At 69.9% G+C, this 922,746-nt stretch carries 796 protein-coding genes, 9 tRNA genes, 3 rRNA genes, 1 other RNA gene, 25 pseudogenes and 3 riboswitches; of the genes and pseudogenes, 478 read left to right on the top strand and 356 right to left on the bottom strand.

Features of this window, described 5'->3' with window-relative positions; genetic code table 11:
* Nucleotides 1–248 precede the first annotated feature (248 nt).
* Nucleotides 249–968, top strand: coding sequence for a helix-turn-helix domain-containing protein (locus LK06_RS09705; protein ID WP_052269734.1), 720 nt, complete (start codon nt 249–251; stop codon nt 966–968).
* Between the two features lie 2 nt (nt 969–970).
* Complete coding sequence (locus tag LK06_RS09700; protein ID WP_039649173.1) at nt 971–1,441, top strand: NUDIX domain-containing protein; 471 nt, start codon at nt 971–973, stop codon at nt 1,439–1,441.
* Between the two features lie 932 nt (nt 1,442–2,373).
* Here LK06_RS09700 and LK06_RS09690 read toward each other — a convergent pair.
* The 3 pseudogenes from LK06_RS09690 to LK06_RS09680 form a co-directional block, all read right to left on the bottom strand.
* Nucleotides 2,374–2,835 (bottom strand): annotated as a pseudogene (locus LK06_RS09690) (transposase); the annotation flags it as partial.
* A 10-nt stretch (nt 2,836–2,845) separates the two neighbouring features.
* Nucleotides 2,846–4,938, bottom strand: a pseudogene (locus tag LK06_RS09685) (ISAzo13 family transposase).
* 19 nt (nt 4,939–4,957) lie between these two features.
* A pseudogene (locus LK06_RS09680) lies at nt 4,958–5,492 on the bottom strand (IS256 family transposase); the annotation flags it as partial.
* A gap of 176 nt (nt 5,493–5,668) precedes the next feature.
* On the opposite strand from LK06_RS09680, the gene LK06_RS09675 reads away from it, so the two are divergent.
* The 4 genes from LK06_RS09675 (at nt 5,669) to LK06_RS09660 (ending at nt 9,591) form a co-directional block, all read left to right on the top strand.
* Nucleotides 5,669–6,820 (top strand): ISAs1 family transposase, encoded by a 1,152-nt coding sequence (locus tag LK06_RS09675; RefSeq protein ID WP_234367286.1) that lies wholly within the window; start codon nt 5,669–5,671, stop codon nt 6,818–6,820.
* Nucleotides 6,821–6,838: 18 nt separating this feature from the next.
* Nucleotides 6,839–7,267, top strand: a complete 429-nt coding sequence (locus tag LK06_RS35225; RefSeq protein ID WP_078858737.1) for a transposase — start codon at nt 6,839–6,841, stop codon at nt 7,265–7,267.
* Between the two features lie 590 nt (nt 7,268–7,857).
* The gene (gene proB, locus LK06_RS09665) at nt 7,858–9,006 is read left to right on the top strand and encodes a glutamate 5-kinase (RefSeq protein ID WP_052318854.1); all 1,149 of its coding nucleotides are present in this window, start codon (nt 7,858–7,860) and stop codon (nt 9,004–9,006) included.
* Between the two features lie 159 nt (nt 9,007–9,165).
* Entirely contained in the window at nt 9,166–9,591 is a 426-nt protein-coding gene (locus tag LK06_RS09660; RefSeq protein WP_043432594.1) for a hypothetical protein, read from the top strand.
* A gap of 44 nt (nt 9,592–9,635) precedes the next feature.
* Here the strand turns inward: LK06_RS09660 and LK06_RS09655 are convergent, their stop codons facing one another.
* Nucleotides 9,636–11,708, bottom strand: a complete 2,073-nt coding sequence (locus LK06_RS09655) for a hypothetical protein (RefSeq protein ID WP_043432591.1) — start codon at nt 11,706–11,708, stop codon at nt 9,636–9,638.
* Between the two features lie 533 nt (nt 11,709–12,241).
* On the opposite strand from LK06_RS09655, the gene LK06_RS09650 reads away from it, so the two are divergent.
* The 3 genes from LK06_RS09650 (at nt 12,242) to LK06_RS09640 (ending at nt 15,410) form a co-directional block, all read left to right on the top strand.
* Nucleotides 12,242–13,528 carry a glutamate-5-semialdehyde dehydrogenase gene (locus LK06_RS09650; protein ID WP_039649515.1) on the top strand — a complete coding sequence of 429 codons (1,287 nt, stop codon included), beginning with the start codon at nt 12,242–12,244 and terminating at the stop codon, nt 13,526–13,528.
* Between the two features lie 117 nt (nt 13,529–13,645).
* Entirely contained in the window at nt 13,646–14,224 is a 579-nt protein-coding gene (locus tag LK06_RS09645) for an SCO2584 family spore wall biosynthesis protein (protein WP_039649513.1), read from the top strand.
* A gap of 115 nt (nt 14,225–14,339) precedes the next feature.
* Entirely contained in the window at nt 14,340–15,410 is a 1,071-nt protein-coding gene (locus tag LK06_RS09640) for an SCO2583 family membrane protein (RefSeq protein ID WP_039649511.1), read from the top strand.
* Nucleotides 15,411–15,669: 259 nt separating this feature from the next.
* Here the strand turns inward: LK06_RS09640 and LK06_RS09635 are convergent, their stop codons facing one another.
* A complete protein-coding gene (locus LK06_RS09635; RefSeq protein WP_039654600.1) occupies nt 15,670–16,770 on the bottom strand; it encodes a M48 family metallopeptidase in 1,101 nt (366 codons plus the stop codon).
* A gap of 103 nt (nt 16,771–16,873) precedes the next feature.
* Between LK06_RS09635 and LK06_RS09630 the strand changes: the two genes are divergently transcribed.
* The 9 genes from LK06_RS09630 to LK06_RS09590 all read left to right on the top strand — a co-directional run bounded on the left by LK06_RS09630 (nt 16,874) and on the right by LK06_RS09590 (nt 22,765).
* Nucleotides 16,874–17,038: a hypothetical protein gene (locus LK06_RS09630; RefSeq protein WP_039654601.1), complete on the top strand. Its 165-nt coding sequence runs from the start codon at nt 16,874–16,876 to the stop codon at nt 17,036–17,038.
* A 204-nt stretch (nt 17,039–17,242) separates the two neighbouring features.
* Complete coding sequence (locus LK06_RS33700; protein WP_039654602.1) at nt 17,243–17,407, top strand: hypothetical protein; 165 nt, start codon at nt 17,243–17,245, stop codon at nt 17,405–17,407.
* A 56-nt stretch (nt 17,408–17,463) separates the two neighbouring features.
* Nucleotides 17,464–18,150: a nicotinate-nucleotide adenylyltransferase gene (nadD, locus tag LK06_RS09620; RefSeq protein WP_039654603.1), complete on the top strand. Its 687-nt coding sequence runs from the start codon at nt 17,464–17,466 to the stop codon at nt 18,148–18,150.
* 16 nt (nt 18,151–18,166) lie between these two features.
* Nucleotides 18,167–19,909, top strand: coding sequence for a LytR C-terminal domain-containing protein (locus LK06_RS09615; RefSeq protein ID WP_043432589.1), 1,743 nt, complete (start codon nt 18,167–18,169; stop codon nt 19,907–19,909).
* Nucleotides 19,910–20,010: 101 nt separating this feature from the next.
* Nucleotides 20,011–20,454 carry a ribosome silencing factor gene (gene rsfS, locus LK06_RS09610; RefSeq protein ID WP_039654605.1) on the top strand — a complete coding sequence of 148 codons (444 nt, stop codon included), beginning with the start codon at nt 20,011–20,013 and terminating at the stop codon, nt 20,452–20,454.
* Nucleotides 20,454–21,122 carry a histidine phosphatase family protein gene (locus tag LK06_RS09605; RefSeq protein WP_039654606.1) on the top strand — a complete coding sequence of 223 codons (669 nt, stop codon included), beginning with the start codon at nt 20,454–20,456 and terminating at the stop codon, nt 21,120–21,122. Before rsfS ends, LK06_RS09605 begins: the two co-directional genes overlap by 1 nt.
* Before the next feature lie 93 nt (nt 21,123–21,215).
* A tRNA-Ala gene (locus LK06_RS09600) sits at nt 21,216–21,288 on the top strand.
* A 647-nt stretch (nt 21,289–21,935) separates the two neighbouring features.
* Complete coding sequence (locus LK06_RS09595; RefSeq protein ID WP_039654607.1) at nt 21,936–22,169, top strand: hypothetical protein; 234 nt, start codon at nt 21,936–21,938, stop codon at nt 22,167–22,169.
* A 523-nt stretch (nt 22,170–22,692) separates the two neighbouring features.
* A tRNA-Ala gene (locus tag LK06_RS09590) sits at nt 22,693–22,765 on the top strand.
* Nucleotides 22,766–22,868: 103 nt separating this feature from the next.
* Here the strand turns inward: LK06_RS09590 and LK06_RS09585 are convergent.
* Together LK06_RS09585 and LK06_RS09580 are read right to left on the bottom strand one after the other, a co-directional pair.
* Complete coding sequence (locus LK06_RS09585; protein WP_043432586.1) at nt 22,869–24,479, bottom strand: NADH-quinone oxidoreductase subunit NuoF family protein; 1,611 nt, start codon at nt 24,477–24,479, stop codon at nt 22,869–22,871.
* Nucleotides 24,476–25,816, bottom strand: coding sequence for a ferric reductase-like transmembrane domain-containing protein (locus tag LK06_RS09580; protein ID WP_174673841.1), 1,341 nt, complete (start codon nt 25,814–25,816; stop codon nt 24,476–24,478). Before LK06_RS09580 ends, LK06_RS09585 begins: the two co-directional genes overlap by 4 nt.
* Before the next feature lie 403 nt (nt 25,817–26,219).
* On the opposite strand from LK06_RS09580, the gene leuS reads away from it, so the two are divergent.
* From leuS to LK06_RS09540, 8 genes are all read left to right on the top strand, one after another.
* The gene (gene leuS / locus LK06_RS09575) at nt 26,220–29,102 is read left to right on the top strand and encodes a leucine--tRNA ligase (protein WP_039654610.1); all 2,883 of its coding nucleotides are present in this window, start codon (nt 26,220–26,222) and stop codon (nt 29,100–29,102) included.
* Between the two features lie 141 nt (nt 29,103–29,243).
* Complete coding sequence (locus tag LK06_RS09570) at nt 29,244–30,008, top strand: hypothetical protein (RefSeq protein ID WP_039654611.1); 765 nt, start codon at nt 29,244–29,246, stop codon at nt 30,006–30,008.
* Nucleotides 30,009–30,080: 72 nt separating this feature from the next.
* Complete coding sequence (locus LK06_RS09565) at nt 30,081–30,926, top strand: DegV family protein (protein WP_039654612.1); 846 nt, start codon at nt 30,081–30,083, stop codon at nt 30,924–30,926.
* 144 nt (nt 30,927–31,070) lie between these two features.
* Nucleotides 31,071–32,306, top strand: a complete 1,236-nt coding sequence (locus LK06_RS09560; protein ID WP_071659081.1) for a ComEA family DNA-binding protein — start codon at nt 31,071–31,073, stop codon at nt 32,304–32,306.
* Nucleotides 32,307–32,410: 104 nt separating this feature from the next.
* Nucleotides 32,411–35,158, top strand: a complete 2,748-nt coding sequence (locus LK06_RS09555; protein WP_174673983.1) for a ComEC/Rec2 family competence protein — start codon at nt 32,411–32,413, stop codon at nt 35,156–35,158.
* 94 nt (nt 35,159–35,252) lie between these two features.
* On the top strand, nt 35,253–35,498 hold the full coding sequence (locus tag LK06_RS09550) for a hypothetical protein (RefSeq protein ID WP_071659084.1): 246 nt from the start codon (nt 35,253–35,255) through the stop codon (nt 35,496–35,498).
* An 87-nt stretch (nt 35,499–35,585) separates the two neighbouring features.
* Nucleotides 35,586–36,575 (top strand): DNA polymerase III subunit delta, encoded by a 990-nt coding sequence (holA, locus tag LK06_RS09545; RefSeq protein ID WP_043404868.1) that lies wholly within the window; start codon nt 35,586–35,588, stop codon nt 36,573–36,575.
* 82 nt (nt 36,576–36,657) lie between these two features.
* Nucleotides 36,658–37,053 carry a nuclear transport factor 2 family protein gene (locus LK06_RS09540; RefSeq protein ID WP_039654655.1) on the top strand — a complete coding sequence of 132 codons (396 nt, stop codon included), beginning with the start codon at nt 36,658–36,660 and terminating at the stop codon, nt 37,051–37,053.
* A 201-nt stretch (nt 37,054–37,254) separates the two neighbouring features.
* Here the strand turns inward: LK06_RS09540 and rpsT are convergent, their stop codons facing one another.
* The gene (rpsT, locus tag LK06_RS09535; protein ID WP_039654615.1) at nt 37,255–37,521 is read right to left on the bottom strand and encodes a 30S ribosomal protein S20; all 267 of its coding nucleotides are present in this window, start codon (nt 37,519–37,521) and stop codon (nt 37,255–37,257) included.
* 234 nt (nt 37,522–37,755) lie between these two features.
* On the opposite strand from rpsT, the gene lepA reads away from it, so the two are divergent.
* The 4 genes from lepA to hemW all read left to right on the top strand — a co-directional run bounded on the left by lepA (nt 37,756) and on the right by hemW (nt 45,236).
* Nucleotides 37,756–39,630, top strand: coding sequence for a translation elongation factor 4 (lepA, locus tag LK06_RS09530; protein ID WP_039654616.1), 1,875 nt, complete (start codon nt 37,756–37,758; stop codon nt 39,628–39,630).
* A 353-nt stretch (nt 39,631–39,983) separates the two neighbouring features.
* Entirely contained in the window at nt 39,984–41,858 is a 1,875-nt protein-coding gene (locus LK06_RS09525) for an AMP-dependent synthetase/ligase (protein ID WP_039654617.1), read from the top strand.
* Between the two features lie 134 nt (nt 41,859–41,992).
* A complete protein-coding gene (locus LK06_RS09520; RefSeq protein WP_174673840.1) occupies nt 41,993–43,897 on the top strand; it encodes a SpoIIE family protein phosphatase in 1,905 nt (634 codons plus the stop codon).
* Between the two features lie 106 nt (nt 43,898–44,003).
* Nucleotides 44,004–45,236 (top strand): radical SAM family heme chaperone HemW, encoded by a 1,233-nt coding sequence (gene hemW, locus LK06_RS09515; protein ID WP_039654618.1) that lies wholly within the window; start codon nt 44,004–44,006, stop codon nt 45,234–45,236.
* A gap of 137 nt (nt 45,237–45,373) precedes the next feature.
* Here the strand turns inward: hemW and LK06_RS09510 are convergent, their stop codons facing one another.
* Both LK06_RS09510 and LK06_RS09505 read right to left on the bottom strand, forming a co-directional pair.
* Entirely contained in the window at nt 45,374–46,234 is an 861-nt protein-coding gene (locus tag LK06_RS09510) for a DUF3097 domain-containing protein (protein WP_234367384.1), read from the bottom strand.
* A 34-nt stretch (nt 46,235–46,268) separates the two neighbouring features.
* Nucleotides 46,269–46,991, bottom strand: a complete 723-nt coding sequence (locus tag LK06_RS09505) for an MBL fold metallo-hydrolase (RefSeq protein WP_039654619.1) — start codon at nt 46,989–46,991, stop codon at nt 46,269–46,271.
* Nucleotides 46,992–47,152: 161 nt separating this feature from the next.
* Here LK06_RS09505 and hrcA point away from each other — a divergent pair, with 161 nt between their 5' ends.
* From hrcA to LK06_RS09410, 19 genes are all read left to right on the top strand, one after another.
* Nucleotides 47,153–48,169 carry a heat-inducible transcriptional repressor HrcA gene (gene hrcA / locus LK06_RS09500; protein WP_039654620.1) on the top strand — a complete coding sequence of 339 codons (1,017 nt, stop codon included), beginning with the start codon at nt 47,153–47,155 and terminating at the stop codon, nt 48,167–48,169.
* The gene (dnaJ, locus tag LK06_RS09495) at nt 48,170–49,306 is read left to right on the top strand and encodes a molecular chaperone DnaJ (RefSeq protein WP_039654621.1); all 1,137 of its coding nucleotides are present in this window, start codon (nt 48,170–48,172) and stop codon (nt 49,304–49,306) included.
* Between the two features lie 77 nt (nt 49,307–49,383).
* A complete protein-coding gene (locus LK06_RS09490) occupies nt 49,384–50,517 on the top strand; it encodes a nitronate monooxygenase (protein ID WP_039654622.1) in 1,134 nt (377 codons plus the stop codon).
* Nucleotides 50,514–51,254 carry a 16S rRNA (uracil(1498)-N(3))-methyltransferase gene (locus tag LK06_RS09485; RefSeq protein ID WP_039654623.1) on the top strand — a complete coding sequence of 247 codons (741 nt, stop codon included), beginning with the start codon at nt 50,514–50,516 and terminating at the stop codon, nt 51,252–51,254. The genes LK06_RS09490 and LK06_RS09485 overlap by 4 nt, the downstream gene beginning before the upstream one ends.
* 17 nt (nt 51,255–51,271) lie before the next feature.
* Nucleotides 51,272–51,664, top strand: coding sequence for a VOC family protein (locus tag LK06_RS09480; protein ID WP_039654624.1), 393 nt, complete (start codon nt 51,272–51,274; stop codon nt 51,662–51,664).
* Nucleotides 51,665–51,985: 321 nt separating this feature from the next.
* Complete coding sequence (locus LK06_RS09475) at nt 51,986–55,264, top strand: S41 family peptidase (RefSeq protein WP_174673839.1); 3,279 nt, start codon at nt 51,986–51,988, stop codon at nt 55,262–55,264.
* A 42-nt stretch (nt 55,265–55,306) separates the two neighbouring features.
* Nucleotides 55,307–55,657: an HIT domain-containing protein gene (locus LK06_RS09470; protein WP_039654625.1), complete on the top strand. Its 351-nt coding sequence runs from the start codon at nt 55,307–55,309 to the stop codon at nt 55,655–55,657.
* A 6-nt stretch (nt 55,658–55,663) separates the two neighbouring features.
* Complete coding sequence (locus LK06_RS09465) at nt 55,664–56,569, top strand: ribonuclease Z (protein WP_043431968.1); 906 nt, start codon at nt 55,664–55,666, stop codon at nt 56,567–56,569.
* A gap of 182 nt (nt 56,570–56,751) precedes the next feature.
* Nucleotides 56,752–56,824 (top strand) — tRNA-Gly (locus LK06_RS09460).
* A gap of 203 nt (nt 56,825–57,027) precedes the next feature.
* Nucleotides 57,028–58,176 (top strand): carbohydrate kinase family protein, encoded by a 1,149-nt coding sequence (locus tag LK06_RS09455; RefSeq protein ID WP_039654627.1) that lies wholly within the window; start codon nt 57,028–57,030, stop codon nt 58,174–58,176.
* 455 nt (nt 58,177–58,631) lie between these two features.
* On the top strand, nt 58,632–59,711 hold the full coding sequence (locus tag LK06_RS09450) for a PhoH family protein (protein WP_052270082.1): 1,080 nt from the start codon (nt 58,632–58,634) through the stop codon (nt 59,709–59,711).
* 12 nt (nt 59,712–59,723) lie between these two features.
* Nucleotides 59,724–60,221 carry an rRNA maturation RNase YbeY gene (ybeY, locus tag LK06_RS09445; RefSeq protein ID WP_039654628.1) on the top strand — a complete coding sequence of 166 codons (498 nt, stop codon included), beginning with the start codon at nt 59,724–59,726 and terminating at the stop codon, nt 60,219–60,221.
* A gap of 16 nt (nt 60,222–60,237) precedes the next feature.
* Nucleotides 60,238–61,524 carry a hemolysin family protein gene (locus tag LK06_RS09440; RefSeq protein WP_039654629.1) on the top strand — a complete coding sequence of 429 codons (1,287 nt, stop codon included), beginning with the start codon at nt 60,238–60,240 and terminating at the stop codon, nt 61,522–61,524.
* Nucleotides 61,521–61,877, top strand: a complete 357-nt coding sequence (locus LK06_RS09435) for an MmcQ/YjbR family DNA-binding protein (protein WP_039654630.1) — start codon at nt 61,521–61,523, stop codon at nt 61,875–61,877. Before LK06_RS09440 ends, LK06_RS09435 begins: the two co-directional genes overlap by 4 nt.
* 51 nt (nt 61,878–61,928) lie before the next feature.
* A complete protein-coding gene (locus LK06_RS09430) occupies nt 61,929–62,948 on the top strand; it encodes a S66 family peptidase (RefSeq protein WP_039654631.1) in 1,020 nt (339 codons plus the stop codon).
* A gap of 79 nt (nt 62,949–63,027) precedes the next feature.
* On the top strand, nt 63,028–63,381 hold the full coding sequence (locus LK06_RS09425; RefSeq protein WP_039654632.1) for a cytidine deaminase: 354 nt from the start codon (nt 63,028–63,030) through the stop codon (nt 63,379–63,381).
* Between the two features lie 199 nt (nt 63,382–63,580).
* Nucleotides 63,581–64,054 carry a hypothetical protein gene (locus tag LK06_RS09420; RefSeq protein ID WP_039654660.1) on the top strand — a complete coding sequence of 158 codons (474 nt, stop codon included), beginning with the start codon at nt 63,581–63,583 and terminating at the stop codon, nt 64,052–64,054.
* A gap of 163 nt (nt 64,055–64,217) precedes the next feature.
* Nucleotides 64,218–65,546: a WxL domain-containing protein gene (locus LK06_RS09415; protein WP_039654633.1), complete on the top strand. Its 1,329-nt coding sequence runs from the start codon at nt 64,218–64,220 to the stop codon at nt 65,544–65,546.
* A 132-nt stretch (nt 65,547–65,678) separates the two neighbouring features.
* The gene (locus tag LK06_RS09410) at nt 65,679–66,707 is read left to right on the top strand and encodes a WxL protein peptidoglycan domain-containing protein (RefSeq protein ID WP_039654634.1); all 1,029 of its coding nucleotides are present in this window, start codon (nt 65,679–65,681) and stop codon (nt 66,705–66,707) included.
* On the opposite strand, the gene LK06_RS09405 is transcribed toward LK06_RS09410, so the two are convergent.
* Both LK06_RS09405 and LK06_RS09400 read right to left on the bottom strand, forming a co-directional pair.
* A complete protein-coding gene (locus LK06_RS09405) occupies nt 66,601–66,939 on the bottom strand; it encodes a P-II family nitrogen regulator (RefSeq protein ID WP_039654635.1) in 339 nt (112 codons plus the stop codon). The two genes, LK06_RS09410 and LK06_RS09405, sit on opposite strands and share 107 nt — an antisense overlap.
* Nucleotides 66,936–68,273 carry an ammonium transporter gene (locus tag LK06_RS09400; protein ID WP_043431970.1) on the bottom strand — a complete coding sequence of 446 codons (1,338 nt, stop codon included), beginning with the start codon at nt 68,271–68,273 and terminating at the stop codon, nt 66,936–66,938. Before LK06_RS09400 ends, LK06_RS09405 begins: the two co-directional genes overlap by 4 nt.
* Before the next feature lie 175 nt (nt 68,274–68,448).
* Here LK06_RS09400 and era point away from each other — a divergent pair, with 175 nt between their 5' ends.
* Entirely contained in the window at nt 68,449–69,402 is a 954-nt protein-coding gene (era, locus tag LK06_RS09395) for a GTPase Era (RefSeq protein WP_039654637.1), read from the top strand.
* A gap of 134 nt (nt 69,403–69,536) precedes the next feature.
* Here era and LK06_RS09390 read toward each other — a convergent pair whose 3' ends face one another.
* The 3 genes from LK06_RS09390 to LK06_RS09380 form a co-directional block, all read right to left on the bottom strand.
* Complete coding sequence (locus LK06_RS09390; protein WP_071659083.1) at nt 69,537–70,859, bottom strand: GH1 family beta-glucosidase; 1,323 nt, start codon at nt 70,857–70,859, stop codon at nt 69,537–69,539.
* Between the two features lie 129 nt (nt 70,860–70,988).
* Entirely contained in the window at nt 70,989–71,255 is a 267-nt protein-coding gene (locus LK06_RS09385; RefSeq protein ID WP_039654638.1) for a protealysin inhibitor emfourin, read from the bottom strand.
* A gap of 43 nt (nt 71,256–71,298) precedes the next feature.
* Entirely contained in the window at nt 71,299–72,366 is a 1,068-nt protein-coding gene (locus LK06_RS09380; RefSeq protein ID WP_039654662.1) for a M4 family metallopeptidase, read from the bottom strand.
* A 340-nt stretch (nt 72,367–72,706) separates the two neighbouring features.
* On the opposite strand from LK06_RS09380, the gene leuA reads away from it, so the two are divergent.
* Nucleotides 72,707–74,428, top strand: a complete 1,722-nt coding sequence (gene leuA / locus LK06_RS09370) for a 2-isopropylmalate synthase (RefSeq protein ID WP_039654639.1) — start codon at nt 72,707–72,709, stop codon at nt 74,426–74,428.
* Between the two features lie 183 nt (nt 74,429–74,611).
* Nucleotides 74,612–75,307, top strand: coding sequence for a TerB family tellurite resistance protein (locus tag LK06_RS09365; protein ID WP_039654640.1), 696 nt, complete (start codon nt 74,612–74,614; stop codon nt 75,305–75,307).
* A 66-nt stretch (nt 75,308–75,373) separates the two neighbouring features.
* On the opposite strand, the gene LK06_RS09360 is transcribed toward LK06_RS09365, so the two are convergent.
* Together LK06_RS09360 and LK06_RS09355 are read right to left on the bottom strand one after the other, a co-directional pair.
* Nucleotides 75,374–76,009, bottom strand: a complete 636-nt coding sequence (locus LK06_RS09360) for a response regulator (RefSeq protein WP_039654641.1) — start codon at nt 76,007–76,009, stop codon at nt 75,374–75,376.
* Nucleotides 76,006–77,220: a sensor histidine kinase gene (locus LK06_RS09355; protein WP_039654642.1), complete on the bottom strand. Its 1,215-nt coding sequence runs from the start codon at nt 77,218–77,220 to the stop codon at nt 76,006–76,008. The genes LK06_RS09360 and LK06_RS09355 overlap by 4 nt, the downstream gene beginning before the upstream one ends.
* A 171-nt stretch (nt 77,221–77,391) precedes the next feature.
* Between LK06_RS09355 and LK06_RS09350 the strand changes: the two genes are divergently transcribed.
* The 3 genes from LK06_RS09350 to LK06_RS09340 are packed head-to-tail and all read left to right on the top strand — an operon-like array spanning nt 77,392 to nt 79,405.
* Nucleotides 77,392–78,480 (top strand): ABC transporter permease, encoded by a 1,089-nt coding sequence (locus tag LK06_RS09350; protein ID WP_039654643.1) that lies wholly within the window; start codon nt 77,392–77,394, stop codon nt 78,478–78,480.
* Nucleotides 78,477–79,163, top strand: coding sequence for an ABC transporter ATP-binding protein (locus tag LK06_RS09345; RefSeq protein WP_039654644.1), 687 nt, complete (start codon nt 78,477–78,479; stop codon nt 79,161–79,163). Before LK06_RS09350 ends, LK06_RS09345 begins: the two co-directional genes overlap by 4 nt.
* A gap of 38 nt (nt 79,164–79,201) precedes the next feature.
* Nucleotides 79,202–79,405, top strand: coding sequence for a sialidase family protein (locus tag LK06_RS09340; RefSeq protein ID WP_043431972.1), 204 nt, complete (start codon nt 79,202–79,204; stop codon nt 79,403–79,405).
* Here LK06_RS09340 and LK06_RS09335 read toward each other — a convergent pair.
* Nucleotides 79,398–80,324, bottom strand: a complete 927-nt coding sequence (locus tag LK06_RS09335) for a dihydrodipicolinate synthase family protein (protein ID WP_039654646.1) — start codon at nt 80,322–80,324, stop codon at nt 79,398–79,400. The two genes, LK06_RS09340 and LK06_RS09335, sit on opposite strands and share 8 nt — an antisense overlap.
* A gap of 795 nt (nt 80,325–81,119) precedes the next feature.
* Here LK06_RS09335 and LK06_RS09325 point away from each other — a divergent pair.
* From LK06_RS09325 to LK06_RS09315, 3 genes are read left to right on the top strand one after another with little or no spacing between them, the layout of a single operon-like run.
* A complete protein-coding gene (locus LK06_RS09325; protein ID WP_039654663.1) occupies nt 81,120–81,335 on the top strand; it encodes a hypothetical protein in 216 nt (71 codons plus the stop codon).
* Between the two features lie 35 nt (nt 81,336–81,370).
* The gene (gene recO, locus LK06_RS09320; protein WP_039654647.1) at nt 81,371–82,117 is read left to right on the top strand and encodes a DNA repair protein RecO; all 747 of its coding nucleotides are present in this window, start codon (nt 81,371–81,373) and stop codon (nt 82,115–82,117) included.
* A 39-nt stretch (nt 82,118–82,156) separates the two neighbouring features.
* Nucleotides 82,157–82,993 carry an isoprenyl transferase gene (locus LK06_RS09315; RefSeq protein ID WP_039654648.1) on the top strand — a complete coding sequence of 279 codons (837 nt, stop codon included), beginning with the start codon at nt 82,157–82,159 and terminating at the stop codon, nt 82,991–82,993.
* A 323-nt stretch (nt 82,994–83,316) separates the two neighbouring features.
* Here LK06_RS09315 and LK06_RS09310 read toward each other — a convergent pair whose 3' ends face one another.
* The 4 genes from LK06_RS09310 to LK06_RS09295 all read right to left on the bottom strand — a co-directional run bounded on the left by LK06_RS09310 (nt 83,317) and on the right by LK06_RS09295 (nt 86,457).
* The gene (locus LK06_RS09310; RefSeq protein ID WP_039654649.1) at nt 83,317–83,733 is read right to left on the bottom strand and encodes a Fur family transcriptional regulator; all 417 of its coding nucleotides are present in this window, start codon (nt 83,731–83,733) and stop codon (nt 83,317–83,319) included.
* A 62-nt stretch (nt 83,734–83,795) separates the two neighbouring features.
* Nucleotides 83,796–84,698: a metal ABC transporter permease gene (locus tag LK06_RS09305; protein WP_039654650.1), complete on the bottom strand. Its 903-nt coding sequence runs from the start codon at nt 84,696–84,698 to the stop codon at nt 83,796–83,798.
* Nucleotides 84,698–85,501, bottom strand: coding sequence for a metal ABC transporter ATP-binding protein (locus LK06_RS09300; RefSeq protein ID WP_234367383.1), 804 nt, complete (start codon nt 85,499–85,501; stop codon nt 84,698–84,700). Before LK06_RS09300 ends, LK06_RS09305 begins: the two co-directional genes overlap by 1 nt.
* Nucleotides 85,498–86,457, bottom strand: coding sequence for a metal ABC transporter substrate-binding protein (locus LK06_RS09295; protein WP_039654651.1), 960 nt, complete (start codon nt 86,455–86,457; stop codon nt 85,498–85,500). Before LK06_RS09295 ends, LK06_RS09300 begins: the two co-directional genes overlap by 4 nt.
* A 160-nt stretch (nt 86,458–86,617) precedes the next feature.
* Here LK06_RS09295 and LK06_RS09290 point away from each other — a divergent pair, with 160 nt between their 5' ends.
* Both LK06_RS09290 and LK06_RS09285 read left to right on the top strand, forming a co-directional pair.
* Complete coding sequence (locus LK06_RS09290; protein WP_039654652.1) at nt 86,618–88,000, top strand: glycine--tRNA ligase; 1,383 nt, start codon at nt 86,618–86,620, stop codon at nt 87,998–88,000.
* Nucleotides 88,001–88,351: 351 nt separating this feature from the next.
* Nucleotides 88,352–89,566: an IS110 family RNA-guided transposase gene (locus tag LK06_RS09285; protein ID WP_086083247.1), complete on the top strand. Its 1,215-nt coding sequence runs from the start codon at nt 88,352–88,354 to the stop codon at nt 89,564–89,566.
* Nucleotides 89,567–89,767: 201 nt separating this feature from the next.
* Here the strand turns inward: LK06_RS09285 and LK06_RS09280 are convergent, their stop codons facing one another.
* Together LK06_RS09280 and LK06_RS09275 are read right to left on the bottom strand one after the other, a co-directional pair.
* The gene (locus LK06_RS09280; protein ID WP_039657174.1) at nt 89,768–89,995 is read right to left on the bottom strand and encodes a hypothetical protein; all 228 of its coding nucleotides are present in this window, start codon (nt 89,993–89,995) and stop codon (nt 89,768–89,770) included.
* A 178-nt stretch (nt 89,996–90,173) separates the two neighbouring features.
* A complete protein-coding gene (locus LK06_RS09275) occupies nt 90,174–91,625 on the bottom strand; it encodes an MFS transporter (RefSeq protein WP_043404923.1) in 1,452 nt (483 codons plus the stop codon).
* A 267-nt stretch (nt 91,626–91,892) separates the two neighbouring features.
* On the opposite strand from LK06_RS09275, the gene dusB reads away from it, so the two are divergent.
* Nucleotides 91,893–93,026, top strand: coding sequence for a tRNA dihydrouridine synthase DusB (gene dusB / locus LK06_RS09270; protein WP_043433142.1), 1,134 nt, complete (start codon nt 91,893–91,895; stop codon nt 93,024–93,026).
* Nucleotides 93,027–93,117: 91 nt separating this feature from the next.
* Here dusB and LK06_RS09265 read toward each other — a convergent pair whose 3' ends face one another.
* The 3 genes from LK06_RS09265 to LK06_RS09255 form a co-directional block, all read right to left on the bottom strand.
* Nucleotides 93,118–94,734: an alkaline phosphatase family protein gene (locus tag LK06_RS09265; RefSeq protein ID WP_039657194.1), complete on the bottom strand. Its 1,617-nt coding sequence runs from the start codon at nt 94,732–94,734 to the stop codon at nt 93,118–93,120.
* 655 nt (nt 94,735–95,389) lie between these two features.
* Complete coding sequence (locus LK06_RS09260; protein WP_043433140.1) at nt 95,390–97,327, bottom strand: amylo-alpha-1,6-glucosidase; 1,938 nt, start codon at nt 97,325–97,327, stop codon at nt 95,390–95,392.
* Entirely contained in the window at nt 97,324–98,811 is a 1,488-nt protein-coding gene (locus LK06_RS09255) for an MGH1-like glycoside hydrolase domain-containing protein (protein WP_039657171.1), read from the bottom strand. The genes LK06_RS09260 and LK06_RS09255 overlap by 4 nt, the downstream gene beginning before the upstream one ends.
* Before the next feature lie 131 nt (nt 98,812–98,942).
* Here LK06_RS09255 and LK06_RS09250 point away from each other — a divergent pair, with 131 nt between their 5' ends.
* Both LK06_RS09250 and ppdK read left to right on the top strand, forming a co-directional pair.
* Nucleotides 98,943–100,163, top strand: a complete 1,221-nt coding sequence (locus tag LK06_RS09250) for an ROK family transcriptional regulator (protein ID WP_174673837.1) — start codon at nt 98,943–98,945, stop codon at nt 100,161–100,163.
* 650 nt (nt 100,164–100,813) lie between these two features.
* The gene (gene ppdK, locus LK06_RS09245) at nt 100,814–103,534 is read left to right on the top strand and encodes a pyruvate, phosphate dikinase (RefSeq protein ID WP_043433137.1); all 2,721 of its coding nucleotides are present in this window, start codon (nt 100,814–100,816) and stop codon (nt 103,532–103,534) included.
* A 407-nt stretch (nt 103,535–103,941) separates the two neighbouring features.
* Here ppdK and LK06_RS09240 read toward each other — a convergent pair whose 3' ends face one another.
* The 9 genes and pseudogenes from LK06_RS09240 to LK06_RS09200 form a co-directional block, all read right to left on the bottom strand.
* Nucleotides 103,942–104,331 carry a DUF4232 domain-containing protein gene (locus tag LK06_RS09240; protein WP_053049677.1) on the bottom strand — a complete coding sequence of 130 codons (390 nt, stop codon included), beginning with the start codon at nt 104,329–104,331 and terminating at the stop codon, nt 103,942–103,944.
* A 529-nt stretch (nt 104,332–104,860) separates the two neighbouring features.
* Nucleotides 104,861–105,214, bottom strand: coding sequence for a nitrite reductase small subunit NirD (nirD, locus tag LK06_RS09235; protein ID WP_039657167.1), 354 nt, complete (start codon nt 105,212–105,214; stop codon nt 104,861–104,863).
* Entirely contained in the window at nt 105,211–107,832 is a 2,622-nt protein-coding gene (gene nirB / locus LK06_RS09230; protein ID WP_052318888.1) for a nitrite reductase large subunit NirB, read from the bottom strand. The genes nirD and nirB overlap by 4 nt, the downstream gene beginning before the upstream one ends.
* A complete protein-coding gene (locus LK06_RS09225) occupies nt 107,832–109,109 on the bottom strand; it encodes an NAD(P)/FAD-dependent oxidoreductase (protein WP_043406549.1) in 1,278 nt (425 codons plus the stop codon). The genes nirB and LK06_RS09225 overlap by 1 nt, the downstream gene beginning before the upstream one ends.
* Nucleotides 109,110–109,354: 245 nt before the next feature.
* Nucleotides 109,355–109,981, bottom strand: coding sequence for a class F sortase (locus tag LK06_RS09220; RefSeq protein ID WP_039657164.1), 627 nt, complete (start codon nt 109,979–109,981; stop codon nt 109,355–109,357).
* Between the two features lie 156 nt (nt 109,982–110,137).
* Nucleotides 110,138–110,659 carry a hypothetical protein gene (locus LK06_RS09215; RefSeq protein ID WP_039657162.1) on the bottom strand — a complete coding sequence of 174 codons (522 nt, stop codon included), beginning with the start codon at nt 110,657–110,659 and terminating at the stop codon, nt 110,138–110,140.
* A gap of 538 nt (nt 110,660–111,197) precedes the next feature.
* Nucleotides 111,198–112,844, bottom strand: a complete 1,647-nt coding sequence (locus LK06_RS09210; RefSeq protein ID WP_043406545.1) for a M4 family metallopeptidase — start codon at nt 112,842–112,844, stop codon at nt 111,198–111,200.
* Nucleotides 112,845–113,016: 172 nt separating this feature from the next.
* Nucleotides 113,017–115,215 carry a molybdopterin oxidoreductase family protein gene (locus LK06_RS09205; RefSeq protein ID WP_052270272.1) on the bottom strand — a complete coding sequence of 733 codons (2,199 nt, stop codon included), beginning with the start codon at nt 115,213–115,215 and terminating at the stop codon, nt 113,017–113,019.
* 231 nt (nt 115,216–115,446) lie between these two features.
* Nucleotides 115,447–115,644: pseudogene (locus tag LK06_RS09200) on the bottom strand (hypothetical protein); the annotation flags it as partial.
* Nucleotides 115,645–115,847: 203 nt separating this feature from the next.
* Here LK06_RS09200 and LK06_RS09195 point away from each other — a divergent pair.
* The 5 genes and pseudogenes from LK06_RS09195 (at nt 115,848) to LK06_RS09170 (ending at nt 123,252) form a co-directional block, all read left to right on the top strand.
* Entirely contained in the window at nt 115,848–116,705 is an 858-nt protein-coding gene (locus LK06_RS09195; RefSeq protein WP_039657157.1) for a sirohydrochlorin chelatase, read from the top strand.
* Nucleotides 116,706–116,830: 125 nt separating this feature from the next.
* Nucleotides 116,831–118,114 carry a deoxyguanosinetriphosphate triphosphohydrolase gene (locus LK06_RS09190; RefSeq protein ID WP_039657155.1) on the top strand — a complete coding sequence of 428 codons (1,284 nt, stop codon included), beginning with the start codon at nt 116,831–116,833 and terminating at the stop codon, nt 118,112–118,114.
* A 104-nt stretch (nt 118,115–118,218) separates the two neighbouring features.
* Nucleotides 118,219–119,484 carry an NAD(P)/FAD-dependent oxidoreductase gene (locus tag LK06_RS09185; protein ID WP_039657154.1) on the top strand — a complete coding sequence of 422 codons (1,266 nt, stop codon included), beginning with the start codon at nt 118,219–118,221 and terminating at the stop codon, nt 119,482–119,484.
* A 47-nt stretch (nt 119,485–119,531) separates the two neighbouring features.
* Nucleotides 119,532–121,442: a DNA primase gene (gene dnaG, locus LK06_RS09180; RefSeq protein WP_043406539.1), complete on the top strand. Its 1,911-nt coding sequence runs from the start codon at nt 119,532–119,534 to the stop codon at nt 121,440–121,442.
* Between the two features lie 473 nt (nt 121,443–121,915).
* Nucleotides 121,916–123,252: pseudogene (locus LK06_RS09170) on the top strand (RNA polymerase sigma factor).
* 58 nt (nt 123,253–123,310) lie between these two features.
* On the opposite strand, the gene LK06_RS09165 reads toward LK06_RS09170, so the two are convergent.
* The 4 genes from LK06_RS09165 to LK06_RS09150 all read right to left on the bottom strand — a co-directional run bounded on the left by LK06_RS09165 (nt 123,311) and on the right by LK06_RS09150 (nt 129,071).
* Nucleotides 123,311–125,239, bottom strand: coding sequence for an ABC transporter ATP-binding protein (locus tag LK06_RS09165; protein ID WP_039657148.1), 1,929 nt, complete (start codon nt 125,237–125,239; stop codon nt 123,311–123,313).
* Nucleotides 125,239–126,972, bottom strand: coding sequence for an ABC transporter ATP-binding protein (locus LK06_RS09160; RefSeq protein ID WP_043406536.1), 1,734 nt, complete (start codon nt 126,970–126,972; stop codon nt 125,239–125,241). The genes LK06_RS09165 and LK06_RS09160 overlap by 1 nt, the downstream gene beginning before the upstream one ends.
* A gap of 242 nt (nt 126,973–127,214) precedes the next feature.
* Nucleotides 127,215–128,672: a xylulokinase gene (locus LK06_RS09155; protein WP_039657144.1), complete on the bottom strand. Its 1,458-nt coding sequence runs from the start codon at nt 128,670–128,672 to the stop codon at nt 127,215–127,217.
* 93 nt (nt 128,673–128,765) lie between these two features.
* Complete coding sequence (locus tag LK06_RS09150; RefSeq protein WP_039657142.1) at nt 128,766–129,071, bottom strand: hypothetical protein; 306 nt, start codon at nt 129,069–129,071, stop codon at nt 128,766–128,768.
* Between the two features lie 158 nt (nt 129,072–129,229).
* Between LK06_RS09150 and LK06_RS09145 the strand changes: the two genes are divergently transcribed.
* From LK06_RS09145 to LK06_RS09135, 3 genes are all read left to right on the top strand, one after another.
* A tRNA-Asn gene (locus LK06_RS09145) sits at nt 129,230–129,302 on the top strand.
* A gap of 6 nt (nt 129,303–129,308) precedes the next feature.
* Nucleotides 129,309–129,381 (top strand) — tRNA-Asn (locus LK06_RS09140).
* Nucleotides 129,382–129,556: 175 nt separating this feature from the next.
* Nucleotides 129,557–129,630: transfer RNA gene (locus LK06_RS09135), tRNA-Ile, on the top strand.
* A 260-nt stretch (nt 129,631–129,890) separates the two neighbouring features.
* Here the strand turns inward: LK06_RS09135 and LK06_RS35220 are convergent.
* Both LK06_RS35220 and LK06_RS09115 read right to left on the bottom strand, forming a co-directional pair.
* Nucleotides 129,891–131,036, bottom strand: a pseudogene (locus LK06_RS35220) (site-specific integrase); the annotation flags it as partial.
* An 8-nt stretch (nt 131,037–131,044) separates the two neighbouring features.
* Nucleotides 131,045–131,797: a helix-turn-helix domain-containing protein gene (locus tag LK06_RS09115; protein WP_159025215.1), complete on the bottom strand. Its 753-nt coding sequence runs from the start codon at nt 131,795–131,797 to the stop codon at nt 131,045–131,047.
* Nucleotides 131,798–131,903: 106 nt separating this feature from the next.
* On the opposite strand from LK06_RS09115, the gene LK06_RS09110 reads away from it, so the two are divergent.
* The 10 genes from LK06_RS09110 (at nt 131,904) to LK06_RS33080 (ending at nt 138,316) form a co-directional block, all read left to right on the top strand.
* Nucleotides 131,904–132,101: a hypothetical protein gene (locus LK06_RS09110; RefSeq protein ID WP_039657137.1), complete on the top strand. Its 198-nt coding sequence runs from the start codon at nt 131,904–131,906 to the stop codon at nt 132,099–132,101.
* 199 nt (nt 132,102–132,300) lie between these two features.
* Nucleotides 132,301–132,765, top strand: coding sequence for a bifunctional DNA primase/polymerase (locus tag LK06_RS34040; RefSeq protein WP_052270270.1), 465 nt, complete (start codon nt 132,301–132,303; stop codon nt 132,763–132,765).
* Nucleotides 132,766–132,900: 135 nt separating this feature from the next.
* Nucleotides 132,901–133,194 carry a hypothetical protein gene (locus LK06_RS34035; protein WP_052270269.1) on the top strand — a complete coding sequence of 98 codons (294 nt, stop codon included), beginning with the start codon at nt 132,901–132,903 and terminating at the stop codon, nt 133,192–133,194.
* Nucleotides 133,191–134,288 (top strand): AAA family ATPase, encoded by a 1,098-nt coding sequence (locus LK06_RS09100; protein WP_052270268.1) that lies wholly within the window; start codon nt 133,191–133,193, stop codon nt 134,286–134,288. Before LK06_RS34035 ends, LK06_RS09100 begins: the two co-directional genes overlap by 4 nt.
* A gap of 261 nt (nt 134,289–134,549) precedes the next feature.
* A complete protein-coding gene (locus LK06_RS09095; protein WP_039657135.1) occupies nt 134,550–134,909 on the top strand; it encodes a hypothetical protein in 360 nt (119 codons plus the stop codon).
* On the top strand, nt 134,909–135,232 hold the full coding sequence (locus LK06_RS09090) for a hypothetical protein (RefSeq protein WP_043406532.1): 324 nt from the start codon (nt 134,909–134,911) through the stop codon (nt 135,230–135,232). Before LK06_RS09095 ends, LK06_RS09090 begins: the two co-directional genes overlap by 1 nt.
* A complete protein-coding gene (locus LK06_RS35215; protein WP_078858784.1) occupies nt 135,229–135,741 on the top strand; it encodes a helix-turn-helix domain-containing protein in 513 nt (170 codons plus the stop codon). Before LK06_RS09090 ends, LK06_RS35215 begins: the two co-directional genes overlap by 4 nt.
* On the top strand, nt 135,738–136,130 hold the full coding sequence (locus LK06_RS09080) for a hypothetical protein (protein ID WP_039657129.1): 393 nt from the start codon (nt 135,738–135,740) through the stop codon (nt 136,128–136,130). The genes LK06_RS35215 and LK06_RS09080 overlap by 4 nt, the downstream gene beginning before the upstream one ends.
* A 30-nt stretch (nt 136,131–136,160) precedes the next feature.
* Nucleotides 136,161–136,904, top strand: a complete 744-nt coding sequence (locus tag LK06_RS09075) for a hypothetical protein (RefSeq protein ID WP_043433133.1) — start codon at nt 136,161–136,163, stop codon at nt 136,902–136,904.
* Nucleotides 136,905–137,587: 683 nt separating this feature from the next.
* The gene (locus tag LK06_RS33080) at nt 137,588–138,316 is read left to right on the top strand and encodes a hypothetical protein (RefSeq protein WP_159025213.1); all 729 of its coding nucleotides are present in this window, start codon (nt 137,588–137,590) and stop codon (nt 138,314–138,316) included.
* Between the two features lie 59 nt (nt 138,317–138,375).
* On the opposite strand, the gene LK06_RS09070 is transcribed toward LK06_RS33080, so the two are convergent.
* The 4 genes from LK06_RS09070 to LK06_RS09055 all read right to left on the bottom strand — a co-directional run bounded on the left by LK06_RS09070 (nt 138,376) and on the right by LK06_RS09055 (nt 141,783).
* A complete protein-coding gene (locus tag LK06_RS09070) occupies nt 138,376–139,188 on the bottom strand; it encodes a phosphotransferase (protein ID WP_039657125.1) in 813 nt (270 codons plus the stop codon).
* 85 nt (nt 139,189–139,273) lie between these two features.
* Nucleotides 139,274–139,735: a glycine-rich domain-containing protein gene (locus tag LK06_RS09065; protein ID WP_052270267.1), complete on the bottom strand. Its 462-nt coding sequence runs from the start codon at nt 139,733–139,735 to the stop codon at nt 139,274–139,276.
* A gap of 321 nt (nt 139,736–140,056) precedes the next feature.
* A complete protein-coding gene (locus LK06_RS34240; protein ID WP_234367381.1) occupies nt 140,057–140,497 on the bottom strand; it encodes a hypothetical protein in 441 nt (146 codons plus the stop codon).
* A 56-nt stretch (nt 140,498–140,553) separates the two neighbouring features.
* Nucleotides 140,554–141,783 carry a helix-turn-helix domain-containing protein gene (locus tag LK06_RS09055; RefSeq protein WP_039657121.1) on the bottom strand — a complete coding sequence of 410 codons (1,230 nt, stop codon included), beginning with the start codon at nt 141,781–141,783 and terminating at the stop codon, nt 140,554–140,556.
* Nucleotides 141,784–141,932: 149 nt separating this feature from the next.
* On the opposite strand from LK06_RS09055, the gene LK06_RS09050 reads away from it, so the two are divergent.
* Nucleotides 141,933–142,328: a hypothetical protein gene (locus LK06_RS09050; protein WP_234367589.1), complete on the top strand. Its 396-nt coding sequence runs from the start codon at nt 141,933–141,935 to the stop codon at nt 142,326–142,328.
* A gap of 39 nt (nt 142,329–142,367) precedes the next feature.
* Here LK06_RS09050 and LK06_RS09045 read toward each other — a convergent pair whose 3' ends face one another.
* Nucleotides 142,368–143,063, bottom strand: a complete 696-nt coding sequence (locus LK06_RS09045) for a hypothetical protein (RefSeq protein WP_052270266.1) — start codon at nt 143,061–143,063, stop codon at nt 142,368–142,370.
* A gap of 209 nt (nt 143,064–143,272) precedes the next feature.
* Between LK06_RS09045 and LK06_RS33075 the strand changes: the two genes are divergently transcribed.
* A tRNA-Ile gene (locus tag LK06_RS33075) sits at nt 143,273–143,360 on the top strand.
* 505 nt (nt 143,361–143,865) lie between these two features.
* Here the strand turns inward: LK06_RS33075 and LK06_RS09040 are convergent.
* The 9 genes and pseudogenes from LK06_RS09040 to LK06_RS09000 form a co-directional block, all read right to left on the bottom strand.
* Nucleotides 143,866–144,279 carry a PIN domain nuclease gene (locus LK06_RS09040; RefSeq protein WP_039657117.1) on the bottom strand — a complete coding sequence of 138 codons (414 nt, stop codon included), beginning with the start codon at nt 144,277–144,279 and terminating at the stop codon, nt 143,866–143,868.
* On the bottom strand, nt 144,276–144,533 hold the full coding sequence (locus LK06_RS09035; RefSeq protein ID WP_039657116.1) for a type II toxin-antitoxin system VapB family antitoxin: 258 nt from the start codon (nt 144,531–144,533) through the stop codon (nt 144,276–144,278). Before LK06_RS09035 ends, LK06_RS09040 begins: the two co-directional genes overlap by 4 nt.
* Before the next feature lie 198 nt (nt 144,534–144,731).
* A pseudogene (locus LK06_RS09030) lies at nt 144,732–145,437 on the bottom strand (DUF418 domain-containing protein); the annotation flags it as partial.
* A 265-nt stretch (nt 145,438–145,702) separates the two neighbouring features.
* The gene (locus LK06_RS09025) at nt 145,703–146,827 is read right to left on the bottom strand and encodes an NADH:flavin oxidoreductase (RefSeq protein ID WP_039657115.1); all 1,125 of its coding nucleotides are present in this window, start codon (nt 146,825–146,827) and stop codon (nt 145,703–145,705) included.
* A gap of 198 nt (nt 146,828–147,025) precedes the next feature.
* Nucleotides 147,026–147,538, bottom strand: coding sequence for an ATP-binding protein (locus LK06_RS09020; protein WP_078858783.1), 513 nt, complete (start codon nt 147,536–147,538; stop codon nt 147,026–147,028).
* A gap of 125 nt (nt 147,539–147,663) precedes the next feature.
* Nucleotides 147,664–149,181 carry a PucR family transcriptional regulator gene (locus LK06_RS09015; protein ID WP_052270265.1) on the bottom strand — a complete coding sequence of 506 codons (1,518 nt, stop codon included), beginning with the start codon at nt 149,179–149,181 and terminating at the stop codon, nt 147,664–147,666.
* Complete coding sequence (locus LK06_RS09010; RefSeq protein ID WP_052270264.1) at nt 149,178–150,209, bottom strand: DUF917 domain-containing protein; 1,032 nt, start codon at nt 150,207–150,209, stop codon at nt 149,178–149,180. The genes LK06_RS09015 and LK06_RS09010 overlap by 4 nt, the downstream gene beginning before the upstream one ends.
* A gap of 124 nt (nt 150,210–150,333) precedes the next feature.
* Nucleotides 150,334–151,434 carry an S-methyl thiohydantoin desulfurase family protein gene (locus LK06_RS09005; protein ID WP_039654533.1) on the bottom strand — a complete coding sequence of 367 codons (1,101 nt, stop codon included), beginning with the start codon at nt 151,432–151,434 and terminating at the stop codon, nt 150,334–150,336.
* Between the two features lie 34 nt (nt 151,435–151,468).
* Nucleotides 151,469–153,013, bottom strand: a complete 1,545-nt coding sequence (locus tag LK06_RS09000; RefSeq protein ID WP_043433130.1) for a hydantoinase/oxoprolinase N-terminal domain-containing protein — start codon at nt 153,011–153,013, stop codon at nt 151,469–151,471.
* 969 nt (nt 153,014–153,982) lie between these two features.
* Here LK06_RS09000 and LK06_RS08995 point away from each other — a divergent pair.
* Both LK06_RS08995 and LK06_RS08990 read left to right on the top strand, forming a co-directional pair.
* Nucleotides 153,983–155,635, top strand: coding sequence for an OPT/YSL family transporter (locus LK06_RS08995; protein WP_039654552.1), 1,653 nt, complete (start codon nt 153,983–153,985; stop codon nt 155,633–155,635).
* 184 nt (nt 155,636–155,819) lie between these two features.
* Nucleotides 155,820–156,692, top strand: coding sequence for a hypothetical protein (locus tag LK06_RS08990; RefSeq protein ID WP_159025165.1), 873 nt, complete (start codon nt 155,820–155,822; stop codon nt 156,690–156,692).
* A 34-nt stretch (nt 156,693–156,726) separates the two neighbouring features.
* On the opposite strand, the gene LK06_RS08985 is transcribed toward LK06_RS08990, so the two are convergent.
* Entirely contained in the window at nt 156,727–158,349 is a 1,623-nt protein-coding gene (locus LK06_RS08985) for a ricin-type beta-trefoil lectin domain protein (protein ID WP_039654530.1), read from the bottom strand.
* A gap of 779 nt (nt 158,350–159,128) precedes the next feature.
* Here LK06_RS08985 and LK06_RS08980 point away from each other — a divergent pair.
* From LK06_RS08980 to LK06_RS08970, 3 genes are all read left to right on the top strand, one after another.
* Complete coding sequence (locus tag LK06_RS08980) at nt 159,129–159,935, top strand: hypothetical protein (protein WP_039654529.1); 807 nt, start codon at nt 159,129–159,131, stop codon at nt 159,933–159,935.
* Nucleotides 159,936–160,838: 903 nt separating this feature from the next.
* Nucleotides 160,839–161,942, top strand: a complete 1,104-nt coding sequence (locus LK06_RS08975; RefSeq protein WP_043433127.1) for a substrate-binding domain-containing protein — start codon at nt 160,839–160,841, stop codon at nt 161,940–161,942.
* A gap of 518 nt (nt 161,943–162,460) precedes the next feature.
* Nucleotides 162,461–164,005: a hypothetical protein gene (locus LK06_RS08970; RefSeq protein ID WP_174673835.1), complete on the top strand. Its 1,545-nt coding sequence runs from the start codon at nt 162,461–162,463 to the stop codon at nt 164,003–164,005.
* A gap of 313 nt (nt 164,006–164,318) precedes the next feature.
* On the opposite strand, the gene LK06_RS08965 is transcribed toward LK06_RS08970, so the two are convergent.
* The 9 genes from LK06_RS08965 to LK06_RS08920 all read right to left on the bottom strand — a co-directional run bounded on the left by LK06_RS08965 (nt 164,319) and on the right by LK06_RS08920 (nt 177,908).
* Nucleotides 164,319–165,293, bottom strand: coding sequence for an alpha/beta hydrolase family protein (locus LK06_RS08965; protein ID WP_039654527.1), 975 nt, complete (start codon nt 165,291–165,293; stop codon nt 164,319–164,321).
* Between the two features lie 883 nt (nt 165,294–166,176).
* Nucleotides 166,177–167,214: a rod shape-determining protein gene (locus tag LK06_RS08960; RefSeq protein WP_039654526.1), complete on the bottom strand. Its 1,038-nt coding sequence runs from the start codon at nt 167,212–167,214 to the stop codon at nt 166,177–166,179.
* Between the two features lie 362 nt (nt 167,215–167,576).
* Nucleotides 167,577–168,980 (bottom strand): carboxyl transferase domain-containing protein, encoded by a 1,404-nt coding sequence (locus tag LK06_RS08955; RefSeq protein WP_086083220.1) that lies wholly within the window; start codon nt 168,978–168,980, stop codon nt 167,577–167,579.
* On the bottom strand, nt 168,973–170,418 hold the full coding sequence (locus LK06_RS08950; protein ID WP_039654525.1) for an acyl-CoA synthetase: 1,446 nt from the start codon (nt 170,416–170,418) through the stop codon (nt 168,973–168,975). Before LK06_RS08950 ends, LK06_RS08955 begins: the two co-directional genes overlap by 8 nt.
* Nucleotides 170,419–170,567: 149 nt before the next feature.
* Nucleotides 170,568–171,125: a hypothetical protein gene (locus LK06_RS08945; RefSeq protein ID WP_039654524.1), complete on the bottom strand. Its 558-nt coding sequence runs from the start codon at nt 171,123–171,125 to the stop codon at nt 170,568–170,570.
* A gap of 204 nt (nt 171,126–171,329) precedes the next feature.
* On the bottom strand, nt 171,330–172,739 hold the full coding sequence (locus LK06_RS08940; protein WP_071659215.1) for an NAD(P)/FAD-dependent oxidoreductase: 1,410 nt from the start codon (nt 172,737–172,739) through the stop codon (nt 171,330–171,332).
* On the bottom strand, nt 172,732–173,991 hold the full coding sequence (locus tag LK06_RS08935; RefSeq protein WP_043433124.1) for an MAB_1171c family putative transporter: 1,260 nt from the start codon (nt 173,989–173,991) through the stop codon (nt 172,732–172,734). The genes LK06_RS08940 and LK06_RS08935 overlap by 8 nt, the downstream gene beginning before the upstream one ends.
* Nucleotides 173,988–174,614 (bottom strand): toxin-antitoxin system, toxin component family protein, encoded by a 627-nt coding sequence (locus LK06_RS08930; RefSeq protein ID WP_174673834.1) that lies wholly within the window; start codon nt 174,612–174,614, stop codon nt 173,988–173,990. Before LK06_RS08930 ends, LK06_RS08935 begins: the two co-directional genes overlap by 4 nt.
* Before the next feature lie 324 nt (nt 174,615–174,938).
* Nucleotides 174,939–177,908 carry a glycoside hydrolase family 35 protein gene (locus LK06_RS08920; RefSeq protein WP_086083218.1) on the bottom strand — a complete coding sequence of 990 codons (2,970 nt, stop codon included), beginning with the start codon at nt 177,906–177,908 and terminating at the stop codon, nt 174,939–174,941.
* Between the two features lie 340 nt (nt 177,909–178,248).
* Here LK06_RS08920 and LK06_RS08915 point away from each other — a divergent pair, with 340 nt between their 5' ends.
* Together LK06_RS08915 and LK06_RS08910 are read left to right on the top strand one after the other, a co-directional pair.
* On the top strand, nt 178,249–178,899 hold the full coding sequence (locus tag LK06_RS08915) for a DUF4360 domain-containing protein (RefSeq protein WP_039654520.1): 651 nt from the start codon (nt 178,249–178,251) through the stop codon (nt 178,897–178,899).
* Nucleotides 178,900–179,082: 183 nt separating this feature from the next.
* Complete coding sequence (locus LK06_RS08910) at nt 179,083–179,751, top strand: hypothetical protein (protein ID WP_043433535.1); 669 nt, start codon at nt 179,083–179,085, stop codon at nt 179,749–179,751.
* Nucleotides 179,752–179,827: 76 nt separating this feature from the next.
* On the opposite strand, the gene LK06_RS08905 is transcribed toward LK06_RS08910, so the two are convergent.
* Complete coding sequence (locus LK06_RS08905) at nt 179,828–181,468, bottom strand: pyridoxal phosphate-dependent aminotransferase (RefSeq protein WP_043433533.1); 1,641 nt, start codon at nt 181,466–181,468, stop codon at nt 179,828–179,830.
* 497 nt (nt 181,469–181,965) lie between these two features.
* On the opposite strand from LK06_RS08905, the gene LK06_RS08900 reads away from it, so the two are divergent.
* Nucleotides 181,966–183,123 (top strand): EstA family serine hydrolase, encoded by a 1,158-nt coding sequence (locus LK06_RS08900; protein WP_039654517.1) that lies wholly within the window; start codon nt 181,966–181,968, stop codon nt 183,121–183,123.
* A 140-nt stretch (nt 183,124–183,263) separates the two neighbouring features.
* Here the strand turns inward: LK06_RS08900 and LK06_RS08895 are convergent, their stop codons facing one another.
* Both LK06_RS08895 and LK06_RS08890 read right to left on the bottom strand, forming a co-directional pair.
* Nucleotides 183,264–183,683 carry an organic hydroperoxide resistance protein gene (locus tag LK06_RS08895; protein ID WP_039654516.1) on the bottom strand — a complete coding sequence of 140 codons (420 nt, stop codon included), beginning with the start codon at nt 183,681–183,683 and terminating at the stop codon, nt 183,264–183,266.
* Nucleotides 183,684–183,781: 98 nt separating this feature from the next.
* The gene (locus LK06_RS08890) at nt 183,782–184,804 is read right to left on the bottom strand and encodes an NADP-dependent oxidoreductase (RefSeq protein WP_039654515.1); all 1,023 of its coding nucleotides are present in this window, start codon (nt 184,802–184,804) and stop codon (nt 183,782–183,784) included.
* Nucleotides 184,805–184,914: 110 nt separating this feature from the next.
* Between LK06_RS08890 and LK06_RS08885 the strand changes: the two genes are divergently transcribed.
* Together LK06_RS08885 and LK06_RS08880 are read left to right on the top strand one after the other, a co-directional pair.
* Complete coding sequence (locus tag LK06_RS08885; protein ID WP_039654514.1) at nt 184,915–185,379, top strand: MarR family winged helix-turn-helix transcriptional regulator; 465 nt, start codon at nt 184,915–184,917, stop codon at nt 185,377–185,379.
* A gap of 43 nt (nt 185,380–185,422) precedes the next feature.
* Nucleotides 185,423–186,226 (top strand): EI24 domain-containing protein, encoded by an 804-nt coding sequence (locus LK06_RS08880; RefSeq protein ID WP_039654513.1) that lies wholly within the window; start codon nt 185,423–185,425, stop codon nt 186,224–186,226.
* A 189-nt stretch (nt 186,227–186,415) separates the two neighbouring features.
* Here LK06_RS08880 and LK06_RS08875 read toward each other — a convergent pair whose 3' ends face one another.
* A complete protein-coding gene (locus LK06_RS08875; protein ID WP_039654512.1) occupies nt 186,416–187,294 on the bottom strand; it encodes an SGNH/GDSL hydrolase family protein in 879 nt (292 codons plus the stop codon).
* A 302-nt stretch (nt 187,295–187,596) separates the two neighbouring features.
* Here LK06_RS08875 and LK06_RS08870 point away from each other — a divergent pair, with 302 nt between their 5' ends.
* Nucleotides 187,597–188,091: a DUF3145 domain-containing protein gene (locus LK06_RS08870; RefSeq protein WP_039654510.1), complete on the top strand. Its 495-nt coding sequence runs from the start codon at nt 187,597–187,599 to the stop codon at nt 188,089–188,091.
* A gap of 54 nt (nt 188,092–188,145) precedes the next feature.
* Here LK06_RS08870 and fabF read toward each other — a convergent pair whose 3' ends face one another.
* The 5 genes from fabF to LK06_RS08845 form a co-directional block, all read right to left on the bottom strand.
* The gene (fabF, locus tag LK06_RS08865; RefSeq protein ID WP_039654509.1) at nt 188,146–189,417 is read right to left on the bottom strand and encodes a beta-ketoacyl-ACP synthase II; all 1,272 of its coding nucleotides are present in this window, start codon (nt 189,415–189,417) and stop codon (nt 188,146–188,148) included.
* Nucleotides 189,418–189,502: 85 nt separating this feature from the next.
* Entirely contained in the window at nt 189,503–189,751 is a 249-nt protein-coding gene (locus LK06_RS08860; protein ID WP_028422278.1) for an acyl carrier protein, read from the bottom strand.
* A 78-nt stretch (nt 189,752–189,829) separates the two neighbouring features.
* Complete coding sequence (locus LK06_RS08855) at nt 189,830–190,897, bottom strand: ketoacyl-ACP synthase III (RefSeq protein ID WP_039654508.1); 1,068 nt, start codon at nt 190,895–190,897, stop codon at nt 189,830–189,832.
* A gap of 10 nt (nt 190,898–190,907) precedes the next feature.
* Nucleotides 190,908–191,843, bottom strand: a complete 936-nt coding sequence (locus LK06_RS08850; RefSeq protein WP_039654507.1) for an ACP S-malonyltransferase — start codon at nt 191,841–191,843, stop codon at nt 190,908–190,910.
* A gap of 89 nt (nt 191,844–191,932) precedes the next feature.
* Nucleotides 191,933–193,138 carry a PucR family transcriptional regulator gene (locus tag LK06_RS08845; RefSeq protein ID WP_039654506.1) on the bottom strand — a complete coding sequence of 402 codons (1,206 nt, stop codon included), beginning with the start codon at nt 193,136–193,138 and terminating at the stop codon, nt 191,933–191,935.
* A gap of 194 nt (nt 193,139–193,332) precedes the next feature.
* Here LK06_RS08845 and LK06_RS08840 point away from each other — a divergent pair, with 194 nt between their 5' ends.
* The gene (locus tag LK06_RS08840) at nt 193,333–193,986 is read left to right on the top strand and encodes a pirin family protein (RefSeq protein ID WP_039654505.1); all 654 of its coding nucleotides are present in this window, start codon (nt 193,333–193,335) and stop codon (nt 193,984–193,986) included.
* 90 nt (nt 193,987–194,076) lie between these two features.
* Here LK06_RS08840 and LK06_RS08835 read toward each other — a convergent pair whose 3' ends face one another.
* Nucleotides 194,077–194,904 (bottom strand): serine hydrolase domain-containing protein, encoded by an 828-nt coding sequence (locus LK06_RS08835; RefSeq protein ID WP_039654504.1) that lies wholly within the window; start codon nt 194,902–194,904, stop codon nt 194,077–194,079.
* Nucleotides 194,905–194,923: 19 nt separating this feature from the next.
* Nucleotides 194,924–195,397, bottom strand: coding sequence for a GNAT family N-acetyltransferase (locus LK06_RS08830; protein WP_052270071.1), 474 nt, complete (start codon nt 195,395–195,397; stop codon nt 194,924–194,926).
* 96 nt (nt 195,398–195,493) lie between these two features.
* On the opposite strand from LK06_RS08830, the gene LK06_RS08825 reads away from it, so the two are divergent.
* The gene (locus LK06_RS08825; RefSeq protein ID WP_039654503.1) at nt 195,494–195,958 is read left to right on the top strand and encodes a MerR family transcriptional regulator; all 465 of its coding nucleotides are present in this window, start codon (nt 195,494–195,496) and stop codon (nt 195,956–195,958) included.
* Nucleotides 195,959–195,965: 7 nt separating this feature from the next.
* On the opposite strand, the gene LK06_RS08820 is transcribed toward LK06_RS08825, so the two are convergent.
* From LK06_RS08820 to LK06_RS08810, 3 genes are all read right to left on the bottom strand, one after another.
* On the bottom strand, nt 195,966–196,811 hold the full coding sequence (locus LK06_RS08820; protein ID WP_039654502.1) for a DUF4429 domain-containing protein: 846 nt from the start codon (nt 196,809–196,811) through the stop codon (nt 195,966–195,968).
* Between the two features lie 66 nt (nt 196,812–196,877).
* Complete coding sequence (locus tag LK06_RS08815; protein ID WP_043433379.1) at nt 196,878–198,095, bottom strand: alpha/beta hydrolase; 1,218 nt, start codon at nt 198,093–198,095, stop codon at nt 196,878–196,880.
* A gap of 139 nt (nt 198,096–198,234) precedes the next feature.
* Nucleotides 198,235–198,861 (bottom strand): TetR family transcriptional regulator, encoded by a 627-nt coding sequence (locus tag LK06_RS08810; RefSeq protein ID WP_039654500.1) that lies wholly within the window; start codon nt 198,859–198,861, stop codon nt 198,235–198,237.
* Between the two features lie 112 nt (nt 198,862–198,973).
* Here LK06_RS08810 and LK06_RS08805 point away from each other — a divergent pair, with 112 nt between their 5' ends.
* Nucleotides 198,974–200,590, top strand: coding sequence for an MFS transporter (locus LK06_RS08805; RefSeq protein ID WP_039654499.1), 1,617 nt, complete (start codon nt 198,974–198,976; stop codon nt 200,588–200,590).
* Nucleotides 200,591–200,778: 188 nt separating this feature from the next.
* Here LK06_RS08805 and LK06_RS08800 read toward each other — a convergent pair whose 3' ends face one another.
* Nucleotides 200,779–201,522: a potassium channel family protein gene (locus LK06_RS08800; RefSeq protein WP_039654498.1), complete on the bottom strand. Its 744-nt coding sequence runs from the start codon at nt 201,520–201,522 to the stop codon at nt 200,779–200,781.
* A 91-nt stretch (nt 201,523–201,613) separates the two neighbouring features.
* On the bottom strand, nt 201,614–204,361 hold the full coding sequence (gene aceE, locus LK06_RS08795; protein ID WP_039654497.1) for a pyruvate dehydrogenase (acetyl-transferring), homodimeric type: 2,748 nt from the start codon (nt 204,359–204,361) through the stop codon (nt 201,614–201,616).
* 416 nt (nt 204,362–204,777) lie between these two features.
* On the opposite strand from aceE (LK06_RS08795), the gene LK06_RS08790 reads away from it, so the two are divergent.
* The 6 genes from LK06_RS08790 (at nt 204,778) to LK06_RS08765 (ending at nt 209,330) form a co-directional block, all read left to right on the top strand.
* Entirely contained in the window at nt 204,778–205,215 is a 438-nt protein-coding gene (locus LK06_RS08790) for a DUF3052 domain-containing protein (RefSeq protein ID WP_039654496.1), read from the top strand.
* A 173-nt stretch (nt 205,216–205,388) separates the two neighbouring features.
* Complete coding sequence (locus LK06_RS08785) at nt 205,389–205,847, top strand: peroxiredoxin (protein WP_039654495.1); 459 nt, start codon at nt 205,389–205,391, stop codon at nt 205,845–205,847.
* 161 nt (nt 205,848–206,008) lie between these two features.
* Nucleotides 206,009–206,584: a TerD family protein gene (locus LK06_RS08780; protein ID WP_039654494.1), complete on the top strand. Its 576-nt coding sequence runs from the start codon at nt 206,009–206,011 to the stop codon at nt 206,582–206,584.
* Between the two features lie 98 nt (nt 206,585–206,682).
* Nucleotides 206,683–207,261: a TerD family protein gene (locus LK06_RS08775; protein WP_039654493.1), complete on the top strand. Its 579-nt coding sequence runs from the start codon at nt 206,683–206,685 to the stop codon at nt 207,259–207,261.
* A 49-nt stretch (nt 207,262–207,310) separates the two neighbouring features.
* Nucleotides 207,311–208,450 carry a DUF475 domain-containing protein gene (locus tag LK06_RS08770; RefSeq protein WP_039654492.1) on the top strand — a complete coding sequence of 380 codons (1,140 nt, stop codon included), beginning with the start codon at nt 207,311–207,313 and terminating at the stop codon, nt 208,448–208,450.
* A 142-nt stretch (nt 208,451–208,592) separates the two neighbouring features.
* Nucleotides 208,593–209,330 carry a TerD family protein gene (locus LK06_RS08765; protein WP_039654491.1) on the top strand — a complete coding sequence of 246 codons (738 nt, stop codon included), beginning with the start codon at nt 208,593–208,595 and terminating at the stop codon, nt 209,328–209,330.
* Nucleotides 209,331–209,345: 15 nt separating this feature from the next.
* On the opposite strand, the gene LK06_RS08760 is transcribed toward LK06_RS08765, so the two are convergent.
* Nucleotides 209,346–210,077 carry a TerD family protein gene (locus LK06_RS08760; protein ID WP_039654490.1) on the bottom strand — a complete coding sequence of 244 codons (732 nt, stop codon included), beginning with the start codon at nt 210,075–210,077 and terminating at the stop codon, nt 209,346–209,348.
* A gap of 175 nt (nt 210,078–210,252) precedes the next feature.
* Here LK06_RS08760 and LK06_RS08755 point away from each other — a divergent pair, with 175 nt between their 5' ends.
* The 3 genes from LK06_RS08755 to LK06_RS08745 are packed head-to-tail and all read left to right on the top strand — an operon-like array spanning nt 210,253 to nt 214,829.
* On the top strand, nt 210,253–211,458 hold the full coding sequence (locus LK06_RS08755; protein ID WP_039654489.1) for an HpcH/HpaI aldolase/citrate lyase family protein: 1,206 nt from the start codon (nt 210,253–210,255) through the stop codon (nt 211,456–211,458).
* A gap of 21 nt (nt 211,459–211,479) precedes the next feature.
* The gene (locus LK06_RS08750; protein WP_086083216.1) at nt 211,480–214,017 is read left to right on the top strand and encodes a phosphoribosyltransferase; all 2,538 of its coding nucleotides are present in this window, start codon (nt 211,480–211,482) and stop codon (nt 214,015–214,017) included.
* Nucleotides 214,017–214,829: an HAD family hydrolase gene (locus LK06_RS08745; protein ID WP_039654486.1), complete on the top strand. Its 813-nt coding sequence runs from the start codon at nt 214,017–214,019 to the stop codon at nt 214,827–214,829. The genes LK06_RS08750 and LK06_RS08745 overlap by 1 nt, the downstream gene beginning before the upstream one ends.
* A gap of 15 nt (nt 214,830–214,844) precedes the next feature.
* Here LK06_RS08745 and LK06_RS08740 read toward each other — a convergent pair whose 3' ends face one another.
* The gene (locus LK06_RS08740) at nt 214,845–215,069 is read right to left on the bottom strand and encodes an FmdB family zinc ribbon protein (protein ID WP_039654485.1); all 225 of its coding nucleotides are present in this window, start codon (nt 215,067–215,069) and stop codon (nt 214,845–214,847) included.
* A 269-nt stretch (nt 215,070–215,338) separates the two neighbouring features.
* On the opposite strand from LK06_RS08740, the gene LK06_RS08735 reads away from it, so the two are divergent.
* From LK06_RS08735 to LK06_RS08725, 3 genes are all read left to right on the top strand, one after another.
* A complete protein-coding gene (locus LK06_RS08735; protein WP_374208141.1) occupies nt 215,339–217,561 on the top strand; it encodes a transglycosylase domain-containing protein in 2,223 nt (740 codons plus the stop codon).
* Nucleotides 217,562–217,607: 46 nt separating this feature from the next.
* Nucleotides 217,608–218,903: a polysaccharide deacetylase family protein gene (locus LK06_RS08730; RefSeq protein ID WP_039654484.1), complete on the top strand. Its 1,296-nt coding sequence runs from the start codon at nt 217,608–217,610 to the stop codon at nt 218,901–218,903.
* Between the two features lie 186 nt (nt 218,904–219,089).
* Nucleotides 219,090–220,193 carry an amidase domain-containing protein gene (locus LK06_RS08725; RefSeq protein ID WP_039654546.1) on the top strand — a complete coding sequence of 368 codons (1,104 nt, stop codon included), beginning with the start codon at nt 219,090–219,092 and terminating at the stop codon, nt 220,191–220,193.
* Here LK06_RS08725 and LK06_RS08720 read toward each other — a convergent pair.
* From LK06_RS08720 to LK06_RS33070, 3 genes are all read right to left on the bottom strand, one after another.
* Nucleotides 220,181–220,744 carry a DUF4383 domain-containing protein gene (locus LK06_RS08720; protein WP_052270070.1) on the bottom strand — a complete coding sequence of 188 codons (564 nt, stop codon included), beginning with the start codon at nt 220,742–220,744 and terminating at the stop codon, nt 220,181–220,183. The two genes, LK06_RS08725 and LK06_RS08720, sit on opposite strands and share 13 nt — an antisense overlap.
* 95 nt (nt 220,745–220,839) lie before the next feature.
* Nucleotides 220,840–222,306, bottom strand: a complete 1,467-nt coding sequence (locus LK06_RS08715) for a hypothetical protein (protein ID WP_039654483.1) — start codon at nt 222,304–222,306, stop codon at nt 220,840–220,842.
* A gap of 78 nt (nt 222,307–222,384) precedes the next feature.
* On the bottom strand, nt 222,385–222,537 hold the full coding sequence (locus LK06_RS33070) for a hypothetical protein (RefSeq protein WP_159025164.1): 153 nt from the start codon (nt 222,535–222,537) through the stop codon (nt 222,385–222,387).
* A 273-nt stretch (nt 222,538–222,810) separates the two neighbouring features.
* Between LK06_RS33070 and LK06_RS08710 the strand changes: the two genes are divergently transcribed.
* Nucleotides 222,811–222,882: transfer RNA gene (locus tag LK06_RS08710), tRNA-Val, on the top strand.
* Between the two features lie 178 nt (nt 222,883–223,060).
* Here LK06_RS08710 and LK06_RS08705 read toward each other — a convergent pair.
* Nucleotides 223,061–223,408 carry a hypothetical protein gene (locus tag LK06_RS08705; RefSeq protein ID WP_039654482.1) on the bottom strand — a complete coding sequence of 116 codons (348 nt, stop codon included), beginning with the start codon at nt 223,406–223,408 and terminating at the stop codon, nt 223,061–223,063.
* 156 nt (nt 223,409–223,564) lie between these two features.
* The gene (locus LK06_RS08700; protein WP_039654481.1) at nt 223,565–224,464 is read right to left on the bottom strand and encodes a ketopantoate reductase family protein; all 900 of its coding nucleotides are present in this window, start codon (nt 224,462–224,464) and stop codon (nt 223,565–223,567) included.
* 91 nt (nt 224,465–224,555) lie between these two features.
* Here LK06_RS08700 and LK06_RS08695 point away from each other — a divergent pair, with 91 nt between their 5' ends.
* The 6 genes from LK06_RS08695 to LK06_RS08670 all read left to right on the top strand — a co-directional run bounded on the left by LK06_RS08695 (nt 224,556) and on the right by LK06_RS08670 (nt 230,715).
* Entirely contained in the window at nt 224,556–224,798 is a 243-nt protein-coding gene (locus tag LK06_RS08695) for a DUF2277 domain-containing protein (RefSeq protein WP_039654544.1), read from the top strand.
* 110 nt (nt 224,799–224,908) lie between these two features.
* Complete coding sequence (locus LK06_RS08690) at nt 224,909–226,879, top strand: FAD/NAD(P)-binding protein (protein WP_078858821.1); 1,971 nt, start codon at nt 224,909–224,911, stop codon at nt 226,877–226,879.
* A gap of 111 nt (nt 226,880–226,990) precedes the next feature.
* Nucleotides 226,991–227,446, top strand: coding sequence for a DoxX family protein (locus tag LK06_RS08685; protein ID WP_039654479.1), 456 nt, complete (start codon nt 226,991–226,993; stop codon nt 227,444–227,446).
* Nucleotides 227,447–227,504: 58 nt separating this feature from the next.
* Nucleotides 227,505–228,149 carry a DedA family protein gene (locus tag LK06_RS08680; protein WP_086083214.1) on the top strand — a complete coding sequence of 215 codons (645 nt, stop codon included), beginning with the start codon at nt 227,505–227,507 and terminating at the stop codon, nt 228,147–228,149.
* A gap of 898 nt (nt 228,150–229,047) precedes the next feature.
* Nucleotides 229,048–229,782 carry a sensor domain-containing protein gene (locus LK06_RS08675; protein WP_039654477.1) on the top strand — a complete coding sequence of 245 codons (735 nt, stop codon included), beginning with the start codon at nt 229,048–229,050 and terminating at the stop codon, nt 229,780–229,782.
* A 132-nt stretch (nt 229,783–229,914) separates the two neighbouring features.
* A complete protein-coding gene (locus LK06_RS08670; RefSeq protein WP_039654476.1) occupies nt 229,915–230,715 on the top strand; it encodes an inositol monophosphatase family protein in 801 nt (266 codons plus the stop codon).
* A gap of 33 nt (nt 230,716–230,748) precedes the next feature.
* Here the strand turns inward: LK06_RS08670 and LK06_RS08665 are convergent.
* Nucleotides 230,749–231,261, bottom strand: a pseudogene (locus tag LK06_RS08665) (transposase); the annotation flags it as partial.
* Nucleotides 231,262–231,778: 517 nt separating this feature from the next.
* Between LK06_RS08665 and LK06_RS08655 the strand changes: the two are divergent.
* The 3 genes from LK06_RS08655 (at nt 231,779) to LK06_RS08645 (ending at nt 235,606) form a co-directional block, all read left to right on the top strand.
* Nucleotides 231,779–232,360: a TMEM165/GDT1 family protein gene (locus tag LK06_RS08655; RefSeq protein ID WP_043433329.1), complete on the top strand. Its 582-nt coding sequence runs from the start codon at nt 231,779–231,781 to the stop codon at nt 232,358–232,360.
* A 371-nt stretch (nt 232,361–232,731) separates the two neighbouring features.
* The gene (locus LK06_RS08650) at nt 232,732–233,400 is read left to right on the top strand and encodes an HAD family hydrolase (protein WP_039654473.1); all 669 of its coding nucleotides are present in this window, start codon (nt 232,732–232,734) and stop codon (nt 233,398–233,400) included.
* A 166-nt stretch (nt 233,401–233,566) separates the two neighbouring features.
* Nucleotides 233,567–235,606 (top strand): MDR family MFS transporter, encoded by a 2,040-nt coding sequence (locus LK06_RS08645; protein WP_039654472.1) that lies wholly within the window; start codon nt 233,567–233,569, stop codon nt 235,604–235,606.
* On the opposite strand, the gene LK06_RS08640 is transcribed toward LK06_RS08645, so the two are convergent.
* A complete protein-coding gene (locus tag LK06_RS08640; protein ID WP_052270072.1) occupies nt 235,539–236,108 on the bottom strand; it encodes a GNAT family N-acetyltransferase in 570 nt (189 codons plus the stop codon). The genes LK06_RS08645 and LK06_RS08640 overlap by 68 nt on opposite strands.
* A gap of 212 nt (nt 236,109–236,320) precedes the next feature.
* Nucleotides 236,321–236,773, bottom strand: coding sequence for a DnaJ family domain-containing protein (locus tag LK06_RS08635; protein WP_039654471.1), 453 nt, complete (start codon nt 236,771–236,773; stop codon nt 236,321–236,323).
* 146 nt (nt 236,774–236,919) lie between these two features.
* On the opposite strand from LK06_RS08635, the gene LK06_RS08630 reads away from it, so the two are divergent.
* Nucleotides 236,920–237,312: an FHA domain-containing protein gene (locus tag LK06_RS08630; protein WP_039654470.1), complete on the top strand. Its 393-nt coding sequence runs from the start codon at nt 236,920–236,922 to the stop codon at nt 237,310–237,312.
* Between the two features lie 59 nt (nt 237,313–237,371).
* On the opposite strand, the gene LK06_RS08625 is transcribed toward LK06_RS08630, so the two are convergent.
* Nucleotides 237,372–238,043: an O-methyltransferase gene (locus LK06_RS08625; protein WP_039654469.1), complete on the bottom strand. Its 672-nt coding sequence runs from the start codon at nt 238,041–238,043 to the stop codon at nt 237,372–237,374.
* Between the two features lie 451 nt (nt 238,044–238,494).
* On the opposite strand from LK06_RS08625, the gene LK06_RS08620 reads away from it, so the two are divergent.
* A complete protein-coding gene (locus LK06_RS08620) occupies nt 238,495–240,534 on the top strand; it encodes a bifunctional glycosyltransferase 87/phosphatase PAP2 family protein (protein ID WP_039654468.1) in 2,040 nt (679 codons plus the stop codon).
* 310 nt (nt 240,535–240,844) lie between these two features.
* Here the strand turns inward: LK06_RS08620 and LK06_RS08615 are convergent, their stop codons facing one another.
* Complete coding sequence (locus LK06_RS08615; protein ID WP_039654467.1) at nt 240,845–242,014, bottom strand: steroid 3-ketoacyl-CoA thiolase; 1,170 nt, start codon at nt 242,012–242,014, stop codon at nt 240,845–240,847.
* A gap of 230 nt (nt 242,015–242,244) precedes the next feature.
* On the opposite strand from LK06_RS08615, the gene LK06_RS08610 reads away from it, so the two are divergent.
* Entirely contained in the window at nt 242,245–243,480 is a 1,236-nt protein-coding gene (locus tag LK06_RS08610; protein ID WP_039654466.1) for a cytochrome P450, read from the top strand.
* Between the two features lie 30 nt (nt 243,481–243,510).
* Here LK06_RS08610 and LK06_RS08605 read toward each other — a convergent pair whose 3' ends face one another.
* From LK06_RS08605 to LK06_RS08575, 7 genes are all read right to left on the bottom strand, one after another.
* Entirely contained in the window at nt 243,511–244,206 is a 696-nt protein-coding gene (locus LK06_RS08605) for a YoaK family protein (protein WP_039654465.1), read from the bottom strand.
* Between the two features lie 162 nt (nt 244,207–244,368).
* Nucleotides 244,369–244,782, bottom strand: a complete 414-nt coding sequence (locus LK06_RS08600) for a lytic transglycosylase domain-containing protein (RefSeq protein ID WP_039654464.1) — start codon at nt 244,780–244,782, stop codon at nt 244,369–244,371.
* Between the two features lie 371 nt (nt 244,783–245,153).
* Entirely contained in the window at nt 245,154–245,978 is an 825-nt protein-coding gene (locus LK06_RS08595; RefSeq protein WP_039654463.1) for an ECF transporter S component, read from the bottom strand.
* A complete protein-coding gene (locus tag LK06_RS08590) occupies nt 245,975–247,756 on the bottom strand; it encodes an ABC transporter ATP-binding protein (protein WP_039654462.1) in 1,782 nt (593 codons plus the stop codon). The genes LK06_RS08595 and LK06_RS08590 overlap by 4 nt, the downstream gene beginning before the upstream one ends.
* Nucleotides 247,753–248,943 carry an energy-coupling factor transporter transmembrane component T gene (locus tag LK06_RS08585; RefSeq protein ID WP_275674057.1) on the bottom strand — a complete coding sequence of 397 codons (1,191 nt, stop codon included), beginning with the start codon at nt 248,941–248,943 and terminating at the stop codon, nt 247,753–247,755. Before LK06_RS08585 ends, LK06_RS08590 begins: the two co-directional genes overlap by 4 nt.
* Nucleotides 248,930–249,622: an SCO2322 family protein gene (locus LK06_RS08580; RefSeq protein WP_039654461.1), complete on the bottom strand. Its 693-nt coding sequence runs from the start codon at nt 249,620–249,622 to the stop codon at nt 248,930–248,932. Before LK06_RS08580 ends, LK06_RS08585 begins: the two co-directional genes overlap by 14 nt.
* Complete coding sequence (locus LK06_RS08575) at nt 249,619–250,848, bottom strand: SCO2321 family membrane protein (protein WP_039654460.1); 1,230 nt, start codon at nt 250,846–250,848, stop codon at nt 249,619–249,621. The genes LK06_RS08580 and LK06_RS08575 overlap by 4 nt, the downstream gene beginning before the upstream one ends.
* Before the next feature lie 1,040 nt (nt 250,849–251,888).
* Between LK06_RS08575 and fxsT the strand changes: the two genes are divergently transcribed.
* Nucleotides 251,889–254,201 carry an FxSxx-COOH system tetratricopeptide repeat protein gene (fxsT, locus tag LK06_RS08570; RefSeq protein ID WP_159025286.1) on the top strand — a complete coding sequence of 771 codons (2,313 nt, stop codon included), beginning with the start codon at nt 251,889–251,891 and terminating at the stop codon, nt 254,199–254,201.
* 111 nt (nt 254,202–254,312) lie between these two features.
* Here the strand turns inward: fxsT and LK06_RS08565 are convergent, their stop codons facing one another.
* The gene (locus LK06_RS08565; RefSeq protein ID WP_039654459.1) at nt 254,313–255,335 is read right to left on the bottom strand and encodes a Strvi_7410 family MBL fold metallo-hydrolase; all 1,023 of its coding nucleotides are present in this window, start codon (nt 255,333–255,335) and stop codon (nt 254,313–254,315) included.
* A 116-nt stretch (nt 255,336–255,451) separates the two neighbouring features.
* Between LK06_RS08565 and LK06_RS08560 the strand changes: the two genes are divergently transcribed.
* The 3 genes from LK06_RS08560 (at nt 255,452) to LK06_RS08550 (ending at nt 257,869) form a co-directional block, all read left to right on the top strand.
* Nucleotides 255,452–256,903: an aldehyde dehydrogenase gene (locus tag LK06_RS08560; protein WP_039654458.1), complete on the top strand. Its 1,452-nt coding sequence runs from the start codon at nt 255,452–255,454 to the stop codon at nt 256,901–256,903.
* Between the two features lie 2 nt (nt 256,904–256,905).
* Nucleotides 256,906–257,139 carry a ferredoxin gene (locus LK06_RS08555; RefSeq protein WP_039654457.1) on the top strand — a complete coding sequence of 78 codons (234 nt, stop codon included), beginning with the start codon at nt 256,906–256,908 and terminating at the stop codon, nt 257,137–257,139.
* 220 nt (nt 257,140–257,359) lie between these two features.
* Entirely contained in the window at nt 257,360–257,869 is a 510-nt protein-coding gene (locus LK06_RS08550; RefSeq protein ID WP_039654456.1) for a hypothetical protein, read from the top strand.
* 198 nt (nt 257,870–258,067) lie between these two features.
* Here the strand turns inward: LK06_RS08550 and LK06_RS08545 are convergent, their stop codons facing one another.
* The 3 genes from LK06_RS08545 to LK06_RS08535 all read right to left on the bottom strand — a co-directional run bounded on the left by LK06_RS08545 (nt 258,068) and on the right by LK06_RS08535 (nt 259,876).
* Nucleotides 258,068–258,292, bottom strand: a complete 225-nt coding sequence (locus tag LK06_RS08545; RefSeq protein ID WP_039654540.1) for a hypothetical protein — start codon at nt 258,290–258,292, stop codon at nt 258,068–258,070.
* Nucleotides 258,279–258,596, bottom strand: coding sequence for a DUF6400 family protein (locus tag LK06_RS08540; protein ID WP_039654455.1), 318 nt, complete (start codon nt 258,594–258,596; stop codon nt 258,279–258,281). The genes LK06_RS08545 and LK06_RS08540 overlap by 14 nt, the downstream gene beginning before the upstream one ends.
* Before the next feature lie 146 nt (nt 258,597–258,742).
* Entirely contained in the window at nt 258,743–259,876 is a 1,134-nt protein-coding gene (locus LK06_RS08535) for an MFS transporter (RefSeq protein ID WP_039654539.1), read from the bottom strand.
* Between the two features lie 363 nt (nt 259,877–260,239).
* On the opposite strand from LK06_RS08535, the gene LK06_RS08530 reads away from it, so the two are divergent.
* Genes LK06_RS08530 through LK06_RS08515 form a run of 4 tightly spaced genes read left to right on the top strand, consistent with a single transcriptional unit; the run spans nt 260,240 to nt 264,510 of the window.
* Nucleotides 260,240–261,493 carry an ABC transporter substrate-binding protein gene (locus LK06_RS08530; protein WP_234367379.1) on the top strand — a complete coding sequence of 418 codons (1,254 nt, stop codon included), beginning with the start codon at nt 260,240–260,242 and terminating at the stop codon, nt 261,491–261,493.
* 50 nt (nt 261,494–261,543) lie between these two features.
* Complete coding sequence (locus LK06_RS08525; protein WP_039654537.1) at nt 261,544–262,437, top strand: carbohydrate ABC transporter permease; 894 nt, start codon at nt 261,544–261,546, stop codon at nt 262,435–262,437.
* Nucleotides 262,437–263,270, top strand: coding sequence for a carbohydrate ABC transporter permease (locus tag LK06_RS08520; RefSeq protein WP_039654454.1), 834 nt, complete (start codon nt 262,437–262,439; stop codon nt 263,268–263,270). The genes LK06_RS08525 and LK06_RS08520 overlap by 1 nt, the downstream gene beginning before the upstream one ends.
* 49 nt (nt 263,271–263,319) lie before the next feature.
* Complete coding sequence (locus LK06_RS08515; RefSeq protein WP_039654453.1) at nt 263,320–264,510, top strand: ABC transporter ATP-binding protein; 1,191 nt, start codon at nt 263,320–263,322, stop codon at nt 264,508–264,510.
* A 426-nt stretch (nt 264,511–264,936) separates the two neighbouring features.
* Here LK06_RS08515 and LK06_RS08510 read toward each other — a convergent pair whose 3' ends face one another.
* The gene (locus tag LK06_RS08510) at nt 264,937–265,590 is read right to left on the bottom strand and encodes a TetR family transcriptional regulator (protein ID WP_039654452.1); all 654 of its coding nucleotides are present in this window, start codon (nt 265,588–265,590) and stop codon (nt 264,937–264,939) included.
* 219 nt (nt 265,591–265,809) lie between these two features.
* Between LK06_RS08510 and LK06_RS08505 the strand changes: the two genes are divergently transcribed.
* From LK06_RS08505 to LK06_RS08495, 3 genes are read left to right on the top strand one after another with little or no spacing between them, the layout of a single operon-like run.
* The gene (locus tag LK06_RS08505; RefSeq protein WP_039654451.1) at nt 265,810–267,192 is read left to right on the top strand and encodes a glycosyltransferase family 4 protein; all 1,383 of its coding nucleotides are present in this window, start codon (nt 265,810–265,812) and stop codon (nt 267,190–267,192) included.
* Entirely contained in the window at nt 267,186–267,953 is a 768-nt protein-coding gene (locus LK06_RS08500; RefSeq protein ID WP_039654450.1) for a class I SAM-dependent methyltransferase, read from the top strand. Before LK06_RS08505 ends, LK06_RS08500 begins: the two co-directional genes overlap by 7 nt.
* The gene (locus tag LK06_RS08495) at nt 267,950–269,020 is read left to right on the top strand and encodes a prenyltransferase/squalene oxidase repeat-containing protein (RefSeq protein WP_039654449.1); all 1,071 of its coding nucleotides are present in this window, start codon (nt 267,950–267,952) and stop codon (nt 269,018–269,020) included. Before LK06_RS08500 ends, LK06_RS08495 begins: the two co-directional genes overlap by 4 nt.
* A 69-nt stretch (nt 269,021–269,089) precedes the next feature.
* Here the strand turns inward: LK06_RS08495 and LK06_RS08490 are convergent, their stop codons facing one another.
* The 4 genes from LK06_RS08490 to LK06_RS08475 form a co-directional block, all read right to left on the bottom strand.
* Complete coding sequence (locus tag LK06_RS08490) at nt 269,090–270,100, bottom strand: LLM class F420-dependent oxidoreductase (protein ID WP_039654448.1); 1,011 nt, start codon at nt 270,098–270,100, stop codon at nt 269,090–269,092.
* Nucleotides 270,101–270,206: 106 nt separating this feature from the next.
* On the bottom strand, nt 270,207–271,028 hold the full coding sequence (locus LK06_RS08485; RefSeq protein WP_174673832.1) for a DUF5336 domain-containing protein: 822 nt from the start codon (nt 271,026–271,028) through the stop codon (nt 270,207–270,209).
* Nucleotides 271,029–271,109: 81 nt separating this feature from the next.
* Complete coding sequence (locus LK06_RS08480; RefSeq protein ID WP_078858818.1) at nt 271,110–272,147, bottom strand: N-acetylmuramoyl-L-alanine amidase; 1,038 nt, start codon at nt 272,145–272,147, stop codon at nt 271,110–271,112.
* Nucleotides 272,148–272,187: 40 nt separating this feature from the next.
* Nucleotides 272,188–272,877, bottom strand: coding sequence for a class I SAM-dependent methyltransferase (locus LK06_RS08475; protein ID WP_052270067.1), 690 nt, complete (start codon nt 272,875–272,877; stop codon nt 272,188–272,190).
* 528 nt (nt 272,878–273,405) lie between these two features.
* On the opposite strand from LK06_RS08475, the gene LK06_RS08470 reads away from it, so the two are divergent.
* Entirely contained in the window at nt 273,406–274,602 is a 1,197-nt protein-coding gene (locus LK06_RS08470) for a thiolase C-terminal domain-containing protein (RefSeq protein ID WP_039654446.1), read from the top strand.
* Between the two features lie 211 nt (nt 274,603–274,813).
* Here the strand turns inward: LK06_RS08470 and LK06_RS08465 are convergent, their stop codons facing one another.
* On the bottom strand, nt 274,814–275,458 hold the full coding sequence (locus LK06_RS08465; protein WP_039654445.1) for a response regulator transcription factor: 645 nt from the start codon (nt 275,456–275,458) through the stop codon (nt 274,814–274,816).
* Nucleotides 275,459–275,794: 336 nt separating this feature from the next.
* Nucleotides 275,795–277,063, bottom strand: coding sequence for a sensor histidine kinase (locus tag LK06_RS08460; protein ID WP_039654444.1), 1,269 nt, complete (start codon nt 277,061–277,063; stop codon nt 275,795–275,797).
* A gap of 309 nt (nt 277,064–277,372) precedes the next feature.
* Here LK06_RS08460 and LK06_RS08455 point away from each other — a divergent pair, with 309 nt between their 5' ends.
* Genes LK06_RS08455 through LK06_RS08445 form a run of 3 tightly spaced genes read left to right on the top strand, consistent with a single transcriptional unit; the run spans nt 277,373 to nt 280,307 of the window.
* Nucleotides 277,373–278,242: a MaoC/PaaZ C-terminal domain-containing protein gene (locus tag LK06_RS08455; RefSeq protein ID WP_043433331.1), complete on the top strand. Its 870-nt coding sequence runs from the start codon at nt 277,373–277,375 to the stop codon at nt 278,240–278,242.
* A gap of 38 nt (nt 278,243–278,280) precedes the next feature.
* Nucleotides 278,281–279,357, top strand: a complete 1,077-nt coding sequence (locus tag LK06_RS08450; RefSeq protein WP_039654442.1) for a Zn-dependent alcohol dehydrogenase — start codon at nt 278,281–278,283, stop codon at nt 279,355–279,357.
* A gap of 11 nt (nt 279,358–279,368) precedes the next feature.
* Complete coding sequence (locus LK06_RS08445) at nt 279,369–280,307, top strand: 3-oxoacyl-ACP reductase (protein WP_039654441.1); 939 nt, start codon at nt 279,369–279,371, stop codon at nt 280,305–280,307.
* 77 nt (nt 280,308–280,384) lie between these two features.
* Here LK06_RS08445 and LK06_RS33685 read toward each other — a convergent pair whose 3' ends face one another.
* Together LK06_RS33685 and LK06_RS08435 are read right to left on the bottom strand one after the other, a co-directional pair.
* Nucleotides 280,385–280,543: a hypothetical protein gene (locus tag LK06_RS33685; protein WP_086083211.1), complete on the bottom strand. Its 159-nt coding sequence runs from the start codon at nt 280,541–280,543 to the stop codon at nt 280,385–280,387.
* A 96-nt stretch (nt 280,544–280,639) separates the two neighbouring features.
* A complete protein-coding gene (locus tag LK06_RS08435; protein ID WP_043407774.1) occupies nt 280,640–282,028 on the bottom strand; it encodes a hypothetical protein in 1,389 nt (462 codons plus the stop codon).
* Between the two features lie 185 nt (nt 282,029–282,213).
* On the opposite strand from LK06_RS08435, the gene LK06_RS08430 reads away from it, so the two are divergent.
* The 3 genes from LK06_RS08430 to LK06_RS08420 are packed head-to-tail and all read left to right on the top strand — an operon-like array spanning nt 282,214 to nt 285,270.
* Nucleotides 282,214–283,050: a Nif3-like dinuclear metal center hexameric protein gene (locus LK06_RS08430; protein ID WP_039654439.1), complete on the top strand. Its 837-nt coding sequence runs from the start codon at nt 282,214–282,216 to the stop codon at nt 283,048–283,050.
* Nucleotides 283,051–283,067: 17 nt separating this feature from the next.
* Nucleotides 283,068–283,811 (top strand): zinc ribbon domain-containing protein, encoded by a 744-nt coding sequence (locus tag LK06_RS08425; RefSeq protein WP_039654438.1) that lies wholly within the window; start codon nt 283,068–283,070, stop codon nt 283,809–283,811.
* A gap of 55 nt (nt 283,812–283,866) precedes the next feature.
* A complete protein-coding gene (locus tag LK06_RS08420; protein ID WP_039654437.1) occupies nt 283,867–285,270 on the top strand; it encodes a bifunctional RNase H/acid phosphatase in 1,404 nt (467 codons plus the stop codon).
* Here LK06_RS08420 and eda read toward each other — a convergent pair.
* Together eda and yaaA are read right to left on the bottom strand one after the other, a co-directional pair.
* Nucleotides 285,242–285,907 carry a bifunctional 4-hydroxy-2-oxoglutarate aldolase/2-dehydro-3-deoxy-phosphogluconate aldolase gene (gene eda / locus LK06_RS08415; RefSeq protein ID WP_043433333.1) on the bottom strand — a complete coding sequence of 222 codons (666 nt, stop codon included), beginning with the start codon at nt 285,905–285,907 and terminating at the stop codon, nt 285,242–285,244. The genes LK06_RS08420 and eda overlap by 29 nt on opposite strands.
* A gap of 81 nt (nt 285,908–285,988) precedes the next feature.
* Nucleotides 285,989–286,771 carry a peroxide stress protein YaaA gene (gene yaaA / locus LK06_RS08410; protein WP_039654435.1) on the bottom strand — a complete coding sequence of 261 codons (783 nt, stop codon included), beginning with the start codon at nt 286,769–286,771 and terminating at the stop codon, nt 285,989–285,991.
* Nucleotides 286,772–286,845: 74 nt separating this feature from the next.
* Between yaaA and LK06_RS08405 the strand changes: the two genes are divergently transcribed.
* Nucleotides 286,846–288,348 carry an RNB domain-containing ribonuclease gene (locus LK06_RS08405; RefSeq protein ID WP_039654434.1) on the top strand — a complete coding sequence of 501 codons (1,503 nt, stop codon included), beginning with the start codon at nt 286,846–286,848 and terminating at the stop codon, nt 288,346–288,348.
* On the opposite strand, the gene LK06_RS08400 is transcribed toward LK06_RS08405, so the two are convergent.
* Entirely contained in the window at nt 288,335–288,919 is a 585-nt protein-coding gene (locus tag LK06_RS08400; protein ID WP_052270066.1) for a hypothetical protein, read from the bottom strand. The two genes, LK06_RS08405 and LK06_RS08400, sit on opposite strands and share 14 nt — an antisense overlap.
* 595 nt (nt 288,920–289,514) lie before the next feature.
* On the opposite strand from LK06_RS08400, the gene rnpB reads away from it, so the two are divergent.
* Nucleotides 289,515–289,923, top strand: an RNA gene (gene rnpB, locus LK06_RS08390) — RNase P RNA component class A.
* A gap of 15 nt (nt 289,924–289,938) precedes the next feature.
* On the opposite strand, the pseudogene LK06_RS08385 reads toward rnpB, so the two are convergent.
* Nucleotides 289,939–290,271: pseudogene (locus tag LK06_RS08385) on the bottom strand (IS110 family transposase); the annotation flags it as partial.
* An 808-nt stretch (nt 290,272–291,079) separates the two neighbouring features.
* Here LK06_RS08385 and LK06_RS08380 point away from each other — a divergent pair.
* From LK06_RS08380 to mycP, 4 genes are all read left to right on the top strand, one after another.
* Nucleotides 291,080–292,299 (top strand): IS3 family transposase gene (locus LK06_RS08380; protein ID WP_411572765.1). Its coding sequence is split into 2 segments (ribosomal slippage): nt 291,080–291,362 and nt 291,362–292,299, totalling 1,221 coding nucleotides; the frame shifts between segments, so codons are not numbered across the junction.
* Nucleotides 292,300–292,844: 545 nt separating this feature from the next.
* The gene (gene ltrA / locus LK06_RS08370) at nt 292,845–294,281 is read left to right on the top strand and encodes a group II intron reverse transcriptase/maturase (RefSeq protein WP_086082975.1); all 1,437 of its coding nucleotides are present in this window, start codon (nt 292,845–292,847) and stop codon (nt 294,279–294,281) included.
* Nucleotides 294,282–294,762: 481 nt separating this feature from the next.
* Nucleotides 294,763–295,314, top strand: coding sequence for a hypothetical protein (locus LK06_RS08365; protein ID WP_052318906.1), 552 nt, complete (start codon nt 294,763–294,765; stop codon nt 295,312–295,314).
* Between the two features lie 1,766 nt (nt 295,315–297,080).
* The gene (gene mycP, locus LK06_RS08355) at nt 297,081–298,304 is read left to right on the top strand and encodes a type VII secretion-associated serine protease mycosin (protein ID WP_043433407.1); all 1,224 of its coding nucleotides are present in this window, start codon (nt 297,081–297,083) and stop codon (nt 298,302–298,304) included.
* Between the two features lie 143 nt (nt 298,305–298,447).
* Here the strand turns inward: mycP and LK06_RS08350 are convergent, their stop codons facing one another.
* Nucleotides 298,448–298,837: a MazG-like family protein gene (locus tag LK06_RS08350; RefSeq protein WP_043410616.1), complete on the bottom strand. Its 390-nt coding sequence runs from the start codon at nt 298,835–298,837 to the stop codon at nt 298,448–298,450.
* A 72-nt stretch (nt 298,838–298,909) separates the two neighbouring features.
* Entirely contained in the window at nt 298,910–299,455 is a 546-nt protein-coding gene (locus tag LK06_RS08345) for a DoxX family membrane protein (protein WP_039657541.1), read from the bottom strand.
* Between the two features lie 189 nt (nt 299,456–299,644).
* Between LK06_RS08345 and LK06_RS08340 the strand changes: the two genes are divergently transcribed.
* Together LK06_RS08340 and LK06_RS08335 are read left to right on the top strand one after the other, a co-directional pair.
* Nucleotides 299,645–299,971, top strand: coding sequence for a nuclear transport factor 2-like protein (locus LK06_RS08340; RefSeq protein ID WP_039657543.1), 327 nt, complete (start codon nt 299,645–299,647; stop codon nt 299,969–299,971).
* A gap of 333 nt (nt 299,972–300,304) precedes the next feature.
* Nucleotides 300,305–301,504: a D-alanyl-D-alanine carboxypeptidase family protein gene (locus LK06_RS08335; protein ID WP_174673831.1), complete on the top strand. Its 1,200-nt coding sequence runs from the start codon at nt 300,305–300,307 to the stop codon at nt 301,502–301,504.
* Between the two features lie 247 nt (nt 301,505–301,751).
* Here LK06_RS08335 and LK06_RS08330 read toward each other — a convergent pair whose 3' ends face one another.
* Nucleotides 301,752–302,510 (bottom strand): SDR family oxidoreductase, encoded by a 759-nt coding sequence (locus tag LK06_RS08330; protein WP_039657499.1) that lies wholly within the window; start codon nt 302,508–302,510, stop codon nt 301,752–301,754.
* A gap of 209 nt (nt 302,511–302,719) precedes the next feature.
* Here LK06_RS08330 and LK06_RS08325 point away from each other — a divergent pair, with 209 nt between their 5' ends.
* The 4 genes from LK06_RS08325 to LK06_RS08310 all read left to right on the top strand — a co-directional run bounded on the left by LK06_RS08325 (nt 302,720) and on the right by LK06_RS08310 (nt 307,238).
* Nucleotides 302,720–304,066, top strand: a complete 1,347-nt coding sequence (locus tag LK06_RS08325) for a multidrug effflux MFS transporter (RefSeq protein ID WP_039657500.1) — start codon at nt 302,720–302,722, stop codon at nt 304,064–304,066.
* Nucleotides 304,006–305,190 carry a serine hydrolase domain-containing protein gene (locus tag LK06_RS08320; protein ID WP_234367378.1) on the top strand — a complete coding sequence of 395 codons (1,185 nt, stop codon included), beginning with the start codon at nt 304,006–304,008 and terminating at the stop codon, nt 305,188–305,190. The genes LK06_RS08325 and LK06_RS08320 overlap by 61 nt, the downstream gene beginning before the upstream one ends.
* 87 nt (nt 305,191–305,277) lie before the next feature.
* Nucleotides 305,278–306,270, top strand: a complete 993-nt coding sequence (locus LK06_RS08315) for a small ribosomal subunit Rsm22 family protein (protein ID WP_039657501.1) — start codon at nt 305,278–305,280, stop codon at nt 306,268–306,270.
* 233 nt (nt 306,271–306,503) lie between these two features.
* Complete coding sequence (locus LK06_RS08310) at nt 306,504–307,238, top strand: bifunctional DNA primase/polymerase (RefSeq protein WP_039657503.1); 735 nt, start codon at nt 306,504–306,506, stop codon at nt 307,236–307,238.
* 34 nt (nt 307,239–307,272) lie between these two features.
* On the opposite strand, the gene LK06_RS08305 is transcribed toward LK06_RS08310, so the two are convergent.
* From LK06_RS08305 to efeO, 4 genes are read right to left on the bottom strand one after another with little or no spacing between them, the layout of a single operon-like run.
* Nucleotides 307,273–308,265 (bottom strand): SCO2278 family lipoprotein, encoded by a 993-nt coding sequence (locus LK06_RS08305; protein ID WP_053049689.1) that lies wholly within the window; start codon nt 308,263–308,265, stop codon nt 307,273–307,275.
* A complete protein-coding gene (gene efeU, locus LK06_RS08300; RefSeq protein WP_039657507.1) occupies nt 308,225–309,097 on the bottom strand; it encodes an iron uptake transporter permease EfeU in 873 nt (290 codons plus the stop codon). The genes LK06_RS08305 and efeU overlap by 41 nt, the downstream gene beginning before the upstream one ends.
* Nucleotides 309,098–309,100: 3 nt before the next feature.
* Nucleotides 309,101–310,369 (bottom strand): iron uptake transporter deferrochelatase/peroxidase subunit, encoded by a 1,269-nt coding sequence (efeB, locus tag LK06_RS08295; RefSeq protein ID WP_039657508.1) that lies wholly within the window; start codon nt 310,367–310,369, stop codon nt 309,101–309,103.
* A gap of 19 nt (nt 310,370–310,388) precedes the next feature.
* Nucleotides 310,389–311,525 (bottom strand): iron uptake system protein EfeO, encoded by a 1,137-nt coding sequence (gene efeO / locus LK06_RS08290; protein ID WP_039657510.1) that lies wholly within the window; start codon nt 311,523–311,525, stop codon nt 310,389–310,391.
* 259 nt (nt 311,526–311,784) lie between these two features.
* Here efeO and LK06_RS08285 point away from each other — a divergent pair, with 259 nt between their 5' ends.
* Nucleotides 311,785–312,429, top strand: coding sequence for a PhzF family phenazine biosynthesis protein (locus LK06_RS08285; RefSeq protein WP_039657512.1), 645 nt, complete (start codon nt 311,785–311,787; stop codon nt 312,427–312,429).
* A gap of 123 nt (nt 312,430–312,552) precedes the next feature.
* Here the strand turns inward: LK06_RS08285 and LK06_RS08280 are convergent, their stop codons facing one another.
* On the bottom strand, nt 312,553–313,200 hold the full coding sequence (locus tag LK06_RS08280) for a biliverdin-producing heme oxygenase (RefSeq protein WP_039657514.1): 648 nt from the start codon (nt 313,198–313,200) through the stop codon (nt 312,553–312,555).
* 134 nt (nt 313,201–313,334) lie between these two features.
* Nucleotides 313,335–314,192 carry a type I methionyl aminopeptidase gene (gene map, locus LK06_RS08275; protein ID WP_039657516.1) on the bottom strand — a complete coding sequence of 286 codons (858 nt, stop codon included), beginning with the start codon at nt 314,190–314,192 and terminating at the stop codon, nt 313,335–313,337.
* 60 nt (nt 314,193–314,252) lie between these two features.
* Between map and LK06_RS08270 the strand changes: the two genes are divergently transcribed.
* Nucleotides 314,253–314,486 carry an SPOR domain-containing protein gene (locus LK06_RS08270; protein ID WP_039657518.1) on the top strand — a complete coding sequence of 78 codons (234 nt, stop codon included), beginning with the start codon at nt 314,253–314,255 and terminating at the stop codon, nt 314,484–314,486.
* Here the strand turns inward: LK06_RS08270 and LK06_RS08265 are convergent, their stop codons facing one another.
* Both LK06_RS08265 and LK06_RS08260 read right to left on the bottom strand, forming a co-directional pair.
* Nucleotides 314,487–315,761 carry an MFS transporter gene (locus LK06_RS08265; protein WP_078858830.1) on the bottom strand — a complete coding sequence of 425 codons (1,275 nt, stop codon included), beginning with the start codon at nt 315,759–315,761 and terminating at the stop codon, nt 314,487–314,489.
* A gap of 126 nt (nt 315,762–315,887) precedes the next feature.
* Nucleotides 315,888–316,490 (bottom strand): hypothetical protein, encoded by a 603-nt coding sequence (locus tag LK06_RS08260; protein WP_039657521.1) that lies wholly within the window; start codon nt 316,488–316,490, stop codon nt 315,888–315,890.
* Nucleotides 316,491–316,653: 163 nt separating this feature from the next.
* Between LK06_RS08260 and npdG the strand changes: the two genes are divergently transcribed.
* Complete coding sequence (gene npdG, locus LK06_RS08255) at nt 316,654–317,358, top strand: NADPH-dependent F420 reductase (RefSeq protein ID WP_039657523.1); 705 nt, start codon at nt 316,654–316,656, stop codon at nt 317,356–317,358.
* 64 nt (nt 317,359–317,422) lie between these two features.
* Complete coding sequence (locus tag LK06_RS08250) at nt 317,423–317,611, top strand: hypothetical protein (protein ID WP_039657525.1); 189 nt, start codon at nt 317,423–317,425, stop codon at nt 317,609–317,611.
* Here LK06_RS08250 and LK06_RS08245 read toward each other — a convergent pair.
* On the bottom strand, nt 317,601–318,398 hold the full coding sequence (locus tag LK06_RS08245) for a site-2 protease family protein (protein ID WP_039657526.1): 798 nt from the start codon (nt 318,396–318,398) through the stop codon (nt 317,601–317,603). The genes LK06_RS08250 and LK06_RS08245 overlap by 11 nt on opposite strands.
* A gap of 245 nt (nt 318,399–318,643) precedes the next feature.
* On the opposite strand from LK06_RS08245, the gene LK06_RS08240 reads away from it, so the two are divergent.
* Nucleotides 318,644–321,901, top strand: coding sequence for an AfsR/SARP family transcriptional regulator (locus tag LK06_RS08240; RefSeq protein ID WP_043433398.1), 3,258 nt, complete (start codon nt 318,644–318,646; stop codon nt 321,899–321,901).
* A gap of 30 nt (nt 321,902–321,931) precedes the next feature.
* Here LK06_RS08240 and LK06_RS08235 read toward each other — a convergent pair whose 3' ends face one another.
* The 3 genes from LK06_RS08235 to panB form a co-directional block, all read right to left on the bottom strand.
* On the bottom strand, nt 321,932–322,768 hold the full coding sequence (locus LK06_RS08235; RefSeq protein WP_039657531.1) for an ABC transporter permease: 837 nt from the start codon (nt 322,766–322,768) through the stop codon (nt 321,932–321,934).
* Nucleotides 322,765–323,790 (bottom strand): ATP-binding cassette domain-containing protein, encoded by a 1,026-nt coding sequence (locus tag LK06_RS08230; RefSeq protein WP_039657548.1) that lies wholly within the window; start codon nt 323,788–323,790, stop codon nt 322,765–322,767. The genes LK06_RS08235 and LK06_RS08230 overlap by 4 nt, the downstream gene beginning before the upstream one ends.
* 305 nt (nt 323,791–324,095) lie before the next feature.
* A complete protein-coding gene (panB, locus tag LK06_RS08225; protein WP_039657533.1) occupies nt 324,096–324,971 on the bottom strand; it encodes a 3-methyl-2-oxobutanoate hydroxymethyltransferase in 876 nt (291 codons plus the stop codon).
* A 198-nt stretch (nt 324,972–325,169) separates the two neighbouring features.
* On the opposite strand from panB, the gene LK06_RS08220 reads away from it, so the two are divergent.
* The 3 genes from LK06_RS08220 to LK06_RS08210 all read left to right on the top strand — a co-directional run bounded on the left by LK06_RS08220 (nt 325,170) and on the right by LK06_RS08210 (nt 328,699).
* Nucleotides 325,170–326,756, top strand: a complete 1,587-nt coding sequence (locus tag LK06_RS08220) for an MFS transporter (protein WP_174673828.1) — start codon at nt 325,170–325,172, stop codon at nt 326,754–326,756.
* Nucleotides 326,757–326,831: 75 nt separating this feature from the next.
* Entirely contained in the window at nt 326,832–327,461 is a 630-nt protein-coding gene (locus LK06_RS08215; RefSeq protein ID WP_174673827.1) for a TetR/AcrR family transcriptional regulator, read from the top strand.
* A 188-nt stretch (nt 327,462–327,649) separates the two neighbouring features.
* A complete protein-coding gene (locus LK06_RS08210) occupies nt 327,650–328,699 on the top strand; it encodes an endonuclease/exonuclease/phosphatase family protein (RefSeq protein WP_043406790.1) in 1,050 nt (349 codons plus the stop codon).
* A 254-nt stretch (nt 328,700–328,953) separates the two neighbouring features.
* Here the strand turns inward: LK06_RS08210 and LK06_RS08205 are convergent, their stop codons facing one another.
* Entirely contained in the window at nt 328,954–329,385 is a 432-nt protein-coding gene (locus LK06_RS08205) for a hypothetical protein (RefSeq protein WP_234367377.1), read from the bottom strand.
* 148 nt (nt 329,386–329,533) lie between these two features.
* Between LK06_RS08205 and LK06_RS08200 the strand changes: the two genes are divergently transcribed.
* The 7 genes and pseudogenes from LK06_RS08200 to LK06_RS08170 all read left to right on the top strand — a co-directional run bounded on the left by LK06_RS08200 (nt 329,534) and on the right by LK06_RS08170 (nt 335,651).
* Nucleotides 329,534–330,175, top strand: coding sequence for an HAD family hydrolase (locus tag LK06_RS08200; RefSeq protein WP_174673826.1), 642 nt, complete (start codon nt 329,534–329,536; stop codon nt 330,173–330,175).
* Between the two features lie 155 nt (nt 330,176–330,330).
* Nucleotides 330,331–331,461, top strand: coding sequence for a helix-turn-helix domain-containing protein (locus LK06_RS08195; RefSeq protein ID WP_234367376.1), 1,131 nt, complete (start codon nt 330,331–330,333; stop codon nt 331,459–331,461).
* Nucleotides 331,462–331,829: 368 nt separating this feature from the next.
* The gene (locus LK06_RS33065; protein WP_159025285.1) at nt 331,830–332,042 is read left to right on the top strand and encodes a hypothetical protein; all 213 of its coding nucleotides are present in this window, start codon (nt 331,830–331,832) and stop codon (nt 332,040–332,042) included.
* Nucleotides 332,039–332,437 carry a DUF6415 family natural product biosynthesis protein gene (locus LK06_RS08185; protein ID WP_234367316.1) on the top strand — a complete coding sequence of 133 codons (399 nt, stop codon included), beginning with the start codon at nt 332,039–332,041 and terminating at the stop codon, nt 332,435–332,437. Before LK06_RS33065 ends, LK06_RS08185 begins: the two co-directional genes overlap by 4 nt.
* Nucleotides 332,438–333,319: 882 nt before the next feature.
* Entirely contained in the window at nt 333,320–333,871 is a 552-nt protein-coding gene (locus LK06_RS08180) for a hypothetical protein (RefSeq protein ID WP_039658391.1), read from the top strand.
* A 101-nt stretch (nt 333,872–333,972) separates the two neighbouring features.
* Nucleotides 333,973–334,281 (top strand): annotated as a pseudogene (locus tag LK06_RS08175) (endonuclease/exonuclease/phosphatase family protein); the annotation flags it as partial.
* Nucleotides 334,282–334,379: 98 nt separating this feature from the next.
* On the top strand, nt 334,380–335,651 hold the full coding sequence (locus tag LK06_RS08170) for an MFS transporter (RefSeq protein WP_052270120.1): 1,272 nt from the start codon (nt 334,380–334,382) through the stop codon (nt 335,649–335,651).
* A gap of 93 nt (nt 335,652–335,744) precedes the next feature.
* Here the strand turns inward: LK06_RS08170 and LK06_RS08165 are convergent, their stop codons facing one another.
* From LK06_RS08165 to LK06_RS08155, 3 genes are all read right to left on the bottom strand, one after another.
* The gene (locus tag LK06_RS08165) at nt 335,745–337,694 is read right to left on the bottom strand and encodes a S53 family peptidase (protein ID WP_039655017.1); all 1,950 of its coding nucleotides are present in this window, start codon (nt 337,692–337,694) and stop codon (nt 335,745–335,747) included.
* Between the two features lie 221 nt (nt 337,695–337,915).
* On the bottom strand, nt 337,916–338,548 hold the full coding sequence (locus LK06_RS08160) for a DUF305 domain-containing protein (RefSeq protein ID WP_043434965.1): 633 nt from the start codon (nt 338,546–338,548) through the stop codon (nt 337,916–337,918).
* On the bottom strand, nt 338,545–339,261 hold the full coding sequence (locus LK06_RS08155; protein WP_039655015.1) for a thioredoxin-like domain-containing protein: 717 nt from the start codon (nt 339,259–339,261) through the stop codon (nt 338,545–338,547). The genes LK06_RS08160 and LK06_RS08155 overlap by 4 nt, the downstream gene beginning before the upstream one ends.
* Nucleotides 339,262–339,411: 150 nt before the next feature.
* Here LK06_RS08155 and LK06_RS08150 point away from each other — a divergent pair, with 150 nt between their 5' ends.
* Nucleotides 339,412–339,858 (top strand): RrF2 family transcriptional regulator, encoded by a 447-nt coding sequence (locus LK06_RS08150; protein WP_039655014.1) that lies wholly within the window; start codon nt 339,412–339,414, stop codon nt 339,856–339,858.
* A gap of 75 nt (nt 339,859–339,933) precedes the next feature.
* On the opposite strand, the gene LK06_RS08145 is transcribed toward LK06_RS08150, so the two are convergent.
* Nucleotides 339,934–341,124, bottom strand: coding sequence for a globin domain-containing protein (locus tag LK06_RS08145; RefSeq protein ID WP_039655013.1), 1,191 nt, complete (start codon nt 341,122–341,124; stop codon nt 339,934–339,936).
* Between the two features lie 326 nt (nt 341,125–341,450).
* On the opposite strand from LK06_RS08145, the gene glnA (LK06_RS08140) reads away from it, so the two are divergent.
* Entirely contained in the window at nt 341,451–342,812 is a 1,362-nt protein-coding gene (glnA, locus tag LK06_RS08140) for a type I glutamate--ammonia ligase (protein ID WP_039655012.1), read from the top strand.
* 385 nt (nt 342,813–343,197) lie between these two features.
* Here the strand turns inward: glnA (LK06_RS08140) and LK06_RS08135 are convergent, their stop codons facing one another.
* The gene (locus LK06_RS08135; protein ID WP_039655011.1) at nt 343,198–344,085 is read right to left on the bottom strand and encodes an alkaline phosphatase family protein; all 888 of its coding nucleotides are present in this window, start codon (nt 344,083–344,085) and stop codon (nt 343,198–343,200) included.
* Nucleotides 344,086–344,340: 255 nt separating this feature from the next.
* Between LK06_RS08135 and LK06_RS08130 the strand changes: the two genes are divergently transcribed.
* Complete coding sequence (locus LK06_RS08130) at nt 344,341–347,406, top strand: bifunctional [glutamine synthetase] adenylyltransferase/[glutamine synthetase]-adenylyl-L-tyrosine phosphorylase (RefSeq protein ID WP_043434968.1); 3,066 nt, start codon at nt 344,341–344,343, stop codon at nt 347,404–347,406.
* On the opposite strand, the gene LK06_RS08125 is transcribed toward LK06_RS08130, so the two are convergent.
* Complete coding sequence (locus tag LK06_RS08125) at nt 347,364–348,233, bottom strand: phosphatase PAP2 family protein (protein ID WP_174673825.1); 870 nt, start codon at nt 348,231–348,233, stop codon at nt 347,364–347,366. The genes LK06_RS08130 and LK06_RS08125 overlap by 43 nt on opposite strands.
* Nucleotides 348,234–348,329: 96 nt before the next feature.
* Nucleotides 348,330–349,364, bottom strand: a complete 1,035-nt coding sequence (locus LK06_RS08120; RefSeq protein ID WP_039655009.1) for a LacI family DNA-binding transcriptional regulator — start codon at nt 349,362–349,364, stop codon at nt 348,330–348,332.
* A gap of 391 nt (nt 349,365–349,755) precedes the next feature.
* Between LK06_RS08120 and LK06_RS08115 the strand changes: the two genes are divergently transcribed.
* From LK06_RS08115 to LK06_RS08100, 4 genes are all read left to right on the top strand, one after another.
* The gene (locus LK06_RS08115; RefSeq protein ID WP_039655008.1) at nt 349,756–351,033 is read left to right on the top strand and encodes an extracellular solute-binding protein; all 1,278 of its coding nucleotides are present in this window, start codon (nt 349,756–349,758) and stop codon (nt 351,031–351,033) included.
* 98 nt (nt 351,034–351,131) lie between these two features.
* Nucleotides 351,132–352,136, top strand: a complete 1,005-nt coding sequence (locus LK06_RS08110) for a carbohydrate ABC transporter permease (protein ID WP_039655007.1) — start codon at nt 351,132–351,134, stop codon at nt 352,134–352,136.
* A 19-nt stretch (nt 352,137–352,155) separates the two neighbouring features.
* The gene (locus LK06_RS08105; protein ID WP_039655006.1) at nt 352,156–353,061 is read left to right on the top strand and encodes a sugar ABC transporter permease; all 906 of its coding nucleotides are present in this window, start codon (nt 352,156–352,158) and stop codon (nt 353,059–353,061) included.
* A 193-nt stretch (nt 353,062–353,254) separates the two neighbouring features.
* Nucleotides 353,255–354,937 (top strand): glycoside hydrolase family 13 protein, encoded by a 1,683-nt coding sequence (locus LK06_RS08100; RefSeq protein WP_043406797.1) that lies wholly within the window; start codon nt 353,255–353,257, stop codon nt 354,935–354,937.
* Between the two features lie 196 nt (nt 354,938–355,133).
* On the opposite strand, the gene LK06_RS08095 is transcribed toward LK06_RS08100, so the two are convergent.
* A complete protein-coding gene (locus LK06_RS08095; protein ID WP_043434969.1) occupies nt 355,134–357,200 on the bottom strand; it encodes a carbohydrate-binding module family 20 domain-containing protein in 2,067 nt (688 codons plus the stop codon).
* Between the two features lie 222 nt (nt 357,201–357,422).
* On the opposite strand from LK06_RS08095, the gene pulA reads away from it, so the two are divergent.
* Together pulA and LK06_RS08085 are read left to right on the top strand one after the other, a co-directional pair.
* The gene (gene pulA / locus LK06_RS08090; RefSeq protein ID WP_043434971.1) at nt 357,423–362,819 is read left to right on the top strand and encodes a pullulanase-type alpha-1,6-glucosidase; all 5,397 of its coding nucleotides are present in this window, start codon (nt 357,423–357,425) and stop codon (nt 362,817–362,819) included.
* 37 nt (nt 362,820–362,856) lie between these two features.
* The gene (locus LK06_RS08085; protein WP_043406804.1) at nt 362,857–363,222 is read left to right on the top strand and encodes a 5-carboxymethyl-2-hydroxymuconate Delta-isomerase; all 366 of its coding nucleotides are present in this window, start codon (nt 362,857–362,859) and stop codon (nt 363,220–363,222) included.
* 4 nt (nt 363,223–363,226) lie between these two features.
* Here LK06_RS08085 and LK06_RS08080 read toward each other — a convergent pair whose 3' ends face one another.
* The 9 genes and pseudogenes from LK06_RS08080 to LK06_RS08040 all read right to left on the bottom strand — a co-directional run.
* Nucleotides 363,227–363,916, bottom strand: coding sequence for a TetR/AcrR family transcriptional regulator (locus tag LK06_RS08080; RefSeq protein WP_086083205.1), 690 nt, complete (start codon nt 363,914–363,916; stop codon nt 363,227–363,229).
* Between the two features lie 68 nt (nt 363,917–363,984).
* Complete coding sequence (locus tag LK06_RS08075; protein ID WP_043434983.1) at nt 363,985–365,034, bottom strand: PDR/VanB family oxidoreductase; 1,050 nt, start codon at nt 365,032–365,034, stop codon at nt 363,985–363,987.
* On the bottom strand, nt 365,034–365,939 hold the full coding sequence (locus LK06_RS08070) for a metal-dependent hydrolase (protein WP_039655000.1): 906 nt from the start codon (nt 365,937–365,939) through the stop codon (nt 365,034–365,036). The genes LK06_RS08075 and LK06_RS08070 overlap by 1 nt, the downstream gene beginning before the upstream one ends.
* 191 nt (nt 365,940–366,130) lie before the next feature.
* Nucleotides 366,131–368,047 carry a hypothetical protein gene (locus LK06_RS08065; protein ID WP_043434973.1) on the bottom strand — a complete coding sequence of 639 codons (1,917 nt, stop codon included), beginning with the start codon at nt 368,045–368,047 and terminating at the stop codon, nt 366,131–366,133.
* Nucleotides 368,048–368,096: 49 nt separating this feature from the next.
* Complete coding sequence (locus tag LK06_RS08060) at nt 368,097–368,597, bottom strand: tetratricopeptide repeat protein (protein WP_052270119.1); 501 nt, start codon at nt 368,595–368,597, stop codon at nt 368,097–368,099.
* 149 nt (nt 368,598–368,746) lie between these two features.
* Complete coding sequence (locus tag LK06_RS08055; RefSeq protein WP_043434974.1) at nt 368,747–370,270, bottom strand: DUF1996 domain-containing protein; 1,524 nt, start codon at nt 370,268–370,270, stop codon at nt 368,747–368,749.
* A 193-nt stretch (nt 370,271–370,463) separates the two neighbouring features.
* On the bottom strand, nt 370,464–371,519 hold the full coding sequence (locus tag LK06_RS08050; RefSeq protein WP_086083203.1) for an NAD-dependent epimerase/dehydratase family protein: 1,056 nt from the start codon (nt 371,517–371,519) through the stop codon (nt 370,464–370,466).
* Between the two features lie 170 nt (nt 371,520–371,689).
* Nucleotides 371,690–372,721, bottom strand: a complete 1,032-nt coding sequence (gene glnII / locus LK06_RS08045; protein ID WP_039654996.1) for a glutamine synthetase — start codon at nt 372,719–372,721, stop codon at nt 371,690–371,692.
* 202 nt (nt 372,722–372,923) lie between these two features.
* Nucleotides 372,924–373,388: pseudogene (locus tag LK06_RS08040) on the bottom strand (MarR family transcriptional regulator); the annotation flags it as partial.
* A 45-nt stretch (nt 373,389–373,433) separates the two neighbouring features.
* On the opposite strand from LK06_RS08040, the gene LK06_RS08035 reads away from it, so the two are divergent.
* Nucleotides 373,434–374,291, top strand: coding sequence for an alpha/beta fold hydrolase (locus LK06_RS08035; protein WP_039654995.1), 858 nt, complete (start codon nt 373,434–373,436; stop codon nt 374,289–374,291).
* A 3-nt stretch (nt 374,292–374,294) separates the two neighbouring features.
* On the opposite strand, the gene LK06_RS08030 is transcribed toward LK06_RS08035, so the two are convergent.
* Both LK06_RS08030 and LK06_RS08025 read right to left on the bottom strand, forming a co-directional pair.
* A complete protein-coding gene (locus LK06_RS08030; RefSeq protein WP_043434975.1) occupies nt 374,295–374,984 on the bottom strand; it encodes an RlpA-like double-psi beta-barrel domain-containing protein in 690 nt (229 codons plus the stop codon).
* A gap of 120 nt (nt 374,985–375,104) precedes the next feature.
* The gene (locus LK06_RS08025; protein WP_043434984.1) at nt 375,105–375,473 is read right to left on the bottom strand and encodes an ArsC/Spx/MgsR family protein; all 369 of its coding nucleotides are present in this window, start codon (nt 375,471–375,473) and stop codon (nt 375,105–375,107) included.
* A gap of 218 nt (nt 375,474–375,691) precedes the next feature.
* Here LK06_RS08025 and LK06_RS08020 point away from each other — a divergent pair, with 218 nt between their 5' ends.
* Nucleotides 375,692–376,006, top strand: coding sequence for a hypothetical protein (locus LK06_RS08020; RefSeq protein WP_039654992.1), 315 nt, complete (start codon nt 375,692–375,694; stop codon nt 376,004–376,006).
* A 46-nt stretch (nt 376,007–376,052) separates the two neighbouring features.
* Here the strand turns inward: LK06_RS08020 and LK06_RS08015 are convergent.
* Nucleotides 376,053–376,775 (bottom strand): annotated as a pseudogene (locus LK06_RS08015) (DNA glycosylase AlkZ-like family protein); the annotation flags it as partial.
* 228 nt (nt 376,776–377,003) lie between these two features.
* Between LK06_RS08015 and LK06_RS08010 the strand changes: the two are divergent.
* A complete protein-coding gene (locus LK06_RS08010) occupies nt 377,004–378,344 on the top strand; it encodes a DUF2252 domain-containing protein (RefSeq protein ID WP_039654991.1) in 1,341 nt (446 codons plus the stop codon).
* A gap of 161 nt (nt 378,345–378,505) precedes the next feature.
* On the opposite strand, the gene pspAB is transcribed toward LK06_RS08010, so the two are convergent.
* The 3 genes from pspAB to LK06_RS07995 form a co-directional block, all read right to left on the bottom strand.
* Nucleotides 378,506–379,090, bottom strand: a complete 585-nt coding sequence (gene pspAB / locus LK06_RS08005) for a PspA-associated protein PspAB (RefSeq protein WP_039654990.1) — start codon at nt 379,088–379,090, stop codon at nt 378,506–378,508.
* 32 nt (nt 379,091–379,122) lie between these two features.
* Nucleotides 379,123–380,043, bottom strand: a complete 921-nt coding sequence (gene htpX, locus LK06_RS08000; RefSeq protein ID WP_071659114.1) for a zinc metalloprotease HtpX — start codon at nt 380,041–380,043, stop codon at nt 379,123–379,125.
* 166 nt (nt 380,044–380,209) lie between these two features.
* Nucleotides 380,210–381,451, bottom strand: a complete 1,242-nt coding sequence (locus tag LK06_RS07995) for a cytochrome P450 family protein (protein WP_043406817.1) — start codon at nt 381,449–381,451, stop codon at nt 380,210–380,212.
* A 386-nt stretch (nt 381,452–381,837) separates the two neighbouring features.
* Here LK06_RS07995 and LK06_RS33060 point away from each other — a divergent pair, with 386 nt between their 5' ends.
* From LK06_RS33060 to LK06_RS07965, 7 genes are all read left to right on the top strand, one after another.
* Nucleotides 381,838–381,987, top strand: a complete 150-nt coding sequence (locus LK06_RS33060) for a hypothetical protein (protein ID WP_159025178.1) — start codon at nt 381,838–381,840, stop codon at nt 381,985–381,987.
* 80 nt (nt 381,988–382,067) lie between these two features.
* Nucleotides 382,068–382,991 carry a SagB/ThcOx family dehydrogenase gene (locus tag LK06_RS07990; RefSeq protein ID WP_052318928.1) on the top strand — a complete coding sequence of 308 codons (924 nt, stop codon included), beginning with the start codon at nt 382,068–382,070 and terminating at the stop codon, nt 382,989–382,991.
* 126 nt (nt 382,992–383,117) lie between these two features.
* Nucleotides 383,118–384,155, top strand: a complete 1,038-nt coding sequence (locus LK06_RS07985; RefSeq protein ID WP_159025177.1) for a TOMM precursor leader peptide-binding protein — start codon at nt 383,118–383,120, stop codon at nt 384,153–384,155.
* Complete coding sequence (locus LK06_RS07980) at nt 384,148–385,518, top strand: YcaO-like family protein (RefSeq protein ID WP_052318929.1); 1,371 nt, start codon at nt 384,148–384,150, stop codon at nt 385,516–385,518. The genes LK06_RS07985 and LK06_RS07980 overlap by 8 nt, the downstream gene beginning before the upstream one ends.
* Nucleotides 385,496–386,287, top strand: coding sequence for a CPBP family intramembrane glutamic endopeptidase (locus tag LK06_RS07975; protein ID WP_039654987.1), 792 nt, complete (start codon nt 385,496–385,498; stop codon nt 386,285–386,287). Before LK06_RS07980 ends, LK06_RS07975 begins: the two co-directional genes overlap by 23 nt.
* 331 nt (nt 386,288–386,618) lie before the next feature.
* On the top strand, nt 386,619–387,674 hold the full coding sequence (locus LK06_RS07970) for a CPBP family glutamic-type intramembrane protease (protein WP_052270116.1): 1,056 nt from the start codon (nt 386,619–386,621) through the stop codon (nt 387,672–387,674).
* 31 nt (nt 387,675–387,705) lie between these two features.
* The gene (locus tag LK06_RS07965; RefSeq protein WP_039654986.1) at nt 387,706–388,770 is read left to right on the top strand and encodes an LLM class flavin-dependent oxidoreductase; all 1,065 of its coding nucleotides are present in this window, start codon (nt 387,706–387,708) and stop codon (nt 388,768–388,770) included.
* A gap of 30 nt (nt 388,771–388,800) precedes the next feature.
* Here the strand turns inward: LK06_RS07965 and LK06_RS07960 are convergent, their stop codons facing one another.
* The gene (locus tag LK06_RS07960) at nt 388,801–390,411 is read right to left on the bottom strand and encodes an MFS transporter (protein WP_234367374.1); all 1,611 of its coding nucleotides are present in this window, start codon (nt 390,409–390,411) and stop codon (nt 388,801–388,803) included.
* A 98-nt stretch (nt 390,412–390,509) separates the two neighbouring features.
* Here LK06_RS07960 and LK06_RS07955 point away from each other — a divergent pair, with 98 nt between their 5' ends.
* On the top strand, nt 390,510–391,226 hold the full coding sequence (locus tag LK06_RS07955; protein WP_159025176.1) for a TetR/AcrR family transcriptional regulator C-terminal domain-containing protein: 717 nt from the start codon (nt 390,510–390,512) through the stop codon (nt 391,224–391,226).
* A gap of 41 nt (nt 391,227–391,267) precedes the next feature.
* On the opposite strand, the gene LK06_RS07950 is transcribed toward LK06_RS07955, so the two are convergent.
* Entirely contained in the window at nt 391,268–391,453 is a 186-nt protein-coding gene (locus tag LK06_RS07950; protein ID WP_039654984.1) for a hypothetical protein, read from the bottom strand.
* Nucleotides 391,454–391,597: 144 nt separating this feature from the next.
* On the opposite strand from LK06_RS07950, the gene LK06_RS07945 reads away from it, so the two are divergent.
* Nucleotides 391,598–392,626, top strand: coding sequence for a methyltransferase (locus tag LK06_RS07945; protein WP_039654983.1), 1,029 nt, complete (start codon nt 391,598–391,600; stop codon nt 392,624–392,626).
* Nucleotides 392,627–392,687: 61 nt separating this feature from the next.
* On the opposite strand, the gene LK06_RS07940 is transcribed toward LK06_RS07945, so the two are convergent.
* A complete protein-coding gene (locus LK06_RS07940; protein ID WP_039654982.1) occupies nt 392,688–392,942 on the bottom strand; it encodes an SCO2583/SCO2584 N-terminal domain-containing protein in 255 nt (84 codons plus the stop codon).
* 375 nt (nt 392,943–393,317) lie between these two features.
* Complete coding sequence (gene glnA, locus LK06_RS07935) at nt 393,318–394,727, bottom strand: type I glutamate--ammonia ligase (RefSeq protein WP_039654981.1); 1,410 nt, start codon at nt 394,725–394,727, stop codon at nt 393,318–393,320.
* 210 nt (nt 394,728–394,937) lie between these two features.
* On the opposite strand from glnA (LK06_RS07935), the gene LK06_RS07930 reads away from it, so the two are divergent.
* On the top strand, nt 394,938–395,408 hold the full coding sequence (locus tag LK06_RS07930) for an RDD family protein (protein ID WP_039654980.1): 471 nt from the start codon (nt 394,938–394,940) through the stop codon (nt 395,406–395,408).
* Between the two features lie 83 nt (nt 395,409–395,491).
* Here the strand turns inward: LK06_RS07930 and LK06_RS07925 are convergent, their stop codons facing one another.
* On the bottom strand, nt 395,492–397,141 hold the full coding sequence (locus LK06_RS07925; protein WP_039654979.1) for an FAD-dependent oxidoreductase: 1,650 nt from the start codon (nt 397,139–397,141) through the stop codon (nt 395,492–395,494).
* A 201-nt stretch (nt 397,142–397,342) separates the two neighbouring features.
* Between LK06_RS07925 and LK06_RS07920 the strand changes: the two genes are divergently transcribed.
* The 7 genes from LK06_RS07920 to LK06_RS07890 are packed head-to-tail and all read left to right on the top strand — an operon-like array spanning nt 397,343 to nt 402,543.
* Nucleotides 397,343–398,449, top strand: coding sequence for a SchA/CurD-like domain-containing protein (locus LK06_RS07920; RefSeq protein WP_052270115.1), 1,107 nt, complete (start codon nt 397,343–397,345; stop codon nt 398,447–398,449).
* Complete coding sequence (locus LK06_RS07915; protein WP_039654978.1) at nt 398,446–398,889, top strand: cupin domain-containing protein; 444 nt, start codon at nt 398,446–398,448, stop codon at nt 398,887–398,889. The genes LK06_RS07920 and LK06_RS07915 overlap by 4 nt, the downstream gene beginning before the upstream one ends.
* Complete coding sequence (locus tag LK06_RS07910) at nt 398,886–400,154, top strand: beta-ketoacyl-[acyl-carrier-protein] synthase family protein (RefSeq protein WP_039654977.1); 1,269 nt, start codon at nt 398,886–398,888, stop codon at nt 400,152–400,154. The genes LK06_RS07915 and LK06_RS07910 overlap by 4 nt, the downstream gene beginning before the upstream one ends.
* Nucleotides 400,151–401,395 carry a ketosynthase chain-length factor gene (locus LK06_RS07905; protein ID WP_039654976.1) on the top strand — a complete coding sequence of 415 codons (1,245 nt, stop codon included), beginning with the start codon at nt 400,151–400,153 and terminating at the stop codon, nt 401,393–401,395. Before LK06_RS07910 ends, LK06_RS07905 begins: the two co-directional genes overlap by 4 nt.
* A 45-nt stretch (nt 401,396–401,440) precedes the next feature.
* Nucleotides 401,441–401,710 carry an acyl carrier protein gene (locus LK06_RS07900; protein WP_039654975.1) on the top strand — a complete coding sequence of 90 codons (270 nt, stop codon included), beginning with the start codon at nt 401,441–401,443 and terminating at the stop codon, nt 401,708–401,710.
* Between the two features lies 1 nt (nt 401,711).
* Nucleotides 401,712–402,191 carry an SRPBCC family protein gene (locus LK06_RS07895; RefSeq protein WP_039654974.1) on the top strand — a complete coding sequence of 160 codons (480 nt, stop codon included), beginning with the start codon at nt 401,712–401,714 and terminating at the stop codon, nt 402,189–402,191.
* 19 nt (nt 402,192–402,210) lie between these two features.
* Nucleotides 402,211–402,543 carry a TcmI family type II polyketide cyclase gene (locus LK06_RS07890; RefSeq protein ID WP_039654973.1) on the top strand — a complete coding sequence of 111 codons (333 nt, stop codon included), beginning with the start codon at nt 402,211–402,213 and terminating at the stop codon, nt 402,541–402,543.
* A gap of 72 nt (nt 402,544–402,615) precedes the next feature.
* Here LK06_RS07890 and LK06_RS07885 read toward each other — a convergent pair whose 3' ends face one another.
* On the bottom strand, nt 402,616–403,611 hold the full coding sequence (locus LK06_RS07885; RefSeq protein ID WP_039654972.1) for a methyltransferase: 996 nt from the start codon (nt 403,609–403,611) through the stop codon (nt 402,616–402,618).
* Nucleotides 403,612–403,759: 148 nt separating this feature from the next.
* Nucleotides 403,760–404,863: a right-handed parallel beta-helix repeat-containing protein gene (locus tag LK06_RS07880; protein WP_039654971.1), complete on the bottom strand. Its 1,104-nt coding sequence runs from the start codon at nt 404,861–404,863 to the stop codon at nt 403,760–403,762.
* Between the two features lie 173 nt (nt 404,864–405,036).
* Here LK06_RS07880 and LK06_RS07875 point away from each other — a divergent pair, with 173 nt between their 5' ends.
* Nucleotides 405,037–406,176, top strand: a complete 1,140-nt coding sequence (locus LK06_RS07875; protein WP_267886146.1) for a ferritin-like domain-containing protein — start codon at nt 405,037–405,039, stop codon at nt 406,174–406,176.
* A 260-nt stretch (nt 406,177–406,436) separates the two neighbouring features.
* Here the strand turns inward: LK06_RS07875 and LK06_RS07870 are convergent, their stop codons facing one another.
* The 4 genes from LK06_RS07870 to lipB all read right to left on the bottom strand — a co-directional run bounded on the left by LK06_RS07870 (nt 406,437) and on the right by lipB (nt 409,535).
* Nucleotides 406,437–407,141 (bottom strand): DUF4191 domain-containing protein, encoded by a 705-nt coding sequence (locus tag LK06_RS07870; protein WP_039654970.1) that lies wholly within the window; start codon nt 407,139–407,141, stop codon nt 406,437–406,439.
* A 64-nt stretch (nt 407,142–407,205) separates the two neighbouring features.
* Nucleotides 407,206–407,403, bottom strand: coding sequence for an SCO2195 family GlnR-regulated protein (locus LK06_RS07865; RefSeq protein WP_039654969.1), 198 nt, complete (start codon nt 407,401–407,403; stop codon nt 407,206–407,208).
* Nucleotides 407,404–407,628: 225 nt separating this feature from the next.
* Nucleotides 407,629–408,594, bottom strand: a complete 966-nt coding sequence (lipA, locus tag LK06_RS07860) for a lipoyl synthase (RefSeq protein ID WP_039654968.1) — start codon at nt 408,592–408,594, stop codon at nt 407,629–407,631.
* A 143-nt stretch (nt 408,595–408,737) separates the two neighbouring features.
* On the bottom strand, nt 408,738–409,535 hold the full coding sequence (lipB, locus tag LK06_RS07855; RefSeq protein WP_039654967.1) for a lipoyl(octanoyl) transferase LipB: 798 nt from the start codon (nt 409,533–409,535) through the stop codon (nt 408,738–408,740).
* Nucleotides 409,536–409,774: 239 nt separating this feature from the next.
* Between lipB and LK06_RS07850 the strand changes: the two genes are divergently transcribed.
* Nucleotides 409,775–411,241 carry an NsdA family TPR-like regulatory protein gene (locus LK06_RS07850; protein ID WP_043406827.1) on the top strand — a complete coding sequence of 489 codons (1,467 nt, stop codon included), beginning with the start codon at nt 409,775–409,777 and terminating at the stop codon, nt 411,239–411,241.
* 87 nt (nt 411,242–411,328) lie between these two features.
* On the opposite strand, the gene LK06_RS07845 is transcribed toward LK06_RS07850, so the two are convergent.
* Nucleotides 411,329–412,693: an NAD(P)/FAD-dependent oxidoreductase gene (locus tag LK06_RS07845; RefSeq protein ID WP_039654965.1), complete on the bottom strand. Its 1,365-nt coding sequence runs from the start codon at nt 412,691–412,693 to the stop codon at nt 411,329–411,331.
* A gap of 446 nt (nt 412,694–413,139) precedes the next feature.
* On the opposite strand from LK06_RS07845, the gene LK06_RS07840 reads away from it, so the two are divergent.
* Nucleotides 413,140–413,628, top strand: coding sequence for a GNAT family N-acetyltransferase (locus LK06_RS07840; protein WP_086083663.1), 489 nt, complete (start codon nt 413,140–413,142; stop codon nt 413,626–413,628).
* A gap of 227 nt (nt 413,629–413,855) precedes the next feature.
* On the opposite strand, the gene LK06_RS07835 is transcribed toward LK06_RS07840, so the two are convergent.
* On the bottom strand, nt 413,856–415,040 hold the full coding sequence (locus LK06_RS07835; protein WP_039654963.1) for a MarP family serine protease: 1,185 nt from the start codon (nt 415,038–415,040) through the stop codon (nt 413,856–413,858).
* A gap of 197 nt (nt 415,041–415,237) precedes the next feature.
* On the opposite strand from LK06_RS07835, the gene LK06_RS07830 reads away from it, so the two are divergent.
* Complete coding sequence (locus LK06_RS07830) at nt 415,238–416,146, top strand: peptidoglycan recognition protein family protein (protein ID WP_052270114.1); 909 nt, start codon at nt 415,238–415,240, stop codon at nt 416,144–416,146.
* Nucleotides 416,147–416,218: 72 nt separating this feature from the next.
* Nucleotides 416,219–416,464 (top strand): hypothetical protein, encoded by a 246-nt coding sequence (locus LK06_RS07825; RefSeq protein ID WP_052318930.1) that lies wholly within the window; start codon nt 416,219–416,221, stop codon nt 416,462–416,464.
* Here LK06_RS07825 and LK06_RS07820 read toward each other — a convergent pair.
* The 7 genes from LK06_RS07820 to LK06_RS07790 all read right to left on the bottom strand — a co-directional run bounded on the left by LK06_RS07820 (nt 416,454) and on the right by LK06_RS07790 (nt 426,348).
* Nucleotides 416,454–416,972: a DUF4240 domain-containing protein gene (locus tag LK06_RS07820; RefSeq protein ID WP_039654962.1), complete on the bottom strand. Its 519-nt coding sequence runs from the start codon at nt 416,970–416,972 to the stop codon at nt 416,454–416,456. The two genes, LK06_RS07825 and LK06_RS07820, sit on opposite strands and share 11 nt — an antisense overlap.
* Nucleotides 416,973–417,028: 56 nt before the next feature.
* Nucleotides 417,029–417,274 carry a hypothetical protein gene (locus tag LK06_RS07815; protein WP_159025175.1) on the bottom strand — a complete coding sequence of 82 codons (246 nt, stop codon included), beginning with the start codon at nt 417,272–417,274 and terminating at the stop codon, nt 417,029–417,031.
* A gap of 135 nt (nt 417,275–417,409) precedes the next feature.
* The gene (gene aceE / locus LK06_RS07810) at nt 417,410–420,121 is read right to left on the bottom strand and encodes a pyruvate dehydrogenase (acetyl-transferring), homodimeric type (RefSeq protein WP_039654960.1); all 2,712 of its coding nucleotides are present in this window, start codon (nt 420,119–420,121) and stop codon (nt 417,410–417,412) included.
* Nucleotides 420,122–420,381: 260 nt separating this feature from the next.
* Nucleotides 420,382–421,005 carry a GntR family transcriptional regulator gene (locus LK06_RS07805; protein WP_039654959.1) on the bottom strand — a complete coding sequence of 208 codons (624 nt, stop codon included), beginning with the start codon at nt 421,003–421,005 and terminating at the stop codon, nt 420,382–420,384.
* Nucleotides 421,006–421,325: 320 nt separating this feature from the next.
* Nucleotides 421,326–423,062 (bottom strand): 2-oxoglutarate dehydrogenase, E2 component, dihydrolipoamide succinyltransferase, encoded by a 1,737-nt coding sequence (gene sucB, locus LK06_RS07800; RefSeq protein ID WP_043433664.1) that lies wholly within the window; start codon nt 423,060–423,062, stop codon nt 421,326–421,328.
* Between the two features lie 61 nt (nt 423,063–423,123).
* Nucleotides 423,124–424,512: a dihydrolipoyl dehydrogenase gene (gene lpdA, locus LK06_RS07795; protein ID WP_039654957.1), complete on the bottom strand. Its 1,389-nt coding sequence runs from the start codon at nt 424,510–424,512 to the stop codon at nt 423,124–423,126.
* A 294-nt stretch (nt 424,513–424,806) separates the two neighbouring features.
* Nucleotides 424,807–426,348: a leucyl aminopeptidase gene (locus tag LK06_RS07790; RefSeq protein ID WP_043406837.1), complete on the bottom strand. Its 1,542-nt coding sequence runs from the start codon at nt 426,346–426,348 to the stop codon at nt 424,807–424,809.
* Nucleotides 426,349–426,700: 352 nt separating this feature from the next.
* Between LK06_RS07790 and LK06_RS07785 the strand changes: the two genes are divergently transcribed.
* From LK06_RS07785 to LK06_RS07775, 3 genes are all read left to right on the top strand, one after another.
* On the top strand, nt 426,701–428,740 hold the full coding sequence (locus LK06_RS07785; RefSeq protein ID WP_039655734.1) for a hypothetical protein: 2,040 nt from the start codon (nt 426,701–426,703) through the stop codon (nt 428,738–428,740).
* Nucleotides 428,741–428,827: 87 nt separating this feature from the next.
* Entirely contained in the window at nt 428,828–430,348 is a 1,521-nt protein-coding gene (gene pelF, locus LK06_RS07780) for a GT4 family glycosyltransferase PelF (protein WP_039655736.1), read from the top strand.
* A complete protein-coding gene (locus tag LK06_RS07775; RefSeq protein WP_308355178.1) occupies nt 430,345–431,892 on the top strand; it encodes a hypothetical protein in 1,548 nt (515 codons plus the stop codon). The genes pelF and LK06_RS07775 overlap by 4 nt, the downstream gene beginning before the upstream one ends.
* 58 nt (nt 431,893–431,950) lie before the next feature.
* Here LK06_RS07775 and LK06_RS07770 read toward each other — a convergent pair whose 3' ends face one another.
* The gene (locus LK06_RS07770) at nt 431,951–432,736 is read right to left on the bottom strand and encodes an adenosylcobinamide-GDP ribazoletransferase (RefSeq protein ID WP_039655738.1); all 786 of its coding nucleotides are present in this window, start codon (nt 432,734–432,736) and stop codon (nt 431,951–431,953) included.
* A gap of 60 nt (nt 432,737–432,796) precedes the next feature.
* Here LK06_RS07770 and LK06_RS07765 point away from each other — a divergent pair, with 60 nt between their 5' ends.
* The gene (locus tag LK06_RS07765) at nt 432,797–433,561 is read left to right on the top strand and encodes a hypothetical protein (protein WP_039655740.1); all 765 of its coding nucleotides are present in this window, start codon (nt 432,797–432,799) and stop codon (nt 433,559–433,561) included.
* 139 nt (nt 433,562–433,700) lie between these two features.
* Nucleotides 433,701–433,916, top strand: coding sequence for a hypothetical protein (locus tag LK06_RS35210; RefSeq protein ID WP_174673824.1), 216 nt, complete (start codon nt 433,701–433,703; stop codon nt 433,914–433,916).
* Nucleotides 433,917–434,273: 357 nt separating this feature from the next.
* Here LK06_RS35210 and LK06_RS07755 read toward each other — a convergent pair whose 3' ends face one another.
* Nucleotides 434,274–436,070, bottom strand: coding sequence for a phosphatidylglycerol lysyltransferase domain-containing protein (locus LK06_RS07755; RefSeq protein WP_039655744.1), 1,797 nt, complete (start codon nt 436,068–436,070; stop codon nt 434,274–434,276).
* Between the two features lie 88 nt (nt 436,071–436,158).
* Nucleotides 436,159–437,259, bottom strand: a complete 1,101-nt coding sequence (gene cobT, locus LK06_RS07750; protein ID WP_039655745.1) for a nicotinate-nucleotide--dimethylbenzimidazole phosphoribosyltransferase — start codon at nt 437,257–437,259, stop codon at nt 436,159–436,161.
* A gap of 133 nt (nt 437,260–437,392) precedes the next feature.
* Between cobT and LK06_RS07745 the strand changes: the two genes are divergently transcribed.
* Nucleotides 437,393–438,412, top strand: a complete 1,020-nt coding sequence (locus LK06_RS07745) for a class I SAM-dependent methyltransferase (RefSeq protein ID WP_039655747.1) — start codon at nt 437,393–437,395, stop codon at nt 438,410–438,412.
* Nucleotides 438,413–438,467: 55 nt separating this feature from the next.
* Here LK06_RS07745 and LK06_RS07740 read toward each other — a convergent pair whose 3' ends face one another.
* Complete coding sequence (locus LK06_RS07740; RefSeq protein ID WP_039655749.1) at nt 438,468–439,670, bottom strand: bifunctional adenosylcobinamide kinase/adenosylcobinamide-phosphate guanylyltransferase; 1,203 nt, start codon at nt 439,668–439,670, stop codon at nt 438,468–438,470.
* A gap of 81 nt (nt 439,671–439,751) precedes the next feature.
* Here LK06_RS07740 and LK06_RS07735 point away from each other — a divergent pair, with 81 nt between their 5' ends.
* The gene (locus LK06_RS07735) at nt 439,752–439,964 is read left to right on the top strand and encodes a hypothetical protein (protein ID WP_039655751.1); all 213 of its coding nucleotides are present in this window, start codon (nt 439,752–439,754) and stop codon (nt 439,962–439,964) included.
* A gap of 478 nt (nt 439,965–440,442) precedes the next feature.
* Here LK06_RS07735 and LK06_RS07730 read toward each other — a convergent pair whose 3' ends face one another.
* Nucleotides 440,443–441,144, bottom strand: a complete 702-nt coding sequence (locus tag LK06_RS07730; protein ID WP_039655753.1) for a class I SAM-dependent methyltransferase — start codon at nt 441,142–441,144, stop codon at nt 440,443–440,445.
* Between the two features lie 83 nt (nt 441,145–441,227).
* Nucleotides 441,228–441,857: a DUF3043 domain-containing protein gene (locus LK06_RS07725; protein WP_174673823.1), complete on the bottom strand. Its 630-nt coding sequence runs from the start codon at nt 441,855–441,857 to the stop codon at nt 441,228–441,230.
* A gap of 269 nt (nt 441,858–442,126) precedes the next feature.
* On the opposite strand from LK06_RS07725, the gene LK06_RS07720 reads away from it, so the two are divergent.
* The 5 genes from LK06_RS07720 (at nt 442,127) to LK06_RS07700 (ending at nt 448,628) form a co-directional block, all read left to right on the top strand.
* Nucleotides 442,127–442,918: a PspA/IM30 family protein gene (locus LK06_RS07720; RefSeq protein ID WP_039655756.1), complete on the top strand. Its 792-nt coding sequence runs from the start codon at nt 442,127–442,129 to the stop codon at nt 442,916–442,918.
* Nucleotides 442,919–442,951: 33 nt separating this feature from the next.
* A complete protein-coding gene (gene pspAA / locus LK06_RS07715; RefSeq protein ID WP_039655757.1) occupies nt 442,952–443,230 on the top strand; it encodes a PspA-associated protein PspAA in 279 nt (92 codons plus the stop codon).
* Nucleotides 443,231–443,416: 186 nt separating this feature from the next.
* Complete coding sequence (locus tag LK06_RS07710; RefSeq protein ID WP_052318931.1) at nt 443,417–444,673, top strand: sensor histidine kinase; 1,257 nt, start codon at nt 443,417–443,419, stop codon at nt 444,671–444,673.
* Entirely contained in the window at nt 444,670–445,350 is a 681-nt protein-coding gene (locus LK06_RS07705; protein WP_039655760.1) for a response regulator, read from the top strand. Before LK06_RS07710 ends, LK06_RS07705 begins: the two co-directional genes overlap by 4 nt.
* Nucleotides 445,351–445,511: 161 nt before the next feature.
* On the top strand, nt 445,512–448,628 hold the full coding sequence (locus tag LK06_RS07700; protein WP_043433666.1) for an efflux RND transporter permease subunit: 3,117 nt from the start codon (nt 445,512–445,514) through the stop codon (nt 448,626–448,628).
* A gap of 138 nt (nt 448,629–448,766) precedes the next feature.
* On the opposite strand, the gene nadA is transcribed toward LK06_RS07700, so the two are convergent.
* Nucleotides 448,767–449,951: a quinolinate synthase NadA gene (nadA, locus tag LK06_RS07695; protein WP_039656085.1), complete on the bottom strand. Its 1,185-nt coding sequence runs from the start codon at nt 449,949–449,951 to the stop codon at nt 448,767–448,769.
* Nucleotides 449,952–450,203: 252 nt separating this feature from the next.
* On the bottom strand, nt 450,204–450,914 hold the full coding sequence (locus LK06_RS07690; RefSeq protein WP_039655764.1) for an RICIN domain-containing protein: 711 nt from the start codon (nt 450,912–450,914) through the stop codon (nt 450,204–450,206).
* A gap of 352 nt (nt 450,915–451,266) precedes the next feature.
* Here LK06_RS07690 and LK06_RS07680 point away from each other — a divergent pair, with 352 nt between their 5' ends.
* On the top strand, nt 451,267–451,623 hold the full coding sequence (locus LK06_RS07680; RefSeq protein WP_043406853.1) for a HesB/IscA family protein: 357 nt from the start codon (nt 451,267–451,269) through the stop codon (nt 451,621–451,623).
* Between the two features lie 80 nt (nt 451,624–451,703).
* Here the strand turns inward: LK06_RS07680 and LK06_RS07675 are convergent, their stop codons facing one another.
* Nucleotides 451,704–453,287: a hypothetical protein gene (locus LK06_RS07675; RefSeq protein ID WP_043433668.1), complete on the bottom strand. Its 1,584-nt coding sequence runs from the start codon at nt 453,285–453,287 to the stop codon at nt 451,704–451,706.
* 102 nt (nt 453,288–453,389) lie between these two features.
* Complete coding sequence (locus LK06_RS07670; RefSeq protein WP_039655769.1) at nt 453,390–453,611, bottom strand: hypothetical protein; 222 nt, start codon at nt 453,609–453,611, stop codon at nt 453,390–453,392.
* Nucleotides 453,612–453,792: 181 nt separating this feature from the next.
* On the opposite strand from LK06_RS07670, the gene LK06_RS07665 reads away from it, so the two are divergent.
* Nucleotides 453,793–454,767, top strand: coding sequence for a carbohydrate kinase family protein (locus LK06_RS07665; protein WP_039655770.1), 975 nt, complete (start codon nt 453,793–453,795; stop codon nt 454,765–454,767).
* A 126-nt stretch (nt 454,768–454,893) separates the two neighbouring features.
* Here the strand turns inward: LK06_RS07665 and LK06_RS07660 are convergent, their stop codons facing one another.
* Nucleotides 454,894–456,282 (bottom strand): cysteine desulfurase/sulfurtransferase TusA family protein, encoded by a 1,389-nt coding sequence (locus tag LK06_RS07660; protein ID WP_043433670.1) that lies wholly within the window; start codon nt 456,280–456,282, stop codon nt 454,894–454,896.
* Between the two features lie 279 nt (nt 456,283–456,561).
* Here LK06_RS07660 and ctaC point away from each other — a divergent pair, with 279 nt between their 5' ends.
* The 4 genes from ctaC to LK06_RS07640 all read left to right on the top strand — a co-directional run bounded on the left by ctaC (nt 456,562) and on the right by LK06_RS07640 (nt 461,073).
* Entirely contained in the window at nt 456,562–457,524 is a 963-nt protein-coding gene (ctaC, locus tag LK06_RS07655) for an aa3-type cytochrome oxidase subunit II (protein ID WP_039655774.1), read from the top strand.
* Complete coding sequence (ctaD, locus tag LK06_RS07650; RefSeq protein ID WP_039655775.1) at nt 457,521–459,254, top strand: aa3-type cytochrome oxidase subunit I; 1,734 nt, start codon at nt 457,521–457,523, stop codon at nt 459,252–459,254. The genes ctaC and ctaD overlap by 4 nt, the downstream gene beginning before the upstream one ends.
* The gene (locus LK06_RS07645; protein ID WP_039655777.1) at nt 459,251–459,649 is read left to right on the top strand and encodes a cytochrome c oxidase subunit 4; all 399 of its coding nucleotides are present in this window, start codon (nt 459,251–459,253) and stop codon (nt 459,647–459,649) included. Before ctaD ends, LK06_RS07645 begins: the two co-directional genes overlap by 4 nt.
* Before the next feature lie 161 nt (nt 459,650–459,810).
* Entirely contained in the window at nt 459,811–461,073 is a 1,263-nt protein-coding gene (locus LK06_RS07640) for a L,D-transpeptidase (protein ID WP_039655779.1), read from the top strand.
* Nucleotides 461,074–461,110: 37 nt separating this feature from the next.
* Here LK06_RS07640 and LK06_RS07635 read toward each other — a convergent pair whose 3' ends face one another.
* Nucleotides 461,111–461,512, bottom strand: coding sequence for a response regulator (locus LK06_RS07635; RefSeq protein ID WP_039655782.1), 402 nt, complete (start codon nt 461,510–461,512; stop codon nt 461,111–461,113).
* 154 nt (nt 461,513–461,666) lie between these two features.
* On the opposite strand from LK06_RS07635, the gene ctaE reads away from it, so the two are divergent.
* The 6 genes from ctaE (at nt 461,667) to LK06_RS07605 (ending at nt 468,866) form a co-directional block, all read left to right on the top strand.
* Nucleotides 461,667–462,287 (top strand): aa3-type cytochrome oxidase subunit III, encoded by a 621-nt coding sequence (gene ctaE / locus LK06_RS07630; protein WP_039655783.1) that lies wholly within the window; start codon nt 461,667–461,669, stop codon nt 462,285–462,287.
* Between the two features lie 62 nt (nt 462,288–462,349).
* Entirely contained in the window at nt 462,350–463,162 is an 813-nt protein-coding gene (gene qcrC, locus LK06_RS07625; protein ID WP_039655785.1) for a cytochrome bc1 complex diheme cytochrome c subunit, read from the top strand.
* A complete protein-coding gene (qcrA, locus tag LK06_RS07620) occupies nt 463,159–464,226 on the top strand; it encodes a cytochrome bc1 complex Rieske iron-sulfur subunit (protein WP_039655787.1) in 1,068 nt (355 codons plus the stop codon). Before qcrC ends, qcrA begins: the two co-directional genes overlap by 4 nt.
* Nucleotides 464,223–465,860 carry a cytochrome bc1 complex cytochrome b subunit gene (qcrB, locus tag LK06_RS07615; protein ID WP_039655789.1) on the top strand — a complete coding sequence of 546 codons (1,638 nt, stop codon included), beginning with the start codon at nt 464,223–464,225 and terminating at the stop codon, nt 465,858–465,860. Before qcrA ends, qcrB begins: the two co-directional genes overlap by 4 nt.
* A 188-nt stretch (nt 465,861–466,048) precedes the next feature.
* Complete coding sequence (gene trpD / locus LK06_RS07610; RefSeq protein WP_039655790.1) at nt 466,049–467,113, top strand: anthranilate phosphoribosyltransferase; 1,065 nt, start codon at nt 466,049–466,051, stop codon at nt 467,111–467,113.
* An 84-nt stretch (nt 467,114–467,197) separates the two neighbouring features.
* A riboswitch (SAM riboswitch) is annotated at nt 467,198–467,314 on the top strand.
* Nucleotides 467,315–467,495: 181 nt separating this feature from the next.
* Nucleotides 467,496–468,866 carry an aminotransferase class V-fold PLP-dependent enzyme gene (locus LK06_RS07605; protein WP_039655792.1) on the top strand — a complete coding sequence of 457 codons (1,371 nt, stop codon included), beginning with the start codon at nt 467,496–467,498 and terminating at the stop codon, nt 468,864–468,866.
* Nucleotides 468,867–468,933: 67 nt separating this feature from the next.
* Here LK06_RS07605 and LK06_RS07600 read toward each other — a convergent pair whose 3' ends face one another.
* Both LK06_RS07600 and LK06_RS07595 read right to left on the bottom strand, forming a co-directional pair.
* Complete coding sequence (locus tag LK06_RS07600) at nt 468,934–469,215, bottom strand: Lrp/AsnC family transcriptional regulator (protein ID WP_039655794.1); 282 nt, start codon at nt 469,213–469,215, stop codon at nt 468,934–468,936.
* Nucleotides 469,212–469,955, bottom strand: a complete 744-nt coding sequence (locus LK06_RS07595; RefSeq protein WP_043406865.1) for a rhomboid family intramembrane serine protease — start codon at nt 469,953–469,955, stop codon at nt 469,212–469,214. The genes LK06_RS07600 and LK06_RS07595 overlap by 4 nt, the downstream gene beginning before the upstream one ends.
* A gap of 155 nt (nt 469,956–470,110) precedes the next feature.
* Between LK06_RS07595 and LK06_RS07590 the strand changes: the two genes are divergently transcribed.
* The 5 genes from LK06_RS07590 (at nt 470,111) to LK06_RS07570 (ending at nt 475,493) form a co-directional block, all read left to right on the top strand.
* Nucleotides 470,111–470,350: a hypothetical protein gene (locus LK06_RS07590; protein WP_014672226.1), complete on the top strand. Its 240-nt coding sequence runs from the start codon at nt 470,111–470,113 to the stop codon at nt 470,348–470,350.
* Between the two features lie 44 nt (nt 470,351–470,394).
* The gene (locus tag LK06_RS07585) at nt 470,395–471,738 is read left to right on the top strand and encodes an NYN domain-containing protein (RefSeq protein ID WP_039655799.1); all 1,344 of its coding nucleotides are present in this window, start codon (nt 470,395–470,397) and stop codon (nt 471,736–471,738) included.
* 212 nt (nt 471,739–471,950) lie between these two features.
* Nucleotides 471,951–472,985, top strand: coding sequence for a C40 family peptidase (locus LK06_RS07580; RefSeq protein WP_039655801.1), 1,035 nt, complete (start codon nt 471,951–471,953; stop codon nt 472,983–472,985).
* A gap of 243 nt (nt 472,986–473,228) precedes the next feature.
* Nucleotides 473,229–474,233 carry a C40 family peptidase gene (locus tag LK06_RS07575; protein ID WP_167747940.1) on the top strand — a complete coding sequence of 335 codons (1,005 nt, stop codon included), beginning with the start codon at nt 473,229–473,231 and terminating at the stop codon, nt 474,231–474,233.
* Between the two features lie 45 nt (nt 474,234–474,278).
* A complete protein-coding gene (locus LK06_RS07570) occupies nt 474,279–475,493 on the top strand; it encodes a lipoprotein (protein WP_039655802.1) in 1,215 nt (404 codons plus the stop codon).
* A 116-nt stretch (nt 475,494–475,609) separates the two neighbouring features.
* Here the strand turns inward: LK06_RS07570 and LK06_RS07565 are convergent, their stop codons facing one another.
* Nucleotides 475,610–476,845: a glycosyltransferase family 87 protein gene (locus tag LK06_RS07565; RefSeq protein ID WP_039655804.1), complete on the bottom strand. Its 1,236-nt coding sequence runs from the start codon at nt 476,843–476,845 to the stop codon at nt 475,610–475,612.
* A gap of 188 nt (nt 476,846–477,033) precedes the next feature.
* Between LK06_RS07565 and LK06_RS07560 the strand changes: the two genes are divergently transcribed.
* Nucleotides 477,034–478,176 carry a glycosyltransferase family 4 protein gene (locus LK06_RS07560; RefSeq protein ID WP_039655806.1) on the top strand — a complete coding sequence of 381 codons (1,143 nt, stop codon included), beginning with the start codon at nt 477,034–477,036 and terminating at the stop codon, nt 478,174–478,176.
* A 145-nt stretch (nt 478,177–478,321) separates the two neighbouring features.
* On the top strand, nt 478,322–479,959 hold the full coding sequence (locus tag LK06_RS07555) for a GMC oxidoreductase (protein WP_174673822.1): 1,638 nt from the start codon (nt 478,322–478,324) through the stop codon (nt 479,957–479,959).
* Nucleotides 479,960–479,972: 13 nt separating this feature from the next.
* Here LK06_RS07555 and LK06_RS07550 read toward each other — a convergent pair whose 3' ends face one another.
* The gene (locus tag LK06_RS07550; protein ID WP_039655809.1) at nt 479,973–481,769 is read right to left on the bottom strand and encodes an AMP-dependent synthetase/ligase; all 1,797 of its coding nucleotides are present in this window, start codon (nt 481,767–481,769) and stop codon (nt 479,973–479,975) included.
* A 297-nt stretch (nt 481,770–482,066) separates the two neighbouring features.
* On the opposite strand from LK06_RS07550, the gene LK06_RS07545 reads away from it, so the two are divergent.
* The 6 genes from LK06_RS07545 to LK06_RS07520 all read left to right on the top strand — a co-directional run bounded on the left by LK06_RS07545 (nt 482,067) and on the right by LK06_RS07520 (nt 487,268).
* Nucleotides 482,067–482,864, top strand: coding sequence for a metallophosphoesterase family protein (locus LK06_RS07545; protein ID WP_053049693.1), 798 nt, complete (start codon nt 482,067–482,069; stop codon nt 482,862–482,864).
* Nucleotides 482,865–482,998: 134 nt separating this feature from the next.
* Nucleotides 482,999–483,442 (top strand): SRPBCC family protein, encoded by a 444-nt coding sequence (locus LK06_RS07540; protein WP_039655813.1) that lies wholly within the window; start codon nt 482,999–483,001, stop codon nt 483,440–483,442.
* Between the two features lie 43 nt (nt 483,443–483,485).
* The gene (locus LK06_RS07535) at nt 483,486–484,658 is read left to right on the top strand and encodes an ArsA family ATPase (protein ID WP_043407008.1); all 1,173 of its coding nucleotides are present in this window, start codon (nt 483,486–483,488) and stop codon (nt 484,656–484,658) included.
* A 239-nt stretch (nt 484,659–484,897) separates the two neighbouring features.
* Nucleotides 484,898–485,380, top strand: a complete 483-nt coding sequence (locus LK06_RS07530) for a DUF5304 family protein (protein ID WP_039655817.1) — start codon at nt 484,898–484,900, stop codon at nt 485,378–485,380.
* A 67-nt stretch (nt 485,381–485,447) separates the two neighbouring features.
* Entirely contained in the window at nt 485,448–486,401 is a 954-nt protein-coding gene (locus tag LK06_RS07525) for an ROK family glucokinase (RefSeq protein WP_039655818.1), read from the top strand.
* A 75-nt stretch (nt 486,402–486,476) separates the two neighbouring features.
* A complete protein-coding gene (locus LK06_RS07520) occupies nt 486,477–487,268 on the top strand; it encodes an endonuclease/exonuclease/phosphatase family protein (protein ID WP_052270194.1) in 792 nt (263 codons plus the stop codon).
* Here the strand turns inward: LK06_RS07520 and LK06_RS07515 are convergent.
* From LK06_RS07515 to LK06_RS07505, 3 genes are read right to left on the bottom strand one after another with little or no spacing between them, the layout of a single operon-like run.
* Nucleotides 487,229–487,423: a hypothetical protein gene (locus LK06_RS07515; protein WP_039655820.1), complete on the bottom strand. Its 195-nt coding sequence runs from the start codon at nt 487,421–487,423 to the stop codon at nt 487,229–487,231. The two genes, LK06_RS07520 and LK06_RS07515, sit on opposite strands and share 40 nt — an antisense overlap.
* Nucleotides 487,423–488,016, bottom strand: a complete 594-nt coding sequence (locus tag LK06_RS07510) for a hypothetical protein (protein WP_039655822.1) — start codon at nt 488,014–488,016, stop codon at nt 487,423–487,425. The genes LK06_RS07515 and LK06_RS07510 overlap by 1 nt, the downstream gene beginning before the upstream one ends.
* The gene (locus LK06_RS07505) at nt 488,009–488,788 is read right to left on the bottom strand and encodes an alpha/beta hydrolase (RefSeq protein WP_039655823.1); all 780 of its coding nucleotides are present in this window, start codon (nt 488,786–488,788) and stop codon (nt 488,009–488,011) included. Before LK06_RS07505 ends, LK06_RS07510 begins: the two co-directional genes overlap by 8 nt.
* A gap of 172 nt (nt 488,789–488,960) precedes the next feature.
* Between LK06_RS07505 and LK06_RS07500 the strand changes: the two genes are divergently transcribed.
* The 5 genes from LK06_RS07500 (at nt 488,961) to LK06_RS07480 (ending at nt 493,970) form a co-directional block, all read left to right on the top strand.
* Nucleotides 488,961–489,740, top strand: a complete 780-nt coding sequence (locus LK06_RS07500; protein WP_043434305.1) for a lysophospholipid acyltransferase family protein — start codon at nt 488,961–488,963, stop codon at nt 489,738–489,740.
* A 51-nt stretch (nt 489,741–489,791) separates the two neighbouring features.
* Nucleotides 489,792–491,036: a MacS family sensor histidine kinase gene (macS, locus tag LK06_RS07495; RefSeq protein ID WP_039655825.1), complete on the top strand. Its 1,245-nt coding sequence runs from the start codon at nt 489,792–489,794 to the stop codon at nt 491,034–491,036.
* Nucleotides 491,033–491,710 carry a response regulator gene (locus LK06_RS07490; protein ID WP_039655827.1) on the top strand — a complete coding sequence of 226 codons (678 nt, stop codon included), beginning with the start codon at nt 491,033–491,035 and terminating at the stop codon, nt 491,708–491,710. The genes macS and LK06_RS07490 overlap by 4 nt, the downstream gene beginning before the upstream one ends.
* A 144-nt stretch (nt 491,711–491,854) precedes the next feature.
* The gene (locus LK06_RS07485) at nt 491,855–492,883 is read left to right on the top strand and encodes a 6-phosphofructokinase (protein WP_039655829.1); all 1,029 of its coding nucleotides are present in this window, start codon (nt 491,855–491,857) and stop codon (nt 492,881–492,883) included.
* Nucleotides 492,884–492,974: 91 nt separating this feature from the next.
* Nucleotides 492,975–493,970: a 2-hydroxyacid dehydrogenase gene (locus LK06_RS07480; protein ID WP_039655831.1), complete on the top strand. Its 996-nt coding sequence runs from the start codon at nt 492,975–492,977 to the stop codon at nt 493,968–493,970.
* Here the strand turns inward: LK06_RS07480 and LK06_RS07475 are convergent.
* A complete protein-coding gene (locus LK06_RS07475) occupies nt 493,922–495,856 on the bottom strand; it encodes an anthranilate synthase family protein (RefSeq protein WP_043434292.1) in 1,935 nt (644 codons plus the stop codon). The genes LK06_RS07480 and LK06_RS07475 overlap by 49 nt on opposite strands.
* A gap of 100 nt (nt 495,857–495,956) precedes the next feature.
* Entirely contained in the window at nt 495,957–496,022 is a 66-nt protein-coding gene (locus tag LK06_RS35205; protein ID WP_107068028.1) for a trp operon leader peptide, read from the bottom strand.
* 104 nt (nt 496,023–496,126) lie between these two features.
* Here LK06_RS35205 and LK06_RS07470 point away from each other — a divergent pair, with 104 nt between their 5' ends.
* Nucleotides 496,127–497,479, top strand: a complete 1,353-nt coding sequence (locus tag LK06_RS07470) for a class II 3-deoxy-7-phosphoheptulonate synthase (protein WP_039655834.1) — start codon at nt 496,127–496,129, stop codon at nt 497,477–497,479.
* A 127-nt stretch (nt 497,480–497,606) separates the two neighbouring features.
* Nucleotides 497,607–497,843, top strand: a complete 237-nt coding sequence (locus LK06_RS07465; RefSeq protein ID WP_039655836.1) for a (2Fe-2S)-binding protein — start codon at nt 497,607–497,609, stop codon at nt 497,841–497,843.
* Here LK06_RS07465 and bfr read toward each other — a convergent pair.
* Entirely contained in the window at nt 497,840–498,319 is a 480-nt protein-coding gene (gene bfr / locus LK06_RS07460; RefSeq protein WP_039655838.1) for a bacterioferritin, read from the bottom strand. The two genes, LK06_RS07465 and bfr, sit on opposite strands and share 4 nt — an antisense overlap.
* Nucleotides 498,320–498,490: 171 nt before the next feature.
* Between bfr and LK06_RS07455 the strand changes: the two genes are divergently transcribed.
* On the top strand, nt 498,491–499,123 hold the full coding sequence (locus tag LK06_RS07455) for a sulfite oxidase-like oxidoreductase (RefSeq protein WP_039655840.1): 633 nt from the start codon (nt 498,491–498,493) through the stop codon (nt 499,121–499,123).
* 95 nt (nt 499,124–499,218) lie between these two features.
* Here LK06_RS07455 and LK06_RS07450 read toward each other — a convergent pair whose 3' ends face one another.
* The 5 genes and pseudogenes from LK06_RS07450 to thiO all read right to left on the bottom strand — a co-directional run bounded on the left by LK06_RS07450 (nt 499,219) and on the right by thiO (nt 504,349).
* Nucleotides 499,219–500,097: a deoxyribonuclease IV gene (locus LK06_RS07450; RefSeq protein ID WP_043406884.1), complete on the bottom strand. Its 879-nt coding sequence runs from the start codon at nt 500,095–500,097 to the stop codon at nt 499,219–499,221.
* A 58-nt stretch (nt 500,098–500,155) separates the two neighbouring features.
* On the bottom strand, nt 500,156–502,081 hold the full coding sequence (gene pknB, locus LK06_RS07445; protein ID WP_039655843.1) for a Stk1 family PASTA domain-containing Ser/Thr kinase: 1,926 nt from the start codon (nt 502,079–502,081) through the stop codon (nt 500,156–500,158).
* A 103-nt stretch (nt 502,082–502,184) separates the two neighbouring features.
* Nucleotides 502,185–502,976, bottom strand: a pseudogene (locus LK06_RS07440) (thiazole synthase); the annotation flags it as partial.
* Nucleotides 502,977–502,979: 3 nt separating this feature from the next.
* Nucleotides 502,980–503,192 carry a sulfur carrier protein ThiS gene (gene thiS, locus LK06_RS07435; protein WP_071659111.1) on the bottom strand — a complete coding sequence of 71 codons (213 nt, stop codon included), beginning with the start codon at nt 503,190–503,192 and terminating at the stop codon, nt 502,980–502,982.
* On the bottom strand, nt 503,189–504,349 hold the full coding sequence (gene thiO, locus LK06_RS07430; RefSeq protein WP_039655845.1) for a glycine oxidase ThiO: 1,161 nt from the start codon (nt 504,347–504,349) through the stop codon (nt 503,189–503,191). The genes thiS and thiO overlap by 4 nt, the downstream gene beginning before the upstream one ends.
* Nucleotides 504,347–504,458: riboswitch (TPP riboswitch) on the bottom strand. It overlaps the preceding gene by 3 nt.
* A 53-nt stretch (nt 504,459–504,511) precedes the next feature.
* Here thiO and LK06_RS07425 point away from each other — a divergent pair.
* The 6 genes from LK06_RS07425 to LK06_RS07400 all read left to right on the top strand — a co-directional run bounded on the left by LK06_RS07425 (nt 504,512) and on the right by LK06_RS07400 (nt 509,517).
* Entirely contained in the window at nt 504,512–504,862 is a 351-nt protein-coding gene (locus tag LK06_RS07425) for an avidin-fold protein (protein ID WP_039655847.1), read from the top strand.
* Between the two features lie 32 nt (nt 504,863–504,894).
* Entirely contained in the window at nt 504,895–506,127 is a 1,233-nt protein-coding gene (locus LK06_RS07420; RefSeq protein ID WP_039655849.1) for an NAD(P)/FAD-dependent oxidoreductase, read from the top strand.
* Nucleotides 506,128–506,297: 170 nt separating this feature from the next.
* Nucleotides 506,298–506,663 (top strand): Rv2175c family DNA-binding protein, encoded by a 366-nt coding sequence (locus LK06_RS07415; protein ID WP_039655850.1) that lies wholly within the window; start codon nt 506,298–506,300, stop codon nt 506,661–506,663.
* 123 nt (nt 506,664–506,786) lie between these two features.
* On the top strand, nt 506,787–507,434 hold the full coding sequence (thiE, locus tag LK06_RS07410; RefSeq protein ID WP_039655852.1) for a thiamine phosphate synthase: 648 nt from the start codon (nt 506,787–506,789) through the stop codon (nt 507,432–507,434).
* 131 nt (nt 507,435–507,565) lie between these two features.
* Complete coding sequence (gene metF, locus LK06_RS07405) at nt 507,566–508,489, top strand: methylenetetrahydrofolate reductase [NAD(P)H] (RefSeq protein ID WP_052270196.1); 924 nt, start codon at nt 507,566–507,568, stop codon at nt 508,487–508,489.
* Nucleotides 508,490–508,545: 56 nt separating this feature from the next.
* On the top strand, nt 508,546–509,517 hold the full coding sequence (locus tag LK06_RS07400) for an SCO2102 family sporulation regulator (RefSeq protein ID WP_043434295.1): 972 nt from the start codon (nt 508,546–508,548) through the stop codon (nt 509,515–509,517).
* A 40-nt stretch (nt 509,518–509,557) separates the two neighbouring features.
* On the opposite strand, the gene LK06_RS07395 is transcribed toward LK06_RS07400, so the two are convergent.
* From LK06_RS07395 to LK06_RS07380, 4 genes are all read right to left on the bottom strand, one after another.
* The gene (locus LK06_RS07395) at nt 509,558–511,093 is read right to left on the bottom strand and encodes a phytoene desaturase family protein (RefSeq protein ID WP_167747939.1); all 1,536 of its coding nucleotides are present in this window, start codon (nt 511,091–511,093) and stop codon (nt 509,558–509,560) included.
* Nucleotides 511,094–511,471: 378 nt separating this feature from the next.
* Entirely contained in the window at nt 511,472–512,101 is a 630-nt protein-coding gene (locus tag LK06_RS07390; RefSeq protein WP_039655860.1) for a TetR/AcrR family transcriptional regulator, read from the bottom strand.
* Between the two features lie 47 nt (nt 512,102–512,148).
* The gene (locus LK06_RS07385) at nt 512,149–514,233 is read right to left on the bottom strand and encodes a YhgE/Pip domain-containing protein (RefSeq protein WP_039655861.1); all 2,085 of its coding nucleotides are present in this window, start codon (nt 514,231–514,233) and stop codon (nt 512,149–512,151) included.
* Nucleotides 514,205–515,050 (bottom strand): ATP-binding cassette domain-containing protein, encoded by an 846-nt coding sequence (locus LK06_RS07380; RefSeq protein WP_039655863.1) that lies wholly within the window; start codon nt 515,048–515,050, stop codon nt 514,205–514,207. The genes LK06_RS07385 and LK06_RS07380 overlap by 29 nt, the downstream gene beginning before the upstream one ends.
* Before the next feature lie 591 nt (nt 515,051–515,641).
* On the opposite strand from LK06_RS07380, the gene LK06_RS07375 reads away from it, so the two are divergent.
* The 3 genes from LK06_RS07375 (at nt 515,642) to LK06_RS07365 (ending at nt 517,804) form a co-directional block, all read left to right on the top strand.
* Complete coding sequence (locus LK06_RS07375; RefSeq protein WP_043406895.1) at nt 515,642–516,250, top strand: SAV_6107 family HEPN domain-containing protein; 609 nt, start codon at nt 515,642–515,644, stop codon at nt 516,248–516,250.
* A 124-nt stretch (nt 516,251–516,374) separates the two neighbouring features.
* The gene (locus tag LK06_RS07370; protein WP_039655867.1) at nt 516,375–517,145 is read left to right on the top strand and encodes a methyltransferase; all 771 of its coding nucleotides are present in this window, start codon (nt 516,375–516,377) and stop codon (nt 517,143–517,145) included.
* A gap of 275 nt (nt 517,146–517,420) precedes the next feature.
* On the top strand, nt 517,421–517,804 hold the full coding sequence (locus LK06_RS07365) for a DUF3040 domain-containing protein (RefSeq protein ID WP_039655869.1): 384 nt from the start codon (nt 517,421–517,423) through the stop codon (nt 517,802–517,804).
* Between the two features lie 114 nt (nt 517,805–517,918).
* Here the strand turns inward: LK06_RS07365 and LK06_RS07360 are convergent, their stop codons facing one another.
* The 4 genes from LK06_RS07360 to LK06_RS07345 all read right to left on the bottom strand — a co-directional run bounded on the left by LK06_RS07360 (nt 517,919) and on the right by LK06_RS07345 (nt 523,564).
* Nucleotides 517,919–520,306: a transglutaminase TgpA family protein gene (locus tag LK06_RS07360; RefSeq protein ID WP_043434301.1), complete on the bottom strand. Its 2,388-nt coding sequence runs from the start codon at nt 520,304–520,306 to the stop codon at nt 517,919–517,921.
* Nucleotides 520,303–521,664, bottom strand: coding sequence for a DUF58 domain-containing protein (locus LK06_RS07355; protein ID WP_043434303.1), 1,362 nt, complete (start codon nt 521,662–521,664; stop codon nt 520,303–520,305). The genes LK06_RS07360 and LK06_RS07355 overlap by 4 nt, the downstream gene beginning before the upstream one ends.
* The gene (locus LK06_RS07350; RefSeq protein WP_039655872.1) at nt 521,664–522,704 is read right to left on the bottom strand and encodes an AAA family ATPase; all 1,041 of its coding nucleotides are present in this window, start codon (nt 522,702–522,704) and stop codon (nt 521,664–521,666) included. The genes LK06_RS07355 and LK06_RS07350 overlap by 1 nt, the downstream gene beginning before the upstream one ends.
* 248 nt (nt 522,705–522,952) lie before the next feature.
* Nucleotides 522,953–523,564, bottom strand: coding sequence for a beta-class carbonic anhydrase (locus tag LK06_RS07345; RefSeq protein WP_078858961.1), 612 nt, complete (start codon nt 523,562–523,564; stop codon nt 522,953–522,955).
* A 355-nt stretch (nt 523,565–523,919) separates the two neighbouring features.
* Between LK06_RS07345 and rsmH the strand changes: the two genes are divergently transcribed.
* From rsmH to LK06_RS07265, 16 genes are all read left to right on the top strand, one after another.
* Nucleotides 523,920–524,876, top strand: coding sequence for a 16S rRNA (cytosine(1402)-N(4))-methyltransferase RsmH (rsmH, locus tag LK06_RS07340; protein ID WP_071659110.1), 957 nt, complete (start codon nt 523,920–523,922; stop codon nt 524,874–524,876).
* A 73-nt stretch (nt 524,877–524,949) separates the two neighbouring features.
* Complete coding sequence (ftsL, locus tag LK06_RS07335; RefSeq protein ID WP_052318987.1) at nt 524,950–525,600, top strand: cell division protein FtsL; 651 nt, start codon at nt 524,950–524,952, stop codon at nt 525,598–525,600.
* A 5-nt stretch (nt 525,601–525,605) separates the two neighbouring features.
* Nucleotides 525,606–527,570, top strand: coding sequence for a peptidoglycan D,D-transpeptidase FtsI family protein (locus LK06_RS07330; RefSeq protein WP_280523313.1), 1,965 nt, complete (start codon nt 525,606–525,608; stop codon nt 527,568–527,570).
* A 31-nt stretch (nt 527,571–527,601) separates the two neighbouring features.
* Nucleotides 527,602–529,266 (top strand): UDP-N-acetylmuramoyl-L-alanyl-D-glutamate--2,6-diaminopimelate ligase, encoded by a 1,665-nt coding sequence (locus LK06_RS07325; RefSeq protein ID WP_174673820.1) that lies wholly within the window; start codon nt 527,602–527,604, stop codon nt 529,264–529,266.
* Nucleotides 529,267–529,270: 4 nt separating this feature from the next.
* Nucleotides 529,271–530,686 carry a UDP-N-acetylmuramoyl-tripeptide--D-alanyl-D-alanine ligase gene (locus tag LK06_RS07320; RefSeq protein ID WP_039655876.1) on the top strand — a complete coding sequence of 472 codons (1,416 nt, stop codon included), beginning with the start codon at nt 529,271–529,273 and terminating at the stop codon, nt 530,684–530,686.
* The gene (mraY, locus tag LK06_RS07315; RefSeq protein WP_039656099.1) at nt 530,686–531,774 is read left to right on the top strand and encodes a phospho-N-acetylmuramoyl-pentapeptide-transferase; all 1,089 of its coding nucleotides are present in this window, start codon (nt 530,686–530,688) and stop codon (nt 531,772–531,774) included. The genes LK06_RS07320 and mraY overlap by 1 nt, the downstream gene beginning before the upstream one ends.
* Nucleotides 531,756–533,192 (top strand): UDP-N-acetylmuramoyl-L-alanine--D-glutamate ligase, encoded by a 1,437-nt coding sequence (murD, locus tag LK06_RS07310; RefSeq protein ID WP_174673819.1) that lies wholly within the window; start codon nt 531,756–531,758, stop codon nt 533,190–533,192. The genes mraY and murD overlap by 19 nt, the downstream gene beginning before the upstream one ends.
* A 67-nt stretch (nt 533,193–533,259) precedes the next feature.
* Nucleotides 533,260–534,633 carry a putative lipid II flippase FtsW gene (gene ftsW / locus LK06_RS07305; protein ID WP_039655878.1) on the top strand — a complete coding sequence of 458 codons (1,374 nt, stop codon included), beginning with the start codon at nt 533,260–533,262 and terminating at the stop codon, nt 534,631–534,633.
* A 6-nt stretch (nt 534,634–534,639) separates the two neighbouring features.
* On the top strand, nt 534,640–535,728 hold the full coding sequence (murG, locus tag LK06_RS07300) for an undecaprenyldiphospho-muramoylpentapeptide beta-N-acetylglucosaminyltransferase (RefSeq protein ID WP_043434501.1): 1,089 nt from the start codon (nt 534,640–534,642) through the stop codon (nt 535,726–535,728).
* Between the two features lie 26 nt (nt 535,729–535,754).
* Nucleotides 535,755–536,537, top strand: a complete 783-nt coding sequence (locus tag LK06_RS07295; protein WP_039656101.1) for a cell division protein FtsQ/DivIB — start codon at nt 535,755–535,757, stop codon at nt 536,535–536,537.
* Between the two features lie 279 nt (nt 536,538–536,816).
* A complete protein-coding gene (ftsZ, locus tag LK06_RS07290) occupies nt 536,817–538,031 on the top strand; it encodes a cell division protein FtsZ (RefSeq protein ID WP_039655880.1) in 1,215 nt (404 codons plus the stop codon).
* Nucleotides 538,028–538,756, top strand: coding sequence for a peptidoglycan editing factor PgeF (gene pgeF, locus LK06_RS07285; protein ID WP_043406908.1), 729 nt, complete (start codon nt 538,028–538,030; stop codon nt 538,754–538,756). The genes ftsZ and pgeF overlap by 4 nt, the downstream gene beginning before the upstream one ends.
* A 6-nt stretch (nt 538,757–538,762) precedes the next feature.
* Complete coding sequence (locus LK06_RS07280; RefSeq protein ID WP_039655884.1) at nt 538,763–539,482, top strand: YggS family pyridoxal phosphate-dependent enzyme; 720 nt, start codon at nt 538,763–538,765, stop codon at nt 539,480–539,482.
* Between the two features lie 128 nt (nt 539,483–539,610).
* Nucleotides 539,611–540,252: a cell division protein SepF gene (locus LK06_RS07275; protein ID WP_039655885.1), complete on the top strand. Its 642-nt coding sequence runs from the start codon at nt 539,611–539,613 to the stop codon at nt 540,250–540,252.
* A 62-nt stretch (nt 540,253–540,314) separates the two neighbouring features.
* The gene (locus tag LK06_RS07270) at nt 540,315–540,605 is read left to right on the top strand and encodes a YggT family protein (RefSeq protein WP_039655887.1); all 291 of its coding nucleotides are present in this window, start codon (nt 540,315–540,317) and stop codon (nt 540,603–540,605) included.
* 54 nt (nt 540,606–540,659) lie between these two features.
* Nucleotides 540,660–541,796 carry a DivIVA domain-containing protein gene (locus LK06_RS07265; RefSeq protein WP_039655889.1) on the top strand — a complete coding sequence of 379 codons (1,137 nt, stop codon included), beginning with the start codon at nt 540,660–540,662 and terminating at the stop codon, nt 541,794–541,796.
* A gap of 387 nt (nt 541,797–542,183) precedes the next feature.
* On the opposite strand, the gene ileS is transcribed toward LK06_RS07265, so the two are convergent.
* The gene (ileS, locus tag LK06_RS07260) at nt 542,184–545,327 is read right to left on the bottom strand and encodes an isoleucine--tRNA ligase (RefSeq protein ID WP_043406911.1); all 3,144 of its coding nucleotides are present in this window, start codon (nt 545,325–545,327) and stop codon (nt 542,184–542,186) included.
* Nucleotides 545,328–546,143: 816 nt separating this feature from the next.
* On the opposite strand from ileS, the gene LK06_RS07250 reads away from it, so the two are divergent.
* The 5 genes from LK06_RS07250 to LK06_RS07230 all read left to right on the top strand — a co-directional run bounded on the left by LK06_RS07250 (nt 546,144) and on the right by LK06_RS07230 (nt 551,066).
* Nucleotides 546,144–547,151, top strand: coding sequence for a TraR/DksA C4-type zinc finger protein (locus LK06_RS07250; protein ID WP_324618352.1), 1,008 nt, complete (start codon nt 546,144–546,146; stop codon nt 547,149–547,151).
* A 67-nt stretch (nt 547,152–547,218) separates the two neighbouring features.
* Nucleotides 547,219–547,842 carry a signal peptidase II gene (gene lspA / locus LK06_RS07245; RefSeq protein WP_039655893.1) on the top strand — a complete coding sequence of 208 codons (624 nt, stop codon included), beginning with the start codon at nt 547,219–547,221 and terminating at the stop codon, nt 547,840–547,842.
* A gap of 144 nt (nt 547,843–547,986) precedes the next feature.
* Nucleotides 547,987–548,931, top strand: a complete 945-nt coding sequence (locus LK06_RS07240; protein ID WP_039655895.1) for an RluA family pseudouridine synthase — start codon at nt 547,987–547,989, stop codon at nt 548,929–548,931.
* The gene (locus tag LK06_RS07235) at nt 548,928–549,395 is read left to right on the top strand and encodes a GNAT family N-acetyltransferase (RefSeq protein ID WP_039655896.1); all 468 of its coding nucleotides are present in this window, start codon (nt 548,928–548,930) and stop codon (nt 549,393–549,395) included. Before LK06_RS07240 ends, LK06_RS07235 begins: the two co-directional genes overlap by 4 nt.
* An 84-nt stretch (nt 549,396–549,479) precedes the next feature.
* A complete protein-coding gene (locus LK06_RS07230) occupies nt 549,480–551,066 on the top strand; it encodes a Na+/H+ antiporter (RefSeq protein WP_039655898.1) in 1,587 nt (528 codons plus the stop codon).
* Between the two features lie 102 nt (nt 551,067–551,168).
* On the opposite strand, the gene LK06_RS07225 is transcribed toward LK06_RS07230, so the two are convergent.
* Nucleotides 551,169–552,269 carry a mechanosensitive ion channel family protein gene (locus LK06_RS07225; protein WP_039655900.1) on the bottom strand — a complete coding sequence of 367 codons (1,101 nt, stop codon included), beginning with the start codon at nt 552,267–552,269 and terminating at the stop codon, nt 551,169–551,171.
* A 105-nt stretch (nt 552,270–552,374) separates the two neighbouring features.
* On the opposite strand from LK06_RS07225, the gene LK06_RS07220 reads away from it, so the two are divergent.
* Nucleotides 552,375–552,947: a dienelactone hydrolase family protein gene (locus tag LK06_RS07220; protein WP_039655902.1), complete on the top strand. Its 573-nt coding sequence runs from the start codon at nt 552,375–552,377 to the stop codon at nt 552,945–552,947.
* 4 nt (nt 552,948–552,951) lie between these two features.
* Here the strand turns inward: LK06_RS07220 and LK06_RS07215 are convergent, their stop codons facing one another.
* The 4 genes from LK06_RS07215 to LK06_RS07200 all read right to left on the bottom strand — a co-directional run bounded on the left by LK06_RS07215 (nt 552,952) and on the right by LK06_RS07200 (nt 557,772).
* A complete protein-coding gene (locus LK06_RS07215) occupies nt 552,952–554,622 on the bottom strand; it encodes an alkaline phosphatase D family protein (RefSeq protein ID WP_043406916.1) in 1,671 nt (556 codons plus the stop codon).
* A gap of 120 nt (nt 554,623–554,742) precedes the next feature.
* Entirely contained in the window at nt 554,743–555,552 is an 810-nt protein-coding gene (locus LK06_RS07210) for a thioredoxin domain-containing protein (protein ID WP_039656105.1), read from the bottom strand.
* 97 nt (nt 555,553–555,649) lie between these two features.
* Complete coding sequence (locus tag LK06_RS07205; protein WP_039655905.1) at nt 555,650–556,336, bottom strand: hypothetical protein; 687 nt, start codon at nt 556,334–556,336, stop codon at nt 555,650–555,652.
* Between the two features lie 110 nt (nt 556,337–556,446).
* Complete coding sequence (locus LK06_RS07200; protein ID WP_039655907.1) at nt 556,447–557,772, bottom strand: DUF2252 domain-containing protein; 1,326 nt, start codon at nt 557,770–557,772, stop codon at nt 556,447–556,449.
* A gap of 236 nt (nt 557,773–558,008) precedes the next feature.
* On the opposite strand from LK06_RS07200, the gene dnaE reads away from it, so the two are divergent.
* A complete protein-coding gene (dnaE, locus tag LK06_RS07195) occupies nt 558,009–561,548 on the top strand; it encodes a DNA polymerase III subunit alpha (protein ID WP_039655909.1) in 3,540 nt (1,179 codons plus the stop codon).
* Nucleotides 561,549–561,664: 116 nt separating this feature from the next.
* On the opposite strand, the gene LK06_RS33680 is transcribed toward dnaE, so the two are convergent.
* Nucleotides 561,665–561,841 carry a hypothetical protein gene (locus LK06_RS33680; protein ID WP_167747938.1) on the bottom strand — a complete coding sequence of 59 codons (177 nt, stop codon included), beginning with the start codon at nt 561,839–561,841 and terminating at the stop codon, nt 561,665–561,667.
* Between the two features lie 225 nt (nt 561,842–562,066).
* Here LK06_RS33680 and LK06_RS07190 point away from each other — a divergent pair, with 225 nt between their 5' ends.
* The 4 genes from LK06_RS07190 (at nt 562,067) to LK06_RS07175 (ending at nt 565,962) form a co-directional block, all read left to right on the top strand.
* Nucleotides 562,067–563,287 carry an NYN domain-containing protein gene (locus LK06_RS07190; RefSeq protein ID WP_039655911.1) on the top strand — a complete coding sequence of 407 codons (1,221 nt, stop codon included), beginning with the start codon at nt 562,067–562,069 and terminating at the stop codon, nt 563,285–563,287.
* Nucleotides 563,288–563,356: 69 nt separating this feature from the next.
* A complete protein-coding gene (locus LK06_RS07185) occupies nt 563,357–564,370 on the top strand; it encodes an ABC transporter ATP-binding protein (protein WP_052270197.1) in 1,014 nt (337 codons plus the stop codon).
* A 64-nt stretch (nt 564,371–564,434) separates the two neighbouring features.
* Complete coding sequence (locus tag LK06_RS07180) at nt 564,435–565,256, top strand: ABC transporter permease (protein WP_039655914.1); 822 nt, start codon at nt 564,435–564,437, stop codon at nt 565,254–565,256.
* Nucleotides 565,257–565,290: 34 nt separating this feature from the next.
* Nucleotides 565,291–565,962: a hypothetical protein gene (locus LK06_RS07175; protein WP_043406919.1), complete on the top strand. Its 672-nt coding sequence runs from the start codon at nt 565,291–565,293 to the stop codon at nt 565,960–565,962.
* Between the two features lie 42 nt (nt 565,963–566,004).
* Here LK06_RS07175 and ybaK read toward each other — a convergent pair whose 3' ends face one another.
* The 3 genes from ybaK to LK06_RS07160 form a co-directional block, all read right to left on the bottom strand.
* Nucleotides 566,005–566,505: a Cys-tRNA(Pro) deacylase gene (gene ybaK / locus LK06_RS07170; protein WP_039655916.1), complete on the bottom strand. Its 501-nt coding sequence runs from the start codon at nt 566,503–566,505 to the stop codon at nt 566,005–566,007.
* Between the two features lie 30 nt (nt 566,506–566,535).
* Nucleotides 566,536–567,276, bottom strand: a complete 741-nt coding sequence (locus LK06_RS07165) for an LON peptidase substrate-binding domain-containing protein (RefSeq protein ID WP_043406926.1) — start codon at nt 567,274–567,276, stop codon at nt 566,536–566,538.
* Nucleotides 567,277–567,506: 230 nt separating this feature from the next.
* Nucleotides 567,507–569,084: a hypothetical protein gene (locus LK06_RS07160; protein WP_039655920.1), complete on the bottom strand. Its 1,578-nt coding sequence runs from the start codon at nt 569,082–569,084 to the stop codon at nt 567,507–567,509.
* 241 nt (nt 569,085–569,325) lie between these two features.
* On the opposite strand from LK06_RS07160, the gene hisD reads away from it, so the two are divergent.
* Genes hisD through hisF form a run of 8 tightly spaced genes read left to right on the top strand, consistent with a single transcriptional unit; the run spans nt 569,326 to nt 575,035 of the window.
* Nucleotides 569,326–570,651, top strand: a complete 1,326-nt coding sequence (hisD, locus tag LK06_RS07155) for a histidinol dehydrogenase (protein WP_039655922.1) — start codon at nt 569,326–569,328, stop codon at nt 570,649–570,651.
* Nucleotides 570,648–571,757, top strand: coding sequence for a histidinol-phosphate transaminase (locus tag LK06_RS07150; protein ID WP_039655924.1), 1,110 nt, complete (start codon nt 570,648–570,650; stop codon nt 571,755–571,757). Before hisD ends, LK06_RS07150 begins: the two co-directional genes overlap by 4 nt.
* A complete protein-coding gene (gene hisB, locus LK06_RS07145) occupies nt 571,754–572,356 on the top strand; it encodes an imidazoleglycerol-phosphate dehydratase HisB (protein ID WP_039655925.1) in 603 nt (200 codons plus the stop codon). Before LK06_RS07150 ends, hisB begins: the two co-directional genes overlap by 4 nt.
* Nucleotides 572,357–572,359: 3 nt before the next feature.
* On the top strand, nt 572,360–572,524 hold the full coding sequence (locus LK06_RS33675) for a hypothetical protein (RefSeq protein ID WP_039655927.1): 165 nt from the start codon (nt 572,360–572,362) through the stop codon (nt 572,522–572,524).
* Complete coding sequence (gene hisH, locus LK06_RS07140) at nt 572,521–573,162, top strand: imidazole glycerol phosphate synthase subunit HisH (RefSeq protein ID WP_039655929.1); 642 nt, start codon at nt 572,521–572,523, stop codon at nt 573,160–573,162. The genes LK06_RS33675 and hisH overlap by 4 nt, the downstream gene beginning before the upstream one ends.
* Before the next feature lie 3 nt (nt 573,163–573,165).
* Nucleotides 573,166–573,891, top strand: a complete 726-nt coding sequence (gene priA / locus LK06_RS07135; protein WP_039655930.1) for a bifunctional 1-(5-phosphoribosyl)-5-((5-phosphoribosylamino)methylideneamino)imidazole-4-carboxamide isomerase/phosphoribosylanthranilate isomerase PriA — start codon at nt 573,166–573,168, stop codon at nt 573,889–573,891.
* Nucleotides 573,888–574,283 (top strand): RidA family protein, encoded by a 396-nt coding sequence (locus LK06_RS07130; RefSeq protein ID WP_039655932.1) that lies wholly within the window; start codon nt 573,888–573,890, stop codon nt 574,281–574,283. Before priA ends, LK06_RS07130 begins: the two co-directional genes overlap by 4 nt.
* Complete coding sequence (hisF, locus tag LK06_RS07125; RefSeq protein WP_039655934.1) at nt 574,280–575,035, top strand: imidazole glycerol phosphate synthase subunit HisF; 756 nt, start codon at nt 574,280–574,282, stop codon at nt 575,033–575,035. The genes LK06_RS07130 and hisF overlap by 4 nt, the downstream gene beginning before the upstream one ends.
* A 140-nt stretch (nt 575,036–575,175) precedes the next feature.
* On the opposite strand, the gene LK06_RS07120 is transcribed toward hisF, so the two are convergent.
* Entirely contained in the window at nt 575,176–575,574 is a 399-nt protein-coding gene (locus LK06_RS07120; RefSeq protein WP_039655936.1) for a VOC family protein, read from the bottom strand.
* A 10-nt stretch (nt 575,575–575,584) separates the two neighbouring features.
* Nucleotides 575,585–576,220 (bottom strand): TIGR03085 family metal-binding protein, encoded by a 636-nt coding sequence (locus tag LK06_RS07115; RefSeq protein ID WP_039655938.1) that lies wholly within the window; start codon nt 576,218–576,220, stop codon nt 575,585–575,587.
* 82 nt (nt 576,221–576,302) lie between these two features.
* Between LK06_RS07115 and hisI the strand changes: the two genes are divergently transcribed.
* Complete coding sequence (gene hisI / locus LK06_RS07110; RefSeq protein ID WP_039655940.1) at nt 576,303–576,719, top strand: phosphoribosyl-AMP cyclohydrolase; 417 nt, start codon at nt 576,303–576,305, stop codon at nt 576,717–576,719.
* An 11-nt stretch (nt 576,720–576,730) separates the two neighbouring features.
* Nucleotides 576,731–578,218: an anthranilate synthase component I gene (locus LK06_RS07105; RefSeq protein ID WP_039655941.1), complete on the top strand. Its 1,488-nt coding sequence runs from the start codon at nt 576,731–576,733 to the stop codon at nt 578,216–578,218.
* Nucleotides 578,219–578,224: 6 nt separating this feature from the next.
* Here LK06_RS07105 and LK06_RS07100 read toward each other — a convergent pair whose 3' ends face one another.
* Entirely contained in the window at nt 578,225–579,442 is a 1,218-nt protein-coding gene (locus LK06_RS07100; RefSeq protein WP_234367373.1) for a S53 family peptidase, read from the bottom strand.
* Between the two features lie 259 nt (nt 579,443–579,701).
* On the opposite strand from LK06_RS07100, the gene LK06_RS07095 reads away from it, so the two are divergent.
* The 9 genes from LK06_RS07095 (at nt 579,702) to lgt (ending at nt 586,886) form a co-directional block, all read left to right on the top strand.
* Nucleotides 579,702–580,340, top strand: a complete 639-nt coding sequence (locus LK06_RS07095; protein ID WP_039655945.1) for a TIGR02234 family membrane protein — start codon at nt 579,702–579,704, stop codon at nt 580,338–580,340.
* 187 nt (nt 580,341–580,527) lie between these two features.
* Nucleotides 580,528–580,782: an HGxxPAAW family protein gene (locus tag LK06_RS07090; RefSeq protein WP_039655946.1), complete on the top strand. Its 255-nt coding sequence runs from the start codon at nt 580,528–580,530 to the stop codon at nt 580,780–580,782.
* Between the two features lie 263 nt (nt 580,783–581,045).
* On the top strand, nt 581,046–581,480 hold the full coding sequence (locus LK06_RS07085; RefSeq protein WP_052270203.1) for a DUF2752 domain-containing protein: 435 nt from the start codon (nt 581,046–581,048) through the stop codon (nt 581,478–581,480).
* A 135-nt stretch (nt 581,481–581,615) separates the two neighbouring features.
* Complete coding sequence (gene trpC / locus LK06_RS07080) at nt 581,616–582,425, top strand: indole-3-glycerol phosphate synthase TrpC (protein ID WP_039655948.1); 810 nt, start codon at nt 581,616–581,618, stop codon at nt 582,423–582,425.
* 22 nt (nt 582,426–582,447) lie between these two features.
* Nucleotides 582,448–582,675 (top strand): tryptophan biosynthesis modulator TrpM, encoded by a 228-nt coding sequence (trpM, locus tag LK06_RS35200; RefSeq protein ID WP_071659316.1) that lies wholly within the window; start codon nt 582,448–582,450, stop codon nt 582,673–582,675.
* 112 nt (nt 582,676–582,787) lie between these two features.
* Nucleotides 582,788–584,071, top strand: a complete 1,284-nt coding sequence (trpB, locus tag LK06_RS07070) for a tryptophan synthase subunit beta (RefSeq protein WP_039655949.1) — start codon at nt 582,788–582,790, stop codon at nt 584,069–584,071.
* Entirely contained in the window at nt 584,068–584,886 is an 819-nt protein-coding gene (gene trpA, locus LK06_RS07065; RefSeq protein ID WP_039655951.1) for a tryptophan synthase subunit alpha, read from the top strand. Before trpB ends, trpA begins: the two co-directional genes overlap by 4 nt.
* A 97-nt stretch (nt 584,887–584,983) precedes the next feature.
* On the top strand, nt 584,984–585,760 hold the full coding sequence (locus tag LK06_RS07060) for a DsbA family protein (protein WP_039655953.1): 777 nt from the start codon (nt 584,984–584,986) through the stop codon (nt 585,758–585,760).
* An 82-nt stretch (nt 585,761–585,842) separates the two neighbouring features.
* The gene (lgt, locus tag LK06_RS07055; RefSeq protein WP_039655955.1) at nt 585,843–586,886 is read left to right on the top strand and encodes a prolipoprotein diacylglyceryl transferase; all 1,044 of its coding nucleotides are present in this window, start codon (nt 585,843–585,845) and stop codon (nt 586,884–586,886) included.
* A gap of 128 nt (nt 586,887–587,014) precedes the next feature.
* On the opposite strand, the gene rbsK is transcribed toward lgt, so the two are convergent.
* Nucleotides 587,015–587,908, bottom strand: coding sequence for a ribokinase (rbsK, locus tag LK06_RS07050; protein ID WP_039655957.1), 894 nt, complete (start codon nt 587,906–587,908; stop codon nt 587,015–587,017).
* A gap of 297 nt (nt 587,909–588,205) precedes the next feature.
* On the opposite strand from rbsK, the gene LK06_RS07045 reads away from it, so the two are divergent.
* From LK06_RS07045 to LK06_RS07030, 4 genes are all read left to right on the top strand, one after another.
* Complete coding sequence (locus tag LK06_RS07045; RefSeq protein ID WP_039655959.1) at nt 588,206–588,937, top strand: VIT1/CCC1 transporter family protein; 732 nt, start codon at nt 588,206–588,208, stop codon at nt 588,935–588,937.
* Nucleotides 588,938–589,353: 416 nt separating this feature from the next.
* Nucleotides 589,354–593,952 carry a glutamate synthase large subunit gene (gene gltB / locus LK06_RS07040; RefSeq protein WP_174673818.1) on the top strand — a complete coding sequence of 1,533 codons (4,599 nt, stop codon included), beginning with the start codon at nt 589,354–589,356 and terminating at the stop codon, nt 593,950–593,952.
* Entirely contained in the window at nt 593,945–595,408 is a 1,464-nt protein-coding gene (locus LK06_RS07035) for a glutamate synthase subunit beta (RefSeq protein WP_039655962.1), read from the top strand. Before gltB ends, LK06_RS07035 begins: the two co-directional genes overlap by 8 nt.
* Nucleotides 595,409–595,887: 479 nt before the next feature.
* Entirely contained in the window at nt 595,888–596,613 is a 726-nt protein-coding gene (locus LK06_RS07030; RefSeq protein ID WP_039655963.1) for a VWA domain-containing protein, read from the top strand.
* Nucleotides 596,614–596,624: 11 nt separating this feature from the next.
* Here the strand turns inward: LK06_RS07030 and LK06_RS07025 are convergent, their stop codons facing one another.
* Nucleotides 596,625–597,581, bottom strand: a complete 957-nt coding sequence (locus LK06_RS07025) for an acyl-CoA dehydrogenase family protein (RefSeq protein WP_039655965.1) — start codon at nt 597,579–597,581, stop codon at nt 596,625–596,627.
* Nucleotides 597,581–598,720 (bottom strand): acyl-CoA dehydrogenase family protein, encoded by a 1,140-nt coding sequence (locus LK06_RS07020; protein WP_039656110.1) that lies wholly within the window; start codon nt 598,718–598,720, stop codon nt 597,581–597,583. The genes LK06_RS07025 and LK06_RS07020 overlap by 1 nt, the downstream gene beginning before the upstream one ends.
* A gap of 53 nt (nt 598,721–598,773) precedes the next feature.
* On the opposite strand from LK06_RS07020, the gene LK06_RS07015 reads away from it, so the two are divergent.
* The 3 genes from LK06_RS07015 to LK06_RS07005 are packed head-to-tail and all read left to right on the top strand — an operon-like array spanning nt 598,774 to nt 601,367.
* Entirely contained in the window at nt 598,774–599,559 is a 786-nt protein-coding gene (locus LK06_RS07015; protein ID WP_039655967.1) for an SDR family oxidoreductase, read from the top strand.
* Nucleotides 599,560–599,574: 15 nt separating this feature from the next.
* Nucleotides 599,575–600,186 carry a TetR/AcrR family transcriptional regulator gene (locus tag LK06_RS07010; RefSeq protein ID WP_039655969.1) on the top strand — a complete coding sequence of 204 codons (612 nt, stop codon included), beginning with the start codon at nt 599,575–599,577 and terminating at the stop codon, nt 600,184–600,186.
* A 23-nt stretch (nt 600,187–600,209) separates the two neighbouring features.
* Nucleotides 600,210–601,367 (top strand): acetyl-CoA C-acetyltransferase, encoded by a 1,158-nt coding sequence (locus LK06_RS07005; protein ID WP_039655971.1) that lies wholly within the window; start codon nt 600,210–600,212, stop codon nt 601,365–601,367.
* A 272-nt stretch (nt 601,368–601,639) separates the two neighbouring features.
* On the opposite strand, the gene LK06_RS07000 is transcribed toward LK06_RS07005, so the two are convergent.
* The 4 genes from LK06_RS07000 to LK06_RS06985 are packed head-to-tail and all read right to left on the bottom strand — an operon-like array spanning nt 601,640 to nt 605,044.
* Nucleotides 601,640–602,713 carry an NAD(P)H-dependent flavin oxidoreductase gene (locus tag LK06_RS07000; RefSeq protein ID WP_039655973.1) on the bottom strand — a complete coding sequence of 358 codons (1,074 nt, stop codon included), beginning with the start codon at nt 602,711–602,713 and terminating at the stop codon, nt 601,640–601,642.
* The gene (locus tag LK06_RS06995; protein ID WP_043432269.1) at nt 602,713–603,453 is read right to left on the bottom strand and encodes a CoA-transferase subunit beta; all 741 of its coding nucleotides are present in this window, start codon (nt 603,451–603,453) and stop codon (nt 602,713–602,715) included. The genes LK06_RS07000 and LK06_RS06995 overlap by 1 nt, the downstream gene beginning before the upstream one ends.
* The gene (locus tag LK06_RS06990; RefSeq protein ID WP_039655976.1) at nt 603,450–604,301 is read right to left on the bottom strand and encodes a CoA transferase subunit A; all 852 of its coding nucleotides are present in this window, start codon (nt 604,299–604,301) and stop codon (nt 603,450–603,452) included. Before LK06_RS06990 ends, LK06_RS06995 begins: the two co-directional genes overlap by 4 nt.
* A complete protein-coding gene (locus tag LK06_RS06985) occupies nt 604,301–605,044 on the bottom strand; it encodes an enoyl-CoA hydratase family protein (protein ID WP_039655978.1) in 744 nt (247 codons plus the stop codon). The genes LK06_RS06990 and LK06_RS06985 overlap by 1 nt, the downstream gene beginning before the upstream one ends.
* Before the next feature lie 99 nt (nt 605,045–605,143).
* Between LK06_RS06985 and LK06_RS06980 the strand changes: the two genes are divergently transcribed.
* Nucleotides 605,144–605,944, top strand: coding sequence for an SDR family oxidoreductase (locus LK06_RS06980; protein ID WP_234367372.1), 801 nt, complete (start codon nt 605,144–605,146; stop codon nt 605,942–605,944).
* A gap of 1 nt (nt 605,945) precedes the next feature.
* Entirely contained in the window at nt 605,946–606,851 is a 906-nt protein-coding gene (locus LK06_RS06975) for an SDR family oxidoreductase (RefSeq protein WP_039655980.1), read from the top strand.
* 237 nt (nt 606,852–607,088) lie between these two features.
* Here LK06_RS06975 and LK06_RS06970 read toward each other — a convergent pair.
* Nucleotides 607,089–607,581 (bottom strand): annotated as a pseudogene (locus tag LK06_RS06970) (MarR family winged helix-turn-helix transcriptional regulator).
* Nucleotides 607,569–608,453 carry a hypothetical protein gene (locus LK06_RS06965; protein WP_039655981.1) on the bottom strand — a complete coding sequence of 295 codons (885 nt, stop codon included), beginning with the start codon at nt 608,451–608,453 and terminating at the stop codon, nt 607,569–607,571. The pseudogene LK06_RS06970 and the gene LK06_RS06965 overlap by 13 nt, the downstream one beginning before the upstream one ends.
* 380 nt (nt 608,454–608,833) lie before the next feature.
* Here LK06_RS06965 and LK06_RS06960 point away from each other — a divergent pair, with 380 nt between their 5' ends.
* From LK06_RS06960 to pyk, 5 genes are all read left to right on the top strand, one after another.
* Nucleotides 608,834–609,166 (top strand): chorismate mutase, encoded by a 333-nt coding sequence (locus tag LK06_RS06960; RefSeq protein WP_039655984.1) that lies wholly within the window; start codon nt 608,834–608,836, stop codon nt 609,164–609,166.
* A gap of 111 nt (nt 609,167–609,277) precedes the next feature.
* Nucleotides 609,278–611,854 carry an aminopeptidase N gene (pepN, locus tag LK06_RS06955; protein WP_167747937.1) on the top strand — a complete coding sequence of 859 codons (2,577 nt, stop codon included), beginning with the start codon at nt 609,278–609,280 and terminating at the stop codon, nt 611,852–611,854.
* 806 nt (nt 611,855–612,660) lie between these two features.
* The gene (locus tag LK06_RS06945; RefSeq protein WP_039655987.1) at nt 612,661–614,019 is read left to right on the top strand and encodes a pyridoxal phosphate-dependent decarboxylase family protein; all 1,359 of its coding nucleotides are present in this window, start codon (nt 612,661–612,663) and stop codon (nt 614,017–614,019) included.
* Entirely contained in the window at nt 614,016–615,437 is a 1,422-nt protein-coding gene (locus LK06_RS06940) for a lysine N(6)-hydroxylase/L-ornithine N(5)-oxygenase family protein (protein ID WP_043432271.1), read from the top strand. The genes LK06_RS06945 and LK06_RS06940 overlap by 4 nt, the downstream gene beginning before the upstream one ends.
* 561 nt (nt 615,438–615,998) lie before the next feature.
* Nucleotides 615,999–617,435 (top strand): pyruvate kinase, encoded by a 1,437-nt coding sequence (gene pyk / locus LK06_RS06935; RefSeq protein ID WP_039655991.1) that lies wholly within the window; start codon nt 615,999–616,001, stop codon nt 617,433–617,435.
* 303 nt (nt 617,436–617,738) lie between these two features.
* Here pyk and LK06_RS06930 read toward each other — a convergent pair.
* Nucleotides 617,739–617,822 (bottom strand) — tRNA-Leu (locus tag LK06_RS06930).
* 100 nt (nt 617,823–617,922) lie between these two features.
* On the opposite strand from LK06_RS06930, the gene LK06_RS06925 reads away from it, so the two are divergent.
* Nucleotides 617,923–618,582, top strand: a complete 660-nt coding sequence (locus LK06_RS06925) for an ANTAR domain-containing response regulator (protein ID WP_039655993.1) — start codon at nt 617,923–617,925, stop codon at nt 618,580–618,582.
* Between the two features lie 87 nt (nt 618,583–618,669).
* Here LK06_RS06925 and LK06_RS06920 read toward each other — a convergent pair whose 3' ends face one another.
* From LK06_RS06920 to LK06_RS06890, 7 genes are all read right to left on the bottom strand, one after another.
* Complete coding sequence (locus LK06_RS06920) at nt 618,670–619,386, bottom strand: ABC transporter ATP-binding protein (RefSeq protein WP_039655995.1); 717 nt, start codon at nt 619,384–619,386, stop codon at nt 618,670–618,672.
* On the bottom strand, nt 619,383–620,360 hold the full coding sequence (locus LK06_RS06915) for an ABC transporter ATP-binding protein (RefSeq protein WP_039655996.1): 978 nt from the start codon (nt 620,358–620,360) through the stop codon (nt 619,383–619,385). The genes LK06_RS06920 and LK06_RS06915 overlap by 4 nt, the downstream gene beginning before the upstream one ends.
* 6 nt (nt 620,361–620,366) lie before the next feature.
* Nucleotides 620,367–622,154 (bottom strand): branched-chain amino acid ABC transporter permease, encoded by a 1,788-nt coding sequence (locus tag LK06_RS06910; RefSeq protein WP_039656116.1) that lies wholly within the window; start codon nt 622,152–622,154, stop codon nt 620,367–620,369.
* Nucleotides 622,155–622,159: 5 nt separating this feature from the next.
* Nucleotides 622,160–623,089: a branched-chain amino acid ABC transporter permease gene (locus LK06_RS06905; protein WP_039655998.1), complete on the bottom strand. Its 930-nt coding sequence runs from the start codon at nt 623,087–623,089 to the stop codon at nt 622,160–622,162.
* A gap of 110 nt (nt 623,090–623,199) precedes the next feature.
* Nucleotides 623,200–624,408, bottom strand: coding sequence for a branched-chain amino acid ABC transporter substrate-binding protein (locus tag LK06_RS06900; RefSeq protein ID WP_039656117.1), 1,209 nt, complete (start codon nt 624,406–624,408; stop codon nt 623,200–623,202).
* Nucleotides 624,409–625,655: 1,247 nt separating this feature from the next.
* Entirely contained in the window at nt 625,656–626,108 is a 453-nt protein-coding gene (locus LK06_RS06895; RefSeq protein WP_052270198.1) for a hotdog fold thioesterase, read from the bottom strand.
* 43 nt (nt 626,109–626,151) lie between these two features.
* The gene (locus tag LK06_RS06890; protein WP_043432273.1) at nt 626,152–628,482 is read right to left on the bottom strand and encodes an FdhF/YdeP family oxidoreductase; all 2,331 of its coding nucleotides are present in this window, start codon (nt 628,480–628,482) and stop codon (nt 626,152–626,154) included.
* A 268-nt stretch (nt 628,483–628,750) separates the two neighbouring features.
* On the opposite strand from LK06_RS06890, the gene polA reads away from it, so the two are divergent.
* Both polA and LK06_RS06880 read left to right on the top strand, forming a co-directional pair.
* Nucleotides 628,751–631,477: a DNA polymerase I gene (gene polA / locus LK06_RS06885; RefSeq protein ID WP_043432276.1), complete on the top strand. Its 2,727-nt coding sequence runs from the start codon at nt 628,751–628,753 to the stop codon at nt 631,475–631,477.
* A 272-nt stretch (nt 631,478–631,749) separates the two neighbouring features.
* The gene (locus tag LK06_RS06880; protein WP_039656004.1) at nt 631,750–632,157 is read left to right on the top strand and encodes a hypothetical protein; all 408 of its coding nucleotides are present in this window, start codon (nt 631,750–631,752) and stop codon (nt 632,155–632,157) included.
* Here the strand turns inward: LK06_RS06880 and LK06_RS06875 are convergent.
* A pseudogene (locus LK06_RS06875) lies at nt 632,066–632,675 on the bottom strand (DUF4184 family protein). The gene LK06_RS06880 and the pseudogene LK06_RS06875 sit on opposite strands and share 92 nt — an antisense overlap.
* Between LK06_RS06875 and LK06_RS34840 the strand changes: the two are divergent.
* From LK06_RS34840 to pgfA, 4 genes are all read left to right on the top strand, one after another.
* Nucleotides 632,655–632,789, top strand: a complete 135-nt coding sequence (locus tag LK06_RS34840) for a hypothetical protein (protein ID WP_267886160.1) — start codon at nt 632,655–632,657, stop codon at nt 632,787–632,789. The pseudogene LK06_RS06875 and the gene LK06_RS34840 sit on opposite strands and share 21 nt — an antisense overlap.
* A gap of 201 nt (nt 632,790–632,990) precedes the next feature.
* Entirely contained in the window at nt 632,991–634,922 is a 1,932-nt protein-coding gene (locus tag LK06_RS06870; RefSeq protein ID WP_043432278.1) for a lytic transglycosylase domain-containing protein, read from the top strand.
* Nucleotides 634,923–635,088: 166 nt separating this feature from the next.
* Nucleotides 635,089–635,223 carry an SPW_0924 family protein gene (locus tag LK06_RS32510; RefSeq protein WP_107068027.1) on the top strand — a complete coding sequence of 45 codons (135 nt, stop codon included), beginning with the start codon at nt 635,089–635,091 and terminating at the stop codon, nt 635,221–635,223.
* A gap of 27 nt (nt 635,224–635,250) precedes the next feature.
* Nucleotides 635,251–636,246 (top strand): cell envelope lipid trafficking protein PgfA, encoded by a 996-nt coding sequence (gene pgfA / locus LK06_RS06865; protein WP_043406971.1) that lies wholly within the window; start codon nt 635,251–635,253, stop codon nt 636,244–636,246.
* On the opposite strand, the gene hrpB is transcribed toward pgfA, so the two are convergent.
* Both hrpB and LK06_RS06855 read right to left on the bottom strand, forming a co-directional pair.
* Nucleotides 636,236–638,767: an ATP-dependent helicase HrpB gene (gene hrpB, locus LK06_RS06860; RefSeq protein ID WP_043432281.1), complete on the bottom strand. Its 2,532-nt coding sequence runs from the start codon at nt 638,765–638,767 to the stop codon at nt 636,236–636,238. The two genes, pgfA and hrpB, sit on opposite strands and share 11 nt — an antisense overlap.
* Before the next feature lie 192 nt (nt 638,768–638,959).
* The gene (locus LK06_RS06855) at nt 638,960–639,814 is read right to left on the bottom strand and encodes a class I SAM-dependent methyltransferase (protein ID WP_374208079.1); all 855 of its coding nucleotides are present in this window, start codon (nt 639,812–639,814) and stop codon (nt 638,960–638,962) included.
* A 349-nt stretch (nt 639,815–640,163) separates the two neighbouring features.
* Between LK06_RS06855 and rpsA the strand changes: the two genes are divergently transcribed.
* The 4 genes from rpsA (at nt 640,164) to LK06_RS06835 (ending at nt 644,023) form a co-directional block, all read left to right on the top strand.
* Nucleotides 640,164–641,654, top strand: a complete 1,491-nt coding sequence (rpsA, locus tag LK06_RS06850; protein ID WP_039656011.1) for a 30S ribosomal protein S1 — start codon at nt 640,164–640,166, stop codon at nt 641,652–641,654.
* Nucleotides 641,655–641,960: 306 nt separating this feature from the next.
* A complete protein-coding gene (locus LK06_RS06845; protein WP_039656013.1) occupies nt 641,961–642,899 on the top strand; it encodes a PAC2 family protein in 939 nt (312 codons plus the stop codon).
* A 45-nt stretch (nt 642,900–642,944) separates the two neighbouring features.
* Nucleotides 642,945–643,574, top strand: a complete 630-nt coding sequence (gene coaE, locus LK06_RS06840; protein ID WP_039656015.1) for a dephospho-CoA kinase — start codon at nt 642,945–642,947, stop codon at nt 643,572–643,574.
* Between the two features lie 68 nt (nt 643,575–643,642).
* The gene (locus tag LK06_RS06835) at nt 643,643–644,023 is read left to right on the top strand and encodes a tetratricopeptide repeat protein (protein WP_039656017.1); all 381 of its coding nucleotides are present in this window, start codon (nt 643,643–643,645) and stop codon (nt 644,021–644,023) included.
* 73 nt (nt 644,024–644,096) lie between these two features.
* Here LK06_RS06835 and LK06_RS06830 read toward each other — a convergent pair whose 3' ends face one another.
* A complete protein-coding gene (locus LK06_RS06830) occupies nt 644,097–644,393 on the bottom strand; it encodes a DUF6343 family protein (RefSeq protein WP_039656019.1) in 297 nt (98 codons plus the stop codon).
* 341 nt (nt 644,394–644,734) lie between these two features.
* Nucleotides 644,735–645,364 carry an RNA-binding S4 domain-containing protein gene (locus LK06_RS06825; protein ID WP_039656021.1) on the bottom strand — a complete coding sequence of 210 codons (630 nt, stop codon included), beginning with the start codon at nt 645,362–645,364 and terminating at the stop codon, nt 644,735–644,737.
* 284 nt (nt 645,365–645,648) lie between these two features.
* On the opposite strand from LK06_RS06825, the gene LK06_RS06820 reads away from it, so the two are divergent.
* The 3 genes from LK06_RS06820 (at nt 645,649) to LK06_RS06810 (ending at nt 649,428) form a co-directional block, all read left to right on the top strand.
* Entirely contained in the window at nt 645,649–646,380 is a 732-nt protein-coding gene (locus tag LK06_RS06820) for a uracil-DNA glycosylase (RefSeq protein ID WP_039656023.1), read from the top strand.
* Between the two features lie 322 nt (nt 646,381–646,702).
* Nucleotides 646,703–648,559 carry an FUSC family protein gene (locus LK06_RS06815; protein WP_174673817.1) on the top strand — a complete coding sequence of 619 codons (1,857 nt, stop codon included), beginning with the start codon at nt 646,703–646,705 and terminating at the stop codon, nt 648,557–648,559.
* Nucleotides 648,560–648,783: 224 nt separating this feature from the next.
* Nucleotides 648,784–649,428 (top strand): DUF899 domain-containing protein, encoded by a 645-nt coding sequence (locus tag LK06_RS06810; RefSeq protein WP_039656026.1) that lies wholly within the window; start codon nt 648,784–648,786, stop codon nt 649,426–649,428.
* Between the two features lie 512 nt (nt 649,429–649,940).
* On the opposite strand, the pseudogene LK06_RS06800 reads toward LK06_RS06810, so the two are convergent.
* A pseudogene (locus tag LK06_RS06800) lies at nt 649,941–650,384 on the bottom strand (ABC transporter ATP-binding protein); the annotation flags it as partial.
* 334 nt (nt 650,385–650,718) lie between these two features.
* On the opposite strand from LK06_RS06800, the gene LK06_RS06795 reads away from it, so the two are divergent.
* A complete protein-coding gene (locus LK06_RS06795; protein ID WP_043432285.1) occupies nt 650,719–651,519 on the top strand; it encodes an alpha/beta hydrolase in 801 nt (266 codons plus the stop codon).
* Complete coding sequence (locus LK06_RS06790; RefSeq protein WP_039656031.1) at nt 651,509–651,970, top strand: hemerythrin domain-containing protein; 462 nt, start codon at nt 651,509–651,511, stop codon at nt 651,968–651,970. Before LK06_RS06795 ends, LK06_RS06790 begins: the two co-directional genes overlap by 11 nt.
* A 253-nt stretch (nt 651,971–652,223) precedes the next feature.
* Here LK06_RS06790 and LK06_RS06785 read toward each other — a convergent pair whose 3' ends face one another.
* Together LK06_RS06785 and LK06_RS35195 are read right to left on the bottom strand one after the other, a co-directional pair.
* Entirely contained in the window at nt 652,224–652,616 is a 393-nt protein-coding gene (locus LK06_RS06785; protein ID WP_039656121.1) for a hypothetical protein, read from the bottom strand.
* Between the two features lie 203 nt (nt 652,617–652,819).
* Nucleotides 652,820–653,641 (bottom strand): ATP-binding protein, encoded by an 822-nt coding sequence (locus tag LK06_RS35195; RefSeq protein WP_374208077.1) that lies wholly within the window; start codon nt 653,639–653,641, stop codon nt 652,820–652,822.
* Nucleotides 653,642–653,946: 305 nt separating this feature from the next.
* On the opposite strand from LK06_RS35195, the gene LK06_RS06775 reads away from it, so the two are divergent.
* Nucleotides 653,947–654,807: a helix-turn-helix domain-containing protein gene (locus LK06_RS06775; protein ID WP_039656033.1), complete on the top strand. Its 861-nt coding sequence runs from the start codon at nt 653,947–653,949 to the stop codon at nt 654,805–654,807.
* Nucleotides 654,808–655,062 (top strand): DUF397 domain-containing protein, encoded by a 255-nt coding sequence (locus tag LK06_RS06770; protein ID WP_039656035.1) that lies wholly within the window; start codon nt 654,808–654,810, stop codon nt 655,060–655,062. It abuts the gene before it with no gap.
* A gap of 310 nt (nt 655,063–655,372) precedes the next feature.
* Here the strand turns inward: LK06_RS06770 and LK06_RS06765 are convergent, their stop codons facing one another.
* The 3 genes from LK06_RS06765 to LK06_RS06755 all read right to left on the bottom strand — a co-directional run bounded on the left by LK06_RS06765 (nt 655,373) and on the right by LK06_RS06755 (nt 658,457).
* Nucleotides 655,373–656,860 carry a glutamate synthase subunit beta gene (locus LK06_RS06765; RefSeq protein ID WP_043407570.1) on the bottom strand — a complete coding sequence of 496 codons (1,488 nt, stop codon included), beginning with the start codon at nt 656,858–656,860 and terminating at the stop codon, nt 655,373–655,375.
* A gap of 188 nt (nt 656,861–657,048) precedes the next feature.
* Entirely contained in the window at nt 657,049–657,528 is a 480-nt protein-coding gene (locus tag LK06_RS06760; protein ID WP_039656038.1) for an anthrone oxygenase family protein, read from the bottom strand.
* A 233-nt stretch (nt 657,529–657,761) separates the two neighbouring features.
* Nucleotides 657,762–658,457: a DUF2293 domain-containing protein gene (locus LK06_RS06755; protein WP_071659150.1), complete on the bottom strand. Its 696-nt coding sequence runs from the start codon at nt 658,455–658,457 to the stop codon at nt 657,762–657,764.
* 398 nt (nt 658,458–658,855) lie between these two features.
* Here LK06_RS06755 and LK06_RS06750 point away from each other — a divergent pair, with 398 nt between their 5' ends.
* Nucleotides 658,856–659,488, top strand: a complete 633-nt coding sequence (locus LK06_RS06750) for a nucleoside/nucleotide kinase family protein (RefSeq protein WP_043407601.1) — start codon at nt 658,856–658,858, stop codon at nt 659,486–659,488.
* Nucleotides 659,489–659,662: 174 nt separating this feature from the next.
* Here LK06_RS06750 and corA read toward each other — a convergent pair whose 3' ends face one another.
* Nucleotides 659,663–660,790, bottom strand: coding sequence for a magnesium/cobalt transporter CorA (gene corA / locus LK06_RS06745; RefSeq protein WP_039656040.1), 1,128 nt, complete (start codon nt 660,788–660,790; stop codon nt 659,663–659,665).
* Between the two features lie 176 nt (nt 660,791–660,966).
* On the opposite strand from corA, the gene LK06_RS06740 reads away from it, so the two are divergent.
* Entirely contained in the window at nt 660,967–661,761 is a 795-nt protein-coding gene (locus tag LK06_RS06740; RefSeq protein WP_039656041.1) for a methyltransferase, read from the top strand.
* Nucleotides 661,762–661,800: 39 nt separating this feature from the next.
* Here LK06_RS06740 and LK06_RS06735 read toward each other — a convergent pair whose 3' ends face one another.
* Entirely contained in the window at nt 661,801–662,799 is a 999-nt protein-coding gene (locus LK06_RS06735; protein WP_078858709.1) for a carbohydrate kinase family protein, read from the bottom strand.
* The gene (locus LK06_RS06730) at nt 662,784–663,683 is read right to left on the bottom strand and encodes a pseudouridine-5'-phosphate glycosidase (protein WP_039656129.1); all 900 of its coding nucleotides are present in this window, start codon (nt 663,681–663,683) and stop codon (nt 662,784–662,786) included. Before LK06_RS06730 ends, LK06_RS06735 begins: the two co-directional genes overlap by 16 nt.
* A gap of 107 nt (nt 663,684–663,790) precedes the next feature.
* Here LK06_RS06730 and LK06_RS06725 point away from each other — a divergent pair, with 107 nt between their 5' ends.
* A complete protein-coding gene (locus tag LK06_RS06725; RefSeq protein WP_039656130.1) occupies nt 663,791–664,222 on the top strand; it encodes a VOC family protein in 432 nt (143 codons plus the stop codon).
* Nucleotides 664,223–664,233: 11 nt separating this feature from the next.
* Here LK06_RS06725 and LK06_RS06720 read toward each other — a convergent pair whose 3' ends face one another.
* Nucleotides 664,234–664,788 (bottom strand): methylated-DNA--[protein]-cysteine S-methyltransferase, encoded by a 555-nt coding sequence (locus LK06_RS06720; RefSeq protein ID WP_039656131.1) that lies wholly within the window; start codon nt 664,786–664,788, stop codon nt 664,234–664,236.
* A gap of 42 nt (nt 664,789–664,830) precedes the next feature.
* Nucleotides 664,831–665,703, bottom strand: a complete 873-nt coding sequence (locus tag LK06_RS06715) for a glycerophosphodiester phosphodiesterase (protein ID WP_039656043.1) — start codon at nt 665,701–665,703, stop codon at nt 664,831–664,833.
* A gap of 279 nt (nt 665,704–665,982) precedes the next feature.
* Here LK06_RS06715 and LK06_RS06710 point away from each other — a divergent pair, with 279 nt between their 5' ends.
* The 5 genes from LK06_RS06710 to LK06_RS06690 all read left to right on the top strand — a co-directional run bounded on the left by LK06_RS06710 (nt 665,983) and on the right by LK06_RS06690 (nt 672,982).
* Complete coding sequence (locus LK06_RS06710; RefSeq protein WP_039656045.1) at nt 665,983–666,861, top strand: MHYT domain-containing protein; 879 nt, start codon at nt 665,983–665,985, stop codon at nt 666,859–666,861.
* A 40-nt stretch (nt 666,862–666,901) separates the two neighbouring features.
* Entirely contained in the window at nt 666,902–669,049 is a 2,148-nt protein-coding gene (gene uvrB / locus LK06_RS06705) for an excinuclease ABC subunit UvrB (protein ID WP_039656047.1), read from the top strand.
* Nucleotides 669,050–669,204: 155 nt separating this feature from the next.
* Nucleotides 669,205–669,783, top strand: a complete 579-nt coding sequence (locus LK06_RS06700; protein ID WP_039656048.1) for a TerD family protein — start codon at nt 669,205–669,207, stop codon at nt 669,781–669,783.
* Between the two features lie 818 nt (nt 669,784–670,601).
* Nucleotides 670,602–671,603 (top strand): TerC/Alx family metal homeostasis membrane protein, encoded by a 1,002-nt coding sequence (locus tag LK06_RS06695; RefSeq protein ID WP_043432288.1) that lies wholly within the window; start codon nt 670,602–670,604, stop codon nt 671,601–671,603.
* 278 nt (nt 671,604–671,881) lie between these two features.
* Nucleotides 671,882–672,982 (top strand): calcium:cation antiporter, encoded by a 1,101-nt coding sequence (locus LK06_RS06690; RefSeq protein WP_039656132.1) that lies wholly within the window; start codon nt 671,882–671,884, stop codon nt 672,980–672,982.
* Nucleotides 672,983–673,061: 79 nt separating this feature from the next.
* Here the strand turns inward: LK06_RS06690 and LK06_RS06685 are convergent.
* Nucleotides 673,062–673,496: pseudogene (locus tag LK06_RS06685) on the bottom strand (MFS transporter); the annotation flags it as partial.
* A gap of 176 nt (nt 673,497–673,672) precedes the next feature.
* Between LK06_RS06685 and aroQ the strand changes: the two are divergent.
* On the top strand, nt 673,673–674,146 hold the full coding sequence (gene aroQ / locus LK06_RS06680; protein ID WP_039656051.1) for a type II 3-dehydroquinate dehydratase: 474 nt from the start codon (nt 673,673–673,675) through the stop codon (nt 674,144–674,146).
* A gap of 331 nt (nt 674,147–674,477) precedes the next feature.
* On the opposite strand, the gene LK06_RS06675 is transcribed toward aroQ, so the two are convergent.
* Entirely contained in the window at nt 674,478–675,134 is a 657-nt protein-coding gene (locus tag LK06_RS06675; protein ID WP_039656053.1) for an MBL fold metallo-hydrolase, read from the bottom strand.
* 45 nt (nt 675,135–675,179) lie between these two features.
* Complete coding sequence (locus LK06_RS06670) at nt 675,180–675,869, bottom strand: maleylpyruvate isomerase family mycothiol-dependent enzyme (protein WP_039656055.1); 690 nt, start codon at nt 675,867–675,869, stop codon at nt 675,180–675,182.
* Between the two features lie 224 nt (nt 675,870–676,093).
* On the opposite strand from LK06_RS06670, the gene uvrA reads away from it, so the two are divergent.
* A complete protein-coding gene (gene uvrA / locus LK06_RS06665; protein WP_043407581.1) occupies nt 676,094–679,135 on the top strand; it encodes an excinuclease ABC subunit UvrA in 3,042 nt (1,013 codons plus the stop codon).
* 201 nt (nt 679,136–679,336) lie between these two features.
* Here uvrA and LK06_RS06660 read toward each other — a convergent pair whose 3' ends face one another.
* Nucleotides 679,337–680,248 carry a carbohydrate kinase family protein gene (locus LK06_RS06660; RefSeq protein ID WP_039656058.1) on the bottom strand — a complete coding sequence of 304 codons (912 nt, stop codon included), beginning with the start codon at nt 680,246–680,248 and terminating at the stop codon, nt 679,337–679,339.
* Nucleotides 680,249–680,585: 337 nt separating this feature from the next.
* On the opposite strand from LK06_RS06660, the gene LK06_RS33055 reads away from it, so the two are divergent.
* Nucleotides 680,586–680,834: a hypothetical protein gene (locus LK06_RS33055; RefSeq protein WP_159025203.1), complete on the top strand. Its 249-nt coding sequence runs from the start codon at nt 680,586–680,588 to the stop codon at nt 680,832–680,834.
* Between the two features lie 126 nt (nt 680,835–680,960).
* A complete protein-coding gene (locus LK06_RS06655; RefSeq protein WP_039656060.1) occupies nt 680,961–681,383 on the top strand; it encodes a Rieske (2Fe-2S) protein in 423 nt (140 codons plus the stop codon).
* A 154-nt stretch (nt 681,384–681,537) separates the two neighbouring features.
* Here the strand turns inward: LK06_RS06655 and LK06_RS06650 are convergent, their stop codons facing one another.
* Nucleotides 681,538–682,485 (bottom strand): hypothetical protein, encoded by a 948-nt coding sequence (locus tag LK06_RS06650; protein WP_039656062.1) that lies wholly within the window; start codon nt 682,483–682,485, stop codon nt 681,538–681,540.
* Nucleotides 682,486–682,948: 463 nt separating this feature from the next.
* On the opposite strand from LK06_RS06650, the gene uvrC reads away from it, so the two are divergent.
* The 10 genes from uvrC (at nt 682,949) to pgi (ending at nt 695,101) form a co-directional block, all read left to right on the top strand.
* Nucleotides 682,949–685,081 (top strand): excinuclease ABC subunit UvrC, encoded by a 2,133-nt coding sequence (gene uvrC, locus LK06_RS06645; RefSeq protein WP_039656063.1) that lies wholly within the window; start codon nt 682,949–682,951, stop codon nt 685,079–685,081.
* The gene (gene rapZ, locus LK06_RS06640) at nt 685,078–686,103 is read left to right on the top strand and encodes an RNase adapter RapZ (protein WP_039656065.1); all 1,026 of its coding nucleotides are present in this window, start codon (nt 685,078–685,080) and stop codon (nt 686,101–686,103) included. Before uvrC ends, rapZ begins: the two co-directional genes overlap by 4 nt.
* On the top strand, nt 686,100–687,194 hold the full coding sequence (locus LK06_RS06635) for a gluconeogenesis factor YvcK family protein (protein WP_039656067.1): 1,095 nt from the start codon (nt 686,100–686,102) through the stop codon (nt 687,192–687,194). Before rapZ ends, LK06_RS06635 begins: the two co-directional genes overlap by 4 nt.
* A complete protein-coding gene (whiA, locus tag LK06_RS06630; protein ID WP_043432291.1) occupies nt 687,185–688,174 on the top strand; it encodes a DNA-binding protein WhiA in 990 nt (329 codons plus the stop codon). The genes LK06_RS06635 and whiA overlap by 10 nt, the downstream gene beginning before the upstream one ends.
* Before the next feature lie 582 nt (nt 688,175–688,756).
* The gene (gene gap, locus LK06_RS06625; RefSeq protein ID WP_039656070.1) at nt 688,757–689,764 is read left to right on the top strand and encodes a type I glyceraldehyde-3-phosphate dehydrogenase; all 1,008 of its coding nucleotides are present in this window, start codon (nt 688,757–688,759) and stop codon (nt 689,762–689,764) included.
* Nucleotides 689,765–689,898: 134 nt separating this feature from the next.
* Nucleotides 689,899–691,110, top strand: a complete 1,212-nt coding sequence (locus LK06_RS06620; RefSeq protein ID WP_039656072.1) for a phosphoglycerate kinase — start codon at nt 689,899–689,901, stop codon at nt 691,108–691,110.
* 6 nt (nt 691,111–691,116) lie between these two features.
* Entirely contained in the window at nt 691,117–691,893 is a 777-nt protein-coding gene (tpiA, locus tag LK06_RS06615; RefSeq protein WP_039656074.1) for a triose-phosphate isomerase, read from the top strand.
* Between the two features lie 135 nt (nt 691,894–692,028).
* Complete coding sequence (gene secG, locus LK06_RS06610; RefSeq protein WP_043407589.1) at nt 692,029–692,265, top strand: preprotein translocase subunit SecG; 237 nt, start codon at nt 692,029–692,031, stop codon at nt 692,263–692,265.
* A gap of 243 nt (nt 692,266–692,508) precedes the next feature.
* Entirely contained in the window at nt 692,509–692,844 is a 336-nt protein-coding gene (locus tag LK06_RS06605) for an RNA polymerase-binding protein RbpA (RefSeq protein ID WP_003976875.1), read from the top strand.
* A 604-nt stretch (nt 692,845–693,448) separates the two neighbouring features.
* Nucleotides 693,449–695,101, top strand: coding sequence for a glucose-6-phosphate isomerase (gene pgi, locus LK06_RS06600; protein WP_086083141.1), 1,653 nt, complete (start codon nt 693,449–693,451; stop codon nt 695,099–695,101).
* A gap of 35 nt (nt 695,102–695,136) precedes the next feature.
* Here pgi and LK06_RS06595 read toward each other — a convergent pair whose 3' ends face one another.
* The 3 genes from LK06_RS06595 to LK06_RS06585 are packed head-to-tail and all read right to left on the bottom strand — an operon-like array spanning nt 695,137 to nt 698,715.
* Nucleotides 695,137–697,419: an ABC transporter permease gene (locus LK06_RS06595; protein WP_043408729.1), complete on the bottom strand. Its 2,283-nt coding sequence runs from the start codon at nt 697,417–697,419 to the stop codon at nt 695,137–695,139.
* Nucleotides 697,420–697,462: 43 nt separating this feature from the next.
* The gene (locus tag LK06_RS06590; RefSeq protein ID WP_043408732.1) at nt 697,463–698,212 is read right to left on the bottom strand and encodes an ABC transporter ATP-binding protein; all 750 of its coding nucleotides are present in this window, start codon (nt 698,210–698,212) and stop codon (nt 697,463–697,465) included.
* On the bottom strand, nt 698,209–698,715 hold the full coding sequence (locus tag LK06_RS06585; protein WP_039655374.1) for a PadR family transcriptional regulator: 507 nt from the start codon (nt 698,713–698,715) through the stop codon (nt 698,209–698,211). The genes LK06_RS06590 and LK06_RS06585 overlap by 4 nt, the downstream gene beginning before the upstream one ends.
* Before the next feature lie 128 nt (nt 698,716–698,843).
* Here LK06_RS06585 and LK06_RS06580 point away from each other — a divergent pair, with 128 nt between their 5' ends.
* The 5 genes from LK06_RS06580 to LK06_RS06560 all read left to right on the top strand — a co-directional run bounded on the left by LK06_RS06580 (nt 698,844) and on the right by LK06_RS06560 (nt 705,473).
* Complete coding sequence (locus LK06_RS06580) at nt 698,844–700,115, top strand: ABC transporter substrate-binding protein (RefSeq protein WP_039655373.1); 1,272 nt, start codon at nt 698,844–698,846, stop codon at nt 700,113–700,115.
* Nucleotides 700,116–700,246: 131 nt separating this feature from the next.
* Nucleotides 700,247–701,908, top strand: coding sequence for a glycoside hydrolase family 13 protein (locus LK06_RS06575; RefSeq protein ID WP_174673816.1), 1,662 nt, complete (start codon nt 700,247–700,249; stop codon nt 701,906–701,908).
* Between the two features lie 41 nt (nt 701,909–701,949).
* Nucleotides 701,950–703,278 carry an ABC transporter substrate-binding protein gene (locus LK06_RS06570; protein ID WP_039655371.1) on the top strand — a complete coding sequence of 443 codons (1,329 nt, stop codon included), beginning with the start codon at nt 701,950–701,952 and terminating at the stop codon, nt 703,276–703,278.
* Between the two features lie 9 nt (nt 703,279–703,287).
* A complete protein-coding gene (locus tag LK06_RS06565; RefSeq protein WP_039655370.1) occupies nt 703,288–704,637 on the top strand; it encodes an ABC transporter permease in 1,350 nt (449 codons plus the stop codon).
* On the top strand, nt 704,634–705,473 hold the full coding sequence (locus LK06_RS06560; protein WP_039655369.1) for a carbohydrate ABC transporter permease: 840 nt from the start codon (nt 704,634–704,636) through the stop codon (nt 705,471–705,473). Before LK06_RS06565 ends, LK06_RS06560 begins: the two co-directional genes overlap by 4 nt.
* Nucleotides 705,474–705,503: 30 nt before the next feature.
* Here LK06_RS06560 and pgl read toward each other — a convergent pair whose 3' ends face one another.
* From pgl to tkt, 5 genes are read right to left on the bottom strand one after another with little or no spacing between them, the layout of a single operon-like run.
* On the bottom strand, nt 705,504–706,286 hold the full coding sequence (gene pgl / locus LK06_RS06555; protein WP_039655368.1) for a 6-phosphogluconolactonase: 783 nt from the start codon (nt 706,284–706,286) through the stop codon (nt 705,504–705,506).
* Nucleotides 706,283–707,317: a glucose-6-phosphate dehydrogenase assembly protein OpcA gene (gene opcA, locus LK06_RS06550; protein ID WP_039655367.1), complete on the bottom strand. Its 1,035-nt coding sequence runs from the start codon at nt 707,315–707,317 to the stop codon at nt 706,283–706,285. The genes pgl and opcA overlap by 4 nt, the downstream gene beginning before the upstream one ends.
* Nucleotides 707,314–708,858, bottom strand: coding sequence for a glucose-6-phosphate dehydrogenase (zwf, locus tag LK06_RS06545; RefSeq protein WP_039655366.1), 1,545 nt, complete (start codon nt 708,856–708,858; stop codon nt 707,314–707,316). The genes opcA and zwf overlap by 4 nt, the downstream gene beginning before the upstream one ends.
* Nucleotide 708,859: 1 nt before the next feature.
* Nucleotides 708,860–709,978, bottom strand: a complete 1,119-nt coding sequence (gene tal / locus LK06_RS06540) for a transaldolase (protein WP_043432854.1) — start codon at nt 709,976–709,978, stop codon at nt 708,860–708,862.
* Nucleotides 709,979–710,011: 33 nt separating this feature from the next.
* Nucleotides 710,012–712,120 carry a transketolase gene (gene tkt, locus LK06_RS06535; protein ID WP_039655364.1) on the bottom strand — a complete coding sequence of 703 codons (2,109 nt, stop codon included), beginning with the start codon at nt 712,118–712,120 and terminating at the stop codon, nt 710,012–710,014.
* 378 nt (nt 712,121–712,498) lie between these two features.
* Between tkt and LK06_RS06525 the strand changes: the two genes are divergently transcribed.
* The 4 genes from LK06_RS06525 to LK06_RS06510 all read left to right on the top strand — a co-directional run bounded on the left by LK06_RS06525 (nt 712,499) and on the right by LK06_RS06510 (nt 715,567).
* Nucleotides 712,499–713,455: a heme o synthase gene (locus LK06_RS06525; RefSeq protein WP_039655363.1), complete on the top strand. Its 957-nt coding sequence runs from the start codon at nt 712,499–712,501 to the stop codon at nt 713,453–713,455.
* 89 nt (nt 713,456–713,544) lie between these two features.
* The gene (locus tag LK06_RS06520) at nt 713,545–713,877 is read left to right on the top strand and encodes a hypothetical protein (RefSeq protein ID WP_039655393.1); all 333 of its coding nucleotides are present in this window, start codon (nt 713,545–713,547) and stop codon (nt 713,875–713,877) included.
* 187 nt (nt 713,878–714,064) lie between these two features.
* Nucleotides 714,065–715,171 (top strand): amidohydrolase family protein, encoded by a 1,107-nt coding sequence (locus LK06_RS06515; protein WP_043432857.1) that lies wholly within the window; start codon nt 714,065–714,067, stop codon nt 715,169–715,171.
* Between the two features lie 36 nt (nt 715,172–715,207).
* Complete coding sequence (locus tag LK06_RS06510; protein WP_052270167.1) at nt 715,208–715,567, top strand: hypothetical protein; 360 nt, start codon at nt 715,208–715,210, stop codon at nt 715,565–715,567.
* A 1-nt stretch (nt 715,568) separates the two neighbouring features.
* Here LK06_RS06510 and LK06_RS06505 read toward each other — a convergent pair whose 3' ends face one another.
* Genes LK06_RS06505 through LK06_RS06490 form a run of 4 tightly spaced genes read right to left on the bottom strand, consistent with a single transcriptional unit; the run spans nt 715,569 to nt 719,224 of the window.
* Nucleotides 715,569–716,573, bottom strand: a complete 1,005-nt coding sequence (locus LK06_RS06505; RefSeq protein WP_374208109.1) for a COX15/CtaA family protein — start codon at nt 716,571–716,573, stop codon at nt 715,569–715,571.
* 56 nt (nt 716,574–716,629) lie between these two features.
* Nucleotides 716,630–717,403: an ABC transporter permease gene (locus LK06_RS06500; RefSeq protein WP_039655359.1), complete on the bottom strand. Its 774-nt coding sequence runs from the start codon at nt 717,401–717,403 to the stop codon at nt 716,630–716,632.
* A complete protein-coding gene (locus tag LK06_RS06495) occupies nt 717,400–718,377 on the bottom strand; it encodes an ABC transporter ATP-binding protein (RefSeq protein ID WP_234367371.1) in 978 nt (325 codons plus the stop codon). The genes LK06_RS06500 and LK06_RS06495 overlap by 4 nt, the downstream gene beginning before the upstream one ends.
* 31 nt (nt 718,378–718,408) lie before the next feature.
* The gene (locus LK06_RS06490) at nt 718,409–719,224 is read right to left on the bottom strand and encodes an AAC(3) family N-acetyltransferase (protein WP_039655358.1); all 816 of its coding nucleotides are present in this window, start codon (nt 719,222–719,224) and stop codon (nt 718,409–718,411) included.
* A gap of 183 nt (nt 719,225–719,407) precedes the next feature.
* Here LK06_RS06490 and LK06_RS06485 point away from each other — a divergent pair, with 183 nt between their 5' ends.
* The 8 genes from LK06_RS06485 to LK06_RS06450 all read left to right on the top strand — a co-directional run bounded on the left by LK06_RS06485 (nt 719,408) and on the right by LK06_RS06450 (nt 726,061).
* On the top strand, nt 719,408–720,178 hold the full coding sequence (locus tag LK06_RS06485; protein ID WP_039655357.1) for a helix-turn-helix transcriptional regulator: 771 nt from the start codon (nt 719,408–719,410) through the stop codon (nt 720,176–720,178).
* On the top strand, nt 720,175–721,596 hold the full coding sequence (gene sufB, locus LK06_RS06480) for a Fe-S cluster assembly protein SufB (RefSeq protein ID WP_039655356.1): 1,422 nt from the start codon (nt 720,175–720,177) through the stop codon (nt 721,594–721,596). The genes LK06_RS06485 and sufB overlap by 4 nt, the downstream gene beginning before the upstream one ends.
* An 80-nt stretch (nt 721,597–721,676) precedes the next feature.
* On the top strand, nt 721,677–722,897 hold the full coding sequence (gene sufD / locus LK06_RS06475; RefSeq protein WP_039655355.1) for a Fe-S cluster assembly protein SufD: 1,221 nt from the start codon (nt 721,677–721,679) through the stop codon (nt 722,895–722,897).
* Nucleotides 722,894–723,211, top strand: coding sequence for a non-heme iron oxygenase ferredoxin subunit (locus LK06_RS06470; protein ID WP_039655354.1), 318 nt, complete (start codon nt 722,894–722,896; stop codon nt 723,209–723,211). Before sufD ends, LK06_RS06470 begins: the two co-directional genes overlap by 4 nt.
* Nucleotides 723,212–723,218: 7 nt before the next feature.
* The gene (gene sufC / locus LK06_RS06465) at nt 723,219–723,983 is read left to right on the top strand and encodes a Fe-S cluster assembly ATPase SufC (RefSeq protein ID WP_039655353.1); all 765 of its coding nucleotides are present in this window, start codon (nt 723,219–723,221) and stop codon (nt 723,981–723,983) included.
* Nucleotides 723,980–725,248 (top strand): cysteine desulfurase, encoded by a 1,269-nt coding sequence (locus tag LK06_RS06460; RefSeq protein WP_039655352.1) that lies wholly within the window; start codon nt 723,980–723,982, stop codon nt 725,246–725,248. Before sufC ends, LK06_RS06460 begins: the two co-directional genes overlap by 4 nt.
* Nucleotides 725,249–725,264: 16 nt before the next feature.
* Nucleotides 725,265–725,732, top strand: coding sequence for a Fe-S cluster assembly sulfur transfer protein SufU (gene sufU, locus LK06_RS06455; protein ID WP_039655351.1), 468 nt, complete (start codon nt 725,265–725,267; stop codon nt 725,730–725,732).
* Nucleotides 725,729–726,061 carry a metal-sulfur cluster assembly factor gene (locus LK06_RS06450; protein WP_039655350.1) on the top strand — a complete coding sequence of 111 codons (333 nt, stop codon included), beginning with the start codon at nt 725,729–725,731 and terminating at the stop codon, nt 726,059–726,061. Before sufU ends, LK06_RS06450 begins: the two co-directional genes overlap by 4 nt.
* An 87-nt stretch (nt 726,062–726,148) precedes the next feature.
* On the opposite strand, the gene LK06_RS34225 is transcribed toward LK06_RS06450, so the two are convergent.
* The gene (locus tag LK06_RS34225) at nt 726,149–726,670 is read right to left on the bottom strand and encodes an AbfB domain-containing protein (RefSeq protein WP_234367370.1); all 522 of its coding nucleotides are present in this window, start codon (nt 726,668–726,670) and stop codon (nt 726,149–726,151) included.
* Between the two features lie 488 nt (nt 726,671–727,158).
* On the opposite strand from LK06_RS34225, the gene LK06_RS06440 reads away from it, so the two are divergent.
* Both LK06_RS06440 and dapD read left to right on the top strand, forming a co-directional pair.
* Nucleotides 727,159–727,482, top strand: coding sequence for a DMT family transporter (locus LK06_RS06440; RefSeq protein ID WP_043408739.1), 324 nt, complete (start codon nt 727,159–727,161; stop codon nt 727,480–727,482).
* Nucleotides 727,483–727,690: 208 nt separating this feature from the next.
* The gene (gene dapD, locus LK06_RS06435; RefSeq protein ID WP_039655347.1) at nt 727,691–728,677 is read left to right on the top strand and encodes a 2,3,4,5-tetrahydropyridine-2,6-dicarboxylate N-succinyltransferase; all 987 of its coding nucleotides are present in this window, start codon (nt 727,691–727,693) and stop codon (nt 728,675–728,677) included.
* Nucleotides 728,678–728,814: 137 nt separating this feature from the next.
* Here the strand turns inward: dapD and dapA are convergent, their stop codons facing one another.
* Nucleotides 728,815–729,732: a 4-hydroxy-tetrahydrodipicolinate synthase gene (dapA, locus tag LK06_RS06430; RefSeq protein WP_043408743.1), complete on the bottom strand. Its 918-nt coding sequence runs from the start codon at nt 729,730–729,732 to the stop codon at nt 728,815–728,817.
* Between the two features lie 167 nt (nt 729,733–729,899).
* Here dapA and LK06_RS33670 point away from each other — a divergent pair, with 167 nt between their 5' ends.
* The 3 genes from LK06_RS33670 to LK06_RS06420 all read left to right on the top strand — a co-directional run bounded on the left by LK06_RS33670 (nt 729,900) and on the right by LK06_RS06420 (nt 731,441).
* Entirely contained in the window at nt 729,900–730,058 is a 159-nt protein-coding gene (locus LK06_RS33670) for a hypothetical protein (RefSeq protein ID WP_167747936.1), read from the top strand.
* Nucleotides 730,055–730,753, top strand: a complete 699-nt coding sequence (locus LK06_RS06425; protein ID WP_039655345.1) for a hypothetical protein — start codon at nt 730,055–730,057, stop codon at nt 730,751–730,753. The genes LK06_RS33670 and LK06_RS06425 overlap by 4 nt, the downstream gene beginning before the upstream one ends.
* A gap of 187 nt (nt 730,754–730,940) precedes the next feature.
* Nucleotides 730,941–731,441, top strand: coding sequence for a DUF3618 domain-containing protein (locus LK06_RS06420; protein ID WP_039655344.1), 501 nt, complete (start codon nt 730,941–730,943; stop codon nt 731,439–731,441).
* Between the two features lie 71 nt (nt 731,442–731,512).
* On the opposite strand, the gene LK06_RS06415 is transcribed toward LK06_RS06420, so the two are convergent.
* Entirely contained in the window at nt 731,513–733,339 is a 1,827-nt protein-coding gene (locus LK06_RS06415) for an endonuclease/exonuclease/phosphatase family protein (RefSeq protein WP_043408750.1), read from the bottom strand.
* A gap of 266 nt (nt 733,340–733,605) precedes the next feature.
* On the opposite strand from LK06_RS06415, the gene LK06_RS06410 reads away from it, so the two are divergent.
* The gene (locus LK06_RS06410; protein ID WP_043432864.1) at nt 733,606–735,039 is read left to right on the top strand and encodes a hypothetical protein; all 1,434 of its coding nucleotides are present in this window, start codon (nt 733,606–733,608) and stop codon (nt 735,037–735,039) included.
* Between the two features lie 171 nt (nt 735,040–735,210).
* On the top strand, nt 735,211–736,662 hold the full coding sequence (locus LK06_RS06405) for an alkaline phosphatase PhoX (protein ID WP_039655341.1): 1,452 nt from the start codon (nt 735,211–735,213) through the stop codon (nt 736,660–736,662).
* 215 nt (nt 736,663–736,877) lie between these two features.
* Here LK06_RS06405 and LK06_RS06400 read toward each other — a convergent pair whose 3' ends face one another.
* The 3 genes and pseudogenes from LK06_RS06400 to LK06_RS06390 all read right to left on the bottom strand — a co-directional run bounded on the left by LK06_RS06400 (nt 736,878) and on the right by LK06_RS06390 (nt 739,982).
* Nucleotides 736,878–738,080 carry a TerD family protein gene (locus tag LK06_RS06400; protein ID WP_039655339.1) on the bottom strand — a complete coding sequence of 401 codons (1,203 nt, stop codon included), beginning with the start codon at nt 738,078–738,080 and terminating at the stop codon, nt 736,878–736,880.
* A 161-nt stretch (nt 738,081–738,241) separates the two neighbouring features.
* Nucleotides 738,242–739,051: an NAD-dependent epimerase/dehydratase family protein gene (locus tag LK06_RS06395; RefSeq protein ID WP_039655338.1), complete on the bottom strand. Its 810-nt coding sequence runs from the start codon at nt 739,049–739,051 to the stop codon at nt 738,242–738,244.
* Nucleotides 739,052–739,179: 128 nt separating this feature from the next.
* A pseudogene (locus LK06_RS06390) lies at nt 739,180–739,982 on the bottom strand (MFS transporter).
* Between the two features lie 407 nt (nt 739,983–740,389).
* Between LK06_RS06390 and LK06_RS06385 the strand changes: the two are divergent.
* Nucleotides 740,390–741,187 (top strand): HAD family acid phosphatase, encoded by a 798-nt coding sequence (locus LK06_RS06385; RefSeq protein ID WP_039655335.1) that lies wholly within the window; start codon nt 740,390–740,392, stop codon nt 741,185–741,187.
* Nucleotides 741,188–741,304: 117 nt separating this feature from the next.
* Here the strand turns inward: LK06_RS06385 and LK06_RS06380 are convergent, their stop codons facing one another.
* The 4 genes and pseudogenes from LK06_RS06380 to LK06_RS06365 form a co-directional block, all read right to left on the bottom strand.
* Nucleotides 741,305–742,759: a peptidoglycan D,D-transpeptidase FtsI family protein gene (locus LK06_RS06380; RefSeq protein ID WP_043432867.1), complete on the bottom strand. Its 1,455-nt coding sequence runs from the start codon at nt 742,757–742,759 to the stop codon at nt 741,305–741,307.
* A 65-nt stretch (nt 742,760–742,824) separates the two neighbouring features.
* Nucleotides 742,825–743,043: pseudogene (locus LK06_RS06375) on the bottom strand (response regulator transcription factor); the annotation flags it as partial.
* Between the two features lie 39 nt (nt 743,044–743,082).
* Nucleotides 743,083–743,553 carry a GNAT family N-acetyltransferase gene (locus LK06_RS06370; protein WP_043432870.1) on the bottom strand — a complete coding sequence of 157 codons (471 nt, stop codon included), beginning with the start codon at nt 743,551–743,553 and terminating at the stop codon, nt 743,083–743,085.
* A 27-nt stretch (nt 743,554–743,580) separates the two neighbouring features.
* On the bottom strand, nt 743,581–744,354 hold the full coding sequence (locus tag LK06_RS06365) for an IclR family transcriptional regulator (RefSeq protein ID WP_043432872.1): 774 nt from the start codon (nt 744,352–744,354) through the stop codon (nt 743,581–743,583).
* Between the two features lie 192 nt (nt 744,355–744,546).
* On the opposite strand from LK06_RS06365, the gene LK06_RS06360 reads away from it, so the two are divergent.
* From LK06_RS06360 to LK06_RS06345, 4 genes are all read left to right on the top strand, one after another.
* On the top strand, nt 744,547–746,076 hold the full coding sequence (locus LK06_RS06360) for an aldehyde dehydrogenase (NADP(+)) (protein WP_043432875.1): 1,530 nt from the start codon (nt 744,547–744,549) through the stop codon (nt 746,074–746,076).
* Between the two features lie 197 nt (nt 746,077–746,273).
* On the top strand, nt 746,274–746,747 hold the full coding sequence (locus LK06_RS06355) for a GNAT family N-acetyltransferase (RefSeq protein ID WP_039655389.1): 474 nt from the start codon (nt 746,274–746,276) through the stop codon (nt 746,745–746,747).
* Between the two features lie 77 nt (nt 746,748–746,824).
* Nucleotides 746,825–747,544, top strand: coding sequence for a DsbA family oxidoreductase (locus LK06_RS06350; protein ID WP_039655327.1), 720 nt, complete (start codon nt 746,825–746,827; stop codon nt 747,542–747,544).
* A gap of 95 nt (nt 747,545–747,639) precedes the next feature.
* The gene (locus LK06_RS06345) at nt 747,640–748,701 is read left to right on the top strand and encodes an aminotransferase class V-fold PLP-dependent enzyme (RefSeq protein WP_039655325.1); all 1,062 of its coding nucleotides are present in this window, start codon (nt 747,640–747,642) and stop codon (nt 748,699–748,701) included.
* Between the two features lie 195 nt (nt 748,702–748,896).
* Here the strand turns inward: LK06_RS06345 and thpD are convergent, their stop codons facing one another.
* Genes thpD through ectA form a run of 4 tightly spaced genes read right to left on the bottom strand, consistent with a single transcriptional unit; the run spans nt 748,897 to nt 752,035 of the window.
* Entirely contained in the window at nt 748,897–749,784 is an 888-nt protein-coding gene (gene thpD, locus LK06_RS06340) for an ectoine hydroxylase (RefSeq protein ID WP_043432877.1), read from the bottom strand.
* A 5-nt stretch (nt 749,785–749,789) separates the two neighbouring features.
* A complete protein-coding gene (locus LK06_RS06335) occupies nt 749,790–750,194 on the bottom strand; it encodes an ectoine synthase (RefSeq protein WP_039655322.1) in 405 nt (134 codons plus the stop codon).
* Between the two features lie 37 nt (nt 750,195–750,231).
* Nucleotides 750,232–751,503 (bottom strand): diaminobutyrate--2-oxoglutarate transaminase, encoded by a 1,272-nt coding sequence (gene ectB / locus LK06_RS06330; protein WP_039655321.1) that lies wholly within the window; start codon nt 751,501–751,503, stop codon nt 750,232–750,234.
* 13 nt (nt 751,504–751,516) lie between these two features.
* A complete protein-coding gene (ectA, locus tag LK06_RS06325) occupies nt 751,517–752,035 on the bottom strand; it encodes a diaminobutyrate acetyltransferase (RefSeq protein WP_039655320.1) in 519 nt (172 codons plus the stop codon).
* 852 nt (nt 752,036–752,887) lie between these two features.
* On the opposite strand from ectA, the gene LK06_RS06320 reads away from it, so the two are divergent.
* From LK06_RS06320 to LK06_RS06300, 5 genes are all read left to right on the top strand, one after another.
* Nucleotides 752,888–753,733, top strand: a complete 846-nt coding sequence (locus tag LK06_RS06320; RefSeq protein ID WP_043432880.1) for a transporter substrate-binding domain-containing protein — start codon at nt 752,888–752,890, stop codon at nt 753,731–753,733.
* Complete coding sequence (locus tag LK06_RS06315; protein WP_039655318.1) at nt 753,730–754,563, top strand: amino acid ABC transporter permease; 834 nt, start codon at nt 753,730–753,732, stop codon at nt 754,561–754,563. Before LK06_RS06320 ends, LK06_RS06315 begins: the two co-directional genes overlap by 4 nt.
* Nucleotides 754,560–755,354 (top strand): amino acid ABC transporter ATP-binding protein, encoded by a 795-nt coding sequence (locus LK06_RS06310; protein WP_039655317.1) that lies wholly within the window; start codon nt 754,560–754,562, stop codon nt 755,352–755,354. Before LK06_RS06315 ends, LK06_RS06310 begins: the two co-directional genes overlap by 4 nt.
* 18 nt (nt 755,355–755,372) lie before the next feature.
* Complete coding sequence (locus LK06_RS06305; RefSeq protein ID WP_039655316.1) at nt 755,373–756,464, top strand: amidohydrolase family protein; 1,092 nt, start codon at nt 755,373–755,375, stop codon at nt 756,462–756,464.
* Between the two features lie 165 nt (nt 756,465–756,629).
* Nucleotides 756,630–757,574 (top strand): SCO1860 family LAETG-anchored protein, encoded by a 945-nt coding sequence (locus LK06_RS06300; protein WP_039655315.1) that lies wholly within the window; start codon nt 756,630–756,632, stop codon nt 757,572–757,574.
* A gap of 74 nt (nt 757,575–757,648) precedes the next feature.
* Here LK06_RS06300 and cobC read toward each other — a convergent pair whose 3' ends face one another.
* Genes cobC through cobM form a run of 6 tightly spaced genes read right to left on the bottom strand, consistent with a single transcriptional unit; the run spans nt 757,649 to nt 763,999 of the window.
* Complete coding sequence (gene cobC, locus LK06_RS06295; protein ID WP_078858770.1) at nt 757,649–758,749, bottom strand: Rv2231c family histidinol phosphate aminotransferase CobC; 1,101 nt, start codon at nt 758,747–758,749, stop codon at nt 757,649–757,651.
* Nucleotides 758,739–759,677: a sirohydrochlorin chelatase gene (locus LK06_RS06290; protein ID WP_039655314.1), complete on the bottom strand. Its 939-nt coding sequence runs from the start codon at nt 759,675–759,677 to the stop codon at nt 758,739–758,741. The genes cobC and LK06_RS06290 overlap by 11 nt, the downstream gene beginning before the upstream one ends.
* Nucleotides 759,674–760,261: a precorrin-8X methylmutase gene (locus LK06_RS06285; protein WP_039655313.1), complete on the bottom strand. Its 588-nt coding sequence runs from the start codon at nt 760,259–760,261 to the stop codon at nt 759,674–759,676. Before LK06_RS06285 ends, LK06_RS06290 begins: the two co-directional genes overlap by 4 nt.
* Nucleotides 760,258–761,952 (bottom strand): precorrin-3B C(17)-methyltransferase, encoded by a 1,695-nt coding sequence (cobJ, locus tag LK06_RS06280; protein ID WP_043408774.1) that lies wholly within the window; start codon nt 761,950–761,952, stop codon nt 760,258–760,260. Before cobJ ends, LK06_RS06285 begins: the two co-directional genes overlap by 4 nt.
* On the bottom strand, nt 761,949–763,184 hold the full coding sequence (locus LK06_RS06275) for a bifunctional cobalt-precorrin-7 (C(5))-methyltransferase/cobalt-precorrin-6B (C(15))-methyltransferase (RefSeq protein WP_039655311.1): 1,236 nt from the start codon (nt 763,182–763,184) through the stop codon (nt 761,949–761,951). Before LK06_RS06275 ends, cobJ begins: the two co-directional genes overlap by 4 nt.
* Entirely contained in the window at nt 763,181–763,999 is an 819-nt protein-coding gene (gene cobM, locus LK06_RS06270) for a precorrin-4 C(11)-methyltransferase (protein ID WP_039655310.1), read from the bottom strand. Before cobM ends, LK06_RS06275 begins: the two co-directional genes overlap by 4 nt.
* 117 nt (nt 764,000–764,116) lie before the next feature.
* Between cobM and LK06_RS06265 the strand changes: the two genes are divergently transcribed.
* The gene (locus tag LK06_RS06265) at nt 764,117–764,845 is read left to right on the top strand and encodes a ZIP family metal transporter (protein ID WP_039655309.1); all 729 of its coding nucleotides are present in this window, start codon (nt 764,117–764,119) and stop codon (nt 764,843–764,845) included.
* 14 nt (nt 764,846–764,859) lie between these two features.
* Here the strand turns inward: LK06_RS06265 and cobI are convergent, their stop codons facing one another.
* The 10 genes from cobI to LK06_RS06215 all read right to left on the bottom strand — a co-directional run bounded on the left by cobI (nt 764,860) and on the right by LK06_RS06215 (nt 778,739).
* Nucleotides 764,860–765,591 (bottom strand): precorrin-2 C(20)-methyltransferase, encoded by a 732-nt coding sequence (gene cobI, locus LK06_RS06260; RefSeq protein WP_086083657.1) that lies wholly within the window; start codon nt 765,589–765,591, stop codon nt 764,860–764,862.
* The gene (locus tag LK06_RS06255; protein WP_086083655.1) at nt 765,588–766,970 is read right to left on the bottom strand and encodes a cobyrinic acid a,c-diamide synthase CobB; all 1,383 of its coding nucleotides are present in this window, start codon (nt 766,968–766,970) and stop codon (nt 765,588–765,590) included. Before LK06_RS06255 ends, cobI begins: the two co-directional genes overlap by 4 nt.
* The gene (gene cobO, locus LK06_RS06250; RefSeq protein ID WP_039655307.1) at nt 766,970–767,578 is read right to left on the bottom strand and encodes a cob(I)yrinic acid a,c-diamide adenosyltransferase; all 609 of its coding nucleotides are present in this window, start codon (nt 767,576–767,578) and stop codon (nt 766,970–766,972) included. Before cobO ends, LK06_RS06255 begins: the two co-directional genes overlap by 1 nt.
* Complete coding sequence (locus LK06_RS06245) at nt 767,578–769,584, bottom strand: putative cobaltochelatase (RefSeq protein ID WP_086083137.1); 2,007 nt, start codon at nt 769,582–769,584, stop codon at nt 767,578–767,580. Before LK06_RS06245 ends, cobO begins: the two co-directional genes overlap by 1 nt.
* A gap of 169 nt (nt 769,585–769,753) precedes the next feature.
* A complete protein-coding gene (gene cobN / locus LK06_RS06240) occupies nt 769,754–773,413 on the bottom strand; it encodes a cobaltochelatase subunit CobN (RefSeq protein WP_174673814.1) in 3,660 nt (1,219 codons plus the stop codon).
* A complete protein-coding gene (locus LK06_RS06235; RefSeq protein ID WP_039655305.1) occupies nt 773,410–774,918 on the bottom strand; it encodes a cobyric acid synthase in 1,509 nt (502 codons plus the stop codon). Before LK06_RS06235 ends, cobN begins: the two co-directional genes overlap by 4 nt.
* On the bottom strand, nt 774,915–775,859 hold the full coding sequence (locus LK06_RS06230; protein WP_039655304.1) for a cobalamin biosynthesis protein: 945 nt from the start codon (nt 775,857–775,859) through the stop codon (nt 774,915–774,917). Before LK06_RS06230 ends, LK06_RS06235 begins: the two co-directional genes overlap by 4 nt.
* A 100-nt stretch (nt 775,860–775,959) precedes the next feature.
* A riboswitch (cobalamin riboswitch) is annotated at nt 775,960–776,100 on the bottom strand.
* 221 nt (nt 776,101–776,321) lie between these two features.
* Complete coding sequence (locus tag LK06_RS06225; protein WP_039655303.1) at nt 776,322–776,549, bottom strand: hypothetical protein; 228 nt, start codon at nt 776,547–776,549, stop codon at nt 776,322–776,324.
* Between the two features lie 31 nt (nt 776,550–776,580).
* Nucleotides 776,581–777,840, bottom strand: a complete 1,260-nt coding sequence (locus tag LK06_RS06220; RefSeq protein ID WP_039655302.1) for an inorganic phosphate transporter — start codon at nt 777,838–777,840, stop codon at nt 776,581–776,583.
* A 128-nt stretch (nt 777,841–777,968) separates the two neighbouring features.
* Entirely contained in the window at nt 777,969–778,739 is a 771-nt protein-coding gene (locus tag LK06_RS06215; protein ID WP_039655301.1) for a lysozyme, read from the bottom strand.
* A gap of 192 nt (nt 778,740–778,931) precedes the next feature.
* On the opposite strand from LK06_RS06215, the gene LK06_RS06210 reads away from it, so the two are divergent.
* The 3 genes from LK06_RS06210 to LK06_RS06200 all read left to right on the top strand — a co-directional run bounded on the left by LK06_RS06210 (nt 778,932) and on the right by LK06_RS06200 (nt 782,659).
* Entirely contained in the window at nt 778,932–779,660 is a 729-nt protein-coding gene (locus LK06_RS06210; protein WP_039655300.1) for a class II aldolase/adducin family protein, read from the top strand.
* A 282-nt stretch (nt 779,661–779,942) separates the two neighbouring features.
* Nucleotides 779,943–781,070: an alpha/beta hydrolase gene (locus LK06_RS06205; protein WP_043433352.1), complete on the top strand. Its 1,128-nt coding sequence runs from the start codon at nt 779,943–779,945 to the stop codon at nt 781,068–781,070.
* Nucleotides 781,071–781,240: 170 nt separating this feature from the next.
* Nucleotides 781,241–782,659 carry a hypothetical protein gene (locus LK06_RS06200; protein WP_174673813.1) on the top strand — a complete coding sequence of 473 codons (1,419 nt, stop codon included), beginning with the start codon at nt 781,241–781,243 and terminating at the stop codon, nt 782,657–782,659.
* An 18-nt stretch (nt 782,660–782,677) separates the two neighbouring features.
* Here the strand turns inward: LK06_RS06200 and LK06_RS06195 are convergent, their stop codons facing one another.
* Entirely contained in the window at nt 782,678–783,091 is a 414-nt protein-coding gene (locus LK06_RS06195) for a VOC family protein (protein WP_039655297.1), read from the bottom strand.
* 490 nt (nt 783,092–783,581) lie between these two features.
* Between LK06_RS06195 and LK06_RS06190 the strand changes: the two genes are divergently transcribed.
* The 3 genes from LK06_RS06190 to LK06_RS06180 all read left to right on the top strand — a co-directional run bounded on the left by LK06_RS06190 (nt 783,582) and on the right by LK06_RS06180 (nt 786,658).
* Complete coding sequence (locus tag LK06_RS06190; RefSeq protein ID WP_039655385.1) at nt 783,582–785,180, top strand: ABC-F family ATP-binding cassette domain-containing protein; 1,599 nt, start codon at nt 783,582–783,584, stop codon at nt 785,178–785,180.
* Between the two features lie 335 nt (nt 785,181–785,515).
* The gene (locus tag LK06_RS06185; protein ID WP_004002281.1) at nt 785,516–785,737 is read left to right on the top strand and encodes a helix-turn-helix domain-containing protein; all 222 of its coding nucleotides are present in this window, start codon (nt 785,516–785,518) and stop codon (nt 785,735–785,737) included.
* 117 nt (nt 785,738–785,854) lie between these two features.
* Complete coding sequence (locus LK06_RS06180; protein ID WP_039655296.1) at nt 785,855–786,658, top strand: enoyl-CoA hydratase/isomerase family protein; 804 nt, start codon at nt 785,855–785,857, stop codon at nt 786,656–786,658.
* A gap of 59 nt (nt 786,659–786,717) precedes the next feature.
* Here LK06_RS06180 and LK06_RS06175 read toward each other — a convergent pair whose 3' ends face one another.
* Nucleotides 786,718–787,443: a hypothetical protein gene (locus LK06_RS06175; protein WP_039655295.1), complete on the bottom strand. Its 726-nt coding sequence runs from the start codon at nt 787,441–787,443 to the stop codon at nt 786,718–786,720.
* Between the two features lie 88 nt (nt 787,444–787,531).
* Between LK06_RS06175 and LK06_RS06170 the strand changes: the two genes are divergently transcribed.
* From LK06_RS06170 to amaP, 5 genes are all read left to right on the top strand, one after another.
* A complete protein-coding gene (locus tag LK06_RS06170) occupies nt 787,532–788,002 on the top strand; it encodes an Asp23/Gls24 family envelope stress response protein (protein ID WP_039655294.1) in 471 nt (156 codons plus the stop codon).
* A gap of 76 nt (nt 788,003–788,078) precedes the next feature.
* The gene (locus LK06_RS06165; protein WP_039655293.1) at nt 788,079–788,273 is read left to right on the top strand and encodes a hypothetical protein; all 195 of its coding nucleotides are present in this window, start codon (nt 788,079–788,081) and stop codon (nt 788,271–788,273) included.
* A 4-nt stretch (nt 788,274–788,277) separates the two neighbouring features.
* A complete protein-coding gene (locus LK06_RS06160; RefSeq protein ID WP_039655292.1) occupies nt 788,278–788,649 on the top strand; it encodes an Asp23/Gls24 family envelope stress response protein in 372 nt (123 codons plus the stop codon).
* Complete coding sequence (locus LK06_RS06155; RefSeq protein WP_043433351.1) at nt 788,649–789,329, top strand: DUF6286 domain-containing protein; 681 nt, start codon at nt 788,649–788,651, stop codon at nt 789,327–789,329. Before LK06_RS06160 ends, LK06_RS06155 begins: the two co-directional genes overlap by 1 nt.
* A gap of 5 nt (nt 789,330–789,334) precedes the next feature.
* On the top strand, nt 789,335–789,916 hold the full coding sequence (gene amaP, locus LK06_RS06150) for an alkaline shock response membrane anchor protein AmaP (protein WP_039655384.1): 582 nt from the start codon (nt 789,335–789,337) through the stop codon (nt 789,914–789,916).
* A gap of 361 nt (nt 789,917–790,277) precedes the next feature.
* Here amaP and LK06_RS06140 read toward each other — a convergent pair whose 3' ends face one another.
* The 7 genes from LK06_RS06140 to LK06_RS06110 all read right to left on the bottom strand — a co-directional run bounded on the left by LK06_RS06140 (nt 790,278) and on the right by LK06_RS06110 (nt 796,547).
* On the bottom strand, nt 790,278–791,033 hold the full coding sequence (locus LK06_RS06140; protein WP_039655289.1) for an SDR family oxidoreductase: 756 nt from the start codon (nt 791,031–791,033) through the stop codon (nt 790,278–790,280).
* A 5-nt stretch (nt 791,034–791,038) separates the two neighbouring features.
* Nucleotides 791,039–792,832: a glycoside hydrolase family 15 protein gene (locus LK06_RS06135; RefSeq protein ID WP_039655288.1), complete on the bottom strand. Its 1,794-nt coding sequence runs from the start codon at nt 792,830–792,832 to the stop codon at nt 791,039–791,041.
* Between the two features lie 120 nt (nt 792,833–792,952).
* Nucleotides 792,953–793,750 carry an SURF1 family cytochrome oxidase biogenesis protein gene (locus LK06_RS06130; RefSeq protein ID WP_043433419.1) on the bottom strand — a complete coding sequence of 266 codons (798 nt, stop codon included), beginning with the start codon at nt 793,748–793,750 and terminating at the stop codon, nt 792,953–792,955.
* A gap of 49 nt (nt 793,751–793,799) precedes the next feature.
* Nucleotides 793,800–794,033 (bottom strand): hypothetical protein, encoded by a 234-nt coding sequence (locus LK06_RS06125; RefSeq protein WP_071659127.1) that lies wholly within the window; start codon nt 794,031–794,033, stop codon nt 793,800–793,802.
* 207 nt (nt 794,034–794,240) lie between these two features.
* Entirely contained in the window at nt 794,241–795,224 is a 984-nt protein-coding gene (locus LK06_RS06120; protein ID WP_174673812.1) for a DEDDh family exonuclease, read from the bottom strand.
* Nucleotides 795,225–795,368: 144 nt separating this feature from the next.
* Nucleotides 795,369–795,554 carry a hypothetical protein gene (locus tag LK06_RS06115; RefSeq protein ID WP_039655285.1) on the bottom strand — a complete coding sequence of 62 codons (186 nt, stop codon included), beginning with the start codon at nt 795,552–795,554 and terminating at the stop codon, nt 795,369–795,371.
* Nucleotides 795,555–795,878: 324 nt separating this feature from the next.
* Nucleotides 795,879–796,547, bottom strand: a complete 669-nt coding sequence (locus LK06_RS06110) for a TetR/AcrR family transcriptional regulator (protein WP_039655284.1) — start codon at nt 796,545–796,547, stop codon at nt 795,879–795,881.
* Between the two features lie 100 nt (nt 796,548–796,647).
* Between LK06_RS06110 and LK06_RS06105 the strand changes: the two genes are divergently transcribed.
* The 6 genes from LK06_RS06105 (at nt 796,648) to LK06_RS06080 (ending at nt 802,845) form a co-directional block, all read left to right on the top strand.
* Nucleotides 796,648–797,445 carry an acetoacetate decarboxylase family protein gene (locus LK06_RS06105; protein ID WP_043433416.1) on the top strand — a complete coding sequence of 266 codons (798 nt, stop codon included), beginning with the start codon at nt 796,648–796,650 and terminating at the stop codon, nt 797,443–797,445.
* A complete protein-coding gene (locus tag LK06_RS06100) occupies nt 797,445–798,329 on the top strand; it encodes an SDR family NAD(P)-dependent oxidoreductase (RefSeq protein ID WP_039655282.1) in 885 nt (294 codons plus the stop codon). The genes LK06_RS06105 and LK06_RS06100 overlap by 1 nt, the downstream gene beginning before the upstream one ends.
* A gap of 12 nt (nt 798,330–798,341) precedes the next feature.
* Nucleotides 798,342–799,628, top strand: coding sequence for an amidohydrolase family protein (locus LK06_RS06095; RefSeq protein ID WP_039655281.1), 1,287 nt, complete (start codon nt 798,342–798,344; stop codon nt 799,626–799,628).
* Nucleotides 799,625–800,863 (top strand): amidohydrolase family protein, encoded by a 1,239-nt coding sequence (locus LK06_RS06090; protein ID WP_039655280.1) that lies wholly within the window; start codon nt 799,625–799,627, stop codon nt 800,861–800,863. The genes LK06_RS06095 and LK06_RS06090 overlap by 4 nt, the downstream gene beginning before the upstream one ends.
* A gap of 100 nt (nt 800,864–800,963) precedes the next feature.
* Nucleotides 800,964–801,674 carry a VIT1/CCC1 transporter family protein gene (locus LK06_RS06085; protein ID WP_039655279.1) on the top strand — a complete coding sequence of 237 codons (711 nt, stop codon included), beginning with the start codon at nt 800,964–800,966 and terminating at the stop codon, nt 801,672–801,674.
* Nucleotides 801,675–801,795: 121 nt separating this feature from the next.
* Nucleotides 801,796–802,845, top strand: coding sequence for a zinc-dependent alcohol dehydrogenase family protein (locus LK06_RS06080; RefSeq protein ID WP_043433414.1), 1,050 nt, complete (start codon nt 801,796–801,798; stop codon nt 802,843–802,845).
* Nucleotides 802,846–803,132: 287 nt separating this feature from the next.
* On the opposite strand, the gene LK06_RS06075 is transcribed toward LK06_RS06080, so the two are convergent.
* From LK06_RS06075 to LK06_RS06065, 3 genes are all read right to left on the bottom strand, one after another.
* Complete coding sequence (locus LK06_RS06075) at nt 803,133–804,506, bottom strand: CoA transferase (protein ID WP_039655277.1); 1,374 nt, start codon at nt 804,504–804,506, stop codon at nt 803,133–803,135.
* A gap of 162 nt (nt 804,507–804,668) precedes the next feature.
* Nucleotides 804,669–806,186: a S8 family serine peptidase gene (locus tag LK06_RS06070; protein ID WP_043433412.1), complete on the bottom strand. Its 1,518-nt coding sequence runs from the start codon at nt 806,184–806,186 to the stop codon at nt 804,669–804,671.
* Between the two features lie 87 nt (nt 806,187–806,273).
* Nucleotides 806,274–807,824, bottom strand: a complete 1,551-nt coding sequence (locus LK06_RS06065; RefSeq protein ID WP_039655275.1) for a S8 family peptidase — start codon at nt 807,822–807,824, stop codon at nt 806,274–806,276.
* Between the two features lie 283 nt (nt 807,825–808,107).
* Here LK06_RS06065 and LK06_RS06060 point away from each other — a divergent pair, with 283 nt between their 5' ends.
* The 3 genes from LK06_RS06060 (at nt 808,108) to moaA (ending at nt 811,255) form a co-directional block, all read left to right on the top strand.
* Nucleotides 808,108–808,461, top strand: coding sequence for a DUF485 domain-containing protein (locus tag LK06_RS06060; protein WP_039655274.1), 354 nt, complete (start codon nt 808,108–808,110; stop codon nt 808,459–808,461).
* Entirely contained in the window at nt 808,458–810,083 is a 1,626-nt protein-coding gene (locus LK06_RS06055) for a solute symporter family protein (protein ID WP_039655273.1), read from the top strand. Before LK06_RS06060 ends, LK06_RS06055 begins: the two co-directional genes overlap by 4 nt.
* Before the next feature lie 182 nt (nt 810,084–810,265).
* Nucleotides 810,266–811,255, top strand: a complete 990-nt coding sequence (gene moaA / locus LK06_RS06050) for a GTP 3',8-cyclase MoaA (protein ID WP_039655272.1) — start codon at nt 810,266–810,268, stop codon at nt 811,253–811,255.
* Between the two features lie 32 nt (nt 811,256–811,287).
* On the opposite strand, the gene LK06_RS06045 is transcribed toward moaA, so the two are convergent.
* Together LK06_RS06045 and LK06_RS06040 are read right to left on the bottom strand one after the other, a co-directional pair.
* Complete coding sequence (locus LK06_RS06045) at nt 811,288–811,506, bottom strand: hypothetical protein (RefSeq protein ID WP_039655271.1); 219 nt, start codon at nt 811,504–811,506, stop codon at nt 811,288–811,290.
* A gap of 246 nt (nt 811,507–811,752) precedes the next feature.
* The gene (locus tag LK06_RS06040; protein ID WP_039655270.1) at nt 811,753–812,163 is read right to left on the bottom strand and encodes a DUF3099 domain-containing protein; all 411 of its coding nucleotides are present in this window, start codon (nt 812,161–812,163) and stop codon (nt 811,753–811,755) included.
* Between the two features lie 246 nt (nt 812,164–812,409).
* Here LK06_RS06040 and LK06_RS06035 point away from each other — a divergent pair, with 246 nt between their 5' ends.
* The gene (locus LK06_RS06035) at nt 812,410–812,694 is read left to right on the top strand and encodes a GlsB/YeaQ/YmgE family stress response membrane protein (RefSeq protein WP_039655269.1); all 285 of its coding nucleotides are present in this window, start codon (nt 812,410–812,412) and stop codon (nt 812,692–812,694) included.
* Nucleotides 812,695–812,749: 55 nt separating this feature from the next.
* Here the strand turns inward: LK06_RS06035 and tyrS are convergent, their stop codons facing one another.
* From tyrS to LK06_RS06015, 5 genes and pseudogenes are all read right to left on the bottom strand, one after another.
* Nucleotides 812,750–814,018, bottom strand: a complete 1,269-nt coding sequence (gene tyrS, locus LK06_RS06030; protein WP_039655268.1) for a tyrosine--tRNA ligase — start codon at nt 814,016–814,018, stop codon at nt 812,750–812,752.
* A 76-nt stretch (nt 814,019–814,094) separates the two neighbouring features.
* Complete coding sequence (locus LK06_RS06025) at nt 814,095–815,498, bottom strand: metallopeptidase TldD-related protein (RefSeq protein ID WP_043408792.1); 1,404 nt, start codon at nt 815,496–815,498, stop codon at nt 814,095–814,097.
* An 82-nt stretch (nt 815,499–815,580) separates the two neighbouring features.
* Nucleotides 815,581–815,847 (bottom strand): annotated as a pseudogene (locus LK06_RS06020) (TldD/PmbA family protein); the annotation flags it as partial.
* A 631-nt stretch (nt 815,848–816,478) separates the two neighbouring features.
* Nucleotides 816,479–816,655, bottom strand: a complete 177-nt coding sequence (locus tag LK06_RS33050) for a hypothetical protein (RefSeq protein WP_159025195.1) — start codon at nt 816,653–816,655, stop codon at nt 816,479–816,481.
* A gap of 285 nt (nt 816,656–816,940) precedes the next feature.
* Nucleotides 816,941–817,211, bottom strand: a pseudogene (locus LK06_RS06015) (metallopeptidase TldD-related protein); the annotation flags it as partial.
* Between the two features lie 339 nt (nt 817,212–817,550).
* Between LK06_RS06015 and LK06_RS06010 the strand changes: the two are divergent.
* The 4 genes from LK06_RS06010 to LK06_RS05995 all read left to right on the top strand — a co-directional run bounded on the left by LK06_RS06010 (nt 817,551) and on the right by LK06_RS05995 (nt 820,707).
* Nucleotides 817,551–818,732 carry a helix-turn-helix domain-containing protein gene (locus LK06_RS06010; protein ID WP_043408798.1) on the top strand — a complete coding sequence of 394 codons (1,182 nt, stop codon included), beginning with the start codon at nt 817,551–817,553 and terminating at the stop codon, nt 818,730–818,732.
* A 314-nt stretch (nt 818,733–819,046) separates the two neighbouring features.
* Nucleotides 819,047–819,328, top strand: coding sequence for a hypothetical protein (locus LK06_RS06000; RefSeq protein WP_039655263.1), 282 nt, complete (start codon nt 819,047–819,049; stop codon nt 819,326–819,328).
* Nucleotides 819,329–819,686: 358 nt separating this feature from the next.
* Nucleotides 819,687–820,130 (top strand): hypothetical protein, encoded by a 444-nt coding sequence (locus tag LK06_RS33665; RefSeq protein WP_167747926.1) that lies wholly within the window; start codon nt 819,687–819,689, stop codon nt 820,128–820,130.
* Entirely contained in the window at nt 820,081–820,707 is a 627-nt protein-coding gene (locus tag LK06_RS05995; RefSeq protein ID WP_234367585.1) for a tyrosine-type recombinase/integrase, read from the top strand. Before LK06_RS33665 ends, LK06_RS05995 begins: the two co-directional genes overlap by 50 nt.
* A 60-nt stretch (nt 820,708–820,767) precedes the next feature.
* Here LK06_RS05995 and LK06_RS05990 read toward each other — a convergent pair whose 3' ends face one another.
* On the bottom strand, nt 820,768–822,294 hold the full coding sequence (locus tag LK06_RS05990) for a TldD/PmbA family protein (protein ID WP_039655262.1): 1,527 nt from the start codon (nt 822,292–822,294) through the stop codon (nt 820,768–820,770).
* 477 nt (nt 822,295–822,771) lie between these two features.
* On the opposite strand from LK06_RS05990, the gene fabG reads away from it, so the two are divergent.
* The 3 genes from fabG to LK06_RS05975 all read left to right on the top strand — a co-directional run bounded on the left by fabG (nt 822,772) and on the right by LK06_RS05975 (nt 824,764).
* Nucleotides 822,772–823,476 carry a 3-oxoacyl-[acyl-carrier-protein] reductase gene (gene fabG / locus LK06_RS05985; RefSeq protein ID WP_039655261.1) on the top strand — a complete coding sequence of 235 codons (705 nt, stop codon included), beginning with the start codon at nt 822,772–822,774 and terminating at the stop codon, nt 823,474–823,476.
* A gap of 5 nt (nt 823,477–823,481) precedes the next feature.
* Nucleotides 823,482–824,249 carry an enoyl-ACP reductase FabI gene (fabI, locus tag LK06_RS05980; protein WP_039655260.1) on the top strand — a complete coding sequence of 256 codons (768 nt, stop codon included), beginning with the start codon at nt 823,482–823,484 and terminating at the stop codon, nt 824,247–824,249.
* Nucleotides 824,250–824,413: 164 nt separating this feature from the next.
* On the top strand, nt 824,414–824,764 hold the full coding sequence (locus tag LK06_RS05975) for a hypothetical protein (protein WP_039655380.1): 351 nt from the start codon (nt 824,414–824,416) through the stop codon (nt 824,762–824,764).
* Here the strand turns inward: LK06_RS05975 and LK06_RS05970 are convergent.
* Nucleotides 824,742–825,488, bottom strand: a complete 747-nt coding sequence (locus LK06_RS05970) for a FadR/GntR family transcriptional regulator (protein ID WP_052270165.1) — start codon at nt 825,486–825,488, stop codon at nt 824,742–824,744. The two genes, LK06_RS05975 and LK06_RS05970, sit on opposite strands and share 23 nt — an antisense overlap.
* Before the next feature lie 81 nt (nt 825,489–825,569).
* On the opposite strand from LK06_RS05970, the gene LK06_RS05965 reads away from it, so the two are divergent.
* The 4 genes from LK06_RS05965 to LK06_RS05950 all read left to right on the top strand — a co-directional run bounded on the left by LK06_RS05965 (nt 825,570) and on the right by LK06_RS05950 (nt 828,150).
* Complete coding sequence (locus LK06_RS05965; protein ID WP_039655259.1) at nt 825,570–826,928, top strand: CynX/NimT family MFS transporter; 1,359 nt, start codon at nt 825,570–825,572, stop codon at nt 826,926–826,928.
* A 129-nt stretch (nt 826,929–827,057) separates the two neighbouring features.
* Nucleotides 827,058–827,177 carry an SGM_5486 family transporter-associated protein gene (locus tag LK06_RS34835; protein WP_086083131.1) on the top strand — a complete coding sequence of 40 codons (120 nt, stop codon included), beginning with the start codon at nt 827,058–827,060 and terminating at the stop codon, nt 827,175–827,177.
* A 169-nt stretch (nt 827,178–827,346) separates the two neighbouring features.
* Nucleotides 827,347–827,553, top strand: a complete 207-nt coding sequence (locus LK06_RS05955) for a hypothetical protein (protein WP_039655258.1) — start codon at nt 827,347–827,349, stop codon at nt 827,551–827,553.
* A gap of 78 nt (nt 827,554–827,631) precedes the next feature.
* A complete protein-coding gene (locus LK06_RS05950) occupies nt 827,632–828,150 on the top strand; it encodes a SixA phosphatase family protein (protein ID WP_039655257.1) in 519 nt (172 codons plus the stop codon).
* A 57-nt stretch (nt 828,151–828,207) separates the two neighbouring features.
* On the opposite strand, the gene serB is transcribed toward LK06_RS05950, so the two are convergent.
* Both serB and LK06_RS05940 read right to left on the bottom strand, forming a co-directional pair.
* Entirely contained in the window at nt 828,208–829,431 is a 1,224-nt protein-coding gene (gene serB, locus LK06_RS05945) for a phosphoserine phosphatase SerB (protein WP_039655256.1), read from the bottom strand.
* 227 nt (nt 829,432–829,658) lie between these two features.
* A complete protein-coding gene (locus LK06_RS05940) occupies nt 829,659–831,695 on the bottom strand; it encodes a streptophobe family protein (RefSeq protein WP_086083129.1) in 2,037 nt (678 codons plus the stop codon).
* A gap of 242 nt (nt 831,696–831,937) precedes the next feature.
* On the opposite strand from LK06_RS05940, the gene LK06_RS05935 reads away from it, so the two are divergent.
* A complete protein-coding gene (locus tag LK06_RS05935) occupies nt 831,938–834,508 on the top strand; it encodes an ABC transporter ATP-binding protein/permease (RefSeq protein ID WP_052270164.1) in 2,571 nt (856 codons plus the stop codon).
* 84 nt (nt 834,509–834,592) lie between these two features.
* On the opposite strand, the gene LK06_RS05930 is transcribed toward LK06_RS05935, so the two are convergent.
* Nucleotides 834,593–835,342, bottom strand: a complete 750-nt coding sequence (locus LK06_RS05930) for a transglycosylase SLT domain-containing protein (protein ID WP_039655254.1) — start codon at nt 835,340–835,342, stop codon at nt 834,593–834,595.
* 1,088 nt (nt 835,343–836,430) lie between these two features.
* On the opposite strand from LK06_RS05930, the gene LK06_RS05925 reads away from it, so the two are divergent.
* The 4 genes from LK06_RS05925 to LK06_RS05910 all read left to right on the top strand — a co-directional run bounded on the left by LK06_RS05925 (nt 836,431) and on the right by LK06_RS05910 (nt 839,126).
* Nucleotides 836,431–837,609 carry a GAF domain-containing sensor histidine kinase gene (locus LK06_RS05925; protein WP_039655253.1) on the top strand — a complete coding sequence of 393 codons (1,179 nt, stop codon included), beginning with the start codon at nt 836,431–836,433 and terminating at the stop codon, nt 837,607–837,609.
* A complete protein-coding gene (locus tag LK06_RS05920; RefSeq protein ID WP_039655252.1) occupies nt 837,602–838,243 on the top strand; it encodes a response regulator in 642 nt (213 codons plus the stop codon). The genes LK06_RS05925 and LK06_RS05920 overlap by 8 nt, the downstream gene beginning before the upstream one ends.
* A gap of 181 nt (nt 838,244–838,424) precedes the next feature.
* Nucleotides 838,425–838,661, top strand: a complete 237-nt coding sequence (locus tag LK06_RS05915) for a chaplin (RefSeq protein ID WP_039658307.1) — start codon at nt 838,425–838,427, stop codon at nt 838,659–838,661.
* Between the two features lie 225 nt (nt 838,662–838,886).
* A complete protein-coding gene (locus tag LK06_RS05910) occupies nt 838,887–839,126 on the top strand; it encodes a chaplin (RefSeq protein ID WP_039658305.1) in 240 nt (79 codons plus the stop codon).
* 57 nt (nt 839,127–839,183) lie between these two features.
* On the opposite strand, the gene LK06_RS05905 is transcribed toward LK06_RS05910, so the two are convergent.
* Complete coding sequence (locus LK06_RS05905; protein ID WP_043408811.1) at nt 839,184–839,972, bottom strand: hypothetical protein; 789 nt, start codon at nt 839,970–839,972, stop codon at nt 839,184–839,186.
* 150 nt (nt 839,973–840,122) lie between these two features.
* Here LK06_RS05905 and LK06_RS05900 point away from each other — a divergent pair, with 150 nt between their 5' ends.
* The 3 genes from LK06_RS05900 to LK06_RS05890 all read left to right on the top strand — a co-directional run bounded on the left by LK06_RS05900 (nt 840,123) and on the right by LK06_RS05890 (nt 842,506).
* Nucleotides 840,123–840,920, top strand: coding sequence for an ABC transporter ATP-binding protein (locus tag LK06_RS05900; RefSeq protein WP_039658301.1), 798 nt, complete (start codon nt 840,123–840,125; stop codon nt 840,918–840,920).
* 88 nt (nt 840,921–841,008) lie between these two features.
* Nucleotides 841,009–841,440 carry an NfeD family protein gene (locus tag LK06_RS05895; RefSeq protein WP_039658299.1) on the top strand — a complete coding sequence of 144 codons (432 nt, stop codon included), beginning with the start codon at nt 841,009–841,011 and terminating at the stop codon, nt 841,438–841,440.
* Nucleotides 841,441–841,564: 124 nt separating this feature from the next.
* A complete protein-coding gene (locus tag LK06_RS05890) occupies nt 841,565–842,506 on the top strand; it encodes an SPFH domain-containing protein (protein ID WP_039658297.1) in 942 nt (313 codons plus the stop codon).
* A 124-nt stretch (nt 842,507–842,630) separates the two neighbouring features.
* Here LK06_RS05890 and LK06_RS05885 read toward each other — a convergent pair whose 3' ends face one another.
* The 3 genes from LK06_RS05885 to LK06_RS05875 form a co-directional block, all read right to left on the bottom strand.
* Complete coding sequence (locus LK06_RS05885; RefSeq protein WP_039658311.1) at nt 842,631–843,137, bottom strand: HNH endonuclease; 507 nt, start codon at nt 843,135–843,137, stop codon at nt 842,631–842,633.
* A gap of 168 nt (nt 843,138–843,305) precedes the next feature.
* A complete protein-coding gene (locus LK06_RS05880) occupies nt 843,306–843,845 on the bottom strand; it encodes a YbhB/YbcL family Raf kinase inhibitor-like protein (protein WP_039658296.1) in 540 nt (179 codons plus the stop codon).
* A 44-nt stretch (nt 843,846–843,889) separates the two neighbouring features.
* Nucleotides 843,890–844,672: a sporulation protein gene (locus LK06_RS05875; protein ID WP_039658295.1), complete on the bottom strand. Its 783-nt coding sequence runs from the start codon at nt 844,670–844,672 to the stop codon at nt 843,890–843,892.
* A 99-nt stretch (nt 844,673–844,771) separates the two neighbouring features.
* Here LK06_RS05875 and LK06_RS33950 point away from each other — a divergent pair.
* From LK06_RS33950 to LK06_RS05865, 3 genes and pseudogenes are all read left to right on the top strand, one after another.
* Nucleotides 844,772–845,026: pseudogene (locus tag LK06_RS33950) on the top strand (DNA-3-methyladenine glycosylase); the annotation flags it as partial.
* A gap of 14 nt (nt 845,027–845,040) precedes the next feature.
* Nucleotides 845,041–845,649: a DNA-3-methyladenine glycosylase gene (locus LK06_RS33945; RefSeq protein ID WP_043433315.1), complete on the top strand. Its 609-nt coding sequence runs from the start codon at nt 845,041–845,043 to the stop codon at nt 845,647–845,649.
* Nucleotides 845,650–845,828: 179 nt separating this feature from the next.
* Nucleotides 845,829–846,437 (top strand): hypothetical protein, encoded by a 609-nt coding sequence (locus LK06_RS05865; RefSeq protein ID WP_039658292.1) that lies wholly within the window; start codon nt 845,829–845,831, stop codon nt 846,435–846,437.
* Here the strand turns inward: LK06_RS05865 and LK06_RS35035 are convergent.
* The 7 genes from LK06_RS35035 to LK06_RS32505 form a co-directional block, all read right to left on the bottom strand.
* Nucleotides 846,374–846,826: a DUF5753 domain-containing protein gene (locus LK06_RS35035; RefSeq protein ID WP_324609114.1), complete on the bottom strand. Its 453-nt coding sequence runs from the start codon at nt 846,824–846,826 to the stop codon at nt 846,374–846,376. The two genes, LK06_RS05865 and LK06_RS35035, sit on opposite strands and share 64 nt — an antisense overlap.
* A 26-nt stretch (nt 846,827–846,852) precedes the next feature.
* Complete coding sequence (locus LK06_RS35030) at nt 846,853–847,167, bottom strand: helix-turn-helix domain-containing protein (protein ID WP_324609113.1); 315 nt, start codon at nt 847,165–847,167, stop codon at nt 846,853–846,855.
* On the bottom strand, nt 847,164–847,688 hold the full coding sequence (locus LK06_RS05855) for a DUF6879 family protein (RefSeq protein WP_039658290.1): 525 nt from the start codon (nt 847,686–847,688) through the stop codon (nt 847,164–847,166). The genes LK06_RS35030 and LK06_RS05855 overlap by 4 nt, the downstream gene beginning before the upstream one ends.
* On the bottom strand, nt 847,672–847,878 hold the full coding sequence (locus tag LK06_RS05850; protein WP_071659126.1) for a hypothetical protein: 207 nt from the start codon (nt 847,876–847,878) through the stop codon (nt 847,672–847,674). The genes LK06_RS05855 and LK06_RS05850 overlap by 17 nt, the downstream gene beginning before the upstream one ends.
* Nucleotides 847,879–848,133: 255 nt before the next feature.
* Entirely contained in the window at nt 848,134–848,565 is a 432-nt protein-coding gene (locus tag LK06_RS05845) for a hypothetical protein (protein WP_234367369.1), read from the bottom strand.
* Nucleotides 848,566–848,701: 136 nt separating this feature from the next.
* Nucleotides 848,702–849,997, bottom strand: coding sequence for an ISAs1-like element IS1629 family transposase (locus LK06_RS05840; RefSeq protein WP_052318896.1), 1,296 nt, complete (start codon nt 849,995–849,997; stop codon nt 848,702–848,704).
* An 84-nt stretch (nt 849,998–850,081) separates the two neighbouring features.
* On the bottom strand, nt 850,082–850,462 hold the full coding sequence (locus LK06_RS32505; RefSeq protein ID WP_234367368.1) for a recombinase family protein: 381 nt from the start codon (nt 850,460–850,462) through the stop codon (nt 850,082–850,084).
* Between LK06_RS32505 and LK06_RS05830 the strand changes: the two are divergent.
* The 4 genes and pseudogenes from LK06_RS05830 to rrf all read left to right on the top strand — a co-directional run.
* Nucleotides 850,458–850,856: pseudogene (locus tag LK06_RS05830) on the top strand (DNA-3-methyladenine glycosylase); the annotation flags it as partial. The gene LK06_RS32505 and the pseudogene LK06_RS05830 sit on opposite strands and share 5 nt — an antisense overlap.
* Before the next feature lie 602 nt (nt 850,857–851,458).
* A 16S ribosomal RNA gene (locus tag LK06_RS05820) occupies nt 851,459–852,985 on the top strand.
* Nucleotides 852,986–853,292: 307 nt separating this feature from the next.
* Nucleotides 853,293–856,414 (top strand): 23S ribosomal RNA (locus tag LK06_RS05815).
* A 105-nt stretch (nt 856,415–856,519) separates the two neighbouring features.
* Nucleotides 856,520–856,636, top strand: a 5S ribosomal RNA gene (gene rrf, locus LK06_RS05810).
* Together the 16S, 23S and 5S rRNA genes form the textbook arrangement of a ribosomal RNA operon.
* Nucleotides 856,637–856,665: 29 nt before the next feature.
* Here rrf and LK06_RS34030 read toward each other — a convergent pair.
* Nucleotides 856,666–857,916 carry a hypothetical protein gene (locus LK06_RS34030; protein ID WP_199838660.1) on the bottom strand — a complete coding sequence of 417 codons (1,251 nt, stop codon included), beginning with the start codon at nt 857,914–857,916 and terminating at the stop codon, nt 856,666–856,668.
* Here LK06_RS34030 and LK06_RS34025 point away from each other — a divergent pair.
* The gene (locus tag LK06_RS34025) at nt 857,863–858,627 is read left to right on the top strand and encodes a tetratricopeptide repeat protein (RefSeq protein WP_078886255.1); all 765 of its coding nucleotides are present in this window, start codon (nt 857,863–857,865) and stop codon (nt 858,625–858,627) included. The genes LK06_RS34030 and LK06_RS34025 overlap by 54 nt on opposite strands.
* 91 nt (nt 858,628–858,718) lie before the next feature.
* On the opposite strand, the gene LK06_RS05800 is transcribed toward LK06_RS34025, so the two are convergent.
* Entirely contained in the window at nt 858,719–860,002 is a 1,284-nt protein-coding gene (locus LK06_RS05800; protein WP_039651630.1) for a DUF1015 domain-containing protein, read from the bottom strand.
* 74 nt (nt 860,003–860,076) lie between these two features.
* On the opposite strand from LK06_RS05800, the gene LK06_RS05795 reads away from it, so the two are divergent.
* From LK06_RS05795 to LK06_RS05780, 4 genes are all read left to right on the top strand, one after another.
* Nucleotides 860,077–861,105 (top strand): HAD hydrolase-like protein, encoded by a 1,029-nt coding sequence (locus LK06_RS05795; protein ID WP_043433186.1) that lies wholly within the window; start codon nt 860,077–860,079, stop codon nt 861,103–861,105.
* A 72-nt stretch (nt 861,106–861,177) separates the two neighbouring features.
* The gene (locus LK06_RS05790) at nt 861,178–862,221 is read left to right on the top strand and encodes a FecCD family ABC transporter permease (RefSeq protein ID WP_039651634.1); all 1,044 of its coding nucleotides are present in this window, start codon (nt 861,178–861,180) and stop codon (nt 862,219–862,221) included.
* Between the two features lie 35 nt (nt 862,222–862,256).
* Nucleotides 862,257–863,312: a FecCD family ABC transporter permease gene (locus LK06_RS05785; protein WP_039651635.1), complete on the top strand. Its 1,056-nt coding sequence runs from the start codon at nt 862,257–862,259 to the stop codon at nt 863,310–863,312.
* Between the two features lie 32 nt (nt 863,313–863,344).
* Nucleotides 863,345–864,148, top strand: coding sequence for an ABC transporter ATP-binding protein (locus LK06_RS05780; RefSeq protein ID WP_039651636.1), 804 nt, complete (start codon nt 863,345–863,347; stop codon nt 864,146–864,148).
* Here LK06_RS05780 and LK06_RS05775 read toward each other — a convergent pair.
* Nucleotides 864,132–864,479, bottom strand: coding sequence for an SCP2 sterol-binding domain-containing protein (locus tag LK06_RS05775; RefSeq protein ID WP_039651768.1), 348 nt, complete (start codon nt 864,477–864,479; stop codon nt 864,132–864,134). The two genes, LK06_RS05780 and LK06_RS05775, sit on opposite strands and share 17 nt — an antisense overlap.
* Before the next feature lie 41 nt (nt 864,480–864,520).
* Between LK06_RS05775 and LK06_RS05770 the strand changes: the two genes are divergently transcribed.
* The 6 genes from LK06_RS05770 to LK06_RS05745 all read left to right on the top strand — a co-directional run bounded on the left by LK06_RS05770 (nt 864,521) and on the right by LK06_RS05745 (nt 870,650).
* Complete coding sequence (locus tag LK06_RS05770; RefSeq protein WP_039651638.1) at nt 864,521–864,805, top strand: hypothetical protein; 285 nt, start codon at nt 864,521–864,523, stop codon at nt 864,803–864,805.
* Between the two features lie 55 nt (nt 864,806–864,860).
* The gene (locus tag LK06_RS05765) at nt 864,861–865,676 is read left to right on the top strand and encodes a TlyA family RNA methyltransferase (RefSeq protein ID WP_039651640.1); all 816 of its coding nucleotides are present in this window, start codon (nt 864,861–864,863) and stop codon (nt 865,674–865,676) included.
* On the top strand, nt 865,673–866,578 hold the full coding sequence (locus tag LK06_RS05760; protein ID WP_039651641.1) for an NAD kinase: 906 nt from the start codon (nt 865,673–865,675) through the stop codon (nt 866,576–866,578). The genes LK06_RS05765 and LK06_RS05760 overlap by 4 nt, the downstream gene beginning before the upstream one ends.
* 118 nt (nt 866,579–866,696) lie before the next feature.
* A complete protein-coding gene (gene recN, locus LK06_RS05755) occupies nt 866,697–868,439 on the top strand; it encodes a DNA repair protein RecN (protein ID WP_174673811.1) in 1,743 nt (580 codons plus the stop codon).
* Nucleotides 868,440–868,489: 50 nt separating this feature from the next.
* On the top strand, nt 868,490–869,212 hold the full coding sequence (locus tag LK06_RS05750; RefSeq protein ID WP_052269871.1) for a hypothetical protein: 723 nt from the start codon (nt 868,490–868,492) through the stop codon (nt 869,210–869,212).
* 301 nt (nt 869,213–869,513) lie between these two features.
* The gene (locus tag LK06_RS05745) at nt 869,514–870,650 is read left to right on the top strand and encodes a glycosyltransferase family 4 protein (protein WP_039651645.1); all 1,137 of its coding nucleotides are present in this window, start codon (nt 869,514–869,516) and stop codon (nt 870,648–870,650) included.
* Between the two features lie 182 nt (nt 870,651–870,832).
* Here the strand turns inward: LK06_RS05745 and LK06_RS05740 are convergent, their stop codons facing one another.
* The 3 genes from LK06_RS05740 to LK06_RS05730 all read right to left on the bottom strand — a co-directional run bounded on the left by LK06_RS05740 (nt 870,833) and on the right by LK06_RS05730 (nt 875,914).
* Nucleotides 870,833–872,479, bottom strand: coding sequence for a PucR family transcriptional regulator (locus tag LK06_RS05740; RefSeq protein ID WP_039651646.1), 1,647 nt, complete (start codon nt 872,477–872,479; stop codon nt 870,833–870,835).
* A 44-nt stretch (nt 872,480–872,523) separates the two neighbouring features.
* On the bottom strand, nt 872,524–873,906 hold the full coding sequence (locus tag LK06_RS05735; RefSeq protein WP_043433188.1) for an FAD-binding oxidoreductase: 1,383 nt from the start codon (nt 873,904–873,906) through the stop codon (nt 872,524–872,526).
* A gap of 205 nt (nt 873,907–874,111) precedes the next feature.
* The gene (locus tag LK06_RS05730) at nt 874,112–875,914 is read right to left on the bottom strand and encodes a glycoside hydrolase family 15 protein (protein ID WP_039651649.1); all 1,803 of its coding nucleotides are present in this window, start codon (nt 875,912–875,914) and stop codon (nt 874,112–874,114) included.
* A gap of 545 nt (nt 875,915–876,459) precedes the next feature.
* On the opposite strand from LK06_RS05730, the gene LK06_RS05720 reads away from it, so the two are divergent.
* From LK06_RS05720 to LK06_RS05665, 12 genes and pseudogenes are all read left to right on the top strand, one after another.
* Nucleotides 876,460–878,127 carry a CTP synthase gene (locus LK06_RS05720; protein ID WP_039651650.1) on the top strand — a complete coding sequence of 556 codons (1,668 nt, stop codon included), beginning with the start codon at nt 876,460–876,462 and terminating at the stop codon, nt 878,125–878,127.
* A 97-nt stretch (nt 878,128–878,224) separates the two neighbouring features.
* A complete protein-coding gene (locus LK06_RS05715) occupies nt 878,225–878,851 on the top strand; it encodes an NUDIX domain-containing protein (RefSeq protein WP_039651651.1) in 627 nt (208 codons plus the stop codon).
* 162 nt (nt 878,852–879,013) lie between these two features.
* On the top strand, nt 879,014–881,071 hold the full coding sequence (locus tag LK06_RS05710; protein WP_039651653.1) for a tetratricopeptide repeat protein: 2,058 nt from the start codon (nt 879,014–879,016) through the stop codon (nt 881,069–881,071).
* A gap of 137 nt (nt 881,072–881,208) precedes the next feature.
* A complete protein-coding gene (ald, locus tag LK06_RS05705; RefSeq protein WP_039651654.1) occupies nt 881,209–882,333 on the top strand; it encodes an alanine dehydrogenase in 1,125 nt (374 codons plus the stop codon).
* Nucleotides 882,334–882,747: 414 nt separating this feature from the next.
* Complete coding sequence (locus LK06_RS05700) at nt 882,748–883,881, top strand: ParA family protein (protein ID WP_039651656.1); 1,134 nt, start codon at nt 882,748–882,750, stop codon at nt 883,879–883,881.
* Nucleotides 883,866–884,417: a hypothetical protein gene (locus LK06_RS05695; RefSeq protein ID WP_039651657.1), complete on the top strand. Its 552-nt coding sequence runs from the start codon at nt 883,866–883,868 to the stop codon at nt 884,415–884,417. Before LK06_RS05700 ends, LK06_RS05695 begins: the two co-directional genes overlap by 16 nt.
* Nucleotides 884,418–884,455: 38 nt before the next feature.
* Complete coding sequence (locus LK06_RS05690) at nt 884,456–885,649, top strand: segregation and condensation protein A (protein WP_053049810.1); 1,194 nt, start codon at nt 884,456–884,458, stop codon at nt 885,647–885,649.
* Nucleotides 885,646–886,296 (top strand): SMC-Scp complex subunit ScpB, encoded by a 651-nt coding sequence (gene scpB, locus LK06_RS05685; protein ID WP_039651658.1) that lies wholly within the window; start codon nt 885,646–885,648, stop codon nt 886,294–886,296. Before LK06_RS05690 ends, scpB begins: the two co-directional genes overlap by 4 nt.
* Before the next feature lie 13 nt (nt 886,297–886,309).
* Nucleotides 886,310–887,380: a pseudouridine synthase gene (locus tag LK06_RS05680; protein WP_039651659.1), complete on the top strand. Its 1,071-nt coding sequence runs from the start codon at nt 886,310–886,312 to the stop codon at nt 887,378–887,380.
* A 138-nt stretch (nt 887,381–887,518) separates the two neighbouring features.
* A pseudogene (locus LK06_RS05675) lies at nt 887,519–888,250 on the top strand (NUDIX hydrolase).
* Nucleotides 888,247–889,269 (top strand): ADP-ribosylglycohydrolase family protein, encoded by a 1,023-nt coding sequence (locus tag LK06_RS05670; protein ID WP_043433190.1) that lies wholly within the window; start codon nt 888,247–888,249, stop codon nt 889,267–889,269. The pseudogene LK06_RS05675 and the gene LK06_RS05670 overlap by 4 nt, the downstream one beginning before the upstream one ends.
* Before the next feature lie 4 nt (nt 889,270–889,273).
* On the top strand, nt 889,274–890,017 hold the full coding sequence (locus LK06_RS05665) for a nucleotidyltransferase domain-containing protein (RefSeq protein WP_039651662.1): 744 nt from the start codon (nt 889,274–889,276) through the stop codon (nt 890,015–890,017).
* Here LK06_RS05665 and LK06_RS05660 read toward each other — a convergent pair.
* On the bottom strand, nt 889,943–890,707 hold the full coding sequence (locus LK06_RS05660) for a nucleotidyltransferase domain-containing protein (RefSeq protein ID WP_043409112.1): 765 nt from the start codon (nt 890,705–890,707) through the stop codon (nt 889,943–889,945). The genes LK06_RS05665 and LK06_RS05660 overlap by 75 nt on opposite strands.
* A gap of 149 nt (nt 890,708–890,856) precedes the next feature.
* Here LK06_RS05660 and aroH point away from each other — a divergent pair, with 149 nt between their 5' ends.
* The 5 genes from aroH to der all read left to right on the top strand — a co-directional run bounded on the left by aroH (nt 890,857) and on the right by der (nt 895,327).
* Nucleotides 890,857–891,219, top strand: coding sequence for a chorismate mutase (gene aroH, locus LK06_RS05655; protein ID WP_039651665.1), 363 nt, complete (start codon nt 890,857–890,859; stop codon nt 891,217–891,219).
* Complete coding sequence (locus LK06_RS05650) at nt 891,216–892,301, top strand: prephenate dehydrogenase (RefSeq protein WP_039651667.1); 1,086 nt, start codon at nt 891,216–891,218, stop codon at nt 892,299–892,301. Before aroH ends, LK06_RS05650 begins: the two co-directional genes overlap by 4 nt.
* A gap of 107 nt (nt 892,302–892,408) precedes the next feature.
* The gene (gene cmk / locus LK06_RS05645; protein ID WP_039651668.1) at nt 892,409–893,104 is read left to right on the top strand and encodes a (d)CMP kinase; all 696 of its coding nucleotides are present in this window, start codon (nt 892,409–892,411) and stop codon (nt 893,102–893,104) included.
* On the top strand, nt 893,062–893,769 hold the full coding sequence (locus LK06_RS05640; protein ID WP_374208072.1) for a lysophospholipid acyltransferase family protein: 708 nt from the start codon (nt 893,062–893,064) through the stop codon (nt 893,767–893,769). The genes cmk and LK06_RS05640 overlap by 43 nt, the downstream gene beginning before the upstream one ends.
* 76 nt (nt 893,770–893,845) lie before the next feature.
* The gene (gene der / locus LK06_RS05635; protein WP_039651672.1) at nt 893,846–895,327 is read left to right on the top strand and encodes a ribosome biogenesis GTPase Der; all 1,482 of its coding nucleotides are present in this window, start codon (nt 893,846–893,848) and stop codon (nt 895,325–895,327) included.
* A gap of 81 nt (nt 895,328–895,408) precedes the next feature.
* Here der and LK06_RS05630 read toward each other — a convergent pair whose 3' ends face one another.
* Both LK06_RS05630 and LK06_RS05625 read right to left on the bottom strand, forming a co-directional pair.
* Nucleotides 895,409–895,804: a hypothetical protein gene (locus LK06_RS05630; RefSeq protein WP_039651772.1), complete on the bottom strand. Its 396-nt coding sequence runs from the start codon at nt 895,802–895,804 to the stop codon at nt 895,409–895,411.
* Nucleotides 895,805–895,874: 70 nt separating this feature from the next.
* The gene (locus LK06_RS05625; RefSeq protein WP_039651673.1) at nt 895,875–896,666 is read right to left on the bottom strand and encodes a hypothetical protein; all 792 of its coding nucleotides are present in this window, start codon (nt 896,664–896,666) and stop codon (nt 895,875–895,877) included.
* A 539-nt stretch (nt 896,667–897,205) separates the two neighbouring features.
* Between LK06_RS05625 and LK06_RS05620 the strand changes: the two genes are divergently transcribed.
* Both LK06_RS05620 and LK06_RS05615 read left to right on the top strand, forming a co-directional pair.
* On the top strand, nt 897,206–897,910 hold the full coding sequence (locus tag LK06_RS05620) for a transglycosylase family protein (RefSeq protein ID WP_039651675.1): 705 nt from the start codon (nt 897,206–897,208) through the stop codon (nt 897,908–897,910).
* Between the two features lie 432 nt (nt 897,911–898,342).
* A complete protein-coding gene (locus tag LK06_RS05615; RefSeq protein WP_039651676.1) occupies nt 898,343–898,558 on the top strand; it encodes an I78 family peptidase inhibitor in 216 nt (71 codons plus the stop codon).
* Nucleotides 898,559–898,677: 119 nt separating this feature from the next.
* Here the strand turns inward: LK06_RS05615 and LK06_RS05610 are convergent, their stop codons facing one another.
* Both LK06_RS05610 and LK06_RS05605 read right to left on the bottom strand, forming a co-directional pair.
* The gene (locus LK06_RS05610; protein WP_039651678.1) at nt 898,678–899,718 is read right to left on the bottom strand and encodes a phosphatase PAP2 family protein; all 1,041 of its coding nucleotides are present in this window, start codon (nt 899,716–899,718) and stop codon (nt 898,678–898,680) included.
* Nucleotides 899,719–899,956: 238 nt separating this feature from the next.
* Nucleotides 899,957–901,135, bottom strand: coding sequence for a mannosyltransferase family protein (locus LK06_RS05605; protein ID WP_039651679.1), 1,179 nt, complete (start codon nt 901,133–901,135; stop codon nt 899,957–899,959).
* A 262-nt stretch (nt 901,136–901,397) separates the two neighbouring features.
* On the opposite strand from LK06_RS05605, the gene LK06_RS05595 reads away from it, so the two are divergent.
* Nucleotides 901,398–903,119 carry an MFS transporter gene (locus LK06_RS05595; protein ID WP_043433193.1) on the top strand — a complete coding sequence of 574 codons (1,722 nt, stop codon included), beginning with the start codon at nt 901,398–901,400 and terminating at the stop codon, nt 903,117–903,119.
* A 114-nt stretch (nt 903,120–903,233) separates the two neighbouring features.
* Entirely contained in the window at nt 903,234–904,424 is a 1,191-nt protein-coding gene (locus tag LK06_RS05590; RefSeq protein ID WP_043433197.1) for an acyl-CoA dehydrogenase family protein, read from the top strand.
* Between the two features lie 36 nt (nt 904,425–904,460).
* Here the strand turns inward: LK06_RS05590 and LK06_RS05585 are convergent, their stop codons facing one another.
* Complete coding sequence (locus LK06_RS05585) at nt 904,461–904,898, bottom strand: cell division protein SepF (RefSeq protein WP_039651684.1); 438 nt, start codon at nt 904,896–904,898, stop codon at nt 904,461–904,463.
* Nucleotides 904,899–905,173: 275 nt separating this feature from the next.
* Between LK06_RS05585 and LK06_RS05580 the strand changes: the two genes are divergently transcribed.
* The 3 genes from LK06_RS05580 (at nt 905,174) to LK06_RS05570 (ending at nt 908,773) form a co-directional block, all read left to right on the top strand.
* Nucleotides 905,174–906,316 (top strand): DUF5685 family protein, encoded by a 1,143-nt coding sequence (locus LK06_RS05580; protein ID WP_039651686.1) that lies wholly within the window; start codon nt 905,174–905,176, stop codon nt 906,314–906,316.
* A 316-nt stretch (nt 906,317–906,632) separates the two neighbouring features.
* Nucleotides 906,633–907,484 carry a S1 family peptidase gene (locus LK06_RS05575; protein WP_039651688.1) on the top strand — a complete coding sequence of 284 codons (852 nt, stop codon included), beginning with the start codon at nt 906,633–906,635 and terminating at the stop codon, nt 907,482–907,484.
* Between the two features lie 389 nt (nt 907,485–907,873).
* Nucleotides 907,874–908,773 (top strand): S1 family peptidase, encoded by a 900-nt coding sequence (locus LK06_RS05570; RefSeq protein ID WP_039651689.1) that lies wholly within the window; start codon nt 907,874–907,876, stop codon nt 908,771–908,773.
* Here the strand turns inward: LK06_RS05570 and LK06_RS05565 are convergent.
* A complete protein-coding gene (locus tag LK06_RS05565; protein WP_234367367.1) occupies nt 908,760–909,920 on the bottom strand; it encodes an ABC transporter permease in 1,161 nt (386 codons plus the stop codon). The genes LK06_RS05570 and LK06_RS05565 overlap by 14 nt on opposite strands.
* Before the next feature lie 152 nt (nt 909,921–910,072).
* Here LK06_RS05565 and LK06_RS05560 point away from each other — a divergent pair, with 152 nt between their 5' ends.
* Both LK06_RS05560 and LK06_RS05555 read left to right on the top strand, forming a co-directional pair.
* Nucleotides 910,073–913,579, top strand: a complete 3,507-nt coding sequence (locus LK06_RS05560; protein WP_043409129.1) for a DNA polymerase III subunit alpha — start codon at nt 910,073–910,075, stop codon at nt 913,577–913,579.
* Entirely contained in the window at nt 913,498–914,553 is a 1,056-nt protein-coding gene (locus tag LK06_RS05555) for a DNA polymerase Y family protein (RefSeq protein WP_324618351.1), read from the top strand. Before LK06_RS05560 ends, LK06_RS05555 begins: the two co-directional genes overlap by 82 nt.
* 148 nt (nt 914,554–914,701) lie before the next feature.
* Here the strand turns inward: LK06_RS05555 and LK06_RS05550 are convergent, their stop codons facing one another.
* Entirely contained in the window at nt 914,702–915,061 is a 360-nt protein-coding gene (locus LK06_RS05550; protein WP_043409104.1) for a hypothetical protein, read from the bottom strand.
* A gap of 68 nt (nt 915,062–915,129) precedes the next feature.
* Between LK06_RS05550 and LK06_RS05545 the strand changes: the two genes are divergently transcribed.
* Together LK06_RS05545 and LK06_RS05540 are read left to right on the top strand one after the other, a co-directional pair.
* On the top strand, nt 915,130–916,101 hold the full coding sequence (locus LK06_RS05545) for a Clp protease N-terminal domain-containing protein (protein ID WP_043409101.1): 972 nt from the start codon (nt 915,130–915,132) through the stop codon (nt 916,099–916,101).
* A gap of 56 nt (nt 916,102–916,157) precedes the next feature.
* A complete protein-coding gene (locus LK06_RS05540) occupies nt 916,158–917,273 on the top strand; it encodes an FAD-dependent oxidoreductase (RefSeq protein WP_043409098.1) in 1,116 nt (371 codons plus the stop codon).
* A 239-nt stretch (nt 917,274–917,512) separates the two neighbouring features.
* Here the strand turns inward: LK06_RS05540 and LK06_RS05535 are convergent, their stop codons facing one another.
* Together LK06_RS05535 and LK06_RS05530 are read right to left on the bottom strand one after the other, a co-directional pair.
* The gene (locus LK06_RS05535; protein ID WP_234367366.1) at nt 917,513–919,951 is read right to left on the bottom strand and encodes a tyrosine-type recombinase/integrase; all 2,439 of its coding nucleotides are present in this window, start codon (nt 919,949–919,951) and stop codon (nt 917,513–917,515) included.
* Complete coding sequence (locus tag LK06_RS05530; protein ID WP_324618350.1) at nt 919,944–920,792, bottom strand: tyrosine-type recombinase/integrase; 849 nt, start codon at nt 920,790–920,792, stop codon at nt 919,944–919,946. The genes LK06_RS05535 and LK06_RS05530 overlap by 8 nt, the downstream gene beginning before the upstream one ends.
* 409 nt (nt 920,793–921,201) lie before the next feature.
* On the opposite strand from LK06_RS05530, the pseudogene LK06_RS05525 reads away from it, so the two are divergent.
* Nucleotides 921,202–921,627: pseudogene (locus LK06_RS05525) on the top strand (OB-fold nucleic acid binding domain-containing protein); the annotation flags it as partial.
* The gene (locus LK06_RS05520) at nt 921,624–922,595 is read left to right on the top strand and encodes a DNA polymerase Y family protein (protein ID WP_039651691.1); all 972 of its coding nucleotides are present in this window, start codon (nt 921,624–921,626) and stop codon (nt 922,593–922,595) included. The pseudogene LK06_RS05525 and the gene LK06_RS05520, both read left to right, overlap by 4 nt.
* The last annotated feature ends 151 nt before the right edge of the window (nt 922,596–922,746 follow it).

Here is a 922,746-nt window from a genome sequence, read left to right as displayed (position 1 = left end):
CGTTCAGTCGCAGGGCGGGAACACATGGGGTGGTGCTCATTCGCACGGTGACGCTCCTCGGCGGCGTTGATGCGTGCCCCTGGGCCTGTTGGTGCCGCAGGGTCGGCACCGATCCTCACGCCGGTCACCGGGACGAAGGAACCTCCACCAAACCCCACTTCGGGACGTCCTGCACCGTGTAGAACGTCCCTAGTGCCGTCCTGACATGAGGGGGGAGACTCGTGCCGAACGAGAGACTTCGAGCCGTCATGGCGGCGGGAGGCTGGACGTACGCCGCACTCGCTCAGCAGGTCGAGGTCGACCCCAAGTCGGTCGAGCGCTGGGTGAACCTCGGGCGTATCCCACGTCGTGCCACCGCCCTCCAGGCGGCCAAGGCCCTGGGAGAAGACGTGCACGCACTCTGGCCGGCGCTCCGCCAGGCCCGCCCCGCCCGCGCCATCAGCCCCGAACTGGTGGCGCTTTACGAGCAGCGGGCCGACATCCCCGTCTCGACGTTCACCGACCTGATGGCCCAGGCCCGGGAACGGATCGACATCCTCGTCTACGCGGCCGTCTTCCTCCACGAGGCGTACCCGCGGCTGAACGAACTCCTCACCGAACGCGCCGCCGAAGGCTGCACCGTCCGCATCGCGATCGGGGACGCCGACAGCGACACCGTCCAAGCCCGCGGCCAGGAGGAGCGGTTCGGCCACGGCATCGAATCACGCTGCCGCCTCGCGCTCATGCACTACAGACCCCTCGCCAGCACCCCGGGCATCGAAGTCCGCACCCACGAAACCACGCTCTACAACTCCCTCTACCGCGCTGACGACCAGCAACTCGTCAACGCCCATGTCTGGGGCGTCAACGCGTACGCCGCCCCCTTGTGGCATCTTCGCCGACACGAGGCAGGCGGCATGTTCGACACCTATGCCGAGAGCTTCGACGCCGTGTGGACGACAGCAACCCCCGTACGAGAGGAAGGCTGACCGTGGCCCGTACCGAGTACTACGGCGACCCGAACGCGCCCAAGCCGAACAGCATGGTCGTCGCCGCCTCCGCCGTCGTCACCGACGATCACGGGCGCATCCTCCTCCAGCGCCGCCGCGACAACGACCTATGGGCCCTGCCCGGAGGCGGAATGGACCTCACCGACTCCCTGCCAGGCACGGCCGTCCGCGAGGTCAAGGAAGAGACCGGCCTGGACGTCGAGATCACCGGCCTGGTCGGCACCTACACCGACCCGAAACACATCATCGCCTACACCGACGGCGAGGTCCGCCGCCAGTTCAACGTCTGCTTCACCGCCCGCATCACCGGCGGCCAGCTGGCAATCTCTGACGAGTCCACCGAGCTCCGGTTCGTGCCGCCGGAAGAGATCGAGCAGCTACCGATGCACCACACCCAACAGCTCAGGCTCCAGCACTTCCTGGAACAGCGCGAGAAGCCGTACCTGGGCTGAACTGGCTGACGGCAGTAGCTGACGGCAACAACCCCGCACAACCACGGACACTCACGCACGTCACCGGACCAGCAAATCGCGCTTGACCTGCATAAAAGCAGGTACAGGCGTCCGCGTAGCACACGTACTATGTGCTGGCGGGGCAGACTCCGGTCCTCGTGCACAATTCGGGTGGACTTTGTCCGAAAATCCTGGACGAGACCTACAAGTCGGCGAGTACGCCAGCAAAGCTGGAGCATGTTATCGACCCGGAGAAGCATGGCTTCGCTGACCTAGTCGCTCGTTCTGGCGGCCGCGAGCAGGCAATGCGACGTATCGTGGACAGTCTGGGAGATGTAAGCGACCTTCCGGCAGCGGGGCGATTTGAAGTGAGTCGAGTAATTGATGGTGAGAACGTGACTATTCGAGGAGCTGTCGTAAACGGCGTTCCGAGAATCGGCACGACGTTCAACCCTGATAAGTTCCCTGGAGGCAAGTAGATGCGGGTTCCCATTGAACCGCGCCCGCTGACCACTAAGGAGCGGGCAGTAGCGGAGCAGATTCTACAACTGGATTTCCCTGGAGCGGCAGAGCTCCGCCATCAGCTTGATCGGGTTCAGGTGGTGGCCCTGTGGGGATCCAATTCTGCAAGTGTTGACTTGCGAGTCACGGATGACGAGCCTCCCGCTCCTATCCCGGATGGGGTTGTGCCAGTAACTTGCACGGTTATTGACGAGGGGGGTGAACTTATTGGCGAAATCATTCTCTGGACTGAAACGGGCATGCTATCCGGCCTTGAATACGCCTGGTATGGCGATGAACCCCCGACTTCGCTCCCAGAGGCGGATCGAATAGTCATGTCATAGAGTCTGATCGGATCTACTTCCGAGCGCGAATGGGAAGCCCCGCCGGGATCGGGTGTGTCAACTTAACGGCTGATCTTGGTTGTTGAGCTATCGCTGGCCGGTGGGGGTCAGGTGGCCATCGAAAGCGATCTGGAAGGCGTTCAGGGGTGGCTTCCAGCGCATCGTCCAGCGGCGGCGGCCCTTGCCGGTCGGGTTCAGGCTCATCAGCGCCATGTAGACGCATTTCAACGCGGCGCCCTCGGTGGGGAAGTGGCCGCGGGCCCGGACCGCCTTGCGGATGCGGGCGTTCACGCTCTCGATCGCGTTGGTGCTGCAGATGACCTTGCGGATTTCGACGTCGAAGGACAAGAAAGGCACCATCTCGGCCCAGGCGTCGGACCACAGCTTGATCACGGCCGGATACTTGGTGCCCCACTTCTCGGAGAACTCCAAGAACCGTTCGGCCGCGGCGGCCTCGCTCGGCGCGGTGTAGACGGGCTTGAGGTCCTTGGCGACCTTGTCCCAGTCCTGACGAGCACAGTACCGGATGCTGTTGCGAATCAAGTGGAGCCGTAGAGAATCAACCTGTTGGCGTGTCGCTGCTGACGGATGCGAGCAATTCGGCGCCGCTGGTGAAGCGGGTCGGGGCGGGCGGCAGGGCGATTCCGGCTTCGTGGAGGACGGGGTGGGCGTCGGCGAGCGGCGAGGGCGTTGTTGAGGGTGCCGAGACTGACGCCGAAAGCATCTGCCAGGACCTGCCGAGTGCCGAGCTTGCGCTGATAAAGGACGGCGGCCAGGAGGCGTTCGGCATCGGTGATCTTCTGACGGAAGACGCCTCCGCGGGTGCCTGGCTGACGCGGTCCGCCGCGCTGATGGTGGCGGCGCCGCTCGATCAAGGCGGCCTGCTGCAGCGACAACTGGTCGATGAGGTCGGCGAGTTCAGCGCGGTCCATCCCGGTCAGGGACGGGTCGGCCAGGCGGTGCGTGAGCTGGAGCCGGGCGGTGACCGGTGCCCCGGTGCGTACGAAGTCCTCGATCTCCTGACCGCTTGAGAAACACAGCGTGGTGGGTGTGATGGAGATGCTGCTTTCCTGAAGGAGCCGTCGGACCTCCTTGATGGACGGGCCGATGGTGCGCTGGCACAGGCCCAGCATCTCGGCCAGCAGGTTCTGTGAGCACACGTGCCGGAGGTAGATCACGCTCAGCAGGACCCGGTCCGCGGGGGCGAGGACCGGGTGCTTGTTGTCTCCGGCCCCGTGGCGGCGAGGTCCGCCACGCTTGCGGTGCAGGCGTTCCTCACGCAGGGAGCCCAGCTCGGGCGTGATCTTCCCGCACAGGGCCGCCAGTTCCTCGCGGCTCATCCCGGTCAGGGCCGGCTCGGACAGCAGGTCGAGCACCCGCCGGCGGGCTGTGTCCTGATCCGCGACCTGGGCGAGTTCGCCATCGACATGGTCGGCAATGGGGCGGACGGTGTAGTTCCAGGCGCCGTGCGTGTCGTGGTACTCGATGGGCAGGCCCTTCAGCTGGGCCTTGCTGATGGCGATGCCCAAGGGGATAGCGGCTGGTGTCGAGTTCCGCTTCGACCCGCAGCCCACTACGGGTGCGGGTCGCGGCGATGGACTGGACAACGACTTCATAGCTGGTCAACGGGCGGCCCCGCCAGTTCATCGTGATGTGGGAGAACAACCGGTGCTCGATCTTGTTCCATTTCGACGTACCGGGAGGGAAGTGACAGACGGTGATCGCCAGGCCCGTCTCGGAGGCGAGTCTGGCCAGCTCCGCCTTCCAGACGCGGAAGCGGTAGCCGTTGGAGCCACCCGCGTCCGCGGTGATCAGCAGCCGGGTGGCCTGCGGATAGTCGTGGCGACCCCGAACCTCCCACCAGCGACGGATCGAAGTGACCGCGAAGACCGAGGTGTCGTGGTCGGTGCCGACATTGACCCAGCCGGTGTCCGCCGAAAGATCGTAGATGCCATACGGGATCGCCGCTTCACCCGTCGGCCCGGAGAAGAAGCTGTGGTCGTCGACCCGGACCGGGTCGCCCTTCGGACGCCACTGCCGTCCGGGGTTGGGCAGTCGGCCGATCATCTCCTTCTTCTTCGTGTCCACGCTGATGACCGGCTCGTCGTCGGCCTGGTGCTGCTTGACCTGCTCGTTGAGGTAGCGGAACTGGGCGTCCCGCTCCGGGTGCTGCTTTCCCTCCAGAGTCTTGGCCTGGGCCTGGAGGCTGAACCCGCTGTCCTTCAGCAGCCGACCCACCGTCATCGCGGACACCGGATGCCCCTGACGCGTCAGCTCCTCGGCGAGGTTCCGCAGCGACTTCGTCGTCCACCGCAGCGGCGACATCGGATCGCCCCGCTCATCCGGCTCGACCAGCGCCATCAACGCAGGCAGCAGAGCCGGATCGACCTCCTCGGCCCGCTTGCGGCCCCCGCCCGACCTGCGAGTCCGGCCTGCAGGTGGTGGGGCCTCGCCTGCCTCCAGCTCGAAGACACCCCTGCGGACCGTGGTCTCGCTCACCCCCGCGACCCGCGCGACGGCCCGGACACCGCCATGCCCCAGCAACCTCGCCTCGGCCGCCAGCAGCAAACGCCGCTGCCGCTCGTCCAGATGCGGCAGCAATACCTCGAACCGCACGGCGAGTTGACCGTGCTCCCCCTCCGAAAACGCCATACCAGGTCAACGAGGCACACTGCCGGAAGCGACATCTTGTTTCCGTACGGCTCCAGTGAACGATGCACGTTTGGACGACCGTGCGGGGCCAGACCGTCTCAACAGCGTCCGGTAGACCCTTCAGCCCGTCGCAGACGAGCATCAGGACATCTTCAACTCCGCGATTCTTCAGCTCGGTGAAGACCTGCAGCCAGTGCTTGGCGCCCTCACCACCGTCACCGGCCCAGATCCCGAGAATGTCCCGGGTGCCCTCGACCGTGACGGCCATCGCCACGTAGACAGGGCGATTGGCGACCTTGCCATCGCGAATCTTGACGTTGATAGCGTCCACGAAGACGACCGGGTACACGCGGCGGTTTCCACGGGCGGGCCTGCCATTCCGCCATGCCCTCCATCACCGCGTCGGTGATCGTGGTGATGGTCTGCTTGGACACCTCCGCCCCGTACACCTCGGCCAGATGAGCCGATATCTCCCCGTGCGTGAGGCCCTTCGCGGACAGGGACAGCACCATCTCGTCCACGCCGGTCAGACGGCGCTGCCGCTTGCGGACGATCTGCGTCAGACCGGGCCGCGCCACCAGGCTGATCAGGGCGGTTTCAAAGTCCCGGTGATCACGTGAGTGCGCAGGTCGCGACGGTATGACGATGCGCGGTCGGCCCGGTCCGTACGCAACGAAGCTCCGGTTGATGCCGGTGACCGATCAAGTCGCCCGCACCGCCCGGAGCTTCGATGTGCCGTCAGTCTGCCACCGTCTGTCTGATCAAGTCGCCCACCCGTCAGCACCGGTTGATCGGACCGCTGGCCCTGCGGCTGCGGACCTTGGCCGACCCCCGGCATCGGCGCGGGAAGCGTCACTCGTTCGTGAGCGTGCTGCTGGTGGCCTGCTCGGCGGTGCTGACCGGAGCCCGTTCCTTCGCCGCGATCGGCCAGTGGGCAGCGAGCGCCCCGCAGGACACGCTCGCCCGGCTCGGCGCCCGCGCCACGACGGTCTTGAACGTGCGCATCGCGCCGAGTGCGGCGACCATCCGCCGCGTCCTGAACGCCGCCTGCCCCGGCGGGCTCGCCGACCTGCTCGGATCCGATCCGGCCGGGGCGGACACCCTCGCGGTGGACGGCAAGAGCGCCCGCGGCTCGCGCCACGGCGAGATCCCGGCCGCCCATCTGCTGGCCGCGATCACCGGCGCCGGCCTGACCGTCACCCAACTGCGGGTCCCCGGCAAGACGAACGAAATCACCTGCTTTGACGCCTTGCTGGCGCCCTACGACCTGACCGGCGTCACGGTCTCCGCGGATGCCCTGCACTGCCAGCGCGATCACGCCCGGTTCCTCGTCGAGGAGAAGAAGGCGCACTACGCCTTCACCGTGAAGCGCAACCAGAAGAACCTGCACCGCCAACTCGCCACCCTGCCCTGGGAGAAGGCGAGTGCGAAGTTCTACGACCGCACCGATGCCCACGGACGCCTGGAGACCCGCGTCGTGCAGGCCCTGACCATCACCGACCTCGGCGTCGACTTCCCCCACGCGGTCCAGGTCGCGAAGATCGTCCGGCACCGCACTCAGCGCAAGACCGGCAAACGCAGCCGCGAGACGGTCTACGTCATCACGGACCTGGCCAGCCGCGAAGCCTCCCCCGAGCGCATCGCGAAGATCGTCCGTTCGCAGTGGATCATCGAGAACCGTCTCCACTTCGTCCGAGACACCGCCTTCGCCGAGGACGCCTCCACGGTCCGAACCGGACACGGCCCGGACAACATGGCCACCCTCCGCAGCTTCGCGATCAACACACTGCGAGCCTCCGGCCACGCGAACATCGCGGCCGGACTCCGCGAGATGTCCTACGACGGCTTCCGCCGACCACTGGACCTCCTCGGCCTTGCCTGACCAGCGCTCCCACGCAAGATCAAAAGACTTTGCAACAGCCCTGCCAGGCTGATCTACCGGACCCAGACGTACCAAGGCCGCACGGGCGAGAAGAAAGGCTTCCGCACCCGAGAATGCGCAGAACTGATTACCACCGCACACCGGCAGCTCGACGGTGCCCCGCTGATCCTGGTCTGGGACAACGCCAGCACCCACCACGCCAAACCCCTGCGGGAGTTCTGCCACCGCAACAGCGACTGGCTCACCATCGTCAAGCTCCCGCTCTACGCACCCGACCTCAACCCCGCCGAAGGCGTCTGGACGCATCTGAAGAAGTCCCTGGCCAACCTCGCACCCCGCGCGATTAACGACCTCACCTCAGTCGTGAAGCACCGCCTACGCAGCGTTCAACACCGACCAGAGATCCTCGACGGCTTCATAGCCGGACTCGGCCTGGAACCTCCGTAGTTCCGTCACCCCACCCTTTCAACCTCAGCGGCAATAGTGACGCACCGGCAACACCCATGGATTCCCCCGCACAACCACGGACGCCCGAGGAGCGCAAATCACGTGGTGACCTGCGAAGAAGCAGGTAGAAAGGGGACGCTTAGCATACATACGCAGTGCTGGTTGAGTCGAATGAGGTCCCTATTCATAGCAGCATGGGGTGCCCTCGAATTGTCAATGCGATACCTGGGAATGTAAGAAAGCGGGAAGGTTGCTCTTTTTCTGCGGAAAGATCATGTTCTTTGCCCGAGAATGTGTCTTCTCTCCGCAGGGTGAGGTTGCGCTCAAAATGAGTGCTGATGTGGTCATGCCCTATTCGACGCCGAAACGGTGAGGAGCAGCACCGTTGTCCGCCGCGGCCGAGCGGCGTGGGCCGCTGCGCGTCGGGCACCTGCTGCGCCCCGGTCCGTGGCGCGACGGGCGGGCGCCGGCCGGTCCGCCCTCCGAAACCGGAGCGCACCCCGCAACCGCCTTCGCGTAGATTTCACCGCGTAGATTTCACTCAGGGCAGACGGCCCATGTGAAGCGTGTGTGAAGGGGACGGACCGCAGGTGACAGCGGCAGAGCAGCAGGGAGCGACGGCGAGGCGTCAGGTCGCTCAGGCCCGCAGGATCGTCGTCAAGGTGGGCTCCTCCTCCCTGACCACCGCCGCGGGCGGTCTCGACGCCGACCGCGTCGATGCGCTCGTCGACGTCCTCGCCAAGAGCCGCAGTGGGGGGGAGAGGGAGATCGTCCTCGTTTCCTCCGGTGCCATCGCCGCGGGCCTGGCTCCCCTCGGCCTGCGTCGCCGTCCCAAGGACCTCGCCCGGCAGCAGGCCGCCGCCAGCGTCGGCCAGGGCCTCCTCGTCGCCCGCTACACCGCCTCCTTCGCCCGCTACGGTGTTCGCGTCGGTCAGGTGCTGCTCACCAGCGACGACATGAGCCGCCGCGCCCACCACCGCAACGCCTCCCGCACCCTGGACAAGCTGCTCGCCATGGGTGCCCTGCCGGTCGTCAACGAGAACGACACCGTCGCCACCGACGAGATCCGCTTCGGCGACAACGACCGACTCGCCGCACTCGTCGCCCACCTCGTCCGCGCCGACCTGCTGGTCCTCCTCTCCGACGTGGACGGTGTCTACGACGGCGACCCCGGCAAGCCGGGCACGTCGAGGATCGCCGAGGTGCGTGGGCCCGCCGACCTCGCCGGTGTGGAGTTCGGCAGTGCCGGCAAGGCCGGTGTCGGCACCGGGGGCATGGTCACCAAGGTCGAGGCCGCCCGGATCGCCGCGGCGGCGGGCATCCCGGTCGTGCTGACCAGCGCCGTCCATGCTGCCGAGGCGCTGTCCGGCGGTGACACCGGTACCCACTTCCACTCCACCGGCAAGCGGTCCGCCGACCGGCTCCTGTGGCTTCAGCACGCCTCCACCCCGCAGGGTGCGCTCACGCTGGACGACGGTGCGGTGGACGCGGTCGTCAAGGGGCGCAAGTCACTGCTGCCCGCCGGAATCGCCGCTGTGGAGGGCGAGTTCAGCGCCGGCGACCCGGTCGAGTTGCGCGACGCCGGGGGGCACGCCGTCGCCCGGGGGCTCGTCAACTTCGACGCCAGGGAGATCCCCCGGCTCATCGGCCGTTCGACTCGTGAACTGGCCCGTGAGTTGGGCCCGGCGTACGAACGGGAAGTCGTACACAGGGACGACCTGGTGCTCCTGCACGCGTAACACTCGCAAAACCGCTCGTAAATCAGGACGTACGGAACGCCCCCGCTGGGGGACGTTCCGCAAAACCACCACGCGGAGCCCTTGGGCCTGCTCAACTTTCTCTCAGGGACGAGTTGACGGGACACGTTCCGTCAAGGGCTATGCGTGAAGGAGGCCGTCGTGAGACGAGTGCGCCCGGGGGCGGCGTCCCGCGGTGCTCTGACGAGCGTCGCGGCCGGGAACCACTACGAGGAGCCCAAGGACCTGCCCCGCCTGTGGCATGTCACGCTCAGTGTCTCGGGGGAGCACGTCCCCCTGCCCGATCTGCGGCAGGCCCTGGAACAGCTGGCCCACGATCACCCGTTCCTGCTCACCAGCAGATACGCGACCGACCACGCGGAGATCCGGTACTGGGAAGAGGCCCGCGACCTGCACGACGCCGCCGCCGTGGCGCTGCGCCTGTGGGGCGAGCACCGGCAGAGCGCCGGGCTGCCGCCCTGGGAGATCGTCGGCCTGGAGGTCATCGACCGCGAGACCTACCACCACCGCATCGCCGAGGGATACGGTCCGCCGCCCGCCACCCCGGTCGGCGTGCATCCGTTCTGAGACGTCGCGGCATCGGCCCCCGCCCTCCGCTGGGCCGGGCTTTCCTAGGCGCTGGTCGCGCTCTCGGGGTCGAACGGGTCGGTATCGGTGTCCTCCGACACCTCGTCGGCCGCGCCCCGCTGCGCGGGGATCGCCGTCAGCAGCCGCTCCTCCATGCGGGCCCGCCGCTCGTCGGCCTTCCGGCACAGAGCGGCGACCGCCGCGTTGAAACGGGTCAGCGACGGCGGGTCCGAGGGGCCCAGGAGGTGCTCCTTCAGCTCCGCACGAGCCGCGGTGAAGCGGTCCTTCTCGGGACGGCGGACGGACTCCAGAAGAGCCGGGACACCCTCGGCGGTCGGCGTGAGGATCGCACCCGCCGAGACGGTCGGGAAACCGGTGCGGAACGCCGCTTCCGGCATCCCCGAGGTGTTGGCGACCGCGTACGGCTTCTCGCTGGACAGCCAGTCCGAGACCACCGACGACACGTCGCTGATCAGCAGGTCCGCCTGGTTGAAGCAGGAGAAGATCGCCGGACGGGCGTCCGTGATGACCTGGTGCTCCCATTCCGGGAACGACGCCCAGTACGCCCTTTCCCAGGCCACGGTGGCCTCGGTGATCAGGGCCTCGCGCCCGCCGCCCGTCGCACCCTGCAGTAGCATCCGCTCCACTTCGTCCGCGCTCTGGCGGAAGTGCGTCGAGGTGCACTTGTCCAGTTCGACGGTACGCCGCGCCAGCTCGGCGGCGTCCTGAGCGCCCGGCCGGGCACCCGACCGCTTGGTGTTCGCCTCGCGGATCATGGCCATGATCCGCTGGTTGGCCGCGCCCGCGCGCGGATCGACGGAGCCGGTCATCGGGTGCGGCTTGTACAGCAGTCGTACGCCCTCGTCGGCCAGCAGCTCGCGGACGATGTTCTCGCCGGCCAGGACCACCGAGGTGTTGCCCGGATTGCCGTCCCAGCCCTCCCAGGTGGGGGCGTACAGGACCGTGGTGTACCTTCCCGCCGGCGCCCCCGAGTAGGGCTGGATCGGCGCCAGTTGCGGGCGGCCGACCTCGACGATGTCCTTGTCCTCGACTCCGACCTCGGCCTGCGCGTACCGCTCGCGGGCCGCGGGACCTGCCACCCATACCTCGTCGTAGGCCTTCGCGTACGGGTTGCAGGACGACAGCTTGTCGCTCTCGCCGTGATTGATGAAAGCGTGCTTGATCGTGGGAATGCGCAGCACCTGGGAGGTCTTCGCCGCGTTGGCCGGGTGCAGCATCATCCGCAGCGACGAGTCCTCCAGCAGGAACATCGTCGAAACCTTCGGGAAGCAGATGATCGGCACGTCGGTCGCGTCGATCTTCTGCACCATGAAGCGCTCACGCAGCACGATCAGCGGCCTGCCCTCGACCTGGGACAGGGTGGAGAGCCACATGTTCGCCTGGTAGGCCGAGGTGGTGCCGCCCGAGAAGTACATGGCGACCGTCGGCTTGTACTCGGCCAGCCACTTCTCCAGCCACCGCATCACCTGGTCGTCCTTGACGCGCTTCCTCGGAAGCATCCAGGTGGCGAGGTACGCGGTGCCGCCGAGCATCAGGGTGACAGCGGTGCCCACCCCGATGGCGCCCCAGAGCGAGTTCGTGGTGATCAAGGTGGCGAGCAGGCCGATCGTGGCCGGGACGGAGAACGTCAGCAGCCGGTGGCCCGGGCGGCGGACCAGGACGCGCGGCGGGGCCGGGGTCAGGTGCAACGCGGACGTGTCGATGTTGCGGGTGACGACCGGGAGCCGGCGTGTCCGGCGGACTGCGACGGCGACCGCCTGGCAGGCGAAGTGCAGCGCGTGGAAGAGGCACACGGCGACCAGCAGTGGCGCCTGCTCACGGAGCGGATCGATGCCGTCGATCCGCAGCAGTCCCACCAGGACGAGCATGTCCCGCAGCAACTGCCGGGGAGCGGCGTCGAAGTGGAGCTTCGAGAGGAGGGCGAGTTGAGCGCTGTTGCGATACTGCAGGTAGAGGTCCAGCGCGAGGCCCCCCGCAGCCGTGGCGACGAGTGCGGGAACGTTCGGCAGCAGCGCGGCGACGACCTGTGCGGTCAACAGCGCGAGTAGCGCAGCCAGCTGTATGAAGCGTCGGGGGACAAGGCCTGCGAAAGGCACGGGCTGGCTCCAGCGGGGATCGCGGTAGACGGGGGCAGTGCGCAAGCTGTGCCTGCCGTGGACATACCCGAGAAGGGCGCGGGACATAATAAGCCAACTACTGTTCGCATTGTGTTGGTGACGACGCATCGCGATCTTCACCTCGGGTGAATCGGCCACCCGTGGCGGCACGGATCACGGAGGCGGGCGTGCCTACCGGGCGCCCGTTCGCGTCGGTACGTGCGGGCTGCCCGGGTCTGGCCCTGCCCGGTCCGGGCTCGCCGGCGGTGCCCGAGACCACCCGCGTTCACCTGCGTCTGGCTACATCCATCCATGTTCGTCTGCGTCCGTCTGCTTTCGCCTGCGTCCGTCTGCGTCCGTCTGCCTTCAGCTGCCTTCGTCTGCGTCCGGCCGTGTCCGCCCGTTGTATCTGGAAGGTGCGCACGAGCCGGCCCGCGCCGTTCTCCGTCAGGGCTGCCGGAGCCTCGGCGTCGTCGCGTCTCGCGGTCCGGGACAAGAGCCACCCCGCCCGCCGGGCGGACTACCCTGCGGATATGACCACGCTCTCGCCGTATGACTCGATGTCCCCGGTCACCCAGGCCGCCTACCGGGCCAAGGCCGCCGCCGCCGACCTCGCGCCGCTCCCGCGAGCCGTGAAGGACGACGCGCTGCTCGCCATCGCCGATGCCCTGGAGGTACGGACCGCCGAGATCGTTGAAGCCAACGCCAAGGACGTGGCCAAGGCACGGGACAACGGCACCAGCGAGGCCATCGTCGACCGGCTCACCCTCACCCCCGAGCGGGTCCGTGCCATCGCCTCCGACGTCCGGGACGTCGCGAAACTCCCCGACCCGGTGGGCGAGGTCGTCCGTGGCTCCACCCTCCCCAACGGCATCGACCTGCGCCAGGTCCGTGTCCCGCTGGGCGTCGTCGGCATCATCTACGAGGCCCGCCCGAACGTCACCGTCGACGCCGCCGCCCTCTGCCTCAAGTCCGGCAACGCCGTTCTGCTGCGCGGCTCCTCCTCGGCGTACGAATCCAACAACGCCCTCGTCCGGGTGATCCGGGACGCCGTCGGAGGCTCCGGACTGCCCGCCGACGTCGTTCAGCTCGTGCCCGGCGAGAGCCGTGAGTCCGTCCGCGAGCTGATGCGCGCCCGAGGACTCGTCGATGTCCTCATCCCCCGTGGGGGCGCCTCCCTGATCCAGACCGTGGTGAACGAGTCCACCGTTCCCGTCATCGAGACCGGCACCGGCAACTGTCATGTGTACGTCGACGCCCACGCCGACATCGACATGGCGATCGAGATCCTGATCAACTCCAAGGCCCAGCGGGTCAGCGTCTGCAACGCCGCCGAGACCCTCCTGGTCCATCAGGACATCGCCCCCGCGTTCCTGCCGCGTGCCCTGGACGCCCTGGCCGAGGCCGGCGTCACCGTCCACGCCGACGAGCGGGTCCTGGCCCATGCCAAGGAATCCAGGGCCACCGTGGTTGAGGCGACCCCCGAGGACTGGGAGACCGAGTACCTCTCCTACGACATCGCCGCGGCGGTGGTGGATTCCCTCGACAAGGCCGTCGAACACATCCGGCTGTGGACCTCGGGCCACACCGAGGCGATCGTCACCACCTCCCAGCAGGCCGCCCGCCGCTTCACCCGACTGGTCGACTCCACCACCGTCGCGGTGAACGCCTCCACCCGGTTCACCGACGGCGGGCAGTTCGGTTTCGGCGCGGAGATCGGCATCTCCACTCAGAAGCTGCACGCCCGTGGCCCGATGGGGCTGCCGGAGCTGACCAGCACGAAGTACATCGTCACGGGCGACGGGCACGTACGTCGCTGAGTTCACTCCTGCGGCCGCACCCGGGGCGCCTGGCATACGGCCGGAAAAGCGTCTCATCAGGCGGATGAATTTCCATACCGTCTGCCCAAAATGACCCCCCAGGTCTACTCTGGACCTGTGCCGGAGGACGTGGGGGGCACGCCGTTTGCTGACGGCTGGGAGCCCGACGACGACCACGACCGCGGGGTGTCGGACGAAGAGTTCGCCTCCGTGGTCTTCGACGAGGCCTTTGTGCGGGCGGCCACGGTTCACGAGCCGACCGCTGTCGAGCGCCTCCTGGCCGCCGCGCAGGCCAGAGCCGAGGCCTCCGAGGCCGAGGCCCGCCGGGCCCGCACCAGACGCGATCATTACGACGGCGCCTACGGCCCCGATGACATCGATTTCGCCCATGATCGGGACGGCGGCGAACTGGACGGCGCCTACGTCTTCGACGACCGCCACGGCTCCTTCGGCGCTCGCGGCAAGCACATCCGCTGGCACCGTCCCGTGGCCTGGGTGCTCGCCGTCGTGATGGGGATCGGCATGGTCGCTCTGGCCTTCGTCGCGGTCTACCGGGGAGCCTCTTCTGGCGTCGACACCGGCGATCGGGTACCCGCCCCCACCTCCACCGGCCTGGAGCAGGGCGGTGCGGCCGATCCCACCGCCTCTGCCGAATCCTCCAAGCCGACCGCTTCGGCCGCTTTGCGCTCCCCCTGAGCGATCTCCCCGCTGAACCCGGGCACCCGCGCCGTGGCAGCCTCGGTGAGGTCTTGTCAGAAGTTGTCGTGCAACAGGGCGTTTACCCGACGCCCACCCGACCCACCCTGAAAGTATGGGCGGGCCTGGAGACCCACCGGAGGGGACACCCGAGGGCGGCCCCGGCGGTGCAGAGGACGAGTACCGATCAGTTGTGTTCGACGAATCGTTCATCCGCGCTGCCCGCCTCCAGGAGTACTCCGCGCAGGAGCGGATGGCCGATCACGCACCGGCCGTACGCCGCCGTTCTCCCCTGCACCCGAAACTCACCTGGCAGGCCCTGATCCTCCTCCTGCTGATTGCCGTCGCCTTCGCCACCGCGATCTACATGGGGGTCCGCCATTCCTACAGCCCCCCACAGTCCCGGGCATCCGCCGGGCCCGCGCGGTTGACGGTCGTGCCGCTCGCCCCACCGGGTAGGGTCCCCGGCGCCGCCGACGCCGAGAGGCTGTACGCCAGCAGCCCCGCCGCCCACTACGACGTGGGAGCCGAGGGGATACCGCTGCCGGCCTCGTACCGCACCGCCCACTTCTCCGACAGCCAGGTGGTGGCCGCGCTCACCGCGGCCAAGGACTACCTCGTCCGCTCCTCGCTCTACCCCGAGGTGCTGACCGGGCGGCAGGTCCACCCGGCCCGCGTCCTCCTCGATGCCGACCAACTCGACCAGTTCGACAAGAGCTTCGACCACCCGGCGGGGGACGGCCGACACGTGCCCACCGGCTGGCTGGTGCGGTTCGACCCCTCGCGAGTCCAACTGGCCGACGACAAGATCCGTGTTCAGGGCAGCCTGACGGCGGCCGAGAAGGACCCGGCCACGCTGGAGGTCACCGCTGACCACGTCTTCGTCTATGCCCTGCGCCCCACCGGCGCCTCCCCGCACGCTCTCGTGTCGCTCTTCACGGTCCGCCGCCAGATGACCTTCCGAGTCGACCGGAATGATCTGCGCACCCACCAGGTCCAGCTGGTCGCGTCCTCCGTGCAGGCCGGCCCCCTGTCCTGCGCGGTGGACTCCACCACCTACCTCCGCCCTGTCCTGGCCGGCCAGACAGCCACGACAGGCGTTCCCGCGGGCACCAACCCCTATGAGTCGAACAAGGCTCCGGCCCTGTGCGGGACGCTGGCCACCGGCGCTGAGCCGAAGGTCTGAGCGGGGCAACTCCTCGGTATGGCCCTGTGGGGCCCGAACCGGTGCAGTCCGGCTGGGCGGAGACCGGTGCAGCGCCCACACGCCCGGCGCGGCATGAACCAGCGCAGTGCCGCGCCCGGCGCCCTCGGAGCGGGGGCCGCAAGACCAGAACCCGCCGACGCGGGCTTGTCCCCCCCCCAGATCGTCGTGCCCCCAGATCGTCGTGCCGTCCTACTTGTCGTGCCGTCCCGCTCCTCGTGTCCCTCGCACGTCGTGCTCCTTACGCGTCATGTCCCTGCGGACCGTCTCCCCGAGGAGCGTCCCCCTTCGAAGGCGGGGGGCTCGTGAAGCCGGCGAAGCCGCGGCGAACCCGGCCGCCCAGGTCGCCCGCGCCACCCGCGAAATCAGTGACCAGCTTCATCAACGGGTCCTTGGAGCCCTTCACATCGCTTGCGTAGCTCGTCGCCGACTCGCGGAAGGAATCGCCGAAGGAGGCGTCCTTGTCCTCGCTGCGGCGGGGGTAGTGGCCGTCCATGATCCGCTGGAAATCGCGGGACTCGGCCCACTTCTTCAGCTCGGCCGCCCGCACGGTGGTGAACGGGTGCGAGCGCGGCAGCACGTTGAGGATCTTCAGCACGGAGTCGCGCAGATCGCCCCCGGAGTCGTACTCCTCGGCCTGCTCCAGGAACGCATCCACGTTCATCTCGTGCAGGTGGTTACCGCCCGCGATCTTCATCAGACCCCGCATGGAGGCTTGGACGTCCTGCCCCACCAGCAGTCCCGCCCGGTCGGCGGACAGTTCCGACTTGCGGAACCACTCCCTGAGCCCGGTGATGATCGCCATGATCGCCAGATTGCCCAGCGGGATCCAGGCGACCTTCAGCGCGAGGTTCGTCAGGAACAGCAGGATCGTGCGGTACACCGAGTGCCCGGACAACGCGTGCCCCACCTCGTGCCCGACCACCGCACGCATCTCCTCCTCGTCGAGGAGTTCCACCAGCCCGGTGGTGACCACGACGATCGGCTCGTCCAGGCCGATGCACATCGCGTTCGGCTGAGGGTCCTGGGTGACGTACATCGGCGGGACCTTCTCCAGGTCCAGGATGTAACAGGCGTCCAGGAGCATGTCGTGCAGGTGCGTGAACTGCCGCTCGGAGACGCGCACCGAGTCGGAGAGGAACAGCAGCCGCAGGCTCCGTTCCGGCAGCAGACCGCTGAGCGCCTTGAAGACGGTGTCGAATCCACTCAGCTTGCGCAGCGCGACCAAGGCCGACCGGTCGGCCGGATGCTCGTACGCGCGTGAGGAGATCCCTGGGAAACGCCTGCGCTGCCTGCTGGGTACGTTCTCGTGCCCCGTCTGCTGGTGGCTGTCGTCGGCCATGTCTTCCCCCATGCGCGTATGAGTGCCCACTGTGTCCCCGAGGCGGAGCCCAGCCTAGGCGCAGATAGCGTGGACGGGCAGTACACCCGAAGGAGTCCACGTGATGGAGCACCACCCCGCAGCCGCCCGGCTGACCGAGGCCGCCGTCAGCGCCGTCCAGCAGAACGGTGCGGGCAATCCGCTTCGCATCATCCTCGTCGTGATGGTCCTGGGCTGCGCCCTGACCGCCTGGTTCCTGTTGCGCGGCTACAAGCGGAAAGACGACTGACGGTCGGCGAGGGTTCCCGCAGGCCGGTGAGAGTTCCGCCGACCGTTCAGGCAAGTCCCTTCCGCGGCCGGAAAGGCACCACCGCGGACGCCCTCCTGCCGCGATCCGTCCCCAACGGCGGAGTCGGCGTGAGGGCCGCGGGGCCGCCCGCTTACGATGAGCCGACATCTTTATCCCGCCCACACGCGATAGGTCCTGACGAAGATGAGCTTCCACAGCACCGCAGCCCAGTTGGTCACCCTTGCCGCCGAGGGCGAACAGCACGGCGGAAACCACAACAGCCTGAACCCCGCCGTCACTGGCGGCTGCGCTCTGATCATCCTGCTTCTCCTGCTGTGGATCACCACGCGTTTCAACCGCGACCGCTGAGCGGTAACCCCGTCCCCGGCCGGGTGTCCGAGGCCGGGCCGGTAGGGTCTGCACGCATGGGAGAGCAGGACATGCCTACCGGTCCGGCGCACGAGGCCGCCGATGACACGGGGAAGCGCCCGCAAGACCGGCCGGGCCATGGTCCCACCCACACGGGTAAGCGGCGCCTCGGCGTCATGGGCGGAACCTTCGACCCGATCCACCACGGGCACTTGGTGGCGGCCAGTGAGGTCGCCGCGCAGTTCCACCTGGACGAGGTCGTGTTCGTGCCCACCGGCCAGCCGTGGCAGAAGTCCCACCGCAAGGTTTCCCCGGCCGAGGACCGCTATCTGATGACGGTCATCGCGACCGCCGAGAACCCGCAGTTCTCCGTCAGCCGCATCGACATCGACCGCGGTGGCCCCACCTACACCGTGGACACCCTGCGCGACCTGCGTGCCCTCAACCCCGACACCGACCTCTTCTTCATCACCGGCGCCGACGCCCTTGCCCAGCTGCTGACCTGGCGGGACTCCGAGGAACTGTTCTCCCTCGCGCACTTCATCGGCGTCACCCGGCCCGGCCACCATCTGACTGACCCGGGCCTGCCGGAGGGCGGTGTCTCGCTCGTCGAGGTGCCGGCGCTCTCCATCTCCTCCACCGACTGCCGTGCGAGAGTCGCCAATGGAGACCCCATCTGGTACATGGTGCCGGACGGAGTCGTGCGTTACATCGACAAGCGCGAGTTGTACCGCGGCGAGTGAGCCGAGAGGGGCACCGGTGAACGACCGATACGACGCGGGATACGGGAACGGTCCGTACGAACTGGTCGGCTACGACGAGTACGGGCAGCCCGTGTACCGGCAGGTCCCGGCAGAACAGCCTCCGCAGGCAAGCTACGACCCCTACGCCCAGCAGCAGGGCTACGGCTACGGCTCGTACGCCACCGGCCAGCAGTCGCCGGCCCCCTCTTACGACTCCGGCCAGCAGCCGTCGGCCTACGACTCCTACGGCTCCGCCCAGCAGTCGTCCGCCTACGACTCCTACGGGACTCAGCCCCCCTACGACCCGTATGGCACGGGTGCCCACGACCCTTCCCCCTACGACCCCCATGGTCAGGCCGCGAGCAGCGGTCAGCAGCCCCGGGTCGTTGGACAGACCGCCTACATCCCCCAGCAGGCCGGGCCAGCCGAGGACACGCACGCGCCGGAAGAAACCGAGCGGCGGGACGATACGGGCGAACCGGATTACCGCACGGAGCAGTTCGCCTTCGTCGAGGAGCCGGACGGTGACTCCGAGGACGTCATCGACTGGCTGAAGTTCACCGAGAACCGCACCGAGCGCCGCGAAGAGGCCCGTCGTCGCGCCCGCAGCCGGATCACCGCCCTGGTCATCGTCCTCGCCCTCGTCGCCGTCGGCGGCGTGGGCTACCTCTGGTGGGCCGGGAGACTGCCGGGCCTGTCCTCGACCGGCGGCAAGACCGGTGCGGCCGTGCCGGTTGCCGCTCAGAAACGTGACGTCATCGTCGTCCACCTGCACAACACGGGCAAGGGCGGTACCTCGACGGTGCTACTGGTCGACAACACCACCACCAAGCAGGGCACCACCGTGCTGCTCCCCAACTCCCTGGCGCTCACCGCAGACGACGGCTCTCCCACGACCCTCGCCAAGTCGGTCGACGAGGACGGTTCCTCCGGCACCCGTGATCAGCTCGACACGGTTCTCGGTACCAGCATCCAGGGCACCTGGCGCCTCGACACCCCGTACCTGCAGAACCTCGTCGAGCTGGTCGGCAACATTGACATCGACACCAACGCCGACGTACCCGACGCGGGTGCCAAGAAGAAGGGCACCTCGCTGCTCGTGCACAAGGGAACCGACCAGACCCTCAGCGGCAAGATGGCCGTCGCCTACGCCACCTACCGTGCCGCAGGCGAGTCGCAGAACGCCCAACTGGAGAGGTTCGGCCAGGTCATGCTGGGTGTGCTGCGCAAGATGCCCTCCGAACCCTCCTCGGCCATCACGACCGTGCAGACCCTCGCGCAGATTCTCGACCCGCCGCTCACGGACAAGGACCTCGGCACCTTCCTCGCCAAGCTGGCCGACCTCGCCAAGAGCGGCGACTACAAGAGCGCCCTGCTGCCCGTCCAGGCCGACGGCACGTTGACGGCGAAGACCAGCGACAGTGTGGTGAAGGACATCCTCGGCGGCACGGCCAAGAGCCCGGGGGCCGGCTCCGCGGTCCGGGTCTCCGTGCAGAACGCCACCGGTGTGAAGGGCGACACCGAGAAGGCCCGCGTGGTGCTCCTCAACGGCGGCTTCACCTTCTTGGAGGGCGGCACGGCATCCGCCACCCAGGACACCTCGAAGGTGATCTACTCGGACGCCTCCCGCAAGGCCGACGCCACCGAGGTCGCCAAGACGCTCGGTCTGCCGACCGGGTCCGTGACGAAGGGAAGCGTCTCCCCGGGCGCAAACGTCTCGGTCGTCCTCGGCCGCGACTACCAGCCCGCCACATCCTGACCACAGTCGGGGCGCCGCACGTGATGCGGTCATCACGTGGGGTGCCCCGGGCGGTCCGTGAGACCCTTGAGGTCCAGTGACCGCCGACGGAAAGCCACGCAGTGACCGCCACCGACCGTTCTCTTGAGCTCATCACCACAGCCGCCCAGGCAGCGGCCGACAAGCTCGCTCACGACGTCATCGCCTACGACGTCAGCGATGTGCTGTCGATCACGGACGCCTTCCTGTTGGCATCCGCCCCCAACGACCGTCAAGTCAAGGCCATCGTCGACGAGATCGAGGAGCGCCTGCAGAAGGAACTCGGCGCCAAGCCGGTGCGCCGTGAGGGCGACCGCGAGTCCCGGTGGGTGCTGCTCGACTACGTCGACATCGTCGTCCACGTCCAGCACAGCGAAGAGCGGGTCTTCTACGCGCTGGAGCGGCTGTGGAAGGACTGCCCCGAGATCGAGCTGCCTGCCGATGCCAAGGCCACCCGCGGCAAGGCGCAGGAGCACGCCAAGCTGCAGGCCGCCGAGGCCGACCAGGCACCGGGCGGGGAGTGGTGATGAGCTCCACCGGCGAGGTGACCGACCGTAGCGGCCGGGGCCGCCGTGTCATCTTGTGGCGGCACGGCCAGACCTCGTGGAACGTGGAGCGCCGTTTTCAGGGCAGTACGGATGTGGAACTGACCGAGGCCGGCGTCGGCCAGGCCCGTCGCGCCGCCCGGCTGCTCGCTTCTCTGGGGCCCGACGCGATCGTCTGCTCGGACCTGCAGCGGGCCGCGAACACAGCCGCCGAGCTGGCCCTCCTCACCGGCCTTGACGTCACCCGTGAGGAAGGCCTGCGCGAGACCTACGCGGGCGTTTGGCAGGGGCTGACGCACGAAGAGATCATCGCCCGCTACGGCGCGGAGTACACCGCCTGGAAGCGCGGCGAGCCGGTTCGTCGAGGCGGCGGCGAACTGGAGACCGAGGTTGCCGACCGTGCCGCCCCGGTGGTGCTGCGGCACGCCGAGAAACTGCCCGAGGACGGCACCCTGGTCGTCGTCAGCCACGGCGGGACCATCCGCACGACCATCGGCAGGCTCCTGGGGCTGGAGCCCGGCCACTGGGAGAGCCTCGGTGGCCTCTCCAACTGCTGCTGGTCCGTGCTCGGTGAGGGCGCGCGCGGCTGGCGCCTGCTGGAGCACAACGCGGGCACCCTTCCGGAGCCCGTCCTCGGCGACGACGACTGACGGTCCCGAGGCTCCCGGACCCCGGATTTCACTTTCCGGCAGGTCACAGGCTAGAGTTCTTCTTGTTCGCCCCGCCGAGCGGGAAGAACGCAAGGGGCTATAGCTCAGTTGGTAGAGCGCCTGCATGGCATGCAGGAGGTCAGGAGTTCAATTCTCCTTAGCTCCACTGATCGGCACTCTGTGGAGTTGTCAAAGATCGGTGATGAGGATCCCGTCCCCCTGGGGCGGGATTTTCTGCATCCCTGCCCAGATGACCTGTGCTCGTGCGTGGACAGTGGTGCCCCGGGAAGTGGTGGATCGGGATCTAGGGCGGCGACGGCGAACGGGCCGTCACGGAAAGTGAAACACCCACCACTGACAACCGGGCCCCGGCGGGTGCGCGCGGTCATCCAGTGCGGGTAGCCGATCGACGTGGCGTCCCTTCGGCACACTGGTCCTGAACCGGCTTGAGTCACTTGGGTCCCGCGGCCGTATACCTCCGCGGAGGCTGTCCCGGTGTGCGCCGGTGCGCTGGCCGGAACGCCCGCGGCGGGAGCCTTGTCCGGACTGGTACCGAGGCGTCGCTGACCGTGTTGGTCCGGTCGTGGCAGAATCAAACGGCCGGAAGGGGACGCGGCCCGGCGGGAGGGAGCAACGATGCCTGCGAGCACCATTGAGGAGGTCGGCCACCTCCTCGGTGCGGTGGTGATACGCAATACGAACACCCGGCTCAGCTGCCCTTCCTGCGGTTCTGCGCATGTAGCCCAAGTCCTGGGCGACAACGGCGGAATCTCGTACGTGTGCACGGCCTGCGGCCACAGCTGGAGCTGATCGATGGGTGCACACAGGCGGAAGTGCGATTGGTGCGGCAGCGGTACGCCCATCGTTCGCGACATGGAACCGGTCAATACCGACTACCAGTACTGGTGCGAGGAATGTGCACGGGCGCTGATCATAAAAGGCGATCCCATCGAGACGTACCGGGAACTGGAGGGCGAGCCGATCTACGGCCGTCTGCTGGAGGACCACTGCACGCTCAAGAGGTTCTACTCCTTCGTCACGGCTTGACGCGGGTCGACCGGGGCCGCGCCCCGGCAACGATGTCCACTCCGACGAGGGGATGGGGCACCCGAGCTCCTCCGTGGGCGGTTGAAAGCATCAACTCCAAGCCGGTCTGGTGCGGTTCGCAGTGCCCTGTCCTTTGCGGCACCCGTCACGGAGGGGGCCCGGGCAGCGTGCCAGTGCCGTGCCCGGAACCGTCGTCCGGAGTCCGTGCGGACGGGGCGGCAGGGGCGTAGCCGCGGACCACCGGGCGTGCGCTCAGCATGCCGGGCCGATCGGCGACGTGGTGACCCGTGACGCCCCATGCAGACGACAGTGGGCGGGCGACAGCGGGCGGACGATCAGTCCTCCAGCGTCCTGTGGGGCCCGCAGGGAAGGTGAACGCAGCCGCAGAATGCGACATTGAGCTCCTTATCGGGTCGCAGTGGACGCCGATTTGGTGCTGCACCCCCGCGACCATGTAATGTTGGCGTCGTCGCCGGGAAACCGGGCGACACGGTCGACAGGCGGTTCTGCCGCTTGGACACCAGGGGCTATAGCTCAGTTGGTAGAGCGCCTGCATGGCATGCAGGAGGTCAGGAGTTCAATTCTCCTTAGCTCCACAGAAGGAAGAGGCGGACCGTCCCCATGGATGGTCCGCCTCTTGCATGTTCCACGTGTCCGGAGCGGGTCACCCGCGCAGGGCGACCCGCCGTTTCCGTGTGTTCAGCGGCCGAGAGCGCGCCGGCCGCGCCCCTGGGAGAGGACCGGGAGGTTGCGCGTCGACGCCTGTCCGCGGGTGTCCTCCTCGACGCGCAGGGCGAGTGCCGGGCAGCGGCGCACCGCTCGCACGGCCTTCGCCTCCGCGTACCGCGGCACTTGCGCCTGGGCGACGGTGGGGAAGCCGTCGGCACCGAGCTCGAACACCTCCGGCAGGATGTCGGCGCACAGGCCGTGGCCCCGGCACAGCGTCCAGTCGACGTAGATCTTCTGGCGGCTGGCACCGGCCTCCTCCGGCTCTCCTCCACCGGGGATGCCGGTGGGAGCCCGCCCACCCTCGAACAGCGGCAGAACGCCCTCCACGGGGCGTCCGCAGCCAGTTCCCAGGACATGGGCGGCCAGGTCGTCGGTGAACGCCTTGATGGTCGACTCCAGGAACATCGCCGAGCCGTCCGGGTGTGAACAAGCTCCCCGCCGTTTGACGTTCTTCGCCACCTGTTTCAGCGCTTCCAGGGCGGCGGGGCCACCGCCGCTCAGGATGTCCTCCATACCCCTGGCAGCGGCGGGCAGCCCCAGGTAACAGGGGCCGCACTGGCCGGCGCTCTCCTCGGCAAGCCACTGGGCCACCCGTAGGGACTCGCCCAGCGGGCACGTCTCCTGGGTGATGGGCAGGATCGCCCCCGCGCCCAGGGAACCACCCACCGCATCCAGCGAGTTGCGCGAGACGATCGCCTCGTTGACGGTTGCCGCGTCGATCCACTTGCCGTGGTAGCCGCCGGTCAGCACGCCTTGCGGTACCGGCGGAGCACCCGCCAGCTGCAGCACGTAGCGCAGCGGCACGCCCGTGGGGGCCTCGATCACCATCGGGCGGGCGACCGCGCCGGAAAGCGTCAGCATGACGGTGCCCGGCTCGTCGTACAGGCCGGTGTTGCCGTAGCGCTCGGGACCGATGCGGGCGGCGATGGCCAACTGCGCGAAGGTCTCCGCGTTCGACAGCAGGGTGGGTGCGCCGCCGACGCCGCTCTGGGAAGCGCTGATCTTGCGGCCGGGCGGGATCGCCGGACCGCCGTCGACCGAGCGGATCAGGGAGGCGGCGGCGCCGGTGACCATGCGCACCGGATTGCGCTGCACCCACGCGCGCAGCGCCGATTTCCGACTGTTGCTCAGGCCGCGCTCGGCGAGCGCGGCCTCCATGGAACGCTGCGTGGACTCCCGGGTGACACCGATCACGAGTGTGCGCGCGCCGAGCGCCTCCGCACACAGCAGTGCGCCGTCCAGGATCAGGTGCGGGGCACGGTTGATGAGCACGGTGTCCTTGCGGCAGGCCGGTTCGTCCTCGCTGCCGTTGACGACGACGACCGGCCGCACCCCCCGCTTGATCGCCGACTCGGCGACCGAGCGCAGCTTCTTGTGGAAGGGGAAACCCGCGCCGCCGCGGCCCTTGAGGCTGATGCGCTCGGCGAGCTGTGCGAGCTGTTCGCCGCCCAGAGGGTCGAGCGGCCCGTGGACCTTCAGGTGCATGGGCAGGTCGAGCCGCTCCACAAGGTCGAAGCCCGACGTGAGCTGGGGAAGGCCGACGACGCGGACTTCGGGGACGTCGGGCAGGGCCTCGTTCACCTATGGCCTCCGGAAGGCATGTTCCAAGGTTCGCCCGAACCCGGCGCGTACGAGGCGCCGGGCGATGGTTCGGTTGCGGGACCGCTGTTGTACGTGTCGTTCCGGTTGTACGTGTCGTAGAGCGGGTTTGTCTCACCGATGTCGTACACGTCACTTCCGCCGTAGCCGGTTGTGCCGGAATTCCCCTGGATGGGCATGGTGTATCCGGTGTCCTGCAGCGGGTCGTACGCGGACGGAGGGGCCTCGCCGACCGGCGGAGGGGAAGGAATCGGCCAGCTGCCCGAGGTGCTGGCGGGGTCGTCCATGCGGGGCCAGCTGCCCGAGGTGCTGGCGGGGTCGTCCATGCGGGGCACGGCCCCCGTGGCCTGCAGGTCCGGCGGCAGGTCCATACGGGCGGTCTGGTCGGTCGCGAACGATTGCGGGGACGGTCCGGGCCCGGTACGGGGAGCCACCGCGCGGTAGGCCGCCGCGAAGCCCGTGGGGGACTCGGCGACCGGGGCCGCCGGCCCCTGGTACGAGGGCGTGGAGGGGAAAGCCATAGCCTCGGCGGGTGCCGGCCTCGGCTCCCGCAGGTCCTGGTAACCGCGCAGTGCCGGCTCTTCCGCCCGGGAACGATTTGCGTCCAGGTCCTCGACCGGTCCCGGACGCTCAGAGCTGCCGAACAGCGTCACCAACTGGTCCGCGACCTTGTGCTTGACCGGGCGTGGGGCGGCGCGCAGTGCGAGTGCGCCCATGACTCCGAGCAGGGACAACCCGTAGAGGATCACGAAGATGGGCTTGGCCGCGCGACCCGCGTAGAGGCCGTGGATCAGCGCCGCGCACCAAGCCGGGTAGGCCAGCATGTGCATGGCCCGCCACCGGGCGGCCACGGGGGCCGGGGTGGCGAAATTGCTGCGCAGGGCACCGGTGACACCCACGAAGATCATCAACAGGCCCGCCAGTGAGCCGAGGCCGACGAGGCCGCCTATTCCGGCAAAACCACCGGAGAATGGGATGACCGCGGCAATCACCTGTGTGTGGCCGACGGCGATCTTCGTGACGATGTGCAACAGCAGGAATGCGATCGAGGCGACCGCGGTGGTCCGGTGGACCGCCTGGCCCACGATCCGCTGCCGTGTGTTCAGGAAGATCCGGTCCTGGGCGAGCAGACCCCAGATCACCGAGCAACTGAGCGAGACGAGGGAGAGCACACCCGCGCCGAAGTTCAGGAAGGCGCGGAACTGGCTGCCCCCCACCAGCACGACTACGGGTATGAGCAGCAGAACGACGACGGATGCCACCCCATAGGCCGAGCGGCCCGGTTTGGGGAGCGAGCTGGTACTACGACGAGGGTTCATGGGGGCAACTCCGAGCAGTTTCGGGAAAGCGGTCCCGCTGCCGCACTCTAAGTGGCGCCATACTGATCAGTACGGGGTTTGAGTTATTGCGTTGTTATCGGCGGACAATGTGACTGGGGTGATGTCCCTTAGCGGCCGGTACGCGAAGTAATCCTTGACCGTGACTCAGTTCCGGGCCGCCGCTTCGTGGCATCCACTAGGCATACGGAAGTGCGTCGCCGCTTGCTCAAGCCCTGCGGTACCCTAACGCCATGCGTGCCGTACGCCTTCTGCTTAGCGGGCCGCGCTGATCAGTTCCGACCACCGGTTGTGTCGTGTGGTCGGCATCGGCGCGGCATCCCCTCCTGTGCGAGGGGCTTTTTCATTTCCGCAGGCAGAGACGACCGATGGAGCTTTGAGGATCATGAGCGAGACGAACCCCGCTGCCGCCGCGGCCATGTCGGCGGAGGCCGCGCCGCACCGCTACACGGCCGCCATGGCAGCCGAGATCGAGGCACGCTGGCAGGACTTCTGGGACGCCGACGGCACCTACGCGACGCCGAACCCCAAGGGCGACCTGGCCGGCGACCCCGTGCTGGTCGCCAAGCCCAAGAAGTTCATCATGGACATGTTCCCGTACCCCTCCGGTGCGGGTCTGCACGTGGGCCACCCACTGGGCTACATCGCCACCGACGTCTACGCCCGGTATCAGCGCATGACCGGCCACAACGTGCTGCACACCCTGGGCTTCGACGCCTTCGGCCTGCCCGCGGAGCAGTACGCCGTGCAGACCGGCACGCACCCGCGCGTGTCCACCGAGGCCAACATCGAGAACATGAAGGCGCAGCTGCGGCGGCTGGGTCTGGGACACGACAAGCGCCGGTCCTTCGCCACGATCGACCCGGACTACTACAAGTGGACCCAGTGGATCTTCCTGCAGATCTTCAACTCCTGGTACGACGAGGAGGCGAAGAAGGCCCGCCCGATCGCCGAGCTGGTCGCCCGCTTCGCATCCGGTGAGCGTCCGGTTCCGGGCACCACGCGCGCGTGGGGTGAACTGAGCGAGACCGAGCGCGCCGCCGTCCTGGGCGAGTACCGCCTGGCCTACGCCTCCGACGCGCCGGTCAACTGGTGCCCCGGTCTGGGCACCGTACTGGCCAATGAGGAGGTCACCGCCGAGGGTCGCTCCGAGCGTGGCAACTTCCCGGTCTTCAAGGCCAAGCTGCGCCAGTGGAACATGCGGATCACCGCCTACGCCGACCGGCTGCTGCAGGACCTGGAGGAGCTGGACTGGCCCGAGGCCATCAAGCTGCAGCAGCGCAACTGGATCGGCCGCAGCGAGGGCGCTCGTGTCGACTTCCCGATCGACGGCGAACGCATCACGGTCTTCACCACCCGTCCGGACACGCTGTTCGGTGCCACCTACATGGTGCTGGCGCCCGAGCACCCGCTGGTGGAGAAGTTCACCCCCTCCGAGTGGCCCGAGGGCACGCACGAGGCATGGACCGGTGGCCATGCCACTCCTGCGGAGGCCGTCGCCGCCTACCGTGCGCAGGCCGCCGCGAAGTCCGACGTGGAGCGCCAGGCCGAGGCCAAGGACAAGACCGGCGTCTTCACCGGTGCGTTCGCCGTGAACCCGGCCAACAACCAGCGGATCCCGGTCTTCATCGCCGACTACGTCCTGATGGGCTACGGCACCGGTGCGATCATGGCCGTTCCAGCACACGACACGCGTGACTTCGCCTTCGCACGCGCCTTCGGCCTGCCGATCCGCTGCGTGGTGGAGCCGACCGACGGCCGCGGCACCGACGCGTCCACCTGGGACGACGCCTTCGTCTCCCACGACGCCGAGATCATCAACTCGGCCGGCGCCGACGTCACGCTGGACGGCCTGGGCGTGACCGATGCCAAGGCCCGTATCACCGAGTGGCTGCAGGGCGCGGGCGTGGGCGAGGGCACCGTCAACTTCCGCCTGCGGGACTGGCTGTTCAGCCGCCAGCGTTACTGGGGCGAACCCTTCCCGATCGTCTACGACGAGGACGGTGTCGCCCACGCCCTGCCCGAGTCGATGCTGCCGTTGGAGCTGCCCGAGGTCGAGGACTACAGCCCCCGCACCTTCGACCCGGACGACGCCGACACCCAGCCCGAGACGCCGCTGTCGCGCAACGAGGAATGGGTCAACGTCACCCTGGACCTGGGCAACGGTCCGAAGAAGTACCGCCGAGAGACCAACACGATGCCCAACTGGGCCGGTTCCTGCTGGTACGAGTTCCGTTACCTGGACCCGCACAACGAGCGGGAGCTGGTCGACCCCGAGATCGAGCAGTACTGGATGGGCCCGCGCGAGGGCCGGCCGCACGGCGGCGTGGACCTGTACGTCGGCGGCGCCGAGCACGCCGTGCTGCACCTGTTGTACGCGCGCTTCTGGTCCAAGGTCCTGTACGACCTGGGACACGTTTCCTCCGCCGAGCCGTTCCACAAGCTGTTCAACCAGGGCATGATCCAGGCCTACGTCTACCGCGACAGCCGTGGTATCGCAGTGCCGGCCGCCGAGGTGGAGGAGCGTGACGGCGCCTACTCCTACCAGGGCGAAAAGGTCACCCGTCTGCTGGGCAAGATGGGCAAGTCGCTGAAGAACGCGGTGACGCCGGACGAGATCTGCGCCGAGTACGGTGCCGACACCCTGCGCCTGTACGAGATGGCGATGGGTCCGCTGGACGTCTCGCGTCCGTGGGACACGCGGGCGGTCGTCGGCCAGTTCCGGTTGCTGCAGCGGCTGTGGCGCAACATCGTCGACGAGACCACCGGCCAGGTCACCGTCACCGGTGCCGAGCCCGACGAGGACGCCCTGCGTGCCCTGCACAAGGCGATCGACGGCGTCCGTCAGGACCTGGGGGGCCTGCGTTTCAACACGGCCATCGCCAAGGTCACCGAGCTGAACAACCACCTGACCAAGACCGGCGGTGCGGTGCCGCGGTCGGTCGCCGAGCCGCTGGTGCTGATGATCGCCCCGCTGGCCCCACACATCGCCGAGGAGCTGTGGCGCAGGCTGGGGCACACCGACTCGGTCGTCCACCAGGACTTCCCGGTCGCCGATCCGCAGTACGTGGTGGACGAGGCCGTGACCTGCGTGGTGCAGATCAAGGGCAAGGTCAAGGCCCGCCTGGAGGTGTCGCCGGCCATCTCCGAGGAGGAGCTGGAGAAGGTGGCCCTGTCCGACGAGCGGGTCGTCGCTGCACTGGGCGGTGCGGGCATCCGCAAGCTGATCGTGCGGGCACCGAAGCTGGTGAACATCGTTCCCGCGTGATGACCGGACACCGCGCACAACCCGCGTCGGGGTAGTCCCCTACGGGCAGGTTCGGGGTTCCTCTGGAACCGCGAACCTGCCCACTGCGTTTACCGTGGAGAGCACAGCGGCTTGTGCCGTACCGGTCGGAGGAGGAGCGTCGTGGAAGCCGTCATCGCCGTGTTCGCCCTGCTCTTCCTGCTCTTCGTCAGCCTGGGCGTCTACGCCACGGCCAAGGCGGTGGGCGCCGCCAAGCGCGGGGTGGACCGCACGATCGAGCAGGCCCGCCGCACGGTCGAGGACCACACCCTGCGTGCCAAGTCCCTCACCCAGTCCGGCCCGGCCCGCGAGATCGCGCACCTGCGGCTCACGCTGCGCACCTCCATGCGCGCCACCCAGGACGCGCTGTACGCGGGCGCTGCTGAAGACGAGTCGCTCAAGGAGTCCCTCGGCCTGTTCCAGCGGCTCAGCGCACACGGCCGCGAACTGGACGCCGACCTCAAGCGCCTGGAGACCGAGCCCGACCGGGCCGCGCTCGCTGCCCGCCTGCCCGAGCTGCGCAGCCGCACCGCACGCGTCAGCGAGTCCGCGGACTCGCTGCGCTGGGCCGTCCGCGACCGGGCCCGCCACTTCGCCGACGAGGACCTGGGATCGCTCAGTGCCCAGATAGACCTCGAAGCGGACGCCCTGCGGCACTGGGCGCGGACGGAGCCTGCGCAGACAACCGCGCGGCGGCCCGACACCGTTTCCGGCGGCCAGGGAACCTCTGACGAGGGAAGTCCCAGCGGCCCGGCAGATCGCCGGTTCCGCCCGCGGACGGCCGACTCCCGTCCCTCCCCGGATCCGGCTCCCCCCTCGATCACTCCGCCGTCACCCCGTCTCGCCCACCCCTGGCGGAGGAAGCCCCGCCCGGAGAGCACGGTCTGAGCGGATAGCCCGGAGCACGCCGGACTGGGGCCGGGCTGCCGCGCGAGCACCACGGCAGGTAACCTCCAGCTCATGTCCTGCCATGTCGCGATCGTCACCGATTCAACGGCCTACTTGCCGCTCAGGACGATGGAGCGTCACGGCATCACCGCAGTACCCCTCACCGTGGTCCTCGGTGACCGGGCGCTCGAAGAAGGCACCGAGATCTCGACCCGCTCCCTGGCCCAGGCCCTGCAGAAGCGGCGTTCCGTCACCACCTCCCGCCCCAGTCCCCAGGTGTTCGCGGATACCTACCGCAAGGTCGCCGAGTCCGGTGCGAGCGGCATCGTGTCCCTGCACTTGTCTGCCGAGCTGTCCGGCACATACGACGCGGCGGTTCTTGCGGCGCGTGAGGCGCCGGTGCCCGTGCGGGTGGTGGACACCGGAATGGTCGCGATGGCCCTGGGCTTCTGCGCGCTCGCGGCGGCCGAAGCCGCCGAGGCCGGTGGCACGGCGGACGAGGCCGTCACGGCCGCCGAGAAGCGGGCCGCGGGTACGTCCGCGTACTTCTACGTCGACACCCTCGACTATCTGCGCCGTGGCGGTCGTATGGGAGCCGCGCAGGCCCTCCTCGGCTCCGCACTCGCCGTCAAGCCCCTGCTCCAGCTGGACGGCGGTCGTATCGAGCTGCTCGAAAAGGTCCGCACAGCGTCCAAGGCGATCGCCAGGCTGGAGGAGATCGCCGTCGAGCGGGCGGGCAGCGCCGAGGTCGACATCGCCGTGCACCATCTCGCCGCTCCCGACCGCGCGACGGCTCTCGCTGACCGACTGCGGGCAAGGGTTCCGGGCCTTGCCGAACTGCACGTCAGCGAGGTGGGAGCGGTGATCGGAGCGCATACCGGGCCCGGGCTGCTGGGAGCGGTTGTCTCGCCCCGCTGACTCCCTCGAACGCGGCTCTCACGCCATGCCCCGTACGGACTGAACTCACCCGTGTGGGTGGTTGGGTTTTCCACAACCCGTCCGTGGTCCACGGGAGTTGACCAAGATCATCCTGAATGTGTCGGGATGCCGCATGCTCGTCGCATGGCACTTCGATCACCTTCACGCACAGTCACCCCGACCAGTGGCCCCGGCCGTGGGCCCGGTTCCGACGGCCGCGTCAGGGGGCGTCGCGGCACCGGAGGCCTCCGCAGCCCCGATCACCGTGGCGCTCGTCAACGCCCGTCAGCCCCGGCTGAGGAGTTGCGCCGCCGAGCCGAAGTCCTCTTCGGTGAACGAGCCGTGCGCCGACGGGAGTCGGGAAACGGACCACCGGGCCGGGACACGACCGGGCATGGGCCTGGGGGCGGGCTCGGGGGCGAGCCGGACCAGGGCAGGGCCGCGGACACCGCCACGGTTACCGGCAGGGTCGGGGCTGCGGAGGAGGCCACGGCGACAGGCCCTGATCCGGCGGTGAGCCCGGCAAGCACGGTGGCCAAGACCGCGCCGTGGTCGACGGGGACTGCACAGACCGCGCCGGCTGGGGGAGCCGGACCGTCGGTGCCCGACCAGGCCGCAGATGCCGAACCGGTCAACCCGGCAACCTGGTTGGAGCCCGAGGGCCCGACCGTTCCGGGCTGGCGGGTGCGAGCCGGACTTGCGTTGCGGGAGCGGATGCCAGTGTGGCTGCAGGCGCGGTGCGGGGTGGAGCGGCGAGGAGTGGTGGCACTCTCCGTGGTACTCGCGGCTTCCGCCGTGTTCGCCGCGCAGCACTTCTGGACCGGTCGTACCCAGTCTGTGCGCGCCCCTCAAGTGGTGCGTGCCGAGGCCACCTATGCCCAGCAAGGCGATGACACGAGGCCGGGCGTGGCCGTCAGCGTCTCGGCGGTACCCAGGGTCGAGATCGTCGTGGACGTCAGCGGTAAGGTCCGGAAACCGGGCGTCCGGCGGCTTCCGGCCGGCTCCCGGGTGGCCGACGCGCTGCGGGCGGCGGGCGGAGTCCGCCCGGGTACGAGCACTGAGGGGCTCAACCGGGCCCGGTTCCTGGTCGACGGTGAACAGGTCGTCGTCGGCGCCCCCGTCGCGGCCGTGGCCCTGCCCGCACCGGTGGGAGGGGTTGCCCCCGGAACGACGGGTGCGGGGCCCTGGAGCCCGGTCTCCCTCAACACGGCCACCGTGGACCAGCTCGATGCCCTGCCGGGAGTCGGTCCGGTACTGGCCCGGCACATCATCGACTACCGCACCCGGCACGGCGGATTCCGCTCAGTGGACGACCTGCGGCACGTCAGTGGCATCGGGGACCGCCGCTTCACCGATCTACGGAACCTGGTGCGGCCATGAGCCGCCTGCTCGAAGAGGCCGACCCCAGCATTGAGCCAGGGAAGGGCAATGAGCCGGGGAAGCCCGAGGAACACGGGACCCCGCACGTCGACCGGGCCAGCCCCATGGACCTGCGCCTGGTGCCGCCCGCTCTCACGGCCTGGGCCACGGCGGCGCTGACGGTGGACGCACCCGGTGGCTGGACCGCAGTGATCGTGGCCGTGTGTCTGGTCGGTGGAACAGTCATGCTGGCGGTACGCCGGCCGCAACCGACCCCACCGCCCATACAGGCCAGACCGCCCGTACAGGTCGGGTGGGCCGCACCGTCCACACTGGCCCAATCGGCAGGACGGGTCAGGTCGTCCGTACACGGGGCTGCACGGGCCGTACGAGCCGGATTCCTCGGCCAGGGCAGTCAGCTCAGGCGAGGTCCGGGAGCGGCCGGCTGGAGCCCCGGAACCAGGCCGCAGGAGCGGGTGGGCGACCGGTTGCCGTGGACCCGCACCTCAGCTGCTGCGGTGCTGCTCTGCGGGGCAGCGGCCGCCGTCTCCGCCGGTTTGCACGGAGCGGATCTGCGGCGCGGCCCGGTGCCCGACCTGGCGCGGCGGTTCGCGACCGTGACCGCCGAGGTGGAGGTGACCGGCGACCCCCGGCTGAGCAGACCGCGGGTGCGCGGCGACCACACGGCACCCGTGGCGGTCTTGGTCCGGGCGGAGGTGCGAGCCGTCGAGGAACACGGCGGTGCGAGTGCGCGGACTCGGACCCCCGTACTGATGGTCGTCGACGCGGAGGTTCCGGCACCGGCAGGCAGCACCGAGCCGGGCGGGGATGGGGATTCCGCCCGGGCGTCGGTGTCCGCCGCCCGGGGGACACCGGGTGGACGTGCCGCATGGCTCGGGCTGCTGCCGTCCATACGGCTGCGGGTGGGTGGACGGCTGGCGCCCGCTTCGACCGGCGGCGGTGACCGGAAAGCGGCCGTACTGCGGGTGCGCGCCCGGCCGGAGCCACGGATCGTGGCGGGGCCGAGCAGACCACAACGGCTGGCGGGGCGACTCAGGGCGGGGCTGCGGGAGGCCACCGACGGCCTGCCAGCAGACGCGCGGGCACTGCTGCCCGGACTGGTGGTCGGCGACACCTCACGGATCACGCCCGAGCTGGACGAGGCCTTCAAGGAGACGGATCTGGCACACACCCTGGCGGTCTCCGGCAGCAACCTCACCATCCTGCTGGTCTTGCTCATCGGCCCGCCCGGCCTGGCCCAGTTGGTCGAACGCCGCGGACTGGCTCCACGGCTCGGCCTCTCTTTGCGGGCTACCGCCCTGTTTGCCGGAGCGCTGACGCTGGGATTTGTGATCGTGTGCCGCCCCGACCCCAGCGTGCTGCGGGCCGCCGTCTGTGGCGCGGTCGCCCTGCTCGCGCTGGCCACCGGACGTCGCAGATCCCTGGTCCCAGCACTGGCCACGGCCGTCCTGCTCCTGGTGCTGTACGACCCGTGGCTGGCCCGGAGCTACGGTTTCCTGCTCTCCGTGCTGGCCACCGGCGCGCTGCTGGTTCTGGCACCGGGTTGGAGCGAGGCAATGCGGAGGCACCGGATGTCCCCGCGGCTCGCCGAAGCCTTGGGTGCCGCTGCCGCGGCACAGGCCGTGTGTGCGCCGGTCGTAGCCGTCTTGTCCGCCCGGGTGAGCCTGGTGGCGGTGCCCTGCAACCTGCTCGCCGAGGCTGCGGTGGCGCCGGCCACGGTGCTGGGGTTCGCGGCGCTTGCGACGGCACCGGTGGTCATGCCGCTGGCCAAGGCGTTGGCGTGGTGTGCCGGTTGGCCGGCGGGGTGGATCGCCGGGGTCGCCCGGACCGGGGCGGCGCTACCCGGTGCGGAAGTGGACTGGCCGGGGAACTGGCCGGGAGCGCTGTTGCTTGCCGCGGTCATGGTGATCGCCGTTCTAGCCGGGCGGAGATTACTGCGGCACCCGTGGTGGTGCGGACTGCTCGGGGTGCTGCTCCTGCTGGCAGTGGTGCAACCCGTGCCCCTGGCCCGGAGGATCACAGGCTGGCCGCCGCCGAAGTGGCGGTTCGCGATGTGCGATGTCGGGCAGGGCGATGCGACCGTGCTGGCCGCGGGGCAGGGAGCTGGGGTGGTCGTGGATGCCGGACCCGATCCGACACGCGTCGACCGTTGCCTGCGGCAGTTGGGCATCACGCGCGTCCCTCTCCTGGTCTTGACCCACTTCCACGCCGACCATGTGGCGGGGCTGCCCGGTGTCCTGCGGGGCCGGACAGTGGCAGCGATCGAGACTACGTGGCTCGAAGAACCCGTGGAGCAGGCTGAGTTCGTCAGACGGGAAGCGGCCGAACGGCATATCCCCGTTACGCGGGCCGTCGCGGGTGAGGAACGGCGCACCGGTCCGCTCTCCTGGCGCGTCCTGTGGCCGCCACCGGCCGCCCGGTTGCACTCCAGCGCGAGGACATCCCCGGTACGGCCCGATGCCGTGCCGGAGCCGGACGGTCCGAACGACGCCAGCGTCGCCCTGCTGGTCCGCACGGGCGGTCTGCGGTTGCTGCTGCTCGGAGATCTCGAACCCCCCGGCCAGCAAGCGTTGTTGCGGTCCCCGGCAGCGGCCCGCCTGGCCCGCGTGGACGTATTGAAAGTGGCTCATCACGGCTCGGCCTACCAGGTCCCGGAACTGATACGGCTCGCGGCCCCTCGGGTGGCCCTTATCTCCGCCGGTGTCGGCAACCCGTACGGGCACCCAGCACCGGCGACGGTGGCTGCGCTGCGGGCCGGTGGCGCGATGGTGATGCGTACCGACCGGGATGGAGCACTGGCGGTCGGCGGGGAAGGAGGGGTGAGCGGGGAATTAGAGGTGACGAGGGAGTGAGTCGGGCGAACCGTACCGCGGGTGCGGACGTGGACATCCGACGCCCCCGACTGACCTGGAGTTCCTGATCTCGTCCGTGCCGGACAATGAGTCCGTGAGCGAAGTGAGACATGTGCTGGTGCTGCCCGACCGCGACGCCGCCAAGGACGTCGCCGAGGCGCTCGCCGAGCGGTTCGGGGTCGATGAGGAACCCCGGTTGGTCCGGGACGCGCTGGCCGGTGAGGACGACGCCGAGGACGCCCAGTGGCTGGTGGTCCTGCGTGACGAGGACGGGCGACTGGATGCTGCTGAGCTGGACGCGTTCGTGGGGGAGTGGGACGGCTGGCGCGAGGAGCCCTGACTCACAGACGCACCCCGGGTACGGTCCGGGACCGTTCGGGCTGCGCGGGCCGTCTCGATGTCAGTGCCGCGTGGGATGCTGTAGGCGATGGCCAGGAAGACTGCGAATGACGACCTTCTCGCCCCGGTGACTCTCGCCGTGGGCCAGGAGGACCTCCTGCTCGACCGTGCTGTGCAGGAGGTGGTGGCTGCCGCCAAGGCCGCCGACGCCGACACGGACGTACGGGACCTGACTCCCGACCAGTTGCAGCCCGGCACACTTGCTGAGCTGACCAGTCCGTCGCTCTTCGCCGAGCGCAAGGTCGTGGTCGTACGCAACGCCCAGGACCTGTCTGCCGACACGGTCAAGGACGTGAAGGCCTATCTCGGCTCACCCGCCGAGGAGATCACGCTCGTGTTGCTGCACGCCGGCGGCGCCAAGGGCAAGGGGCTGCTGGATGCCGCGCGCAAGGCGGGCGCACGTGAGGTGGCCTGCCCGAAGATGACCAAGCCGGCGGACCGGCTGGCCTTTGTGCGGGGGGAGTTCCGCTCGTTCGGGCGGTCGGCCACAGGCGAGGCGTGTCAGGCGCTCTGCGATGCCATCGGCAGCGACCTGCGGGAGTTGGCCTCGGCGGTCTCGCAGTTGGTGGCCGACGTGGAGGGGGCGATCGACGAGGCGGTCGTCGGCCGGTACTACACCGGGCGGGCCGAGGCCTCCAGCTTCACGATCGCCGACCGGGCCGTGGAGGGGCGTACGGCGGAGGCACTGGAGGCGCTCAGGTGGTCGCTGGCCACCGGAGTCGCGCCGGTGATGATCACCAGCGCGCTGGCACAGGGTGTGCGGGCGATCGGGAAGCTGTCCTCGGCGCGCGGCGGCCGACCGGCCGATCTGGCGCGCGAGCTGGGCATGCCACCGTGGAAGATCGACCGGGTGCGGCAACAGATGCGCGGTTGGACACCCGACGGGGTGGCGGTCGCACTGCGGGCGGTGGCCGAGGCGGACGCTGGGGTGAAGGGCGGCGGGGACGATCCGGAATACGCCCTGGAGAAGGCGGTCGTGACCGTCGCGCGCGCGGCGCGCTCGCGGGGGCGCGCTTAGGCCTTATCGGTCTCCCCCGCAGGAGAGGAGAATGAGAACGTCAGCCGTATGTCGCCGACACTGCGGAGAGGTGGCGATCACCATGGCCGAACACCCGCACGCAACACTCGTCCGTAAGGGATACGAAGCCTTCTCACGCGGGGACATGGATGTCCTGCGCGGGATGATGACTGCGGACTGCACCCAGCATGTGCCGGGCAGTCACCCGCTCTCGGGTGATTTCAAGGGGCAGGACGCGATCATCGAGATGTACGGTCGGCTCTTCCAGGAGAGCAACGGGACACTCCGCATCGCATTGCGTGACGCCTTCGTCGACGGCCGAGGCCACGTCGTCGCCTTGCATCACTGCACGGCCGAGCGCAACGGCAGGCGCTACGACAAGGACGAGGTGATGGTCTTCCGGCTCGTCGGGGACAAGGTGAGCGACGTGGACCTGTGCGTCCCGGACCTCGATGAGGCCGACTCCTTCTGGTCGTGACGGCCGCCCGGTCGTGACGCACGTGGCGAAGGCCCCGCCACCCGCCCTGGGGAAGGGCGGACGGCGAGGCCTTCGGTTCAAGCTGGTGAACTCGTACCCGCGTGGCGAACGCAGGCCGCGTACGAGTTCGAGAGTGCCGGACGGGAGCGGATGAGAGAGGGCCCGCTCTGGGTCCTTCCGGCGGTCGGACCAGACGAGTTCTCAGCCCTTGAGAGCCGTGACCTTGGAAGCGAGCGCCGACTTCTTGTTGGCGGCCTGGTTCTTGTGGATGACGCCCTTCGAGACGGCCTTGTCGAGCGCGCGCGTGGCAACGCGCTGCAGCTCGGTGGCCTTCTCGACGTCACCCGCGGCAGCGGCCTCACGGGCCTTGCGGATCGCGGTCTTCAGGGAGGACTTGACGGCCTTGTTGCGCAGCCGAGCCTTCTCGTTGGTCTTGATCCGCTTGATCTGGGACTTGATGTTCGCCACGAAGGAGCCTTTTCAGGTTCTGGTGCGGGGCCGCACGGGTCCCGTACCGGTGATCCAAAATTTCTCTGACGCACCTCGAGCTGAGAGGGCAAGAGGCACAGCCATCTACAGTACCAGTGGCCTTCTGGACGGCCCAAAACGGTCCCTGGTCCCTCGCCGTGGGACCATGGAGCCTACGTATCGATCCGACCCGAGACCGTACCCCTGCGGATACCTCAAGAATCAGGACCCTGCGTGCCCGCGACCCCTAACCATGCGCCCGAGCCGAGCCGTACCGACCCGGCTCTCATCCGCAACTTCTGCATCATCGCGCACATCGACCACGGCAAGTCCACGCTCGCCGACCGGATGCTCCAGTTGACCGGTGTGGTCGAGCAGCGGCAGATGCGCGCTCAGTACCTCGACCGGATGGACATCGAGCGCGAGCGTGGCATCACGATCAAGTCCCAGGCGGTGCGTCTGCCCTGGGCCCCGACCGAGGGCCCCGACCAGGGCACGACGCACATCCTCAACATGATCGACACCCCGGGGCACGTCGACTTCACCTATGAGGTCTCGCGGTCGCTGGCCGCGTGCGAGGGGACCATCCTCCTCGTCGATGCTGCCCAGGGCATCGAGGCGCAGACCCTCGCCAACCTCTACCTGGCGATGGAGAACGACCTCACGATCATCCCGGTCCTCAACAAGATCGACCTGCCGGCCGCTCAGCCGGAGAAGTTCGCCGAGGAACTGGCGAACCTGGTCGGCTGCGACCCGTCGGACGTGCTGAAGGTCTCGGCGAAGACCGGCCTGGGCGTGGACGCGCTGCTGGACAGGGCCGTCCAGGAAATTCCGGCCCCGGTCGGTGTTGCCGACGCCCCCGCTCGCGCGATGATCTTCGACTCCGTGTACGACTCCTACCGAGGTGTCGTGACCTACGTCCGTGTCGTGGACGGCAAGCTCAACAAGCGTGAGCGCATCAGGATGATGTCGACCGGCGCCACGCACGAGCTGCTGGAGATCGGTGTCAACTCGCCCGAGATGCTTCCGGCGGACGGTCTCGGCGTCGGTGAGGTGGGCTACCTCATCACCGGCGTGAAGGACGTCCGTCAGTCCAAGGTCGGCGACACGATCACCAGCCAGGCCAAGGGAGCCGAAGAGGCGCTCGGCGGCTACAAGGACCCGAAGCCGATGGTGTTCTCGGGCCTGTACCCGTTGGACGGCTCCGACTACCCCGATCTGCGCGAGGCCCTGGACAAGCTCCAGCTCAACGACGCGGCCCTGGTCTACGAGCCGGAGACCTCAGCGGCCCTCGGGTTCGGCTTCCGCGTGGGCTTCCTCGGCCTGCTGCACCTGGACGTGATCCGGGAGCGTCTGGAACGCGAGTTCGGCCTGGACCTGATCGCCACCGCCCCCAACGTGGTCTACCGCGTGATCATGGAGGACGCCACCGAGATCACCGTCACCAACCCGAGCGAGTTCCCCGAGGGGAAGATCGCCGAGGTGTACGAACCCGTGGTTCGGGCCACGATCCTCGCGCCCACCGAGTTCATCGGCGCGATCATGGAGCTGTGTCAGACCCGGCGCGGCACCCTGCTCGGCATGGACTACCTCTCCGAGGACCGTGTCGAGATCCGCTACACCCTCCCGCTCGCGGAGATCGTCTTCGACTTCTTCGACCAGCTGAAGTCCAAGACGCGTGGTTACGCCTCCCTCGACTACGAGCCGACCGGCGAGCAGAGCAGTTCCCTGGTCAAGGTCGACATCCTGCTGCACGGCGACAAGGTGGACGCCTTCTCGGCGATCACCCACAAGGACCAGGCGTACGCCTACGGTGTGCGGCTCGTCGCCAAATTGAGGGAGCTGATCCCGCGGCAGAACTTCGAGGTGCCGGTGCAGGCCGCCATCGGTTCCCGGGTCATCGCCCGCGAGACCATCCGCGCCATCCGCAAGGACGTCCTCGCCAAGTGCTACGGCGGTGACATCTCCCGCAAGCGGAAGCTGCTGGAGAAGCAGAAGGAAGGCAAGAAGCGGATGAAGATGGTGGGCTCCGTGGAGGTTCCCCAGGAGGCCTTCATCGCCGTCCTGTCCAGCGACGACAGCGCGGGGTCGACCAAGGGCAAGAAGTAACCGCCGGCTACGGAGCGCCGTGCCCGCACACCGGCACACGCAGGGGCCCGCCGTGTGGAGGCAGACGCTGCCCGCGTCTGTGGCAGCACGGCGGGCCCCTGCGCGCGTCCGACGCGGTTCCAAGCGGCGTCCAAGCGGTGACCCAGTGGCGTTCGAGCGGCGTTCGGACGGATTTTCAGCGGAATCTGAGCGGAAAGAGACAGGCCGGTGCCCCTTACGCAGCGGCCGGTCGCGGCTTACCCTGATCCCTGCTCGATAGTTACTCGCGAGTTAAACAACAGACCGAAGCCGCACCGTGAGTTAACCCAGCCGCACCCGAGTCAGCCGCACTGCCGCGGGCCCCGGAGGATGTCGTGAGCGACACACAGACCCTGATCGAGAACCGTCCGCCGTCCGTGGCGGCCCTCTTCCTGGAGCGCGTGGCGGCCACACCGGACGCCGAGGCCTACCGCTACCCGGTGCCACCATCCTCTGGCCAGGGACCCGACGACTGGAAGTCCCTCAGCTGGGCGCAGGCGGCCGACCGGGTCTACGCGATCGCGGCCGGACTCATCGAGCTGGGCGTCCAGCCCGAGCAGCGGGTGGCGCTCGCTTCCTCCACCCGAGTCGAGTGGATCCTCGCCGACCTCGGCATCCTGTGCGCCGGCGGCGCCACGACCACCGTCTACCCGCAGACCAACGCCGACGAGTCGGCGTTCATCCTCTCCGACTCCGAGAGCCGGGTGCTGATCGCCGAGGATGCGGCCCAGGTCTCCAAGGCGCTCGAGAAGCGCGCCGACCTGCCCAACCTGGCCAAGGTCGTGGTCATCGACCCCGCCGGCGTGGAGACCGGTGACTGGGTGATCACCCTCGCCGAACTGGAGGAGCGTGGTGCCGCCTATCTGGAGAAGCACCCCGAACTGATCAAGGAGCGGGTCGGCGCGATCACCGGCGACCAACTCGCCACCCTCATCTACACCTCCGGCACGACCGGCAGGCCCAAGGGTGTGCGCCTGCCCCACGACAACTGGGCGTACATGGCCAAGGCCATCGCCTCGACCGGGCTGCTCGGCGTCGAGGACGTGCAGTACCTGTGGCTGCCGCTCGCCCACGTCTTCGGCAAGGTGCTCACCTCCGGGCAGATCGAGATCGGGCACGTCACCGCCGTCGACGGCCGCGTCGACAAGATCATCGACAACCTTCCGGTGGTGCGGCCGACGTACATGGCAGCCGTGCCGCGCATCTTCGAGAAGGTCTACAACGGTGTTGCCACCAGGGCCCGCGAGGGCGGCCCGGCCAAGTACCGGATCTTCCAGTGGGCCGCCGAGGTCGCCCGCGAGTACGCCAAGACCAGCCAGGACACTTTCCGCCGCACCGGTACCACGTCCGTGCCCTTCGGCCTCGCCGCCAGGCACAAGGTCGCCGACGCCCTCGTCTACGGCAAGCTCCGGGAGGCCTTCGGCGGCCGGCTGCGCGCCTGCATCTCCGGCGCCTCCGCGCTGGCCCCGGAGATCGGCTACTTCTTCGCCGGTGCCGGCATCCACATCCTGGAGGGCTACGGCCTCACCGAGTCCTCCGCGGCCTCCTTCGTCAATCCCGGTGAGGCCTACCGCACCGGCACCGTCGGCAAGCCGCTGCCCGGCACTGAGGTTCGCATCGCCGAGGACGGCGAGATCCTGCTGCGCGGCCCCGGCATCATGCAGGGCTATCACAAGCTGCCCGAGAAGACCGCCGAGGTGCTGGAGTCCGATGGCTGGTTCCACACCGGCGACATTGGCGAGCTGTCGCCCGACGGCTACTTGCGCATCACGGACCGAAAGAAGGACCTCATCAAGACCTCCGGCGGCAAGTACGTGGCCCCCGCCGAGATCGAGGGCCAGTTCAAGGCGGTGTGCCCGTACGTCTCCAACATCCTGGTGCACGGCGCCGACCGGAACTACTGCACGGCACTCATCGCCTTGGACGAGCTCGCGATCAGGGACTGGGCGAAGGAGAACGGTCTGGAGGACAGGCCGTACGAAGAGATCGTCGCCGCCTCGCAGACGGTTGAGATGGTCGAAGGCTACGTCCAGCAGCTCAACGCCGGTCTCCAGCGCTGGCAGACGATCAAGAAGTTCCGGCTGCTGCCGCGCGACCTCGACGTGGAGCACGGTGAGATCACGCCGAGCCTCAAGCTCAAGCGGCCGGTGGTGGAACGGGAGTACAAGCACCTCATCGACGAGATGTACGCCGGGACCAGAGAGAAGTGATTGTGGTCGACTTCGGTTCGGCCTCGCTCGAAAGTGGTCGACATCGTGCACTTCCGTAGCGCTATTTTCGGCCACGACTGTCCACTTCGGTAACTCCCCGTTGGGCTGTGTCCCCTGTCTGTCACCCTGGCCGCATGGACACGGCGGCCATAGCGACGCAACGGGGAGGCGAGGCCCTGCCCCGTGGGGTGCGCGGGCGGGCCACGCTGCCCGGCAGTCCCCTCGCGCCGGGCTCGGCCCGAGCCCTGGTGCGGGCCGAGCTGACCAAAGTGCCCGGGGTGCCCGCCCGGCTCGCTGACGACGCCACGGCCGTCGTCAGCGAGCTCGTCACCAATGCCGTCGTGCACGCGGGCACCGAGGTGGAGGTCGACTGGCGCTTGGAGGAGACGGGGGCGTTCGTCGTGGAGGTGTGCGACCAGCACCCCTCCCGCGCCCCGCGCGACTCCCCACGCGGCGAAGGATCGTACGACACCCCCGAGCACGGCCGTGGGCTGCGGCTGGTCGCCACGCTCGCCGAGTCCTGGGGCGTCACCTACCGCACCGGCGCGAAGGCGGTGTGGGCGCGGCTACTCCCGGGCGGTGGCGATCCCGTGGCCGGCTCCGCCACCGGCCCCGCCCTGGAGGTCGCCGAGAACCTGGCACCGCAGTCGCACCGCTCCGGCGCCGACCGGGACTGGCTCGGCCGGGGCGCGCTGTCCTTCCTCGCCGAGGCCTCCGACCTGCTCGCCGGACAGTTGGACGAGAACCTGGTCGCCGCCCTCACCGGCCAGTTGATCGTGCCCCGGCTCGCCGACTGGTGCGCGGTGTGGCTGCAGGACGAGGCGAGCGTGCGCGGTGGCACCGGCGACGGCCTCGCCCGGGTCTGGCACGCCAGCGAGGCCCGCATCGAGGAACTGCGGCGCGCTCTGGAGAAGGCACCGCCGGAGCCGGGCGACGGGCTGCGCCCCGGGCCCGAGCCGTACCCCTGGCCCGGCGATGCCCTCGGCCCTCAAGGCGCCCGCGGCACGGCACTGGCGTACCGTCTCCTCGCGGGCGGCCGACCGCTGGGCACGTTGGCCATCGGCCGTTGCGGGACGGCCGGTTTCCCCGACGAGGTCACCGGGCTCGTCGAAGACCTCAGCCGCCGGGTCGCTCTCGCCATCGGTGCGGCCCGCCAGTACGCCCGGCAGGCCACCATCAGCGCCGTCCTGCAACGCGGCCTGCTGCCCGGGGCGGTCGCCGAGATCCCCGGTGTGCGAAGTGCGCTGGTCTACGAGCCCTGTGACAAGGGCGGCCCCAGCGGTGACTTCTACGACCTGTTCCCGGCGGGCGACGGCCGCTGGTGCTTCGCCGTCGGCGATGTCCAGGGCAAGGGGCCGGAGGCGGCCGTCGTGATCGGACTGGCTCGTCCCTGGCTGCGCCTCCTCGCCCGCGAGGGGTACCGCGTCGCCGAGGTCCTCGACCGTCTCAACCAGCTCCTGCTCGACGACGCCACCGAGGCCGCCGATGCCGCCGCCCGCGCACTGGTCGCCGCGGGCGGCCGGCCCCTGCTCCCCGACGACGGCCCGCAGACCCGCTTCCTGTCCCTGCTCTACGGGGAGCTGACGCCCCACGACGGCGGAGTCCGCTGCACCCTCGCCTCCGCCGGCCACCCGTTGCCGCTCGTCCTCAGCCCCGACGGCAAGGTGCGCACTGCCGTCCGTCCGCAGACCCTGCTCGGCGTGATCGAGGACGAGACCTACGCCAGCGAGACCTTCGACCTGCGGCCCGGGGACAGCCTGCTGTGTGTCACCGACGGAGTGACGGAGCGGCGCTCCGGCTCCCGCCAGTTCGACGACGGCGACGGACTCGCGCACGCCCTGTCCGGTTGCGCTGGTCTCAGTGCCGAGCTGATAGCAGAAAAGATCCGCCGCCTGGTCCACGATTTCGGTGGCGGCTTGCCAGAGGACGACCTGGCCCTGCTGGTGCTCCAGGCCGAGGATGGGCAGCATCCCGGGCGCGGCCTGGAACACGGCTCCTCAGCTCTGGACGAGACCGGAGCCCTGGACGAGACCGAGTGACGGCTCCGGTGCCTGGAAAGGGCCGAGACGGTGCTCCGGCGTCGACCGGGCCCGGGCCGTGCCGGACGCCACCGAGCAGTGCTCCGGGTGCTGGACAATGGATGGCATGCCCTCCGCACTCCCCGACGGCGAGCCCGTCCCCGCCGACGGTGCACTGCCCGCCGCCGCCCTCGCCGGCGCCGCCGAGCGCCCGCTCGGGTTCTACCTGCACGTGCCGTACTGCGCCACCCGCTGCGGCTACTGCGACTTCAACACCTACACCGCCACCGAACTGCGCGGCACGGGCGGAGTACTGGCGTCCCGCGACAACTACGCGAAGACACTGGTCGAAGAGATCCGCCTGGCGCGGAAGGTGCTGGGTGACGACTCCCGCCGGGTCCGCACGGTCTTCGTCGGGGGCGGTACGCCGACACTGCTGGCCGCCGCCGATCTCGTGAGGATGCTGGACGCGATCCGCGAGGAGTTCGGGCTGGCGGAGGGCGCGGAGATCACGACGGAGGGGAACCCCGAGTCGGTCGATCCGGCCTATCTCACCGCCCTACGCGACGGCGGCTTCAACCGGATCTCCTTCGGCATGCAGAGCGCCAGGCAGCACGTGCTGAAAACCCTCGACCGCACGCACACGCCCGGCCGCCCCGAGACCTGTGTGGCCGAGGCGCGGGAGGCGGGCTTCGATCACGTCAACCTCGATCTGATCTACGGCACCCCGGGGGAGTCGGACGACGACTGGCGGGCCTCGCTGGAGGCCGCGATCGGAGCCGGTCCCGATCACGTCAGCGCCTACGCCCTCATTGTCGAGGAGGGCACCCGGCTGGCCCGCCGCATCCGTCGGGGCGAGATCCCGATGACGGACGACGACGTCCATGCCGACCGCTACCTGATTGCTGAAGAGACCCTCACCGCGGCGGGCTTCGACTGGTACGAGGTCTCGAACTGGGCCGCCGCGGAGTCCGGGCGGTGCCTGCACAACGAACTGTACTGGCGGGGCGCCGACTGGTGGGGTGCGGGCCCGGGCGCGCACAGCCATGTCGGAGGGGTGCGCTGGTGGAACGTCAAGCACCCCGGGGCGTACGCGGCGGCACTGGCGTCGGGGCGGTCGCCGGGAGCCGGGCGTGAGGTGCTGTCGGCGGAGGACCGGCGGGTGGAGCGGATCCTGCTGGAGCTGCGGCTGCGGGAGGGGGTACCGCTGAGCCTGCTGCGGGAACAGGGGCTGGCGGCGGCACGCCGGGCGCTGGCGGACGGGCTGCTGGACGACGGACCCTTTGCGGTGGGGCGGGCGGTGCTGACGCTGCGCGGGCGACTGCTGGCGGACGCGGTCGTCAGAGACCTGGTGGACTGATCACCCGATGGGCTGATCTACCGGTGGACTGATCGTTCCGACCGCCGACCGCCGACCGCCGACCGCCGACCGCCGACCGCCGACCGCCGACCGCCGGTGTCGCCTCGGCTCCGGCGGTGTCGGCGCCCTGGCGCCCCTCACGGCTGGGCTGTGACGAAGTCGATCAGTTCCTCCACCCGCCCCAGCAGTGCCGGTTCAAGGTCCTTGTAGGACCCCACACGCGCCAGGATCGCCTGCCACACCGCTCCGGAGTTCTCCGGCCACCCCAGCGCCCGGCACACACCTGTCTTCCAGTCCTGGCCGCGCGGAACCGCCGGCCATGCCCCGATCCCCAGGGACGACGGCTTCACCGCCTGCCACACATCGATGTACGGATGGCCCACGACCAGTGCGTGTTCGCTGGTCACAGACTCGGCGATGCGCCACTCCTTCGTACCCGGCACCAGATGGTCCACCAGGACACCCAGCCGCGCGTCCGGGCCCGGTGCGAACTCGGCCACGATCGACGGCAGGTCGTCCACGCCCTCCAGGTACTCCACCACCACACCCTCGATACGGAGATCGTCGCCCCACACCTTCTCGACCAGCTCGGCGTCGTGCCGGCCCTCGACGTAGATGCGGCCGGCCCGGGCCACGCGCGCCCGTGCACCGGGCACCGCGACGGAACCGGATGCCGTACGAGCGGGCCGTGCCGGGCCCGAGGGCGGTCGTACCAGCGTCACCACGCGCCCCTCCAGGAGGAAACCGCGCGGTTGCAACGGGAACACCCGATGCTTGCCGAAACGGTCCTCCAGTGTCACCGTGCCCGTCTCGCAGCGGATCACCGCGCCACAGAACCCGGTGCCGGGTTCCTCCACCACCAGGCCCGGTTCCGCCGGCACCTCGGCCGCCGGTTTCGGCTTCTTCCACAGCGGGGTCAGGTCGGGGGAGTACGGACGGGAGCGAGGGCCCGAAGGGCCCTCGTGGGAAGGTCGGTGGTGGGAGGCGGGTGGGCGCATTCGGATGACGATAGGAGAACTCGTGGGTGCACGCTCACGACACGCCGAAACGCGCCGCCAAGGCGTCCCGTTGCCGTCGTACGAAGCCCGCGTCCACCACCGTTCCGTGGCCGGGTACGTACAGTGCGTCCTCACCGCCGAGTGCCAGCAGCCGGTCCAGGGCGTCCGGCCAGCGGGACGGTACGGCGTCCGGGCCGGCCTGGGGCTCGCCGGACTCCTCCACCAGGTCGCCGCAGAAGACCACTTCCCGGGGACCTGGGACGCAGACGGCGAGGTCATGGGCGGTGTGACCCGGGCCGACGTTGGCCAGCAGCACCTGCCGGCCGCCGCCGAGGTCGAGGGTCCACTCGCCCGAGACGAGGTGGCGGGGCGGGGTCAGCGCGGCCACCGCCTCGTCCGCGTCCTCCGCCGGGAGACCGTTGCCGACCGCGTCCACTCGCAGTTGCCGCCCTCCGCCCGCGAACACCGCGTCCACGCCCACCGCTGCGTACACCTCCGCCTCCGTGAACGCGGGTGCCCCGAAGACGTGGTCGAAGTGCGGGTGGGTGAGCGCGAGATGGGTCACACGGCCGCCCGACAGCTTTCGGGCCCCGGCCCGCAGCCGAGCCCCTTCGGCCAGACTGGATCCGGCGTCCACCATCAGTGCCGCACCCTCGCCGAGGACCAGCCCGGCGGTGCAGTCCCAGCCGGGCAGACGGCACCGCCCGACCCCGGCGGCCAGTCGTTCCCATCCCAGCTCTTCCCAAGTCACCGTCATACCGGGACGCTAGCGGTACGACCCGGTGTGACGGCACCGACCTTGCCCAGGGCGCACCCGACAGCCGTACACTGGGCCGGGGAAGGCTGGCACTCACATGGGAAGAGTGCCAGGCGGACGACCCGAAGGGACCAGAGGCGACGTGCTGGAGGTGCGCGCGAATGCTGAGTGAACGCAGGCTCCAGGTTCTGCGCGCCATCGTCCAGGACTACGTGGGCACCGAGGAACCGGTCGGTTCCAAGGCGCTCACCGAGCGACACGGCCTCGGCGTCTCCCCGGCGACCGTCCGCAACGACATGGCGGCCCTGGAGGACGAGGGGTACATCGCCCAGCCGCACACCAGCGCGGGGCGTATCCCCACCGACAAGGGCTACCGGCTGTTCGTGGACAAGCTCGCGGGCGTGAAGCCGATGACCGCGCCGGAGCGGCGGGCGATCCAGAACTTCCTGGACGGCGCCGTCGACCTCGATGACGTGGTGGCCCGCACGGTGCGGCTGCTCGCACAGCTCACCCGACAGGTGGCCGTGGTGCAGTACCCGTCCCTGACCCGGTCCACCGTGCGGCACGTGGAACTGCTCTCGCTCGCCCCCGCGCGCGTGATGCTCGTGCTGATCACGGATACCGGGCGGGTCGAGCAGCGGCTGGTCGATTGCCCGGCGCCGTTCGGGGAGGCCTCGCTGGCGGATCTGCGGGCCCGGCTGAACAGCCGGGTCGCAGGTCGTCGGTTCACGGATGTGCCCAGGCTGGTCGAGGACTTGCCGGAGGCCTTCGAGGCCGAGGACCGCGGTACGGTCTCCATGGTGCTCTCCACTCTTCTGGAGACACTCGTCGAGGAGAACGAGGAGCGGCTGATGATCGGCGGCACCGCCAATCTCACCCGCTTCGGGCATGACTTCCCCCTCGTGATCCGGCCCGTTTTGGAGGCTCTGGAGGAGCAGGTCGTGCTCCTCAAGCTCCTCGGCGAGGCGAAGGATCCGGGCATGACCGTGCGCATCGGCCACGAGAATGCCCACGAGGGACTCAACTCCACCTCCGTGGTGTCGGTCGGTTACGGTTCGGGCGGCGAGGCACTTGCCAAGCTCGGCGTGGTCGGACCGACACGCATGGACTATCCGGGAACGATGGGAGCGGTACGCGCAGTGGCACGGTACGTCGGACAGATCCTGGCGGAGTCTTAAGTGGCCACGGACTACTACGCCGTTCTCGGCGTGCGCCGCGACGCGTCGCAGGATGAGATCAAGAAGGCGTTCCGGCGGCTCGCCCGCGAGCTGCACCCGGACGTCAACCCGGACCCGAAGACCCAGGAGCGGTTCAAGGAGATCAACGCCGCTTACGAGGTGTTGTCGGACCCGCAGAAGAAGCAGGTCTACGACCTCGGCGGCGACCCGCTCTCGCAGGCGGGCGGGGCCGGCGCGGGCGGCTTCGGGGCCGGCGGCTTCGGAAACTTCTCCGACATCATGGACGCGTTCTTCGGTACGGCGTCGCAGCGCGGCCCGCGCTCGCGCACCCGGCGCGGCCAGGACGCGATGATCCGTATCGAGGTCGAGCTGGACGAGTCCGCCTTCGGGACGACCAAGGAGATCCAGGTCGACACGGCGGTCGTCTGCACCACCTGCAGTGGCGAGGGTGCGGCTCCGGGCACGTCGGCGCAGACGTGTGACATGTGCCGTGGGCGCGGCGAGGTCTCGCAGGTCACCCGGTCCTTCCTGGGCCAGGTCATGACCTCCCGTCCCTGCCCCCAGTGCCAGGGCTTCGGCACGGTCGTGCCGAATCCGTGCCCGGAGTGCGCCGGTGACGGCCGTGTCCGCTCCCGTCGCACTCTGACGGTCAAGATCCCGGCCGGTGTCGACAACGGCACCCGCATCCAGCTCGCCGGTGAGGGGGAGGTCGGCCCGGGCGGCGGTCCGGCCGGTGACCTCTACGTCGAGATCCACGAACTGCCGCACGCCGTCTTCCAGCGGCGCGGCGATGACCTGCATTGCACGGTCACCATCCCGATGACCGCGGCGGCGCTCGGCACCAAGGTGCCGCTGGAGACGCTGGACGGTATGGAGGAGGTCGACATCCGGCCCGGTACTCAGTCCGGCCAGTCGATCCCGTTGCACAACCGTGGTGTCACGCATCTGCGTGGCGGCGGTCGGGGCGACCTGATCGTCCACGTCGAGGTGCAGACACCGGGCAAGCTGGACCCCGAGCAGGAGCGACTCCTGCGCGAGCTGGCCAAACTGCGCGGTGAGGAGCGTCCGCTGGGCCAGTTCCAGCCCGGCCAGCAAGGGTTGTTCTCGCGGCTGAAGGACGCGTTCAACGGTCGCTGATATCCGAGGTTGCCCCTGGCCTATGCCAGGGGAAGCCCGGATTCGGACTTGTTCGGAGGACGTGACAACATGCGGTCATGTCCTCCCCGCTGACCGGTCTTTTCCCCCACCCGATCGTGCAGGCCCCCATGGCGGGCGGCGTCTCCGTCCCGCAGCTCGCCGCCGCCGTCTCCGAGGCCGGTGGCCTCGGGTTCCTCGCCGCCGGATACAAGACCGCCGACGGCATGTACCAGGAGATCAAGCAGCTGCGGGGGCTCACGGGCCGCCCGTTCGGTGTGAACGTCTTCATGCCTCAGCCGGAGTATCCCGGTGCGGACGCCAGCACCACCGGAGCGGCCGCCGCCGCTCCCCCGGATGCCGGTGCCGTCGAGATCTACGCCCATCAGTTGGCTGGTGAGGCCGCCTGGTACGAGACCGAGCTGGGCGACCCCGACAGCGGCCGGGACGACGGCTACGACGCCAAGCTCGCCGTGCTCCTCGACGACCCGGTGCCGGTGGTCTCCTTCCACTTCGGCGTGCCGGGCCGGGAAGCACTGGAATCGCTGCGCAGGGCCGGAACCTTCACGCTGGTCACCGCCACCACCGTCGAGGAGGCCCGCGAGGTCGAGCGGGCCGGGGCGGACGCGGTGATCGCACAGGGCATCGAGGCCGGCGGCCATCAGGGAACGCATCGTGACCTACCGGAACACGACGGCGCCGGCATCGGCCTGCTCTCACTGATCGCCCAGATCCGCGAGGCCGTGAGCATCCCGGTGGTCGCAGCCGGCGGCATCATGCGCGGCAGCCAGATCGCCGCCGTCCTCGCCGCGGGCGCGAGTGCGGCCCAGCTGGGCACCGCCTTCCTCGCCACCTCCGAGTCCGGCGCTCAACCCTTGCACAAGCAGGCGCTGACCAACCCCCTCTTCACCCACACCGAGTTGACCCGCGCCTTCTCCGGCCGCCCGGCGCGCGGACTGGTCAACCGCTTCCTGCGCGAGCACGGCCCGTACGCCCCCGCCGCCTACCCGGAGATCCACCACCTCACTTCCCCGCTACGCAAGGCCGCCGCCAAGGCCGGGGACGCACAGGGCATGGCCCTGTGGGCGGGCCAGGGTCACCGGCTGGCGCGGGACCTGCCGGCCGGAGAACTGGTACGGGTGCTGGCGGCCGAACTCGCACATGCCCGGACAGCGTTGTCGGACCTGCCGGGGACCGGAGGGGACCAGCGATGACCGCGCCCGTCTTCGTCGTTGACCGACTCGACCGCATCGGCCCGGAGTTCGTGCTCGACGGACCCGAGGGGCGGCACGCCGTGTCCGTGAAGCGGCTGCGGCCGGGTGAGGACGTGGTCCTCACCGACGGGCGCGGACGCTGGGCCGAGGGCGTGGTCAAGGCGGCGGAAGGCAAGGACCGTCTGGTGATCACGGACCTGGAGTCCATCCTCGAAGAGCCGCCGCCCACCCCGCGGATCACCGTCGTCCAGGCCCTGGCCAAGGGCGACCGGGGTGAACTCGCGGTGGAGACCATGACCGAGGTCGGCGTCGATGCGATCGTGCCCTGGCAGGCGTCCCGCTGCATCACGCAGTGGAAGGGCGACCGCGGCCTGAAGGCCCTCGGCAAGTGGCGGGCCACCGCCCGCGAGGCCGGAAAACAGTCCCGCCGGGTCCGCTTCCCCGAGGTCGAGGCCGCGGCCACGACGAAACAGGTCGGCGCACTGCTGGCCGCAGCCGACTTCGCGGCCGTGCTGCACGAGAGCGGTGAGGAACCGCTGACCACCGCCGATCTCCCCGCCGACGGGGAGATCGTGCTGGTCGTCGGCCCCGAAGGCGGAGTCTCCCCGGAGGAGTTGGAGCTCTTCGCGCAGGCGGGCGCGAAGCCCTACGTGCTCGGTCCTACAGTGTTGCGCACGTCCACCGCCGGCACCGCCGCCGCGGTCCTCCTCATGGGCCGCACCGGCCGCTGGAACTGACACCTGGGGGAAACACCGTGGAGCTTGCCCAAGTCCGCCTGCTCGTCACCGATTTCACCGCCTGCTACCGCTTCTACGCCGACGTCCTCGGCCTGAAGCCGCAGTCCGGTGCGACGCAGGGCCCGTACGAGAAGTTCAGCCCGCACGTCGGCTCCGCCGGAATCGCCCTGCAGGACCGGGCGATGATGGCCGAGATCCTGGACGAGCTGGGCGAGACCGCCACCGGCCACCGCTCGCTGGTGGTGCTGCGGGTGGACGACCTCGACGCGTTCTGCGCGGAGGTCACCGCCCGGGGCGCGACCCTGCTGCACGGTCCGGCTCCCATGACCGACCGGATGCGGGTCGCCCACCTCAAGGACCCGGAGGGCAACCTGGTCGAACTCCAGGAGTGGCTGCTGCTGCGCGCCTGACGTCCTCGGCCCCGGCCACCGCGGGAAAGCCGTCAGCCGTCCACCGTGCTCCTCCCGGCAGCACCCCGTGCACCCGGCTCCGCCGGTGAGGCGGCACCCGCGGCATGGGCAGGTCGCGGAGGTTGCCGCGGCCGTCTGCGACGCGGCCCGGGGCCGGTGGCCAACCGGGACGCCGGCCGTCCCCGCGGCCGGGCGCGGGCGCCGCCTGCCCATCCGGTGCGCGAGTGGTCCCGCCGCGCGAGCCCGCCGGGAAGGACGACGGCAGGCCAACCGATCGGAAACCGGGGGTGCGGCACACCGGTCGCTGCGTACAGTGACGGGGTGAATCAGGGTGCTTCGACGGGAACCACGGCATCGTCCGCCTACCTCCGATATCCCCATCTGCACGGTGATCTGGTGACCTTCGTCGCCGAGGACGACATCTGGCTCGCGCCGCTCGACGGTGGTCGTGCCTGGCGGGTCAGCGCCGACAACATGCCGGTGGCGTCGCCCCGGATCGCGTCGGACGGGCGGCACATCGCCTGGACCTCAACTCGGGACGGCGCGCCCGAGGTGCATCTGGCCCCCTTGGACGGGGGCCCCGCGAAGCGGCTCACCTACTGGGGCAACCGCCGTACCGACGTACGCGGTTGGACCGTGGACGGGCGGGTGCTCGTGCTCGGGGCGCAGGGCCGCTCCAGTGTCCGGCACACCTGGGCGCACGCGGTCCCGCTGGACGGCGGACCGGCCGAGGCACTGCCCTACGGGCCCGTCGGCCATGTGGCGTTCGGGCCGGCCACTGTGCTGCTGTCGGCGCCGATGGCTCGTGAGGCCGCCCATTGGAAGCGTTACCGGGGCGGTACGGCAGGCAAACTGTGGATAGACCGTGCCGCGGGAGGCGAAGCGGGCACCGGGGAGTTCGTACGGTTGCACCAGGACATCGACGGGAACATCGAGTGCCCGGTGTGGGTGGGGGACCGGATCGCCTTCCTCTCCGACCACGAGGGCGCGGGCGCGCTCTACTCCTCCCTGGCCGACGGCTCCGACCTGCGTCGACACACCCCCCTCGGAGGTTTCTACGCACGGCACGCCACCGCCGACGGCAGCCGGGTCGTCTATTGCTCCGCCGGTGAACTGTGGCTGCTGGAGGACCTGGAGGGGGCCGAACCACGCCGGCTTCAGGTGCGGCTCGGCGGCCCCCGCCTCGACCTGCGGCCGTATCCACTGGACGCGGCCGGCTGGTTCGGGGAGGCGTCCCCCGGCCACACCGCGCGAGGTAGTGCCGTCTGCGTGCGCGGCGGTGTCCACTGGGTCACCCACCGCTCCGGCCCCGCCCGTGCTCTCGCCGTCACCCCTGGCGTCCGTGCCCGGATGCCGCGCGCCTTCCGTGCCGAGGGTGAGGAATGGGTGGTGTGGGTGACGGGCGCGGAGGGCGACGACGCCCTGGAGTTCGCCCCCGCGACCGGCACCGTGCCCGGCGTCACGCCCCGCCGGCTCGCCGCCGGACGGCTCGGCCGCGTTCTGGAACTGGCCGTGGCCCCCGATGGCGGCCGGGCCGCCGTCGCCTCCCACGACGGGCGGCTGCTGCTCGTCGAACGGGAGACCGGCGAGATCCGCGAGGTCGACCGCAGCGACGACGGCGAGGTTTCCGGCCTCGCCTTCTCACCAGATTCCGCCTGGCTCGCCTGGGCTCATCCCGGACCGCGCCCGCTCTCGCAACTGCGCATCGCCCACACCACCGACCTGTCCGTCACCGAAGCGACCCCGCTGCGCTTCCAGGATTACGCGCCCGCCTTCACCCTCGACGGCAAGCACCTCGCCTTCCTCTCCAACCGGGCCTTCGACCCGGTCTACGACGAGCACGTCTTCGACCTGGCGTTCGTGGTCGGCGCACGCCCGCACCTGATCACTCTGGCCGCCACCACACCTTCCCCGTTCGGTCCGCAGCGGCACGGGCGTCCCTTCGAAACCCCCGACAAGGACGAGACCCCCGACAGCGAGGGCACCCCCGCCACCAGGATCGACCTCGACGGGCTCGCCGACCGGATCGTGCCCTTCCCGGTCGAGGCCGGCCGCTATTCCGCTCTACGTGCCGCCAAGGACGGCGTCCTCTGGCTGCGCCACCCCGTGCACGGGGTCCTCGGTGCTTCCCGCGCCCACCCGGAGGATCCCGATCCGCACACCGAGTTGGAGCGCTACGACCTCGCCCAGCGGCGTCTGGAGCACCTGGCCGCAGCCGACCACTTCGAGGTCAGCGGCGACGGCAAACGCCTCCTGCTGTGGACCGAGGGTCGACTCCGGGTCGTCCCCAGCGACCGCCGTACCGGTACCGACGACGACACCAGCGTCACCGTCGACCTCGCCCGCATCCGGCAGACCGTCGACCCGGCCGCCGAATGGCGGCAGATGTACGACGAGACCGGTCGCCTCATGCGCGACCACTTCTGGCGGTCCGACCTCGGCGGCGTCGACTGGGATGCCGTCCTCGACCGCTACCGCCCCCTGCTGGACCGGATCGCCACCCACAGCGACCTGGTCGACCTGCTGTGGGAGGTGCACGGTGAACTCGGCACCTCGCACGCCTATGTCAGCCCGCGCTCCGGTTTCGGCGGTGGTGCCCGGCACGGCCTGCTCGGCGCCGACATCTCCCGTCATGAGGACGGCAGCTGGCGCGTCGACCGGATCCTTCCGACGGAGACCTCCGACCCGGATGCCCGCGCCCCGCTCGCCGCACCCGGCGTCGCCGTACGCCTCGGTGACGCGATCATCGCCGTCGCCGGGCACCCCGTGGACCCGGTGACCGGCCCCGGGCCACTGCTCGTCGGCACGGCCGGCCAGCCGGTGGAGCTGACCATCTCCCCGGCGGACGGCGGCGAACCGCGCCGTACCGTCGTCATCCCGGTCGATGATGAGGAACCCCTGCGCTACCACGCCTGGGTCGCTGACCGCCGGGCCCACGTCCACGCGGTCTCCGGCGGCCGGCTCGGCTACCTCCACGTCCCCGACATGCAGGCCCCCGGCTGGGCGCAGATCCACCGCGACCTGCGCGTCGAGGTCGCCCGGGAGGGGCTCGTGGTCGACGTCCGGGAGAACCGCGGCGGCCACACCTCCCAGCTCGTCGTGGAGAAACTCGCCCGCCGGATCATCGGCTGGGACATCCCGCGCAGCATGCGGCCGACCAGTTACCCGCGCGACGCGCCCCGGGGTCCGGTCGTCGCCGTCGCCAATGAGTTCTCCGGTTCCGACGGAGACATCGTCAACGCGGCCCTCAAGGCCCTCGGTATCGGGCCGGTCGTCGGCACCCGTACCTGGGGCGGCGTGATCGGCATCGACAGCCGCTACCGTCTGGTCGACGGAACCCTGGTCACCCAGCCGAAGTACGCGATGTGGCTGGAGGGCCAGGGTTGGGGCGTGGAGAACCACGGCGTGGACCCGGACGTGGAGGTGGTCCAGCGCCCCCAGGACTGGGCGGCCGGCAGAGACGCCCAACTGGACGAGGCGATCAGGTTGGCGCTGGAGGCACTGGAGTCGGCTCCTGCGAAAACCCCGCCGGCCGTGCCGGTTCAGAAGACGCCAGGAACCGCGCCACGAGCCACCGACGACCCGCGCCCGAACGATTAGCATGCCCTGGTACTGATCACCGTCGAGAAGGAGCACATGCGTATGGCAGGCGAGCCGCAGGACGACTGCCTGTTCTGCAAGATCGTCGCTGGCCGGATCCCGGCGACGATCGTCCGTGAGACCGAGACGACCGTCGCCTTCCGGGACATAAACCCCCAAGCACCCACGCATGTGCTGGTGGTTCCCAAGGCGCACTACCAGAACGCCGCCGCCCTCGCCGCCGCCCCGGACCTCGCCGCGGACCTGCTGCGCGAGACCCAGGCCGTCGCCGACGAGGAGAAACTGGAGAGCTACCGCACCGTCTTCAACACCGGCAGCGGAGCCGGCCAGACCGTCTGGCACGTCCACGCGCACGTCCTCGGGGGTCGTGGCCTGGAATGGCCCCCCGGATAGGCAGCCGTGTCCGTCCGCGAACTAGTGGTCCTCGGCACCGCCAGCCAGGTCCCGACCCGGCACCGCAACCACAACGGCTACCTGTTGAGGTGGGACGGTGAGGGCATCCTCTTCGACCCCGGCGAGGGAACGCAGCGGCAGATGTTGCGCGCCGGGGTCTCCGCCCACGACCTCAACCGGATCTGCGTCACGCACTTCCACGGCGACCACTCCCTCGGCCTCGCCGGCGTCATCCAACGGATCAACCTCGACCAGGTCCCGCACGAGGTCACCGCGTACTACCCGCGCTCCGGCCAACGCTTCTTCGACCGTCTGCGCCACGCGACGGCCTACCGTGAGACGGTGCGCCTCACCGAGGTCCCGGTCGCCGCCGACGGCACCCTCGCGGTGTCCCCGTCGTACACCCTTCAGGCCCGCAGGCTCTCCCACCCGGTCGAGTCCTACGGCTACCGCCTCACCGAGCCCGACGGGCGCCGCATGCTTCCCGAGCGGCTCGCCGCGTACGGGATCAAGGGCCCGGACGTGGGCCTCATCCAGCGTGCGGGCAGGCTCGGCGACGTCACGTTGGAGGACGTCAGCGAGGTACGACACGGACAGCGGTTCGCCTTCGTCATGGACACCCGGATGTGCGAGGGGGTGCACGCGCTGGCGGAGGGCTGCGACCTGCTCGTCATCGAGTCCACCTTCCTTGACGAGGACGCGGAACTGGCTGCGGAGCACGGTCATCTGACGGCAGGTCAGGCAGCTTCCGTCGCGCGGGACGCCGGTGTGCGCCACCTGGTCCTCACCCACTTCAGTCAGCGCTACTCCGACCCTGGGGATTTCGAGCGGCAGGCGCGGGCGGCCGGGTTCGCGGGGGAGCTGACCGTGGCGCACGACCTGCAACGGGTGCCGGTCCCCAAGCGCAGGTGAATCCGCAGGCGAGCAGGGGGGTGAGCCAATCTGCACGTGCTTCCTCGCGCCCCTCTCGGAAGGCGGCGTGGGGCGGCGCGTGCGCCGCATCGCGGACGCGGGGGAATACGGGTTCGGTGATCGTTGCCCGGGTGCTATAGTTGATCACGTCCTGGTCGCCGGAACTTCCGGTAGCCGGCCGCGCGTTGGTGGTCCAAGGAAAGACGCCCCGCTTCCTGCGGGGAGATGCAGGTGCAAGGCCTGTCCGGCGCTCCATCCGAGCCCCATCCCGTTGTGTGCGGGATGGGGCTTTTTGGTGTCCCGTCTTACTGTCCTCCCTGAGGGTGGCGCAGAACGGCGGACACCGGCGTTGCCCCGCTGGTGAAGGACGTCCTGCGCACCGACCCGTCGGCGGTGGGCGACTCGATGGGTGACCTGGTGCACACTGGCCAGTACCGCACCACGTCAGGGAGCGCACTGTGACTCCGTCCTACAACATCGCGGGAGAGGAACCGGACCACCTCACCCCGCCCTCGCGCCGTCAGGCACAGGTCGATCCGCTCGCCGCACTGCGTGCCCCGGGCGACCCGTCCTGGGACGTCTGTCTCACCGGCACCGTCTTCCTCGACATCATCTTCACCGGTCTGGACTCGGCCCCCGTGCGTGGTACCGAGTCCTGGGCACGGGGCATGGGCTCCAGTCCCGGCGGGGTCGCCAACATGGCCACCGCCCTGGCCCGCCTCGGCCTCAGAACCGCCCTCGCCGCGGCCTTCGGCGACGACCACTACGGCGAGTACTGCTGGGACGCGCTGGAGCAGGGGGAGGGCATCGATCTCTCAGCCTCGCGCACCGTACCCGGCTGGCACTCCCCGGTGACCGTCTCCATGGCCTATGAAGGCGAGCGCACCATGGTCTCCCACGGCCACGAGCCGCCGCCGCAGGAGCTCGTGCCGGACTTCCCGCCCCGGGCGCGCGCGGCCGTCGCCTCCCTCACGCCTGGCCGCAGGGCGCCGTGGATCGCCCAGGCCGCCCGTGCGGGCACCCGCATCTTCGCCGACATCGGTTGGGACGAGACCGGCGCCTGGGACCTCGCCGGCCTCGTCGACCTGGAGCACTGCGAGGCGTTCCTGCCCAACGCCGAGGAAGCCAAGCGGTACACGGGCACCGAGTGCCCGCGGGCCGCCGCCCACGCGCTGACCGAGTACGTCCCGCTGGCCGTGGTGACCCTGGGGGCCGAAGGGGCGTACGCCGTGGACCGGCGTACGGGCGAGACGGCCGAGGTCCCGGCCATCGCCGTGGAGGCGCTCGATCCCACCGGCGCGGGGGACGTCTTCGTGGCCGGCTTCGTGACCGGCACGCTGGCCGGGTGGCCACTGGCGGACCGGCTGGCCCTCGCGGGGCTTACCGCCGCCCTGTCCGTCCAGGAGTTCGGCGGTTCCCTCTCGGCACCCGGCTGGTCGGAACTGGCGGCCTGGTGGCGCGAGGTCCAGTCCCTGCCGGAGCCGGAGCAGGACCCTGCTGCACTGAGCCGCTATGCCTTCCTCGACGCCCTGCTGCCCCTGGGCGGTGTGGAGGTCTGGCCTCGCAGGCGCGCGGTGCCGACCATCGGTTTCCGCCCGGCACGCTGACCCCCACCGGCCGGGCCGGTGCCCAGGCAGCACAGGCCCTGCGGGCCGCCGCCCAGGGCCGCCGCGACCCGCTCCAGCCGGGCTGCACCACGGCTCAGTGACCTGTCGCCCAGCGCGGTGTACAGCACACCCGGAGTCAGTGCCGGCGTCGCGCCCACCCGGTCGGCGACGACCCGTCCACCGTGCGGCATCGGTGGGGCTCTCCTCGCGGAGGAGCCGGTCACGGGGCACGAGCGGTTCGCGCACGGTGTCCAGCTCCCGCCGCGGACCAGTCTCCGGGCCGTCGGTCACCGGCCCCTGGCTCTGGACGGATGCGCATCCGTGATCTCGCTCGGCCTCCGGCCCGGGAAAAGCCCTACGGCGTTGTCGGTGCACCGTCGTACCCTGGACTGTGCGAGGCCGCCTCGACCGTGCGGCCGTGACGAGGAGGAAGCGCAGGCGTCGAACGCCGGCCCATGACACAGACACCCACAGCTCACACCCCCACGCAGGAGCAGGCGAGAGCACAGATCAGCGTCCCCGCCCAGCACCCCATGGTGACCGTGCTGGGATCCGGTGATTCCCTCCTGCGCGTGATCGAGAAGGCCTTCCCGGCGGCCGACATCCATGTCCGGGGCAACGAGATCAGCGCGGTCGGCGACCCGGCGGAAGTCGCTCTCATCCAGCGCGTGTTCGACGAAATGATGCTGGTACTACGCACGGGGCAGCCGATGACGGAGGACGCAGTGGAACGCTCGATCGCCATGCTCAAAGCGAGCGAGAACGGGACGAGCGACGGCCACGAGACCCCGGCCGAGGTGCTGACCCAGAACATCCTGTCCTCCCGCGGGCGCACGATCCGGCCCAAGACCCTCAACCAGAAGCGGTACGTCGACGCGATCGACAAGCACACGGTCGTCTTCGGCATCGGTCCGGCCGGCACCGGCAAGACCTACCTCGCCATGGCGAAGGCGGTGCAGGCCCTGCAGTCCAAGCAGGTCAACCGCATCATCCTGACCCGCCCGGCGGTGGAGGCCGGGGAGCGGCTCGGGTTCCTGCCGGGCACCCTCTACGAGAAGATCGACCCCTACCTGCGACCGCTGTACGACGCGCTGCACGACATGATCGACCCGGACTCGATCCCGCGGCTGATGGCGGCGGGGACCATCGAGGTGGCGCCGCTGGCCTATATGCGCGGGCGTACGCTGAACGACGCCTTCATCATCCTCGACGAGGCCCAGAACACCAGCCCCGAGCAGATGAAGATGTTCCTGACCCGGCTCGGTTTCGACTCGAAGATCGTGATCACCGGTGACGTGACCCAGGTAGACCTGCCCGGCGGGCAGAAGTCGGGCCTGCGGCAGGTGCAGGAGATCCTGGAGGGCGTCGAGGACGTCCACTTCTCCCGGCTGTCGTCCCACGATGTCGTACGGCACAAGCTGGTGGGCCGTATCGTCGACGCGTACGAGCAGTACGACAGCAACTACGGCACCGAGAACGACACCCACCAGGGCAGTCGGGGCAAGTCCGGCGCCAAGGGCACCAAGCGGAAGTAGATCAGCGCGACCATGTCGATCGACGTCAACAACGAGTCCGGTACCGAGGTCGACGAGCAGGCGATCCTCGACATCGCCCGCTACGCACTCGCGCGGATGCGCATCCACCCGCTCTCCGAACTCTCGGTCATCGTCGTGGACGCCGATGCCATGGAGCAGCTGCACATCCAGTGGATGGACCTGCCCGGCCCGACGGACGTCATGTCCTTCCCGATGGACGAGCTCCGACCGCCGTCGAAGGACGACGACGAGCCGCCGCAGGGGCTGCTCGGCGACATCGTGCTGTGCCCGGAGGTCGCTGCCAAGCAGGGCGCCGAGGCGCCGACCCTGCACTCCATGGACGAGGAGCTCCAGTTGCTCACCGTCCACGGGGTGCTGCACCTGCTCGGGTACGACCACGAGGAGCCGGACGAGAAGGCCGAGATGTTCGGGCTGCAGGCCGCCATCGTGGACGGTTGGCGGGCCGAGCACGGCCTGACCGGGCCGTCCCCGGCGCCGACCGTCTCGTAGCCGGGCCGGTCCTCGCATGAGTCCGCAGATCGTGCTCGGCGCCATCGCGTTGGTCGTCGTCGCCTGGCTCGCCGCCTGTGCGGAGGCGGGCCTGGCGCGCGTCTCCAGCTTCCGCGCGGAGGAGGCCGTCAAGTCCGGCCGGCGCGGCGGGGCCAAGCTCGCCCAGGTCGCCGCCGACCCCACCCGCTACCTCAACGTGGCCCTGTTGGTCCGCGTCACCTTCGAGATGGCCGCCGCGGCCCTGGTGACGTACGCCTGCTTGGAGGAGTTCGACACCACCTGGCAGGCCCTGCTGATCGCCATCGGCGTGATGGTGCTCGTCTCGTACGTCGCCGTCGGTGTCTCCCCGCGCACCATCGGCCGCCAGCACCCGCTGAACACGGCGACCGCGGCGGCGTACGTGCTGCTGCCGCTCGCCCGCGTGATGGGGCCGATCCCCTCCCTGCTCATCCTCATCGGCAACGCCCTCACCCCCGGCAAGGGCTTCCGGCGCGGTCCCTTCGCCTCCGAAGCAGAGTTGCGCGCGCTGGTCGACCTGGCCGAACAGGAGTCGCTGATCGAGGACGAGGAGCGCCGGATGGTGCACTCGGTCTTCGAACTCGGGGACACCCTGGTACGCGAGGTCATGGTCCCACGGACCGACCTGGTCGTCATCGAGCGGTACAAGACCATCCGGCAGGCCCTCACCCTCGCGCTGCGCTCCGGGTTCTCCCGGATCCCGGTCACCGGGGAGAACGAGGACGACATCGTCGGGATCGTGTATCTGAAGGATCTGGTCCGCAAGACACACATCAGCCGGGACGCGGAGGGCGACCTGGTGTCCACGGCCATGCGCCCGGCCGTCTTCGTGCCCGACACCAAGAACGCCGGCGACCTCTTGCGCGAGATGCAGAAGGAACGCAACCACGTCGCCGTCGTCATCGACGAGTACGGAGGCACCGCGGGCATCGTCACCATCGAGGACATCCTGGAAGAGATCGTCGGCGAGATCACCGACGAGTACGACCGGGAACTCCCCCCGGTGGAGGACCTCGGTGGCGACCGGTACCGGGTCACCGCCCGCCTCGACGTCACCGACCTCGGCGAGCTGTACGGCCTGGAGGAGTACGACGACGAGGACGTGGAGACCGTCGGCGGCCTGCTCGCCAAGGCTCTTGGCCGGGTGCCCATCGCCGGCGCGTCGGCACAGGTCGAACTGCCCGACGAGCGCCGGCTGAAGCTGACGGCGGAGGCCGCGGCCGGACGTCGGAACAAGATCGTCACGGTGCTGGTGGAGCCGGCACCGCAGGAGGCGTCCGAGTGACCCCCGGAGAACTGCGCGCCTTCTGCCTGTCCTTCAACGCGGCCGCGGAGGACTTCCCGTTCAACGCGGAGACCTCGGTCTTCAAAGTGCTGGGCAAGATGTTCGCCCTGACCGCCCTGGATGCGCGGCCCCTGACCGTCAACCTCAAGTGCGACCCCGAGGACGCCGTCCGGCTGCGCGGGGAGCACGAGGGGCTGATCGTCCCCGGCTGGCACATGAACAAGCGGCACTGGAACACCGTGACGATCGGCGGCCTGCCCGACCGACTCGTCCGCGAGCTGATCGAGGATTCGTACGACCTCGTCGTGGCCGGACTGCCCAGGGCGGAGCGGCTGCGGCTCGACCGGCCGTGACGCGGTAAAGCCGTTGCCGGTGCCCGCTGACCCGCTGCCAGAATCGGGCGCATGGACATGCGATACCCGCGCCCCCTGAGCCCCGGTGACCGTATAGGTGTGACCTCTCCGTCCAGTGGAGTGGACGGGCAGTTGCGCGGGCGTCTCGACGTCGCCGCAAGTGATCTCCGGGCGCTCGGTTACGAGGTGGTCATCGGCCGGTGCATGGACGGTTCCGGGCATCTCAGCGCCCCGGCCGCCGAGCGCGCGGCCGAGCTGACCGACATGCTGACCGACCCGGACATCCGTGCCGTGGTGCCACCGTGGGGCGGAGAGACCGCGATCGACCTGCTGCCGTTGCTCGACTTCGAGCGGATCGGGCGGGCCGAGCCGACCTGGGTCGTCGGCTACTCGGACCTATCGACGCTGATCACCCCGCTGACCTTGCTGACGGGGGTCGCGACCGTGCACGGCAACAACCTCATGGACACCCCCTACCGGACGCCAGCGGGCCTTTGGTCCTGGCTCGACATCGTCGCCGCGCCGCAGGGCAAGCCGTTCGGCCAGACCCCGCCGGGGCGCCACCGCTCGGGTGGCCACGACGACTACCGGACGTTTCCGGACGTCCGGGACCTCACCCTGGACGCCGAGGGTGGCTGGAGGCGGCTCGACGGCGACGGGGATGTGGAGGTGGAGGGCAGGCTGATCGGTGGATGTATCGAGACCCTCGCCAACCTTGCGGGGACGCGTTACCTGGACACCTCGGCCTTCGCCGGGGACGAGTCGCTACTCGTCTACGTCGAGGCCTGCGAGGACAACGCGTTCACCATCTGCCGCAACCTGCACGGCATGCGCCTCGCTGGATTCTTCGACCGTGCCGCCGGTGTCCTCGTCGGCCGTACCCACGCTCCCGACGGCCGCACTCTCACCCAGCACGAGGCCGTCCTCGACGCACTCGGCCCACTCGGCGTGCCGATCATCGCCGACATCGAGTGCGGGCACGTCCCGCCCTTCCTTCCGCTGGTCAACGGCGCACGCGGCCGTGCGGTGCACACGCCCGTGCGGAGTGAGATCGTCCAGACCCTGGACTGACCCCGGTGCAGGCCCAGACCGACCGGGACGGCGGGGCGCGGACGATCACCGCACCTGAAGTGCGGCCTAAGCTAGGGGCATGACCGAGACCAACGCGCTTGATCCCGAGGACCGCAAGATCGTGACGCTGGCCCGTTCCGCGCGGGCCCGGAACGGTGTGCCCGAGGGGGCGGCCGTACGGGACGAAACCGGCCGTACGTACGTCGCGGGGTCGGTGGTTCTCGCCTCGCTGAAGCTGAGCGCGCTGCGGACGGCCGTGGCGATGGCGGTGGCGTCGGGGGCGCGGTCGCTGGAGGCGGCGGCGGTGGTGAGCGAGGCGGAGTCGGTCGTGGCCGAGGACCTGGCCGCCGTCGCCGATCTCGGAGGGGCGGGGACGCCCGTGCTGCTCGCCGGCGTCGACGGAGTTGTCCGGGACACCGTCTCCGCCGGCTGAAAAGGCGTCGGCCGACCAAAAGGTCGGCCGGAATTCAACCTTGTCGGTTTCTGGCCCCCGCGCATCAATGGAGGCGTACGATCCGACGGGCCGTCAGATCCGCACCGCCCTGCAGAGTGTCCGCACCCCCCTGCTGAAGGCCTCTTCACCCGTCGGCGTCCCCACACGGCACTCCCAGCAGGGAAGGGAAGCGGATCCCATGAGAGGCAAGCGCACGGCAACGGGTGCGGCGCTGGTGGCCGGGGCCCTCGCGGTCACCGGACTCGCCTTCGCGCCCACCGCGGCCGCCGTCACTCCCCAGTCGGCGACCTTCACCGCGAACTGCGGCATCTTCGGCGGTGGTGCGGCCACGCTCACCGCCACCCAGAGCGGCGGCTCGGCCACCCTCACCCTCGCCACCGCGATCACCACGCCACTGCCCTTGGCCAAGGACTCGATCGCGTCCACGCTCACCATGGCGAAGGCGGGCGGCGGCAGCACCGTTTTCAGCGGCACGAAGAACCCGGCCATGGCCGCCGGCGACCCGGTCACCGTAGGTCCGCTCACCGGCACCGTCGCCTCCGGTGACAGCCTGGACGTCTACGGCGGCTCCCTCAAGATGGTGTTCTTCGGGATCACCGTGACCTGTACGGCGAGCGCCCCGCAGTCGCCGGGGCCGTTCGTGTTCAACTGAGCGATCTGTTCCGGTTGTTTCCGGAACTCTCCTGGATGCCGCAGATTCTGATGGTCCGTCAGTTTTCTGCGGCATCTCCATTGACTTCTCATCCCCGCTCTACATCAATGCCCCCTGTCGGCGCAGAAGAGCCGCTGCGCCCGCAACCCTCAGGAGGGGGCCCATGGGTTCGACACCCGGAAGATCCCGGCGGTGGCGCTGGTTGTCACTGTTCGGGGCGACCGCTCTCGCGGTCACCGTGGGCGGCGCACTGGCCGGTCCGGCCAGTGCCGCCGACACGAACGTGGACTTCGCCACGCACTGCATCCCACCCGCCATCGCCGGCCTCCCGCCGATCGACGGCACGACCACCGCGAACGTGTCGGTGGACAACACCAGTCCGAAGGTGGGCGACACGGTCACCGTGACCTACACCGTGGTCACGGCCGCCGCCAGCAACCCCACCGACCTGGCCCTGCCGGCCGACATCATGACCCCGACCGGCAAGGTCACCCTCGGCGGTGCCCAGACGGGTGACGTCACCGTCGCGGGACCGAAGAAGAACCCGCCGGTACCGGGTAAGGCCGCATTCCCGTCCTTCTCCATGACCGGCACGTTCACCGTCACCAAGGCCGGACAGATCACCCTCTCGCCCGGTGACTACAACATCCACACCAGCTACATCATGGAGCTGGACACCCCCTGCACGGTCACCAACCCGCCCGCACCGGTGTCCGGGACCATCACCGCGACCGACGGCACCCCGGCCAACACCCGGGCCATCTCGCTGAGCGCGGCCTCCGGTGATCCGGGCGCCAGTGTCACGGTCAGCGGTACGGACTTCACTCCGGGCGCGGCCGTCACCCTGGCCGGTCGGGCCGGGGACACCCAGACCGCGGACACGGCGACCGTGACCGCCGACTCCCAGGGCTCCTTCAGCGGTTCCCTCGTCGTCAACGACAAGACGACGACCGGGATCGTGGCCTACGAGGGCGGCTCCTGGAACGCGGACAAGGGCGCGGGCCCCGCGGCCTACGTCGTCAACGACAACACGCCCATCCCGGACGGCAGCCAGAAGCTGACCACCACCGTCAAGGCGGGCACGCTCTCCATGTCCCAGGCTGGGGACTCCGTCGCCCTGTCGACGGTCGACTTCGGTCAGGGCGGGGCTTCGACCGGAACCCTGCAGACGGTGACCGTCAAGGACTTCCGCGGCGGGCCCGCGGGCTGGTCCCTGACCGGCAAGGTCACCGACTTCACCGGCCCCGGCGCCAAGATCGACGCGGGCCGGCTGAGCTGGACGCCGGCCTGCGTGACCACGGCGGGCAGCCCCAGCACCTGCAAGGCCGGTTCGGCGGGCACCGTGGGCACCTCGGGAGCGACGCTCGCGTCGGCCCCCGACGCCACACTCACCGGTGGCGAGTTCACCGTCGACGCCGGGCTCTCCCTGGACGTGCCGGCCTTCACACCTCCCGGCTCGTACTCCGGAGTCCTGACCCTCACCCTCACCTGACCCGCACCCCGACGGTGGCCGGGCGCCCCACCCATTGCGACCGGGGCCGCACCCGCCCGACCGCCACCAACGGCCACCCCCCGACCCACCGTCCTTCCCGTCGCCACCCCGAGCCCACGGGGGTCCGCACCCATGCGCAAGCCGTACGTCCTCCTGCTGAGTCTGCTCCTGGTCTTCCTCGGTGTCCTCGGTGTCCTCGGCACACCCGCACGGGCCGCCGGCAACGGCAGTTGGTCCGTCTACCCCGTTGCCTCGAAGATCGCCGCGCGACCCTACTTCTACCTCTCCGCCGACCCCGGTCAGTCCCTCACCGACAAGGTGGCCGTCGCCAACAAGACCGGCAGACCGCTCACCTTCCGGCTGTACGCGGCCGATGCCTACAACACCGCCCGCGACGGAGGGTTCGCCGTGCGGACGCTCAAGGAGAGGATGCGCGGGGTGGGCGCCTGGGTGAAACCCGCGACGTCACGGATCACCGTGCCCCCGCACAAGACGGTCACCGTGCCCTTCACCCTGCACGTACCGGACGGGGCCGAACCCGGGGACCATGCCGGGGCGATCGTCGCCCTCGACGAACGCGTCGAACCCGGCAGCGGCAGGCTGGCGCTCGGCGTGCAGCGGGCCGTCGGCGCCCGCGTCTACCTGCGGGTCGGCGGGCCCACATTGCCCGCGCTCTCCGTCGAGCAGCTGCGGATCAGCCATCACCAGCCGCTGGTACCAGGCCTCGGCGACAGCACGGCGACCGTCTCCTACACCCTGCGCAACACCGGCAACGTCACCCTCCACCCCGAGGTGGAGCTGACGGCGCACGGGTTGTTCGGCCGCACGCTCCTCGACCGCAAGCTGAGCCGGGTCCCCTCCGAGCTGCTGCCGGGTCAGCGGGTGCGGCTCACCGAACCATGGCACGGGGCACCCCAATTCAACCGGGCCAAACTGACGCTGACCGCGCGTGCACGAAAGACCCGGGAGTCGGCGAGCGCCTCCTTCATCGCCCTGCCCTGGCTGCCGGCCGCGCTGCTGTTCACCGCGGGTGTGGCGACTGGGGTGCTGCTGGTCAGAGCGCGTCGGGGCCGCGCTCGCCGGTCCGCACCCGCACGACCGTCTCCACGGGAACGGCCCACACCTTCCCGTCCCCGATCTTCCCCGTCCGCGCGGCCTTGACGATCGCGTCCATCACGTCGTCGGCGGCCGTGTCCTCCACCACGACTTCGATGCGTGCCTTCGGTACCAGGTCGACCCGGTACTCCGCGCCTCGGTACACCTCGGTGTGGCCGCGCTGCCGCCCGTAGCCGCTCGCCTCGGTCACGGTCAGTCCCTGCACGCCCAGCTCCTGCAGGGCGGTCTTGACCTCGTCCAGCCGGTACGGCTTGACGATCGCGGTGATGAGCTTCATGCCTGGCTCTCGACCTTCTGGGCTGCGGCCTCCCGGACGGGGGCCTTCTGGACGGCGACGACGGAGTGGCTGAACGGGGCGCCATGGCCCAGGACCCCGTGATCGTAGGCCGTCTCGGCGTGCACCGTCAGGTCCAGGCCGGTCTGCTCCTGCTCCGCACTCGCCCGGAAGCCCATCGCCTTGTCGAGCAGCCTGCCGAGGCCGTACGTCACCGTGAAGGCGTACCCCGCCACGACCACCACGGCCAGCAGCTGCTTACCGAGCGGGGCGAGCCCACCGCCGTAGAACAGGCCCTGCGTCCCGCCGGTCATCGCCTTCTCGGCGAACAGGCCGATCAGCAGGGTGCCGATGATGCCGCCCACCAGGTGGACGCCGACGACGTCCAGGGAGTCGTCGTAGTTCAGCTTGAACTTCCAGCTCACCGCGTAGGAGCAGACGATTCCGGCGGCCAGCCCCACGACCAGCGCGCCGAGCAGGGAGACCGTGCCGCAGGAAGGGGTGATCGCGACCAGGCCGGCCACCGAGCCGGAGACCGCGCCCAGGGTGGTCGGGTGACCATCCCGCCGGTGCTCCACGAACAGCCAGCCGAGTAGACCGGTGCAGCCGGCGGCGAGGGTGTTGAGGAAGGCAGCCGCGGCCAGGCCGCTCGCGCCGGGTGCGGAGCCCGCGTTGAAGCCGAACCAGCCGAACCAGAGCAGACCGGCGCCGAGGACCACCATGGGCAGGTTGTGCGGGCGCATGGCGTCCTTCTGGAAACCGAGGCGGGGCCCGAGGACCAGGCACAGGGCGAGGCCGGAGGCGCCCGAGGTGATTTCGACCGGCAGACCGCCGGCGAAGTCGAGCGCGCCGAGCCGGTCCAGGATCCAGCCGCCCGGGCCCCACACCCAGTGGGCGACGGGAACGTATACGAGGAGCGTCCAGGCCGGAACGAAGAGCAGCCAGGCCGAGAACTTCGTCCGGTCGGCGACGGCGCCGCTGATCAGCGCCGCGGTGATGATCGCGAAGGTCAGCTGGAAGGTGGCGAAGAGGAGGGTCGGCACCGTGCCGTGGACGCTGCCGGGGCCGATGCCGTGCATGCCGGAGTGTTCCAGCCCGCCGATCAGGCCACCGAGGACATCGTCTCCGAAGGCCAGCGAATAGCCGGCCGCCAGCCACACCACCGTGACCAAGGCGATCGACACGAAGCTCATCATCAGCATGTTGAGGACGCTCTTGGTGCGGACCATGCCGCCGTAGAACAGGGCCAGGCCCGGGGTCATCAACAGGACCAGGGCGGTCGAGGTGAGCAGCCAGGCGGTGTCGCCGGTGTTCACATGGGCTGCGGCGAGGATCACGTGCGTCTCCAACGGGGCCGGGGGCTGGACAGAGGGTCACCGGCACGCGTTTCCGGTCGCGTACGGTTGTGTTTCCGTGACGTTTCGTTGCGAACAGGTTTCCGGCAGCTCACGGTGTGGGTCGGTGACCGCCACTGGTGCGGCAGGGGTTCGTGGATCAGGGAGAATGGGCGGCATGAGCGTTCGCACCCAGTCATCCGGGCGGCCGGCCGAGACCGTCCACCGTGCCGGCTTCGCCTGCTTCGTGGGCCGCCCCAACGCGGGCAAGTCCACCCTCACGAACGCTCTGGTCGGGCAGAAGGTGGCGATCACCTCCAACCGCCCGCAGACCACCCGGCACACGGTGCGGGGCATCGTCCACCGCCCCGACGCCCAGCTGATCCTGGTCGACACCCCAGGCCTGCACAAGCCGCGCACCCTGCTCGGCGAGCGCCTGAACGACGTCGTCCGCACCACCTGGGCCGAGGTCGACGTGATCGGTTTCTGCCTGCCCGCCGACCAGAAGATCGGCCCCGGTGACCGCTTCATCGCCAAGGAACTGGCCGGAATCAGGAAGACCCCCAAGGTCGCCGTCGTCACCAAGACCGACCTCGTCGACTCCAAGGCCCTCGCCGAGCAACTGATCGCCATCGACCAGTTGGGCAAGGAGCTGGGCATCGAGTGGGCGGAGATTGTGCCGGTCTCGGCGGTGGGCTCCCGGCAGGTCGGTCTCCTGGCCGACCTGCTCGTCCCGCTGCTCCCCGAGGGCCCCGCCCTCTACCCCGAGGGCGACCTGACGGACGAGCCCGAGCAGGTGATGGTGGCCGAGCTGATCCGCGAGGCCGCACTGGAGGGCGTACGGGACGAGCTGCCGCACTCCATCGCGGTGGTCGTGGAGGAGATGCTCCCGCGCGAGGACCGCCCTGCCGACCGTCCCCTCCTGGACATCCACGCCAACGTCTACATCGAGCGGCCCAGCCAGAAGGGCATCATCATCGGCCCCAAGGGCAAGCGGCTGAAGGACGTCGGCATCAAGTCCCGCAAGCACATCGAAGCGCTGCTCGGCACACCCGTCTTCCTGGACCTGCACGTGAAGGTCGCCAAGGACTGGCAGCGCGATCCGAAGCAGCTCCGTCGGCTGGGGTTCTAGCCGACCGCCACCGTCCGGCCGGCAGCGGGACCCGGGTGCGCGCTCAGCGGCCGGGTTCCCCCGCGGGACCCGGTGCCCCGGGCCCCGTTCCGCGCCGCCCGGGCCCGGCCGTCACCCCAAGGCGCCGCCGTGGGTCACCGCTGTGCCCGCAGTACGTCGCGGAACCACTGGTAGGAGGCCTTGGGCGTGCGCTTCTGGGTCTCGTAGTCCACGTGCACCAGACCGAAACGGCGCGCATATCCCTCTGCCCACTCGAAGTTGTCCATCAGCGACCACACGAAATATCCGCGTACGTCCACGCCGGCCTCCAGCGCGGTGTGTAGGGCGCGGAGGTGGGCGTCTAGGTATGCGATGCGGCCCTGGTCGTCGACGCCCTCGCCGGAGCAGCCGTTCTCGGTGATGATGATCGGCGGGAGACGTGCGCCGTAGCGCTCCCGGAAGCCGCACAGCAGCTCGGTGAGGGCCTCGGGGACGATCGGCCAGCCGAAGTCGGTCACCGGGACGCCCTCGATCTCCCGGAGCGAGAAGGGGAGCCCGGGGGGCATCCTCATTCCGCCGTACTCGGAGTCACCGTCCCTGGGGGCACCGACCCTGGTCGGCGCGTAGTAGTTGATGCCGTACCAGTCGAGGGGCTCGGCGATGACCTTCAGATCGGACTCGACGTCTTTCGACATCAACTCGCCCAGGCCGTCGGGGTAGCGGCCGAGGATCACCGGCTCGGCGAACAGTCGGTTGAGCAGGAGGTCGTAGAAGTCGGCCGCCTCCGTGTCCGCCGGTTCGACAGAGGCTGGCCGGGTGGGGCCGTGGGAGTTGGCGATGCCGATGTCCGCAGCCCCGGTCGCGCGCAGCGCCCGTACCGCGAGGCCATGGGCGAGGAGCTGGTGGTGGGCGACCGGGAGGGCGTCGAAGAGCAGTTGTTTGCCGGGCGCGTGGGTGCCGAGAGCGTGGCCGAGGAGGGTGTGCTCTGCGGGCTCGTTGAGAGTGATCCACTTGTCGACGCGGTCGCCGAGCCGCTCCGCCACCACGGTGACGTAGTCGGCGAACCGCGCCGCCGTGTCCCGCTGGAGCCAGTCCAGCGAGGCGGGCAGGTCCCAGTGGAAGAGTGTGGGCACCGGTCGCACGCCTGCCGCGCACAGCTCGTCCACCAGGCGGTCGTAGAAGTCCAGGCCGCCGGGGGAGTCCACCCGGGGCCAGGAGATGGAGAAGCGGTACGCGTCCACGCCGAGGTCGGCCAGGAGGGCCACGTCCTCGGGGTAGCGGTGGTAGTGGTCGCAGGCCACCGCCGCCGTCGAACCGTCCTTCACCCGTCCCGGTTCGGAAGTGAACTCGTCCCACACGGAAGGCTCGCGCTCCTGGGCGGCTCCTTCGATCTGGTGGGCCGAGGTCGATACACCCCATAGGAAACCGTCCGGGAAGCGGGGGATCGATGGGGCCGCCCTGCCTGTGTCAGTCGCCATGGCCGGATCATCCTTACCCGCGGTAAGGGAGTCAACGCCTCTGCAGGAAACGGGCGTTGCTGCTCGTTGTCGCACGCTGTTGCCGCAACAGGCAACGTTCGCCCCGTCACAAACGTCGCCTGCCGCGGCCTAGGCGCCCTCCTTCAGCACACGGGACACCAACTCCCTCTCCGCGTCGGTCAGCAGGGGGTCGGCCGCGTACACCGTGCGGCCGTCCACCGTGATCTCGTACCGGAAACCGTCTGGGACGCCGTCGGGCGGTGTGCTCCGGCCGGACGCGAGGACGCGTTCGGCCAGGGTGTGCCACTCGGGGGCGTCGGACCGGGGTGAGGTGTCCACCTCGGCCCGGCGCTCGATGCCCGCGAAACCGCCCGTGCGCCGTACCTGGATACGCATGGGCCCTGTCTAGTACGGAAAGCTCCGGTGGGGAAGCACGCCTCTACAGCGTCCGCACCCCGACCTGCTCCCACGCCTTCTGCACGGCCTGGAGTTCGTCGCCCGCGCCGTACCGCTCCCGGGCCACCTGCACCGTCAGCGTGGCGAAGTCGGCGAACAGCGCGTCCGACGCCAGGTCGCCGCCGGTGAGCACGTCGTACCAGATCTGCCCGGCCCTCTCCCAGGCACGGCCGCCGAGGGCCGCGGCGACCAGGTAGAAGGCGTGGTTCGGGATGCCGGAGTTGATGTGCACGCCGCCGTTGTCACGGTTGGTGTGGACGTAGTCCTCCATCCTCGCCGGCTGCGGGTCCTTGCCGAGGGTGCTGTCGTCGTACGCCGTGCCCGGAGCCTTCATGGAGCGCAGCGCGGTGCCGGTGACGCGCGGCGCGAGCAGGCCCGCGCCGATCAGCCAGTCGGCCTCGGTAGCGGTCTGGCCGAGTGTGTACTGCTTGATCAGCGAGCCGAAGACGTCGGAGACCGATTCGTTCAGGGCGCCGGACTGGCCGTAGTACTCCAGGTTCGCGGTGTGCTGGGTGACGCCGTGGGTCAGCTCGTGGCCGATGACGTCGACCGGGATGGTGAAGTCGAGGAAGATCTCGCCGTCGCCGTCACCGAACACCATCTGCTCGCCGTTCCAGAAGGCGTTGTCGTAGCCCTCGCCGAAGTGCACGGTGGCGTCCAGCGGCAGCCCGTCGTCATCGATGGAGTGTCGGCCGTACGCCGTGAGGTACAGCTCGAAGGTGGCACCGAGTCCCGCGTAGGCGCGGTTGACGGTGGCGTCGGAGACCGGTTCGGCGCCCTCCGTGCGGACCTGCGTGCCGGGGAGGTCCTGTGCGTGGTGGGCGTCGTAGATGGTGCGGTGCGGCTGGTCTGCGGCGCCGGCGGGCGGGGTGACGGCGGGTACGCCGAGGACCGTGGTCAGGCTGCGGCGGGTGCGCTGGTAGGCGTCGTGTTCCAGGGACCGGCGGGCCGGTCCGGACAGCGCGGGGTCCTCGGCCTGGGCGAGCTTGTCGAGGACGTGCGGCGGCACGATCGTGCAGAAGACGGGCTGGAAGCCCCCGTTGGTCGTCATGTCCGGCACCATTGCACCGTGTGACACTGTTGTCACTACCCGCAACCGTGATTGGTGAAATACGGTGACAATACGGGGGTGTTCGCCTTGCTCTCCGTAGTCGAAGTGGCATGACGCACTCTTTTGTCTGTTTCGCTCCATTGTTTCTTACGGTCCCGCATACTGATACGGACCCTCGCGGCCGGTGCGGCTCGGCTACCATGCGGGACATCATGCGTTTCGGGCTGCTTCTTCTTAGCTGCCGCGGCGAGGGCCTGTAGTCGAGGCCGACCCCCTCCCCGCGGAGCTTGGCGTTGCGTCGTCGGCCGTCCTTCCGGACATCCTTGAGGAGCCCCGCACCATGGCCAACCGCCAGCAGCCCACCTCCATGCCGGTCCACAAGTACGGTCGCTACCAGCAGGTCGACATCCCCGACCGCAGCTGGCCCGGCAAGCGGATCACCACCGCCCCCCGCTGGCTCTCCACCGACCTGCGTGACGGCAACCAGGCCCTGATCGACCCGATGTCGCCCGAGCGCAAGCGCCGGATGTTCGACCAACTGGTCACGATGGGCTACAAGGAGATCGAGGTCGGCTTCCCCGCCTCCGGTCAGACCGACTTCGACTTCGTACGCTCGATCATCGAGGAGGAGGGTGCGATCCCCGAGGACGTGACGATCTCCGTCCTCACCCAGGCCCGCGAGGACCTGATCGAGCGGACCGTGGAGTCCCTGAAGGGGGCCCGCAGGGCCACCGTCCACCTGTACAACGCGACGGCTCCCGTGTTCCGCCGGGTGGTGTTCCGCGGCTCCAAGGACGACATCAAGCAGATCGCGGTCGACGGCACCCGCCTGGTGATGGAGTACGCCGAGAAGCTGCTGGGCCCGGAGACGGAGTTCGGATACCAATACTCGCCGGAGATCTTCACCGACACCGAGCTGGACTTCGCACTGGAAGTCTGCGAGGCGGTCATGGACGTCTACCAGCCCGGCCCGGGCCGCGAGATCATCCTCAACCTGCCCGCCACCGTGGAGCGTTCGACCCCGTCCACGCACGCGGACCGCTTCGAGTGGATGCACCGCAACCTGTCCCGGCGGGAGTACGTCTGCCTGTCCGTCCACCCGCACAACGACCGGGGTACGGCCGTGGCGGCGGCCGAACTGGCGCTGATGGCCGGCGCCGACCGCGTCGAGGGCTGCCTGTTCGGGCAGGGCGAGCGCACCGGCAACGTCGACCTGGTCACCCTGGGCATGAACCTGTTCTCGCAGGGTGTCGACCCGCAGATCGACTTCTCCGACATCGACGAGATCCGCCGTACGTGGGAGTACTGCAACCAAATGGAGGTCCACCCGCGCCACCCGTACGTGGGCGACCTGGTCTACACGTCCTTCTCCGGCTCCCACCAGGACGCCATCAAGAAGGGCTTCGACGCCATGGAGGCCGACGCGAAGACCAAGGGCGTCACGGTGGACGACATCGAGTGGGCGGTGCCGTACCTGCCGATCGACCCCAAGGACGTCGGCCGCTCCTACGAAGCCGTGATCCGTGTCAACTCCCAGTCCGGCAAGGGCGGCGTCTCCTACGTCCTGAAGAACGACCACAAGCTGGACCTGCCGCGCCGGATGCAGATCGAGTTCTCCAGGATCATCCAGGCGAAGACGGACGCCGAGGGCGGTGAGATCACCCCGAAGGAGATCTGGTCGGTCTTCCAGGACGAGTACCTGCCGAACCCCCAGAACCCGTGGGGCCGCATCCAGGTCCGGACCGGCCAGTCGAACACCGACACCGACGGCATCGACACCCTGACCGTCGAAGCGACCGTCGACGGTGAGGACACCGTCCTGACCGGCACCGGCAACGGTCCGATCTCGGCCTTCTTCGACGCCCTGCAGTCCATCGGCATCGACGTACGCCTGCTGGATTACCAGGAGCACACGATGAGCGAGGGCGCCTCCGCGCAGGCGGCCTCCTACATCGAGTGCGCGATCGACGACAAGGTGCTGTGGGGGATCGGTATCGATGCGAACACGACGCGTGCTTCGCTGAAGGCGGTCGTCTCCGCGGTGAACCGCGCGGCCCGCTGACGCTCCGACCGGGTGTTTCGGTGCCCCGGCTGCCGCATGCGGCAGCCGGGGCACCGCCGCTTCCCGGCCATAGGGCCGATCAGGTCACAGATGGGTCTCGTTCGGGGTACTGACGTCACGTCCGTGATGTGGCTAACATCACGCCAGCACGGCGATGTTGCCGCGCGGTTACGGAGGTGCGACGTGCTGCCAGTACGGGGACGAGACGGCCGTGTCACCAGGGCTGTGCGCATCCTGGGCACCCGCACCGCATGGACACCCGTGGGAGACGGCGAGTTCTTCTGCCCCGGCTGCGGTGGCGACCGCAACTATCAGCGGCTCACCGGGCGCCGCCGCCTCACCCTGCTCGGCCTGCCCGTGCTGCCGCGCGGGGCGACCGGGCCGGTCGTGGAGTGCGCGGCCTGCCGGCACCACTACGCCACCGATGTCCTCGACCACCCCACCACCCGGCGCTTCTCGGCACTGCTCCGAGACGCCGTGCACACCATCGCCCTGGCCGTGCTCGCCGCCGGAGGCACCTGTTCCCGTACGACCCTGGAGACGGCCGCCGCCCTGGTGCGCGCGGCCGGCTTCGACGGCTGCACCGAGGACCAGCTTGCCGCGCTGGTCGACGCCGTCGCCGCCGACACCGGGCGGGTCCTGGGCGGGCCGTGCGGGGCGAGCCTGACCATAGAGCTGCACGAGGCCCTGGACCCGCTCGCCCCGCACTTGGCACCGGTCGGCCGGGAGTCCCTGTTGCTGCAGGCCGCCCGCATCGCCCTCGCCGACGGCCCCTACACCCCGGCCGAACGTGACGCCCTCACCACCGTCGGCGCCGCCCTGACCATCTGCGCCGACGAGGTGAGCAGGCTGCTGGCCGCGGCCCGCACACCGTCCTGACGCAGGCCCCGCGGCCACGGTCCGGTTCCTCCCCGATCGGCGCCCGGACCACCGACGGTCCTCCGGTCAGCGCCGGATCAGCCCCAGGTCGGTGGCGGTGGCAACGGCGGCAGTGCGCGAGTCGACGCCGAGCTTGGCGTAGATGCGGGCCAGATGCGACTTGACGGTGCCCTCGGTGAGGTGGAGCTGCCGGCCGATGGCCTGGTTGGACAGGCCCGCTGCGACCAGGGCGAGGACTTCCGTCTCCCGCCGGGTCAGTGCGGTGCCGGGGTCGCGCAACCGGTTCATCAGCCGGTCGGCTACTGCCGGGGCCAAGGTGGTGCGTCCGGCGGCGGCGGTGCGCACTGCGGCGGCCAGGTCCTCGGGTGGGGCGTCCTTGAGGAGATACCCGGTGGCGCCGGCCTCGATGGCCGGGAGGGTGTCGGCGTCGGAGTCGTAGGTGGTGACGATCAGAACTCGGGGGGCGCCCGGCCGGGCGGTGATCTGGGCGGTGGCCTCCGCACCGCCCATCCCCCTGCCGAACTGCAGGTCCATCAGGACGACGTCGATGTCGCCCGCGGCGGCACGCGCGACGGCGTCCTCGGCGGTCGCGGCCTCGGCCACCACGACCAAGCCGGGTTCGGTCTCCAGGACGGCGCGCAGCCCTGCCCGCACCACGGGATGGTCGTCGGCGACGAGAAGACGGATGGGGGTGTCAGTCACGGGCGGGCCTCGGTCTCGGCGGGCGGGTTGAGCGGGAGCCTGGCGGCCAGGGCGGTGCCCTGACCGGGAGCGGAGTCGACGGTCAGGGTGCCGCCGAGCGCACGGAGCCGGGCGCGCATGGCGGCCAGGCCGAAACCGCCGGTCTCCGGGTCGGGCGCGGGCAGCCCGGCGGGGTCGAAACCGGTGCCGTCGTCCACGACATCGAGCGCCACCCGGTCGCCGAGGTGGCTGAGGGTGACGTCGACGGTGGTGGCCCCCGCGTGGCGCACCGTGTTGGCGAGGGCGGACTGGGCGACGCGCAGCAGGGCGACTTCGTGCGCGGTGGGCAGGGACACCGGATCGCCGCTGAGGTGGAAGCGGGCGATGAGCCGGTGCCGCGCACTGGTGGTGGCGCACAGGCGCTCCAGGGCACCGGCCAGGGTGGTGCCCTCCAGCGCGGGCGGGGCGAGGGCGGCGACGAACCGGCGGGCCTCGGCGAGATTGTCGACCGCGGCCTGGCGGGCCTGGCCGATGTAGCGGGCACCGTTCTCCGGTGCGCCGGGCAGTGCCCGTTCGGCGGCGGTCAGCAGCAACTGGATGCTGGACAGGCCCTGGGCGAGGGTGTCGTGGATCTCGCGGGCGAGGCGTTCGCGTTCGGCCAGCACCCCGGCGGTGTGTTGGGCCTCGGCCAGGTCCGCGCGGGTGGCGGTCAGCTCCTCGATCAGCCGCCTGCGCTGTTCGCTCTCCCGGTAGAGGGCCTGGTACCCCCACACCACGGCGACCGCGACGGCGGCTCCGATCGCCGGGCCGATCGCCATGGCCGCACCGAAGGAGCCCTGGTGGACGGCGAACGCGGTGATCGCCGCGAGCGCGGTCACCGCCACGGAGGCCAGGCCGGCCGGGCGCGGCAGCAGATGGAGCTGGAGGAAGTACAGGGGGAAGGCGAGCCACACCCCGTCGGGGGTCAGGACCAGCAACGCCAGCCACACCGCGCCGACGGCAGCCAGCCACCAGGCAGCGGCCCGCCGGTCACGGCGGATGCCGGGCAGCAGCGGTCCGACCGCGTACACCAGCCCGCACACCACGGCGACGGCGACGGTCGCCGCGGCGTGCGGGCGGCCGTCGGCCACGGCCCGGCCGGCGGCCAGCGCGAGGAGGGCGACGACCATCAGGTGCAGGCACCAGGACAGGGCCCGGGTCGTCGGGGTCAGTGCAGGAGCAGCGGTGTTCACAGTCCCTCAAGCCTAAGGAACCGAGCCGCACCCGGGCCTCCGTCGAAAGTTACAAGCCGCGCGCCGCCTTTCGACCTGCGAAGTGCCGTCCCCTGCCAGATGCCCGCGCGGGCAGCCGGCGGCGACGCTGGGGGCATACCGCATCCACCACCGTGAAGGGGCAGACCGAAGGTGTTCGTCGCCTGGAGAGATCTGAAATTCGCCAAAGGGCGGTTCGCCCTGATGGGAACCGTCATCGTGCTCATCACCCTGCTGGTCGGGCTGCTGTCCGGACTGACTGCGGGCCTCGGCCGGCAGAACACCTCGGCCATCACCGGCCTGCCGGCCGACCGGATAGCCTTCGCCGCGCCCAGCAGGGGCCAGGACCTGTCGTACGCCAACTCGAACGTCACGGCCGAGCAGTGGCAGCGCTGGGCCAAGGTCCCCGGAGTCACTCGTGCCGAACCGCTGGGCATCAGCACCACCAGGGCCACCGCGGGGGAGAGGAGCGCCGGCGTCTCCGTCTTCGGCGTCCGGCCCGGCTCCCGCCTGGCCCCGGACGGCAGCGACGTCAAGGGATCCGCGGCGGTGCTGTCCACCACGGCAGCCGACGACCTCGGCCTCAAGCCGGGCGGCACCTTCACCCTGGCCGGGCAGAAGATGACCGTGGCCGCCGTGCAGGGCGACGCCTTCTTCACCCACACGCCGGTCATCTGGACGAGCCTTGACGTCTGGCAGCGGACCGCACCCCCCACCGGCAGCGGCACCGGCCCGGCCGCGACCGTGATCGCGCTGAACACCGCCTCCGGCGTTGACGTCAGCGCCGCCGACCGGGCGATCGGCACCAAGACGGTCTCGAAGGACAACTCGCTGTCCGCGATCGGCTCGTACACGTCCGAGAACGGCTCGCTGCAACTGATGCGCGGGTTCCTGTTCGCCATCTCCGCCCTGGTCGTCGGCGCCTTCTTCACCGTCTGGACCATTCAGCGCAGCGGTGACATCGCCGTCCTCAAGGCTCTGGGCGCGTCCACCGCCCAACTACTCAAGGACGCACTCGGCCAGGCCGTGGTCCTCCTCGTCGGCGGCACCCTCGTCGGTACCGCGATCGCCGCAGGTCTCGGCGCCGCCGTCGTGAAGAGCGCCGTGCCGTTCCTCCTCACCCCCGCCACCGTCCTCGTACCGGCCGTCGTGATGATCCTGCTCGGCGCGCTCGGGGCCGGCCTGTCCGTCCGCCGCATCACCTCCGTCGACCCGCTGACCGCCCTGGGGAGCGCCCGATGAGCCTGAATCTGACCGGTATCACCCTCACCTATCCCGACGGCGACTCCCGCCTCACCGCCCTCGACGACGTCACCCTGGACGTGCCCAAGGGCAGCCTGACCGCCGTGGTCGGTCCCTCCGGCTCCGGCAAGTCCAGCCTCCTCGCGGTGGCCGCCACCCTCATCACCCCCGACACCGGCACCGTCACCATCGATGGCACCGCCACGACCGGTATGACCAGGGGTGAACTGGCCGAGCTGCGCCGCCACAAGATCGGCATCGTGTTCCAGCAGCCCAACCTGCTGCCCTCCCTCACTGCGGTGGAGCAGCTCCAGGTCATGGCCCAGATCGACGGCCGGTCACCGGCCAGGGCCCGTGGCAGGGCCCTGGAACTCCTCGACGCGGTGGGGCTTGTGGACCAGGCCGGACGCCGACCCCACCAGCTCTCCGGTGGTCAGCGCCAGCGCGTCAACATCGCCCGCGCCCTGATGAACGACCCGACCGTCCTCCTGGTCGACGAACCCACCAGCGCTCTCGACCACGAACGCGGCGCCGCCGTCATCGACCTGATCACCCGCCTCACCCACCAGAAGGCCACCGCCACTGTCCTGGTCACCCACGACCGCACCCACCTCACGGCCGTCGACCAGATCGCCGAGGTCAACGACGGCCGCCTCCGGCTCCCGGCGGAGACGGCCGGCTGAGGCAGCCCCGAGCCGCTGCAGGAGCGGGAAGCGGGGCGGTGTACAGGTGCGGGACCGGTGACTCGGACGCCGGCCGCACCTTCGCCGGGCTGCTGACCCCGCCGGACCGGCGGGCTGCCTACTCCGACCTCTTCCAGCTCGGCCCCGGCACGGTCGGCATCCTCCACGAAGCCGGCGTCACCGGCGCCCACGACACCATCGGGTTCCGCAGGGTGCGCGTGTTGCGGGGCCGGATCAGCTGAGCCCGGCCGCCACCAGGAACCTGCCGACCTTCTCGACCTCATCGCCGGACAGCGGGACCTGCGGCTCGGCCGTCACGGGGCAGTCGATGACCCCGCGCAGATGCAGCGCGGCCTTGAACGCACCCAGCGCCGACGAACTGTCGCCCATCCGGCCCGGGTCTGCGACTTCGGTCAGGCCGGACAGCGCGCACAGCCGCTCCTGTTCGGCCCGCGCGCCCTCCCAGTCCCCCGCCCGGGACCGGCGGTAGAGGCGGACATAGCCGTGCGGGTCGACGTTGGCGAGGCCTGGCACCGCCCCGTCTGCGCCCAGCGCCAGGGCGGCGTCGGCGATCAGCTCGGAGCCGGTCAGGACGCTGAATCCGGGGTGGGCGCGGGCACCGGTGACGACCGCCCGGAAGGCGGCCAGGTCTGAGCTGGAGTCCTTGATCCCGGCCAGCACGCCGTCGCCGGCGAGGCCGAGCACCAGGTCAGCGGGGAGCTTGCTGTGCACGGCCGTGGGGATGTCGTAGGCGATGACCGGGACCCGGCTGGCGGCGGCGATCCGGCGGTAGTGGTGGACGATCTCGGCGTGGTGGGTGCGGACGTAGAAGGGCGCGGTGACGACAACCCCCTGTGCTCCGGCCGCGGTGACCGCCGAGACATGGTCCAGCACGCGTGGGGTGGTCATGTCGAGGGCACCGGCGAGGAGGGGCAGCTGCCCGCCCACGTGTGCCGTGACGGCCTCCACCACCTGCCTGCGCTGCCGGTCCGTCAGGAAGGCCGCCTCCGAGGTGGAGCCCAGCAGGAACAGCCCGTGCACCCCGGCCTCCACCAGATGGTCCACCAGCCGGAGAAGCGAGGGCACGTCCACCTCGCGCTCCGGTGTCAGGGGGGTGCAGACGGGAGGGACGACACCGGTGAGCGGGGCGGGGAAGGTCATTCACGGCTCCTGGCGTGCTGGGCGCGGGCGCGGATCCTCCACCACAGGATGCCGACAGCAGCGGTGCTGTCCGGGTGCGACGCGGCCGACCGGATCAACCGTCAACGTTCTCGAAAACGATCCGGGAAGTCCTGTGCACGCCGCGGGGCGGCAATCGGCTTCTGACCTCGCCGCTCGAAAATTCCGTCCGTCTGCGCGACCTCGTCGATCCGCTGGGCGATATCCGGCCGAGGTATTCGAATGGCCTGCTCGAACTGGCCGGTGTCAGCACCGGAAACCGAGAGTCGCCCCCTTGGGGCCCACCCGGCTGGTTCCTGTGTTCTTTCCCCGCGGCTTCGGCGCTGTTCCGGAGAACTCCCGGACCGTTCGCCGTGGACCGCCGGGGTGGACCGCCGGGCGTGGCCTCCCCTGCTCCGTCCCGCACGTGCAGGACACGGACTCCTGCCGAGTGCGAGGCGGAGCGCCTCCCTGAGCGTGCTCAGCGTGAAACGGCAAAGGGAAGGGGAGCCGGGTGAAGGCACGACGGACCGCACAGTCGGCGTTGTGCGTCGAAGAGGCGGAGGTAACTTTGAAAGAATTGTGGTCGGCTCCCGAAAGGCAGTGATTGTTTTGCCTTCGTGGGAGCTAGTGCCGCGACAGGCGATGTTTGCCCGTCGCGACGGGACGACCGTTGCCTGTTGCGGCACTAGACCCGGTGAGTCTCGCGCGGGAGTCTCACCGTCCGCTCATGGAATTGGGGTGGTGTTCAGTGGAAACCGCGCGGTGGCTCGCGGCGGCCCCGACGGAGGTGCTGCGGTGAGGCTTCCCGTCGGCAGTCATGTCGTGGACACACGCACCGGAAGGATCGGCATCGTCATGGGGCACGAGGGCCCGTACGTCCAGCTGAGACCGTACGGCGGAGGCAGGGAGTGGGACGCGGTGCCCGGCGCCGTTCGCTGGGCGACCCCCGCCGAGCGGCTCAGTGCGGAGACGGCGTACGTCAATGCCCGTAGTCGCGGTGAGGTGCCCTGAGAGGGGCCGCCTCAGACATACGCGAGAATGGAGCCATGAGTCTGTTCCGCGACGACGGCATCGTGCTGCGCACCCAGAAGCTGGGTGAGGCGGACCGGATCATCACCCTGCTCACGCGCGGTCACGGGCGGGTGCGGGCGGTCGCCCGGGGCGTGCGGCGCACCAAGTCGAAGTTCGGGGCCCGGCTGGAGCCCTTCTCCCACGTCGACGTGCAGTTCTTCGCACGGGGGAGTGAGCTGGTCGGGCGCGGACTGCCGTTGTGCACACAGAGCGAGACCATCGCCGCGTACGGTGGCGGGATCGTCACCGACTACGCCCGCTACACCGCCGGTACGGCCATGCTGGAGACAGCCGAGCGGTTCACCGATCACGAGGGCGAGCCGGCCGTGCAGCAGTACCTGCTGCTCGTCGGCGCCCTGCGGACGCTCGCCCGGGATGAGCACGCCCCCCATCTGGTCCTCGACGCGTTCCTGCTGCGCTCCCTCGCCGTCAATGGCTACGCACCCAGCTTCGGTGACTGCGCGAAGTGCGGGATGCCCGGCCCGAACCGCTTCTTCTCGGTGGGGTCCGGCGGCTCCGTCTGCGCCGACTGCCGGGTGCCCGGCAGCGTCGTACCCTCCTCGCAGACCCTGGTGCTGCTCGGGGCGCTGCTTGCGGGAGACTGGGAGACGGCGGACGCGTGCGAGGCGCGGTACGTCCGCGAGGGCAACGGGCTGGTGTCCGCCTACCTGCACTGGCACCTGGAGCGCGGGCTGCGTTCCCTTCGGTACGTCGAGCAGTAAGCACGCGAGAAGCAAGCACGGTCGAGGAGACGAGGGCACATGGTGGTACGCGGGATCCTGGGGCGCCAGCGGCGCGAGTACAAGGCACCGGAGCCGCACCCGTCGGGAGCCCGTGCGCCGAAGCTCCCCGGCGAACTGGTCCCGGAACACGTGGCGATCGTCATGGACGGCAACGGGCGGTGGGCGAAGGAGCGGGGTCTACCGCGCACCGAGGGGCACAAGGTCGGTGCCGAACGCGTGCTGGACGTGCTGCAGGGCGCCATCGAGATCGGGGTGCGCAACATCTCCCTGTACGCCTTCTCCACAGAGAACTGGAAGCGGTCGCCCGACGAGGTTCGCTTCCTGATGAACTTCAACCGCGACTTCATCCGCAAGACCCGCGACCAGCTCGACGAACTCGGCATCCGGGTGCGCTGGGTGGGCCGGATGCCCAGGCTGTGGAAGTCGGTCGCCAAGGAACTGCAGGTCGCCCAGGAGCAGACCAAGGGGAACGATCTGCTCACGCTGTACTTCTGCATGAACTACGGCGGCCGTGCCGAGATCGCCGACGCCGCCCGAGCCCTCGCCGAGGAGGTGCGGGCCGGCCGTCTCGATCCGGCCAAGGTCACCGAGAAGACCATCCAGAAGTACCTGTACTATCCGGACATGCCGGACGTGGACCTGTTCCTGCGCCCGAGCGGTGAGCAGCGCACTTCCAACTACCTGCTGTGGCAGAGCGCGTACGCCGAGATGGTCTTCCAGGACGTGCTGTGGCCGGACTTCGACCGGCGCGACCTGTGGCGGGCCTGCGTGGAATTCGCCTCCCGGGACCGGCGGTTCGGCGGGGCCATCCCGAACGAGGAACTGCTGGCCATGGAGGGCCGGCCGGCCACCTGACGGGGCGCGCCCACCGACCGTGTTGACGGGCGGTGGGCGGTTCGTGCGCGGGGCGCTCCGGATCCGGCGCCGCGATCCCGCTCCGGACCCCGACGGCGGAGGTCGGATACCGGGCCTGGGCCCGACCGGAACGCGCTGTTGCCGGCCGGGGCCGGGTGTCCGGCCGCACCGGAAGGCCGGGGGCCGTTCGTTTCGTCCGGCGGTGACTCCAGCGCGCCGGGTACGGTCCCGCTTTCCCCATGCGGGTCGGGCCGGGGCGGTGGTCGGGTGACCGAGGAGGTCCTACGGGTCGTCCCCGACCGCAGGACCAGGCGGCGGCAGCCTCAGCCGCGCTGGGCGGCGCACTCCGCGCAGGTCCCGAAGATCTCCACGGTGTGGGCGACGTTGACGTAGCCGTGTTCGGCGGCGATCGCCTCCGCCCACTTCTCCACCGCGGGGCCCTCCACCTCGACGGCCTTGCCACAGGTGCGGCAGACCAGGTGGTGGTGGTGCTCGCCGGTGGAGCAGCGGCGGTAGACGGACTCGCCGTCGGAGGTGCGCAGGACGTCGACCTCGCCGGCTTCCGCGAGGGACTGCAACGTGCGGTAGACGGTGGTGAGCCCGACCGAATCGCCCTTGTGCTTGAGCATGTCGTGCAGGTCCTGCGCGCTGCGGAACTCGTCGACCTCGTCCAGGGCCGCCGCCACGGCTGCCCGCTGCCGGGTGGCGCGGCCCTTCACGGGCGGTCCAGCGGTCGTCACCGGTTGCCTCCTCACGTCTGGCATCTGCCCCGGGCCATTGTGCCAGTCGGGAATGCCGACGGTCAGACGCCGGCCTGGTCCCCGACCCCTCGTGCCGCCGGAATCGAGCACTCCGCCGGGTCTCCGGCGGGTTCGTCCCCGGCCGCTGAGCGGGCGCGCCGCCGGGCCAGCGGGGCGGCCAGGGCGGTCAGGGCGACGAACGCGGCGATGGTCAGCAGAACGATTGTCGCTCCGGGCGGGACGTCCTGGTAGAACGATGTGATGGTGCCGCTGATCGCCACGGTCACGCCGATCGCGACGGCGGTCACGAACGTGGCGGTGAAGCTGCGGGTGAGCTGCTGCGCGGCCGCGACGGGTACGACCATCAGCGCGGACACCAGCAGTAGGCCGACGACCCGCATCGCGACCGTCACGGTCACCGCCGCGGTGACCGCCGTCAGCAGGTTCAGGGCGCGCACCGGTAGCCCGGTGACCCGGGCGAACTCCTCGTCCTGGCTGACCGCGAACAGCTGGCGGCGCAGGCCCAGTGTGACGAGCAGCACGAAGGCGGCGAGCACGCAGATCGCGGTCACGTCGGACTGCGACACCGTCGACAGGGAGCCGAACAGATACGACGTCAGGTTGGCGTTGGAGCCGCCCGGCGCGAGGTTGATCAGCATCACCCCGCCGGCCATGCCGCCGTAGAACAGCATGGCGAGGGCGATGTCCCCGCGGGTCCTGCCGTACCAGCGGATCAGCTCCATCAGGACCGCGCCGAGCACCGAGACGGCCGTCGCCATCCACACCGGGGAGGTGGACAGCAGGAAGCCGAGGCCGACGCCGGTCATGGCGACGTGCCCGATGCCGTCGCCCATCAGGGCCTGGCGGCGCTGGACCAGGTAGATACCCACGGCGGGTGCGGTGATGCCGACCAGCACGGCGGCGAGCAGCGCCCGCTGCATGAAGGCGTAGTTCAGGAATTCCATCAGCTCAGCAGTCCCGTGCGGATCGGTCCGGTGCCCGCCGGTGCGTGCGGGTGTACGTGGTCGTGGCCGGGCAGGGCGTGCTGGCCGAGCGCGCGGGGCGGCGGGCCGTCGTGCAGCACGCAGCCGTCCCGCAGGACGACCGCCCGGTCGATCAGGGGCTCCAGCGGCCCCAGTTCGTGCAGGACGAGCAGGACCGTCGTCCCCGCTTCGACCTGTCCCCGGAGGGTCCGCGCAAGCACTTCCTGGCTGCCCAGGTCGACGCCCGCCATCGGCTCGTCCATGATCAGCAGCTCGGGTTCGGCGACCAGCGCGCGGGCGATCAGCACGCGCTGCTGTTGGCCTCCGGAGAGGGCGCCCGCCGAGTCCTTGGCGCGGTCCGCCATGCCGACCTGCTCCAGGGCGCGACGGACGGCCTCCCGGTCTGCCGCGCGGAAGGCGCCGAAGCGGGTGCGGGACAGCCGCCCCGAGGAGACGACCTCGGCCACGGTCGAGGGGACCCCGCCCGAGGCGGTGGTGCGCTGGGGTACGTAGCCCAGGCGCGCCCAGTCGCGGAAGGACTGGCGCGGGGTGCCGAACAGCTCGATCGTGCCGGAGCTGACGGGCACCTGGCCGATGATGCTGCGCACGGCCGTCGACTTGCCGGAGCCGTTGGCGCCGAGCAGCGCTACGACCTCGCCGCGGCCGACGGTGAGGTCGATGCCGCGCAGTACGGGACGTGCGCCGAGTTCGGCGCTCACTTTGCGCAGGGATATGACGGGCTCTGTGCCGGCCTCGTCCACGATGTCGTCCTCCGTACTGGTCACTTGGCGCCCAGCGCCCGCTGGAGCGCCTTGAGGTTGGCCTCCTGGACCGCGAAGTAGTCCCTGCCGCGGGACTTCTTGGTGATGCCCTCGATCGGGTCCAGCACGTCGGTCTTCAGGCCTGCGTCGTGCGCGATGGTCTTCGCGGTCTTGTCGCTGACGAGCGTCTCGTAGAACACGGTCCCGACCCCGTCGGCCCTGGCCATCTTCTCCAGGTCCCTGACCCGCGCGGCGCTGGGTTCGGACTCGGGATCGAGGCCGTTGACGGCCTCCTCGGTGAGACCGTAACGCTCGGCGAGGTAACCGAAGGCGGCGTGCGTGGTGATGAAGACCTTGGTCCTGGTGTCCGCGAGGCCGGACTTGAACCGCTCGTCCAGGTCGTCGAGTTTCTTGACCAGGGCCGCGGTGTTCTTCCGGTAGTCGGCTGCGTGCTGGGGGTCGGCCTTCTCGAAGGCCTTGCCGACGCCCTGGGCGATCTGGGCGTAGCGCACCGGGTCGACCCAGACGTGCGGGTCCTTGCCGGCCGCTTCTTCACTGTGGTGGGTGTCGTGGGCTGCCGCGTGGCCGCCGACTTCGTTGCCGTGGTCCTCCAACGAGGTCATGGAGGCTGCGTCGATCTTGGTCTTGACCGGGGACTGGGCCACCGCGGTGTCGACGGCGGGTTGGACGTTGCTGAGGTACAGCACCGCGTCGGAGTCCTGGAGCGCCGCGATCTGCCGGGGGCTGATCTCCAGGTCGTGCGGTTCTTGGCCGGGGGCGGTCAGGCTGGTGACGTGGACGTGGGTGCCGCCGATCTGCTCGGCGAGGAAGGTCATCGGGTAGAACGACGCGACGACGTCGAATGTGTCCGTACCGGCTGCGGTCGCGGTGCCGCCGGAACAGGCGGAGAGGGTGCCGGTCCCGAGGGCGGCGAGGGCGGTGACCGCGGCGATGGGTATGAGGCGTTGTCGTACGTTCATGACAGTCATTTTCAACAAACATGGAAACCGTTGTCAACAAGCTCTCCCCGGGGCTTCTAGTGGGGGCCGATTTGGCCGGGGGGGAGTGTGCGCCGGTAACCTGAATCATTCGCTGGAAGCATCTCGCTTCAACGCCCGTCGTCGTAATGAAGAGAGCACCGTGGCCGCCGACAAGATCGACACCATCGTCAGCCTGAGCAAGCGCCGTGGCTTCGTTTTCCCCTGCAGTGAGATCTACGGCGGACAGCGTGCCGCCTGGGACTACGGACCGCTGGGTGTCGAGCTCAAGGAGAACATCAAGCGCCAGTGGTGGCGCTACATGGTGACGTCGCGCGAGGACGTCGTCGGTATCGACTCGTCCGTCATCCTGGCCTCCGAGGTCTGGACCGCCTCCGGTCATGTCGCCACCTTTACCGACCCGCTGACCGAGTGCACCTCGTGTCACAAGCGGTTCCGCGCCGACCACTTGGAGGAGGCGTACGAGGAGAAGAAGGGCCGCGCCCCGGAGAACGGCCTGGCCGACATCAACTGCCCGAACTGCGGTAACAAGGGCCAGTTCACCGAGCCCAAGCAGTTCTCGGGTCTGCTCTCCACCCACCTCGGTCCGACTCAGGACTCCGGTTCCGTCGCCTACCTGCGTCCCGAGACTGCCCAGGGCATCTTCACCAACTTCGCCCAGGTGCAGACCACTTCGCGCCGCAAGCCGCCGTTCGGCATCGCTCAGATGGGCAAGTCGTTCCGCAACGAGATCACGCCGGGCAACTTCATCTTCCGTACCCGTGAGTTCGAGCAGATGGAGATGGAGTTCTTCGTCAAGCCGGGTGAGGACGAGGAGTGGCACGAGTACTGGATGGCGCAGCGCTGGAACTGGTACACCGGCCTGGGCCTGCGTGAGGAGAACATGCGCTGGTACGAGCACCCGAAGGAGAAGCTCTCCCACTACTCCAAGCGCACCGCCGACATCGAGTACCGCTTCCAGTTCGGCGGCGGGGAGTGGGGCGAGCTGGAAGGCGTCGCCAACCGTACCGACTACGACCTCGGCGCCCACTCCAAGGCCTCCGGCCAGGACCTCTCCTACTTCGACCAGGAGGCCGGCGAGCGCTGGACGCCGTACGTCATCGAGCCCGCGGCCGGTGTTGGCCGCACCATGCTGGCCTTCCTCCTCGATGCCTATGTCGAGGACGAGGCGCCGAACGCCAAGGGCAAGATGGAGAAGCGCACCGTTCTGCGCCTGGACCACCGCCTCGCCCCGGTGAAGGTCGCGGTGCTCCCGCTGTCCCGGAACCCGGAGCTGTCGCCGAAGGCCAAGGGCCTCGCCCAGGCGCTGCGCCAGAACTGGAACATCGAGTTCGACGACGCCGGCGCCATCGGCCGCCGCTACCGCCGTCAGGACGAGATCGGTACGCCGTACTGCGTGACGGTCGACTTCGACACCCTTGAGGACAACGCCGTCACGGTCCGTGAGCGGGACACCATGAAGCAGGAGCGTGTCTCGCTGGACCAGATCGAAGGCTACCTCGCCGGACGCCTGCTGGGCTGCTGAGGCCCACGGCGCTCGACCCTTTTCGCCCGTCCCCAGCCGATCCGCGCGGCTGGGGACGGGCGTCTTCGGTTCCTTCCCATCCCGGCTCCCCGTTATGTTCTTGGCGGTCCTGCAAGAGGACCGCTGGCCTCCGGGCCCGGCATGACTGTGTCCCCCTGTCGAACGGATGACCTGGGGGGTGGTGTCACCGGGCCCGGGAGGTGTTCGTCGGAGACGCTGATGAGAGGTCCGGCCACCGTCCGGTCCGGCGCAATGCCGGGCAGTTCGCGGGCGGCAGGTCTGCATAACGTGGATGCGCGCGTACGACACCGCTGCCGAGGTCGGCACGTTCAACTCCCTGGGAAGGGCGCGATGTTCGACACCGAAGACGTGGGCGTGTTCCTCGGCCTGGACGTCGGCAAGACGACCCACCACGGCCACGCGCTCACGCCGGCCGGCAAGAAGGTCCTCGACAAGCAGCTGCCGAACAGCGAGCCGAAACTGCGGGCCGTGTTCGACAAACTGGCCGCGAAGTTCGGCACCGTGCTGGTGATCGTGGACCAGCCCGCCTCCATCGGCGCCCTGCCCCTGACTGTCGCCCGGGACACAGGCTGCACCGTCGCCTACCTGCCCGGACTCGCGATGCGGCGGATCGCCGACCTCTACCCGGGCGAAGCCAAGACCGACGCGAAGGACGCCGCGGTCATCGCGGATGCGGCCCGCACCATGCCGCACACCCTGCGCTCGCTGGAGCTCACCGACGAGATCACCGCCGAACTCACGGTCCTCGTCGGCTTCGACCAGGACCTCGCCGCCGAGGCCACCCGCACCAGCAACCGGATACGCGGACTGCTCACCCAGTTCCACCCCAGCCTGGAGCGCGTTCTGGGTCCCCGCCTCGACCACCAGGCCGTCACCTGGCTGCTGGAACGCTACGGCTCCCCGGCCGCACTGCGCAAAGCCGGACGCCGCAGGCTCGTCGAGCTCATCCGGCCCAAGGCCCCGCGCATGGCCCAGCGGCTGATCGACGACGTCTTCGAGGCATTGGACGAGCAGACCGTCGTGGTCCCGGGCACCGGCACCCTCGACATCGTCGTGCCCTCCCTGGCCCGCTCGCTCGCCGCTGTCCACGAACAGCGCCGGGCCCTGGAAGCCCAGATCAACGCCCTGCTGGAGGCCCACCCTCTTTCCAAGGTCCTGACGTCGATGCCCGGCGTCGGCGTCAGGACCGCCGCCGTCCTGCTGGTCACCGTCGGCGACGGCACCAGCTTCCCCACCGCCGCCCACCTGGCCTCCTACGCGGGCCTGGCCCCGGTCACCAAGTCGTCCGGAACGTCGATCCACGGCGAACATGCCCCCAGAGGCGGCAATCGGCAGCTCAAACGCGCGATGTTCCTGTCCGCGTTCGCCGCCCTGCACGACCCCGCCTCCCGCACCTACTACGACAAGCAACGCGACCGCAACAAGACCCACACCCAGGCCCTCCTACGCCTCGCCCGCCAACGCATCAGCGTCCTGTTCGCGATGCTCCGCGACGGCACCTTCTACGAACCCCGCGATCCGAAGGACGTCGAGCTCGCCGCGTGACCCCAGCAACGCCAAACCACCCAAACCCGACACAGGCGCCTTGACGAAAGACATAGAGGCACCCCCCGCCCCGCGGCGGGCGGCTCTCCTCCGACCTTGCGCCAGGGGCCGGGTGTCTCCGCGTAGCCGTCGCGACGCTCGCCCTGCTCATGCCCCCGTCCCGGCGCCGGCCGCCGGGAGCTGACGGCCGGGCCGCAGCCTTCAGCGGGATGGCCGCAGCCGGGCCGCTGCCGGGTCGACCGTCGCCTGGTGCGCCTCGGCCAGATGCTCCTCGGCCTTCAACCACGGCAGGAACTGGGCGCTCCTGCGCCACCCGCAGGTGTCGCAGCTGATGGTGCGCTGCACACCCGAGCGCCGCACCCGTACGACGTGTTCCCGGCCGTGCTGGTCCCAACGGCTGACCTTGCTCGTCGTGCCACCCCGTGACATGCGTCCTGCTTCCCGTCGTCCGGTATCCGGCCACAAGGAGTGTGCAGCAGGGTCAAGGTCAACAGGGCCGGATTCACGCTGAGTTGGCAAAGTTGCATGGTCGGTCCGGTCGGTGCCGCAGGGCAACGACGGCAGTCGGCCCGGACAGCCGGCGAGGCCACCTCCGCCGTGACGTGCCTCAGGCGCGGTCAGGGGCTCCCAGGGCCTGCCGGACCTCCGCTGACTCCAGCCGCTCGGCCGCGTGCTCGGCGGTCCGCCGGGCCCAACGGCCGGTGGTCAGCAGACCGAGGACGAGGACGGTCAGGCCGCATGCCGTGAGGACCAACCAGCCGGGGCGGGCCGCTGCAACGAACGCGTCCCGGTACGAGGACGAGCCGATACCGGAGGCCAGGACGGCGCCGACGACCGCCACGCCGAGCGTCTGGCCCAGCTGTCTGCTGGTGGAGGCGACGGCGGCGGCGACGCCCGCCTGGGCGCGGGGCATGCCCGAAACCGCCGTGTTGGTGATCGGCGCGTTCACGAAGCCGAAGCCGATGCCGAAGAGGACGTATCCGGTCAGCAGGGTCGCGTTCGAGGTCTCCGCCTGGAACGCGAAGAAGAGGGCGCCACTCGCGGTCATGGCGGTACCCGCCACCAGGAGCGGCAGCCGCGGGCCCCGGCTGCCGACCAGCCGGCCGGACAGCGGTGCGCACAGGAAGGTCGGCGCGGCCAGCGGCAGCATCCACAGGCCCGCGTGCAGGGCGTCCAGGCCCCGCACGTCCTGTAGGTACAGGGTGGACAGGAAGAGGAAGCCGCCGAGCGCGGCGAACGCGCTGATCGCGATCACGGTCGCCCCGCTGAACGGTGCGGAGCGGAAGAAGCGCAGGTCGATGAGGGGTTCATTGCGCCGCGGCTCGTACCAGAGCAGGGCCAGCAGGGCCGCCAGGGCGATGGTGGCGAACGGGGCCACCGCACCCGGCCCGGAACTCGGTGCCTCGATGATCGCGTACGTCGACGAGCCGAACAGCGCGATCACCAGCAGCTGGCCGACCGGGTCGGGCCGGCGCGCCCTGGGCGCGCGGGACTCGGGGACGAAGCGCAGGGTGAGCAGGAGGGCCGCGAGGCCGACGGGGAGGTTGACCCAGAAGATCGAGCGCCAGCTGACCGACTGGACCAGCAGGCCGCCGACCAGTGGGCCCGCTGCCATGGATATGCCGACCACCGCGCCCCACACGCCGATCGCGCGGGCGCGCTCCCGGGAGTCGGTGAAGGTGTTGGTGATGATCGACATGGCGACCGGGTTGAGCATGGAGCCACCGATCGCCTGGACCATCCGGAAGACGACCAGCAGCTCCAGGTTCGGGGCGAGGGAGCAGAGCAGCGACCCGGCCGAGAACACCACCAGGCCGGTCATGAAGACGCGTTTGCGCCCGACTCGGTCCGCCGTGGAGCCCGCGAGCATCAACAGCGAGGCGAGAACGAGCGTGTAGGCGTCGATCGTCCACTGGAGGCCGGAGGTGGTGGCGTGCAGCTCCCGCTGCATGGAGGGCAGCGCCACGTTCAGTGCGGTGTTGTCGAGGCTCACGATCAGCAGGCTCATGCAGCAGATCGCGAGTACGAGCAGGCGGCGGCGGTGACTCAGCTCTGGCACACGGCCCATCGTACGCCGATTTCGATAGTGCCTCTAACTAATGATTCATGCACCGTTCCAGCGGTGCGCGCACCCGTGGCGGTCCCTGCGGCTCGGCACACCCCGGTGGTCACCGCCGGTGGGGAACGGCCGAAGGGGCAGCGGAGCCTGCGGACGGGCGATGTGCCGGGTGAGGGACAATGGGCACTTGTCCTCTGCCGTGTCCGCGGTGCCCGCCGCCCAGCGGTGTCCGCCGCACCTGCCGCACATCCGTCCCGGAGCCCTCTGATGACCCACTTGCTCTCCATCGGCCCGCACGCCGTGGTGCCGCCCGTCGTGCTCGCACCCATGGCGGGCATCACGAACGCGCCCTTCCGTACCCTGTGCCGGGAGTTCAGCGGTGGCAAGGGGCTGTTCGTCAGCGAGATGATCACCACCCGGGCGTTGGTCGAGCGCAACGAGAAGACCATGCAGCTGATCAGGTTCGACGCCAGCGAGCAGCCGCGCTCGATCCAGTTGTACGGTGTCGACCCGGCGACCGTCGGCAAATCCGTCCGCATGATCGCGGAAGAGGACCTGGCCGACCACATCGACCTGAACTTCGGCTGCCCGGTCCCGAAGGTGACGAGGAAGGGCGGGGGGTCCGCCCTGCCCTACAAGCGGAACCTGCTCCGGGCGATCCTGCGCGAGGCCGTCGCGGGTGCTGGTGAGCGCCCGGTGACGATGAAGATGCGCAAGGGCATCGACGACGACCACCTCACCTATCTCGACGCCGGGCGCATCGCTGTCGAGGAGGGGGTGACGGCGATCGCCCTCCACGGGCGTACGGCCGCCCAGCACTACGGCGGCACCGCCGACTGGGAGGCGATCTCCCGGCTGAAGGAGCACGTCCCGGAGATTCCCGTGCTCGGCAACGGCGACATCTGGTCGGCGCAGGATGCGCTGCGGATGGTGCGGGAGACCGGTTGCGACGGGGTGGTCGTGGGCCGGGGCTGCCTGGGGCGGCCGTGGTTGTTCGCGGACCTGGTGGCGGCCTTCGAGGGGCGCCCGCAGGACACCGCACGACCCGCCCTGCGCGCGGTCGCCGAGGTCATGGTCCGGCACGCCACCCTGCTCGGGGAGTGGATCGGCGACGAGTCCAAGGGGGTCGTGGACTTCCGCAAGCACGTCGCCTGGTACCTCAAGGGCTTCGCGGTGGGCTCGGAGATGCGCAAGCGGCTCGCGGTCACGTCCTCCCTGGCGCAACTGCGGGCCGGACTGGACGAGCTGGACCTCGACCAGCCCTGGCCGGCCGGAGCGGATGGGCCGCGCGGTCGCACCTCAGGGAACAACCGTGTGGTACTTCCGGACGGCTGGCTCAAGGACCCGTACGACTGTGCCGGCGTCAGCGAGGACGCGGAGCTGGACACCTCCGGCGGATGAGCCGGAACCGACACCGGGGGGTGGAATGTGTGAGGGGGGAGCGGTGGGCCGCTCCCCCCTCACACACCGTGTCCGGTGTCGGTTCCGGGGCTCAGTCCTTCCTGGGGTGCGGGGTGGAGCCGTACGCCGTCAGGAAGTGGTCGCGGAAGGCGCTCATCTTCCAGACCGGTGCGTTGTGCGCGGGGCGCAGGCCGTCCGTCCAGCCCCAGTCGGTGATCTTGTCCAGGACCTTCGGGTCCTTGGCGACGATCGAGATCGGCACGTCACGGCTGGCGTGGTTGCCGCTGACCCGGGCGATGGGCTGGTGGTCGCCGAGGAACACCAGGACGGTGTTGTCCTTGCCGTAGCGTTCCAGCCACTGGGTGAGGGCAGTCACCGAGTACTGGATCGACTTGCCGTACTCCTGACGTGACTTGGTGGTGTCGGCGATGATGTCGGCCGGCTTGTTGCCCGCCGCCTGGATGCCCTTGAAGATCGATCCGTCGCCCAACTGGTCCCAGCCCACCATCTTCGGGATCGGCGCCCAGGGCTGGTGGCTGGACGTCAGGATGAGGAACGACATCAGCGCCTTGCCGTCGGTGCGCTTCTTGCTGTGCACCCGGTCCTGGTACTGCTGGAGGGCGTACTGGTCCGGCATGGTGGACCAGCTGAACTTCGGTCCCTTGTAGCCGAGCTGGAAGGCGTTGTAGACCTTGTCGAGGCCGTACCACTTCGCCTCCGGCCAGCCCTTCTGCACACCCGGCATGACGCCGACCGTGTCGAAGGCACCGGTCTTCTTGAACGCCTCGGTCAGACTGAGGTGATCGCTGGCCATGACGGTGCGGTAGCGCTGCTGGTTGCTGATCCACAGGCCGGACATGGTGGTGGAGTGGCCGAGCCAGCTGCTGCCGCCGTAGGTCGCCGAGGTCAGCCAGCCGCTCTTGGCGTGGAAGCCCGACTTCGCCAGGGCCTTGGTGCTGGCGTCGAGGGTCCTGTCCACACCCGGCGCGATGATCGGGTCCTCGACCGCGCTGCGGCCGTAGCTCTCGATGAACGTGAAGATCATGTCCTTGCCGCGCAGATCGGGGACCAACTGGCTGCCCGGGGTGTTCCCGAAGGCGTCCACCTTGGCCACCTTCGCGAACTCGGCCTCGTCCTGGAGCGTGTTGGACACCCGTCGGGACTGGATCTTCAGTGCGGTGGCGGCGTTGTCGGAGGCGATCGGTACGCCGGAGATCTGCAGGCCCAGGGAGGAACAGGTGATCCAGACGACTCCGGCGATCAGTGTGCCCCGGGTCGCGGCGTTGGGGTGCCGGGCGAGCAGGTTGCTCAGGCGGACCGCGGACAGCGGCAGCAGGATGAACAGCAGCAGGACCAAGGTGATCACGCCGGCCACGGCGGCCAGGGTGGCGGTACCGCCGAGGGAGTCCTTCAGGTACGACTCCGCGTCGCCGAGCAACTCCCAGTCGAGGACGACGTTGAAACTGCGGCCGAGATACTGCTTGAAGCCCATGTCGAGCACGTTCAGCACGGTCAGCGCCGCCAGCGCGACCCCGGTCACCGCCGCCAGCGCGATCCGCGGCCGGCGGGGCAGCGCGAGCGTCACGGCGGCCACGATGACGGCTTCCGCCGGTATGCGGGTGAACTTGACGGGGCCGAGCCCCACGACGGTGTTGGGCAGCACGAGCGCGGCGACGACGAGGGCCGCGGCGAGCACGGTGACCGTGATGGACAGGGCGTGTGCAGCGGCGGGGTACCGCTCCCGCTGCCCCTGGATCCGCGCCGACCAGGCGGCCCAGGGGCGGCGGGTGGGAACGGCCACCTGCTCGGGGGCGGTTCCCGCGGCTTCCCCTGTCTGTGCAGCGGGTTCAGCGGCGGCAGCGGCTTGTGCCGTGCCGGGTTCCGTCTCGCCAGTTTCTGTCTCGCTGGGTTCCGCCGTGCCGGGTTCCGTCTCGCCCGGCTCTGTCTCGCCCGGTCCTGTGCCCTTGGACTCAGGGCCGGAGGTTTCTACCGATCGTGCGAGGGGTTCCGCGACGGGTTCCGGGCTTGAAGCGTCCTTGCTCGGAGAGTCCGTACCCGTGGCGTCCGTACCCGTGGCGTCCGTACCGGGGGACTCCGTGAGGGGAGCTGTCGGCGTGCCGGCGGACTCGGCCTCCTCGGTTCCCCGGGCTGTACCCGGTGACTGTCGTGTGCTCGTGTGCTGAGGCAACCCGGAGGTCCTTCCGTGCGAGGCCCGTCGAACGGTGCGGCGGGCCACGCTGGGGAGGCTGGGCGGGACCGGAGCCCCGGTCCCGCCTGGCCCGCCGTCATCCGGTACGGCTCACCCCGGGCCACTGTTCAGGGCCCTCGGCAAACACCGGGCAAACGCCTCGTCAAGGTTGCTGTCAGGCACCGCCGACCGCGGTGAGCAGCGCGAGCGGTGCCGCAGCCGAGCGGGACTCACGAACGCACGCGTGCGGGTAGGGAACTGGCTCCGGGTGGGTGTCGCGGCCGTAGCCCGCCAGCACCTCGGGAAGGCGGTGGCCGGCGGCGGTTGCCGCGTCGACCAGCGCATGGGCGACCGTACGGGCCTCGTCGTGCAGGCCGTAGCGGGCCAGGCCCAGCGTGATCAGCGCGTTGTCGTGCGGCCACACCGATCCGCGGTGGTAGGAGAGGGGGTGGTACGCCGGCTGACCGGAGGCCAGCGTGCGGACGCCCCAGCCGGAGAAGAAGTCCGGTTCGAGGAGCCTGCGGCCCACCATCTCGCCGTACTCCTTGTCCAGCAGCCCGGACCACAACAGGTGCCCCGCGTCGGACGCCAGCGCGTCGATCTGGCGGCCGTCCCCGTCCAGGGCCAGGGCCGGGAAGGAGCTGTCCTGCATCCAAAAGTCCCGCTGGAAGCGGTCCCGGAGGTCGGTCGCCGCCTGCTCCAGCAGGGCCGCGTAGGTCTCGTCGCCCCACACCGTGCGCGCCACCCAAGCCGTGCGGCGCAGTGCGTCGTACGCGTAGCCCTGGGCGCCCGCCGCCATCACCGCGCCGGTGGGCCGGGTGCCGTCGGAGCAGCAGATCGCGCCGGGGGAGTCCTTCCAGTTCTGGTTGGCGAGGCCGCCCTTGTCGGCGCGGTAGACCAGGTAGCCACGGGACGTCAGGCCGCCGTGGTCGAGCATCCAGCCGATGGCGGCGCGGGCGTGCGGCTCCAGACGGTGTGCCAGAGCCGTGTCCGATGTCCGTTCGACGTAGGCGCCGAGCAGGACGAGGAACAGCGGAGTGGCATCGACCGAGCCGTAGTAGCGGCCGAACGGCACCTGCCCGAAGTGCGCCAACTCGCCGTACCGCACTTCGTGCACGATCTTGCCGGGCTGCACGACCGGGGACAGACCGGTGCCGGTCGCCTGGGTGGTGGCCAGGGCGAGCAGTGTGGCGGCGGCTGGCTGAACCCGGTACGGGAGCGCGAACAGGGAGGTGAGCAAGGCGTCGCGGCCGAGGAGGGTGAGGAACCAGGGGGCTCCGGCGGCCGGTACGCGCAGTTCCTCGCCGTCCGGCCCGGTGGCCGGGATCTGCAGCGCGGCCAGGTCGGACAGCCCCCGGGCGCAGGCCGACGCCAGCTCCGGCCAGCCCGTCGGGAAGGCCACGCCCTCCACGAACTCTGCCTCCGCGGCCATGAGTTGCTCATGCACCGAGGCCGGGTCACGAGGCACCCGCAGCGCACGTTTCTCGCCGTGCGGGCGGGCGATCACCCGGAGCACCAACTCGGTCGTGCCGTGCGGTTCCAGGTCGAGGGTCCACACCAGACGCCGGGCGCCGGTGCCGGTCTCTTCCACGGTGTCGGGAGCCGGGTCGGACGTGATGGCCGTACAGGACCGCCATTCGGCGCGTTGGTAGGTGAACTCGATTCCATCGTCCAGGACTTGACGGGAACGTACGCCACCGGGCTTGACGTAGGTGCGATGGTCCGAGCGGAGCTCGAACTGGTCGGCGAAGTCGACGTCGGCGGTGATGGCGAGTCGGATGGACGTGGTTACCGGGCGGTTGTTGGTCACCCGCAGCGACTCCACGAACGAGCTGTCGCCGACAGCCTGTTCGCGGAAGAGGGTGTGTGCCGGGGGTTCTTGCCGACCGCCGCGAGGGACCAGTACACAGCGGGCCGCGTCCCCGTCGGCCACCGGGCTGAGCACCTCGGGAACCGCGCCGTCGACGGTCAGTTGCCAGCGGCTGAGGTGCCGGGCGTCCCGTACGAATAACCCGTCCGGGGAACTGACACCCCGGACCCCGCTGATGTCGCCCCGTTCACCCACGGTGGCGAACGTCGCCCCGTGCACGAGTAGATGATGCCGGTCGGTCATCGCCGGTCCCCTCCCTTGTCACTCCTGTCGAACGTGCTGGTGCCCTTCGGGGACACGCCCTGTCCGGGGCGCTCGTGAAGCAGATGACGCTCGCGCCGTGCATGGCGCTGGTGCAGTAGGTCCAGCGCGAGCGCAGCCGTCCAGCTGAAGCCGGTCGCGCCGCGGGCCTCGCCGGTGTACGGGTCGACGTACTCCGCGAAGCTGGTGGCGCCGGCGAGGTCGAGCACGGCATCCCGCAGCGCGTCGGCCTCCGTGGTCTCGCCCTGCACCCGGAGCCCCCGTTCTAGTAGCCAGCTCGTGTTGAACCAGGCCGGTCCGCGCCAGTAGCAGTGCGGGTCGAAGGCCTTGCCGAGGAGGTCGTAGCTCGGCACGAGCCGGGTCCGGTCGCCGAGTGAGAAGTGGGGTCCCCGGACGGTGCGGACCAGGGTGGCGACGACGACCCGGGGGAGACCGGGGAGCACCAGTGGGACGAGTCCGCTGACACCGCGCTCGGGAATCAGCCCGCCTTGGCCGGCGACTGGCCCTCCGCCCCTGAGGTCGCGACACAGGAACGTCCCGGCCACCGGGTCCCACAGCCGTTCCACCAGTGCCGCCGTCAGCCGCTCGCCGCGCTCGCGCCGTGCGGTGCCGGCCGCCCCCAACTCCTCCGCGATCCGCGCCAAGGCGTACTCGGAGGCGATCAGCAGTGCGTTGAACGCGGGGTCCTCCACCGCGAACTCCGCTCCGCCCTCCGCGTATCCGGCCTCCCGGTAGTCGGCGGCCAGCCGTACGTACCGTCCGTAGTCGAGATCCGTCGGCCGGTCCCCGGGTGCTCCGTGGTCGAGGTCGGCGCGGCGGAAGGAGTGGGCCGGGACCGGTGTGATGCGGGCGAGCGGTTCGTCCCAGCAGGGGCTGTTGTCCATGCCCTGCTCCCACGGGTGGACGACGGACACCAGACCGCCGCCCCCCAGGTCCCGCCGGTGCAGCAGATACCGGTGCCAGGCGGACAGCCGTGGATACATCCGGGCCAGGAAACCCCTGGCCCGGGACAGCCCGGGGTCGGCCCGGTGCACCAGCCAGGCCGCCAGCGCGTGCACCGGTGGTTGGACGATCCCGGACGTTTGTACGGTGCGCGGGGCGCCCGAGACGCGCCCGGCGGTGGCGGAGCGCCAGAAGTCGGGACTGGGGAAGTACGCGTCCAGCGGGACGGAGGGGTTGAAGACGATGTGCGGGACGCGCCCGTCGGCCCACTGGGCCGCCAACAGCGTTTCCAGCTCGGTCTGAGCCCGGAGCGGGGAGACGTGTCGCAGCCCGATCGCGACGAACGCGGAGTCCCAGGACCACTGGTGCGGATACAGGCTGCGGGAGGGGACCGTCGAACCGCCCGTCCAGTTCCCGTTGAGTACCCGGGCCGCCCTGGCGCGCAGGGACGTGCCGGAGACCGGCGGATCGTATGCGATCTCGCACTCCGTGGAACGGGCAGTGAGCTGGGCGGTGCGATCCACTCGGGGCTCCCCGAAAACGAAGACGTCCGGCCGGACCGACCGGGTTTGGTTGTAGCTACCGTAGGGTTACGTCTACTTAACACGCAAAACTCAATATGTAATGCAGGCTTGGGAAACACAAGGGGGTGCGCATGACTGGACGTCCGGGAAGGACCGGGAAGAGCGGGAGTCAGACCGGCATCGGCGATCTGCTCGAACTGGTGCGCAGCGGACGGGCCGTGACGCGCGGCGCGCTCCAGCAGGCGACCGGACTGTCCCGTGCCACCGTCGGCCAGCGTCTGGACCGGCTGTTCCGGGCCGGCTGGCTGCGCGAGGGCGCCGGGGGGCCGGTCGGCTCGCCGCTCGGCGGACGCCCCTCCATCACCTTGGAGTTCGACGACTCCCATGCCGTGGTCCTCGCCGCGGACCTCGATACCCGGCACGCCCGCGCAGCCGTCCTCACCCTGACCGGCGAGATCCTCGCCGAGCACGCCGGCACCCTCGTGGTGGAGGACGGGCCGGAGGCGGTGCTCAGTGAACTGGGTCGCTGGTTCGCCGAGTTGGTGGAGAAGGCGGGGGTCCTGGCGGCGGAGGTGTGCGGAATCGGGCTCGCGGTGCCGGGCCCGGTGGACAGCGAGACCGGAAGGGTCGTCCAGCCCCCGATCATGCCCGGCTGGGACGGCTACGACATAAGGGGCCGTCTCTCCCGTGCCTTCACCGAGCACACCGGCGTGCTCGCGGTCCCGGTTCTGGTGGACAACGACGCCAATCTGATGGCCTACGGCGAACAGCGCACCGGCCACCTCGACTGCACCGCGTTCGTCCTGGTCAAGGTCTCCACCGGCATCGGAGCCGGGGTCGTGGTCGGCGGCTCGATCTACCGCGGCGTCGATGGCGGCGCCGGCGACATCGGGCACATCCGGGTCGGTACGGACGCGTTGTGCCGGTGCGGCTCGTACGGCTGCCTCGCGGCCGTCGCGAGCGGCGGTGCCGTGGCACGGCGGCTGGCCGAGTCCGGCGTACCGGCCGCCTCCGGCTCCGATGTGCGGGACCTGTTGGCCGCCGGGCACCCGGAGGCCGCGGCGCTGGCCCGGGAGGCCGGGCGGCAGGTGGGCGACGTGTTGGCGACGGTCGTGACGCTGCTCAACCCGGGCGTGCTGATGATCGCGGGTGATCTGGCGGGAACACCCTTCCTCACCGGTGTGCGCGAATTGCTGTACCAGCGGGCACTGCCGCGCTCCACGGCCCACCTGGACGTCGTCACGTCCCGGCTGGGGGAGCGGGCAGGACTCATAGGGGCGGGGGCGCTGGTCGTGGAGCATCTGTACGCACCCGAGCGGGTGGAGGAGCGACTCAGCGCGATGGGGGTGTGACGGCAGACCCACGGCATCTCAGCGACTGTGTGGACGGTGGCTCAACGGCACCTCGGCGGCCGACCCACGGCAGTCCAGGGCGGCCCTGCGTCGGTTCTGCAGACCTCTCCATGGCTTGTCCGGCGGATTTCGGCGCCAATGCTGGTGCCGCCCCCCCCGTGACGGTTCGCGCACCGGTGGCTGTGCTGGCCCTCGTGGCGGGTGCTGCGCCGGTGGGAGCGGCACGCGTGACGGGTTCGTTCGCCGTGTGTTTCCGGTGGCGGGCCGTGCGTCCGCATGGTGAAACCCGGCCCGCTCCAGGAGCGTGATTCTCGCCACCTCTGATAAGGGTTGCGCTCAGATGAGCGGATCATGTGCGACTGCACTTCTCCAAAGGGTGGCACTCGGTGCCACCCTTCGATCGTTCATCGATCGAACTCAATCGTGCCTAGAGGTACTCAAGTGAGCAAGGAGCCGCCCTCGGGCGGGATCTTATGTTCAAGAAGTGAAAACATCCGGCTGGCTCGGCTTGCCCAGCCTTGACTTTCGATCCGCTGGCGGACGGGTGGTTACAGGCGCATGACGCACAAGTGGACGTACCCACAGACCTTTGATCTGGGTATGTTCCTCGCCGTCAGGGCAGCCACCGCGGCCTCAAGGAGTCGAGACCCGTGTCGGAAAACAAAGAACCCCACGTAGCGAAGTTCGTTTACGACTTCACCGAGGGCAACAAGGACCTCAAGGACCTCCTCGGTGGCAAGGGTGCCAACCTCGCCGAGATGACCAACCTGGGTCTTCCGGTCCCTCCCGGCTTCACCATCACCACCGAGGCCTGCAAGGTCTACCTGGGGAGCGGTGAGGAGCCCGCGGCACTGCGTGACGAGGTGAGTGCGCACCTTGACGCCCTCGAGCAGAAGATGGGCAAGAAGCTCGGTCAGCCCGACAACCCCCTGCTGGTGTCGGTCCGTTCCGGCGCCAAGTTCTCCATGCCGGGCATGATGGACACCGTCCTGAACATCGGCCTCTCTGACAGGTCGGTGCAGGGGCTGGCCCAACAGGCGGGCGACGAGCGGTTCGCCTGGGACTCCTACCGCCGCCTCATCCAGATGTTCGGCAAGACCGTCCTCGGCGTCGACGGCGACCTCTTCGAGGAGGCCATCGACAAGGCCAAGGAGGCCAAGAAGGTCACGGTCGATACCGACCTGGTGGCTGCGGACCTGAAGAAGCTGGTCACCACCTTCAAGAAGATCGTCAAGAAGGAAGCCGGCCGGGACTTCCCCCAGGACCCGCGTGAGCAGATGGACCTCGCCATCAAGGCGGTCTTCGACTCTTGGAACGGCGACCGTGCCAAGCTCTACCGTCGTCAGGAGCGCATCCCGCACGACCTGGGCACGGCGGTCAACGTCTGCTCGATGGTCTTCGGCAACCTCGGCCCCGACTCCGGCACCGGGGTGGCCTTCACCCGAGACCCCGCCTCCGGTCACCAGGGCGTCTACGGTGACTACCTGCAGAACGCGCAGGGCGAGGACGTGGTCGCGGGTATCCGCAACACGGTCCCGCTGGCGGAGCTGGAGCAGATCGACAAGAAGTCGTACGACCAGCTCATGCAGATCATGGAGACCCTGGAGAATCACTACAAGGATCTCTGCGACATCGAGTTCACCATCGAGCGCGGGCAGCTCTGGATGCTCCAGACACGCGTGGGCAAGCGCACCGCCGGTGCCGCCTTCCGCATCGCCACCCAGCTGGTGGACCAGGGCCTGATCGACGAGACCGAGGCGCTCCAGCGGGTCACGGGCGCCCAGCTTGCACAGCTGATGTTCCCGCGCTTCGACGAGCAGGCGAAGGTCGAGCGGGTCGCGCGCGGTATCGCGGCGTCGCCGGGCGCCGCCTTCGGCAAGGCGGTCTTCGACTCGTACACCGCCGTGAAGTGGTCACGCTCAGGCGAGAAGGTCATCCTGGTTCGCCGCGAGACCAACCCCGACGACCTCGACGGCATGATCGCGGCCGAGGGCATCCTCACCTCCCGTGGCGGCAAGACGTCCCACGCTGCCGTCGTCGCCCGCGGTATGGGCAAGACCTGCGTCTGTGGTGCCGAAGAGCTGGAGGTCGACACCAAGCGCCGCCGCATGACGATTCCCGGCGGCCACGTGGTGGAGGAGGGTGACCTGATCTCCATCGACGGTTCCAGCGGAAAGGTGTACCTGGGCGAGGTCCCGGTCGTGCCGTCCCCGGTCGTGGAGTACTTCGAGGGCCGGATGCACCCGGGCGCCGACGACGCCGACGAACTCGTCGAGGCGGTCCACCGCATGATGGCCTTCGCCGACCGCAAGCGCCGGCTGCGGGTACGCGCCAACGCCGACAACGCGGAGGACGCGCTGCGGGCCCGGCGCTTCGGCGCCCAGGGCATCGGCTTGTGCCGCACGGAGCACATGTTCCTCGGCGACCGCCGCGAGCTGGTGGAGCGCCTGATCCTCGCCGACACCGAGGGGGAGCGCGAGGAGTCCCTGAAGGCCCTGCTGCCGCTGCAGAAGAAGGACTTCGTCGAGCTGTTCGAGGCGATGGACGGTCTGCCCGTCACCATCCGCCTCCTGGACCCCCCGCTGCACGAGTTCCTGCCGGACATCACGGAACTCTCCGTCCGCGTCGCCCTCGCCGAGTCCCGCCAGGAGCCGCACGAGAACGAGCTCCGGCTGCTGCAGGCGGTACACCGTCTGCACGAGCAGAACCCGATGCTGGGCCTGCGCGGTGTACGTCTGGGCCTCGTGATTCCCGGCCTGTTCACGATGCAGGTCCGTGCGATCGCCGAAGCCGCGGCCGAGCGCAAGGCGGCCAAGGGCGACCCGCGCGCCGAGATCATGATTCCGCTCGTCGGGACGGTGCAGGAGCTGGAGATCGTCCGCGAGGAAGCCGACAAGGTCATCGGCGAGGTGCAGGCGGCCACCGGCACCGAGCTCAAGCTCGCGATCGGCACGATGATCGAGCTGCCGCGCGCCGCACTGACCGCCGGTCAGATCGCCGAGGCCGCCGAGTTCTTCAGCTTCGGCACGAACGACCTCACCCAGACGGTGTGGGGCTTCAGCCGCGACGACGTCGAGGCCTCCTTCTTCACGGCCTACCTGGAGAAGGGCATCTTCGGCGTCTCCCCCTTTGAGACGATCGACAAGGACGGCGTCGGCTCGCTGGTGAAGGCGGCGGCGGAAGCGGGCCGGCGCACCCGTCCCGACCTGAAGCTCGGCGTGTGCGGCGAGCACGGCGGCGACCCGGAGTCGGTCCACTTCTTCCACGAGGTCGGCCTGGACTACGTCTCCTGCTCACCGTTCCGCATCCCGGTCGCCCGCCTGGAGGCCGGCCGCGCGGCCACGCAGGCGGCGGGCAGCGACCACCGTTGAGCGGTCCGCGGGAAGTGCCGCGCCGCGTACCGTCAGTGGTCTGCGGCACCGCCGTGGCCCCTCGCGCGGCTCTTCGCGCCCCTTCTGGGCGCTTCTGCACCGCGAGGGGCTTGGCGCGACCGCACGGGCTCCTGCGGGCCCGTTGAACCCCGGAGCCGCCGTTGGTCCCCGACCCTCACCGATCGGCGGCGGCTCCGGTGCACGAAAGAGGAGGGGCGGCACCCCGTGCGGGGGGTGCCGCCCCTCCGGCATGGCGGTCCCCTACCAACTCCCGACAGGCCCCGGCACCGCCGAGGGAAGAGCGACGTGGATCAGGGGCGGAGCCGGAGGCCCTGTGGATCACCCACAGGGCCTCCGGTGCGCCGTGCACGCGCAGGGTCCCGGAATCGGGACCTGCCCGTCCGAGATCAGAGGACGCCTTGCAGGTTGACCGGGCCCACCTGGAAGGTGTTGGAGCAGGTCTTCCAGTGGGCAGGGACGAGCACCGCGCGGTACGAGGCGGGCGGATAGACGCGCACGTAGGTGCTGGTGCGCAGGCACGGGCCGCCTATGGGGCCGTTGGTGGTGCGTATGACGGCGGAGGCGGAGCGGCCGGGAGCGAGCATCACTGTGGAATACGAGCTTCCGCTACGCGTAGCGGCCGGTCCGATCTGTCGATGGGCGGAATCGAGAGCGCTGACACCCGGGTAGCCGCGCAGGGCGCAACTTCTCGTGCTGGTGTTGGTGAACCGGATCGGCCAGTAGACCGACCCTGCCGCTCCCTCCTTGCGGCCCATGGACAGGTAGAGGTCGTTCACGGTACAGGTGTGCGCCCGGGACGAGGCCCGTGCCGCCGCGTGTGGTGCCGTACGCGGCGTCGTCGGGGTCGCGCTCCACGCGGCTCCCGCCGTCGTGAGAGCCAAGAGAGCAGCGGCCACTGCGGTGGTCGCGCCGCGCCGGGTGACGCGTCGAGTGTGCAGAGACTGGGACATGGTGCATCCGCCTCCAATCGGCGAATGGGTGAATCGGGTCACCGGGTTGGATGCACCTCAGGGCGAAAAAGTTGGCGGCCGTTTTCGGGTGGGTGTCGGCGGGGAGGCGGCCTCGGGGCGACCCCTGTGCCACGGGTGCGACGAGGAGGGCCTCGTCGGTTGCGCACGCCTCATGCCGGATGATGGTGACCCCCGACGTCCGGATGCGGTGCGACCCGGTCGTGACGGCTGCTCCCGGGGTCCCGCTTTTGCGGGGCGCAGGCCGGACGAGACGCGCACAGACGCTGCCGGAGGCGGAGGCGGACCCCGTCGGGATCACGAGGGTCGTTCCGGTCCTGATGCCGGTCGAGCAGGGTCAGACCGAGCTGCGCACCTCGTACACCGCCACCCTTACCGATGCGTCGTCCAGACATTCCCCGTCGACCAGGTCGAAGCGCTGTTTGAGCAGGGGGGAGGCCACGAACGGGCGACCCTCGTGGGTGCCGGTCAGGCCGCGGGAGAGGACGGCAGCGCCGGTGAAGGGGTCGCGGTTGTCGATGGCGTACAGGCGGTCGGCGCGGTCGCGGAAGAGGGCGACCTGGTGGCCGTCCGGCAGCAGGACGGCCACCCCGCGCCCCGGGGGCAGCGCGCTCAGCTCGCATGCCGTGAACCAACCTTCGGTCAACCGGAGCTGGACTTTCAGGGCCGTGGTTTCCAGTGTCAGGGTCATCGCTGGGCGCTTCCTTCCAGGACGTCGTCGGCGGGCCGGATGCCGATGGTCAGCAGCGGCAGGTCGGGCTTGATCTGGTCGCGTTCCGGGACGAAGGCGACGACCGGATCCGGGGTGTCCGGCGTGTTGACGAAGGACACGAACCGGGCCAGTTTTTCCGGGTTGTTGACGGTCTCCGCCCACTCGTCGCGGTAGTTCGCGACATGGGCCGCCATCAGTGCCTCCAGTTCGTCGCAGAGGCCGAGCGAGTCGTGGACCAGGACGTCCCGTACGTGGTCCAGGCCGCCCGGGATCCGCTCCAGCCAGGTCGAGGTGCGCTCCAGGCGGTCGGCGGTGCGGATGTAGAACATCAGGAACCGGTCGATCAGCCGTACCAGTTCGGCGTCGGACAGGTCCTGGGCGAGCAGGTCCGCATGGCGCGGGGACGCACCGCCGTTGCCGCCCACGTACAGGTTCCAGCCGCCCGCCGTGGCGATCACGCCGAAGTCCTTCGACCGGGCCTCGGCACACTCCCGGGCGCACCCGGAGACGGCGGACTTCAGCTTGTGCGGCGACCGCAGGCCCCGGTAGCGCAGCTCCAGGTCGATCGCCATCCGGACCGAGTCCTGCACCCCGTACCGGCACCAGGTGGAGCCCACGCAGGACTTCACCGTGCGCAGCGCCTTGCCGTAGGCGTGCCCGGACTCGAAACCAGCGTCTACCAAACGGGCCCAGATCAGCGGGAGTTGTTCCACGCGCGCGCCGAACATGTCGATCCGCTGACCACCGGTGATCTTCGTGTAGAGGCCGAAGTCCCTAGCGACCTCGCCGATCACGATCAGCTTCTCCGGGGTGATCTCCCCGCCCGGGACGCGCGGCACGACCGAGTACGAGCCGTTCTTCTGCAGGTTGGCGAGGAAGTGGTCGTTGGTGTCCTGAAGGGCGGCCTGCTCGCCGTCGAGTACGTAGCCGCTCGCGCCGATCGTCGGGGCGAGGGAGGCGATGATCGAGGCGACCGCCGGCTTGCAGACCTCGCAGCCGTCGCCGCCCCGGGCCCCCTCGCGTCCGTGACGGTCCAGCAGTTGCCGGAACGAGGTGACCCGCAGGGTCAGGACGATCTCGTACAGCTCCTCGCGGGTGCGTGCGAAGCACCCGCACAGGCCCTTGTCGACCTCGACGCCGGACGCCTCCAGTTCGGCGGCGAGCAACTGTCCCAGCACCTTCACGCAACTGCCGCAGCCCGTACCGGCTTTAGTGCACTTCTTCACCTCGGGAACCGTGCTGCACCCGTGCTCGGTGACCGCGCCGCGGAGCGTGCCCTTGCTGACGTTGTGGCAGGAACAGATGACTGCCTCGTCCGGGAGTGCGGAAGGGCCGAGCCCGGTCCCCGAGTCCGCTCCGGCGGGCAGGACGAGGGACTCCGGGGAGACCGGTGGCACCGAACCCGTCAGCGCGCGCAGGGTGCCGTACGCCTCCGCGTCGCCGACCAGGATGCCGCCGAGCAGCGTGCCGTCACGCCCGATGACCAGCTTCTTGTACAGGCCCGCGCGGGAGTCGGAGTACACGACGTCCAGACAGCCCTCGGCGGTGCCGTGCGCGTCGCCGAAGGAGGCCACGTCCACACCGAGCAGCTTCAGCTTGGTGGACAGGTCGGCGCCGGTGAAGGACGCTTCGTCGGCGGCGATCGTCGCAGCTGCCGTCTCGGCCTGTTCGTAGCCGGGTGCCACCAGGCCGTACACCCGGCCGTCCGCCGCCAGCGCGCACTCGCCGATCGCGAACACCTGTGGATCGGTGACCGTGCGGCACTGCTCGTCGACACTGATGCCGCCGCGCTCGCCGGTGGCCAGGCCGCAGTCGCGGGCCAACTGGTCGCGGGGGCGGACGCCGGCGCTGAACACCACCATGTCGGTGGCGAGCGCGGAGCCGTCCGACAGCTTCATGCCGGTGACGGTGCCGGAGGCGTCCGTCACGATCTCCTGGGTGCCCGTGCCGGTGTGCACGGTCAGGCCCATGCCCTCGATGGTGCGCAGGAGGGTGGCGCCGCCGCCCTCGTCCACCTGCACCGGCATCAGGCGCGGCGCGAACTCCACGACGTGGGTGTCGAGTCCGAGGCCTTTGAGGGCGCCGGCAGCCTCCAGGCCGAGCAGGCCGCCGCCGACCACGGCACCGGTGGCCGCCCTTGTCCTGGCGTACTCCTCGATGGCCAGCAGGTCCTCGATCGTGCGGTAGACGAAGCAGCCGGCCGCGTCCTTGTTCGGCACCGGCGGCACGAACGGGTAGGAGCCGGTGGCCAGCACCAGGACGTCGTAGTCGACGACCAGGCCCGAGCGCGCCGTCACCTTCCCCACCTCGCGGTCGACGAACTCCGCCGGGTCGCCGAGGTGCAACTCGACGCCGTGGTCCTTGATGAACTCCATGTCGGTCAGGGAGAGGTCCTCGGGCGTCCGGCCCGAGAAGTACGAGGTGAGTTGTACGCGGTCGTACGCCGGACGCGGCTCCTCGCACAACACGACCACGCGGTGCGTGGCGGTCAGGCCGTGCCCGGCCAGCGCTTCGAGGAAGCGCTGGCCGACCATGCCATGGCCGACGAGCACGATCGTGGGGCGGGGCAGGGCCCCACCAGGTGCGGTCGTGGGCATCAGGAGCCTCCATCGTGGGTGAGCAGGTGGAGCAGGGGACCGTCCTGTGGAGGGAGCGGCTCCGCGCCCTCCCAGGCGCGGGCGAGTGCGCCGACCGTGCCCAACTCGCCGACGAGGACCCCGCCGACCAGCCGGTCGCCGCGCACGATGACCTTGCGGTAGGTGCCCTGTGTGGCGTCGGCGAGTTGTACGACGTCGTCGCCGGGACGCGCCTCGGTCTCGCCGAATGCGGCGAGATCGAAGTGCAGCTTTCCCAAGGGAAGTGGGCCGGCGGGTGGGCGGTCGTAGGACGGGTGCCCGAAGCGATCGTCGGGGCTGGTGAGGGTGAGCCGGGTCAGGGAACGGGTGCCGGTGTAGCGTGCGGTGGCGTCTCCGGCGAACAACCGGGCCAGGGCGTCGGCCTGTTCGAGGGCGGGGGCGGCGAGGCCGTACACCGTGCCGTCGTGCTGGGCGCAGTCGCCGATGGCGTGGACGTGCGGGTCGGAGGTGCGCAGCTCGTCGTCGACGAGGATGCCCCGGTGGACGGTGAGACCTGCCTGTTCCGCCAACCCGGTGCGCGGACGCACGCCGCAGGCGAGGACCACGAGGTCGGCGTCGAGGGCGTACCCGTCGGCCATCTCCACCGAGCGGACGGTGCCCGCGACGCAGCGCACGCCCCGCACCCGGCACTCGGTGTGCACCTCGACGCCCAGGGCGGTGAGGTGCCGCAGCACCAGCTGGGAGGCGCCCGGGTCGAGCTGGCGCTCCATGAGCCGCTCGGCCTGCTGGGCGAGCATCACCTGCGCGCCGCGCACGGCGAGCGCGCGGGCAGCGGAGACCCCCAGCAGCCCGCCCCCGATGACGACCGCGCGCGCCCCTGGCCGGACCGCCCCGGCCAGTCCCAGACAGTCGTCCAGCGTGCGGAACGCGTGCACGCCCTCGGGTAGCCGGTGGTCCGGGGTGAACAGGCCGCGCAGCGGTGGCAGCACCGGGTTGGAGCCGGTGGCCAGCACCAGAGCGTCGTATGCGATCGAGGTGCCGTCCGCGCAGCCGACGGTCCTACCGATCCGGTCGATGCCGGTGACCCGGGCACGCAGCAGACCGTCCGGCGCCGGGAGGGCGATCACCTCCGGGGTGTATCGGCCGGCCAGCACCTCGGCGAGCAGCACCCGGTTGTACGGTGGATGCTCCTCTTCGCCGACGAGCAGCGCGGGCACACCCAGCTCGCTGAGCCGCCGGGCGAGCCGCACGCCCGCGAGGCCGGCGCCGATCACCACCACACGCGTATTCGAGGTCATGTCCCCGAGCGTGCGGGGCTGACGTTACCCGGCGGCATCACTCCTGTTTCCCATGAGGAACGCTGCCCTCAACAGGGGCGCGCTGGGGGTGTGAGGGGCCTGTGCGCCCGTCGGCGGGGGGTGTGAGGCCGGACCACGACACGGATGATCTCAGGAGTTCCGGGCTTTGTCAGGCCTTCCGGTCTTCGCCGGTGCCGCAACAGGCAACGTTCGCCCCGTCGCGACCAACGTCGCCTGCCGTGGCCCTAGTGGCTTCCCGTGAGACGGGCGAACACCACCACGTTGCCCTGGTAGCCGGTCGTCCTCGAGTAGCCGCCCCCGCAGGTGATCACGCGCAGTTCCGGACGGGGCGCGGCACCGTACACCTTCTCGTCGGGGAAGTCGCGCGCCGCGTACACCTCCACTGCATCGACGATGAAGACGGCCACGGTGCCGTCCTGGCGGTCCACCTCGATGCGGGCGCCCCGCTTGAGCGCGCCGAGGTCATAGAAGACGGCGGGGCCGTCGGCGTTGTCGACATGGCCGGCGACGATCGCCGTGCCCGTCTCACCGGGCATGGTGCCCGCCGCGTACCAGCCGGCCAGGTTCTTGTTGCCGGCGGGCGGTGCCTCCAGACTGCCGGAGCGGGTGAGGGCCAAGCCCGTGAGCGGGGCGTTCACCCGGATCGAGGGAATGCGGATGCGGGTCGGCGGAGACGGTGCGAGGGCGGCTGCCGCGGACCACTCACCTCCGGGATCGGGGCGTCCCTCAGCGGCCGACGGCTGGGGTGGAGCGTGCGTCCCGGCACCGTCGAGCAGCCACACGCCCGAGCCGAGGGCGACGACGGTGAGGGCGGCTATGACGGTGTCACCTAGCCTGGCGTTCCTGCGCACGTGAACCCCTCTCCCGGAGGCGCACCTCCGAACGGGACCCTGAGCGGGCCCGGCTCCCAGCGGGGCGGCCCCCTTCCCCCTCCGGGCCGCGAGGGGCGTCGGACCCGGAGGGGGCGGGGCTTGCGGTACCGGCGGACGGACAGCGGAGGGTGTCCGTCAGATCCTGTCGCCTCTCGCCCGGCGATGCAGGAGCCAGGTACCGCCCGCGGCGGCGACGGCCAGAGCCGCTACACCTGCCGCGGTCTGCACGGGGTCCGGGCCGAGTGCGCCGCCGACCCCCGTCTTCATGCTTCCCCGCGGCTGCACCTGCCCGTGTGCCGCGCTCAACGCGACCACCAGGTCGCCCCGCACCTGCTGGTCGCCCTCGGTGCACTCGGCGACGATCTCGTACGTCCCCGGCTGCGCGCTCGCGGGCACCCGGAACCGGCCGATCGCCTCGCCGTTGTGGGTGCTGGGCGCCAGCGGGAACCTGCCGGCGCCGACGGCGCCCGCGTTCCCGGTCGCAGCACCCCTGTCCCCGCACACGGCGGTGTTCACCGTGACCTGACTGCCGGGCGACACGGTGGAGGGGTACACCTCCAGGCGTCGGGCGTCGTCGCCGTGGGCGGGTGCCGTGGCGAGTCCCGCGGCGGCCATGGCGAGCGCGGTACCGGTCAGCAGACGGGCGGTGCGTCGCATCGTGCTCCCCAGAACTTGTCCGATTCGTGCCCTACCGAGGTAAACGGCTGTCGGGCCGGGCCGCTTGCTGAGGGAGTGTCAGGAACGTGGTGAACGGGTGCCGCCCACACCTCCGTACGGGTGAGGGTATATGGGGTTCGGGCAGGTCAGGGGCGCCGTGTGGGGGCGGAGGAGGTCGAACCGTGAAGAGAACACGAATGGAGCGCCGACGACGGTGAACGGGTGACGCGTTGTCAGCGCCCGGCTGGGTGGCGCGGGCGGTGTGTGCGGAGCCGACATGGGTGGGCCGCTGCGGTCGGCGGCACCAGGTGCCGTGTCCTGTTCTGCCGGGCCGTCCCGGCGCAGCGGGGTGCGCCCGCGCAGCCGCCGGGCGGCCGTGCGGGGAGTCCGCCGGGCGCCGTTGGGGGGTGGCTCCGGCCGGCAAGCCGCGGTCGGAACCTCTTGTCTGGTCCTGCCGGGTCCTGCCGGGTCCTGCCGGGTCCCGCGCGGGAAGGCCGGCGCCTGCCCGCGGCACCGGCCTTCCGTCACTGTTGCGGGATCAGTGCACGTTGACCGCGTTCCAGGCCGCCGCCACCGCGTTGTACTCGGTCCCGGTGCCGTACAGGTCCTTCGCCGCGTTGAGGGTCGCGGTCCGGGCCCCCGCGTAGTTCGTCGAGGACGTCATGTAGACCGTCAGCGCCCGGTACCAGATCTTGCCGACCTTGTCCCGGCCGATGCCGGTGACCTTGGAGCCGTCGTATGTCGGGGAGTTGTAGCTGACGCCGTTGATGGTCTTCGGTCCGCTGCCCTCCGCGAGGAGGTAGGCGAAGTGGTTGGCCACGCCCGACGAATAGTGGACGTCGAGGTTGCCGACCGAACTGCTCCAGTAATCGGCCGAGTTGCCGTCCTTCGACGGCTGGTCCATGTAACGCAGTGCCGTCTTGCCGAAGCCGGGGCGGACGATCTGCTCGCCGATGAGGTAGTCGCCGGGGTCCGAGGGGCTGTTCGCGTACCACTCGACCATGGTGCCGAGGATGTCGGAGGTTGCTTCGTTCAGGCCCCCGGACTCGCCCGAGTACGTCAGTGCCGCCGTCTTGGAGGTGACTCCGTGGGTCATCTCGTGCCCGGCCACGTCCAGCGCCACCAGCGGCCCGAAGGTGGTCCCGTCGCCGTCGCCGTAGGTCATGCAGAAGCAGCTGTCGTCCCAGAAGGCGTTGTTGTAGTTGTTGCCGTAGTGGACGCGGTTGTACGAGCCCTTGCCGTCGTTCGCGATGCCGTTGCGGTTCTGGACGTTCTTGTAGTAGTCCCAGGTCTCGTCGGTGCCGTACTGGGCGTCGACGGCGGCCGAGGAGCGGTCGGCGTTGCTGCCCGTGCCCCAGTGGTTGTCGGCGTCCGTGAACAGGGTCGCCGGGGCCCGGAAGAAGCAGATGCCGAAGAAGCACAGGTCGGTCTTGTTCTCCGCGTCACCGGTGTAGGTGTTGCCGCGCGTGGGGTCCTTGAGCTGGTACGACGAGCCCGACTGGGTCGTCTCCAACGGTACGGTCCCGCTGTACAGGGACTGGCCGTCGCCGGTCGCCGTCTCGATGCTGTCCCAGGCGTCGATCTGTGCACCGGTGCGGGCGTCGGTCAGTACGGTCCGGGCGACCGGGTTGCCGAGTGAGTCCAGGCCGACGGCGTTGGTGCGCCAGGCCAGCTTCGGGGCGCCGTGCAGGGCGTCGACGACCAGCTCGGGCTTGGCCTTGACGTGCTTCAGCTTCTCGCCGAAGTTGGCGGCGCGCAGCGCGTGCACCGCGAGGCCGGCGGCCTTGGGGGCCGACACCTTCGGGGTGACGGAGGGCAGGGACACCCGCTTCCGGGTCGCCCGATCGGCGCTGCGGAAGCTGCCGTTGGGTTTCAGGTGGACGACGAAGTCCCCGCCCAGGACGGGGAGGTGGCGGTAGGTGCGGTCGTAGCGGATGTGCTGGGTGCCGTCCTTGTCCACGATCACGTCGCGGACCTTGGTGTCCTCGGCGGAGGTGAGGCCGAGGCTCGTGGCGTGGGCCACGAGGGCCGACGCCGCGTTCTCCATCGCGGTGGCCCGGGTCGGTCTGTTGTCGGCGTGGGCGGCAGGGGAGAGGGCGGTGGCCAGCAGGGTCGCAGTGGTGACGGCGACGCCGGCTGTGGCGAGACGACGGGTTCCTCGGATGTGCTGCCGTATCCGGCTCATCGGTCTCCTTGGGAAGGCGCCAATTCAGGCGTGGGGGTGGCGCTGATGTCCCATCAGTTTTAAGTGCTCATGACATGTCATGTCCATAGCGCCTTTCCGCCTTCGTGTCGGTTGCGCACCGCCGGCACCCGGATCGAGGGCGGCGATCGGCCGTCCCGGCGCTGTCAGAACCTCACTGCGGCCCGCGGCTCCGGGCGACCTCGGCGGACGCACCCGTGCGCCCCTTCGGCTCCGCCAGCTCGACCCGTACCGCACACGACTTGAACTCGGGCATCCGGGACGTGGGGTCGAGCGCCGGGTTGGTGAGGGTGTTGGCCCGGCCCTCGCCCGGCCAGTGGAAGGGCATGAACACGGTGTCCGGACGAATGGCGGTGGTGACGCGGGCCGGCGCCACCGCCCGACCCCGCCGGGACACCACCGCGACCGGGTCGCCGTCGGCTGCCCCGATGCGGGCCGCGAGCCGCGGATGCAGTTCCACGAACGGGCCCGGTGCCGCCGCGTTCAGCTCCGCCACCCGCCGGGTCTGCGCCCCCGACTGGTACTGCGACACCACCCGGCCCGTGGTCAGCACCAGCGGATACTCGGCGTCCGGCTCCTCCGCCGTCGCCCGGTGGTTCACCGCGGCGAACCGGGCCCGGCCGTCAGTGGTGGCGAAACGGTCCAGGAAGAGGCGAGGCGTACCGGGGTGCACACCGGCCGTCCCGGCCGCGCCGGTTCCGGACTCCCCGGCCCCGGCCGTTCCGGCGGCCCCGGTCGTGCCGGCCGGGTGGTCCGGGCACGGCCAGAAGACCCCGTTCTCCTCCGTCAACCTGCGGTAGGTGATCCCCGAGTAGTCCGCGGGGCCGCCCGCGCTCGCCCGGCGCAGTTCCCCGAAGACCTCCTCCGGGTCGTCGGGGAAGCCCTTCTCCACGCCGAGGCGGGCGGCCAACTCGCCGAGGACGTGCAGATCGCTGCGGACGCCGGGCGGGGGCACGACCGCCCGGCGGCGCAGCAGGACCCTGCCCTCCAGGCTGGTCGTCGTACCCGTCTCCTCCGCCCACTGAGTGACCGGCAGTACGACGTCCGCCAGCTCCGCCGTCTCCGACAGCACCACGTCCGCCACCGCGAGGAAATCCAGTGAGCGCAGGCGTTCCTCGACGTGTGCCGCGCGCGGTGCCGACACCACCGGGTTGGAGCCCATCAGCAGCAGCGCCCGGATGTCCGTACCGAGGGCGTCGAGGAGTTCGTACGCGCTGCGTCCGGGGCCCGGCAGCGAGTCCGGGGCCACGCCCCACACCCCCGCCACGTGCCGCCGCGCATCCGGGTCGTCCAGCTTGCGGTAGCCGGGCAACTGGTCCGATTTCTGACCGTGTTCGCGTCCGCCCTGCCCGTTGCCCTGCCCGGTCAGGCAGCCGTACCCAGACAGCGGCCGCCCTGCACGGCCAGTGGCCAGGCACAGGTTGATCCACGCACCCACCGTGTCCGTGCCCTTGGACTGCTGCTCGGGGCCGCGCGCGGTGAGCACCATCGCCGCCTCAGGCTCGCAGAACATGCCTACCGCAGCGCGGAGTTGCGGCACCGGCACCCCGGTGATCCGCTCGACGTATTCCGGCCAGTGCGCCATCGCCGCCGCCCGGGCCTCCGCCCAGCCGGTGGTCCGTTCCCGGACGTACGCCTCGTCCGTCCGCCCCTCGGCGACCACCACGTGCAACAGGCCGAGGGCGAGCGCAAGGTCGGTGCCGGGGCGGGGCGCGAGATGCAGGTCGGCCTGCTCGGCGGTCCGTGTACGGCGCGGATCCACCACGATCAACGTGCCGCCGTTCGAGCGGAGTTCGCTGAAGAAGCGCAGCGCGGGCGGCATGGTCTCGGCGAGGTTGGAGCCGACCAGGACCACACACCCCGTCTTCGGGATGTCCTCCAGTGGGAACGGTAGTCCCCGGTCCAGCCCGAATGACCGGATACCGGCCGCGGCGGCCGACGACATGCAGAAGCGGCCGTTGTAGTCGATCTGCGAGGTGCCGAGCACCACCCGCGCGAACTTGCCCAGCGCGTACGCCTTCTCGTTCGTCAGCCCACCACCGCCGAACACGCCCAGCGCATCGGCGCCGTGCCGCTCCCGTGTCCGTCCGAGCTGCCCGGCCACACGGTCCAGCGCCTCTGTCCAGCTCGCCTCCACCAACCGGCCGCGGGACCGCACCAGCGGTGCGGTGAGCCGCGCAGCCGGCGACAGCACCTGCGCGGCGGTACGCCCCTTGCCGCACAGCGCGCCCCGGTTGACCGGGAAGTCCGGGCGCTCGGTCACCTCGACGCCCCCCTGCGGCAGGGGCGTGACGTTCATCCCGCACTGCAAGGCGCAGTACGGGCAGTGGGTGGGCGTCGAGGCGTTCTCCATGCCGTCCAGCGTGCGTCGGCCGTGTTACGGCCCGCGCCCGCTCCCGGTTACACGACCGGCACGGCGACCTCCCAGCGTCCTTCCGGGCACGGTGAGGCGTACCCGCGCCTGCCTCCGGGCTGTGTACTCCACGGCTGCGGCGAGCGTCGTCGCCGCCCGGTTGCCGTGACCACCCGGTGCGGCTCACGGTCCCGGTGCCGCTCACGATCCTGGTGCGGCTCAGGGCCGGGTGCCGTTCACCGCCCCGGGGCCGAAGACCACCGCGACCTGCGCGGGCGGCACGTCCGCCGTCGTCCGCAGCCGGTCCGCAGTGGACACGTACAGCCAGGTCACCGGCAGCAGTGCCAGCACGCACCCGGCCACCACCGCCTGCACCAGCCGCCGCTGCCCGGCGCGGGTGCGGGGCAGCCGCGGTCGAGGAATCCTCACAGCGGCCCCTCCCCGTTCCTCCCGGACGCCGTCCCCGGCTCGCACGGGCCCCTCTGCGCCCCCCATGGATCACCTTCCGGTGATGAGGGACGCCACCGGCACCGCGAGGGTTCACACGCCGTACCGCTGCGCCGTGAACCCGTGGAAAACACCCGTGACGACCCCGCAACGGCGGCGCAACCTCGGGCCGCCAGGATCCTTGCATGACGGCGTCGCACCCTCCACCCTCCGAGCCAGACATCCGCCTCGACAGCACAGCGCACCTCTTGAACAGCATCGGCAGCCGGCTCGCCGACCGGCTGCGGCTCGTCTCCCCGATCGGACGCCGCCACCCGGCCCCGCCCACCCTCGTCCTGGTCGCCCACGGCAGCCGTGACCCGCGCGCACTCGCCACCGTACGGGCCCTCATGGCGCGCCTACGGGCACTGCGCCCCACCCTCCCGGTCCGCCTCGGCCACATCGAGCTGACCGAGCCTCTCCTCCCGGACACCCTCGCCGCACTCGGCGACACCCCCGCCGTGTGCGTTCCGCTGCTCCTCGGGCGGGGACACCACGTCAGACGGGACATCCCCGAGGCCGTGGCAGCCACTTCGGTGAACGCGCGCGTGGCCGCTCCGCTCGGCCCGCACCCGCTCCTGGCGGAGACGCTGTACGACCGGCTGATCGAGGCGGGTTGGCCGCAGGACGAGGCCGAGCCAGGGCGCCGTGGCGCCGCTGCCGTCGTCCTGGCCGCGGCAGGCTCCCGCGACCCCGACTCGGCGACCGACACCCGCCGCACGGCCCGTCTCCTGGCCGGTCGACTGAACGTCCCGGTGATCCCCGCCTACGCATCGGCGGCGGCCCCGACCGTCCCGGCGGCCCTGCGGGCACTGGCGGCACGCGGACGGCACCGGGTGGCGATCGCCTCGTACTTCACCGCACCGGGTCGTTTCGCGACCCAGTGCGCGGACCAGTCCCCGTGGCTCGCCTCCGCTCCCCTGGGGGTCCACCCGGCAATGGCCCGACTGATCCTGCACCGTTACGACCAGAGCCTGGCGGCACCGCGGACCGAAGCCGCCTGAGCGCTCCGCTGGAGGCCCCGGGACCGCACCACGTGCGCACCCGCGACCGCGGGACGGTCGGATCCGGCGGACCGCCGGGCACCCCGCACCACCGTTTTGTCACCGCCGGCGCTTAGTGTCGAGTCATGGAAGGCACCCGAACCGAACCCCTCCCCGGCTACGACCCGGCATCGGCCGAGCGCTGGGCACCAGAGCCGGACAAGCGCCCCGGCCGCACCGCCTTCCAGCGTGACCGCGCCCGCATCCTGCACAGCGCGGCACTGCGTCGCCTCGCCGGCAAGACCCAGGTGGTCACCCCGGGCGAGCGCAGCGCCCACACCTGGGACGCCAGCCCCCGCACCCGCCTCACCCACTCCCTGGAGTGCGCCCAGGTCGGTCGGGAACTGGGTGCGGCCCTCGGCTGCGACCCCGACCTGGTCGAAGCGGCCTGCCTCTCGCACGACCTCGGCCACCCCCCGTTCGGCCACAACGGCGAACAGGCCTTGAACGGGTTCGCCGACGACTGCGGCGGTTTCGAGGGCAACGCCCAGTCCCTCAGGCTCCTCACCCGCATCGAACCCAAACGCTTCACCGGGGAACGCTCCGTCGGTCTCAACCTCACCCGTGCCACCCTCGACGCCGCCACCAAGTACCCCTGGCGGCGCGGAGCCCATCCCACCGACCCGGAGTCCGGGAAGTTCGGCGTGTACGAGGACGACCGCCCGGTGTTCGACTGGGTCCGCGAGCACGCCCCGGGCACCCGCACCTGCTTCGAGGCCCAGGTCATGGACTGGTCGGACGACGTGGCCTACTCGGTGCACGACGTCGAGGACGGCCTGCACGCCGGCCACATCGACCCCAACTGCCTGCACGCGGAACCGGAACGGCAGGCGGTGTTCCAGGTCGCCATCGGCCGGTACGTCCCCGCCGGCACCGACCCGGCCGAACTCGCTGCCGCCCTCGACCGCCTGCAGGACGAGGAGTGGTGGCCGCACGGTTACGACGGCACCGCGGTCGCCCAGGCCCGTTTGAAGGATGCCACCAGCCAGCTCATCGGCCGGTTCTGCCTCGCCGCCGAAGGCGCCACCCGTGCCGCGTACGGTAGCGGCCGGCTCACCCGCTACGGCGCCGAACTCGTCGTACCCCGCGAGACCCGCATGGAGTGCGGGGTGCTCAAGGCGGTCGCCGACCGGTATGTGATGCAGCGTGCCGAGCAGGAGCGGCTGCGCGCCGACCAGCGGGTGATCGTGGCGGAGCTGGCGGAGGCGCTGACCGCCCGCGCGCCCGACGGTCTGGACCCGCAGTTCCGGGCGCTGTTCGACGGGGCGTTCGACGACCACGCGCGCAAGCGGGTGATCGTCGACCAGATTGCCTCCCTCACTGACGCCGCTGCCCTCTCGCTGCACGCGAGACTGGCGGGGCATATGTGAGAGGAAAGTGACCAGCCGTGGCCTGATCGGGTCACTCCCCCTTCCCGCAGCACGCTGCGTGCGGGACGCTCGCATGTGGCGGCACCCTTACGAGGAGGCATCAAGTGGTCGACGCGGATCAGACATTCGTCATCGTCGGAGGCGGCCTTGCCGGCGCGAAGGCAGCCGAGACGCTCCGCGCGGAGGGCTTCACCGGCCGGGTGATACTGATCTGCGACGAACGCGACCACCCCTACGAGCGCCCGCCGCTGTCCAAGGGCTACCTGCTCGGCAAGGAGGAACGCGACAGCGTCTTCGTACACGAGCCCGCCTGGTACGCGCGCAACGACATCGAGTTGCACCTCGGCCAGACCGTCGACGCGATCGACCGTACGGCCAAGACGGTACGCTTCGGCGACGACGGCACCCAGGTCCGCTACGACAAACTGCTCCTTGCCACCGGCGCCGAACCCCGCCGCCTCGACATCCCCGGCACCGGACTGGCGGGCGTGCACCATCTGCGCCGCCTGGCCCACGCCGAGCGGCTCAAGGGGGTGCTGGCCTCACTCGGACGGGACAACGGGCACATCGTGATCGCGGGTGCCGGCTGGATCGGCCTGGAGGTCGCGGCGGCGGCCCGCGAGTACGGGGCCGAGGTCACGGTGATCGAACCGGCCCCGACCCCGCTGCACGGCGTCCTCGGCCCCGAGCTCGGAGGTGTCTTCGCGGAACTGCACCGCGAGCACGGCGTCCGCTTCCGCTTCGGCGTGCGGCTCACCGAGATCGTCGGCCAGGACGGCATGGTCCTCGCGGTCCGCACGAACGACGGCGAGGAGCACCCGGCGCACGGCGTCCTCGCGGCGATCGGCGCGGTGCCCCGCACGGGCCTGGCCGAGGCCGCGGGGCTGGAGCTGGCCGACCGGGCGCACGGCGGCGGCGTCGCGGTGGACGAGCGGCTGCGTACGTCCGACCCCGATATCCACGCGGCCGGTGACGTCGCCGCCTTCCCGCTCGCCCTCTTCGGCACCAGGATCCGGGTCGAGCACTGGGCGAACGCCCTGAACGGCGGCCCGGCGGCGGCCCGCTCGATGCTGGGCGCGGACACCGCCTATGACCGCGTGCCCTACTTCTTCACCGACCAGTACGACCTGGGCATGGAGTACAGCGGCTGGGCACCACCGGGGTCCTACGAGCAGGTGGTGATCCGGGGCGACATCGGCAAGCGGGAGTTCATCGCCTTCTGGGTGAAGGAGGGCAGGGTGCTGGCCGGAATGAACGTGAACGTGTGGGATGTCACAGAACAGATCCAGCAGCTCATCCGTTCCGGGGCCAAGGCGGACACGGAAGCCCTCGCCGACCCGCACGTACCCCTCGACAGCCTCATCCCCTGACCCCGGCGGGCACCAGCCGTGTCACACCACCGCCGTAGAATCACCTCGTGGCAGGACGGATCAACGACGAGGACGTGAAGGCGGTACGGGACGCGGTCCCGATCGACGCCGTGGTCTCCGAATACCTCCAGCTGCGCAACGCGGGCGGCGGCAACCTCAAAGGCCTGTGCCCGTTCCACGACGAGAAGTCGCCGTCCTTCCAGGTCAGCCCGAGCAAGGGACTCTTCCACTGCTTCGGCTGCCAGGAAGGCGGCGACACCATCACCTTCGTGATGAAGGTGGACCACCTCTCCTTCTCCGAGGCGGTCGAGCGGCTGGCCGCCCAGGCCGGCATCACCTTGCGTTACGAGGAGGGTGGGTACAACCCGGCCCACCAGCGCGGCGAGCGCATCCGCCTGGTCGAGGCGCACAAGATCGCCGCACAGTGGTACGCCGAGCAACTGGCCACCAGCCCCGAGGCCGAAACCGGCCGGGTCTTCCTCGCCGAGCGCGGCTTCGACCAGGCCGCCGCCGTCCACTTCGGTGTCGGCTACAGCCCCCAGGGCTGGGACCACCTCACCCGCTATCTGCGCGGCAAGGGTTTCGCGGACAAGGAACTGCTTCTCTCGGGTCTGTCCCAGGAGGGCCGCCGCGGACCCATCGACCGGTTCCGGGGGCGGCTGATGTGGCCCATCCGGGACATCGGCGGTGAGGTGGTCGGCTTCGGCGCCCGCAAGCTGTACGAGGCGGACAACGGCCCCAAGTACCTGAACACCCCAGACACGGCGATCTACCGCAAGAGCCAGGTGCTGTACGGCATCGACCTGGCGAAGAAGGAGATCGCCAAGTCCAGTCGTGCCGTCGTCGTCGAGGGCTACACCGACGTCATGGCCTGCCACCTGGCCGGTGTGCCGACCGCCATCGCCACCTGCGGTACGGCCTTCGGCGGCGAGCACATCAAGATCCTGCGCAGGCTGCTGATGGACAACGGCTCCGCTCGGGTGATCTTCACCTTCGACGGCGACGCGGCCGGACAGAAGGCCGCCCTGCGCGCCTTCGAGGACGACCAGAAGTTCGCCGCCGAAACCTACATCGCGGTCGCGCCGGACGGCATGGACCCGTGCGAGCTGCGTCTGGCCAAGGGCGACGAGGCCGTCACCGACCTGGTCGAACCCCGTACCCCGCTCTTCGAGTTCGCGCTCCGGCAGATCGTGAGCCGCTACGACCTGGACACCCCGGCCGGCCGCGCCGCCGCCCTGGACGAAGCCGCCCCGGTCGTCGCCCGCATCAAGAACAGCGGCGCCCAGCACGAAGTCGCCGTCGACCTGGCCGGCCTGCTCGGCATCCTCGACACCCAGTTCGTGGTCCGGCGGGTCGCCCAGCTGGCCCGCTGGGCCCGGGACCGCGGCGGCAAGGGCAGCCCGCCGCAGGACCGGTCCCGCATCGCCGAACAACAGTGGGCCGCGGGCCCCCGCCCGGGCGGCAGCGGTCCGGCGCTCACCCTGCGCAACCCCGTTTACGCCGCCGAACGCGAACTGCTCAAGCTCGCCCTGCAGCGGCCCGAACTGGTTTCCCCGGCCTTCGACGCCTACGGCGTGGACGAGTTCACCGCCCCGCCGTACGCCGCTGTACGTCAGGCCGTCGCGGAGTCGGGCGGCGTCGAGTACGGACTGCCCGACCCACAGGAGTACCTGGTCCGCGTCCGCGATGCCGCGCCCAACGACACCGTCCGTGCGATGGTCACCGAGCTGGCCGTCGAGCCGATCCTGCGTCGCACGGTGGACGAGACCTACGCCGGCACGGTCCTGGTGCAGATCCGCCGCCGCGCCGTCGAGCGTCGGATCCACGACATCCAGTCCCAGATGACCCGCCTCTCCACCGGCGGTGACGCTGCCCAACTGGCTTCCGTGCAGAACGAGTTGTGGGTGCTCCAGCAGTACGACCAAGCGCTGCGCGAGCGGGGCGCGGAAGCGCTCTAGCCGACCGGGGTGTCCCCGGCCACGGCTCCCCCGTCTCCGGGAGGCCGGTGCCCCTGCCGGCAGCAGCCGGCTGGCGAACTCCTACTCCCGGTCGGCGAACTGCGGCTGCTCGCGACGAAGCGGGCCTGCCTCCCTGAACCCGGCGGGCGTTCCACGACGGATGCGCGCCGTGCGGCACGATCCGCGCGGCCGGCGTGCCGAGGTCGGCATCGGCGTGCAGCAGCAGTTTCGCGTGGTGCTCGAAGTCTGCCCGCCCCTGCACAGTCCGTCCGACACCCCGGCCCCCGCGGAACCAGCTCGGTCTCCACCTGGACCGCGCGAAGCCGTCCGCGGTTTCGTACGCGAGTCCGGACATTCGAACATCCGGGGATCGTCGCAGATCAGGGGGAAGGTAGTGCCCGGATTTCCGCCCGAGGTCACCAGTCGGTCACGAACCGGACGCAAAAAGTCACCGCACGCCCCTCGTAGCGGAGATGTGTCTTACCCCACACTGGGGGCGGTGCCCGAGTCCTCGGAGCGCAGGCCGTCGACTCTCCGCTACCGAAGTACCGCTGCCGCACACGTTCTGCAGCGATCATCCTGGAGGTCGCCCCCCGTGCAGACCCAGACCCTCACCCAGACCGACAGCAGTACCAGCGCCACCAGCGCCATCCGGGTCCCCGGCACCGCCGCGGACGAGCCGGACGCGGAGCCGGAGGTCCTCGTGGCCGTGCCCGCGCAGGGCCGCGCCGCGCTGCACCCGGAGGCGGTGCCCGCCGAGCAGGCAGAACCGCCCGCCACGGCACTCGCGGAGGAGCCCGACGTCCTCACGGAGCCCAGGGGCCCCGGCGGGACCGAGGCCGCCGCCGAGGCCGCGGAGCCCGCTGAGGTACCGGCCGTTGCCCGGGCCGAGTCCGGCGGTCCCTCCGCCGACCTGTTCCGCCAGTACCTGCGTGAGATCGGCCGCATCCCGCTGCTGACCGCCGCCGAGGAGGTCGAACTCGCCCGCCGGGTCGAAGCCGGCCTGTTCGCCGAGGAGAAGCTGGGCAGCACCCCGGACCTGGACAGCCAGTTGGCGAACGACCTGGACCGGCTCGTGGTCATGGGCCGGATGGCCAAGCGCCGGCTCATCGAGGCGAACCTGCGGCTCGTGGTATCCGTCGCCAAACGGTACGTGGGCCGCGGCCTGACCATGCTCGACCTGGTCCAGGAGGGCAACCTCGGACTCATCCGGGCGGTCGAGAAGTTCGACTACGCCCGCGGCTACAAGTTCTCCACCTACGCCACCTGGTGGATTCGCCAGGCCATGTCCCGGGCCCTGGCCGACCAGGCCCGCACCATCCGCGTCCCCGTGCACGTCGTGGAACTGATCAACAGGGTCGTCCGGGTCCAGCGCCGCCTGCTCCAGGAACGCGGCTGTGAACCGACCCCGGACGAGGTCGCGGCCCACCTGGACCTGCCGCCCGAGCGGGTCGGCGAGGTCCTGCGCCTCGCCCAGGAACCGGTGTCGCTGCACGCCCCCGTGGGCGAGGAGGAGGACGTGGCCCTCGGCGACCTGATCGAGGACGGCGATGCGGCCAGCCCGGTCGAGTCTGCAGCCTTCCTGTTGCTCAGGGAGCACCTGGAGGCCGTGCTCTCCACCCTCGGCGAGCGTGAGCGGAAGGTCGTGCAACTTCGTTACGGGCTGGTCGACGGTCGTCCCCGCACCCTGGAGGAGATAGGCCGCATCTTCGGCGTGACCCGCGAGCGGATACGGCAGATCGAGTCCAAGACCCTGAACAAGCTCAGGGACCACACCTTCGCCGACCAGCTGAGGGGTTACCTGGACTGAGCAAGGGAGAGGGGACCGCCGGCCGGTGGCCCCCTCCCCGGTAAGGCACCGGTCTGCGCTAGTCCACCTCGGCCACGGCCTGCGCGAACTGCGCCTTGTACAGCCGCGCGTACGCGCCGTCGGCCGCCAGCAGCTCCGTGTGCGCGCCCTGTTCGACGATCGACCCGTTCTCCATGACGAGAATCGTGTCCGCGTCCCGGATCGTCGACAGCCGGTGCGCGATGACGAACGACGTCCGCCCGGCCGCCAGCTTCGCCATCGCCTTCTGGATCAGGACCTCCGTACGGGTGTCCACGGAGCTCGTCGCCTCGTCCAGTACGAGGATCACCGGGTCGGACAGGAACGCTCGCGCGATGGTGATGAGCTGCTTCTCACCGGCGCTGACGCCCGAGCCCTCGTCATCGATCACGGTGTCGTACCCGTCGGGCAGGGTCCTGATGAACCGGTCGGCGTGCGCGGCCCGCGCGGCCTCCTCGATCTCGCCCCGGGTGACCTCGTGCGCGGCACCGTACGCGATGTTCTCCGCGATCGTGCCGCCGAACAGCCAGGTGTCCTGGAGCACCATGCCGATCCCGGCCCGGAGTTCGTTTCGCGACATCCGGCGGATGTCCACGCCGTCGAGGGTGATCCGTCCGCCGGAGACTTCGTAGAATCGCATCAGCAGGTTGACCAGGGTCGTCTTGCCGGCCCCCGTCGGGCCGACGATCGCCACCGTGTGCCCGGGCTCCACCATCAGCGACAGGTCCTCGATCAGCGGCTTCTCGGGGGCGTACCGGAACGACACATGCTCCAGCTCCACCCGACCGCGCAACTGGGTAGGCCGCTCGCCCGGCACCGGATCCGCCTCCTGCTCCTCCGCGTCCAGGAGTTCGAAGATCCGCTCGGCCGAGGCGACACCGGACTGCACCAGGTTCGCCATCGACGCGACCTGCGTCAGTGGCATCGAGAACTGCCGTGAGTACTGGATGAAGGCCTGGACGTCGCCGATGGACAGGGCACCGGATGCGACCCGCAGGCCACCGACCACCGCCACCAGCACGTAGTTCAGATTCGACACGAACATCATCAACGGCTGCATGATGCCGCTGTTGAACTGCGCCTTGAACCCGGCCTCGTACAGTGCCTCGTTCTGCTCGGCGAACCGGTGCGCCGACTCCTGCTGCCGGCCGAACACCTTCACCAGGGTGTGCCCGGTGTACATCTCCTCGACGTGGGCGTTGAGCTTGCCGGTGGCGCGCCACTGCTGCACGAACTGCGGCTGTGACCGCTTGCCGACCCGGGTGGCCACCACGAACGACAGCGGCACGGTGACAAGGGCGACCAGCGCGAGGACCCAGGAGACGTAGAACATCATCGCGAGCACACCGATGATGCTCAACAGGGAGTTGATCAGCTGTCCCATCGACTGCTGCAGCGTCTGCCCGATGTTGTCGATGTCGTTGGTGGCCCGGGACAGCACCTCACCGCGCTGCCGCTCGTCGAAGTACGACAGCGGCAGCCGTGACAGCTTCGTCTGCACGCCCTCCCGCAGCCGGTACATCGTCCGGTTCACGGCCCGGTTGACCAGCCGGGTGGCGACCGCCATCAGCAGTCCGGCCAACAGGAAGGTCCCCAGCGCGAGCAGCAGTACGTTTCCCACGGCGCCGAAGTCGATGCCCTTGCCGGGGGTGAAGTCGGTGCCCTTGAGCATGTCCGCGACGGTGCCCTGGCCCCGCGCGCGCATGGAGTCGAGCACCTGGTCCTTGGTGAGCCCGGCCGGCATCCGCCGGCCGATGATCCCGGCGAACACCAGGTCCGTGGCCCTGCCGAGGATCTTCGGGCCGACCACGTTCAGGGACACACTGACGACCACGCAGAGCAGCAGGCCGTAGATGGTGACCCGTTCGGGTTTGAACTGGGCGACGAGCCGCTTGGCCGACCCCTTGAAGTCCATCGAGCGCTGGTCGGGGCCGCCCCCGGCCATCATGCGTCCCATGGGCCCGGACATCAGGCAGCCTCCGCTTCCGTCAGCTGGGAGAGCACGATCTCCCGGTAGGTCTCGTTGTCCGCCATTAGTTCGTGGTGCCGGCCGGAGCCGACCACCCGGCCCTCGTCCAGCACGATGATCCGGTCGGCGTCCCGGATGGTCGCCACCCGCTGGGCGACGATGACGACGGTCGCTTCGGCGGTCTCGCGGGTGAGCGCGGCGCGCAGGGCCGCGTCGGTGGCGTAGTCGAGCGCGGAGAAGGAATCGTCGAAGAGGTAGATCTCCGGGCACTGCACCAAGGTGCGGGCGATGGCGAGGCGCTGGCGCTGGCCGCCCGAGACATTGGTGCCGCCCTGTGCGATCGGCGCGTTCAGTCCACCCTCCAGCTGCTGCACGAAGTCCCTGGCCTGTGCGACTTCCAGCGCGTGCCACAGCTCCTCGTCGGTGGCATCCGGGTTGCCGTAGCGCAGGTTGGTGGCGACCGTACCCGCGAACAGGTACGGCTTTTGCGGCACCAGCCCGACCGTTTTCGCCAGCAGTTCCGGGTCGACCTCTGGCACGTTCACGCCGTCGACCAGCACCTCGCCCTCGGTGACGTCGAACAGCCTGGGAACCAGCCCGAGCAGCGTCGACTTTCCACTGCCGGTGGAGCCGATCACGGCGGTTGTCTCACCGGGCCGGGCCACCAGGTCGATGGACTTGAGCACTGGTTCCTCGGCACCCGGGTAGCGGAAGCCCGCACCCCGGATCTCCAGGTGTCCGTGTCGGCGCAGCTCGGTGACCGGAGCCTGCGGCGGCACCACGCTCGAATCGGTTCCCAGGACCTCCTGGATGCGCTCGGCGCACACCTCCGCGCGCGGGACCATCATGAACATAAAGGTGGCCATCATCACGGACATGACGATCTGCATCAGATAGGCGAGGAACGCGGTCAGGTCGCCGATCTGCATCCCGCCGCTGTCGATGCGGTGCGCGCCGAACCACACCACCGCGATGGACGACAGGTTCACCACGGTCATGACCATCGGGAACATCAGCGCGAGCATCCGGCCGGTGGCCAGCTGCATCTCGGTCAGATCGGCGTTCGCCTTGCCGAACCGGCCCTGCTCGTACTCGTCCCGGACGAACGCGCGGATCACCCGGTTGCCGGTGATCTGCTCGCGCAGCACCCGGTTCACCGTGTCGAGCCGGGACTGCATGGCCCGGAACAGCGGCCGCAGCCGGCGCACGATCAGCGTCACGCCGATGCCGAGCACGGGTACGACCGCGACCAGTACCCCGGACAGCGGCACATCCAGGCCGAGCGCCAGCACGATGCCGCCGACGCACATGATGGGTGCCGACACCATGAGCGTGAACGTCATCAGGGCCAGCATCTGTACCTGTTGCACGTCGTTCGTCGTACGGGTGATGAGCGAGGGCGCACCGAAGTGACCCACCTCACGCGAGGAGAAGGACTGCACCCGGTCGAAGACGGCACCGCGCACGTCGCGGCCGAGCGCGGCGGCGGTCCGGGCACCGAAGTACACCGCACCGATGTTGCACACCACCTGGGCGAGTGAGATGCCGATCATCAGGCCGCCGAAGGACAGGATGTAGTCCGTGTCCCCCTTCACGACTCCGTTGTCGATGATGTCCGCGTTCAGGGTGGGCAGGTAGAGCGTGGCGCAGGTCTGCAGGAACTGCAGCAGCACCAGGAAGGCGATGGGTTTCTTGTAGGGCCTGAGATAGGTCCGCAGAAGTCGTATGAGCACGCTACGTCTCTCGGAGTCGGCGACAGGGGCTGGTCAGTGCACCCCCGGCCCTTATCGTCGGATACTCCGCCTGCGTTACCCCAACCAATTAGGCCGACAGCGACGCGGTTACGGCCTTACGGGTCCGCAATACCGGTGCACACGCCCACGGAAGACGGGTCCACGCCCTTACGGGTCCGTGGCCCGCCGACCGTGGCCCACCGCCCGTGGTCTCCACGGGGCGGTAGCCTCACGGGTCCGTGTCACGAGCCGAACGCTCCCGGATGGGTCTGTTCCCGCACCGAAGTGAACTGCTGCCGCACCGCCTGCCCCACCGCCAGGTCCTCGCCCGGTTCCAGCACCTGAGCCGCCGGGCCCTGCCAGGCCGGCGGGGTACGCGGGTCGAGCGTGCCCTGTGACACCCCAAGCGCCCATGCGGCCTGTCGGGCCGCACCGATCGCCGCGTAGTCCGCGGGTTGCGGTACGACGACCTGTGCGCCGAACAGCGAGGGCGCCGCGGCCTGCACGGCAGGCAGTTCGGCGGCCGGCCCGAGCAGGAAGACCCGGCGGACCTCCACGCCCCGTCCGCGCAGCACGTCCAGCGCGTCGGCGAGCCCGCACAGCATGCCCTCGAACGCGGCCCGTGCGAGATGCTCGGGCTTCATCGACTCGCGCCGCAGCCCCGCGAGCGTCCCCGCGGTGTGTGGCAGGTTCGGTGTCCGCTCACCCTCCAGATAGGGCAGCAGCACCAGTCCGTGCGCCCCCGGCGTGGACTTCATCGCCAGCTCTGACAGGCCTTCCAGATCCTGCAGACCGAGGAGTTCGGCGGTGCCGCGCAGGGCCCGCACGGCGTTCAACGTGGTGACGACCGGCAGGTGCATACCAGTGGCGTCGGCAAGGGAAGTGATCATCCCGGACTGGTCGGCGAGTGCCTCGGGATGCACGGCCATCACGGACCCGGAGGCGCCGAGCGACACGACGGCGTCCCCCAGCCCGATTCCGAGCCCGAACGCGGCGGCCATCGTCTCCCCGGTCCCCGTGGAGATGAGCAGCCCCTCCGGGGTCGTACCGGCCGCGTCCGCCGGGCCGATCACCTCCGGCAGGATCGCCTGGTGTCCGAGCGCCAGCTCGACCAGGTCGGGCCGGTAGGCGCCGGTGGCCGCGGACCAGTACCCGGTGCCGGAAGCACCACCGCGATCGGTGGTCCGCCGCACCGGCCGCCCGAGCAACTGCCACACCAACCAGTCGTGGGCCTGCAGCAGCAGGGCCGTGCGGCGCGCGTTCTCCGGCTCGTTCTTGGCGAGCCAGCGCAACTTGGTGACGGGCTGGCCGGCCTGCGGCACGCATCCGACCGCCTGCGCCCAGGCCTCCCTGCCTCCCAGCGCGTCGATCAGATCGGCGGCGGCGACCTGAGCGCGCTTGTCGCTGCCCACCAGCGCCGGACGTACCGTGCCGCCCTGTGCGTCCAGCGGGATCAGCGCGTTCTGCTGCGCGGAGACGCCGATGGCCTGCACGCCCTCCAGTAGACCGCCCCCGGCGGCCTCGCCCAGGGACAGCAGCCAGGCCTGCGGGTCCACATCGCTGGGCCGGCCCCCGCCGCCTTCCGGTGCGTCGACCGGATGCGGGGCGTAACCCTGCCTGAGCACGGCCCCTGTGTCCGTGTCGCAGACCACGATGCGAGTGAAATCGGGCGAGCTGTCCAACCCGGCGACTATCCCCATGCCGAGAATTTTGCCGTACCGCCGGGCCTGCTTCGGCCGAAGGCGAGTAAGAAAGTCCCTGGGCAGGGACGGGACCCCCCTCGAAGGGCGTTCCTAGGTGTTGCTTGTGCCCCAGTCGTCCTCGCCCGCGCCGTTGATGTTGCGCTCCCGGAGGGACCGCACCCGCTTGGCCACGGACTCGGGGACGCGCTCGCCCACCTTGTCACTCACCGTGTGGAAGGCCTTCCCGGCGTACACACGGCTCTGCTGGGCCGCCGCCTCGGCGGTGTTGCGTACGGCCGGGTTCTGCGCGAGCTGCCTGGCAGACTTCTTCAGCTGCTCGTAGCGCTCCCGTCCGGCCCTCGTGCCGAGTACGTAACCGAGGGCCAGTCCGGCGACGAATGTGAGCCGGTAGCGCATGGCTGCCACCCTTCCCTTGCCTAGGTCTCTGGTGCGGCGTCGACACCGGGGGATACCGATTGGCGGAGCACCCCCCTGCTTGCGCTAATGTATGTGTCGCAGCGAGCGCCCGCCCCCTGGCGATGTCCAGGTAGGTACGTTCGATGCAATCGAGGCGATCCTCCGTAGCTCAATTGGCAGAGCAGCCGGCTGTTAACCGGCAGGTTACTGGTTCGAGTCCAGTCGGGGGAGCTTCGGTCCTCCGTAGCTCAATTGGCAGAGCAGCCGGCTGTTAACCGGCAGGTTACTGGTTCGAGTCCAGTCGGGGGAGCGCGCTGAACGAGGACCCCTCAGGGGTCCTTTTTCATATCTGCGGGAACCGCGGCGCCTGCGGAGGTGTCTCAAGGCCATGAGCAGCGCAGAAGCCGACCATCCGAGGCAGGAGATCGTATGAGCGGCTATGCTGCGGCAGACGGCGCGCACACTTGTACGCGACACGCCGCTATGGGGCGGTAGCTCAGCCGGTTAGAGCAGCGGACTCATAATCCGTCGGCCGTGGGTTCGAGTCCCACCCGCCCCACTGCGAGCCGCAGGTGAAGAAACGATCTCACCTGCGGCTTTGGCGTTTCCGGGGGGTGTTGTGCCATCAGGCGAGTCGAGCTCAAGCCTTTGGCTGGGAACCACCTGGGAACGAGAGTCCCCCGGTTGGACCTGCTCGCGCCGTCGGCGCGGCACGAGGGACGCCGCCTTCTCGGCCGCGTCGCGCCCGACTCCACCCAGCAGGTGTGAGTACAGGTCTGTGGTGATCGTCACCGTGGAGTGCCCGAGGCGCTTCGACACGATCGCCATGTCGACCCCGGCGGCGAGCATCAGCGAAGCCTGTCCGTGCCGCAGGTCGTGCAGCCGTACCCGCCGCAGCCGTCGGCGCTCCCCGTCGGGCAGGTGTGCGTCGTCCTCGAACCGGACGGCGTCGATCAGCCTGCCGAAGAGCTTGGAGACGTGATCCGGGCGCAGGGCATCGCCGTCCTCATGGGCGAACACGAGCCCGTGGTCCCGGTACGCCGACTTCCACTTGCGGCGCTCCTCCTCCTGCCGCAGCTTGTGACTCAGGAGCGCACCGACGGTCAGCTCGTCGAGGTCGATGATCCGATCCTCGCCGCTCGCCGTCTTGGGCCGGGAGAACACCAGATCGATGTGTCCCCCTTCGCAGTACGGGCACGCCACGGGAGGCATGTCCCGCTTCTTGAGCCCGGACACCTGCACGATCTGCTGCCGCACGACGATCACCCGCCGGGCGAAGTCGACGTCGTCCCATCGGAGCCCGCACGCCTCGCCGCGGCGCAGGCCCGTTCCGGCGATCACCTCGAAGAGGGCGCCGAGGCGGTGCGTGCCGATGTGGTCGAGGAAGGCGCCGAGCTCGGCCGGCTCCCACGGGATGACCTTGGGGCGCTGAGAGGTCGGCAGCTCGACGTTCTTCGCCATGTTGAAGGTGATGAGCTGCTGCTTCACCGCGGTTGTCAGGGCGCTGCGCAGCGTCGCGTGTATCCGGCGCACGGTCGCCGTCTTCCGCTTCCCGTCATTGACCTCGGCGAGCAGCTTGTCGACGTGCGAGGGCCGCAGGTCGCGCAGGCGTATGCGGCCGAGGTGCGGCACGAGGTAGTCGTCGATGTGGTGCCGGTACGAGCGGAGCGTCGTTGGGCGCCGGCCCGCCCGCTCCTTGAGCTCCATCCACTTCTTGAGCCACTGCTCGACGGTCTGCCCGTCGTCGTGGGTGTAGCTGCCCTCACTGATCCGGGCGAGAACGGTGCTCAGCTCGCGCTCGGCCTCGTCGGCCGTGGCGAACCCGCCCTTCTTGAGCTGCTGCCGCTTGCCGTCCTTCTCGATCCCGGTGTCGGCGGCGTAGTACCAGGAACCGTGGGCCTTCTTGCAGTTCTTGCGCCGGCCCTTGGCGTCGTACTGGGCGGGGCACTGGCACCGCTTGAACACGTGGCCTTTCAATCTGCCTCCTTGGGGGGCTCGGGGTCGGTCGGAGCATCGGCCATGGCGAGGAGCTCCTCGGCCGTGGGCGGTGGTTCGATCTTTTCCTGGAAGTAGGGAGCCAGGTAGTACGGGAGCCCAGGGGGCTCCATGCCCAAGGCGCGAATCGCGGCCCTGATCTCCTCAACCTCTTCGGCCGTCCGGTACGTGCTGTCCGTCATCGCGTCGGCTACTTGAAGCAGGGCGCCGCGAAGCTCGGAGTCGAAGTCGTGGACCAGCTGGGCGGCTCGCTTGATCTTTTCGTCGGCCCGCAGCTGGTGCGATACGAGAGCGCGTACCAGCCGCTCGTGCTCGCGGACCAGGTCCGCACCGACAGGCGCGCTGCGGAAGAGTTCCCGCTCTTCCTCGGTAGCGCGCCAGGCTTCGGGGTGGTTGTGTTCCAGCCCCTCGCCGCCGAACCACTGGGTGGCTTGAAACGTGTCGATCTTTCGGCCAGGCAGCACTTCAATCCTTGCCTGGTAGCCCACAGGGAAGACGAGGGCGGCCGGTGGTACGCGCAGGGCCTGCGCGATGACCAAGAGCTCGGCGACAGAGAGGGTCGGTCGCCGACCGCTCTCGAAGTTGGCCAGTACAGATCGCGCGATGGGCATGCCGAGTTCGGCGCAGCGGTCTGCGAGCTGCTGCGCGCTCATTCCGCGTACCTGGCGGAAGCGCCGGACCTCAGTGGCCATCGTGCGGGCCAGTCGAGCAGGCCATTCCTCTTGTGTCATGGAAGCACAGTATTCAAGTTGATTGACACTGTCCAGCATTGAAGTGCATTCTGTGCTCACCTGTCACCAAAACCGAAGAGGTAGTGACTCAGTGACACAGCACAGCATGACCCGATCGGATCTCCTCGCTCTCCCGCCTGCGGTCGACCTCGTAACAGCAGGTCGCGCACTTGGTCTGGGGCGGAGCAAGGTCTACCAACTGGCCCAGCGTGGCGAGATGCCCGTACGGACGCTGCGCCTGGGCAGCGCCTACCGCGTGGTCACGGCCGAACTGCTCGAACTCCTCGGCGTTCAGCCGGAATAGGCGGGCCCCGGCCGGTGCGCTAACACCGAGCCGAGGCCCCGAAGCCCCTCAGCACTGCCCAGCTCTGAACAGTCACGGCGAGCGCGAGGTCTCTGACCACCTTGCGCCGCCAGTAAGGAAGCTTCATGTCCCAGGCTACTGAGCGCGCGCGTCGCTCGTTGCCGTACCTGCCCACCGGACGCCGGTCCGGGGCCGCCCGATGAACGAGACCGACACGGCACGGCGGGTCGAGCAGGTGCTCGACCTCGCAAGCCACGGCATGCACGTATTTCCTCTCCGCCCCGACGACAAGCGGCCGGCCGTGAAGGAGTGGCAGCAGCGGGCCACGACAGAGAAGGACGCGATCGTACGGGCGTGGTCGCACGGGCCGTACGGCGTCGGCATCGCCTGTGGTCCCTCCGGTCTTGTTGTGGTGGACCTCGACACGGCCAAGGGCGACACCCCGCCCGACGAGTGGACCCTGCCCGGGATCACCGACGGCGCCGACGTTCTCGCCGAGTTGCACGCCCGCCACGGGACTCGGTGGCCATTCGGCACCACCCCGGCGGTTCGCACCGCATCGGGCGGCCAGCACCTCTACTACCGAGCGCCGGTCGACGGCGAGATCCGCAACAGCGCCGGCCGCCTCGGGTGGAAGATCGACGTACGTGCGGTCGGAGGCTAGGTCGTCGCCCCGCCCTCAACCGCGAACGGTGACCCGTACCGATGGCTGACCGGCCTCGACGCCGAGCTCCTCGCCCTGCCCGAGTGGCTCGGCGAGCTCGTCGCCCCGGCTGCGCCCGAGTCAGCGCACGCGGTAGTGCTGCCTCTGACCCCGCCGCGCACCACCCGCCCGGGGTACGCCGCCGCCGCGCTGCGCGCCGAGGCCGACGCCGTCCGCACGGCTGCCCCCGGCACCCGGAACGACACCCTGCACCGGGCCGCGTTCAAGCTCGGCACGCTCGCCGGCCGCGGTGACCTCACGCCCGCCGAGATCGTCGACGAGCTGCTCGCCGCAGCAGCCGCCAACGGCCTCGGCCCGACTGAAACGGAGAAGACCATCACCTCGGGCCTGCGCTCCGGGATGCACCATCCGCGAGGGGCCGCCGTATGACCGCCCCGACCGCGCGTGAGCGCATTCTCGCTGCCGTCCCGGCCCAACCGAGCGAGGCCGCCATGCCCGACCGCACCACATGGCAGCGCGTCGACCTGGGCCCGGTGCTCGACGGCACCCGCACCCCGCCGCAGCCCACCATCGGCCGCCGTGACGACGGCGCCGGTCTCTTCTACCCCGGTCGCCTGCACAGCATCTTCGCCGAGCCCGAGGCTATGAAGACATGGCTCGCGCTCACCGTCGCGACCGCGGAACTCGCCCTCGGCAATGCCGTGATGTACCTCGACTTCGAGGACGAGGAAGGCGGCATCGTCTCGCGCCTGCTCGCCCTCGGAGCCCCGTCCGCCGCCATCGCCGAACGCTTCCACTACTTCCGCCCCGACGGGCCGCTCGGTGACGCCGGCCGCGCTGCCCTGGCCCCCTACCTCACCAGCCCGACCACCTTCGCCGTCATCGACGGCGTCACCGAAGCGATGGGGCTCTTCGGTCTCAAGCCGAAGGACGACACCGACGTGGCTGGCTTCTGGCGCATCCTGCCCCGATGGCTCGCCGAGCAGGGCCCGGCCGTGCTGCTGCTCGACCACGTCAACAAGGACCGCGAGAACCGGGGCCGCTGGGCGACCGGCTCGCAGCACAAGCTCTCCGGACTCAACGGGTGCGCCTTCGTACTGGAGAACATCACCCCCCTCGCCCCCGGGCAGACGGGCAAATCCCGCGTACGCGTTGCCAAGGACCGCCCGGGACAGGTCCGCAAGAACGCTCTACCGGGGAGCAACGGGGCGCTTCACTGGTTCGCCGACTTCATCGTCGAGTCTCAGCTCGACGGCTCGGCGCTCGTGAGTCTGCTCGCGCCCGCGCAGCACGAGGGACCGTTCAGGCCGACGATGCTCATGAAGCGGGTATCGGACGCGCTCGCGACGGCACGGGAACCGCTCAGCGTCCGCGGCGTCCTCGAACGCGTCTCCGGCAAACAGGACGCCGTACGCCGTGCGCTCGCGCTGCTTGTCGACGAGGGATTCGTAGGCCAGACGCCCGGCGCCCGTAACGCTCAGCTCCACGAGTTGAAGCGCCCGTTCACCGACTCCACCGACTGACCGTACGACCGTGTCCCACCGTGGCCGACCGCTTCCCCGGACACGGTGGCCCCGACCGTATGACCGTGTCCCAGTGTCCCTATAAGGGACACGGTCAACCGGGCCACACTCACGGCCCGCACTCACCCTCGGGACACGCTCAGCGTCTCCCCGACCACCAGATGCCCGGATGTCGCTTCCTCCGGTCTCCCTGCCGTCGCTGGGAACGCCCACACACGCCTCATTACGTCCTCACGCGCGCGAGGAGAGAAGGACCCCGAGATGACCAGTAAGAATCGCCCCGCCGCTGTGGTCGCCTTGGCCCGCGGCAACACGGCCGAGCAGGCCGCCCGCGAGGCCGGCGTCTCCGGCCGCACCATCCGCCGTTGGATGGAGGAACCCGAGTTCGGCCGGCAGGTGATGGCGACCCGAACCGAGCTGCTACAGCTTGCAGTCGGGCAGCTCGCCGCCGCCTCGACCAAGGCCGTGGCCACCCTTGTCGACGCACTCGACAACGAGAAGGGCCAGGCCCGCGTACAGGCTGCCCGTGTGCTGCTCGACGCCGTACTCGCCCTGCGCGAGTCTCTCGACCTCGATCAGCGTCTCGCCGCCCTCGAAGCAGCCGGGGGTGACGCGCACTGATGGCTCGCAGGAAGAACAAGCTCGCTGACCGCCTCGCCCGCCTCGAAGACGCGTCCCGCGAGGGCATGTGGCAGCTCACCCTCGAAGACGGCACCGCCGCCGCTCTGCCCGTGCTCACCGTCATGGACGCGCTCGCTGAGCTCTTCGGTTTCCCCGTCGACGCTGATCAGGACGATGACGAGCGGTCGTCGGGGCCGCCCCGACTGACGTTGACCCACGAGATACGGCTGCTCGCTCGCGTGGCCGAGGGCTCAGAGACGTCGATGCTCGGCCGTACTGTCGTGGCGCTTGCCAAGGAGGCAGTTCGGGAGGGCGGCGCATGAACGCTCACGACCGTTCCCAGAGCGTTCCCAATCCCCTCGCGACCTGCGCCGATGATGCCCGTAGCGGATACCAAATCCGCCGGTTCGATGGCTTGGATCGGGCACGGCCGGGCAGTTCGATGCTCCGGCCCGATGGATCGGTGGTCGTGCCACCTGCGCTCGCGAGTGAGGTCGTACGCATCCTCTCGGGTCACCTTGACGCACGGGTGCGTACAGATGGGGGCGAGCTCTCCACCGAAGCTCGGCGCCTCCTTGTCGCACTACAAGCCGGCGCCGAGCACGCGACCGCGAAGCCCGTACGGCCCGCCGCTACCGGAAGTACCTCGGCGGACCTTGGCACGGTCGAGGTGACCGTGACCGAGGCGGCGGCGCTCATGGAGTGTTCACCGCGCTGGATTCGGTCCCTGATCAAAGCCGGGCGCCTGCCCGCCCGGCGGGCCGGCGAGCGTCTGTGGCTCGTCGACCGAGCAGCTCTCGACCACCACCGCCAAGGAGGAACCGCCCTATGACCACCGCCGACGTTGACCGCTCCCAGTGGGAGGACACCACGCCTGACGACCGCAAGATCCCTTGGAAGAGGATCACGGCCCCGGAAGCCCGCTCGGGCCCCGTCAGTACGCACCCCGTCATGGCAGACCGGGGCTTCGTGCACACCGCGCCGTGGTGGGTCGACGGAACTCTCTACACGGACAACGCCCGCTGGTTCGGGCACGTCCGTGAGCAGGCGCAGCAGAGCGGGCAGCAGATCCTCGTCGAGGAAGCCCCGGACGGTGCGCCGGCCGAGCACCGCACCCAGGTCGAGGCCATGCGCCGATACGCCGAGCTGCACACCCTGCGGCCGGCCCGCCCCCTGCCGCGCGACGAGCAGGGGCAGCCCCTGCTCGTCCGGTTCTACTGACCAGCCCCCGCCGCCGAAGGACCCCACACCATGACCAGCCTCACCGGCCCGAGCATCATTGACGCACAGCTCTCCCTCGCCACCGTCCGCCGTGCCCGCGAAACCGACCTCGCCGGACTGCGTCGGCGCCTCGACGACGGGCTCAGCCAGGCCCGAACCTTCCGTGACCCCGACCTCACCGACGAGGCAAACGCCCGTCGCCGGGCGGAAATGGAACGTGCCGCCCGCGAGCACGCAGGCACCGAACTGGACGGCATCGAGCGCACGACCAACGCGGCGGCCGAACAGATCCGCGCGTACGCCGAACGCATTTCGGCACCGACCACGGGCACCGCAACCGAGCAACTCCTCGCCGAGACCCGCCGGGGGCGCGCGTGGGACCGTACCCGAGCCTTGCTCGACGCTGGCCGCAGTGCTGCTGATGTGATCGGCTCGGCAGACGTCGACACCCTGCGCGCTCTGCGCGTCGAACTCCCGTCGTACCTAGCTGCCAGGAGAGCCAAGCCCGAGGGCTTGGACGGCCGCGGCTGGACCGAAGCGGACCCGGCCCCGGTGCTACGCACGATTGACCGGGCCCTCGTCGACCGCTTGCCCAAGGACCAGAGTGCGGCCTTGCGTATCCGCCTCGACCTCGACCAGGCCGAGCCCGGCCTGCGTGAAACCGTTGCGGGCCTGCGGCGCCAGGCCGATGGCTCGGCCGGCGACGGAGACGGGCTGCGCAGCGCCATCGCTGCCCGCTTTGCCGACCAAGAAGCGGCTCAACTCGATACGTAGCTGACACAGTGCGCCCTACAGGTCCAGCCCCGCCAACCAGCGGAGCTGTGCCTTGTCAGCTCGCCCGGGCAAGCAGCCTTCCGCCCACCAACACCGCGTCCCTCCGTCGGGAATCACTGCTGTCCACGACCGTCCGCCCGCGTTGATGTCACCAATGGATGTCAACCAGCTTGTGAGCCGAGTCCCTAACAAAGTCTGTCGCGACCGGCGGTACCGATCTTCACAATCCCTGACAGAGTGTCAAATTCCGCGATTTCGGCGCTCCACTGGTGCATCTGGCCGTTGTGAGCGCCCGCCCGTTGCCTGCGTGACCGGAAGGCCCTGTCATGGAACGCTCGGGGCTCTACACTCCAGCAGACAGCCAGAGTGCTCCATATCGGGAGCACGGTTAAACAGTCGGTGAAAACGGGGGGATTGTGGCAAGTGGCTTTTCGCGCTTCCGCGAGCTTGGGGAAGAAATCGCAGACCGGGAAGTAAGGGTGCGAGCGCGGCCCGAAAGGGCGCGAATCTGGGGGCAAATAGAGCACATCGGAGCATTAAGCGAAAGCGAGCAGCGTCGACTCCAAGCGCGATATATGCGCGCCTGGCGGAGGAATCAGTACCATCTCGCGTCGCAGTATTTCAAGGTATCGTTTGGGTTATTCACGCTAATGGCGACGGTATTCTCGATATATGCATTCTATATGGAAGTGAATGGCAGGTGGCCGGAGCGATTTTCTCTGCTGCTCGCCACCCTCTTGGGAGGGACGCTCCTGGCTGGCGCAAATGCGATTGCGGCGATGAATTTTGATCGACATAGGGATTTTGCTTCACACTGGGCCCGCCGTTCGGATCTTTTGCTCGCGCGACTGATTCCCGCAGTCTCAACGTTCTACATGGCCAGGACAACGTGGCACCATGCGAAGATCTCCAAGCGCCTCAGATTTCGCCTGCTTACGATTGCGCGCGAGATTTCTGCGACTCGCGTCAGGACTCGCCGCACAGATTTTTCTCTCGAGTGGCGCGTTCGTCGCGAGATCAAGGTTGAAAATCTCCGCCTTGCTGCCGTTCTTCGCAGGCATTCTGACAGCCTCGCTAAGGCCGGAAATCAAGGCGACTACGACCGGATCTGCGAGTCACTAGCTGTTGGGCTCGTCGCCGCATCGAGAGACGACTGGGAATCCCTTTTGGAGCACGCCCCCGAAATCACCAACAAATCCTTGATTGCGAGGGCGTCGGCGAGGCTCGCCCCTGCCGCGTTCCTTTCAGCGGCAGGTCTGATCCTCCCCCTACTTCCACCATTCAAGGAATCGGGGGATTCGATTCGAGGAATCCTCTTACCCATGGCTGGCCTGGCGGCCCTTGGGGCGTCGGAACCTGTCTCCAATTCCGTTCGCGGAATCCTGGAAAAGATCGCATTCTCGGGAAAATGAATACTAGAAGGTGCGGCCAAGATGGAAACCCGGCAGGACGATCGCACTGGGATTCGGCACTAAGCGCCGTGCACGTCCTGCCTGCTGTGATGCATGGTCCAGGTTCGGGCGGCAGCGATCAGAGGGGCGCGGTGCGGCGCTGGGTCGCTGGCCGCGCGGCTCTCCCAGACGCCACACAGGGTGGCTGCGAAGGTGGCAACTGCCGAGGGCTCGGCAGTGCTGTAGGCGGGCACCGCTTGGGCGAGGGCTTCGGCCTGCTCCGCGGTGTGGCCGGCGTGAATGAACCGTGGGATGGCGAATGCTGTGTCAGCCCATGCCGGGCCGGGGCAGGCAAGAGCCCAGTCCAGTACGCGGATGCCGTCTCCGGTGGCAAGCATGTTCAGCGGTGACACGTCGGAGTGGACGAGGGCCCGGCCTTCGATATCGGGGGAGCGGTCGGCAGGGAAGAACCCGGCCCAGCGGATGTGCAGGGGCTTCTTGCGGACCTGCTCGGGCCAGGGTGTCTCGGACATGGTGGTGAGCGTGTCGAGGAAGGGGCCGAGGTCGGGCGAGCCTGGGCTGAGGTCTGGGTGGGGACCGACGAGGTACTCGTACCCGGTGAGCAGCCACCCGCCGGCGTCAACCTGCCAGAGCACGCGGGGGGCGAGGGGTGCGACGCGGGTCACGCGCGCTTCGTAGTCGTACATCCACGCTGCTGGCTCGTCGCTACGGGTGCCCTTGACGAAGACGGGCCCGGTGGCGGTGTGGAGGGTGCAGGCAAGGCGGGCCATGACGCCGGTCTCTGCGGTCTCGGCGTGCTCGACGGGGCCGATGTAGACCTCGACGGCGCTACGGGCCTCGGGTGGGAGTTCAAGCCATGCGGTGCGGTCCACCCGCTTACTCCTCGTGCAGAACGGAAGCCGGTCCCCGGCTCGGCCACAGAGTGGCACAAGCCGAGGACCGGCCGCAGGCGGTACGTCAGGCGTACTTGGGGCTGTTGTGGCAGTTGGCGTGGCACTGCGAGCAGTCGGCGAGGTCCAGCTCGGGCCAGAACTCCATGTCGATCACGAACCCGGACGCGACGATCGCCTCGACCGTCCGGGCGCGCAGGGCCTTGCCGCCGCCGTGCTCCTCCTTGTCGAGGAATCCGGGCTGGTGGTGGACGAACTTGCCGATCGTCCCCGAGCAGAAGTCCTGGTACGCCTGCGTGTGCAGCAGGAAGGCGTGCCAGAAGTCATCGACGAGCGGCGACGGGCTGAGCGGGGTGTCGCTGTACGCGCCGGCCGCGAGGAAGGCGATCATCTGGCCGACGCCGCGGTCGGCCTTGTCGTCGGTCAGCTCGGGGAACTTGGCCTGCATGTTGGACACGAGCGTCGCGCGCAGCTTGGCGCCGATCAGATTCCGCGCGTCGGTCGCGGGACGTTCCTGGATTGCGGTCACGGTCCTTGCCTCCTTGGTCAGTGGTGCATGGGACGTGCTGTGAAGCGCCTCGGCCGGCGCGACTGGGACGGTGCGGACCGAGGCGTGCCCCGCCCGCCCGGGATCTGTCGGGTCATCCGAGCGGGCGGGGAGATCAGAGCGCCGGGAGCCCGGCGTCGGTGACGGCCATCGCCGTCAGTGCGTTGCGGTGGCCGAGCTCAGCGGTGGTCATGGTGGTGAGCGCGGCGAATCCCGCGGCGGTGCCGAGCACCCATATTCAACTCAGGAAGCGGCCCACCGGATCGCCGGCCGCGGTCCCGCGCTGAGCAGCATGGCGCGCGGTCATGCTGCGTTTCCCTGTGCCTGCTCGCGCTGGGAGATGAGTCGCTCGAACTGGATCGCGTACAACTCGACCTGGTCCGGGGTGAGGACGAGCAGGGACTCGGCCGTACCGCCGTCGTCGTAGTGGACCAGAACTGGCAGCGCGCTCTGCTGGGCCCGGTGGTCGTACACGGCGTCGCGTCGCATCGGGGTCACGTATGTGGCCTGTGCTGGGACGGGGCGCAGGGTTGCTCCGTCGGCCGGTGCCGACCACTCGTCGCCACCGCCTGGCGGACGCAGGTGGTATGTGCTGGCGCCCACTCTGGGCAGCGTCACCACGACGCCGATTCGCCCGTCCTTGGCGGTGTCGCGGGCGAGGTCGCCAAGTCGTGGATAGAACGGTCCGGCCGTCCCTAACTCGCCGCCCTGCGAAGGGAGATGGGGTGTTGGTCGTCCTGTCATGCCCCAGAAGTTAGAGGCGCGTCAGGGACCCAATATGAATCGGAGGAATACCGCCCTCATCCGTCCAGGTGGAAGCGGTCTGACATGCGGCGCAGCTTTTCGCGGGTAGCGATTCGCTCGGCGTAGACGATGCCGCGGAGGGTCGACCGGGCGATCGGATGGTTCCGTACGAGCTGAGGGGCGATCCGCTCTGCGGTCTCCAGCTCCGCGAGTGCGCGGTCGCGGTTGCCGTCCCACAGCCACGCGCGGGCGAGGTCCATGTGGTGGTGCCCCTGGCGGGAGTTGGGAAGGGCTGCGACAAGCTCGGGGGCTGTGCGGCGGTTTATGGCGAGGGCCTTGGTCTGCTCGCCTGTCTCCAGGGCGACGCTGATCGCGTGGATCTGTACGTTGCCGGGGGAGAAGGTGACCGAGTGCCGGTCGTAGATCGGCGGGTTGTGGTGGCCTGCCATCCGGCGGGCAGCGTCGCGGGCGTGGTTGATCCGCTCGTCGGCCTCGGCCGGTCGGCCGGCACGGGCCGCGGCGACGGCGGCGCGCAGGTGGAGCGTGCCCCACATCCGTAGGGCGAGCGGTTCGCCGAGCTCGTACTCGCGCTGCACGCTGGCGAGGGCCTTATCGGACAGGGTGATCGAGTCGTCCCAATCGGCGGTGGCCCACATGTCCCAGACGCGCATCCAGTCGGCGAGCGCGGGCATGACGGGGTCGGCCGAGAGCCGAGCGGCCCATGCGGCGCGCTCGGCCGCCATGGCGACGAGTTCGGGGTGCCCGAGGGCGTGTGCGGCGGTGTGGGCGAACTTGCACGCGACGGCATAGATCGCGAATGCCTCCTCGCGCTCGTGGCCCGTCGCGGCCTCGGCCAGGGCGCGAGCTTCGCGCAGCAGGTCGGGGAGGGTGGCGAGGATCGCCGTATTGGCGGCGGCGTCCCGCAGGCGGTGCAGGCGGGTCATGTCTCGCCACAGCTCGCCGGACGGACGAGGAGAGCCGTCGAAGATCGGCGCGAGGTCGTAGCGGCGCAACTCGCGCAGGATGGATGCCGCCGAGACCTGCCACTGATTCTCGGCGGGGCTACTCGCGTACGGTCGGCCGATCAGGTCATTGGGGTGTACGTGCAGCTCGGCGGCGACGAGATTCAGGAGCCCGACCCGGTCCAGCTCGATCAGGCCGCGTTCCATCTTCGATACCCAGCCCTGGGTCTTGCCCAGTGCGGCGGCGAGGTCGGCTTGCGGCATCCCGAGCCGCAGTCGTGCCCGTCGGACGCGACGACCGATCTCCTCGGCTTCCTCCAACATCAGTGCACCCCCAAGGTGGTGGTGGGCCGCAGACGCGAGGCAGGAGCAGGGCGTCACGGCTCATCCGTTCGGGCTCATCTCCCAGAACCGTACCGATGCGTGTGGCCCAGCGGGGAGCGAGCGAGATGCTCGCGAGCGCATCCATGAGAATGCCTGGCGTGGACTACTTCACTGAGACAGGCTGGATGGCCTTCTTTTCTGGCACTGAAACCGCGGTGGGCCGGCAGCGTGGTGTCGAGGCGTGGCACCCGACCACCGGCGCTGCTCTCATCGTGGACCCAGAACGAGGTGGGCTCAGGCCCGTAACGGACTTCGAGGACTTCTCTCATCTGGAGCGCGTCCACCGGATAGCGGGAGTGGTTCCCGGTGGTGGGTGGCGGGCGCACTGGGAGGACGAAGGTGGTGCTCCGCTCACTCAGCCAGTGTTGGCGTGGTTCATCAGCTCGCAGGGCGGCGCGACGCCGGTGACCGTGGAGCCGAACGGAGACACCGACTCCTCTGGGACCGCGGACCGACTACTTGCGCCGGGGCAAGAGCTTCGGTGACGGGAAGGCGCCCCGGCCGCCTTCCGATCAGGCCCTGACTTACCTCCTGAGTAGTGCGCTGCTGGCTGCGGCCAGCCGTGGAGCGGGCAGCGCGAAGTGGTTCTCAGGGTTGCGGAAACTGTGTGAGCCGTCGCAGATCCAGGTGCCATCGGCTTCGCGCCAGCTCGCCGGAGTCCATTGGCCTTGATTTTCGAGGAGCACGCGCGCGACCTCGGCGGTGTCCTCGACGATCGTGAGTTCCGCCAGTGCTGAGGCGAGGCGGGGCACCGCGGCTTCAGGGACGTCGGCATCCCCAAGCATGGGGAAGAGGAGTAGCAGGCGGGCGTTGGGGTCGGTAACCCCGGATGTGGAGCCCTGGTCGGCCGAGGCTTCCAGCTCAGGCCAGGACAGGCCGGGTCCCATGAAGTGACCATCGTCGGTGGCGAGTGTGACGGCTTCCGTCCAGGCAGGGTGGGAGAGCAGGTAGTCGATGCCGTGTTCGCCTTCCAAGTTGCGATAGATGACGTGGAGCGCGTACCCGGAGTGCAGGTGCACGGTGAACGCTGGCCACTCATCGGGGCACGAGAGTGTCTTGTACAGCTCTTGAGCGTCGTCCCAGTCGGGGCCGAAGGCGATGGCCTGCGCTTCCTCGCCCCACAGGCTTGAGCCGAGGTGGCACGGCCAGAAGAGAGGCAGGTCGAGGAACCTCGAACCGTCCACCAGCGGGACGTCTTCGTAACCTGCGATCTTCAGCATTGGCAGATGATCGCATAGCGGGGTGTCGCGGCCTCAGGGTGGCCGAGCGGCGCCGCCGAGGCCAGGGCGGCGCCGCATCATGGCTGCTCAGCGATGGTGCATCCTGAGAACGGGTTGGGAACCCGATGGGAACGGACGCACCAGAATGAGGCGGCAGAGGGCGTCATATCGGGGCGGCGCGCGTGGGTCGTGACCAGCCAGAACGGCAGAGTGGATCATCCGGTGGCACCCTCCGGATCGTCCTCGATCGGACTCATAATCCGTCGGCCGTGGGTTCGAGTCCCACCCGCCCCACCAGTACAGGGCCGTGACCTGCGGAAACGCCTTTTCTGAGGTGTCGGAACGTCAACTCGGCCTCATCGGACCGAATCCGCTGCTCGTGAGTTCGGCGGCGAGTTGACGTATGGGAGTAGGCGTTGCGCTGACCTGCGTGAACGCGCCGGAGCGTGGTGGGGGAAGAGCCCAGGAGCGGCCTCGGCGAAGAGCCGGAGGCGTAATTGAGGACGCTGTGAGGACGCGGGTACCGCGAAGTCTGCCTTCGAGGTCACCTCAGGGCAGGGTGTACGGTGCGGGCCCAGTGCCATGGGTGCCTGGCGCGTATCCGAGGTGCCCGTCCTCGGCCACCCGGGACCGAGAGCAAGGGGTCGCGAGCACGGTTGACGAACGGTACGGGCCGTGGGTGAGTTCCCGGTCGGCCGGTCATTCCCGTGGCTCGGGCGCCCGGGCTTCGGCTGAGTTCTCGACAGGCCGTTGCCATGGGGCCACCCTGTGCCTCGTCGCCGACTGCGCGGCTGTGGAGGCTCTACTGCCTGAGGTCCATCGTGCGGACCGGCTGCCCCGTGGTGCGGGCGATGGTGTCGAAGTCGTGGTCGCAGTGGAGCAGTGTGAGCCCCGCTTCCTCGGCGGCGGCAGCCACCAGGAGGTCGACGGGGCCCGCGCTGCGGTGCTCACCCTTGGCGGTCAGCTGTTCCTGGACGACGCGGGAGCGGCGGTAGACGCCGTCCGGCATGGGGCACCAGACGTAGTGGGCGTCGAGCGCCGCCTTCAAACGCGTACGGTCTGCGGCCGAACGGGCTGAGTAGAGGACCTCCAGTTCGGTGATGTCGCAGATTGCGACGAGGCCGGCGCCGATCCTGTCATCCCAGTCGGCCGTGTTCTGGCGGAGCAGGACGCGGGCGAGCGCGGAGGTGTCGATGAGGTAATCGGCGACGGTCACTCATGCGCTCCGGTGTCGGGGGTGGCGTCGGCTGTGCTCGTGGGCCGGTACTTGCTCTTGTCCAGGAGGAGGTCCATGTCCAGCGCGCCGTCGGTCACCAGCTCGCGGGCTTCGTCGAGTGCGCGCAGACGCCGGTAACGGGCCGTGACTTCCCGCAGGGCGGTGTTGATGGTCTCGCGCTTGGTGGTGGTGCCGAGTTCCTTGGCCGCTTCTTCTAGGGCCTCGTCGTCGAGGTCGATCACGGTACGACTCATGGGCGCCCTCCTTTGTGTATCAACTAGAGTATACCAAGATACAAGATCTCTTATATATGGATCAGTGATGAAGACGCCTGCTCGCGCGGGACCTGAACCGCAAAGCCGGCCTCGCTGCTCGTGCCGTACGGGAAGGGCCCGCTCCCTCGGGGGCTTCGTCTAGGAAGGCGCTGGATCCCTCGTCCGGCGCAGGGCGCGGGTCCCGGTGGGCATGGGCAGCGTGGACTGTGCGACGAAGTGGCCGACATAGGCGGTAAGGGACATGGTGCCCACGGCGATGACCGGTTTCGCCAGGCGGTGCAGTCGCGGCAGGCGGTCCATCGCCACCGTCGCACCGGCGATCACGAGGATCGCGACTCCCACTGCCGATGATGTCGAACGTGGTGTCGCTGTGCGACCCGGCCGTCAAGAGCAACGACGTCGGCATATCGGGGAGCGACTCGCCGTCGGGGGCATCGACTCGGAGCCGCCGGACGACGGCCCGCCTTCCGCGAGGCTCCTCAATGCGTCCTTGCCTGCCAGCAGCAAGGACATGCCGTACGCGGTCACGGTGAGGGCGGCGCCGAGCGCGGCAAGGCGCCGCTGGACTGGGCCGGAGGATAGGTCGAGGCGGGCCAGCGCCATACCGGCGATCACGACCGGCATCCACGTGAGCGCCGGGTAGAAGCCGGTGAGCAGCAGATCGAGTACTCCCACGTCGCTGAGGTGGTGGAGCGGGTCGTAGGCGTTGATGCTCGGCTGGATCGGCTCGGTCAGCAGCGAGTTCAGGGCGAACGCCAGCTGTGGTGTGACGAGGGCGAGGGCGGCCGCGATGATCGCGAGCGTCCGGGCCCCGCAGTCGTACCAGGGGCAGGTCCAGGAGGAAGTAGACGCCGTAGAAGCCGAGGATGATCACTCCCCCGTACAGTGGGGTCTGTGTAGCGAACGGCCCTGGCTCACATTCGGTGGTGACGGAAAGTCACGAGAAGAATGCCTGGTTGAGCCGCGCGGGCGCCCACCCAGGATCCCGTTCCCTGCCTGTGGCGAACTCATAGCCCAGGTGTCGACCTGCAGCCTGAGCTGGGTAAATCACCACAAGTATCGGGTGTCACCTTCTGTTACCACCGAAAGTGAGACAGGGCCGCTCACCGTACAGACCCGCTCGTGGTCGCCGAGCCGGGCAATCGAGCTCAGGTCAGCGTCTTCAAGGCCGCCGCGTCGTACGGCTTCAGCCCGTCGTGGCGGTCGGCGAGGACCTTGGCCGCCCACTGCGGGTCCTGGAGCAGGGCGCGTCCGACGGCGACCAAGTCGAACTCGTCGCGCTCCAGGCGGTCCAGGAGGTTGTCGAGGCTGCCCACCGGTGCGCCCTCGCCATGGAACGCCTTGATGAAGTCGCCGTCGAGGCCGACGGATCCGACGGTGATGACCGGCTTGCCGGTGAGTTCCTTCGTCCATCCCGCGAGGTTGAGGTCGGAGCCCTCGAACTCGGGGAGCCAGTAGCGGCGGGTGGAGGCGTGGAAGACGTCCACACCGGCCGCGGCGAGCGGGGTCAGGATGGCCTTCAACTCCTCGGGAGTCTCTGCGAGGCGGGCGCCGTAGTCCTGCCTCTTCCACTGCGAGTAGCGGAAGAAGACCGGGAAGTCGGGGGACACCGCCTCACGGATCGCCACGACGATCTCCGCCGCGAACCGGGTGCGGGCCACCGCGTCACCGCCGTACACGTCCGTGCGGCGGTTGGTGCCCGCCCACAGGAACTGGTCGATCAGGAAGCCGTGGGCACCGTGGATCTCCACGCCGTCGAAACCGACGTGCTCCGCGGCGGCAGCGGCCTCAGCGAACGCGGCGGCGACGTCATCCAGGTCTTGCCGGGTCATGGCCTTGCCAGTGGGCTTGGTTCCCTCGGTGACAAGGCCGGACGGGCCGATGGCGGGAGCGTCCGGGAAAGGGGGGTCGCCCTGCTTGCGGACCATCCCGATGTGCCACAGCTGCGGGACGATCGCGCCGCCCGCCGCGTGCACGTCCTCGGCGACCCTCGCCCAGCCCGCCAGCTGCTCCTTGCCGTGGAACCGGGGCACGCGGTCGCTCTGCCCGGCCGATTCGTGGCCCACGTACGTGCCCTCGGTGACGATCAGGCCCACTCCGGCGGCGGCACGGCGCGCGTAGTACGAGCGCACGTCTTCACCGGGAATGCCGCCCGGAGAGAACATGCGGGTCATCGGGGCCATCACGATCCGGTTGGTGACGGTGAGGCCGTTGAGAGTGATCGGGCGGGAGAGGATTTGGGCCGCGCGGGAGGCGGGCGTGGTGGCGGTCACGTGAGAGGCTCCTCGTGAGTGGTTCCGGCTAACACTGGTGAGTGCACGCGCATTGGTGCACCCCCTTGAAGGGACTGCTGGTGCCAGCTGGGCGCTGGCGGCCGTCCTGGTGGGCTTTTCGGGGGCGATGAGCCGTACCGGGCCGGGATTGCTTCAACGCGATGAGAAAGTGCGGCTGCTGCCATCGCTGACAGGTGTTCAGGACTCCGGATCGGCCACGAGGAGATCGACATCCACCTGGAAGCCGCTGTCGTCCGTCTCGTAGATGTCGAACCAGTGCGCGAGAGCCTCGACGATGCGCAGTCCGCGGCCGTGCTCGTCGGGGTCGGCGCATTCCGTCGACGAACCGGTGGGGCGGGGCCGTCCGGTGTCGACGACCGAGATGTTGAGGACCGGTCGGCGCAGGGCCAGCCTGAGGGTCATTTCAGAGCGGCCGTGGCGTGCGGCGTTGGCCGCGAGTTCGCTGACGATCAGCACGGCGGACTCCCGGTCGTCGGAGGCCACGCACCAGTGGTCCAGCACACGCGAGGTGAAATCCCGGGTGCGGTGTACCTGGTCTTCGGCGGCCGGCAGCGCAAGCAGTGCCTGGCAGGTGGGCTCCGGGGCCGGCTCGCCGGGGAGAGCGGTCCGGACCGCCGGAGCCCCGTCGGGAAGCCTGGGACGGACCAGGGGCGCGGCGGCCTCGACGAACTGAGATCGGTGATACCTCATGGCCCCTCCTCGGCCATCCCCCTCGGTGGCTTCCCTCGTGGGACGAAGCCTCTCAGGAGGGAGGCCGAAGGGGCATGGGCAGCGTGCTGCCTCCGAGGGGAGCCAGTGGGCACACAGCACACCGTTCAGTCGAGGCTCAGGCGCGCACGGCAGGCCAGATGCAGTGCGAGGCGTTCGTCGGCGTTGGCCAAGTCCAGGCCGAGGACCTGCTCGATTCTCGCGATCCTGGCGGCCACCGTATTGCGGTGCACCCCGAGCACCGCTGCTGTCTCGGTGAGCCGTGATTCGGCGTCCAGATAGGCCGAGACGGTGGTAATGAGATCGCCTGGTTGATCCATCAGTGGCGCCAGAAGCTCCCGCGCGGCCGGCTCGAAGGTGTCGGTGCGGGTCCAGGCCAGCAACAGCTGGGCGAAACCGAGCCGGTCTATGTGCAGGAACCGGCCGACTTCCCGTCGGCTGCGCGCCAGACGTGCGGCGTCGGCCGCCTCCCCCAGAGAGAGGGCGAGTCCCTCTGCCCCGCCGTGTGCCCGGCCGACTCCCACGTGCGAGGTCACGAACCGGTTCAGCCTGCGCTGTACTTGGCGTAGAGCGGACACGAGTGCCCCGATGTCGGTCCGGCTCGGCTCGCGGTCCAGCGTCACCCACGCCGACCAGCCGTCGGCCCCCTCGACGACCTGTGCATCCAAATTCTCCGCGTGCATGGCGGCATGCACCTTGTCGCTGAGGGCGAGGACGTCGACTTCCTCCGCCACACCGATGCGTACCCCCACATGCTGGCCGTCGAGTCGCCAGCCCATCTCGATGAGCCGACGCCTCAGCCCGGGTGAGGGCTCCGCCTCCAGGCGCAACAGCTCGGCGAGCAGTGAGGTCCGCAGGCGCGCCTCACGCTCCAGTTCGGTGCGTCGTGTCGCATGCCACCGCTGCAGGCCGGTAACCGCCACCGTGAGTACATCCTGAACCGTCCGCTCCCATGCGGGGTCCTGGTGCTCGATCACCGTGGCGAGCCAGAGGTCGGCGGCTGTCCCGAATGCAGAGGGCACCGGCACGATCAGGGTGACGGCGGTTCCGTCCCGGTCGCGGCGTGGCACAGGCGGGTGGGGGTCGAACCCGGGCAGGGCCAGCGGGGCACCCGCGATCGATGCGCCGCTGCGGTCGAGGACCGCGACATCGGACCCGAGAAGGTGGGACACGGTCTTCGCGAGTTCCTCGGGCGCCCGCTGCTGCTGTGCGACGGTGTGATGGGCGGCGAGGACGAAGCGCATCCGCTCGATGTCCGGTGCTACCAGCTGTTCCTGCGCTGCTATGGCCAGGTCCATGACAGCGCTTCCCCTGCTCCCGACGACGGCGACGGCCAGCCGGTCGGCCAGCAGGACGGTCGTGGGTAGCAACGGTGAGGCGGTCGGAAGCAACAGGCCCGCAGCACCCGCGTCGGAGGCCTTGCGGAGAAGTACATCGATCCTCCAGTCCGACACGTCGTCGGCATCGACGGCCACGACGAGCGAGCCTCTGCCCGGTCGGCCGCGGAACCCGTGAACGAGCCGGACGTCGGTGATCTCCGCTTCGAGGTACGCGTCCCCGGCCAAGGGGCGAACGTTCGACCAGGAAGGATGCAGGCACAGGCCGGCGACCGTCAGAGAAGTCATACTGTCCCCGCGTCAAATCGGACTGGTTCGTGGTCGAGGCCGAAAGCCCGCGGCCCCACCAGCTCCACGTGCTCCGAACGCCACCAGAAGTCGAACCCGGGGAGCCGGACGCAGGCCACATCCATGCCCTTGCGCACTTGGTCGCACTGGACCGGCCGCCCTGTGCGCCTGTCCGCCAGAATCAGCGGATCCGGGGTGCCGGCCACCACCACCCCGTCGCGCACGGCCAACAGGTACTCGTTCTCCATCTCCACTCGCAGCACCGCGCCGTCGCGGTCGTCTACGACGGTGACGGCACCGTGCCTTCTGGACGTCTGCGGATCCTGGCGCATCACATGCTCCACGCGGCCCTCGGCGAGGACGTCGCCGGCCGCCCCCGCACCCCGCCCCATCCACTGGTGCCCCAGTGCGAGGGCGTGCCCCGCCGAGCCGACGATCGTTGTCTCCTGCAACTTCCCGGCGGGGATGGGATTGAACGCGACGGCCAGCCATCCACCGGCTCCGGCGAGCATCGTCCGGACGAGCCGCTCCAGGCCCACGGCTCCCACTCCGTCGATCAGGCCACGAAGCCCGCCTGCCCCCGAGAACGCCATCGGGGTGAGCGACCGTCCGGCAGCGGCGATGCTGAGCTGATCCAGACGCGGCAGGGCGCGGCCCGTGAGATCCGCGTCGACGACGTCAAAGCCCAGCGAGGCGGCTGCCGCGAACATCGCGACGCCGTTGACCCCGGCGATCTCCATCGGCATAACGGCGGCCGGGGGGCCGACTACTGTGCCGATCTCGTCGGCGGCCGCCCGGAACTCGGCGCCCGAAGGCAGCTTCTCCGCCAGTGCCTGGGTGGAGCCGACGATGCCGATCGGCAGCACGGATGCCCGCGGGGGCAAGTCCTGTGCTTGCAGCAGCCGGACCGGCCCGTGTTCGGTCACGCTGTGCGCCAGCCAGCTCGCAGCAAGCGACGCGGGCCCTCCGCCGCCGGACCCGAGCAAGGTCGTACCCCATTCCAGTGCGGGGATGGAGTCCCTGTCCACTTCGGCCAATTGCTCCGCCTCCACCCGACGACCTCGTGGTCCGAACCGGTCTCGGCCTCTCCACACTACGCTCGTGGAGTGACCAGTGGCGCTGTCAGGAGGTACGCCAGATCGGGTCACTGAATCAGCAGGGAATCCGCTCCTCGACCGGCTGGAAACTCTCTGTGAACCCGAAAGCCTGGGGTCCGAACGCGGCCAAGGCCTCCGGAGTCCGCATCACCGGCGGCGTCCCGATGCCGAGCACGGTGGCCCGTTGGCCGTAAGCCAAGCCCTCGGTGGTGATCGGCTCGCAGTTGTCGGCGTCGAGCACACAGATCAGGTCCGGTACGGTGCAGACGACCTCGCCGTCGACCTCGCCGATCAGGAATTCGTTCCGGAACGTCAGACGGAGCTCGGACTTGCTTTCGAAGCTCGCGAACGTTGCGCGGCCCTGGGCGAACCCTCCGTCGGTCCTGCGTTCCACGTCGGTGACCTTGCCGGTGAAGAGCACCCGCAGGTGGCGGTAGTCGGTGCCGGCGATGGTCCTGGCCAGCGCGGTCACCGGCGGTTCGTGCGCCTCACGTGCCTCCCGAAGCGTGCGACCGATGCGCAGTGCGAGGGTCAGCGTGCGGCGGATCGCGGTGCGCCGCACCTGTGCTCCCGTCATCGTGAACTCAGCAATGAGGGCGGCGCCGCCCAGGCGCATGGTGATGCCGCGCGCCAGCCACTCCATTCGCTTGTCGTCGCTGCCGGTGTCCACGACGATGGTCTCCCCTCGCTCCCCGACCAGGGCCATCGGCGATCCGGGGACGCCGTAGGCGGCGAAGGTCTTCATCTGGAGTTCGGGGAAGGCCCGGCCCATGCCGTCACCGTCGACCACCGGCAGTCCGGTCTGACAGGCGACCAGCAGCGGGATCATCGAGTTGATCCCGCCGCACTCCACCGGGATCGTCGCCGTCGCGGTGCGCCCGAGATGGCGTTCGACGGCGCGCAGTGCGGCAACGGGCTCGGTTCCCGCTGGCATCTTCTCCACGGCTACCGTCGGCGCTCCCATCTGGGCGATCGGCACGATGAAGTCGTCGTCGTCGATCTCGTCGATGTCGACGATCGTGATGGGGCCGGTGGAGCGCATGACGTTCTCCACCATCAAACGGCCGACGTGGGGGTCACCGCCCCCTCCGGTGCCGAGGACGGCAGCGCCGCGTGCGAGGTCGTTCAGGTCGTCGATGCCGAGTTCGAAGCTCACTGGATTCCTCTTCTGTGTCCGTTTGTTCCGCTTGTCAGCTGATCTGGAGTGCGCCGACGGCCTTGACCTGGATTCGAGTGGCGTTGCCCGGGAGGTAGGCCAGTGGCACCTCTTCGACCTCGACGACCTCGACGGTCCCCGGTGAGGCTCCAGCCTTGATCGCTCTGTCGACCGCCTCCTGCCGCGCCTCGTCTAGGGCGCGGGCTCGGCCACCGGCCTCGATCGAGTAGACCCGGTCGACCTCGCCGCCCACCTGAGCGATGGCCGCTCCCACTGCGTTGGCGACGGAGTAGTTCTCCGGCCGGTGCACCTCGACCCCTTCTAGCTGGTCGGGGAGCAGGATCGAGCCGCCCCCGACCGCGACGACGGGCAGCGGCTCGGGGGAGGTCCGCATCCGCTCCACCGAGGCGACGACACGGCGGACTATGACGTCCAGCGCGGCCGACACGAGATCGCGGTCGAGGTGTGCGACCAGGGAGGGATCTCCGATTTTGGCTCGGCCCGCGGCGACGGCCACGTCGGTGGCGGTCAGAGTGCCACCGCCGAAAACCATCGCACGCTGCGGGAGGCGGTAGCCCACCGATTTGGGGCCCACCTGTGCCTCCGCCCCCTCGAACCGGACCAGGCTGCCCCCGCCGATGCCGATCGAGACCACATCGGGCATACGAAAATTCGTGCGAATCCCGGCCACTGTGACGTCCGTCCCGGCCTCGCGCGGGAATCCGCCGCGCACGATGCCCACGTCAGAGGTCGTCCCACCGATGTCGACCACGGCGCAGTCTCCCAGGCCGGACAGCATCGCCGCCCCACGCATGGAGTTGGTCGGCCCCGAGGCGAAGGTGACCACCGGGTACCGCAGCGCGAAGTCGAGGTCCATCAACGTGCCGTCGTTCTGACTGAGGTAGAGCGGTGCGGCGATGCCGTGACCTCGCACGGCTTCGGCGAGTCCGCTCACGATATGTCGCGCCAGGGAGCGCAGCGAGGCGTTGATGACCGTGGCGTTCTCCCGCTCCAGCAGCCCCATGCGGCCGATCTCGTGGGAGAGCGACACGTCCACCTCACCCAGCTCCGCCTGGATCACCTCCGCCGCCCGCAGCTCGAACTCGGAGGTCACGGGTGAGAACACCGAGGTGATGGCGACGCTGCTGATGCCGTGTGCCGCCATGTCGCTGGCGACGCGCTTGAGTTCGTCCACGTCGAGGTCGCTGATCTTGCGACCGTCGAATTCATGCCCGCCGTGGCACATGTACGCCCGGCCCTCGATCGCTTCGACCAAGTCCTCAGGCCAGCCCACCATGGGCGGTAGTGCAGCGGTGGCAGGCAGACCGAGACGAATCACCGCTGTAGGGGCCAGTCTGCGACGCTCGATGAGTGCGTTGATGAAGTGCGTCGTACCGATCATGACGGCACGTACGTCAGCGGGCTCGAACGCGTGGCGTTGTCGCAACCCGTCCAGTGCCGCGACGATCCCGCTGGTGACGTCTTCGGCCGTGGAGGTCTTGACGGATACCACGACCCGCTCGCCGTCCATCAACACCGCGTCGGTGTTGGTGCCGCCCACGTCAATTCCGATGCGCATGGGGTCTCCGTTTCTCTGGGTGTCCCCGGAATCCGTCGGACGGTAGACAAGCCCGTTGGGGCCGTCAGCAGGCTGCATGCACCGGTAGTGCGATACGGCAGTGCGGTGTGCACAACCGGAAGGCCGTTCCCGGTGCCTACCGAGTCCCACTCGGGGGCGTTCGGCATGCCAGGCCCACTTGTCGATTTCGCAGGGGCCCGGCCCCTGTGCGGTGCCCGGCCGTGGGGCCGTACGCCCGACGCGGGCACGCCAGAACGGCCGCGCCTGGCTTCGCGTGGAGGAACGGGTCGTTGCGTCCCGGCCGGTGCGAGTCGCTCCTGTCCGACGAATCCATGAGCCCCGGGCGGTGCCACCCGGGCGTGGATCGGTGCACCTGTGGCGGGTGGCTGGGCTCTCCCTCGTCCCGGCGTGTCCGTGCGGCTGGCTGAATCACCGGGGGCCGACCAGTGGTGGGCCGTCCCCGGGCAACCAGCGGCCCCCTCGATGCAGGGCACCCCCGGAACGGACGGACGCCGGTGGGCACAGTGCCCAATGACGCCCGGCCCCTGCCAGCAAGTCGCACATGGCCCTCGGTACGGCCCTGGTGGTCCTCTGACGTTCACGCACCGTTTGTGTCGTCCATCAGGAGGTCGTCACCGTGACACTACGTTTGCCAGTCACCGTCATCATGTCTACTCCGCTACGAGCCATGGTGCCCGTGATGATCCCGCCGCCCTGCGGCCCCGAAGCGGACGAGCGGGATAGAATCGAGTCCGCGCTGTCCCCGCGGGGGGCCGACCCGGCGCCGGTCTGCGGCACCGGAGCGCGGCATCCCCGCAGAGCACTTCGCCCGGCTGGGACCGCCTGCCGGTGCGCCCGCGAGCACCGGAGCGGGGCGCCCCTGTGGCGGGCCGCCGCTCGGGTCGTAGACTCCCGCCCGGCGACGACCTGCGTCCCGCCGACTCGGCACACGTCGAGCGGGGTGGCCAGATGAGCCTCACGGAACCCGCACAACAGCACGAAAGAGAACGACACCCGTCGGTGTTCGAGCCGACGGTCCTCGCCGCGGTTCTGTTCACATCGATCGCCGGGGCACTGATCGGCCTTCAGATCATCACCAGCCTCGGTGTCACGCCGAACACGTCGATCATGGGCGTCCTCGCCTCGATCGTGGTCTCACGTATCCCGCTCAGCGTCTTCCGGCGCTTTCGTTCGACCCACCGACAGAACCTGGTCCAGACCAGCATCTCCAGTGCGACGTTCGCCGCTGCGAACTCGCTGCTGCTGCCGATCGGGATCCCGGTGGTCATCGGCGAACCTGGACTCATGTGGCCGATGCTCATCGGTGCCTCCCTGGCCATGGTCATCGACCTGCTGATGTTGTACTGGATGTTTGACACGCGCGTGTTCCCCGCGGAGAACGCCTGGCCGTCCGGTGTCGCCGCGGCGGAAACGATCATCGCTGGTGATCGTGGTGGCAAACGTGCCAAGAACTTCGGGTACGGGATCGCCCTCGGTGTGGCCGGCTCCTGGTTCGGGCTGCCGATGGCCCCGATGGGAGTGGCGTTCATCGCCAAGTCCCTCACGATGCTCGCCTTCGCCGTGGGCTTGCTGGCCGCCGGATATTCGCAGTCCCTGTTCGGGTTCGCCCTCGGCGGCTCCAACATCCCCAATGGAATGATGATCGGCGCCGGCCTCGTGGCCCTGGCCCAGGCCATCATGATCGTCTTCCGGCACCGCAAGGCCCCTCAGCCGGTAACCGACCGCCCCGGCGACGAGGCAAGCGCTCCCCCTACCGATGCTCCTCCGACCACTCTGATGACCCGCACCGACAAGGACGCGCTGCGCGGTCTGCGGCGCGGGACCGTTCTCTACATCAGCGCCGGGCTCACCCTGGCTGTGCTCGGCGGCCTTTACAGCAGCATGGCACCGCTCCAGCTCGTGCTCTGGGTACTGTTTGCGGCGGTCGCCTGTATCTGCGCCGAGTTGATCGTGGGCCTCTCCGCGATGCACGCGGGCTGGTTCCCGGCATTCGCCACAGCCCTGATCTTCCTGATCCTCGGGATGCTGATGCACTTCCCCGTCGTGGCGTTGGTCCTGCTGGTCGGATTCGTCGCCGCGGGAAGCCCGGCATTCGCCGATGGCGGCTATGACTTCAAGACGGGCTGGCTGCTACGTGGCCAGGGAACCGACCGCTCCTTCGAGCTGGAGGGCCGACGTCAGCAACTCTACGCCGGGCTGGTCGGCCTCGCGGTGGCCGTGGTCGTCGTCGCCCTCACACACAGCCTCTACTTCGACGCCGGTCTGTTCCCCCCAGTCGACAAGGCGTATTCGGCAGCCATCCGGGCGGGGCTTGACACAAGCAGCGTCGCCCAGCTGGCACTGTGGGCCCTCCCGGGTGCGCTGATCCAGCTCGCTGGAGGACCCTCACGCCAGCTGGGCGTCCTTCTGGCCACCGGATTGCTCGTTGCCAACCCCCAAGTGGGATGGATCGTCGCGGCCGGCATGGTCATCCGTTGGCTGGTGCTGCGCGTCAAGGGGCCCGAGGCATCCACGCCGATGACCATCTTTGCGGCCGGCATCATCGCCGGATCCGCCATGTACAGCTTCTCCAACGCCGCCGTCAAGACATGGAGCCGGTGACACCAGCCAGCGTCCCCGTAGCTCCACAGGCCCCCGCCCACTACATCGGTCGGCGCCGACTCGCTGTCCGGTCCGCCGAGCGCGGACCGGACAGCAGAGCCCCTCGGGTGCGGTGGCCGGGACTGCTTCGGCGGATCTGGCGCACCAGGTCGACGCGCCGGCCCTCCGATTCCGACTCACACCCATGATGCACAACAACACGACCACACGTTCACACCACGCGGAGGAACTGGCCATGGGCTGGTGGCAACAGCGCAGAATCGCCTTCCGGGATCCGGTGGAGACCTCCGCATTCGGCAACCTCGCAGCAACCATGGGTTGGCTCTACGCGGGGGGAGAGGACCACGAATGGTTGGGCGTCGCCTCCACCTGGCGCAGCCTCGACGGCGCAATCGTGCGCTTCTACCCGGGAGACTCGATCTGCGTGCCCTTCGCCGAGATAAGCGCGGACGAACCAGAGGTTCACCAGCGCGCCATGGCTGAAGCCGACGCCATCGCGCGCCGGGCCTTCCAGTGCTTCACCCTGGCTGAAGCCCTGAGCTTGTTGCACAGGACGAAGCCCGAGGCTAAAGCCCTCATCCTGACGGCCGTTGCCGTGTCGGCCCCGGAACACCACCGTTGCGACGTTGCCGACGCCGTCACGTCAGGGCTCTTCGCACCGCACCGACCGGTACGCGCCGCGGCCCTGCGCGCCGTCCTGCTGACGAGATGGCCGCAACTGGCACGTCCTCTGGTTGCTCACGCCCTAACCGAACCCGAAAGCGACCTGGCCTCCTGCGCACACGCGTTGGCGGGCGGGATCTACCACCAGGACTGCGGCGCCCTGCTCACCACACCTCCCGGCCCGCCACCTCCGAAACACCCGCAGAACACGCCCGGAGCCGGAGCCCCCCTCGAAACCTCTACGGACAGCGGCGGGACACCGCACCCCGTCACCACGACCAACCCGCCCCCGGGGGAATCGGTCACCACCAGCAGACCCCTCACGCCACCGGGTGAGGACGGGAAAGCCCCCAGCCCCACCATCCTCGACAGCTTCACCTTCATCACTCTCTGACCCTCATGCCTCCGCGGACGCACCGTGGCGCGGCCTACGTGGCCGGGACGGGGCGTGCCGCCCACGCCTGGGCGTGTCCGGGGGTGCGTTCCTTGAGAGCCAGGATCAGTGGTTCGCCGGTGAAGGTGCCCACCGGGACGACGGCCTCGTTGGAGCGGGACTGGGACCGGATCACACCGTCCCGGCCGATGATGAAGAGCATCCGTGACCGCTTCTCCGGGTTGTCGGAGTCGCACGGCCGGATGCCGATGCCCGCGGCGTCGCCGTCGGCCTTGAGGCAGAAGTCGGGATCGGCCGCATTGTGCAGCCGTCCGCGGGAATCGAGAGTCCACCGTTGCGTCGGGGCGGACGTGCAGGCCGTGGCCACAGCGTCGGTGTGCTTCTGTACTTTCCCGTTCTTTAGGTCCAGGCACAGTCCGGTGTCGCTGTGCACCAGCTGCGCGGTGACCCCGACGCGGATCTGGGTGGAGGGCTGCGCACGGCTCGTGGATGCGGGGGCGATGCTCGGCTGTCGGTGGGGTGAATCCCCGGCAGCGGGCTGGCCGTGGCCCAACACTGCGTTCGCGGCCATGGTGGCGCCCACGGCCACGGCGCCCACAGCTACGGCGGACAGGGCGAGTGCGGCGGTGAGGGTCCGGTGTTTCGGGGCGGAGCGATGGGCCGGACGGGAGCCGCGTCTTCTGCCGGCCGGGGTTTGCTCCGCGTCGCCCGGCATCGCGGACGAGGCGCTCCGCTCGCCCGGGGCGCCGGGCCGAGCGTGCGTTGGCGGCCGTGGCTCGGAGTGCGGGCGGGCGGAGCCGCTGGCGGCGTAGGTGGCGGCGTAGGTGGCTCCACCCCACATCAGCAGTCCTGCGGCCAGGGTGGTCTGCGGCTCCCCCGACAGCTTCGTCAGCGTGTCCAGCAGGTGCGCGCAGGGGGCGCAGCCGGCCAGGTGCGCGACGAGGGCCGGGTGGGGTCGTGCGGTCTCCGTATGCGAGGCGGTCTCGATGGTGTGGCCGAACCTCTGGCACTCCGCGGTGCCACGGGATGCCAAGTACTCCTTCGCGTAGGCGTCTTGCAGTGCGAGTCGGGCCTTTCCCCGCAGGCTGGGGACGGTGTCCGGGCGAATGCCCAGGTACCGGGCGACGCTGTCGTCCGGCTCCTCGTCGACGACCGAATACCACAGGACACCTCGCGACTGCTCGGGCAGCTGGTAGAAGGCCCTGAGGATGACATCAGGGGCGCCGTACGAGGCGGCGCCGAGCGCGGACGCGTTGGCCGTGAGAGGCCGTTCGGCGGTCCGCGCCCACATCAGGAACTCGGTCTGCAACCACTCCTGCCTGTCGTCCGTCGCCCACACGAGTGCCGTTCTGACCACACGGGTCAGGGCGTGGTGACGCCAGGTCCCCAAGGGGTCGACGCCACTGCGCAGCTCTTCCACGGTACGGGCGAAGGCCTCCGTGGCAAGGCGGTTCCCGGCCAACTGATGGGTGGTGTATCCACGCGCATAGGCCAGGACAGCGGACAGATGCCGTCGGCGGAGTTCTAGCGCCGCCGGTTCGGCCTTCTCGTCCTGGGTGCACAGACAATGTGTGAGTTCCGTGTCGGACAGCAGTTCGTAGCAGGGGTTTGCAGAGTCGGCTTGTTGATCTGCGCTTCCAGTGTCCGAATGGGTCACATTAGACCTCGCTTCCTCGTATCGCCGGATTCACGGGCTTCGGTGAACTGCCGCACCGATCGGCGGCGGTCAGTGGGACACGGCCTGACTGCCGTCCGCCCGGGGTGCCGTGGCGATCTCATAGGGACGACATAGTGAGCGGTGAGGGGTCGCCGAGTAAAGGGATACCGACGGTAAGTGCTCGGTTCCGGAGGATTTTCCAGGGTTGATGGGTGGAGTTGTCGGAACGCCGTGAGTAATCGTCAGGATCTGTAGCGCTCTTGGCCCCAATGCCAGATGCTTGGGACTTTTATTGTGCCGACAAGGGATTTGGCGGGGTGTGGAGTGCGGTCGGCATGTGTGTCCCCGGCGGGTGCGTGGTCACGTTCGGAGTGGCAGCGTCACGGGCGACGTCGGTGGGCAACGCCCTTCCCGTACGGACGGGGTGCCGGATGCACGTGGAGCAGATCCCGGGTTCGGGTGGTTGGACTTGAGCACGGGGGAGTGGTCGAGCGCGCACTGTGCAGGCACCGCAGGCCGCGTTGGAGCGTGGCCTCGGGCGACGCGCCCGGGGTGTTGTGGGGGGCGGAGCCGGTGCCGCTGTAGGTCTAACGCGTCCCGTGAACCGCTCGCGCAAACCGTCAAGAGCCGGTGTCCGGGGCTCCTGTGTAGGAGCCGCGTGAGGAGTGATCGACATGTGATCACTCGGCGATCTTATGCATCACGGGCGGCTGCTAGCATCCCGCAGGTCTCATAGGATGTTTGCCTTCCCCGGCGCAGACCGGAGGAATGAGTTCTGTATGTACAGCAATCGGTTTGCCGCCGTCACCTTCGTCTGCTCGGCGATGGTCGTGAGTCTGGCCGGGTGTGGAAGTGACGCATCGTCCGATGCGGCCAAGACCACCGCCACTGCCACCGTCTCGGCGTCTCCGACCCCCACCGCTTCGAAGGCTCCGGGTATCGAAACCAAGTCTGCCGACGAGATCGTCCGGCGGGCGAAAGCGGAACTGCTCGTTACCCCCTCGCTGACGATGACGTTTGACGGCACGGACGGCGGCGACCCCATGACGGGCCACCTCTCCGCCGACCGCAAGGGTGATTGCGTCGGCGAGATGGGAATGGGCACGCATGGTCACTTCGAGATCATCGAGAACTCCCGAACTCTCTGGATGAAGCCGGACGCTGCCATGTGGGCGTTCATATCGGGCAAGAAGGACGCGGCGGGCGTAGCGGAGCTGTTCAAGGGCCGATACCTCAAGGGGAGCGCCAATGACAAGAGCCTTAAGGACATGGCCGGGTTCTGTGACCTCGGCAGTATGACCAAGGAGATAGTCAAGTCGGATTCCGCGGAAAAGTTGTCCAAGGGGCCGCTGACCACGCTTAACGGTGTCAAGGCGATCGTCGTGCACAGTGTCGGCAGTGACGGCGCCGGCGACGTGTACGTCGCCACGGAGGGAACTCCCCGCTTTCTCAAGTTCCAGCAGACCAAGGGCAAAGACCCTATAACGGTCACCTTCAGCGACTTCGGCAAGCCGGTCACCGTGCAGCCGCCTGCCGCGGAGAATGTCATCGACATGTCCAAGCTGGCGGAGTTGGGGGGATCCTGATCCTCGTGGAGGGTGGGAACTGCTTCGGTCGGCGCGGATGAATCGCGAGAGCCGAGTGAGGTCCGACGCCGTCAGGAGCCTTGCTGACGCCGCTTGGCGATGAGGTGGAGCCGGAGTGACGCGAATTCCGGGCGCAGTGGGTCGTACACCCGAGGGAAGCCGTGGAACGGTCCGACGAGGAGTGAGCGTGCTGAGGGGAGGGGGCGGGGTGCCGCTCCCCTCGACGGCCAGCGATTCTCCCCTATGCGTCCACCCGGGGCGCTGACCTGACGCTCCAACAGAAGGTGCTCTTTGCGCGCGAGGATCCGGACGTCCTAGCTCAGAAGGCTGATCCGTCCGACCTGCGCGATCGTGCTCGGTACGACGAGCGTCGCGGGGGCGGAGCGATTTCGGTGTCGCCGGCGGCCGGTGTGCCCCAACTGGTCGCGAACAGCACCTTGGGCCGCACTTCGGAGGCGATCGATCGACGCCCCGGTGATGTCCCGGGCGGAACGCGCCCGTGCCGCGACGATCCGGATCAGCAGCTTCGGCCACGACAGCAGCGGGAGCCGCCACAGCGCGTCGGTTGCGGCCTTCAGCCACGACGTCCTCGGTCACCACAGGGACGTCCGGCCACCGGACGATCGAGTTCGAGCCCCCCCATCTGGCATGCCGCACATGGCCGACGCTTCAGTCGAAGTCGCGCGGAGTGGTACTCGCGAGAGCGTAAGTGGCGGGGAAAGGGCCCAGGTCATCGCCGTCCCGGCGGCAAGCCCCGCCTCCTCTCGGGGAGAGTAGCGCAGCGTAGCGCCGTGTGTGGGTTCGGTAGTTCCGCTTGACGTCGGCTGTTGCGGCCCGTTGTCTTCTCGTTCACCTGGGCTGCGCAACGGCCCGCGTCCGGAACACACCTGAAGTGAGCCCCGAATGCGTCGAATCGCCATCACCGCGGCAGTCTCCACGATGACCCTCTCGCTCGGATGCGGCGCGATGAACGCGACGGGGGGCTCCAGCGGCGCGAGCCCGGTCAGGGGCAACGACCTCACGGTGGGTCTGCTGATGCCGGAGACGACGAACACGCGGTACGTGAACTTCGACTACCCCATCATCAAGCGCAGGGTTGCCGAACTCACGAAGAAGCAGGGCAGGGTGAAATACGCCAACGCGGGCGCGAGCGCGAGCAGACAGGCCCGGCAGATGCAGGAGATGATCGACGACAAGGTCGACGTCATACTGCTCGACGCCGTTGACTCGCACGCCATCTCCGGCCTGGTGACCAAGGCCAAGAATGCAGGCATTCCGGTCATCGCGTACGACCGGCTCGCTGAGGGGCCGATCGACGCGTACGTCTCCTTCGACAACGAGTTCGTCGGGGAGGTGCAGGGCCGCACCTTGCTGGCGGCACTGGGGCGGGAGGCCGGTTCCTCCGCGAAGATCGTCATGATGAACGGCTCGCCCACCGATCCAAATGCCAAACAGTTCAAGAAGGGCGCCCTCGCCGAGCTGAGGGGCAAGGTGACGATCGCGAAGTCCTACGACGTCAGGAACTGGAGCCCGGATCTGGCCCAGGCCGACATGACCAAGGCACTCAACGCGATCGGCGTGGACAACATCGCCGCCATCTACTCCGCCAACGACGCCATGGCGGGCGGCATCGTCAAGGCCCTGAAAGCCGCGGGCGTGATCCGCATCCCGCCGCTCACCGGTCAGGATGCCGATCTCGACGCCGTGCAGCGCATCGTCACCGGCAAGCAGTACATGACCGTCTACAAGCCCTACCCGGACGAGGCCGAGGCCGCCGCCGACATGGCCGTCGACAAGGTCCAGGGCAAGGACATCCAGTTCGACGCCCTCACCCAGGACCGCGTCGACAGCCCGACCAACAAGGGCATCCCAGCCCAGATGGTCGCGGTGAGCGCCCTGACACAGAAGAACATCAGGGAAACGGTCGTGGCGGACGGCATCTACAAGATCTCTGACATCTGCATCGCCAAGTTCATGGCGGCCTGCACGGCGATCGGTCTCGACTAGGGATCGTCGTCCGCGCCTGCTGCGTTGGCTCCCCCGGCCTCGGGTGCGCTCGCGGACGTCGATCGCGGCCCCGGCAACGCCTGCACCGGAACCGACGGAGGCCGCCCGGCCGTGCACCCGCGATGGGCTCCGACACGGATGACCATATCGTGCCGATATTGATCGGAAACCAGGTCCCGATGGCGAATAGTGCGCCGCATTGACACTTCGTCGATAAGTGAAGCCCTTTATGCGTGCCCCCCGGTCATGCTTTTTGCCGTCGTGTGGCTTCAGGGCGGCTTGTGTGGCGAATGGGTCATCGTGCCGGTAAATGGTCGGTCATTCCGCCCCGTTGAATGGGTGGGTGTCACGGTGAACGGCACCTGTCCGGCATCCGTATCTCCTCAGTGGAGGGAAACTCAGTAAGGAGCGAGCCAATGCCCAGAAACAGCCTGACACGGTCACCACGCGTTCTGCGGAGAGAGCGAGCTCGACGCTGGAAAAGGTCGAAGCTTTCGGTCGCGTTGGTCGGCGGGCCGGTGATCCTCGCAGTCGTCGCCGGATCGGTGTTCGCCGCGAGCAGCCGTCACCACCACAGACGGGGGAACCAGGAGGCCTCCGCGCAGCCGACGCCGGCCGGCGGCCCCAACGCGAACTGCACGCTCGTGGTCCCCCGGCAGCCGCTGACCGCCGAGGGTCTGGCCACGCCCTACGAACTCGTCGCAACGGATCCGGCGCAGGGGCCGTGCCACGAGGCCAACCCTGATCAGGCGGCGTTCGTGGAAGCCGCGATCCTCACCAAGGACGGCACACTGACCATCTACAACCCGCTGGTGGTCGACAAGGGGAAGAGATCGGCCGCGCGCCCGGCCCGGCCCTCAGTGCCGGCGGGCTCGACGGTCGGAATCTGGTTCGGCTTCAACAACGCCAACCTGACCCTGCAGGCGAGCAGCCGCTCCGACAGCCTCGGCCAAGGCAAGTGCGTCAACGGGGTGAAGGGCTCCATCTTCGGCCAGTTCGCCTACTGCAATGCTCCGGCCTTCTTCAAGGCCGCCAAGGGCCAGATGGCCAACAAGCAGCTCGCGATCCCGGCGCTCGGGACCGCAAAGGACGGGCTGCCCTGCCCGACCACGCGGGACTTCTCCGTCGTGGACCAGGACGGAAGCGACAACGTGGTCACCCACTACCTCGCCGACGCCCGTGGCCGGATCGCCCAGAACAACGCCGCGAGCAGGAGAGCGATGAGCAGGGCCGCGCGGCTGGACAACCGTGGGGACCGCCATCACCACCACGACGGTCGGGTCAAGTCGGCGAAGGCCAACACCCCCAAGGACCTGGCCAACGGCAGCGACAACCTGCTGCTGACCCAGTTCATGGACCCGGCCCTGGGCTGCACACCGTTCACCGCGCCCAACCAGTCCAGCGACGGTCAGGCCACCTCCGCCCTGGCGCTGGACGAACTGTCCGCCGCGGCCAACCAGAAGGCCCCGATCGCGTTGATCCCGCAGAACGACCCGATGACACGCGTCGACGGCCACGCCAGCGTCGAGAAGACCAACGCCTATCGCGCGGGCGTGAACATGCCCGCCCTCGGTGCCGGCGGCGACGGTGACGGCGCGGCCTACTGCACGACCCTCTTCGATGACCCCTCCGGCATCCAGCGGATCTTCAAGGACAAGGCCCTCTTCGAGGCCGCACCCTCGCCCGACCCGGGAACGGCACCGAACCTGTTCGCCTTCCTCGCCGCACGTGCCAATGGGACGTTCAGCGACCTCGGCTGCGGCGCGCTCCTCAAGGTCTCCAATCCCGTCACCCTGACGACGGACGGCGGCGGCCGGGTCGTCGACGCGGTGCTGTCACCACTTGGCCAGACACCCCCGTCCCCCACCCCCACGGACAGTGCCTCCCCGACCGCGTCGCAGGTCACCCCCTCATCACCCGCAAGTGTCAGCCCGACTGCTTCGGCCTCGTCGAGTGACAGCGCCGCTGCCGCTGCCTCTGCCGCTGCCTCTGCCTCTGCGTCTTCTGCCTCTGCGTCCGCCGGGACGGCGACGCCCTCCCGGCGGACGCACGACCACCACTGAGGAGACACCGGCCGACACGCTCGCGCTACTCCGCTTCGGCGGCCTTCTGCGCGCAGCGTGCCGGGCCGGCGCACCGCGGTCGCCGCGGGGATCGCCTCACCGGGACCGGGCCACGCCCCGGCGTGTACTCCGGCCACCCGCGCGCCGCGTGTCACTGCGGTGGGCAGCTCGTTCGCCTGAGAGGCCGCGGGCGCGCGGTCCGGTGCTCGCCGTGCCGTCGGCAGCGTGCCCGCCGCGTCCACGCCTCCCGCCGATCCCCCGTTCCCTGCCCGGGGCGTGCCCCGGGGTTCCCCGGGTGCGCTTTCGGCGCGGGCTACTTGGATTCGATCCGTCCCAGCGGATCGGGACCGGCCGCCAGTGCGTCACGCGCAGCCTGCCACGCGGGATCCCCGGGGTAGAGCGTGGAGCGGAGGTAGGCCCAGGTGAGTCGCTGGACCACGGACACTCGCTCGGGGCTCTCGTCCGTGGTCTCGGCGACGTCGTACCCGGAGATTCCGCCGAGTCCGTGCTCCGCGTCGAAAAGGGTCAGCAGGGACTTGGGACCCGGGGCGAGGACGTAGGGGTCGGTGTACCAGGCCGGGCCGCGCGCCGTCAGGTGGGTGGGGGTGTCCTTGTCACCGGCGATCACGAGCGCGGGCGTCGACATCTTGGAGAAGTCCGTGGTCAGCATGAAGGAGAAACGCTCAGCTGCGGACGTGGTGAGGGCGTCGCCGCCGCGGCCCGGCGCGGCAAGCAGGACGCCCGCCTTGATCCGGGGTTCGGTCAGGTCCACTTCTGCTCCGTCGTCGGGGTCGGTGAGTCGGGCACCCAGCAGCAAGCTCGCGGTGTGCCCACCCATCGAATGCCCGGCAACGGCGACTCTGTGGTGATCCAGGTGTCCGGGAAGCTGCGGGACGGCGGCCTCGATCACGTCGAGCTGGTCGAGGATGCGCGTCATGTCCTCGGCCCGTGACCGCCAGTACATGGGCGCCCCAGGTGTGTCGGGATCCAGCGTCCGACTCAGGGTCCTGGAACTCAGATGAGTGGGCTGGATCACGGCGAAGCCGTGCGCCGCCCAGAAGTCGGCAAGGGGGGCGTAGCCGTTCAGTGAGGACAGGTTGTTCGAGTACCCCTGACCGTGCGAGAGGAGGACGACGGGCAGTTCGCGCCCGGTCACGGGTGCGGAGACCCGCACCTGAAGGTCCACGGCCCGGTCGGGAGTCGGCAGCACCACCGGACCGACCGAGATCACGGGAGCGGGGGAGTCGAGGACACCGGAGGTGTCGGAGGGGCGAGTCGATGCACTCATGCTGGCTCTTTCCCTTCGATGGCCTTGCCGCCGAAGCGGTTCGGGGGCAAGGGCCAGTCAGGCGATCAGGAGCGTCCGGTTCTGGCACCCCAATAACCGGAACGTTGTCCCGTTTAACATACGGAACAGTGTTCCGTTTTTCAAGTGGCAGGGCGTTCCGGCTGGTTGGCGTGCCGGCGGAAGAAGGACGTTGTGCCCACGGGTCGGTCGGAGGAGTCGCTCGTGGCAAGCGGGCAAGCGGGCAAGCGGGCAAGCGGGCAAGCGGGTGAACTGGGGCTGCTTCCGGGGTCGGGCGAATTCCGCCGTCGCTCTCAACGGTCCGGCGGCACTCCCGAAGGGCACCCCTGACGGCGCCCCCTGGCGGTCCGACAACATCTGGGCCGATACGAATACTTGATCCGGTTCGCGCTTGAACGGGCCCCGTCCTGGGCACGCACCTTCTACCGGCGTCCACCGCCGGACGGAACCGGCAGGAGGAGGGCGTCATGGACCGTCGGATCCGAGTGCGTGTCAGCCGGCGACCCCCCGCCCCGCGTGGGCAGGAGATCGACCGCAGGACGCCTTCGGGGCGCATCCTGCCGTACTGACGTCACGTCAGTCGTCGGTCACTCCTCCGGGCCCGGCACGTGGGGTGCGGAAGGCCGGCCGGCGCGGTGAGGCCGCGGGTGCGCGGGGGCGGGATCGTGGAGGCTGCCCGTGCCCCGGAGCTGCTCGCTGACGCCGGGCCGTGCCTGGCGCGCGGTTCGGTCCCCGGGCAGCGGGGACGGGCCGGCGGGCGGTGGTGAGCTGGGCACGCACGGCATGCCCGCCCGGGCGGGACGGTGTGCCGGGGGGTAAGGACGCGACCGGGCGCACCGGCCCGGGCAGTGGCCTTCGGCCTTGGTCAGGCGGCCAGCGGGTTCAGGACCAGCGGTTCGATCTGGCCCTCCAGCATGGCACCCAATCCCTGGGCCGCGCAGATGTCGGGCCGCTCGGCGATGTGCACGGGCATGCCGGTGGACTCCCGCAGCATCTCGTCGAACCCGGGCAGCAGCGCGGAGCCGCCGACCATCGTGATCCCGCTGTCAGCGAGATCGGCCACCAGGTCCGGCGGGCAGTCCCGCAGCACCTTGCCGATGCCGTCCAAAACGGCCGTCAGCGGGGTCTGGATCGCGGTCCGCACGGCGGCGGTGTCGACCCGCACGCTGCGGGCCAGACCGGTCGCCACGTCCCGGCCGTGGATCTCGGTCGACGCGGGGCCGTATGGGGTGAGCCCGTTGCCCGACAGGGCCAGCTGCAACGGGCGTACGGATTGGCTGGGCAGCATCAGCTCGTGATTGTGTCGCAGGTACTGCACGATCGCGTGGTCCACGGCTTCCCCGCCCACCGGAATCCGTTCGGCGGTGACGATGGAGCCCAGGGAGAGGACCGCGACCTGTGTCGCCGCGGCTCCGCACACCATGATCATGGTCGCCTCGGGACGCTCCACGGGCAGCCCGCACCCCACGGCCGCAGCGATCAGCGTGTCCACCAGTTCGACCCTGCGCGCCCCCAGCCCGACCAGCGTCTCGATCGTCGCACGCTGGGCCAGTGGATCGGCGTCGTGCGGGGTACAGGCCGCCGCGCGCAGCCGAGGCTTGCGGCGCAGCGCGCGGCGCGTCTTGTCGCCCAGCAGATGGCGCAGCATCCGCTGGGCCATCTCGATGTCGACCACGGTCCCGCCGGAGACCGGTCGGACGACTCTGATGTAGCTCGGTGTCCGCCCGGTCATCTTCTCCGCGAGCTCGCCCACCGCGATCAGCGCGCCGGTGCGGGTGTTCATGGCCGCCGCCGACGGTTGGTCGACGATAAGACCCGCGCCCTTCACATACACCCGGGTGCGGGCCGCGCCCAGGTCGACGGCGAAGTGGCAGCGGCGCAACTGCTCCAGGCTGACGGTCACGGCAGATCCTCTCGAGTGCGCGGGCCTCGGGCGCCCGCCCGGCTGGCGGGTCTTCCTCTGTTTGCATCCTGCGCGGGGCGCGGGGACGGGCGCCTTCTGGAGGGGGCCGGGCGGGGCGCCGCTGAATGGGGGTTTCGACCCCGGCTCACCGCGCGGTGGTGGACTCCGGCGCGGATTGCGCACTCGGCCCGGTTGCCGTGCCACCGCGTATCCGGTGCGGCACGGCAACCGGAATACGTCCGCGTCCCCCGGCGGAGCCGGAGTCCTGCGAGCGGTCCACGGCGAGCCGGGTCCCAGGGCGTTTCCGACGGTGTCAGCAGCGCATCCGGACGGTGACGCAGAGGATCGTCCGGACGGAGGGGTCATCCGGACGGCGGTGAGGCGGCCGACGGCCGCAGGTGGTCCACGATGCCCCGGACCACCCCCAGTTCCACCAGGTCCTGCGGCCGGATGCGCAGTTGCCCGGCAGTTGCCTCCACCTCCTGCGGTGGTCGTTTGAGAATGGCCGCGGCCGATTCCGGGGCGATCACCGAGAAGTAGCAGTCCGCCGTGGCCCAGGTGTTGTCCGGCGCGGCCAGCGCAAGTGCCCCACCGGAACCCCCCTCGCCGACGACGAGCGTGGTGACCGGGACCTTGACCGCGGTCAGCGTCCCGAACACCTCGGCGATCGCCGCCCCGACACCGTGCCGTTCCGCCTCCGCGTCATGGGCGGCACCCGGGGTGTCGACCAGCGTCAGCACGGGCAGGCCGAGCCGGTCCGCCAGCCGGATCAGCCGCGCGGCCGTACGGTATCCGGCCGGCCGGGTCGCCGTGCCGGTCTGCGCCGCGTAGGCCACGGTACGGCCGTCGTGCTCCCCGAACCCGCACAGCATGCCGTCGGGATCCACCCCGCCGCACCGGTCACCGCTGATGTCGACCCGATGGCTGAAGTAGGTGTCCAGGTAGGCCCGGGCGGGCGGGCGTTCGGGGGAGCGGGCACGTCGGACCGCGTCCCAGCCGGTGCTGGGCAGCCGGGAGGAGCCGAGCGCGGGCGGAACCGGTGCGGGATCGGGGCGTCGGACGGACGACGGCGCGGATGCGAGCGCGGGGGGTCCGGCCAGCAGGCGTAGCCATCGCCCCAGAGTGCCGCGCAGTTCCTCCGGCGCCACGATCGCGTCCGCCGCCCCTGCTGCCACCTGCGCCTCGGCCGTGTAGGCGGCCGGGTCGGCGTTCGGCGGCCGGACCCGGGAGCCGGCGAAGCCTACCTGGGCGCCGGGCAGGGCCAGGACCACGTCCGCGCCCGCGCCGAGCGTGGCCCAGCCACCGCCCGTCGTCGGATCCCGCAGGACCGCGATCTGCGGCAGCCCCGCGTCCCGGGTGAGCGCCGACTGGCGTGCCACTCGTTGGAGTTGGGTGAGTGCCAGCATTCCTTCCTGCATCCGGCTGCCCCCGGTTGCGATCAACGGCACGACCGGCAACCGGTGCTCCCGGGCGTGGAGGTAGGCGGCCTCCAGCCGGTCCCCGGTGCGTTCGCCGAGCGAGCCGCCCAGGAAACCGAACTCGAAGGCGATCAGGACGGCCCGGGTGCCGCCGATGCTCGCGGTACCGCAGACGACCGCCTCCTCCTCGCCGGTGCGGTGCGCGGCACGGGCGTGTGAGGCGTCGTAGCCCTGCCAGCCGAGGGGGCCGTCCACTGTGGACGGCCGTGCGGCGAAGGGGATGTCCGTGAAGCTGCCGACGTCCGTGCAGAGCGCCAGGATCTCCCGCGCCGTCGGGCGCTCAGACATCGGCCAGCGCCCGTTTCATGATCTTCCCCATGTCGTTGCGGGGGAGTGCCGCCAGATACCGGACGACCCGTGGCCGCTTGTGCGGGGCCAGCCGCCGGGCGACCTGATCGGCCAGCTCCTCCGCGCCGGGCGGCGACTGCGGGTCGACCGGGACGATCCACGCGACGATCCGTTCGCCCAGGTCCGCGTCCGGTTCCCCGGTGACCGCCGCCTCCCGCACCCCCGGATGTTCCAGCAGGGCGTTCTCGATCTCGCCCGCCCCGATCTTGTACCCGCCGCTCTTGATCAGGTCGGTGGCCTTGCGCCCCACGATACGGACGTGTCCGCCGGGCTCGCGCACCGCCATGTCCCCGGTGCGGAACCAGCCGTCCTCCGTGAACGCGGCGGCGGTGGCGTCGGGCCGGTTCAGGTACTCGGTGAACAGGTTCGCACCGCGCACCTGAATCTCCCCCACGCTCTCTGAGTCGTACCCGGTGATCTCCGTGTCGTCCTCCTCCACCAGCCGCAGCTGCACGCCCGGCAGCGGCACCCCCACCGTCCCGACCCGGGCCGTACCGTCGGCACGCATACTGGTGTTCATCAGGGTCTCGGTCATGCCGTACCGCTCGATCACCCGCTGTCCGGTCGCCGCCGCGATCCGCTCGTGGTCGTGCACGGGCAGCGCAGCCGACCCCGAGACCAGCAGCCGGGCCCGGCCGAGCGCCTCGGCCAGCTCCGGGTTCCCGGGCAGCGCCTCGGCGATGCGGTGGTACATCGTCGGCACCCCGAACAACATGGTCGCCCCGTCGTTCAGCTCACGCGTCACGCCCTCGGTACTGAACCGCCCCAGGTGCCGCACCGTACCGCCGCGGCGCAGCGGCCCGAGGACGCCCAGTACGAGCCCGTGCACGTGGAACAGGGGCAGCCCGTGCACGAGCACGTCCTCCCCGGTCCACTGCCAGGCGTCGGCGATCGCGTCCAGGGTGGTGGCGACGGCCCGGCGCGGGATGACCGCGCCCTTGGGCGGCCCGGTGGTGCCGGACGTGTAGACGATCAGGGCCGGGTCCTTCTCGGCTGCCTGCTCCGTCGAAGCGGCACCCCTGGCGGAAAGGTCGACGTCGAGTCGTGCCAAGCCACCCAGGGGCGCGGGAAGTTCGACCCCCGGTGCAGCGAGAATCAGGGACGGCGCGCTGTCGGAGAGAATGTGCGCCAGTTCCTTCTCGCCCGACTTCGGGTTCAGCGGCACTGCTGCCGTCCCAGCGAGCAGTGCACCCGTAACCGCGACGGCGGTCTCCAGATCCGGGGTGGCCCACACGGCCACCCGGCCGGCTCCCCGCAGCCGCGTCGCGAGTGCACCGGCCGCGCCGGCGAGAGCGTCGTACGTCAAGGACCGCTCGCCGAACCGCAGGGCGACCCGCTCACCCGGGCCATCCGCCAGAGCGGGAAAGAGGAAGGACACGCGGCGCACTCCTTAGTGTCGGCTTGCTGTCGAGGTGCGGTCGACTACCGGGGGACAGCACCCTTCCTACACCAGCGACCGCGTTCCCCACACCGTGTTCCTGGCCGGGCGGAGGCGCTCGGCGCCCGGGCGGGCGCGGAGACGACGGCTCAGACACGCACCGCCGTCCGCTGCAGTAGTCCCCAGGTGAATTCGGCGACCACCTCATGCCGCGTGCCGTCCCGACCGGGGGCGGTGAAGGCCAGCCCCCACCGGGTGGGCGCCGTACCCTCCAGCGGGCGGGCGGGGGCGAAGGCGCGGGCGACCTCGTCGACCGTGCAGGACCAGGGGACGAGGTCGTCCAGGGTTTTCAGCTTCGGCGCCGGGGCCCCGGGCGCGCGCACCAGCCACTCGTTCCACACGTTCCCGTCCGGTCCGACCAGCACTTCGAAGCGCAGCTCGGGCCAGAGCGGCAGGGCCCAGTGCCGGGCCTCGCAGCCGATGTCGCCCAGGCGGCGCGGCAGCACGGACTCGGGCTCGCCGAGGATCGACCGGTACCGACCGGCGGCGGTCCGTGACCTCGGCGAACGGACCATGGCCTGCCAGCGCTTGTTGGTCTCCCGCATGTCCGCGACGGACACCCCGAGCTGCCGCCGGGCCTCCTCGACCAGGTCCGGGTTGTGGTCGGCCATACGGCGCAGCAGCACGAGCTGGAAGTCGAGTGGCATGCCCCCATGATGCCGGGAGCACTGGGTCGGTGCCCGTCCCGCCTGGTGCCCCCGGGAGGGGGCCGGTGACCGCTCCGACCGGTGTTCGCCGGCTGAGCCGCCCGCGTCACGGCGGCACAGCCGGTCGTTCGGCAGTACTGCTGCGCGCCCGTCCGGCTCGGGGTGTGCGCAGTCCTTCCGGACCTGGTCCCCGCTGCCCCCTCCCTACGGGACTCCCGCGGTCTTGCGCTCCTGCGCCGTCAACGGCGGAACCGCGAGCGGAGGCTTCAGCGGTCCCACTGCGGCGGCGACCAGCATGCTCGGGGACAGTAGTGTCTGTGCCCCCCGCTGCAGTGATGTGACATCGGTGACCCGGCGGGCGATCCGGCCGTTGCCCGTCGCGGTGTACAGCAGGCGTCCGACGTAAGCGGACAGCACCCGGTCCCGCAGTGTCGGCCCGTGTTCGGTCGCGCCCGGATAGAACACGTCCGCCCCTATGGCGAGGTCCCACGCAGCCCGTACCCTGCGCCCGACTTCCTTCTGCACCTGTCGGGAAAGCGCCGGGCTACCCAGTCCCCGACGTCGTACCACGTCCTGCAGCGCAAGGGCGGACCGGGCCGCCACGGCCATCCCGTGGCCGTACACCGGGTTCAGCGCACACACCGCGTCCCCGAGGACAACGAAGTTCTCCGGCCACTGCGCCATCCGTTCGAAGAAGTGGCGCCGGTTCGCGGTGGTGCGGGTGATCGTGACCTCGCTCAGCGGCTCCGCCCCGCCGGCCAGTAGCTCTCCGATGAGGGGATGGCGCAGCTCTTCGCGCGCGTAGCGGGCGAACTCGGCGCCGTCCGCCGGTGGTTCGTCACCCCGCCCGCCGATCAGCGTGACGATCCACCGGCCGTTCTCGACCGGCATCAGCACGCCCCCGCGCCCGGTTCCCGCACCCCGCGGATCGGGTTCGATGTTGACGATCGGGAAGCTCTCCCGGGCCGGCTCCGGTGCGTGGTACAGACGGCTGGCATAGACGAGCCCGGAGTCCACTTCGCGCCGCTCGGTGACGGGCAGACCGAGTCCGGTCAGCCAGTGGACGGCGCGGGAGCCGCGCCCGGTGGCGTCCACCACCAGGTCGGCCGTCAGCGTGCGCTCGGTGCCGTCGTGGGCGCGGACACGGACCCCGGTCACGACCGTGCCCGTACTTCCGCTCCGACCGGTCAGTCCCACCGCCTCGGCCCGCTCCACCAGCTCGACCCGCCCATCAGCCAGAGCGAGTTGGCGCACCACCCAGTCGAGCAGGTCCCGGCTGGCGGGCAGCATGAAGGCCGATTCGACCCAGCGCCGGTACCAGCCGTGCGGGGACAGCGCCACCATGTCCGTGGTCACCGGTACCCGACGTACGCCGGCCTCCCGCAGCCGCCCGATCGCCCCGGGCAGCAGCTGCTCCAACGCCTGTGCGCCCCCCGACCACAGCTGGTGCACGTGTCGCGCCTGCGGCAACCCCCTGCGCGGCTCGGGGCCCGCGGGGAGGGCGTCCCGCTCGACCACGGTCACCCGGGCCCCGGTGGAGGCCAGGGCGCGGGCCGCGAGCAGGCCGGCGAGGGAGCCGCCGAGTACGACGGCGGTGGGGGTGCGATCACTCATGGACGGCAACGCTTCCTGCAGGGGCGGTCGCACGCGCGCGGACCGCCTCGATCTCGTCGGGACGGCGGAGGGCTCGGGAGATGGCCCCGATCTCCTGGAGCAGACTCGTGGTGTCGGGCCCGTCGCCCTCGTCCGATGCCTCAGGGGACTGGGGGGAACCCCAGGCCGGTTCCGGCGTACGGGCGCCGGTCTCGACGGCGTCGAGGATGCTCACGGCCGCGGCCAGCGCCCGGGCCCGCTCCGGCGGATGCCCGAGGCCGAGAGCGGCGTCGTACGCCCGGCTGCCGAGACCGGGGTCGAGACGGCGGGCCAGGGGCAGCAGCACGTCCCGGATGAAGGTCTCGCGCCGGGTCAGCCGTAGTTCCGGAGTGGCGCGCAGGACGAACGGCACGCCCTCCCCGTTCTCGGTGCGCATCAATTGGTACAGCGGGCGCAGTTCGCGGTGGGCGAGCCGGACCCGCCAGCGGTCGTGCAGGTACTGGCCGGCGTGCGGCAGGATGAAGCCGACCGCGATCAGGATGGCGGACAGCGCGGCGACCGGCGGAGCGAGATCGGTGCTCAGCCAGTCCAGGTCGTGCCCGCACCAGCGCGCGGCGACGGCGGTCAGCTTGGACGCGTCGAAGATCAAGTTCAGCAGATAGCCGACGCCCAGCAGTTTCAGACCCCAGCGCAGCCAGGCGTCCAGACCTTCGGTGCGCACCCAGTTCCAGATCAGCCTTGAGGTGATCAGGCAAGCCACGGCGTGCGCGACGAGGTAGAGCAGGATCTCCTCGCGCATGAACGGCGTGTTGGCGTAGTAGGTGTCGAGGTCCCGCAGCCGTTCCACGGGGGCGTCGGCGAGTCCGAACAGCACCCACAGGGCGACGATCACCCCGCAGTACCCGGAGACCACCCGGCGTGTGGCACGGCGGGTGGTGGCCGACCGGTCGGACGGGCCGTTGCGCCAGGTGATGATCAACAGGAGGCAGGAGCCGCAGAATGCGGTGATGAGCGAATAGCACCAGGGAGCCGAGATGTTGGGCACGCCGGTCAGCCGGTTGACCCGGGCGATCGTGGTCGGAGAGCAGAACACGAACACCGCGCAGGCGAGCAGGAGCAGGCCACCGACCGCCCGCAGCAACGGGTCACGCCACAGCCGGATGATCGTGGGCAACTTGATCACCAGAGCGGCGGTGAGTACGGCGGTGGGAATCCAGAACGAAATGTAGAACTCGCTGAGGAAGCGAGAGGGGTTCAGCGCCAGCAGGGTCACCGCGTGGCTCCTCCACGTCCGCGATAGCCGAGTGAGCGCTGGACGGGATCGAGGGGGGCGGCGCGGGTCCCGGACAGGTGGGACCGGAACAGGGTGGCCAGGCGGTGCCCGAAGTCGTCGGCCTCGGCCTCGTCGACCTCCCGGGAGCCGTTGCGGGCGGCCACCGTGAGCGCCCTGTCCGGCCAGTCGGGGGTGTCGGCGAGTGCGCGGGCCACCGCGGTCCCGGACAGGTGGTGGTGTCGGTGTCCGGCGTACAAATGCCACAATTCGTGTCCCAGGATGACCAGTCGCTGTACGGCCTCGGCCCGTTCCTCCACTATGACCAGGTCGAAGTCGGCGAACTCCACACAGAGTCCGGTGACTTCGATCTCATCGGGGAACCGTTCGAAGCGCAGTTCCACCGGGCGCCCGCCGCGCAACACGCTCATCTCCTCGCACAAGGCCCGGCACAACTCCCCTACGTCCTCGGGCGGTCGGAGCCGGGCCCGGACGGCCGAGGCGAGACCGTCGGCCAGGGAACGCATCGCCGGGCCCGAGCGGAAGGGCGTCGCCCGCTCCGGGGCGGAGCGCCGCAGCCGTGCGGTCAGGCGTGCCGCCCGCTCTCGAGCGCCCCCGAAGTTCATCGATCCCCCTTCTCACCGCCGGTGTGCGGCTGGTCAGAGCGTACGCGCCTGGATGTGTCCGCGTCATGCAATACGGAGACCCTTGTTCAAGGGAGAACCACCGCACCTCCCCTCGCCGCTCGCCGTCAGGCCACCCGCGAGGGCTGGAGTCGGACACGGCATGCTCCCGGACACCGAATCCTGAGGCCGGCATCCGCTCCCGCCGGTCCTGAGCGGGCCACCGCGCACACCGTGGAGAACACGGTCCCGCGGGGCGGCCACCCTCACCGTCGTACCGGAGCCGCTGTCCTGGAACGTGACCGGGTCGGCCCGTCCCCGGGCTGTTCAGCGGCCGGGGGAGGGCACGGTGTTCACCGGAATCCCTCCGGCCGCAGTGCCCCATAGTCTCAGGCGCACCTTGCCCGGGCCGGACAGCGTGGTGAGTTCCGAAAGGACCGCCAGGGCGAGGGTGTTGTTGCCCCGGGTGCGCAGGATGCCGTTCGGCAGCACGAAGGTGTGCTGCGGGCCGACGTCATTGATGTACTGGCCCATGTTCCAGCCGTTGAGGAAGATCTGCGCCCGGTAGGACCGGTTTGGGTCGTCCTCCAGGACCAGCCCGACGGACGCGTCGACGTCGGCCGGCACCGACAGGCGGAAGTCGGTCCGGTACCAGGTCACGCCCTGCCGCCGCACGGACCGTGGGAAGGACACCGTCTCCCAGTCCCGGTCCGGGAAGCCGGGCAGGTGCCAGCCCTCCCGCTCCCCGTACAGGCCACCGTTGTTCAACGGACCGCGTACCGGGTCGGGGGCGCCCTCGCCCTGGATGCGCCAAGAGACCTTCGGCGAGGCGCCCTTGAAGATGGCCGCCGTCAGTCCGCGTGCTGCCTTGTGGGTGTCGTGCGCCGTGCCGTCCTCGTCGTGCTGCATGCGCCGGACCAGCACGGACAGCACGTGCCGACCGGGGGAGCGCAACTGCTCCCGCACCGGGAAGGCCACCGTGGTCGCCCAACTGCCCTTGCGGATGGTGGTCTTCTTGTCCGGTACGGGCATCCGGTGAGTGCCCAGCGGCTCTCCGTCCAGCCATGCCATCAACAGCCCTTGTGTACCGCTGCTGTAGGCGAGCGAGACTTCCTCGATGTCACTGGACCCGGTGAACGTGCCCCGGTACCAAACATCTCCGTAGTGGAAGCCGTAGTCGTCGGCGAACAGCACCGGCCCACCGTCGGGGACCGGGGTGGTGCTGTACGACGTCGTCCTGTCGGCGGCCTTCCACGACGAGTCGTCGAAGCCGGGACCTGCCTCAGGGTTCTCCGTCCGCATCCGCCAGCCACCCAGTTCGGGCAGCCGCACCTCGGGCACGGCGGGCAGCAGACCGGTGGTCATCAGGCTGCCGGAGGCGGTCACCCGGGTGGGGACGGTGCGTCCGTTCCACACCAATGTCCTGATCCCGCGTGGACCCCATACCTCCAGGACGGTCGTCCCGGTGATGTCCCCGGTCGCGTGCACCTCGGAGCCGCGGACTTCGACATGGCGCAGCAGCGCCGGACCGTACACCAGTACGGTTCCGGTCGGAGTGTCGTAGGGGAACAGGCGTACGGAGGTGGCGTCGTCGGCGAAGAGGAGCAGGAGCGGGGTGTCGTTCTCGCCGTCCCGCACCAGCACTCGGGTCAGCCCGCCCTGCCCGAGGGGCGCGTTCACATGCACGTCGTTGCCGTCGGAGGCCCAGCCGGCCTCGGGGTCCAGCCGCATGACGTCGGTGCCGTCCGGGCACTTCAGCACCAGCTCAGCCATGTCGCCGCGCCGCCCGGTGAACAGGGCGATGTCCTGTCGGCCCGCCCTCAGACACATCGAGGGCTGGGCGGTGGAGTACTTCAGCGTCCGCGTGCCCAGCCGGAGCCCGGTGACCAGCAGCTTGGCGTCCTTGCCGGGCACGGTGATGCGCAGGTCGCCGGCGTCCGTCGGCAGGGTGGTGGTGACGGTGCCGCTGCCGTCGTTGCGCGCCACGTACACGTGCGTGCCGGTGTCCGGATTGGTCAGGTGATAGACCTTCAGTCCCGCTGCCTTCACCGCATCCGCCTCATCCAGCTTGGCGAAGTCGGGAACGCGCTGCACCAGATGTCCGATCTGGTGCAGCGGCGCGATCTTGTCGGTGACGTTCCGCCCTTCGTCGATCGCGGCCCCGTAGTCATACGAGGTGTAGACGACCGGCGCGGGCAGCCAGCCCCATGAGGTCCCGCCGAAGGTCATGTACACGTTGTGCAGGGTGAGCCCGTTGGCGAGGTTGGTCAGATAGAAGCGGCGCTCGTAGGCCGCGTCCCGGGTGCGCCGCGCTTCCGCGTACCCCTTGCCGTCGAACCAGGCCCCGCCCCACGGGTCGAACCATCCGCCCCCGAACTCGGGTACGAACCCCGGCGTGGAGGGTGAGGCGGTGGCCCCGCCCTTCATTCCGCCGCGCCCGTAGTGCCCCCAGTCCGGAGGGGTCGTGGCGGGCGACGGGTACCCGTCGAACCCGTACAGCCAACCGCCCCTCTCCCCGCCGGTGTCGAACGACCCGGGAGTCCAGTAGCCGTTGCGCCCCTTGTCGTTGTGGAACAGTGGGACGTCGATGCCGTCCGCCCGTACTTTCCTGTACAGATGGGCCATGTAGTCCCGGCCGGCCGCCTCGCCGACGTGGGAGTCGTACTCGTTCTCGATCTGGTAGAGCAGGATCGTGCCGGTGCCCTGGGTGAACAGGTGCTTGCGCGCGATCCGGTCGACCTGCGTCAACCACTCGTCCACGTGGGACAGATATGTGGGGTCATCGGTCCGCGCCGTGCCATGCGTCGCCGTCAGCCAACCGGGGAAGCCGCCGCCGTCGACCTCGGCGTTGATGTACGGGCCGGGCCGCAGGATGACATACAGCCCGGTTTCGGCGGCCATGCGCAGGAAGAGGTCGAGGTCCCGGACCCCGGTGAAGTCGTACGAGCCGGGCGCGGGGGAGTGATAGTTCCAGGCCACGTAGATGCTGACGGTGTTATAGCCGTGGGCGCGCATCTTCTGCAGGACGTCCCGCCACAGTGACGGGCTCGGTAGCCGGAACGGATGCATCTCGCCGGACCAGACCACCAGACGCCTGCCGTCGACGAGCAGTGAGTAGTGGTCGTACCCGATGGTGTGCTGCTCGCCGTCCGCGCGCGGTGGGGCCGGCGCGGGGCCGGTCGGCACACTGCGTGCCGCGTACGCCGAGGGTGCGCCGGGGCCGCCACTACCGCCCAGGGCGAGGCCGAGCGCGGCCGAGCCGGCCAGGGCACTGAAAGTACGTCTGCTGAGCGCCAAGGTGGATCCTCCCGGGCGATCTTACGGGGCGCGGGTCCGGTCATTGTCCATGCAGGGCTCTCCAGGGCGCGCACACGGGCATTGCGGCACGGGCGGATTACGCGGTACGGGGGTTCCTGATCCGGCCGTACGGCAGGGTGACCGCATCGGGGAGGAAACGGGGAACACGGGTGAGGCCGTGAAAACCCCGCTGTGAATGGCCGGAGTTCACGCTGTCCGGCCAGGACGGGGCTTTCTACGCTACCCACACCTCCCCGCTTCTTTCACAGACAGCACACAGATTCGTCAAAGGTGAAGGGGCGGCCGGAGGCACCCCCCCACCCGACGACCGGGAGAAACCATGACTGGTGGACTCCTCCTGAGCGGCGCCGTCGCCGCTCTTCTCACCACCGCGTTGCCCGCCCAGAGCCCCTCCTCCGTCTTCGACGACCCGCCCCCGGACAAGATCGTCATCGACGTGGCGACGGTGAACGGCTCCGGCTGTCCGGCGGGCACGGCCGCGGTCGCCGTCTCCCTGGACAACACGGCCTTCACGGTGACCTACAGCAACTACCTGGCCCAGGCCGGAGGCGACTCCTCTCCTACGGCCTTCCGCAAGAACTGCCAGCTCAACCTGGTGGTACACGTCCCCCAGGGCTTCACCTACGCCATCGCCAGCGCGGACTACCGCGGCTTTTTGTCCCTCCAGTCCGGTGCGACCGGCACGCAGAAGGCCTCGTACTACTTCCAGGGCTCACCGACCACCGTGCCCAGGACCCACTCCTTCAACGGCCCCTACAACGATGACTGGCAGGCCACCGACAGCACGGACTGGGCCCAGCTGGTCTGGGCACCCTGCGGAGTCCTCCGCAACTTCAACATCAACACCGAGCTGCGGGTGAGTGCCGGGAGCACGGCCCCGGACAAGGTCAGCTTCATGACGATGGACTCGACCGACGGCGACATCAGCACGGTGTACCACCTGGCGTGGAAGGAGTGCCCGGCGCAGTGAGGGCCGGGCCGCCCGCCTGCCCGCAGGCGGGCGGCCCCGACCGTGCCGGAGCGGCCGGAATCTGTCCTGGCACGGCATGTGCCTGGGTCATTTCCTCCGACTGGGCTTCCCGGAGCAACCAGGCCTTCGTCGGACGGCTCTCACCGGTTGGACCGTCACAGGCGTCGAGAGGGAGAACGGGGCATGCGTATACCGGCACGGGCACGGCTAGTTACACCGGCGGTCGTGGTGAGCCTACTGGGCCTGATGGTCGTGTCCTGTGGCAGTGGCAGTGGCAGTGGCAGTGGCGCGAAGCCGCGTCCGTCCGTGTCCCGTGCCGTCGCCGAGCGCGGCTATGAAGCGGCGTACGACGCGGGGTGGCGTGTGGGGCGGCGGCTCTTCGAGAGCGGTGGCAAGGGTGCCGCGGTCCGGGAGACGGTGTGGGGAGGCTGCGTCCGCCGGTCCCTGACGGCCCGGCCGCAGAACGTGGTGGAGAGGGACCGGGGCGCCTGGGTGTTGGGCTGCACGCAGGCCATGGGAACGGGAACGGACCGTCAACCGCCGGTTCGGCCGGTGACGCGTCGCGAATCCGCCCCGGACCTCCTCGCCCGGTTCCAGACCTGGGCCGTCGGGAACGGGAGGAAGCAGCCCGCCCGGCATGCGGGCCAGGCCGTTCTCGTTCACCTAGGAGACCGGGACTACGACGTCGAACTCACTACTTCCTACACCGACAAGAGCGCGAAAGCTGATGTGCAGCGACTGGCCGACGCGTTCGCGACCTGGTGGGACGGGGACGACGGCGACGACTCCACCGCGTGGAACCTCATCCTCCTCGCCCGGGACGGCCGACGCCTCACCACCCGGGACCTCTGAGGACGAGACGACACCGGTCACCGAACGGCCGAGGGCCGGACTCTGCGCGGACCGGTCCTTCACGGTCTCCCGTCGGTTACCCCGCCTGATCCACCCCCGCCGCGTTCGGCCAGCTCTGGGCATGGGGCCAGCCGGTCGCCGGGGCGGGGGTGAGGCCCGGGGCGGGGACGCCCGGAGCCGTCATACCGCGTACCTGGGCAGCGGTGAGGCCACCGCGCGCCGGGACGCCCGGTGGAGTGGGACCTGCCGCGGCAGCCGGTGCGGGCGCGGGTGCCGGTGGAGGGGTTGCCGGGACCGGTAGTGGCCCGGGGGCCGGGAGCGCTGCAGGTGCGGGGGCCGGGGCCGGGGCGGGTGCGGGTGCCGGTTCCGTCGTGGGCGCCGCCACCGGCTCCGGCATCCCCGTGTCCTGAGCCCCCACCGGCATCGGCATCCCGCCGCCGGTCGGCGCAGCGGCGGCGGGGAGCGGCATGCCGATACCGGCGGCATGGGTGGGGACGGCGAGCTGTGTGCCACCGCCGTTGGTCTCGCTGACCAGCCGGTCCACCGCCGCCGTACCCGAGCTGTAGTTGGTCCCGGTACCCAGCTCGGGTACGGCGGCCTTCCTCCCGGACTCGTAGAGCACTTGCTCCAGGCCGGACACCAGGCGACGCACGTCGACCTGGGGGCGCACGACGAGTCTCAGGAAGCGGCTGGAGGAGCCGATCTTGTTGCCGCACTCGCGGACCAGGATCCGGTGCTCGGCGAGCATCCGGTCCCGGACCACTGTGCCGTCGGCTCCGAGGGGCAAGCGCACGAAGAGGAAGTTGCCCTGGGACGGGTACACCGTGAGGCCGGGTAGTGCGGAGAGGCGGCTGGCCATGTCCAGGCGGTCGTGGCGGATCTGCTGGAGGCTGTGCGCGTACTCGGCGCCGTACTCCTTCAGCATGAACACCACGTGCTCGACGAAGGTGTTGAGGTTCCACTTGGGCAGCATCGAGCGGACCCTGCCCGCCAGGCCCGGGTTCGCCACCATGTAGCCGAAGCGTATGCCGTGCAGACCGAAGTTCTTGCCGAGGCTGCGCAGCACGATCACGTTGGGTCGGAGTATGGCCTCCTCGACGACGCTCGGTTCCGCTTCGGCGTCGGCGAACTCCAGGAAGGACTCGTCCACGATCACCAGGTCGAGGTCTGCCATCGCGTCCAGGAACCGGACCACCGACTGGCGGCTCAGATAGCCGCCATCGGGGTTGTTCGGGTTGCAGACGACCGCGACGCGAGTGCCCCGGGTGTGGATGAACTCGCCGTACTGCGAGGGGTCCAGGGCGAAGTCGTTCGCCTCCTGGAGCGGGAACATGTCGACCCGCTTGCCGGTTTCCATCGGTTGGTCGGTCCAGCGGCCGAAGGTGGGGACGGGGACGGCGAGGGACTCGCGGACCAGGAGGTGGTCGATCCACGTGATCAGTTCCGTGGAACCGTTGCCCATCGCCACGCATTGCGGCGGCAGGCGCAGGAGATCGCACAGCTCCGCGGTGATGGTGTCGGCATCACTGGGGTAGTACGTGATGATTTCGTGCAACCGGGACGTCAGCTCTTCGACCATGGCCGCCGTGGGGAAGTACGGGTTGCACGGGACGCAGAAATCCACCGGGCCCGACCCGTCGTTCTCCCGCGTCAGCGCTGCCATCGAAGGGCTGTGCGCGGTGGCGTTGCGGAACAACGAGGTGACGTTGTCAGGCAAGGGAACCTCCGTCCGGGTCGGCACGTGCGGAGGAGCACGGACCGCCCTTGGATACGGAGGGGGCGGCTGTGGTGTTCAACTCCCCTGTGATGTGAGCTGGTTCACGTCCCAAGGGAGTCGCTACCGTCGTCCGGTATGTCCGCTCGCCGGTGACGCACCGGCACCGGTGTGACCTCCACGGTTCCGGGAGGCCCGGCCGCGACCGGGCCTGCCGCGATTCCGATGGCGGCGCAGACGACCTCCGATCCGACGCCGGAACCATCACCCCCCCAACACCTTCCCGCATCCTGCGACGGTGCACATGAGCCGCGTCGGTGGCGTGCCCCGTACACCGCACCGTCGCATCCGCCATCCGGGGCATCGATGACACCCACGGAGCCTCGGGACGGTTGAGTCGGACAGGCACACCACGCCGTACCGGTCTCGGGGACGTCCCACGCCGTGCGGGCGTCGTGCCGAGGGGGAGCAGCGGACAGCGGCTCAGTTGAGGAGAGCGGATGACGCAGGAGATCACCGTCCACGGTACGGTCGCCGACGGCTTCGAAACGGTGCGTGAGGAGTTCGCCGCCGTCGTTGCCGGGGAACGGCAGGACTACGAGGGTCAGTTGTGTGTGTACGTCGACGGACGCCGGGTCGTGGACCTGTGGGCGGGTGAGGACGTGACGGGCGACTCGCTCTTCGGCGTGTACTCGGCTGCCAAGGGCGCGACCCACATGGTCGTGGCACTGCTCGTGCAGGACGGCACACTGGAGCCGGACCGGAAAGTCACTTACTACTGGCCGGAGTTCGGTGCGGAGGGCAAGGGCGGACTGACCCTGCGGGACGTGCTCTCCCATCGTGCGGGGCTCATCGGCACCGACACCGGGTTCACCCTCGCGGAGCTGGCCGACGACCGGGCGATCGCCGAACGCCTCGCCGACCAGCGGCCGTTCTGGCGACCGGGAACGGCGTTCGGCTACCACGCCCTGGTGGTCGGCGCGCTGATCGGCGAGGTCGTCCGGCGGGCGACGGGCCGGACCGTCCAGGAGGTGTACGAGGAGCGGATCCGCGCCCCCCACGGCCTCGGCTTCCACCTGGGTCTGCCGGCCGCCCGGGAGCCGAGCTTCCGGGCGGTGCAGCCGCTGCTGCCGACTCCGGAACAGCAGGCCCTCCTCGACGCCGCACCGACGGGTCCGCACACCCTCACGGCGATCGCCTTCAATCAGCATGGGACGGAGCCGACCGATCTCGAAGCCCTGCTGAATGAGCCGCTGATCCGGGCGAAGGGGCCGGCCTCGGTGGGCGGGGTCGCCTCGGCGCGCGGTCTCGCGGGGATGTACGCGGCGGCCGTCAGCGAGGTTGACGGCAAGGCCCCGCTGCTGAAGGAGGACACGGTCGCGGAGTTCGGGCAGATCCACTCCACCGGCCACGACCTGGTGGCCCGTGCCCACAAGTCCTTCGGTCTCGGCTTCCAGGCGACCGCGGACACCTGGCACCCCTTCCTCGGCGCCGGCACGATCGGCCACAGCGGTGCGAACGGCACCCAGGCCTTCGCCGACCCCCGCAGTCGCCTCGCCTACGGCTACACCCGTCGCCGCTTCGCCTTTCCGGGCGGCGCGGCACCGGAGAACGACCGGCTGGCGCAGGCGGCACACCGGGCGGCTGCGGCGGGCTGACCGTGCCCCGAGGGGTACCGGCGGTGCGAATGGCCCGGCGGGCGCAGCCCTCCCCTCGGACCCGTCGCCCCTGGCCGTCCCGTGGCCAAGGCCGCACCCCACGTCCGGGGTGCGGCCGCCGCCGTCCGTGACGCTGGTTCTCAGACCAGCGTCACGGTGATGTTCCCGCGCGTCGCCTTCGAGTACGGGCACACCTGGTGAGCCTTCTCCAGCAAGGCGCGCGCGGCGTGGTCGTTGACGTTCGGGAGGTGTGCCGAGATCTCCACGATGATCCCGAAACCGTCGGCGTTCTTGCCGATGCCGACCTTCACGGTGACGGTGGAGCCGGAGACGTCGGCGCCCGCCTGGCGGGCTACCACACCCAGCGCGCCCTGGAAGCAGGCGCTGTACCCGGCGGCGAACAACTGCTCCGGGTTGGTGCCGGCGCCGTTGCCGCCCATCTCCTTGGGCGGGTTCACGACGACGTCGAGTCGGCCGTCGTCGGTGGCGACGCGGCCGTCTCGGCCGTTCTCGGCGGTGGCGACGGCGGTGTACAGGACGTCGGAGTGCTGAATGGGCATGCGGTTGTCTTCCTCCTCGGTCCGCCGCGACTCGCGCCCACGATCGACGGCGGATTTCGGAAAGAAAGTACCGCATGCCGGAAAGTATGGGCCAGGGGTCAGAGCTTGACGATCATCTTGCCCGTGTTGTCGCCACGCAGGACCCCGAGGAATGCCTCCAGGTTGTTCTCGATGCCCTCGACGATCGTCTCGCGGTACTTCAACCGTCCCGAGGCGACCCAGGGGCCGACCTCCTGCACGAACTGCGACTGCAAGTCGTAGTGGTCGCCGACCAGGAAGCCCTCGATGCGGCCGCGGGTCTGGATCAGGCGCGCGAGATTCCGTGGGCCCGGGGCCGGCTCGGTGTTGTTGTAGATCGAGATCATGCCGCAGACGGCGATGCGCCCGCCCTGGTTCAGCGACCCGATGGCCGCCTCCAGGTGGTCCCCGCCCACGTTGTCGAAGTAGACGTCGATACCGTCCGGCGCGGCCTCCCGCAGCTGCTCGCTCACCGGCCCGCTCTTGTAGTTGAACGCGGCGTCGAACCCGTACTCCTCGACCAGCAGCTTGACCTTCTCGTCGGACCCGGCCGAGCCGATGACCCGCGCGGCTCCCTTGAGCTTGGCGATCTGCCCGACCTGGCTGCCCACGGCGCCGGCCGCGCCGGAGACGAAGACGATGTCGCCCTCCTTGAAGGAGGCGGTGCGCAGCAGACCGGCGTAGGCGGTCAGGCCGGTCATGCCGAGGACGCCGAGGTACGTCGACAAGGGGGCGACCTCCGGGTTGACCTTGACGGCGTTCCGCGCGTCCAGGACCGCATACTCGCGCCAACCGAGGAAGTGCAGGAGGTGGTCGCCCACCGCGATCCCCTCGGCGTTGGAGGCGATGACCTCGCCGATCGCGCCGCCCTGCATGGCCTCGCCCAGCTCGAAGGGGGCGGCGTACGACTTCGCGGCACTCATTCGGCCGCGCATGTAGGGGTCGACGGAGAGGTATTCGTTCCGCACCAGGACCTCGCCCTCGCTCGGGGCGGGGACCGGGGTCTCGACGAGGGCGAAGTCCTCGGGCTTCGGCCAGCCGACCGGGCGGCTCAGCAGGTGCCACTCACGGCTGACGGAGGGGAGTGCGGCGGACTCGGGCATGGTGCGCGACCTTCCTTGGACGTGCTCGGGTGCGGCAGATACTTCAGTGCCTGAAACAATCCTGCACGTGAATATTTCAGAATGTCAAGTAACCGGGTATTCTGGAGAGCATGTCCTCCACGTCCTCCGCGTCTTTCACGTCTTCTCCCTCGCAGACCCCCCGCGCTGACGCCCTCACCATGGAGGTCGTCGAGTTGATCGGTGATGTCGTGGCCCGCTTCTACGCGGACTACGAGAAGGCGGCGGGCGAGCACACGCTGACCGGTCCGCAGGCCCGGCTCCTCAGCCTGCTCGCGCTGGAGCCGCTGCCCATGCGCAAGCTGGCCCTGAAGCTCAAGTGCGAACCGTCCAACGTGACCGGGATCGTGGACCGCCTGGAGTCCCGCGGACTGGTGGAGCGCCGCTCCGATCCGGCCGACCGCCGGGTGAAGGTCGCCGCCGCCACGGACGAGGGCCGGCGGGTCGCCCAGGACCTGCGCGAGGGCCTGCACTTCGCGCGTGAACCCCTGGCCGGTCTCTCCGAAGCCGAACGGCGCTCGCTGCGCGACCTGCTGCGCAGGATGCTCGACGCCTGAGCGCGCCCCGGCGGGCGGACCCACCTTGGGTAAGGTCTCCGTCATGCGTGATCTCGGGGCGGGGTTCGGTTATCTGGTGAAGGGCCATCGCTGGGTGGTCCGGCACGGTCGAAGATACGGATACGGCCTGCTGCCCGGCCTGATCACGCTGGTCCTGTACACGGTGGCGCTGGTCGTGCTCGCCGCCTGGGGCGGGGACGCGGTCACCTGGGCGACACCGTTCGCTGATGACTGGGCAGGCCCCTGGCAAGGCCTGTTCCGCGGGCTGTTGACGGCCGTCCTCTTCGTCCTCGGCCTGCTGCTGGCGGTGCTGACGTTCACCGCCGTCACCCTCCTGGTGGGCCAGCCTTTCTACGAGAAACTGTCGGAGCAGGCCGACGCCGATGTCTCGCCCGACGGCACCGCCCCACAGTCGGACCTCCCCCTCTGGCGCGACCTGTGGATCTCGGCCCGCGACAGCCTGCGCATCCTGGGCCGGGCCGGTGTGTGGGGCGTTCTGCTCTTCGCTCTGAGCTTCCTGCCGTTCGTCGGGCAGACCGCCGTCCCGGTGATCGGTTTCTTCGTCACCGGCTTCTTCCTCACTGAGGAACTGACCGCAGTGGCCCTGCAGCGCCGGGGTGTCGAACTGCGACCCCGGCTCGTCCTGCTCCGCTCCCGGAAGGCGCTGGTCTGGGGCTTCGGCACCCCTCTGGGCCTGGCCTTCCTGGTTCCGTTCGTTGCGGTGTTCCTGATGCCGGGTGCGGTTGCGGGGGCCACGCTCCTCGCCCGAGACCTGCTGGGCGAGGAGAGCGTCGGCGGCGAGCCCGCCCCCGGCGGGCGGCCCGGCACGGAGGACGCCACCGCGTGACCCGGCTGCTCGTCGCCCCCTGGACCAATGCCCCGGCGCATGCACGTCCGGCACCGCGTCCCACAGGTCCTGCGTGAACCTGCTTCCGCACCGAAGAGCGACGCCGGCACTCCCCAGACTCCGGCCGGAGGACCCCAGAGCACGCACCGGACGCCGCTCTTTGACGGGCAAACGTCGCCTGCCGCGGCACTAGGCGGTGATCGTCCGGTACGCGATCGCTGCCAACCGGGCCTGGCCGTCCCTGCTGGGGTGGAACCAGTCCCAGTGGCTGAGCTGGTCGGTGTCGAAGCGGTAGTCGTAGACCGCGTTGCCGTCGAAACGGCAGCGGCGGTACGTGGCACAGACCTCCTGGAGCACCCTGTTGTACGCCACCACCTGTTGCTGCACCTGGTCCCGCCGCCGGGTGGCGGCCCCCGTCAGGTCGTCCGCGTCGGCCAGCATCGATGGGCAGACACCCAGTTTCCACACCTGTTTGCCCAGCGGACTGGTACGGCCCTCGGACCACAACCGCTTCAGATTCGGCACGCTCGCCACGTACACCTGCGTCTTCGGCAGCGACGCGCGCAGGGTGCGCAGTGCCTCCTCGAACTCCGCGCGGAAACGGGGCACCGGGGTCATCGCCGACGCCGACGTCCGGCAGGCGTCGTTCGCGCCGACCATCACCGTCACCAACTCCGGGCGGCGCGCCGCCGCCTGCGCCATCTGCTCCGGCAGGTCAGCCATCCGGGCGCCGGTCACCGCGTAGTTCCAGCTGCGTTGCGCCGCCCCGGTCACTCCGAGCAGCCGTACCGCCAGACTGTCCACCTTGGCATCGCTGCCCGTCGCCCACGACACCTCGGGACAGTCGGAGAACACCGTGCACGCGTCGAAACCGCGGGTGATGGAGTCGCCGACCGCGGCGATCGAGTCCGGGCTGCGGTTCCACGCCGGTGCGGGCGCCGTCCCCCGCGTCCTGCTGTCCTTCGGTGCGGGCGAACCCCCGCCCTGGGCGCCGCACCCGGCGAGGCCCAACACGGCGGCCGTCACGATGGTGAGAGCGGCCCGCGTACGGTTGCTTCGCTTCCGCATCACCTGCTTGATCCCCTCGTCGTCGCCTCACCGCCCTGGGCGGTGCCCGGCCGCTGCGCGGCCGTAGCCTCGGTGGTGCTTCCTCCCATCACAACGTGTGAGGGTTCCCGGCTGGGCGCGCTGGAACGGCGCACCCCCGTACAAGCGTCCCCCTGGGTGAATGGCGGCGGTTTCCTGGCGCTGGGACCGACGGTACGTCACACTCCTTGCACCGCCGCAGGGTAGCCTCGCCATCAACGCGGCCGTCGTGCCACTGCCGCCCAGCCAGTCCGCAAGATGTCCCGCTCTGCCCGGAGGTTCCGGTGACGACACGTGGAGTTCTGTACGTGCACTCCGCGCCGCGCGCGCTGTGCCCGCATGTCGAGTGGGCCGTCGCCGGGGTGCTCGGCGCGCGCGTCAACCTCGACTGGATCCGGCAGCCCGCGGCGCCCGGCACCTGGCGCTCGGAGTTCTCCTGGCAGGGCGAGGCCGGCACCGCGTCCAAGCTCGCCTCGGCACTGCGCGGCTGGCACCTGCTGCGCTTCGAGGTGACTGCCGAGCCCTGCCCGACCGCCGAGGGCGAGCGCTACAGCTGCACCCCCGACCTCGGCATCTTCCACGCCGTCACCGGCATCCACGGCGACATCCTCATCCCCGAGGACCGGCTCCGCGCGGCCCTGCTGCGCAGCCAGCGGGGAGAGACGGACCTGGAGGCCGAACTGTCCAAGCTCCTGGGCAAGCCGTGGGACGACGAGCTGGAGCCGTTCCGCTATGCGGGAGAGGGCGCACCGGTGCGCTGGCTGCACCAGGTGGTGTGAGCACGCGGAAGGGCCCCACCGGTGAACTCACCGGTGGGGCCCTTCTACGTGCACTCAGACGGTGCGGAACGCCAGTACCACGTTGTGTCCGCCGAACCCGAACGAGTCGTTCAGGGCGGCGAGACGGCCCTCGACCGGGAGCTTGCGCGCCTCACCGCGGACCACGTCCGCGTTCGCCTCGGCCTCGGGGTCGATGTTCTCGACGTTGATGGTCGGCGGAGCCACCCGGTGGTACAGCGCGAGCACGGTCGCCACCGACTCCACACCACCCGCGCCACCGAGCAGATGCCCGGTCATCGACTTGGTCGCGGACACCGCGATGTGGTCCGCGTCATCGCCCAGCACCTTCCGTAGCGCCTTCAGCTCGGCGATGTCGCCGGCGGGCGTCGAGGTCGCGTGCGCGTTGACGTGGACGATCTCGGCCGGGTTCAGATCGGTGCTGTCCAGCAGGTGCTGCAGTGCGTGGGAGATGCCGCGGCCCTCGGGCTCCGGCTGCACGATGTCATGGCTGTCGGCGGAGATGCCCTGCCCGACGGCCTCCGCGTAGACGCGCGCCCCGCGCTTCGCGGCGTGCTCGGCGGACTCCAGGACGAGCACGCCGGCGCCCTCGCCCAGGACGAAGCCGTCGCGGTCGACGTCGTAGGGACGCGAGGCGCCCTGCGGGTCGTCGTTGTTCTTGGACATCGCCATCATGTTGCCGAACGCGGCGATCGGCAGCGGGTGGATGGCCGCCTCGGTACCACCGGCGACGACCACGTCGGCCCGGCCGGTACGGATCATCTCGATGGCGTAGCCGATGGCCTCGGCACCCGACGCACACGCGGAGACCGGTGTGTGCACGCCCGCGCGGGCGCCCACGAGCAGGCCCACGTTGGCCGAGGGGCCGTTCGGCATCAGCATGGGAACGGTGTGCGGGGAGACACGGCGGACGCCCTTCTCCCTGAGCACGTCGTACTGGTCGAGCAGCGTCGTCACACCGCCGATGCCGGAGGCGATGACAGTGCCCAGCCGGTCCGGGTCGACGCTGCCGTCGTCGCCGGCCTTGCCGGTGAAGCCCGCGTCCTTCCAGGCCTCCTGAGCGGCGATCAGCGCGAACTGGGCCGACCGGTCCAGCCTGCGGGCCTGTGGCCGCGGGATGACCTCGGTGGGCTCCACGGCGACCGGGGCTGCGATACGGACGGCCTGATCGGCCGCCCAGTCCTGTCCCAGGGGTTTGACACCGGACTTGCCGGCGACCAGACCCTCCCAGGTCGAGGCTGCGTCGCCACCCAGCGGTGTGGTTGCGCCGATACCGGTGACGACCACGGTGCGATTGGTCGGGCTCACGGGAATTCTTTCTCCAACGGATGCGGGATTCTACGGCGCCACCGCCGGGTGGCGGGGCCTTGCAGCCTCAGGGGCTGAGGGCGACTCAGCTCTGGTGCTTGAGGATGTACTCGGTCGCGTCGCCGACGGTCTTGAGGTTCTTGACGTCCTCGTCCGGGATCTTCACGTCGAAGCGCTCCTCGGCGGCGACGACGACCTCGACCATGGACAGCGAGTCGACGTCCAGGTCGTCGGTGAAGGACTTGTCCAGCTGGACGTCCTCGGTGGGGATCCCGGCGATCTCGTTCACGATCTCGGCGAGACCGGCGACGATCTCTTCCTGAGTGGCGGCCATGTCAGGCGCTCCTTCTTCGATATTTCAGAGGTTGCGGCAGTTTTTCCGTGCCGGATCGTACGATCCGGCACGGAGTGCCTAGGGGAGGGTAACGACCGTGGCGGCGTAGACGAGACCCGCCCCGAATCCGATGACGAGCGCGGTGTCACCGCTCTTCGCCTCCCCGGTCGCCAGAAGCCGCTCCATCGCGAGCGGGATCGAGGCGGCCGAGGTGTTGCCGGTGGTGCGGATGTCACGGGCGACCGTGACGTGCTCCGGCAGTTTGAGGGTCTTCACCATCGAGTCGATGATCCGCACATTGGCCTGGTGCGGGATGAAGACGTCCAGGTCGTCCGCGGTGATTCCGGCCGCGTCCAGCGCTTGCTGGGCGACCTTCGCCATCTCGAACACGGCCCAGCGGAACACCGCCTGGCCTTCCTGGGTGATCGCGGGGAACTTGACGTCGCCCTCGTCGTCCAGGGGCAGCTCGGCGAGGTCGCCGGTGGGGGTCCCCCCTCCCGAGCGAAGCCGAGGGTGGGGGAGGAACCGGTCCCATGGGACGGTCTGCTTGATCGTGTCGGCCTTGTCGCCCTCGGAGCCCCACACGGTCGGGCCGATCGCCGGCTCCTGGGAAGGACCGACGATGGCCGCGCCGGCGCCGTCGCCGAACAGGAAGGCCGTCGCCCGGTCCTCCAGGTCGGTCAGGTCGCTCAGCCGCTCCACGCCGATGACGAGCACGTACTCGGCGGACCCTTCCACCACCATGCCCTTGGCGAGGGTCAGGCCGTAGCCGAAGCCGGCACATCCCGCTGAGATGTCGAACGCCGCGGCCCTGTCGGTGCCGAGCTTGTCGGCGATCTCGGTGGCGATGGCCGGGGTCTGACTGAAGTGCGAGACGGTCGAGACGACCACCGCGCCGATCTGCTCGGCGCCGATGCCGGAGTCCGCGATCGCCTTTCCGGAGGCCTCGATGGCCATCGCGGCCACGGTCTCCTCGGGACCCGCCCAGTGCCGGGTCTCGATGCCGGAGCGCGAGCGGATCCACTCGTCGGACGAGTCGATCTTCTCCAGGATCACCTCGTTGGGCACCACCCGGGTCGGCCGGTAACCGCCGACGCCGAGGATGCGTGCATACGGGGCGCCCTTGCTGGGCTTGATCTTCGCCATGTACGGCTCCTCAGGCGTCGGCGGCCGATGCATGCTCGGCGATGAGTTCGCGGGCCGCGTCGAGGTTGTCGGGGGACTTCAGGGCCAGCGTCCTGACGCCGGGCAGCGCCCGCTTGGCCAGGCCGGTCAGGGTGCCGCCCGGGCACACCTCGATGAGTGTGGTGACGCCCAGTTCCTTGAACGTCTCCATGCACAGGTCCCAGCGCACCGGGTTGGCGACCTGGCCGACCAGCCGCTCCAGCACCTCGGCACCGGTCGTGACGGCCCGGCCGTCCCGGTTGGAGACGTAGGTGACCTTCGGGTCGGCGGGTACGAGCTCCGCGGCAGCCTTGGCCAGGGTTTCGACGGCCGGAGCCATGTGATGGGTGTGGAAGGCGCCGGCGACCTTGAGCGGGACGACCTTGCGAACGCCCTCGGGCTTGTCCTCGTTCAGTGCGGCCAGCTGCTCCAGGGTGCCGGCGGCGACGATCTGGCCCGCACCGTTGAGGTTGGCCGGGGTCAGACCCAGCCGCTCCAGATGTGCGACGGAGACCTCGGGATCACCGCCCAGCAGCGCCGACATTCCGGTCTGCGTGAGCGCCGCGGCGTCGGCCATGGCCAGACCCCGCTTGCGCACGAGACTGAGCGCCGAGGTGTCGTCGAGGACGCCGGCGAAGGCGGCGGCGCTGATCTCACCGACGCTGTGACCGGCGACCGCACCCGGCGCGATCTCGGTGATGTCACCGAGTGCCGCAGCGGACAGGATGCCGGCGGCGACCAGCAACGGCTGGGCCACCGCGGTGTCCCGGATGGCGTCGGCGTCGGCCTGGGTGCCGTAGTGGACGAGGTCCAGCCCGATGGCGTCCGACCAGGCCGCGACGCGGTCAGCGGCACCGGGCAGATCGAGCCAGGGGGTCAGGAAGCCGGGCGTCTGGGCGCCCTGGCCGGGAGCGACGAGTACGAGCACTCTCACACTCTCTCTTGGGGACGGCCACGGCCGCCCGTGAGGACAGGGACGAAGAACACGAGGGGCTTTTGTGGACCCCCGACAAAACCCTATGACGGGGCTTCGCCGTCGGCCAGACGCCCCAGGATGAGCGCGATCCGTAGTGTGAACGCGGATCGTACATCCGAAGGCGACCACCCGGTGACGTCAGTCACACGTCGGAGCCGGTAGCGCACGGTGTTCGGGTGAACGAAGAGCATTCTGGCCGCGCCTTCCAGACTGCTCGCTTGCTCCAGGTAGACACTCAGGGTTTCCAGGAGTGCCGAGCCCGCTTCCTCCAGCGGTCTGTAGATCTCCTCCACCAACTGCTCTCGGGCGCTCGGATCGCCCGCGATCGCCCGCTCCGGCAGCAGATCGTCCGCCAATACCGGCCGCGGCGCGTCCTGCCAGGCCGAACAGGCCTTCAGACCTGCGGCGGCGGCCTGTGCGGACCGCGTGGCGGCCAGCAGGTCGGGTACGACGGGCCCGGCAACGACCGGCCCCGCGGCGTACGGCCCGATCAGCGACTTGGCGACCGCGAGCGGATTGGCGCTGCCCCCGGCGATGACCACCAGCCGGTCTCCGAGCACCCCGGTGAGCACCTGAAGCTTGGCGTGTCGGGCGGCCCGCCGGATGGCCTCGACGGTCAGCTCGCTGTCTCCGTCGGGTGCGGTCCCGAGCACCACACACACGTGTTCGGGCGAGTTCCAGCCGAGCGCGGCGGCCCGACTGACGGCCCCCTCGTCGGCCTCCCCGCTGAGCACCGCGTTCACCACCAGGGACTCCAGCCGCGCGTCCCAGGCACCCCGTGCCTCGGCGGCCTGGGCGTACACCTGGGCGGTGGCGAAGGCGATCTCGCGGGCGTAGACGAGCAGTGCCTCGCGCAGCACACCCTCGTCCCCGGGAGCGGCCACCTCGTCGATGGCGCTTTCCATGACCTCGATGGTGGTCCGCACCATCTCTACGGTCTGCCGCAGTGTGATGGCACGGGTCAGCTCGCGTGGCGCGGTCCCGAAGACGTCCGTGGAGATCGCCTGCGGGGCGTCCGGATGCCGGAACCACTCGGTGAAGGCGGCGATGCCCGCCTGGGCGACGAGCCCGATCCAGGAACGGTTCTCCGGTGGCATGGCCCGGTACCACGGCAGGGTCTCGTCCATGCGCGCGATGGCTTGCGCGGCGAGACTCCCGGAGGACTTCTCCAGCCGCTTCAGTGTGGCGGCGTGCGAGTGGACGTCGTGTGGTGCGGGATCGCTGCTGTGGGATTCGGGTTCGGGCACGGGACAAGACTGCCTTATCCGGACGGGACCGTGCGTCGCCGGGTCGTGGTCAGGCCCCACGAGGGGTCCGGCGAGGTCCCTCTTGGGGGCAGCTGGCCCCCATCCCGGCGCCGCCGGGCCGCAGACCACCCGGTGGAGAATCCGGCGGGTGGCCGGTGACCGGTTTCCCCGAGCCGTCTACGGTGGTGCCCGTGATGGACGTACGGCGCGCGGGCGAGCGCTACCACGGAGGGGACCCAAAGGACGGGATCGACTCCCGCCACGCCTTCTCCTTCGGCCCGCACTACGACCCCGGCAACCTGCGCTTCGGCGCGATGATCGCCTGCAACGAGGAGCGGCTCGCCCCGGGAGCCGGCTTCGACGAACACCCGCACAGCCACACCGAGATCGTTACCTGGGTCGTCGAGGGGGAGCTGACCCACCGCGATTCCGGGGGGCACGAGACCACAGTCCGTCCCGGCGACCTCCAGCACCTCAGTGCGGCGGCGGGCGTCCGGCACATCGAACGCAACGACGGGGACACCCCGCTGGTCTTCATCCAGACCTGGCTGGCCCCGCTGACCCCGGGCGGTACCCCGTCCTACGCACTGGTCCAGGGCATCGCCGACGCCACACCCTACGCCGTCCCCGGGGCCGGCGCCCTGGTGCACGTGCGCCGCCTGGCGCCGGGGGAGCGGACCGTCGTGCCGGACACCGGACCCGTGTATGTGCACGTGGTGCGCGGGCACGTACGGCTGGCCGGTGAGGAGCTGCGCTCCGGGGACTCGGCGCGGATCACGGAGCCGGAGGGCCTGGAGGCGGACGCGGTCGCACCGGCGGAGCTGCTGCTGTGGGAGCTGCCGCGGTGACCTCGGCCGAGGCGCGCTCACCTGAGTCGCTCCCTCGCGGGTTGCCGGGCCGGACAGGGCCGCTTGTCACGGCGGGCCGTTGGGCAGCGGTCAGCGTCCGGCGCGTGACTCCCGGAGCACGGCGTCCGTGAAGGGCGGCCACGCCTCGATCGCCCAGGGGCCGAACGCCCGGTCGGTCAGGGCCACTCCGGCCACCTCGGCGTCCGGGTCGATCCACAGGAACGTACCGGACTGCCCGAAGTGCCCGAACGTACGGGGAGAGGACGAAGAGCCGGTCCAGTGCGGCGACTTGGAGTCGCGGATCTCGAAACCGAGCCCCCAGTCGTTGGGGTTCTGGTGTCCGTACCCCGGAAGGACCCCCTTGGTGCCCGGGTACTGGACGGTCATGGCATCGGCGACGGTACGAGGGTCGAGGAGCCGGGGGGCCTGCACCTCCGCGGCGAAGCGCAGCAGGTCCTCGACGGACGACACACCGTCCTTGGCGGGCGAGCCGACCAGTGTGGTGGACGTCATGCCCAGCGGATCCAGGACCGCCTGTCGCAGATATTCGGCGAACGGGATCTCCGTCGCCCGGGCGATGTGGTCACCGAGTTGTTCGAACCCTGCGTTGGAGTACAGCCGACGTTCGCCGGCCGGGGCCATCACCCGATGCTCGTCGAAGGCCAGCCCGGAGGTGTGTGCGAGCAGATGACGGACCGTGGACCCGGGCGGCCCGGCCGGCTCGTCCAGCTCGATCGCGCCCTCCTCGTAGGCGACGAGCGCCGCATAGGCAGTCAGCGGCTTGGTGACCGAGGCCAGCGGGAATCGGTGCCCGACGGGGCCCCGCGCCCCGAGGACGGTCCCATCGGCTCGTACGACACCCGCGGCGGCGGTGGGGACGGGCCAGTTCTCGATCAGCGCCAGACTCTGCAACGACATGGCAGCGAGCCTATGTGGCTCACAGGGCCAGTCGCATCGAGGGGTCCGGCTTGCGCACGAAACCCAGTGAGGCGTACAGCGGCTCGGCCTCGGCGGATGCGTTGAGGTCGACCTGCCGGGCTCCGCGTGCCCGGAACCACTCCAGCAGTTCGCGCATGCAGGCGCGCGCGTACCCCCGCCGCCTGGCGTCCGGATCCGTCGCGACACTGAAGACGTGACCGACCCGCCCGTGCGGGTTGCCGGCCCGGCCGATGCGGTATGCGAGCGTCCCGGCGACCAGCGCGGCCAGCGCCCCGGGCCGGTCCGGATGATCCACGACGAAGGCCGCGAAATCCCCGCCGTCCTCGGCGAGCCGGTCGTGGAGCGTCGGCAGGGACTCGGCGTGCCAGTCGGCCGGGCCGCCCCCCGACTCGGACATCGAATCGATCATGACTTGGCGCAACCGCAGTACTTCGGCGGCATCCCGGGGCAGGGCCCGGCGTACGGGAGTCATGGGTCGCACGCTAGTCCCCCGCTCCGGGGCCCGTCCTGCGGATTTCTTACCGGGTCGGCTTGCTTGGAGTCCACTCGAAGGCCATAGCGTGGGGGCATGACGGTGATGCAGACCACGCCAGCGGACACCGCGACCGCCACTCCCGCCGACATCTGCTCCGCTCCGCCCCCGCGCCATCCGCGTCCGGACGGCCAGGACCGTTACACGATCAGTGAGGTCGTCGTGTTCACCGGGCTGACCGCGCACACCTTGCGCTGGTACGAACGAATCGGCCTGATGCCGCACGTCGACCGCTCGCACACCGGCCAACGTCGCTACAGCAACCGGGACCTGGACTGGCTGGACCTCGTGACCAAGCTGCGGCTGACCGGCATGCCGGTGGCGGACATGGTCCGGTACGCGGAATTGGTGCGCGAGGGCGAGAACACCTACGCGGAACGGTGGGAGCTGCTGGAGTCGACCCGGACGGATGTGCTGGCCAGGATCGCGGAACTGCGCGACACGCTCGCCGTCCTCGACCGGAAGATCGGCTTTTACGCGGCAAAGACGGCGACCCGCTAGGGGGCGGTCAGAGCTCGGCCAGCAACTCCGCCTTCTTGGCGGAGAACTCCTCGTCCGTGACCAACCCCGCCTGATACAGCTCGCTGAGGTGCCGGATCCGCTCGGCAATGTCGGCGGGATCGCGACGCGCGGGCACCGTCACTGCCGCTGCCGGCCGGTTCCGGGCCGCCGCGAGCACCGCCGCCGCGAACGGCAGCGACTCGTGCACCGGGCCGTACCCGAGCCCGAAGACGACCGAGGCCGGGTCCTGATCCGGCTGGGCCGGCGAGCCCGCCCCGGGCTCGCGCGGAAGCAGCCGCAGATGTCCCTCGAAGACCTCCGGCGAGCGCCACTCCACACCGCTGAGGGCGGTGACCGGGAAACTCTGATCGCCGGCCTTCCACTTTGCCGTGGACGCCCCGGTCCAGGACCAGCGGAACTGCACGGACGTCCCGTCGAAGGTCGCTTTTCCGTCGTACGCCTTGAACTGCAGCGGTGCCTCGGGGGCCGCGATCAGATGCCGGTCCGAGGGGCCGGACTCGGTCAGTCGCTCCTTGAGTGCGTCGGCGTAGTACGCGGCCAGGGTCTCCCGCTCGACGGGCAGGACCAGCCGGTAGGGGTCGGAGCCCTCCTTCAGCTGCCCGGCCGCCGCCTCCATCAGCGGGTCGGCGCCCGAGCGGGGTACAAGGCACAGGACGACGGTGCCGCGCTTGCCCGGAGCGAGCGTCACGTCCTCGATCGCGGACAGCGGGATACGCCGTTCCCCGAGCGCCTGGAAGAGCCTTGGTGTTCGAATACCCCGTTCGTAGCGGATGACTACGGAGTCGGATTCGAACTCCCAGACGGCATGAAATCCCGCCACTACATCACCCATGCGGCTCATCGTATGCGGCACGTGCTCCTCCGTCGCCACCCGCGCAGACCGCACTTCCTGCTGCTTCTACGCGCGTCCGGCCATCGTTGCGGCGGGCAAACCGGCCCGGCAGGGGTCATCCTCGTGTGCACATGTCACCGCGCCGTACGAGCCCACTCCGACCTCGGCGAGGTTGCGCAGGCTGTCCGTACCCGGCTGGAAATAGCCTGCGTGGCCCTGTGCGTCCCGCGCGGCCAGCACCCGTGCTCCGAAGGCCGAGGACACCGGGTCGGCGCCGTGCCCGAGCCCGCCGAACTCCAGGTACGGCACCTCCCGAATCCAGTCGGTGGCATCTCGCATCGCCCAGACGTGGGCCGAGGTGCCCAGGTGGGAAGCGTCCGTGACCCGCATGCCGGGACTCGCGGCAACGGCCATGTCGACCACCCGGGGGGACATCCTGTGCGCCGCGACCCCACAGACCACAGAGCCGTAGCTGTGGCAGAACACCGACACCGGGGCGTGGCCGGGCAGGGCGCGCAGCAGGCTGTTCAGCCGTACCGCACCCTCCTCGGCGCGCAACCCGGTGGCCGCCTCCATGCCGAGCCCACCCGGTGCGGTGTAGTCGGCCCAGGCGATCACGGCCGTACGGGTCGCGGGGCTCGCCGTGCGCTCGGCCGCGTACAGGGCCCTGGCCATGCCGACCGGGGCGCTGTACTTGCGATGCGTCCTCTGGAAGGTGAGCAGGTCGGTGTCGACGCCGGGCACGACGATCGAGATCCGCTGGGCTCGGTCGAGGTTCCCGAACACCTCGGCCACTCGGCCCGAACCCTGGGGATCGAAGGCCAGGATGCGTCGGCCTGGGGCCAGCAGTGACTCGTAGCGGTGCATCCGGCGGCCCGCGTCCCGCTGTCCGGCCGGCCTGAGCCGGCGGTCATGCATGCGCTTCTCCTCGACCGCGCGGGCCTGCTCCAGCGCGATGCGGTTGGCCTCGTAGCGGAGTGTGGCGGGGGCGCCGTTCATGTTGCCGACCGCGAGCGGGTAGCGGTGGGCGAGGTCGCTGCGCTCCTTGGTGGTGAGCGAGGCGAAGAAGCGGCTGAGCCGCTCCGGGCCGGCCTGGGGGCTCGGCAGTGGGAGTCCGTGGAGGTGGCCGTGCTCCCACTTGGTGAGCGAGGCCTGCAGCGCGGCCACCTGGCGGTGACTGCGCAGGGCGGTCCAGCCGGTGGTCGCGAGCATCACGAACACCACGGCCAGGGCCAGTAGCGCCCGCCAGACGTTGAGCGGTGGGGAGGTATCGAAGGAAGTCACTGGGAGGACACACTAGGAGAACGGGAGAGTCGCGAGGTAACCGAGTGATAGGGATCACGTTTCGGTAGACACCGAACACTCTGCCGATGATCTGCCGGACGCTGTCCAGCCGGACCGCTGGATCGCCCTGCCAACGATCTCAGGTGGCGCTCCAGTGCCCGGTCAGCGCTGATCCCACCTGATCGAGGTACGACGCGGTGAGCGCGCGGATCGCCTCCAGGCTGAAGTCGTCGCCTGTGGACCACTGTCGTTCGGTGACCCGGATCACCCCGCCGAACACGGCCACGGCGAGCCGCGGGCGCAGGTCGGTGTCCACGTCCACTCCCTCCCGCTCGGCCAGCAGGCGGGCGATCGTCTCCTCCGTGGCGGCGGAGCGGAGCAGATGGGCGGCGAGCAGTGCGGGTGTCGACTCGATCGTCCGGTACATGCGCAGATACAGCTCGACCGGGACGGCCGACTCGACCGTCCCGCGGATCGCGTCCCAGCCCTCCAGCATCGCCTGCCGTAGCGCCTCCATCGGCGCCTCGTGCGCCGGGCGCGCGCGTACGGCCGCCACGAAGTGCGCCTCCGTCATCTCCTGGACGGCGAAGGCCACGTCCTCCTTGCCGGCGAAGTAGCGGAAGAAGGTGCGCTGTGAGACGTCGACGGCCTCGGCGATCTCGTCGACCGTCGTGTGTTCGTACCCCTGGGTCGTGAAGAGTTCGAGAGCGGTCCGCAGCAGTGCCTCCCGGGTACGCCGCTTCTTGCGTTCACGCAGCGTCTCCATGGCATCTCTCCCGTGACTCCCAACCGCCCCAGCCTATGCGGCGGCATCTTGTCAGTTACCGACTGGTGAATTCGTCTGTCAACTGTCAGCGACTGTCACTAATCTCGAAGGTATGACTAGTCGGACCACCATCGACGCCACGGAGCCCGGAGACCGGGCGTCCGCGGCCCCGTCGGAGCAGGCCCCCACGGGGCTGCGCGGCCAACCGTGGCTCACCCTCCTCACCGTCGCCGTAGGGGTCATGATGGTGGCCCTCGACGGCACCATCGTGGCCATCGCCAACCCGGCGATCGGCAAGGATCTGCATGCCAGCTGGGCCCAGTTGCAATGGATCACCAACGCCTACTTCCTGGCGCTGGCGGTTTCCCTGATCACCGCCGGCAAACTGGGTGACCGCTTCGGACACCGGCAGATCTTCCTGATCGGCGTGACCGGCTTCGCCGCTGCCTCCGGTGCCATCGGCCTGTCGGACAGCATCGCCGCGATCGTCACCTTCCGCGTCTTCCAGGGCCTGTTCGGTGCGCTGCTGATGCCGGCCGCACTGGGCCTGCTGCGGGCCACCTTCCCGGCCGAGAAGCTCAACATGGCGATCGGGGTCTGGGGCATGGTGATCGGCGCGTCGACCGCCGGCGGACCGATCCTCGGAGGTGTCCTCGTCGAGCACGTCAACTGGCAGTCGGTGTTCTTCGTCAACGTCCCGGTCGGTGGGCTCGCCCTCCTCCTCGGCACGGTGATCCTGCTGGACCACCGTGCCCAGAACGCGCCGCGCTCCTTCGACGTCCTGGGCATCGCGCTGCTCTCCGGCGCGATGTTCTGCCTGGTCTGGGCGCTCATCAAGGCCCCGGCGTGGGGCTGGGGCGACGGGAAGACCTGGGCGTTCATCGCCGCCGCGGTGCTCTTCTTCGGCGTCTTCGCCCGCTGGGAGACGAAGATCGCGGAGCCCCTGATCCCGTTGAGCCTGTTCCGCTCCGTACCCCTGTCGGCGGGCGTGGTGCTGATGGTCCTGATGGCCATCGCCTTCATGGGCGGCCTGTTCTTCGTGACCTTCTACCTCCAGAACGTCCACGGCATGCGGCCGGTCGACGCAGGCCTGCACCTGCTGCCGCTGACCGGCATGATGATCGTCGGCTCGCCGCTCGCGGGCGCCGCGATCACCAGGCTGGGTCCGCGCATTCCGCTGGCGGGCGGCATGGCCGCGACCGCGATAGCCATGTACGGGATGTCGACGCTCGACGCCGGTACCGGCAGCGGCCGGATGTCCGTGTGGTTCGCGCTGCTCGGCCTCGGCCTCGCGCCGGTCATGGTCGGTGCCACGGAGGTCATCGTCGGAAACGCGCCGATGGAACTCTCCGGGGTCGCGGGCGGTCTCCAACAGGCCGCGATGCAGATCGGCGGCAGCCTCGGTACGGCCGTGCTGGGCGCGGTGATGGCTTCCAAGGTCGACCGCGTCCTGCCGGAGAACTGGGCGGCCGCGGGTCTGCCGGAGCTCACCCCGGAGCGGTCCCGGGGCGCCGCCGAACTCGTCCAGCAGGGCATCGCCCCGGTGGCCAAGGGCACTTCGGCGCCGATCGCCGCGAAGATCACCGAGGTCGCCCATCACACCTTCATCACCGGTATGAGCCTCGCTTCCCTGGTCGCGGCGGGCGTGGCGGCGGTTGCCATCCTCGTCGCGCTCCTCACCAAGCGCGGTGCGAGCGCAGAGGGGAGTGCGGGCGTCGGTCACCTCTGACGGCCTTTCCTGCCCTTCCGCCTTTCCCCCGAAGTTCGCCTATCAGGGTGACGTCGCTCAAGATTCCTCGCCTCCGGTGCGCGCCGCAGGTCACAGTGGGTCACGTCCTCCGCAGGGCATAGGAGGGAGGGCGACCGGGCCGCGGCGCGCGCTGCCGGAGGGGGCAGCGTGCGCCGGTCGCGACCCCCTCAGGGCCGTTGCTCCTCCCGCTGGGCCGCCAGTCGGGCCACTTCCACCCGCAGGAGCCGAACCTCCTCGACCAGAGAGGCGATTGCCTCCGTCTGGCGCCTCTCCTCCACGTCGTCCTTCTCGAACCGGGAGATGAACCACGCGGCGATGTTCGCTGTCACCACGCCCAGCAGTGCGATACCGGACAGCATCAGGCCGACGGCGATCATCCGGCCAAGGCCGGTCGTCGGCGCGTGATCCCCGTATCCGACGGTCGTCATCGTCGTAAATGACCACCACACCGCATCACCCAGCGTCCGGATGTTCCCCCTCGGTGAATCCCGTTCCACGGACAGCACCGCGAGCGAGCCGAACATCAGCAGCCCGACCACGGAACCGACGACATAGGTGGTCAGTCGAATCTGCGGTGCCATCCGCGCTCGCCGTCCCACCAGCAGCAGCGTCGACACCAGGCGCAACAGCCGCAGTGGCTGGAGGATCGGCAGCACCACGGCGCACAGGTCGGGCCAGTGCCGCCGGACGAACTCACCGCGCCGGGGTGCCAGCGCCAGCCGTATCACGTAGTCCACGGCGAACGCCCCCCACACCACCCACTCCACGACGGTGCACATGGCGGTCAGTGAGTATCCCGCGGAACCGTCCACGATCGGCACTGCGTACGCGACGGTGAACGCCACCGTCAGTGCCAGCAGGGGTCGTTCGGAGTACCGTTCCCAGCGCGCCTGCGGCGAAAGTCGCTCCATGCCCGCATCGTAAAGAAATGGTAAGGGCGGTGGGGAATCGTGCCCCCACCGCCCCGCAGCGCTCGACCGAGCCGCTCACGTCATGCAGGTGTCATGCGTCGCCGCCCGCCGCACCAGGATGGGCTGCCGAGACGTCCAGCAGCTGGTAACGGTCGATCGCCTGCTTCAGCGCGGAGCGGTCCACCTTGCCCTCGCGTGCCAGCTCGGTCAGCACTGCCACCACGATCGACTGGGCGTCGATGTGGAAGAACCGGCGCGCCGCACCCCGGGTGTCCGCGAACCCGAACCCGTCCGCGCCGAGCGACTGGTACGGACCCGGCACCCACCGTGCGATCTGGTCCGGAACCGATCGCATCCAGTCGGACACGGCGACGAACGGGCCCTCGGCACCGCGGAGTTTCCGCGTCACGAACGGCACCCGCTGCTCCTCCTCTGGGTGCAGCAGATTGTGCTCCTCGCACTCCACCGCCTCCCTGCGCAGCTCGTTCCAGGAGGTCGCGGACCACACGCCGGCCCTGACGTTCCACTCCGCCGCGAGGATCCGCTGGGCCTCCAGAGCCCACGGGACCGCCACACCCGACGCCATGATCTGTGCCGGGATCGCGCCGCCTGCGCCCTCCCCGATCTTGTGGATGCCCCTGACGATGCCCTCCACGTCCACGTCCGCCGGTTCGGCGGGGTGCTGGATGGGCTCGTTGTAGACCGTGAGGTAGTAGAAGACGTCCTCGCCGTAGGGGTGTTCGGGTGAGCCGCCGTACATGCGGCGCAGACCGTCCTGCACGATGTGCGCGATCTCATACGCGTACGCCGGGTCGTACGCCACGCACGCCGGGTTGGTGGAAGCGAGCAGCTGCGAGTGACCGTCTGCGTGTTGCAGGCCCTCACCGGTCAGCGTCGTGCGTCCGGCGGTCGCACCCAGTACGAATCCGCGCGCCAGTTGGTCGGCCATCTGCCAGAACTGGTCGCCGGTGCGCTGGAAACCGAACATCGAGTAGAAGACGTACACCGGGATCAGCGGCTCGCCGTGCGTGGCGTACGCCGAGCCCGCCGCGATCAGGGAGGCCGTGCAGCCGGCCTCGGAGATCCCGTCGTGCAGCATCTGACCGGTGGGAGACTCCTTGTAGGCCAGGAGCAGGTCCCGGTCGACCGCCTCGTACTGCTGGCCTAGCGGGTTGTAGATCTTCGCGCTCGGGAAGAAGGAGTCCATGCCGAAGGTGCGGTATTCGTCCGGCGCGATCAGTACGAACCGCTTGCCGATCTCCTTGTCCCGCATGAGGTCCTTCAGCAGTCGCACGAACGCCATGGTTGTGGCGATCGCCTGCTGACCGGAGCCCTTCTTCACGGTCGCGTACGTCTTGTCGTCGGGTAGGGCGAGCGGCTTGGCGCGCACGATCCGGGTCGGCACGTACCCACCGCACTGCTTGCGCCGGTCGTGCATGTACTGGATCTCTTCCGTGTCCCGGCCCGGGTGGTAGTACGGCGGCGGGCCGGACTCCAGCTCCTTGTCCGAGATCGGCAGGTGCAGGCGGTCCCGGAAGCGCTTCAGGTCGTCGACCGTCAGCTTCTTCATCTGGTGCGTGGCGTTGCGGCCCTCGAAGTTGGGGCCCAGCGTCCAACCCTTGACCGTCTTGGCCAGGATCACCGTCGGCTGGCCCTTGTGCTCGACGGCGGCCTTGTAAGCGGCGTAGATCTTGCGGTGGTCGTGACCGCCGCGGCCCAGCATCAGGATCTGGTGGTCGGTCATGTTCTCGACCATCGCGCGCAGCCGGTGGTCGTCGCCGAAGAAGTGCTGGCGGATGTACGCGCCGGTCTCGGTGGCGTACGTCTGGAACTGGCCGTCCGGGGTCGTGTTCATCTTGTTGACCAGCACACCGTCCCGGTCCTGGGCGAGCAGCGGGTCCCAGGAGCGGTCCCAGATCAGCTTGATCACGTTCCAGCCGGCGCCCCGGAAGACCGACTCCAGTTCCTGGATGATCTTGCCGTTACCGCGTACCGGGCCGTCGAGCCGCTGCAGGTTGCAGTTGACCACGAAGGTCAGGTTGTCCAAGCCCTCCCGGGCGGCCAGCGTGAGCTGGCCGAGTGACTCCGGCTCGTCCATCTCGCCGTCGCCGAGGAACGCCCACACGTGTGACCGGGAGGTGTCGGCGATGCCACGCGCCTCCATGTAGCGGTTCATCCGTGCCTGGTAGATGGCGCCGAGCGGGCCGAGGCCCATGGAGACCGTCGGGAACTCCCAGAAGTCCGGCATCGAGCGCGGGTGCGGATAGCTGGACAGGCCGTTGGGGTGTTTCGACTTCTCCTGGCGGAAACCGTCCAGCTGGTCCTCGGCGAGCCGGTCGAGCAGGTATGCGCGTGCGTAGATACCGGGGGAGGCGTGGCCTTGGAAGAAGACCTGGTCGCCGCCGCGGCCGTCGTCCTTGCCCCGGAAGAAGTGGTTGAAGCCCACGTCGTAGAGCGAGGCGGAGGAGGCGAAGGTGGCGATGTGGCCGCCGACGCCGATACCCGGGCGCTGGGCTCTGGAGACCATCACGGCCGCGTTCCAGCGGGTTGCATTGAGGATCCGGCGCTCGATCTCCTCGTTGCCCGGGAAGAAGGGCTCGCTCTTGGTGGGGATCGTGTTGACGTAGTCCGTGCTGCGCATCTCGGGCACGGCCACGCGCCGCTCGCGTGCCCGCTCGATCAGGCGCAGCATGAGGTAGCGGGCCCGTTCCCGGCCTCGCTCGTCGACGGCGGCGTCGAGGGAGTCGAGCCACTCCTGAGTTTCCTCGGGATCGAAGTCAGGAACCTGACTCGGAAGGCCGCCAATGATGATCGGATTGCGATCGGATCCGGAAGCCACGCTGTTCCTTACCTGTCGGAGGGCCGCTATTTCCCGTGTTGCTTCTCGTGTCTACACCGTTCCCCATCGTGTACCTCGGGAAGGCGTGCGTCATCTCCACTCCGGGGTGACCGAGGTGCATGAACGGCCGAACGCAACGATACGCGCGCAATGTGATGCACCTGGCAAGGTTGTTCGAGGCGCGTAATGCCGGATGATTCCGAACCGTGCAAACCGGGCACATCGGTGTGATGTGGGCCACATGGGATTGGGATGCCGTGCTAGGAGTTGCGACGACACGGCCGGGATCGTCACTGTTTCGGCGGTCCCGGCGGCCGGGTACTTGCGCGATCCGCCCGGTCCGTGTGGACTACGGCCAATGCTTCGCGCACGCGCGTGGCTGAGATACTCACCAAGACATGATCAGGAGGCAACCCGTGAGCGCGACCGCGGACCACGCGGAGGAGCGGACGAACCCTGCCGCCAGGCTGGGGTTCCAGCCCGGGCAGGTGGTCCAGGAGATCGGCTACGACGACGACGTCGACCAGGAACTCCGTGAGGCCATCGAGGGAGCCGTCGAAGGCGACCTGATGGATGAGGAGTACGACGACGTGGCCGACGCCGTTGTGCTGTGGTTCCGTGACGATGACGGAGACCTGACGGATGCGCTGGTGGATGCCACCACGTACATCGAAGAGGGTGGCGCGATCCTGCTCCTCACGCCGAAGACCGGCCGTACGGGGTACGTGGAGCCGAGCGACATCCAGGACGCTGCCACGACGGCCGGTCTGACGGCGTCGAAGAGCGTCAGCGTCGGCAAGGACTGGAGTGGCTCGCGGCTAGCGACACCGAAGGCGGCCAAGTCCAAGAAGTGACCGTTTCGTCACCACCGGACGGGCTGGTTTGCCACCCGGCCCGTCCGGAATCCCGGTCCCGCCCGTCCGGAACCCCCGGGTCCCGTCCAGGATCTTCGGTGATCGCTGCGTAGGGTGGAGCCGAGCGTGTGCTCTGCTCTCACCCGAACAGCCCACCGAAGGGATGCATGACGATGGCGATCCAGGTCGGCGACAAGGCGCCCGACTTCGAGCTCAAGGACAACCACGGCCGCACCGTGAAGCTCTCGGACTTCCGGGGCGACAAGAACGTGGTCCTGCTCTTCTACCCCTTCGCCTTCACCGGCGTGTGCACCGGGGAGCTGTGCGAGCTGCGCGACAACCTGCCGAAGTTCTCGGACCGCGACACCCAGCTGCTCGCCGTCTCCAACGACTCCATCCACACCCTGCGCGTCTTCGCCGAGCAGGAGGGCCTGGAGTACCCGCTGCTCAGCGACTTCTGGCCGCACGGCGGTGCCTCGCGCGCGTACGGCGTCTTCGACGAGGACAAGGGCTGCGCCGTGCGGGGTACGTTCATCATCGACAAGGAGGGCGTCGTGCGGTGGACCGTGGTCAACGGCCTGCCGGACGCCCGCGACCTGAACGACTACGTCAAGGCGCTTGACGCTCTGTAGAGCGACCGCGGGCCGGTGCGGGCCGGGCAGTGGGTCGACACCTGCGATTCCTCGGCTCCATGGTCTGCAGGGGGCGGGAACCCGTCACTAGGATCAGCACGTTGATCCCATATCCGAAGCACGACGGGGCTTCCCGCCCCTGAACACCACATGGAGGACCCGTGGGAGTCAGCCTCAGCAAGGGCGGCAACGTATCGCTGACGAAGGAGGCCCCGGGCCTGACCGCAGTCATCGTCGGTCTCGGGTGGGACGTCCGTACCACGACCGGTGCCGACTTCGATCTCGACGCCAGCGCGCTGCTGCTGAACAATTCCGGCAAGGTCGGCAGCGACCAGAACTTCGTCTTCTTCAACAACCTCAAGAGCCCCGACGGCTCGGTCGAGCACACCGGTGACAACCTCACCGGTGAGGGCGAGGGCGACGACGAGCAGATCAAGGTCAACCTGGCCGGCGTACCGGCCGACGTCGAGAAGATCGTGTTCCCGGTGTCGATCTACGACGCCGAGAACCGCCAGCAGTCCTTCGGCCAGGTCCGCAACGCCTTCATCCGCGTCGTGAACCAGGCCAACCAGCAGGAGATTGCCCGCTACGACCTGAGCGAGGACGCCTCCACCGAGACCGCCATGGTCTTCGGTGAGCTGTACCGGCACGGCGCGGAGTGGAAGTTCCGTGCCATCGGCCAGGGCTACGCCTCGGGCCTGCGCGGCATCGCCCAGGACTTCGGCGTCAACGTCTGACGTCCGGGGTCCCGCATCCGTCCGGCGTCGCGCCGCTTGCGGCCGGCGCCGGACGCGCAGGACAGCCAGGAAAGCACCACTAGGGGAGGACCAGCATCATGGGCGTCACGCTCGCCAAGGGAGGCAATGTCTCCCTTTCCAAGGCCGCACCGAACCTCACCAACGTCATGATCGGGCTGGGCTGGGACGCGCGTTCCACCACCGGCGCCCCCTTCGACCTGGACGCCAGCGCGCTGCTGTGCGGCGCCGACAACCGGGTCCTGGGCGACGAGTGGTTCGTGTTCTACAACCAGCTCAAGAGCCCCGACGGCTCCGTGGAGCACACCGGTGACAACCTCACGGGTGAGGGCGAGGGCGACGACGAGTCGATCCTGGTGGACCTCACCAAGGTGCCGCCGCAGTGCGAAAAGATCATCTTTCCGGTCTCGATCCACATGGCGGACGAGCGCGGCCAGACCTTCGGACAGGTCTCCAATGCCTTCATCCGCGTGGTCAACCAGGCCGACGGCCAGGAGCTGGCCCGCTACGACCTCAGTGAGGACGCCAGCACCGAAACGGCCATGATCTTCGGCGAGCTCTACCGCTACCAGGGCGAATGGAAGTTCCGTGCGGTGGGGCAGGGGTACGCGTCCGGGCTGCGGGGCATCGCTCTAGACTTCGGAGTCAATGTTTCGTAAAGCTGGGTACGGCTCGGGGGAGACCCGTACCGACACGATGGGGTAGCCAGTGCTTCTGAAAACCTTCGGCTGGTCGTTCGCGGTCACCGCGCTCGGTCTGGTCGCGGCGGCGTTCTACGGGGGGTGGACCGCCTTCGGAATCGTGGCGATCCTAGCCGTCCTGGAGATCTCGCTGTCCTTCGACAACGCGGTGGTCAACGCCGGAATCCTGAAGAAGATGAACGCCTTCTGGCAGAAGATCTTCCTCACGGTCGGCGTCCTCATCGCGGTCTTCGGTATGCGGCTGGTCTTCCCCGTCGTCATCGTCGCGATCAGCGCCAAGATGGGGCCGATCGAGGCGGTCGATCTCGCGTTCAACAACAAGGACCGCTACCAGCAGCTGGTCACCGACGCCCACCCGGCGATCGCAGCCTTCGGTGGCATGTTCCTGCTGATGATCTTCCTCGACTTCATCTTCGAGGACCGGGACATCCATTGGCTGCGCTGGATCGAGCGGCCCCTGGCCAAGCTCGGCAAGGTCGACATGCTGTCGGTCTGTATCTCGCTCATCGTCCTGCTCATCACCTCCTTCACCTTCGCCACCCACGCCCACCAGCACGGCGGCGTCCACGTCGACAAGGCGCAGACGGTGCTGATCGCCGGCATCGCCGGCCTGATCACCTACATGGTCGTCGGCGGCCTGTCCGGATACTTCGAGGACAGGCTTGAGGAAGAGGAGGAGCACGAACACGAGGAGGAGGAAGCGGCCGCCCGCACCGGTAAGAAGCGCTCGGCGGTCGCCCTGGCCGGCCAGGCCGCGTTCTTCATGTTCCTCTACCTGGAGGTCCTGGACGCCTCCTTCTCCTTCGACGGCGTGATCGGCGCCTTCGCCATCACCAACGACATCGTCCTGATGGCCCTCGGCCTCGGCATCGGCGCGATGTATGTCCGCTCGCTCACGGTGTACTTGGTCCGCCAGGGCACCCTCGACGACTACGTCTACCTGGAGCACGGCGCTCACTACGCCATCGGTGCCCTGGCGATCATCCTCATGGTCACCATCCAGTACGAGATCAACGAGGTCATTACCGGTCTCGTCGGTGTCGTCCTGATCGCCTGGTCCTTCTGGTCGTCCGTCCGCCGCAACCGTGCGCTGGCGGCCGCGGGGGAGAGCCCGGACGAGAAGGCCGAGGTCTCCTCGGGGGTCTGACCCGGTCCCTGCCGGGGCACCTGCGGGTAGATCGGGGGTGTGACGGGGTGTGACACCCCTTCGGATGAGGAACGCTCTGTGCGGGGCGGCCGACGTGGTCGGCCGCCCCGCAGGCGTTTGGCACGAGTACCCGGGGGCGGGAATGGGTTTCTTCGACGGGCTGCTGGGCGGGCGCGCTGCCGACTTCGACTCGGGCAGCGCCTCGACCAACGCCATCGAACTCAACAGGCGGCACCAGACGGTGTCGCTCACCAAGCAGGACGCGGCCACCGGCCATCTGCGCGTCAATCTCACCTGGCGGATGAGGACCTCCGACCTCGATGGAGCCCAGCGCACCAGCCTGCTGCGGCACCCCTTCAAGGCGCTGAAGCCGCCGGAGGTGCTGGGGCATGGACAGAGCATGGTCGACGTCGACCTCGACCTCGGCTGTCTGTACGAGCTGACCGACGGCACCAAGGGAGTGGTCCAGCCGCTCGGCGGCTATCTCGGCGACGTCAACGCACCGCCGTACATCAAGCTCAGCGGCGACGACCGCTTCGGTTCGGCCTCCGGTGAGACCATGTACGTCAACCTCGACCACCGCGACGCCATCAAACGGTTGCTGGTCTTCGTCTACATCTACGACCAGACACCGGCGTTCGACCGTACGCAGGCGGTGGTCACGCTGTACCCCAGCAGCGGCCCGCGGATCGAGATAGGCCTGGACGAGCGGCACCCAGAGGCCCGCTCCTGCGCCGTGGTCATGATCGAGAACGTCAAGGGAGAGATGGTCGTCCGCCGCGAGGTGAAGTTCGTCTACGGCTTCCAGGGCGAGCTGGACCGGCTGTACGGGTGGGGACTCCAGTGGGGCCGGGGCTACAAGACCAAGGCGGGGAGGTAGCGTCCCGGGCCCCGCCTACCGTCCGATGAACTGCGGCCCCTGCGGCGGCAGCCGGAAGTCCGGATCCGGCGCGGTCGACACCGGCTGGGGCGGTGGCGCCGGCTGCGGATGGTCGTAGGCGGGCTGGTTCGGTACCACTGCCGCCTGTTCCGCGGGGAGCGGCACGGTCGCCGCTTCCGGACCGGGCTGCTCCCCCGCCGCCTCCGACTCGTCCACGGAGATGCCGAAGTCCGTGGCGAGACCCTTCAGACCGTTTGAGTAGCCCTCGCCCAGCGCGCGGAACTTCCAGCCCTCCCCGCGCCGGTACAGCTCGCCGCAGATCAGCGCCGTCTCCGCGCCGGTCTCCGGCTTGATGTCGAACCGGGCCAGCGGTTCCTTGCCGGTGCCCGCGGCGTCATACAGCGCAATGCCCAAGGCGGGCACCTGGTCGAAGGCCACGCCGTCCGCGGAGGCCACCAGGAGGATCTGGCTGACGTCCCGCTCGACGCCGGAGAGATCTGCCTGGATGGTGTCGGTCAGCCCCTCGGCAACACGCTTCTTGCCGAGCCGCCACACCTTTCCCGAGGGGTGTCGGGGCTGGTTGTAGAAGACAAAGTCCTCGTCGGAGCGCACACGGCCGTCGGCGCCCAACAGCAGCGCCGAGGCATCCACATCCGGTACCCCCTGGCCGGGCGTCCAGCGCAGCACGGCGCGCACCGTGGCAGCCTTCAGCGGGACGTTCGACCCCTTCAGCATCGCGTGCGTCATGCGGTCATCCTGCCCTCTCGCTCCTGGCCGCGACAATGCGGGGGTATCGGCACCGGCACGGGCGAGTTACTGGAAATTCATGCCCGTAGGGAACCCCCGACACGGATCCCTACGTACTATTACCGGCCACCTTTTACCGAATCCACAGACTCGGCTCGTATCCTGAGGGAGTTCTATGCGTCATTTCGGGCATATCGCCCCCGAGGTGCGGCAGCGCCTCTTCCACCGGGAACCGAGCGAATTCACCGCCGACGCCCCGGCCCGGCTGCTCGCCGCGGCCCTGGGCGCCACGCTGTACAGTCCGGCCACCCGGCCGCGGCTCGCCGACGACATCGTCAAGCGAGCAGGAGACGGCGTGGTCTCGATGGTGCTGTGCCTGGAGGATTCGATCGACGACGCGGACGTCGCGGCGGGCGAGGAGAACCTGGTCCGGCAGTTCACCGACCTCGGTTCCCTCTCCCGGGCCGCCGGTTCCGCTCCACCAGGGGACACCCCCGGTGGAGCGGACCTGCCCCTGCTGTTCATTCGGGTCCGCACTCCGAGGCAGATCCCGGACCTGGTACGTCGCCTCGGCCCCTCCGCGCGGCTGCTGTCCGGATTCGTACTGCCGAAGTTCACCGAGGAACGCGGCATCCCCTTCCTGGAAGCCCTGACCGACGCCGAAGCCGCGAGCGGACAACGGCTGTTCGCGATGCCCGTCCTGGAGTCACCCGAACTGCTCTACCGGGAGACCCGCGTGGACACCCTGGAGGGCATCTTCCGCGCGGTCGACAAGTACCGGGACCGGGTCCTCGCGTTGCGCCTCGGCGTCACGGACTTCTGCTCCTCCTACGGCCTGCGCCGCGCCCCCGACATGACCGCGTACGACGTGCAGATCGTCGCCTCGGTCATCGCCGACGTCGTGAACATGCTGGGCCGTGCCGACGGCACCGGGTTCACCGTCACCGGGCCTGTGTGGGAGTACTTCCGCATGTCCGAGCGCATGTTCAAGCCCCAACTCAGGCAGAGCCCCTTCCTTGAGGTGCAGGCCGCCGAACTGCGCGAGACGCTCATCGAACACGCCATGGACGGACTGCTCCGGGAGATCTCCCTGGACCAGGCCAACGGACTGCTGGGCAAGACCTGCATCCACCCCTCCCACGTGTTGCCGGTCCACGCGCTCTCTGTGGTCAGCCACGAGGAGTTCTGCGACGCCGAGGACATCCTGCGGCCGGAACGCGGCGGCGGGGGCGTACTCCGGTCGGCCTACACGAACAAGATGAACGAAGTGAAGCCGCACCGCGCCTGGGCCGAGCGGACCCTGCTCCGTGCAGAGGTGTTCGGCGTCGCCAACGAAGACGTCGGCTTCGTGGAACTGCTGGCCGCCGGGATATCCGGCTGACCCTCCCAACCCAAGGAACGCATGAAGAACGCAGTGAACGACGGGGTCTGGTCCGGTCGTTGGGTCGCCGAGCGGCTCGGCGTCGAACTCGTGGGCGACGAGCGTCTGCCGGCCCTGCTCGGACTCGCCCTGCGCCGCAACCCCAAGCGGGCCCACCTGCTGGTCTCGAATGTGCTGGGCAAGCACGTTCCCCAGTCCCCTTCGGTGATCTACGGCCACGGATTCTGTCTGGGGCGTCGCGTCCGTGAACTGCTCGGTGCGAGCGAGGCCGCCTCGGCAGTCGTGTTGGGCTATGCGGAGACCGCCACCGGACTCGGTCACTGCGTCGCCGACGGCCTGGGCCCGGCCCCGTACCTGCACTCCACGCGCCGCCCGGTGGCAGGTGTGGCCCGTGCGGGCGGCTTCGAGGAGTCCCACTCCCACGCCACCTCCCACCTATTGCTCCCCGAGGACCCCACCCTGCTGGCCGGAGACGGCCCGCTGATCCTGGTCGACGACGAGTTCTCCACCGGCAACACGATCCTCAACACCATCCGCGATCTGCACGAACGCCATCCGCGCCGGCGGTATGTGGTGGTCGCCCTGGTCGACATGCGCTCCACCGAGGACACGTCCCGCCTCCAGCGGTTCGCCGCGGGCATCGGTGCCCAGGTAGATGTGATCGCCGCCGCCTCCGGGGCGGTGCTGCTGCCCCGGAACGTGCTGGAGAAGGGGCAGCAACTGGTTGCCCGGCACGAAGCCGTCCAACAGACGTACGAGCGGGCACCCGAGCACCGCGGCCGGGTCGCCCGCCTCGACCTGCGCTGGCCGGGCGGCCTGCCCGACGGCGGCCGGCACGGTTTCACCCAGGCACACCGGAACCGCCTGGAGGCCGCGCTGCCCGCCATGGCCGCGCGGATCGCCGCCGCCCTGCCCCACGACTCCGGCCGGGTGCTGGTCCTCGGCTTCGAGGAACTGATGTACGCCCCACTGCGCCTGGCGGGCGAACTGGAACGGCTTGTTCCAGCCGAGGTGTGCTTCTCCACCACCACCCGCTCACCCGTCCTCGCGCTGGATGACCCCGGCTACGCGATACGCACCCGCCTCGCCTTCCCCGCCCACGACGACCCGGCGGATGGCCCCGGCGAGCGCTACGCCTACAACGTCGCGGGCGGCGGCTTCGACAGCGTGGTCGCGGTGGTCGACTCGGCCGCCGACACCCCCGCCCTGCACGCGCCCGACGGCCTGGCGGCGCGCCTGGCGGCGCACGCTCCACACGTCCTGCTCACGGTGGTCCCCTCCTACGTCCCCGAGTCCCCCCTCCCCGAGTCCCCCGTCCCCGAGTCCCCCCTCCCCGAGTCCCCCGTCCCCGAATCCGATTCCCCCGTCCCCGAGCCCACGCACGTTCCCGAAAGGCCGGCCATGCTGCCCGAGCCCCTCCGTGGCCCCGCGTTCTCCTCGTACCCGCCCGATGAGGTCGGCTGGCTGCTGCAGGACCTCTCCGACGTCACCCTGGAGGCACCGACCGAGGAGCGGGAGGAGGCCATCCAGAGCGGCGGCGCCCACTACGCCGAGTCGCTGCCCGTGGAGTACCAGCCCAGTGAGGAGTACCAGGAGCTCTTCCACGCGGCTCTGGACGCCTCGACCCTCCGGCTCGCCCGGGCGGTCGCCGTGGTCACCGAAACCGTCATCGCCGAGCGGTCGCCACGTCCGGTGCTGGTCTCGCTGGCCCGCGCGGGCACCCCGGTCGGCGTGCTGATGCGCCGCTGGGCGCGGTTCCGGCACGGCCTCGAACTCCCGCACTACGCCGTCTCGATCGTCCGCGGGCGGGGCATCGACACGAACGCGCTGCGCTGGCTGGCCGCCCATCACGACCCACAGGACATCGTCTTCGTCGACGGCTGGACGGGCAAGGGCGCCATCACCCGTGAACTCGCCGAGGCCATTGGGGAGTTCGAGGCGAAGGAGGGCGTCACCGGCATCGACCCGGAGATCGCCGTGCTCGCCGACCCCGGTTCCTGCGTGCGCACCTACGGCACCCGCGAGGACTTCCTCATTCCGTCCGCCTGTCTCAACTCCACCGTTTCCGGACTGATCTCGCGTACGGTCCTGCGCGCGGACCTGGTCGGCCCGGACGACTTCCACGGCGCGAAGTTCTACCGCGGCCTCGCCGCTGCCGACGTCTCCGTGGCCTTTCTCGACGCCGTCTCCGCCCGTTTCTCGGAGGTCTGCGACGGCGTCGGCACCGAGGTCCGGGAACTGACGGCCGAGGACCGCACCCCGACCTGGGCGGGCTGGCGGGCCGTCGAGCGGATCAGCGAGGACTACGGCATCCACGACGTGAACCTGGTCAAACCCGGTGTCGGTGAGACCACCCGGGTGCTGCTGCGCCGCGTGCCGTGGAAGATCCTCGCCCGCACGGGCGCCGGTGCCGACCTCGACCACGTACGCCTGCTGGCCGCGCAGCGCGGGGTTGTGGTGGAGGAGGTCGGCGACCTGCCGTACACCTGTGTCGGACTGATCCACCCCAAGTACACGCGGGGAGCCACCGGAGCCGACGGCAGGGCGGTGAACGCCTGATGCCGGTGTTGGTGGCGAGTGACCTCGACCGTACGCTGATCTACTCCGCGGCGGCCCTGGCCCTGACCATGCCCGATGCACGGGCGCCACGGCTGCTGTGCGTGGAGGTGCACGAGGCCAAGCCGTTGTCCTATCTGACGGAGACCGCGGCCCAACTGCTGACCGACCTCGGCGACACCGCCGTCTTCGTGCCCGCCACGACCCGGACCCGCAGGCAGTACCAGCGCATCAACCTGCCGGGCCCGCCCCCCAGGTACGCCATCTGTGCCAACGGCGGCCATCTGCTGGTCGACGGGGTCACCGACGCCGACTGGCACCGCGCGGTGCTCACCAGGCTCGCCGAGGCATGCGCGCCGCTGGCGGAGGTGCGCGAGCACCTGCTGCGGTCCGCCGACCCGGCCTGGGTGCGCAAGCACCGGGTCGCCGAGGACCTCTTCGCCTACCTCGTCGTCGAGCGCGAGCTACTGCCCGAGGACTGGGTGAAGGAGCTGGCGGTGTGGGCGGAGCACCGGGGCTGGACCGTCTCGCTCCAGGGCCGCAAGATCTACGCCGTCCCCCAGCCGCTCACCAAGAGCGCGGCCGTCCGTGAGGTCGCCCGCCGCACCGGCGCGGAGCTGACGCTGGCGGCCGGGGACTCCCTCCTCGACGCCGACCTGCTGCTCGCCGCCGACCGCGGCTGGCGTCCCGGCCACGGCGAACTGGCCGGCACCGGCTGGACCGCCCCCGGGATCAGTGCGCTGCCCGAACGTGGGGTGCTGGCCGGGGAGCGGATCGTACGGGAGTTCCTGAAGGCGGTCCGGCAGCGGGGCTGATCCGCAGAGCCGGGCTCAGCCGCAGCATCCCCCGCCGCAGCAGCCGCCGCCCCCGCCCGCCCGGGGGGCCGGGGCGGGGGCGGGGGCGGCGGAGGCGCCGCCCACGGCCACGGTCGACAGCAGCTTCACGGTGTCGTCGTGGCCTTCGGGGCAGGTGGCGGGGGCGGCGGACTCCGCCATGGGCCGGGACAATTCGAATGAGTCGCCGCAGGTCCGGCAGCGGTATTCGTAGCGAGGCATGGACCCAGATTAACCGGCGTGTCCGCAGTCACAGCGTGTCGATGTTTCATGAGTGTTCGTTTCTCCCCGACACTAGTGCGAAGAATTTGCAAAGATCGCTGGTACCTTTGCAGCGCCGCGACGGGCCGTGAGGCCGGGGGAGAGCGGAGCCGCAAGGCCGGGGGGAAATAGGGGCTCACAGCGTTGCGAACGACGCGGCTGCCACCTGCTGTGGCCTCTTGCTCTGTCCGACCACGCGCGCAAGAACGATCGCGAGGGGAGGCGCAGCCATGTCCGATGCATGGCAGCGGACGGACGAGACGAAGGGGGACGGGGACGCCCGGCCACGGGACGACCAGTCCCAGGGTGCGGACGCTACGCTGCATCTGCGGGTCGATGCGCTCCGCGCCGACGCCACGATGCAACTGCGCGTGCCGCCTCCGCCTCCGCAACCGGAACCGTCCGGTACCGGCGGCCGGGCCGCCCGCCGGCACGGCACGGGCCCTTCCCGCGCTCGTCCGACGGCCCGGGCCACGCCGGCCACCGCTCTCGGGTCCCGGCTCGCGCCGCTCGCCCGGTACGCCCGCCGCCTCAGACCGCGCTACCCGCGTCCTGGACGCACCGGATGGCGCCGCTGGATACCGTCCTGGCGCCAGTGGCTGGGATCCGTGCTGTCGGGTTGCGGTCTGGTCACCTTGTTCCTGGTCGTCGCGTACGCTGCCACGGACATACCCGACAACCTGAACTCGTACGCCACCCAGCAGGACAACGTCTACTTCTGGTCCGACGGAACGCCGATGGCCCGGACCGGCTGGGTGCAGCGGCAGGCGATGCCACTGAAGGACATACCCCAGGACGTCCGCTGGGCGGTGATAGCGGCGGAGAACGAGACGTTCTACACCGATCCCGGTATCTCCCTCAAGGGCATCACACGGGCCGTGTGGCGCACGGTCGGCCAGGGTGACACGGAGGGGGGCTCGACGATCACGCAGCAATACGTCAAGAACGTCTACCTCAACCAGAACCAGACGATCAGCCGGAAGTTCACCGAGGCCATGATCGCCCTCAAGCTCGACAACAAGATGAGCAAGGACCAGATCCTGGAGGGCTACCTCAACACCAGCTGGTTCGGCCGCGGCACCTACGGCATCCAGCGTGCTGCCCAGGCCTACTACGGCAAGGACGTCAGCAAACTCAACGCCTCCGAGGCGGCCATGCTCGCCTCGCTGCTCAAGGGCGCCGGCCTCTACGACCCGACCCTCAGCAAGGCCAACCACCGCCGGGCCGTGCAGCGGTGGAGCTGGATCCTGGATCGCATGGTCAAGATCGGCAAGCTGTCGCCGGCCGAGCGGGCCACGTACAAGACATTTCCCGAGCCGCTGAAGTCGAACCCGCTCTACGACACCGGTGAGCAGAGCGACTATCTGGTGGAGCTGGCCTCGCAGTACGCGAAGAAGGCCGGACACTTGACCGACAAGCAGTTCGACCTCGGTGGCTACCAGATCTACACCACCTTCGACCGCAAGCGGGAGAAGGCGCTCACCGACGCCGTCACCAAGGTCCGCAAGCAGGCGAAGAAGCAGAACCCGGCCGCGGCGAAGAGCGGCCACTACGGTGCCGCCTCGGTGGCCGCCAACGGCCGGATCCTCGCCGTCTACGGTGGTCCGGACCACCGCAGACAGGGATACAACGAGTCCAACGCGACCACCGTACCGGCCGGTTCGGCGTTCCTGCCGTTCGTCTACGCCGCCGGGCTCCAGCACGGTGTCCACAAGACGCGGGTGGGGCCCGCCACGCCCGTCACTCCGTACAGCGTCTACGACGGCGATGACGCCGTGCCCGTCTCGACCCCCGAGGGGCCCTACTGGGACCGCAGTGGCAGAAAGGTTGCCGCACGCAACGACGGTGGCAAGTCCTACGGGCGGATCACCCTGCGTCACGCCCTGGCTCAGTCGGTGAACACGCCCTTCATGCAGTTGGGCATGGACACCGGCCTGGACAAGGTGCGGCAGACCGCCGTGGCATCCGGGCTGCTGCGCTCCAGCATCGGCCGCCAGGTGCCCGAACTGTCGATGGGCACCTCCACGCCCAGCGCGATCCGCATGGCGAGCGGTTACAGCACGTTCGCCGCCGGGGGCAAGCACACCGATCCGTACTCGGTGAGCCGGATCACCCGCAACGGCACCCCGGTCGCCCTGGCCACCCCGCGACCGAAGCGTGCCGTCAGGGCCGGTGTGGCCGCGGATGTCACCGAGGCGCTCACCGACTCGTTCCGGGCCGCCCACCCGTCCGTGGCCGGCACTAAGGCGGGAGTGTCCGGCAAGGCCGGCAGCAATGAGAAGGACACGGCCGCCTGGTACGCGGGTACAGCCGACTCCGTTTCCACTGCGGTCGTCGTCTACCGGATCGACCTGGCGAAGTCCCTGGAGCCGCTGCCGCTCCACGGACTGGCCGGAACATCCACCGACAGCGTGCCGTACAACCTCTGGTCGGTGGCGATGGGTCTTGACTGACGTCGGACCCGTACCACCCCCGCCCCCCTCGGAGAATGAGCCGCCCATGTTCCGAAAGAAGTCATCGACGGGGCGCCGTCGCGCCCCCGCCCGCCGACGCGTACCCGCCGTCAGCCGCCCGCAGGTCCTGACGCTGGCCGCTTTCCTCGTCACGACCTCTCTGGTCGCCGGCTATCTGGCGCTGAACCGCCCGGACCACACGGCGCCGACCGCCGCTGCCGGCAAGGCGCCCGAGGAAGCCACCCCGCAGGCCACGCCGTCCGTGCAGTGGGACGGCAAGACGAAGATCCTCGGTGACGGCTCCACGTCCTACACGGGCCCGCAGAAAGGCCTGTTGAAGCCGGTGCCGCTCAAAGCGGGTGAGAAGCCTCCCCAGTTCGTGGTCTTCTCCTGGGACGGTGCCCTGGAAGGCAGCGACCACCTCTTCTCGCACTACCGGGAGATGGCCGAGCAGTACAACGCCCACATGACCTTCTTCCTCACGGGCATCTACCTGCTGCCCAAGAGCAAGAAGTCCCAGTACCACGGCCCGCAGCACTCGCCGGGTGACGCCGCGATCGACTACGCCACCGATGAGCACATCCGCGCCACGCTGGGCGAACTCCGCAAGGCCTACAACGACGGCAACGAGATCGGCACCCACTTCAACGGCCACTTCTGCGGCCCCAAGGGCGGCGGTGACTGGAGCGTCAAGGAGTGGAAGAGCGAGATCGACCAGTTCTACGACTTCGTGGAGCACTGGAAGACCAACACCGGCTACAAGGACATACCCGCGCTGCCCTTCGACTTCAGGAAGGAGGTCATCGGCGGTCGCGCGCCCTGCCTGGAGGGCCAGCCGAACCTGCTGAAGGCCATCAAGAACTACGGCTGGCGCTACGACGCCAGCTCCCCCGGCGACTTCCAGATATGGCCCAGGAAGAAGAGCGGCATCTGGGACTTCCCACTGGAGATGCTCCCGTACGAGAACGGCAAGTTCCAGGGCCTGTCGATGGACTTCAACTTCCTCTACAACCAGTCGGACGGCGAGACCCACGGCGATCCGTCGAAGTACGCGGAGTGGGAGCAGACGACCGTCAACTCCTACATGGCCGGCTTCAATCGCGTGTACTACGGCAGCCGCGCCCCGCTGTTCATCGGCAACCACTTCGAGGACTGGAACGGTGGCATCTACATGAAGGCCATCGACCAGATCATCAAGAACGTCTGTACCAAGAAGGGCGTCAAGTGCGTGTCCTTCAGGGAACTGACCAACTGGCTCGATGCGCAGAAGCCGGCGACGCTCCAGCGGCTGAGGACGCTCGATCCGGCGCAGGCGCCCGACTGGTCAACGTTCATCAAGTGAGCTTCCCGGACTGTTCGTTCCACTTGTGCAACAGTCTTCACACCGGACACACGTTTCGTGCAAAGATGCCTCGCCCGGTAGGTGTACCGGCATAGAGGGGAAACATCATTGAAATCAAGAAGACTGAGTCGTAAGCGGAGCCGTACCGCGATAGTCACCGCCGCCGCGGCCTCCGTGGTCGCCGGTGTGGCACTGGTGCCCAACTGGACTGCGGGCGCAGCGGTTACCGACGACCCGACCGTGAACCCGGCGACCAAGGCAACCTTCCAACGGCTGGCCGACGCGGTGTTCACCGACCGCACGCAGGCGCTGGTGGATGGTTCGGGGCACGGCAAGAGGAAGCAGCGCACGAAGAGGTTCTCCGGCAGGGTGCGCCTGTCGGGCAAGCAGTCCCGCGAGGAGCGCTCGGCGCTCGCGCAGCTGCAGGGGCGCAAGTCCCGCCTCGCGAAGCTGGGCGAGAAGTACAGTGCCGGCCACACCAGCGTCAAGCTGGACGCCACCCAGGTGCACGGGCGGCGCGCCACGGTCGACGTCACCGAGACCACGTCTCTGACGTATCGGAAGGTGAAGGGCAACGAGCCGAAGACCACCGGCTTCCAGGCCCACCACGAGTTGACCTTCCGCGCCGACCGGCGGGGCAACTGGCAGCTGACCCGCATCAAGGACACCGACGACGGTTACCTTGCGGTCAACCAGGTTGCCCAGCCGACCGTCACCAAGGCGGACGCGGCCACGGACGACGGTCCGCCGGACGCCCCCCGCGCCTCCACCTCGTGGCCGGCCCCGTCCAGGCCCAAGGACTTCTCGTCCTCGGGCTACGACTACAAGGCCATGGCGGACTACGCGGCCAAGTACTGGAACCACTACAACCCGGCCTACCCCGACTTCAACGGGGCGGGCGCCGGCGGCGACTGCACCAACTTCGTCAGCCAGTCCCTGAAGGCGGGTGGCTGGAAGCATGTGCCGGGCTACACGTACGACTACCACAAGTGGTTCGGGAACTCCGAGATCCAGTCGGACTCGTTCGTCGGCGTCAACGAGTTCTCCTGGTTCGCCCTGTCCTCCAAGCGCGTCACCAGCCTCTCCAACGTCTACCAAATGGACGTCGGTGACGTGCTGCAGATGGACTTCAACAGGGACGGGTCCAAGGACCACTCCATGATCGTCACCTACCGCAGCCGGTGGGGCGTGCCGTACGTGACGTACCACTCCACCAACACCTACAACAGGTCGGTGGCGAGTCTCGTCGCCTCGTACCCGAACGCGGCGTTCTACGCCTACCGCACCTGACTCTGGTCCCGGCTCCCCGGCTCCCGCGGCTGCTCCGGCCGCTGCGGCGATGCCTCGGGGTGCCGGGCCCTCCAGTAGGGGTTGTCGTGCGGCAGGGCGGAACCCACCCGGCCGTACATCCCGAAGGTCATCAGCAGCAGGCCCACGATGAAGCTGAACAACACGTTCTGCATCCTGAAGGCCAGGAAGTTGCTGTCGGTGTCCAGCAGACCGAGGAACAGGAAACCGTTCAGCAGGAACAGCACGCCGAACACCATGTTCAGCGTGGACGCGACGTTCCCGCCGATGACCATGCCCACGAAGAGGATCACCCCGACGCAGATCGACAGCACGCTCAGCGCGCCGTTGGTGTTCAGCCCGACGACCGTGTCACCACCCGTGTTGAAGAATCCGATCTGGTCGAGCAGGCCCAGGATGCCGAAGACGACGAGGAACAGGCCGATCAGGCCCGCACCGATCCGGTAGACCAGGTTCAGCCGGTGGTCAACAGGCAGGTGTTCGTCGAACCGGATCCGCCGTCGCGGCCCCGTGTGCACTGTGTGTGTGGCCATATCCGCCTCCCTCGGGCGTTAGCGGAGGCCCTTCGTCCATCTCAATATCCGCCTGCCTACCACCACCCGGCAACACGCGCGGGTCGGATCGGGCATCAATGCCCGCCGCCGCGTTCCTCACGGATCTGCGCCACCACCCGCGCGACCGTCTGCCGTACCGCATCCGTCTCGGTCAGGAAGTGCCAGTAATCGGGGTGCCGGCCACCCTCCAGGGTGCCGATCGCCCGCTCCAGCCGGGCCACGGCGTCGTCCAGCGGCCGAGCGTGCCGCGGATCGGGGGTCGTACGGCCGGTCATCGCCAGCCGCTGGGCGTCCCGGATCGCGAACCGGGTACGGTCGATCTCCGCCTGCGGATCCTTCTGCACGGCGTTCAGGCTGTTCAGCCGGTCACCAGCGGCCGAGACCGCTTCGTCCGTGGCATTGAGCAGGGCTCGCACGGTCGACAGCAGCGAGCTGGCGTCCGGCCAGCGCTGGGCCTCCCGCGCCGTCTGTGCCTCGCGGAGCTTCAGTTCGGCCTGCCGGACGTTCTGTGCGGCCTGTTCCGGTACCTGCTGCAGATCTTGCCAGCACGCGGCCGCGAATCGGCGCCGCAACTCGCTGAGCACCGGCTCCACCTGCCCGGAACGCGTGGTCAGCGCCTGGGCCCTGGTCCTCAGGGAGACCAGCCGGTGATCGATTTCGGCCGCCTTCTCCGGCAGCCGCTCGGCCTCGGCCCGGATCGCCCCAGCCTCCCGCTGCACCCGCTCGGCCCGCTGAAGCGTCTGGTCCACGCCGTGCTGTCCGGCTCCCTGGTTCAGCATGGTCAGTTCCGGGGAGAGGGCGGCCAGCCGCGCGGCGAGGTCATCGGCCCGCAGACCGTGCTCCCGCACGGTGTCCAGGGCGTTGCTCGCCGCCAGCAGCGACTGCCGGGCCCGTTCCACGGCGGGTGCCAGCCGGGCGAGCTGGGTCTCGGCCTTCCCGAGGAGCGGCCCCAGCGAGCTGCCGAACCGGTCCAGCTCCTGTTTGACCCGAAGCAGCTCGTCCTTCGCCGCGGTCAGCTCGGAACGCGCGCGTCCGGCCGTCGCGGCCGTCAGGTCGTCCCGGTCGAGATCATGGGCGTCGACGGCGTGGATGTACCGCTGGCTGACCTCGTCGATCCGCCCGCCGAGCGCCTCGAAGTCGGCGACGACACGCTGAGCGGCCGGGGAGTCGTCCACGGCCGTGATGGTCTCGATGGAAATCCTCAGGTCCCGCTGGGCGGTGTCGAGTTCGTAGAACGCCGCTGCGGCGGCGTCCTTCGCGGCCTGCGCCTCGACCCGCTGGCTGTCCGCGCGCCCGCCGAACCAGCGCCGGGTGCCCCCGCCGGCGAACGTGGCGGACAGCCCGAGCGCGACCAGCACGGGCAGCCCCATCAGGGTGAGGGCGTCGCGCAGAGCCGTGGGCCGGCGAGGAGGTGCCGCGTGTCGTCCAGCGTGCGCGGGCCGTGCGGACGGCGACTGCGCCGTCTCACGGTTGCGCCGGGGCCGTGCGGTCGGCGGCGGTGGGTACGGCTGCGAAGGTGGCGTGCCCGGTGTCGCCGTCACATCCCTCTCCCGTGCTGTGGTTCGCCGTGGGTGGTGCCTGCCATTGTCCCACCCGTTGAAGACGAACACACGGGCCGGTCAGTTCGTTGTGCGCACCGTGACCTTTCCGTTCGAGGACGGGATCGACACCCGGTGCCCGCGGGCGTCGTCGCGGGGTACGGACACCGGCGCCGTCCCGTTGTCGGACCCCGCGAGCACCCGGTGGGCGCCCTTGGACAGGGCGACCGTCACGGGCTCCGTTGTCGCGGGAGGCATCCACCCGCTCGCGCGGCTCGGAGAGCCTGACGTCCGCCGAGCCGTTCCGAAAGGGGCGTCCGGTTCCCGAGGAGGTGTCCACCGAGCCGTTCCGGAAGAGAAGAGGGGCCAGCCCCACCCCCTCTTCCGTGCCCGCACGGGACACAGTCGGCGCGGGTTTGCGCGCAACGACCCCGGCACGGATTTGCCGCGCACAGGTCCCGGCAAGGTAGGCTGTCGACTCGTCCCGGGCAGCGATCCGGGCCTTCGGGGTGCGTAGCTCAGGGGTAGAGCGCCTGCCTTACAAGCAGGATGTCGGCGGTTCGAAACCGTCCGCGCCCACCGTCCGGCCCCTCGGAGGAGTCTCCGCGGGGTCTCTTCCACGAGGCGTCCAGGGTTTTCCGCAGTTCCGAGGCTCCTCGTGATGCTTCCGCCGTGGTCCACGGTCTTCCGCAGTCTTGCGTGACCACGGTCTTCGTGGTGGTTCTGGGTTCGTCGCGACGGGCGGCGCCGAAGCCGCTCAGCCATTGTCTTCGGTCGCCGTCCCTTCGTGGGCGTACTTGAGGTTCCTGCGGGCTTCCACCCGATCCGCCGCGGCGACCTCGGCCCAGAAACGGTGCGTGCTGACGAACACCGCGAGTTCGTGTTCGCGGCGCCGCAGCTTCTCCACCTCGGCCTGTTCGTTCACCGTCCAGCCGGGGGACGCGGGCCGTTCCACCTTGCGCCAGCCGCTGTCGTCATGGAAGCCGTCCATCGGTTCCACCGACCAGGGAAGCCGTTTGAGCAGGGCCGACAGCTCGGCCCGGACCCGATGCAGTTCCTCCTGGCCGGCCAGGAGGTCACGGGGGAATCCAGAGGTCGTAGCCACGCGGTAATGCTACGCCTGTTCGATTTAGCGGAGCGAATCCGCTTGCCCGTCCCTCGGCGCGGGTGACACCCGTGCCGGGTGGGCGTGCCGGCCCGGACGCGGGCCTTCAGTGCCCGAAGGCCAGTGCCGGCACGCCTGGTGAACGACTGGCGGCGTTCAGTGACCGGCGTCCCGTAGCTCTCGTACGAGGCGTGCCGTCACCGGCACGGGCACATCGTGCCGCCCGGCCGCGCGCAGCAGCGCCCCGCCGATCGGGTCGAGTTCGAGCGGGCGGCCCGCCTCGGCGTCGCGCTGCATAGACGACTTGGCACCGGGTGGGAAGGCGTCGTAGCGGCGCAGGGCCTGTGCCGGGTCGGCGGGGGCACCGCAGGCGAGGCTGACCGCGGCGGCCTCGGCGACCAGTGCCTCCAGCTCCTCCCCGTGGCGCGTGCGGGCCTCGTCGAGCGGGAGGCGGTAGCGCGTGGTGAGCAGGGCGAAGGGAGCGAGGAACGTCAGCTTCGCCCACAGGGCCGCCGTCTCGTCCCCGACCGCGCGGGCCGTCGTACCGGCGGCGGTGAGGGCGTCGGCGAGCCCGTCGAGACGCGTACGGGGCACGGCGTCGCCGGCGAGGTCGATCTCCGTGAATGGGCTGCCGTGTTCGATCACGCCGGGAGCCAGCCGGGTGGACTCCACGCGGATCACGGCCGGGGCGACTCGGTCGGGCCGGTAGCGGGCGCGCAGCGTGGCGGGGTGCTCGACGCCGTTCAGGAGCGGTACGACGAGGGCGTCACCGAGGACGGTGGGCGGGACGCGGGTGAGGGCGGCGTCGAGTGCGGTGTGCTTGACGGTGATCAGGCACGCGTCGACCGGTTCGCGCAGTTCGGTGTCCGCCTGGACGGGGGCGGTGAACTCGCCGAACTGTGCGCTGCGGACGGCTATTCCGGTGCGGCGCAGCGTGTCCGCCGTGCTGTCCTGGGCCAGGCAGATGACGCGATGGCCGGAGCGGGTCAGAAGGGCGGCGAGGAGGCCGCCCGTGCCGCCGGGGCCGAGTACGGCCACGGTGTACTGGGTCGCCATGAGGCTGTTCCTTTCGACGGTCGGCCCCGGGTCGGTGGCCGCCTTCGCCGTGATCATCGCAGGAGCGGCCGGGCTGCGGAAGACTGGTGGCATGTGCCGGAACATCAAGACGCTGCGCCCGCCCGCACTGCCCGGTGAGGCCACGGACGAGGACATCCGTGCCGCCGCGCTGCAGTACGTCCGGAAGGTCTCGGGCTTCCGGGCCCCCGCCGCCCACAACCGCGAGGTCTTCGATCGTGCGGTGACCGCCGTGGCCGAGGCCACGGCGGAGCTGCTCGGTGACTTGCAGGTGCGAGGGAGCGCCGCCGGGCGCCCCGGGGGCGGGGCGGGCTAGCCAGATGCGCCGACGGCCCCTGCTGTGTGGACAACTCAGTTCTGCGTATAGGACGTTGAAGTAGGCGGAGTCGGGAGTGGGGCCTGTTCCGCGGTAGCCGGACGGGCATGATGAGGCAGGCCGTCCGCCTTCCGCGGACAGTTCGCCGTCATGCGCCCCAACGCCCGGGAGTCACGCCTTTGTCTGCACCGAACCAGGAATCCACCGCGGTCTCCGTCGCCCTGGTCGGGGCCGGACCGCGCGGAACCAGCGTCCTGGAGCGTCTCTGCGCCTCCGTACCGGAACTGCTGCCGCCCGGGGTCCGACTGACGGTCCATGTCATCGACCCGGCGCCGCCCGGCCCCGGCCGGGTGTGGCGGACCGACCAGCCCGCCGAGTTGCTGATGAACACCGTGGCGAGCCAGGTGACGCTGTTCACCGACGCCACCGTGGACTGCTCGGGTCCGATATGCCCGGGCCCCAGCCTGTACGAGTGGGGGCGGGCCGGGACCGAGATTGGCCCGGACGACTATCCGTCCCGGTCCCACTACGGCCGTTATCTGGCGTGGGTGTTCGCCAAGATCGTCCGCGAGGCCCCGGAGGCGGTCCGCGTGCACGTCCACCGGGCCTGCGCCGTAGAACTGGAGGACGAAGCCGACGGCCGCCAGGTGCTCACCCTCGACAACGGACGAGTACTGCCGGGCCTGGCAGCGGTGGTCCTGATCCAGGGGCACCTGGCCGTCGTCGGCGACGAGGAACAGCGACGTACCGCCGGTTACGCGGCCCGGCACGGCCTGTGCCACGTTCCGCCCGCCAATCCGGCCGACGTCGACCTCGGTGCGCTCCGGCCCGGGGAGCCCGTGCTGCTGCGTGGACTGGGCCTCAACTTCTTTGATTACGTAGCGCTGTTGACGACCGGTCGAGGTGGCCGCTTCGTGTCGCGCGGATCTGACGACGGACTGCGGTACCTGCCCTCTGGTCGGGAGCCCCGGCTGTACGCCGGTTCGCGGCGTGGGGTGCCGTACCAGGCGCGCGGTGACAACGCCAAGGGCCCGTACGGCCGGCACGCCCCCCTGATCCTCACGCCGGAGGTGATCGCCGGGTTCCGCAAGCGCGCCGACTCCGGTGAGGCCTCCGATTTCCTGACCGGCATATGGCCGTTGGTGGCGAAGGAGGTGGAAGCGGTCTACTACGGCGCGCTGGTCCGCCAACCGGACTTCGTGCCGCGGTTTCTCGCTGTGCCGCACGGTGCCCCTCAAGAGGCCGCCCTGCTGGACGAGTTCGCGGTTCCGGCGGGCGATCGGTGGAACTGGGAGCAGATGTCCCGTCCGTACGGGGAACGGGAGTTCACCGAACCGGGGGAGTGGCGCACCTGGCTGCTGGGGTACCTGCGCGCGGACGCCGCGCAGGCAGCCCTGGGCAATGTGCGCGGGCCGCGCAAGGCCGCGCTCGATGTGCTCCGGGACCTGCGCAACGAGCTGCGGCTGCTGGTCGATCACGGCGGGCTGAGCGGGGCCTCCCGCCGGGCTCACCTGGACGGCTGGTACACCCCGCTCAACGCCTTCCTCTCCATCGGTCCGCCCCGGCGCCGCATCGAGGAACTGACGGCCCTGCTCGCGGCGGGTGTGGTGGAGGTGCTCGGCCCCCGTCTCGAGGTGCACACGCGGGACGCGGCCTGGGTGGCGTACTCGCCGGACGTGCCGGGCTCGGCAGTGCGCGTGACCACTCTCATAGAGGCGCGTCTTCCGGTGCCGGATCTGCGGCGCACCGCCGACCCCCTGCTCGCGCGGCTGCTGGCGGACGGGGGCTGCCGACCGCACGCCGTGGACGGTTACGAAACGGGAGGGCTGGACGTAACACGGCGGCCCTATCGCCTGATCGACCGTCAAGGTTGCGTCAACAAAAGGAGGTTCGCTTTCGGAGTGCCGACGGAAGGCGTCCACTGGGTGACTGCTGCCGGCGCTCGTCCAGGTGTGGATTCGGTCACTCTTTCGGATGCCGACGCGGTGGCACGGGGTGTCCTGCGTGCGGCGGTTCCCGGGGCGGGGTCACAGGCAGGGGTGGAGAAATGGCCAGATGTTGAACTTGCAAGTATTGATTAGGGGCACCTAACCTTCCCTCACTCGGTACCGCCGCTCCCCTGGCCGACCGCGTTGTCCCCCCTGTCCCCTGGCGCCGGCCGGCCCGACCGACACCGAAGAGGAGAACCCTCTATGTCCCCACGTCTCAACGCCGCTCAGCCCTACGTCGTCGGGCTGTTCCGCGTCATCGTCGGCCTGCTCTTCGCGGTGCACGGCACCGCCTCGCTCTTCGGCGTCCTCGGGGGCGCGAGGGGCGGCCACGGCGGCGCGATCGAGGCCGGCACCTGGCCGGGGTGGTACGCGGCCGTGATCCAACTGGTCGCCGGCGCTCTGGTGCTCCTCGGCCTCGGCACCCGCGGGGCCGCGCTGATCGCCTCGGGCTCGATGGCCTACGCCTACTTCGACGTTCACCAACGGGCCGCCCTGTGGCCCATTCAGAACGGCGGCGAGTTGTCGGTCCTGTTCTGCTGGTCGTTCTTCCTGCTGGTCTTCACGGGCTCCGGCGCCTTCGGCCTCGACCGGTTCCTCGGCCGGCGCACAGCGGCGGACGGCGAGACCGCCGCGGAGCGGGCGCCCATAGCGGCGTGAGCCCCAGGGTCACCTGAGCCCCCCGCGGATCTTTCGTCGCACCCCCGGCGTACGCTGTATGGCTGTCAATGGGGGAGTGACGGGAGTCGCCGTGTTCGAGAGTGTGGGGTCGCTCGCGGCCGGGCCATGGATATACGTCGTGGTGGCCCTGTCGGTGCTGCTTGACGTGTTCCTGCCGGTATTGCCGAGCGGCGTGCTCGTCATCACGGCCGGCACCGCCGCGGCAGCGGGTTCGGGCGCCGCGGCGGGCCGGGTCCCGCACGGCGTTCCGGACACCCTGGCCCTGGTCCTCTCCGCGGCGACCGCCTCGCTCCTCGGTGACCTGGCGGTCTACCGACTGGCCTGGCGGGGCGGGGAGCGCCTGGACCGGGCGATCGCCCGCTCCAGGCGGCTGACCACCGCGCAGGAACGTCTCGGCGACGCCCTCACCCGGGGCGGCGGTGGGCTCGTGATCCTGGCCCGCTTCGCCCCGGCCGGCCGTTCGGTCGTCTCCCTGTGTGCTGGCGCCGCGCACCGGCGCGCCCGCGACTTCCTGCCCTGGTCCGCCCTGGCCGGCCTGTTCTGGGCCGCCTACAGCGTGGCCCTCGGCTACTACGGGGCCCAGTGGCTGGGCGCGACCTGGCTGGCCACGGTGGTCTCGGTGGCCGCGCTGTTCGCGGCCGGGGCGGTGGCCGGTTTCCTGGTCCGGCGCCGTCCGGCCTGAAGCCCGTCGGGGCGACGCCGTCTGCGTGGGTTGCCCGCCCACGCCATACGAGCCGTGAGCTCGGGCACCGTCACACCGGACTGGGGCGATGTCGGCCCCACCAACAGGACAGCGGAGCGGAGCGCCGAGTGCCCCATTTTGGCTGCCAAAGTTTGACCGGAGTGAGCCACGCACGGCTGCGCCCGACGCACGTGCTGTGGAAGCAGCGGAGGCAGTCGGAGTCGCTCTGGTGAGCTGATCGAGTAGGACGTCAGCCATGGCATGCTCAGCGACCAAGCCTCGGAGGGCGTCTTCAGCGATGTAGCGGTAGCTCTGCGGCGGGTGGAAGGTGCCACCGGCCCGAAGGTGGGCCAGCGGCACGGGTTCTTCCAGCCGTTCGGGGGCTTCCGGCAAAAGCGCCGATGCCTGGGCTGCGCCGTCCATGGAGGTGTCGTACTCGGCGCGGCTGATCCCTGTTTCGGAACGATGCTGCTTCCACACCTCGGCGGGAGATGCGGTGTCGACGCGAGCAACGCGCGTGGTGCCGACGAGTGCCATGACCGGCGAGGTGGAGTGTAAATCTAACGGCGGATCCGACGATCAAGGGAGAGACGTCAAGCGCCCCAAATCGTTCCAGCAACCCTTCGGCGAGCGCGTCGGCGTCATGCGCTGGTTGCGGATTCCCGTCCAAGAAGACCTGAAAAGTGAGTCTCCCCCCCGGTGGGAGAGTTGTCGAAACTGCGAATAGCCCGTAAAGGATGCTCGGCCGGATCTCCGGTTGGCCGACGTAGCCGCAGCCCTGCGGGCAGGGCACCTACTTCCACGGCTGCCCGTGCGGTTCCGACCGGTCCCCTCCCGGTGGCGTCCGAACGGCGTACTAATCTGACCGCTCCTCATTACCTACAACAAAGGACGGTTCATGTCCCGTACCACCCGTCTTGCCGGTGCCGCGCTGGTTGCCGGCCTGGCGCTGGCCGTCTCGGGCTGCTCCAGCAGCGGCACGGCGACCGGCGGTGTTGCTGCCTCCCCCGCCGCCTCGGCGCCGGCTTCTCCGTCACCTGTCGACCACACGCTGACCAAGGCTGCGCTGCAGCAGGCCCTGCTGACCAGTGCGGAGGTACCGGCCGGCTTCAAGGCATCCAAGCCCGACAAGGGTGAGGACATGTTCGGCAAGGCCGATACCACAATGCCTGCCAGCTGCCAGCCCATCGCCGACATCGCGGCCAACGACGCGGCCATCAGGCCGTCCGCAGCGGTGGACCAGGACTATCCGCAGCCTGCCAAGGCATCAGCGATGATCTCCAGCCGTCTCGTCTCTTACCCGGCGGGCGACGCCGAGAAGGCCATGACCGCGCTCAAGGCGGCTGTGAAGTCCTGCGCCACCTACAAGAGCAAGAGCCCGGACGACGGGAGCATCACCCGGTTGCGGCTCGCCGTCCAGCCGGGTCCCGCGCTGGGCGACGACGCCGTCACGCTGGACGCGACGGGTGACGTCCAGGGCCACGCCCTCACGATACGCCTGGTCGACATCCGCATCGGCTCGTCTATGGCCGTCTTTACGAGCTTCGACTTCAAGGCCGCCAAGGTGCCTGCGGTTCCGCAGCTGCTGATGGCCAAGCAGGTCGAGAAGCTGAAGACGGCAGCCACCGGCTGACTCGGGATCGGTCCGGTGGTGCGTGGCCGCACCACCGGACCGGACATCCCACCGGCCCTGAGAGGCATTTTCTAGTGCTCTGACCGGGAAGGTTCGCCGGGGCGGTAGCTTCGCCTCGATAGTCTGCACGGCGTGATCGACTCATACGCGAGCTCTGACGATGCTGCAGTCGCGATAGCCGGGGCGCGGGCTGGCGCGGACGTGGTCCGCAACATGTACGGCCAGCGGCTCAACCGCATCGACAAGGGTGCCGGGGACTTTGCCACCGCCGCCGATGTGGAGGCCGAGAAGACGATCCTCGGCGTCATCCGTGCGGCACGGCCCGATGACGCGGTGCTCGGCGAGGAAGGCGGGGAGCAGGGCGCTGCTGACGCTGTGCGCCAGTGGTTGGTGGATCCCCTGTGCGGCACGCTGAACTACGCCGTCGGCAACATGCTGGTGGCCGTCAACGTGGCGTTGCGCGGTGGGGCGGCGGCCGTGGCCGACCCGTTCAGCGGCGAGGTCTTCTTCACCGACGCGGCGACCGCCTGGGTGCGGCATGACGGGGCCGACGACGCACTGCTGACTCCCACGCCCGCTACCCGATTGGTGGACGTCAACCTGGATCCGCCGTTCCCGAGTGCGCCGGGATTCCGGGCCGTGGAACTGCTGGCCCATCCTGGGTTCATCGAACGTTTCCGGCCGCGCGTCGTATCCACGACGCTGGCGCTGGCCTGGGTGGCTGCCGGCAAGCGCGCTGCGTATGTCACCGATGGCGGCGACCTCTCCAGGAGCGTGCATTTCGCGGCTGGCATCGCTTTGTGCCGGGCTGCTGGCTGCGTTGTCACCGGGATCGACGGTGCCCCGATTGGGGAGGCAGGTCGTGGGCTTGTGGTTGCCGCCGACGACGAGACCCACAGGCTGCTGATGTCGATGATGCACTGCCGAAGCTAGTGCTTTGACCGCATGGGTTTTCGTCGGGCTGGGTCAGGTTGCGGCCTGGAGGGGCCTGCCGCCCCAGTGGACGCCCTTCTCGCTGCGGATCCGGGCACGTTCACGGCGTTGAGCTGTGAGGGCGTCTGGGTGGCGGACGTTGGCGTTGCGCCAGCGCAGGTAGGCGTGGAGGGCCCGCGTCTGGGCGGTGTGGTTGCGGTGGTTGGAGTTGGCGACGGTGAACTGCCGCAGCGGTCCGAAGTGGGCCTCGATCGGGTTGGCCCAGGACGCGTAGGTCGGGGTGAAGCACAGGCTGACCTTGTTCTTCTTCGCTCAGCGACGGATGTCGGCGCCTTTGTGGGCGGACAGGTTGTCCAGAATCACGGAGATCGGGGCCCCGTCGGGGCGGGCGGCACGGATCGTCTTCAGCGCGGCCAGGGTGTTCACGGCACCTTTCTTGCGGCGGTTGACGCCCCACAGGGTGTCGTCGCCGATCGAGTAGCAGCCGTGGAAGTAGCGGACCCCGTAGGTGCGGTGGTAAGTCGCGGGATGCCGGTCGGGCGGCCGAAGGCAAGCCGTGCTCACGCGCCACCCAGGGTCCGGGGTTTCGCGGTGGCGCGGGGTCCTGCCCTGTCGGGGCGGGCCGTCGACTGATCGTTCACGTCGTGCCGCCGGTGCGCCGGGGTGCCGTGGCGCGAGTGGTGCCCGGTGCGGCTGACGGTCGCACGGCGCGTGCCGTGTGCGACGTTCGTGCCGTCCTGCTTCGCAGAGGGCCCTATCGCGGTGCTGCCGGCGCCGCCGTCGGTCAGCCGGGTGCCGCTCATGGTGATCCGGGCGGAAGTCCGCCATCCCGTACCCTGGACGGCGCAGAAGGGGAGTAGCTCTTCGCCGGATCGTCGACATACTGCTCAGCCAGGCTGGGCCGGCGCCCGGAGGCGGATCTCATGGGCCGCCCAGCGAGACCTTCGGCAAGCAGTGCACGCCCGTGCCCACCGGCGCGGGCGCAGCGTGCGCTGCCGTGCCGAGGTGTTCTTGTGTGACGTACCGCACTCTCGGCGGGGCAGCCCCGACCGATTGAGGAACCTTGATCAGCATCACCGTGGCGGCGCTCGTCTTCGGCGTCGTCTTCCTCGCCGAGTTGCCGGACAAGACCGCGCTCGCCGGCCTCGTCCTCGGCGCCCGCTACCGCGCCTCATACGTCTTCACGGGCGTCGCGGCCGCCTTCCTGCTGCATGTCGTGCTCGCCGTCGCGGCCGGGAGTGTGCTGACGCTGCTGCCGCAGCGGATCGTGTACGCCTTGACCGGTGTCCTCTTCCTCGGCGGTGCCGCGATGATGCTGTGGCAGAAGGGCGGGGACGAGGAGGGGGTCGAGAAGCCCGAGGGTCAGACCTTCTGGAGAGTTGCGGGGACGGGCTTCACGCTCATCCTGGTGGCCGAATTCGGCGATCTCACGCAGATCATGACCGCGAACCTCGCCGCCCGCTACGACGCCCCGCTCTCCGTCGGCCTCGGCGCGGTGCTCGCTCTGTGGGCCGTCGCCGGACTCGGCATCGCCGGTGGGAAGGCTCTGATGAACCGGGTCCCGCTTCGGCTGATTACGCAGGTGGCCGCGCTGCTGATGTCGGTGCTCGGGGTGTGGAGCCTGTGGGAGGCCGTGGCGGGCTGAGTCGGGTGGCGGGTGAGTCCTGCACGCGTCACCGTGCCGGGTGAGTTGTGCGTGAGCCCTGCGCCAGGTGGGTCCTGCCTGCGCCAGGTGGGTCCTGCGTGACCCGTGTCAGGTGAGCCCCCAGCCCTTTCATGAGCCCTGCTGCAGGTGAGCCGTGCGTGAGCGCTATGGGAGGGTCTACATCTGAGTCCTACGGCTGAGCCTTATGGCTGAGCTGGCGGAACCCGGTCCGGATTTTGTACCGTAGGGAAACAAAGTGGCTCCCGCCCGTTTTCCCTGACCGGCGGGTGGGGCCGCCTTGTCCCTCCGGAACCTCGGGGGGCCTGCGGGGACCGCCCGTACGTCCCCTCACCCGCCCCTTGGAGCTGCCGATGACGGCCACCGCCGCGTCCACCGTCCTCACCGCCCGCGCCCTCCTGCTCGACATGGACGGCACCCTCGTCAACTCGAACGCCGTGGTGGAGCGCATCTGGCGCAACTGGGCCGAGCGGCACGGCTTGGACGGCGACGAGGTGATGAAGGTCGTCCACGGCCGGCAGGGACACGCCTCCATGGCCGTGCTCCTGCCCGATCGCCCGGTGCAGCAGAACCTCGCGGACAACACCCGCATGCTCGCCGAGGAGACTGCCGACACCGACGGCGTGGTCGAGATCCCCGGCGCGAGTGCCTTCCTCGCCTCCCTGCGCGGTCTCCCGCACGCCCTGGTGACGTCCGCGGACATCGCCCTGTCCACGGCCCGAATGGCCGCCGCCGGGCTTGCCCTGCCCGGCGTCCGTGTCACCGCCGAGTCGGTGGGCGCCAGCAAGCCCGACCCCGAAGGCTTCCTCAAGGGCGCCGCGGACCTGGGTGTCGATCCGGCCGACTGCGTCGTCTTCGAGGACTCCGGCGCCGGCATCGAGGCGGGGCGTGCCGCGGGGATGCGCGTCGTGGGCGTCGGGCCGCGCGCCTGCACCCACGGACCCGACGTGACCGTGCGTGACCTCACCCAAGTCCGTGTCCGGGCTACGACCGACGGGACCATCCGGCTGCACATCGGCTGACGCGCCGCAGCCGTCCCGAGCCTGGCCCGGGACGGTTCGCCGACGTGCCGCAGCCGGCTGTGGGCGCGGTGTGCTCCGGGCCCGGCCTGGGACGGTTCAAGAGGCCGTGCACCACAACACCACCCAGGATGGAAGGGATGCATCCCAGCCGACCCGGGAGGTCTCCATGGCCCTGGACACGCACGGCACGACGGAGGACGTGAGCGGCGGCGAACACGTCCCGGGCAACGTGTTCGTCCCGATCGGCGCCCTGCTTCTCGGGCTGCTGCTCGCCGCGCTCGACCAGACCATCGTGTCGACCGCGCTGCCCACCATCGTCAGTGACCTCGGCGGTCTGGAGCACCTGTCCTGGGTGGTCACCGCCTATCTGCTGGCGTCGACCGCCGCCACTCCGCTGTGGGGCAAGCTCGGCGACCAATACGGGCGCAAGAAGCTGTTCCAGACCGCGATCGTCATCTTCCTCATCGGCTCGGCGCTGTGCGGCATGGCACAGAACATGCCCGAGCTCATCGCCTTCCGCGCGGTGCAGGGCCTCGGTGGCGGCGGGCTGATAGTGCTGTCCATGGCGATCGTCGGCGACATCGTCCCGCCGCGCGAACGCGGGCGTTACCAAGGCCTGTTCGGCGCCGTGTTCGGCGCCACCAGTGTGTTGGGGCCGTTGCTCGGCGGGGTGTTCACCGAACACCTCAGCTGGCGCTGGGTGTTCTACATCAACCTGCCCGTCGGCGTCGTCGCCCTCGCCGTCATCGCCACCGCCCTGCACATCCCGCGCCGTGCCGCCCGCCACGCCATCGACTACCTCGGCACCTTCCTGATCGCCTCGGTCGCCACCTGCCTGGTCCTGGTCGCCTCGCTCGGCGGTACGACCTGGGCCTGGGGCTCGGCACGGATCATCGGGCTCATCGTGCTGGGCGTCCTGCTCGTCGTGGCGTTCGTCGCCGTGGAGCGCCGGGCCGCCGAACCGGTGCTGCCGCTCAAGCTGTTCCGCATCCGGACCTTCACGCTCTCCGCCGTGATCAGCTTCATCGTCGGCTTCGCCATGTTCGGCGCGATGACCTACCTGCCGACCTTCCTCCAGGTCGTGCACGGCGTCTCCCCGACCCTGTCCGGCGTCTACATGCTGCCGATGGTGTTCGGGCTGCTGCTGTCCTCCACAGGGTCCGGGCAGATCGTCAGCCGCACCGGCCGCTGGAAGGTGTTCCCCCTGGCCGGAACGGCCGTCACCACGATCGGCCTACTCCTGCTGCACCAACTGGACGAGCACAGTTCGACGGCCGAGATGAGCATCTACTTCTTCGTCTTCGGTGCCGGTCTCGGCCTGGTCCTCCAGGTGCTCGTGCTCATCGTGCAGAACGCGGTCTCCTACGAGGACCTGGGCGTCGCCACCTCCGGTGCGACCTTCTTCCGCTCCATCGGTGCCGCGTTCGGCGTCGCGATCTTCGGCACCGTCTTCGCCAGCCGCCTCGGCGACAAGCTCGCCGAGGCCCTCCGCGGGGTGCGGCTGCCGCCCGGCGCCACCGTCGACGCCCTCAAGTCCGATCCCCGGGGCATCGCCGCCCTGCCGTCCGCGCTGCGCCCGGCGGCCCTGCAGGCGTACGCCTCCGCCATCACCGACGTCTTCCTATACGCGGCGCCCGTCGCCGCGCTGGGCTTCGTACTGGCCTGGTTCCTCAAGGAGGACCCCCTGCGCGGCTCGGTCACCGCGCCCGAGGGCTCCGAGACCATCCCGCCCAACCCGGTCGAGCGTTCCTCCTACGACGAGGTGTACCGCGCGCTGTCCGTCTTCGGCACCCGCGAGGGCCGCCACGAGGTCTACCGGCAGATCACCGAGCGGGCCGGCTACGACCTGCTGCCGGCGGCCAGCTGGCTGCTGCTGCGCGTCCGCAGGTACGGCTCTGTAGAGCCGGCCGTGCTCGCCGAACGCGGCCCCGTCCCGCTCCAGACGGTCCTGGCCGCGGTCCGTCAGGTCGAGGAGCGGCGCCTGGCCGAACGCCGGGGCCTGGAGCTGTTCCTGACCGACTCCGGCCGTGACGCTGCCGAACGGCTTGCAAAGGCCCGCGAGGAGTCCCTGGCCGACCTGCTCGGCGACTGGTGGCAGCCGGGACGCTCCACCGACCTGACGCAGCTGGTGAAGGAGCTCACCGGCGAGTTGTGCGGAGCCGAGCGTGAGCGGCCGCACGACGGTCCGATGAAGGAGGCTGGCTGACGACCTGGTCCGCCATCAGCTCCTTGCAGAACCAGTGTTCGGCGTACGGGGAGTCATTGTGCGGTGCGGTCTCGGTGTAGCCGAGGCGGGCGTACAGGGCGCGGGCCGCCACCAGATCGGAGCGGGTGTCGAGGACGATCCGCCGGGCGCCGAGAGCACGGGCGGCCTCCTCCGCGGCCACCACGAGGAGCGCCGCCCCGCCGCTGCCGCGCATCCGCTCCCTCACGAAGACCCGGGTGAGTTCGGCCGTGTCCGGGTCCAGGAGCCGTACCCCCGCTGACCCGGCCGGCTCACCCGCGTACCATCCGACGAGCAACTGACCCGTCGGTGGCGCGAGTTCAGCACCCGTCTCGGCCGCGATCTCCCGCTCCAGCTCGTCGGGGTCGGTGCGGTGCCCCTCGTGCAGCACGTACCAGCGGTCGCTGACTTCCGTGTAGTACGCCCGCCACAGCGCGGCGGCGGCAGGCGAGTCGTACGGCTCCGGGGTGATCATCCACGTCATGCCGGTCATGATCGGGCGCTGCCGTGCGCCGTCCGCAACTGCATAAACACGAGCCGGAGGAGTCCAGGACACTGCCTGTCGTGAACCCTACGGGTCGCCTCTACGCCCGCGTCGAGGAGTCGCGCGCCGCCGCGCCCCGCCCGACACACGGTCCCGGCCCCGGTACCGGTCAGCTGTGGCCGGTCGGCGCGACCACCGGCAGCCGGCCGCCCCTAGACCGCCGGCCCCGGTGTGTCCCCGCGTGCCGTGGGACCTCCCCCGGCGGTGGCCCTGCGCTGCCGCCACTCACGTACGACCTCCTCGACGTTGTACGGCTTCTTGCCCAGGGGCGGGCCGGGCGGCGGCTTGAACATCATGTCGCGGATCTTGACGTTGACGTCCTCGATGAGCTTCCGGACGACCCTCTCCGAGGGCGCCGCGTACGCCGCCCCGAGCGCGTCTTCGGCCTCTTTGCGCAGGGCGAGGGCGGGTGGCAGCACGGCCAGCCCCTCGCGCGCCATCTTCCGCTTCACCCACCACAGTTCGTCATAGGTTGCCTCGAGGTCGGCGGGCAGCGGCTCGCCCGTCCCCGGCAGCCGCTCGAACTCACCGCGGGCCTGCGCATCGCGGATCTGCTGGTCGACCCAGGACTCGAACGGGACGCCCGGTGGCTTTCGCTCGGTCATGAGCCCATTGTGCCGGACGCGGCCCGGTCGGGCGTTTTATCATTCGGCGGCGGTATGCCGCTCCGGCCACCGCACCAGAACCTTCGAACGCTGCAGCACCTGCTCCACCCGCTGCAGCCGCTTTACTGCTTCAGGGGGAACCAGGCGTGCTCGAACTGACCATGGCCACCGTCTCGGGGGCCGATTCGGGGACCACGGCCGGGATGTCGATGGCCGAAGCGCCCAGCGAGCCGGGCGCCGTGCTCCGGGTCGGCCGTGACGCGTCGGTGTGCCGGCTGGTGACCCCGGAGGACTGGCTCTTCGTCTCGCGTGTCCACCTGGAGTTCCTGTGCGGTCCCGACGGGGGCTGGCAGTTGACCTGGCTGCACGGCTCCCAGGCCGACCCGGCGTCCGAAGTGCGTTTGATCGTGGGGGAGTACGCGCAGCGTGTCGCCTACGGTGCGACCGTGCTGCTGCCGCAGGGCGGGACCGGTGAGATCATTGTCCAGGACCGCACCGCGCCCCGCAGTGTCAACGTGGGGTTCTACCACGAGGGCTGAGCCGGCGGGCGGAGGTGGAGATCCCCGAGTGGACCACGCTGCTCAGGCCCGTACCCGGGTCAGGCCAGTACCCGGGCCATGGCGAAGCCGTCGTAGCCCTTGCTGCCCACCGTCTGGATCGCCGTGCCGCTCAGCCTCGGGTGGCCTGCGATCAGTTCGATCGCGGCGCGGGTGCCGACGATGTCCGGCTCGGTGCTGCGCGCGTCGGTGATCCGGCCGCCGCGCACCACGTTGTCCAGGACGATCAGGCTGCCCGCCCGGGTGAGCCGGAGCGCCCACTCCACGTAGTGCGCGTTGTTGGCCTTGTCGGCGTCGATGAACACCAGGTCGAAGGGGGCCGGGTTCTCGTCGGCGAGTTTGGGCAGCGACTCCAGGGCCGCGCCCACCCGCACCTCCGCGATCCGCTCCAGACCCGCACGGGCGAGGTTCCGGGCGGCCACGTCGGCGTGCTTGGCGTTGTACTCCAGCGAGACCAGTCTGCCGTCCTCGGGCAGGGCGCGGGCCATCCAGATCGTGCTGTACCCGCCGAGTGTGCCGATCTCCAGGATGTTCCGCGCGCCCTGTACCTGGGCGAGCAGCTGCAGGAACTTGCCCTGGGTGGCCGTGACGCTGATGGGCGGCAATCCGGCGGCACCGCTGTCCCGCAGAGCCGCCCGGAGCGCCTCGTCATCGGTGGAGAGTTGGCTGCTGAAGTAGTCGTCGACGTCGTTCCAGAGCTGCGCCCCGCTCATGCGTCTGCTGCCTTTCCCGAGTGTCTTCCCGAAGCTCCGTGGTCCTGCCCGCACCGATCATCTCAGCCGGGTGGCGCGGATGGGGCGATCGGCGGCGGGGGCTGTACGGGTGGCGGCGGGATCACCGGCCAGCACGCACGCTCGCGCCGCCCGGTGTCCGGCGGTCATGAAGAGTGGCCTTCGTTCCCGCTGTTACCAGAGATACAGCCGGGGATACAGACGAAGTCGGGTGTCCGAATGGTTCCGGGCAGCTGTGACGCTTCTCGCGCCGTCCCGGGGGCCACCGGACCCTCCCCGCGGCTATCGTCGTCCGGACCAAAGGCGGACGGACGACAGGTGAAGCGGGGGTTGCCTGCGTCCTTCTCCGGGGGGTCTGCGAGCCTCATAGGGTTCGCGGTGGGAACCCGGCGCGCACGGCGCCCGGGACGTAGGGGCGGGAGGCCGACGAGGCGTGGCGAACGTGGAGCACAGCGGACGACCGACGGATGCCTTCGGGCCGGCTGAACCGGGAGCGCGCCTGCGCGCGGCCCGGCTCGCGCTGTGGGCGGTGGCGGCGATCCTCGCCGTACGGCAGATGACCGTCGTCCTCACCACCCCGAGCGGCCGGCGGCTCACCGACCTGGAGACCTGGGTCGGCCCCCACGGCGTCCTCCACGTGAACGGCTCGCTCTACGACTCGACCCGCTTCACCGGCACCCCCTTCGCCGGCCTGGTCCTGAAACCGCTCACCCGTTCCGCGCAAGTGGCCCTCGGCTGGAGCTGGACCTTCGGCACCCTGCTGCTCGTCGCCGCCCTCGGCCTGGTCGCCGCACGCGCGCTGCCCCAGCCGGTCAGCCGCCGCACCTCGCTGCTGGCCGCGCCCGTGGCGGTCAGCCTGCTCATGCTGTCACTGCCGGTCCGCAACACCCTGTGGCTCGGCCAGACCAGCATCATCCCGGTCCTTCTCGTCCTGCTCGGCTGCTTCACCGTACGCGGAGCACGGGCGGGCGGCCTGTGCATCGGCGTGGCCGCCGCCCTGCAACCGACCGTGCTGCTCTTCGCCCCGCTGCTGTGGTTCACCGGCCGCCGCAGGGCGGCCCTCACCACGGCCGGCACCTTCGCCGCATGCACCGTGCTCGCCTGGGCAGCGATGCCGCACGACTCGTACACCTACTGGGTGCACCATGTGGCCGGAGTGGGCCTTGGCGGTCCGGCCGACGGCATCGCCAACCAGTCGCTGCACGGCGCACTCCTGCGCCTCGGCCTCGCCGGCCCGGTGGAGATCACTCTCTTCCTGCTCCTGAGCGCCGCCGTCGCGGCCCTCACCCTGCGCCGCGCCGCCGACTACGCCCGCGACGGCCAGCTCCTGCTCGCCGTGGCGATCACCGGCTGCGCCGCCGTGGCGATCTCACCCACCGCCTGGCAGCACCAGCTGCTGTGGGTGCTGCTCGCGGCGGTCGGTCGGGTCGGCAAGCGGGCCTCGGACCGGTACGTCTGGCCGGTGGCGGTCATCCTCGTGACGACACTGCCGGCGAAGATGATGCTCCCGAACATGCCGGCGCTCTACCCGCTGCGCGACGACCTCGTCCTGCTCACGGCCCTGGCCGCCGCCACGGTCGTCCCCTTCCTGCGCCGCACCTCGCCGTACTACCGGACGCCCGTGCCGACCCAGTACGCCCCGCGGGTCCCCGCCCGCTTCCGGCGCGTCCCGCTGCTTCCCTTCCTCCGTCGGGTCCTCACCCGCCCGAACCTGCTGCTGGAACTGCTCCTCATCCGCGTGGTCTATGCCGCCTACTCGCAGGTCCGCCTGGCCGCAACCGGTGGTAGCAGCACCGGGGGTCGCTTCACCGCCGAACACCACGGTCACCTCATCCTCGGACTCGAACGCTTCCTGCACATCGACATCGAGTACGGGGCCAACCACGCGGTCGTGAAGATCGGCTGGCTGCGGGACTTCTTCGACTTCTACTACGAGTCCTTCCACTTCGTCGTCCCGCTGACCGTCCTCGCCGTCCTGTACTGGCGCCGTCCGGTCGACTACCGCTGGGCCCGTACCTCCCTCGGCTTTGCCACTTTCCTCGCCCTGGTCGGCTTCTGGCTCTTCCCGTTGGCGCCACCCCGCCTGATGCCGACCCTCGGCATCATCGACACCGTCCACGGCGTCCAGGACTTCTCCAAGCCGGACTACGGCACCCTGACGGCCCTGACCAACCAGTACGCGGCGATGCCGTCCCTGCACTTCGGCTGGTCCCTGTGGTGCGGACTGGTCATCGCGATCATCGCCCCGAAGTGGTGGATGAAGGTCCTCGGCCTGCTGCACCCCTTCTGCACGGTCTCGGCCATCATCGCGACCGGAAACCACTGGGTGCTGGACGCGGTCGGCGGTGCGGCGGTGGTCACTGCGGGCTTCGGTCTGGCGTACCTATTCCAGGGACCCAGAGCCGCCGTCGCCGCCGCCTCGGCCCGCCCTGCACCCGAACCAGAGCGTCTCGTCGTCGCCGGAACCCGGTGACGCACCGTCCCACGTGTCGGCCACGGTCTCGGGCAGCGTGCGACCGCGTCCGCGTTCCGCGTCGTGGTCGGTCCCGTCCGGCCACGCGGAGCGGCTGGGCGAGGCCGCCGGTCGCCTCGGCCCGCTCGCCCGCCACTGCCGCGCCAGGAGCACGGCGCGGCGGCGGGCGGGCATGTGCCGCACGAGGTGACGGGCGGCGCCTGCACTGAGGCTGCCGGAGCCCTCCGCGCCGTCGTGGCCGCGCGCGGTTCCCACACCCCGGCCGGGCCGGTCCGCATGGCCGCCCCCGCCGCCTTCGCCGACTGGACGGCTACAGTCGCTGAATGATCGTCCCGGTGGCCAGGCCGCCGCCCGCACACATCGTGATGAGTGCGAACTCCTTGTCGGTGCGCTCCAGTTCATGGAGCGCAGTGGTGATGAGGCGGGCCCCGGTCGCGCCGACCGGGTGCCCGAGGGCGATCGCACCGCCGTTGACGTTGACCTTCTCCAGGTCCTGCTCGAACACCTGGGCCCAGCTCAGCACCACCGACGCGAAGGCCTCGTTGATCTCCACGAGGTCGATGTCCTTTAGGGTCATCCCCGCCTTGCCCAGGACCGCGCGGGTCGCGTCGATCGGGCCGTCCAGGTGGAAGTGTGGGTCGGCGCCGACCAGGGCCTGGGCGACGATCCGTGCCCGGGGCTTCAGCCTCAGGGCACGGGCCATTCGCTTCGAGGCCCACATGAGGGCCGCCGCGCCGTCCGAGATCTGCGACGAGTTGCCCGCCGTGTGCACCGCCGTCGGCATCACCGGCTTCAGACCGGCCAGGGCTTCCATGGACGTGTCCCGTAGCCCTTCGTCCCTGTCCACCAGCCGCCACATGCCCTGCCCGGCGTACTGCTCCTCCTCGGTGGTGGGGACCTGGACGGCGAAGGTCTCCCGCTTGAAACGTTCTTCCGCCCAGGCGTTGGCCGCTCGTTCCTGCGACAACAGCCCCAGCGCGTCCACGTTCTCCCTCGTCAGCCCCCGGTGCCGGGCGATCCGCTCGGCCGCCTCGAACTGGTTGGGCAGGTCGACGTTCCACTCGTCGGGGAACGGCTTGCCCGGACCGTGCTTGGAGCCGGAGCCCAGTGGTACGCGCGACATGGCCTCGACGCCGCAGCTGACCCCTACGTCGATCACCCCCGCCGCGACCATGTTGGCCACCAGGTGCGACGCCTGCTGCGAGGAACCGCATTGGCAGTCGACCGTTGTCGCAGCCGTCTCGTACGGCAGCCCCATGGCCAGCCAGGCGGTGCGCGCGGGGTTCATGGACTGCTCGCCGGCGTGGGTCACCGTGCCGCCGACGATCTGCTCGACCGCGTCGGCGGGGATGCCGGCGCGGCCGAGCAGTTCACGGTAGGTCTCACCCAGCAGATAGGCGGGGTGCAGATTGGCGAGCGCGCCGCCGCGCTTGCCGATGGGGGTGCGTACGGCTTCGACGATCACGGGTTCGGCGGCCATGGGTGTGGGTCCTCTCCGAGAGGGCTCTCCTCCAGAACTGATACGCGTTCTAGTTCTGTATGCAGTCTGCTGACACGATGTCCATCGCCGCAAGGGTCTTGCAGACGCCGAAGTTGAGATCTGCGCGAAATTCGCACGCATCGACGGTGTCGCACCTCTTGCCAGTTCTAGAACTCGTTACTACGTTCACCGCAACTGCTGATGGTCCGTCAGATGGCTGGAGTCCGCCGATGCACTGCCCTGCGCTGCCCGACGGGTTCGACTTCACCGACCCCGATGTGCTGCACCACCGCGTGCCCCTGTGGGAGTTCGCCGAACTGCGCCGTAGCGAACCCGTCCGCTGGATCCCGCAGCCGCCCGGTGTCGCGGGCTTCGACGACACCGGGTACTGGGCGGTGACCCGGCATGCCGACGTCAAGTACGTCTCCACGCATCCGGAGCTGTTCTCCTCCTCCCTCAACACGGCGATCATCCGCTTCAACGAGCACATCGAACGTGACGTGATCGACGCGCAGCGGCTGATCCTGCTCAACATGGACCCACCGGAACACACGCGTGTGCGCCAGATCGTGCAGCGGGGGTTCACGCCGCGCTCCATCCGGGCCCTGGAGGACCGGCTCCGGTCCCGCGCCGAGGCCATCGTCGCCCGTGCCCGTACCCGTTCCGGACCCTTCGACTTCGTCACCGAAGTGGCCTGTGAACTGCCCTTACAGGCCATCGCCGAGTTGATCGGCGTGCCGCAGGAGGACCGCGGCAAGATCTTCGACTGGTCCAACAAGATGATCGCCTACGACGATCCCGAGTACGCGATCACCGAGGAGGTGGGTGCCCAGTCGGCCGCCGAGATCATTGCCTATGCGATGAACATGGCCGCCGGACGCAAGCGGTGCCCGGCCCGCGACATCGTGACGACCCTCGTGGCGGCGGAGGACGAGGGCAACCTGAACTCCGACGAGTTCGGATTCTTCGTGCTGATGCTGGCGGTGGCCGGCAACGAGACCACCCGCAACGCCATCACCCACGGCATGCACGCCTTCCTCACCCACCCCGACCAGTGGGACCTCTTCACGCGTGAGCGCCCCTCCACCACGGCCGAGGAGATCGTCCGTTGGGCCACTCCGGTCAACGCCTTCCAGCGGACCGCCACCCAGGACACGGAGCTGGGTGGGGTGCGGATCGGGAAGGGGGACCGGGTCGGCCTGTTCTACGCCTCCGCCAATCACGACCCGGAGGTCTTCACCGCCCCGGACGCCTTCGACATCACCCGCGATCCCAATCCGCACCTGGGGTTCGGCGGCGGCGGCCCGCACTACTGCCTCGGCAAGTCCCTCGCGGTTCTGGAAATCGACCTGATCTTCCACGCGATCGCCGACGCCATGCCCGGCCTGAGGGCGGCCGATGCCCCGCGCCGGCTGCGCTCGGCCTGGATCAACGGCGTCAAGGAGCTGCGGGTCACCCTCGGCTGACCGGCGCAGGCGCCCGTGCGTTCCCTCGACTCACTCCCGCCCGGAGGCCGCTACTGCCAGCGCCCCCGCCGCCAGCGCGGCGATCACCAGGGGGATCCCCAGCCCGTGGTGCAAGACCAGCCAGGCCCCCAGGCAGGCTCCGGCGAACATCGCGACGACCGCGCCCGCACGGCGGGGGAAACGGCGATCCGTGCCGCCGCCGAGTCGGGATTCGGCGGCCAGGTGGGTCAGGGTCGTGGTCAGGACCGTGGTGGTGACATCCGCCACGCCCAGCTGGCGGACGGTCGCGTTGCGCAGGCCCATGGCGAAGGCCATGAGGGCGATGAGGGCGTACTGGGCAGCGCCGGCATGCGGCCAGGCGAAGGCCACCGCCGACGCCGCGCCGATCAGGACGGCCTCCGCCGCCAGGGACAGACGGGCCCAGGTGCGGTGGGAGCCGCCTCTGAGGCGGGCCGACAACCGGCCGCCCACCACTGCGCCGGGCAGGAAGCAGGCCAGCGAGGTGGCCGCGTGGCGGATCGAGAAGCCGGGGGCGCCGGCCGAGGCGAGGCCCAGGATGACCACGTTTCCGGTCATGTTGGCGGTGAAGACGTGGCCCAACCCCAGGTAGCTGACGGCGTCGACCAGGCCGCTCACTACGGTCAGGATCAGCAGTACGGGCACCAGCCGTACCCCGCGTTCCTCCGAGTCCCGGGCCGGTGGCACCGGTGTCGTCGGCGTCGTCATCGTTCCTCGTGCCTCCGGTTCGCCGGACGGACAGGGCGGTGACAACTCCACCACCTGCCGGTCGGCAAGGTCCGGACATACGCGCGCACCCTCGCCGGGGGCGAGGGTGCGGATGCGGGTGCGGGTGCCGGCTCAGTGCCGGGCGCCCGGAGGCCGTACGGCTCAGTACCAGTGGTTGGTCTGCCAGAAGTTCCAGGCCTTGACCGGGCTGCCGTAGCGGGAGTTCATGTAGTCCAGACCCCACTTGATCTGGGTGGCCGGGTTGGTCTTCCAGTCGGAACCGGCGGAAGCCATCTTCGAACCCGGCAGGGCCTGGACCAGGCCGTAGGCGCCGGACGAGCTGTTGGTGGCGGTGGGGTTCCAGCCGCTCTCGTGCTCGACGATCTTGCTGAAGGCGTTGAACTGGGCGGCGTCCGGGATCATCTTGTGCGCGATCGCCTTGGCGGAGGAGGCCGAGGTCGGGGCGGCCTGGGCGGGCGCCGCGGCCAGTGCCATACCGGCGGTGGCGGCGGCCACGGCGGCAGTGGTGAGGACCTTCTTCGGGGAAGCGATGCGGCGGATGAAGGAGACGGACACGGAGAACCTCTTGCGTCGGGGACATGGGGATCGCCCGCATGCGGTGAACCACGCTCCGCGTGGTGGCCGCATACGTCGGCGCCGCGGCCCGTGAGGGCTCGTGGCGCCTGGCGACGTCGTCCAGAGAAGCAGGATCGAAGCCTGCCCGCAATGACCCCTTTTACTAGTTGTGGCCGGATCCGCGGGGAACGTCCGTCGTGTGGCCTGGGTCTCAAAGTGCAGGTCAGGGGGGGTGCTCGAAAGGATGTATCGGACAAATGGGACTACTATCCTGGTGCGTAGGTGACCTGTGTCATGTGGGGTGCTTCACCGTCCGGCTCACGAGGCGGAACCGGGTGCTCACGCAGCGGCACGGTTGGCTGTGCCGCCCGTCACGCGGCCGGGCCGTCGAATGTGACCGCGGTCTCGAACGCGGCCCGCCGCGTGGCCCGGCGCAGCGCGCGCAGCACCGCCGGACCCAGCGCCAGGGTCAGCACCACGGTGCAGACCGCCCGGCCCAGGTCCCAGCCCAGGGAGGTGGCCAGGCAGTAGGCGACGAAGCGGGCCAGGTTGGCGGGGACCGAGGCATGCGGGTCGAAGGAGATGTTCGACGCCGCGGCGGCGAGGAAGGGCCAGCCGACCAGATTCATGACCGTGCCGTAGGCGAAGGCCGCCAGGAAGCCGTAGCAGGCCAGGAGTAGCAGTTCACCCCGGCCGCGCAGCCGGACCGGGCCCGGGAGCAGGCCCGCTCCCAACGTGAACCAGCCCATCGACAGCATCTGGAACGGCAGCCACGGTCCGACCCCGCCGGTGAGCAGCGCGGACGCGAACATCGTCACCGAGCCCAGCACGAAGCCGAAACCGGGGCCCAGCACCCGGCCGCTGAGCACCATCAGGAAGAACATCGGCTCGATCCCGGCCGTGCCCGCGCCGATCGGGCGCAGCGCCGCCCCCGTCGCCGCCAGCACCCCCAGCATGGCCACGGCCTTCGGCCCGAGGTCCGACTCGGAGATCGTCGCCGCCACCACCGCGACCAGCAGTACCAGCAGACCCGCGAAGAGCCAGGGCGCGTCCTGGGCATGGGCGCTGAGCTGTGCGGTGGGCGGGGCCAGGAAGGGCCAGCCGAACGCGACCGCACCGACCGCGCCGACCAGCACCAGCGCGGTGAGGGAACGGGGGCCCAGGCGTACGGCACGGACCCGTGACTGCGGGCTCACGCCAGCGCCTCCCTCACCTCGGCCACCGTCAGCCACTGCTGGGGGGCCAGGATCTTCGTCACCTGAGGGGCGAAGGACGGTGAGGCCACCACGATCTCGGCCGTCGGCCCGTCGGCGATCACCTCGCCCTCGGCAAGCAGAACCACGCGGTGGGCGATCTCGGCCGCCAGCTCCACGTCGTGCGTGGCCAGTACGATCGCGTGCCCGTCAGCGGCCAGGGCGCGCAGCACGGCCGCCAGACGGGCCTTGGCCCCGTAGTCCAGGCCGCGTGTCGGCTCGTCGAGCAGGAGCAGTGGGGGGCGGGCGGTCAGGACCACGGCCAGGGCGAGGGCCAGACACTGGCCCTCGGACAGGTCGCGAGGGTGAGTGTCGTCCGCGACGCCTGGCAACAGCTCGGACACCAGCGTCCGGCAGGTGCCGGGCGCGGCCTGCGTGTCCCGGTCCGCCGCCGCGCACTCGGCTGCCACCGTGTCCGCGTACAGCACATCGCGTGGCTCCTGCGGGACGAGTCCGACGTGGCGCACCAGATCGCGGGGCGCGCTGCGGTGCGGCACCGCTCCGCCGACCCGGACCGTGCCGGCGGTGGGCTCCACCAGCCCGACGAGCGAGCCGAGGAGAGTGGACTTCCCGGCACCGTTGCGGCCCATCAGGGCGATGGTCTCGCCGGGAGCCACGGCGAGGTCCACGCGGTGCAGGGCGTCGATCCCGCCCCGGCGGACGCCCAGCGCGCGGACCTCGGCGACCTGCGAGGGGCAGGGCTGCGGGGACTCGGGCGTGGCGCGCCAGAACAGCCGGCGACGGGAGCGCCTCATGGGTGCGGTGGATGCTGGTGGTGGTGTGGCGCCGGGTGCCGTGGATGCCGACGGTGGCGTGGTGCCGGCGGGGGAGGCCGTTTCGGGCAGGGAAGGCGGAGGGGGAGGGGGACAGGAGGATGGAAGGGGAAGGGGAGGACGGTCGGGACGGTCGGCCAGGCGGGTGCGCAGCTCGCCCGCGCGGCGGCGGGCGTCCCGCACCGTCAGCGGGAGCGGGGACCAGCCGGCCAGCCGGCCCAGGCCCACCACCGGCGGGTACACCGGGGACACGGCCATGACCTCGGCCGGAGGGCCGACGACCGGGGCGGCGCCCGGAGCGGGCAGCAGTACGACCCGGTCGGCGTACTGGATCACCCGTTCCAGCCGGTGCTCCGCCATCAGCACCGTCGTCCCCAGGTCGTGCACCAGCCGCTGCAGCACGGCCAGCACCTCCTCGGCCGCGGCCGGGTCCAGCGCCGAGGTCGGTTCGTCCAGCACCAGCACCGGGGGGTGCGGGGTGAGGACCGAGCCGATCGCGACCCGCTGCCGCTGCCCGCCGGAGAGCGTGGCGATCGGGCGGTCCCGTAGCCCGGCCAGGCCCAGGAGGTCCAGCGTCTCCTCCACCCGGCGCCGCATCACCTCCGGAGCGAGCCCCAACGACTCCATGCCGTAGGCGAGTTCGTCCTCCACCGTGTCCGTGACGAAGTGTGCGAGCGGGTCCTGCCCCACCGTGCCGACGACATCGGCGAGTGCGCGAGGCTTGTGGGTACGGGTGTCCCGGCCGGCCACCGTGACGCGTCCGCGCAGTGTGCCGCCGGTGAAGTGCGGCACCAGCCCGCTGACCGCGCCGAGCAGGGTCGACTTGCCGACCCCGGACGGGCCGACGAGTAGCACCAATTCCCCTTCCGGTACCTCGAAGTCGGCGTTCCGGACGGTGGGTCCGGCCGCGCCGTCGTAGGACACGGTGACATTCTCGAAGCGGATCACGACGGCTTCCTTGGGCCGGGGTCCCGGGGGACGGCGAAGGCAGGCAGCAGGGCGAACAGGACGGCGGCGGCGGGCCACAGCGGGAGCGTGGGTGCAACGAGGGGGACCACCCCGGGATGCAGGGCCTCCGGATCACGGGCGGAGGCGAGCGTGAGCAGTGCGGCCACCGCGGCGCCCGAGCCCGAGACCAGCCAGGCCCGCAGGTCCCAGGGGTCCGGCCGGTAGCGGGTGCGCAACGAGCGGCGGCCACCCAGCCGCAGGCCCGCGAGCGCGGCGGCTGCCCCGGCGAGGAGCACCACTAGCCCGTAGGTGCCGCCGTCAGCGGTGAGCAGGCCGTACGTCCCTGCGCACACCCCGAGCAGGCCGCCCAGGGTGAGTGCGGCCGTCGTGCGGCGGACGGGCGCCGGGACCTCGGCAGTACGGCCGTAGCCGCGGGACTCCATGGCCGCGGCGAGCGCCACCGAGCGCTCCAACGCCCCCTCCAGGACCGGCAGCCCGACCTGGAGCAGCCCCCGTACACCGCGGTCCGGACGGCCGCGCAGCCGACGGGCGGCACGCAGCCGCTGGACGTCCGCGATCAAATGGGGCGCGAAGGTCAGGGCGACGACCACGGCGACCCCCATCTCGTAGAGCGCGCCGGGCAGGGACTTGAGCAGCCGGGCCGGGCTGGCCAGGGCGTTCGCGGCGCCCACGCAGATCAGTAGGGTGGCCAGTTTCAGGCCGTCGTAGGCGGCGAAGACGACCGCCTCCGCGGTGACCTTGCCGCCCAGCCGGATGCCCTGCGCCCAGTGCGGGAGCGGGACTTCGGGGAGCGTGAAGAGGGTGTGCGTGCCGGGGATGGGCGAGCCGAGGGCCACTGCGAAGAGCAAGCGGGCGAGGAGGACGGCCACGGCGAGCCTGGCGAAGGCGGAGTAGGAGCGGGACCAGGGGGCGGCGGAGCGGTGCGTCGCCACGACGTAGGCGGACGCGGTGACGAGGAGGGCGAGCAAGAGCGGGTTGGTGGTCCGGGTGGCCGCGGTACCGAGGGAGAGGGACCACAGCCACCAGGCGCCGGGATGCACCGCGACCCGGTACCCGGCACGGGCCGGGCCGCTCGCGGAACGGCGCACGTGCGGTGGCCGCACGTCCCCGCGGGCGTGGGGAACCGTGCGAGCGGTCACGGACCGCCCGGAGTCACCCGGCCCCATCGCGCCGCCGCCGTGCCTGCCACACCGCTGCCCCTGCCAACAGGGCGACGACGGCCACGCCGATCGGTAGACCCAGTGCTGGGCCGCCGTCCGGACCCTTCTCCGTCTGCGCGGCAGCATTCTTCTCCTGCGCGGCACCGTCCGTCCGTTCGGCCGCGCCGTCCTTCCGCGCCGTCGACACCTGTTCGCCGCACCCCTTCTCCGGGTAGCCGGAGATCGCGCACAGCAGGGCACGGGTGTCGTAGCGGAGGGGCTTGGCGACCGAGGCGAGCGCCTCGGCCGTCGTCGCGTCAGCGAAGACGCGGGCGCAGGCCGTGCGGGGGGCGGGCGGGGTCTCGCCAGACGGCGCGTCCGCGGGGGTGCCGAAGTCGAGGACCAGCGCCACCCGCTTGGTGCCGGACTTGGCGGGCGTGCCGGCGCAGATCGAGGTGAAGTCCGCCGTGCCGCGCGGGCGGCTCGCGTCCGCGGAGTCCGCGCTCACCGCGAAGCGGAAGCCCTGGACGGAGCCGTCCTCGGGGCGGACGGTCGACGGCCCCTGGGTGGCGTACGTCCAGCGACCACCGGAGCGCTCCCAGAACGACCAGTAGCGGTAGCCGGTGGCGTGGGCCTGGGCGGCGCCGAGGAGGAGCGCGAGCGCGGCGAGCAGCAGCGGCGCGGCAGCACGGCGGACGGCGGTCACGGCTGCCGCTTCTTCCGGCTGGCGAGCAGGAAGCCGACGCCGGCGCCCGCGACGAGAACGACGCCGACGATCCACCACACGCTCGGGTCCGAGCCGTCGTCGGACGACTTCGCCTGCTGCTGCGTTTTGAGGGCCGGGGCGCTCTCCACGTGGGGAGCCGGGCCCAGTGCGTTGAGGGAGCGGACGAGGCTGGTGCCGCCGAAGTCCCCCGGCTGCGCGCCGACCGCGTGCGCGGCGAGGATCAGCTGGGCGTACGCGGCCGGGCCGCTCTGCTTCGCCCATGGGCCGGCGTTCTTCTCCAGCCAGGCATACGCCTTCCCAGCCTGTTCGACGCGGCCGTCCGCGGCGAGGGCGACGACGGTGTCCGCGGTGTTGCCGAAGTCGGGCTGGTCCTTGGCGCCGGGCAGAGCCGACTGCACGTGGCCGGTCTTGGCGACGGCTGCCGCCAGGTACGCGCCGGCGTTGTCCGCGACCCGTGCCGGGGTGAGGTGGCCGGCCTCGGCGCAGGCGGCCTCGGCAGGCGCCTTGCCGGCCTGTGCGACGAATCCCTTGCCGAGTGCGCCCAGCAGGCCGGCCGCGGTCGCGTCCACGTTGGCGACCAGCTTGCCCTTCTTGTCCGGCTGGTAGGCGAGGGCGCCACCGCCGTCCTGATCACAGGGGACGGACCAGGCGAGCAGCGCGTCGTAGGGGGACTTGCCCGACGCGCGGACGTCCGCCGGATCCGCACCGGCCGCCGACAGCGCGCCGATGACGACGGACGTGGAGTTGGTGTCGCTGGGGCTGCCCGGGTAGTAGCTCCAGCCGCCGTCCTTGTTCTGTATGGACTTCAGCCAGCCCACCGCCTTCTGCACGGAACCGCCGTGCCCGCCGACCGCGCGCAGGGCCTGGACGGCGGCGGCCGTGCTGTTGGTGTCGGGCTGGACCTTGTCGTCGCAGGCCTTGGCGGGTGCGGCGCGGAAGGCGGCGAAGGCGCCGTTCGCGCACTGCTGTCCGGTGAGCCAGTCCACGGCCTCGGCGGCCGGCCGGTAGCCGAGCGTGCGCTGGGCGAGCAGCGTCAGCGACTGCCGCCACACGCCGTCGTAGGTGGGGTCCGCCGTGCCGTAAAGACCTGTCGGGATCGTCGTCTTCGGGGACGGGGACGGGGAGGAACCGGCGGCCGTGGCGGGGGCGGCGGCTGCCAGCACGCCTATGGCGGCGAGAGCCGCGGCACTGCGGCGTACGTTCATGATCGGCGACTGCCTCTCCTGCGGGGAGCCGGGCAGCGCACGGGAGACACCCCGGGCGGCTCGGCTCCGTAATCCTCGACGGTGCCGTGCGCGGCGGGCCGCCGCGCACATGAGCCGGTCAACGTGCCGTTCGGGGCAGTCCGGCTCACCGTCCGATGACGGCTCACGGTTGCGGGTCAGCGCCGGAATTGCACCGGCTTTCCCCCGTACGGGTGTGATGACGACCCGGCTACTGTACCGGCAGCTCCGTGCGGCCCGAGGGGTGGCCGTGAGCACACGGGGGCGGTGACCAGGGTCACGGTCATGGCGGTGACGGCGAGACGAACTCGTCACGGACTACGGCGTCGAGGTGGAGTAGATCATCCGTACGTGAATACAGCCTTCTGCCAGCGCCCTGAAGGTCTGTGAGCGGGGCTTGGTGGCCCATGTCAAGCCATGTTCATAGACCTTTTCATCGCGTCGGCTCAGTGCACTCCGCGACGCGGGCTTCGGAACCTCGGAGAGCGCGAACCCATGTGTGCTGTTGCACGTCAGTTGCCTGAAATTGGCATGCGGGCGTGGCCATTTCGGAATCATGTCTGTATGACGTTGTGGCGGGTATTGCGCTGGGCGGGGGCTGCTGTCGGCCTGATCGCTCTGATCGTTTTCTTCGCCCTGCTGGGGCTGGATCGGGCAGATCAGCTGAGCAGTGTGCTGAGTCTGTTCTTTACGGTGGCCGGGTTTGTGCTGGCGGTGGTGAGCCATCTGCGGCAGCAACCTGTGAATGGACCCTCGCCTGTTGCGCGCGGTGGGTCGATCGCCTCGCGTGGGAGTGTGCGCGGTTCGACGGCTGTCGATACTGGTTCGGGTGCCGCTCCGTCCGGTTGGCCGTCCGCGCCGCCGGGAGGGGCTGGGCCCTTGGCTGACAGTGGGGCGATCGCGGCAGACGGTGACGTCCGGGATTCCGAGGCTCGGCGGGGTTCGTAGTGGGCCGCCGGAGACCGAATCGCACCAGGCGCGGCGGTAGGGCACCGGGCCTGTCGGCCGACAAGGGCTCGATCGTGGCGGGCCGTGACGTCAAGAGCGCCACGTCTTTCCACACGCACAACGCGGTGCTGCCTGCGGGAGCGCTGAAGAGCGCGCCGAGGGTGAAGGCGCCGGCAGGTCTGAGCAACATGCCGCAACCGCATGGGTTCGTCGGGCGTGATCGCCAGCTTGCCGCGCTGAATGCGGCGTTCGCCACGTCGGGGGAAGTGGTGGTGCAGGCGCTTCACGGCTTGGGAGGCGTCGGCAAGTCCACGCTTGCCGCGTACTGGGCCAGCACAAGATCAGGTAGTTCCCCGCAGTGGTGGATCACCGCCGAGTCGCCTGCTGCCCTGGATGCCGGGCTGGCGGATTTCGCGGTCGCCCTTCACCCCGCGCTCGCGAGCACGCAGATGGGCGCCGACGAGTTGCGGGAGTGGGCTCTGTTGTGGCTCGCTGCCCATCGGAACTGGCTGATCGTGCTGGACAACGTCATCGACCCCCAGCATGTCCGTCCGGTCGTCGAGCGAGCCGGTAACGGTGGACGCTTCCTCATCACCAGCCGCCGTGCCACCGGCTGGCATCAGCTGTCCTCCACCGTGCCCCTGGACGTCCTGGAAGAAGCCGAAGCGGTCGAGTTGTTCACCCGCATCCTCACTCACGAGAAGCAGCGGGACAGCGACGGTGCCGCCGAGGTCTGCGCGGAAGTGGGCTTTCTGCCCTTGGCGGTGGAGCAGGCAGCCTCGTACTGCGTCGAGACCGACATCTCCCCACGCCACTATCTGGGCCTGCTCGACCGTAAGCCGGCTGAGACGTTCACCAGGACAGCCGAAGGCGGGGACGCGGACCGTACGATCGCCCGGATCTGGAGCATCACTCTCGACCGTCTCAAGGACATGCCCTTGGCGTGGGAGGTTTTGCGGGTGCTTGCCTGGTACGCCCCCGATGGCATTCCGTGCGGCCTTCTCGATGATCTCGCCTACCCGCCCCCTCTGCGGTCGATGGTCACGAGGCTTCGTTCTCAGCCCTTGGGCAATGCCAACGCGCTGCGTACCCGGCTCCACAGGTTCGCGTGCCACTACGCGGAAAGGAAAGCCGACCGGTTGGCGTTGAGTACGGCCATCGGCAAACTGGCCGCCTACAGCATGATCGGCCGACAAGGCGACACCATCACGGTGCACCGGCTCGTGCAGGCCTTCGCTCGAACGCCTGACCCTATGGATCCATACCGCCGTGCCAGGGACATCGCAGAAGCACAACAAATTGCGGCGCATGCCATAGGGCGCTCGTTACCCACCGATCCGGATGATCCTGACACCTGGCCGACATGGCACGCGTTGCTGCCTCATGTCGCCGCTCACATCGATTGCACCCCGCCTCAATCGGAAACATTCGCTACTGCTCGTCTCCTCAGGGAGGTCTCAAATTTCTACTCCCGGCGGGGAGTTGTATCTAGGGGCATAGCTGCTGGAATCCGGGCGGTCCAAATTTACGAACGCCTGCTGGGGCGAAAGCATTATGTCACTCTGTACAGCCGGAATACCCTCGCGAACGCTTATACGGCTGCCGGGGACTTCAAGTGTGCCGTTGCTTTGTTTGAGTCAAACCTTGCAGACACCGAAGGCGTGTTCGGCCCCGACCACCCCGATACCCTAGCCAGTCGCAATAATCTTGCGAGCGCCTACCAGGGTGCTGGTGATCTGAAGCGTGCCATCCCGTTGTTCGAGTCCACCCTCGCTGACAGCGAACGCATATTCGGTTCTAATCATCTCGTGAATCTGCTCCGTCGCAATAATCTTGCGGTCGCCTACGAGGGTGCTGGTGATCTGAAGCGTGCTATCCCGCTGTTTGAGTCAAACCTTGCAGACACCGAAGGCGTGTTCGGCCCCGACCACCCCGACACCCTCACCTGCCGCAATAATCTTGCGGCCGGCTACCAGGGTGCTGGTGATCTGAAGCGTGCCATCCCGTTGTTCGAGTCCACCCTCGCTGACAGCGAACGCATTCTTGGTGCCGACCACCCCGACACCCTCATGCGTCGCAACAACCTCGCGAACGCCTACGAGAGCGCATGTAACCTAATGCACGCCATCCCGTTGCTTGAGTCCACTCTCGCCGACAGTGAACGCGTGCTCGGTCCAGACCACCCAAAAACCCTTACCGTTCGTCACAACCTTGCGGTCGCCTACGAGGGTGCTGGTGATCTGAAGCGTGCCATCCCGTTGTTCGAGTCCACCCTTGCTGACAGCGAACGCATTCTTGGTGCCGACCACCCCGACACCCTCGCCCGTCGTGACCATTTCGCCAATACCTGCAAAGGCACCAAGAGGCTTCATCGGGGGCCCGGATGAACTGGAAGGATTCCAGGAATGCGGCATCCGCGCGTGGGGTGGACGTCGGCTGAACCATGCGTAGTGAAAGCATCGGTAATCGGGGCTGTGAACGCGGTTTGGTGATCCGCGTCAGGTGGCGATGTACGCAACCGGCTCGCTCCCCGCCACCGGTTCCGCCCGCCCCAGCTTCACCAGCCGCCGCAGATGGGCCTCGGCCTCGGAAACCGCGATGTTCCGGGAACCGTGGGGGATGTCGGCCCAGGGGCGGTTCCACGTCATCCGTTCTGCCAGTTGCCAGGGCGTGAGCGGCCGGGAGAGCAGGGCCAGCAGGCCGGTGAGACGTTCTTCGTGGTGGGCCAGCAACTGGCGTACACGCGACGGCGCGTCGGTGAAGGTGTTCTGGTGGGCGGGGAGCACCTCGGCGGGGGCGAGGCGGCCCACCCGATCCAGGGAGTCGAGGTAGTCGCCGAGGGGATCGGTGGCGGTGGTGCCGTCGGGATCTCCGTACAGCCCGATGTGCGGGGAGATCCCGGGCAGCAGGTGGTCGCCCGAGAACAGGCGTCCGCCGCCCGGGAGTCGGGCCGGATGCTCCTCCTCCAGGTGCAGGCAGACGTGGCCGGGGGTGTGGCCCGGCGTCCAGACCGCGCGCAGCCGCCGGCCCGGTAGGTCGAGCAGCTCGCCGGGATCGATCTCCCGGTCGGGGAGGGCGGGGGAGAGGCCGGGCGCGCCGCGACCGCGGGCGGAGCGCAGCGGTGCCACGTGTTCCTCCGGCGCCCCGGCGGCCGTCAGCCTGGCGGCCATGTATGAGAACCACCGCTCCGGCCGCGTCTCCCGCGCCCGCCGCACGATCGCGGCGTCGGCCGCGTGCAGGGCGATCCAGGAGCCGGAGGCCTCGCGCACCCGCCCGGACAGCCCGTGATGGTCCGGGTGGTAGTGGGTGACGACGACCCCGTACACCTCCCGCACCGACGTGCCGAGTGCCACCAGGCCTGCCACGAGCGCGTCCCAGGAGGCGGGATCGTCCCACCCGGTGTCGACCAGCACCGGCCCGCGATCGGTGTCCACCGCGTACACCAGCGTGTGTCCGAGGGGGTTGTCCGGGATGGGTACTTGCACGGACCGTACGCCCCCGCCGTGATCGAACGTCGTCATCTGGCCTCGTCCCTCCGCCCCGCCGTCCCGACCATTGCCCACTATAACTAGAACTGGTATCAGTTCTGAGACGTCGTCAGAAACAGTGGATGCGGTGCGGCGGGAGGCAGTCGGCGATGACCGAGCTCGTGGAACACGAACACCTGTTCATTGGCGGGGAGTTGATCGAACCCCGAGGCAAGGACGTCATCGAGGTGGTCTCCCCGCACACCGAGGAGGTCATCGGACGGGTGCCGCACGCCTCCCGGGAGGACGTCGACCGGGCGGTGGCCGTCGCGCGCCGCGCCTTCGACGAGGGTCCCTGGCCGCGCACCTCGCTGGAGGAGCGGATCGAGATCGTCACCCGCATCAAGGACGGCATCGCCGCCCGGCACGAGGAGATCGCCCGGGTGATCTCCGCCGAGAACGGCTCCCCGTACTCCTGGAGCGTCCTCGCCCAGGCGCTCGGCGCGATGATGGTGTGGGACGCGGCGATCAGGGTGGCGCGGGACTTCACCTGCGAGGAGCGCCGCGACGGTGTTCTTGGCCCGCTCCTCGTGCGCCGCGAACCCGTCGGTGTGGTCGCGGCCGTCGTCCCTTGGAACGTCCCGCAGTTCGTGGCCGCCGCCAAGCTCGCTCCCGCGCTGCTGACCGGCTGCACGGCCGTACTGAAACCGTCCCCGGAGTCCCCGCTGGACGCCTACCTCCTCGGCGAGATCGCCCGCGAGGCCGGCCTGCCGGAGGGGGTTCTCTCCATCCTCCCCGCCGACCGGGAGGTCAGCGAGTACCTGGTCGGCCACCGGGGAGTCGACAAGATCTCCTTTACCGGTTCGGCCCCGGCCGGCAGGCGCGTGATGGAGGTGGCCGCGCGCAACCTCACCCGGGTGACGCTGGAGTTGGGCGGCAAGTCGGCGGCGCTCGTGCTCCCGGACGCTGACGTGGCGACGGCTGTGTCCGGGATCGTCCCGGCGGCCTGGATGAACAACGGACAGGCCTGCGTGGCCCAGACCCGCATCCTTGTCCCGCGCACCCGCTACGACGAGTTCGCCGACGCCTTCGCGCAGGCCGCGAATGCGCTGAAGGTCGGCGATCCACTGGACCCCGCTACCCAGGTGGGCCCACTGGTCGCCCGCCGTCAGCAGCAGCGCAGCCTCGACTACATCCGCGTCGGCCAGGAAGAGGGCGCCAAGGTCCTGGCCGGTGGCGGCCGTCCAGCGGGCATCGAGCGGGGCTGGTACGTCGAGCCGACCCTCTTCGGTGACGTCGACAACTCGATGCGGATCGCCCGTGAGGAGATCTTCGGTCCGGTGATCTGCCTTCTGCCGTACGGCGACGAGTCCGAGGCCGTGAAGATCGCCGACGACTCCGACTACGGCCTGTCCGGCAGCGTCTGGACCGCGGACACCGAGCACGGGATCGAGATCGCCCGGCGGGTCCGTACCGGCACCTACTGCGTCAACACCTTCAGCCTGGACATGCTCGGCCCGTTCGGCGGCTACAAGAACTCCGGGCTGGGTCGGGAGTTCGGTCCCGAGGGCTACGGCGAATACCTGGAGCACAAGATGATCCACCTGCCGGCGGGGGCATAGGGATGGGCGACCGCTGGCACGTCGAGGTCGACCGTTCCGTGTGCATCGGCTCCGCCCAGTGCGTCCACCACGCGCCGGACGGCTTCCGCCTCGACTCCGCCCGTCAGTCCCACCCGGTCGAGCCGGACACCGACGCGAGCGAACCGGTGCTGGCGGCGGCCGAGAGCTGTCCGGTGGAGGCGATCGTGATCACACTGCTGAACGGAGGCGAGCCGGTCTTCCCACCGGAGGACTGAGGACCGCCCGGTGAGCCACCGGCGCACGCTTCGGCAAGGACACCAGACTGAGCCCGCGCGTGGGTGGCGAGTCCGCTGAACTGCGCCCGAGGGGAGACACCCTGCGCCCGATCTCCCTGCTGACGGTCAGCGCTGAGGTCTGCTACCCGGTGGATCACCGAGGGGGAACGTCCCTATCATGGCCGCGACTCAGCACATGATCATAAAATGAGGGGGGCCGTTGTCCGGGACCGTCGTGGTGCACGCGGAGCCGCCGGGAGGGATCCGTCGGGCGGGCACCTTCCGCGTCGTGGTGGACGGGGTGAAGGCCGGCCAGGTCAAGCAGGGGACCACCGTACGACTCCCTGTGCCGGCCGGCACCCACACGGTTCGGGTCACCGGGCGGGACCGCACCCGCTCCAACACGGTGACCGTGGAGGTGGCGGAGGGCAGGGACGTCCTGGTCACGGCCCGAGGCACCGGAATGGTGGCCTTCCTCGCGCTGCCGTTCATGGTCGGCGCCGCATTGCCCAGGGGCTACGGGCTAGCGCTCTTCCTGCTGACCGCCGTGGTGGTCTTCGCCGTCCCGGGCCTGATGTTCCGGGTTCGGGACGACGGCGATCCCGAGCTCCGGACCACCCGGCCCGCCCCGGCCGACGGGGCCGGTGAGGAGGAGCATGGCGGGATCGGGCTGTGGTGGGAGTCCGACCCCGTACTGGCCAAGCGGTTCCGCAGGTCCTCCGGGTCCTGACGCTCCCGGTGCCCGGTGCCCGGTTCCGTCCCGCGCCCGGCCGGGCGCGGGACCGGCGGGCCGGAATGGCGCAGCCGCGCGGCGCGTCAAGCAGGGGCGGAACCCGCCCCGGAGGTTCGGGGAAGTGCGCCTCCGGCCTCTATCCCGTGCCGCCCCACCAGGATCCGCCACCCGCGCCCGGCATCCGCTCGGGCCCGCTCACTGGGAGCGGGTGGCGCCGAAGTGGGTCTCGTGCGTCCAGACGTGGGTGCAGGACGGGCACTGCAGGTGGAGCAGGCTGCCGGTGTTGGAGAGCAGGTAGCGCCAGTGCTCGGTGCACGTGCCCTTCTGCTCGCACACGGCGCATCCGCGGCGGTCGTCGCAGTTCGGGCAGGCCACCCAGGCCCGGCGCCCGATGTCGGCCTGCGGGTCAAGGGGCAGCACGGTCGCCACGCCCTCGGACCGGGAGCACACCGGCCGAGACCAGCTCGTCGTAGATGCGCTGCTGCTCCGCGCTGAGACCTGAGTACAGCAGGTCGTACGCCTCCTCCTCGCCGTGCAGTGCCGCGACGGGGTCCCAGCCGGCGCCGAGGGCGGCCACCACGTGCGTCCGCCGGAGCATCTCGTGCGCGCTCAGGTCGACGACGAAGTCGACCGGGGCGGCGGCATCGGACCGCTCCGACGCGGACATATGCGCTATGTCCGGTTCGCTTGGTTCGCCAGGGCTGGTGGAGTGATGGGGGGACATGTCACTGAAAGTAGGTAAGTCTTCCCTGCCTCGGCAAGGGTAGGTGGGGGAAGTCACAGTGCACCGAAAGTCCTGGCGGGTCCCGAGGCGCCCCGGCACCCGGCCACGCAGCGGGCCCGGGTGGGCATTCGGCTCTTTCCGCCGGCTCATGCCGTGTCGGCCGCAGGCGGCAGGTTCCGTGTCACATGGACGCCCACCGCCGTCACGAGCAGGACCGCGCAGCAGGTGAACACCACGCCCGCGTCCCGCAGCCCCAGTGTCACCGCCATGGCACCCACCCCGACGACCGGCAGCGAGATCCCCACGTAGGCGATCACGAAGAACGCCGAGATCGTCGCGCCCCGGTGCGCTGCGGGCGCCGCGGCGCTCACCTCGGTCAGCCCCGCGCGGAACGCCATCCCCTGCCCGGTGCCACCGGTCACCGCCCCGGCCAGCAGTACCGGAAAGGACGTCAGCAGCAGCGAGGCCCCGATGAGGAGGAGTCCTGCGACGAGCACCGCGCAGCCCAGCGGAAGGGCCCGGTGCGCACCGACGCGTCCCATGAGCAGTTGCCCACCGGTCGAGGCGCAGAACACGCAGAAGACGACGGCCCCGGCCACCGCCAGGTTGTGCTCGCCGAGGGTCTGGGAGAGGAAGGCGGGGGCCACTGCCGTGAACAGCCCCAGCATGGAGAAGCCCGCGAACGCGGCGAGGGCACTGGGCGTGAACACCTGGCGTGCCTCCGGGGGGACCTTCATGCCCTGTGGGCGGAGCGGAGGCCTGGGGCTGCGTTGCCGCACCGTCTCGGCCAGCAGGCAGACGACCGCCATGGCGACCGCCAGCAGCCCCAGATGGACGAGGAACGGCAGCTTGAGCGGCCAGGGCGCGTACTGGGCCAGGAGCCCGGAGACAAGGGGGCCGAGTCCCAGCCCGCCCATGTTGGCCGCGGTCGCCGCGAGTCCGGCCCGGGCGCGTCGACCGGGCGGTGCCAGTTCGAGGACGGCCGCGGTGCCGGTGCCGCTCAGTAGGCCAGCCGAGAAGCCGGACAGCACACGGCCCGTGTACAGCAGCGGCAGACCGTCCTCGGTCAGGAAGCACACCGCGCTGAGCGCAGCCAGGGCGAGCGCGGCCAGCAGCACCGGCCGCCGCCCCAACACGTCGGAGAACCCGCCGGCGACCAGCAGGGCGGTGATGACGCCCACCGCGTAGACGGCGAACACCACCGTCACGATCAGTTCGGAGAAACCGAGTTGTTGCCGGTACAACCCGTACAGCGGTGTGGGCAGGGTGGTGCCCAGCATGCCGACGGCGAAGACACCCGCTGCGGACTTGTACCCCGGCCGCAGCCGGGCTGGCCGGGGGCGTTCTGTGCCGCTGCTGATCACACTCCACCATAGGCACGGGACGACCGCAGGGGCGGCCAACCGCAACCGGCCGGTGCCCGCGGTCTGCCCGGCCGGCACGCCACCCGGTCCGGTGCCACGGCGAGCGCGTCGCCTTGGCGGGGCGGGGGCGGAGCGGCAGCGGACCACGAAGTGAACCGTCGGCCACTCGGGTGGCCGGACGCGAGGAGCTTCCGCGCCTGCGGGCCCAGACCCCCGACGTGTCCTACGGTCGCTGCGATGTCAGGTGAGGGCCGTGGTGCGGGCACATGGAGAACGGTCGTGCTGAGGGCGCGTTCCCTGTTCGTCCTGCCGCTGCTGGCGCCGTCCCTGACGGCCTGCGGCGCGGCGGGCACCGGTGGTTCGCCGACCTTGAACTGGTACAACTTCCCGGACGACTCGGGAGCCCTGGCCGCCGCGGCGCAGAACTGCACCCGGGCATCCGGTGGGCGCTACCGGATCGCCTACAACAAACTGCCCCGGACCGCTGACGGACAGCGTCAACAGCTGGTGCGCAGGCTGGCCGCCGAGGACGACTCGATCGACATCATGGGGTTGGACGTCACCTGGGCGCCCGAATTCGCCGAGGCGGGCTGGATCCTCCCGTGGACCGGTACGGTGCGGGACCGGGCCGTGACCGGCACGTTGAAGGTGCCGCTGCAGACGGCGACCTGGAAGAACCGGCTGTTCGCCGTCCCGTACAACACCAATACCCAGTTGCTGTGGTACCGCACCGATCTGGTCGACCGGCCGCCTCGGACCTGGTCCGAGATGCTCTCGACGGCGCGGGGTCTGGCCGCCGCGCACAAGCCGCACTACGTCGAGATCCAGGGCGCCCAGTACGAAGGGCTCACGGTCTGGTTCAACAGTCTCGTGGCCAGTGCCGGCGGCTCCATCCTCAACGCCGACGCCACCGCACCCTCACTCGGACCGCCCGCCGTCCGGGCCGCCACGATCATGCGTGACCTGGCTACCTCTCCGGCCGCGGACCCGTCCCTGCCCAACCAGATGGAGGACCAGAACCGGCTGGCGATGGAGGCCGGGCGAGCCGCCTTCGAGCTGAACTACCCGTTCGTGTACCCGGCGATGAAAGCCGACAACCGGCGGCTCTTCGAGCACTTCCACTGGGCGCAGTACCCACGTGTGGATGCCGACCGGCCGGCCAAGCCCACCATCGGCGGCATCGACCTGGCCGTGGGCGCCTATTCCAGGCAACCGGACCTGGCGTTCGAAGCGGCCCTGTGCCTGCGCGACAAGGAGAACCAGATCACCGCGGCGGTCAAGGGCGGTCTGCCGCCCACCCTGCGGGAACTCTACTTCGACAAGGACTTCGTCAAGAACTACCCGTTCGCCGACGCCATCTACCAGGCGTTGGAGAACGCGAGCGTCCGGCCGCAGACGCCCGCGTACCAGAACGTGTCCATCGTCATCTCCCACACGTTGTCTCCGCCCGCGGCCATCGAACCCGTTGGCTCCGTGCGGACCATGGAGAGCCAGATCCAGGACGCCCTGGAGTCGAAGGGGCTGATCCCGTGAGGCACACTGCGACGGCGGACAGGGGCGGGAACGGGCCGGCCGGTGCGGACCTGGCGGCCCGGCTGTCCCAGGGGGCGCGCCAGGAGCGCCGCCTGGGCTGGCTGCTGTGCGCGCCCGCCGTGCTCGTGATGCTCGCGGTGACGGCCTATCCGGTCGGGTACGCGGTCTACCTGTCGCTCCAGCGTTACGACCTCCGCTTCCCCGCCAGAGCCGAGTTCGTGGGGCTGAGCAACTACGGTTCGGTGCTCTCCTCCCCGTTCTGGTGGCAGGCGTTCTGGGTGACCCTGTTCCTCACCGTGGTGTCGGTCGCCGTCGAGTTGGTGCTGGGCATGGCGCTTGCCCTGGTCATGCACCGCACGGTCTTCGGCCGCGGCACGGTGCGCACCGCAATCCTCGTTCCCTACGGCATCGTCACGGTCGTCGCCGCGTTCTCCTGGCAGTACGCCTGGACACCGGGCACCGGCTACCTCGCCGCGCTCCTCCCGGCCGGGGACGCGCCACTGACCGAGCAGTGGTCCGCTCTCGGTCTGATCATCCTGGCCGAGGTGTGGAAGACCACCCCGTTCATGGCCCTGCTGCTGCTTGCCGGGCTTGCCCTGGTCCCCGAGGAGACGCTGCGGGCCGCGATGGTCGACGGAGCCGGCCCCTGGCAGCGGTTCGTACGGGTCACCCTGCCACTGATGAAGCCCGCGATCCTGGTGGCACTGCTCTTCCGCACGCTGGACGCGTTCCGGGTCTTCGACAGCATCTTCATCCTGACGGCGGGTGCGCACGGCACCGGTTCGGTGTCGATCCTCGGCTACGACAACCTGTTCACCGCGCTCAACCTCGGCATCGGATCCGCGATCTCCGTGCTCATCTTCGTCTGTGTCGCGCTGATCGCCTTCACCTTCGTCAAACTCTTCGGGGCGGCCGCCCCCGGTTCACAGGAGGCGGGACGCTGATGGCGGGCGCGGGGAAGCGGCATCTCACCGGGTGGACCGTGGTCAACATCCTGGTCGTGGCGTACGCGCTGTTCCCGGTGTGGTGGATCGCGGCGCTGTCGTTCAAGGACCCCTCGACGCTGACCGACGGCAACTTCATCCCGACCAAGTGGACCTGGGAGAACTACCGGGGCATCTTCCAGACCTCCGAGTTCACCCGGGCACTGGTCAACTCGATCGGCATCGCGCTGATCGCGACGCTGATCGCGGTCGTCCTCGGCACGATGGCCGCCTACGCCGTGGCCCGGCTGCGTTTCCCCGGCAAGCGGCTGCTGATCGGGGTGTCACTGCTCATCGCGATGTTCCCGCCGATCTCACTGGTCTCGCCGCTGTTCGACATCGAGCGGGCGCTCGGCCTCTTCGACACCTGGCCCGGTCTGATCCTGCCGTACATGACGTTCTCCCTACCGCTCGCGATCTACACGCTGTCGGCGTTCTTCCGGGAGATCCCCTGGGACCTGGAGAAGGCCGCCAAGGTGGACGGGGCGACGCCCGCGCAGGCGTTCCGGCTGGTGATCGCGCCGTTGGCGGCACCCGGCGTGTTCACCACCGCGATCCTGGTCTTCATCTTCTGCTGGAACGACTTCCTCTTCGCCATCTCCCTGACGTCGACCGAGGCGGCGCGCACGGTGCCGGCGGCGATCGCGTTCTTCACCGGCAGCAGCCAGTTCCAGCAGCCGACCGGGTCGATCGCTGCGGCCGCGGTGGTGATCACCGTGCCGATCATCGTCTTCGTCCTGCTGTTCCAGCGCCGCATCGTCGCCGGACTGACCTCCGGAGCCGTCAAGGGCTGACCGGCGACTCACCACCGCCTCCGGCACCCCGTTCCAAGGAGCACCCACTGTGGCCGAGATCGTTCTTGAGGGCGTCACGAAGCGGTACCCCGACGGCGCCCTGGCCGTACAGAACGTCAACCTGACCGTGGCGGACGGCGAGTTCGTCATCTTGGTGGGCCCCTCCGGGTGTGGGAAGTCCACCACCCTCAACATGATCGCGGGCCTGGAGGACATCACCGACGGCACCCTCCGCATCGGCGGCGAGGTCGTCAACGACAAGGCACCCAAGGACCGGGACATCGCGATGGTCTTCCAGAGCTACGCCTTGTACCCGCACATGAGCGTGCGCGAGAACATGGGCTTCGCCCTGCGCTTGGCCAAGGTGGACAAGGCGACCATCGCCCGGAAGGTCGAGGAGGCCGCGCGCATCCTCGACCTGACCGAGCACCTCGACCGCAGGCCGGCCAACCTGTCCGGCGGGCAGCGCCAGCGCGTGGCCATGGGGCGCGCGATCGTCCGCAGTCCCAAGGCGTTCTTGATGGACGAGCCGTTGTCCAACCTCGACGCCAAGCTGCGGGTGCAGATGCGTACCCAGATCTCGCGCCTCCAGCAGCGGCTGGGCACCACCACCGTGTACGTGACCCACGACCAGACGGAGGCCATGACGCTCGGCGACCGCGTGGTCGTCATGCGCGGCGGTGTCGTCCAGCAGGTGGGCACACCGCAGCACCTGTACGACGAGCCGCGCAACCTCTTCGTCGCGGGCTTCATCGGCTCGCCCGCCATGAACTTCCTGCACGCCACGCTGGAGGAGAATGTGCTGCGCACGGCCCTCGGTGAAGTGCCGCTGACGGCGGAGGTGATCCGACGCCTCCAGGAGCAGAAGGCACCCCGCGACCTCATCGTGGGCCTGCGTCCCGAGGCGTTCGAGGACGCCTCTCTGGTGGACCCCCACCGGGAGGGCGTCCGCTTCACGGCCATCGTGGACGTGGTCGAGTCGCTGGGGTCGGATGTCTACGCGCACTTCACCGAGGAAGGCTGGGAACCGGCGGTTTCGAAGGAACTGACGGAGCTGGCCGCGGACTCCGGTGTCACCGAGGCGGGCGGCGACGGCCATCAGATCGTCACCCGTCTGAGTACTGCGACCCGCGTCCGCGAGGGCAGGCGGGCGGAGCTCTACGTCGACATCTCCACCCTGCACGTCTTCGATCCGGGGAGCGGCACCAACCTCACCCGCCACGGGAACGACGCGGCGTGAGCCCGGCGGCGACCGCGTCCGTCCACGACGGCGGCGATCGTGCCCCGTCCACCGGCGGCGGGCTGGGGGGCCACCGGGTCGTCGCGCCTGCCGGTCCCGGACCGGGCGGACTCCTCTCCTCATGGCGCTGGACCCACCGAAGCCAGAAGTCTTCCCGTCAATACCATGAAAGTTGGTAAATGGTCTGAAATGGTGGGTTCTGTCGTGGCTGTATGTCTTATCCTGAAAACAGCCTACGAGGCGAGTGAGGGAGTTCGACCGGAGTAGCCGACTCAGGCGAGACGCGCAAGCATCCGCCCGGGCCGACAGCGACGGTAGGGCTGAGAGGCCGGAAGGCGCAGGCCAGACGGCGACCCCCAATACCTGATCCGGATCATGCCGGCGCAGGGAACCCGTCTCGTAGGTCTCTTCGTGCGCCGGCGGTGGTCACTCGGGCGCACCCGCCTCCGTCTCCGTCAGGTCGATCAGCCGGCACACCGTCTCGATGTCTATCTTCACCTGGGCGATCGAGGCGCGTCCCGAGAGCCAGGTGATGAGCGCCGAATGCCAGGTGTGCTCGATCACCCGTACCGCAGAGAGTTGCTCGGGGGTCGGGCGCTGCGGGCCCGAGGCGTCCAGGCCCATCGCATCCAGGATGATGGCCGTCGTCTGGCGTGAGACCTGGTCCACCTCCGGACTCACGCTGCGGTCGGCGAAGGTCAGGGCGCGGACCATCGCGTCGGCCAGGTGCGGCTCGCGCTGCAGTGCCCGGAAGGCTCGCATCAGGGTCTCGGCGACCCGCTCGGCGGCCGTGTCACCCGCCGGAGGTTTCTTGCGCAGCGTGCCGTGCATCTGCTCCAACTGGTCCTGCATGGTGGCGACCAGCAGGTGCACCTTGGAGGGGAAGTAGCGATACAGGGTGCCGAGCGCCACCTGAGAGGACTCGGCGACCTCGCGCATCTGCACGGCGTCGAAACCGCCCCGGCTGGCCAGCTGGGCGCTCGCGTGCAGGATCCTGCGGCGGCGGGCCTCCTGCCGCTCGGTGAGCGGTGACGAGGGCGGCCGGGCCGTCGTGGCTTCCGTCTTGGATTCCGCAGGCATGGGTCCCGTCCGTGACGATCGGTGAGGGTGTCTGTAGGACACGTGATCAAGTGGCGCAGCAGGGGTGCGTGTCGTGGCGTGAATCACCTGATCCACTGCTCACAGCGCCCCTACCTGCCGGTAGATTCAGAGCCTCCTGAACGATCAAGTCTGAAACTTGTTCTAGATTACCGTCCCGTCGTAGTCTCGCGGGACAGAGCAGGCAGAAGGGGGCACAGAGTGACCGCTGAGGCCCGGGAAGCGGGTGCCCGGGAGGACTCCGCTTCCGACGGCGAGCGACCGCTCGACATCGCGCTCCTCACCTATAAGGGGAACCCGTTCTGCGGTGGGCAGGGTGTCTACGTACGGCACCTCTCCCGCGAGCTGGCCCGCCTCGGGCACCGGGTGGAGGTCATCGGCTCCCAGCCGTACCCCGTGCTCGACGAGGGGTGCCCCGGACTCACCCTCACCGAGCTCTCCAGCCTCGACCTCTACCGCCAGCCCGACCCCTTCCGCACCCCGGGGCGGCACGAGTACCGGGACTGGATCGACGGCTTGGAAGTGGCGACGATGTGGACCGGCGGCTTCCCCGAGCCGCTGACCTTCTCGCTGCGGGCCCGCCGCCTCCTGCGCGCCCGCCGCGGCGAGTTCGACGTCGTACACGACAACCAGACCCTCGGGTACGGGCTGTTGGGCGACATCGGCGCCCCCCTGGTCACCACCATCCACCACCCCATCACCGTCGACCGGCAGTTGGAGCTGGACGCGGCAGAGGGCTGGCAGCGCCGCTACTCGGTGCGCCGTTGGTACGCCTTCACCCGGATGCAGAAGCGCGTCGCCCGCCGTCTGCCCTCGGTGCTCACCGTCTCCGGCACCTCCCGGCAGGAGATCGTGGACCACCTCGGCGTCCGCGGCGACCGGATCGGGGTCGTCCACATCGGTGCCGACACCGATCTGTTCGCGCCGAATCCGGCGGTCCCCGAGGTTCCCGGCCGGATCGTCACCACCTCCAGCGCCGATGTGCCCCTCAAGGGCCTGGTGTTCCTGGTGGAGGCGCTCGCCAAGGTGCGCACGGAACATCCGGCCGCACACCTCGTCGTGGTCGGCAAACGCCCGCAGGAGGGTCCGGTCGCCCAGGCGATCGAGCGTTATGGCCTCGAAGGCTCCGTCGAGTTCGTCAAGGGCATCTCCGACGCCGAACTAGTCGACCTCATCCGCTCGGCTGAAATCGCCTGCGTGCCCTCCCTGTACGAGGGCTTCTCGCTGCCCGCTGCCGAGGCCATGGCCACCGGTACCCCGCTGCTCGCCACCACCGGCGGTGCGATCCCCGAGGTCGCGGGCCGCGACGGCGAGACCTGCCTGGCCGTGCCGCCCGGGGACGCGGGCGCCTTGGCCACCGGGCTCGGTCGGCTGCTCGGCGACCGTGCGTTGCGGGCCCGACTGGGCGCGGCGGGCCGGGAGCGGGTACTCGACCGCTTCACCTGGGCGCGGGCCGCCGAGGGCACCGTGGCCCGCTACCGCGAGGCCATCGCCCGCTCCGGCGGCCTGCGCCCCAGGCCGCAGAACCCGGGCCGCGCCGCGGCCGCAACAGGCGTCTACACCGAAAGCAGGGCCACGTGCTGACCGTCGACTTCTCCCGGTTCCCGCTCGCCCCCGGCGATCGTGTCCTGGACCTCGGCTGCGGTGCCGGACGGCACGCCTTCGAGTGCTACCGGCGCGGCGCACAGGTGGTGGCCCTCGACCAGAACGGCGAGGAGATCCGCGAGGTCGCCAAGTGGTTCGCGGCGATGAAAGAGGCCGGGGAGGCACCCGCCGGGGCCACCGCCACCGCCATGGAGGGCGATGCCCTCGCACTGCCGTTCCCGGACGAGTCGTTCGACGTCGTCATCATCTCCGAGGTGATGGAGCACATTCCCGACGACAAGGGTGTCCTGGCCGAGATGGTCCGGGTACTCAGGCCCGGTGGGCGCATCGCGATCACCGTGCCGCGTTACGGGCCCGAGAAGGTCTGCTGGACGCTGTCCGACGCCTACCACGAGGTCGAGGGCGGCCACATCCGCATCTACAAGGCCGACGAACTGGTCAACAGGGTCCGCGAGGCGGGGCTGAGGCCGTACGGCAGCCACCACGCCCATGCCCTGCACTCGCCGTACTGGTGGCTGAAGTGCGCCTTCGGCGTGGACAACGACAGGGCGCTGCCGGTGCGGGCGTACCACAAGCTGCTGGTCTGGGACATCATGAAGAAGCCGCTCGCCACGCGCGTCGCCGAACAGGCGCTGAACCCGCTGATCGGCAAGAGCTTCGTGGTGTACGCGACAAAGCCGCATCTTCCTCCGGTCTCCGGTGGCGCCGCCTCCGAGACCCCCGAGGCGGCCGCCAAGTGACCACCCCCCGGACGGAACACCTGGTCCTACCCGGGGTCCTCACCTCCGAGCAGGCTGCCGCGACCGTTCGCGGCATCCTCGCCGTGCAGCGGGAGGACGGCGCGATCCCCTGGTTCCGTGGTCACCACCTCGACCCCTGGGACCACACCGAGGCGGCCATGGCGCTGGACGCGGCCGGTGAACACGAGGCCGCCGGGCGGGCGTACGCCTGGCTCGCCCGGCACCAGAACGCGGACGGCTCCTGGTACGCGGCCTACGCCGACGGTGCCCACGACGACGTCACCGACCGGGCCCGCGAGTCCAACTTCGTCGCCTACATAGCCGTAGGCGTCTGGCACCACTACCTCGCCACCGGTGACGACACGTTCCTGGACCGCATGTGGCCGTGCGTCTACGGGGCCGTCGAGTGGGTGTTGCGGCTGCAGCAGCCCGGCGGGCAGATCGGCTGGCGCCGCGCGGACGACGGCACGCCCTCGACCGACGCCCTGCTCACCGGCAGCTCCTCCATCCACCACGCACTGCGCTGCGCGCTGGCCATCGCCGAGCAGCGGGAGGAGCCCCAGCCGGACTGGGAGTTGGCCGCGGGGGCACTGCGCCACGCGATCCGCCGCCATCCGGAACGCTTCCTCGACAAGGGTCGCTACTCGATGGACTGGTACTACCCGGTCCTCGGCGGCGCGCTCACCGGGACGGAGGCCAAGGCCCGCATCGAGGCCGACTGGAGCCGTTTCGTCGTCCCCGGCTTCGGCGTGCGCTGCGTGGCCCCCAACCCGTGGGTGACCGGCGGCGAATCCAGTGAACTCGCCCTGGCCCTTTGGGCGGTGGGCGAGTCCGATCGTGCGTTGGAGATCCTGCAGTCCATCCAGCACCTGCGCGATCCGCACAGCGGTCTGTACTGGACGGGTTACGTCTTCGAGGACGACGCGATCTGGCCCCGGGAACTGACCGCCTGGACGGCGGGCTCCCTACTGCTGGCGGTCGCGGCCCTGGGCGGCCACGACGCCACGTGCGCCGTCTTCGGCGGCGAACGCCTGCCGTCCGGTCTGGATCCCGACTGCTGCCGTTGACCGGGACGCTCGACCCCGCCGCGATCAGGGAACGGAACAACCGTCCTCCGCCTCCCCGTTCTCCCGAGCTCAGGAGTTCAACTCCGCCAGTACCCTGAGGCTGTGCGGGTCCGGTGCCAGGGCCAGCAGGTCCGTCACTGGGCCCGCCCGCCACAACTCCAGCCGCTCGGCGATCCGTTCGCGCGGTCCGACCAGCGAGATCTCATCCGCGAAGGCGTCCGGGACAGCCAGTACGGCCTCCGCCCGCCGCCCCGCCAGGAACAGCTCTTGGATCCGCCGAGCCTCCTCCTCGTACCCCATGCGGGCCATCAGGTCGGCGTGGAAGTTGTGGGCAGCGTGCCCCATCCCGCCGATGTAGAAGCCCAACATGGCCTTCACCGGCAGCAAGCCCTCGGTGACGTCGTCGCACACCTTGACCCGGGCCATGGGGGCCACCAGGAACCCTTCGGGCAGTTTCCGAACCACCTCCCCGTATGCCTCGGGCCGGCTCGGTGCCCAGTAGAGCGGCAGCCAGCCGTCGGCGATCCGGGCCGTCTGCGCCACGTTCCGCGGCCCTTCGGCGCCGAGCAGCACGGGCAGACCGGGGCGGAGGGGGTGGGTAATCGGTTTGAGTGGCCTGCCGAGACCGGTGCCGTCCGGCCCCCGGTAGGGAAGGGGGTGGAAGCGGCCGTCCACTTCCACCGGCGCCTGTCTGCGCAGCACCTGTCGTACGACGTCCACGTACTCCCGCGTCGCGGTCAGCGGTGACTTCGGGAACGGGCGGCCGTACCAGCCCTCGACCACCTGTGGCCCGGAAAGGCCGAGCCCGAGCAGCACCCGTCCGCCGGACAGGTGGTCCAGGGTGAGCGCGTGCATCGCGGTGGCGGCCGGTGAGCGGGCGGCCATCTGGGCGACGGCCGTACCCAGCCTGATCCTTGACGTCTGTGCGGCTATCCAGGTCAGCGGAGTGAAGGCGTCCGAGCCCCAGGACTCCGCCGTCCACACCGAGTGGTACCCGAGCCGTTCCGCCTCCCTGGCGAGCGGCACATGACCGGGGTCCGGACCGCGCCCCCAGTACCCGAGTGCCAGACCAAGTCGCATGCCGGAGCCTCCTGACAGTACGTCAGTTCGCTGACGGGAGGCGACTGTACGACAGCGGCCCCCCGCCCGGAAGGGCGGGGGGCCGGAAAGCGGCGGTGCGCCGGGCTCAGCCGCGCTGGATGCCGGAGGTGTCCTGGAGCACGCCCCGGCGCCCGTCCTGGGTCTGTGCGAGCAGCGCGGTGCCGCGCTGCTCGACGGCCAGGTACCAGGTGCCCGGTGCCAGTTCGGCAATCGGGGTCGCCGAACCGTCCTCTGGGAACAACGGACGGGCCACCGGCACGGCGAACCAGAAGGGCGAGAATTCCGCGGCGGCCGGCTGCGGGGCCGGAGCGCCGTGGGCGGGGGTGACACCCTGCGCTGCCGCAGGGCCCTGGGGAGCCGGTTGCTGCCCAAGGGGCTGACCCGGCTGCGGCTGGGCGCCGTACGGCTGCTGCGGCTGGGCACCCGGGTAGCCGTAACCACCGGGCGGCTGGGCGCCGTAGGGGTGCGCAACGGCCGGCTTGGGGGCCGAGAGCAGCGCGGCTTGGAGGGCCGGGACCAGGGGAGTGGCGACGGCGGCGGCGGCGAGGACGAGGGCTGCGATGAAGCCGAGGACGAGGCCGGCGCCGGCGTCCACGCCGTTCAGGTCGAGCAGGGTCCACAGCAGCGTCCAGGCCGCCAGGACGGTGAACGCGGTGCCGACCGCGCCGAGGTCGAGCCCGGCCACCTTGCGCGGCTGCGGCAGACAGCGGTTGACGACGATGAGAACGGCTCCGATCACCGCGCCCATGTAGGTACCCAGGCCCGTCCCCAGGTTGTCCCACGCGTTCCGGCTGAAGGTGCTGTTGTAGCCGGAGAAGCTGTAAAAGTCGAGGAATGACGCGATGAACAGCACCACCGCTGCTCCGATCACCACGCCGTCGCCTCTAGTGAGGGAGCGGATATTCACTTCAGGTCCTTTGTAGGTCGTCTTAGTCGGTAGACACTATCGTTCACCAGAACCGGATGTCCGGTCGGTTCCGTGCGCCGGTCACGACGCGCGCAGGAAACCCACGATTCCGTCGGCGATCCCCTGCGCCGCCTTCTGCCGCCAGGCGCCGCTGGTGAGCAATGTCGCGTCCTTGCTATCGCGCATGTTGCCGCACTCGATGAACACTTTGGGGACCGTTGACAGATTGAGACCACCCAGGTCCGTACGCGTGACGAGACCGGTACCTTTGCCGAGGTAGTTGGACGGTGGCTCGCCGGTGTCGCGCAGGAAGTTCCCCGCGATGCGCGCGCCGAGGTCACGGGAGGGATCGACGATCGGGCGGGTGTCCGCGGCGCCGGAGTGCACCGCTCCCGGAAGGATGACGTGGAAGCCGCGGTTGCCCTCCACCGAACCGTCGGCGTGGATGGAGACGGCGGCGTCGGCGTGTGCGTCGTCGCCGATCCGGGCGCGTTCGTCCACGCACGGACCCCAGGCCGGGCTGTTCCCGTCGTGGGTGAACTTCACGGTGGCCCCCTGCTCTTCCAGCAGTGTGCGCAGCCGGTGTGCCACGTCGAGGGTGAAACGGGCCTCTGTGTAACCGCCGTTGGTGGACGTCCCGGTGGTGTCGCACTCCTTCCAGTTCGTCCCGATGTTCACCTTGCGGTTGATCTCGGCCGTGTGGTGGAAGTTGCCCGGGTTGTGGCCGGGGTCGATGACGACGACCTTGCCCCGGAGAGGGCCGGAGCCGGTGCCCGCAGTCGGCGGCGTGGTCCGCCGCTTGCCCCCGTCACCGGGTGAGGTGGGCCGGGGCGACGGGGCCGACGGAGCCAACGGGGAGGACGGAGCCGCCGCCGTGCGTGAGGCCGAGGCCGAGGCGGAGGCGGGAGAGGCCGGGGAGGCGGTACGGCCCGAGCCGCCCGAACCTCCATCGCCCACCGCCTCGTACACCACCCAGCCGAGCAGCGCACCTGGTACCAGCGCGGCCAGTGCTACGGTCAGCGGGCCGCGCCGGGGGCGACGGGGGTACCCCTTGTTCGAGCGAAGCCGAGAACTCGGGGGACGCTGCGGGGGATCGAAGTCCGGGCCTGTGTAGGACACGCTGCCACCTTACGGGCCCACGGCCCCGGGGTGCAGGGGCTCAGATGCCTGTCCCGGTGCGCCGCAGTGCCCGCAACGAGCCCGTCACCGAGACCTCGGTGAACGCCCCCGACTCCAGTGCCCGCAGATACACCCGGTACGGCGCCTGGCCGGTGAACTCGTCCTCGGGGTGCGGGAAGACGTCGTGGATGACCAGCAGCCCGCCCTCGGCCACGTGCGGCGCCCAGCCCTCGTAGTCGGCGGTCGCGTGTGCGTCGGTGTGGCCGCCGTCGATGAAGACGAAGCCGAGCGGCGAGTTCCAGACCGCCGCGATCTGCGGGGAGCGTCCGACGAGCGCGACCACGTGCTCCTCCAGTCCCGCCCGGAACAGCGTACGGCGGAAGGTCGGAAGCGTGTCCATCAGACCGGTCTCGGGGTCGACCGTCTCCGGGTCGTGGTACTCCCAGCCGGGCTGCTGCTCCTCGCTGCCCCGGTGATGGTCGACGGTCAACACCGTGACCCCGGCCGCACGGGCCGCAGCGGCCAACAGCACGGTGGACCGGCCGCAGTAGGTTCCGACCTCCAGCAGGGGCAGCCCCAGTCGTCCGGCTTCCACCGCCGCCGCGTACAGCGCCAGTCCCTCGTCCACGGGCATGAACCCCTTCGCCGCCTCGAACGCGGCCAAGATCTGGGTCGAGGGTCCCCCCTGCTCGAACGGGACCGAGAGCTTGGGGGAGGGTGCGGTGGGCATGGGGGGTCCTTCCGGTCGGTCGTACGGTTCTCTCGGCGCCCCATGCTCGCGCACCCCTGCCGCCGAAGCGACGTGGGTGCGCGTGGTGTGCCTCTCAGTCGGGGATCAGACGCCGACCGTCTCGTCCGGCAGGCAACCGTCTCGTCCGGCAGGCAGAGGTCCAGGGCGACCGTCCGGCCCTCGCCGGAATGGGGCGCCGACGGGGCGAGCGGGCCGTGCCCGGTGGTCTTCGCGGCCACGACGTACGTGCCCCGGGCGGGGACGGCGAGGACGTGGGGGGCGCCCTCCGGGGAGACGGCGGCGCCGGCCCGGCGGCCCCGGCGGTCGATCAGCGTGACCGTGGCCCGGGCGACCGCGGTGCCGTCGGAGTCCAGGACCTGGTCGGGTTATCCCCGCAGGTCAACCCCGAATGCGCAAGCAACTACTCCATGACGTCGGGGTCCTCATGAGTTCTTGACCGCTTCATGGGACTCTGATCCTCTGTCAGGGGATGGCGACTTGGTGAAACACGTTCTATTCTGGCGCGCCATGAAGGCCTATGTCGCCGGGGTCGGGATGACCAGGTTCGAGAAGCCCGAAACCCGTGAATGGCAGTATTGGGACATGGTTCGGGAAGCCGGTGGCGCGGCGCTGACGGACGCCGGGATCACCTACACCGATGTGGAACAGGTTCCTGTCGGCTACTGCTTCCAGCCCTCGACAGCCGGTCAGCGCGCCGTCTACGAACTCGGTCTGACCGGCATCCCCGTCTACAACGTCAACAACAACTGCGCCACCGGTGCGACCGCCCTCATGCTCGCCGGGCAACTCGTCGCGGGCGGAGTCTGCGACTGCGTGCTGGCGCTCGGCTTCGAGAAGATGAAGCGGGGCGCGCTGGGCGGGGGAGCCGGTGGCGGGGACTTCTCGACGTCGCCGGTGGCCCGGCACTACGGCGTCATGGCCGCCCGGCACGGTTTCGGGAACACCCCGCCGACCGCGCAGATCTTCGCCGCCGCAGCCCGCGAGCACATCGAGCGCTACGGCACCACCGAGGCACAGCTCGCCGCGGTCGCAGCCAAGAACCACCGGCACTCCGCGCACAACCCGTACGCTCAGTTCCGGGACGTGTACGACGTGGCCGGCGTCCTCGCCGCACCCATGGTGCACCGGCCGCTCACCAGGCTGCAGTGCTCGCCGACCTCGGACGGTGCGGCGGCGGCCGTGGTGGTGTCGGAGCGCTTCGCCGAGGCGCGCGCCCTGACCGGCCTGGTCGAGCTGGCTGGTCAGGCCATGACCACGGACACCGAGGAATCGTTCTCGTCCGGCTCGTGCATCGACGCCGTGGGCAGGCCCATGTCCCGGGAGGCGGCACGGCAGGCGTACGAGCGGGCCGGGTTCGGCATCGAGGATGTGGACGTGATCGAGCTGCACGACTGCTTCTCCGTCAATGAACTGCTGACGTACGAGGCGCTCGGCATGTGCGCGCCGGAGGAGTCGGGGAAACTGGCCGAGTCGGGTGCGACGACGTATGGCGGCCGGTGGGTGGTGAACCCATCCGGCGGGCTGATCTCCAAGGGACACCCGCTGGGCGCGACCGGCCTCGCGCAGATCGCGGAGCTGGTGTGGCAGTTGCGCGGCGATGCGGGGGAACGGCAGGTCCCCGGCGCGCGGGTGGGACTCGCGCACAACATCGGGCTGGGCGGGGCGGCCGTCGTGACGCTGCTCCGGTCGGTCCAGAGCGGATGAACGCGTCCCGGCACGGGGGCGAGCCCTCCATTCCGCAACCGGGTCGGCGGAGTGCGACGACACGGACGGTGGACGGGGCGGTGACACGGCCGCACGGGGCTGCTCGGCCCCGAGCCGGCCCGCTGGACCCGAGCCCCGGGAACCCGCGGCCGTTGCCTGGTCGCACCGTGCCGGGGCGACCGTCAGGCGGCCGGGGCGACGGATCAGCGGCTCACAGCCAGCCCTGTTGCCGGGCCTCCCGCACCGCCTCCGTCCGGTTCCGGGTGCTGGTCTTGCCGATCGCCGAGGACAGGTAGTTGCGGACGGTGGACTCGGACAGATGGAGCCGACCCGCGACGTCGGCCACCGTCGCGCCGTCCACCGACGCCTTCAGCACCTCGCACTCACGAGCCGTCAGCGGATTCGGCCCGGCACTGAGCGCGGCGGCGGCCAGCGCCGGATCGACCACCGTCTCGCCGGCGAGTACACGCCGGATCGCCGCGGCCAACTCCTCCACCGGTCCGTCCTTGACCAGGAACCCGGCCGCCCCGGCCTCCAGGGCCCGGCGCAGATAGCCGGGCCGGCCGAACGTGGTGAGGATCAGTACCCGGCAATCGGGAGCCTGCCGTCGCAGCTCGGCCGCCGCGTCCAGTCCACTGGTGCCCGGCAGCTCGATGTCCAGCAGGGCCACATCCGGTCGATGGCAGAGCACGGCGTCCACGATGGCGTCTCCCGTGGCCAGTTGGGCCACGACCTCCAAGTCCGCCTCCATGCCGAGCAGCAGGGCGAGTGCGCTCCGCATCATGCCCTGGTCCTCGGCGAGGAGGACTCTCACACGGGGGACCGGTCGGTGCTCTGCGGGCGTAGCTTCGGCCATGGGCACAGGCTACGGCCATCACGCAGCTCCAGCGGCCAGACGGCCAGACGGCCAGACGGCCAGACGGCCAGACGGGCACACGGGCGTACGGGCGTACGGGGAGGAGCGGCGGGGGGCCGGCACGCCGGTGCGAGCGTGCATGCTTCGGATGGAGCCAAGCGCCGCGCCTGCCGTCGGCTCCCGGACCGCGCCGACGGGCGGCATGAGCGAGACCGGCGACTGCGGCGAGAGCCGTGGCACCCGAGAGATGATCGAGTGCGGCGGGAGCGGTACCTGTTGGCGGCTCGGACGACTGGGACAGCGGCACCCATCGGGCCGGGGGTGCGGGCTGGGCGGTCAGCCCGTCCTGGGTGCCATCGCCCCCACCCCGGTCAGCTCCTCGGAATCCACCGGAAGCTCGGCGGTCACCCCGAAGCCGCCGCGCGGCGACGGGCGGGCCGTGAGGGAGCCGCCCGCCGCCGCGAGACGCTCCGTCAGTCCCTTCAGCCCCGTCCCGCCCACGCTTCCCACGGTCCGGTCGACGGCCTTGCTGGTGCTGGTGCCGTTGTCGGTGACGGTGAGCCGGACCCGTTCGGGAGCACCCTCGATCACGATCTCGCAGCGGCTCGCATCGCTGTGCCGGACGATGTTGGTGACCGCCTCGCGAACCACCCAGCCGAGCAGTGCCTCGGTCTGTGGCGCGAGTGGTGTGCCGGACTGGCGGACCACCGGCTCCACGCTCGCCGCGGACAGCGCCGAGCGGGCCCGGGTCAGTTCGGTGGCCAGGCTGCCCTCGCGATAGCCGGTGACCGCCTCGCGGATCTCGGTGAGCGCCTGCCGGCCCACCGATTCGATGTCCTCGACCTGTTCCAGCGCCGAACTCATGTCCCGTCGGGCCAACCTCCGCGCCGCCTCCGACTTCACCACGATCACCGACAAGGTGTGGCCGAGCAGGTCGTGCAGATCTCGGGAGAAGCGCAGCCGTTCCTTCTCGACCGCACGCCGGGCCAGCTCCTCACGGGCTGCGCGCAGTTCCTGTACGGCCTCGGACAGGCTGAGGACCGCGGCGGTCACCATGCCGGAGATGAAGGTGGAGTAGCCGATGGTCATCGCGTCTCCCCAGCCGCCGCGGAGGCCGGCGATGCCACCGGCGTACACCGCGAGTAGCAGCCCGGTGCGACCCAACCGCGGGCCCCGCAACATGGCGCCCGCGGCCAGCCCCACCAGCGGGAAGAACGCCAACCAGTTGCCGCCGTAACCGAGGGCCAGAGCCGTGGTCAGCAGGCCCATCAGTCCGAGTGCCACCCGGGTGGAGGCGGCGTTGCGCCGCTCGCGGTCAAAGGAGCGGAAGGTGACGTAGATGTAGAGGGAGCCGAAGGCCAGCAGGCCAAGCCCCCCGAGCCACGGGTGCGGCGTCCTGCCCTGGAGTAGGCCGGTGAAAGAACCCATCCCCATGAGCAGCCAGGGGAGCAGGGTGAAGCCGCTGGGGGGCGGGCCCAGGCGATCGTCGACGGCTGTTCCGTTCCTCGCGCGCGCGTCCTTGAGGTGGTCGCGGTCGGCCTTCCACCGCGTCCTTGCCACCTGCCAGGCCCGAGCCTGGCGCCGCACTCTCCGCCATCCTGTCATGTCTCTGTTTCCCCCGGTCAGCCAGTTTCCGCGCCACGGCGGCTGGAGGGCACAGCGTACGGAACGGGTACTGCGCTCCGGCAGGTGCCCATGTACGCACCCGGGCGGTACAAAAGTCACACTCCCGCCCAGTGAACTGACACGGCGTCAGGAGCCTTCACAACTGCGCAGCGCTGGGCTATACAAGGGGCGCCGGACTGGAACGCGTTCTAGATCGGCCCGTAGCGACCTCGGTGCGGCCGACGGTGCGGACGGCCGTGCCGGGGTCTTCGCGCCGCCACGTCCGCCCGTCGCCATGTCAGGAGCCTCATGCCCATCGACGCAGCCTTGGCCCTCTCCGCCGAGCCCCGGTCCGGCGAGATCACCTGGACCGCGAAGGACGTCCAGCTCTACCACCTCGGCATCGGCGCCGGTGTTCCCGCCACCGATCCGGACGAATTGCGCTACACCCTGGAGTCCCGGCTGCACGTCCTGCCGAGCTTCGCCACCGTCGCGGGCGCCGGCTCGCCCGGGGTGATCAGTGGATTGTCCATGCCGGGCGTCGACGTCGACCTGGCCAAGGTCCTGCACGGCGGCCAGAGCCTGACGATCCACCGTCCGATCCCCGTCGCCGGTACCGCCACCGCCAGCGGCCGGGTCGCCGGCGTGTACGACAAGGGCACAGCCGCCATCCTCGTCATGCGCACGGAGGTCACCGACGCCGACGGCCCGCTGTGGACCAACGACGCCCAGATCTTCGTCCGCGGTGAGGGCGGCTGGGGCGGTGACCGTGGCCCCTCGACCCGCCTGGACCCGCCGACGGGGGAGCCCGACCGGACCGTCGAGCGGCACGTCCGGGAGGACCAGGCCCTCCTCTACCGCCTCTCCGGTGACTACAACCCGCTGCACGCCGACCCCGAGTTCGCCAAGCTGGCCGGCTTCGACAAGCCGATCCTGCACGGGCTGTGCACCTACGGCATGACGCTCAAGGCGGTCGTGGACACGCTGCTCGGCGGCGATGTGACCCGAGTCCGCGCCTACCGCACCCGGTTCGCCGGGGTGGTCTACCCCGGCGAGACCCTGCGCATCCGCATGTGGTGCGGGGAGGGCGCGGAGGGCCCGGTGGTGCGGGTCGAGGTGGGTGCCGTCGAGCGGGGCGGTGCGCCGGTTCTCGCCGACACCGTCGTCCAGCACTCCTGACAGCACGCCCGACCCAGCATTCGAGGGGAGCCGCACCCATGCGCGCAGCCGTACTGCACGAGATCGGCCAGGAAAAGCTGGAGGTCCTCGACGACGTCGAGGCGGCGGGCTTCGGCCCGGGAAAGGTCCGGGTGAGGCTCCGCGCCACCGGGCTGTGCCACTCGGACCTGTCCGCGATGAACGGGGTGCTGCCCCAGCCGGCCCCCTTCGTGCCCGGCCACGAGGGCGCGGGCGAGATCCTCGAAGTCGGGGAGGGCGTGCGGAACCTGCACGCCGGCGACCGGGTCGTCGTCTGCTGGCTGCCCGCCTGCGGTGCCTGTCCGGCCTGCAAGCGGGGGCAGACCGAGCTGTGCCTGGCCGGGTTCGCGAACGCGGGCACCCCCAACTTCAAGCGCTCGGGTGGTGACGTCTTCGGCTTCGCCGGAACCGGAACCTTCGCCGAAGAAGCCGTGGTCGACGCCGGCTGTGCTGTCCCCATACCCGACGACGTGCCCTTCGACATCGCCGCGCTGATCGGCTGCGGGGTCACGACCGGCCTCGGCGCCGCCCTCAACACCGCCGATGTGGTGGCCGGTTCGTCGGTCGCCGTCATCGGGTGCGGAGGCGTCGGCATCGCAGCCGTACAGGGGGCGCGGTTGAAGGGCGCGGCCGAGATCGTCGCCGTCGACCCGGTTGCCTCCCGGCGTGAGTCGGCCCTCAGGTTCGGTGCCACGAAGGCAGTTTCGCCGGAAGGGCTGGCCGACGTCCGTCAGCAGGTCACGGGCGGTGAGGGCTTCGACTACGTCTTCGAGGTCGTCGGCAGGTCCGAGACCGCCCGCACCGCCTACGAGAACACCCGGCGTGGCGGCACCCTCGTCGTGGTTGGTGCCGGAGCCATGGACGACTTCCTGCAGCTCAACATGTTCGAGCTGTTCTTCGACGAGAAGCGCATCCTGCCGTCCTTGTACGGCGGTGGGGACGTGGTGCGCTCCTACGGGCGCACCATTGCCCTGTGGCGGGCGGGCCGCGTCGACCTGGCCGGTCTGATCACGCATCGGGTGCGACTGGCGGAGATCAACGAGGCACTGGACCAGATGCGTACCGGGACCGCCCTGCGTACGTGCATCGAGATCTGAGGACGCAGCGTATGTCACTGCCACTTGAGGGGCTTTCCGCCATCGTCACCGGCGCCGGCCGAGGGCTCGGCCGGGCCGAGGCCCTGGAACTCGCCCGGCTCGGAGCGGCCGTCGTCGTCAACGACTACGGACAGCCCGGCCGCGACGGCACCGGTGAGGCGTCGGCGGACCCCGCCGAGCGGGTCGCCGCCGAGATCCGCGAGCAAGGGGGCCGGGCCGTCGCGCACACCGGGGACGTCGCCGACTTCCAGCAGGCGCGCGCTCTGATCCAGCTGGCGATCGAGGAGTTCGACCGGCTGGACGTCCTCGTCAACAACGCCGGCATCCTGCGCGACCGCATGGTCTTCTCGATGACTGAGGACGAGTGGGACTCAGTGATCCGCGTCCACCTCAAGGGACACTTCAACACCACCCGATTCGCCGCCGCACACTGGCGGGATCGGTCCAAGGCGGTCGGGGAAGCGGTGTACGGGCGGATCGTGAACACGTCCTCCGAGGCGTTTCTCGCCGGTTCCGCCGGCCAGCCCAACTACGCCGCGGCGAAGGGTGGAATCGTCGGCCTGACCACGTCCACCGCGCTTGCCCTCGCCAAGTACGGCGTCACGGCCAACGCCATCTGCCCGCGGGCCCGGACCCGGATGACCGAAGACGTCTTCGCGGCTCTGCGCACACCGGATGAGGGGCTGGACCCGCTCGCTCCGGAACATGTTGCTCCGCTCGTCGGCTATCTGGCCTCCCCGGCCGCCGCCCGGGTCAACGGCCAACTGCTGGTGGTCCACGGCGGAATGGTCGCCGTCGTCGAACGGCCCCGGGTGGGGGCGAAGTTCGACAGCAAGCAGGAGACGTTCACCTACGATGAACTCGACGCCCTGCTCACCCCGCACTACGCGGACCGGTCGACTGCGGAGACCTTCGCCGCGGCGGAGGTGCTGGGTCTCAAGCGGGGGTGACGCCGGAGGGCCCGCAAGGGGAGACAGCAGGAGGGGGCTTTCCGCCGTACGGCGGAAAGCCCCCTCCTGTCCGACCGTCAGGCAGCTGCCTCGGCCGTCTCCTCGACCGGCTTGCGGTGCCGGCCGTGCGGAGCCATCTCGCTCTCCTGAGCCGCGACCGGGCCGCGGTGCCGACCGTGGCCGGCGATCTCGTAAGAGTCGGCAGACAGCTGCTCCGTCGTGCTGGTGTCGCTCATCGGACGTATTCACCCCGTCAACATGATCTTTCGTACAGCCGGGTGAGTTTAACCGGCATACCACGGGCTGAATCCAGGCGCACACGCCAACTGGCACTACTTCGTTACAAGACGGCTCAGGGGCGCCTGTTGCAGCGGCACCGGACGGGTCACCACAGGCATCGGAGGGACCGGTTCCGCCGCGGCCCGGGACACCCCGGACACCCCGGGCGCCCCGGTGGCCGTGCCGTCCCGTACCGGACCCTCCAGGCCGTTGTCCCCCGGACTCCCCCACGTCGCGCCGACCGGGTTTCCCGTGACTCCCGCTACCCGCCTGGTTTCCGCGGCCCTGGTGAACCCTGTGGTCCCCGTGGCCTCTGCGGTCCCCGTGGTCCCTGCGACCGAAGTGTCCCTCGTACCGCCCGAAGGCGACGTACCCGCCGTGCCTCCCGTCGCTTCCGGACTCCCCGTCTCCCCTCTGGGTGCCGTCAACTCCGCCACACCGCAGGGAGTCTCCTGCGTGGCGTACGGGAGACGCAGCACCCCGTCCCGCGTCCACAACCCGGACCCCGTCAGCCATCCCCCGGGCGCCGGGAGATGCGTGACCTGCCGCTCGACCGGCCGCCAGGTGCCCACCCAGGTGCCGAACGCCCCGTCGATCCGCAACGCCACCGCGCAGTTCTCCGGCATCAACACCTGTCCCGGCTGGACCGCGAACGGGACCACCCTGCAGTCCGGCACCCGCAGGCACTCCGGGAAACGCACCGGCAGCGTGCTGCCGAGCACCCCCCAGCCCAATCGTTCCTCCCCAGGTGACGGCGCGTCGGAGGCGATGAGCAGCAGTCCGCTGTCGGCGTCGGCGAGCAGCAGCCGGTCGTCGCTGCGCTCCGAGATCTGCAACAAGGGGGAGATCTCGCCGCGCTCCAAGTCCACCACGACCGTCTTGGTGCGCCCGCCCAGCTCCCGGTCGAGCGCCAGTATCCGTCCGGTGCCGTCCAGCCAGATCCCGCCCGAGCAGCGCCCCGGCACCTCGGCGAGCCGTTCCGGCCCGAAGGCTCCGCCCGCCACCAGCCACACCGCACTGGAGCGCGGCCCGACGGCGAGGGCGTATGCCTGAGCGCCTCCCGGCGCGGGCGGCAGCAGGGTGAGCCGGGTGCCGGGCTCGGGGCACTCCACCGCGCCCAGTGGCAGCTCACCGGTGCCGGGGCCGGTCGGGTACAGCAGCGCGAAGGCGTGCCGCCGCTCCACCAGCCGGTGGATCAGCACTCTGCCGTCCCCCAGGGGCTGCACCTCGGTACCGGGCTCCTCCGGTTGGTTGCCCGGCAGCGGTACCGCGTAGGGCTCGGGGCCGTCGAGTGTCCAGCGCTCCGGGAACCAGGAGTCACCGTCCAGCGCGAGCCGGGCGGCATAGGCACCGTCCGTAGTGAGGACGCACCCCGCTGCCGGAACGACGTCGTCCGCACCGGAGGACCCGGCGGAAGGGGGTTCGATCGCACAGGCCGTCATGGTTCGGTCACCTCCAGCGACGAAGCTAGTTTTCGCACGTGCGGGCGTGGGACGGGCCGAGCCCTGCTTCACACATACGGGTGGTGCAGAAGCGATTCACCTGAGGAAAACGGGACACGTGTGCTGACCGGAGCCAGAGCGGGCGCGCGGTACGGTCCCGTCGAACGGCCAGGTAGCCTTTTCCCGTGCCCCGTCTGTCTGAAGTCATCGCCGCGCTGGAGAACCTGTGGCCCGCCGAGCGGGCCGAGTCCTGGGACGCGGTCGGCACGGTCGCGGGCGACCCGGGCCAGGAGGTCACCCGGGTTCTGTTCGCCGTCGACCCCGTGCAGGACATCGTCGAGGAGGCGGTGGAGCTCGGCGCCGATCTGCTGGTCACCCATCACCCGCTCTACCTGCGCGGGACGACCACGGTCGCGGCGACGCACTTCAAGGGCCGCGTCGTGCACACCCTCATCAAGAACGACATCGCCTTGCACGTCGCCCACACCAACGCTGACACGGCGGATCCGGGTGTGAGCGATGCCCTGGCCAGTGCGCTCGACCTGCGTGTCGTGCGTCCGCTCGTGCCGGACCTCACCGACCCGGCGGGCCGCCGGGGCCTCGGCCGCGTGTGCGAGCTGGACCACCCCGTCACCGTGCGTGAGCTGGCTGCCCGAGCCGCCGAGCGGCTGCCTGCCACCGCGCAGGGCATCCGGGTGGCCGGCGACCCCGAGGCCGCAGTCCGCACGGTCGCCGTCAGCGGCGGTTCCGGCGACAGCCTCTTCGACCAGGTCCGCGCGGCCGGTGTCGACGCCTTCCTGACCGCCGATCTGCGCCACCACCCTGCCTCCGAGGCGGTGGCGCAGAGCCCTCTCGCGCTGCTCGACGCGGCGCACTGGGCCACCGAATGGCCCTGGTGCGAGTTGGCCGCGAGTCAGCTCGAAGAGATCTCCGACCGTCATGACTGGGACCTCAGGGTCCACGTCTCCAAGACGGTCACCGACCCCTGGACCGCCCACGCGGCGTCCACCCGCCACCTCTAGTTACTGGGAGCCCCCAACTGAACGCCGCGCCCGCCGACCAGATCCGTCTCCTTGACGTCCAGGCCCTCGACGTCCGCCTGCAGCAGCTCGCGCACAAGCGGAGGTCCCTGCCCGAGCACGCCGAGATCGAGTCGCTGACCAAGGACCTCACGCAACTGCGCGACCTGCTCGTAGCCGCGCAGACCGAGGAGAGCGACTGCGCCCGCGAGCAGACCAAGGCCGAGCAGGACGTGGACCAGGTGCGCCAGCGTGCCGTCCGCGATCAGCAGCGCCTGGACTCCGGCGCCGTCACCTCGCCCAAGGACCTGTCCAACCTCCAGCACGAGATCGCGTCGCTCGCCAAGCGGCAGGGCGATCTGGAGGACGTGGTCCTGGAGGTCATGGAGCGCCGTGAGGCCGCGCAGGAGCGGGTGGACGAGCTGACCGGGCGGGTCGCGTCCGTCCAGGCGAAGATCGACGACGCGACCGGCCGGCGGGACGCCGCGTTCGAGGAGATCGACGGTGAGGCCGCCTCGGTCACCAAGGAGCGCGAGGTCGTCGCGGGTTCGGTCCCCGCCGACCTGCTGAAGCTGTACGAGAAGCTGCGTGAGCAGCAGGGCGGGATCGGCGCGGCCAAGCTGTACGCCCGCACTTGCCAGGGCTGCCGCCAGGAGCTGGCCATCACCGAGTTGAACGAGATCCGCGCGGCGGCTCCGGACACGGTGGTGCGCTGCGAGAACTGCCGCCGCATCCTGGTGCGCACCGCAGAGTCGGGTCTGTAGAGGACGTCTGTAGAGGACATCTGTAGAGGACATCAGAGGACAAGGGGCTTCACGGGTGCGGGAGTTCATCGTCGAGGCCGACGGCGGGTCGCGGGGCAACCCGGGGCCCGCGGGCTACGGGGCCGTGGTGAGCGACGCGGCCACGGGGGAGACCCTGGCGGAAGCGGCCGAGTACCTCGGCATCGTCACCAACAACGTCGCCGAGTACCGCGGGCTCCTCGCGGGCCTGCGCGCCGCGCACGCCCTCGACGCCACCGCGACGGTCCACGTCCGGATGGACTCCAAGCTCGTCGTCGAGCAGATGTCGGGCCGCTGGAAGATCAAACACCCCGACCTGAAGCCGCTCGCGGCCCAGTCCAGGGCTGTCTTCCCGCCGGACCGGGTCACCTACGAGTGGATCCCGCGCGACCGCAACAAGCACGCCGATCGCCTGGCCAACGAAGCGATGGACGCGGGCGCGAAGGGCGAGCAGTGGTCGCCGTCGCTGTCCCGGGCTGCCCTCGACACCCCTCCCGCCATACCGCAGTCCCCAGGCCCATCCGGGGACGCGGCGGCCGGGGCTGCGAAGGCACGGGCGGCTCTGGCCCAGGGGCGGGGTGCCGGTGCCGCGAAGCCACTGGCGGCTCCGGCCGAGGACGATGTCGAAGCCGAGGCGGTGCGTGCGGCCGAGGAGGAGGCCGAGGCCCAGAGGGCGCGTGCGGCGGAGGAGGCCGAGGTCGGGGAGGGGCGTGCGGCAGCGGCCCGGGCCGACCGTTCCACCGGGCGTCGGGCCGCTCGCACGGCGGCTGGTCGGGCGCCCTCCACTCCCGGCTGGAGTGCCGCACCTGACCTCGGCACACCCGCCACCTTCGTCCTCCTCCGCCACGGCGAAACCCCCCTCACCCCGCAGAAGCGCTTCTCCGGAAGCGGCGGCACCGACCCCTCCCTCTCCGACGCCGGTCGCGAACAGGCCCACCACGCCGCAGCGGCGCTGGCACGACGCGGGACCATCCAGGCCGTCGTCGCCTCGCCCCTCACCCGCACCCGGGAGACCGCGGCCATCGTCGCCGCCCGACTCGGCCTGGACGTGGCGATCGAAGAAGGCCTGCGCGAGACGGACTTCGGTGCCTGGGAAGGACTGACCTTCGGCGAGGTCCGCGAGCGCCACCCGGAGGACCTGAACGCCTGGCTCGCCGACCCGGAGGCGCACCCCACCGGCGGCGGTGAGAGCTTCGCCGAGACCGCCGCCCGCATCGCGGCGACCCGCGACAAGCTGGTCGCGGCCCACAAGGGCCGCACGGTTCTGCTGGTCACGCACGTCACCCCGATCAAGACCTTCGTCCGCTTCGCGCTCGGTGCCCCGCCGAGGTCACTGTTCCGCATGGAGCTGTCGGCGGCCTCCCTGTCGGCGGTGGCGTACTACGCGGACGGCAACGCGAGCGTACGGCTGTTCAACGACACGTCCCACCTGCGTCCCTGAGCCCGGCTGCGGCCCGCGCCAGCTGCTCGATCCGGGTCCAGTCCCCGGCGGTCACGGCGTCCGCGGGAACCATCCAGCTACCGCCCACACAACCGACATTGGGCAGGGAAAGGTACTCCGGTGCGGTCGTCGGCCCGATCCCGCCGGTCGGGCAGAAGCGGGCCTGTGGCAGTGGGCCGGCCAGGGACCTCAGGTAGCCGGTACCGCCCGCTGCCTGCGCCGGGAAGAACTTCATCTCCCGCACCCCGCGTTCCAGCAGCGCGACGACCTCCGAGGCGGTCGACACCCCGGGCAGGAACGGCAGTCCGACGCCGCGCATCGCCTCCAGCAGCGATCGGGTCCACCCCGGGCTCACCAGGAACCGTGCACCTGCCGCCGCGCACGCACCCACCTGCTCGGGCGTGATCACCGTGCCGGCCCCGACCACCGCCCGCGGCACCTCGCGGGCGATCGCCCGGATCGCCCGCAGCGCCGCTGGGGTCCGCAGCGTCACCTCGATCGCGGGGAGCCCGCCCGCCACCAGAGCCCGCGCCAGTGGTACGGCGTCGGCGGCGTCGGACACGACCACCACGGGCAGGACGGGCGCGAGATCCAGCACGGAGGCAGCCGGGGAGGAGGGTGGCGATGCGGGTGTCATGCCCTCATCGTGCCCAGTGCTCACAGCACGCACAACGCGCGTTGCGCATACTGCAACGCAATGCCAAGGGTGGGTAGGGGATCAGTGGACCTCCTCCACCAGCACATCCAGCGACCACGCTCGGCCGGCCTTCCCCGGCGCCTCCGCTTCCACGGCGTAGCCCAGCTCCCGCAGCACCTCCACCAGCTCGGCGGGGTCGGCCGGCACCGCTCCGGCCGTCAGCAGGCTCCGTACCATCCGTCCCTTGGTCGCCTTGTTGAAGTGGCTCACGACCTTCCGGGTCGGAGCGTGCAGCACCCGCACGGTCGCCGTCCGCCCCGCGACCTCGCCCCTGGGCCGCCAGGCCGCCGCGTACGCCGAGGAGCGCAGATCCAGCACCAGGCCCTCCCCGGCCACCTCGGGCAGCACCTCGGCCATCGGCGCCCGCCAGTGCGCGGCCAGCGCACCGATCCCCGGCAGTTTCACGCCCATCGAGCAGCGGTAGGACGGAATCCGGTCCGACACCCGCACCGCCCCCCACAGCCCCGAGAACACCAGCAACGCGTCCTCCGCGCGCCGCCGGGCCGCCGCGTCCAGCGTGGCCAGGCCGAGGGCGTCGTACAGAACACCGGTGTAGATCTCCCCAGCGGGACGGGTTCCGGCCGTCGGCAGCCCGGCGTTCTTCGCGACCTCACCGCGCAGCCCCTCGCTCAGCCCGAGCACCTCGCGGGCCTTCTCCTGGTCGCCCGCGCACAGCTCGACCAACTCGGTGAGCACCGCCTCCCGCGCGCCGGTCAGCCCCGGCAGGGACAGCGAACCGGGCTTCAGCGGGGCGCCCTCGTCCGGGTTCGCCTTGCCTTCCGAGGGCGGCAGCAGGACCAGCAACACGTACTCCTCACATAGACCTCCGCGACAGCGTACGGCGTGCCGCCCACCCGGTCCCGTCCTACGCTCGCTGTATGCCCCGTCGCAAGATCCACGTGACCGGCGCGCCCGGGTCCCCCCTCCGGGCCGCGCTCTCCGCGCTGCGCACCGAACTGGGCATCCCCGCGGGCTTCCCGCCAAAGGCCCAGGAAGAGGCCGAGCGTGCGGCAAAAGCCCCGACCACCGGGTCGTACGACGCCACGGACATCCCCTTCTTCACCCTGGACCCTCCCGCCCACCGGCCACCGCCATCCGTACGGCGATCCGCCGCGCGACCGCCCATGGTCTCCACCGGGCCCGGTCGGGCGACCCATCTGTCCCGACGCAGCACCGGTTACCGGGTGAGGTGCGCCGTTGCCGACATCGCCGCCTTCGTCGCACCCGGTGGACCGCTGGACGCCGAGACACACCGGCGGGTGAACACGCTGCGCTTCCCGGACCAGGAGGTCCCACTCCACCCCGCCGTCCTCAGCCAGGGCGCCGCGTGCCTCCTGCCGGACCGGACCCGGCCAGCCGTGCTGTGGACGATCGACCTCGACGCGTCGGGCCGGACCGTCGCCGTCGACGTGCGCCGCGCCCTGGTCCGCAGCCGTGCCGGGCTCGACTGCGCGAACGTGCAGAAGGAGATCGACGCCGGGACGGCGGAGGGCCCCGTCGCCCTGCTCAAGGAGATCGGTGAGGCGTTGCAGCGACTGGAGGCAGAGCGCGGCGGCGTCTCCCTCAACGTGCCCGAGTTGGAGATCAACGAGAACCCCGCGGGCGGGAAGGGCACCGACACCTACGAGCCGAGCTACCACGCCCCGCTTCCCGCCGACAGCTGGGACGCCCAGCTCTCCCTGCTCACCGGTATGGCCGCCGCCAGCCTGATGCTCGACCACGGCACCGGCATCCTGCGCACCCTCCCGGCCGCCCCCGGCGGCGCGGTCGCCCGGTTGCGCCGCACCGCGACCGCCCTGCACATCGACTGGCCGCACCACGTGTCGTATGCGGCCCTGATCCGCGGCCTCGACCCGCACGATCCGCGACACGCGGCATTCCTGCAGGAATGCACGACCCTCCTGCGCGCAGCCCGCTCCACCCCATTCCGCGACGGGGTACCGCCCGCGATCACCACGCACGCCGCCGTCGCCGCCCCGTATGCCCACTGCACCGCGCCCCTGAGCCGTCTCGCGGACCGCTACGCCTCCGAGATCTGCCTCGCCGCCGTCGCCGGCCGGCCCGTGCCCGGCTGGGTGCTCGCCGCCCTCGACGCGCTGCCCCGCCAGCTGGCCGAGGGCTCCCGGCGCGCGGGCGCGGTCGACCGGGAGTGCGCGGACCTCGTGGCGGCGGCCCTGCTCAAGGACCGGGTGGGGGACGTCTTCGAGGGCTGTGTCGTGGACGCCGACGAACACCAGCCGACCGTGGGGACCGTGCAGCTGGAATCCCCTGCGGTCGCCGGCCGCGTCGAGGGCGAGCGGCTGCCACTCGGCGAACGCCTGCGCGTACGGCTCGTCCGGGCCGACCCGGGAACGGCGAAGGTGCTGTTCAGGGTCGAGTGAGGGCCTGCACGAGGAGGCCGGGGTCGTCGGCGTGCAGCCGCACCACGCGCACGTCCCGCGGACGGCCGAGAAACGTCGTGTGGGTGACGGGTTCGGCGAGTTCGAGTGTGATGGACGTCTGGGAACCGACGGCCAGGTCCAGAGCGTCCTCGGCCGGTTCGTGCGTGGTCCGTGTCTCGCGGCGCACGGACGCGATGGAGGACAGCGGGATGCGCAGGTCCACGTGGACCCCGTACCGCACCCGCAACACCTGCGGGGTCAGGACGTGCGGGCGGACCGTACACGCGGCCTGTAGACCGACGACCAGCAGCACGGTGTACACGTCCAGCACCAGCGTGACCTCGTGCGCGGTGGGCCAGTCACGCAGCATCACGGCCACACCGACCGCCTCGACCACCCAGACGAAGACCAGCCCCACCGTCGTCGCGCCCTGCCCGCGCGTGTACCCGAACGCCCTCCCGCCGCTGACCCCTTGAGGGCGCCGGACCAGCCACAGCGCCAGGCTCACGTACACCCGCATCTCGTGCTGCGCCAGTCGCTTCAGCGTCCTGAGCACCTTCAAGGTCCGCATGTGTCCTCCCCGTCATCCCAGGATATCCGGCACGCGGTGCACCGCTTCGGCCAGGGCGCGTGAAGTCGCCCTGCAAGGAGAGGAGTTCGCGGTCCCTGGCGACCGTGGGCAAGCGGGGCACCGAGCCGGGTGCCGTCGGAGAGCTCCGGGTCGGGCGCGCTCGCGCCGGTCAGTGGGTGGCTACGGGGAAGGTCGTGATGGCGTCGTACGCCGGAGATCCGTGCGGCCAGGTTGGTGGTGCAGGTGGTGGCCGCGCGGCGGGGGCCCGGGCGATGGCGGTCTTCCACTCCCTCCCTCGCGAGGAGGTCCTGTTCCTCGCTCGCACCGGCCGGCCGCCGGCCTCTTCGTCGGCGCGGCTCGCCCCGCGGCCGGGGCCGGCCGTCCGGATCGGGGTCGCGAGGGCGTCCGGCGGCGGATCGAGGGCCCTGGCCGGGGCGTGGCCGCGACGGCGCGGCACTGGTCGGACCGGCCTGATCTCCGCGTCCTCGCGGCCCCTGCCCCCGCCGTCGTTCCGGTCCGTTCCGGTGGGCACCGTGCCCGTCGTGCGTCGGTCCGGGAGGCCGCACACGGCCGGTATCATGGTGCGCACGGCAGACGAGCCGGGCGGACGGCCGCGTGGAGTCCCCTCAGGGGGCCTTCCCGAGGAACGTCCGGGCTCCACAGGGCAGGGTGGTGGCTAACGGCCACCCGGGGTGACCCGCGGGACAGTGCCACAGAAAGCAGACCGCCGGGGATCTCGGTCCTCGGTAAGGGTGAAACGGTGGTGTAAGAGACCACCAGTGCCCAGGGTGACCTGGGCAGCTAGGTAAACCCCACCCGGAGCAAGGTCAAGAGGGAGACCCCTTCTCGGGGGCTCCTGCGCGGACGTTCGAGGGCTGCCCGCCCGAGTCCGCGGGTAGACCGCACGAGACCGGTGGCAACGCCGGTCCTAGATGGATGGCCGTCGCCCCGAGGCCCGCGAGGACCCCGGGGAACAGAACCCGGCGTACAGCCCGACTCGTCTGCCGCTGCCTGCAGCTTAGCTGGGCCAGCCAGGCCGCGTCCGAGACGTCCGTCTTGCGGCCGGGGAGGTTCTTGACCTGCCGCGCGTTGACCAGGATCACGTTCAAGTCCTCGGCCAGCAGGTAGTAGAAGGGCTTCCAGTAGTCCGAGGTCGCCTCGATGACCACCAGCGTCACCCGCGCGGCAAGCAGGTGATCCCGCAGGGCCAGGACCGCATTCGTCGTCGACCCCCATGTCGTGGTCTGGGTCGTGAAGGATCCCCGCCGCTTGGTACTCGGGGTGCGGACACACGCCTTGGCGTCCTTCTTGCTGATGTCGAGGCCGGCGCAGCGTTCGTGCAGCACATCCACGGCCTTGCTCCCTCCCTCGCCGGACAGCCGGGTGCGTCGTTCCGGGAGGACCAGGGCGGATCAGGAATCCTGACGCACGTGCTTCGCAGCAACACTCCACGGTTCCCGTGGGCGGTCCCCAGCACCATGCTGACCTGCGAGCTCACCTGCATCACAGAGGCTTCGGTTTCGGCCGGAACGAACCAGCTCAGCGTCCCGTACCCCATCAGTCCACGTCAGGGCAGACAGAAGCACCCCCGGCGCGCGCCACGGCATTTACCACGCCCCCGGCGCGCACCGAAGGTGCGCTGGATTGCTGACCTGCGTTGGAGGCCCTTTCCGATCTTTCGGAGGCTTGCCGCGTGAGGCGGCGGAAAGTCCCTCGGAAGTTCCTCGGGCAGGGCTGGAAGTCCTGAGACGTTCCTGGCGCGTAGGCGAGGTGGACGCCTGTGACCAGGGAACAGATCACCGTTCCATCGGCCTCAGTAGGCAGTTCTGCGACCACCCCCGTGAGACGGGACGTGATGTCGTTGCATCGTGGCCACGAGAGCGACGGTCGCGGTGTCGTTGATCCCCGCCGTTTCAGCCGTGCTGGTCGGGATTGTGGGCGGTAGACCGCGGGAAGCCGTGTCGGCACCATACGGCTGTGATTCGCTGGCCGGATTTCCTGCACATCGGGGCGGTGGAGTTCCTCCTGGCGCCGAGGCTGGCGCTGTTCCGTGCCAGCCGTTCGCGACACGTTTCCGTGTCCGATAGCGGACAGCACTGCTGCCTCGTTTTGAACCGCCCCGTGTCAGGTAGAGACTCGATTCCGTGAAAGGATTGAGTCATGGCACGACCCTCCCGTTACCCGCTTGAGCTGCGCCGTCGCGCGGTGCGCATGGTTGCCGAAGTGCGCGACGACTACCCGAACGAGACGGCCGCCCTGCAAGCGGTGGCGGACAAGCTCGACATCGGTTCCCGCGAGACGCTGCGGAACTGGGTGAAGCAGTACGAGATCGACGCGGGGCAGCGTCCAGGGACGACGACGGAGGAATCCGCCCAGCTCAAGGCGTTGAAGAAGGAGAACGCCGAGCTGAAGCGGGCGAACGAGATCCTGAAGGCCGCGGCGAGTTTCTTCGCGGCCGAGCTCGACCGGCCACACACGCGCTCGTAGCGTTCATCGACGAGCACCGGGACCGCTTCGGCGGGGTCGAGCCGATCTGCAGAACGCTCACCGCACACGACTGCCAGATCGCCCCTTCCACGTACTACGCCCATAAGAAACGCCTCGAAACCCCCTCTGCCCGTTCCGTGCGTGACGAGGAGCTCAAGGAGAGGATCCACGAGGTCTACACGTCCAACTACCGTGTCTACGGAGCGAGGAAGATCTGGCGCGAGCTGAACCGGCAGGGGCATGCGGTGGCCCGCTGCACCGTCGAGCGCCTGATGCGCGAGCTCGGCATCCAGGGCGCGGTGCGCGGCAAACGCGTCATCACCACGATCCCCGGCGGGCAGGCCGAGCGGGCCCCCGACCTTGTCGACCGCGAGTTCGTCGCCGGCGCCCCGAACCGCTGCTGGGTAGCCGACTTCACGCACGTGAAGACCTTCGCCGGCGTCGTCTATGTCGCGTTCGTCGTGGACACCTTCTCGCGCCGGATCGTGGGCTGGTCGGCCGCCACGGTGAAGGAGACGGTGTTCGTGCTGGACGCCCTGGAGATGGCGATCTGGCAGCGCGACCGGGACCAACACCCCATACAGCCAGGCGAGTTGGTACACCATTCGGACGCCGGGTCGCAGTACACGAGCTTCCGCCTCGCCGAGCACCTGGACGCCGCCGGCATCGCGGCGAGCATCGGATCCGTCGGTGACGCGTACGACAACGCCCTGATGGAGTCCACGATCGGCCTGTACAAAACCGAGCTGATCAAACCCCAGCGACCCTGGAAGACGCTCTCCCAGGTCGAGCTGGCCACCGCCGAGTGGATCGACTGGTACAACCACCGCGTGCGCCACGAGGCGCTAGGAGATCGTGTGCGGGTGCGAATCCCCACCGCCGGACCGCCGTAGAGGCCCGGTTGAAGCTGGAGGCAGTCCAACTCAGGGAACGCTGAGGAGGGCGGGAAGCAGCCTCGACAACGTCGGGACGAGTCGGCACTGCCAGACGGCTCGGGTCCGGCTAGCAAGGCCAGAAGGCGTAACGAAAGTGAATCAGCGTCCGAAGTCCCGTAACAGTACCTCCCGGCTCCAACCTGGCGGATATGGGCCGGGGTTGCAGTACGCGACCCGTCCTCCAAGGAGATGGGCCGACTCTGAAGCCGCCCGCGGTGAAACGGCTCAGAGGCCACGCTGAATACCTGCGGTGTAGGCGTGGCGATGCTGCCGGGATAGAGCTGGACGCCGACCTGGCCGAACGACTCCTAGTGAACGTGGGAACCACTCCCGGTCGCCCTCTCGCCGGACATCCGGTGCGGTGATGGGCAGGCCCGTTGTCGGCTGTTGGCCGTGGAGTGGGGCGGAGGCCCCGTAGTAGTCCGAGCGCGCGAAAGGCGCGTACACGGCGAAGGGGGCCAGCAAGTCAGCAGGGAGGGAACTGGAATGCCGGGAGGGCGTTGGTGAATACCGACGAACTGGAGTGGGCCTTGATGAAGGCCGAGCGCCGGGTACTGGAGATCCAGACCAAGCTGCACCGTTGGGCCGTAGATGATCCTCATCGGCGGTTTGACGACCTGTACAACCTCGTGACCGACCCCGCGTTCTTGCTTGTCGCATGGGACCGGGTTCGGAGTAACAGGGGAGCCAAAACCGCTGGGGTGGACGGCCGTACGGCTGCGTCCATTTCGCTGCAGCAGGGCGTCGAGGGTTTTCTCGGCGCGCTGCGTTCCTCTCTGAAGGATCGCAGTTTCCTGCCGCTTCCGGCACGGGAGCGACTGATTCCGAAACCGGGGTCGACAAAGCGTCGACGCCTGGGAATCAGTACGATCCGCGATCGGGTGGTGCAAGCATCCCTGAAGCTGGTGATGGAACCAATCTTTGAGGCAGATTTTCTTCCGTGCTCGTACGGATTCCGCCCCAACTATCGGGTCCACGACGCGGTGTCCGAGGTAAGACACTTGACTTCCCACTCTTACGAATGGGTGGTTGAGGGTGACATCCGGGCCTGCTTCGACGAGATTGCCCATCCGGCCCTTATGGACCGGGTGCGCCTTCGGATCGGGGACAGACGCGTCCTGGTGCTGGTGAAAGCCTTTCTGAAAGCGGGCATCCTCACGGAACACGGCTCGTTGAAGGAGAGTAGATCCGGTACTCCGCAAGGTTCGATCCTGTCGCCGTTGCTCAGCAACGTCGCCCTCGCCGTCCTGGACGAGCACTTCGCCCAGGCGCCAGGAGGGCCAGCGTCTACACCTAACGAGCGAGCGAAGCGCCGTCGCCGCGGTCTGCCTAATTACCGGCTCTGCCGGTACGCGGACGACTGGGTGATTGCGGTTACTGGCACGAAGGAAGACGCCTACACCCTCAAGGAAGAGGCAGCACAGGTGCTCAGCAGAATGGGGCTGCACCTGTCAGAGGAGAAGACCCTAATCACCCACATCAATGAGGGCGTGGACTTCCTGGGGTGGCGCATCCAACGCCATCGCAAGAAGGGCACGGACCGATGGTACGTCTACACCTACCCAGCCAAGAAGGCACTTCACGCCGTCATGGCCAAGGTCAAGACGATCTGCCGACAGGTCAACACAAACCAACCATTGGACGAACTCCTACGCCGACTCAACTCGGTGTTGCGAGGTTGGACCATGTTCTTCCGGCCGGGGGTGTCTAGCGCTACCTTCCAATACCTGAGCGCCTACGCATGGCGTCGGGTCATCAAATGGATTCGTAGCAAGCACCGCCGAATGAACTGGAAGGAACTGCGTCGCCGTTACTGCGGTGGCGAATGGTGGCCCAGAGGGCAGGAACGGGATCTATTTGACCCGGCAAAGGTGCGCACTACGCGTTACCGCTACCGAGGATCACGAATTCCGTCCCCCTGGCCGCTGGCGATAGCATGAGGACCGGACGCGGGCCCGAACTGGGGCTTGTGGAGAGCCCGTTGCGTTGACGAGGCGCACGGCGGGTTCGGAAGGCGGTCCGGGGAAACGGGCTGGTCGAAAGGCCAGTACCGCGCCCCGGGCCGACCTTACCGACTCCACGGTGAGATAGGGCACATCCCGCCCGTCGAATACGAAGCCAACTACTACACCGAACTCAAGAAACCCCAGGTCATCACCACAATCTGAGATCTCTACCGAACCCGGGGCGGTTCATTTTCTGGGTGTGTCAAGGACATGCGTGGCGGCAGCGGCTAGCGGCGACGCAGGGCATGGTCGCATTCCGGACAGTACTGCTCCGGGATGGTGTCAAGACTCGGTGACCAGGCAAGGCCACGACTAGCGTGCCTGGGTTGCTTGTGTCACAGATGGGGATGGCAGGGGTGGCACAAGCGAGTGGCTAAGGTGCTGCTGAGGGGCTGACCGCACGGGGGAGGACGCGATGGCCGACAACACGGGGGATCCGCGGGTAACTGCTGCTGTGCTGGCATCGGCTGCCGGCGCGCTGGCTGTGTCCGGCACGGGCCCGATCGCAGGTGCCGGTGCCGTGATGGCCCGGGAGTTACAGGTCGAGGCTGAGACTCTGACTGCCTTCAAGAACCGGGTGAACGACCTTCTGACTCGGCTGGAGAAGTCGAAGGCCGCCCCGCACAGGATCGCGGACGGCACCTTGCCGACGGGACGGTTGGGCAACTTCGACGAGGCCGATGTGCTCCACGGTGCCTACACCCAGGTGCATTCCCAATTGGAGCGCCTTTCCAAGGTATTGGCGCTGCAGATCGAGGGGCTGATGGTCACAGTCGACGCGTCGAGGAGTAACTATCACCATCTCGACGCCGACGTTCGTGATCGCCTGCACCGCATCCGTGTCGAGGCCGACAAGCTGGCTGTCGATGAGGCCGGGCCGGGAGCAAGGGGACACGGCGGCGGGGCCGATGAGTCCGGTCGTGGCGGACACGGTTCCACGTCGGACTCGCAGGCAGGTGGCCTGTGATGTCCGTGGTGGTGAGACAGCGCGACGGCTTGGTCTCGATGGGAGGGATGGTGGGGGTCCATGTCTGACTTTGTCAGCCGCATGTGGGAGACGGTCAGGCAGGAGCGGTTCCTGGTTCAGGATCCCGAACAGCTGTGGGCCATGGTCGAGTCTGCCGACGGGCCGACGGCCAGCGCTCTCGGTGGGCTTCTGACGGAGGCCGCCAAGACGATCAAGGAGATCGGCGGCGATCTGCGGACCCACAGCATGGCGGTCGAGTGGGAGGGCGAGGGCGGAGCGGCGTTCCGGACCTGGTGCTACCAAGCAGCGCTGGCCACAGTGAGCCTGGGCGATTACAGCGAGAGCGCGGGCGAGTGGCTGGGGCATGCGGCGGACACGCTGCACGAGGTCAAACCGCAGCTGGAGATGCTGAAGAAGCAGAGTGCCAGCGCGCGTTCGGTACTTGACGCGCATGCGGCGAAGGCGACGGATGTCGGTAGCCATGATGGCGGTCCGTCGGACTCCGCGGTGACGAAGGCCAAGACCCAGTACGCCAACACCCGTGCCGAAGCCGGTGGGCTGATGATGAAGCTCGCCCAGTCGTACACAGCTTCCACGGAGCAGATCAACGCGCTGGAGGCACCGAAGTTCCCGGAGTTGCCTCAGCGATTCGTGCCGGATCGGTTTGGCAGCGAAACCCACGTTTCCGCTCCTACCGACGAGGGGAAGGGGACTTACCCCGGGCCGCCCGTGCGAACGGAGTTTCCAACACGGCAGACAACCGTCGACTCCAGCGTGAACCGGACAAGTCCTGTACCGAGGGCGTCCCTGCCGCACCATCCAACGGACGTAACCAGAGTGTCAGATGCGCCGCTGCCGCGACATCATGTAGATGCCGCGAACACGCTGATCGACAGCGCAGGCACCCAACCGCCTACTCCAGTGATTCCTGCCTCCCCGTCAGCGCGGCCTGCCGGACCAGGGGGCAGCCCGGACGGTCGGACACCGTTGGTGACCGGGCCACTACCGCCGCCTGCGTTCGGGACCGGAGCGCCCGTGCCTCCCGGTGTCCGAGGAGGCGGTGAACGTCCCGAGTACGGCCGCCGGGGCCCTCTGGCCACGCCATCCGGACCGGGTACGGCCGCGGGCCCGGGTATCCCAGGACGCGGATTCTCCGGCCCCTACGGCCTCGGTGCGATCGGCGGTCGGTCCGGGGCCGAGCCCGGACCGACTGGCTCCCTCTCGGCCAGGAGCGCCAATGGCATCACGGGCGGTCGTCCTTCGCCACCCACCAAACTGCCTGCCGGTGCGATTCCACGCGGCAACGTCATCGGCGGCGCTCCTAACGAGCAGCAAGTTTCCAGCGGCCGTGGCGCCGGGCTGAGAAGCCGTGCTGCAGGGGCCATACCAGCCCGCGACGACGACCGCACAGCGAACCCGGAGGGCGTGGCGCGAGGGCGAACGCCTGCCTCATCCAACGGGATTGTCGGAGGGCAGCCCAGACCTTCCCGAGACCGCAAGCGGGCAGGTTTCACCTCGAGAGGTGTCCGACCTGCAAGCGTAGAGAGCGCAAACGAGCCTCCGCAGCAGCGAGGTGGACCATCCCGTGGTGTCTCCGCCTCCGCCGCGAAGCGTGACGACCGCTCCGCCCGCGACAGGCGCGCTCGCAGCCGCGAGACCGACCAGGCGGAGGACAGGGAGCGCCGCGCAGAGGAGAAGAAGAACCGACCGCTCCCGCCGCCTCTGCCCAAAGGGCCCGATGGAGACCTAGGACGAGAAGGATGACCATGCGCAGCCGCAGCGAGCGGGCCGGATGGCGCAGCCGAGCCGTGTCCGCAGCCGCGGGAGCCTTGCTGGCGAGCCTTGCCGTCACTCCCGCGCACGCTGACACCGTCCGCGAGCGGCAGTGGTACCTCGATGCCATGCACGCCGATGAGATGTGGAAGACCAATACGGGCAAGGGCATCACAGTCGCGGTGATCGACACCGGTGTCCAGGCCGACATTCCGGACCTGCGTGGCCAGATCGTGGCCGGCAAGGACTTCTCCAAGCGCGCTGGTGACGAACGTACGGACTACGACGGTCACGGCACCACCATGGCCGTCCTCATCGCCGGCACAGGTGCCAAGGGTGCCACCACGGGTACGTACGGCCTGGCCCCCGGGACAAAGATCATGCCGATCCGCACTCCGGGCTTCATTGAACGCAATCGCACCGACGGCAACCAGGACGACTTTCCCACTGCTACGGCGAAGGCGATCCGGTTCGCGGCCGATTCCCGCGCCCAGATCATCAGCATTTCGGGAGGCAGTGCCGCGAACTCTCGGGAGCTGACGGATGCTGTCGCCTACGCGCTGTCCAAGGACAAGTTGATCTTCGCAGCTGTGGGCAATGATGGCGATGCCCTCAACGAAGTCAATTATCCGGGCGCCACTCCCGGCGTAGTGGGCGTCGGAGCGATCGACAAGAGCGTCAAGGCGACGCAGGAGTCCGAGCGCGGCCCCCAGGTCGATCTGGTCGCGCCCGGCGAGGACATCATCTCCGCCTGCCTCCGCGGCACACAACTGTGCAGTTCGCACGGCACCAGCGACGCCACTGCCATCGCCTCCGCCTCCGCCGCCCTGATCTGGTCCAAGCACCCGAGCTGGACCAACAACCAGGTCCTGCGGGTCATGCTCAACACCGCGAGTAAGCCGACGAGCGGCAAGGAGCGCACTGACTACCTCGGTTACGGCGCCGTCCGCCCCCGCATCGCGCTGACCGACCCCGGCGACCCCGGCCCGGCCGACGTGTACCCGTTGCCCGACTTCAAGCAAGCGGCGTCCAAGGTACCCAACGGGTCGGCCACGGCCTCCGCGAAGGAGGACGGCAGCCCGTCGCCGGCAGCATCCGCACCTACGGGCGGCGGCTCTGCGCTGCCATGGATTCTCGGGGGTGCGGGAGTTGTCGTGGTTGCCGGTGGGGTTCTGACCGCTGGGGCGGTGCGCAGGCGCCGACGTGCAGCGGCGTAGCCAAGGCGCACGTGGCCATGCCGGCTGGGCCGGGGCAGACGCCGATGATCAGCCCATGACTCCACGGCCTCGGGCAAGAGGGCGGCTGTGCCCGGGCAACTTGCTTGATGTCCAGGCTTGGCGTGCGTCATGGCTGTGCTCGGTCATCCCTGCGCGGGCGTGTGGGGTCGGGAGGCAACCCGGCCCAGGTGTCGTACGAACACCTCGCGTGCCTCCGGTGTCAGCGTGCGCAGCGCCACCAGTGCGGTGATGGCCACGTCGCACAGTTCCGCCTGTACGTCCTCCCACGTGTGGGTGATGCCCTTGCGGGGGTTCTGGCCCGTGGTGCCGATGATCGCCTCGGCCACCTCGCCGACCTCCTCCGACAGTTTGAGTACGCGCAGCAGTACGCCCTCCGTGCCCGTGTGGGGGCGGCTCGCCTCCAGGCGGGACCAGAGTTCGTCGACGGTCTGCCAGAGGGCGGTTCCGGTGGTACTGGTGGTGGCGGTGCCGTTGCCGGTGTCCGTGTCGGGGCTGGTGCCGGGATGGGTCATGGCTGCAGCCTGCCCCGTCGCCCATCCCTCGGACAACACCCTCTGCCTCCCCGCCATCGTTCCGCTGTTCGGCTACTCCTCGAACAGCACCTCTTGCTTCCCCTCCGCAGTCGCCCGTACCCGCTGGTTCCGCGCGCCCACCACCGCCGTGGTGACCGCCGCCGCGACCCCCAGAGCCAGCGGGACCATCCAGCCCCGGTTGAGGACATGACCGAGCGCGTGGTCCAGGGAGAGGCGGCCGGGGCCGGTGACGGCGAGCCCGGCCGCGGCCAGACCGAGACTTGCCGCGTACTCGAAGCCACCGTTCTGGGCGAAGAATCCGTTGGGCGTGTGCACCGCCGCGGCCCCCGCCATCGCACCGGCCGCCGCCGCGCCCGCCGCCGGGGTCGCCAGGCCCAGGGCGAGGAGCGCGCCGCCGCCCGCCTCCCCGAGGCCGGCCGCCGTCGCGCTCACTCTGCCGGGCGCATAGCCGATGGATTCCATGAACCGGCCGGTGTCGTCCAGGCCGTGCCCGCCGAACCAGCCGAGCAGCTTCTGGGCACCATGCGCGGCCAACACCCCGCCGGTTCCCCACCGGAGCAGCAGCAGACCCAGATCACGTCGGTCGTAACAGGTCACGGTGACTCCCATGCGGACAGATGCCGGGACATTCAGGCACGGACGGGCGGGCGGACACGTGGGCGGGCGGACAGAGGGGCGGGCGGACACGCCTCCCCGTGCTTCCACCGTCCCAGCCGCTCCTCCGGTGGGCCCGTTCAGGAGGGCGTTCGGGTGGCGGACCCGGGGGAGCGGTGTGAGCCTGACGCCATGACGATTCAGCCAGCCAAACTCAGCGATCCGGCGGTCCGGGCCTTCGTCAACGCCGTCAACTCACATGACCGCGAAGGCTTCATGGCCCTCCTCGCACCCGGTGCGACCATGTCCGACGACGGTTCTGACCGCGACCTCGCGGACTGGATCGACCGCGAGATCTTTTCGTCCCACGGCCATATGGAGGTCGACAACGAGTCCGACGGAGGTCAGACGCTGCTCGCCCGCTACCGTAACGACACCTGGGGTGAGATGCGCACCAAGTGGTCCTTCACCGTCGAGGGCGACGGGCGGATCTCGCGATTCGAGACCGGGCAGGGTTGATGTGCTCCCCGGCCTGAGGGCCGGGGAGTCCGGCCGGGGTCGGCTGCCCCTTTCGTAGGGTTCCCGTTTCATCGCGCTGTGCCGGGACTCTCGTCCTGGTCTTGCCTGCGCTCCAGGAGGTGTGTGGCGTCTTTGCCTGCCTGCCTACCTGCCCGGCGACCGCGGCTGCAGTCGCAAGGACTACGGAGGAGCCTTCGTGCGGCTCTGGGTGAGAGATGCGTAAGGAGTGGGAAAGCCAGGCAACTCATCGGATTTTCATAAGGTGGCAAATTTCCGAGCGTCGTGCGGCGTCCGGTGCGGAATCCCCTGCTCGACGCGGTGTACGGTCCCCGGGTGCGTGAATGTTCCCGGCTCAGCCGGCGTGCCGCCCTCGGGCTGACGGCCGCCGCCCTTCCCCTGTCCGTGGCCACTCCGGCCGCAGCCGCCACCGTCATCGGCGGTGAGCGCCTGGCCCGCAGCGGTGTCCAGGTGCGTGGTGCCTCCGGCCTGCCGAAGAAGCTCACCGCCCGCGCGTGGCTCGTCGCCGACTGCGAGAGCGGGGAGGTGCTCGCCTCGTTCAACGCGCATCGGCGCCTCGCCCCCGCGTCCACGCTGAAGATGCTGTTCGCGGACACCGTGCTGAAGAAGTTCGACCGCACCATGCGGTACACCGTCAAGGACGCCGATGTCGACGATGTCCCGGCCGGGTCCAGCCTCGTCGGCATCAAGCCCGGCATCACCTACACCGTCGAGCAGCTGTGGCAGGGAGTGTTCCTGCGCTCCGGCAACGACGCCGTACACGTGCTCGCGCACATGAACGGCGGGATCGCCAGGACGGTCGCCGAGATGCAGGCCAAGGCGGAGGACCTGCAGGCCCTGGACACCCACGTGGTCAGCCCCGACGGCTTCGACCACAAGGGGCAGCTCTCTTCGGCGTACGACCTCACGCTGTTCGCCCGCCATGGTCTGAAGGACCCGGACTTCCGCGGTTACTGCGGTACGAGGACCGCCGATTTTCCGGCGGGTGGCAAGAAGACCTTCCAGATCCAGAACACCGACCGCCTGCTGACCGGGGCGTGGGGCCTGAAGACGTACGACGGGCTCTTCGGCGTCAAGAACGGCTACACCAGCCACGCGGGCAACACCTTCACCGGCGTCGCCACCCGCGGCGGGCGCACCCTGCTGGTCACTGTGATGCACCCGGCGGCGGGCAGCAACGCCGTCTACGAGCAGACCGCTGCGCTGTTCGACTGGGGCTTCGGTCGCGGTGGTTCGGCGCAGGCCGTGGGCATGCTCGTCGCCCCTCTCAGCGAAGGCGGCGCGAGCGCGAGTCCGGCTCCCGCGCGGAAGGCGGCCCCGCCGGCGTCCGGCGCCGCCGGTTCGGCCTCAGGCGGCCACTCCGCCGTGGGGCTGTTGGAGGGTGCTGCGGGTGCGGTGGTGGTGCTCGGGGCCGGGGCCTGGGTGCTCCGGCGTCGCCGGGCCGCAACGGCACCCGCTTCGGCGGCCGACGGGGACGCGGAGACCACGGAGTACGGCGGTCGGCACCGTCGCTGAGTGGTGTGGCGGTCGTTCCGCCGGCCGGTGCGTACCTCGCGGTCTCGCGAGGTCCACCCCCACTCCGGCCCGGCGGAACGGCCGCCGCTTCCCCCCTCGGTGCGGCTACAGGGAATCACCTGCTCCACTTGTGAAGCTCTGTGGAGCTTCGTGGAGCTCCGTGAAACTCTCGTGGGGGAAAGTCGAGCATATGCTCTCGATCGGTCGCAATACCGCGGATGTTCAAATTCCGTTTGCCTGGGCGGGTTCAGCCGCGCCCGATGTACGGCATCCCCGTCGCCAGTACCGTTGCGAACTGCACGTTCGCCTCCAGTGGCAGCTCTGCCATGTGTCGTACGGTGCGCGCCACATCGGCCACGTCCATCACCGGTTCCGGGGCTACTTCCCCGTTCGCCTGGAGCGTGCCGGTCTGCATACGGGCCGTCATGTCCGTGGTCGCGTTGCCGATGTCGATCTGGCCCACCGCGATGCCGTGCGTTCGCCCGTCCAGGGACAGTGATTTGGTCAGTCCGGTCAGTGCGTGCTTGGTGGCGGTGTAGGCGACCGAGTGCGGGCGGGGTGTGTGGGCCGAGAGGGAGCCGTTGTTGATGATCCGGCCGCCCCGCGGGTCCTGCTCCTTCATCCGCCGGTACGCCGCCTGCGCGCACAGGAACGCCCCGTTGAGGTTCGTGTCCACTACGTGCCGCCAGGCGTCGTAGGGTAGTTCCTCGACCGGGACTCCACCGGGTCCGAAGGTGCCCGCGTTGTTGAACAGCAGGTCCACTCGGCCGAACCGGTGCACGGTCGCCGCGAACAGCCCCTCCACGTCCTGCGGCCGGGTCACGTCGGTGCGCACGGCGAGTGCGGGGCCCTCCGGCGCCAGCGCCGCCGTCGCCTCCAGCGTCCCGGTGTGCCGGCCCGCCAGTGCCACCGACCAGCCGGTGTGCAACAGTTCCACCGCGACGGCCCGCCCGATGCCGGAACCGGCGCCGGTCACCACCGCGATCTTCGATTGCCTGTCAGTCATGGCCCGCAGCGTAGGCCGAAAGTCCGTCATGCGGAATCAGGTGTCCGCCATACGGTTTCCGTGTGGCGGTTGCCGGTCAGTGCCGTGCGCACGGCACCGGGTACCGTCCAGGTTCGGCAGTCCCTCTCGCTCATGCGTGCCCCGGCGGTGTGTACGAGCTGAGACCATGAGTGCCGGTTCGGTTCCCAGAGGCGGAGAGGAAGTGACACATGCCCGACCACGCGGCGGCATCCACACCGGAAACGGGACACGCCGGCACCCCCGCAGCGGCACCTCCGCCGACCGCCACGCGTCGCACCAGCTTGCTCGTCACCCTCGTCCTCGGCGGCCTCACCGCGACACCCCCACTCGCGATGGACATGTACCTGCCGGCTCTGCCGGAGGTCACCAGGGCCCTGCACGCACCCGCTGCCACGGTTCAGCTCACCCTCACCGCGTGCCTGGCCGGCATGGCGCTCGGACAACTGGTGGTGGGCCCGTTGAGCGACCGCTGGGGCCGCCGCCGGCCCCTGCTGACCGGACTCGTCGTCTACGTCCTGGCGACCGCGCTGTGTGCGTTCGCCCCGAACGTCGAGACCCTGGTGGCCTTCCGCCTGGCTCAGGGCCTCGCGGGCGCGGCCGGGATCGTCATCGCACGGGCCGTCGTACGCGACCTGTACGACGGAGTGGCCATGGCACGCTTCTTCTCCACCCTGATGCTGATCTCCGGGGCCGCACCGATCGTGGCGCCACTGATCGGCGGGCAGATCCTGCGGGTGACGGACTGGCGGGGCGTGTTCCTGGTCCTCACCGTGGTCGGTGCCGCGCTCGCCGCTCTGACCTGGGTACGGCTGCCGGAGACCCTGCCGCTCACTCCGGCAATCGCCCCCGCAGCGGGGCCGAGCGCTCGGCGAAGCCACGGCAGCGGAGTCGGGCAGGCCCTGCGTGCCATGCGCGGCCTGCTCGCCGACCTCCCCTTCACCGGCTACATGCTGGCCGGCGGCTTCGCCTTCGCCGCACTGTTCGCCTACATATCCGCCTCACCGTTCGTCATCCAGGAGATCTACGGCGCCTCGCCGCAGACCTTCAGCCTGCTGTTCGGCCTCAACTCGGTCGGCCTGGTGGCCGCCGGGCAGATCAACGGCAAGGTACTGGTCGGCCGGGTCAGCCTGGACAAGGTGCTCGCCACCGGCCTGGCAGCGATCGTGCTCGCGGCCGGCGCTCTGCTGCTGATCTCCGCCGGTGCCTTCGGCGAGGTCGGACTCGCCCCCGTCGCCACTGCGCTCTTCGTCCTCATGTCCGCAATGGGCATCACCCTGCCCAACGCCCAGTCCCTCGCCCTGCTGCGCACCCGGCACGCCGCCGGCTCCGCCTCCGCGCTGCTCGGCTCCTCGTCCTTCCTCATCGGCGCGGTCGCCTCCCCGCTCGTCGGCATCGCCGGTGAGCACACCGCCGTGCCCATGGCCGTGGTCCAGCTCTCCGGCGCACTGGTCGCGGTGACCTGCTTCGTGGGCATGTGCCGCCCCTGGACCACGCACGACGACGCTCGCACGAGGTCGGAGGGAGACGAGAACTGAGCGCACCGAGACTGCGCGTCGGCACTCCGGAACAGGCCGGGCTCGACCCGGTGGAACTCGGCCACCTGGCCGGCGAAGTGCACGCTCTCACCGCCGGAGCACGCCCCTGGGCGCCCGGCGCCGTCCTCCTGGCCGGCCGCGGCCCCGTGATCGCCGTGGCCGAGGCCGCGGGCTGGGCGGTCCGCTACGCCGCCTACGACCCGAAGACCGGCACCGGCGTCGAACTGCCGCCGGCCGATCGGATTCCGGCCACCCTCGACACCCCCTTCGACCTGGCCTCACTCACCAAACTGTTCACGACCGTCGTCGCCATGCAGCAGGTCGAGCGCGGCACCCTCAGCATGGACACCCGGATCGGGAGTCACCTGCCGGACTTCCACATCGCCGCCCACGACGTCACCGTACGGCAGCTGCTCACCCACACCTCGGGACTGCGCCCCGAACTCCCCCTGTACGACTGCCCGGACGACGCGGCACGGCTGGACATGCTGCGTGCCGAGGCACCGACGGGGGAGCCGGGCACCTACCGGTACTCGGATCTGAACATGCTCCTGCTCCAGTTCGTGCTGGAGCGCATCACCCGCCGCACCCTCGACGTCCTCGTCCAGGACGGCATCACCCGGCCGCTCGGCATGACCACCACCACCTTCGGGCCCTGCCCCGGCGCGGCGGCCACCGAGGACCAGCGCCGGCCGTGGGCCAAGGCGGACCGCGGCATGCTGCGGGGAGTGGTCCACGACGAGAACGCGTGGGCGCTCGGCGGGGTCGCCGGGCACGCGGGCCTGTTCTCCACCGCGCGCGACCTGGCGGTGTTCTGCCGGACCCTGCTCGCGGGCGGCTCCTACGGTCCCGCGCGCATCCTCGGCCCTGACTTCGTGGAACCGATGCTCACCCCGCCGGGGCTGGGCTTCGCCGTGGACCAGCGGTGGTTCATGGGGGAACTGGCGGGTCGGGGCGCGGCGGGCCACACCGGCTTCACCGGCACCTCGCTGGTGGTGGACCGGGCGACGGACACCTTCCTCATCCTGCTCGCCAACACCGTCCACCCAAGACGCCGGCCACCGGACAGCGGGCCGCGGGCGGCGCTGGCGACCCGACTGGCGAGAGCCGTGCAGGGCGTCTGACCCCGGACCGCCCGGTGCGTAGGCGGCCGGGAGCCCTCCGGTGCCCGAGGCGATCGGGACCCGTCCGGCGCCTGAGACAATCACACGGTGAACGCCCCTGCCTCTCCAGCCGACACCCTGCGCACCACCCTCGCCGATGTCCTGGCCGGCCTGCCGCCCACCCAGGCGGCAGGAGCCGTCGACCGGCTGATCGCCGCCTACCGGGGAGCCACTCCGACCGATGTGCCGATCCTGCGCGACCGCGCCGACGTGGCCGCGTACGCCGCCTACCGGATGCCGGCCACCTTCGAGGCGGTGCGCTCGGCGCTGGCGGCGTTCGCGGACGCCGTCCCGGGCTGGGCACCCGGCAGCCACGTGGACCTCGGCGGCGGCACCGGCGCCGCGACCTGGGCGGTGACCGCCACTTGGGAAGGGACGCGTCCGGTGACCGTGCTGGACTGGGCCGAGCCCGCGCTCGCCCTCGGTCGGGAGATCGCCGCCGCCAACCCGGCCCTCGCCGACGCCCGCTGGCAGCGCGCCCGGATCGGTTCGGGCCTCACCGTGGACCACACCGACCTCGTCACGGTCTCCTACGTCCTCAACGAACTCTCCGAGGCCGACCGCGCCGCACTCGTCGACGCCGCCACCGCCGCCCAGACCGTCGTGATCGTGGAGGCCGGCACCCCAGCCGGCTACGCCCGTGTCATCGAGGCGCGCGACCGGCTGATCCGGGCCGGCTTCCGGGTCGCGGCGCCCTGCCCGCACAGCACCGCCTGCCCCATCCAGCCCGGCACGGACTGGTGCCACTTCTCCGCACGGGTCGGCCGTTCCTCGCTGCACCGTCAGGTCAAGGGCGGCTCGCTGGCCTACGAGGACGAGAAGTTCGCCTACGTCGCCGCGACTCGACTGCCCGCCGAGCCGGCCGCGGCCCGGGTCATCCGCCGTCCGCAGATCCGCAAGGGCCAGGTGCTCCTCGACCTGTGCGAAGTCGACGAGCGGCTGCACCGTACGACGGTCACCAAACGCCACGGCGATCTGTACAAGGCGGCCCGGGACACCGACTGGGGCGACGCCTGGCCGCCGCGGGACCGCATGCCGTAGGACCGCTGCTGGAGGAGGCATCGCACCCCGGGCCGGGCCGATCTCCGCGCCGTGCGGAACCGCACTCCGCCGGCTGATACGGGACGAGCCCCCAGCAGATGCGGAACCAGAACCCGCCGGCGTGTGAGGCACGTCTCGCCCGCACCCCCCTCATTCGCTCATCGGCCCCCCGAAGCACGCAAAGGTGGGACCATGAGGCATGCTGTCCGCACACCAGCGAGGCGAGGGGATAGATGAGCGGGACGTTCGGCGGCCGGACCGGCCGCCAGGTCAGACTCTCCCGGTGGCGGCTTGGACGCCGTCCCAAGGAGGCTGCCGACGACGGTCGTGAGGCCCTGCTGCTCGCCGCCGCCGGCGCGGGCCTGCCGCTCGCCCCCGCGGCGTACCCCGCTCCCGGCTACCGCTGCTCGTGCGACCGCGTCGGCTGTCCCACACCGGCCCGGCATCCGGTGTCCTTCGCCTGGCAGACGCAGTCCACCACCGACCGTGCCCAGATCGAGCGCTGGGCACGGCACCAGCCGCAGGCCAACTTCGTCACGGCTACCGGAATGGTGCATGACGTCCTCGACGTGCCGCTGGAGGCCGGGCGGGAGGCACTCGACCGGCTGCTCGGCGCCGGCGTCGAGGTCGGGCCGGTGGCCGAGAGCGACGACGGTCGCATGCTGTTCTTCACCCTCACCCGCGGCACCCCCGAGGACGAGGACGAGTGGTGGCCCTGCGAACTGGACTGCCACCCCGAGACCATGGACGAGCACCCCGGCCTGCGCTGGCACTGCCGGGGCTCCTACGTTCTCGTACCGCCCGCCCGGCTGCCGGGCGACGACGGGCGGCGGGTGCACTGGGCACGCGGCCCCGAACACCCACTACCCGACCCGCTGACCCTGCTGGAGGCGCTCACCGACGCCTGCGCCCGGCACGCCGACCCAGCGGCCGACACCACAAGCGCGACTTGGCCCCTGCGGCACTGAGCGGGAGCAGCGGCGACCAGCGGCGACCAGCGGCTCATCCACCCTGCGCGGACGTCAGCCCCTGCACCCGCCCCAGCATCCGCACCGGACCGTTGCCGGCCGGATCCAGGACGACCTCGTTGGCAGTGGACTCCAGGGTCAGTGACTGCTTGACCTCGCCCTTGGTCAGGGCCTGCACGTCCGTGTTCTGGACCGGTACGGAGGCTCCCGCGGCGGCGGTCTGCTTCTCGTAGTGGTGTGTGGCGAAGAACACCAGCGCCCCGCCGTCCGCCGTGCGCAGCGCCAGCGGCGCGTAGTCGCCGTGAACGAGCGGTTCGTCGATGAACTGCCGGACCAGACCGGGCTTCTTGGCCGCCTTCTTGCGGTCCGCACGCAGCCCGCTGGTGTTCCGGCCGGACGCGAAGGCCGTTCCACCGTTCTTCAGGTAGTCCGTGTACCGCCGGCTCAGCTTGTCCGGCCGGACGGCCAGTTGAGCAGATCCGGCCGGCACGGCTTCGGCCCAGCCCTCCTTGTCCGTCGTGAACTCCGGTACGGCACCGGGCGAAACGATCGTCAGGTACGCCGCCCGCCAGCGCTCGCCGAGGCCGCTGCGCGTGAACACCAGCAGCCAGCGGAAGTCGCCGCCCTTGTTGCCCTTGGCGTCGACGACGAACCAGCGGGGCCAGCCGGCCTTCTCGGGGATCGTGAACTTCGCGTCCGTCAGCTTCAGCGGGGTGTGGTTCGCGTTCCCGGAAGGGCTGTTGACGTGCCCCGCCTTCAACCGGGCTGCGTCGATGTCGGCGAGGGCACCGGTGACGTAAGGGGCGTCCAGTGAGCTGTCGTAGGCCTTGTCGGCCTTGTTGTAGGCGTTCGTGAACGCGGTGAGCGCCTTGGCGGCCCCGGCACGCGTTGCGGAGGGGAGCACCACGCGCTCCCCGTGCACCACCACGCAACCACTGGCCGTCAGCGACAAAGTGGTCAGCGAGGCCGCTATGAGTGCGTTCCGGTCACGCCTGCGAAGCTGTTGACGGCTGCGTTCCCTGGGCATCGGGCTCCTTCACGTTCCCCTTTCCGGAGGCGAACCCTACCGGGGCGAGGAACAGCGCGAGTACCGGGACCACATACAGCGCCCACACCGTGATCTGCACGACCGTCGGATCCGGCTGGAAGTTGAGGACGCCCTTGAGCAGGGTGCCGTACCAGCTGTCCGGCGGGATGGCGCCGCTGATGTCGAAGGCCAGGTGGTTGATGCCCGGGATCAGGTTGGCCTCCTGCAGGTCGTGGAAGCCGTACGCCAGCACGCCCGCGGCGACCACGACCAGCATGCCGCCGGTCCAGGTGAAGAACTTGGCCAGGTTGATCCGCAGGGCGCCGCGGTAGAACAGCCAGCCGAGGAGGACCGCGGTGGCCAAGCCCAGGACGACGCCGACCAGCGGGCGGGGGGTGCCGTCACTCGCCGCGTGCACGGACGCCCACACGAACAGTGCGGTCTCCAGGCCCTCCCGGCCGACGGCGAGGAACGCCGTGGCGACCAGCGCCCCCGTACCCATGGCAAGCGCAGCGTCCAGTTTGCCGTGCAGTTCCGACTTCAGGAACCGGGCAGTGCGCCGCATCCAGAACACCATCCAGGTCACCAGGCCGACGGCGACGATGGACAAGGAACCGCCGAGCCCCTCCTGCGCCTGGAACGTCAGCTCCTGCGAGCCGAATTCGAGGGCGCATCCGAAGCCCATGGCGAGGGCGACCGCGATGCCGATGCCGATCCAGATCGGCTTCAGGGCGTCCCTGCGGCCGGTCTTGACCAGGTAGGCGATCAAGATGCAGACGACGAGTGATGCCTCAAGACCTTCGCGCAGGCCGATCAGGTAGTTGGAGAACACGGGCTACGCCTCCTTCGAGAACAGCGTCCGGCCCCACCAGTCGCCGGAGTCCCGGACGCCGGGGGGAACCGCGAAGACCGCCGAACCCACGTGCTGGATGTACTCGTTGAGCGCGTCGTGCGCGGCCAGCTTGCGCTGCAGCGGGATGAACCCCTTGCGCACGTCCCGCTGGTAGGCCAGGAAGAACAGGCCGGCGTCCAGCCGGCCCAGGCCGTCGGTGCCGTCCGTGAAGGAATAGCCCCGGCGCAGGATGGTGATCCCGTCGTTGGCGTCGGGGTGCGCCAGCCGCACGTGTGCGGTGGGCTTCATCGCCTTCAGGAACGGCGCATCGTGCTCGCCGGCCTTGCCGACCGGCGCGCCTTCGCGTTTGTCCCGGCCGAACACGTCCTCCTGCTCCTGCAGCGAGGTCCGGTCCCAGGTCTCGATGTTCATGCGGATGCGCCGGGCGACCAGGTACGACCCTGCGGACATCCAGTCGGGCCCGTCCCCGTCACCGACCCAGACGTGCTCCTTCAGCCGGTCGGCCTCGGTGCCCGCGATGTTGCGGGTGCCGTCCTTGAAGCCGAACAGGTTGCGCGGCGTCTGCGCGTCCGGGGTGGTCGAGGAGGTCTTGCCGAAGCCGAGCTGGGACCAGCGCACGGCGACCTTGCCGAAACCGATGCGCGCCAGGTTCCTGATGGCGTGCACGGCGACCTGAGGGTCGTCCGCGCAGGCCTGGATGCACAGGTCTCCGCCGGAGCGGGCCTTGTGAAGGTTGTCCCCGGGGAAAGCGGGCAGCTCGGCCAGTGCCTCGGGCCGCTTGTCCTGCAGCCCGAACCTGTCGAACAGGGACGGCCCGAAGCCGATCGTCAGCGTCAGCCGGGACGGCTTCAGCCCCAGTGCCTCACCGGTGTCGTCCGGCGGGGCCTCGGGGAGCCCGCCGTAGGCGCCCTCGCCGACCGGCTTGCCCGCGGTCATCCGCCGGGCCGCCTCCGTCCAGTCCTTGAGTAGCTGCACGAACTCGGCACGGTCGTCGGTCTTTACGTCGAACGCCGCGAAGTGCAGCCGGTCCTGCACCGGGGTGGCGATGCCGGCCTGGTGGGTGCCGTGGAATTCCACGGCACTGCCTGTCCCGGCGGCGGCCGGGGTCGTGTCGTCGCCGGTTCTGGCCACCGCCACCGCACCACCGGCCGCTGCGGCTCCGAGCGCGAGCCCGGCACCGCCCCAGCCGAGCAGCGCCCGGCGCGACGGGGCGCCGCCCCGGATCTGTTGCGTCTGCTGCGCCTGTGTCATCGCTTCGTCCCCGTCCTGGTTACTTCGCGACCGTGGCGGCAAGCCTGGACAGCGGTTCGGCGAGCGCGTTCACCGCGTCCGACAGCTCCTTGCGCTGTGCTCCGGTGACCTTGTCATAGGAGACGAACGCGTAGGAGTCCTTGTCCGAGCGGTACTTGTCGAGCAGCGTGTTCAGCGCCGTGAACTGCTTGTCCAGCTCCTTGGCCAGCGCCGGGTCGTTCTTCGCGGCGACCGGCTTGAGCAGTTCGTAGGCCTTCTGCGCGCCCTCGACGTTGCCCTTGAAGTCGACCAGGTCGGTGTGCGAGTAGGCCTCTTCCTCACCGGTGACCTTGCCGGTGGCGACCTCGTCCAGGAGTTCCTTGGCGCCGTTGGCCATGGAGGTCGGTGTGATCTCCGCCTTGCCGACCCGCTCCTGCCACTCCTTGAGGTCGGTCAGCAGTTGACCGGCCAGGGCCTTCTCGTCGGCTCCGATCTTCTTCTTCTCCCACAGGGCCTGTTCCAGCCGGTGCCAGCCGGTCCACTTCTGGCCCGGCTCCAGGTCGGGCTTGCGGATGTCGACCTCGGGGTCGATGTCACCGAAGGACTCGGCGACCGGCTCGGTGCGTTCCCAGCCGAGCCGGGAGGGCGCGTAGGCCTTCTTGGCGGCGTCGACGTCACCGGCCTTGACGGCCTTCACGAAGGTCTTGACCAGCGGCAGCGTCGCGTCGGCCTGGTCCTGGACGTACTGGCGGTACTCGGCGACCGCCTTGTCCAGCCGGGGGTCGCGCTTGGCGGGGGTGCCGGAACCGGTAACGGTGAGCTTCTGTCGGATGCCGTGGCCCTTCATGCCGGGGCGGCAGGCGATCTCGTAGGAGCCGGCCTTCACTTCGGCGGTCAGCGTGTACTTGGTGCCGGGGCCGATGTTCTCCTTCTCGGAGACGATCCGGTCGTCCGGGAAGAGGATCTCGACCTCGGTGGCCTTGGACCCCTTGTTCTCTATCGCCAGCGTGACGTGACCGGCCGGAACGGACGTGGCGGAGGTCTCGCACGTCGTGTCGGCCGCGGTGACCTGGATGGTGTCGCCGTCCTTGGCTTCGCTCTTCGCGGTGCAGGCCGAGAGGGCGGTCAGGGCAGCCGTGGTCGCGGCGGCGGTGACGGTCAGTCGGACGGCTCGCATGCAGGCTCCAAGCGGATCTGGTGTGGTGAGGCTGCCCTAACTTACCTGAGGTTTACCTAACCTCTACCCCTCGGGGTCGTGATTCACCTCTCACGAAAAGGTCACGGAGGTGGCTTGATCTCGTCGGCTCAAAAGAATGACCAAGGGGAGGTGAAGGGGGCGGGGTGGGGGTGCGGGGCTCGCGCCCGGTCCCGGCTCCTCCCTGGCGGCGACCGCGCCTGGAACGCGTGCGCCGGGGCCACGATGTTTCAATTCCCCGGTGACTGACTACGACGTACTGCGCGTCTTCTGCGGACCGAACGGCGGCTACGGCAATGAACTCGGCGTCGTCCGCGATGGCTCGGTCCTGCCTGAGCGGGGTGACCGGCAGGCGCTGGCGGGCAAGCTCGGCTTCAGCGAGACCGTGTTCGTGGACGACCCTGAGCGCGGCGCGATCGACATCTACACCCCCACTCTGCGGCTGCCCTTCGCTGGTCACCCTTGCGTCGGCACGGCGTGGCTGCTCGACGTACCCGAACTGGTCACCCCGGCTGGGCTGGTGGGCACCCGCCTGGACGGCGAGTTCAGCTGGATCGAGGCCCGGGCGGAGTGGGCCCCGCCGCGCACCCTGCGCCAGTACGCGAGCGCGGCCGAGGTCGACGCCCTGGAGGTTCCGCCGCCGGGGGAGTGGATCTACGCCTGGGCCTGGGAGGACGAGGCGGCCGGCCGCATTCGTGCCCGTGCCTTCCCCGGCCGGGACGACGGCATCGCGGAGGACGAGGCGACGGGTGCGGCAGCCCTGCTCCTCACCGACCGGCTGGGTCGCGCCCTCAACATCATCCAGGGGAGGGGCTCGCAGATCCTGACCGCGCCGCAACCGCACGGATGGGTAGAGGTCGGCGGGCGGGTGTTCCTGGAGCGCTGAGCACTTCGCTGGAAGGGCCGCACTGCCGGCCGTCGGCGGTGTGCGGCGCCGGCGCAGCCGCATGTGCGCTGTCTGGCTCCCCCTCGGGTCCCGTCGGGCCGCAGCCGACTCCGCTCGACCGGCTCAGGCGCTCAGCCGGAACTCCTCGCCCAGGGCCCGGAAGACCGCGGTGTTCAGGACGAACGCGCGCTTGCACTCTGCGGTGATCCGCTGCTTCTCCAGGTCGTCCACTCGTATCCCGTCCAGCAGTTCCCGGTAACCGCGCTTGAACGCGGCCGGGTTGGGGACGTCCTCGAAGACGTAGAAGCGGACCCCGTCGCCCTTCTTGGCGAAGCCCCACGTCCGCTCCGCCCGATCACGGATGACCTGCCCACCGGAGAGGTCGCCGAGGTAGCGGGTGTAGTGGTGGGCGACGTAACCGCCGGGCCAGCGCTCGGCGCACTCCCGGATCCGGTCGGCATACGCCCGGGTGGCGGGCAGGGCGCTCAGTCCTTCGCGCCACTTGGGCCCGCGCAGATGTGCCAGGTCCCGCTCCAGCGCGGGTAGCCGGAACAGCTCCGGCCGGATGAAGGGGCCGGCCACCGGGTCCGCCGCGAGCCGTCCGGCGGTGTTCTCCAGTGCCTCGTAGATGAACCACAGCTGCTCGGTGTAGCGCGCGTACGCGGCCACGCCGAGCCGGCCGCCCAGCAGGTCGCTCATGAATGTCGACGTCTCCGCCTCCACGTGCTGCTCGTGGGACGCGCTGCGGATCTGGGTCGAGAACGACTCCATGAACACTCCTCGATGCTTTCCGACACCCTGTCGGCAAGTTTACCGACAGAGTGTCGGAAAGGCATCAGGGGTCCGGAAGAGGACAGAAAAAAGCCCGCCCCGTACGTCAGGGCGGGCTCTTTGGGTGTCCCGGGTCACGGCAGGGTCAGGATCTCCGCACCGGTGTCCGTCACCACCAGGGTGTGCTCGAACTGGGCGGTCCGCTTGCGGTCCTTCGTCACGACCGTCCAGCCGTCGTCCCACATGTCGTACTCGTAGGTCCCCAGTGTCAGCATCGGTTCGATGGTGAAGGTCATGCCCGGCCGCATGATCGTCGTGGCGTGCGGGCTGTCGTAGTGCGGGACGATCAGCCCGGAGTGGAAGGACGAGCTGATGCCGTGGCCGGTGAAGTCGCGCACGACGCCGTAGCCGAAACGCTTGGCGTACGACTCGATGACCCGGCCGATGACGTTGATCTGCCGACCGGGCCGCACCGCCTTGATCGCCCGGTTGAGCGACTCCCGGGTGCGCTCCACCAACAGCCTCGACTCCTCGTCCACGTCCCCGACCAGGTAGGTGGCGTTGTTGTCGCCGTGCACCCCGCCGATGTACGCCGTCACGTCCAGGTTGACGATGTCGCCGTCCCGGAGCACCGTCGAGTCGGGGATGCCGTGGCAGATGACCTCGTTGACCGAGGTGCACAGCGACTTCGGGAAACCGCGGTAGCCGAGTGTGGACGGGTAGGCGCCGTGGTCACACATGTACTCGTGGGCGACCTTGTCCAACTGGTCGGTGGTGACCCCGGGGGTGATGATCTGTGCGGCCTCCTCCATCGCCTGCGCAGCGATCCGGCCGGCGATCCGCATGGCCTCGATGGTCTCCGGGGTTTGCACCTCCGGCCCGGTGTACGGCGCCGGCGCGGGCTTGCCGACGTACTCGGGGCGGCGGATGTTTCCGGGAACCGAACGGGTGGGGGACAGCTCCCCTGGTACGAGCAGTGACTGGCCAGACATGCCAGCGAGTCTATCCAGCGCGCATGGGGGAACATGTCGGTGGCGAGAGAGGAGCTGTTCATGGCCCTGTTCAAGAAGCGCACCGCGGGCAAGCCGGGCGAGTGGTTCTACTGCCTGGAGCACAAGAAGGTCGAGGAGGGGCCCGACTGTCCGGGCAAGGACCGTTTCGGGCCGTACGCCTCCCGCGAGGAGGCGCAGCGCGCGATGGACACCGCCCGAGAGCGCAACCTGGAGTGGGAGACCGACCCGCGCTGGCACGACGCACCGACCGGCGGGGGGACCGACGAGGACTGATCAGCTTGCGGTCCGGGCGGCGGCCCGCTGCTCCCGCATGCGCACCGCGTGCTCATTGGTCCGGGCGTCGTACGTCGTGAGTCCCGGCAGACAGAGCGCGAGCAGTCCCATCGCGCCCGCGCAGGCCAGCCCACCGGAGCAGACCGAGGCCCGGACCCCGGCCCAGGCGGCGAACCCGCCTGCCCGTACCTGGCCGAGCTGCGGGCCGACCGAGTAGGACAGCAGCTCGATCCCGGCGAGCCGGCCGCGCAACTCGTCGGGGATCGTCTGATTCCACATGGCCGCCCGGAAGATCCCGCTGACCATGTCGAAGCCGCCGCCGAAGGCCAGGAACAACAAGACGAGCCACACGTTCCGGCAGACTCCTGCCGCTGCGACCGCCATGCCCCAGCCGGCGGCCGACAGCACGACCATCAGCCCGTGCCGGTGCATCCGCGAGGCCCAGCCGCTGGTCAGACTCACCAGCAGGGCCCCGGCCGGCAGCGCGGCGTACATCAGGCCGAGTGCCCAGTCGGCGTGCAACTCGTCGGCGAGGAAGGGCAGTACGGCGAGCGGCATGGCCAGGGACATCGCCGCGAGGTCGACGGCGTAGGTGCCGAGAAGTTCCTTGCGGCTCCAGGCGTACCGCGCGCCCTCCGCGATGGCCCGGAACGACGGCTTCCCGGCCTGGTGGGACGCGGGGGAGGACGCGATCCGCACAATGTACGTCAGTGAGACGGCGAAGGTCAGCAGATCGGCGGCGTACGCCCAGCCCAGGCCCGCGTAGGCGACGACCACGCCCGCGACCGCCGGGCCGGCCACCCCGCCGACGGTCCAGCGCAGCGAGTTCAGCGAAGCCGCGGCCGGCAGGTCGTCGTGCGCGACGATCCGCGGCCACAGCGAGTCGAGCGCCGGACGCTGGACGGAGACCAGCGCGGAGGACAGTGCGGCGACCGCGTACAGAGGCCACACCGGCGGGCGCGGAAGCAGTGTGTTGAACAGCAGGACGGCGCTGAGCAGGCCCTGACCGGCCTCCGTCCACACGATGAGCTTCCGCTTGTCGAGGGTGTCGGCGAGCGCGCCGCCGTAGAGTCCGCACACGATGAGCGGCACCAACTCCACCGCACCGACCGCCCCGACAGCCGCGGCGGACCGCGTCAGCTCCTTCAGTTGGACCGGCAGTGCGACGAAGGTGAGGAAGCTGCCGAAGTTGCTGATCAACCCCGACTTCCAGAGGCGGCGGAAGTCCGGGGAGGCTTTCCAGGGGGCCAGATCGGGCAGGAGGGCTCGGCTCACCGAAGGATGCTCGGCCGCCCGGGCCCGTGAGGCAACTGCTTTTCCCGTCCTGGATCTCCGTCCCGGACCTCCGTCCCCAGTCCCCCCGCTCCTCGTCCCGCACCCGCCCGGGAAGACGGGGACGGGTCACCAGGGAGCGGGAGGCGGCGCCGTCAGCACCTCCGCCAGTCTCGACAGACGATCCCGGAAACCCCGTCGCACCCTCGGCGAGACCCCGCCTCCGTTCTCGCCCGCCGCCGCACTGACCAGGTGTTGCACGCTGTCCAGGTCCAGTTCCGCCCCCTGGGGCACAGCCAGTGTGTCGTGCGCCATCGCGGCGAGTTCGCCCCCGCCCGCGCCCAGCGCCAGCACCGTCACCCCGGCCCGCCGGGCACCGTGCACCCGCTCCAGCAGCGGCGCGGGTTCCTCGGGGGCCACGACCAGCAGGGTCTCACCGCGTCGTGCCGCCTCGATCCGTCCGGGCCCGACGGCCAGGTGCGCGGGATCGGAGGGACGCACGTGATGTCGCACGAGGGTCGGGGCCAGCTCGGGTGTGCCCGACCAGGCCGCCTCGTCCACCAGGTGCGCGGCCAGGTGCCAGGGCTCGTACTCGGGCGTGCCCACCAGCAGCAACCCGCCCCCGTGCGCCACCACCGACCCGCGGAGCACCTCCGCGAATCTGCGGGTGGCTCCCAGCCACTCGGTCCCGGCGAGCACTTCGCGCAGCAGCGCGACCCGTACGGCGTCCATGCGCCGCATCCTGCCGCAACCCGAAGCGCCTGAAGCGGAGTTCAGCGCCGATTCCCCCGACCTGGGGACAACGACCGCATCGCCGGTCCCGTGCTGACATCCGGCGCCGGCACGCGGTGGGGTGGGCCGGTGTGCTCCGGACGGCGGACGTAGAGTCGGGCCCATGACCTCTAGCGACAGTGCACAGAAGGCCCCCGCCAAGGACCCCTGGGACCTGCCCGACGTCTCCGGGTACGTCATCGGCGTACTGGGCGGCACCGGACCGCAGGGCAAGGGACTCGCTCTCCGGCTCGCCGAAGCCGGCCAGAAGGTGATCATCGGCTCGCGTGCCGCCGAACGTGCACGGGCTGCCGCCGAGGACCTGGGCAACGGCGTCGAGGGCGCCGACAACGCTGAGACCGCACGCCGCAGCGACATCGTGATCGTCGCCGTGCCCTGGGACGGCCATGGCGACACGCTCAGGTCCCTGCGTGCGGAACTGACCGGCAAGCTCGTCGTGGACTGCGTCAACCCGCTCGGTTTCGACAAGAAGGGCGCGTACGCGCTTCGGCCGGAGGAGGGCAGCGCCGCTGAGCAGGCCGCCGCCCTGCTGCCGGACTCCCGGGTCACGGCCGCCTTCCACCACCTGTCGGCCGTGCTGCTCCAGGACCCGGAGATCGAGCGGATCGACACCGATGTGATGGTGCTGGGCGAGGAGCGCGCCGACGTGGAGATCGTGCAGGCGCTGGCCGGGCGCATCCCCGGTATGCGCGGCGTTTTCGCGGGCCGACTCCGCAACGCCCACCAGGTCGAGTCGCTCGTCGCGAACCTGATCTCCGTCAACCGCCGGTACAAGGCCCACGCCGGGCTCCGCGTCACCGACGTGTGAGCCGCCCGGGCCGATGGGGGACACTGGTTGCCGAAGCAGTGTCCCCCGACAGGAGCCACCCGACATGCCCCGTATCGCCCTCTACACCCTCGCCGTCTGCCTGCTCGCCGTGGCCGCGGCCGTCGTCTCCTTCGCCCAGGGCAGTTGGCTGGGCATCGTCTGGGTGCTGCTGGCGGGGGTGTCGTCCAACATGACCTGGTACTACGTGAAGCGCGCGCGGGCTGCCGTCGGGCGCGACTCGGTCACTGGCTGAGGCAGTAGGGGTCGTTCTCCCGCCAGAAGCGGAACAGGTCGTAGCCGCAGTACGTCTGGCTCTCATCGATCCCCAGGCTGCTCAGGATCGAGTGGATCGCCTGGAAGAACACCTCGTTGACCGACGGCATCCACAGCAGCGCGAACACGAACAGCAGGCCGAACGGCGCGAACGGCTCCACCTGCCGCTTGACGTTGTACGACAGCCACGGCTCGATGACTCCGTAACCGTCCAGGCCCGGCACCGGCAGGAAGTTCAGGATCGCCGCCGTCACCTGCAGCAGCGCCAGGAACGCCAGCGCGTACCGGAAGTCGAGGGGCACACCGTCCACCGCGTGCAGCCAGAAAGGGGCGGTGCACACGGCGGCGAACAGCACGTTCGCCAGCGGGCCCGCCGCCGAGATCAGGCTGTGCCGCCAGCGGCCCCGGATGCGGTCCCGCTCGATGAACACCGCGCCACCCGGCAGTCCGATCCCGCCCATGATCACGAACACCACGGGGAGCACGATGCTCAGCACCGCGTGGGTGTACTTGAGCGGGTTTAGCGTGAGGTAGCCCTTGGCGCCGACCGTGATGTCCCCGCCGTGCAGGGCGGTGCGCGCGTGCGCGTACTCGTGCAGACAGAGGGAGATGATCCAGGCGGCGGTCACGAACAGGAACACCGCTATGCCCGGCTGCGCGGCGAACCCGGTCCAGGTGCCCCAGCCGGTCACCGCCGCCACGGCCGCGATCCCGACGAACACCGGACTGATACGCCGATCGCCGTGGCGGGTAGTCGCTGTGGTCATGGATGGGCTCCCTGCATGGACTCGAATGTGGGGTAGACCGTACAGGGCAGTCCCAGGAGAACCTATCGCAGGCGGTCGGGGACCCGTCCAGCCGTTTCCCGGCGACGTAGCCCCGCGGTGCCGGTGGCGGGCGTGGTGCCGGCACCGGTTCCTTCCGGTTCAGCCGCCTTTGGAGCGCTCCGGTGCCCGGGATGCTCACGCGCTCCCTGAAACCCGGAGGCGGAGCCCGACCGCTCCCGGAGACAATGGTCCCCGTGCGTTATCGGCTGCTCGGCACCACCGAGGCGATCCATCCCGACGGCACGGCCGTCCCGGTCGGCGGGGCGAGACTGCGTGCCCTGATGAGCGTGCTCGCGCTCCGTGCCGGCCGGACCGTGCCGGTGGGCGTACTGATCGACGAGGTGTGGGGTGCCGACCCGCCCGCCGACGCCGTCGGAGCGCTCCAAGCGCTCGTCGGCCGGCTGCGGCGGACCCTCGGCGCGGACACCGTCGCCTCCACCGGGGGCGGTTATCGGCTCACCGCCGCGCCCGACGACGTCGACCTCACCCGCTTCGACCGGCTGACCGGCGACGGCCTGCGCGCACTCGCCGACGGTGACCCGGCCAAGGCCGCCGCCCTCCTCGACGACGCCCTCGCCCTGTGGCGCGGCCCCGCCCTCGCCGACCTCCCCGGCCACACCGCGGAGGCAACCCGCTGGGAGACCCGTCACCTCGACGCCCTGCGCGCCCGGCACACAGCAGCCCTCGCCCTCGGACAGGCCGAGCGGTCGCTGCCCGAGCTGAGCGCCCTGTGCGACAGCCACCCGTTGGACGAGGCACTCCAGGTGCTGCGGCTGCGCGCCCTGCGCGACGCGGGCCGCCCGGCCCAGGCGCTCGCCGCCTACGACGGCGTACGACGACTGCTCGCCGCCCGGCTCGGCTCCGATCCTGGACCCGAACTGCAACACCTGCACGCCGAGTTGCTCAGTGCGGCGCCCGGAGGAACGGAGCCCGTGCCACGGACCGGCAATCTGCCGGCCCGGCTCACCTCCTTCGTCGGCCGGGAAACCGACATCAAGGTCATCGGTACCGATCTGGCGGGGGCCCGGTTGGTCACCCTGCTCGGGCCCGGGGGCGCCGGGAAGACCCGGCTGTCACAGGAGGCCGCCGAGGCGGTGCGGCACACCGTCCGGGACGGGGTGTGGTTCGTCGAACTGGCGCCGGTGAACGACCCGGGTGCCGTGCCGCAAGCCGTGCTCACGGCCATCGGTGCCCGTGAGACCGTGTTGCACGGCGCCGGCGTCGAGGGCATGCGTGCGGTCGCCGACCGGCACGGCGACCCCCTTGAGCGTCTCGTGGAACACTGCGCCCTGCGCCGGATGCTGATCATCCTCGACAACTGCGAGCACGTCGTCGGCGCTGCCGCCCGGCTCACCGGGCACCTGTTGGCCCATTGCCCGGGACTGACCGTCCTCGCCACCAGCCGCGAACCCCTCGGTGTGCCGGGGGAACGGGTGCGGCCGGTGGAGCCGCTGCCCGAGCCGGTCGCGCAGCGGCTGCTGGCCGACCGGGGCGCGGCGGCCCGGCCCGGATTCCGGGCCGAGGACGATCCCGAGGCGTGCGCAGAGATCTGCCGCCGACTCGACGGGCTGCCCCTCGCCATCGAACTCGCCGCCGCCCGCCTGCGGATGCTCACGCCTCGGCAGATCGCCGACCGGCTGGACGACCGCTTCCGGCTGCTCTCCTCCGGCAACCGCACCCTGCTGCCCCGCCAGCAGACCCTCAGGGCCGTCGTGGACTGGTCCTGGGACCTGCTGGACGGGGACGAACGCGACGTCCTCGCCCAGTTGTCGGTCTTCGCCGGAGGCTGCGACCTGGCCGCCGCCGAGGCCGTGTGCGGCCCGGTCGCGCTGGAAGCGCTCGGTTCACTGATCGACAAGTCCCTGGTGGTGGCCGCCCCCTCGACCGCGGGCGGGATGCGCTATCGGCTCCTGGAAACCGTCGGCGAGTACGCCGCCGAACGGCTCGACGAGACCGGGCTCCGCACCCGGGCCGAGCGCGCCCACCTGGGGTACTACCGTGAACTCGCCCGCACCACCGATCCGTTGCTTCGCGGCCCGAAGCAGCTCACCGCCATCGACCGGTTCCAGCGGGAGTACGAGAACCTGCGCACCGCCTTCCGGTACGCGGTCGTCCTGCGCGACGAACAGGAAGCACTGTGCTTGGTGCTGTCCATGCTGTGGTTCTGGCAGATGCGCGACCAGCGCGCCGAGACCCGCACCTGGTGCCAGGAGGTCGTGGAGCTCGGCCCCGATCCGTTCGCCGAACCGGTTCGCACCGCTGGCCCGGTACGGCAGCGCTGCACCGACACCGCGCCCCCGTACACCGGCGAGGTTCTCGCCGAGGCCCGGCGCGGTGTCCATCTGGCCCGTCTCGCCTGTATGGACGCCGAGCCGGACAACTGGCAGACGCCCGCGGCGAAGGCCAGGCTGCGCGCCGTCACCCGGGTGTACCGGCCCGGGCTGCCGCAGACCTGCCGGACTCCGGGCCTGCTGTGGTTCTTCGCCGTGTTGCTGACCGACGGAGCGGACCGGACGCGGACCGTCGTCGATGCCACCGTGCGGACCTGCCGGGACACCCCCGGCTTCGAGTGGGAGCTGGCCGGCGCCCTGCAACTGCGCGCCAACCTCCTCGCCAACCGTGCCGCCTGGGCCGGTGACGCCACTCGCGACGCCGACGAATCCCTGGAGATCTACCGCCGTCTGGGCGACGGCTGGGGCACCGCAGAGGCGCTGTCCGCCCGCGGCGAGGCCCGGGAACGCAAGGGCGTCTACGGCGCGGCAGCCGCCGACTACCAAGCCGCCATCGACCACGCCCGGCGCCTCGGGGCCCGTGTCCAGACGGCCGTGCTCACCGCCCGCCTCGGCGGCGTCCTCCTGGAGGAGGGAGACACCGAGCGCGGTGAGCGGCTACTCCGGGACGTCATCGCGAGCCAGGAGGGCTCGCTCAACGAGGCGATGCCCGCCGCCCGGCTCCTGCTCGCCTGCTGGCTCGGCCTGACCGAGCGCACCAGCGAGGCGCGCGAACAACTCCGGCTGATGCGTACGGAGTCCAAGGTTGCGCGCTTCGTCGTCTTCGACTCCATGCTCCTCTGCCAGGAGACCTGGCTGGACGCCCTCGACGGGCGCTTCGAAGACGCGCAGTCCCGAGCGCGCGGGGCGTTGCGGCTGGCCGTGGAACCGTTGTCCCAGAGCGTCGCCCCGCACCTGCACTCCATCTGCCTCACCGCCGCTGCGATGGCCCTCGCCTGCGCCGACGGAGGCGCCCGGGCCGCCGACGCCGCGCGCTGCTTGGGCGCCGCCGACGCCCTGCTGCCACCCGGCCATGTCCTCTCCGGCGTGGAACGCCGGATGCACGCCATGGCCGAGGCCCGGATCCGCGAGCACCTCGGCGGACGGGTGTTCGAGGTGGGGTACGCCGAGGGCGGCGGCCTCTCCCTCGCGGAGGCCGTCGCCCTGGTCTGACCGGCGGCGGCGTCGATCGGCCGGTGATCGTCAGCTCTTGGTCCGGAACTTGTGGATGGCGACCGGCCCCATGACCGCCGTGATGCCCGCCGACCAGGCCAGCGTCACCCAGAGCGGATGCGCGACCGGGCCCCCGAGCATCATCCCGCGCGCCGCGTCCGCGAGCGTGGACAGCGGGTTGTAGTCGGTGAAGCGCTGCAGCCAGCTCGGCATGGACGTGGGCGGTGCGAAGATCGAGGACCCGAACTGCAGCGGGAACAGCACCAGGAAGCCCATCGCCTGCACGGACTGGGCGTTCTTCAGTGTCACGCCCAGGGTGAGGAACACCCACATGACCGAGGAGGCGAACAGCGCCGACAGCCCCACGGTCGCGAACAGGCCGGCCCAGTGGGAGATGTGGAAGCCGACCAGGACGGCGACGACCATCAGCACCACCGTCGCGAAGAGCATCCGCGCCAGCTCCACCGCGATCTTCGCGAACAGTACCGAGCCGCGCCCGATCGGCAGCGACCGGAACCGGTCCATCACACCGCTGTTGAAATCCTGGCTGAACCCGGTGCCGACGCCTTGGGACAGGGTCATGCTCATCATCGCCAGCATGCCCGGGATGACGTACTGCACGTACTGCTCCTGACCGCCGCCCAGGGCCTGCCCGATCGAGCCGCCGAAGACGAAGATGAACAGGAGCGTGAACACGATCGGCATCAGCAGCACGTCGGCCATCGACTCCGGGTCCTGGCGGATCCAGAGCAGGTTGCGCCGGATGAGTGCCCCGGTGTGACGCAGGTGGCCACGCAGGGGGATGCGCGCGTCGGCCGAGGACGCGCCGGGGACTGCGGTGTGCGGGGTGACGGTGGTGGCGCTCATGCGGCGACCTCCTCGCGCGGGTGGGCGGACGTGGCGTTCTGCGGGGCTCCGGCGCGGTGTCCGGTGAGGGAGAGGAACACCTCGTCCAGGCTGGGCAGTTCGGTGGAGATGGAGGAGAGCGTGATGCCGCGAGCGGTGACCGCGCCGACCACCGCGGTCAGCTGTTCGTCGCTGAGGATGGGCACCAGCAGGGTGCCGGTCTCGGTGTCCACGCTCGTGCTCGCCAGGCCGGTGATGCCCAGCTCGTCCAACAGTGCGGCGAGTGGGCGCAGCTCCGTCGGGTCGACCGGTCGCACCCGCAGGGTGCGGCCACCGACGCGGGCCTTCAGGTCCTCGGTCTCGCCGGTGGCGATGACCTTGCCGTGGTCCACCACTGTCAGCTCGGAGGCGAGTTGTTCGGCCTCCTCCATGTACTGGGTGGTGAGCAGCACGGTGACCCCGTCCCCGACCATGGCCTTCACCTCGTCCCACACCTCGTTGCGGGTACGGGGGTCGAGGCCGGTCGTCGGCTCGTCCAGGTACAGCACGGTGGGCCGGCCGATCATCGAGGCGGCGAGGTCGAGGCGCCGCCGCATTCCACCGGAGTAGGTGCCCGCCGGGCGCCTGGCCGCCTCGGTGAGCGAGAACCGTTCCAGCAGTTCGTCGGCGCGGGCCCGGGCGTCCCTGCGGGACAGGTCCAGCAGCCGCCCGATCAGGTACAGGTTCTCCCAGCCCGGCAGCTTCTCGTCCACCGAGGCGTACTGGCCGGTGAGCCCGATGACCCGGCGCAACTGCCGGGGCTGCCGCACGACGTCGTACCCGGCCACGGTGGCCTGTCCGGCGTCCGGGGGGATCAGGGTGGACAGAATCCGTACGAGGGTGGTTTTCCCGGCGCCGTTCGGTCCGAGCACACCCATCACGGTGCCCTCGTGCACATCCAGGTCGACACCGTCCAGTGCCTTGGTCTCGCCGTAGTGCTTGGCCAGTCCCCGTACCTTCACGGCGAGGCGCCCGCCGGAGGGGTTGTCGTCGATTCGCGTCATGGGAACGACGGTGTCAGAGCGCACCGACAAACCACCGACAGGTCACCGACAGCACATCTGTAGCCGCCGACAGCGCACCTGCAGGCGCCGGCTGCGCACGGGTGGGCACTGGCGGGCCCGCTGACCGGACCGCGGGTGGCCGGCCTGGAAAGGTCGGGGAGAGCCCGGGAAGGCCGGGGAGAGCTCAGGGGGAGGCAGGGGAGGTCGGGGAGAGCCGCCCAAGGGGGGCCGGGAAGGTCGGGGAAAGGGGCAGCCCCGCCGACGGGGGAAGATCGACGGGGCTGCCACGGTGTTTCCGGGGTGGCTCAGTGGACGGAGTGCTCCTCCAGCGGGAAGTTCCCGCCGACGACGTCCTCCGCGAACTCCTTCACCGCGTTGCCCATGACCGCACGCAGGTCGGCGTACTTCTTGACGAACTTCGGCACCCGCCCGCTCGTCAGCCCCAGCATGTCCGTCCACACCAGCACCTGGGCGTCCGTCTGCGGACCGGCGCCGATACCGACGGTCGGGATGTGCAGCACCCGCGTCACCTCGGCGGCCAGCTCCGCCGGTACCAGCTCCAGCACGACCGCGAACGCACCCGCGTCCTGCACGGCCTTCGCGTCCCGCAGCAGCTGCGCCGCAGCCTCCTCGCCCCGCCCCTGCACGCGGTAGCCCATCGCGTTGACGGACTGCGGGGTCAGGCCGATGTGGGCCATCACCGGGATGCCGGACTCCACCAGCAGCCGGATCTGCTCGTGCGAACGCTCACCGCCTTCCAACTTGACCGCGCCGACCCCGGCTTCCTTCACCAGCCGGCTCGCCGAGCGCAGTGCCTGCACCGGGCCCTCCTGGTAGGAGCCGAAGGGGAGGTCGCCCACGATCAGGGCGCGCTGCGTGCCGCGTACGACCGCGGCGGACAGCATGGTCATCTCGTCGAGGGTGACGGGCACGGTCGACTCGTACCCGAGGTGGCAGTTGCCCGCCGAGTCGCCGACGAGGATCACCGGGATGCCGGCGTCGTCGAAGACGGACGCGGTCATCGCGTCGTAGGCGGTGAGCATGGGCCACTTCTCGCCCCGCTCTTTGGCGAGGGCGATGTCGCGGACGGTGATGCGGCGGGTGCTCTTCCCCCCGTACAGCGCCTTGCTGCCGTCGGAAGGCCTGTTCTGAACAGTCTGGGCAGCCGGAAGCTGCGTCATGGCAACGGCTCCTTCAGTCATCTCGAGGCACCCTGACGGCGTCCCCGGATCGTCTCCATGGTGGCACCTCGTGCCAGTCAGGGCCAGGGGGACCCCGTGATCCCTCCGGCAGTTCCTCTGTGGCCGCTGTGTAAGGCCTCGGCAAAGTAATTCAGATACGAGACGGTTCCGTATTGAAATGGTCTTAGGCTCGGATGCATGACAAGTACCGTCCCTGCCCCCCGGATACCGGAAGCGGTGCACCGGCGCCGCTGGGCAATCCTCGGTGTGCTGATGCTGAGCCTGCTCATCGTGGTGCTCGACAACTCGATCCTGAACGTTGCCATCAAGACCATCGCCACGCCGGCGCCGACCGGCCTCGGCGCCAGCCAGAGCGAGATCGAGTGGGCGATCAACGCCTACACCCTCGTCTTCGCCGGTTTGCTCTTCACCTCCGGCCTGGTCGGCGACCGCGTGGGCCGCAAGAAGGTCCTGCTCGGCGGCATCGCCGTGTTCGGCATCGGCTCGGCGCTCGCCGCCGAGTCGGGTTCCCCGGGCCAGCTGATCGCCTTCCGTGCCCTGATGGCCCTCGGTGCGGCCTTCGTGATGCCCGCCACCCTCGCCGTGCTGATGAACGTCTTCGAGCGCGACGAACAGCCCAAGGCCATCGGTATCTGGGCCGGCGGTGTCGGCCTCGCCATCGCCATCGGCCCGATTACCGGCGGTGCGCTCCTCGACCACTTCTGGTGGGGCTCGGTCTTCTTCGTCAACGTGCCGATCGTGATCATCGCGCTCGTCCTCATGCTCTGGCTGGTGCCCGACTCCCGCGACCCACGTCCCGGCCGGCTGGACCCCGTCGGCGTGGTTCTCTCCGTCGTCGGCCTGGTGCTGCTCGTCTACGGCATCATCAAGGGCGGTGAGCTGGCCGACTTCACGGACGCGAAGGTGCTGGCGTCCATCGTCGCCGGTCTCGCCGTCCTGGTCGCCTTCGTCGTCTTCGAGAAGCGCAGTGACCACCCGTCGCTGGACGTCACCTACTTCAAGAACAAGGTCTTCTCGGCTGCGATGGGCGCCATAGCGCTGGTCTTCTTCGCCCTGATGGGGGTGACGTTCTTCGGAGTCTTCTACACCCAGAGCGTGCGCGGTTACACGCCGCTGCAGTCCGGCCTGCTGATGCTGCCGCTGGCCGTCGCCCAGATGATCTTCGCGCCACGCGCCCGGCTGCTGGTCGAGCGGTTCGGGAACAAGGCCACCACCACCGCCGGCCTGCTGCTGGTCGCGACGACGCTGGCCGCGTTCGCCACCTTCGAGGCCGACACGCCGATCTGGCTACTGGAGGTCGTCTTCTTCCTCATGGGCACCGGCATGGCACACATCATGACCCCGACCTCGGTCGTCATCATGCAGGCGCTGCCGCGCGAGAAGGCCGGCTCCGCCTCCGCGCTCAGCAACACCTTCCGTCAGGTCGGCGGCGCCTTCGGCATCGCCGTCCTCGGCTCGGTGCTCGCCACCGCGTACCGCAACGGCATCGAGGGCAAACTCGGTCTGCTGCCGCCCGGGCTGCGCGAGAGGGCCGGCGGCTCGATCGAGGCCACCCTCGGCGTCGTCGAGAAGCTCGGACCCAAGGGACAGGCCCTGATCACCCCTGCCAACAACGCGTTCTTGCACGCCATGCACGTCACCGCCCTGTGCGGTATGGGGGTCGCGTTGGTCGGTGCCGTGGTCACGGCCCTATTCCTGCCGGGCAAGCCGCCGGCCGGTCAGCACGACTCAGAGGAAGCGCAATTGGTCGTCGCCGCGGACTGACATCGCGGCGAGAGCCGAACGGGGGGAGGAGGTTGCTGCGGGACAATTCCCGCAGCACAGTGAGAGGACGGACGAGTGAGCCTAGCCGACAGCCGGCCGCGACCGGACGGACCCGCGCGGGGACGACCGCGCAGCGAGGCCGTGGAACGCGCCATCCTGGAAGGCGTGATGAAGCTCCTGGAGGAGGGCGTGCCCCTCGCCGAGCTGTCCATCGAGCGCGTCGCGCGCACGGCCGGCGTCGGCAAGGCCACCATCTACCGCCGGTGGAGCGGCAAGGAGGAACTGTTCGTCGACGTCATACGCGCCGCCGAACCCCCGGACCCCGAACTCCCCGGCACCTCCCTGCGTGACGACCTCGTCGCCCTGCTGGAGTCCATGCGCCAACGGGGTCTCGTCAGCCGCTCGTCGCTGATCCTGCACGATGTCTACGCCCAGATGAAGTCCAGTCCCAAGGTCTGGGCGGCCTACCACGCCGCCGTCATCGTGCCACGCCGCGTCCTCGCCTTTGACGTCTTGCGTCGCGCGCAGCAGAACGGAGAGCTGCGGCCGGACGTGGACCTGGAACTGGCCAACGACATGTTCGTCGGCCCGATGCTCGTCCGCTCCGTCATGCGCCCGGAAGTGGACCTGCCCGAGGGGCTGGCGGAACAGATCGTCGACATGGTTCTGGAAGGCCTACGGCCCGTCAGGTCGACAGCCTCGTAGCGCGCATGTGCGCGTTCCGTTACAGACTCCGCCGTTCCGGGGGCAACCGGAACTCGCGACCCCGTCCTGTTCGTCCTCATCTTCCGTACGGCCGTCATGGGGCGGCAGGAACGGAACCGTTCATCCCCTAGGGTCGAAAGAGCACGGGGGGACGAACGATGTGCACGGCAGGCAGTGAGGCAGGCGGTATGGCGCAGCAGGCGTACGTCACGCAGACGGACAACGGCGGCTCGGAGCCCGAGCGACCGGAATCCCGACTCCGGAGCCTGGCGCACCGCCTGTTGGACGGTTGGCGTGGCGACCCACGGATCTGGCGCCGGGGCATCGTCCTCGCCGTCCTGGCGCTGCTGCTCGCCCTGGTGATGCTGCTGCACGCACACGTCCCGAACGGGGTGGGCAACCTGGGCAGTCTCACCGAGACCTTCCTGCCGTGGCTGGGCCTGGCCGTCCCGGTGCTGCTGCTCCTGGCCCTCATCCGCAAGTCGGCCACCGCGCTCATCGCCGTGCTGCTCCCGGCGATCGTGTGGCTGAACCTCTTCGGCGGACTACTCACCGACAGGACGGGCAGTGGCGGGGACCTCATGGTGGCCACCCACAACGTCAACGCGGGAAATCCCGACCCCGCCGCGACCGCCACCGACGTGGCCTCCTCCGGCGCCGACGTACTGGCCCTGGAGGAGATGCCCGCCTCCGCGGTACCCGTCTACGCGAAGGCGCTCGCGCCGACGTACAAGTACCACGCGGTGGTCGGCACGGTCGGCCTGTGGAGCAAGTACCCGATGGCGGACGTCCGAGCCGTCGACATCAAACTCGGATGGAAGCGCGCGATGCGCGCCACCGTCACCACCCCGCAGGGTCCGATCGCGGTCTACGTCGCCCACCTCCCCTCGGTGCGGGTGAAGATCGAGGCCGGATTCACGGCCAGGCAGCGGGACAAGAGCGCCGATGCGCTCGGTGAGGCCATTGCTGGTGAGGCCCTCAAGCGGGTCGTCCTGCTCGGTGACCTCAACGGCACGATGAACGACCGGTCGCTCAACGCCGTCACCTCCCAGTTGCGCTCCACACAGGGGGCGGCGGGCAGTGGTTTCGGGTTCAGCTGGCCGGCCTCGTTCCCGATGGCCCGGATCGACCAGATCATGGTCAGGGGTGTTGAGCCGGTGAGTTCCTGGACGCTGCCGCGCACCAACAGCGACCATCTGCCGGTGGCGGCGCGAGTGAAACTGGACACATCCTCGTGACCAGCCCCGGCCGGTTCGCCAGAACCTCCCGGACGACGCCCCTGCGGTGAACGGCCCGGGGCCGTCCGGAGGCAGGGCGCGGGCGGTACGAGTGCGGTACGACTTTGGCGCGGGGCATCAGTGACCCCCTCATTCCCCGCCGCATCACGCGGGGCGGTCTGCCTTGCCGGAGACGGCGGCGCGGAAGAGCGGGCAGCGGCCGCGGGTGGGACGGGACAGCAGCCTCCCCACGCCGCTGAGGCGGCGACCGCGTCTCATGTCTCTGCGGTGTAGTCTCCGCCTTCGCGCGCCGCGTTCTGCGGCCACACGACATCCACCGGCAGTCCGGCCTGCCTGGCTTGGAGGACGGTGTCCGCAGTACCGCCTTCCTTGCCGGAGGGCGGAACGCCGTCCCAGATGGCGACGAGACCGTCAGCGCGCTGGAGCAGTGTGCGGTTGGCGTCCTCGTATGCCGAGCGGTTCGCGGTGTCGTGGGCCAGGACCACGACTTCTGCTGCTGCCCCAGTGAGCCGGTCGAAGGTGTCGGCGTGGTCGGGCTTGACCTTGTTCTGCCGGTAGTCCTGCGAGGGGATGACCGCGATCGGCCGGCCGCCGAGTTCCAAGACGGTCTCGGCGAACAGCAAGTCGGAGCCTTGCGCGATGCACGAGACACCGATCAGGTCGCCACCAGCGACGTAGGGCTTCAAATGCCCCTCTCAGGCGTCGCGCAGTAGCCGACCTGGCTCGGGGGACAGGGACTGCTCGGCGTCACCCGACTTGCTCACACGCTGATCCGCGTTGCTGCGGCGAGGCACAACCTCCGTAGTCGCGCCAGTGAAGCCGTAGGCTGCCGGAGTGATTGAGACCGTTGTGTTCGACGTGGGCGAGACCATCACCCGTGACGATCGGTACTGGGCATCCTGGGCTGACTGGCTTGAGGTACCCCGGCATACCTTGTCGGCGCTCGTGGGGGCGATTGTCGCGCGCGGTCAGGACAATGCCGAAGCTCTACGGCTGCTTCGGCCCGGGATCGACCTGGCAGCCGAGTACCAGGCCCGCGAGGAAGCTGGGCGTGGCGAATTCCTGGATTCGACCGACATCTACGATGACGTGCGCCCGTCCCTCGCCGCGCTGCGGGAGATCGGAGTGCGTGTGGTCGTCGCCGGCAACCAGACTGCGCGTGCCGGCGAATTGCTTCGCAACCTGGAGTTGCCGGCCGATCTCATCGCGACGTCGGCGGAGTGGGGTGTGGCCAAGCCGGATCCCGGGTTCTTCCAGCGAGTCGTCGATGTGGCGCAGGCCCCTGCTCAGTGTGTGGTGTACGTGGGGGACCATCCGGCGAACGATGTGTTCCCCGCGAAGGAGGCCGGGCTGAGGGTGGCTCACGTTCGGCGGGGGCCTTGGGGGCATCTGTGGGCGGATGATCCGCAGGTTGCTGCTGCGGCGGACTGGCGGATTGACAGCCTCGGCGAGTTGCCCGCCCTCGTCCAGTGGTGAGGTGTGCGCATGGTCCTGCATCTGGGGTGAGATGAGGGCTTCGCGTATCGGTTTCGAGGTGGCGCGGGTACCGTTCGAAGCGTTTCCGGACTGGAGTGGACATGTCCTCACCTAGTGGCGGAGTTGGCGCTCGGATTGCCTACTACAGAAGCGTCATGCGCCCCAAGCTGACGCAGCGGCAGCTTGCTGAGGCGGCGTGCGTGGCGCTGGGCACTATTCGCAAGATTGAGCGCGGTGAACGCGGAGTCACGGATGCGACTCTCGACGCTATCGCGGACGCGCTCGGTGTTGACCCGGCCCGGTTGCGCACAGACCGAGCCCCGGTACACACCCGTGTTCACGACGCTCTCCCTGCGCTGTCGGCCGCGATCGCCGCGTACGACATGCCCGAGGACGGGCCTGTCCGGCCCCTGGACGAGTTACAGGAAGCCGTCGAGTCAGCTGCAGAGCGCAGGCTCGCAGCCCAGTACACCCAGATTGCCCTGGAGCTGCCTGACTTGATCACCGAGTTGGCGCGCGCGTATCAGGTGGCGCCGCCCGATGAGTGGGCGGCAGTCGTAGGCTTCCTTGTCAGCGCCTGCCGCTCCGCCGACGCCGTAGCGTACAAATTCGGCGCGCGCGACCTGTCGGCCCGTCTCATCGACGTCATGCGGTGGGCTGCCCCTGCTGCTGTCGATCCCGTCCTCTCTGCCTCCGTCGCCTATGTCCGAACGGAGACGTTTTTCGCGGCCCGCGCCTACAGCTCAGGCCTCAAGGCTCTGCACCAGGCACTGGACGCGGCGCCAGCACCTGACAGGCCCTCGGAGATCGCGGCTCGTGGCTCGCTGCATATGAGGGCCGCGGTCATCGCCGGTCGAGCCCGTGACACGTCGACGGCAATGAACCACCTGAACGAGGCCCGTACGCTGGGCGACCGTGTCAGTGAAGACGTGTACTGCGGAACCGCTTTCGGACCGGACTCTGTGCGCGCCCACGAAATGTCCGTGGCCGTGAGTCTCGGAGACGAGCACGTCAGCCGGGCGCTGAAAGTCGCTGAGGAATGGAAGCCGCCCAAGGCTCTACCGGCTGAACGCCGCAGTGGTTTCTACATCGAGTTGGCGCGTGCACAGCTGTGGTCGGGTCTTGCCGATGACGCGTTCGAGTCGTTGAAGGTGGCGCGGAACATTGCCCCCCAGCACACGCGTGAGCATCCCTGGGTGCGCGAGGACGCGGCCACGCTGCGCCGGTTGAAGCGCGCCGACTCCGAGTCGCTGTCGAGTTTCGCCGAATGGTGCGCAGCTACCTGAGGTAGCCCTACGACTACCCCTCGCAGGGGTACTTGTGGGGTATGCGCGCCGTCATTATCTGTTGCACGCACAGAAGTTAGCAGCAGAAGGACGGGACATATGCCGGATGCGCTCCCGCTCGCGCCCCTGGTCGTCAAGGAGCGCGTGAGCGTCGTCCGATTGCATGGCGAGGCCTGTTTCTACTGCGGGGTTGTGAACAAGTCCCTGCGCGCTGCCGGAGAAGTTCTGGTTCTTGGCGGCACGCGCGTGTGGCAGTTCGTCACGTGCGGGTGCCAGAACACCGTTGGCGTGACCGGCAGCTACCGACAAGACCCCCGCGACCGTGCGACCGGTCCGGGGGCGTGGCCAACCTGAGAGAGCAGGTCGACATGACGAACGGTACAACCCAACCTGCCGCCCGCACACGGGCGCCTGGGATGACGTTGCGGGTCTACACGGTGGACCGCTACGGCACCGTTACCCGGGACCGGGGCACGCTCACCATCATCCCCGGGAACCAGCCGGTCCTGCTGCTGCTGAGTACCGCGTTCCCGCCGTGCGACTGCCTGGGCTGCCGGGCCGGACGGGCGGTGCGCCGGTGAACACCACGATGAACCACGACAGCGCAACAGTCCCGGTGGACATCGAGACGGCGCGGGCGATCGTACGCCTCCTGCTCGGCCCGGACGACGCCCCCGAGTTACTGCCGCCGGCCCCCAGCGAAGTGGGCACGCTCACCACGCTGCTGCGCGGCCAGCTGGCGTTGCTGATCCCCGAGGTCGAGGCGAAGGCCTCGCGACTGTCGAAGCAGAGCATCCCGCGGTACTGCGCACTCGCCTGCATCGGCGAGGCGGTTCGGAAGCTACGACTGGGGGACGGCGACACACCGGCCGTCCGCGTGGCCGTGGCACGGAAGTTGGCCCGTTCCGCGAAGGCCCTGTGCGACCACTACGACAAGCTCGATGGCGGAGCAGCTTCGCAGAGCAAGTCCCGGTGAAGGCGGTCGTCGGCCTGCTCGCGTACGTGGCGGCCGTGACCGGCCCGGTCCTCGCCCTGGTGCTGGCGCGGACCTCGCACTGACGCACCCCCATGGCGACCGCAGGGTCAGGGTCGCACTCCCACAAGCCCCCGCCGCGCAGCGGTCCGCAAGCCGCGGCACGGTGTCGAGCGTGGCAGCATAGGCCACCCATGTCGAGCCTCTGGGGCTGGCGGATGATCTTGTGGTCAGAAGTCCTACCAGCGGTTTCTTCCTTGACGCACGATGCGCGGGCCACTATGGCCGAGATGTCGATAACGACCACCTTCGTCAGTACACCGTCCATGGTGCTTCGCTCGTTCCGGGCCTGTGCCCGGAACGGGTACATCCAGCGCGTGGCCATCACCATCGGGCTTATGACAACCGGGGCTGCTGCGGTGGCCGCAGGGCTCGTGGCAGTGCCCGACGCTGTCCCGATCGGTGCGGCACTGGCGCTCTGCGGCGGGGGATTCTTCCTACTGCGCGAGCGTTCTGTCCGGCGGCAACTCGCGACCCATCTGAAGGGGGCCCGGGAGGTCACCGTCACCATGACGGACACGGAGTACCGCACTCACGGCCCGGACCGGGCCACCTCGCGGACGTGGACGACGTTTCGGAGCATGCCGCGTGTCGGCGGCTTCTGGGTACTGTGTGTGTCCCCGCAGATGGCCATGGGCCTGCCCGTTGGGGCACTGGACGAACAGCAGACAGTCGCCTTCCTCGAACTGCTCCAGGAAAAAGGGGCTCTACACAGTCGTGGCGCCCTGAGACGGCCGTCAGGGGGCCAGTGGGGCCGTCAGGCCGGGACCGGCCCCACAGCTACGCTGATCGGTGCAGTACACGTGAGTGCGAACGGGGGAAACCGTGAACCGACCGCTGCTGTTCCTCGATGTGGACGGGCCACTCAACCCTTACGCGGCCAAGCCGGAGAGGCGTCCTGACGGCTACACCACACTCAGAGTTCCCCGGAACGGTACCCATGAGGACGATAGGGGCCTATCGGCCCGACGACGCCCCTTGCGTGTCTGGCTGAACCCAGGGCACGGACGGATCCTGCTCCAGCTCGGCTTCGAGCTGTGCTGGGCCACCACATGGATGGACGACGCCAATCGGTGGATCGCACCGGTCCTCGGCCTTCCGGATCTTCCCTTCGTCGACTTCGGCAACGTCCTACTCCAAGAACGCCCTGATGGAGTCCACTGGAAGACCGAGCCACTGGTGGATTATGCGTGCGGCCGTCCTTTCGCCTGGGTGGACGACGAGCAGAGTGAACGTGATCAGTCATACGTGACCGCTCACCATCAAGGGCCCGGGTTTCTGCACCACGTCAACCCGCGGGTCGGTCTACGGGAGAGCGACTTCCGCACGCTCGCTGACTTCGCCAGTTCCCTGGACACCCCGCGAGCCACCGGCTGAGTACTTCGCGAGCTCTTCAGGTTGCTCCGCACTCGGCACCAAGATCTTTACAAGACAGCCCTTGAGTCGTCTACCCACTCCGGATGGCAGCCAAGCGGTTCCGGGACAAGAGCGCCGATGCGCTCGGTGAGGCCATTGCCGGTGAGGCCCTCAAGCGGGTCGTCCTGCTCGGTGACCTCAACGGCACGATGAACGACCGGTCGCTCAACGCCGTCACCTCCCAGTTGCGCTCCACACAGGGGGCGGCGGGCAGTGGTTTCGGGTTCAGCTGGCCGGCCTCGTTCCCGATGGCCCGGATCGACCAGATCATGGTCAGGGGTGTTGAGCCGGTGAGTTCCTGGACGCTGCCGCGCACCAACAGCGACCATCTGCCGGTGGCGGCGCGAGTGAAACTGGACACATCCTCGTGACCAGCCCCGGAATGTCGGGTTCTAGGGAGAGTTTGTTCCGTAGTTGAACATATGCTGGAGGGGACTCCGCTCCCGTCCCTGAAAGGCACAGGCCCTTCATGCCCCTGGCCCTGCTCGCCCTTGCCGTGGGCGCCTTCGGCATCGGCACGACCGAGTTCGTGATGATGGGCCTGCTGCCCGACATCGCGGACGACCTGCACATCTCGATCCCCGCCGCCGGGCACCTGGTCTCGGCGTACGCGCTGGGGGTCGTCATCGGCGCCCCGCTGCTGGCTGCCGCGACGGCCCGGATGCCCCGTCGGACCGTCCTCATCGCCCTGATGGCCCTGTTCGTCGTGGGCAACGCGCTGTCAGCGCTCGCCCCCGGCGACGGCTCGTTGCTGGCCGCTCGCTTCCTCAGCGGACTGCCGCACGGCGCGTTCTTCGGCGTGGGCGCGGTCGTCGCCACGACGACGGTTCCCCCGGAGCGCAAGGCCCGCTCGGTGTCCCTCATGTTCCTCGGTCTGACCGTCGCCAACATCGCGGGCGTCCCCGCCGCCACACTGATGGGACAGCACTTCGGCTGGCGGGCCACGTTCCTCGGGGTGAGCGCAATCGGCCTGGCGGCGATGGCCTCGCTGGCCCTGCTCGTCCCGCACGACCGAGCCCACGCTCGCTCGGGCGGTCTACGCGGCGAGCTGGCGGCCCTGAAGTCCCTGCCGGTCTGGCTGGCCCTCGGCACGACGGTGGCGGGCTTCGGCGCGCTCTTCGCGGCCTACAGCTATGTCACCCCGATGCTGACGGACTCGGCCGGCTTCGCCGGAGCCGATGTGACGCTGCTGCTGGCCCTGTTCGGCGTCGGGGCCACGGTGGGTAACCTGCTCGGCGGCCGGCTGGCGGACCACTCGCTGCGCGGCACGCTCTTCGGCGGGCTGACCTCGCTGGCGGCCGTGCTGGTGCTGTTCCCGGTCCTGATGCGCGCCGGATGGAGCGCGGCCCTTGCCGTGACGCTCCTCGGCATGGCGGCCTTCGTCGCCGGTTCCCCGCTTCAGTTGATGGTCATGGAGAAGGCCTCGGCCGCCCCCTCCTTGGCCTCCTCCGCCAATCAAGCGGCCTTCAACCTCGCCAACGCCGGCGGTGCCTGGATCGGGGGGCTGGCCCTTGCCGCGGGTTTCGGGGTCACGTCCCCCGCGCTCGCCGGGGCGGCCCTGGCGGTACTGGGCGTAGGCGTGGCGAGCGTGGCCTACGCGGTGGACCGCCGTCGGCAGGCACCGTCCACGGGACGGGGAGCGCGGCTGGTCGCGTCCCGCAAGCCCGAGCGGTCCAGTGCACTGCACCACGACGCCAGCGGGGGCGTGGGATCCGCAGGACCCCACGCCCCCGCCCGCTAGGCGCCTCGGCGATGTGGTGCTTCAGTACCTCAGTACCTCAGTACCTCAGTACCTCAGTACCTCAGCGCCTCAGCGGCACGGTGCTTCAGTGCCTCAGTGCTTGTGGTGGCGCCGGTACGACTGCACGTAGCCCTTCGCGGGCGAGCCCACGCCGGTCACGTCGTCGTAGCCCTTCACCGCGGACAGCGAGCTGTCCTTGCCCAGGCTGCGGACCGAGGTCAGCAGGCCGTTGCTGGCGTTGAGGCCGTTGGCGAAGTCGACCCGCACCACGGCGAGTCCGGAGCCCGTGGGGTTGTCCGTGACGTCGTGGTACATCTTCGTGCCGTAGCGCTTGTAGATCGCCGGGTTGGCGAAGCCGAGCGCCTTGCCACCGTGCGCCTGCTGGGCCAGAGCCTGCACGGCCGCGATCACCGGGGCGGCCAGCGAGGTGCCGCCGATCCGGTACTCGCTGTAGCGCTGGGACCCGTCAGGGAAGGTCTGGGTCTGACCCACCAGCATGCCGGTCTGCGGGTCGGCGATGGCCGCGATGTCCGGGACGACGCGGTTGCCGGCGGCGTTGTTGGCCTTGGCGAGCGAGTCCGGGACGATGCCCTTCTGGTAGTAGGGCTGGGCCACGGTCTTGCTGGTGCCGCCGCCCGCGCCGTAGACGTAGCCGCCGGGGAAGCCGGTCCAGCTCTTGCCGTCGGCCGACAGGGTCGCCTTCTCGGTGCCCCAGCCGGTCTCCCACATGTACTTGTTGTGCTTGCCGACGGCCAGCGAGGTGCCGCCGACCGCGGTCACCCACGCCGAGTTGGCCGGGGTGTCGACCTGCTTCGTACCGGTGTTGGCGACCTCGTCGCCGTTGTCACCAGAGGAGAAGTAGAAGCCGATGCCCTGCACGGCGCCCATCTGGAAGACCTGGTCGTACGCGGCGGCGAGGTCCGGCGTCTGGTTGCCCTCGATGTCGCCCCAGGAGTTGGAGACGATGTCGGCCAGGTGCTTGTCGACGATCTTGCTGAGCGAGTCGAGCAGGTCGTCGTCGTAGCAGGACGCGGCGCCGACGTAGGTGACGTCGGCCTTCGGGGCGACGGCGTGCACGGCCTCGACGTCGAGGGTCTCCTCGCCGTACCAGCCGGCCGCGCCGCACTCCTTGGTCCTCGTGAAGTTCTTCGGCAGCACCTGGTGCAGCTGGCTGGTCTTCCAGCGCGCGTCGTGGTGCTTCTTCGCGTACATGGCCGCGTCGAAGGCGATGGTCGGCGAGGCGTAGGCGTCCGTGATGGCGACACGGACGTGCTTGCCGGTGTACTTGCCGGCGCCGTAGGCGGCGCGCAGCTGCTTGCCGGTGTAGCCCTTGACCGCGTACGGGACCTTCTGGCCGTAGGCGTCCGGCAGCGTGGTCGCGACGTTCGAGCCGTAGTACGTGGAGAACGGCCCGGCGTTCTTGAACACGCCGTCCGGGGGCGGCAGCTGGTCGTCGTGGTTCGCCTTGTGCGGGGCGTTGTCCAGGCCGGTGACGGTCAGCACGGCGTCCCGCAGGGCGGCCGGCACCGACGCGGTCTTCACCGGGGCGCGGTAGGTCTTCGAGCCCTTGGCGAAGTTGTGCATCTGGGTGCCGAAGGCCTTCTCGGCGGCGGCCACGTCACCGGAGACGGCGACGTAGTGCGCAGTGACCTTGGTGACGTGCAGTCCGGACGACTTCAGCCAGGACTTGACGGCGGCCACCTGGGCCTTGGTGGCCCCGAAGCGGGCCTGTGCCTTCTTGGCGCTCAGGTACTTGCCGTACTGCGGCGAGGCCGGGTCGGACACGGCCTGGGCGTAGGCGGCGAGTCCAGCCTTGTCGCGGCCGGCCAGGTAGACCCGAGCCTTGACTTGGGCCTTGTTCGAGGTGGAGCCCTTATCCGCCTTGGCAGTGGCCCACATGGGCTTGGTGCCCTTGATCGTGTTGCGGGCCGGGCTGTCCGCGGCGTGTGCTGCGGGTATGCCCAGCGCCAGAGCGCCAGCGATCATCGGCAGTGTCGCTGCCATGCTCACACCGGCGCGCATCTTGGCGCGGTTGGATCTCATAAAACCCCCTGCGATGCGGTTCGCATGCATGTAGTGGTCGGTACGTCACGCATCCGCGCGCCGGCCAGCGGCGGTATGGACCGGCGAATGGATCACACGATGGGGGCCACTCTTTCGATGATCTGTTCATGCCAGGGGAAGCTGTGGGTCAAGAGAAACCCAAGGAACCGTCACGTGGCGTGTGGGGAGGGCGATTTGAGGGGTTCGTCGTTACGGCAGTGTTACGAAATGGGTTGCGCGCCCCGTTCCTTGAGCATCCCGGCCATCAACTCGATCTCCGACCGCTGCGCCTCCACCATGCCCTGCGCGAGCCGCTTCTCCGCCTCCACCTCGCACGTGGCGACACACCCCTCGGCCATGTGGACGCCGCCCTTGTGATGGGCCGTCATCAACTGAAGGTAGAGGATCTCCGCCTGCTTCCCGCTGAGTGAACGGAGCTTGTCCAGATCCGTGTGGGTCGCCATGCCCGGCATCAGCGCGCCGTCCTTGCCGGTGGCTGCGTCCCCCATGCCCATCCAGGACATCGGCGGCTCGGCCGACACCTTGGGTACCCCCCAGAGGTCCAACCAGCCCAGCATCATGCCGCGCTGGTTGGCCTGGGTTTGCGCGATGTCGTAGGCCAGCCCCCGCACTTCGCGGTTCTCCGTGCGGTCCCGGATGATGTACGACATCTCGACGGCCTGTTGGTGGTGCACGGCCATGTCCCGTGCGAACCCGGCATCGGCCGACCGCGTGTCAGGCGTCCGCGTGCTCGGTCCGCCGGAGTCCTCGACAGCTGTGTATGCGATCGCACCGCCGGTCACGAGCAGCGCTGCCGCGGCCCCAACCGCCCACCCGGTGTGCCGCCGCCTCACTTCATCTCACCGGCGCTGCACGGCGCGCCCGGCTCGGGAGTCTGCGCACCCTGCACATAGGCGGCGAAGAACCTGTCCACCTCGGGGTCGGTCGCGCTCTTCACCGAAACCTGGCGGCCCCACGCCGAGAGGACCAGTGGGCCGGCCTGGTTCTCGTACGGGCTCATCATCGAATACGGCGTCCGCCGCACCTTCGCCGCGAGGGCGTCGACGTCGGCCTTCTGCGCCTTGCTGGTGTAGGTGACCCAGACCGCGCCGTGCTCCAGTGAGTGCACCGCGTTCTCGTCCCGCAACGGCTTGGTGTAAACGGTCCCGTTGCAGTCGGCCCACACCGGGTTGTGGTTGCCGCCGACCGGCGGGTGCATCGGATACGACACCTTGGTCGTGACGTGGTTCCGGGAAAGCTTGCCCGACCAGGTGCGCACACCGTCCTTTCCGGTGACGAAATGGCCGGAGTCCCCCGAGTCTCCGGGACTCCCCGGGGCCTTCGCGTCGCTGGCGGTGTCCTTGCTGTTCGAGCTGTTCGAGCTGTTCGAGTCGTTTGGCCGCGAGCCCAGCAGGACGACTCCGCCGGCGACGAGGCCGACGACGGCCACCGCGCTCGCGGCGATGATGAGCACCCGGTTGCGACGCCTGCGGGCACGCTCGGCGCGGCGCATCTCCTCGATGTGCGCCGTACGCGCTGCGGAGCGGCTGTTCTCGGCGGAACCCATGGGGTGTCCTTCCGGCGAAAGGGAGGCCAATGGCAAGGGGGAGCCCGCTGATCGTAGCGGGGACGCGGTTCCCTCCTGCCGGGAGGGCGCGGTCATGTCACGCGGGCCGAATAATTTGAACCCGGGATGTGCATTACCTACCCTTCCGGTATGCGGCTGCTGCGTTCCACCGATCTGGCCCTGCGAATCCTGATGCGACTCGCCGTAGCCGCCGGTGCCACTCCCACGACCCGCCAGGTGGCCGCGGACATGGATGTGCCCTACACACACGCTGCCAAGGTCGTCGCCGAACTCCAGCATCTGGGCCTGGTCGACGCCCGGCGCGGTAGGGGCGGCGGGCTGACACTCACCGAGCAGGGCCGCACGGCGTCGGTCGGCGCGGTGGTCCGCACCTTCGAGGGCGACGGCGACGTGGTCGACTGCGAAGGCACGAACCCTTGCCCGCTCATTGCCGGGTGCCGTCTGCGAGGCGCACTGCGCCGGGCCCAGGAGGCGTTCTTCGCGACGCTCGACCCGGTGAAGATGTCCGACATCGTCGCCGACCCGACCGGTGGGCTGCTCCTGAGCATCTCCCGAGGCCCGGCGGACGACGGCTGACGGGGCCGCCCGCCGGAAGATTCCTCCCGGGCGACGACCCCGCGGGGTGTGCCACCGGCCTGCGGCCCAGTAGTCCTACCTGCCCTGCGCCGCCGACCACAGGTCCGGCCCGAACACCTCGTAGTGGATGTCCGCCGGAGCCACCCCCTTCTCGATCAGACCGGCACGCACCGTGCGCATGAACGGCAGCGGTCCGCACAGGTACGCGCGCGTGCCGGGCCGTACGGCGATGTCGGACAGATCGACCAGACCGGTGCGGTGGCCCGGCCCGGCGTCCTGCTCGTAGAAGAAGTGCACGGACGCGTCCGGCAGCTTCTCCGCGTACCTCTCGTGTTCGGTGCGCAGCGCGTGGTCGGCGGGGGAGCGGTCGCCGTGGATGACGGTGACCGGGGCGCGGTGGTCGGTGTTGGCGAGGTCGGCCAGCATCGCGATCACCGGGGTCACGCCGATGCCCGCCGAGGCGAACAGCAGGGGGGTGTCCGGTCCGGCGTCCACGACGAGGTCGCCGTAGGGTTCGGACAGTTCCAGGACGTCACCGGCTCGCACGTGCGCGTGGAGGTGGTTCGAGACCTCCCCGTCGGGGCTCGGGCCGCCGTGTACGCGCTTGACGCTGAACTGGCGCTCCGCCCCGCCCGGTGCTTCGGACAGGCTGTACTGCCGTATCTGCCGGGCCCCGTCGGGCAGGGGGACGCGGACGGAGACGTACTGGCCGGCACGGAAGCCGGCCACCGGGCCGCCGTCCGCGGGCCGCAGCCGGAAGGTGGTGACGTCGGCGGTCTCCTCGATCCGTTCCACGACCTCCCACTTCCGCAGGCCCGGGCCGCCGCGCTCCTCGTACAGCTGCTTCTCGGCGGCAACGAGGGCGTTCGCCATCAGCTGGTAGACCTCGTCCCAGGCGGCTGCCACCTCGGGTGTGGCGGCGTCGCCGAGGACCTCGGCGATGGCGGCGAAGAGGTTTTCGTGCACCACCGCGTACTGCTCGGGGACCACGCCCAGTGAGGCGTGCTTGTGCGCGATGCGGCTGAGCAGGGCGTTGGGCAGTTGACCGGGATGGTCCAGCAGGTACGAGGCGAAGGCCGTGATCGAGGCCGCGAGTGCTTGCCTCTGGGTGCCGGAGGCCTGGTTGCCGCGGTTGAACAGGTTCCGCAGCAATTCGGGGTGTGCGGTGAAGAGCCGGGCGTAGAAGCGCTCGGTGATCTCACCGATGGCGGCGCCGACGGCGGGAAGGGTGGCGCGGACGGTGGCCGCGGACTGTTCGGACAGCATCGGGGCTCCTCGGGGCTCGACTGATCGACACGTTATTAAAACTTGCATCTGAGATGCAAGTTAAGTGCCGGTGGGGTCCCTCACTCGACGGACCCCACCGGCCATTACGGATGCCGCTGCGAGCAGGCAAGATGGGCGGCAGCGCGGTACACCTGCCGACAGCGCAGTACACCTGCCGTACGAAAGGCGTTCAGGCCGACGACGCTCGGGCGATCAAGGTCCGCAACGCGCATGAAATGGTGTTGTGGTGGGATGCTCAGGTGCCCGACCGCCTCCCTCGGGACGCGGGACAGGCGGCCTGACCAGCAAGGATGGGGAAGCGGAAGATGGACAAGCAGCAGGAGTTCGTGCTCCGGACGTTGGAGGAGCGCGACATCCGGTTCGTACGCCTGTGGTTCACGGACGTGCTGGGCTTCCTCAAGTCCGTCGCCGTGGCGCCCGCCGAACTGGAGCAGGCCTTCGACGAGGGCATCGGCTTCGACGGCTCCGCCATCGAGGGCTTCGCCCGCGTCTACGAGTCCGACATGATCGCCAAGCCCGACCCGTCCACCTTCCAGGTCCTGCCCTGGCGTGCCGAGGCCCCCGGCACCGCGCGCATGTTCTGCGACATCCTCATGCCGGACGGCTCCCCGTCCTTCGCGGACCCGCGCTACGTCCTCAAGCGCGCCCTGGCCCGCACCTCTGACCTGGGCTTCACCTTCTACACCCACCCGGAGATCGAGTTCTTCCTGCTGAAGGACCGCCCGCTCGACGGCTCCCGCCCCACCCCCGCCGACAACTCCGGGTACTTCGACCACACCCCCCAGAACATCGGCATGGACTTCCGCCGCCAGGCGATCACCATGCTGGAGTCGATGGGCATCTCCGTCGAGTTCTCCCACCACGAGGGCGCCCCCGGCCAGCAGGAGATCGACCTGCGCTACGCCGACGCGCTCTCCACCGCCGACAACATCATGACGTTCCGCCTGGTCATGAAGCAGGTGGCGCTGGAGCAGGGGGTTCAGGCGACCTTCATGCCGAAGCCGTTCTCCGAGCACCCCGGCTCCGGTATGCACACCCACCTCTCGCTCTTCGAGGGCGACCGCAACGCGTTCTACGAGTCCGGTGCCGAGTACCAGCTCTCCAAGGTGGGCCGCTCCTTCATCGCGGGCCTGCTCAAGCACGCCGCCGAGATCTCCGCGGTCACCAACCAGTGGGTGAACTCCTACAAGCGGATCTGGGGCGGATCGGAGCGCACCGCGGGCGCCGGCGGCGAGGCCCCCTCCTACATCTGCTGGGGTCACAACAACCGCAGTGCCCTGGTCCGCGTCCCCATGTACAAGCCGGGAAAGACCGGCTCGGCACGCGTGGAGGTCCGCTCCCTGGACTCCGGCGCCAACCCATACCTGGCCTATGCGCTGCTGCTCGCCGCGGGCCTCAAGGGCATCGAGGAGGGCTATGAGCTCCCGCCCGGCGCCGAGGACGACGTCTGGGCCCTCTCGGACTCCGAACGCCGCGCGATGGGCATCGAACCCCTGCCCCAGAACCTGGGTGAGGCGCTCACCCTCATGGAGCGCAGCGACCTGGCCGCCGAGACCCTCGGCGAGCACGTCTTCGACTTCTTCCTGCGCAACAAGAAGCAGGAGTGGGAGGAGTACCGCTCCGAGGTGACCGCGTTCGAGCTGCGGAAGAACCTGCCGGTGCTGTAGGCACAGGTCAGGGCGGGTTTCCCGCTGATTCGGCGGATGGGGCCGACGGTCGCGGACCGTCGGCCCCATCGCGTCTCACTGGCCCTGGGCCGTCCGGCGCCGGATCGGTGCCCTTCGCCCGGCGGGACGCCGTGCGGTCGTGGTTGCGGGGCTGCGTCGTTCCCCTCACCGGTCTCATCCGGTGAAAGCCGGCCGGTCACCAGGTCCAGCGGCAGCACCGTCGTGACCGTCTCGGACGACACGTTGGTGACCGGGCTGGCGGTGCCGGGGGCGAGCACGGTGGGGCACCCGTGGTCCGCCGTCCGCCGTCCGCCGTCCGGCCGGACGGCGGACCGCGCTCTCCGCGGACGCCGGCGTGTGCGCACGGCTGTCCGCTGCCCGCGCGTCAGGAGGCCCAGATGCCGGTGATGTCCTGCGCGGAGGCCGCGTTTCCCGCGTGCGTGCTCAGGCCCTGGGTGTCCTCCAGGGTGCGCAGCAGGTCGTAGTGGTCGTAGCTGGTGGAGGACGACGATCCCGCCGTGACGGGCTGGCCGTACAGGACCGTCGGGATGCGGTTGCCGCTGAGCCGGTTGTCCTCGTCGAAGGTGACGACGAGCAGGCTGTTGTGGGTCTTGGCCCAGGTCGCGTACCCGCCCAGGTTGTTCTTCAGCCAGGTGTCACCGGTCTTCACCGAGCAGTCGTGCATGTCGTTGCACAGGTTCGGGATCACGAACGACACCTGGGGCAGCGTCGTGTAGTCCGACGGGAACTGGCTGAACGTCTTGGCGCTCGACGTCGGTACGTTGCTGAACCCGAACCACGGGTTGTGCTTGCGCGCGTACTCGCCGCTGCTGCACACGGTCGAGCCCTGACTCGGCAGTGACTCGTTGTAGCTGGCCCAGGTGCGGCCGGCGGCGATCAGCTCGGAGGCCAGGTTCGGGGCGGACGTGAAGGCGGGGGCGTAGCAGCTGTCGTCCGTGATTCCCTGCGTCGAACCGGAGAACAAGGCGAAGTAGTTCGGCTGGCTCGGGTGGGTCTCGGCGTGCGACTGGGTCAGGTTGGCGCCGCCGGACTTGAGCGAGTTGATGTACGGAGCCTTGTGGGACCCGATGACCTGGCTGTACGCGTGGTTCTCGAAGACCACGACGACCACGTGGTCCGGGCTGGGCACGGCGCCCGCGGCGTGCGCGGACTCGCTGCCGAGCCCGACCCAGAGCCCGGCCGCCGCCGCGGCGAGGGCCGCTGCGGACGCCACGGCGGTACGGGCACGGCGGTACACGGAACTGCCGGACACATCAACCTCCGGTTGGGGGTGAGAGGGGGCTGGCGGTACATGCAGAGCATGCACACGCCAACAATCTCGTGGCCCACACAAGCCATCCTCGCGGGTGAAGACCGGATGAACAGCCGCTGCGGAGGCGGCCGGAGCACTCCTGCCCGGGCGGCGCGTACCGCGCACCCGGTGGTGAGACACCCGGAGCCCCCCAGACGCACTCCGGTTAGGCTCTGGCCAGGACGACCTCGAACCCAGACGCAGGGGAGGCCACGGATGACGCCGGGGCGCAGAAGCAGCACCTTCACCCGCCTGCTCCGGCACGGCTTCACCGACCCCTCCGCCGCCGAGCGCCTCCTGGACTGCCCGGAGCTGATCCCCGTCCGCGACGACCCGGTCCTCCTGGAGGCCCTCGGCGGCACCGCCGACCCCGACCTCGCCCTGCACGGCCTGGTCCGCCTGTTGGAGGCCCAGGACGGCCCCACCGCCCACCGTGAGCTGCTGGACACCCTGATCGCGGCCAAGCCCTTGCGCGACCGCCTCCTGGGCGTCCTCGGTGCCTCCACCGCCCTCGCCGACCACCTCGCCCGGCACCCGGGTGACTGGCAGGCCCTGGTCACCTACGAGCCACACGACCTCCACCCCGGCCTGACGGAGTTCGAGCGAGGTCTCGAAGCGGCCACCGACCCGGTCTCCCTCCGCATCGCCTACCGCCGCTGCCTGCTCTCCATCGCCGCCCGGGACGTCTGCGGCACCACGGAGATGGCCGACACCGCCGCCGAACTCGCGGACCTGGCCACGGCGACCCTCCGTGCCGCGCTGACCATCGCCGAGGCCGCTGCCCCCGAGGACGCCGCCGCCTGCCGCCTGGCGGTGATCGCGATGGGCAAGTGCGGCGGCCACGAACTGAACTACGTCTCCGACGTGGACGTGATCTTCGTGGCCGAATCGGCGGAGGACACCTCCGAGGCCAAGGCCCTCAGATCCGCGACGAGGCTCGCTTCCCACCTCATGCGGATCTGCTCCGAGAGCACGGTCGAAGGCTCCATCTGGCCGGTGGACGCCAACCTGCGCCCCGAGGGCCGCAACGGCCCCCTCGTCCGCACCCTGAGCAGCCACCTCGCCTACTACCAGCGCTGGGCGAAGACCTGGGAGTTTCAGGCCCTGCTCAAGGCCCGTCCGGTGGCCGGCGACACCGACCTGGGCCGGGCCTACATCGACGCGCTCGAACCCCTGGTCTGGCAGGCCGCCGAACGCGACAACTTCGTGACGGACGTGCAGAAGATGCGCCGCCGGGTCGTCGAGAACATCCCCGCCGCCGAGGTCGAACGCGAACTCAAGCTCGGCCCCGGCGGTCTGCGGGACGTCGAATTCGCCGTTCAGCTCCTTCAGCTGGTGCACGGACGCACCGACGCGTCCCTCCGCAGCGGCACCACGCTCGACGCCCTCCAGGCCCTCGCCGCTGGTGGCTACGTGGGCCGCGAGGACACCGCCCGCCTGGACGAGGCGTACCGCTTCCTGCGCTCCATGGAGCACCGGATCCAGCTCTACCGGCTGCGCCGCACCCATCTCGTCCCCGAGGCGGAATCGGACCTGCGCCGCCTGGGCCGCTCGCTCGGCCTGCGCACCGACCCGGTGGCTGAACTGCACCGTGAATGGAAGCGGCACACGGGCGTCGTACGGCGCTTGCACGAAAAGCTCTTCTACCGCCCCCTGCTCGACGCGGTCGCCCAGCTCGCTCCCGGAGAGACCAGGCTGAGTCCCGAGGCGGCGCGTGAACGCCTGGTCGCCCTCGGCTACGCGGACCCGGCCGCGGCCCTGCGCCACCTCGAAGCCCTCGCCTCCGGCGTCACCCGCAAGGCCGCGATCCAACGCACCCTCCTGCCCGTTCTCCTCGGCTGGTTCGCCGAATCCGCCGACCCCGACGCCGGCCTGCTCAACTTCCGCAAGGTCTCCGATGCACTCGGCAAGACCCCCTGGTACCTGCGACTGCTCCGCGACGAGGGCGCGGCGGCCGAGAACCTGGCCAGGGTGCTGTCGGCGGGCCGTCTCGCCCCCGACCTGTTGATGCGCGCCCCCGAGGCGGTGGCCCTGCTCGGAGACGGCACGGGCATGGGGGCGGGCATGGGCACGGGCACGAGTGCCGGCTCCGGCCGCGGCCTGGCCCCCCGCGACCGTGCCCACCTGGAACAGGAGGTCCTGGCGGCTGCGGGTCGTGCGGAGAACGTCGAGCAGGGCGTCGCCGCGGCCCGGGGCGTCCGCCGCCGCGAGCTGTTCCGAACGGCCGCCGCCGACATCGTCAGCTCCTACGGCACCGAGACCAGCCCCGCCGAAGCCGACCAGGGCGCCCTGGTGGACCGTGTCGGTGCAGCCGTCTCCGATCTCACCGCGGCCACCCTCGCCGGCACGCTGCGCGCGGTCGTCAGGGACGGCTGGGGTGACACCCTGCCGACCCGGTTCGCCATCATCGGCATGGGTCGTTTCGGCGGGCACGAGCTGGGCTACGGCTCCGATGCGGACGTGTTGTTCGTACACGAGCCGCGGGACGGCGTGCCCGAGCAGGAGGCGGCCACGGCCGCCGGCAAGGTCGTCACCGAGATGCGCCGCCTGCTGCAACTGCCCAGCTCCGATCCGCCGCTGCTCATCGACGCCGATCTTCGTCCGGAGGGCAAGTCGGGTCCGCTGGCGCGCACCCTGAAGTCGTACGAGGCCTATTACCGCCGCTGGTCCCTGGTCTGGGAGTCGCAGGCGCTGCTGCGCGCCGAGCCGGTCGCCGGGGACGAGGACCTCGGCCGCCGTTTCACCGCTCTCATCGACCCCCTGCGGTACCCGCTCCACGGCCTCGGCGAGGACGCCGTCCGCGAGATCCGGCGGCTGAAGGCCCGGATGGAGTCCGAGCGGCTGCCGCGCGGAGCCGACCCGAAACTGCACACCAAGCTCGGTCCCGGCGGCCTGTCGGACGTCGAGTGGACCGTCCAACTGCTCCAGCTCCGCCACGGCTGGCACCTGCCCGGGCTGCGCACCACCCGCACCCGCGAGGCACTGTCCGCCGCCTGCGAGGCCGGGCTACTGAGCGTGGAGGACACGGAGACCCTGGACGAGGCGTGGGTGTTGGCCACCCGGGTGCGCAACGCGGTCATGCTGGTCCGCGGCCGGGCCGGGGACACCTTCCCCACCGAGCCCCGCGAGCTGGCTGCCGTCGGTCGCTACCTGGGCTACGGCGCCGGGCACGCCGGGGACATGCTGGACGCCTACCGCCGCACCACCCGCCGGGCGCGCGCGGTGGTGGACGAGTTGTTCTACGGGGACGGGGTCCGGGCCGGGGCCGGCTCGGGCGGTTGAGGCGCCGGTACCAGCCTCGGCAGGCAGTGGGGCAGGACGCCGTACCACAGCCTGGCCACCGTGAATCCGAAAGCCAGGCAGAGCACGCCGCCCAACGCGTCCAGCCAGAAGTGGTTGGCGGTGGCGACGATCACGGTCAGGGTGGCCACCGGATACAGCAGTCCCAGAAGCCGCATCCACGGCACCGAAGCCAGCGCGAAGATCGTCAGTCCGCACCACAGAGACCAGCCGATGTGCATCGACGGCATCGCCGCGTACTGGTTCGACATGTTCTTGAGATCGCCGGAGGCCATCGACCCCCACGTGTGGTGCACCAGTACGGTGTCCACGAAGGTACCGCCGCGCATCAACCGGGGCGGCGCGAGCGGGAACAGATAGTAACCGACCAGAGCCACACCCGTGGTGGCGAAGAGCACCAGTCGAGCCGCCGCGTACCGGCCGGGATGCCACCGGTACAGCCACACCAGGACACCCAGCGTGACCACGAAGTGCAGTGTGGCGTAGTAGTAGTTCATCCCGACGATCAGCCAAGTCACCGAGTTCACGGCGTGATTGACCGACTGCTCGACGGCGATGCCCAGACCGTGTTCGACACGCCAGACCCAGTCGGCGTTGCGCAGCGCCTCGGCGCGCTGTTCCGGGACGGCGTTGCGGATCAGTGAGTACGTCCAGTAACTCACGGCGATCAGAAGGATCTCGAACCAGAGTCGGGGTCGCTGCGGGCGGCGCAATCTCCTTCTGGCACCCTGCCCGTTTCCGCCCGTAACGGTCCGCGGAACGGCCACCTCCTCGCGACCTTCCGGGCCTGTCACGGTCGAGTCACTCATAGGCACAGAGTCTGCCAGAAAAGGGCTTCCTGGACCGATCATCCCAAGGTCGGGTTCGAGACGCACTTTCTACGGCGTACGGATGACCAGCCGTGTCTACGGCGTGCGCGCGGTCTGTGGGGCGGACGCCGTAGACCCGCGCACCACCAACTCCGGCATGAAGACGAACTCGCTGTGCGGCGCCGGAGTTCCGCCGATCTCCTCCAGCAGCGTGCGCACCGCTGCCTGCCCCATCGCCGGGACCGGCTTGCGGACCGTGGTCAGCGGCGGATCGGTGAAGGCGATCAGCGGGGAGTCGTCGAACCCGACGACCGACACGTCCCGGGGCACCTCAAGGCCCTGCTGCCGGGCCGCCCGTATCGCTCCGAGAGCCATCATGTCGCTGGCGCAGACCACCGCGGTGCAGGCCCGCTCGATCAGCGCCGTCGCGGCTGCCTGACCACCCTCCAGGGTGTACAGCGAGTGCTGGATCAGCTCCTCCTCGACGACCTCGGGGGCCAACCCCAGCTGGCCCTGCATCGCGTGGACGAAGCCCTCGATCTTGCGCTGCACCGGCACGTACCGCTTCGGCCCGAGCGCCAGCCCGATCCGGGTGTGGCCCAGCGACGCCAGGTGGGTCACCGCAAGTGCCATCGCTGCCCGGTCGTCGGGGGAGATGAACGGCGCCTGCACCTTCGGGGAGAATCCGTCCACCAGCACGAACGGCACGCCCTGCGCCCGCAGTCGCTCGTAGCGCTGCATGTCGGCGGTGGTGTCCGCGTGCAGCCCGGAGACGTAGATGATGCCCGCGACACCGCGGTCCACCAGCATCTCGGTCAGCTCGTCCTCGGTCGACCCGCCCGGGGTCTGGGTGGCGAGCACCGGTGTGTAGCCCTGGCGGGTCAGCGCCTGGCCGATGACCTGAGCCAGGGCTGGGAATATGGGGTTCTCCAGCTCCGGCGTGATCAGGCCCACCAGGCCCTCGCTGCGCTGCCGCAGCCGCACGGGGCGCTCGTAGCCCAGCACGTCCAGTGCGGCGAGCACGGACTGGCGGGTGGTGGCGGCGACGCCCGGCTTCCCGTTGAGGACCCGGCTGACAGTCGCTTCGCTCACCCCCGCCTGCGCAGCGATGTCAGCAAGCCGTGTGGTCACGGCACTGGACTGTACCGGTCGTACGACTCCTTGCACACCGGCCGGACGCCGGGCGCGGGGGGTCGAACGGCCCGCCGCGGATTGCTGCGTCATCGCGCTCCTCGTCTTCGTGTGGGCTCGTGATGCAAGAACTTTCAGAGTCTTGCACAGGTGCCCCTCTGGGTGTCCTGAGCGGCCCCGGCACGGGCTCGTGGGCGGCTCGCGCACAGGTCACGGCCGGGTAACCATCGTGTTCCCTTGCATTTTTTTTCTGCAAGGTCTTTCGCAGCGCTTACATCGCTGTTACGTTCCCTGTCGCCCGGCCGCGGCAACGGCGCAGTCGGCAAGACGGCAGGGGCGGCGGACGGGACCGCCCCCTGCACCCCACGGGCTTAACCCTCAAGGAGAACTCATGCGGCGTGGCATAGCGGCCTCTGCGCTGGTGGCGTCCCTCGCCCTCGCGGCGACGGCGTGCGGCGGGAGCGGTAGCAGCAGCGACAGCAAGGCGGACGGCCCGGTCACCATCACCTGGTGGGACACCTCCAACGCCACCAATGAGGCACCGACGTACAAGGCCTTGGTCAAGCAGTTCGAGGCCGCCAACAAGAACATCAAGGTCAAGTACGTCAACGTTCCCTTCGACCAGGCGCAGAACAAGTTCGACACGGCCGCCGGCGCCACGGGCGCCCCGGACGTGCTGCGCTCCGAGGTCGGCTGGACCCCCGCGTTCGCCAAGAAGGGGTACTTCCTGCCCCTGGACGGCACGGCGGCCCTGGCCGACCAGGCGAAGTTCCAGCCGAACCTGATCAAGCAGGCCCAGTACCAGGGCAAGACCTACGGCGTGCCGCTGGTCACCGACACCCTGGCCCTGGTGTACAACAAGGCCCTGTTCAAGAAGGCCGGCATCGCCGACGCCCCCAAGACCTGGGACGAGCTGAAGTCCGACGCCGCCAAGATCAAGTCGAAGACCGGAGTCGACGGCTACTGGGGCTCCACCGCGGCCTACTTCGCCCAGCCCTTCCTCTACGGCGAGGGCACCGACACCGTCGACGCCGCCGCCAAGAAGATCACCGTGGACTCGGCCGCCGCCAAGAAGGGCTACGGCACCTGGCTGAGCCTGTTCTCGGGCAAGGGCCTGCACAAGGCCGACACCACCGCCGACGCCTACGCCCACATCCAGGACGCGTTCGTCAACGGCAAGGTCGCCGCGATCATCCAGGGTCCCTGGGAGATCACGAACTTCTACAAGGGCAGCGCCTTCAAGGACAAGTCCAACCTCGGCATCGCCGCGGTCCCGGCTGGCTCCGCCGGCAAGGCGGGCGCCCCGACCGGCGGCCACAACCTCGCGGTCTACGCCGGGTCCAACAAGGCCCACCAGGACGCGGCCCTGAAGTTCGTGAAGTTCATGACCTCGGCGAAGTCCCAGGAGACCATCGCTCTGAAGAACTCCACCCTGCCCACCCGCGAGGACGCCTACACCGCCCAGGTCAAGGCCGACCCCGGCATTGCCGGCTACCAGGGCGTCCTGTCCACCGCCCAGCCCCGCCCGGCGCTGCCCGAGTACAGCAGCCTGTGGGGTCCGCTCGACACCGAGCTGCCCAAGATCGCGGGCGGCAAGGAGTCGCTGGACAAGGGCCTGAGCAACGCCGAACTGGCCATCACCAAGCTGGTGCCAGACTTCAGCAAGTGAGCCCGGGTGGCCGTCGGATCCGCTCTTCGGGAGAGGGGGGCCGACGGCCACCGCCCTGTGCCCAGCCCAACTCCTTGATCCCTTGAAGGTGTCGAACCATGACAGTCGCCATCGACCGCGCGACCGGCAAGCGCCGCGGTGACCGCGCGCCTCGGCCCGGGCTGGGCCAGCGCATTCGGAACGGCTACCAGAAGTACTGGTACGCCTACGCGATGATCGCCCCGGTGGTCGTCGTGCTCTCCGTCATCGTCGGCTACCCGCTCCTGCGGGGCGCCTACCTGACCCTCACCGACGCCAACAGCCTGAACTCGGCGCGCACGATCGGCGTCAACCACATCGCCGCCACCTACAAGTTCATCGGCCTCGACAACTACAAAGACATCCTGTTCGGGCCGACGGCCTACGACCGGTTCTGGTCGCACTTCCTGTGGACCGTCTTCTGGACGGCCGCCTGCGTGTTCCTGCACTACACCATCGGCCTCGGCCTCGCGCTCATGCTCAACGAGAGAGTGCGCGGTCGCACCTTCTACCGCCTGCTGCTCGTGCTGCCCTGGGCCGTGCCGACCTTCGTCACCGTCTTCTCCTGGCGGATCATGCTCGCCGACTCCGGAGTGGTCAACCAGTTCCTCGGCGCCCTCCACTTGCCCCAGCCCGGCTGGCTGGAGGACACCTTCTGGCAGCGGTTCGCCGCGATCATGGTCAACACCTGGTGCGGTGTGCCGTTCATGATGCTCTCGCTGCTCGGCGGCCTGCAGTCCATCGACTCCTCCCTGTACGAGGCCGCCGAGATGGACGGCGCGAGCGCCTGGCAGCGCTTCCGGCACGTCACCCTGCCGGGGCTGCGCTCGGTCAGCTCCACCGTGGTCCTGCTCGGCATCATCTGGACCTTCAACCAGTTCGCGATCATCTTCCTGCTGTTCGGCCCCACCGGCGCGCCCGACGCACAGATCCTCGTCACCTGGGCCTACTTCCTCGGCTTCGGCCAGCAGCCCCGCGACTTCGCCCAGTCCGCCGCGTACGGCGTGCTGCTGCTGTCGCTGCTGGCCGTGTTCACGTCCTTCTACTTCCGCTGGCTGAAGCGCAATGACCAGCTCGCCGTCTGACGCCGCAGGAGCCGCCGCCATGAGCACCACGACCCTCGAAAAGACCGAGTCCGCGCAGGTCCCCACCCCGGCGCCGCGGCGCCGCAGCCGCCGGCGCGGCGAGCGCGGCCCGCTCGGCCACGCCCTGCTGCACAGCGGTCTCACTCTCGCGAGCCTCATCGCGCTCGCCCCGGTGGCCTGGCTGTTCTACCTCTCCCTCGGCCCGGACAAGGACGACTACCTGCACCCGGGCAAGATCCTGGACAGCCTGTCCTTCTCCAACTACAGCTTCGTGCTGGAGCACACCGCGTTCTTCGACTGGTTCAAGTCGACGATGATCGTGGCCGGGGGCACCACCGTGATCGGCGTCTTCGTCGCCGCCACCACCGGCTACGCCGTCTCGCGCATGCGCTTTCCCGGCTACAAGCCGCTGATGTGGGTGCTGCTGCTCACCCAGACCTTCCCGATCGCCATCCTGATCGTGCCGATGTACGAGATCTTCAGCGAACTCGGCCTCATCGACACCTACTGGGCCCTGATCGTCATCAACTGCACCACGGCCGTGCCGTACAGCGCCTGGCTGCTCAAGGGGTACTTCGACACCATCCCCTTCGAGATCGACGAGGCCGGCCGGGTGGACGGACTCAGCCCCTTCGGGACGTTCGCCCGCCTGATCCTGCCGCTGGCTCGCCCCGGTCTCGCCGTAGCCGCCTTCTACAACTTCATCACCGCGGTCGGCGAGGTCGCCTTCGCGACCACCTTCATGCTCGACGACTCGAAGTACACCTTCGCCGTCGGACTGCAGACCTTCGTCAGCGAACACGACGCCCAGTGGAACTACATGGCCGCCACCGCGGTGTTGATCGCGATACCCGTGTCCGTGTTCTTCTACCTCGTGCAGAAGAACCTCGTCACCGGTCTCACCGCCGGCGGCACCAAGGGCTGACGCCCTTGGCCGGACAGAGGCTCCCGCGCGCCACGTCGCGCGGGTGGGCGGCCGCGGTGTCCTCCCCCGAGCTCGTTGAGCCGGGGGCCGACCAGACCCCGCCGGCACCGCGGCCGCCAAGCACACCCCGCCCCGCATCCGTCGCCGTACCCACGCGCCCATGATCCGAACTACGTCACTTCCCAAGGACGCCATGAGCCAGCAGCACCCTGCCGCACCGGCCCACCACTCCGCCGTCGCCACCGTCGCCCACCATCGCGACTGGTGGCGGGACGCTGTCATCTACCAGGTCTATCCGCGCAGCTTCGCCGACAGCAACGGCGACGGCATGGGTGACCTGGAGGGCGTACGCTCCCGTCTGCCCTACCTGCGCGACCTCGGCGTGGACGCCGTGTGGCTCAGCCCCTTCTACGCCTCCCCGCAGGCCGACGCCGGGTACGACGTGGCCGACTACCGTGCCGTCGACCCCATGTTCGGCAGCCTCCTGGACGCCGATGCACTGATCCGTGACGCCCATGCGCACGGCCTCCGCGTCATCGTCGACCTGGTCCCCAACCACTCCTCCGACCAGCACGAGTGGTTCAAACGCGCCCTTGCCGAGGGTCCCGGCTCCCCGCTCCGCGACCGCTACCACTTCCGTCCCGGCAAGGGAAAGAACGGTGGACTCCCGCCCAACGACTGGGAGTCCATCTTCGGCGGTCCGGCCTGGACCCGGGTCACGGAACCGGACGGCTCGCCCGGCGAGTGGTACCTGCACCTCTTCGCCCCGGAGCAACCCGACTTCAACTGGGAGCACCCGGCCGTCGGGGACGAGTTCCGCTCCATCCTCCGTTTCTGGCTGGACATGGGCGTGGACGGTTTTCGCATCGACGTGGCCCACGGCCTGGTGAAGGCCGAGGGCCTGCCGGACCTCGGTTCCCACGACCAGCTGAAACTGCTGGGCAACGATGTCATGCCGTTCTTCGACCAGGACGGCGTGCACGCGATCTACCGCCAGTGGCGCCGCATCCTCGACGAGTACTCGGGTGAACGGATCTTCGTGGCGGAGGCCTGGACCCCGACGGTCGAGCGCACCGCCAACTACGTCCGCCCCGACGAACTCCACCAGGCCTTCAACTTCCAGTACCTCGGCACGGAGTGGGACGCGGAGGAATTGCGGCGGGTCATCGACCGCACCCTTCAGGCCATGCGGCCCGTCGGTGCCCCCGCCACCTGGGTCCTGTCCAACCACGACGTCACCCGCCACGCCACCCGCTTCGCCAACCCCCCGGGGCTCGGCACCCAGATCCGCGCCGCCGGCGACCGGGAACTCGGCCTGCGCCGAGCCCGAGCGGCCACCCTGCTGATGCTGGCCCTGCCCGGCTCGGCATACATCTACCAGGGTGAGGAACTGGGGCTGCCGGACGTCGTGGACCTGCCCGACGAGGTGCGCCAGGACCCGGCGTACCTCCGCGGCGCCGGCCAGGACGGGTTCCGCGACGGCTGCCGTGTCCCCATCCCGTGGACCCGCGAGGGCTCCTCCCACGGCTTCGGCAGCGCCGGCAGCTGGCTGCCGCAGCCGGCGAGCTGGGGCGAGCTGAGCGTGGAGGCGCAGACCGGCGCACCGGGCTCCACCTTGGAGCTGTACCGCTCCGCCCTCCTCGCCCGCCGCGCCCACCCCTCGCTCGGTGAGGGCGACACGGTGGAGTGGCTGCGCGCCCCCGAAGGAGTCCTGGCCTTCCGCCGCGGCGACTTCGTCTGCGTCGCGAACACCACCGGCGAGTCGGTCAGCACCCCGGCGTACGGCCGGGTGCTGCTGAGCAGCGGCGAAGTCGCGGAGACTGGCGACGAGGCCAAGGTTCCCGCGGACTCCACGGTGTGGTGGACCACGGCCTGACGGCCGCTCGCCCGCGACAACCTGCCGAACGCCTTGTGGCCCGTCGCCCGTCCGGGCGGCGGGCCTTGGCGTCTGTTCTTACGGTGCCCGGCCGGCTCATGACCACCGGCCGTCACGGGGTCCGGGCCGCCCACGGATGAACGGGCTGCCGCCGAGATGATCTCGACGGCAGCCCGTGGACCGGTACCGGGGCCGCCTACTTCCAGGTGTCGTTCGTGGTGTAGCCCGACGAACCGCCCGTCGTGTACGAGCGGTTGCTGCCCGACTCCCAGGTCACGTTGCCGGCGCTGTCCTTCTTGAGGAACTTGTACGCGAACGCGGTGTTCTTCTGGGTGATCACCAGCTTGCTCCACGTCGGGTAGGACGCCGAGGAGAGCGGGATGGCATCGGCCGTGTTCCAGGAGCCGAGGGAGGGGATGGAGCCGACGACGTAGACGTTGGTCCCCCAGTCCGTGGTCGCGTACTCGTTGAAGGTGACATCGGTGGCATCGGAATCCGCCACGTTCCAGGAGCTGTTGAGGGACAGGGCTGCAGTGGACGTGGTCGCGGACCTGTTCGCGTTCGACTCCCAGGTCACGTTGCCGGCGCTGTCCTTCTTGAGGAACTTGTACGCGAACGCGGTGTTCACCGGCACGCTCACCTCGCCCGACCAGAGCGGGTAGCCGGTAGACGACAGTTTGACCGCCTTGGAGGTGTCCCAGTCGCCCAGGGACGGGATGGACCCGACGACGTAGACATCGGTGCCGGACGTCGTCGACGCGTACTCGCTGAACGTTGCGTTCACCGTGTCCCCGGAGCCGCCCGTGTTCCCGCAGCCGGCAGTGCAGGTGTAGGAGGAGTCGTAGAAGGCGATCGCGCTCTTCGCCGGGATGGTGAGGGTCGCGCTGCCGCCGGACACCGTCACCGTGCTGGCGCCGCCGTCGACGACGTCCTTGTACGTGCCGTCCGCCATGCCGGTCGTGAAGGTGTACGTCGCCTGCGACGTACCGTTGTTCAGCGCGAAGAAGCCCTTGCCGCTGCGCCCGAAGCCGATGACGTCCGACGACTTGGTCTGCCAGTCGGAGACGGCCGCCGAGTCGGTCGCGTTGTGCCAGGCCACCATGCCGACCACCGCGGTGTCGCGGTCGAGGCAGTACCAGGCGCCGCTGGAACAGTCCGTGTCCGTTACGAACCCGGAGGAGTTCGGCGGGGCCTGGTCGCTCTGGGTCCACTCCCAGCTGGCGAACACCGTTGGCGTCGCCCACTTGTAGGCCAGTTCGAAGAGGTTGGCGAGCCGGTAGCCGTCGCCGTCCTTGTAGGACATGTCCATACCGTTGCGCTCGGTGTCGTGGTTCGTCACGAAGGAGACCGAGTTGGCGGCCGGCAGGATGCCGGACGTGGACAGCCCCGACAGGTCCGAGACGTTGCCCTGGAACGCCGACTTCATCCGGGTGGCGTAGGTGAAGTCCAGGACGTCACCGGTGCCGTAGTAGTCGCTGGGCTGCGGGGTCGATCCCGGGTACACCTCCTGGAAGACGTAGGGCGCCGTTCCCGACGTGGTGTTCGTCAGCTTGGACTCGATCGCTGCCAGGTCGGTCGCGGGTATGTGCTTGGCCGCGTCCACCCGGAAGCCGTCGACGCCGAGGGCGAGCTGACTGTTGAGGTAGCCGGCGATGCCCGTGCGCACGGTGTCCGACTCGGTCTTGAGGTCGGGCAGGCCCAGCAACTCGCAGTTCTGCACCTGGGTGAGGTCGGAGTAGTCCTGGATGGTCAGGTCCGAGGTCGGGCACTCGGTGGAGTCGTGGTAGTCGGTGCGCGTCCAGTCCGGCGTCTCGTATGGGTCGGTGATCGTCGTGCCGTGGTAGCCCGTGCCGGTCTGCGCGGCCGTGTGGTTGATCACCGCGTCCGTATACACCTTGACGCCCGCTGTGTGGCAGGTCGAGATCATGTTCGCGAACTGCGCTTCCGTTCCGAAGCGGCTGTTCAGGTCGTAGGAGTACGGCTGGTAGACGTCCCACCAGTAGTAGTTCGACTGCTTGAGGGACTCCTCCGGCGGTGCGACTTGGACCGCGCCGTAACCGGCCGGGCCCAGCACGTGGGTGCACTCCGAGGCGATGGAGTTCCAGTTCCATTCCCACAAGTTGGCGATCACGTCGCCCTTCGCGGTCGTGTCCGCCTGCGCGGGAGTGCTCTGCAGGGCGGTCACGCCCAGGAGCGTGAGCGCCCCTGCCGCTATGGCGCCTGCCGTGCGGTTGAGGACACCCGGTGGTCGGTGTCTGGTCATGTGCGGCTCCGAAAGTGGGGTTCGGCTTTCAACAACTGGTGAGAGTGCTGCTGCTGAGAAGGGCACGTCAAGAGTCCGAGTGAAAGTTCTTGCTATCGGTTTCAAGTGTCTTGCTGTAAACCTTTCGTTAGCGATACGGTCGCGCGGGCGCCGGGCAGCTAGGCCGTGCCACGGCATTGGGCTCGGACCCAACAGAGCCGTAATCGCAAGGAGTCACCGCCTGTGATACCGAGATGGCCGGCGCCCCGGAGGCGCCACACCCGCTACCTCAGACGAACCGCCGTCACCCTCGCGGCGCTTGCCGCCGCCTTCGTCCAGCCCGTCGCGGCCCGCGCCGCCACCCCGCCCCCACCTCCGTCGGACGCGGCCCTGGCCGCCCAACCCACCCGGCACGGCGACACCCGCGAGCAGTTCTACTTCGTCATGCCGGATCGTTTCGCCAACGGGGACAAGTCCAACGACCGGGGCGGCCTGACGGGTTCCCGCCTCAGCACCGGCTACGACCCCACCGACAAGGGCTTCTACCAGGGCGGCGACCTCAAGGGCCTGACGAAGAAGCTCGACTACATCAAGGGACTCGGCACCACCGCCATCTGGATGGCGCCGATCTTCAAGAACCGCCCTGTACAGGGAACCGGAGCAGATGCCTCGGCCGGCTACCACGGTTACTGGATCACCGACTTCACCCAGGTCGACCCGCACTTCGGCACCAACAAGGACCTCAAGACCCTCATCTCCAAGGCGCACGCCAAGGGCATGAAGGTCTTCTTCGACGTCATCACCAACCACACCGCCGACGTCGTGAACTACCGCGAGAAGTCGGCCGACTACCTCTCCAAGGGCGCCTTCCCGTACCTCACCAAGGACGGCCGGCCCTTCGACGACGCCGACTACGCCGACGGCAGCAGGAAGTTCCCGGCCGTCGACACCGACTCCTTCCCCTACACCCCGAAGGTCACGAGCGCGAGCAAGGTTCCGGCCTGGCTCAACGACCCGACGATGTACCACAACCGGGGCGACTCGACGTACGCGGGCGAGTCCACGACCTACGGCGACTTCTCCGGGCTGGACGATCTGTGGACCGAGCGTCCCGAGGTCGTCCACGGCATGGAGAAGATCTACGAGCGGTGGGTGAGGGACTTCGCCGTCGACGGCTTCCGGATCGACACCGTCAAGCACGTCGACATGGACTTCTGGACGCAGTGGGCGACCGCGCTGAACAGGTACGCGGCGGCGCACGGGCGGAAGAACTTCTTCATGTTCGGCGAGGTCTACTCCGCCGACACCTCCGTCACCTCCCCGTACGTCACCCAGGGCCGCCTCGACGCCACCCTGGACTTCCCCTTCCAGGACGCGGCCCGCGCCTACGCCTCCCAGGGCGGCAGCGCCCAGCGGCTCGCGAGCGTCTTCGGTGACGACTACAAGTACACGACCGGCAAGGCCAACGCGTACGAGCAGGTCACTTTCCTCGGCAACCACGACATGGGCCGCATCGGCTACTTCCTCAAGCAGGACAACCCGAAGGCCACCGACGCCGAGATCCTGCGCAAGGACGAGCTCGCCAACGAGCTGATGTTCCTCAGCCGAGGCAACCCGGTCGTCTACTACGGGGACGAGCAGGGCTTCACCGGTTCCGGCGGTGACAAGGACGCCCGTCAGACCATGTTCGCCTCCAAGGTCGCCGACTACTTGGACGACGACGAGATCGGCACCGACCGCACCCACGCCAGCGACTCCTACGACCCGGGCGCACCGCTCTACCGGCAGATCGCGGCGCTCGCCAAGCTGCGCAGGGCGAACCCGGCCCTGACGGACGGCGTGCAGACCGAGCGGTACGCGGCCGACGGCGCGGGCGTCTACGCCTTTACCCGCACCGACGCCCGGACCGGCCAGGAGTACGTCGTCGCCTTCAACAACGCGGGTGAATCGAAGACGGCGACCTTCGCCACCGGTTCCGCGGACATGGCCTACCGGGGCGTCTACGGCGCCACCGGCTCCGTGCAGTCCGGCGGCGACCGCAGGGTCACCGTCTCCGTCCCGGCCGAATCCGCAGTCGTCTACAAGGCGGCCGGCACCCTCGCCGCCCCCGCAGCCAAGCCCACGGTCACCCTGACGGCCCCGGACGCCGGGGCGACGGGCGCCGTGGACCTCACCGCTGACGTCGGCGGTGGGCAGCTCAACCGGGTCGTCTTCGCCGCCCAGGTCGGCAACGGCAGGTGGCGGACGCTCGGCTCCGCCGACCACGCCCCCTACCGGGTCACCCAAGTCATCGGCAAGGACGTACCCGCCGGGACCGCCCTGCGCTACAAGGCCGTCGTGGTCGACTCGGCCGGGCACACCGCGAGCGCGACGGCGAGCAGCACCACCGGAACGCCGCCCGCCCCCACGGTCCCCACGGCCTCCTCCCGGGACTACGCGATCGTCCACTACAAGCGCGCCGACGGTGACTACGGTGACTGGGGCCTGTACGCCTGGGGCGACATCGCTGACGGAGAGGCCACCAACTGGCCCGCCAGCCACCCCTTCATCGGCCGGGACGCCTACGGCGCCTTCGCCTACGTCAAGCTCAAGCCCGGTGCCTCCAACGTCGGCTTCTTGGTCATCGACAAGGACGGCAACAAGGACGTCTCGGCCGACCGGAGCATCGACGTCAGCAGAACGGGCGAGGTCTGGGTGGAGCAGGGCAAGGCCGACGTACTGACCCAGCGGCCCGACTACCCGGCCCCGGACAAGACCAAGGCGGTCATCCACTACCACCGGGCCGACGGGAACTACGACGGCTGGGGCCTGCACGTCTGGACCGGTGCCGCGAACCCCACCGACTGGTCGCATCCGCTGGAGCCGGTGAAGACTGATGCCTATGGCGCGGTCTTCGAGGTGCCGCTCACCGAGGGTGCCACCAGCCTCAGCTACATCGTCCACAAGGGCGACGAGAAGGACCTGCCCGCCGACCAGTCCCTGGACCTCAAGGCCGACGGCTACGAGGTATGGCTGTTGAACGGCCAGGAGAAACACCTGCTGCCGCAGCCGGCGGGCAGTGCCGCCGCCCTGGACCTGACCACCTCCAAGGCGATCTGGATCGACCGGGACACCCTCGCCTGGAACGGCATCGACGGTGCCGCCTCCAGTCAGCTGCTGTACTCCCGCGACGGCTCCATCACCGTCAAGGACGGGACGCTGACCAGCGACGACGAGCGATGGCTGCGCCTGACGAAGACCACGCTCAGCGAGGCCCAGAAGGCGAAGTTCCCGCACTTGAAGGACTACACCGCCTGGTCCGTGGACCCGCGCGACCGGGACCGGGTGCGCCGGGCACTCAGGGGTCAGCTCGTCGCCTCGCAGCGGGCTGCCAACGGCGCCGTCCTGGCCGCGACCGGTGTCCAGATCGCGGGCGTACTGGACGACCTCTACCCCAAGGCGACCAAGGCCGCGCTCGGTCCGGTGTTCCACCACGGGAGGCCGACCCTGTCCGTCTGGGCGCCGACGGCCCGGTCCGTGCGGCTCGACCTGGACGGTCGTACGGTCAGGATGCACCGGAACCGCACCACCGGCGTCTGGTCCGTGACGGGCCCGAGGTCCTGGAAGGGCAAGCCGTACCGGTACGTCGTGAAGGTCTGGGCGCCCAGCGTCCGGAAGATGGTCACCAACAAGGTCACCGACCCCTACTCGGTCGCACTCACCGCAGACTCCGAGCGCAGCATCGTCGCCGACCTGGACGACCGGTCCCTCGCGCCGCGCGGCTGGTCGAAGCTGCGCAAACCGAAGGCCGTACCGCTGAAGGACGCACAGATCCAGGAGCTGCACATCCGGGACTTCTCCATCGGGGACCCCACCTCGAAGCACCCGGGAACCTATCTGGCCTTCACCGACAAGAACAGTGACGGCTCCCGGCACCTGCGGGCACTGGCCAGGGCCGGCACCTCCTACGTCCACCTGCTGCCCGCCTTCGACATCGCCTCGATCCCGGAGAAGAAGGCCGACCAGGCGCGCCCCGACTGTGATCTGGCCTCCTACCCCGCAGACTCCGCCAAGCAGCAGGAGTGCGTGGCGAAGACCGCCGCGAAGGACGCGTACAACTGGGGCTACGACCCGTACCACTACACGGTCCCCGAGGGCTCCTACGCCACCGACCCGGACGGCACCGCCCGTACGGTCCAGTTCCGCAAGATGGTCCAGGCGCTCAACCAGGACGGCCTCCGGGTCGTCATGGACGTCGTCTACAACCACACCGCGGCCAGCGGCCAGGCGGACACCAGCGTGCTCGACAAGATCGTGCCGGGCTACTACCAGCGGCTCCTGGCCGACGGATCGGTGGCCAACAGCACCTGCTGCGCCAACACGGCACCCGAGAACGCGATGATGGGCAAGCTCGTCGTGGACTCCATCGTCACCTGGGCCAAGGAGTACAAGGTCGACGGGTTCCGCTTCGACCTCATGGGGCACCATCCCAAGGCCAACATCCTGGCGGTCAGGAAGGCCCTGGACGCGCTGACCCTGAAGAAGGACGGCGTCGACGGAAAGAAGATCATCCTCTACGGCGAGGGCTGGAACTTCGGCGAGGTGGCGAACGACGCCCGGTTCGTCCAGGCCACCCAGGCCAACATGGCGGGGACCGGTATCGCCACCTTCTCCGACCGGGCCCGAGACGCGGTGCGCGGCGGCGGCCCCTTCGACTCCGACCCCGGCATCCAGGGCTTCGGGTCCGGGCTGTACACCGATCCCAACTCCTCCACGGCCAACGGGACCAGGGCGGAGCAGAAGGCGCGGCTACTGCACTACCAGGACCTGATCAAGATCGGTCTGACCGGCAACCTCGCCAAGTACCGCTTCACGGACGACGACGGTAGGGAGGTCACCGGAGCCGAGGTCGACTACAACGGTTCGCCCGCCGGCTACGCGGACGCGCCGGGCGACGCCCTCGCCTACGTGGACGCGCACGACAACGAGTCGCTGTTCGACGCCCTGACCTACAAACTGCCCAAGGACACCTCGGCGTCCGACCGGGCTCGGATGCAGGTCCTGGCCATGGCCACGGCAGCGCTCTCGCAGGGGCCGTCCCTGTCCCAGGCGGGCACCGACCTGCTGCGCTCGAAGTCCCTGGACCGCAACTCCTACGACAGCGGGGACTGGTTCAACGCGATCCACTGGAACTGCGCGGACGGCAACGGCTTCGGACGCGGGCTGCCCATGGCGGCCGACAACGCGTCCAAGTGGACGTACGCCAAGCCGCTGCTCGGCACGGTCAAGGTCGGCTGTGCGCAGATCAACGGCGCCTCGGCCGCCTACCAGGACCTGCTGAAGATCCGTACGACGGAGCGGGCGTTCTCGCTGGGCACGACCGCGCGAGTGCAGGACCAGCTGTCCTTCCCCCTGTCCGGGAAGGACGAGACACCGGGCGTGATCACCATGCGGCTCGGTGACCTGGTCGTGGTGTTCAACGCGACCCCGCAGAAGCAGGAGCAGCGGCTCGACGCCGTGGCCGGAACGCACTACCGGCTGCATCCGGTGCAGGCCCGCGGAGCCGATCCGGTGGTGAAGGCCTCCTCCTACGCGGCGGGTTCGGGCACGTTCACGGTTCCGGCACGGACCGTGGCAGTGTTCACCCGGGTGGGGAGCTAGTGTCAAACCCTGTGCCGTAGACGACAGGAGTGCCCTCATGCCCCAGATCACGATCGACTACACCGACGGTCTGGTGGACGCCGGATTCGACATCGTGGGGTTCGCGAAAGCCCTGCACGGGGCGGCCGTCGAGGTGACGGGGGCGACATCGAAGAGCTGCACGTCGCTGTTCCGGCCCAGTGAGGGCACTCTGGTCGGGTACCGGGACGCGGAGGAGGACTCGTACGCCGTCGTCCACGTGATCATCGGGCTTCTCGCCGGACGCAGTGCGGAGACGAAGGCGCGGCTGACGGAGACGGCGCTCGAACTGCTCCGCACCCATGTGGCGCAGGAGGACTTCACCCTGCACGCCTCCGCCGAGGTCCGCGACCTCGACGCGTCGTACCGGAAGTTCGACCGCTAGTGCGTCAGGACGCCAGGGAGATGAGCCGGCCGACCAACTCCGCGAAGGGGCCGTCGGCCGGCTCGTCCTTGACCATGGTGTGCAGCAGCGCTGCCATGTCGGCGTCGTAGGCCGCGCTGACGGCGGTCAGCGCGGCGAAGTCGTGCACCAGCTGGAGCTCCAGTTCGGCACGCGGGACGCGGCGCCCGTCAAGCCAGATCAGCGCCGTGGACTCGGCGAGCGAGATCCACGAGCGCACGACCAGTTCCAGGCGCGCGGATGCCTCCGTCACTCCCAGGTGCGACAGGATCTGGTCGTACGCGGCCTGGCGCACGGCGTCGATGAGCGCGTTGGTGGTGGAGGAGCCGACGGCCGGGCCGCCGCGCATGAGGGCCGAGAAACCGGGACCGTGCTCGTCCACGAAGTCGAAGAAGCGGCGCATCACGCGCAGCAGCCGGGCGCCCAGCGAGCCCTCGTGCGGCTCGGCGAAGCGGCCCGCGAGGTCCTCCGAGGCACGCTTCAACGCAGCCTCGTACAGACTGAGTTTGCCGGGGAAGTAGTGGTAGACGAGCGGGCGCGAGATGCCCGCGGCCGACGCTATCTCGTCGATGGAGACCTCGTCGGGCGAACGTCGGCTGAACAGTTCGAGGGCGACGCCGATCAGCTGCTGCCGCCGCTCCTCGACGCCCATCCTGCGGCGAACCCCGGTACCCATGCCCACACCTTACCGATCGGATCCGGCCGCGAACCTTCCGGATCCGACGTGGTGTTCACATGGTTCCGTCACAGATCCAGCACGAGACGCTCACTTCTGGCTCGTGATACACAGATCAGCATCGAGTCGGCACGCTCCGCGTCCGTCAGCAGCTCGTCCCGGTGGTCCACCTCTCCCTCCAGTACCCGCTGCTGGCAGGTGCCGCAGAAGCCCTGCTCGCAGGAGTAGGCGGTGCCGGGCAGTTCACGGCGCACGGCGGCCAGCACGGTGGAGTCTGCGGGGACCGCCAAGGTCCTTCCGCTGCGCCGGAGTTCGAGTTCGAACTCACGGTTTCCGTCCGCGGACGCACGCGGCGCGAACCGCTCCAGGTGCAGGGTGGCCCCCGCGGGCAGCCGGGCCTCGACCGCTTCCATCAGACCCTCGGGGCCGCAGCAGTACACCGCGGTTCCTTCCGCGGTGCCGGCGAACACAGCAGCGAGATCAGGACGGCCGTCCTCGTCCTCGGCGGCGACCGTCAGGCGGTCGCCGGCGAGTTCCCGCACCTCTTGCAGGAACGGCATCGAGGCCCGCGTCCGCCCCCCGTACAGCAGTCGCCAGTCGGTGCCGTCCGGGAGCGCCCGCAGCATGGGGAGGACCGGGGTGATGCCGATGCCTCCGGCGATGAAGACATACGAGGGTGCCTCGACGAGCGGGAAGCGGTTCCGGGGCCCGCGCACCTCCAGTTCCATGCCTTCGGCGAGCTGCTCGTGCACCTCGCGGGAGCCGCCGCGCCCGTTCTCGACCAGCCGTGCGGCGATCGTGTAGGAGGAGGCGTCCGTCGGGTCCCCGCACAGCGAGTACTGCCGCACGAGCCCGGACGGAAGCACCAGGTCCAAGTGTGCGCCCGGCTCCCAGCGCGGCAACTCCCGCCCTTCCAGGCGCAGTTGTACGACACCGTCGGCGACCGTCTCGTGCCCGGCGAGCAGCAGGCGGAGCATCTGCGAGCGCGGCCGGCCGGAGACGGGCGGGTCCAGGGCGGGCAGTGGCCACAGCGGGGAGGCCTGGACGCGGCGGCGCAGGGCTCGCCGGGTCAGCAGGGCGGCGCCCGCGACGAGCGCGATGGTGTGCGGCTTCGGCATCACGACACCGCCCTTTCCGCGGCCAACGCGGCGGGGGAGGACGCCAGGTAGGCCACGGCCTGGGCGCTGGAGCACTCCTGGGAGGGGTGATAGGTGCGGCTGAGATAGCGCGGGATGGAGCTCACCATGGCACCGGTGGTGGGTAGCGTGCCCCGGCGGCCGCTCCGACGGAAGTCCCGGAAGGAGGCCTTGCCGTCCACCAGGGTCGGGTCGTTCTCCATGAAGAAGCGGGCTCCGCGCTGCCACAGGAACACCAGCGCGGTGAAGGCGGTCGCCCAGGTGCGCGCCCGGCGCCGGTAACTGCCGTCGACGTGCGTGAACAGGTCGAAGGCAACCGAACGGTGCTCGACCTCCTCGGCACCGTGCCAGCGCAGCAGGTCCAGCATGGTGGGGTCGGCGCCGCGCCGGTCCAGCTCGGCGGCGTTGAGTACCCAGTCGCCCAGGAAGGCGGTGTAGTGCTCGATGGCCGCGATGAGGGCCACCCGCTCCAGCAGCCACCAGCGGCGGGCCCGGCCCGGCGGCAGTGTGCGGTCGCCGAGCAGTTTCTCGAAGAACCAGTCGACCTGGGCGGTGTAGGGAGTCGGGTCGAGCCCCAGCGCCCTCAGATGCGGCAGCACCTCGTCGTGGGCTCGGGAGTGCATGGCCTCCTGCCCGATGAAGCCGATGACGTCCTCGCGGAGCCGATCGTCCCGGATCAGCGGCAACGCCTGCTTGTACACGTGCACGAACCACCGCTCACCGGCGGGCAGCAGCAGGTGCAGCACGTTGATGGTGTGCGTGGTGAACGGATCTCCGGGCACCCAGTGCAGCGGCGTGTCCTCCCACGAGAAGGACACGTTGCGGGCCTTGAGCGGGATGCGCTCGGACTCCACCGGCCGGGGCGGCCGGAGCTGCTTGTTAGACATACCGTCAATGTACTGAGGAGTAAGTCCCAGGGGAACCCTCGTACGGCGACTTGTGCGGCGACCTGTACGGACGCGCACGGGTGGACTCACACGTCGGTGCGCCGCGCCCCGGAGTGTCCTCGCGGGTGTCGCCGACGGCACCCCGGCGCCCGCCGGGCGCGAGCGGCCGTGTCGCAGGCCCGGTGGGGAGCTCAGTGCAGCCCGTCGATCGCCTGGCCGTCCTTCAGCGTCCCCTGCAAGCTCGCCTGCACACCCTGCTTCGCCCGTACGGCCAGTAGGTTGCCCTGCGAGCTCGCGCGCACCCCGCCGGTCGTGGTGATCGAACCGGTGTCCCGGCCGCCGGCCGCCAACAGGTACCAGGTTCCGGCGCCGGACTTCCACAACACCCCGGCCAGCACGTGGGGGCCGTGCGGCCCGCACGCCGGCACGTCGGTGCCCTTGGCCACGACCGCGCCGACCGGCTTGCCGGGCGGGTGGAACTGGGCCAGCACGGCCGTGCCGGCGCCGCGCCAGGTCTCGGCTCGGGTGCACACCCAGTCGCCCGCCCCGCTGCCGTCGGGCAGTGGCTGTTCGGCGTAGGCCCAGGCGTTCACGCTCCGGATGCCCGCCGAGCGCTCGGCCGCCAGGGAACAGGCGAACGGTGCCCAGGCGCGCAGCCCCTCGGCACCGGACACTGCACCGGTCGATCCGGGGCGGCCCTCCGTGAGCTGGGCTGGGACCAGTTCGCCGAGGTCGGTGGAGAGCCGGGTGCCAAAGGTGTCGGTCAGTTGGAGCACCGTCCACGACGTGCAACTGCCGGGCCGCAGGGCGGGACTGGCCAGTGGGGCGGTGACGCCGTCGCTGACGTTCAGGGGCGTCGCGGTGGATTCCGGCTTCATCAGGTCCCGCGACGCTGCCTTCTTCACCCAAGGGGCGATCAGATAGCTGACGTTGCCGTCGGACCGTCCCAGCACCAGTGCGCTCGCCTCGGCACGGGACGCCCCGTCGGCGCGGGCGAAGTCGAGGGCCGCGCCCTGGGTGCCGTCCTTCGGTTCGGCATAGCGGGCGATGCGCAGTCCGTCGTACAGGATCACCACCCGGGCGTTGTCGACTGCGCCCGCGTAGAGCAGTTGGGGCGGCCCGGCGGGGCCGCCGGTCTGGGTGCCGGGTGTCGCCGAGACACGGACCTTCTCCCCGGGCCGGGCCCACACCGCGAGGGCGCGGCGCAGCAGGGCCTTGTCACCGGTGAGTGGGCCGCGTGCGGGCCAGACCGAGAAGTCAGTGCGCGCTGAGGACTTCCAGGCAGCGGGGGAGATGCGGGTCAGCTTGGCCGGGTCGAGGGCGGCCTCGGCGGCCGGGTTCTCGGCGTAGACCGGCGCGGCGGCCCCGTCCGGGCCCCAGCCGCCGCCCGGCAGGGCGACCAGCGTTCCGCACACCGCGAGCGCCGCGGCGGCGGCGAGCGCGGCCTTGGTGTGCTGCCGGCGGCGCATCAGGTCGGTGGGTCGGGCCTGTAGCGAGCACGGGTCGAACTCGGCGGAGGAGAGCAGCGCGGGTTGGGCCGGCATGCCGTCCGCCCTGGCCAGCGCCCCGCCCGGGTCGTCGACTCCGGCGGCCTTGAGTACCTTGTGGATCTCCGCGTCGGACAGCTTCTCCAGGCCGCGCAGCACACAGGCGGCCCTGGCCGGCCCGGAGAGTGCGGACAGGCGTTGATCCAGGGCGAGTGCGTCGGCGCCGCCCGAGCGCGGGAACAGCCGCAGACCCCACACCTGGGGCAGCAGCGGTGGTAGCTGGGCGAGGCGGGGCAGACCGGTGCGGGGACGGGCCGCCCGCAGGGCCGTTCGCAGGACGCGCTCGCGGAGGTAGGCGTACCCGGGGTCGCTCACCCGGCCCGCGGACTGGGCCGGGATCGCGTCCGGCCGCTTGCGTCCGCGGGGCAGCGCGCGCTGGGCGAGCGCGTGTGCGGTCAGCACCCGGCGGCTGCGGCCGAGGTCTGGAGACAGCACCAGGTAGGCGATGCGGACCAGGCGCGGGTAGTGCTCGGCGAGGGCGACCTCGGCCTGCTCGACATCGACCGAACCGGATTCGGCGGGGGCGGGCGCATGGTGCTGGGCTACATCCTGTGACTGCACGTCCGGGAGAACGAGCGAGTCGATGGTTGGTCACCACCGGATGAGTGGTTCACTCCTCCGGGTCGACCAGGAGACGTGCGTAGTTGGCCATCGACCGCTGGTACCGCGGCAGATGGGGGGCGAGGGCGCCGAGGACGAGGGACAGCCCCTCACGGTCGCGGCCGAGGCTCGACAAGCACAGCGCGAGGCAGGCCCGTACCGCATCGTCCAACTCATCGGATGGGCCTTCGAGTTCCGGAGTGAGCAGTTCGACGCCCTCCTCCGCCCGGCCGATGTTCCGCAGTGAACTGGACAGTTGGATTCTGGTCCTGCGCCCCCGGTAGCCGTCGAGTCCTCGTGCGAGCGCCTCCCGGTACAGCGGCACGGCCCTGTCCGAGTGCCCGGTCGAGTCCCAGGCACAGGCCTGCTCGAAGGGCCTCAGCGGGCTGTCGTCCGGCAATTCGGCGACGAGCGTGTCGATCAGCGCACGGAATTCGTGCGCGCGCTCTTCCGGATAGCCGTCGAAGGTGGCCCAGGCAGCTGCCACGCGGTCTTCCCAGTCGTCGGTCACCAGGTCACCTTGCCACGGTGGTGTTCGTCATGCACCTGATTTGGCATGTGATCTAGGCATGACACAAGCCGGCGGCGAAGGGGGCGCCACCGGCTTGTGTCATGCGGACCGCCCCAGTGGACCGGAGGCGGCGGGTCGGCTGCAGCGGGTCAGGCGCAGCGACATCCGTGGTTGATGCACCAGGCGATCTTGTTCGCCAGGCCACCCTTCGTGATGCTGATGAAATCGTCGTGGTCGGTGGCCGGTTTGTGGAGCTGTTCCGGGAAGCCGTCCACTGCGAAGGCGTTCTTCACCACGCCGTTCTGGATCGTCGGCTGCGGTACGTCGTACACCAGGCGCATGGTCAGCTGCGGGATCGCCTTGAACCCGCTCGGACAGTTGCCGTCGGCGTCCATGAACGCCACGTGCGTACGGTGGTTGGCGCTGTCGGTGTTCTGGCCGTCCCAGCAGCTCTGGTAGGCGAACGAGCGCACCACCTTGCTGCCCTTCGGGCAGATCGGGTACTGCGTGGTCAGCTGCACCTTGCTCTCGAAACCGGTGCAACTCCAGTGCGCGTTGGCGTTCTTCAGGCCGTTGGTGGTCGTCTTGGCGTCACCGGTGATGATGCGCAGGAACTGCGGCATCGGTACAACCTTGCTGGTGGGGCTGCCGATGTACTTGATCTGTGCGGCCAACGGGGTCACGATCCGGCCGACGTTGCCCTCCTTGCCGCCGCCGAGCTGGTTCTGGTCCACCTCTTGGGTGCCGTCCTGTACGCGCAGCACCGGCCAGTAGTACGCCGACAGGTCACTCTTGTTCTGGCAACTGGTCCCACCTTGCAGGAAGTTGCCGTCGTTGGAGAACGCGTTGATCTTCTGGTTGCCGACGTAGTCGTGGGTGTGGTGCGCGCCGTTGTTCACGCCCGGGGCCACGATCACGTTGTCGGTGTTGCGGACCTTGTTCGCGTTCACCCCACACCGGGTGACGAACGAGCCGGTCGAGGCGTTGGCGGTTCGTCGGGGCCTGGCGGGGACATTCGGCTGGACCTTCGTGATGTCGACGAAGTCGGCCGCGACCGGGCCGTTGCCGGCCTGTCCGCCGATGTTCTGCTGCTGGCCCGCGCCGCCTCCCTGCTGCTGCCCGCCGTTGTTGTTCTGCTGGCCGTTGTTCTGCTGGTTGTTGTTCTGTCCGTTCTGCCCGCCGGCGCTGGACTGGCCGGCCGGCTGCCCGGTGCAGGCGGCGAGAGCGTTCAGATCACTGGGTGCCGTACCGCCGACACGGGTGATCTCCAGCTTGATCCGGTCGAGGATCGCCTTACGCCGGTCCTTGAGCGGCTGCAAGATGGTGTTCTGTACGAACCTCGCGTCCCTGGCCTGCGCGTCCCGCGTGGTCGCCAGGCGCTGGTAGGCGTTGGTGACCTGGCGGTCAAGGGTGGCCAGTTCCCCGGCGACCTCGCGACGGGCGCGGTTCGGCACATTCGTGAGCTTCTGGCCGACGTCCGGGCAGGAGATGGTCGCGACCTGAGCCGCCGCGGCCTTGGTCTGGTTGCCTCCCCATGCCTGGTGGTTGGGCTCGTGCGCCGAGGCGTAAAAGTTCGCCCAGATCAGCCCGCCCCCGCCGAGCGCTAGGGCCGCCGATGCGGCTATGGCCTTGGTGGCCAGCGGCGTACGGCGCTTTCGTGTGTTGCGTCCCATGGAACTCCTCTGACTTCCTTGCGGTGCAGCATCGGGGCACCCGACAGGAGTGAAGCGGCGTCCATCCATACGGACGCCGCCCCGGAGCTGTTCACCGGTCTGGGGAATTCATTACCGGATCACTGCGAGACAGCAGCCTCAACAGCCCCATGAGTAGCGGAAGTTACCGAAAACGCCGACCGCACCACGCGAGTCACTCGCCCGAAGCCCGCTCCCGGGGGGTGGTGCCGGCTACACCCCACCGGGGCCCGGCCAGCACCTTCGCCTCCACCTCCGGGTCCAGGCCGACGGCCGCCCGGTCCGGCCGCTGAGGTGCGCTGCCACCGATCTCGGTGAGCCACCGCCAGGTGTCCGCGACGGTCTCCGCGGCCGGGCGGCACACCAGCCCTGTGGCCAGCGCCCGTGTCACGTCGGCACGGTGCAGGGCGTCGTACGTCTCGCTGTCCGGAGGTACCCACACCGGCAGTTGGGTCCACGGCTCGATGCCCGCTTCGGCGAGTACAGCCGGTTCGGTCCAGCGCAGTTCGGCCCCCGAGCCGGTGACCCGGACACAGGCCTCGAGCAGGTCGCCCATGGTGGTGTGCCCGGGCGGGCCGACCAGGTCGTAGGGTCCGCTCAGGTTCTGCTCCACCGCCCCGAGGAGCCAGGCGGCCAGGTCGCGCGCGTCGATGAATTGCAGCGCCAGCGAACGCGGCCCGGGTGCCAGGACCGGGCCGCCGCGGGCCATCCGGGACAACCACCAGGGCAGCCGGCCGATGTTCTCGTACGGGCCGAGGATCAGCCCGGCCCGGACCAGCAGCGAGTTCTGCGCGCCGAAGGCCTCGACGGCCGCCCGTTCGCCGCCGCGTTTGTCCCGCGGATAGTCAGTCGGCCCCGCGTCGGCGGCAGCGCCGTCGACCAGCGCCCCGTCTTCGACGTCTCCGCCCGCCGGTGGCCGGGGCCAGGCGTACACGGACCGGCTGGAGAGGTACGCGTACCGTCCGGCTCGCCCGCACAGCAGTCGTGCCGCGTCCAGCACCGCGCGTGGTGCGGCCGACCAGGTGTCGACGACGGCGTCCCAGGTGCCGCCGTCGGCGGCGAGCGCGGCGAGGCCGTCGGGAGCGGTGCGGTCGCCGTGCAGCGACCGCACTCCCGGAGGGGGGCGGTGCCGTCCCCGGTGGAAGACGGTCACTTCCCAGCCACGCGCGAGCGCGGCCTCCACCACGGTCCGCCCCACGAACTCCGTACCGCCCAGCACCAGAAGTCTCATGCAGGTGATCCTGCCCGGAGCCGGACTGGGCAGGCAGGAATCCGCTGAGGGCAGAGCGGCGGATCGTACGTCCCTTTGGGCCGGCACACCGCTGTTGCTGCCCGGCGACGGCGAAGGGGCGCCGGTGGCGGGCGCCCCTTCGGAGAACGCTTCGCCACGTTCCGGGTGGATCAGACCCGGCCGGCCTTCTCCAGCGCGGTGCAGCAGGTGTCCACCAGCAGACGGGTCACCACGTACGGGTCCACGTTGGCGTTCGGGCGGCGGTCCTCGATGTATCCCTGGCCGTCCTTCTCGACCTGCCACGGGATGCGGACCGAGGCACCGCGGTCGGACACGCCGTAGGAGAACTCGTCCCAGGGGGCGGTCTCATGCAGCCCCGTCAGACGCTCGTCGATACCGGCTCCGTAGTTCTTCACATGGTCCAGCGGCTTGGAACCCTCACCGAGTGACTCGCACGCCGTGATGATCGCGTCGTAGCTCTCGCGCATCGCCTTGGTGGAGAAGTTGGTGTGCGCGCCGGCGCCGTTCCAGTCGCCCTTGACCGGCTTCGGTTCCAGGGTCGCGGAGACGCCGAAGTCCTCGGCGGTGCGGTACAGCAGCCAGCGGGCCACCCACAGCTGGTCGGAGACCTCCAGCGGGGACAGTGGACCGACCTGGAACTCCCACTGGCCGGGCATGACCTCGGCGTTGATGCCGGACAGGCCGAGGCCCGCCTTCAGGCAGTTGTCCAGATGGGCCTCGACGACCTCGCGGCCGAAGATCTCGTCGGCGCCGACACCGCAGTAGTAGCCGCCCTGCGGGGCCGGGAAGCCGCCCTCGGGGAAGCCCAGCGGGCGGGGTCCGTCGAAGAAGGTGTATTCCTGCTCGATGCCGAAGACCGGTTCCTGCGCGGCGAACTTCTCGGCTACCTCGCACAGCGCGGCACGCGTGTTGGAGGAGTGCGGGGAGAGATCCGTGTTCAGCACCTCGCACAGCACCAGGACGTCGATGCCGCCGCGGATCGGGTCCGGGCAGCAGAAGACCGGCTTGAGTACGCAGTCCGAGGCACGACCCTCGGCCTGGTTGGTGGACGACCCGTCGAAACCCCAGACCGGCAGCGCATCCAGACCGGCGGGAGCCCCCGTGATGATCTTCGTCTTGGAACGGAGCTTGGCCGTCGGCTCGGTGCCGTCGATCCAGATGTACTCAGCCTTGAAGGTCACGGGGCCACATCCTTCGGGTGGGTCGGGCGCACGCGCGGGTGCTGCGGCACCGGGGCGCCGCTCGATCTGCCGGGCAGCCTGTCAACAGGCCGTTTCCCGGTCATTGCCCGTCGGTGAACCCGGTGTTACCCGGTGCTGGTGCGTCGCGCCCCGCAGTGTGAGGGGATGCGGGGCCTGGTGCGGGACGCTCGCCGGCCCCGGCCCCGGCCGCGGCCTTCCGCACCCCGGCCAGGAATTCGCGGATCGCCTCCCGCTGGTGTTCGTCGTAACCGCTCAGCAACTCCGTCGAACGCTGGATGAGCGGGCCGAAGAACGCCCAGCCGAGCTCCACGGCGTCGTCCGCCACCTCGACGACGACCTTCCGCCGGTCCCGTGTCCCGCGCGTCCGGCGTACGTGCCCGGCCCGCTCCAGCCGGTCGACGAGCGCGGTCGTCCCGGCCGAGTTGAGGCCCAACGCAGCTCCGAGCCGTCCCGCTGTCATCTCCTCACCCGCCCGCCGCGCGTCCATGAGGGCGATCAGGGCGCGCACGTCCGTCGGGTGCAGGCCGTTGGCGTGCGCGAACCGGGCGCTGTGCAGCCAGAGTTCGACGGCGGTGGCGCGCAGTAGGTGGACGATCTCCAGTTCGGCCTCGGGTCCGGTCTGCACAGTGACTCCTCGGGCTATCATCTCGCCGAGCAATTATCTTGGTAAGCGAGATAATAAGGGGGATCCATGACCGGATACGACCGTGACGGCTTCCGCGTCGCGTACGACAAGGTCCTGGCGAAATGGCCGGCCGACCGCGCGGCGCTGACGGTCCGCACCCCGTTCGGCGACACGCGCGTCAACGCCTGCGGCCCGCGCGACGCACCGCCACTGCTGCTGCTCCCGGGCGGTGGCGGAGCGACGTCCGCGTCCTGGTACGCCCAGGTCGCCGCCCTTTCCTCGATCCGCCGGGTGTACGCCGTGGACCTGATCGGTGCCCCGGGCCTGAGCGGCCGGGCGGGCGACCGCCACCCCCGTACGGTCGCCGACCTGACCGGCTGGCTGGACGCCGTCCTCGACGGCCTGGGCGCATCCTCGGCCGACCTGGGTGGCCATTCCCACGGTGCCTGGATCGCCCTGCACCAAGCCCTGCACGCCCCCGCTCGGGTGCGCCGCCTGTTCCTCCTGGACCCGACCCAGTGCTTCGCTGGGTACAAGGCGGCGTATCTGATCCGCGCCCTGCCGACGGTGCTGCGCCCCACGCCTCGCGGCGTCAGCGCGTTCCTCACCTGGGAGACCGGGGGCGCACCCCTGGACCCCGACTGGCTGAACCTCCAGCGGGCCGCCGCCGGCTTCCCCTCCGCGAAGCCGGTGACCGGCCCGCGCCCGGGACCGGATGCGTTGCGCGCCCTGAACGTGCCGGTCCTGCTGCTCGTGGCCGCGAACAGCAGGACCCATGACCCCTGGGAGGTGGCGGACCGGGCCGGTGCGCTGCTGCCGCACGCGGAGATCGCCGTGCTGCCGGACGTCTCCCACCATGCGCTGCCGCAGGCCGCGCCGCCCGCCCTGACCCGCCATCTCACCCCTTTCCTGTCCGGTTCCTGAGCCTCACCCCACCTTCTCGATCACCGCGTGACGGATGAGGAACTTGCCGGGCTCCCGCACCTGTTCGAAGGCCGCGTTGTTCAGCAGGACGCAACTGCCCGAGACGGAGGTGACCTTCACCGTCGTGGACTTGTTGTTGTCCAGGTTGGTGACCTTCAGGGTCGTGCCCGCCGGGAACTGGTTGCTGGACGCGGCCGGGGCGCCGCCCTCGCCGGACAGGGTCACGGTGGAGCCCTTGCACACCTGCTGACCGGATGCCGCGGCGCCGCCTCCCGCGGCACCAGACTGTGCGGGCTGTGCGCTCTGCTGGGCGCCGCCGGCCTGCTGGTTGCCCTGTTGGTTGCCCTGCTGTCCGGTCTGGGAGCCCTGAGCCGACTCCCCAACCGTGCAGCCGGACGCGGCCTGCTTGCGTTTGATCTCCTTGATGACCGCCTGGCGGTTGGCGATCCGGGCTTCCGACTGGGCATCCGGGTTCGCCCGCTGGCCGTCGATGAACTTCTGGTTGTTGCCGAGGGCCGTGGCCAACCCCTGGCAGACCGTCGAATCCGCGGCGGACAGCGTCCCGGCGTGCCGTGCGGGCTGGGCGGCGTTCGAGGTGGTGGCCAGGGCGAAGGCTCCGCCGCCCGCCACCGCCGCGGCGCTCGCAAGGAGCGCGATCTTCTTCCTCGTACTGAGAGTTCTCCTGCGCGACATGCGCGCCTCCTGAAGAGGTAGGGGAGCGTACGCCGCTATGTACGGGATGCCGAAAGAGGTTGCTCAGCAACGCCGGAAGTTCCAGCAAGTGACCTGTACCACAAGGCAGTTGGACAGAGCTCAGCTCGTGCCGCGGGCCAGTGCCGCGCGTACGGCCTCCTCGGTGCGCGCTACCAGGGCGGTGCCGTCGGCGGCGGTGATGATCGGGCGCTGGATCAGCCTGGGGTGCTCGGCGAGCGCGGTGATCCAGCGCTCCCTCGCGCCTGCCTCCCGTGGCCACTCCTTCAGGCCCAGTTCCTTCGCGGCCGTCTCCTGGGTCCGGGTGATGTCCCACGGTTCGAGGTCCAGCCGCTTGAGCACGGCCCTGATCTCGTCCTTGCCCGGCACGTCCTCCAGGTACCGGCGGACGGTGTAGTCGGCTCCCTCGGCATCGAGCAGGCTGAGCGCGCCGCGGCACTTGGAACACGCCGGATTGATCCAGACCTCCATGCGGGACACGCTACTCGCCATCGGCTCTGTTCGAATTTCACGCGCCACGACCGGCACTCCTCGAACTGCAGTGACACGGCGACAACGTCCCTTCTCAACTGGGCATTTGTTCGTCGCCGGGAACCCTGGCTGTCAGTGCCCGCCGGTACACTGGAAGCAGTGTTCGAGGCAGTCGCCGGACCCCCGGTGGGCTGCCTGACCGCGACAGGAGGATGCCTGTGCCCGCTGCCGCACTCAAGCCGAAGCCGTTGCCGACCCAGTCCACCGCCAAGCGCTCCGTGCTGCTCGACTCGCCCTACGTGCCGGTGGACAAGCGTCCACTGCCGGCCGGACGTCCGCGCGAGTGGTACGTCAGCCACAACCGCCGCCTGAAGGCCATGCGCCTCGCCATCGCACTGCTCGACTCCGGGGTCTTCCTGCCGGACCAGGCCCGCAACGAGACGATACGCAGCACGGCGGAGGGCATCGGTGTGCACCCGCCGTCGGACACGACCTGCCACATGGTGCGGGCACTGATGCGCTACTCGCGGTGAGCCGCGGCGCCGGGTGCTCCGGAGCACGGGGCACCCGGCACCGTGCTCAAGCGGACAGCTCCCGTTCCAGCGGCGTCCGGAACCGCGGCGTCACCCGGGTCGTCCCCAGCCACCCGTGCAACCGTTCAGCCGCCGACGCCACCGCCGCAGCAGCCTCTCGCCGTGCGGCCTCCTCGGGGATCCGCCACGCGATCTCGCCGTCCGCGCGCTGTGCCCAGCCGCCCACCACCCGGCCGTTCCACCACACCGTCGGTCCCACGTTGCCGCTGCGGTCGAAGAGGAGCGGGCGCAGCTGCGCGGGGAGGTACCAGTCCCGCTGCCGCCAGGCCATCGCCGTCGGGTCGAGGGCCGGGAGCAGGGCCGCCCAGGGTTCCCCCGGGTCCGGGACCGGGGCCAGGTCGTCCGCGCAGACGTACCCGGTGCCCTCGTCCAGGGAAACCTCCCACGCTCCGACCGCTGCCAGGGCCCGGCGTACCTCGGTCACCCGCCAGCCCGTCCACCACTTCAGGTCCGCCTCCGTCGCCGGGCCGCACACCCCCAGCCAGCGGCCCAGCAGCCGCGCCTGGGCCTCGGCGGTGTCCAGTTCCGGGTGCTCGGGCGCAGGTGCCCAGCGGAACCGGCTGGACGTCCAGGAGCCGAGCGGGCGGCCCCGGACCACCTTGCCTTCGACACCGAGCACCCGCAGCAGGCGGGAGGAGACCGTGTGCAGGCCCTCGTAGCTCTTCCCAGCCGCGTACACGAACTGCTCGCTCAACCGGGGCTCGTCCGCCGACCTCCTCGATGCCACCACATCCTGTCAGCATGGTCGCCGACGCCACTGACTATCGGTCCCGGCTCAGGCCTTCGCCCAGGTCCGCGTTCGTCTCCGTGCCCCTCCCGGGCTCCGTCACCCGTTGTTCCCGTCACCCGTTCGCCGGACTGCGCATGCGCCGTGGCGCCCACCTGTCCTTGACTGCGATCAGGAGGTGACGGGAGCGATCCGGAAAGAGGCCGCCGTATGAGCACCCCAGAGGACCGGGCCCAACTCGGCAAAGGCGCCCGCAAGCGCGTCTCGCGCTCCGCGCACGGCCGCTGGCTCGCGTCCGCCGAGCGGAACGATCCCGTCGCGGTGCTGGAGCGGCAGGGACGCGACCGGTTGCCCGAGTTGCTGGCGATCAGGTACGGCAGGATGGCCGCCTCACCGCTCGCCTTCCTGCGCGGTGCCGCCGCCGTGATGGCCGCCGACCTGGCCGCCCAGCCGCACACCGGTCTGACCGTGCAGCTCTGCGGTGACGCCCACCTGTTGAACTTCGGGCTGTGTGCCTCCCCGGAACGCGCTCTGCTCTTCGACCTCAACGACTTCGACGAAACCTTCCCCGGTCCCTTCGAATGGGACGTCAAACGCCTCGCGGCCAGCGTCGCCGTCGCCGCCCGGGAGAACGGGCACAGCGAGGGCGAGGCACACGCGGCAGCGCAGGCCGCCGTGCACGGCTACCGCGCCGCCATGCGGCGGCTGGCCGGGCTCGGTGAACTGCACGTCTGGTACGAGCGGGTCGACGCCGACAGCCTGCTGCCCCTCATCCGGTCGTCGCGCGGCCGGCGCCGAGCCGAGTCCAGCCTCACCCGTGCCCGTCGCCGCACCAGCCTCCAGGCCCTCGGCAAGCTGACCGAGGTCGTCGACGGCCAGCGCCGAATCATCCACGACCCGCCGCTCCTCGAACCCGCCGGTGCTCCCGACACGGCCTGCCTACGGAAGATCTTCAGTGACTATCGTTCCACCCTCTCCGAGGAGCGCCGCCAGCTGCTCGACCGCTACCGCTTCGTCGACGCCGCCCGCAAGGTCGTCGGCGTCGGCAGCGTCGGCCTGCGCTGTTTCATCGTGCTGCTCGCCGGGCGCGACACCGACGACCCGCTGTTCCTGCAGATCAAGGAGGCGCGCACGGCGGTGCTGGAGGAACACCTGCCGAGCGGGCCGTTCATCCACCCCGGGCACCGGGTCGTCGCCGGGCAGCGGCTGCTGCAGTCCGCCTCGGACATCTTCCTGGGCTGGATGACGGGACCGCAGGGCCGTGCCTTCTACTGGCGCCGACTGCGTGACGGGAGGAAATCGGCGGACGTCGCCGGCATGAACCCCGCAGGGCTCCTCGCCTACGCCCGCCTGTGCGGTACCACCCTCGCGCGGGCCCACGCCCGCTCCGGCGACCGCATCGCCATCGCCGCCTACCTCGGCGGCGCCAACACCTTCGACCGGGCCGTCGCCGACTTCGCCCTCGCCTACGCCGACCAGACCGTCACCGACCACGCCACCCTGGGCGCGGCCATCGCGGCGGGTGTGGTGACGGCCGCGCCCGGAGTGTGACCGGCTGCCGGTCACCGGGTGCGGAGGCGCTTGAACGAGCACCACCGGGCGTACCCCGCGGGCGCCGGTACCGGGCGGCAGACCGGGGGAACGCCCTTCGGGGCCAGGTGCCGGGCCGGCGTCAGGGCGGGAGGAGAACCGGTGGGCCAGAGCCCCCCGAGTCACAGGCCGGGTGCGCCCCACACCGGGAACCAGCGGCCGAGGTCCTGCTCGATCCGCAGGTCGTCCGCGAGGGCCGCCTTCACCCGCAGCTCCAGCGCGTTGTCCCGCCGCTCGCCGGTACCGGGCAGGGGCGCGAACGGGTAATAGGTGCCGCGCTTGTAGAGATAGACCAGGGCCAGCTTCCGCCCGGCGTCGTCCGTGAACACCGCCAGGGAGCACAGCAGCTGCGGTCCGAAGCCGTTGACCTCCATGGAGCTGTTCACCGCGTGCAGGTCGTTGACGAGCTGCGGGAGCTGGTCGGGAGCCCGCCGGGACACCAGCCAGGAGTATCCGTAGTCGTCCTGTCGCAGCTCCACCGGAGGGCCGGTGCGGTCGGTGTCCGCATCCAGCAGGGCCTGTACCTCCCGATGGGTCTGCTCGAAGGCCGCGCCCTCCACCGTGGCGAAGCACACCGCTCCGCATCCGGTCGGTGTGAATCCGGCCGCCGCCTCCAGGGCGACCGCAGCTGAGGGCAGCGCGAACAACTGGTCGAGATTGGGCGCGACCGGCTTCGTACGCCCCAGCAGAATGTCCAGCAGGCCCAACGCTCAGTCCGCCTTCCGCAGTTCCATGGTCCTCAGTCCGCCTGCTCCGGGGTGGCGGCCTCGCCCAGCTCCGTCGAGATCCGGCCCAGCTGGTCCAGCCGCTGCTCCAGGGTCGGATGGGTGGAGAAGTAGCGCTCGATGCCGGGTTCCCTGCCGGTCGCCGGGGTGAAATAGAACGCGTTGAACGCCTGGGCCGTGCGCAGGTCCTTGGTCGGAATACGGGCGATGTCCCCCGTGACCTTGGTGAGCGCCGCCGCGAGCGCGGAGGGCCGGCCGGTCAGATGCGCGGCGGCCCGGTCGGCTGCCAGTTCCCGGTACCGGGACAGGGCCCGGATCAGGAGGAAGCTGATCGCGTACACGGCCGCCGAGACTCCCATCACCGCGGCGAAGATGACGGCGGTGTTCTGGTCCCTGCGGCCGCCGCCGAAGAGCTGCGAGTAGAAGGCGAACCGTACGATCAGCCCGGCGATTACCCCGAGGAACGATGCGATGGTGATCACGGCGACGTCCTTGTGCGCCACGTGCGACAGCTCGTGCGCCAGCACGCCCTCCAGCTCGGCGGGCTCCAGTCGGCGCAGCAGTCCGGTGGTCACGCAGACCACGGCGTGATCGGGGTTGCGTCCGGTCGCGAAGGCGTTCGGCATGTCCATGTCTGAAACGGCGACCACCGGCTTCGGCATGTCCGCGATCGCGCACAGCCGGTCCACCACCGCGTGCAGCTCGGGATACTCTTCCCGCTCCACGACCCGCCCGCGCATCGCAAACATGGCGATCCGGTCGGAGAACCAGAACTGCGCCACGAACATCGCGCCGATCAGGACGACGACCAGCAGCCACGACTTCAGCAGCACGATCAACGCCGCGATGAACCCCACGTACAGCAACCCGAGCAGAAACATCGTGAAACCCATACGCATGGTCAGCCGCCGGTCGTTCCGGAAGCGGCTCTGCATCTTGCATCACCCCGCAGTCAGGCTCTCTTCCCGGTGTCCAGTGTGCACCTGCCGCGTCCCATGAGGAGGTCCCGAACGGCCCTAGGCGCGGCAAAACGTACCTGAGGGTCGGGATCCGGGGACGGCCGGTGACCGGGTCAGGGCGCTGATCCGCTGGGGGAAGCGGTCAGAGCGCCGGCCTGCCCACGGTGACCGGGAGCTCGCGGACACCCCGCATCATCAGGTTGACCCGCCAGCGCAGCGAGTCTTCCGGCACGGACAGCCGCAGGTCCGGGAAGCGGTCGAGCAGCCGGGAGACGGCGACCCGGGACTCCAGTCTGCCGACCGCGGCACCCATGCAGTGGTGGATGCCATGGCTGAAGGCCAGGTGTGCGGTGTCGACACGGTCGATGCGCAGCGCGCCGGCACCCTCGGGGTGGCGCTCGGGGTCGCGGCCCGCGGACGCCAGGAGGGCCAGGACCGGTTCGCCCCTGGCGACGGCCGTACCCGCGATCACCAGGTCCTGTTTGGCGAAACGCCAGGTCGGCACCTTGACCGAGCCCTCGTAGCGCAGCAGCTCCTCGATCGCCCCGGGCAGTAGTTCCGGGTCCGCGCGCAGTCGGGCGAGCTCGGCGGGATGCCGCAGCAGCGTGAGCACGGCGTTGGCCATGAAGTAGGCGCTGCTCTCGTGCCCGGCGAAGAAGAGTTGGTAGACGAGGGAGATCAGCTCGTGGTCGTCGAGCCGCTCCTCGTCCCGCGCCGAGGCCAGCACGCTGACCAGGTCGTCGCCGGGGGAGCGCCGCTTGCCGAGGATGAACGGGACGAAGTACTCCGCCATCTCGTCGCTGACGCGGTCGAACGCGGTCATGTCCTCCAGTTCGGCGCGCACCAGGGCCCGCCCCCAGCCCCGGAAGAGTCCGTGGTCCCGCTCGGGTATCCCGATGATCCGGCAGACGACGCTCACGGCGACCGGCAGCGTGTAGTCGGCCAGGAGGTCCGCCTCGCTGCGTCGTCCGAGCTCGTCGAGGAGTTCGTCGGCCAGCCGGGTGACGGGTTTCTCCAGATCGGCGGCGCGCCGGGCGGTGAGCGCGCGGGACATCACGCGGCGCATCCGCGTGTGGTCCGGCGGGTCCACGCTGAGCAGGTTGCGCCCGAGCAGGGCGACCTGCTCCTCCGCCCGGCCTCTCCGGATGGCGGCGCGCACCTCCTCGGTGGTGGTGGCCGGATCTGTGCTCAGTCGTTCGTCTCCGAGCACCTCGCGCACGTCCTCGTACCGGGAGACGATCCAGGGTGCGAGCCCCGGCCGGATCCGGATCCTCCGCATGCCGCCCGACGCGCGCAGCCGGTCGTACGACGGGTACGGGTCGGCCGCGTCGGCGGCGCCGAAGGGGGCGGGCAGGTCGGGTACGTCGATCGGCTGCTCGGGCACGTCATCTCCTTCTCCGCGTCCACCGCAGGCCACCAGAAACTAAAGGCGGCCCGCCCGGTACAACAAGGAAAAGGAGGTAAAAGAAACAGAAAAGAGCTGCTCCTGCTTATTTGTTGCCGTCAGGTAAATCGGAGGGCGGCCATCCGGTTTATTGGTGTGTTTCCAGAGTATTGCGCGGTCCCTCATCTTGTTCATCGATTGGGGGTTGACTGGTTCCAGCCAAATGGTGTTAGGTTCGTCGCGTCACACCGAAGGGCCCACGTTGTGACGGCCGGGAACGCGGTTTTCCTGAAGGGTCCGTTCCGCCAGCAAGTGATCCTCCAGCCGGAAGCCCGATCTTCCCGGGCCTGTACAGCAAACCTGTCGTCCAGAATTCGGAGGTCATCATGAAGCTCACGGCGAAGGTCGTCACCGAGCACCGCAGCCGTTCCGCGCAGCCGGCCCTTGAGGCGTTCGGCGCGGCCGGCAACCAGGCCGTTCTCGTGCCCGGTGCGTGCTGCTGCTGCTCCGGTGCCGTCGTCCGCCCGCGCGGCTGACATCCGCAGCCCTGGGGTCGGGTCGGGCCGCATGCGGCCCGCCCGGCTCCACCCAGGGCGTGAAGAAGGGATTCCCGCCAGTGGGCGACACCCCAGTCGACTCCGACCTCATCCTGTCCTCCGTGGCGTCCACCGCGCGCCGCACGATCAGTCCGGGCCTGGCCGGAGTGGGTCTGCGCACCCACGCGTTACGCCTGGACAACCTCTCCTCCGACCGGTTTCCACGCCCCGCCGAGGAGTTCCTGCTCGCCTCCCGGCTGCGCCGCTGCGACCGCGAGACCCTGCTGTCCATCGCCTCCTACGGCGCCGACTGCGAGGTCGTCACCCGCTCCCGCACCGACCGCGAACCCGAGGCCGGCGCCGACCTGCTGCCCCTTGCCCCGTCCAGCCCGCTGGAGGCCGGTCTGACCGCGGCTGTCGCCTCCCGGCGCAGCGTGCGCACCTGGTCGGGCGAGCCCGTGCGGCAGGAGGAACTGGCCGCCGTGGTGCGTCACGCCGCCTCCGTGACCGCCGAGGGCGTCGCCGACCTGATGACCGGCGGCACGGTGCCGGTGGCCCTGCGCGCCGCACCGAGCGCCGGTGGCCTGTACCCCGTACAGCTGTGGGTGGCCGTGCGGCGGGTGGCCGGCATGGACCCCGGCGTCCTGCGCTACCTCCCGGACCGTGACGCCCTTGCTCGGCACGCCGGTCCCGAGGCCGTCGACACCCTGCTCGCCTCCTTCGACGTGCAGGACGGCACCGTGGAACTCGATCGCGCCGCCGCCGTGCTGCTGCTGGTCGCCCGGCCCTGGCGGGCCATGCGCAAGTACGGCCCGCGCGGTATGCGCTTCGTCTTCCACGAGGCCGGTGCGATCGCCCAGAACGCGCACCTCGCCGTCACGGCCCTCGGCCTCGGCGCCGTGGACTTCTCGGGCTTCTACGACGACGAGTCCAACAATGCGCTCGATATTGACGGCGTCTATGAATGCCTAGTGCATACCGTGATCGTGGGTACTCCGCGCTGACGGGTTCGGTAAAGACTTCCGGATTTCGGCACGTCTGCCTGTTCCGCGCTGCCACTTTCCATCTTCTTGCGGAACGCGACTCCGGCAGGGCGGTGCCGTACTGTTCCGATGCATCGGGGAGAAGGAATGGCAAGCGCAATAAACCCGCGTGTCCGAAAAGCGTTCACGGTCATCGGGCACAGCCCCGACGTCGTGGAATTGCGGACCGGCGTGTGGAATCCGAGATCATTCACGCTCACTGACGAGACCGAGGGGGGAAAACTCTTCAACATCGTCTCGGGCCTGGATGGCTCGCTCAGTCGTCGAGATCTGGCCAAACGTGAAGGCGTCAGCCGTGCCGATGTGGAGGCGGTCGTCGATCACCTCTACGGCCTCGGTGTTATCGAGGAGACGCCGACCGGCGCCCTCGACGCTTATGTGGAGCAGGTGGCGACCATCGGTGCCGCGGCCGAGGCACCCCGCTTCGCCGACCGGCTGCTGCTGCTCGGTGACCCCCGGATCACCGAGCAGATCGAGGCCCAGTCCGGCGGTGCGCTGCGCATTCCGGTCAGCCGGCCCGGCGCCGCCGACCCGCTGTGGAAACGCTTCACCGAGTTGGAGCCCGCCGCCCTCCACGACGGGCTCGACGTCGCCGCCCTGGCCGAGGAGTTCGCCCCCTGGCGAGACTCCTTCGCCGTCCTCGCCGAGAGCACCATCCGGCCCCTCAGGTTCCGCGCGTTCAACCGGCTCGCCCAGGAGCTGAACATCACCTGGATCCACGGTGCACTCGACGGGCCCTTCGTCTTCGTCGGCCCCACCGTCGTCCCGCACCGCTCGGCCTGCTGGGAGTGTTTCGAGACCCGGGTCACCATGAACCTGCGCGAGGCGTCCTCCTACCTGACCTACAAGAACGCCCTTGCCAAGGGTGACGTCCTGGCCGGCGAGGCGCCCGTGCTGCCTGCGCTCACCGGTCTGCTCGCCTCCCACCTGGGCCTGGAGACCGTCAACTACCTGCACTCCGGCAGCACCTTCAGCATCGACAAGGTCCTCGGCGTCTACCTGCCGACGATGGAGATCGCCTACAACGAGGTGCTGCGCATGCCCGGCTGCCGCGGCTGCGCCCCGGTGCCCGAGCGTGACGACACGAGCCTCGTCTTCGACCCGAGGACGTGGCTGGATGACTGACACCCTGAGCACCGAACCGGTGGCCCTTGACCTGCGGCTGCTGCGCGACGAGGACGAGCGGGCCACGGCCCTGCGCTCCCGGATGCACAGCCCGTTGTGCGGGGTGCTCACCTCGATGGGCTTCCTCAGCCGCACCCGCACCGGCCCCCGCATGTTGATCGCCAGCGGTGACCTGGCCGGCGTCCACGTCCTGCAGGGCCGGCCCGCACCCAAACCCGGCAGCTTCCATCTGGGCGGCTCGGGCACCGTACCGTTCGAAAGCCACATCCGGGTGCTCGCCGAGTCCCTGGAACGGTACGCCGGCCACGCCGTGGTCGCCGAAGGCCGGTTCCCGGCCCGCCGGGCCACCTGGGCGGAGCTGTCCGAGGCCGGCGAACCCACCCTGCCTCTCGACGCGTTCGGCCTGTTCACCCCCGAGCAGTACGCCCGCGACGGCTTCCCCTACCAGCCGTTCACCCCCGACGCGCCCCTGGACTGGGTGCGGCTGAGGTCCCTGCTGGGCGAGGACGACTGCTGGGTGCCCGCCCAGTGGTTCCTGCTCGGCCACCTCCCGGACACCGGCGAACTGTGGCTGCAGTCGGCCGTCACCACCGGGACCGCCGCCCACACCGACCCCGGCCGCGCCCTGTGCGCCGCGCTGGAGGAGGTCGTCCAGCTCGACTCCGCGATGGGCCACTGGCACGGCGCCCTGCGCAGCGTACGCATCGAACTGGACGAACGGACCCGCCACCTGACCCGCATCCTGGAGCAGCGCTTCCCGGACACCCCGGTCGACCCCGAGTTCCACCTGTTGCCCAACGCGGACCTGCCCGGCTTCAGCGTGGCCTGCCTACTGCGCCAGCCGGAGGGACTGCTGCCCCGCGTCGCCATCGGCCTGGGCAGCGGAGCCCGGCTGGTGCCCGCGATGTACCGGGCGCTGCTGGAAGCCGCGGGCGTGCAGTGGCTCGCTGCCTGGGTGGCCATCGAGGAGCGCGCCCGGGGCGGCCCCAGCGAGGCGGCCGACAACGACTTCTACGACCTGGAGGCCAACGTCGGCCACTACGCGGGAGCCCAGGGAAGCCGCCTGGTCGAACGCCGGTTCGCTGACTGCGACCGGGCGACCGCCGCCGACCTGCCCCCGGACACCCAGGGCACGCCGAAGGAGGTCGTACGGTCCCTGGTCGCGGCCTTCCGGGATTCGGGCAAGCGCCTGTACTGGGCCGACCTGTCGACCGTGGATATCGAGGACCTCGGCTTCAGCGTGCAGCGGGTCTGGTCGCCGGACACGCTCAGCCTGCCACTGCCCAGCGCGCCCCCGGCGGCCCACCGCCGTTTCGAGCAGTACGGAGGATTCCGGCGGTATGACCCCCATCCCTACCCATGACGCACGGCTGTGGGCGCTGGCCTGGCTGGCCCTGACCGCCGCCTCCGGGACGACCCTCGCCTCGCATCTCCATGTGCGCCGGCTGGACGCGCGTGGGGTGCGGATGGTGCCGGTGCACGTGTCCGTGCTCGCCGTCACGGCGGGCTGCGGGCTGCTCCTGCTCGGGCCGGGATGGCTGTGGCGGGGCGGGCCAGGGGCCGCCCGCGCGGTGGCGGCCGTCGGCGCGGGACTGCTGCTCGGGGCCGTGGTCGTGCGGGCCGACGGCTGGATCAGCCGGACGGCGGCCCGCCGCCCGCCCGCGGTGGCGCGCACGCCGGCCTCCGGGGAGGGGGCGGCACCGGGCCGGCTGCGGCCGGTCGGGCTGGGCGGCACGGTGGCTCCCCTCCGGTCGGCCGCGCACACGGGCGCCGACCGGAGGTGGACACCCACCCGCCGCGACACGGATCTGAACCTCGCCCTCGGCTGGCTCCTGGCCACCGCGGTCGCCGAGGAGTGCGTCTTCCGGGGCGTGCTGCTGCGGCTGGCCGTGCAACTGGACACCCCAGTCGCCCGCGCGACGGGAGTGGTCGCGGCGGTGGCGGCCTTCGCCCTGTCGCACGTGTTCTTCGGCTGGCGCCAGGTCCTGGCCAAACTGCCGCTTTCCGTCCTCGCCACGGTGGCGACCCTCGCACTCGGCACGGTCCTCGCCGCCGCCCTGGGGCACGCCCTGTTCAACTGGCACGTCTGGCGTCACCGCCCGGTCGTCGTCCAACCGGGAGCAACCCGATGACCCGGGCCCACGGCGCGGGCGCGGCGCCGGTAGTGGCTGGAGACGGCGTCGGCCTGCGGCCGGCGCGGGCGGTGACCGGTTCCGGCACGGTCGACGTGCCGCCGGGGGGCTGGGCCGGTTTCCTCCCCCGCTCCGGGACAGGGTCCCCGCCGCGCCGCGCCGTGGGGGAGATCGGTGCCGGGGCGCCCACCGCCGTGCCGGGACCGGCCGGGACCGCTGTCCCGGCCGAGCCGCGGAGCCGCGCGCGTGCGCGCGCGGCCTCGGTGGGGGCCGGGACCCGGGCGTCTCTCGCGCCGGTGACGAGCCCGGCGGCCGAGCCAGGGGGCCCGCGGTGACCGGCGGCGTGACCGGCGGGCTCATCGGCGTCGCGACGGTCACCGCCGGGTATCTGCTGGCCGGCCGTCTGCGCTGCCGGATCCGCGCCCCGCGCACCGGCCGGGAGGTCGTGGACGCGCTGTGGGCCACGTGCACGGCCGGCGCTGCGGTCCTGATGCTCCTCGGTGCCGGCGCCCTTGGCTTCGTGGCCCCGGGACCCGGACGGTTGCTCCACACCCTGGCCTGCTCCCGGGCCGACCTGCTTCTCGTCCCCGCCGGACTGCTGCTCGGCACCGGCGAGTTCGCTGCCGCCTGTCTCCTCGCAGTGGTCACCGCGGACGCTGTGGCCCTGCTGCGCGCGCGTGTGCGGAGGCGCCCACGCATGCCGGGGCGAGCCGGGACCGCGCGCGGCGGGCCTCGATCGGGCAGCGGCACCCGTGCACCGTCTTGGTCCGGGCGCCTGGGACCCCGTTCCGGGGCCGCCTCCCCGCCCGGATCCGCGGGCGACGACGGCGCCGGTCCCGGCTCCGGACGCCCCTCCGGCTCCGGTGTCGGTCCCGGCGTCCGACGCCCCTTCCGAGCCGGTGCCGAGGGTCGCGCGCCCCTCGGGCCCGCTCCGGGGTCCGGAGCTCTTGCTGCCGGGGGCGGTGCCGAGGGCCGCGGCCGGAGCCCGTCCGCGGGACGCGTCATGGCTTCCGCCAGTTCCGGGGGCAGCAACTGGCTAGGACTGGCTCGCACCTCGTGGGCCGGTCGGGTGCGGGGGCTGGCCGGGACCCTGCCCTGGCCAGCTCTGGTGGCCGTGCTGGCCGCCCAGCCGCTTGTCGAGGAACTGGCTCTGCGCGGCGGACTGGTCCTCGCCCTGAAGCCACTTGGTGCCGTGGCCGGCTTGCTGGCCGCGGCCGTGGCAACGCTGCTCGTCGGCTCGCTGCCGGCCGTCCGCCGGTCCGGTCCCGCGGCGGTCACCGGCGTCGCCGTGATCGCCACCGTCAACTCCCTGCTGTTCCTGCACACGCCGGACGTCCTCGCGTCCGCCGCCGCGCAGTGGTCCTTCTTCCTCCTTGCCGGTGCCTGACCGAACCCCCTCTCCAACCCGTGAGGTGCGCATGAAGCACGGAATCTCGCTGCTGCCGGACTGCCGGCCCGCCCGCCGGTCCGCCAACGCCTACTTCCGCGACGTACTCGCCCTGAGCCGGTTCGCCGACGCGGCCGGCATCGACTACGTCAAGATGACCGAGCACTACCTGCGCGACTACGGCGGCTACTGCCCCGACCCGCTGTCCTTCCTGTCCGCGGTCGCGGCGAGTACGTCCCGGATCCGGCTCATGACCGGCTGTCTCCAGGCTGCCTTCCACCACCCCGTGCAACTCGCCGCACACACGGCGATGGTGGACGCGCTCAGCGGCGGCCGTCTCGAGGTCGGCTTCGCCCGCGCCTGGCTGCCGTACGAGTTCGCGGCCTTCGGCGTCCCGCTGGACGAGAGTCGGGCCCGGTTCCAGGCCACCATCGAGGCCGTGCTGCGCCTGTGGACGGAGGAGAAGGTCGCCGAGGACACCCCCTTCTTCTCCTACCGCGACGCCACCTCCCTGCCCCGCCCGACCCAGGCGCCGCATCCTCCGGTGTGGTGCGCCGCGGTGCGCTCCCGGCAGAGCTTCGCCTGGATCGGTGAGGCCGGACACGGGCTCTTCGTCACTCCGCCGCCGCGCCGCGAGGAACTCGCCCGCACCAAGGACATGGTGGAGGTGTACCTGGACACCTTCCGCGAGGAACACGCGGGCACGGACCGCCAGCCCAAGGTGGCGGTCAGCATCCCGCTGTACGTGGCCGAGACGGACGAACAGGCATTCGCCACGGCCGACCCGTTCCTGCGCGAGTACCTCAACGTGTGGGCCGAGTCCGCCGAGGACTGGACGGGGGTGTCCTCGTCGGACTATCCGGCCTACAGTCAGATGGCGCTCTCCCTGCGGAACCTGCGCATCGACGACTTCCGCAGCGTGGGCACCGCGATCGTCGGCTCCCCGCAGCGGGTGGTCGACCGGATCCTCGAACTGGGCGAGTACCTGAGCGCCGACACCTTCCTGTGGCAGGTCGACTACGGCGGTCAGGACTACGCAAGCATGGAGTCCAGCCTGCGCCTCTTCGTCGACCGGGTGCTGCCCAAGTTGCCGTGACCGCCCACGGTGGGCACGGCCGGGGCCCACTCAGGTGGCCACCGTGGCGCGGCCGTCGGTGTCGTCGTGCGCGTCGGAGGTGTCGAGCTCTCCCGACTTGCCACCGCGGGACCCCGGAGCCGGGCCCCGGCCGCCGCGCACCAGGGCCACCGCCAGCAGGGCGCCGGCCAGCAGGATCGCGCAACCCGACAGTTCGGCCAGGTGCAACCCGTCCACGAAGGCGCCGTTCACCGCGTGCGACAGCCGGGCTCCCGCGCCGAGCCCGGCCTGCGGTCGTCCGGTGCCGCCGGTCGTGGCCGCGACCAGCCGGTCCCGTTCGGACGCCGGCACGCCCGCGGCCGTGAGCCGCTCCCGGAGCCGCTCCGCCATCCGGCTGCTCAGCACCGAGCCGAGCACCGCCACGCCGAGCACCCCGCCCAGTTCCCGGGCGGTGTTGCTGACTGCCGAGGCCATGCCGGCCCGGGCCGCCGGGACCCGGTCCAGGACGGTGGCCGTGATCGGAGTGATGGTGAGCCCCATGCCCATGCCGATCACCGGCAGCAGCCACCAGAAGTGCCGGTAGGAGGCACCGGTGCCGTACCGGGTCAGGCCGTAGAGCGCGAAGGCCGAGCAGACCAGGCCGGCCGCCATGGGCCAGCCGCCGCCGATCCGCCCGGTCAGCCAGCCCGCCAGGGGGGTCACGCAGGCGACCACCACCATGGCCGGCATGATCACGAGTCCCGCTCCGGTGGGCGACCAGCCGAGCACCACCTGGAGCCACAGGCTGAGGAAGTACAGCACCGAGAACATGCCGAGGTAGAGGAAGAGCCCGGCGAGCACCGAGCCCGCGAAGATCCGGTCCCGGAAGAAGCCGAGGTCCAGCATCGGTGTCCGGCTGCGGCGCTCGACCAGCACGAAGAGCAGCAGCACCACACCCGCGCCGATGTACAGGCCGGTGACCGCCGGGTCCGACCAGCCGCGTACCGGGCCCTCGATCGTGGCATACACCCCGGCGCCGATGCCGGCCACCGCCAGCAGCTGGCCCGTGATGTCCAGGCCGCGGCCCGCCCGGTCCTTGGACTCCGGGATGAGCAGCATCCCGGCGATCAGCCCGGCCATGCCCACCGGTACGTTGATCCAGAACACGCTCGGCCAGCCGAAGTGGTCCACCAGGGGCCCGCCGACCAGCGGGCCGAGCCCCAGGCCGAGCCCCGACACGCCCGCCCAGATCCCGATGGCCGTACTCCGTTCCCGTTCGTCGGCATACACCTGCCGGATGATCGACAGCGTGCCGGGCATGAAGGCCGCGGCACCGGCGCCCTGCAGCACCCGTCCGCTGATCAGGACGTTCACGTCCCGTGACAGCGCACACACCGTCGACCCGACCGCGAAGAGGGCGAGCCCCGCCACGAACGCCCGGCGTCGACCGAACATGTCCCCGACCGTGCTGGCGGTCAGCATGAGAGCGGAGAGTGCGAGGCTGTAGCCGTCGACGATCCACTGCAGATCGCTGATGCCCGCTCCGAGCTTCCGTTCGATGGTCGGCAGCGCGGTGTTCACCACCGTGTTGTCCAGCATGGCCATGAACAAGGACACGCACAGGGTGAGCAGAATGAGCCGGCGGCGCACAGCTGACGGCGCGGGGCTCGGCAGTGAACTCATGGCGGGACTCCTCATCGGTCGGGCGGGACGGGCACCGCCCGTTACAGGTGGTCGGTGAGGGGCGTGCTATGTTTCAAGCCGCTGACGGAGGTGGACGAATGACGGTGCGTCGGCCCAGGGCGGCAGCTCCGGCCGGGCGCCGCCCCTCTGTGACCAGGTCGGCCCTCGTGGCCGCGGCCCTCGACGTGGTGGAGAGCGAGGGGTTGGACGCCCTGTCGATGCGGCGGCTGGCCGAGCAGCTCGGTGTACAGGCCGCGTCGCTGTACTGGCACGTGCAGAGCAAGGAGCAGGTGCTCGATCTGCTGGCGGACGAGCTGCTGACCCGGGTCCTGACCGAGGCCCTGCCGGCCGACCTGGACCGTGTGGCCACCGGTGAGAAGGCCTGGACGGACGCCCTGCGCGAGACCGCCGTGAACTACCGCGCCTTCCTGCGGTGTCGCCGTGACGCGGCGCGCATCATCGCCGGCCGGTTCGTCGGTGGCGTCTCGCTGGCCCGGCTGCTGGAGCCGATCCTCGGCGTGCTCCGCGCGGGCGGCCTGTCGTCCCACGACGCCGCCTACGCCGTCTACACGATCATCGTCTACGTGCAGGGCTTCGTCCTGCACGAGAGTTCCCCGCTGTCCGCCTCCAACGCCGAGGGCATGGAGCGCTCCGACGCGCTGCGCGGGGTGAAGGCGGCGATCGGGGCGCTGCCGCACGATGAGTTCCCGTACCTCGCGGAGTCCGTCGACGCGCTCACCGAGGCCAACCTCGACGAGCGGTTCCGGTTCGGTCTGGACCGGCTCATCGACGGGCTGACGGCCTACGTGCGCTGAGCCGGCCCGCTCCTCCCGCACCGGATGCGGCGGGAGGAGCGTCACCGACCGTCCCGTTCGGCTCGCCGTGCCTCGCGCTCGCGTTCTTCCGCCGCGCGCTGTTGCTCGCGCAGTTCCTGCGCGAGCCGTTGGTCCTCCTGCCTGCGGGCCTGTTCGCGCTGCTTTTCGACCTGCGCAGCGCGCTGGCGCGCCCGTTCGGCGGGATCGCCCTTCCATGGAGCTCGCATTGCCCGGACACCTCCTTCGGCGTCCGCTGCGGACGCCTCGTGCCTCGCGCCGCGGAGTGCCCGCCTTTTGGCGAGATTCCGCCTGCACCGTTTCCCTAACACCGTTAGAGTACACCTAACGCCGTTAAGGAGGGAGTGGGGTCGATGGCCGCCGCACCGCAACTGCCGCCGCACGTACAGCTGATGGGTTTGGTCGCCGGCAAGTGGATGTCCCAGCCCCTCTACGTCCTGGCCGAACTCGGCGTCGCCGACCTGCTCGCCGACAAGCCCCGAACGGCCGCCGAGCTCGCCGTGGTCCTGGAAGTGCACCCGGACGCACTGGGCCGCTGCATGCGTGTCGCGGCCGCGCTCGGCGTCCTGGCCGAGGAACCGGGAGGCCGTTTCTCGCTGCGCCCCATGGGGGAAGCGCTCCGTTCCGACGTGCCGTGCAGCATCCGGGACTTCACCATCCTGCTCGGATCGGAGCCGACCTGGGCTTCGTTCGGCGCGATCATGCACACCGTGCGCACCGGTGCGCCGTCCTTCCCGCAGGTGCACGGAACCGATCTCTTCACCTACCTGGCCGACCACCCGGACCTCGCCCGCGCATACCAGGGCGCGTGGGCCAGTCTCACCGACGAACTGGCCCCGGAAGCGGCCGAAGCCTATGACTTCGGCCGGTACCCGGTGATCGCGGACATCGGCGGTGGCCACGGGCGGATGCTGTACCACCTGCTCGGCGCGGCCCCCGCCGCGCGAGGCGTGCTGATGGACCGCCCGGAGGTACTGGAGGCGGCCCGAGCCGCCCTGGCCGGCACCCCGGCGTACGAACGCATCACCTTCTTCCCAGGCACCCTGCCCGAGAGCACACCCCCCGAGGCGGATGCCTACCTGCTCAAGAACACCCTGCACTGCTTCGCCGACACGGACGCCCGCGCCATGCTGCGGCCGCTCGCCGAGGCGCTGCGCGGACGGTCGGACGCACGGGTCCTGGTGCTGGACACGATCGTCCCCGACGACGCTTCCTACCACTGGAGCAAGTTCATCGACATCGAGGTCATGGTGAACAACGGAGGCCGGGAACGCCGCCTCGACGAGTGGACCGCGCTGTTCGACTCCGCGGGCCTGCGGCTGGTGTCCGTCACCCCGGTGACGCCTCCGCAGTCCCTGCTGGAGGTCGCGGCGGCGAGGTGACACCCCGAGAACGCCACGCGGGACCCGCATCCCCCGTCGGGTCCCGCGTGGTCCGTCCTCCCTACCGGGAGGAGCCCAGCTCCACGATTCCGATCAGCACCATGACCACGATCACGCAGCCGAGGACCACGGCCGTGGACGCCCACGACGACCGGCGCGGCACCGGACCGGGATCGGCGCGGAAGGGCACCGGTCCCGGCGGGTTCTCCTTCCAGCGCGCGGCGAGCATCCGGGCCCGGGCCGAGGGTTCCTTGTGCTCGGCGGAATTCGCCCAGCGGTGATCGAACTTCCGCTCCCAGCCGTCCTGTTCCGTCATCCCCGTTCAGCCTCTCTCGTCCGGCAGGTCCAGAGGGAATGATGGCCCGACACGAGGAAGTCTGAGAAGCGGGAAGGGCCGCCCCGGCGGTCCGGGCGGGCAGATTCGGACGGGCCACGCGGTGGACGGGACGACGGCACGGTTCAGCCCCGACCGCCGCGAGCGCGCCGAGTGGGAGCCGCCCGGCCGGCGCACCCCATACGCCGATCGTCCGGCGCATGGACGACCTGCGCCACCGAGTCACCCGGAAAGGCCCACGGCTGTACGGGCCGCCCCGGCCGCCCGGCTGCACCGGCCGCTTTCAGAAGCGCCGACCGGACACGACGAAGGCCCCCCGGAAGCCGAGGGGCCTGCTGATCCCGAGGGATTCGTCTGTCACACGTCGAAGTACAGCTCGAACTCGTGCGGGTGCGGACGCAGCTGCAGCGGGGCGATCTCGTTGGTGCGCTTGAAGTCGATCCACGTCTCGATCAGGTCCGGCGTGAAGACGTCGCCCTGCAGGAGGAACTCGTGGTCGGCCTCGAGCGAGTCGAGTACGGCCGGGAGGGAGGTCGGGACCTGGGCGACGTTCGCGTGCTCCTCGGGAGCCAGCTCGTACAGGTCCTTGTCGATCGGCTCGGCCGGCTCGATCTTGTTCTTGATGCCGTCCAGGCCGGCGAGGAGCAGCGCGGAGAAGGCCAGGTACGGGTTGCCGGAGGAGTCCGGGGCGCGGAACTCGACGCGCTTGGCCTTCGGGTTGGAGCCGGTGATCGGGATGCGCATGGCCGCGGAGCGGTTGCGCTGCGAGTACACCAGGTTGATCGGCGCCTCGAAGCCCGGCACCAGGCGGTGGTAGGAGTTCACCGTCGGGTTGGTGAAGGCCAGCAGCGACGGGGCGTGCTTGAGGATGCCGCCGATGTAGTAGCGGGCGGTGTCCGACAGGCCCGCGTAGCCGGCCTCGTCGTAGAACAGCGGGGCGCCGCCGCTCCACAGCGACTGGTGCACGTGCATGCCCGAGCCGTTGTCACCGAAGATCGGCTTCGGCATGAAGGTCGCGGTCTTGCCGTTGCGCCAGGCGACGTTCTTCACGATGTACTTGAAGAGCTGCAGGTCGTCAGCGGCGGCGAGCAGGGTGTTGAACTTGTAGTTGATCTCCGCCTGGCCGGCGGTGCCCACCTCGTGGTGCTGGCGCTCGACCTTCAGGCCGTTGCGCTCCAGCTCCAGGGAAATCTCGGCGCGCAGGTCGGCGAAGTGGTCGACCGGCGGGACCGGGAAGTAGCCGCCCTTGTAGCGGACCTTGTAACCACGGTTGTCCTCGAGGGCACCGGTGTTCCAGGCACCCGCCTCAGAGTCGATGTGGTAGAAGGACTCGTTCGCGGTGGTCGCGAAGCGGACGGAGTCGAAGACGTAGAACTCCGCCTCGGGACCGAAGTACGCGGTGTCCGCGATACCGGTCGAGGCGAGGTAGGCCTCGGCCTTCTTCGCCACGTTGCGCGGGTCACGGGAGTACTGCTCACCCGTGATCGGGTCGTGGATGAAGAAGTTGATGTTGAGGGTCTTGTCGCGGCGGAACGGGTCCACACGAGCGGTGGACAGGTCGGCGCGCAGAGCCATGTCGGACTCGTGAATGGCCTGGAAACCGCGGATCGACGATCCGTCGAAGGCCAGCTCCTCGTCCGGGTCGAACGCCTCAACGGGCACCGTGAAGTGCTGCATGACGCCCGGCAGGTCGCAGAACCGGACGTCGACGAACTTGACGTCCTCGTCAGCGATGAACTTCTTGGCCTCGTCGGCGTTCTGGAACATCCAGCTCCTCCTACTCCCGACCGTCCTCGCCGGGGTGGTAGATCGTTCGTGCGGCCAGTGCGGTGGCACACGCTGGTCATGACCCTAGGGACGGGTGATTTCTCGGGCGTGACCCGTTTGTTTCGCAGAAGTTAACCGGGCACGTGTCCACCGTAGCCCCGGCACACCCCTCGGTGCAGTGCCCGGAGCCGGGCACAGTACCGTGGACGGGTGGACAACAGGCAGGCAATCGGATCGTGGCTCTCCGGGCCCCGCGCGGCCATGGAAGAGGCCGGTGCCGACTTCGGATACCGGGGTGAACGACTCGGGCTCCCGGAGGAGGGGCCGAACTCGATCGCACGGCCGGGACGGCGGCTCGGCGCACTCACCGTGGACTGGGCGCTGTGCGTCCTGATCGCATACGGCCTGATCACCGACGGCTACCAGGTCCCCGCCACGAGCAACTGGGCGCTCGGCGTCTTCTTCGTCATGAGTGTTCTGACCGTCGGCACGATCGGCTTCACCCCGGGTAAGCGTCTCTTCGGCGTCCGGGTCGTTGCTCTGGAGACCGGCACGGTCAACCCGCTGCGCGCGCTGCTGCGTACCGTGCTGCTGTGCCTGGCCGTCCCCGCGCTGGTGTGGGACCGGGACGGCCGAGGCCTGCACGACCGGATCGCGAAGACGATCGAGGTGAGGGTCTGAGGCCGGCGGCACCAGTCGGTCGAAGGTCACGGCCGAGACGGAGGCCGCCCGGCCCGCCGGGGCCCCGGCGGGCCGGGCCCGGCTCAGCGGGTCCGCAGAATCGCCGCCAGTACGTCCCGCAGCTCTGCCTCCGGATCCGTCGTGGCCCCGGGGGAACGCCAGGCGACGAAACCGTCGGGCCGCACTAGCACCGCCCCGTCGCCCGTCGTGCCGTGCGTTGCCGCCCAGTCCTCGTCCTCCGCGTCGTACGTCAGCTCCGCCTCGGGGCCGGTACCGATCCGGTATGCCCGCAGCGGCAGGCCGTCCGTGTCGGCGATGCGACGGGCGGCGGCCTGCCAGGCCGCGCCCGCCGCCGTGTCGGCGTCGCTGAGCAGTACCAGTGAGCGCTCGTACAGGTCGAGGGTGGAGAGCCGTTCGCCCGTGCGGCGCAGCCACAGGTGGGGTGCCCGGGTGCCCGGCTCCCCGCTCAGGTGCACCCGTTCGGGTACGACCGGCTGGGACGGGTCGCCCCCCGCCACGGCGCCCTGCGGGTAGCGGTACCCGAGGACGATGTTGAGGATGCCGCCGCGCTTCCCACCGACTCCGACGCCGGGGGCGGGGGCGAAGCCGGGGTGGCTGTGTTCCACGGAGCGGGCCGAGGCGCGGGCGCTGGTGGCCAGGGCGACGGGGCGCCGTTCGGTCCCGTAGGTCTCCAGTAGTCCTGGTCCGGCCCAGCCGCCGAGGACGGCGGCCAGTTTCCAGGCCAGGTTGTGGGCGTCCTGGATGCCGGTGTTGGAGCCGAACGCGCCGGTCGGCGACATCTCGTGCGCCGAGTCGCCGGCGAGGAAGACCCGGCCGGCCGCGTACTGCTCGGCGACGCGTTCGGCGGCCCGCCAGGACGCCATTCCGGTGACCTCCACGTCCAGGTCGGGGACGCCGACGGCCCGGCGGATGTGGCGCCTGAGCCGTTCTTCGGTGAACTCCTCCAGCGTCTCTCCGCGCTCCGGGTGCCAGGGCGCGTGGAAGACCCACTGTTCCTTGTTGTCGACGGGGAGCAGGGCGCCGTCGGCCTCGGGGTCGGTGAGGTAACAGCAGATGAAACGCCGGTCGCCGACGGCGTCGGCGAGCAGCTGGGAGCGGAAGGTGACACTCACGTTGGCGAACAGGTCGCCGGGGCCGGTTTGCTCGATGCCGAGCCGGCTCCGGACGGGGCTGCGCGGGCCGTCGGCGGCGACCAGGTAGTCCGCGCGGACCGTGTATCGCTCGCCGGTGCCGCGGTCGACGACGGACCCCGTCGCCCCCTCGGCGTCCTGGGTGAAGGACTCCAACTCGTGTGAGTACCTGAGGTCGCCACCGAGTGCCCGGGCCCTGTCCAGGAGCACCGGTTCCAGGTCGTTCTGGCTGCACAGGCACCAACCCGTGGGGCTGAACCGGGCGAGCCCGCCCCCGGGGTCGATCTCCCGGAACAGCCATTCGCCGGCGTCACCGGCCAAGGTCGGTGTCTGCAGGATGCCGTGGTTGTCCGCGAGGAGTGAGGCTGCCGCCTTGATGTCCGGCTCGATGCCAGCCACCCGGAACAGCTCCATCGTCCGCACGTTGTTGCCGCGTCCGCGGGGATGGATCGAGGTTCCCGAGTGCCGTTCGACGAGCATGTGCCGCACGCCGAGACGGCCCAGGAACAGGGACAGGGACAGGCCCACCAGCGAGCCGCCCACGATGAGGACGGGGACCTGGTGATCGGCTTTCTGCTGCATCAAGGACTCCAGAGACAGGGGGCAGGGTGTGGGGCGCGTCGGAGTTTCCATGCCCCCGCTGGAGGGGGTCCGCGTGCTCAATCACCCGCTTGGTTCACGCGAGTCGCGCGCTCCGGGGGAGCGGAACAGGATCAAAAAGTGCTGGCGTCGCGTCATCGGTGGCGACGTCAACTCCCTGCCCCCGCTAAGGAGACGTGCGGTATGACCACGACATCGGAACAGGTCTCGGAACAGCTGACGCGGAAGGTGTCGAGACGCGTATCCCAGTCCGTCTTCGACGGCTCCCGTCTCCGTGTCGTCCTGCTGGTGGATGTGCACGACGGCGCCCAGCAGCAGTTCCTGGAGGCGTACGAGCAACTGTGCAACCAGGTAGCGTCGGTGCCCGGGCACGTCAGTGACCAGTTGTGCCAGTCGATCGAGAACCCCTCCCAGTGGCTCATCACCAGTGAGTGGGAGAGCGCCCCGCCGTTCCTCGCTTGGGTGAACAGCGAGGAGCATGTGCGGATGGTGGAGCCGCTGCACAGCTGTGTCCGCGACACCCGGTCGCTGCGCTTCCACATCGTCCGTGAGACTCATAGCGAGACGCCCGCGGACTCCGCGGCCCAGCGCCGCCTCCAGACGTCGCCCCGCATCGGCGACGGCGTGATCCGGCACGCGCTCACCTTCACGGTCAAGCCGGGCAGCGAGAAGCGGGTCGCCGAGATCCTCGCGAACTACGCCTCGCCCGAGGCGCGGGTCGACGAGACCACCCGTCTGTGCCGCACCTCCCTGTTCATGCACGGCAACCGGGTCGTCCGGGCCATCGAGGTGCGCGGTGACCTGCTCGCGGCGCTGCGCCACGTCGCCCGGCAGCCGGAGGTGCGGCAGGTCGAGGAGGCCCTCAACCCGTACCTGGAGCACGACCGGGACCTCAACGACCCGGAGTCCGCCCGGGTGTTCTTCACGCGGGCGGCGCTGCCCGCCGTGCACCACGTCGCCGCGGACGAACGGTCCGAGGGCGAGCGGTACGCGCTGTACTACCCGGCCCGGCCGGGCAGCGGGATGCGGCTGGCCGAGCTGCTCGCCCAAGCGGACGAGGCGGCGGCGGAGGACCCGGCCAGCCCGGTGGTGAGCAGCACGATCTTCCAGCGCGACGACATCACCGTACGGCTGATCGACCTGCGCGCCGGCGCGGACCTGGACGTGACCCCGGTGGCCGCGGCAACCGCCCTGCTGAACGGCGACGCCGTCCGTATGGACCTCATCACCGACCGTCACTCACCGGCGCCTGACCCCGCAGGCCAGCACCCCCACGGAGGAACGTCGTGATCAAGCCCCTTCCGAAGATCGTCGACCTCAGCGAGATCGAGCCCAACACCCGGCGTGGTGGCGATCTGCGCGCCATGCTCTCCCCGGCCACAGTGGGCTCCACCAGCGGATTCATGGGTGTGGCCATCGTGCAGCCCGGTGACCGCATCGCTGAGCACTACCACCCGTACTCCGAGGAGTTCGTGTACGTGGCCTGCGGGCAACTGGAGGTGGACCTGGACGGCGAACCGCACCCGCTGCGGCCCGAACAGGGACTGATGATCCCGATCAACATGCGGCACCGCTTCCGCAACGTGGGGGACGTCGAGGCGCGGATCGTCTTCCACCTGGGCCCGTTGGCGCCGCGCCCGAATCTCGGCCACGTCGACACGGAGGAGACGGAGCCCCTCTCCGCCACTGTCCCGGCCGAGCCGGCCGTCCGGGGGCAGGTCCGTTCATGAGCCGGCGCGTGGCGGTCACCGGCATAGGCATCGTGGCACCGGGCGGGACAGGCATACCGGCGTTCTGGGACCTGCTCGCTGCGGGCCGTACCGCGACGCGGGGCATCACCTTCTTCGACCCGAGCGGCCTGCGGTCAAGGATCGCCGCCGAGTGCGACTTCGATCCGGCGGCGTACGGCCTGGACGCCGAGCAGATCGAGCGGGCGGACCGATACATACAGTTCGCCCTGGTCGCCGGGGAGGAAGCGATACGGGACTCCGGTCTCGACCTGGCCCAGGAGGACACCTGGCGGGTGGGGGTGTCCCTGGGCACTGCCGTCGGCGGCACGACCCGCCTGGAGCACGACTACGTCCTGGTGAGCGACAGCGGGCAGCACTGGGACGTGGACCACCGCAAGGCGGGTCCCCAACTGCACCGGGCGTTCTCCCCCAGCACACTGGCCTCGGCGGTGGCGGAACGATTTGGCGCCCAGGGCCCGGTGCAGACCGTCTCCACCGGGTGCACCTCGGGCCTGGACGCCGTCGGATACGCCTTCCACACCGTCCAGGAAGGCCGGGCCGACGTCTGCATCGCCGGCGCCTCGGACTCGCCGATATCCCCCATCACCATGGCCTGCTTCGACGCGATCAAGGCCACGTCTCCCAACAACGACGATCCCGCACACGCCTCCAGGCCCTTCGACAACGACCGTGACGGGTTCGTCATGGGCGAGGGAGGGGCGGTGCTCGTCCTTGAGGAACTGGAGCACGCCAGGGCCCGTGGCGCCCGCGTGTACTGCGAACTGGGCGGCTACGCCACCTTCGGCAACGCCTACCACATGACCGGTCTGACCAGCGAGGGTCTGGAGATGGCCCGGGCGATCGAGACGGCCCTCGACCACGCCCGCCTCGACCCCACCGCGATCGACTACGTCAACGCCCATGGATCCGGCACCCGGCAGAACGACCGCCACGAGACCGCCGCGGTGAAGCGGGCCCTGGGGCAACACGCCTACACCACGCCCATGAGCTCCATCAAATCCATGGTGGGCCACTCCCTCGGGGCGATCGGGGCGATCGAGGTCGTGGCCTGTGTGCTGGCCCTGGCCCACCAGGTCGTACCGCCCACCGCGAACTACGAGACACCCGACCCCGAGTGCGACCTCGACTACGTACCGCGCACCGCCCGCGAGCGGACGCTGACCAGCGTCCTGTCCGTGGGCAGCGGCTTCGGAGGCTTCCAGTCCGCCGTGGTGTTGACCCGGCCGAGAGGAAGGACACGATGAGCGAACCCTCTCCTCGGCAGGCGGCCGTCACCGGAATCGGTGTCGTCGCGCCCAACGGAACGAGCACGGAGACCTTCTGGAAGTCGGTCCAGGAAGGCATCAGCACCCTCGACCGAGTGACCCGCGAGGGCTGCGCGCACCTGCCCCTGCGCGTGGCCGGCGAGGTCCGCGGCTTCGATCCGGTCGCTGCGATCGAGGAGCGCTTCCTCGTCCAGACCGACCGCTTCACCCACTTCGCGATGGCCGCGGCCGACCTCGCGCTGGAGGACGCCCGGCTCGGCCGGGCCGATACGGAGGGCGCACCGTTCTCCGTGGGCGTGGTCACGGCAGCAGGCTCCGGCGGTGGCGAGTTCGGCCAGCGGGAACTGCAGCAACTGTGGAGCAGGGGAAGCCGGTTCGTCGGCCCCTACCAGTCCATCGCGTGGTTCTACGCCGCCAGCACCGGCCAGATCTCCATCCGGCGTGGCTTCAGGGGACCCTGCTCGGTGGTCGCCGCCGACGAGGCGGGCGGCCTGGACGCCCTCGCGCACGCCGCCCGCGCCGTGCGGCGCGGCACCGACGTCATCGTGGCCGGTTCGACCGAGGCGCCGCTCGCCCCCTACTCGGCCGTGTGCCAGCTCGGCTACGAGGAGCTGAGCCGCGAGGCCGACCCGGCACGCGCCTACCTCCCGTTCACCGACGGCGCCTGCGGTTTCGTACCTGCCGAGGGCGGCGCCATGCTCGTCGTGGAGGAGATGGCCTCGGCGACGGAGCGGGGACTGGCGGTGCGGGCCACCATCGCCGGGCACGCGGCGACCTTCACCGGCGCCTCCCGCTGGGCCGAGTCGCGGGCCGGGCTCGCCCACGCGATCCGCGGCGCCCTCGACGAGGCCGGCTGCGCACCGGAGGAGGTCGACGTGGTCTTCGCCGACGCCCTCGGGGTGCGGGCGGCCGACCACGCGGAGGCGCTGGCCATCACGGACGCCCTCGGTGCGCACGGCCGGCGCGTGCCCGTCACGGCGCCCAAGACCGGGATCGGCCGTGGGTACTGCGCGGCCCCGGTGCTGGACGTCGCAGCGGCGGTGCTCGCCATGGAGCACGGCCTGATCCCGCCCACGCCGGGGATCTTCGACATCTGCCACGACCTCGATCTCGTGACCGGCCGCGCACGCGCCGGCGAGCCGCGCACGGCACTGATCCTCAGCCGCGGACTCATGGGGTCGAACGCGGCGCTCGTGCTGCGGCACGGCGCCGCCGATTGAGCCGGGCCCACCGGCCGTTCACCAGCGAAAGGAGAGGAAGTTCTCATGACAGAAGTGGCGCATGACCGCATCACCGTGGAAGAGCTGTCCGAGCTCATGAGGAAGGCTGCTGGCATCACCGTCTCCCCGGAGGAGATTCAGCAGCAGTACGACTCCGGCTTCGACGCCCTGGGCATCGACTCGCTCGGCCTGCTCGGCATCGTGGGCGAACTGGAAAACCGGCACGGGGCGCCGATGCCGCCCGACGCGGAGCGGTGCAGGACGCCCCGTCAGTTCCTCGACCTCGTCAACAGCGCACTGCCCGCGGGAGCCTGACATGGCCGGACACACCGAGAACGAGATCACCATCGCCGCGCCCGTCGACCTGGTCTGGGACATGACCAACGACGTGGCGAACTGGCCGCAGCTGTTCACCGAGTACGCCTCGGCCGAGATCCTCTCCAAGGAGGGGAACAAGACCACCTTCCGGCTCACCATGCACCCGGACGAGAACGGCAAGGTGTGGAGCTGGGTCTCGGAGCGCGAGCCCGACCGCGCTCACCTCACCGTCGGGGCCCGGCGCGTGGAGACCGGTCCCTTCGCGTACATGAACATTCACTGGCGCTACGAGGAGGTACCCGCCGGCACCCGGATGGTCTGGACGCAGGACTTCGAGATGAAGCCGGACGCCCCCGTCGACGACGCCTGGATGACCGACAACATCAACAAGAACTCCCGGATCCAGATGGCACTGATCCGGGACAAGATCGAGAAGGCGGCGACCGGTCACCGGCCCGCCCCTGCACTGGCCGACTGAACCGGCGGGAGGAGAGACCGTGCACCAGGCCCTGATCGTCGCCCGGATGGCCCCGGACTCCGCACCGGACATCGCCAAGGTCTTCGCGGAGTCCGACCGGGGAGAGCTGCCGCACCTCGTCGGGGTCACCCGGCGCAGCCTCTTCCAGTTCGGCGATGTGTACATGCACCTCGTCGAGTCCGAGCGCGACCCGGGACCGGCCATCGCCCGGGTCGCCTCGCACCCCGAGTTCAGGGACATCAGCGAGCGCCTCTCGGCGTACGTCAGCGCGTACGACCCGGAGACCTGGCGGTCGCCGAAGGACGCGATGGCGCAGCGCTTCTACCTCTGGGAGCGCGACGCCGGCCGCTGAACCCGACCTGAGACCGGTGCCGGGCCCGCGTTCCACGCGGGCCCGGCACCGGTCTCAGGTCAGGGAATCGGCTCAGGCCGGGACCGTGCAGTCGAACGCGTGCAGGTAGGGGTTGACCGGGCAGATGACGCCGACCGTGAGGCCAGCGGCTGTCAGTCGACCCACCATGCTGTCGGTGGTGTGCTTGGCCCCGCCGACGTTCAGCAGCAGCAACAGGTCCATGGCGGTGCTGAACCGCATCGACGGGGTGTCGTCGACGAGGTTCTCGATGACCACGACACGGGCGCCGGGCCCGCCCGCCCTGATCACGTTGCGCAGCAGCCTCGCCGTGGACTCGTCGTCCCACTCCAGGATGTTCTTGATGATGTAGACGTCGGCCTGGACGGGGACGGACTCCCGCACGTCGCCGGGCACGATGTGCACCCGGTCCGCGAGGTCCCCGCCCTCGCGCAGCCGCGGCAGGGCGTGCTCCACCACCCGGGGCAGATCGAGTAGGAAGCCCCGCATCGACGGGTACTTGTCCAGCAGGCTCGCCACCACGTGCCCCTGCCCGCCGCCGAGGTCGGCGACGGAGGTGGCACCGGACAGGTCCAGCAGCCCGGCGACGTCGCGCGCCGACTGCTCGCTGGAGCGGGTCATCGCGCGGTTGAAGACGTCTGCTGATTCCGGGGCGTCCTCGTTGAGGTACTGGAAGAACTCCTTGCCGTACAGGTCCTCGACCACGTTCCGGCCGGTGCGCACCGCCTCGTCCAACCTGGGCCAGGCGTCCCAGGTCCACGCCTCGGTGCACCACAGGGCGATGGCCTTCAGGCTGTTCGGGTCGTCCTCGCGCAGCAGCCGCGACATCTCGGTGTGGGCGAACGTCCCGTCGGGCCGCTCGTCGAAGACGCCGTAGCACGACAGGGCGCGCAGCAGCCGGTGCAGGGGTTTCGGCTCGGTCCGCACCGAAGTGGCGAGATCCGCCGCGGACAGGGGGACCTCCCCGAGCGCGTCGGCGACGCCCAGCCGGGCGGCCGCGCGGACGGCAGCGGCACAGGCCGCTCCGAACACGAGCTCCCTGAGACGCATCGACGGCGGCGGAGTGGCGGACGCTCCCCGGTCACCGGGGTCCCCCGGCGCCGGCGAGGCCGAGAGCGGGGCAGGGGCCGAAACCTCGGGGGATGGTGCGGTCATGTGCCGCCTTCCTTCCTTGCGTGGGTGGGGTACGCCCGGCCGGTCAGCACAGGCCCGCAGGCTTGGAGGCCCGGCAGGTGTTGCCGTCGAAGACGTTGCCGCTCGTGGCGGCCTCCTGGTTGACGAGGTCCGCCGGAGTGTTGTCCTGCAACTGGTTTCCGGTGATCCGGTTCCGCTCGCTGGTGACGCCCACGAGGCTCTTGAACAGCACGACACCGCCGGACAGCGGGGACGTGCCGGAGTTGCCGGTGACCAGGTTCCGCGTCACGAGGGTCTGCTCGGCGCCGGTCAGGACGATGCCGGAGCCCTGGAGGAAGGGCAGCCGTGCGGTCTTCTCGCAGTACTTGTTGTTCTTCTCGACCCTGTTGTCGCTGATGGTCAGGGCGCCGGCCTTCGGCTCGTTCTCATCGCCGACGACGAACATCCCCGCGCAGTTTCCGGTGATGGCGTTCCGCGCGACGGTGAGGTTGCGCAGCCTGCGGACGGTGATGCCGATCCGGTTGTCCTGCAGGCGGTTCCGCTCGATCACTGTCCCCCCGGTATCGCTGGCTCCCTCCTCGGCCTTCACGTTGTTGGCGAGGAACAGGCCCGCATCACCGCTGCCCCGGATGGTGTTCTCCCGGAACACCCCTCGGGTGGAATGCTCCTGGGCGATGCCCCACTGCCCGGTGTCCTCGGCGGTCACCCGCTCCACGGTCAGATGGTCGGTGCCCATGGAGAACAGGCCGATCCGCGGGAAGCCGCGCACGGTCAGGTGGGAGACGGTGACGTCCCCGAGCGGGACGTCCTTCGAGCCGACGACACAGATCCCGTTGCCGCCGTCGCTGCAACTGACGGACGCCCTGCGGGAGCTCGTTTTGGACGCAGGCACGCTCGGCACGGTCTGCTGCGCCGTCGGCTCGATCACTGTGCGGCGACCGACTCCGCGCAGGGTCAGTCCGGGCGTCTTCACCGTGACGCTCTCGTGGTACGTGCCGGGCAGCACGAGCACCGTGTCGCCGGGTCGGGCGGCGTTCACCGCCTTCTGGATCGATTCGCCCGGATGCACCACATGGACACGGTGGACGGCCGCCGCCGGTGTGGCGCCGAGGAGGGCACCGACGAGCGCCGAGCTGCAAGCGAGGTAAGTGATATGGCGTTTTGTCACATGAGGCAGGTTAAGAGCGCATGAGCCGATCACCGGCCGGATGCTCCGTATGGCGGCGTGTCAGGAGCGAGTACGTGCCGTCGGGTGCCCGGCTGCCCGGGAACGGCGGCGAGGGCTGCTAGCTTCGCGAGCTGTCGGGAGGGTCCGGGACGCCTCGGACCGAGGCGGGGGACGTGACGGGAAGCGAGACCACGGTGACGGGCAGGGAACATCCAGACGAGCTGACGGGCCCGATCCGGCGCAGGAGTTTCCTGGCGTCGGCCGCCGTGGCCGCCACTGCACCGGTGGCGGTCGCCGGTCCCGCGCGGGCGGCGGAGCCCGCGGCCGGCCCGCCGGTCGGGTCCGTGGCACGCCTGCTCGGCGTACCCGAGGCCGGGCGGGGGGTCGGCTGGCTCCGTGAGGCCCTGCAGATCGCCGTCCAACTCGAGCTCGCCACGATTCCGCCCTACCTGTGCGGCTGGTGGTCCGTGAAGGACCGCCGCGGCGACGCCGCGCAGCTGATCAGGCGGGTCATCGACGACGAGATGTACCACCTGGGTGTCGTCTGCAACCTGCTCGTGGCCGTGGGCGGGCGGCCGCGGTTCAAGGACCTGGCACCTCGCTATCCCGGACCGCTCCCCGGCGGTGTGCGCGCCGGGGTGACCGTCTACCTGTCGGGGCTGACCAGGCCCTTCGTACGGGACGTGATGATGGCGATCGAGGCTCCCGACGAACCGCTCGCCCGCAGGGCGAACCTCTCGCCCAGCATCGGCGACTTCTACAGCCACCTGATGATCGCGATGCGTGACACGGCACCGTACCTGTCGGTGGAGGGACAGCTCTCCAGCCGGATCGGGCCCGACGTACTCGAACCGGTCCGGACCCTCGACGACGTCGAGCGTTCGATCGAGATCATCAAGGAGCAGGGCGAGGGCACCGCCAGCTGCCCGGCCGACGCCTTCCAAGATGACCACCCGGCGCACTACTACGCCTTCGCGGAGATCTACCACGGACGGCAACTGTGCAACACCGGCCGTGGCTGGCACTTCACCGGCGCGCCCGTGCCCTTCCCCGACGCACGCCCCATGGCCCGGGTTCCGGTCGGTGGCTGGCGCCGCCTGCCCCCGCCGGTGCGGCGGCTGTCGGACCAGTTCGACAGCACCTACGACGCCATCCTGGACGCGCTCGAAGGTGCCTGGTCCGGCGGCGGCCAGAGCGCCCTGGGCTCGGCCGTCCGCGCCATGCGCGGGCTGGAGGAACCGGCCGTGGAGCTCATGGAGATCGCCATGCCCGACGCTCCGGGCAACTACGGCCCGCAGTTCCGCCGTCCCTGATCCACGAGGTCCCTGGATGATCCACGAGGTCCCCGGCGTGACACACGCGGTGGCCGCAGTGGTCCTTCGGCGTGGGCCCCTTGGTCACCCCCGGAAGAGGTCGCCGAACTCCGTCGGGCCACTTCCACGTCGCTCGTGCCGCCGCAGTTCCCGAAGGCGTGTACTCGCTCCCGGGGCCGGATCATCAGACCTTGTGACAGGTGCTCTTCGCCGATCCTCACCTTCCCGCCCATGGAGAGGGGGGAAAGTGAGGCCGGGCGTCATCCCCGGGGCATCCGGGGGGAGCGACCGCCAGCGCCACGTCCAGGAATCGGACCCTTCGGGAGCGGCATATTGCTCATCAGGTCGCCCATGGCCCGCAGCCGGTCGTTGGTGGCCGTCACCTGGGCACCGGTCAGCACGCGCGGGAACTTCAGCATGGTCGTGCGCAGCTTCTTGAGCTGGACCTGACCCTCGCCGTTGCCGACGATCACGTCGTGCACGGGTACGTCCGCGACGATACGGTTCATCTTCTTCTTCTCGGCGGCCAGCAGGCTCTTCACCCGGTTCGGGTTGCCCTCGGCGACCAGGACGATGCCGGCCTTGCCGACCGCCCGGTGCACGACGTCCTGGCTGCGGTTCATCGCCACCGCCGGAGTCGTCGTCCAACCCCGGCCGACGTTGTCCAGCACGGCCGCCGCGGCGCCGGGCTGGCCTTCCATCTGGCCGAAGGCGGCTCGCTCGGCCCGGCGGCCGAAGACGATCGCCGCCGCGAGCAGCCCGACCAGCGCGCCGAAGATCCCCAGATAGACCGGGTGTCCGACCAAGAAACCGATCGCGAGGAAGACAACGAGGGTGCCGATGCCGACGGCCGCGAGAATAAGACCGATCTTCGTGTCGGCCTTTCGGGTCATCTTGTACGTAAGGGCGATCTGCTTCAGTCGCCCGGCATTCGCGGCATCCGCCGCGGTTTCCTTCCTCGCCATGCTACGAAGTCTACGTGGCCCCGGGAGTGCCGACGACGGCAGTGCCCGGTAGTGGCCGCGGACGTCAGGGGCGGGTGGCGGCCTGCTCCAGGACGCGCTGGGCCTCGACGCGGTCCTTGGCGCGGCGGCGGTCCTCCAGAACGGAGGTCCAGGCGTTGCGGCGGGCGGTGCGCTGACCGCCGCTCATGAGCAGGGACTCGACGGCGCGGAGGGCGTCGGCGAAGGACGGGATGGCGGTTGCGCGTACGGGCGCGGCCTGCATGTGCGAGGTCCCCCCTCGGTCTGGTCTACGGGGCGTGATATCAGTGTCACTGATTGGTGTTACCAGGGCGTGTCCGACCGGTCAAACGCCCATGAAGCCCTGGCAGGCGGGTCGGAAACGCCGACGCGGCCCTGATGGGCACCCTCATCAGCGAGGATGTTCAGGACCGCGGTGACTCGGCCATTACTGGCCAGTAATTTCTTGTGCGTGAATTCACACGTTTACTCAGAGGGCCTGCACGGCGATGTAGGTGCCGCGCTTCTCGACGGCCATCTGGTACAGGCGTCCCGCACGGTACGAGGACCGCACCAGCGGGCCGGACATCACACCGGAGAAGCCGATCTGTTCGGCCTCCTCCTTCAACTCCACGAACTCCTGCGGCTTCACCCAGCGTTCCACCGGGTGGTGGCGGACGGACGGGCGCAGGTACTGGGTGATGGTGATCAGTTCGCAGCCGGCCTCGTGTAGGTGCCGCAGCGCTTCGCTGACCTCTTCGCGGGTCTCACCCATACCGAGGATCAGGTTGGACTTGGTGACCAGATCATGGTCGCGGGCCTCGGTGATGACCTTCAACGAGCGCTCGTAGCGGAAACCGGGACGGATCCGCTTGAAGATCCGCGGCACCGTCTCGACGTTGTGCGCGAACACCTCGGGCCGGGCCGAGAAGACCTCCGCGAGCTGCTCCGGGATCGCGTTGAAGTCCGGTGCGAGCAGTTCCACCTTCGTCCGGCCACCCTCGCGGGCAGCCGTCTGCTGGTGGATCTGGCGCACGGTCTCGGCGTACAGCCAGGCGCCGCCGTCCTCCAGATCGTCGCGTGCGACACCGGTGATGGTGGCGTAGTTCAGGTCCATGGTGACCACGGACTCACCGACTCGGCGCGGCTCGTCGCGGTCCAGGGCCTCGGGCTTGCCGGTGTCGATCTGGCAGAAGTCGCAGCGCCGGGTGCACTGGTCGCCGCCGATGAGGAAGGTCGCCTCGCGGTCCTCCCAGCACTCGTAGATGTTCGGGCAGCCGGCTTCTTGGCAGACCGTGTGCAGGTCCTCGCTCTTCACGAGTTTCTGCATCTTCGTGTACTCGGGACCCATCTTCGCCCGGGTCTTGATCCACTCGGGCTTGCGCTCGATGGGGGTCTGACTGTTGCGGACCTCCAGGCGCAGCATCTTGCGTCCGTCGGGGGTGACTGCGGACACGGCCGGCTCCCTGCTGATTGCTGTGAGTAGTCTTCGATTCCTCGGCGTACACCAGGGTACGCCCGTGCTTTATTCGGTCCTGTCGACGGGAGAGGCCCCGGGGTGCAGGGTCCTTGCCGGTTCGGCCCCGGTCCGGTTCCGGTTCAGGCGGTCGCCCTCTCAATCACCCGGGGCCTGAGGTCCGCGTTCTCCAGGATGTCCCTCAGGTGCTTCTCGACCACTGGTAGAACCTCCTCGACGGTGATGTCCCGGCCCAGTTCGCCGGCCAGGGAGGTGACGCCCGCGTCCCGGATGCCGCACGGGATGATCCGGTCGAACCAGACGTTGTCCGGGTTCACGTTGAAGGAGAAGCCGTGCATCGTGACGCCCTTGGCGACGCGGATCCCGATCTGGGCGATCTTGCGGTCCTCGCGGCGCTGGCCCGCGTTGGAAGGGGCGTACTCGGGGCCGTTCAGGCGCGGGTCGAACTCCTCGTCATGCAGTCGCGGGTCGAGGTCGAGGGAGAGCCCGCCGAGCGCGGGCCGCTGCTCGACCGGATCGCCGAGCACCCACACCCCGCTGCGCCCCTCGACCCGGGTGGTCTGCAGGCCGTACTCGGCGCAGGTGCGGATGAGGGCCTCTTCGAGGCGCCGCACGTGCGCGACCACGTCCACCGGGCGCGGAAGCTTCTGGATCGGGTAGCCCACCAGCTGGCCCGGGCCGTGCCAGGTGATCTTGCCGCCGCGGTCCACGTCGATGACCGGGGTGCCGTCCAACGGGCGCTCGCTGTCCTCGGTCCGGCGGCCGGCCGTGTACACCGGAGGGTGTTCCAGGAGCAGTACGGTGTCCGGGACCTCGTCGGCGAACCGGGCCGCATGCACCCGGCGCTGCTCGTCCCAGGCCTCCTGGTAGTCGACGGCGTCCTCGCCGAACCCCATGCGGACGAACCGCAACTCACTCACGGCAAGCGCCTCCCTCGGCTACGGGTGTGCCAGGCGCGTCATGCGCCCACGCCACTGTACGTCCGACCGACTCGCGTCAGCTCTGTGGGCAATCCTCACACGATCGGATGAATGTGCGTCAACGTGTGCGGTCATGTGCTTACTCTCCGCTACATTCGCGCCGTTCGTGAGGCCATAAGGGCTGCTCAAAGGCGATCGGGGCACTTCAGGGGCCCGGAAGGCAGGAGACCGCACCACAGATGACGGACCGACCCGCGCAGCGCACCCCCAACCGCCAGCTCGCCGCGCTCATCGCAGAGGCGGGGTTCTCCAACGCGGGTCTGGCCCGTCGCGTCGACCAGCTCGGCCTGGAGCACGGACTGGACCTCAGATACGACAAGACGTCGGTCACCCGCTGGCTGCGCGGCCAGCAGCCGCGTGGTACGACCCCGGCTCTGATCGCCGAGGTGTTCACCCGCCGGCTCGGGCGTCGGCTCACGGCCCAGGACCTCGGCCTGGACGCCTGTGCGCCGGTCTACGCCGGGCTGGAGTTCGCGGCGACCCCGGACGAGGCCATCGATATCGTCAGCGGGCTCTGGCGCAAGGACTCCGGGAGCCACGCCGAGCTACGCAAGATCGCCTTCACCCCGGCCGGCCTGGTCGTGCCCAGCCGGGACTGGTTGATCGGCAAGCCCGACGACAGGGTGGCTCGTGAACCGCTGCCCCGGGTGCCCCAGCAGGGCCGCCCCGCAGCCGCCAAGGACCGGCCGCCGGCCGCGCAGGCCCCGCCCCGGGCGCGCGGACACGCCGAGCGTGCCCCCGGGCACCGGGTCACCGGCGGCGACATCGCGGCGCTGCGCTCGGTCGGTGAGTTGTTCCGCGCCCTCGACGAGCGCTTCGGCGGCGGCCATGCCCGGCAGGCACTGGTGCGCTACCTGGAGCACGAGTGCGAGCCGATGCTCCGCGGCACCTACGACGAGCAGACCGGCCGCCGGCTGTTCGCGGCCGCCGCCGACCTGACCCGGCTCGCGGGGTGGACCTCGTACGACATCGCCGCGCACGGACTGGCCCAGCGCTACTTCGTGCAGGCGCTGCGCCTCACCCAGGGGGCCGGCGACCGGGCCTACGGTTCCTTCGTCTTGGTCACCATGAGCCGTCAGGCGGTCTACCTGGGCCACGGCAGGGAGGCGGTGCAACTGGCGCGGGTGGCCCAGCAGGGGGTCGCGAGCGGCGCGCCGCCGGTGGTGCAGGCGCTGCTGCACGTCTCCGAGGCCCGCGCACACGCGGTACTCGGGGAAGTCCGGGCGTGCACCGCCGCGCTCGTCCGGGCCGAGCGCGCTCTGGACGCGGCCCGGCCCGGAGACGAGGTGCCCTACTGGGCACGCTTCTTCGACGAGGCCCAACTGGCCGACGAGTTCGGCCATTGCCACCGCGACCTGCAGCAGTTCCGCCTCGCCGCGCAGCATGCCGAGCGTTCCCTCCAACTGCGCGCCCCCGCCTACGCCCGCAGCCGCCTCTTCTGCCGTGTTGTCCTCGCCACCGCTCGGCTCGGCCTCGGGGAACTCGACCAGGCGTGCGCGCTGGCCGCGGAGGCCGCCGGGCAAGCGGCCGAGATGCGTAGTGTCCGTGCGGTCGAGTACATCAGGGACTTCGAGCGCCGCCTGGAGCCGTACAAGGACGCGGCACCAGCACGGGGGTACCGGGAGAAGACCGCGGCCCTGGGGTGAGCCGCGAGGTGCCCCGGGCCGCGACCCGGGGCACCTCGCCGGTGGTGCCGGCCCGGCGCGCTGGCCGGCGCAGTCCGGCCAGACCGGCTAGGCAGCTCGGGGCAGCGTCGGCGCCGGGTCGGCCGTGTGCATCGGGCCCGCCGCGCCCAGGTCGGCGAGGACCGCTGCTGCGGCTCGGTGAGCCGAGCGCAGGGCGCCCTGGACCGTGCTGGTGTCCCGGTGGTCGCCGCAGACGTACAGACCGGCCAGCAGCCGTACCGGCCGGCGCAGGTCGTGCGGCGGACGCATCGCCGGAAGCGCCTCCGGTGTGTGGTGCACGGCCAGCGTCTCCCAGCGGCGCGTGGAGGTGCCGTAGAGCCGGGTCAGGTGGATGCGGACGGCGGTATCGACCCCCTCGGGCGGCGTGCCCAGCACCGTCGAGGAGATCAGCACTCGGCCGGCCGGTGCCCGGCACGGGTCCACGTTGCTGATGACCGCCGTATGCGCCACTGGTCCGCCACGGTCGGCGTCCAGCAGCAGCGAGGTGCCGGTGGAGAAGGTCGCCGCGGGCTCGTCGGTGGTGTGGTGGATCACGGTCACCGGGTGGAAGGCCGGCACTCTGAGGCCCGGCAGCAAGTCCGCCGCGGCCCGCGCGTCCGTCGCGAGCAGTACTGCACGGCAGCGGATCGCTCCGTGCTCGGCGGTGGTCACCGAGGTCGTGGACACGGACGTGACCCGAACCCCTGTGTGCACCGTGCCCGGCGGCAGTGCCTGGGCCAGTAGCTCCGGGAGAGTCTCTGCGCCCCCCTCCGGAACGCAGAGCCGACCGCCTGCGAATGCGCGCAGGGCCAGGTCGGCGCAGCGGCTGGAGGTGGTCAGCTCCGGATCGCACAACAGTGCGGCGAGCAGCGGACGCAGGAAGCCGTCGATGGTGCGCGCCGACACTCCGCGCCGGGTAAGGGCCTGACCGGCCGGCATCTCGGGGCGGGCCAGGATGCGCTCGACCGGGGTCGTGGCGATCCGGCCGAGGGCGGCGCCCAACCGCGCCTGGTCGACCGCGCCGCCCACGGGCGTGCCCACCCGGCCGGGCGGGGCCGCCGCTCCCCTGGGGGCGCTTGCAAGGGCGCGCACTACGTGGAGTGCGCCCCTCGCGCTACCTCCGGCCGCCTGTGCGCCCGCGCGCTGGGTGTGTCCGTCGCGGTGCAGCAGGACCCCGGGGGCGAAGCGGCGCAGGGCCAGGGGGCCCAGGCCCGGGGTTGGCCGCAGTTCGGGGTAGGACGTGGACAGCAGTTGTCCGATGCGGTCGAGCCGGAAGCCGTCGACCTTCTCCGTCGACATGCGGCCGCCGACGTACGGGGCGGCCTCCAGGACTGCGGTCGTGACTCCTGCGCTGGTCAGCCGATGAGCCGCCGAGAGACCGGCGACGCCGGCTCCCACGATGACGACGTCCACCTGGTACGCGGGCTCAAGCACGAGGCCCCTCCTGTGGTTGCGCGGCCGGGTGGAGACGTCATGCCCCCAACAGGCCCCAGGGATAGCCGAGTTCAGGTCGAGGTTAGAACCGTGATCGGTCAGGGTCAGTCGCGCATCACCAGGGCACGGTCGCATGGAGGTCGCATGCGGTCACACGAGGTTTCACCAGGTCGCAGCACACGCGTGGCGTACGTCCGGCCACCCGGTGCGGCACCTGGCCGCCGCACGCGGTGGGCTGACGGTCCGCCAGTGACGGGAGCGCCGGGTGATCCGTGCGTCCCCGGCGCTGTTCGCCGGACCGGCCCTGGCCGGGACCCCACCGGAGCGCAGCCCGGACCGAACGCGTCGGCCGCTGCGGTGTGCCCGCCTTCCAGAGCCCGACCGGCCGCACGACCGATAGGGAAACCGATGGGATGCCGAGGGGCGCCCGGCGTAGGGTGATCGTCATGCCGGAGCCCTCCCTACGCAGTGCCCGACTCGACGACGACGGACAGCTGGCCGTCCTCGACCGGGCCACCTGGTCCACGCTGCATGCCGTGGTGTCCGAGCCGCAGCCGCCATACGGGCCGTTCTTCGACGAACGCTACGGCCCGGACGGCTGTCTGGTCGCCGAACTCGACGGGCGCATCGTCGGCTACGTCCGGCTGGTCCGTCCGACCCCGCTCGCCTCGAACGCGCACGTCTTGGCGATCCGGGGCTTTGCCGTCGCCGAGGACGCGCGCGGGCAGGGCATCGGGCGGATCCTGATCCGGGCCGCGGTCGAGGAGGCGCGGGGGCGAGGTGCGCGGCGCCTCACCCTGCGCGTGCTCGGACACAACACGCCCGCCCGTGCGCTCTACGAGTCCGAGGGGTTCCTCGTCGAGGGCGTGCTGCCGGAGGAGTTCCACCTGGACGGCAAGTACGTCGACGACGTGTTCATGGGCCGTGGCCTGTGAACCTGGTTCACGGTCGTCGCCGGTGAACCGGGCTGGTGAGAGGCCGGCTGGATCTCCTGTTCTTCCCGTGCCGCACCAGGCAACGTTCGCCCCGTCGTGACGCCCGGCACGCACGCTCGCCGCACCGACCGAAAGCCCACGTACAGCCCGTACGAGGACGTCCGGCAGGCACGCCGAGAGCACGCACCGGAGACCGCTCCGTGACGGGCAAACGTCGCTTGCCGCGGCTAGGAGTCGATCAGCTTGCCCGTGTCCACCGGCGTCGTGGCCGTGGCCGCGCGCCGGGCGTCCCCGGCCACCTCGGCCGCCGTCAGGGCGTACCCCGTCTCGGCGTCCGAGGTGGAGCGGGCGAAGACCACTCCGAACACCCGGCCATCCGTGGTCAACAGTGGGCCGCCGGAATTGCCCGGCCGGACCGTGGAACGGATCGAGTAGATCTCCCGGGTGACCGTCCGGTCGTTGTAGATGTTCTGGCCGGTCGCCCGTATCCGGTTCGCGACCGTCGCCGCCTGTAGGTCCAGGCCCCCGTTCTGCGGGTAGCCCGCCACCACCGCACGGTCACCGCGCCCGGCGTTCGTGTCAAAGTGCAGGAGCGGGGCACGCAACTGCGGCACATACAGCACCGCCACGTCCCGGTCGGGGTCGAACAACACCACCCGGGCCGGGTACGACGGCCCGACCCCGCCCACCCGAACGCTCGGATGGCTGATACCCGCCACCACGTGTGCGTTGGTCATCACGTGCCGCGGGGCGTAGGCGAAACCGCTGCCCTCCCGGCCCTCGGCTCCCGCAGTGCCCTCGATCTTCACCGTGCTCACCCTGGCGGCCCTCGTCGCGGCGGGCGTGACGCTGTCACCGGACGGCCGGGCCACCCCGGCCACCGACTCGTTCTCGAACGGGTTGAAGACCTGCGGGAAGCCTGCCTCGGTCAGCGCGGACGTGGCCCGCGAGAACCACGCGGGCGTGGTGTCCGGCATCGCCCGCTGGACCGCCCCCAGCAGCGTGGAGTTCCGTATGGCCGTGGTCAGGGTCTGTGACGGGGCCGCGCTCAGCACGCTCGCCGCCACCCAGGCCACGATCAGCACCGCGACCGCGTTCGCCGCCGCGCCTCCCACCCCGTCCGCCACCCGCAACGGACCCCGGTCCAACTCCCCGCGCAGCCGCAGGGCGAGCCGGCCGGCCAGCTCGTGTCCCACCGCCGCCGGGACCAGCACCGTCACCACCGCGAGCACCGTCGCCGCCGTCGACCCGCGCGTCACCTGACCCGTCACCCACGGCAGCGCCCACACCCCGACGGCCGCGCCGCCGACGAATCCGGCCAGGGAGACGCAGCCGGCCACCAGACCGCGCCGGTAACCGGACGCCGAGTAGAGGACGATCACCAGCACGAGCGCCAGGTCGAGCAGGTCCACGGAGCCGCCTTTCTCTCGGATCCCTCAGTACGGACGGGGCGGGCCGGCTGATCAACCACGCGCACGCGGGCGGACGGCACAGCAGGGACCGGCCTCGTGTGCGTGTATCCACAGAAACGTCCCGGACCAGGACGATGGTTCCACCGGGTGGCACAGCACACATCGCGGGCACGGCTCCTCGCCCCGAGAGTGGGACCATGCGTGTCGACCGAACAGCCCCGGAGGCGCGGAAACCACGTGCCGTGGTGACATCCCGCGGACTGCTGGTACTCGGCTGGCTGCCCGGCCTGCTGGCCGTCCTCGCGCTGGCCCTGTGCGCCCGCGGAATCGAGCACTCCGTAGCGCTCGGCAACGGTCACCCCGCCGCCAGGCACGCAGCCGTCCACCGTGCCCCCCGGCCGCCCATCGTGCCCCGCTCCGCCTGGCTGGACCGCGCCACCGGGCGCAGCCAGCCGCCACCGCGCTACGACGACGAGGTGGTCGCCGTCTTCCTCCACCACACCGACTCGCCCAACGGGTACGACTGCGCCGAGGTGCCCCGCATCATTCGCGACCTGTACGCGGGCCAGACCCGTACCCGCCACTGGGACGACATCGGCTACAACTTCCTCGTCGACCGCTGCGGCACCATCTACGAGGGCCGCGCCGGAGGCGTCGACCGGTCGGTCACCGGTGCCCACACCCAGGGCTTCAACCACCGCACCACCGGTATCGCTGCCATCGGCACCTTCACCGCCGGTGTCCGTGTGCCCCGGGCCATGACCGACGCGATCGCCGCCCTGGCCGCCTGGAAGCTCGGTCTGGCCGACGTCGACCCGCGCGGCCGAGCCCGTCTCGTCTCCAGTAACAGCCTCAGCCGCTACCGGGCAGGTAGCACCGCCACCCTGCCCGCCGTGGCCGGCCACAACGACGCGTACATGACCAGCTGTCCCGGAGCGGCGCTCACCGCCCGCCTGCCCGACATCCGACAGGCGGCGGCCCGGCTGCAGGGCCGGGCGGTCGCCGTACGGGTCACGCCCTCCGTACCCGCCAGGCACTCCACGCCCTCCGTACCCGCCACCCCCTCCGCGGCTTCCACAGGGGCGTCCCCCACAGGGACGTCCTAGGCGCCACGCAGCCCACTCCCAGCCCGGGGTCCTACGGTCATGCACGGCACGGGGCGACGGGAGGCGGAGACCATGAGCAGCAGCCGTACGACGTCCGCGGAGGCGGGGACAGAACCTGCGGACTCCACGGTGCGGACCGGCCGGCCCCGGCCCGCACGCACCCCCTGGGCGGTCGTCGGCGCGGTCGCGACCGTTCTCTTCGGCCCGGCAGCGGCCACCGCGTCCGCCCTCGACCGGGCCAATGCGGCCCCGATGCACCACGGGGGGAAGACCGACCGGACGGGGGGCGACCCGGCGACGCACCGCGTCACTCCCTGAAACGGTCCCAGAGCCGGGGATACCGCTCGGCGAGCGCCCGCTCGTTCTCGAAATCCAAGGGTTTGCCCTCCGGCTCGGCGGGCGCGGGTGCGATGCCCAGGTCCGGCGCGACGGTACCGGTCAGCCGCTCGTAGGCCTCGTCCGCCGCGTAGCCCAGTTCCTCCCCGTCGCCGTCGACCTCCTCGTCGAACTCGCCCAGCAGCCCGGCCAGCGAGTCGGGGTCGTGCAGGGCGCCCTCGAAGACCTCCCGCCCCTGGCCGATCAGCCAGCACCGGAAGAAGTCGAATGCGTCGTCGCTGCAGCCGTCCAGCAATACCCAGGCTGCGCCCCACAGCTCCCAGAGGTAGGCGCGGTTGTAGCGGGCCTCGAAATGCCGGGCGAAGTCCAGGACCAGCTCTGGGTCCATCCGCAGGAGCCGCTCCACGAGCACGTCGGCCTGCTCCTCGGGATCGCCGCCGGCAGCCTCGCGCGTGGCGTCGATCAGTTCCCAGAACTCCGTCTCGTCCATCACTGCACCAGCATCGGGCTTCGGCGGGTGGGCCGCACGCGGAGTACCGAGGAACGTCACCCGGTGTCCGCGCGGCGGTACAGCGCCGCGGTCCGGGCCGCCTCGCCGGCGAACCACTCTCGCAGGCCCGTCGCCACCCGTACCCCGGCCTTTGGCCCCAGCGCGGTCAGCTGGGAGTGCGCGACCTCCTCCGACTCCACCGCCAGGGTCGCGGTCACCCAGCCTTCGACATCCGGCTCACCCACACCGCCCAGTGCCTCCCGCGCGGCCGGGGGACCAACCGCGTACGGAAGTCTGCGCACACCCTCCCGGGACACATGCGGGCAGCAGCGCCGCCGCCACCTTCAGCCGGGCCACCGGGGCTGTGCCCAGAAGGGATGCTGTCGGTCCAACAGCATCCCAAGGACACGGCCCCACCGGCGGACGAGCCGCAGGCCCTACAGCCCGTACTTCTCCCGGGCCTCCTTCACCGCCGCAGCCTTCACCTCGCCGCGCTTGGCGAGCTGGGCCAGGGCCGCCACGACGATCGACCGGGCGTCCACGCCGAAGTGGCGGCGGGCAGCTTCACGCGTGTCCGAAAGGCCGAAGCCGTCGGCGCCCAGCGAGGAGTAGTCCTGCTCGACCCACTGTGCGATCTGGTCCGGCGTCTGGCGCATGTAGTCGGAGACCGCGAGGACCGGACCCTCGGCACCTTGCAGCGCCTGCCGGATGTACGGCACCCGCTCCTCGCCGCGCAACAGGGCCGCGTCGGCGTCCATGGCGTCCCGGCGCAGCTCGGACCAGGAGGTAGCGGACCACACGTCGGCGGCCACACCCCACTCCTCGGCCAGCAGTTGCTGTGCCTCCAGCGCCCAGTGGATCGCCGTGCCGGAGCCCAGCAACTGGATGCGCGGGGCGTTGGCGACCGGGGACACGCCCGCCGACTCCGCCGTGTTGAACCGGTAGAGGCCCTTGACGATGCCCTCGTCGACGCCGAGACCCTGCGGCTTCGCGGGCTGCGGCAGCGGCTCGTTGTAGACGGTGAGGTAGTAGAAGACGTTCTGGTCCTCGCCCGGTTTGGCCTCGCCGTACATCCGGCGCAGGCCCTCACGGACGATCACCGCGATCTCGTAGGCGAAGGCGGGGTCGTAGGTGAGGGCGGCCGGGTTGGTGGCCGCGATGACGGGGGAGTGGCCGTCGGCGTGCTGCAGGCCTTCGCCGGTCAGGGTCGTACGGCCGGCCGTGGCGCCGATCAGGAAGCCGCGGCCGAGCTGGTCGCCGAGCTGCCACATCTGGTCGGCCGTGCGTTGCCAGCCGAACATCGAGTAGAAGATGTAGAAGGGGATCATCGCCTCGCCGTGCGTCGCGTACGACGTCGAAGCGGCGATGAAGTCGGCCATGGAACCGGCCTCGGTGATCCCCTCGTTGAGGATCTGGCCGTTCTTGGCCTCCTTGTAGTACATCAACTGGTCGCGGTCGACCGGTTCGTACGTCTGGCCCTTGGGGGAGTAGATCCCGAGCGACGGGAACAGGGACTCCATGCCGAAGGTGCGTGCCTCGTCCGGGACGATCGGCACCCAGCGCCTGCCGGTCTCCTTGTCCCGGACCAGGTCCTTGACCAGGCGGACGAAGGCCATGGTGGTGGCCACGTTCTGGGAGCCGGAGCCCTTGTCGAAGGAGGCGAAGGCCCTCTCAGCGGGGGCGGGGAGCGGGGCCACCGGGTGGACACGACGGGCCGGGGCCGGGCCGCCGAGGGCCGCGCGGCGTTCCTGGAGGTAGCGGACCTCGGGGGAGTCGGCGCCCGGGTGGCCGTAGGGGACCGTGCCGTCGGCGAAGTCGCTGTCCTTGATCGGCAGGTCGAGCAGGTCGCGCATGGTCGTGAACTCGTCCACCGTCAGCTTCTTCATCTGGTGGTTGGCGTTCTTCGACGCGAAGCCCTCACCGAGGGTGTGGCCCTTGACCGTCTGGGCCAGGATCACGGTCGGCGCGCCCTTGTGCTCGACGGCGGCCCGGTACGCGGCGTGGACCTTGCGGACTTCGTGGCCGCCACGCGAGAGGTGGAAGCACTCGATGATCTTGTCGTCGCTCAGCAGCTTCGCCATCTGGGCGAGCGCCGGATCGGCGCCGAAGAAGTCCTGGCGGATGTAAGCCGCGTCGCGGGTCTGGTACGTCTGGATCTGTGCGTCCGGTACGTCGCGCAGCCGGCGTACCAGTGCGCCGGTGGTGTCGAGCTGGAAGAGCTCGTCCCAGGCGGAGCCCCACAGGGTCTTGACGACGTTCCAGCCGGCACCGCGGAACTGGGCCTCCAGCTCCTGCACGATCTTGAAGTTGGCGCGGACCGGGCCGTCGAGGCGCTGCAGGTTGCAGTTGATGACGAAGGTGAGGTTGTCCAACTGCTCCCGGGCGGCGAGCGCGAGGGCCGCCGTCGACTCCGGCTCGTCCATCTCGCCGTCGCCGAGGAAGGCCCAGACGTGGGAGGCGGAGACGTCCTTGATGCCGCGGTTGGTCAGGTAGCGGTTGAACCGGGCCTGGTAGATCGCCGACAGCGGGCCGAGGCCCATGGAGACGGTGGGGAACTCCCACAGCCAGGGCAGGCGCCGCGGGTGCGGATAGGACGGCAGGCCGTTGCCGCCGGCCTCCTGACGGAAGTTGTCCAGGTGCTGTTCGGTCAGTCGGCCGTCGAGGAAGGCGCGGGCGTAGATGCCGGGGGAGGCGTGGCCCTGGATGTACAGCTGGTCGCCGGAGCCGGCGGCATCCGGGGACTCCTTGCCCTTGAAGAAGTGGTTGAAGCCGGTCTCGTACAGCCAGGCCGCGGAGGCGAAGGTGGCGATGTGGCCGCCGACGCCGTGCTTGGAGCCGCGGGTCACCATCGCGGCCGCGTTCCAGCGGTTCCAGGCGGTGATCCGGGCCTCCATCTCCGGGTCGCCGGGAACGGCCGGCTCGGCGGAGGTGGGGATGGTGTTGACGTAGTCCGTTTCGAGGAGCTTCGGCAGCGCGATGCCGCCCGCCTCGGCGCGCTCCAGCGTGCGGCGCATCAGGTATGCGGCGCGGTGCGGCCCGGCCTCCCTGGCCACGGCGTCCAGGGAGGCCTGCCATTCGGCGGTCTCCTCGGGGTCGCGGTCCGGGAGCTGGTCGAGCTCGCTCGGCTGGATGGCGTGGGGGTCGGTCATGTCGCCGCCTTCCTCAGTCGAAGGGGGTTCCCTCATCGGTAAGGGTTCGGGGGTGCCCTTGGTCTTTGGCAGGACAGGGCAGCGGACTTCGGTAGAAGTCCGTCGGCGACTGTAACTCCCTGATCGATGATCGATCAAAGGGTTGAGCGGGAAAACCTCTTGATTTGGAGAAAATAGGCACCGGGTGCCTATTGGTTGGGCACCCGGTGCCGTACAAACAGGAGCATTTGTGCAGGTGAGCATGGGTGTGCTCGGCTGCATCAAGCCCTCGGAGCGCAGCCCAGGACGTGTGCCTTGACCAGCTCCGCGATCGCGGGATCCCGGCGCCTGAACGCCTGCACCAACTCCTCGTGCTCCTCCGCGTACGACTGCTGCACCGTGCCCAGCCAGCGGATGGACAGGGCCGTGAACACCTCGATGCCCAGGCCCTCCCAGGTGTGCAGCAGCACCGAGTTGTCCGCCGCACGGACCAGCTCGCGGTGGAAGCCCACCGTGTGGCGCACCTGGGCGGTGCCGTCGGCGTTGCCGTCGGCCTCGTACAGGGCCAGTACGTGCGGTTCCAGCGCCGAGCAGTCCTGCGCCAGCCGCTCCGCCGCCAGCTCCGCCGCTATGGCCTCCAGGCCGGCCCGGACGGGGTAGCTCTCCTCCAGGTCGGCGGCGGTCAGGTTCCGTACCCGGACGCCCTTGTTCGGTGCGGACTCGATCAGCCGCAGCGACTCCAGTTCGCGCAAGGCTTCGCGGACCGGGGTCTGGCTGACCTCCAACTCGGTCGCGATCCGGCGCTCCACGATCCGCTCGCCCGGCTGCCAGCGCCCGCTGACGATTCCCTCCACGATGTGCTCGCGGATCTGTTCGCGCAGCGAGTGGACGACGGGCGCGGTCATGGGGGCTCCTTCAGGGAGGGCTTTGACGTTTAGACAATACGGCGGGTTCGCTCCGCGGGGAGGGTGCACGGGGATGCTTCCGCGCAGGTGAGACGAGACTTACACACCTGGTCCGCGACCCTTCGGAGCCCGGTGGGCTCCGAAGTCGGCCGCCCTGAGGCCTCCGCCTCGGCGCGGTGGCGCCGCGCGCCGGGCCGACCCGCCCGCCTCCACAGCCAGGTGCCCCTGCCCGGAAGTTCCGGGCAGGGGCACCAAGGGGAGCGCGGCCGAGTGTGCGACCACCGGCCGGACACTGCCTCGCCGGGAGATCCTCGACCTCGTTACAGGCCCAGCTCGACCTCGAACTCGCCCGCCTCCAGGATCGCCTTGACCGCCGACAGGTAGCGGGCCGCGTCGGCGCCGTCCACCAGGCGGTGATCGTAGGAGAGGGTCAGATAGGTCATGTCGCGGACGCCGATGACCGTGCCCTCCTCGGTCTCGATGACGGCCGGACGCTTGACCGTGGCACCGATGCCGAGGATCGCGACCTGGCCCGGCGGCACGATAATCGTGTCGAACAGTGCGCCGCGCGAACCGGTGTTGGAGATGGTGAAGGTCGCGCCGGACAGCTCGTCCGGGGTGATCTTGTTGGCGCGCACCTTGCCGGCCAGCTCCGCCGTGGCCTTGGCGATGCCCGCGATGTTGAGGTCGCCGGCGTGCTTGATGACCGGGGTCATCAGGCCCTTCTCGGAGTCCACCGCGATACCGATGTTCTCGGTGTCGAAGTAGGTGATCGTGCCCTCGGCCTCGTTGATCCTGGCGTTGATGACCGGGTGGGCCTTCAGCGCCTGCGCGGCGGCCTTGACGAAGAACGGCATCGGGGAGAGCTTGACGCCCTCACGGGCCGCGAAGGTGTCCTTCGCCTTGGCGCGCAGCTTCATCAGCCGGGTGACGTCGACCTCGACGACCGACGACAGCTGGGCCTGCTCGTGCAGCGCCTTGACCATGTTGTCGCCGATGACCTTGCGGATCCGGGTCATCTTGACGGTCTGGCCGCGCAGCGGGGAGACCTCCAGCGCCGGCGCCTTCGCCGCGGCCGGAGCCGCAGCGGGAGCCGCGGTCGGAGCCGCAGCGGCCTTCGCGGCCTCGGCCGCAGCGATGACGTCCTGCTTGCGGATGCGGCCGCCGACGCCGGTGCCCTTCACGGTGGCCAGGTCGACACCGTTCTCGGCGGCGAGCTTGCGCACCAGCGGGGTCACGTAGGCGCCCTCATCCGTCGCCTGCGCGGCGGGAGCCGGTGTGACCGGGGCCGGGGCGACCGGAGCCGGGGGCGCCACCTGCGGAGCCGGAGCCGGAGCCGGGGCAGGAGTCGGGGCAGGAGCTGCCGGAGCGGCGGGAGCTGCCGGAGCCGGGGTCGGGGCGGGAGCTGCCGGAGCCGGGGTCGGGGCGGGAGCTGCCGGAGCCGGGGTCGGGGCGGGAGCTGCCGGGGCCGGAGCGGCTCCGGGGACGCCGACGACGGCGAGCTTGGCGCCGATCTCGGCGGTCTCGTCCTCGCCGACCACGATCTCCAGCAGCACGCCCGAGACGGGTGAGGGGATCTCGGTGTCGACCTTGTCGGTCGAGACCTCCAGCAGCGGCTCGTCGGCGTCGACGGAGTCGCCCACCGACTTCAGCCAGCGGGTCACGGTGCCCTCGGTGACGGACTCACCGAGCGCGGGCAGGACCACGTCCGTGCCCGCGGCGCCACCAGCCGGTGCGACCGGGGCCGGGGCGACCGGGGCGGGCTCGGCGGCCGGAGCTTCGGCCGCGGCGGGGGCCGCAGTGGCTGCGGGAGCCCCGGAGCCGTCGTCGATGACGGCCAGTTCGGCGCCGACCTCGACGGTCTCGTCCTCGGCGACCTTGATGGAGGCCAGCACGCCGGACGCGGGTGAGGGGATCTCGGTGTCGACCTTGTCGGTCGAGACCTCCAGCAGCGGCTCGTCGGCCTCGATGCGCTCGCCCTCGGCCTTCAGCCAGCGGGTGACAGTGCCCTCGGTGACGCTCTCACCGAGCGCCGGAAGGGTTACGGAAACCGCCATGGTTTCGGTTGCTCCTAACGAATTGCGGAAGTCTGTGTCGTCGCGCCCATGGACCGAAGGCTCAGTCGTGGGAGTGCAGCGGCTTGCCGGCCAGGGCCAGGTGGGCCTCGCCGAGCGCCTCGTTCTGCGTCGGGTGGGCGTGGATGAGCTGGGCGACCTCAGACGGCAGCGCCTCCCAGTTGTAGACCAGCTGGGCCTCGCCGACCTGCTCACCCATGCGGTCGCCGACCATGTGGACGCCGACCACGGCACCGTCCTTGACCTGAACGAGCTTGATCTCGCCCGCGGTCTTGAGGATCTTGCTCTTGCCGTTGCCCGCCAGGCTGTACTTCAGAGCGACGACCTTGTCCGCGCCGTAGATCTCCTTGGCCTTGGCCTCGGTGATACCGACGGAGGCGACCTCCGGGTGGCAGTACGTCACCCGCGGAACACCGTCGTAGTCGATCGGAACGACCTTCAGACCGGCCAGACGCTCCGCCACCAGGATGCCCTCGGCGAAGCCGACGTGCGCGAGCTGGAGCGTGGGCACGAGGTCACCGACGGCGGAGATGGTCGGAACGTTGGTGCGCATGTACTCATCGACGAGGACGTAGCCGCGGTCCATGGCGACCCCGGCCTCCTCGTAGCCCAGGCCCTGCGAGACCGGCCCGCGGCCGACCGCGACGAGGAGGACCTCGGCCTCGAACTCCTTGCCATCCGCCAGGGTGACCTTCACGCCGTCCTGGGTGTACTCGGCCTTCTGGAAGAAGGTGCCGAGGTTGAACTTGATGCCGCGCTTGCGGAACGCGCGCTCAAGAAGCTTCGAGCTGTTCTCGTCCTCGACCGGGACGAGGTGCTTCAGACCCTCGATGACGGTGACGTCGGCGCCGAAGGACTTCCACGCCGAGGCGAACTCGACGCCGATGACACCGCCGCCCAGGATGATCGCGGACTTGGGCACACGGTCCAGGACGAGGGCGTGGTCGGAGGAGATGATCCGGTTGCCGTCGATCTCCAGGCCCGGCAGCGACTTCGGCACGGAGCCGGTCGCCAGCAGCACGTGGCGGCCCTGGACACGCTGGCCGTTCACGTCGACGGAGGTCGGGGAGGACAGACGGCCCTCACCCTCGATGTAGGTCACCTTGCGGGAGGCGATCAGACCCTGCAGGCCCTTGTACAGGCCCGAGATCACATCGTCCTTGTACTTGTGGACGGCCGGGACGTCGATTCCCTCGAAGGTGGCCTTCACGCCGAATTGCTCGCTCTCGCGGGCCTGGTCGGCGATCTCGCCGGCGTGCAGCAGGGCCTTGGTGGGGATGCAGCCCCGGTGCAGGCAGGTACCGCCGACCTTGTCCTTCTCGATCAGGGCGACGTCCAGGCCCAGCTGCGCCCCGCGCAGGGCTGCGGCGTAACCACCGCTACCACCGCCGAGGATCACTAGGTCGAAAACGGTGCTGGCGTCGTTCGCCACGTCACGTCCTCCATGCATGTGCGCCGCACGCCGGGCACCCTCGTCCCTGTGGGAGGTGTCCGGCCGGTCGGCTGGTGTCCGGCCGCTTGATGCTTCGGCCCTTCGGTGGGGCCCTGTCCTGCCGGGCTCCATCTTTGCACTTGTTCGAGGCGGACGAGACGCCGGGCCGGGGTGTGAGACACCCCACGTGCACCGGAACGGAAGGTACGCCGGGAGGGGCGTGGGGGCTGCGCAACCAGCCCCCACGCCCCTCAAGCCGCCGCAGAGCGGACGGAACGAGCTGGCGGGCGAACGTCAGCCCAGGTCACCCGCGGCGGTGAGCTCCGCCAGCCGCACCAGGGTCCGCACGGCCGACCCCGTACCACCCTTCGGCGTGTATCCGAACGGCCCACCCTCGTTGAACGCCGGGCCGGCGATGTCGAGGTGGGCCCAGGTGATCCCCTCGCCCACGAACTCGCGCAGGAACAGACCGGCGACCAGGCCGCCGCCCATCCGCTCACCCATGTTCGCCATGTCGGCCACCGGCGACTCCATGCTCTTGCACAGGTGCTCCGGCAGCGGCATCGGCCACGCCGGCTCGCCGACCTCCTCGGCGGCCTCCTGCACTGCCGAGCGGAACGCGTCGTCGTTGGCCATGACGCCGAAGGTCCGGCTGCCCAGTGCCAGCACCATCGCGCCGGTCAGGGTGGCAACGTCCACGATCGCGTCCGGCTTCTCCTGCGAGGCCGCCCACAGCGCGTCGGCGAGGACCAGCCGGCCCTCGGCATCGGTGTTGAGGACCTCGACGGTCTTGCCGCTGTACATGCGCAGGACATCACCCGGGCGGACGGCGGAGCCGGACGGCATGTTCTCCGCCAGCGCCAGCCAGCCGGTGACGTTGACCCGCAGGCCGAGCCTGGCGGCGGCGACCACGGCCGCGAACACGGCGGCGGCACCGCTCATGTCGCACTTCATCGTCTCGTTGTGGCCGGCCGGCTTCAGGGAGATGCCGCCCGAGTCGTAGGTGATGCCCTTGCCGACGAAAGCCAGGTGCTTCTCCGCCTTGGGGTGCGTGTACGACAGCTTCACCAGGCGCGGGGTCGCAGCCGAGCCTCCGCCGACGCCGAGGATGCCGCCGTAGCCGCCCTTGACCAGAGCCTTGTCGTCGAGCACCTGCACCTTGATGCCGTGCTCCTTGCCCGCGGCCTGCGCGATACCGGCGAAGGCCGCGGGGGTGAGGTCGTTCGGCGGGGTGTTGATCAGGTCGCGGGAGCGGTTCAGTTCCTCGGCAACCGCGACGGCCCGTGCGACCGCGTCCTTGTGGACGGCGTCGCGCGGCTTGCCGCCGAGCAGCGCAGCCTCGGCCAGCGGCGCGTTGCCGTTCTTGGCCTTGGCGGCGCTCCGAGCCGGGCGGCCGTTCTCCTTGTAGGCGTCGAAGGAGTAGGCGCCGAGCAGGATGCCCTCGCTGATCGCGCCGATGGCGCCGGGGCCGTCGACGGGCAGCGCGAAGGCGGCCTTCTTCGAGCCGGTGAGCGCCCGGGCGGCCACGCCGGCGGCCTTGCGCAGGGCCTCGTCGTCGTAGCCGGCGTCCTCGGCGCCGGGCTCCTCGCCCAGGCCCACTGCCACGACGAGCGGTGCCTTGAAGCCGGCCGGAGCGGGCAGCTTCGTCAGCTCGCCCTCGGCACCCGAGGCGCCGAGGGTCTCCAGGACGCCGGCCAGCTTGCCGTCGTACGCCTTGTCCACGGCCTCGGCGCCGGGCGCGACGACGGGCCCCTGGGCGCCCTTGGCGACACCGATCACAATCGCGTCGGCCCGCAGGCCGGGCGCTGCGGCGGTGCTGAGAGTCAGAGCAGTCACGGTGGTGAATTCTCGCTTCCGATGTGAAATTGCTGTGGCCGAAGTGGGGTGGGTCGACCGGGCCCGAGAGCCGACCCTAGGCCCAGGCCCGGAGGCATGTGGCAACCGGGTCCTTCACCCTGCCGGCAAACACCCGGGACGAGACTACGCGTGTGCGCGCGTTCGCTCATTTCTACGGACGTTCACCCGTGCGTGGCGTCGTGGCCGGTTCTCCCCCTTGCAGACCGGTGATTTGAGCCACACTCATCGAGTTCCGGTGGGCAGTCTGCCTGCCGTTCGCATCATTTCCGCTGACCCTCTGCCGAGCCGAAACGGCTCGCCGTGGAGGGTCTTCTGGGGGGAGGTACTTGCCATGACCCACCGCGCGCACCGCTGGAGAGCGGCCACCGTCACCGTGACGGTCGCGGGGATGATCACCCTGGGGCTGGCCGCACCGGCCGCATCGGCGGCGACCGATCCGCGCATCGACCTGAAGGTGCTCGTGGTCGACGACGGCAGCAGCTCCGTCGGCGCGATCACCGCGCAGCTGAAGAGCGAGGGCATCCCGTACACCACCGTGAACCTGGACGACTCCGGGCGCCCCACCGTCACCGCCGCCTTCCTGAGCGACACCGTCGATGGTCGGCCCCGGGCCAAGTTCCAAGGCGTGGTCCTGCCGAACGAGGCTCCGTTCGGGGCGGACTCGGCCGAACAGACGGCCCTGGAGGCGTACGAGAAGACGTACGGCATCCCGCAGCTCGACGCCTACACCTGGGCCCACCCCGAGGTCGGCCTCGACTACACCGATGACGACGGCTACGCCGGACCCCTCGACGGGCGCACGGCCACCGTGACCACGGCCGGCCGGGCGGGCCCGTTCGGCTATTTGAAGGGCTCTTTCTCCTTCGAGGACAACTCGCCCACCGTGGACGAGAGTTACGGCTTCGTCGCCCAGCCCCGCACTGGCTTCACCAGCTATGTCGACACCCCCGTACCCGGCGGCACCGGCACCGGCAGCCTGCTCGGCGAGTACGCGCACGACGGCCGCCGGGAGCTGGTGGTGACCTTCGCCTACAACCAGTACCAGCAGCAGTTCCGGGTGCTGGCCCGCGGCATGGTCGAGTGGCTGACCCAGGGCGTGCACCTGGGTCAGGCCCGCAACTACTTCGCCGTGCACGTGGACGACGTCTTCGCCTCGGACGCCCGCTGGGACACCGAGTACAACTGCACGCCCGGCGACCTCGACTGCGGCAGCGGCGTTCCGGACACCACCACGCCGATCCGGATGACCGCGGCCGATGCCCAGTACGCGGCCGCCTGGGAGCAGAGCCACGACTTCACCCTCGACCTGCTGTTCAACGCGGGCGCCGGCGAGCAGTGGAAGAGCGACAACGGCGGCAAGGACCCGCTGACCGACCAACTGCTCGCGGACAAGGCCGACTACCGCTGGGTGAACCACACCTACACACATCTGTTCCTCGGCTGCGTCCAGGACACCTCCACCGTGCCGTGGTCGTGCGCGAAGAACGCCGACGGCTCCACGCAGTGGGTGAGCCGCTCCGACATCTCCGCCGAGATCGCGAACAACTACGACTGGGCCGTGCAGCACGGCCTCCCCGTAGACCGCAGCGAACTGGTCACCGGCGAGCACTCGGGGCTGAAGACCCTGCCGCAGCAGCCGCAGGACAATCCCAACCTCGCGCCCGCCCTCACCGCCAACGGCGTGCAGTGGACCGGCTCCGACAACTCCCGTGAGCCCGAGCAGCGGGCGGTCACCGGAGGCAGCACGCTCACCGTGCCGCGCTACCCGATGAACGTGTACTACAACGCCGGCACCACAACGGAGATGGCCGACGAGTACAACTGGATCTACACGTCCAAGGCGGACGGCGGCAGCGGGCTGTGCGAGAACAACCCGACGTCCACCTGCCTGGACAAGCCGCTGGACACGGCCACCGGCTACCTCGACCACATCGTGCCCGCCGAGGCGCACACCGACCTCGGGCACGTGCTCAGCAACGACCCGCGCCCGCACTACGCCCACCAGACCAATCTGGCCGAGGACCGCATCCTCTACCCGGTCCTGGACCGGGTCCTCGGCGACTACCGGGCGCTGTTCGCGGACGACACCCCCATCGTGAACCTCCGCGAGAGCGCGATCGGGGCCGAGTTGCAGAACCGGGCGAAGTGGCAGACCGCGCTCGATGCCGGCCAGGTCACGGCGTACCGGATCGGCAACACCGTGACCGTCACCGCGCCGTCGGGCACGAAGATCCCGGTGACCGCACCAGAGGGGACCAGGCAGCAGTTGGTGCTGTCCACGGTCACCTTCGGTACGGCATACGCGGGGGACCGCCAGGCCTGGGCCACACCGGGCCTCCTGCAGTCCGCGCTCACGCTCAAGCTGCCGTAACTCACGGCGAGTTCAACACCACGGGCCCGGGGCACACGTACGCGCGTGCCCCGGAGCGCCCGGCACCACTGGGGGGAACCGCGCACCATGCGCACCGGTCGTCATGTCACCATGCTCACCGAAGGTACCTATCCGCATGTCCACGGCGGGGTCAGCACCTGGTGCGACCAACTGGTCAAGGGCATGCCGGAGGTCGCCTTCCACCTCGTCTCGCTCACCGGCAACGGCCGCGAACCCGTCACGTGGGAGCTGCCGCCGAACGTGTATCGGCACACCACCGTGCCGACCTGGGGTCCGTGCCCCGGCCGTGCCCGGGCACCTCGTGCCAGAGCACGGCGCCGATTCGCCGACGCTTATGAGCGCCTGCTGCTGTCCGTCCTGGACCCGCAGGCGCACTGCGACTTCGGCGAGGCGCTGCACGAACTGGCCGTCATCGCCCGGGACGGGTGGCTCGCGGCGGCCCTGCGGACCGAGTCCGCGTTGCGGTCGCTGCAGTGGATCTGGACGATGCCGCACCTGCCGACGGCGGCTGCCAGGCCCACCGTGCACGATGCGCTGACCGCCATCGACCTGCTGGAACACGCCCTGCGCCCCCTCGGGACGCGGATCCCCGAGGACTCGGTGGCGCACGCGGTCAGCAGCGGCCTGGCGACTCTTCCCGCGCTCGCCGCGCACCACCTCGACGGGGTGCCGTTCCTGCTCACCGAGCACGGCATCTATCTACGCGAGCGCTACCTCGGACACCGGGGGCAGCGGCACCGCTGGCCGGTGAAGGCGTTTCTGCTGGGCTTCTACCGCGAACTCAATTCGCACGGCTACCGCGCGGCCGACCTGATCACGCCGTGCAACCAGTACAACCGCCGCTGGGAGGAGCGCGGCGGCGCCGACGGGGACCGCATCCGCACCGTCTACAACGGCGTCGACCCGCATGCCTTTCCGCACGCCGGACCCGAACCCGAGATCCCCACCCTCACCTGGTGCGGCCGCGTCGACCCCATCAAGGACCTGGAGACCCTGCTGCGTGCCTACGCCCTCGTCCGGGCAGAACTCCCCGAGACCAGGCTCCGGCTCTTCGGCCCGGTCCCGCCCGGCGGCGCGGACTACCGCACCCGTCTGGAGAAGCTCGCCGCCGAACTCGGCGTCACCGACGGCCTCACCTTCGAGGGCCGTGTCACCGAGGTCTGGCGCGCCTATGCGGCGGGCCACCTCGTCATGCTCTCCTCCATCTCCGAAGGCTTCCCGTTCTCGATCATCGAGGCGATGTCCTGCGGCCGTACGACGGTCTCGACGGACGTCGGCGGGGTCCGCGAGGCCGTCGGCGACACCGGTCTGGTCGTCCCACCCCGCGAACCGGAGAAGATGGCCGCAGCCGCGCTCACTCTCCTCCGCGACGACGAACGGCGCCTGGAGCTCGGTGAGTCGGCCCGGCAACGCGTCATCGACCGGTTCACCCTGCGCCGCTCGGTCGACAACTTCCGCACCATCTACCAGGAACTCGCCGGACTGACCGAGCGCTACGAACCCGCCGTCGAGACGGTCGGCGACTGGACCGCCGAACTGCACGACCCTTGGTACGCGGCGATCGCGAAGGACGGGGCCACCCGGTGAACGACGACACCCGCGACCTGCTGGAGAACGACATCCGCAACCGAGGCCGGGAGCACGACCGTGTCCCCGCCCGGGGCCCGTCCGGCATCCCCCGTAGCCGTCGTCCCGGCTGGTCCCGGCCGGACCCGATCGACGAACTGGCCCGCGAACTGGAGGTGTTCGTGGCCGCTGCCGTGCACCCGGACGAGGTAGCTGCCCTGCTGGAGTCCGACGGCCTCTCCGACGACCAGATACGCGAGCGCTACGGCGTCGGGGACTCCTTCGCACTAGCCGAGCAGCTCTACGACCGTACTCCCCGTCGCCACCCAGAGCCGGACGGCCCGCCCCCCGACCCCTGGCGGATCGGACTCCTCGGTTGTCTGCTGCGCGGGCTGGTTTTCGCGCTGCCCGGCTTCGGCTACGTCCTCGGTGCCCCGCTGCTCGTCGGCCCCCACCACGGCCCCGGCCTCCCGGCAGGCACCCGGGCACTGCTGGCGGGCGCCCTGTGCGGCTGGGCCTGGAACCAGGGGCTCGCCCATCGTGCCTACTCCTGGCTGGGCCTCGGGGACCGTCTGGCGGCACGGCGCTGCCTGCTGACCGGCACCCCGGTCGGCATGCTCCTCGGCACCCTGGCCGCGCTCGCCGTCGCCGGACCCGGGCATCCGGTGACGGCCGCCTTCGCCGCCGGCCAGTCCTGCTACCTGGGCGCCGCCGGCGTACTGCTGGTACTGGGCCGGGAACGCGTGCTGCTCGCGGCCCTGCTGCCGATGACCGGCGGAGCCCTCCTCGCCCTGGCCCGCCCCGTCCCCGAACCGGCCCGCCTGGCCCTGCTGCTGGGATCGCTCGCCGCGGTCGCCGTCCTCGGCCTGTGCGAGGTCGCCTCGGCCGCCCCACCCCTGCGGGTCTGGACGGTCGGCCTGACCACCCTGCTGCCCTTCCCCCTCACCCGTCCTCGGGTCCGGCGACGACCGGCCCTCGGCCCCCGGCTCCGGTCTTCTCTGCCCTACGCCGTGTTTGGGCTCGGTACCGGGGTCCTGGTGCTGTGCGCAGGTCTCGGCGACGTTCTCGGCGGGGCGGGAACCAACGCTCTGGCGGCGCCGGCCGCCGTGGCCCTCACGCTCAGCATGGGCCCGGCCGAATGGGTGCTGTACCGCTTTCGCAGCGGCGGCCTGGCCGCCCTGCGCGCCAGCGGCACACCGCGGGCGTTCCGCCGGGCCACCGTCCGTACCCTGGCCGGCTGCCTCACCGGATACTTGGTCGTCCTCCTCGTCCTCACCTTGGCCGTCACCGCGCCCTGGCCGGGCGCTTTCACACCCACCGGCCTGCGCCTTGCCGGGCTGCTCGCGCTCGGCGTGGTGCTGTGGACCGGACTGCTGCTGCAGTCCTTCGGCGCCGTCATCGGCGCAGCCGCCGTCTGCGGCGCCGCGGCCCTCGCCCAGAGCCTGGCCCTGCTGACCCGGGCGGGCCAACCGCACACGGTCGCCCTCACGGTGTACACGGCGGCGGCCCTGGCCCAGTCCGTGCTGGTCTGCGGCCTGCTCGGCAGGGGGACCGCCCACCGATGAGCACCCCGCTGGTCCCGTACGTACGAGCGTCCGCCACCGCGGTGACTGACAGGTCCACCTAGTGCCCCAGGGACAGCACCACGAGGGCGGTCGTCGCCGCCGTCTCCGCGAGGGCACCGAACACGTCCCCGGTGACCCCGCCGAAGCGGCTGACGCAGCGGCGCAGCAGGAGTTCGGAGGTGGCCAAGGACAGCAGGACCGCGGCCGTCACCCGCAGGCTGCCGTACGGATCGAACAGTGGTCCCCAGGCGGCAGCGCTGAGTGTGAAGGCGGCCGTGACGGCCAGCACACCCGGCACCGGTACCACTCCTGCCACCGCCGCGCCCAGGCCCTCGGGACGGGCGGCTGGCACCCCGGCGCGTGCGGCCAGGGTGAGCGCGAGCCGGGCGGTGACCGCGGAGATGACGGCGGCCAGCGCGCCCCGCGCCCACGAGTCGCCGAACGCCTGCGCCAGTGCGGCCACCTGGGCCAGCAGCACCAGGACCAGGGTGAGCACCCCGAACGGTCCGATGTCCGACTGCTTCATGATCCTGAGCGCTTCCCCGGCCGGCTTGCCGCTGCCCAGCCCGTCGGCGGTGTCGGCGAGCCCGTCGAGGTGCAGTCCCCGGGTCAACGCCGCGGGCACGGCGGCGGAGCCGACCGCGGCGAGCAGCGGCCCGGCACCGAGGAGGAGCAGCCCCAGCCCCAGCCCGGCCGCGCAGCCGCCGACGGCCAGGCCGGCCACCGGGGCGTTCAGCATCCCCGCGCGGGCGGCCTCCCGATCCCAGCGGTGCACTCGAACGGGCAGCACGGTGAGCGTGCCGAAGGCGAAGCGGAGGCCGTCGAGCGGGGAGGACTTGAGCACCGGCGCAGGTTACCCGGCGGTTGCCGGGCTCCCTCCAGGAGTGCGGGATAAAGTGCGCACATGGGGCACTGGTGGGTGCGGAACATCATCGAGCCGGGCAAGTTCCCGCTGCTGCTGGCCCTCGGCGCGTTCGTGCTGACCTTCCTGGCCACCCGGACGATCACCCGCCTCATCCGGGCCGGGAAGGGCCCGTTCGGCAACGTCAAGGCGGGCGGGCTGCACATCCACCACGTCGTCCCCGGGGTCCTCCTCACCGTCGTCGGCGGCTTCGGGGCGGTCGCCAGCGACCGGCACGGCTACGGCGCCGGCATCTCGGCCGTCCTGTTCGGCATGGGCGCGGGTCTGGTCCTGGACGAGTTCGCGCTGATCCTGCATCTGGACGACGTCTACTGGAGCGAGGAGGGCCGCAAGAGCGTCGAGGTCGTCGTCCTCACCGCCGCGCTGGTCGGCCTGCTACTGGCCGGCTTCTCGCCGTTCGGCGTCAACGGCATGACCCAGCAGGAACTCCAGGACCGCGGCGGGGCCATCACCACCATCGCCGTGAACTTCCTCTTCTCGCTGATCGCCTTGAGCAAGGGCAAGGCCCGTGTCGCGGTCTTCGGGGTGATCGTGCCCTTGGTCGCCCTCTTCGGCGCGGTCCGCCTCGCCCGCCCCGGTTCCCCGTGGGCCCGCCGCTTCTACGGCCATCGCCCCCGTGCCCGCGCGAAGGCGGCCCTGCGCGCCTACCGCCACGACCGCCGCTGGGCCCGGCCCCGCAGGGTCTTCCAGGACTGGATCGGCGGCAAGCCCGACCCCCGCCCGGTACGCCTGCCCGACCGGCGCTGATCGTGCCGCAGCCGACGGGCGCAGCCGACGGGTGCAGCCGTGCAGCCCGCGTCCGAACCGGTGCCGCAGCGCCGCCGCCAGGCACAGCGTCCCCACGGCCATCAGCGCGGCCAGGTGCTCCTTTCCGGCCAGGTTCTCCTTGATCAGCACCTCCGCCACCATCGCCAGGGTGACCGTGCTTGCCGTGAGGTACGCCCCGTACCGCCAACTGACGAACACGGCGAGCCCCACCACGGCGGCCGACGGGCCGGTGTCCACCACCAGCGCGTCCGAGGCGGGCAGCCCGAACGGGGCGTGCGGTCCGAGCGTGATGCCCGCGCGGGCGTACAGCGTTCCGGCGAGTGTTGCGATGTAGGCGATGGCCAGCGTCCGCCACCAGCCCAGGCACACTTCTGCGATCCCGATCACGAACAGGATCTGCGCCAGTGCGCCCCACACCGGCAGGTCCAGGGCCGGCACGAACAGCGACAGCGGGGTGCGCAGCAGGGCCAGCCACAGTGGGTCCACGGCCCGTACGGCACCCATGTTGTGCACCGGCTGGTAGCCCCACGGCTGGTTCTGCACGTACTGCAGGAAGGCCGTCAGGCACACGGCCCCCACGCTCATCGGCATCGCCCGCAGTCGCCGCTTCAGCAGGGGCTCGCGCACGGTGACGTACAGCAGCCCCCACTCGGTACGGGCCCAGCGGGCGAGCCTGTTCATGGATCGTTCCTCATCTGTGTGTGTCCAGGTGCCTTCGGTGCAGCCACTTCGGCAGTCCCGGCGCCTCCAGGAAGCCCTCCGCGCGGGCCGAGGCGAGGCCGATGCGCGGCAGGTCAGCGCTCTTTTCGAAGAGCAGGAACCGCGGCTCCCAGATGGGCCGGTACTTGGCGTTGGCGCGGTACAGCGACTCGATCTGCCACCAGCGGGAGAAGAAGCTGAGCAGTGACCGCCACAGCCTCAGCACCGGACCGGCACCGAGGCGCGCGCCACGTTCGAAGACCGACCTGAACATCGCGAAGTTCAGTGAGACCTGCGTGATCCCGATCTCCTCGGCCCGCCGCAGCAGCTCGATGACCATGAACTCCATCAGTCCGTTGTCGGAGTCCCGGTCGCGCCGCATCAGATCCAGGGACAGCCCGTGCGGCCCCCACGGCACGAAGGACAGCAGTGCGCGCAGCGTGCCCTCGGCATCGGTGCACTCCAGCATCACGCACCGCCCGTCCCCCGGATCCCCGAGCCGCCCCAGCGCCATGCTGAAGCCGCGTTCGGTCGCCCCGTCCCGCCAGTCGTCGGCCCGCTCGACGAGCTGTGCCATCTCCTTCGCCGGAACCTCCTCGTGCCGCCGGACGCGCACCTGGTACCCGGCCCGCCGTACCCGGTTGTAGGCCTGGCGCACGGTCCGCATCGCCCGTCCCGACAGCGTGAAATCGGCGACCTCCACGATCGCTTCGTCGCCGAGCTCCAGCGCGTCCAGACCATGCCGGGCGTAGACCGTCCCGGCCTCCTCGCTCGCCCCCATCACCGCGGGAATCCACCCGTGCGCCCGCGCCTGCGCGAGCCACGGCGCGATGGCGCCCGGCCAGGCTTCGGGGTCCCCGAGCGGATCGCCGGACGCGAGACTGACCCCTGAGACGACCCGGTACGCGACAGCGGCCTTTCCGGTCGGTGACCACACCACGCTCTTCTCCCGGCGCAGCGCGAAGTAGCCGAGGGAGTCCCGCTCGCCGTGCCGGTCCAGCAGCTCCCGCAGCCGCTTCTCGTCGTCCTCGGTGAGTGGGTCCACGGCCCGCCGGGAGCGGAAGGCCGCGTAGAAGACCGCCAGGACGAGGGCCGTGCTGAGCACGTTCACGACGACGTTGGCCCAGTTGGGCGGGGCGATACCGGGGAACTGGTGCTCGTCGGCCGTCACCGACACCAGACGCAGGGTGCCGTAGTGCCAGCGCTCCAGAAAGCTCGCACGGGTCCCGTCCGGGGCCTGGTTGGTGACGGTCACCAGCAGTCCGGCCAGGAGCGAGGCGAGTAGCCCGCCGCCGGCGGCGACCGTGGCCGCGAGCCGGGGGTTGGACCGGTCGCCCTTGGCGTAGAACTCTCGGCGGCCGACGAGCAGCGCGCCGGTGAACGTGGCCGTCAGCGCCAGGGAGGTCCAGTTCTGCGGGTACCGCCGGATTTCGGGGAACGCCATGGCGAGGGAGAACAGGGCGAGGAAGGCCCCGCTGAGCACGAGGTTGAGGATCCATGCGGCCCGTTTCCTGCGCCGCATGGTGATGGCCAGGAACGCGGTGAACACACCGGAGGCGAAGCCGGCGGTCAACAGGTAGGGCGTGAAGAAGTCGTCCTGGTTGTGCCGGCGAACGTCCTGGCCGAGCGAGACCCACACCGCGCTGAGGAAGTTGATGAAGGCGACGGTCCGCAGGTACCAGACGGCGAAGGCGGCGGCTCGTCGGGATGCCCCGGTGGACCGCCGCCCCTCCTCGCCCGGGCGCCCCGTTTCGGCTTGCTGCGGCACGGCAATTCGGGCATCTCCCATGGGGCAGGATCATATGGGTGCTGCCCTGGCGAACCGCACTATTCCCGCCGTGCTCCCGCGCAGGAGGCACCCAACAGCCGCTCCCCGTCTACTCCTTCTCTTCCGCCCCAGGCTGCTCGGCCGGTTCGGCGACCTCTGCCGCCTCGGGTTCCTCGGGTAGTTCGGCGGCCAGCGCGGCGGCACTGCGCACCAGTGGGAGAGCCAGCAGTGCGCCGACCCCCTCGCCGATCTTCACGCCCTGCTCCAGCAGCGGCTCCAGAGCCATGCGGTCCAGCGCCTTCGCCTGCCCAGGCTCCCCGCTGTCGTGTCCGGCCAGCCACCAGTCCGGCGCCCGGAAGGCGACCCGCTGCCCGACCAGCGCGCAGGCGGCGGTCACCACCCCGTCCAGGATCACCGGCAGCTTGCGCACCGCGCACTGCAGCAGGAAGCCGGTCATCGCCGCCAGGTCGGCCCCGCCCACGGTCGCCAGTAGGTGCAGTTGGTCGCCGAGCACCGGCCGCGCCCGCCGCAGCGCGTCCCGGATCGCCGCGCACTTGCGCATCCATGCCAGGTCATCGATCGCGAGACCGCCCCGGCCGGTGACCACGGACGCGTCGGTTCCGCACAGCGCGGCGATCAGCACCGCCGCCGCCGTCGTCCCGCCCACGCTGATGTCGCCGAGCACCACCAGGTCCGTACCCGAGTCGGCCTCCTCGTCGGCGATCGCGATCCCAGCCCGCAGGGCCGCCTCGGCCTCTTCCTGGGGGAGCGCGTCCTCGATGTCGATACGGCCGCTGCCCCGCCGCACCCGGTGCCGTACGACGTCCTCCGGGAAGGCGTCCGGCGCGCAGTCCAGGGCCATGTCCACGACCCGGACGGTTGCGTCGAGACGGCGCGCCAGCACCGCCACCGGGCTCGCGCCCTCCAACGTCGCCCGCACCAGGTGCTCCGCGCTGCCCGCGGGCCGGGCCGAGACACCCAGCTCGGCGACGCCGTGATCGCCGGCGAAGAGGACCACCCGTGGCCGTTCGACCGGCCGCACCGGTACGGCACCCTGCGCGGCGGCCAGCCACTCGCCCAGTTCGTCGAGGCGTCCGAGGGCGCCGGGCGGCACGATCTGGCGCTCCCGCCGGGCCTCGGCGTCACGGCGCACGCCCCCGTCCGGGCGCTCGATCAGATCGGTGAAGTCGTCCAGATTAAGCCTGCTCATTCGCCGAACAGTACCGCCAGCGCACGGACGCTTCCGCGCCACATCGCCACCACACCCCCGCCACGTCATTGCACCGGGGCTTGGCATCCCATACGTTCCGGTTTGCAGCGGAATGTCGCACAGGGAGTCGCTCATGCCGACCTCGCCCCCAACGCCGTACATCGCCCCGGCCGCCACCCCGTCCGCCACCGCGGCGGCGACCGGCGCGTTTCGGGAACCGCGCCGCGAGGAATGTCCCTGGTGCGGCTCACGCAACCTGCGTACCCGGTTGCGTGTCCCCGACCCACTGCGGCAGCGGCCAGGTCCGTTCGTCGTGGACCAATGCGGTGACTGCGCCCACGCCTTCCAGAATCCGCGGCTCACGCCGGAAGGACTGGCCTCCTTCCACCGGGGTCTGCACGAGAGGCAACGGGAGCAGTTCGTCGCCCGCCCCCTCTCCACCAGGGCCGTCCGCCGCCGGCACCGCGCCACCGCCTCCTGGCTGTCCGTGCCCAGTCGGTTCCCGGAACCGGAGAGCTGGCTGGACGTGGGCACGGGCCACGCCCAGTTCCCCGAGGTGGCCCAGGAGTTCTTCCCCTACACCAGCTTCGACGGCCTCGACCCGACCGCCCGCGCCGAGCGGGCCCGGCGTGCGGGCCTGCTCGAGGAGTCCCACCGCGGCTACCTCTCGACCCCCGGCATGGCGGCCCGCCTGCGCGCCCGCTACGACGTGGTCAGCATGTTCCACCATCTCCAACACGCCCCCGATCCGCGTGCCGAACTCCGTGGCGCTCTGACCGCCCTCCGTCCCGGCGGCCATCTCGTGGTCGAGGTCCCCGACCCGAGCTGTGCGTTCGCCACGCTCCTGGGCAAGTGGTGGCTCCCGCACAGCCAACCCCGCCACCTGCACCTGATGCCCCTCGACAACCTCCGTACCGAGCTGGAGGTCCAGGGCTGCGCGATCCTCGCGACGGACCGCAGAAGCCCGCACATCCCCGACGACCTGTCCGCCGCCCTCTCCCTGGCGCTGGCTCGGGTCCACCCTTTCCTGAGGACGGTGGCGGTGCCCCTGCCGGCCGTGGCGTCCGCCGCGGACCGTGCCCTGGCGCCCTTGCTCCGCCGCACTCCGTTCTCCAACGCGTACCGGATCGTGGCCCGCAAGGACAGGACATAGCGGCGGACCGTGGCCGTGGCCACGGCCACGGTCCGGTGACGCCGCCGATCGTCCGTCAGCCGCGGAGCACCATGGACTGACCGGCGACGACCAGCAGCACCTGTTCGCACTCGCCGGCGAACGCTGCGTTCAGCCGCCCGAGTTCGTCCCGGTAGCGCCGCCCGGACGGCGTGGCCGGCACGATCCCCGAGCCCACCTCGTTGGACACGGCGACGACGGTCCGCCGAGTGCACCGCACCGCCTCGGCCAGCTCCCGCACCCTCTTCCGCAAGGCCTTCTCGCCGCCGCCCGCCCACTCCGCGTCGTCCCACGCCCCCACTGAGTCCATGACGTCCGTCAGCCACAGCGACAGACAGTCGATCAGCAGCGGCGGCCCGTCCTCGGTCAGCAGTGGCGTCAGGTCCGTCGTCTCCGTCGTGTGCCACGACCCCGGCCGCCGCTCCCGGTGCGCGGCCACCCGCGCCGCCCACTCGGTGTCCCCGCCCCGGGTTCCGCCGGTGGCCACGTACAGCACGTCCGGGAACGCTTCCAGCCGCCGTTCCGCCTCCACCGACTTCCCCGAGCGTGCCCCGCCCAGCACCAGCGTCCGGCGCGGTACGTCCGGTACCTCCTCGTAGGCACCCACCACCAGCGTCGTACCGTCCGGTACCGCACGCGCCCCGGCCGCGGCCAGTCGCCGCCGCAACTCCGCGCCGGGCGGAACGTCGTGGTCGAGGTGGACGGCGAGCACGTCGGTCGTCGGACCGACGGAACCGACCGCCCGCAGCCGGGCGAGTGCGTCCGGGCGGCCCACGACATCCGCAAGAACCATGTCGTACGGTTCTGCCGTCGCCTCCTCCAGGCCGGCCGGCGCCCCGCCGGGCGGCAGGTAGAGCAGCCGCTGTCCGTCCGGCCCGGTCACCGCGTAGCCGGTGCCGCCCGCGTCCATCGCCACGGCCCGCACCCGATGCCCCGTCAGCAGCGCCAACTCCCGCCCGTCCGGCACCCGCCCGGGCTGCGGCAGTCCGGCCGGCACCTCCACCGCGGGCCCGTTGTGCGGATGCGACAGCAGCACCTGACTGACCCCGCTGAGCGATTGCCCGGCCCGTGCCGCCGCGAAGGCCGCGCCCGGTGTCAGGTCGAGCAGCAGCGCCCCGGCCACCAGCAGTGCGGTGGCGGCCCGCGCGTCCGGCCCGAGCGCCGCCGCACAGGCGGCGCAGAGGCAGTCGGGGCGAGGTAGTCCCGCGGGGGCACCGGTACCGAGCAGAGTGATGTTCACGGGACCGATTTTCGCCTGTACCGGCGGGTCTTGCGCTTCCGGCTAGGCTGCCAGCAGGTGTTGGATCACAAGGAGGCCCACATGACGGCATGGACGTGGCGGTTCGAGAAGGCCGACGGGACGGAGGTCCAGCCCGCAGTGCAGCCCGAGGAGTTCACCACGCAAGGCGATGCCGAGTCCTGGATCGGCGAGCACTGGAAGGCACTGCAGGAGGGCGGGGCCGACCAGGTGCGGCTGTTCGAGGAGAACACGGAGATCTACGGGCCGATGAGCCTGCACGCCGACACCCCCTAGTGCCGCAACGGGCACCGCTCGCCCCGACACGAGGCCCGGCACGCGATGCTCACCGCCACCCGGAAACCCACGTACCTCCAGTACGAGGGCTTGCGGTCGGTACTCCTCCTCCCTCCGGCCGGGAGGACCCCCGAGCGCGCACCGGACGACGCTCCTCGGTGGGCAACGCTGTCTGCCGCGGCACCAGAGGCACCGGCGCTGCGGTGAGGAGGGCACCCACCCCTTCTCACCGCTTTCCCAGGGCCGCCTCGACCTCTTCTCCATGCCGTCCCGCTGAGGTGTCACCGGTGTCCGTCGGCCCGGCTCGTCCGCCGCCGGCGCATGCGACAACGAGGTGCGGGCGATGAGGCGATAAACGGCCGATCACCCTGCCCCACGATGACGTCACCGGGCCGCGGCTCCGCCCGGCCGGCCGCACTCCATGTCCCGGGTCTCGTGGTGCGCCGGTCAACCGGTCCACGCTGTCCCCCGAAGGGCCTCAGCCCCGTACCCCGCACAGGTGCAGCAGGGCCGCCACACCGCGGTAGGGATCCGTGCGCCCGGCCCGCTCCTCGACCGCGAGTAGCGTCTGCAGGTCTTCCGGGAACTCCGCGTCGTCCAGTGCCGTGTCGGTGAAGACCCGTACGCCGTACCAGGTGTGCAGGGGGGCGGCGATCCCGTCGAGGGTGGCCGTGAGCGCAGCGAGCCGGTCGGCTCGCACGTCCAGGCCGAGACGGTTCCGGTAGGCGGTGGTGCCGAAGGCGGTCAGGGCGCCCGCCCAGTCCCCGGCCAAGCCCGGGCGCATGGCGAGCGCGTCGCCGTTGCGGACCAGCAGGGACAGCAGCCCGCCGGGCGCCAGCATCCGGGCCAGGCCGGCCACCAGCGGGTCGGGCTCGTCGACGTACATCAGCACCCCGTGGCACAGCACCACGTCGAAGCTGCCCGGCAGGAAGTGCACCCCGGTGTCCCGCCCGTCGCCCTCCACCAGCCGCACCCGGGCACGAATGCCGTCCGGCTCGGTGGCCAGTGCCTGACGCGCGGCGGCGATCATCGTCGCGTCCTGCTCGACACCCGTCACGTCGTGACCGAGCCGGGCCAGTCGCACGGCCTGCGTTCCCTGGCCCATCCCCACGTCGAGCACGCGCAGCCGCTGCCCGACCGGGAAACGCCCGGCTATCTGCTCGTCCAGCTGCCGGGCCACCAGCTCCTGCCGTACGACGTCACGCAGTCCGCCCAGCTTGTCCAGCCAGGCGTTCGCCGCACCCCCGGTGAAAGCGTCAGCGCTCAGGGCCGCTCTCCGCGCTTGACCTGCGGCTTGGGCAGCCGGAGCCGGCGCACCTGGAGGGAACGCATCAGGGCGTATGCGACCGCGCCGCGGGCGTTCCCATCCGGGAAGCGCTCCTTGAGCCGCTTCCTCAGGCGGAAGCCGCTGACCACCGAGTCCAGCACGATCAGCACGATCACGATCAGCCACAGCAGCAACGCGATGCTCTGGACGGCAGGCACCCGCACCACGCTCAGCACGAGGATCACCACCGCCAAGGGCAGGAAGAACTCCGCCACGTTGAAGCGCGAGTCCACCCAGTTCCGGGCGAACCGGCGGACCGGGCCCTTGTCCCGGGCCGGCAGATAGCGCTCGTCGCCGCCGGCCAGCGCCTGGCGCTGGCGCTCCATCGCCTGACGGCGCTCCTCGCGTTGACGCTTCGCAGCATCCTTGCGGGTCATTGGAGTGTTGGCGACGCTGCGGCGCTGGGACTGCGCCTCGCTGCGTTTGGGTGTGGGTCGGCCCTTGGGGGCCTGCGGGTCACGGGGCTGCTTGGAGTCGGTCACCGGCGCCTTGTCGGCGTTCGGGGCCTTCTCTTCCTTGGCACGGCTACGGAACACAAAACCCAAGCGTAAGCGCTGCACCGGCATGGACCCCAGCCTTGTGGGGAACGATCCGGCAACGCCGGGCGTCTGTAGAGGGACAGGGGGTACGTTCCGGCCGGGCCCCGGTGGGGTCCGGCAAGGGCTCCGGCAGGGGATTACCTCCTCCCTACGCCGGAGGGGTAGCGTCCGCAGTCGTCCTCGGGAATGAGCGCATTACTCCCCGGACAGTGCGGTAATGGAGTCAGGGCCCGTACTGTGGGTTCTGTCGCAGGATCTGTGAGCTGGAGTCCGTCAGAAGGGGGCGCGCGAAGCCCATGAGCGGTGTCATGAAGCGTATGGGGATGATCTTCCGCGCGAAGGCGAACAAGGCCCTTGACCGGGCCGAGGACCCGCGCGAGACCCTCGATTACTCGTACCAGAAGCAGCTGGAGCTGCTGCAGAAGGTGCGCCGCGGCGTCGCCGACGTGGCGACCAGCCGCAAGCGCCTGGAACTCCAGCTGAATCAGTTGCAGCAGCAGTCCTCCAAGCTGGAGGACCAGGGCCGCAAGGCGCTCGCGCTCGGCCGCGAGGACTTGGCCCGCGAGGCGCTGTCCCGGCGCGCTGCCCTCCAGCAGCAGGTCACGGACCTGGAGACGCAGCATTCCACTCTCCAGGGTGAGGAGGAGAAACTCACTCTGGCGGCCCAGCGCCTGCAGGCCAAGGTGGACGCCTTCCGCACGAAGAAGGAGACGATCAAGGCCACCTACACCGCTGCCCAGGCCCAGACCCGGATCGGTGAGGCCTTTTCCGGCATCTCCGAGGAGATGGGCGACGTCGGTCTCGCCATCCAGCGTGCCGAAGACAAGACGCAGCAGTTGCAGGCCCGAGCCGGCGCGATCGACGAGCTCCTCGCCTCCGGTGCCCTGGACGACCCGAGCGGCATGGCCAAGGACGACATCGCGGCCGAGCTGGACCGGCTCTCCGGTGGTACGGATGTAGAGCTGGAACTGCAGCGCATGAAGGCCGAGCTGGCCGGAGGCTCCCCGCAGCAGGCCATCGAGGGCGGCACCGGGCAGGGCCAGTCCCAGCAGCAGCCGCAGGACACTCCGCGCTTGGACAAGCAGTAGTCCGGCGCCGAGACCCGAGCCGAGGAGGCCGACGTGATCGTACGGATCATGGGGGAGGGCCAGGTGAAGCTGGAGGACGCCCACCTCACCGAGCTGAACAAGCTCGACGACGAGCTGCTGGCGGAGATGGAGAACGGCGACGACGCGGGCTTCCGCGCCACGCTCACCGCTCTCCTGGACGCCGTGCGCCGCTTCGGGACCCCGCTGCCGGACGACGCCCTGGAACCGTCCGAGCTGATCCTTCCGTCGCCGGAGTCGACGCTGGAGGAGGTCCAGGAACTGCTCAGCGACGACGGACTGATTCCGGGCTGATCCCGGTCGGAGCCCGCGGCCCGGCGACTGCCGGCCCGCGGCGGCCGGGCACGCGTTGCGCGCCGCTCCGGGACGCTGGCCGCCGTCGTGGCCGTCGTCCGCGGACCTCTCTGCCTCCCGCAGGGTGACGACAGGGGGTCCCGCGACGGCAGTGCCTGCGCCGCGGGCCTCGTACTGTTCATCTCCGTGAGCACTCTCGAACGCGCGTGGTGTGGCCTGAGGGCCCACCCCCTCGCTCTGGACGCGGCCCTCGCGGCGGGCGTGCTGCTGTGCATGGTCGTCGGCTCCTTCGTGGTGCCCCGCGGCGCCAACGGCGTCACCTGGGGTGTGCGCGCCCCGGACCCCCTCGGTCTCCTGCTGATGACGCTGGGCGCCGCCGCACTGGTCTTCCGCCGCCGAGCCTCCATGACGGTCCTCGTCGTCACCGGCACCGTCTCCGTGATCGAGTCCGTCACTGGCGACCCGCGTGCCCCGGTCGCGATGTCCGCCGTCGTCGCGCTCTACACCGTCGCCTCGACCACCGATCGCACCACCACCTGGCGGGTCGGCCTGCTCACCATGACCGTGCTGACGGCCGCCGCGGTTCTCGGCGGCCCCTTGCCCTGGTACGCCCAGGAGAACCTGGGCGTACTCGCGTGGACCGGGATCGGCGCCACCGCCGGGGACGCCGTACGCAGCCGCCGGGCGGTCGTGCAGGCCATCCGGGAGCGCGCGGAACGCGCCGAGCGCACCCGTGAGGAGGAGGCCCGCCGCCGGGTCGCCGAGGAGCGGCTGCGTATCGCCCGTGACCTGCACGATGTCGTTGCCCACCACATTGCTCTGGTCAATGTGCAGGCCGGCGTCGCGGCGCACGTCATGGACAAGCGGCCCGACCAGGCCAGGGAAGCCCTGGCACATGTCCGCGAGGCCGGCCGCAGCGCGCTGAACGAGCTGCGGGCCACCGTCGGCCTGCTTCGCCAGTCCGGCGACCCCGAGGCCCCCACGGAACCCGCCCCTGGCCTCAGCCGTCTGGAGGAACTGGCCGCCACCTTCCGTAGCGCGGGCCTTCCGGTGGAAGTGGCCGGTGCCGGCCAGAGCGGCGTGCTCCCGGCAGCCGTCGACCTGGCCGCATACCGGATCATCCAGGAAGCTCTGACCAACGTGCGCAAACACGCCGGCACCGGCGCCAGAGCCGAGGTCAGTGTCGTACGCGTCGGCTCGGACATCGAGGTCACTGTCGTCGACGACGGCTCGCCGGACGGCGCCGCCGAGGCAACGGGCGGCGGGCACGGGCTGCTCGGCATGCGCGAGCGCGTCACCGCCCTCGGCGGCACCCTGACCACCGGACCCCGCCACGGCGGAGGTTTCTGCGTCCATGCGATCCTGCCCGTCGAGAACCGCACCGGGAGCCGTACCGAGACCAGTACGGGGGCCGGTACGACGGCACCGGGGGAGCCCGTATGACGATCCGTGTCCTGCTCGCCGACGATCAGGCGCTGCTGCGCAGCGCGTTCCGGGTGCTGGTCGACTCCGAGCCTGACATGGAGGTGGTGGGGGAGGCTCCCGACGGCGCGGAGGCGGTCCGGCTGGCCGGCGAGCGGGCGGCCGACGTCGTCCTCATGGACATCCGGATGCCCGGTACTGACGGACTCGCCGCCACCCGCCTGATCGGCGCCGACCCGTCCCTCGCCCATGTCCGGGTGGTCATCCTGACCACCTTCGAGGTCGACGACTACGTTGTCCAGGCCCTGCGGGCGGGCGCATCCGGCTTCCTCGGCAAGGGCAGCGAGCCCGAGGAACTACTCCATGCCATCCGGGTCGCCGCGGGCGGCGAGGCACTGCTCTCTCCGGCGGCCACGAGGGGTCTGATCGCCCGTTTCCTCGCCCAGGGCACCGTCGACGACGGCCGTGCTCTGGACCGCTCCGAACGGCTCGGCGCGCTCACCGGCCGGGAGCGGGAGGTACTCGTCCAGGTGGCCGGCGGTCACTCCAACGACGAGATCGCCGGGCGCCTGGAAGTGAGTCCGCTGACCGTGAAGACACACGTCAACCGGGCCATGGCCAAGCTCGGCGCGCGGGACCGGGCCCAGCTCGTCGTGATCGCGTACGAGTCGGGCCTGGTACGCCCGCGGATGGACTGATCTCCACCTGCCCGTACTGCGCGCGGAGTAGGGGCCCGATAAGGAAATGGACCTGCGGCCTACGGAATCGCCGTCCGGCGTGGCCGAGGGTGTTGGGGTGGGCGCTCACCTGTGCGCCCTTCCGCCGCTTCTGCTGCCCACAGGAGAGGGACCCGTAACCCATGTCCTGGCTGTCGAGATTCAGCCTCGCCCAGCGTGCCCTCATCGGGCTCATGTCGCTCGTCGCGCTCGTCTTCGGACTGATCGCGATACCGCAGATCAAACAGCAACTCCTCCCCACCATCGACCTGCCCATGGTGTCGGTGATCGCGCCGTACCAGGGTGCCTCGCCCGACGTGGTCGAGAAGCAGGTCGTCGAGCCGATCGAGAACAACCTGCAGGCCGTCGCCGGTGTCACCGGTGTCACCTCGACCGCGAGCGAGGGCCATGCCGTGATCATGGCGTCCTTCGACTACGGCAACGACACCAAGCAGCTCGTTTCAGACGTCCAGCAGGCCGTCAACCGGGCCCGTAACCGGCTTCCGGACGGCGTTGACCCGCAGGTCATCTCCGGCTCGACCGACGACATGCCGACCGTGGTCCTCGCCGCCACGTCCGGCAAGGACCAGCAGGCCCTGGCCGACCGGCTCGACAAGACGGTCGTGCCGGCCCTGAAGGACATCGACGGCGTCGGCCGCGTCCAGGTGACCGGCGTGCGCGACCTGCAGGTCACCGTCACCCCGGACGAGGTGAAGCTGGCCGACGCGGGCCTCACCTCCGCCGCCCTCGGTCAGGCCCTCAGAGCGGGCGGTGCGACCGTTCCGGCCGGCTCCTTCGACGAGGACGGCGCCAACCGCACCGTCCAGGTCGGCGGCGGCTTCACCTCGCTCAAGCAGATCCGGGACCTGGTGGTCACCGGCCAGGGCGCCGGGAAGCCGGTGCGCCTCGGCGACGTGGCCGCCGTGCAGGAACAGCCCGCTCCGGCCGACTCCCTCACCCGTACCGACGGCCGGCCGAGCCTCGCCGTCAACGTCACCATGGACCACGACGGCAGCGCCGTGTCCATCTCCGACGCGGTCCGGGACAAGCTGCCCGACCTGCGCCAGGACCTCGGCTCGGGAGCGAAGCTCACCGTCGTCAGCGACCAGGGCCCGGCCGTGTCCAAGTCCATCAAGGGCCTGACCACCGAGGGCGCGCTCGGCCTGCTCTTCGCGGTTCTGGTCATCCTGGTGTTCCTGGCGTCGATCCGCTCGACGCTGGTCACGGCGGTATCCATCCCCCTGTCCGTGGTGCTCGCGCTGATCGTGCTGTGGACGCGCGGTCTGTCGCTCAACATGCTCACGCTCGGCGCGCTGACCATCGCCATCGGCCGCGTCGTCGACGACTCGATCGTGGTCCTGGAGAACATCAAACGCCACCTCGGTTACGGCGAGGAACGCAAGGAGGCCATCCTCGCCGCGGTGCGCGAGGTGGCCGGTGCGGTCACCTCCTCCACCTTCACCACGGTCGCCGTGTTCCTGCCGATCGGACTGGTCGGCGGTATGGTGGGCGCCCTGTTCGGCTCGTTCAGCATCACCGTCACGGCGGCCCTGCTGGCCTCCCTCCTGGTCTCGCTGACGGTCGTCCCGGTCCTGTCGTACTGGTTCCTACGCGCCCCCAAGGGCACTCCTGAGGACGCCGAGGAGGCCCGCCGCAGGGCCGAGCAGCGGGAAGCGGGCAGCCGGCTCCAGCGCGCCTACGTCCCGGTCCTGCGTTTCGCCACCCGCCGCCGCCTCACCAGCGTGTTGATCGCCGTGGCCGTCCTGGTCCTCACGTTCGGCATGTCCGGGTTGCTGAAGACGAACTTCTTCGATCAGGGCGAGCAGCAGGTGCTCACCGTCAAGCAGGAGCTGAAGCCCGGCACCAGCCTCGCGGCGACGGACGTGCAGGCCCGGCGGGTCGAGAACCTGCTCGCCTCCACGAAGGGTGTCAAGGACTACCAGGTCACCGTCGGCTCCTCTGGTTTCCGGGCGGCTTTCGGCGGCGGTACGGACACCAACCAGGCGTCCTACCAGGTGATGCTGAAGGATTCGGCGTCCTACGACGAGGTGCAGCGGCGGCTGGAGGACGGGCTGAGGAAGCTCAAAGGCATCGGCACCACCACGGTGTCGGCCGGTGACGGCTTCGGCAACCAGGACCTCAGCGTCGTGGTGAAGGCGTCCGATCCACAGGTGCTGAGCCGGGCCGCCGCGCAGGTGCGTTCCACCGTGGCCGGCCTCGACCACGTCACGGACGTCACCAGCAACCTGGCGCAGAGCGTGCCGCGGATCTCGGTGAAGGCCGACGCCAAGGCGGCTGCGGCCGGGTTCGACGACCAGAAACTGGGTGCCGCGGTGGCGCAGGCGGTACGTGGTACGGCGGTGGCGAAGGCCACGCTCGACGACACCGAGCGGGACATCGTCGTGAGGTCGGCGAAGCCCGCGACCACCCTGGCACAGCTGCGGAACGTGCGCCTCGGGCCGGTGAAGCTGGGCGACATCGCCACGGTGAAACTGGTGGACGGTCCGGTCTCGCTGACCCGCATCGACGGTCAGCGTGCCGCGACGATCACCGCGAAGCCGACCGGCGACAACACGGGAGCGGTGAGCAGCGAGCTCCAGTCGAAGATCAAGGCGCTGAAGCTGCCGGTGGGCGCCACGGCGGAGATCGGTGGCGTGACCTCCAACCAGGACGACGCGTTCAAGAATCTGGGCCTGGCCATGCTGGCGGCGATCGCGATCGTCTTCATGCTCCTGGTCGCGACGTTCCGTTCGCTCGTCCAGCCGTTGATCCTGCTGGTCTCCATTCCGTTCGCGGCGACGGGCGCGCTCGGTCTGCTGGTCGTCACCGGTACCCCCCTGGGCGTCCCGGCGATGATCGGCATGCTGATGTTGATCGGCATCGTGGTGACCAACGCGATCGTGCTGATCGATCTGATCAACCAGTACCGCAAGCAGGGGTGCGGGGTCGTCGAAGCCGTGGTGGAGGGCGGTCGGCACCGGCTCCGCCCGATTCTCATGACGGCACTGGCGACGATCTTCGCCCTGCTTCCGATGGCCTTGGGCGTCACAGGTGAGGGCGGATTCATTGCCCAGCCGCTCGCGGTCGTGGTCATCGGCGGCTTGATCACGTCGACCCTGCTGACCCTGCTGCTCGTCCCGACGCTCTACGCCATGATCGAACTCGGCAAGGAGCGCCAGGCGGGGAAGGGGACGGATCGCAACGGCCTGACCGCCCCGACGGAACCGGGGCCGGCGGAACCGGAGCCGGCGCAGGTCTAGTGCCGCGACGGGCAACGTTCGCTCCGTCGCGGGCACACGCTGCCGGGCGCGGCTCCAGCCCCGTCGGCGCCGGGTCTGCTCCATGGGAAGGGGGCCGCACCATCGGTGCGGCCCCCTTCGCGTGTCTCGTGGTGGTGGCTACGGCAGCGCCAGCATCCGCTCCAGCGCCAGCTTCGCGAACGCCTCGGTCTCCTTGTCGACCTCGATGCGGTTGACCAGGTTGCCCTCGGCCAGGGACTCCAGGGCCCAGACCAGGTGGGGCAGGTCGATGCGGTTCATGGTCGAGCAGAAGCAGACCGTCTTGTCGAGGAAGACGATCTCCTTGCCCTCGGGAGCGAAACGGTTCGCCAGGCGGCGGACCAGGTTCAGTTCGGTGCCGATGGCCCACTTGGAACCGGCCGGGGCGGTTTCGAGGGTCTTGATGATGTGCTCGGTCGAGCCGACGTGGTCCGCCGCGGCCACGACCTCGTGCGTGCACTCCGGGTGGACCAGGACGTTCACGCCGGGGATGCGGGCCCGCACGTCGTTGACCGAGTCCAGGTTGAAGCGTCCGTGCACCGAGCAGTGACCGCGCCAGAGGATCATCTTGGCGGCGCGCAGCTCCTCGGCGGTCAGTCCGCCGTTCGGCTTGTGCGGGTTGTAGACCACGCAGTCGTCCAGAGACATCCCCATGTCGCGGACGGCGGTGTTGCGGCCCAGGTGCTGGTCGGGGAGGAACAGGACCTTCTCGCCCTGCTCGAAGGCCCAGTCGAGCGCGCGCTTCGCGTTCGACGAGGTGCAGATCGTGCCGCCGTGCTTGCCGGTGAACGCCTTGATGTCGGCGGAGGAGTTCATGTAGGAGACGGGCACCACCTGCTCGGCTATCCCGGCCTCCGTCAGTACGTCCCAGCACTCCGCGACCTGCTCGGCCGTCGCCATGTCGGCCATGGAGCAGCCGGCGGCGAGGTCGGGGAGGACGACCTTCTGGTCGTCCGACGTCAGGATGTCCGCCGACTCGGCCATGAAGTGCACACCGCAGAAGACGATGTACTCCGCTTCCGGGCGCGCGGCCGCGTCCCGGGCCAGCTTGAAGGAGTCGCCCGTGACGTCGGCGAACTGGATGACCTCGTCGCGCTGGTAGTGGTGGCCGAGCACGAAGACCCTGTCACCGAGCTTCTCCTTGGCGGCGCGGGCGCGCTCGACCAGATCGGGGTCGGACGGTGACGGCAGGTCACCGGGGCACTCGACGCCCCGCTCGCTCTTCGGGTCGGCCTCCCGGCCGAGCAACAGCAGGGCGAGCGGAGTCGGCTGCACGTCGAGCTCCGGGGTCTGGGCGGTGGTCACGACACGCACCCTTTCTACTTTTCGTCTAACTGACGCTATCTATCATAACCGCTTCACGTCACTTTGACGATGGCCATAGCGTCGATGTGACGTGAATCCCGGTCGTGGACCCGGGGTTCACCTCACCTCGACGGCCCCCGGCGCGGCCCGGGCGGCGGCGAGGGTGCGGCGGCGAGTTCCCCACCGCCGCCACACCGTGCGCCCGCATCCTGGCCCGCTCCGGGCGGGGGACCTTCGGGTGCTATGCCGTGATCACTGCGTCAGTGTCCATTTCTGGTTGGCCAGCCCGTTGCAGTCCCAGATGCCCAACCGGGTCCTGTCCTTCGTGTTGAAGCCGAGGTCGTCCAGGCACTTGCCGGTCAGGACGTTCTTCAGGGAGCCGTTGGGCTGCGGAATCCACTGCTCGCCCGTGGCGCCCGGGACGCACTTGTAGATTTCCACGTGGGTGCCGTTCGCTCTGCGCCCCCACTCCACGTTCAGGCAGTACCCCAGACCGCGTACGGTGTGGTCATTGCCCAGGGTCCACCACTGGGCGGCCGTGCCGTTGCAGTGGTAGAGCTGCACTGCGGTGGAGTTCGACGCCTTGGCGTGCTGGATGTCCACGCACTTGCCGCCGTAGCCGACCAGGCGGCCCTGCTTGCCGGCCACGGACAGGGTCACCGTCCTGATCGTCTTGGTCGCGTAGTCGCCGCGGTTGCAGTACACCACCGACCTGCCGTTGCCGGTGGCGAGCGTGCCGTTGCGCCAGTAGTCAAGCGGCTGGCCGGAGATGACGTGCATGCAGACGGCCCGGGCCTGCCAGGTCGTGCCCTTCGCCACGCCCGTGCAGTCGGCGAGGGCGAGCGGGCCGTTGTGCGAGGTGACGCAGTTGCCGGGGGCCTCGGCGTGCGCGGTGGCCGGGAGGGCCAGGGCTCCGGCGAAAGCCAAGGCCGGGGTCAGTAGAGCCGCTGTGCGGCGTCTCATGGCGGTGTCCTTCCTGTGGGAACCTGCTCGTCACCACGGGGCCGGTGCGGCTCGGCTTGGTCGGCGTGGCCCCACACAGGGCACACACTGTCTCCCCGCGATCTTCACGCCCCCGTCGTGCGCGTTCATTCCATGGGTCGGGGTGCGGAGCTGTCATGAGCAGAGTCACGTACTGGCCGGAAAGTCCTGCTTTCTGGCTGACGCACCAGTGCCGGACCCGTGTGCGAGCATGGGGAAGGAAGAACCATGACGAAGAGACGACGAAGACCCACGCCCGGCGCGGAATGAATCCGCCGTCCCGCCGGTTGCAACCGTCGGCAAGCAGTCTCCGTACAACCCGGGAGAGATGTAGATGTCCGTATCGGACGAGACCAGCACCGTCACCGACGGCATCATCCTGACCGACGCCGCTGCGTCCAAGGTCAAGGCCCTGCTCGACCAGGAAGGCCGTGACGACCTCGCCCTGCGTGTCGCCGTCCAGCCCGGCGGCTGCTCCGGCCTGCGCTACCAGCTCTTCTTCGATGAGCGCTCGCTCGACGGTGACGTGGAGAAGGACTTCGGCGGGGTCAAGGTGGTGACCGACCGCATGAGCGCTCCGTACCTGGGCGGCGCAACCGTCGACTTCGTCGACACGATCGAGAAGCAGGGCTTCACGATCGACAACCCGAACGCGACCGGCTCCTGCGCCTGCGGTGACTCCTTCAGCTGAGCTGACACGCAGCGCGGTCTGACGGAGAAGGCGGCGGTCCCCGAACAGGGGCCCGCCGCCTTCCGCGTGCTGGAGGACCCCTAACGTGCCCGTGTCGACGTGCTCGGCCGCAGGGCCCCCGGCTTCGTCCTCGGGATCTGCTCGCCGTCGGCCCCGACCACCGTCCGCCCGTTCAGCGGCTGGTCCAGCTGCACGGTCTGCACGTACTCCTTGACGATCAGCGGGCAGACCTTGTCCGGCCACGGCCGCTGGGCAACCGTGACCGTCACCCGCTCGTCGCTCTCCCGGGCCGAGGCCGTGTAGTCGGCGCACACTCCGCCGAAGAAGCTCACGGTCAGCTCCCGGTCGTCGGCTGTGTATCCGTTCACCTTCACGTTCCGGTCCTTCGGCGCCGAGGACGGCTGTGCCGAGGACGGCTGTGCTGAGGACGGCTGTGCTGAGGACGGCTGTGCTGAGGACGGTTGCGCCGGGGGAGCCGTCGACGCCGAGGCCAGGTAGCTCGGGTCGATCGCCGGATGCGTCACCGTGAAGGCGCCCCGCGCCTCGGACCCGCGCGCCTGGAACAGCCAGGACGGCACCAGCGCCTGCCGCCCGTGGACGGAGTGTGCGGCCAGTCCGAACACCGCCTTCTCGATCGTGACCGTCTCCGGACCGCGCTTCGGCACCCCCGTGGACGCGCCGCACGGCTGCCCCAGCCGGTCCCTCAGCGGTACCGGACTGGCGCAGCCGCCGATCCGCATCCGGTGGTCGTTCTTCGGCGTCCCGTTCATCAGCTTCAGCGTCTTTGCCGCGTCCAGCACCGGATACGTGTCGCCCTTCACCAGGGTCCCCAGCAATCCGTGGCCGCCCACCAGCCGGCCCTGCCGGTCGACGGTCAGGCCGGTCGTCCAGCCGTATGTGGGTAGTCCGCCGACCACCGGATCAGCGGTGACCACACGCTGGGCGCCCATGATCTGGGTCGCGTCGATCGTCGCGCCGTCCAGTCCGGCGGCCTTGAGCGCCGGTGCCGCAGCCTTCTCCGCCTCCGCCACGCTCACCGGGGTCCCGGCGGGAGCCATCGGGTCGTGCGCGCAGATGGCCCCCCTCTTGCAGTTGTCGGTGCCCGGGGCGTAGCGGTTGAAGGTCCAGTTGCCCGGGGCGTCCCGGTGCACTTGGAGACTCGGCCCGGAGCCGTCCTTGCCCCCGACCCGCCAGATCCGCCCCTCGGCCACGGGTGCCCCCTCGACCCCGAGCGCCTGTGCGAGCCGGACCACTTGCTCCTTGCCGACGTCGGCCCCCGGCCGGTACACCGGCGCCGAGTCGGGCCCCTCGGGCAGATCGCCCCGTGCCACGTACCGAGCGCCGTACGGATCCGGTTCACCGGGTGCGATGCCCTCGGTGCCGCCGTTCGTCCGGTTGTCCAGGGCCAGCGGTGGCGGGGTGGTCCCGCCGCCGGAGGCGCCCGGGCCGGTACGGCCGCCGCCCCCGCCCGCAGTGAGGTACGCGCCTCCGCCCCCTACCAGCAGTACCGTGGCGGCGACGGAGGCGACGACCAGTGGTGAGCGACGCCACCAAGGCCGCTTTCCCGGGTTCCCGTCGTCGGACCGCGGTTCCTCGGTCGCACACGCCCCGGAAGTCTCGGGCACCTCCGGTTCCCCGGGGTTCTCAGGTCGCTCGGTGTTCACCGCATCGCTCCTCGCTGGGTCGTATCCCGCATCCCCTGGGTGGGGGGACGGCGATGGGACGAGGGAGGGGAGCGCACGGTTCCCTGGAACGCGCCTGGTGTGTCAGTCGCCGTAGTCGGACATCGCGTCCAGCAACCGGGCGGACCGCACCGGCACGGTCACTCCGTGGATGAAGGAGGGCGGCACCGGGCGCGGATCGGCGTGCTCGGGGGCCATCCAGTGCGGAGCCATCCGCGCGCAGTCCCCACGCAGAGCGGCGAGGTCGCCGTCCAGGTCGCCTTCGAGACCGGCGGGAGCGGTGGAGTTGACCCTGAGGTTCGTCATGACGGCACAGTAGGCATGTTCATGGCTGCGAAGAAAGAGCTACTATCGGGTAGTTTTGCCAGCTTCAGTGCTGGCGCGTGAGCGGGTAGCGTGAACTGTCAACCTGCCCCCATCTGCCACCGCCACCTTCCAACGAGCGCTATCGCGCGCACCTTTCTTATTCCGCAGGAGAATTCCCGTCGTGCGCATCGCAGTCACCGGCTCCATCGCCACTGACCACCTCATGACCTTCCCCGGCCGCTTCGCCGACCAGTTGGTCGCGGACCAGCTGCACACGGTTTCGCTCTCCTTCCTGGTCGACAACCTGGACGTGCGCCGGGGCGGGGTCGGCGCGAACATCGCCTTCGGCATGGGCAACCTCGGCACGCAGCCCATCCTGGTCGGTGCCGCCGGCTTCGACTTCGACGAATACCGTGCTTGGCTCGACCGCAACGGTGTGGACACCGACTCGGTCCGCATCTCCGAGACGCTGCACACCGCCCGTTTCGTGTGCACCACTGACGCCGACCACAACCAGATCGGCTCCTTCTACACCGGCGCCATGAGCGAGGCCCGACTCATCGAGCTCAAGACCGTCGCGGACCGTGTGGGTGGACTCGACCTGGTCCTCATCGGTGCCGACGACCCCGAGGCGATGCTGCGTCACACCGAGGAGTGCCGCGCCCGGGACATCCCGTTCGCCGCCGACTTCTCGCAGCAGATCGCCCGCATGGAGGGAGAGGAGATCCGGGTGCTGCTCGAAGGAGCGACCTACCTGTTCTCCAACGAGTACGAGAAGGGACTGATCGAGTCCAAGACCGGCTGGACGGATGCCGAGATCCTCTCCAAGGTCGGCCACCGGGTCACCACGCTCGGCTCCCGGGGCGTCCGTATCGAGTGCGTCGGCGAGGACCCGATCGAGGTGGGGTGCCCGGAGGAGGAGCGCAAGGCCGACCCCACGGGCGTCGGCGACGCCTTCCGCGCCGGGTTCCTCTCCGGCCTGGCCTGGGGGGTCCCCCCAGAGCGTGCCGCGCAGGTCGGCTGCATGCTCGCCACCCTGGTCATCGAGACGGTGGGGACACAGGAGTACCAGCTGCGCAGGGCGCACTTCATGGAGCGGTTCACCAAGGCGTACGGGCATGCGGCCGCCGAAGAGGTCCAGGTCCACCTCGGGTGATCCGAGCGGGTCGGCGTGGCGCGTGGGGGAGGGGCCGTCTCCCCTGAGCCCGGGCCGCACCCGCAGTAGTACCTGCTGTCCTCGGACACGCCCACGTCCCGAGGGGTGTGTCCGAGGACGACTCGATCAGCTCACCCGGCGGACCAGGTACGCCGTGCCCCGCGGTGCCGGCTCCTCCCCGACGTACTCCTGTCCCCGCATCTCGCACCACGCCGGGATGTCCAGCCGGGCCGCCTCGTCGTCGGAGAGCACTCGGACCGTGCCGCCCACCGGTACGTCCCCGAAGATCTTCGCCAGCTCGATGACGGGTACCGGACAGCGCTTGCCCAGTGCGTCGACGGCGATCACGTCGTCCGCCACCGTGACCGCCGGTGCCGGTGCCGGTGCCGGTGCCCCGAGCTTCTCCCGGACCCCCGCCACGACCCGCGGCAGCACCTGGAGGAACCGCGCCACGTCCGCCTCCGCCGTCCCCGGCGGCAGTGATACGCGCACGTTGCCCTCGCTCAGTACCCCCATCGCCTTCAGTACGTGGCTGGGCGTCAGAGTGCTGCTGGTGCACGACGACCCGGACGAAACGGAGAACCCCTCCCGGTCCAGCTCGTGCAGCAGTGCCTCTCCGTCCACGTAGAGACAGGAGAAAGTGACGATTCCCGGCAGCCGTCGCCCGGCATCGCCCACCACCTCCACGTCCGGCACCAGCCGCGGCACCTCCGCCCGGATCCGTGCCGTCAGTTCCCGCAGCCGCACCGTCTCCTCGGCCGCCTCGATCCGCACCGCGCGTAGGGAGGCCACGGCCGCCACGATGGCCGGGATGTTCTCGAACCCGGCGGCTCGTCCCGACTCCCGCTCGTCCACTGGTCCTTGGGCGGCGAACCGCACCCCCTTCCGCACCACGAGCAGCCCGACCCCGGAGGGTCCGCCCCACTTGTGCGCACTGCCCGCCAGCAGCGACCAGTCACCCTCGACGGGCCCCCACCCCAGCGACTGCGCCGCGTCCACGAACAGCGGCACCCCGGCCGCCCGACACACGGCGGCCACCTCGGCCACCGGCTGTACCGTGCCCACCTCGTGGTTGGCCGATTGCAGACAGGCCAGGGCGGTGTCCGGCCGGAGCGCGGCGGCGTAGCCGGACGGGTCGACGGCTCCGGTCCGGTCCACCGGCACGCGGTCGACCGTCCCGCCCTCCACTTCGAACGAATCCGCCGAATGGAGTACCGAGGAATGTTCCACCGTTGACACGATCAGGTGGTGTCCCACCCGCCTCCGCCCCGCCAGGGCTCCCGCCACACCGGTGTGCACGGCCCGCGTCCCGGATGAGGTGAAGACGATTTCGCCGGGCCGGCACCCCACGGCCTCGGCGGCGGCCTCCCGCGCCGCGTCCAAGAGCATCCGGGCCCTGCGTCCTTCCCGGTGCAGCCTGGTGGGATCGGCCCACCCTTCGTCCAGGGAGGCCAACAGCGCCTGGCGGGCCACAGGATGGAGAGGGACGGCGGAGGCGGCGTCGAAGTAGGGCACGCAGCAACGTTAAGGCTTCCTCCGCCCTACGGGGAGCACGGGAACGGTGCGACGAGGAGCCCTCGCGGTGTACCCGCAAAAACGCCGAAACCGCCCGAGCAGCTAGGCGCTTTCGAGTGACCCGTAGCGCGTATGCCCCCCTCCCCGCGAACCCCCGGAAGGCGTCGGCTAGGGTTTGGTCCGCATAAACATCCAAACCCCTGCCCGACGCAGGGCGGCGACCGACCAGCGAGAAGGCCGCAGCCGACCGCGCGGGCGAGACTCTCGGGAAGGCGCTACGTGAGTCCCAACGGCTCCGACCGCTCGCCGCGGCGCCCGATGCGGCGGAAGCTGCTGCAGGCACTGACCGCGGGCCTGGTCCTGGCGACCGCAACCGGTTGCACATACAAGGACTTCCCCCGCCTTGGTATGCCCACCCCCACCACGGAAGAGGCTCCGCGGATCCTCTCCCTGTGGCAGGGCTCCTGGGCTGCCGCGCTCGCCGTCGGCGTGCTGGTGTGGGGCCTGATCCTGTGGAGCGCCATGTTCCACAGGCGCAGCCGCACCAAGGTCGAGGTTCCTCCGCAGACTCGGTACAACATGCCGATCGAGGCCCTGTACACGGTGGTCCCGATCATCATCATCTCGGTGCTCTTCTACTTCACCGCCCGGGACGAGTCGAAGCTGCTCAGTCTCACCGACAAGAAGCCCGACGTCACGGTCAACGTGGTCGGCTTCCAGTGGAGCTGGGGCTTCAACTACATCGAGAAGGTCCCCGGTGTCTCCGGCAACGCCAAGACCGACAAGAACCTGGACGCCATTCCGGACCGGTTCAAGAAGGAATTCCCGGCGAACGCCGGCGGTGTCTACGACGTCGGTACGCCCGCCACGAAGAACCCGCAGACCGGCAACCCCGGCCCGACGCTCTGGCTCCCTGAGGGCAAGACCGTACGTTTCATCCTGACCTCGCGTGACGTCATCCACTCCTTCTGGGTGGTGCCGTTCCTCATGAAGCAGGACGTCATCCCCGGTCACACCAACGCCTTCCAGGTGACCCCGAACAAGCAGGGCACCTTCCTCGGCAAGTGTGCGGAACTCTGCGGCGTCGACCACTCCCGGATGCTGTTCAACGTGAAGGTCGTCTCCCCCGAGCGATACGAGCAGCACCTCAAGGACCTCGCCAAGAAGGGGCAGACCGGTTACATTCCCGCCGGCATCGCGCAGACGAGCCACGAGAAGAACCGGGAGACGAACAACCTGTGAGCATCCTCAACGAACCCCAGGGTGCCGCGGCAGCTGAAGACTCGTACGAGAGCGAGCTGCCGGTCAGGCGCAAGCAACCCGGCAATGTCGTGGTCAAGTGGATGACGACCACCGACCACAAGACGATCGGCACGCTGTATCTGACGACGTCGTTCGCGTTCTTCCTGATCGGCGGCGTGATGGCGCTGCTCATGCGTGCCGAGCTGGCCCGGCCGGGCCTGCAGATCATGTCGAACGAGCAGTTCAACCAGGCGTTCACGATGCACGGCACGATCATGCTGCTGATGTTCGCGACGCCGCTGTTCGCAGGCTTCGCGAACTGGATCATGCCGCTGCAGATCGGCGCGCCGGACGTGGCGTTCCCGCGGCTGAACATGTTCGCCTACTGGCTCTACCTGTTCGGCTCGCTCATCGCGGTCGGTGGGTTCCTCACCCCGCAGGGCGCGGCGGACTTCGGCTGGTTCGCCTACTCCCCGCTGTCGAACGCGATCCGCTCCCCGGGCCTCGGCGCCGACATGTGGATCATGGGTCTGGCCATGTCCGGTTTCGGCACGATCCTCGGCTCGGTCAACTTCATCACCACGATCATCTGCATGCGTGCGCCGGGCATGACCATGTTCCGCATGCCGATCTTCGTGTGGAACGTCCTGCTGACCGGTGTCCTGGTCCTGCTGGCCTTCCCGGTCCTGGCGGCCGCACTGTTCGCCCTGGAGGCGGACCGCAAGTTCGGCGCCCATGTGTTCGACGCCGCCAACGGCGGAGCCTTGCTGTGGCAACACCTCTTCTGGTTCTTCGGCCATCCAGAGGTGTACATCATCGCGCTACCGTTCTTCGGCATCATCAGCGAAGTGATTCCGGTCTTCTCCCGCAAGCCGATGTTCGGCTACATGGGTCTGATCGCCGCGACCGTCGCGATCGCCGGCCTGTCCGTGACGGTGTGGGCCCACCACATGTACGTCACCGGTGGTGTGCTGCTGCCGTTCTTCTCCTTCATGACCTTCCTGATCGCGGTGCCGACCGGTGTGAAGTTCTTCAACTGGATCGGCACCATGTGGAAGGGTTCGCTGTCCTTCGAGACACCGATGCTCTGGGCCACCGGCTTCCTGATCACCTTCACGTTCGGTGGTCTGACCGGTGTCATCCTGGCCTCGCCCCCGATGGACTTCCACATCTCCGACTCGTACTTCGTGGTGGCCCACTTCCACTACGTGGTCTTCGGTACGGTCGTCTTCGCCATGTTCTCCGGCTTCCACTTCTGGTGGCCGAAGTTCACCGGCAAGATGCTGGACGAGCGCCTCGGCAAGGTCACCTTCTGGACCCTGTTCATCGGCTTCCACACGACGTTCCTGGTCCAGCACTGGCTGGGCGCCGAGGGCATGCCGCGCCGTTACGCGGACTACCTGGCGAACGACGGTTTCACCACCCTGAACACGGTCTCGACGATCGGTTCGTTCCTGCTCGGCCTGTCGATCCTGCCGTTCCTCTACAACGTCTGGAAGACGGCCAAGTACGGCAAGCCGGTCGGCGTGGACGACCCGTGGGGCTACGGCCGCTCGCTGGAGTGGGCGACCTCCTGCCCGCCGCCGCGCCACAACTTCGTGACCCTGCCGCGGATCCGCAGCGAATCCCCGGCGTTCGACCTGCACCACCCCGAGATCGCCGCGCTCGAACAGCTTGAGTACGCCGGTCACGGCAGTGCCAACGCGGGCAGCAAGGAGGCCGGCAAGTGAAGATCCAGGGCCGGATGTTCGTCTGGCTGAGCTTCTTCATCCTGATCATGGCCGTCGTGTACGGCGTGTGGTCGAAGGAGCCGGCCGGCACCACCGCACTCTTCCTGGCCTTCGGCCTGTCCATCATGATCGGCTTCTACCTGGGCTTCACCGCCCGGCGGGTCGACGCCGGTGCCCAGGACAACAAGGAGGCCGATGTCGCGGACGACGCGGGCGAGCTGGGCTTCTTCAGCCCGCACAGCTGGCAGCCGCTCGCCCTGGGCGTCGGCGGCGCGCTGGCCTTCCTCGGTGTCGCGGTCGGCTGGTGGCTGCTGTACTTCTCGGCGCCGATCATCCTGATCGGTCTGTTCGGCTGGGTGTTCGAGTACTACCACGGTGAGAACCGCACCCAGTAGTACGCGAGAGCACGCACGCCGGGAGCCCGGACCCTCCGTCAGGAGGGTCCGGGCTCCCCGCTTTCCGGATGCACCGGGCTGTCCGCCCTTTGCCGCAACGCCGGTCCCCCGTATGAGTTACCTGGCGCGCCGGTGCGGACTGCGTCTCATAGCGTGATCGTATGAACCACATTCCGCGGACCCGCACCGTCGTCAGCTGTACCCTGCTGGTGACCGCCCTCGGCGCGGGCGTCACAGCTTGCGGTTCGGACGGCAACCCTCTGTCGACCAAGCCGTACGACGCAGCGGGCATGATCTCCTTCAGCGGCCCCATCGGTGCAGGCAAGCCGGCCGACCCGGACAAGCCCCTGGAGGTCACCGCCAAGAGCGGTGAGGGCCGCATCACGGACGTCACCGCCCGGGACTCCACAGGGCGCTACGTGGCGGGCGAACTCGCCGCCGACGGCAGCCGGTGGCACAGCACCTCCCCGCTGGCCGCCAACGCCCACTACACGGTCACGGTCAGCACCGAGGACGAGGACGGCGCGCCCGGCCGCAAGGTTCTCACCTTCGACACCAGCAAACCCACGAGCAAGAAGCGGCTGACCGTCACGTTCGGGCCGGACGCGGGCGCATACGGTGTGGGACAGCCCATCACCGCCCAACTCGACCAGGAAATCAAGGACAAGGCTCAGCGCGCCGTCGTGGAGCGCGCCCTCCGGGTGGATTCCACGCCAGCCGTGCAGGGGTCCTGGTACTGGGTGAACGGCAAGGAACTCCACTACCGCCCCAAGGAGTACTGGCCCGCCCACGCCACCATCCAGGTGCACAGCAACCTGGACGGCCTCAAGATCAACGACCGGCTGTGGGGCGGCAAGTCCAAGCCCCTGAAGATCACCACAGGCGACCGGATCGAGGCCGTCACGGACGCCTCCGCGCACGAGCTGTCGTTCTACAAGAACGGCAAGGACATCAACGACATCCCCGTCACCACCGGCAAACCGGGCTACGAGACCCGCAACGGCGTCAAGGTCGTCCTCGGCAAGCAGTACTTCGTACGCATGCGCAGCTCCACGGTGGGCATCGCGGCCGGCAGTTCGGACTCCTACGACCTGCCGGTCTACTACGCGACCAGGGTCACCTGGTCGGGCGAGTACGTGCACGCCGCACCCTGGTCCGTGGGATCCCAGGGCTACGCCAACGTCAGCCACGGCTGTACGGGCATGAGTACCGGCAACGCCGAGTGGTTCTTCGACCACATCCACGAGGGCGACATCGTCAAGGTCGTCAATTCCAACGGTGACGACATGGAGCCCTTCGGCAACGGTTTCGGCGACTGGAACGTCGACTGGAAGGACTGGCTTGCGGGCAGCGCTCTGACGAACGGCACGTCGGTTGGCCAGCCACCGGGAGACGTGGTACGCCTCCAACCGGTGGCGCTGTGACACAGGGGCGCGAGGCCGGTCCCCGCGCCCCCCACCGCTAGACGTTCACCAATCGCTTCCGGCGCAGCAGGGCCGCCAGTGCAGAGGCGAACTCCTCGGGATCCACCGGCAGGGTGACCGCAGCGTCGGCCCGGCTCCAGGTGGCCAGCCAGGCGTCCTGCGGGCGGCCCATCAGCAGCAGCACCGGCGGGCAGTTGAACACCTCGTCCTTGATCTGCCGGCACACCCCCATGCCCCCCATGGGGACGGCCTCGCCGTCCAACACGCAGACGTCGATGCCGCCGTTGTCCAGTTCCCGGACGACCGCCCCGGGCGTCGCGCATTCCACGAACTCGACCGGGGGCACGTCAGCGGCCGGCCTGCGGCCGACGGCCAGCCGTACCTGCTCGCGGGTGTTGGAGTCGTCGCTGTAGACCAGCACCGTGGCGGTCGGCTGCATTGTTCCTCCGAGACGTCAGCGTCGTACGGACAGGACGGACAGGGCCGTTTGGGCGGATGTTACTCCCCTGAACACCACGTCAACACCGGTCCGGCGGGTCAAGACACTCCGAACGGCACCCCCCGGAGTGAGGGCGGGATAAGCGACCGACATAATGTCGGTCGTGGCGACAGCAACGACAGTAGAAACCGGGCACGCGCACCCGTCGGTCAATCGGCCGAACCTCACCAGCGTCGGAACCATCATCTGGCTGAGTTCCGAGCTGATGTTCTTCGCGGCCCTCTTCGCGATGTACTTCACCCTCCGGTCGGTGACCGGACCGGCTCACTGGAAGGAGATGGCGAGCGCCCTCAACGTTCCCTTCTCCGCGACGAACACCACGATCCTGGTGCTCTCCTCGCTCACCTGCCAGCTCGGCGTGTTCGCCGCGGAGCGTGGCGATGTGAAGAAGCTCCGTGGCTGGTTCATCCTCACCTTCATCATGGGTGCGATCTTCATCGGCGGTCAGATCTACGAGTACACGAGCCTGGTGAAGGAGGACGGCATCTCGCTCTCCTCGGACCCGTACGGCTCGGTGTTCTACCTGACCACCGGCTTCCACGGCCTGCACGTGACGGGCGGTCTCATCGCCTTCCTGCTGGTCCTCGGCCGCACCTACGCGGCGAAGAGGTTCACGCATGAGCAGGCGACCGCCGCCATCGTCGTGTCCTACTACTGGCACTTCGTCGATGTCGTCTGGATCGGCCTCTTCGCCACGATCTACCTGATCAAGTAGCCGGGACCGCTCCCGCACATCCAGAAGCACCGACGCAGAAGATCCTGACACCGGGGTAATCCGTGAAAAAGCTCTCCGCACGACGACGCCATCCGCTGGCGGCGGTCGTCGTCCTACTCCTCGCGCTGGCGGCCACTGGGGGGCTGTACGCCGCGTTCGCGCCGGCGACCAAGGCGCAGGCCGATGAAACCTCCCAGTCCCTGACCATCAAGGAGGGCAAGAAGCTCTACGAGGTCGGTTGCGCCAGCTGCCACGGCACCGGTGGCCAGGGCTCCTCCGACGGACCGAGCCTGGTCGGTGTCGGCGCCGCGGCCGTCGACTTCCAGGTCGGCACCGGCCGTATGCCGGCCGCCACCTCGCAGGGCGCCCAGGTCCCGCGCAAGAAGCCCGTCTACACCCAGACGCAGATCGACCAGCTCGCCGCGTACGTCGCCTCGCTGGGCGCCGGCCCCAGCGTGCCGACCAAGGAGCAGTACGGCCCGAATGGTGCCGACATCGCCAAGGGCGGCGAACTGTTCCGCACCAACTGCGCGCAGTGCCACAACTTCACCGGCAAGGGCGGTGCCCTCACCAAGGGCAAGTTCGCGCCGACCCTTGAGGGCGTCGACCCCAAGCACATCTACGAGGCCATGCTGACCGGCCCGCAGAACATGCCCTCCTTCCCCGACACCACGATGTCGGCGAAGAACAAGAAGGACATCATCGCGTACCTGCACGCGGTCGACAGCAGTGACACGACGAACCCCGGCGGCATGGAGCTGGGCGGCCTCGGGCCGGTCAGCGAGGGCCTGTTCGCCTGGATCTTCGGGCTCGGCGCGCTGATCGCCGTCGCCGTCTGGGTCGCCGCTCGGACCGCAAAGGCCAAGAAGTCATGAGTAGCCAAGACATTCCAGAAGAGAACCTGCCCGCTGAGCAGGACGCCGACAAGGGCGCGCACGGCGCGGTCTCGGTCGCGGACGAGGTGCACCCGTTCGCTGACCCGGGGCTGCCGCCGCACGAGCACCGGATCCAGGACATCGACGAGCGGGCCGCCCAGCGCTCCGAGCGCACGGTCGCCCTGCTGTTCACCGTGTCGATGCTGGCCACCATCGGCTTCATCGCCTCGTACGTGGCGATCCCGCACGACAAGTCGATCTTCGTCTTCCCCCTCGGGCACATCAACGCGCTGAACTTCGCGTTGGGCCTGACCCTGGGAGCGGCGCTGTTCTGCATCGGTGCGGGCGCGGTCCACTGGGCCCGCACCCTGATGTCCGACGCGGAGGTCGCGGACGACCGCCACCCGATCGAGGCCTCGCCCGAGGTTCGCGCGAAGGTCCACGCGGACTTCCGTGAGGGTGCCAAGGAGTCGGCGATCGGCCGCCGCAAGCTGATCCGCAACACGATGTTCGGCGCGCTCGCCCTGGTGCCGCTCTCCGGCGTCATGCTGCTGCGTGACCTGGGTCCGCTGCCCGGCACCTCGCTCCGCCACACGCTGTGGGCCAAGGGCAAGCGCCTGGTCAACATGAACACGAACCAGCCGCTGCGGCCCGAGGACGTCGCCGTCGGCTCGCTCACCTTCGCCAAGCCCGATGGCCTGGAGGAGACGAACGAGGACTTCCAGACGGAGATCGCCAAGGCCGCCCTGATGATCGTCCGGCTGCAGCCGGGCAACATCAAGGACAAGCGCGAGCTGGAGTGGTCGCACGAGGGCATCGTCGCGTACTCGAAGATCTGCACCCACGTCGGATGCCCGATCTCGCTGTACGAGCAGCAGACGCACCATGTGCTGTGCCCGTGCCACCAGTCCACCTTCGACCTCTCCGACGGTGCCCGAGTGATCTTCGGCCCCGCCGGTCACGCCCTGCCGCAGCTGCGCATCGGCGTGGACAGCGAGGGTTACCTCCAGGCGCTCGGCGACTTCGAGGAGCCCGTCGGTCCTGCATTCTGGGAGCGCGGATGAGTACGCAAGCGAACGAACAGCCCCGCTCTCGCGGGAAGGCACCGGCCGGCGAGCGAGTCGCCGACTGGGCCGACGGCCGGCTCGGGATCTACTCCCTGGCCAAGGCGAACATGCGCAAGATCTTCCCCGACCACTGGTCGTTCATGTTGGGCGAAGTGTGCATGTACAGCTTCATCATCATCATCTTGACGGGTGTCTATCTGACGCTGTTCTTCCACCCGTCGATGAACGAGGTGGAGTACCACGGCAGCTACGTCCCGCTGCAGGGACAGCTGATGTCCGAGGCGTTCAGCTCGACCCTGCACATCTCCTTCGACGTGCGCGGTGGTCTGCTCATGCGGCAGATCCACCACTGGGCTGCGCTGATCTTCCTCGCCGGCATGTTCGCGCACATGATGCGCGTGTTCTTCACCGGTGCCTTCCGCAAGCCGCGTGAGATCAACTGGCTGTTCGGCTTCCTGCTGTTCGTCCTGGGCATGTTCACCGGTTTCACCGGTTACTCGCTCCCGGACGACCTGCTCTCCGGCACCGGTGTCCGCTTCATGGAGGGTGCGATCCTGTCCGTGCCGATCGTCGGCACGTACCTGTCGTTCTTCCTCTTCGGCGGTCAGTTCCCCGGCCACGACTTCGTCGCCCGGTTCTACTCGATCCACATCCTGCTGCTGCCGGGCATCATGCTCGGCCTGATGGTGGGGCACCTGATCCTGGTCTTCTACCACAAGCACACGCAGTTCGCGGGTCCCGGAAAGACCGAGAAGAACGTCGTCGGCATGCCGCTGCTGCCGGTCTACATGGCCAAGGCCGGAGGCTTCTTCTTCCTGGTCTTCGGTGTCATCGCGGCCATCGCGGCCATTGCCCAGATCAACCCGATCTGGGCCATGGGCCCGTACCGTCCGGACCAGGTGTCCACCGGCGCCCAGCCGGACTGGTACATGGGCTTCTCCGAGGGCCTGATCCGCTTCATGCCGGGCTGGGAGATCAACTTCTGGGGCCACACGCTCGTCCTGGGCGTGTTCATCCCGCTGGTGATCTTCCCGCTGGTCCTGGTGGCGATCGCGGTCTACCCGTTCATCGAGTCCTGGGTCACCGGCGACAAGCGCGAGCACCACATCCTGGACCGTCCGCGCAACGCCCCGACCCGTACCGCGTTCGGCGTCGCCTGGATGACGATCTACCTGACCCTGCTGATCGGTGGTGGCAACGACCTGTGGGCCACGCACTTCCACCTGTCGATCAACGCGGTCACCTGGTTCGTCCGGATCTTCGTCTTCGTCGGACCGGTCATCGCCTTCCTCGCCACCAAGCGGATCTGCCTCGGCCTGCAGCGCCGGGACCGCGACAAGGTGCTGCACGGTCGTGAGACCGGCATCATCAAGCGGTTGCCGCACGGTGAGTTCATCGAGGTGCACGAGCCGCTCAGCCAGGAGCAGCTGCACACGCTCACCGCGCACGAGCAGTACCAGCCGGCGGAGATCGGCCCGACGGTCGACGAGAACGGTGTCGAGCGCAAGGTGAAGGCCGGGGAGAAGCTGCGCGTGAAGCTCTCCACCGCCTACTACGGCGAGGACAACCAGATCCCGAAGCCGACCGCCGACGAGTACAAGGAGATCGCGAGCGGCCACGGCCACCACTGATCCCGCGTCGCCACGCCACGGCGAAGGGCCCCGTCCGGGTTGCGGACGGGGCCCTTCGCCGTGCCGGTGGGTGGATAGGGTGGGTGTACGGCTCTGTACGACTCCGCAGGAATCCGTACCAGTACCTTCTTTGACCTATTCGCACTTCCCGTACGTTCCGTACGGGTCGCACTCTCTAGGAGCGGCTGATGAGCGCTGTGACCCCCGCTGGAGGCGACACCGCGGCGGGCCGCTCCTGGCCCGCCCTGCTGAACGGCCTGCTGGAGGGCCGCGACCTGTCCGCCGACGACACCGCGTGGGCGATGGACCTGATCATGCGCGGCGAGGCGACCGACGCGCAGATCGCCGGTTTCATGGTGGCGCTGCGGGCCAAGGGCGAGACGGTCCAGGAGATCTCCGGGCTGGTCCGCACGATGTATGCGCACGCCAATGTCATCGAGGTACCTGGCCCGGCCGTGGACATCGTCGGTACCGGCGGTGACGGTGCCAAGACGGTGAACATCTCCACGATGTCCGCGATCGTCGTCGCGGGTACCGGCGCGAAGGTCGTCAAGCACGGCAACCGGGCCGCTTCCTCCGCCTCCGGGTCCTCCGACGTCCTGGAGAAGCTCGGTATCAATCTGAATCTGACCCCGCGGCGCGTCGCCGAGGTCGCCGAAGAAGCGGGTATCACCATCTGCTTCGCGGTGAAGTTCCACCCATCGCTGCGTCACGTCGCCCCGGCTCGCAGCCAGTTGGGCATCCGCACGACCTTCAACGTGCTCGGTCCGCTGACCAACCCGGCCAAGGTGCAGGCCCAGGCCGTCGGGGTCGCCGACCCGCGCATGGCGCCGATCGTGGCCGGTGTCCTGGCCGAGCGCGGCAACTCCGCGCTGGTCTTCCGGGGCGACGACGGCCTGGACGAGTTGACCGTCACCGCAACCTCGCGGGTGTGGGTGGTCCGCGACGGAAAGGTCACGGAGGAGGTCTTCGACCCACGGGACGTCGGCCTCGGGCTGGTTCCCCTGGATGCCCTGCGTGGGGCCGACGCGGCCCACAACGCGGAGGTCGCGCGCCGTTTGCTGGACGGCGAGACGGGCGCCGTCCGGGATGCCGTGCTGCTGAACTCCGCGGCGGCCCTGGCGGCTCTGGAGCCGACGGACGCCCCGCTGGCCGAGCAGCTCCGGGCCGGCATGGCCAAGGCCGCGGAGTCGATCGACACGGGGGCGGCGAAGCGGACGCTGGAGCGGTGGGTGGCGGCGAGCACCACCTGATCCCGGGGAGAGTGACGCAGGGTGCGGTCCACGATACGGACCGCACCTTGCGCGTCCGAGGTCCTGTGGCAGGATGTTGAACCAGGTCATGAGCGACAGCCATGCGGCCCCGGCCGGCTGTCCGGCAACCCTCCGTCCGTGGCGGGGTGCCCCGGGTGAAGACCAGGTCGTAGGCAGCGAGGTCTACGGCAAGCGCGGACCCCTCACACGCCGGAGAACGGGCGTGGGGCCAGGGGTCCTGGTCGTTCGAGGGAGCCTTCCGTGAGCAAGCGAATGCGATAGGGCCGCTGAGCCCCGCCTCCGCACACCTCTGTCATCCTCCTCCGCGCTGGAGCCGCATCCGCTCGCGCGGTCCTTGGTCCTGTCTCACGGGAGTTCAGCCATGTCTGTTGCCATCGCCGCCGACCCGACCGCATGCCGTGACACCTCGGGGCTGCTGCCCGTTCTGGGAAGGGACGTCACCGTCCCGCTGGTGACGGGTGGCGAAGTCACCTACGCCGCGCTGGACTACGCGGCCAGCGCACCCGCCCTGCAGCGCGTCTGGGACGACGTGGCGGCCTACGCGCCCTACTACGGCAGTGTCCACCGCGGTGCCGGCTACCTCTCGCAGCTCTCCACCGAACTCTTCGAGAACGCCCGCAGGACGGTCGCCGGGTTCCTCGGCTGCCGTGCGGAGGACCAGGTGGTCTTCACCCGGTCGACCACCGACTCCCTGAACCTGCTGGCCCGTGCCCTCCCGGCCGGCTGTCAGGTCTTCGTCTTCGAGACCGAGCACCACGCCTCGCTGCTGCCCTGGCGGGACGCCCGAGTCACCTGCCTCGACGCCCCGCGCACCCCTCGGCAGGCCGTCGAGACCTTGGAACGGGCGCTCGCCGACCGGGACTGCGGAGGCCCCGCCCTGGTCTGCGTCACCGGCGCCTCCAACGTCACCGGTGAGCTGTGGCCGGTGCGCCAACTGGCCGCTGCCGCACACGCCCACGGCGCCCGGATCGTCCTGGACGCTGCCCAGCTCGCCCCACACCATCCGGTGGACGTCACCGACCTGGACGTGGACTGGGTCGCCTTCTCCGGACACAAGCTGTACGCCCCCTTCGGCTGTGGTGTGCTGGCCGGCCGTGCCGACTGGCTGCGGGCGGCCGAGCCGTACCTGGCGGGCGGCGGAGCCAGCCGCAGCGTGACCCGGAGCAGTGAGGGGACGGTGGATGTGGAGTGGCACGAAAACGCCGCCCGGCACGAGGCCGGCTCCCCGAACGTCATCGGCGCCCACTCCATCGCCTCCGCGTGCAAGGCGCTCACCGAGACCGGTTGGGACACCCTGGTCGCCCGAGAGCAGCACCTGATCCGGACCGTGAGCGAGGGTCTCGCCCAGATTCCCGAGGTGCGGATCCTCTCCCTCTTCGGTGACGACGCGCCGCGCGTCGGTGTCATCTCCTTCGTCGTGGCGGGCTGGAGCAGTGCGCACCTCGCCGCCGCCCTCTCCGCCGAGTACGGCATCGGTGTCCGCGACGGCCTCTTCTGTGCGCATCCGCTGGTGCGCACCCTGCTGGGCGGCGACCCGCAGACCCCGGGCGGGTGCGGGGCGCCGGCGGCGGCTTCGGGCGGGAAGTCCCTCAACGCCATCCGCGTGAGCTTCGGCGCGGGCACCCCGGACGAGCACGTGGTGCGGTTCGTGGACGCGGTGCGGGAACTCGTCCGGGAGGGGACCAGGTGGCAGTACCGCACTCAGGACGGCCGCTGCGTCCCGGCGGTCTGAAGCCGGTCCCGCCAGACCGCCCAGGGGCAGGGAAGCGGCGCTTCGCGGCTTCGCAGGCTGCCGTCGGTCAGTTGTCGAGGCCGATCGCGAAGGCGGCCTCCAGGTCGTGCTGGGAGTAGGTGCGGAAGGCGACGTGCGTGTCCGTCGCCTCCACGCCCGGGATCTTGCTGATCCGGCCGGGGATGACCTCAGCCAGGTCGTCGTGCCGGCCGACCCTGACCATGGCGATCAGGTCGTAGGTGCCGGTGACCGAGAAGACCTCGCTGACGTTCTCCAGCGCGGCGATCTGCTCCGCGATCTCGGGGATCCGGTCCACGCTGGTCTTGATCAGGACGATCGCGGTGATCACGACTGGTTCTCTCCCTCGGGTGCCGGAGCTGGGGCGGAGTTCACTCTAGTCCCACGGCCGTGGCGCACCCACGCGTAGCCGAAGCCGAGGCCGAAGCCGACCAGGTGGGCGAGGTAGGCCACGGCGGGGCCCGCCGTGGCGCGGCCGGCCGCGAGCCACTGCACGGCCGCCCACAGAGGCAGGACCACCCACGCCGGGAACCGCAGCGGCAGGAAGAACAGGAACGGCACGAGACTGGTCACCCGGGCGCGGGGGAACAGGTAGAGGAACGCGCCGAGGACCGCCGAGACGGCTCCGGACGCGCCCACCAGGGACTGCTCGGAGGTGGTGTTGGCGATCGCGTAGCCGAGCAGGGCCAGATAGCCGCAGCCGACGTAGAAGAGGGAGAACGCCACCCGGCCCATCCGTTCCTCGGTCATCGTCCCGAAGACGGAGAGGAAGAGCATGTTGCCGAGCAGATGCATCCAGCTGCCGTGCACGAACAGGGCGGTGGCTGGGGTCAGTACCGCCCGGGCGGGTCCGTGGAAGAGCTCGGCCGGGATCACACCCCAGCGGCGGAAGTACGTGCGCTGCGCGGCGAGCAGCGCGTCCCCGGTGCCGTACTCGGGGGTGAGACCGGAGGCAGGGCCCAGGACGAAGATCAGGCAGCACAGGGCGATGAGGCCGTACGTCATCGGTGCCGAGGTGCCCCGGACCGCTCTGAGGGTCCTGCCGGCCGCTGTGCTCCAGGTACTGATCATGGCTACAGAGCATGACGTAACGGGACGCATGCCAACAGATCGCCTCGCCGCTGCGGACGGACGGGCGGCCAATGCCCACCAGGCCGTAGGGTTACGTGCCACACACGCGTCGGCCGGCGGCGCGGACGAGGACGAGAAGGAAGCTGACAGCCACGATGACGGTTCCCCTGCCGACCGCCACGACGCGATGGCGCTGCACCCTGTGCGGCAACCTCACCCGGTTCGACGTGACCCGCTCGTCGAAGGTCGTCGAGTACGTGCACCTCGATCTGGCCGGTGAGCCGACGGTGGAGGAGCGCGAGGTGGTCAGTGAGACCATCGAGTCGGTGCGGTGCCGCTGGTGTAACGCTGTGGACCAGGTGGAACTCGTGGACAGGCCGGGCGCCGGCTCCTGAGCGGAGCGGCCCGGAGAGGCTCTCTCGGTATTGGGGTGTGACGGATGGTGGAGACCACAGGCGGGGGGCCGGAAGACGGCACCGCTGAGGTGCTTGACCGTCCGCTGCCCGACGGTGTGCGCCGTCGGGTCGTGCAGATCGTCTCGGACGGCTTCGGTGGACTGACCGTGGCGGAACTGCCCGCCCAGCTCAGGCAGTATGCCCGGTTCACTCCCAGTCGCCGGGCGAAGTTCGCCGGGAACGCGATGGCGGCGGCGCTGGAGACCGATGCGCTGTTCCGGCAGCGGATCGGGGAGAAGTTCAGAGAGGCCCAGGCGGAACTTGCCGGCGCCCTCGACTCCGGATCCCCGCCCCCGGCCGCGGACCCGCTCGATGTGGCGGCCGCGGCCTATGTGCTGCGCCCTGCGGGCTGGGTGAAACTGGTTACCGCGGCCGGTGAGGAGGCTCAGCGCGCGGATGCGGAGCGGGCGGAGGAGGAGAACCGGGCCGAGCTGCAGCGGCTGCGGGCCGAGCTGGCCCAGGCCCGCGACCACACCCGCACCGAGACCGAACGGCTGCGCGCGGAGCTGGAGTCGGCGAAGAAGGAAGCGGAATCGCTGCACCGCAAACTCCGTGCCGCGCTGAGCGACGTCAAGCGGGGCGAGGCCGCGCTGCGCAAGGCGAGCGGAGAGATCGACGCCGTGCGCGCCGAGGCCCACACGCAGCTGTCGGCCGCCGAGAGCGAGTCCCGGCGGCTCAAGGCCCGTCTGGGGGAGGCCGAGGCCGCACTGGAGGCCACTCGCCGGGCCGCCCGGGAGGGGCGCAGTGTGGAGGACATGAGGGTGCGGCTGCTCCTCGACACGTTGTTGGACGCGACCCAGGGCCTCAGGCGCGAACTCGCGTTGCCACCCGTGTCCGTGCGCCCCGCCGAGACCGTGGACGCGGTGGAGCCCGGCCGGATGACTCCCAAGGACGTCGCTGCGCGTGCCCTGTCCGAGAACGATCCGGCCATCATCGACCAGTTGCTCGCGCTGCCGCAGGCGCATCTGGTCGTCGACGGCTACAACGTCACCAAGACCGGCTATCCCCAGATGCCGCTGGAGAAGCAGCGGCTGCGGCTGCTGGGCCAGCTCTCCGCGCTCGCCGCGCAGACCGGCGCCGAGGTGACGTGCGTCTTCGACGGCGCCGAACTGGCCGCACCGGTGCTGCTGGCACCGCCGCGTGGGGTCCGGGTGCTGTTCTCCAAGCCGGGAGTCACGGCCGACGAACTGATCCGCCAGCTTGTGCGCGCGGAGCCGCCGGGGCGTCCGGTCATCGTCGTCTCCACCGACCGCGAGGTGGCCGACGGGGTCGCCAGGGCAGGAGCCCGACCCGTCGCTTCTGCGGTACTTCTCAAGCGACTGACCTGAAGGTTCAACTGGACCACTCAATGCCCGATTTGACCGTAACGTCGCGCAACGTAAAGTCAATCGCGTCTCACTGCAAGTGAGTTGAGTGCAAAGAATGCCTTGCGTCACAGGGTTTTTTGCCCAGAGGATTTGAACTGATCACAACTGGGTCACTAGGGTCTGGCGTCGAACCTCCGAACGGGTGATCACTCACAAGAAGGAGTTCGTCCTCCGTGGCGTCCCACCGTCGACCCAAGCAGCCCAGTCGCACCCGTGTGACCGTGCTCACCACCGCAGCAGCCGCTGCCGTCGCGTTCAGCGCGAACGCCGCCAATGCCGCGCCCAGCGAAAAGCTCAGCAAGGACGAGGTCAAGGCGAAGGTCGACAAGCTCTACGAGCAGACGGAACAGGCGACCGAGAAGTTCGACGGCGCCAAGGAGAAGCAGCAGAAGCTGCAGAAGGAAATCTCCACGATCCAGGACAACGTCGCCCGCGGTCAGCAGGAGCTCAACAAGTTGCGCGACGGACTGGGCTCGTTGGCCACCGCCCAGTACCGCTCCGGGGGTATCGATCCCTCGGTCCAGCTCTTCCTGTCCTCCAACCCGGACGACTACCTGGACAAGGCCTCCACGCTGGACCAGTTGAGCAGTCAGCAGGTCGACGCGCTCAAGAAGATCCAGGACAAACAGCGCGAACTCGCCCAGGAGCGGGCCGAGGCCGCTGACAAACTCAAGGACCTCTCCGCCACCCGCACCGAGCTGGAGGCGAAGAAGAAGGAGGTCCAGAGCAAGCTCGCCGCCGCGCAGAAGCTGCTCAACACCCTGACCGCCAAGGAGAAGCAGGAGCTCGCCGCCCAGCAGCAGCGCGCCAACCGCTCCTCCACCCAACGCGTGCAGCTCGGCGACGCCCCGCCCGCCTCCGGGCGTGCCTCGGCCGCCTTCGCCGCCGCCCAGGGCAGGATCGGCTCGCCGTACGTCTACGGTGCCTCCGGCCCGTCCTCCTTCGACTGCTCGGGCCTGACCTCGTGGGCCTACGCGCAGGCCGGCGTCTCCATTCCGCGTACCTCGCAGGCGCAGGCCAACTACGGCACCCGGATCTACAAGCAGAGTGACCTCAAGGTTGGCGACCTGGTCTTCTTCTACGGCGACTTGCACCACGTGGGCCTGTACGCCGGTAACGGCCAGGTGCTGCACGCCCCGCACACCGGTGCGGTGGTCCGCTACGAGGCCATGAGCGACATGCCGTACCAGTTCGGCGTCCGGGTCTGAGACACGGGCAACACCCGGACACGGTGGCGCCCGAACGGGCGAATCCCCGGAGCCGCGCGTTACTCCCCGTCCCGCCCATGACCTGCGTCAGCGGCGGGGCGTCACCGTGTGTCGCCCGAAGAGGTCTTTGGCCGGGGTCCTTCCATACGGCTACTGTCTGCCGCGTTTCCCCGGTGCCGGGGGTTCCCGTCTCCGGCGCCGGGGAGCGGAACCTGTAGGCCAGCGGAAGGAACACGGCTTCTCGTGGGCTCTCATCGCCGCCTTGCACCGTCCGGATTCGACCGGGGCGCGGCCGTCCTGTGCGTACTGTCGGCCGCGGCCGCAGCACTCGGTGCCGTGCCGGCGCACGCAGCACCGCACGGTGACACCCGTGCCGAGGTGGACCGCCTCTACCAGGAGGCCGAACGGGCAACCCAGGAGTATGACAAGGCCGACGAGCGCGCCGGCAGGCTGCGCCGCGAGGTACGGGACGCACAGGACCACATCGCCCGGCAGCAGCAGCGCGTCAACGCCCTGCGGGAGCGACTCGGTGCCCTGGCCGGTGCCCAGTACCGGGCCGGCGGTATCGACCCCGCCGTCGCCCTGCTCTTCTCCGACAACCCCCGTGACTATCTCGACAAGGCCGCCACCCTCGACCGCATCGGTGCCCAGCAGGCGGGCCGTCTCAAGGAGCTGCGGACCGCGATGCGCGAACTCGTCCAGGAGCGCTCGGAGGCGGGCGGCAAGCTCGCCGAGCTGGTGGAGAGCCGCAAGGCCGTCGCCGTCCACAAGAGGACCGTGGAGAAGAAGCTCGCCAGGGCCCGGCAACTGCTCAACTCACTGCCCGTGGCCGAACGCGCCGCCTACAACCGGGCCTCCCGCTCCAGCCGCCCCGAACTGCCCGGTCCGACGGTCGCCCCCGACGCCCGTGCCGCCGCGGCCGTCGCCGCTGCCCGCTCCGCCCTCGGTCGGCCCTACGTGTGGGGCGCCAACGGCCCCTCGGGTTTCGACTGCTCGGGGCTGATGCAGTGGTCGTACGGACACGCCGGTGTCCATCTGCCGCGAACCTCACAGGAGCAGCGCTTCGCCGGCCGGCGGGTACCGCTCTCCCAGGCCCGTCCCGGCGACCTGGTCGTCTACCGCTCCGATGCCAGTCATGTGGCGATGTACGTGGGCAACGGCCGGGTCATCCACGCGCCCTATCCCGGGGCGGCGGTGCGCTACGACCCGGTCGGCATGATGCCCGTCTCCTCGGTCACCCGACCCTGAGCCCGCTCCTCGCCGTACGATCGGGAAGTGGCTGGTGGCAGACGGATGCGGCGCATCGCAGCGGTGGGGCTCGGTCTGCTGCTGGTGGCCCCCCTGGCCGGGTGCGGCGGGCCGGCGGCCACCGACTCCGCCCAGGCCGAGGTGCAGCGGGTCCTGGACCGGCGTGCGGGCGCTCTGCTGCGGCACGACGAGACGGCGTACGGCACGACGGGCACCCGGACCCAGTACACCCGCCTGCGCGCGCTGCCGCTGGCCTCCTGGGCCTACCGGGTCACCGCTGTGCACCGGACTCCCTCCGGCGCCACCGTCGACGCCGACCTGCGGTACCGCGTCGCCGGTTACGACGGGGCGCCGGTCGAGGCCCACCGCACCCTCACCCTCGGCCGCACTGCTGACGGGAAGTGGTACGTCAGTGCCGACAGGCCCGCCAGACAGGCCGTACAGCAGTTGTGGGACCAGGGGACGGTGACCGCGGTCAGAGGTACGAACGGCCTGGTCATGGGCATCGGCCGGTCCACCGCCGAACTGCGCGCCGTCGCCCGGATGGCCGACCGGGCGGTCCCGGCCGTCTCCCGGGAATGGGGTGCGGACTGGACTCGCCGGGTGGTCGTCCTCGTCCCGCGGTCCCTCCAGGGCATGGCGAGCCTGCTCGGCTCGCCGGCCGCCGACTACCGGGGCATCGCCGCCGTCACGACGGGCGAGGTGAGCGAAGCGGAGCACGGGTCCTCCCGGACGGGATCCGGTACAGGCCCGGGCAAGGCCCCGGCGGACCGGGTGATCGTCAACCCCGAGGCGTACGCCCTGCTCGGTGACGTCGGCAGACAGGTCGTCCTCACACACGAGACCACCCATGTGGCCACCCGCGCGTACACCACGGCCGCCACCCCGCTGTGGCTCTCCGAGGGGTACGCCGACTGGATCGGCTACCTCGGCACCGACCGCACCCCGGCACAGGCCGCGCCTGAGCTGGCCCGCGCGGTCAAGGAAGGTCAGGTGCCCGATGCGTTGCCCACCGACAAGGACTTCGGTTTCACCAGTGATCCCACCGAGCTGGCGCAGGCCTACGAGGGCGGCTGGTTGGCCTGTCGGATGATCGCCGGGCAGTGGGGTACGGCCCGGCTCGACGCCTTCTACCGGGCCGTCGGCACCCACCGGACGCGTTCCGGTGCGGTCGAGCAAGCCCTGCACAAGGTGCTGGGCACGACGCCCGAGGCGTTCACCGCACGCTGGCGGCGGTATCTGCGGGCCCAGCTCGGTTGAGCGTGTCCATGGCCTCGCGCGCCACTGCCGCTCTGCCGTCCCGGTGGCCCGGGCGACCCGCGGCGTCCCCTCCAAGAAGAGGTCACGACGAGACAGAGGTCAGGACGAGACAGAGGTCAGGACGAGACAGGGGTCTTTCGGGTGCGGGTCGTCTGAGGCGGGAACGGGGCGGCTGCGGCAGGCGGGATGGTCGAGCGCCACAGCCGGCGGGCCGCCGTGAGTGCAGCGGCGACGAGCAGGCCGTTGCGGACCACGAGCAGCGTGATGCCGTACCCGTCGCTCAGCACCACGTGGGAGAAGCCGAGCGGGAACTCCAGGACCGTCACGAAGGACGCAAGCACCACCATCAGCGCAGGCGCCGCCATGCGGCTCGCCCGGTGGGACAGACAGACGGCGGCCAGCCCGATCAGCCACACCAGGTACTGCGGGCTGATCACCCGGCTGGTCACCGTGAACAGCAGCACCGCTGTGAGGGCGGCATCGGCGAGCGTGTACGACGTGAAGCGGGTCGCCCGCAGCCGCCACAGCAGCAGCCAGCCGAACGCGGCCCCGGTCAACGCGAGCGCCGCCGAGCTGACCTGGTCCACATGCGGGCCGACGAACTCGATCGACCCGTAGTTCAGCAGTACCTGGCCGCTCCAACCGAAGTGCCGGGCCACGTGGAAGACCAGGGCGCCCAGCGACTCCACCTCGGTGCCCCGGTCACGCTGGAAGGTCAGGAAGGCGAAGGCACCCGGCATGGCCACCGCGAACAGCGAGGCGAGGCCCGCTGCGGTCACGACCGCCGATACCCACGCCCGCCGTCGCACGGCACCGATCAGCAGCAGCGCGGGCCACACCTTCAGCAGCGCGCCGAAGGCGGTCAGCGCGCCCATCACCCGCGGATGCCGGGCCCCGGCGAGCAACGCCGCCACCGCCACCGCGGTCACCATCACGTCATAGCGCGCGTACACCGTGGGGCCGAGCAGCGGTACGCCCGCGACCCATGTCCAGGCACCGCGCAGGGACCGGCCGGAGCGCCCGCCACTGTTCAGCAGCAGGGCCAGCACGGTGAGGTCGGCGAAGCACGCCAGCACGAAGAAGGCGTGCGCGTAGGGCAGGAAGGGCAGGGTGGCGGGGGAGAGGATGGCGAGTGCGGCGGCGGGCGGGTACTGCCAGGTGACGTCGTCCAGCGGAAACGTTCCGTGACGCAGCACGTCGTACCAGCCGTGGTAGATCACCGACACGTCCGAGGTGACGTCGGGTCCCGGGAAGACGAACACCTGGAAGACGAACAGCAGCAGCATCACGCGGGTGACGCCCCAGGTCGTGAGTAGCCAGGCCAGGGACCGCCCGGCCGTCCTCGTCTCCACGTGATCCCCTGTCGTTCGATGGCCCACCGTCCGGCTGTCCGGCCCTGTGGTGTCCGGCCGTTCGGTCCCCGCCGGGTCCCCGCTTCGGTTCTCGCGGCGCGTCACCATGATGTCCTGCCCGCCTGTGCGGATGCCACAGACCCGGCGCCGCCCGGCTGCGGACGGAGGATTCGGTAGGGTCGGCGGCGATGCATAAGACCCTGATCGTCACCAACGACTTCCCGCCGCGGCCGGGCGGCATCCAGGCCTTCCTGCACAACATGGCCCTGAGGCTGGACCCCGCCAGGCTGGTCGTGTACGCCTCCACCTGGAAGCACCATCGGGAAGGTGTCGAGGCCACGGCCGCCTTCGACGCGGAGCAACCCTTCACCGTCGTGCGTGACCGCACGACCATGCTGCTGCCCACCCCCCGGGTGACCCGGCGCGCGGTGGGGCTGCTGCGGGAACACGGGTGCACCTCGGTGTGGTTCGGGGCGGCGGCGCCGCTCGGCCTCATGGCTCCCGCGCTCCGGAGGGCCGGCGCCGGGCGGCTGGTGGCCACCACCCACGGGCACGAAGCCGGCTGGGCGCAGTTGCCCGCTGCCCGGCAGTTGCTGCGCCGTATCGGGGAGTCCACCGACACGATCACGTATCTGGGCGAGTACACCCGTTCCCGGATAGCCGCCGCGCTCACGCCGGAGGCGGCCGGGCGGATGGAGCAGCTGCCGCCCGGGGTCGACGAGAAGACCTTCCACCCGGGCTCCGGCGGGGATGAGGTGCGTGCGCGTCTCGGCCTGAGTGACCGGCCGGTCGTGGTCTGTGTCTCCCGGCTGGTGCCGCGCAAGGGCCAGGACACCCTGATCCGGGCCATGCCCCGCATTCTCGCTGCCGAGCCGGACACCGTGCTGCTCGTCGTCGGTGGCGGTCCCTACGAGCGGGACCTGCACCGGCTCGCCCGGGAGACGGGCGTCGCGGACTCGGTCCGCTTCACCGGTGCCGTGCCCTGGTCCGAGTTGCCCGCGCACTACGGTGCCGGGGACGTCTTCGCCATGCCGTGCCGCACCCGACGCGGCGGCCTGGACGTCGAGGGCCTCGGCATCGTCTACCTGGAGGCGTCCGCGACCGGCCTGCCGGTCGTCGCCGGCGACTCCGGCGGTGCGCCGGACGCGGTACTGGACGGGCAGACGGGCTGGGTCGTCCGCGGCGGCGAGCCGGCCGAGGCCGCCGAGCGGATCGTGACCCTCCTCGGTGACGCCGAGCTGCGCAGCCGGATGGGCGAGCGGGGCCGGCAGTGGGTCGAGGAGAAGTGGCGCTGGGACCTGCTGGCCGAGAAGCTCGAAGCCCTGCTGTAGGGCCTGCCTCGCCGAGGGGCGTGGGAACTGCGCGCCGGTCGCGGGCCGCCCGCGACCGCGGGCGGCGGCGGGCGGCCTCTCGGACGCGTGCCCCGGCTCGGTGAAGCCCCTTGGCGGAACCGGATAATCCGCACATGCTGCGCACATGACAGGAAAACTGATGCAGCGTCATCTGACTAGGCGTCACTTCGTGGGGGTGGCAGCGCTCCAGACCGCGGCCACCCTCGGGTTCACCCGCATCGGCCTCCAGTCGGCCCGCGCGGCCGAACCCGACGCCGTCGAGTCCGCCCCCGCCGTCGTGGTCGGCTCCGGCTACGGCGGCGCCGTAGCCGCCCTCCGCCTCGGCCAGGCGGGCATCCGCACCCTCGTCCTCGAGATGGGGCAGCTGTGGGACACCGCCGGTGCCGACGGCAAGGTGTTCTGTTCCACCACCGCCCCCGACCAGCGGTCCATGTGGTTCCGTAACCGCACGGAGGCCCCGCTCGCCACCTTCCTCTGGCTGGACGTGGTCAACAAGGCCATCAATCCCTACCCCGGTGTCCTGGACCGCGTCCACTACGACCAGATGTCCGTCTACGTCGGCCGGGGGGTCGGCGGCGGCTCCCTGGTCAACGGCGGGATGGCGGTCACCCCGCTGAAGTCCTACTTCGCCGAGCAGTTCCCGACCGTGGACGCCGACGAGATGTACGGGACCTGGTTCCCGCGCGCCCGCGCCATGCTCGGCGTGAACTCGATCGACCCGGCGTGGTTCGAGTCCACCGAGTGGTACCGGTTCACCCGGACCTCCCGGAAGGCCGCAGCCAACGCCGGCCTGAAGACCACCTTCGTGCCGAACGTCTACGACTTCGGCTACATGCAGCGCGAGGCCGCCGGCACGGCGACGAAGTCCGCGCTCGCGGGCGAGGTCATCTACGGCAACAACCACGGCAAGCGCAGCCTGGACAAGACCTACCTCGCCGCGGCTCTCGGCACCGGCAACGTCACGATCCAGACGATGGAGAAGGTGACGTCGGTCAGCAGGGCGACCGACGGCTCGTACCTTCTGACCGCCGAGCGGATCGACAACACCGGAGCGGTCGTCGAGACCAAGCAGTACGGCTGCACGTACCTGTTCCTCGGCGGCGGCAGCCTCGGCACGAGCGAACTCCTCGTCCGGGCCCGGGACACCGGCGCGCTGCCGGACCTCGACGCCGGCGTGGGTGCGGGCTGGGGCACCAACGGCAACGTCATGCTCGGCCGCGCCAACCACATCTGGGACACCGTCGGCGCGCACCAGGCCACCATGCCCGTCATGGGCATCGACGACTGGGCCAATCCCGACAACCCGGTCTTCGCCGAGATCGCCCCGCTGCCCATGGGCTTCGAGCACTGGATCAGCCTCTACCTGGCCATCACCAAGAACCCCCAGCGGGCGAGGTTCACCTACGACTCCTCGACCGGCGCGGTGAAGCTCGGCTGGACCACCGCCCAGAGCGCGGTCTCGGCGGGCATGGCCAAGAAACTCTTCGACCGCGTGAACGCGGCCAACCTGACCATCTACCGGTACGACCTCTTCGGTTCGACCAGCAAGGTCTTCGCGGACAACTTCACGTACCACCCGCTCGGCGGCTGTGTGCTGGGCGAGGCGACCGACGACTACGGCCGCGTGAGGGGGTACCCGAACCTGTACGTCACCGACGGCTCGCTCGTGCCCGGCTCGATCGGGGTGAACCCCTTCGTCACCATCACCGCGCTGGCCGAACGCACCCTGGCGCGGGTCCTCGCCGAGGACATCCGGTCCTGAGCGAACGCGCCGGCTACTTGGCGTAGATCGCCTCGATCTCGTCCGCGAAGTCCTTCGCCACCACATTCCGCTTGAGCTTCAACGACGGGGTGAGGTGGCCCGACTCCTCCGTGAACTGGGAGGGCAGAATGCGGAACTTCCGCACCGATTCCGCCTTCGACACCGCGGCGTTGCCGTCGTCGACCGCCGCCTGGATCGCCGCGAGCAGATCCGGGTCCTCGCGCAGCGACGCCGCGGTGGAACCCGCCGGCTTGCCGTGCTCCGCGGCCCACCGGCTCAGGAACTCCTCGTCGATGGTGACCAGCGCGCCCACGAACGGCCGTCCGTCACCGACCACCATGCACTCCGCGACCAGCGCGTGTGCCCGGATGCGGTCCTCGATCACGGCCGGGGCCACGTTCTTGCCGCCCGCGGTGACGATGATCTCCTTCTTGCGGCCGGTGATCCGCAGGTAGCCGTCCTCGTCGAGGGTGCCGATGTCACCGGTGTGGAACCAGCCGTCCGCCAGCGCCTCCGCGGTCGCGCCCGGGTTGTTCCAGTACTCCTTGAACAGGTGCTCGCCGTGCAGCAGCACCTCGCCGTCGTCCGCGATCCGCACCACCGAGCCCGGCAGCGGCTGGCCGACCGTGCCGATCTTCTGCCGGTCCCACGGGTTGAACGCGGTCGCCGCACAGGACTCCGTCAGGCCGTAGCCCTCCAGCACCGTGAAGCCGATGCCGCGGAAGAAGTGGCCGAGCCGCTCGCCGAGCGGTGCGCCGCCGGAGATGGCGTACTCGCCCCGGCCGCCCAGGACCGCGCGCAGTTTGCCGTAGACCAGCTTGTCGAAGACCTTGTGCTTGAGTTTGAGTCCGAACGACGGTCCTGACGGGCTGCCCAGCGCCTTGCTGTAGGCGATGGCGGTGTCCGCCGCCCGGTCGAAGATCGCGCCCTTGCCCTCCGCCTGCGCCTTGGCCCGGGCGGAGTTGTAGACCTTCTCGAACACGCGCGGGACACCGAGGATGAGCGTCGGCCGGAAGGCTGCCAGTTCGCCGGTGAGGTTCTTGATGTCCGGGACGCAGCCCAGCTTGATCGGCGCCATCATCGGCGCGATCTGCACCAGTCGCCCGAAGACGTGCGCGAGCGGCAGGAAGAGCAGCACCGAGCACTCGCCGGTGCGGAACAGCGGGCGCAGCCGTTCCACGACGTTCCCGCACTCGGCGAAGAAGCTGCGGTGGGTGAGGACGCAGCCCTTGGGGCGGCCGGTCGTACCGCTCGTGTAGACGATGGTCGCTGGGTCATCGGCCTTGGCGAGCGAGCTGCGCTCCTCGACCGTCTCGTCCGACACATCCTGACCCAGGCGGCCCAGCTCCGCCACGCCCCCGGCCTCGATCTGCCAGACGTTCTTCAGGGCGGGCAGCGACTCGCGCACCGACTCCACCGCGGCGGCGTGGTTGTCCAGTTCCACGATGCACGCGGTCGCACCCGAGTCGGACAGGATCCACTGCACCTGCTCCGGCGAGCTGGTCTCGTACACCGGTACGGTGACCGCGCCCGCGCTCCAGATCGCGAAGTCCAGCAGCGTCCACTCGTAGCGGGTCCGGGACATCAGACCAACCCGGTCACCCGGCTGCACTCCTGCGGCGATGAGGCCCTTTGCAGCGGTGCGGACCTCGGCCAGGAACTCCCGGGCCGTCACGTCCTGCCAGCCACCGTCCGCCTTGCGGGCGATGACGGCGACGTCTGGGTACTGCGCGGCGTTTCTACGGACGATGTCGGTCAGGTTGCCGTCCGCAGGGACCTCGTACAAAGCCGGAAGGCTGAACTCGCGCAAGACTGCTGCTCCTCATAGGGCGCCGGCGCCACGACATTGTGTGATGCGACGGTGCGGTCCAAGGCTCGGGCAAGTGCTCGGGTCTTCGGTGGCTGAAATCCAGAGCACGACTGGACTGCCCGGACGTTACCCGTCGGTATGGCTTCTACGACAGGGGGTCCCGACGAGATGTTCGCTGCGTCACACGGTTTGGCGTTCCTTTCGCGCACAGTAGTCCACGGCCGAACCGACCGGCGAGTAACCGCAGGCCGGACCGGCACTGTTCACGCGCACCGCACGGGCCTACCCTTGATCGTCATGGCACCCACACCCTCCGCGGGCCGCAGGACGCGCGTCCACGTGGTCAGCGACGTGCACGGCAACGCCCGGGACCTGGCCCGCGCCGGTGAGGGTGCCGACGCCCTGATCTGCCTGGGCGATCTGGTGCTCTTCCTCGACTACGGCGATCACTCGCGCGGCATCTTCCCCGACCTGTTCGGCAGGGAGAACGCCGACCGCATCGTCGAACTGCGCACCGCCCGCCGCTACGCGGAGGCCCGTGAGTTCGGCAACCGGTTGTGGGCCGGCATCGGCGCCGATCGGGCCGCGGCCATCGAGAAGGCGGTGCGCAAGCAGTACGCCGAGCTGTTCGCCGCGTTCCCCACCCCGACGTACGCCACCTACGGCAATGTCGACATGCCGACCCTGTGGCGGGAATACGCCCGGACCGGCACCACCGTCCTCGACGGCCAGCGGGTGGAGATCGGAGGCCGGGTCTTCGGTTTCATCGGCGGGGGGCTGCGCACCCCGATGCGCACGCCGTACGAGATCAGCGACGAGGAGTACGCCGCCAAGATCGAAGCGGTCGGCGAGGTCGATGTGCTGTGCACCCACATCCCGCCAGAGGTGCCCGAACTGGTCTACGACACCGTGGCGCGCCGCTTCGAGCGTGGCAGTCGCGCCCTGCTGGACGCCATCCGTCGTACCAGACCGCGCTACGCGCTGTTCGGGCACGTGCACCAACCGCTGGCGCGCCGCATGCGTATCGGTGCGACCGAGTGCGTGAACGTGGGTCACTTCGCGGGAACCGGGCGGCCCTGGGTGCTCGAATGGTGACCGGTGTGCCACGAAGCGGACACGGGGGTGAAGGCACCTGGTCGGCGGCACGGTAGCCTTCACGCTGCACACCCGTGCGCAGCCCGGCGCACACAGACCTCTCCATACGGCGCGCATCTGGAGGAGCCACGGCGATGGCGGAACACACCAGTTCGAGCATCACGATCGAGGCGGCTCCGGCCGACGTCATGGCGGTGATCGCCGACTTCGCGCGCTACCCGGACTGGACCGGCGAGGTGAAGGAGGCAGAGGTCCTCGCCGCCGATGAGCGGGGCCGCGCCGAGCAGGTCCGCCTGGTCATGGACGCCGGTGCCATCAAGGACGACCAGACCCTCGCCTACACCTGGACCGGTGACCACGAGGTCTCCTGGACCCTGGTGAAGTCCCAGATGCTCCGTTCCCTGGACGGCTCCTACCTGCTGAAGCCTGCCGACGCCGGCGCCACCGAGGTCACCTACCGGCTCACGGTCGACGTCAAGATCCCCATGCTCGGCATGATCAAGCGCAAGGCCGAGAAGGTCATCATCGACCGGGCTCTGGCGGGTCTGAAGAAGAGGGTGGAGTCGGGGGAGAAGTAGTCCCTCCGGTTTGCGACCGCGCACGAAGGTACCGTTCACCCTCATGCGCACCATCCTGATCACGGGCCCGGGCGGCAGCGGGCGTACGACGGTTTCCGCGGCCACCGCGCTCGACGCCGCCCGTGAGGGCGCCCGCACCCTCCTGCTGAGTGCCGACCGCACCGACAGCCCCGGCACCGCACTGGGCTCCGCGACAGGACCGGCTCCCACCGAGGTCACGGCGAACCTCACCGTCTGGCGCCCTGACGCCGCGGACCGTTTCCGGCAGGACCTCACCACCTTCCAGACCCGCGCCGCGAACGTCCTCGACCTCCTGGGCGCGGCGCGCCTGGACGCCGAGGAGGTCACCCCGCTGCCCGGCGCGGAAGAGCTGTCCTTTCTGCGCGCGCTGCGGGACGCGGCCCTCTCCGAGCGCTACGACCTGCTCGTCGTCGACCTCCCGCCGCTCTCACAGGCCATCCCCCTGCTGGCCCTGGCCGAGGAACTGCGCCGCTACCTGCGCCGCCTGCTCCCACCGGAGCGGCAGGCGGCCCGTGCCCTGCGTCCGGTCCTGGGCCGGCTAGCCGGCGTCCCGATGCCCGCCGACTGGCTGTACGAGACGGCAGCCCGCTGGGACGTCGAGCTGGCCGCGGTGGAGGCCGTCCTCACCGACCGGAACACCTCCGTACGTCTGGTGGCCCAGCCAGGCCCGGCCGGTGCCAACGCCGTCCGCGCCGCGCGTCTCGGTCTGGCTCTGCGCGGCCTGCGTACCGAGACCCTGATCGCCAACCGTGTCCTGCCCGACGTCGAGAGCGACAGCTGGCTCTCCGGGCTCCTCGCGGAGCAGCGCAAGGCCCTCGCCGACTGGCAGGAGCAGCCGTGCGACGTCCGTACCGTCCCCCACCTCGGCCGCGACCCGCAGGGCACCGACGACCTCGCTGCCCTGGCCGTCCCGGCCGTCAACCCGGCGCCGGTCCCGGTCGAGTGGCCCGTCACCGACCGGATCGCCGCGGACGGAGTGCTCGTGTGGCACATCCCGCTGCCCGGTGCGACGCGGGACGATCTTGAGCTGATCCGCCGCGGCGACGAACTGGTGCTCGGCGCGGCTGCGTTCCGCCGGATCGTTCCGCTCCCGTCCGCCCTGCGCCGCTGCACCGTCGCCGGGGCCGGACTGGAGGAGGGGGAGCTGCGCATCCGGTTCGCTCCGGACCCTGGTCTGTGGCCGCGGACCCGGTAGCCGCACACCGGGGTTGTGGGGGCTGGTGACCGTGGGACCGGGATCGCGGGGCCGGTGGCACCTGGAAGGGTGCGGTCGACGGCGCGGATCAGGCTCACCGCGGGCGCACCGGCTGTGCCCGCGGTCAACCCGGCGCCGAGGCGGTCGGGGCGTCGGTCGGGACCTCGCCGAGGCGGCCGTTGGTCAGCAACCTCGGGACCGGTAACGTCATAGGGGCGAACCGTAGTCAGGAGTCCGCCATGAGCGAAGAGCGCTCCGCACCCGAAGCGGCCAAGGAGCCGAGGGCGACCGACGCCGACGCCTGGGCCGCGGCCTGCGCCGAGGACCTCGCCACCGAGAAGGCCCGCCGCCGGGCCGGCCACGCCCAGACGCCGGGCTCGGCGGCCGAGGAACTGAAGAAACTGGTCGACACCGTGGCCGACAAGCTGTCCGGCCTGCCGTCACCGCTCCTTGGAAGCCTCGCCGGACCCGCCGCCCAGCAGGCGGTGCGGCAGGTCGTCCAACAGGCGAAGGCCGCCGTCGAGCCCGTCATAGAACGCAACCCGGACGTCTTCGACCATCTGGCCGCAGCCGGAGGTGAGCTGCTGGCCGCCTACCGCTCCGCCGTTCAGGCTCAGGAGCGCCAGTGGACCGCCGGTACGGACGGCCGGTCGGAGGACGGTGCGGACCGGCGTGACCGTGACGGGGGCACCGGCGCGGGCGAACGCATCGATCTGGACTGAAACCCTTCCACGGCAAGGCCTCGGGTACGGTTGGCGATAGCGGGGCTCGACCGAAACTGAGGGATTCATGGGACTCACCATCGGCGTCGACATCGGCGGCACCAAGATCGCGGCCGGCGTGGTCGACGAGGAAGGCAACATCCTCTCGACGTTCAAGGTGCCGACCCCCACCACGCCCGCGGCCATCGTGGACGCCATCGCCTCGGCGGTGGAAGGTGCGCATGCCGGCCACGAGATCGTCGGCGTGGGTATCGGTGCGGCCGGTTACGTCAACCGCCAGCGCTCCACGGTGTACTTCGCGCCCAACATCGACTGGCGTCAGGAACCGCTCAAGGAGAAGGTCGAGGCCCGCGTGGGCCTCCCGGTCGTGGTCGAGAACGACGCCAACGCCGCTGCCTGGGGCGAGTACAAGTTCGGCGCGGGCAAGGGCCACCGCAACGTCATCTGCATCACGCTCGGCACCGGCCTCGGCGGCGGCATCATCATCGGCAACAAGCTGCGCCGCGGGCACTTCGGCGTCGCCGCCGAGTTCGGTCACATCCGGATGGTCCCGGACGGTCTGCTGTGCGGCTGTGGCTCGCAGGGCTGCTGGGAGCAGTACGCCTCCGGCCGAGCCCTGGTCCGGTACGCCAAGCAGCGCGCCAACGCGACTCCGGAGCGCGCCGAGGTGCTGCTCTCACTGGGAGACGGCACCCCGGGCGGCATCGAAGGCAAGCACATCTCCATGGCCGCCCGCCAGGGCGACCCGGTCGCCGTGGACTCCTACCGCGAGCTGGCTCGCTGGGCCGGTGCGGGCCTGGCCGACCTGGCCTCCCTGTTCGACCCGTCCGCGTTCATCGTCGGAGGCGGTCTGTCCGACGAGGGCGATCTGGTCCTCGACCCGATCCGTACGTCCTACAAGCGCTGGCTGGTCGGCGGCAACTGGCGCCCGGTCGCCGACGTGATCGCGGCCCGGCTCGGCAACAAGGCAGGTCTGGTGGGCGCGGCCGATCTGGCCCGGGAGCCCGACCCGATCATGTGAGAAGGGCTCGTCGCACGCGGGGCGCGGGGCCGAACGGACCTCGCGCCCCGAGTTGCTGGGCGTACATTGATCCACATGGAGCTGCTCCCCGATTCCCGAACGGATCCCGACGGTTCAGCAGTCATCCGCGTTCTGACCTACAACATCCGCTCGATGCGTGACGACACCGGCGCCCTCGCCCGGGTGATCACCGCCTGTGCCCCCGACCTGGTCCTCGTCCAGGAAGCACCCCGTTTCTTCCGCTGGCGCAAGAAACTCGCCCACCTGGCCGCCGCCTCCGGCCAGGTGATCCTCACGGGCGGGGGCAGTGCCGCGGGCCCCGCGATCCTCTGCTCGCTCCGTGCCACCGTCGAACGGACGCAGGACCTGCTCCTTCCGCTCACCCCCGGCCTGCACCGGCGTGGCCTCGCCACCGCGGTAGTCCGCTTCGGCGGCGCCCGCCTGGGGGTGATCAGCTGCCATCTGAGTCTGTGCGAGGACGAGCGGTACGAGCAGGGCGGGATGCTTCTCGACCGCATCCACGGGCTGGGCACCGAGCACGCCATGGTCGGCGGTGACCTCAACGAAGAACCCAGCGGCCGCACCTTCCAGCGGCTCGCCGCGGATCTTCAGGACTGCCGTGCCGCGGCCCCCTGGGGCGGCGCCCCCACCTTCGCCGCCGATGCCCCCCGCCGGCGCATAGACGCGATCTTCACCACCGAGGGCATCGAGGTGCTCGGTTGCGGCGTTCCCCAGGACCAGCCGGGAGTGGCCGACGGCGATCTACGGTCGGCCACGGACCACCTTCCGGTACTGGCCGCGCTGCACGTCCCAGCCGCCCGGGGTAGTCAGCTCCAGCGGCCCGCGGCGGCGGTCTCGGCGCCGTAAGCCCCGAACGCGAACGACCCGGGCACTCGGCCGAGCGCCCGCTCCCCGTCGTCGGAGACGTCCGCGCCCCGGCCGTCGCGGACGACCACGAGCAGACCGGTGAGCAGACCGGTGGGTAGCCGGGCGACTCCGGCGGGACCACCTCCGGCGATCATCAGACGACCGCGCCGCGTCCGGGATCGTCGTCCTCGTCGTCCGTGCGCATCCGCATCACCAGCGTGGCGAAGCCGCCGAGGAAGCCGCCGATGCCGAGGGTCGCCAGCCACCAGGTCATGTCCCAGCCGAACAGGACCGCGAGGAGGAGCAGGACCGGGCCGCCGATGACACCCAGCCAGGCGAATCTGGCGGTGGTGTCGGAAGCCGGCAGCGGCGGTGGCTCCGGCGGAACGAAGTGACCCTCGTCGTCCTCGTCGAAATCGTCCTCGGACGGCTCGGGGGCGGTGTAGTCGCGTGGGCCTACGCCGGGCGCGAAGGAGACCGAACTGCCCAGTGGCCGGGCGGGCGGTGGGTCCGCGGAGTCGTCCGTGCCGTTCCCGGAGCCCGTGCCGGAGGTGTTCGCGGGGTCGTTCCCGGGTTCCTTCTCCAGCAGCGCGAGGTCCTCCACCGGCTTGAAGGGCCTGGTGCCCGGCGGATCCGGCGGCTCCTCGCCGTACCCGGCGACGATGGCCCGCCAGGCGGCGTCCTCGTCGAACGGCGCCCCCTGCTCGTCCGGTTCGCGCTCCTCGCGGCCGGAGTCGTGCTCAGCCACCTGCGGCCGTCCCTTCCTCGCCGACACTGGGTGCGAGCCGGCCGATGAAGGCGAGGCTCTCCTCGAAGATCCGGTCCGCATCGTGGTCCAACGTCGCCACGTGGTAGCTCTGTTCCAGCACGATCTCCGTCACGTCCATCGACGACACCCGGCTCAGCACCCGCGCCGAGTCCGCGGCCGGTACGACGTGGTCCTGGGCGCTGCGCAGCAGCAGCAACGGCTGGGTGACCTGGGGCAGCTCGCCGTCCAGCCGGCGCAGGAAGACCCGCAGTGAGTGTGCCGCGTGCAGCGGCACCCGGTCGTACCCCAGTTCCGCCGCGCTGCCCTTGGCGATGTCGCTGGCGATGCCCTTCGTCGTCCGGACGAGGTGCCGGGCCACCGGAAGTGCGTACGCGGACAGGCCGTGCACCCGGTTCGCCGGGTTGACGACCACCACGCCTGAGACCCGCTCGCCGTGCCGGGCCGCGAGCCGGAGAGCCAGTGCCCCACCCATGGACAAGCCCGCGACGAAAACCTGCGAACACCGCTCGGACAGTGCGCACAGCGCGCGGTCAACTTCCGCGTACCAGTCCTGCCAACCGGTGAGCTGCATGTCCTCCCAGTGGGTGCCATGGCCGGGCAGCAGGGGAAGCGACACGGTCAGGCCGTGTGCCGCGTGGTGCTCCGCCCAGGGGCGGAGCGACTGGGGGGAGCCGGTGAAGCCGTGGCAGAGGAGAACGCCCACCTCCCCGCCATCATGGCGGTACGGCTCAGCTCCAGGGAGAACCGGCACCTCGACTCTCCTGTTCCTTAGAGGGCCTCTCCGGCGGTCGGTAGAGGCGGGAAGAAAACGCGCGGATGTGCTTCACCGTACGCGACCGCACTGACACCGACCAGGGTCGTCGGGTTCTTTGACGGTCCCCCGGGTTAAGGTCTGTTCGACGGAAACAGGAGGCACACGGGTGTTGTACGGCACGATGAAGGTCGCCATCGGAGGGCCACTGAAGGTTGCCTTCAGGCCTTGGGTGGAGGGACTGGAGAACATTCCGGCCGAGGGCGCCGCCATCCTGGCCAGCAATCACCTGTCCTTCTCGGACTCGTTCTTCCTGCCGGCGGTCCTGGACCGCAAGGTCACCTTCATCGCGAAGGCCGAGTATTTCACCACTCCGGGTGTGAAGGGTCGGCTGACCGCGGCCTTCTTCAAAGGTGTCGGCCAGCTCCCGGTGGACCGTTCGGGGTCACGCGGCGCCGGTGAGGCGGCGATCAAGAGCGGTATAGAGGTGCTGGAGCGCGGTGAACTGTTCGGGATCTATCCGGAGGGCACCCGATCGCCGGACGGGCGACTGTACCGGGGCAAGCCCGGCGGCCTCGCGCGCGTGGCGCTTGCCACCGGCGCGCCGGTCATTCCGGTCGCGATGATCGACACCGAGAAGATCCAGCCGCCGGGCAAGGTCATGCCCAAGCTGATGCGGCCCGGCATCCGCATCGGCAAGCCCATGGACTTCAGCCGCTACCAAGGCATGGAACACGACCGCTTCGTACTGCGCGCCCTCACCGACGAGGTCATGTACGAGATCATGAAGCTCTCCGGCCAGGAGTACGTCGACATCTACGCGACTGCCGCCAAGCGCCAGATCGCGGAGGCGGCGAAGGCCGCCAAGGAGGCCGAGAAGGCCGAGAAGGCCGAGAAGGCCGAGGGAGCCGGGGCGGTCGAGAAGGCGGAGAAGAAGCAGGTCGAGTCCTAGAGGGGGGAAGCCGGGGAGAACCCGGGAAGACTCGGGGAGCCGGGGGGAGACATGCCCAAGGGCGCGCGTGTCATGAGGATGTCGGTCGAACTGCCGCTGTGGCGCGCGCTCGCCGGCTACCGCGTGCTGACCATGCTGTACGCCATCGGCCTGTGCGCCACCGCGTACTCCCGCTTCATACGGCCCTGGGTCGCCGTCGTCTACTTCGCCGTGCTGTTCGTGTGGACCCTGGCGACCCTGCCCAAAGTGGCGAACGCGACCGCCTGCACCAAACGCTTCCTTGCCGCCGACCTCACCATCGCACTCACCGGCATCCTGCTCACCCCCCTCGCCGACAGCCACGAACGGATCACGGACGGCGGTCCCACCCTGCCGACGATATGGACAGCCGGCTCGGTGCTGGCCTTCGCCATTAAGGGCGGTTGGCGCTGGGCGGCCTTCGCCTCCACGGCAGTGGCCGCCGTCAACCTGATCGAGCGCGGCCGACCCGCCCGGGACACGGTGCACAACGTGATCCTCGTCTGGGTGGCCTCCATCGCCATCGGCTACGTCGTGGAGGTGGCCAGGGCCTCCGAGCGGACCCTGGCTCGCGCCCTGGAGATCGAGGCCGCTACCCGGGAGCGGGAACGGCTGGCCCGCGACATCCACGACGGTGTGTTGCAGGTGCTGGCGATGGTGAAGCGCCGCGGTGCCGCCCTGGGCGGTGAGGCGGCCGAGCTGGGCCGGCTGGCGGGGGAGCAGGAGGTGGCCCTGCGCACGCTGGTGTCGGGCGGCCTGGCGCCGGTGTCCGGAGTGCCCGTCTCCCGGGCGCCGGAGGGCAAGACCGCCGGAGACGCCGTGCGCGCGGTGCTGCCGGAACCCGACGACGACGGCCCGGCTGACCTGCGCTCCCTACTCGCCCCCTATGCGTCCGGCCGGGTCGGTCTCGCCGAGCCCGGCGCCCCGGTGGAGCTGCCACCGGCCACCGCACGGGAGGTGGCCGCGGCGGTCGGTGCCGCTCTGGACAACGTGCGCAAGCACGCTGGGGCCGAGGCGCGGGCCTGGATTCTGGTCGAGGACGAGCCGGACGAGATCGTCGTGACCGTCCGGGACGACGGCCCCGGTATCCCCGAGGGCCGGCTCGCGCAGGCGGAGGGGGAGGGCCGGCTGGGGGTGGCCCAGTCGATCCGCGGGCGGCTGCGGGACCTCGGTGGCAGCGCCGAACTGGTCTCCGTTGCCGGGCAGGGCACCGAAGTCGAACTGAAAGTACCGAAGGGCGTCCGACGGGCGCGGGGCATGAAGGCGGACCGGCGATGACACGGCAGCAGGACCCGATCAAGGTGATGGTGGTCGACGACCACCCCATGTGGCGCGACGCGGTGGCCCGGGACCTGTCCGAGTCCGGCTTCGAGGTGGTCGCCACCGCGGGCGACGGCGACCAGGCGGTCCGTCGGGCCCGGGCCGTCACCCCCGACGTCCTCGTCCTGGACCTCAACCTGCCTGCCAAGCCTGGTGTCCAGGTGTGCAAAGAACTGGTCGCCCACAACCCGGCCTTGCGGGTCCTGGTCCTCTCCGCCAGCGGCGAGCACGCGGACGTGCTGGAGGCGGTCAAGTCCGGCGCCACCGGTTATCTGCTGAAGTCCGCCTCCACCGGGGAACTCCTGGACGCGGTGCGCCGCACCGCCGTCGGCGACGCGGTGTTCACGCCGGGTCTCGCCGGACTGGTCCTCGGCGAGTACCGCCGTCTGGCTTCTGAGCCCGGTGCTTCTCCAGACACCGACGAACCCGGGACACCCCGGCTCACCGAGCGGGAGACCGAGGTGCTGCGGCTGGTCGCCAAGGGCCTGAGCTACAAACAGATCGCCGAACGCCTGGTGATCTCCCACCGCACGGTCCAGAACCACGTGCAGAACACCCTCGGAAAGCTCCAACTGCACAACAGGGTGGAGCTGGTGCGGTACGCGATAGAACGCGGACTCGACGGCGAGTAGAGCCGGGCGCCGCCGGAGCGGCGGCCGTGCCCCCCCGGCCGGTGGCGCCCGCGCGCCGAATCACCCTTCTCACCTCTCCCGATGTGACGCGGATCACGATTAGCGTGAACGGGTGTCAGGCAACCGCGGCGAAGGGACATGTCCATGCGGGTCGGAGTACTGACCGGAGGCGGCGACTGCCCCGGGCTCAACGCCGTCATCCGGGGTATCGTCCGCAAGGGCGTGCAGGAGTACGGCTACGTCTTCACCGGGTTCCGGGACGGTTGGCGCGGCCCCCTCGACGGCGACGTCGTTCGCCTCGACGTTCCCGCGGTGCGCGGCATCCTGCCCCGCGGCGGCACCATCCTCGGCTCCTCGCGGACCGATCCCCTCAAGGTGGAGAACGGTATCCGCCGCATCAAGGAGAACCTGGCCAAGCACGAGGTCCACGCTCTGATCGCGATCGGTGGCGAGGGCACCCTGGGAGTCGCCGCCCTCCTGTCCGACGAATACGGGGTGCCCTGCGTCGGCGTACCCAAGACCATCGACAATGACCTGTCCGCCACCGACTACACCTTCGGTTTCGACACCGCCGTCGGTATCGCCACCGAAGCCATCGACCGCCTGCACACCACCGCCGAATCCCATAGGCGAGTCCTCGTCTGCGAGGTGATGGGCCGTCATTCCGGCTGGATCGCCCTCCACTCGGGCCTGGCCGGCGGTGCCAACGTCATCCTCATCCCCGAACAGCGCTTCGACCTGGAGCAGGTGTGCGCCTGGATCACCTCCCGGTTCAAGGCCTCCTACGCCCCGATCGTCGTCGTGGCCGAGGGCGCCATGCCCAAGGACGGGGACCTGGTCCTCAAGGACGAGTCGCTGGACCCCTTCGGACACGTCCGGCTCTCCGGTGTCGGCGAGTGGTTGGCCAAGGAGATCGAGAAGCGCACCGGCAAGGAGACGCGCACCACGGTCCTCGGGCACATCCAGCGCGGCGGCACCCCCAGTGCCTTCGATCGCTGGCTCGCCACCCGATTCGGCTTGCACGCCATCGACTGCGTCCGCGAGGGCGACTTCGGCACGATGGTCGCCCTGCGCGGCACCGGCATCGTCCGCGTACCCCTCGCCGAGGCGACCGTCAGGTTGAAGACGGTGGAGCCGGAGCTGTACGCGGAGGCCGGGGTCTTCTTCGGCTGAACCGGCATCCCGGTAGGGTGGGCCGTGCATTCGCCCCGTGGCGGGCGTGTTCGGCGTTTTCGGTCCATCGCCCACCGGAGCGGGAGTAGCCATGGAGATCCTGGCGTTCGGCGTCCAGGCCGACGAGCAGCCCCTCATCGAACAGGCCTTCGCTGGTCACCACGAGGTCCGCTGTCTGGACGTGTTCCTCAACGAGGACACCGCCCCGATCGCCACCGGCTACGAGGTGATCTCCACCAGTGTCAACGCCGACCTCAACCACCGGGTCCTGCACACCCTCGCGGCCGGCGGCACGCGGATGGTCACCCAGCGTTCCACCGGCTTCAACAACATCGACCTCCCGGTGGCCGAGCGCCTCGGCATGACGGTCGCCAGGGTCTCGTACTACTCGCCGTACTCCGTCGCCGAGTTCGCCTGGACCCTGGCCATGGCCGTCAACCGCCGTATCGTCCGTGCCGCCATCCGCACCCGCGACTTCGACTTCCGGCTCCATGGGCTGATGGGCCGCGACATGCACGGCCGCACGGCGGGCGTCCTCGGTACCGGCAAGATCGGCGAGGCGTTCGCCCGGATCGCCCACGGCTATGGCATGCAACTCCTCGGCTGGGACGTCCGGGAGAATCCCGCCTGCCTGGAACTCGGCATGAAGTACGTCCCGAAAGACCAGCTCCTCGCCGAGTCCGACCTGGTCAGCCTGCATGTGCCGCTGATGCCCGCGACCCTGCACCTGATCGACGCCGACGCCCTGAAGACGATGAAGGACGACGCGATCCTGGTCAACTCCAGCCGCGGCGGACTGATCGACGCCGCGGCCCTCGTCACCGAACTGCTCGCGGGCCGCTTCTCGGGCGTCGGCCTGGACGTCTACGAGCTGGAGGCAGGCCTGTTCTTCCTGGACAAGTCGCTGGAGGTCATCGAGGACGACGTCCTGGCCCGCCTGATCACCTTCCCGAACGTCCTGGTCACCTCGCACCAGGCGTACTACACCGAGGACGCGGTCACCGAGATCGTGAACGCCACGGCGCGCAACGTCGTGGACTACAAGGCCGGCCGCCGTTCGGAGAACGTGCTCGTTCCGCGCACCTGACCGACCAGCTCCCGGACGACCGCGGCGCCGTTCAGGGTCAGCACCGACTCCGGGTGGAACTGCACGCCCGCGAAACCGGGACCTCGCAGGGCGTGCACGTCCCCCTGCCCCTCCCAGCTCACCTCGACCCCGTGCGCGGCCAGTTCCCGGGCCGCCTCGTCGTCGCAGCGGGCGACGAAGCTGTTGTAGAAACCGACCGTCTCCGGCCGTCCGAACAGGTCGATCGTGGTCTGTGCCCCCTGGTACGGCACCTGCTTGCGCACGATCTGCAGGCCCAGCTCGGCGGCGATCAGCTCATGGCCCAGGCAGACGCCCAGCACCCCGTGCTGATGCTCCCGGATCAGCGTGGCGGCCAGCTCCCGTAGGAGACGCATCTTGGGTGCGGCGAGGTCGCAGGGATCACCGGGACCGGGACCGAGCACGACCGGCCCCTCGTGTGCCAGGACGGTCGCCCGCAGCCCCGGCTCGTCGAACCGTCGGACGGTCACCTCCAGCCCGCCCGAGCGGAGCAGATGGGCCAGCATCGCGGTGAAGGTGTCCTCGCCGTCGACGACGAGGGCGTGCCCGTCGGGGGACGCCTCCCGTTCCCGGACGTCGGACCGGGCGCCGGAGGGCGAGGCCGCCTGCTGCATCCGCAGCCAGAAGGGCGCGAGTGAGGACCGCCGCGCGTCCAGCGCGGCACGCACCCGCGGGTCGTCGGCCAGCCGGGGCCGTTCCCGCTCCGCGCGCGGCCGACCCGGCCGTACCCCGAGGGCGGCCAGCACGCCCGCCGCCTTGGCGTGGGTCTCCGCGACCTCGCCGGCCGGGTCGGAGCCGCGGACGAGCGTCGCTCCGACCGGAACGCGCAGCCGGCCGTCCGCGGCGATGTCGGCGGTACGGATCAGGATGGGGGAGTCCAGTGTCTGCGCACCTCCGCGGTCCCGCCCGAGCAGGGCCAGCGCACCGGCGTAGTACCCGCGCGCGGTGCCGTCCCGGCCGAGTGGCTCGTGCCGCTCGATCACCCGGCACGCGTTCTGCACCGGTGACCCGGTGACGGTGGCCGCGAACATGGTCTCCCGCAGTACGTCGCGCACATCGAGGGAGGACTTCCCGCGCAGCTCGTACTCGGTGTGCGCCAGATGCGCCATCTCCCGCAGCCGGGGGCCGATGACCACCCCGCCCATGTCACCGACGGTGCACATCATCTTCAGTTCCTCGTCGACGACCATCGACAGCTCCTCGATCTCCTTTCCGTCGGCGAGGAATTCCAGCAGGTGCTCGGGCGTCGGCCCTTCGGCGGGATAGCGGTAGGTGCCGCTGATCGGGTTCATCACGACGGTTCCACCGGACATGCGGACATGGACTTCGGGGCTGGCCCCCACCAGTGTCCGGTCCCCGGTGTGCACGGCGAACGTCCAGTACGCGCCCCGCTCGCCCGCCAGCAGCCGGCGGAACAAGGCCAGCGCGTCGGCGCGGCCGAAGCCGGGGATCCGGCCCTCGTAGGTGCGTCGGATCACGAAGTTGGCGCCCTCGCCTCGGCCGATCTCCTCGCGCAGCACCCGCCCGACGATTTCGCCGTACTCCTCGTCGTCGATGTCGAAGCCGTCGGCCTCGACCCGCACATCGTGGTCGGGCAGCGTCCCGAGCGCCTCGGCGAGGGGGATCTCGTACGACTCCTCGGGGGTCAGCACCAGCAGCGGGGTGCCGTCCTCGCGGACGTCGAAGCCGCGCTCCCGGATCTGTTGGAACGGCACGAGAGCGAGGCCCTCGTCGGGTAGGTCGGCCAGCCGTTCGCGGGGGGTCACTGGGCCGAGCAGCACCTCCACCGTCCCTCCGTCGCGGCCCGGGGTGCGGCGGCGGAGGAGGGCGAACGGGCGGGCATCGGACAGCAAGTCCTGCAGATTCACGGGGCGGGCTCCTTCTCGATCTTCTGACGGAGAGGAACGGTCCCGGAAACCCCGAAGGCCGCCCCTCGGGCGGCCTTCGCGTTGTTCTGAGTACGCGCGATCAGTGGGCCGCCGGAGAAGCGGTCCACCACCAGTTCTGGCGGTACTGGGTCGAAAGCGCGAGCATGCCGGAACCCTACCGCACCCTTCGGCGGTCCAGGAGGCAAGAGCTCCGTCTCATCCTTCGAGCCGGGGGAAGATCCCGCGAAACAACCCCGTAGTGTTGACGAGGTGACCGTGAACGCTAAGACCAGCCCGAGCGCTGGCAACACCTGGCGAGACCTGCCCGCGGCGCAGCAGCCCGAATACCCCGACGCCGAGGCTCTGCGCGCAGTGATCGCGGACCTTGAGGCATATCCCCCGCTCGTCTTTGCGGGCGAGTGCGACCAGCTGCGCGCCCGGATGGCGGCCGTCGCCAAGGGAGAGGCGTTCCTCCTCCAGGGCGGCGACTGCGCCGAGGCCTTCGACGCGGTGTCCGCCGACCACATCCGCAACAAGCTGAAGACGCTGCTCCAGATGGGTGCCGTCCTCACCTACGCCGCCTCCGTGCCCGTGGTGAAGGTGGGCCGTATCGCCGGCCAGTACTCCAAGCCGCGATCCAAGCCGACCGAGACCCGTGACGGCGTGACGCTCCCGGTGTACCGGGGCGACTCCGTCAACGGATTCGACTTCACCGAGGCCAGTCGCATCCCGGACCCCGAGCGACTCAAGCGGATGTACCACGCCTCGGCCTCCACGCTGAACCTGGTGCGTGCCTTCACCACCGGCGGCTACGCCGACCTGCGCCAGGTGCACGCCTGGAACCAGGACTTCGTGAGGACCTCGCCGTCGGGCCAGCGCTACGAGCAACTCGCGCGTGAGATCGACAACGCGCTGCACTTCATGCGGGCCTGTGGAACCGACCCGGAGGAGTTCAAGACCGTCGAGTTCTTCTCCTCGCACGAGGCGCTGCTGCTGGACTACGAGTCCGCCCTGACCCGGGTCGACTCCCGCACCGGCAAGCTGTACGACGTGTCCGGGCACATGGTGTGGATCGGTGAGCGCACCCGGCAGTTGGACCATGCGCACATCGAGTTCGCCTCGAAGATCCGCAACCCGGTCGGCATCAAGCTCGGCCCGACCACGACGGCCGAAGAGGCGCTGCGGTACGTCGACCGGCTCGACCCCGAGCGGGAGCCGGGCCGACTCACCTTCATCGTCCGGATGGGCGCCGGCAAGATCCGTGACCGGCTCCCGGAGCTGGTGGAGAAGGTCACGGCGTCCGGCGCGGCGGTGGCCTGGGTGACCGACCCGATGCACGGCAACACCTTCGAGGCGGCCTCCGGGCACAAGACCCGCCGCTTCGACGACGTGCTGGACGAGGTCAAGGGCTTCTTCGAGGTCCACAAGGCGCTCGGCACCCACCCCGGTGGCATCCACGTGGAGCTGACCGGCGACGACGTCACCGAGTGCGTGGGCGGCGGCGACGAGATCTTCGTCGACGACCTCCACCAGCGCTACGAGACGGCCTGTGACCCGCGGTTGAACCGCAGCCAGTCGTTGGACCTGGCGTTCCTGGTGGCGGAGATGTACCGGGACCAGTGAGTGATCTGGGGCGCGGATCACACCGGAATCCGCGCCCCTTCCACTTTTGCGACGTCCGGAGGATGGGTAAGGTTAGGTTTGCCTCACCGGATACGGGATGGCAGTGACAGGGCGATTCCGTCGGGAGGTGAGCCGGGTGTACGTCTGCAGTTGCTTCGGCATCACCGAGCAGCAGGTCAAGCAGCACGCGGAGAGCGGTGCGTGCACGCCGCGCCAGGTGGCTTCCGCCTGCAAGGCGGGCACCGACTGCGGCTCGTGCGTGCGTCGGATCCAGGCCATCCTCGGCCGCGGTGCTTGCCCGCGCCGCGAACCGATCGGCCAGGGCCGGCCCGCTCCGGCGCCGCTGCGTGAGGCGGCGGCCTAGCTCTCCGGTTGCTCGATGAGCTGCGCGATGTAGAGCGCCTCGCCGAGTTTCTCCACCAGCTCCAGCTGGGTGTCGAGGTAGTCGATGTGGTGTTCCTCGTCGGCGAGGATGTCCTCGAAGATGTTCGCGGACGTGATGTCGCCCTTCTCGCGCATCAGTTTGATGCCGCGCCGGAGCCGGTCGATCGCCTCCACCTCGATCTGCCGGTCCGCCTCGAACATCTCCCGGACGGTCTGTCCCACGCGCACGTGGAAGAGCCGCTGGTAGTTGGGCAACCCCTCCAGGAACAGGATCCGGTCGGTGAGCACCTCGGCGTGCTTCATCTCGTCGAACGACTCGTGCCGCGTGTACTTGGCGAGTTTCGCCCAGCCGAAGTTCTCCTGCATCTTCGCGTGCAGGAAGTACTGGTTGATCGCGGTCAGCTCGGCGGTGAGCTGCTCGTTGAGGAACTCGATGACTTCGGGGTCGCCCTGCATCGCAGCGGCTCCTTCCACACGGGGACGGGGGTGTGCGGCGGCATGATTGCACCGGAGACGAAGATCGTCCAGTAAGTGCATGCTTAGTGAGTAAATCCCGTGTTGATGACTGTTGTCCTCTTTGCGCACGGGTGGTCAAGGGCAGTGCCCGAGGTCTGTCAGGATGGGTACATGGGGCATCCGGTGGAGCGAGAGTCTGGAGCAGCGGCAGGGTCAGAGCTTCCGCCGGGGCAGCGGCTCCAACGGGGTTGGCCGGTCACGCACTACGGGCCCGTGCCGAAGTTCCGTCCCGAGCGCTGGGAGTTCCGGGTCTTCGGCGCTACTGCCGACGGCGACAAGCGCACCTGGAACCACGAGGAGTTCACGGCCCTGCCGTACACCACCGTGGTGGCGGATCTGCACTGCGTGACCAAGTTCAGCATGATCGGCGCGGAGTGGGGCGGCGTCCCGGCCCGCGCGATCCTCGACCTGGCCCCGCCCGCGCCGGACGCCACCCATGTGATGGTCTGGGCGGAGTACGGGTTCAGCGCGAACCTGCGCATCGCGGACTTCGTTTCCGGCCGCACGATCTTCGCCACCCACAAGGACGGTGAACTCCTCACCGCCGAGCACGGTTTCCCGGTCCGGCTGATCGTGCCCCACCTGTATGCGTGGAAGGGCCCGAAGTGGGTTCGGGGCGTGGAATACATGACCGCCGACCGCCGGGGCTTCTGGGAAGAACGCGGCTATCACAACATCGGCGACCCCTGGAAGGAACAGCGCTACTCCTACCAGGAGGAGCCGGGGGACGGCCCGGAGCTCTGATCGGCGGGCCCCGGTTGACGGCGGACGTGCCCGCTGCGCGCCTCGTCGGCGCGTCCCACGTGCCGTTGCAGAGTGCGGACCGCCCCGAGTCCGCCTCACCCGTCTCGGAGCTGCTTCAGCCTTTCCACGTCCGCCACGTGCCCCTCCTTGCCGCCCGGGGTCTCGATGATCAGCGGGACGCCCGCCGTCGCCGGATGGGCCATCAGGGAGCGGAAGGGATCCTCGCCGATGTGCCCAGCCCCGATGTTCTCGTGCCGGTCCTTGTGCGCGCCCACCACGTCCTTGGAGTCGTTGGCGTGGATCAGCTTCAGGCGGCCCTCGCCGACGGTGTCCACCAGCAGATCAAGCGTCTGGTGCATGCCGCTCGGCCCGGTCAGGTCGTGTCCGGCGGCGAAGACGTGGCAGGTGTCCAGGCACACGCCCAGCTTGGGATGGGCATCCAGCGCCGCGAAGTACGGGCCGAAGTCCCAGGCGCGCGAGCACAGCGAGGCACCCTGCCCGGCGGTCGACTCCAGCAGCAGGAACGGGTCGTCGTCATGGGTCAGCTCGTCCAGCAGTGGCAGCAGTTCCTCACGCACCTGCTTCAGGGCCACCTCCCGGGCCCGACCGCCGGTCGCGCTCCCGGTGTGTACGACCACGCCCAGAGCGCCGATCTCCCGCCCGCGCCGCAGGGAGTGCCGCAGCGACTCCACCGACCGCTCCACAGTCGCCCGGGTGTGCGAACCGAAGTTGATCAGATACGGTGCGTGCACGTACGCCGGGATCGCCCCTTCGGCGCAGGCCTCACGGAAGGCCTGGTCCTGCCGCGGGTTCCCGGCGGGCGTCGCCCAGCCGCGCGGATTGGCGACGAAGACCTGCACGGTCTCCGCCTTCAGGTCTCGGGCGTATGACAGCCCCACCGAGTGCAGGCCGCCGGCCACGGGGACATGACCGCCCACCGGGTTGCGGGGAAGGGACGACTGAACAGGATTCACCCGTTCAGGGTGCCATGCCGACCCGGTGACCCGGACCGCGGTTCCCCGGTGGTCCGGGTCACCGGATGGTGATCCTGATCGTCGACCCCTTGGGTGCCGTGTCACCGGCCGCCACCGACTGCTTCCTCACGGTGTCGCCGAACAGCCCGAGCAGCCCGCGGTCCTCTTTCACCTTGAACCCGGCACCCTCAAGCGCCTTGTGCGCGTCGTCCACACTGTCCCCGACCACGTCCGGGACCTCGACCATCTCCGGCCCCTTGGACAGGGTCAGCGTCACCGTGTCGCCCTCGGCGGCTTGGCTGCCGTCACCGGGGCTCTGCGCGGCGACCTTGCCCTTGTCGTACTCGGAGTTGATCCGCTCGGTGGCGAGCTTCACCTTCAGCCCGGCGTCCGCCAGTTCTTGCCTCGCGCTGTCCAGGTCGTCGCCGGTGACGTCAGGCACGTCGATCGGGCTGCCCTGGCTGACCGTCAGCGCGATCGCCGACCCCGCGTGCCGTTTGGTGCCCGCCCCTGGCGTCGTGGTGATCACGGACCCTTGGGGGACGTCCTCGCTGAACTCCCGGGTGACCATGCCTGGCTCAAGGCCGTCCGCCTTCAGCCGCGCCTGCGCCTCGGTGAGCGGGAGGCCCGCCAGACCCGGCACGCTGACCGTCTCCGGGCCGCGCGAGACGGTCAGGGCCACCGAGCCGTGGTCCCGGATACGGGCACCGGGTGCCGGGTCGGTGCTGATGACCGCGCCGCGCTCGACGGTGTCGTCGTACGCGCGCCTGACCTGCCCGACGTCGAGCCCGGCCTGCTTCAGCCGCTCCCTGGCCTGCGTCTCCGTCTTCGACAGCAACGGCGGGACCTTCGTGAACTGGCCGGAGTTGACGTACCAGACCCCGGCACCCGCGCCGAACACCACCAGGACGGCCGCGACCACTGCCAGCACCGCCCGTCGGGGCCGGGGCAGGCGCCGCCGGGGCGGCGCGGGCGGGGTCTGGAACCGGGTGGTGTGCGCGATCCCGTCCCCGCTGCCGCCGTCGCCCAGGGGCAGTGGGCTCGGCACGGTCGGCGAGCGCGGGATCACGCTCGTGCGGTCCTCGGCGTTGTCGTGCTCCGCGGTGAGTGCCTGCGGGGGGAGGGCGTCAAGCTGCTCTTCGCTCAGCTCCTGGCGCGCCGCGCGCACCCGCGCGAGCAGCGCCACGGCGTCGGGCGGCCGGGCCTCCGCATCGCGTGCCGCAGCCGCCGCGACCAGTTCGTCCAGCTGGTACGGCAGCCCCGGCACCAGGCTGGAGGGCGGCGGCACGTCCTCGTTGATGTGCTGGTAGAGCACTTGGGCGGGGGAGTCACCCGAGTGCGGTTTCCCTCCCGTCAACATCTCGTAGAGGACGACACCGCACGCGTAGACGTCGACGCGCGGATCGGTGGTGCCCTGCTCGATCTGCTCGGGTGCGAGGTACGACACGGTCCCGAGTACGGCGCCCGTGGTGCTGGTCACCGTGTCCACGGACCGGACCAGCCCGAAGTCGGCCACCTTGACCCGGCCGTCATCCCCTATCAGCACGTTCTCGGGCTTCATGTCCCGGTGCACGAACCCGGCCCGGTGCGCCGCGCCGAGTGCGGCGAGCACGGGTTCGAGGATGTCCAGCGCGGCCCGCGGCTGCACCGCAGAGCGCTCGCGCAGCACGTCGCGCAGGGTGCACCCGGCGACGTACTCCATCGCCAGGTAGACGTACGACCCGTCGGTGCCCTGGTCGAAGACCTGCACCACGTTGGGATGGTCGAGCCGGGCGACAGACTTGGCTTCCCGGATGAACCGCTCGACGAAGGTTCCGTCGGCCGCGAGTGTCGGGTGCATCACCTTCAGCGCGAGAACGCGGTCCAGGCGGGTGTCCAGGGCCCGGTAGACCGTGGCCATACCGCCGGCCGCGATCCGCGCGTCGACGCGGTACCGGCCGTCGAGCACCTGCCCGACGAGGGGGTCCTGAAGGGTCGTATCCACGCAAGTGAGTCTACGAGGACCGATCGGCACAACCGTCCGGCGAGGGGTCCCGGGGACGGAATGCAGCAGAGCTGTGACCGTCGTGCGACGCCGACTGCGACCGGAAGGCGGGGCGCTCGGGATCCAGGTGGGCGCGGCCCCCGGTGGGCGAGGACGCCTCGGCGAAGTGGCGGCGCGGAATCCGCCCCGCCAGCCGGGCCAGCCGACCCGCCGCCACTGCGTGCTTCATGGCCGTGGCCATCAGCTCCGGCTCCTGAGCCCGGGTCACCGCGGACGCCAGCATCACGCCCGCGCACCCCAGCTCCATCGCCAGCGCCGCGTCGGACGCCGTACCGGCCCCGGCGTCCAGGATCACCGGCACCCGTGCGTGCTCGACGATCAGCTCGAAATTGTGCGGGTTGCGGATCCCCAGACCGGACCCGATCGGCGAGCCGAGCGGCATCACCGCGGCACAGCCGACGTCCTCCAGCTTCCGCGCGAGGACAGGGTCGTCGTTGGTGTACGGCAGCACCGTGAACCCCTCGTCCACCAGCGTCTCCGCGGCCTCCAGCAACTCCACCGGGTCCGGCAGCAGGGTCCGCTCGTCGGCGATGACCTCCAGCTTGATCAGGTCCGTGCCCAGCGCCTCCCGGGCCAGCCGGGCGGTCAGGACGGCCTCCCCGGCGGTGTAGCAGCCCGCCGTGTTCGGCAGCACCCGGATGTCCAGCTTCTCCAGCAGCGACAGCACCGAGCCGCGTACGGACGGGTCCACCCGCCGCATCGCGACCGTCGTGAGTTCCGTACCGGAGGCGGTTAGTGCCCGTTCCAGAACGTCCAGGCTGGGCGCACCACCGGTGCCCATGATCAGCCTGGACCCGAAGGGCACACCCCCGAGGGTGAAGCGGTCGTCGGCCATGGGTCAGCCTCCTTGCACGGCGGTGAGGACTTCGACGCGGTCGCCCTCGGCGAGCGCGGTGGCCGCCCACCGGGCGCGCGGCACGACGGTCTCGTTGACCGCGGCCGCCACCCCTGAGGATGCCGCGGTGAGGGTCCTGACGAGGGAGTCGAGAGCGGTGCCCGAGGCGACGTCCCGGCGCTCCCCGTTGACGGCGATGGTGATGCGGACGCTCATGCGGGCAGCTCCATGGGTACGGCGCCGAAGCGCTGCGGTGTGAACGGGCGGGCCTCTTCCGGCAGCTCACCGCCGGCCAGCACCTGCGCCAGCACATCCCCGGTGACCGGTGTGAGTAGTACCCCGTTGCGGTAGTGCCCGGTGGCCAGCAGCAGCCCGTCCAGACCGGACGGGCCGAGCAACGGCGCGTTGTCCGGGGAGCCGGGACGCAGCCCGGCCCGTGTCTCGGCGAGGGGCAGTTCCGTGATCCCCGGCACCAGCTCATGGGCGTCGCGCAGCAGCTCGTACACACCGCCCGCGGTGACCGTGGTGTCCCAGCCGAGTTCCTCGCTGGTCGCGCCGACGACCAGTTCGCCGTTCTCCCGGGGCACCAGGTAGACCTGGCTGCCGCGCACCACGGCCCGCACGGTCCGGTTCAGGAAGGGCGCGTACCGGCGGGGCACGGTCAGCCGCAGCACCTGGCCCTTCACCGGTCGCACCGGCGGTAGTAGGGCGTCCGGCACGCCCGCGAGCTGCCCGCTCAGGCTGCCGGCCGCGAGCACCACCTGCCCCGCGCGCAGCTCGGTGCCGTCCGCCGTCGTCGCCCCGGCAGCCCGGTCCCGTACCACGTCCAGCCGTTCGGCCCATACGCGGTGGAACACCACCCCGGCCCGTTCGCAGGCGGCCATCAGGGCCGCTGTCAGCCGCCGTGGGTCGATCTGGTGATCACCGTCGACCCGCAGTCCGCCACGCACCCCGGGCGCGAGCATCGGTTCCAGGCGCCGGCAGTCCCGCCCCGACAGCCACACCGAATCAAGCCCCGAGCGCTGCTGGAGAGCATGCAGCTCGCGCAGGTGGGCGCGGTCGTCGGCGTCGAGCGCGACGGCGAGCGTGCCGCAGCGGCGGTAGCCGAGGTCGTGGCCGGTCAGCTCGGTCAGCTCGGCCGCGAAGTCCGGGTAGCGGCGGGCTGATTCCAGGTTCAGCGCGAGGAGCGTCTCCTCGCCGTAGTGCAGTTCACTGACCGCGGCCAGCATTCCGGCCGCCACCTGCGCGGCCCCACCGCCCGGTTCGGGGTCCAGTACGGCCGTGGTCAGCCCGCGCTGCGCCGCGCGCCAGGCCGTGACCAGGCCGATGATTCCGCCCCCGATGACGAGGACGTCGGACGTACGTGACGACATGGGCGTCCAGCCCCTCCCTTCGCCGGCATGACCCGGATCAGGTTCGTACGGTCGGAGGCCGCCAGCCTCCCTCTCAGCCCGGTGCGTCCAGGCTCCCGCGAGTGCTTGTACGGTGGCCACCCTAGCCCGCACCGGTCGCCCCCCGTAAGGGAGCCCTGTGCCGTGACCCACTCGTTGGACGGACTCGTCCTCGCCCCCGTCAGTGACCAGGCCGCGGGTCAGGTGGGCACCCGCACGCGGTGTGCGTACCGCGAGAAGGACGACGTGGTCTCGGCCGAGTACGCAGGGGGCGACGTCGTGCGCGGCCACTTGGTCGGTACCCGTGCGGCCGACCGGCTGGACTTCCGGTACGTGCAGCTCAGGACCGACGGGACGACGGCCTCGGGGCACCGCGTGTCGGTGGTCGTGGAGCTGCCCGACGGGCGGATACGCCTGGAGGAGACCTGGAAGGGGGAGTCCGGGCCGGGTGCTGGCACGAGTGTTGTGGAACAGGTCACCGCGCATGCCCCATGACTGACGGTTCGTCAGTTGTCTATGGTGATCGGGTGAGCGAGCAGACAGTACATGAGGGCGGGCCACGAGTACGGCGTGTGGTCGTCGTCGGTGCGGGCATGGCCGGGGTGCAGACCGCCATCGCCCTGCGGGAACAAGGCTTCAAGGGCGGCGTGAAAGTCATCGGCGCCGAGCCGCACCAGCCGTACGATCGGCCGCCGCTGTCGAAAGCCGTGCTGCTCGGCAAGGCCGAGGACTCCGCCTTCGACGTCGACTTCGAGTCGCTCGGTGTGGAGCTGCGACTCGGCTGCGAAGTCCGGGCGCTGCGTCCCACCGACCACGAGCTGGACACCGAGGCCGGTCCGGTGCCGTACGACGTGCTGGTGCTCGCCATCGGTGCCGAACCGGTCACGCTGCCCGGCACCGAGGGGGTGCCGGGCGTGCACCTGCTGCGCACCCTGGACGACGCCGAACGGTTGCGGCCCGTGCTCGCCCGACAGCATGACATCGTGGTCGTGGGCGCGGGTTGGATCGGAGCCGAGTTCGCCACGGCCGCCCGCGAGGCCGGCTGCGCGGTGACGGTCGTGGAGGCCGCCGGCCAGCCGCTCGCGGGCGCCCTGCCCGCGGAGGTGGCCGCGCCCATGGCCACTTGGTACGCCGACAGCGGCGCCGAGCTGCGCACCCACGTGCGGGTGGAGCGTGTCGAGCCGGGCGCAGTGGTGCTCGCCGACGGCACGCGGTTGCCCGCCGGGGCCGTCGTCGTCGGGATCGGTGCCCGGCCCGCCACCGGCTGGCTGGCCGGTTCCGGTATCGAGCTGGGCGCACAGGGCGAGATCCTTGCCGACGCCCATCTGCGCACCTCGCTGCCGGACGTGTACGCCGTCGGCGACTGCGCGTCCTTCCCCTCGGCCCGCTACGGCGAACGGCTGCTCGTCCATCACTGGGACAACGCGCTGCAGGGACCGCGCACGGTGGCCGCCAATATCCTGGGTGGCACTCCGACCGCATACGATCCGGTGCCGTACTTCTGGTCGGAGCAGTTCGGCCGCTTCGTCCAGTACGCCGGCCACCACGCTGCTGCTGACCGCATGGTGTGGCGCGGTGACCCGTCGAGTCCGTCCTGGACGGTGTGCTGGCTGCGCGAGGACCGGCTGGTGGCCCTGCTGGCGGTGGGCCGGCCGCGCGACCTGGCGCAGGGGCGACGGCTGATCGAGACCGGCCCTCGCATGGATCCCGAGGCGATCGCGGACCCGGCCCGGCCCTTGAAGGGCGCCACGGCCGGCTGAGGCGCCCTCGCGCTTCGCGGACCGGGGCCGGCACCCGTGCCCACCGGCACGTCGTTTCGGTGGACCGAGCAACCGCGTGCCGGCCCGGGCGGCCCTGGTGTGCTCCGGCGCGCCGTCCGGGTGGACCCGCCTGATTTCCGCCTGTCAGTGGGGGATGGCAGGCTAGTTCCGTGACCGAGATTGACGCAAAGATCGATGTTCTCGTCCCCGCCTGGCTCACTCTCCCCGACATCGCCGAACAGCTCGGCGTCGAGGTGACGCGTGTGCGGCAGCTGGTCAAGGAGGGGCAGCTGATCGCCGTACGCCGCGGCGAGAACCGGGCGCTGCACGTCCCCGCCGCCTTCATCGACGGGGACAAGGTCGTCAAGGGCCTGTTCGGGACCTTGACGCTCCTGCGGGATGACGGGTTCACGGTCGAAGAGATGATCGAGTGGCTCTTCACTCCCGACCCGACCCTGCCCGGCACCCCCGCTCAGGCCCTGAGCGAGAATCGCGGCACGGAGGTGAAGCGCCGGGCCCAGGCGCTCGCCGTCTGAGCCGATCCGAACCAGGGGGTGGTGTGCGGGCTCCGGGCCCGCACACCACCCGCAGAACCACCAGGTGCACCGACCGTCGGGTGCACCGGCCGCCAGGCAGCACCGACCAGGGGGGACCCGCCCATGTCCGACACCGCCCGCGCCGCGCTCGCCGACGCCCGTCTGTACCTCTGCACGGACGCCCGCAAGCGCCAGGGCGATCTTGCCGAGTTCCTGGACGCGGTCCTGGCCGGCGGTGTCGACATCGTGCAGCTGCGCGACAAAGGACTGGAGGCCGGTGAGGAGCTGGAGCACCTGGCGGTCTTCGCCGACGCCTGCGCCCGGCACGGAAAGCTCCTCGCGGTCAACGACCGGGCAGACGTCGCCCACGCCGCCGGCTCCGATGTGCTGCACCTCGGCCAGGGCGATCTGCCCGTGCCCGCGGCCCGGGCGGTCCTCGGTGAGGATGTGCTGATCGGCCGTTCCACACATGCCGAGGCCGAGGCAGCCGCAGCCGCCGTACAGGAGGGCGTCGACTACTTCTGCACCGGTCCGTGCTGGCCCACCCCCACCAAGCCCGGCCGCCACGCCCCCGGCCTCGACCTCGTCCGGTACACCGCGGGCCTCGGTACCGACCGTCCCTGGTTCGCCATCGGCGGTATCGACCTCGGCAACCTGGACCGGGTGCTGGACGCCGGCGCCCGCCGGGTCGTGGTGGTGCGGGCGATCACGGAAGCGGACGACCCGGGTGCCGCGGCGGCCGAGTTCACCAAGCTGCTTCGGCAGGTCTAGCGGATTGTGCGGGGCGCCTCCCGGGGCGCCGGCCCAGGGCCGTTGTCCACGGAGTGGACAGAAAATCGACAAATCAGGCAAATTTCCCACGCTTGGTTGGGGGACGGCCCGCCCCTGGCTAACCTGCCGGTATGGCCCTTGGAACCGCATCCACCAGGACCGATCGCGCGCGCACCGTGCGCGACATCCTGGCCACCGGCAAGACGACGTACTCGTTCGAGTTCTACGCGCCGAAGACCCCCACGGGTGAGCGGAACCTGTGGAACGCGCTTCGCAGGGTCGAGGCGGTGGCCCCCGACTTCGTCTCCGTCACCTACGGCGCCGGCGGCTCCACCCGTGCGACCACGGTCAAGGAAACCCAGCAGATCGTTGTCGACACCACCCTCACCCCGGTCGCTCACCTGACTGCGGTCGACCACTCCATCGCCGAACTGCGCAACATCATCGGCCAGTACGCGGACGCCGGCATCCGCAACATGCTGGCGGTGCGCGGTGATCCGCCCGGGGATCCCATGGGCGACTGGATCCCGCACCCCAAGGGCCTGACCTACGCGGCCGAACTCGTCCGGCTCATCAAGGAGTCCGGCGACTTCTGCGTGGGGGTCGCCGCGTTCCCGGAGATGCACCCGCGGTCCAGGAACTGGGACTCCGACGTCTCCCACTTCGTGGACAAGTGCCGGGCGGGCGCCGATTACGCCATCACACAGATGTTCTTCCAGGCGGAGTCGTACCTGCGGCTGCGTGACCGGGTGGTGTCCGCGGGCTGCGACACCCCGGTCATCCCGGAGGTTCTGCCGGTCACCAGCGTGAAGATGCTGGAGCGGCTGCCCAAGCTCAGCAACGCCCATGTCCCGGACGCGCTGAAAGAGCGGATCCTCACAGCGAAGGACGATCCGGCGGCGGTACGCTCCATCGGTATCGAGTTCGCCACGGAGTTCTGCGCACGGCTGCTTGCCGAGGGAGTGCCCGGACTGCACTTCATCACGCTCAACAACTCCACGGCGACGCTGGAAATCTACGAGAACCTGGGCCTGCACCACCCTCCGCAGGCCTAGACCGGTCGCACCGCGATACGACACACTGCGTAGCGGCCGCTGGGAGAGGGGCGTACATGGGCTGGACGGTCCTCTACATTGCGTTCGGCATCGTCGCACTGTGGTTGCTCGGTGAGGTGTTGCTGCAGTACAAGGCGCGCCTGCGATGGCGGCTGCTCGCGTTCGTCGGCTTCCTCGGTGTCGTACTCGGTGTGCTGATCCCGTCCGTCGTCGTCATCGGTATCGGGGCGATCGCCTTCGCGGTGGGGCAGACCTACGTCACGCTGTCGTTCCGTCGCGGCTTCGCCGCCGGCTGGGCGGTCAAGCGCCCCGGTTCCGAGTCCGGCGGCAGCAAGCGCCGCCGGGGCAAGGCGGACCGGCGCGGCCCGGCTCCGGAGGACTCCGGCTCGGGCACGACCGATCCGGAAGAGGACCACACGGCCAGCCCTGACGACCACGGTGACGACTACGCCGACAGCTACGCCGACAGCTACACCGACGGCTACGGCGATGACTACGACTACGACCGCGACGACGTCTTCACCCCGGCCCGCCCCGTCGGCCGCGCCGCCGAGACCACCGCCGTCTACGAGCCGGAGCCCCTGCCCGAGGACACCGGCAACTACGGTGTCTACGGTGACACCGCCTACGCAGCAACCGCTCAGCCGTCGGGCGACGAGCAGCAGAGCCATGCGTATGACTACTCCGGTGACTACTCCGGCTACGCCCAGCAGGGCTACGGCTACGACGACGGGGGCCGACAGCAGGGCTACGCGAACTACTCCGACCCGTACGTCGGCAGCCAGCCGTACGGTGACCCCTCGTACGGCACCGGATACGGGCAGCAGTACGGCCAGCAGGGCTACTCCCCGGACTCCTACGCCACCGGCGGCTACGGCGAAACGCCGGCCGACGGGGTGTGGATGCCCCAGCAGCGCGCCGATGAGACCTACGGCGGAGAACTCCCGCAGGAGCAGCCGTACCCGTACCAGGCGGGCGGGCAGCAGCCGCAGGGCGGCGCCGGGTACGACGAGCAGTACCGTTTCTGAAGGCCTCGGGCCGGCGGGCCCAGAGGCCTTCGAGCCGACCTCACTGGGAGCCGCGGAAGTTCGGCCCCTCCACGATCAGCCCCGCGACCAGCGCACCCGACATGCCCGCGTGCGGCAGACCTCCCCCGGGGTGGGACCACCCGCCGGCGGTGAACAGCCCCGGTATCGCCGTGGTGTTGGCCGGGTGCAGCACGCCCTCGGGTGCCGCCAGCGCCGGCGGCGGAACCGCACCACCCGCAGCGCCCGTTTCCCGCTCGGTGTCCACAGGGGTGCGGACCTCGCGCCACAGCATCCGTGCGCGCAGTCCGGGCACGGCGCGTTCAGCGGCGGTGACCATCCGGTCCGCGAAGGCGTCGGCGGCCCCTGGCGCGGCCCAGTCGTACTCGGCGGCGGACGGCACCGTCGCCGTCAGCACCATGGACTCGTGCTCCCCGTTGGGCCGCAGGGCCGGGTCGTCCGGCCGGTCGACCACGACCGTCGGCAGGTCGGGCAGCGTCCCGTGCCGGAACAGTTCCAGATCACCCCCGCCGTCGGTCGCGTGCACCACCGTGCGGTGCGCGGTGTTCGGCTCGCGCGCACCACGCAGCGCCAGGCATACGACCACCCGCCCCGGGCAGCGGTCCTCGGCCTCCGGCTCGACGGCCCCGGGCCCGTACGGCTTCCGGTCCGTCAGACCGCGCAGGCGCCAAGGGCCGGTGCCGACGACGACGTCCGCCTCCGCCACGGTTTCTCCCCCGGTACCCGCAGCCCGGGAGGCATCCCCGCCCAGTTCCACCCCGGCCGCCCGGCCGTCCTCGTCGAGAATCCGGGTGACTTCGGCACCGAAGACGAATTCCACCCGCCGCTCCCGGCACCGCTCGTAGACCGCGCGAGCCAGCTCCCGGATTCCGCCGCGCACGTACCAGGTGCCGAAGGCGTGCTCCAGGTAAGGCAGCACGGCCGCGCTCGCCGGGGCCACCTCGGGATCGACACCGTGCGCGAGGGCGTAGCCGTCCAGTAGCTCCCTCAGGCGGGGGTCCCGCAGTTCCCAGGCGCCGATCTCGTGCAGCGCGACCGCGCGCCGGGTGCGCAGCAGCCGCCTGTGCGGAACGCTCGGATACGGCTCCTTGCTGGCCAGCACCTGCCAATTGGGCCACAGCGGTTCCTCCAGCAGTGGCCTGCGGGTGCGCTCCCACGCTTCGCGGGCCCGCACCAGGAAGTCGCCCCAGCGCTCACCCGCCCTTGCTCCCAGCGCCTCGTCCAGGGCGGCTACGACCCCGGCGCGCGAGGCGTTCGGCAAGGACGCCTCGGTGCCGTCCGAGAAGACGTGCCGCGCCGCCGGGTCCACCTGGACCAGTTCGACACAGTCCTCCAGCGCCTCCTTGCCGGTCTTGACGAACAGGTCGCGGTACACGGCCGGAAGCGTCAGCAGCCCCGGACCGGTGTCGAAGCGGAACCCGTCCCGCTCGAACCGGCGCACCGCGCCGCCGTACGTCTCCGTGCGCTCGTACACCACCACCCGGTGGCCCGCAACGGCCAGCCGGGCGGCGGCTGCCATCGCGCCCATCCCGGCGCCGATCACCGCAATCCGTGCCATGCCCGCGACTCTATCGGCCGCCACCGACAGCCCGGCCGATGGGCGGTCGACCGCGCGGACCGGACCCCCAGGCACCTGCGGGCGCGTCTGAGTACGCGTACTCAGACCAGCGAATGAGTATGTGCGCGGATGAGGCGCCGGGTGCGGAGACGAGACAGTGGAGGCACGGCAAGGGGCGTGGCCCGGCACCGCCGACACGGGGCGGCGGAACGGCGCCCGCCCACCGGCCGCTCCTTCCGCCGATCCGTCGGCGGAAGCGAGACACGGGGGTCCGGGGGAAGACCGCCACGGGGGGAGGAAGGCGCCGGTCCGGTTGCGGGTCGGCGCCTTCCTCGTCGTCTGTCCGGGGCTGGCCCGGTGCGGACCTCGACGCCCCGCTCAGGCACTTCCGCTGACCCGGCCCTGGAGCAGCCGGGACAGCGCCGCGTGGACGTCGTCCAGGGAGCGCTCCGGCTGGAAGGACTTCCAGTCCAGCGCGGCCACCAGGACCATGCCGACCAGCGCGGCGGCCGTCAGCTGCACGTCGATCTCCTCACTGAACTCGCCGGCTGCCACGCCCTCGCGCAGCACCTCCTCGACCACCGCGACGGCCTCCTGCCGGACCACCATGAGCGTCGACTGCCAGGCCCGGTTGGTACGCCATAGCTCGGCCACGTACAGCTGGGTGAAGGCCGGGTACCGGTCGATGAAGACCAGACCCGCGCGGACCATCGCATCCAGCGCGTCCACCCTGCTGCCACCCGCATGGGCGGTCCCTTCGGCCGCCTCCCGGAGGGACGCGGTGAGGAGTTCCACGCCGTGCCGCAGCAGTTCCTCGAAGAGGACCGACTTGCTCGCGAAGTTGTAATAGACCGTGCCCTTGGCGACTCCGGCCCGCTCGGCGATCTCGTCCACAGTGGTCGCGGAGAAGCCCTGCTCGGCGATGAGCGTGACGGCCGCTTCGTAGAGCTTCTGCCGGGTGGCCTCGCGACGCGTGCTGCCGCCGGACCTGGCGCTGCTGCTTTCCATGGCCCTGATTGTCACAGGTACTCGCGCTTGCAGGGGCCTCTCGGGGATCACAGGCTCAGCTCCGGGTGCAGCCGGTCCAGCGTCCACACCTGCCGGCGCCGGGCCGTCAGGGCGGTCAGCGCGAGGGCTCCCACCGTGAACGCGGTGAGCACGCCGCAGGCCTGCCACACCGGACCGAGTCCGCCGCCGGTGATCAGCCGCCGCAAGGCCTCCACGATGTAGCTCATCGGCAGGAAGGGGTGGATCGCGGTGAAGAAGCCGGGGCTGGTCTCCACGGGGTACGTGCCGCCCGCCGAAGTCAGCTGGAGCATCAGCAGCGCCAGCACCAGGATCCGGCCCGCCGCGCCGAAGCGGGCGTTCAACCACTGCACGATCGCCGCGAAACAGGTGGTGACCAGGGACAGGAAGCCGATCGTGCCGGCCGCGCGCGTCATCTGCAGACCGATCGACCAGTGCAGCACAGCCATCAGGGCGGCCACCTGCAGGACTCCCACCGCGACCACCGGTAGCCAGCCCGCGAACGCGATCCGCCAGGCGGAGGAACCGGCTGCGAGGGCACGCCGGTTGAGCGGCGGGATGAGCATGTAGGCGACCATCGCGCCCACCCACAGGGACAGCGGGATGAAGTACGGGGCGAACCCGGTGCCGTAGTTCGGTGCCTCGTGCAGGTCGTGGGAGGCAAGGCGGACCGGGTCGGCCATCACGCCGGTGCGCCGGTCACGGTCCTGCTTGTCGTAGTCCGGGATCTTTTTTGCGCCGTCGTGCAGCCCACCCGCGAGTCGCCCGGAGCCGTCGGACAGCTTGTACAGGCCGCTGTTCAGGGCCTGGGCGCCCGATTCGGCCCTGCCGATGCCCTGGTCCAGCTCGACCGAACCGGTCCGGGCGGTGCCGAGCCCGGTGTGCAGCTCCTCGGCCCCGGCGGCGACCCTGTGCGCGCCGTCGTTCAGTTCGTTGATCTTCTTGACGGCGTCGTTGACGTCTTCGGCGAGGTGCGGTGCGCGCTCGGCCAGGGCCTCGGCCTGCTTCTGCAGGGCACCGAGGTTGTCCCGCATGGCCTTCAGATCGCCGTCCTGGTCCGCGATCAGCGTGTTGAGGTCGTCGGCGACGGTGGCCACCTCGGCCGCTGCTTGCTTCGCCCGCTTCAGTTCCGGGCAGAACGGGTCGGGGACGGTGGCGGTCGCGCACCGCACCCGGTAGATCTCGTCCAGGACGGCGGCGGACGTGTGGGCGGTCTCCGCGGCGCCCGGCGCTAGTTTCACCAGCACATCGAGGTTGTCCTTGACCGTCTTGGCCGAGTCGGCGACCAGCCGGGCGGTGTCCTGGATGGTCTTTGCGTCGGTCTTCAGGAACGGTCCTGCCTCGGCGTAGCCGTTGTTGACCTTGTCGGCGAGCGACTGGGTGCCGTCGGCGACCTGACGGGAACCGTCCTCCAGGTCGCCGGCACCCGAATCGAGCTTCTTCAGCCCTGCGGCGAGCTTGCCGCTGCCGCTCTTGGCGTCCTTCAGGCCGTCGGCGAGGTCCTTGGAGCCCTTCTCCGCCTTCCCGATGCCGCTGTTCAGCTTGTCAGCGCCCTGGGCTGCGGTGACGGTCTGGTCGTGGATGTCGGCGAAGGAAATGAAGATCTTGTCCAGGAAGGCGCGGGAGGACTTCGTGGACGCGGCCGAGCGCACCTCGTTGAAGACGTTCCGGGAGATCTGGCCGACGATGTAGTTGTTCGCGTCGTTGGTGCGCACCCGCAGGGCGCCGGTCTCGGGGGAGTCGCCCGAACTCGAGGCGATCCGCTGACTGAAGTCGGCGGGCATGGTCAGCGAGAGGTAGTAGGTGCCGTCCTCGATGCCCTTGCGGGCCTCTTCGTCGCTCACCTCGTGCCACTCGAAGGTCCGGCTCGTGTGCAGCCCTTCGACGATGTCGTCACCGACGGTGATCTTCTTGCCGTCCGACGTGGCGCCCTTGTCGTCGTTCACCAGGGCGACCGGGACGCGGTCCAGGCGGCCGTACGGGTCCCAGAACGACCACAGGTACAGCGCGCCGTAGAGCAGGGGAAGGACAAGCAGCGCGACCAGTGCGGCGCGCGGCAGCCTTCCACGGCCGAATCGCCTCAGCTCAAGCGCGGCCAGCCTCGGTGAGCGCATCGTCATCCTCCTTCCGGTCGTGCTGGTCGTGCTGGTCGGTTCCGTCGTCTTCGTGGCCGGTCCGGTCGTGTGCGTCGTGTTCCTGGTCGCTGCTCTCGCCCCGGTCGTTCTTCCGTTCGCCCTTGGCGTCGCTCTCGCGGGTGGCCACGGTCACGCAGTTCAAGGGAGCGGACCGGCACACGGCCATGACCGTCGTCCCCGCGCGCGTGAGGGACCGGAGCAGTTCCCAGATCTCGGTGCGCTCGGCGTCGGAGAGCTTCGTGTCGATGTCGTCCACGCCGAGCAGCCGTGGCTCGCCCAGGAGGGCCAGAGCGATGGACAGACGCAGTTCCGCTGGACGCTCCAGGTCGCGTATGGGTGTCCGGGAGCCCTTGGACAGGGAGTCGAGGTCGAGTCCGGCAGCGTCCAGGGCCGCGTCGACGCGCAGCCGTGCGTCGAGCGCACGCTGGGCCCGGGGCCGGAGCAACTCGCGCAGGGAGTCGCCGAACCGGTGCTGGAGGAGAGCCCGTTCCCGCAGGTGCTCGCCCACGGTCAGAGCGGGCTCCAGATCGGTTACACCGGCCACGTTGGCCACAGCGCCGATGCGGCGCACTGCCGCCATGTGGCGGGGAAGCCCGAGCCCGCCGACGGTGGCCGTTCCTCCGGTGGGCTTCATCCGGCCGGTGAGTGTGAGGAGCAGACACGTACGACCGGAACCGGACGGTCCCTCGATCGCGATCAGCGAACCGGGTTCCGCGTCGATACCGATGCCTCGGAAGACCCACCCTCGTGGGCCCATGAGTGCGAGGCGCTCGGCCCTGACGTCCACGCCGTCCACGAGCCCCCCTCTTCCATTTTTGAACTGACTGGTCAGTGCAAAAATACGCCCGAACCTTCGGCCGAAGCAAAAGCACAGGTCAGCAATCCAGCGCACCTTCGGTGCGGGCCGGGGCGTGGTAATCCTGTAGCGCGCTGGGGGTACTTCCGTCTGCCCTGACGGGGTCGACGTCGGTCCGGGGCGCTGGAGGGGGTCGGTCCGGCCGAAACCGAGGATCGCGTGACGCCGGTGAGCTCGCAGGTCGGCATGGCGCTCGGGGCCGGGATACCGCGCTCACCGAGGTCGCGACCGGCCGTTTCCACGAACATCACGCGTTCCCGACCCGGCTACTGCACCTGGACCCCTACGTCCCGCCGCCGCGCGATCGCGGCCCTGAACCGTTCGGCTCCCCCACCACCCTCCAGCCGGTCCAAGGCACTGCCGGATAGCGCGAAGCGACACCCGGCGGCCTTTCGGCCACCGAGCATCCAGACCTGCCCACACCTAGCCTGACCTGCTGCTCTTCACGCGCCAGAAGGGATTGTCAGTGCCATACCTCACGATGGGTACATACGGCATCCGTGCCGTCACCCAGACGACGGGAGGTTCGTCATGGCCAACCAGCACGCAGCCGCCACCCCTCGGCGCCGCGCCGCCGGCCCTGCCCCCTCACTGACCGGTCCGGCGAGCGATGTGCACCCGGTGCTCCGCCGGGGCACGGCCCCGCCCGCGGCCCTCGACCTGCTCACCCAGGCCCGTTCTGGTCTGGAGGAGGCCGCAGCTCTGGACACGTCGAACGAGCGCTACGCGACCGCGCATCTCGCCGCCCTGCGCGCCGCTGCCGCCGTGCTGGCCGCCCGCGGCCGCCCCGAATCCTCTCCGCGCCGCCGGGCCCGGATCCGCAGCGCCTGGGAAGTGCTTCCTGAAGTCGCTCCCGAGCTGATCGAGTGGAGTGCGTTGTTCGCCTCCGGTGCCGCCCGCCGTGCCCGCGCCGAAGCCGGAATCCAGGGGGCGGCCAGCCGGAGGGACGCCGACGACCTCATACGCGACGTGGCGATGTTCATCCGGCTGGTGGAGCGGATGCTGTTCCTCCAGCCGGTGCTGCCCCAACCGCGGCAGGACGCCGCAGGGTCGGACGGGCCCGGAACGCCAGGGACGCTGAGGACGCCGAGAACACCGGGGGTGCCGAGAACACCGAGCGATCTTCCGGACGCGGGCTGACCACCAGTTCGTCCGCGGTGCGAGACGGCCCCGGTCGGACACCGTCGCGTGACGGGTTATGGCACCGGAGGCAATAGGGTGGAGTGGCCTGAAGCCGTCCAGCCTTGCCGAGGAGTCAACTACCGTGTCGGACCCGATGCGCCCCCGCGCCTCTCTCCGTACCGCCGTGGTCTGGGAGGTCCTGCAGGACGCCCTCGACCGCCGGGTCAAGGCCACGGGACGGGACTCGCTGGACGTTCTCGACACCGGTGGCGGCAGCGGCAAGTTCGCCGTGCCCGTCGCTCGTCTCGGTCACCGGGTCACCGTTGTCGACCCCAGCCCGAACGCCCTGTTCGCGCTGGAGCGCCGCGCCGCCGAGGCCGGTGTCGCCGACCGGGTCAGGGGCGTCCAGGGTGACGTGCACGGCCTGTTCGACGTGGTCGAACGCGGCGGCTACGACGCGGTGCTGTGCCATGGCGTGCTGGAGTACGTGGACGACCCGGCTGAGGGAGTCCGCAACGCGGTCGCCGCGCTGCGCTCCGAGGGCGTCCTCAGTGTGCTCGCCGCCGGCCTCGGTGGCGCCGTGCTCGCCCGTGCCCTCGCCGGCCACTTCACCGAGGCCCAGCGGGCGCTCCAGGACCCCCAGGGACGCTGGGGTGCCGGTGACCCGGTGCCGCGCCGTTTCACCGCCGAGCAACTCACCGCGCTGGTCGAGGGTGTGGGCCTGAAGGTCGGAGCGGTGCACGGTGTGCGCGTCTTCGCCGACCTCGTGCCCGGCGTCCTGGTAGACACCGAGCCGGGCGCCCTCGATGCGCTGCTCAAGCTGGAGGCGGCGGCGGCCGAGTTGCCCGCGTTCCACTCCGTCGCCACCCAGTTGCACGTGCTCGGTGAGACTCCTGGTGCCGCCGGGGCCTGAGCCCACTGCCCGACCCGCTACTGATCAGGGCCTTGGCGGCGGATGGAGTACGCCACAAGACCCCCGATCGAGGGGTTTGCGCCGTATGATCGAGGTACATCACCCGGCATGACGGGCCGGCCACAGGGGAATGGAAGCCTCAGTGGGCCAGACGGTCATGAAGGGTCCCGGCTGGCCGATTGGCGTAGAGGGGCGGGTTTCACGGGGGCACTTCCCTGCCTATCCTGAAGGGACCCCCCGGGTCGCCCCGGCGACTGCACGATGAGGAGGACTCCGTGCCGCTCTCGGAGCACGAGCAGCGCATGCTCGAGCAGATGGAGCGAGCGCTGTACGCCGAAGATCCCAAGTTCGCGTCGGCGCTTGAGGGAAGCGGGCTGCGCACGTACACCCGGCGGCGGGTCTACCAGGCGGTCGCAGGCTTCCTCGTAGGTATCGCCCTCCTCATGGCCGGAGTGGTCGCACAGCTGATCTTGGTCAGTGTGGTGGGTTTCCTCGTCATGCTGGGCTGTGCCGTACTTGCCGTCACCGGCTGGCGCAAGGCCCCCAAACCGGGTGAGCAGCCCGCAGGCCCCGCACGCCGCCAGGCACGGCCCAAACGCTCCATGATGGACCGCATCGAGCAGCGCTGGCAGCGCCGCCGCGACGAACAGGGCCATTAGCCGTCCGCTTCCACAGATGGCCTGGACGGCTCTCACCCGCCCGGGCAACCAGGACCCCGGAAGACCACGTGTGAGGGGCGACCACCCGAGGGTGGTCGCCCCTCACACGTGGTCTCAGCCCTCCTGCTGCGATGGCCGGCGCCGTGCCGGTCGGGCTGCTGCGACCCAGCCTCGCAGTGACGACCATCGGCCTGACGCCGCCCACAGCACCCGCACGGCCGAGCGGGGCAGAAGCACCGCCCGCAGGCGTGTCCTGGTGCTCACCGCGCCACGCAGCGCCCCGGTCACCCGGCGCACGTCCGCCGCCGCACCCGCCGCCGGACGCGGCCGAGGCGCGTAGAGCACCTGCTCCACCGCGTCCGCCACCCGGTGCGCCGCTGCCCCGGCAGCCGGGTCGAGGCGCCCGAGCCGGACGATCCGGGCGGCCGCCTTGCGCGGCGTCAGTGACTCGTCCTGCGGGATGCCGTGGTCCCACGCGCTGTCCGTCAGCTCCTGCCAGACGGCCAGGGTGTGCGCCCTCGCACCTTCCTCGGTACGGGCATGAGCGCCCAACCGCAACGAACGTATGCGCACCCGCCACAACAGCGGCGACAGCGGAACGCCCAGCAGCGTCAGTGCGACCAGCCCCGCCAGTGCGTACCACCACGGGCCCGGTCCGCCGTTGTCGGAGCTCGGGGCCGCTGCGGCCGAGGGGCTGTCGCAGACCATCAGCTTGCGCAGCCGAGGGGTGCAGCCGTTACCCGGCGAGACCGGGGCCGAGGAGGCTGATGCCTCGTTCTTGGGGGGCAACACCTCGTCGGGCAAGGAGGAGCCGCCGGGAGCATCCGACTGGGTGTACGACGGTGTGGTGCCGCGGGTGGGAGTCGGCTCGAAGCGGGTCCAGCCCACGCCCTGGAAGTACAACTCGGGCCAGGCATGGGCGTCCCTCTGATTCACCGCGATCGTGCCGTCGGCCTGTGGGGTACCCGGCGCGAAACCCACTGCCACCCGGGCCGGAATGCCCAGAGTGCGGGCCATTGCCGCCATCGCGAAGGAGAAGTGGACGCAGAAGCCCTGCTTCTTCTTCAGGAAGTTGGCGATCGCGCCGGGCCCGCGGCCGACCTGCACCCGGGTGTCGTACTGGAAACCGCCGTTGACGGCGAAGTAGTCCTGGAGCCTGACCGCCTCCTCGTAGTGGCTGGTCGCCCCCGCGGTGACCTCCTTGGCCGTCCGGGCCACCACTTTCGGGAGTGCGGAGGGCACCTTGGTGTACTCGCGTCGGAGGGCCGCCGGTGGCCGCGGCGCGGAGGCCAACTGCTCGGCTGTCGGCTGCACCTCCAAGCTGGTCACCTGGTAGGTCTCGCCGCGGGTGTTCTGGCCGTGGTCACCGACGAGCGTCATACCCACGGGCTCGTACCGCCAGCGACCGCTGACCTTCACACCGCTCGGCGGGTACGGCATGGGCAGCCAGTCCTGGGCGTACCAGTCCGCCGCCGTGATCGTCGTCCTCACCGTGCTGCGTTTGACATCTGGAGCCAGGCCGACGGGCGTGGGAAACAGATGAGGCACGGCCACGATGTGCCGCCGGGCCGGTTTCCAGGTGGTGCCGTCGAAGTCGTCCAGGGAGACGATCCGCAGGTAGAGGTCCGAGGTGTCGCTGGCGCTGGTTCTCAGGGACAGCACCTGGCGGTCGTCGTCCGTGTTGAGGCTGTCGCGCAGCGACACCAACGGGTTGACCGCCGAGATCGTGCCGCCGTGCCTGTTGCCCGCGCCGACGCCGGCACCGGCGGCGTCCAGCAGCCCGCCCTGCATCGCGGGCAGGGCGAGCGGTACCACCAGGGCCACCCCGAGGGCGACCGCGCCGATCCGGCGTCCGGTGCGCACCGGGGTCGCGGCGCTCGGCTCCGGGGAACCGGGGGAACGGGGTGCGCCGCCGAAGACCCGGCCCCACTGGGCGAGCCGGTCCCGGCCCTCCGCGAGCAGCAGCATCAGGTAGCCGGCCGCCGCCACCAGGAACCACAGCCAGTCGGCCGCGCCGTCGGACAGCCCGGCGGCCACGGAGTACAACGCGAGCAGCGGGAGCCCGGCGGGGGCAGCACTGCGGAAGGTCACCGCCAAGGTGTCCACCAGCAGGCCGACCAACAGGACACCGCCGATCAGCATCAGCCTGATGCCGTCGGTGAGCGGCGCCGGTATGGCGTACTTGCTGACGTCTTCGGAGCCCTGCTGGAGGAGATCGGCGAGGTGCCGCAGGGAGTCCGGGCCGGGGACCAGCCCGATGACCGCCTGTTGCCGGGCGAAGACCAGGGTCAGCAGCATCACGGTGACCAACGCCTGCGCCCCCATGGTCAGCGGTCGGCCCAGTGGAACCCGCCGGGCCGCCGCTCCCACCCCGCTCTGCACGGCTACCAGGGGGACCAGTTCCAGCAGCCAGGTCGGTTCGGCCACCAGAGGCAGCAGCGCGCACGAGGCCATCAGCGTGGCCGCGCCGGCGCACAGGGTCAGCCGTGCCCGCCCGCTCATCCCCGCGCCTCCCCGCTCACCGCGGCCAGTCCCGAGCGTTCCCGGTCCGCCTGCCGCCACAGTTCGTCCAGCCGGGCGCCACGAGGCACGCTCAGCGCCGTCCAGCCCGCCTCGCGCAGCATGCGCAGCCGCTGCGGGTGCGAGTCGTCCGGCCGTGGCACGTCGCTCGCCTCCCGCAACCACGTGTCCGGGTCGAGTACGAAGGCGACGGCACCGCCGCTGCGCCGGCTCATCCTGGCGGCCGTCGCGGCCTGCTCCTCATCCAGATCGCCGAGGAACGCGATCAGTAGCCCTTCGTTGCCACCGCGCAGTGCGTCGTACGCCCGGGACAGGCCCGTGCCGTCGGAGTGGTCGATCACCGCGAGGGTGTCCATCATCAGCCCCGCCGCGTCCGCGGCCTCCTGCCCGGTGCCCCCGTATCCGTCGGCCCCCTCGCCGGGAACCGTGCTGCCGCTGTCGGTCAGCAACTGCACGCAGAAGCCGCGTTCGAGCATGTGCACCAGCACCGAGGCGGCGCCGGAGACGGCCCACTCGAAGGCCGAGTCGGGGCCCGCGCCCTCGTAGGCGCCTCCCCTGGTGTCCAGCAGCACGGTGCAGCGGGAGCGCCGGGGCTGTTCCTCGCGGCGGACCATCAGCTCGCCGTAGCGCGCGGTGGAGCGCCAGTGCACCCGGCGCAGGTCGTCGCCGTGGCGGTAGCCGCGCGGGATCACGTCGTCCTCGCCCGCCAGGGCGAGTGAGCGCTGCAGTCCGTCGCCGTAGCCCCTGGCCTCGCCGCCGAACCGGACCGGTGTCAGCGGCTCCACCCGCGGTATGACGGTGAGGGTGTCGTGGGCGGAGAACGAGCGGGTCAGCTCGCACATGCCGAAAGGGTCCGTGAGACGTAGTTGCAGGGGGCCTAGCGGATAGCGGCCGCGCAGGTCCGAGCGGACCCGGTAGGACACCTCACGGCGGCCGGCCGGCTCCACCCGGTCCAGCACGAACCGGGGCCTGGGACCGAGGACGTAGGGCACCCGGTCCTGGAGCATCAGCAGACCGGTGGGCAGCCGGGAGACGTTGTCGACGCACAGGTGCACCCGGGCTTCGCTGCAGGCAGGTACGCGCGCGGGGGAGAGCCCGCGGCTGCCGGCCACCCGGTGGCGGGTGCGGTACAGCACGACCGCGCAGGTCACGGGCAGGGTCGCCAGCAGCAGGCCGACCCGCAGCAGATCGCTCTGACCGAGTACGTACGCGCACAGCGCGGCGGCGATCCCGGCCGCCAGGAAGGAACGGCCGCGCGTCGTGAGCCCCGCCAGGGTGGTACGGACACCGCCCGTCTCGCCGTGGGCGGCCTCCGCCTGCCCGGTCCCCCCGGCGCTCATCACAGACCCCGCGGGGGCCGCTGGGGATACGCAGGGATGTTCCGGTCCAGGCCGCCGAAGCCGCTGTGCCGTCCTGGTGTCGAGGGCACCGGGGTGCGCTGCAGGATCTCCTGTACCACCTGCTCGGCCGTACGGCCGTTGAGCTGGGCCTGGGTAGTGGGCAGCAGGCGGTGGGCGAGGACGGCGACGGCGAGTGCCTGGACATCGTCCGGGAGCGCGAACTCCCGGCCGCCGAGGGCCGCGGACGCCTTCGACGCGCGCAGCAGGTGCAAGGCCGCGCGTGGTGAGGCACCGAGTCTGAGGTCGGGGTGGGTACGCGTGGCGGCGACCAGTTCCACCGCGTACCGTCGGACCGCCTCGGAGACGTGCACCTCCCGCACTGCCTCGACCAGCTTCACGATCTCGTGCGCATGGGCCGCCGGCTGTAGGTCTTCCAGCGGACTGATGCCACCGTGGACGTCGAGCATCTGGACCTCGGCCTCGATGCTCGGATAGCCGACGGAGACACGGGCCATGAAGCGGTCGCGCTGGGCCTCGGGCAGCGGGTAGGTGCCCTCCATCTCGACCGGGTTCTGCGTGGCCACCACCATGAACGGGCTCGGCAGTTCGTGCGTCTGACCGTCGATCGTGACCTGCCGCTCCTCCATGGACTCCAGCAGTGCGGACTGGGTCTTGGGCGAGGCGCGGTTGATCTCGTCACCGATCACGATCTGCGCGAAGATGGCTCCCGGTTTGAAATCGAAGTCCCGGCGCTGCTGGTCCCAGATGGACACGCCGGTGATGTCCGAGGGCAGCAGGTCCGGCGTGAACTGGATGCGCCGCACCGAGCAGTCGATGGACCGCGCCAGTGCCTTGGCCAGCATCGTCTTGCCGACTCCGGGGACGTCCTCGATCAGCAGGTGCCCCTCGGCGAGCAACACGGTCAGTGCGAGCCGTACGACCTCGGGCTTGCCCTCGATCACGCCCTCCACCGAACTGCGCACCCGCTCCACCGTGGCAGTCAGATCAGTGAGGCTCGCTCGATCGTCAAAGGTCGTCACCCGGCCCTCCTCGGCCCGTTCTCTCCGGGCCGACGCTCTGTGACGCGAAACCGGCCCACCCCGAAACACGGACATCACGCGGAAACAGTTCCCCGTGATGCCACCCCCGCATTCTTGCTGCCGTTACCGATTCGTGTCACTCGCCTGTGGATAACCGCCCGCACAATGTCGGTCTTGTGTCTTTTCCGACCGTACTTTCGATGGGGGAAGGGTGGGGCCGGCCCGGGGTGGCAGGTCGGTGCGCCCGGTCAGGACGGGTCGATCTCGCGCAGCAGACCGGTACGCACGTCGAAGACGAAGCCGCGTACGTTGTCGGTGTGCAGCAGGAACGGCGAGGTGCGTACGCGCTGCATCGACTGCCGCACATCTTGGTCGACGTCACGGAAGGACTCCACCGCCCACGCCGGGCGCTGGCCGACCTCCATCTCCAGCTCGGTGCGGAAGTCCTCGGTGAGGGCCTCCAGGCCGCAGTTGGTGTGGTGGATCAGAACGATGCTGCGGGTGCCGAGCTTGTGCTGGCTGATGGTCAGGGAGCGGATGACGTCGTCGGTGACGACACCGCCCGCGTTGCGGATGGTGTGGCAGTCGCCGAGTTCCAGACCCAGCGCGGCGTGCAGGTCGAGCCGGGCGTCCATACAGGCGACGACGGCTACGTGCAGGACAGGCCGGGCGTCCATTCCGGGATCGGTGAAGGCCTCGGCGTACCGCCGGTTGGCCTCGACGAGGCGTTCGGTCACGGCACCCCGAGCGGTTATGGCGCCTTCGGATCCAGTGGGTACTGCTGCGGAAGTCGTCATACCGAAGACGTTACTGGTCACGAGGCGTTCCGGCCTGCTGTGAGAAGGGACAAAGAACGTCATCGTGGCTTGTTGTGAGCTAACCCACACGGAGGGCAAACCTCCGCTGGGCGGGTGAATTCGTTCGAAATGCGGTTCCGATCGTGCAGCGGTAGGCGACGCGCAGGCCGGTTGATTGACCGCGAGACAGGGTGGACTAAAGTGACGCGAAGCGGGAGGCACGACTCTCCCTGCTGGTGAATTCCCGGAGACTCCGGCTCCGTCCGGACCCGTCTCCCCACGTGCGCGGCGCGTACGTACGGCTCGGCCTCCTCCCACTCCCGGCCGGCCGACGCTTCCGGCGCCGGCAGGTCTCTTCTCACGAGCTGGCGAGGATCCGGCGGTGCGTGCGGCCCGTGCCGGAACCTGAGAGGCCTCCTTGAGCCAGAGTCGACACGTCCCGGTGATGCTCCAGCGGTGTTTGGACCTGCTGGCGCCCGCACTGGAGCGCCCCGGGGCGGTGGTGGTCGACTGCACCCTCGGTCTGGGTGGCCACAGCGAGGCGTTGCTGACCCGATTTCCCGAAGCGCGGCTGATCGGCCTCGACCGGGACAAGGAGGCGCTGCGCCTGTCCGGCGAGCGGTTGGCGCCGTACCAGGAGCGCGTGACCCTCGTGCACGCCGTCTACGACGAGCTGCCCGAGGTGCTGCACAGACTCGGTACCGGACGCGTACAGGGCGTCCTGTTCGACCTCGGTGTCTCCTCTATGCAACTCGACGAGGCCGACCGGGGCTTCGCCTACGCCCAGGATGCGCCCCTGGACATGCGCATGGACCAGACGGCCGGCATGAGCGCGGCCGAGGTCCTCAACACCTACCCGGCCGGCGAACTCGTCCGCATCCTGCGCGCGTACGGAGAGGAGAAGCAGGCCAAGCGGATCGTCTCCGCGATTGTTCGCGAGCGCGAGAAGGAGCCGTTCACTCACAGCGCCCGACTCGTGGAACTGATTCGCGACGCGCTGCCCCAGGCTGCCAAGCGCACCGGCGGCAACCCGGCCAAACGCACTTTCCAGGCGCTGCGCATCGAGGTCAACGGCGAGCTGTCCGTCCTGGAACGGGCGATCCCGGCCGCTGTGAAAGCCCTCGACGTCGGTGGGCGCATTGCCGTGCTGTCGTACCACTCACTTGAAGACCGCCTGGTCAAGCAGGTGTTCGCGGCCGGAGCCGCGTCCACTGCGCCGCCTGGGCTACCGGTCGTTCCCGAGCGTTACCAGCCGCGGCTCAAGCTGCTCACCCGCGGTGCCGAACTTCCCACCGAGGAAGAGATCGCCGAGAACCGCCGGGCCGCACCGGCCCGGTTGCGGGGCGCCGAGCGCATCAGGGAGGACGCCGAGTGAGCGAAGCTGGTCGGTTGGATTTCCGGACCCGCTGGAGGGGAACCGGAAGCTACCGGAAGCCGCCGGAGGGCCCGTGAGCAGGAAACCCGAACCGAGGGGCAGGAAACCCGAACCGAGCAGGAAACCCGAACCGAGCAGGAAACCCGAACCGAGGGGCAGGGCCGTCCGGCTGGCCCGGCTCCTCCCGGTCGGCCGGGCCCGGGCGGCCCGTACCCCGTTTGTCCTCCTCGTCGTGCTGCTCCTCGGCGGTGGCCTGATCGGGCTGCTGGTACTGAACTCCGCTCTCAGCGAGGGCTCGTTCGAACTCGCCGACCTGCAGAAGCGCACGAAGAACCTCACCGACGAGGAACAGGCGCTGCAGCGGGCCATCGACGCCTACTCGTCTCCCGATGCCCTCCACCGCCGCGCCCGTGAGCTCGGCATGGTCCCCGGCGGCGACCCGGCTTTCCTCAGCCCCGATGGCAAGGTCGAAGGCGTTGCCGCCGCCGCCACCCCCGAGCCCGCCGCCCTCACCGACCCGATCGCCCCCGAGACCATGGCCCCGGCCGCCGGCGTCTTTGGGGCTCCCGCGCCCACCGCCACCCTCTCCGCTACCCCGACCCCCACGGTGGCGCCCGCCACCCCGTCGGCCCCGCCCCGGGAGAGCCTTTCGGCCCCGGTGACGGCGCCGGCCGTGTCGTCCGCAGCCTTTCAGCCCGCCCCGACCTCGACCCCCGGCAGGTGACGGAAGTGTCCGACAGGGAACCGCCGCGCCGTCGTGTCCCCGGACCCGCCAGGCCCCCCCGGCCGCGGGGGGCCGTCCGGCGGCAGCCCGGGCCCGGTGCCCGTCCGGCCCGCCGCCCGAGCGGGGCGCGGCCCCCGGCCCAGCGCCCCCTCCGGCTGGGCAGCCCCCGGCCCCGGCTGCGCACGGTCGGCCTCGCCCTGACCCTCGTGCTGTTGGTCTTCGTCGTGCGGCTGCTCCAGGTCCAGGCCGTGGACGCGAGTGCCTACGCGGCGCGAGCCGAGCAGCACCGCTACGTGGTGCACACACTGACCGCCGAACGCGGCGACATCACCGACCGCAACGGTGTGGCCCTCGCCGTCAGCGAGGACGCGTACGACATCACGGCCGACCCCACCATGTTCAACGCCAAGCAGCTCAAGATCCACGACGGCCCCGAGCGGGCAGCGGCACTGCTCGCGCCGATCCTCGGCCAAGACCAGGCCGTGATCGTCAAGAAGCTCAGGCCCAAGAACAAGCTGTCGCGCTACGCCAAGCTGGCCTCGCGCCGGACCCCGCAGGTCTGGAAGCAGATCAAGGACCTGAAGACGGCGCTTGCCAAGAAAGCGGAGACCGACCACACCGCCGTCAATGTCCTCGCCGGCGTCCTGGCCGAGCCCAGCAGCAAGCGCGTGTACCCGAACGGTGACCTCGCCGCTGGGATACTGGGCTGGGTCAATGCCGCGGGCAGGGGCGGCGGCGGTATCGAACAGGAACTGAACAAGCAGCTCACCGGCAAGGACGGTCAGATCCGCTACGCCCAGTCCGGCGGCCGTGAGGTGCCGACGGCGGGCTCCACGGAGACACCCGCCGTGCCCGGCACCGACATCGCGCTCACCATCGACCGCGACATCCAGTGGGCTGCACAGAACGCGATCACCGAGCAGGTGAAGAAGTCCAAGGCGGACCGCGGTTACGTCGTCGTCCAGGACACCCGCTCCGGCCAGATCCTGGCCATCGCCAACTCGCCCGGCTTCGACCCGAACGACCTGTCGAAGGCGAACCCGGCGACCATGGGCAACGCGGCCCTCCAGGACGCCTACGAGCCCGGTTCCACGGCCAAGGTGATGTCCATGGCGGCCGTGCTGGAGCAGAAGGCGGCCACGCCGCTCACCCACGTCGTCGTACCCAACCGGCTGCACCGAGGCGACCGGCTCTTCCAGGACGACATCGACCACGCCACCTGGCACCTCACCCTCAACGGCGTGCTCGCCAAGTCCAGCAACATCGGCACGATCCTGGCCACCGGCCAGCTCGGCAAGACCCAACCCGAGGCCAACAAGGTCCTTTACTCGTACCTGCGCAAGTTCGGCATCGGCAGCTACACCGGGCTCGGATTCCCGGGCGAGACCCGGGGCATCCTCGCGCCATCCGGGAAGTGGTCCACCTCGCAGCAGTACACGATCCCTTTCGGCCAGGGCTTCTCCATCAACGCGGTCCAGGCGGCCTCCGTGTACTCGACCATCGCCAACGGCGGTGTCCGCGTCGCGCCGACCCTGGTGCGCGGCACCAAGGGCGCCGACGGCCGCTTCACCCCCGCTCCCAAGCCAAAGGCGACAAGGGTCGTCAGTGAGAAGACCGCCAAGGCCCTGGCCCAGATGCTGGAGTCCGTCGTGGACGACGAACAGGGCACCGGAGGCAAAGCCCGCATCCCGGGATACCGAGTCGCGGGCAAGACCGGCACGGCCAACCGCGTGGATCCGGCCACCGGCAGATACCACGGATACACCTCCTCGTTCGCCGGTTTCGCCCCGGCGGACAAGCCCCGCATCACCGTCTACTGCGCCATCCAGAACGCCACCTCCGGCAGCTACTTCGGCGGTCAGATCTGCGGCCCCATCTTCAAGCAGGTGATGGAGTTCGCCCTGAAGACCCTCCAGGTTCCGCCGACCGGTGCACCGCCCGCCAACCTGCCCGTGACCTACAAGCCCTGATCAGCACATCGGAAAGACCAGGAACGATCCCGTGACAACGATCACCCCCGACGCCGGGAACCAAGGGGACGGCAGTCCCTCACTTCGCTCCGGAGCGGGTGCGCCCGGTACGCTCACCGCCGTGCCACACGCTGATCAGTCCCAAACCACCCAGAAGGGCGCTTCCGTGACGTATCCGGGGCCGCCACGACCCGTTCAGGTCTCTGCCACACCCCTGGCGGAGCTGGCCGGACAGCTGGGTGTCGCACCGCCGGAGACCCAGGGGAGCACGGTCGGGGTCACGGGAATCACCCACGACTCCCGTGCCGTCCGCCCCGGTGACCTGTACGCGGCCCTGCCGGGTGCCCGATTGCACGGCGCCGACTTCGTCACCCAGGCCGCCGGCCTCGGTGCCGTCGCCGTGCTCACCGACCCGACCGGTGCCGAGCGTGCCGCGGCTACCAGACTTCCGGTCCTGGTCGTGGCGGATCCGCGCGCACGGATGGGCGAACTCGCGGCCGCCCTCTACGGCCACCCGGGCAGCGACCTGCTCCAGATCGGCATCACCGGCACCTCCGGCAAGACCACCACCGCCTACCTCATCGAGGGCGGCCTGAAGACGGCCAGGTCGACCGGTCTCATCGGCACGGTGGAGATGCGCATCGGCGATGAGCGCATCAAGTCCGAGCGCACCACCCCCGAGGCCACAGACCTGCAGGCGCTGTTCGCCGTCATGCGTGAACGCGGCGTCGAGGCGGTGGCCATGGAAGTCTCCAGCCACGCCCTGGTCCTCGGCCGGGTCGACGGTTGTGTCTTCGACATCGCCGTGTTCACCAACCTCAGCCCGGAACACATGGAGTTCCACTCCGATATGGAGGACTACTTCCGGGCCAAGGCGCAGCTGTTCACCCCGGAGCGCAGCAGGCTCGCCGTCGTCAACGCCGACGACGAGTACGGCCGCCGGCTGGTCAAGGAGGCCTCCGTCCCGGTCGTCACCTTCTCCGCCGAGGGCCACCCCGATGCCGACTGGCGGGCCGAGGACGTCCAGGTCGGTCCCCTGGACTCCACGTTCACCGTCCTCGGCCCGAACGGCGAGCGCGTGCACGCCAGGTCACCGCTGGCCGGCCCGTTCAACGTGGCGAACACGCTGGCCGCCGTCGTCGCCCTCGCCGCGGCCGGCCTCGACCCGCAGGCCGCCGCCGACGGCATCGCCGCCGTGCCGGGTGTCCCGGGCCGGCTGGAGCGCGTCGACGCCGGGCAGCCCTACCTCGCGGTCGTCGACTACGCCCACAAGACCGACGCGGTCGAGTCGGTACTCAGGGCGCTGCGCAAGGTCACCAAGGGCCGGCTGCACGTCGTCCTCGGCTGCGGCGGCGACCGGGACCAGTCCAAGCGTGCCCCGATGGGTGCTGCCGCGGCCCGGCTCTCCGACACGGCGGTACTGACCTCCGACAACCCCCGCTCCGAAGATCCCCTCGCGATCCTCGCGACCATGCTCCAGGGTGCGGCCTCGGTGCCCGCGCACGAGCGTGGCGAGGTGCTCCTCTTCGAGGAGCGGGCCGCCGCCATCGCCGCCGCCGTGGGCCGGGCACGGCCCGGCGACACCGTGCTGGTCGCGGGTAAGGGCCACGAGCAGGGCCAGGACATCGCCGGCGTGGTTCGTCCCTTCGACGACCGCCAGGTGCTTCGCGAAGCTATCCAGAAGACCCAGGGATGAATCTGTGATCGCCCTCTCCCTCGCCGAGATCGCCGCAGTCGTCGGCGGGCAGACGCATGACATACCGGATCCGTCCGTGCAGGTCACGGGACCGGTCGTTAGGGATTCCCGGGAGGTTCGGCAAGGCAGCCTCTTCGCAGCCTTCGTCGGTGAGCGCGTCGACGGCCATGACTACGCCCAGGCGGTGGTCGGGGCCGGCGCGGTCGCCGTGCTGGCGTCCCGGCCGGTCGGGGTGCCCGCGATCGTGGTCGCGGACGTCCAGACGGCTCTCGGTGCCCTGGCCCGGTACGTGGTTCGCCGGCTCGGTGCCACCCTCGTCGCCCTGACCGGGTCCGCGGGCAAGACCAGCACCAAAGACCTGATCGCCCAGGTGCTCCAGCGCAGGGCGCCGACCGTGTTCACACCCGGATCGCTCAACAACGAGATCGGGCTGCCGCTGACCGCCCTGTCCGCCACCGAGGAGACCAGGTTCCTCGTGCTGGAGATGGGCGCCCGCGGTATCGGGCACATCCACTACCTCACCGGACTCACGCCCCCGAAGATCGGCCTCGTCCTCAACGTCGGCACCGCGCACATCGGTGAGTTCGGCGGACGCGAGCAGATCGCCCAGGCCAAGGGCGAACTGGTGGAGGCGCTGCCTGCGGCCGAGGACGGCGGGGCCGCGATCCTCAACGCGGATGATCCGCTGGTCCGGGCCATGGCCACCCGTACCAAGGCGAAAGTGGTCCTTTTCGGAGAGTCGGCCGAAGCGGACGTACGGGCGGAGAACGTGCGACTCACGGACAGTGGACAGCCGGTCTTCAGACTTCACACACCCTCCGGTGCAAGCGATGTGACGATGCGCCTGTACGGTGAGCACCACGTGTCGAACGCGCTCGCCGCGGCCGCCGTCGCCCATGAGCTGGGCATGTCCGCGGAAGAGATCGCCATCGCGCTCTCCGAGGCGGGCTCCCTCTCCCGCTGGCGCATGGAGGTCACCGAGCGCCCGGACGGCGTGACCATCGTCAACGACGCCTACAACGCCAACCCCGAGTCCATGCGGGCCGCTCTCAGGGCGCTCGCGGCCATGGGCAAGGGGCGCCGCACGTGGGCGGTGCTCGGCAAGATGGCCGAGCTGGGGGACGAGGCGCTCGCCGAGCACGACGCCGTCGGGCGGCTCGCCGTCCGGCTCAACGTCAGCAAGCTCGTCGCCGTCGGGGGGATTGAGGCCTCCTGGCTGCAACTGGGCGCATATAACGAGGGTTCGTGGGGTGAGGAGTCGGTGCACGTGTCCGACGCACAGGCGGCGATCGACCTGTTGCGCAGCGAGTTGCGCCCGGGGGACGCCGTACTCGTGAAGGCGTCCCGTTCGGTGGGGCTGGAGAGCGTTGCCCAGGCGCTCGTCGAGAGCGGTGCCGAGGGTGAGGTTGCCGCCCGATGATGAAGCAGATCCTGTTCGCAGGAGTCATTGGTCTCTTCCTCACCCTGATCGGCACGCCGCTGCTGATCAAGCTGCTGGCCCGCAAGGGGTACGGGCAGTACATCCGCGATGACGGTCCGCGCGAGCACGCCAGCAAGCGCGGCACGCCGACGATGGGTGGCATCGCGTTCATCCTGGCGACGGTGATCGCGTACTTCCTGTCGAAGGTGATTACGACCTGGACCACCGACCGGGCGGCCACGCCGACGTTCTCCGGTGTGCTGGTGCTCGGCCTGATGGTCGGTATGGGCATGGTCGGCTTCCTCGACGACTACATCAAGATCGTCAAGCGGCGCTCGCTGGGCCTGCGCGCCAAGGCGAAGATGGCCGGCCAGCTGATCGTCGGTATCGCCTTCGCGGTGCTGTCGCTGATGTTCTCCGACGCGCGCGGCAACACCCCGGCGTCCACGAAGCTGTCGTTCATCACCGACTTCGGCTGGTCGATCGGCCCGGTGCTGTTCGTCGTCTGGGCGCTGTTCATGATCCTCGCGATGTCGAACGGCGTGAACCTCACCGACGGCCTGGACGGACTGGCCACCGGCGCCTCCGTCCTCGTCTTCGGCGCCTACACGTTCATCGGCGTCTGGCAGTTCCAGGAGTCCTGCGCCAATGCGCAGACCCTCACCAACCCCAACGCCTGCTACGAGGTGCGTGACCCGCTCGACCTGGCCGTGGTCGCCTCCGCGTTGATGGGTGCCTGTCTGGGCTTCCTGTGGTGGAACACCTCGCCGGCGAAGATCTTCATGGGTGACACGGGTTCACTCGCTCTCGGCGGTGTCCTCACGGGCCTGGCCATCTGTTCCCGCACCGAGCTGCTGCTGGCCATCATGGGTGGCCTGTTCGTCCTCATCACCATGTCCGTCGTCATCCAGGTCGGCTCCTTCCGGCTCACCGGCAAGCGGGTCTTCCGGATGGCACCACTCCAGCACCACTTCGAACTCAAGGGCTGGTCCGAAGTCCTGGTGGTGGTCCGGTTCTGGATCATCCAGGGAATCTGTGTGATCGTCGGACTCGGTCTCTTCTACGCGGGATGGGCAGCGCACAAGTGACCTCCACCTCGGAGCTCTTCGACTTTCAGGGCAAGCACGTCACCGTCGCCGGTCTCGGTGTCTCCGGCATCCCGGCTGCCAAGGTGCTGCACGCGCGCGGCGCCGTCGTCACGGTCGTCAACGACGGCGACGACGCACGTGCGCGCGAACAGGCCGCGGAACTGGAGGCCCTCGGCATCACCGTGCGCCTGGGAGACGGCGCGACCCTGCCGGAGGGCACCGAGCTGATCGTCACCACGCCCGGCTGGAAGCCGGACAAGCCGCTGTTCCTGGCCGCGGCAAAGGCGGGTGTGCCGGTCTGGGGCGATGTGGAACTGGCCTGGCGCCTCAGAGGCCCGGGCGCGGCCCCCTGGCTGGCCGTGACGGGCACCAACGGCAAGACCACCACCGTCCAAATGCTCGCCGCGATCCTGACGGCGGCCGGCCTGCGCACGGCCGCCGTCGGCAACATCGGGGTCTCCCTGCTGGACGTTGTCCTGGGCGAGGAGGAGTACGACGTCCTCGCCGTCGAGCTCTCCAGCTACCAGCTGCACTGGGCGCCCTCGCTGCGCGCCCACTCCGCCGCCGTCCTCAACCTCGCGCCCGACCACCTCGACTGGCACGGTTCCATGGAGGCCTACGCCGCGGACAAGGGCCGCATCTACGAAGGCAATCGTGTCGCCTGCGTCTATAACGTGGCTGACAAGCTCACCGAGGGGCTGGTGCGCGAGGCCGACGTCGAGGAGGGCTGCCGAGCCATCGGGTTCACCCTCGGTACGCCTGCTCCCTCCCAACTCGGCGTCGTGGACGGCATTCTGGTCGACCGTGCTTTCGTGACGGACCGGCAGAAGAACGCGCAAGAACTGGCCGAGGTCTCGGACGTGCGCCCCCCGGCCCCGCACAACATCGCCAACGCCCTGGCCGCGGCAGCCCTCGCGCGGGCCTTCGGCGTGCCCGCAGGGGCCGTACGTGAGGGGCTGCGCGCCTTCCGCCCCGACGCCCACCGGATCACGCACGTCGCCGACCTGGGCCAGGTGGCTTACGTGGATGACTCCAAAGCGACCAACACCCATGCCGCGGAAGCCTCGTTGGCCGCGTATGAGTCGATTGTATGGATTGCCGGCGGTCTGGCGAAGGGCGCGCTCTTCGACGAACTGGTCGCCAAGTCGGCGAAGCGGCTCCGCGGCGTTGTCCTGATCGGCGCCGACCAGGCACTCATCCGTGATGCCCTTGCGCGACACGCCCCGGAAGTCCCCGTGGTCGCCCTCGACCGGACCGACACTGGGGCGATGCTCCAGGCGGTGACGGAAGCGAAGCGGCTGGCTCAGCCCGGTGACACCGTGCTGCTGGCCCCGGCCTGCGCCTCCATGGACATGTTCACCAACTACAACCAGCGCGGTGACGCGTTCGCGGCGGCGGTCCGCGAGCTCGGCGCCTGACCCGGCCGCCTGCCGGGCGGATCTTGGGAGGGACGCGTGGGACGGCCGACGTTCAACGGAGGCGTTGATGCCCAGTAGTCGTACCGGCCGGCCACCCGCACCGCGGGCGCCCCGGCGTCCGGCCGCCGCCCGGCCGGTGCGCGAGAATCCTCTCCGACGGCTCCACGCGCGTGCATGGAAGGCCTGGGACCGGCCGCTCACCGCCTACTACTTGATCGCCGGCGGCAGCCTGCTGCTCATCGTGCTGGGCCTGGTGATGGTCTACTCGGCTTCCCAGATCACCGCGTTGCAGCTGTCGCTGCCCGGGTCGTACTTCTTCCGTAAGCAGTTCCTCGCGGCGCTCATCGGTGGCGTACTGCTGTTCGCCGCCTCCCGCATGCCGGTGAAACTGCACCGGGCGTTGGCCTACCCGATCCTGGCCGGCGCCGTCTTCCTGATGATCCTGGTGCAGGTGCCCGGGATAGGGGTGACGGTCAACGGCAACCAGAACTGGATCCCCATCGGCGGCTCCTTCCAGGTTCAGCCCAGCGAGTTCGGGAAGCTCGCCCTGGTGCTGTGGGGAGCGGACCTGATCGCCCGCAAGCAGGAGAAGAAGCTGCTCACCCAGTGGAAGCACATGTTGGTGCCGCTGGTGCCGGCGGCCTTCCTGCTGCTGGGGCTGATCATGCTCGGCGGCGACATGGGCACCGCGATCATTCTCACGGCGATCCTGTTCGGTCTGCTGTGGCTCGCAGGCGCGCCGACCCGGCTGTTCGCCGGTGTGCTGTCGATCGCCGCGGTGATCGGTGTGATCCTCATCAAGACTAGCCCCAACAGGATGGCCCGGCTCGCCTGCATCGGCGCCACCGAGCCCAGGTCGGGAGTCGCCGACTGTTGGCAGGCCGTGCACGGAATCTATGCCCTCGCCTCCGGTGGACTCTTCGGATCCGGACTCGGCGCGAGTGTGGAAAAATGGGGCCAACTACCCGAAGCCCACACCGATTTCATTTTCGCCGTCACCGGTGAGGAACTGGGCCTCGCGGGGACGCTGTCGGTGCTGGCTCTGTTCGCCGCTCTAGGCTATGCGGGTATCCGCGTGGCCGGACGCACGGAGGACCCGTTCGTGAGGTATGCCGCGGGAGGCGTGACGACCTGGATCATCGCCCAGGCGGTGATCAACATTGGTGCGGTGCTCGGCCTGCTGCCGATCGCCGGTGTCCCCCTTCCGCTGTTCTCCTACGGGGGTTCCGCCCTGCTGCCGACCATGTTCGCGATCGGGCTGCTGATCGCCTTCGCACGCGACGAACCCGCTGCGCGGGCGGCGCTTGCGATGCGGCAACCCCGCTTTGGTAGAAAGCGGGCGGGAGCCTCCGCGACCGGCCGGGTGTCCGGACGGGGATCACGGAGATGGAACACGATGCGACGACGTGCCCCGGTGGCGCGGTCGTCCGGAGAGCGGTGAATTTCGGTGCATGTCGTACTCGCCGGTGGGGGGACCGCCGGCCACATCGAGCCCGCGCTCGCCCTCGCGGACGCCCTGCGCAGGCAGGACCCGACTGTTGGGATCACGGCCCTGGGCACGGAGCGCGGCCTGGAGACCAGGCTCGTCCCCGAGCGTGGCTATGAGCTGGCGTTGATCCCGGCGGTGCCGCTGCCGCGCAAACCCACTCCCGAGCTGATCACCGTCCCGGGCCGGCTGCGCGGCACGATCAAGGCGGCCGAGCAGATCCTGGAGCGCACCAAGGCGGATGCCGTGGTCGGCTTCGGGGGCTATGTCGCCCTGCCCGCCTACCTGGCCGCCAAGCGCCTTGGTGTGCCCATCGTGATCCACGAGGCCAATGCCCGCCCCGGCCTGGCCAACAAGATCGGTTCGCGGTACGCCGCCCAGGTCGCCGTCTCCACGCCGGACAGCAAGCTCCGCAACGCGCGCTACATCGGCATCCCGCTGCGGCGTTCCATCGCCACCCTTGATCGTGCCGCCGCCCGCCCGGAGGCGCGGGCCCGCTTCGGCCTCGACCCGAACCTGCCCACGCTGCTCGTCTCGGGTGGCTCGCAGGGTGCCCGCCGGCTGAACGAGGTGGTCCAGCAGGTCGCTCCGCGGCTGCAGCAGTCCGGTATCCAGATCCTGCACGCGGTCGGTCCGAAGAACGAACTGCCGCACGTGCAGCAGATGCCGGGGATGCCGCCCTACATCCCGGTAAGTTACCTGGACCGGATGGACCTCGCGTACGCCGCGGCCGACATGATGCTGTGCCGTGCCGGCGCGATGACCGTCGCCGAACTCTCCGCCGTCGGACTTCCGGCCGCCTACGTTCCGCTGCCCATCGGCAACGGCGAACAGCGGCTGAACGCCCAGCCGGTGGTCAAGGCGGGCGGCGGACTCCTCGTCGACGATGCGGAGCTCACACCCGAATGGGTGCAGCAGAGCGTCCTGCCCGTGCTCGCCGACCCGCACCGACTGTACGAGATGTCCCGCGCGGCAAGTGAGTTCGGTCGCCGGGACGCCGACGAGCTGCTCGTCGGCATGGTGCACGAGGCGATTGCCTCCCGCCGTTAGGACCGTATGACGAAAGGGTAGTGAGCGTGGCCGGACCGACGACCGCCGAACGCGGTGAACGCCAGCAGGAGTCGTCCGGTCCGCGGTCCGCCCGCCGACGCCTTCGTGTGATCGTCATTCTGGCGGTGGTCACCGTGCTCCTCGGGGTCGGTGGCACGTGGGTGTTGTACGGCTCGGACTGGTTGCGCGTCGGCCACGTCTCGGTGTCGGGTACGCGCGTGCTGACCCCTGCGGAGGTGCGCAAGGCTGCAGCCGTGCCCGTCGGGGCTCCGATGATCTCCATCGACACGGAGGGCATCGAAGCCCGGCTCCGCCGGAAATTGCCCAGAATCAGCACCGTTGACGTGGTCCGCTCCTGGCCCCACGGGATCGGCTTGAAAGTGACTGAGCGTATTCCGGTCCTGCTCGTCCAAAAGAGCGGCCAGTTCGTCGAAGTCGACGACGAAGGTGTGCGTTTCGCCACGGTTCCGCAGGCACCGGAGGACGTTCCCCTGCTGAAGCTGTCCGTCTCCCGCAGGGGTTCGGGTGCCGCCAGCCTTCGTCGCTTCGGTGTCGACCGGCTGGTGCGCGAGGCGGTCCAGGTCACGGGGGATCTGCCGGCCGCCGTCTCGCGGGACACCCGGACCGTGCAGGTCCGCTCCTATGACGACATCTCACTGGAGTTGGTCGGGGCCCGGACCGTTCTGTGGGGGAGCGGCGAGGACGGCCGCACCAAGGCACGGGCCCTCACCGCGCTCATGAAAGCAGCTCCCGGCGCACGGCACTTCGACGTCAGCGCTCCCATCGCCCCTGCGTCATCAGGGAGTTGACGCACATCCGTGCAGGCCAGCACCCTGGTTGGGCACTGCTACGGCTGATCACATAGGGTGAAAAGAAAAACGGGAGGTTCGGCGTGTTCGTTGAACGGGCGCCACTTGTCGACTTAGTGTCCTGTTCAGAAGACTCCAGGGAACAGACACACTGGTAACCCTAAACTTCAAGGTTAGGGTTCGGGTCGGCGCTACGGACCGTCCCATTCGGCAACTGTCGTACTCGCGCGGGGCACCGCGCGGCGGCGACAACGTAATTCGAGGCGAGAGGCCTTCGACGTGGCAGCACCGCAGAACTACCTCGCAGTCATCAAGGTCATCGGTGTCGGCGGCGGTGGTGTCAATGCCATCAACCGGATGATCGAGGTCGGTCTCAAGGGCGTCGAGTTCATTGCCATCAACACCGACGCACAGGCGCTGTTGATGAGCGACGCCGACGTCAAGCTCGACGTCGGCCGCGAACTCACCCGCGGACTCGGCGCCGGAGCCAACCCGGCCGTCGGCCGCAAGGCCGCCGAGGACCACCGTGAGGAGATCGAGGAGGTCCTCAAGGGGGCCGACATGGTCTTCGTGACGGCCGGTGAGGGCGGCGGCACCGGCACCGGCGGCGCGCCCGTCGTGGCCAACATCGCACGTTCCCTGGGCGCCCTGACGATCGGCGTGGTCACGCGTCCGTTCACCTTCGAGGGGCGGCGCCGCGCGAACCAGGCGGAGGACGGCATTGCCGAACTGCGCGAAGAGGTCGACACCCTCATCGTCATCCCCAACGACCGACTGCTGTCGATCTCGGACCGTCAGGTCTCGGTCCTGGACGCCTTCAAGTCGGCCGACCAGGTCCTGCTCTCCGGCGTCCAGGGCATCACCGACCTCATCACCACGCCCGGCCTGATCAACCTGGACTTCGCCGATGTGAAGTCGGTCATGTCCGAGGCTGGTTCGGCCCTGATGGGCATCGGCTCGGCCCGCGGTGACGACCGCGCCGTGGCCGCAGCCGAGATGGCGATCTCCTCGCCGCTGCTGGAGGCGTCCATCGACGGAGCCCGTGGTGTGCTGCTCTCCATCTCCGGCGGCTCCGACCTCGGCCTGTTCGAGATCAACGAGGCTGCACAGCTGGTCAGTGAGGCGGCTCACCCCGAGGCCAACATCATCTTCGGCGCGGTCATCGACGACGCCCTCGGCGACGAGGTCCGGGTCACCGTGATCGCGGCCGGGTTCGACGGGGGCCAGCCCCCCGCCCGCCGCGACAACGTCCTCGGCTCCGCCTCGGCCTCGGCTCCGACGCCTGCCCGCCGTGAGGAATCGGTTCCGGCGCGGCAGGCCGAGCCCAGCCGTCCGTCCTTCGGCTCGCTCGGCAGCGTGAAGCCCAAGGAGGAGCCGGAGCCGGCGCCCGAGCCGGTGGCCGACATCCCGGTCGCCTCGCCGGTCACACCGGCCCCGCGCACCTACGCGGACAGCGCGGCTGAGGAACTGGACGTGCCGGACTTCCTGAAGTGATAGGACAGCGCGAGAGCGTGAGCGGCGCGCACTTCGCCTTCACCGACCGGTGGGGTGGGGTGAGCGCCGCTCCGTATGAGGAGCTCAACCTCGGCGGAGCCGTCGGCGACGCGGCCGGCGCTGTCCGGGACAACCGGGAACTGGCGGCGCAGTCGCTGGGCTTGGACCACGCCCGGGTGGTCTGGATGAACCAGGTGCACGGCGCCGACGTGGCCGTGGTCGAGGAGCCTTGGGGGGAACCCTCCGTTCCGGAGGTCGACGCGATCGTCACCGCCCGGCGTGGACTCGCCCTCGCCGTGCTCACCGCCGACTGCGTGCCGGTCCTGCTGGCTGACCCCGTCGCCGGGGTCGTCGCCGCGGCCCACGCGGGCCGGCCCGGCATGGTCAAGGGGATCGTCCCAGCCGCCGTACGGGCCATGGTCGGACTCGGTGCCGAACCGGACCGCATCGTCGCCCGCACCGGACCGGCCGTGTGCGGGCGGTGCTACGAGGTGCCGGAGGCGATGCGCGCTGAGGTGGCTGCCGTCGAGCCGGCAGCGCACGCTGAGACCAGCTGGGGTACGCCTGCGGTCGACGTGAGCGCCGGCGTGCGCGCGCAGCTGAACCGTCTCGGGGTGTGCGACCGGGCGCAGTCCCCGGTGTGCACGCTGGAGTCGGCGGACCACTTCTCGTACCGTCGCGACCGCACCACCGGGCGGCTCGCGGGCTATGTCTGGCTGGACTGATGGGGAATGACAGACCGTAAGACCGAAATCGCCGCGAATCTGGCGAAAGTGGAAGAGCGCATCGCGGCCGGGTGTGTGGCGGCGGCGCGCAAGCGGGAAGAGGTGACCCTGATCGTGGTCACCAAGACCTACCCGGCGAGCGATGTGCGGATCCTGTCGGGGCTCGGCGTCCGTCACGTCGCGGAGAACCGTGACCAGGACGCGGCGCCGAAGGCTGCCGCGTGCGCGGATCTGCCCCTCACCTGGCACTTCGTCGGTCAGTTGCAGACCAACAAGGTGCGTTCCGTGGTCGGTTACGCCGATGTCGTGCAGTCCGTGGACCGTGCCCGACTGGTCGTTGCTCTGTCGAAGGAGGCGGTGCGGGCCGGGCGTGAGCTGGGCTGCCTCATCCAGGTCGCACTGGATGCGGGTGCGAGCGGGCGGGGGGAACGTGGTGGCGTGGCCCCGGACGGAATCGAAGAGTTGGCCGACCTCGTCGCCGGCGCACCGGGACTGCGGCTCGACGGGCTGATGACCGTCGCACCGCTCACCGGGGAGTACGCCGGACGTGAACGGGCGGCGTTCGGACGGCTCATGGATTTGTCGACTGACCTGCGCCGAGCCCATCCGGCTGCAACCATGGTGTCGGCAGGGATGAGTGCGGACCTCGAACAGGCCGTGGCTGCCGGGGCGACACATGTGCGCGTCGGCAGCGCGGTACTCGGAGTCCGCCCCAGGCTCGGGTAACGTCGCCAGGAAGTCGGACCACAGCAGAAAATATGGTCAATGCCCACGTAGATGAGCGCAACGACCACGTGGATCGCGGGCACTTGGCAGTCGTCAGTCGATCCACCACAGAGCGGAGGACTCAGAGCATGGCCGGCGCGATGCGCAAGATGGCGGTCTACCTCGGCCTCGTGGAGGACGATGGGTACGACGGCCGCGGATTCGACCCCGACGACGACTTCGAACCGGAACTTGACCCGGAGCCCGAGCGGGACCACCGACGGCACGAGCCGTCGCACCAGTCGCACGGTGCACATCAGCCCCAAAGAGACGAACCGGTACGAGTGGTGCAGCCTCCGGCGCCTCGCGACCCGGTCCCCCACTCCGCCGCGGTGACGGCGGATTCGGGGCGCCCAGCGCGGATCGCGCCCGTGGCGTCCATCACACAAGAACGTCAGTCCCTGGAGAAGAACGCACCGGTGATCATGCCCAAGGTCGTGTCGGAACGAGAGCCTTACCGGATCACCACGCTTCACCCGCGGACCTACAACGAGGCCCGTACCATCGGGGAACACTTCCGTGAGGGCACCCCGGTGATCATGAATCTGACTGAGATGGATGACACAGACGCAAAGCGACTTGTCGACTTTGCGGCTGGTTTGGTGTTTGGTCTTCACGGCAGCATCGAGCGGGTGACGCAGAAGGTGTTCCTGTTGTCTCCTGCTAACGTCGATGTCACGGCGGAGGACAAGGCCCGCATCGCAGAGGGCGGGTTCTTCAACCAGAGCTGAGACGCACCACCAGATCGGCACCCGGAAGAGCACGGGGCAAAGGGGAGAGGGAAGCGCAGACCATGAGCGTGTTCGCGCAGGTGATCTACATCGCGCTGATGGTGTTCTTCATCGTGCTCATCTTCCGGCTGGTCATGGAGTACGTCTTCCAGTTCGCCCGCTCGTGGCAACCCGGCAAGGCGATGGTGGTCGTACTGGAGGCCACCTACACTGTCACCGATCCACCGCTGAAGCTTCTGCGGCGGTTCATTCCGCCGCTGCGTCTCGGGGGCGTGGCGCTCGACCTGTCCTTCTTCGTACTGATGATCATCGTCTGGATTCTCATCGCCATCGTGCAGAACTTCGCGAGATGAGTGTGTGGACGACCCGGTCTTGCCGACTGCCGATGACTACGTTGAGGTGAAGAGATGCCGTTGACCCCCGAGGACGTGCGGAACAAGCAGTTCACGACCGTCCGCCTCCGAGAAGGCTATGACGAGGACGAGGTCGATGCCTTCCTCGATGAGGTCGAAGCCGAACTGACCCGCCTGCTCCGCGAGAACGAGGACCTGCGCGCCAAACTGGCCGCCGCGACGCGTGCCGCTGCCCAGAACCAGCAGAACATGCGCAAGCCTCCGGAGGGCCAGGACCAGCAGCATCCTCAACAACAGGGCATGCGAGGCCCGGGTGCGCCGGTGCCCGCCGGCATATCGGGCCCGCCGCAGCAGCAGATGGGCGGCCCCATGGGCGGCCCACCCCAGCTGCCGAGCGGTGCCCCGCAGTTGCCTGCCGGTCCCGGAGGACAGGGCGGCCCGCAGGGTCCGGGTCCGCAGGGTCCGGGCCCGATGGGGCAGGGCCCGATGGGGCAGGGGCCCATGGGCCAAGGCCCCATGGGCGGTCAGCCTCCCATGCAGCAGCAGATGGGTGGCCCCATGGGCGGTCCGGGCATGCCCGGCCAGGGTCCCGGTGGCGACAGCGCCGCCCGTGTCCTCTCACTGGCCCAGCAGACCGCCGACCAGGCGATCGCCGAGGCCCGCTCCGAGGCCAACAAGATCGTCGGCGAGGCCCGCAGCCGAGCCGAGGGTCTGGAGCGCGACGCCCGTGCCAAGGCCGACGCCCTGGAGCGGGACGCGCAGGAGAAGCACCGCGTCGCCATGGGCTCGCTGGAGTCCGCCCGCGCCACGCTGGAGCGCAAGGTCGAGGACTTGCGCGGCTTCGAGCGCGAGTATCGCACGCGTTTGAAGTCGTATCTGGAGTCACAGCTGCGCCAGTTGGAGACCCAGGCCGACGACTCCCTCGCCCCGCCGCGCACTCCGGCCGCCGCGTCCCTGCCGCCGTCCCCGTCGCCCTCCATGGCCCCGGCCGGCGCGAGCGCCCCGTCCTACGGCGGTAACCAGACGATGGGCGGCTCGCCCGCTCCGTCGGCACCGTCCTACGGCGGCCAGCAACAGATGACACCAGCCATGACCCAGCCCATGGCTCCGGTTCGTCCGCAGGGCCCGTCCCCGATGGGCCAGGCTCCCTCGCCGATGCGCGGTTTCTTGATCGACGAGGACGACAACTGAGGGCCGGTCACGGCCAGTAGTACGCCACAGGCGTCGGCAGCGTTCAGGGCGGGACCCCGGACTTCGGTCCGGGGTCCCGCCCTGTTACGCGTGTCGACACGAGCCGGGGGCCGGTGAGGGCAACTGCCATGGCCGCGGTCTCCCGCCCGAGAAGCCCGGAACACGGGGCGGACGACTTGCTGTGCCCGACGATCCGAAGGGGACCTACGACGTCGGCCCGTCCGCCGAGCTCCGGCCGCCGCGGTCCGCAGGACAGCCGGTCGTCTCGTCCCCCGGTGCTCAGCAGGACGCCGGGCGTCCGGCCCGCCCCGACGCAGCCTTCGCTCTGCCGCGACGCCGAAGGGCCCGGCTCGCCCTGGGAGCCGGGCCCTTCGGGCTACTCAGCGCTCAGTCCCTGCGCAGGCGGAACGTGAGGGACAGACCCTCGTCCGCGAACGGCTTGCCGTAGCTGTCGTCCGCCCCACCCTGGGCGAAGTCGGTGGCCAGGACCTCGTCGGCGATCAGCTCGGCGTGCTCGTCCAGGGCCGCGACGACCGCCGGGTCAGTGGAGGTCCAGCGCAGCGCGATCCGGTCGGCCACGTCCAGGCCGCTGTTCTTGCGAGCCTCCTGGATCAGTCGGATCGCGTCGCGGGCCAGGCCCGCCTGCCGCAGTTCCTCGCTGATCTCCAGATCCAGCGCGACCGTGGCACCGGAGTCGGAGGCCACCGACCAGCCCTCACGCGGGGTTTCCGTGATGATCACTTCGTCCGGGGCGAGGGCGACCGTCTCACCGTCGACCGTCACGGACGCCGTGCCCGCACGCAGCGCGAGGGACAGGGCAGCGGCGTCCGCACCAGCGATGGCCTTGGCCACGTCCTGCACCCGCTTGCCGAACCGCTTGCCCAGGGCCCGGAAGTTGGCCTTGGCGGTGGTGTCCACCAGGCTGCCGCCGACCTCGGACAGCGAGGCCAGCGACGTGACGTTCAGCTCTTCCGTGATCTGGGTGTGCAGTTCCGGGTCCAGGGAGTCGAAGCCGGTCGCCGCGATCAACGCACGAGACAGCGGCTGACGCGTCTTCACCCCGGACTCCGCACGCGTGGCACGGCCCAACTCCACCAGCCGGCGGACCAGGACCATCTGCCTGGACAGCTCCGGATCGATGGCGCTCAGGTCAGCCGCCGGCCAGGACGCCAGGTGCACGGACTCCGGCGCGCCCGGCGTGACCGGGACGACCAGGTCCTGCCACACTCGCTCGGCGATGAACGGGGTGATCGGCGCCATCAGCTTGGTGACCGTCTCCAGCACCTCGTGCAGCGTGCGCAGCGCGGCCTTGTCGCCCTGCCAGAAGCGCCGCCGCGAGCGGCGGACGTACCAGTTCGACAGGTCGTCCACGAACGCGGACAGCAGCTTGCCGGCGCGCTGGGTGTCGTACGCCTCCAGCGCCTGGGTCACCTGGTCGGTGAGCGCGTGCAACTCGGACAGCAGCCAGCGGTCCAGCAGCGGGCGTTCGGCCGGCGCCGGGTCCGCCGCGCTGGGAGCCCAGTCCGACGTACGGGCGTACAGGGCCTGGAAGGCGACCGTGTTCCAGTACGTCAGCAGCGTCTTGCGGACGACTTCCTGGATGGTGCTGTGGCCGACCCGGCGGGCCGCCCACGGGGAACCGCCGGCTGCCATGAACCAGCGCACCGCGTCCGCGCCGTGCTGGTCCATGAGCGGGATCGGCTGCAGGATGTTGCCCAGGTGCTTGGACATCTTGCGACCGTCCTCGGCGAGGATGTGGCCGAGGCAGACGACGTTCTCGTACGACGACCTGTCGAAGACGAGCGTGCCGACGGCCATCAACGTGTAGAACCAGCCGCGGGTCTGGTCGATCGCCTCGGAGATGAACTGCGCCGGATACCGGCTCTCGAACAGCTCCTTGTTCTTGTACGGATAGCCCCACTGCGCGAACGGCATCGAGCCCGAGTCGTACCAGGCGTCGATGACCTCCGGCACGCGCGCGGCCGTCTTGCCGCAGCCCTCGTGCGGGCAGGCGAAGGTGACCTCGTCGATGTAAGGGCGGTGTGGGTCCAGGCCCGACTGGTCGGTGCCCGACAGCTCGGTCAGTTCGGCGCGGGAGCCGACGCAGGTCAGGTGGTCATCCTCGCAGCGCCAGACCGGCAGGGGGGTGCCCCAGTAGCGGTTGCGGGACAGCGCCCAGTCGATGTTGTTGTTGAGCCAGTCGCCGAAGCGGCCGTGCTTGACCGTCTCCGGGAACCAGTTGGTCTTCTCGTTCTCCTGGATGAGCCGGTCCTTGACAGCCGTGGTGCGGATGTACCAGGAGGGCTGCGCGTAGTACAGCAGCGCGGTGTGGCAGCGCCAGCAGTGCGGATAGCTGTGCTCGTACGGCAGGTGCTTGAACAGGAGGCCGCGCTGTTGGAGATCCTCGGTGAGCTTCTCGTCCGCCTTCTTGAAGAACACGCCGCCGACCAGCGGCACGTCTTCCTCGAAGGTGCCGTCCGGGCGGACCGGGTTCACCACGGGCAGGCCATAGGCGCGGCAGACCTTGAGGTCGTCCTCACCGAAGGCGGGTGACTGGTGCACCAGGCCCGTACCGTCCTCGGTGGTGACGTAGTCGGCGTTCACCACGTAGTGGGCGGGCTCTGGAAACTCCACCAGCTCGAACGGGCGCCGGTACGTCCAGCGCTCCATCTCGGCGCCGGTGAAGGTCTGACCGGTGGCTTCCCAACCCTCACCCAGCGCCTTGGCGAGCAGCGGCTCGGCGACGACGAGCTGCTCCGCGCCATCGGTCGCCACGACATAGGTCACCTCGGGGTGCGCGGCGACCGCTGTGTTGGACACCAGGGTCCAGGGGGTCGTCGTCCACACCAGGAGCGCGGCCTGGCCGGTGAGGGGACCGGAGGTGAGCGGGAAGCGCACGTACACGGACGGGTCCACGACCGTTTCGTAGCCCTGTGCCAGTTCGTGGTCCGACAGGCCCGTGCCACAGCGCGGGCACCAGGGGGCGACGCGGTGGTCCTGGACCAGCAGGCCCTTGTTGAAGATCTCCTTCAGCGACCACCAGACGGACTCCACGTACTCGGGGTCCATGGTCCGGTAGGCGTCGTCCAGGTCGACCCAGTAGCCCATGCGGGTCGTCAGCTCGGCGAACGCGTCGGTGTGCCGAGTCACCGACTCGCGGCACTTGGCGTTGAACGCGGCGATGCCGTACGCCTCGATGTCCTGCTTGCCGGAGAAGCCCAGCTCCTTCTCGACGGCGAGTTCCACGGGCAGGCCGTGGCAGTCCCAGCCGGCCTTGCGGGCCACGTGGTAGCCGCGCATGGTGCGGAACCGGGGGAAGACGTCCTTGAAGACGCGCGCCTCGATGTGGTGGGCGCCGGGCATGCCGTTGGCGGTGGGCGGGCCTTCGTAGAACACCCACTCGGGGCGGCCCTCGGACTGCTCCAGGCTCTTCGCGAAGATCTTCTGCTCACGCCAGAAGTCGAGCACGGCGTGCTCAAGAGCGGGCAGGTCGACCTGTGCGGGCACCTGGCGGTACGTCGGCGCTGTCATCTGCGAGCATCCTCCAACGGACTTGCTGCCTTCCGTCGGAGGGACGAGAGCCTTCGTTGCTGCCTACGCCGTGTGCGGCGCGCTCCCGCGGTACCACCCTCCTTGGCCCCCGCCGCGCCGTACGCGCCGGTGAGCCCCCTCATTGGGGTCGCGAGCCGGTTCTACTTGCCCCGGCCTCGCGGCTGTGGCTTTCTTCCGGCGGCTCCGGGGTGATCTTCACGTCGCGCTCGCCCCCGGGCTCACACCGTCCCCGGGTCGCTCTGGGCCGCTTACGCCGCTACTCGTCCCCATCCATGCTTTTCGCTCCGCCCAGTGTACGGCGCCGTGCGACAGCGGCGGACCGGTATTCTTCGCCGACCGTGCCCGGGCCCGTGCGCGCCGGAGGGATGACCCGAATGGCGCGGGACGTGGCGCTCGGCTCCGGGGAGCACGGCCCTGGCGGATTACCCGGCCGGGAGCTGGGCACAACGGAGGCATGCCCACGGGCCGGGGGGTGCGGGCGGGCGAATCAGGCGGTGTGCCCCGTTGCCGCGGGACTCAAGTCGATTTATCGTCCCAGCACGATTCGCGAGCAACATCACAATATGTGAAGGGGTCGCGGCCATGGTGGCGAAAGAGACCGCCGTACAGCAGCCGGCGACCGTCCGGCCCAGGGACGCAGCCGCCTCCGGCGGTGCGGCTGCCTTTGATGGCGGGGCCAGGGCAGTAGCCGGAAGGGAGTCCGCGCGCGCCGGGACCGCTTCGACCGGACGGGCAGGGCTCCGGAAGACAGCCGCCGAGCAGACGGCCGCAGGGAGATCGCCAGCCAAGAAGGCCGTGGCGGGGAAGGAAGGTGCCGGGGAGGCGTCGGCCGCGCAGACACCGCCGAAGGACCAGGCGGCTGTGGAGAAGCCGGCCGCGGAGAAGCCGGCCGGGAAGAAGCCGGCCGGGAAGAAGCCGGTCGGGAAGAAGCCGGTCGGGAAGAAACCGGTCGGGAAGAAGTCCGCCGGGAAGAAGCCGGCGGCGAAGATGGCAGCCGTGACCGCCGGGGAGACGGCGACGGGCAGGGTGGCTGGCGACAAGGTGGCCGGGAACCGGTCGGGGGCAAAGAAGCCGGCCAGCAAGACCGCGGCCAAGAAGGTGTCCGCGGGGCGGGCGCGGGCCCAGAACGCGGTTCCCGGGAACGCCCCCGAGAAGCCGGCGGCAGGCAAGACGCAGGACAGGAAGGCATCGGTCGAGAAGGCCCCGGTGCAGAAGGCCGGCGCGAAGAAGACGGGCGGTGAGGACGCCTCCGCCGAGGCGGTCGGGCAGAGCACGGCCAGGAAAGCGGGCGCGGCGCGGAACGCGAAGCAGACGGGAGCCACGACAGTGGGAGCGAAGAAGACTCCTGGCACGGCCACGGCGGGGCAGAACGCCGTCCCCAAGGCACGGGGCACCGGGGCAGAGCCCGGCGAGTTGGCGGTACGCCCCGGCGAAGACCCCTGGACCTCGGAAGAGGTCGCGCAGGCCCGCGCGGAACTGCAGTCCGAGACGGAGCGACTGAGAGAGGAGATCACCTCGTCCGAGGCGTCCCTCGTCGGCCTGATGCGGGATTCCGGGGACGGCGCGGGCGACGACCAGGCCGACACCGGCACCAAGAACATCACGCGCGAGCACGAGATGGCCCTGGCTGCCAACGCGCGCGAAATGTTGGTCCAGACCGAGCGTGCCCTGGACCGGCTGGACGCCGGCACCTACGGCCTGTGCGAGAACTGCGGCAACCCCATCGGCAAGGCCAGGATGCAGGCCTTCCCACGGGCCACGCTGTGCGTGGAGTGCAAACAGAAGCAGGAACGCCGCTCCTGAGCGCGAGGGGCCGCCGGGACGTGCCGTAGTCTCGTCCTCAGTCAGGCACCTAGGTTGAGGGACTCACGTGGCAGAGGCGGAGCGCATCATCGGTACGCCGGACACCCCGGACGACAACGGCGAGCAGGCGGCGGCCGGAGCGCCGCCCGGCGCCGGCGTGTCCGGTGCGGCCGGGCCGCAGGCCCCGGCGCAGCAGCAGTCCGGTCGCGCGCGCCGGATCGCGGTGCTGTTCGCGGTGGCCGCGTTCGCCTACGCCCTCGACCTGATCAGCAAGACGCTCGTCGTCGCCAAGTTGGAGGGGCACGCGCCGATCAGCCTCGTCGGAGACCTGTTGGAGCTGCACGCCACCCGCAACCCGGGGGCCGCTTTCGGTTTCGGCGCGGCCTTCACCGTGATCTTCACGCTGATCGCGGCTGCGGTGATCGTGGTGATCATCCGCCTGGCCCGCAAGCTCTACAGCTTCCCCTGGGCGATCGCCCTGGGACTGCTGCTCGGCGGCGCGCTCGGCAACCTCACCGACCGGATCTTCCGCGCGCCGGGAGTCTTCCAGGGCGAGGTGGTGGACTTCATCGCGCCCAAGGGCTTCGCCGTGTTCAACCTGGCCGACTCGGCGATCGTGTGCGGCGGCATCCTGATCGTGCTGCTGTCCTTCCGCGGCCTGGACCCGGACGGCACGGTCCATCGCGACTGACGGCCCGGCCCGGAAGGAAGCGCTGGACCGGGGCCGCGGGGACCGAAGGGCAGTGGTGTCCGCGGGGGTGTCCGCGGGGGTGTCCGCGGCGGTTTGTCCACAGGCTCGTTCGGCGGCCGCGCGCCCGTCCGGCATACTCGTCTGGTGAGCACGATTCCCGAGATCCGTACCCTGCCCGTGCCCGACGGCCTGGAGGGCGAGCGCGTCGACGCCGCCATCTCCCGCATGTTCGGCTTCTCCCGTACGAAGGCGGCGGAACTGGCCGCAGCCGGCAAGGTCCAGGTCGACGGCACGATGGTCGGCAAGTCCGAGCGGGTGCGCGGTGGTGCCTGGCTGGAGGTCGAGATGCCGCAGGCGCCCGCGCCGGTGCAGGTGGTCGCCGAGCCGGTCGAGGGCATGGAGATCGTGCACGACGACGATGACGTGGTCGTGATCGTCAAGCCGGTCGGCGTTGCTGCGCACCCCTCGCCGGGCTGGTCCGGGCCCACCGTCATCGGTGGGCTCGCCGCAGCGGGCTACCGGATCTCCACCTCCGGTGCCGCCGAGCGGCAGGGCATCGTGCACCGCCTCGACGTCGGCACCTCGGGCCTGATGGTCGTCGCCAAGTCCGAGTACGCGTACACGTCGCTCAAGCGTCAGTTCAAGGAACGTACGGTCGACAAGCGTTACCACACCCTGGTCCAAGGGCACCCGGACCCGACCAGTGGCACCATCGACGCCCCGATCGGCCGCCATCCGCACCACGACTACAAGTGGGCGGTCACAGCCGACGGAAAGCCCTCGGTGACCCACTACGACCTCGTCGAGGCCTTCCGAGCCGCCTCCCTGCTCGACGTGAAGCTGGAGACCGGCCGGACCCACCAGATCCGCGTCCACATGGCCGCGCACCGCCACCCTTGCGTCGGCGATCTCACCTACGGCGCCGACCCCACCCTCGCCAAGCGGCTGCGCCTGACCCGCCAGTGGCTGCACGCGGTCCGGCTCGGCTTCGAGCATCCCGGGGACGGACGGTGGGTCGAGTTCACGAGCGACTACCCCGAGGACCTGCAGAACGCCCTCGACCAGGTCCGTGCGGAGACGTACGCGTGAGCCTGCCGTACACCGTCCGGATCGCCGAGGACTCCGCCGACCGCGAGGCCTGCTTCACGGTCCGCAAGGAGGTCTTCGTGGGAGAGCAGGGCGTCGCCGAGAGCATCGAATACGACGCCTATGACGCCGTCGCCGTGCATGTCCTGGCAGCCCGCGAGGACGGTGCACCGCTCGGTACCGGCCGGTTGCTGTACGGCGAGGCGGCCACCGGAAAGACCGGTGGGGACCCGGCGGTGGGCTCCCTGGGCAGACTCGCCGTCTGCCCGGAGGCACGCGGGCTCGGGGTCGGCGCGGCCCTGGTCCGGGCCATCGAAGGGGCGGCACGCGCACGGGGTCTGACCGCGGTGGACCTGCATGCGCAGACCCATGCCCTGGGCTTCTACGAACGACTCGGCTACACGGCGTACGGCCCTGAATTCCCGGACGCCGGCATACCGCACCGGGCGATGCGCCGCACTCTGTAGCGGCGGCGCGCAACGCACTTTCCAGCCGGCCGGATGGCACCCTGGAGCCCTGCCGTGTGATCGTCGACTCCCGGAGCGCCGGCCGTGGATCAGTTGGCCCTGTTGTTCGCACTCCTGCTCGGGGCCTTGGTGAGCGTCCCGCTGGGGGACCGGTTCGGGGTGCCGGCGCCGGTGCTGATGACGCTGTTCGGCGGGGTGCTGGCGGTGGCCGACTTCGTGCCCGACGTGGACATCCCGCCCGATCTGATCCTGCCCGCGCTGTTGCCGCCGCTGCTCTACGCCGCCGTGCGCCGGACTTCCTGGCGGCAGTTCGCGGCCAACATCCGCCCCATCCTCCTGCTGGCCGTCGCCCTGGTGTGCGTGACGATGGTGTGCGTGGCGTTCGTCGCCCACGCGATCGTGCCCAAACTGCCGATCGCCGCCGCCTTCGTGCTCGGCGCACTGATCGCGCCGCCCGACCCGGTCGCCGCGACGAGCGTTGCGGGCCAGCTGGGGCTGCCGCGCCGTTTGGTGTCGATCCTGGAAGGTGAGGGGCTCTTCAACGACGTCACGGCCATCGTGCTGTACCACATGGCGGTCGCCGCCGTGGTGAGCGGCGCGTTCTCGGTATGGCAGGCCGGCCTGGACCTTGTGCTGTCCGCCGTCGTCGCGCTGGTCATGGGGCTGGTGCTGGGCTGGGGCGCGAACAAGCTGATGGACGTGCTGGACGATCCGACACTGCAGATCGGCATGACACTGCTCGTGCCGTACGCCTCCTATGTGCTCGCCGAGAAGCTGCACGGTTCCGGGGTGCTCGCCGTGCTCACCACCGCCCTCTTCCTCGCGGAGTACGCCACTGACGCCGATGCGGTGATGACCCGGCTGGCCGGGCACACCTTCTGGGACATCATCGACACCCTGGTCACGGGCGTGGCCTTCGGACTGATCGGTCTGGAACTGCACAACGCCATCCGTACGGCCACGGGGCGATGGAGTGTGCTGCTGGGCTGGGCGGCGACCGTCGCCGGCGTGGTGATCGTCGTACGGCTGCTGTGGTTGCTGCCCGCCACCTGGCTGACCAAGCGGCTGCACGCCCGCCGGGACTACGACGAGGACATTCCGGTCAGCTGGCGGGAAACCGTGGTGATGTGGTGGTCCGGTATGCGGGGGGTGGCGTCGGTGGCGCTGGCGCTGGCCATCCCGCTGAAGACCGATGCCGGGTCTGCGTTTCCCGACCGGGGTGAGATCGTCTTCATCGCCTTCGGGGTGATCATCGGCACGTTGGTGTTGCAGGGGCTGACCCTGCCATGGCTCGTCCGGCGGCTCGGGGTGCGGGCCGACGCCGAGGGCGAGAAGGAGTTCGAGAAGGACCTGGCCGTGCGGGCCGCGAAGGCGGCCAGGCGCAGGCTACGGGAGATCGAGGAAGTGGAGGAGCTGTCCGAGGAGCTGTCCGAGCAGATGCTGCGGACGGCCTTCGACATCGGTATCCGGATCAGCCCGGACATGGGGGAGGAGGAACGTCGGGAGGCCCAGCATCAGCGTGCCAGACGACTGAAGCGCATCCGGCGCATCCAGGCGGAGATGCTGAGCGCTGCGCGGCACGAGGTATTGGCGGCGCGCAGCGAGCCCGGTGCCGACCCGGAGGTCGTGGACCGGGTGCTTCGGCACCTCGATGTGCGCAGCCTGCGCTGAATTCCCCTCCCACCCGGGCACCACCCGCTACGGCCGGATGCCGGATGTCTGCCGTGCGGGTGCGGCGCGGTCCGTGGCTGCCACTGGTGCGGTCCGTCAGCCTCAGCCGGGGTGGGGGACCCCGTACGCCTTGCGCAGGGAAGGTCCGGCAGGGGACGGGGAGCGGTGTGGTGGGGGATCGGCATCCGCGGTGTTGACCCGAGGAAGAGCGTAGGGGTGCTCCGCCGACAGCCAGGTGATCATCTGTTCGCGGACCGTGACCCGTACCGTCCAGATGTCGTTCGCGTCCTTCGCCGTCACCAGGGCGCGTACCTGGATGGTGTTCGGTGTCGTGTCCGTCACCTGCAAGCTGCAGGCGCGACCGTCCCAGGCGGGGCACCGGCGCACGATGTCGCGCAGTTTCTCGCGCATCGTCTCCACGGGCGCACTGTGGTCGAGGTGCCAGAAGACCGTTCCGGTCATCTGTGGGGTGCCGCGGGACCAGTTCTCGAACGGCTTGGACGTGAAGTACGACACCGGCATGGTGAAGCGGCGCTCGTCCCAGGTACGCACCGTCAGGAAGGTCAGTGTGATCTCCTCGACGGTGCCCCACTCGCCGTCCACGACGACCGTGTCGCCGATGCGCACCATGTCACCGAAGGCGATCTGCAGCCCTGCGAACAGGTTCGACAGCGTGGACTGGGCGGCGACACCGGCCACGATGCCGACGACACCCGCCGAGGCCAGCAGCGATGCGCCGGCGGTCCGCATGGCCGGGAACGTCAGCAGCATTGCGGCCACCGCGACCACGCCGACGGCGGCGGACACCACGCGCATGATCAGCGTCAGCTGGGTGCGTACTCGCCGGACCCGCGCCAGATCGTGGTGGGCGCGGGCGTAGCCGGTGTAAGTCGTCTCCACCGCCGCCGCCGCGATCCGGATCGCCAGCCAGGCCGTCGCCCCGATCAGCACCAGGGTCAGCGTCCGTCCGATGCCGACCCGGTGTTCCCGGAGCAGTCCCACCTGGTCGTAGCAGCCTCTGAGCAGGGCGGCGCACAGCACCATCTGGTACGGGACACGGGCACGCCGCAGCAGCCCCCACAGCGGTGTCTCACTGTGGCGGTCGTCGGCCTTGCGGAGCAGCAGGTCCGTGGCCCAGCCGATGAGCACGGTCAGGAACACGGACCCGCCGACCACGATCACGGGTCGGAGCAGGGTCTCCATGTCTGCGACCGTAACCGGCTCTGCCGGGGAGCGAACCTGTGACTTTGGACGCGTTCGGGGAGGGCGTGCCGCGGCTCGGGCAGGCCCAGCTGGCACCATGGCCTCATGAACATCATGCTTTTTCACTCGACCTACGGGCTCCGGCCCGCGGTGCGCGAGGCCGCGGACCGGCTGCGCGGGGCGGGCCACGAGGTGTGGACGCCTGACCTCTTCGCGGGGTGCACGTTCGACAGCGTCGAGAAGGGCATGGAGTTCAAGGAGGAGATCGGCAAGGACGAACTGCTGAAGCGGGCCGTGCTGGCGGCGGCGCCCTATTCGGACCGCGGCCTGGTGTACGCCGGATTCTCGCTCGGTGCCTCCATCGCCCAGACCCTCGCCCTCGGGGACGCTAAGGCGCGCGGGCTGTTGCTTCTGCACGGTACGTCGGACCTCGCGCCGGACACACAGGTGGACGAGCTGCCGGTGCAGCTGCACGTCGCCGAGCCGGACCCGTTCGAGACGGACGACTGGCTGAACGCCTGGTACCTGCAGATGGGCCGGGCAGGTGCCGAGGTGGAGGTTCACCGGTACGCCGGGGCCGGGCACCTCTACACCGACCCCGGGCTGCCGGACTACGACGCGGAGGCCGCCGAGGCCACCTGGCGGGTGGCGCTCGGCTTCCTTGGAATGCTCAGGTGAGCGGTTACACGGGGGCGTAGGCCCGCTCGACCTTCTGCGTGCCGCTGCGGGTGCGGTACGAGCGTTCCCACCTGGCGGTCGCGCCTGCGTCGGTGCGGTCGGACAGCACGTAGTAGTCCATCTGCACGCGGTCGTCGGTGACGTCCAGTACGCCGTAGCCGTGCCGGTCGGTGTCCACCCAGTGGACGTGCCGGTTGGCGGCCCGGATGATCGGCGAGGCGATTGCGGAGACGGTGCCCTCGGGGAACTTCACGATGTCGTCGAGGTTGTCCGAGGTCACCGAGGTGATCACGAACTCGGTGGCCGCCGATGCCGACAGCGGGTAGGTACCGGCGTTCACCGGCACGTCGTTGGCCCACGACATGTGGATGTCACCCGTCAGGAAGACGGTGTTGCGGATGCCGTTGGAACGCAGGTGGTGCAGCAGCTCCCGGCGGTCGTCGGTGTAGCCGTCCCACTGGTCGGTGTTGAAGGCGATGCCCTCCTGCGGCAGCCCGAGCAGCTTGGCCAGCGGCTTGAACAGGTCGGCTGAGAGCTCCCCGACGGCGAACGGCGAGATCATCACCGAGTTGCCGACCAGGCGCCACTTGGTGCTGGAGGCCTTCAATCCGGCCTTCAACCAGTCGAGCTGGGCGCGCCCGGTGATCGTGCGGTCCGGGTCGTCGACCGATCCGCTGCCCGTGGCGACCTGCTGGGAACGGAAGGAACGCAGGTCCAGGAGGGACAGATCGGCGAGCTTGCCGAAGCGTAGCCTCCGGTAGGTGGTTCCGGCGATGGCCGGACGGACCGGCATCCACTCGAAGTAGGCCTGCTTGGCGGCGGCCTGACGGGCCTTCCAGGTGCCCTCGGCGCCTTCGGTGTGGTTGACGGCGCCGCCCGACCAGGCGTTGTCGGCGAACTCGTGGTCGTCCCAGATCGCGATGACGGGCGTCTTCAGGTGCAGGGCCTGCAGGTCGGGGTCCGTCTTGTACGTCGCGTGCCGGATGCGGTAGTCGGCGAGGGTGAGGATCTCGTGCGTGGGAGCATGCGGGCGGACGACCTTGCCGCGCGCTGCGTACTCGCCGGACTTGTACTCGTAGATGTAGTCGCCGAGGTGCAGCCACGCGTCGAGGTCGCCCCGGGCGGCGAGGTGACGGTAGGCGGAGAAGTAGCCAGCTTCCCAGTTGGCGCAGGAGACCACGCCGAAGCGCAGACCGGAGACGGCCGCGTCCGCCGCCGGTGCGGTGCGGGTGTGCGCCACCGGGGAGTGGGTGGCGCCGGCCGAGAAACGGAACCAGTAGTCGGTGGCCGGTTCCAGGCCGCGGATGTCGGCCTTCACCGTATGGTCCGAAGCGGCCCTGGCGGTGGTGGAGCCCTTGGCGACGATGCGCGTCAGCGCCTTGTCCCTGGCCACCACCCAGCTCACCTCGGTGTCCGGGCCGAGCCCGGAGCCGGGTGCGGCTTCCGGTGTGGGGGTCACGCGGGTCCACAGCAGGATGCCGTCGGGCAGCGGGTCGCCGGAGGCGACGCCGTGCAGGAAGGCGGGGGCGTCCGTGGCGGCGCCGGCCGGGAACGCGGCGGCGATGGGACCGGCCAGGACAACAGTCGCCGCTGCGGCCTTGACGACCGTACGGCGGCGGGGCAAAGGGGAGTTGAGACGCTGGGGCGCCTCGGATATTCGGTATCGACTGGTCACGGCCGATCAGGTTACTGACCGGTATGAACGACGGAGCGGGCGAACTCCGAGAGTTCGCCCGCTCTTCACACCCTCGTCATTTTCTGATGGAGCGTCAGTGGTGGTGCAAGTGGACCGGCTTCACCCCTTCAGGGCCGCATCCACCGCCTTGTTGAAGTCGGCCACGGTCATGATCACGTTGCCTCCGCCGAGCTTCTTGCCGTCCATGACGAAGCTCGGAGTGCCGGTCACGCCGTCCTTGTTGGTGTCGAACTTCTTCGACATGGCGACGGCCCAGGCGTCGTAGGTGCCGTTCTTCACGGCGTCCTGGAACTTCGCGTTGCCCTTCAGAGCGGGAACGGTGTCAGCGATCTTGATGAGGTAGTCGTCGCTCTTGAACTTGTCGTCGGTCTCCTCCGGGTGCCACTTCTTCGCGTAGAGCGCCGACTTGTAATCCAGGAACGCCTGCGGGCTGACGTTGAGCGCCGCACCGAGAGCGCTCAACGCGTTCTTCGAGCCCTCGCCGCCGAGCTTGTCGTCGAGGAAGGTGGCGCCCACGTACTGGAGCTTGTACTTGCCGTCCTCGACGTCCTTGTCGACGGTCGAGCCGACGGTCTGCTCGAACTGGGCACAGATGGGGCAGCGCGGGTCCTCGTAGCTCTTCAGAGTCTTCTTGGCGCTGTCCTTGCCTATGACCACGGTGGTGCCGTCCTTGCCCGTGGTGTTGGCCGGAGCGGTGACCTTGGCGTTCTTCAGCGCCTCCCAGTGGGCGGGCTTGTTGGCCTGGACGATCCAGTAGCCGATGCCGCCGGCCGCCGCCAAGACGGCCACGGCCGATGCGGCCACGATGACCTGCCGCTTGGCCTTGTCGCGCTTGGCCTGCCGCTCGCGCTCCTGGCGCAGTCGCTCCCGGGCCGCAGTCTTCGCCGCCTGGCTGTTCCGCTTGCTCATGCTGGTGATCTCCATGTGGGACGCGCACATCCAGTGCGCGGTGTACGGGGGAATGATCGTGTTCGGCCGCCGCCGAATGCGTCGGAGCCTTCGTCGCTCAGGCGAGGGCGGCGGCGGGAGAGCACGGCGGTCCACGCCGTCCCATGGAGTGCACGAGGAGCCGGTCGCGGGCGGTGGCGTGCCGCGGGGCCGGGCGGGGCTGCCGGCGGACCGGGGCGGGCCGCACGGTGACCGAGGCCACCGCGAGCAGCAGTGGACGGAAAGTGGTGGCGGTGACCGCGCGCACCAGCTGGGCCAGTGCCCGCTCACCCCGGTACAGCCAGGCGGCAGCGAGCAGCCCCATGCCGATGTGCACGGCGAGCAGTAGCCAGGCCGTGGCCGGTCCGGCGTGGGCGAGCAGCGCGGCGGCCCGGTTCGGACCGTCGGTCACCTGGACGAACGGGGTCCCCACCCGGCCGTCGCACAGCACGTCCAGGCCGACCGCGCGCAGCGGGCCCGCCACCGGGCCGCCCACTTGGCCGTAGCACGCCCGCTGGCCAGTGGTGAACACCGTGTCGGCGGCCAGCTCCAGCGGGATCAGCAGCACCGCGATCCGGCCGAAGCCGCGTTCGCGTCCGGCCAGTGCGTACGCGGTGACGAACACCCCGGCGGCGACTGCGCTCACGATCGCCGCCGGCAGCGGAGCCCGGGACAGCAGCACGTGCGACGCGGTGCTGAGCGTCACGACGACAGCCGTGAACAGCGCCGCGCGCACGGCTCTGAGCTGGATCCCGGATATGTCCATAGCGAAAGCAGAGTCTGTCACGTGGGTGAGTAAGGGACCCCTAAAGGGTGCCTGTGAGGCGTGAAGGTCTACAGCCCCGGGATGAAGGTCTACAGCCCCGGGATGAAGGTCTACAGCCCCGGGATCCGGCCGTTGCGGAACAGGTCGACGAAGATCTGGTGGTCGGTGCGCGCGCGTGCGCCGTAGCCGTGCGCGAAGTCCACCAGGACGGGCGCGAAGCCCTCCTCGTCCGCTGCGATGGCCGCGTCGATGGCCCGCTCGGTGGAGAACGGCACCAGGGACTCGCCGGACTGGTCGTCCGCCGCCGCATGCATGGTGGCGGTGGCCCGGCCCAGGTCGGCGATGACGGCCGCGATCTCCTCCGGGTCGTCGATGTCGTCCCAGTCCAGGTCGACGGCGTACGGCGAGACCTCGGCCACCAGCTGGCCCGCGCCGTCCAGCTCGGTCCAGCCCAGCCACGGGTCGGCGTGCGCCTGCAGCGCGCGCTGGGAGATCACCGTCCGGTGCCCCTCGTGCTGGAAGTACTCGGCGATCGCCGGGTCGGTGATGTGCCGGGAGACGGCTGGGGTCTGCGCCTGCTTGATGTAGATCACGACGTCGTTCTCCAGGGCGTCGCTGGGGCCCTCCAGGAGGATGTTGTAGGACGGCAGACCGGCCGAGCCGATGCCGATGCCCCGGCGGCCCACGACGTCCTTCACCCGGTACGAGTCCGGGCGGGTCAGTGAGGAGTCCGGCAGCGTCTCCAGATAGCCGTCGAAGGCGGCCAGCACCTTGTAGCGGGTCGCCGCATCCAACTCGATGGAGCCGCCGCCCGGAGCGAAGCGGCGCTCGTAGTCGCGGATCTCAGTCATCGAGTCCAGCAGCCCGAATCGGGTCAGCGAGCGGGCGTCACGCAGCGCGTCCAGCAGCGGACCCTGTGCGGTGTCCAGGGTGAACGGCGGCACCTCGTCGCTCTTGGCGCCGGTGGCCAGCGCGTGGACGCGCTCGCGGTAGGCGGCCGCGTAGACCGTCACCAGTTCGGTGATCTGCTCGTCGCTGAGCGCCTTCGCGTACCCGATGAGGGCGATCGAGGCGGCGAAGCGCTTGAGGTCCCAGGTGAACGGGCCGACATAAGCCTCGTCGAAGTCGTTGACGTTGAAGACCAGGCGGCCGTTGGAGTCCAGGTAGGTGCCGAAGTTCTCCGCGTGCAGGTCGCCGTGGATCCACACGCGCGAGGTGCGGTCGTCCAGGTACGGGCCGCCCCGCTTCTCCGCGTTCGCATCGTGGTAGAAGAGGCACGCCGTCCCTCGGTAGAACGCGAAGGCCGAGGCCGCCATCTTGCGGAACTTCATCCGGAACGCGGCCGGGTCGGCGGCTAGGAGCCGGCCGAAGGCGGTGTCGAAGACGGCGAGGATCTCCTCGCCTCGCTGCTCGCCGTTGAGCTGGGGGACCGACATCGCGGGGTGCCTCCTGGTGCGGAACGGGTGGTGCGTGAATGAGCATCACGGGGACGACGGCGCGTCCGCCGTCTTCAACGGCCGACGCCGCGCCGGAGTGCCCGGCTCCCACACGAAGGTACGCAAGGACGCACCGCGTGTGTCAGTGCCGGGGCATAGACTTCGACGCTGTCCCCCAGACTGTCCGCAGCCGGTCGGAAGATCGTCGACACCCGTTTCCTTCGGAGGCCGAAACCGTGTCAAAGCCGCCCTTCACGCACCTGCACGTCCACACCCAGTACTCGCTGCTGGACGGTGCCGCGCGGCTGAAGGACATGTTCAACGCCTGCAACGAGATGGGCATGACGCACATCGCCATGTCCGACCACGGCAACCTGCACGGGGCGTACGACTTCTTCCACTCCGCGACGAAGGCCGGGATCACCCCGATCATCGGGATCGAGGCGTACGTCGCCCCCGAGTCCCGGCGGAACAAGCGCAAGATCCAGTGGGGTCAGCCGCACCAGAAGCGGGACGACGTCTCCGGTTCCGGTGGTTATACCCACAAGACGATGTGGGCCGTGAACAAGACCGGCCTGCACAACCTCTTCCGCCTCTCCTCAGACGCCTACGCCGAGGGCTGGCTGCAGAAGTGGCCCCGGATGGACAAGGAGACCATCTCCCAGTGGTCCGAGGGGATCGTCGCCTCCACCGGCTGTCCCTCGGGTGAGCTCCAGACCCGGCTGCGGCTCGGCCAGTACGACGAGGCGCTCAAGGCCGCCGCCGACTACCAGGACATCTTCGGCAAGGACCGCTACTTCCTGGAACTGATGGACCACGGCATCGAGATCGAGCGCCGGGTCCGCGACGGCCTGCTGGAGATCGGCAAGAAGCTCGGCATTCCCCCGCTGGTCACCAACGACTCGCACTACACCTACGCCCATGAGGCAGGCGCCCATGACGCCCTGCTCTGCATCCAGACCGGCAAGAACCTCTCCGACCCGGACCGCTTCAAGTTCGATGGCACCGGCTACTACCTGAAGTCCACGGACGAGATGTACGCCATCGACTCCTCGGACGCCTGGCAGGAGGGCTGCGCCAACACGCTCCTGGTGGCCGAGATGGTCGACACCACCGGCATGTTCGAGAAGCACGACCTCATGCCCAGGTTCGACATCCCCGAGGGCTACACCGAGGTCACCTGGTTCAAGGAGGAAGTGCGCCGCGGCATGGAGCGCCGCTTCCCGGGCGGCGTCCCCGAGGACCGCCAGAAGCAGGCCGACTACGAGATGGACGTCATCATCTCGATGGGCTTCCCCGGCTACTTCCTCGTGGTCGCCGACTTCATCATGTGGGCCAAGAACAACGGCATCGCCGTCGGTCCCGGTCGCGGCTCCGCGGCCGGCTCGATCGTCGCCTACGCCATGGGCATCACCGACCTCGACCCGATTCCGCACGGTCTGATCTTCGAGCGCTTCCTCAACCCCGAGCGCATCTCGATGCCCGATGTCGACATCGACTTCGACGAGCGCCGGCGCGTCGAGGTGATCCGATACGTGACCGAGAAGTACGGCGCCGACAAGGTCGCCATGATCGGCACCTACGGCACCATCAAGGCCAAGAACGCGATCAAGGACTCCGCGCGCGTGCTGGGCTACCCGTACGCGATGGGCGACCGCATCACCAAGGCCATGCCTGCCGACGTGCTCGGCAAGGGCATCCCGCTGTCCGGCATCACCGACCCCGAGCACCCGCGATACAGCGAGGCCGGTGAGGTCCGCGGGATGTACGAGAACGAGCCGGACGTGAAGAAGGTCATCGACACCGCGCGCGGTGTGGAGGGCCTGGTCCGGCAGATGGGTGTGCACGCGGCTGGTGTGATCATGTCCAGCGAGACCATCACCGAGCACGTCCCGGTCTGGGTACGGCACACCGACGGTGTGACCATCACCCAGTGGGACTACCCCAGCTGTGAGTCGCTCGGCCTGCTGAAGATGGACTTCCTGGGCCTGCGCAACCTCACGATCATGGACGACGCGGTCAAGATGGTGAAGGCCAACAAGGGCCTCGACATCGACCTGCTGTCCCTGCCGCTGGATGATCCCAAGACCTTCGAACTGCTCCAGCGCGGTGACACCCTCGGCGTCTTCCAGTTCGACGGCGGTCCCATGCGCTCGCTGCTGCGGCTGATGAAGCCCGACAACTTCGAGGACATCTCCGCGGTATCGGCCCTGTACCGGCCGGGCCCGATGGGCATGAACTCCCACACCAACTACGCACTGCGCAAGAACGGGCAGCAGGAGATCACGCCGATCCACCCCGAACTGGAGGAGCCGCTCAAGGAGGTCCTGGACGTCACCTACGGCCTGATCGTCTACCAGGAGCAGGTGCAGAAGGCCGCCCAGATCATCGCAGGCTATTCGCTCGGCGAAGCCGACATCCTCCGCCGTGTCATGGGCAAGAAGAAGCCGGAAGAACTGGAGAAGAACTTCGTCATCTTCCAGGCCGGCGCCCGCAAGAACGACTACAGCGACGAGGCCGTCCAGGCGCTCTGGGACGTGCTGGTCCCCTTCGCCGGCTACGCCTTCAACAAGGCGCACTCCGCGGCGTACGGTCTGGTCTCCTACTGGACCGCCTACCTGAAGGCGAACCACCCCGCCGAGTACATGGCCGCCCTGCTGACCTCCGTCAAGGACGACAAGGACAAGTCGGCGGTCTACCTCAACGAGTGCCGCCGCATGGGCATCCGGGTGCTCCCGCCCAACGTCAACGAGTCCGAGGCGAACTTCGCTGCTCAAGGCGACGACGTGATCCTCTTCGGGCTGTCCGCCGTCCGCAACGTCGGCACCAACGTCGTCGAAGCGATCATCAAGGGCCGCAAGGCCAAGGGGAAGTACGCCTCCTTCCCGGACTACCTCGACAAGGTCGAGGCGGTGGTCTGCAACAAGCGGACCACCGAGTCACTGATCAAGGCCGGCGCCTTCGACACCATGGGACACACCCGCAAGGGCCTCACGGCGCAGTACGAACCGATGATCGACAATGTAGTCGCGGTCAAGCGCAAGGAGGCCGAGGGTCAGTTCGACCTCTTCGGCGGCATGGGCGAGGAGACCAGTGACGAGCCCGGCTTCGGGCTGGACGTCCAGTTCACCGACGAGGAGTGGGAGAAGACCTATCTGCTCGCCCAGGAACGGGAGATGCTCGGCCTCTACGTCTCCGATCACCCGCTCTTCGGTCTGGAGCACGTGCTGTCCGACAAGGCGGACGCGGGCATCGCCCAGCTCACCGGTGGCGAGCACGCCGACGGGGCCGTTGTCACCATCGGTGGCATCATCTCGGGTCTGCAACGCAAGATGACCAAGCAGGGCAACGCCTGGGCGATCGCGACGGTCGAGGACCTCGCCGGTTCCATCGAATGCATGTTCTTCCCGGCGACCTACCAGCTCGTGTCGACCCAACTCGTCGAGGACGCAGTCGTGTTCGTCAAGGGCCGCCTCGACAAGCGCGAGGACGTGCCGCGGTTGGTCGCCATGGAGTTGATGGTCCCCGACCTGTCCAGCGCAGGCACCAACGCACCTGTGGTGCTCACCATCCCCGCGGTGAAGGTCACCCCGCCGATGGTCAGTCGCCTCGGCGAGATCCTCAGCCACCACAAGGGCGACAGCGAGGTCCGCATCAGGCTCCAGGGTCCGCGCAAGACCACCGTGCTGCGTCTGGACCGGCACCGGGTCAAGCCCGACCCGGCGCTCTTCGGTGACCTGAAGGTGCTGCTCGGCCCGTCCTGTCTGGCGGGCTGAAGGAGCCTCACGCGCACAAGAAGAAGGGGCGCACCCCGCAAGGGTGCGCCCCTTCTGTGTGCCGGGCTTCAACTGCCCTTCAGCCGTGTATCCGGCTGCGCTTTTCGGCCGTGCCTTCAGTTGTGACCGAAGCGCTTCTGCTGCTTACGAGCAACATCCGCCGGGCTGCCCGGGACGTGCACCGGCGACTCGTGCGTCTCCGGCGACGTCCGCTGCGCGTGCTCGTGTGCCTGCTCGGCCTGCGAGGCGCGGTTCTGCGGGCCACCCTGCTTGCGGTTCTTGTTCTTGGCCATGGTGATCTGCCTCCTGTGGGGGATCTAGGGGCCAGGGCCGGGACCAGATTCACATACGCTGACATCAGGCGCATGTCGGACAATTACCGTGTGTGACAAGGTGGGTGGTCGAGTGGGCACCGCAAACGCCACGCCGAAGATCGAGTTCGGGCCGTTAACCCCTGCGCGGTCGGGCAGACTCGAAGGAAGTCCGAAGCAAAACCTCCCGGGAAGAGGGTGAGTCGCGTGGACCGTTGCATCGTCCTGGTGGACGCCGGGTACCTGCTGGGCGCCGCCGCCAGCCTTCTCGCCGGTGAGCCCTCGCGGTCCCGGATCTCCGTCGACCACGCCGCATTGATCCAGGCGCTGCGCGAACGCGCGGAGTCGGAGACCGAGCGCCCGCTCCTGCGCATCTACTGGTTCGACGGCGCCCCCGACCGGGTCCCCCAGCCCGAGCACCGGCGACTGCGCGTGATGCCCCGGGTCACCGTCCGACTCGGGGCGCTCACCCGCAGCGACGGACGCTGGGCCCAGAAGGGCGTGGACGCTGCCATGCACGCGGAGCTGACCGAGCTGGCCCGTAACCGTGCCTGCTCCGACATCGTCCTGGTCACCGGCGACGGTGACCTGCTACCGGGCATGATGGCCGCCAAGGAACACGGCGTCGCCGTTCATTTGTGGGCCGTTCAGGCAGCCGACGGTGACTACAACCAGTCCGAGGACCTGGTCGCCGAGGCCGATGAGCGACGGGTGCTGGACCGGGCCTGGATCACCCAGGCGGTCCGCGCCAGGGAACTGACCGGTGTCTGCGCCCCGCCGCCCGCGCCCCGCCCCGAGATCGCCGCGATCCTCTCCGCGCCACTGCCCGACTCCGCACTCGCCGCCGGCGCCGAACGACCCGTCGAACAGGGCAGGCACCCACAGGCCGCCGAGGCGACGGAGAACGGCGCCCAGGAGCGGGTCCCCACGTCCAAGGGCGTGCCCACCCCCAAGGACCTAGCCGCGCTCCGCGCACCCGGAAGCCAGTCCGCACCGCATCCGGCAACCGCGACCCTGCGCTGGTCCTCCGACAAGGGCTGGGTGGACCGGCCCGGCGTCGTCACCGAGCCGCCCGAGGCCGCCTCCATGCCGACCCTCGCCCAGCTCACCACGGCGGAGCAGAGGTGGGCCGACCGGGAGGAGGACATCACCACCGTCGGTGGCGACCCGTACGAGGTGGGTCAGGTCTTCGCCCGTCGCTGGATGTCCCGGCTTGGCGACCAGGCCCAGCTGCAGCGACTGTCGCAGATGTACCCGCGCATCCCGCACCGTGTCGACGGAGAGTTGCTGCGGTACGCGGCCCGGTTCGGACTGCTCGCGCACAAGGACGACCAGATCGACGAACACGACCGCTACGCCATCCGGGCAGGGTTCTGGCGAGAGATCGACGTGCCCGCGGCGACGGAACAGGCGGGCACCGGGGACTGAATCCGGGCAGCGGGACGGGTGCGGCCCCAAAGGCGAGTAAAGGCCCCCGACCCCGTACTCTCGTCCTTTGTGAGTACGCGCGCGGGACAGGCACTTCGGCATGACGCGGTCGTACGCGTGCGCGGGCTCAGCAAGACCTACCCGCCCGCCAGGGGGCGGCGCGGGGCACCCGGCACCCCCGAGGTGCGGGCCACCGACGAGGTCGAGCTGGACGTGCGGCGCGGCGAGGTCTTCGGGCTCCTCGGGCCGAACGGCGCCGGCAAGTCCACCCTCGTACGGCAGCTGACCGGTCTGCTGCGGCCGGACGCCGGCAGCGTCGAGATCCTCGGCCACGACATCGTGAAGCACCCGGAGCGAGCCGCACGTCTCCTCGCCTACCTGGGTCAGGAATCCTCCGCCCTGGACGAGCTGACCGTCTCCCTCGCCGCCGAGACCACCGGGCGTCTGCGCGGCCTGGACGTGCACCGGGCCCGGGCCGAGCGCGACGCCGTACTGGAGGAACTGGGGCTCGCCCCGATCGCCGGGCGAGCGCTGAAGAAGCTGTCCGGCGGGCAGCGACGGCTCGCCTGCCTCGGCGCCGCCCTCGTCGGGCAGCGGCCGCTGCTCGTGCTGGACGAGCCGACCACCGGCATGGACCCGGTGGCCCGGCGCGCGGTCTGGGCGGCCGTCGACCGACGCCGGGCCGAGCACGACACGACCGTGCTGCTGGTCACCCACAACGTCATTGAGGCCGAGACCGTACTGGACCGGGTCGCCGTGCTCGACCAGGGCCGCGTCATTGCCTGCGACACCCCCGCCGGGCTCAAGGAACGGGTCGCCGGTGAGGTGCGGGTCGAGCTGGTGTGGCGGGAACGGGCGCCGCTGGCGGTGCCCGAGGTCGCCACACTGCGCGAGCGCGCGGTGGAGTCCGGCCGGCGATGGACGCTGCGGCTCGCGCCCGAGGAGGCCCGGGCCGCGGTTGCCACGGTGACCGGCGGGGCTGCGTTCGCTGCCCTGGACGACTTCACCCTCGCCACACCCAGCCTGGAGGATGTCTACCTGGCGCTGGGCGGCGCGGCCCGGCAGGGGTTGGTGAAGGCATGAGCGCACGGACCGTGGAATGCGTAGGGGAGTACGCGACTGCCGTACGGAAGGGGAGCAGCTCGTCGTGAGTGTCCCACCTGCCCAGGTTCTACCCGGACGCGCCCACGGCGTACCGGTGACGGCGCCGGGCGCGGCCGAACTCGGGCCGCGCGCGCGGTTGTGGCCGTCGCTGGCCGCCGTCTACCGGGCGCAGCTGTCCCGGGCTCGGGTGGCCCGCATCCCGCTGCTCTTCGTGGCGACCTTCCAGTCCGTCGGCATCACCGTGATGATGCGGGGTGTCGTCGGCAGCGGCAGCGAGGCCCACTCCGTGGTGGCGGGGGCCTCGGTGTTGGTCGTGGCGTATGTGGCGTTGAACCTGCTGTCACAGTACTTCGGGCAGCTGCGGGCCAGCGGCGGACTCGATCACTACGCCACGCTGCCCGTCCCGCCGGCCGCGGTGGTGCTGGGTGCGGCGGCGGCGTATGCCTCCTTCACCGTGCCGGGGACCCTGGTGACCGCCGTCTTCGGATGTGTGCTCTTCGGGCTGCCCTTGTCCAACCTGTGGATCCTGCTGGCCGTCATTCCGCTCGCCGGGGCCGCGCTGTCCGGGCTCGGCGCTGCCTGTGGCCTGCTCGCACCCAGGCCCGAGCTGGCCACACTGCTCGGACAGCTGGGCATGTCCGCGGCGCTGCTGCTGGGCGTGCTGCCGGCCGACCGGATGCCGGAGATCATTCGGCTGGCCCGGGACCTGCTGCCGTCCACCTACGGGGTGGAGGCGTACGCGCGGACCTTCGGGGCGGATCCGGACTGGACCGCCGTCGTCGTCGACCTGGGGGTGTGCGCGGGTGTCGGGATGGTCTCGTTGGCGGTGGCGACCTGGGCGTACCGCAGGGCCGCCGTCCGGTGACGCGGCGCACAGCACGACCTGGCACGATGTCAGGGTGACCGCACCGCTGAATCCGCCTCCGCCACCGCACGACGACTCCGCGCAGCAGGTCTGGCAGGCGCCTCCGCCTGCCGGGGCGGGCGCGGGCTGGTACGAACAGGACGGCCCCGGGATGAAGACCGAACTGCGGGACGCCGCCGTGATCACGCTGGCGGCGGTGCTCGGTGGGGTGCTGCTGGGACTGCTGTGGTGGTGGCTGGCGCCGCGCGTGCCGCTGGTCGGCGATGAGCTCGGCAACGGCTGGGTGGTCTACCTCAAGGACACCGAGGGCGAGCAGGCGATCGGGGTCGACGGAACGTTCACGCTGCTCGGGCTGGCCTTCGGTGCGGTCAGCGCGGTCGCGGTGTTCCTGCTGCGGCGCAGCGGAGGTGTGCCGCTGGTGGTCGCGCTGGGCGTCGGTGGCCTGCTCGGGTCGTTGGTGGCGTGGCGGCTGGGCATCTGGCTGGGGCCCACGTCCGACGTGCTCGCGCACGCCAAGGCCGTCGGCAAGGGCGTGACGTTCCCGGCGCCGTTGAAGCTCTCGGCGAAGGGCGCACTGCTGGCGTGGCCGCTCGCCGGGCTGCTGGTGCACCTCGGGCTCACGGCGCTGTTCGGACCACGGGACCCGGAGCCGCCGTATCCGCCGGGGCCGGACCCGAAGCATGCCCACGGTGCGCCGATGCCGTAGCGGGGCTGGGCCGCTTTGGGACGCCGGCTGCCCGCATCCGGCTCAGTCCCGCCCGATGGGCGCCAGCACCGCCTCCGTCAGCTTCGCCAGGTCGGCCGGTGCCAGTTCCACCTCCAGCCCCCGCCGCCCCGCCGACACGCAGATCGTCGCGTGGACCCCGGCGGAGTCGTCGAGTACCGTGCGGAGCCTCTTGCGCTGGCCGAGGGGGGAGATGCCACCGCGGACATAGCCGGTCGTGCGTTCGGCGAGGGCCGGTTCGGCCATGGCCGCCCGCTTGCCGCCCACCGCCGCTGCGAGGGCCTTCAGGTCCAGGGACCCCGCCACCGGGACCACACCGACCACCAGCGAGCCGTCCACGTCGGCCAGCAGGGTCTTGAAGACACGGTCGGGGGGCACACCCATCGCTTCCGCCGCCTCCTCGCCGTAGGAGGGGTGGGCGGGATCGTGGTGGTAGGCGTGGATCGTGAAGTCCACACCCGCGGCCGTCAGGGCCACCGTCGCGGGCGTACCCGCGGACTGCTGCTTCTTCGGCTTCTTCGCCATCAGGTGCCGGCCTCGGTTTCGCTCGTCCGCTCAGTTCGGGCTGGTTGGTGTCCGCGTCAGTTCGAACGCGGGCAACGACGGCAGACTACGGATGATGGCCGTCTCGGAGCGCAGCAGTTTCAGCTCGTCCCGCAGGCGGGAGGCGGTGTCCGGGGCCTGGAGCAGGCGCTGCTTGGTTGGTGTGTCGTGCACCATCGCCGCGGCCACCAGGTAGGACACCACGCTCGGGTCGTCCGGCAGGTCCGTCCCCGTGGCCAGAGAGCGCTCGCGTGCTCCTGCCAGGCGTTTCTGGTACTGGCGGAACGAACGGAGTACGCCCTCGGCCAGCGCCCCCGCCTCGTCGCCGAGCTCCTCCGGCAGCTCCTCCAGCTCCGCGGTGAGGAACGGGCCGGAGGCGTCCACGGACACCAGCCGCACCCGGGTCGTCCCGGTCGCCAGCACCTCGAACGTGCCGTCGGCCCGTTCCCGGATGGTTGCCGCGTCGGCCACACAACCCACCTTGTGGAACGCGTTGGCGGGGTCGGGGCCGAAGCCGGCGGCCGGGCCCCGTTCGGGCTGTGTCGTTGGGTCCGGCATACCCGGAGCGCTCGGTGCCACCTCGTGGCCGTCACGGATGGCCACGACGGCGAACCGGCGCGGTTCTTCGTCGGGGGACTTGAGCAACTCGCGCATCATGACGCGGTAGCGCTCCTCGAAGACGTTCAGCGGCAGCACGAGCCCCGGGAACAGCACCGAGTTCAGCGGGAAGAGTGGAAGACGGACGGTGGTCACGGCGCCCCAGCCTAGTGGTCACCGGCGGGAACGTGTCCGAAGGTCTGGCCGAGGGCGGTCCGCAGGAACCGGGACGAGCCCGGGAGCAATGGGTCCGGAGGCCGCAAACCGGCGCTCGTGCAGCCGCATGGACTGCCCGCGCAGCCGCATGAACTGGCCGAACGGGTCGTCGGAGAGTCGGTTGCGGCGAGGGCGGCCGTGCGAGGGTCCGACGACTGGCGAGGGTTCCGTCAGTTCCGGCGCAGCAGACGGGTCGCCCCCGCCGCCACCGTCGTCGCCAGCGTCCAGCCCAGCAGGATCACCACCGTCGCCAGCCATTGCCAGGCGCCGTGCAACTGCCACTGGCCCAGCTGGCCCAGGTCGATCACCGGCAGCAGCAGGTCCAGGGTGAACAGGGCCGGACTCCAGGTGGGGTGGCCGTCGCGGCTCACCGGCTGGTGGGCGGCGTGTGCGAACGCCAGCGTGCCCGCCGCCCACAGCACCGCCATCCACACCGCGGCCCGACCCGGACGGTAGCCGTAGGCGACCGTCCAGTCCTGGACGTACCCCAGGAACTTGGCGGTCAGGGGCAGCGTCTCGCAGCGTCGGCGCTGTTTGGCGAGCAGTACCTCGCGCGCGTCCTCGTCCTCCCCGGCCGCACGCAGCACCGCGGCCAGCCGCTCGTACGGCTCCGGGGCGTACTCCGCGGTGGCCGCGGCCACCCAGTCCAGGCGCCGGGTCAGCGGGAAGGGGCCCTGCGGGACCAGGTTCTCGTAGGTGAACCCGCCCATGTGCAGGTTGCCGGAGTCCGGCCAGCTGCCTGCGCGGTCCACCAGGGTGACGATCCGGGCGCCGGACAGCACGACCTTGCCGTGCTGCGGCTTGTCCCCCAGAAAGCGCAGCTCGGGCGTCTGCACCCGGCGCAGCGACAGCTCCTGGTCCTCGGTGAAGACGAATCCCGCCCGCTCCAGGTCGACGGCGTCCCCGAACCGTCCGTCGTCCAGTCGCACCCCGCCCCGGCACTCGAAGTGCTGGATGCGTGTCCCGCGTGCGGGCGTCGCACCGCGCAACAGTGTGCTGCCCACACCGGCCGGGGTCAGGTAGAGGGTGCGTTCGACCGTCAGCTGCGGCGCGTTCAGGGCGAGACGGGAGTACGGATTGACCAGCCTCGCGCCACGCAGACTGAGTGAGGCACCGACGTGGGCCCCGCGCAGGCTGAGCTCACCGTGCGATTCCAGCAGCTCCGCCTGCAGGTCCTGTCCGACGGTCAGGCCGTCCGCCGCGATCGACCGGCCGGTGCGGTATCGGTGCACGACCGCTTGGTTGAGGAGCAGGTCGGTACCGATGTGCGCGTCGCTCAGTCGGATCCCGTTCTGGAAGCGGCAGCGGGGCAGATGCAGGTCGCCCTCGGTCTGCACGCGGGCCGCCTCCAGGCGCGGCACCGAGCAGTTCACCATGCGCACGGTCGTGAACCGGGTCTCCGGCAACCGGACCTCGTCGTCGAAGCGGCAGCCGCACAGTTCGACGTACGGCCTGACCGTGCCGCCCGCCAGCTCCAGCGTGCCGGTGATCCGCACACCGGTGAGCTTCAGGGCGCAGACCCGGCCGGCGAGTGCCGGCGGGCCGTCCAGCAGCAGCCACGCCATGGTGCGCGCCCGCACGGTCCGCTCCGCCCCCCAGGGATGACCGCCGTGCGGATCGTCCACGACGGCGTCGCCGCTGCTCAGGTCGTATCCGCTGCCATTGCGGAAGGCCTGCCACATGCCTGCCTCGGTCGCGGTCAGGTCGTCCGGCAGGTCCCCGGCGTGGAGGCCGGCCTCCTCGGTCACCACTCTTCCTTCTCCCCGACTCTTTTCTCTTCTCCCCGGCTTCTCTCCGGTTTCTCCCCGGCTCTTCACTCGTCCGCTCGACCCACGTGCGCATCAACTTGTGTCGTACACCTGTTCATGCCCGGTGCGTGACGCCCGGAACACTAACGGTGAAGGGGATCTTCCGGGTTTCGGCCAGGTTCTGTATCAGCCACTGATACGCGCGAACGGCTGCAGACGCCGGTCTGAGAGAATTGGGACCGTGATCTCCCGAATCGATCTGCGCGGCGACGCCCTTCCCGAGGGCCCCGCCCTGCGCGACCTGCTGCCCCGAGCCGACTTCGACGTATCGGCCGCCCTGGAGAAGGTGCGTCCGATCTGCGAGGCCGTGCATCATCGGGGCGATGCGGCACTGATCGACTTCGCCGAGAAATTCGACGGAGTACGGCTGGAATCCGTCCGTGTGCCGGCCCAAGCGCTGGCCGACGCGCTCGACGGCCTAGATCCCGCCGTGCGCGCCGCCCTGGAGGAGTCCATCCGGCGCGCCCGGTTGGTCCACCGGGAACAGCGCCGTACGACGCAGACCACCCAGGTCGTGCCCGGCGGTGCCGTGACCGAGAAGTGGGTGCCGGTCGAGCGAGTCGGTCTGTACGCGCCCGGCGGCCGCTCGGTCTATCCGTCCTCCGTGGTCATGAACGTGGTGCCCGCGCAGGAGGCGGGTGTCGAGTCGATCGCGCTCGCTTCCCCGGCCCAGGCGGAGTTCGGCGGCCTGCCGCACCCGACGATTCTCGCTGCCTGCGCCCTGCTCGGTGTGGACGAGGTCTACGCGGCCGGCGGCGCCACCGCCGTCGCGATGTTCGCCCACGGCACCGAGTCCTGTCCGCCCGCCGATATGGTCACCGGTCCGGGTAACATCTGGGTCGCCGCCGCCAAGCGGTACTTCACCGGCAAGATCGGCATCGACGCCGAGGCCGGGCCGACCGAGATCGCGATCCTCGCGGACGAGACCGCCGACCCGGTGCACGTGGCCTCCGACCTGATCAGCCAGGCCGAGCACGACCCGCTCGCGGCGGCCGTCCTGGTCACCGACTCCGCGGAACTCGCGGACGCGGTGGAGAAGGAACTGGAGCCGCAGGTCGCTGCCACCAAGCACATCGAGGACCGGATCCGTCCGGCCCTCGCGGGCAAGCAGTCCGCGATCGTGCTCGTGGACGGCGTCCCAGAAGGGCTCAAGGTGGTCGACGCGTACGGCGCCGAGCACCTGGAGATCCAGACGGCCGACGCCGCTGCGGTGGCCCACCGGGTGCGCAACGCCGGCGCGATCTTCATCGGTCCCTGGGCCCCCGTCTCCCTCGGCGACTACGCGGCCGGCTCCAACCATGTGCTGCCCACCGGCGGCTGCGCCTGCCACTCCTCAGGCCTGTCCGTGCAGTCCTTCCTGCGTGGCATCCACATCGTGGACTACACCAGGGACGCGCTCGCCGAGGTCGCGCACCACGTGGTGACGCTGGCCGAAGCGGAGGACCTGCCAGCACACGGTGCGGCGGTCAAGGCGCGGTTCGGTTGGAAGGTGCCTGAGAGCAAGTGAGTTCCGGAATCGACGATCTTCCCGTGCGGGACGAGCTGCGCGGCAAGTCCCCCTATGGCGCGCCCCAGCTGGACGTGCCGGTGCGGCTGAACACCAACGAGAACCCCTATCCGCTGCCGGAGCCGCTGGTCGAGCGGATCGCACAGCGGGTGCGGGAGGCCGCTCGCGACCTCAACCGCTACCCCGATCGGGACGCGGTGCAGTTGCGCACCGAGCTGGCGAAGTACCTGACGAGGACCGGGAAGTACCCGCTCGGCATGGAGAACGTGTGGGCCGCCAACGGCTCCAACGAGGTCATCCAGCAGCTGCTGCAGACCTTCGGCGGACCGGGCCGTACGGCCATCGGCTTCGAGCCGTCGTACTCGATGCACGTGCTCATCGCCCGGGGCACCGGCACCGGCTGGATCTCCGGCCCGCGGGACGAGAACTTCGGCATCGACCTCGCCGCCGCCGAGCAGGCCATCGCCGAGCACAAGCCGGACGTCGTCTTCATCACCACCCCCAACAACCCCACCGGTAACACGGTGCCGCCTGGGACGGTGCTCGCGCTGTACGAAGCGGCGCAGGCGGCCAAGCCGTCGATGGTGATCGTGGACGAGGCCTACATCGAGTTCAGCCACGGCGACTCGCTGCTGCCGCTGCTGGCGGGCCGGCCGCACCTCGTCATCTCGCGAACGATGTCGAAGGCGTTCGGCGCGGCCGGTCTGCGACTCGGCTACCTGGCCGCGCACCCGGCGGTCGTGGACGCCGTCCAGCTCGTCCGGCTGCCGTACCACCTGTCGGCGGTCACCCAGGCGACCGCCCTGGCCGCCCTGGAGCACACCGACACGCTGCTGAAGTATGTCGAGCAGCTGAAGGCGGAGCGGGATCGGCTGGTCACCGAGCTGCGCGCGGCCGGCTACCAGGTGACCGACTCCGACGCGAACTTCGTGCAGTTCGGCCGGTTCGGCGACGCTCACGACGCTTGGCGGCGCATCCTCGACCGGGGCGTCCTGGTCCGGGACAACGGCGTACCGGGATGGCTGCGGGTGTCCGCCGGCACCCCGGAGGAGAACGACGCGTTCCTCGACGCGGTACGGGAATTGAAGAAGGAGCTCCAGGCATGACTCGCGATGTCCGCGTCGGGAGAATCGAGCGCACCACCAAGGAGACCTCGGTGCTGGTCGAGATCGACCTCGACGGCACCGGGAGGACCGACATCGCCACCGGCGTCGGCTTCTACGACCACATGCTCGACCAGCTCGGGCGGCACGGTCTGTTCGATCTGACCGTGAAGACCGACGGTGATCTGCACATCGATTCCCACCACACCATCGAGGACACCGCCCTCGCGCTGGGTGCCGCCTTCAGACAAGCACTCGGCGACAAGGTCGGGATCTACCGTTTCGGCAACTGCACTGTCCCGCTGGACGAGTCCCTCGCCCAGGTCACCGTCGACCTGTCAGGCCGTCCCTACCTCGTGCACACCGAGCCCGAGAACATGGCGCCGATGATCGGCGAGTACGACACGACGATGACCCGGCACATCCTGGAGTCCTTCGTCGCTCAGGCACAGGTCGCGCTGCACGTGCACGTGCCGTACGGGCGCAACGCGCACCACATCGTGGAGTGCCAGTTCAAGGCGCTGGCCCGGGCGCTGCGATACGCGTCGGAGCGCGACCCCCGCGCGGCCGGCATCCTCCCCTCGACGAAGGGCGCGCTGTAACCCATGACCGGTCTTTCGACCCTCCTGATCGTCGTCGGCCTCTTCCTGGTCGGCGGCATCATCTCCTTCGTCAAGCAGAAGATGCCCACGAGCCTGATCGTGCTGCTGTCGATCGGTGCGGCCATGTGTCTCGTCGCGGGCGTCATGCGGCTGGAGGTGTGGAATTGAGTGCGGCCAAGCGAGTGGTCGTCTTCGACTACGGCTTCGGGAACGTCCGCTCCGCCGAACGCGCCCTCGCCCGCGTGGGTGCCGACGTCGAGATAACGCGCGACTTCGACAAGGCCATGAACGCCGACGGCCTGCTGGTGCCGGGTGTCGGTGCGTTCGCCGCCTGCATGCAGGGCTTGCGTGCGGCCCGCGGCGACTGGGTCGTGGACCGTCGACTGTCCGGCGGACGACCGGTGATGGGCATCTGCGTCGGCATGCAGATCCTCTTCGCGCGCGGCATCGAGCACGGCGTGGCGGCGGAGGGCCTGGAGGAATGGCCCGGCACCGTCGGACCGCTTGAAGCCGACGTGGTGCCCCATATGGGCTGGAACACCGTCGACGCGCCCGCCGGCTCCGAGCTGTTCGCCGGCCTCGACGCCGACGCCCGCTTCTACTTCGTGCACTCCTACGCCGTCCACGACTGGACCCTCCAGAGCCAGAGCCCGATGATCGAGGCCCCCAAGGTCACCTGGTCGACGCACGGCAAGCGCTTCGTGGCCGCCGTGGAGAACGGCGCCCTGCGGGCCACCCAGTTCCACCCCGAGAAGTCCGGCGACGCCGGTGCCCAGCTCCTCACCAACTGGATCGGAACCCTGTAGACCATGGCCAAGCTCGAACTCCTCCCCGCCGTCGACGTCCGTGACGGCCAGGCCGTCCGCCTGGTGCACGGCGAGTCCGGGACCGAGACCTCCTACGGCTCCCCGCTGGAGGCAGCCCTCGCCTGGCAGCGGTCCGGCGCCGAGTGGCTGCACCTGGTCGACCTGGACGCGGCCTTCGGAACCGGGGACAACCGTGAACTGATCGCCGAGGTCACCAAGGCGATGGACATCAGGGTGGAACTCTCCGGCGGCATCAGGGACGACGCTTCGCTGGCGGCCGCCCTCGCCACCGGCTGTACTCGGGTGAACCTCGGCACGGCCGCCCTGGAGACCCCCGAGTGGGTCGCCAAGGTCATCGCCGAGCACGGTGACAGGATCGCGGTGGGCCTGGACGTGCGCGGTACGACCCTGCGCGGCCGCGGTTGGACCCGCGACGGCGGTGACCTCTACGAGATGCTGGAGCGCCTCAACAAGGAGGGCTGCGCACGCTACGTCGTCACCGACATCGCCAAGGACGGCACCCTGCAGGGCCCCAACCTCGAACTGCTGAAGAACGTCTGTGCGGCGACAGACCGTCCGGTCGTGGCGTCCGGCGGCGTGTCGTCCCTGGACGACCTGCGCGCCATCGCTGGGCTGGTACCCCTCGGTATCGAGGGTTCCATCGTCGGCAAGGCCCTGTACGCGAAGGCGTTCACCCTGGAAGAGGCCCTTCAGGCGGTGGCCCGGTGAGCGACGTACGACGTGTGACGAGCGGCGCGCCCTGGGAAGAGCAGTTCGGCTACGCACGTGCGGTGGAACTGCCGAACGGTCTGGTGCTGGTGGCAGGCTGCACGTCGATCGTGGACGGGCAGATCGCCGGAGGCGGTCCCTACGACCAGGCGGTCAACTCCTTCAACGTCGCACTGGACGCCCTGGGGCGGCTGGGACTCGGCCGCGCGGACGTCGTGCGCACGCGCATGTACATCACGCACGCACGGGACGTGGACGAGGTCGGGCGGGCTCACAAGGAGCTGTTCGACACCGTTCGGCCGGTCGCAACGATGATCATCGTCTCCGGTTTCGTGGACCCCAGCCTGGTCGTCGAGGTCGAGGTGGAGGCGTTCCGAGGAGTTACCGCATGACCCTGGCCGTACGAGTCATCCCCTGCCTGGACGTGGACAACGGCCGGGTCGTCAAGGGCGTCAACTTCCAGAACCTGCGCGACGCGGGCGACCCCGTCGAGATGGCCCGGGTGTACGACGCCGAGGGCGCCGACGAACTGACGTTCCTGGACATCACGGCGTCCGCGGGTAACCGGGAGACGACGTACGACGTCGTGCGCCGCACGGCCGAGCAGGTGTTCATCCCGCTGACGGTTGGCGGCGGCGTCCGCACGGCCGAGGACGTGGACAAGCTGCTGCGGGCGGGCGCCGACAAGGTGGGCGTGAACACCGCCGCGATCGCCCGCCCGGACCTGATCCGTGAGATCGCCGAGCGCTTCGGCCGCCAGGTGCTGGTCCTGTCGGTCGACGCCCGCCGTACCGGGTCCGGCTCGTTCGAGGTGACGACCCACGGCGGCCGTCGCGGAACCGGCATCGACGCAGTGGAGTGGGCGCACCGCGCGGCCGAGCTGGGCGCCGGCGAGATCCTGCTGAACTCCATGGACGCGGACGGCACGAAGGACGGTTACGACCTGGAGATGATCGCGGCCGTCCGCAAGCACGTCACGGTCCCGGTGATCGCCTCGGGCGGCGCGGGCCGCCTCTCCGACTTCCCGCCGGCCATCGAGGCGGGCGCGGACGCGGTGCTGGCCGCATCCGTCTTCCACTTCGGTGACCTGAGGATCGGTGAGGTGAAGCGGACCCTGCGGGAGGCCGGCCATCCGGTGCGGTGACACGTAGTGACATGCGGTGACACGGCACCGTCACCCCGCCCCGGTCACCCAGACGGGTGGCCGCGGCCTTTCAGCTGGTCAGCCTGGCCGTATGCCGCCTCGGTGGGGCGTCACGCTCGCCGCGTCGCCCCGGTGACCGCTCATTCGTTCGCCTGCACCAACTGGACCAGGTTGCCGACCGTGTCGTCGAACACCGCGGCGAGCACCGGGCCCTGCTCCCGCGGTGGATGCGTGAACCGGACACCGAGACCGCTCAGCCGTGCGTACTCCGCCCGGAGGTCGTCCACGGAGAAGACGATGCACGGGATGCCGGCCGCGTAGAGCGCCTCGTGGTACGGCTCGGCGATCGGGCCCTGACCGGGCTCCAGCAGCAGCTGGAGGTCCGGCTGGGCCCCCTGGGGCGCCCCGACCGTGACGAACGGCGCGTCATCGCCGAGGTTCCTGTGGAGTCGCGTTTCGAAACCCAGGACGTCCGTGTAGAAGGCGTGCGCCCGTGCCACGTCGTCCACATATACGCCGGTCATCGCGACCTTGATCATGGGGCCTGCCTCAGATGCCCAGCTGTCTGGACTCGTGCAGCTGGGTGATCGCGTCCGGGTCGCCTTCCAGCGCCACTGCTGCCGCGTCCTGCCGGCCGTACGCGAACATCAGCAGCTCGGACGGCTCGCCGGTCACCGTGACCACCGGAGTGCCCCGGTGCGCCACTGCTGTCCGGCCGTCCGGGCGGCGCAGCACGAGGCCCGTGGGTGCCCCCCGACCCATCAGCCGCGCCGCGCGCTCCAGCCGGGACCACAGTGCGTCCTGGAAGACCGGGTCCAGCTCGCGTGGACTCCAGCCCGGCTGGGCACGGCGGACGTCCTCGGTGTGGACGTAGAACTCGACCGTGTTGGCTGCCTCGTCGATCTGCTTGAGCTGGAACGGCGAGAACTTCGGTGGACCCGTGCGGATGAGCTGGATCAGGTCCTCGTACGGCTTCGCGGCGAACTCCTCCATCACTCGGTCCAGACGCGGGGCGAGCTGCTTGATCAGTGCTCCCCCGGCCGCGTCGGGGCGGCGTTCGCGCACCACCACGTGGGCGGCCAGGTCCCGGGCCCGCCAGCCCTCGCAGAGGGTCGGCGCGTCCGGGCCGGTGGTTTCCAAGAGGTCGGCGAGCAAAAGCCGTTCACGCTTGGCAAAGGTCGACATGGAGCCAGCCTACGACCGGGTAACGGGTCCGCCCAGTGGACGCGCCCCCGCACCGCAGGTGCGGCGCGGCACAATGGCACCCATGACCAGCACGACCGGTACGCCCCGGCCCAGTAGCCTCGCACCGGAGATCGCCGCGCGCCTTAAGCGCAGCGCGGACGGGCTCCTCCCCGCGATCGCCCAGCAGTACGACACCGGCGAGGTGCTCATGCTCGGCTGGATGGACGACGAGGCGCTGCACCGCACGCTGACCACGGGCCGCTGCACCTACTGGTCGCGCAGCCGCCAGGAGTACTGGGTCAAGGGTGACACTTCCGGCCACGTGCAGCGGGTGAAGTCGGTCGCGCTGGACTGCGACGCCGACACGGTGTTGGTCCGGGTCGACCAGGTGGGTGCCGCCTGCCACACCGGTGCGCGCACGTGTTTCGACGAGGACGTGCTCCTGAACGGCACCGACGTGGGCGCCCGTCAGGAGCACTCGGAAAACCCGGATCAGTAGGGTCTGCCTCCATGGACCTTGAGACCTTCCGCAAGCTGGCCACCGATCGGCGCGTCATCCCGGTCACCCGCAAGCTCCTCGCCGACGGTGACACCCCGGTCGCGCTCTACCGCAAGCTGGCCGCCGGGCGTCCCGGCACCTTCCTGCTGGAGTCCGCGGAGAACGGCCGTGCCGCATACCAATGGTCCCGGTACTCCTTCGTGGGCGTCCGCAGCTCCGCCACCCTCACCACGCGCGACGGACAGGCCCACTGGCTCGGTACCCCGCCCGTCGGCGTCCCGGCTGACGGCGACCCGCTGGTGGCGCTGCGCGCCACGATCCAGGCCCTGCACACTCCGCACCAGGAGGGCCTGCCGCCCTTCACCGGCGGCATGGTCGGCTACCTCGGCTACGACATCGTCCGCCGTCTGGAGAAGATCGGCCCCGGCGAGCGCGATGACCTGCGGTTGCCCGAGCTGACCATGCTACTGACCAGCGACCTCGCCGTGATGGACCACTGGGAGGGGTCGGTCCTGTTGATCGCCAACGCGATCAACCACAACGACCTCGACACGGGTGTGGACGATGCCTATGCCGACGCGGTGGCCCGCCTGGACGCGATGGAGGCCGACCTCACCCGCGCGGTGGCCCAGCCCCCGGCCGTCCTGCCGCCCTCCGAGCTGCCCGAGTACACCGCGCGGTGGGGCGGTGCTGACTTCCGGGAGGCCGTCGAGGACATCAAGGAACGCATCCGCGCGGGCGAGGCCTTCCAGGTCGTGCCCTCCCAGCGTTTCGAGACCCCGTGCACGGCGAGCGCGCTGGATGTCTACCGTGTCCTCAGGGCCACCAATCCCTCGCCGTACATGTACCTCTTCCGCTTCGACGGGTTCGACGTCGTCGGCTCGTCCCCGGAGGCTCTGGTCAAGGTCGAGGACGGGCGCGCGATGGTCCACCCCATCGCCGGTACCCGGCACCGGGGGAGCACGCCGCAGGAGGACCAGGCTCTCGCCGACGAACTGCTGGCCGATCCCAAGGAGCGTGCCGAGCACCTGATGCTGGTGGACCTCGGTCGTAACGACCTGGGCCGGGTCTGTGAGCCCGGCTCGGTCGAGGTGGTCGACTTCATGTCCATCGAGCGCTACTCGCACGTGATGCACATCGTCTCGACGGTCACCGGCAAAGTGGCGCAGGGCCGTACCGCCTTCGACGTGCTGACCGCCTGCTTCCCGGCGGGCACCCTCTCCGGAGCTCCCAAGCCGCGCGCGATGCAGATCATCGACGAACTCGAACCGTCCCGGCGCGGGTTGTACGGCGGCTGCGTCGGTTATCTGGACTTCGCCGGCGACTCCGACACGGCCATCGCCATCCGCACCGCGCTGCTGCGGGACGGCACGGCGTATGTGCAGGCCGGAGCCGGCATCGTCGCCGACTCCGACCCGGTGGCGGAGGACCAGGAGTGCCGCAACAAGGCGGCGGCGGTCCTCCGCGCGGTGCACACCGCCAACCGACTCAGCTCATAGAGCCGTTCAGCCGGTGAACGCGGCGGTGCCGTTCGGGACGCCGAGCCCGGAGGGCCCGTCGTACCCGGTGGTGCCGGTGCACAGGTACGATCCGCCGCAGCTGCCGTTGGAGCCGCTGGTGACGTCGTAGAGCGCCGAGGTGTGCGCGTACGGGAAGGACGCCGGGTAGGAGCCGGAGGACGGGGCGCCGCCCAGTGCGTAGACCGCCGCGATCAGCGGGGAGGATGCGCTGGTGCCGCCGAAGACCATCCAGCCGGTGGCCTGCCGGTAGGTGTCGTAGACCGCGACCCCGGTGTTCGGGTCGGCGACCGCCGAGACGTCGGCGACTGTGCGGTGGGCACAGCCGCCGTCGGACTGCCAGGCGGGCTTGGCGTCGTACGTGGAGCAGCCCGAGCCCGCCCCGCTCCACACCGTGTCGGTCCAGCCCCGGGAGTTCGACGCGGTGTTCAGGGACGTACCGCCCACCGCCGTTACGTACCTGGAGGACGCCGGGTATTCGGTGCCGTAGCCGTTGTCGCCGGAGGAGACGGTGATGGCGACGCCGGGGTGGTTGAAGTACGTGGAGTCGTACGTCGCGTCACTGGAGGACTCGGAGCCGCCGTAGCTGTTGGAGACGAACTTCGCGCCCCGTGCGACCGCCGTGTTGACGGCCGTGCCGAGGTTGGTCATGGACGCGGTCTTGGCCTCCACCAGCAGGATCCGACAGTTGGGGCAGGCCGCGCTGACCATGTCGAGGTCGAGCGAGATCTCTTCCGCCCAGCCGGAGTTGCCGTGCGGGTAGTGGGTGCCGCCGTTCTGGTCCACCTTCTGGAAGCAGCCGCTTGCCGTGGTGCAGGCAGGCAGACCGTACTGGGAGCGGTAGACCGCGAGGTCGGACTCGGCGTTCGGGTCGTCGTAGGCGTCGACGATCGCCACGGTCTGGCCCGAACCGCCGTTCGCGGAGGGCAGGTTGTACGCCGCCTGCAGCGAGGCCGGGCCGTAGCCGGAAGGAGTGGCGGCGGCCGTCAGGTGGGTTTCGGCGAGTGCCGACTTCGGGGTGCCCGCGGTGACCTGGAGGGCGTTACAGGCCATGACGCCCTTCTCCGTCGGGAGCGCACAGGCGTGGGCGACGGAGACGCCACGTGCCGGGGAGGTGGCCTGGGCGGCCTGGCCGACGGGGGCGGCCAGGGCGAGGGCTGCCGTGGCGAGGGCGGCCACGGCCGTGAGGGAAATGGTTCTGCGCAACGTGATCCTCCGCGAGGTGGGTGTACCGGGAGAGGTGTGGGGGGTGCGCCGTACGACCCGTGGCGCGGGGTGTGCGCCGGGGCCGCGCAGAACCTACGTATGTCTTGAGCACGACAACAAGATGGAGGTTGAAGCAGAAACGTTGCTTTGCCTTTCCGGGGCAGTACGTGTCCGTTTCCTGGGGCTGCCATGGGGCAAAGTCGACGCGACCATGGGTTGACAGACCCTGGGTGACGATCCGCCCGGGGTTCAGGCGATAGTGGAGTACGTGACTGCTGTACCTCACCCCCGTTCCGAAGCCGCCGCGCCCAGTCGGTCCGGCCGGCGGAGCCTCGCCGTGGCCCTCCTGTGCGGTGCGCTCGGCGCGGCCGTGACACTGCTCGCCAGCCGGCAGCGCTGGGCGGAAGGCTCCGCGACGGTGGCCGGCGGCGCGTTCCCGCTGACCGCGAAGGGCAGTGACGTCACGGGCGTCCCGGCAGCCCTCGCCATAGTGGGCCTCGCCGCGCTCGTCGCCGTCTTCGCCGTCCGCAAGGCCGGCCGCCTCGTGGTCGCCTTTCTGCTCGCACTCTCCGGCGCCGGAATCACCGCCTCCGCCCTCGTGGCCGCTTCCGACGGTTCCGTGCTGGACGACAAGGCCGCCCAGGCCAGTGGTGACAGTTCCGCCGCGGTCGGCGCGCTCACCCACACCGGCTGGCCCTACGTCGCGGCCGCCGGCGGCGTCCTGATCCTGCTCGCCGGCCTGCTCGCCCTGCGCTACGGCGCCCGGTGGCCCGCCATGTCCGGACGCTATGAGCGCGGCACCAGCCGCCCGCGGCGTACGGCCCGGCCGGTCGACCCGGAACGGCCCGAGGAGATCTGGAAGGCCCTGGACCGCGGCGAGGACCCCACGGGGGCCTGAACCCGGCTGCTCACCACACCCACCCGCGCCCGCGGGTGGGTGTGGTGAAACAGACGCCACCCCCGCGTCCGGCAGCGGCGCGCGTACGGGACAATGGTCGACGAGCGACCGGCTCGGGCAGTGACGGGCGGGCTCGGAACCGTACGGACACGTACTTCGACACGTACACAGCAACGAGGAGCAAGTCATGGCGGGCAGCAGCCACGGTCACACCCCGGCCGCCTGGACCGGCGTCATCATCGCCTTCATCGGTTTCTGCGTCGCGGGCGCCTTCATGGTCATGGCCCAGCCGGCCGGCTTCTGGGCCGGCATGGCGCTCGTGCTCCTCAGCCCCGTCGTCGGCGGCATCATGCGTGCCATGGGCCTCGGCCAGCCGAAGCAGACCTACGCCGTCCAGAGCACGCCCGTGGCGACCCGCGAGCCGGCCGGCGTCAAGGGCTGAGCCCCCACGGCTTCCCGGCGAGGGGCGGCCGGCACCTTGGCGGGTGCCGACCGCCCCTCGCCCTGTCCGGGCCGCCCGTTGCGGTGCACACCACGCAAGACCGGAGGGGGCGGCCCCGTTCCGTCCTGGCCACTGCGCGCGCGTGCCGGGCGGCAGACGTACTGCTCCACCTGCCCGTGCGGGTCACTCCGCGCGCGCCTGCCGGGCGGGCGCGGCAGAATGCGGACGTGACCGCCAACGTGACCGCAGACCGCCCCACCGACCTGGCCCCGGCCCCGGTCGCGCAGATCGTCTCGTCCGCCCCCGTCTGGCGGCGGCTCGCCGTCCCGGTCGGGTTGTTCGCGGTCGTAGCCGGGGCCTTCGCCTGGGTCGGCACCGTCGACCCGGGCGAGCCCGGCCACTACCCGGTCTGCCCCCTGTACCAGCTCACCGGTCTGTACTGCCCCGGCTGCGGTGGACTGCGTAGCGCGCACGCCTTCATCCACGGCGACTTTCTCGCCGCTCTGCGGGACAACGCGCCGGGCGTGGCCGGGTACCTGGTCTTCGCCGTGCTCTGGACCGTCTGGGTGGTCCGCACCGTGCGCGGGAGACCGGTCCGCCTCGACCTTGGACCGGCACAGCTGTGGGTGGTGAGCACGTTGCTGCTGGTCTTCACCGTTGTTCGCAACCTGCCGTTCGGCGGTTGGCTGCGTCCGTGACCGGCCGGTGGGTCGTCCAGGTGGTGGGACCGCCGTCCACCGGATGCGAGGTGGCCGCGGTGCTCCGGATACCATCGCAGTGACCACGGGTTTTCAGAACCTGAAGGAACCACCGTCTGGAAGGGGGCCGCTCGCGTGAGTGTGCTCGACGAGATCATCGACGGAGTCCGGGCCGACCTCGTGGAGCGGCAGGCGCGCGTCAGCCTCGACGAGCTCAAGGAGCGCGCGGCCAAGGCCCCCGCCGCCAAGGACGGGGTGGCCGCGCTCAAGGGCGACGGCGTCAAGGTGATCTGCGAGGTCAAGCGCTCCAGCCCCTCCAAGGGCGCACTGGCCGCGATCGCCGACCCGGCCGGGCTCGCCGCGGATTACGAGGCCGGCGGTGCGGCCGTCATCTCCGTCCTCACCGAACAGCGTCGCTTCGGCGGCTCCCTCGCCGACCTGGAGGCCGTCCGCGCGCGCGTGGACGTCCCGGTCCTGCGCAAGGACTTCATCGTCACCTCCTACCAGCTGTGGGAGGCCCGGGCGTACGGCGCCGACCTTGCGCTGCTGATCGTCGCCGCCCTCGAACAGCCGGCCCTGGAGTCACTGATCGAGCGGGCCGTCTCCATCGGGCTCACCCCCCTCGTCGAGGTGCACGACGAGGACGAGGCCGAGCGGGCCGTGGACGCGGGTGCCCGGGTCATCGGTGTCAACGCCCGCAACCTGAAGACGCTGGAGGTCGACCGCGGCACGTTCGAGAGGGTCGCCCCGGAGATCCCGGAGGACATCGTGAAGGTCGCCGAGTCCGGAGTGCGCGGACCGCACGACCTGATCGCCTATGCCAACGCTGGTGCCGACGCGGTCCTGGTCGGCGAGTCCCTGGTCACCGGGCGCGACCCGAAGGCCGCCGTCTCCGACCTGGTGGCCGCGGGCGAACACCCCGCGCTGCGGCACGGCAGGGGCTGACCAGCCGGTAGGGTTGGCTCCGATGACGCCTGCGATCACCCCGACGGCCACCGACCGGCACGCCCGCCTCGCGCGTGGTTGCCGCCCCCGTGGCTGCCGCGCGCCCGCCCGCCGGGTACACGGTCGCAGGGTCAGGTACGTCATCGGTGACGAACCCGGACAGGTCAACGGACGGCGATGGCAGCGCCCCTGTAGGGGCGCGGGGCTGTTCCGACGCACGCGGCTCCGCCGCGTGGCCGTCACCGGCTAACACGTGGCTTGTCACAGTCACCCAGCCAGCCGCAGAAGGCCGGCGGCCGGCTGACGCACTCCCGCCCCCACGGCGATCAGTGTCTACTCGCACACTCACCGTGAGGTTTTGCATGCCCAGCCAGTTCTTCATCCCCGACCCCGAGGGTCGGGTGCCCACCGCCGAGGGCTACTTCGGCGCGTTCGGCGGCAAGTTCATCCCGGAGGCCCTCGTCGCCGCCGTTGACGAGGTCGCCGTCGAGTACGAGAAGGCCAAGGCCGACCCGGAGTTCGCCCGCGCGCTCGACGACCTGCTGGTGAACTACACCGGCCGGCCCAGCGCGCTGACCGAGGTGCCCAGATTCGCCGCGCACGCCGGCGGCGCCCGGGTGTTCCTCAAGCGCGAGGACCTCAACCACACCGGCTCCCACAAGATCAACAATGTGCTCGGCCAGGCCCTGCTCACCCAGCGCATGGGCAAGAGCCGCGTCATCGCGGAGACCGGTGCCGGCCAGCACGGCGTTGCCACGGCCACTGCCTGCGCGCTCTTCGGCCTCGACTGCACCATCTACATGGGCGAGGTCGACACCCGGCGCCAGGCCCTCAACGTGGCCCGCATGCGCATGCTCGGCGCCGAGGTGGTGGCCGTCAAGTCAGGCAGCCGCACCCTCAAGGACGCCATCAACGAGGCGTTCCGCGACTGGGTCGCGAATGTCGACCGCACCCACTACCTGTTCGGCACCGTAGCCGGACCCCACCCTTTCCCAGCCATGGTCCGTGACTTCCACCGGGTCATCGGAGTCGAGGCGCGCCGCCAGCTGCTGGAGCGCACCGGACGCCTTCCCGACGCCGCCATCGCCTGCGTCGGCGGCGGATCGAACGCCATCGGCCTCTTCCACGCCTTCATCCCCGACGAGGACGTCCGCCTGATCGGCTGCGAGCCCGCCGGACACGGGGTGGAGACGGGTGAGCACGCGGCCACCCTGACCGCGGGCGAGCCCGGCATCCTGCACGGCTCCCGGTCGTACGTCCTGCAGGACGAGGAGGGCCAGATCACCGAGCCGTACTCGATTTCGGCCGGTCTGGACTACCCGGGCATCGGCCCCGAGCACTCCTATCTGAAGGACTCCGGCCGCGGCGAGTACCGCGCGGTCACCGACGACGCCGCCATGCAGGCCCTGCGCCTGCTGTCGCGCACCGAGGGCATCATCCCGGCCATCGAGAGCGCGCACGCCCTGGCCGGTGCCCTGGAGGTCGGCAAGGAGCTGGGCGAGGACGGGCTGATCGTCGTCAACCTCTCCGGACGCGGCGACAAGGACATGGACACCGCCGCCCGGTACTTCGGTCTCTACGACACCGACGCCGAGGTGGCCGCCGACGAAGCCGACACCGCCGAGATCGAGGGGGACGCCAAGTGACCGGGAACGTGCAGTTGCTGTCGGACACCCTCGCCAGCGCCAAGGCTGAGGGTCGGTCCGCGCTCATCGCCTATCTCCCCGCCGGCTTCCCGACCGTGGACGGCGCCATCGACGCGATTAGGGCCGTCTTCGACGGCGGCGCCGATGTCGTCGAGGTGGGTCTGCCGCACAGCGACCCGGTCCTCGACGGGCCGGTCATCCAGACCGCCGACGACATCGCCCTGCGCGGTGGTGTGCGGATCGCGGACGTGATGCGGACGGTCCGGGAGGCCCACCGGGCCACCGGCAAGCCCGTACTCGTCATGACGTACTGGAACCCCATCGACCGCTACGGCGTCGAGCGCTTCACCGCCGAACTGGCCGATGCGGGCGGTGCGGGCTGCATCCTGCCCGACCTGCCGGTCCAGGAATCGGACCTGTGGCGTGAGCACGCCGAGAAGCACGGCCTCGCGACGATCTTCGTCGTGGCACCCAGCAGCAAGGACGAGCGGCTCGCCCGGATCACGGCGGTCGGTTCCGGCTTCGTCTACGCGGCCTCGCTGATGGGCGTCACCGGCACGCGCGAGTCCGTCGGCACCCAGGCCCAGGACCTGGTCGAGCGTACCCGCGCCACCGGCCACGGGCTGCCCGTCTGCGTCGGACTCGGAGTCTCCGACGCTGCCCAGGCCGCAGAGGTCGCCGGCTTCGCCGACGGCGTCATCGTCGGCTCGGCGTTCGTGAAGCGGATGCTGGACGCCCCGGATCACGCCGCCGGTGTGAAGGCGGTCCGTGAACTGGCTGGCGAGCTGGCGAAGGGTGTGCGCCGCCAGGTGTGAGCACCGGCGACCGCCCGCGCCGTGGTCTTCGATCACTCGAACGGGTGGACCTCGGGCCGGGGAGGCGCGCTGTGCCTCCCCGGTTCGTTCTGGGGGTGTGAGCGAGAAGAACCGTGACGGAAAGCGCACCGCCCGGGAGCGGCTGGCGGTTGAGCGCGAGAAGCAGAAGGCCGCGGAGAAGCGGCGCCGCACGCTGATCGTGGGCGCGAGCGTCGTCTGTGTCCTCGGCCTGGCTGCGGTGATCGGCGTGGTCGCCGCGAACGCCGGCAAGGACAAGGGCAGCAGGAGCGCGGGCCCGGTCGTGGCACCCTCCGGCGCACAGGGCAAGGACAGCCTCGCGATCCCGGTTGGCAAGGACGGCGCCAAGTCGACGCTCACCGTCTGGGAGGACTTCCGGTGCCCGGCCTGCCAGGCCTTCGAGACCGCGTACCGGCCGACGCTCCATGAATTGGCCGACGCGGGCAAGCTCAGGGTCGACTACCACTTCGTCCGGCTGATCGATGGCAACCTCGGCGGCACCGGTTCCCTGCGCGCGGCCAACGCGGCGGCCTGCGCCCAGGACGCCGGAAAGTTCCGCGACTACCACGACGTGCTGTACGAGAACCAGCCCAAGGAGACCGACGACACCTATGCGAGCAATGCCAAGCTGATCGAGCTCGCCGGCAAGGTGAACGGTCTGGACACGCCCGCCTTCCGGAAGTGCGTCGAGGACGGCACCCACAACGGCTGGGTGGACAAGTCGCAGAAGGCCTTTCAGACCGGCGGTTTCACCGGTACCCCCACGGTCCTGTTCAACGGCAAGAACATCTACCAGGACCAGACGATGACCCCGGCCAAGCTCAAGCAGATGGTCGACGCGGCCAACCAGGGGTAAGGGATTCTCACGCCCCCGTTATGGACCCGTAGCCAGGCTGCTTGCCGTACCCGTGGCCTGGCACGGTAGCGTCGGAGCTGCCATGGAACTTGCCTATATTCCCAGCCCGTCGCGCGGGGTGCTGTATCTCGGCCCCATCCCGCTGCGCGGCTATGCCTTCTGCATCATCATCGGCGTCTTCATCGCTGTCTGGGTCAGCAACAAGCGTTGGATCGCCCGCGGCGGACAGTCCGGTACGGTCGCCGACATCGCGGTCTGGGCCGTGCCGTTCGGCCTGGTCGGCGGTCGGCTCTATCACGTGATCACGGACTATGAGCTGTACTTCAGTGACGGCCGGGACTGGGTCGACGCCTTCAAGGTGTGGCAGGGCGGCCTGGGCATCTGGGGCGCGGTCGCCCTCGGCGCGCTCGGCGCCTGGATCGGGGCGCGGCGGCGGGGCATCCCGCTGCCCGCGTACGCCGACGCGGTCGCGCCCGGCATCGCGTTCGCGCAGGCCATGGGCCGTTGGGGCAACTGGTTCAACCAGGAGCTGTACGGCCGTGAGACGCATGTTCCGTGGGCTCTGCACATCACCTCTTCCGAGGGCGGCCGAGTGCCGGGCTACTACCACCCGACCTTCCTCTACGAATCCCTGTGGTGCATCGGGGTCGGATTCCTCGTCATCTGGGCCGACCGTCGCTTCAAGCTCGGCCATGGCCGGGCCTTCGCCCTGTACGTCGCCGCGTACTGTGTGGGCCGCGCCTGGATCGAGTACATGCGCGTGGACGACGCCCACCACATTCTGGGCCTCCGCCTCAATGACTGGACCGCGCTGTTCGTCTTCCTGATGGCGGTGCTGTACATGGTGGTGTCCGCGAAGACGCGGCCGGGGCGGGAGGCGGTCGTCGAGCCGGCTGCCCTCGGCACTGGAGGCGACGGCGCAGCGGTCGGTGCCACGGTGGCGGACGGAGCCGGCGCGGACACGGCAGAGAACAAGGACACTTCTGGGCCCGGTGATACGGCACAGGCCAAGGACACCTCTGGGGCCGGTGATCCCCCGCAGCGCGACGACCCCGCGGGGGCCAGCGATGCGGAGGAGGCCACGGACACCACGGAGCATGAGGCGCGGTCCGCGAAAAAGAGCTGACCGCCGATTGTTCGACAACCGAGGGCGCCCGGGGTTTCCGGGCGCCCTTGGTGCGTGCGGGCGACCGCAGGAACACCGGGGGCCCGAGCAGTGTGGCGCGGCAGGGACAGCCGTCCGTGCCACGGCGCTCACGCGTTGTACTGGGCCTCGATCTCCGGGCGGTACGGCATCGACGCCGAGGCTCCTTCCCGCTGGACGGAGATCGCTGCGGCCGCGGCCGCCCAGGACAGGGCCTCCCGTACGGGTTTCTCCTCGGCGAGGGCCACCGCGAGCGTACCCACGAAGGTGTCGCCCGCCCCCGTGGTGTCGACGGCGGACACCCGAGGGGCGGGGACCACGAGGGGCTCGGCTCCTCGGGCCACGTAGAGGCTGCCGGTGGCACCCAGGGTGACGACGACCTCCGGTACCAGGTCCAGCAGGGCGGCGGCCGCCTCCCGGGGGTCGGTGCGGCCAGTGAGGGTGATCGCCTCGTACTCGTTGGGCACCAGCAGGTCGGTCGCGGCGAGGAGCTCTGGTGGCAGCGGCTGGACGGGGGACGGGGTGAGGACGGTGCGGACACCGTGCCGGCGGGCCGTCTCCGCGCCCGCGACGACCGCGGCCAGCGGGATCTCCAGTTGGAGCAGCAGCGCGTCGGCGGAGGCGATCACTCCCTCGTCGCCCGGGGCCAGGTGGTCGACGGTGCCGTTCGCGCCCGGGATGACGACGATGGAGTTGCCGCCCTCGTCGTCCACCACGATGTGGGCGGTGCCGGAAGGGCCCTCGACCGTGGCAAGGAAGTCGGTGTCCACGCCGGAGTGTTCAAGGGTGTCGCGCAGCCGCTGGCCGAAGGCGTCGTTGCCGACCGCGCCGATCATCGAAACAGTGGCGCCGGCACGGGCCGCGGCGATCGCCTGGTTGGCGCCTTTGCCTCCGGGCACCGTACGGAACTCCCGTCCGGTGACCGTCTCGCCGCGCTGCGGGGCCTTGGAGACGTAGGTGACGAGGTCCATGTTCGTGCTGCCGAGGACGGCGATGTGGGTCATGAGCGGGTTGCCTCCTGGCGGGTGCGGTGGGTGAGGGCATGGGTGACGCGGGTGCGGGGGCCACGTGCGGACGATGTAGTGCTATCTGCTTCAGCGGGCTCTGCAGGCGTCATGTCCCGAATCATCCCTCCGGATGGGCAGATGTCGTGGGCTTGGTGGGCTCGGCGGGTGAGAAAACCGCAGGTTAGCCCAGCCTTTCCTTGCTGGCGAGGGCGGAGTTATCGACATACCTTGAGCATCGTCAAAAAGTAGATCTCATCCAAAGTTAGCTTTGGCTAAGCTATCTGGGGGTCCCGCATGGCCATCATCGACACCGAAGCCGCCCTGCATGAGGCGCACCGCGACAACCACACGCACCGCGATGTCAACGGCGGTTGGCTGCGCCCCGCCGTCTTCGGGGCGATGGACGGCCTGGTCTCCAACCTCGCCCTGATGACCGGTGTGGCCGCTGGGTCCGTCGGCCGGCAGGTGATCATCATCACCGGGCTCGCCGGGCTTGCCGCCGGCGCCTTCTCGATGGCGGCGGGCGAGTACACCTCCGTCGCCTCTCAGCGTGAACTCGTCGAGGCGGAACTCGACGTGGAGCGGCGTGAGCTGCGTAAGCACCCCCAGGACGAGGAGGACGAACTCGCGGCACTCTATGTCGCCCGCGGGGTCGAGCCCGAGCTGGCCCGCGAAGTCGCCCAACAACTGTCCAAGGACCCCGAGCAGGCTCTGGAGATCCATGCCCGGGAGGAACTGGGTATCGATCCCGGTGACCTGCCCTCGCCGATGGTGGCCGCCGTCTCGTCCTTCGGGTCGTTCGCGCTCGGCGCCCTGCTGCCGGTGCTGCCGTACCTGTTCGGCGCGGCCGTACTGTGGCCCGCCGTCATCCTCGCCCTTGCCGGACTCTTCGGCTGCGGGGCGGTGGTGGCCAGGGTGACGGCCCGGAGCTGGTGGTACAGCGGTCTCCGGCAGCTCGCGCTCGGCGGTGCGGCGGCCGGTGTGACGTACGCCCTGGGCAGCCTGTTCGGAACGGCCGTAGGATAGTGCGGATCCTATCTATGCGTTGGGTCGTATAAGTAGCCGTTACCCGCTGGTTTCGAGTGCTTAACCACCGGGCATGAGCCGTAAGCGCTGTGGGCAACGACGCCTGCCGCGCCCCTGTGGGATGAGCGACGATGCTCCCCCTGGGGCCGCCGGGCGCCGATCCGACCGATCTTGTCCGTGGCAGTCTCCCCTCACGACTGTGTCGCCGCCGCGCGGCACCCAGCCGTCACCATGCGGCACCCGTCGCCCCTGGGCGGCACCTCCGCCGCGACCGTGGCGTCCACATGTTGGAACGGAGTATCCGCTTCCCGAGAACCACTCCATCATGTAACCTGCACGAAATTTTGCACTCCGCAGAGGGCCAACGTCGTCCCTCGGCACCTGCCACATGCCACATGACGACGACGGGAGAGCCGATGCGTACGCCGCGCCAGCCGTCCCAGCATTCCGCGAACGGCCAGAACTGGTCGTTCATGGATGCTCGCCCTGCTGCGCAGGGTATGTACGACCCCCGCAACGAACACGACGCGTGCGGCGTTGGTTTCGTCGCCACCCTTACCGGCGAGGCGTCCCACACGCTGGTCGAGCAGGCGCTCACCGTTCTGCGCAACCTGGAGCACCGTGGTGCGACCGGCTCCGAACCCGACTCGGGCGACGGCGCGGGCCTGCTCTCCCAGGTGCCGGATGCCTTCTTCCGCGAGGTGGCCGGATTCAGCCTTCCCGCGGCCGGCTCATACGCCGTAGGCATCGCGTTCCTGCCAGAGGACGGAACCCAGGACGCCGTCTCGAAGATCGAGACGATTGCCGACGAAGAGGGACTGGACGTCCTCGGCTGGCGCCAGGTTCCGGTCGCTCCGGAGCTGCTGGGTGCCACCGCCCGCTCGACCATGCCGGTCTTCCGTCAGATCTTCGTCGCCGACGGCTCCAGCGAGGACATCGCGCTGGACCGCAAGGCGTTCGTGCTGCGCAAGCGCGCCGAGCGGGAAGCCGGGGTCTACTTCCCTTCGCTGTCCGCCCGCACCATCGTGTACAAGGGCATGCTGACCACCGGCCAGCTGGAGCCCTTCTTCCCGGACCTGTCCGACCGCCGTTTCGCCTCCGCGATCGCGCTCGTCCACTCGCGCTTCTCCACGAACACCTTCCCGTCGTGGCCGCTCGCCCACCCGTACCGCTTCGTCGCGCACAACGGTGAGATCAACACGGTCAAGGGCAACCGCAACTGGATGCGCGCCCGGGAGTCCCAGCTGGTCTCCGACCTGTTCGGCTCCGATGAGAAGTCCATCGAGCGGATCTTCCCGGTGTGCACGCCGGACGCTTCCGACTCCGCCTCCTTCGACGAGGTCCTCGAACTGCTGCACCTCGGCGGCCGCTCGCTACCGCACTCGGTGCTGATGATGATTCCGGAGGCGTGGGAGAACCACGGCTCCATGGACCCCGCCCAGCGCGCCTTCTACCAGTTCCACTCCACGATGATGGAGCCCTGGGACGGTCCCGCCTGCGTCTGCTTCACCGACGGCACCCAGGTCGGTGCCGTCCTCGACCGCAACGGTCTGCGCCCCGGCCGCTACTGGGTCACCGACGACGGCCTGGTCGTCCTCGGTTCCGAGGTCGGCGTCCTCGACATCGACCCGGCCAAGGTCGTCCGCAAGGGCCGCCTGCAGCCCGGCCGCATGTTTCTGGTCGACACCGCCGAGCACCGCATCATCGAGGACGACGAGATCAAGGCGAGCCTGGCCGCCGAGGAGCCGTACGCCGAGTGGCTGGAGGCAGGCGAGATCGAGCTGGGCGATCTGCCCGAGCGCGAGCACATCGTTCACACCCACGCCTCGGTCACCCGGCGCCAGCAGACCTTCGGCTACACCGAGGAGGAGCTGCGCGTCATCCTCGCGCCGATGGCCCGCACCGGCGCCGAGCCCATCGGTTCCATGGGCACGGACTCTCCGATCGCGGCCCTGTCCGAGCGTCCGCGCCTGCTCTTCGACTACTTCACCCAGCTGTTCGCCCAGGTCACCAACCCGCCGCTGGACGCCATCCGCGAGGAGCTGGTCACCTCCCTGCGCTCGTCGCTCGGCCCGCAGGGCAACCTGCTCGACCCGACCGCCGCCTCTTGCCGATCCGTCGCGCTGCCCTTCCCGGTCATCGACAACGACGAGCTGGCCAAGCTCATCCACATCAACGCCGACGGCGACATGCCCGGCTTCAAGGCCGCGACCCTCTCCGGCCTGTACCGGGTGAGCGGTGGCGGTGACAGCCTGGCCGCGCGCATCGAGGAGATCTGCGCCGAGGCCGACGCCGCCATCGAGAACGGCGCCCGCCTGATCGTCCTCTCCGACCGGCACTCCGACGCCGAGCACGCGCCGATCCCGTCGCTGCTGCTCACCGCCGCCGTCCACCACCACCTCATCCGCACCAAGCAGCGCACCCACGTGGGCCTGCTGGTCGAGGCGGGCGACGTCCGCGAGGTTCACCACGTCGCCCTGCTCATCGGCTTCGGTGCCGCGGCCGTGAACCCCTACCTGGCGATGGAGTCGGTGGAGGATCTGCTGCGCGCGGGTACCTTCATCGACGGCGTCGAGCCCGAGCAGGCCATCCGCAACCTGATCTACGCCCTCGGCAAGGGCGTGCTGAAGGTCATGTCCAAGATGGGCATCTCCACGGTCGCCTCCTACCGCGGCGCCCAGGTCTTCGAGGCCGTCGGCCTGGACGAGGGCTTCGTCGAGAAGTACTTCGACGGCACGGCCACCAAGATCGGTGGTGTCGGCATCGACGTCATCGCCGAGGAGGTCGCCGCCCGCCACGCCAAGGCCTACCCCGCCTCCGGCATCGCCCCGGCGCACCGCGCGCTGGAGATCGGTGGCGAGTACCAGTGGCGCCGCGAGGGCGAGCCGCACCTGTTCGACCCGGACACGATCTTCCGCCTGCAGCACTCCACGCGCACCGGCCGCTACGACATCTTCAAGAAGTACACGGACCGGGTGAACGAACAGTCCGAGCGCCTGATGACCTTGCGCGGCCTGTTCGGCTTCAAGAGCGACCGCGAGTCGATCCCGGTCGAGGAGGTCGAGCCGGCCTCCGAGATCGTCAAGCGGTTCTCGACCGGCGCCATGTCGTACGGCTCCATCTCCAAGGAGGCGCACGAGACCCTCGCCATCGCCATGAACCAGCTGGGCGGCAAGTCCAACACCGGTGAGGGCGGCGAGGACCCCGAGCGCCTGTACGACCCGGCGCGGCGCAGCGCCATCAAGCAGGTCGCCTCCGGCCGTTTCGGCGTCACCTCCGAGTACCTGGTCAACGCAGACGACATCCAGATCAAGATGGCCCAGGGCGCCAAGCCCGGTGAGGGCGGCCAACTGCCCGGCCACAAGGTCTACCCGTGGGTCGCGAAGACGCGTCACTCGACGCCGGGGGTCGGCCTCATCTCGCCGCCGCCGCACCACGACATCTACTCCATCGAGGATCTGGCGCAGCTGATCCACGACCTGAAGAACGCGAACCCGCAGGCCCGGATCCACGTCAAGCTGGTCTCCGAGGTCGGCGTCGGCACGGTCGCGGCCGGTGTGTCCAAGGCCCACGCTGACGTCGTCCTCATCTCGGGTCACGACGGTGGCACGGGTGCCTCCCCGCTGACTTCCCTGAAGCACGCGGGCGGCCCCTGGGAGCTGGGCCTGGCCGAGACCCAGCAGACCCTGCTGCTCAACGGCCTGCGCGACCGGATCGTCGTGCAGACCGACGGTCAGCTGAAGACCGGCCGCGATGTCGTCATCGCCGCGCTGCTCGGTGCCGAGGAGTTCGGTTTCGCGACCGCGCCGCTCGTGGTCTCCGGCTGCGTGATGATGCGCGTCTGCCACCTGGACACCTGCCCGGTCGGCATTGCCACCCAGAACCCGACACTGCGCGACCGTTTCGCCGGCAAGGCCGAGTACGTGGTGAACTTCTTCCGGTTCATCGCCGAAGAGGTCCGCGAACTGCTTGCCGAGCTGGGCTTCCGGTCCATCGACGAGGCCGTCGGCCACGCCGAGGCGCTCGACGTGACCCGCGCGGTCGACCACTGGAAGGCGCAGGGCCTGGACCTGGAGCCGCTCTTCCACGTGCCCTCGCTGCCCGAGGGAGCCGTCCGCCACCAGCTGATCGCCCAGGACCACGGCCTGGAGAAGGCGCTGGACAACGAGCTGATCAAGCTCGCCTCCGACGCCCTAGCCGCCTCCGATGCCACCGACGCGCAGCCGGTGCGCGCCCAGGTCGCCATCCGCAACATCAACCGCACGGTCGGCACCATGCTCGGCCACGAGGTGACGAAGAAGTTCGGCGGTGCCGGCCTGCCCGACGACACCATCGACATCACGTTCACCGGCTCGGCCGGCCAGTCCTTCGGCGCCTTCGTCCCGCATGGTGTCACCCTGCGCCTGGAGGGCGACGCCAACGACTACGTGGGCAAGGGCCTGTCCGGCGGCCGGATCGTGGTCCGCCCGGATCGTGTGGCCGACCACCTCGCCGAGTACTCGACCATCGCGGGCAACACCATCGCCTACGGCGCCACCAGCGGCGAACTGTTCCTGCGTGGCCGTACCGGTGAACGGTTCTGCGTCCGCAACTCCGGCGCACTGGTCGTCTCCGAGGGCGTGGGCGACCACGGCTGCGAGTACATGACCGGGGGGCGCGCGGTTGTCCTCGGCCCGACCGGCCGCAACTTCGCGGCAGGTATGTCCGGTGGCATCGCCTACGTCGTCGATCTCGACCGCGACAACGTCAACATCGGCAACGCCGAGTCGGTCGAGCCGCTGGACGAGACGGACAAGCGGTGGCTGCACGACGTGGTGCGCCGTCACGCCGAGGAGACCGGGTCGACGGTCGCCGAGAAGCTGCTCGGCGACTGGGACGCGGCCGTGGAACGGTTCAGCAAGATCATCCCCAGCACGTACAAGGCAGTGCTCGCCGCCAAGGACGCCGCCGAGCGAGCTGGTCTCTCCGAGACCGAGATCACCGAGAAGATGATGGAGGCGGCGATCAATGGCTGACCCGAAGGGCTTCCTGAACCACGGCCGCGAGGTCGCCAAGACCCGTCCTGTCGGTGAGCGGGTCAGGGACTGGAACGAGGTCTACGTCCCCGGCTCCCTGCTGCCGATCATCAGCAAGCAGGCCAGCCGGTGCATGGACTGCGGCATCCCGTTCTGCCACAACGGCTGCCCGCTGGGGAACCTGATCCCCGAGTGGAACGACTACGCCTACCGCGAGGACTGGGCGGCCGCTTACGACCGTCTGCACGCGACCAACAACTTCCCGGAGTTCACCGGTCGTCTGTGCCCGGCCCCCTGTGAGTCGGCGTGTGTGCTCGGCATCAACCAGTCGCCGGTCACCATCAAGAACGTCGAGGTCGCGATCATCGACAAGGCGTGGGAGACCGGGGCTGTCGCCCCGCAGGTCCCCGAGCGCCTGTCCGGCAAGACGGTCGCGGTCATCGGCTCCGGCCCGTCGGGTCTGGCCGCCGCCCAGCAGTTGACCCGGGCCGGTCACACGGTCGCCGTCTACGAGCGCGCGGACCGCGTCGGAGGCCTCCTCCGGTACGGCATCCCGGAGTTCAAGATGGAGAAGCGGCACATCAACCGCCGCATCGAGCAGATGCGCGCGGAGGGCACCCGCTTCCGCACCGGCGTCGAGATCGGCCGTGACCTGAAGGCCACGGACCTGAAGAAGCGGTACGACGCGATCGTGATCGCGGCCGGTGCCACGACCGCCCGCGACCTGCCGGTGCCGGGCCGCGAGCTCAAGGGCATTTACCAGGCGATGGAGTTCCTGCCACTGGCCAACAAGGTCCAGGAGGGCGACTACGTCACCTCTCCGATCTCGGCCGAGGGCAAGCACGTGGTCGTCATCGGCGGCGGCGACACCGGCGCGGACTGCGTGGGCACCGCCCACCGGCAGGGCGCGGCCTCCGTCACCCAGCTGGAGATCATGCCCCGTCCGAACGACGAGCGGCACCCGGTCAGCCAGCCCTGGCCGACCTTCCCGATCCTGTACAAGGTCACCTCGGCCCACGAGGAGGGTGGCGAGCGGATCTACTCCGCCTCCACCACCCGTTTCGAGGGCGACGAGGACGGCAACGTGCAGTGGCTGCACCTGGCCGAGGTCGAGTTCGTCGACGGCAAACTGACCCAGAAGCCGGGCACCGAACGCAAGATCCCGGCCCAGCTGGTCACGCTGGCGATGGGCTTCACGGGCACCGACCGGGAGAACGGCCTGGTGGACCAGTTCGGCCTTGAGCTGGACGAACGAGGTAACATCGCCCGCGACGCCGACTTCCAGACCAACGTGCCGGGTGTGTTCGTCGCCGGTGACGCCGGCCGCGGCCAGTCCCTCATCGTGTGGGCGATCGCGGAGGGCCGCTCCGCCGCCCGCGGTGTCGACCGTCACCTGACCGGGGCCAGCGACCTGCCGGCTCCGATCCGCCCGACGGACCGCGCCCTGGCGGTCTGACGGCCTATCGAGAAGCGTCCCGTACAACGGCGTACGGAACACTGACGGCGCCTGCCCGCCTGTCCCCGACCGGACGACTGGGCAGGCGCCGCCGCATGTCCGAAGGCGGCCGTCGTCCGACGGAGTGTTCGCGCAGCGCACCCGCGCACCACAGGATTCGGGACCGTACCGGACGGTCACGCCCCCGTCAGCCGCCTGCGCTGGTCCATGGCACGCGTGCCACCGGCCAGTCGGCGGCACGTGGCCCGGCGCACGGCGCCCGGTCCCAAGAGCATGCACTGCCGTGCTGAGTGCTGGACCTGGTGGTGAGCAGCAGCACCACGACCGCCGTGTGGTCCGGCGGGCCGGCAACGCGGGACGGTACAGCGGACCCAGTTCAGCTGCGCCCCGGCGCAGGTAGTGACGGGGCGGTACCGCGGGCCTGTCGGTCACGTAGGCTCGGGCCCGGGACAGCCGCACGTCACAACAGTCTGGGGGCCATGGCCGCGATCAGCCTGCGCAAGGTGGAGGAGGCCGCGCCCGCACTCGTCAGCGCCTACCGTTCGGCCGGGGTGTCCCTGCGCAAGCACGGCCTGGACGGGCTGCGGGTCGCCGTGTACCTCGTGGTCGATTACTCCGGCTCGATGAGGCCGTATTACCAGGACGGCAGCGTGCAGGCGCTCGCCGACCGGGTGTTGGGCCTGTCAGCGCATCTGGACGACGACGGACGGGTGCCGGTGGTGTTCTTCTCCACCGACGTCGACGCGGTCACCGACATCGCCCTGGACGGTCACGAGGACCGCGTCGAGCGGATCGCGGCCGGGCTCGGGCACATGGGGAAGACCAGCTACCACGTGGCGATGGATGCCGTCATCGACCACTACCTCGACAGCGGTGCCACCGATCCCGCCCTGGTTGTCTTCCAGACCGATGGCGGCCCGATCAGCAAGCCTGCTGCGGAACGCTATCTGTGCAAGGCGGCGCGACTGCCGTTGTTCTGGCAGTTCGTCGGCTTCGGCGACCCGGGCAGCCGGCAGTTCGACTTCTTGCGCAAACTGGACGAGCTGGCGGTGCCCGGCAAGCGGATCGTGGACAACGCGGGCTTCTTCCACGCGGGCGAGGATCCCCGCCTGGTTTCCGACACCGAACTGTATGACCGTCTCGTCGGCGAGTTCCCCCGGTGGTTGGCGGCAGCGCGTGCCGCGGGAATCGTGCGGCCGGGCTGACCGGAAGACCCCTAGCCGAGCCCGTCCGCGAGCACCAGGTCACGGCATTCGTCGGGGGTGCCCCAGGCGGCGCGCAGGGCGCGTGCCTTGGTCAACCACAGCGACAGGTCGTATTCGGCCGTGTACCCGATCGCGCCGTGCAGCTGCAGCGCTGTGCGGGCGGCGGTGTACGCCGCCTCGCAGGCCGTGAGTTTCGCTGCGGCCACGTCTGCCGGGCGCATCGATATCGCCGCGCCGAAGAGCACCGGCCGGGCGAACTCCAGGGCCGTCTTCGCGTCGGCCAGACGGTGCTTGACCGCCTGGAAGGAACCGATGGGGACACCGAACTGGGTCCGTCGGCGGACGTAGGAGACGGTCCGGTCGAGGAGGGCCAGCCCGACGCCGAGGGCCTGGGCGGCGGTGGCCAGACGGGTCCAGGCGAGGGCCTGGCCACCGGCCGGGCCGGCAACGAGCAGTTCACCGTCTGATGCGAGCGGGGTCAGGCGGCGGGCCGGGTCGAGCGAACGGCGCACCACACCGGGGGCCGTGGCCGACCGGAACAGACCTTGGGGGGTGGGGGACAGGCATAGGGAGGCGGCATCGCCGTCGAGCGCGAATCCGGTGGGCGCCGCCACGGTCGCGATGTCGGTTCCGGCCGCGAGACCGGGCAGGAACTCCTTGGCCCGCGGGGTCTCGCCCAGCAGCACGGCCGCGGCGACCGTCTCCGCCAGTGGCCCCGGCGCCGCATGCCGCCCCAGTTCGAGGAAGGCCACCGCGAGTTCCACCGGGCGCGGACCCACCCCTCCGTGTTCCTCCGGCACCGCGAGCGCGAAGACCCCCGCAGCGGCGATCCGCGCCCACAGCGCGCGCCCGCTCGCATGCTCGCCGCGGCTCCAGTCCCGGACCACCGCCGGAGTGTCCGCGGCCGTCAGCATCGCGTGCAGCGAGTCTGCGAAGGCGAGCTGCTCGGCATCGAGGAGGAAGCGCATCAGCGGCGTCCCTTCGGCAGGCCGAGCAGACGCTCGGCGATGATGTCGCGCTGGATCTCGTTGGTTCCCGCGTAGACGGGACCGGCGAGCGCGAAGACATATCCCTCGGACCAGTCGGTGCCCGCCAGTTCGCCCTCGGCGCCGAGCACGTCGAGGGCCGTTTCGTGCACCGCGAGGTCCAGCTCGGACCAGAACACCTTGTTCATGCTGGATTCCGGGCCGATCCGGGCGCCGTCCAGGAAGCGGGAAGCGGCCGCGTGGGTGAACAGCTGGTAGGCGCGGGCGCCGATCAGGGCATCGGCCACCCGGGCGCGGGCGTGGTCCGGACAGCCGCGGGCCCGCCACAGCTCCGCCAGACGGGCTGCTGAGGCGAGGAAGCGGCCCGGGGAGCGCAGGGTGAGCCCGCGTTCGTTGCCCGCCGTGGACATGGCGACCCGCCAGCCCTGACCGGGCTTGCCGATCACGTCCTGGTCCGGCACGAACACGTCGTCCAGGAAGAGCTCCGCGAAGGCCGGTTTCCCGTCGAGGCGGCCGATTGGGCGGACCGTGACCCCGGGCGCCCGCAGGCCGAACATCAGGTACGTGAGCCCCTGGTGCGGGTCGGCCGCCCCGGGCTGGCTGCGGAACAACCCGAAGGCCCGGTCCGCGAAGGCCGCCCGCGATGACCACGTCTTCTGCCCGCGTAGCAGCCAGCCACCGTCCGTGCGCACGGCCCTGGAGGTGAGCGCGGCCAGATCCGAGCCCGCCTCCGGTTCCGACCAGGCCTGGGCCCAGACCACCTCGCCCGAGGCCATCGGCGGCAGCACACGGGCGCGTTGTTCCTCCGTGCCGTGGTCAAAGAGCGTCGGCGCGAGCAGGCTGATGCCGTTCTGTCCGACCCGGCCCGGTGCACCCGCCGCCCAGTACTCCTCCTCGAAGAGCAGCCACTGCAGCAGTCCGGCGTCCCGGCCACCGTACTCCACCGGCCACGACACCGCCGACCAGCGGTCTGCGGCCAGTTCGGCCTCCCACGCGCGGTGCGCCGCGAAGCCCTCCGCCGTCTCCAGGGACGGCAGCGGTGCGCGCGGCACGTGCTCCGCCAGCCAGGCCCGGGCCTCGGCGCGGAACTCCTCGTCGGTATCGGAATGGGTCAGGTCCACGGTCGCCGCCACCGTCCTTCCCTAACAAGTGTTTGGTAGGTTAGCGTGGTCCCATGACAGGCGTCGAGAGCCCGGTCTGCCTACCCGGGCACGGATTGCTGCAGGGGCGTACCGCCGTCATCACCGCTGCGGCCGGAGCAGGCATCGGCGGGGCGACCGCGCGCCGGTTCCTGGAAGAGGGCGCGCGCGTGCTCATCAGCGACGCGCACACGCGTCGGCTGCGGGAGTACGCGGCCGAGCTGTGCCGGGAGTTCCCGGGCGCGGTGACGTCGGTGCCGTGCGATGTCACCGACGAGGGCCAGGTGCGCGACCTCTTCGAGGCCGCCGCGGTCGCGCACGGACAACTGGACATCGTGGTCAACAACGCAGGCCTCGGGGGCACTTCAGCGCTCGTCGACATGACCGATGAGCAGTGGTTCCGTGTCCTGGACGTCACGTTGAACGGCACCTTCCGGTGCACGCGCGCGGCGCTGAGCGCCATGCGGGAGACCGGTCGTGGAGCGATCGTCAACAACGCTTCCGTGGTCGGCTGGCGGGCCCAGGCAGGACAAGCGCACTATGCCGCCGCCAAGGCCGCGGTGATGGCGTTGACCCGGTGCGCGGCGATCGAGGCCGCCGCCTACGGGGTGCGGGTCAACGCCGTCGCGCCCAGTCTCGCCATGCACCCCCACCTGGTCAAGGTCACTTCCGCGGAACTCCTCGACCAGCTGACCGAGCGGGAAGCCTTCGGACGGTACGCGCAGCCGTGGGAAGTGGCCAACGTGATCGTGTTCCTGGCCTCTGGCTACTCCTCGTACATGACCGGCGAGGTCGTCGCCGTCAGCAGTCAGCACCCCTAGGACGACAATGGGTGCGTGCCGACCAAGAAGAAGTCCCAGGTGACCGCCGCCGCGGCCCGGCGCGGCGAACTCCTCAGCACCGCCGCCGAGGTCTTCGCCGAGCATGGCTACAACGCCACCACCGTCCGCAGAATCGCCGACCATGCCGGGATGCTCGCGGGAAGCCTCTACTACCACTTCGACTCCAAGGAGTCGATGCTGGAGGAGATCCTGCGGAGCTTTCTCGACGAGCTGTGGGACGGCTACGACTCCGTCCTCGCTGCCGGACTCGGTCCTCGGGAGACGCTGGAAGCCCTAGTCACCGAGTCCTTCCGGGAGATCGACCGGCACCGTGCCGCCGTCGCGATCTACCAGAAGGAGAGCAGGCAGCTCGTCGCCCAGGACCGGTTCGCATTCCTCGCCGAATCCCAGCGCCGGTTCGAGAAGGCATGGCTCAGCACGCTGGAACGCGGTGTGGCCGAGCGCGCCTTCCGCGCCGACCTGGACGTCCGGCTCACCTACCGCTTCGTGCGGGACACCGTCTGGGTCGCCGCGTCCTGGTACCGGCCAGGCGGGCAGCACAGCCCCGAGGAGATCGCCCGCCAGTACCTGTCGATGGTGCTGGACGGGATCGCTGTACGCGAATAGCCCTTTCGACTGAGGGAGTTGCCATGGCCGAGGCCTACATCGTCGAGGCGGTCCGCACGCCCGTCGGGCGGCGCGGGGGAGGGCTGGGCGGGGTCCACCCGGCCGACCTGGGCGCCCACGTACTGACGGCTCTGGTGGAGCGGTCCGGCATCGACCCGGCCGCCGTGGAGGACGTTGTCTTCGGCTGCCTGGACACGGTGGGGCCGCAGGCGGGTGACATCGCCCGCACCTGCTGGCTGGCCGCCGGTCTGCCCGAGGAGGTGCCGGGCGTGACTGTCGACCGGCAGTGCGGCTCCTCCCAGCAGGCCGTGCACTTCGCCGCGCAGGCCGTGCTCTCCGGTACCCAGGACCTGGTGGTCGCGGGTGGTGTGCAGAACATGTCCCAGATCCCCATCGCCTTCGCCTCCCGGCAGGCAGCGGCCCCCCTCGGCCTGACCGACGGTCCCTTCCACGGCAGCGCCGGTTGGCGGGCCCGCTACGGCGACCACCCCGTAGACCAGTTCACCGGCGCCGAGATGATCGCCGCCCGGTGGGGCATCAGCCGCGAGGACCAGGAGGAGTTCGCGCTGTGCTCGCACCGGCGGGCGATCCGGGCGATCGACACCGGCCGCTTCGCCCGTGAGACCGTCCCCTGCGCCGAGGTCCGAGTGGACGAGGGCCCGCGCAGGGACACGTCCCTGGAGCAGATGGCCACGCTCAAGCCTGTCCTCGACGGCGGCACCATCACCGCGGCCTGCTCCTCCCAGATCTCGGATGGGGCCGCCGCCATGCTGCTCGCTTCGGAGCGGGCAGTACGGGACCACGGGCTGCACCCACGCGCCCGCGTCCACCACCTCACCGTGCGCGGCGAGGACCCCCTTCGCATGCTCTCCGCTCCCATCCCGGCCACCGCCCATGCTCTGAGGAGGACCGGCCTGACCATTGATGCCATCGACCTGGTGGAGATCAACGAGGCCTTCGCGCCGGTTGTCCTGGCCTGGCTGAAGGAGACCGGTGCCGACCCCGACCGGGTCAACGTCAACGGCGGAGCGATAGCCCTCGGCCACCCCCTCGGCGCGACCGGTGCCCGGCTGATGACCACCCTGCTCCATGAACTGGAGCGTACGGGCGGCCGCTACGGCCTCCAGACCATGTGCGAGGGCGGCGGCCAGGCCAATGTGACGATCATCGAACGGCTCTGAGGGCGGCTTTGGGCAGGACTCGGCGGGTACGGTCCGGTGGGTACGGCTCAGGCACGGCTCCGGGGCCCAAACATCCGGGCACGACTCCAGGACGGCAAGGCCACCCGGCCACGGTTCCGGAGGTTTCGCGCAGTCGGATCACTGCTGTCCCCGCCTCCTGGAACGCCTGACCCGCAGCACGATCCAGTGCCCACCGTGATCCTCACCCGGACCGGTTGCGGCACCACCCGCACGCTGCCTGCCCCGAAGACACTCAGCTCAGGGCTGCTTGATCATCTCTGCCATGCCGGCGTGGAAGTACCTCCCGCCGGCAGCGCACCGATGATTTCCTCCGCCTGCGCCATCACCCGATCCACCAACTCCGCGCACGACGGGAGATCATTGATCACCCCGGTGACCTGCCCTGCTGCCATCACCCCGAGGTCCGTACGGCCGTCCACCATTGCGGCCTTGAGCAACATCGGTGTGTTCGCGGCCAGCAACACCTGGCTCCAGGACAAGTCTTTGTCCTTCCGCAGTGCCAGACCGTCCCGAACCAGCCGGCGCCAGGTGAGCCCCGACATCCGCCGGAAGCTCGCCGCTTCACGGACCGCGCGGGCGAGGGTCCGTATGCGGCCTGACCGCTCCAGTGCGTCCACCAACCCGGTACGCAGCATCCGGTGCGGCAGGCCGTCTACAGCCCCGGTCACCGTGACGTCCCTGACCGTCGCTGCCAGATACCGGGCCTTCACCGCGTCCGGCACGGTGGAGTCGGAGGTGAGGAGGAACCGGGTGCCCATCGCCACCCCCGACGCCCCGTAGGCCAGCGCGGCCACCAGGCCCCGTCCGTCGAAGAAGCCGCCCGCTGCCACGACCGGAATCCGCACCGCGTCCACCACCTGGGGCAGCAGCACGGTCGTCGCCACGTCCCCAGTGTGCCCGCCGCCCTCACCGCCCTGAACGATCACCGCGTCCGCCCCCCAGGCAGCCACTTTCTCGGCATGCCGGCGCGCGCCGACGGACGGAATGACGACCACACCCGCCTCCTTGAGCCGTGTGATCAGCTCGCGCGACGGGGCCAGGGCGAAGGAGGCCACCGGGACCCCCTCCTCCAGGATGATCCGCACCCGGTCGGCCGCGTCTCCTGCGTCGGCCCGCAGATTCACCCCGAACGGTGCTTCGGTGCGGGACCGGACCTCGCGTATCGCATCGCGCAGCCGGGCCGGGGTCATCGTCGCGGATGCCAGGATGCCGAGGGCGCCGGCGTTGGCCGTCGCCGACACCAGCCGGGGACCGGACACCCATCCCATCCCGGTCTGCACGATCGGATGGCGGACCCCGACCAGCCGGGTGAGCGCGGTCTCCATCAGCTCCTCACCCCTTCGGGTACCTCACGCGAGCGTGCCCCGCCGGGATCCAGTACCTCACGGATCAGCCGCAGCTCACCTGCCTCGGGCTCCCGGGTGCACGGCACCTCCTCTGGCACGGTGAGCGCGAAGCACGTTGCCCGACGCACCTCCTCGACGCTCACTCCGGGATGCAGCGCAGCCAGCCGCATCGAACGGTCCGGTGTCGCGAAGTCGAAGACACCGAGGTCGGAGACGACCCGGACGACACGGTGGAAGCGGGCCGACACACCCAGCCCGGCCGCCCGGTCGTACCCCACTCCGCACACCAGGTCCACCCGCTCCACGAACACCCGCCGCGAGTGCTTCGGAACCCAGTAACTTGTCGGATTGTTCAGTGTGTTGAGCGGCGCTCCGCGCACCCCGAGCAGCTGACGGTCCGGGCGTGCCCAGTCACCGATGCAGGAGATGTTCTGGTTGCCGTAGCGGTCGATCTGGCTTGCGCCCATCATCAGGCGTCGGCGCCCGCCCGCGACCAGCTCCAGGTGCTGCCGGTAAGGCAGCCAGCCCTCCGGGGTTCCGTCCGGGCGGACCAGCAGTGCCTCCCCGTCGGTCAGCAGCAGGTCCGGCGCGAAGGTGAGCCGGGCCAGTCGTGCGCCGAGCGAGGGGATCAGGCCCATCGGACTCGCCAGTACTTCCCCGGCCCCGCGCCAGATGTCCGCGCAGGCGATCACACAGTACTCGGCACGGCTGACGTTCATCGGATCCGCTCCTTCCGCCACTCCTGCACCGCCGCCCGGTAGGCCTCCTCGCCCGCGCCGAGGAACCGCCCGGCGAACTCCGGCCACGGTGTGGCCGCGTAGTGTCGCTGGAACTCCTCGTCCCTGCCGTAGTCCGGGGCACAGGACGTGAAGTGCGCACCGGACGGCGCCTCCACCACGCCGGTCACTGCCAGGCGTTTGAGGAGTAGCGACTGCGGGGTGGCCTCCTTGGCCAATTCGGCCGTGTCCACGATCCGTTCGCAGGAGACGTAGGCGGCTGCCGCCGCCGCGCAGAACAGGTCGTCGAAATACGGGTCCGGGCCCAGGTACTGGCCATTGCCCAGCCGGTCGGCGCGGTTGACGTGTACCAGGGCCGCGTCCAGCCGGAGGGCCGGCATGGCCACGAACGTCTCCCCGTCCTCGTACGGAGACGTCACCGTTCGCAGACCGGGATTGATCCGCATCACATCCGAGCCGATCCCGGCTCGCACCGGCAGGAAGGGCAGCCGCTCGGCCGCCGCCCGCAGGCCCGACAGGAACATGCCCTCGTCGATCTCCGCCAGCTCCAAGTCACCGCGCTCACGCGCTGCTCGGTAGTGCGGTTCCAGCGGGATGGAGTCGAGGGTGACGAAGGCGGTGATCAGTTTGCGGATCCGGCCGGCCGCGGCCAGCATGCCGATGTCCGGGCCGCCGTACGAGACGACGGTGAGATCCCTGGTCCCGGTCCGCAGCAGCGCCCGGACCAGGGCCATCGGCTTGCGGCGGGAGCCCCAGCCGCCGATGCCGAGGGTCATGCCGCTCTCCAACTGCGAGACCGCCTCGTCCGCGGTCATCGTCTTGTCGCCCACTACGCTCCCTCCTGCCCGAACGTGCCGCGGACCTGGTCGGCCAGTCCGCTGAGGTTGGCCTCGAAGGTGAAGCCCTGCTCGAAGCGGTAGCTGCGGTGCACGTCGACCGGATCGATCCCGTTGATGGCGGCCTTGGCCATACGCAGCAGCTGCCCGTCCTTCGCGGCGATCTCCCGGGCGAGTTCCAGGGCCGCCGCCCGTAACCGAGGGCGTGGCACCACGCGCCAGACCGAGCCGTGCCGGTGCAGTTCGGCGGCGCTGGCAGTGCGCCCGGTGTAGTAGAGGGCACGCATCAGGTGCTGCGGGACCAGCCGCGCCAGATGGGTCGCGGCTCCCAGGGCCCCTCGGTCCAGCTCGGGCAGCCCGAAGGCGGCGTCCTCACTCGCCACGATCGCGTCCGCGTTGCCCGCCAGGCCTATGCCGCCGCCCAGGCAGAAGCCCTGTACTGCTGCGACGACGGGCGTAGCGCACTCGTAGACCGCTGTGAAGGCTTCGGCGCAGCCGTGGTTGGCACTGATCAGTGCCTTCTGCCCGTCCGCCTGTATCTCCTTGATGTCCACGCCCGCGTTGAAACCCCGCCCCTCGGCCGCCAGCACGACACACCGGACCTCCGGATCCCGGCCTGCCGTGCGGACCGCCTCGGCCAGCGCGAACCATCCGGCTGCCGGCAGAGCGTTCACCGGTGGGAAATCGACCGCGACAAGCGAAATCCCCTTTTCCGGGGACGAGGTGGAGACACCCATGGCCGCATCAGCTACCTTCACACTCAGCGCATTCCACCAAACATTTGTTAGGTGTGAGGCTTCGAAGCTAGCAGCCGGTGAAGACGAGCGGGAGAGCCTGTGGACAACTCACCTGCGAGCCCTGTGGACAACTCGCTGCGCGGCCGGACCGTCGTGGTCACCGGCGGTACCCAGGGCGTGGGTGCCGGCATCGCGCGGGCCTTCGCCGAAGCGGGCGCCCAGGTCTTGGCCTGCGCCCGCAGGCCTCCGGAACAGCCGTTGGACGGCGTCGGGTTCATCCCGCTCGACCTGCGCGACCCGCCCGCCGTCCGGGCCTTCTTCGAGGGGCTGCCCCGGCTGGACGTGCTCGTCAACAACGCCGGCGGTACGCCGTACCGTTTGTTGGCCGACGCCGGTGCCGAACGGCACGCCAGAGTCATCGAGCTGAACTTGGTCACACCGCTGACCGCGTCTCTCGCCGCCTACCAGCACCTGCGGCGCAGCAGCGGCTCGATCGTGATGGTCGGCAGCGTCAGCGGAGCTCGCCCCTCGCCGGGCTCCGCCGCGTACGGCGCGGCCAAGGCGGGCCTGGCGAATCTGGCCGCCTCCATGGCCGTGGAGTGGGCGCCGGAGATCCGGGTCAACACCCTCGTCGTGGGGCTGGTCCGCACCGAACTGGCCCACCTGCACTACGGCGGTCCCGACGGCGTCCGCGCCGTCTCCCGTACCGTCCCGCTGGGCCGACTGGCCGTCCCCGCGGACGTCGGCGCCGCCGCCGTCTTCCTCGCCTCCGACGCCGCCGCCTACATCAGCGGGGCGAGCCTGCAGGTGCACGGGGGCGGGGAACGGCCCGCCTTCCTGGACGCCGCCACCACCGAAGAGGACGTCACGGGTACCTCGACCGCCCCCGAGGAGGGCTGAGATGAGCGGAATCTGCGATGGCCGGGTGGTCGTCGTCACCGGAGCGGGCCGCGGGCTCGGTCGTGCCCACGCCCTCGCCTTCGCGGCCGAGGGCGCGCGGGTCGTCGTCAACGATCTCGGTGTCGGCCTCGACGGTGGCCCGGGCCCGGACAGCCCCGCCGGACAGGTCGCTGAGGAGATCCGGGCCGCGGGTGGTGAGGCGGTCGCGCACGGCGGTGACATCGCCACCGGCAGGGGTGCGGTCTCGTTGATCAGGGCCGCCGTGGAGACCTACGGCAGACTCGACACCCTCGTCAGCAACGCGGGCTTCCTGCGCGACCGCATGCTGGTCAACCTCGGCGAGGGCGACTGGGACGCCGTGATCCGTGTCCATCTCACCGGGCACTTCCTGCCCCTGAAGTACGCAGCCGCACACTGGCGTGCCGAGGCCAAGGCGGGGCGCACACCGGTGGCCCGGGTCGTTCACACCAGCAGCGGCGCCGGCCTCTTGGGCTCAGTCGGGCAGGGCAACTACAGCGCGGCCAAGGCCGGGATCGTCGGTCTCACCCTGGTCGCGGCCGCTGAACTCGCCCGCTACGGCGTACAGGTGAACGCCCTCGCGCCCGCCGCCCGCACCCGCATGACGGAACGCACCTTCGCTGAGACCATGGCGGCACCCGCCACCGGTTTCGACGCCATGGCCCCCGAGAACGTCTCCCCCCTCGTGGTCTGGCTCGGCTCGGCCGAGAGCACGGGCGTGACCGGTCGGGTGTTCGAGGCGGAGGGCGGCCGGATCACCGTCATGGAGGGCTGGCGGCCCGGCCCCACCAACGACATCAGAGCACGCCGGACACCAGCGGAGGCGGGGGAAACGGCACGGAAACTGCTGGCCGCTGCGGAACCGCCGGGGGCGGTCTACGGGGCTTAGCGAGCCGGCCCCGGCCGGAGGGCGGTCCGCAGCTCCATGTGAAGCCGGATCGAGGTGCCGATGGCCAATTCCGGGTCGGTCCCCTCACGGCTGGCGGTCATACACCGTGGTAGGTGCCGTGCGCGGCCGCGCCGTTTAGCCGGCCGCCCGGGTCAAGCTCACGGGGCGGGCTGTGGTGCCGACGTCACCGTGTGCTGCCCGCGGGGCGCGTGCAGGCCGGCTTGCACGGCGCGGTCGTCAGCCCATGCCGCCGATCCATCCCGCAGCATCGAGTCGAACGCCCCGGCAGACGCTACCGCGCGCAGGCTGTCCTCGATGGCGCGCAGGCGTTCCTCACCCCAGTGCGGCGGCCCAGGCCGCTCGCAGTTCGTCGAAGATCGCAGCCGAGCGGTGCAGTACGTCAAGCCCACGGGGTGTCAGCCGGACCAACCTGCGCCGGGCGTCGGCGGGGTCGTCGGCGCTCGGCGTAACCGAGGGTGACCAGACGGTCGACGGACCTGCCCGCCGCCTGTTTGGAAATCCCCAGGTTGCGGGCGATGTCGACGGCGGCGCATCCGCGGGGGCCGATGGCCTGCAGGGCGAAGCCGTGCGCGGGGCGAACGTCCGGATGACCCTGGTGGGGCCAGTGCATCCCGGGTGGCCGGGCCGACGGTGGGCCGGGGCAGGGCGGTGGCTCGGCGGAGCCGGCGGGCAGCACCCCGGCGCATGCCGCGAACCTTACGTGTCGCACTCCAGAACCGTCTGGCACAACCCGCACCGCGCCCGTACCCGCCCCCGCACCGGAACCCGGATCAACTGGTGGCAGGTCGGGCAGGGAAACGAGACCCGGAGTTGCCCGGCGGGACCGGGAGTGAACGCATAGGTGGCCGCCGGCCGGCCGCCGTCAGAGGCGTGTCGGCGGTCATGGGCGTAGCGGCGCCGTCCCGCCCAGCCTGCCCCGACCAGTGGTGGCTGCTGCTCGTCCCGGCGGGCCCGGGACAGGCCCTTGGTGTAGGCGGTGTAGGCCTGTGGGCTGGTGAACCACACGGACGGGTCCTCGTGGAAGAGCAGGGCCCGTTTGGCCAGGACGTAGCCGAACTCCTCCGGTGTGAGGTAACCCAGCTTCTGGGAGGAGACCCCGTCTTCCCGATAGGCGTCCAGCAGCAGCCAGCCCGCGCCCAGATAGGTCGCCACCGTGTCCGTCAGAATCTCGTTCTCCGCCGTGGTGGGAAAGACGAGATCCAGGCGGTGCAGGTACACATGCGTCACCTCATGGGCGAGCGCGGCGCCGATGTCCTCGCGATGCGTGCGGAAGCGGTCGTTCAGCTCCACGAAGTACTCAGGTCCCGCCGTCAGTTCGACGTTCGCCGCATGGGCCATCTCCCGGAAGCTCACGATCAGCCGCGCGTCCGGCAACCGGAAGTGGCGCACGATCTCGCGGGCCACACGCTGGGCGCCCAGATACAGGTCGTCGGTGTCGCAGAAGGCCACGTCGGCGGGGGCCACACTGGCCGAGAACGTCTGGACGGTGTCATGGGACAGACGCTTGTACAGTGCGGTGATGGCGGCCCGCACCGTATCCAGATGCGGATAGCCGTGCTCGACCGGTCCACCGTTCGCCACGTCCGCACCCCCAAAGACGTCGGAACCCCTCTCCACTGTAAGCGGCGCCGATGGCCGGGCGGACGAGCGCGTGGCCGGCCAACCGGGTAGCAGACGGGGCACCGGCCCCTCGGACGCGTCTTCCGCGTTCCCGCAGCCACACCTTGCTCCTGCCGTCCTGCCCCGTCCTGCCGTCCCGCGGCACCGGTCCTGGGGCGTGCAGGGACCGCTGGGGCCGGCTGACCGGTAGTAGCCCGGCGGGAGCCGTCGACCCAGCAGGGAACCCGGCGGCCCGCGCTGCGCAGCGCGGCGGTGGTCGCCCCGACACCGGCGATCCGCCGGTGATCCAGTCCCCGGACGACCCTCAGGCCCAGGCTGCTGACCACATAGGGTGGACGCCCATGACCACCAGCAACACCGGCACCGGTGACATGGACCCCACGGTCCGACAGGAACTGGAGCGGCTGCGCGCCAGCATCGACAACATCGATGCGGCCGTCGTCCACATGCTCGCCGAGCGTTTCAAGTGCACCCAACAGGTCGGCCGCCTCAAGGCGGTGCACCAGCTGCCGCCCGCCGACCAGGCCCGCGAGGCCCGGCAGATCGAGCGGCTGCGTAGCCTCGCCGAGAGCGCCAAGCTCGATCCGGCCTTCGCCGAAAAATTCCTGAACTTCATCATCGCCGAGGTGATCCGGCACCACGAGCGGATCGCCGAGGACACCAACGGACACTGACCTCCCCGACAATAGCGGTCACAGCCGGCCGGGGAGGGGCGCGCACCGGACATATGCCGTGTACCGATCCGCCCCTGTGCGCTGCCGGCCCCATCAGGCAGCATGGCCTGCATGTCCGTACTCACGCGCGATGAGGCGCAGCTCCGAGCACAGTTCCTCGATGTCCACCGCTACACGGTCGAACTGGACCTCACCACCGGTGAAGAGACCTTCGGCTCACGCACCGTGATCCGGTTCACCACACGGTCCGACGGGGACACGTTCGTCGAGCTCAAGCCCGTCGAGCTGCGCTCCGTCACGCTCGACGGCCGGCCCCTCGACCCGGAGTCGCTGCACGAGGGCCGGCTGCCCTTGAAGAACCTCATCGCAGGTGAGCACGAACTGCGCGTCGATGCCGCCATGCGCTACTCCCGCACCGGCGAGGGCATGCACCGTTTCACCGACCCCAGCGATGGCGAGACATACGTCTACACCCAGGGGTTCATGAACGACGTCCAACGGGTCTTCGCCGCCTTCGACCAGCCCGACCTGAAGGCCGTCTTCGAGGTCTCCGTCAAGGCACCCACCGGCTGGACCGTCCTCGCCAACGGCGTCACCGAGCACCGCGACGACGGCGTCTGGCAGGCCGCGCCCACCCCGCCGATCTCCACCTACCTCGTCGCCGTCGCCGCCGGCCCCTGGCACTCGGTGCGCACCGAACACCGCGGACTGCCCTTCGGCATCCACAGCCGACGCTCGCTCGCGCCCCACCTCGACACCGACGCCGAGGAGATCCTCGACATCACACGCGCCTGCTTCGACCGTTACCACGAGAAGTTCGACGAGCCGTACCCCTTCGACTCCTACGACCAGGCGTTCGTCCCCGAATTCAACGCCGGCGCCATGGAGAACCCGGGCCTGGTCACCTTCCGCGACGACTTCGTCTACCGCTCCGCCGTCACCGACACCGAGCGGCAGACCCGCGCCATGGTCATCGCACACGAGATGGCCCACATGTGGTTCGGTGACCTCGTCACCCTCAAGTGGTGGGACGACATCTGGCTCAACGAGTCCTTCGCCGAGTACATGGGGTACCAGACCACTGCCGAGGCCACCCGCTTCACCGACTCCTGGACCGAGTTCGGCGTCACCCGCAAGGCCTGGGGATACGACGCCGACCAGCGCCCCACCACCCACCCGGTCGCCCCGGAGAACGTCGACGACACGGCCTCCGCCCTGCTCAACTTCGACGGCATCTCCTACGCCAAGGGAGCCTCCGCCCTGCGCCAGCTCGCCGCCTGGCTCGGCGAGAAGGACTTCCTGACCGGCATCAACACCCACTTCACTCGGCACAAGTTCGCCAACGCCACCCTCGCCGACTTCATCGACTCCCTCGCCTCGGCAACCGACCGCGACGTCCACGCCTGGGCCGACAGCTGGCTGCGCACCACCGGCGTGGACACCCTCACGCCCCTGGTCACCCACGCCGACGGCATCTGCACACTCACCACCGACCGCGCCGGCAGCCGCCCGCACCGTCTCACCGTCGGCCTCTACGACCACGATGTCGCCGACGAGGGACGCCTGGTCCTGCGCGAGCGCCTCGACCTCGACGTCCCGCAGACCAGCCCGCAGCCCATCGGCAAACGCCCCGCGCTCCTCCTCCTCAACGACGGCGACCTCACCTACGCCAAGGTCCGCTTCGACACCGACTCCTTCGACGCGCTGCGCACCGGCCTGTCAGGGCTGCCCGACCCGCTCACCCGCGCGGTCGCCTGGAACGCTCTCAGGGATGCTGTCCGCGACGGTGAACTCCCGCCCACCGCCTACCTGGAGACGGCCCGCGCCCACCTGCCGCACGAGACCGACCTGGCCGTCGTCCAAGGCGTCCTCGCTTTTGCCTCCGGCCAGATCGCCGACCAGTACCTCAGAACCGAAGACCGCCCGGCCGCTCTGGCCACCCTCACCTCCCTCTGCCGTGACCTGGTGCGACGCACCGAGGACGGCGACCACCCCGGCCTGCGCCTGATCGCCGTACGGCACCTGATCGCCGTGGCCGCCCACCCGGACACCATCGCCGCCTGGCTCGCCGACGGTACGGTGCCCGGCGGGCCGGAACTCGACCCCGAACTGCGCTGGCGCATCCTCGGCCGGCTCGCCGTGCTCGGCGCTACCGACGAGGCCGCCATCGCCGCCGAACTGGAACGCGACCCGAGCGCCACCGGCCAGGAGGGCGCCGCCCGTTGCCGTGCCGCCCTGCCCGACCCGGCGGCGAAGAGCGCCGCCTGGGAGGCGATGTTCGCCGGCGACGACTTGTCCAACTACCTCTTCACAGCCACCGCAAGAGGCTTCTGGCAGCCCGAACAGGCCGACCTGGTACGCCAGTACGTGCCGCGCTTCTACACCGACGCGGTCGCCGTCGCCGCCCGTCGCGGCCCCGCCATCGCCGTAGCCGCCGGCCGCTGGGCCTTCCCGTCCCACGCCGTCGACACCGAGATCCTGCGGCTCGGCGAGACCTGCCTGCGCGACGCCGACCTCACCCCGGCCCTCCGCCGCACCCTGGCCGACCGTCTCGACGATCTGTCCCGCGCCCTGCGGGTGCGCGGTGGGGAGGCTCGGGAAGCCGAGGACACCGAGGAAGGCGACAGGAGCGCAACGACCAAGAAGGGCGAGAAGAACAAGAAGAGCGAGGAAGCGAAGACACGGTAGGAACAGAGCGCTCAGCCAGGACGACACGGGCGCGGCTGTAGCCCCGCCGGGCGGGCCGGGCCACAGCCGCCATCCCCGGTCCGCCGGTTCGGCCCGGGGCCCGTCGTACCTCCACCTCGCGCGGACCTGCAGGTGGGTTTGCCACGACGGCCGGTGACACCGCACCGACACCCGCGTCCAGGGCGAGACCGAGCCGCTCCAGGAAGCACTCGTCGGACCGCCAGCCGGGTGGGACCGTGGCCGTCACGACCGGGAACCCCCGGCGGGGGCCAACAGGGACACGGCCAGCGACACGGCCAGCGACACGGTCAGGGCCCGGCCGATGCCCCGCCCTCGAACCCACGGCGAGGGCACAGACAGGCCCACCACCCCCGCCACCGTCCCGGGCCCCGGATGGTTCCGCACCGCGTCCACCGATCCCGCGACCACGTCGTCCCGCGCCAGCACCAACAACCTCGTCGCCCGGATTCCTGCCCCGGCGACGCGTGGCCAAGGCTCTGCACGTCGCCCGGTCCCGACGGCAGCCCCGTTGCCGCCACGCACCGCTCCTCGCACCCCCGAGCAGCCCGAGCATCGACGCCTCGTCCGCCGATCCCGGATCGGGCACCAGGCGCCGCTCACCAGGCGCGTCGATCACCCACGTGTCAACCATCGGACGAACGCCAGCCGCACCCGGCGACCGTCCCAACGTCTTCCACGGGTACGGCAGTACCCACTTTCGGGTTCACATCGCTGGACTTTCGGGACACGTGACCCTCTTCCCGTACAAGCTGGAAGTCCCCACGGCGCGCCCCGGAGGAGAGCCCATGAGCACGCCGCCCCTCGCCTCAGGCCCCGACGGCCGCGACGCGCTGCGACCGCTCCTCGGTACCGTCGTCGACGCACTCGCCGCCGGTGGCCGATCTCGCGGCGGGCCCTTGCCCGCCGGCGGACCGGAAACCGCCGCCGCTCGCATCGCCGAAGCCCTCGGAGACGTCCTGCCCGACGACGGCGACCCCGATGCCCTACGCACACTCGTGCACGCCCTCGCCGAGGGTGCCGCCGACCCCTCCGATCCGCTGTGCGTGGCCCACCTGCACTGCCCACCGCTCGCCGTGGCCACCGCAGCCGACCTTGCCGCCAGCGCCCTGAACCCCTCTCTGGACTCCTGGGACCAGGCCCCAGCCGCGTCGGCCCTGGAAGCCGCGGTCACCCGCGCCCTCGCCCACGCGATCGGTCTCGCCGACGCGCTCGTCACCACCGGCGGCACCGAATCCAACCAACTCGCCCTGCTGCTGGCCCGAGAGGAGCACGGCGGCAGCATCCAACTCGTCTGCGGCGCGAACGCCCACCACTCCCTGTCCCGCGCCACCTGGCTGCTCGGCCTGCCCGACCCGGTCGTCGTCCCGGCACCCCGCGGCATCCTCGACCCTGCCGCCTTGCACCAGGCCCTCACCCGACTCCCCGGTCCGCTGCTGGTCGCCGCCACCGCCGGTACCACCGACGCCGGTCTCATCGACCCGCTGCCCGAGATCGCCGGACTGTGCGCCACCCACGGCGCCCGCCTGCACATCGACGCCGCCTACGGCGGTGGCCTCCTCTTCAGCGACCGGCACCGCGACAAGCTCGCCGGGCTCGAAGCCGCCCACACCGTCACCCTCGACCTGCACAAGCTCGGCTGGCAGCCGGTCGCCGCGGGCCTCCTCGCCATCGCCCGCCCCCACGAACTCGCCGCACTCCACCACCACGCCGACTACCTGAACGCCCAGGACGACATCGAGGCCGGTTTCCCCGATCTGCTCGGCCGCTCCTCGCGGACCAGCCGCCGCCCCGACATCCTCAAGATCGCCGTCACCTTGAAGACCCTCGGCCGCAACGGCATGGGCGCCCTGGTAGACCAGGTATGCACCCGCGCACGTGAGTTCGCCATACTCGTACAGGAACATCCCCGCTTCGAACTGTACGGCCGGCCCGTCATCAGCACCGTGCTGTTCCGGCCCACCGAAGCCACCGACGCCGCCGTGGCCGCCGTACGCCGCAGGCTGCTCCACGACGGCCGGGCCATCCTCGGCCGCGCCCGACCCGACGGCCGCCGCTGGCTCAAAGCCACCCTTCTCAACCCCCACACCCGGCCGGACGACCTGGCCCACCTCCTCAAACTCGTCGAAGGAAGCACGCCCCGATGAACCCGAAGCCCACCCCTCCACGGCACGAACCCGCCTCCCCCCGCGACCTGGTCGGAATCGGCATCGGCCCGTGCAACCTCTCCCTGGCAGCGCTCGCCCACCCGCTCGCCGAACTCGACGCCGTCTTCTACGAACAACGCCCGGGCTTCGACTGGCACCCCGGCCTGCTCATCGACGGCGCCACCATCCAAGTTCCCTTCCTCGCCGACCTGGTGACCTTCGCCGACCCCACCAGTCCCTGGAGCTTCCTGAACTACCTCAAGACCTGCGAGCGGCTCTACCCCTTCTACTTCGCCGAGCGCTTCCACATCCATCGCGCCGAGTACGACGCCTACTGCCGCTGGGTCGCACAGAACCTCCCCGGACTGCACTTCAACCACCAGGTCGACGCCGTCCGCTGGAATCCCGAACGCGACGTGTTCGAGGTCGACTACACCCAACTCGACGCCGAAGGCGAGGTCGACGCCCTGGGCCGCACCTACACCCGCAACGTCGTTCTCGGCGTCGGCACCGCCCCCTACGTACCCGACCCCCTCAAGCCCCTGGTGGACGCCCCGGGCGTCCCTGTCATCCACGCAGCCGACTACCTCGACCACCGCGAAACCGTCCTCACCGCCGAGCACGTCACCGTCGTGGGATCCGGACAGTCCGGTGCCGAGGTCTTCCTCGACCTGCTCCGCCACCGCCCCGTCGGCCGGGAGAAGGTCCACTGGATCGGCCGCACCGAGGCGTTCGCCCCCATGGAGTACTCCAAACTCGGCCTGGAGCACTTCACACCCGACTACACGCGCTATTTCCACGCCCTCGCCGAACCCGTCCGCGACCGACTGGTCGCCGCCCAGTGGCAGCTGCACAAAGGCATCGACGCCGACACCCTCGCCGCCATCCACGACGAGCTGTACCAGCGCTCCCTGCACGGCGGCTGGCCCGACGCAGTCCTCACCCCGGGTGTCCGCGTCCGGACGGCCGGCCGCATCGCCACCACCAAGATCGAACTACATCTGGAACACCTCCAGCAGGGCAGCCGTTCCCGGCTCACCACCGACGCCGTCATCCTCGCCACCGGCTACCGCGAGCGCCCCCTCGGCCGCCTCCTCGCCGGACTCGACCCCTACCTTCGTCGCGACAGCAGCGAACGTCCCCGTATCGACGAGGAGTTCCGGCTCGTCCTCGACCCCTGCGTCACCGGCTCCGTCCACGTCCAGAACGCCGAACTGCACACCCACGGCGTCGGAACCCCAGACCTCGGCCTCGCCGCCTGGCGCAGTGCCACCATCCTCAACTCGCTCACCGGCAAAGAGCCCTACCCGCTGCCGGCCCGCACGGCCTTCACCCGTTTCGGACTGGAGGACGTCCAGCCCCGGGTGCCCCACGCCCGGCAGGCGACTCGACTGACCCCACTCGTCGAGGGAAGGTGACACCCCGGAGGGAAACGAAGAGGAGTGCCGGCGGCGGTGTCGACCCCTGCACCACGACGACACATGGAGCGTCACCCACCACACCGCCGTCATCAACCCACACGACTCGATGACCTCACCCACTACCACGCAACCGCTTTCGACCTGGCCAGATCCCACGGAGACGCCATGACACACCTGTCTACCGGCGCCGTCTCCATCACACCCGAACCTCCCCACCACGGCCGGGGCGAGCGTACGCAACCACCAGGGCCGAGTCCGGTTCAGCGCGGAGTCCACCGACTTCGGGTCTCTCCCGTCAACCAGGGCCAGCCTGCTGAAGCCCTCGACCTCGAAGCGCCACGGCTGCGTATCGCCCCTCAGGCCAGAGCGCAATTCACGATGCGACCTCCGCAAGGGTGATCACCCCGACAACACGACCTGGCGGAAGGAGCCCGGAAATCGCTCATAGGAGCGGGACACCGCACAATTCAACACTTGTCAATAACCCTTTGCCCAATGTCCCTTGAGTAGACACGTAGGGCCAAATCTCTACCCGCGAGTAAGGCCTAGGCTCGACTCATGCGCCGAGCAAAGATCGTCTGCACATTGGGGCCCGCCACCGATTCGTACGACCAGATCAAGGCACTGGTCGAGGCCGGAATGGACGTCGCCCGGTTCAACCTCAGCCACGGCACCCACGCCGAACACGAGGAGCGCTATCGGCACGTGCGAAAGGCGGCTGATGAAACCGGCCGCAGCGTCGGAATCCTTGCTGATCTTCAAGGCCCGAAGATCAGGCTCGGCTGCTTCACTGAAGGACCCGTACTCCTTGAACGCGGCGACACCTTCACCCTCACCGTGGAGGAAGGCATCGAGGGCGACCGCCTCCAGTGCGGCACCACCTACGCGGGCCTCGCTGCCGACGTCACCCCCGGCGAACGCATCCTCGTCGACGACGGCAAGGTCTGCCTGGAAGTCACCGCCGTCGACGGCCCCCGCATCCGCACCCGGGTCGCCGAGGGCGGCATGGTCTCCGACCACAAGGGCCTGAACCTTCCCGGCGTCGCCGTCTCCGTCCCCGCCCTCTCCAGGAAGGACGAAGACGACCTGCGCTGGGCGCTGCGCACGGGCTTCGACGCCATCGCCCTCTCCTTCGTCCGTAGCGGAGTCGACGCCGCGGATGTGCACCGCATCATGACCGAGGAGGACCGCCGCCTCCCGGTGATCGCCAAGATCGAAAAACCACAGGCCGTGGAGAACCTCGACGGTATCGTCGCCGCCTTCGACGGGCTGATGGTCGCGCGCGGCGACCTCGGCGTGGAGATGCCCCTGGAACAGGTGCCGATCGTCCAGAAGCGGGCGATCAAACTCGCCAAGCGCAACGCCAAACCGGTCATCGTGGCCACCCAGATGCTCGACTCGATGATCGATAACTCCCGGCCGACCCGCGCCGAGGCCTCCGACGTGGCCAACGCCGTCCTCGACGGCACAGACGCGGTGATGCTCTCCGGTGAGACCAGCGTCGGGACGTATCCGATCGAAACCGTGTGCACTATGGCGAAGATCGTCGAAGCGGCCGAGGAAGACATGCTGGCCAACGGCCTGCCACCGCTGACCGAGCGGAACAAACCGCGCACCCAGGGCGGCGCGGTCGCCCGTGCCGCCGCAGAGATGGGCGACTTCCTGAGTGCGAAGTTCCTGGTGGCCTTCACCCAGTCGGGAGACACGGCCCGCCGCATGTCCCGCTATCGTTCGCCGATCCCGCTCCTGGCCTTCACCCCAGAGCCGGCCACCCGCTCCCAGCTCAGCTTCACCTGGGGCGCGGAGACCTTCCTCGGCCCGCATGCCAACACCACCGACGCCATGGTGGAGCAGGTGGACGACCTGCTGCTGCGCCACGGCCGCTGCGAGAAGGGCGACGTCGTGGTCATCACGGCCGGTTCCCCACCCGGGGTCTCCGGCTCGACCAACTTGGTCCGCGTCCACCGCATCGGCGAGGACGACGGTCCGAACTAGTGGATGCAACAGGCAACGTCCGCCCCGTCGCAGCGTCCGTGCGCACGCTCGCCGCACCGACCGAAAGCCCACGTACATCCAGTACGTGGCCCAGATGTTTCCCGTAGCCGATCGTTCCGGGGGTCACACCGAGCTGACGAGCTACGTCTGCGTTCCTCGAGCCGTTGCGCAGCAGGGTGAGGGCGTTCTGCCGTACTGCAGAGCTGTGGATGCCCATGCGGCCACTCTGTGTCAACGTTCATGATCGTGCACACAGAAAGGTGGAGGACCACGCGAACGTGATCCTCCACTTATGTACCCGAGTGCCCGGTGTGGGATTCGAACCCACATGCCCAAAGGGCACGGCATTTTGAGTGCCGCGAGTCTGACCAGTTCCTCCAACCGGGCGGGCCAAGGAGCCGATCGAGAGTGTACCGGTTCACGGTCTGTCTTCGCAGCTAGGTACCCTGCTGGAAGCAGCGCCCCTGCCCTGGACCAAGGAGCCTCCGTGACCTCCCCCGAGTCGCCCCAGCCCGTAGACGTGCCTGACGACGACAAGTCGCACGTGCCTCCGGTGACGACCCGTGTCGTCATCGCCGAGGACGAGGCCCTGATCCGACTCGACCTCAAAGAGATGCTGGAGGAGGAGGGCTACAGCGTGGTCGGCGAGGCCGGGGATGGCGAGCAGGCCATCGAGCTGGCCCGCGAGCACAGGCCGGACCTGGTCATCCTGGACGTGAAGATGCCCAAGCTGGACGGCATCTCCGCGGCTGAGAAGATCGCCGAGGAGTCCATCGCGCCGGTCCTGATGCTCACTGCCTTCTCCCAGCGCGACCTGGTCGAACGTGCCCGGGACGCCGGTGCCATGGCCTATCTGGTCAAGCCGTTCAGCAAGAGCGATGTCGTCCCCGCCATCGAGATGGCCGTCTCCCGCTTCACCGAGCTGAAGCAGCTGGAGCAGGAGGTCGCCGACCTGACCCAGCGGCTGGAGACCCGCAAGCTGGTCGACCGGGCCAAGTCGGTCCTACAGACCGAGTACGGTCTGACCGAGCCGGCCGCCTTCCGTTGGATCCAGAAGACCTCCATGGACCGCCGCATGTCGATGCAGCAGGTCGCCGAGGCCGTCATCGCGGACAGCGAGGAGAAGAAGGCCGCCAAGAAGGGCTGAGCCCGCCCGGAGACGACGAGGAGGCCCGCGCCCCGGAGAAGGGGGCGCGGGCCTCGTCGTGCAGGGTCGGACCGACGCGTGCCGCGGTCAGTCCTCGCCGAGGTACGCCTTGCGCACCGACTCGTCGTGCAGCAGGTCCTGGCCGCTGCCGGACAGGACGATGTTGCCGACCTCCATGACGTGGCCCTGGTCGGCGAGCGAGAGTGCCGCCTGGGCGTTCTGCTCGACCAGCAGGATCGTCGTGCCCTGGGACTTCAGCTCGACGATCGTGGACATGATCTTCTGCATCATGATCGGTGACAGGCCCATGGACGGCTCGTCCAGCATCAGGAGCTTGGGCTGCGACATCAGCGCCCTGCCCATGGCGAGCATCTGCTGCTCACCGCCCGAGAGGGTGCCGGCGGCCTGCTTGCGCCGTTCGCCCAGGATCGGGAAGAGATCGTAGGCGCGCTGGATGTCCCTTTCGATGCCTTCCTTGTCGTTGCGGAGGAACGCGCCGAGTTGCAGGTTCTCGGCGATGGTCAGTCGCGGGAAGATGTGCCGGCCTTCGGGGGAGTGGGCGAGCCCGAGCGCGACGATCTTGTGCGCGGGGGTCCCGTTGAGCGGCTTACCATCAAAGATGATCTTGCCGGTGGTGGGCTTCAGCAGGCCCGAGAGCGTGCGCAGGGTGGTCGTCTTGCCGGCGCCGTTGGTGCCGATGAGGGTGACGACCTGGCCGGCCTCGACGCTGAACGAGATGCCTTTGACGGCCTCGATCTTGCCGTAGGCGACCCTGAGGTCCTCGACCTCCAGCAGTGCGGTCACGGGGTCTCTCCCTGGGTGGTGCGGGTGCTCTCCTCGGCGGCCGGTTCGGTCTCGGCGGCTTCTGCGGCCTCGTCGTCCGAGGTTTCGTCGTCCGAGGTTTCGTCCTCTGAGGCGTCGGCTTGCGCGGGTTCCGCCTGTGCGGCGTCGGCCTTGGCGGGTTCGGTCCGTGAGGCCTCGCCCTCCCCGGCCTCCGCCTCCCCTGAGTCGCCTTCGAAGGGCTCTCCCAGGTAGGCGGCGACAACGCGCTCGTCGGCCTGGACGACGTCGGAGGTGCCCTCGACGAGCTTCTCGCCCTGGACCAGGACGGCCACACGGTCGCACAGGTTGAAGATGAAGCGCATGTCGTGCTCGATGACCAGGACGGCGATGCCCATGTCCCGGATGGCGAAGACGAGGTCTTCGGTGGCCCGGGTTTCCTGCGGGTTCATGCCGGCGGTCGGTTCGTCGAGCAGCAGCAGGCCAGGCTCGCTCGCCAGTGCCCGGGCGATCTCCAGCTTGCGTTGCTCGCCGTAGGGCAGGTTCCGCGCGAGGTGGTCCCGCTTCGCGTCCAGGCCGACGAACTCCAGGAGTTCCATGGCCTTGGTCTCGGACCGCTTCTCGGCGTTGCGGAAGCCCGGACCGCGCAGCAGCGCCGACCACAAGCCTTCCTTGGTCCGTGTGTGGCGGCCCACGAGGACGTTCTCCAGAACGGTCATGTTGGCGAAGAGCCGAATGTTCTGGAAGGTGCGGGCGATGCCCGCCTGGGTCACCAGGTGCGGCTTGGGCGGCAGGACCTTGCCCCGGTAGGCGACCGTGCCCTCGGTGGGTATGTACAGGCCGGTGAGGCAGTTGAAGAAGGTGGTCTTGCCGGCGCCGTTCGGGCCGATCAGGCCGACGATCTCGCCACTGTTGACCGTGAAGTCGACTGACCGGACGGCGGTCAGGCCGCCGAAGCGCATCGTGACGTCACGGGCTTCGAGTACAGGTGTCGTCATGGTTCTTTACGCCCCTGCCTTGCTGACGGCCGGTTCGTCGGGCAGCGTCTTCTGGTCCGGTATGTCGATCTGGTCGGCCTCGTGGAACTCCAGCTGGCGCCGCCGGTTGGCGATGATGCCCTCAGGCCGGAAGCGCATGAGCAGGACCAGGGCCACGCCGAAGGCCAGCAGTTCGTAGTTCTGCAGGAACTGGAGCTTCTCCGGGATCAGGTAGAGCAGGCTAGCGCCCAGCAGCGGGCCGCTGACGGTGCCCATACCGCCGAGGACGACGGCGGCCAGCAGGAAGGCCGAGTTGGGCGGTGCGGCGCCGGCGAACATGTACGGCTGCGGGTTGACGCTGTAGTTGACGTGTGCCATCACCGTGCCGGCGAGTCCGGCCAAGGAGGCACCGAGCGCGAAGGCGATGAGCTTGACGCGGAAGCCGTTGATGCCCATGGCGGTGGCGGCGGTCTCGTCCTCGCGGATGGCGATCCAGGAGCGGCCGATGCGGGAGTCGGCGGCGCGGGTGAAGACCAGCACGACGATGGCCGTGATGATCAGCATCAGGAACAGGTAGTTCGCGAAGCGCCCGAGGGTGAATCCGCCGATGTTGTGGGCATCGCCCAGGTTGAACCCGAGGATCTTGATGTCGGGGATCTGGGTGATGCCGTTGGGGCCGCGGGTGATGTTCGGGCCGGAGTCGCCGTCCAGGCTGTTGACGGTGATGCGGAAGATCTCACCGAAGCCGAGGGTCACGATGGCCAGGTAGTCGCCGCGCAGCCGCAGTGTGGGACCGCCGATGAGGACACCGAAGACCAGTGAGGCGGCCATTCCGGTGAGGGCGGCGGCCCAGAACCCGAAGTGGACCTGGAAGGGGGAGTACTCGGAGCCGGAGACCAGGGCGGCGGCGTAGGCGCCGACACCGAGGAACGCGACGTATCCGAGGTCGAGTAGACCGGTGAGGCCGACCACGATGTTCAGGCCGAGGGCCACGGTGGCGAAGATCAGGATGTTCACCCCGATGTTCGCGTTGTGGTCGTTGGTCTGGGTGAACGGGAAGATCACGGCGGCGGCGAAGGCCAGCGTGGTGGCGAAGCCCTTGTGCCGGGTGGAGATCGTCGCGTAGGTGTCGACGAGTCCGGCGTGGATCAGCGCCCAGGCGATGAAGACGACGACGAGGAGGAAGCCCAGGAACGTTTCGCTGTCGTCGTCGTTGATGCCGATGCCGTAGGTGAAGACCACCAGGGCAAGGAGCGTGCCGGCCGTGATGATGGCGCGCTCGACGAGCGGGGTGAGCGTGCGGGGGCGGGGCTGGTCCGGCTTGGCCAGGTAGCCGCGCAGGCCGTGGCCGGGAGCTGGGTGGGGCAGGGCGAGTGCGCCGATGACCGGGAGGGCGGAGGCGGCCATGGCCACGAACGCGCCCGGGTCCAGGTTGACCAGGCCGCCGAGATCGACGGCGATGGCGATGCCGGTGAACCAGCAGACGGCGAATGCCGACAGGGCGGCGAAGAAGATCGGGGTGGTGGCGTTCCGGGGGTTCAGCTGACGCAGCCCCGGCACGTTCCACAGGGTGAGCCCGTACAGCAGGGTGAGGGCGCCGGCGACCAGGGCGAGGGTCTGCAGCCCCGCCGGGTAACCGTAGACGGTGAGGTTGCCGGGGAAGTCGGGCGTCCAGGTCCAGCTGAGGAAGGTGCTGGCGATGGTGCCGACCGCGCCGGCCGCGATGAGCAGGCGGGCAGCGCCCGGCGCGAGCGGGATGGGTCCGCGTGCGGCCGTGTCCGTGGCCGAGGGGGTGGTTTCGAGGGTGTCGGTCATGGTGGTCACGCCCTGTCCGCGACGCGTTCGCCGAGCAGACCTTGTGGTCTGAACAGGAGTACGAGGATGAGGAGGACGAAGGCCCACACCGGGGCCCAGCTGCCGCCGCCGAGCTGGTGCATGCCGGGGATGTTCGCGATGTAGGCGGTGGCCATGGCTTCGGCGAGGCCGAGGACGAGGCCGCCGAGCATGGCGCCGTAGATGTTGCCGATGCCGCCGAGGACGGCTGCGGTGAACGCCTTGAGTCCGGCGAGGAAGCCCATGTCGTAGGAGACGGAGCCGTACTTGAGGCCGTACGCGGTGCCGGCGACCGCCGCGAAGAGACCGCCGATGGCGAAGGCGATGACGATGATGCGGTTGGTGTCGATACCCATGAGCTGGGCGGTGTCCGGGTCCTGCGCGGTGGCCTGCATGGCGCGGCCGGTGCGGGAGAGGCGGACGAAGAAGGCGAGAACCGCCATGCACAGGGGAGCGGCGATGATGAGGAAGACGTCGCCGCTCTGGATGGTGATGGAGCCGACGTGGAAGGGCCCGAAGTGGAGCTGCGGGAAGACCCGGGCGGTCTTTGCGTTCGGGTACAGGTTGAAGACGAGCTGCTGGAGGGCGAGCGACAGGCCGATCGCGGTGATCAGTGGCGCTAGTCGTGGCGCGCCGCGCAGTGGCCGGTAGGCGAAGCGCTCGGCGCCGACGGCGATGAGGACGGCGACCAGTGTGCCGCCGAGGAGCATCGCCGGCAGGGCTATCCACATGGATATGCCGTCCGGCAGGACGAGATAGACCGTGAGTGCGCCGAAGCCTCCGGTCATGAAGATCTCGCCGTGGGCGAAGTTGATGAGCTGGACGATGCCGTACACCATCGTGTATCCGATGGCGATCAGCCCGTACATCGAGCCGAGGAACAGCCCGTTGGCCAGCTGCTGCGGCAGGGTGTTCACCGCATGGCCTCCATGTGGTGGGGAGAGTCAAAAGGGGGGCTAGAAGGTGGGCCGCGCGGTGACGGTGGTCTGCGCCGCGCGGCCCTGGTGGTGCGGAGTGTTCGGCTCGGTTACTTCGGGTTGGCGGTACCGCTCTTGACGGACTTCCACTTGCCGTCGATGACCTGGTAGACGGTCAGCTGCTTGTTGGTGGTGTCGCCGTACTGGTCGAACGAGATCTTGCCGGAGATGCCGTCGAACGAGGTGTTCTGAACGGCGTCGACGACCTTGGCACGGGCGTCGGAGGGGACCTTGCCGTTCTTCACGACCTGGCCGACGGCCTTGATGATGGCGGTGGTGGCGTCGTAGGCGTAGGAGCCGTAGGTGCCGTAGTCGCCGGGGTACTTCTTGGCCTTGTAGGTGGCCACGAAGTCCTTGGCGGCGGGCAGGGTGTCGACCGGGACGCCGATGGAGGTGACCAGGTCGCCCTCGGCGGTCTTGCCCGCGGTCTTGATGTAGGTCGGGGTGAACATGCCGTCGCCGCCGAACAGCGGAATCTTGGCGCCGGCTTCCTTGAGCTGCTTGGTCAGTACCTCGGACTCGTCGTACTGGCCGCCGTAGTAGAGGATGTCGGCGCCCGAGTTCTTGATCTTCGTGACCAAGGTGGAGAAGTCACGGTCGCCGACGTTGACGTGGTCGGTGCCGATGACCTTGCCGCCCTGCTTGACGAACTGCTGCCGGAAGATCTTGGAGAGGCCGGCGCCGTAGGTCTGCTTGTCGTCGACGACGAAGGCCTTCTTCTTCTTGAGGCCGTTGTAGGCGTAGTCCGCGGCGAACGCGCCCTGCAGGGCATCGGTGGTCGCCGTGCGGAAGTACGTCTTGAACGGGCGCTGCTTGGCGGTCTGCCAGTTCTTGCCCTGGGTCAGCTCGGGGGCCGTGTTGGAGGGGGAGATCTCCACCAGGTTGGCCGTGGCGAAGGTCTGCTGCATCTGCGTCGCGACGCCGGAGTTGAGCGGGCCGACCACGCCGAGGACGTTGGAGTCGGAGACCAGCTGGGTGGCGTTCTGCTGGCCGGTGGCGGGAATCGCCTTGTCGTCCAGTGCCTTGATCTTGAAGGTGACGCCCGGAACGGTCTTGTTCTTGTTGGCGTCGTCCACGGCGATCTGTGCGCCGTACTGGATGCCCAGACCCGTTGCGGAGTTCTGGCCGGTCAGCGGCGCGTCGACGCCGATGGTGACCGTTACGTTGCCGCTGTCGCCGCCCTTGCTGTCGTTGTTACGGGAGCCGCAGGCGGTGAGAGTCAAAGCTCCGGTGGTCAGAACGGAGGTAAGAATCACCAGAGAACGCTGTCGCACAATCGATCCTTTCCGCAGGCACGGCCACCCCCTATGAGGGGGCGGCAAGTGTCGCGCCGGTACCGAACTCCCGATGGAGCGGTGACTGGCCGTGACTCTAAGCGGGGGTGGGGAATGTGGAGGAGGGGATGACGAAGGCTGTGACGCTCTTGTTATGACACGAGGTAATGCAGAGCGGTACGCCGTGGGGGGGAACGGCGGAATTCCGGCCGATTCGCCCTGTCCGCATGTTGAGAACCCGCAGGACTCGCCGTGATCAGTTCAGGCGTCTCAAGGGTTTTGGTAATGACGTGTGCTGTTGCCGCAGGCGACTTTCGGGGCTTGTGTGGGGTCCTGCGTGTAGATCGCACCAAAGGGCGAAGTGCGAATCTGTATTGCATGGGCATTACGTAGAGTTACTTCCGTGAAAGGTGGTACGTGTCCGTGGGTGCTTTTCCGCATTCCGCCCCGTGCGTGGTTTTCGTGATCTTGCGGGCGGAAACCGTCTCGCGTCTCCATTCGGAAGGGGGGCTCCCGGGCCGTCCCGGTCGACACGATGCCGAGTCCGGGGGGCCAAGCCGGGGCAGCGCGGTGGCGCGTGGCACCGCGCTGCCCCGTGCGGGGGCTGACCCCACCGCCTTTGCCCGGCAGGAGGGTTGAGGCGGGGGCGACTGTTCGTGCCGGTGGCGCACGGTGCCGGCCGGACGCCGCCGCGGGGGAGCTGTGGGGTCGGCCGGCGGACTCGTGGGTCCGCTGCCAGGAAGGGGTCGGCCGCTGCGTGGTGCTCGTCGGGCCCACGGCCCGATGCGGGCCGATTTCCTTGACGGCCAGTCAAACCAGCGTGGGTGCGCCTTCTTGGGGCCCATGGCGGCCTGCGAAGTGGGGCGCGCCGGTCCGCGGATCCAGTGCTGCCGACCGGGGGCGGCGCGTGACGGACGGGTAGCGGTTGCCGGTGCGTACCCGGCAGGACGGACGCATGACGCTCTTTGGCGGGTGACGCTCCCGGCGCGCGGTGCGCAGTGGCAGACCGTCGGCGCGGAGGCGGAGTCCGCGGGCGGGAGGGCAGGCTGTGCCGGCCGCAACCTGTGGCCGGCGGCCGGCGGCCTCCGGTCGCTCCGCTGGGTAACGGGTCGTGACGGGAGGCGGTGGCGGGCGCCGCAGCCCGGTGAGGCCGCACTGAGCGTGGCGGAGGAGGGAGGCCCACCGGATGAGACTCAGCGGGCGCTGGGCGCCGCCTCTCCCAGGTTCACCTGCTACGCGTCCCGCAACAGGCAGGTCAACCGGGCGCTGCACACCCGGCGACCCTCTTCATCGCTGATCACGATCTCGTACGTCGCGGTCGACCGACCCCGGTGGACGGGCGTGGCCACGCCGGTCACCAGGCCCGAACGGACGCCGCGGTGATGTGTGCAGTTCAGATCCACACCGACCGCGATCTTCTTGCTGCCGCCGTGCAGCATGGAGCCCACCGAGCCCAGCGTCTCCGCCAGCACCGCAGAGGCGCCGCCGTGCAGCAGGCCGTACGGCTGGGTGTTGCCCTCCACCGGCATGGTGCCGACGACCTTCTCCGCCGACGCCTCCAGGATCTGCACACCCATCCGCGTGCCGAGATGGCCTGCCGAGAACAGGGCGGGCAGGTCGACACCGAGCGCCGCGTACTCGTCGATGACCTCCTGTGGGAACTTCACTTGCTGCTGCTCACCCATCGGCCCGGGCTCCGTTCGTCGCGTCTCTTCGCTGAGCAAACGCTCAGTCGGCCGCCGATTGTTCCAGACGGCTCTCCGCTCCGTCCTCGCGGTGCTCTTCGAGGCGCACGACGATCGACTTGCTGGCCGGGGTGTTGCTGGTGTCGGCCGTGGCGTCCAGCGGGACCAGAACGTTCGTCTCGGGGTAGTAGGCCGCGGCGCATCCGCGGGCCGTCGGATACACCACGACCCGGAAGCCGGGTGCCCGGCGCTCGACGCCGTCCTTCCATTCGCTGACCAGATCGACGTACGCCCCCTCGGCGGTCCCGAGTGCCCGCGCGTCCTCCGGGTTGACCAGCACCACCCGGCGACCTCCGGTGATCCCCCGGTACCGGTCGTCGAGACCGTAGATCGTGGTGTTGTACTGGTCGTGCGAGCGCAGTGTCTGCAACAGCAGCCGGCCCTCGGGCAACTCCGGGTACTCCACCGGTGCCGCAGTGAAGTTCGCTCTTCCCGTGGCGGTGGGGAAACGGCGCTCGTCGCGCGGGGCGTGCGGCAGTGCGAAGCCGCCGGGTCGGGCCACGCGCGCGTTGAAGTCCTCGAAACCGGGGACCACGCGCGCGATGCGGTCGCGGATGGCCGCGTAGTCCCGCTCGAACTCCTCCCACGGCACGACCGTGTCGTCGCCGAGCACCCGGCGCGCGAGGCCACACACGATGGCGGGCTCCGACCTGAGGTGCGGGCCCGCCGGGGCGAGACGCCCACGCGAGGCGTGCACCATGCCCATGGAGTCCTCGACCGTCACGAACTGCGCCGTGCTCTTCCCGTTCGGGCCGATCTGCAGATCGCGCTCGGTCCGCCCCAGCGTGGGCAGGATCAGTGCCCGCGCGCCCGTGACGACGTGGGAGCGGTTGAGCTTGGTCGAGACGTGCACGGTCAGCCGTGCGCGTCGCATCGCCGCCTCGGTCACCTCGGTGTCGGGGGAAGCGGAGACGAAGTTGCCGCCCATCGCGAAGAACACCTTCGCGTCGCCGTCGCGCAGTGCGCGGATTGCCCGTACGACGTCGAGGCCATGCTCGCGCGGCGGTGCGAACCCGAACTCCTTCTCCAGCGCGTCCAGGAAGGCCGGCGCGGGCCGCTCGAAAATGCCCATCGTGCGGTCGCCCTGCACGTTCGAGTGACCGCGCACGGGGCACACGCCCGCGCCCGGGCGCCCGATGTTGCCACGCAGCAGCAGGAAGTTGACCACCTCGCGGATGGTCGGGACGGAGTGCTTGTGCTGGGTGAGGCCCATGGCCCAACAGACGACGGTCCGCTTCGAGGCGAGGACCATCGCGAGGGTTTCCTCGATCTCCTTCCGGGTGAGGCCCGTCGCCCGGAGCGTCTCCTCCCAGCCGGCGGAACGGGCGGCCTGCGCGAACTCCTCGAACCCGTGGGTGTGTGCGTGAACGAACTCCTCGTCGACCGCGCCGTCCGTGTCCAGGATCAGCTTGTTGATGAGGCGGAAGAGGGCTTGGTCGCCGCCGATGCGGATCTGCAGGAACAGATCGGTGAGGGCGGCCCCCTGCAGGAGGCCCTGCGGGGTCTGCGGGTTCTTGAAACGCTCCAGGCCCGCCTCGGGCAGCGGGTTGACGCTGATGATCCGTGCGCCGTTCGCCTTGGCCTTCTCCAGTGCGGAGAGCATGCGCGGGTGGTTCGTCCCCGGGTTCTGCCCCGCCACGATGATCAGGTCGGCCTGGTACAGGTCTTCCAGCAGGACGCTGCCCTTGCCGATGCCGATGGTCTCGGACAACGCCGAGCCCGACGACTCATGGCACATGTTCGAGCAGTCCGGCAGGTTGTTCGTCCCCAACTCGCGAGCGAAGAGCTGGTACAGGAACGCGGCCTCATTGCTGGTGCGGCCGGAGGTGTAGAAGACGGCCTCGTCGGGGGAGCCGAGGGCGTTGACCTCCTCCGCGATGATGTCGAAGGCGCGCTCCCAGGTGACCGGTTCGTAGTGATCGCCCCCTTCGGGGAGGTACATGGGATGCGTGAGCCGTCCCTGCTGGCCCAGCCAATAGCCGCTCCGGCCGGCCAGATCCGCAACGGAGCGCGCGGCGAAGAACTCGGGAGTGACCCGGCGCAGGGTGGCCTCCTCGGCCACTGCCTTCGCGCCGTTCTCGCAGAACTCCGCCCGGTGCCGGTGGTCCGGCTCCGGCCAGGCGCAGCCCGGGCAGTCGAAGCCGTCCTTCTGGTTCACGCGCAGTAGCGTCAGCGCCGTGCGTTTCACACCCATCTGCTGCTGGGCGATACGCAGGGTGTGCCCGATGGCCAGCAGCCCGGCGGCCGCGTGCTTCGGCTCCGTGACCTGCGGCGCGTCCTGGACCGGATCACCTTTGGGCGGCTTCGTCGCCATCGCACGCTCTCCTTCGACTGCGTGTGAGAAGTACGCAGACGATCCTCCCACGGGCCGCCGACAACGGTGCCGGGCGGGCCGGGTGGCGGGCGGCGCGCAGCGCCGGGAGCCCGCTGGCACAAGAGGCGCGGTCCGGCCGCGGCCTGTGCCGTCGTGGGGGGAGGCGGTCACCGCTCCCCGGACGGCAGCCCTCCCCGTCGTCGCGAGGGTCGACCCTGGTGGTGCCGTCCGGCCCGGGTTGTCAGTGGCTCGTGGCAGGATCGGGGGCGTGGCAGAAACAGCATCGAAGAAGACCGACAAGACCCCCGGCGGAACCCGTCCCCGGCTGATGCTCATGGACGGGCACTCGCTGGCCTACCGCGCGTTCTTCGCGCTGCCCGCGGAGAACTTCACGACCGCGGCCGGCCAGCCGACCAATGCGATCTACGGCTTCGCGTCGATGCTGGCCAACACCCTCCGTGATGAGGCACCCACGCACTTCGCGGTGGCTTTCGACGTCTCGCGCAAGACCTGGCGCTCGGAGCGGTTCGCGGAGTACAAGGCGAACCGGTCCAAGAGTCCGGACGAGTTCAAGGGGCAGGTCGAGCTGATCGGCGAGCTGCTCGACGCGATGCACGCGCAGCGTTTCGCGGTGGATGGCTTCGAGGCGGACGACATCATCGCCACGCTCGCCACTCAGGCCGAGTCCGAGGGCTTCGACGTACTGATCGTCACGGGCGACCGCGACTCCTTCCAGCTGGTCACCGAGAACACCACTGTGCTCTACCCGACGAAGGGCGTCTCGGAGCTGACCCGCTTCACTCCAGAGAAGGTTTTCGAGAAGTACGGCTTGACGCCCGCCCAGTACCCGGACTTCGCGGCCCTGCGTGGCGACCCGTCGGATAACCTCCCCGGCATCCCCGGCGTCGGCGAGAAGACCGCTGCGAAGTGGATCAACCAGTTCGGCTCCTTCGCGGAACTGGTCGAGCGCGCCGACGAAGTCAAGGGCAAGGCCGGACAGAATCTCCGCGACCACCTGGACGCGGTCAAGCTCAACCGCGTCCTCACCGAGCTGGAGCGTCAGGTCGAGCTGCCGAAGTCGGTCGCCGAACTGGAGCGGGCCGCGTACGACCGCAAGGCCGTCGCGCTCGTCCTGGACACCCTGGAGATCCGCAACCCGTCCCTGCGCGAGCGCCTCTACGCCGTAGACCCCGGTGCGGAGGAGGCCGAGTCCGCACCGGTCGCCTCGGACGGCGTGGAGCTGGACAGCACGATTCTTCGCACGGGCGAGCTGGCCGCCTGGCTCGCCGGGCGTGGTACCGAGCCCCTGGGCGTCACCACTGTCGACACCTGGGCGCTGGGCACCGGCTCGGTCACCGAGGTCGCCCTCGCAGCAGCGGGAGGGCAAGCCGCCTGGTTCGACCCCGCCGCGCTGGACGAGGCCGACGAGAACGCGTTCGCCGCCTGGCTGGCCGACCCCGGCCGGCCGAAGGTGTTGCACGGAGCCAAGAGAGCCATGCGCGTCTTCGCCGAGCACGGCTGGAGCATCGAGGGCGTCACCATGGACACCGCGCTCGCCGCCTACCTGGTCAAACCGGGCCGTCGCTCCTTCGACCTCGACGCACTTTCCCTGGAATACCTGCACCGTGAGCTGGCCCCGGCCGCTGCGGCTGATGGCCAGCTGGCCTTCGGCGTGGACGACGGCGCCGAGGCCGAGGCCCTGATGATCCAGGCCCGTGCCGTGCTCGACCTGGGGGAGGCGTTCGAGGGCCGCCTGCAGGAGGTCGGCGCCGCGGACCTGCTCCGGGACATGGAACTACCCACCTCCGCGCTGCTCGCCCGCATGGAGCGGCACGGCATCGCGGCCGATCGCGCGCACCTCGAAGCGATGGAGCAGATGTTCGCTGGTGCGGTGCAGCAGGCCGTGAAGGAGGCCCACGCCGCGGCCGGCCACGAGTTCAACCTGGGCTCGCCCAAGCAGCTCCAGGAGGTCCTCTTCGGCGAGCTGGCCCTGCCCAGGACCAAGAAGACCAAGACCGGCTACACCACGGACGCCGACGCCCTGGCCTGGCTCGCCACCCAGACCGACAACGAACTGCCGGTGATCATGCTGCGTCATCGTGAGCAGGCGAAGCTCCGCGTCACGGTCGAAGGCCTGATCAAGACCGTCGCCGGGGACGGCCGTATCCACACCACCTTCAACCAGACGGTGGCCGCGACCGGCCGACTCTCCTCCACGGACCCGAACCTGCAGAACATCCCGGTGCGCACGGACGAAGGCCGGGCGATCCGCCGAGGCTTCGTCGTCGGCGAGGGCTTCGAGTCCCTGCTGACAGCCGACTACAGCCAGATCGAGCTGCGCGTGATGGCCCACCTCTCCGAGGACGAGGGCCTGATCGAGGCCTTCACCTCCGGTGAGGACCTGCACACCACGGCGGCCTCCCGGGTGTTCGGCGTCGAACCCACCGCGGTGGACGCGGAGATGCGCCGCAAGATCAAGGCCATGTCGTACGGCCTGGCGTACGGCCTATCGGCGTTCGGTCTGTCCCAGCAGCTAAACATCGAGGCGGCGGAGGCCCGCGCGCTGATGGACGCCTACTTCGAGCGCTTCGGTGGGGTCCGGGACTACCTGCGCCGAGCGGTCGACGAGGCGCGGGCGACGGGGTACACGGCGACGCTCTTCGGGCGCCGCCGCTACCTGCCCGACCTCAATAGTGACAACCGTCAGCGTCGCGAGGCAGCCGAACGCATGGCCCTCAACGCGCCCATCCAGGGCACGGCGGCGGACATCGTCAAGATCGCCATGCTCAAGGTGGACAGCGCGCTTCGGGCGGCGGACCTCAAGTCCCGTCTGCTTCTGCAGGTCCACGATGAAATCGTGTTGGAGGTCGCCCCGAGTGAGCGGGCGGCCGCGGAGGAGATCGTCCGCCGCGAAATGGCCAACGCCGTCCAGCTCCGTGCGCCGCTGGACGTCTCGGTGGGGGTGGGCCCCGATTGGGAGTCGGCTGCGCACTAGCCCGCACCCCCGGTGGACAGAGACGGTTCGGCGGCGGGATCGTGAAGCTCTCCAGCCCGCCCCGCCGCCGTTCCTGCGGGGGCGGGCCATGCCCTTCCGCACCGCGTCGGGGTGTCCCTCGGGCTGCTTCACGTGCGGTGGGTCCCCTGCCCCCACCGCACGGCGGACCGATAGTCGAGCGGCAGAGCCAGGCCGAATCCCCCGAGGGAGCCGTCACTCACGTGGCCCCCGCCAAAACGCCCCCCAGCCCCCGCAGCCGCAACACTGCGGGCATGGGTATACGCATGCTTCACCGCCGGACTTCCGAGGCGGCCCCTCGTGCCTGGGCGCACGCCGCCTCAGGGCAAGCCACGCCCGGCTCGTCGGTTCCGGCCCTCGCGGCCGACGCAAGCACCGCCCGCATTCCGGTCGACCCGGCGAGGACCGCACGCAGGGCCGTCGCCGGCCTGCGACGCGGGTTCGCCGGCCTGACCGCCCGAGTGGGCCATGTCCCGGACTGGCGGCAGTGTGCTGACCTGGCCCGCGGCTATCTCGCCCTCGTGCTCGCCCTGCTCCCGAGGGCGCGTCCCCGCCACACCCTGACGGTGTTCACCGCACCTCTCGTCGAGAAACCGGATGACCCTGGCGGGCACCGGCAGCCCCAGGGCCGGGAGGACCCGGGACAGGACGCCACACCCTGACCCCGGCGGCGTAGAGCAGCAGCCCCGGGGCCAGTCCGGCGCCCGACCCGAAGCGCAGGGTGGCTACCAGCTCCCGCGGCCGCGCCGGGGAGCCCTGGGGCTCCCACCAACTCGCCGTGCGCTGTGCCGCCCCGGCCAGCGCACCCAGTACCGCTGAGACGTACCACCACCCCACCGAGGCAGCCCGCCCGCGCGTGCGGCGTTCCGCAGCACAGCAGACCGGCCAGACGTCCTTGGCGAGTCCGTGGCGGCAACGCCACCGACGACTCCCGGACGAGCAGCCACACACGCGCCAGCGCCCAGGCGATCAGCACATCGACGGTCGTCACACCGGCGAACGAGCGGGTGACCGTGCCGAACCGCGTTCCGCTCGGCAGATTGCTCGCCGTGTAGAAGGTCATGTCGGGGGCGAAGGAGCCTGCCTGCGACGAGCACCCCGGCACCAGCCGGGCTCGGCTGGTCCCGTCGTGGCGGATCGTGGGCAGCAGGGCTGCCGCATGGCTGAGCGCGACCGGCAACAGGACCCGCTGGAGCGGTCGTTGGCCGTGGCACCCGTGTCGGTGATCAGGTTCGTCCAGTACGGGGGACCCACGTACACGGCCTTCCGGCGACGAAGCGTGGCCAACGAGTGAAGACCGGGCGTGAACCATCCCCGCGCAAAGCAAGTTGTCGTAGGGTCACCTGGGTCGTCGTGCTGGGTGCGCGGTCGAACACACATCGCACGCGCGGAAGGACGGAACGGGGGCAACCACAGCACCGGGTCAACCGTCACACCAGAGCGAGGCAGACAGACGGAGACGGACGCACGTGCGTCCACGGGAGGGGTTCACGCTATGGCGGCGCATTTCGGCAGGCGGCTGCGCAAGGGAGCGGCGACCACCGCCGTGGCCGCGGCAGCGGTCGCGGCTCTTTCCGCGTCCCAGGCTCCGGGAGCGACCGGCGAAGGCCACGGAAGACAGACAGCGGCCGGCGCTTCCACACCCATACCCGACGCGGTCCCCGACGGAGACGCCACCGGCAGTTCGCCGTATTACACGGACCTGCCGCCACTGCACAGTCCCGACCCCAGGCCGTCGTCGACGGCCGGCACCCCCGTCTCCCGGGGTGAGGCGGAGGCCGGAATCCCAGCGACGGTCCTCGACGCCTACAAGAAGGCCGAGGCCGAACTGCGCGCCACCAAGCCGGGCTGCAACCTGCCCTGGCAGCTGCTCGCCGCGATCGGCAAGGTCGAGTCGGGCCAGGCCCGTGGTGGCCGGGTCGACGCCGCCGGGACCACGCTGAGCCCGATCCTCGGCCCGCAGCTCGACGGCAACGGTTTCGCCCTCATCCCAGACACTGACCACGGTGCGTACGACGGCAACAGCAGGTACGACCAGGCCGTTGGTCCCATGCAATTCATCCCCTCCACCTGGGCCTGGGCCGGCCGCGACGGCAACGGTGACGGCAGGAAGGACCCCAACAACGTTTACGATGCGGCCCTCGCCGCCGGCCACTACCTGTGTCGCAACAGCCTCGACCTCTCGCACGAGGCTGATCTGCACCGCGCGATCCTCAGCTACAACCACTCGCAGGAATACCTGAACCTGGTCCTGAACTGGTTGGAGTACTACCGCAAGGGCAGCCACGCCGTACCCGACGGAACCGGCTCCGTGCCCTCCCACCGCAGCGACAGCGGTATCCCGCACAGCCGGTCTCCGCAGCCCTCGGACCCGCCGAAGACCCAGCCGAGCCACCCGTCGAAGGCTCCGTCGGAGAATCCGCCGGCGAAGAAGCCGGCCCCCAAGCCCGACAAGCCCAGCGGCGGCAAGGAGAGCCCCGACCCCAAGCCGTCGAAGCCGTCCGTGCCGCCGACGCCCCCGCAGACCCCCACCGACACGGTGGACCAGCTGCAGGACGCAGACACCGCGAAGCTCACCGCCATGGCCGGCGACACCTTCACCGCGCGGATCGGCACCCGCGCCGAGACCAAGGCCGGCAAGCCAGTCGGCAAGGTCAGGATCAGGTTCACCATCACCGGGGACACCAACGCCACCTTCACCGGCGGTGAGACCGTGGCCACCGTCGTCACCGATGCCCAGGGGACCGCGCTCGCCCCGGCGCTCCAGGCGGGTGAGAAGACCGGTGACTTCGAGGTCACCGCGACCGTCGTGGGCCGCTCGGTCAAGAGCGTCGACTACACGGCCACCGTCACCGCACGCGCCGCCGACACCTTGGTCCGCACGGGTGACACCCCGTTGGTCTGCACCCCGGGCGGCGAGTTCGCCGAGCAGATCCAGGTGAAGGCGACGTACAAGGGTGCTGTCGCGGACAAGACCGAGGTCACTGTCACACTGATCAAGTCCGCCGGCGACGACACCCCGGGCGCGGACGGTTCCTCGCAGCCCACCGGCGACGACACCCCGGGCGGGGCCGGTCCTTCGCAGTCCACCGGTGACGACGCGCAGCCTGCGGACGGTGCCACGAGCTCCGCGGGTGGTGCTGCGCAGGCACCGGGCGACACCGCGCCGTCCGGGGACGACGCCACGGAGAACGACAAGGGCCCCTACTTCAAGGATGTCGACGGTAAGGCGGTGCGCACCGTCACCGGCCTGTGGACGGACGACCAGGGTCTGCTGACGTTGCCGAAGCTGTACGCGGACGACACCACCGGCACCTTCTTGCTTCGCATCACCACTCCCGGAGGCGGCACGCTCGTCGTCAAGCTGGAGGTCGCTGCCGGCGACTCCGCGCCGAGCCCGTCCCCGAGCCCCTCCGCGTCATCCTGAGCCACGCACGTCAGTCCGGCAGGGCGCCCTCCCCGTTCCGGCGGGCAGGGCGCCCTCGTTCGTACCTGCACCTCTGTTCTCATCTCGTCCGTCCATTGCTACGGTACCGAACCTGACGGAGCATCAGATCACCAGTCGGTCCCGACCGTCCGCCGGGAGGCCCCGCATGCGCGCCCTGATCGCCACTGCGACCGGTCTCGTCCTCGCAGTCGTCCTGGTCCTCGCGATCAGTGCGACGGGCGCGCCGTCGGGCCGCACGTCCCCCAAGCCGCTGTTGACGACGGTGCCTTCGCACCCGTAGCCGTGCCGTCCGGGAGGGAGGCCGGGAATGCGCCGCAAGGCAAGCCTGGTCCTGCTCGCCTGCGCCGTGTTCTGCACGGCGCTGTCCCCGCTGCTGCGCTGGTACGCGTTTCCGCGCCTGGCCAGGATCCCCGCGAACCAGTACCAGGACGTGGTTCTGGAGGCGAAGGGCGCCACCCTCCTCGACTACGGCACCCTGCGTGCCAGGAAGGTCTCCAAGGTCACCATCGTGCAGACCCTCAAGGGCGACGTGGAGGCCGCGAAGAGGATCGAGAAGACGACAGGGCGATCCGTCGTCGTCTGGGACACCCTCTCCTACGTGCTGGGCCCTGACGGCAAGATGGTCTCCAAGATCCCCGAGCGCTACATCTTCGACGCACACAGCCAGCAACCCGTACACACCACCGGCGAGATGGTCGACGGCGACCCGGTCAAACGCGAGGGCATCGAGTTCAAGTGGCCCTTCCTCACGCAGAAACGGGACTACGAGTACTTCGACGCACAGTCCCGTACCACCAGCCCCATCCACTACAAGGGCACCCGAACCTTCCGCGGCCTGGAGGTCTACTACTTCGAGCAGACCATCCCTTGGACCAAGGTCCCCATGCCGAAGGCCATGCCCGTACAGGGCATCACCCCCGAGTCGGTCGCCAGAACCGGTACGACCCGGTGGTACACGACGGTGCGCAGGTTCTGGGTCGAACCGGTCACCGGAGCACCCGTATACGGCGAGGAGATCCACAAGGAGGAACTGCGCGGAGGCACCCTGCTCGGAGGCCGGGCCAAGGTCACTGCGTTCGCCGGGCACGTCAAGATGCGCGAGGACTACATCGAGCACACGGTCGCCCTGGTCAAGCACAGCCGCACGCTCGTGCTGCTGCTCACCTCGTACATGCCCCGGGGCTCCCTGGCTTGCGGTCTCCTGCTCCTCGCGCTCTCTTTGTGGATGGAAGCACGGGGCCGTCGCCCCCGGGATCCCGCATCCGTGCAGCCGGTGGGATCCGAACCGCCGGTCAGCGTCTGAGCCGCGCCGTGGTGTGCCGTGTGGGCTCGGCGGCCGTTGGGTCCTCGGGCCACGGATGCTTGGGGTAGCGCCCGCGCAGTTCCGCCCGTACACCCCGGTAGCCGTCCGTCCAGAAGGAGGCGAGATCGGACGTGACCGCGGCGGGCCGTCCCGCGGGGGAGAGCAGATGGACCAGCAGCGGCACCCCCGCCACGGTCGGCGTCCTTCGCAGCCCGAACACCTCCTGCAGCTTCACGGCGAGAACCGGTCGTTCAGGGTCCTGGTAGTCGATCCGGATTCTGGACCCGCTCGGCACGGTGATCCGCTCGGGCGCCAGCTCCTCCAGCCGCGCGGCCTCGCCGTTCGCCCAGGGCAGCAGCCGGGCGAGCGCCTGGCCGGCGTCTGTCCGCGCGAGATCGGACCGCCGCCGGGCGCGGCCCAGTTCCGGCTCCAGCCACTCCTCCGCGCGCGCGTGCAAGGCGTCGTCCGACACGTCCGGCCACGGCTCCCCGAGGTGCGCGTGCAGGAACGCCAGCCGCTGCCGCAGTACTTCCGCCTCCCGTGACCAGCGCAGCAGCCCGAGCCCGTCCTGGCGGAGCCCTTCGAGCAGGGCGTCCCGTACCAGGGTCGGGTCGGCATCCTTGAGGGGCCGTACGGTCAGCTCGATGGCCCCCAGCCGCCGGATCCGCCGGGCGACGACGTCCCCCTCGGCCCAGCGCACCTCCTCGTGTTCCCCGAGCAGGGCTCCGGCCGCCGCGAGGGCCACCTCTTCCGGTACGGCGGCGCCGAGCCGGACGCGGGCGTGGCCCTTCCCGGTCGGCCGGTCGGCGACGGCGACGACGATCCAGGGCGCTCCCCGCAACGCCGACCCGTCCGCCACTTCGGCCCGCGTCCCGGACGCCATGAGATACGACCCGCCGTCCAGCTTGGCCACGCGCTCGGGGAAGGCGAGGGCGGCGACGAGCCCGGTGAGCCGTTCGTCGGCGCCCTCCGCCGTCCCGGCCCCGACCCGGAGGTGTTCGTTCGGGGCCGAAGGGCTGGAGAGACCCGAGGAGGCGGACCGCAGTCGCCGTACCTCCGCCGCCCACCGCCTTGCGTAGGCATCGCCCCCGCGCCGCGCCCGTCGTAGCGCGGCGGCCAGATCGTCGCCGTAGTCCCGGGGTGCCTCTTCGGAGAGCAGAGCCACCGCCTCGGCCCCCGCACCGGATGTGTCCAGCAACGCCCGCCCCAGTCGCGGATGCACGCCCAGCCGCCCCAGCCGTACTCCCAACCGCGTCGCCCGTCCGGCCGAGTCCACCGCGCCCACAGCCGACAGGACGTTCCGCGCAGCCGCCATCGCGCCACCCGGCGGAGCATCCAGCAGCGCCAGCCCCGAGGCGTCCGGATCGCCCCAACAGGCCGCCTGAAGCGCGAACGCGGTCAGATCGGCCACCTTGATCTCGGGCGCCGGAAAGGCCGGCAGGCGGCCGTCCTCGGCTTCCGGCCAGCACCGGTACACCGTCCCGGGCGCCTCGCGCCCGCCCCGCCCCGCCCGTTGCCGTCCGGCCGCCCGCGACGCCCGGACGGTCGTCAGCCCGCTCAGCCCGCGCGCGTGATCCACCCGGGGTTCCCGGGCGAGCCCGGAGTCGACGACCACCCGTACTCCGGGCACGGTCAGCGACGACTCCGCCACGGACGTGGCCAGCACTACCCGACGCCGTTCCCCGGGCGCCAGCACCGCGTCCTGGACGGCGGCCGGTGCCCGTCCGTGCACCTGGAGCACGTCGACCTCGCCGAGTTCCCCGAGCTGGCCCGCCACCCGCGCGATCTCACCGACGCCAGGCAGGAAACACAGCACGTCCCCCTCCTGTTCGGCCAGTGCCCGCCGCACCACCGACGCGATGTGCGTCAACAGCGTGGGATCGACCAGCATCCCGTCCGGGGGCCGCACCGGACGTACGGGAGGCGCCCAGACCACCTCCACGGGATGCGCTGTGCCCGCCGCCTCGACCACCGGTGCTCCGCCCAGCAGCCGGGCCCACCCCTCGGCGTCCGTCGTCGCCGACGCGGCCACCAGGTGCAACTCCGGTCGCAGCGCCTGTCGCACGTCCCACAGGAACGCGGCCGCTGTGTCGGCGTCCAGATGTCGTTCGTGGCATTCGTCCAGCACGACGGCATCGACGCCGGCCAGCTCCTGATCACGCTGCAGCCGTTGCAGCAACACACCGGTCGTCACGACCTCCACGCGCGTGTGCCGCCCCACGACGCGCTCCCCGCGCACCGTGAAGCCCACGCTCTCGCCGGGCTTCTCGTCCAGCAGCCACGCCATCCGCCGGGCCGCCGCCCGTGCCGCGATCCGGCGTGGCTCGGCCACCAGGACCCGCCGCGCGGGATAGTCCCCGGCCAGCCCCGCCAGCCCCGCCAGCACCAGGGGCACCAGTGTCGTCTTGCCGGTACCGGGCGGTGCCACCAGAACGGCGGTGCCGTCACCCGCCAGGGCGTCGGCCAGAGCGGGCAGGACGGAGCGCACGGGCAGTGCGTCCAGGACGTCGTAGCGGATCACGTCCCTAGTGTCGTACGACCGCTAGGGCGGGCAGCCACGTGCCCGCACCGGTCAGGACCGCCCCACGCGCCGGCGTGCTCACCCGGGCTTCACCGGGACGGCTGTCCGGTGCCACCGCAACCAGTGCGCAGCCTCGCTCTTCAGTCCGGGGCAGCCTCCACCCAGCTCCCACCCGGCTCCCACCCAGCTCACTCAGTCCCGCTCGCACACGAAGATCGCCGTCCCCGGGATCAGGTTTCCGCGCAATGGTGACCAGCCGCCCCACTCCGTGGTGTTCCAGGCCGGCCACTCCGGTTCCACCAAGTCCACCAGTCGGAAGCCCGCCGCCACGATGTCCCGGACCCGGTCGCCGAGCGTCCGGTGGTGCTCCACGTAGACCGCGCGTCCCCGTTCGTCCTGTTCGACGTAGGGCGTGCGGTCGAAGTAGGAGGCGGCCACCGACAGCCCCTCCGGACCCGGCTCGTCCGGGAACGCCCAGCGGATCGGGTGTGTCACCGAGAAGACGAAACGGCCCCCCGGGCGCAGTACCCGGTACACCTCACGCAGCACCAGTCGCGGGTCGGCCACGAACGGCAGCGCCCCGTAGGCGGAGCACGCCAGGTCGAAGGAGCCGTCCGCGAAGGGCAGGGCGCCGGCATCGGCACAGATGAGAGGAAACGATCCACCGATCCGCAGGGCGTGCTGGAGCTGGCGGTGCGAGAGGTCGAGGGCCACCGGACGGGCACCCTGGACGGCCAGCCAGCGCGAACACTGCGCCGCACCCGCGCCGATCTCCAGGACCCCCTTGCCCTTCAGGTCCTCCGGGGGACCGAGCAGCTCGGCCTCCACCTCGTCCAGGCCCTCCGGCCCCCACACGCAGCGGTCGTCGCCGAGGAACGTGCCGTGTTCGGTCTGGTACTCGTCCGCGTTGCGGTCCCACCAACCCCTGTTGGCCCGTGCGCTCTCCGCCACGTTCGCGTCACGCCGGGTGGCTTCCGGCTCGAATCCACCGGGCCCCTCGGGTTCGTGCCTTTCCGGCTCTTGGATGATCGGCTCCCTCGTCGTAATCTTCCGTCCAACCCGCCGGGAGCGTGTCACGGAAGGAGTCCCGCAGGCCTGCCCTGGCCTCCTGGGACGTTTCTTCTGCCGGGAATGCGGTGACCCATCCCGGATGTGCGCCTTCGCGCATTGACCCTGCCCGGCTGCCCCCGTATGCTACAAGTTGCGCTGCGGGCCTGCGCACCTCAGACGTAGCAGGCTGCGCTCGCATCTGTTGTATGTCCCCTCGGTTGTCGAGGCGTCACGGGTTTGTTTCCAAGTGGCGCTTCCTTGGCTGTCCGGCTTCTGCAGAGCGAAACGGGCTCCCGGCGTAAGCAGTGCCTACGACTTCAATGTCCGTACCGGAGCCCTTTCCCACATGACGAGCAGCACCGAGACCACCGCCACCATCCCGCAGGTAGCGGTCAACGACATCGGTAACGAGGAAGCCTTCCTCGCAGCGATCGACGAGACGATCAAGTACTTCAACGACGGCGACATCGTCGACGGCGTCATCGTGAAGGTCGACCGGGACGAGGTCCTGCTCGACATCGGTTACAAGACCGAAGGTGTCATCCCGAGCCGCGAGCTCTCGATCAAGCACGACGTCGACCCGAACGAGGTCGTCGCCGTGGGCGACGAGATCGAGGCCCTTGTCCTCCAGAAGGAAGACAAGGAAGGCCGCCTGATCCTCTCGAAGAAGCGTGCCCAGTACGAGCGTGCCTGGGGCACCATCGAGAAGATCAAGGAAGAGGACGGCATCGTTACCGGTACCGTCATCGAGGTCGTCAAGGGTGGTCTCATCCTCGACATCGGCCTCCGTGGCTTCCTTCCTGCCTCCCTGGTCGAGATGCGCCGCGTCCGCGACCTTCAGCCGTACGTCGGCAAGGAGCTCGAGGCCAAGATCATCGAGCTGGACAAGAACCGCAACAATGTGGTCCTGTCCCGTCGCGCCTGGCTGGAGCAGACCCAGTCCGAGGTTCGCCAGACGTTCCTCACGACCCTCCAGAAGGGTCAGGTCCGCTCCGGTGTCGTCTCCTCGATCGTCAACTTCGGTGCCTTCGTGGACCTGGGTGGCGTCGACGGTCTGGTTCACGTCTCCGAGCTGTCCTGGAAGCACATCGACCACCCGTCCGAGGTGGTCGAGGTCGGCCAGGAGGTCACCGTCGAGGTCCTCGACGTCGACATGGACCGCGAGCGTGTCTCCCTGTCGCTGAAGGCGACCCAGGAAGACCCGTGGCAGCAGTTCGCCCGCACCCACCAGATCGGTCAGGTCGTGCCCGGTAAGGTCACGAAGCTGGTTCCGTTCGGTGCGTTCGTCCGGGTGGACGAGGGCATCGAGGGCCTGGTCCACATCTCCGAGCTGGCCGAGCGCCACGTGGAGATCCCGGAGCAGGTCGTCCAGGTCAACGACGAGATCTTCGTCAAGGTCATCGACATCGACCTGGAGCGTCGCCGGATCTCGCTGTCCCTGAAGCAGGCCAACGAGTCCTTCGGTGCCGACCCGTCCGCGGTCGAGTTCGACCCGACCCTGTACGGCATGGCCGCGTCCTACGACGACCAGGGCAACTACATCTACCCCGAGGGCTTCGACCCGGAGACCAACGACTGGCTCGAGGGCTACGAGAAGCAGCGCGAGGAGTGGGAGCGCCAGTACGCCGAGGCGCAGACCCGCTTCGAGCAGCACCAGGCGCAGGTCATCAAGTCCCGCGAGGCCGACGCCGCTGCTGCGGCCGAGGGCGGCGAGGCTGCGGCTCCGGCCGCGACCGGCGGTTCCTACTCCTCCGAGGGCGCGGACAACTCCGGTGCGCTGGCCTCGGACGAGGCGCTGGCCGCGCTGCGTGAGAAGCTCGCCGGCGGCCAGAGCTGACCACGCCGCAGCTGAGTCTTGGGGCTTAGCCGACAGCACGCCGAAGGGCCGTACCTTTCGAGGTACGGCCCTTCGGGCGTTCCCGGGGACGGGCTGCCATCCTTCCGGGTGCCCAGCAGCCGCCGGCACTTTCGGTGTCCGACCCGTCGCCTTCGGGGTTCATGCCGGTCCGACCGCCGGCAAGCGGGGATGGACCGGGTGACGGGGTGTCAAGGTCCCGATGGGAGGTCCCTGATCAGCGGCCTGTGATGGGAATGCGCGCACTCCAGAAGGCGTTGTTCACGACGAACACGAGGAGGGGTCACAGTGCTTGATCCGCAAGGTTTGTACGCATGGGAGCCGAAGGGCCTCGCCGCCGTCGACCTGGCGCTCGCCCAGGAATCGGCCGGACTTGTCATGCTCTACCACTTCGACGGATACATCGACGCGGGCGAGACCGGCGACCAGATCGTCGAGCGGCTGCTCGACTCACTGCCCCATCAGGCCGTGGCTCGTTTCGACCACGACCGGCTCGTGGACTATCGCGCCCGCAGGCCCCTACTGACGTTCGAGCGGGATCGCTGGAGCGGCTACGAGGACCCGGCCATCGAGGTCCGCCTCGTCCAGGACACGACGGGTGCGCCCTTCCTACTGCTGTCCGGCCCCGAGCCGGACGTGGAGTGGGAGCGGTTCGCGGCGGCCGTCCGGCAGATCGTGCAGCGGCTAGGCGTCCGCCTGTCCGTGAACTTCCACGGCATTCCCATGGGCGTACCACACACCCGTCCCGTGGGCCTCACTCCGCACGGCAACCGCACGGACCTCGTTCCCGGCCACCGCAGCCCCTTCGAGGAGGCCCAGGTGCCCGGCAGCGCGGAGTCGCTGATCGAGTACCGCCTCATGGAGGCGGGTCACGACGTTCTCGGTGTCGCCGCGCACGTCCCGCACTACATTGCCCGTTCCGCGTATCCCGACGCCGCCTTGACCGTGCTGGAGTCGGTCACGGCCGCGACCGGTCTGGTCCTCCCCAAGGTGGCGCACTCCCTGCGCACGGACGCGCACCGCACGCAGACGGAGATCGACCGCCAGATCCGGGAGGGGGACGAGGAACTGACCGTGCTCGTCCAGGGACTGGAACACCAGTACGACGCGGCGGCGGGAGCCGCGACCCGGGGCAACATGCTCGCCGAGCCCGTGGAGATCCCGTCAGCCGACGAGATCGGGCAGGAGTTCGAGCGATTCCTGGCGGAGCGTGAAGGCGACAACTAACCTCCGCCCGTTCCACCGCCAGCGGCAGGGCCTAAGCTACCGCTCATGCTGAGAGTTGGCCTGACCGGCGGGATCGGTGCCGGCAAGAGCGAGGTGTCGCGGTTGCTCGTGGAGCACGGAGCCGTGCTGATCGACGCGGACCGCATCGCACGTGAGGTCGTGGCGCCCGGCACCCCCGGTCTCGCTGCCGTGGTCGAGGCCTTCGGCGACGACGTCCTGACCGCCGATGGCAGTCTGGATCGGCCACGGCTCGGTTCGATCGTCTTCGCCGACCCCGACAAGCTGGCCATGCTCAACTCGATCGTGCATCCCCTGGTGGGCGCGCGCTCCCGCGAGCTGGAGACTGCTGCAGCCGACGATGCCGTGGTGATCAATGACGTACCGCTCCTCACCGAGAACGGCCTCGCAGCGCTCTACGACGTCGTGGTCGTGGTGGACGCGAGCCCCGAGACCCAGCTCGACCGGCTGGTACGACTACGCGGGATGACCGAACAGGACGCGCGTGCACGCATGGCCGCGCAGGCGACGCGTGGGCAGCGCAGGGAGATCGCGGACATCGTGATCGACAACGACGTCCCGCTGGAAGCCTTGGAGGAGCGAGTCGCCGAGGTCTGGGACGACCTGGTGAAGCGGGCGCACACCGCCGGGAAGGGCTCCGACAACGGCAGCCGGTAGGACGCTGACGCGGAATAGCGCCCGCTTCCGCGTGCGTTGAGGTGCTGGAGTGAGGGAAGGATTCTGCCGTGCCCGACACCAGCGGTTCCACCGGACGTACCCCCAAGACGCACGTCATCGACTTCCGTGCCGCCGAGCAACTGCTCAATGCACGGGATCCGCGGGGTGCAGTGAAACTACTAGACGGAGTCATCGCCGCGTACCCGGAGAACACCGCCGCCCGTCTGCTCCGTGCGCGTGCCTTCTTCGCGGCGGCGCAACTCAGGCCTGCCGAGCTGGAGTTCACCATCGTGCTGGAGCGGGAGCCGGACAACGCGTTCGCGCACTTCGCGCTCGCCCGGACCTATGAACGCCAGGGCCGTCCCGACCAGGCCAAGCGCCACTTCCGATTGGCAGCTGCGCTCGACCCCAACCCGCAGTACCTGAAGGCAGCGCGCTTCGACGACTGAGCGTTGCCCGAACCCCCTTCCCGGAGGCCGACCCGCAGGCCCTGTCGCGGGTACCGGTGCCCTGGGACGTCGTTCATGGATGCCGCTGCCTGGGCGGGCCCGGGCGCGGCGGCCTGCCATCCGGAGGCCGGTACGGTGGCACGTCGTGTCCCGGCTGGTAGTGCGGACCCTGCCGGATGTGCCTGAGGATCACGGTCATGTCGACGGTGACCACCAGCCACAGCACGCCGCAGGCCGCCGCCCAGCCGGGGCGCCCGGCAAGCGCGAACGCCGCGGTTCCGAAGATCGCCCAGACCAACCCCCACAGGCTCAGCCAGAATCGCGCCCGCAGAGCACTGCGCGCGGTCGCCGGTTCACTGCCCGTACGCATCGGATCACCACTCCTCCTTGCACGGTACCCCTTTGCGGACGGCCGGCATCAACGGTCGCGCGGTTCGGACGGACCAGGGGAGCGGTAGCCTCCGCACTCGTCATGGCAGGCCGGTGCCGATGAGGTTCCGGTGGCGGATCTGCCCTGGTGAAAGCCACCGGCACCGCTCCACGAGGAGACCTCCGTGCCTCAGGTCCGCCGAGGGCGATGGCGTGGCCGTGTTTCGGCCGTGGGCGCGGCGACGGTGAGCCCCGCCGGTCGGGGCCTCGGGCCCGGCCGGCGGCATGCCATGCGCTGGTGCAGCTTGAGGGTGCTCTCCCGGAGCGGGCGCAGGACGTTGGTCACCGTCCCCGGGACCGCCCGCCCGAACCTCGGGAACCGTCCGGTCCACCTAGTCCGTCCGATCCGCCGAAACCGCCGGGTCCCGCGGGGCCGACCGGTCCAGCCAGGCCGCGGAGGCGCTCCAGCTCGCGGCGGTCGCGCTTGGTCGGGCGCCCGGTGCCGCGGTCGCGTAGGCCGGCTGGGGCCACCGCCTCGCGGGGCGGGGGCGGAGGGGAGTTGTCGACGTAACACTGGACGGCTACGGGCGCACCGACCCGTTTGCGGATGAGGCGCTTGACGATCACGATCCGTTCGCGGCCCTCGTGCCGCAGGCGCACCTCGTCGCCGACGCGTACGGAATGGGCCGGCTTCACCCGCTCACCGTTGACGCGTATGTGCCCGCCGCGGCAGGCGGTGGCCCCCAGGGACCGTGTCTTGACCAGGCGCACGGCCCAGATCCAGCTGTCGATCCGGACCGTTTCGCCGTTGGTCGGGCCCGCGGCCTCGGCGGCGGCCACCGCGGCGGCGGTTCTCGGATCCATCGGCAGGCCGGCCGAGGCACCGGAATCCTCCGTCTTCCGGGCGGGGATCGTGCTGCCCGGTGCGCTGGTCCCGCGGTTCACGTGCTCGTCCGTATGCTCGGAAGCCATGCCCCGACCCTAACCCCCGGGGGCGGGTGAGCCGGAGGCCGTTTTCAAGGTCGGCTCCGCCACCTGGTCGGCAGCCGGCCGATCGAGCCGGCCGAAGCAGTCGCGCGGCCGCGTTGCTGCCCATACGACGTCCGGTTGCCCGGAGACGAGAGGGGCCGCAGACGCACCGGGGTGGGGATGGAACGGGTCGGGGAGGCAAGAGGTTGGGGCGAGAGGGCGGAGACGGGCAGGCGGGGCGGGCGCTGCCGTGCACGCCCGAGCGCAGTCGGGCCTACGGTGGCGAGGTGGACCACAGCAGCGCCCTCGCCCGGCTCGACCGCCACGTTGCTCACTGCCGTGCCTGCCCCCGGCTGGTCGACTGGCGGGAGGAGACGGCCCGGACCAGACGGGCCGCGTTCGCCGACTGGACCTACTGGGGGCGGCCGGTGCCCGGCTTCGGCCCGGCCGATGCTCCTCTCGTGATCATCGGGTTGGCTCCGGCCGCGCACGGCGGCAACCGCACCGGCCGGATGTTCACCGGCGACCGTTCCGGAGACCTGCTGTACCAGGCGCTGTACGACGTGGGGCTCGCCTCGCAGCCCACCTCCGTCAGCATCGACGACGGTCTGCGGCTGCACGGCGTCCGCGTCACCGCGCCCGTGCACTGTGCCCCGCCCGCCAATAAGCCGACCCCCGGCGAGCGCGACACCTGCCGCCCCTGGCTGGTTCAGGAACTGAGGCTGCTCCGCCCGGCCCTCAAAGCGGCGGTCGTCCTGGGCGCCTTCGGCTGGCAGGCCGCGCTGCCCGCGCTCGCCGAGGCGGGCTGGGCGGTGCCCCATCCCCGCCCAGGGTTCGCGCACGGCACTCGGGTCGCCCTCCACACCCTCGACGGCCCGGAGACCCTGGACCTCTTCGGCTGCTTCCACGTCAGCCAGCGCAACACCTTCACCGGCCGGCTCACCGCCGAGATGCTGCGTGAGGTGCTGCGCGGGGCTGCGCACGCGGCCGGGCTGGATAACGCGTCTGGCCCGGGGTAGTGCGTCGGGCAGGGCCGATACAGCGCCGCCCCCGGCCCGCTGGAGGAGGCCGGCTCATGCCCTTCGCCTGCTCGGCGAGCAGCAGGGGAACGTCGTCGTCCCGACTCATGAGCCGGGACGGCCGCCGATCGGTTCGGCCGCAGTCCGTTCAAACCGGAGAGAAACCGGCTACCCGGCACATTTTCACGTCCCGGAAACGTGATCGCTCCGGCCGCCCCGGGAACGCGCCCTACGCTGGGAAGCGCACCACAACTCCGCGGGATCCCCGCCCTGGTACCTGCGCACCCCGGCCACCGTCGTCCGAAGGCGCCCCCGCCCTCGTATGAACAGGAGCCCCGTGCCTCGGTCCGTCGCACCCCCCTGGCTCGCCCACGCCCTGCGTACCCAGCGCGCCCCCGTTCCTTGGAGCGCCGTGCTCCGCGGCGCCCTCGCCGCCGGACCGCTCCTGCTCGCCGGGGTGCTGGCCGGACGTGCCTCCGCAGGAGTCCTCGCCGCCCTCGCTGCCGTGCTCGCCGGTATCAACGACCGCCCCGGCAGTCGGCGCGCCGCCGTTCAGCGGCTCGGGGTGCCCGCACTGGCCGGCGCTCTTGGACTGGCCGTGGGGACGTACGCCGGGCACCTGCTCGGGGCCGTGGCACTGACCCTGGTGCTGACCGGACTCGGGCTGGTAGCCGGGGGTGTCAGCGTCGTCGGAGCCGTCTCCTCCGCTGCCGGAACGCAACTCCTCGTCACCGCCGCCGTCGGCGCCGGGTTGTCAACGACCGACGGCGGTTGGCAGCGGGCCCTCGCCTTCCTCGCCGGTGCTGGCTGGCTGCTTCTGCTGCGGCTCACCCTGCCCACCTCCGGGGTGCTCGCCGGGGAGTTCCGCTTCGACGGGGAGCGGGCGGCCATCGCCGATGTGTACGAGGCGATCGCGGCACTCCTCGATGCCGTGGGCGGCGACCACGCCACCACCCGGCGGGCCGAGCTCACCGCAGCCCTCGATCATGCCCAGGACGCCCTCGGTGGGCCCCGACTGCACCGTTACGCCGGTTCCGCCGCCGAGCGCCGGCTGCACGCCCAATACCTGGCCGCGTTGCCCCTCGCCGAGGCTGCCACCGCCCTGTGCTGGGTGGGCGAGCCGGTCGAGGCACGGGCGGTGCTAGGGCCCCGGCGGCTCGCCGCCGCCGTCCGCGGCGACACCGGTACGGGCCCGCTGCCGGCCCCGTACCGGTCTGCGCCCGCACTGCGTGCCCTCGACGACGCCCTGCTGCACGCTGCTGGAACCTTCGACCGGGCCCAGGACGCACAGCAAGGACTGCTCGCCCGGCGGCGCCGGGGTATCCGGGACGTGCTGCGGACGGTGCTCGGTAGCGGCGGACGCGAGTACGGGTTGCGCGTCGCCCTCTGCTTCGGCGCCGGCACGGGGATCGCTCAGGCTCTCCACCACACCGGTTGGTACGGGCGGCACGAGCATGGGTACTGGCTGCCCGTCACCGTCGTCTTCCTCGTCAAACCCGACCTCGGGCCGCTGGCCTCGCGCGTGCTGTGCCGGGCCGCCGGGACCTTGCTGGGTGCTGTGGCGTTCGCCGGTTGCGTGGCGCTGCTGCCCCGGTCGCCGGGGCTGATCATGCTGGTCGCGGTGTGCGGTGCGCTCCTCCCGGTCGCCACCCGGCACTTCGCGGCCCTCACTGCCGTCGTCACGGTCCTCGTTCTCGCCCTGGTCATGGTCGGCGGGGAACCGCAGGCGTTCGTCAGCCGGATCGACGAGACGCTATTGGCCTGTGTACTCGTGCTGGTCGTCGGCCATCTGCCGATACCGGGGAACCGGGGCGGCGGGGTACGGGCACGGCTCGCCACGGCCGGTAGTGCCGCACACGCCTATCTGGCCCACGTCCTCGGCGGGTCCAGCGACCGGGCTGAGCGATGGGCGTTGCGCCGGGAGGCCTACCGCACCCTCGCCGTGGCCCGCGGTGCCACCGCCCTCGCGGCCGCAGAACTGCCCGCCCTCGCTCGGCACACCGAGGGTACCGGTGCCGTTGCGGACATCCTGGAACGGCTCGTGGACACGACCACGGCCTGCGCTGTCCACCTCGACGACACCGGGCGGCTCACCCCCGACCACGTCAAACAACTGCACGAGGCACTGGAGGAGCTGGACGACCGGGGCATACGGGTGCCGCTTCCGGGAGCCGTGTAGCTGGTTCGCCGTGTCGCGGACCAGCTGCCGGCTGACGTGCTCGACGCGTGGGGAAGCGGCGATCTGTTCGGCCCTCGCGCTGACAGCCGAAGCTGGCAACACGGCGAGGCTGCTTCTTGCCCCGCCGGCGAAGGGTTGCCGCAAAAGAGCCTCCGCACGCGGCGATGAGATCCGTATACGGCGACGGTCACCACTCCCAACCGCCCGCAGGACCAGGAGGACCCATGCCGCTTCCGGAGATTGTCTCGCGCGAGCAGTGGCGCACGGCGCGCCAGAAGTTGCTGCGCAAGGAAGAGGCGTTCCAACGGGCGCGTGAGGCGCTCGCCGCCGATCGGCAGCGCCTGCCCATGGTCGAGGCCGACCCGGACTACGTCTTCGAGGGCGGCGACGGCAGGGTCTCCCTCCTGGACCTCTTCGAGGGAAGGGGCCAGCTCGTCGTCCATCACTTCATGTTCGCGCCGGAGTGGGAGAGCGGCTGTCCGTGCTGCGCGGCCTTCCTGGACCAGATCGGGAACCTCGCCCATCTACGTGTTCGGAACACCGCGTTCGCGGCTGTCTCCCGGGCGCCCTTCCGCCGGATCCTGCCGTTCAAGGCACGGATGGGTTGGGCGGTTCCCTGGTACTCCTCGGGCCGCGGCGACTTCAACTCCGACTTCGGGGCCACCGTCGAGTCGGGTGGGGAACTCGTCGAGCGGCCCGGCGTCAGTTGCTTCCTGCGCGACCATGACCGGGTCTTCCACACCTATTCGGTGTACGACGACGGACTGGACGGACTCGGGGCCGTCTCGGGTCTGCTCGATCTGACGGCGCTCGGCCGCAGCCCCGCGGGAAATGTCGGGCTCCGCCTGCACGACGAGTACGACTGCTGATACCTGGGGTGCTGTTCGTGTCACATCGTGCACGGATTCTCACGGTCCGCGCCGAACCGGTGTCGACAATGTCTCAGTCCCGTCACTGGGCGAGGCATATCCCCTCTCCACGGCGTTAACTCCTACAAGTACAACGCCTTCTGGAGGTGCGAGATGGTGAACGGGCGAACAGTGCTCGAACGCTTTCCCGCCGGTGGTCCGCGAGGATCCTGGCCCGCCGAGGAGTTCGCGCACGCGCGCCGTCTGGAAGGCCTGCCTGCCGAGGTCGTCATGGACCTTGCGACGGACATGTTCCTGGTGATCGTGCGCGTGGGTGAAGGCGCCGAGTGAGGTGGCCGGGCGGCGAGCCGCCGGTTCAGGTCGGCTTCGGCGCCGGTACCCTCACCGCGAACTGTTCCGCCTGAGGGGCGTGCAACTCGACGTATACACCGCCTGCGGTCAGCATCCTCCGGTGCGCCCGACTCCACCAGCCGCCCGTGCTCCAGTACGTGCACCAGGTCGGCATGGCGGACCGAGGCCAGCCGATGCGTGATCAGGACGACCGTCTGTCCACTGCTCGCCAGCGCCCGGATCTTCTCGAACACCTCCATCGCGCCGGACAGCAGCAGCGCGCCGAGCGTGGCGTAGGTGCCGAGCGTGGCGAGGCCCGTCCAGGCGGCAGCGATCCGCCCTATCCGGGCAGCCAGCTGGGACAACCGGGCCTGTTCCTCCTCCGCGGTCTCCGACATGGACCGGAAGTGGTGCAGCAGGAACGGGCCCACTCCGTGCACGCGGATCTCCGGGGCGGCGCCCGGTTCGGTGAGCAGGCTGCCGATCAGCTGACCGGTCCGCACACGCTGGACCCAGGTGTGGAACGACTCGTAGTGGCGCCGGGCGATGGTCAGCGCGCTCTAGGCGCTGGGCAGGGTCATGGTGACCAGCAGGGGCAGTAGCGCCGGATTAGTCGTTGCAGACACCGTGTCCCCCCCCGCAGGCTGTGTCGCATCCGGAGGGCCGGCGCCCCGGCCTGGACCGCCTGCGGTGCATCGGTGTGTGCCTTTCGCGGGTGGTACGAGCAACCAGCATCCCAGTCGGAGGGGCCGCCGCGCGGCTGCTTGAGAAGGCGGCATGCGCAAGGCGCGCTTGACGTTGCCGAGAACGCAGTGTGAGGCGATGGCGCCGACTCGCGGTCCTCGGAGACTGCATGCTCACCCTGACGCCCTTGCGGCAGCGCGACGCAACCGCCCATCTGGCCTTGGCGGATATAGTTTCAGGCAGCGTCGCGTGCCGGTGGCGGATGGATCGTCAGGCATGGAGGCGTCATATCGAAAGGTGGCTCCGGCCATTCCCACCCCAATTTCACGGAAGATCACGCTTTACCTCGCCGAGGACCGGTTCTTCGGCCCCCGACCCGCCGTCCTCGTCCTGCCGGGCGGCGGCTTCCGGGAACTTCCACCGCACGAGGGCGAAGGCTACGCGCGCTGGCTGTCCGGCCTCGGCATCCACGCCTTCGTCCTGTCCTACCGGCTGCTGCCGGACCGGTTCCCGGCCCCACTCGAAGACGCCCGGGCCGGGTTGGACCACATCCGTAACGGCGACCACGGCCTCGACGTCGGCCGGGTCGGCGTCATCGGATCAAGCGCGGGCGGCCTACTCGCCGGCCTGCTCATGACCGGCCGGGTCCTCTCCATCGAGGAGGGCGTCGCCGACCCGCCCCGACCGGACTTCGCGATCCTGGCCTATGCGCTGGCCGACCTCGACCTGCTGCCGCCGTCGGTGGTCGAGAACCTGCTCGGCGACCTGCTGCCCATCAAGGACGAGCTGTCCCCGGCCAAGCATGTGGACGCGTCGGTGTGTCCGACTTTTGTATGGGCCACCGCGCAGGACCCGCCGGGCCTGCCCAACGCCCTGCAGTGGACCCGGGCGCTGGCGGCGGCCGCGGTATCGGTGGAGTTGCACGTCTACCCGGGCGGCAGCCACGGCATCGGCCTGGCCGACGGCGTGGAATACGGCGGCGAGTCGCATAAGTTCATTGCGCGCGAGCCGCACACCGCGTCCTGGACGACCGCGTGCGCGGCTTGGCTGCGAGGGGAGGGTGTTCTTGCCAACTGACCGCGTCACCGCCTGGGGCGGGGAACTGCAGCGGGTGCACGGCAAGCTGCGCAATGCGTTGGCGCTGGCGCGGGCGGGACCGGACGGCGGCGACCCCGCTGACGCCGCCACCGACCTGCTGTTGTTCTGCCACGGGTTCTGCGCTGCCCTGTCCGGCCACCATCGCGCCGAGGACGGTTCGCTGTTCCCGGAACTGGTACAGGCGCGACCTGACCTGGCGCCGGTGGCCGCGAAGCTGACTCAGGACCACAACATGATCGAGCACCTCATCGGTGGAGTGCAGAAGGCGGTGGCCGACTCGACCGACCCGGAGGTGGCGCACCGCCACCTGGACGGGATCGAGGCGGTCATGGAGACGCACTTCAAGTACGAGGAGAAGCAACTGGGAGCGGTGCTGGACGGCATGGACGCCGACTTCGACCGCGCCGAGATCTTCGGCCCGATCAGCTGAGCCGAGTCCCGGTCGCGCCGCCCGCCGACGGCGCGACCGGGAATCCATCTGGGTTCGAACTGAACCGCCACCGCCTCGCCCGGGTCTCGAACCGCGACCGCCGAGGTTTCGGTGAGGCGGTGCACCAGAGTTGTGTCAGGAACCGCGACCGGCCCTAACTACACGAGCCGAAGGGCGATGTGGTTCGTGGCTTCTGGCAGCCGTCGTACGACGCCGTTGTCGGTGACTTGCCTGCGCAGACGCTCGATCTCGTCTAGGCCGATACAGCCCGGGACCAGTCCGGGGTCGTACCCGTCGCCCGGCACAGCGCCAGGTACAGCGGGATCGGTGGCGTGTACGGGACCGTGCCCTCTGGGCGGTAGATCAGCCGGGCGGTTCCGGTGACCACGGCTCCGGGGGCGTAGTGGGAGGGGGAGGGCCAGGGCAGGGCGTAGTCGGAATCCGCCGGAACGATCCACCACCACTCGGATCCGTCGGAGTACACGCAGCCGAGCCGCGGCAGCCGCGGGACGACGTGGGGGCCGAGGTGGCTGGGTACGGCCACAGCGTCACAGCCGAGGGGAGCCGTCATGCCCTCCGGCAAGGTCAGCCGAAGGGCATGACGCGCTGTCGGCCGCCGACGCGACAGCCGGACCAGGGCATCCAGCCCGACCGAGTGCGTCGCGCCGGACGGTCCGACCGGCTTCCCGGCGCCGGTCGTGCCGCACTGCCCGGCGCAGACGGCTGGGCCGTGGGCAGTCCCGGTCGCCGCGCGCCAACCGGGGGCGGCGGTGTCGGGCCGTAGGGAAGTGGTGGTGTCGTGTCGGTCGGGACCGGTCCTGTTGCGACCGCCAAAGGCGTCGACGTCGGTCACGGCCGTTCCCCGGCGTGGTGCTGCTCCGGGGAACGGCGCAGCAGAGGGTCCGTGGTGCGGTACCTGTGCTGCTCGGGTGCCGCGTGCCGGTGTGGCCCTGGTTCCGCGGGCCGGTTCTGCTCGTGCGCCCGGTGCAGGGGTGCGTCCGGTGTCCGGAGCAGGGATCGGTCCGGGCCCCTGCTGCCTTCGTGGCTTCCGGGGCTCTTGGGAGGTCCGGACCCGTGTTGCCCCATGGCCTGGTCCGTGGGCCGGTTCACGGAGCGGTCCGGTGTGCGGTGCCCGGCCTGCTCCGGTGTCCGGTGACGGGCCTCGGCCGGGTCGTCGTCCCGGGAGTCGTCCGGCTGGCCCGGCTTGGGACGGGCCCCCCAGCCCAGGTCGTTGCGTGGCTCGGCGGCGACGTGATCCGCGTCGGGCCGGCGGGCCAGCTCGGCCCAGACCAGCAGCCCGGGGCCGTGTTCCTGGGCCCCCCAGGCCTGGCACAGGGCGTCGACGAGGAACAGTCCCCTCCCGTGTTCCTCGTCCGGACGCTGCGGGGACGGCTGGGGATCGCCCGGGGCGCAGCCCTCGTCGCACACGGCTATGCGTACCGTGTCGTCGTGGTCGTGCAACTCGCACACGACGAGACGACTCGCCGTGTGCACGATCGCGTTGGTGACCAACTCGGATACGACCAGAGCTGCGTTGTCGCAGGTGTCCGGGCACACTGACCAGCCCGTTAGCCGGGCATGCGCCAGGTGTCTTGCCTGGGCGACGGAACCCGGATGTGCGGCCAGTTCGAAGCGGAACCGGCGCTGGGCAGGACCCTTTTGAGGGGTCACTCCCGTCGTGGCGCCGAGACCAGGACGGTCTGCGGCGGCGTCTGTTCCTAAGGGCGCGGACGGAATCACGCTTGCCACTATCTCCCTGCCGTGGACACTTGGCAAGAGTCACTCTGAAAATTGCAGAGTGCAGTGTGACTCGGTCAGAGGCCGTGGCACACTGCTCGCAACAGCACCTTGCGCGGCGCCAATTGGGGCATCGGGGATCCGAACCGGTCTTCGAATGAGTCTTCGAATGGCGCCGCAGGGCTGTCGGGGACTTTTCGGTGGAACCCTTCGGGGGGACTTTCGGTGGAGGTGGGAGCGTGAGTGAACCGCGATCCGCGCCGACGGTGGGTCAAGTGGTCCTCGGCCGACGCCTGCTGGATCTGCGGGAAGGAGCCGGCCTCAGGCGTGAGGAAGCTGCCCGCGTCCTCCGTGTGGCGCCCGCCACCGTTCGACGCATGGAGACGGCCGAGGTCGCCCTCAAGATCCCCTACCTGCAGCTGCTACTGAAGGCCTACGGCGTTTCCGACGACGAGGCCGAACTCTTCGTCCAACTGGCCGAAGAGGCCAATAAACCCGGCTGGTGGCAGAGGTTCCACGACATCCTGCCCGGCTGGTTCTCGATGTACGTGAGCCTGGAGGGCGCGGCCAGTCTCATCCGTTCCTATGAGCCGCACTTCGTCCCCGGACTCCTGCAAACCGAGGGCTATGCGCGTGGGGTGCTGAAATCCGGCGCCATCGGCCAGACGAGTCCGGACGAGATCGAGCGTCACGTCGCCCTACGCATGCAGCGCCAGGACCTGCTCACCAGGCCGGACGCCCCCCGCTTCTGGGTGGTGATGGACGAAACGGCCTTGCGTCGCCAGGTCGGCGGTCCGGAGGTGATGCGCGCGCAGATCGACAGGCTGCTGGAGGCCGCGAAGCTGCCACATGTGACGCTCCAGGTCGCCCCGTTCGCGGGCGGGCCGCACCCGGGGACGTATGGGCCCTTCGTGCTGTTCCGATTTGCCGTGCCAGAACTGCCGGACATGGTCTACAGCGAGTACTTGACCGGGGCCGTCTACCTCGACGCCCGCGCCGAGGTGGCGACCCACCTGGAGGTCATGGACCGCATGGCGGCGCAGGCTGCTACGGCACAACGCACGAAGGAGATCCTGCGCGATCTCCGCAAGGAGCTGTGAATGGATCGCATCAAGCCGCGCGGTCAGGTCTACAACGGCATGCCGGCGCGGGAGCTGGGCAGCGAAGGGTGGCACAAGCCCTGGAGTGGCGGCAACGGCGGAAACTGCCTGGAGGCGATGAAGCTGGCCGACGGCCGGATCGCGGTGCGTCAGTCGACCGACCCGGACGGACCGGCGCTGATCTACACCATGGATGAGATGACCGCGTTCATCGAGGGGGCGAAGGCGGGGGAGGCTGACTTCCTGCTCTCCTGAACCTGGCGGTGGCGGTCGTACTGTCCGGCAGTCATGGAAGAGAGGCTGGACTTCGCCGTGATCGTATTGATGGGTTCCTTGTGCATCAGTGACCGTGCATGACGTGGGAAATTGCCGAGCGAGAGGCCGGGGCCGACGGCCGGGACGGGGACCGCGGACATCGGAATCCGGGTAGGTCCTCGAGAAACTCCCGGCACTACTCTTGGTCCCGCCTGCGATGCGGCTTCTGCCGTGTCCGAGGGCACGGCAGCGATGATCTACGGATGATGCGGGGCACCGGCAGCGACCCAGGTTCGGGCCGGCACCGCCCTCACACCGTCATCGGCCGGTCCGTCGGCGCGATCGGAGCGGGCAGCCGTGAACTACCCGTCAGATAGCGGTCGACGGCCGCCGCGACGGCCCGCCCCTCGGCGATCGCCCACACGACAAGTGACTGTCCGCGGGCTGCGTCTCCGGCGGCGAACACCCCGGGGACGTTGGTCGCGAAGCCGTCGTCCCGGGCGATCGTGCCACGCGGAACGAGCGCCAGCCCCAGTTGCTCGGTCAGCCCGTCCTCCCGATCCGGACCCGAGAATCCGAGCGCGAGCAGCACGAGGTCCGCGGGGAGCGTCCGCCCGGTGCCCGGCACCGGCAGTCGCCGCTCATCGACCTCCACCAGGTGGAGTGACTGCACGTGCCCGCGGTCATCGCCGCTGAAACTCAGCGTGGACGCCGCGAACAGCCGTGCGTCCGCGTCCGCCGCCGGTGCCGTACGCAGGTCCCTGGCCTCCTCGTGCGCCGCCGACAGTCGGTAGATCTTCGGGTACGTCGGCCACGGCTCGGTGTCCTCGTCGCGCTCGGTACCCGGCTGTGCGTAGATGTCCAACTGGGTAACGGACGCGGCCCCCTCACGCACCGCGGTACCCAGGCAGTCTGCTCCGGTGTCCCCGCCACCGACGATCACCACGTGCTTGCCGGCCGCGGACAGCGGGGAGACCTCCAGATCCCCTTCGCACACCCGATTGGCCAGCGGGAGGTACTCCATCGCCTGATGTATTCCGTACAACTCACGGCCGGGCGCCGGAAGTTCCCGCCACGCCGTCGCACCAGTGGCAATCACCATCGCGTCGTACCGGGCCCGCAGTTCCATCGCTGGAATGTCCCGTCCGACCGCCGTCGAAGTACGGAACTTCGTCCCCTCGGCCCGCATCTGCTCGATCCGCCGCTCCAGGTGGCGCTTCTCCATCTTGAACTCCGGGATGCCGTACCGCATCAGGCCGCCGATCCGGTCGTCCTTCTCGAACACGGCGACGGTGTGCCCGGCCCGGGTCAACTGCTGTGCCGCGGCGAGCCCGGTGGGTCCCGAGCCAACCACGGCCACCGTCTTGTCGGACAGCCGCTCGGGAGGCCGCGCGGGGGTGAAACCCTCCGCCCAAGCCCGGTCGGCGATCGCGCATTCGACGTTCTTGATGGTGACGGCCGGCTGGTTGATCGCCAGCACGCACCCGGCCTCGCAGGGCGCCGGACACAGTCGGCCGGTGAACTCGGGGAAGTTGTTGGTGGCGTGCAGCCGGTCGCTCGCGGCCCGCCAGTCCTCCCGCGCCACGAGATCGTTCCATTCTGGAATGAGGTTGCCCAGCGGGCACGCGTCGTGGCAGAAGGGGATCCCGCAGTCCATGCAGCGGTCCGCCTGCTTGCTGATGATGGGTAGCAGTGCACCAGGGACGTACACCTCGCCCCAGTCCCGTACCCGTTCCTCGACGGGCCGCCGCGGCCACTCCTGGCGCGGCGTGGTCATGAACCCCTTGGGATCGGCCATGGTCGTCTTCCTTGCGTACAGGTGCCGAAGGCACCGGGTGTACGACGGGCCGTGCGCCACCGGGCGGCGCTCTTCCGGCCACGATACGTCCACGCCGACAGCCGTGCAGACCGGCGGACAGCGCTTTCTGCCCCGGGTCCGTCAGCACGGCACCAGTCGTACGTCCGCTGCCCGCTCCCCGGACGAGATCAGGTCAGGGCCAGCAGGTAGACGAGGGCGGACGCGGCGGAGGCGGCGGTGCGGACGTGGTTCCAGAACATCCACTCGCGCACATACACCGGCCAGTACACGGTGGCCTCCGGGGCACCCACCGTCAGCCGGGCAAGCCTGTCGTCGCGGGGCGCGTTCGCGACCAGGGTCAGCCCGAACACGCCGAACAGATACAAGGCGCTGCCCAGCAGCAGCTCCACCTTTGCCTCGTCCGGCCACACCACGAACGTCACCACCGCGATCAGCGAGCTGAGCACCGCCGCACCCATGAACACGGTCATGAAGGCAGGCCGCATCGCGGCCAGGTTGATCGCGTTCATCGCCGCGACCCCTTGTGCGGGCGGTAGCGTGGCGAGCCCACGCATCACGAAGGTTGATAACCCGAAGAAGACCCCTGCAATCAGCCCCGTCCCGAGGATTCCCACCACGACCAGTACGAAGAATGGCCCGTCGATCATCACCACGTCCTCATCTCGTTCCGCCCGAGCCTGAGCCCGACACCACCCGTACAGCAGTGGGCGCCCGTGACGGACAGCCGATCACCGCCGAGGGGTACAGAGACGTGCACCGGCGTCCTGAGGCGCCGGGTGTTTCCTGCGCCCTCGCCACGGGAATGCGGATTCCTCGCTGGTCTCCTCCAGCCGCCCCTCAGCCCACACCCCCCCTCCCGGTCGGTCCGCGCTCCTCCTGGTCAGCCCACGTCTTCCCCGGCCCTCCGCCACGTCCGCAGCACGCTCTCCACAGCCGGGGTGATCCGACGCCGTGCCTCGTACCGTGGCACCCCGCCCATCAGTAGCTCGTCGTACGGTGTGTCCACATGTCGTACGGCTGCCACGACCGCCGCGATCACAGCCCCCTCCGACAGCGTCCGCCCCGCCGCGCTGCGTCCGACCCGGCCGCTGCCCCGCACGGACGCGTGAACGGCGATCGCCCTGGCTCGCCCGGTCGGGCAGCCGGGAAACAGCCGGACGATCTCTGCAGTGAACGCCACCACGAACCGCTCGTCCTCAGCCGCCCTGCGCCGTGCGTCCCGCGCCCGTCGGCGGCGACGGGCCTCCGCGTCCGCCAGACACCGGGCCTCGGCCCGTATCAGCGCAGCCTCCTCCACGAGTACGCCCTGCCGTTCGTAACGGCTCTTGCGCCGGTTGAACCGGACGACCACTGCTGACAACGTGCTCTCCTCCCGTGACCTGCGGGTCAGGGCTGTGTCACCACGTGACAGGAACACCAGATGCCCGAGGTCGACGCAGTCCAGGCAGCGGGGCGCCCCGTCCTCCAGCACGACCAGCGACAGTGGACCACGCCGGCATCCGGCACACCGTTTGCGCTTGAGAGGCTGGACCACGACAAGCCGACCGGGAGGAGAGGGAGTTGCGGGAAGGGTCATGCGCGGTTCATTCCCCGTCACCGCCTGCGCCTCCCGCGGACCTGTACCACGGCCTCCTCTCTCTGCTGAAGTGCTCCTCTGCACCGGGCTGGTTGGGCACCGAGACCCGTCCGCGGCCGTGCGTCGGGGTCTCGACCCCATCCGCCACCGCAACCCACGAGACCGGTGTACAACGGACCGGGCTCAATCCGCCGGCCCTCGCTCCTCATGGTCGGTCGCCGTTGCCAGATGGGCACCGACGGGGCTTGCCGACCCAGGCTGCTACAGCCCGGCGGATGCCTGCTGCGCCCTCCCGGACACTGCCGCCTCCCAGCCAGCAAGCGTCGTGGCTTGTTCCACGTCGCTGTTGTGGCAGGCACCGCCACCGGCCGCCCGGGTCACCCGGCATCATGGGAACCGTGCGACTGGAAGCGATCGCCTGGGACCGGCTGGCCGAACTGCTCGCCGATCGGCTGGCCGGCCTGGCACCGGCTGACGGAGGCACCTGGCCGCGCGTCGGCTTTGACGGAGCCCCCGCTGCCCGTGCACGTGACCTCGCCGAGCGCGTAGGGGAGGCGCTGCGGGTGCGTGGCCGGTCCCCACTTGTGGTCGGTAGCGAAGGATTCCTGCGCCCCGCTTCGCTGCGACTGGAGCACGGGCGGCGGGACGTGGAGTCGTACTACAGCGACTGGTTCGACACCCGCGCCCTGTGGCGCGAGGTCTTCCGCCCGCTTGCCCCCGGAGGAAGCGGGCGGATCCTGCCTGACCTGTGGGACCCGGCTACTGACCGGGCCACCCGCAGCTCCTATGTCCAGCTTTCGCCCAGGGGAGTCCTGCTGTTTCATGGTCCACTCCTGCTGCGCCACAGTTTCCCTTTCGATCTGACCGTGCACCTCCTCCTGTCCCCAGCGGCCTTGCGCCGACGCACGCCCGAGGCCGACCGCTGGACCCTGCCCGCCTTCGAACGCTACGAGCTGGAGAACGACCCGGCTGGAACCGCGGATGTTCTGGTGCGCGCTGACGACCCGCGTCATCCCGCCTGGAACGGCTGATCCGGAGGCTGGCCAGGAGCGTCTACGTGTGTAGGGGACTGGAGCGGTCGGGCATCGGCCTCACCCCGTTCCCTGCCGGCCTGGAGCAGGTGTCGTCGAGATCCTGCCGGACGACGGCAAGCGACTCCCACACGACTGCCGAGCGAATGTGCCGGCGACCGGACCACCTGCCCGTCAAAGCCAGCCGTTGCGCCGAAAACCGCGGTAGAGCGCCAGGCACCCGGCCGCCATCACAGTCATGACGAGCGGGTAACCAAACCGCCAGTGCAGTTCAGGCATGTGGTCGAAGTTCATGCCGTACACCCCGCAGACCATCGTCGGTACGGCGATCACCGCGGCCCAGGCGGTGATCTTGCGCATGTCCTCGTTCTGGGCGACGGTCACCTGTGCGAGGTGGGCCTGCAGTATGGAGTTGAGCAGCTCGTCGAACGCCGCTATCTGATCCTTGGCCCGGATCAGATGGTCGAGCACATCCCGGAAGTAGGCCTGTATCTCCGGGGCGACGACCCGGAGGGGCCGGGTGGCCAGGTCCTCCACCGGGCGGACCAGCGGGACTACCGCCCGCTTGAGCTCCAGCAATTCACGCTTCATCTGGTAGATACGTCCTGGATCGAGTCGTGCACCGTTCTCCGAGAAGACCTCCGTCTCCACCTGATCGATGTCGCCCTGCAATGCGTCCGTGACGCTCAGGTAGTCGTCGACGACATGGTCGGCGATGGTGTGTAGTACCGCCGCCGGACCCTTGGCGAGCTGCTGTGGATCCGCCTCCAGTTCCTCGCGCAGTGGTCCCAGCGAGCCGTGTCGGCCATGGCGGACCGTGATGACGAAGTCCTCGCCGGTGAACACCATGATCTCCCCGGTGTTCACCACTTCGCTGCTCGCCGTCAGTCGTTCGTGCTCCACGTAGCAGACGGTTTTGAGCACCGCGAACAGTGTGTTGCCGTAATGCTCAAGTTTTGGGCGCTGGTGGGCCTCGACAGCGTCCTCGGCCGCCAGCGGATGGAGATCGAACAGTTCGGCGATGCCCGCGAACTCACGGTCCGTCGGCTCATGTAGCCCGAGCCAGACGAACCCTGTTCCGCTCCTGCGCACCCGTCGTACGGCTTCCACCAGGTCCGCGCACCCCGGAAGGCGCACCCCGTCCTGATAGGTCACGCAATTCACCACCGACGAGCCCAGCGGAGACCTGGCAGGGTGGCTCAGGTCCACGCGTGACCGTCGCCGGGCCAGCTGTGCCACCTTGCGCAGGCCGCTGACCCGGCCCAGTCCCGTGACCTTCCGTAGATTTCCTGCCATGGACATCTGGATCTCCTCGCATGGATCTCCGCACGCAATGCTTCCGCGCCCTGCCCGGCAAGTCTGCCAGTGGACGACGGTGCATGGGAAAGCCTGTGGGAACGGGGAGTTCCGCTTTGTTCCCGCCTGTGGACGGAGCGTCGGCGGCTCCGGGCCAGCCGCACGACTGGGATGATCGCGGCATGACGCGATCCGACGGGTACCTCCTGGACAACAGGCAGAACGAGGCAGCACAGCGCTTCGACGCGTTCGCCGCACTCTTCGACCCCACGACCTTCCGGCACCTCGAAGGACTCGGTGTGGGCCCCGGATGGCGCTGCTGGGAGGTCGGGGCGGGCGGTACCTCCGTGGTGTCCTGGCTCGCCAAGAAGGTGGGGCCCACCGGCAAGGTCGTGGCCACTGACATCGACACCACGCTGCTCACCTCTGTGGCACGCCCGCCGGTGGAGGTCCGGAGCCACGACGTGGGTGCCGAAGAACCGCCGGGAGAGGGTTTCGACCTGGTCCACGCCCGACTGGTCCTTGTACATGTCCCGGACCGGGAAAGGGCGTTGCGGTCCGTGATCCAGGCCCTGCGGCCCGGCGGCCGGCTACTGGTCGAGGATGCTGATCCCGCCCTGCAACCGTTGCTCTGCCCCGACGAGCACGGTCCGGAGCAGCGGCTGGCCAACCGGTTGCGCCAGGGCTTCCGCGCACTGCTCGCCGATCGCGGTGCCGATCTGTCATACGGCCGCAAGCTGCCGCGTCTGCTCCGGGAGGCCGGGCTGCAAGGGGTGCGGGCCGACGCGTACTTCCCGGTGGCCTCACCCGCCACCGCTGCTCTGGAAGCCGCGACGGTCCGTCAGATCCGCGACCACCTGGTCGAAAGGGGGCTGGCCACCGCCGACGACATCGAGCAGCACCTGGCCAACGTCGAGGCCGGCGGCATGGACCTCGCCACGGCCCCGATGATCTCGGCATGGGGAAGGAAGGTGTAGCCTCCGGCCGTGGTGCCGGTCGTATCCAGGACCGGGTGTTCATGCCGTCGGTGAGGACCGGCCGACGTCGTTTTGGTGTTCGTACCGCCGAGCGAGCGGTAGGCCACCTCTCTGCGTGCGCGGTGGCCTTGCGCCCACTTGACGTATCGCTTCAGCGCCTGCCCGGCACCCCAGCGCCGCCGCCCTTTCCGAGGCTGCGCCCGACACCAGGGCAGCGAGGAACGCGCCCGTGAAGGCGTCTCCGGCGCCTGTGGTGTCTTGGGGAGCCGCCGGCACGGCAGGAACCCGCGCGACCACAGCGCCGGAACGGGCCACCAACGCCCCGTCGGCGCCTGCCTTGGCCACGACCAGCGGTACGAGACGGCTCAACTCGGCCGCCGCGTCGGCCAGGTCCGGCAAGCCGGTCAGCAGACATGCCTCGTCCCGGCTGGGCAGCAGCACGTCCAGGCGCCGAGCGAAATCCCGGAAGCGTTCCGCACCCAGTTCCCTCAGGAAGCCTGCCGACGCGGGATCCAGACTCACTGGCACACCGCGCGCGCGTGCCGCCGCGAGCGCCGTCTCGGCGAGCGCCCGGCTGGGCTCCGTGAACAGCAGATACCCCGACAGATGCAGTCGGGCCACTCCATGCAGCAGTGTGTCTGACCAGTCGGCGGGTGTGAACCGCAGGGACGCTCCGCGCTCCGTGAGGAATGTGCGCTCTGCCGCCGCATCTGCGTCGACGAGGCAGATCACCGTCCCGGTCGCCGTGTCCGCGTCGACCAGGAGCCGGGGCCGCACACCGGCCGCGACCAGCTCCCGCTCGTGCCACGCGGCCGCGTCCGTGCCTACCCGCCCGAGCAGTCGCACGTCCGCACAGCCCGCGTGTGCGGCCCAGCAGGCCACGTTGGCGCCCGCACCACCCGGCAGGGTCCGGATCACGGCGGCCGTGTCCGTGTGCGCTGTCAGTGGCCCCTGGTACCGGGCCACGACGTCCGTGACCACGTCACCCACGACCAGTAAGGCCCCGATGCGACCCCCCGCAGTCACTCCCTGGTCCACGCCGTGGCAATCCGTGCTGCCAGCCGTACGTTGCCCCGGACCGCCGCCAGGTTGGCTCTCAGAGAGGCGCCACTCGTGTGCCGCACCAGGTAATCGAGCAGGAAGGGCGTCACCGCCTGTCCGGTGATGCCCCGTGCTGCGCAAGTGGTGAGCGCGTCGGCCAGCACCCGGGCGTGCAGCTCGGGGTCGAGCTGTTCCGCCTCCGCTACGGGATGGGCGACGACCAGCGCCGACTCGGGTGTGCCGAGCGCGTCCTGTGCCCGCATCACATCGGCGACCTGTTCCGGAGTGCTCAACGTCCAGTCGACCGGATGCCCTGAGTCGGACAGATAGAAGCCGGGGAACCGGTCCGTGCCGTACCCGGCGACGGCCACGCCCAGCGTCTCCAGGCGCTCCAGGGTCGCCGGAACGTCCAGGATCGACTTCACACCCGCGCACACCACTGTGATCCTGGTGCGCGCCAGCAGGCTCAGGTCGGCCGACTCGTCCTGGGTCACCGTCCACTCCCGGTGCACGCCGCCCAGCCCGCCGGTGGCGAACACCCGGACACCCGCCAGCGCGGCCAGCTGTGCCGTTGCCGAGACCGTCGTCGCCCCGCTCGCCCCCGCCGCCACGGCGAGGGGCAGGTCACGGTGACCGAGCTTGCGGATGCCGTCCTCGTTGGCGATCCGCTCCAGCTGGTCCACGTCCAGGCCGACGCGAGGGCGTCCGTCGAGCACCGCGATGGTCGCGGGTACCGCTCCCTCCCGCCGTACTGCTTCCTCCAGCTCCAGCGCCACGCGGGCATTACCCGGGCGTGGCAGGCCGTGCGCGATGATCGTGGATTCTAGGGCCACCACGGGACGTCGTGTCCCGACTGCCTCCCGGACCTCTTCCGACAACATCAGCACCGTGCACCGCCTCCTGCCCGTCGGTCCCTTCTCATCCCTGGCGGGCGCGGGCCGTTGATAAACGCTTGCGGCCTGTGGGAGACGTCACCAGCCTGGGCAGCATGACGAACAACACCACGCGGCTCGATCATGTCGTCCTGTGGGTGGCCGATCCGGTCGCCGCCGCCGGTTTCTACGTGCAGGCCGTCGGCCTCGAACCCCTGAGGGTCTCCGAATTCGCCGAGGGCAAGGTTGCCTTCCCCTCTGTACGCGTCAACGAAGAGACCATCCTGGATCTGGCCCCGCACACTTTCGCGGACCGCATGAGGATGCTGCCCGGCTCCGCAGACGGCGCGGGCCACCCCGTCAACCATGTCTGTCTGTCTCTGCCGGCTGATGCCTTCGACATCCTGCGCGCACGTCTTCAGGAGCAGCGTGTTCCTGTGACAAGCGTCGGCCATGATTCGTTTGGTGCCCGCGGCAAGGCCACGCGCAACTTCTACTTCAGGGACCCCGATGGCAACGTGATCGAGGTCCGGCACTACGACGAGTGAACGGGGCCGGGTCAGAACAGCGGCTCGGGCAGCACACCCTCCAGGGCCAGCAGTTTCCGCTTGGTCTCCAGCCCGCCTCCGAAACCGCCGATACCGCCGTCGCTCTCCACCACTCGATGGCACGGCACCACCACCGGAAGCGGATTGGCGCCCATCGCCGCGCCGACCGCCTGTGCACCGCCGGGCTGCCCAACCCGCCCCGCGAGATCGCCGTACCCCACGACGGTGCCGTACGGCACCCCGGAAGCCAGTTCACGCAGCACCTGCCGGTTGAAGCCGGAGACCAGCGACCAGTCCAGCGGCAACTCGAATCCTTTCCGCCCACCCGAGAAGTACGCCCGCAGTTGGCGTATCGCCTCGGCCAGCAAGGGCGAGCGCGGATCCTCCACCGGCTCGGTGCCCAGCCGGGCCGCCAGCGCCTCCAGGGCCCGGTCGCGTACTGCGTCCGTGGCGTGGAAGACGACGTTGACCAGTCCGTCCCGACTCGCCGCCAGCATCAGCGGGCCGATGTCGCTGGCGATGACGGCCCACACGACCCGCTGCTCATCCTGCCCATGGCTGTCCATGAGCCCCACGGTACGGCCCGCCACTGACAATGCCCGCCCAGCTCAGCCCGAAGCCACTGCCGACCGCACCACGTCGGGCTTGTTGGTGATCATCCCGTCGACGCCGTAGGCGGCGACCTCGCGCGCGGTGGCTGCGTCGTTCACCGTCCACGCGAACACACCCAGCTGCCGGCCGTGCGGCCCTTTGAAGGTCTGCACGGCCGCGACGTACCCCTTGGAGAGCGCCCCGTACGGTGGGTTGATCAGATCACTGAAACGCGCGTAGTCGTGCAACTGTGCCACGCTGGGTGTCCCCAGATAGGCAGTGGTGACCTCGGGCTCCAGGTCGTGGACGGTCCGCACGCTGTCGGAGCTGAAGCTCTGCACGATGAGCCGCCCGAGGTGGCCGCGGTCCAGCCAACCCTCCTTCCCGAGGAGCCTGAGGGTCTGCTGCTCGATGCCCGGGTACAGTTCCGGGCTCTTGAGCTCCAGGAGCAGCTTCTCGTGGTTGTGCTCCACACGGCGCATGTACCGCTCCAGCGTCGGGATCCGCGTGCCCGCGTACGCTGGGGAGAACCAGCTGCCCGCGTCCAGCCGGGCGATTTCGGCGGCGGTGAAGTCCTTCACCTTCCAGGGCGCCCGACCGGGGTAGACGTCCTTGACGTTCGTGGTGCGTCGCAGGCTGTCGTCGTGGATGACGACCAGTTGCCCGTCCTTCGTGCGCTGGACGTCGTTCTCCACCCAGGACAGGCCCAGCTGCGCTGCCTTGTCGATCGCGGCGAGCGTGTTCTCGGGGGCGTAGGCGGAGGCTCCCCGGTGGGCGATCACCGCGGGGGCACCGGCCTCGCCCGCCCGGGCGTCGGAGGTCGGGCTCAGCAGGACCGCCACTGTCCCCAGGGCCGCGATGACCAAGGCGGCAACCACGCGCACGTGCATGCAGACTCCTCGCGTCGAGCGAATACGGACGGTTCCAGATTGACAGCAGAGGGTCAGCATCACCTGGGCGCGCCATGGCCGCTCATGGCATGGAGATGTCCAAGTCCGCTCACTGACACCGCACAACCGTGGCCAGAGCGCGTTTCTTTGCCGGAAAATCGTTCGACCATTCCGGTGGGGGTCATACTCTCTGCGACAACCCTGACCGCCCGAGCGGTCCTGGGACGGGGGCACATTGCAGGTATTCCGGGACGCAAGAGGGCGGAAGGGCAGCCGCGGATGCGAGGGACGGTCGACGGATTCAGTTACGGGGCCGTCACCCCGGTGGTGGCCTACCTGATGGCCTGTCTGGGCGGTGGCCTCGGCCTCCGCTGTACCACCCGTTCTCTGCTGGTCACGCACTCCAAGCGTCCCGCGTGGCTGGCACTCGGCGCTGCCTCGATCGGCTCCGGCATGTGGACCATGCACTTCGTCGCCATGATGGGTTTCACGATCAGAGGGACGCCGGTCCACTACGACATGCCGATCGCCTTCGCGAGCCTTGGCCTCGCCGTCGTCATGGTCGGTGTGGGGATCTTCATCGTCGGTTACCGGGGTGCCACCGGCATACCCCTGTTCACCGGTGGGACGATCACTGGTCTGGGCGTCGCCTCGATGCATTACCTCGGCATGGCCGGGGTACGTTTCGACGGCTGGTTCACCTACAACACCCTCATCGTCGCGGCCTCCGTCGTCATAGCGGTCGTGGCCGCCAGCGCCGCCCTGTGGGCCGCCGGACGCGTCCGGGGCTTCCTGTGGAGTGCGGGCGCGAGCCTCGTCATGGGGCTCGCGGCCAGCGGCATGCACTACACGGGGATGGCCGCCCTCAGCGTTCATCTCGACAGCCACCCGCACGGCACTGCTGGGGCGCCGACGGTGTCCGTGCTCGGGCCGGTACTCATCGGCCCGCTCGTCTTCCTGCTCCTCGCCGGCGTGGTCGTGCTCCGTGACCCGCTGCTGATCATGGGCGGGTCCGTCGGCACGTCCGTCGAGTACAAACCGGGCGTCCCGGCCGCCTCCGTTGCACTCCGCCCGGACCGTCGCCCCGCTCGGCACGAAGCCCGCGGGTCGGTCGGCCGACCCGAGCACCTCGGCTCCCGCGCCCCGCAGAGCCGCTGACCCGGGCCCGTTGTCAGTGCGGGGTCGTACGGTGGATGACATGCGGCCCGTTTCCCACATCGAACGCACGGTGGCGCCCTTTGAGGTCGTCAGCCCCTACCAGCCGAGCGGCGACCAGCCGGCGGCCATCACCGAGCTGGCCAGGCGCATCGAGACCGGTGAGAAGGACGTCGTCCTGCTCGGCGCGACCGGCACCGGCAAGTCCGCCACCACGGCGTGGATGATCGAGAAGCTTCAGCGCCCCACGCTCGTGATGGCGCCGAACAAGACGCTGGCCGCCCAGCTGGCCAACGAGTTCCGTGAACTCTTGCCGAACAACGCGGTCGAGTACTTCGTCTCGTACTACGACTACTACCAGCCCGAGGCCTATGTCCCGCAGTCGGACACCTACATCGAGAAGGACTCTTCGATCAACGAGGAGGTCGAGCGCCTTCGGCACTCGGCCACCAACTCGCTGCTCACCCGTCGCGATGTCGTCGTGGTCGCCTCGGTCTCCTGCATCTACGGCCTCGGTACCCCGCAGGAGTACGTGGACCGGATGGTTCCCCTCCGGGTCGGCGACGAGATCGACCGGGACGAACTGCTGCGCCGTTTCGTCGACATCCAGTACACCCGCAACGACATGGCCTTCACCCGGGGTACGTTCCGGGTCCGTGGCGACACCATCGAGATCTTTCCGGTCTACGAGGAACTGGCCGTCCGCATCGAGATGTTCGGCGACGAGATCGAGGCGCTGTCCACGCTGCACCCCATGACGGGCGAGATCATCAGCGACGACCAGCAGTTGTACGTCTTCCCCGCCTCCCACTACGTCGCCGGGCCCGAGCGCATGGAGCGGGCCGTCAACGACATCGAGAAGGAGTTGGGGGAGCGCTTGGCCGAGCTGGAGAAGCAGGGCAAGCTCCTCGAGGCCCAGCGGCTGCGGATGCGCACCACGTATGACATCGAGATGTTGCGCCAGATCGGCAGCTGCGCCGGCGTCGAGAACTACTCGATGCACTTCGACGGCCGCTCACCCGGCTCACCGCCCAACACCCTGCTGGACTATTTCCCGGACGACTTCCTGCTCGTCATCGACGAGTCACACGTCACGGTTCCGCAGATCGGCGCGATGTACGAGGGTGACGCCTCCCGCAAGCGCACCCTCGTCGACCATGGCTTCCGCCTGCCCTCCGCACTGGACAACCGCCCCCTGAAGTGGGAGGAGTTCCAGGAGCGCGTGGGGCAGACCGTCTATCTGTCGGCCACCCCGGGTGCCTACGAGCTGTCACGTTCCGACGGTGTCGTGGAGCAGATCATCCGCCCGACGGGCCTGGTCGACCCGGAGGTCGTGGTCAAACCCACCGAGGGCCAGATTGATGACCTGGTGCACGAGATCCGCAAGCGCACCGAGAAGGACGAGAGAGTGCTCGTCACCACGCTGACCAAGAAGATGGCGGAGGACCTGACCGACTACTTCCTGGAGCTCGGTATCCAGGTGCGTTACCTGCACAGCGACGTGGACACGCTGCGCCGCGTCGAACTGCTGCGGGAGCTGCGCTCCGGCGAGTACGACGTCCTGGTCGGCATCAACCTTCTCCGCGAGGGTCTCGACCTGCCTGAGGTGTCTCTGGTGGCGATCCTGGACGCCGACAAGGAAGGTTTCCTGCGCTCGGGCACCTCGCTGATCCAGACCATCGGTCGTGCGGCGCGCAATGTCTCCGGCCAGGTACACATGTACGCCGACAAGATCACCCCGGCGATGGACAAGGCCATCGAGGAGACCAACCGCCGTCGGGAGAAGCAGATCGCTTACAACAAGGCCAAGGGCATCGACCCGCAGCCCCTGCGGAAGAAGATCAACGACATCGTTGCGCAGATCGCCCGTGAGGAGGTCGACACCGAACAGCTCCTCGGCTCCGGCTACCGCAGGTCAAAGGACGGAAAGGGCGCCAAGGCCCCTGTCCCGTCGCTCGGCGACAAGGCTGCCGTGGGCACGAAGACCGGCAAGGCAGCCAAGGACGCGAAGGGGAAGGCAGTGCCCACGGACCGTCCGGCTGCTGAACTGGCCGCGCAGATCGAGGAGATGACCGAGCGCATGCGCGCCGCCGCTGCAGAGCTTAAATTCGAGATCGCGGCTCGGATGCGCGACGAGGTCTCCGAGATGAAGAAGGAGCTGCGCCAGATGCGGGAGGCCGGTCTCGCCTGAGCCCTCGGTCCCGTGCCGGACCTCGGCATATACGCCGAGTGTTGCAACACCGACACAAAGCTCGGGCCGGGGTTCGGCGCTGTCGGCGCCCCTGCGTAGGGTTCTGAGCAACCGCGCGCTGCGCGGCAGCAGGGACGTCGAGAGGGGAAACAGCCGTGTCCGTCAACTTGTCCAAGGGCCAGGCCATCAGCCTGGAGAAGAAGGACGGGGCCAGCCTGACCGCGGTCCGCATGGGGCTCGGCTGGCAGGCGGCGAAGCGACGTGGCCTGTTCGGCTCCCGTACGCGTGAGATCGACCTGGATGCCTCGGCCGTTCTCTTCGCCGAGAAGCAGCCGGTCGACGTGGTCTTCTTCCGTCATCTGGTGAGCGACGACGGTTCCGTGCGCCACACCGGTGACAACCTGGTGGGCGGCGCGGGCCAGGGCGGGGATGACGAAGCGATCCTGGTGGACCTACAGCGTGTTCCGGTTCACGTCGACCAGATCGTCTTCACCGTGAACTCCTTTACGGGCCAGACCTTCCAGGAGGTGCAGAATGCATTCTGCCGCCTCGTGGACGACGCCAACGGCCAGGAACTCGCCCGCTACACGCTGGCCGGTGGCGGCGAGTACACCGCCCAGATCATGGCCAAGGTGCACCGGACCGGCTCGGGCTGGACGATGACCGCGCTGGGTGTCCCGGCCAATGGCCGCACCTTCCAGGACCTGATGCCGGCGATCCTGCCGCATCTGTAGGACACCCCGCTCATCGGACGGAACACGTTCGACAACACGACGCGGGTGGGGCGGCGGCGATGGCGGCCGAACCGGCAAGGGGTGGGGTAGAGCCACCCGCTGTCCCAACTCCGGCTGGAGATCGGCGTCTCCACCGGGGCCGGCGGCCACCGCCCGCTCCAGCAGGATGCTCGGTGACGAGAACGGCACCGTCCACGGTGTCTCATGGGTGGCCCACCCTGGCCCACCGTTCTACCCGGGGCGATTCAAGGCGTCCCGGCATGCCGCCGTTCAACACCATCCGGCCATCAATCCGGCCAGGCTGCCCGCGGTAGCCCACTGCGTCGAGAACCTCTGTGTCCCCGGCTGACGGGCAGCCTGGCCAGCCCGTCACGGGCGACGGGGTGGGCTGGTCAAGGGAACACCACTCCGTACGGCCCCCTGCTCGATTCCCCTGTGACGTTCGCTGGTGCGACTGGCCCCGTCCCCGCCACCCATTTCGCAGACCCCTGGGTGGTCACGCCTGGATCTAGGAGCCTGCGTTACCGCCGGTCATTGGTCAGATGGTGCGTAAGGTTCTCGCCGAGGCGCAGGGAGCTTGGTCAAGCGTAGGTAAAGTAGCTCTGAGCTGTCTACTTTAAGTAAACTTTGCCTTCTGCTTTACTTTTTCTTGGGGATCGGGGTACTGTCTTTCGTGCGGAGGGGAGTATTCCCTGTCTGCGGCGCACCCGTCAGTACGGACCGGTTCCGGTTCCGGGGCGCCGGCCCTGTATGGGTGGAAGAGACCTCCGGCAGCGACAGCGCTGATCTGTTTGCCGTCACGTAATGCCGGAGGTGCAGTGGAAGTCTCCATGGGCCTGTGGGTCCTGACCATCGCGGGCCTGATCGCCCTGATCGCCGTCGATTTCTTCATCGGTCGTAAGCCCCATGAGGTGTCCGTCAGAGAAGCCGCAACCTGGACCGTCGTCTGGATTGCCCTGGCCGGGCTCTTCGGCTTGGGTCTCCTCGTCTTCGGTGGCGGGCGGCCGGCCGGTGAGTTCTTCGCGGGCTTCATCACCGAGAAGTCATTGAGCGTGGACAATCTGTTCGTCTTCGTTCTGATCATGGCGCGGTTCGCGGTGCCCACCCAGTACCAGCAACGAGTGCTGCTCGTCGGCGTCCTCATCGCCTTGGTCCTGCGGGCCGTCTTCATCGCCGCCGGAGCCGCGATCATCGCCAGTTTCTCCTGGGTGTTTTACCTCTTTGGCGCCTTCTTGATCTGGACCGCGTGGAAGCTCATCGAGGAGGCCCGTGCCGAAGAGGAGAGCGCGGAGTACCAGGAGAACAAGCTGCTGAAGGCTGTCGAGCGCAGGTTCGGTGTGGCCGACCGATACCACGGGACCAGGCTGTGGGTCAGGCAGAACGGCAAGCGGGTCATGACCCCGATGCTGGTCGTGATGCTCGCCATCGGCACCACGGACGTCCTGTTCGCCCTGGACTCCATCCCCGCGATCTTCGGCCTGACCCAGGACCCGTACATCGTCTTCACTGCCAACGCTTTCGCCCTGATGGGCCTGCGGCAGCTGTACTTCCTCATCGGCGGCCTGCTGACGAAGTTGGTGCATCTCTCTTACGGCCTGTCGATCATCCTCGGCTTCATCGGCATCAAGCTGGTGCTGCACGCTTTGCACGAGTCCGGTGTTCATGTCCCCGAGATTGGCATCCCGGTCTCGCTCGGCGTGATCTGTGCGGTTCTGGTCATCACCACGATCACCAGCCTGGTCGCCTCCGGGAGACGGGGCGTCGTCGATGTGGCGCAGGCCGGCAGTGAAGGAACCTCGAAAGATGGAGTCGACGCCTGACCGCGCCGGACGGCCAGAACGCCGCCCCGAAGCGAAGCGAAGTGGGTGAACTGCCCTTCTTGGTTCCCCGCCGGACACTGAACGTGCCAATTCCCGCGCCTTTGCTTCGGCGAGGACACCCGGCCGGCAGGGACGTGGGCGGCACATCCAGCGCGTTCGCCGTCGAACCGACGGACGCCGTCGGTTGGTCGACCCTGGCCCGCACCGACCGTGACGTCGTGGAGGCGCGCGTTCCACCCCGTCATGCGAACCTTGTACGGCTCTGCGACGATCGCCGCATGATCACTCGGCTGCGGTCGCTCGCCCGGTACTGGACGACCCTCGTGCCGGGTCTCGCGGTGATCCTGCTCGTCTTCGCCTGGGGCCGTGATCTGCCTGGGGCCATCGTCGCCCTGGTGGCCACCGTGCTCGCCGGTTCCGTCCTGGCGGCGGTACATCACGCCGAGGTCGTCGCCCACCGCGTGGGCGAGCCCTTCGGCTCCCTGGTGCTCGCCATCTCTGTCACGATCATCGAGGTGGCCCTGATCGTCACCCTCATGGTCGACGGGGGTGACAAGAGTTCCACGCTGGCCCGGGACACGGTTTTCGCCGCAGTGATGATCACCTGCAATGGCATGGTGGGTACCTGTCTGCTCGTCGCTTCCCTTCGGCACGGCACTGCGGTCTTCAACCCCGAGGGTGCCGGAGCTGCCCTGGCCACCGTGGCGACGCTGGCCACACTCAGCTTGGTGCTGCCGACCTTCACCACCAGCAAGCCCGGACCTGAATTCTCCAGCGTTCAGCTGATGTTCGCCGCGTTATCCTCACTGGTCCTGTACGGCCTGTTCGTCGCCACCCAGACGGTGCGCCATCGTGACTACTTTCTGCCGATCACCCGGCAGGGTGAAGTCATCACCGGCGAAGGCCACGTCGAGCCTCCGTCCGCACGTACCGCCTGGACCAGTCTTGGGCTGCTCGGACTGGCCCTGATCGGCGTGGTCGGTCTGGCCAAAACCGTGTCACCCACCATCGAGTCGGGCGTAGAAGCGGCCGGACTGAACCAGGCCGTGGTCGGTGTGATCATCGCCCTGCTGGTTCTGCTCCCCGAGACGATCGCCGCACTGCGCTCCGCCCGTCGGGACCGAGTGCAGACCAGCCTCAACCTCGCGTTCGGCTCGGCGATGGCCAGCATCGGTCTGACCATCCCGGCCGTAGCACTCGCCTCCCTCTGGCTGTCAGGGCCGCTCGTCCTCGGCCTCGGCTCGACCGACATGTTGCTGCTGGCGCTGACCGTGGTGGTCGGCTCCCTGACGGTGGTACCGGGGCGAGCCACCCCAGTGCAGGGCGGTGTCCACCTGGTGCTGTTCGCGGCCTACCTGGAGCTGGCGGTCAACCCGTAGCTCCGCCACCGTGGTCATCCCGCCACCGGGTCCACCGTGGGCACGGAGCGGCCTGGACTCCCGGAGCAGTGCCAAGCACGAGCGACGAACGCAGGCACAGACCGGCCAGGCCAGCGCCCGCTGCCCAGAACGGCACCCGCCCCCCCCGCTGCGCGAACTCGGCCTCGGACAGTACTGCCGTCAGTGCGAGCGTCACACCGATCGCCGCGTACGACGGCAGATAGCCGACCGCCACCGTGGAAGTATCGGTGAGCACCAGTGAGCCGACGCGTATCGGCCGTCGGCCGCGCCGGTCATCGAGGTGCCCGAACACCACCGAACCGAGCGGTCGCACCACGAATTCCACCACGAACTCCACCCCGAACGCCCCGAATGCCGCCGGCGTCCCCGTGGTCGACGAGAACGTCGGGAAGAACAGCGGCCCCGGGACCAGGGCCGCCGCCGTGCCGTAGACGAAGAAGTCGGAGAACTCGATCGCCGTCCCGGCGGGAGCAGTGACTGCGAGCCGCCCCATAGACGGGGTGCTTACGTCGCGTGCATCGTGCATGGCGCGTCCACCGGCCGTGACGATCAAGGGGCACGGGGCGTACGGAGGTGTTCGCTCGGCCAACCGTCCGCTCCGATCACCGTGATAGACCGGGAGCCAGCAGCGGTCGTCGACGCACCGCCCCGAACCGACCGGAGGGAATTGTGTCCCGCACCCTGGCCAACGCCCCGATCTTGATCCTCAACGGACCCAACCTGAACCTGCTCGGACAGCGACAGCCCGAGATCTACGGCAAGGACACCTTGGCCGACGTGGCGGCGCTGTGCGGTGAGGCGGCGGCCGCGCACGGTGGAACGGTGGACTTCCGGCAGTCCAACCACGAGGGCGAACTGGTCGACTGGATCCACGAGGCGCGCCTCGGGCACTGCGGGATCGTCATCAACCCCGCCGCCTACTCACACACGTCGGTTGCGCTTCTGGATGCGCTCAACACCTGCGACGGGATGCCCGTAGTGGAGGTGCACATCTCCAACATCCACCGGCGCGAATCGTTCCGTCACCATTCGTACGTCTCGCTGCGCGCCGACGGAGTGATCGCGGGGTGTGGTGTGCAGGGCTACGTGTTCGGTGTTGAGCGGGTCGCAACCCTGCTGGGAGCGGCGCACACCGAAGCGTAGCGGCTGCAGTCGTACAAGGGCCGGTCCCGCCAGGGCTCGGCGGCTGCACCGTGCGGCTGGCAGGAATCCGGTGTTGGCGCCGTGCCGATGCGCTGGGGCGTCCCCGGCGCGTACCCGGTGCACGGGCGGCACCGGAGAGGTGCCGCAGCGACGGCCCATCCTGAGCGGCGGACCGTCGCTCAGGAGCCGTGATCCCCTCGCGAGGGCATGCTGGCCGGCTGTGCGGGGCGTGCTGCGGGAGGACACCTGGCTCGACCGGGGGACGCATCTCACCTGCCGCGAGGCCGCGGCCGGCATACGGAGAGTGCGCTCCGGGGCTGCGGGCGCTCGTTCACCACCCTCGCGCGCGCCACTCCGGCAGTTGCGGCCGTTCCGCGCCGAGCGTGGTGTCGTGGCCGTGGCCAGGGTAGACCCATGTCTCGTCCGCCAGCACGCCGAAGATCTTTGTCTCCACGTCGTGGATCAACCTGTCGAAGGCCTTGGGATCCCCGTGCGTGTTGCCGACGCCGCCCGGGAAGAGGCAGTCGCCGGTGAAGATGTGCGGATGGCCGTGTGGGTCGTCGTACACCAGCGCGATCGACCCTGGGGTGTGGCCGACCAGATGGCGCGCCGTGAGTTGCACGCGACCGACCCTGATCACGTCGCCGTCGTCGACGAGGACGTCGGTGGGTACGGGGATGCCGGGGGCATCCTCGCGACCGGCGTAAGTACGGGCGCCCGTAGCGGCGACGACGTCGGCGAGTGCCTGCCAGTGGTCGCCGTGCCGATGAGTGGTGACGACGGACGTGATGCCGTCGTCACCGATCATGGTGAGAAGTGTCTCCGCCTCGTTCGCGGCGTCGATCAGGAGCTGCTCGTCGGTGGCCCGGCAGCGCAGCAGATAGGAGTTGTTGTCCATCGGGCCGACCGCGATCTTGGTGATCATCAGGTCTTTGAGCTCGTGCACGTCCGCCGGTCCGCCGACCTTGACCTCTCCGGTGTACGTCATGGCGGTCAGCCTATAGCGGGGAAGGCCCGACGGACGGGCGTCGGGCTACAGCGGAGGCAGCTTCGGCAGTGCGCCATGGTTCGTGGCCAGGCGGGAGCCGTCGCGTCGCCCCGCGAGCCAGCCCAGCAGATCGGCGGCCGCCCCTTCGACCGTGACCGGTCCGCCCTCCGCCCCGCCGCCGGTGGTCCAGGTTCGGCCGTCATGGGTGCGCAGGCCCATCGAGGGCACGTCCTGGTGTCCGGCGAACCGCTCAGCCAGGAAGTCGATCTCCCGCTCCAGGAACTCGGTCGGGAGATCCTCCAGTTCGTACCCGATGCCGAGGTCCACGTGGTGCAGTTCCACCTCGGCCCAGCGCCGGAACGGCAACCGGGACGCGGAGTCGGTGACCCCGTTGCGCAGTTCCACTGATCGCGTCCAGTCCGCGGGCGCGTCCCCTGCCGTCCGGAAGCGGGCCGCGCTCTCGCGCAGATCGGTGAGCTGTGTGCTGCCGGGGCGGGCGGCACCCGCCTCGATGTCGGCGGCCCGTGCCTCGGCGCTCGCGTACATGGGGCGGCCCTCCAGCACGTTCACGAGCGCGTCTGCGTTCCGGGCGAGATGGGCGAGGACATGGCCACGGCTCCAGCCGGGGAGCCGCGACGGCCCGGTGAGTGAAACGTCGTCTAGTTCGGCGACCGCGGTGAGGAGCCGTTCGGTCGCGTCATGTACACATGCCAGGTCATGAGCGTGATCAATCATGGTGCTGACCCTAACTGCGCCACACCTTCGAGTGAAGGAGGTGCATCTCAACCATAAATCGAATACGCGTGCTATATCGTCGTGAGTGGCGTCGGGCATGTTGGATGGCCGGAGGTTGTTATGCAACCGGGCCATCCGACCGGCGTTGTCAGTGGCTCCCCCTACCCTGAAGAAGCACGGGGGCCCCGCCCCTGTCACTTCTCTCAAGAAAGGTGCGGACCGGCGTGGCCGACCGTCTCATCGTCCGTGGCGCGCGCGAGCACAACCTGAAGAATGTCTCGCTCGACCTGCCTCGTGACGCGCTCATCGTCTTCACCGGCCTGTCCGGTTCGGGCAAGTCCTCCCTGGCCTTCGACACCATCTTCGCCGAGGGGCAGCGCCGCTATGTGGAGTCACTCTCCTCGTACGCCCGGCAGTTCCTCGGTCAGATGGACAAGCCGGACGTCGACTTCATCGAGGGCCTGTCCCCGGCGGTCTCCATCGACCAAAAGTCGACTTCACGCAACCCGCGCTCGACGGTCGGCACCATCACCGAGGTCTACGACTACCTGCGGCTGCTTTTCGCGCGCATCGGTAAGCCGCACTGCCCGGAGTGCGGCCGCCCGATCTCGCGCCAGTCGCCGCAGGCCATCGTGGACAAGGTCCTGGAGCTGCCGGAGGGGAGCCGCTTTCAGGTGCTGTCGCCGCTGGTCCGTGAGCGCAAGGGCGAGTTCGTGGACCTCTTCGCTGACCTGCAGACCAAGGGGTACTCGCGCGCACGTGTGGACGGCCGGACCGTCCAACTCTCCGACCCGCCGACGCTGAAGAAGCAGGAGAAGCACACCATCGAGGTGGTCGTGGACCGCCTCACGGTGAAGGGCTCCGCCAAGCGCCGCCTCACTGACTCCGTGGAGACTGCCCTCGGCCTGTCCGGCGGCATGGTCGTGCTCGACTTCGTGGACCTCCCCGAGGACGACCCCGAGCGCGAGCGCATGTACTCGGAGCACCTCTACTGCCCGTACGACGATCTGTCCTTCGAGGAGTTGGAGCCCCGCTCCTTCTCCTTCAACTCGCCCTTCGGCGCCTGCCCCGAGTGCACCGGCATCGGTACGCGCATGGAGGTCGACCCGGAGCTGATCGTCCCGGACCCTGACAAGTCTCTCGACGAGGGAGCCGTCCACCCCTGGTCACACGGACACACCAAGGACTACTTCGGCCGCCTGACCGGGGCCCTCGCCGACGCGTTGGGCTTCCGCACGGACATCCCCTTCGCGGGCCTGCCACTGCGTGCCAGGAAGGCTCTGCTTCACGGCCACAAGACGCAGATCGAGGTGCGCTACCGCAACCGCTACGGCAGGGAGCGTGTCTACACCACGCCCTTCGAGGGCGCGGTGCCCTTCGTGAAGCGTCGCCACAGCGAAGCTGAGAGCGATGCCAGCCGGGAACGCTTCGAGGGCTACATGCGGGAGGTGCCGTGCCCCTCCTGCGAGGGCACCCGCCTGAAGCCGATCGTCCTCGCGGTCACGATCATGGGGAAGTCGATCGCCGAGGTCTCCGCCATGTCGATCAGCGACTGCGCGGACTTCCTGGGCGAACTGAGACTGAACGCCCGTGACAAGAGGATCGCTGAGCGGGTACTCAAGGAGGTCAGCGAGCGGCTGCGCTTCTTGGTGGACGTGGGCCTGGACTATCTCTCGCTCAACCGGGCGGCAGGCACCCTCTCCGGTGGCGAGGCACAGCGCATTCGTCTGGCCACCCAGATCGGCTCCGGCCTCGTAGGTGTCCTGTACGTCTTGGACGAGCCTTCCATCGGCCTGCACCAGCGGGACAACCACCGGTTGATCGAGACCTTGGTCCGGCTGCGCGACATGGGTAACACGCTCATTGTCGTGGAACACGACGAGGACACCATCAAGGTCGCCGACTGGGTCGTGGACATCGGACCCGGCGCCGGTGAGCACGGCGGCAAGGTCGTGCACAGCGGTTCCATGAAGGAACTGCTCGCCAATGCCGAGTCACAGACGGGTGCGTACCTTTCGGGTCGCAAGTCGATCCCGCTTCCGGACGTGCGCCGTCCCGGTGACCCGTCCCGTCGGCTCACCGTGCACGGTGCCCGCGAGAACAACCTGAGAGACATCGACGTCTCCTTCCCGCTGGGCGTGTTCACGGCCGTCACGGGAGTGTCCGGCTCCGGCAAGTCGACGCTGGTCAACGACATCCTGTACACCCATCTGGCCCGCGAGCTGAACGGCGCGCGGAACGTCCCGGGACGGCACACACGTGTGGACGGCGACGATCTGGTCGACAAGGTCGTCCACGTCGACCAGTCGCCGATCGGCCGCACTCCCCGGTCCAACCCGGCGACCTACACCGGTGTCTTCGACCACGTTCGTAAACTGTTCGCCGAGACCACCGAGGCGAAGGTGCGTGGCTACCAGCCGGGCCGCTTCTCGTTCAACGTCAAGGGTGGCCGTTGTGAGAACTGCGCGGGCGACGGCACGATCAAGATCGAGATGAACTTCCTCCCGGACGTCTACGTTCCGTGCGAGGTCTGCCACGGCGCCCGGTACAACCGGGAGACCTTGGAGGTCCACTACAAGGGCAAGTCCATCGCCGACGTGCTGAATATGCCGATCGAGGAGGCCACCGACTTCTTCGAGGCTGTCCCGGCCATTTCCCGGCATCTGAGGACGCTGAAGGACGTCGGCCTCGGCTACGTCCGCCTCGGCCAGTCCGCGACGACCCTGTCCGGTGGTGAGGCCCAACGGGTGAAGTTGGCCAGCGAGCTGCAGAAGCGATCTACCGGACGTACGGTCTACGTCCTGGACGAGCCGACGACCGGTCTGCACTTCGAGGACATCAGCAAGCTGCTGACGGTCCTCGGCGGGCTGGTCGACAAGGGCAACACCGTCATCGTCATCGAGCACAACCTCGACGTGATCAAGACCGCGGACTGGATCGTGGACATGGGACCGGAGGGCGGCGCCGGCGGTGGCCTCGTGGTCGCCGAGGGCACGCCCGAGGAGGTCGCCGGGGTCCCGGCCAGCCATACCGGCAAGTTCCTGCGGGAGATCCTCGGTCCGGACCGCGTCAGTGACGCGGAGCCGGTGAAGCCGCTGCGGAGCAGGGCGCCCAGGAAGGCGACCGCAGCCAAGACGGCCGCAGCAGAGCCGGCAGCGAAGAAGGGGGTGACAACCAAAGCCGACAGCACGCCGGCGAAGAAGGCCGTCGCGGCCACCAAGAAGGCGACACCCGCGAAGAAGACGACGCGGGCCCGTAAAGCCTGAGGCGACCGGTTCGGCCGCTTGACCTCCGTGAGGAGATCCAGACTGACACAAGATCAGAAAATCGACGCCCAGCGGGAATTCCTCGCGGGCGCCGGTCTGCCACCAGCAGCTGCCCCAGCCCGGCGGTCCGTCCAGGTCTCTGCGCCGCCGGTCGCACCTTGACAACACAGAGGAGGAGCGGAAACAGGGAAGCGGACCGCCTCACCACTCACCCAGCTCGACCGCGTAGGGCGACTCGGCCCCCGCCCGTGAACAGGTGATCGCCGCCGCGCGTGCCGCGAAGCGCAGCAGTCGCTGCCAGCCCTCGGACCCTAGGGCCATGAGCGCTTCCGGAGACAGGGCGTCCAGCGCGGACAGGCCGTGCAGCAGGGCGGCGTTCACCGTGTCGCCGGCGCCGATGGTATCCACGACGTCGGTCTTCTCAGCCGGCACGGAATGCTCCCCGCCGTCCTGGGTGTATGCGGTCAGACCATCGCCGCCCCGCGTGATCACGACGGCCGACGGTCCCGCGGCGAGCCACTCGCACGGGGTGCCGCCCAGCCAGGCGGCGTCCTCCGCGGAGAGCTTCAGCAGCGTCACTGAGGGCAACCAGTTCCGGAAACGCGTCCGGTAGGCATCTGCGTCCGGGATCAGTCCAGCCCGGACGTTGGGGTCCAGCGCCGTGAACACGCCCTGCCCGGCCGCCGTCCGCATCAGCTCCTCGTACGCACTCGCCCCCGGTTCCAGGACGAGTGAACAGGTGCCGAAGGACACCGCGCGCGTGCCGGTGGGAGGAGAAGCGGGAGCGGTGAACAGCCGGTCGGCGGTGCCGTCGACGTAGAAGGAATAGGCGGCCGAGCCGTCGGCGTCGATGGTGGCCACCGCGAGGGCGGTCGGCTCCGGTCCCCGCTGTACCCCCGACACATCGACCCCGGCCTGCCGCAGTCCGTCGAGTAGGGCCTCGCCGAAGGCGTCGACGGACGTCCGGGAACAGAAAGAGGTGCGGGAGCCGAGTCTGCCGAGGGCTACGGCGGTGTTGTAAGGGCCGCCGCCGAGCACCGGCTTCAGGTCCGCGAGGGCTCCGGGGCCCTGAGGCACCAGGTCGATCAATGCCTCACCGGCAACGACGATCACGAAGTGTTCCCTTCTTCTCTTCTGCACGGTGGACGGCTCCGGCAGGGCGGACGGTGCCGTGGGGGCCGGTGTCATCGGCGCCGTCCGGCTCGGCCGGCGGACCAGCGGACCTGGACGAGCTGGGTATCGCCCCCGGCTGCGGCGGGTGGAGAGTAGAGCCGTGGGGGTCGGGGTGGGCCAGGGCGAAGCCGTCGAGGAGGCGTGAAAGGCGATCCCGTCCGGCACGGACAACTCGTGTCTGCGTGGGGACGATGCTCATCGGGCACCTCCGAGGAGACCTACGCCTGGGGGACGGGGCCGGTATCGGACTGCTGCCGGACAGGGCCTGGAGCTGCGAGTGGCGGACGGTCTGTGCGCGCTGATCCGCAGCATTCATCATTTTGATCTTAAAGTGCGCTCACGTTCGTGTGTAAGCGCGAGCATGACCCATGAGGGATGGGCGTTCAAGCGCCGTTTTCCGCCCGGCGCGATGCGCGGGCGCAGAGCCCTGATGGTGTTGCGCCTGACTCTGCCTGCCTGGCAGACCGTGCTGTCCCCTGGCCTGCTGCGGCCGACCGGGGCTGTCCAGCCGGCGGATACCGGCTGAACTCGTGCATGCCGGTGTGCACGTCCTCGGGTGACCTTGACGTGCTCTTCCGCCCCCGCACGGTGCCCCGCCCCCCGGCCCGGGTATCGTCGCTCCACACACACCTTTTGACCCGTGGAGTTCCAGATGCCCGCCCGCCCGTCCGCGAGCCGTCGTACCGTCCTTCGAGGGGCCGCCGCGGTCCCGGCCGCCGCGCTCGGCCTGGCCGCGTGCTCGGCTCCAGGCGGCTCGGCCTCGGACACCCCGACCGCACCGGTCGACCTCGGTGCCGCGAGTGACGTCTCCAAGGGCGGCGCCAAGCTGTACCGGGACCACAACGTGGTGGTCAGCCGTGAGGCGAACGGCACTCTGAAGGCGTACAGCACCATCTGCACGCATGCGAGGTGCCCGATCAACGAGCTGCAGGGGACGACTTTGATTTGTTCCTGCCACGGCAGCCGGTTCGATGCCATGACGGGCAAGGTGGTCCAGGCGCCGGCCACCGAGCCGTTGCCCGAGCTGCCGGTGAAGGACGAGAACGGCAGGATCGTCGCCGGCCCTTCCGCCTGACCCGGAGCCGCGGGGAGTAGGGGGCTCCCCAGCCGTACGCTGCGCCCCCGGCCAGTTCGCCGGACAGAAGCAGGCAATGTCACACAGCTGGGCCGGACCCCCGGCGGCGCGGGCGACGGGCACTCGGCGTCGATGGGCAAGCGGCGCAGACCGTTCAGTCCCAGTCCCAGGCGATGCCCACGATGCCCGGCCGTATCCGCGGCTCGACCACGTGGACGCAGTGATGCGGACCGGAAACGGACAACTGCTGTCGCCCGCTGCGTGGGGCCGCCGCCGAGTGCTGGGTGAAGCGGTGACAGCGCGCCGGCAGCGTCGCGGCGTCGAAGCGCACCTGGAGGACGTACTGCCCGCCTGGGAAGCCGAAGCGGTGGAGGTATTCGCGGCAGACCCCGGCCGTGCCGTCCTCGATGCCGTACCGAAAGAGGAAGGTGTCGCCGGAGCGCAGCCGGGTATCGAAGAGCAGTTCGGTCGCCAGCACACCGGTGTCCCGGTCCCAGCGGGCACGTCCCGTGCGGCAGTTCTCCAGGGCACGCACCTGCATGTCACAGGGGCTGCAACCGGGGTCGCCGTGGTGCACCGCGACGAAGCGGTCGACGCCGTCACGGTGGGCCTGCACGATGTGGTGGGCCTCGCGTCCCGCCAACTCGCGCCGGGCGCCGATCCGGATGCGTTCGTGGTGGCCCAGAGTGTGCAGGCCGCCGTCGCGGGACAGCCCGAGGTCGGCGCGGAGCCGCTCCAGGACGTCCGAGGCCTTGATCAGAGAGCGGTACGAGCGGCCCGACGGACGTCCGATCGCTGCGCGCTCGTCGGACTCGGCGAGCAGCCGTATCAGTGATTCGTCCGGCAGCTGGAGGATCTCCTCCAGCGCCCGTACGGCCCGCAGCGACTCCGGCCGCTGCGGGCGGCGCGCGCCCTGCTGCCAGTAACTCAGGCTGGTCACACCGACCTTGACCCCGTGCCGCGACAGATGGTGCTGGACGCGCTGGAGCGGCAGCCCGCGTGCGGCGATCGCGGCCCGCAGCGCCGCATGGAAGGGGCCGCCCCGCAGGGCGGTGTCCAGTTCCGCGGGGGGAACGTCCGCGTGTTCTGTGGCATGCCGCATGCTCGGGGCCTTTCTGTGAGGTCTCGCTACGGCTGGTCAGATCGTCTGCGCGGATGTGCGGGTCCACCCCCGTGAGCGCCACGGACGCCCGTGACGGCGCACGCCGCGCTGGTGCGCGTGCGTGACGGCCCGAGTTCCCGTGCATTGAAGCGTGTCGACCAGACCCCGACAACACCTCGGACTCGGCCGTCGTGCGGCCCTGGCCGGACCGCGCCCTCCCAGGGCTGTCCGACCACGGCGACGCGGGCCCCTGAGCCGCACCGGAGGGACTGCACCGAAGGAGGGATGCCGCCCGGCCGAGGCCGGGCATGGCCGGAAGGCATCCGTCCGGCGCACCGAGGTGTCGTGGGAAGGCGGTCGGGGAGGCCGGTGCCCCTCAGGGGTCCGGACGGGGCACCGGACAGGCACAGGCGTTGTCCACAGGCCCGACGTGGTGTCGGCGCTCGCCAGTAGGGTGTGAGACATGGCCGACCCCTCCAGCTACCGCCCCAGGCCGGGAGACATCCCGGACTCTCCCGGGGTGTACAGGTTCCGTGACGAGCACCGTCGGGTGATCTACGTCGGGAAGGCGAAGAGCCTGCGCCAGCGCCTGGCGAACTACTTCCAGGACCTGGCGAACCTGCATCCGCGGACGAGGACGATGGTGACCACCGCAGCGTCCGTGGAATGGACGGTGGTGTCCACGGAGGTCGAGGCGCTGCAGCTGGAGTACTCCTGGATCAAGGAGTACGACCCCCGGTTCAACGTCAAGTACCGCGACGACAAGAGCTACCCCTACCTCGCGGTGACGATGAGTGAGGAGTTTCCGCGTGTGCAGGTGATGCGCGGTCACAAGAAGAAGGGCGTCCGGTACTTCGGGCCCTACGCCCACGCGTGGGCGATCCGGGATACCGTCGACCTGTTGCTGCGCGTTTTCCCGGTGCGTACCTGCTCGGCCGGCGTGTTCAAGAACGCCGCCCGCACGGGGCGCCCCTGTCTGCTCGGCTACATCGGCAAATGCTCCGCCCCCTGCGTCGCGCGGATCAGTCCCGAGGAGCACAAGGAACTGGCCGAACAATTCTGTGACTTCATGGCCGGCAGCACCGGCACCCACCTTCGCCGTCTGGAGAAGCGGATGGCGGAGGCGGCCGAGGAACTGGAGTACGAGCGGGCCGCGCGTCTGCGCGATGACATCGAGGCCTTGAAGAAGGCCATGGAGAAGAACGCGGTCGTGCTCGCCGACGCGACCGACGCGGACCTCATCGCCGTCGCCGAGGACGAGCTGGAGGCGGCCGTGCAGATCTTCCACGTCCGCGGTGGCCGGGTGCGCGGCCAGCGCGGCTGGGTGACCGACAAAGTGGAGGAGGTCACCACCAGTGCCCTGGTGGAACACGCCCTGCAGCAGTTGTACGGCGAGGAGACCGGGGACGCGGTTCCCAAGGAAGTCCTGGTCCCGGCGCTGCCCGAGCCGGTCGGGCCGGTCCAGGAGTGGCTGACCGGCCGTCGTGAGGCGAATGTATCTCTGCGTGTCCCGCAACGCGGCGACAAGAGAGCACTCATGGAGACCGTGCAGCGCAACGCCCAGCAAGCCCTTGCCCTGCACAAGACCAAGCGGGCCTCCGACCTGACCACGCGCTCACGCGCGCTGGAGGAGATCGCCGAGGCCCTCGACCTGGACAGCGCCCCGCTGCGGATCGAGTGTTACGACATCTCGCACCTTCAGGGCGACGATGTGGTCGCCTCCATGGTCGTCTTCGAGGACGGCCTGCAGCGCAAGAGCGAGTACCGCCGCTTCCAGATCAAGGGCCGTGCCGGAGACACGCGACTCTGGCACGGTGAAGGCCAGGACGACGTCCGCTCCATGCACGAGGTGATCACCCGGCGCTTCAGACGCTACCTCGCCGAGAAGGAGAAGACGGGGGAGTGGACCGGGGAGGCCGAGGGGGCTGACGCGCGGGACGCGTCCACCGACGGCGACACCGCCCTCACCGGTACGGACCCGGCCACCGGCTTCCTCAAGGACGACGACGGGCGCCCCAAGAAGTTCGCCTACCCGCCTCAGCTCGTGGTCGTTGACGGTGGCCAGCCGCAGGTCGCAGCGGCCCGGCGTGCCCTGGACGAGCTCGGTATCGACGACATCGCCGTCTGCGGTCTCGCCAAGCGCCTGGAGGAGGTCTGGGTACCCGGCGAGGACGATCCGGTGGTCCTGCCCCGTACCAGCGAGGGTCTCTACCTGCTCCAGCGCGTCCGTGACGAGGCCCACCGCTTCGCGATCACCTACCAGCGCACCAGGCGTGCCAAGCGCTTCCGGGCCGGCCCCCTGGACGACGTCCCCGGTCTCGGGGAGACCCGCAGACAGGCCCTCATCAAGCATTTCGGTTCGTTGAAGAAGCTGAGGTCCGCCACAATCGAACAGATCCAGGAAGTGCCCGGGATAGGTCGGAAGACGGCCGAGACCATCGCCGTGGCCCTCGCCCGGTCGGCTCCGTCCGGGCCCGCCGTGAACACGGCGACTGGAGAGATCATTGAGGACGGGGAACCCGACACGACGGCGGGTCCCCCGGGGGAGCCCGCAACCGCGGGCCTCACGGACGAACGACGGGGGCAGGAGAGATGACCGAGCACGATGCACAGCCCACAACGCGGCGAGATCAGCCGTACCACACGGGTGACGACGCCGTCCGGCACAACGCCGGCCAGGAGACCGGCCTGGACACGGCCCAGGACAACGGAGCACAGGTGAGTACGGGCAGCGACACGGCCAAGGCCCCCGAAGCGGCCATCCCCGAGCTGGTGATCATCTCCGGAATGTCCGGAGCCGGTCGGTCGACGGCCGCGAAGTGCTTGGAAGACCTCGGCTGGTTCGTCGTGGACAACCTTCCGCCCGCTCTCATCCCCACCATGGTGGAACTCGGCGCCCGCTCCCAGGGCAACGTGGCGCGGATCGCGGTCGTCGTGGACGTACGTGGCCGGCGCTTCTTCGACAATCTGCGTGAATCGCTCGCCGACCTGGACACCCGGGATGTCACCCGGCGGATCGTCTTCCTGGAGTCCTCCGACGAGGCCCTGGTCCGCCGCTTCGAGTCGGTCCGGCGCCCACACCCCCTGCAGGGAGACGGCCGCATCGTCGACGGCATCGCCGCAGAGCGGGAGCTGCTGCGCGAGCTTCGCGGGGACGCCGACCTGGTGATCGACACCTCCAGCCTCAACGTGCACGAGCTGCGCGCCAAGATGGACGCCCAGTTCGCGGGTGAGGAGGAGCCTGAGCTGCGGGCCACCGTCATGTCCTTCGGCTTCAAATACGGTCTCCCGGTCGATGCCGACCTGGTCGCGGACATGCGGTTCCTGCCCAATCCGCACTGGGTCCCGGAGCTGCGTCCGTACACCGGCCTCAACGACGAGGTCGCCGCCTACGTCTTCAACCAGCCCGGTGCCAAGGAGTTCCTCGACCGGTACGCCGAACTGCTGCGACTGATCGCGGCCGGCTACCGGCGCGAGGGCAAGCGCTATGTGACCATCGCCATCGGCTGCACAGGCGGAAAGCACCGCTCGGTCGCGATGTCGGAGAAACTCGCCGCGCGTCTTGCGGCCGAGGGCGTGGAGACGGTGATCGTGCACCGGGACATGGGACGAGAATGACAGAACGTACACCGCGGTTGAGCCGGCTGCGCAGGATGGTGCCGGAAGGGCGTGCCGGCCGCGCCGCGGCCGAAGTCCGGTCGGGCCGGCCCATCGAGGGCCGCGGGGCCCGGGCTCGCCGTCGCGGAGCCCAGCCCAAGGTGGTCGCGCTCGGCGGGGGCATGGGGCTGTCCGCCTCGCTCGCTGCGCTGCGCCGGATCACCGGCGACCTCACCGCCGTCGTCACCGTGGCCGACGACGGCGGTTCGAGCGGTCGTCTCCGCGACGAGTTGGGTGTGCTGCCACCCGGTGACCTGCGCAAGGCGCTGGCCGCACTGTGCGGTGACGACGACTGGGGGCAGACCTGGGCCCGGGTCATCCAGCACCGCTTCCACTCAAGAGGCGATCTGCACGACCATGCAGTCGGCAATCTGCTGATCGTGGCCCTGTGGGAGCAGCTGGGTGATCACGTCCAGGCTCTGGACCTGGTCGGCAAGCTGCTCGGTGCGCACGGACGCGTGCTGCCCATGTCCGCCGTGCCCCTGGAGCTGCAGGCCCTGGTCAGGGGACATGATCCGGAGCGCCCGGACGACGTGGACACGGTGCGTGGCCAGGCGACCGTGGCACTCACGCCCGGCGAGGTGCAGTCGGTGCACCTCGTGCCGCCCGATCCGCCCGCCGTCCCGGAGGCCGTGGCGGCGGTGCTGGACGCGGACTGGGTCGTGCTCGGGCCAGGGTCCTGGTTCTCCTCGGTGATCCCGCACCTGCTCGTCCCCGAGTTGCTGGACGCCCTCACCGAGACCAAAGGGCGTAAGGTCCTCTCCCTGAACCTCGCGCCGCAGCCGGGAGAAACCGAGGGCTTCTCCCCGCAGCGTCATTTGGAGGTTTTGGGGCGACACGCCCCTAAACTCGCCCTGGACGTGGTGCTGGCCGACGAGGCCGCCGTGCCCGATCGCGACTCGCTCACCGAGGCCGCCAAGCGGCTGGGAGCCGCGGTGGAGCTGGCGTCGGTGGCCCGGGCCGACGGTAGCCCCCGGCACGACCCGGAGCTGTTGGCCGCCGCGTACGACCGTATTTTTCGGATGCATGGAAGGATCGGCCCATGGCGATGACGGCAGCGGTGAAGGATGAGATCTCCCGGCTCCCCGTCACCCGGACCTGCTGCAGGAAGGCGGAGGTTTCCGCCATTCTGCGGTTCGCCGGCGGCCTCCACCTGGTGAGCGGGCGCATCGTGATCGAGGCGGAGCTGGACACGGCGATGGCTGCCCGCCGTCTCAAGCGGGACATCCTGGAGATCTTCGGCCACAGCTCCGAACTGATCGTCATGGCGCCCGGCGGGCTGCGGCGTGGCTCGCGCTACGTCGTGCGGGTCGTCGCGGGCGGTGACCAGTTGGCCCGCCAGACGGGGCTGGTGGACGGCCGGGGTCGCCCGATCCGTGGCCTGCCCCCACAGGTGGTCTCCGGGGCCACCTGCGACGCCGAGGCGGCCTGGCGCGGAGCCTTCCTGGCGCACGGCTCACTGACCGAGCCCGGCCGGTCCTCCTCCCTGGAGGTGACCTGCCCGGGGCCGGAGGCCGCGCTGGCGCTGGTCGGTGCTGCCCGTCGGTTGTCGATCGCCGCGAAGGCCCGTGAGGTGCGGAGTGTGGACCGGGTGGTCGTCCGGGACGGTGACGCGATCGGTGCGCTGCTGACCCGGCTCGGTGCTCACGAGTCCGTGCTGGCCTGGGAGGAGCGCCGGATGCGCCGCGAGGTGCGGGCCACAGCCAACCGCCTCGCCAACTTCGACGATGCCAATTTGCGCCGCTCGGCCCGCGCAGCCGTGGCCGCCGGTGCCCGGGTACAGCGAGCCTTGGAGATCCTCGGTGACGAGGTGCCCGAGCACCTGGCCGCTGCAGGGCGCCTGAGGATGGAGCACAAGCAGGCCTCCCTGGAGGAGCTGGGCGCGCTCGCCGACCCGCCGCTGACGAAGGACGCGGTCGCGGGCAGGATCCGCCGGCTGCTGGCGATGGCCGACAAGCGTGCCGCCGACCTGGGTATCCCGGGCACGGAGGCCAACCTCTCCGATGAGTTGGCGGAGAACCTGGCCGGCTGACGTCTTGCCGCCGATGTGCCGGTGCCGAAGCCTGCCGAGGCTGTCGGCCCCGGAGCTCCCGCACCCGGGCTGAGCCTCACTCGCATGCTCGCTGGGTTTTCGCCTGCGTGTCCATCAGGCGCTCTCTGGGTGCGACCCAGGCATGGCATGACCCCGGCAACCTGCTCGTGAGGCCTGTGGGACCGCCTGGCGGCACCGCGCTGCTCGGCTTCGGCCTGGAACAGGTCCCCTCGGTGGTCGATCGGGCGGCCATCCGAGGGGGTGTTCGCCCAGCTCGACAGGTGAGCGGAACCCCCTCTCAACAGTGCGCAGGACGGGCACTCGACAGGTGAGCTGACCCGCTCACGAACGAGTGACAACGGCGTCAGCAACGGGCGACATATCCCCATAAAGCGGGGTGATCCGCTTGGTGATCCCGGGTGGTCCGTACCCCTACTGCCGGGTACGGACGGCCTGCCCGTGTATGGGCCACTCGATGTCACCTCGGGGCTCCCAGAGAGGTAGGGTCGGGGGTGGTCGGGGACATCCCAAACAGAGCTCGCCGGCACCGCATGGCCGGCGTACCAACGAGGAGATCGGTTCGTGACGATCCGCGTAGGCATCAACGGCTTCGGCCGCATCGGTCGTAACTACTTCCGCGCGCTGCTGGAGCAGGGTGCAGATATCGAGGTTGTGGCTGTCAACGACCTGGGTGACACCGCTACTACGGCTCACCTGCTCAAGTACGACACGATCCTGGGCCGCCTCAAGCAGGAGGTCTCCCACACCGCCGACACCATCACCGTCGACGGTCACACCATCAAGGTGCTCTCGGAGCGCAACCCGGCCGACATCCCCTGGGGTGAGCTGGGCGTCGACATCGTCATCGAGTCGACCGGCATCTTCACCAAGCGTGAGGACGCCGCCAAGCACCTCGCCGGCGGCGCCAAGAAGGTCCTCATCTCGGCTCCGGCCAAGGACGAGGACATCACCGTCGTGATGGGTGTCAACCAGGAGAAGTACGACCCGGCGCAGCACCACGTCATCTCCAACGCCTCCTGCACCACCAACTGCGTGGCGCCGATGGCGAAGGTGCTCGACGAGAGCTTCGGCATCGTCAAGGGTTTGATGACCACGGTGCACGCGTACACGAACGACCAGCGCATCCTTGACTTCCCGCACAAGGACCTGCGCCGCGCACGCGCCGCCGCCGAGAACATCATCCCGACCACCACCGGTGCCGCGAAGGCCACCGCCCTGGTCCTGCCCCAGCTCAAGGGCAAGCTGGACGGTATCGCCATGCGCGTCCCCGTGCCGACCGGCTCGGTCACCGACCTGGTCGTTGAACTCTCCCGTGAGGTCACCAGGGAAGAGGTCAACGCCGCCTTCCAGAAGGCCGCCGAGGGTGAGCTGAAGGGCCTCCTCGACTACACCGAGGACCCGATCGTCTCCTCCGACATCGTCAACGCCCCGGTGTCCTGCACCTTCGACTCCTCCCTGACCATGGTCCAGGAGGGCAAGAACGTGAAGGTCATCGGTTGGTACGACAACGAGTGGGGTTACTCCAACCGTCTGGTCGACCTGACGGTCTTCGTCGGCAACCAGCTCTGATCGCCGCAAGCCGGACCTCGAAGTGAGAGCAGGGCTCGGGCAGCGCACCGTCGCGCTGTCCGGGCCCTGTCTCGCTTACGGATCACGCCCTCATACGATCAGGGCATCAAGAGCCCTCCTCAGGAGTCCACTCAATGAAGACGATCGACGAACTTCTCGCCGACGGCGTGAGCGGAAAGCGGGTCTTCGTCCGCGCCGATCTCAACGTGCCGCTGGCCGATGGGTCCATCACCGACGACGGCCGCATCCGCGCGGTGCTGCCCACTGTGAAGGCCCTCGCGGACGCGGGTGCCAAGGTGCTCGTGGCCTCGCACCTGGGCCGCCCCAAGGGTGCTCCGGACCCCGCCTTCTCGCTGCTGCCCGCCGCCGAGCGACTCGGTGAACTCCTCGGCGCCCCGGTCGCCTTCGCCGAGGACACCGTGGGCCCGGCCGCCCACGCCGCCGTGGACGGCCTGCAGCCGGGCCAGGTCGCGGTCATCGAGAACCTGCGCTTCAACCCCGGCGAGACCGCCAAGGACGACACCGAGAGGGGCGAGTTCGCCGACCGGCTCGCCGCCCTCGCCGACGTCTACGTCGGTGACGGCTTCGGTGCCGTGCACCGCAAGCATGCCTCGGTCTACGACCTCCCGGCCCGCCTGCCCCGCTACGCCGGGTACCTCATCGCCACCGAGGTCGGCGTCCTGAAGAAGCTCACCGAGGACGTCAAGCGCCCCTACGTCGTCGCGCTTGGCGGTGCCAAGGTCTCCGACAAGCTCGCCGTCATCGATCAGCTGCTTGGCAAGGCCGACCGTTTGCTCATCGGCGGTGGCATGGCCTACACCTTCCTCAAGGCCAAGGGCTACGAGGTCGGCACCTCCCTCCTGCAGGAGGACCAGGTCCCGGCCGTCGCCGAGTACCTGGAGCGCGCCGAGAAGCAGGGCGTGGAGCTGCTGCTTCCCGTCGACGTCCTGGCCGCCGAGGAGTTCCCGGACCTGAAGGCCAAGACGCCCGCCCGGTTCGAGGTGGTCGACGCCGACAAGATCCCCGCCGACCGGGAGGGCCTGGACATCGGCCCGAAGACCCGGGAGCTGTACGCTTCGAAGCTCACCGACGCCGAGACCGTCTTCTGGAACGGCCCGATGGGCGTCTTCGAGCACCCCGACTACGCCGGGGGCACCCGGGCTGTCGCCCAGGCCCTGGTCGACTCGACCGGTTTCACCGTCGTCGGTGGCGGTGACTCCGCCGCGGCCGTGCGCACGCTCGGCTTCGACGAGAACGCATTCGGCCACATTTCGACCGGTGGCGGCGCCTCCCTCGAATACCTTGAGGGCAAGACGCTCCCCGGCCTCGCCGCACTGGAGGACTGACCAAGCATGAGTACGCGCACGCCGCTGATGGCGGGCAACTGGAAGATGAACCTCAACCACCTTGAGGCCATCGCTCACGTCCAGAAACTCGCCTTCGCCTTGACCGACAAGGACTACGAGGCCGTCGAGGTCGCCGTCCTGCCGCCCTTTACCGACCTGCGGTCCGTGCAGACCCTGGTCGAGGGCGACAAGCTCAGGATCAAGTACGGCGCCCAGGACATCTCGCAGCACGACTCCGGCGCCTACACCGGTGAGATCTCCGGCTCGATGCTGGCCAAGCTCAAGTGCACATTCGTGACCATCGGCCACTCCGAGCGCCGCCAGTACCACAATGAGACTGATGAGCTGGTGAACGCCAAGGTCAAAGCCGCTTACAAGCACGGCCTGACCCCGATCCTGTGCGTCGGCGAGGAGCTGGAGGTCCGCGAGGCCGGCAACCACGTGGCTCACACCCTCGCCCAGGTCGAGGGAGGCCTGAAGGGCCTGCCGGCCGAGCAGGCCGAGACCGTCGTGATCGCCTACGAGCCCGTGTGGGCCATCGGCACCGGCAAGGTCTGCGGCGCCGAGGACGCCCAGGAGGTCTGCGCCGCCATCCGCGTCAAGATCGCCGAGCTGTACACGCAGGACGTGGCCGACCAGGTCCGCATCCAGTACGGCGGCTCCGTGAAGTCGGGGAACGTCGCCGAGATCATGGCCCAGGCCGACATCGACGGCGCCCTGGTCGGTGGTGCCTCCCTGGACGCCGACGAGTTCGTCAAGATCGTGCGCTTCCGCGATCAGTGAGTAGGGCTGTGAGTAGGCGGTAACGGCGTTTCGTCGTACCCTTGCGGGGGCCGGAGGCTCGGAAAGTGACCGGTAGGCTCACCAGAGAGCTTCGGCCCCCGTCGTCCATTTGAATCCGAGGAAGTTGGTCCAGCCGTGGTTTTGGGGTTCTCGATCGCCCTGATCGTCTTCAGCCTGCTGCTGATGCTGCTGGTGCTGATGCACAAGGGGAAGGGCGGCGGTCTCTCCGACATGTTCGGTGGCGGCATGCAGTCCTCCGTCGGCGGCTCCTCGGTCGCCGAGCGCAACCTTGACCGGATCACCATCGTGATCGGTCTGCTGTGGTTCGCGTGCATCATCGTCCTCGGCATCCTGATGAAGACGAACAACTGACGGCGAAGACGAACGGCTGGCGGCGAGTCGCACGCACACCGAGCACATCACACATATTCCGCACGTAACGCCCCATGTTCGGCATGCGCTCCCGAGCGCGGCCTATCATGGGGCTTGCGTCTGGATATGGGGGCTGTAACTCCAATCACTAGACGCGCGTTGGGCCTTACGTAGACTGAGGCGCTCGCAGTGAAGCGGAACGCCGAATCGCTTCGCGGCACCATCACGCAGGGAGTTACGACCGTGGCAAGTGGCAACGCGATCCGAGGTAGCCGGGTCGGGGCGGGGCCGATGGGCGAGGCCGAGCGCGGTGAGTCCGCGCCGCGTCTGCGCATCTCCTTCTGGTGCTCCAACGGGCATGAGACCCAGCCGAGTTTCGCCAGCGACGCACAGGTACCCGAGACCTGGGACTGTCCGCGGTGCGGCTTCCCGGCCGGCCAGGACCGGGACAACCCGCCGGACCCACCGCGGACCGAGCCCTATAAGACGCACCTGGCGTATGTGCGGGAGCGGCGCAGCGACGCGGACGGCGAGGCGATCCTCGCCGAGGCGCTCGCCAAACTGCGGGGCGAGATCTAGGAGTTGAGACCGGTCGGGTGCCTGTGGGTTCCCGGCCGGAGTTGTCTGTGCCACCCTGGCGCCGACCGATCGTCAGTGGTGCCCTCCGCGTTTTCGTGCAGGCGCGAACCGCGAGGCGGGAGTCCTGACCGCGGCGGGAACGAGGGAGAGCGACGAGTCCGCACGGCGCGGAGGCCCCGGGCGGTTGTGGAGAGCCGTGGTGCCCTCCGGCTCCGGCGGGGCACCGGGCGGTGGGGGCCCTGATCCCCGCCCTCGCCCCTTCGGGCGCACGGGCGTGCCGTGGAAGGTCGACACAATCCCCTGACGCAGCAGCATGTGCTCCCGCCGACACGCCCGATCGGATCACTCCGCCTTCCGTACCCTGGCCGTCGTGGGCCTCGCTGGGTGCCCTGCTCGGCTGTGGCGGGGCCACGGCCCGAGCCTGAACGAGCCGGCTCCCTTCACGGTTGCTTGCCTCGTCCTGTCCGTCACCTCGCTGATACCGAACCGCAGAGCGGACGTACCCGTTGTTACACCGGATGACGCGCCACGACCACTCGCGCCCCACGGTGATCAATTAGGTTGGAACAGCTGGGACAGGGACGAAAGAAGGCTGAAGTCGGAAATGAACGCAGACGGCCGTACCAGGCTCAACCAGATGCCCGAATGGACCGCTCTCGCCAAGCACCGGGAGGAACTGGCCGACACCCATCTGAAGGACCTGTTCGCCGCCGATCAGCGGCGGGGCATCGGATACGTGCTCCAGGTCGGGGATCTCTACATCGACTACTCCAAGCACCTGGTCACCGACGAGACGCTGCGGCTGCTGCGCGAGCTGGCCGCGGCGACGGACGTGTTCGCGCTGCGGGACGCGATGTTCCGCGGCGAGAAGATCAACATCACCGAGAACCGGGCCGTGCTGCACACCGCGCTGCGCGCTCCCCGCGACGCGGTGATCGAGGTCGACGGAGAGAACGTCGTCCCGAAGGTGCACGCCGTGCTGGACAAGATGGCCGGCTTCGCCGAACAGGTCCGTTCCGGCGCCTGGACCGGTCACACCGGCAAGCGCATCAAGAACGTGATCAACATCGGCATCGGCGGCTCGGACCTGGGGCCCGCGATGGCGTACGAGGCACTGCGCAGCTTCACCGACCGCACCTTGACCGTCCGTTTCGTGTCGAACGTGGACGGTGCCGACCTGCACGAGGCCACCCGCGACCTGGACCCGGCCGAGACTCTGTTCATCATCGCCTCCAAGACGTTCACCACGATCGAGACGATCACCAACGCGACCTCCGCGCGGACGTGGCTGTTGGACGCGCTCGGTGACGCGTCCGCGGTGGCCAAGCACTTCGTCGCGCTGTCCACCAACGCCGAGAAGGTGGCCGGTTTCGGCATCGACACGGCCAACATGTTCGAGTTCTGGGACTGGGTGGGCGGTCGGTACTCGTACGACTCCGCGATCGGCCTCTCCCTGATGATCGCCATCGGCCCGGACCGGTTCCGGGAGATGCTCGACGGCTTCCGCCTGATCGACGACCACTTCCGCACCGCCCCCGCCGAGGCCAACGCCCCGCTGCTGATGGGCTTGCTCGGCATCTGGTACGACAACTTCCACGACGCCCAGTCGCACGCTGTCCTGCCGTACAGCCACTACCTGTCCAGGTTCACCGCGTACCTGCAGCAACTGGAGATGGAGTCCAACGGCAAGCACGTGGCCCGTGACGGCAGGCAAGTCGAGTGGCAGACCGGTCCGGTCGTCTGGGGCACCCCGGGAACCAACGGGCAGCACGCCTACTACCAGTTGATCCACCAGGGCACCAAGCTGATCCCGGCGGACTTCATCGGCTTCGCCGAGCCGGTCGCCGAACTGAGCGGGGAGGTCAGGGCCCAGCACGACCTGCTGATGGCCAACTTCTTCGCCCAGACCCAGGCCCTCGCCTTCGGCAAGACCGCCGACGAGGTCCGCGCCGAGGGCGTGCCGGACGAACTGGTCCCCCACAAGACCTTCCAGGGCAACCGGCCGACGACGACCATCCTGGCCCGGGCACTCACCCCGTCCGTGCTCGGCCAGCTGGTGGCTCTCTACGAGCACAAGGTGTTCGTGCAGGGTGCCGTCTGGAACATCGACTCCTTCGACCAGTGGGGTGTGGAGCTCGGCAAGGTCCTCGCCAAGCGCGTGGAGCCGGCCCTCACCGAGGGGGCCGAGGTGCCCGGCCTGGACGCGTCGACCGAGGCCCTGGTCTCCAGGTACCGGCAGCTGCGCGGCCGGGACTGATCGGCTGCCCACGGCTCGGGTCCGTGGGCCGCGGCTCAGGCCACCGCGCTCAGCGTGTCCGCGAGGCGTCTGCGGGTCGCGCGGGCCGCGGGTAGTGCGGCCAGCGCCGCCGCTCCCAGCACGGCCGCGGCGCTCAGCAGGAGCAGCAGGCCGGGGGAGGGGGACTGGGCGATGCCCGCGCCGATGCCGCCGGAGCTGCCCTGGGCGTCGATCAGCCGACGGGCCAGCGGCAGCCCCAGCGCCGTACCAGCGACGACTGCGACCAGAGTGGTGCAGCCCGTCGCCGTGACGGTGATCGCGGTGATCTGCCGCGGCGACATGCCGATTGCCCTGAGGGCGAGCAAGTCCCGCTCGCCCTCACGGACACTCGCGCCGATCGCGGTGAGCAACTCGACCAGTCCGATGAGGGCCAGGACGGCGATCAGCCCAGCGACGACCGCACGCAGCGGCGACAGGCCGTCGGCAGGGTTGGTCAAGGGATGCACGTCCAGGTGGCCCGCGCCGGCCGCGGCGAGTGCGGCGGCCACGAGCTGCGGGTCGGCACCGGGGCGCAGCCGCAGCTCGTAGAAGGCCGCGGACAGTCCGGGATCGTTCTCCCGCAGGGTGTCCAGCGAGGTCGTCGCGACCCGGCCGGCGTTCCGCGGTTCGATGCTGCGGCCCACGATGTGCAAGATCTGTGGGCGGTCGCCCACCGTCATCCGCACCCAGTCGCCGACCCGCGCGTGCAGCAGGTCCAGCAGGCCCTGGCCGGCCACCGCTTCGTCCGGTCCGCGCGCCGCGTGGCCCTCGGCGAGGGTGTACGGGTAGGGCTCTGCGCGGGTGCCGATGCCGCGCAGGGCGATCGTCCCAGTCTGTCCGGGGACCAGCGCGGCTTCCTCGACTCCCGGGTAGGCGGCGGCGACCCGGGAGTCACGCATCAGCAGGGCCTGTACGTCCGTCGGGCGCAGGGCACCGTCCGAACGGACCGTGAGTGCCGTCGGCAGGCCCATCTGCCCGGGGCTGCTGTGGAACCGGTCGATGGTGGTCCAGGCGCTGAGCGCCACCACGATCAGCAGCAGTGGCAGCGTCAGCCGGGCCACGGTGGCCAGCGACCGGCCGCGTCCGGTGAACACCTTGTGACAGCCGAGGACCAGTGCGGCCGGCCACCGCAGCCCCAGCGCCCGCCGGGCCGGTCCGGTGAGCCGTCCGCCCGCCGGAGCCGCGGGGCGCGGTACCGGAACCGGCGGTACCCGCCCCGCCCGCCAGGCCGCGAGCCCCGTGGTCAGCCCGATGAACAGCACCGCGCCGACGGGCACCGCGAGCACCGCCAGGGCATGCCCGGGGAGCCCCTGCCACACGCCCACGGCATCCCCGAGCCGCCCGGGGATCCGGCTGCCCAGGGCCTCGGTGAGCGCCGCGGCGGCCACGGACCCGAGGAGGGCGTACGCGAGGTGCTGGAGCAGGAAGACCCGGACGACCTGGCCGGGTGTGAAGCCGATCGCCTTCAGGATCGAGAGGTCCCGCAGATGCCCGCGGATGCGGGTCGCGATCGCCCCGTGCACCGCAAACCCGGCGGCGACCAGGGCGCCCAGACCGAACAGACCGAGCACCTGGCCCAGCAGCCGGTTGTCCCCCTGCGCCGCGGAGCGCGCCTGCCGCCAGGTGGAGACCTCACCGACCGCGCCCGAGCCCAGCGCGGTGACGGCCCGCTGCACGATGTAGTCCGTGTCGGCCGGGTCGCCCAGTCGCAGCCCGATCACCTGGCCGGCGGGAGCGCGCACCGCGGCCGGCAGCGCCCAGACGAGGCCGGGCCGCTCGCCCGGGCTGTAGTGGGGTTCGGCGCTGTCCGCGATGCCTTCCACGGTGAGGGTACGGGTCGTGCCGGGCAGCGTCAGGGTGTCTCCGGGCTCGGCCAGCAGCGCCCGGGCCAGGCTGCTCTCCAGCACCACACCGTTCGGCTCGGCCGCATCCAGCCAGTGTCCCGTGGTGAGCAGCGGACGGCTGACGGAGGGCAGGCGCGGGGTGCCGCGCAGTTCCACGGAGACACGGGTGCCGCGGGAGGCGACGGTGGCCGACTCGGTGCGGTAGGGGCCGGCGACCGACTCGACGCCGTCCAGCCGGGCCAGCGCCCGGGCATCGGCGGAGAGCGAGGTGTGGATCCACACATGCGCCCCCCGGGCCTGGGTGAAGACCCGCTGCCAGGGGTTGGTGGCGTAGCCGAACAGCGCGGTGGCCAGCAGCAGGGAGGCGACGATCCCAGCGGTGGCCAGCACGAGGAACAGTGCTTCACCGCGATGCGTGCGCAGATCGGAGTGCGCCCAGCGCAGGGTCGCCCGCACGCGCCTCAGCTCCTCGCCCCGTGACGTACCGTGAGACGCTCCATCAGTCCCTCAGCTCCAGCACACCGGAGGTACCGCTGCGTTTGGACGGCGTGCCGTCCAGGGCCGCGTCGTCGGCTATGCGACCGTCGAAGAAGCTGATCACCCGGTCCGCGGCGCTCGCCAGCCGGGCGTCGTGGGTCACCAGCACGATGGTCTGACCACGGTCGTGGAATCGGGACAGCAGCCGCATCACCTCGCGGGTGCCCTTGCTGTCCAGGCTGCCGGCGGGCTCGTCGGCCAGCAGCAGTGGCGGATGGTTGACCAGGGCCCGGGCCAGGGCGACCCGCTGCTGTTCGCCGCCGGATAGCTCGCCGGGCATGCTGCGCTCCTTGCCGTCGAGGCCCAGTTCGGCGAGGAGGGCTTCCCGCCCGGTGCGGGCCTTCTTCGGCGGGACTCCGGCCAGTAGGGCGGGCAGCTCGACATTGTCGGCGACCGATAGGTTCGACACCAGGTTGAAGAACTGGAAGACGATCCCGATGGCCTTCCGGCGCTCGACGGCCCAGCGCGCCTCGCTGAAGGAGTCCGTGCACCGGCCGGCCAGCCAGATGCTGCCCTCGTCCGGCCGCTGGAGTCCGCCGAGCAGGTGCAGCAGTGTCGACTTCCCGGCGCCGGAGGGGCCGGTGATCGCCACGAACTCGCCGCGCGCCACACTCAGGTCGACGCCGCGCACCGCACGGGCGGGTGCGCCTTCGCCGTGGTGGGTCTTCACCAGGCCTTCGGCCCGCAGCACCGGAGTGGCGTCCTCGCTCATTCCAGTTCCTCCTGGCACCGCTCCAGCCAGTCGAGGTCGGCCTGCAGGTGCAGCATCGCGCCCTCTATGAGCAACTGGGCGATTCGGTTGTCCCGGGTCTCGGCCGCGGCCAGTTTCGACAGGTCGCGCATGGTGTTGAGGTACTGGCGCCGCTGCTTGTTGATGAGGGCGATCTGGTCGGCGAGACCGGTTTGCGAGGCGAGGGCGAGTTTCATGAAGAACTCGTCCCGCACCCGCGGCTCGTCCTCGGTCTCCTCGAACCAGGTGCGCAGCGCCTCACGCCCGGCGTCGGTGAGGTGGTAGACCTTCTTGTTGGGCCGGCTGGACTGCTCCACGTCCTGGCCCTCGATCAGCCCCGCCTTCTCCAGGCGGCCGAGGGTGACGTAGATCTGGCCGACGTTCGGCTGAGGGTACGCGGAGCCCAGCAGTTGCTCAAGGCCCTGTTTGAGCTCATAGCCGTGGGCCGGGCCGCGGGCGAGTAGTGCCAGGAGGGGCAGGCGCACTCGTGCTGTCCTCCTGTCTGCTCAATGTGCTCCAGGCCCTAGTATCGCCCATACCTAACAGGTATACATGGCCTCTGACCCCGGGCGAGGGTGCCCGTGGCCGTGCGTACGTGTTCAGGGAGGAACCTATGCGGTGGATACGCGCCGCCGGTAGGGGCCTCCTCGTTCTCGTTGTGATCATGACCGGTTACGTGGCTTCGGGAGCCCGGGCCGAGGAAGGCGACGCCCAGGGGCGCGGCCCGCTCACCCTGGCCACCGCCGGCGACCTCACCGGCTATCTGGGCCCGCTGCTGCAGGGCTGGAACCGCACCCATCCCGGTGAGAAGGTCACTCTCGTCGAGTTGCCGGACTCCACCGACGAGACCCATGCCCAGATGATCACCGATCTGCGCGGCGGCGACCGGGGCCGGTTCGACGTCCTCAACATCGACGTCGACTGGACCTCGGAGTTCGCCGCCGCCGGCTGGATCCGTCCGCTGCCCCGAGACCGCTTTCCGCTGAAGACCTTCCTGCCCCCGGTGGTGGACACCGCCACGTACGACGGACGCCTGTACGCCGTCCCGTACGTCACCAACGCCGGACTGCTCCTGTACCGCAAGGACATCCTCGCCAAGGAGGGTGTGCCTCCTCCGCGTACCTGGGCCGAACTGGAGCACGACGCGAAGACGATCGCGCCCAGGTACGGGCTGGGTGGTTACGCGGGCCAGTTCCTGCCCTACGAGGGCCTCACCGTGAACGCGGCCGAGGCCGTGTACTCGGCCGGGGGCACGATCCTCGGCGACGAGGGCACCAGGGTCACCGTCGACTCTGCCGCGGCCCGTGAGGGCATCGGCTTCCTCGCCCGTGGCCTGCGTGAGGGCTGGATACCGAAACAGGCCCTAACGTACAAGGAAGAGGAGTCCAAACAGGCTTTCCAGGACGGCCAGTTGCTCTTCCTGCGCAACTGGCCCTACGCCTATGTCGTCGCCTCGGCCCAGGGCTCCAAGGTTGCCGGGAAGGTCGGCGCCGTACCGCTGCCTGGGCCGCACGGGCCCGGGACGAGCGTCCTGGGAGGTTCCAACCTGGCGGTCAACACCCATGCCCGGCACCCGGAGTCCGCGGCGCGCTTGATCGCCTATCTCACCAGCGAGCGCGTCCAGCGCCAGGTGCTCACCCGCGGCGCGCTGCCTCCGGTGCGCGCCGCGCTGTACGACGACCCCGCGCTCGTACGGCGGTTCCCTTATCTGCCGACCCTGCGCACTGCCGTCCTCACCGCCGCGCCGCGTCCCAAGAGCCCGCACTACGAACAGGTCAGCCTGGTGGTCCAGGCAGTGATGCAGGACGCGCTGACCGGACGCGAGACGCCCGAGCAGGCTGTGCGACGACTGGCTCGCGAACTCGACGCGATCACCCATCGCTAGTTACTTGTTAAGTAACGCGGCTATCACGACTGTCCTCACCTTGTGGTGAAATGCCCTATTTTGCTTGGTGAACCGGACGGTAGCTTGCGGTCATTTCATTGACACCTCTGCGCGACGCCTACTTAACATGCATGCATAACAGCCCCGCTCACAGAGACAGGTCCACAGGGTTGAACAGGCATCATTGGTGGCGCGACGCGGTGATCTACCAGGTCTACGTCCGCAGCTTCCTGGACAGCACCGGCGACGGCATCGGCGATCTGGCCGGGGTCCGGGCCGGGCTGCCATACCTCAAGAAGCTCGGCGTCGACGGCATCTGGCTGAGCCCGTTCTACCCTTCACCGCAGCACGACCACGGCTACGACGTGGCCGACTACTGCGGCGTCGACCCGCTCTTCGGCGACCTCGCCGAATTCGATCTGCTGGTGGCGGTGGCCCGGCGGCTCGGCATCAAGGTGCTCCTCGACATCGTTCCCAACCACTGCTCCAGCGAGCACCCGTGGTTCCGCGAGGCGCTGGACAGCGAACCCGGCAGCCCGGCCCGCGCCCGCTTCCACTTCGCCGACGGCCGGGGCCCCGACGGCAGCGAGCCGCCCAACAACTGGCACGCCATGTTCGGAGGCCCCGCCTGGACCCGGGTGACCGAGCGCGACGGTCGCCCCGGCCAGTGGTACTTGCACATGTTCACGCCCGAGCAGCCCGACTGGAACTGGCGGAACCCCGAGACAGCCGCCGAGTTCGACCGCATTCTGCGCTGCTGGCTCGACCGCGGCGTGGATGGCTTCCGCATCGACGTCGCCGCCGGTCTGTACAAGCACCCCGAGCTGCCCGACTCCGACGATCCCGAGGCCGACGCCCGCACCCGTGACTCGGTCAACCCGCTCGCCTGGAACCAGCCCGAGGTGCACCAGGTGTGGCGGCGGTGGCGCGCCCTGTGCGACGAGTACCGGGAACGTGACGGCCGTGAACGCCTCCTGGTGGGCGAGGTCTCCGTCCCCACCGCCCGCGAACACGCCCGCTACGTCCGCCCCGACGAACTCCACCAGGCCTTCTTCTTCGACCTGCTCGGCGCCCCATGGGACGCCGACGCCTTCCGCAAGGTCGTCTCCGAGGCCATGCAGGACATAGCCGGTACGGGCTCCACGGTCACCTGGGTCCTCAACAACCACGACCAGGTCCGCACCGTCACCCGCTACGGCGAACCCGCCGGCGGGGGCAGCGGCCTGGGCGCCGCCCGTGCCCGAGCCGCCGCGCTGCTGATGCTCGCACTACCCGGAGCCGCATACATCTACCAGGGCGAGGAACTGGGGCTGCCCGAGGTGGTCGACCTGCCCGACGACGTGCTCACCGACCCGATCTTCCGCCGTACCGGCAGCCGTGCCCGCATCCGCGACGGTTGCCGGGTGCCACTGCCCTGGTCCGGGCAGGTCTCCCCGTTCGGTTTCAGCTCCGGCGCCGAGAGCGCCAAGCCCTGGCTGCCCCAGCCGGAGTATTTCGCCGAATACGCCACCGACCGGGCCCTCGCCGACACCCGCTCTTTCTGGCACCTGTACCGCGAAGGCCTCCAGCTGCGCCGCACGCTTCCCCAACTGGGCGAGGGCACGCTGCGCTGGCTGGACACCCCGCCCGGCGTCCTCGGCTTCGTCCGCGGCGACGGCCTGGTCTGCGCCGTCAACTTCGGTACCGCCCCCACCCCCGCGCCCGCCTCCGGCGCTCCCCTGCTCTCCAGCGGCCCCTGCCCGGTCGGCGTGCTGCCCGGCTCCACGGCTGCCTGGTGGCTGAACGACCTCTGATCCCGCTCCGTCAACTCCGATCCCCCGAAGGGACATCACCGATGATGCGACGACGTACCACCCTGCTCACCGGCTGCACCGCCCTCGCTCTCGCGCTCGGCGCCACCGCCTGCGGCGGGGGCGGAAAGGACTCCACCGGAGGCGCGGACAAGGCGCTCAGCGGTCAGACGGTCACCGTGGCCGGCGTCTGGTCCGGTAGCGAGCAGAAGAACTTCCAGAAGGTGCTGGACGCGTTCAGCGCGAAGACCGGCGCCAAGACCCAGTTCGTGTCCACCGGCGACAACGTGTCCACCGTCGTCGGCAGCAAGATCGAGGGCGGCGACGCGCCCGACGTCGTGATGGTCCCGCAGGTCGGAGTGCTGAAGCAGTTCGCGAAGCAGGGCTGGCTCGAACCGCTGTCGAAGACCGCCCAGCAGACGGTCGACGCCGACTACGCGCCCGTCTGGAAGAAGTACGGCAGTGTCGACGGCACCCTCTACGGCCTCTACTTCAAGGCCGCACACAAGTCCACCGTCTGGTACAGCCCCGATGCGCTCACCCAGGCCGGCGTCAAGCCGCCCAAGACCTACGAAGAGCTGCTCAAGGCCGGGCACACCGTCTCCGACTCGGGCCTCGCCGCCTTCGCGGTCGCCGGACAGGACGGCTGGACCCTCACCGACTGGTTCGAGAACATCTACCTCTCCCAGGCCGGCCCCGAGAAGTACGACGCCCTCGCCAGTCACACGCTCAAGTGGACCGACCCCAGCGTGGTGAAGGCGCTCACCACCCTCGGCAAGCTCTTCAAGGACAAGCAGCTGATCGCGGGCGGCCAGAAGGGGGCCCTCAACACCGACTTCCCGGGCTCGGTGGAGAAGGTGTTCGGCCCCAAGCCCGAGGCCGGCATGGTCTACGAAGGCGACTTCGTCGCCGGCGTCGCCCACGACCAGTTCGGCAAGACCATCGGCAAGGACGCGGACTTCTTCCCCTTCCCCTCGGTCGACGGTGGCACCGCACCGGTGGTCAGTGGTGGTGACGCGGCGGTCGTCCTCAAGGACGGCAAGAACGCCAAAGCCGGGATGAAGCTCCTGGAGTACCTGGCCACCCCCGAGGCCGCGGCCGTCTGGGCGAAGGCGGGTGGCTACCTGTCCCCGAACAAGAAGCTGGACCTCTCGGCGTACGGCGACGACGTCACCCGCGCCACCGCCAAGTCCCTCGTCGATGCCGGTGACACGGTGCGGTTCGACATGTCCGACCAGGCGCCGGCGGCCTTCGGCGGCACCAAGGGAGCCGGTGAGTGGAAGCTGCTGCAGGACTTCCTGCGCGACCCGGCTCACCCCAAGTCGACCGCGGCGAAGCTGGAGGCCGCGGCGGCCAAGGCCTACCAGGACTGAGCCGACGACATGACCGCCACACTTGTGAAACGACAGGCGGGCCCGCGGGCCGCCGGCGCGGCGCGCGGGCGCCGCGGCCGGCGGCGCGCCTGGCTGGTCGCCGTGTTCTTCGTCCTTCCCGCGCTGCTCCTGCTCGGCGCGCTCGTCGTCTACCCGGTGCTGTTCTCGGTCGGCCGGAGCTTCTTCGACGCCTCCGGCACCCGGTTCGTCGGTGGTGACAACTACACCGAGATGTTCCGGGACCCGGCCACACTGAAAGCCATCCGGAACACCGCCATCTGGGTGGTCGTGGCCCCGGCACTGCTCACCGGCCTCGGCCTGATCCTGGCTGTCCTGGTGGAGAAGATCCGCTGGGCCACCGCCTTCAAACTACTGCTGTTCATGCCGATGGCGGTGTCTTTCCTTGCCGCCGGCATCATCTTCCGGCTCGCCTACGACCAGGACCCGGACAAGGGCGTGCTCAATGCGGCCGTCGTCTCCGTCCACGATGCGTTCACGGGGACCTCGACGTACCCGACGGCCCGCGGGCGTCAGGGACTGCTCGTCCATGACCGGGACGGCTCCTACCGCACGACCGGCTCCACGGGCGACACGGTGAACCTGGCCATGGTCGGGGTCCTGCCCAAGGACCTGCCCAAGGGCGCCGCTCCCGCATATCCGGCCGCCACCGCGAAGCCGGCCCCCGGCCAACTGGGCGGGGTGGTCTACCTGGACTTCACCCCCGGCGGGGGAGGGGAACAGGGCAGGGTCGACCGCGGGGAAAGCGGACTGCCCGGCATGAAGGTCGAGGCCGTGCGGGGCGGAAAGACGGTCGCGAGCACCACGACCGCCCCCGACGGCTCCTTCCGCTTCACCGGGCTCGCCGACGGCTCCTACACGGTGAAGCTGCCCGCCTCCAACTTCGCCCCGCCCTACCAGGGCGTCTCCTGGCTCGGCCCGGCACTCGTCACGCCGGCGATCATCGGCGCCTACCTGTGGATCTGGACGGGCTTCGCGATGGTGCTGATCAGCGCGGGGCTCTCCACCCTTCCGCGCGACGCGCTGGAGGCCGCCCGGATCGACGGCGCGAACGAGTGGCAGATCTTCCGCCGCATCACCGTCCCGCTGCTCGCGCCCGTGCTCACCGTGGTCTTCGTGACCCTGGTGATCAACGTGATGAAGGTCTTCGACCTCGTCTACATCATCGCCCCCGGACCGGTGCAGGAGGACGCCACGGTCCTAGCGACCCAGATGTGGCTGGTGTCCTTCGGCGGCGGTAACAACCAGGGCCTCGGCAGTGCCCTCGGCGTGCTCCTGCTGCTTCTGGTGGTCCCCGCGATGGTGTTCAACGTCCGCCGCTTCCGAAGGAGTCAGCGATGAACACGATCAGGCGGGGCCTGGGCAACGGCCTGGTGCAGGCCTTCCTGGTGGTGGTCGGCCTGGTCTGGCTGACCCCGTTGGCGGGACTCTTCCTGTCCTCCCTGCGTTCGGCGCAGGACACCGCGAAAGGCGGCTGGTGGACGGCCCTTGCCGCTCCCGGCCAACTGTCCTTCGACAACTACGCGGCGCTGCTGAAGAACGCCGGCATCACCCAGGCCTTCTGGAACACGGTGTTGATCTCGGTGCCGGCCACCGTGCTGGTCGTCGTCATCGCCGCCCTGGCCGGATACGCCTTCGCCTGGCTGGACTTCCCGTTCCGGGAGCCCCTCTTCCTGCTGGTGGTGGCCCTGCTGGTGGTGCCGGTGCAGATCGGTCTGCTCCCCGTCGCCAAACTCTTCGGTGCGCTGGGTCTGTTTGGCACGATCCCCGGAGTCGTGCTCTTCCACGTGGCCTACGGGCTGCCGTTCGCGGTGTTCTTGCTGCGCAACTACTTCGCGGAGATGCCGAAGGAGATGCTGGAGGCGGCCCGGATGGACGGCGGCAGCGAATGGCGCATCTTCACCCGGCTGGTCCTGCCGGTCGGACGCCCCGCGATTGCCTCGCTCGCCATCTTCCAGTTCCTGTGGGTCTGGAACGACATGCTGGTCGCCCTGCTCTTCGCCGACAGTTCCTCCCAGCCGCTGACCGTAGAACTCCAGTCCCAGATACGGCAGTTCGGCAGCAACATCGACGTCCTGGCGCCCGGCGCGTTCCTGTCGCTGATCGTGCCCGTGGTGGTGTTCTTCGCCTTCCAGCGGCACTTCGTCCAGGGTGTGATGGCCGGGTCCGTGAAGTAGGGGTGGTGGGGTGCCCCACCACCCCTACGCTCACGGTGAAGCCGGCGGGTACATCGACCGCGGCAGTTGCGCTGCCGCTGCAGCGTCCAGCAGCCACAGCGTGCGGGAGCGGCCGTAGGCGCCCGCCGCCGGGGCCTGGATCTCGCCCGCTCCTGACAGGGCGATGGCCGCCGCTTGCGCCTTGTCCTCGCCGGCCGCGAGGAGCCATACCTCGCGCGCCGCTCGGATCGCCGGAAGGGTCAGGCTGATCCGGGTCGGCGGGGGTTTGGGGGCGCCGTGGACGCCGACCACCGTGCGCTCCGTCTCCCGCACGGCCGGCAGCTCGGGGAAGAGGGAGGCGACGTGCGTGTCCGGGCCGACGCCCAGCATCAGGACGTCGAAGGTGGGCACGGAGCCGTGGTTCTCCGGACCTGCCGCCTCCGCCAGCTGCACTGCGTACGCCTCCGCCGCCGCCTCGACGTCCTTACCGTACGGGCCGTCGGAGGCGGGCATGGCGTGCACGCGTCCCGGGTCCAGCGGTACCGCGTCCAACAGGGCCTCGCGGGCCTGGGTGACGTTGCGTTCGGGGTCGCCTTCGGGGAGGTAACGCTCGTCGCCCCACCACAGGTCCAGACGGGACCAGTCGATGGCGTCCCGGGCCGGCGCCCCCGCCAGCGCGGCCAGCAGGCCGTTGCCGTTGCGGCCACCGGTGAGGACCACGGACGCAGTGCCCCGGGAGGCCTGCGCGTCCACGATCTTCGTGATCAGGCGTGCCGCGGCGGCCTGTGCCATCAGTTGCTTGTCGCGGTGGACGACCAGCTGCGGGGTGCTCACTTCGCCGTCGCCTTCCTCGCCGTCTTCCTGGCGGTCTTGGCCGTCGCCTTCTTCGCTGCCGCCCCGGTCACCTCGGCCGCCTCGGCCCCGGGCTGCTGCTCCGGACCGGTGTTCAGCCGCTCCAGGCCGTAGCGCAGCGCCGACGCGTAGGTGTCGTCCGGGTCGAGCCGGCGCAGTTCCTCCGCGATCAGCTCGGCCGTCTCCCGACGCTTGAGCGCCACCGCGCGGGCCGGCTGACCCTCGATGGACAACGTGGCGAGCGAACCGTCCGCGCGGTCCAGGACGATCGAGCCGCCAGAGGTGTCCATCCGGACCGCGGTGAGCCCCGGACCACTCGACAGTGACCGTTTCACCGGAACGTCCAGCCGGTCGGCGAGCCACATCGCCAGCAACTCGCAGCTCGGGTTGAACTCCTCGCCCTCCACCTCGATGGCCCTCACCTCACAGGGGACCTGGTCCAGGGCCGCCGCGAGCATCGAGCGCCACGGCGTGATCCGGGTCCAGGACAGGTCGGTGTCGCCGGGGGTGTAGGCCTCGGCGCGGGCGGACAGCTCCAGCACCGGCTGTTCGGAGGCGTAGGTGTCGGTGACCCTGCGCTGGGCCAGGGCGCCCAGCGGGTCCTTTGCCGGGTCCAGCGGGGCGTTCACCGGCCACCACACGACCACCGGGGCGTCCGGCAGCAGCAGCGGCAGGACGACCGAATCGGCGTGGTCCACCATCTCGCCGTACAGCCGCAGCACGACCGTCTCGCCGGTACCGGCGTCCGCGCCCACCCGCACCTCGGCGTCCAGACGTGAGGACGTGCGGTCCCGAAGGGTGCGGGAGACGCGCTTGATGACCACCAGCGTGCGCGAGGGGTGCTGGCGCGACGCGTCGTTGGCGGCCTTCAGGGCGTCGTAGGCGTTCTCCTCGTCGGTGACGATGACCAGGGTCAGCACCATGCCGACGGCGGGCGTACCGATGGCGCGACGTCCCTGCACGAGCGCCTTGTTGATCTCGCCGGCGGTGGTCTCGGTCAGGTCTATCTTCATGGCCTGCGCCAGCTCCGTCCGTCTCGTGCGAGCATCTCGTCCGCCTCGGCGGGGCCCCAGGTGCCCGACTGGTACTGCGCGGGCTTGCCGTGCCGGTCCCAGTACTCCTCGATCGGGTCGAGGATCTTCCAGGACAGCTCGACCTCCTCCGTGCGCGGGAAGAGGTTGGCGTCGCCGAGCAGTACGTCCAGGATGAGCCGTTCGTACGCCTCCGGACTGGACTCCGTGAACGACTCGCCGTAGGCGAAGTCCATGGAGACGTCCCGGATCTCCATCGAGGTGCCCGGCACCTTGGACCCGAAGCGGACCGTGATCCCCTCGTCCGGTTGGACGCGGATGACGATCGCGTTCTGACCGAGCTCCTCGGTGGCGGTGTGGTCGAAGGGGGAGTGCGGGGCCCGCTGGAAGACAACCGCGATCTCGGTCACCCGGCGGCCGAGCCGTTTGCCGGCGCGCAGGTAGAAGGGGACGCCCGCCCAGCGGCGGTTGTCGATCCCCAGCTTGATCGCCGCGTACGTGTCGGTCTTCGACTTGGGGTCGATGCCCTCCTCTTCGAGGTAGCCGATGACCTTCTCGCCGCCCTGCCAGCCGCCTGCGTACTGCCCGCGCACGGTACTGTGGCCCAGGTCCTTCGGCAGCCGGACCGCCCCGAGCACCTTGGTCTTCTCCGCGGCCAGCGCGTCCGCGTCGAAGGAGGCCGGCTCCTCCATCGCGGTCAGGGCCATCAGCTGCAGCAGGTGGTTCTGGATCACGTCCCGGGCGGCGCCGATGCCGTCGTAGTAGCCGGCCCGGCCGCCGATGCCGATGTCCTCGGCCATGGTGATCTGTACGTGGTCCACGAAGGAACGGTTCCAGATCGGTTCGAACATGGTGTTGGCGAAGCGCAGCGCCAGAATGTTCTGAACGGTCTCCTTGCCGAGGTAGTGGTCGATCCGGAACACCTGGTCCGGAGTGAACACCTCGTGCACGACCTTGTTCAGCTCCTCGGCCGATTTCAGATCGTGGCCGAACGGCTTCTCGATGACCGCGCGCCGCCAGGAACCGCCGGTCTGGTCGGCGAGACCGTGCTTCTTCAGCTGCTGGATGACCACCGGGAAGGAACGCGGCGGTACGGACAGGTAGAAGGCGAAGTTGCCGCCCGTGCCCTGTGCCTTGTCCAGCTCCTCGATGGTGCCGCGCAGCCGTTCGAAGGCGTCGTCGTCGTCGAAGGTGCCCTGGACGAAGCGCATCCCCTGGATGAGCTGCTGCCAGACCTCCTCCCGGAACGGCGTACGGGCGTGCGCCTTGACCGCGTCGTGCACTTCGGAGGCGAAGTCCTCGTGCTCCCACTCGCGGCGGGCGAAGCCCACCAGCGAGAAGCCCGGCGGCAGCAGACCCCGGTTGGCGAGGTCGTACACCGCCGGCATCAGCTTCTTGCGGGACAGGTCACCGGTCACACCGAAGATGACCAGGCCCGACGGCCCCGCGATACGCGGGAGCCGTCGGTCGGCCGGGTCACGAAGCGGATTCGCTCGGGAACCGGGCCCGGAGAGGGGGGTCAACTCAGCCCTCCGAGGGGGTGAGGCGCTGCATCTCCGCCTCGGTCGACTTCAGCAGGTCGTTCCAGGACGCCTCGAACTTCTCGACGCCCTCGTCCTCCAGCACCTGCACGACGTCGTCGTAGGAGATGCCGAGCTTCTCCAGTGCGTCGATCTCGGCGCGGGCCTGCTCGTAGGTACCGGTGACCGCGTCGCCGCGGATCTCGCCGTGGTCGTCGGTGGCCTCCAGCGTGGCCTCCGGCATCGTGTTGACCGTGTTCGGCGCCGCCAGTTCCTCGACGTACATGGTGTCCTTGTACGCCTTGTCCTTGACACCTGTGGAGGCCCACAGCGGACGCTGCTTGTTGGCGCCCGCGTTTTCCAGGGCGTTCCAGCGGTCGGAGGCGAAGACCTCCTCGTACGCCTGGTAGGCGAGGCGGGCGTTGGCCACTCCGGCCTTGCCGCGCAGCGCCTTGGCCTCGTCGGTGCCCAGGGCGTCGATCCGGCGGTCGATCTCGGTGTCCACACGGGACACGAAGAAGGACGCCACCGAGCGGATCTTCGACAGGTCCAGTCCGCGCTCCCTGGCCTTCTCCAGACCGGAGAGGTAGGCGGCCATGACCTCGCGGTAGCGCTCCAGGGAGAAGATCAGCGTGACGTTGACGCTGATGCCGAGGCCGATGACCTCGGTGATCGCCGGCAGACCCGCCTTGGTGGCCGGAATCTTGATCAGGGTGTTGGGCCGGTCCACGAGCCAGGCCAGTTGCTTGGCCTCTGCGATGGTCGCCCTGGTGTTGTGCGCGAGGCGCGGGTCGACCTCGATGGAGACCCGGCCGTCCTGTCCGTCCGTGGCGTCGAACATCGGGCGCAGGATGTCGGCGGCATCCCGGACGTCCGCCGTCGTGATCATGCGGATGGCCTCTTCGACGGTGACCTTGCGGGCGGCGAGGTCCGACAGCTGCAGGCTGTAGCCGTCGCCCTGGGAGATCGCCTTCTGGAAGATCGTCGGGTTGGTGGTGACGCCCACGACGTGCTGCTGGTCGATCAGCTCGGCGAGGTTGCCGGACGTGATCCGCTTGCGCGACAGGTCGTCCAGCCAGATCGCGACGCCTTCTTCGGAGAGGCGCTTGAGTGCGTCTGTCATGGAATTACATCTCCTACGTGTCGTATATGAGCGTCAGCGTCGGCCGGCGGCGAGGGATTCCCGGGCCGCGGCGATCGATTCCTTCGCCTGGGCGGCGACGTTCTCGGCGGTGAAACCGAACTCGCGGAAAAGGACCTTGCCGTCGGCGGAAGCACCGAAGTGCTCCAGGGAAACGATGCGGCCGGCGTCCCCGACGTAGCGGTACCAGGTCAGCCCGACACCCGCCTCCACGGCGACCCGGGCCTTCACGGACGGGGGCAGCACGGAGTCCCGGTACTCCTGCTCCTGCTGCTCGAACCACTCCACGGACGGCATGGACACCACTCGGGTGGGGACGCCTTCCGCCTGGAGCTGCTCGCGCGCCCCGACGGCCAGGTGCACCTCCGAGCCGGTGGCGATCAGGATCACCTGCGGCTCGCCGCCCTCGGCGTCGAACAGGACGTAACCACCGCGGGCGGCGTTTTCGTTGGGCTCGTACACCGGCACCCCCTGGCGGGTGAGCGCCAGACCGTGCGGCTGGCCCTTGCCGAACTCCTTGGTGTAGCGCCTGAGGATTTCGCGCCAGGCGATGGTGGTCTCGTTGGCGTCCGCCGGGCGGACGATGTTCAGGCCCGGGATCGCGCGCAGCGAGGCCAGGTGTTCCACCGGCTGGTGGGTGGGGCCGTCCTCGCCGAGACCGATGGAGTCGTGGGTCCACACGTAGGTCACCGGCAGGTGCATCAGCGCCGACAGGCGTACGGCGTTGCGCATGTAGTCGGAGAACACCAGGAAGGTGCCGCCGTAGACGCGGGTGTTTCCGTGCAGGGCGATGCCGTTCATCTCGGCGCCCATGGAATGCTCGCGGATGCCGAAGTGGATCGTGCGGCCGTACGGATTGGCCTCGGGCAGCGGGTTGCCCTCGGGGAGGAAGGAGCTGTCCTTGTCGATGGTCGTGTTGTTCGACCCGGCCAGGTCGGCGGAGCCGCCCCACAGCTCGGGGAGCACCGGGCCGAGCGCCTGTAGCACCTTGCCGGAGGCGGCACGGGTGGCGACGGCCTTGCCCGGCTCGAACACCGGGAGCTTCTCCTCCCAGCCGGCCGGCAGCTCGCCCTTGCTGATGCGGTCGAACTCGGCGGCCCGTTCGGCGCTGCCGTCCCGCCACTCCTGCAGGGACTTCTCCCACTCCGACCTGGCCTGGCGGCCCCGCTCCAGGGCCCGGCGGGTGTGGGTGAGGACCTCGTCGGCGACCTCGAAGGTCCGCTCCGGGTCGAAGCCCAGGACGCGCTTGGTCGCCGCCACCTCCTCCTCGCCCAGCGCGGAGCCGTGTGCGGCCTCGGTGTTCTGCGCGTGCGGGGCGGGCCAGGCGATGATCGAACGCATCGCGATGAACGAGGGCCGGTCGGTGACCGTCTTGGCCTCCTGCACCGCGGCGAAGATCGCCGCCGGGTCCAGGTCGCCGTTCTCCTTCGGCTCGACACGCTGCACGTGCCAGCCGTACGCCTCGTAGCGCTTGACGGTGTCCTCGGAGACGGCGGTCTCGGTGTCGCCCTCGATCGAGATGTGGTTGTCGTCCCACAGCAGGATCAGGTTGCCGAGCTTCTGGTGTCCGGCCAGCGAGGACGCCTCCGCGGAGATGCCCTCCTGGAGACAGCCGTCACCGGCGATGCAGTAGACGAAGTGGTCGAAGGGGGACTCGCCCCGCGGAGCGTCCGGGTCGAACAGACCGCGCTCGTAGCGGGCGGCCATCGCCATGCCCACCGCGTTCGCGACGCCCTGGCCCAGCGGCCCCGTGGTGGTCTCCACGCCTGCGGTGTGCCCGTACTCGGGGTGGCCCGGCGTCTTCGAACCCCAGGTGCGGAAGGCCTCCAGGTCCTCCAGTTCCAGGCCGAAACCGGCCAGGTACAGCTGGGTGTAGAGGGTCAGGGACGAGTGGCCGGCGGACAGCACGAAACGGTCCCGTCCGACCCACTCGGGGTCGGCCGGGTCATGACGCATCACCTTCTGGAAGAGGGTGTAGGCGGCCGGGGCCAGGCTCATCGCCGTACCGGGATGGCCGTTACCCACCTTCTGTACGGCGTCGGCGGCTAGGACGCGGGCGGTGTCCACGGCCCGCTGGTCCAGCTCGGTCCACTCAAAGTCTGTGGTGGTCGGCTTGGTGCTCACCCTGGGTCAGGGCTCCTCTCCACATGTCGATCGCCGGTCTTCGGGGCATGCCCCCACCCGGCCGCCGGCGTGCTTCTGCCCACCGGCCGCAGCTGAGCCTACCCTCGTGAGGACGTGCATTTTTTCGAGTGTTTACAGACTGCCGGGACTGCGTGCGATCCGCCTCCCGACTGGCCGAGAAGGCATTTGGCACATGAATACGGAGCCGCTCATCTGACTGCTCAAACGAGCCGTCGAATGCACGTCGGGGCCGCGCTGCCAACACGACCCCACCCCCGCGAAGGCCGGGGTATGGGCAACGTCTAAAGTGGCGTGGTACGCGCGAGCCTTTACCGGGACTTCACACGGGGGAGGTTTGCTGGGATGTCTCTGTCAGGGGTGTGCGTGACGGCCGTCGAATCCCGTCCAGCGGGTGTGCTCGGTGGTGCGAGCCAGAGCCCGGTTCACCGGCCGTTCGGGGCCCGTGTCAAGGCGTTCGTGGCGCTGACCAAGCCACGGATCATCGAGTTGCTGCTCATCACCACGGTTCCGGTGATGTTCCTGGCCCAGCAGGGCGTGCCCGACCTCAAGCTGGTCCTGTTGACCTGCATCGGCGGCTACCTCTCCGCGGGCGGCGCCAACGCGCTGAACATGTACATCGACCGGGACATCGACGCCCTGATGGACCGCACCTCGCAGCGGCCGCTGGTGACCGGCATGGTCAGCCCGCGCGAGTGCCTGGCCTTCGGCATCACCCTCGCGGTCATCTCCACGCTGCTGTTCGGGTTCACCGTCAACTGGCTCTCCGCCTGGTTGTCCCTCGGTGCGCTCCTCTTCTACGTCGTCGTCTACACGATGATCCTCAAGCGGCGTACCTCGCAGAACATCGTGTGGGGCGGCATCGCCGGCTGCCTGCCGGTGCTCATCGGCTGGTCGTCGGTCACGAACTCCATGTCGTGGGCGCCGGTCATCCTCTTCCTCGTCATGTTCTTCTGGACCCCGCCGCACTACTGGCCGCTGTCCATGAAGGTCAAGGAGGACTATGCGCGTGCGGGCGTGCCGATGCTCCCGGTCATCGCTTCCAACAAGGTCGTCGCCCGGCAGATCGTCATCTACAGCTGGGTGATGGTCGCCGTGTCGCTGATGCTGACCCCCCTCGGCTACACCGGCTGGTTCTACACGGCGGTCGCCCTGGCGGCCGGCGGGTTCTGGCTGTGGGAGGCGCACGCGCTGCAGAACCGGGCGAAGGCCGAGGTGACCGGCGCGAAGCTGAAGGAGATGCGCCTGTTCCACTGGTCGATCACGTACGTGTCGATCCTGTTCGTCGCGGTCGCGGTGGACCCCTTCCTGCGCTGAGTGCTCTTCCGCGGACGGGAGGGGTGCGTGGTCAAGGCCACGCACCCCTCCCGTCGCCGTTCGGTCTACCCGTCGGTAGCATCCTGGTCATGGCAGACACGCAGCAGGTTGACCCCAAGGCCGAGGCCAAGGCCGAGCGTAAGGCGGCGAAGCTGGCCCGGCAGATCAGTGCCTTCTCCACGGCGCACGGCGGCGCCGAGGGGCAGGTGGCCTACATCGGCGAACGCGGCGTCCGCATCGTCCTCGTGGGTGAGGACGGTGGCTGGGGTGACCTAGTGGCTCCCAGCACGAAGATCGCCGAGCAGGCGGTGGAGAAGGCCGGGATCACCGTGCACGAGTCCTTCGACGGCGAGTTCGCGGCCAAGGTGCGGACGGGCCCGTACGAGTGGAAGCGGATGGCAGGCATCCAGCTGGGCGGCTAGTGCCGCAACCGGCCCTGGCTGATGAGCGAGCCCGGGATGCGCGGGCGGTTCGGCCACCGTAGATCCGGCCCGGCCGGCCGCGTGGTTCCCTTGCCCCCCTTTGCGCTCACTACCGCCACCTGAACCGGGTTCACCCGTTAGGACGTGTGAGCAAGCGCAGCGCCCACGCGTCCCTTCGGGAGCCGGAATGATCGAAACGCCGTCCCTCGTGGACCAGTACTGCCACGGCGTACTGCGCACCGAGCTGGGCCTCGGCACCTTCGAGGCCCAGCTGGCCCGCACCGAGGGGCCACCGGCTCCGGGCACCACCCTCTTCGACACCCAGACCGGTTTCGCGGTGCGCCGCTGGTGCCCGCCCCTGCTCGGCCTGGAACCGCACTGCCCACCCGCCCGCTACTTGGCCCGCCGTCGGGAACTGGGTGCTCTGGAGGCAACCCGCATGCTGCTGCGGGGCAGCGGCATCACCACCTACCTCGTCGACACGGGCGTGCCCGGTGACCTCACCGGCCCCGCTGAGATGGCCTGCCACGGAGCCGCCGGGGCACGTGAGATCGTCCGTCTGGAGCCGCTGGCCGAGCAGGTGGCCGACACCTCCGGCACGGTCGAGTCCTTCCTCACCAATCTGGCCGAGGCCGTACAGGGCGCCGCGGCGGACGCGGTCGCCTTCACCTCGATCGCGGGCCTCAGACACGGCCTGGCTCTCGCATCCGAGCCGCCGGGGCCCGGAGAGGTGCGGGGCGCGGCGGCCCGCTGGCTGGCCGACCGGAGGGTCGGTGGCGTGCTGACCGACCCCGTGCTGCTCCGGCACGTGCTGTGGATCGCGGTCGCCGTCGGTCTGCCGCTGCAACTGCACGCCGGACTCGGCGAGCCGGGCGCCCACCTGGACCGTACGGACCCGGTGCTGCTGACCGACTTCGTGCGAGCCACGGCCGGCCTCGGCACCGACCTGATCCTGTTGCACGGCTACCCCTACCACCGCCAGGCCGCCCACCTGGCCGGCGTCTTCCCGCACGTCTACGCGGACTCGGGCGCCGCGCTCGTGCGCACCGGCGCCCGAGCGGCCACCGTCCTCGCCGAAATCCTGGAGCTGGCCCCCTTCGGCAAGATTCTCTTCTCCACCGGTGCTCACCGCCTGCCCGAACTGCACGTCGTCGGTGCTCGCCTGTTCCGCGAGGCCCTGGGCCGTGTCCTGGGGACCTGGGCCGCCGAGGGCGCGTGGTCGCTGGAGGACGCCCAGCGGGTGGCCCGCATGATCGCGGCGGACAATGCGCGGCGGGTCTACGGCCTGGACTGAGAGCTGTACGGCGGTCACCGTGCCGCACAGGCTGGGATGGTGCAGACCGATGTGCGTCCCGTCCGCTTCCTGCGCGCGCTGCTGGTCGTCGGCTCCCTCGGCGTCTGGGCGGTCGGCGAGGCCAGGCGGTGCGATGTCTGGGTCGACCTGGGGCTGCTGACCTTCGCCCGTGCCACCGTGACCCTGGGCGAGGGGGCGGCTGATCTTGAAGCGGTAGGCGCACGCCGAACTGCGGGGCGTGGGGCTCCCCCCGAGGTCGTCGAGGACCTCGTGCGACGGCGCCACGCGCACCAGGACCCCGTCCCGTCCCGTGGCGACCTGCTGGCCCGCTGCGCCAAGCTGACCCGTGCCTACCTCAGCCCGGCGATCGACGCGCCGGTCACGGCGTACGGGTGACTCAGGCGCGCGTGTCAGCCGTCAGCTCGGGCGAAGGACCGGGTAGGTCCAGTGGGGCGGCCTGCGGGCGTTCCCGCAGCGACAGCAGAACGCGCAGGACGCCGATCCAGATCAGGCACGAGCCGAGCATGTGGAGGCCGACCAGGAACTCGGGCAGGTGCATGAAGTACTGCACATAACCCAGCACGCCCTGGGCGAGCAGGATCAGGAACAGTTCGCGCGTCCGCGCCGACGGCCCCTTCGGTGCGTCCACCGCCTTCAGGACGAACCACAGGGCGAACGTCAGCGTCACCACGATCCAGGCGAGCACCGCGTGCATCTTGGCCGCGGTCTCCCAGTTGATGTGGATCCGGTCGACCTCGCTGGAGTCACCGGCGTGCGGTCCGGCACCGGTCACGACCGTGCCCATGACGATGAGCAGCACGGACGCCGCAACCAGGAACCACACCAGCTGCTGCACGGCCTTGCCGACCAGCGGACGCGGTGCGGCGTCGCCCTCCCGGGCGCGCTGCCACATCACCGTCGCCACCGCGATCAGCGCCGAGGAGAGCAGGAAGTGCGCGGCGACCGTGTACGGGTTGAGGCCGACCAGGACCACGATGCCGCCCAGCACCGCGTTGCCCATGACCACCCAGAACTGTGCCCAGCCCAGCCGGGTCAGACTGCGCCGCCACGGCTTCTCGGCACGGGCCGCGACGATCGCCCAGCCGACGGCCGCGCACAGCACGTACGTCAGCATGCGGTTGCCGAACTCGATGATGCCGTGGACACCCATGGCCCGGGTCGTGGTCAGCGAGTCGTCGGTGCAGGTGGGCCAGGTGGGGCAACCGAGGCCCGAGCCGGTCAGGCGTACGGCGCCGCCGGTCACGACGATGACGACCGACATGACGAGCGCGGCGAGCGCCGCCCGCCGTACGGTCCCGGGAGCAGGGGTCCAGCGGTCGGCGATGAAGGCGAGCGGGTTGCGCACGGCCGCTTCGGCATCGGCGCGGTTCAGCTTTGGCACGCCCACATCGTATGCCTCCGCTTGTGCACGCTTTCACGAGGGTCCCGCCCGGCGGCTCACTCCCAGCGGAAGAACCGTCCTGCCGCGGCCAGCCCCACGACCGCCCATACGGTGAGGATCCCCAGGTCGCCCCAGGGTGTTCCCGATCCGTGCTGGAGCACGCTCCGCAGGCCGTCGGAGAGCGCGGAGACGGGCAGCAGGCCGAGTACCTGCTGAGCGGCCGACCCGAACTTCTCCAGCGGCACGATGACCCCGCCGCCGACGAGCAGCAGCAGGAAGACCAGGTTGGCGGCGGCCAGCGTCGCCTCCGCCTTCAGGGTGCCCGCCATCAACAGACCGAGCCCGGAGAAGGCCGCTGTGCCGAGGACCAGCAGGAGCAGAACGGCAGCGGGGTTGCCGCGCGGCGACCAGCCCAGCGCGAAGGCGATCACGGTCAGGAGGACGACCTGGAGGACCTCCGTGACGAGGACCGACACCGTCTTCGCGGTCATCAGTCCCCAGCGCGGCAGCGGGGAGGAGGCCAGGCGCTTGAGCACCCCGTAGCGCCGCTCGAAGCCGGTCGCGATGGCCTGGCCAGTGAACGCCGTGGACATCACCGCGAGGGCGAGGATGCCCGGTGTGAGGAAGTCGACGGCCCTGCCCGTGCCGGTGTCGACGATGTCGACGGAGCTGAAGAGCACCAGCAACAGGGTCGGGATCACGATCGTCAGCAGCAGCTGCTCGCCGTTGCGCAGCAGCATCCTGGTCTCCAGCGCCGCCTGGGCCGCAATCATGCGGGGAAGGGGGGCCGCACCCGGCTTCGGGGCGTAGGTGCCCGGCACGGTCGTCATGAACGCAGCTCCTTGCCTGTCAGCTCCAGGAAGACGTCTTCGAGTGTGTGCCGCTCCACCGAGATCCGGTCCGGCATCACCCCGTGCTGCGCGCACCACGAGGTCACCGTTGCCAGCAGCTGCGGGTCGATCTTGCCGACGACCCGGTAGCTGCCCGGAGCCTGCTCGGCGGCGGTGCAGTCGGCCGGGAGCGCCTTGAGCAAGGAGCTCACGTCGAGGCCGGGGCGGCCGGAGAAGCGCAAGGTGTTCTCGGCACCGCCCCTGCACAACTGCTCCGGGGAACCCTGGGCGATGACCCGGCCGCCGTCGATGATCGCGACGTCATCGGCGAGCTGCTCGGCCTCTTCCATGTAGTGGGTGGTGAGGATCACCGAGACGCCGTCGGTGCGCAGGTCCCTCACCAGGTCCCAGGTGGCGCGGCGCGCCTGTGGATCGAGTCCGGCTGTCGGCTCGTCCAGGAACACCAGCTCCGGGCGGCCCACGACGGCCATGGCGAGCGCGAGCCGTTGCTGCTGGCCGCCGGACAGCCGCCGGTAGCTCGTCCGGCCGCAGGAGCCCAGCCCGAGGCGTTCGACCAACGCGTCCACGTCCAGCGGATGCGCGTGCAGCTTCGCCGTGTGCCGCAGCATCTCGTCCGCCCGGGCGCCGGAGTACACGCCCCCGGACTGGAGCATCACCCCGATGCGCGGGCGTAGCTGTGCGGCCTGCCGTACCGGGTCGAGGCCCAGGACGCGCACCGTGCCGGAATCCGGCTTCCGGTACCCCTCGCAGGTCTCCACCGTGGTCGTCTTCCCCGCCCCGTTGGGGCCGAGCACAGCGGTCACGCCGTCCTCGGCCACCAGGTCGAGGCCGTCCACCGCGGTCTTCGTGCCGTAGCGCTTCACCAGGGCCCGGACCTCAATGAGCGGGTGTGGCGCAAAGCGTCTCGTTGACGGGTGGGGGCCGGGAGACGGGCGGGCGGGCTCACTGCGCATGGCTCCAGAGTCTAGGGAGACCGCATGCCGCTCAGACCGGCGGGTGCGGGAACTCCTCCGCGCGGGGACGGTGCAGCGGCAGCCACTGCTCGGCGTAGGCCACCGCGTCGGCCACCGGGAAGAGCCGTGCGCTGGCCGCGCCGACCTTGCCGCGGTCGACCGGCCGGTCCCGTTCGAAGTCGTGGCCCAGTTCGTCGAACCGGTCGGAGTCGATCGAGACTTCGATCACCGTCTCCCAGCCGCCGCCGGGCGCCGGCCGTCCGACCTCGACGTGCGGCGCCGGTATCCGGTACTCGGCGAGATGGAAGCTGGTGCAGGCGTCGTAGCCCACGCCGAGCAGCAGGACCCGGGCGCCCAGTCGCTCCAGCCGGGCCAGTGGGCTGCGTTCGCCGAGCCGGCAGTCCACGGCGTGACCGTCCATGAGGTCTGCGGCGTGCGGGCCGAGGGCTGCGAAGGAGGTCTGCGGGTGCGCGCTGCGCAGTGCGCCCGGCCAGGTCCGTACGGTCTCCGGGATCACGCCGACCCCGCGCGAGGGGGTGATCAACGGGTCGTAGGCCGGCATGGTGGTCCGAATCCGGTCCCACCACTGCTCGGGCACTGGTGGATTCGCCCATCCGACCGGGTCGGACAGGTCGGCGGACTGGGTGGGCACGACGAGAGTGCCGGACGGGCCCAGGGCGTCGAGGAGTCCCTGGACGGCCGCTACGGCGCCTCCGTTGACCCAGCCGAGGGAACTCAGCGAGCAGTGCGCGAGGAGGATCTCACCGGTTCCGACGCCGAGCAGCCGCAGCTGCGCGGCGACCGCGTCACGGGTGATAAGAGGGCCGGTGGGAGGCGGTGGGGGCATGGCAGGGGAGTGTTGCGGACGAGGCCGCGGGGCGCCACCGCTTTGATTCTGGAAGGACTCCGGGATGATCGATCAAAGATCGTTTTCGCAGGTCAAATTAGGTATACCTAAGTGATGCAGGGCACCGGTCGGTGATCCGGACCGCGCTTGTCAGGCTCTGAGGAATTACGCAACAATGGCGTTGTGAAAAACGTCGGCGAGGCTCGGGAGGCCCCGGTGGGGGCGCCCCAGGAGGAGCTCGCGGCCGTGGTGCGCTCGGACCGTTCGACGCGCAACCGGGTCGCGCGGTCCATCCTGGACCACGGTCCGTCGACCGTCGCCGAACTCGCCGGCCGGCTGGGACTGACCCAGGCGGCCGTCCGGCGTCATCTGGACGCGCTGGTCGTCGACGATGTCGTCGAGGCCCGAGAGCAGCGGGTGTACGGCGCGCGTACGCGTGGCCGTCCCGCGAAGGTCTTCGCGCTCACCGACTGCGGCCGGGACGCCTTCGACCAGTCGTACGACAAGCTGGCCGCGGACGCCCTGCGCTGGATCGCCGAGCGCGAGGGCGGACCCGAGGCCGTCGCCGCCTTCGCCCGTGCCCGGATCGCCGCCCAGGCAGGCGCATACCGCAAGGCGATCGAGAGGGTCGATCCCGATGAGCGCGCGGAAGCACTGGCCAGGGCCTTGAGCGTGGACGGGTACGCTGCTACGGCGCGCAGCGCGCCCCTCCCGCACCAGGGTGAGCAGCTCTGTCAGCACCACTGCCCGGTCGCCCATGTCGCGGAACAGTTCCCGCAGCTGTGCGAGGCGGAGACGGAGATCTTCGCGGAGCTGCTCGGCACCCACGTCCAGCGACTGGCGACCATCGCGCACGGCGACGGCGTCTGCACGACGTTCATCCCCAAGATTTCGAAGTCCGATCACCAGAGCCACCACGCATCTGCAAGCACGGCCGGGAGGAACCCCGCATGACTCTCCCCACGGAGACTGCCCACCCCGAACTCGAGGGTCTGGGCAACTACGAATACGGCTGGGCCGACTCCGACGTGGCCGGTGCCGCCGCCAGGCGCGGCCTCGACGAGGACGTCGTCCGGGACATCTCCGCCAAGAAGTCCGAGCCGGAGTGGATGACCAAGCTCCGCCTCAAGGGTCTGAAGCTCTTCGAGAAGAAGCCCATGCCGAACTGGGGCTCGGACTTGTCGGGCATCGACTTCGACAACATCAAGTACTTCGTGCGCTCCACGGAGAAGCAGGCGGAGTCCTGGGAGGACCTGCCCGAGGACATCAAGAACACCTACGACAAGCTGGGCATCCCGGAGGCCGAGAAGCAGCGCCTGGTCGCCGGCGTGGCCGCCCAGTACGAGTCGGAGGTCGTCTACCACCAGATCCGTGAGGACCTGGAGGAGCAGGGCGTCATCTTCCTCGACACCGACACCGCGCTGAAGGAGCACCCCGAGCTCTTCAAGGAGCACTTCGGCACCGTCATTCCGGCCGGTGACAACAAGTTCGCCGCGTTGAACACCGCCGTGTGGTCCGGTGGCTCCTTCATCTATGTCCCGCCGGGCGTCCACGTGGAGATCCCGCTCCAGGCCTACTTCCGCATCAACACCGAGAACATGGGCCAGTTCGAGCGGACTCTGATCATCGTCGACGAGGGTGCCTACGTGCACTACGTCGAGGGTTGCACGGCCCCGATCTACAAGTCGGACTCGCTGCACTCCGCGGTCGTCGAGATCATCGTCAAGAAGAATGCCCGCTGCCGCTACACGACCATCCAGAACTGGTCGAACAACGTCTACAACCTGGTCACCAAGCGCGCTGTGGCGTACGAGGGCGCGACCATGGAGTGGGTCGACGGCAACATCGGCTCCAAGGTGACGATGAAGTACCCGGCCGTCTACCTGATGGGCGAGCACGCCAAGGGCGAGACCCTGTCCATCGCCTTCGCGGGCGAGGGCCAGCACCAGGACGCCGGCGCCAAGATGGTCCACATGGCACCGAACACGTCGTCCAACATCGTCTCCAAGTCGGTGGCGCGCGGCGGCGGCCGCACCTCCTACCGCGGTCTGATCGAGATCGGCGAGGGCGCCGCCGGTTCCAAGTCCAACGTCCTGTGCGACGCGCTGCTGGTCGACACGGTCTCCCGGTCCGACACCTACCCGTACGTCGACGTCCGCGAGGACGACGTGTCCATGGGCCACGAGGCCACCGTCTCCAAGGTCTCCGAGGACCAGCTCTTCTACTTGATGAGCCGTGGTCTCTCCGAGGACGAGGCGATGGCGATGATCGTGCGCGGCTTCGTCGAGCCGATCGCCAAGGAACTGCCCATGGAGTACGCGCTGGAACTCAACCGGCTGATCGAGCTGCAGATGGAGGGGGCGGTCGGCTGACCTGCCACCCGTCCGGTAGCTAGCGGCCCGCCCCGGGGCGGGCCGAGGATCGCAATAGGAAAGAGAGCAACACGACAGCCATGGCCGAGGCCCAGAACTCCCCCACCCTCGACTCCGCTCGGGCGGGTGGACCCCCACCGGCCGGGTCCACCACCGCGGGCTCGATCGCGGTCGCCGCGGAGTCGACCGTCGTCTCGCGCATGAGCGCGCCCCCGTCCTTCGCCGTGGCGGACTTCCCGGTCCCGCACGGACGTGAAGAGGAGTGGCGGTTCACCCCGCTGGAGCGGTTGCGCGGGCTGCACGACGGCACTGCCGTCGCCACTGGCGAGGGCGTGAAGGTCGACGTCCGGGCCCCCGAGGGCGTCACCGTCGAAACCGTCGGCCGTGATGATGCGCGGCTCGGCAAGGCGGGCACCCCGGTGGACCGCGTGGCCGCCCAGGCGTACTCCGCCTTCGAGAAAGCCTCGGTCGTCACCGTCCCGAAGGAAACCGTCCTCACCGAGCCGGTCCGCATCTCGGTGCACGGCGAGGGCGGCACCGCCTTCGGCCACCAGGTGATCGAACTGGGTGCCTTCGCCGAGGCCGTCGTGGTCATCGACCACACGGGCGACGCGGTGTTGGCCGCCAACGTCGACTACATCCTCGGTGACGGCGCCAAGCTGACCGTCGTCTCCGTGCAGGACTGGGACGACAAGGCCGTCCACGTCGCCCAGCACAACGCCCTGGTCGGCCGCGACGCCTCCGTCAAGTCCGTGGTCGTCACCTTCGGAGGCGACGTGGTCCGCCTGCACCCGCGCGTCACCTACGCGGGCCCCGGCGGCGAGGCCGAGCTGTTCGGCCTGTACTTCACCGATGCCGGGCAGCACCAGGAGCACCGTCTGCTGGTCACCCACAACACCCCGCACTGCAAGTCGAACGTCGTCTACAAGGGCGCGCTCCAGGGCGACGACGCGCACGCGGTCTGGATCGGCGACGTGCTCATCGAGGCCGCGGCCGAGGGCACGGACACCTACGAGATGAACCGCAACCTGGTCCTCACGGACGGCGCGCGGGTCGACTCGGTGCCCAACCTGGAGATCGAGACTGGTGAGATCGTCGGTGCCGGCCACGCCTCCGCCACTGGCCGTTTCGACGACGAGCAGCTCTTCTACCTGATGGCCCGCGGCATCCCGGAGCACGAGGCCCGCCGTCTCGTAGTCCGCGGCTTCTTCGCCGAGCTGGTCCAGCAAATCGGTGTCGCCGACATCGAGGAGCGCCTGCTCGCCAAGATCGAAGAGGAGCTGGAGGCTTCGGTCGCATGACCTTCGTACGCGCCTGCGGGCTGAGCGAGCTGGAGGAGGACACCCCGAAGCGGGTGGAACTCGATGGCACGCCGGTCTCGGTCGTGAAGACCGAGGGCGAGGTGTTCGCGATCCACGACATCTGCTCCCATGCGAACGTCTCCCTCTCCGAGGGCGAGGTGGAGGACTGCCAGATCGAGTGCTGGCTGCACGGCTCCGCCTTCGACCTGCGCACCGGCAAGCCGTCCGGCCTCCCCGCCACGCGCCCCGTCCCCGTATACCCCGTAAAGATCGAAGGGGACGACGTTCTCGTCTCCGTCACCCAGGAGTCCTGAGGCACCCATGGCAACGCTTGAAATCCGAGACCTGCACGTCACCGTCGAGGCCGACAACGCCACGAAGGAGATCCTCAAGGGCGTCGACCTCACCGTGAAGCAGGGCGAGACGCACGCCATCATGGGCCCCAACGGCTCGGGCAAGTCGACCCTCGCCTACTCCCTCGCGGGTCACCCGAAGTACACGGTCACCAGCGGCACCGTGCTGCTCGACGGCGAGGACGTCCTGGAGATGTCCGTGGACGAGCGCGCCCGCGCGGGCCTGTTCCTGGCGATGCAGTACCCGGTCGAGGTGCCCGGCGTCTCGGTCTCCAACTTCCTGCGCACCTCCGCCACCGCCATCCGCGGCGAGGCCCCCAAGCTGCGCACCTGGGTGAAGGAGGTCAAGGAGGCCATGCAGCGCCTCAACATGGACCCCTCCTTCGCCGAGCGCAACGTCAACGAGGGCTTCTCCGGCGGTGAGAAGAAGCGCCACGAGATCCTCCAACTGGAGCTGCTCAAGCCGAAGATCGCGGTCCTGGACGAGACGGACTCCGGCCTGGACGTCGATGCGCTCCGCATCGTCTCCGAGGGCGTCAACCGCGTCCGCGAGACCGGCGAGGTCGGCACCCTGCTGATCACGCACTACACGCGCATCCTGCGCTACATCAAGCCCGACCACGTCCACGTGTTCGCCGGCGGACGCATCGTCGAGTCCGGCGGTCCGGAGCTCGCGGACAAGCTGGAGAACGAGGGCTACGAGGCATACGTGAAGGGTGGCGCATCCGCGTGACACCTACCCGCCATGGGCTCCCCGGCCTCCTCGACACCGAGGCGATCCGCAAGGACTTCCCCGTCCTGGACCGGCTGGTCCACGACGGCAAGAAGCTCGTGTACCTGGACAACGCGGCGACATCGCAGAAGCCGCGCCAGGTGCTGGACGCTGTGAGCGAGTACTACGAGCGCCACAACGCCAACGTCCACCGCGGTGTGCACGTGCTCGCCGAGGAGGCCACGGCGCTGTACGAGGGTGCGCGCGACAAGGTGGCGGAGTTCATCAACGCACCGAGCCGGGACGAGGTGATCTTCACCAAGAACGCCTCCGAGTCGCTGAACCTCGTGGCGAACATGCTCGGCTGGGCCGAGGAGCCCTACCGGGTGGACCACGAGACCGAGATCGTCATCACGGAGATGGAGCACCACTCCAACATCGTGCCGTGGCAGTTGCTGGCGCAGCGCACGGGCGCGAAGCTGAAGTGGTTCGGCTTGGACGACGACGGTCGGCTCGACCTGTCCAACGTCGACGAGATCATCACGGAGAAGACGAAGATCGTCTCTTTCGTGTTGGTGTCGAACATCCTGGGCACCCTCAACCCGGTCGAGGCGATAGTGCGCCGCGCGCAGGAGGTCGGCGCACTGGTCTGCGTCGATGCCTCGCAGGCCGCCCCGCACATGCCGGTGGACGTGCAGGCACTCCAGGCCGACTTCGTGGCCTTCACCGGTCACAAGATGTGCGGCCCGACGGGCATCGGTGTCCTGTGGGGCCGCCAGGAGCTGCTGGAGGACCTGCCTCCGTTCCTGGGCGGCGGCGAGATGATCGAGACCGTCTCAATGCACTCGTCCACCTACGCCCCGGCGCCGCACAAGTTCGAGGCGGGTACGCCGCCGGTCGCCCAGGCGGTCGGTCTCGGCGCGGCGATCGACTACCTCCAGGCGATCGGCATGGACAAGATCTTCGCCCATGAGCACGCGCTGACCGAGTATGCCGTCCGGCGCCTGGCGGAGGTCCCCGACCTGAAGATCATCGGTCCGGCCACGGCCGAGGACCGAGGAGCCGCGATCTCCTTCACACTGGGCGACATCCATCCGCACGACGTGGGCCAGGTCCTGGACGAGCAGGGCATTGCGGTCCGTGTGGGTCACCACTGCGCCCGTCCGGTCTGCCTCCGCTACGGAATTCCCGCGACCACACGAGCGTCGTTCTATCTGTACTCCACGCCGACCGAGATCGATGCTCTGGTCGAGGGCCTGGAGCACGTACGGAACTTCTTCGGTTGAAGGGCGTGCTGAAAAGGTGAAGCTGGACTCGATGTACCAGGAAGTCATCCTGGACCACTACAAGAACCCGCACGGGCGTGGTCTGAGGGATGGCGACGCCGAGGTGCACCACGTGAACCCGACGTGCGGCGACGAGATCACCCTCCGTGTGAAGTACGACGGCACCAGGATCGAGGACGTCTCGTACGAGGGTCAGGGCTGCTCCATCAGCCAGGCCTCCGCCTCGGTGCTGAACGACCTCCTCGTCGGCAAGGACCTGGCCGAGGCACAGAAGATCCAGGAGACCTTCCTGGAGCTGATGCAGTCCAAGGGCAAGATCGAACCGGACGACGCGATGGAGGACGTCCTGGAGGACGCGGTCGCGTTCGCCGGTGTCTCCAAGTACCCCGCCCGGGTTAAGTGCGCCCTCCTCAGCTGGATGGCGTGGAAGGACGCGACGGCCCAGGCGCTCGGTGGCGCCGACGCCGAAAGGAAGACGGCATGACCGACACCGTTGAGACGAAGCCGGCCTCGGAGGAGGAACTCCGCGAGGCCCTGATGGACGTGGTCGACCCCGAGCTGGGCATCGACGTCGTCAACCTCGGCCTGATCTACGGCATCCACGTCGACGACTCCAACGTGGCGACCATCGACATGACCCTGACCTCGGCGGCCTGCCCGCTGACGGACGTCATCGAGGACCAGGCCAAGTCCGCCACCGACGGTCTCGTCAACGAACTGCGGATCAACTGGGTCTGGATGCCGCCGTGGGGTCCGGACAAGATCACGGACGACGGGCGCGAGCAGCTTCGGGCGCTCGGTTTCAACGTCTGAGGAAGAGCCCGTGAAGGGGGCCGTGGCGGGATGCCATGGCCCCCTTCCGTACGCCTGGGGCTCCGGGCGCCCGGACCTCCCGGGTGCTCAGGCGAGCCCGTCGACCAGGAGGAACGCCGAGTCGGCCCGGTAGAGGTCGGTGTTCTGGTACGGATCCAGAACCAGCCGGGAATCCTGGTGGCGCAGAAAGCGGCCGGGCCGGTTGAGCGACTCCAGCATGGTCGCTCCGGTGAAGGAGGACGGACGTGGGCAGAAGGTGGCGTCCTGCTCGAACAGCCGTGAGCCGTCGTCGTGTTCGGCGTGCAGCAGGCCGTTCCGGTGGCGCAGGTAGTCGCCGTCCGCCGTTTCGAACGAGTAGCAGCCGCTCTTCGCCAGGCCCTTGACCAGACTGAAGGTGGCCGCGCTGCGGGCGGCGGGTGAGGTGGCCGGACCGAGCTTCAGGTCGCCGCCGTTGGTCTGCCAGTAGCGGTCGGGGCGGTTGAGGGAGCGGACGGACCGGTGAAGTGCGGCCGGATTCGAGGAAGTTCCCTGTTGCGCTGCGGCCTTGGAGGCGTCGGGTCGCGGCTCGCCGGTGCCTGCGACGCGGGAGGCGGCCCCCGTACGAGACACGGGCGAGGGTATGCCGTTCCGGCCCTTCGGCGGGGCGGCCGTGCCTGACGGCGATGAGGCGGAGGAAGGCGTGCCGGAGCCGTCGTCCGTCGGTGTTCCGGCCGCGGCCGGGGCCGCCTTCGGTCCGGGGCCCCTGTCGTGCAGAGCAGCCGCGGCCAGCCCGGCGGCGACGGCTGCCAGGGCCAGGGCGCCGGCCCAGAGCTTCCGGGTTGGAAGGGCCCCGGTGCCGTCAGGCGTCCAGCCTCTGTCCCGGGACTCGTGCTGTGGGGAGCGGGGGGTGTTTTCAGGCATACGTGGTTCTCCGCCGCCGCCCGGGGAGCCGGGGGCGTGAGGGTCGGGTGAACAAAACGTGAGGCAGACGTGATGCCGTGGGGCCGCACAGTAATGGAGCCGGGGGCGGCCGGAGGGTGTTTCCGTGAGCGCATGCCACGAAAGGCGGATTTTCAGTTCGCGCACGCCCGCGAGCCTCGTTGTGTACGCTCGTACACATGGGCTACTTGTTGCTCGTCGGCGCCATTGCCGCCGAGGTCACCGCGACGACGGCGATGAAGTACAGCTTTGGATTCAGCAGGCTCTGGCCCTCGCTCGTGACGGCCGTGGGCTACCTCGTCTCCTTCGTGCTGCTTGCCCGCACGCTGAAGACCGTGCAGATCGGGACGGCGTACGCGATCTGGTCCGGTGCGGGCACAGCGGCTGTGGCCGTCCTCGGTCTGCTGCTGTTCGGGGAGGGAATGAGCACGACCAGGCTCGCCGGGATCCTGCTGATCATCACTGGGGTCGTGGTCCTGAACCTGGGCGGGGCGCCGCACTGAACCGGTGTCGTGGACGCCGGCGGCGTCCCGGCGGACACCATCGGTCTCGCGGTGGGCCTCGCGTATGTACCCGGGTGGTGGTCGTCCGGGCGCACACCCGCGAGACGCGCCGGTCAGGGTGACGCCCTGACCGGCGCGTTCGACCGGCAGGCGAGACGGCCTGGGATCGGTTGGCTTCGGTGACCCCACCCACGTTAGGTTTTCTCCCATGACCGACTCTGCTTCCCGTGTCACCGGCGCCGTTGCCGCCGGCCTCGCCACGATCGCCTCCGACGGTTCCGTTCTCGACACCTGGTTCCCGGCTCCCGAACTGGTCGCGGAGCCCGGTCCGGCCGGCACCGAGCGGCTGACCGCTGAGCAGGCGGTAGAACTGCTGGGCAGCGGCGCGTCCGCGGCGATCGGCCCGGACAGCCGCCGGGGCGTCGAGGTGGTCGCGGTGCGCACGGTCATCGCCTCCCTGGACGAGAAGCCGATCGACGCGCACGACGCCTACCTCCGTCTGCACCTGCTCTCGCACCGACTGGTCAAGCCGCACGGACAGAGCCTGGACGGCGTCTTCGGCCACCTCGCCAACGTCGCCTGGACCTCGCTGGGCCCGGTCGCCGTGGACGACATCGAGAAGGTGCGGCTGAACGCCCGCTCCGAAGGCCTGCACCTGCAGGTGACGTCGATCGACAAGTTCCCGCGCATGACGGACTACGTCGTCCCCAAGGGCGTGCGCATCGCCGACGCCGACCGGGTCCGGTTGGGCGCGCACCTCGCCGCGGGCACCACGGTCATGCACGAGGGATTCGTCAACTTCAACGCCGGCACCCTCGGCACCTCCATGGTCGAGGGCCGGATCTCCGCGGGTGTCGTGGTCGGCGACGGCTCGGACATCGGCGGCGGCGCGTCCACCATGGGCACCCTGTCCGGTGGTGGCAACGTGATCATCTCCATCGGTGAGCGCTGCCTGATCGGCGCCGAGGCGGGCGTCGGTATCGCGCTCGGCGACGAGTGCGTGGTCGAGGCCGGCCTGTACATCACCGCGGGTACCCGGGTCACCATGCCCGACGGGCAGATCGTCAAGGCCCGCGAGCTGAACGGTGCCTCCAACATCCTCTTCCGCCGCAACTCGGTCACCGGTGTGGTCGAGGCCCGTCCGAACAACGCGGTCTGGGGTGGCCTGAACGACATCCTGCACAGCCACAACTGACGGACGGCGGCCGTGACCTGCGGCTGCCCACGGACCCCGCCTCGGCCTGCTGCCGAGTTGCCGACGGTGAACGGCGGTCGTCACCGGTGACCGCCCTTCCGCCAGGTTCACGGGGCCGCCGCGGCCGTGAGCGGTGATCAGGGCAGGGCGGGTGGGTCCGCCGCCAGCCGCTCGTAGTGCGCCAGCAGCTCGTCGGCCGCCTCCTGCCCGGCGGGCAGCAAGGGTGCGCGCACCGGGCCGGCGGGCAGCCCGAGCCGGGACAGCAGGGCCTTCGCGGTGACCGTGCCCGGCAGCCCGGCCTCCGTCATTGCCCCGATCAATGGCGTTGCCTTCAGCTGCAGTTCGGCCGCCTGGGCGGTGTCGCCACGGTCGAAGGCGTCGAGGATCGCGGCGATGTGACCGGGTACGGCGTTCGCGACCGTACTCACGCAGCCGGCCGCGCCGACCGCGTACAGGGGGAGCACGTGCTCATCGCACCCCGCGTAGTACGCCAGCTCCGTGTGCGCGAGCACCCGTTGGGTGCCGAGGAAATCGTAGGAACAGTCCTTGACGGCCACGACCCGCGGGTGTTCCGCGAGACGGATCATCGTGTCCGGTTCGATCCGGGTGCCGGTGCGGCCCGGAATGTCGTAGACCATCACCGGCAGGGTGCTCGCGTCGGCGACGGCGAGGAAGTGGGCGGCCACGGCCTCCTGCGGCGGCCTGCTGTAGTACGGCGTCACCACCAGGACGCCGTTGGCGCCCGCCTCGCCGGCCGCGAGGGCCCGTTCGACCGTGTGCCGGGTGTCGGACGTACCCACGCCCGCGACGAGCGTGGTCCGGTCGTCCACCGCCGCCCGGACGGCCGCGATCAGCGCTGTCTTCTCGGTGTCCGTGGTGGTGGGCGACTCGCCCGTGGTGCCGCTGAGGACCAGGCCGTCACAGCCCTGCGTCACCAGCCGCGCCGCCAGGTTCTGGGCCCCGTCCAGATCCAGAGCGCCGGCCTCAGTGAAGGGCGTGATCATGGCGCAGAGCGTGCGACCGAAGGGTGGTGCGGGCTTGCGTGTGCTCGTCATGGAAGCAGTCTCGACACCAGATTGGTATAGCTCTACTTAATTTTTCTATGGGGTATCGATAAGTTCTGCTGATGCGTCCGAGGGTGATCGAAGGCCCTGTGTCCACCTTGGTGCGTAATGCGTCACTATGGCAGGAGGGGTACCGACCTCAGGTCATGGGAGGCGCCATGAAGCTAGGCAAGGCACTGGCCACCGGGGTCGCCGAAGAGCGGCCGCTCGTCCACGAAGAAGAAGCGCAGGTCCCCGAGGAGATCGTCCACACCGGGCCGGCCGAACCCGCTGAACCGGCCGAGTCGGCCCGCGAAGAGGTTCCGGCCGTCCGATGAGGCTGCGGCTCCCCGCGGAACGCCCGACGGAGCCGCCGACCGGATACAAGATCGCTCACCTGATGCTGTCCCAGGACGGCATCAGGGCCGGGTTCGCCGGTGTCTCGCTGGGCGGTGCGCTGCCGTACGGCGTGCTTGACAACGCCTGCTGCCTCTACGGTCGTAGGCATCGCCCGCCTGCGCGTCTGTGTGACTGCGGCTTCTACTGCGTCCACGACCGTACGGCCGCTGCGGCCCTGTTGTGCACCGCCGAGCACCGCATGGCGGCCCTGCTCCAGGTCTCCGTGCTCGGCGCCTACATCCGATTCGAGCGCGGCTTCCGTTACGCCCGGCAGCGGGTGCGCGCGGCGACGGTGGGGCCGTGCACCTGTGGAGGCTCCGCCGTCGCGCTCGCCGACGCCGGCTGGGGCAGACCCGGCTGGCGGGCCCTGGTCCCCGTCTGCACGAGGTGCGGGCACGGGCCCACCTCCGTCCCGCTCGCCGGATTCGCCCGGCTGGCCGGGGAGGGGCTGCAGGTGGTGGCGGGAGGTGGCGGCACGGGTCCTGCCCCGACTGCCCAGCCGGCGGCCGGCGCCGAGCCGGGTGTACCGGAACTCGCCGCGGAAGCCGCTCTGTTGCAGGCGCGCCTGGACTGGTTCCAGACCCAACTCACGCGCCTGGGGGAGCGCGGTGGTGGGGAAGGAGAAGACGGCTGAGGGGCTCCGGGGCCGGGTGGTGCCTGGATGCTTCGCGCGCAGAAGGGACGGAACACCGTGACCGTCACCTGGCAGGCACGGCCCCGGGTGAAGGGCACCGCTGCACGGGCGAACTCGGCATCCGGGCCGCCGAATGGCTCGCCCGGCAGACCCTCAGGCGGGACGTGATCAGGGAAAGGGCACGGCGATGACACACAGGACCCCGCACGGTTCGGGTGCCAAGGGCCCCGACGAACTGCGGCAGCAGATCGAGCGGACCAGGAGCCGGCTCGGTGACACGGTTGCCCAGCTGATGGGCAGGGCGGACGTGACATCCCGGGCGCTGGCCAGGGCCGCTGACGTGAGGGACAAGGCCGGAGCCATGACCGTACAGTTGCGGGCGGCTGGCACGGGACACGCGGTGCAGGACGGGGTGGCCAAAGCCGGTCACGCGGTGCAGGGCACGGCCACCAGGGCGGGACATGCAGTCCGGGGCGGCGCCGCCAGGGCCGGCCATGCGGCACAGAGCACGGTGGCGCAGGCCGGACACGCCGTACAGGGCGCCGGACACGTCGTCGAGCAGCACGCCCCGCAGCCTGTGCGCAGTCTCACCCGGGCCGCGCTCCGCCATCCGCGTCCCCTGATGGCCGTGGGCGCCGCGGGCGCCGCCGTTGTCACCATGGGTGTCCTACGCCACCGACACCACTGACCGCGGATGGGGCGCGGGCCGGTGGGGCCGGCTGAATCGAGTGTCCAGCCGGCCCCGGACCGGGCGCGGGCCTACGGCCGGAACCGCAGCACCTGCGGATCGTGGTCGCTGATCTGGTCGTTGAACTCCGAGTTGATGTGCACGCTGTCGTACTTGAGGTGGCCGTGGTGCCGGATCGCCGGGCTGACCAGGATTTGGTCCAGGACCTGCTCGTTGCCCTGGTAGTCGTAGGTGTAACGCTCACTCCTGGGCAGCGACTTGATGGCTGACCACAGTTCGCCGTGCCCTTCGAGGATCTTCGCGGTCTCGGAGAACTCGAAGTCGTTCATGTCGCCGAGCGCGATGACGCGCGCGTTCTTCTGGACCGACAAGATGTCCTTGACGAAGGCGTTCACCTCGGTCGCCTGTGCGTGGCGCTGGATCTCCGACTTGCGTACCGGCGGCTGGTACTGCGAGGTCAGGCTCTGGTCACCGCCCTTGGAGTCGAGGTGGTTGGAGATCACGAAGACCGTCTTGCCGTGGAAGCGGAATTCGCCGGCCAGCGGCTTGCGGCTGTCCTCCCAGGCCGCGTTCGTCGGATCGATGCGGCCGGGGGAGACCGTCAGAGCGGCCTTGCCGCGCACCTTGGTGACGCCGACCGAGGTGGTGGAGTCGCCGCCCGGACGGTCCACGAAGGACACTCGCTTCGGGTTGAACAGGAACACGTTGCGGATGTTGCCGCCGGGCTGGCCGCCGTCCTGGTCGTTGACCGGGTTGATCGAGCGCCAGTCGTACTTCGGGCCGCCGGCCGCGACGATCGCGTCGATCAGTTTGTTCACGGTCGCGCTCGCGTCAACCGTGCCGTCGTTCGTGGCGCCGTTGTTGTCCTGGATCTCCTCCAGGGACAGGATGTCCGGCGACTGCAGGTTGTTCACGATCGCGGCGGCGTGCGCGTCGAAGGTGTCGTCGGACGGGTCGAGGTTCTCGACGTTGTACGTCGCCACCGCCAGCTGGCGGCAGCTCTGCTTTTTGGTGGTCTCCCGCTTCAGCCCGCCGCTCTTGAGCGAGCCGAGTTCGTTCGCGACCAGGGTGTAGCCGCCGAACTGGTTGTAGTCCAGCGGGCCGGTGGTGGCGCCCTGGAGGGTGTCGCCGACGTTCGCCTTCGGGAAGTCGGCGGTGGAGCCCAGCGACTGGATCTGCAGCCGACCGGTGTTCTGGGAGTTGTAGGAGCCGTAGACCGTGCCGCCGCGGCGGTTGCGGTGCTCCCACGGCTTCACCGTGACCCACAGCTCGCTGTAGCGGTTGCTCGCGGTGACCACGCGGGCGTCGGCGACCTGGACGTTCATGCCCTCCAGGGACTCGAAGTAGTCCAGGGCGTACGTGGACGGTTCCAGCGGCAGCCCGTTGATCGAGCCGCTGGCGGCGGTGTCGCCCTGCGGGGCGTAGGCGTCCGGCACCGAGTTCCTGTCGATGACCACCGGTGCCGGGACCGCGTTGCCCGTGGAGACGGTGGTGACGGCCGGTCTGGTGATCTCCGTTACTGACTGGTTGCCGGAGGAAGTGCCGCCCGGGACGTACTCGGAGACCCTGCCGGACACCGTCACCGAGTCGCCGACCGCGACCTTCGGCTTGGAGCCGGTGTAGACGAACACGCCTTCACTGGTCGCCGGGTTGTCGTCCGGGTTCGGATCCTGCAACCAGAAGCCCTTGGAGGAGCCGTAGGTGCGCGTGGCCGTGACGATGCCGGGGACGTCGGTCACGTTCTGCCCGGCCAGCGGCGATATTCGGGTCGTGCCCTGGATGTCATGGATGCGCACCGAGTCGGCGTGCGCGGGCGAGGTGAGGACGACGGTGGACGCCGCGCTGCAGACAGCGGCGACGGTGAGCGCGGCGAGGCGCGCAGAAGACCTGCTCGGCAAGGTATCCCTCCGGGGACGTGCGTGAACGCCGGGACGAGGAGTGGAACGGGAGCGTGCGGGGTTGGTAGCCCTCTGTGACACGCGTAGAGCCGAGTGAACAGTTGTCCCCCGAACCTCTACGCGCGTCAATCTCCTGCCTACGGGCGGGAGTTGTCAAGGTTTCGGCCATGTACGGGAGCTGACGAGGAGATGAACCGGGCGGCATGGGTGTAAATCCGTCTAGGCTGAGCGGCTGAGTCCGTTCACGGTCCGAGGAGAACCAGCCGATGTCAGACAGCTCCCCCCTGCCGCCCGCGCGGCTGCACCCCGAAGCGGAGCTGGCGCGCGCCGCGCTGTCCACGCCCCTGCTCTCCCGAGCTGCCCGCCTCGCCCGCTGGGTCGGGCCCGACACCCGTGTGGACGCCGGCGGTGGGCTCGTCGAGGAGCAGCTGCCGGCTGCCGCCGGACTGCTCGGGCTGACCGGCACCGACGCCGCCGCGTACGCGAGCGAAGCGTGGCGGGTCGCCCTGGACGCAGGCCTGGTCGAGATCGCGGACGAGGAAGCCGGCACCGTACGGGCGGGGGAGGACCTCGCCCTGCTCACCGGTGGCTCCCCGCACGACGTGCTCGAGGTATGGCTCGCCGCCTTGGAGGTTGTGCTGGCCGACGCGAGCGTGCCCGACCTGGACGGTCTGGTTGACACCCTGGGCGAGGAGGGGGAGATCGATTTCTCGTCACTCGACTGGGACCAGGAGGCCGAGGCGGAGTTCCTCGACGGTGTCCTCGGCAACCTCTATCTGCTGACCGTGAGTGAAGACGTCCCCGCCGGCGAACCGGTACCGTTGCCCGCCCTCGCCGCCTCGATGATCGTCCCCGACGGCATGGGCGAACCCACCAACGACGTCCTGGAACAGGTCTCCGACGCGATGATGCGGCTCGATGACCAGTTCCGCATGCTGGAGCCGGTCGGACTCGTGGAGTACCAGCCGGTGGACGAGGCCCTGATGGCGGACACCGGGGATTCCGTCGGGGAACCCGCGCCGGTGGACGACGCCGACGTCTCCCGCTACGGCATGGTCCGGCTCACTCCACTCGGCGTGTACGGACTCCGGGCGCGGCTGCTGGAGGCTGGATTCGCGGCGCCCGCCGTCGGTGAACTCGCCGACAAGGGGGCGGACGTGCTGCTCGATGGAATGGCGCACTTCGGTCAGTCCGCCGCCTGGGCCGAGACCGAGCAGTGGCTCGCTCGCCGTGAACCTCCGGTGGCGGCAGAAGAGTTGCTGACCGCGGCACGAGGCGCGGACACGGGTGCTCCGCTACGGCGACTGCGCTGTCAGCAGGCGCTGTCATTGGTGGGCGAGGAGGCCGAGCCCGCGGTGCGGGACGTCCTCGACGATCCCGAGCTGGGCGGGCTCGCCCGGGTGTGGCTGAGTGAACGGGGTGCCGCCGGAGTGCCGGCACCCTCGGAGGAACTGGTGTTCTGGCTGACCGTCGACACAGTCGCAGCACAGCTTCAGGCCGAGGGGAACTCCGAGGAACTCCAGGCACTGGTCGAGGGGCTGGCCGAGCAGCACAGCGGTTTCTTCGCGGCGGCGTGGCGGGTGGACCACCCGGCCACCGCGGACGTACTGGAGGCGATGGGGCGGCTGCACCCGGACAAGAGGGTGGCCAAGGAGGCCCGGAAGGCCGCTTTCAAGGCCCGCTCGCAGCGCGGGGGTTGAGGGGGCGACACGGCCGGTGCTGGTGCCGATCATGGGGTGCTGCAGGCGGATTCTCGAACAGGGACCTCGGGAGTAGGCCGGCGTTCAACTCCCGTTCAGAAGGGGACGGGAGCGTGTGCGACGGACCGAGGTCCGCCACCTTGGCGACACCCCACCGTCACAGGAGACACCATGTCGCTCACCCACAGGGACTTCGCCAGGACCTCCGCGAAGACCGGTGCCGGGGTCGTCCTGGCGGGCAGCGTCGGCGCGCTGGCCAGCGCGCCGAACGCCCTTGCGTCCACCGAGACCGCCATCGAGGGCGCGGACGACGTGACAGCGCACGGCCACCACGGCGTCGGCTACGGTCCGCTGATCCCCGACCCGGACGGCATCCTGGCCCTGCCCGCAGGCTTCCGGTACCGGATCGTCACCTACACCGGTAGGACCAGGCTGGAATCCGGCGAGTTCACCCCCTCCCACCACGACGGCACCTCCGCCTTCGACGGCCCCCGCGGCGCCACCCTCCTGGTCAACAACCACGAGCTGAAGGGCCCGCGCGCCAACTGGACGTACCCGGTGCCGCTCATCGGGGGCCTGGTCTACGACCCAGCCGCCGCCGGTGGCTGCACGGTGGTCGAGGTTCGCCGTGAACACGTTGCCGAGTGGGTCGGCATCGCCGGCACCTCCACCAACTGCGCGGGCGGCACCACCCCGTGGAACACCTGGCTGACCTGCGAGGAGACCGAGGACAAGGCCGGTCAGAACGGCATGACCAAGGACCACGGCTACGTCTTCGAGGTGGACCCCACCGACCGCCGGTCCAACCGTGATCCCGAGCCGGTGAAGGCGCTCGGCCGCTACGCCCACGAGGCCGTCGTGGTCGATCCCCGGCGTGGGCACCTCTACCTCACCGAGGACGCCTCCGGCCCCAGCGGGCTGCTCTACCGCTGGACCCCGCCGGAGGGCTTCCGGCATGGCCGCGGCCGTCTGCGCACCCTCGCCGCCGACGCGGGTGTGCTCGCGGCCCTCAGATGCTTCGATTCGGGTGGCCGGTTCGTGGACGACCTGTCCCGTGCCACCAGGACCGGCACGGTCTACGGCGTCGACTGGGTGGAGGTACCCGACCGGGATGCCCGGGAGGTCTCCGTCCGCAAGCAGTTCACCGAAGGCGAGGTCACCCGCGCCCGCAAGCTGGAGGGCATGTGGTGGGGTGACGGCGGCGCCTACATCGTCTCCTCCTTCGCGCGTGCGGAGAGCCCCGTCCAGCACGACGGCCAGGTCTGGTTCTATGACCCCAGGCGCCGCACGCTGACTCTGAAGGTGTTGTTGGGCGTGAACCCCGACCCGTCCGCCGAGGGCGGCTTCGACGGACCCGACAACATCACCGTCTCACCGTACGGCGGCCTGGTCGTCGCCGAGGACGGTGACGGCATCCAGCACCTGTTCGGTGCCACGGACAGCGGCCGCACCTATCCGATCGCCCGCAACGAGCTGAACATCGGCACCGAGCAGGAGCCCGAGTACAGCGAGTTCACCGGCGTCACCTTCTCGCCCGACGGCGGGACTCTGTTCGCCAACATCCAGGAACCGGGCGTCATGCTGGCCATCACGGGGCCCTGGAAGCGGCAGAGGCGCGGCTGAACCACCGCCGCGCACAGTCCGTCCGGCCACGATCGCAGGTGACCGGGCGGGCCGGGGCCGCGGCTCGGCCGAGCCGTCGAGCCGCCCCACACCCGCATCCCGGCGGGCCACAGGGGCGCGGGCGGGCGGGGCTGCGGCACCGCGGTCGGGGCGATCGCGGTGTGACGGCGAACGCCCCGGCAGAGGGCCCGGCCGTGGGTCTGCGGCCGGGCCGGCTACAGAGCCCTCGCGGCCGGCTCCACCATGTTCCGTACCGTTCGGGCCTTCACGAAGTCGCCGATCGCCGTCATGTCCCACTCGCCGGAGAACTGACGGATCAGTTTGGCCATCATCACGCCCGTCTTCGGCTCGGCGTGGGTGAGGTCGAAGCGGACCAGTTCCTCGCCCGTCGCCGAGTCCACCAGACGGCAGTACGCCTTGGCGACCTCCGTGAACTTCTGGCCGGAGAAGGAGTTCACCGTGAAGACCAGGCCGGTGACCTCCTGGGGGAGGCGGCCGAGGTCGACCACGATCACCTCGTCGTCGCCCCCGCCCTCGCCGGTCAGATTGTCACCAGAGTGCTTGACCGCCCCATTCAGGATGGTCAGCTTGCCGAAGTAGCAGCTGTCGATGTGGTTGCGCTGCGGACCGTAGGCGATGACCGAAGCATCCAGGTCGATGTCCTTGCCGCGGAACGCGGGCTCCCAGCCGAGGCCCATCTGCACCCGTGAGAGCAGCGGCCGGCCGCCCTTGACCAGGGAAACGGTCTGGTTCTTCTGCAGGCTGACCCGGCCCTTGTCCAGGCTGACCTTGCCCGCTCCCGGCGCCGGCGCGGGCGGCACCGGGGGAGCGGGCGGAGCCTGCGGAGCCGACACCGGCGGGGCGACCGGGGGCTGCATGGCGGGTGGCGGCGGCGCGACCGGCTGCGGCGGGGCGGCGGGGGCCGGCTCCTCCACCGTCACCCCGAAGTCCGTGGCGATGCCGGCCAGCCCGTTGGCGTACCCCTGGCCCACCGCACGGGCCTTCCACTGGCCGTTGCGGCGGTAGATCTCCACGACCACCAGCGCGGTCTCGGAGCCGAGCTGCGGAGGGGTGAACGTGGCCAGCGCCGTGCCGCCGTCCGCGTCACGGATCGTGGCCGTCGGTTCGATGCCCTGGAAGGTCTGGCCGGCCGCGTCCGGGCTGGCGGTGACCACGATCTTGTCGATGTCCGCCGGGACGGCGGCGGTGTCGACCGTGATCGCGTCGGGCGCGGCTCCGCCGCCCGACCGGTAGGTCACGCCGGGTCCGGCGGGCTGGTTGTAGAAGATGAAGTCGTCGTCGGAACGCACCTTGCCGTCGGCGGTGAGCAGCAGGCCCGACACGTCGAGCCGCACCGGAGCGGCGACGTCCACCGTCACGCGCGCGGTGGAGAGGGGAATGTTCGAGCCAGGGGTCATAGCTGTCATGCCGGGTGAACGAACGACGCCGCTTTACCGTTCCCTTAAGCGGCGGCGCCGTCGGTGCGCCGGTGGCGGCCGGGACTGCGCAGGTCCGGAGCGGTCCGGCGCCGTCCTCGTCCGCCCGCGGGTGTGCGCGGTGCCTGGGGCCGTGGGGAGGCTCAGCGCGGCCAGATGGGCGGGTCGTTGACGAAGTGTCCGCCCAGATAGCCGTGCGCGGGGTTCCCCACGGTCGGTTCGCCCTGTTCGGCGATCAGCTTCCCGGCATACGGCTCGGAGTCGTCGAGCGGCTCGTAGCCGAGTTCCCGCGCGGTGGTCAGGTCCCACCACAGGCGCGTGTTGGCGGAGGAGCCGTAGACGATCGTGTGGCCGACGTCCTCGGCGGTCAGGGCCGCGTGGAACAGACGCGCGCCGTCGGCCGGGCTCAACCAGAGCGACAGCATGCGCACGCTGGTCGGTTCCGGGAAGCAGGAGCCGATGCGCACGGAGACGGTCTCTAGGCCGTGCTTGTCCCAGTAGAGCTGGGCGAGGTCCTCGCCGAAGGCCTTCGACAAGCCGTAGAAGGTGTCCGGGCGGTGCGGGGTGTCGACCGGGATGAGCGGATCGCCTGTGCGGGGAGTCGGAGTGAAGCCGACGGCGTGGTTGGAGGAGGCGAACACGATCCGGGGCACGCCCTCGCGGCGGGCTGCCTCGTACAGGTTGTAGGTGCCCTCGATGTTCGACTGGAGGATCTTCTCGAAGGGGGCCTCCAAGGAGATGCCGGCAAGGTGCAGGATCGCGTCCGCGCCCCGTACCGCCGCCCGCAGCGCCTCCTTGTCGGAGAGATCGGCGGTGATCGCGTCCGGTTCCTGCTCGATGGGGCGCGCGTCGAACAGGCGCAGCGTGTAGCCGTACTCCGGCAGCAGGGACCGCATCAGAGTGCCGAGCCCGCCGGCGGCGCCGGTGAGCAGAACGGTGCGGGGGGCGGGCATCCTTCGGTCTCCTCGGCGTCGAGCGGCCGTGCTTTTGGGTCTGGGGCGACCGGAAGCATGGTTTGCATTCGCATCCCTGGAAACGCTAAGGAGGGGTGGCGGACGTCGTCAAGTGAACTGCGGCTGAATCAGGTGGGGTTGGTGTCCGACGGCGACCTGGCGGCGGTACGCGAGGCGCAGTCCGCGCGGCCCGTGGAGTGGGCCAGGCAGGCGGCTGTGAGGAGCAGCGCGAGGCCGTAGAGGGGCAGCAGTAGTCCGGGGTGGGCCAGTTCGACCAGTCCGGCCCCGATGGCCAGGCCGAGGGCGTTCGGGGCGAACACCAGTGTGCTGGCGGTGGCCGTGGCCCGGCCGAGCAACGGGCCGGGAGCCCGCTGCTGCACGGCGGTGAACGCGGCGATGAGCGCGCAGGGCAGGCCACTGCTGGGCCGCCGCAGGTCGCGTAGAGACCCGCACCGGTCAGCGGGGCGACGAGTTTCATGCCCTCTGTGACGGTCGTCCGCAATCCGTTGAAGTCGCCGAGGAGGCTCGGGGTGACCAAAGTGGTCACCAGGGCCGACTCGGCCGCGTCGTGGATGACGCCGGCGGCGCCGTACAGGAACAGCACGGCGAACAGCAGCCACAGGCGGCCGGGGGAGCTCACGGCGAAGAGCGTCAGGAGCAGGGCCGCCAGGAGCGCGTTCACCGTGATGAGCAGGGGCCTGCGGCGGACACGGTCGGCGATCGTGCCGAGGACCGGGCCGGCCGGGAGGGGGGCCGACAGGGCGAACACGCCCAGCGCGGCCAGGCCGTTGGAACCGGTGAGGTCTTTGCCCCACACGCCCGACGCCAGCCACATCGAGGAGGTGCCGAAAGTGGACACCACCACACCCGTCAGATACAGCCCCGTGTCGCGGTCCCGCAACACCCGGGGCAGGATCCGGAAGGTCGTCATGCCCCGCCATCGTGGGCCTAAGGGGCCCGTGTCCGGATCGGCAGGATGCCGTAAATCCGGGGCCGACCCGGGGCGGCGGCGATCCGCGCGCACCTACACCCATACCGATCGGGCGCACACCGACGGGGACGCACCGGGGGGACGAAATGCACTAGCCGGTGTGTGGGCGCCGGACGTCAGCACCCAATTGCCCGCGGCGGCGAGGCCGCCTTGCGCAGGGGGTCCACACATCCAACGGGTCTTCATATCCGAGTCACCGGAAGGAAATACTCCGGATTCGGTGCGGTCCATGTCTCTGGTGAGGATGCGCATATCGATCGGATAACAGGCCTCGCGATAGCGGGCGTGATGCGCGTAGACAATGCGTGACCTGGTCCATCAATCTCATCCCCAGATCCGGAGATTCCATGCGGAAGTCCCTCAGAGCGGCGGCCGTTGTCGCCGCTTGCACCATCGCCGGCAGCGCCCTGTACGGCGCGGGCGCGGCCACCGCCCATCAGTCGACGGCCAACTCCACCCATGAGCCCTACAACATCGGGCTGCTGGTGAAGGACATCGACACCTACTACGGCACTACCGCCGACAGCAACGGCGTCTACCAGGCGTCCCCGGACAGCCAGTACGCCATGGATCTGGCGCACATCGACGCCGCCGCCAAGCGGTACATCAACAAGGCGGCCCGCAAGGCGCGCCACCACGGTGAGAAGCCGGCCGTTGTCTTCGACATCGACGACACCCTGCTGCTCAGCCTCGACTACGAGAAGCGTTACCACTACACGTACAACCCCACCACCTGGGCCGACTACGTGAACCGCGCCGACCGTCCGGCCGTGTTCGGCAGCCCGGAGCTGGTGCGGTACGCCGAGTCCAAGGGCGTCGAGGTCTTCTACAACTCCGGGCTCAGCGAGGCGCAGCGCAGCGCGGCCGTGGAGAACCTGAAGAAGGTCGGTGCCGATGTGAACCTCGACGCCGACCACGTGTTCCTCAAGGACAAGGCCAACCCGCCGGCCTACCTCAGCAAGTGCGCCACGCCGGGCAACTGGACCTGCACGACCGTGCAGTACAAGTCCGGTACCCGCAAGCACATCGAGCGCGACCTGGGGTATGAGATCGTCGCCAACTTCGGTGACCAGTACTCGGACCTGAACGGCGGTTACGCCGACCGCATGTACAAGCTGCCGAACCCGACGTACTTCGTTTCCTGACCGTCCTGACCGTCCTGACCGTCCTGACGGTCGACGGTACGTCCGGCGCTAGATCCTGAGCAACGTTATCCGGCCCCCGCAGGCGGCAGCACCGTGCCGTGGCGGGGGCCGGGTACCTCACCTCAGCGCCGCCTCCATCATCGCCCGGGCCACCGGAGCCGCCAGCCCGTTGCCGCTGACCTCCGACCGGGCCGCGTCCGACTGCTCCACCATCACCGCCACGGCGACCTCCTTGCCACTGCTGCCGGACTTGCCGTAGGAGGTGAACCAGGCGTACGGGGTCTTGCTGTTGTTCTCGCCGTGCTGGGCTGTACCGGTCTTTCCACCGACCGTCACTCCGTTGATCAGCGCGTTCGTGCCCGTACCATCCTCGACCACCGTCTCCATGGCCGACTGGAGCTGCTCGGCGGTCGAGGAACTGATGATCTCCTTGCTGCTCGCGTTGTGGTCGTAGTCCTGCAACACATCACCACCGCTGTCGGTGATCTGCGACACCATGTGCGGCGAGACCAACGTGCCACCGTTGGCTATCGCGGCGGAAACCATGGCCATCTGCAGCGGGGTGGCGGTGACGTCGAACTGGCCGATGCCGGAGAGCGCGGTCTGGGCGTTGTCCATGCCGGAGGGGTACACGCTGGCGTAGGCCCGTACCGGCACGTCCTGCCGGGAGTCGTTGAATCCGAACTTCTCGGCCATGGCCTTCACCTTGTCCTGCCCGAGTTGCACGGCCATGTGACCGAAGACGTTGTTGCAGGAATAGCGCAGGGCGACCCGGATCGAGGCGTTCTTGCACGGAGCCGCCTTGTTCTCGTTCGGCAGTTCGTGCACCGTACCCGGCAGGGTGTAGGGGTCGGGGCTGTCGGTGGGTTCGTCCACGTTCTTGTACAACCCGTCCTCCAGTGCGGCCGCCGCCACGACCAGCTTGAACGTTGAACCCGGCGGCAGCGGCTGGCGCAGCGCACGGTTGGTGAGCGGCTTGTCCTTGTCCGCGTTGAACTGCTTCCAGGCCGCACCGGCCGTGTTCGCGTCGGTGAGCGCGGAGGGGTCGTACGACGGCGTCGAGACCATCGCGAGGATCTTGCCGGTCTTTGGGTCGATCGCGACGGCCCCGCCCTTCTTGCCGCCGAGCGCGCGGTACGCCGCCTTCTGCACCGCCGGGTCGATCGTGGTGAGCACGTTGCCCGGGTCGGCGCGCTCCCCCGTGATGGTGTCCATCACGGTCTTCAGCCGGGAGTCCGTGCCGTTGAGCACGTCCTGGTAGATGCCCTCCAGCTGGGTGGGTGCGTAGGACTGCGAGGCGTAGCCCGTCACCGCCGCGTAGAGCTCGCCGTCCCGGTACGTGCGCTTGTACGCGAGGTCGCTTCCCTTCGTCCGGGCCGAACCGGTGATCGCGTTCCCGGCCACGATGATGTTTCCGAGCGGCCGTGAGTACGTCTCGATCGCGTTCCGCCGGTTTTGGTTGTCGTCCGCGAGGGCCTTGCCGTCGTAGAACTGCACCCAGGTCGCCCTGACCAGCAGGGCGAGCACGAGCAGCAGTGCGAAGACGGATGCCTGCCTGATCGTCTTGTTCATCCCGCAGAGAAGACGACCCAAACGGCGGCAGTCGTTCCCGTACGGCCGGATTTCTCATCACATGCTCATCGTGTGTGCAGGAATCCGGCCTCGTACGCGGCGATCACCGCCTGGATCCGGCCCCGGGTGCCGGTCTCCGCGAGCACGGCCGCGACGTGCGACTTGACCGTGGCGGGACCCACGCCCAGATGCCGGGCGATCTCGGCGTTGGTCAGGCCGGCGGCCATGTGCCGCGGCACATCGCGCTCGCGGCTGGTGCGCCTGCCGACCCAGGGCGCGGGCGACCCGGCTCCGCCGTGTGGCGGAGGCGCTGTGGTGCAGGCTCAGTCCTCCAGGACCAGGACGACCTCCTCGATCTCCTGGCCACGACCGTGCGCGTATCCGTGCGCCCGGGCCGTCTCACGGAACCCGCACGTGGCCAGCACCCGCAGTGAGGCGGCGTTGTCGGCCGCCGCCCGCGCGTACAGCGGCCGTTCGGGTGTCTCGGCGAGCAGGGCCCGCAGGGCTGCGGTCGCCACGCCCTGGCCCCAGTACCCGCGGTCGATCCAGTACGTCACCTCGCGCTCGCCGGGCTCCCCGTAGACGGCCGCGCTGCCCGCCACCCGCCCGTCGACCAGGACGGTGCGCAGTACCTCCGAGGAGGACCGCAGACGTTTCCACCGGGCGTTGAAGGCCTCCCGGTCGCCCGGGTCCGGGGTGCCGAAGGCGGCCATCCGGACCGCCACCGGGTCGCTCATCTGCCGGAAGAACAGCGGTAGATCGTCATCCTGTACGGCTCGCAGCGCGATTTCCATGGAGTCAGAGCCTACGGCCCGCAGCCCTCAGAGCCTGCGAGTCGCCATCGTCAGTCGGTCCCGCGCGTCGAACAGCGCCCCCTTGATCATCTGCTCGTGGGCGGGGGTCAGCCGGGCCACCGGGACCGAGCAGCTGACGGCGTCGCGGGCGGGCGTGCGGTACGGGATCGCCACGCCGAAACAGCGCAGCCCCAGCGTGTTCTCCTCGTGGTCGACCGCGAGGCCCTGTTCCCGTACCCGGTGCAGTTCTGCGATGAGCTTCTCGCGGTCGGTGGCGGTGTTCCCGGTGAGCGACGGCAGGGTTTCCGGAAGGAGCGTGCGCACCTGCTCATCGCTGTACGTGGCCAGGATCGCTTTGCCGAGGGCGGTGGAGTGGACGGGGAGCCGGCGCCCGACACGGGTGAAGGGACGCAGGTGGTGCTGGGACTGGCGGGTGGCCAGGTAGACGACGTTGGTGCCGTCGATGCGGGCCAGATGGATGGTCTCCGTGGTGTCGTCGGAGAGCCGGTCCAGGGTCGGGCGTGCGGCGGCTACCACTTCGTCGCCGTCGACGTACGACGTGCCCACGAGCAACGCCCGTACCCCGATGCCGTACCGCGTGCCGGGGGTGTCCGTTTCCACCCAGCCCAGTTCCACGAGTGTGCGCAGGAGCATGTACAGGCTGGACTTGGGGTATCCCACGGCCTCCTGGACGGCTGCCAGGGAATGCATGCCGGGCCGGCCGGCAAAGTATTCCAGCAGTTCAACGGTCCGTACCGCGGACTTGACCCGAGCCCCGCCGCCCGAATCGCCTGCCGTCATCTCCCTTGCCCCCTTCGTTCGACCCCTTCGTTTGCCCCCTTCGTTCGACGAGGACCTGAGCTATATAGTCGCCGAGCGGCATATTCATCACCAGAGATGCTGTTCAGCATATCGAACGCGCCTGGTCGGCAAGGTGCTGATGGGTGACCTGGACAGTCCTCGAAAGTGCGGCCTTACTGGGAGGGACCCGCGGTGGCAGCAGCACCAGTCTGGAGTGTCGACCCGCGCACCGGGAAACAGCGCGAGCAGGTTGCGGTAGAGGCCACGGTCCACGAGGTGGACGCGGCGGTCCGGGCGGCCCTCGCCGCGCGCGGCGCCCTCGCCGACCGCGTGGTCCGCTCCGCCTTCCTGCGCTCTGCCGCGACGGGCCTGGAGGCAGCCAGCAACGGTCTGGTCGAGACGGCCGATGCCGAGACGGCGCTCGGCCCGGTGCGGCTGAACGGTGAACTGGCGCGCACCACGTACCAGTTGCGGGCCTTCGCGGACATCGTTGATGAGGGTGCCTTTCTCGACGTCATCATCGACCACCCCGACGACACCGCGACACCGCCCATCCCGGACCTGCGTCGCTGCAAGGTCCCCCTCGGTGTCGTCGCCGTCTACTCCGCCTCCAATTTCCCCTTCGCCTTCTCCGTCGCCGGTGGCGACACCGCGAGCGCCTTGGCCGCCGGCTGCCCGGTCGTGGTCAAGGCCCACCCCGATCACCCGGCCCTGTCCGAGTTGGTCGCCAAGGTGCTGCGTCGGGCCGCCGCCGGGCACGGGATCCCCGAGGGGGTGGTCGGACTTGTGCACGGTTTCGAGGCGGGCGTGGAACTGATCGGGCACCCGCTGGTCTCCGCCGCGGGCTTCACCGGTTCGGTGCGGGGTGGCCGTGCCCTGTTCGATGCGGCCGCCGCGCGTCGGGCGCCGATTCCGTTCCACGGGGAGCTGGGTTCGCTGAACCCCGTCGTCGTCACGGAGGCCGCGGCGGCCGAGCGGGCCGAGGAGATCGGCACCGGGCTCGCCGGGTCCATGACTCTGGGGGTCGGACAGTTCTGCGTCAAACCGGGCCTGGTGCTGGTGCCGTCCGGCGGGAGTGGTGACCGGCTGGTGAAGTCCCTGACCGATGCGGTCAGCGACACTGAGGCCGGAGTACTGCTGGACCACCGCATGCGGGACCACTTCGTCGAGGGGGTGCGGGAGCGCGCCCGCCTGGAAGGCGTCGAGTCACCGGTCACGCCGGGTGCTGGTGGCGAGCACACGGTCAGCGCGGGCTTCCTGACCGTGCCGGCGCGCAGACTGGCGGTCGGGGGAGCCCACGACCTGCTCCTGGAGGAGTGCTTCGGGCCCGTCACCGTGGTGGTGCGGTACGAGGACGAGGGCGAGATGACGGCGGTGCTGTCACGGATGCCGGGCAACCTCACCGCCACGGTTCAGCTGTCCTCGCAGGAGGCCGCGGGAGGAGGCCGGGGTGCGGAGATCCTGGCCGGGCTCACCTCGCTGGCTGGGCGTGTGCTGGTGAACGGCTGGCCGACGGGGGTGGCCGTGGCGCCGGCCCAGCACCACGGTGGGCCGTACCCGGCGACGACCTCCACGTCGACCTCCGTGGGCGGCACGGCCATCGAGCGGTGGCTCAGGCCGGTCGTCTACCAGAACGCTCCCGAGGCGTTGCTGCCGCAGGAACTCCGCGACGGCAATCCGCTCGGGCTTCCCCGCAGGCTGAACGGAGTTCTGGAGCGGTAGCGCCATGGCGTGAGCCTGGCCCCTCGGGCTCGACCTCTCAGCTCGCCCCGGCCGTTGGCGGCGCCCGACAGGGCGTCCGGCCGACCGGCAGCGATCAACCCGGACGCCAGTCGTGGCCGGTTCGGCAGGGGCGGAACCGGAGCCGGTATCGCGCCGTCCTTCGTTACGTGATCAATGAACGCGTGAACGATGTTCTGATGGTCCGCACCGCCCTGCCCATCGAGGCCGAGGTCATCGCAGATCTGCACGTCCGGGCCCGTTCGACGTACTACCCGGACGGTGTCCCGCAGTCCGGCGTCGACTCGGTCGAGGCCTGGCGCGGCTCCATCGAGCGCCCCGACGGACATGTGCTGTGCGCGGTCGAGCAGGGCCGGATCGTCGGCATCGCTTCCTTCCGCACCCCGGACGGAGCCTCTGCAGAAACGGTCAAGCTGTTCCAGTTCCACGTCGACCCCGACCGCTGGCGTTCCGGTATCGGTACGGTCCTGCACGCGGCCTGCGTGGAGGAATGGCAGGCCGACGGCGCGCTCGCGGCCGTGCTCGACGTGCATGTCAACAACAGGCGAGCCCAGGCCTTCTACGCCCGCCAGGGCTGGATCCCCGACCCCGGGACCCCACCCACGGAGGGTGACCACCACCTGTTTCTACGCTTCTCCGTGCCCGGGGAATGACAGAGGCTGCTTGAACGTTCACGTACGTGTCGCGGAGAGATCCTCCGTGTCCGTACGACCTGGAGAGAGCCGAAGACATGCGCGTCGAGATCTGGAGCGACATCGCCTGCCCCTGGTGCTATGTGGGCAAGGCCCGCTTCGAGAAGGCGCTGGCTGCATTCCCGCACCGCGATGAGGTCGAGGTGGAGCACCGCTCCTTCGAACTGGACCCGGGGCGGGCCAAGGGCGACGTACAGCCGGTGATCACCATGCTGACCAGGAAGTACGGCATGAGTCCGCAACAGGCCCAGGCCGGTGAGGACAGCCTGGGCGCCCAGGCCGCCGCCGAAGGCCTGGACTACCGCACCCGGGACCGCGACCACGGCAACACCTTCGACATGCACCGCCTGTTGCACCTCGCCAAGGAGCAGGGCAGGCAGGACGAGCTGATCCAGATCTTCTACCGGGCCAACTTCGCCGAAGAGCGGTCCGTCTTCGCCGAGGCCGAAGAACGCCTCGTGGAACTGGCGGTCGAGGCCGGACTGGAGGCAGGCCGGGTCCGCGCGGTGCTGGCCGATCCGGACCTGTACGCCGCCGAGGTCCGCGCCGACGAGCGCGAAGCCGCCCAGCTCGGTGCCACCGGCGTGCCATTCTTCGTCCTCGACCGCACGTACGGCATCTCCGGCGCCCAGCCCGCCGAGGTCTTCGCCCAGGCGCTGACCCAGGCCTGGGGCAGGCGCTCCCCGCTGGCACCAGTGGGTCAGGAGACCGCCGATGCCTGCGGGCCGGACGGGTGCGCGGTCCCGCAGCAGGGCTGAGCCCACGAGGCGGCGCAGATGTATAAGCATTGCTGAGCGGATCCATACAGAAGACCGCAATGGACGGGAACCTCCTGGGGCCGCAGAGTGGTCCCATGGAGACCACGGAGTCGTTCGAGAGCCTCATCCGCACCGAGTTCACCGCCCGGAACACCTACCTCAACACTGCGAGCAACGGCCTGCTGCCCGTTCGTACCGTCGCCGCGCTACAGGAAGCGGCGTTGCTGCGGGCCGAGGGCCGACCGCTGCTCCCCTTGCACGAGGACGTGGAGGGCTGCCGGGCGGCGTACGCCCGGCTTGTGGGCGTGCCGGCCACTCGGGTCGCAGCGGGTGCCTCGGTCGCCGCGCACACCGGTGTGATCGCCGCCTCACTGCCCACGGGTGCCGAAGTGCTCACCGTCGAAGGCGACTTCACCTCCGTGTTGAATCCCTTCCATGTCCGTGGTGACCTCAAGGTCCGCTCGGTCCCGCTGGAGCGGGTCGCCGAGTCCGTCCGCCCGGGCACCGCACTGGTCGCAGTCAGCGCCGTCCAGTCCGCCGACGGCCGGATCGCCGACCTTGGCGACCTGCGCGAGGCCGCCCGCGACCACGGCGCGCGCACCTACGTCGACTTCTCCCAGTCGGCCGGCTGGCTCCCCATGGACGCGGACCTCCATGACTTCACCGCCTCGGTCGCCTACAAGTGGCTGCTCGGCCCGCACGGTGCGGCGTTCCTCACCGTCCCGGAGGATTTCGGCGGACTGACTCCGGTGCTCGCGGGGTGGGTCGCGGGTGAGGTGCCGTGGGAGAGCTGCTACGGCCCGGTGGCCGAACTCGCCCGCTCCGCACGGCGGTTCGACCTCACTCATGCCCTGTTCAGCTATACCGGGCTGCGCCGCTCCCTCGAATTGATCGAGGAACTGGGGGTGTCTGCCCTGCATGCGCACGCCACGGGACTCGCCGACCGCTTCCGGGCGGGGCTGGAGTCCCTCGGCCGCGAGCCGTTGCCAGCCCCCGGCTCGGCGATCGTGTCGGTGCCCGGACTGGGCTCACGGCAGGCCGGGTTGAGCGAGGCCGGTATCGAGGTCTCCAACCGGGAGGGCAACCTCCGCGCCGCCTTCCACCTCTACAACACGACCGCGGACGTCGACCGGCTGGTGGACGCGCTCGCCGACTGACACCTGGGGGCCGGGCCCCGCGCACGGAGGAGGTTCCGGCCCGGTCTCCGGGCGGCTGGGCCCGGCTGCTCCAGGACGACGGGGGCGGGTCCGACTGCTTTTCCGGGCGCCGGCGGGCCGGGGGAAGTGTCGTCCCCCAGCCCGTCACGGGTCCGGGCCTTGGCCGTGTTTTACCTGTTCATCAGGGGTGTGGGTTCACCGGATCGGGGTGAAGTCCCGTGCGCCGATGAAGTCCGGCCGGCGGATCGGCGCGGCGAACGGCTCGACCGCCGCGTTCTCCACGCTGTTGAACACGAAGAACACGTTGCTGCGCGGGAACGGCGTAATGTTGTCGCCGGAACCGTGCATGCAGTTGCAGTCGAACCAGGTCGCCGAACCGGCCTTGCCAGTGAACAGGCGGATGCCGTGCTGGCCCGCCAGCTCGGTCAGTGCTTCGTCCGACGGCGTGCCCGCGTCCTGCATCTGCAGGGACTTCTTGTAGTTGTCCTTGGGCGTGGCCCCGGCGCAGCCCAGGAACGTCTTGTGCGACCCCGGCATGATCATCAGGCCGCCATTGGTGTCGTAGTTCTCGGTCAGCGCGATCGAGACGGACACCGTGCGCATGTTGGGCAGGCCGTCCTCGGCGTGCCAGGTCTCGAAGTCCGAGTGCCAGTAGAAGCCGCTCGCGCCGAAGCCCGGCTTGACGTTGATCCGGGACTGGTGGACGTACACGTCCGAGCCGAGGATCTGTCGGGCCCGGCCGACCACCCGCTCATCACGCACCAGATTCGCGAACACTTCGCTGATCTTGTGCACTTCGAAGACCGAGCGGATCTCCTTCGACTTCGGTTCCACGATGGAGCGCTCGTCCGCGCGGATCGTCGGGTCGTCGACCAGACGGTCCAGTTCACGCCGGTAGACCTCGACCTCGTCCGGGGCGATCAGTTGGTCGACGGAGAGGAAACCATCGCGCTCGAACCCCTGCAGGTCGGCGGCCGGGATCGGGCCCGGAGTGTCGGGAGAACCCCAGACGACCGGGTCCTGGCGCGGTACGGTCACCTCGCTGCTGCCGCGGCTGGGGTACAGATCGGTGACAGCGGTCATGTGTGTCACACCTCCTCGGGCTCGGTGAGCAGCGGGTAGACGCCGTTCTCGTCGTGGTCTTCCCGGCCGGTCACCGGCGGGTTGAACACGCAGATGCAGTGGAAGTCCTCCTTGACGCGCAGCGTGTGCCGCTCGTGCCCGTCGAGGAGGTACATGGTGCCAGGGGTGACCGTGTAGGTCTTCCCGGTCTCATGGTCGGTGAGTTCGGCCTCGCCCTTGGTGCAGACGACGGCCTCGATGTGGTTGGCGTACCACATCGACGTCTCGGTCCCGGCGTACAGGATGGTCTCGTGCAGGGAGAAGCCGACCCGCTCCTTGGCGAGGACGATCCGCTTGCTCTCCCAGGTCCCGGACTTGGCCTTGACGTGCCGGTCGGTACCTTCGATGTCCTTGAACGATCGGACGATCACGGTGCTGTGCTTCCTCCTGGTGGTTCGGACGGGTGGATCAGGCGGTTTCCCTGACGGCACGGGCGAGGATGCTCAGTCCCTCGTCCAGTTCGTCGGGGGTGATGGTGAGTGCGGGCAGCAGCTTGACGACCTCGCCCTCCGGGCCGGACGTCTCGATGAGCAGGCCGAGTTCGAAGGCGCGTTGCGCGACCCGCGCGGCCCGGTCCTTGGCGTGGAACTCCAGGCCCCACACCAGACCGCGCCCGCGGTACTCCCGCACGTCGGCGAGGTTCTCCTCGGTGATGGAGATGAACGCCTGCTCGACCTGCTCGCCACGGGCGCAGGTCTGCTTCTCCATGGCCGAACCGTCGGTCCAGTACGCCTCCAGGGCCGCGGTGGCGGTGACGAACGCGGGGTTGTTGCCGCGGAAGGTGCCGTTGTGCTCGCCGGGCTCCCAGAGGTCCAGCTCGGGCCGGAACAGGCACAGCGACATCGGCAGCCCGTACCCGCTGATGGACTTGGAGACGGTGACGATGTCGGGAGTGATGCCCGACTCCTCGAACGAGAAGAAGGCACCCGTGCGACCGCACCCCATCTGGATGTCGTCGACGATCAGCAGCATGTCCTGCCGCTCGCACAGTTCCTTGAGGGCGCGCAGCCACTCGGGCCGGGCCACGTTGATGCCGCCCTCGCCCTGCACGGTCTCCACGATCACGGCCGCGGGCTTGTTGAGGCCGGAGCCCTGGTCCTCCAGCAGCCGCTCGAACCACAGGAAGTCCGGGACCCTGCCGTCGAAGTAGTTGTCGAACGGCATGGGCGTGCCGTGCACCAGCGGGATGCCGGCGCCGGCCCGTTTGAAGGCGTTGCCGGTGACCGCGAGGGAGCCGAGGGACATGCCGTGGAAGGCGTTCGTGAACGAAACGATCGCCTCGCGGCCCTTCGCCTTCCGGGCCAGCTTCAGCGCGGACTCCACGGCGTTGGTGCCCGTGGGCCCCGGGAACATGACCTTGTACGGCAGATCGCGCGGGCGCAGCACCAGGTCCTGGAACGTCTGCAGGAACGTCCGCTTGGCAGTGGTCGACATGTCCAGGCCGTGGGTGACCCCGTCCCGGGACAGATAGTCGATCAGTGCGCGTTTGAGGACCGGGTTGTTGTGGCCGTAGTTGAGTGAGCCGGCACCGGCGAAGAAGTCGAGGTACGCGTGTCCGTCCTCGTCGTACATTCGGCTGCCCTGGGCACGGTCGAAGACGGTGGGCCAGCCGCGGCAGTAGCTGCGCACCTCGGACTCAAGTGTCTCGAAGACGCTGAGGTCGGGCTGGGTGATGGTCACGGTTGATCGCTCCTCAGTGCGAGGTGGAGGGGTTCAGCGGGCCGATGCGGTACAGGACTTCGGGGTCGTGCGGGCCGTCCGGGAACAGGTCCGTGGGGAACAGCACCTCACGGGTGAGCCGCGCGTGGTGCCGGGCGGCGAACGAGGTGAACAGGCGCTCCGAGGCGGTGTTCCCGGGTGTGATGGTCGTCTCCACGTCAGTGATGCCGTGCTCGTCGGCGAGCCGTTCGGTCAGCGCGTCCAGCAGTGCGGCGGCGATGCCGTGGCCCCGGTGGGCGGCGTCCACGGCCACCTGCCAGATGAGCAGGGTGCCGGGGCGGTCCGGCCGTAGGTAACCGGTGACGAAGCCGACCGCCTCCCCGTCCGCACCACGCGCCACCACCGAGGTTCCGGCGAAGTCCCGGCACCACAGCAGGTAGCTGTACGAAGAGTTCAGGTCGAGGGTTTTCGAGTCCTTGGCGAGACGCCAGAGCGCGGCTCCGTCGCTCACCGCCGGTCGGTCGATCAGTAGGTCTGCGGGTGCGGCAGTCATGCGGCACGAATTTAGCGAGACGAATTCGGAATTGCACGGCCACGTCCACTGCCCGGGTCCAAGCACCCTATGGAATGCCTGAATTGCCCCAGACGATATCGGGGCAAAGTAACCTCGATGTGGAGTGTGTCACACTCTGGAAACCTTGGAAACCTGCCGGAAACTCACCTGTTTAGCTTTGAAAAAAGCGGGCAGAAGAAGACGGGAAGCTATCGTCCGGGAATTGGTGAGAATGAGCAAGGAATAGGGAATCAAATCGAATTCGAGAGCTGGCTTCCTGTCGATTCGGTCGAGTGAAATGCCGGCATATGCGGGTGGTGTGGGCGTGCGGCAATGGTCCGCACTTCGCCGGGCGGGCCGTCCGCTCTTGGCGTCGGCCGGGGGCTGCCTCGGCCTGTGGGGCGGGTGTGGCGCCGCGGTGCCGGATCTCCGCCGTGTCCGGACCGGTCGGCTCGATTCCCCCGGGCGCGCTGTCGAAGTCACGGGCGCGCCTTCGAAGTCACGGGTCAGGGTCGTGCGGCCGTGCGTGGTGGCGCCCTGAGTTCGTGCTCCCGCGGAAGCGGTTCCTCGTCTTGGGGGCCCGCCGGGTGTCTGGCGGTCGGTTCATCCTCGACGGTGGCGAAGCACTTGGTGTCTGGCGGGCGGAGGGGGTGCGGCTCGGGGGCCACTCTCTTCGTGCGGGTCCGTCGGGCCAGCTGCACGCCGTCCGTGACGAGTCTAACTTTCCTCCCTCGCCGGCCTTCCGGCCGGCCACTTCGTAGGTCGAGCTGTTCCGCGGCCATTGGATTGGTTGGAGAGTCTCAAAGATCTCCTTATAATCGGAAGTCTCAGTTCCCCCACAGGAGATCTCTCATGAAAACGCTCCCCGGGCGCCGGACCCGCCTTCTGGCCGCCACCACCGTGACCGCCGGACTCGTGCTCGTCGTGGCCGGCTGTTCCTCGGACGACGGCGGGAGCGGCAGGACCACCGCCAAGGGAGTCCGCCTCGTCAAGGGCGGTCAGCTCACCACCTGCACCCATCTGCCCTACCCCCCGTTCCAGTCGGAGGTCGACGGCAAGGTACGGGGCTTCGACGTGTCCCTCATCGACCTCGTCGCCAAGAACCTGGGCGTCAAGCAGCAGATCCTCGACACGCCGTTCGAGAACTTCAAGACGGGTGCGTTCCTCAACTCCGGGCAGTGCGACCTCGCCGCGGCCGGCATGACCATCACCGCCGAACGCAAGAAGAACGTCGACTTCTCCGACCCGTACTTCGAGGCCACCCAGGCCGTCCTCGTCGCCAAGGACAGCGGGATCAACTCGCTCACCGACGTCAAGGCCCAGGGGAGGAAACTCGGTGCTCAGGCGCAGACCACTGGCGAGGACTACGTCAAGACCAAGGGGTATGACCCGATCTCCTTCGAGTCATCCGACGCGGTCCTCAACGGCCTGCGTACCGGTCAGGTCCAGGCCGTGGTCATCGACTACCCGGTGGTCCAGGGCTGGCTGAAGGACAAGGCCAACGCGGACCGTTTCAAGGTCGTCGACAACCTCAAGACCGGTGAGCAGTACGGCTTCACCGTCAAGAAGGGCAACAAGGCCCTGCTCGACGTCGTCAACAAGGTGCTCCGGGACACGAAGACCGACGGTACCTACCAGAAGATCTACGAGAAGTGGATCGGCCCGTACTCCTCCGTCGCCTCTCCCACAGCCTCATGACCGATACCGACGTACGACACCAGCCGAAGAAAAAGGGACTGACGAGGCGCCAGAGGCGCAGACTGTCGCGTGGCGTGCAGTACGCCGTTTTCGTCGCCGCCGTGATCGCCGTGGCGTTCACGGCGGACTGGGGCCGGCTGCAGAACCAGTTCGCCCAGGCTGACATCGCGGGGCAGATGTTCCCGGGCGTCATCACGCTGGCGCTGAAGAACACCGTGCTGTACACGGTGTGCGGGTTCGCCGTCGGCCTGGGCCTCGGTCTGGTCATCGCGTTGATGAGGTTGTCCTCGGTGGGCCCCTACCGCTGGCTGGCCGGCATCTACATCGAGATCTTCCGTGGCCTGCCCGCCCTGCTGGTCTTCGTCTTCATCGCGGTGGCGGTGCCGCTGGCCTTCCCCGGCACCGAGATCCCCGGCGGCACCTACGGCAAGGCCGCCCTCGGTCTCGGCCTCATCGGAGCCGCCTACATGGCGGAGACCTTCCGCGCCGGCATCCAGGCGGTGCCCGCGGGGCAGATGGAGGCGGCCCGGTCGCTGGGCTTCTCGCCCACCCGCGCGATGGTGTCCGTGATCATCCCCCAGGCGTTCCGGATCATCCTCCCACCGCTCACCAACGAGTTGGTGATGCTCTTCAAGGACTCCTCCCTGGTGTTGTTCCTCGGCTTGACGGTGGAGGAGCGAAGCCTGTCCAAGTTCGGCCGTGACCTGGCCAGTACGACCGCCAACTCGACACCGATCCTGGTGGCGGGGCTGTGCTACCTGCTGGTCACCGTTCCGCTCGGCTTCGCGGTGCGCCGCATGGAGGCCGGAGTCCAGAAGGAGACCGAGTGACCCGCCCCGAGATCCGCATCCACAACCTGCACAAGTCCTTCGGCGGCAATCACGTCCTGCGCGGCATCGACCTGGAGATCGGCCACGGCGAGGTCGTCTGCGTCATCGGCCCTTCCGGTTCCGGCAAGTCGACGCTGCTGCGCTGCGTGAACCTGCTGGAGGAACCCACCGGGGGTCAGGTCTTCGTCGGCGGTACCGAACTCACCGACCCGGACGTCGACATCGACGCCGCCCGCCGCCGCATCGGCATGGTCTTCCAGCAGTTCAACCTCTTCCCGCACCTCAGTGTCACCGAGAACCTCACGCTGCCGCAGCGCCGGGTCCTGGGGAGGGAGAAGGCGACGGCCGCGCGGATCGCCGCCGAGAACCTCGCCCGGGTCGGCCTCTCGGAAAAGGCGGACGCCCGCCCCTCGTCCCTCTCCGGCGGTCAGCAGCAGCGCGTGGCCATCGCCCGCGCGCTCGCCATGGGCCCCGAGGTGATGCTCTTCGACGAACCGACCTCCGCACTCGACCCCGAACTGGTCGGGGACGTCCTCGCCGTGATGCGCGGGCTCGCCCGGGAGGGCATGACCATGATGGTCGTCACCCATGAGATGAGCTTCGCCCGGGAGGTCGCCGACCGGGTCGTCTTCATGGACGGCGGGGTGATCATCGAGGACGGAGCTCCCGACCGGGTCATCGGCGATCCGCAGCACGAGCGCACCCGCCACTTCCTCTCCCGCCTCCTCGACCCGGCCATGGCCGGGGTGGAGGAGAAGCCTCCGGGCCGGGTGGGGACGTCCGAGCGGTAGCCCTCTAAGGTGCGGTACATGAGCGATCACGCGGTGCTGCAGGTGAAGGGCCGGGTCCTGGTGGGGCCGGAGGACGTCCGTGACGAGCTGTGGGTGGTCGGGGGGCGCGTCTGCTACGACCGCCCCGTCGGAGCCCGGGACATCCGGACCGTCGAGGGCTGGGCGCTGCCCGGCCTGGTCGACGCGCACTGCCATGTCGGCCTCGGCGCGGAGGGCCCGGTCGACGCGGACACCGCCGAAAAGCAGGCGCTCAGCGACCGTGAGGCGGGAGCCCTGCTGCTCCGCGACGCGGGCTCGCCCTCCGACACCCGCTGGATCGACGACCGCGACGACCTCCCCAGGATCATCCGGGCCGGCCGGCACATCGCCCGCACCCGCCGGTACATCCGCAACTACGCGTGGGAGATCGAACCGGACGACCTCGTCGCCCAGGTCGCTCAGGAGGCTCGGCGCGGTGACGGCTGGGTGAAGCTGGTCGGCGACTGGATCGACCGTGACTTCGGCGACCTGGCTCCCTGCTGGCCCCGTGAAGCGGCCGGGGCTGCCATCGCCGAGGCCCACCGACTCGGTGCCCGTGTCACCGCCCACTGCTTCGCCGAGAGCTCGCTGCGCGACCTGGTCGAGGCGGGCATCGACTGCATCGAACACGCGACGGGTCTCACCGACGACCTGATCCCGCTGTTCGCTGAGCGGGGCGTGGCGATCGTCCCCACCCTCGTCAACATCGCCACCTTCCCGCGCCTGGCGGCTGGCGGCGAGACCAGGTACCCGAGCTGGTCCGCCCATATGCGACGGTTGTACGAACGCCGCTACGACACCGTGCGCGGCGCCTACGACGCCGGCGTCCCGGTGTATGTGGGGACGGATGCCGGCGGCTCGCTGGCTCACGGACTGGTCGCGGCCGAGGTCGAGGAGTTGGTCACGGCCGGCATTCCGCCGGTGGACGCCGTGTCGGCGGCCAGCTGGGGCGCCCGCACCTGGCTCGGGCGGCCCGGCCTGGAGGAGGGCGCACCGGCCGATCTGGTGGTGTACGAGGGCGATCCGCGGGCGGACGTCCGGGTGCTCGCGGCACCCCGCCGGGTGGTACTCAGCGGGCGGATCGTGGAGTAGCCGTGAGGCAGCCATGGTGCAGGGGCACATCTGTGCCCCGTGATTCGAAGGGGTGTGCCGGAACTTCTCGAATGAGTGAAGTGCCCCTGGATCGCTGACCGTTCACCCGTAGTGCGGACAAGGTTGACGGGTCCCGAACATGTCCCGTCTGGGGGTCCCACAGCCTTGAACAGCAACAACTTCCGCATGCCCGCACGCCGTCTTGCGGCTGTCGCGACGGTCACCGCCCTCACCGCGGCGCCCGCCGTGCTGGGCGCGGGCCCCGCGCACGCGACCGGTGACCACGGTCGCGCCTCCGCCGTCGTCCTGCGTACCGGGCTCGACGTGTCCCTCCTCAACAAGACCGTCGACGTCCCGCTCGCGGTCTCCCTCAATGAAGTACGGGCACCGCAGAGCGCCGACCGTACCGCGCTGTCCGCCCGGCTCGACGGTGTGGCCGGTGGCAAACCGTTCACCGTGCTCGGCGCGGACGTCGCCGAGTCCAAGGCCACGGTGACCTCGAAACGCGCTGAGGGTTCGGTCCGGCTCGTCCACGCCAGGCTGCACCTCCCGGGCCTGCCCCTGCTGTCCCTGATCGAGGTCGGCACCGTCACCGCCGACGCGACCTGTGAGGCAGACAAGGCGCCGACCGCCTCCGCGAACGTCCTGGGCGCGGTCACCGTCCTCGGCAAGCGGGTCACGCTGACCGCCGGCGGCCCGACGCAGGTGAAGGTCCCCGGCGTCGGCGAGGTTCGCCTCGATCTCGCCCAGCGGCGGACCACGTCCCGCACGGCCGCTGCGGCTGCCCTCGAACTCAAGGTCTCCGTCAACCCGTTGAAACTCAACGTGGCCGACGTCGAGGGCACGGTCACCCTGGCCAAGGCCACCTGCGAGTCCCCGGCGGCACGGTCGGCCGAGCATCCGGTGCCGAGCCACGATCCGGCGGCCGGCCCGAGCCGGCAGGCGAGCCACGCGCCGGCCCCCGACGTACACGCGCAGGGCGCCCCGGCCAAGGCCGATCTCGCGGAGACCGGGGGCAGCTCGGCGACCCCGTACATCGCGGGCGGCGCACTGGCACTAGTGCTGGCCGGCGGGGGAGCGGTGACGATGGCGCGGCGGCGGAAGGGCTGACGGCGCGCCGTCCGGGGCCGGGCCGGCGGGGGTGGAGAACACGGCCGTAGCCGGGCCCGGCGGCCCGGCCCCGGCTACGGAAGCGCGGCCGACAGCGCCCGCAGGAACCCGCCCACCGTGGCCCGGTCCCTTACCGCGATCCGCACCCATTCCTCGCTCAGCCCCGGAAACGTGTCCCCACGGCGCACGGCGTAACCCAGTCCCCGCAACCGTCGCCGCACGCCAGCCGCGTCCGGCATCCGCGCCAGGACGAACGGTCCCGTAGCGGGCTCCACCACCCGCAGTCCGCGGTCGGTGAACTCGGCCAGACCCGCCGTCAGGAACGCCCGGTCCCCGGCGATGCGGTGCGCGGCGTGTCCCGCCTCCGCCAGCGCCCGCGGCGCCACGCACGCCTGAGCGGCGGCCAGCGCCGGCGTGGACACCGGCCACAGTGGCTGGGCCCGCGCCAGCCCGGCGATCACGTCGGGCGCGGCCAGCACGTACCCGATGCGCAGCCCGGCCAGACCCCAGGTCTTGGTCAGGCTGCGCAACACGACCAGACCGGGCAGGTCGGTCCGCCCCGCTAGGGCCTCTCGTTCGCCGGGGACCGCGTCCATGAACGCCTCGTCGACCACCAGCGTCCGCCCGGGCCGGGCGAGTCGTGCGATCACGGTGGCCGGATGGAGCACCGACGTCGGATTGGTCGGGTTGCCGATCACCACCAGATCGGCGTCCTCGGGCACCGCCGCCGGATCCAGCCGGAAGCCGTCCCGCGCACGCAACAGCACCCGGTCCACGGTATGCCCGGCGTCCCGCAGCGCCGCCTCCGGTTCGGTGAATTGCGGGTGGACCACGACCGGCCGGTGGGCTTCCAGGGCACGGGCGAGCAGCACGAACGCCTCGGCCGCCCCAGCCGTCAGCAGCACCCGCTCCACGGGCAGCCCATGTCGTGCCGCCACCGCCACCCGCGCGGCCCGCCCGTCCGGATAGGCCGCGAGCGACGACAGCGAGGCGCCGATCTCCTCACGCAGCCACCGAGGAGGCGTGTCGGCCCGGACGTTGACGGCGAGGTCGACCAGCGCGGCCCCGTCGTCCCGCACCTCGGCGTCCCCGTGGTGGCGCAGATCGTGCCCGGTCTGCCCCGGCTGTCCCGCCCGCGGGGGTGGTGCGGAACTCCCGGCGTTCTCAGTGCGCATGGCTGTGCGTGTGTCCTCCGTGATGCCCGTGTCCATGCCCATGTCCGTGGTGATGACCGTCGTCGTCCGGGTGGAAGTGTGGCTGCTGCGGCATCCCCACTTTGTCCTCGAAGCCCGGAAGCGCGATCCGATACACACAGGAGTCGCAGTTCATGCGCAGATCGCCCTTGACCGCCTCCTCGTACCGCTCCATCACCAGGTCCAGCAGCTCCGGCTCGGGACCGATGACGTCCGCCGACCGCACCTCGACCTCCGGGTGCGCAGCCGCCCAGCCCGCGGTCTGCTGCCGCACCCGATCCGGCAGGATCCCGGTGAACAAGAAGTACGGCAGCACCACGATCCGTCGCGCACCCAGCCGCGCGCAGCGGTCCAGCCCGCTCGGCACGTCCGGCGCGGCCAGCGACACGAACGCCGTCTCCACACCGGCGTACCCGCGGCCCTCCCACAGCAGCCGCGCCGCCTTGTGCACCTCGGCGTTGGCATCCGGATCGGTGGACCCGCGGCCGACGAGCAGCACGGTGACGTCCGCCCGGTCGCCAGGACCGCGCACGGTCGAACCGAGCGCCTCGTCCAGCCTCCGCTCCAGCACCTTCAGCAGCGTCGGGTGCGGGCCCAGTGGGCGGCCGTAGGTGTACGAGACGCCCGGGTGCCGCTCCTGCTCGCGGACCAGCGCGGCCGGGATGTCCCCCTTGGCGTGCCCGGCCGACACCAGCATCAGCGGCACGGCGGCGAAGCGGCGCACGCCCCGGCCGACCAGCTCGGCGACAGCCTCGCCGAGCGGCGGCGGGGACAGCTCGATGAAGCCGCCCGCGACGGGCAGTTCGGGGTGGCGGCGCCCCAGCTCCCGCACGAAGTCGCGGAACGCCTCGGCTCCGGCCTCGTCACGGGTGCCGTGGCCGGCGATGAGCAGGGCGGGCGGGGTGGTCACGAGATCTCCTCAGACGAAGTGGGGTGGTACAGCAGGGCGTTGAGTGCGGCGGCGGCGACCGCCGAGCCGCCCTTCTCGGACACGTTGCTGATGGCGGGCAGCCCGCTGTCACGCAACGCGGCCTTGGATTCGGCCGCGCCGACGAAGCCGACGGGCAGACCGATGACGAGTGCGGGGGAGGCGTCCAGGGTCAGCAGCTCCTCCAGGGCGGTCGGCGCACAGCCGATCACCCACAAGGCCCCCGGCCCGACCTCCTCGTAGGCGAGTCGGACCGCGTGGGCCGAACGGGTCAGACCCGGACCCGCCCCGGCGTCCCGCAGCCGGCACACGGTCTCCCGCCGGGTGATCCCGGCCGCGACCATCTCCACGTCCACGACGACGGGCGCCCCGGAATGCAGCGCGAAGTGTCCCTGGGCCAGGTGCTCCTCGGTCATGACGAGGTCAGTCGCGTACTCCAGGTCGGCGGCGGAGTGGATGACCCGCTCCACCACCGCGCGGGTCAGCGGCGGGAAACACGAGGTGTCCAGGCGGGCGCGCAGCCGCCGGAAGGACTCCTGTTCGATGGGATGGACCGTCCGGTTCACCGGGCCTCCTCCTGAGCGCTCTCCTGCCAGCGGTAGCCGCGCGGTGTCACCATGCGCCCCGCGACCGTGCGGGTCGCCGTGTTGCCCACGGTCACGACCGTCATCATGTCGACCGTCGCCGGATCCAGTCCGGCGAGCGTCGTGACCCGGCCGGCCTCGTCCGGCCGCGAGGCATTGCGGACGACGCCGACCGGTGTGCCGGGCTCCCGGTGCTCGGCGAGGATGCCGAGCGCCTTGGGCAACTGCCAGTCACGGCCCCGGGAGCGCGGGTTGTAGAACGTCACCACGATGTCCGCCTCGGCCGCCGCCCGGACCCGCCGTTCGATGACCTCCCACGGTGTGTGCAGGTCGGACAGGCTGATGGACACGTGGTCATGGCCCAACGGCGCGCCCAGGAGGGCCGCAGCGGCCAGCGCGGCCGTCACCCCGGGCACCCCGACCACGTCGATGTCGTCCGAGGCCTCGGCGAGCGCGGGGGAGGCCATGGCGTACACGCCCGCGTCCCCACTGCCGATCAGCGCCACCGTGTGCCCGAGCCGGGCCTCCGAGACCGCTGTACGGGCCCGCTCTTCCTCCGCGCCGAGCCCCGACTCCAACACCCGGGTACCCGGCCGCAACAGATCGCGGATCTGGTCCACGTACTGGTCGAGCCCGACCAGTACCGAGGCTCTCCGCAGCTCGGCCGCCGCACGTGGGGTGAGCAGGTCCCGGGCGCCGGGCCCGAGCCCGACCACGGCCAGCCGCCCGCGCCCCGGACGGCGTACCACGGCACAGGTCGCCATCGCGGGCTGGGCCGCCGACTTCCGCTTGGGCACGAGGAGTTCACCGCCACGGAGCAGTGCGGCGGCTTCCGCGACGGACGGGGTGCCGACGGCCACGAGAGGCGCGGCGGACGGATGGGGCACGTCGACGGCCGCCAGTTCCTCAGCGGAGTACGTCACCAGGGGCACCTTGAGCCGCTCGGCGGCGGCCAGGATCCCGGGCTCCTCCGACTTGGCGTCCACGGTGGCCAGTTCGGCCACGGAGGCGGGGCAGAGCCCCGCCTCCCGCAGTGTCTCCTCGATGAGCCCGAGCACCTCCCCGGCCGGCGCGCCCCTGGAGGCGCCGACCCCGACCACCAGGGACGGCGGTCGCAGCAGCACCTCGCGTTCGCCCGGTGACACGGACCGGTCGGTGATCCGGACGGTGTACGACCCGTGCGGCGAGACCGGCAGCGGCGGCAACGGCCAGGGCACTTCGGTTTCCAGCGCGACCGGCTCGCCGTCCAGCAGCGCACGGGAGACCGTCGCGACCGCGCCCTCGCAGGGGAGCCCGAGCGTGTCGAGTCCCGGCAGCCCGACGGAGTCCGTCGCGGTCGTCACCACGGGCTCGGCCCCCAGCAACGCCCCTACCTCGCCAGCGAGTGCATTGGCCCCGCCGGCATGCCCGCCGACCAGGGAGACCGCGAACCGGGCGCCCTCGTCCACGCACACCACCCCCGGGTCGGCCGCCTTGTCACCGAGCAGCGGGGCGAGGAGCCGCACCACCGCGCCCGTCGCCAGGAAGCACACCAGCTGCTCGCACTGCGCGAACGCCGTCCGTACGGCCTCCCCCACCGGGCCCTCGTACACCCGCGTACGGTCCGGCCAGGCCGCGGCCAACCGGTCCCGCGCCACCGCGCCCGCCGCGGTGGCGGAAATCAGGCCGATCACAGAGCAACTCCTTCACCAGACGCCGGGGATCTGTCACCCCAGAGCAGAAACACAGGATTGGTCGCCGCGAGCCGGGTCACGTCCCCGGGGAGCGGCGCCAACCGGGACGACTGCAGCAGCACCCCTTCGCAGCCGAATCCGGCGGCCGTGAGCGCCTCGCGGGCCGCCGGCACCCGGTCAAGCGCCGCCATGGCGACGACGACGGTCCGCCGCGCGCGCCGCGCGCACGCGGTGACGACGGCGGGCAGTTCGCGCCCCCCGCCACCGACGAACACCGCGTCCGGATCGTCGGCCAGCCCGGACAGCGCCTGCGGCGCCGAGCCGTGGACCACGTGCACGTCCACACCGTGGGCCCGTGCGTTGGCGTGGATGCGCTCCACCCCGTCCGAGGTCTTCTCCACGGCGACGACGGCCGCGCCGAGCCGCACGCACTCCACCGCCACCGAACCCGAACCTGCGCCCACGTCCCACACCAGGTCGCCCAGGCGGGGTCCCAGCCGGGCCAACGCGAGCGCCCGCACCTCGAACTTGGTGATCATGGAGTCCCGGTGCGTGAAGTCGCTCTCCGCCAGCGCCCATCGGGTCGGCCGGGCCGGAGCCCCGGCGACGGTGCGCAGCGCACCCAGCACCCGCGCCTCGTCCAGGCACAGCACCACACTCACAGCCGCACCCCAGTCCCGTGCCGCCGCCTCGGCGGGCGTCACCCGCTCCACCCGCTCGTGCCGCGGATCGCCGAGCGCGCTCGCCACGACGAGGACCCGGCCACCGCCCAGCGCGGCGCCCAGTTCGCCGGGACCGGCTCCCGGCCCCGTGAGAACGGCCACCTTCGGAAGCGCCCGGCACGCGTTCACGGCCGTCCGCAGCTTCCGGCCGTGCGCGCTGACCACGACCGCGTCGTCCCAGGGCACCCCGATCCGGGCGAATGCCATGGCCACGGAGGACACCCCGGGCCGCACATCCAGCAGTCCGGCACCGAACCGCTCGGACAGCGCCCGCACGATCCCGAAGAACCCGGGGTCCCCGGAAGCCAGTACGACCACCGGCAGTTCCTGGTCGGTGTACTCCGCGATCGTGTCCAGGGCGGGCGCCAGCGGCCCGAGCACGACCTGCTCGGCCCGGTCGGGCAGCCGCACGGCGTCCAGGTGCCGCCGCCCGCCCACGACCAGCGAGGCCCCGGCGAGCACGTCGTCCGGGAGCGGAGCGCCGGTCCCCGTACCGACGACCGTGATCAACTGCTCGCCCCCCGTTCGCGCAGCACCCGCCGGGCCTCCGGGTCGGCCTTGCGGTACCCGTGGAAGTGGCCCGGGTGGTACAGGTGGGAGCGGGTGCCGTGCGCATCCAGCGCCGGGCCGACCAGGAAGAGCGTGTGCTTCCAGAGTTTGTGCTCCTTGACGGTCTCCTCCAGTGTGCCGATCGTGCACGTGACCACCAGTTCCTCCGGCCAGGTCGCCTGGTAGGCGACGACCACCGGGGTGCTGGTCGGGTAGCCGCCCTCCAGCAGTTCCCGCACCAGCTGTCCGCTGCGCGCGGCCGACAGGAAGACGGCCATGGTCGTGCCGTGCCGGGCGAACTCGCGCACCTCCTCGCCGGGCGGCATCGGGGTCTTGCCGCCGCCCAGCCGGGTGAGCACGACCGACTGCGCGACCTCGGGAATCGTCAGCTCGCGCTGCGCGAGCGCGGCCACGGCCGAGAAGGACGACACACCCGGCACGACCTCCGTGGTGATCCCGGCCTCCGCACACCGGTCCAGCTGCTCCTGGGTGCCGCCCCACAGCGCCGGATCCCCGGAGTGGATGCGGGCGACCTTGAGGCCTTCGGCGCGGGCGCGCCGGTAGACGGCTACGACGTCCTCCAGGGACATGGTTGCCGAGTCCAGGACCTCCGCGTCCTCGCGCGCGTGTTCCAGCACCTCCTCCTGGACCAGGCTGGCCGCCCAGATCACCACATCGGCCTCCGCGATCGCGCGCGCGGCACGGAACGTCAGGAGATCAGCGGCGCCGGGGCCGGCGCCGACGAACGTCACCTTGCCGGTGGGGGCATCGGCCATGGGAAGGGTCCTCTCGTACGGAATCGCGAATGGAGAGCGGGAGAAATGTCAGATTCTGTGTGGGTATGGGGGGCACCGGATGTGCGTGAAGGCGGCTTCATCGGATAGCAAGGCCCTATGGCGGTCTTCGTCGCGCTCGGCGCGTTCCTGATGACGCTGGCCGGCGGGTGGACGGCACAGCGTGTGACCGACCGTCGCCATCTCGTCCTGGGACTGGCCGGCGGACTGATGCTGGGCGTGGTCGGCCTGGACCTGCTGCCGGAAGCACTCCGGGCGGCCGGCCGCGAGGTCTTCGGCGTACCTGCCGCCCTGCTGCTCTTCGTCGCCGGCTTCCTGCTGGCCCACCTGGTGGAGCGGCTGCTCGCCGCCCGCCAGGCCGCCCACGGGGCCGCGGAGCACGGCCACCGGGCGCCCGAGGTGGGCCTGACGGCGGCCGGAGCCATGGTGGGCCACAGCGCCATGGACGGCGTGGCGATCGGCGCGGCCTTCCAAGTGGGCGGCGGGATGGCGGCGGCCGTCGCGCTCGCCGTGATCGCGCACGACTTCGCCGACGGCTTCAACACCTTCACCATCACCAGCCTGTACGGCAACGCGCGGCGCCGGGCGGTCGGAATGCTGCTCGCCGATGCCTGCGCACCACTGGCGGGCGCGCTGTCGACCGTCTTCTTCCACCTCCCCGAACCGGTGCTCGGCGGCTATCTCGCCCTCTTCGGTGGTGTACTGCTGTACCTCGCCGCCGCCGAGATCCTCCCTGAGGCCCACCACGAGCACCCGGCCCGTTCCACCCTGCTGTGCACGGTGGCGGGAGCGGCGTTCATCTGGCTGGTGGTCGGCATCTCCGGCTGACCGTACGCGCCGTCTCACAGCTTCCCGCCCCGCCCGCCGTCCCGCCGCGGGGGTGCGATCAGCGTCGACAGGTACGGCAGCGGTGTCCCGTCCAGTTCGGCGGCCCGGTGCACCGCCTCCTCCGGTAGACCCAGCGCCGACCCCCACACGGCGTCCCCGAGCCGTCCGGTCTCCCGTAGCGCGCCGGCCACTTCGGCCGCCTGCCGCCCGAACTTGTACGCGACGACGGTTCCCGGCCCGGCCAGTGCCTCCTTGAGCACGGCCGACCCGGCCGTGACGGGAACCAGGGTCAACGGTTCGGTGCCCTCCGTCAGCACGGCGCCCGACCGCGCTGCCAGATCCTGCATGGCGGTGATCCCCGGCACGGTCTCCACCACAACATCGGGCACCAGCTCCACGATCGTCTGCGCGAGGTACGTGAACGTGGAGTACACGTTCGGGTCGCCGATGGTGGCGAAGGCGACGCAGCCGTGCTGCCCCAGCAACGCGGCGACCCGCTCCCCAGCCGCGTCCCAGGCCGCCTCCCGCCGCGCCCGGTCGGTCCGCTCGTTGAGCGCGAACACCACCCGGACGACCTTCTCCCCGGGCACGTAGTGCAGCACGGTCGCCTCGGCCCGGCCGCGTTCCCCGGTGTCCATCACGGGTACGACGACGACATCGGCCGAACGCAACGCGTTGACCCCCTTGACGGTCACCAGCTCCGGGTCACCGGGACCGACCCCGACTCCGACCAGCGTGCTGCTCATGACGTCCGGCACCTCTCCACGAACCGACGGGCAACACCGGGCTCGGACGCCCAGTGCGTGTGCAGGTAACTTGCGTGCACGCCCTGCTGTACGAAACCTTCGACCCGCCGGACCGGGGACCGCACGCCCCAGGCGGGCGCGGCGCCGGCGCCGGGCTCGACGACCGTGCGGTGGAACTCGTGCCCGCGCATCCGGGTCCCGGCCGCTGCCAGCACACTGTCCCCGACGGCCACGGCGGCCCGGTAGCCGAGGGTCAGCCGCTCACTCATCCGTGCCTCGGCGTCGAGTACACCGCACATCGGACGCCCGTCCAACTCCCGGCAGAGGTACAACAGTCCGGCGCACTCGGCGGCCACAGGGGCGCCGGAGAAGGCCAGTTCGGCAATGGCCTTGCGCAGCGGTTCATTGGCGGACAACTCAGGTCCGTACACTTCAGGGAAGCCTCCGCCGATAACCAACCCCCTTGTGTTGTCGGGCAGTTGCTCATCCCGCAAGGGGTCGAAGGCGACGACTTCGGCACCGGCTGCAGTGAGGAGCTCGGTGTGCTCGGCGTAGGAGAAGGTGAACGCCTCACCGCCGGCAACAGCAACACGTGGCGCCCGCTCCGCGGCCGGCCGGGCCGGGGGATCCTGGATGGCCGACGCCACCGCCTCGGCCGCGTCCCAGGCCGCATCCGGCAGCGCGCCGGCGGTACGCGCCAGGGCTGCCAGCGCATCCAGGTCGCACCCGTGCGACACCAGCGCCGCCATGGCGGCGACGGAGCCGACCGCGTCCGAGCGTCGCTCAGCGACCGGCACCAGCCCCAGGTGCCGCGACGGTGTGTCCACCTGCGCGGTCCGCCGTAGAACGCCCAGCACCGGCACGCCCGCCGAATCCAGCGCCTCGCGGAGCACCTGCTCGTGCCGGTCCGACCCGACCTTGTTCAGGATCACACCCCCGATGCGCACCTCCGGGTCCCAGGACGCGAAACCGTGCACCAGCGCCGCCACCGACCGGGACTGCGACGACGCGTCCACGACCAGCACCACCGGCGCCCGCAGCAGCTTGGCGAGCTGCGCGGTGGACGCCAGCTCACCCTCCCCGGCAGCCCCGTCGTACAGCCCCATCACGCCCTCGACCACAGCGAGGTCGCATCCGCGGGCACCGTGCCGGAACAGCGGAGCGACCAGCTCCGTTCCGCACAGGTACGCGTCCAGATTGCGCCCCACCCGCCCGGTCGCGAGCGCGTGGTAGCCGGGGTCGATGTAGTCCGGACCGGCCTTGTGCGGGGACACGGCCAGCCCCCGCGCGGCGAAGGCGGCCATCAGCCCCGTGGCGACGGTGGTCTTGCCGCTGCCCGAGGAGGGCGCAGCGACGACCAGCCGGGGTACCGACGACATCACCACTCGATGCCCTTCTGGCCCTTCTGCCCCACGTCCATGGGGTGCTTGACCTTGGACATGTCGGTGACCAGGTCGGCACAGGCCACCAGCTTCTCCGGGGCGTTCCGCCCAGTGATCACCACGTGTTGGGCGCCGGTCCGGTTCCGCAGCACTTCCACGACCTCGTCCGTGTCCACCCACCCCCAGTGCATCGGGTAGGCGAACTCGTCCAGTACGTAGAGCCGGTACGTCTCGGCGGCCAGGTCCCGCTTGACCTGTTCCCAGCCCTCCCTAGCCTTCTCCTCGTTGGTCGTGTTGTCCCCCTGGGTGCCGCGCTGGATCCAGGACCAGCCCTCACCCATCTTGTGCCAGGCGACGGAGCCGCCCTCACCGGATTCGCCGAGCACCCGCAGCGCCCGTTCCTCCCCGACCCGCCACTTGGCCGATTTCACGAACTGGAACACCCCGATGGGCCACCCCTGGTTCCAGGCCCGCAGCGCCAGCCCGAACGCGGCGGTCGACTTGCCCTTGCCCACCCCGGTGTGCACGACCACCAGCGGACGGTTGCGACGCTGACGTGTCGTCAGTCCGTCCTCCGGTACGACACTCGGCTGTCCCTGCGGCATTACGCGGCCCTCCTCGAAGTCCCCTGTGCGTTCCTGACCAGTCCGGCGATCGAGTCGGCCCGCAACTCGTCCAGCGTCACCGCGGTGCCGCCCAGCTCGTCCGCGAGCCGTCCGGCGAGCCCGAGCCGTACCGGCCCCGCCTCGCAGTCCACGACGACCGACGCGGTCCGCTCGGCCGCGAACATCCCCGCCGCACGGCCGGCGAGCGCAACCGGCTCGGGGCCGCCCGTCGCCCGCCCGTCGGTCACCACCACCAGCAACGCCCGCCGAGCCGGATCGCGCAGCCGCTCCACACGCAGGACCTCGTGCGCCTTGAGCAGCCCGGCGGCGAGCGGCGTACGACCGCCGGTCGGCAGTGACTCCAGCCGGGCGGCGGCGGCATCCACGGACGAGGTCGGCGGCAGCGCGACCTGGGCGTCCGAGCCCCGGAAGGTCACCAGCCCCACCTTGTCCCGCCGCTGGTAGGCGTCCAGCAGCAGCGACAGCACGGCACCCTTCACGGCCCCCATCCGCTGCCGCGCCGCCATCGACCCGGAGGCGTCGACCACGAACAGCACGAGGTTGCCCTCGCGGCCCTCCCGGGCCGCCTGCCGCAGATCGTCCCGGCGCAGTACGAGTCCCGGCCCGGAGCGTTCCCGCGCCCGCTGATGGGGCGCCGCCGCGTGCACGGTGGCCGCCAGGTGCAGCTTGGTCAGCACTCCCTGGGGCCGTCGCGCCCCGGTCGTCCGCCCGTGCTCGGTCCGCGCCCGCGAACGCCGTCCGGCCGCACCCTCTCCGATCCCGGGCACGCTCAGCACCTTGGTGCGGAAGGGGTCCCCCGCACGCACGGGCGCCTGCTCGGAGGAACCGGCAGCCTGCGGCTGCTGCCCGTCCTCGCCCGTCTCGGGCTGCGCCCCCGAGCCACCACCCTGCGGTTCCGTGTCCGGTGCCGGCTGGCCGCCGCCCCCGCCTGGCCCGCCCGGCCCGTTCGGACCGGGATCGGGGTCGTCGTCCGGGGCGCCGAACTCCTGCAGGGTCTCGTCGAGCTTGTCCTCGTCAAGGCCCGGCGCGTCGAAGGGGTTGCGCCGCCTGCGGTGGGGCAGGGCGAGCAGCGCGGCCTGCCGGACATCCTCCGCGAGTACACCGGTCCGTCCCGCCCACGCGGCCAGCGCGGTGGCCGTCCGGGCCATGACGATGTCGGCCCGCATGCCATCGACCTCGAAGGCCGCACAGGTCGCGGCGATCTGCCGCAGCGCACCATCTCCCAGCCGCACCTGCGGCAGCAACTCGCGTGCCATCACGATCCGTTGCCGGACAGCGGCCTCCTCGTCCGCCCAGCGCGCGGCGAACGCGGCCGGATCGTCGTCGTAGGCCAGCCTGCGTCGTACGACCTCCACCCGCTGCTCCGGCTCCCGCGAGGCCGCGACCTCGACGGTCAGCCCGAACCGGTCCAGCAACTGCGGCCTGAGCTCGCCCTCCTCGGGGTTCATGGTGCCCACCAGCAGGAACCGGGCGGCGTGGCGGACGGACACGCCCTCCCGTTCCACGTACGACGCGCCCATCGCCGCCGCGTCCAGCAGCAGGTCGACCAGGTGGTCGTGGAGGAGGTTGACCTCGTCGACGTAGAGGATGCCGCGGTTCGCCTGGGCCAGGAGACCCGGCTCGAAGCTCTTCACGCCTTCGGCCAGGGCCCGCTCGATGTCGAGGGCTCCCACCAGCCGGTCCTCGGAGGCGCCAACGGGGAGTTCGACCATGCGGGCAGGCCGGCAAACGCCCGGTCCGGTGTCGTGCGGCCCGTCGGGGCAGGTTGGGTCCGGCGCGGTGGGACCGCAGGAGAACCGGCATCCCACGACCACGTCCACCTCCGGCAGCAGCGCCGAAAGTGCGCGCACGGCGGTGCTCTTCGCGGTCCCCTTCTCTCCCCGCACGAGGATTCCGCCCACAGCGGGACTCACCGCGTTGAGGAGCAGCGCCAAGCGCAAGTCGTCCTGTCCGACGATGGCGGTGAACGGGTAGGGCGTGCTCACGCGATGATCACTCCTTCGGACGATTCATGCCGGAGCCGCACGGGCTGGGCATGCCGGCCTGACAAGGCCGAGGTCTCATCCCCGCCGGTGCGGGGGCGGCACGGCGTCGGAGCCGGGCCTCCTGGCTGACGCACATGGGTCCCCGCCGGCGCGGGGGCTGGCAGGGAGGTCACTCCTCTCCCTCCAGATCTCCCTCAAGTTCGAGGTAGGCCGCCCGCAGCCGCTCCAGCGTGTCTGCGTCCGGCTCCGCCCACAGACCGCGGTCGGCGGCCTCCAGCAGCCGCTCCGTGATGCCGCGCAGCGCCCACGGGTTGGACTTCCGCATGAAATCCCGGTTCTCCGGGGCGAAGACGTACTCCGCGCTCAGCTTCTCGTACATCCAGTCGTCGACCACACCCGCCGTGGCGTCGTACCCGAAGAGGTAGTCCACGGTCGCGGCCATCTCGAAAGCACCCTTGTAGCCGTGCCTTCTCATCGCACTCATCCAGCGCGGGTTGACCACCCGGGCCCGGAACACACGGTGTGTCTCCTCGCCCAGCGTGCGGGTCCTCACCTGATCCGGTACGGCGCTGTCGCCCACGTACGCCTCAGGGCTGGCGCCGCTCAGATGCCGCACCATGGCGACCATGCCGCCGTGGTACTGGAAGTAGTCGTCGGCATCCGCGATGTCGTGTTCCCTCGTGTCGACGTTCTTCGCCGCCACCGCGATCCGCCGGAACGCCGTCTCCATGTCCCCCCGGGCCGACCGCCCGTCGAGTCCGCGGCCGTAGGCGTAGCCACCCCACACCGCGTACACCTCGGCCAGGTCGGCGTCGGAGCGCCAGTTGCGGGCGTCGATCAGGGGCAGCAGCCCGGCGCCGTAGGCCCCGGGCTTCGAGCCGAAGATACGGGCCGTGGCGCGCCGCCGGTCACCGTGCTGCGCGGCGTCCTCCTCCACGTGTGCCCGCACGTAGTTGGACCCGGTCGGCTCGTCCAGCTCGGCCACTGCCCGTACCGCATCGTCGATCAGGCCGACCACGTGCGGGAAGGCATCTCGGAAGAACCCGGAGATACGGACCGTGACGTCGATGCGGGGTCGGCCAAGCTCCTGAAGGGGCACGATCTGGAAGCCCGTCACCCGGCGCGAGGCGTCGTCCCAGACCGGGCGGCAACCCAGGAGCGCCAGGATCTCGGCGATGTCGTCGCCCTGGGTGCGCATCGCGGAGGTCCCCCACACCGTGAGGCCGACCGACTCCGGATAGGCGCCGGTGTCCTGCAGATAACGGGTGACCAGTGACTCCGCGAGCGACTGGCCGACCTCCCAGCTCAACCTGGACGGGATCGCCTTGGGGTCGACCGAGTAGAAGTTCCGGCCGGTCGGTAGGACGTTGACCAGGCCGCGGGTGGGGGAGCCCGAGGGACCTGCCGGGACGTAACCCCCGTTGAGCGCCCGCAGGATGTGTCCGGTCTCGTCCGTCGTGCGCGCCAGCCGGGGCACGACCTCCGTGCACGCGAACTCCAGCACCGCCACCGCGTCCGGGAACCCGTGGTCGAGCACGTCACACAGGACGGCATCGACGACCGTACGGTCCCAGGCCGCCTCCTCCATCCCTTCCGCGATGCGCCGGCACAGCTGCTCCAGCAGGTCGATCGCATCGGACGCGGTCCGTGCCGGCCCCTCCACCAGGTCCGTCAGCTCCGCCGGCAGCTTCACCGAAGTGCCCGGCTCTGCCAGCAGCTCCTTCTCGTCCAGACCGAAATGAGCAGCCAGTGAGGCTCGCAGCCCTGGCAGCGCGTTCGCCTGCCCACCCCACACCTGGGAGGCGCGCAGCACGGCGAGCACCAGGTTCACACGCGGTTCACCGACCGGGCCTTCGCCGAGGATGTGCAGGCCGTCGCGGATCTGCACGTCCTTGATCTCGCACAGATAGCCGTCGATGTGCATGACGAACTCGTCGAACTCGCCGTCCTCCGGCTGCTCGTCCACGTGCAGGTCGTGGTGCAGTTCGGCCGCCTTGACCAGGGTCCAGATCTGGGCGCGGACGGCCGGGGCCTTCGCCGGGTCCAGGTCGGAGACGAGCGCGTACTCGTCCAGCAACTGCTCCAGCCGGGCCAGGTCACCGTAGGTGTCCGCGCGCGCCATCGGCGGGACCAGGTGGTCGACCACCGTGGCGTGCCCGCGCCGCTTGGCCTGCGTGCCCTCGCCGGGGTCGTTGACGATGAACGGGTAGACCAGCGGCAGGTCGCCGAGAACCGCGTCCGGGGCACAACCGGCGCTCAGGCCCAGGCCCTTGCCCGGCAGCCACTCCATCGTGCCGTGCTTGCCCATGTGCACGATCGCGTCCGCGCCGAAGCTGTTGTCCAGCCAGCGGTAGGCCGCCATGTAGTGGTGGGAAGGCGGCATGTCCGGATCATGGTAGATCGCGATCGGGTTCTCGCCGAAGCCGCGCGGCGGCTGGATCATGACTACGACGTTCCCGAACCGCAGCGACGCCAGGACGATGTCGTCGCCGTCCACGTAGAGGTTGCCCGGCGGCTCTCCCCAGGCCTCCCGCATGGCGTCCCGCAGTTCCGGGTCCAGTTCGCCGAACCACTGCCGGTAGTCGGCGAGCGGCACCCGTGCGGGCGCGGCGGCCAGTTGCTCCTCCGTCAACCACTCGACGTCGTGACCGCCGGCCTGGATCAGCCGGTGGATCAACTCGTCGCCGCCGGAGGGGTAATCGGTGAGCGTGTAGCCGGCGTCCCGGAGCGCGTCCAGCACCAGGACCGCGGACGCGGGCGTGTCCAGACCGACCGCGTTGCCGACCCGGGAGTGTTTGGTCGGGTACGCGGTGAAGACCAGGGCGATCTTCTTCTCGGCGTTCGGCTTGTGTTTCAGCCGGGCGTGCCGTACGGCGATCCCGGCCACCCGGGCGGCCCGTTCCGGGTCGGCCACGTACACCGGCACTTCGGTGCCGTTCTCCTCCGCATGCTCCTTGAAGGAGAACGGGACGGTGATGAGCCGGCCGTCGAACTCCGGGATCGCGACCTGCATCGCCGCGTCCATCGGGGAGAGGGCAGCGTCCGACTCCTGCCAGACGGCCCGCGAAGAGGTGAGGCACAGTCCCTGTAGCACCGGGACATCGAGGTGCGCCAGCGCCCCGATGTCCCAGGACTCCTCGTCACCGCCGGCCGAGGCCTGTGAGGCGTGCGTGCCGCCGGCGGCGAGGACCGTGGCGACCAGCGCGTCGGCGCGACCCAGGAGTTCGTAGAGTCCGGCGTCCGCGCCGCGCAGCGAACCGCAGTACACGGGGAGAGCGTTGGCGCCCTGTGCCTCGATCGCCCCGCACAGGGTGTCCACGAAGGCCGTGTTGCCGCTCAGCTCGTGCGCCCGGTAGAAGAGCACGCCGACGGTGGGACGGCCCTGCTGGAGCCGGTACGAGCCGTGCACGCCGTACTCCGGCATCTTCCTCGGCGCTTCGAACCCCTCACCGGTCAGCAGCACGGTGTCCGACAGGAACCGGGACAGCTCCAACAGGTTCGCCGGCCCGCCCTCGACCAGGTACTTCAGCGCCTCCGCCACGACACCCGCCGGTACCGACGAGTCGGCCATCAACTCCGCGTCCGGCACGGTCTCGCCACCCAGCAGCACGGTCGGCACCCCGGAGGCCCCGAGTACGGCCAGCCCCTCCTCCCAGGCGCGCTTGCCGCCCAACAGGCGTACGACGGCGAGGTCCGCGCCGTGCAGCAGTCCCGGAAGGTCGTGCGCGATGTCCACGCGCGTGGGGTTGCCGATCCGGTAGTCGGCGCCGGAGGCTCGTGCCGCCAGTAGGTCCGTGTCGGCGGTCGACAACAACAACACTGTGCTCATGCGGGCGCTCCCGGTGGAATGAAGGGCAGTCCTTGTGGCGCGCCCGACTCGATGAGCCGCCAGAGCGCGTCCGTGTCCGCGTGCTGTTCGATCAGGTCGCCGAGCCGGTCCAGCTGCTCCTCGCGCAGCGCGGCGAACGAGGTGTCGGGGGCGGGAACGAAGCGGCGGCCCGCGGCGGCGGCCACCTCGCGCAGAAAGGCCCGCCGGAAGCCGTCCGACTCCAGTGAACCGTGCCAGTGGGTGCCCCAGGTCCGGCCGACCCGGCAACCGTCCAGGAAGGCCTGCCCACCGTGGACGTCCGCGACACCGTGGTGGATCTCGTACCCCTGGACCGGCTCACCGAGGGCTTCTCCGGCCGGCCGGGCGAGGGTCTTCTCGCGGGCGAACCGGACGCGGACGGGCAGGATGCCGAGCCCCGAGACGTCTCCGGCGCGTGATTCGACCTCGTCCGCGATGTGTTCGCCGAGGATCTGGAAGCCACCGCAGATGCCGAGGACGGGACGTTCTTCCGCGGCTCTCCTGACGAGTGCCTGTGCGAGTCCCCGCTCCCGCAGCCACTCCAGGGCCCGCACGGTCCCGCGCGTTCCCGGGACCACCACCAGATCGGCGTCCGCCAGTTCCTCGGGCCGGTCCACGAACCGCACCACGACACCCGGTTCGGCGGCGAGCGCGTCCACGTCCGTGAAGTTGGACATCAGCGGGATCGCGCAGACGGCGACCCGCAGCACGTCCGCACCGACCGGGGGAGCCACCGCGGACTCCCGCACGCTGCCGCGCAGCGAGACCCTGAGCCCGTCCTCCTCGTCGATGCCGAGGCCGTGCCGGAAGGGCAGCACGCCGTAGGTGCGCCGTCCGGTGAGCCCGTGCAGCATCTCCAGCCCCGGCTCCAGCAGTGAGACGTCCCCCCGGAACTTGTTCACCAGGAACCCGGCGACCAGTTCCTGGTCCTCGGGGGAGAGCAGGGCGAGCGTGCCGAAGAAGGAGGCGAACACGCCCCCACGGTCGATGTCGCCGACGACGAGCACGGGGAGCCGTGCGTTCCGCGCGATCCCCATGTTCACGATGTCGGTGCGCCGCAGATTGATCTCCGCGGGCGAACCGGCCCCCTCACAGATCACCGCGTCATACGTGCCCCGCAACTCGGCCAGGCAGTCCAGCACCGTGCCGAGCAGCCGCTGTTGCCGCCCCCCGTGGTAGCCGCGTGCACTCAGCTCGCCCACCGGCCTGCCCAGCAGCACCACCTGGCTGCTCTGCTCACCGCCCGGTTTGAGCAGCACCGGATTCATCAGTGCCGTCGGCTCGATCCGGCACGCCTGGGCCTGCATGGCCTGGGCCCGCCCGATCTCCGCGCCCTCCCGCGTGACGAAGGAGTTGAGGGACATGTTCTGCGCCTTGAAGGGCGCCACCTTCACACCCTGACGCACCAGCCACCGGCAGATGCCTGCCGTCACGACGCTCTTTCCGGCATCGGAGGTGGTGCCGGCGACCAGCAGACCACCGTTCACTTCCCACGTCCCTTCACGAGGAGGCGCACGGCGACGGTGGCGCCGAGCGCGAGCAGGCCGACGCGGCGGGAGAGCCGTACGGCCCGGTCGATGTCGGTGACCCGCACCGCACGTCCGGCGACGCCGTTGAGTACGGGGCGGTGTTCGACCCGGCCGCCGTAGGAGAGGGTGCCGCCGAGCCGTACGCCGAGGGCGCCCGCGAAGGAAGCCTCCACCGGTCCCGCGTTGGGGCTCGGATGCCGGGCCGCGTCCGCCCGCCAGGCCCGTAGGGCACCCTGGGGATCGGGCCCGGCGAGTGCGGCGAGGACCGCCGTCAGGCGGGCTCCGGGCCAGCCGGCGAGGTCGTCGAGGCGGGCCGAGGCCCAGCCGTAGCGCCGGTAGCGGGCGGATCGGTGACCGACCATGGCGTCGAGGGTGTTGACCGCCCGGAACCCGAGGAGCCCCGGCACTCCCGCCACGGCTCCCCACAACAGGGCGCCCACCACCGCGTCGGAGGTGTTCTCGGCGACCGACTCGACCACGGCGCGGGCGATCCCGTCGGCGTCCAGTGCCTGCGGGTCCCGTCCGCACAGATGGGGCAGCCGCGCCCTGGCCGCCTCGATGTCCCCGACCTCCAGGGCACGTTCGATCGCGCGGGCTTCCCGGACCAGTGAAGTGCCGCCGACGACGGCCCAGGTGGCGGCGGCGGTCAGTGCGGCGGAGGCGGTGGGAGAGGGACGTGCGGTGCGTGCGGCGGCGGCGCCCAGGGCGACGGCGCCGCCGGCGCACACGGCCGTGTGCAGCGCGCCCCAGCCGCGGTGGTCGTGCCACAGCACGCGTTCCACGGTTCCGGCGGCCCGTCCGAACACGGCGACCGGATGCCCGCGGCGCGGATCGCCGAGGAGCAGGTCACCGAGAAGGCCGGCGGCGGCGCCGTACGCGTAGGAGCGATCGGCACCCATCGGCTCAGCCAGCCGTGGGCGCAGGGGTGGGCCTGGTACTGGTCCTCGATCGGCAGCCGAGCATGATGCGTGTCCTCACTCAGGGTGTCCGCGCCCTGGTTCGACGAGATCCGGCGGTGAGAGTTCCTGGCTCCCGGGGGTTCTTCCCCGGTGACAGTGGCGGGACCGCGCCGGATTCGCACCGGCTTCCTCTTCTGCCGCCGTACATGGCCTGGGCAGTCCACCACGCGCCCGGAAGGGCCGTCAACTTGCTGTTGACCTGCACGGGGAGAGTGTGCCGATCCCCACACCGCGGGGCGGACGGGGCATGTGGTGGGGCGGGTACGAGCGGGACGGCGAGGCACGCGGAGCCGAGCCGGCCCGGACACGCACGCCAGAGATGTACAAGGCTCCCCTGCGCGGCAGAGCCGGAGGGGAGCCTGTGGAGTGGTCGTTCGGGCCTGGCCGTGGGAGGCCGGTGGGTCAGCCCTTGCCCACGATCAGGTAGATGCCGTACGCCACCGCCGCCGCGCAGGCTGCGAAGCAGGCGTAGGCGCCGGTGATGGCCAGGGCGGCGGAACCGCCCTGGGCTACGGCCTTCTCACGCCGCGACAGGCCCGCGATGCCGAGGGTGAACAGGGCCACCAGTCCCACGGTGACCACGAGGCTGACGCCGAAGACGGAGCCGATGGCTGCCCAGTCGATCTTCATGATGCTTCCTTGTTGAACCAGGTGCTCGGGGTCAGACCGCTGCGGTCGGCGGGGTCGCCGGAGCGGCGGAGGTCGATTCGGCGACCGGGGCCGCGATCGTGGCCGTCAGGTCCTCGGTGACCGGGCCGGCCGGAGGCGGGGTCACGGCGGCGATGGCGGTGGTCACCACGCCGGCCGGCTCGCTGTCGTCCTCCACGACGTTGGTGTGGTTGACGACCTCGCGGCGGGAGATCTTCCAGATCGCGGTGCTCGCGGCGACCAGGAAGACGGCGACGGCGGCAGTGCCCCAGTTGCCCAGGTCCGTGATGGATTCGGCACCCGCGCCGACCAGTGCGGCGGCCGGGAGGGTGAGCACCCAGGCGACGGTCATGCGGGTCGCGGTCGACCAGCGGACCACTCCGCCCTTGCGGCCCAGGCCCGCACCCATCACCGAGCCGGAGACGACGTGGGTGGTGGAGAGCGAGAAACCCAGGTGGGAGGAGGCCAGGATGGCGGTCGCGGCACTGGTCTGGGCGGCGAAGCCCTGGCGCGGCTCCAGGTCGGTCAGCCCCTTGCCCATGGTGCGGATGATGCGCCAGCCGCCGATGTAGGTGCCGAGCGCGATGGCCAGGCCCGCGGAGAGGATCACCCAGGTGGGAGGGTTGGAGCCGGGGGCGATGGCACCGCCGGCGATCAGCGCGAGGGTGATGATGCCCATCGTCTTCTGGGCGTCGTTGGTGCCGTGGGCGAGCGAGACCAGGCCGGCGGAGGCGATCTGGCCGGCGCGGTAACCCTTGCGGGTGGCTTCGCCCTCGGTCTCGGCCTTGCTGCCGATGCCGTAGGAGAAACGGGTGGCCAACATGGCCGCGACACCTGCCACGACCGGTGCGGCGACCGCGGGGAGCAGCACCTTGGTGACCAGGACGCCACCGTGTACGGCGCCGAAGCCGGCGGAGGCGACGGCTGCGCCGATCAGGCCGCCCATCAGGGCGTGCGAGGAACTTGAGGGCAGGCCCACCAGCCAGGTCACCAGGTTCCAGAGGATCGCGCCGACCAGCGCGGCGAAGATGACCTCAGGACGTATGCCGGTCTCGTCGACGAGACCCTTGGAGATCGTGTTCGCGACCTCCACGGAGAGGAAGGCGCCCACGAGGTTGAGGACGGCGGACATCGCGACCGCGATCTTGGGCTTCATGGCGCCTGTGGAGATGGTGGTGGCCATCGCGTTGGCGGTGTCGTGGAAACCGTTCGTGAAATCAAACGCGAGTGCGGTTACCACCACAATCGCGAGGATCAGCGAGAAGCTTTCCATTTACCCAGGCAATCGTTCGAGGTCATTGGCTGGACGAACGTAGGTAACCTGGGTGAACGGAAGGTGAACTGGGGCGGGCTGCAGGGTGTCCGCGGTGGGGGTTGGGGTTCCGCTTCTCAGCCGTCGACTCAGGCGCCCCTTGGCCTTTGACCTCGCGCGAAGGTCCGCAGCTGGGTTGGCGACCCGTTGAAGAGATTCTCGTCACCCGGCAGTTTGCCCTGGCTTCCGTACTGCCAGAACGTCCAGTACCGCCAGCCGCCTGGTAGCGCCCCGGGCCGCGGGGTCCCGTGTCGGGCGATCCACAGGGCGTGGGAGGAGGAGAAGGCGCGGCTGTTGCCGGTGCAGAGCTTCCACCACTGGGTCGTCGTGTAGATCACCGGCCGGCGGCCGGTGCGCCGCTTCATCTCGTCGCTGAAGGACCGGATCCAGCGGACCATGCGCGCCTTGCTCAGTCCGTAGCACCTCCGCTTCGGGTTGTAGGGGTTGTACTCGATGTCCAGCGCGGGCGGCAGCGTCCGTCCGTCCGCGTGCCAGTCGCCGCCGTGCCGCACGAAGTACGCCGCCTGCCGAGCGCCGGAGGACCGGTCCGGCCGGGCGAAGTGGTACGCACCGCGGAACAGGCCGGCCTTGCTCGCTCCGGCGTACTGGCGGGAGAAGTAGGGATTGCGGTAACCCGTGGACTCGGTCGCCTTGACGTAGACGAACCGTGCGCCCTTCGACCACGCCGCGGGCCAGTCGACGCGCTTCTGGTGGGACGACACGTCGTGCCCCCGGGGCAGTCGTGCTGCCACTTCCGGTGGCCCGGCCGCCGCGGCTGCGGGAGCTGCGAGGGCGAGTGCTGCCGTGGCCGCCGTGAGGGCACCGGCGCGGCGGCGGAGGGGGGTGCGTACACGGGCCATGCGTCGTCTCCCCGAGGTGGCGGGCGAAGGGTCGCCGAGCGGGCAGGAGGGATCATCGGAGACCTCATGATGATCGGATCAGTGGCATTTTCTGGTGATTCACTGCGGTTTCCACTCGTACGGGGGTACGGCTTCCAGCCCGAGTCACCTGGTCGGATCACCCGGCGCCGACCCGGCTGGCAGGATCCCGGCATGGCTGAACAACGACGGGACCCGGCTGCGGAAGCGGCAGGCGGCGGAATGACCAGGACGGCGCGGGAAACAGCGGGGGAAACGACACGGGAAACAGCACACGTCTGGGCTGCGCTGGTCGAGACGGCGCGCCGGACCGTCGCCGACGGGCTGGTGGTCGGCACCTCCGGCAACGTCTCCGCCCGCGTCGGCGACCTCGTGCTGGTCACCCCGTCGGGCGTCCCCTACGACCGGCTCACCCCGGACGACATCACCGGAGTCGACCTCGCCGGGCGCCAGGTGCTCGGCAGTCTGGTGCCGACCAGCGAACTGCCCATGCACCTCGCCATCTACCGCACCACCGACGCCCACGCGGTCGTCCACACCCACGCCGTGCACGCGACCGCGGTCTCCACGCTCGTGCCCGAACTGCCGCTCGTCCACTACATGGCCGCTGCCCTCGGTGGACCGGTCCGGGTCGCTCCTTACGCCCCGTACGGCACGGACGAGCTGGCCGGAAACATGCTCCGCGCCCTCGACGGCCGCTCCGGCTGTCTGTTGCAGAACCACGGCGCCATCACCTACGGCGCCACCCTCGACCAGGCCTACGACCGCACTGCCCAACTGGAGTGGATGTGCCGTCTGTGGCTGACGGCGTCCTCCCTGCCGGGCCTGACACCTTCCCTGCTGACAAGGGCACAACTGACCGAGGTGGGAGAACGCCTGAAGGGATACGGCCAGCAGAGGTGACGTCCGTCGTCGGGCGGGCTCTGCGTTCCTCACCTCGCTCTTCCCCTGATCCCGCCCGATCTGGTCCTTCCTGACCCTTCCGGATCTGCTGGTCCCCGGTTCCTCCGGTCAACCCCGATCCCCGCTTCCGTCCCGCTGATCAGCTCGTCCCGATCGCCCCACCCACGGCCCGGCTCCCCGCGCACGCCGTCGGCGGTGCCGGGCCGCGCCGCGCCACCGCGGCCGTCACCCTGCCTCGTCCTTCCGCTGGCCGGTGACGTGAACCCCCACGACACTGGACCCGTGCGCACAGTCAGAGCGACCGCCGCCGTGGTCACCGCGGTACTGGCCTCCGGTGCGGCTTCCGTGGCCGCCGGGCGGCTCGCCAGTGACGCCGCACTGAAGGCACCGGCGGGCCGTCCACTGCCCACCGAACCCCGCCTCACCGTGCACGGCACGGCCGCCGGCCGGATCACGCTCACCCGCGATCTGGCCGCCCTGCGCCGTGGCACCTACGGACTCGCCGGTGACGGCTCCCACGCGGTCGTAGGGCCCGTGCTGGAAGCGGCCCAGCACTCGGCCGACACCGTGGTACGGCGCCTGGAACGCGTCACCCACGGCACCTTGACCCCCGGTGACGCGGTGTGGCTCACTCCGAACGTCTACGTCGGCAACCCGGGTACCGCCCTCGGTCTGGACCACGCCGACATCAATGTGCCGGGCGAACTCGGCTCCCTGCCCGCCTGGTTCCTGCCCGGCCACCGGGACATCTGGGTGATCGCCGTGCACGGGCTGGGCACCACCCGCGAGCACGCCATGAACCTGATGGGATTCCTGCACGACCGCCGCCTGCCGGTCCTCGCGCTCGCCTACCGCGGTGACCTCGGCGCCCCACGCTCGCCGGACGGCCTCAACCACCTCGGCGAGACCGAATGGCGGGATGTGGACGCGGCGATTCGCTACGCCGTCCGCTACGGCGCACGCCAGGTGGTTCTCCTCGGCTGGTCCACCGGCGCGACCATGGCGCTGCGCACCGCCGAGCACTCGGCGGTGCGCGAGCGCGTCGCCGGGCTGGTCCTCGACTCACCGGTGCTGAGCTGGGAGTCCACGCTGCGGGCCCTTGCACGGGCCCGCCACACCCCGCAACCACTGCTTCCGCTTGCGGTGCGGGCAGCGCAGGGTCGGGCCGGACTGCGCACCGACCGGGCGCCCGGTACGGCCGCCCCGGGCCGGCTCGCCGCGCCCACCTTGATCATGCACGGTCCGGACGACCAGGTGGCCCCGTGGGAGTTCTCCCGCCGCCTGGCGCGGCAGCGGGCCGATGCCGTCACCCTGCACACCGTCCGGGGCGCCCCGCACGCGGCGATGTGGAATGCGGACCCGAAGGCCTACGAAGAGCGTCTGCGCCGTTTCCTGACCCCGCTGCTGTGAGGACCGCCCGGCTCCCCGTCCCAGCCTCGCCCACCAGTTCCGTTTAGCGCTGTACTGCTGGCCTGATCACAGCTACTCGCCCCCATCCGGACCCGGTGCGTTGGCCAGCCCCGTTGCCCCCCGTGACATTCCGTTTGGGTTTTCGGACCGTCAACCGGAAGACTGCACCCGTGACGTCCCGTATCCCGCGCGACTCCAGGCTTCGACTCGTCCGACCCCGACCCCTGGCCGCCGCCCCCAGAGCCGTGAACCAGCGGCACCCGCACCGCCCCGCACCCCGGCCGCCCGCGGGTACCCCCGCCGCAGCAGAACTGGCCGGAATGGCGCGCACCGGCCTGGCCGGCGCCGTCCGTGTCGCCCGCTGGGCCGACGCCGCCCTCGGCCCCGGCCGGGAGGGGGCCACCACCGACGGCAAGGCCACCCTCTCCGACGCGACCGCCGAACGCGCCGCCACCGACCTCGGGCTGATCGCCGCCCAGGTCCGCGCCGACTGGGACACGGCCCGCCTCGCCGGACTTGTCGAGGTACATGGCGACAGCGCACGCCCCGGCTGGCGGCTGCGCGCCTGGGACCGCGACGACAGTGCCGTGCTGCGTGGCTGGGTCGCCCTCTTCGACGCCTGGTCGCTCGCCTGCCCGGAACCCGAGGGACAGGAGCCGGCCGCCGTCGCCGAAGTCGTCTCGGCCATGCCCCAGGTGCTCTCGTTCCTCCAGCTGTCCGCCGGACCCGTTCCGGTTGCGCAGCTTCTCGACCTGCTCCAGCAGCGGGTCACCGAGTTGCGCACCAAGCGCTGCGAGGTTCCCTATGAGCCCGGCACCGAACAGTCCGCGGGCTCGCCGGGGGCGACGAACGAGGTCACCGCCCCGGACACCCCGCTCGCGCCCTTGCTCGACTGGGCGCTGCGGGCCCTCGCCTCCGTCGGCGCCCTCACCTACGGCGACGGTCAGGCCACGCTCACCGCGCTGGGCAACTGGGCGGTGTGGGTCAAGCTGGAGCAGATCTGCGTGGCCGCGCAGAGCCCTGCCGGAAACATCGAGCAGTCCGCCGAGGACATGCTCCGCGGCTGTGCCCACCTTCGCCCCAACGCGGCCCGTGCCGAGTACCGTGCCTGGCTTGCCGCCCGCCCCGTCGGCAGTGCCGTCGGTGAGCTGATCGGCGCCGCCCGGGGCGACGACGCCCTGCTGCGGGGCCTGGCCTTCGAGGCCCTGCGGGTGGTCGGCGCCCCTGCCGAGCCCGATGTGCGGGCCGTGGTGGACGAGTCCGTCCTGCGGCCGTACGCCTTGCTGTGGCTCGCCGAGCATGACGGCGCCGACCCTGAGGACGCCCATGAGGTCCTCACCCGGGAGGAGGCCACCTGGCTGTGGGTCGACACCGCCGCGGCCGTCGCCGACCACGGCGAGGCGCCGATGCTGGTGCGGCACCTGGAGGCCGCGGTGCAGCCCACGGTCCCCCAACTACTCGACGAGGTCCGCGCCGTCGGCCATCCGCGCACCGTGCAGGTTCTGGTCGCCCTCGCAGCCGCCCACCCCGACCCGGCCCTCGCCAAGGCCGTGCGCCGGGCCGCCTTCCAGGTGCACACCGGAGGATAGGGGCCGGGAGGAGCCGGTTCAGGTGCCGATCTCCGGAACGTACGTGCCGAAGCTCCAGATATTGCCCTCGGCGTCCCGGGCCATGTAGTCCCGCGAGCCGTAGTCCTGGTCCGTCGGGGGCATGAGGATCTCCACCCCGTGCTCCACGGCCCGCTGGTGGTGAGCGTCCACGTCGTCCACGACGATGTACACCGCGGCGGGCCCCGCGTCCTTCATCACCGTGTCGAAGCGGCCACCGCGGCCCTTGGAGCCGAGCATCACCGCGCCGTTTCCCTGAACCAGTTCGGCGTGCATCACCTTGCCGTCCTCGGTCTCGTACACCGAGAGCTCGGTGAAGCCGAGGGCCTCCGTGAGCTGGCTGATCGCCGCCTTCGCGTCCGTGTAGAGCAGTGAGGGGTAGATGCTCGGCCGTCCACCGCCGGTGCCCGCCATGCCGATCGCTCCTTCATGTGTCTTCGCGCGTGGGATCCGTCGCTTCCGAGTCTTGCAGCCGGCACTGACCGCAAGAGGAGCATCAACGCCTCGGCGGCACGTGTCGCACTGCTCCATGTCGCCGGTCCGCCGGGGCCGCCGGACCGGCGGAATCATCGTCGCTGTCGCTGTCGCTGCTGCGTCGATCCGTGCGCGGGGACCGCCCTGGCCGAGCAGCTCGCTGCTCTGGACGTCCTGGGCCCGATCACCCCGGACCGACCGCACCCCGGCGGTGGTCCACCGACGTGCGGTCCGAACCTGCTGACCTGGGCCTGTGCAGGCACGAACGCCAAGCACGAAGGCATGCGAAATGACGGCGGAAGCGGGCGTGAAAACCGCTTGCACGGCCCCGTTAGACTTGGCCCATGGCCATTCTCCTCGCGCATTAGACGGCGGGAACGTCCTCAGCCGCCGCCCACCCGCCAATCCCGTTACGCCCAGGAGTATGTCCGTGATCTCCGCCTCTGGTATCGAGCTGCGCGCCGGTGCGCGCGTCCTCATCGAGAGCGCCACCTTCCGTGTCGCCAAGGGCGACCGCATCGGTCTCGTCGGCCGCAACGGCGCTGGGAAGACCACCCTCACCAAGTGCCTGGCCGGTGAGGGCATCCCGGCCGGTGGCACCATCACCCGCTCCGGCGAGGTCGGTTACCTCCCGCAGGATCCACGCACCGGCGACCTGGACGTCCTCGCCCGTGACCGCGTTCTCTCCGCGCGTGGCCTCGACGTGCTGATCCGCAAGATGCGCGAGAACGAGGAGCGCATCGCGAACGGCAAGGGCGCCACCCGGGAGAAGGCGCTCAAGCAGTACGAGCGTCAGGAGACGGAGTTCCTCACCAAGGGCGGCTACGCCGCCGAGGCCGAGGCCGCCACCATCGCCGCCGCGCTCAACCTGCCCGACCGGGTGCTCGGCCAGCCGCTGCACACCCTCTCGGGTGGCCAGCGTCGCCGCATCGAGCTGGCCCGCATCCTGTTCTCGGACGCGGACACCCTGTTGCTGGACGAGCCGACCAACCACCTCGACGCGGACTCGATCATCTGGCTGCGCGACTACCTGAAGACCTACCGCGGCGGCTTCATCGTCATCTCGCACGACGTCGACCTGGTCGAGACGGTCGTCAACAAGGTGTTCTACCTGGACGCGAACCGCTCCGTGATCGACGTCTACAACATGGGCTGGAAGCTGTACCAGCAGCAGCGCGAGGCCGACGAGAAGCGGCGCAAGCGCGAGCGTGCCAACGCCGAGAAGAAGGCCGCCGCGCTCAACGCACAGGCCGACAAGATGCGTGCCAAGGCCACCAAGACGGTCGCCGCGCAGAACATGGCCCGCCGCGCGGAGAGGCTGCTCGCCGGCCTGGACGAAGTCCGGCAGTCCGACAAGGTTGCCAAGCTCCGCTTCCCGGAGCCGGCGTCCTGCGGCCGGACCCCGCTGATGGCCGAGGGCCTGTCCAAGTCGTACGGCTCGCTGGAGATCTTCACCGACGTCGACCTGGCCATCGACAAGGGGTCCCGGGTCGTCATCCTCGGCCTCAACGGTGCCGGCAAGACCACTCTGCTGCGCCTGCTCGCGGGCGCGGAGGAGCCGGACACCGGCCGGGTCGTCCCCGGACACGGCCTCAAGCTCGGCTACTACGCGCAGGAGCACGAGACCCTGGACGCCGACCGCACGGTTCTTCAGAACATGCGCTCCGCCGCCCCCGACATGGACATGGTCGAGGTCCGCAAGGTGCTGGGCTCGTTCCTCTTCTCCGGCGACGACGTCGACAAGCCCGCCGGTGTCCTCTCCGGTGGCGAGAAGACCCGCCTGGCCCTCGCGACCCTGGTGGTCTCTTCCGCGAACGTGCTCCTGTTGGACGAGCCGACCAACAACCTTGACCCGGCGAGCCGCGAAGAGATCCTCGGAGCCCTGCGCACCTACAAGGGTGCGGTGGTCCTCGTCACGCACGACGAGGGTGCCGTCGAGGCGCTCCAGCCGGAGCGGATCATCTTGTTGCCGGACGGCGTGGAGGACCTGTGGGGCTCCGACTACGCGGATCTCGTCGCCCTGGCGTGATCGAAGGGCCGATCCACTGAGTATGGATCATTCGGCCGATCCGTGATCCATCATCTGTGTGAGATCTCCTCGTATCGAGGTGTGTCGTACACGGATTTTCCGTCCGATCCCCCGGCAGCCGGGGGATCGGACGTCTCACATCCCTGACCTGGCACTTTGTGAATCCACTCGCTCGGCCTCGGCGACACGACCCGCTGGAATTGCTCGTTCCGCTTGTGGGGATGTGCCCCGGTCGTCACAACGATGTCTCACCGACCTTGCCGAATGGGTGGCCATCACGCCCTGGAGGGGTGATCATGAGGAGACCAGAGCGCACTTCCCATGAGGAGGCACGGGTGGCCGAGACTCTGAAGAAGGGCAGCCGGGTGACCGGCGCCGCGCGCGACAAGCTCGCGGCAGACCTGAAGAAGAAGTACGACTCCGGTGCGAGCATTCGGGCGCTGGCCGAGGAGACCGGCCGCTCGTATGGCTTCGTACACCGGATGCTCAGCGAGTCGGGCGTCACGCTCCGTGGGCGTGGCGGAGCGACCAGGGGTAAGAAGGCCGCATCGTCCTGACTCCGGGCGGCCCATCGGCTTCGATGGTGGCCACCCGGTCGGCGCGCTGATCGACCGGGTGGTTACTGTGCAGTCACTTAGCTTTGCTCTGCTGACCGCACCCATCGGAGGCGCCCCATGGCTTCGCCCGACCAGGACCTCGCTCCCGCACTCGACAAGGACGGCGTACGGCTCACCGTCGACGACGCACTCGCCACGGTGACGCTGACCAATCCGGCCAAGCGCAACGCCCAGAGCCCCGCCCTGTGGCGGGCGCTTGCCGAAGTTGGGCAGCTGCTACCCGGCTCCGTCCGCGTTGTGGTGCTGCGCGGCGAGGGTGCGTCCTTCTCCGCCGGGCTGAACCGGCAGATGTTCACCCCGGAGGGAATCCCGGGCGAGCCGACCTTCATCGATCTCGCACGTCGTGACGACGCCGAGCTCGACGCGACCATCGCCGAATACCAGGAGGCGTTCACCTGGTGGCGGCGCAGCGACATCGTGTCCATCGCCGCTGTCCAGGGCCATGCCATCGGAGCAGGGTTCCAACTCGCACTCGCCTGCGACCTCAGGGTCGTCGCGGACGACGTGCAGTTCGCCATGCGCGAGACCAGCCTCGGTCTGGTCCCCGACCTGACCGGCACGCACCCGCTCACCGGTCTCGTCGGATACGCCCGCGCACTTGAGATCTGCGCGACCGGGCGGTTCGTCGGCGCCGAGGAGGCGGTGAGCTGCGGGCTGGCCAATCTCGCGGTGCCCGCTGGGGAACTCGACGGCGCGGCGCGGGACCTGGCAGCGGCGCTGCTCGCCGCGCCACGGGACGCGGTGGTGGAGACCAAGGCGTTGTTGCGGGGTGCCACCGACCGTACCTACGACGAGCAGCGCGCTGCCGAGCGCGCCGCGCAGGCCCGCCGCCTGCGCGACCTGGCGGGCATCGGCGAGTAACCGCGCCCCGAACCGTCCGGTTGGCCGCCGGCAGTCCCAACGCCGACACGGCATCGCGGTCAGCCCACCACTGTCACCAGCACCGCCACCGTTGGCCGGTCCTCCAGTGCCTCCCGTACGGCCGCGCGGACCCGCCGGGCCACGTCCAGCGCCCGGTGGTCCGCGCTCACCGCCAGTTCCACGCGCACATGCCGGTGTGGCAGTTCGGCTTGTCCTGTGTACTCCGAAAACTGCACCGCCCGGCCGGTACCGCCGAACGAACCCCGCAGTCCGGTCACCCCCGGGACGGACAGCGCGGCTGCGGCCACCCGGGCTTCGTCCGGGCCGGCGGCTTCCCGGGCGGGCGCCGGCCGCGGTCCGCGCACCGCCCCGGCCTTTCGCCCGCCCGTCTCCAGCAGGTCCGTCACCCGTAGGTCGACCTCCGTCACCGCCAGACCGAGCCGCTGCGTCGCGGCCGAAGCCAGTGTGAGCCGAAGCCTGGATGCCACCGCCGGCAACGGCTCTGCGGCCGTCGCCGCGAAGTCCGCCGTCACCCGCAGCTCTCCCGGTGACAGCGCCCCGGGCGGAGCCGGTACGACAGGCTCACCCACGTCCTCTGGGTCAGCGTGGGCGATGCGCAGCGCGCCCAGCTGCGCATTCGGCGCCTCGACGGCCGCGGCGTGCCCCAGCACCGCTCCGGTCGCCTCCTCGGTGATCCACGCGCCGTCGTGCGGGCCGCCGAGCGGAAGCAGCCTGCCCAGCCCCACCTGCCACCGCACTGCCTGTGTCCACCGCTCCGCCGTCATTCCTCCAGCCTGCCGCATCCCTGGCGCACAGCCGGGCAACCTTGCCTACGGTGGTGGGAGGACGACGAACCGGAAGGGACGTACGGCTATGACGGAGATGACGACGACCCCAGAGGGCGACCGCGAGCCGCAGGTGTCCACCCGCAAGACCACCCGGCGCGGTGGTGGCGATCCAGCGACCCGGGGGCGAACGACCATCGCCGACGGCGTCGTGGAGAAGATCGCGGGCCTGGCCGCCCGAGACGTCGTCGGTGTCCACACCATGGGCAGCGGATTCGCCCGCACCTTCGGCGCCGTACGCGACCGGGTGCCCGGCGGCGGCAAAGCGGTGACACGGGGGGTGAAGGCCGAGGTCGGCGAGGTGCAGACCGCGCTCGACCTGGAGATCGTCGTGGACTACGGCGTTTCGATCACCGAGGTGGCACGCGCCGTAAGGGAAAACGTGATCGCCGCCGTGGAACGCATGACGGGACTCGAAGTGGTCGAGGTCAACATCGCGGTCAGTGATGTCAAGTTGCCCGAGGAAGAGGACGAGGAACCGGAGCCCCGGATCCAGTGAGACCCCCGTCCCGTGAGATGTGGCGCAGGCCCTCGCCACGGATCCGCTCACACGTCCGCCGAACTGAGGAGCACGCATGAGCATGGCCGTCATCGGCATGATCGCCGGGATGCTGCTGGGGTTCGCCGGGTACTTCGGCGGGTTCGGCGCCTTCCTACTGGTGGCGGCGCTGGGTGCCGTCGGATTCGTCGTGGGCCGGTTCGCGGAGGGCGACCTGGAACTGGGCGACTTCTTCCGCACCCGGGACGACCGGCGCGACCGGCGGCGGTGACCCGGTGAGCACCGAGACCGGCACGGTGCGCCCGGCGTCGGCCCTCGTGCCACCGGGCGAGCGCGGCGCCACCCGGATCGCCGACCGGGTCGTGGCGAAGATCGCGGCACGGGCCGCCCGCGAGGCGCTCCCCTCGCCACCCGGTGAGGCGGCTGCCCCGCACGCCACGGTCGTGGTCCGGCACGACGCCGCCCGCATCCGGGTCCACCTCGAACTCGGTTATCCCTGTGACGTCGGGGCCCGATGCGCCGCGGTCCGCCGTCAGGTCGTCGAGCGGGTGTCCGCGCTGGCGGGCATGGCGGTGCCCGAGGTCGCCGTCCAGGTCGAACGGTTGCACCTGGCACCGACACCCGGCACCCTCCAGGGGAGGGCGTGATGAACGAGCCGCGCCGTACCCCGACCCGCGACGGCACGCACGACCAGACCCACGACCAGACCCACGACCAGGGCAATGACCAGGGCGTCGGAAAGGCACATGACCACACGCCCGGCGCCGGCGGGCCCGCGCCCGCGGGCAGCGGCCGGTTGTGGTCGTCGCGCCGCGTCCCCGCCGGCACTGCCGCTCTCCTCCTCCTGGGCGGCACCGGCCTCCTGCTGTACGACATCGCCGCCGTACGCGTCCACCGTCCCGCGATGCGCTGGCGCCGTGAACTGGCCCGGCAGCTGGCCGAAAGGCACCTGGACGACACCGTGGTGCTGGCCGGCGCGGGCGTCGCAGCCGCCCTCGGCCTGTGGCTGATCGTCCTCGCGGCCACGCCAGGTCTGCGCGGCCTGCTGCCCATGCGGCGCCCGCGCCCCGAAGTCCGCGCAGCCCTCCAACGCGACGCGGCGGCGCTGCTGCTGCGCGACCGGGCCATGGATGTGTCCGGAGTGCGAGCGGTACGGGTGCGAATGCGCCGGAGGAAGGCCGATGTCCGTGCCGTCGCGCACTTCCGCGACCCGGGCGAGGTGCGTACTGACCTGAACACTTCACTTGGTGATGCGATCCGGGGCCTCGGGCTGGCCCGGCCGCCCGCACTGTCGGTGCGGGTGGCACGGCCCGGACGGAAGGGGTGACCGCGATGGGCTCCGGGAGCATCAACCGTGTGCTGCTCGCACTCGTGGGCCTGGTGCTGCTCGTGCTCGGCGGCTCAGTCCTCGCCGTCGGCCTGGGAGCACCGCCGCCCTCCTGGTGGATCCACACCGGTCCGCACGACGTCCTACTCAGCAAGGCCGAACGAACACGCTGGCGGGACACCGACTGGTGGTGGCCGGTGGTCATAGCTGTCCTGGCCGTGGTGCTGCTGCTCGCCCTGTGGTGGCTGACGGCGGTCCTCCGTCGGCACCGGCTGACCGAGATCTTGGTCGACACCGGCGACGGCGAAGGCGCCGTACTCCGGGGCAGGGCCCTGGAGTCGGCTCTGGCACAGGACAGCGCCCGGCAGGAGGGCGTGGCCCACGCCGAGGTACTGCTCCAGGGCCGTCGAACGGCACGCAGGGTGCGCGTTCGGCTGCAACTGGAACCGAACGTGGACCCCGCGACGGCCCTGAACGAGTTCACCGCCCAGGCGTTGAGGCACGCGAGCCGATCGGCCGGCTGGCCTTCACTTTCGGCGGAGGTACGGCTGAGGGCCACCAAACATCGTGCGGAGAGGGTCAGTTGACACGCTTCGGGGAGTGCGCGGAGGTCGGCGGTGCGCTGGGGAAGGGCCGGCCAGCCGTGAAGCCGGTGCCGTCGTCACCCACAAGGGCTTCGAGGATGTTGCGGGACCGGCTGGACGCGGTGTCGCCGAGGTGAAGCGGTACGAGGCCAGCTCGACATCCCGTGACGGACACAGCTCCAGCCTGTTCGCCGACGAGGCCCCCGCGTCGGTTGCCGTGTAGGTGGTGGTCGTTTCGTCGGGGTGACGCTCCGTCACCCCGACCGGCTTCTCCGGCGGCACCACGCAACAAGCCAGCCTGGGGGAGCGGCCGGCGGCGCGGTGGAACGGGCCGGCCGATGGTGGCCGCGCACACGTCCTCAGCTCAGAATCCGTGCCGCATCCCCCCGTCCACCGGCACCATGGTCCCGGTCAGATAGGAAGCCGCCGGGGACAGCAAGAATGCCGCGGTCTTCCCGAACTCCTCCGGCCTGCCGTACCTCCGCAGTGGGATCCGGGACTCGTTGGCGGCACGTGTGGCCTCCGGATCCGCCGACAAGCCGTCCAGTTCGCGGACGCGGTCCGTGTCGATGCGCGAGGGCAGCAGCCCCACCACCCGGATCCCGCGCGGCCCCAGCTCGTCGGCAATCGACTTGGCGAACCCGGCAAGCCCGGGCCGCAACCCGTTGGACACGGTCAGACCAGGGATCGGTTCGTGCACCGATCCCGACAGAACGAACCCGATGACCCCGTCCGGCTCCAGTTCGGCTGCCGCCGCGCGAGCGATCCGTACCGCGCCGAGGAACACCGACTCGAAGGCGTCTCGCCACTGCTCGTCGGTGGTGTCGGCCACGAACCCGGGTGGCGGGCCGCCCACACTCACCAGTACGCCGTGGAAGCCGCCGAAGTGCTCACGGGCGGCAGCGATCAGCCGCTCGGGAGCCTGTGCGTCGGCGTTGTCCACGGCCACGCCCGCCGCATTCGGCCCCAGTCCGGCGGCGGCGTCGCGGACCCGCTTCTCGTCCCGGCCGGTGATCACCACCTTCGCCCCGTCGGCCACGAGCTCCCGTGCGGCCGCGTTGCCCAGTCCGCGGGTGGCTCCGGTGACGATGTACACCCGATCCTTCAGTCCAAGATCCATGGTTCCTATCCTGCCTGGTCGCCGCCGAATAGGGTGAGGGCGGTGTTGACCAGACCGATGTGGCTGAATGCCTGCGGAAAGTTACCGAGCTGCCGGTCGCCGGCGGGGTCGTACTCCTCGGCCAGCAGGCCGACGTCGTTGCACAGGCCGACCAGCCGGTCGAACAGCTCCCGGGCCTCCTGCGTCCGGCCGGTCCGGTGCAGTGCGTCGGCCAGCCAGAAGGAGCAGGCCAGGAAGGCTCCTTCGCCGCTGGGCAATCCGTCGATCACCGAACCCCCGGGGGCTTCGGTGTCATAGCGGCGTACGAAGCCGCCGTGACCGAGGTCGTCGCGGATCGCGTCGATCGTGCCGGTGACCCGCGGATCGTCCGGCGGCAGGAATCCGACACGCGGGATGAGGAGCAGCGCGGCGTCCAGTTCCCGGGATCCGTAGTACTGGGTGAAGGTGTTGCGTTCGGCGTCGAAGCCCTTCTCGCACACCTCCCGGTGGATCTCGTCGCGCAGTGCGCGCCAGTCCTCCAGGTCGCCGAGCGTTTCCTGGTGTTGCTCCAGGGTCCGCACCGCCCGGTCGGCGGCCACCCAGGCCATCACCTTGGAGTGCACGAAGTGTCGGCGGCCTCCGCGCACCTCCCACAGGCCCTCGTCCGGTTGCCGCCATGCCGTCTGAAGGAACCGCATCAGCACGCACTGCAGGGCCCACATGTGCGGCAGGGTGGGCAGATCCGCGCCGCGGGCCAGCGACAGCGTGTCCATCACCTCGCCGTACACATCGAGCTGGAACTGGTCCACCGCACCGTTGCCGGTCCGTACGGGCGTGGAGCCGGCGAAGCCGGGCAGCCAGGGCAACTCGGTCTCCGACAACCGGCGCTCGCCCGCGACCCCGTACATGATCTGCAGATCGGCCGGGTCGCCGGCAACGGCGCGCAGCAGCCAGTCGCGCCAGGCCTGGGCTTCTTCCTGGTAGCCCGCGGCGAGCAGCGCGCCGAGGGCGAGGGTGGAGTCCCGCAGCCAGCAGTAGCGGTAGTCCCAGTTGCGCACGCCACCGGGCTTCTCGGGCAGCGAGGTGGTCGCCGCGGCCACGATCCCACCGGTCGGGGCGTAGGTGAGCGCCTTGAGGGTGATCAGGGACCGCACGACCGCGTTCCGGTAGGGACCGTCGTACCTGCACTGCCGTGCCCAGCGCCGCCAGTCGGTGACGCTGCTCTCCAGTGCCTCGTACGGGTCGATGAGCGGCGGGCGCGGCTCGTGCGAGGGGTGCCAGGTCAGCACGAACGCCACCCGCTCGCCCTCGGCGAGGGTGAACTCGGAGTGCGTGCAGAAGTCCTCGCCCCAGGTACGCACGGGCGGCTCGGCGCGCAGCCACACCGAGTCCGGGCCTGCCACGGCCACCCGGTGACCGTCCAGGCGGCGTACCCACGGCATGATCGAGCCGTAGTCGAAGCGCAGGCGCAGGGTGCTGCGGACGGTGGCCCGGCCGCGGACCCCTTCGACGATGCGTACGACGTCGGGAGCGCGATCGCGCTGCGGCATCAGGTCGGTGACCCGCACCGTGCCGTCGCCGGTCTCCCACTCGGTGTCGAGGACGAGGGTGTCGGACCGGTAAGCGCGTCGAGCGCAGGTTCCGGCTCCCTCGGGGGCGATCCGCCAGTGGCCGTGGTGCTCGTCGCCCAGCAGTCTGGCGAAGCAGGCGCCGGAGTCGAAGCGGGGCAGGCACAGCCAGTCGATCGAACCGTCCCTGCCGACCAGGGCGGCGGTCTGCTCGTCGCCGATGAGAGCGTAGTCCTCGATGCGCGCGTTCACGGCATCCGGGTTCCCGGCTGATCAGTGGGGCTATCAGGTGGTGCGCCGGCGGAGTGACGTTTCCTCGGGAACGGGAGTGCCGGGGAACCCGGACGGGGAGAGCCAGCTGCGGTGTGGAGGTCACACGGCGGCCGGTTCCGCCTCCTCAGGCTCCTCCTTGGCCGCGGCCTCCTCCCGGTCGCGGATCTCGCGCCGGACCAGGAACCACCAGCCGACCGGGACCGCCGCGGCGAACAGCCACCACTGGAGCATGTACGCGTAGTTCAGCGGGGCGTCCTCGCGGCCCGGGTCGGAGATCTGCTCCGGGGAGCCGCCCTTGGACGCCGGCGCTGTCTGCTCCACATAGCCGCCGAGCACCTGTGCACCGAGCCGTCGTGCCTCTTCCACACTGTTGATCAGCATGATCTGACGGTCGGGGAGACCCTTGACGTTCTTGATGCCGCTCGCTGCGGTCGTCTCGTCGGCCTTCAGCCGCCCGGTGATCGTGGTTCGGCCGGCCGGTGGGGCGGCGATCTTGGGGAAGTCGGTCTGTGCACCGTTCGCGGGGATCCAGCCGCGGTTGACGAGCAGCACCTTGCCGTCCGTGAGGACGAACGGGGTGAGGACGTGGAAACCGACCTCGCCGTCGGAGTTGGTCCGGCGCCGGACCACTACTTCCTCGGCGGTGTCGAAGGTGCCGGTCGCGGTAACCGTGCGGTACTTTTCGGTCCGGGTCACGGCGTGCCCGGGAGAGGTCAGCCTCTCGACCGGGACCGACTTGGCGTGCAGCGCCTCGGTGACCAGGTCATTGCGTGCGGTGCGCTCCTGGTACCGGTGCTGCTGCCAGAAGCCCAGCCTGATCATCGTCGGGATCAGGGCGATCGCGAAGAGGGTGAGGAACACCCACTGGCGGGACAACAGGAAGCGGTAGCGGTGCACCCCACGACGGTACCTCCGAGCCGTGGGGTGCGAGCAGGCGGGTGCCGGGTCACACCCGGTCGACGATGCCGGTCCTCCCCTCCGCGCGTGCGCAGTGCGCACCGCAGTACCAGTGGCCCTCCACCTCCACGCCCTGGCCGATGATCTGCACCCGGCAGTGCTCACAGATGGGGGCCATGCGGTGGATCGCACAGGAGAAGCAGTCGAAGACATGCACGGCACCCTGCGCGTGCACCTCAAAGGTCATTCCGTAGTCATTGCCGCAAACTTCGCATCTCGCCATGCGCCACAGGGTGGGCCGTCGCTGACCTGCGGGCGAGCGGCCGTCGGGTGAGTCGTGTGCCATTCACCCGTTCGTACGGGTCGCCCGCCGTGCCCGTGCAGCCTGCGGCCGGTGCCACGTCCGCGTGGTGGGTCGCGTCGCTCCTGCCGCGCCCGTCGGTCGGGTGCGCTGCGTTTCCGCCCCGTTCCGAGCCGGAGGTCGGGCCGGTCAGTCGTCGGCGGGCTCCACGTCCCGGAGCAGTTGCCCGAAGGCTGCCTCGTCGACGACCGGTGTCCCGTACTGGCGTGCCCGGACTGTCTTGGAGGTGCCCGAGTCGGGGTCGTTGGTGACCAGCAGACTGGTCAGCCGGGAAATGTTGGAGGCCACGTGCAGTCCGGCCTCGATGGCCCGGTCCTCCAGTAGTTCCCGCTCGGTGCCGGTGTCCCCGGAGAATGCCACCCGCATGCCCTGTTTGAGCCGTTTGCCTGCCTCGTAGCGGCCGGGGTTGGGGTAGGGACAGGCGGGTCGCTTCCGCGACGGGCGCCAACTGCTCTGACGGTAGCCGCCGTAGCCGCCGGACGGCTGCCGGGGAACGGGCCGGTCCGACCACTCCGTCAGCGGGCGGCACTCCAGCAGTGGCAGGCGCACACCTCCGGCCGCCGCGGCCCGCAGGCTGGGCCGAAATGCCTCCGCCAGCACGCGGGCGTCGTCCAGAGCATGGTGCGCCCGCTGCTGGACCACCCCGAAGTGCGCCGCCAGCGACTCCAGTTTGAAGTTGGGTAGCGGCAGCCCCAGCTCCTTCGACAGCGCGATGGTGCAGAGCCGTTGCCGCACGGGCGCCTCGCGCTGCACCCGGGCGTACTCGCGCGCGATCATCTGCCAGTCGAAGACGGCGTTGTGCGCGACTAGTACCCGTCCCTCCAGGCGGGCGGCGAACTCCTCGGCGACGTCCGCGAACAAGGGCGCCCCTCGGAGGACCTCGCTCGTCAGACCGTGTATCCATACGGGGCCCGGGTCTCGCTCCGGGTTGACCAGCGTGTACCAGTGGTCCTCGACCTCGCCGTGCGCGTCCAGCCGGTAGACGGCCGCCGAGATGATCCGGTCGTCCCGGGCCAGGCCGGTGGTCTCCACGTCAACGACCGCGTATCCCTGGGGATACGCGGTCGGCCACTGGGTGGGGGAGGACACTGCGGTCGCACGGTCTTCGAGCATGGTCACTGAGGATACGGGCCCCCACTGACAGGGCCGAATTCCAGGTGCCGGCAGGATGGCGCGGACGGTCCGCGTGCTCGATGGTCGGACAAGTGTGCGTTTTTCCGGGTGGGTGGGCCGCCGGGCGCGCACGTGCGTCGGGCGTCACCCCGGCGCCGCTACCAGATCCCCGGCCGCCAGCGGGTCCGGGCCGCAGTCGTCGGTCGGACCCGGCAGTAGCCGGTGCAGCGCACCGGTCGCGCCTTCTGGTGCCACCCCGTCGTGCGCCAGGGCGAGCAGCACGTGCTTCTGCGAGGCCGCCTCTCCTGCACGGGCATCAGCGTTCGCCACGTCGCTCGTGGTGGGTTCCCGCCGATCCGGCTCCGCGAGGACCCCCGGGCGGCGAACGCCGTGTCCGCCTCCCCCTCGCAGCGCAGGGAAGACCACAGTGGGTCGGCGGCGCCGGGAGCGGCCTGCGGATGCACGGCAGCCGTGCTCAGCAGCGCCTCGCCCAGGGCCGTTTTGGCGCGGTCGGCGCCGCGCAGCACGACGAAGGCGAGGGCGGCCCGCGGATACCGAGCACGGTGCTCGAAGGGGTGCAAGGTCTTCGGGCCCGCTTGCACAGGACCGGGTGCCGCAGCACGTCCTCCCGGCGCGCGCGAATGGGCCCGCCAGTCATCTTCCGCGTACCGTCCCGTGGCCTGCCGGTCCGGTGCCGCGTGCCGTCAGCAAGCACCGCACCAGCGCCCGTACGGTCGTCTCGAACAGCCGCTCCGTGTCCACCGGGCGGGCCAGCGCGCGGGCCAACGCCGGGTCGTCCCCGGCCGTTCCGGCGCGCCACAACTCCGCCTCGCCGGGGTTCTGCGCCGGGGCCCGCTCGCGATTGCGCTCAACCAGGACATGCCCTACGACCTGGAACTGTACGGCCCGGACGAACTCGGCGGCCCGTGCGCCGCGCAGTCCGGCCGCGTGCGCTTCGCGCACCAGCGCCTGCTGAGCGGGCAGGAACATCCGCTCGGTCAGGCCGCGTTCGTGCACCAGGGCCACCAGGTGCGGGTGACCGCGCAGCTGGCGGCGTAGGGAGCTGGCGATGGAGACCACACGGTGCTCGGGCGTGCGCCCGGACGGCCGGATCTCACCGAGACCGGTCATGGTCCGCTCCACGAGGGCGTCGAGCAGCGCTTCCCGCCCTCCGACATGCCAGTAGATCGACGTTACGGCGGTGCCCAGCTCGGCCGCCAGCCTGCGCATGGTGAGAGCCGCCGGTCCGTGCCTTCGTACCAGTTCCGCGGCGGCGTCCAGCACGCTCTCCCGGGTCAGTGTGACCCTTGCCCTGCTCGGCATGATCCCCAACTCCCTCCAGTACGCGTCTCTTTACCCGGCGCCAGGTCTGCTGTAACTGTGTTACAGGTGACGGCCCGTCAGGAGAAAGGCGGTACGGCGTATGGCACGCGTACGGTACGGCGCACGGACCGAGCGGGAGATCGCCGCCACGCGCACCGCGAGCACACGGCTCCCCGGGATCTGGTCCACCGCCACGGTGGCCGTCTGGGAGACTGCCCCGGACGCGGTCGCGGCGGTGCTGCCACCGCCCCTGAAGCCCACCGGCAGTCCGCTCGTCAGGGTGACCGTCAGCAAGGTCGACCTGCCCGGACACCCACTCGGCGCCGGCTCGGTCGCGGTCGCGGCCGTCCACGGCACGGTTGAGGGGTGGTACCCGCTGGTCATGCCGATGACCAGCGAACGGGCCCTCACCGGCGGTCGGGAGGTCTTCGGGGAGCCCAAGAAGCTGGGCGAGGTCACCGTCGAGCGCGACGGGCTCGTCGTGCGCGCGTCGATGGCGCGGCACGGCATCGCCTTCGTGGAGATCCGGGGCACGGTGAGCGGTGAACTGCCCCTCCCGGAGCCGGCCAGCAAGACCGACTTCTACTTCAAGTGCCTTCCCGCCGTGAACGGTTCCGGCTTCGACGCCGACCCCGTTCTCGTGCACTGCGTGCGCAGGGAAACGGCGCGCCGGCTGGAGCGGATCACCGGAGAGGTCGTCCTGCGCGAGTCGGTCTACGACCCTGTCGCCGACCTTCCGGTGCTGCGGCTGCGCGACATCACCTTCGGCGAGAAGACCAGCGACCAGAGCGGTCGGGTCGTCGAACGCGTCGAGGCCCAGGCCCTGCTTCCTTACCTCCACCAGCGCTACGACGACCCGCTCCAGGTCCTCGACGCACCGCCGGAAGGAGGCCGCTGATGGATCTGCGGGCAGGGCAGGTCGCCGTCGTCACCGGGGCGGCGAGCGGGATCGGACTCGCGATGGCACGGCGGTTCGCGGCCGAGGGACTGAAGGTCGTCCTCGCGGACATCGAGGCGGGCGCGCTGGAGCGGGCCGCCGCCGGCCTGCGCGCCGAGGGCGCAGAGGTGCTCGCGCGGGTGGTTGACGTCGGCGTACGCGACCAGGTCGGGCAACTGGCCGAGTCGGCGTACGAGGCGTACGGCGCCGTGCACGTCCTGTGCAACAACGCCGGAGTCGGCTCCGGGGCCGAGGGACGCATGTGGGAGCACGAACCGAACGACTGGCAATGGGCCTTCGCCGTCAACGTGTGGGGTGTCTTCCACGGCATCCAGGCCTTCGTGCCGAGGATGATCGAATCCGGTCAACCCGGTCATGTCGTCAACACGTCCTCCGGTGACGGCGGTATCGCCCCGCTGCCCACCGCCTCCGTATACGCGGTGACCAAGGCGGCCGTCGTCACCATGACCGAGTCCCTGTACGCCCATCTGAGGGCCGAGCACGCCCGCGTCGGCGCCTCGGTGCTCTTCCCAGGGCCGCACATGCTCCGCACCGGCCTGTGGGAGTCGCACCGCAACCGTCCCACGCGCTACGCCAAAGAGCGCCCGCGCAGGACGCCGTACCGCAGCCTCGGCCAGTGGGAGGCGGCGATGCGGGAGGCCGGCCGGGAGGTCCGCTTCACCTCCGTGGAGGAGGTCGCCGAACTCGTCGTGACGGGCGTCCGCGCCGACCGTTTCTGGCTGCTGCCCCCGAGCGCGCACAGCGACGACCTGATCCGCGCGCGGGCGCGCTCGATGCTGGACCGGGCGAATCCGTCGTATCTGGAGCACTTCATCCTCGACTGAGAGGAGGCCGTGGTGACCGGCCGGGACGATCCGTATCTGATCATCTCCTCCGACTGTCATGCCGGGCTGCCCACCGAGCGGTACCGGCCCTACCTGGAGGCCCGGTTCCATCGGGACTTCGACGAGTTCCTCGCGGGCCGCGACCGGCGCCGCGAGGAGATGACCCGCCTCGGCATCCGCAACGCGGAGTTCGCCGACCGGTGGTTCCACGACCACGCGGAGGGACTGCGCGGTGGCTGGGACGTGGCGCAGCGGCTGAAGGAGCTGGACGGGGACGGGGTGGCCGCCGAGGTGGTCTTCCCCGATGCCGACGCCGTGGACAGTCGGACCGCCGCACCCTTCGGCGTGGGCCTCGGCCTGTCCGGCGATCAGGATCCCGAGCTGGGCATGGCCGGCGCGCAGGCGCACAACCGCTGGCTGGCGGAGTTCGTCTCCGAGCGCCCCGAGCGCCACTGCGGGGTCGCCATGCTGCCGGTCACGGCCCCCGTGGACCGGGTGGTGGCCGAGATCCACCGGGCGAAGGAGTCGGGCCTCGGCGCTCTGATGATCCCGTGCAGATGGGCCGGTGGCGAGCCGTACCACGACCGCCGCTACGACCCCGTGTGGGCGGCGGCGGCCGAGTGCCGCATGCCGGTCCTCACCCACTCCGGCGCCGCCCCGCGCCACGAATACGGCGACCACCTCGGCATCTACGTCTCCGAGGTCACCTGGTGGCCAGCCCGACCACTGTGGTTCCTGCTTTGGTCCGGCGTCTTCGAACGTCACCCGGGGCTGCGCTTCGGGGTCGCGGAGTCGGGCTGCTGGTGGCTGCCGAACCTGCTCTGGTTCATGGACCGCCTCTACCTCGGGGCGCACGGCGGAAAGAAGCTCTCCCCGTTCGAGGAGTTGAAGCGCCCCCCGCACGCATACCTGGACCGGCAGGTGTTCATCTGCGCCACCAACACCAAGCGGCGTGAACTGGCCCAACGCTACGAGATCGGCGTCGACAACATCCTGTGGGGCAGCGACTTCCCGCACCCGGAGGGCACCTGGCCGGACACACGCGCCTGGCTGCGCCGCACCTTCCACGACATCCCGGTCACCGAGACCCGCCGCATGCTCGGCCTCGCCGCGGCCGAGGTCTTCGGCTTCGACACCGACGGGCTCGCACCCCTGGCCCGCCGCATCGGCCCCACCCCCGCCGATCTCGGCCAGCCGGCCGGCCAGGCCGCCGTGGAGGCGTCCTGGGCGCGCTCGCGCGAGACGGGCCGGCACTGGCTGACGGGCCATGACTTCCCGGTGCTGGGAGTGACCTCATGAGCGACGACAGGTACACCGTCATCTCCGCCGACTGTCACGCCGGCGCCGACCTCCTCGACTACAAGCCGTACCTGGAGAAGCGTCACTACGACGACTTCGACGTCTGGGCGGCCACCTACGTCAACCCCCACGAGGACCTGCTCGCCGACTCCGCCGACCGGAACTGGAACTCGGACCGGCGTCTGGCGGAGCTGGAGGCGGACGGGATCGTCGCGGAGGTGATCTTCCCGAACACCATCCCGCCGTTCTTCCCGTCCGGCTCGCTCATGGCCCCACCCCCGAACGCCGGGGACTTCGAGCGGCGCTGGGCGGGCCTGCGCGCACACAACCGCTGGCTCGCGGACTTCTGCGCGGCCGCACCGGGCCGCCGGGCAGGCGTCTTCCAGATCCTTCTGGGGGATGTCGAGGAGGCGGTCAAGGAGATCCGCTGGGCCGCGTCGGCAGGCCTCAGGGGCGGGCTGATGCTGCCCGGCACCCCGCCTGGTTCGGGCCTGCCCGAACTGTACTCACGGACGTACGACCCGATCTGGGCGGTCTGCGCCGAACTCGGCGTGCCCGTCAACCACCACGCCGGTTCGGCTTCCCCGCCGCTCGGCGAGGAGCCGGCCGCCCGTGCGGTCTTCATGGTGGAGACGACCTGGTTCTCCCACCGCGTCCTGTGGCACCTGGCGTTCGGCGGCGTCTTCCACCGCCACCCGGAGCTGAAGCTGGTCCTGACCGAGCAGGGTTCCGGCTGGATCCCCGGAGTGCTGGACATGCTGGACTACTACCACGGCCGCCTGGCGGACGCGGCCACGCAGGAGTCCGGGACCGCCACCGCCGAGGCCAGGTTCGGCGTCGGACTGGCCGCCGGCGTGGGCGCACCGCCGTCCGGGGTCTGGCGGGACCACTGCTTCGTCGGAGCCAGCTTCATGCGCCCCCACGAGGTTCCGCTGCGTGAGCGCATCGGCGTCGACAAGATCATGTGGGGCAGCGACTACCCGCACGACGAGGGCACCTTCCCGTACACCCGCGAGGCCCTGCGGTTCGCCTACGCGGACGTACCGCGCGCGGAGGCAGCGGCCATGCTCGGCGGCAACGCGGCCCGTGTCTACGGCTTCGACCTCGGTCTTCTGGACCCCATCGCGGCGAAGGTGGGCCCGACGGTGGCGGAGATCGCCGAGCCGCTGGCACAGCCACCTGCCGACGCGACCAGCCCGGTGTTCGCACGGGGAGCGTCGGTGCGGGTGTGGTGACGCCGGACGCGGACCCGTCAGGTTGGCAGCGACGGCCGCAGCGACGCCCAGGGAGCGTCGGTGCGGCGCAGCCACCCCCGGGGATGGGATCCTCCTTCCTGTGACCGAACCCACCCACGAAGAGGCCCACACCGGCGCGCTCGGCTCACGGCTGAACTGGCTCCGGGCCGCCGTGCTGGGTGCCAACGACGGCATCGTCTCCACCGCCGGAATCGTCGTCGGTGTGGCCGGTGCGACCGGAGACCGGTCCGCATTGCTCACGGCCGGACTGGCCGGCCTGCTCGCCGGCTCGATGTCCATGGCAGCCGGCGAGTACGTCTCCGTCTCCACCCAGCGCGACTCCGAGCTGGCCGCGCTGGCTCTGGAGAAACGGGAACTGCGCGATCAGCCGGACGCCGAACTGGAGGAGCTGACCGGGCTGCTGGAGGAGCGCGGCCTGTCCCGCGCAGTGGCCCGCGACGCCGCCGAGCAACTCACCGCGCGGGACCCGCTACAGGCCCACGCGCGCGTGGAACTCGGCATCAACCCGGACGAACTGGCCAACCCCTGGCACGCGGCCTGGGCGAGTTTCCTGGCCTTCACCGCGGGTGCACTACTGCCCCTGCTGGCCATCGTCCTGCCGCCGGCCGACTGGCGGCTGACGGTCACCGTGGTCTGCGTGCTGGGCGCCCTCGTCCTCACCGGGTGGACCAGCGCCCGCCTCGGTGCTGCGGCCCCGAGACGGGCGGTGCTGCGCAACGTGGCGGGCGGCGCGCTCGCGATGGGGGTCACCTACGGGGCGGGGAGCCTGCTGGGAGCAGCCGGGGTGTGATGCGCGCGCGGACCACAGGCACGTGGCCCGCACCGGCGGCGTACGGTGGAACGCGCTCCCACCCGAGCCTCGTACGACCCCGTGCGAACCCGCACGATCACACACCCGAAGGATCCTCGCCATGCGCGCCACCACCATCCACGCCCCCTACGACATGCGGGTGGAGGACGTGCCCGAGCCTGCGGTGCAACTGCCCACCGATGCCGTGGTGCGCGTGCTGCGCGCCTGCATCTGCGGCAGTGACCTGTGGGCGTACCGGGGCGACGCCGTCCGGCAGCCGGGTCAGCGCATCGGCCATGAGTTCCTCGGCGTCGTCGAGGAGACCGGCCCCGAGGTGCGCACCGTCCGCCGCGGCGACCTGGTGGTCGCGCCCTTCAAGTGGTCCGACGGTGTCTGCGACTACTGCCGTGAGGGGCTGACGACCTCCTGTGAGCACGGTGGCTTCTGGGGTTCCGTCGGTCACGACGGCGGCCAGGGCGAAGCCGTGCGCGTACCGTTCGCCGACGGCACGCTCGTCCAGCTCCCCAAGGAAGCGGCCTCCGACGAAGGCCTGCTGTCCGCCCTGGTGACCCTCTCCGACGTCCTTGGCACCGGCCACCACGCCGCCCTCGGCGCGGGCGTCCGCCCCGGTGCCACGGTTGCCGTCGTCGGCGACGGCGCGGTCGGCCTGTGTGCGGTGCTGGCGGCCGGGCGGCTGGGCGCCGAGCGGATCATCGCCCTGGGCCGGCACCAGACCCGCACCGACATAGCCCGCCGTTTCGGCGCCGCCGATGTGGTGCCTGAGCGCGGGGACGCGGCCGTCGAGGCCGTCCGGGAACTCACCCGTGGGCAGGGCGCGCATGCGGTCATCGAGGCGGTCGGCACCGAGCAGTCCATGCGGACGGCCGTCAACATCACCCGTGACGGTGGCGCGATCGGCTTCGTGGGCGTGCCCCACGGCAGCGGCACCGGCCTGGACCTCGGGGTCATGTTCGGGCGGAACATCGCGCTGCGCGGCGGTGTCGCCCCCGTCCGTGCCTACATCCCCGACCTGTTGCCCGATGTCCTCGACGGCACGATCGACCCCTCGCCGGTGTTCGACATGACCGTCGGCGTCGAGGATGTCCCCGAGGGCTACAAGGCGATGGACGAGCGCACCGCGCTCAAGGTTCTCGTCGTCAACGACTCGTGACGCCAGGGCGCGAATCCGGCTGATCGGCAGCAACGGTGCCGGGACGATGACGGGGACCGCGGTCACTGCCCCAGGGCGGTCGCCCCGGCCGGCGCGGGTGCACACACGGCTGGTACCACATCGGCCACGTCGGGCGTTGCCGACACGGGGTGTCGCTCCGGACGAGCTGCCCCCAGGTGCGGCGGCAGCTCGTCCGGGGCATCCGCAGGCCGTGAGGAGCCCGCCGGCTGGGGGCGCAGGCGTCCGCGGAGCGGACCGTCCCTGTGGCGCCGCGGGTTCCGAACGTCTCACCACCAGCTGGCCGGGTCCGAGCCCCAGGGCACCGGAGGCCGGGCCCAGTTGGCCGGTCCGCCCGCGAAGGACAGCGGTGGCAGGGCGTGACGCAGCCGGCCGAGGGTACTGTCCGTCTCGGCGAGCCACGCCTCTGGTCCCGTGTGCTGGGCGCCCGTGGCCGGAGCGGGCCGGATGCCGTCCATCAGCCAGTGGGCGGTCCGCGCGAGCGCCAGTTCCACGCACCGGCCGTGCCCGTCGTACGACTGCTCGGTCAGCGCCCGCAGCACGGCCGCCGCCAGCAGGTAGCCGGTGCCGTGGTCGAGGGCCTGCGCGGGCAGCGCGCCGGGCCGGCCGTCCGAGCCTTCGGTCGCCGCGATGCCGGTCGCGACCTGCACGAGGCTGTCGAAACCGCGCCGCCCGCCCCAGGGCCCGTACCCGCCCCACGCCGAAACCTGCGCCACCACCAGGCCCGGCCGCCGTGCGATCAGGGCCTGCGGGGAGAGCCCGAACCGGTCGAGGGCACCCGGCCGGTAGCCGGTGATCACGACGTCCGCCGAGGCGAGTAGCTCCTCGAAGGCCGTTCCGCAGGCGGCGAGGTCGAGGACCGCCGACCGTTTCCCGAAGCCGGTGTCGGCGTGCAGGTCCGGCAGTTCGAGCAGGTGCGGGGCGTCCACCCGGAGCACGTCGGCACCGAGCAGGGCGAGGGTGCGGGTGGCGACGGGGCCGGCGAGGACCCGGGTCAGGTCGAGGACGCGGACTCCGGAGGCGGGTAGTAGGGCGTCGGCCGGACCGAGCGGGGGAAGTACACGAGCGCGGGTCGAGTCCAGCCGTGCGCGTTCGGCCAGCGGCCGGGCGGCCACCTCGGCGGCCTGCCCGTGGGCCTGCCACTCCTCGGGGGTGCGCAGGGCCACGGCGAGACCGCCGGCGCCGTAGACCGCCTCCTCGATTTCCAGTGCCGGGCGTTCGGCGAACCGTTCGGCTGCCGCCCCCACGGAGGCGCCCTCGGGTAGACCCAGCGCACCGAGCAGTCGGGCGCGGTGATGGGGGTAGTTGGCGTGGGTGCGTACCCAGCCGTCGGCCGCCGGCCAGAACCGGGACAGAGGTGCGAAGACCGTCGGTGCGCGCCCGCTGACCCGCAGCAGGCGCTCGCTGTGGAAGGCGGTCGCGACCGCGCCGTCGTCGAGCCGGACGGCGGGCACCTCGGCGAGGCCGGCTCGACGGGCCGCGAGTTCGGCGGCGGCCAGCGCACACGTTCCGACGCACGCACGTGCCAGCTGCTGCACGGGAAGACGGGCGGTGAGGGCGCCCGTGCGTTCGACCGTCGTCACACGGGAGACGAGGGCGGGGTCGCCGCCCAGTGCAGTCCACGCGAAAGCGATGTCTGTCATGACTGCACTATGCATTATTGATTCAATCAACTTATGGCCCGGTCGGGTTCGCAGGGCGCCGCTGTCGGCGGGACCGCGCCCCGCGGACCCGGCTGGACCCGCCGGTCGGGCTGCACCGACGGGCGGCCGGGGGCGTGCCCGGCCGCCCACCCGGGCCCGGGCCTACCTGGTCACCGCTGCCAGTGCATCAGCCGTTCCCCAGCCGTAGAAGCCGTTGTAGTTCTTCGGCCCCTCGCACACCGCGTCGACCTTGCCGTCGCCGTTGATGTCGTAGGGGTCCGTGCACGGTGTGGCGTCGGCCTCCGCATACAGCAGCGCTTTCACCAGGGCTGCCGGGGCATGCGGATGAGTTGATTTGATCAATGCGGCAACCCCGGCGACATGCGGCGCGGCCATCGACGTACCCGCCATGTACCCCCATTTGCCTCCCGGCAGCGGCCCCAGGATGAGTCCGCTGGTCGCCGGGGGCTGCGGCTTCTGATAGGCCGTGGTGTCGCCGCCGGGGGCGGCGATGTCGATCACTCCGAGGCCGTAGTTGGAGAAGGACGACTTCAACCCCTGGGCGCCGGTGGCCGCGACCGTCACGACGCCCGGCAGCTGGGCCGGTGCGTCGTAGCACTCGCGCGGGTCGATCACCCGGTCCGACGGGGTGCCGTCGTTCGGGGAGACCGGATCGGTGATCGAGCCGGACGCGAGGTCGTACCTCTCGTTGCCCGCCGCCGCGACGTTGACCGTGCCCTTCCTCTCCGCATACCGCGAGGCCCGGGTGATGGCGTCGACGAGTGCCTTCTGGTCCGGGTCGCCCAGGCAGTTGAAGTACCACGGGTCGGTGTAGTAGCTGTTGTTGGTCACGTCGACGTGATGCCCGGCGGCCCACATGAAGCCGCAGACCACGGCCTCCGTGTAGAAGTACCCGTTCGGGTCGGCGACCTTGATCCCGGCCACCCTGACGCCCGGTGCCACACCCGTGATGCCCACGCCGTTCTTCGCGGCCGCGATCTCCCCCGCCACGTGCGTGCCGTGCGGGCTCTCCGAGGCACTCGGCCGCCAGGCACCATAGGTCGTGTCCGGTTTGCCCGATACGCAGTTGACTGAGGCCGCGCGGTCGAAGTTGGGTGCGATGTCCGGGTGGGTGTCGTCCACGCCGGTGTCGATGACCGCGACCGTGACGTTCCGGCTGCCCAACGTCTTCTCGTGCGCCTTGTCGGCCTTGATGGCAGGCAGGTCCCACTGCAGCGGCTCCAGCGGGTCCTGACCGGCTGGGGCCTCGGCGGCGGCGACCTGCTGGGCGCTCAGTACCTTTGGGGCGTCCACGCCGGTGGTGGACCCGGCGGGCAGCGGCGAGTGCCGTGTGGCGCCGGCCGACTCCACTCCGCGTACGGCACGGATCTCCTCGGCGAAGCCGGGGTTGGCCGAGTGGACGACGATCACGCCGATCCGGTCGTACGCCATCACCACCGCCCCCCCGGCCCGGGCGATCGCTTGTCGGACGCGCGTCGGGACACCGTGCCCCTGGCGGACGTTGACGACATAACTGAGCGCGGGCCCGTCGGCGGAGACCGCCGGGGTGTGGTCCGCGGCGGCGGCGGTGACGCCGGGCAGTAACGCGAGCGCCGTCGCCAGGACCATCCCGACCGGGACGGCGAGGGCGCGGCGGTAGCGCAGCTTGGGCGCGGTCATGGGTCAGTTCTCTCCAGTTCGTTCGCGGTGCAAGCACGCGGTGCGGGACATACCGGAAGAGTGCCGTTCACCTGACGGCGGGCCGACCTACCGGACGGCGCGCAGCGCATCGACGATGCCGAAGCCGTAGAAGCCGTTGACGCGCTTCCCGCCTTTGCAGGTCGCGTCCACCACGCCGTCGCCGTTGCCGTCGTAGGGTTTGCTCGGGCACCCCGGGTTGTCCGCCTCGGCCTTCAGCAGGGCCTGCAACTGGGCGGGCGTAGCGTGTGGATGGGCCGATTTCAGCAGCGCGGCCACCGCGGCCACGTGCGGCGCCGCCATCGAGGTGCCCTGCAGGAAGCCGTACCGGTTGTTCGGCAGGGTGGACAGGATGCGCCCGTTCTTCGACGGGGTGTCCGGGATCTGGTACTTGTCGCCGCCCGGCCCCGCCACGTCCACCACGCCCCGGCCGTAGCTGGAGTAGTAGGACTTGGTGCCGTTGACGCCGACCGCGCTCACGGTCACCACACCGGGCAGCTGGGTCGGTATGTCGTAGCACTCGTGCGGGTCGACCGTCCGGGTTCGCGCCGAGGTGTCGTCCGGACTGGAGTCGTCCACCAGCGCGTCCGAATCCAGGTCGTCGTTGGAGTTGCCCGCCGAGGCGACGTTGAGCGTGCCTCTGCGCTGGGCGTACGACTGGGCCCTGTTGACCGCGTCGACGATGGCGCGCTGGTCGGGGTCGTCCATGCAGTTGTACAGCCACGGGTCGACGTAGTAGCTGTTGTTGGTGATGTCGATGCCGTGATCGGCGGCGAACACGAAGGCACAGACCACGCTCTCCGGGTAGAACAGCTGCGTAGAGTCCGGCTGGGCCACCGTGATGCTCGCGACCTGCACTCCCGGTGCCACACCGGCCACGCCTATGCCGTTGCGGGCCGCGGCTATCTCACCAGCCACATGGGTGCCGTGGTAGTGGTCGGCGTCCACCGGCCGCCAGGCGCCATAGGTCGTGTCCGCCTTGCCGCTCACGCAGTTCGCCGACTGGGAAGCGGAGAAGTTCGGGGCGATGTCCGGGTGGGTGTCGTCCACGCCCGTGTCGATCACACCGACCGTCACGCTCCTGCTGCCGGGATTGATCCGTGCGGCCCGGTCGGCACCGATCGCGCGCAGGTCCCACTGGTCCGCCTCCAGTGGCTCCTCGCCCGGCGCCGCGCTGCGGGTGAGCCTCGCGGCCTGCGCCTTGGACAGGACCTGCACTGCGCCCTCGTCCGTCGTCCCCGTCGCACTCAGCGGCGCGGTACGCGTGGCCCCCGCCGACTGCACCCCGCGCACGGCACGCATCCGTACCCCGAAATCCGGGTTCGCGGAATGCACGACGAACACGCCAATCTTGGCGTAACTGGCCACGACCGTACCGCCGTTGCGCCTGATCGCCCGCCGTACCGAGGTGCTCGTGCGAGGGTCCGTCCGGGTATTGACCAGGTAGGCGAGGTTTGGGCCGTCCGCCGCCCGTGCCGATGTGGCCGCCGCCCGTGCCGTCGAGGCCGTGGCGGGCGCCGCCGCCGATGCCGCCGCCGGCAGGAAGCCGAGCGAGGCGGTCAGTGACAGCGCGACCGGCACGGCGAGCACGAGCCGACGTCTGGAACGCAGATGAACCATGGGATCTCCACATCATCCGGATACCGAACCGCCCGAGACGCACGTGGTGCTCGGGCAGGTACATGACGAGTGTGCAGGCCGAAGCTATCTTCCGTGCCCGGTCTCCGAAAGAGCCCGACGGACTTGGAGTGCTTCACGCGTGGCGCCGTGACGGCGGACAGGACGCCCAGCAGGATCGTGCCCTCCCCGTGATCACGAAAGGGAGTCGGTCGGTGACTCCCGGTCGCGTGGTCCACGTCCTGCGAGGTCGAAAACGCGCATGTCACTCACACCAGGAGACTCCTTGACCACCGAGACGCCGCCCGCGACGCAGCGGGCCCCCCTTCCCTCCACCGGCGAGTTCTGCGAGGTACAGCGGAGTGTGGAGTTCGGCGAACTGCGCCGCGTCCACCGCTCCTTCGCCTTTCCACTGACCGCCGCCTTCGTCACCTGGTACCTGCTGTACGTCTTGTTGTCCAACTACGCGGGCGGCTTCATGGCCACCAAGGTGGCCGGCAACGTCAACATCGCCCTCGTGCTGGGACTCGCCCAGTTCCTCACCACCTTCCTCATCGCCTGGTGGTACGCGCGGCACGCCGCCGACAAGCTCGACCCCAGGGCCGAGGCCATCAAGTCCCGGATGGAGAGCGCAGAGTGAACATCGCAGCCCACACGCTGCTGGCCGCCGGCGAGGCGAGCGAGCACCGGACGGTGATCGTCACCCTGTTCGCGGTGTTCGTCGCCGCGACGCTCGTCATCACGATCTGGGCAGGCCGTCAGACCAGGAACGCCGCCGACTTCTACGCCGGTGGACGGCAGTTCACCGGCTTCCAGAATGGCCTCGCCGTGTCCGGCGACTACATGTCCGCCGCGTCCTTCCTCGGCATCGCCGGTGCCATCGCCCTCTTCGGCTACGACGGCTTCCTCTACTCCGTCGGCTTCCTGGTCGCCTGGCTCGTTGCGCTGCTCCTGGTTGCCGAGCCGCTGCGCAACTCGGGCCGCTACACCATGGGTGACGTGCTGGCCTACCGGATGCGCCAGCGCCCCGTTCGTACGGCCGCCGGCACCTCCACGATCGTCGTCTCGATCTTCTACCTGCTCGCACAGATGGCGGGCGCAGGCGTCCTCGTCTCGCTGCTGCTCGGCATCACCAGCAAGAGCGGCAAGATCGGCATCGTCGCCCTGGTCGGCGTCCTGATGATCGTGTACGTCACCGTCGGTGGTATGAAGGGCACCACCTGGGTCCAGATGGTCAAGGCGGTCCTGCTGATCGCGGGTGCCCTGCTGCTGACCTTCCTGGTCCTGCTGAAATTCCACTTCAACATCTCGGACCTGCTCGGCAGGGCCGCCGGCAACAGTGGCCGGGGAACTGCGTTTCTGGAGCCCGGTCTGAAGTACGGCGCCACCGGCACCACAAAACTGGACTTCCTCTCGCTCGGCATCGCCCTGGTGCTCGGCACCGCGGGCCTGCCGCACATCCTGATCCGCTTCTACACCGTGCCCACCGCCAAAGCTGCCCGTAAGTCCGTGATCTGGGCGATCGGCCTGATCGGTGTCTTCTACCTGATGACCCTCGCCCTCGGCTTCGGGGCAGCCGCACTGATCAGCCCGGACGAGATCACCGCCTCCAACAAGGCGGGCAACACGGCGGCCCCCCTCCTCGCCCTCCACCTCGGGGGAGTGGACTCCGAGTGGGGCGCCGTCCTGCTCGCCACGATCTCGGCCGTCGCCTTCGCCACGATCCTCGCGGTCGTCGCCGGCCTCACCCTCGCCTCGTCCTCCTCCTTCGCGCACGACATCTACGCGAACGTCATCAAGAAGGGCCAGGCCACCGAGGGACAGGAGCTCGGCGCGGCACGCTGGGCGACGGCCGGCATCGGAGCCGTCTCGATCGTCCTCGGTGCCCTCGCCCGTGACCTGAACGTGGCGGGCCTGGTGGCCCTCGCCTTCGCGGTCGCGGCTTCCGCCAACCTGCCGACCATCCTCTACAGCCTGTTCTGGAAGCGGTTCACCACTTCCGGCGCCCTCTGGTCGATCTACGGCGGCCTGGTCACCGCGGTCGGCCTGGTGCTGTTCTCCCCGGTGGTGTCCGGAAGACCGGCTTCGATGTTCCCGGACGTCGACTTCCACTGGTTCCCGCTGAACAACCCCGGGATCATCTCCATCCCGGTCGGCTTCCTGCTCGGCGCCGTGGGGACCCTGCTGTCGAAGGAGGTCCCGGACCCCGGCAAGTACGCCGAACTGGAGGTGCGGTCCCTGACCGGCACCGGAGCACACTGAGCTCCGTCCGGACGGCCGCGTCGCGAGGGCCTGTACGGTCCTACGACGCGGCCGCGTCGTACCTCGTGGGATCCGGCCGCTGTCGGCGCCGGCGGTCTCACGTAGGCTCGCAGGTGACGGACGACTCACCCGTGGCCGAGAATGAGTGATCGGAAAATGACCGGGAGAGGGAGGGGGCCCACGTGCTCATCGACACCTACGGCCGAGTGGCCACCGATCTGAGGGTCTCGCTGACGGACCGGTGCAATCTGCGCTGCACGTACTGCATGCCCGAAGAGGGACTGCAGTGGCTGGCCAAGCCCGATCTACTCACGGACGACGAGATCGTCCGCCTCATTGACATCGCGGTCCGCCTGCTCGGCATCGAGGAGGTCCGTTTCACCGGCGGCGAGCCACTGCTCCGCCCGGGGTTGGTCGGTATCGTCGAGCGCGTCGCGGCTCTCTCCCCTCGTCCCCAGATGTCCCTCACTACCAATGGCATCGGCCTCAAGCGCACCGCGACCGCGCTCAAGGCGGCCGGCCTGGACCGGGTCAACATCTCTCTGGACACCCTCCGCCCGGACGTCTTCAAGACCCTCACCCGTCGCGACCGTCACGGGGACGTCCTGGAAGGTCTCCGGGCCGCCCGCGAGGCCGGCCTCACCCCGGTCAAGGTCAACTCGGTCCTGATGCCGGGCCTGAACGAAGACGAAGCCCCCGACCTGCTGACCTGGGCTGTCGAACACGACTACGAGCTGCGGTTCATCGAGCAGATGCCCCTGGACGCCCAGCACGGCTGGAAGCGCGAGGGCATGGTCACCGCCGGAGACATCTTGGCCTCCCTGCGTACCCGCTTCGATCTCACCCCCGAGGGCACGGACGAGCGCGGCTCGGCACCGGCGGAGCGCTGGCTGGTGGACGGCGGCCCGCACCGGGTCGGCGTGATCGCCTCGGTCACCCGCCCGTTCTGCGCGGCCTGCGACCGTACCCGCCTCACCGCCGACGGCCAGATACGCACCTGCCTGTTCGCCACCGAGGAGACCGACCTCCGTGCCGCCCTGCGCTCCGGCGCCGCGGATGAGGAGATCGCCGGCATCTGGCGGCTGGCGATGTGGGGGAAGAAGGCGGGCGCGGGCCTGGACGACCCGTCGTTCGTCCAGCCGGACCGGCCCATGTCGGCGATCGGCGGCTGACCGGCCGTCGGCGGCTGACGACGGCCGGGACGTCAGGGCCCTTCCGGTGCCCGCCACTCCGCGAACCTCACCACGTCCTTCAAGAACCCCCGCACGCCGAGGAACTGCGACAGGTGCTCGCGGTGGTCCTCGCACGCGAGCCACGTCTTGCGCCGCTCCGGCGTATGGATCTTCGGATTGTTCCACGCCAGCACCCATCCGGCGTCGGCGGAGCAGCCCTTGGCGGAGCAGATCGGGGTCTCGTCACTCACCGGTTCGTCTCGAGTTCGTCTCACGGAAACAGGCACGAACAAGGCGACGCCGGGCAGCCACGGGGGGAGCTGCCCGGCGTCGGTCCGTCGCTCCGACGGGGGATGCGGAGCGCGTACGCAGTATGTCACGGGTGACCCGCCACCCGGCACCGGAACTTCATGATTGATCTGAGCTTTTCTTGAGCTTGGCGCGTGACCGGTTCGCCCTTCTGCGGCACCTGGTCACGGGCACTTCGGTGGACGTGCTCACCCGTGGTCGGACCGCTTGCCGTGCATCCCGGCAGCGGAATCCGCGGACACGTCTTCCGCTACGGATTCCGCCTGCTCATCCTCCGCCTGCTCCTCCTCGGCCTGCGGTGGCATGATCACCGTACGCATGGGCCTGGTGACGAACGTCGAGGGCAGGGAAGGCGGCTTCTCCCGGCCGGCGTTCGCGATCACCACGGCGACATAGGGGAGGAGCGCACCGAGCACCAGCGCGACGATCGCGACGTACCGCTCGACGTTCCACAGCGAGACCGCGAGGATCACGGACAGGGTGCGGATCGTCATCGAAATGACGTACCGACGCTGCCGACCCCGGACGTCCTCGGCGAGTCCCGTCCGGGCTCCGGTGATCCGGAACACCCGGACGCCATCGCCGTGCTGCTTCCGCATCGCATTCCACCATCCGCCCGCATCGGACACCCACCGGCCCGCACTGCTGTCCACGCCCGGCGAAGAACCGGGCCGGAATCCTTTCCACGGTACGCCGCGGCTGCGCCGCCTTCGAGACCGGGTCCTCCCCTGCCTGCGGTAACACCGTCCGGCCGTGCCGCGTACGGCGGAACCTGACATGCGCCGTACGACGCACCAACCCACACTGTCCGTAATGCTCACGTCGAGTTCGTACGAGGAGGCAGCATGGGCTGGTTGTGGGCGATCATCGTGGGATTCGTGCTGGGCCTCATCGCCAAGGCGATCATCCCGGGCAAGCAGCACAGCCCGCTGTGGCTGACGACCATCTGCGGCATGCTGGGCGCCATCGTGGGCAACGCCGTCGCCCGGGCCTTGGGCGTCGCGGCGACCAGTGGCGTCGACTGGAGCCGTCACCTCTTCCAACTCGTGGCCGCGGTCATCATCGTCGCCGCCGTCGACGCCCTCTACATGGGGACGCTGGGCAAGAAGAAGCTGCAGGCCCGAGCCTGAAGCGGTGCGCAGGGGCGCGGGGCCGTGCCGATGGGCCGCCCGTGCCCCTGCGGCACTACGCGCCGGTGACCTCCACCGCGGCCAGGTTCTTCTTGCCCCGCCGCAGCACCAGCCAGCGGCCGTGCAGCAGGTCCTCCCGCGCCGGAACGGCGTCCTCCGCGGTGACCTTGGCGTTGTTCACGTAGGCCCCGCCTTCCTTCACCGTCCGGCGCGCAGCGGACTTGCTGGCCACCAGGCCGACCTCGGCGAACAGGTCGGTCACCAGACCCGGCTCGGTGACCTGGATATGTGGCACCTCGGACAGCGCGGCTGCCAGCGTCTTCTCGTTCAGCTCCGCCAGCTCGCCCTGACCGAACAGGGCCTTGGACGCGGCGATCACAGCGGCCGTCTGGTCGGCGCCGTGCACCAGCGTCGTCAGCTCCTCGGCGAGCGCCCGCTGGGCGGCCCGGGCCTGCGGACGCTCCTCGGTCTGCCGCTCCAGCTCTTCGATCTCCTCACGGGACCTGAAGCTGAAGATGCGCAGGAACTTCGACACGTCCCGGTCGTCCGCGTTGACCCAGAACTGGTAGAACGCGTAGGGCGTGGTCATCTCGGGGTCCAGCCAGACTGTGCCGGACTCGGTCTTGCCGAACTTGGTGCCGTCTGCCTTGGTGATCAGCGGCGTGCCCAGTGCGTGCACCGCCGCGTCCGGCTCGACCCGGTGGATCAGGTCAGTGCCGGAGGTGAGGTTGCCCCACTGGTCGCTGCCGCCGGTCTGCAGTGTGCAGCCGTGGCGCCGGTACAGCTCCAGGAAGTCCATGCCCTGCAGGATCTGGTAGCTGAACTCGGTGTAGCTGATGCCCGCGTCGGAGTTGAGCCGCCGGGATACGGCCTCCTTGGCGATCATCTTGTTGACCCGGAAGTGCTTGCCCACGTCCCGCAGGAACTCGATGGCCGACAGACCCTGGGTCCAGTCCAGGTTGTTGACCATCACCGCGGCGTTCGGTCCGTCGAAGTGCAGCAGCGGCTCGATCTGGGCCCGCAACCGCCCCACCCAGCCCGCCACGACCTCCGGCGAGTTCAGCGTGCGCTCGGCGGTGGGCTTCGGGTCACCGATCAGGCCCGTGGCTCCCCCGACCAGCGCCAGCGGCCGGTTCCCCGCCTCCTGGATGCGGCGCATCGTCAGGATCTGCACGAGGTTGCCGAGGTGCAGGCTGGGCGCAGTCGGGTCGAAGCCGCAATAGAACGTGACGGGACCGTCCGCGAACGCCTTGCGCAGTGCGTCCTCGTCCGTGGAGAGGGCGATGAGCCCCCGCCACTTCAGCTCGTCGACGATGTCCGTCACGGTTCTCGTGTCTCCTTGGAAGATCTTCGGGTGGTCGGATGACCCGCAGGGCACCCGACCACGAACGCCTACGAGGTTATACGCCCTGGCTGACAGAGCTCATGTTGAAATCGGGGATCCGCAGCGCAGGCATCGCGGCCCGGGTGAACCAGTCGCTCCACTCCCGTGGCAGCGTCTTCTCGGTGCGCCCCGCCTGCGTGGCTCGCCCCAGCAGGCTCACCGGCGACTCGTTGAACCGGAAGTTGTTCACCTGACCGGTCACCTCACCGTTCTCCACGAGGTAGACGCCGTCCCGGGTCAGGCCCGTGAGCAGCAGCGTCGCCGGGTCGACCTCGCGGATGTACCACAGGCAGGTGAGCAGCAGGCAGGGCCCACTGCCGTTCGTGTCCGCGACCATCTCTTCCAGGGAACGGTCGCCACCGCCGTCCAGGACCAGGTTCCCGACCGCCGGAGCGACGGGCAGCCCGGTCAGCGCTGCGCTGTGCCGGGTCGTCGTCAGGTGGCTGAGGACACCCTGGCTGATCCATTCGGTGGCGGGCGTCGGCAGCCCGTTGTCGAACACCGACTGGTCACCCCCGGAGGAATGGGCGATCACGAAGGGCGCGCATTCCAGCCCCGGCTCGTTCGGGTCGCTGCGCAGGGTCAGCGGCAGCTCGCTCAGCCGCTCGCCGACGCGCGTGCCCCCGCCCGGCTTGGAGAACACCGTCCGTCCTTCGGCGGCGTCCCGGCCCGACGCCGACCACAGCTGGTAGATCAGCAGGTCCGCGACGGCCGTCGGCGGCAGCAGTGTCTCGTAGCGGCCGGCGGGCAGCTCCACGCGCCGCTTCGCCCAGCCGAGCCGCACGGCCAGTTCGGCGTCCAGCGCCCCCGGATCGACGTCCTTGAAGTCCCGCGTGGACCGGCCGGCCCACGCCGAGCGCGTGTGATCGTGCGATTTGGCGTTCAACTCCATTGTGCCGGTGGGCTGATCGTGCCTGAGCCGGAGCCCGGTGGACGTGCCCACGTAGGTTGACACCAGCTCGTGGTTGGCGAAGCCGTACAGTTCCCGGCCCCCGGCGCGTGCGCGCGCGAAGGCCTCACCGAGCGCCGGGGCGAAGCTGGTGAACACTGCCGAGGAGGTCTCGTCGGGCGCGTCCGTGAAGTCGGGTGACTCCGGCACACCGCTCACCAGGGGCTGCGCGTCCTCGGCGGGCCCGGCCCCCCGCGCGGCTGCCTCGGCGGCCCGTACCAGCGGCTCCAGTTCCTGCGCGCTGACCGCCGACCGGGACACGACACCGGAGGCAGTGCCTTCGGCGCCGTCCACGGTCGCGATCACGGTGATCGTACGACCCCGCGTCACACCGTTCGTGGTGAGCGCGTTGCCCGCCCAGCGCAGGTTCGCGGTGGAGTGTTCGTCGGCGATGACGACACAGCCGTCGGCCCGGGACAGCGCGAGCGCCTGTTCGACGATCTCGTGCGGCTTGTGGGTGCGGGCGCTCATCGACCGGCCTCCTGAGTCGTGTGGGGACTGTGCTGTGCCGGGGGACGGCCCCCGGATTCCCGGCCGGTCTTCGTGCTGACCCTCATTGACCGGCCTCCTGGGTGGTGTTGAGGATGCTGACGCCCCTGAGGAGGGCGGAGGGACATGGGTGGGACACGGCGGCGACCTGACCGGGTTGGGCCTTGCCGCAGGTGACGGCCCTGCCGGGGCCATGCGTCTGCGGACCGCCCACGGTGGCCGTCGGTCCCCGGAAGCCGGTCGTCGACGCCGGGTGGGGAATGTCCTTCAGCCGCCCGGTGATCTGCCCGTTCTCGATGTCGAGGGAGCGCTGCCCAACGAACCGCACGTTCACCGCAGGGTCAGGGGGCACACCTCTCTGATCGGTGCTTGTGCAGGTCAGGTGGTTCTTCACGGTCTGCTCTCATCCCTGTTCATACGGGTTGAAACCGGACTGTACGGGGTCTGGCGACGCCTTGGTGTCGGTCTCCGGTCCCTGCACCGGGACTACCGGTGCAGGGCCTGGACGCTTGCCTCCAGATCGGATCAGAGATTACCCATCGGCGGTCGGAGCCGGGACGCGGATACAGTGCTGGCCTCAGACCCTCGGGCGGTATGGCAGGGCTCCCGGCCGGAGCGACGAGCGGGGGTCACCGCAAGGCGAAGTCCAAGCCGGCACCTTCCGCCCGTGCGGCGTAGGGCGTACGCCGCACGCAACCGCGACGACCGCTGCCTGTCGTGGGGCAACGACCGGCGGGCCGCGAACCCGTGGGCACTGGACGACAGGATCAAGAACACGCGGTTCGCCTGCTCGGCGGAGGTGCTCAGGCAGCTCGCGGGCATCGTCGTCGGATGGTGGCCGGCGTCCGTGATGCTGGCAACGGCCCTGTGGTTTCAGCCAGCGGGACAAGGAGTTCGGCGGAGCGGACGGGAGCCGTTTGTCCGGGACGTCTTCCTGGACCTCATCACCGGGGCGACGTCCGTCAGTGGCGCTGCTCGTCGTTCTGCACGGGCCAGCGGAGCGCATCCCTGATACGCCACCACAATGTGCGGACGCGCGGGGTTTCAGTGGAGTAGCTGTTGCCGAACCGGACGTTGTCCGCGCCGCGGCCCAAGGGGGTGCCCTCGGGCGAGTAACGCGTGGGGGGTTGTTCGACCATGCGCCTCTCCTACGATTCGGATACCTGGTCCCGCGTCCCTTGCGCAGTTCGTTCTCGGAGCGGGTCTCGGCCCCAGCCGATGCGACTGGTGTAGCCCTGCACGCCAGGCTAGCGGGTGCTGCTGCTGTCGGTTTCCACCAGCCGGTGCCCGGCCGTGGTGGTCAACGCCCCCGGCAGTTGCGCCCGGACTGCCGAAATCCGACCGTCAGTGGCGGTGCCCCGCCCACCCGCCAAGCCGGCGCGGCGGGTAGGGCACGGCCGTGCTTGCAGTACGGTGCCGATCGATCAGCCGCGGCCGGACTCGTCGGCGGTGTTCAGGATGTTCACACTCCGGAACAGCGCGGACGGGCATCCGTGAGACACGGCGGCGACCTGCCCTGGCTGGGCCTTTCCGCAGTTGAAAGCGCCTCCCAGCACGTAGGTCTGGGGGCCTCCGACTGCTTCCATGGAGCCCCAGAACTGGGGGGTGACCCCCTGGTACGCGAAGTCCTTGACCTGTCCCCCCCAAGCGGCCGTTCCGGATCACGTACGCCCGCTGACCCGTGAACTGGAAGTTCACCGCAGGGTCAGGGGGCATACCTCTCTGATCGGCGTTCGTGCAGGTCAGGCGGTTGTTCACGGTCTGCCCTCAATCCCTGTTCATACGGGGTGAAACCGGACTGTACGGGGCCTGGTGATGACCTGGTGTCGACCTTCGGAACCCGCCTCGGGGCTACCTGGGGCGGGTCCCGGAGACTGGCTCCAGATCGGATCAGAGACTACCCATCGGTGGTCCGGACTGGGATGCGGATATCGCCCTGATCTCAGACTCTCCAGCCACATGACAAGGCAGCCTGCGGGAGTGACGAGCGGTGAAGGCTGCCCAGACGGACGGCGGGCGCCGTACGCTCGAATCATGAGTGCCGACATTGGCAAGCGGCTTCAGGACGTACGCAAGCGACGCGGCATGACGCAGCGTCAGCTAGCGAGCGAGTCAGGCGTGTCCCTGTCCTTGATCCGGAAGCTGGAGCAAGAGGAGCGGGCTGACACGCGCCTGGAGACTGCGCGTCGGCTGGCGCAGGCCCTGCGGGTGCCGACGACGAACCTCATTGCTGATCATGAGGGCGATCCCGAGACGGCGCCTGGCGCTGATGATCGTTGGGAAGCTGTCCGGCGTGCGCTCGTGGCGCCGGTACGGGCGGACGGTGCGACGGAAGAGCCGACCGTAGGCGGTGTGCGGGACGCGCTGGAATCAGCCCTGCCGCTCTTCTCCGATGATCGTTTCGCAGAGCTGAGTGTGATCCTTCCGCCCCTGCTGCGGGATGCTGATCTGATCGCGGAGAGTGGCCCGGAGGGGCGGGCCGTACGTGTCCGGCTCTCACAGCTCACAGGCTGGCTGCTCACACAGACTCGACAGTTCGAGGCGGCTGATATCGCGCTGTCCAGGTCGCTGGATGAGTCGTCGGATCGGCTTCAGGCGGCGGCGACGGTGAGCACACAGTGCTGGCTCTTGCTGCGGCGTGGTCGGCTGGCTGAAGCACGGGAGCTGGCAACGCGATGGGCGGATGAGGTCGAGCCTCGTGTTTCGCGGGCGACCCCGGCGGAGCTGAGTGCCTGGGGCTGGCTGCTGCTGCGGGCCTCCGCTGCTGCGATCCGGGACAACCGGCCTGGGGAGGCGGAGGGCGCGTTGCGCTACGCCAACTCGGCGGCGGTCGCGATGGGGCGGGAGTTCGCCCCGCGCGACGACTTCTTGCAGGCGTTCGGACCGGTCACGGTGGCTCTGAAGCGGGCCGAGAATGCCATGATCGTCGATAAGCCTGACCTGGTGCTCAAGCTCTCGAAGCGCATCCCGACCAGCGGCATGCGGCCCACCTCCAACAACCGCAACCGTCACCTCCTGGACGTGGCAGAGGCGCATGCCCGCTCCCGTGACTACGCCAAGACGGTTGAGGTCTTACAAGGGATCCGCGCGGACGCTCCACAGTGGCTGCCTAACCAACGCTACGCGCGGGACATCTTCGGCCGAGTGATCGCGCGTCGGCGCACCCTCACGCAGGAGATGCGGGAGCTGGCTGACGCGATCGGCGTACCGGTGTGACTTGGTGTGGCACTTCGGGCAGGCCCCTCGTCAAAGTGCCATTGAGGTGTGTTCCTGCCGTTACATAGCGTCATATGCATGGCGACCCAAGGTAGAGCAGCAGAGACAGCTGTCCGTGAGCGCATGACCGCGGTCGATGCCGACGCGCGACAGTGGGAGTACACGACCTATGCCCCGGCCGGTGAGACGTGCCCGGCATGCGGTGTGCCGATCAAGACCCTTGAGAGCTGCCGCCGGGGGATGCTGGCTCGCCGGGACTCGTCTCCGATCGTGGCGTACTGGCACACGGCTTGCGCGCCGAGGGAGGCGGGGCAGTGATCCCCTTGGAGATCTACAAGAGCAGCAAGAAGGCCGCTGCTGACGCGCATGAGGTGCTGTGTCAGGCACTGCTGGCGATCGGGATTCCGAAGCGGGATCTTGGCTGGCTGGCTCCGCGTGTTGCGCCGGACGGGCGTCCGATGGTGGCCTTGGGGACGTGGAACGCTGACGTGGTGCAGAAGGTAGCGGCGCATCTGATGGCGTCGCCTGCGCACGTTCAGACGGCGTCGGACGGCCGTGTCGTGACCGATCACCCCTGCGTGAGTCGCGAGGAATAGACCCCGGCTCGCTGAGGACGGCGAATCAAGCTCAGCGAGTCGGCTGCCCCGTCTGTGCGTTTCCCCCCGGCGCATGGGCGGGGCTCTCTGCTGTCTGGGCCTGTGGTGAGGTGATGGCGCGCTTTGGGCGGGCCGTCGGCCCCAGCCCGAGAGGGTGAACATCAGCCTCGTCCCTCCGGAGCGGGGCCGAATCGCCCGATGCCGCGCGGGACGGGCTCTTGGGTTGGCTGGTGTGGGTGTCGTGGGCCTGGTCGGTGGCTGAGCTGCTGGAGGCCGTGAGCCTCGGGCCACAGTCCATGCGATCGGCGCGGGCAAGGTGGGTCGTGCTGGAGCTGCGCACCTCTCCGGGTCGCCTGGTGTGCGCCGGGGCGGCGGCGCCCCGGCGGCGCGCCGAAGGCGCGCCTGGAAAAGGAATTACCAGAGCGTCTACGACAACCACTACGGGCCCTTCTTCGGAAACAAGCCCATCGGCAGTGTCACGCCGACAATCATCCTGGAATGGGAGGCGGACCAGAAGGAACGCGGCTACAAGGAAACCGGAATCAACGGACGTAAGAACGTCCTCTCATCCGTCTTCAACTACGCGGTAGCAGCCGAGATCATCGGCCGCAATCCGTGTAGGAAAGCGAACCCCCGTAGGCGCTCGGGTCAGCAAGTAACCCCGGTCACCGACGAAGACATCCCGACGATGGAAGAGGTTTTTGGGGATCATCGCGGAGGCTCCAAAGCTGATCCGCGCTGGCTTCTGGGCCATGGCGGGTTGCGGGACACGTCCGGGAGAGTCTCTGGCGCTGTCCGATGAGTCCATGGAATGGGAGCGCAGCATCCTCGCCGTGGACCACCAAGTGTCGGCTTACGGCTGCCAGGAAATCTCTGGATACCGGCGCGGCGTGAAGCGGGGCACGAAGCATCGCGCCTTCGAACAGGCGCGGAAGACTCCGGTACCCGAGTCAATCAACGAGATCTTCAACGATCACATCGACGCCTTCGGGACGTGGGGAGATCGGGGCTGGTTCTTCGAATCTCCTCGGCTGAATGATCGCCACCCGTCGTATGACTGGTTCCTGGATCAGTTCAAGGCGGCGGCCAAGCTGGCCGGGACTCCGCAGTACACCCCGAAGAGCTTCCGGCACTTCTTCGTCTCGGAGGCCATCCACGCTCAGATCCCGCTCTTCGAGGTGGCGTCATGGGTCGGGCACCGCACCACTCGGACCACGGAACTGGTGTACGGCCACCTCGTCCGCCGGGCCATGGACCGGGGTGCCCGCACCATGCACAACCGTCTGGGGCTGAAGCTGGAGCCCTTCAAGGGCCTCATCGTCCCGCCCTCGCTGACGCCCTCTGAGTACGACATCGAGGACTGGGACGACGTGGCGTAGGTGGTTCGCTGTGATCACGTGTCGACCCGGTGCAGACTTCGGGCCGGATCGGTCGCCCTCTCAGCCGCGGCCGGACTCGTCGGCAGTGTTCAGGATGTTCACACTCCGGAACAGCGCGGACGGGCATCCGTGAGACACGGCGGCGACCTGCCCTGGCTGGGCCTTTCCGCAGTTGAAGGCGCCTCCCAGCACGTAGGTCTGGGGGCCTCCGACTGCTTCCATGGAGCCCCAGAACTGGGGGGTGACCCCCTGGTACGCGAAGTCCTTGACCTGTCCCTCCAAGCGGCCGTTCCGGATCACGTACGCCCGCTGACCCGTGAACTGGAAGTTGTACCGCTGCATGTCGATCGACCAGGAGCGGTCGCCGACGACGTAGATGCCCCGATCGACACCGCCGATCAGTCCCTCGGTGGACAGCCCGGCCGGATCGGGCTGCAGGGAGACATTGGCCATGCGCTGCAGCGGTACGTGCGAGGGGGAGTCGGCGAACGCGCACCCGTTGGACCTCTCGAAGCCGGTCAGCCGCGCGATCCGCCGGTCCAGCTGGTACCCCACCAGTGTGCCGTCCTTGACCAGGTCCCAGGATTGCGCCTCGACGCCCTCGTCGTCGTAGCCGATGGTTGCCAGACCGTGCTCGGCGGTGCGGTCACCGGTGACGTTCATGAGCTCTGAGCCGTACTTCAGCTTGCCCAGCTGGTCGAAGGTGGCGAAGGAGGTACCGGCGTAGGCGGCCTCGTACCCGAGGGCGCGGTCCAGTTCGGTCGCGTGGCCGATGGACTCGTGGATGGTCAGCCACAGGTTGGACGGGTCGACCACCAGGTCGTACAGGCCCGGCTCGACACTTGGCGCCCGCATCTTCTCGGCGAGCAGCTCCGGGATCTGCTCCAGTTCCCCGTCCCAGTCCCAGCCGGTTCCGGTCAGGTACTCCCAGCCGCGGCCGGTCGGCGGCGCGATGGTCCGCATCGAGTCGAACTCGCCGCTGGACTCGTCGACCGATACGGCCGTCACCTGCGGATGCAGCCGCACCCGCTGCTGCGTGGTCACGGTGCCGGTGGTGTCGGCATAGAACTTGTTCTCGTGCACGGTGAGCAGCGAGGCGTCCACGTGGTCGACGCCGTTCGCCGCCAGTAGCCGCGCGCTCCAGTCCGCCAGCAGCGCGGACTTCTCCTCGTCCGGCACCGAGAACGGGTCGGTCTGGTAGGACGAGACCCACGTCCTGTCGGCGTGCACCGGTTCGTCGGCCAGCTCGACCCGCTCGTCCACCCCGGCCGCCCTGATCACCTGCGCGGACAGCTTGGCCATGGCCACCGCCTGTGAGGCGACCCGCGCGGCCGCGTCCATGGTCAGGTCGACCCCGGACGCGAAGCCCCACGTACCCCCGTGCACGACCCGGACCGCGTAGCCGAGGTCGGTGGTGTCCGACGATCCGGCGGGCTTGGCGTCCCGCAGCCGCCAGGACGCACTGCGCACCCGCTCGAACCGGAAGTCCGCGTGCTCGGCCCCCAGCGCCCGCGCGCGTGCCAGCGCCGCGTCGGCCAGGGCCCGGAGGGGAAGTGCCAGGAAGGTTGGATCGATGCCGTGTGCCACAGGGGGCTCTCCCCAAGTCGTCGGGTGCTCTTCGGGTCAAGTGAACGTCCAACGGTGGACGAGTCATTGAAGTATGTCGCGCGGCTCCGCCGAACGCCCCGCGGTTGCCCGGGGCCGGTCCCGGGAACACCACAGATGACCACCCTCCGTCACCGCACGGTGGCATTATGGCGCCAGTCGGGGCGGGGGCGGTCCGCGTGCCCGGCTGCGCCGCTCCGGGCAGCGGAGATCCGCGGCTCGGTGACACGGCATCAGTGCCCACTGGCGCCGGAGCGGTCCGGCCCACCGGCCGTGGGCGAACCGCCGAGCGGTGGACGCGCAGAGACGAAACTGTAGGGATCCGACAGCGACGCCCCCGTGCCACTGTCGGTGCCCGATTGCCCGCGCGTCGGACCGGACCGATAGGTTTTCGGTGAAGCCGCCTGTCATCCAGGTGTCCCGGCGGCTGAGTCAGACCGCTATCGAAAGGGTGATCCGTTGAGCCGCTCGGTTCTCGTCACTGGAGGCAACCGGGGCATCGGCCTCGCCATCGCCCGCGCTTTCGCCGATGCCGGCGACAAGGTCGCGATCACATACCGCTCGGGTGAGCCGCCGTCCGGCTTCCTCGCCGTGAGGTGCGACATCACCGACCCGGAGCAGGTGGAGCAGGCCTACAAGGAGATCGAGGACCAGCATGGTCCGGTCGAGGTCCTGGTCGCCAACGCCGGCGTCACCAAGGACCAGCTGCTGATGCGCATGTCCGAGGAGGACTTCACCTCGGTCATCGACACCAACCTCACCGGCACCTTCCGGGTGGTCAAACGCGCCAACCGCGGCATGCTGCGCGCCAAGAAGGGCCGCGTCGTCCTGATCTCCTCCGTGGTCGGCCTGCTCGGCTCGGCGGGGCAGGCGAACTACGCCGCGTCCAAGGCCGCCCTGGTCGGTTTCGCGCGCTCCCTCGCCCGTGAGCTGGGCTCGCGCAACATCACCTTCAACGTCGTCGCGCCCGGCTTCGTCGACACCGACATGACCAAGGCGCTCACCGACGAGCAGCGCCAGAACATCGTCTCGCAGGTGCCGCTCGGTCGTTACGCACAGCCGGAGGAGATCGCCGCGACGGTGCGGTTCCTCTCCTCGGACGACGCCTCGTACATCACTGGAGCCGTCATCCCCGTTGACGGCGGACTGGGAATGGGTCACTGAACACCATGAGCGGAATCCTTGACGGCAAGCGCATCCTGGTCACGGGTGTGCTGATGGAGTCCTCCATCGCCTTCCACGTCGCCAAGCTCGCGCAGGAGCAGGGCGCCGAGATCATCCTGACCGCCTTCCCGCGGCCGACCCTGACCGAGCGCATCGCCAAGAAGCTGCCCAAGCCGGCCAAGGTCATCGAGTTGGACGTCACCAACGACGAGCACCTCGGCCGCCTCGCCGATGTCGTCGGCGAGGAGCTGGGCGGCCTGGACGGTATCGTCCACTCCATCGGCTTCGCCCCGCAGGACGCGCTCGGCGGTAACTTCCTCAACACGCCGTTCGAGTCCGTGGCTACCGCGATGCACGTCTCCGCCTTCTCCCTGAAGTCGCTGACCATGGCCTGCCTGCCGCTGATGCAGAACGGCGGCTCGGTCGTGGGTCTCACCTTCGACGCGCAGTTCGCCTGGCCGCAGTACGACTGGATGGGTCCGGCCAAGGCCGCCCTGGAGGCCACCAGCCGCTACATGGCCCGTGACCTGGGCAAGCAGAACATCCGCTGCAACCTCATCTCGGCGGGCCCCATCGGTTCCATGGCAGCCAAGTCGATCCCCGGCTTCGGGGACCTGGCCTCCGTGTGGGACAGCCGTTCCCCGCTGGAGTGGGACCTGAAGGACCCGGAGCCGGCCGGCAAGGGCGTCGTCGCCCTGCTCAGCGACTGGTTCCCGAAGACCACGGGCGAGATCATCCACGTCGACGGTGGTCTGCACGCCATCGGCGCCTGATCTGCGCAGAACCTCGCCGACGCCCCGTTTCCCGCCCCAGCGCGCGGGAGCGGGGCGTCACCCGTTCGGCCCACTGATCGGGCGTGCACCGGCTCCAACGGCGCACCCTGGAGTACGCGTTCACTCGCGCATCCCTCCGCAGCCCGGCCGAGGAGGTCCCCCTTGTGCGCCTGTCCCGCAGCCTGGCCCCGGTGACCATCGCCCTGGCCCTCGTGCTCTCACTGCCGTACGACGCCATGCCGCACACGCTCGCGGGTGACGGCAAGCCGCCCTCGCCGAGCCCGTTCGGCGCCACCTGCCGTGCGGCCGTCCGCGGTTCCCACGTGGTGGCCTACTGCCACAATCCCTATGCCGACATCGATCGTGTGCGGCTGCACGTCGAGTGCACCCGCTGGTGGGACATCGACACCGACAGCGCTCCGGTGGACGCCGGGCCCGCCATGACCGTAAGACTCACCGGACGGTGCTGGGAGGAGGTTCGCACGGTCTGGGTCAGCCACCAGAAGGTGAGCTGACACTCCGAGCGGTGCCGGTACCGGGAGCGGTCCCGGCGGTGGGCGAGTCACTGAACCCGGCCGGCCGGCACATGAACGGATAGCCGGCGGCCTCCTTCGCCGCCGTTTCCGCGTCCCCGGCACGGACGGCGTCCACCAGCCGCGTGTGGTCCATGTGTGCCTCGGGGGTCAGTTCCGCGCCGACGTCCGCCCGCAGCCAGTCCCGCAGCACCTCACCCAGGTCGGCATACATCGCCGTCATGACGTCGTTGTGGGAAGCGGCCACGACGGCCAGGTGGAAGGTGGCGTCGGCTGCCACGAAGGCCTCCGCCTCGCCTGTCTCCCAGGCCTCCTCGCGCCGTGCCAGCAGTGTGTCCAACTGCCTGAGGTCCTTGTCGGTGCGGCGCTCGGCGGCCAGTCTTGCCGCCGCCGATTCCAGGGTGGAGCGCAGTTCGGCGATGTGCCGCGGGTCGGCGTCGGCGAAGCGGCGGTGCATGACGCCGGCCAGCTCGCTCGTTGCCACGACGTACGTTCCGGAGCCCTGGCGGATGTCCAGCAGACCGTTGTGAGCGAGTGCGCGCACGGCCTCGCGGACGGTGTTGCGGGCGACACCGAGCTGCTCCACCAGCTCCGGCTCGGTCGGGATGCGCGCACCGACCGACCACTCGCCGGAGGTGATCTGGTTGCGCAGTGCGGCGATGACCTGCTCGGACAACGCAGAACGACGCGGGTGGCTCAGGGGCATGGCACACCTTCGCACGAGAGCCCGGGGCGTGGATTTCCGGGGGGTGGACAGTCAATCATCCCATGATTCTATGATGATCCCATGGAAGGACAGAAAACCCGAGCAACGGAGACCCGTGTCGCGACGCCATCGGCCGAACACGGTGCGGCGGCCCCGACGGACACGGGACGGCCGGTCCCCGCCGCGCGCCGCGCGCACCCGTGGACGGCCCGGCTGGTCGTCGTCGGCATCGTGCTGTCCGCAGTGAACCTCCGCCCGGCCATCACGAGCCTCGGCGCGCTCCTCGAAGAGGTCCGTGACGGGCTCGGCATGAGCGGCAGCGCGGCCGGCTTGCTCACCTCCGTGCCCCCGCTGTGCTTCGCGGTCTTCGGGGTCACTGCGCCCCGGCTGGCCCACCGGTTCGGACCGGCCGCCGTCCTGTGCGCCGGTATGGCCGCGATCAGCACGGGCCTACTCATCCGCCCGTACGTCGGGAGCACCGCCGGTTTCCTGGCCGCCAGCGCGTTGGCCCTGATGGGCATCGCCGTCAGCAACGTCCTCATGCCGGTCATCGTCAAGCGCTGGTTCCCCGACCGGGTCGGTTCCATGACCGGCCTCTACTCGATGGCCCTCGCCCTCGGCACCTCTCTCGCTGCCGCGGTGACCGTCCCGCTGACCGGCGCCATGGGCGGCGGATGGCAGGCGGGGCTCGCCGTGTGGGCGGCCGTCGCCGCGGTGGCCGTCCTGCCGTGGCTGCCCCTGGTCCGGGACCGCGGCATCGCGTCCGCGCAGCGGCGGGGGCACGAGGGGGAGTACGAGCGGGAGCAGCGGGCGCGGCGGGAACCGGCGCGTATGGCGACGACCCAGACCGCTCCCCTGCGGATCACCCGCAGTCGCACCGCCTGGGCGCTCGCCGTCTTCTTCGGCCTCCAGGCCACCGCCGCCTACGTCACGATGGGGTGGATGGCGCAGATCTTCCGGGACGCCGGGCTCCCGGCGGGCACCGCGGGCGTGCTGCTCGCCGTCACCATGGTGATGGGCGTCCCGCTGGCCTTCGTCATCCCGCGGGTCGCCGCGCGGCTGCCCCAGCAGGGGCCGATGGTGCTGGTCCTGGGCGTCTGTGGACTGGCCGGATACGCCGGTCTGTACGTCGCGCCGGCGACCGGAGCTTGGGCCTGGGCGGTACTGCTCGGCGTCTCCAACTGTGCCTTCCCGCTCGCCCTGACGATGGTCGGCATGCGGGCCCGGAGCGGTCCGGGCGTGGCCCAGTTGTCCGCGTTCGCGCAGAGCACCGGCTATCTGATCTCCATCCCCGGCCCCCTGCTCGTCGGTGTGCTCTACCAGCAGAGCGGTGGCTGGGGCCTGCCGATCGCCCTCATGGCGGCCCTGATGGTGCCGCAGATGGCGGCGGGCTTCCTCGCGGGCCGCGCCCGTACCGTGGAGGAGGAGGCGGGCCACTAGCTAGCCGGTTCAGACTCAAGGCCCGGGGTCTTTCGGCACCCCGGCCTCGGGGCGCCGTTCGGGCCTGGTGGTCAGGTTCGGTGTCCCCCGGCGGGCCCGAGCGGACGGAGGGGTGCGAGACTGGTCGGCATGCAGCCTGTGCTCGATCCGAACCCGCAGAACGGCCAGAAGAAGATGCTGATCGTCTTCGGCTCGTTCTTCGCCATCTTCCTGATCATCGCCATCGTCGCGATCATCGCGTCTCCGTGACGGTCGTCCCCTCGGCGGGTGGTGGGGCTGGCCCCACCACCCCTAGGGGGCTGGAGTCAGGGTCAAGTGGGTGGTTCTCCGGATGGGTCGGCAGATGGGGAGCCCGTAGCTTCGAGAGGTGACCGCACCCAGGCGGTCCCCATCCGTTCGAAGACCCACGGAGGCGATCGTGCCGGCCCGCACCCACACCCGGCCCCACCCGGCGCCCACGGGCGGTTCCGACGCCCGGCTGCCCTGGTGGGCCCTCGCCCTGCCCGTGCTCGCCTTCATCACGCTGCTCGTGCTGATACGGAACCCGTCGGATGCCGGCGCGGCCAGCGGCGATCCCGCGATCAGTCATCTCCTGGAACGCGCCCAGCAACTGCTCGCGCGCTGACGCGGAGCTTCCGCACGCGGTGAATCTGCATGTCAACTACCTGCGCCGGGTGGTCCGTTTCATGCGAAGCTGGTTTGCATGAGCGTCGCAGAACCCCGCAGGATCGTCCTCCTCAGGCATGCGAAAGCCGACTGGCCCCAGGTGTCCGACCATGAGCGCCCGCTCGCCGAGCGGGGTCGCAAGGACGCCGCAGTCGCCGGACGCAAGCTGGCCGACACCGCCATCACCTTCGACCTGGCCTTGTGTTCCACCGCGGCCCGGACCCGTGAGACCTGGAAGCTCGCTGTTCATGAACTGGCGCACCGGCCGAAAACCATCTACGAGGAGCGGGTCTACGAGGCCTCTCCCGGCGAGCTGATCGCCCTGTTCAACGAGGTCCCGGACGACGTGCGGAATGTGATCCTCATCGGCCACAATCCGGGGGTGCACGGCCTGGCCGACATCCTGGCCGGTTCGGCCGAGGGCGATGCCCGCGAGCGGATGAACCGTCGGGGCTTTCCCGCCGCCGGTTTCGCGCTGCTGTCCTGCGGCGGCCCCTGGAAGGGCCTGGAGCCGGGGACGGCCACACTCACTGACTATTGGGCGCCCTCGGAGTGACCCGCATCCGGCAGGTCCCGGACCGGCTGGTCCGGGACCTGCACACCGTCGTCCGGTTCAGCCCTCGTCGTGTGTGTCGGCGGCCTCGACCTCTTCGCGGGTGATGCCCAGGAGGTAGAGCACCGTGTCCAGGAACGGGAAGTTCACCGCTGTGTGCGCTGCCTCACGGACCACCGGCTTGGCGTTGAAGGCAACACCCAGTCCGGCTGCGTTCAGCATGTCCAGGTCATTTGCGCCATCGCCGATCGCCACCGTCTGCGACAGCGGCACCCCGGCCTCCGCGGCGAACCGGCGCAGCAGCCGGGCCTTCCCCGCCCGGTCCACGATCTCCCCGGTGACCCGGCCGGTCAGCTTCCCATCGATGATCTCCAGCGTGTTGGCCTGGGCGAAGTCGAGCCCCAGCCGCTCCCGAAGGTCGTCCGTCACCTGGGTGAAGCCACCCGAGACAACGCCGACCTGGTAGCCGAGCCGCTTCAGCGTACGGATCAGGGTGCGGGCGCCCGGCGTCAGCCGGACCTCCTTTCGCACCTTCTCCACCACCGAGGCGTCCAGCCCCTTCAGGAGTGCCACCCGGGCGTGCAACGACTGCTCGAAGTCCAGTTCCCCGCGCATCGCCGCCGCCGTCACCTCAGCGACCTTGTCCTCGCAATCGGCGTGCGCGGCGAACAGTTCGATGACCTCGTCCTGGATCAGAGTGGAGTCCACGTCCATGACCACCAGTCGCTGGGCGCGCCGGTGCAGGCCCGCCGAGACCACCGCGATGTCGACACCCAGTGCCGCAGCATCCGAGGCAAGCGCCGTGCGAAGCGGCTCGGTCTCCACGCCGGAAACAGCGAACTCCACTGCCGTCACAGGATACTTGGCCAGCCGGAAGATACGGTCGATGTTGCCGTCAGCCTTCGCGATCCGGGCGGCGATGGCGGCCGTCGACTCAGCGGTGAGCGGATGACCGAGGACGGTCACAAGGGAGCGCCCCAGACCGCGCGGACGGTTGTCGCCGTGCCCCGAGATGATCTCCGCCTGCATCTTCATTGACTCGGCCCAGCTGTGCACGGTGGCCCGTAGATCGCCTTCCAGGCCGGCCGGTGGCTGGGTGACCAGGGCGCACAGCACCAGGCGGCCCCGGGTGACGACCTGCTCGATGTCGACCACGTCGACGAAGTAGGCGGCAAGGGTGTCGAAGAGGCCGGCAGTGATACCCGGCCGGTCCTTGCCGAAGACCTTGACGAGGAGGGTGGGGATCTCGGAGGTCTCAGCGGCGGAGGTCTGCGAAGCGCTCATGGTGTCACCACCGTATCCGGCACCCAGTGCCTTCCGCCTACGAGGTCCGCCTGCCGGACACGGAACAGCGGGTGTCGCGCCGGTGTCGGGGACCTTGCCGCCGGGAAGACCACGCGTCCACCCGCTCGCCACGCCGGTCCGGCCTCACCACGACTGTGCCACGGTCCGGCCCGGCGGGCCGGACCACCACACGGGAGACCACGCCGCTTCTCCGGGGCGCAGCAGTCTCACCTGCGCCGTTTCGGCGTTCCCGGCGGGGGCGGGGGCGGGGGCGGGGGCGGGGGCGGGGGCGGGGGCGGTGGTGGTCCGTCGTTGTCCGCCGGTGCCTGTGCTCGAACGTCCGGCCGCCGGGACGGGCTGCGACGCGGGGGCGGTGGAGGAGGACCGAGCGGCCCGGCTACGGTCGGTGCACCGTACACGTCGTTTCCGCCGGCCGGTGGGGACGGCTCCGGCGGTTCCCCCGGAACCTGCAGGTACGGGTTGGTGTCGGGATTCGGTGCCCGGTACGGCCTGCTCGGCACGTACGGTCCGGCGCCGTTGCCGTATGCGGAACCCCCGATCCCTTGGTCGGGCCAGGAGAGCCCGGCGTCGGCACCAGCCTCGGCACCGGACTGCCTGGCACCTCCGTGCCCGGAGCGCGCGGCACCGTCACGGTGCCCGACGCGCTCGGAACGGTCTCCGGCCCCGGAGTCGCCGGCCCCGCCTTTGCGACCAGAGGGCCAGCGACCGTCGCCGTGTTCGCCGTGTCCGCTGTGTTCATGGTGCCCGGCACGTGCAAGCAGCGGGTCCCCGGCCGGGGACCCGTCCCCGGAGTGCCCCGGCCCATGACCCGTCCCGCCGTCCCGCACGGTCGCGGCAGCGTCCGGGGTGGTACGGGACGCCGGCACCGCCCGTGTGCCCGCCGCCCGAGTTCCCCAGGCCACGAGTGCCCCTGCCGCTCCGGCGCCCGCGCCCCACAACGCCCCCAGGAGAAGGGCCGCGCCGATTTGGCCGCGCAACTGGATACCCGCCCCGAAGGCGTCGATGCCGAGAACGGAGAGCGAGGCGTCCACCGAGACGTCCGTAAGGCGGGTGAGCAGGGGTAGGGCGAGCGCGGTCGCGACCCCGAGCCGGAGCGCACAGTGGCCGGCGTGGCCGAGGGCGGTGCCGGAAGGTCGGCCCACCGGCGTGCGTACCGCCGTCAGTATCCCGGCCAGGAGCATCAACAGCCCCGCCGCCACCGCCAGCAGCCACACCCGTCCGTCGAGCTCGGCCAGCCGGTCCAGGGTCACGGGCTGATCCGACCGGTTGCTCAGGAGTTGGTCCAGCGGGTGCGGGAGCAGCGTGCCGAGTACACCGGTGGCCCGGCCGTCCCAGGGGACGAACAAGCCCAGCGGGATGCCGAGCCAGACTCCGTTCGGCGTGCCGAGGAGGGCAGCGCCGGCGATCCGCCGGGGGTGGGCGTCGCCGGCCGCCGTGTACGCCGCCGTCGCGAGCCCCGCCACCACTGCCACCAGCAGCACGGTCACGAGAGCCGAGACCGCCGGCCGCACCACCCGGTGCAGGACGGCCCAGCCGGGTGGCAGGGGAGCACGGCGGGAGGCGAGCAGCGCGATCAGCAGGATCCCGGCACACCAGCCGAGGCCTCCGAGCACCGTGGCCGAGGCGTTCACCGTGAAACCGACCGCTGCCTTGGCGTGGATCAGCCCCCCGATCCGGTCCGGCAGTAGTCCGCCCACGTCCCCGAGACCGGGAATGCTCAGTCCGCTGCCTTTCCCGCCGGACCCACCCGGCAGCTGGTCCAGGCCGAGCGAGCCACCGTCGATGGTGACGACGTCGTGGCCGGCCCAGGCGAGGCCGCCCAGCATCGCTGCGAAGAGCAGGGCCACCGTGCCCGCACGCGCGAGGAGTTCGACGGGTGCGATCACAACTCCGGCCGTGCGCAGGGACCGCAGGAAGAACCACGCCAGCAACAGGGCTCCGGCCAGACTCACCCCGAGTGGCGTGATCTCGATGGCGGTGTGGGCCTCGGCGCCTTTCAGTCCGAACGCCGACACACTGCCCGACGGTGTGACGGACCCACCGGCCCCGAGTGCCACAACAGCCGCTGTCATGGGGCCCAGCGAGCCCGCCGCATCCGCCCGCAGGAGGTGCAGCCCCAGCGCGGCCGTACCCGCCATCCCGATCAACGCCCAGCTCACCGCGGCGATTGCGGACAGCAGGATGTCCGTCCAGGGCAGTTTCGCACCGTGCCGCCCGGCCGCGATGCCCTTGGCAGCGTTCATGGCAGACCCCCCGATCCGCGGCGCGGCACCGCAGCCGCGCTCGTCCCCCTCGCGGGGAATTACCACTCTCCGGCCGGCTTTCAACCCTCGTCAACGGGGCGAGTTGAAGCGCGTGCCGGCGCCCTTGGCAAGGCCCGAGTTTCAGTCAGAGCGCCCCGCCTGAAATAGTTCCCCCCGATGTTCGACATCCCTAGACTCCCTGTGATGGGGGTAACGCGGGGGACAACTCAGTGGGGCATGGAGTGCCGGAACTCGTACTGGAATCAAACGGACGGACCTGGACGCTCGACCCGTCCAGGCCCTACACCCTCGGGCGCGATCCGCAGGGCGACATCGTCTTCGATGACGCCAGGGTTTCCTGGCGGCACGCCACGGTCAGCTTCGACGGCCGCAGTTGGGTCATCGAGGACCACGGCAGCACCAACGGCACGTTCGTGCAAGGCCGGCGGATCCGGCACATGGACATCGGCCCCGGCGCGTCGCTGCACCTCGGCAATGCGACCGACGGACCGCGGCTGGATCTGTCCGCGGCCGTGACACCGGTCGGCGGCCCGGGCGAGCAGCCGCAGGGGGCAGCACCGTATGCCCAGCCGGGCACCGGTACACCCGGCTGGGCACAGCAGGCCCCGCAGCAGGTGGTGCCGCACCAGGCTTCCGCGCAGCAGCAGGCCCCGCAGCCTGGCTGGCAGCAGGCACCCGCGTTCCCGCAGCAGCAGGGCGGGCCCGGCGAACAGTACGCGCAGAAGACGCCCGGTGGTGGCGCTGGCGCGCCGCCGGTCTACGGCGACCGCAGTCCGACCACGTTCCACCAGTTCTCGCTCGGCCGCGTGATGCGCATCGGCCGTGCCCTGGAGAACGATCTGGTCGTCTCCGACCTGCAGGTCTCCCGGCACCACGCCGAATTTCGCTCGACGCCCGACGGCCGCTTCGAGATCCGCGACCTCGGCTCGCACAACGGCACCTACGTCAACGGCCAGCCGATCGCCAAGGGCGGCACGGTGCCGCTCGGACCGAGCGACATCGTGGGTGTCGGCCACTCCACCTTCCGCATCGTCGGAGACCGCCTTGAGGAGTTCGTCGACACCGGCGAGGTCACCTTCTCCGCGCGCCACCTGACCGTCACGGTCGACGGCGGCAAGCAGATCCTCAAGGACGTCTCCTTCGGAGCGCCGGAGAAGTCGCTGATCGCGGTCATCGGCCCGTCCGGTTCCGGCAAGTCCACCCTGCTGAAGGCGCTCACCGGTTACCGGCCCGCGAACCAGGGCGAGGTGCTGTACGACAACCGCAATCTGTACAAGCAGTTCGCGGAGCTGCGCCAGCGTATCGGTCTGGTTCCGCAGGACGACATCCTGCACAAGGAGCTGACCGTCAACAAGGCCCTGAAGTACGCGGCCAAGCTGCGCTTCCCGGCCGACACCACCGCGCTGGAGCGCGAGGCGCGCATCGACGAGGTGCTGCGCGAGCTGAAGCTCGACGTGCACAAGGAGAAGAAGGTCACCTCCCTCTCCGGTGGCCAGCGCAAACGCGTCTCGGTGGCCCTGGAACTGCTCACCAAGCCGTCGCTGATCTTCCTGGACGAGCCGACGTCCGGCCTCGACCCGGGCATGGACCGCGATGTCATGCAGTTGCTGCGCGGCCTCGCCGACGACGGTCGCACGGTGCTCGTCGTCACCCACTCGGTGGCCGAACTGGCCCTGTGCGACAAGCTGCTGGTGATGGCGCCGGGCGGCGCGGTGGCCTACTTCGGACCGCCGGAGGAGGCGTTGAACTTCTTCGGCTACGACAGCTGGGCCGATGTCTTCTCCGCCTTCGAGAGCTACCGTGACTACGACTGGGCGGGCCGTTGGAAGGGCTCGCAGCACTACCAGATGTACGCCGCGGAGATCGACGCGGTCGCCGCACAGGCCGTACCCGTGCCGGTGCCGCAGGCGATGAAGCCGCCGAAGCCGCAGGGCTGGGGCTCTCAGCTGATGACCCTGATCCGGCGCTACGCGGCGGTCATCGCCTCGGACAAGGGCTTCCTGGCGCTGACGGTGATCCTTCCGGCGGTCATCGGCTCGGTCAGCCTGTTGATCGACCACAACCGCGGCCTGCTGGTCAACCAGGCGATCAATCCCAGAACCGGAACCCACGTCCCCAACGGCACGGCCACCACCGTGCTGCTGATCATCGCCGTGGGTGCGTGCTTCGCGGGTGCCGCGAACTCCGTCCGTGAACTGATCAAGGAACGGGTCATCTACGAGCGGGAGCGGGCGACCGGCTTGTCCCGGTCGGCGTACCTGATGTCCAAGGTGGTCGTGCTCGGTGTCATCACCATGCTGCAGGGACTGATGGTCGGCCTGATCGGTTTCTCCTCCCGGAGGATCCCCGGCCGGGGACTCGTCCTGGGCGGCTCCACGCTCTTCGAGCTGTGTCTGCCGATCATGGGGCTGGGCTTCGCCTCGATGATGTTCGGCCTGGTGATCTCCTCGCTGGTGAAGACCGCCGAGAAGACCATGCCGCTGCTGGTGATGTTCGCGATCATCCAGGTCGTGTTCACCGGCTGCCTCTTCACCCTGCACGGCACGCCCGGCGTCAACGAGTTCTCGTACCTGATGCCGTCGCGCTGGGCGGTGGCCGCGGCCGGCACCACACTGGACTTCAACAACATCGCCCCGAACGTCGACGACCCGGGCAGTACCGACCCGCTGTGGAACCATACGGCGTCGGCCTGGGGCCTGGACATGGTCGCGCTGATCGTGCTCGGTGTGGTCTGCGGCTTTCTCGTGGCCCGCTTCCTGCGCCGGCACGAACCGGAGGTCATGCGCAGGTAACCGGGCGAGCAGCGCAATGCCGAAGGGCGGCACCCGCATCGGGGTGCCGCCCTTCGGCGTGCGTTGCTGAGGTCCGCGCCAGCCTCAGTACGCGCTGTTGACGTTGTCGATCGAGCCGTAACGGTGGGCCGCGTAGTTGGCGGCTGCGGTGATGTTGGCTACCGGGTCGTAGATGTTCCAGGAGGTGCCGGCCACGTGGTACGCCTTGAAGGTCGGGGGAATGACCTGCAGCAGACCCTTGGACGGGATGCCGTTGATGGCGTTGATGTCCCAGTTGTTGATGGCGTTGGGGTTGCCGGAGGACTCCCGCATGATGTTGCGGTGCAGACCGTTGTAGCTGCCCGGGATGCCCTTGGCGTGCATGATGGCCAGGGCGTGCCGGATCCAGCCGTCCAGGTTGTTGGCGTACGTCTTCGCGGCGACCGTCTCCATCTGCGGTCGCTGGACGGACCGGTTCGCGGCCTGCTTCGCCGCGCGGTCCCGCGCGGCCTTCTTCGCGGCGGTTTCGGCGGCGGCCTTCTTCTTCGCGGCAGCCGCGGCGCGCTGTTTGGCGGCGGCCTCGTCGGCGGTCTTCTTCTTCGCCGCGAAGGTGTCGAGCTTGACCTGCTTGGTGGCGAGCTGGTCGGTGACCGTGCCCTTGACGTTCTGCAGGGTGGTACCGGCGGCGACCTGGGCGGTCGTGGCCGGGGTGCCGGTGGCGACGGTCTCGGCGTTGCCGGGGGCGGCCGAGAGGGCCAGGGCGGCCGTGCCCAGAGCGGCGACACCGGCAACGGCGATCCTGTGCCGCTTGGTGAGGGCATGGGTACGAGCTCGGCTGAGGATGTTCTTTGGCATGGCTGATGGACCTCTTCGAATAGCGCGGAGGTCGCTCCTGCGTCCGCCGGGGGAATCGGCTCCTCCCGCACGAACGCCGCGGGCGGAACCCGCGGCGCTGAGCGACGGAAGCAATTCTTAGCTTGCGCAAAATCCTGTGGCAAAGGTGTGACGTACTATCCTGGATAGTGGATCAGGGAAGGGCAAAACGGGACAGATTGGACCGTCTATCCCGTTCATGCCGGGGAGCTTTATCTCCTATGCCCGTTCGTACGTGATGTGCGCCCTATGTGCGGGCTCACATCGGACTCCTAGCCTTCTTACTAAGAGTTGCCATCGCAATGCTCCATGTGAGGGTTCTCCTCCCGGAGGAGGAGAGGGACGCCGTCGAACTCGTGCCAGAGACGGCGCTCGCGCGACCTCCTTCTTCGGCACGGCAGACCGCGGTCCGGGCGGGGACCGCCTCCAGAGGCGGCAGACGGATGGCCTCCGGCTCGTGCCGTGCGGTCAACAGCCCGATCCGCCACCCACGTCCCGCCCCCCCGGGCGTGACGACCACGTCCGCCCGCTCCCCGGGCCGCCCGCACCGCCCCGCCGAGCCCTACCTCCGGCACCTCGGACCGCACGGCCACCGTTCCCACGGCCACCGTCTGCCCCCTGCCTGTGCCGCGTCGATCAACCGGGCCAACGCCTCCGGCGCCAGGGACCGCTCCGGACACGGAGCCCGGAGTGCCTCCGTCGACCCCCTCCTCGTGCCTTTCCCGGGCGCCCGGGCGCGCGCGGTACCCCATCCAGAGCCGGAGCCGCGCACCGGCCTTGACTGGCCGCCGTCCAGCAGGCGCAGCCACAGCGGTACGACGCCCGCGGGTGCGATCACGATCCCGGCCAGTGGCTCCCGCAGCCTCTGCCAGGTGAGCGCCGCAACGTAGAACGGCACCTCCAGCTGCGCCTCGGATGCCCGGCCACACACCGCGGGGCCCTTCGACGTACGTCGCACGCCCCCGGCGCTACGCCCCGGCCCTACGCCCTGGGCCCTAGGACCAGCGGCCCGGTATCCCGCCATCACGGGTCCGATCCGCGGTGCCGGGCTCCGCCGGTACCGTGAGGACATGAGTCAAGGCCCCCGGTCCGGTCTCGCCGCGGTCAGTTCGGCCCTGCTGGCGATGAGCAGACATCTGGAGGTGCGTGACGTCCTCAAGACGATCGTCGCCTCCGCCCGCGAGCTGCTCGATGCGCAGTACGCTGCGCTCGGGGTTCCCGACGACCACGGCGGCTTCGCCCAGTTCGTCGTGGACGGCGTCAGCGACGCACAGTGGAAGGCGATCGGCCCGCTGCCCCGCCAGCACGGCATCCTCGCGGCGATGCTGCACGAAACCCGCCCGGAGCGGTTCGCCGACGTGCGCGAGGACCCGCGCTTCGAGGGCTGGCCGACCGCCCACCCCGACATGGTCGATTTCCTGGGCATGCCCATCCGCGACGGTGAGGAGACCATCGGCGCGCTCTTCCTCGCGAACAAGCTGCGCCCCACGGGGCGACGTCCGTCACCTCCGGCCGGCACCGGAGCGGAAGACGGCTGCGGCTTCACCCAAGAGGACGAGGAGCTGCTCGGCATCCTCGCCCAGCACGCCGCCATTGCCCTCACCAACGCCCGTCTCTACGAGCGCAGCCGGGAACTGACCATCGCCGAGGAGCGCTCCCGCCTCGCCCACGAGCTGCACGACGCGGTCAGTCAGAAGTTGTTCTCCCTGCGTCTGACCGCTCAGGCGGCGGCAGCTCTCGTCGACCGCGCGCCCGCGCGGGCCAAGGGCGAACTGCAGCAGGTGGCTGCCCTCGCCGCCGAGGCGGTGGACGAACTGCGCGCAGCCGTTGTGGAACTGCGCCCCGCCGCGCTGGACGAGGACGGACTGATCGCCACCTTGCGCAACCAGACTCAGGTCCTCGACCGCGCCCACGCTGCGCGCGTCACCTTCGTGGGCAACGGCTTCCGCGCCCTGCCCGCTGCCCAGGAGGAGGCCTTGCTGCGCGTCGCACAGGAGGCCCTGCACAACGCGTTGCGCCACTCCGCGGCCGACCACGTCGAGGTCAGCGTGCAGCGGCGCGGCTGCGGAGCTGTCCTGAGTGTCACGGACGACGGCAGCGGGTTCGACCCCAAGGCGGTCCGCCGTGCCGGACGCCACTTGGGACTGGTCTCGATGCGGGACCGGGCGAACGGGGTCGGTGGCACGCTGACCGTGGAATCGGAGCCCGGCAAGGGCACGACGATCGAGATGGAGGTCCCCGGTGGGTGAAGCGATCAGGGTGCTCCTCGTCGATGACCACCAGGTCGTCCGCCGGGGTCTGCGCACCTTCCTGGAGGTGCAGGACGACATCGAGGTCGTCGGCGAGGCCGCGGACGGCGCCGAGGGAGTCGCCCGCGCCGAGGAACTGCGGCCTGACGTCGTTCTCATGGACATCAAGATGCCGGGCACGGACGGCATCGACGCCCTGCGCAGGCTGCGTGAACTCGCCAGCCCCGCACGCGTGCTGATCGTCACCAGCTTCACCGAGCGGCGCACGGTGGTTCCGGCCCTACGGGCGGGCGCCGCCGGGTACGTCTACAAGGACGTCGACCCCGACGCCCTCGCCGGCGCCATCCGCTCCGTGCACGCAGGGCACGTCCTGCTCCAGCCGGAGGTTGCTGACGCCCTGCTCTCCCAAGATGAGGCCAACTCGGCTCAGGGAAGAGGGGGTTCGCTCACCGAGCGGGAACGTGAGGTGCTCGGCCTGATAGCGGACGGCCGCTCCAACCGCGAGATAGCGCGTGCTCTGGTCCTGTCCGAGAAGACCGTCAAGACCCACGTGTCCAACATCCTGATGAAACTCGACCTCGCCGACCGTACTCAAGCCGCGCTGTGGGCCGTACGCCATGGTGTGACCGGCTGAACCGCTCCGCCCACCAGCTCGTCCCGAGACTGCGTGCGGCAACGCAGAAGGTTCCGCTGCAGGATGAGATTCATACCGTCGTGGGAATGTCACTCGGATGGCGCACCCTCTGGCGGTCTCCGCCGTTCTCCCGTGTGTGCCGCGTCGAACCGCCGCGGTGAACACCTAGGAGGGGTGGAAAGTGAAGAACATGAAGAAGGCAGCGGCCTTGACCGTGGTGGCCGGCGGCCTGGTGGCCGCCGGTGCGGGGATGGCCTCCGCCGCTGAGGCCTGTGGTGAGGCCCACGGTTCCCCCGGCGTCGTGTCCGGCAACGTCCTCCAGGTCCCCGTGCACGTCCCGGTGAACGCCACGGGCAACAGTGCGAGCGTCGTCGGTGTGCTGAACCCGGTCTTCGGCAACCTCGGTCTCAACCACTGAGCCTTCCTCCGCGTGACCACAGGCCCCCCGAGTGCACCGGGGGGCCTGTAGGGTCCCGGAGCCCGTCAGGCCCCGAGGCCTGTCCGATTGTCGTCGGGCTTGTCATCCAACTGGCCTGAACGGGCGCTCAAGCTCGGCTTGCCGTACCCAGCGAACGGCTGCCGCGTTGAGCAGCGCACGACCCACGGCCGGGTCGGACACGCACACGCAGGAGGAATCCGTTCCATGAACATCGCCAAGAAGGCCGCCATCGCCGTGACCGTGGCCGGAATCGCCGCAGGCGCATCCGCCGGTGCCGCCGTCGCCGACGCGGGCGCCGAGGGCGCGGCCGTGGGGTCCCCGGGCGTCGGCTCGGGCAACGTCGGTCAGCTTCCCATCCACGTTCCGGTCAACATCAGCGGCAACACCGCCAACCTGGTCGGCGCGCTGAACCCCGCCTTCGGCAACACCGCCGTCAACGACTGACGCTCCACCACGTGGTGGGCTCCCCGACCGACACCGGACCGGGGAGCCCTTCCCGTGTCAGCGGACCCCCCGCTCCCGCTCCTCCACCATGGAGTTGTACGCCGCCACCTGGGCCCGCCGAGCCGTCCGCTCCACCGGTCGCAGAGCCGATCCGCGGGCCGCCATCTCCGAGGCGCTGACCGCTCCGCCGTGGCCGTTGCCGTGTGCCAGTGACACCAGCAACGCGACCCGTTGCGCAAGCTCCAAGACCCGTACCGCACGCGGGGGATACCCGGGTGCCAGCACTTGCCGTCCGCTTTCGGCCCGTGCCCGGTACGCGTCGATCGCCGCCTCCGCCACCGGACCCGACCCGGCCACGTCCAGCTGCGACAGCGCCGCGGTCGCCTCCCGCAGAGCCTCCGCCAGCTCCCGCTCCGCCTCGCCCAGTGAGGGCACGTCGGCCGGCGGTGCCTCCCGCACCGGCCGTACGTGCCAGACCACCTCGGCATGTACATCACCATCGGGCCCAGCCTCGTACACCTCCGGGACCAGCCCGAAAGCGGCACCGTGGCAGACCACCGCCTCCCCGGCCTCCAGCGCCCGTGCATTGAACTCCGCGGGCCCGCTCAGCCCCAGCGGGTGCCCCGGTGCCGGCAGTGCGACCCGCAACCCCGTCGCCCCCAGCGTCCGCAGCCGCCCGAGTGCGAGCGTGAGCCCGACGGGTGCGGACTCACCCGGCAGTCCCTCTACCCGGTGCACCGCGTCCTCGCCCACGATGGCGAGTGCGGCATCATCCGGAGCGACCTTTCCGGCGAAAAGGGCATTTCCCCAAGCGGCAAGGCGTCCTGAGCGTGGTTCCGAGAGCATGCCCCCAGCCTAAGGACCGGACCGATGGAATGGAGTGGGGCACTCGTGGCGTAGATTTCATAAGGGCTGCGCCCACAGGCGTGGCGGACCGAGCCACAGGCGTACGCGACAGCCGAGACCGGCCACACTGCAAGGGGAGACAACGCGCTCATGAGCGATGTTCTGGAGCTTCAGGACGTATCCGTGGTCCGCGAGGGCCGGGCTCTGGTGGACCAGGTCTCCTGGTCGGTGAAGGAGGGCGAACGCTGGGTCATCCTCGGCCCCAACGGCGCCGGCAAGACCACCCTCCTGAACGTCGCCTCCAGCTACCTCTTCCCCAGCAAGGGCACCGCCACCGTCCTCGGTGAGACCCTCGGCAAGCCCGGTACCGACGTCTTCGAGCTGCGCCCCCGCATCGGCGTGGCCGGCATCGCCCTGGCCGAGAAGCTCCCCAAGAGTCAGACGGTCCTGCAGACGGTCCTCACCGCCGCCTACGGCATGACGGCCGGCTGGCAGGAGGAGTACGAGGCGGTCGACGAGGAGCGCGCTCGCGCCTTCCTCGACCGCCTCGGTATGAGCGACTACCTCGACCGCAAGTTCGGCACCCTCTCCGAGGGCGAGCGCAAGCGCACCCTGATCGCCCGCGCCCTGATGACCGACCCGGAGCTGCTCCTCCTCGACGAGCCCGCCGCCGGCCTCGACCTCGGCGGCCGTGAGGACCTGGTCCGCCGGCTCGGCCGGCTCGCCCGTGACCCCATCGCCCCCTCAATGATCATGGTCACCCACCACGTCGAGGAGATCGCCCCCGGGTTCACCCATGTCCTCATGATCCGCCAGGGCAAGGTCCTCACCGCCGGCCCGATCGAGCTCGAACTGACCTCGCGGAACCTCTCCCTCTGCTTCGGGCTCCCGCTCGTCGTCGAGCAGGTGGGCGATCGCTGGACCGCCCAGGGCCTTCCCATGTCCTGACTGCGGACCAGCCTGGCTCGTCGGCACCGCGGCCCTCGTTCCTCGCCGCGCCCTGTCCGCCGCCCGACTGCGGTCCTACCATGACCATGTGAACGACATCGACGCATGGGTGTGGTGGCTCGTCGGCGCGGCAGCGCTCGGAATTCCGCTCGTGGTCACCGCGATGCCGGAGTTCGGCATGCTCGCGGTCGGAGCCGTTGCGGCCGCGGTCGCCGCCGCCCTCGGCTTCGACGCCGTGATCCAGGTACTGCTGTTCCTCGTCGTCTCCGTCGCCCTCATCGGCGTCGTCCGGCCGATCGCGGCCCGACACGGCAGACAACGCCCCGGACTCGCCACCGGCGTGGAGGCACTGAAGGGCAGGCAGGCCGTCGTGCTGGAGCGGGTCGACAGTTCCGGAGGCCGCATCAAGCTCGCCGGAGAGGTCTGGTCGGCACGCGCCCTCGACACCGGCCGCGCCTACGAAGTGGGCCAGGAGGTGGACGTCGTGGACATCGAAGGGGCCACCGCGATCGTCATCTGAGAAGCGACTCACGGAGAACTGTTCCCGAGTCGCGCGACGGTCTGTCAGACTCGACCAGCACGATCTTCAACAGTCATCACATCTGCCGAGCGTGCCGAGGCGGAGAAGGGTACGGGCAACGACGATGGAACCGGTCATCATCGTCTTGATCATTCTGGTGGTGTTGGTCTTCATCGCCCTGATCAAGACGATCCAGGTCATACCACAGGCCAGCGCCGCCATCGTTGAGCGCTTCGGCCGCTACACGCGGACGCTCAACGCGGGCCTGAACATCGTGGTCCCGTTCATCGACACCATCCGCAACCGCATCGACCTGCGCGAGCAAGTCGTCCCGTTCCCGCCGCAGCCGGTGATCACCCAGGACAACCTGGTCGTCAACATCGACACGGTCATCTACTACCAGGTCACCGATGCCCGGGCGGCCACCTACGAGGTCGCCAGCTACATCCAGGCCATCGAGCAGCTCACGGTCACCACACTGCGCAACATCATCGGCGGCATGGACCTGGAGCGCACCCTCACCTCCCGTGAGGAGATCAACGCGGCCCTGCGCGGTGTTCTGGACGAGGCCACCGGCAAGTGGGGCATCCGCGTCAACCGCGTCGAACTGAAGGCCATCGAGCCACCCACCTCCATCCAGGACTCGATGGAGAAGCAGATGCGCGCCGACCGTGACAAGCGCGCCGCGATCCTGACCGCGGAAGGTACGCGTCAGGCCGCCATCCTCACCGCGGAGGGTGAGAAGCAGTCCCAGATCCTTCGCGCGGAAGGTGAGGCCAAGGCCGCCGCCCTGCGTGCCGAAGGTGAGGCCCAGGCGGTCCGTACGGTCTTCGAGGCCATCCACGCCGGCGACCCCGACCAGAAGCTCCTCTCCTACCAGTACCTCCAGATGCTGCCGAAGATCGCCGAGGGCGACGCCAACAAGCTCTGGATCGTCCCCAGCGAAATCGGCGACGCCCTCAAGGGTCTCTCCGGCGCGGTGGGCAACCTCGGTTCGCTGGGGGGCCGTTCATCGGGCAACGGTGGCGCAGGCGCCGAGCGCCGCGAGAAGCCCTCGATCGACTGACGGATCTGGCGCAACGACACGGGTTCCCCACGCCCCGAGGGGGCGTGGGGAACCCGTGCGACCAGGCCCAAGACACCAGGACGGCTCATGGCCGGGCGAACCGCACCGCCCGTGCAGCGCGTGATCAGGCAGCGTCGTGGGCCAGCCAGCCGGGCAGGGACGCGAACTCCTCGGCCCCCAGGGCGAGCAGCATCGCACCGGCAGGCGTCGGCTCGAAAGGCATCCGCAGCAAGGCCATCCCCGCCTCCTCCGGAGTCCGGTTCGCCTTGCGGTGATTGTCCTCGGCGCACGCAGCCACCGTGTTCAGCCAGGTGTCCTGACCGCCCTGGGCCCGCGGCACCACATGGTCCACGGTCGTCGCCCGGCGCCCGCAGTACGCGCACCGGTGCCGGTCGCGCACCAGCACAGCCCGCCTCGACCAGGAAGCCTGTCTTCGGAACGGTACGCGTACGTACCTGCAGAGCCTGATGATGCGCGGCGCCGGTATGTCCACGTCCGCGCCGCGCATCCGCAGTTCGGGATGGGCCTGCTCGACCACGGCCTTGTCCTGCAGCACCAGGACGACGGCTCGGTTCAAGGTCACCGTCGACAGCGGCTCGAAGCTCGCGTTCAGCACCAGCGTGTCACGCATCCAGCCCACCTCCCGTGTGCACCTGCCCACCCCCCGGCGGGCTCGGACCAACTCTGTACGGGCGCGCCGAGATGGACAACGCAATAAAAAATGCCCGCCTCTGATCACTTCCAAGACCAGAGGCGGGCAAACGTTCAATGAACGCTGGGCTGATCGCGCGGGCCGCGGTCAGCCCTTCGCCGGGTTCTCGTACTCCCCGATGAGCTGGGCTCGCGCGATCGTGTGGAACCGCAGGTTGAAGCCCACGACGGCCGGACTGGCGTCCGCGTCCGGACCGAGCCTGGCCTGGTCCACTGCGTACACCGTGAAGACGTACCGGTGCGGGCCGTCCCCGGGCGGTGGAGCGGCACCGCCGAAGTCCTTGGTCCCGTAGTCGTTCCGCGCGTGCACGGCACCCGCGGGCAGCCCCTCGAACTTACCGCTGCCCGCACCCGCCGGCAGCTCGGTCACCGAGGCCGGGATGTCGAACAGAACCCAGTGCCAGAACCCGCTGCCGGTCGGCGCGTCGGGGTCGTAACAGGTAACTGCGAAGCTCTTGGTCTCCGGTGGGAAGCCTTCCCAGCGTAGCTGCGGCGACGTGTTGCCCTCCGCGTGGACCTGAGCGCTCCTGAGCGTTGAACCCTCCTCGACATCCGCGCTCGTCACCGTGAACGACGGCACGGGCGGATGGAAGTCGTGGGGGAGCGGCCGCCGTTTGAGCTCGGTCACCTCGGTACCTCCTGATCGACTACGGAACCGGTAGGTTCCCGAGCCTAGAACCAGTTGCGCTTGCCGCCGACCTCGGACAGCCACTGGTTGAGGTACGCCGCCCAGTCGGTCCCCTGCCAGTCGTGCAGACCCACCTGGAACGAGCGGTAGGTGTCCGAGCCCTCGCTGAACAGACCGGCCTTCTTGTCCATCTCCAGGACGACGTCCATCGCGTGCTCGTCGGAGACGAAACTCAGCTCGACCTGGTTCAGGCCCCGGTACTGCGACGGCGGGAAGAACTCGATCTCCTGGTAGAACGGCAGCCGCTGCCGCGTTCCGCGGATGTGCCCGCGCTCCATGTCCGCGCTCTTGAAGCGGAAGCCCAGCCGGACGAAGGCGTCCAGGATCGCCTGCTGAGCCGGCAGCGGATGCACGTTGATCGGGTCCAGGTCGGTCGAGTCGATGGCGCGGGCGATCGCCAGTTCGGTCGTCACCCCGATGTGCATCCCGCGCAGCGCCTGACCGTCGATCATCGTGATCGGGGTCTCCCAGGGGATCTCCAGACCGAACGGCACTGCGTGCACCGCGCCCGCCTGCAGCTCGAAGGCACCACCGAGCCGTACCTTGGTGAACTCGATGTCCTGCTTGTACTCCTCCTCGCCCCTCTCCACTTCGACCTTGGCCTGCAGGCCCACGGACAGTCCTTCGATGCGCTGGTTCACGGAGCCGCCCTGGATCCGCACCTCACCCTGGACCACGCCACCCGGCACGACGTTGACCTCGGTCAGCACCGTCTCCACCGAAGCCCCACCGGCACCGAGGCTCGCGAGCAGCTTCTTGAACGCCATGACTCTCCTTTACGAACGGACCCTCGCCCCGTACAAACGCGATCCGTCCCAGCCCGGTTCCGTCAGGACACCGGCCTGACGGGACTATCCTCGGAGGGCATGATCGCGCCCCCGGACGGTACGCCACTGCCCCGTGACTTCTTCGACCGCCCGGTCCTGGAGGTCGCCCCCGACCTTCTCGGGCGCGTCCTGGTACGGACCACTCCCGACGGCCCGATCGCCCTCCGCCTCACCGAAGTCGAGGCCTACGACGGCCCGAACCCGGGCTCGCACGCCCACCGCGGACGCACCGCCCGCAACGCGGTGATGTTCGGTCCGCCCGGACATGCGTACGTCTACTTCACCTACGGCATGTCAAGGCGGTCAGCATGAACGTCGATCTCGCCCACCCTGCCGAAGAGGTCGCCCCGAAGCTGCTCGGGAGTGTACTCACCTGTAAGTCCCCGGAGGGCACCGTGAGCATCGCCATTACGGAGACCGAGGCGTACTCCGGCGCGGCCGACTCGGCTTCCCATGCCTACCGGGGCCGGACACCCCGTAACGCGGTCATGTTCGGACCCGCAGGACACCTGTACGTGTACCGGTCCCACGGTCTCCACTGGTGCGCCAACGTCGTCACCGGGACGGACGGCATCGCCTCGGCCGTCCTCATCCGGGCAGGCAGGGTCATCGAGGGCGAAGACCTGGCACGTAAGCGACGAGGGGAGGCGATCGAGAGCCCACGTCTCGCCCGGGGCCCGGGGAACTTCTGCCAGGCACTCGGCATCACGGGAGAGCACAACGGCGCAGACCTCCTGGAAGGTCCCTCGGTCGTGTTGTCCGAGGGAGAGCCTGTATCTGCCGCGCTCATCCAGGTTGGTCCTCGGGTAGGCGTGAGCAAGGCCCACGACTGGCAACACCGGTTCTACCTCGCCGGTGATCCGACGGTCTCGGCGTACCGGCTGAGCCCGAGAGTCAAACCGACAACCGGAGCCTGACCCGCTGTGCGCCTTGCTGACGGCCCGCCGGTGAATCGGTGCGGTAGGGGTCAGGCGGTGCGTAATCGTCCGCGAGCGCGGCGCGTGGCGCGTCCCTGGCCGGTCGAGTGACTGCTGGCGTGCGCCGATTCGCAGGCTCCGCCGGTAGTGATGTCGTACTCCGCTTCTATGCTCCTGCGATGACGTCTTACGAAGGAACGCATCCCACCGTTCTCGTCCGAGTCGGCAACCTCCAGGCCCAGATCGACGAGCAGCTTGCACCAGCCATCCAGGCGATCTGGGAGTGCGGCATCGACACGTTCACCTGCTGCCAGGACCTGGCCGAGAGCAACGCGGACTGGCCGGTGAAGTTGCCGCACATGGCGGAGTGGGTGGAGTCCCGCCGCGGTTGGATGCTCATCGACTTCCCGGTGGACAGCGGACTCGTCTTCCTTTCAGCCGTCGCGAATGCCGGACCGCGAGACGCCTTCTACGTGCGGATGACCCACTGGGCCGCCCCCGACGCCTGGGACGTGAAGATCAAGCCGATGGACGCGGCGATGTTTCAGGGGGACCAGCCGTCGGACTTCGGCCTGCGCCTCCTGCAGGTCAGCTTCCCTGCCTACGATCTGCCGGAACTGACCCGGCGTCTCAGCGAACACGCCGCGGGCCGTACGGTGGCGCCTGCCCCCGCCGACTGGAGCACGGTGGTCGCTGGTGCCGCATCAGGCAACGTTCGCCCTGTTCACGACCTCGCGGAGAAGAGGGCGTGCTCCTCGTACCCGGCGAACTCCTTCAGGTATGCCTGAACGTCTCTGCCGTCGCGGAGTACGAGACTTCCCGCGGTGGTCTCGATGGTGACCAACGCGGCATCGTAGATGGTGAACGTACTCAGAGGGGTTCGGGGCGTCGCTGTCCCTACGGGGATCACCCCGATCTGAACGTTCGGGAGGTAGGACAGGGATGCGAGCCGGTCCATCTGCTCGGCCAGCGCCAGTGGGGAGACGACCGGCCAGCGAACCGCCTGCTCGGTCAGAACGAACGTGAACCGCTTCGAGGCGTCGTAGAGGACAGCTTGCCGTCCCAGCTTCCCCGCTACGGCCTTGCTTGTGTCGGCCGTCGAGTGGGCGAGGCTCGCCCGTACGTACTCCGGTGTTGCGAGCAGTCCGGTAACCATCGAGAGCAGGAAGTAGCGCATGCGCGTAGACGACGCTTCGAGCGACTTCAGCTCCGCCTGCCTCGTACAGGCCCCTTGCGCCGAAGTTCTCGGAGGTTCCGCCACTCGGTGTTCGCCATCCTGGCGAGGGCGGAGACCTCGGCGACCAGTTCCGGCGGAGCGTCCAGCGCGCGCAAGATCTGCTCGACGTCCACCAGGGACGGCCGTGTCCGGCCGTTCTCGATGCGAGACACCTTCGACTGGGACATGTTGCAGCGCGCCGCAAGCCGGTCCCCTGAGAGGCCGGCTCGCCTGCGCAAGTCCCGCAGCAGTGTGGCGAGTTCGGTACCAGACTCGCCGAGCTGCTCAGCTTCGAACGTCACTCCGCCACGCGCTCCGCGTACTCCAGGAAGGGAACCGACTCGGCAACTGCGATGCGCTGCCACTCGACGAACGGCGCGGGGTCACCCTCGTACAGCTCTCGGCTGGTCTGTGTGCCGTCGCCCTCGTAGCGCATCAGGACGACCGTCGAGCGGTCGAACATCCAGAAGTCCTCGACATCCGGCAACGGGTTCTCTCGCTCGGTCACGTCAAGGATGCGGATGTCCTCCCCGGCGAGCACGTGCGGGGCGTAGTACCGGGAGAACTCGAAGCGCAGATACTCGGAGAGCGGCCGAGTCAGAACGTGCACTCGCCCCTTGCTCTTACCCTCGCCACGCAGCCGCTTCAAGTCTTCCGTGCAGGCGGACGAGTAGGCGTGCGGGTCCACGCGGTTGCCTGCCCGGAAGGCTTCAAGTTCTTCCGCCTCCTGCGGTACGAGGTACTGGGGCAGGGTCTCCAGCCGCCACGCTTCCGTCCGGAAACCGCGGAGTGTCGCCCGCCACTCATCACCATCCAAGAGCACGAACGGCCTCCCGAAGAACGCCCTCGGGGATCTCCACGAGCCCTTCCCCCTGCGGGGGAGTGAAGGCGTCGGATACGTCACCCCGAACCGCGATGGAGCCGGAAGCGGTCCGGTAGACGTTCGGGCAGTCGTCCTCTCCCCATGTGCCGTTGCCGTTGTCAGTGAGCCGAGTCAGTTCTTCGCGTGCCATGCGGAACCCCCCTGACGTGTCGGCCCGGCCGGGCCGCCTGAAGCGACCGTACGGGGGGCGCTCATGACCGCCCATGCACAGACGTGACTCGTGCACGTTGTTGCATGAACTGGGCAGCGAGAGGCGCGCACAGAGGCTCCGAGGATGTACGACTCCTTCCCGCCGGGTATGACGACAGGCCCGGCCCGACTCGCGTCAGACAGGGTCCGTCGTCACTCGGCGCCGTCGGCCGGGCCGGCCCTCCGCGATCGGATCTCAGGGGTTCCGGAACGTGATCCGGCAGTGCTCGCCCTTGGAGGATCGGACTCCTCGACCGCGCGGCATCAGCTCGACTAGCTCGCAGACCTGCATGACGACGGTCCGCACGTAGTCGATGCGGTCAGGGTCTTCGTAGTCCAGCTCCTCCCACAGGTACTCGACGTCGCCCAGGTCGACGCGCACCCGATTCGATGCCAGGTCTGCCAGCTCTGTGCGGATCTTGGTCAGGTCGGCGTCACACCTGCTGATGCCCGTCCGCAGGTGTGACGCGTCGATGTCCCCCACGGCGAACATCTCCGCCAGGGCGGTACGCCTCTCGGAGGCGGCCGTCTCCTCGGCCAGCAGCTCGGCCTCTCGCTCCTCGTCCGCGGCATCCGTGGCCGGTGCCGCGTTCCACTCCTCGGCCCTGTCGATGACCTTCCTGACCACGAAGGAGTCGAGCGGGTCCGCGGGGCAGGTGATGCACCGGTCACCCGAGCAGGTGTAGATGCGGTACCGCTCTCCTGCCGCGTTCTTCTTACTCCACCCTCAGGGCCCCGGCGTTTGCCCGGGTCGTCCGGTTTGATCATGTGATGCCGTAGAGGCTGAGGACGAGGGTGCGTTCGGTGTGGGCCCGGCGTCCGGCGGCGGTGTTGACGTACCCGGCAAGCTTGAGCGCACCGCGGATCAGGTCGCGGACGGCGGCGAGGACTGAGGGCGTGTTGTGGGTCCTGACCTGGGACTTGTCCTCGTTGAAGGTCACATCCCGACACCAGTGGACGATGTTCTCCACCGTCCAGTGTCCGCGAGCCCATGAAGCGATCTCGGCGGCACTCGCCTCCTCGGCGGGCAGGTCGGTGATGGCGTAGACGGTCTCGCTGGACCACTTCTTCGCGCCGTAGAGGCGGCGTCTGCGCTGGATGCGCAGGACCTGGGCCGCGTGGGGGAATAGCAGGCCGTTGACGGTGACGACCTGGACGAGACGCTGTTCGTGGCGGCCGTGACCGCGGGCGTCGTCACGGTGGATGACGGGGATCTCCTTCCAGGGCAGGGCGTGAAGTTGACGGGCTTGGCCGCGCTGGTTGTTCTTGATGGTCAGCAGGTAGTGGGCGCCGCGTTCGTGCAGGTAGGTGGCGTGGTCGCGTTGGGCGTGGAGGGCGTCGGCGGTGACGACGGCCTCCTTGAGATCGGCGTCGTCGAGCTGGTCGAGAAGGGGTTGGAACTCCGGTATTTCGTTGGTCTTCGCGCCGATCTCGCGGGAGGCGAGGGTGATGCCGTCGCCGTGCCGGACGGCGGAGAGCACGAAGACCCGGCTGCCGTCCGGGCGTTTCGCACTGCGCAGGCACTTGCCGTCCACCGCGATGGCCCGGCGCCGGGAGCGCACCGGTTCGGCGCGGGCGGCCGCCCGGTGGGCGCGGCGCTGTTCGCGTTCGATACCGCCGTCGGGCATGAGCGGCTCGGGAGAGTGGGACGCCGTGGAGAGCAGGGGCCGCAGGTGGTCGTAGCCGGCCGCGCTGACCTCCCCGGGATCGAGCCGCCCCAGAACGGTGCGCAAGGTCTTCTCGCTCGGGATCCGGTAGCGGCCGAGCAACGGATGGTAGGGCAGACCGAAGGCAGCCAGTTCCTCGGGGGCGGCGCGTCTGCACCACTCCGCCGCCGCGGTGATGGAGTCGTGGCCCGCCGGGGTCATCGCACAGACCACCAGGGCCAGCAGCGAGGAGACCCGGTAGCGCACCCCGCACGCCCCGCGAGGATCGGTGACCGACTCGAACTCGGCAACCAGGCCGCGGACATGGCCTCGCGCGGCATCCGAGCCGAGGGCCTCCAAGCGGGGCGCCACAGAGACGGGAACGACGGCAGGGGATGATGGAGGAACGAACACGGCACCTTCGTGGATCTTGCAGCGTAGAGAACTCCATGATCCACAGGTGCCGTGTTCATCTACTTCCAGGCCCCGCCAGCATGATCAACCGGCCCAGGCCGGGGCGATCCGGGCAAACGCCGGGGCCCTGCTCCACCCTTGAGTGACGACGGCCTGACACTTCGAGCAGCGGACCACGCCGGACAGCAGGGCCTGGCGCTTGCCGCCGCCGCCCGTGTTGCGCTCGGGGTCGCTCAGGCAGCGGACCAGCGCACGGAATATGCCCTTGGAGACGATCGCCTCCCAGTTGCCCGGGCCGGTCTCCTCGGTCCGCCGCACGCGCGTCCCGTCCGGCTTCTCGACCCACCGCGAGTACGTCTGGATTCCCGCGTTCCTCGGCTTCAAGAGGACCATCCGGAGGTTCGAGCTGCGCCACTCCTTGCCGTGCGGCGATAGCAGCCCACGCGTGTTCCAGCCCTGCGCCATGTGGCACTGCATGAACCTCGTCTGCGGTCCCGAAGGTCGAGCGAGTGCCGTTCTGCTCCGCGCAGGCGAAGCCGTCAAGGGCACCGAACTCGCCCGCAAACGACGACTTTCGGCACGGAATGACAAGGAATTGGCCAAGGGGCCGGCCCGACTGGCCATGGCTCTGGAGATCGACCGGACCCTGGACGGCACGGACGCCTGCGCCTCCGGCGACACGCCCCTTTGGATGCTGACCGGGACGCCCGTCCCCGCTGAGCAGGTGCGCAGCGGGCCGCGTACCGGAGTCGCCGGCCAGGGAGGGAACGGCGGCGCCCACCCATGGCGGTACTGGGTCGCCGGCGACCCGACGGTGAGCCCCTATCGGGCCCACACGCCGAGGCGCAGCAGAAGTTGACGCACCCCTGGAAGGTGCGTAATGTATCCCGAGCCGCTGAACCGGGTACGGCGATTGCCTGCAGCCGGAGCGGCCAACCCACTACTCAGCCTCAACCCTCCAGCGGGGTCGATTGTTGCGTGCGTGCGCGCCTAAATCGAACTTGCGAGACTCGATTATGAGTCGTCGAGGGAGTCGGCTACCGTAGTGAATGTCGAAAGGCCAGAGGCGAAAGCCGAAAGCCTTCAGACAAACCCTCCTGACTGGGAGTCAGACGCCGAAAGGATCTGATAGAGTCGGGAACGCCGGAAAGGGAAACGCGGAAGCGGGAACCTGGAAAGCACCGAGGAAATCGGATCGGAAAGATCTGATAGAGTCGGAAACACCGAAGGGAAGCGCCCGGAGGAAAGCCCGAGAGGGTGAGTACGAAGGAAGCGTCCGTTCCTTGAGAACTCAACAGCGTGCCAAAAGTCAACGCCAGATATGTTGATACCCCGTCTACCGGATTATTCCGGTGGCGAGGTTCCTTTGAAAAACACACAGCGAGGACGCTGTGAACGGTCGGGGTTATTTCCCCTGATTGTTCCGCTCTCGTGGTGTTCACCCCGATGACGGGGAAAGCATTCACGGAGAGTTTGATCCTGGCTCAGGACGAACGCTGGCGGCGTGCTTAACACATGCAAGTCGAACGATGAACCTCCTTCGGGAGGGGATTAGTGGCGAACGGGTGAGTAACACGTGGGCAATCTGCCCTGCACTCTGGGACAAGCCCTGGAAACGGGGTCTAATACCGGATATGAGTTCCTACCGCATGGTAGGGGCTGGAAAGCTCCGGCGGTGCAGGATGAGCCCGCGGCCTATCAGCTTGTTGGTGAGGTAATGGCTCACCAAGGCGACGACGGGTAGCCGGCCTGAGAGGGCGACCGGCCACACTGGGACTGAGACACGGCCCAGACTCCTACGGGAGGCAGCAGTGGGGAATATTGCACAATGGGCGCAAGCCTGATGCAGCGACGCCGCGTGAGGGATGACGGCCTTCGGGTTGTAAACCTCTTTCAGCAGGGAAGAAGCGAAAGTGACGGTACCTGCAGAAGAAGCGCCGGCTAACTACGTGCCAGCAGCCGCGGTAATACGTAGGGCGCAAGCGTTGTCCGGAATTATTGGGCGTAAAGAGCTCGTAGGCGGCTTGTCGCGTCGGTTGTGAAAGCCCGGGGCTTAACCCCGGGTCTGCAGTCGATACGGGCAGGCTAGAGTTCGGTAGGGGAGATCGGAATTCCTGGTGTAGCGGTGAAATGCGCAGATATCAGGAGGAACACCGGTGGCGAAGGCGGATCTCTGGGCCGATACTGACGCTGAGGAGCGAAAGCGTGGGGAGCGAACAGGATTAGATACCCTGGTAGTCCACGCCGTAAACGGTGGGCACTAGGTGTGGGCAACATTCCACGTTGTCCGTGCCGCAGCTAACGCATTAAGTGCCCCGCCTGGGGAGTACGGCCGCAAGGCTAAAACTCAAAGGAATTGACGGGGGCCCGCACAAGCGGCGGAGCATGTGGCTTAATTCGACGCAACGCGAAGAACCTTACCAAGGCTTGACATACACCGGAAACATCCAGAGATGGGTGCCCCCTTGTGGTCGGTGTACAGGTGGTGCATGGCTGTCGTCAGCTCGTGTCGTGAGATGTTGGGTTAAGTCCCGCAACGAGCGCAACCCTTGTCCCGTGTTGCCAGCAGGCCCTTGTGGTGCTGGGGACTCACGGGAGACCGCCGGGGTCAACTCGGAGGAAGGTGGGGACGACGTCAAGTCATCATGCCCCTTATGTCTTGGGCTGCACACGTGCTACAATGGCCGGTACAATGAGCTGCGATACCGTGAGGTGGAGCGAATCTCAAAAAGCCGGTCTCAGTTCGGATTGGGGTCTGCAACTCGACCCCATGAAGTCGGAGTCGCTAGTAATCGCAGATCAGCATTGCTGCGGTGAATACGTTCCCGGGCCTTGTACACACCGCCCGTCACGTCACGAAAGTCGGTAACACCCGAAGCCGGTGGCCCAACCCCTTGTGGGAGGGAGCTGTCGAAGGTGGGACTGGCGATTGGGACGAAGTCGTAACAAGGTAGCCGTACCGGAAGGTGCGGCTGGATCACCTCCTTTCTAAGGAGCATTTCTAGCCGGGTTTTTGCCTGGTTCAGAGGCCAGTACATCAGCGAGTGTCTGATGCTGGTTGCTCATGGGTGGAACGTTGACTATTCGGCACGGTGGGTCTGTATGGGATCGCTAGTACTGCTTCGGCGTGGAACGTGATGGTCATTGGCTGGCTGTGTCGGGCATGCTGTTGGGTGTCTGAGGGAATGATTTTCCTCGGTTGCCGGTCCCAGTGTACTTGGGCTCCTTGTGGGGGTTCGGGGTGATGGGTGGCTGGTCGTTGTTTGAGAACTGCACAGTGGACGCGAGCATCTGTGGCCAAGTTTTTAAGGGCGCACGGTGGATGCCTTGGCACCAGGAACCGATGAAGGACGTGGGAGGCCGCGATAGTCCCCGGGGAGTCGTCAACCAGGCTTTGATCCGGGGGTTTCCGAATGGGGAAACCCGGCAGTCGTCATGGGCTGTCACCCGCTGCTGAACACATAGGCAGTGTGGAGGGAACGAGGGGAAGTGAAACATCTCAGTACCCTCAGGAAGAGAAAACAACCGTGATTCCGGGAGTAGTGGCGAGCGAAACTGGATGAGGCTAAACCGTATGCGTGTGAGACCCGGCAGGGGTTGCGTATACGGGGTTGTGGGAGTGAGCTTCAGTCGTCTGCCGGCGGCTGGGTGAGTCAGAAACCGTTGCGGTAGGCGAAGGGCATGCGAAAGGCCCGGCGTAGAGGGTAAGACCCCCGTAGCTGAAATCGTGACGGCTTGCTTGTTCATTTCCCAAGTAGCACGGGGCCCGAGAAATCCCGTGTGAATCTGGCGGGACCACCCGCTAAGCCTAAATATTCCCTGGTGACCGATAGCGGATAGTACCGTGAGGGAATGGTGAAAAGTACCCCGGGAGGGGAGTGAAATAGTACCTGAAACCGTGTGCCTACAAGCCGTGGGAGCGTCGGAAGCACTTTGGTGTTTCTCGTGACTGCGTGCCTTTTGAAGAATGAGCCTGCGAGTTTGCGGTGTGTTGCGAGGTTAACCCGTGTGGGGAAGCCGTAGCGAAAGCGAGTCCGAATAGGGCGGTGGAGTAGCACGCTCAAGACCCGAAGCGGAGTGATCTAGCCATGGGCAGGTTGAAGCGGAGGTAAGACTTCGTGGAGGACCGAACCCACCAGGGTTGAAAACCTGGGGGATGACCTGTGGTTAGGGGTGAAAGGCCAATCAAACTCCGTGATAGCTGGTTCTCCCCGAAATGCATTTAGGTGCAGCGTCGTGTGTTTCTTGCCGGAGGTAGAGCACTGGATAGGCGATGGGCCCTACCGGGTTACTGACCTTAGCCAAACTCCGAATGCCGGTAAGTGAGAGCGCGGCAGTGAGACTGTGGGGGATAAGCTCCATGGTCGAGAGGGAAACAGCCCAGAGCATCGACTAAGGCCCCTAAGCGTACGCTAAGTGGGAAAGGATGTGGAGTCGCAGAGACAACCAGGAGGTTGGCTTAGAAGCAGCCACCCTTGAAAGAGTGCGTAATAGCTCACTGGTCTAGTGATTCCGCGCCGACAATGTAGCGGGGCTCAAGCGTACCGCCGAAGTCGTGTCATTGCAGTATGTACTCCTAACGGAGGCTGTGATGGGTAGGGGAGCGTCGTCTGCCGGGTGAAGCGGCACTGGAAGGTAGTCGTGGACGGTTGACGAGTGAGAATGCAGGCATGAGTAGCGATACAAACGTGAGAAACGTTTGCGCCGATTGACTAAGGGTTCCTGGGTCAAGCTGATCTGCCCAGGGTAAGTCGGGACCTAAGGCGAGGCCGACAGGCGTAGTCGATGGATAACCGGTTGATATTCCGGTACCCGCTGTGAAGCGAAAAACATTGAATCCAGTGATGCTAAGCCCGTGAAACCGCCCGTTGTCGGCTTTGCCGTCAGGGGGAGTGGTGGAGCCGGTGATCCGAGCTGGTAGTAGGTGAGTGATGGGGTGACGCAGGAAGGTAGTCCATCCCGGGCGGTGGTTGTCCCGGGGTAAGGGTGTAGGCCGTGAGGTAGGTAAATCCGCCTTGCATGTGGTTGAGACCTGATGCCGAGCCGATTGTGGCGAAGTGGATGATCCTATGCTGTCGAGAAAAGCCTCTAGCGAGTTTTATGGCGGCCCGTACCCTAAACCGACTCAGGTGGTCAGGTAGAGAATACCGAGGCGTTCGGGTGAACTATGGTTAAGGAACTCGGCAAAATGCCCCCGTAACTTCGGGAGAAGGGGGGCCATTTCTGGTGAGGGGATTTACTTCCTGAGCTGGGGGTGGCCGCAGAGACCAGCGAGAAGCGACTGTTTACTAAAAACACAGGTCCGTGCGAAGCCGTAAGGCGATGTATACGGACTGACGCCTGCCCGGTGCTGGAACGTTAAGGGGACCGGTTAGCTCACTTTCGGGTGGGCGAAGCTGAGAACTTAAGCGCCAGTAAACGGCGGTGGTAACTATAACCATCCTAAGGTAGCGAAATTCCTTGTCGGGTAAGTTCCGACCTGCACGAATGGCGTAACGACTTCTCGACTGTCTCAACCATAGGCCCGGTGAAATTGCACTACGAGTAAAGATGCTCGTTTCGCGCAGCAGGACGGAAAGACCCCGGGACCTTTACTACAGTTTGATATTGGTGTTCGGTTCGGCTTGTGTAGGATAGCTGGGAGACTGTGAAGCGGGCACGCCAGTGTTTGTGGAGTCGTCGTTGAAATACCAGTCTGGTCGTGCTGGATGTCTAACCTGGGTCCGTGATCCGGATCAGGGACAGTGTCTGATGGGTAGTTTAACTGGGGCGGTTGCCTCCTAAAGAGTAACGGAGGCGCCCAAAGGTTCCCTCAGCCTGGTTGGCAATCAGGTGTTGAGTGTAAGTGCACAAGGGAGCTTGACTGTGAGACCGACGGGTCGAGCAGGGACGAAAGTCGGGACTAGTGATCCGGCGGTGGCTTGTGGAAGCGCCGTCGCTCAACGGATAAAAGGTACCCCGGGGATAACAGGCTGATCTTCCCCAAGAGTCCATATCGACGGGATGGTTTGGCACCTCGATGTCGGCTCGTCGCATCCTGGGGCTGGAGTCGGTCCCAAGGGTTGGGCTGTTCGCCCATTAAAGCGGTACGCGAGCTGGGTTTAGAACGTCGTGAGACAGTTCGGTCCCTATCCGCTGTGCGCGTAGGAGTCTTGAGAAGGGCTGTCCCTAGTACGAGAGGACCGGGACGGACGAACCTCTGGTGTGCCAGTTGTTCTGCCAAGGGCATGGCTGGTTGGCTACGTTCGGGAGGGATAACCGCTGAAAGCATCTAAGCGGGAAGCCTGCTTCGAGATGAGGACTCCCACCCACTTGATGGGGTAAGGCTCCCAGTAGACGACTGGGTTGATAGGCCAGATATGGAAGCCGGGTAACCGGTGGAGTTGACTGGTACTAATAGGCCGAGGGCTTGTCCATTGATGCTCGCGTCCACTGTGTTGGTTCTGAGACAACGGCCGTTGTCGGCTTTTGAGCAGAACGCATAACTAAAGAGTGTGCTTGTTCGCTCGAAACCATTAGGGTTTCGGTGGTCATAGCGTGAGGGAAACGCCCGGTTACATTTCGAACCCGGAAGCTAAGCCTCACAGCGCCGATGGTACTGCAGGGGGGACCCTGTGGGAGAGTAGGACACCGCCGAACAATTCTTGGAGGACCCCTGGTCCCAGCGTTCAGCTGGGACCAGGGGTCCTTTTGTTTTTACAATGCTTGCGGTACCGAAGACAGGAGTCGCCATGTCCACCAACTCTCCCGACGACCGACCGGAGCGCGATCAGCGGCGACGGGACAGTGGTGACCGAGGCGGCTACCGCGGTGACCGTGGTGGCTTCCGTCGTGATGACAGTCGTGGTGGTTACGGTCGCCGTGATGAGCGCCGTGATGAGCGCCGTGATGACCGTGGTGGCTTCCGTCGTGACGACCGCGAGCGCACTGAGCGCGGCGGTTTCCGTCGTGATGACCGTCGTGACGACCGTGACCGCACTGACCGTCGTGATGACAGTCGTGGTGGCTACCGTCGCGAGGGTGACCGGGGGTCTCGTCCGGCGTTTCACCGGGACGATCGGGACCGTGGGCCGCGTCGTGACGACCGTCGTGACGAGCGTGGGGAGCGTAGTTTCCGCCGGGACGACCGCCGGGACGACCGTGGCGGTGACCGCCGGGACGACCGCCGGGACGACCGTGGCGGTGACCGTGGTGGCTTCCGTCGTGATGACAGTCGTGGTGGTTACGGTCGCCGTGATGAGCGCCGTGATGACCGTGGTGGCTTCCGTCGTGACGACCGCGAGCGCACTGAGCGCGGCGGTTTCCGTCGTGATGACCGTCGTGACGACCGTGACCGCACTGACCGTCGTGATGACAGTCGTGGTGGCTACCGTCGCGAGGGTGACCGGGGGTCTCGTCCGGCGTTTCACCGGGACGATCGGGACCGTGGGCCGCGTCGTGACGACCGTCGTGACGAGCGTGGGGAGCGTAGTTTCCGCCGGGACGACCGCCGGGACGACCGTGGCGGTGACCGCCGGGACGACCGTGGCGGTGACCGTGGTGGCTTCCGTCGTGATGACAGTCGTGGTGGTTACGGTCGCCGTGATGAGCGCCGTGATGACCGTGGTGGCTTCCGTCGTGACGACCGCGAGCGCACTGAGCGCGGCGGTTTCCGTCGTGATGACCGTCGTGACGACCGTGACCGCACTGACCGTGGTGGTTTCCGTGGTCGCGAAGACCGAGGTGCACGTGGACCCCGTCGTGACGACCGCGGTGGTCGGCCCGGCGGCTACCGCGGACGGGACGGACGGGACGGGCGGGACGACCGGCGTGGCGGTGGCCGCTTCCGTGATGACCGGGACCGGGACCGGGAGCCGATCAAGCGGTTGCCGATCCCGGAGGACATCACCGGCGAGGAGATCGACAAGGACGTACGGCAAGAGCTGCAGAGTCTGCCCAAGACCCTCGCGGACGACGTCGCCAAGAACCTGGTGATGGTCGCTCGTCTCATCGACGAGGACCCCGAGGCCGCGTACGGGTACGCGAAGGTGGCTCTGCGTCTCGCGTCCCGCGTGGCCGCCGTACGCGAGGCCGCTGGCTTCGCCGCGTACGCCAGCCAGAAGTACAGCGAGGCTCTGGCCGAGTTCCGGGCTGCCCGGCGGATGACCGGAACCGTGGAGCTGTGGCCGGTGATGGCCGACTGCGAGCGCGGGCTCGGACGGCCGGAGAAGACGCTGGACATGGCCGGCGCCGCGGAGGTGCACAAGCTGGACAAGGCCGGGCAGGTCGAGATGCGGCTGGTCGCAGCCGGGGCCCGGCGTGACATGGGTCAGCTGGACGCGGCGATCGTCACCCTGCAGAGTCCCGAGCTCGCCTCCAATGCCGTACATCCGTGGACTGCACGCCTTCGGTACGCCTACGCCGACGCGCTGCTGGCCGTCGGCCGGGAGCGCGAGGCGCGGGAGTGGTTCGCGAAGGCCGTGGAGGCCGATCGGGACGGTAGCACCGACGCCTCGGACCGGCTCGCCGCGCTGGACGGTGTGGAGTTCGTCGATGTCCTCGACGACGGCGATGACGCGGGCGAGGACGGCAAGAGCGGTGACGCCGCGGACGACTCCACCGGTTCCTCCGTGCCGGACGGGGACGAGTGACCCGACAGAGCGACACGGTGAATCCGGTGTGGTGCTGACACCGTGAGACAGAGGGCGGGCCCCCGGGCCCGCCCTTTCGCCTGCCCGCGGGTCAGATTTCCAGTGCCCGCAGCACCAGCCCCGACGCCGGCTTGGGGCCGAACGACGTCGACTTGCGCGGCATGGTCACGCCCTGCCGGGCCAGGTCGCGCACGACCTCCTCGCGGACGGGGTGCATCAGGATGGCAGTTCCGCCGTCGCGTTCCGCCTTCTCGACCGTCGTGGCCGTGTCGTGGATGTAGGCGATGTGGGCCGGGGAGTCCTCGGGGATGTGCCATACGTGGTCGAGGAGCGTGGCGTGCAGGACCGTGGCGTCCAGAGACCGCCAGGCGGCCGGGTGGTCCGTCGGGACCGTCCGGGCCAACAGTGTGGGGTCCGGGCGGTCGAGCAGGTGGAAAGCGCCGTCGCCGGCCAGTAGGAAGGCGTTGCCCGCACAGGAGGCGTCCGCCAACGCCTCCAGGGCCTCGGACAGCGGCACGTGGAGATGCCGCACTCGGAAGAGGCCCGCCACCGCGGCGAGTGCGTCCCCGACCGCCAGACCGTGCAGCAGTCGGTGGATAGCGCGGACGCGCAGCGGATAACGGGCGGTGTCGACCAGGAGGACCAGCCCGTGGTCCCACGGGCTGGGGGAGGGGTGCTCCGCACGCAGCAGGCGGTAGGTGGCCCAGCGGTGGTGGCCGTCGGCGATCAGGGCCTGCTGATGGGCCAGGTCGGACTGGACGATGGACACGTCGACGGGGTCGGTGACGGACCAGAGCCGGTGTTGGAAGCCGTCCTCGGTGGTCATGGCCAGCAGCGGAGCGCCCTGCGCCGTGCGCTCGACCACCTCGGCGGCTGTGCCGTCGCCCCGGTAGGTCAGCAGCAGCGGTTCCAGGTTCGCGCGCGTGGCCCGCATCAGCGCCGCGCGGTCCGCCACTACAGGTGGCATGACGTCCTCGTGCGGGAGCACTACTCCTTCCGCTGGATCCGAGACCCGCACCGTGCCGATGACGCCGCGCTGGAGCATGCCGGTCCCGTCCCGTTGCTCGTACACGTACAGACAGGGCTCGGGGTCGGCGGTGAGGATGCCCTCCTCCAGCCAGCGGCGAAGGGTGTCCGCCGCCTGCTCGGTGCCGGCACTGGGGGTGCCGGCCTGGGGCAGGATCAGACGGACGATGTTGTACGGGTCTGCCGACTGCAGGTGGTGCACCCCGTCGGGACGCACCACGACGTCGTACGGAGGAGAAGTGACGGACGCCAGGCTGCCGACCCGGTCGGGGTCGTAACGAAGACCTCGGAACGGGGTGAGTTCCAGGCCTCGGTGCGCCGTTGCTTCCGAGTGACCGGCAGTGTTCATCCCGGCATCGTACGTGGGCCGGTGGCGTGCGGGATGATCGGGGGAAGAGCAAGGGAACGAGGAGCGATGTGGACATGAGCCAGGGCGTCAGGACGAGGCCCGAGGGCAATGGGGAACCCCTGAGTGAGGCGTACGACACGGCGCTGCTGGACCTCGATGGGGTGGTGTACGCGGGCGGGCACGCGATCGTGTACGCGGTCGACTCGCTGGCGGTGGCGCGCAAGGGGGGGATGCACCTGGCGTACGTCACGAACAATGCGCTGCGCACCCCGGACACGGTGGCTGAGCACCTGACGGAGTTGGGCATACCGACAGCGGCGAAGGACGTCATCACCTCCGCACAGGCCGCCGCACGGCTGATCAGCGAGCAGGTGCCGACTGGTTCGCGGGTCCTGGTGATCGGTGGTGAGGGGCTGCGGGTGGCGCTGCGTGAGCGCGGCCTGGTGCCGGTGGAGTCGGCAGATGACGACCCGGCGGCGGTCGTGCAGGGATACGGCGGGCCCGGTCTGCGCTGGGCGCGGTTCGCCGAGGCTTCGTACGCCGTCGCGCGCGGCGTGCCGTGGTTCGCGTCCAACACCGATCTGACGATTCCGAGCGAGCGGGGCATCGCGCCGGGCAACGGAGCTGCCGTGGAGGTCGTGCGGATCGCGACCGGTGCTGAGCCGCAGGTGGCGGGCAAGCCGCTGCCTCCCATGCACCGGGAGACCATCATCCGTACCGGCGCGAAGCGGCCCCTCGTGGTCGGGGACCGGCTGGACACGGACATCGAGGGCGCGTTCAACGGCGGGGTCGACTCGCTGCTGGTGCTCACCGGTGTCACCGACGGGGCCCGGCTGCTCGCCGCGCGGCCACACCACCGGCCGACGTACGTGGACGCCGATCTGCGCGGGCTACTGACCGGGCAGCCGGAGGTCACCGAGGCGGGCGACGGCTTTTGGTGCGGGGGCTGGACCGCGATGGCCGGGGCGGACCAGCTGGAGCTGGAGGGCGACGGCGCGGCGATGGACGGGCTGCGGGCACTGTGCGCGGCGGCCTGGACGGCTGCCGGGGACGGTTCATGCCAGCTGGACGTGGAGAAGGCGCTGGCTCGGCTCGGGCTGTGACCGGGCCCGGTACCGGCGTTCGCGGGACCCCGGGGATCGATCATCCGAGCAAGGGTAGGCTAACCTAACCACGTGTTGGTTGACTGTCCTCCGGAACAGGGCGCAGAGAGCGCCGCCGCGCCCCCGGCCCGCCTGGCGGTGAGGGCCTTCGGGCTCCTGTTGTCCGTCGCGATGCTGGTCGTCGTCGCCCTGGCGAGCATCATGATCGGGGCCAAGGCACTTCCGTGGGGCCAGGTCTGGCACGGCCTGGTCCACGACACGGGCACGTACGGCGACGTCGTCGTGGACCAGCGGATCTCGCGCACCGTCCTCGGTCTGCTGGCCGGTGCCGCGCTCGGTCTCTCGGGCGCGGTGCTACAGGCGCTCACCCGTAATCCGCTGGCCGACCCCGGGCTGCTGGGCATCAACGCCGGTGCCTCCGCCGCCGTCGTGACGGCCACGACCTACTTCGGCGTCACCAGCCTCACCGGGTACGTGTGGTTCGCCTTCCTCGGGGCGGCGGCGGTCGGCGCCCTGGTGTGGTTCCTCGGCGGCAGCCGGGGCGCGACCCCGGTACGGCTCGCGCTCGCCGGTACGGCGGTCAGCGCTGCCCTCTACGGCTACCTCCAGGCCGTGATGATCACGGACGGCGCGGCGCTGGGCCGCATGCGTTTCTGGACGGTGGGTTCGTTGGCCTCGGCCACGAACTCGACCATCACCCAGGTGCTGCCCTTCCTCGCGGCCGGCACGGTCCTCGCGCTCGTCCTGGCCCGGCCGCTGAACGCCGTGGAACTCGGCGACGACACCGCCCGCGCGTTGGGCGCGCACCTCGACCGGATCCGCGCACTGGCCATGCTGGCTGCCACCGTCCTGTGCGGTGCCGCGACCGCCGCCTGCGGTCCCATCGTCTTCGTCGGCCTGATGGTCCCGCATCTCGTGCGTTCCATCACCGGCCCCGACCTGCGCTGGATCCTGCCCTACGCCATGGTCCTGTCGCCCGTGCTGCTGCTCGGCGCCGATGTCATCGGGCGGATCGTGGCCCGTCCTTCGGAGCTCCAGGCCGGCATCGTCACCGCGCTCATCGGCGGTCCGGTCTTCATCCTGCTCGTACGACGGCGGAGGACGGCCCAGCTGTGAGGCCCAGACGCGTGAGGCGAACCGTGTCCCCATCCATGCCCCGGCCGACGGGCCGGACCGCCCGGCGTGCCGTGCGTACCCCCACTGGCCTGTCGCTGCGTCTGGACGCCCGTGCGCTGGCCGTCGTCCTCCTGCTGGTGCTCGCCGCGGGTGCGGCGGCCGTGGCACTGATGGGCACGGGGGACGCAGAGATCCCGGCGGCCGACGTCCTGCGGACGCTCGTCGGTCACGGCTCCGCCTACCAGGACTTCATCGTCAACGAGCTACGGCTGCCGCGCGTCCTGGTGGGCCTATTGGTCGGCGCCTCCCTCGGTCTCGCCGGTGCGTTGTTCCAGGCCGTTTCCCGCAATCCGTTGGGCAGTCCGGACGTACTCGGACTCTCCCAGGGCTCCACGGCAGGCGCACTGGTCGTGATCGTGCTGATGTCCGGCAGCTCCGTCCAGGTGACTGCCGGTGCGCTGCTCGGCGGCCTGGCCACGGGGCTCGCCGTCTATCTGCTTGCCTGGCGGCGGGGCGTGCACGGGTACCGGCTGGTCCTGGTCGGTATCGGCGTCTCGGCGGTGGCAGCCGCGGTCAACGGCTATCTACTCACCCAGGCCGATCTGGTCGACGCGGCCCGCGCGGTGGTGTGGATGACCGGTTCGCTGGACGGCCGTGACTGGTCCCAGGTGTGGCCGCTGCTCGCCCTGTGCGCCGTCCTGGTCCCGCTGGTCCTCACCCATGCCCGCGGCTTGAGGATGACGGAGATGGGCGACGACGTCGCGCATGCCCTCGGCGTGCGCGTGCAGCGCGTCCGGCTGCTCATGGTGGTCTGTGCCGTGCTGCTCACGGCGGTCGCCACCGCTGCCGCCGGCCCCGTGGGCTTCGTCGCGCTCACCGCACCCCAGCTTGCCCGGCGCCTGACCCGTTCGCCGGGGCCGAACCTGGTGCCGTCCCTGTGCATGGGCGCGGTCCTGCTGGTCGTCGCCGACTGGTGCTCGCAGCGTGTGTTCGGAGCCGGCCAGTTGCCGGTGGGCGTGGTCACCGGCTTCCTGGGCGGCGGCTACCTGCTGTGGCTGCTGGTCGGCGAGCGCAGGGCCGGCCGGATGTGAACGGCTCGAACCAGACCCCCCGAAGGAGCACCATGAACCGCCTGTCCGCCGAGAACGTGACCCTCACCTACGACCGGAACGTGATCGCCGAGCGGATGTCGGTGGAGATCCCCGACAACTCCTTCACGGTGATCGTCGGCCCCAACGCGTGCGGGAAGTCGACACTCCTGCGGGCGCTGTCGCGGATGCTCAAGCCCAGCCGGGGCCAGGTGTTGCTGGACGGGCAGGCCATCCAGTCGATGCCCGCGAAGAAGGTCGCGCGGACACTGGGACTGCTGCCGCAGTCGTCCGTCGCGCCGGACGGCATCACGGTCGCCGATCTGGTCGGCCGGGGCCGCTACCCGCACCAGGGACTGCTGCGCCAGTGGTCCGTGGAGGACGAGCGCGTCGTGTGGGAGTCGATGCGGCAGACAGGGGTGGTCGACCTGGCCGACCGGTACGTGGACGAGCTGTCCGGCGGGCAGCGTCAGCGCGTGTGGATCGCCATGGCACTCGCTCAGCAGACCCCGCTGCTGCTGCTGGACGAGCCGACCACGTACCTCGACATCCAGCACCAGATCGACGTCCTCGACCTCTGTGCCGACCTGCACGAGTCCCGGGGCCGCACGCTGGTCGCCGTCCTGCACGACCTCAATCACGCGGCTCGCTACGCCACCCACCTCATCGCCCTGCGCGGTGGCGAGGTCGTCGCCGAGGGGAGCCCGGCCGACATCGTGACGGCCGGGCTGGTCGAGGAGGTGTTCGGGCTGCGCTGCCGGGTCATCGACGACCCGGAGACCGGGACTCCGCTGGTGGTGCCGGCCGCGCGCAAGGTGCGGGTCACAGCAGTTTCCTGAGCCGGAACAGGTCCAGCAGACCCGCCTCCAGCTTCACCCGGCCCCGGCCCCAGGCGGTCGCGAAGTTCAGCTCGCCGTCCACCAGGGCCAGCAGGTCATCACCGGTCATGGCGAGTCGGATCTGGGCCTTTGCCGGCGGAGGTCCGGGCTGGGCGCCGTCGACCTCGATCCGGCCGTCGGCCATCCGGCCCGCGAAGGTGACGTCCAGATCGGTGATGTGGCAGCTCACGGAGCGGTCCAGGGCTGCCGCCGCGCGGACTTCACCGTCGGCACCCTGCATGTTGTCCGAAAGTTTTCCCAGTGCGGCGCGGCACTCCTCGATCGTGGCCATCGCCATGACCGTACCGCAGCGGTTCGCGGTAGCGTCTGGGCATGAGCGACACAGTGCCGGAGAGCGAGGGCCTGCAGGGAGCGGCGGTCGAACCCGAGTACGATCCCGCCGAACCCGCCCCCCTGAACGTCCCGCGCACCCCCACCGGCCATGCCGAGGTCGATGTGCGTCTCGCGCGGTTGGCCGACGCCGACCACCTCGCCACCGACGGCCACGTCGAGGTGTACGAGGATGTACACAGGGGGCTGCGCGAGGCGCTCACCGCGCTCGACGCCCGCCCGGGACCTCCGGTTCCTGCCCGTCACCCGACCGTGGCCCCTCAATGAGACCCTCCGGGTCGCACCCATCGAACACCGTACGGGAACAGGAGCTGAACCGAACGTGGCAGGAGTCGCACGCCGCCGTCTGGACGCGGAGCTGGTCCGCCGGAAGCTCGCGCGCTCGCGCGAGCACGCCAGCCAGTTGATCAGCGCCGGGCGGGTCACCGTCGGCAAGACCGTGGCGACCAAGCCGGCCACCCAGGTGGAGACCGCCGCGGCCATCGTGGTCCGGGCCGACGACAGCGACCCGGACTACGTCTCCCGGGGCGGGCACAAGCTGGCCGGCGCGCTGTCGGTCTTCGTGCCGCAGGGGCTGGTGGTCGAGGGGCGGCGTGCGCTGGACGCCGGGGCGTCCACCGGCGGCTTCACCGACGTCCTGTTGCGTGCGGGGGTCGGGCACGTCGTCGCGGTGGACGTCGGCTACGGCCAACTCGCTTGGTCTCTGCAGAAGGATGAACGCGTCACCGTCAAGGACCGTACGAACGTACGCGAGTTGACGCTTGAGGCGATCGATGGGGAACCTGTGGATCTTGTCGTGGGCGATCTGTCCTTCATCCCGCTCGGGTTGGTGCTGCCTGCCCTGAAGCGGTGTGTGAAGCCGGACGCCGACCTGGTGATGATGGTCAAGCCGCAGTTCGAGGTGGGCAAGGAACGGCTCGGCAGCGGGGGTGTCGTGCGGAGTCCGCAGCTGCGGGCGGAGGCCGTGCGATCAGTGGCCGAGAAGGCCTGGGAACTGGGACTCGGGGTGCGTGGAGTCACCGCCAGTCCGTTGCCCGGCCCCTCCGGCAACGTCGAGTACTTCCTGTGGCTGCGATCCGGCGCCCCCCGCCTGGACCCGGCCGACGTCGACCGTGCAGTAGCGGAGGGGCCGCGTTGACACAGAACCTGGCACGCACTGTATTCCTGCTGGCCCACACCGGGCGGCCCGCCGCGATCCGCAGTGCGGAACTCGTGGTCAAGGGGCTGCTGCGGCACGGCATCGGGGTGCGGGTGCTGGAGGAGGAGGCGCGCGATCTGCCGCTGCCGGACGAGGTGGCCCTCGTCAAGGAGGCGACCCCGCAGTGCCTCGACGGATGCGAGCTGCTGATCGTGCTCGGCGGCGACGGCACGCTCCTGCGCGGGGCCGAGTTCGCGCGGGCCTCCGGGGTGCCCATGCTCGGCGTCAACCTGGGGCGCGTCGGGTTCCTCGCGGAGGCCGAGCGGGACGATCTCGACCGGGTCGTGGACCGGGTGGTGGCGCGGTCGTACGAGGTCGAGGAGCGGATGACCGTCGATGTCGTCGTCCACCGCAACGGGGACATCGTGCACACCGACTGGGCGCTCAACGAGGCGGCCGTGCAGAAGGCGGGTGCCGAGAAGCTGCTGGAAGTCGTGCTGGAGATCGACGGGCGGCCAGTGACGGGCTTCGGGTGCGACGGGGTCGTCCTGTCGACGCCGACCGGGTCGACGGCCTACGCCTTCTCCGCCGGGGGGCCTGTGGTGTGGCCCGAGGTGGAGGCGTTGCTGATGGTGCCGATCAGCGCACACGCGCTGTTCGCCAAGCCGTTGGTCACCTCGCCTGATTCCGTGCTCGCGGTGGAGGTTCTGCCCCACATCCCGCCGGGCGTGCTGTGGTGCGACGGACGGCGGACCGTCGAGTTGCCCCCGGGGGCCCGGGTGGAGGTGCGGCGGGGGGCGGTGCCGGTGCGCCTGGCCAGGTTGCACCACTCGTCCTTCACGGATCGGCTCGTGGCGAAGTTCGCGCTGCCCACGACCGGGTGGCGGGGAGCGCCCCATTAGCGCGAGGGCGTCCGACCGGCACGCCGGATGTCGCGACGGGGCGGACGGTGCCCGATGCGGCACTAGCTCTCCCGGGTGACATAGGCGGGCCATGTGCGCTCTTCGCCCCGGACCTCGTATGGTCTGTTCCGTGTTGGAGGAGATGCGGATACGGTCGCTCGGGGTCATCGACGACGCCGTCGTCGAGTTGTCGCCGGGGTTCACCGCCGTCACCGGTGAGACGGGTGCGGGCAAGACCATGGTGGTCACCAGCCTGGGACTGCTGCTCGGCGGACGGGCGGACCCGGCGCTGGTGCGGATCGGGGCCGGGAAGGCAGTCGTGGAGGGGCGGATCGCCGTTCCTGCGGACGCCTCCGCCGCCGTGCGCGCCGAGGAGGCCGGGGCCGAGCTGGACGACGGGTCCCTGCTGATCAGCCGCACCGTCTCCGCCGAGGGCCGCTCCCGCGCACACCTGGGCGGGCGCAGTGTGCCCGTGGGGCTGCTCGCCGAACTGGCCGACGACCTGGTGGCCGTGCACGGGCAGACCGACCAGCAGGGATTGCTGAAACTGTCCCGGCAGCGGCAGGCGCTGGACCGGTACGCGGGGCACGCGGTCACCGTGCCGCTCACCAAGTACGCCGAGGCCTACCGGCGGCTGCGGGCCGTCTCCGCCGAGCTGGCGGAGATCACCACGCGCGCGCGTGAGCGGGCACAGGAAGCCGGCATGCTGCGGTACGGGCTCGACGAGATCGCCGCCGTGGAGCCACGGGCGGGCGAGGACCTGGAACTGGCCGAGGAGGCGGAGCGGCTGGGGCACGCCGAGGCCCTTGCGTCCGCCGCCACGGCCGCGCACGCCGCCCTGGCGGGCAATCCCGAGGATCCCGAGGGAATCGACGCCTCGACCCTCGTCGCGGGCGCCCACCGTGCCCTGGAGGCCGTGCGGTCGCACGATCCGGCGTTGGCCGCGCTCGCCGACCGGATCGGGGAGATCGGGATCCTGCTCGGCGACGTGGCGGGTGAGCTGGCGGGGTACGCCGACGGTCTCGACGCCGATCCGCTGCGGTTGGCCGCCGTGGAGGAGCGGCGGGCCACGCTGGGCGCCCTCACCCGCAAGTACGGCGACGACGTGGGTGCCGTCCTCGCCTGGGCCGAGCAGAGCGCGTCACGGCTCACCGAGTTGGACGGCGACGACGGGCGGATCGCGGAACTGACCGCCGAGCGGGATGCGCTCCGCGCCGAACTGGGCGGGCTCGCCCAGGCGTTGACGGATGCCCGGACGGAGGCCGCCGCACGGTTCGCGGCCGCCGTGACGGCCGAACTGGCCTCGCTGGCGATGCCCCACGCGCGCGTCTCGTTCGACATCCGGCAGACCGAGGACCCGGAGGGCGTCGAGGTCGGCGGGCGTACGGTCGCGTACGGCCCGTCGGGCGCCGACGAGGTCGAACTGCTGCTCGCACCGCACCCGGGTGCCCCCGCGCGGCCCGTGGCCAAGGGCGCCTCCGGTGGTGAGCTGTCCCGCGTGATGCTGGCCGTGGAGGTTGTGTTCGCCGGTACCGATCCCGTGCCGACGTACCTGTTCGACGAGGTCGACGCCGGTGTCGGCGGCAAGGCCGCGGTCGAGATCGGGCGGCGCCTGGCGAAGCTCGCGAAGACCGCGCAGGTCGTGGTGGTGACCCACCTGCCCCAGGTCGCCGCGTTCGCCGACCGCCAGCTGCTGGTGGAGAAGACCCATGACGGGTCCGTCACCCGGTCCGGCGTGAAGGCCCTGGAGGGCGAGGAACGCGTCCGCGAACTGTCCCGCATGTTGGCCGGCCAGGAGGACTCCGAGACGGCCCGCGCCCACGCGGAGGAACTACTGGCGACCGCCCGGAGGGACGTGTGAGGGCTCGAACCGGCACCTGGGTGCTCGCCGCCGCTGTTGCCCGCGCGGGCATGGCAGTCCTGCGTGCCAAGCCGCCCGGTGGTCCCGCGGGTTGGGAGCGGAAGAACTATGCCGGACAAACCGTTGAGCTGTACGCGGCGCCCGCGGTCGCCGCGGCTGCGGCGGTCGCCGCAGCCCGGGTCCACCCCGGCGCCGGGCTCGCCGTGCTGGCCGCCGGGATCTGCGGGGCGTACGACGACCTCAACGGAGACCACCGGCGTGGCTTCCGGGAGCACCTCAGGGCACTGCGGGAGGGGGAAGTGACCAGTGGCGCGGTGAAGTTGTTCGGGATTTCCGCTGCGGGACTGGTCGCGGGTGCCCTGATGAAGGAACGGCCGGTCGACAAGGTGCTGGCCGGTGTCGTGATCGCCGGGGCGGCGCATTTCGTCAATCTCGTCGACGTACGCCCCGGGCGGGCCGCCGGCGTCGTGCTCGCGCTCGGGGCACCGGGACTGCTGAGGAAGGGACCGGCGGCCGAGTTGTCCGCCGCCGCCGTGGGCGCCGCGGCGGCCGTGCTGCCCGACGACCTGGGGGAGCGTGTGATGATCGGGGACACGGGGGCACACGCTCTCGGCGCGGCGCTGGGCGCCGCCGTCGCAGCCGGCTACGGATGCCCCCGCTCGGGCGCAGCCGAGAGCGCCGGAGGGCGCGCGGGGCTGCTTGCGCACGCCGTCGCCGTCGTGGCCGCGGCCGTGTACGGGGACCGGGTGACCGGGCAGGCGCGGGCGCTGTGAGTAGGTGACCCGCCGATACACCATCCTGCACCGTTCGGCCGTAGCAGGGTTTCGTTCACCCGTGTGGGTGACGTGCTCCGGCGCATTGCCCCGGCCCGCCGAACCGTGCGCCCTCCCGGTTTCCCAGAACGGCCGTGCGGCCTGGCATGCTTGGTGGGGAAAGCGGGCGCGCGGCGGACCTTGACGGTGCGCGCCGCAGGTTCGCGAGGTATGTCCTTCCACCCCGCTCAGCCCGCTACCTTCTGTACGTTCCCTCGTGACCGCCCCACGCCGAACCAGGAGCCCCGGCCCCGTGAGCCCTGTGAGCCCCGTGAGCAGCAACGCACCGCACGGCCAGTGGCCGCTGCGCACCGTGCAGGTGCTGGGCGGAGGCAATGCCGGCAGCAGTGCGCACGTGCGCTCGCTCGCCGGGGGACTCGTGGCGAGGGGCGTGCGGGTGACCGTGTGCGCCCCTGCCGAAGCCGACCGTGCCTACGACTTCACCGGGGCCGGCGCCGAGCACGTGCACGTGCCGCGCAGCAGCGACCCGGCCTCGGTGGCCGCGCTCCGGGCGGCTTGCGCGAGCGCCGACCTGGTGCACGCGCACGGCCTGCACGCTTCCTTCCGTACCGTGCTCGCACTCAGCGGACACAGCACCCCGTTGGTGGTCACCTGGCACAACCGGTCACGTGCCGAGGGCGCCCGGGCGCATCTGCTGCGGCTGCTGGAGCGGCGGGTGGTGAAGACGGCGTCCGTGATGCTGGGCACCAGCTCCGATCTGGTGGACCGGGCACGGCAGACCGGGGCGCGGGACGCCCGGCTCGCTGCTGTGGGCCTGCCGGGACAGGGCCGGTCTCCCGATCATGAGGACCCTGATCGGCCGCGCCCCAAGGTGCGGGCCGAACTCGGCAGCACCGGACGCCCGTTGCTCATCGCCGTCGGCTCCCTCGACCGGTACCGCGGCTACGACGTACTGCTCGACGCGGCTCGGGCCTGGCGGGACCTGGACCCGGTGCCGCTGGTCGTGGTCGCGGGGGAGGGGCCGCTGCGGTCAGTGCTGCAGCGGCGTATCGCGGACGAGGACCTCCCGGTACGGCTCATCGGGCACCACGACGATGTGCCCGAACTGCTCGCGGCTGCCGACCTGGCGCTGCTGACCAGCAGTTGGGAATCACGGTCGGTGTTCGCCCAGGAAGCCCTGTACGCGGGCGTCCCGCTTGTCGCGACCCGTGTCGGCGGCATCCCGGACCTCGTCGGCGACGCGGCCGAACTTCTTCCGTACGGTGACGCGGAGGCGCTCGCGGACGCCGTTGTACGGCTGCTGGCGGATCCGGAGCGTCGGGAACTGCTCCGGGAGCGCGGTGTGCGGCAGGCTGCCGGCTGGCCGACGGAGGACGAGACGGTTGCCCAAGTGCTCAGCATCTACGATGAGTTGACCCAGCCCCGCCCCTTGGCTTAGGGCCGTGGCAGGTAGCGTTTGCCCGACAGCGAGCAGCGTTTGGTGCGTGCTCGGAGGGTCACCCGGCCGGAGGTTGGGGGAGCGTCGGCCAAAAGTCCTCGTACGGGACGTGCGTGGGTTGTCGGGCGGCGAGGCGCGCGCACCGGGCATGGTGGCGGGGCGGACGCTACCTGCCGTGGCCCCTAGGGGACGTGGCGGCGGGCGCGGAGAGCCAGGCTCAACGCCAGCACCGTCTGTGGGTCGTCGAGGTCGGTGCCGAGCAACTCCCCGATGCGGGCGAGGCGATTGTACAGGGTCTGCCGGTTGAGGTGCAGCTCACGGGCGGTCTCCGCCTTGCGGCCGGCGTGCGCCAGATAGACCTCCAGTGTCGGCAGCAGCGGTGGCTTGGAGCGGCGGTCGTGCTCGCGCAGCGGGCCGATCGCACGGTCCACGAAGGCCGAGAGGTCCGGGTGGTCGCGCAGCCGCCACAGCAGTAGGTCGATGTCCAGGCGGCGGGCGTCGTACCAGGCCTGGTCGGTCAGTCCCTGCGCCGCCGTCGCCGTTTCCGCCGCGTGCCGCAGCCCGGCCGAGGCTGCCGCCCAGCCGCCCGCGACCCCGACGACCACGACCGGCGGCGGAGAGCCCGGCCGCCGCATGCCGGCCCGTTCCACCCCGGCCCGCAGCGCCGCTGCCACCCGGTCCGCGACCGAGGGGCGCTCCGACTCCGAGCGCAGGCCCAGCAGCACCAGCACCCGGCCCTCCACGGGGCGCACGCCCAGCAGCATCGGCACCCCCACCGCGGCCAGTTCCTCGGAGACCGCCCGCGCCAGCACCGCCCAGCCCCCGCCGGGGGACAGGGTGTCCCCGACCCGCATCACCACGGGCAGCAGCGGGCCGTCACCGGGCTTGAAGCCGAGAACCCGGGCCTGTGCGGGGGCGTCCTCCGCCGTGATGCGGCCCTCGGCGAGGTCGGTGAGGAAGTCGCCGCGCCCGCGGGCCGCCAGTTCCTCCTCCTGCCGGGCCTGCATCAGCACTACGGCCAGGATGCCCGCGGCACGCTCGGCGGCCATCCGGTGCACCGGCGCCAGCGGTGCGCGGACCGGCAACAGCACCAGCCTGGCGCGCACCGAGCCCGCCGTGCCGGGGCCGCCGCCGGGCACGTCCACCAGGACCGACCCGGCGGGCGGAGGGGCGTCCTTGTGCGGGCCGCGCAGCCCCTCCCACACCTGCAGCGGGTCTGCGCCCTCGGGGCCTTCCCCGGCCGCGTACAGCAGCCGTCCGCCGGGTGTCTCAAGGAACACGGGGTTATCCCCGAAGTCGGCCAGGATCCCCAGTACCTGCGGCACGCCACCGCCACCCAGCAGGGCCTCGGTGCAGCGCCGGTGCACCTCCTCCGCCCGCTGCAACAGCGCGTAGTGACCGTTGACGATCTCGGTGTGGATCTCCTCGGTCACCGTGACGAACGGCACTTCGCGGTGCAACTGGACCAGTGGCAGGCCGGCGCTGCGGGCGGTGTCCACCAGAGCGGCGGGCAGCCGGGTGAAGCGCGGGCCCAGCTCCACCACCAGCGCGGCGATCCCGCGGTCGGCGAGCGTCCGGACGAACGCCCGCTGCTCGGCCGGCCGGGTGCCCAGACCGTAGCCCGTGGTGAGCAGCAGTTCGCCGCCCTTGAGCAGGGAGGCGATGTTCGGCACCTCGCCCGCGTGCACCCAGCGCACGGTGCGCCCCAGCCGGTCGGCGCCCGCCAGGATCTCCGGCAGCCCGCTGCGCAGGCCGGGCAGCTCCAGTGCCTGCTGGACGGTGATCCCGGCGCCCTGGGTGTCGAATCGGTTGTCCGTACGGCTGTCCATGCAGCGGACGCTACCTGCGCGGACACCGGAAGGACATCTTCGGACTACACCGGCCTGATGTTGTGGTTGAAGCGGAACACGTTGTCCGGGTCGTACCGCCGCTTCACCTTCTCCAGGCGCAGGGCGTTGCCGGCGCCCAGGCCCGCCCGTACCCGGTCGGGGCCCTCGTCGCCGATGAAATTGAGGTAGACGTCACCTGTGCTCCACGGCTGGACATCGGCGCGTACCGCTCGCACCCAGGCGATCGCCCGCTCGTCGTCGGCCGGGTCCTCCCAGATGCCGAACGGGTGCACCGCCCAGGAAGCATCCCGGTACGGCACCGGATACTCGTGCGGCCCGGCGGCGATCGCCCCGCCCTGCGGGAACAGCACGTGCTGCGTTCCGGTCGGCACCGGCATGCTGTCCGCCCGCGCGCAGAAAACGTCCACGAGATCATCGGGTAGTCCGGCCAGATACTCGACCGACCAGTAGTTCCGCATCCCCGGCGGATCGTCGATCATGCACTGCACGTCGGCGTAGGGCATGTCACCGGCCAACTCCACCTCGTGCGCCAGCGCGAGTAGTGGTTCAGCGAGCTTGCGCAGGTCGTCTTCGCCACCCGCATAGGTCAGCAGGGCGGTGCACAGCAGCCGGCCCACCAGCTCCGGCGGCACGAACTCCTCGGGCGGGCCCGTCATGTACAGCACACCACCGCTCACCTCGTCCGGTCCGGTCCGGATGATCTCGCGGAAGGTACGGATCACCTCCGGTCCGAACTGCGGCAGGTACATCAGCAGGACGATGGAGAACTCCGGTAGTTCGTGCAGCTGCAGGGTGAGCGCGGTGGCGACGCCGAAGTTGCCGCCCCCGCCGTGCAGGGCCCAGAACAGCTCGGGGTTCTCATCGGGGTTCGCGTGTACCCGCTCGGCGTCGGCGGTCACCAGCTCCACACCGAGGAGGTTGTCGACGGCGAGGCCGAAGGCCCGGTCCAGCCAGCCGGTGCCACCGCCGAGGACGAAGCCGCCCACGCCGGTGGTGGAGGCCCGCCCGCCAGTGGTCGCGAGACCGTAGGGCTGGGTGGCCCGGTCCAGATGACTCATCGTGGCGCCGCCCTCGACCCGGACCGCCTCGGCGGCCGGGTCGACGGTCACCTTGTGCATCCGGCGCAGGTCCACCACGAGGGCGCCGTCGCCCAGGGCCGTCCCGGCCACGCTGTGTCCGCCACCGCGCACCGCGATGTGCAGGTCCAGTTCTCTGCCGAAGCGAATGGCACGGACCACATCGGGCACGTCCGCGCACTGGGCGATCACGGCCGGCCGCCGGTCGATCATCGCGTTGAAGACGGTACGGGCCTCGTCGTAACCGGCGTCCCCCGCGGCGAACACCTCGCCGACCAGATCCTCACGCAGCGCGGCGAGTGCCGCGCCCGCCTTCGAGAGGGAAGCCATGGCCGCCCCCTTTCGAAAAAACGGGGCAATTGTCCGTTCCAGACTAGACAGGGGTGGCCCTCATGTTCATCCGGTCACGTACGGGTTCTCGCACAGGTGTCTCCCGTGGGGATGCGACGGTCCAACCGGCGGACTCCGGTCCGGAGCACCACGGCCGCCCGCCGGGCAGCGCCGCGCGACACGGGAGACGGGAACCCGCAGAGGCTCAGCCGCCGTAGGCCCCGGAAGCCGTCAACCGCAGCGCGGTGTCGATCAGCGGAACGTGGCTGAAGGCCTGTGGGAAGTTGCCGACCTGGCGCTGCAGACCCGGGTCCCATTCCTCGGCGAGCAGACCGAGGTCGTTGCGGAGTGCCAGGAGCCTCTCGAAGAGCTTCCGGGCCTCGTCCACCCGGCCGATCATCGCCAGGTCGTCCGCCATCCAGAACGAGCAGGCCAGGAAGGCGCCCTCGTCGCCGGGCAGGCCGTCCACGCCCGCGCTTTCGCCTTCCGTCGGGTAGCGCAGGATGAACCCGTCCGGAGTGGACAGTTCGCGCTGGATCGCCTCGATGGTGCCGATCACCCGCTTGTCGTCCGGGGGCAGGAAGCCCATCTGGGGGATGAGCAGCAGTGAGGCGTCCAGTTCCCGCGAGCCGTAGGACTGGGTGAAGGTGTTGCGCTCCTTGTCGTAGCCCTTCTCGCACACGTCCCGGTGGATGTCGTCGCGCAGTTCCTTCCAGCGTTCCAGCGGGCCGTCTGCGTCACCGGACTCGATCAGCTTGATGGTGCGGTCCACCGCGACCCAGGCCATCACCTTGGAGTGCACGAAGTGCCGGCGTGGCCCGCGCACCTCCCAGATGCCCTCGTCCGGCTCCTGCCAGTGGTCCTCCAGGTAGCGGATCAGCTTCAGCTGGAGCAGGGCGGCGTAGTCGTTGCGGGCGAGACCGGTCATGTGCGCCAGGTGCAGGGCCTCGGTGACCTCGCCGTACACGTCCAGCTGAAGCTGGTGCGCGGCGCCGTTGCCGACCCGGACCGGAGCGGAGTCCTCGTAGCCTGGCAGCCAGTCCAGTTCCGCCTCGCCCAGCTCACGCTCGCCGGCGATGCCGTACATGATCTGCAGGTTCTCCGGGTCGCCGGCGACCGCTCGCAGCAGCCACTCGCGCCAGGCGCGGGCCTCCTCGCGGTAGCCGGTGCGCAGCAGCGAGGACAGGGTGATCGCCGCGTCCCGCAGCCATGTGTAGCGGTAGTCCCAGTTGCGGACACCACCGATGTCCTCGGGGAGGGAGGTGGTGGGTGCTGCGACGATGCCGCCGGTCGGGGCATACGTCAAGGCCTTGAGGGTGATCAGCGAGCGGATCACCGCTTCGCGGTACGGTCCGTGGTACGTGCAGTGCTCCACCCACTCGCGCCAGAACTCCTCCGTCGCCTCCAACGACGCATCCGGCTCCGGAAGCGGCGGCGCCTCCTTGTGCGAGGGCTGCCACGAGATGGTGAACGCGATCTGGTCACCGGGTGCGACGGTGAAGTCGGCGTAGGTCGTCAGCGACTTGCCGTAGGTCTCGGTCTCCGTGTCGAACCACACCGAGTCGGGCCCGGCGACAGCCACCGTGCGGCCCTCGCTCTTGTGTACCCACGGCACGACCCGGCCGTAGGAGAACCGCATCCTGAGCGCCGAGCGCATCGGCACCCGCCCGGTGACGCCCTCCACGACCCGGATCAGCTGCGGGGCGCCGTCGCGCGGGGGCATGAAATCGGTCACGCGCACCGTGCCGCGCGGGGTGTCCCACTCGGACTCCAGGATCAGCGAGTCGCCGCGGTAGCTGCGCCGGGCGGCCGCGGGGGGTTCGGCGTCGGCGGCGTGCGCCGGGCCGAGCCGCCAGAAACCGTGTTCCTCGGTGCCCAGCAGGCCGGCGAAGATGGCGTGCGAGTCGAAGCGGGGCAGGCACAGCCAGTCCACCGTGCCATCCCGGCAGACCAGTGCGGCGGTCTGCATGTCTCCGATGAGTGCGTAGTCTTCGATGCGCCCGGCCACGTGCAACTCCAGTCGAACGGCCACGTCACCCCCGCGCAGGGGGCTGTCGCTAGTGCGGTCAAGGGGTCGTTGTTATGCGTCGTTGAGCGGTGAAGCAAAGCAGTCCGCCGAGCCCTGAGGCAAAACGACAGTCTTTGCTCAACGAACTGCCGCGCTCTCGTTGTTCCGGGTGATGTTGGCGGGGGTGTGCCGTCGTTCCGGCCGGGCTTGGCAGTGAGTGTCCGAGCAGGATACGACGCACGTAGATGATCTGCGTGCCGCTCCGGGCAACCCGTGTGGGCCGAACGAGTGAGCAGCGGGTGAGAGCCGTGCGGCCGGAGCGTGTCTGTGCTGGCCCGTATGGTGAGCCGTACCGTGCCTGGTCGGGCGCGGAGCGTGGCCGGAAGCCATCTCCTCCAGGCGCTGATACCCTGGTAGCCCGTGGACGGTGGGCCTGAAACCCCCGAACCGCAGCGACGGCGCCTCCCCCGGGAAGCAACAGGCAGCGTCCGGGCCGGCAGCCGCACCGCACGACAGATCGCGACCACGGGAGCCCCCTCTTGGCCATGCCGCCCGCTGCTTTTCGAAACAGCACAGCCACGACGACCAAGCACATCTTCGTCACCGGGGGCGTCGCCTCCTCGCTCGGCAAGGGCCTCACCGCCTCCAGCCTGGGCATGCTGCTCAAGGCCCGCGGCCTGCGCGTGGTGATGCAGAAGCTCGATCCCTACCTGAACGTCGACCCGGGCACGATGAACCCCTTCCAGCACGGTGAGGTGTTCGTCACCAATGACGGCGCCGAGACCGACCTGGACATCGGCCACTACGAGCGCTTCCTCGACCGTGATCTGGACGGCTCCGCCAACGTCACCACCGGTCAGGTGTACTCGACCGTGATCGCCAAGGAGCGGCGCGGTGAGTACCTGGGCGACACGGTGCAGGTCATCCCGCACATCACCAACGAGATCAAGCACCGCATCCGCCGTATGGCCACCGACGAGGTGGACGTCGTGATCACGGAGGTCGGCGGCACGGTCGGTGACATCGAGTCGCTGCCGTTCTTGGAGACCGTCCGCCAGGTCCGCCACGAGGTCGGCCGGGACAACGTCTTCGTCGTGCACATCTCGCTGCTGCCCTACATCGGCCCGTCGGGTGAGCTGAAGACCAAGCCGACCCAGCATTCGGTGGCCGCACTGCGCAACATCGGCATCCAGCCCGATGCGATCGTGCTGCGCTGCGACCGCGAGGTCCCCACCGCCATCAAGCGCAAGATCTCCCTGATGTGCGACGTCGACGAGGCCGCGGTCGTCGCTTGCCCCGATGCCCGTTCGATCTACGACATCCCGAAGGTCGTGCACACCGAGGGCCTGGACGCTTATGTGGTGCGCAAGCTGGACCTGCCCTTCCGGGACGTGGACTGGACGACCTGGGACGACCTGCTCGACCGCGTCCACAAACCCGATCACGAGATCACCCTCGCCCTGGTCGGCAAGTACATCGACCTGCCCGACGCCTATCTGTCGGTCACCGAGGCGCTGCGCGCGGGCGGCTTCGCCAACCGCGCCCGGGTGAAGATCAAGTGGGTGACGTCGGACGACTGCAAGACCCCGGCCGGTGCCAAGGCCCAGCTGTCCGACGTCGACGGCATCTGCATCCCGGGCGGCTTCGGTGACCGCGGTGTGCTCGGCAAGGTCGGCGCCATCCGCTACGCCCGTGAGAACAAGATCCCGCTGCTCGGTCTCTGCCTGGGGCTGCAGTGCATCGTGATCGAGGCCGCGCGTCACCTGGCCGACATCTCGGATGCCAACTCCACCGAGTTCGACCCGGCCACCGCCCACCCGGTCATCTCCACCATGGCCGAGCAACTGGACATCGTCGCCGGTGAGGGTGACATGGGTGGCACCATGCGGCTCGGCATGTACCCGGCCAAGCTGGCCGAGGGCTCCATCGTCCGTGAGGTGTACGACGGCAAGGAGTATGTCGAGGAGCGGCACCGTCACCGCTACGAGGTGAACAACTCCTACCGTGCGGAGTTGGAGAAGAAGGCCGGCATCATCTTCTCGGGCACCTCGCCGGACGGCAAGCTCGTCGAGTACGTCGAGTACCCGCGCGACGTCCACCCCTACCTGGTCGCCACGCAGGCGCACCCGGAACTGCGCTCGCGGCCGACGCGTCCGCACCCGCTGTTCGCCGGGCTGGTGAAGGCCGCGGTCGAGCGGAAGATCTCCGAGTAGCGCATCAGTTGTACGGTGACCGGGGTGCCTACCTCTCCGTAGGGGGCACCCCGGTCTTTGCCGGCCGGTCGGTTGAACGCGTGTGGAGGGACAGGGCATGACGATCAAGGACACGCCGCAGGAGTGGGAGATCCGGGCGACGGAGACCCCCTTCACGGGCAACAAGACCTCCGTCCGCACCGACGACGTGGTCATGCCCGACGGCTCGGTGGTCCGCCGCGACTACCAGGTCCACCCCGGCTCGGTGGCCGTCCTCGCGCTGGACGAGGAGGACCGGGTCCTGCTGATCAACCAGTACCGGCACCCGGTACGGCACAAGCTGTGGGAGATTCCGGCCGGCCTGCTCGACGTCCCCGGTGAGAACCCGCTGCACGCGGCCCAGCGGGAGCTGTACGAGGAGGCACACGTCAAGGCCGAGGACTGGCGGGTACTGACCGATGTCTACACCACTCCCGGTGGTTGCGACGAGGCCGTACGGATCTTCCTCGCCCGCGATCTCTCCGAAGCCGAGGGGGAGCGCTTCCAGGCGGAGCACGAGGAGACCGACCTGCAGTACGCGCGCGTGCCGGCCGATGAACTGGTGCGCCGGGTGCTCGCCGGCGACGTGCACAACAACTGCTTGGTCGTCGGGATTCTCTCGTTGGTCGCGGCCCGTGGCGGCGACGGACTCGACACGCTGCGGCAGGCGGACGCGCCATGGCCCGCCCGCCCCTTCGCCTCTTGATCCCTGTACTCGCGTGCATTGGTGTGACGATCCGCTGATCCGATCGGGGGACCCGCCCGTCGTGCTCGTCCCGGAACGTCGCAGAGCGTGAACTAGGCTCTTGACAGCCCGTTTGGAAGATCCGGCGGGCTTGCGCGCGCGTGTTGGACGGGAGTGTGGCCCGTGACGGATCAGGCGGTGGACACAGGCGAGGCGCGGCTGTCCGTGCACCCGGCCGCGGAGAACCGATTCCTGGGCCGGACGCGGGAGTTGAAGGCCTTGCGCGCCGACATCGAGCGTGCGGGCCTGGACACGCTCTCCGGCCGCAAGGCACCGCGCGCACGTGTCCTGCTCATTGCGGGCCGCCCAGGCTCCGGCCGGACCACGCTCGCCGAGGAGCTCGTACGGCAGGTCGCCGACGGTTACCCGGACGGGGTGCTGCGGGCCCGGCTCAGCGAGCCCGATGGCACCCCCGTCCCGGTGGAGCGCACCGCCCGCGAGCTGCTGACCGCACTGGAGCTGCCGGTCCCGGCCGGCGCCGCCGAGGACGACCTGACCGCGGCGCTGCGCGCCGCCCTCGCCGACCGTCGGATGCTGCTGTTGCTGGACGATGCGCCCGGCGCCGAGCAGGTCGACGCGCTGCTCCCGGACGCCCCGGGCTGCCTGGTGGTGGCCGTCTCCAGCGGACCGCTCACCGGTATCGCCGACGTCCGCCCCTGCACCCTCGGAGGCCTCGACACCAAGTCCGCGGTGGAACTCCTCACCCGCTTCACCGGCTCGGTCCGCATCACCGTCGACCCGCGTTCGGCCGAAAGCCTTGCCGAGGCCTGCCAGGGCCACCCGGCAGCGCTCGTCCTGGCCGGCGGCTGGCTCGCCGCCCGCCCGCAGGCCGCCGTCTCCGACCTCGCCAAACGGCTGCACGCCGACACCGACGACGGCACCCCGCTCGCCCGCGTCCTGCGGCTCGCGTACGGCCGGCTGTCCGGCCCGGCGGCCCGGACCCTGCGGCTGCTCTCCCTCGCCCCGGCCGGTCTGGTCGATCCGCATACCGCCTCGGCCCTCGCCGGCTGCTCGGTCGGCAGCGCCCGCGCCACCCTGGACGACTTCGTCGCCCTCGGTCTGCTGCGCCCGGTGGACTCCCCGCTGCCCCAGTACGAGGTCCCCGGCTGCTTGCACCCGCTGCTGCGTGCGCTGGCCGAGGGCCAGGAGCGGCCCGCGGAGTTGCAGCTGGCCCGGGCCCGGATGCTGGAGCGGACGGTACGGCTGCTGCAGTCGTGCCGGGCGATCACCGAGACGGACAGCCCGCAGACCCGGGAGAAACTGAGCGCGATGCCTCACGAGGCGCGCTTCCCCAGCCCGCGGGCGGCTGCCGACTGGCTACGCCTCAGGCGGCCCGCCCTGCTGGCGTCCGCGCGGCTGGCGGTGGCTGACGGAGAGCTGGACACCCTCGCCCGCAGGCTGATGTCCCAGCTGGTCAGGGCGATGGCGGCGCATGTCGGCACCCAGGCCGCCGCACCCGACCTGTATGGCGTCCACGGGCTCGTCCTCGACGTCGCCGAGCGGCGGGGGCTGCCCCGGGAGAAGGCTGCGGCCCTGCTGAACCTGGGTGATCTGGACGCCCAGACCGGCCGCACCCGGGACGCGCTGGCCCGTTACCGGGCCGCGCTGGACGCCGGGCGGGAGGCGGACGACCCGTATGCGACCGGCCGAGCGATGGAATCCGTAGGCGGCGCTTACCAGGAACTGGGCGACTACGACCGGGCCGCCGACTGGTTCGGCCGCGCCCTTGCCGACCGGCTGGCCCGGGGGGAGCACGAGCAGGCCGCCCGGCTGTACGGCCGGATCGCCACCGCCCACACCTACGCGGGGCACTACGGAGCGGGTCTGCGCAACTGGCGGGCCGCCGTCGCCGGCTACCGCAGGATCGGCGATGTCGCGGCCCACGCGCGGGCGTTGAGTGAACTGGCCCGGGTCCAGGAGTACGCGGGCCGGCCAGAGGAGTCACTGCAGACCTGTCAGGAGGCGGCGGAGTGGGCGCGGCGCGCCGACGACGTCCGGTTGCAGGCCGCGCTCCAGCTGCGGCTGGCCGACACCCTGGAGCATCTCGGTGACCCCGCTGCCGCCCGCCTGCACCGCTCGGCGGCCGAGCGCATGCTGGGTGAGGAGCCGGCGGAGGAGGACACGAGCTTGGAACAAGCCGCTGATCCCTGCGAAATCCGCAGTGCATCCGGTGAAGATTGATGCAATGAAAGGCTAGACAGGCGGAACACCTTCATTAGACTGGCTCTGCCGCACGTTCTCCTGCGGTGTCTCCCGGTGTGCCCCCGCACGCCTGGGTATGTCATGCGACGCCCCCCATACCCCCTGAGCCAAGGACCGTGATCGACGTGAAGGTCGGCATCCCCCGCGAGGTCAAGAACAACGAGTTCCGGGTGGCCATCACCCCCGCCGGTGTGCACGAGCTGGTGCGCAACGGCCACCAGGTCGTCATCGAGCGGGGTGCTGGCCTCGGCTCCTCGATCACGGACGCCGAGTACGTGGCTGCCGGCGCCGGGATCCTAGAGACGGCGGACGAGGTCTGGGCCTCCGCCGACCTGCTGCTGAAGGTCAAGGAGCCCATCGCGGAGGAGTACCACCGCCTCCGCAAGGACCAGACCCTCTTCACCTACCTGCACCTGGCCGCCTCCAAGGAGTGCACGGACGCGCTGCTGGAGTCCGGCACCACGGCCATCGCCTACGAGACCGTCGAGCTGCCCAGCCGTGCGCTGCCGCTGCTCGCCCCGATGTCCGAGGTCGCGGGTCGTCTGGCTCCGCAGGTCGGCGCCTACCACCTGATGCGCGCGGCAGGCGGTCGCGGTGTGCTGCCGGGCGGTGTCCCGGGTGTGACCCCGGCCAAGTGCGTCGTCATCGGCGGCGGTGTGTCCGGATGGAACGCCACCCAGATCGCCGTCGGCATGGGCTTCGACGTGACCCTGCTGGACCGGGACATCAACAAGCTCCGCGAAGCCGACAAGATCTTCGGTACGAAGGTCAAGGCGATCATGTCCAACTCCTTCGAGCTGGAGAAGGCCGTCCTCGATGCCGACCTCGTCATCGGTGCCGTCCTCATCCCGGGTGCCAAGGCCCCGAAGCTGGTCACCAATGAGCTGGTGTCCCGCATGAAGCCCGGAAGTGTCCTTGTCGATATCGCGATCGACCAGGGCGGCTGCTTCGAGGACTCCCGCCCCACCACGCACGCCGAGCCGACCTTCCAGGTCCACAACTCGGTCTTCTACTGCGTGGCCAACATGCCCGGCGCGGTGCCCAACACCTCCACCAACGCGCTCACCAACGCGACCCTGCCGTACATCGTCTCGTTGGCCAACAATGGCTGGGTGGAGGCGCTGCGCCGTGACCCCGCTCTCGCCAAGGGGCTCAACACTCATGACGGCAAGGTCGTTTACCGGGAGGTCGCCGAGGCCCACGGTCTGGACCACCTTGAGCTGGACTCGCTGCTCGGCTGACCTGCCTGACCTGGTGAGTCGTTAAGTCACCTGCAGGTAAAAGGCGATTCGTCAACACGCCTCGTCAACACTGTGCGCCCGGCCGGACCTTGCCCGACAAGGTCCGGCCGGATGTGTGTATGGTCACTTTGCGACTCTCGGCCAACTCGCCTCGAACGTAACCCTTCGACCGATTCGCGCACCGGGGAAACCTGCTGTGCGACGGCCGTACGCCCTTGACAGAGGGATGTTTCATTGCCGACACATCCTGCCGGGTCCGGCGGATTGTGTTGCTGCGGACCGCCGACACGCCATAGAGTCGCCAACCGTCGGCATGGTGCCACGCTGACCTTGTCTAGAAGTTCCCTGGTCACCAAGGAGGTAAGACGACTTGTGAATGAGTCGACATTTTCTCCCGGGGGTGGTCAACCAGGAATGCCCGCACGGGGCCAGGGCCCCGCGGGATTCGAGGCTGTCGGCTCCGTCGCTGTGCGCACCTTCGCAGCCCACCAGAGTTCCGGTCCGCAGACGGACCGGACAGCACACCAGAGCATGGATGGCCATCACGTGAACGCCATGGCCGGCGACGGAAGTGGCGCGCCCCACAACCACTTCGCCGACTACGACGAACTGCCCGACGGGCACTTCTACGACCCCGACGCCGAGTACGAGCCCGACCCGGAGTACGCGGCCACGCTTGCGCCCGACGCAGCGCGTCAGCGCCGCGAGCGCATCGGCCCGACCGGACGTCCGCTGCCCTACTTCCCGATCCCGGGCCCGCTGACCGACCACGGACCCGCGAAGATCATCGCGATGTGCAACCAGAAGGGGGGCGTCGGCAAGACGACGTCGACCATCAATCTGGGTGCCGCGCTCGCGGAGTACGGCCGGCGCGTGCTGCTCGTGGACTTCGACCCGCAGGGCGCGCTGTCGGTGGGTCTCGGTGTCAATCCGATGGAGCTCGACCTCACCGTCTACAACCTGCTTATGGAGCGGGGCATGTCCGCGGACGAGGTCCTGCTGAAGACGGCGGTCCCCAACATGGATCTGCTGCCCAGCAACATCGACCTGTCGGCCGCCGAGGTCCAGTTGGTCTCCGAGGTCGCGCGTGAGTCGACGCTGCAGCGGGCGCTGAAGCCGCTGATGCCCGACTACGACTACATCGTGATCGACTGCCAGCCCTCGCTCGGCCTGCTTACCGTGAACGCGCTGACTGCCGCGCACAAGGTCATCGTGCCGCTGGAGTGCGAGTTCTTCGCCCTGCGCGGTGTGGCCCTGCTGACCGAGACCATCGAGAAGGTCCAGGAGCGGCTCAACCCCGAGCTGGAACTGGACGGCATCCTCGCCACGATGTACGACTCGCGCACCGTGCACAGCCGTGAGGTGCTCGCGCGTGTCGTCGAGGCGTTCGACGACCACGTCTACCACACGGTCATCGGGCGCACGGTTCGCTTCCCGGAGACCACGGTCGCCGGTGAGCCGATCACCACCTACGCCTCCAACTCCGTCGGTGCCGCCGCCTACCGCCAGCTCGCCAGGGAGGTGCTCGCCCGGTGTCACGCCGAGTGAGTCTGCCCGGGGCCGACGAACTGTTCCGCACGACAGGGGGGATGGCACTCCAGCCGTCCACGCCCCGCCGCGCGGCCAACGGTGAGGCCCGGGTGCCGGCTCCCGCGGGGGAGAGCGACGAGACGGCCGCTACCGAGGACGCACCGCAGTCGGTGCCCGTCCAGGGCGGTGACGGAGAGGGCGCGGAGCACGTCGCCGCGGAGGCCGGGCCGGCCGAAGCCGGTGCGTCCCGCACCCGCCCGGCGCGCCGGCAGACGGCGCAGGAAGGTTCGGCCGCCCCCGCTCAGCCGCGCAAACGGGGAAGAGCTGCGGCCCGGCGGCCCAGCGGGCGTGAGCGGCATGACGAGAAGATCACGGTGTACGTGTCGGCCGAAGAGCTGATGGACCTCGAACACGCCCGTCTGGTGCTCCGTGGCGAGCACGGACTGGCGGTGGACCGCGGGCGCATCGTCCGCGAGGCGGTGGCCGTGGTCCTGGCCGATCTTGAGTCCCGCGGGGACGCGAGCATCCTGGTCCGGCGGCTGCGCGGTCGGTAGTCGGCCTCGCGGGCGGTAAGCGGTAGCCTGCGACGGCGATGACCTCGAACGACGCTCCCGCTCCCGGCCCAGGCGCCGTCCGCCGGCGTGCGCTGGGCCGGGGCCCGGGGGCCGTACGGGCCGAACCGGCCGAGCCCGACACCACGCCGGTGACGCCCGCCGGGGCGCCGGCTGGCAGGCCCGTCAAACGGTCGGCACCCGTAGGGCCGCACCCCACGTCTTCGACCCTGCTGGTGGCGTCGGAGCCCGGACCGGCGCCCGTATCCGTGTCAGAGCCGCAGGTGGCGGAGGACCCCGAAGCGCAGACCGGGGCGAAGGCGCGGGCCGGGAACCAGGTCGAGCCGTCGGCCGGAGGGGCGTCGCCCCGCTCCGAAGACCACACCGACGGCGTCTTCAAGGTGCGCCTCGCCAATTTCGAGGGCCCCTTCGACCTGCTCCTGCAGCTGATTTCCCAACACAAGATGGACGTCACCGAGGTGGCCCTGTCCAGGGTGACCGACGAGTTCATGGCGCACATCCGGGCCATGGGACCGGACTGGGACCTGGACCAGACGTCCGAGTTCCTGGTCGTGGCGGCCACCCTGCTGGACCTCAAAACAGCCCGGCTACTACCCGTCGCCGACGTGGAGGACGAGGCCGACCTGGCCCTGCTGGAGGCTCGGGACCTGTTGTTCGCGCGCCTGCTGCAGTACCGCGCGTACAAACAGATCGCGGACATCTTCAGCGAGCGCTTGGCGGAGGAGTCCCGCCGCCACCCCCGTACGGTCGGCCTGGAACCCGAACACGCCGAGCTGCTGCCCGAGGTCGTCATCAGTATCGGCCCCGAGGGCTTCGCCAGGTTGGCGGTCAAGGCGATGCAGCCCAAGCCGAAGCCGCAGGTGTACGTGGACCACATCCATGCACCGCTGGTCAGCGTCCGGGAGCAGGCGGGCATCGTGGTCGCCCGCCTCCGGGAGCTGGGTGAGGCCGGCTTCCGGACCCTGGTCGAGGACACCGACGACGTCCTCACCGTCGTGGCGCGGTTTCTCGCCCTGCTGGAGCTGTACCGCGAGAAGGCCGTCGCCCTGGAGCAGCAGACCCCGCTCGGGGAGCTGACCGTGCGCTGGACCGGCGGGGACGCGGAGGCGGCGCCGACGGTCACCGACGAGTTCGACCGGCCGCCCGAACGGCCCGCGGACCCCGGGGAGAAGACCAGCCCCGGGGCGGAGCGGAAGGAGGAGAGGAAGGCATGAGCGAGGAGACCGCAGAGCTCCCGGCGGAGCCACGAGGCACCGCCGGCCTTGCCCTGAAGCCAGCTCTGGAGGCGATGCTCATGGTCGTGGACGAGCCCGCGACCGAGGAACAATTGGCGAGGATGCTCGAACGGCCCAGGCGGTCCATCGCGGACGCGCTGCGCGAGCTGGCCGACGAGTACACCGTGCAGGGCCGTGGCTTCGAGCTGCGGTTCGTCGCAGGCGGCTGGCGCTTCTCCACCCGTGCCGCCTATGCGCCGGCCGTCGAGCGGCTGGTGCTGGACGGCCGGACGGCCCGGCTCACCCAGGCGGCGCTGGAAACCCTCGCGGTCGTCGCCTACCGTCAGCCGGTCAGCCGCAGCAGGGTTTCCGCGGTGCGCGGAGTCAACTGCGACGGCGTGATGCGCACCCTCCTCCAGCGCGGTCTGGTCGAGGAGGCGGGCACGGAACCCGAAACAGGTGCGATCCTGTATGGGACGACGGACTACTTCCTGGAGCGGATGGGCCTGCGTGGTCTGGACGAGCTTCCGGAGCTCGCGCCCTTCCTCCCCGAGGCGGAGGCGATCGAGGCCGAGACCCAGGAGGGAGTCCCGTCGTTCGACCCGGACGCGCCCGACGCGTCCGGCGGTCAGAACGCAGACGACTAAGACGGAAACCTTGATGCGAAGCAGCGGCAGCGGCAGGAACAGCGGACGCGGCAACCACCGCGGCGCCGGCAACAACAGGGACGAGCGGCAGGGGCAGGGCCGCCCCCGCAAGCCCCGCCCCGAGGAGCGCCGCTACGACGTGGGCCCCGGCGCCTCCCAGGACGGTCCCAAGTCCGGGCGCGGCGGCACGGCCCGTGGCGGCGCCAAGGGCGGTCCGAAGAAGGCACAGCAGCCCGGTCAGCGCGGCCGTACGGCGCCGGCACGTTCGCGTGAGTACGAGGCGCGGGCGGAGGAACGCAATCGGGAACGGTACGCGGGCAAGAAGGACGTCAAGCTGCCCAAGACCTTCCCGGGCGCCGAACAGGAGGGCGAACGGCTGCAGAAGGTCCTCGCGCGCGCGGGCTACGGCTCCAGGCGGGCCTGCGAGGAACTGATCGACCAGGCCCGGGTCGAGATCAACGGTGAGATCGTCACCGAGCAGGGCCGCCGGGTGGACCCGGAGAAGGACGAGGTCAAGGTCGACGGTCTGACGGTCGCGACGCAGTCGTACCAGTTCTTCTCATTGAACAAGCCCGCCGGTGTCGTCTCCACCATGGAGGACCCGGAGGGCCGTCAGTGCCTCGGCGACTACGTCACCAACCGTGAGACCCGTCTCTTCCACGTCGGTCGGCTCGACACCGAGACCGAGGGCGTCATCCTGCTCACCAACCATGGCGAGCTGGCCCACCGCCTCACCCACCCGAAGTACGGCGTGAAGAAGACCTACCTCGCGCACATCGTCGGCCCGATCCCCCGTGACCTGGGCAAGCAGCTGAAGGACGGCATCCAGCTGGAGGACGGCTACGCCCGCGCGGACCACTTCCGGGTCGTGGAGCAGACCGGCAAGAACTACCTGGTCGAGGTGACCCTGCACGAGGGGCGCAAGCACATCGTGCGGCGCATGCTGGCCGAGGCCGGCTTCCCCGTCGACAGGCTGGTGCGCACCGCCTTCGGCCCGATCACGCTCGGCGACCAGAAGTCGGGCTGGCTGCGCCGCCTGTCGAACACGGAGGTCGGCATGTTGATGCAGGAAGTCGACCTCTAGGACCCGGTCCAGGGAGAGCTGGGTGACGCTGGCCCCCGGTTCAGGGAGAGCTGGACGGCCCCGGCCCAGGAGGGCTGGACGCCGGATCTTGTGCGGAACACCCATCCCCTCTTATGGTCTTATTGACGATAAGGGGGGATGGGTGTCGTGACCGGTGACGACAAGCATGCCCATGAGCCGTTCGCGGTCACCGTCGCCCTCGCTGTGCTCACCGTCCGCGCCGGCACTCTGCACGTGCTGCTCGTGGAACGCGGCCAGGAGCCGTATGCCGGCCAGTGGGCGCTGCCCGGTGGCTTCCTGCTGCCCCGCGAGTCCGCCGAGACGGCCGCCCGGCGCGAGCTGGCTGAGGAAACCGGCCCCGCCGACGTCTTTGGGTTGCACCTGGAACAGCAGTGCGCCTACAGCGAACCGGGCCGGGACCCCCGGATGCGGGTCGTGTCCGTCGCCTTCACCGCGCTGCTGCCCGACCCTCCTGAACCGCGCGGCGGCGGCGATGCGGCCCGGACCCGCCGGCTGCCCTGGGGGACCGCCGGACCGCTCGCCTTCGACCACGACCGGATCCTGGCCGATGCCCGCGAGCGGATCGGCGCCCTGCCGGGGGACCAGTGTGTGTCGCCACCGCCTCCTGCCCGCCCGAGTTCACCCTCGATGAACTGCAGCAGGTCTACGAGACGGTGTGGGGGCAGGGCCCTGGACCGGCCCAACGTCCGCCGCAAGGTGCTCGCCACCCCCGGTTTCGTCGAACCCGTACCCGGTGCCGCCCGGCTGTCCGGAGGCCGGGGCAAGCCTGCCGCGCTCAACCGCCCGGGCCCTGCCACCAACCTGCACCCGCCCCTGCACCGGCCATCTCGGAAAGGACACCCCGCATGACCACGCGTCCGGCGAGCAAGCGCGCTGCCACCGGTTCCCTCCTCGGTCTCGCGCTCGGTGACGCCCTGGGCTTCCCGACCGAGTTCAACGACGTGCCGTCGATCCTCGCCAAGTGCGGCCCGTGGCGGGAGATGGAACTGCCCGCTCGCGCGTTCGTCTCCGACGACACGCAGATGACCCTCGCGCTCGGACGCGCGCTCCGGACGGCCATGGAGCGCGGATTCCTGGCGCCGGAGCGGCTGGAGCGTCCGCTGCGCGAGGAGTTCGTGGACTGGTACCGGTCGCCGGAGAACAACCGGGCCCCGGGCAACACCTGCCTGCGGGCGTGCAGTCTCCTCGTGAAGGAGGGGCTGCACTGGCAGGACGCCAGCCAGATCGGCTCCAAGGGGTGCGGTGCCAACATGCGCGTGGCCCCCCTCGGGCTCGTCCCCGCACTGAGCGACGAACAACGCTCCGGGGCCGCCCAGTTGCAGTCCGCGCTCACGCACGGTCACCCCACCGCTCTGGCCGCCTCCGACCTCACCGCCCGGGCCGTCCACCTGCTGGCCCAAGGCGTCGATCCGGCGGGGCTGGTCGACGCCCTGCGCTCGTACGCGCTTCAGAACCGCACCCGCTACCACCACGCCTGGCTCGGCGATCTGTGGACCCGCTCCCAGGACCCCGGCCCCGAGCATTTCATCGCGCGCGGCTGGGACGAGTGCCTGGCGATCCTGCACCGCCTCCAGGAGGCCGCGCGGACCGTCTCGCCGGAGGCCGACCCGTGCCTGGCCACCGGCGAGGGCTGGATCGCCGAGGAGGCGTTCGCCACCGGGCTGCTGTGCTTCCTGCTCTTTCCGGACGAGCCCGTCACCGCCCTGCGCCGGGCCGCATGCTCGGCCGGTGACTCCGACTCCGTCGCCTGCCTCACCGGGGCCTTCGCGGGCGCCTGGCTGGGCGCGGACGCCTGGCCAGCCGAGTGGGCCGAGCGCATCGAGCACCGGGGCGACCTGTTGGAGCTGGGGGCGCTCTGGGACGCTTAGGACCGTGATCGACGACCTCGACCTGACCCCTGTGGTCGCGCAACAGCCCCACCCGCTGCTGTTCGCGACCGTCTCCGGAGCCCACCTCTACGGCTTCCCCTCGCAGGACTCGGACGTGGACCTGCGAGGCGTCCATCTGCTGCCCGCGGCCGACCTCGTCGGGCTGCGCGAGCCGGAAGAAACCCGGTCGCGGGCCTGGGTGCGGTACGGCGTGGAACTGGACCTCGTCACGCACGACCTGCGCAAGTTCGTCCGGTTGATGCTCCGCCGCAACGGATACGTACTGGAGCAGTTGCTCTCACCGCTCGTCGTGCACACCGGTGACGCGCACCGGGAGCTGGCCGCCCTGGCCCCCGGCGTCCTCACCAGCCACCACGCCCACCACTACCGGGGATTCGCGGTGACGCAGTGGCGGCTGTACGAGAAGACGCGTGAACTCAAGCCGCTGCTCTACACATTCCGGGTGCTGCTCACCGGAATCCACCTGATGCGCAGCGGTGAGGTCCAGGCGCATCTGCCCACGCTGCTCGGCCTGGTGGACGGGCCCGGGTACCTACCCGAGTTGGTGGCCGCCAAGGCGGAGCGCGAACACGGCACCGCCGAGATCGACCCCGTACGTGTGGAGGCCGACGTGGAGCGTCTGCACGCCGTGCTCGACGAGGCGCAGGGCGCTTCAGCCCTGCCCGATGCACCCAGCGCCTACGACGCCCTGCACGACCTGGTGGTCAGGCTCCGTCTGACGGGCTGAGGCCTGCCGCACCCGGAACAGGAAGTCGGCCACGCGGGCGTGGTCCGGCTGCGGCGGCAGCGGGGTGCTCCGCAGAGCCTGCTCGGCCCCGGCGGCCAGTCGGACCATCCAGGCCTCGGCCTCCGCCCACGGTACCTCGCCCCGTTTCACCGCCAGCAACCGCTCACGCCGGTCGCCCACGTCGATCCGCAGTTCGCCGGTGCGCAGCAGGTCGCGGGCGCTCACCAGGAGGCGCAGCACATGCATCGCGTGCTTCCAACGCGGAACGCCGGTCGAACGGATGGCAGCGTCCAGCTTGCGGCGCTGGCTGAGGGCGTAGCGGGTGAAGGTGCCGTAGACCTGCTGGGACAGGAAGGCACTGCGCAGGGAGAGCAGTTCGCGGCCGGTGTCGTCCACACGCTCCACCAGCGGGGAGTGCAGGCACTCCAGGATGTTCGGGTTGCTGCGCAGGGCCAGCTCGCAGAACCGCTCCAGCTCCCAGGAGAACTGTTCCTCGCCCGGCCCCTCCACATGTGCCGGCGGTTTCTCGAACCGCCAGAACAGGACTGTGGGGGCGAGGAATACCCCCCGCCGGTCGGTGTCACTGCTGTCCGTGGCCAGGCCGAAGGCCCGGGAACCCATGACGCAGGAGTAGATCGTGTGGTCGCGTACCAGGTGCGCAGGGTTCACGGGGGCCTCGGGCTGCTGCATGCCCGGAGCGTACGCGGCCCCGCGCGCCGGGCGGATCGGTTTTCCGTCCGCCCTCGTCTCAGCGACCGGGCGTCGCGCGCCCGTTCCGTGCGGGCTGATTAGGCTGGACGGACCAACAGCACACACGCATGTCAGCGAGGAGCAGCGCCGTGGCGGTACGAGCGGTCCGAGGGGCCGTCCAACTGGAGCAGGACGAGGCCGGGCACATGGACGAACAGGTCGGGGCCCTGCTCACCGCCATGATGGAACGGAACCGGCTGACCACCGATGATCTGATCAGCATCTGGTTCACCGCTACCCCCGACCTGCACAGTGACTTCCCGGCCGCCGCCGCCCGCAAGCTCGGCATCGTTGACGTACCCCTGATCTGCGCCCAGGAACTGGACATCGAGGGCGCGATGCCCCGGGTCGTGCGGGTCCTCGCGCACATCGAGTCGGACCGACCCCGCGCCGACATCACCCATGTCTACCTCGGTGCTGCGGCCACCCTGCGCAAGGACATCGCCCAGTGAGAACCGCACTCGTCATCGGAACCGGCCTCATCGGCACCTCCGTCGGCCTGGCGCTCGCCCAACGCGGCATCACCGTGTACCTCGCCGACCACGACCCCGAGCAGGCCCGTACGGCCGCCGCACTGGGCGCCGGCATCGACGAGGCCCCCGAGGGCCCGGTCGACCTGGCGATCGTGGCCGCGCCGCCCGCGCACGTGGCCGGGGTGCTCGCCGACGCCATGCACCGGGGCGCGGCCCGCGGCTACCTGGACGTCGCCAGCGTCAAGGGCGGTCCGCGCCGCGCACTTCAGTCGCTCGGCCTGGACCTCACGGCCTACCTCGGCACGCACCCCATGTCCGGCCGTGAGCGGTCCGGTCCGTTGGCCGCGACCGCCGACCTCTTCGAGGGCCGCCCCTGGGTGCTCACTCCGACCCGGGACACCGACACCGAGGTGCTGAACCTCGCCCTGGAACTGGTCTCGCACTGCCGTGCCGTACCCGTCGTGATGGAAGCCGACGCACACGACCGGGCCGTCGCTCTCGTCTCCCACATGCCCCACCTGGTGTCCAGCATGGTCGCCGCGCGCCTGGAACACGCGGAGGAAGCAGCCGTACGGTTGTGCGGGCAGGGCATCCGGGACGTGACCCGGATCGCCGCCTCCGACCCGCGCATGTGGATCGACATCCTGTCCGCGAACCCTGGCCCGGTCGCCGACCTGCTGTCCGACGTCGCCGCGGATCTGGACGAGACCGTGCAGGCGCTGCGCTCCCTGCAGTCCTCCGACGAGGCCGAGCGGTGCGCCGGCACCGCAGGCATCGAGGATGTGCTGCGCCGCGGGAACGCGGGCCAGGTGCGGGTACCCGGCAAGCACGGCAGCGCGCCGCGGGTCTACCAGGTCGTGGCGGTGCTGATCGACGACCAGCCGGGCCAGCTGGCCCGGATCTTCGCCGACGCGGGACAGGCCGGGGTGAACATCGAGGACGTACGCATCGAGCACGCGACGGGACAGCAGGCCGGTCTGGTCCAGCTCATGGTGGAGCCGAAGGCGGCGGGGGTGCTGAGCACGGCGCTGCGGGACCGGGGGTGGGCGCTGCGGCAGTAGCCCCGGGCAGTGCGTGCGTCCGGACGAGTGACCCGTACCCAGTAACCTTGTGCGGGGCGCTCTCGCTCCCCGCACCCCGCCCCACCGCACCAGGAAGGTGTCCCCCCGTGGAAAACGGCGCCGCCCCGACCGCCAAGCCCGTGATCGTCGCGATCGACGGTCCCTCCGGCACGGGCAAGTCGAGCACGTCGAAGGCCGTGGCCGCGCAGCTCGGCCTGAGCTATCTGGACACCGGTGCCCAGTACCGGGCCATCACCTGGTGGATGGTGACCCACAGCATCGACCTGGAGGACCCCACCGCCATCGCCGCCGTCGCTGGCAAACCGGAGATCATCTCCGGTACCGATCCGGCCGCCCCGACCATCATGGTCGACGGTGTCGACGTGGCCGGCCCGATCCGCACCCAGGAGGTCACCTCCAAGGTCAGTGCCGTCAGCGCGGTTCCCGAGGTGCGCGCCCGGATCACCGAGCTCCAGCGTTCACTGGCCGCCGCTGCGGAGAAGGGCATCGTGGTCGAGGGCCGGGACATCGGCACCACCGTCCTCCCGGACGCCGATCTGAAGGTCTTCCTGACCGCCTCGCCGGAGGCCCGCGCGGCCCGCCGCAGTGGTGAGCTGAAGGGCGTCGACGTCCACACCACCCGCGAGGCCCTCATCAAGCGGGACGCGGCCGACTCCAGCCGCAAGACCTCACCGCTCGCCAAGGCCGCTGACGCGGTCGAGGTGGACACCACCGATCTCACCCTCGCCCAGGTCATCGAGTGCGTCGTCACCCTGGTCGAGGAGAAGCGGGCCGGAAAGTGAGCCTCTGGGGCCGCGGGCAGGAAGGCCTCCCCTCAGAGCGCGGAGCCGAGGTCGGGCGGCGCATCGGTGTCGGCCTGATGTACGGATTGTGGAAGCCGCGCGTGCTCGGTGCCTGGAAGGTGCCCGCCACCGGCCCGGTGATCTTCGCGGTGAACCACTCCCACAACATCGACGGCCCGATGGTCATGGGCGTGGCGCCCCGGCCGACGCACTTCCTGATCAAGAAGGAGGCCTTCGTCGGCCCCCTGGCCACCTTCCTGACCGGCATCGGCCAGCTGAAGGTGGATCGCGCTTCCGCCGACCGGACCGCGATCACGCAGGCGCTCGGTGTCCTGGCGGCCGGGGGAACGCTGGGCATCTTCCCGGAGGGCACCCGGGGTGAGGGCGACTTCGCCTCGCTGCGCGCCGGTCTCGCCTACTTCGCCGTCCGCGGCGGGGCACCGATCGTGCCCGTCGCCGTGCTGGGAAGCACTGTGGAGCGAGGACGGCTGATCAAGGCACTGCCTCCGCTGCGCTCGCGCGTCGACGTCGTCTTCGGTGACCCCTTCGAGGCGGGCGACGGCAGCGGGCGGCGCACGCGCAGGGCATTGGACGAGGCGACCGAGCGCATCCAGAAGCAGCTCGCCAGCCACCTGGAAGACGCCAGGCGCCTGACCGGGCGCTAGGCGACACTTGAGTAGTGGATCAGCCCGCCGGGGCAGGCCCACCGATCACCACGATGAACGACGAGGTACGGACTTCATGAACGACGACATCCAGCCCGACGGCTCGACCGAGCACGAGTACGAGCACGGGGCCCTCGGCGACGCCGAGTACGCGGAGTTCGTGGAGCTCGCCGCGGAAGAGGGCTTCGACGTCGAGGACGTCGAGGGCGCCATCGAGGCGGCGGGTCACGGTCCGCTGCCCGTGCTCGCTGTCGTCGGCCGCCCCAATGTCGGCAAGTCGACCCTGGTGAACCGGATCATCGGCCGCCGCGAGGCAGTCGTGGAGGACCGTCCGGGCGTCACCCGCGACCGGGTCACCTACGAGGCTGAATGGGCCGGGCGCCGCTTCAAGGTGGTCGACACCGGCGGCTGGGAGCAGGACGTCCTTGGTATCGACGCCTCGGTGGCCGCACAGGCCGAGTACGCGATCGAGGCGGCCGACGCGGTCGTCTTCGTGGTGGACGCCAAGGTCGGTGCGACCGACACCGACGAGGCGGTCGTCCGGTTGCTTCGCAAGGCCGGCAAGCCGGTCGTGCTGTGCGCCAACAAGGTCGACGGGCCGAGCGGCGAGGCCGACGCGGCCTACCTGTGGAGCCTGGGTCTCGGCGAACCCCATCCGGTCTCCGCGCTGCACGGCCGCGGCACCGGAGACATGCTCGACGCCGTCCTGGAGGTCCTGCCGACCGCCCCCGTGCAGTCCTTCGGCACGGCTGTCGGTGGCCCGCGCCGTGTCGCGCTCATCGGCCGTCCCAACGTCGGCAAGTCCTCGCTGCTGAACAAGGTCGCCGGCGAGGAGCGCGTCGTCGTCAACGAGCTGGCGGGCACCACCCGCGACCCGGTGGACGAGATGATCGAACTGGGCGGCAGGACCTGGAAGTTCGTGGACACGGCCGGTATCCGCAAGCGCGTCCACCTGCAGCAGGGTGCCGACTACTACGCCTCCCTGCGTACGGCCGCCGCCGTGGAGAAGGCGGAGGTCGCGGTCGTTCTGATCGACGCCTCCGAGAACATCTCCGTGCAGGACCAGCGGATCATCACCATGGCCGTGGAGGCGGGCCGCGCGATGGTCATCGCCTACAACAAGTGGGACACCCTGGACGAGGAGCGCCGCTACTACCTGGATCGGGAGATCGAGACCGAACTGGGCCAGGTGGCGTGGGCCCCGCGGGTGAACGTCTCGGCCCGCACCGGCCGGCACATGGAGAAGCTGGTACCGGCCATCGAGACCGCCCTCGCGGGCTGGGAGACCCGGGTGCCGACCGGCCGGCTGAACGCCTTCCTCGGCGAGCTCGTCTCGGCTCACCCGCACCCTGTCCGGGGTGGCAAGCAGCCGCGCATCCTGTTCGGCACCCAAGCCGGTACCAAGCCGCCGCGGTTCGTGCTCTTCGCCTCCGGCTTCATCGAGGCGGGTTACCGCCGCTTCGTCGAGCGCCGCCTGCGTGAGGAGTTCGGCTTCGAGGGCACCCCGATCCACATCTCGGTGCGGGTGCGCGAGAAGCGCGGTGCGAAGAAGAAGTAACGACCGTAGGACACGAGGGGCGGCTCGCCCAGGGGACACCGTTGGGAAAAGGTGTCCCCTGGGCGAGCCGCCCCTCGTGGGTCACCGGCCCTGGCGCGGCCCCGGCGGCAGGGCTGCCGGCGCGTAGTGCGTTCCGGTGTCCTGCTGCCGCCCGAGCGTGCCGACCCGCTGCCACTGCGACTGCTGGCGCGCGCTGTACGCGCCGGCGCTGTAGGCGCTGTACGAGCTGCTGAACGACCCCGTCCGGTGACTTCCGTACGGGGTCGTGCCGTCCGGGATGGTCCCGAAGGCGCTGAACCTCAACTCCTCCTCGCCGCTGCGGTCGCCCGGCAGCGTGCGGAAGGTCTTGACCCACTCCGCGTAGAGCGTGTCGTAGATCGGCGTGGCCGACGGACCGCCGATCCCCTCCGGTGTCGTCCGGGCGGACGGTACGGGGGTGAAGGAGGACCGGCGGGGAGGTGTGTCGTATGTGTGCACGTATGTCCAAACGACGGCGCCTTTGAAGAGATACGGCACGCAGTGTGGCTCCCCGCCCCGCGACCGGCTCTCAGGTGCCGGCGAGCGGCAGTGCCGCCGCGACCAACTGTCCGTTCGCCGCTGCCTTGTCGAGGGACTCCCGCAGCAGGTCCTCCCGCGGCTGCCGACCGATTGATCCCACCGGAGCGGCGAACATGAGTACCTGCTGGTGCTTGTTGGCCGCGGCCCGCCAGCTGTCGGTGACCTGCAACGGCTGGTGGGCCTGCCACCAGGCCACCTGCTGCCCGCCGTCCGGGCCCGGCTGGAGCACTGCGTGCAGTTGGCCCACGGCCAGCAGGACGGACCAACCGTGCAGCACCGGCGGCACGGAGGCCAGCTCGGACGCGGGCATGAAGCCCTGTTCGATCAGCAGTGGAAGGAAGTCGTCGCCGCCCCCGGTGGTGCCCGGGCGCGCGATCGGCGTGGTCGGTTCGACGACGAGAGCGGGGTGCAACTCACCTTCGATCAGGATGAGTCCGCTGGTCACGCCGAGCACTGCCTGGTCGGGCACGGCCTTCTGCGGCTCGCTGGCGGCGATGTCGGGGGCGTTGCCGCCGATGGACCGGACGGCCCCCTGCAACTGCTCCTCGGTGACCTGGACGACCTGCGAGGGCAGGCAGCCTGCGTGGGCGAAGGCGAGGACGGCCGTCTCGTCCCCGACGAACAGAACGGTGCTGGTGTGCTCCTGCTCGGAGTCGCCCGGTGTGCGGCAGGACGTGCAGTCGTAACTGCCCGGGGCGTTCTCTCCGGCGAGCAGCCGGTCGGCTTCTTCGTCGCCGATCTCGGCGCGTACGGCGTCACTGACGTCGAGCATGCGCGGCACGGGTGGCTCCCTCGGGATGTGGTGCTGGGTCGGCCGGGTGGCTCCCGGCCGATGAGCCCCGGTTCCGGGCTCATGAAGGAGACAACGGACGTGCTGTGGTGGGAGTCACGCTCCACGGGGAACCGGTTCGAATCAACCGTCGCACATGGTCACCGTCCGTGTGGAATTGGACACTTGCCGTCAACTTGCTGCACCATCAAGGAACTTGACGACGTGAAGTGGGTCACAAGCCGCCCCCTGTGATGGTCAACAAATGGGGAAATGAGGGAATAAATCGGGTGTCTGGAAATCGCCGATACTCGCGGTAACGGTCAACTGGCCTCGAACGACAGGGACTTGGTTGATTACCGCCGCTCATCCTCCCTACATTCCTCCGCCGTGTGCAACGAGCACCGCTCGGGTACGTCCGCCGGCCGGCACTGGCAGAGCACGATCGCCGACACCGGCCGCGGTGGACGGGGCGGGCGCGAGGAACCGCGGTCCTGCGCGGTGAGGCGTGTTCCGTCCGGGGGAGCCCGGGTTTGCGGAGAGGGAATTACATGTCCGAGTGTGCCGATACCACCCGCAGCACCGCCCGTCGCGACAGCGCCCGCACGGTCCGTACGACGGCCGCCCTCGCCGGAGCCGCCCTGCTGGCCCCGCTGGGGCTGCTGGCCGCCACCGGCGACGCCGCCGCGGCGGACAACGGAGTGTGGGACCGCATCGCCCGGTGCGAGAGCGGCGGCAACTGGCACATCAACACCGGCAACGGCTACTACGGCGGGCTTCAGTTCTCCGCCGGTACCTGGCGTGCGTACGGCGGCACCGCCTATGCCCCGACGGCCGACCGGGCCTCCCGGAGCGCGCAGATCACCGTCGCTGCCAAGGTCCAGCGGGCCCAGGGCTGGGGTGCCTGGCCGGTCTGCTCGGCTCGCGCCGGAGCCGTTGGGTCCGCTCCGGCGACCGCTTCTGGTACCGCCTCCCGGACCCGTGCGGCGAGCGGGCACGCCCCGGCGACCACATCCGGCACGGCCTCCCGGAGTCGTGCGACCACCGGCACCGCTCCGGCCAAGCCGGCGGAGCGGACCACGGGTCACCCGGGCCGCAGCGCCTCCCCGGGCCACTACACCGTCCGCGAGGGCGACACCCTGAGCACCATCGCCGCCCGGCACGGGACCACCTGGCAGCGGATCTACGCCGCCAACAGGACCGTCATCGGCGGTGACCCGAATCTGATCCTGCCCGGCCAGCGCCTGACCGTCTGAGCGCCGCCCGGCACGGGGCAGCCGCTGTTCCTTCGCGGGCAGCGGCTGCCCGCATCCGCTGGCAGACCCGGTTGCTCGCGCCGCGGCGCCCGACCGGTGCACTCCGGACGATGCGGGTGCCGTCTGTTGAATCCATGAAATTCTCATGTGATGGAAGTTTCCGCAGGAGTGTGCGGATTCGCAGGACCAATCACGCCCCGGACCCGGGTCGCGCTGTGGTTGCATTATTCCGGGCAATTCGAGGAGACGCTGGGGCCCGCGTGAATTCTGTTCGATTACTCCGGTGGTTCGAACGGAAACCCCCATACGTGTGACGGAGTTCGGCTGAAACGGGGGCCGGGCGGCTGTGACAGAAGTGTGACCGGAACAGGATGCGGTTCTTACCCGGCCGTGCGGGTTCCGTATCCGTCGGACGGGGCCTAGCGTGGCCGTATGGCACCGATTCCCACTCCGCCGGCGGAGCCCCAGGACAGCCCGGAAGGGTACGTCGGCCTCCAAGCCGCCGACGCCGAGCGGCTCGCTCAGCAGCGGGGGTGGCAGGTGGTGCGGTCGCTGCCGCCGGGTGCGGTCATCACCATGGAATACCGGGTGGGGCGACTGAACTTCGAGGTGCGGGGCGGCCGGGTGGCCCGCGCCTGGAAGGGCTGAACGGTCCCCGGTGGGATGTGCCCGGATGGCCGCAGGCCCCTCTCCCGGACAAGGGACCGGGGCCTGCGGCCATACTGCGGGGCGGTGGTGCGTACCGGTCCCCGGTGCCGTTTCCGCTCTCAGCCGCCTGCCAGGGGGCGGGCCGGCTGCGAGGTGCCGCGCGGGTGGCGGTCGGCGTGCGGTGGGCGACGGCTTCCCGCCGGGGTGACCGGGGTGCGTTCCGAACGGGTCGTGTGCGGTCCGGGGGCCAGGTGTGCCAGGCCGCGGGAGGCGCGCGTCGAAGAAACCGGCTCGCGCACCGGAGCCGACGGCTCCGGTGCCGGGTGCTCGGCTTGTGTGGGACGCGGTCGGAGCGCCACGGGTGTGACCGGGGCGACTGGTTCGGGAACGGGCCGGGTGCGCCGGGCGCGGCGGCGGTCGCGCAGCTCGAAGAGCCACACCTCCGTCTTGGCGATCAGCGGCTCGAACCAGGGGAGCGCGAGCAGGATCAGCAGGCCCGCGGCCCAGCCCAGTAGCACGTCGCTGAGCCAGTGCGTACCGAGGTAGACGGTGGTGAGCCCGACACCGAGGGAGGTGACCGCCGACAGCGCCGAAAGCCAGCGGCGCGCTCTCGGGGTGGAGGCCAGATAGGCCAGGATTCCCCAGGTCACCACGGCGTTGGCGGTGTGGCCGCTGGGGAATATATCGCCGCCCAGTCCCATCTCGTTGGAGCCGATCAGGGTCGCGTAGTGCGGGCCGAGCCGTCCCATCCCGATCTTGGCGGAGCCGACCGTGACGTTCAGTAGCAGCAGCGAGGTGCCGAGGGTCAGCAGCGGGCGGAGGGTGTGCTGCCGCCAGGAGCGCCAGCCGAGCCAGGCCGCGACCATCACGGCGGTGGGGCCGCGCTGGCCCAGGACCACGTAGTAGTCGAGGAGGGCGTGCACCTGCGGCCACTGTTGGTAGGGCCGGAAGAACATGACCTGCCAGTCCAGCCGGACCAGCCAGGAGGTGGTCGCCACGGCCCACACGATCGCCAGGTAGAAAGCCAGGGTCGCCGAGAACAGAACGACCCGGTGCCGGCTCATCCGCGGCACATCGATGTGGGCCGGTCGTTCCGGCTCACGATCCAGCCTGGCGAACACCCGGTCTAGACGCCGGGTGACGTTTCGTTCGGTACGCACCCAATCGACGTTACAGCGAGTGAGCTGTGTTCCCGGTCGAAACAGCGGCTTTGTGATGACGATGTGATGTGGGAAACCTCTCAAGGGTGGTCGCAATTCCAGGGATTCTGTAATCCCACCAGGTTGCTCCCGGCAATTCCATTGATCGTGCCGGGTGTTGTTTATGTGGCGCTTATGGCTGCGTTAACCCCATCCTCGGGTGGAATTCTCCGCGGTGTCACCGATCGCCCAAAGTTGATCATGGAGGGCCGGAGCCGTTCAGCCAGAACGCCCCGTAGAGGGCCGATACGACCGCCAGTCCGGCCGTCAGCGACACGGATCGGGACGTCCGCAGCCGGGCCAGCGCGCACGCGAGCGGCAGGAGTACCGGGAAGGCAGGCAGCAGCAACCGGGGCTTGGAGCCGAAGTAGCTCGACGCACCCAGGGCGAGGGCGAGCACGACACCCGTGTACACCAGCAGTTCGACGGGCTGACGCTGGCGTATGCCGGTCAGGTACCACCAGATCAACAGGACGACCCCGGTGACCAGGCCGATGCCGGCGAGGACGGATGGGAACGACGTGAACTCGCCGGCCACGAAGCGGGCGAAGGCGTATCCGCCGTCGAAACCGTTACGCCATCCGGCCTGTACGTCCAGGTAGCCGAACGGGCCCCCACCGGTGCGGCGGCCGACCCAGAGGACGTAACCGGCGGCCCCGAGCGGAGCCAGGAGCATGCCGAGGGCGCGGTGCCGGGCGGGGGCGCGCGGCGTGTGCCGGAGGCTTCGCTCCCGCACGAACCCGACCGCACCGGCCACCCACACCGCCGCGACCACCGCCGCGCCGACCGGTCGGGTGAGTCCCGCCAGCGCAGCCAGCACTCCGGCGCTCACCCACCGTCCGGTCAGCACCGCGTACAGCGACCAGGCTGCCAGCGCCGTGAACAGCGATTCGCTGTACGCCATCGACTGCACGACGCCGACCGGCAGCACCGCCCAGAGGAGTACGGCGCAGGCGCCCACCCGACCCCCGTAAAGAGGCCCGTACACATGGTCGGCAACCGCGAAGACGCCTGCCGCCGCCGTCAGTGAGGCGACCAGGGAGACGGCGAAACCGGCGTCCGCGTACGACAGCGGCGTGACCGTGTGCAGCAGCCGCTCCAGCCACGGCAGCAGCGGGAAGAACGCCAGATCGGAGTGGACGTCCCCGTTGGGCAGCCGCACCTCGTATCCGTAACCCAGCTCGGCGACCCGCGCGTACCACAGTGAGTCCCAACGCGCGGTCAACAAGGTGTACGCGTCCTTGCCGCGCGCGGCGCTCCACACCACCAGCGCGGCCAGCCCCAGGGCGCGGACCGCCGCGTAGCCCAGAAGGGCCGGGGCCGCCCGGCGCAGCAGTGCGGGTCGAGGTGGGGCCACCCGTGTTTCAAGATCGGTCACGGTGTCGATTATCGACGGGAAGGGGAACCGGACCGACTGCCGGGTCGTGGGTCAAGAGAAGGAGACGTGGTGTACGCCACATGGGTTCCGTCGCGTGTGTGAGAGGTCCGCCACGTGTCCGTGCGACGAACTCGCGTACGCTGGCGAGTCACCCGCGTGGCTTTGCGCGGGCCGGAGACACCGCTCCTCTCCGGCCGTGCGACGGGGAGTCCCCACCCCGTCGGCCCGCCCCCACGCGAGGGAGCGTCTGGGAGGTACGTACATGTCCGGGACGACCGTGGCCGCCCTACGGCCGCGCCCTCGGGGGGCCGAGGCCGGTGCCAACCGATGGATCGTCCTCGTCGTCCTCTGCGTCAGCCTGCTGCTCGTCGCACTCGACGCGACCGTGCTGCACGTGGCGGTGCCCGCCGTCACGGAGGACCTCAGGCCCGGCGCCGTGGAACTGCTCTGGATCGTCGACGTCTACCCGCTGGTCTGCGCATCGCTGCTGATCCTCTTCGGCACCCTGGGTGACCGCGTCGGCCGCAGACGGATCCTGCTGCTGGGCTACGCACTGTTCGGGGTCGCCTCCGTCATGGCCGCCTTCGCGCGGACCGCCGAGACGCTGATCCTCGCCCGCGCACTGCTCGGTGTCGGCGGCGCCATGATCATGCCCGCGACCCTGTCCATCCTCCGCCAGGTCTTCCCCGACCGGCGTGAACGCGCGCTCGCCATCGGTGTGTGGAGCGCCGTCGCCGCCGTAGGGGCCGCGGTCGGGCCGCTGCTCGGTGGCTTCCTGCTGGAGCACTTCTGGTGGGGCGCGGTCTTCCTGGTCAACATTCCGTTGATGCTGGTCAGCCTGCCGGTGGGCCGGATTCTGCTGCCCGAGTCCCGGGGGGATCGCAACGGGCCCTGGGACATCACCGGCGCCCTGATGGCGGCCGGCGGGCTCTTCGGCGTCGTCTACGGGGTGAAGCGGCTGGGCGGTGGAGAACCGGCGGTGAGCCCCTTCACCGTGCTGCCACTGGCGGTCGGGGCGGTCCTCCTCTTCTTCTTCGTGCGCCGGCAGCGCCGGCTCCCGCATCCGCTGGTGGACCTGCGGATGTTCCGCCGGCCCGCGTTCAGCACCTCTGTGGGCTGCATCGTGCTGGCGATGCTCGCGCTGGTCGGCCTGGAGCTGATCGCCGCCCAGTATCTGCAGCTGGTGCTCGGCCTCTCGCCCCTGGAGACCGGCCTGAGGCTGCTGCCCTTGACCATCGCGGCGATGGCTGCGGGCCTGGCGGGCGCGCGGATGCTGCGCCGCTTCGGGCCGCGCCGCATGGTGTGCTTCGGCTTCTGCCTGACGGCGGCCGCGGTGCTGACCCTGACCGCGATGGGCGGCACCGACAACGCGAAGCTCCTGCTGACCGGCTTCGTGCTGCTGGGCTTCGGCCTGGAGACCACGCTCTTCGGCGCATACGAGTCGATGCTCAGCGAGGCCCCGGCGGACCAGTCCGGCGGGGCGGCGGCGATCGGCGAGACGTCGTACCAGCTCGGCGCCGGCATCGGCATCGCCCTGCTCGGCAGCGTGATGAACGCGGCCTACGCGCCTGGGCTGCGGTCGGTGCCCGGCGTTGCACAGCCCGCCTCGGACGCCGCGGGCCACTCGCTGGGTGAGGCCTACGAGGTGGCCGGGCGGCTCGGCGGCTCCGCGGGGGCCGCGCTGCGCCGGGCGGCTCGGGACTCCTTCGTGCACGGGCTGCACGTGACGCTGCTGGTGAGTGCGGGTCTGCTCCTGCTGGGCGCGGTGATGGCACTTCGGCTGCCGTGGGCCATGCAGTGTGCCGAGGAGAACCCCGGGGTGGGCCCTGGGGTGGGCGTCGAGATGAGCACCGAGGCGGGCATCGGAGTGAGCGCTGAGGCGAGCATCGACAGGGGCGCCGAGGAAGGGGCCGAGGACGGTGCCGAGGTGGAGCTGCCCGCGCCGCGCGAGGCGGCGGCCGGAAAGCCGTGGGTCTCCGCCTGACCTCGATGGCCCCTGGACGTGCGGGACACCGCACCGTAACGTCGGCTGCGGAATTGTAACTAGCGCTGCTAGTTTTTGGCCCCGTCAGTGTGCCCACGCCCCGGAGGGTGTTCCATGTCCGCGTCCGCGAAGCTGCCCCCGTTCGATGCCGCCGACCCGCTCGGGATCGACGACCTGCTGGAGCCGGAGGACCTGGCCATCCGGGACACCGTGCGTGGCTGGGCGGCCGACCGCGTGCTGCCGTACGTCGCCGACTGGTATGAGAAGGGTGAGCTGCCCGGTATCCGGGACCTCGCGCGCGAACTCGGCGGCATCGGCGCCCTCGGCATGTCACTGACCGGGTACGGCTGCGTGGGTGCGTCCGCCGTGCAGTACGGACTGGCGTGTCTGGAGCTGGAGGCGGCCGACTCGGGCATCCGGTCCCTGGTCTCGGTGCAGGGCTCTCTCGCCATGTACGCGATCCACCGGTTCGGCAGCGAGGAGCAGAAACAGGAGTGGCTGCCCCGCATGGCCGCCGGCGAAGTGATCGGTTGCTTCGGACTGACCGAGCCTGACCATGGCTCCGACCCCGCCTCCATGCGCACCCACGCCAAGCGCGACGGCGACGACTGGGTTCTCAACGGTCGCAAGATGTGGATCACCAACGGGTCCGTCGCCGGGGTGGCCGTCGTCTGGGCGCAGACCGGGGAAGGCATCCGCGGCTTCGTCGTCCCCACCGCCAGCCCCGGTTTCTCGGCGCCGGAGATCAAGCACAAGTGGTCCCTGCGGGCCTCCGTCACCAGCGAACTCATCCTTGACGACGTGCGCCTGCCCGCCACCGCGGTGCTCCCGGGGGGTGCCGGACTGCGCGGACCGCTCAGCTGCCTCTCGCACGCCCGCTATGGCATCGTCTGGGGCGCGATGGGCGCGGCGCGCAGCAGCTTCGAGGCGGCCGTGGAGTATGCGCGGACCCGGGAGCAGTTCGGACGGCCCATCGGCGGCTTCCAGCTCACCCAGGCCAAGCTCGCCGACATGGCGGTCGAACTGCACAAGGGAATTCTGCTCGCTCACCACCTGGGGCGGCGGATGGACGCCGGTCGCCTGCGTCCCGAGCAGGTCAGCTTCGGCAAACTCAACAACGTCCGGGAGGCCATCGAGATCTGCCGCACGGCGCGGACGATCCTCGGTGCCAACGGCATCTCCCTGGAATACCCCGTGATGCGGCACGCGACCAACCTGGAGTCGGTGCTCACCTACGAGGGCACCGTCGAGATGCACCAGCTCGTGCTGGGCAAGGCGCTCACCGGGCTCGATGCGTTCCGGTGAGCCCCCGGTGAGGCGGGGCCGGTGGGCGGCCCCGCCTCAGCTCTGGTTGAAGAAGCCGTCCGAGCGGTGCGCGGACGCCTCACCGCTGACGATCTCCGTGTCGGCCGGGGTGAGCAGGAACACGCGGTTGGACACCCGGTCGATGGAGCCGCGCAGCCCGAAGATGAGCCCCGCCGCGAAGTCCACGACGCGCTTGGCGTCGGCGGGCTCCATCGCGGTGAGGTTCATGATGACCGGGACGCCGTCCCGGAACAGCTCGCCGATGGCGCGGGCGTCCCGGAAACTGTCCGGGGCGACCGTGCCGATCCGGCGCCCCTTCTCCTCGGCCGTGTCCGAGGCCACCCTCACCCGCGGGTCCGTGACCCAGGCGTCCCCGGACTCGGTGCCCTCGGAGTAGTCGTCGTCGTAGTAGCGCTCGTCATCGTTGTCGTCGACGAGGCCGAGCCACGCACTCGCCTTGCGTACCGATCCCATGGACGCCTCCTCTCACAGCGGTTTTCTTGCGTTCCGCATCCCTATGGTCATCCATGATGCGGACGGTGCGCCAAGTGGATAGACGCCGCGCGGGGGGTTTGTGACGGTACTGGTGCACAGCGGATCCGTCGAGAGTCCTTGTGCCCCAAGGGGTGTGACCCGTACGGCTGCTGACTGTGAGTGAAATATGATGTTCGCTGGCGGACGGGTGACGCAAGGTGCGTACGGGTGAACGTCCCTGCAGTATTGCAGCGCCAGCCCAGGGGGGGATCGCCATGTTCGGAATCGTCAAGCCCTGCTCTCATCGGCTCGGAGAGCGCCTGAAGGCCGAGTGGATGGCGCACCTGTGCGGGCTCTGCCTCGCCCTGCGTCGCGATCACGGTCAGTTCTCACGCCTTGTGACGAACTATGACGGGCTTCTCATCTCGGTCTTGACGGAGGCTCAGGCCGCTCCTGCAGGCACGGCCCGCCGTACGGCCGGACCGTGCATGCTGCGTGGACTGCGGACAGCGTCGGTGGCACAGGGGGAGGGGGCGCGGCTCGCCGCCGCCGTCTCGCTGGTGCTCGCCTCGGCGAAGATGCGCGACCACGTCGCCGACCGAGACGGACTGTTGGCCCGCAGGCCGGTGGCGGCCGCGGCGCGCCGGGTCGCCGCGGGCTGGGACCGGGCCGGGGCGCAGGGCGGAGCGGCGGTCGGGTTCGACACCGCTGTTCTCGTCGAGGCTGTCGACCGGCAGTCCGGCATCGAGATGCTGGCAGGGCCTGGAACCCCGGTTCTGACGGTCACCGAGCCGACCGAGACCGCGACCGCCGCCGCCTTCGCGCACACCGCGGTGCTGGCCGGACGGCCGGCCAATGCGGAGCCGCTGGCGGAGGCGGGGCGGCTCTTCGGGCGGCTCGCCCATCTGCTGGACGCCGTGGAGGACCGGCAGGCCGACGCGGTGTCGGGTGCCTGGAACCCCCTTGCTGCCACTGGTACGTCCCTTGCCGAGGCCCGCCGCCTCGCCGATGACGCCCTGCGCGGCATCCGGTTCGCCCTGCGGGAGACCGAGTTCGTCGAGGGCGGGCTGGTTCATCTGCTCCTCGTGCACGAGCTGCGGCGCTCCGTAGACCGGGCTTTCGGGACGGTGCCGAGGTGCGCTGCTCACCAGCCGGGAACGGGGCAGGCGAGGCAGTCGGGGCACACGGCCTCCGACCCTTGGGCGCAAGAGCCCAAACCGCCCCGCGGGTTGCTGGCCGGCTGCGGAGTGTTTCTCCTGATGTGCTGTAGCTGCAAGATGTGCTGCGCGGACGAGTACGAAGGGCCCTGGTCGCGCAGGAAGCGTGAGGGGTGCTACCAGCACTGCGACTGCTGCTGTGACTGTCCGTGTGACGGCTGCGACGGTTGCGACTGCTGCTGCCTCTGCGACGGTTGCTGAGCGCGACTTCGCGCCCCCCGCCATGCTTCGCTTCCTGGTGGACCGTCAGCGCGGGCCTGGATCGCGCCCGGCTCCCACGGTGGCCCCGCGCTGGCCGCTTCTGTCCTTCGCACACCCGGTGGCACACGGGAACGGTGACCGGGCCGAGGGGTCCGGCCTGCGCTGAACCGGTGGCGCACGCTCCGGTTGCGGTGAGCCTCTTGTGTGCCCGGCGTTCCGGAGTCATCCTCGCTAAGACATGTCAGGAACATGCCACCTCCCACGGTCTCACGGGCCCTCACCCCATAGGGCCTTCCGCTTCCCATGAGGAGGATCAGTGAGGATCAAGCGCACCCGACTGTTCGCCGTCGCCGTGGGTCTGGTCGCCGTGACCCTGGCGGGGGCACCCGTTGCCGGGGCCGCCGACGCCCCCGCCCGGGACGCTGCGCGGCTGGCCCGCGTTTCGGATGGTGTCACCCAGGCCGCGGTCGACGGCACCGCCTGGTATGTGGACCAGGCGTCCGGGCACGTCGTCGTCACCGCCGACAGCACGGTCGGCAAGGCGGGGATCACCCGCATCGAGAAGGCCGCGGGCAACGACCCGGGTGCCGTGGAAATCCGCCGCGTCGGTGGCGTGTTCCGACCCCTCCTGGGCGCCGGCGACGCCATCTACGGCGGCCAGTACCGCTGTTCGCTCGGCTTCAATGTGGTGGGCGGCGGCACCTACTCCTTCCTCACTGCCGGCCACTGCGGCAAGGTCGCCAAGACCTGGTACACCGACCCGTCCCACTCCACGCTCATCGGTCCGACCGTCGCCCATGACTTCCCCGGAAACGACTACGCGCTGGTCCGTTACGACAACACCGCCCTCCGCCACCCAGGGGGTTACACCGCCGCAGACGCCTACGTGGGCGAGAACGTCAAGCGCACCGGCTCCACCTCCGGCACCCATGGAGGCACCGTTACGGCTCTGAACGTCAGCGTCCGCTACCAGAGCGGCGGTACGGTCAGGGGCATGATCCAGACCGACGTCTGCGCCGAGCCCGGGGACTCCGGCGGGCCCCTCTACGACGGGACGAAGGCCCTCGGCCTCACCTCCGGTGGCAGCGGCGACTGCACCACTGGCGGGACGACGTTCTACCAGCCCGTGTCTGAGGCGCTGAGCGCGTACGGCGTCAGCCTCTACTGAGCAGGCCGGGCGAAACCCAGCGCGGCCGGGCGGTCCCTGAAGGTGCGTGGGGAACCGCGCGACCAGCCACGACGCTGCCGTTGACAACTGACGCTACGCAGTACGGCACTTCCGCCGGAGTGTTTGAGCACGCTCCGGACGCCGTCGGGCGCCGTGAAGTGAAGACACCAAGGAAAGACAGCAGTTGAAAGCCGGACGGCCGAAAGGCGCTCTTGTGCCGTCCGGCCGTCCGGCCGAAAGGCGCTCTTGTGCCGTCCGGCCGTCCGGCCGAATACTCCCCCCAGCGCTGGTCCGGGGCATGAGCGTCCGAAAACCAGCCGTGCCCCTGACTGCGCCTCACCGGCCCTGACCCCACACGGGCCCCCGACTTCCCTTGGAGGGAACGAGAAGTGAGGATCAAGCGCACCACTCCCCGCAGCGGTACGACGAGACGGACCCGGCTGATCGCCGTGGCCACCGGCTTCTTGGCCGCAGCCGCGTTCGCCGCCCCCACCGCGAACGCCGCCGTCGCCCACCCGTTCAGCACCGCCCAGCTCACCAGGGCGAGCCGCTCCGTCCTGAACGCGGACATACCCGGCACGGCATGGGCGGTCGACAGCAAGAGCAACCGCGTCGTCGTCACCGTCGACAGCTCGGTCTCCAAGGCCGGGATCGCCAGGATCAGAAAGCAGGCCGGCAGCAATGCGGGCGCGCTCACCATCAAGCACACACCCGGCAGGTTCAGCAAACTGATCACCGGCGGCGACGCCATCTACGGCGGCCAGTACCGCTGCTCGCTCGGGTTCAACGTGCGCAGCGGCAGCACGTACTACTTCCTGACCGCCGGGCACTGCGGCGAGGTCGCCTCCACCTGGTACAGCGACTCCAGACACCACACGGTGCTGGGCACCAACGTCGGATACAGCTTCCCGGGCAACGACTTCGCGCTGGTGCGGTACACCAACTCCTCCATCGCGCATCCCAGTGCGGTGGGTGGCCAGTCCATCACCAGGGCGGCCACGCCCCGGGTGGGCCAGACCGTCTACCGGCGCGGCTCCACCACCGGTACGCACGGCGGCCGGGTCACCGCGTTGAACGCCACCGTCAACTACGGCAGCGGCGACATCGTGCGCGGGCTGATCCAGACCACGGTCTGCGCCGAGGGCGGTGACAGCGGTGGTCCGCTGTACTACGGAACCACGGCCTACGGTCTGACGTCCGGTGGCAGTGGCAACTGCTCCTCGGGTGGCACGACCTTCTTCCAACCGGTGACCGAGGCGTTGAGCTACTACGGGGTCACCCTTCCCTGACGGTTCCCGTGGCGGTCCCGTCGGGTGCGGCCTCGCTCCGGTCACGGGGCGGGGCCGCGCGGTTCCCCGTGCTCATCACGCCGGCGGCTGCGGTTGGACGGTCCCCGTTGCGTTCCTCTTCCCGCCGTACGCGGAGACCGGCCGTCAACAGTGTCATCGCGACGCCGGCCAGTGCCCACGCCGACAGCACCAGGAGCGAGCTGGTGACGGCGTTGCCCTTGAAGTACGCGATCGAGCGGGCTGCCCAGGTACCCGCGCCCGGTGGCAGGGCCGGACCGATCGCCTGCCAGAACGGGGGCAACAGGGGGAAGGGGAAGGCACCGCCCGCGCTCGGGTTGCCCGCGATCACCACGAGCAGGATCGCCAGGCCGATGCCGATGATGCCGAAGACGCCTTGGAGTGCGAGCGTGGCCGCGCCGACGGCAAAGGTGATCAGTGCGCCCAGGCCCCAGTAGGCGGACACACTGCCGGGCAGGGCGCCCAGGATCGGCCCCACGATCACCGCGCCGCCCAGTCCGCCGGTGATCGCCACCACGGCCATCACGGCCAGTCTGATGAGTGCCCGCCGGGGGTTGGCGGGGCGGGCGCCGGTGCTGATCGCGAGGATCGATGCGCACAGATAGCCCCCCACGCACCAGCCGACGACCAGGTAGAAGGACGACAGGCCGTTGAAGTCCGTGGCCGCGGTGGGGGCCACGTCTACCACCCGGGTGGTGCGGTGTCCGGACTGTTCCACGGCAGTGACGAGGTTCTTCAGGGAAGTGGCGAGGGCGGTGCCGCCACCGGTGGCGACCAACAGGGTGTCGGTGGTGCCGCGCGGATCGACCAGCAGGGCGCCGTCGATGTCCCGGTTCAGGATCTGGCCGCGTGCGGTCGCCTCGTCGGCCACCGTGCGGGGGGCCAGGGGGGTACCGGGCAGCTGCTCCAGCCGGGCCACCGCCTGGGTGGCCGCGGGCTGGGGTGCGACGACCGCGAAGGGGACATTCCTGGGTTCCGGGTGGTGCAGGGCGCCCACGTAGGAGGCGATGAACAGCAGCTGGAGGGCGATCACACCGATGACGAGGAGCGTTGCCCGGGGGGTCACGGCGTCCTTCAGTTCGGCGCGGAGGGAGGGGTGGGGCGAGGCCGCCTCGGCTGTCCGTTTCATGTCCCTACGTTCCGGGTGGCCAGGCGTTTGCGCAGGTGGGACACGGCCGAACGGGCGTCGTACACATGTTCGAGAATGGAGGTATGGTGGAGAACGGGGTGGGGAACTGATGTTCGAGTATTGTTCGGGGTTTGCGAGTGCGGGAGGTGCGTGTGCCGGGCTTCACGCATCTACACACCGTCTCCGGGTTCTCCCTGAAATACGGGGCGTCCCATCCGGAGCGGCTGGCCGAGCGCGCCTCGGAGCGGGGTATGGACGCCCTCGCCCTCGCCGACCGTGACTCTCTCGCCGGTACGGTCCGCTTTGCCAAGGCCTGCGCCAGAGCGGGCGTGCGCCCGCTGTTCGGGGTGAACCTTGCGGTGGAGGCGTCGGAGCCGGTGCGGCGGGAGGGGGTGCCTACTGTCCGGGCGGAGCCGCGAGCCCCGGAGAGGCGTCGCACCCCGGTGCGGGGCGGTGCCTTCGTGGACGAGTCGGCGCCCCGGGTGACCTTCCTCGCCCAGGACGGTGCGCGGGGGTGGGCCGACTTGTGCCGGATCGTCACTGCGGCGCATGCGGGCGAGGGCAGTCCACTGCTGCCCTGGTCCGGCAATCGGGGTGATGGTCTCGTCGTGCTGCTCGGCCCCGGCTCCGACGTGGGCCGCGCGCTCACCGCGGGACGTTTCGACCGGGCTGTGGAACTCCTCACCCCATGGCGCGAGGTCTACGGGGATGCGCTGCGCCTGGAGGCGGTCTGGCACGGTCGCACGGGCACGGGGCCCGGCTCCCTGCGGCTGGCCGCCCGTACCGTCGGCTTCGCCGCCGAGCAGTGCGTCCGGCCCGTGCTCAGCAATGCCGTCCGGTACGCCGATCCGGGGCTGGGGCCGGTCGCCGACGTGCTGGACGCCGCCCGCCGCCTGGTCCCGGTCGACCCGCGCGGAGAGCTGGACTCCGGCGCGGCCTGGCTGAAGGACCCACCGGCCATGCGGCGGATCGCCGAGCGAGTGGTGGAGGCGGCGGGCTACCGGCGTGACACCGCCCACCGACTGCTGGAGCAGACCGCTACCACGGCCGCGGAGTGCCGGGTCGACCCCGAGCGCGACCTCGGTATCGGCACCGTCCACTTCCCCGAGCCGCACCTCGTCGGCGCCGGCCGCCGTACTGCCCAGCGGGCGCTCGCCTCGCGGGTGGTGGCGGGGATGGTGCGGCTCGGCTACGGCGCCAGGCGCGTCTACTGGGAGCGGATGCACCGCGAGCTGGACATCATCGCCCACCACGGCTTCGCCTCCTATTTCCTGACGGTAGCTCAGATAGTCGCCGACGTGCGAGAGATGGGGATCCGGGTGGCCGCGCGCGGTTCCGGCGCCGGCTCCCTCGTCAATCACCTGCTCGGGATCGCGCATGCCGATCCGGTCGAGCACGGACTGCTGATGGAGCGCTTCCTGTCCAAGGAGCGGGTCGTGCTGCCGGACATCGACATCGACGTGGAGTCCGCGCGCCGTCTCGAGGTGTACCGGGCGATCATCGACCGGTTCGGTGCGGAGCGGGTCGCCACCGTCTCGATGCCGGAGACCTACCGGGTCCGGCACGCCGTCCGGGACGTGGGGGCCGCCCTGTCCATGGATCCGGCGGACATCGACCGGATCGCCAAGTCCTTTCCGCACATCCGGGCGCGAGATGCCCGTGCAGCACTGGAGGAGCTGCCCGAACTGAAGGAATTGGCCGAGGAGTTTCAGCGGAACGGCGCGCGGTACGGCGGGCTGTGGGAACTGGTCGAGGCGCTCGACGCCCTGCCGCGCGGGATCGCCATGCATCCGTGCGGGGTGCTGCTCTCCGACGCCTCCCTGCTCGCCCGTACGCCGGTGGTGCCGACCAGCGGCGAGGGACTTCCCATGTCGCAGTTCGACAAGGAGGACGTGGAGGACCTCGGGCTGCTCAAGCTGGACGTGCTGGGGGTGCGGATGCAGTCGGCGATGGCGCACGCGGTCGCCGAGGTGGAGCGGGTGACAGGGGAGCGGGTCGACCTGGATGCGCTGCCGCCGGGTGACTCGGCGACGTACCGGCTCATCCGGTCCGCCGAGACGTTGGGCTGCTTCCAGATCGAGTCGCCGGGCCAGCGCGACCTGGTGGGACGGTTGCAGCCGAGCACCTTTCACGACCTGGTCGTCGACATTTCGCTGTTCCGGCCCGGCCCGGTCGCTGCCGATATGGTGCGGCCGTTCATCGAGGCGCGGCATGGACGGGCGCCGGTGCGGTATCCGCACCCGCACTTGGAGGAGGCGTTGAGGGGGACCTACGGGGTCGTGGTCTTCCACGAGCAGGTCATCGACATCATCGCCGTTATGACCGGCTGCGGTCGCGGCGAGGCCGATCGGGTGCGGCGCGGGCTGTCGGACCCGGAGTCGCAGGGGCGGATCAAGGTCTGGTTCACGCAGGCTGCAGCGGCGGGAGGCTACAGCGCAGAAGCGATTCGGTGCACCTGGGGGATCATTGAGGCGTTCGGGTCGTACGGCTTCTGCAAGGCGCACGCGGTCGCCTTCGCCGTGCCGACGTACCAGTCGGCGTGGCTGAAGGCCCATCACCCAGCTGCTTTCTATGCCGGGTTGCTCACCCATGACCCCGGGATGTACCCGAAGCGGCTGCTGCTGGCGGACGCGCGGCGGCGCGGGGTGCCGATCCTGCCCCTGGACGTGAACGTCTCCGGAGTGACCCACAAGATCGAACTGGTGTCCGAATCTCCCGCGGTGTGGGGGTTGCGGCTCGCCCTCTGCGACGTGCACGGCATCAGCGCAGCCGAGGCGAAGCGGATCGAGGGCGGCCAGCCGTACTCCTCGCTACTGGACTTCTGGGAGCGGGCCCGACCGAGCCGGCCGCTCGCCGGACGGCTCGCCCAGGTGGGTGCGCTGGACGCCTTCGGCGCCAACCGGCGCGACCTGCAACTGCATCTGACCGAGCTGCACCGGGGTGCCCGACGCGGTGGCGGACAACTTCCCTTGGCGGGAGGCAGGAAGACCGCACCGGCGGGACTGCCGGCTCTGACATCGGCGGAGCAGCTCAGCGCCGAGTTGGGCGTGCTGTCCATGGACGCCTCACGCAATCTGATGGACGATCACCAGGAGTTCCTGAAGGAGCTGGGCGTGGTCTTCGCACGTCGGTTGCGCGAGGTCCGGCACGGTGAGACCGTGCTGGTCGCGGGAGCCAAGGCGGCCACCCAGACCCCGCCGATCCTTCACCGCACCAAGTCAAGCCCGTACGGGGAGGCGACCGCGCGGGAGCCGCAGCGGATCATCTTCGTCACCCTCGACGACTCGACCGGCCTGATAGACCTGGCTTTCTTCAGCGACAGTCAGGCCGACTGCGCGCACACGATCTTTCACAGCTGGCTGCTGCTGGTCCGTGGGAAAGTCCAACGCCGCGGGCCACGTTCGCTCAGTGTTGTCGGCTCTGCCGCGTGGGATCTGATGGAACTGGCGGAGTTGCGCCGGTCCGGAGACCTCGATGCTGTGGCGGATCGATTGGCGGAGCGTCAGGAGCGCCCTGACCCTGAGGCGAGAAAGCCTGGTCGAACAATTCAAGTGGCCAACGGCGTCGAAATGGATCCATGGGCGGATCTGAGGCCCGCTGGTGGTGCCTCTATGGAAGGCCGCAAGTTCTGGCACTCCAGTCCTGGAAGCGCAGGGTGATCGAGATGGCCGTTATCTATATCCAGGCGCCAGGACCGCCTCGGGAAACATGGGAGACACTTCTTCAGGTACTGGGCGACATCACCCCGGTTGTCGAGGCCGTTCCTCCCGACGCCGTATTGGCGGATGTGAGTGGGAGCGTTCGCTATTTCGATTGCGACGCTGTTGAGATTGCGCGGCTGGTGCGTGTGCGCGTACTGGCGTTGTACGGCCTTGACTGTGCTGTCGGTGTGGCTCCCAATCCCATGCTCGCCAGGATGGCCGGGCATCATGGACCGCCTGGTGCCGTTCGCTGCATCACGGATACCCCACAGGGAATCTCCGGCTTCCTGAATCCAAAGCCAGTAGCGGTCCTGCACGGAGTGGGGCCGAAGACGGCTCGCGTGCTCTGCGAGTACGGGTTGGACAGTATCGGCAAGGTGGCAGGAACTTCTGAGGCCACCCTGCAGAGGATCCTGGGTGCGAAGATGGGGCGTCTTGTGCACGAGCGGGCCCATGGCATCGACCGGACACGCGTGGTACCGCAGGCTCCGCCTAAGTCGACCAGCGCTGAATGGCGATTCGGCAGGCACGAGGTCGATGGATCCGTACGTCGCGGTGCGCTACTCGGACTTGCCGTTGATGTCGGGAGGCAATTGAGAACGGACGGCCAGGTGGCCCGCGCACTTACGCTCACAGTTCATTACGCGGATCGGTCTATGACCACCCGGAGGAGAGTGCTTCCAGAACCCACGGCTCACACTCCGGTACTGGCGGGCACCGCACAAGCACTGCACGATGCCTTGGGACTTCAGCGGGCACGGGTGACAGCCCTTTCCTTGAGAGCCGAGGACCTGACGGCCGATCAGCTATCCGGTCAGCAGCTCACCTTCGATCGGCAGGCGGAAAGCGCCCGCCGACTTGAACCGGTCCTCGATCGAATCGCCGCAAGATGGCCTGGCTCGGTGGGGCCGGCGACCCTCGTACGGTCGTGACAGCGCCACGGCTGCCTTCAAGTCTCAACTCACCAACACAGGAGCCCTGTTGGTTGCCTGTCTTACCGCACTCGACCTGCCTCAGGCCCCGGTTGCGTGGTTCATCATGCCCATGGTCACCCGCGAGGGTGACCGTCGCTGCAAGCAGTCACTTCCGCTCCAGCGCGGCCAGCCGCAGCTCAAGCTGGTCTACCCGGTGCCGTAGCAGGGTGACTTGGGCTTCCAGGCTGACTTCCCGTTCCGCCCTGCGCTGGATGCGCGGTGACGCGGCGGCGCGCTCGATCACCGCGTCCAGCCGGACCAGTCGCTGCGGGCCGTTCGGGCCGTCCGCCAGCCGGGATTGGATTTCGCCGTTGCGGTACCAGGACCGCAGTGCCGAGCGGGAGACGCCGGTCTCCGCCTCCGCCTTGGCCAGCGTCACCCAGGGTGCCTCGTCCAGCTGCTCGAACAACTCCAGCTCGTTCTGCCAGCGCGCGAGCCGGTCCTCCCAGTCCGACGGTGTCTCCATGACACCCTCCCTTCAGCATGGTGACCCTGTCAATAACAGTGTATTGACAGGGTTGAGAGCATGGAAGCATGACTTTCGAGAGGTTCACGGTGAAGGCCCGCCAGGCGGTCGTAGCGGCCCAGGAGCAGGCAAGGAAGCTCAAGCACGACCACATCGGCACGGAGCACGTCCTGTTGGGGCTGCTCGACGTGCCGGACGGCACGGCGGCGAAAGTGCTGCACCGGCTCGGATACGACAAGGAGGCGGCGCGGGCCGACATCACCGCGGTGGTCAAGCCCGGCACGAAGGAGCTGAGCGGCCACATCCCCTTCGCGCCGGGCGCGAAGAAGACACTGGAACTCGCCCTGCGCGAGGCGCGGCAGCTGCACCACAACGACATCGGTACGGAACACATCCTGCTCGCCCTGGTCAGCGAAGGTGAGGGCGTCGGCGCGCAGGTGCTCGCCGAGCGGATCGATCCGATCGACAAGATCCGTGCCGCGGTACTCACGTCGTCGGAGGGATCACAGGACGTCACGGCTGGCCCATGGCCGGCCGGCACACCCGCCACCGAGGACACGGTGTTCACCGCCAGCGCGCTGGCTGGTGGCGCACCGGTCGGCAGCCATCACCTGCTGGAGGCGATGCTGCGGGCGGAGAACAGCATGGCGTCCAGGGTGCTGCGCGAACTCGGGGTCGACCCGGACGCGGTCGCCGCCAAGATCGACGAACTGGATCCGGAGACGACCACGGACGCGAACCCGGAGGAGACCGCCGCGCGAAAGATGGAAATCCGGCTGGTCGACGACGAGGTGCACCTGATCCTGCGGGACCCGACGACGATCACGCTTGCCAAGAAGGTCACGGAGCTGTCCGACAGTCCGATCCGGGGCGTCGGGCCGGTGGTCGGCATGTTCGTCCCGCTCTGGCGGTCGACGAACCAGCTGCTGCTGCAACTCCAGCGCATCCTGGAACCGGAACCCGAAGAAGAGGACGGAGCCGCCGAGAACAAGGTGGCCAAGGCCGTGCGCACGGTGCTCGCACCTCGGCTCCGCCGGTGAACCGGCTGATCAGTGCGCCGGACCCGGCCGGTGGGACAGGAGAGGACGGGGGCTTGGTGAGCGCAACCATCGCCATCGTTGGAGCTGGCTTGGGCGGCTTGGCCCTTGCCCGTGTGCTGCACGTGAACGGCATCAACGCCGTCGTCTACGAACGTGAACCGTCGCGCGGCGCGCGTGGTCAGGGCGGCATGCTCGACATCCACTCCGGCCAGCGGGCACTGCGCGAGGCCGGTCTGATCGACCAGTTCTACGCGATTGCCCGTGGTGAAGGCCAGGACATGCGTCTTCTCGAGCCGGATGGCACCCTGCTGCTCCAGGAGGACACGCCCGACGACGCCCCACTTGAGCGACCCGAGGTCGACCGCGTCGATCTGCGCAACCTGCTGCTGGATTCCCTCCCCGAAGACGTGGTGCGCTGGGGGCACGCGTTCACATCCGCCGACAACGGCGTGCTGCACTTCGCCGACGGCAGCAGTGCGACGTACGACCTGCTGGTCGGCGCGGACGGCGCGCAGTCCCGGGTCCGCGCGCTGCTCACCGACGCCCGCCCGGCGCATATCGGCCAGCACGTCGTCGAGGTCGGCATTCCCGACATCGACCGCACGCACCCCGAACTCGCGGCAATGGTAGGGCGCGGCAACTACTGGGTGCTCGGCAACGGACTATCCCTGGCGGCGCAGCGCAACGGCGACGGCCGCGTTCGCATCGGTCTCAGCTTCTACAACACCGCCGAGGACTGGTTCGCTACCAGCGGGATCCCATTCGACGACCCGGCCGCCGCCCGGGTGCGGCTGATCGAGCTGTTCGCCGGCTGGGACTCACGGTTCACCGCGCTGATCGCGGCCTGCGACGAAACGGTCCTCCCGCGCTCGATCAGCGCGTTCCCGGTCGGCCTGACCTGGCCGTCGACGCCAGGCGTCACGCTGCTCGGCGACGCCGCGCACCTGATGCCGCCGGTGGGACAGGGCGCCAACTTGGCGCTGCTCGACGGCGCCCTCCTCGGCCTCGCGCTGGTCGCGCACCCGGACGACTTCCCCGCCGCCGTCAAAGAATACGAACGCGAGATGTTCGAACGCACCAGCGCTGCCGCCCGAATGTCCGCGGACATGCAGGAATTATTGATGTCGCCGGACGCCAGCCGGAAAATGCTCGCGTTCTTCCAACCAGGTTGAATGTAACTGAATACGATCGGTCAACCGGCCACCCCTTCAGTGCGATCACCCGTGGTTCGGGCCTCTCGGTAGTCTCACGGGGCGGCAAGCGAAATGAATCTCAGCGAGCCTTTCAGCGTGACCACCGGTCGAGTCACGCTGGTGGGATGCGCAACGCACGAGGCTACTGTGTGGTTGGGGGAGTGTCCGAAGTCTCAACCCGCTGGCGCAGGGGCCGCGTTGGTTTCGTATTCTCCCGATCAGGGACGGGGCAGGATGGAAGGGATCCCGAGGTCGACCGAGCGGCCCGGTTGCTCAGACCTCAGAGCCTGCTTCCGTTTCTCGCGAAGGAACTGCAGTGTGAGATCGATGCCTTCGATCTCACCCAGCCAGCCCTCCGTCTCTGCTTGCTTCCGGCGCGCTTCCAGATCCTCTTCCAGTTCGTTGAGACGTGACAGCATCTTGGGATTCACCTGAAGCATCGGGCAACGCAGACAAGCGTGCTCATGCTGGCAAGGGGTGCCATAGGGGCGGGCGCAATTTCCCAGTTCAACCTTTCGGCGGTCGAAGTGCTCTTGGAACTCGTCCCATTCGCCGGAGGTTGCCGACCGGTATTCCTCGGCGGGGCGCACGGCCCGACGGCGAGCCAGGTATTCCTGATAGTGGCGTACGACATCCTCGTTGAAGACGGCTACATAGCCGCCGGTGGTTTCGATGTTCAAGTGGCCCAGCAGTGCCGCACCGATATGGATGGGGAGCCCGTTGTTGACGATCTCGGTAGCGAACAGTCGGCGGAAATCATGGGGGGCGAACGTCAGGCCGACGAAGGCCGGGTTCGACTCGGCAAGTTCGTGGCAGAGCGTCCTGATCCGATTGGCGATGGTGTTAGGGCTGATCACGCCTCGGCCGCCTCGTGAGCCACGTTGGAACAGGAAGGGCATGGAGGCAGACCACTTTCGCTCGTGTGCATCGTAGCGTTGAAGAAGGGGGACAGACCTCTGCTCGCCGGTGATATGGCGGCGAATCACAGATGCGATCACATGGAAAAGCTCTGCCGACATGGGGATGACGCGCTCTCGGTCGGTTTTCGACGGCGCGATGACCAGGAGGGCTACCACCTCGCCGTTCGGCCTCTGGTACTGCCGGATGCTGAGCTGCGTCAGCTCGACGAGTTCCTCGATCCGGACCCCGCTCAGCCTCAGTGTCTCCACGTAGGCCCAATCCCAGAAGGCGTCTTCTTCTGCTCCTTTGGCATGGATTGCTTCGCCGGTGGCGAGCTCCTCCACACGCACCGGCGCTTTGGAGTGGCGAGCCTTCGCCTGGTCGGCTCGACTGTTCGTCCGGCGGTAGGAGCGGCCGGCATGAGTGAACTCTTCGCCGGGCGGGACACCCGCCGCGGCCTGAAGCAGGGCGCGCGACTTCCTGTGCTTCTCCTCCACGTGCTCAACCAGCGTGGGCAGAAGCGGCTGCCGTTCACGAATGCGGTTGTCGGTCCGTTCCTTCGCCCTGCGGCGGCCGCTTCGCGCGGAGCGCACCTCGTGCCGGGGGACAGGGCACGGTACTGCCCAGACACCCCACCGTTCCGGTTCTTCAAGAGCCCAGCTCTGCAGATCAAGGTAGAAACCCCGGACCTGGAGGAGGAGGGAGTCCAGGGTCCGGCGCGGTTGGTCTCGCTCCTTTCCGACGAAGCTGACCTCTTCTCTCCATTTCTGGTAGACATCGTTTGACAAGCTGAGGTCGGCTTGCTCGGGCGCGATCTCCTCGATTTTCTGCCAGAACACCGAGACCAGAAGCTGTGCCAAGCCGGTCAGCGCGCTGTAGTCGAGCTCGGTTCGACGTCGCTCGAGATAGTCGATGAACAGCTGCCGCACCCCACCGCACCGGATGGGATAACTGTCCACCAGCTCGGTCACGGACTTCTGCCCGGAGACCAGCACAGCGCGGAGGTGTTGGGGCGTCCCCGCGGGGAAGGCCTCCATGCCGTGCAGTGTTTCCCAGGCGGAGTGGCCGGCGAAACGGCTGCTTCCAGGCGACGCGCCCCGTGTCAGTCCGTGCCTATGGCACTCGAGCGAATAGTGCAGTAGCCCTTCGGGAGTCAGATCTTCCAGGGTGATCCCCTGAGTGATCAGTGCGAGGGTCACGTCGAACAACGAGGTCCGCTGCTGGCCGAGGCTGTGGGCGCTGGCCGACTCCGCCGTGAAGAACTCGTCCAGGCGCTTGTCCCGCTGAACATGTCTGAACTGTTCCGCAAGCCCGACAAAGTCGTTCGAGCGTACGGCGCGGAGTGACGGCTGGATGACCCGGAGACAGATCAGACAACGCAGGCCGAGTGCTGCCTGAGTCTTGTGAGGGCCGTGGTCGAACCGCTCTTTCAACGGGTTGCCGGGTTCGTCGAGACCACTGGCAACCCAGCGATCCTGCCAAGTCTTCCCCGGAAACTGAGCCAGATACGTAAGGACCCGCCGTGTTGCGATCCTGCGTGTTTTCCTTCCGCTGCTGTGGGTGACGGTCTCCCAGGCAACAGCCGCACAGTCGGCGATGTCCTCCACACCGGCCTCGCTCAGGTCGCCGTAAGGGCGAGGCGAGGAACGCGCAATGGATGGTGCGGCCACGAGCTTGCTGACGTCGTGCTTGAGACGCTTTCCGGACTGCGCCGGAACATGGTCGATCCGGCGATGCCGCAGAGTGCTGTCAGCCACCGAACACCGCCCGGACGTCCTCGGGGTCGTAGCCGGGCGCGAACTTCGGTACCTGGCGTGGACGCGTATAGAAGTCTTGAAGCTTCTCGGTCATCTCCTCCAGGCGGACCGTCAGGTAGATGCCCGTCGTGTCGAGCTTCGCGTGGCGCATCACCCGCTGGACCTCGGGGAGAGTCATTTTCGGGTCGTTCGCCATCCGAGTCGCGGCGGTATGTCGGAGATCATGTAGAGTCCAGTTGGTCTGTAGCTTTGCGTTCGCTCGTTGCAGGACCCGGCGCATGGCCGAATATGTGAGCGGCCTCGGATCGCCACGCAAAGCCCTCCAGAGCTTCTCGCCCGCCTTGGGCACTCCAGCCTGGGAAAGGTATGCGGCCAAATACCGAAAGGCGTCGGGCGACGCGGGCACCGGCTCCCGTGCCTTCGTCCCCTTGGAGACGACGTAGATCTGCTGACCGGCCCAGTCGATGTCCCCGATCTCGATACCCAGCAGTTCTTCGGCACGCGCACCGCTTGAGACATAACAGGAGAGGAGTGCCCTGTCCCGGTCGTTCTTCATCGCCTCGAACAACTCGTCCCACATGAGGTCCGGAAGCGAGCGGGGAAGCCGCTTGGGTACGCGTTGTCGAAGTCGTGCCCGCCGTACATGGATCGGCGCTTCCATCGGGCTCCGGTGAGACAGTTCCGCACGGCGGTCCTTGGACGCCGGTACCGGATTCACCACAGGACCGGCGCCGCTCCCGGCATGGAATTCGTAGAAACCGGAGATCACGGTCAGCGCGTGATTGATGGTCCGAGCCGCATACCCCGGTCCGAGCGTCTGTTTTCCGGTCCGCAGATTCACTGATCCAGGCGGAGGCGAATCCGGGCTGCGTCTTTCACGCTGCGGGTTGGACGCAGTCCTCATCCACCCCACCAAACACTCCACCTCGCTGACCGTCGCCCGGTCCCAGGCGATGCCGAGTTGCCAGAGGACCCGAAACCACCTCAACAGGTCATAGGCATAGCTGCGACAGGTTGACGGGCTTGATGAACCCAGGGCCAGGCTCCTCAAGTAGTCGACAACCACCCCGATTGGCATGCCACTTGAGTCGAGCACTGTCCAGGGCGGAAAAGCCTGGTCAGTAGCCACAACGCTGCCCACTCGTCGCAGGTCGACACGCCCCTCGCGAAGCTCCGTCCGCACGCTCTGCACACCACACCTCTCAGTCCCGGGGCCTCCGGGCCCTCACGAGTAGGTGCAGTCAACAGGACGCTCCGGCAAGCGGGTCATCTTCTCCACGCTGGACGACGGCACTGGCCTGGTCGACCTCGCCTTCTTCGACGACTCCCACGACGCCTGCGCGCACACCGTCTTCCATTCCTGGCTGTTGCTGGTGCGCGGTGTGGTGCAGCGGCGCGGCCCGCACAGCCTGAGTGTGGTGGGCTCCGCGGCCTGGAATCTCGCCGAACTGGTCGAACTGCGCGCCCGGGGCGGCCTGGAGGAGGTGGCGGCGCGACTCGCGGAGCCCGTGCCCGAGGGGGCGGGCGGTGATCCGGCGAGCGTCCGGCGGATCCATCTGTCGACCGGATACGACATGCACCCGTGGGCCGACCTGCGGCCCGCGGGGCAGGAGGCCGCACAGGGGCCTGCGGAGATAAGGAAGTTGTGGCACCAGAGTCCGGGAAGCGCGGGATGACCATTCTGTGCGTACGTTTCCAGCTGTCGTCGATGTACGAGGCGGCCCTGCCGGGACTGCTGGGGCTGCTGGGGGAGTTCACCCCGTTCGTCGAGGCGCTGCCCCCGGACGGGGCGCTGGTCGATCTGCGGGGCGCGGAACGGTATTTCGGACGCAGCGCCGTCGAGCTGGCGTCGGTGATCCGCGTCCGGACCCTCGCCCGGTACGGCGTCGACTGTGTGATCGGTGTCGGTCCGGGGCCGACGGCGGCCCGCGTGGCACAGCGTCGGGCCCGGCCCGGAGCGACGTGTGTCGTGCCCGAAACCCCGGACGCTGTCGCGGACTTCCTTGCCGGCCTGCCGGTGTCCGCGCTGCCCGGCGTCGGCGTGGCGACCGCCCGCACCCTGGGCGCATACGGCCTAGACACCCTGGGCCGGGTCGCCGCCGCGCCGCTGTCCACGCTCCAGCGGTTGATCGGGGCGAAAGCGGGCCGTGAACTGCGTGAGAAGGCGAGCGGCATCGACCGGGGCCGGGTCGTTCCGAACGCCGTGACCCACTCGTTGGTCACCGAACGTCTTTTTGATCTAGATGAGTTGAGTCCCGAGCGACACCGCAGGGAGCTGCTGTCGGCCGCCGAGGAGATCGGTGCCCGACTGCGTGCGTCGCGGACGGTGTGCCGCACGCTGACCCTCACCGTGCGCTACGCCGATCGCTCCACCACCACCCGCAGCCGCACCCTCAGGGAGTCGACCGCGCACTCGGCGGCCCTGGCCGCGGCGGCCTACGGCATGTACGGGGTGCTTGGTTTGCAGCGTGCCCGGGTTCGCGCGCTCGCCCTGCGGGCCGAGGGTCTGACCTCTGCCGAACAGGCCTCCCGTCAGCTCACCTTCGACCCTGTGGACGAGAAGGCCCGCCGCATCGAGGAGGTCGCGGACCGTGTGCGGGCGAAGTTCGGGCCAAGGGCGGTGATGCCGGGGGCGCTGGCGTGATCCCGGGACGCAGGTGACGCCGGAGGCCACGCCCACACTGATCACTGGAAGTTTTTACTGACGCGTAACTTCACACTTGCACTACTCGTTCGTAACTTAGCGAGTGAACAGCATCCCGTGATCCGGATCACAGGGCTAGGCCGTCGCACCT

Source organism: Streptomyces pluripotens (assembly GCF_000802245.2).
Lineage (GTDB): Bacteria > Actinomycetota > Actinomycetes > Streptomycetales > Streptomycetaceae > Streptomyces > Streptomyces pluripotens.
The sequence above is the reverse complement of the archived record's forward strand: the minus strand, read 5'-3'. Positions and strand labels throughout refer to the sequence as shown.

Bases quoted from the DNA above. Each gene is read 5' to 3' on its own strand.
- LK06_RS07360 (WP_043434301.1), bottom strand. From the start codon at position 520,306: ATGAGCGGGCGGGCACGGCTGACCCTGTGCGCCGGCGCGGCCACGCTG.
- LK06_RS06915 (WP_039655996.1), bottom strand. From the start codon at position 620,360: ATGACGACACCTGTACTCGAAGCCCGTGACGTCACGATGCGCTTCGGC.
- LK06_RS09430 (WP_039654631.1), top strand. From the start codon at position 61,929: ATGGACATGCGATACCCGCGCCCCCTGAGCCCCGGTGACCGTATAGGT.
- rpsA (WP_039656011.1), top strand. From the start codon at position 640,164: ATGACGAGCAGCACCGAGACCACCGCCACCATCCCGCAGGTAGCGGTC.
- LK06_RS32505 (WP_234367368.1), bottom strand. From the start codon at position 850,462: ATGGCGCAGGGCTGGAACACGCGTGGGCTGCTATCGCCGCACGGCAAG.
- sufC (WP_039655353.1), top strand. From the start codon at position 723,219: ATGGCAACGCTTGAAATCCGAGACCTGCACGTCACCGTCGAGGCCGAC.
- LK06_RS05950 (WP_039655257.1), top strand. From the start codon at position 827,632: ATGAGCGTCGCAGAACCCCGCAGGATCGTCCTCCTCAGGCATGCGAAA.
- LK06_RS09605 (WP_039654606.1), top strand. From the start codon at position 20,454: ATGAGCTCCACCGGCGAGGTGACCGACCGTAGCGGCCGGGGCCGCCGT.
- LK06_RS07820 (WP_039654962.1), bottom strand. From the start codon at position 416,972: ATGGACGAGACGGAGTTCTGGGAACTGATCGACGCCACGCGCGAGGCT.
- LK06_RS08910 (WP_043433535.1), top strand. From the start codon at position 179,083: ATGCGTATACCGGCACGGGCACGGCTAGTTACACCGGCGGTCGTGGTG.
- LK06_RS09385 (WP_039654638.1), bottom strand. From the start codon at position 71,255: ATGCGTATCCAGGTACGGCGCACGGGCGGTTTCGCGGGCATCGAGCGC.
- LK06_RS06825 (WP_039656021.1), bottom strand. From the start codon at position 645,364: ATGGCTTCCGAGCATACGGACGAGCACGTGAACCGCGGGACCAGCGCA.
- LK06_RS05890 (WP_039658297.1), top strand. From the start codon at position 841,565: ATGGAACCGGTCATCATCGTCTTGATCATTCTGGTGGTGTTGGTCTTC.
- LK06_RS05620 (WP_039651675.1), top strand. From the start codon at position 897,206: ATGTCCGAGTGTGCCGATACCACCCGCAGCACCGCCCGTCGCGACAGC.
- qcrA (WP_039655787.1), top strand. From the start codon at position 463,159: ATGAGTAGCCAAGACATTCCAGAAGAGAACCTGCCCGCTGAGCAGGAC.
- LK06_RS07025 (WP_039655965.1), bottom strand. From the start codon at position 597,581: ATGCGCTTCCTCCTCGATGCCGAGCAGCTCGCCTTCGCAGACTCGCTG.
- LK06_RS08760 (WP_039654490.1), bottom strand. From the start codon at position 210,077: ATGACGCACGCGATGCTGAAGGGGTCGAACGTCCCGCTGAAGGCTGCC.
- LK06_RS07755 (WP_039655744.1), bottom strand. From the start codon at position 436,070: ATGGGAGATGCCCGAATTGCCGTGCCGCAGCAAGCCGAAACGGGGCGC.
- LK06_RS06730 (WP_039656129.1), bottom strand. From the start codon at position 663,683: ATGTTGTCGGAAGAGGTCCGGGAGGCAGTCGGGACACGACGTCCCGTG.
- LK06_RS06230 (WP_039655304.1), bottom strand. From the start codon at position 775,859: ATGGGTGCCGATCGCTCCTACGCGTACGGCGCCGCCGCCGGCCTTCTC.
- mraY (WP_039656099.1), top strand. From the start codon at position 530,686: ATGAAGCAGATCCTGTTCGCAGGAGTCATTGGTCTCTTCCTCACCCTG.
- LK06_RS07680 (WP_043406853.1), top strand. From the start codon at position 451,267: ATGTCCGTATCGGACGAGACCAGCACCGTCACCGACGGCATCATCCTG.
- LK06_RS08270 (WP_039657518.1), top strand. From the start codon at position 314,253: ATGGCCCTGTTCAAGAAGCGCACCGCGGGCAAGCCGGGCGAGTGGTTC.
- LK06_RS06760 (WP_039656038.1), bottom strand. From the start codon at position 657,528: ATGATCGACGGGCCATTCTTCGTACTGGTCGTGGTGGGAATCCTCGGG.
- pgfA (WP_043406971.1), top strand. From the start codon at position 635,251: ATGCGCCGCAAGGCAAGCCTGGTCCTGCTCGCCTGCGCCGTGTTCTGC.
- LK06_RS07605 (WP_039655792.1), top strand. From the start codon at position 467,496: ATGTCTGTTGCCATCGCCGCCGACCCGACCGCATGCCGTGACACCTCG.
- LK06_RS09555 (WP_174673983.1), top strand. From the start codon at position 32,411: ATGGACCTGCGCCTGGTGCCGCCCGCTCTCACGGCCTGGGCCACGGCG.
- serB (WP_039655256.1), bottom strand. From the start codon at position 829,431: ATGAGCGCTTCGCAGACCTCCGCCGCTGAGACCTCCGAGATCCCCACC.
- trpB (WP_039655949.1), top strand. From the start codon at position 582,788: ATGCCCAGCCAGTTCTTCATCCCCGACCCCGAGGGTCGGGTGCCCACC.
- LK06_RS08195 (WP_234367376.1), top strand. From the start codon at position 330,331: ATGCGCCCCAAGCTGACGCAGCGGCAGCTTGCTGAGGCGGCGTGCGTG.
- LK06_RS08340 (WP_039657543.1), top strand. From the start codon at position 299,645: ATGACGATTCAGCCAGCCAAACTCAGCGATCCGGCGGTCCGGGCCTTC.
- LK06_RS07525 (WP_039655818.1), top strand. From the start codon at position 485,448: ATGGGACTCACCATCGGCGTCGACATCGGCGGCACCAAGATCGCGGCC.
- LK06_RS06405 (WP_039655341.1), top strand. From the start codon at position 735,211: ATGTCGCTCACCCACAGGGACTTCGCCAGGACCTCCGCGAAGACCGGT.
- LK06_RS07045 (WP_039655959.1), top strand. From the start codon at position 588,206: ATGGCCATCATCGACACCGAAGCCGCCCTGCATGAGGCGCACCGCGAC.
- LK06_RS09190 (WP_039657155.1), top strand. From the start codon at position 116,831: ATGGAAGGCACCCGAACCGAACCCCTCCCCGGCTACGACCCGGCATCG.
- LK06_RS07840 (WP_086083663.1), top strand. From the start codon at position 413,140: ATGCCGGAGCCCTCCCTACGCAGTGCCCGACTCGACGACGACGGACAG.
- metF (WP_052270196.1), top strand. From the start codon at position 507,566: ATGGCCCTTGGAACCGCATCCACCAGGACCGATCGCGCGCGCACCGTG.
- LK06_RS09075 (WP_043433133.1), top strand. From the start codon at position 136,161: ATGACCAGCCTCACCGGCCCGAGCATCATTGACGCACAGCTCTCCCTC.
- LK06_RS07895 (WP_039654974.1), top strand. From the start codon at position 401,712: ATGGCCGGACACACCGAGAACGAGATCACCATCGCCGCGCCCGTCGAC.
- LK06_RS06105 (WP_043433416.1), top strand. From the start codon at position 796,648: ATGGCACGCGTACGGTACGGCGCACGGACCGAGCGGGAGATCGCCGCC.
- LK06_RS07005 (WP_039655971.1), top strand. From the start codon at position 600,210: ATGGCCGAGGCCTACATCGTCGAGGCGGTCCGCACGCCCGTCGGGCGG.
- amaP (WP_039655384.1), top strand. From the start codon at position 789,335: ATGGGCTCCGGGAGCATCAACCGTGTGCTGCTCGCACTCGTGGGCCTG.
- glnA (WP_039655012.1), top strand. From the start codon at position 341,451: ATGGACAAGCAGCAGGAGTTCGTGCTCCGGACGTTGGAGGAGCGCGAC.
- LK06_RS06320 (WP_043432880.1), top strand. From the start codon at position 752,888: ATGAAAACGCTCCCCGGGCGCCGGACCCGCCTTCTGGCCGCCACCACC.
- LK06_RS09520 (WP_174673840.1), top strand. From the start codon at position 41,993: ATGGACACGGCGGCCATAGCGACGCAACGGGGAGGCGAGGCCCTGCCC.
- LK06_RS07455 (WP_039655840.1), top strand. From the start codon at position 498,491: ATGGGGCATCCGGTGGAGCGAGAGTCTGGAGCAGCGGCAGGGTCAGAG.
- LK06_RS08435 (WP_043407774.1), bottom strand. From the start codon at position 282,028: ATGACGGCCTGTGCGATCGAACCCCCTTCCGCCGGGTCCTCCGGTGCG.
- LK06_RS07385 (WP_039655861.1), bottom strand. From the start codon at position 514,233: ATGCGCTCACCGAGGCTGGCCGCGCTTGAGCTGAGGCGATTCGGCCGT.
- LK06_RS08800 (WP_039654498.1), bottom strand. From the start codon at position 201,522: ATGGAGCGACTTTCGCCGCAGGCGCGCTGGGAACGGTACTCCGAACGA.
- LK06_RS07640 (WP_039655779.1), top strand. From the start codon at position 459,811: ATGAACCACATTCCGCGGACCCGCACCGTCGTCAGCTGTACCCTGCTG.
- LK06_RS08575 (WP_039654460.1), bottom strand. From the start codon at position 250,848: ATGAACGTACGCCGCAGTGCCGCGGCTCTCGCCGCCATAGGCGTGCTG.
- LK06_RS09055 (WP_039657121.1), bottom strand. From the start codon at position 141,783: ATGTTGGAGGAAGCCGAGGAGATCGGTCGTCGCGTCCGACGGGCACGA.
- trpD (WP_039655790.1), top strand. From the start codon at position 466,049: ATGAGCGCTGTGACCCCCGCTGGAGGCGACACCGCGGCGGGCCGCTCC.
- LK06_RS33080 (WP_159025213.1), top strand. From the start codon at position 137,588: ATGGAAGTGAATGGCAGGTGGCCGGAGCGATTTTCTCTGCTGCTCGCC.
- LK06_RS08880 (WP_039654513.1), top strand. From the start codon at position 185,423: ATGCGTGATCTCGGGGCGGGGTTCGGTTATCTGGTGAAGGGCCATCGC.
- efeB (WP_039657508.1), bottom strand. From the start codon at position 310,369: ATGACACAGGCGCAGCAGACGCAACAGATCCGGGGCGGCGCCCCGTCG.
- priA (WP_039655930.1), top strand. From the start codon at position 573,166: ATGGCCAAGCTCGAACTCCTCCCCGCCGTCGACGTCCGTGACGGCCAG.
- LK06_RS08940 (WP_071659215.1), bottom strand. From the start codon at position 172,739: ATGAGTGATCGCACCCCCACCGCCGTCGTACTCGGCGGCTCCCTCGCC.
- LK06_RS34835 (WP_086083131.1), top strand. From the start codon at position 827,058: ATGCAGCCTGTGCTCGATCCGAACCCGCAGAACGGCCAGAAGAAGATG.
- LK06_RS08915 (WP_039654520.1), top strand. From the start codon at position 178,249: ATGACTGGTGGACTCCTCCTGAGCGGCGCCGTCGCCGCTCTTCTCACC.
- LK06_RS08735 (WP_374208141.1), top strand. From the start codon at position 215,339: ATGTCCGATGCATGGCAGCGGACGGACGAGACGAAGGGGGACGGGGAC.
- LK06_RS06345 (WP_039655325.1), top strand. From the start codon at position 747,640: ATGGAGACCACGGAGTCGTTCGAGAGCCTCATCCGCACCGAGTTCACC.
- LK06_RS08860 (WP_028422278.1), bottom strand. From the start codon at position 189,751: ATGGCCGCCACTCAGGAAGAGATCGTCGCCGGTCTCGCCGAGATCGTG.
- ybeY (WP_039654628.1), top strand. From the start codon at position 59,724: ATGTCGATCGACGTCAACAACGAGTCCGGTACCGAGGTCGACGAGCAG.
- LK06_RS09210 (WP_043406545.1), bottom strand. From the start codon at position 112,844: ATGAGCCGGATACGGCAGCACATCCGAGGAACCCGTCGTCTCGCCACA.
- LK06_RS06120 (WP_174673812.1), bottom strand. From the start codon at position 795,224: ATGCTCGAAGACCGTGCGACCGCAGTGTCCTCCCCCACCCAGTGGCCG.
- LK06_RS06365 (WP_043432872.1), bottom strand. From the start codon at position 744,354: ATGACGGCAGGCGATTCGGGCGGCGGGGCTCGGGTCAAGTCCGCGGTA.
- trpM (WP_071659316.1), top strand. From the start codon at position 582,448: ATGACGCCTGCGATCACCCCGACGGCCACCGACCGGCACGCCCGCCTC.
- LK06_RS09165 (WP_039657148.1), bottom strand. From the start codon at position 125,239: ATGTCCGGGCCCATGGGACGCATGATGGCCGGGGGCGGCCCCGACCAG.
- bfr (WP_039655838.1), bottom strand. From the start codon at position 498,319: ATGCAGGGCGACCCCGAAGTCATCGAGTTCCTCAACGAGCAGCTCACC.
- LK06_RS05545 (WP_043409101.1), top strand. From the start codon at position 915,130: ATGACTTTCGAGAGGTTCACGGTGAAGGCCCGCCAGGCGGTCGTAGCG.
- LK06_RS07220 (WP_039655902.1), top strand. From the start codon at position 552,375: ATGAACATCATGCTTTTTCACTCGACCTACGGGCTCCGGCCCGCGGTG.
- LK06_RS08785 (WP_039654495.1), top strand. From the start codon at position 205,389: ATGGCGATCCAGGTCGGCGACAAGGCGCCCGACTTCGAGCTCAAGGAC.
- LK06_RS08035 (WP_039654995.1), top strand. From the start codon at position 373,434: ATGACCGGATACGACCGTGACGGCTTCCGCGTCGCGTACGACAAGGTC.
- LK06_RS07830 (WP_052270114.1), top strand. From the start codon at position 415,238: ATGCGTGTCGACCGAACAGCCCCGGAGGCGCGGAAACCACGTGCCGTG.
- uvrB (WP_039656047.1), top strand. From the start codon at position 666,902: ATGCGGCCCGTTTCCCACATCGAACGCACGGTGGCGCCCTTTGAGGTC.
- tal (WP_043432854.1), bottom strand. From the start codon at position 709,978: ATGACAGACGCACTCAAGCGCCTCTCCGAAGAAGGCGTCGCGATCTGG.
- LK06_RS05900 (WP_039658301.1), top strand. From the start codon at position 840,123: ATGAGCGATGTTCTGGAGCTTCAGGACGTATCCGTGGTCCGCGAGGGC.
- pgi (WP_086083141.1), top strand. From the start codon at position 693,449: ATGAACGCAGACGGCCGTACCAGGCTCAACCAGATGCCCGAATGGACC.
- LK06_RS07105 (WP_039655941.1), top strand. From the start codon at position 576,731: ATGGACCTTGAGACCTTCCGCAAGCTGGCCACCGATCGGCGCGTCATC.
- LK06_RS08720 (WP_052270070.1), bottom strand. From the start codon at position 220,744: ATGGCCACACACACAGTGCACACGGGGCCGCGACGGCGGATCCGGTTC.
- LK06_RS07390 (WP_039655860.1), bottom strand. From the start codon at position 512,101: ATGGAAAGCAGCAGCGCCAGGTCCGGCGGCAGCACGCGTCGCGAGGCC.
- LK06_RS08445 (WP_039654441.1), top strand. From the start codon at position 279,369: ATGTCACTGCCACTTGAGGGGCTTTCCGCCATCGTCACCGGCGCCGGC.
- LK06_RS08680 (WP_086083214.1), top strand. From the start codon at position 227,505: ATGGCTGTCAATGGGGGAGTGACGGGAGTCGCCGTGTTCGAGAGTGTG.
- LK06_RS06100 (WP_039655282.1), top strand. From the start codon at position 797,445: ATGGATCTGCGGGCAGGGCAGGTCGCCGTCGTCACCGGGGCGGCGAGC.
- LK06_RS07030 (WP_039655963.1), top strand. From the start codon at position 595,888: ATGGCCGCGATCAGCCTGCGCAAGGTGGAGGAGGCCGCGCCCGCACTC.
- cobO (WP_039655307.1), bottom strand. From the start codon at position 767,578: ATGCCGCAGGGACAGCCGAGTGTCGTACCGGAGGACGGACTGACGACA.
- nirB (WP_052318888.1), bottom strand. From the start codon at position 107,832: ATGCCCACGACCGCACCTGGTGGGGCCCTGCCCCGCCCCACGATCGTG.
- LK06_RS05555 (WP_324618351.1), top strand. From the start codon at position 913,498: ATGGGCGGATCTGAGGCCCGCTGGTGGTGCCTCTATGGAAGGCCGCAA.
- scpB (WP_039651658.1), top strand. From the start codon at position 885,646: ATGAGCGAGGAGACCGCAGAGCTCCCGGCGGAGCCACGAGGCACCGCC.
- dusB (WP_043433142.1), top strand. From the start codon at position 91,893: ATGACCCACTTGCTCTCCATCGGCCCGCACGCCGTGGTGCCGCCCGTC.
- LK06_RS34240 (WP_234367381.1), bottom strand. From the start codon at position 140,497: ATGACAGGACGACCAACACCCCATCTCCCTTCGCAGGGCGGCGAGTTA.
- LK06_RS06305 (WP_039655316.1), top strand. From the start codon at position 755,373: ATGAGCGATCACGCGGTGCTGCAGGTGAAGGGCCGGGTCCTGGTGGGG.
- LK06_RS05965 (WP_039655259.1), top strand. From the start codon at position 825,570: ATGGAAGGACAGAAAACCCGAGCAACGGAGACCCGTGTCGCGACGCCA.
- LK06_RS08115 (WP_039655008.1), top strand. From the start codon at position 349,756: ATGCGGCGTGGCATAGCGGCCTCTGCGCTGGTGGCGTCCCTCGCCCTC.
- LK06_RS09225 (WP_043406549.1), bottom strand. From the start codon at position 109,109: ATGACCTCGAATACGCGTGTGGTGGTGATCGGCGCCGGCCTCGCGGGC.
- LK06_RS09080 (WP_039657129.1), top strand. From the start codon at position 135,738: ATGACCACCGCCGACGTTGACCGCTCCCAGTGGGAGGACACCACGCCT.
- LK06_RS05520 (WP_039651691.1), top strand. From the start codon at position 921,624: ATGACCATTCTGTGCGTACGTTTCCAGCTGTCGTCGATGTACGAGGCG.
- LK06_RS07865 (WP_039654969.1), bottom strand. From the start codon at position 407,403: ATGCAGGCCGCGCCCGTACGCGCAACCGCCATCCCGTCCTTCGCCGAC.
- LK06_RS06035 (WP_039655269.1), top strand. From the start codon at position 812,410: ATGGGCTGGTTGTGGGCGATCATCGTGGGATTCGTGCTGGGCCTCATC.
- LK06_RS07560 (WP_039655806.1), top strand. From the start codon at position 477,034: ATGCATAAGACCCTGATCGTCACCAACGACTTCCCGCCGCGGCCGGGC.
- LK06_RS07940 (WP_039654982.1), bottom strand. From the start codon at position 392,942: ATGACGGAACAGGACGGCTGGGAGCGGAAGTTCGATCACCGCTGGGCG.
- LK06_RS08310 (WP_039657503.1), top strand. From the start codon at position 306,504: ATGAGCGGGACGTTCGGCGGCCGGACCGGCCGCCAGGTCAGACTCTCC.
- LK06_RS06220 (WP_039655302.1), bottom strand. From the start codon at position 777,840: ATGGAAAGCTTCTCGCTGATCCTCGCGATTGTGGTGGTAACCGCACTC.
- LK06_RS07540 (WP_039655813.1), top strand. From the start codon at position 482,999: ATGGCGGAACACACCAGTTCGAGCATCACGATCGAGGCGGCTCCGGCC.
- LK06_RS05585 (WP_039651684.1), bottom strand. From the start codon at position 904,898: ATGGGATCGGTACGCAAGGCGAGTGCGTGGCTCGGCCTCGTCGACGAC.
- LK06_RS08540 (WP_039654455.1), bottom strand. From the start codon at position 258,596: ATGTCCCCCCATCACTCCACCAGCCCTGGCGAACCAAGCGAACCGGAC.
- LK06_RS06675 (WP_039656053.1), bottom strand. From the start codon at position 675,134: ATGACGTACACCGGAGAGGTCAAGGTCGGCGGACCGGCGGACGTGCAC.
- LK06_RS06895 (WP_052270198.1), bottom strand. From the start codon at position 626,108: ATGGGTGAGCAGCAGCAAGTGAAGTTCCCACAGGAGGTCATCGACGAG.
- LK06_RS08235 (WP_039657531.1), bottom strand. From the start codon at position 322,768: ATGAGCGCCACCACCGTCACCCCGCACACCGCAGTCCCCGGCGCGTCC.
- LK06_RS08110 (WP_039655007.1), top strand. From the start codon at position 351,132: ATGACAGTCGCCATCGACCGCGCGACCGGCAAGCGCCGCGGTGACCGC.
- LK06_RS07280 (WP_039655884.1), top strand. From the start codon at position 538,763: ATGACAGACCGTAAGACCGAAATCGCCGCGAATCTGGCGAAAGTGGAA.
- LK06_RS09415 (WP_039654633.1), top strand. From the start codon at position 64,218: ATGGGTTCGACACCCGGAAGATCCCGGCGGTGGCGCTGGTTGTCACTG.
- gltB (WP_174673818.1), top strand. From the start codon at position 589,354: ATGCGTACGCCGCGCCAGCCGTCCCAGCATTCCGCGAACGGCCAGAAC.
- LK06_RS08640 (WP_052270072.1), bottom strand. From the start codon at position 236,108: ATGACGTGGATGATCACCCCGGAGCCGTACGACTCGCCTGCCGCCGCC.
- uvrC (WP_039656063.1), top strand. From the start codon at position 682,949: ATGGCCGACCCCTCCAGCTACCGCCCCAGGCCGGGAGACATCCCGGAC.
- LK06_RS06165 (WP_039655293.1), top strand. From the start codon at position 788,079: ATGAGCATGGCCGTCATCGGCATGATCGCCGGGATGCTGCTGGGGTTC.
- LK06_RS09150 (WP_039657142.1), bottom strand. From the start codon at position 129,071: ATGCGCTACCGGCTCACATTCGTCGCCGGACTGGCCCTCGGTTACGTA.
- LK06_RS09195 (WP_039657157.1), top strand. From the start codon at position 115,848: ATGACGGCGTCGCACCCTCCACCCTCCGAGCCAGACATCCGCCTCGAC.
- LK06_RS09440 (WP_039654629.1), top strand. From the start codon at position 60,238: ATGAGTCCGCAGATCGTGCTCGGCGCCATCGCGTTGGTCGTCGTCGCC.
- LK06_RS08245 (WP_039657526.1), bottom strand. From the start codon at position 318,398: ATGACCACAGCGACTACCCGCCACGGCGATCGGCGTATCAGTCCGGTG.
- LK06_RS08450 (WP_039654442.1), top strand. From the start codon at position 278,281: ATGCGCGCAGCCGTACTGCACGAGATCGGCCAGGAAAAGCTGGAGGTC.
- cobC (WP_078858770.1), bottom strand. From the start codon at position 758,749: ATGCGCACTGAGAACGCCGGGAGTTCCGCACCACCCCCGCGGGCGGGA.
- LK06_RS09095 (WP_039657135.1), top strand. From the start codon at position 134,550: ATGACCAGTAAGAATCGCCCCGCCGCTGTGGTCGCCTTGGCCCGCGGC.
- LK06_RS06490 (WP_039655358.1), bottom strand. From the start codon at position 719,224: ATGCCCCCACCGCCTCCCACCGGCCCTCTTATCACCCGTGACGCGGTC.
- LK06_RS06255 (WP_086083655.1), bottom strand. From the start codon at position 766,970: ATGTCGTCGGTACCCCGGCTGGTCGTCGCTGCGCCCTCCTCGGGCAGC.
- LK06_RS08645 (WP_039654472.1), top strand. From the start codon at position 233,567: ATGGCCCTGGACACGCACGGCACGACGGAGGACGTGAGCGGCGGCGAA.
- LK06_RS08555 (WP_039654457.1), top strand. From the start codon at position 256,906: ATGGGCGACCGCTGGCACGTCGAGGTCGACCGTTCCGTGTGCATCGGC.
- LK06_RS08810 (WP_039654500.1), bottom strand. From the start codon at position 198,861: ATGGAGACGCTGCGTGAACGCAAGAAGCGGCGTACCCGGGAGGCACTG.
- LK06_RS08895 (WP_039654516.1), bottom strand. From the start codon at position 183,683: ATGCCCATTCAGCACTCCGACGTCCTGTACACCGCCGTCGCCACCGCC.
- LK06_RS06195 (WP_039655297.1), bottom strand. From the start codon at position 783,091: ATGGCGGGCACCGGCGGTGGACGGCCGAGCATCTACCCCTCACTGCTC.
- LK06_RS05590 (WP_043433197.1), top strand. From the start codon at position 903,234: ATGTCCGCGTCCGCGAAGCTGCCCCCGTTCGATGCCGCCGACCCGCTC.
- LK06_RS06400 (WP_039655339.1), bottom strand. From the start codon at position 738,080: ATGACCCCTGGCTCGAACATTCCCCTCTCCACCGCGCGCGTGACGGTG.
- LK06_RS09045 (WP_052270266.1), bottom strand. From the start codon at position 143,063: ATGCTGAAGATCGCAGGTTACGAAGACGTCCCGCTGGTGGACGGTTCG.
- LK06_RS09450 (WP_052270082.1), top strand. From the start codon at position 58,632: ATGACACAGACACCCACAGCTCACACCCCCACGCAGGAGCAGGCGAGA.
- LK06_RS05930 (WP_039655254.1), bottom strand. From the start codon at position 835,342: ATGCCAAAGAACATCCTCAGCCGAGCTCGTACCCATGCCCTCACCAAG.
- LK06_RS05795 (WP_043433186.1), top strand. From the start codon at position 860,077: ATGAGCCAGGGCGTCAGGACGAGGCCCGAGGGCAATGGGGAACCCCTG.
- LK06_RS08605 (WP_039654465.1), bottom strand. From the start codon at position 244,206: ATGACGACGCCGACGACACCGGTGCCACCGGCCCGGGACTCGGAGGAA.
- LK06_RS08075 (WP_043434983.1), bottom strand. From the start codon at position 365,034: ATGCCGAAGCCGCACACCATCGCGCTCGTCGCGGGCGCCGCCCTGCTG.
- pepN (WP_167747937.1), top strand. From the start codon at position 609,278: ATGTCCGTACTCACGCGCGATGAGGCGCAGCTCCGAGCACAGTTCCTC.
- LK06_RS06515 (WP_043432857.1), top strand. From the start codon at position 714,065: ATGATCGAAACGCCGTCCCTCGTGGACCAGTACTGCCACGGCGTACTG.
- thiE (WP_039655852.1), top strand. From the start codon at position 506,787: ATGTCCGACACCGCCCGCGCCGCGCTCGCCGACGCCCGTCTGTACCTC.
- LK06_RS33050 (WP_159025195.1), bottom strand. From the start codon at position 816,655: ATGGTCGAACAACCCCCCACGCGTTACTCGCCCGAGGGCACCCCCTTG.
- LK06_RS08585 (WP_275674057.1), bottom strand. From the start codon at position 248,943: ATGGGGCCGGGTGACTCCGGGCGGTCCGTGACCGCTCGCACGGTTCCC.
- LK06_RS06710 (WP_039656045.1), top strand. From the start codon at position 665,983: ATGCGAGGGACGGTCGACGGATTCAGTTACGGGGCCGTCACCCCGGTG.
- LK06_RS08730 (WP_039654484.1), top strand. From the start codon at position 217,608: ATGTTCCGAAAGAAGTCATCGACGGGGCGCCGTCGCGCCCCCGCCCGC.
- qcrB (WP_039655789.1), top strand. From the start codon at position 464,223: ATGAGTACGCAAGCGAACGAACAGCCCCGCTCTCGCGGGAAGGCACCG.
- LK06_RS08080 (WP_086083205.1), bottom strand. From the start codon at position 363,916: ATGGGTACCGGGGTTCGCCGCAGGATGGGCGTCGAGGAGCGGCGGCAG.
- LK06_RS08520 (WP_039654454.1), top strand. From the start codon at position 262,437: ATGGCGGGCGCGGGGAAGCGGCATCTCACCGGGTGGACCGTGGTCAAC.
- LK06_RS05550 (WP_043409104.1), bottom strand. From the start codon at position 915,061: ATGGAGACACCGTCGGACTGGGAGGACCGGCTCGCGCGCTGGCAGAAC.
- coaE (WP_039656015.1), top strand. From the start codon at position 642,945: ATGCTGAGAGTTGGCCTGACCGGCGGGATCGGTGCCGGCAAGAGCGAG.
- LK06_RS05800 (WP_039651630.1), bottom strand. From the start codon at position 860,002: ATGAACACTGCCGGTCACTCGGAAGCAACGGCGCACCGAGGCCTGGAA.
- LK06_RS09315 (WP_039654648.1), top strand. From the start codon at position 82,157: ATGGTGGTACGCGGGATCCTGGGGCGCCAGCGGCGCGAGTACAAGGCA.
- LK06_RS08155 (WP_039655015.1), bottom strand. From the start codon at position 339,261: ATGGGTTCCGCCGAGAACAGCCGCTCCGCAGCGCGTACGGCGCACATC.
- LK06_RS06215 (WP_039655301.1), bottom strand. From the start codon at position 778,739: ATGGCCCGTGTACGCACCCCCCTCCGCCGCCGCGCCGGTGCCCTCACG.
- LK06_RS08405 (WP_039654434.1), top strand. From the start codon at position 286,846: ATGCCCCGTCGCAAGATCCACGTGACCGGCGCGCCCGGGTCCCCCCTC.
- LK06_RS05750 (WP_052269871.1), top strand. From the start codon at position 868,490: ATGGCAGTCCTGCGTGCCAAGCCGCCCGGTGGTCCCGCGGGTTGGGAG.
- LK06_RS06565 (WP_039655370.1), top strand. From the start codon at position 703,288: ATGACCGCCACACTTGTGAAACGACAGGCGGGCCCGCGGGCCGCCGGC.
- LK06_RS06620 (WP_039656072.1), top strand. From the start codon at position 689,899: ATGAAGACGATCGACGAACTTCTCGCCGACGGCGTGAGCGGAAAGCGG.
- LK06_RS08890 (WP_039654515.1), bottom strand. From the start codon at position 184,804: ATGCCCGAGTCCGCCGCACTCCCCTCCGTCAGCCGTGAGTGGCACCTG.
- der (WP_039651672.1), top strand. From the start codon at position 893,846: ATGAACGACGACATCCAGCCCGACGGCTCGACCGAGCACGAGTACGAG.
- LK06_RS07985 (WP_159025177.1), top strand. From the start codon at position 383,118: ATGGCAAGCGCAATAAACCCGCGTGTCCGAAAAGCGTTCACGGTCATC.
- LK06_RS06385 (WP_039655335.1), top strand. From the start codon at position 740,390: ATGCGGAAGTCCCTCAGAGCGGCGGCCGTTGTCGCCGCTTGCACCATC.
- LK06_RS08805 (WP_039654499.1), top strand. From the start codon at position 198,974: ATGACTAGTCGGACCACCATCGACGCCACGGAGCCCGGAGACCGGGCG.
- dapD (WP_039655347.1), top strand. From the start codon at position 727,691: ATGACCGACTCTGCTTCCCGTGTCACCGGCGCCGTTGCCGCCGGCCTC.
- era (WP_039654637.1), top strand. From the start codon at position 68,449: ATGAGCGTTCGCACCCAGTCATCCGGGCGGCCGGCCGAGACCGTCCAC.
- LK06_RS07720 (WP_039655756.1), top strand. From the start codon at position 442,127: ATGAGCGGTGTCATGAAGCGTATGGGGATGATCTTCCGCGCGAAGGCG.
- LK06_RS05735 (WP_043433188.1), bottom strand. From the start codon at position 873,906: ATGGCTTCCCTCTCGAAGGCGGGCGCGGCACTCGCCGCGCTGCGTGAG.
- LK06_RS07210 (WP_039656105.1), bottom strand. From the start codon at position 555,552: ATGAGCAAGCGGAACAGCCAGGCGGCGAAGACTGCGGCCCGGGAGCGA.
- LK06_RS09580 (WP_174673841.1), bottom strand. From the start codon at position 25,816: ATGAACCCTCGTCGTAGTACCAGCTCGCTCCCCAAACCGGGCCGCTCG.
- LK06_RS06740 (WP_039656041.1), top strand. From the start codon at position 660,967: ATGACGCGATCCGACGGGTACCTCCTGGACAACAGGCAGAACGAGGCA.
- cobT (WP_039655745.1), bottom strand. From the start codon at position 437,259: ATGAGCAGGCTTAATCTGGACGACTTCACCGATCTGATCGAGCGCCCG.
- LK06_RS05595 (WP_043433193.1), top strand. From the start codon at position 901,398: ATGTCCGGGACGACCGTGGCCGCCCTACGGCCGCGCCCTCGGGGGGCC.
- LK06_RS34040 (WP_052270270.1), top strand. From the start codon at position 132,301: ATGAACGAGACCGACACGGCACGGCGGGTCGAGCAGGTGCTCGACCTC.
- LK06_RS08650 (WP_039654473.1), top strand. From the start codon at position 232,732: ATGACGGCCACCGCCGCGTCCACCGTCCTCACCGCCCGCGCCCTCCTG.
- LK06_RS08740 (WP_039654485.1), bottom strand. From the start codon at position 215,069: ATGCCTCGCTACGAATACCGCTGCCGGACCTGCGGCGACTCATTCGAA.
- LK06_RS07120 (WP_039655936.1), bottom strand. From the start codon at position 575,574: ATGATCAAGGTCGCGATGACCGGCGTATATGTGGACGACGTGGCACGG.
- LK06_RS08980 (WP_039654529.1), top strand. From the start codon at position 159,129: ATGTACAGCAATCGGTTTGCCGCCGTCACCTTCGTCTGCTCGGCGATG.
- dapA (WP_043408743.1), bottom strand. From the start codon at position 729,732: ATGACGAGCACACGCAAGCCCGCACCACCCTTCGGTCGCACGCTCTGC.
- LK06_RS06080 (WP_043433414.1), top strand. From the start codon at position 801,796: ATGCGCGCCACCACCATCCACGCCCCCTACGACATGCGGGTGGAGGAC.
- LK06_RS09345 (WP_039654644.1), top strand. From the start codon at position 78,477: ATGAGCCTGAATCTGACCGGTATCACCCTCACCTATCCCGACGGCGAC.
- LK06_RS06410 (WP_043432864.1), top strand. From the start codon at position 733,606: ATGTCAGACAGCTCCCCCCTGCCGCCCGCGCGGCTGCACCCCGAAGCG.
- LK06_RS06960 (WP_039655984.1), top strand. From the start codon at position 608,834: ATGACCACCAGCAACACCGGCACCGGTGACATGGACCCCACGGTCCGA.
- LK06_RS07480 (WP_039655831.1), top strand. From the start codon at position 492,975: ATGGAGATCCTGGCGTTCGGCGTCCAGGCCGACGAGCAGCCCCTCATC.
- LK06_RS07545 (WP_053049693.1), top strand. From the start codon at position 482,067: ATGGCACCCACACCCTCCGCGGGCCGCAGGACGCGCGTCCACGTGGTC.
- LK06_RS09285 (WP_086083247.1), top strand. From the start codon at position 88,352: ATGTTCGACACCGAAGACGTGGGCGTGTTCCTCGGCCTGGACGTCGGC.
- LK06_RS07955 (WP_159025176.1), top strand. From the start codon at position 390,510: ATGACGGTGCGTCGGCCCAGGGCGGCAGCTCCGGCCGGGCGCCGCCCC.
- LK06_RS07765 (WP_039655740.1), top strand. From the start codon at position 432,797: ATGGGGCACTGGTGGGTGCGGAACATCATCGAGCCGGGCAAGTTCCCG.
- LK06_RS08995 (WP_039654552.1), top strand. From the start codon at position 153,983: ATGAGCCTCACGGAACCCGCACAACAGCACGAAAGAGAACGACACCCG.
- LK06_RS07530 (WP_039655817.1), top strand. From the start codon at position 484,898: ATGAGCGAAGAGCGCTCCGCACCCGAAGCGGCCAAGGAGCCGAGGGCG.
- LK06_RS05670 (WP_043433190.1), top strand. From the start codon at position 888,247: ATGACCACGCGTCCGGCGAGCAAGCGCGCTGCCACCGGTTCCCTCCTC.
- LK06_RS08475 (WP_052270067.1), bottom strand. From the start codon at position 272,877: ATGCCCACCGCACCCTCCCCCAAGCTCTCGGTCCCGTTCGAGCAGGGG.
- LK06_RS07920 (WP_052270115.1), top strand. From the start codon at position 397,343: ATGACCACGACATCGGAACAGGTCTCGGAACAGCTGACGCGGAAGGTG.
- LK06_RS08685 (WP_039654479.1), top strand. From the start codon at position 226,991: ATGTCCCCACGTCTCAACGCCGCTCAGCCCTACGTCGTCGGGCTGTTC.
- map (WP_039657516.1), bottom strand. From the start codon at position 314,192: ATGTCTGGCCAGTCACTGCTCGTACCAGGGGAGCTGTCCCCCACCCGT.
- LK06_RS33945 (WP_043433315.1), top strand. From the start codon at position 845,041: ATGAACGTCGATCTCGCCCACCCTGCCGAAGAGGTCGCCCCGAAGCTG.
- thiS (WP_071659111.1), bottom strand. From the start codon at position 503,192: ATGAGCGTCCGCATCACCATCGCCGTCAACGGGGAGCGCCGGGACGTC.
- LK06_RS08050 (WP_086083203.1), bottom strand. From the start codon at position 371,519: ATGAGACTTCTGGTGCTGGGCGGTACGGAGTTCGTGGGGCGGACCGTG.
- nadD (WP_039654603.1), top strand. From the start codon at position 17,464: ATGGGAGAGCAGGACATGCCTACCGGTCCGGCGCACGAGGCCGCCGAT.
- LK06_RS07885 (WP_039654972.1), bottom strand. From the start codon at position 403,611: ATGCGTCTCAGGGAGCTCGTGTTCGGAGCGGCCTGTGCCGCTGCCGTC.
- LK06_RS07570 (WP_039655802.1), top strand. From the start codon at position 474,279: ATGCGGCGCATCGCAGCGGTGGGGCTCGGTCTGCTGCTGGTGGCCCCC.
- LK06_RS09595 (WP_039654607.1), top strand. From the start codon at position 21,936: ATGGGTGCACACAGGCGGAAGTGCGATTGGTGCGGCAGCGGTACGCCC.
- ileS (WP_043406911.1), bottom strand. From the start codon at position 545,327: ATGACAGCGCCGACGTACCGCCAGGTGCCCGCACAGGTCGACCTGCCC.
- LK06_RS08615 (WP_039654467.1), bottom strand. From the start codon at position 242,014: ATGGCCGCCGAACCCGTGATCGTCGAAGCCGTACGCACCCCCATCGGC.
- LK06_RS33060 (WP_159025178.1), top strand. From the start codon at position 381,838: ATGAAGCTCACGGCGAAGGTCGTCACCGAGCACCGCAGCCGTTCCGCG.
- LK06_RS07925 (WP_039654979.1), bottom strand. From the start codon at position 397,141: ATGCAGCAGAAAGCCGATCACCAGGTCCCCGTCCTCATCGTGGGCGGC.
- LK06_RS08750 (WP_086083216.1), top strand. From the start codon at position 211,480: ATGAAGAACGCAGTGAACGACGGGGTCTGGTCCGGTCGTTGGGTCGCC.
- LK06_RS09470 (WP_039654625.1), top strand. From the start codon at position 55,307: ATGGCAGGCGAGCCGCAGGACGACTGCCTGTTCTGCAAGATCGTCGCT.
- LK06_RS06180 (WP_039655296.1), top strand. From the start codon at position 785,855: ATGGCTTCGCCCGACCAGGACCTCGCTCCCGCACTCGACAAGGACGGC.
- LK06_RS08765 (WP_039654491.1), top strand. From the start codon at position 208,593: ATGGGTTTCTTCGACGGGCTGCTGGGCGGGCGCGCTGCCGACTTCGAC.
- LK06_RS08975 (WP_043433127.1), top strand. From the start codon at position 160,839: ATGCGTCGAATCGCCATCACCGCGGCAGTCTCCACGATGACCCTCTCG.
- LK06_RS09425 (WP_039654632.1), top strand. From the start codon at position 63,028: ATGACCGAGACCAACGCGCTTGATCCCGAGGACCGCAAGATCGTGACG.
- LK06_RS08210 (WP_043406790.1), top strand. From the start codon at position 327,650: ATGGCGCAGCAGGCGTACGTCACGCAGACGGACAACGGCGGCTCGGAG.
- LK06_RS06650 (WP_039656062.1), bottom strand. From the start codon at position 682,485: ATGCGGCATGCCACAGAACACGCGGACGTTCCCCCCGCGGAACTGGAC.
- LK06_RS07000 (WP_039655973.1), bottom strand. From the start codon at position 602,713: ATGGAGACCGCGCTCACCCGGCTGGTCGGGGTCCGCCATCCGATCGTG.
- LK06_RS09640 (WP_039649511.1), top strand. From the start codon at position 14,340: ATGGGCGGGCCTGGAGACCCACCGGAGGGGACACCCGAGGGCGGCCCC.
- LK06_RS09035 (WP_039657116.1), bottom strand. From the start codon at position 144,533: ATGAGTCGTACCGTGATCGACCTCGACGACGAGGCCCTAGAAGAAGCG.
- LK06_RS07205 (WP_039655905.1), bottom strand. From the start codon at position 556,336: ATGGACATATCCGGGATCCAGCTCAGAGCCGTGCGCGCGGCGCTGTTC.
- LK06_RS07975 (WP_039654987.1), top strand. From the start codon at position 385,496: ATGACCCCCATCCCTACCCATGACGCACGGCTGTGGGCGCTGGCCTGG.
- mycP (WP_043433407.1), top strand. From the start codon at position 297,081: ATGCGCAGCCGCAGCGAGCGGGCCGGATGGCGCAGCCGAGCCGTGTCC.
- LK06_RS06175 (WP_039655295.1), bottom strand. From the start codon at position 787,443: ATGACGGCGGAGCGGTGGACACAGGCAGTGCGGTGGCAGGTGGGGCTG.
- LK06_RS05925 (WP_039655253.1), top strand. From the start codon at position 836,431: ATGAGTCAAGGCCCCCGGTCCGGTCTCGCCGCGGTCAGTTCGGCCCTG.
- LK06_RS05580 (WP_039651686.1), top strand. From the start codon at position 905,174: ATGTTCGGAATCGTCAAGCCCTGCTCTCATCGGCTCGGAGAGCGCCTG.
- efeO (WP_039657510.1), bottom strand. From the start codon at position 311,525: ATGCGAGCCGTCCGACTGACCGTCACCGCCGCCGCGACCACGGCTGCC.
- LK06_RS06075 (WP_039655277.1), bottom strand. From the start codon at position 804,506: ATGACAGACATCGCTTTCGCGTGGACTGCACTGGGCGGCGACCCCGCC.
- ftsW (WP_039655878.1), top strand. From the start codon at position 533,260: ATGCCCAGTAGTCGTACCGGCCGGCCACCCGCACCGCGGGCGCCCCGG.
- LK06_RS07485 (WP_039655829.1), top strand. From the start codon at position 491,855: ATGCGGGTCGGAGTACTGACCGGAGGCGGCGACTGCCCCGGGCTCAAC.
- LK06_RS07825 (WP_052318930.1), top strand. From the start codon at position 416,219: ATGAGCAGCAGCCGTACGACGTCCGCGGAGGCGGGGACAGAACCTGCG.
- LK06_RS05940 (WP_086083129.1), bottom strand. From the start codon at position 831,695: ATGAACGCTGCCAAGGGCATCGCGGCCGGGCGGCACGGTGCGAAACTG.
- LK06_RS06890 (WP_043432273.1), bottom strand. From the start codon at position 628,482: ATGGCGACGAAGCCGCCCAAAGGTGATCCGGTCCAGGACGCGCCGCAG.
- LK06_RS05875 (WP_039658295.1), bottom strand. From the start codon at position 844,672: ATGGCGTTCAAGAAGCTGCTCGCGAGCCTCGGTGCCGGTGGGGCTTCG.
- LK06_RS06370 (WP_043432870.1), bottom strand. From the start codon at position 743,553: ATGGAAATCGCGCTGCGAGCCGTACAGGATGACGATCTACCGCTGTTC.
- LK06_RS08835 (WP_039654504.1), bottom strand. From the start codon at position 194,904: ATGTCGTTGCAGAGTCTGGCGCTGATCGAGAACTGGCCCGTCCCCACC.
- LK06_RS07395 (WP_167747939.1), bottom strand. From the start codon at position 511,093: ATGGCACGGATTGCGGTGATCGGCGCCGGGATGGGCGCGATGGCAGCC.
- LK06_RS08625 (WP_039654469.1), bottom strand. From the start codon at position 238,043: ATGAGCGGGGCGCAGCTCTGGAACGACGTCGACGACTACTTCAGCAGC.
- LK06_RS09420 (WP_039654660.1), top strand. From the start codon at position 63,581: ATGAGAGGCAAGCGCACGGCAACGGGTGCGGCGCTGGTGGCCGGGGCC.
- LK06_RS05565 (WP_234367367.1), bottom strand. From the start codon at position 909,920: ATGAAACGGACAGCCGAGGCGGCCTCGCCCCACCCCTCCCTCCGCGCC.
- LK06_RS06975 (WP_039655980.1), top strand. From the start codon at position 605,946: ATGAGCGGAATCTGCGATGGCCGGGTGGTCGTCGTCACCGGAGCGGGC.
- thiO (WP_039655845.1), bottom strand. From the start codon at position 504,349: ATGTCGTCACGTACGTCCGACGTCCTCGTCATCGGGGGCGGAATCATC.
- LK06_RS06830 (WP_039656019.1), bottom strand. From the start codon at position 644,393: ATGCGTACGGGCAGTGAACCGGCGACCGCGCGCAGTGCTCTGCGGGCG.
- LK06_RS05690 (WP_053049810.1), top strand. From the start codon at position 884,456: ATGACCTCGAACGACGCTCCCGCTCCCGGCCCAGGCGCCGTCCGCCGG.
- npdG (WP_039657523.1), top strand. From the start codon at position 316,654: ATGACCTCTAGCGACAGTGCACAGAAGGCCCCCGCCAAGGACCCCTGG.
- LK06_RS08105 (WP_039655006.1), top strand. From the start codon at position 352,156: ATGAGCACCACGACCCTCGAAAAGACCGAGTCCGCGCAGGTCCCCACC.
- LK06_RS06395 (WP_039655338.1), bottom strand. From the start codon at position 739,051: ATGCCCGCCCCCCGCACCGTTCTGCTCACCGGCGCCGCCGGCGGGCTC.
- LK06_RS06755 (WP_071659150.1), bottom strand. From the start codon at position 658,457: ATGACCCTTCCCGCAACTCCCTCTCCTCCCGGTCGGCTTGTCGTGGTC.
- LK06_RS06570 (WP_039655371.1), top strand. From the start codon at position 701,950: ATGATGCGACGACGTACCACCCTGCTCACCGGCTGCACCGCCCTCGCT.
- LK06_RS05700 (WP_039651656.1), top strand. From the start codon at position 882,748: ATGCCCGCACGGGGCCAGGGCCCCGCGGGATTCGAGGCTGTCGGCTCC.
- LK06_RS06590 (WP_043408732.1), bottom strand. From the start codon at position 698,212: ATGAGCGAGGACGCCACTCCGGTGCTGCGGGCCGAAGGCCTGGTGAAG.
- LK06_RS09510 (WP_234367384.1), bottom strand. From the start codon at position 46,234: ATGCGCCCACCCGCCTCCCACCACCGACCTTCCCACGAGGGCCCTTCG.
- LK06_RS07090 (WP_039655946.1), top strand. From the start codon at position 580,528: ATGGCGGGCAGCAGCCACGGTCACACCCCGGCCGCCTGGACCGGCGTC.
- pyk (WP_039655991.1), top strand. From the start codon at position 615,999: ATGCGCCGAGCAAAGATCGTCTGCACATTGGGGCCCGCCACCGATTCG.
- LK06_RS33680 (WP_167747938.1), bottom strand. From the start codon at position 561,841: ATGGCCAAGAACAAGAACCGCAAGCAGGGTGGCCCGCAGAACCGCGCC.
- LK06_RS06795 (WP_043432285.1), top strand. From the start codon at position 650,719: ATGGAGGCGTCATATCGAAAGGTGGCTCCGGCCATTCCCACCCCAATT.
- LK06_RS09410 (WP_039654634.1), top strand. From the start codon at position 65,679: ATGCGCAAGCCGTACGTCCTCCTGCTGAGTCTGCTCCTGGTCTTCCTC.
- LK06_RS06810 (WP_039656026.1), top strand. From the start codon at position 648,784: ATGCCGCTTCCGGAGATTGTCTCGCGCGAGCAGTGGCGCACGGCGCGC.
- LK06_RS09650 (WP_039649515.1), top strand. From the start codon at position 12,242: ATGACCACGCTCTCGCCGTATGACTCGATGTCCCCGGTCACCCAGGCC.
- hemW (WP_039654618.1), top strand. From the start codon at position 44,004: ATGCCCTCCGCACTCCCCGACGGCGAGCCCGTCCCCGCCGACGGTGCA.
- LK06_RS06580 (WP_039655373.1), top strand. From the start codon at position 698,844: ATGCGGTGGATACGCGCCGCCGGTAGGGGCCTCCTCGTTCTCGTTGTG.
- LK06_RS08165 (WP_039655017.1), bottom strand. From the start codon at position 337,694: ATGAGATCCAACCGCGCCAAGATGCGCGCCGGTGTGAGCATGGCAGCG.
- LK06_RS08635 (WP_039654471.1), bottom strand. From the start codon at position 236,773: ATGACCGAGCGAAAGCCACCGGGCGTCCCGTTCGAGTCCTGGGTCGAC.
- LK06_RS06870 (WP_043432278.1), top strand. From the start codon at position 632,991: ATGGCGGCGCATTTCGGCAGGCGGCTGCGCAAGGGAGCGGCGACCACC.
- LK06_RS06880 (WP_039656004.1), top strand. From the start codon at position 631,750: ATGGGTATACGCATGCTTCACCGCCGGACTTCCGAGGCGGCCCCTCGT.
- LK06_RS06125 (WP_071659127.1), bottom strand. From the start codon at position 794,033: ATGGCGAGATGCGAAGTTTGCGGCAATGACTACGGAATGACCTTTGAG.
- LK06_RS06720 (WP_039656131.1), bottom strand. From the start codon at position 664,788: ATGGACAGCCATGGGCAGGATGAGCAGCGGGTCGTGTGGGCCGTCATC.
- htpX (WP_071659114.1), bottom strand. From the start codon at position 380,043: ATGCAGAGCCGCTTCCGGAACGACCGGCGGCTGACCATGCGTATGGGT.
- LK06_RS07490 (WP_039655827.1), top strand. From the start codon at position 491,033: ATGACACGGCAGCAGGACCCGATCAAGGTGATGGTGGTCGACGACCAC.
- LK06_RS08565 (WP_039654459.1), bottom strand. From the start codon at position 255,335: ATGACGACGTTCGATCACGGCGGGGGCGTACGGTCCGTGCAAGTACCC.
- LK06_RS07905 (WP_039654976.1), top strand. From the start codon at position 400,151: ATGAGCGAACCCTCTCCTCGGCAGGCGGCCGTCACCGGAATCGGTGTC.
- holA (WP_043404868.1), top strand. From the start codon at position 35,586: ATGGCCAGGAAGACTGCGAATGACGACCTTCTCGCCCCGGTGACTCTC.
- LK06_RS09490 (WP_039654622.1), top strand. From the start codon at position 49,384: ATGTCCTCCCCGCTGACCGGTCTTTTCCCCCACCCGATCGTGCAGGCC.
- LK06_RS07555 (WP_174673822.1), top strand. From the start codon at position 478,322: ATGACAGGAAAACTGATGCAGCGTCATCTGACTAGGCGTCACTTCGTG.
- LK06_RS08820 (WP_039654502.1), bottom strand. From the start codon at position 196,811: ATGGGTGATGTAGTGGCGGGATTTCATGCCGTCTGGGAGTTCGAATCC.
- LK06_RS06265 (WP_039655309.1), top strand. From the start codon at position 764,117: ATGGCGGTCTTCGTCGCGCTCGGCGCGTTCCTGATGACGCTGGCCGGC.
- LK06_RS08675 (WP_039654477.1), top strand. From the start codon at position 229,048: ATGTCCCGTACCACCCGTCTTGCCGGTGCCGCGCTGGTTGCCGGCCTG.
- LK06_RS08230 (WP_039657548.1), bottom strand. From the start codon at position 323,790: ATGACGCGAATCGACGACAACCCCTCCGGCGGGCGCCTCGCCGTGAAG.
- LK06_RS05775 (WP_039651768.1), bottom strand. From the start codon at position 864,479: ATGGCCACGATCGAGGAGTGCCGCGCCGCACTGGGAAAACTTTCGGAC.
- LK06_RS09155 (WP_039657144.1), bottom strand. From the start codon at position 128,672: ATGGGGATAGTCGCCGGGTTGGACAGCTCGCCCGATTTCACTCGCATC.
- LK06_RS06155 (WP_043433351.1), top strand. From the start codon at position 788,649: ATGAACGAGCCGCGCCGTACCCCGACCCGCGACGGCACGCACGACCAG.
- LK06_RS08350 (WP_043410616.1), bottom strand. From the start codon at position 298,837: ATGACCCATCCCGGCACCAGCCCCGACACGGACACCGGCAACGGCACC.
- LK06_RS06425 (WP_039655345.1), top strand. From the start codon at position 730,055: ATGAGGCTGCGGCTCCCCGCGGAACGCCCGACGGAGCCGCCGACCGGA.
- LK06_RS08510 (WP_039654452.1), bottom strand. From the start codon at position 265,590: ATGCCTGCGGAATCCAAGACGGAAGCCACGACGGCCCGGCCGCCCTCG.
- LK06_RS08875 (WP_039654512.1), bottom strand. From the start codon at position 187,294: ATGCGGAAGCGAAGCAACCGTACGCGGGCCGCTCTCACCATCGTGACG.
- LK06_RS06355 (WP_039655389.1), top strand. From the start codon at position 746,274: ATGGTCCGCACCGCCCTGCCCATCGAGGCCGAGGTCATCGCAGATCTG.
- LK06_RS07910 (WP_039654977.1), top strand. From the start codon at position 398,886: ATGAGCCGGCGCGTGGCGGTCACCGGCATAGGCATCGTGGCACCGGGC.
- LK06_RS05970 (WP_052270165.1), bottom strand. From the start codon at position 825,488: ATGCCCCTGAGCCACCCGCGTCGTTCTGCGTTGTCCGAGCAGGTCATC.
- LK06_RS08460 (WP_039654444.1), bottom strand. From the start codon at position 277,063: ATGACAGGATGGCGGAGAGTGCGGCGCCAGGCTCGGGCCTGGCAGGTG.
- LK06_RS06995 (WP_043432269.1), bottom strand. From the start codon at position 603,453: ATGAACGTCAGCCGTGCCGAGTACTGTGTGATCGCCTGCGCGGACATC.
- LK06_RS07670 (WP_039655769.1), bottom strand. From the start codon at position 453,611: ATGACGAACCTCAGGGTCAACTCCACCGCTCCCGCCGGTCTCGAAGGC.
- LK06_RS08125 (WP_174673825.1), bottom strand. From the start codon at position 348,233: ATGAGTGACTCGACCGTGACAGGCCCGGAAGGTCGCGAGGAGGTGGCC.
- LK06_RS08990 (WP_159025165.1), top strand. From the start codon at position 155,820: ATGATGCACAACAACACGACCACACGTTCACACCACGCGGAGGAACTG.
- LK06_RS08280 (WP_039657514.1), bottom strand. From the start codon at position 313,200: ATGGAGTCGTTCTCGACCCAGATCCGCAGCGCGTCCCACGAGCAGCAC.
- LK06_RS07690 (WP_039655764.1), bottom strand. From the start codon at position 450,914: ATGAGACGCCGCACAGCGGCTCTACTGACCCCGGCCTTGGCTTTCGCC.
- hisI (WP_039655940.1), top strand. From the start codon at position 576,303: ATGACCAGCACGACCGGTACGCCCCGGCCCAGTAGCCTCGCACCGGAG.
- LK06_RS07945 (WP_039654983.1), top strand. From the start codon at position 391,598: ATGGCCGCCGCACCGCAACTGCCGCCGCACGTACAGCTGATGGGTTTG.
- sufD (WP_039655355.1), top strand. From the start codon at position 721,677: ATGGCCGAGGCCCAGAACTCCCCCACCCTCGACTCCGCTCGGGCGGGT.
- LK06_RS09565 (WP_039654612.1), top strand. From the start codon at position 30,081: ATGTCCTGCCATGTCGCGATCGTCACCGATTCAACGGCCTACTTGCCG.
- LK06_RS06450 (WP_039655350.1), top strand. From the start codon at position 725,729: ATGACCGACACCGTTGAGACGAAGCCGGCCTCGGAGGAGGAACTCCGC.
- LK06_RS07265 (WP_039655889.1), top strand. From the start codon at position 540,660: ATGCCGTTGACCCCCGAGGACGTGCGGAACAAGCAGTTCACGACCGTC.
- LK06_RS07950 (WP_039654984.1), bottom strand. From the start codon at position 391,453: ATGCGAGCTCCATGGAAGGGCGATCCCGCCGAACGGGCGCGCCAGCGC.
- LK06_RS09115 (WP_159025215.1), bottom strand. From the start codon at position 131,797: ATGACACAAGAGGAATGGCCTGCTCGACTGGCCCGCACGATGGCCACT.
- LK06_RS05720 (WP_039651650.1), top strand. From the start codon at position 876,460: ATGCCGCCCGCTGCTTTTCGAAACAGCACAGCCACGACGACCAAGCAC.
- LK06_RS05865 (WP_039658292.1), top strand. From the start codon at position 845,829: ATGACGTCTTACGAAGGAACGCATCCCACCGTTCTCGTCCGAGTCGGC.
- LK06_RS09090 (WP_043406532.1), top strand. From the start codon at position 134,909: ATGGCTCGCAGGAAGAACAAGCTCGCTGACCGCCTCGCCCGCCTCGAA.
- LK06_RS05740 (WP_039651646.1), bottom strand. From the start codon at position 872,479: ATGGACAGCCGTACGGACAACCGATTCGACACCCAGGGCGCCGGGATC.
- LK06_RS08930 (WP_174673834.1), bottom strand. From the start codon at position 174,614: ATGAACTTCGGGGGCGCTCGAGAGCGGGCGGCACGCCTGACCGCACGG.
- LK06_RS07735 (WP_039655751.1), top strand. From the start codon at position 439,752: ATGACGGCATGGACGTGGCGGTTCGAGAAGGCCGACGGGACGGAGGTC.
- LK06_RS09635 (WP_039654600.1), bottom strand. From the start codon at position 16,770: ATGGCCGACGACAGCCACCAGCAGACGGGGCACGAGAACGTACCCAGC.
- LK06_RS08170 (WP_052270120.1), top strand. From the start codon at position 334,380: ATGCCCCTGGCCCTGCTCGCCCTTGCCGTGGGCGCCTTCGGCATCGGC.
- murD (WP_174673819.1), top strand. From the start codon at position 531,756: ATGGGCAGCGCACAAGTGACCTCCACCTCGGAGCTCTTCGACTTTCAG.
- LK06_RS06560 (WP_039655369.1), top strand. From the start codon at position 704,634: ATGAACACGATCAGGCGGGGCCTGGGCAACGGCCTGGTGCAGGCCTTC.
- LK06_RS33685 (WP_086083211.1), bottom strand. From the start codon at position 280,543: ATGAGCGACACCAGCACGACGGAGCAGCTGTCTGCCGACTCTTACGAG.
- LK06_RS08945 (WP_039654524.1), bottom strand. From the start codon at position 171,125: ATGCCACTCGACTTCCAGCTCGTGCTGCTGCGCCGTATGGCCGACCAC.
- LK06_RS09110 (WP_039657137.1), top strand. From the start codon at position 131,904: ATGACCCGATCGGATCTCCTCGCTCTCCCGCCTGCGGTCGACCTCGTA.
- thpD (WP_043432877.1), bottom strand. From the start codon at position 749,784: ATGACCGCTGTCACCGATCTGTACCCCAGCCGCGGCAGCAGCGAGGTG.
- LK06_RS09205 (WP_052270272.1), bottom strand. From the start codon at position 115,215: ATGGAGAACGCCTCGACGCCCACCCACTGCCCGTACTGCGCCTTGCAG.
- panB (WP_039657533.1), bottom strand. From the start codon at position 324,971: ATGACGCAGCTTCCGGCTGCCCAGACTGTTCAGAACAGGCCTTCCGAC.
- LK06_RS08560 (WP_039654458.1), top strand. From the start codon at position 255,452: ATGACCGAGCTCGTGGAACACGAACACCTGTTCATTGGCGGGGAGTTG.
- LK06_RS07595 (WP_043406865.1), bottom strand. From the start codon at position 469,955: ATGATCAGTACCTGGAGCACAGCGGCCGGCAGGACCCTCAGAGCGGTC.
- LK06_RS09505 (WP_039654619.1), bottom strand. From the start codon at position 46,991: ATGACGGTGACTTGGGAAGAGCTGGGATGGGAACGACTGGCCGCCGGG.
- LK06_RS06170 (WP_039655294.1), top strand. From the start codon at position 787,532: ATGACGGAGATGACGACGACCCCAGAGGGCGACCGCGAGCCGCAGGTG.
- glnA (WP_039654981.1), bottom strand. From the start codon at position 394,727: ATGTTCCAGAACGCCGACGAGGCCAAGAAGTTCATCGCTGACGAGGAC.
- LK06_RS07355 (WP_043434303.1), bottom strand. From the start codon at position 521,664: ATGAGCGCCGGGGGGACCGGGCAGGCGGAGGCCGCCCACGGCGAGACG.
- LK06_RS06470 (WP_039655354.1), top strand. From the start codon at position 722,894: ATGACCTTCGTACGCGCCTGCGGGCTGAGCGAGCTGGAGGAGGACACC.
- aceE (WP_039654960.1), bottom strand. From the start codon at position 420,121: ATGACCGACCCCCACGCCATCCAGCCGAGCGAGCTCGACCAGCTCCCG.
- LK06_RS07870 (WP_039654970.1), bottom strand. From the start codon at position 407,141: ATGGCGAGGAAGGAAACCGCGGCGGATGCCGCGAATGCCGGGCGACTG.
- LK06_RS06635 (WP_039656067.1), top strand. From the start codon at position 686,100: ATGACAGAACGTACACCGCGGTTGAGCCGGCTGCGCAGGATGGTGCCG.
- LK06_RS07375 (WP_043406895.1), top strand. From the start codon at position 515,642: ATGGCCAACCAGCACGCAGCCGCCACCCCTCGGCGCCGCGCCGCCGGC.
- LK06_RS06510 (WP_052270167.1), top strand. From the start codon at position 715,208: ATGGTGCAGACCGATGTGCGTCCCGTCCGCTTCCTGCGCGCGCTGCTG.
- LK06_RS06520 (WP_039655393.1), top strand. From the start codon at position 713,545: ATGGCAGACACGCAGCAGGTTGACCCCAAGGCCGAGGCCAAGGCCGAG.
- LK06_RS09260 (WP_043433140.1), bottom strand. From the start codon at position 97,327: ATGACCGACCGGCATCATCTACTCGTGCACGGGGCGACGTTCGCCACC.
- LK06_RS34840 (WP_267886160.1), top strand. From the start codon at position 632,655: ATGGCTGAGCGCGACCGGCAACAGGACCCGCTGGAGCGGTCGTTGGCC.
- LK06_RS06690 (WP_039656132.1), top strand. From the start codon at position 671,882: ATGATCACTCGGCTGCGGTCGCTCGCCCGGTACTGGACGACCCTCGTG.
- LK06_RS08240 (WP_043433398.1), top strand. From the start codon at position 318,644: ATGGTCCCCGTGCGTTATCGGCTGCTCGGCACCACCGAGGCGATCCAT.
- LK06_RS06655 (WP_039656060.1), top strand. From the start codon at position 680,961: ATGCCCGCCCGCCCGTCCGCGAGCCGTCGTACCGTCCTTCGAGGGGCC.
- LK06_RS08030 (WP_043434975.1), bottom strand. From the start codon at position 374,984: ATGTCGCGCAGGAGAACTCTCAGTACGAGGAAGAAGATCGCGCTCCTT.
- rbsK (WP_039655957.1), bottom strand. From the start codon at position 587,908: ATGACCCACATCGCCGTCCTCGGCAGCACGAACATGGACCTCGTCACC.
- LK06_RS06985 (WP_039655978.1), bottom strand. From the start codon at position 605,044: ATGGGTGTCTCCACCTCGTCCCCGGAAAAGGGGATTTCGCTTGTCGCG.
- cobI (WP_086083657.1), bottom strand. From the start codon at position 765,591: ATGAGCAGCACGCTGGTCGGAGTCGGGGTCGGTCCCGGTGACCCGGAG.
- LK06_RS06575 (WP_174673816.1), top strand. From the start codon at position 700,247: ATGCATAACAGCCCCGCTCACAGAGACAGGTCCACAGGGTTGAACAGG.
- LK06_RS09675 (WP_234367286.1), top strand. From the start codon at position 5,669: ATGTGCCGTCAGTCTGCCACCGTCTGTCTGATCAAGTCGCCCACCCGT.
- LK06_RS06065 (WP_039655275.1), bottom strand. From the start codon at position 807,824: ATGGTTCATCTGCGTTCCAGACGTCGGCTCGTGCTCGCCGTGCCGGTC.
- LK06_RS08900 (WP_039654517.1), top strand. From the start codon at position 181,966: ATGACGCAGGAGATCACCGTCCACGGTACGGTCGCCGACGGCTTCGAA.
- LK06_RS09050 (WP_234367589.1), top strand. From the start codon at position 141,933: ATGCCTGGCGTGGACTACTTCACTGAGACAGGCTGGATGGCCTTCTTT.
- LK06_RS06040 (WP_039655270.1), bottom strand. From the start codon at position 812,163: ATGCGGAAGCAGCACGGCGATGGCGTCCGGGTGTTCCGGATCACCGGA.
- pelF (WP_039655736.1), top strand. From the start codon at position 428,828: ATGCGCACCGGTCGTCATGTCACCATGCTCACCGAAGGTACCTATCCG.
- lgt (WP_039655955.1), top strand. From the start codon at position 585,843: ATGGAACTTGCCTATATTCCCAGCCCGTCGCGCGGGGTGCTGTATCTC.
- LK06_RS05660 (WP_043409112.1), bottom strand. From the start codon at position 890,707: ATGCAGCAGCCCGAGGCCCCCGTGAACCCTGCGCACCTGGTACGCGAC.
- sucB (WP_043433664.1), bottom strand. From the start codon at position 423,062: ATGGCGGTTTCCGTAACCCTTCCGGCGCTCGGTGAGAGCGTCACCGAG.
- LK06_RS07225 (WP_039655900.1), bottom strand. From the start codon at position 552,269: ATGGAGACCCTGCTCCGACCCGTGATCGTGGTCGGCGGGTCCGTGTTC.
- whiA (WP_043432291.1), top strand. From the start codon at position 687,185: ATGGCGATGACGGCAGCGGTGAAGGATGAGATCTCCCGGCTCCCCGTC.
- eda (WP_043433333.1), bottom strand. From the start codon at position 285,907: ATGACACCCGCATCGCCACCCTCCTCCCCGGCTGCCTCCGTGCTGGAT.
- LK06_RS08325 (WP_039657500.1), top strand. From the start codon at position 302,720: ATGCCCGACCACGCGGCGGCATCCACACCGGAAACGGGACACGCCGGC.
- LK06_RS35035 (WP_324609114.1), bottom strand. From the start codon at position 846,826: ATGCGCTACTTCCTGCTCTCGATGGTTACCGGACTGCTCGCAACACCG.
- LK06_RS07705 (WP_039655760.1), top strand. From the start codon at position 444,670: ATGACGATCCGTGTCCTGCTCGCCGACGATCAGGCGCTGCTGCGCAGC.
- LK06_RS07590 (WP_014672226.1), top strand. From the start codon at position 470,111: ATGACGGTTCCCCTGCCGACCGCCACGACGCGATGGCGCTGCACCCTG.
- LK06_RS06420 (WP_039655344.1), top strand. From the start codon at position 730,941: ATGACACACAGGACCCCGCACGGTTCGGGTGCCAAGGGCCCCGACGAA.
- LK06_RS09000 (WP_043433130.1), bottom strand. From the start codon at position 153,013: ATGCGCATCGGAATTGACGTGGGCGGCACCAACACCGACGCGGTGTTG.
- LK06_RS07635 (WP_039655782.1), bottom strand. From the start codon at position 461,512: ATGCAGCCGACCGCCACGGTGCTGGTCTACAGCGACGACTCCAACACC.
- LK06_RS07980 (WP_052318929.1), top strand. From the start codon at position 384,148: ATGACTGACACCCTGAGCACCGAACCGGTGGCCCTTGACCTGCGGCTG.
- nirD (WP_039657167.1), bottom strand. From the start codon at position 105,214: ATGACCCTGACACTGGAAACCACGGCCCTGAAAGTCCAGCTCCGGTTG.
- LK06_RS08025 (WP_043434984.1), bottom strand. From the start codon at position 375,473: ATGGAGGTCTGGATCAATCCGGCGTGTTCCAAGTGCCGCGGCGCGCTC.
- LK06_RS09705 (WP_052269734.1), top strand. From the start codon at position 249: ATGGCGGCGGGAGGCTGGACGTACGCCGCACTCGCTCAGCAGGTCGAG.
- LK06_RS07015 (WP_039655967.1), top strand. From the start codon at position 598,774: ATGACAGGCGTCGAGAGCCCGGTCTGCCTACCCGGGCACGGATTGCTG.
- LK06_RS08100 (WP_043406797.1), top strand. From the start codon at position 353,255: ATGAGCCAGCAGCACCCTGCCGCACCGGCCCACCACTCCGCCGTCGCC.
- LK06_RS09100 (WP_052270268.1), top strand. From the start codon at position 133,191: ATGACCGCCCCGACCGCGCGTGAGCGCATTCTCGCTGCCGTCCCGGCC.
- LK06_RS06225 (WP_039655303.1), bottom strand. From the start codon at position 776,549: ATGAAGATCGACTGGGCAGCCATCGGCTCCGTCTTCGGCGTCAGCCTC.
- LK06_RS08010 (WP_039654991.1), top strand. From the start codon at position 377,004: ATGAGCACCCCAGAGGACCGGGCCCAACTCGGCAAAGGCGCCCGCAAG.
- LK06_RS06350 (WP_039655327.1), top strand. From the start codon at position 746,825: ATGCGCGTCGAGATCTGGAGCGACATCGCCTGCCCCTGGTGCTATGTG.
- LK06_RS08365 (WP_052318906.1), top strand. From the start codon at position 294,763: ATGGCCGACAACACGGGGGATCCGCGGGTAACTGCTGCTGTGCTGGCA.
- LK06_RS05850 (WP_071659126.1), bottom strand. From the start codon at position 847,878: ATGGCACGCGAAGAACTGACTCGGCTCACTGACAACGGCAACGGCACA.
- LK06_RS07965 (WP_039654986.1), top strand. From the start codon at position 387,706: ATGAAGCACGGAATCTCGCTGCTGCCGGACTGCCGGCCCGCCCGCCGG.
- LK06_RS08955 (WP_086083220.1), bottom strand. From the start codon at position 168,980: ATGTCTGAGCGCCCGACGGCGCGGGAGATCCTGGCGCTCTGCACGGAC.
- fabI (WP_039655260.1), top strand. From the start codon at position 823,482: ATGAGCGGAATCCTTGACGGCAAGCGCATCCTGGTCACGGGTGTGCTG.
- hrcA (WP_039654620.1), top strand. From the start codon at position 47,153: ATGCTGAGTGAACGCAGGCTCCAGGTTCTGCGCGCCATCGTCCAGGAC.
- LK06_RS06010 (WP_043408798.1), top strand. From the start codon at position 817,551: ATGAGTGCCGACATTGGCAAGCGGCTTCAGGACGTACGCAAGCGACGC.
- LK06_RS07115 (WP_039655938.1), bottom strand. From the start codon at position 576,220: ATGTCGACCTTTGCCAAGCGTGAACGGCTTTTGCTCGCCGACCTCTTG.
- ybaK (WP_039655916.1), bottom strand. From the start codon at position 566,505: ATGGCGAAGAAGCCGAAGAAGCAGCAGTCCGCGGGTACGCCCGCGACG.
- LK06_RS08085 (WP_043406804.1), top strand. From the start codon at position 362,857: ATGCCCCAGATCACGATCGACTACACCGACGGTCTGGTGGACGCCGGA.
- LK06_RS09560 (WP_071659081.1), top strand. From the start codon at position 31,071: ATGGCACTTCGATCACCTTCACGCACAGTCACCCCGACCAGTGGCCCC.
- LK06_RS08305 (WP_053049689.1), bottom strand. From the start codon at position 308,265: ATGCCCAGGGAACGCAGCCGTCAACAGCTTCGCAGGCGTGACCGGAAC.
- LK06_RS06670 (WP_039656055.1), bottom strand. From the start codon at position 675,869: ATGATTGATCACGCTCATGACCTGGCATGTGTACATGACGCGACCGAA.
- LK06_RS33675 (WP_039655927.1), top strand. From the start codon at position 572,360: ATGACCGGTCTTTCGACCCTCCTGATCGTCGTCGGCCTCTTCCTGGTC.
- LK06_RS09485 (WP_039654623.1), top strand. From the start codon at position 50,514: ATGACCGCGCCCGTCTTCGTCGTTGACCGACTCGACCGCATCGGCCCG.
- LK06_RS08825 (WP_039654503.1), top strand. From the start codon at position 195,494: ATGACGGTGATGCAGACCACGCCAGCGGACACCGCGACCGCCACTCCC.
- LK06_RS06725 (WP_039656130.1), top strand. From the start codon at position 663,791: ATGACGAACAACACCACGCGGCTCGATCATGTCGTCCTGTGGGTGGCC.
- LK06_RS05680 (WP_039651659.1), top strand. From the start codon at position 886,310: ATGCGAAGCAGCGGCAGCGGCAGGAACAGCGGACGCGGCAACCACCGC.
- LK06_RS06945 (WP_039655987.1), top strand. From the start codon at position 612,661: ATGAGCACGCCGCCCCTCGCCTCAGGCCCCGACGGCCGCGACGCGCTG.
- LK06_RS08145 (WP_039655013.1), bottom strand. From the start codon at position 341,124: ATGCTGTCCGAACAGTCCGCGGCCACCGTCCGCGCCACCCTTCCCGCC.
- LK06_RS07900 (WP_039654975.1), top strand. From the start codon at position 401,441: ATGACAGAAGTGGCGCATGACCGCATCACCGTGGAAGAGCTGTCCGAG.
- LK06_RS06025 (WP_043408792.1), bottom strand. From the start codon at position 815,498: ATGAGCGCCCGCACCCACAAGCCGCACGAGATCGTCGAACAGGCGCTC.
- LK06_RS08885 (WP_039654514.1), top strand. From the start codon at position 184,915: ATGTCCTCCACGTCCTCCGCGTCTTTCACGTCTTCTCCCTCGCAGACC.
- LK06_RS08465 (WP_039654445.1), bottom strand. From the start codon at position 275,458: ATGGCCGAAGCTACGCCCGCAGAGCACCGACCGGTCCCCCGTGTGAGA.
- LK06_RS07535 (WP_043407008.1), top strand. From the start codon at position 483,486: ATGCGCACCATCCTGATCACGGGCCCGGGCGGCAGCGGGCGTACGACG.
- LK06_RS09630 (WP_039654601.1), top strand. From the start codon at position 16,874: ATGGAGCACCACCCCGCAGCCGCCCGGCTGACCGAGGCCGCCGTCAGC.
- LK06_RS05715 (WP_039651651.1), top strand. From the start codon at position 878,225: ATGACGATCAAGGACACGCCGCAGGAGTGGGAGATCCGGGCGACGGAG.
- LK06_RS07960 (WP_234367374.1), bottom strand. From the start codon at position 390,411: ATGAGTTCACTGCCGAGCCCCGCGCCGTCAGCTGTGCGCCGCCGGCTC.
- LK06_RS08690 (WP_078858821.1), top strand. From the start codon at position 224,909: ATGAGGCAGGCCGTCCGCCTTCCGCGGACAGTTCGCCGTCATGCGCCC.
- LK06_RS07745 (WP_039655747.1), top strand. From the start codon at position 437,393: ATGCCGACCTCGCCCCCAACGCCGTACATCGCCCCGGCCGCCACCCCG.
- LK06_RS09020 (WP_078858783.1), bottom strand. From the start codon at position 147,538: ATGAGGTATCACCGATCTCAGTTCGTCGAGGCCGCCGCGCCCCTGGTC.
- LK06_RS06940 (WP_043432271.1), top strand. From the start codon at position 614,016: ATGAACCCGAAGCCCACCCCTCCACGGCACGAACCCGCCTCCCCCCGC.
- LK06_RS33065 (WP_159025285.1), top strand. From the start codon at position 331,830: ATGACGAACGGTACAACCCAACCTGCCGCCCGCACACGGGCGCCTGGG.
- LK06_RS08455 (WP_043433331.1), top strand. From the start codon at position 277,373: ATGCCCATCGACGCAGCCTTGGCCCTCTCCGCCGAGCCCCGGTCCGGC.
- ectA (WP_039655320.1), bottom strand. From the start codon at position 752,035: ATGACTGCCGCACCCGCAGACCTACTGATCGACCGACCGGCGGTGAGC.
- LK06_RS06715 (WP_039656043.1), bottom strand. From the start codon at position 665,703: ATGCACGTGCGCGTGGTTGCCGCCTTGGTCATCGCGGCCCTGGGGACA.
- LK06_RS08840 (WP_039654505.1), top strand. From the start codon at position 193,333: ATGGACGTACGGCGCGCGGGCGAGCGCTACCACGGAGGGGACCCAAAG.
- LK06_RS09305 (WP_039654650.1), bottom strand. From the start codon at position 84,698: ATGGAATTCCTGAACTACGCCTTCATGCAGCGGGCGCTGCTCGCCGCC.
- LK06_RS05885 (WP_039658311.1), bottom strand. From the start codon at position 843,137: ATGCGTGACACGCTGGTGCTGAACGCGAGCTTCGAGCCGCTGTCGACG.
- LK06_RS33700 (WP_039654602.1), top strand. From the start codon at position 17,243: ATGAGCTTCCACAGCACCGCAGCCCAGTTGGTCACCCTTGCCGCCGAG.
- LK06_RS06315 (WP_039655318.1), top strand. From the start codon at position 753,730: ATGACCGATACCGACGTACGACACCAGCCGAAGAAAAAGGGACTGACG.
- tpiA (WP_039656074.1), top strand. From the start codon at position 691,117: ATGAGTACGCGCACGCCGCTGATGGCGGGCAACTGGAAGATGAACCTC.
- LK06_RS09295 (WP_039654651.1), bottom strand. From the start codon at position 86,457: ATGAACGTACGACAACGCCTCATACCCATCGCCGCGGTCACCGCCCTC.
- LK06_RS06110 (WP_039655284.1), bottom strand. From the start codon at position 796,547: ATGCCGAGCAGGGCAAGGGTCACACTGACCCGGGAGAGCGTGCTGGAC.
- LK06_RS08695 (WP_039654544.1), top strand. From the start codon at position 224,556: ATGTGCCGGAACATCAAGACGCTGCGCCCGCCCGCACTGCCCGGTGAG.
- LK06_RS09335 (WP_039654646.1), bottom strand. From the start codon at position 80,324: ATGACCTTCCCCGCCCCGCTCACCGGTGTCGTCCCTCCCGTCTGCACC.
- LK06_RS08330 (WP_039657499.1), bottom strand. From the start codon at position 302,510: ATGACTGACAGGCAATCGAAGATCGCGGTGGTGACCGGCGCCGGTTCC.
- LK06_RS32510 (WP_107068027.1), top strand. From the start codon at position 635,089: ATGCGCGCCCTGATCGCCACTGCGACCGGTCTCGTCCTCGCAGTCGTC.
- LK06_RS06380 (WP_043432867.1), bottom strand. From the start codon at position 742,759: ATGAACAAGACGATCAGGCAGGCATCCGTCTTCGCACTGCTGCTCGTG.
- LK06_RS33670 (WP_167747936.1), top strand. From the start codon at position 729,900: ATGAAGCTAGGCAAGGCACTGGCCACCGGGGTCGCCGAAGAGCGGCCG.
- LK06_RS09280 (WP_039657174.1), bottom strand. From the start codon at position 89,995: ATGTCACGGGGTGGCACGACGAGCAAGGTCAGCCGTTGGGACCAGCAC.
- rapZ (WP_039656065.1), top strand. From the start codon at position 685,078: ATGACCGAGCACGATGCACAGCCCACAACGCGGCGAGATCAGCCGTAC.
- leuA (WP_039654639.1), top strand. From the start codon at position 72,707: ATGGCCAACCGCCAGCAGCCCACCTCCATGCCGGTCCACAAGTACGGT.
- LK06_RS08095 (WP_043434969.1), bottom strand. From the start codon at position 357,200: ATGACCAGACACCGACCACCGGGTGTCCTCAACCGCACGGCAGGCGCC.
- LK06_RS05910 (WP_039658305.1), top strand. From the start codon at position 838,887: ATGAACATCGCCAAGAAGGCCGCCATCGCCGTGACCGTGGCCGGAATC.
- recN (WP_174673811.1), top strand. From the start codon at position 866,697: ATGGTCTGTTCCGTGTTGGAGGAGATGCGGATACGGTCGCTCGGGGTC.
- LK06_RS08755 (WP_039654489.1), top strand. From the start codon at position 210,253: ATGCGTCATTTCGGGCATATCGCCCCCGAGGTGCGGCAGCGCCTCTTC.
- LK06_RS07805 (WP_039654959.1), bottom strand. From the start codon at position 421,005: ATGACCGCGCCCGTCGTCCACTCGCTGCGCGAACAGATCCGCGAGCAC.
- LK06_RS07200 (WP_039655907.1), bottom strand. From the start codon at position 557,772: ATGTCGGTCCCCCAGCTCAACGGCGAGCAGCGAGGCGAGGAGATCCTC.
- cobM (WP_039655310.1), bottom strand. From the start codon at position 763,999: ATGGCCGATGCCCCCACCGGCAAGGTGACGTTCGTCGGCGCCGGCCCC.
- LK06_RS07515 (WP_039655820.1), bottom strand. From the start codon at position 487,423: ATGATCGCCGGAGGTGGTCCCGCCGGAGTCGCCCGGCTACCCACCGGT.
- LK06_RS06495 (WP_234367371.1), bottom strand. From the start codon at position 718,377: ATGCGCAGTGAGCCCGCCCGCCCGTCTCCCGGCCCCCACCCGTCAACG.
- LK06_RS07585 (WP_039655799.1), top strand. From the start codon at position 470,395: ATGGTGGAGACCACAGGCGGGGGGCCGGAAGACGGCACCGCTGAGGTG.
- LK06_RS06765 (WP_043407570.1), bottom strand. From the start codon at position 656,860: ATGGCCGATCCCAAGGGGTTCATGACCACGCCGCGCCAGGAGTGGCCG.
- cobN (WP_174673814.1), bottom strand. From the start codon at position 773,413: ATGAGCACAGTGTTGTTGTTGTCGACCGCCGACACGGACCTACTGGCG.
- LK06_RS08470 (WP_039654446.1), top strand. From the start codon at position 273,406: ATGAAGGCCTATGTCGCCGGGGTCGGGATGACCAGGTTCGAGAAGCCC.
- LK06_RS09015 (WP_052270265.1), bottom strand. From the start codon at position 149,181: ATGACTTCTCTGACGGTCGCCGGCCTGTGCCTGCATCCTTCCTGGTCG.
- LK06_RS08260 (WP_039657521.1), bottom strand. From the start codon at position 316,490: ATGGACGCCGTACGGGTCGCGCTGCTGCGCGAAGTGCTCGCCGGGACC.
- LK06_RS09215 (WP_039657162.1), bottom strand. From the start codon at position 110,659: ATGCGACGCACCGCCCGTCTGCTGACCGGTACCGCGCTCGCCATGGCC.
- LK06_RS08150 (WP_039655014.1), top strand. From the start codon at position 339,412: ATGCGGCTGCTGCGTTCCACCGATCTGGCCCTGCGAATCCTGATGCGA.
- LK06_RS09405 (WP_039654635.1), bottom strand. From the start codon at position 66,939: ATGAAGCTCATCACCGCGATCGTCAAGCCGTACCGGCTGGACGAGGTC.
- LK06_RS05770 (WP_039651638.1), top strand. From the start codon at position 864,521: ATGAGCGACACAGTGCCGGAGAGCGAGGGCCTGCAGGGAGCGGCGGTC.
- LK06_RS08055 (WP_043434974.1), bottom strand. From the start codon at position 370,270: ATGGGACGCAACACACGAAAGCGCCGTACGCCGCTGGCCACCAAGGCC.
- LK06_RS35215 (WP_078858784.1), top strand. From the start codon at position 135,229: ATGAACGCTCACGACCGTTCCCAGAGCGTTCCCAATCCCCTCGCGACC.
- LK06_RS08700 (WP_039654481.1), bottom strand. From the start codon at position 224,464: ATGGCGACCCAGTACACCGTGGCCGTACTCGGCCCCGGCGGCACGGGC.
- LK06_RS07850 (WP_043406827.1), top strand. From the start codon at position 409,775: ATGACGGACCGACCCGCGCAGCGCACCCCCAACCGCCAGCTCGCCGCG.
- LK06_RS08965 (WP_039654527.1), bottom strand. From the start codon at position 165,293: ATGAGTGCATCGACTCGCCCCTCCGACACCTCCGGTGTCCTCGACTCC.
- LK06_RS08775 (WP_039654493.1), top strand. From the start codon at position 206,683: ATGGGCGTCACGCTCGCCAAGGGAGGCAATGTCTCCCTTTCCAAGGCC.
- recO (WP_039654647.1), top strand. From the start codon at position 81,371: ATGAGTCTGTTCCGCGACGACGGCATCGTGCTGCGCACCCAGAAGCTG.
- LK06_RS06140 (WP_039655289.1), bottom strand. From the start codon at position 791,033: ATGGATCTTGGACTGAAGGATCGGGTGTACATCGTCACCGGAGCCACC.
- LK06_RS08400 (WP_052270066.1), bottom strand. From the start codon at position 288,919: ATGCGGACCTTGAAGGTGCTCAGGACGCTGAAGCGACTGGCGCAGCAC.
- LK06_RS08490 (WP_039654448.1), bottom strand. From the start codon at position 270,100: ATGCGACTTGGTCTGGCACTCGGGTACTGGGGGCGCGGTCCGGACCCC.
- LK06_RS07275 (WP_039655885.1), top strand. From the start codon at position 539,611: ATGGCCGGCGCGATGCGCAAGATGGCGGTCTACCTCGGCCTCGTGGAG.
- LK06_RS05615 (WP_039651676.1), top strand. From the start codon at position 898,343: ATGGCACCGATTCCCACTCCGCCGGCGGAGCCCCAGGACAGCCCGGAA.
- LK06_RS09540 (WP_039654655.1), top strand. From the start codon at position 36,658: ATGGCCGAACACCCGCACGCAACACTCGTCCGTAAGGGATACGAAGCC.
- LK06_RS08830 (WP_052270071.1), bottom strand. From the start codon at position 195,397: ATGACTCCCGTACGCCGGGCCCTGCCCCGGGATGCCGCCGAAGTACTG.
- corA (WP_039656040.1), bottom strand. From the start codon at position 660,790: ATGTCCATGGCAGGAAATCTACGGAAGGTCACGGGACTGGGCCGGGTC.
- LK06_RS06770 (WP_039656035.1), top strand. From the start codon at position 654,808: ATGGATCGCATCAAGCCGCGCGGTCAGGTCTACAACGGCATGCCGGCG.
- LK06_RS08070 (WP_039655000.1), bottom strand. From the start codon at position 365,939: ATGTCTAACAAGCAGCTCCGGCCGCCCCGGCCGGTGGAGTCCGAGCGC.
- LK06_RS06440 (WP_043408739.1), top strand. From the start codon at position 727,159: ATGGGCTACTTGTTGCTCGTCGGCGCCATTGCCGCCGAGGTCACCGCG.
- LK06_RS08855 (WP_039654508.1), bottom strand. From the start codon at position 190,897: ATGGCGAAGATCAAGCCCAGCAAGGGCGCCCCGTATGCACGCATCCTC.
- LK06_RS06910 (WP_039656116.1), bottom strand. From the start codon at position 622,154: ATGACCGACACCCTCGAAACCACCCCCTCGGCCACGGACACGGCCGCA.
- opcA (WP_039655367.1), bottom strand. From the start codon at position 707,317: ATGAAGATAGACCTGACCGAGACCACCGCCGGCGAGATCAACAAGGCG.
- LK06_RS08535 (WP_039654539.1), bottom strand. From the start codon at position 259,876: ATGCTGGGCACCACCCTGCCCACACCGCTGTACGGGTTGTACCGGCAA.
- leuS (WP_039654610.1), top strand. From the start codon at position 26,220: ATGAGCGAGACGAACCCCGCTGCCGCCGCGGCCATGTCGGCGGAGGCC.
- LK06_RS08745 (WP_039654486.1), top strand. From the start codon at position 214,017: ATGCCGGTGTTGGTGGCGAGTGACCTCGACCGTACGCTGATCTACTCC.
- LK06_RS08610 (WP_039654466.1), top strand. From the start codon at position 242,245: ATGCACTGCCCTGCGCTGCCCGACGGGTTCGACTTCACCGACCCCGAT.
- LK06_RS07270 (WP_039655887.1), top strand. From the start codon at position 540,315: ATGAGCGTGTTCGCGCAGGTGATCTACATCGCGCTGATGGTGTTCTTC.
- LK06_RS08130 (WP_043434968.1), top strand. From the start codon at position 344,341: ATGACGCCGGGGCGCAGAAGCAGCACCTTCACCCGCCTGCTCCGGCAC.
- LK06_RS08220 (WP_174673828.1), top strand. From the start codon at position 325,170: ATGACAAGTACCGTCCCTGCCCCCCGGATACCGGAAGCGGTGCACCGG.
- LK06_RS05905 (WP_043408811.1), bottom strand. From the start codon at position 839,972: ATGCTCTCGGAACCACGCTCAGGACGCCTTGCCGCTTGGGGAAATGCC.
- LK06_RS08250 (WP_039657525.1), top strand. From the start codon at position 317,423: ATGCCCCGTATCGCCCTCTACACCCTCGCCGTCTGCCTGCTCGCCGTG.
- LK06_RS05780 (WP_039651636.1), top strand. From the start codon at position 863,345: ATGAACCGCCTGTCCGCCGAGAACGTGACCCTCACCTACGACCGGAAC.
- hisB (WP_039655925.1), top strand. From the start codon at position 571,754: ATGACTCGCGATGTCCGCGTCGGGAGAATCGAGCGCACCACCAAGGAG.
- LK06_RS05995 (WP_234367585.1), top strand. From the start codon at position 820,081: ATGGCGGGTTGCGGGACACGTCCGGGAGAGTCTCTGGCGCTGTCCGAT.
- LK06_RS06070 (WP_043433412.1), bottom strand. From the start codon at position 806,186: ATGACCGCGCCCAAGCTGCGCTACCGCCGCGCCCTCGCCGTCCCGGTC.
- LK06_RS07785 (WP_039655734.1), top strand. From the start codon at position 426,701: ATGACCCACCGCGCGCACCGCTGGAGAGCGGCCACCGTCACCGTGACG.
- LK06_RS07035 (WP_039655962.1), top strand. From the start codon at position 593,945: ATGGCTGACCCGAAGGGCTTCCTGAACCACGGCCGCGAGGTCGCCAAG.
- LK06_RS09250 (WP_174673837.1), top strand. From the start codon at position 98,943: ATGACTGGACGTCCGGGAAGGACCGGGAAGAGCGGGAGTCAGACCGGC.
- hisF (WP_039655934.1), top strand. From the start codon at position 574,280: ATGACCCTGGCCGTACGAGTCATCCCCTGCCTGGACGTGGACAACGGC.
- LK06_RS07700 (WP_043433666.1), top strand. From the start codon at position 445,512: ATGTCCTGGCTGTCGAGATTCAGCCTCGCCCAGCGTGCCCTCATCGGG.
- LK06_RS09380 (WP_039654662.1), bottom strand. From the start codon at position 72,366: ATGACGACCAACGGGGGCTTCCAGCCCGTCTTCTGCACGATCGTGCCG.
- LK06_RS07345 (WP_078858961.1), bottom strand. From the start codon at position 523,564: ATGACGTTCTTTGTCCCTTCTCACAGCAGGCCGGAACGCCTCGTGACC.
- LK06_RS06500 (WP_039655359.1), bottom strand. From the start codon at position 717,403: ATGACGACCGTGCCGGGCACCTACGCCCCGAAGCCGGGTGCGGCCCCC.
- LK06_RS06090 (WP_039655280.1), top strand. From the start codon at position 799,625: ATGAGCGACGACAGGTACACCGTCATCTCCGCCGACTGTCACGCCGGC.
- LK06_RS09390 (WP_071659083.1), bottom strand. From the start codon at position 70,859: ATGGCGACTGACACAGGCAGGGCGGCCCCATCGATCCCCCGCTTCCCG.
- LK06_RS07725 (WP_174673823.1), bottom strand. From the start codon at position 441,857: ATGCCGGTGCAGCGCTTACGCTTGGGTTTTGTGTTCCGTAGCCGTGCC.
- ctaE (WP_039655783.1), top strand. From the start codon at position 461,667: ATGTCGGTCGTGGCGACAGCAACGACAGTAGAAACCGGGCACGCGCAC.
- sufB (WP_039655356.1), top strand. From the start codon at position 720,175: ATGACTCTCCCCACGGAGACTGCCCACCCCGAACTCGAGGGTCTGGGC.
- LK06_RS06815 (WP_174673817.1), top strand. From the start codon at position 646,703: ATGAACAGGAGCCCCGTGCCTCGGTCCGTCGCACCCCCCTGGCTCGCC.
- LK06_RS07400 (WP_043434295.1), top strand. From the start codon at position 508,546: ATGGGCTGGACGGTCCTCTACATTGCGTTCGGCATCGTCGCACTGTGG.
- LK06_RS07520 (WP_052270194.1), top strand. From the start codon at position 486,477: ATGGAGCTGCTCCCCGATTCCCGAACGGATCCCGACGGTTCAGCAGTC.
- LK06_RS06210 (WP_039655300.1), top strand. From the start codon at position 778,932: ATGGCTGAACAACGACGGGACCCGGCTGCGGAAGCGGCAGGCGGCGGA.
- macS (WP_039655825.1), top strand. From the start codon at position 489,792: ATGCCCAAGGGCGCGCGTGTCATGAGGATGTCGGTCGAACTGCCGCTG.
- LK06_RS05785 (WP_039651635.1), top strand. From the start codon at position 862,257: ATGCCCCGGCCGACGGGCCGGACCGCCCGGCGTGCCGTGCGTACCCCC.